Source organism: Nitratireductor sp. PBL-C9 (genome assembly GCF_050877045.1).
Classification (GTDB): Bacteria; Pseudomonadota; Alphaproteobacteria; order Rhizobiales; family Rhizobiaceae; genus Nitratireductor; species Nitratireductor aquimarinus.
The window spans coordinates 167,333-836,097 of sequence record NZ_JBPAXW010000001.1 but is presented as its reverse complement, the minus strand read 5'-3'; the positions used below and the strand labels follow the sequence as shown (position 1 = coordinate 836,097).

The following is a 668,765-nucleotide window of genomic DNA, read 5'->3' as shown; positions in this document are numbered from 1 at the left end:
ACAACACCGTCCGCGACCTCGCCAATCGCCCGCGCCTGGCGCGCCGTCTTCACCCCGAACCCGACGCAGATCGGCAGGTCCGTGTGTTCCTTGATGCGCGAAACCGCAGCCGAAACATTGTTCGTGTCCGGCAGGGCCGAACCCGTCACACCCGTCATCGACACGTAATAGACGAAACCCGACGTGTTCTCCAGCACCTTCGGCAGGCGCTCTTCGTCGGTCGTCGGCGTGGCAAGACGAATGAAGTTCAGCCCCGCTTTGATGGCCGGAACGCAAAGCTCCTGATCCATCTCCGGCGGCAGGTCGACGATGATCAGACCGTCAATGCCCGCTTCCTTCGCATCGGAGAGGAAGCGGTCCACACCATAGATGTAGATCGGGTTGTAATAGCCCATCATCACGATGGGTGTGTCGTCGTCGTCTTCCCGGAAATCCCGCGCCATCCGGAGCGTCCTGGAAAGCGTCTGCCCGCCTTTGAGCGCGCGCAGGCCGGCGGCCTGAATGGCCGGGCCGTCGGCCATCGGGTCGGAGAAGGGCATGCCCAGCTCGATCACGTCGCTGCCCGCCGCAGGCAGCGCCTTCATGATCGACAGCGCGGTCTCATAGTCCGGGTCGCCGCCCATGAAATAGGTCACGAGCGCGGGACGGTTCTCTTCCTTCAGCCGCGCAAAGCGGCGGTCAATGCGGGTGGTCATGGGAGGATGCTTTCTCTTCGGACAGATTGTGGGTTCGGATCCTGCGGCTCAGATCTCCATGCCGAGCATCTTTCCAACGGTATGCACGTCCTTGTCTCCGCGACCGGAGAAATTGACGATCATGATCTGGTCCTTGCCCATGGTCGGCGCAAGCTTGATCGCATGGGCAATCGCATGGGCCGATTCCAGCGCCGGGATGATGCCCTCAAGACGCGTCGTCATCTGGAACGCCTCAATCGCCTCATCGTCCAGAACGGGCGAGTAGATCACACGGCCTGAATCCTTCAGCCAGCTGTGCTCCGGCCCGACACCGGGATAGTCCAGCCCCGCAGACACCGAATGCCCGTCGAGGATCTGCCCGTCATCGTTCTGCAACAGATAGGTGCGGTTGCCATGCAGCACGCCCGGACGGCCAGCCGTCATGGAAGCGCAGTGCTCGTCGCCCTCCAGCCCGTGGCCGCCAGCCTCGACGCCGTGGATCTCCACCTGGCGGTCATCGAGGAAGGGGTGGAACAGGCCGATGGCGTTCGAGCCGCCGCCCACCGCCGCCACGATGGCGTCGGGCAGCCGGCCCTCCAGCTCCTGGATCTGCTCGCGCGCTTCCGTGCCGATCACCGACTGAAGATCGCGCACCAGCTCGGGATAGGGATGCGGGCCTGCAGCCGTGCCGATCAGGTAATAGGTGTCCTCGACATTGGTCACCCAGTCGCGCAGCGCCTCGTTCATGGCGTCTTTCAGCGTGCCATGCCCCGAAGAGACCGGCTTCACCTCGGCGCCCAGAAGATGCATGCGGAAGACGTTCGGCTTCTGCCGCTCCACATCGGTCGCGCCCATATAGACCACGCAGGGCAGGCCGAAGCGGGCCGACACGGTGGCCGAGGCTACGCCATGCTGACCGGCCCCGGTCTCGGCGATGATGCGGGTCTTGCCCATGCGCTTGGCGAGCAGGATCTGGCCGAGGCAATTGTTGATCTTGTGCGAACCGGTGTGGTTCAAATCCTCGCGCTTGAAATAGATCTTCGCGCCGCCCAGATGCTCGGTCAGGCGTTCTGCGAAATAGAGCGGCGAGGGACGGCCCGTATAGTGACGGCCGAGATATTCGAGCTCCGCTCGAAACGCCGGATCGTCCTTGGCCTCGTTCCAGTGTTTCTCCAGATCGAGGATCAGCGGCATCAGCGTTTCGGCAACGAACCGGCCGCCGAAAATGCCGAACATACCGTCATCATCCGGGCCAATCCGGAAGGAATTGGGTTCAATGGGTGCAGTCATGCGTGCGCGTCCCCTTGTTGCTTTTCGCCCATTCACACATGGCGGACAGGGACAAGTCAAACACATGTCTCACCGCAAGACTTTCAGCAATTTATTGAAATATCTACCAAAATCACCGTCCGCCGATGTTCGATTACCCGCGACTTGTCCCTTTCGCGGCTCAGCTTCCAGTGGACAGGATGATCCCGCCTGATATCTTTACGCCCCATGGTGGTGACTGATCTCATCGACGCGTCGCAAAGGCTTGGCCGGGTTCCCGGCCTGCATTCGCTTGACGTTGCGGAGGCTGAGGCCGCCATCGGCGCGCGCTACAGGCCGCATCGCCTTCTGATGCCGTCCGGCGAAGCATCGCTCGACTTCCGGCACCATGCCGTCGCGGGCGAGGGGGCTTCTCTCAATCTCCTGCGCTATGGCCCCGACATCGAGGTCGAAGCCGGCATTTTCGACACGTTCTACATGCTGGAGTTCCCGCTTTCCGGCGGAGTGGACATTCTCTACGGGCGCGACCGTGTCGCGTCGCGTCCGGGTCATGGCCTCATCCTGTCTCCCGGGCCGTTCGTGCGCTCCAACTGGCGTCCGAGCACCACGCAGGTGATGTTGCGGCTGGAGCGCGATTTCGTCGAGCGTTCCTGGCAGCGTTACACGGGCGATCCGGTGCGCCGCACGCCGTTCTTCAAGCCGGAGATCGACCTCGACACGCCGGTCGGGCGGCGGCTGGCGCGTCTCTTCGGGCTCATGGTCGCGGAAGAAATCGAGGCCGCCGACAGCACGGCTCTTTCGCCCATGCCTCTCGTCAATGCGGTTCTGGAAACGCTCTTTGCCCATGTGCCCTGCCGCGAGGCAGAGCCTTCGGCGCTCGCCGCCGCCGGTCCGCTGCCGCACTATGTGCTGAGCTTCAAGGCGCTGCTCGACGATCCGTCAGCGCTTCCGCTCACCGTATCGACGCTGTGCGAGCGACTTGAGGTGTCCCAACGCACGCTGACCACAGGCATGCGACGGTTCACCGGGCTCTCCCCGCATGATTATCTCACCATGCGCCGCATGGAGCATGCCCGGCTTCTGCTCGAGCATGGCGATCTGCCGGTCGCCACAATCGCCGCCCGCGTCGGATACGCCCATGCGGGACGGTTCGCCGCCGCCTTTCGGCGTTACTGCGGGCACAGCCCCGCACGCTCCAGAACCCTTTCCTGACGCATTTTCGGAAGCATCTGTCCCATTCGGGAAGCGAAATGCAGCTGTGCGCCGCCCCGGCGTTGACACGGGACGCGTCCAGACCTGCACTCACGGATCACCGCGCAAGAAAAAACGGGAACTGACCTTGCAAAAAGGCGCGTGCGCGGCGACACGGTGGGCAACATTGTTTTGTCCACTCCGTGAGAGGGAGGGTGGTTTTGAGCCGGGCTGTTCTGGCAATCGATATCGGGTCTTCGGCCCTGAAAGCCGTTCTGTTTTCGCAGGACGGCGCAATGCTTGCCACGCGCTCGGCGGCGATCTCCACCGTCTCCGGTGCAGACCGTTCGCAGACCCAGAACCCGGCAGACTGGTGGGCCGCGCTGGTCAGCGCGCTTGCCGATATGCCATACAGGCCGGATGTCGCGGCGCTGGTTTTCACCGGCTCCATGCAGAACCTGATTGTTCTCTCGCCCGAAGGCGAAGCACTCGCGCCCGCCGCGCTCTATTCCGACCGCCGCCTCGATGAAGACGAGATTGCCGCGCTCGAAGCCCGCCTGCCGGGCGATTATGCAAAGCGCGTCGGCAACCGTCCGGACCCTGCGCACACGATCTTCAAGCTCATGCGGCTTGACCGTTTCGCACCGGATCTTCCGGGCGAACACCGCTTCTTCTTCGGCGCGAAGGATGCCGTCACATTCAGGCTCACGGGCCGGGCCGTGATCGATCCCACCGTTGCCTCCACCACAGGCCTGATGAACATCGCAGAGCGGTGCTGGGATGCCGAACTGCTCGCCACTGCCGGTGTTGAGGCGTCGCGCCTGCCCGAAATTCTCCCGGCCGATGCGATCGTCGGTCCACTGCGCGCGGAAGCTGCCGCAGCGCTCGGCCTTGTCGCGGGCATCCCGGTGTTCAATGGCGCGGGCGATGCCGCGGCCGCCACCTGGGGCGCCGCCGCTGACGAACCGGGCCGGGCCTACGCCTATCTCGGGACCACCGGCTGGGTTGCGGCCACGCTCACCATGCAGGATGCCGCGCCCCCGCGTGACATCTACACGCTTGCCGATCCGGTCCATCCCGACCGCGCAATCATCATCTCGCCATTTCTGACGGCGGGCGCGGCCATGGACTGGCTCGCCGAAATCACGGGCGAGAGTGTCGAAGCCCTGCTGGAAGCGGCTGTGATGGCGGACGATGCGCGCGCCGCGCCGCTCTTCCTGCCCTATCTCTCCGGCGAGCGCGCTCCATTCGAGGATCAGCGCGTGCGCGGCGCATTCCTTGGCCTCGACCGCACCCATGGCAAGGGCGCAATGGCGCGCGCCGTGCTCGAAGGCGTGGCCTTCGCCATCCGCCACAATCTGGAAACCGCCGGCCTGCCGCCGTCGCCGCTCACCGTCATTGGCGGTGCGGCGCGCGATGCGCTCCAACGGCGCACGCTCGCCAATGTTCTGAAGCGCGAGATCGCCTTTCCCGATGCAAGTCAGGAGATGACGGCGCTGGGCGCGCTGCGCATGATCGCCGCAAAGGCCGGTCTCTCACTTGCCGCCATGGATGCGCCGCCCGTTCTCGCGCCTGATACAACCAATGACGCCCCTCATGCCCAGCGCTGCGACAGCCGCTATGAGGCCTATCTCGCAGCATCCCGTTTCGCGCGGGAACAGGCCCGCCTGCTGACGTAAACGAAAGAAACGAAAACCGTTCAACGGATCGGAGGAAATGATGAAACGCCTGCTTCTCACCACAGCCGCACTGGCCGGTCTTGCTCACGCAACTACGGCCAATGCCGAGGACATCGCGGTGCTGACGCCCTATTTGAGCTCCGTTGCCACCAATGAAATGGTCGAGACCTTCACGAAAGAATCGCAGGCGAAGGGCTGGACGGTCAATGTGGTCGACACGCGCGGCGACTTTCAGCAGCTCGCAAGCCGTGTGGAAGACGTCACCAATGCGGGCGCGGACGCCATCGTTCTGGTCAGCGTCGATCCCAACCAGATCGGCGATCAGGTTGCAGCCGCGGCCGGCAAGAACATTCCCGTTTTCGTGCTGGACGGCGCGCTTGCCGATGGCGTGACCGCCAACATCACCACCGACAATTTCGCGCTTGGCACCATCCTCTCGGACTATCTGTTCGAGGCGCTGGGCGGCGAAGGCAAGATCGTCAAATTCTTCCACTCGGCGCATCCGGGCGTTCGCCAGCGTGAGCTGGCGCTGGATGAAGCGCTGAAGAAGGATCCGGATTTCGAGGTCATTGCCGAGCATTACGTGCAGGTGCCGGGCCCCATCGACAATGCGCGGCAGGCCATGGAGACCTTCATTCGCCAGTATGGCGAGGAGATCGACGGCGTCTGGGCCGCCTGGGATGAGCCCGCCGTCGGCGCGCTGCTCGCCATCCAGAGCGACATGCCCGATGCAGACATCGTCATCGCCGGCATTGACGGCAACCCGCAGGCGATCGACCTGATCGAACAGTGCACCAACCTCGCCGCCACGGTGCGGCAGGATTTTCCGGGCATTGCGAGCGCCGCAGTCGGTGAGATAGAAACCGTTCTGGGCGGCGGCGAACCTTCCTCCCGCGAGATTTTCGTGGAGGCCAAGGTGATCGACCGCGAAACGCTCGGCTCAAACTGCGAGTAAAACCCGCAAAAATGCTGGAGATCGCAGGGCTCACGAAACGGTTTGGCGGCGTCACGGCGCTCGATGGCGTGCGCCTCGACGTCGCCGCCGGCCGTGTGCATGCCCTTCTGGGGGAGAACGGGGCCGGCAAGTCCACCCTGCTCAAATGCCTCTCCGGCGTGCACCGGGCGGATGCCGGCGCAATGCGCCTTTCCGGCAGGGATTTTGAGCCTGCCAGTCCCCGCGCGGCGGAAGCCGCCGGTCTGCGCTCCGTGCATCAGGAACTCAATCTCGTTCCCGGCTTTACGGCCTATGAAAACGCCTATGTGGGCCGGGCCTATCCCCGCCGTTTCGGCCGCGTCGACTGGAAGGCGATGCGCACGCGCTTCGCGGCCCTGCGGGACCGTTACAGTCTCGACCTGGATATCGACGCGCCGGTTGGTCGCCTCTCGGTTGCCAAATGCCAAATCGTGGAGATCCTGCGCGCGCTGATGGACGATGCGCAGGTGCTAATCCTGGACGAGCCCACCGCCTCGCTGAGCGAGGATGAAGCGACCGTCCTGCGCCGCATCGTGCGCGATCTGGCCGATCAGGGTTGCGCCATCATCTTCGTGTCGCACCGGCTCGACGAGGTGTTCGCGCTGGCCGATGACTACACGGTGCTGCGCAATGGCCGATCTGTCGGCAGCGGGCGGATCGCCGACACCTCGCGCGACGGGATCGTCGCGCTCATGGCGGGCGAGGCGTTTCGGCATGAACGCCATGGCGATGCGCGCGCGCCGGGCGAACCCGTTCTGGAGCTCTCGAATTTTCGCGCGGGCTCAGGCCGGTCGCCCATCGATCTGACCGTGCGCGCCGGCGAGATCGTCGGGCTCTACGGCGTGGTCGGCAGCGGGCGCTCAAGCCTGTTGCAGGCGATCTGGGGGGCGGCCGGACAGGCGCGGGGCCATATCGCGCTCGAAGGAGCATTGCTCCCACCATCCGGCATTGAAAGCCGCAAACGCGCCGGCGTCGCCTATGTCTGCGAAGACAGGCGCAACACCGGTCTCGTCATGCACCATTCCATTCTCGACAATGCCGTCCTGCCGCATCTGGAGCGGCATCGCGCGATGGAGGCCCTGCCGGTCGTTTCCTGGCGGCGGGCGCGGTCCGGCGTTCGCTCCGCGCTCGAAGGGCTCAGCGTCAAATATGGCGGCCTCGGCGACCGCATCTCGACCCTGTCGGGCGGCAATCAGCAGAAGATCATGATCGGCCGCTGGTTCGATCCATCGCTGAAACTGTTCCTGCTCGATGAGCCGACGCGCGGCGTGGATGTGCGTTCCAAGGCCGAAATCCATGCACTGTGCAATCGCCTTGCGGGCGAGGGCGCGGCCGTTCTCTTCGCCACCAGCGATCTTGAAGAACTCCTGATGCTCGCAAGCCGCGTCGTGGTCATGGCGCAGGGGGCCGTCACGCTTGATGCGCCCAACAGCGCCGTCACGCGCCAGTCCGTCATCGACGCCACCTTCCATGCCCCGCCGCCTGCGCCTTCCCAGCCGGAGACACGACCTTGAGCTTTTCCGCCCGCTACGGAACCCTGATCGGCCTTCTGGCCATCGTCGCCCTTTTTGCGGCGCTGTCGCCGGAGGCATTCGCCAAGGGCTCGAACCTCATCAACATCACCCAGCAGATGTCCCTTCTGGCCATCGTTGCGCTGGGGGCCACATTCGTCATGTCGCTGTCGGAATTCGATCTTTCGGTCGGCGCGGTGGTTTCCATGGCGGGCATTGTTTCCGTCACGCTGTTCGGGGCGGGGTGGGGCATCGTGCCGGTCATGCTGGTCACGCTCATTGCGGGTTTCGCCGTCGGCGCAGTCAGCGGGCTCGCCATCGCCACCTATCGCATGCCCAGCTTCATCGTCACGCTTGCCATGGGCACCATTGTCGGCGGCATCACCTACTGGATCAGCGATGGCGCAACGCTCTTCGGAAACATTCCGGTGGGCTTCCGCGATCTGGGCCGCGGCTATCTCGCCGGCATTCCCGTTCTGACCCTCTGGGCGCTCGCGGCAACACTGTTTGCGGCCTTCATCCTCGACCACACGGAGCTTGGCCGCCGCATCCTCGCCATTGGCGGCAACCGTGAGGCCGCGCGCCTGACCGGCGTGCGCATTGTGCCCAACAGTGTTTGGGCCTTCGGCCTTTGCACGCTCTTTGCCGCCCTTGCGGGCCTGCTTCTCACAGCGCGCCTTGGCAGCGCCCATCCGACCGGCGGCAACGGTTTCCTGCTTCAGGCCTATGCAGCTGTGTTCCTCGGCATGACCGCCTTCCGCGACGGGCAGGCGAATGCGCTCGGCACGCTTCTGGGCGCGGCGATCATCGCCGTGGTCGCCAATGGTCTCACCATTCTCGGTGTGCCGAACTACCTGCAGGACATCTTCACCGGCTTGATCATCATCGGCGCTGTGCTGGTGCGCAACATCGGCGGCAGGACGGCCTGAGCGCATGGGTGCGGATCACGCCTATCAGCGTCTCGCCAACCGGCTCATCAGCGAGCTGACCGGCGGTCTGTGGCGCAATGGCGATCCGCTGCCATCGGAAAACGCGCTGGCCACGGCCTATGCCGTCTCACGGCGCACCGTGCGTCAGGCGCTGGAGCTTCTCCAGCGCGAGGGCTTCGTTTCCAAAGGGCAGGGGCGCAGCACGGTCTACCGTGAACGCGCCATCGGGCGCAGCAGCGAAAAGCTGGTGGATTTCCCCACCGCTGCGCGCGAAGCGGGCTTTCGCCCCTCCACACGGCTCGTCTCCACCGCGCGTCGTCAGGCATGCCTGTCAGCCGCCCACGCGCTGAACCTTCCGCTTGGAAGCGAGGTGTTCGAGATCCGGCGGGTGCGCCTACTGGAGGGCCGTCCGGTGGTTCACCAGACCTCGCTTCTGCCCGCGGCTCTGGCCCGGCGGCTGGACGTTGCCAAACTCGCGGACACGTCGCTCTACACCATGCTTCGCACGGCGCTCGCAGGCGAGATATTCCTCGCCCGCGAACATGTTTCGCTGCTCACGGCCTCGGCGGAAGAGGCCGAAGCGCTATCGATCCCACAGGCCTCGCCGCTGCTTCGGGTACAGCGCGTCGTGGTCGACAAAGATGGAACGCCGGTCGAATATTCCAACTCGGCGCTGCAGGATTCCTTTTTCCGCTTCTAAAGCATTTCCGCTTTTTCCGGAATTGCTCCAGGCACTCACGCGCGGAGCACTGCTATTGCGCATGGAGCGCCGTGTCGAACCTGCCCGACACCTTCACGCATTTGCTCGTATCCGCTTCGGAAAACGGCCCGTCCTTGCGGCAGATGGACGTGTCGAAACTCCCGGTCACACGCGCTTCGCCATCAAGGCTGAGACTGTCGAGCGTGATGCCGGCATGCCCCGCATTTTCGTCACTGATATAGAAGGGGCTGTCCATCCCTTCCGGCCACCAGCTGATGCTACCGGTGATCATCTGCGCCGAGGCGTCCGTTCCCAGCGCCGTAAAGTCGATCACCAGCATGTTGTTGAGGCGCGACTCTGCTTGCGGGCCCATTGCCTGAACCGAGACAGTCACGGAGGGGCCAACAGGCACGAAGGTCGCCATGGCCGAGCCTTCGGAGGGGAACGCCAGTGTCTCGCCCGTATATCCGGTTCCATCGATCGTTGCCGTCACGCTGCCGATCCTTTCGCCTTCCAGCGCCATGGCGGGGAATGTAACGAGCGAACCTGCCAGCAAGAGAAGGCGCAGAGTGGGCTTCATGTAAGTGCTCCTGGGTTGTTCAGGGAAAGGTGAGGGGACCGGAATCACGGGAAATCCCAGTCCTTGTGGCTGATGCGGAAAATGCGCGGTGTACCGTCCGGCTGATCGGGATCAATACGCAGGGCGTATTCGGTGCGCTGCGCCCGCCCGAAATTCACACAGTCCACAATGACGGTGATCATGCCGCGATACATGGGCTGCGTGGGATGGCGACGCGGCTCTTCGCATGCGCCGTCGAAATCCTGAGCGCCATAAATGGGGTCGGCCCCCGCAGCGCCGGATATGAAGCGCTGCACGATGGCTTTCTGGAAGAACCGCCCGGCCCCCGTGCGCGTGTAAAGCTCGGTTCGAATACCCTGTTCCTCAAGCGAACGCAGTTCGTACAGCGCGCGCACCAGCCCTTCCGATCTGGCGATCAGGTCGCCGCCAGGCTCCACGGAAACGCGTTTGGCCGGCTTTTGTGGTTTTGCTGGCTGTCCAAAATCAGGCCGCAGATAGTTCGCATTGACCCAGCCCGCCCGGATCAAAGCGCGATCCTGCATCAGGCACCAGCGCGGCGGCAACGCCCGGCGCTGCGCTTCGCTCATGCGCTGAAAATGTGCCGGCGGGATGTATGGAACGCATGTGACCTGTTTCAGGCCGCCTTCATTGCTGCGGAAACGCTCAATCACCGGATAGCGTGTGCCCGGGCCCATACGCGCGTTGAGCGCGTCATTTCTGGAGACGCCAACCACCCGCCAGCTATCGGGCCCATGCCCGTCGATTTCAGCCGAAGCCGGGGCCGACATTGCTGTCAGCGCAAACAGGAACCCCGCGATCAGTTTTCTCATTCCATCGTGCCTTTGCTTCGTTTCCGCCCGCCGGCGCGCTTCGGCCGGGCAGGGCGAAAGAAGCGGCGATAAAGACAAAAGGAAATAGTGCAGATGCACTACGGTCTTGCGCCCGGGGCTTTCGGTGTGTCCGGAGCGGTGAACTGGCCAAAGGTCGCCAGGTGCAATTGCACCAGCTCTGTCCGGCTGGCGACGTGCAGTTTTTCAAAAATGTTGGCGATGTGGTTGCGCACCGTGGAAGGGGCGATGGCCAGCTCCGTCGCGATTTCCCGAAAAGTCAGCCCGGTGACGTAGGAACGCACGATCTCCATTTCGCGAGGGGTCAGGCGCGCAAATGCGCCAAGTGGTGTGAGCCGCACGAGATAATGCGCACCCCGGCGCTCGGCGCTGGCAAGAAGCGCCGTGCCCTGCCAGGCGCCGGTCTGCACAAGCCCCTCCCACATCCCATGCGGCAAGCGGTTGGAAAGCGCCCCTTCTTCGCGCGCCAGCTCCGAAAACCGGTCGAGGCCCACCAGAATCCAGCCGCCCCGATCCACAAGGCCGATGGCTTCGCTCTCGCGGCCGTGACGCATGAGCGAGGATTGCCGGTTGATGCGAAGCGCTGCCGAGAGATGCGGCACGATCACGTTCTTCATCATCCGGGAGGCGTCGCAGAAGACGTTTGTTCTGGCTTCGGAACAGAGGCCCACAAAGCTGACATAGCCATCCAGAGGCTCGGCCGAGATCGTCGCCATCATCTGCCGCGCTCCAAAGCGCCGCCAGTGATCATTATAGGCGATGCTGTCCCGATAATTCCGGATATCGTCGAAACGGGCGGCTTTTCCCAATTGCCCCAGCGTGATGTCGCAGAAGGCATCCTGATCGGCCACCTGAGACCAATCATTGAGTATCTCGGGCGACTGCTCATAGGTAACCAGATCCGTCACGTCGCGGCTTTCAGCCGCTCCGCCGCCCCAGACCGCGAAATCGAAATCGATCAGCTTTGTGAGCCGCTCCAGCGTACGAAGCCGAAAGGCCTCGGGATGGCAGTCGGCCGCGTCCGAATAGAGTTCGAGCAGGAAATCGGAAGTGGAGGCAAGCCGGTCGTTCATGCCAGTGAATCGTGGTTTTCAGCGAGTGAAATGAATGAAGTGAATCTGCATTTTCCTTACGTAAGGGCAATAGAAAATTTCAGATTCAAGAAATTTGTCAATCAACCACAATTCATGGAAATTAATCAGACGGGAAATGCCAATAAAAACCAAACAAATGGCTCCATTCATAAGCGAATGTCTCATTTGAGCGATGGTTTCTGATTATTATTGGATTCTGAGCTTGAAAACCAAATTTTTATAATTAAATAAAAACCATGCTTATGATTCTGAAAAACGCGACGATCAGGTGCGCCCGGGAAACTCATGTTTCTCCCGGGGCGGTGTGTCGTTGAGATAAGCATAAGTTCTCTTCCGTCCCGGGTGCCAGCCAGAGCATCGATCCAAAAAGTGGAAGCCGGTTTTCGGTTTCCTCCGATGCTCCATCGAAACTCTGGACCGTCTTTGGCGCGTCCGAATGGGTGCACGGCGATCCAAGTGCCTGGAAGAGATCACCAATGTCGAGAAAAATTCAGCCTCTGGTTTGCGCGCATTGCGGAAGCCTGTCTCCGCGCGCCGCTTCGCGGTGCCTTCACTGCCTGAGCCCCATTCGCCCGGACGATCAGCCGGTCAAACTGCCTGCGCGCCCGCGCGAGCGCCCCGGCCGCGGCTTCCGCCATGTCGACCTGGAGGTGAGCCTGATATGAGTGCGATCCGCAAAACCTTCCTGCGCATACTCTGGCCGCTGCTTTGCACCGGGCTCGCCATTGCCGCCTATATGCTGCACCAGCCGGTCATGGAGTGGCTGGAACTGGGCATCCCGCCCAAACCCATTCGCGTGCTGACAGGCGCTGTCGCCTATTTTTCGGCGGCGTGGCTGGGCGGGCGTCTTGTCGCCATGGCGCTGGAGCGGGCCGGGCGAAAGCGCCGTCAGGTGCCAAAGCTTCTGCCGGAGCTGATCTCGGCTGCCCTGTTCCTGGCCGCGACGCTGGCGACGGTGATGCTGGTGATCGGACAGAGCTGGAGCGGCGCGCTGGCCGGTTCCGGGCTTATCATCGCAATTCTGGGCTTCGCGCTGCGCAGCACACTGGCGGATGTCTTTGCCGGCATCGCGGTGGGCATCGAAGCGCCGTATCGCATAGGCGACTGGGTTTCCATCGACGACCAGACGCGCGGGCGGGTGATAGAGATCGGCTGGCGCACCACGCGCCTGTTCACCCGCAACGACACCTATGTGATCCTGCCCAACAGTCAGATCGCACGGCAGAAGCTCACCAACTACAGCGCTCCGAACCGGAAATACCGGACGCAGGTGGAAGTGGTGCTGTCTCACGCCTTTGCCGTCAGCGATGCGCGCAAGCTTCTGGCCGAGGCCGCCAGCCGTTCACCGATCATCGTTCAGACGCCGGCGCCGGACGTTCGGGTCGCGTCATACGATCCGGAAGGCATTCGCTATAATGTGCGGTTCTGGGTGCCCAGCTTCGCCGATGACATCGACTGCCGGGATGCAATCTTCGCCGAGATCGATGCGGCCCTGCGCAATTCAGGCCTGCCGCTGCCCGTGCCGGGGATACGCATTCTGAATGGTGGAGCGGAGGCGACCTCCGCTCCACGCAAGGTCATGGAGCACTAGAGGGAAAGCCGGGCTTGGAGCGTTTCCGCTTTTCGTTGAATTGCGAAAACGCCCTACTCATTGTTTTTACGCAATTCCGGTCGGAAAACCGGTTCCCACTTTTCCTGGAATTGCTCTAGGCCGTCAGATCTTCCAGCTTGGCGTCCGGGGCGTTGTTCTTCACGGACTGGATGCCGTTCTCGCGCGCGCTTTCGCTGCTGTAGGATTCGCTCGTGCCGATCACCTGGCCATTGGAGGCCTTCAGGTTGAACATGGGCTTGCCCGAAGAAGTATCCTTGCGCTCGTAGCGCTCGTCCTTGGGAGAGTTGGTGCGAACGGACTCGATGCCGTTCTCCGCGCTCGACTTCTGCTTGTAGCCTTCGCTGGCCAGAATGATCTCGCCATTGCCGGCTTTCAGGCGAAACCTGAATTCACCCGCCTTGTCCTTGTAGAGTTCGAACTTTCCCGCCATTGCGGATGCCCTCCTGATGATGATGCGTCGTCACGTCTGGATCCGTGAATCCATATGCGCAAGATGCTTTGTTATGCCGGGTCTGTCACCCCGGGCGGTGTGGATTTCACAACTAGAGAGCACTCTTGCCCAGCACGCGGACCTCTTCGATCCAGCTTTTGCGCTTTTCTTCACTCGCTTCTTCCACTGCGCCGAACAGGGTTTCGCGCACGGGCGAAAAACCGACGAATTTCAGCACGTGGCGGCGAAGGCTGCGCAGGCTGTGCGAGAAGAACCAGAGCCGGTAGATCAGCGCCGGCATGCCCATGGTAACGATAACCCGCGCCGACTTGCCCTTGAGCAGCGTTTCGGGAAACCCTTTCTCCTTGTAGGCAAAGGCAACGCCCGGACGCAGGAGCTGTTCGAGAAAACCCTTCAGGAGCGCCGGCATGGTGCCAAGCCACAGCGGGTAGATGAACACCACATGCTCGGCGGCGGTCACCGCCTCCTGCGCCGGTTTCAGCACGTCGGGCAGTGCTCCGTGCAGAAAATCCTGCTGTGAATTCAAAAGCGGGAAGTCCAGCGCCGCCAGATCGATGATGTCGACCACATGCCCGGCCCCCTGCGCCCCTTCCGCATAGGCGGCAGCGAAGGCGCGGCAGAGCCGGTCGGGGCTGGGGTCGGGATGCCCCAGCACGATGGCGATGCGCCGGGTCATCGGGCCGCTAAAGCCGTTCGACCAGCTTCACCTGAAAGGTGTGCATCTGGCCTTCACGGGAGATGGAAACATATTCGCCCTGCCGGAAGCGTTCCTCTCCGAGGCGGAAGCCGATCTCGTCATCGCGCTCGCCTTCCTCATAGTCGAAATACCACTGGCCGCCGGGCTTGCGGCGCAACCGGCCAATCTTGTCCTGCGCGTCCGGTTCAAAGCGGCGCACGCGGCACTGCATCTGGTGCTTCTTCCACTCCACGGGGTCGAGGCGGCCCTCCGTGTCCAGCGGTACGAGCAGATCGTAGCCCTCGTCATGCTCACCCATCGGGTGCCCTTTTTCGCGGGCGAGTTCGAGCCGGACATGGCGAAATTTCGGAGAGAGGTCAGAAACTGTGGTCATGCTGGATCCTTTCGTTCTTCACCACCCTAGAAAGCCGATTCTGAAGGCGCTTTGACAAAGATCAAGTCATTGTTTGCCACTGTTCCTTGACCCGCATCAAAGTTTGCTATGCTAAAGCTGATAGTTCTTGAATCAATTATGATCCGAAAGGCTGGAAATGCAGAACTTCACGCTCCGCACGGGCGTCTTCGCGGCGCTCTTCGCAGCAGCCTGCGCTCAGGCGATGGCAGACGAAGCTGATGAACTCGTGGCCTATGGCCGGGAGCTGATCGAGACGAACTGCTCCAGTTGCCATGCCGTCGGCGCGACCGATGAGAGCACGCATCCGGAGGCGCCGCCCTTCCGCGAGCTCTCGCAGCGCTATCCGCTGGAGGCGCTGGAAGAGGCGTTTGCAGAAGGCATTGTCGTGGGCCATCCCGACATGCCGGTCTTCATCGCCGAGCCTGACCAGATCGACGCGATCCTGACTTATCTCGCCACGCTCCAGTAGCGCTTTTTTAAGAAGGAGAAGAACCATGGCCGATAAACCGAAATGCATTCTTGTCGGCCTTGAGGCCAGCGAGGGGTTTACCTCCACGCCGGCGCTCGATTATGCGGTGGCGCTTGCCGCCCATCATGGTTCCTGTCTCACGGTCTGCGCGCTGCCGCCATCCATCTACCTGCCGATCTCGCGCACCGGTGGCGGTCTGGCCAGCATCGTCAAGAAAGAGCTGGACGCACTGGAAGCCACCACGCGCGAAACCGCAAAGGCTGCGGCGCGGCTTGCCGCAGGGGCCGGCGTGGAATGCGTGACCGAGCAGTCGCTTTCGCGGCTTGAGCCACGCAGCGCACGCCTTGCGCGCCTCGCAAGGGTCAACGATCTGTGCGTGCTCGACGCGCCGGGCGAAGGCTCGGATATGAAAAGCGATGTGGTCGAGGATGTGCTGTTCGACAGCGGCCGGCCTGCGCTTCTGGTGCCGCAGGCGGGTGGCAATCCAGCGCCGAAGCGTGTTGCGGTTGCCTGGGACGGCAGCGCCCGTGCGGCGCGCGCGGTGGACGATGCGCTGTCCTTCCTGCAGGAAGCAGAGCAGGTGTTCATCGTTTCGGTGACCGGCGAGAAGGATCTCTCGCGCATGGCGCCGGGGGCCGACCTTGCCGCCTATCTCGTCCGCCACGGGGTCAATGACCCGCAGATTGAAACACTCACCGCCATTGATGGCGATGTCACGGCGCGGCTGAATGCGTTTCTGTCGGCAGAGCAGGTGGAGCTGATGGTGATGGGCGCTTTCGTTCATTCCCGCTTCCGCGAGGCTGTCCTCGGCGGTGTCACCCGCACCATGCTCCAAAGCGCGCCCGCACCGCTTCTGTTAGCGCACTAAAGAAATTCCAGGAAAAGCGGGAACCGGTTTTTCGTCCGGAATTTCGTAAAAACAATGCGTCAGGGGGAGGGGAGAAGTGCCTTCCCCCTGACGGGCACATGTGCGCCCGTATGAGGGGGAAGGCGAGGGCTTTCGCCGCAATCAGGTGCGCAGCACACGGTAGATCGCGGGGATAACCAGCACGGTCAGCAGCGTCGAAGACGCCAGACCGAACAGGAGCGAGATCGCCAGACCCTGAAAGATCGGGTCCGCAAGGATCACCGCCGCGCCGATCATCGCCGCAAAGGCGGTGAGCAGGATCGGTTTGAAGCGGATCGCACCGGCTTCGATCAGCACCTCGGTCAGCGGCCGCTCGGGCGACGCCGCATGGCGGATGAAGTCCACCAGCAGGATCGAGTTGCGGACGATGATGCCGGCAAGCGCGATGAAGCCGATCATCGACGTGGCCGAGAAGGGCGCGCCAAACAACCAGTGCCCGCCGAGAATGCCGATGAAGGTCAGCGGGATCGGCGTCAGGATCACCAGCGGCACCTTGAACGAGCCGAACTGCGCCACCACCAGAATGTAGATGCCGAGCAGGGCAACCATGAAAGCAGCGCCCATGTCACGGAAGGTGACCCAGGTCACTTCCCACTCGCCATCCCACAGAAGCGTGGGGGTGCTTTCGTCCGAGGGCTGGCCGTTCAGGCTGATGGTCGGCTTTTCGAGCCCCGTCCAGTCCTGCGCATCCAGCGCCTCCTGCACGGCCATCATGCCATAAAGCGGAGCCTCGAAATCGCCGGCCAGTTCTGCCGTCACCATCTCGGCCGCACGGCCATTGTGGCGGAACACCGGATAGGAGGCGCGCTCCTCGGAAATCTGCACGACATCGCCCAGCTCCACCACGCCGCGGCTGCCCGGCAGCACATTGGCGGGAATCGGCGTCGTCAGGAAATCCTCGTCCAGCGTCTTCTCGCCCTTCGGCCGCTCAACACGGATCGGGATCGGCTGTCGGCCTTCGCCGCGATGCGAATAGCCAACGGTCTGGCCGCCATTGAGGATGGCCAGCGTGTCGAACACGTCGCTTTCCTCGACACGGTAGAATTCCGCATCATCGGTCGAGACCGTGGCGCGCAGACGCCGGGCAGGATCGCCGAAGGAGTTGTCCACGTCCACCACGAAGGGAACGGAGCGGAACGCAGCCTCTACCCGCTCCGCCACCTGGCGGCGCGTTTCGGCATCAGGACCATAGATCTCGGCCAGCAGCGTCGCCATGACCGGCGGGCCGGGCGGCGGCTCAACGACCTTCAGGCTCGTGCCCTCGGGCACCGGCAGCGTGGCAAGGCGCTCACGAATGTCGAGCGCGATGTCATGGCTGGCGCGGTCGCGCTCGCCCTTGCCGGTCAGGTTCAGCGCCACGTCGCCCTGTTCAGGGGCTGCACGCAGGAAGTAGTGACGCACCAGCCCGTTGAAGTTGAACGGAGCGGCCGAGCCCGCATGGGTCTGCACCGAGCGCACCTCGGGCAGTTCGAGCACGTTGCGCGCAACCGCCTGGGCAACCGCATCCGTGGCTTCCACGGAAGAGCCCTCGGGCAGGTCGATCAGCACCGCCAGTTCCGACTTGTTGTCGAACGGCAGCAGCTTCACGGTCACGTCCTTGGTGTAGAACAGACCGAGCGAGCCAAGCGTCACGAGACCAACGGCGATGAGGAAGAACCAGCTCCGCCCCTTGGTCTTGAGGATCGGCCGGGCAGCCCAGCTATAGATGCGCCCGAGCGAACCGCCCTGGTGATGACCGTCGCCACCATGCGCAGCGATGGGGGCCTTGCCGGCGGTCTTCATCATCAGCCACGGCGTGACCATGACGGCGACGAAGAAGGAGAAGATCATCGCAGCCGAGGCGTTGGCCGGGATCGGGCTCATATAGGGCCCCATCATGCCGGACACGAACAGCATCGGCAGAAGGGCGGCCACCACGGTCAGCGTGGCGACGATGGTCGGGTTGCCCACTTCCGCCACGGCCTCAATGGCCGCGCGGCGGCGGTCGCGCCCGTCACCCATGCCCCAGTGGCGTGCGATGTTCTCGATCACCACGATGGCGTCATCCACCAGAATGCCGATGGAGAAAATCAGCGCGAACAGCGAGACGCGGTTCAGCGTGTATCCCATCACGCGGGCGGCAAACAGGGTGAGCAGGATGGTGACCGGAATGACGATGGCCACCACGATCGCTTCCCGCCAGCCAATGGCAACCCACACGAGCGCGATGATCGAAATCGTCGCAAGAGCCAGGTGGAACAGCAGCTCATTGGCCTTTTCATTGGCCGTTTCGCCATAATCGCGGGTGATCTCCACGGAGACACTGTCGGGAATGACATTGCCTTCGAGCAGCTCCACACGCTCCAGAATCTGGTGCGCCACGGTCACGGCGTTTGCGCCGGCGCGCTTGGCGACTGCCAGCGTGACGGACGGAACGCGTTCGATTGCGCCATCCTCGCTGCGGGTCACGGTCGAGACCAGCGCTTCGCTGGCATCCGTCGTGAAGCTCACATCGGCCACATCACGCACATAGACGGGGCGTCCGTCACGCGCGGTCAGCAGCAGATTGCCGATTTCGGCCGGCGTGCGCAGCGTTTCGCCCGCAACAACGGTGATCTGCTCACCCGCATCGCGCACCTGCCCGACGGGGAAGGCGCGGTTTGCGCCCGACACCTTGCCGGCCAGCTGCTGCAGCGTGATACCGTTGAGCGCCAGGCGGCGCGGATCGGGCGCGATGCGGATCACCTCGCCGGTTTCGCCAACCAGATAGGTCAGGCCGACATCCTCGATCTTGGCGATCTCGGTGCGCAGCTCGCGGGCGATCCGGGTCAGATCGGTCGCCGTGGTGCTGTCGGCGGCCTCGGGCTTCGGAGACAGGGTGAGCGAGACGATGGCGACATCGTCGATCCCGCGTCCAACGATCAGCGGTTCGGGAATGCCGACGGGAATGCGGTCCATATTGGCCCGCACCTTGTCGTGCACGCGCAGCACTGCGGCGTCGGACGAGGTGCCGACAACGAAACGCGCGGTGACCATGGTGCGGTCGTCGCCGGTCTGCGAATAGATGTGCTCGACACCGTCAATGCCCTTGACGATGGTTTCCAGCGGCTCGGTCACGAGCTTGACGGCGTCTTCCGCCTTCAGCCCGTTGGCCTGGACGTGGATGTCCACCATGGGAACGGAGATCTGGGGCTCTTCCTCGCGCGGCAGGGTGGCAAGCGCCACCAGCCCGAAGGCGAAAGCCGCGATCAGGAAGAGGGGGGTGAGGGGCGAATTGATGAAGGTGCGCGTCAGCACACCGGCAATACCCAGCTTTTCTGGTGCTTGGTTCATGGCGCGATGACCGTGTCTCCGGCAGCGAGGCCGCTCAGGATTTCAACAAAGTCACCATCGTCGCGGGTAACGGTTTCGCCCGGAACCACCGTGCGTTCGATGGTTGCCCCGCCTGCTTCAACGGTGACGAAATCGATGCCCGAGCGCGTGGTGACGGCAGCGGCGGGAACGAGCAGCGCTTCGCGTTCGCCCACCGGCACACGCACGAGCACACGCGCATCGACAAAGGCAGTGTCGAGGCTTTCCACCTCCACATCCGCGATAACGCGGCCATTCTCGATCTGCGGATAGATCTTGGCGAGACGGCCTTCCACTTCCTGCCCCTGGCTGGTGATGTGAATGGCTGCATCTTCTTCGAGCGCAGCTGCGTGCCGTTCGGGGATTGCAAGACGCAGGAAGAACCCACCGCCGCCAATCGTGGCGATCGGTTCACCGGGCAGAACCACGGCGCCCCTTGTGACGGGAACCGTCAGGATCCGGCCATCGAGCGGCGCAAAGATTGCGCCCTCGGCACCCTGCTGTTCGATCACCGAACGCTGTGCTTCGGTGGCGGCGATCTGGTTGCGGATCACGTCCACCTGCGTGCGCAGCTGGTCGAGCCGCTGGGTGGTAACAACGCCGCGTTCCACCAGTGTCTGGCCGCGGGCGAGTTCTGATTCCGCCGTTTCCATCTGCGCCTCCAGCGCGCGCAGCTGCGCATCTAGAGCGGCGATCTGGAATGCGATCTTGTCGTCACGGATCGTGCCGATCTGCTGCCCCGAAGTGACATTGTCGCCCTCGCTGACATTCAGTTCGACAACGATGCCACCGATGCGCGCACGCGCCGGCACCGTATCCCGGGCTTCCACGCGGCCATAGACCGGCTTCCACTCGGTTATCGCAGTTGGCGTCAGGGTGATGTTTTCGGCGAGTGCCGGGCCTGCTGAAAGAAACCCGGCGAGAAGAAGTATGGCGCGCATCGGAGCCTCACTGTGGTGATTAAAACGCGGTGCCGGACTTCACGCCCAGCTTGCGGAATAGGAACGCGGCCGGGCAGAAGCCCGTGAAAGCCGACTGTAGCATGTTCAGGCCGATAAAGACCGTGAACCAGATGAACAGTGGCGAGACCCACATGGTCAGAACCACGGAGAGAAGTATCATGATGCCAGCAAAGGCGAGAACTGCGCGATCGAGTGTCATGGCTATGCCTCCTTGAATATTATGATGTCTTCATATATTAATATACGAGTGAAATGCAAGACCCGATGATTTGAACTTTCCCGCAACGATATGGATCGGATTGTGCAGCAGCCCGCGAGAGCGCTTGACATGACTGCCCGCGCACCCGACATCTGAGATGCTCATAAATTCATGTATTCAGATGAACGAAAACGACATCGCCGCCTTTGAAAGCAAGGCGCGGCAAGCCTCGGACCTCCTCAAGGCCATGGCCAACCAGAACCGGCTCATGATCCTTTGCCACCTGCTCGATGGCGAAGCGAGCGTGAATGCGCTGGCGGAAGCGGTTGGCATGTCCCAGTCGGCCTTATCCCAGCAGCTCGGCAAGTTACGGGCGCTGGGGCTGGTGGAGACGCGGCGAGACGGCCAGCAAATCTATTACAGCCTTGCCGCACAGGAAGTGGAGCAGGTGCTCCAGACTCTCTACGGAATCTATTGCGCGTCCGGCAAGGGCTGAGTCTGCATATCCCTTGCAATGGCCCGCTCGCGGAAAACGATGTAGAGCCCCGCGCCAATGGTGATGGCGATGCCGAGAGCGGCGAGCCCGTTGGGCAGGTCGCGGAAGATCAGCCAGCCGATCACGGTGGCGAAGGGAATCTCCAGATACTGGATCGGCGCCACGGTGGCCGATGGCGCAAAGCGCAGCGACCAGGTCATGAGCAGGTGCCCGAACGTTCCGAAAAAGCCCGATGCGATCAGGAGCAGCGTCTCCCGCAGGTCTGGCTGCACCATGCGCAGTTGCGGCAGGTCGAAGCCGAGATTAATGAACGCGACCGCCGCAAAACCGATGACGGCGTAAATGCCGCTCACCACCTGAAGCGCAATCGGGTCGGCCACGCGCGAGATCTTTCGCGTCACCAGCATGTAACCTGAGAAGGCAAAGGCGACGACCAGCGGCAGCAATGCCGGTGCGCCCACGGTCACGAGGTTCGGCTGCACGACCAGAAGCGTGCCGATGAAGCCGACCGTGCAGGCGGCAAGACGCCTTGGGCCAATCGCTTCGCCAAGAAAGAACTTTCCGAAAGCGAGCATGATGAACGGCATGACGAAGGCGATTGCCACGGCGTCGGCCAGCGGCAGATAGCGCAGCGACATGAACATTGCGCCGATGCCGGTGATGTGAAGCGCCGTGCGCAGCACCGTCAGCCGCATGACGTATCCGGGCAATGCGAGCCGCGTGCCGCTCCACCAGACGATAGGCAGAAGAAAGACCACCTGCGCGGCGAAACGTACGACCAGAAGCTCGAACAGCGGAATGGTCTCGCCCAACAGTTTCGCGATCGAGTCGCCCAGAGGGGCGACCGCGCAGAAACCGATCATCAGGAGGATGCCGACAAGCGGCCGGTCGTTTGTCATCGCGCGAGATTATGGACGGGCTCTGACCCGCGCAATGTCACATGAGGCCGAAACGGTACGGCCAGCGACCTATTTCGCCGCTGGCCGAAAAATGCCCGATCAGGCCGCTTTTGCCTGCGGGCCGCTGTCCGGCTGATAGGTGCGGCCGAAGCGGTTTGCCAAAAAGTCTTCCAGCGCAATGTCTTCCTGCTGCACGAAGCCTTTTGCGGGAAGTTTGCCATTGGCGAGCAGGTCAAGCACGGTGCAGATGCCGGCTGCCGTCGTCTTCTGGATGGCGCTGCGCGCATGCGGCCCTGCCGGATCGGCGAACACGGAGTTGGCGTAGCTCTCCTGCACCAGACGGCCATTCTTCAGGCCCGTGATCGTCACGAAGATCACCACCACGTCCTGCATGGTGGTCGGCAGTGCGTGCTCGAAGATCTCCTTCAACAGATCGCGGCGCTCGATCAGGCGCAGATCGTTCAGCAGCATCTTCATGATCGAGGCATGGCCGGGATAGCGGATCGTGCGGTAGTTGAGATTGCGCACACGCCCTTTTAGCGACTCGCAGATGGAGCCCAGGCCACCGGACGTGTTGAACGCTTCGTAGCGCACGCCATCGAGCGAGAACTCTTCCAGCCCTTCAAGCGGTGCGACTTCCTTCATTTCGCCATCGACGATGGCCTCGCAGGATTCGCAATACTCGTTGATCACGCCTTCCGGCGACCAGGTGAGATTGTAGTTGAGCGCATTGGCCGGAAACTGCGGCAGCGCGCCGACGCGCATCCGCACATCGTGCAACTCATCAAAGCGCTTGGCGAGCGAATTGGCGGCGATGGTGATGAAGCCCGGCGCGAGACCGCACTGGGGAATGAAGGCCGTGTCGGCGGTCGCCGCGATCTCCTTCACGCGACGCGTGCTTTTCACATCCTCGGTGAGGTCGAGGTAATGCACACCGGCTTCGGCTGCGGCCTCGGCAATGGGAACGGTCAGATTGTAGGGCGCGGCGTTAAGCAGGGCGAACTTGCCCTTCAAAACGGCAGCCAGCGCCTTAGTGTCGGAAAGGTCGACCTCGACACCCGCAATCTGCGGGTGCTCGGGCAGGGCCGCGAGCTGTTCGGCCGAACGGTCGGCAACGGTGACCGAATAATCGCCCGAGGCGACCAGCATGTCAGCAATGGCAGCGCCGATGCGCCCGGCTCCGGTGACGACGATTTCCTTCATTCCGTTCCCTTTCGATTCTGTAGAATGTGCACCAAGTGTCACCCCGATCTGCGTTGAATCGAAGAGATAAATCGGGTAATTTGACTTATCATTTTAAACATATTGACGATAAGATTGGACAATATGACGGTATCGCAAGCGGATCGTGCGGTGATCGCTCTCCTGCGGGAGAATGCCCGCATGTCGGTGTCGGAAATCGCACGACGGCTCGGGGTCTCGCGCTCCACCGCGCAAAGCCGGCTCGAGCGGCTGGAGCGCAGCGGCACAATCGCCGGCTATGCGGTGCGGCTCTCAGGCGAATATGACGCCGCGCAGATCCGCGCGCATCTTCTGGTAACGGTTTCGCCAAAGCTCTCCGGCGATGTCATCGCAGCCATGGAGAAGATGCCGGCCGTGCGCGCGGTCCATTCCGTCAGCGGCTCGTTCGACATGATCATCGTCGTCGAAGCGCCCTCGGTGGCCGAGCTTGATGCGGTGATAGACACGATTGGCGCACTGAAGGGCGTCGACCGGACAATGAGCTCCATCATCCTGTCGACGCGGATTGATCGTTAGATCGCTGGGCTAGAGCAATTCCGGAAAAAGCGGGTCCCGGTTTTCCGTCCGGAATTGCTCTAATCCGCCGCCATCCGCGCGGCGCTGCGGCGGCGGGCGACCTCATAGGCGATGGCTCCAAGCACCGTGATCGCGATCATGATCAACGCCAGCGCATTCACGGCGGGCGTCAGGCCCGTGCGCACCTTGGTGGCGATGTAGACCGTCAGCGGCGTATCGAAACCGCGCACGAACAGCGTCGTGTTGTAGTTCTCGATGGATTGCAGGATCGCCAGGAAACCGGCTGCGATGAGCGCGGGTTTCAGGAAGGGCAGGAGCACGCGGCGGAACACCATGAATTTCGATGCGCCGAGGCCAAGGGCCGCTTCTTCCTGTGTCGGGTCGAAGCGCTGGAGGCGCGCCGTGATCATCAGCATGACATAGCAGATGATGAAGCTCGCCTGCGCCACCACGATCAGAAACACGCCGCCGCCGACGCCGAGCTGCCGCCACAGAACCAGTGTGGCGATGCCGATGACCACGCCGGGCGTGAGCAGCGGCGACACCATGACCGCATACATGAAGCTGCGGGCGCGCGCATGCAGGCTCGTTAGAACAAGCGCTGCCGCCGTGCCGATGGGCAGAACGGTGATCACAACGAAGAAGGCGACGATGAAGGAGGTCCACAGCGACTGCCACATGCCGCTGTCGCTCCACAGCGCATCGAACCATTGAAGCGTCGTGCCGCGCCACGGCGTCACGGTCGGGAAGCGGCTGGTGTTGAATGTGGCGATGCCCATGATCGCAAGCGGTGCGAACAGGTAGAGAAAGAACGCCACCATATAGAAGCCGAACATGGCCCGGGCGATGCGGTCAGCGGCACTCATGCGCGAACCTCCGGGTCTGTCCAGAGAGGCTGGCGCTGCCCCTCACCTGCCTGCCGGCATCCTCTCCCCGTAAACGGGGCGAGGAAAGGCTGCGGATATCTCGGCGCGTTTCCTTCTCCCCGTGCGCGGGGAGAAGGTGCCCGAAGGGCGGATGAGGGGCAGCGCCTGCATGGACTAATGAACGCCAGACTCATTTCGCCACCTCCGTCAGGCTCACGCGGGCGATGCGCAGCGTGATCAGCACCACTGCCAGGCACAGCACCAGAAGAACCAGCGCATAGGCGGCGCCCCGGTTCCAGTCACCGCCTTCGAAGAACCAGTTGTAGATGATCTCGGTGAACCAGCGGCTGCCGGGCGCGCCGAGAAGGGCTGGCGCGACATAGCTGCCGGCGGCGAGCATGAAGGTGAAGACACAGCCCGTGGCGATGCCCGCCTTGGCATGCGGGATGACCACCCGCCAATGAATGCGCCAGGTGGATGCGCCAAGATCGCGCGCTGCCTCGATCTGCGATTTGTCGAGAGACTCAATCGCGTTGTAGATCGGAAACAGCATGAACAGGATGTAGGCGTAGGTCATGCCGGCCAGCACGCCGCCATCGCCATACCAGCGCACCGGTTCATCAATGATGCCAAGCGACAGAAGAAAGGCGTTCAGCGGCCCGCGAAACGCAAGCAGGATATACCAGGCAAGCGTACGCAACACCTCGTTGATCCAGAACGGAATGGTCAGCGCGAGAAGCACGATGGCCGTCTGGTTCACCGTCGCGTTCTGGGCAAGCCAGAAAGCCATCGGATAACACACCAGAAAGGTGATGAAAGCGACAAGCGCGCTCGCCCACACGGTCTTGAAGAAGATCGCACGGTGAACACCCTCATTCGCGAGGTAGAGAATGTTGTCGAGCGAATAGACATCATTCGGCCCGCCGAGCTGCGATGGCGGCAGGTTGGGCCGCAGCGCATAGTCGATCATCATCACATTGGGCGCGAGCACCATGCCGGCGAGCCACGCTCCGACCAGCGCCAGAAACAGCGTGCCAAGCCCCCCGCCAAAACGTCTGTAGAGGTCAGACATCGGGCAGCACCACAGCGTTTGCGCTCTCAAAGCCGAAACCGGATTTCTCGCCAATGGCAGGTGCGGCTGCGAGTTCCGTGCTGGCGATGGAGGCAACCAGCGGCATGCCGTCCCCGGCCATGCCGTGCGCGAGTGCAAAAGCGCCCTCGAAATCGATCCGCTCGATGGTGGCGGCCAACCGGTTGGTTCCACCGTTCGGCTTCAGCGCCTCGGGGCGCACATAAAGCTTCGCTGTCGCACCCGCTGAAAGCCCGTCGCCCGCGCGGCCGCTCAGCGGGCCATGGGCGCTCTCCACCGTCGCGATGCCGTTCTCGATGCCTTTCACCGTGCAGGGCAGGGCGTTGGTCTCGCCAACGAAGGTGGCGACGAAAGGCGTGGCCGGATTGTCGTAAAGTTCGCGCGGTGCGCCCACCTGCTGCACCACGCCGGCGCTCATCACCGCAACGCGGTCCGACATGGCGAGCGCCTCGGACTGATCGTGCGTGATGTAGATGAAGGTAACGCCCGTGCGTTTCTGCAGCGCCCGCAGCTCGGCGCGCATGTGCTGGCGCAGCTTGAGATCAAGCGCGGAAAGCGGCTCGTCGAGAAGCAGCACCTGCGGCTCGACCGCGAGCGCGCGCGCAATGGCCACGCGCTGGCGCTGTCCGCCGGAAAGCTCGCCCGGCATACGGTCGCCATAGCCTTCAAGCGCGATCAGTTTCAGAAGCTCGTCGGCCTTTTTGCGCCGCTCGGCCTTTGCGATGCCACGTGCCTCCAGCCCGAAGGCTATGTTTTCCCAGACTGGCATCAGCGGGAAGAGCGCAAGCGACTGGAAGATCATCGCGGTGGGGCGCTGATTGGGCCCCAGCGGGGTCATGTCCCTGTCGCCGATCAGAACGCGGCCTTCGGTCGGCTTCAAAAAGCCGGCGATCACCCGCAGCAGAGTGGTCTTGCCACAGCCGGAGGGGCCGAGAATGGAGAAAAACTCTCCGCCTTCGACCGTGAAGGAGACGTCGTCGACGGCACGGGTCGCCCCGAAAGTAACGCCGACATGATCGAGCTCTACGGAATGTGACATGGTCCCCCGATTATTAGTGGGCTTTCGCAATGCTTGTCCGGTAGCGACCGCCCCTCATCCGCCTGCCGGCACCTTCTCCCCGTATACGGGGAGAAGGAAGATGGCCGCAACCTCTATGCCTCCCTCTCCCCGCAAGCGGGGAGAGGGTAAGGGTGAGGGGCGAGCGCCGTCATTTCATCCGGAGCGTTTTCGTTTCTCCCTGAAACGCTCCATCTTTTTTGCTTTGCGCAATTCAGGACGGAAAACCGGCTCCCGCTTTTCCCGGAATTGCTTCAGCCCCTCAGGCCGAGAGGAAACGGTCCTGATATTCGTTGCGCTTGGCGACGAACCAGCTTTCCTGGATCGGCCACCACCACAGCTTGTCCAGCGCGTCGCCGGGATAAGCGGCGGCGAAGAAGGCCTTGGCCTCGTCCGTCGTCTTGTCGGCAGCGCCAACGGCGGTGGAGTTGATCGAGGTTGCATTGGTGTACATGGCGCCGGCTTCCGGCGTCAGGAACCAGTTGATGAAGGCATAGGCCTGCTCAAGGTTTTCCGCACCCTTCGGGATTGCAACGCCTTCCATCCACGCCAGCGCGCCTTCCTTCGGCGCGATGAAGCCGACGGGAAGACCTTCCTTGCCGAGAGCCGCTGCAGTGGAATCCCACGTCTGGCCGATGGTGCAGCCATTGATGCGGAATGCGCCCTGCGCTTCATTCTCGTTGGACCAGAACTGCGCGATGTTGGCCTTGCGGGCAATCGCTTCCTCGAGAATCACGTCATAGATCTTGACCATGTTCTCTTCGGACTTGAAGGCGTCCGCCATCGGCATGGGCAGCTTGCCTTCGGCTTCGAGCCAGAGGCCGAGACCGACAAGACCCGAATGGCCGCGCACGGTGGCCTTGCCCTTCATTTCCGGCTTCCAGATGTCGCCATAGGAGGCGGTGCCGTATTCCAGCGGAGCCTGATCCTTGTCGAAGGAAACCGCTTCCGTACCCCAGTCGGTGGGCACCTGATAGCGCTTGCCGTCGATGACCGCGCCGAGATTTTCAGAATTCTTCCAGGCGCTCGGCAGGCAGTTGTCGACGTTGACCTTGCTTTCGTCGATCGGCTGCACCAGCTCGAACTCGACATAATTGGGCACGCGATCGACCGTCGGCCAGATGATGTCGAACCCGCCGCCATTGTTGGCGCGAAGCTGGTTCAGCAGTTCGTCATTGGTGCCGTAGGGGGTGTAATTGGCCTTGATGCCCGTCGCCTTTTCGAAAGCGCCGATCATGTCGTCGTTGAGGTAACCGGCCCAGGCGAAGATGTTGACCGCGCCGGAAGAGCCCTGCGCATAGCTGCGCGAGATGAGCGGCGCCGCCAGCGACAGTCCTGCCACAGCGCCCGCGCCCTTGATGAAGTTGCGTCGTTTGATCAAAGTCATGAAAGCACTCCCATTGTTTCTGCGTTGATATCGCAGCGGTTATTCCCGCCATGTTACAGCGCGATGACCGGTCGGCAACAAAAATCAGTCTAACGGACCGTCAATGTTGATGATCCTGCGTGGACATCAGTGTTTAGCGCACAAATTATCCTCTCTGGCCCATTTGTTCCACGCGAAAAGGCTGCTTGTATGCAAACGTTTGTAGCGGGCTGCTGTCCGACAGTGAGGGGAGAACTTTGCATGCGACTTCAGGGTAAGCGGATTCTGGTATCGGCAGCAGCTCAGGGCATCGTCCGGGCAAGCGCGCTGGCCTGCGCAGCAGAGGGGGCGTCGGTCGTGGCCGTCGATATCAACGAGGAAGGGCTTGCCTCTCTTGCCGCTGAAAACGCGTCCATCGAAACGCACCGGCTGGATGTGCGCGACCGCAGCGCAATCGATGTGCTCGCCGGCAGGGTCGGCCAGCTCGATGGCCTCTTCAATTGCGCCGGCTTCGTCCATCACGGCAGCATTCTCGATGTCTCCGAGGACGACTGGGCGTTCAGCATGGATCTCAATGTGACCTCCATGGTTCGCATGACGCAGGCGTTTCTACCCGGCATGCTGGAACGGGCCGAAGAGGCGGGCAGCGTGTCCGTTCTCAACATGGCGTCGATGGCGTCATCCATCAAAGGCTTCGTCAACCGCGCGGTCTACGGCGCCACGAAGGCGGCCGTGATCGGCCTCACAAAGTCCGTTGCGGCCGATTTCGTAAAGCAGGGCGTGCGCTGCAATGCTCTCTGCCCCGGCACAGTCGACACGCCGTCGCTGCGCGGTCGCATCGCCGCCGCACCGGATCCCGTTCAGGCCGAGAAGGATTTTATCGCGCGTCAGCCCATGGGGCGGCTTGCAACGGTCGACGACATCACACCGCTGGTCGTGTTTCTTCTGTCGGACGAAAGCCGCTTCGTCAGCGGTCAGGCCGTTCTCGTGGATGGCGGCGTGACCATCTGATTTCAGGGCAGGGTGGTTGATACTCTCCGCCCTTGTTCGGTGATATCGAATTTCTACAAAAAACCGGGGCGCGCCAAAGTGTGCGCCCCGGCATTTTCCGACCCGGCGTCCATCTTCCGGAGAACGCTGCATTGCCGGCTGGACCCATGCAACTCCGGGAAACGATGATCGGCAGCACTGTATCCGGCTTCGGAGCATGCCTTCGGTCTCCACCTCCAGGCTGGCACGAACCACAGAAACCGCTTGCCATCACCCAGGGCAGGAGCGAACCTCCACACCTCCACACCTCCACACCTCCACACCTCCAAACCTCCAAACCTCCAGGCCCCTAGGCCCCTAGGCCCCAAGGCCCCAAGGCACGTCTTGCGCTTCGTATTCGTTATGATATTACATACCATATTGCAGCAAAGGAACCAAACATGCCGAACCAGGACAAACGCCTGCCCGTCACCGTGCTTTCCGGGTTTCTGGGGGCGGGCAAGACGACGCTCTTGAACAATGTGCTCAACAACCGGGCAGGACGGCGCGTCGCGGTGATCGTCAACGACATGTCGGAAGTGAACATCGACGCCGACCTCGTGCGCGAGGGTGGGGCGAACCTGTCGCAGACAGACGAAAAGCTGGTGGAGATGACGAATGGCTGCATCTGCTGCACGCTGCGCGACGATCTTCTGAAAGAGGTGCGGCGTCTGGCGGCGGAGGGGCGGTTCGATTACCTGCTGATCGAATCCACCGGCGTTTCCGAGCCATTGCCTGTGGCCGCCACATTCGAGTTTCGCGACGAGCAGGGCCACAGCCTTTCCGATGTCGCGCGGCTCGACACGATGGTCACAGTGGTCGACACGCTGAACCTGCTCGAAGACTATGCCAGCCATGATTTCCTGCGCGACCGGGGCGAAGTCGCGGGCGAGGGGGACGAGCGCACGCTTGTGGACCTGCTGGTCGACCAGATCGAGTTTGCCGATATCGTGATCCTGAACAAGGTCAGCGACGCCGGCCCGGAGCGCCTTGATGCGGCGCGCAAGATCGTCACCGCGCTCAATCCCGATGCGCAGATCATCGAGACAGACCATTCCCGCGTCGCGCCCGCCCGCATCTTCGATACAGGCCTTTTCGATTTCGAGACGGCTCACCAGCACCCGCTCTGGGCCAAGGAGCTTTATGGCTTTGCCGATCACGTGCCGGAGACCGAGGAATACGGCGTTTCCTCCTTCGTCTATCGCGCGCGGCGTCCCTTTCATCCGCAGAAAGTGCATGCGGTGCTGAATGCCCCGCTGCCCGGCGTCATCCGCGCCAAGGGTCATTTCTGGATCGCAACCCGGCCCGACTGGGTTGCCGAATTCAGCCTCGCCGGCGCTTTATCCAGCGTGAAGCCGCTTGGCACCTGGTGGGCGGCGGTGCCGCGCGAACGCTGGCCAAACCACCCGGAAGCGAAAGCCTTCATGGACCGCTACTGGAGCGAACCCTACGGAGACCGGCGTCAGGAGCTGGTCTTCATCGGCACCGGCATGAACCGCGAACGCATCACCGCAGCGCTGGACGATGCGCTGGTGGGCAGTGAAACCGACTTCGAGCCAGCGCAGCACCGTGCGCTGGCGGACCCTTTCCCGCGATGGCAGCGCGCGCAGGCCGCCTGAGGGGCGGTGGTTGCCTTCTCCCTCGCCCTTCGCCCTTCGACAAGCTCAGGAGGCTCAGGATGAGGGAGAAGGCAGGCAAAAGCTGAGACTGATGCAGGGGCTCAGAAGCTATAACTTACAGCCAGAGACCCCACAGGAGCATGAAAGCATTTGGCGCACCACACAGCCCTCATCCTGAGCCTCCTGAGCTTGTCGAAGGGCGAAGGGCGAGGGCGGCATGAAGTCCGCCGAACCTACCTCCTGACCCGCAAAAGATAGGTATCCATGATCCAGCCCTTGTCTTCCCGCGCCCTGACCCGCGCCTCCACAATCTGCCCGGCAACATCCCCAAGCGGCCCGGCGATCAGAAGCTCATCCGGCGTACCCAGATACGCGCCCCAGTAAATCTCGTAGGCATCGCCATCGAGCATTTGAAAGGCGCAGTCGCCGTCGAGCATGACGAGAAGCGTATCGGCATTCGGCGGGAAGCCCTCCGCTTTCAGCCGCCGACCGGTGGTGATCAGGATCGAACCGCCAATCGTGTTGATCGGCATATGGTGGCTGGCCGCGAGCGCCTGAATGCTGGTGATCCCCGGCACCACTTCCAGCGCGACGTCAAGCCCGACTTCCCGGCGCATGTGCTCGATGATCCGCAGCGTGCTGTCATAGAGCGAAGGATCGCCCCAGACGAGAAACGCCGCGCGGCCCGTCTCGCCTGTATGCGCCGCAAGCAGATCGCCATAGGCGCGGGCGATGGCCATGTGCCAGTCGTCCACGCCCCGGCGATAACTCGGATTGGCGGCGTCACGCACCGGCAGGTCGAATTCCACGATCCGCGTCTGCCGGTCTTCCAGAAACCGCTCGCAGATGACACGGCGCAGATCGGCCAGATCCTCCTTCGCTTCCCCCTTGCGGGGGATAAGGATCACGTCAGCCCGGTTCAGCGCATTGATGCCCTGAACCGTCATGTGTTCGGGATTGCCGGTGCCAATGCCGATGAGCGAAAGCGTGCGCATCATCAGCCGTCCGAAACGCCGGCTTCGGCAAAGGTCGCCATGCCGTTGTGGCAGGCAAGCGCGCCGCGCAGAATGTTGATCGCAAGGCATGCGCCAGAACCTTCACCAAGCCGCATGTCGAGATCGAGCAGCGGCTTGAGGCCCAGCTCGCCAAGCAGCCTGCGGTGGCCGGGTTCGGCGGAAACATGGCCGGCAATGGCATGCGCCAGACCGTCTTCGCCAAGGCGCGCAAGCGGGGCGACTGCCGATCCGCACACGAAACCATCGAGCAGCAGCGGAATGCGCCTCTGCCGCGCGGCAAGGGCCGCACCGAACATGGCGGCAAGCTCGCGACCGCCGACGCGGCGCAGCGCCTCCAGCGGATCGGAAAGCGCCTCGCCATGGCAGGCAAGCGCTGCATCCACGGCCTCAGCCTTGCGCGAAAGGCCGGCATCGTCAACGCCTGTGCCCCGGCCGACCCAGTCGGCTCCCCGGCCACCGAACAGCGCGGCGGCAAGTGCCGCTGCGGCGGTGGTGTTGCCGATACCCATTTCCCCGAGCGAGATGAGATCCGCTCCCTCCGGCACCGCATCGAAACCGGTCTGAACGGCCTTCAGAAAATCCGCTTCATCCATGGCCGACGCTTCCGTGAAATCCGCCGTGGGGCGCTCGATCTCGAGTGACGTGACGGTGAGGCTCGCCCCTATCTGTTTCGCAAGCTGGTTGATGGCCGCGCCCCCGGCGGAGAAATTCGCTACCATCTGCGCTGTCACCTCGGCTGGAAAAGCCGAAACACCGCGTGCGGTCACGCCATGGGAGCCCGCGAAGATCAGCACATGAATCCGCTCAAGCGCAGGCTTTTCGCGTCCCTGCCAGCGGGCAAGCCGGATGGCCGCGTCTTCCAGCCGGCCAAGGCTGCCGGGCGGTTTGGTCAGCACTGCCTGGCGGGCGGTTGCAGCCTGCGCGGCGTCCTCATCGCCACTGGGACGGACATTACAGGCGGCGCGCAGATCGTCGATTTTGAGAAAGCGGGTCATGGAAGTCCTTCAGATGAAATAAGCGACGGCGGCGATGAGCACGGTGGTTTCGGCAAGCTGCTGCAGCGCGCCAAGCACATCGCCCGTCTGTCCGCCGATCTGTTTTTCGGCGAGCCGTTTGATGAAGAAGAGCGCCAGCAAGAGAAGCGGAGCGGTCACAAGCACGAAGCCGGGACCGGAGATGAAAAGCAGCGCGCCACCAATCGCGAGCGCCACGAGAACGGTAGCCGTTTCCGGTCGCCCTGCGCCTGCCGAGAGCCCGTTTTCGCGCGCCGGTGGCGAAAGGCGCATCAGCGCCGGCATCAGGGCGCGCGAGGCCGTGTGCGCCATCAGAAGGGCGGGAACCGCGACAAGCCCGAGCGACGAAAGCGCCGTCCAGCGCATGAGAAACGACAGGATCAGTGCGGCAACGCCATAGGACCCGATGCGGCTGTCCTTCATGATCGCGAGCTTTTTCTCACGCGTCGAACCGCCGCCGAAACCATCGGCCACGTCTGCAAGCCCGTCCTCATGCAGCCCGCCGGTCACAAGCGTCCCCACTGCAAGCGCGAGGGCGGCTGCAATCGTGGCCGGCAGGCCAAGCATCGCCGCGCCGATCAGCATCGCACTGCAAATCGCGCCGACCACCAGACCGGTCAGAGGCGCTGCCCATTGGGCGGCCGCAAACCCGTGCGCCGGCATCTCGAACGCAGGCAGCGGCAGCCGCGTGTAGAAGCCGAGACAGGCGGCCACATCGCGAAGGGCTGCCACGAGCATCGAGCGGGGTCCGGCCATCGCGTCAGCTCCGCGCTATGGCGTGAAAATAGGTGCCGGAGACATGCCCGCGCCGCGCACCGGATGGGCCGAGAGCGCGGCCCTGTCCGTCCGCGAGCATGGCGAGCGGCGCATCGCTGCCCGGCTCCACCAGCCGCGAATAGTGGAACTCATGACCACGGATCGTCTCGCCCGTGCTGCCGATGGCGCAGTCACTCATCAGCGTTGCCTGCCGGTAGCCGAGGTTCATTTTGCGCTTCGCATAGCTCGTCACATGACCGAGCAGCCCCAGCATGGCGTGGCGAACGCCTTCGGCATCCTCCAGCGCCTCGCCCAGAACCATGAACCCGCCGCACTCGCCATGAACGGGCCTCGTCTCCGCAAATGCCTCCATCGCAGCGCGGAAGTTCTCTGAAGCGGCGATCCGCCCCGCATGAAGTTCGGGATACCCACCCGGCAGCCAGCAGGCGTCGGCGCTTTCCGCCGGTCCTTCATCGGCAAGCGGCGAGAAGGGCAGGAGTTCTGCTCCCGCCTCGCGCCAGTGCCGGGCGAGATGCGGATAGACGAAGCTGAAAGCGGCATCCCGCGCGATGGCGATGCGTTGCCCCGGCGGCGGCACAAGCCGCGCCGCATCGCCCGCCTGCATGGAAAGCGGCACGGCGGCCTTCACCACAGCGTCGAGGTCGATGTAATGTTCCATCACATCGGCAAGCCGTTCGATGAAGGCTTCCAGCGCAGCATGTTCGCTCGCCTGCACAAGGCCCAGATGCCGCTCCGGCAGCGCCATGTCCGGGTTGCGGTAGACCGCGCCCAGAACCCTGATGCCGATGGCCTCAATGGCGTCGCGCGCCATCGCTTCATGTCGCGGGCTCGCCACCTGGTTGAGCACGACGCCGGCAATCCGCACCTTCGGGTCGTAAGCTGCAAACCCCTTTGCCAGCGCGGCTGCGGTCTGCGACTGGCCGGACACATCGAGAATGACAATGCAAGGCACATCATAAAGGCGCGCAATGTCCGCCGCAGCGCCGGAGCGACCCGGCTCCGACACGATACCGTCAAACAGGCCCATGGCGCTTTCGATCAAAAGCATGTCGGCGTCTTCACCCTGCCGGCTTCCCAGATGGGCGAGCAGATCCGGATGCATGGCCCAGCTGTCGAGATTCACGCCGGGCTTCCCGGTCGCCGCCTGATGAAAGCCGGGATCGATGTAATCGGGGCCGGATTTCGCGCCATGCACGGCGAGGCCACGCCTCTTGAGCGCGCGCATCAGGCCGATGGTCACACTGGTCTTGCCCGAACCCGAACGGGCCGCGCCGATGATGATCGCCCGTGCCGTCATATCAGCGCCTCGCGCAGCGCCACGATGCCGCCGATCACGATGATGGACGGCGAGCCATACCCTTCCACCGATGCGTCGGAGACAAGCGTGGAAAGCGCCGTCGTCAGAATGCGTTCTTCCGGTTTCGTCGCGTTCATGATGAGCGCCGCCGGCGTATCGCCCGCCATGCCGCCGGATGTGAGCGCGTCCACGATCAGGGCGAGCTTGTGCATCCCCATATAGATGACGATGGGCTGACCCGTTTTCGCCAGCGCCGCCCAGTCCAGATCGTCCGGCGTGCCGGCGGCGTGGCCGGTCGCGAAGATCACCGCCTTGTTCACGCCGCGCATGGTGGCGGGAATGCCCGCATCGGCGAGCGCCCCCACCGCCGAGGTGACGCCTGGCAGAAAGCGGAAGGGAATGCCGGCGAGTGCCAGCACCAGCGCTTCTTCCCCGCCACGGCCAAACATGTTGGGGTCTCCGCCTTTCAGGCGCAGCACCCGCTGTCCCGCCTCGGCGTGTTCCACCAGAAGCCGGTTGATTTCATCCTGCGCCGTGGAGGGCTGGCCGGCGCGCTTGCCGACGAAAATGTGCCGGGCGTCCGGCGCGGCCTTCAGAATATCCGGATCCACCAGCGCGTCATAGATCACCACATCCGCCGCATCGAGCGCAGCCAGAACACCGAGCGTCAGGCAGCCGAAGCCACCAGGCCCGGCACCGGCAAGCCACACATGGCCCGGCTCAAAAGGCGTTGGTTCAAAAGGCAGGCGGTTGAGCGCCTCAAGCGTGCTCATAATCCCTCCCGCCCGCGAAACCGGCGCTGATAATCGGCGCTGTAGAGCGCGCTCTCGCGAAAATCCTTGGCGCCCAGCCCCGGCCCGACGAGAATGAGCGCCGTGCGCTCGATGGGATCTTTCGCCATCTCCGCTTCGATGGTGGAAAGCGTGCCGCGCAGAATGCGCTCATCCGCCCAGCTTGCGCGGGCAACAATGGCAACCGGGCAGTCGGGTCCGTAATGCGGGGTCAGCTCCGCCACCACACGGTCCAGCGCGTGAATGGCGAGATGAATGGCGAGCGTCGTGCCGGTGGCCGCGAAATTGGCGAGCGTTTCACCCTCCGGCATTTTCGAGGCGCGGCCGGAAATGCGGGTCAGGACAAGGCTCTGCGCCACTTCCGGAATGGTCAGCTCGCGTCCCAGCGCCGCCGCAGCCGCCGAGAAGGAAGGCACGCCCGGCGTCAGCGTGTAATCGATGCCGAGCGTCGAAAGACGGCGGATCTGCTCGGCCACCGCGCTCCAGACGGAAAGATCGCCCGAATGCAGCCGGGCGATATCCTCACCCGCTTCATGGGCGCGGATATATTCCGCCTCGATCTCTTCCAGCGACATGGGTGCGGTGTTGACGATGCGCGCTCCCGGCGGACAGTGCGCGAGCAACTCCTCCGGCACCAGCGAACCGGCATAAAGGCAGACCGGGCAGCGCGCGATCAGGTCGCGGCCGCGAACGGTGATGAGGTCGGCAGCGCCCGGTCCGGCGCCAATGAAATGAACGGTCATGATTTTCTTCCGGTGGTCGCGATGGCGCAGGTAACGCCGTCAAGTGTGATCCTCGGCCCGAGAAGCCGGCCTGCCGGGCCGCAGACGGCCAGCGCCGCCGCCTCTGAGGCCGATGGCAGGCCCGTGGCTGAGCGCGCCTGTTCCGAGCGGGTCAGGCAATGCATCGCCGCCGCCTGAAGTGCCGCATCATCGGCAATGACAAGCGGCAGGCCGAGCGCCTTTGCAGCGTCCGTCAGGCCGGGCTCGTCCCGCTTCAGTGGCACGGTCGCCACCGCATCGAGCCTCTCCCGCGCGATGTCATGCGTTGTCAAAGCGGCGTCGAGCGCGGCAAGAACAGCAACGCGCGTGACGCCTTTTCTGGCTCCAAACCCGGCGCAGATCATGGTTTCCTCCAGCGCCATTGAAGCACCGGCATGGCCGGGCGCAGCGCCGTCATGCCGCCAACGGGCGCGGCGCGCGCGACGGCGATCTCGATCAGTTCTCCGCCGTGCCGCCCGTGGCAGTCGATCAGAAGCGCCTGCGTTTCGAGCGTCACCCCGTTTGCGACAAGACGCCCCCCGGTTCCAAGAGCGGCCATCGCCGCCTCCATCAGCCCTGTCGCAGTCGCCCCGCCACCGATGAAAACCACGTCGGGCGCGGCAAGGTCTGCGAGCGCGGCGGGAGCCTTTCCCTCAACCACGGTGAGCTGCGGCACGCCCATGCGCTCCGCGTTGCGGGCAATGCGCGCCGCGCGCTCCGTGTCCGCCTCGATGGCGATGGCGCTGAGCGATGGGTGCTGCCGCAGCCATTCGATGGAAATGGAGCCTGAACCCGCTCCGATATCCCAGAGCCGTTCACCGCGTTTCGGGGCAAGCGCCGACAGGGTGACGGCCCGCACCTCCGATTTGGTGATCTGCCCGTCATGCTCGAAAAGCGCATCTTCCAGCCCGGTTCCAAGCGGCAGGATGCGCGCATTCTCATCCGCCGCCACCTCGATTGCGACCACATTCAGATCGTCAAAGCGGTCTGCGGAAAGCGCGGAAGCCATGAAGCTTACCTGCCGTTCGCGCGGTCCACCCAGCGCTTCCAGCACGTGAAAGCGGGAGGGGCCAAACCCCTCAGCCGTGATCAGCTCGGTTATCGCAGCCGGAGCCGCGCCATCGGATGTGAGCGCGAGAATGCGCGCGCCGGGATGAAGCAGCGGGCGGATCAGCGCGATGGGCCTGCCATGCAGCGAAACCGTCTCAACCGATTGCAGCGGCCAGCCAAGCCGGGCAGCAGCAAGCGCAAAGGAAGAAGGCGCGGAAAAGACACGCATCTCGTCCGCCGGAATGCGCCGCGTCAGCGTCGCGCCCACACCGAAGTGAAACGGATCGCCGGAGGCGAGCACGCAGACCTTCTTGCCTCTCAGCGCTTCGATCTCATCAAGCGCTTTGCCAAAGGGGGAGGGCCACTGCCGCGTCTCGCCGGAAATCTGGTCTGCCGCCAGTTCGAGGTGCCGCGCACCGCCGAACACGATCTCCGCATCGGCAATCGCGCGGCGTGCTTCCTCACCGAGCCCGGCCATACCGTCCTCGCTGACCCCCACGATGGCAAGCCAGCGCTTAGCGCTTTCCGCCTGACTGCAAAATGCTCTAGAAGACGTCATGGCGAACCAAACCCTTCTCATTCTTGGTGGAACAGGCGAAGCGCGGCGGCTTGCGGAGCGGCTTTGCGCGCGCAGCTCGCTGCGCGTCATCACCTCGCTTGCCGGGCGCACCCGCACACCGGAAGCCTTGCAGGGTGAGGTGCGTGTGGGCGGTTTCGGCGGCGCTGAGGGGCTTGCGCGTTATCTCGAGGGCGAGGGCATCAACCTGATGGTGGACGCCACGCATCCCTTCGCCGCGCGCATGGCGCGCAATGCAGCGGAAGCCGCCAGCCTGACCGGCGTGCCGCTCATCACGCTCATGCGCCCCGCCTGGCAGCCGGTCGCCGGCGACAACTGGCAGATCACGTCCGGCATGGCCGAAGCGGCAACGCTGCTCGGCCCTGAGCCCCGGCGCGTCTTTCTGGCCATTGGCCGGCAGGAAGTTCAAATGTTTCGCGCGGCGGCGCAGCATGATTATCTGGTGCGCAGCGTGGAGCCGGTCGAACCGTCCCACCTGCCGGCGAATGCCGCATGCATTCTGGCGCGTGGTCCGTTCTCTGAAGACGATGAAATCGCGCTGCTCGCCGATCACCGCATCGAGATCGTGGTTGCCAAGAACAGCGGCGGTGCTGCGACCTATGGCAAGATCGCAGCCGCGCGCAGGCTCGGCCTGCCGGTGATCATGATCGACCGGCCAAAGCCGACTGGCGCAGCCGTCGTGGCCGACATCAAAGATGCGATGGGCGCGATCGACACTCACCTGGCGGCTCCCGTCGCCGAGCGCGGCGCATAGACCAGCGGCGGTTTGCCGGGGCGCTCGATCATCCGCGTTTCGGGCGAACCGATGATGACGCAGGTGGCCATGTCGGCCATCTCGCCACGCGCCTCATTCAACGGAACAATCGCCATGCGCTCGTCGGGCCGGCCTGCGGCGCGGCCGAACACGACAGGCGTGGAGGCCGGGAGAATGCCGCTCAACAGTTCAAAGGCGCGGCCAAGCTGCCAGGGCCGGGCGCGGCTGATCGGATTGTAGAGCGCGATCACAAAGCCCGCACCGGCGGCAGCCGCAAGCCGCGTTTCGATCAGTTCCCAGGGTTTCAGATTGTCCGAAAGCGATATGGCGCAGAAATCATGACCGAGCGGCGCGCCCACGCGGGCGGCCACCGCAAGCATGGCCGTCAGCCCCGGCACGATCTCCAGATCGAGCGCACGCCATTCCTGCGGCCCTTGCTCGATGGCCTCGCACACGGCCGCCGCCATGGCGAAAACACCAGCATCCCCGCCCGAAACCACGGCCACATGCCTGCCTTCAGCGGCCATGGTGAGCGCCGCCTTGGCGCGGGCCAGCTCTTCCCGGTTGTCGGAGGCGTGACGGGTCTGGCCGTCATTCAGTTCAAGCCGGTCGAGATAGGGACCGTAGCCAAAGAAATCGCTTGCCGCCGCAATGGCTGCGCGCGCCTCCGGCGTTGTCTGTGCCGGTTTTCCGGGGCCGGTGCCGATGACGACGAGACGCCCGCTCATGCCGCGCCCTCCTGCGGCCTGGCCTGCCAGCCCGGTCCGAGCACGAGCGAGAAATAGGGGGCGGTGTCGTCAGCCTTGTCCGCAAGCGGCGTCATACTGGTATTGTCCATCGTGCCGCGTTCCACATAGACCGCGCCGACGAGCCTGCCGGCCCGCGCCAGCGCCCGGCGGATTTTCGGCAGATTGCGCCCCACCTTCATGATGACGAAGGCTTCCGTGTCGTTCACACGGCGCAGAAGCTCGTCTTCATCGAGCGTGCCGGGCAGGACGGTCAAGATGTCGTCGCCCTGAACGATCGCGATGCCCGCCTGCGACCAGCAGCCGGACATGGCCGTGATGCCGGGGATCACCTCCGTCGGGTAGAGCGCGGCAAGCCGCACATGCAGGTGCATGTAGGAGCCGTAGAACAGCGGATCGCCCTCGCTCAGAACCGCAACCGTTCGGCCCGCTTTCAAATGCACTTCCACCGCGCGCGCCGACTCCTCGTAAAAGCCGGTGATGGCTTCGATGTAGCGCGGGTCGTTCTTGTCGATTTCGGTCGTGACCGGATATTCCAGCGGCAGCTCCACCGCCGCCTCCGGCAGGAGGTCGTCGACGATCTTGCGGGCATTGCCCCGGCGTCCGCGCTTTGCGAAATGCGCCACCACGTCCGCCCGCTCCAGCGCCTTCAACGCCTTAACGGTGATGAGTTCGGGATCGCCGGGTCCGGTGCCGACGCCAATCAGGGTTCCGCTCACAGTCCCGCCCTCGCAAGTGCGTTGATCGCCGCCGCCGTCATGGCGCTGCCGCCCATGCGGCCGCGCACGATGGCAAAGGGAATGCCAAGCCCGCTCTCGGCGAGCGCGTCCTTGGATTCCATCGCGCCCACGAAACCGACCGGCATGCCGATGATGGCGGCAGGCTTCGGCGCACCGGCGCGCAGCATGTCGAGCAGGTAGAAGAGTGCGGTCGGCGCATTGCCAATGGCGATCACCGCTCCTTCCATGTGTTCGCGCCACAGTTCCAGCGCAGCGGCGGAACGCGTGTTTCCGATCTCCCGCGCAAGCTCCGGCGTGCGCGCATCGCGCAGGGTGCAGATCACCTCATTGTCGGCGGGCAGCCGCGTGCGGGTCACACCCCGCGCCACCATCTCCGCATCGCACAGGATCGGCGCGCCGGCTTTCAGCGCCGCGCGACCTGCCGCAACGAACCCTTCGGAAAAGACGAAATGCTCCGCCGCCTCGACAAGCCCGCAGGCATGGATCATGCGGATGGCGACATCGGCCTCTTCCGCACTGAAGCGCGCGAGATCGGCCTCGGCGCGTATGATCGCGAACGACTTTTCATAAATGGCGTTGCCGTCGCGTATGTACTCGGTTTCTTGCATTCAGCCTGTCTTTCGAAGAAGGGCAGCACGCAGCTTCTCGCCGCGCTCGATGAGAAAGGTGCGAAGGCGTTCGGAAGGCTCCGCGCCAATGGAGGAAAGGGTGCAGCAACCCTCGGCCGCGATCAGGTTCACCGCAGCCCCGGCGGGCTGGGCGCAACATTTTTCGCAGGCCGAGAGGTGTAGACGAAACGAACCGTCCGGCAGACCGGCTTCCGCCGCCTCGGCGGCAAGCGCCTTGGCGTCGAACCGCGCCGAGGCACAGGCCGGCGCACCGGCGCAGGCCGCTATGGAAAGACGCGGATCATGCCCGTCCGTGACAAAGCCAAGAGCCTCGGCCGCCCGCGACAGCGCATCCTGCCGGGGCTCATCAAGCCCGATCAGCAGCAGGCCGCTGCGCGGCGCAAGGCGTATTTCCCTGGCATCCGAGGCGGCCTCGCAAAGCGCGACCAGCGCCTCCGCAGCGATCTGACCGAAGGGCAGGGCGATCCCGATCGCGCTATCCCCGTCTTTCAGCGTAAACTGGCCAACCGGTGCGCTGTCAGCCCGTGCGGCATATTGAACGGCTGGCTCAAGCCCGGCCCGGAGCGCCTCTCTCTTCGCCTGCGAAAAATTACGCGCGCGTCCGCCGGTCTGCGCCAGCAGATCAAGAACCGCAAGCGCTGCAGCGCCCACCGCCTGCTCATCGCCCTGGCCTAACCAGCCCGCCGTCGCGCCATTGCCGCCGACACCGATCTGCCAGAGACCGTCTCCCAGCGCCACAAGCTTGATGTCGGCTCCGATAGCGTCAAGATGCAGCGTCCCGCCACCATCGACCGTGACCGAGACCTTGGGCGCAAGGCGCGGGGCAAGGCAGTGCGCGGACGCATACTCATCGATCCGCCGGGCAAGCGCCATCGGGTCACCCAGCGCATCCTGCGCCAGACCATCAAGCGCTCCCGTCTCCACCGCGAAGCCATCCACGGCCCCAAGATCGAGCGCGTTGATTTCCGCCCCGAGCAAAGGCGTGCTCTCAGCGGTCAGGCCCCGGATCTGCAACTTTCCACGCGCGGTCACTTCCAGAATTCCGTTGCCATGGCGGCGCGCGGCCCGCGCGATGCCCGCAAGTTTTTCAGGCGTCAGCGCGCCATGGGCCGGCGCAATCCGCGCGAGCAGCCCGTCGCCGGTCTTCATGGGGGCGGAGAGTGTGGGGCATGCGCCGCGCCGCATCGTCATGCCGTCGCCTCCGCGAGTAGTGCCGCCAGATCGTCATCGACAGAGTTGCGCTGCGGGTGCCAGAGGCCGCGCCTGCGCGCAGCGTGAAACCGTTCCGCCATCGCCCGGGCCGCCGCCGGGTTCTCTGCAAGCAGGAAATCGCGCACACGCTCATCGCCGAGATAGGCATCGAACACGGCATCGATCAGGCTGCCTGAAACCGCATCCGTAGTCTCGGCGAAGCCGATCAGCCGGTCGACCGTTTCCGTCAGTTCCGCCGCGCCGCGCGGGCCGTGGCGCAACTGCCCTTCGATGAAGCGCGGATTGACCGCACGGGCGCGCACGGTGCGGGCAATGGCCTGCGCCAGCGAGCGGGCGCGCGGGCGCTCCGGATCGGTTGTGTCGAGCACCACCAGATCGGCTTTGCCGCCCAGCGCTTCCACCGCCGCCGCGAACCCGCCGATAAAGGCCACATCCGCCGAGCCTTCGAGAATGTCCCGCCCGGCATCGTCGCCCGTATGGATGAGCATGTCGGCATCCGCCACCTGCCGCGCAAACGCGCCGTCTTCCCGCCGGCCTTCGCCCTCCGCGCCGCCGAAGGCAAACGCGCCGGCGTCCAGATAGGCCTGCCCGAGTTCGGCGCGTTCCTGCCAGTCTCCGCGCGCCAGCTTTTCTTCCGGTCCCGCGCCATAGGTGCCCGGCGCGGAACCGAAAATACGCGCCGGAGCCTTGCCGGCCACGCGCGCAGCAGCGGCAAGCGGGTTTTCGCTCTCGTCTTCGTCGCGCGCGGCCACGGCGGCAACCGCAGTGTCGAGCAACGCGATCTGGGTCGGGAACATGTCGCGAAACAGGCCTGAGATGCGCCACGTCACGTCAATACGCGGGCGACCAAGGCTGGCCGGCGGCAGCACTTCAATGCCCGTCACGCGCCCCGTCGCCTGATCCCATTGCGGCTGGCACCCCATCAGCGCCAGCCCCTGTGCGATCTCCTCGCCGCCAGTGCGCAGGCTGGCGCTGCCCCACAGGTCGATGACGAGCGAGCGCGGCCAGTCGCCATGCTCCTGCAGATAGCCGCGCACGGCCTCATCCGCCGCCATCCTGCCCAGTGCGGTTGCGGTCGGCGTCGGCAGGGTGCGCGGATCGGCGGTGAAGATGTTGCGGCCGGTCGGCAACACATCGGTACGCCCCCGCGCCGGCGCGCCGGAGGGGCCGGGCGCGATGTGTCGGGCATCGAGTGCGGCCAGAAGCGCGCGCTTTTCGCTCTCCGCGCAGGCGCTGCGTTCAGGCCCTTCATCCATGCCGCTGCCCCGGCCATAGATGTGCAGCCCGTCCTTGATGGCGAAATCTTTCAGATCACAGAGCCAGGCATCGATCTGCATCAGCGCCGCATCCGTGTCGCCCGTGTCCTCAACGCCGGCATCACGGGTCAGACCGGTGCGCTCGGCGGTTTCCACGATCAGCTGCGCCAGCCGGTCGCGGCGGCGGCGGTCCAGCCCGTCGGCCTGCGCATATTCGTCCACCAGCCGTTCCAGTTCCTGCTGGTCCTGCGAGAGCCCTGCGCCCGCCAGTGGCGGCGTCAGATGCCCAAGCGTCACAGCGCCGATCCGGCGCTTGGCCTGCGCCGCTTCACCCGGATTGCTGACGATGAAGGGATAGACCACCGGCAGCGCACCAGCCACGATCTCCGGAAAGCAGGTTTCCGTCAGCGCCACGGTCTTGCCCGGCAGCCATTCCAGCGTGCCATGCGCACCCACATGGATCAGCGCATGGGCATCGAGCCCCTCCCGCATCCAGTGGCCGAAGGCGACCAGCGCATGGCGCGGTGCAAGCGTCGGGTCATGATAGTCCACGCGTCGGTCTGCCGAGCGCCCGCGATCCGGCGCAAGCGCCACGGTGACATTGCCGAACCGCGCCGCGCGGAACGGAAAGACGCCATCTTCCGCATCGTCTTCCGCCGGTCCCCAGGTGGCGAACAGCGTTTCGCGCGCCTCTTCGGGCAGCGCATCAAAAGCGCACCGGTATTCATCCAGCGAAAGCGCTTCCGACGGCTCTTCAAGCTGCTGCATCAGCGCCCTTGGGGTCTCCGGAACACCAGAAACCGCATAACCCGCTTCATCAAGGTCATGCAGCATGGCGAGCACGCTCGATGGCACGTCGAGCCCCACCGCATAGCCGGTGCGGCCGGGCGCGCTTGGATAGTCCGGGATGAGAACGACAATGCGGCGCTCAGCCACCGGAGTGCCACCGAGCTTCAGAAAGGCGGCGATCCTCGCCGCAACCTGCCGGATGCGCGCGGGTTCGGGCCGGTTGCGCTGAACGCCAAAGAAAAGCCCTTCATCCAGCGCCGCCTCATCCTTGAAGGAAATCGCGCCGGCCATCAGCCGGCCATCGAGTTCCGGCAGCACCACATGCATGGCGAGGTCCGCAGGCGCGAGACCGCGCTGCCCTTCCTGCCACGCTTCGCGCCGCGTGGTGGCGGTGACCACCTGAAAAACCGGCACGCCAAAGCGGTCGAACAGCGTTTTTTCGCCGGGCTCCGCGCCGCTCGAAAAGGCCGTCGCGGTGATGAGCGCCTGCGGCTTCAACGCCTCCACGGCGTTGCGCACGAGATCGGCGGCAACCGGGTCACGCAGGCTGGAAACGAAAAGGGGAACCGCACACAGCCCCTGTTCCTCAAGCGCCTCCACCAGCGCGTCGATGGGCGCAACATCGCTTGCCAGCAGCATGGAGCGATAAAAGAGGATCGGCACGACAGGCCTGTCGGCATTCGCACTGGCCGGGAAGAAGGATGGCTCAACAATGCCATGACCCGGTGCATAGAAGCCGGCCTTGGCCACTGGTTCCGCCTCGGGCGCTTCGATGTCCCGCCCGGCGAGGCGCGCCAGCTGCATGGTCAGCGCGCGCATATTGTCCGGTCCGCCTTCGCGGAAGCAGGCGAGCAGCGCCGCGCGCGCTTCCGGCGAAACGGTGGAGCGCTCGGCAAGGCGCGGGTCGTCCTGATGGCATTCGCCGGGAAGCAGCGCCAGCGCGATGCCCTTTTGCCGGGCCAGTGCTGAAAGCCGGTCGCAGCCATAGCGCCACCACTCATAGCCGCCCAGCACCCGCACCAGAATGACGCGCGCATGCGCTGCCGTGTTGTCGATCCACAGATCGACCGACATGGGGTGTCTCAGGTCGCGCAGTGCGGCGAGGCGCAGCGCGGGCAGGGCCTCGCGCTGCGCCTGCCATGCAGAGGCGATCCCCGCCAGATCGCTGTCGGTGAACGACAGCGCCACCATGTCCGCCGGCGACTGCTGCAGATCGACAGGCTCGATCAGATCGTCGAGTGAGGCACTGGTGGTGGCGAGGATGTGCATCGGATCAGGCCGAGAGAAGGCTTTCGATACGCGCGCGGTCGATGCCCTTGAGGCCGATCACGACAAGCCGCGTCTCGGCGGCTTCGCCGGCCTTCCACGGGCGGTCGTAATGGTGCGACACGCGCGGACCGACTGCCTGCACCTGCAGGCGCATGGGCTTGCCCTTCACATGCGCAAAGCCCTTGAGGCGCAGAACCTCGCCGGTCTCCACCGCCGCATTGACACGTGCTTCCAGATCTTCGGGCCGCAGAACCGATGGCAGATCGACAACGAATGTATCGAAATCGTCGTGCTCGTGGTCATGCGCATCGTCGTGATGCGTCTTGCGGTTCTCGATGTCGTCCTCGACGGCAAGCCCGAGACCCAGCAGCAGGGCAGGGTCCACCTTGCCATGCGCGCTCGGCACGATCTGCACATTGCGCGACAGATGTCCCGCAATCCGCGCGCGGGCGCGCCCGGCGGCTTCGTCATCCAGAAGATCGTTCTTCGACAGAACGATCAGGTCAGCGCAGGCCACCTGGTCGTCGAACACTTCTTCGATCGGATCATCATGGTCGAGCGAATCGTCGGCTGCGCGCTGTGCATCCAGCGCGTCCATGTCCGCAGCAACCTGACCGTCGGCAAGTGCCGGCCCGTCCACCACGGCAATCACGCCATCGACCGTCACACGGTTCTTGATTGCCGGCCACTGAAAGGCCTGCACCAGCGGCTTTGGCAGCGCCAGACCGGACGTCTCGATCAGGATGTGATCGACCTTCGGCTCACGTGCGAGGATCTGGTCGAGCGCCGGCACGAAATCATCGGCAACCGTGCAGCAGATGCAGCCATTGGCGAGTTCGAGAACGTTTTCCTCGGGGCAATTGTCCAGCCTGCAGCTTTTCAGCACCTCGCCATCGATGCCGGCATCGCCGAACTCATTGACGATGATCGCCAGCCGCTTGCCATGCGCGCCTTCCAGAACATTGCGGATCAGCGTCGTCTTGCCGGCACCGAGAAAGCCGGTCACGACGGTGCAGGGAACCCGGTCGAAACTCGTGGTCATGGGATATCCTTCAGGTGATGGAGTGTGGAGAACGATAAGACGCGGGTGAGGGGCGCACGGGCCTTTTGCGGCCGCGTACTGGCAGAGACACCATGAATGGTCGGGAGAAGGCGCGCAGCGGCGCTGTCAGCAGTCACAATGCACACTCCTTGCCCGGGACACCCGCCAGGCGGTCAGGATTTCATTCGCAGACGGCAGGTTTCCTGGCTCACGGGTCGATGCGCTCTCCAGCCTTCCCAGGGCAAACCCCAGTGGCGTGTCAGGTGCGCTCTCCGCTTACAGTTGCGGGGACAGCTGCGGCATTGGGCAAGGCCCGCACCGCATTCCCTCTTAGCCCTCTCCATTGCGGGAGAAGGACCGTCTGCTGCGCATTTACGGCTCGCCCGCCACGTCTGTCAATGCGGGCAACAAAGCGTTTGCGGGGCGTGGCGATTCTTGTATGCTCCGCCCGCTGTCGGTTCCGCTGAAGCGGACCCAGAGGGAACGTGGTGCGGCGCAATCGCGCCAAGACCACGGCTGCCCCCGCAACTGTAAGCGGAGAGCGTTTTCCTGATCGCCACTGAGGCATGATGCCTTGGGAAGGCTGGAAAGCGCATCGACCCGTGAGCCAGGAAACCTGCCGACGGCCTGAAAGAAACACCGTAACCCTCGGGTGGAGGGGAAAGGACCGGACATGAACACGCGTTTCCTGCGCACTTTTTCCGCATTCGCATTTGCATCGCTCTTCGCAACCAGCGCCCACGCCCATCACGCCATGGACGGGCAGACGCCCACGACCCTTTACGAAGGGCTGGTCTCAGGGCTCGCCCATCCCGTGATCGGGCTTGATCATCTGGCCTTCATCCTCGCTGCCGGCCTGTTTGCCGCCGTCGCCGGCATGAGCCTTTTCGCGCCGCTTCTCTTTGTTGCCGGCTCGCTTGTCGGCGTCGGCCTGCATCTGATGCTGCTCGATCTTCCGGCAGCCGAAATCGTCATCGCGGCAAGCGTTCTTGCTGGCGGCTGGCTTCTGGCGCGCGGTCGGGCCGTAGAGAGCCACATGCTTGTCTTCGCCCTGTTCCTGGTGGTCGGCGTGTTCCATGGCTATGCCTTCGGCGAAGCCATTGTCGGCAGCGAGCAGACGCCGCTCATCGCCTATCTCGCAGGCCTTGCCGCAATACAGAGCGCCATCGCGCTTGGCGTCTATTTTCTCGTCCGCTCGCGCGGCTGGGCGGTTGAGGCCATGCAGCCCCGGCTTGCTGGCGCCGCCATTGTCGGTGTCGGCGTAACCTTCCTTGCCGGACAGCTTGTCGGCTGAGCCGGCGGATCTGACGATGCGTTCACTTCATTTCGTTCTGGGCGGCGCGCGCTCCGGCAAGAGCCGCCATGCCGAAACGCTGATCGAAGCCGCGCCCGCGCCCTGGCACTACATCGCCACGGCCCAGGCCTTCGATGACGAAATGCGCGAGCGCATCGCCATTCACCGCGCGCGGCGCAAAGGGGCATTGGCGGGGCCGGGGGAAGTAGAGGGGGCGTGGCAGACGCACGACGCCCCGCTCGACCTGCCGGGCATGCTTCAAACCCTGCCGGCCCGCGAAACGGTTCTGGTCGATTGCCTCACCCTGTGGCTCAGCAATCTCATTCTCAACGACCATGAGCTAAAACCTGCCGCCGAGCGACTGCTTGCAGCTCTTGCCGCAAGAGAGGGAACCACGGTTCTCGTTTCCAATGAAGTCGGCTTCGGCATCGTGCCGGAAACCCCGCTCGGACGCCGTTTCCGCGATGAGGCGGGGTTCCTGAACCAGAAAGTCGCCGCCGCTGCCGACAGCGTCACGCTGGTGGTTGCCGGCCTGCCCATGAAAGTGAAGTGACATGCGAGAGATCGACGCAAACGAAGCCGGGCGCCACAAGGCAAAAATGGCCAAACGCAAGGCCGTTCAGGATGCCGAGGTGCGCGACAAGACGGTCGAAAAGGGGCTTCTGATCGTCAATACGGGGCCGGGCAAGGGCAAGTCCACCGCCGCCTTCGGTCTTGCGCTGCGCATGCTCGGCCATGGCCGCCGCGTCGGTGTCGTGCAGTTCATCAAGGGCGCATGGCATTGCGGTGAGAAGGATGCCTTCGCCGCCTTTGGCGATCAGGTCTCCTGGCACACGATGGGCGAGGGCTTCACCTGGGAAACACAGGATCTCCAGCGCGACATCGCCGCCGCCGAGCGGGCGTGGGGAAAGGCCGAGGAACTGATGGCCGATCCGACCATCGGTCTTGTCGTTCTCGACGAGCTGAACATCGCACTGCGCTACGACTATCTCGATCTTGAACGCGTCGTGACCACGCTGACCAACCGGCGCGACGACCTTCATGTGGTCGTGACCGGCCGCAACGCCAAGCCAGCGCTCACCGAGGCCGCCGATCTCGTCACCGAAATGGGGCAGGTAAAACACCACTTCGCCGCCGGTGTGAAAGCGCAGAAGGGCATCGAGTTTTAGATCGCCCTGCTTTGAGGTGGTGCGTGGTTCGCCTTCGACAGGCTCAGGAGGCTCCCATCAGGGATGGTGGTGTCCTGAAAGCCTGTTCATCAACATGGAGAACGGAGTTGCAGCGCCTCCCCCTCCCTCATGGTGAGCCTGTCGAACCACGCACCACGCAGCTGCCAGAAGATCAGAGAGCGTGGCAATCGGCCCCCACGCCTCCGCCCCAATCCGCCAATCTCAGAAAGCCAGATGCCAGAGCCCGGCGGCAAGCGCCACAAGCCCGATCAACAGCCCGTCTGCAATCCGATAGAGCGTGAGCGCCCGGCGGATGTCGCCGGCATTGGCCTCGCGGCGGCCGCCATCGCCCATCACCGCGTCATCCACCACCTCGCCGCCATAGCGGCGCGGGCCGGCAAGGGCGAGGCCGAGCGCGCCCGCCATCGCCGCTTCCGGCCAGCCGGCATTGGGCGAGCGATGATGGCGCGCATCGCGGCGCACCGCGCGCCATGCCGCTCCGGCCGAGGCATCACGCATGAAGAACGCGGCGGCAATGAAGAGAAATGCTGTCAGGCGCGAAGCGGGCAGGTTGATCAGATCGTCGAAACGCGCCGCCGCCCAGCCGAAATGAAGGTGCCGCGCGGTCTTGTGGCCGATCATGGAATCGGCCGTATTCGCAGCCTTGTAGAGCGCGCCGCCCGCCAGTCCGCCAACCGCCAGCCAGAACACCGGCGCAACCACGCCGTCGGAGCAGTTTTCGGCAAGGCTCTCGATGGCCGCGCGCGAAACCCCGGCCTCGTCGAGGCTTTCGGGGTCCCGGCCAACGACCTGCGAAACCGCTTTTCGGCCTTCCGGAAGCCCGCCGGCGTCCAGCCCGTCCGCCACCGCTTTCACATGGCTTGCAAGGCTCCGCTGGGCGATCAGCGAACTGCCGGCGAGAGCGGCGACCAGCAGCCCGGCCCAGCCGGAAAGGGCCGTCTGGATCAACCAGCCGGCCAGACCTGCGAGCATCAGAATGCCGACCAGCGCAAGCGCGCCATTCAGGCGGCGCGCACCGGGCGAAAGGGTTTCGACATTGCATCGCGCGTCCGCCAGCGCGATAAGACGGCCAATCCAGGTGACGGGATGACCGATCAGGCGAAAGAGCTGCTGCGGATAACCGATGGCGAGCTCGACCAGCATGGATGAAAGGGCGATCAGAATGGACATCAGGCCTCGACTGGCTGACCGGGCGGCGGAGAAGGTGACCGATCACGGCGGCAGTCTCGTTCGGGCTTCGGCACAGTTTCCAGACGCGCCGACACCCTGGCTCGATCTGTCCACCGGCATCAACCCGCACCCCTATCCTTTTTCGCCCCTGCCTGCCAGCGCCGTCGAGCGCCTGCCCGAAGAAGCCGACATTGCCGCGCTGACCGCGCACGCGGCCCGGCATTACGGCGCGCCGTCTGCGGCAAACGTCATCGCCGCGCCCGGAACGCAGCTTCTTCTCCCGCTGGTCGCATCGCTTCTGGCACCCGGCCCGGCCCGCATTCTCGGCCCCACCTATGCCGAACACGCGCGCGCAGCCGCACTGGCCGGGCATGCGGTCGAAGAGGTGGAGAGCTTCGATGCGCTTCGTGGCGCGCGGCTCGCCGTGGTGGTCAATCCAAACAATCCCGACGGGCGGCTGATCGGTCGAAGCGACCTTCTCGATCTCGCCGCAAGCATGCGCGCTGATGGCGGCGTTCTGGTGGTCGATGAGGCTTTCATGGATGTCGGCCCGCAGGCCGAGAGCCTCGCCGGCGATCTGGAAGCCGGCAACATCCTCGTGCTGCGCTCGTTCGGAAAGTTCTTCGGTCTCGCAGGCCTGCGCCTGGGGTTCGCGCTCACCTCCACTGAACGCGCCCAAAAACTCTCAGGCTGGCTCGGTCCGTGGGCTGTTGCAGGGCCGGCGCTCCACGCCGGGCTCGAGGCGCTTGCAGACCATGGCTGGCAAAGCGCCATGCGCCAGAGGCTCGAAACAGAGCGCTTACGTCTCGACGCGCTCTTTCACGAAAAGGGTCTGACCATCGCCGGCGGAACGGATCTCTTCCGCTTCCTGCGCCATCCGCGCGCGGCGGATCTTTTCGATCATCTTGGCCGCAGCGGCATACTCGTTCGGCGCTTCGCCGGACGGCCGGATTGCCTGCGCATCGGCCTGCCGGGCGATGATGAGGCTTTCGAGCGCGTGCGCGCCGCACTTCAAAGCCGGGACGGGGGAGGGGCATAATGCTTTATGTCTGCCCCGGCACGCATCTACAGCGCATGCTCAAGGCCACCGGCGCACAGCACATGATTTCGCTCACCTCGAACGGCGAGCCCCCGGCTCTGGATGATGCCAGCGCCGTGCCGAACCGCCTGCATCTCGCCATGCACGACATCGCGGATCTGCGTCCCGGCCTCATCGCGCCGGAGCTCGATCATGTCGAACGCCTGCTCGATTTCGCACAGGACTGGGACTGGCGCTCGCCAATGGTCGTGCATTGCTATGCGGGCATCAGCCGCTCCACGGCCGCCGCCTATGTCATCGCCAACGCCTTCGCCCGCGAGATGGACGAATTCGCCCTTGCGCAGATGCTGCGCGAGCGCGCCCCGAGCGCCACGCCCAACCGGCGCATCGTCGCACTGGGCGACCGGCTCCTTGAGCGCGAAGGCCGGATGATCCGCGCGATCCACCAGATCGGCCGTGGCGCAGAAGCCTTTGCGGGCGAGCCGTTTCACTACCCCGCCCGCTGAATGTGAAACAGGCCCCGTAGATCACCGCGCGTCCATCCAAGGGGCCTGTCCGTGTCACAGCGGCTTATTCCGCCGGTGTCGTGCTCGGTATGGCGGGTGTCTCCCAGCCATGGTCGCTCAGATCAGCGATGGTCTCACCGCTATCGTGCCAGCCCTGTATCTCCGCCTCGCTCGCCCGTGGCGAGAAAAGCCCCGTATAGGCATAGACGAGCCCAATCACCGGTGAGAGCCAGCAGGCAAAGGCGAGCGGAATGTAGAGCAGGTTCTCCAGATGCCCGTCCGAGACGCCGAGCGCCAGCGCGCTGATGACGAATGCGCCGCCAGCATTCCACGGAACCAGCGGCGAAATCAGCGTACCGCCTTCCTCGATCGCCCGCGACAGGTTGAGCGTGGAATAGCCCATGCCGCGATAGACCGGCGCATACATGCGGCCGGGCAGCGCGATGGAAAGATAGGGATCGCCTGCTACCAGATTGGTCGCCATCGAGGTGCCGACGGCAGCCGTCTGGATGCCGGCGAAGCTCTTCACCTTCATCATGATGGCGCGGATGATCGTCTCCAGGCAGCCGGTCTTCTCCAGAGCCCCGCCGAAGCCCAGCGCGATCAGCACCAGTGAGATCGTCCACATCATCGACTGGATGCCGCCGCGATTGAGCAGCGAGTCGATTTCGCTCACACCCGTGTCGATCTTGTAGCCGCTATTGGCGTAGGTGAAGACATCATGCAGCCCGACGCCCTGCACGAGCATCGCCGTCAGGCCGCCAGCCAGAACGCCTGCAAAAAGAGAGGGGATAGGCGGCATGCGCTTCACGGCCAGCGCGATCACCAGAATGGCCGGCAGAAGCAGCCAGGGCGAAATCACGAAATTGTCCTGCAGCGACGAGGTGATCGCGGTGATCTTGTCAAAGGATGCACCACCGGACTCGATCAGCGCATAGCCGGCGAAAAGGTAGATACCGAGCGCAATCAGCATGGAGGGAATGGTGGTCGGCATCATGTTCTTGATGTGCGAGAACACGTCCACACCCGTCACCGCCGGGGCAAGGTTCGTCGTGTCGGAGAGCGGCGAAACCTTGTCACCGAAGAACGCGCCGGAAACCACCGCGCCTGCCGTCCAGTAGACGGGTATGCCGAACCCCGCGCCAATGCCCATCAGCGCCAGGCCGACCGTGCCGACCGTGCCCCACGAGGTTCCCAGCGACAGCGAAACGACCGCGCACAAAAGCATGGCGGCGGCGAGGAATATCTGCGGAGACAGGATGGTGAGACCGTAATAGATCAGCGTCGGCACCGTGCCGCTCGCGATCCACACGCCGATGATCATGCCAACCGTGATCAGAACCGAAACGGAAGGCAGTGACACGTGGATGACGTGGAACACGCCCTTTTCGATGTCTTCCCAGTCAAACCCCAGCTTGACGCCGACAAGGCCGGTAATCGCCAGCCCTATGGCCAATGGTACATGCGGGGTGAAATCGTCGAAGTAGAATAGCTGTACGCCAAGCACGATGAGCGTGAGCAGCACCGGCGTGAGCGCAAGCGGTAAGCTCGGCAATGCCTTTTGCGAGGACGACATGTCTCTCTCCCATTATCGTTCGAAGAAAGGCGCGTTTTCCCCGCGCTCTTGTTCACTCGACGATAACAGGAGCAAAAACTCGTTTGGTCTTAATTTGCCGATTTCAAGGTCGATCAGACCAAATTTTCCAAAATCCTTGGATCAGTTCAGGCTTAAAGCATATCTCTAACAGAGCTGTTATGGGGCCATCCTGTCACCTCAGACCTCCTGCGAAGTCCGGGTTTCTGAAAGAATTTCCGCCGCGATCCGGAAGGATTTGAGGCGCGCCTCATGGTCGTGGATCTGGCCGGTGATGATGATTTCATCCGGCCCGTAGCGGGTGATGAAACCATGCAGCGCATCGCGCACCGTCTCCGGGCTGCCCGCCGCCGTGCAGGCCAGCGCCTGCGCCACACCTGCCGCGATTGCCGGGTCGAATGTTGCTTCCACATTCTCCATCGGCCGGGGCAGGGGGCCTGGCCGCCCGAGGCGCAGATTGGCAAAAGCCTGCTGCATTGTGGACTTCAGAAACAAGCCTTCCGCGTCCGTATCGGCTGCAAAAACGTTCAGCGCCATCATGAAATACGGCTTCTCCAGATGCTCCGAAGGACGGAAGGTCTGGCGATAGATCTCGCTCGCCTGTTCCAGCGCCGCGGGTGCAAAATGCGAGGCGAAGGCGTAGGGCAGGCCCAGATGCGCCGCAAGCTGCGCGCCATAAAGGCTTGAACCGAGAATCCAGATCGGCACATGCGTGCCCGCGCCGGGAATGGCGCGCACTTGCTGGCCGGGCTGCCCGTCGCCGAGATAGGCCATCAGTTCCATCACATCGCGCGGAAAGCCGTCGCCATCTTCCAGCCCGCGCCGCAGCGCACGCGCCGTCGCCATGTCGGTGCCGGGCGCGCGACCAAGACCGAGGTCGATGCGGTCGGGATAAAGCGTCGCGAGCGTGCCGAACTGTTCTGCGATGACCAACGGCGCATGGTTTGGCAGCATCACGCCGCCCGCACCAACGCGGATCGACTGTGTCGCCGCAGCCACCTGGCCGATAAGCACTGCGGTGGCCGCACTGGCAATGCCGCTCATATTGTGGTGTTCGGCCAGCCAGAAACGGCGATAACCCCAGCTCTCGGTGTGGCGCGCCAGATCAAGCGTATTGCGCAGGGCGTCTCCAACGCTCGAACCCTCGGGAACGGGAGCCAGATCGAGAACGGAAAACGGAACCATGGGGAAACTCCGGAGGGGCAGGATACTCCCCGGCATATGGGTGCCGTTCAACGCCGATCCAAGGGTGGCGCGTTGAATGCCACAGCCTAATTGCTACCGATGGCACCTTCTCTTGCCAGCGCCTCAATCTCGTCTGCAGAGAAACCGCTCGCTTCCAGAACCGCCCTGGTGTCTTCCCCCAGTGCGGGGGCGGGGTGGCGTAATCGGCATGGCGTTCCACTCAGCTTCACCGGAAAACCCAGCATCCGGATCGGCCCATGGTTCGGCTGGTCCACCTCGATCACCATTTCCTGCGCGCGCGTCTGCGGGTCGTTCAGCGCCTCGGCCAGGTTCTGCACCTTGCCGCAGGGCACACCGGCTGCGTTCAGGCGCGCAATCCAGGCCTCCTGCGTGTCGCCGCCGACCGCGCCGTTGATCATCTCGTTCAGTTCGGCGCGTCGGCCGAAACGCTTTTCATTCGTGTCATAGCGCGCGTCCTCAAGCAGATGGCCAAGCCCCAGCACATCGAGAAAGCGCTTCAGGATCACATCATTCGATGGAGCCACCGCAATTTCGCCATCGCTCGCCCGGAACAGCCCGTAAGGGGCGACCAGCGGGTGGTCGTTGCCGGTACGGGCGGGCAGTTCCCCGGTGGTGAAATATTCGGATGCCAGATAGGCCATCATGCTGATTGCGCCATTCATCATGGCGGTTTCCACATGCTGTCCCGTGCCATTCAGGTCGCGGGCGCGCAGCGCGTTGACGATGCCGAAAGCGCAATAGAGCCCGGCCACCAGATCGGTGATCGGCTGCGCAACCCGCATGGGTTCCCCGCCTTCCGCACCGTTCACGCCCATCAGCCCGCTCATCGCCTGTGCGATGAAGTCGAAAGCCGGGCGCTCCACATAAGGGCCGGTCGAGCCGTAGCCGTTCACATTGGCGGTCACCAGCTTCGGGTTCAGCGCCTTCAGGCGCTCTTCGCCAAAACCCATCCTGGCCATCACGCCGGGACGAAAATTGTCGACCAGCACATCCGCGCCGGCGATCAGGCGTTCCAGAACCTGCCGGCCGCTTTCACTGTAAAGATCGATGACGACCGACTTTTTGTTGCGGTTGAAGCTCGCATAATAGGCGGAAAACCCATCCCGCAGCGTGCCCTGTTCACGGATCGGATCGCCCTTGGCGGGCTCCACCTTGATGATTTCCGCGCCCATGTCGCCCAGCATCATGGTGCAGAAGGGGCCGGAGAGAACGCGGGTCAGGTCGATGACGCGGATACCGTCTAGAGGCGCTTTCATGTCGGTCATCCCGTCAGCCATTGGCCGTCGCAACACTGTCCATGCCGTAGGTTTGAAGCCGTGGCCCCGCCTTCATAACCTGGCCGGGCAGGGTGCGCCCGATCACCGCTTCCGCCTGCCGCGAAACCCTGATCAGCCTGTCGAGATCGACGCCGCTTTCCACGCCGCATTCATCCAGCATGTAAACCAGATCTTCGGTGCAGATATTGCCCGTCGCATTCGGCGCGAAGGGGCAGCCGCCGAGCCCGCCAATGCTTGCCTCATAGCGGGTCACGCCTTCCAGAAGCCCGGCATAGACGCAGGCCAGCCCCACACCGCGCGTGTTGTGAAAATGCAGCGCGATGTCGGCTTCCGGCACCGCCTCGCCAAGCGCGCGGCAGCGCTCCTGCACCAGCGGCGGCGTGGCCATGCCGGTGGTGTCGCCCAGCGAAAGCGTGGTGATGCCCATGTCCCGATAGGCCCGTGCAATGTCCACGATGGCGCTCACCGGCAGATTGCCCTCAAACGGGCAGCCGAAAGACGTCGCAATCGCGCCGAAGACGGGAATGTTCGCTTCTCCGGCAATCCGCACGATGTCCGCAAATCCTTCCAGAGACTGGGCGCGGGTGCGGTTCACATTCTTCAGATTGTGGCTCTCCGACGCCGACATGAAAACGACCATCGCGTCGATGCCGGCCTCGGCTGCACGAACCGCGCCCTTTGCGTTGGGCACCAGCGCAGTCAGCACCGCACCCTTCGAGCGGTCGATCCCGGCCAGAACATCTGCTGCATCACGCAGTTGCGGCACCGCGCGCGGCGAAACGAAGGAGGTCACCTCCAGATGACGGATGCCGGCATCGATCAACCCGTTGACGAGGGCGATTTTCCGGTCCGTCGGCACGAATTCCGGTTCCGATTGCAATCCGTCGCGCGGCCCCACCTCGATGACGCTGACGGTCTCGGGGAAGCCCTTCACATGGTGGCCGGTTGCTGCTGTCACGATTTTTCCTCCCACCTGATTGCATCGGTAGACCGGATTGGTATACCGTCTCGCAAAGTCCGGTCAATGGCCCTTCAGAAAATGGCGACCGGAAGAACAATGGCGCGGCCCGGGCATCGGCTGCGCATCCGGGAGGAAGACAGACGACCCATGGGTGAGGCCGCGCGCGACATGTCCGAACAGCCGCTTGGCGAGCGCGTCCTGTCGCGCATTCGCGGCGATGTGCTGTCGCTCAAGCTCGCGCCGGGCGAGGTCGTCTCGGAGCGTTCGCTGGAGGCCGCCTATGGCGTGTCGCGCACGCCCATCCGGCAGGCGCTGGCGGAACTGATCCGCGAAGGGCTCGTGGTCAAGGCAGAACGCGGCTACGCCATTGCGCCATTCGATCTCCAGCAGCTCGAAGAGATCTTCGAATACCGCGAGATCGTCGAGGATGCGGCGATCCGCCTTGCCTGCGAACGCGCCAGGCCCGAAGAGCTGGATGTCATTCTGCGCACGGTGGATGAGGGCTTAAGCGATTTCACGCCGGACGACTGGTTCGAGGCCGGGCTCGACGTTCACGTGCAGCTTGCGGCCCTTTCGGGAAACCGCTTTTTGCGCGACGCGGTGCAGGATGCGGTCAACCGCACGATCCGCGCCCGCTGGCTGGTTGCCAGCTCGCCGGAGGCGCGCGCGATCGCCCATCGCGAACACAATGAAATCATAGCGCTTGTAAGGCAGCGGAGGACTGAGGAGGCCGCCGCCGCCATTCGCAGGCATGCGCAGGATGTGCGTGGGCAGATCCTGCAGGCGCTGGAGGATTCGCGTCGCCTTTTTGGCGCGCGCGGGTTCGTGGAAGGAGGCTGAGGCCGGTCAGGGAAACCGGTTTCGGGATCTCGCATCTCGGTTTCAACAAGGGAGGACTTGATGAGGAAATTATCGAAGCTCTTTGGAGCGGCCGTCGTTTGGACGTCGCTCTCCGTTGCCGGCGCGACGGCAGCCGAATGCATTGCGCCCGCCGACCCCGGCGGCGGCTGGGACTTCACCTGCCGCACCATCGGCAAGATGCTCTTTGACCAGAAACGCGTGGACGCCCCGGTGCAGGTCACCAACATGCCGGGCGGCGTGGGCGCAGTTGCCTATGCCAAGGTCATGTCCTCGCGCGCCGATGACGCGGATCTGATGGTCGCCACCTCCACGGTGGGCGTCACGCAGATCGCGCAGGGCAAATATCCGGCAGACACATCCGTGATGCGCTGGGTTGCCATGCTCGGCACCGATGTCGGCGTCATTCTCGTGCCGAAGGACTCCGAATTCAAGACGCTCGACGATCTGGTTGCGGCGCTCAAGAAAGACCCGAGCGCGCTTGCCGTCGCCGGTTCGTCCGGTGCGGGCGGCTGGGACCACATCCGCCTTCTCATGCTGGCGCAGGCCGCAGGCCTTTCCGGCGATGACTACAAGCAGATCCGCTGGGTGCAGTTCGACGGCGGCAGCCCGGCCGTCACGCAGATGATCGGCGGTCAGGTGCAGGCGGTCTCCACCGATCTCGGCGAGATCGCAGGTTTTGTGGAATCGGGCGATGTGCGTATTCTCGCAGCCCTTTCCGACGACCGCATTCCAGCCTTCCCCGACGCCCCGACCGCCAAGGAGCAGGGCCTCGACGTGACCGGCTACAACTGGCGCGGTTTCTACACGGGCGGCGAGGTGTCCGACGAGGGCTACAGCGCCTGGGTCGACCGTCTGCAGAACCTCTATGACACCGATGACTGGAAAGAGACGGCGCAGGCCAACGGCCTTGTTCCGGTCTGGCGCGGCGGCGACGAATTCGAAGCCTATGTGAAGGACCAGTCCGAGCAGATGCGCAAGATTTCCCAGGAGATCGGAGTCATCAAGTGACAGACAGGATCGTCGGCCTTTTTCTTCTGGCCATTTCGATCTGGTACGGCGTGACCGCGGGAGACTATGAGGCGAGCTTCGGCGACCCTCTTGGCCCCGCGGCCTTCCCCGTCATGCTGTCCGTGCCTGCGGCCATTCTCAGCCTGGTCATGATCATCCGGCCCGATGAGGAACCGGCCTGGGTCACGGGCAAGCCGCTGTTGCTGCAGGTGGCGGCGGTCTCGCTGCTGCTTGCCTATGCGGGCTTTCTGGAAGTGCTCGGTTTTCCGCTTGCCACCTTCATCGCCGTCGCGCTTTTCGGGCGCATTCTGCGCAGTTCCTGGCCGAAATCCATCGCTTCGGCGGCAATCATGAGCGCGTTCCTGTTCCTCACCTTCGACAAGCTGCTCGGCCTGCCGCTGCCGCTTCTCCCAGAATTCGTGAGCTGATTTCATGGATATGCTCTCCGCCCTTGCGCAAGGCTTTGCGGTCGCCATCACGCCGACCAATCTGGCTCTGGCGCTGTTCGGCTGCTTTGCGGGAACGCTGATCGGCGCGCTGCCGGGCCTTGGTCCGGTAAACGGCGTTGCCATTCTCATCCCGCTCGCCTTCTCGCTCGGGCTGGAGCCCACCTCGGCGCTCATCATGCTGTCGTGCATCTATTATGGCTGCATGTATGGCGGGCGCATTTCGTCGATCATGCTCAACATCCCCGGCGATGAACCGGCGATCATGACAACGCTCGACGGCTACCCCATGGCGCGCGCCGGCAAGGCGTCGGAAGCGCTCGCCATCTCCGCCGTCGCCTCCTTCATCGGCGCGACCTTCGCCACCATCGGCCTCACCCTGTTTGCGCCGCTTCTGGCCAAGGCCGCCATCTATTTCGGCCCCGCCGACTATTTCGCGCTCTATGTCATGGCGTTCGCCACCATTGGCGGCATCACCTCGGTCAATCCGTTCAAGACGCTGCTCGCGGCCTTCATCGGCCTGATGATCGCGACGGTCGGTCTCGACCCGGCCACGGGCACCGCGCGCTACACCGCCGGTTCGTTCCATCTCTATGACGGGTTCGACCCCATCGTCGCCATTGTCGGCCTGTTCGCCATCTCCGAAGTGCTGGTCTATCTGGAGCGGGTGCATCAGGGCGAAACCAAAATGGTCCCGCTTGGCCGTGCGCTGCCGCGCTTCAAGGACATGATGTCCGGCGGCTGGGCCAATCTGCGCGGCTCGGTCATCGGCTTTGTCTGCGGCATCCTGCCGGGCGCCGGCGCATCACTCGGCGCGTTCATGTCTTACATCGCCGAACAGCGCTGGAGCGCCAAGGACGGCAAATTCGGGCAGGGCGATCCGCGCGGCATCGCTGCGCCCGAGGCCGGCAACAACGCCGCGTCCGGCGGCGCGCTCATCCCCATGCTCACGCTCGGCGTGCCCGGCAGCGGCACCACCGCCGTCATGCTGGCGCTGCTCATCTCGCTCAACATCCAGCCCGGCCCGCTGCTCTTCGACCGGCAGCCGGAACTGGTCTGGGGCCTCATCGCCGCGCTCTACCTGGCCAATGTCGCGCTGCTCATCATGAACATCCCGATGATCGGCCTGTTCACGCGCATGCTTTCCATGCCGCAATGGGTGCTGATGCCCTTCGTCGTGATGGTCAGCTTCCTGGGCGTCTACTCGATCAGCCATTCCACCTTCGACCTGTTCGTCATGGTGGGGTTCGGCGTGATCGGCTACATCCTGCGCATGCTGGGCATCTCGCTGGTGCCGGTCATTCTGGGGCTGCTTCTGGGTGCGGACATGGAAAACAATCTGCGCCGCGCACTCTCCATCTCGAATGGCGACTTCCAGATTCTGGTCTCAAGCCCCATCGCGCTGACACTCTACGCCATCACCGCAAGCATGCTGGGCCTCGCCTTCCTGCTCGCCTTCCGCGCCCGCAGGCGAAACCGCGCTGCGGCGGGCTGAACCAGCTCCAGCCCACCTCCACACCTCGTCATCCTCGGGCCCGACCCGAGGAGCCACGCCAGAACCGCAATCATTTTCACAGACGACGGCATGGATACCCGGCTCAGGGCCGGGCATGACGAAAACCGGAGAGCAAAGCGGGACGCCCAACCCTCAGCGTGATCGGCGACATCCTGCGCATGCCAGCCCCCGCCTTCCTACGCACTTTCCGCGCGCAGAGGCAAAACAGCGCTACCGCGAGCTGAACACCCCCAGCCCACCTCCACACCTCGTCATCCTCGGGCCTGACCCGAGGATCCATGCCAGAACCGCAATCATTTGCGCCGACGACGGCATGGATACCCGGCTCAAGGCCGGGCATGACGAAAACCGGAGAACGGGATCAAAACACCAGAGCGCCCTTCACGACACTCTGTTGACAGGTGTCACCCGAAGACGACCGTCTTGTGCCCGTTCATCATCACCCGGTTTTCCAGGTGCAGCTTCACGGCGCGGGCCAGAACCCGGCTTTCGATGTCGCGGCCGGTGGCAACGAAATCCTCTGCCGTCATGGCATGCGTCACACGCTCGGTTTCCTGCTCGATGATCGGCCCCTCATCGAGATCCGGCGTCACATAATGCGCCGTCGCGCCGATCAGCTTCACGCCGCGCTCATGCGCCTGATGATAGGGCTTCGCGCCCTTGAAGCTCGGCAAAAACGAATGGTGAATGTTGATCACTTTGCCGTAGAGACGGTTCGAGAGCTCGTTCGAAAGCACCTGCATATAGCGCGCGAGGATGACGAGATCCGCGCCCGTCTCCTTGAACAGCTCAAGCAGCTTTGCTTCCTGCTCCTGCTTGTTCTCCTTGTTCACCTTCCAGCAGTGATAGGGGATGCCCTCCATCTCCGCCGTGCGGCGTGAATCCTCATGGTTCGAAACGATGGCCACCACCTCGGCGTCCAGCCAGCCGACACGGATCTGGTAGAGCAGGTGCAGCAGCGCGTGATCGAACTTCGACACCATGATGATGATCTTCGGCCGCCGCGTCGTGTCGCTCATCGCGGTCTTCATGTCGAAGCGCGCAATGGCCGGCTCCAGCGCGCGCATCAGCCCGTCGCGTTCCACGCCCTCGGGCGCGGTCGCGGCAATGCGCATGAAGAAGCGGTTGCTCTGGCGATCCCAGAACTGGTTGGATTCAGCGATGTTCGCACCCAGACCGGCGAGTTCCGTCGTCACTGCCGCCACGATGCCGGGGCGATCTTCGCAGGTAAGATTGATGTGAAACGTCTTCTCGGTCATGGCTTTGCCTGAACTTGTGATCTGAAAGGAAAAGCGCCCGCAGGCGCGGGGCGTTTTATACGCCATCGAACGAGGATTGAAATGGTTTTAGTGTCTCACCAAGGCTGACGCTGAGTGACAGCCGGGTGCAGCCTGCCTCAGGCAGCCAGCCAGCGTTCGGAAAGATGGGTTTTGGCCGTCCGCACGCTTGCCTCAAGTGCATCGCCCCGGGCAAGGCCAGCCGCGACGGCGCTCGCCAGCATGCAGCCGGTGCCGCGCATTGCGCCGGGCAGGCGCGGTCCGTCAAAATGAAGCGGTGGCCCGTCCGCCCGAAAGAGCGTGTCAACCGCGCGAACACCACGCGCATGTCCGCCCTTCACCAGCAGCGCGCGCACGCCCCCGGCAAGCATCCGGCCTGCCTGGGCATGCCGGTTAGCCTCGCATTCCGCTTCTTCCTCTCGCGTCAAAATCGCCAGTTCCGGCAGGTTTGGCGTAACAAGGCTGCACAGCGGCATCAGCTTTTCGCGCATGGTTTCAATCGCGTCTTCGGCAAGCAGCGCCCGCCCGGAAGACGAAGCGATCACCGGATCGAGCACCACCGGAATGTCGGCATTTGCGCGCAGAATGGCCGCGACGCGCTCCACCGTCTCACCGGCTCCCAGCATGCCGATCTTGATCGCCGTCACCCGGTTGGCCGAAAGGGCGGCAAACATCTGCGCTTCCACCATCTCAGGGGCGCAGAGGTCGACGCGGCTCACCGCCTCATGCGTCTGCACGGTCACTGCCGTCACGGCAAGGCATGTCTTCACGCCGAACGCCGAAATCGTCTCGATGTCGCGCGCAATACCGGCCCCGCCGGAGGAATCCGAGCCGGCGACCACCAGCACATGCGCCGCACTCATCGCCATTTCTCCGTCGCCGCAAGCCATTCGCGGGTGCGCGCTTCCGGATCGGGGTTCAGCGTTATGTCCGTCACCACGGCGGCGCTGTCCGCACCCGCTTCAAACACGCCGGGCAACCGCTCCGGGTTCAGCCCGCCAATCGCCACCAGCGGCACATCGCCGACACGCTTTCGCCAGTCGGCCAGCCGGTCGAGCCCCTGCGGCGCCCATTTCATCTTCTTCAGGATCGTTGGATAGACCGGGCCGAGCGCCACATATTCCGGTTTTTCGGCGAGCGCCGTGCGCAGTTCCGCTCCATCATGGGTGCTGATGCCAAGCTTCATCCCCGCCGCGCGGATCGCGCCAAGATCGGCTTCCGCCAGATCTTCCTGTCCCAGATGGATGAAGTCGCAGCCCGTCTCGATGGCAAGCCGCCAGTGGTCGTTGACGATCAGCTGGCAGTCGTGACCGGCGCAGATGCGCTTTGCCTCGGCGATCTCGGCCTTGAGGTTTTGCTCATCCATCTCCTTGATGCGCAACTGCACCAGCTTCACGCCCAGAGGCGCAAGCCGGGCAATCCACGCCGCGCTGTCAACGATGAGATAAAAGGGATCAAGCTTCATTCGAAAACGGCCTTGCCAATAATCGGGGTTGAGGGAACGGCCATGTCGCGCGGCTCCAGCGGCCCGGCGCGAAAGGCCACGTGGCCGGCCTCGACCGCCCCGGCAAAGGCTGCCGCCATCGCTGCCGGATCGCCGGCCTTTGCAACGGCCGTGTTCAGAAGAACCGCGTCGAAACCAAGCTCCATCACCATGCCCGCATGCGAGGGGCGTCCAAGTCCCGCATCCACGATCAGCGGAATGTCGGGGAAATGCGCCCGGATCGCCCGCAATCCGTCCACGTTCACAGGCCCGCGCGCCGAGCCGATGGGCGCGCACCAAGGCATCAGAACCTCGCATCCCGCCTCAAGAAGCCGTTCGGCCACCACCAGATCGTCGGTCGTGTAGGGAAACACCCGGAAACCCTCGGCACTCAGGATGCGCGCGGCTTCCACGAGGCCAAACACGTCCGGCTGAAGCGTGTCATGGTGGCCGATCACTTCGAGCTTGATCCAGTCCGTGCCGAAAAGCTCGCGTGCCATCTGCGCCGTGGTCACCGCTTCCTTCACCGAGTGGCATCCGGCCGTGTTGGGCAGAACCCGCACGCCCAGTTCCCGGATCAGCTCCCAGAACTGCCCGCCCGTGCGGTTTCCCGCCGTCTCGCGTCGCAGCGAAACGGTCACGATATCGCAGGCCGAAGCCCGCACCGCCTCGGCCATGATGGCGGGGGAGGGGTATTGCGCAGTGCCCAGCAGAAGCCGCGATGTCAGTGTTTCGCCGTAGAGCGTCAGCATGTCAGCCTCCCTGCATGGGCGAGAGGATTTCGATCCGGTCGCCTTCATCGAGTGTGCAGAGAACGCGCTCTCCCGCCGGCACCAGTTCGCCATTACGCGCCGTGGCGAGAAAGTCGGGCGCATAGTCGAGTTCGTCGAGAAGGGCGGCAAGCGTCGTTGCCTTCACGCGCTGCTCCTCGCCATTAACCGTGAGCTTCATTCAGAGCCTCCACGCGTTCTTTCAGGATCAGGGCCGCCGCCTCCTGCGCCATTGCGGGCGAGAGCAGAAAGCCATGGCGATAAAAGCCGTTCACGCTGATCCCCTCCCGGGTCTGCTTCACCCGCGGCAGATTGTCGGCATAGGCCGGGCGCACGCCGGCGCCCGTCTCCACGATCTTCGCTTCCGCAAAGGCCGGGTGCAGGCTGTAGGCCGCGTTCAGGAGTTCCATTGTCGAGCGGGCGCTGATCGGCCCGTCATCATCGCTTTCGATCATCGTCGCGCCGACCATGAAGTGATGCCCTTCACGCGGCACGATATAGACCGGAATGCGCGGATGAAGCAGACGCACCGGGCGTGAAAGGCTGATCTCTTTCGTGCGCAGCAGAAGCATTTCGCCGCGCACCCCGCGCAACCCGTCGTCAGCGGCCGCCATGCCGGTGCAATCGGCAATCCTGTCCGCCTCAACCGGCGTATCATTACCGTAAGCGAAGCGTACACCTGCCGCTTTCAACCCGGCGATCAGCGCCGTCATCGCCCGGCGCGGGTCGAGATGCGCTTCGTCCCGGAAGAAAAGCCCACGCCGAAACCGTCCGGCGAGATCGGGCTCCAGTGCCGCCACGCCGTCGCCATCCAGCCAATCATGGCCGCCCGTGCGGGTGGCGAAGCGGTTGAGTTCTGCTGCATCGCGCGCAGGCGCGACCACCAGCGTTCCATTGCGCAACACATGGCCGGGCAGCGCCGTGTCCCACCAGTCCGCCGCAAGGCGTCCCAGTGTCAGAACCGGCTGTTCCGCGCTTTCACGCTCGCACCAGGGCGCAAGCATCCCGCCGGCAAGCCATGAGGCGCTGCCCGCCGATCCGGTGCGAACGTCGCAGACAGTCACCTGCGCGCCCGCCCGGACAAGCTCATGGGCCAGCGTGAGGCCGGCAATGCCGGCCCCGCGAATGAGGACATGCATGGGTCAGTCCCCGTTCTCCGCCGCCACCTGGTCGAGCGGCATGTAGAGATCGCCGCCCTCGCGGAACTTCTCCGCCATCTTCGCCATCCCCTCCTTCTGCGCCTCGGCGCGGATGTCGTGGGAAATGCGCATGGAGCAGAATTTCGGGCCGCACATGGAGCAGAAATGCGCCACCTTGTGCGCTTCCTTCGGCAGGGTCTGATCATGGAAATTACGCGCCGTTTCCGGGTCCAGCGAGAGGTTGAACTGATCCTCCCAGCGGAACTCGAAGCGCGCCCGCGAAAGCGCATCATCGCGGATCTTCGCCGCCGGATGCCCCTTGGCGAGGTCCGCCGCATGCGCCGCGATCTTGTAGGTGATGACGCCTGTCTTCACGTCATCGCGGTCAGGCAGGCCCAGATGCTCTTTCGGCGTGACGTAGCAGAGCATGGCCGTGCCATACCAGCCGATCATCGCCGCGCCGATGCCGCTCGTGATGTGGTCATAGCCCGGCGCAATGTCCGTGGTGAGCGGCCCAAGCGTATAGAACGGGGCCTCGCCACAGACCTCGAGCTGCTTGTCCATGTTTTCCTTGATCTTGTGCATGGGCACATGACCGGGGCCTTCGATGATGACCTGGCAGTCCTTCTCCCAGGCGATCTTCGTCAGTTCGCCCAGCGTTTCCAGCTCGGCAAACTGGGCTGCGTCATTGGCGTCGGCGATGGAGCCGGGCCGCAGGCCGTCGCCCAGCGAGAACGACACGTCATAGGCGCGGCAGATGTCGCAGATTTCCGCAAAGTTCTGGTAGAGAAAGCTCTCCTTGTGATGGTGCAGGCACCACTTGGCCATGATCGAGCCGCCGCGCGAAACGATGCCCGTGACACGGTCGACCGTCAGCGGAATGTAGTGCAGGCGCACACCCGCATGGATGGTGAAATAGTCGACGCCCTGTTCAGCCTGTTCGATCAGCGTGTCGCGGAACACCTCCCAGTTCAGGTCTTCGGCAATGCCGTTCACCTTTTCCAGCGCCTGATAGATCGGCACGGTGCCGATCGGCACGGGCGAATTGCGGATGATCCATTCGCGGATGTTGTGAATGTTGCGGCCGGTCGACAGGTCCATCACCGTATCGCCGCCCCAGCGCGTCGCCCACACCATCTTTTCCACTTCCTCTGCCATGGAGGAGGTGACGGCGGAATTGCCGATATTGGCGTTGATCTTCACAAGGAAGTTGCGGCCGATGATCATCGGCTCGGCTTCCGGGTGGTTGATGTTGCAGGGGATCACGGCCCGGCCGCGCGCCACCTCGTCACGCACGAATTCCGGCGTCACGAAATCGGGGATCGATGCACCAAAACTCTCGCCGTCGCGGGCAAGCGCGGCCTTGGCCTGCGCGCGTCCGAGGTTTTCGCGGATGGCGATGAATTCCATCTCCGGCGTGATGATGCCGGCGCGCGCATAGGCGAGCTGCGTGACGGCCGTGCCGTCCTTCGCTTTCAGCGGCTGATGGCGAATGGGAAATTCCGGCGTCAGCCGGTCGCCGGTGGCAAAACCATTGTCTTCCGGTTTGACGTGGCGTCCCTCATAGGCTTCCACGTCGCCGCGCGCCTTTACCCAGGCTTCGCGGATGCGCGGCAGGCCCCTGTCGATCTCGATCAGCATGTCGGGATCAGAGTATGGGCCGGAGGAATCGTAGACGGTCACCGGCGGTTCGCCGGCGCTCGGGTGCACCGCGATTTCGCGCATGGGCACGCGAATCTCGGGGTGAAGCGTTCCGGGTTTGTAGACCTTGCGCGACGCCGGCAACGGGCCGGTGGTTACGGTCGGGGCAAATGCGTCCATGGGTTCAGAGCCTCCTCTGCTCGTTCAGCAATGGAGACCCAGTTCGTGCCGAGAGGAGGAAGAGCTGTGACGTTCCTGTACGGAAACGGTTTTCGGCCGCGATAAGCCTGTGACCCGCCAAGCGTGCACCATCCCTACGCCAGTATGAACTGGATCAGGTTCATCGGGTCACTGCGCTGCATGGAAAACCATGCCAGCAGAATCTCAGCCCCTTGGCGGGACCCCCCAGGTGAGGCTTTAGGGTGGGCGAAGGCGGTGCTGCTTGTCAAGCAGGCTGACGCGGTTGTGCAGAACTCCGCGTCAGGGGAGGCCCGGCCGCGATGAGCGGCCGGGCCGGAATGCTTAGGTCAGGCCGGTTCGGTGACCTTCCAGGCGACCTTGCCGAGAAAATCGAGGCAAAGGTCCAGCTGTTCGATTGCAACGAATTCGTCGGGCTTGTGCGCCTGGCGAATCGAGCCGGGGCCGACAATCACCGAAGGGATGCCGCCGATGGTCTCGAACACACCGCCTTCCGAACCGTAGGACACCTTGCCCGACCACTCCGGCATGATGTCGCGGAAGAAGGCGAAGCCGTCGGTCGACGTGCTGTCGCCCATCGCCGGATAGGCGAAAATTTCTTCCCATTCGATGCCGGTTTCGGCGCATTTCGCCTGCATTTTCGGCAAAATTTCTTCGTTTGCGCGCTTTTTCAGAGATTCCAGTTCGGCCCGCGCATCATGGGTCGGCAGGCTGCGAATCTCGAAGTTGAAGCTGCACAGATCCGGCGTCACATTGGTGGCGACGCCGCCGGAAATCATGGTCGCCAGCATGGTCGAATGCGGCACCGTGAAATCGCGGTCGAAGGGGCCTTCCTCGCCGATCTGCTCGCCGCGTTCGGCGATCATCGAAACGATGCGCGCCGCATAGTCGATGGCGTTGACGTGATCAGGCGCGAAGGAGGAGTGGCCGGACGTGCCATGCACATGGCAGCGCATGGCGATCTTGCCCTTCTGACCGGTCACCAGCGTCATGTCGGTCGGCTCGCCGATGATCGCCAGCATGGGCGGAACGTCGAGCGCGGCCAGCCATTCGGCGATGGCCGGCGCACCGAGGCAGCCCACTTCCTCGTCATGGGAGAAGCAGAGCCAGACGGGCCTTTCCAGCTTCGCGGCTGCCAGCTGCGGCACCATCGCCATGACACAGGCGGCGAAGCCCTTCATGTCGCAGCTTCCGCGGCCATAGAGCTTTCCGTCGCGCTCGGTCAGGTCGAACGGACCGGAAGTCCAGCCCTTTTCCAGCGCCGGCACCACATCGGTGTGGCCGGACAGCACGACGCCGGGAACGTCTGCAGGGCCGATGCGGGCGATCAGGTTTGCCTTCTCGCCCGTCTCGTCCAGCAGTATGACCGGCTCGATGCCGTATTCCCGCAGGAACGCCGCCATGTGGTCGATGAGCGGCCGGTTCGAGTAGCGGCTCGTCGTATCGAAGGCGACCAGATCCTTCAGGTGGCTCTTGGCATTCTCAAGCAGTGACATGGTGGACTTTTCGGCCTCAGGCATTCTGTGCAGCACGGTTCTCTCGGTATTTTTGCCACTCCCGGCGGATCGTCAGGCCGACGAAGAACACGATCAGACCTGCGAAAATCCAGGAAATGGCGGACTGGAAGAAGACGGACGGGTCACCGCGCGAAATGGCCAGCGCGCGGCGCAGATTGTCCTCGAACATCGGCCCCAGAATGAAGGCGATCAGGAACGGCGCCGGGGGGATGTTCAAAAGCAGCATGATGAAGCCGACAACGCCCATGATGAGCAGGACGGTGACGTCGAACATGTTGCTGGAAATCGAATAGATGCCATAGACGCACAGCATCAGGACCACAGGCGTCAGAAGCACCTGCGGGATCGACGCGATGTGCGAGAAGAAGCGCACCGTCAGCTTGCCCGCGCCGAACAGCAGGACCGAGGAGAACATCATGCCGATGAACAGCATGTAGACCTCGTTCAGATTGTTCTGGAACAGAAGCGGGCCGGGCGTGAGGCCCTGGATCATGAACGCGCCGAGCATGACGCCGGTGATCACGTCTCCGGGAACGCCGAGCGCCAGAAGCGGGATCATGGTCGCGCCGCAGCAGCCATTGTTGGCCGATTCAGAAGCCGCGATGCCCTCCAGCTCGCCCTTGCCGAAATTCTCGCTGTTGGGGGAGGAGCGACGCGCCTCACCATAGGAGAAGAAGGCGGCGGCCGACGGCCCGATGCCCGGAATGGCGCCCATGATCACACCGATGAAGCTGCCGCGGATGATGGATTTCACCGAGCCGCGGAATTCCGCCAGCGTCAGCCGGTTGTCGCCAAGTTTCATGGCCTGGCCATGGTTTTCCTCGCGGAAAACGATGAGACGCAGAAGCTCGGGCAGGGCGAACAGACCGATCAGAACGGGTGCCACGGAAAGGCCACCCTTCATGTCCTCGGTCATGGCGAAGCGGAACGAGCCGTACATGTCCTCGCCGACGGTTGCCAGAAGCAGACCGAAACAGGCCGACACGACGCCGAGCAGCAGCGAGCCGCCGGAAATGGAGGCGACCATGGTCAGCGCGAAGGCCATCAGCATGAAATATTCCGGCGGACCAACGCGCAGCGCCAGAAGCGCCAGCGGGGCCGCGAGGAAGATCAGCGAAATGTTGGACAGGAAATCGCCGATACAGGACGAGATGAGCGCCATGTTGAGCGCCTTGCCGGCCTTGCCCTTCTGGGCCAGCGGCCAGCCATCAAGCACCGTACAGGCGGCGGACGCCGTGCCCGGCGTCTTGATGAGGATCGCCGAGATCGACGCGCCATAGGTGCTGCCCTTGTAGAGCGCAACGAGCAAAAGAATGCTGGTGACGGGCGACAGATAGAAGGTGAAGGGCAGGGCGAGCGTCACCGCCATGGTGCCGGTCATGCCCGGAATGGCGCCGATGATCACACCGGCCAGGATGCCCGCGCCCATGGCCAGCACATTGGCCAGCGTGGCGACGGATTCGAATGCGAAAAGAAGATCGTTCCACATGTGTTGAGCGGTCCTGGTGGCGTTCTCAGTTGAAGGTGGGGAAGATGCCCCAGCTCCCCTGAGGGAAGGGCGTGTGCGTTACATTACCGAAGAAGAGCTGCAGGCCGAGCGGCAGCAGGACGGCCAGCGCAAGCACTGCGACCCAGCGCGACGAAGCTCCGGCGAGAATGAAGGCAGCGAGCGCCAGCAGCATCGATGACGGCAGAAAACCGAGGCGCGGCGCAAGAAAGACGAAGCCTGCAAATGCGGCGAGCGCCAGCGCGAGCCGGATCAGCCGGTTGCGCCATTCCGCAGGCGAGGCAGGCGAATATTCCGCCTCTTCCGGAGCTGCGCGCCCGCCGCTGAGAGCTACAAGCACCATCGCCAGAATGCCGAGCGCGAGGCCCAGAATCGAGACGGTGCGCGGCCACATGTCTGGCGGGGGCGCGAAGCCTGGAATGAAGGAAGGACGCGGCACGTGGATCGGGATCAGTGCAAAAAGCACCACGCCGAAGAAAAGGGCGATCAAAAAGCCCCGGAGCATTCCCTTGTTCAGCATGCCGCGTCCTCCTGGTTCTTAAGTTGGCTTACTGAATGTAGCCGAACTCGCGGGCGAGCCCGTTGAACAGCTCGTACTGCGACTTGGCATAGGCAGGCATGTCTTCCTTGCCAGCCGTGGAGATGGAGCCGCGGCGCTTGGCCAGCTCAAGCCAGGTCTCGTCCTCGCCAACCTTGTTGAGGGTTTCCTGCCAGCGGGTCACGACCTCTTCCGGCAGATCCTTCGGGCCGTAGAGTGCGCTCCAGCCGGTGATCTGGCCAGCCTTGTCGAAGCCGAGCTCGGCTGCGGTCGGGACGTCAGGCAGCGTGTCCATGCGCGACGGTGCGTAGACCATCAGAGCGCGCATCTTGCCGGACTCGATGTGCGGCATCAGCGAACCGGCCGCGATGGCGAGGAAATCCACATGGCCGCCCAGAAGCGCGGTCGCGAGAGCGCCGCCGCCCTTGTAGGGCACGAGGGTCGCTGCCGTCAGCGGGTCGAGTTCATTGTCGGCCAGCAGCGCCTGAACGGTGAAGCCGTCAATGGCGGTCGCGCCGGATGCGCCATAGGTGAGGGCGCCCGGCTCGGCCTTCATCGCCGCGATGAGCTCTTCAGCCGACTTGTAGGGGGAGTTTTCCGCCACGGCGAGGATCATCGGGGTTGCTTCGAGCGAACCGAGGAAGGTGTAGCCATCCCAACCGACCGGGGAGCTTTCCTGAACCGCCGGGTAGAGCGCCATGCCGACGCGGGCGAGAAGAAGCGTGTAACCGTCCGGCTCGATCTCGGAAACGAAACGAGCGCCGATCATGCCGCCATTGCCCGGCTTGTTGACCACGACAACCGGCTGGTCGCCGAGATAATCACGGGCGGTCTCGGCCAATGCGCGCGCCGCCATGTCCGAAGCGCCGCCTGCGCCATAAGGCGCAACGATGGTCACGGCCTTTTCCGGATAATCGCCCGCGTGCGCCGTGCCGGCTGCGAGAACGAGAGCGGCAGCAGCCACAATGTTTTTCAGTACAGATTTCATGCAGGGTCCTCCCTGGGAGAGTGAAGCCATTCGCCCGGATGGACCGAGCGCACGCTTTTTTTGCACAGTATGCTTTATTTCGCAAATTATGCCTGTTAGTATTACTATTATTAATAGTGACTATTGAGGATGCGCAGATGAACCTGAAGCAGCTCGAGGCGTTCGACGCCTTCATGAGCCATGGTTCCGCGACGCGCGCGGCAGCGGCGCTGAAGATCAGCCAGCCCATGGTGAGCCGCCTTCTCGGCCAGTTGGAGGAGACGATTGGCTTTCCCCTGTTCGTGCGCAAACGCAACCAGCTCATGCCGACCCATGAGGCGATCCTGTTCCACACAAATGTCTCGCGTTCACTGACCGCGTTTCAGGAGCTTGAGCGCGAAGCGCGCGCCATCGCCAACCGGCAGGTGGGGCGCATCGTGGTGGCTGCACAGCCGATCTATGTGGACACGTTCCTGCTGGATGTCGTCGCGCGCTTCAAGCAGACGCATCCGGACGTGGCGGTGAAGATCGTCGATACGGGCCTTGAAGAGCTTCTGCGCATGTTCAACGAGGGAAGCTGCGATCTGGGCGTCGGCATCACGCTGGATGCGAGCCCCTATGGCGCGAGCCTGATTAACCTGGGGGCCTGCGAGGCGCGCTGCCTGATCCCGAAAGGGCACAGGCTGGCGGGCAGGGATGTGGTGCAGATTGAAGATTTGCGGCGCGAAGTGTTTGTGGAGCTGGCGATCGGCAGCCCGCTGCGCACCCGCGTCGACTACATGATGCAGACCGCCGGCGCGCAGCGCCAGATCGCGGCGGAGGCGCGCACTCTGCGCGCGGTGCACGGCCTCGTGCGGCGTGGCGTCGGCATTGCCATCGTCGATCCGTTCAGCAGTCTTCTGCCTTCGGGCGACGATGTGATCGAGCGGCCGCTAAAGCCCTCCATCCCATGGGAAATGGCGATCTTCCATCACGAAGACCGCCCGCTGAGCCGCATCGAAAACGCCTTCATCGACACGATCCGCGCCGAGATCGGTATGCTGCGCGAGCAGGGCGTTCTCTCCTGAAGAAGGCCCTCAGGGCACGTCATTGTCGGCGGCGCGGCCGCCTTCGCTTTCCCAGTCGGACATGCTTCTGGAAAGGGTCGCATCGAACCGAAGGCGCACACCTGCGCCGCCATATCTGTCTTCATCGATGAACTCCGCGCCAAGCGTCTCAAGCGCCGTCTCGATGCTTTCAAGCTGCGCATCATCCGGTTCCGACAGCATCTGCTCATATTGCTCGATCACGAAGATCGGCACATTCGCGGCATTGGCCAGCACCTCTCTGGAAACGCGGGTCATGGCCCGCGCCGCGCGGCACTGTTCGGGTGTGATCGACATTGCAGACGTTTCCCTTTCGTCGGTTTGGCGCGCCTCTCGTTCAGCGTGCCCCCATTCAGCGTGCCCCGCGCTCAGCGCGCCATGAAGACCGGCACTGCCGGTTCTTCGACCATCGACCGCGTGACGCCGCCGAAAATGCGTTCGCGCAGCCGCGAATGCCCGTAAGCGCCCATGACCACAAGATCGGCCTGCATGTCCTGCGCGCGCCGCTGAAGCGTTTCGGCGACGCTGCGGCCGGAACTGGTGACGCGCTCCACGGTCACTTTCGCACCCAGGCGGGCCAGATAAGTCGCAAGATCCGCGCCCGGTTCTTCGCCATCCGCGCGCTCGCCGGCCTCGGGGTCGATCATCACCACATGGACATTGCCGGCAGCCGCGAGCAGGGGCCTTGCCTCATGCACGGCCCGCGATGCCTCCAGACGGCAATCCCAGGCAATCATGATGTTGCTCGCGACGAGCGCCATGGGCCTGTCGTCCGGGAAGATCATGGCGGGAATCTGGGCATGGAAGAACAGGCCGTTCAGCACCGGGCCGCGCAGATCCTCGTTGTTTCTGAGATCCGCTCCAATGACGGCGAGATCCGCATAGCGCGCCCGGCGGCCGACCACATCGTCCACCACGGTCCGCTCCACGAAAACACTGTCGACATCCGCCGAAACCTGCGCCCTGGCGATGATATCATTGACCTCTTTCACCCGCTGGCTGAGGCGCTCGATATCTGCCTGGCGCTCGACGGCCCAGGTTTCCGAAACGGTGGCGGCATAGGTGCCAACCGGCGGTGGAGCGGCGATGCCGAGCACCTGAACGGCCAGATGAGACTCGTTCTGCTCGCAAAGCGTCAGCGCCTGCTTCAGGTCATTGTCGCCCTGACTGGCAGAGATCACACAGAGTATTGTCTTGTAAGACATCGTCGCTCTCCCAAAACCGTTGAATGCAATCAAGTATGGTCCCTGTCCGGCCCTTCCGCCTTGTTCTGGATCAAGGCGGAAGGCTGCGCCATGGCTCTACTCCGCCTCACGGTCGGCCAGCCGGCCCGACATTTCCTCGACCCCAATGCGGAAGAACAGGTGCGGCTGTTTCGTCGTGACGGGAAGAACCGGCTTCAGACCGCCAGGCAGCCACCAGTTTTCGTGCTGGCTCAGCAATTGCCACGCCTGCTCACGCTGCTTCTTGTGGCCGATCTCGTTTGGCAGTTCCTCGAAACGGCCATTAACGACCACGCTGCGCCAGCCCTTCTCGTCCTTCTCCTCAATCAGCATCGAAACACGCGGATTGGCGCGCATGAAATCGATCTTGCGACCGGGAAGCGAGAAGGCATAAAGGCTGCCCTGCGCATGCACATAGTGGATCGTCGCCAGATAGGGCTCGCCATCCCGGGCGCAGGCAAGCCGGCCGAGCCGGTTGCGATCCAGCACCGCGACGCATTCTTCTTCTGTCAGGGAGCGAATGATCATCGAGCCTGTTTCCTGCTGCTGCCATTGCCTCTGACCTTCAGCCGAAACCGACTGAAAGTCGTTGATGCAGATCAAGGGCATTCCATTCCTGTCGACAGGATGCAAGATCTGCGCGTCGACAGTATTGCATCACCCCGCTTGATCTTAATCAAGGAAAATAGCCGTCTATTGTCTTATCCATCGCAATGAATGTGGCTCCGGATGAAGTATCCCGCAGGCCACGACAAGCAGGGAGGCTCTGACCTTGAACAGACGCCAGTTCATCACTCTTTCCGCCGCCGGCGCCCTTCTTGGCGCATCCGCCCACACCGCGCCGGCCCAGACCGTGAAAACATCCGCTTCCATCGTGATCATCGGGGCAGGGGCCGCTGGCACATCGCTCGCCAACCGCCTGGTGCGCAGGCTCGATGGCGCGAAGATCACCATCGTCGATCCAAGCGAGCGGCATCTTTATCAGCCGGGGCTCTCCCTCGTTGCAGCCGGGCTGAAACCGGCAGATTACGTCGTCTCCTCGACGGCGCACTGGCTGCCGGACGGCATCGACTGGATTGCCGAGGCCGCCACGGAAATCGACCCGGAAGCCCGCACGGTCACGACCAGCGGCGGCCAGACGGTCCGCTATGATTTCCTCGTTGTGGCACCGGGCCTGGTTCTGGATCACGACGCCATCGAGGGGTTCTCGCTCGACATGGTCGGCGAAAACGGCATCGGCGCGCTTTATGCGGGACCGGACTATGCCGCGCGGACCTGGGCTGCGGCCTCGAAATTCACCGAGGAGGGCGGTGTCGGCGTGTTCACACGGCCCGCCACCGAAATGAAATGCGCGGGCGCGCCGCTCAAGCACACCTTCCTCATCGACGACATTGCCAGAACCAACGGCAATGCCGGCAAGACGGAGATCATCTACGCCAACAATTCGCAGGCGCTATTCGGTGTGCCCATCGTGGCCGAAAAGGTGCGCATGCTGTTTCAGGATCGCGGCATCGCGCCGGCGCTCTCGCATGTGCTGAAGCGTGTGGACGCCGGCCGCCGGATCGCCACCTTCGACACGCCGGAGGGCGAGAAGGAGCTTGGTTACGACTATCTCCACGTGATCCCGCCGCAGCGCGCGCCCGATGTGGTGCGCCAGTCGGGCCTTTCCTGGGCGGACAAATGGACCGATCAGGGCTGGGTCGAGGTGGACATGCAGACGCTGCGCCACCTGCGCTATCCCGATGTTTTCGCGCTGGGCGATGTGGCCGGCGTGCCCAAGGGAAAGACCGCAGCCAGCGTGAAATGGCAGGTGCCGGTGGTCGAGGATCATCTGGTCGCGGCCATTGCGGGGAACGAAGGCACGGCAAGCTACAATGGTTACACCTCATGCCCGATGATCACCCGCGTGGGCCGGGCGATGCTGGTCGAGTTCGACTATCAGAACAATCTCGTTCCATCCTTCCCGGGCATCATCGCGCCGCTGGAAGAATTATGGATCAGCTGGCTGATGAAGGAGCTGGCGCTCAAGCCGACCTACAACGCGATGCTGCGCGGCGAAGCCTGAGAGGACAGGATCATGAAAGACCTTACATTTGGCACGATGATCGCGGTGTTCGAAGAAATGTTCGGACGCGGTCTGTTCTGGTTTCTGGTTGTGGCGGCCGTGGTGATCACGCTGGCCTATATCTATGTGCTGATCCGCGACCGCTCGGTTTCCATGAAGAAGTTCCTGTGGGCGCAGCTTTCCATGCCGTTCGGCGCGGTGGCGGCGGTGGCGCTGGTGCTGTGGGTGACGAAATCCAGCCTGTCGGATCTCGGCGGGCCGATAGATGTGATCATCTTCCTCGGCATCGCGGCGCTGGGCGCGGTGGGACTTTCGATCCTCGTCTACACCGCCGGTTCACTCATCGCACCACCGGAGCGCTCGGAGGGTTAGATTGGTTCCATAATGTATGTTATGCGATCATTTGATATAGCAGCCATTTAGTAATGCGACAGTTGGGCCCGTTAGAGATGCGACAGTTTTCGCCCTTCTAGCTGGTCAAGTTCAACGCTGGAAGGAAGACTGTGCTCTGAGGCCACATGCTGATGGAGCCGCCATGTCTTGTTTGATGACCATGTCGCAAAAAGAACTGAACCGGCTGGAAGCTGTTCAAAAGATCAAGGATCGAAGGTTGAGTGTCGTTCAGGCAGCAGAGATGCTGTCCCTGAGCCGAAGCCATATGCATCGCTTGTTGCAGGCTTATGATCGTGATGGTGCTATTGGTCTTGTTTCGAGGAAGCGCGGTCGGCCCAGCAACCGGCGTCATAGCGATGAGTTCCGCAACGCTGTGCTTGATCTGATACGCGAGCGCTATCACGATTTTGGCCCCACGCTGGCGCGCGAGAAGCTGATTGAGCTGCATCGGATTGCCGTTGGCAAAGAGACCCTGCGGCAATGGATGACGGGCGCCGGAATCTGGACCTCACGGCGCGAACGCAAGCAGCGCATCTACCAGCCGCGCGCTCGGCGTGATTGTTTGAGCGAACTGGTTCAGATCGATGGATCGCACCACTGGTGGTTCGAGAACCGGGGGCCAAAATGCGCCCTGCTCGTCTATATTGATGATGCGACCGGCAAGCTGCTTCACCTGCGCTTTGCACCGTCCGAGAACACGTTCGATTATCTTCAGGCGACGAAGACCTATCTGGAAGAATGGGGCAAACCGATTGCCTTTTACAGCGACAAGCATGGCGTTTTCCGCTCCACGCACGCATCCGAGAAGGACCGAACCAGCGGTCTGACGCAATTCGGCCGCGCACTTTACGAGCTCAACATCGACATCATCTGCGCGAACACGCCGCAAGCCAAAGGCCGCGTCGAACGGGCGAACAGGACATTGCAGGATCGATTGGTCAAGGAGTTGCGGTTGCGTGGCATCAGCACGCTTGACGACGCAAATGCTTTTGCGCCTGCATTCATGGCGGATTTCAATCGGCGGTTCGGCAAGGAGCCGCGCAATCCGAAGAACATGCACCGTGTTCTTGCCGAGCATGAGAATCTGGACGGAGCCATGTGCCGCAAGGAAGTCCGCACACTCTCACAATCCCTCACCTTGCGCTACGACAAGGTGATCTTCATCCTCGATCCGACCACCCATACGAAGAAGCTTGCCGGGCAGAAGGTTATCGTTTGCGACTATCCCGATGGCAGGCTTGAGATCATGCATGAAGGCATCACCCTGCCCTACAGAACTTTCGATACGCTGCGATCGGTTCATAGGTCGCAAGTCGTGGAGAACAAGCGCCTGGACGACATTTTGGCGGTAGTCGCCGAGACGCAGGCCAAGCGGCAACAGCAGCGCAGCAAGAGCGCTCCACGGCGCACCGGCCAGAAGGATCATATGTTCGGCATTCGGGACGGCAGCACAGCCAACGGATACCAGAAGCGCGGGACAAAGCCGGGACGGCGGACGGATTTTGTGAGTGATCCGGAGGTCAATGCCAAAAGCAAGAAAGCGATTGAACGGATGGACGCAGCGGAGTGATCGAATGCGGAGTTGGATTGCTGCCATTAAAGATAGGCTGCACCAATGTCTGCTATGCGGACCTGGCTGCCGTTGCCGGCACCGCCGCCAGAGAACAGGATTTCCCCTGATTGCTAGGAGGATGGCTGCTTGAGACATACCTTGGTTTTTGATTGCGAATTTCTCACCGCAGAAGGTTCGCCGTCCCGGTTCTGGTGTGGGCCGTATGATCCCGACCCTGTCGTTGCGCAGATCGGGATCGTGAAGATCGGGCTGGAAGCCGACTTCCCCATCTTAGATACGCTGCGTCTCCATGTGATACCACGAAGCCGCCAAGGAGACCGCTACGTGCTTGATCCTTTCTTCACGAAACTGACAGGCATTGCGGAAGACGACATTGAGCGGGAAGGAACTTCTCTGGAGCAAGCCCTTGAGAAAACCAGGGAGTTTGCCTCCGGGAAAAAGCTCTGGTCTTGGGGAAAGGACGAATTCAACATGGTTGCGATCAGCTGCTTTGTCGAAGGCCTGGTGCCTCCTATTCCTGCAACGCAGTTTGGTAACGCCTGTCAAATTCTTCTCAGGGCCGGAATGCCATACGAGGATATGAAGAAAACGCCGAGCAATCGACTTGCCAGCTATTATCAACTTGAATGCCCGCCGCTACGTGGCCACGATGCATTGGATGATGCCCTTTCCGTCTCCTACGTCATCCAGCACTTACTTAGACAAGGAGCGTTGAAGATGTCGGACTTTGATTGACCTGCGACGGTCCTGTGCAAATGACCACTCCGGGCTCAAAGTTGCCATTCAAGCACACAACCCCGAACGACCGAAACGGGTGCTAAGCTGCCGTTGGCAAAATCCATGTTTGATTGTTTTAGCGCTGTCAGAGCTAAAGCCAAAGGGTCGCCCCTCATCCGCCCCCTGTCGGGCTTTGCAACCCTGACCAGCCAGCCCGTCAGGGGGCTGACCGTCCGAGCAAGCGGCAGTTCACGAGTGTCGCATTTCTATCCGGCCAGACATGTCCCGCCCCTATTCAGCTTTGACAAGAAACTATAACCGGTGCGTTCTATCTTGAAGTGCGACTTTGCAGCGATATCAATCGGTTATCGTATGCAAGGAAACACCATGAAGCGCACCTACTCCCAACTCGATTTGGATGACCGCCGCAAGATTGCCCGCTGGCGGATGGCCGGCATTAGCGTTGACCACAACGCCGCGAAACTCGACCGGCATCGTTCAACGTTTTTCCGCGAGGTCAAATAGCCGGCATTCGTGACAAAGCCACCTGCCAGCAGCCCCCAATGACTGTCATGCGGACGAACCAGCCGTTGCTTCGCTCTGGATCAGCGGCAGCTATTCGTTTACTTTGACTGTCATGCCCGCATTGACCCAAGCTACCCCCCCCTGCGTTCATCGCTGGACCTACGCAGTCGGGGCCAACGAAGTCTCGGTGGTTCTTCCAGATGGTTGTGTCGATCTGCTTGTCTTGTCCTGCGGCAGGGCGGGAAGCGAGGTTCTTCAAGTCACTGACTGGGACTTCGCGCCAAGGTTGGTCAGGCTCGACGCAGGAACCTGCCTGACTGGATATCGGCTGCGGCCTGGCACCACGCTAGACCTTGCCGAATTCGAGATCGCGGACCGTGACGTGTCGAACCTTGATACAGAGATCGAAGCCCTCACGCGGCATGACCAAGAGATTTCGGAAATCATCGATGCCCTTTGCTTGCCGGGCAACAGCGTTCATCGCCTGGCCCGGCAACAGGGCGTATCGGAAAGAACCCTGCAACGTCGGTTCAGGCACCTGTCGCTTCCAACCCCGGCCTTCTGGCGTCAGCTGGGTCGGGCCCGGCGGGCGGTTCAGGCCCTGCCATGTCGTGTTCCGCTTGCCGAGATCGCGGCACACTACGGCTATAGCGACCAGGCCCACATGACGCGAGAGTTCGTGCGGTGGTTCGGCTGGACGCCCGTCCAACTCCGCCGGAACCCTGCTGCCATTGCCGATCTGGCGCAACCCGGGCTTGGCAACTGGTCATTGGAAATCGGCTTGGAGATCGCGGGCCTGACGTAGGAAATGCCCGCATCGCTTGTCCACGATGTCGGCGAGGCTGGCGAGCTTGATGTGACGCCGGTGCTTTCCGCCGCCTTCTAGCACCTTTTCCGGATCAGCCAGCTGCGCGCCGTTGGTGAACTCTAGGGAAACGTGGTCCTTGTAGGCGAAAATCCCGCAGAACTGCGATTTGGGCTGCCCGGGAACGCTCTCGACCATGGTTCCCCCATATTTCGCGATAAAGGCCGCCTCCGGCTCGACCGTTGCGACAACAGCTTTCAACTGAGCGACAATTTTGGCTTTCTCTGACTCCTCCATCATGGCCTCAACCCGGCAACTGTACTGCTGTGCAGATTTCGATCAGATACCCATTCGGGTCCGCCACGTATGACGTTGTCTGCCCCCATGGTTCATCGCGCGCGTCCTGAATGAGCGTGGCCCCCGCGTCGAGCGCCCTTTGCAGGGTGCCAGCCACATCCTCCGTCTCGAATGCGATCTCGAACGTCGGGGCGTCCGGTCTCGGCAGCGCCGGGTCCTTGTCCAACTGACGCATGAGGGTTCTTGAGGAGAAAGCCAGTTTGGTTTCCCCTGTTAGCAGCTCGCCGTAATCGCCGCTTTCGTGAAGGAAGCCGCGTTCGAACCCAAAAGCCTTTACGAAGAAGTCGAGCGACGACGAGACGTCATCCACGTAGAGAATCGTGTAGCGAAAGATCATGTGAGGTGTCTCCAACAATGCGACCACAACGATAGGCCGCGATGGGACGGCGGTCTTGAAGAAAGCCGACATTCAGCGGCTGCGCAGCATCACGCACTCCGGGCTCCAACCCGCCATTGTGACAGCAGCCATTCGGATTGCTGGTGTACGGCCCAGCGACCGCTCTGAGCCCATGCTACCGAATGCTGCGCGATGCACGACGGCCGCTTTCGGAGTTCACGTTTGACAGATTAGGACGTTTGTCCTAATCTTGGCTATAGCGACTCTTCAGGGGCCTCCATGTCACCATCAGCCACTCGCAAACGTATCGAAGAAAAGGCCGATGCCCTCTTCTACGAGGCAGGTTTCGAGGCGACATCCTTTGCGGACATTGCGGGAGCGGTCGGCATCTCCCGCGGCAATTTCTACCACCACTTCAAGTCCAAGGACGATATTCTCGACGCGGTCATTGACCGTCGCCTGGCAGCAACACAGACACTGCTCGAGGCCTGGGAAACGGACGCCGCACCGAAAGACCGAATACGGTCTTTCATCCGTATCCTCATCACCAATCGGACCAAGATCATGGCATTCGGATGCCCGGTCGGGACGCTAACGACCGAGTTGGCCAAGCTGGATCACATCGCAGAATCGCGCGCCGCAGAGATTTTCGGCCTGTTTCGCGACTGGCTTGCGGATCAGTTCAGGGCGCTCGGGCATAAGGATGATGCCGATGCTCTGGCGTTGCATGTTCTCGCCCGCTCGCAAGGCATCGCAGTGATGGTCTCCGCCCTCAAGGATGAGGCATTCCTCAGGGCGGAAGTCTCCGCGCTGGAGGCGTGGCTTGACCGACTTCCCGTTCAAACCTCAACGAAAGACTAGACAACAGTGTTCATCATCTATCTCCGCTTCTCCGAAAACAAATCAGCCGCCTCGGATTTCATGCCGGCCCACAACGAATGGATCGCTCAGGGTTTCGGCGACGGCATCTTTCAATGTGTGGGCTCCCTGACACCGGAAGGCGGCGGCGCGATTCTGGCGACAGGAGAAAGCCGCGAAGAGATCGAGAGGCGTATCAATACCGATCCGTTCGTAGAGCACAATGTCGTCGTTGCCGAGATCACCGAAGTCGACGTCAAGAAGACAACACCCGCGCTTGACTTCTTGAAAGCCTGAACGATGCCAAAGCTCTTCACATGAGCCGATGGTGAACCACGCTGTAGCTGGTCAGGTGCGGCGCCGGAGTTCCTCGACTATTACGACAAGGAATGGGGTTCTCCGGTTGCCGTCTACGCTCGGAACGCCAGCTTTCGGGCAGCCGCCAGTACTCATGGGATGACAGAGATGGAGCAGCCACCTGTCCTTCTCCAGAAGGAGACAATCAGGCTGTCAAAGTAAAAGCCAGAGGACTAAGGACAGAAAAATGGTGCGAAACCAGCAGAGATCAGCCTGCGGTGAGAAAACGGCAACGCCGAACATCGCCGCAAAAGATCACGAAAATGAAGTGCGTCAATTCATAACTGTCTAAGGCCCAGCGAAAGCGTCACCGGGCCGAACAATGAAGTTCCCTGGGCACGAACGATTGTCGATGCCTCGGGGATTGCGGCGCGTCCGACAGAAAATTCTGTCGGACGTCTAATTCCGCCACGTCGAAATCCTGTAAAATCGGATCGGGAACTACTTACGGCACCGGGCCCTGTAGATCCGACCGTCGCGACCGCGATACTCGCAATATCCATTGCGAAGGTTTCGAACGAGAAGACCGCCCAACGCCCCTGCGCCGGCGCCAATAAGCGCTCCTCGACCACCGTCGGCCAATCCGCCGACAACAGCACCTGCTGTGGCTCCCACGCCAACGTCCCGCTCTGTGGTGGTGCAGCCAGCTATGGCAAAGGCGGCTGCTGCAACGACAAGCATATTCCGAACCATCGTGTACCTCACAAAAATCCACCCATTGGCACCCCAAAAGGCTACACTTGTTGCAATCTTCAAACAAGCGGCTCCGTCTCACCATCGATTTCAAGAGGATGCAGGCAGGCGCCAGCGCGTTGATTTACGGTGAGCAAATTCGCGTAAGGAACCATGCTAGCGTGGAGTTCTCCGGCTCATGACAAACTTCCGGTTCCTCAGGGACGAACTACACAACTCCGTAACAAGCATGCAGCCGCCGGCGTTTCACTCTCCGCCATCGCTCTGGCTTCACTACTCCCATCACACACCTACTCCCCGTGCCAGCCCTCAATGGACCAGCCTGTCAGGTTCTGAACCTCCTCGCGCGAAACGGATCGGACAGGCTGGATGAATGTCCAGACATGTCCCTCGGGATCGCGTGCGCGATAGGTGCGGTCGCCGTAGATCTGGTCTTCCGGCTCCTGCAAGATCTCTGCGCCGGCCTGTCGGGCGTGCTCGCAATGATCGTCGAGCCCGCCCTTGAGCTTGATGTAGAGAGCCTGCGTGTTCTTCGCACCCACCGAGGCCGGGCTGGCGACATGGGAAGACCATTCGGAATCGACGATGATACAGGCATCCCCGATGCGCATTTCGGAGTGAACGAGTTCACCGTCCCTGTCCCGCACCACGGTATGACGCTCAAAACCGAATGCCCGTTCGAGCCAGTCCAGCGCGGCGGTCGGATCGCGGTAGAAGACGCCCGCCCCCAGCGTGGCGCGCCTGAATGGGTCCTGCATGTTGCCGCTCCCGAAATCGGCCGCGATGTGCGCAGGCGCCGATCAGGCAAGCCATGATGCACTCAGCCACAACAGTTATAGATTGCAGCCGGTTCGAAGCATTTCCGGGCGGGTCGCGCAAGACTGAACGTCGAATGGCTCCCTCAGATCGCCTCATCCACGATGAGATGCGGTTCGCCCCGTGAGCAGGGCTCGACGCGGGCGCGCACGCGGAAGCTGGTGGCGAGGTTGTCGGGGGTCAGTACATTGGCCGCCGGCCCAAAAGCATGAAGCGTTCCGTTTGACAGAATCGCCACCTCGTCGGCGAATTTCAGCGCCAGGTTGAGGTCGTGCAGCGCGATCAGGACGAGCATGTCCTTTTCGCGCGCCAGCCCGCGCACACAGCTCAGGGCTTCCAGCTGGCGGTTCATGTCGAGCGCGCTGGTCGGCTCGTCCAGAAGCAGCACCTGCGGATCGCGCACGAGGCACTGGGCAAGCCCGACAAGCTGGCGCTGCCCGCCACTCAGTTCCGACAACACCTCGTCGGCGAGATGGTCGATGCCAAGCGTTTGAAGCGTCTGGTCGACCGCCATCAGGTCACCGTTTCGCAGCCGCCAGCCGCTCACCTGCTTGCGGGCCAGAAGAACGGCCTCGAAGACGGTCAGAACCGCACTGCCGCTCTGGTCCTGCGGCATGTAGGCGATGGCCCGGGCGGGATCGCGCACATTTCTGATGCTGAAGGAGCCCGGCCCCGGCAGAAGGGCGGCGATGCGGCGGAAGAGGGTCGACTTGCCCGCCGCGTTGGGGCCGACAATGGCAACCACCTTGCCGCCGTCGCAGGGCGGCAGCGTGATGTCGCGCAGCACATCGCGCGACCCGAAGCGGACGCCGAGGCGATCCGTGCTCAAAACTACCATATCTCTCTCCCGTTCTTGAGGATCAGATAGAGGAAGACCGGCAGGCCGACGGCCGCGGTCACGATGCCGATGGGCAGCACGACGCCGGGCACGGCGACCTTTGCCAGGATCGAACTCAGCGACATGATCAGCGCGCCGGTCAGCGCGCTTGCCGGCAGGAGAAAACGCTGGTCCTCGCCCACCATCATGCGCGCGATATGCGGGCCAACGAGCCCGACGAAGCCGATCGTGCCCACAAAGGCCACCGGAATGGCCGAGAGAAGCGACACGAGGATCAGCGTTTCAAGCCGCAGGCGGCGCACCGGTATGCCGAAGCTGGCCGCCCTCGCCTCGCCCAGCCGCAGCGCGGAAAGCTGCCAGCGGCGGCGCAGGAAGATGGGCAGCGTGATGGCCACGGCAAACGCGGTCATGAAGAATTTCGGCCATGTGGCCTTGGCGAGGCTCCCCATGGTCCAGAACACGATGGCAGCAACCGCCTCCTGATTGGCGAAATACTGGGTGATGGCCAGCGCGGTGTTGAAGCTGAAGACAAGCGCGATGCCGAACAGAACGATGGTCTGGATGGACGCCCCGCGCCTGATGCTCGCCATGTGGATGAGACAGGCCGTCGCCATGGCGACCACGAAAGCGTTGACCGCGACCACATATTCGCCCGCTGCCGGAATGAGGGCGACACCGAAGGCGATGGCCAGCGCCGCGCCGAAGCTCGCGCCGGCTGAAATGCCCAGCGTGAAGGGGCTCGCCAGCGGGTTGTTCAAAATGGTCTGCATCTGCGCCCCGCCAATGGCGAGCGCCATGCCCACGACGATGGCCATTAAGGCGGCCGGCGTGCGGATGGACCAGACGATGACCCGCATCTGCGCATCGGCCTCGGCCGGCGCGATCAGCGTGCGCGCCACATCCCAAAGGCCGTAGCTTGCAGGTCCGGTGGCGATGTCGCCGATCAGCGCCAGAACGAGAGCGACGGAGAGAGCGGCGAGAACGAGCTTTCGCCGCAGGGTCAGCGCCTGATAGGAGGTGCGCCCCGAAAGGGGCGCTGTTTCACTGCGAATGCCGGTCATGACGGATTGTCGGACAGGCTCACGGCGTAGCCCGGCAGATAGTCCACGGGCAGGAAGCGGCGGTGATAGTCCGCAAATGTCTCGTCCGGGTCCAGATCGGCAAAGAGCTCGGGATGGAACCATTTCGCCATCTGCTGCACGGCCACGAAATCATAGGGGCTGTTGTAGAACTGGTGCCAGATGCCGTGGAAATTCTGCTTTTCCTGCGCCTCGGTGCCGGCATAGGCATTGCGCGTCGTGTACCAGTCCAGCTTTTCGCGCGCGTTTTCGGTGTCTTCGCCCGGACCGACCGGTATCCAGCGTCCGCCTGGAACATAGGCTTCCCAGTCCGCGCTGGTAACGACCACATGCTCCGGATTGGAGACGATCACCTGCTCCGGGTTGAGCTGGCCGAAGGTCGCGGGCAGGAAATCGCTACCTATATTGTGGCCGCCGGCGAGCTCGACATATTTGCCAAAGTTCTCCGGCCCGAATGTGAGGCAGCATTCCTCCGAATAACCGCCGATGCGCTCGATGAACACGTTCGGCCGTTCAGGCCTCTGCGCGGCGATGACATCGGTCACCTCGGCCATTGCCTTGCGCCGAAAGGCGACGATTTCCTCGGCCCTGTCCTCGCGGCCCATGATCTTGCCGAGAAGGCGGATTGTCGGATCGGTGTTTTCGAGCGGCATGTGCCGGAAATCCACATAGAGAACCGGAATATCGAGCGCGGCGAGCTTCTCGACATATTCGGCGTCCTCATTGGCGCGCATGGCCTCGAGATTGAGCAGAACCACATCGGGCTTCTGGATAATGGCCGACTCGATGTCGATCAGACTGTCTTCCTGCCCCTTGAACGTGGTGAGGTCCGCAAGCTCGGGAAACGCCATCAGATATTGCGCATAGGTGGCGGGGTCCGCCTCGATCAAGTCGTTGCGCCAGGCAACGATGCGCGAAAGCGGGTTTTCCGGGGCGAGCGATGCAATGAGGTAAAGCTGTCTGCCCTCGCCCAGCAAGATCCGCTGAACGGGCGCCTGAACGGTGACCTCGCGGCCTGCAATATCGGTCACGACAAGCGGTGCCTGCGCCTGAGCCGCCGGCTTGTCATTGGCAAGAGCCAACCCTGATGGCACGGTCAGGGTCAGCAGAACTGCCATGGCGATGGAGCCAAGCAGGGTTCGTCTTTCAGTCATTTGAAATCTCCTGTTTGTTTGAGTGTCGCTCCCTCAGCCATGTGCCGAGCGCGATGCAGGTGGAGAGGGCGTAGAGGGATGAGACGAGTGGGAACGCGGCTTCCAGTCCCAAGAGCCGCGTTGCGATGACGCCGGCGGTGATGCCGATCACGGATGCGCCCTGCTGCCAGCTTTGCGCGAGGCCAAGCGCCCGCCCCTGCCGGTCGCCCGGCGTGGCTGCCGAGACAAGCGAGAGCAGAACGGGCGTGGTGCCGCCCAGAAGCACACCCCAGAGGAAATAGAGCATGGTGAATGTCGCAACGGAGCTGGTGGCCCCGGCGAGATGCGTGACGAGCAGGCACGCGGTCGAGATCAGCACGCTCCAGCCCAGCACAAAGGCGTTGGGCCGCTCTTCGAGGAACCGCGCCCACAGCGGCGCGGCAAGCACGAAACCGAGAGCCAGCAGGCCGTAGCTGAAGCCGGCAACCCAGTGGGCCGCGCCGAAGACCTGCGTCATGTAAAGCGCAAACGGAACCTGAAGCACCATGCGGCTGGCAATGAGCGTGCTCATCAAAACAAAGAGCGCGGTGACAGGCGCCTCGGCCGGCCGCGCCTGCACCCTGCCCGCGCCCACGGCGGGCGCTTCGCCCTGCGGTGTCGGCAGGCTTAGCCAGGCGACAAGGGCGCAGAGGGCGCAGACCGCGCCAGCGGTGAGGTTGATCACGGCGAAGGGATAGGCATCGAGGATCAGCCCGCCCAGAAACGCGCCGCCGAGCGAGCCCACATTGGTGGCCACCTGGAGCCAGGCGAACAGGCTTGTGCGGTCCCTGCCCCCGGTGACCTGAACCCCATATGCCTGCGCCGGGGCGATATAGCCCGCGCATCCCCCCTGCAGAAAGCGCAGGGCCATGATGGTCCACACATCGGTTGCGAAGGCCACCAGCAATTGCGTGACGGCCAGCCCCGCAAGCGCGCGCACCATCATCAGCCGGTTGCCGTAGCGGTCTCCCATCCGCCCCCAGAAAGCGCTGGTCAGCGATATGCCGAGCATGGGGAGCACGTAGACGCCGATGCCGGCAAGGGCGAAGGCGTTTTCAGAAGCGCTCAGCGCCTCGATGTGCAGCGGCCAGAACGGCCCGCTCATCTCCATCGCGCCCATGGAAACGAATTGCAGCGCAAAGAGCAGAACAAAGACCGGCCCAAAGCCGCGAATGACCGTTGCCGTGAGCGTCATTGCGCCTCCGCCAGCGGGTTGGGCAGCGTGTGCTCGGCGCGGTAGTCGCGGTATCGCTCCAGATGCATGCGCAGAACGGATCGCGTCGGCCAGGGCTCTTCGAGAAACGCCGTTCGCTCCCGCTGCCAGAAGGCGTCGCTCAGCATGCGCGGGCGCAAAGCGTCGAAAACGCTTTCCGTTTCTTCTCTGAGAATGCGCCACAGGCCCGTGTCGCGGAGCTCATAGTGATCGGTGAGGGTGAGCGCGATCTCGTGCAGATGGCAGACGAAGCAGGCATCGATGAGGAAGGACCGCACCGGGCCGATATCCTCGTCGAACGTGGTGGGCAGAATGCCCTCCCGCACAAAGGGTTTCAGCCGGAAGCCGCGTTCCTCGAAAAGCGGTGCGAAGCTGCGGCCATCACCGAAATCGCGGATCAGCAGTTTTCGTGGTCTGCCCGCCGCATCGAACAGGGTGGTGCTGTTCTGCTGATGCGCCTCGAAGGCGATGCCATAGAGCAGATACATGGTGAGCACGGGCTCGATGATGGTGCGTGCATAGGAGCGGAAGAAGGCTTCCACCGCCGCATCGCCCTCGCCGCCCTCGTCTCCCCGGGCGATCAGCTCGCAGATGAGAGGCCGGCCATCGAGCGGGCTTTCGGCAAGAAGGGCGGCAACGGCGACCGCGATCTGACCGTCGGCAAGCTTCAGCACATCGGTGTTGCGATAGACAACCGAGAGAAAGCGGCCGGGATGCTCATCGCCCGTTTCGGGATCGCGGAGGATCGCGCCCAGCTCCTCAGTGAAAATGTCGAGCCTGTCGGTTAGCGCCTCCCCCTCGCGCATCAGGATATCGCGGATCATCGTGCTGAGGCGCGGCCCCATATGGATGGACTTGGCCTGCAGGGTGCGCTGCTCGCTGGTCATCCAGATCGCGACCGGCAATTTGATGAAGGGGCGCGGGGTTTGCGTCTCCGGCAACATGGTGCGGAACGACATGGAAGGCAGCATCACCAAGTCGGGGCCTTCCGGGTCGAGCACGCCACGGGCGATCTCGTCTGCAAATTCGTGGCGCACGAAATGCGTCAGATGCCAGGCATGGATCGGCAGCGGTATCCACTCCGTCACCACCTGGCCGCACGCCTCCAACCGGTGCAACCAGTCCCGCCAGCAATCGGGGAAATTCTGCGCGAACCAGTCGGAATAATCGGCCACATGAGGCATTCTCTCGACATGGGCCCAGTCCCTGCGCAGCGCGGCAATGCGCACCGGCACCCGCGCGCCGAACTCGGGCGAGAACGCTTCCACGTCTTCTGCCGAGAGGCCCGGGCGCGCCTTCCACGTTGGATAGAAGGGGTGCCCTTCAAGCGCGCCCCATTGATCGAGGAACATCGCCGCCAGATGGGGCGGCAGGGTCTCCTGCAGATAGGCAAGGAGGCCGGGGGCCTTCCCATCATCGATCCGGCGTCGCAGCCCCGCGCTCCAATCCGCGCGGTAGCGACGCGCCAGAATGTCGTTTGCCATGCTGTTTTCGATGTCGCGCAGGAGATGTGTGATGCCATTGGCCGCGGGCGACATGGCAAGGCTCGGGGCAATCGCCCGCACCAGCGTGACGGGATGCTCGATGCGGGCGCGAACGCCTGCCGCATCCACAAGCTCCATCGGTCCGAAATTCCGCAGTGTGCCTGCGGGCGCACGACGCAGGTCAGCGAAATGGAGAACCCGGCGCGATGGCCAGAGCGGAAGTTCCGCCTCATTTCTGTCCCCGGCCCATTGCAGGGCCGCCGGATCGAGCAGGCCTTCGGCGAACAGGCAGCGGATGAGCCTTCGCAGTGCGTTCTGCACTGCGTTTTCCCGCAAAGGCGCTTCATCGAGACTGGCGGCGGTGTAAAGGCGAATGTCATCCATCACGCAGCCTCCGACCAGTTGCGGGGCAGATAGGCCGGCGCGGTTTCGGCCAACCCGCCGTGATAATCACAGGCCCAGCGATAGGTTTTCGCGATGTTGGGAACCGCCACGCCGAGCCGTTTCGCCATCTCAACCAGCAGGGCCTGCCCGAAACCGATGTCCTCGTGGAAGGCGCGGCTTTCGCGGTCAATCACCAGCCCCCGCCCCTGCGGATCAGGCGTCATGGGGGCTTTGATACCGGCATAGGCGCGGTTCGTGCGCAGGAGCGAATAGAGGCTTCGGGCATCCCCGATCTAGTCGCCATAGGCTTCGATCAGCTCCTGCCGGAGCGGCTTCACGCTGCTGAGATCGATGCCGAGCTTCGCCTCTGCCGCATGGCGGATCGCCTGATTTTCCGCATCACACGCCTCAAGGAGATCCGCGCCCTTTTGCGGACAATCGCTCCACCAGCAGACGGGTGCGTCGAACGCTCTGCCCTGCCATGGCCCGTCCGGGCCGATCAGGCCATAGAGCACGGCCGGGTGCATGAGTGCATTGCCGGGGGTGAGCGTGATTTCCAGATAGTCGCGCAGCATCGTCACCGGGGCCGCAAACAGCGTGGCAAGCAGGCCAGCCAGTTCCGCACCGTGGGCGTCATCCTCGCGGCGGTGAAGCGCTGCATAAAGCTGCGCCTTTGCACCGCCCATGCGCACGCGCTTTCCGGGCGTCAGGTCGAACGCCGTGTGGGGCACATCCTTCATGCCCCAGATCACGACATTGTCGTGTCCAGCAAGAATTTCGGCGGCCAGCCAGTCGAACCCGCAAAAGCCGGGGATCGCGCCGAGAAAGACGCGCCTCTCCTGCGGAAGGTGCGGCGCAAGCTGTTCAAGAAGCCCGGCGCGCGCCTGTGCGGGCTGGGTCACCACGACGAGATCCGTCTGGGAGAGCGCCCGCTCGGCATCCGCGCCCACATAGTCTGGCCGCGCCGAGAGCACACCGCCGTCAGCGGTGTGCGCCTCCCACTGGCTCTCGCCAGAGGCCCAAAGTTCAGCCAGTTCGGCGTTCCGGGTGAAGACGGAAACGCTGACATTCGGCTGCTGCCTGTAAAGCACTGCGTTGAGATGTCCGGTGCGGCCCGCGCCGCAGATCGTGACCTTCATGCCGCGCACGCCATGCCGGAGAGCCAGAATTCGAGCTGCTCGCCAATCGCGGGGTCGAGCAGGTTGCGTTTGTGCATCCAGTCATCATCGAAGATGGAGCCCAGATATTTCTCGCCGCCATCGGCCACCACGGTGACAACCGTGCCCGAAAGATGGCCCGACGCGATGAATTCCAGCGCCTTGTAGATGGTTCCGCCCGTGGAGCCCCCGACCAGAAGACCATGATGGCGGGCGACATGGCGCGCGGTTTCAAACGCCTGCGTGTCGGTAACCTGTACGCCTTCATCGATGCAGGTGTAATCGAGCACTTTGCCCACTTCGTCGCCGGCCGGGGTTCCCGTGCCAGACTGATAATAGGCATGCCCCGGCTTGCCGAAGACGATGGAGCCGGCAGGCTCCACCGCGATCGTGCGAATGCGCGGGTTGTGCCGCTTCAGACGCCGGGCGATGCCGGTCATGGAGCCGCCGGTGCCGACACAACCCACAAAGGCGTCGATCCCTCTGGGAAACTGAACGAGCAGTTCATCGACAAAGCCGGCATAGCCATCCGGGTTCGCCGGATTGTCGGACTGGTTCATGAAGAGCGCGCCGGGTAGCTGCGCGCCAAGCTGTGCGGCAAGCCGCTGCCGCTCCACCACCGCAACCTCGTCTTCGCGAAAATCGCCTTCGACAAAGCGGATCTCCGCGCCGAGCGCCCGCATGGTGCGGATCTTGTCGGGTGCTGCATGGTGGTCGACCACGGCGATAAAGCGCAGGCCGAATTCCTGCGCGGCAAGCGCCAGGCCTATGCCGGTATTGCCGGAAGAGGATTCGACAATCGTCCCGCCGGGGGAAAGCCTTCCGTCTTCAAGCGCGGCAATGACCATGCTGCGCGCCATGCGGTCTTTCATCGAACCGCCTGGATTGTTCTTCTCGATTTTGAGTGCCAGCGTAGCGTCGCTATTCGGCACAGGGATCGTCATGACCGGCGTGTAACCGATCAACTGGCCAATGGTGCTGCAAAGCATGTGCGCCTCTCGTCAGTGAGTCAGGAACAAGAGCTGGCTGCCCATTTGAGTCCTGAACCACGCGAAGGCGGCCCGGCATCGGGTGGCGATGAAATTCGTTTTCGAGGAGGTCCATCTGGTAGCCGCCAGTGTTGGCGCAGACCAGAATGTCTCCGGCGCGTGGAGCAACCGGAAAGGTGAGCCAACGGTTGCAAAGCACGTCTTCATCCAGGCAGCTGTGGCCTGCGATGTAGGCACGAACGGGCCTGAGTAAGCGTGCGGAGCGACCCGTCGGCAAAAGGACCGGATCGACCAGAAATTCGGACGAAAACCACGTCTCGCAGGCGCTGAAACTGCTGCCTTCGACAAAGATCACATGGTCTCTGGCCGTGAGCGCCTTGACCCGCAGTATCCGAAAGAGCGTCAGCGCCGTCTGATCGGCGAGCGCGCGCCCCGGCTCCAGCCCGAGCGTCAGCGCTTCGCGCTTCAGATAATCCGCAACGCTGTGGCCATCACCCATGGGAGCGTCGAGCAGATGGCGCAGCCAGTCGGCGGCGGAAAGCGCGCCCCCATAGGGATAGAACGCGGATGGCACTCTTCCGGTTCGATAATCGTCAGGCCTCTGCGCCTGCAAATGCGCGCGATAGGCGTGCGGATCGACATATTGCGCCGGCAATCCGCCGCCAATGTCGATCATGCGCGGGGCGAACCCCATGGCGCGGGCTTCAGCGATCAGCGGAGCGGCTTCACGCAATGCTTCTGCGCGCTCTTCCCAGGCATAACCACTTATATGAAAGTGCAGCCCATCGAAGCGCAGTCTCTTTTCGGCGGCAATGCGCGCAAAGCAGGCGCGCAGGCGCGGTGCGGGCATGCCGAAACGGCTCTTTTCATGACCGGCAGGCTGCAGGCGCATAAGCACCGGCTGCGCGCTCGTCCGGTCTGGAAGGCGGGCGATCAGATCGTCGAGTTCTTCCGGTGAATCGACCGAAATCAGGGCCTGACAATCGATCAGGGCTTCGTGAAACGCCCGGGATTTTGCCGGTCCCGTTGCCACGAGCTTTCCCCCATCGGCTCCGAGATGCAGGGCGTCCTGAAGCTCATAGAGGCTCGACACGTCAATCCCGGCACCGGCTTTCAATGCCGTGGCCATGAGGCCCGGTGATTTGTTGACCTTGGCGCCATAATAGACCGCATGGGCGACGCGACACTGCGCGAAAACCGCCTCCATCGCGGCAAGATTCTTCGCCAGCTGTCCGGGCCAGATCAGGTTGAGCGGGGAGCCGTGCCGGTCGATCCACTCCATTAGAAGCGTGTTTTCTTCGGCCAGAAATCTTGCGATTTCCGGACTTAAGACGGGGGAGAGCCCGGCATTGGGCTTGTGGCCATGAAACGTCACGGGCGCGCCTCGGGCGCTGGCCCGAAGAAACGCGGCGCGATGCCCGGGTGACGCAAATGGCCAAGCGGCAGCGCGCAGTCGGGCAGTTCCTCTACGAATAGATGCCGCGTGGTCTTGCTCGGGAATTTGCGGCCGCTGCGCGCCATCGCAAAGATGCGCGCTGGCGTTATCGTCATGCCCGGCCGCCAGCTCTCCACCTTCACATCGCAATAGTCGCGCAACACGACCGGAACGACGGCAAGACGCAGGCGCTGGGCGACGGCGAGACGATGATGGCCATCCATCACGAACAGGGCGCTCCTCTCGACCGCGATGGGCACGGTCCAGAAGCCATGGCGCAAAATAGCGTCCTGAAGCCCGGCAACCCGGTCGGGGTCGACGTCTTCGGTTGGTATCAGGCTTTCTGGCGAAAGGAGACGATACTGCATCACGAGTGATCCGCTGTTTTCGTTCCCAATCATCATTAATATGAGTATCTTTGTCAAGATTAAATGAGAGGCGCTGCACAACCCATGGCTGAGACCGCCGCCCCCTCGCCTGCCAGGCAGATCGGCGCTGCGACATCGCGTCTGTTGAGTGGACGCGCCTTCATGATAAAAGTGGCGTAGAATATATCACTTTAGGAGCATGCCATGAGCGATGCATTGTCGGCGCGCCCAAGGCCGCAGCCTGACGAGGCCCTGAAAGACCCGGCGGTGGACCGCGCTTTCATCGGCCGTCTGGTGCGGGAATTCTATCGCCGTGTTCGCAGCGATGCGCGTCTCGGCCCGATTTTCGCCGGAGAGATCAAGGACGACTGGGAACCGCATCTGGAAAAGATGACGGACTTCTGGTGCGCCGTGATCCTGAAGGATGGCAGCTATCACGGCCGACCCGTGCCTGCGCATGTGAAGCTCACCACCGTCGAGGAATCCGACTTCGACATCTGGCTCGGCATCTTCCGGCAGACGGTTGCAGATCTGTGCGCGCCGGGCACCGCGGCGGTCTTCGTCGAGCGGGCCGAGCGCATTGCAAGGAGCCTGCGGCTGGCCATGTTCTTCCGCCTGCCTGCAGCGCTCGGACCGGATGCGGCGCGTGCGAGGAGTGCAGGCAATGCGTGAGAACGAAACCAGCCCCGCAGCGCTCGCCGCCTATGGCTTCATCGCCCTCATCTGGCTGGGCATGGTGTGCGGCGTTTCCTTTTTGGCCACACCGGTGAAATTTCAGGCGGGCTCGATGTCGCTGCCTGTCGCGCTGGAGATCGGCAATGTCACCTTCGCAGCCTTTTCGCGCGTTGAATGGGCGCTGGCCGTCCTGCTGATGATGGCGACGGTGTTCGTTTATCGGCGACGCGTGCTTCTTCTGGCGACGGCGCTTCTGGTGGTGATCCTCGCCGTGCAATCATTCTGGCTTCTGCCCGTGCTTGACGCGCGCATGGCGGCCGTTATCGCCGGTTCGCCGCTGCCGGCCTCCATGCACCACTTCATCTACGCTTCCGGCGAGGGCCTTAAAGCGCTCATCCTGCTTGGCGCATCGCTTTGCGCCCTGTTCGGTCTGGTGCGCTCCCACAGGGTTTCCGGCGCAGCGCAGGGGTGACGCCATGCGTATGACGCAGCAGACGGATTATGCGCTCAGGATGCTGATTTATCTGGCGCTGCGGGGCGATGCCGGTTGCACGGTGAGCGAGGTGGCGAATGCCTATGATCTGTCGCGCAACCATCTGCTGAAAGTCGCGCGTCGGCTTTCGCAGATGGGTGTGGTGACCACGGAGCGCGGCCGCTCCGGTGGCATCGCGCTGGCGCGTGCGCCGGAGGAAATCACCCTTGGTGCGGTCGTGCGGGAGATGGAGGAAAGTTTCGCGCTGGTCGCCTGCATGGGCGGTGGCGCGACGCGCTGCGCACTTAACCCGGCCTGTCGCCTGAGGGGCGTCGTGGCCGAAGCGCTGGATGCATATCTGGCGGTGTTCGACCGCTATTCGCTTGCCGATCTCGTGGCCGAGCGTTCCGCGCTTGCCGGGCTTCTGGGCCTTGCGCTGGAGCCTCCCGCGGCCCCGGCCCTGAATTAAAGCCGGGCAGGAAACCCGCCCGGCATAGCCCTGCCCGGATCAGTTGGCGGCGAGTTTTTCCGGCAGCGCTTCAAACAGTTCGGCAAAGTGCTTCTTCGCCTTGCCGGGGTGCTTGACCTTCGCCGCAGCATCGGCATTTCCCGGCTCGCCGACCACCACCAGGGCGACCATCCCCATGCCGTAATGCGGGGTGCATTTGACGCCGTAAATGCCTTCTTCCGTCAGCGTCACCGAGAAATCCTTGCTGACCTTGCTGCGGAATGTTTCGGCGCCCTCAGGAACCATGCCCTTGATGGTCTCGGCATTGTGGCCGGGATCGACCGAGACGAAATTGATCGTGTCGCCGGGCTGCGCGCGAACGAAATCCGGCTCGAAAACCATCACGCCCTTCTCGCCCTTGTTGAGCATCCTGATCTCAAACTCGGCGGCGAAGCCGGGCGTTGAGACGATGCCAAGGGCAAGGCCGGCAACAAGTGCCACGGCGGCGGTTTTGATCGCTTTCATGAATGGTCTCCTGGGTTCGGCTTCGAACGCTTGATATCGACGGCTCCTTCTAGCCGTCGACATGGAGACACACTTTGCGATTGGTCAAACAGGCCGCATTTGAGCGCAGGTTTTCTACTGGAATGCGTTCTCGTCTATCGGCCAGATTGGGCGGGCGAGTTTGGTGTATCCCGCCGTCTTCGGATTGTTCGGATAGCACCCTTCCACCGCCGCGTAGATGATCTCTTCCGCGATGGGCGCAAAACCCGCATGGAAGTGGTTGGTCGACTTGATGAGAAGCACCTGCTTTTCCAGCGGATCGACCCCGAGATTGGAAAAGATATCCGGCTCGAAGGTCTGGGTGCGGTTGGTGTTGAGCACGATGTCGATCTCGGTGCCGACAAGCCGCACCACAGCCGCCGGGCCAAGCGTGACGCGGCTGGTGCCGAAGGTCTGCCACCCTTCTTCCGCCAGCCTGCGGATTTCGAATGTGCCGTCGAATGGCGTGCCACTGGCCGCATTCGCCTTGCCGCCGATGCGCATGTCGAGAATGGTGCCCTCGCCCGCGCCATGGGCAAAGCCGACGGCCTGCGGATCCCAGATGGTCGCGACACCCGCGCGCGTGATGCCGCTTTCAACAAGCGCATGCAAAAGCGCGGTGTTGTCGCCTGCGGTTCCGCCACCGGGATTGTCCCACATATCCGCGATCACGACGGGTTTTCCGCTCCTGCCGCCGGCACCGGCTTTCGCGATGGCGTCTTCGATGGAGAGGCTGTTCATCGCGGTCATGCCACGCATGCCGCGCACCTCCAGCCCCAGTTCTTCGGCCAGTGCGTCACCGGCCTCCGGCGCATTATCGGTGACGACCATGACCTGGGTGCCAAGCTCGGGCACGTCGCCGCCCATGAAGCCATGGATCAGCGAGACCGAAAGAACGTCCCCCCTGCCCTGCAGCGCCTTCATGCGGTCCACGAAGGAGCGCATGGGCTCGCGGCTCGTGGGAAAGACGTCGACCATGCGGCAGTCGAAGGTGGAGATCACGGGGCGGATTTCGCCGCGCGTGGCGCGCAGCGCCAGATCCACCACATGCTCGGCGCGCTCGAGAAAATCCGTATGCGGAAACTCCAGAAAGGCGGCGAGAATGTCCGCCGCCGCAACGCGCTTCGCCGTCAGATGGCTGTGCGGGTCGAGTTCGGCGGCAACGATCACATTGGGGCCGACGATCTCGCGCACACGGGCGAGCAGATCGCCCTCGCAGTCGTCGAGCCCGCGCGCCACCATGGCCCCGTGCAGGCCGAGCACCACGCAGTCCACCGGCATGGCGGCCCGGAGCTGATCGAGAATCTCATCGCGCAGCGCCTCATAGACATCGAGACGGACATAACCGCCCGGTTCCGCCCAGGTGGCGGTGCCCTCGATCAGGGTGAAACCCTCCTCCTTCGCCCGCCGCCGCAGAACCGGAATCGGCGCGGAGCAGAGCGTCGGGGTTTCGGGATGGTCGCCGGGTTTGGCGTAGAAAGCCATCTCGAAATCCCCGCGATCCGTGGGGATGGGCGAAAAGGTGTTGGTTTCGGTGGCGAGCGACGCCGTGAAGACACGCATGCGATGAGATTCCGGTTTGTCTGGATCAGAGCGGCTTGTAGGCGACGGCCTCGACCTCGATCTTGATGTCGAGCATCAGCCGCGATTCAACGGTGGTGCGCGCCGGCGGATCCTTGGGGAAGTGCTTTCCATAGACGGCGTTGAAGGGGCCGAAATCGCGCGCGTCTTCCAGCCACACGGTCGTCTTGACCACATCGTCCAGCGAGCAGCCGGCGAGCGCCAGCGCGGCCTTGACGTTGGCCATCACCTGCTGGGTCTGCTCGGTGATGCCGCCCTGAACGACAACGCCATCCTCACCCACGGGCACCTGGCCCGAAATGTAGACGAAGTCGCCGGCGCGAACGGCGGGGGAAAGCGGCACATGGGATGTGCCAAAGCACTGCTTGGTCATCGATAAACTCCGTTTTGAGACCTATTTCACCGCGCCGATCGCGAGGCCGCGCACGAGATAGCGCTGCAACCAGGCAAAGATGATGGCGACGGGAATTGTGGCGACGAACGTGGCCGCCATGACATGGTGCCATTCGACCGTGTAGCGGCCGGCAACCAGCGAGAAGATCTGGATCGGCAGCGTGTAGCTCTCCTGCCGTCGCAGCATGGTGAGTGCGATCACGAACTCGTTCCAGGCATTGATGAAGGAGAAGATGGCGGTAACCGTCATGGCCGGAAGGGCAAGCGGCAGGAACACCATAACCAGCGCCTTTGCCGGGCTCGCGCCCTCGATCCAGGCGGCTTCCTCCAGATCCTTCGGGATGGTGGAGAAATAGCTCTGCAGCATCCACACCGTGAAGGCGACGTTGAACGCGCCATAGACGAAGACGATGGAATTCACATTGTCGAGCAGGCCGAGCCACACGACCAGTCGGAACAGGCCGATCACCAGCACGATGGGCGACAGCATCTGCGTGACCAGAAGGAACTGGCGGAAGAAGCCCTGTCCCGCGAAACGGAAACGGCTCATCGCATAGGCTGCGGGAATGGAGACGGCGAGCGCCAGCACGGTCGACAGAACCGACACATAGACCGAGTTCCACAGCGCATTGCCGAAATTGGTGACGGCCCACATGTCGATAAAGTTGCGCCATGCCGGCTCGCGCGGCCACCAGGTGGGCGAAAGCACTTCATTTGCCGGCTTGATCGCGGTGATGAACATCACGGCGAACGGGAACAGGATCAGCACGATGAGCGGCGAGAGCAGCGCCCAGTAGAGGAGGGATTTTTTCAGCTTCGGGCTCATGTGCGTTCCCTCCGCATGGCCAGCGAGACATAGAGAACGGTGAAGGCAAGCAGCAGCACGAACATCATCACCGAAAGGGCCGAGGCCTCGCCGAGTTTCCCGAAGCGGAAGCCCAGCTTGTAGAGATAGGTGACGAGAATATCGGTGGAGTTCGCAGGACCGCCCTGCGTGGTGGCCCAGATGATCGGGAACGAGTTGAACACATAGATCATGTTCAGCACGATGGAGATGTTCAGGAACGGCTTCATCAGCGGCAGGGTGATCTCGCGGAATGTCTGCCAGCGCGACGCGCCCTCAAGCTTCGCCGCCTCATAAAGATCGTCGGGAATGGAGGAGAGTCCTCCGAGAAAGATCGTCGTGGTGAAGGGCACCGTGACCAGAATGCCGATCATGATCTGCACCGGAAAGGCGGTGGAGGCGCGGGCGAGCCACTGGATGTTCTGGTCGATGAGACCGAGGCCATGAAGGCCGGAATTGAGCATGCCGCTTTCGCCGTTCAGCGCCCAGCGCCAGACAATGGCGGTCATGGTCAGCGACACGGCCCAGGGCAGCATGATGATGACGCGCGCAATCGCGCGGCCATAAAAATCCTCATTGAGGATCATGGCGACGGGCACGGAAACGACGAGCGTGCCGATGACGATGGCGCCGGTCCAGATGAAGGTGCGCCACAGCGCGCCCAGAAAATCAGGATCGGTGAAGACCGCCACGTAATTTTCGACACCGTTGAAACCGCGCAACTGGCCGAAACGATTGACGTCATTGAGCGAAATCGTGCCGAGCTGGTAGAGCGGCCACAGGATGATGAACGCGGCGAGCAGGAACCCCGGCAGGATCAGCAGATAGGGATTGGTCAGAGGCGAGCGGATCATGGTCCCGTCACGTTTTGCCGGCTCATCGCCGGATGAAACTTGGAAGTCGGCATGCGCGGCGCTGGGCCGCGCATGCCGGTTCGGTCAGGCCGTGATCAGTTGCCGAGAATGCTGTTGATCTCGCCGGCAGCGGCATCAAGCGTGGCCTTGGCCTCGCCATTGCCCAGATAGATGGTCTGGACCGCATCTGACGTGGTTGCCGCGATCTCCTCCCAGCCGGCGATGACCGGTGCAAAGCGGGCGTCCGGCAGAAGCGCGGTGAACTCCTTCAGATCGGCATTGTCGGCAAAGGCCGGCTGCGCCGCGACTTCCGGATTGACCGGCAGGAAGCCCTCGCCGGAGGTGAACTTGGCGCGCCATTCGGTGGTGAACAGCTGATCGAGGAACTTCCAGGCCAGATCCTTGTTCTCGGAATTCTCGAACATGATGATGGAATCGGTCACGCCATAGGTGCCACGGTCACCCTCGGGACCGGCCGGAATGGCCGCCACGCCATATTTGAGATCCGGCGCTTCTTCCTTGATCTGGTTGGAAAGGAACGGCGCGGTGATCATCATGCCGACCTTGCCCTGCTTGAACAGGTTCTGCACGTCCTCACGATTGTAGGAGGTGACGCCCGGCTGCGTTGCGCCGGAATCGATCAGCGACTTGTACATCTCCGCCGCCTTGTAGCCGGCATCGGTGTCGAGGCCGGACGTGCCGTCTTCTTCCACCAGCTCGCCGCCATAGGCCCAGAACGCATAGTAGAAATAGACGTCCGTCTCGATTTCCTTGCCCTGAAGTCCGAAGCCGGCAATATCATCGCCCAGCGCGCCGATCTTCCTGGCTGCCTCGGCAAGCTCATCCCACGTGTCGGGAACTTCGGTAATGCCGGCCTGCTCGAACAGGTCCTTGTTGTAATACATGGCGCGGGCCGATGCGGCGACCGGCAGCCCATAGGTCTTTTCCTGCATCACCGAAGGCTCAAGGAAGACCGGGAAGAAGCGATCTTTGAAGTCCTGAGTCATGTAATCATCGAGCGGTGCGGCAATGCCCTGATCCACGAAGTCGATCAGCCAGCGCGTGCCGATGATCGAGAGATCGGCATTGGCGCCGCCGGAAATATCGGTGGTCAGCTTTTGCAGAAGCACATCCCACGGCACCACTTCGACCTGGATTTCGGAGCCCGGATTGGCTTCCTCAAAGGCTTTTGCGGCTTCCTCGAAATACGGGCCGGTTTTCGAGCTGTATTCCGCAACGGTCACGCGCACAGTCTCTGCATGCGTCCATCCCATCGCGGCTAACAAAGCAGCGCCGGCAACGGCTGTCCTGAGTGCAGTCCTTTTCATGTCTGTCTCCCTGTTCCTCTCTTGGGTTCCTGTTCCATCTCCCGTTCGGGAGGCGGCGGCCGACCTGTTTTCCCGGTTGCCTTCTCGGCGTGAGCGGCAATCTTTTATGTAATTTTTTTACAGAAATTCGCTTCTGGCAAGGAAAATCGCACAATCGTGTTGCTAAATTACGATTTTTCGGCAAGCTTTAGATGTCGGCTGGTGTAACTGCCGACGCCCCGTCTGCCTGTGAAACGAAAAACACGAGCACAAAAGCGGCGGACGAAACGAGCGAATGAATGGGAGTGCAATGATCGATCTTGGTGGCCAGAGAATCGTCGTAACGGGCGCGGCCGGTGGCATTGGCCGGGCCATGGTGGAGGTTCTGTCGGGTTTCGGGGCTTCAGTCGTCGCGTGCGATCTGGATGAGGCCGATTTATCCTTCGCCGGCGTCGCAGAGGCGCAGCGTTTCGACCTGCTGGACGATAAAGCGGTCGAGGCGGCTGCAAAACGGATCTGCGAAAACGGGGTCCCTTCCGCCATCATCTCCAATGCCGGGTGGACACGCGCCGAAACGCTGGATGACGTCACGCCCGAAGCGCTGACCCATGAGCTGAACCTCAATCTGCGCAGTGCGGCGCGTCTTTCGCAGGCGTTTCTGCCGGCCCTCCGCCAGCGCGAAGGCGGCGCGGCCTTCGTCTTCATCTCATCGATCAACGCGCTCTCCCATTACGGCAACCCCGCCTATGCGGCTGCCAAGGCGGGGCTGATCGCCTGGATGCGCGCGGTCGCCACGGAAGAAGGCCGGCACGGCATCCGCGCCAATGCGATCACGCCTGGTTCCGTTCGCACCATGGCGTGGGATCATCGCATCGAGCGCGACCCGGAGATTCTCGGCAAGGTCGGAGCGCTTTATCCGCTGCGCCGCATGGTGGAGCCTGCGGAGGTGGCGCGCGCCGCCGCTTTCCTCGCCTCCCCGCTTTCAAGCGGCATCACCGGCACGGTGCTTCCCGTGGATGCAGGCATTTCCGCCGGAAACCTGCCCTTTCTCGAACAGATCGCCGGCTAAGGAGCCCCTTCATGGCTGAGTTGAAACTGACGGATATCTGCAAACGCTACGGCTCTCTGACAGTCATCGAGAAACTGTCTCTGGCCATCGACGATGGCGAGTTTGTCGTTCTGGTCGGGCCGTCCGGCTGCGGCAAGTCCACGCTTCTGCGCATGATTGCGGGGCTGGAAGCGATCAGCGCCGGCGACCTCATGATCGGCGGCGCGCGCGCCAACGATATCCCGCCACAGAAGCGGGACACCTCCATGGTGTTCCAGTCCTATGCGCTCTTTCCGCATATGAGCGTGCGCGACAATATCAGCTTCGGTCCGCGCGTGCGCGGCGAGCCCAAGGACGAAACGGAGCGCCGCATCAAGAAGGCGGCTGAAATTCTCAATCTTGGCGACTATCTGGATCGCAAGCCGGGACAGCTTTCCGGCGGTCAGCGCCAGCGCGTCGCCATGGGCCGCGCCATCGTGCGCGATCCGAAAGTATTCCTGTTCGACGAGCCCTTATCCAATCTCGACGCCAAGCTGCGCATCCAGATGCGCACCGAGATCAAGGCGCTGCATCAGAAGCTCGGCACCACCATCGTCTATGTGACCCACGACCAGATCGAAGCCATGACAATGGCCGACCGGATCGTTGTCATGAATGGCGGCAATATCGAGCAGGTGGGCACGCCGCTGGAGCTCTATGACAACCCCGCAAACACCTTTGTCGCCGGCTTCATCGGCTCGCCTGCCATGAGCTTCCTTCAGGCGCGGACGGAAAGCGCCGATGGCGCGCCGGTTGCCGTTCTGGGCGATGGCAGCAAACTGCCCATCGCCGCCGGCGCGGGCGACGGACGCCCGGTCACGATCGGCATCCGGCCTGAATCCTATGTGCGTGACCCGCAGGGACCGCTGGCGCTCAAAGTGGCGGTGGTGGAGCCGACAGGACCGGAAATCCATGTGTTCGGAACGATTGCGGGCGAGGATGTGCGCGTCGTCCTGCGCGACCGCGATCTGCCGCGGCCCGGTGAGGAATTGCGGCTTGCGGTGCCCGTCGAGCACGTGCATCTGTTCGACCACGACAATGGCCAGCGACTGAAGGCAGCCTGAGAATGGACGAACGCGCCCCCAACGATACGGAACGAACGGTCGATATCATCGCCCGGCTGCAGGACCGGCTGGAGCGGGGGCGCGGCGCGGAAATTCGTCTGGTCGAGAGCATTCTGGCCGATCCGCATTTCGCGGCGCACGCGCCGATTGCGCAGATCGCCGAACGGGCGGGCGTGAGCGAACCGACCATCACGCGGCTGGCGCGGGCGCTCGGTTTCCCCGGCACGCGCGACATGCGTTTTCACCTTGCGCAGGCGCTCGCCATTGGCGGGGCCTATCTGCGCGAGCCGAGCGCGCCGGTGGAGGAGCTGCCGCTTTCCGGTCAGGTGGTCGCAAAGGTGGCGACCGGCGCACATGCCGCGCTCGACCTCATGTCGATGGCGCTGGCCGATATCGATCTGGAGCCGATGGCCCGCAGCATCAGCCGGGCAAGCCAAATCCTGATCTATGGCACTGGCGGCAGCTCGTCCTTTGCCGCCGTGGAATTGCAGAACCGGCTCTTTCGCCTTGGCCTGCACGTCACCGCCCACACCGATCCGCAATTGCAGCGCATGAGCGCTTCCGTTCTGGAGCCGAAAGCGGTGGTGATCGGGTTTTCCGTTTCGGGCCAGGCGCCCTCCGTCATGGATGCGGTGACCATCGCCCGCCAGTATGGCGCGCGGGCTTACGTGGTGACGACGCCCAACACGCCGCTGGCCGAGGCCGGCGACGCGCTTCTGCCGCTGACCTTCAAGGAAGACGGCAATCTCTACAAACCTTCCTCCATGCGGTATGCGCTGCTGGCGAGCGTCGACATCATCGCCATGGCGACGGCCCTGACGCTCGGCAAGAAGGTGCTTGAACCGCTGCGCCGCGTGCGCCATAGCCTTGCCAGCCAGAATATCCGCGATCCCGAACTGCCCATTGGAGACTGATGCCGTGCGCATTCTCGACCTGGAAACGCCGGCGGTGGTCATCGACCGCGCCAGGGCGAAAGCCAACCTTGTTCGTGCCCAGGCCTATGCCGACGAACATGGTCTGAAGCTACGCCCGCACATCAAGACGCACAAACTGCCCATGTTCGCAAAGCTTCAATGCGACCTGGGCGCAGTGGGCATCACCTGCCAGAAAATCGGTGAGGCCGAAGTGATGGCCGATGCCGGGATTACCGACATCTTCATCCCCTACAACATTCTGGGCGCGGGCAAGCTCGACCGGCTTCTGGCGCTGCACCGGCGCATCACCATCTCGATCACCGCCGACAGTGCGGTGACGGTGGCAGGCTATGCCGCGCATTTCACCGATCCCGATCATCCCCTTCCGGTTCTCATCGAGTGCGATACGGGCGCGGGGCGCTGCGGCGTGCAGACGATGGAAGAGGTCGTGACGCTCGCGAAAGAAATCGACGCAGCACCTGGCCTGCGCTTCGAAGGCTTGATGACCTATCCGCCGCGCGGGAAACTCGCCGAGGTGGAAGAATGGCTGAGCGAGGCCATCGCCGCACTTGAGAAAAACGGCCTCAGGGCGAACACGGTTTCCAGTGGCGGCTCGCCCGATTTCTACGAGGCGGGAAGCGTGAAGAGCGCGACCGAGCACAGGCCCGGAACCTATATCTATTCAGACCGGATGCAGGTGGCTTTCGGCCATGGCACGCTGGAAGACTGCGCGTTTACGGTGCTTGCCACGGTGGTGAGCCGCCCGACGGAGAACCGCGCGGTCATCGATGCGGGCTCCAAGGCGCTCGCCGCCGACCTCGCGCCCGTGCCCGGCCATGGTCACATCGTGGAATATCCCGATGCGGTGATTACCGGGCTCAGCGAGGAGCACGGCGTCATCGATCTTTCAGGCTCTGCCAAAAAACCTGAAATCGGCGAGAAAGTGCGCATCATTCCCAACCATGTCTGCCCGGTGTCCAACCTCTATGACGCGGTGAACCTTGCCGATGGCGACACCGTCACCGAGACCGTTCCGGTCGCTGCGCGTGGCCGCCTGACCTAGAGCAATTCCAGGAAAAGTGGGGACGCTCTAGATCCTGCCCCCAAACCCCATCATCAAGACGGAGGAGCTGATGAACTACGACAAGAATCCCTTTCCCGAAGGCGACGCCGACCGTCATTACTTATGGGAGATGCTGGTGCGGCGCGACATCGACGCGTTCCTCTCGCAGGACTGGTCGATGGTGGAAGGGGATTTTGCCGAAGACCGCTTCTTTGGCATGCACGCGCATTTTTTGAGCGATGCGGATTCCTGGCGGCTTCAGTTTCCCAACGTCGAGACCTATCGCGACGAGTGGCTGCGTCAGGGCAAGGAGACGGCGGCCACTGCGTTTGCCGAGCCGCTGCGCGAAGCCCTGTTCCGCGTTACCAATATGCGCGACATCGACATCGATGGCGACCGCGCGGTCCTGCACAAGAAATTCAACGGCATGGTTGCCAAGGCCGACGGCACCGTCGACCGGCTGAACTGGCAAACGCTCTATTTCTGCTCGAAGATCGACGGGCGCTGGAAGATCACCGGCTTTGTCGGTTACATGCCGAACCCGCTTTGCACCTGATTTTCAGAAACTTGCGCTAATTTTTTCAAGCGCCGTCGGGCCTTTCGCCCGGCGGCGCTTTTTGTCAGAGGCGCTTGCCGGTCTCGGCATCGAAGAGATGCGTCATGCCCTTCTGGATGGCAAGCGGCAGCGTGTCGCCGGGAGCGACCTGCGCGCTGCCGGACAGCCGGGCGATCAGCTCGCCGCCCGCGCCATTTGCGCCGGACAGTTTGCCGTGAGCAAGCGTGTCCGCACCAAGCGTTTCCACTGCGGTGACCGACAGGTTGAGCGTGGCCTCATCCGCCGAAACAAGCTGCAGATGCTCCGGGCGCACGCCGAAGAGAAGCGGCCGGCCAGCTTCTGCGGGCTGGGCGTCGAGCGCCAGCTTGCCCCCGCCTTCCAGCTCAAAATCCGAGCCCGAGACGCTGCCCTGCAGAATGTTCATGGCCGGCGAACCGATGAAGCCGGCGACAAAGCGCGTGGCCGGACGTTCATAGACATTCATCGGCGTGTCGATCTGCTCGGCAATGCCGCCATTCATGACCACCAGCCGATCGGCCAGCGTCATGGCTTCCACCTGATCATGCGTCACGTAGAGCGCGGTGGTGCCCACCGAGCGCTGCATCTGCTTGATCTCGAGACGCATCTGCACACGCAGCTTGGCATCGAGGTTGGAAAGCGGCTCGTCGAACAGGAAGACGGCGGGATTGCGCACGAGCGCACGGCCCATGGCGACGCGCTGGCGCTGACCGCCGGAAAGGGCGCGCGGCTTGCGGTCGAGATAGGGCTCGAGCTGCAGCATGGTGGCGGCCTTGTCGACGCGCTGGCGGATCTCGTCCTTCGTCTTGCCGGCAATCTTGAGGCCATAGGCCATGTTGTCGAACACGCTCATATGCGGATAGAGCGCGTAGTTCTGGAACACCATGGCGATGTCGCGCTCGCGCGGTTCCAGATCGTTGACCACCCGGCCGTCGATTTCCATCGTGCCGCTGGTGATGCGCTCGAGGCCTGCGACCATGCGCAGAAGCGTGGACTTGCCGCAACCGGAGGGGCCGACAATGACGATGAACTCGCCATCGGCCACATCGAGGCTTACGCCGTGAATGACCTCGGTCTTTGCGTAGGATTTGCGGATATCGCGAATGGAAATCGTCGCCATGCCGATTTCGGTCCTTCTATTTTTCTGTCTCGACGAGGCCTTTGACGAACAGGCGCTGCATGAAGATCACCACAGCCACCGGCGGCAGAACGGCCAGCATGGCGGCTGCCATAGTCACGGGCCAGTTGCCGTAGTCATCGGCGGTCGGCATCATCTGCTTCAGACCCATCACGATGGTGTTCATCTCCGGCTTTGTGGTGATGAGCAATGGCCAGAGGAACTGGTTCCAACCGTAGATGAAGAGGATCACGAACAGCGCTGCGATGTTGGTCACCGAGAGCGGCAGCAGGATGTCCTTGAAGAAGCGCAGCGGCCCCGCGCCATCGACGCGCGCAGCCTCCACCAGCTCGTCCGGCACGGTCATGAAGAACTGGCGGAAGAGGAAGGTGGCGGTTGCCGAGGCGATGAGCGGCAGGATCAGGCCGGTATAGGAATTGAGCAGGCCAAGCGAGGCCACGACCTCATAGGTCGGCACGATACGCACTTCCACCGGCAGCATAAGCGTCATGAAGATCGCCCAGAAGGCGAGCATGCGGAAGGGGAAGCGGAAATAGACGATTGCATAGGCCGACAGGATGGAGATCGCGATTTTGCCGATCGCAATGCCCATGGCCATGATGAACGAGTTGAACAGCATGCGCCCGACAGGCGCGGTCACGCCCGAAGCCAGCGCCTCGCTGTAATTGTCGATGAGATGCGGCCCGGGCAGCAATGGCATGGGCGGGCGGATGATATCAAAATGCGTCAGCGTCGAGCCGACGAAGGTGAGATAGATCGGGAAGCAGACGATGGCGATGCCGATGATCAGCACCGCATGCATCAGAATGGTTCCAAAACCCCGTTTTTCGACCATGATCCGCCCTCCTCAGTAATGCACGCGCCGCTCGATGAAGCGGAACTGGATGACGGTCAGAATGCCCACGACAACCATCAGGATGACGGACTGGGCGGCGGAGGAGCCGAGGTCCTGCCCGACGAAACCGTCGGAGTAGACCTTGTAGACGAGAATGGTGGTCGACTGACCGGGGCCGCCTGCGGTCATCGTGTGAATGATGCCGAACGTCTCGAAGAAGGCATAGACGATGTTGACCACCAGCAGGAAGAAGGTGGTGGGCGACAGAAGCGGGAAGATGATCGTGCGGAAGCGGTGCCACTTGCCCGCGCCGTCGATGGCGGCAGCCTCGATCAGGCTCTTCGGAATGGCCTGCAGACCGGCCAGGAAAAACAGGAAATTGTAGCTGATCTGCTTCCACGCGGCAGCGAGGATGACAAGCGACATGGCCTGACCGCCATTGAGAACCGGGTTCCAGTCGATGCCGATGGCCTTCATATAAAAGGCGATGACGCCGATGGAGGGCTGGAACATGAACAGCCACATCACGCCGGCAACGGCAGGCGCGACGGCATAGGGCCAGATCAACAGCGTCTTGTAGGTCCCCGCGCCTTTTATGACCTGATCGGCCATAACGGCGAAAAGCAGCGCGACCGACATGGAAACCACCGTCACGAAGAAGGTGAAGACCGCCGTCGTGATGAACGACTTGAGATAATACGGGTCGCTGAAGAGATATTGGAAGTTCGAGAACCAGACGAACTGCGCGCCCAGACCGAACGGATCAGGCAGAAGCAGCGACTGGTAGAGGGCCTGTGCGGCAGGCCAGAAGAAAAAGACAATGGTCACCAGAAGCTGCGGCGCGAGCAGCAGGTATGGCAATAATCGATTGTCGAAGGTAACGCGTTTTTCCATGGGCCGACCAAATGATACGGGGCCGGCAGCTGTTGTGCCGGCCCCGCAATTTTACAAGATTAGCGCGTCGACTGCTCGAAGCGGCGCAGCAGCTGGTTGCCGCGGTTCACAGCTTCGTCGAGTGCGGTCTTGGCGTCTTTCTCACCCTGCCATACGGCTTCCAGTTCCTCGTCGATGATGGCGCGGACCTGATCGAAATTGCCGAGACGGATGCCCTTGGAGTTGTCCGTCGGGGCCTTGCCGGTCATCTGCAGAATGGCGATGTCGGTGCCGGGGTTCTCGTCGTAGAAGCCCTGCTCCTTGGTCAGCTCGTAAGCGGCGGTGGTGATCGGCAGATAGCCGGTGTCCTGGTGCCACTGAGCCTGCACTTCGGCGCTGGAGAGGTAGTTCAGGAAGTCGGCAACGCCGGCATATTCCTCGCCCTCATGGCCCGACATGACCCACAGCGATGCGCCGCCGATGATCGTGTTGAAGGGCGCGCCTTCCGCATCCGCCCAGTAAGGCAGGTTCGTCACGGTGAACGGGAAGTCGGCCTCGGCCTTCACACCGGCATAGCCAGCGGAGGATTCGGTAAACATGGCGCACTCGCCCGAACGGAAGCGCGCACCGCCCTCATTGCGGCGGCCGGAATAGCTGAACAGGCCGTCTTTCGCCCATGCGCCCATCTTGTCGATGTGCTTCACCTGCAGGTCGCCATTGAAGGCGAGCTCGGTGTTGGTGCCGGCAAAGCCATTGGCTTCCGTGGCAAACGGCACATTGTGGTAGGCGCTCAGGTTCTCAAGATGAATCCAGGACTGCCATGCCGTCGTGAGCGGGCACTCGGAGCCCGATTCCTTCAGCTTGACGAGGATTTCCTCGACTTCCGACCAGGTAGCCGGCTTGGTCTCGGGGTCGAGACCGGCAGCCTCAAGCGCGTTCTTGTTGATGTAGAGAACGGGCGTGGAGGAGTTGTAGGGCAGCGACAGCATCTCGCCGTCGGTGTTCGTGTAGTAGCCGGCAACCGGCGCGAGATACGCGCTCGGGTCGAAATCGGCTTCGGCTTCCGCCATCACTTCGTAGACCGGCTTGATCGCGCCCTTGGCAGCCATCATCGTCGCGGTGCCGACTTCGAACACCTGCAGGATGTGCGGCTGTTCGCCGGCGCGGAAAGCGGCAATGCCTGCGTTCAGAGCTTCCGAATAGTTGCCCTTGAGCGTGGCAACGACTTCATACTGGTCCTGGCTGGCGTTGAAGTCCGCTACCTGCTTGTCCAGAAGTTCACCGAGACGACCGGTGAAAGCATGCCAGAACTGGATCTGGGTTGCTTCGGCCTGTGCGACGCCGACCATTGCCGGCAGCGCCACCGTTAAAGCAGTCGCGGCGGAAAGCATTGCGCGAAATTTCATCTCTTATCTCCCTGTAGAGCTGGTCGCCGATTTTGAAACCGATCTCTCTTGACCAGCTATTGTTACCGTTGGATGACAACACCTGAAGAACAATATGTCTATACCTGTCGGACACAGAATTTTCATATTGCTTTCATTTACCTTCGTTTTTGGCATAGCGAAAGAGGCATTCGATGCGGCGTTTTTGTCGCGGATGCGGCGCGCGGAAGCACACTGCTTTCGCGTGTCACCGCGGCAGTGTGCATCAATTGGCAGGGTATTCAGACAACGCGCCTGGCAGCCACGACAATTGCATTTATTTAATTGTGGATGGCATTGCAGCCGCGCAGGGCGACGGGGAACAGCCGCCATCACTTGGCGACAGCAGCCGTCTCACGGCCTGAAGGAACATCCGAATCGTCAATGCCATGAGCCGGCGCGCATGGGACGGCGTCGGTCCAGACAGCTAGAAACGCGCCGTTATGGAACCCTGCAGGTTCCAGTCACCGGCCTGCGTGTTTCCACCGTCACTGAGAGCAACGCCGGCTATGAAACTGGCTGAGAAGGTTTCGCCGACACTGTAATCGAACCCCACTCCAAGCCCGCCCAGCGTTGTGCTCCGGTCCGTGCTGTGATCGCCCCCGAAGCCGAGATCGGCGAAGAAGTAGGGGGACAGGCTGTCCTGAACGGGCGGAAGCCAGTCGCCCCCGACCCGGTCTCCCAGCAGCGAGATGTTCGGCAAACGCAGTTCGTTGCGCCAGATGATGCCGCTGTCCACGCTCACATCATCGTAATTGTAACCGCGCACCGCATAGCGCCCGCCAAGAGAGACGCGCTCGGTATCCGGCAGCGCCTCGCCGGCAAGGGTTCCCGAGAGTGAGGAAATCCAGGAGAGCTGCGCCGGCAGTGGTGTGGCGCGGGTGAGATCCATGGCCAGGTAGGCGTATCGAAGGTCATCGATGCGGCCATTGGAAAATGGGTACCAGCTGGCCATGTCATTGCCGTGAAGCACACCGCCCGGATTGGCTTTCACGCGCACATCGACGACCGTTTTGCCCCAGCGGTCTTCGAAATCCCCGCTCCAGCCCAGCACCAGCTGGAAAAGCTCCGCACTTCCCTCTGCCACCGACACGCCGTTGAACAATGTACGGCGTTCGAGACGCTTGAACTCAACACCGCCATAGATATCGCCCCAATAGCGTCCCGGCAGGATGTTGGAGACCGCCGACCGATAGATCACCGGCAGTTCGAACGTGGTGTTCTCAATGGTGAAAAAGCGGTTCGGCCGGTCGCTGCTCGCAACCAGGGCCGGGGCGATTTCCAGACTTTGGCGGGCGAAGGTCGGGATGGTCAATCTGCCCGCATGACTGATGTAACCCGGATAATCACCCTCCCGCGGAATGATGATCCCCGGGTCGCTCCAGATGTCGTCGCTTGCCGTCATCTGATAGGAAATCCAGGGTGCGCCCGGCAGGGGCAGACGCGCAGAACCACCAAGGAAATAGCGGTCCCGCCCGGTGTCGCTTGAGCCGGAATTCGACCAGCCGGCAAAGACCTGCCAGGGCCGCTGCGTCCGGATCATGACGTCAAGATTGCTGAGCGCGGTGTCCTCGCCGGGCCGAAACACCCCTTCGGCGCGCCGGTATGGAGTGCGGTTCAGCCAGTTCAGATCCTCTTCCAGCGCCCGTGCATCGATTTTCTCTCCGCGCGCTGCGCGCAATCCCTTCCGAATGCCCTCGGCTTCGCCGGCGGCAACGCCTTCGACCGTCACTTCACCGGTGCGAAACTCTATGACACGGACCTGCAGCACACCGCTGGTGATTTCCTGCGGCGGCAGGGTGACGGAGACAAACGGGTAACCGGCATCCCTGTAGACGCGGGCGATTGCGGCCTGGATCCTGCCCGCCAGCGCCAGCGTCAGCGGCTCACCGATGAACGCGCCCAGTGCAGTCTCAGCGGCCTGCCAGTCGATGATCTCGATTTTTCCCCCGACGCCTTTCGGCGGTGCAGCGGCAGCCGCATCATCTTCTCCGATCAGATAAACGCCGGCCAGATCAACCCCGAGCGGCGTCGTATCTGTCGCACCGAACTCCTGTTCATCAACGCCGAGAGAAACCGGCTCACCCGGCGCAACCTGCGGCAGGTTGCGCTCAAGGGCGGACTGCGCAAAGGCAACGGGTTGAAAGAGGAGAATGCCAGCGCTCAGTGCGATGGGCAGCGTCAGCAGATGCTGACGGATCGAAAACTCTGATGTCATCATCATTCCACCGCAGCGCTCAGCCATGCGCCGTAAGATCGGTTACAGGGGTAAACGGCCAGCGGGCCGCTTTCGCTGACAGCCACCGGTTCGCAGGTCTCGGTCTCTCCATCTCCTGCTTCGATCAGCAGAGGCGGTGAAGACTCATATGCCTGAGGCTGGATATCGGGTGTCGGGATATTCGACCCGTCGAGGACGGTGAGAATGCCGCCGAGATAGGTCAGTTCGTAATTGGGCGAGAGCGCCAGTGAGCCCTGACCAATGGCGTATGCGCCGACCGGGGAGTTCAGGTTCGCCGTCGTGGACAGGCTGCCGCTCATCTGGTCGCCATTGACCAGCGATCCGGAAACGATGGCGTAGGTCAGCGCGGGATTGGCTTCGTCAATGTCGCGCTGCAGATCGTCCGCCCGCACCGTGACTGCGCGCCTGTTGACGGTCACGTCAGCGCCGGTGAAGGCGATCTGATAGTTGCCGCCAGCCGATAACGACCCCTGCGTGATCCCATAGGCGCCCACATTGCTGGTGGAGGTCGCGCCACTGGACAGCGCTCCGGTGAATACCGATGTGTTGTCGCCGCCGACCAGTCCGCTGTGGGAATAGCCAAGGGTCGGCGCACCGTCGCCATAGGTCATGCTCGCCGCATTTGCCGTCACCCACAGGGTGGCGGGCGTGATGGCGAGAGAACCCGATGCAAGCGTCAGATCATAGCCAAACTGGCCGGAATAAAGCCCCGCCAGGGTCAGGTTGCCGCCCGTATAGGTGCCCGCATCTGCGTTGGCTGCAAGATAGCTGGCCGTGCCGAAAATCCGGGAGCCGTCATAGGGGCCGCCATAAACGAGCGTTCCCACATCGGGACTTGCTGCGCTGCCGTCATAAACCTTGCTGACGCTGCCGCCCGTCACGCTGAGACCGGTCATGAAACCGCGCAGGAGCGGGGTCGTATACCCATCGTAGATGCGCCAGACCGCGCCTGTCCCGCCCTCATCATCAATGTTGAAGCCATAAGCGGTGAAGGTCGAGAGCTGCGTCATCTGCGCGCCTGTAAGGCCGGTCACGCCGGGAACCGTGGGATCATACGAGAAGCCGACAGCATCCGTCAGGCCAGACGCATCGGTGTCCCATAAAGTCGCACTGAAGGAAGCGCCGGTATCAACGAGCCCTGCAATGCCGCCCTCATTGCCGTCGCCGGCAGAGGCGGAGCCTGTGGCATAGGCTCTTGCAACCGATCCGGATGTAGCCAGTTGCCCCAGAAGGCCGCCCGCGAACGCGGCAGCCGACACGGCGCCCGTCGCATAGGAATCCGTGATCGACCCGTCATTCACGCCGGCCAGGCCACCGGCCCCGTTGCCGCCTGCCGTCACATTGCCGGTAGCGAAGGATTGCGTGATGGAGCCCGTATTGTACCCGACCAGACCGCCAAAGTTGAAGTTCAGGTTGATCGCGCCGCCGACAGTCACATTGCCGGTGGCGTAGGACTGATGGATCGTCGATCCGCTATAGGTGACACCAACCAGCCCCCCGATATCGCTGACGCCGCCAATGCCGGTCACCGCACCGGTGGCGGAGGATCGGGCGACCGTCCCATCCAGCGTGCCGACCAGACCGCCGATGCTGTGGGCTGTGCCGGAAACGTCCGTCGAGGTCTGCACATCACCGATGGTGGATCCGGCGTATCCAGCCAGTGCGCCAACATGACCATTGCCGGAGACGCTTCCGCCGGACAGGATGAGATCCGACAGGGACGAACCGGCAGCGGCATAGCCGAACAGGCCGACATAGTCGTCGGCTGCGCGGTCGATGGTCAGACCGCTGATCGCATGCCCCTGTCCGTCGAGACTGCCGCTGAATTCGGCGCCGTAGACGCCGATCGGGTCGAAGCCTGCACCGCCATTCCAGCCTGCCGTACCCGATGCATCGATATCGTTGGCAAGGACAAAGGCGCTGCCGAGAAGACCGCTCGATCCCACGCCCTGCAATCCATAGACATCCGCGATCTGATAGGGCGTTGCAGATGACCCATCGCCCCCGAGCGCACGAAGGAACTCGCCGCCCGCTATGTTGAAATCATTGGCGTGGAAACCCGGAAGTGTGCTGCCGACCTGCGTCCAACTGGCGTCAGACTGGAACCGGTCGACATAAATGTCGCCGGTCACCATGGCGGCGATGTTGGTTGCGGTGCCTGTCCGGTCAACGCGCAGCCTGCCACTGGCGGCCGTCACCGATCCGTTGACCGTGATCGAAGTGTTGCTGGCATGACTGTAGAGAGTGAGTTCATTGGAACTCGCCCAGGCAAGGTCCCCGTTTACCGTCAGGTCGCCATTGACGGCCCCGACAAACACGGAACTCTTGTCGACAGAGAATGTGCCGCCGGTTGAAGCGGTCAGCCCGCCCCCTGCGTGCATACTCATGTTGAGTGAAAAGTCAGATCCGGCGTCCAGAACAATATCAAGGCTCTTGCCATTGTTGTCCGATCTCAGAACGCTGCCCGGAAGATTGGTTATGAAATCCAGATCGCTGTCGCTGAACGAACCCAGCGTGGTCTGCAGGTTCGTGGAAACATCCGTAAGCGCCGCGGCGTCCGTCTCGACCCGGAACGTGTTGCCCCAGATGTCCGCGCCGGAGACCCCGCTGGCAGTCATGCGGTCGGAATAGGTTGCGCTTTGCGTGCTCTCGCCATCGAGATAGGTGAGAACGCCGGCAGCGTCGAGCGATCCCGCATCGGTCAGGATATAGTAGTAGCCATTGGCGCCGGTAACGGCAGAGCCAAACAGGCTGCCGCCGGAAATGCCGCTGACATCAGCCCCGGAAAGCGGTGTGCTGCCGCTGTCAGCATAGGCCGTGCCCGAAACGGCAACCGGCGTCGAAGCATATTGCCAGCCGAAATAGGGGTAGAGGTCGTTGCCAGTGGCCCAGATGGTGTTGTTCAGGCTGAAGCCAAGCCCGAAGTCGAGCGAGCCCTGCATCTGCGCGGTGGTCCGGCTGCCGGTGTTGGTAACTGTCGGAGTATAGAACGCCGTATATCCGATCGCGTCGCTCTGTCCGGTCGTGCCAATGTCCCAGGCCGCGTTGGTCATGGATACATTGTTATTCCGGAGCGTACCAATAAGTGCGCCCGCATAGCCATCGGTCGCCACGCGCCCCGTGACAAAGGAGTTCATAATGGTCGTGTACCGGTCGGCCTCGCCAATGAGACCACCCGCAGAAGCACCATTGATGCCGAGCACCTGTCCGGAAAAATAGCTGTTCTCAATCGTGAGGTCCTCGGAGCCCCCGACAAGACCTCCAGCCACACGGAAGTTGCCTGACGCAACAACCGTCGCGGTCGAGTAGGAATTTTCGACCCTGTTGCTGTTGTCATTGGCGGTTCCAACGAGTCCGCCAGAACGCGATCCGGTTATTGTTCCAGTCGAGCTGGAATTCGATATGGTCAGCCCCTCAGTCACAATGCTCACCAGGCCACCGACGGCGCTGCCCGTGCCGTTTTCCGTGACAGAAACATCCGCATGCACATTGGTCATCGTCGATCTGTCGAGGTTTCCATGAAACCGGCCTACGACGCCTGCGCCCCACGTTTCTGTCTCAACCGTACCGCTGACAGTGACATTCGACATGTGATGACCGATGGCCCCGCCGCTGTTCTCACCGACCAGGATCGCTGTCTGGGAACCTCCGGTCACGCTGGCATTGGTGACGTTGAGGTCCTTGATTTCCGGCTCCGACGGAACGGCCCCCCCCCAATAAGAAATGAGTGCAACATTGTGACCTGAGGGCCGGTTTATAAACAGCCCGTCGATCGTATGGCCCTGGCCGTCCAGATTGCCTGCCAGTCTGACGGGCCTGAACCCTGCGCCGCTGTTCCACCCCGACACTGGCGACGCATCGATGTCACTGACGAGCTGATAACTGAGTTGAGCAAACACCCCTGCTCGACGATCCCTGTCTGTGATTCCCTGAAGCCCGTAGATATCGGAGAGCTGATACGGGTTTGCTGCGGTCCCGTCCCCGCCGCGCGCCCGCACAAACTGCCCAGCATACTCATCAACCCGGAAGTCGCCCGCCTTGAATGATGGCAGGGCAGCCCCGACCTGCCCCCAATAGCCGCGCTGAAGGGTGAAGGTCCCGACATCGACAAGGGCATAGTTGGAATGGGTGTGGATCGTGCCGACGCTATCGGGTCCGCCCTGACCTTTTGCGATCAGCGTCAGGCCGCCATTCGGCGCCAACACGCCAGCGTTCATCTCGATATCGTTGTAGGCGTCCAGCGTCAGCGTGTTTGTGCTGCTCCAGGCCAGGCCATTGTTCACGATAATGTCGCCGGCGCCAGGGGTGCCGGCCACGGGGCCGTTTGCGGTCGTCGCCGTCGTTTGCAGCGTGACGTTCGAGTTTGCGAGGGCGTTCTGAATCGTCTGCGCCGGCCCGTAAGTGATGATGATGTCTTCCGGGTCGATCAGCCAGTTGCCCGTCGTACCGCCCGCAGCGGATGTGTCGATCGAGACGCCGTTGAAGTCGACGGTCTTCCTGCCCGAAGTCTCGATAAAGCCACCCGTGCCGCCGGTCCCGCCCCGCGCGCTGAGCGCGCCGGAGACGGTTGTGTCCTTTTCGGCGAAGATCATGATCTCGCCACCCCTGTCGCCATCGCTTTCAGCGGAGGCGTCAAAGGTTCCGGTGACCGTGATGTCCCCGCCGGTGACGGTGATCGTTCCGCCCTCGCGCGCCGGACGCGGTGTCGGAATGGGCACGTTCGCCGCCATCCTGCGTGCCTTGAGGCGACCGCTGGCCCTTACCTTGCCCGTGGCCCCGGCGGTCAGAAAAATGCGGCCGCCGGAACTGGTGACGCCCGTCGCCTTGATGACATCGTCCGTGTTGCCGGCCAGTGCATAGACATTGCCGCCATTGGCGCGGATCTCGGCATTCGCGGCAGCAATCGTGCCGGAATTCACCGCTTCTGTGTCCGGGCCACCAAGTTCCACGGAGAGGAGCCCGTCCGTATCGGCGGCATCTTTCATCAGCACCTTGTAGCCTGCGCCAAGCGCGGCGGTGCCGTTGGGGGCTTCCAGTGTGCCGGTATTCTCCACCCGCCGGGCAATCAGGGCGATGTCGCCCTGTGCAGAGCGGATCGTGCCGGCATTCGTCACCTCGGCGGTGCTGTTGCCGGAGAAGGTCATCCCGCCGCCATTGAGGAAATCACTGTCGGTCACGTCATGCGTGGAGGCGACAAACGAACCTCCCGTAGCGACCAGACCGCCACTGCCGACCACCACACCGGCTGGATTGATGAGGAACACGCTGCCGGTCGCGGTGAGGCTGCCGTCGATCTGGCTTGAAACATTGCCGGTGACGCGATTGAGCGTCGCGCCGTTGCCGTTGTCGAAATGAACCTGATTGCCCGATCCTACAGAAAAGCCGCTCCAGTTCACGACGCCGGTTTCGGTCGTCTGGCGGATATCCAACCGCGGGCCGTTTGCCGATATTGTCCCGTTGCCGGTCGTAAACTGTCCCCCGGTGGGCAAAACGTCATCGGCCATGGCGGTGGCGGGAACGAGCGCCGTGGTCAGCATGAGCGACGCGTACAGCGCGCGGGAGAGCCGGACACGCTTGGATAAGGTCCTGCTACCCCTCCCGGTTTCCGTCGCACAGAAACCAACCATCCGATCCGTCATGCCTCAATATCCTCCCGGAAGACACGTGTTCCAGCCGATATCACTTTCAATACAGAGTGTTTCAGGTCAGATTCCACCTACCAATTCTGACCAATACTGACTGAATCTGACGACCGGGCTGACGGACAGCCATCCGTCATCGTGAAACCACAGGGGTTATTGTGCGGGCGTTGTAACGCTGCCTCTTTCCCGGCTCGCGCACGGTCTGGAAAACCTGCTGGCCTCCTCCAGTGCCATCACAGCGAGCTATAACGATCCACATACTTGCGCATGTAAACGGCGACACGCCGTGTAAACACCTTCTCAATCTGCAAGCGAAGACGTCGTGGTTAGCAAGGCCGGGTGCAACGACGATTTCAAAATAGGAAAACTAGCTTATGTGCCAATAAGCCCCGCATGGCCCGCCCTTCAACCTGAGCGGAGGCGATGACAGTACAGGAAATGAAAATGCCCGCTCTGCACCGCCACGGGACAGTCGAGCACGACCCGTGGCGCTGTTAACGTGTCAGGCTCCATTACATCCATGCCTTTTCGGGCATGGAGAATTCATGCTGTTTTCAATCGCCGTTATTATTTGGCCGCACGCTGCAACCGTTCTATACAGCGTCTGAATCTGGTTTCCACGCAAAGCTCCAGGGGACACAATGGCATTTTTGTCGCGGGTGGCGGCAGGCGCGATCACGCTGTTTGCACGTTTCATCACCGCTGTACGCGCCGACTGGCAGGGCATCGAGCCGGTTCCCCGTCAGCGCGTCTATTTCGCCAATCATGTGAGCCATGGCGATTTCATCCTGCTATGGACGGTGTTGCCGCCGCGCATGCGCCGGCAGACCCGGCCCGTCGCCGGCGCCGATTACTGGCTGAAATCACCCGTCAGGCGCTTCATCGGCCGTGACGTGTTCAATGCGGTTCTGATCGACAGAAACCGGGACACGCGCGCAAGCGACCCCATCGGGCAAATGGCCGATGCGCTGGATGGCGGGGCCTCCCTCATCATCTTTCCCGAAGGCACGCGCAACGAGACCGACGCGCCGCTGCTCTCTTTCAAGAGCGGCATCTACCATCTGGCCAAGACGCGGCCAGACGTGGATTTCGTTCCGGTGTGGATCGACAATCTGAACCGCGTCATGCCCAAGGGCGAATTCGTGCCCGTACCGCTCATCTGCACGGTCACGTTCGGTGAAGCCATGCGGGTCGGCGATGACGAAACGAAAGAGGCTTTCCTCACCCGGGCGCGCGATGCGCTTCTTTTCCTCTCGGCAGCTTCGGAAGGTGACGCGTGATGAGTGAACATCAGATCGACCTTTTGAAACTGCTCGGCGGATTGGCCGGCGTGCTGATTGCGGCATCGCTGGTGGGCTATGTGCTTCAGCGCAAATTCTCGCCCGATGGCACCAACACGGCCATCGAAAACCTCAACGACCGGGTGAACGCCTGGTGGGTGATGATCATCCTCATGGGCGGCGCGCTGATGTTCGGCCGGGTTGGCGCGATCCTGCTGTTCGCTTTTGCATCATTCGCCGCACTGCGCGAATTCGTAACGCTGACCAACACGCGGCGCGGCGACCACTGGGCGCTCGCCTCGGCCTTCTTCATCTTTCTGCCGCTGCAATATTATCTCATCTATATCGACTGGTACGGCCTCTATTCGATCCTGGTGCCGGTCTATGCGTTCCTTCTTCTGCCCATTGTCTCGGCGGTGCGCGGCGATACGGATCATTTCCTCGTCCGGGTGGCGGAGGTGCAATGGGCGCTGATGATCTGCGTCTTCTGTGTGTCCCACGTGCCCGCGCTCCTCACGCTGGATATCCCCGGCTATGAGGGACGCAATTTGCTTCTGATCGCCTTCCTCGTGGTGGTCGTGCAGTCGAGCGACGTCCTGCAATATGTCTGGGGCAAGCTGCTCGGGCGCACGAAGATCGCGCCCAACCTCTCGCCCTCCAAGACACTGGAAGGTTTGATCGGTGGCGCGCTCAGTGCAACGCTGGTGGGCGCGGGGCTGTTCTGGATGACGCCCTTCACCCCGGTTCAGGCCGGGCTTCTGTCCTTCGTCATCGTGCTTCTGGGCTTTTTCGGCGGGCTCGTCATGTCTGCCATCAAGCGTGATCGCGGCGTGAAGGACTGGGGGCATCTGATCGCCGGGCATGGCGGTTTCATCGACCGGCTGGATTCGGTCATCTTCTCGGCCCCGATCTTCTTCCACCTGGTGCGCTACTGGTGGTCGCTCACATGAGCCCTGCGCTTGCCCGACTGGCGAGATCGAGCGCCGTTCACATGGCGTTCGCGTTTCTCGCCATGGGAAGCTGGGCCGTGTTCGCCAACCGGGGGCACGCAATGCCGCGTCCGCTGGTGGCGGGCATGGTGCAGGGGCTTTTGTCCGCCTGCATCACACTGTTCCTGAAGCGCATCGTGGAGTGGCTGACCAGTCGCTTTTCCGGCCTTGGCGCGCTGGTTCTGCCGCCGCTCATCGCCTGTCTCGTTTCCGCAACGCTTCTGTCCGCGATCCACGCGGCAGCGGGCACGCCCGAAATCCTTGCGACGGTCGCCCTGCCGCTGACGGTCGCCACATCCTATGCCGCCCTTTACACCTACACCCTATGGAGCGCCCGACCGTGAGCGATACTGAGAACCGACGTCCGCTGGCCAGCCGCGACACCGGCTGGGCGCACAGCATCACGCGCTGGCTGGCCGCCACAGCCATCACGCCAAACCAGATTTCCATGGCGAGCATGGGCTTTGCAGCCCTCGCCGGTCTCGCCCTTTGGCAGGCGGGATCTGCCGATGGCGTGATCCGGGCAGTGCTTCTCATTCTGGGCGGGCTGTTCGTGCAGTTCCGCCTCCTGTGCAATCTGTTCGATGGCATGGTTGCGGTCGAGGCGGGCAAAAGCGCGCCGGACGGCGCTTTCTGGAACGAGTTTCCCGACCGGGTCGCCGATATCGCGATCCTCATCGGTGTCGGTTATGGCCTTGGCCTGCCAGCACTTGGCTGGGCGGCGGCGGGTTTTGCCGTCCTGACGGCTTATGTGCGCGAGCTCGGTCGCGCCTGCGGCCAGCAGGCAGACTTTTCCGGCCCGATGGCCAAGCCGCACCGCATGGCGACCATCACGGCGGCGGCCGTGCTGTCGCTCTTCGAGCCGCTCTGGAACGGGCGCAGTGAAGTGTTGACCGTGGCGCTCTGGATCGTGGCCATCGGCGCGGCCCTCACTGCGCTGCGCCGTTCGGCGCGTCTGGTGAAGGCGCTTCGCGGATAGCGCGTTTCGCTTTCAGCTGAAATCCGCACAAATACGAGAGCAGATCGAGCATCGCGCCATCACCCCGTTTGAAATCCGGGGTGATGGCATGTCCGTTGTCAGTCCGCCGCGCTCGCCAGCGCGTCACGGCTGGCGGTGAGGAAGATTTCCGCATTTTTCGACAATGACGGGCCGAGATAACCGCCCTCCTGGATCAGCGCAGTCGGCAGGCCGAGCCCGACGATCTCGCGCGCCATGGTCGCGAACCCTTCGCCTGTAAGTTTCACCTCCGACAGTGGATCGTCTTCCGCCATGTCGAGGCCGAGCGAAACCACCAGCGCTTCCGTGCCGAAATCCCTGAGCGCCGCGAGCCCTTCGCGGAAGCGCGTCAGGATCGTCTCGGTGTCGGAGCCGGGTTTCAGGCAAAGATTGAGCGTCGCCCCCTCGCCTTCGCCCTCGCCACGCTCATCCTCATAACCCAGATAATAGGTCGGGTAGAGATCCGGGTCCGTGTGCAGCGAACAGACGAAAACGTCACCGCGATCATAGAAGATGTCGAGCGTGCCATTGCCGGTGTGGGTATCGATGTCGAGCACCGCCACCTTGCCGAAACGCGAGCGCAGGCTCTGCGCGGCAATGGCCGCATTGTTGAACAGGCAAAAGCCGTTCGAGGCGTTGGAAAGCGCGTGGTGGCCCGGCGGGCGGCACAGGCCATAGACCATGCGCGCGCCTTCCTTCACCCGTTCGGCGGTTTCAAGCGCTGTCTGCGCCGACCAGTAGACCGCGTTCCACGTGCCTTCCGTCAATGGCACCGACGTGTCGGTCGCCCACCAGCCGAGCTGACCGAAAACGGAGGATGACGGACGCCCCCGGCGCGGGCCGGGATGACAGTTCGGGATCGGCTCCTGATCCGGCGCTTCGGCGCGCCAGCGCTCATAGGCGTCCTTCCAGAAATCCACGTAATCGGGATCGTGCACGGCCTTGATCGGATCCTCGCCGAAATCGCGCGGGGTCTCGATTGGGAAGGCGTTGCGCCTGAGCATGTCGCGGATGAGGATGGCGCGTTCGGCCTGCTCGGGATGCGGCATGTAGGCCCCGCGCCGGAAATAGCGGGCGGGCGTATGTAACAGCTGACGTTCGTCGAAAATGGCTTTCATTGTCATCCTTCAATATCCGTTGGCTCTGTCGACCACCGTTTCCGGTATCCGTCCTGCCACCACGTCCCTCGCTGCGCGGGCGAGTTGTTCCGCCATGCGCCGGGGTGAGCAGTCGCTTGCCTGATGGGGCGTGACGAGAATGCGCTCATCCGCCCAGAAGGGATGCTCCGCCGGCAGCGGCTCGATGTCGAAAACGTCGAGCGAGGCGGAGGAAAGGCGTCCGCTGTCGAGCGCCTTCAGAAGATCGGCCTCGATCAGATGTTCCCCGCGCCCAAGCTGGATCAGCGCCGCGCCCACGGGCATGCGATTGAAGAAATCGAGATCGAGAAGGCCGCGCGTCTGCGCGGTCAAAGGCAGCACGTTGATGAGGATGGCGGCCTGCTCGGCAACCCGCTCGGCAGCCCCCTCCCCGCTTTCGAAACGCACACCCGGCATGGCGTCGCGCGGTGCGTTGCGCACGGCCGCGACTACCGGAAAACCCATCGCTGTCACCGCGCGCGCGATGGCGCGGCCCATCAGGCCGAAACCCAGAATGCCGACGGGCGTTTCGCGTGGCGGCTTCATCCTTGCCGAAATCAGCCGCGCCCATTCATGCTTCGCTTCATGTACAATGTGATGGCGCATGTTGCGGTGATGCCAGACCACGTGCCATGCCGCGAAACCGGCCATGACATCGCCCTGATCCTCGTCGCGCACACGCGTCACCAGCGCATCGGCTGGCAGGCTCGGGCAGCTGATGATGCTGTCGACACCGGCGGCGATGGAACTTGCCAGCCGCAGATTTGGATAGGGCAGGAAGGCGTCGTCCGCAGGACGCCAGCACAGCGCGAACCGGATCGTTTCGGGATCGTCGATCTCATGGGGATGGCGCAGCCGGATCGTGTCTGCATGGGGCGCCAGCGCCTCGGCGAAAATCTCCCGAAGATCGTATGCGGCACTGAGAAAGACGCCCTCGATCACGTCCTGCTCAGCCATTGCCGGCCTCTCCCTCGATCGGTTCAACCCCGCACCAGTCGGCGATGAAGAGTGCGATCGCGCCCGTCACGCGCTTGATGGAGGACAGGCTGACGCGCTCGTCGAAACCGTGAATGTTCTCCGTGATCGGGCCATAGACGAGGCACGGCATGCCGGCATAGATCACGAAGACCCGCGCATCGAGATAGCCTGGCGTGACGAAGCTTTTCAGTTCGCTCGACGTGGCCTTGCGGTGGGCTTCGGCCAGCGCCTGCTCGGCCTCGGTTCCTTCTTCCAGAACGTAACCGCGCGCGAAGAACCCGTTCCAGATCACCTCCGGCGGGCGGTTGCCCAGAAACGGATCATCGGCCAGCTCACGCGCCAGATGCGCCTCGATCTGCGCTGCCCGGTCCTTCGGGTCGTCGCCGGGATAGATGGCAATGCGGCAGGAAATCCTGCACCATGCGGCAACGGTGGACGCCCAGTCGCCGCCCTCGATCTTTCCGACATTGAAGTTGATCGGGTGATCGAGTTCCTCGAAATAGGGATAGTTCACCTTTTCGGCGTTCCATTCCTCGGTCAGGCGTTTCAGGCTCTCGATGACGCGGTAGCTCGCTTCGATGGCGTTCGCGCCCGTGCCGGCCTCGCGCACATGCACCGGATGGCCCGACACATTCACCTCGAACCACAGAACGCCGGTGTTGGCCCGCACCAGCATTTCGTCTTCCGGCTCGGGAATGATGGCGGCGTCCGCCGTATAGCCTTCCACCAGACAGGCGAGCGCGCCATTGCCGGTGCACTCCTCCTCAACGACGCTCTGCACATGCACTTTCGCCGCCGGCTGCAGGCCGATGCGACGCAGTGCGTCGAGCGCGAAAATATTCGCCGCGATGCCGGCCTTCATGTCGCCGCCGCCGCGCCCATAGAGCCAGTCGCCCACGCGCTTCGGCTCATAGGGCGGCGAAACCTCCCACATGTCGTGCGGACCTTCCGGCACAACGTCCATATGGCCGTTGAGGATCAGCGAACGGCCCTTCTCGACGCGCGGCGCATGCGTGGCGATCACATTGACCGCATCGGAGTAATCGACGGCCACGGGCGAGAAACCGGGATGATCCCTGATCTTGTCTTCATCGATGTGAAAGGTCTCAACCGCGTAGCCGCGCGCTTCGAGCGCCTTGTGCACGAATTCCTGAGCGGGCTTTTCCTTGCCGCGCAGCGAGGGGAAACGGATCAGGTCTTCCGTAAAGCCGATCTGCTCTTCAAAACCTTCCTCGACTGCGGCGAGGATCTTCTGTGCCAGTTGTTCGTCCACGTTGGTGGTTCCTGCAGATTAGTATTGAGGATGGTGGGAGATGGTGCGCGCTGCTTCTCCCACCGTTACAGGTCGTGCATCAGCAGAACCTCGGCCTATGCACGTCATCCCGCCCTCGCCCTTCGACAGGCTCAGGATGAGGGCTGGTGGCGGTGATAGCTGGCTGAGCGCTGGTGTTGGTGTTGGTGTTGGTGTTGGTGAGAACCGGCTCAGGGCTGGTGTTGGAAACGCAAGCGTTGTGCAATCCCCTGTCATAGGCACCAGCCTATCCATGCCCCTTCCCTCATCCTGAGCTTGTCGAAGGGCGAGGGAATGGGCACGCGCCGCGCTGAAGTGAGCTTCTATCGTCACCGGGCCTACCCCGCTGCCGCCAGCTCCTTCTCGCGGCCGGGAATGGCCTCGATCAGGGTCCGGGTGTAGTCGCTCTGCGGATTGTTGAAGATGGCGTGCGCCGGTCCCATCTCCACCACCTTGCCCTTCTGCATCACCGCGATGCGGTCGCAGATCTGTGCGGCGACCCGCAGATCGTGGGTGATGAAGATAAGAGCCAGGTTCAGCCGCTCCTTCAGATCGGCCAGAAGATCGAGCACCTGCGCCTGGATCGACACGTCGAGCGCGGAAACCGCTTCGTCGGCGATGATGACGCGCGGCTCCAGTGCCAGCGCGCGGGCGATGCCGATGCGCTGGCGCTGGCCGCCTGAAAACTCGTGCGGATAGCGGTCGATGGCAAGCGCATCGAGATCCACCAGTTCCAGAAGCTTGACCGCGCGGGCATAGGCTTCCTGTTTGGAAACCCCGTGCGCCATCGGCCCCTCGGCGATGATGCGCCCCACCTTGGAACGCGGGTTCAGCGAGGCGTAGGGATCCTGGAAAATCATCTGGATCGACTTGCGCGCCTCGCGCAGCGCATCGCCGGAAAGCTGCGCCATATCATGACCGGCAAGCTTCACCGTGCCGGAATCCGGCTGCATCAGTCGCACCAGACAGCGCCCGACACTGGACTTGCCAGAACCGGATTCACCCACGATGCCGAGCGTTTCACCTTCGCAGAGCGTGAGGTTCACATCGTTGACCGCATGCACGACGCGCGGCTTGGAGAAGAACAGGCCGCCACCGGTCACATAGGTCTTGTTGAGCCCCTCCACCTCAAGGATCGGCGTCTTGCCCACCGGCGCTTCGGTCTCTTCGGCCGCAAGTTTCGGGATCGCAGCGATCAGCTTCTGCGTATATTCGTGCTGCGGATTGTCCAGCACCGCGTCAGCGGTTCCCGCCTCGACGATCTTGCCATACTGCATCACGGCCACGCGGTCGGCGATTTCGGCCACCACGCCAAAATCATGGGTGATGAACATCACCGCCATGCCGTGCTTTTCCTGCAGATTGCGGATCAGCTCAAGGATCTGCGCCTGCGTCGTCACGTCGAGGGCAGTGGTCGGCTCGTCGGCGATCAGGATGCGCGGTTCGAGCGCAAGCGCCATGGCGATCATGACGCGCTGGCGCTGGCCGCCCGAAAGCTGGAACGGATAGGCGCGCGCGGCCTTCTGCGGATCGGGAATGCCCACTTCCGTCAGAAGTTCGATGGCGCGGGCAGCGCGTTCCTTCGGCGTAAGCAGACCATGCGCCTCGAACACTTCCGCGATCTGATCTTCCACCCGCATCAGCGGGTTGAGGGCCGACATGGGCTCCTGAAAGATCATGGCGATCTTCTTGCCGCGCAAATCCATCATCTCGGCTTCGGAGAGTTTCAGAACATCCGTGCCGTCGAAGATGATCTCGCCGCCGACCGGCCGCACCAGATCGGGCAGCAGGCCCATCGCGGCATTGGCCGACATGGATTTGCCGGAACCCGATTCACCGACAATGCAGAGGATTTCGCCGGGAAACAGATCATAGGTCACATCATCGACGGCGAAGTCGCGGTCGGCGCCTTCCGGCAGCGCGATCTTGAGGTTCTTGATGCTGAGCACTGGGTCTTTCATCGCGCCCTCCTATTTGCCACGCCGCGCAAGGCGGGGATTGAGCGCGTCATTCAGGCCCTCACCGATCAGGTTGAGCGCCAGAACGGTGAGCAGGATGGCAACGCCGGGGAAGAAGGAGAGCCACCAGGCCTGGCGGATGACCGTGCGCGCAGCGCCGATCATGTAGCCCCAGGACATCAGGTTCGGATCACCGAGCCCGAGGAAGGACAGCGAGGATTCCAGCAGGATCGCGGTTGCCACCATCAGCGATGCAAGCACGATGATGGGCGAGATCGTGTTGGGCAGAACCTGCCGCAGAATGATCGTCAGGCTCGTCTGGCCGGAAAGGATCGCCGCTTCCACATATTCGCGTGAGCGCAGCGACAGCACCTCGCCGCGCACAAGACGGGCGACCGGCGGCCAGCTCACAATGGCGATGGCGGCGATGATCGACTGGATCGACGGTTCGAAAATGGCGACCAGAACGATGGCCAGAGCGAAGCTCGGCACGGTCTGGAAGAACTCGGTGAAGCGCATCAGCGCATCATCCGCCCAGCCGCCGAAATAGCCGGCGAGCGCCCCGATCGGAATGCCGATCAGAAGGGCAGCCACTGTCGAGACGAGGCCGACCAGAAGCGAAACCTGTGCACCATAGGCAAGGCCCGAAATGACATTGCGGCCGAGCGCATCGGTGCCCAGCGGATACTGGTCCATGGCGAAGGGCGGCAGGAAGGGCCGCTGCACCATGCGCCAGGGCGACTGCGGGAACAGGAGCGGCGCAAGGATCGCCACGAGAACGACGATGGCGAGGATCGCAAGGCCGATCACGGCGCCGCGATTGCGTGAGAAACGTTTCCAGAAATCAGCCATCATGCCACCCGGATTCTTGGGTCAACGAACCGATAGAGAATGTCGGTGATGAGGTTGAACACGAGCACCATGGCGGCGGACACGAAGAACACGCCAAGAAGCAGATTGTAGTCGCGCTGGGCGAGCGCCTCGAACATCAGGCGTCCGATGCCCGGCCACGCGAAAACGGTTTCGGTCAGAACCGCGCCGCCGACGAGCTGGCCGGCCTGGAGGCCCGCAAGCGTCACCACCGGCAGCATGGCGTTGCGGAAGATGTGGCGGCGCTGGATGATGCCGGATTTCAGGCCCTTGGCGCGCGCCGTCTTCACAAAGTCGAGCTGGCTGACCTCCAGCATGGAGGCGCGCGTCATGCGCATATAGACCGCCATGAAGAACAGGCCGAGCGTGGTGGCAGGCAGGATCAGGTGCTGGCCGATGTCGAGCGCACGGCGGAAGCCGGTGTAGTTCGCGCCGACCGTTTCGTAGCCGAAGCCCGGAAGCCAGTTGAAATAGACGGAGAACAGAAGCACCGCCATCAGCGCGGCCCAGTAGAGCGGGGTCGCGTAGAAGAGCAGCGCCAGTGTGGAGATGGCCGTGTCCGACCATTTGCCGACACGCGCCGAGGCGAGAACGCCGGCTGCGGTGCCGAGCACCAGCGAGATGACGAAGGCCGTCATCGTCAGAAGCAGTGTGGCGGGCAGACGGTCGAGGATCAGGTCTGCGACAGGCATCTGCTGCCGGTAGGAATAGCCGAGATCGAACTGCAGCACGCCCTTCAGGTAAATCCCGAGCTGGGTAAGCAGTGGTTTGTCGAGGCCGAACTGTTCACGCAGCTGGGCGATGAACTTGGCGTCGGCAGCACCCGCTTCGCCCGCCATGACGGCGGCCGGATCGCCGGGGGCGGCGTGGATCAGGAAGAAATTGAGCGTCAGGATGGCGATCAGGATGATCGCCGCCTTGCCCAGGCGCATGAGTATGAAGCGTAGCATCGAGCCCCTGCAGGATCAGAATCAAGGCAGGGATGCGCGGACGGTCTGGCCCGCGCATCCGGATCAGGGTGACGGCCTATTTTTCGATATAGGTGTCCTTGAAGCCGTCATTCACGCCAATGGCGGTGGTGACGAGATCCTTCACATTACAGCGATAGATGGTCGGGAAACCGAGCTCGAGGAGCCAGGCCACCGGCACATCGTCCACCAGTTTCTGCTGAACCTCGTCGTAGAGCTTCTGGCGCTCTTCGGCTGTCACGGCCACCGCAGCCTTGGCGAAGAGATCGTCGACCTCCGTGTTTTCGTAGCCCTCGACATTGTTCCACTGCGAACCCTTCGCGATGTTCGTGGAAATGTAGCTGCGGGCGACGCCAAGTGCCGGATCACCGTACTGGTAGAGATAGGTGAAGGCCATGTCATAGTCCCACTCGGCCAGCTTCTGGTTCCAGCCGGCCACATCGGTGGAGACGATCTCGACATCGATGCCGACCTCGCCGAGGTTCTGCTTCACGGCTTCGGCCCAGCGCTGCCAGGTCTCGCCATAAGGCAGCGGCAGGAGACGCACGGTCTCGCCGTCATAACCCATCTCTTCGAGCAGGGCCTTGGCCTTCTCCGGATCGTAGTCGTACTGGTTCACGTCATCGGTGTAGAAGCGCGTGGACGAGGAGACCGGACCGGTCGAAACCTTGCCGAGACCGTTCCAAAGCGCATCACGCGCGAAATTGCGGTCCATGGCGTACATGACGGCCTGGCGGAAGCGCTTGTCGGCGGTCGGGCCTTCGCGGTTGTTCAGCCACATCCACGACAGCGGACCGAAATACTCCCAGCCCTTGTCGGTGATGCAGGTGTTCTCCATGTCGGCGATGCGCTGCACGTCGAAATTCTCGACCGAGCCGCCGGGCAGGATGTCGACCACACCGGTTTCGTAGGCAACGGCGCGCGAGGCTGCATCCGGGATCACATGCCAGTAGATCTCGTCGAGATACGGCTTGCCGTCCTCGTAATAGTCCTCGAACTTGGTGAGCAGGATGTGCGAACCCTTCTCCCATTCCGCGAACTTGAACGGACCGGTGCCGATCGGCGTGTTGTTGGCCGGGTTGCTCTTGTACTCCGTGCCTTCATAGATGTGCTTGGGAACCATCGGCATGGTGCCGGCCTCGAAAATGCCGAGGAAGGGACCGAAAGGCTGCTTCAGCTTGAAGACGACAGTGGTGTCGTCGGGCGCGGTGATGGATTCCACATGCTCCAGCGAGGTGCGCAGGCGCGCATGGGTTTCGCGCAGGAACACATCGGCGGAGAACACGACGTCAGCAGAGGTGAAAGGTTCACCGTCATGCCATTTGACGTTGTCATGCAGGTTGAACGTGTAGGTCAGGCCGTCCTCGGAAACTTCCCAGGACTTGGCGAGCTGCGGCATGGGCTGCAGCTTTTCGTCATAGCGCAGAAGGCCTTCATAGATCTGGCCGGCGACCATCTGGGTCGGGCCGTTCTGCACGAGGCCCAGCATCAGGCTCGGCGGTTCGGGCTGGATCACCACATTGGCGCGCCCACCCGTAACGGGCTCGGCGTGCAGCGCGGTTGTAACCATGAAGGCGGCGGCGAGTAGGGTCAGTCGTTTCAGCATGGCTATTGTTCCCCTTCTTGCTGACTGGCGCCGGGCGTTCTCCTTTGCCCGCACCGGAAAATGGATTGGCCTCAGGTAACGAGGTCGGGATAGTGCTTGATGGCAAGGCGCTGGAACGCCTCCCATTGCGGGTCCGGCTTGTTGCCGGCGTGGTGCTTGTCCCACCCTTCGTATTGACGGGCGGTCTTTTCGGCGAGTTCCTCATTCACCCGCACCGGCTTGCCGCCGGAAGACATGATCGCAAGCTGGGCGCGGCAGGCGCGCTCCATGTTGAACATCAGCGCAAACGCCTCGCCCACCGTGCGGCCGCAGGTGAGCAAACCGTGATTGCGCAGGATCATCGCATTGCGGTCACCGAGATCGGCAACGAGCCGTTCGCGCTCGTCCAGATCCAGCGCAATGCCCTCATAGTCGTGGAAGGCGATGCGGTTGTGGAACTGCAGCGACCACTGGTTCAGCGGCAGGATGCCCTCTTCCATGGAGGAGATCGCAACGCCCGCGACCGTGTGCGTGTGCAGAACGCAGTGCACGTCGGGGCGCGCGGCGTGAACGGCGCTGTGAATGGTGAAGCCGGCCTTGTTGATGCCCGCGCCATAGCTGTCGCGCAGAATGTCGCCATTGATGTCGACGGTAACGAGATTGGAAGCCGTCACCTCGTCAAAGCGCAGGCCAAACGGATTGATCAGAAAGGCGTGCTCGCCTTCATTTTCCGGCGCGCGCGCCGAAATGTGCGTGAAAATGCTGTCGTCAAGATTGTAGTGCGCGACCAGCCGATAGGCGGCGGCCAGCTCGATTCGCTCTTGCGGCTGTTGAATGTCGGTATCGGCGACAAGCTGCGGCTGTGCGCTCATCCAGTTCTCCCTGCTTTCTGTGCGCCTGCGGGCTTTGGCCCTGCCGGCGCCTTGTCTTGCCAACGGGCTCCCCTCAGAGCCGCGCAAGAAGCGTCTAGGCAAACACAGGCAGGGGTAAGTGTCAATTGTCGACAATCGTCATTGATGGTGCCATACTCCCAGCCGCGGCTACCCGCCCTGGTGGCAATTGGCAGGGTGGCCTAACCAGATGCACGGACGGTATGCGTGAGCTTGTTCTCGGAAGTTTCAACGACAGATCTGGTGACACAGATCGCCCGGCAGATCACTGCGGCGATTGTCGCCGGCCAGTTGAAGCCGGGCGAACGCCTGACCGAATTGCAGTTATCGCGGGAGTTTGGCACCAGCCGCGCGCCGGTGCGTGAAGCCGCCCGGCTACTGGAAAGCCAGGGGCTCGTCACCTTCTCTCCAAGGCGCGGCTTCTTCGTCCGCACCTTCAACGCCACCGAGATGCGCGACATCTATGAGTTGAGAATCGGTCTGGAGCTTCATGCCGGCTGTCTCGCCGTGGAACGCGCCACCGAAGCCGATATCGCCGGTCTGGAAGCGCAGCTCAGCCTGCTCTACCAGAACCAGAAGGGGAGCCAGGCCTCACTCGAAACGCAGATGTTCGAGGATTTCACCTTTCACCGCATGCTCTGCAAGGCCGGCGGCAATGCGCGCCTTTTGAAAGTCTATGACGAACTGGCGATGGAAATGCGCGCCGGCATCACGCTGATCGGCAAGCTCTATGACGATCCGCAGCGCATGGCTGAAACGCATGAGCCAATCATGGAAGCGCTCAAGAAGCGCGACGGAGAAGAGCTGCGCGAGGCCCTTCGATATCACATCGCGGTCGCCCGCGACGAAGTCGTCGCCTTGTTCCATGAGATAGAAAAGGGCGCCTGAAAGCGCCCTCTCCTTTCATGGAATGCGATCAGTTGCGGGCCTTGGCCGTCTCGCCGATCATTCCGTTCAGCTTCTGGGCCAGCGCCTCATCCGTCTGTGCGGACTGGATGATCTGGTTGTACTCATCGACCGAGATGCCGTCGGTCTTCTCCACGGCCTGCTCCATCTGCTGTGTGGCTTCCGCCTGAACCTGCTGCTTGTCATTGTCGGAAGACGCGCCCTGGAAACGCTTGGTGTATTGCTCCTTCACGTCGCTGACGGCGAGAAACGCGACCGTGAAGGCCTGCAGCTTCTGATCGTCGAACGACTGCGTCTGCGCCTGCGGAGCCGGCGAAGGTGACGGAACCGCATCCTGCGCCATGGCCGGTGAGAACACGGCCGCACTGGCGGTAAAGGCGATTGCGGTGGCGGCAGTGCGCAGCCTGGTGCGAAGAATCATACTGGAACTCCTTCCTTTCGGGTGTCCCTCCACGAGGGACCATGCATGGCCCGACCCCGGGTTCATCCCGGCTGCCACCCTCATGAAGAATGTGGCGAGAAGAAAGAAGACGCCGCACCCGGCCAATCAATTCGGATTGCCGGGAAAAACAAAAAATGAGTCTTCTGATGCAACCAAAGAAAAGCCCCGCCGAAGCGGGGCAAATCTTTTTGTTTGGAATGGCGTTCTAGTGGCCCGCCGGAGCGGGCTGTATTTGCTGGTCTGGATGATCATCTTCTTCCTGAACCAGCTGCGCCTTCGAAATGTAGGTGTAGAACATCGGAACCACGAACAGCGTGAACATGGTGCCGATGATCAGGCCGGTGAAGATGACCAGACCCATCGAGTAACGCGCCGCGGCACCCGCACCATCCGCGAGGATGAGCGGCACGACGCCCAGCGCCATGGCGGCGGTGGTCATCAGGATCGGGCGCAGACGCACCTTGGCCGAGGCGATGATCGCCTCATGGCGCGACATGCCGTGCTCTTCACGCTGCTGGTTGGCGAACTCCACCATCAGAATGCCGTGCTTGGTGATGAGGCCGATCAGCGTGATGAGGCCCACCTGCGTGTAGATGTTCAACGTCGAAAGGCCGAGGTTGAGCGGCAGGAGCGCGCCGAAGATCGACAGCGGCACGGTCATCAGGATGATGAGCGGATCGCGGAAGCTCTCAAACTGCGCCGCAAGCACCAGATAGATCACCACGATGGCGAGCGAGAAGGCGATCACGATCGTGTTGCCCTGCTCCACCTCCAGGCGCGACTGGCCGGAATATTCGATGAAGAAGCCGTCCGGAATGGTGCTCCGGGCAATGTCTTCGATCACGGCCAGTCCGTCACCCGTCGAAACGCCCGGCACCGGAAGCGCCGAAATCGTCGCGGAGTTGAGCTGGTTGAACTGCTCGATGGCCGCAGCCGCCACATCGGTCGACACGGTGATCACCGCCGAGAGCGGAACCATTTCGCCCGTTGCGCTGCGCACGAAGAAGTCGCCTAGACGCTCGGGATTGTTCCGGTATTCCTGCGGCACCTGCATGATGATGTCGTAGCTGTTGGAATCGCGGTCGAACTGCGCGACCGATCCGCTGCCGACAAGCAGGCTGAGCGTGCTGCCGATGTCGCTCACCGGAAGGTTGAGCGCGGCCGCGCGATCACGGTCCACCGTCACGACAACCTGCTGCGCATCGTAGGCGAGCGAGTTCTGCACGACGATGAAGCGGCCCGAAGCCTCGGCTTCCGCCTTGATCTTCTCGGCAACTTCGTAGACGCGGGACGAGTCGTCGGTCGACTGGATGACGAGCGAGATAGGCAGGCCACCACCCGCGCCGGGAAGCGAAGGCGGCGCGAAGACCAGAGCCTGAACGCCGGCGATGCCGGAAAGCCGCTGCTGGATATCCTGCTGGATTTCCTTCTGCGACCGTTCACGGTCGGCCCAGTCCTTGAACGCCCAGAGCGCGATGCCCGAATTGGTCTGTCCGCCAATGCCGACAATCGAGAAGTTGGCCTTGAGTTCGGGCAGATCCTTGGTCAGCTCACGCATCTGGTCGGTGTAGAGCGTGGTGTAATCGCTCGTCGCGTAAGGAGGCGCGGTGACCAGCGAGAACAGAGCGCCTTCATCTTCTTCCGGCGCAAGTTCGCTGGACGTGTTCATGAACATGAACCCGCTGAGCCCGACGAGAACCAGCACCACCAGAACGGTGATCGGGCGATAGTTGAGCGACCCCTTGACGATCCTCTCATAGAAGTTCGCCAGCCGGTCAAACGTGCTGTCGACGATCTTCTGGAAGCGGCTGTGGTTGCCGCGCTTCAAAATGCGCGCCGACATCATCGGCGTGATCGTCAGCGCGACGATCCCCGAGATCACCACCGCGCCCGCCAGCGTCATGGCGAATTCGCGGAACAGCGAGCCGGTCAGACCGCCGATGAAGGTGAGCGGTGCGAACACGGCTGCCAGCGTGATGGTCATGGCGATGACCGGGCCGGTGATCTCCTTCATGCCGACAAAGGCAGCGCGGCGGGGCGAAAGCCCCTCCTCGATGTGACGGTGGATGTTCTCCACCACGACGATGGCGTCATCCACCACCAGACCGATGGCCAGAACCATGGCCAGCAGCGACAGAAGGTTGATCGAGTAACCGAGCGCGAACAGCACGAAACACACGCCGATCAGCGAAAGCGGGATCGTGATGATCGGCATGAGAACGGAGCGGAACGAGCCGAGGAACAGAAGAACGATGACGATAACGATCAGCACCGCTTCCATGATCGTCTTGAACACTTCCTCGATGGACGCGCTGATGGAATCGGTCGCATCATAGAGAACTTCAATGGTCATGCCCTCGGGCAGGCTGTCCTGAATGGACGGCAGTTCGGTGAGCACCGCTGCCGACACGTCGAGCGGGTTTGCGCTCGGCGACGGGAAGACGCCGATAAAGGTGCCCGGCTGCCCGTTGAAGTTCACGCGCGTGTCGGTGCTTTCGGCTGCCAGCTCCACATCCGCAACATCACGCAGGCGAACCACCTCGTCACCGACGGCCTTGAGCGGCATCGCGCCAAAGGCTTCCGGCGTCTGAAGCGTGGATTCCATCTGGATGGCGTAGGAGACGTAGTCATTCTCCGTCTTGCCGGGAGCGGCAAGGAAGTTCGACGCGCGAATGCCGGCCAGCACTTCAGCCGCCGTCAGCTTGCGCGCCGCAAGGCGCACGGGATCGATCCACACGCGCATCGAGTATTCCGCCGCACCCATGACCTGAACCTCGGCGACGCCGGGGATCGTGGACATGCGCGGACGGATGACGCGTTCAATATATTCGGTGAGCTGCTCGCTCGTCATGTTCGGGTTCTGCATCGCCAGATACATGGTGGCGAACTGCATGCCCGTTCCCTTGACGATGGTCGGGTCCTTGGCGTCCGGCGGCAGATCGCTGCGCACCTCCTGCACCTTGGACATGACCTCGGTCAGCGCGACGTCCGGATCCGATCCGAGGCGCATCTTCACGCTGATCGTGCTGGCGGACGGACGGCTCTGAGAGGTGACATAGTCAACATTCTCGGTCGTCGCGACCGCACGCGCGATCGGGGCCGTGATGAAGCCCTGAATCAGATCGGCGCTCGCGCCGGGATAAATCGTGGTGACGGTGATAACCGTCTCCTCAACCTCCGGGTACTGACGCACCTGGAGATTGAACAGGCCCTGGAAGCCAAGCAGCAGGATCATGAGGCCGAGAACGGTCGAAAGGACCGGTCGGCGTATGAAGATGTCAGAAAAACTCATTTGTCCGCTGCCTCTTCAGCCTTGCTGTCTTCGGCGTTGGTGTCTTCGGTCGCGGCGTTCTGAGCGCCAGGGGTGCCAGGGGCGCCAGGGTTGATCTGGTTGTCGATCTTCACCGGCGTTCCGTTGGAGAGACGGTTCTGGCCTGCGGTCACGATGATGTCGCCCGGCTCGACGCCGGAGCTGATCTCGATACGGTCGCCGGAGCGACGGCCAACCTTGACGAAGACCTGGCGGGTCTCCAGTTTCTCTTCGTCGCCTTCCCCGGCGTCCTTCGGCTTGCGAACCGCGTACACGTAATCGCCGTAGAGGCTGGTGACGACGGCCGTCTGCGGCAGCGAAATGACGCCGTCTTCTTCCGGCAGGATCACGCCAACCTGAACGAACTGGCCGGGGGTGAGCTTGCCAGCGGTGTTGTCGATGCGGGCGCGCACCGAAACGAGGCGGCTCGACGGGTCAACCTTGGGATCGATACCGGTGATCGTGCCTTCAAACACGTCATTGCCGGAGTTCAGCCACAGGCGAACCGGCTGACCGATCTTCAGAAGGCCAAGGCGCTGCTCGGGAACGGTGAAGTCGGCGCGCATGGTCTCGGTGTCCTGCAGCGTGGCGACAATCGTGCCCGGCGAAAGATACTGACCGCGATCAACGCGCGGGATGCCGATCGTGCCGCTGAAAGGCGCGCGAAGCTGGCGCTGCTGCACCACGGCTTCTGCCTTCTCCACCTGTGCGGCGGATGCCTGGGCGGCGGCTTCGGCATTGTCCAGCGAAGCGCCGGAGCTGACACCACGGCTGCGCAGTTCGCGGGCGCGGTCGAGCGCCTGCTTGTCGAGGGCGGCCTGTGTGCGCGAGGCGCTTAAGTCGGCCTGCTGCACATTGTCCTCGAGCTGCAGAAGGATCTGGTCCTTCTCCACCTGCTGGTTTGCCTCGAAGAGAATGTCGGTGACGATGCCCGTGGTCTCTACGGTCAGGTCTACACCCTGATTGGCATTAACCGTGCCAATGGCTTCAATGCTGGGCGTCCATCTGGCCTCTTCCGCTTCGACGGTGGAAACCGTCACGGTGGGAACGGGCATGTTCGCGAAGAACTGCTCGATCGCCTGATCTCGGAACATGTTGAAGCCGACTATTCCGCCTGCGAGAACCGCAAGCAGGACAATGGCAATAAGAAGACGCTTGATCATGTCGTCGGCCCCCGAAGGCGTATCTGAAAAATAATGGTTCGCTTACATAAGAATGGCGGAGATAGCGACGTTGCTGTTCACCCACAAGTGGGGATGGTCACGATCCTGGCTTGCAAACTGCGGCGCATTTACTGTACCGTCTGGACGGTATTGTCAAGACACAGGATAATTGTTGTGGCCAGAACAGGCTCAGGGGCGCGGGAAAAGATCCTGGCGGCGGCGGCGGAAATTGTCCGTGAGGCCGGCGCCGGGAACATGTCGCTCGACGCGGTCGCAGCGCGGGCAGGCGTTTCCAAGGGCGGCCTGCTCTATCATTTTTCCAGCAAGGCGAAGCTGTTCGAAGCCATGGTGGAAGAGTTCGTTTCCGAAGAATATGAGCGCTTTCAGGAGCGCCAGAAGCATCACGAAGGCGGCGCCAATGGCGGCGTCCATGCCTATCTCGATCTCTTTGTCGATGACCGCAAGAAGTGCCAGCCGCCGCCCTCCGGCCTGCTGGCCGCCCTTGCCGAGAACCCGGATTTTCTAAAACCGGTGCAGGCCTATGAGCGTGAGATTCTGGACCAGATGCGCGCCACGGCAAGCGACCCCGCGCTGGCCGTCATCACCCTTCTCGTCGTGCATGGCGTGCGGGCGATGGAGCTGCTTTCCATCAACGTGGTGAACAATCAGGAAATTTCCGAAACGGTCGCCGCCCTGCGCGGCATGCTCGACGGCCAGACGCCACAGCCAGCCTGAGTCGTTTTCAGTTTCGTCAGGCGCTTTGCCGCGCTCCCACCGCCGCGCGCGTGCCATGGCTGCGGTCTGCAAAACGCGGGATCGGCTCCTGCAGATGTTGCAAGGCGCTGACCGGCTCGCCAGCAATGCGCCGGACGAGCAACCGCCCCAGCAATTCGCCCGCCTCTGCAATGTCCTCATAGACGGCATCCACGCGCGGACGCACCTCGTCATAGAGCTGCGAGGTCTGCTTGACGACGAGGTCGAAGTCCTCGCCCACCTTCAGCCCCCGGTCGCTCAGCGCCGCCATGATGGAGAGCGCCGAGACCTCGCCCGCGCACACCACACCGTCAGGCGGAGCGGGCTGTTCAAGCCGCCAACCCAGCCACGCGTAGAGATCGGCCGCACTGCTGTCGAGATTGATCTCGGCGGGCAGCTCCCATTCGACGCCGTTTTCGGCAGCGGCGGCAAGAAAGCCGTCGCGCAGATATCGGTGAAAGGTGAAGCGCTGCGGCGGCAGGATCAGCGCGAGGCGTCGCCTGCCCTTCGCGACAAGACGCTCCACCGCCATGCGGGCAAAGCCCGCATTGTCGTAATCGACGAAGGCGTGCTCGATCCCAAGATCGGTGCGCCCATGGGAGACGAACGGAAAATCGTTTTCGACCAGCAGCTTTACGCGCGGGTCATCCGGTTCGGTACGCGAGAAGACGACGCCATCCGCCGTGCGGTTGCGCAGGATGTATTCGATCGGATCGAGCGTGGGCGCTTCGGCGAAATGCGGCGTGATGACCAGGTGATACTGCGTATCGCGCAGGGCGCGTGTGAGACCGCTGATCATGGAAGTGGAGAAGCCAAGCAGCTCGTCATGCGGGTCGAGCACGAAGCTGATGACATTGGTGCGGCCCGTGCGCAGATGGCGTGCCGCGCGGTCTGGCTGATAGCCGATCTCGCGCGCCACGCGCTGAACACGCTGGCGCGTCTCAAGCGCAATCTGCGGCGCGTCGAGCAGCGCCCGCGAAACCGTGGTGACGGCAAGCCCGGTAATCTCTGCGATGGTGCGCAGCGTCGGTCGGTCGGATCGGCGCGCCATGTCAGGCTCCGCCGGCAGACGTCATCCAGCCCCCGGACGCGTCTGAATTTCTGATTTTGTTCATTTCAATCGATATAAATCGGATCATTTGCGCTCGAGGCGCGACCTGCCTGTTGTGATTTCGTTTTGAGTTTCAACGTTCTACCTCCTTCCGCCAATCAGACAAGAAACTGATTGACCTTCCCCGGATTTATAACGTTATAAATATATAGATCGCAGAGGAGCAAGCGATCCCATTGGGAGGAGTATCATGATCATTCGCAAATTCGCCGCGCTTGCGGCGGGAGCAGCCGTTCTTTCCCTCACCGCTGGCAGTGCCATGGCCGAAGACAATGTCGAGGTTCTGCACTGGTGGACTTCGGGTGGCGAGGCAGCCGCGTTGAACGTGCTCAAGGAAGATCTGGAATCCAAGGGCGTGACCTGGCAGGACATGCCGGTGGCCGGCGGCGGCGGTGAAGCCGCGATGACCGCCCTGCGCGCCCGCGTGACCGCCGGCAACGCACCGACTGCCGTGCAGATGCTCGGTTTCGACATTCTCGACTGGGCCGAACAGGGCGTGGTCGGCAATCTCAACGACGTCGCCGAAGAAGAGGGTTGGGCCGAAGTGGTTCCCGCCGCCCTTCAGAATTTCTCCAAATATGATGGCAACTGGATTGCCTCGCCGGTCAACGTCCATTCCACCAACTGGGTGTGGATCAACAAGGCCGCGCTCGATGCTGCCGGCGGCAAGGCCCCGGAAACCTGGGAAGAGCTCGTCGCCGTGCTCGACAAGATGAAGGAGAACGGCATCACCCCGCTCGCCCATGGCGGTCAGCCCTGGCAGGACGCCACGGTGTTCGAGGCGGTGGTGCTTTCTCTGGGCAACGACTTCTACAAGTCTGCCCTCAACGATCTTGATCCCGAGGCGCTTGGCTCCGACAAGATGAAGGAAGCCTTCGACCGCATGGCCACGCTGCGCACCTATGTGGACGACAATTTCTCCGGTCGCGACTGGAACCTGGCCTCCGCCATGGTGATCGAGGGCACCGGCGGCATGCAGATGATGGGCGACTGGGCCAAGGGCGAATTCCTCAAGGCTGGCAAGAAGCCGGGCGAGGACTTCGTCTGCATCCGCTTCCCGGGCACGCAGGGTTCCGTGACCTTCAACTCCGACCAGTTCGTCATGTTCCAGGTGGGTGAAGACAAGCAGAAGGCCCAGAAGATGATGGCGTCTTCCGTCATGAACCCGGAATTCCAGTCCGCCTTCAATGTGGTGAAGGGCTCGGTTCCCGCACGCACCGACGTGCCCAACGAGGCCTTTGACGATTGCGGCAAGAAGGGCATGGCCGATCTTGCGGAAGCCAATGCCAGCGGTTCGCTGTTCGGCTCCATGGCCCATGGTCACGGCGCGCCGGCTGCGGTGAAGAACGCGGTGAACGATGTGGTCACGCAGCACTTCAACGGTGACCTCACGTCGGAAGAAGCAGTCGAAGAGCTTCAGAACGCCGTCGCTGCCGCACAGTAAAACAGGCCAGTGCAAACGCATCGTCAGGCGGGGTCTTCGCTCCGCCTGGCTGATCCGGCTGCCGCGCCGCACCGTTCAACGGGAAGCCCCGCATGAACCGCAATCGCCTGCAGGAGATCATTCCGCGCCTGGTGCTCAGCCCGAGCATGGCGCTGATCCTGATCTTCGTCTACGCCTTCATTCTCTACACCTTCTACCTGTCGATGACCGACTCGCGCATGCTGCCGTCCTACGGCTTTGTCGGTTTCGAAAACTACGAGAAATTATGGAACTTACGCCACTGGTGGCGGGCGCTCACCAATCTGGCGATCTTCGGCACTCTTTATATAGTGATCTGCTCGGTGCTCGGTCTGTTCCTGGCGATCCTGCTCGACCAGAAGATCCGCGGCGAAGGCTTCCTGCGTCCCATCTATCTCTATCCGATGGCGCTGTCCTTCATCGTCACCGGCACGGCCTGGAAATGGTTTCTCGATCCGGGCATCGGTCTTGAGAACACCATGCATCAATGGGGCTGGGCGAGTTTCGAGTTCGCCTGGATCAAGGACCGGACACTGGCCATCTACACGGTGGTGATCGCCGCTGTCTGGCAATCCTCCGGTTTTGTCATGGCCATGTTCCTTGCGGGCCTGCGCGGCGTCGACAGCGAGATCATCAAGGCCGCTCAGATGGACGGCGCGTCGAACGTCACCATCTATCGCCGCATCATCATCCCCATGATGCGCCCCGTCTTTCTTTCCGCCTTCGTGGTGCTCGCGCATCTGGCGATCAAGTCCTACGATCTGGTCGTGGCGCTCACAGGCGGCGGCCCCGGTCAGGCGACCGAACTGCCGGCAACCTTCATGTATTCCTACACCTTCACCCGCAACCAGATGGGCATTGGCGCGTCGTCAGCCATCATCATGCTGGTGATGATCTTCTCGATCATCATTCCCTATCTCTATTCCGAGCTGAAACCGGGGAGGCAGAGATGAGCACCGGGAAAACCGTTGGCGTCAGCGGCAACAGGCTTGCCCGCGCCCTGCTCTACACCGTGCTGATCGTCTTCGCGGTCTATTATCTCCTGCCGCTCTACGTGATGCTGGTCAATTCGGTGAAGCCGCTGGACGAGATCCGTCAGGGCAACATGCTTGCGCTGCCGGACGTCTTTACGCTCGAGCCATGGGCCAAAGCCTGGTCGAGCGCGCAGATAGGCGTGCAGCCGACCGGGCTGAAACCCTATTTCTTCAACTCCATCCTGATGGTGGTGCCGGCGGTGGCCATCTCCACTGTTCTGGGCGCGCTCAACGGTTATGTGCTCACCAAATGGCGTTTCCGGGGTGACGACATCGTCTTCGGGCTCATCCTTCTGTCCTGCTTCATCCCCTTCCAGATCGCGCTCATTCCCGCAGCGCGCATTCTGGGCATGCTGGGCATTGCCGGCACGACGCAGGGGCTGGTTCTCATCCACGTGGTCTACGGGCTGGGCTTCACCACGCTCTTCTTCCGCAACTACTACGCCGCCTTCCCCACCGAGCTGGTACGCGCGGCGCAGATCGACGGCGCTGGCTTCTTCCAGATCTTCCGGCGCATTCTCCTGCCGTCCTCCGCGCCGATCATCGTCGTCACGGTGATCTGGCAGTTCACGAACATCTGGAACGACTTCCTGTTTGGCGTGTCGTTTGGCGATTTCGACTCCCAGCCGATGACGGTGGCGCTCAACAATCTGGTGTCCTCGTCGGGCGGCGTGAAGGAGTACAACGTCCATTTCGCCGGCGCGATCCTCGCCGCACTCCCCACGCTCGTCGTCTACATTGTCTCCGGACGCTATTTCGTGCGCGGCCTCATGGCCGGCGCCGTCAAAGGATAAGCCATGGCCTTTCTCAAGATCGACAATCTCAGGAAATCCTTCGGCAAGGTCGATGTGCTCAAGGGCATCGATCTGGAGATCGAGGAAGGCGGGTTTCTGGTTCTCGTCGGCCCGTCCGGCTGCGGCAAGTCCACCCTGCTCAACACCATTGCCGGGCTCGAACCCATCACCAGCGGTTCGATCAGCATCAATGGCAAGGTGGTCAACGACCTGCACCCCTCGCAGCGCGACATCGCCATGGTGTTCCAGTCCTACGCGCTCTACCCCAACATGACGGTGGCCGAAAACATCGGCTTTGGCATGGAAATCCGCGGCGTCCCCAAGGCGGAGCGCGATGCGGCCATCGCCAAAGTGGCCGAGACGCTGCAGATCGGCGCGCTGCTCAACCGCAAGCCGAGCCAGCTTTCAGGCGGCCAGCGCCAGCGTGTCGCCATGGGCCGCGCGCTGGTGCGCGATCCGATGGTGTTCCTGTTCGATGAGCCGCTTTCCAATCTCGACGCCAAGCTCCGGGTCGACATGCGCACCGAGATCAAGCGCCTGCATCAGCGCATGGGCACCACCATCGTCTATGTCACGCATGACCAGATCGAGGCGATGACGCTGGCCACCAAAATCGCCGTGCTCAAGGACGGCGTTCTGCAGCAATTCGGCACGCCGGCTGAAATCTACAACACGCCCAACAACCTCTTCGTCGCCGATTTCATGGGCTCGCCTTCCATGAACCTCATCCCCGCAAAGGTGAAGGCCAGCGGCGGAGATGTGGCCATCATGATGGAGCGCGACGAGGGCGAGCCACTTGCCCTGCCCTTCGCCGGCGCCAATGGCGCGCTTGCCGGGCGCGACGGTCAGAACGTGGTGTTCGGCATCCGGCCCGAAGCGCTGACCGATCCGGACAGCGCCGACCGCAATGCGCGCCATGTGAGCGAACTCGACTGCGACATCGAGGTGATCGAGCCGGCCGGCTCCGACACATTCGCCGTCACGCGGCTCGGTGGTCGTGAGATCGTCGCGCGGCTTCGCGCCGACGCACCCATTTCGGCCGGGCAGACAGCCCGCCTCGCCTTCAATCTCGACAAGGCGCTGCTGTTCGACCCGGAAACCGAAGCGCGGATCGTTTAAGATGCTTATCCGTTGCGGAAGGCGTAGCTGTAGCCATTGATGGCCGGCACGCCGCCCAGATGCGCGTAAAGCACTTTCGAGCCTTCGGGAAAGTAGCCCTTCTTCACGAGGTCGATCATGCCCTGCATGGATTTGCCCTCATAGACCGGATCGGTGATCATGCCCTCCAGCCGCGCGCAGAGGCGGATCGCCTCCTTCGTTTCTTCCGAAGGCACGCCATAGGCGGGATACGCATAGTCCTCCACCAGAACCAGATCGTCATCTTCGATCTCACGGCCGAGTTCCACCAGCTTCGCCGTGTTGCGCGCAATCTCCAGCACCTGGGCGCGCGTCTGGTCCGGTGTGCCCGAGGCGTCGATGCCGATCACATTGCGGGCGCGGCCATCGGCGGCAAACCCCACCAGCATGCCGGCATGGGTGGAGCCCGTCACCGTGCACACGACAATATAGTCGAAGGTGAAGCCGAGTTCGGCCTCCTGCGCGCGCACCTCTTCGGCAAAGCCCACATAGCCAAGCCCGCCATATTTGTGCACCGATGCGCCGGCGGGGATCGGATAGGGCCTGCCGCCCTTTGCCTCCACGTCCTTCAGGGCGTCTTCCCAGCTTTGCCGGATGCCGATGTCGAACCCCTCATCCACCATCTGCACATCCGCGCCCATCACGCGGCTTAAGAGAATGTTGCCCACGCGGTCGTAGACGGCGTCTTCGTGCGGCACCCAGCTTTCCTGCACCAGCCGGCACTTGAAGCCGATCCGTGCAGCCGTGGCGGCAACCATGCGCGTGTGGTTCGACTGCACACCGCCGATGGAAACCAGCGTGTCCGCGCCAGAGGCGATGGCGTCGGGCACTATGTATTCCAGCTTCCGCAGCTTGTTGCCGCCGAAGGCGAGGCCCGAATTGCAGTCCTCCCGTTTTGCATAAAGCGCAACCCCGCCGCCCAGATGCGCCGAGAGACGTTCCAGTTTTTCGATATGGGTGGGACCGAAGGTGAGCGGGTAGCGCTCGAATTTTTCCAGCATGGCAGACCTTTCCAGAAGTTGGATCGTTGCGGAAAGGCTAGCCAAAAACCGAAGAAAGGTGCTTCCATAGTTTCATGAAGTTTGAAGCAGGAAAGCGGCAGAAGTTCCACCTTATGCTTCAAGCCGCAAAAATTGCGGAGGAGATATGCAAGAACCTTCCATGGGCACAGAGTTGGACCGCACCGACATGCGCATTCTGCGCCATCTTCAGCGAGACGGGCGGTTGAGCAATGCCGATCTGGCAAAGCGCGTTGGGGTCAGCGCGGCCACCTGCCATCGCCGCACCGAGCGGCTGTTCAGGGATGGCTATGTTCGCGGCGTCCACGCCTCAATCGCGCCCGGGCATGTCGGGCGCGGCGCGCTGGTCATGGTCGGTGTGGTGCTCGACCGTTCAACGCCGGAGAGCTTCTCCGCGTTTGAAGCCGCCATCCGCGAACTGCCCTTCATCCTCGACTGCCATCTGGTCGCCGGGGATTTTGACTACTTCCTCAAGATAAGAGTGCGCGACATGGCCGATTTCAACCGGCTGCACGGCAGCCAGCTGATCGCGCTGCCCGGCGTCCGCCAGACCCGCACCTTCTTCGTGATGAAAGAGGTGGTGGACGGCGCAGCGCTCGATTTCTGAGCGCCGCGCCGTCCCCGTCATTTCAGCCGCGTCAGAAGTCCCGCCATCAGCTGTGCGCGTTCGACAAGGCTGTCGATCTGGATGTGTTCGCCAAGCGTGTGCAGGCCCGCGCCGCGCACGCCGATGGAATCGAGCGTCGGTATGCCGAGCGCGCCGGTGAAATTGCCATCAGAGCCGCCGCCGGCGCTGGCATGGGTCAGGTCGAAGCCGATCTCATCGGCAACGCCGCGCGCGACGTCGTAGACGGCCATGGTTCCGGCGTCCGGCTCCCAGACGGGGCGGGTCACGCCGCGCGTCACCTCGATCACCACATCGTTCTCCTCGCCCGAAAGCGCGAGCATGCGCTCGATGCCGCGGTCGAGATCGGCCTGGCGCTTGGCCATGGAAAGCACTTCCGCATCGCAGAAGGACGAGACGCAATTGACCCACTGGCCCGCATGAACCACGCCCACCGAGAAGGTGCAGTCGTCGCCGGTCATGCTCTCGATTTCGAGTATCTTGCGCGCCATGGCGGCGATGGCCGAGCGGCCATCCTTGAGCGCCCAGCCGGCATGGCTCGGGCGGCCCGACGTTTTCACATTGTAGCGGGCGATGGCGTAGCGGCCGGTCACGGCCCCGCCATCCTCGCGCGCGGGTTCGGGCACCAGAACGATCCTGTTCTTGCGCGCCTCCATCTCGATCAGCTCGCGTGTCGAAGGCGTGCCCACCTCTTCGTCGGGCGTGAACAGCACCGTGATCGGCAACGGGGTTTCGATGCCGGCGAGAATGAGCTGGCGGATCGCCTCGATGCTCACATAGTTGCCGCCCTTCATGTCCTGAATGCCGGGGCCGTAGCAGCGGCCATCCTCGATGCGCCAGGGGTTCTTCTCCAGCGTGCCGATGGGATGAACCGTGTCGAGATGGCCGGAGATCAGAATGCCAGGCTTGCCGAAGTCCCGGTGCGGAAAGCGCGCGCGCACCGAACCGCCAAAACCCATGCGGCCGGGAATGCGCTCGATCTCCGCGCCCACAGCGGCAAGCTCATAGGCGGCGAGGTCCATCATGCGGTCCACCGCAGCCGCGTCGAATGTCGGGCTCTCGCAGAGGATCCAGGGTTTGAGCCCGACCAGCATGGTGTCCGTGTCGAATGGCAGGTTCTTGAAATTCATGGTCTGTATCCTGAACTGGAGCAATTACGGGAAAAGTGGAAACCGGATTTCGTTCGGAATTGCGCAAAAACAATGGGTTGGAGCGTTTTCGCATTTCAGCGAAAACGCTCATATGGCTGGCTCAGAGCGGAAGGCGCTTTTCGACGATGCGGGCCATGATGCTCGCACCCACGGGCAGAATCCCGTCATCGAGAATGAAACCCGGATTGTGAACGGGGATCGAGCCCTTGTGGCCAAGCGTGCAATAGGCCCCGGGAACCGCTTTCAGCATGTCGGCGAAATCCTCGCTGCCCGTGACCAGCTCCCTGGTGATGGTCGCGTTGTCCTGGCCGACAATCTCGGCCGCCGCTTCCCGATAGGCTTCGGAAAGGTCGGCGTCGTTCATCAGAACATCGAAGACGGGGCGCAGGTCCGGAACGATTTCCACGTCGTAGCTTGTGGCAAAACCGGCGCAGAGCTTTTCCACCCGCTCATGGGTCAGGTCGCGCACCTCGTCGGAGAAATAGCGGATGGTGCCCGAGATCACCGCCTTGTCCGGCACCACATTATAAGCCGATCCGGAATGGATCTGGGTAACCGAGAGCACGGCGGGCTGCGTCGGCTGCACATTGCGGCTGACGATGGATTGCAGGCTCTGCACCAGCGCCGTGGCAATGACGATGGGATCGCGTGCATGATGGGGCATCGCGCCATGGCTGCCGACGCCGTTGATGGTGATGTCGAAAAAGGTCGCGCCCGCCATCGCCGGCCCCGGCTTGACGCCGAATTTGTTCGGCTCCGCGAGCGGGTTGTTGTGCATGCCATAGACTTCGTCGCAGGGGAACTTGTCGAACAGCCCGTCGGCCAGCATGGCGCGCGCACCGCCAAGCCCCTCCTCCGCCGGCTGGAAGATCATGATCGCACGGCCGGCAAAGTCGCGCGTTTCGGCCAGATAGCGCGCCGCGCCCAAAAGCATGGTGGTGTGGCTGTCATGCCCGCAGCCATGAAACGCGCCGGGGTTTTTCGAGGCGTAGGGAAGATTGGTCAGCTCATCCATGGGAAGCGCATCCATGTCGGCACGCAGGCCAATGGTGCGGTCGCCTTCCTTCTTGCCCTTGATGACGCCGATAACCCCGGTCTTGCCGAGCCCGGTGTGAACTTCGTCCACGCCCCACTTCTTCAAAAGCTCCGCAACTATGCCGGATGTGCGGACTTCCTCGAAGCCGATTTCGGGGTGCTGGTGGAAGTCGCGGCGGATCTCCGTCAGCTCATCTGAGTAATCAGCGATTTTCGGCAAAACGGGCATTTTTTCTCCAAACTGACGCTTTTCACGTCAAACGGTCTGCAATTCTCTGAAATTGGCGAAATCCCACTGACGCCCGGGTGCTGCCTCGATCAGCGCGCGGGTGTAGGCGTGTCTGGGGGCGGAAAGCACATTGGCGGCGCTGTCATGTTCAACGACCCGCCCATGCTGCATTACAACCACCTCGTCGCAGATCTGCGCGGCGACACGCAGATCATGGGTGATGAAAAGAATGGCGATGCCAAGTTTCTGCTGAAGCTCGTCCAGAAGGTCGAGCACCTGCGCCTGAACGGAGACGTCGAGCGCCGAGACCGCTTCATCGGCCACCAGCACATCCGGCTCCATGGCAATGGCGCGCGCGATGGCGACGCGCTGGCGCTGCCCGCCGGAAAACTGGTGCGGATAGCGGTCGATGGCGTCATCGGGCAGACCAACGAGTTTCAGGAGTTCACGCGCCCGCGAAAGTGCTGCCTTGCGCTCCGTTCCCATATTGAGCGGTCCCTCGACGAGGCTGCGCCCGATGGTCCATCGCGGGTTCAGCGAGCGGAAGGGATCCTGAAAGACGATCTGGATGTGACGGCGCAGCGGCTGAAGCGCACGGCGTGAAAGCGTGGCGATCTCATGGTCGGCAACGCGGATCTCGCCCTCCGTCGGATCGATCAGCCGCATGATGCAGCGCGCGACGGTGGATTTGCCCGAGCCGCTTTCGCCGACAATACCGAGCGTGCGCCCGCGCGGAATGGCGAAGTTCACATCGGTGGCCGCTTTTGTGGGTTCGCTCCGTTTGAACACGCCATGCGCGCCATAAACCTTCTGCAGCCCGCTTACCGACAGAACCGCCTCCCCGCCGGGCGCATCGCGCGCGGCGCGCGGGGTGAGGCTCGGCACGGCCTGAAGAAGCTCGCGCGTGTATTCCTCCTGCGGGTGGCGCAGCAATTGCTCGACCGGGGCCTGTTCCACGATCTTGCCAAGCTTCATCACGTGAACGGTGTCGGCAATCTCGGCCACCACGCCCATATCATGCGTGATGAAGAGAACGGCGGTGCCGTGCTTTTCCTGAAGCTCGGCGATGAGGGTCAGGATCTGCTGCTGCGTCGTCACGTCGAGCGCGGTGGTCGGCTCGTCGGCGATCAGAAGCTGCGGCTCGAGGATCAGCGCCATGGCGATCATGATGCGCTGGCGCTGGCCGCCGGAAAGCTGGTGCGGATAGGACCGGTAGATGCGTTCGACATCGGGCAGATGCACCTGGTTCATGATGTCGAGCACACGCGCCTTCTTCTCCTTCGCGGAGAGCCTGGTGTGCGTGTTGAGCACTTCCTCGATCTGGTCGCCAACCCGGATAACCGGGTTAAGCGCAGTCATGGGCTCCTGAAAGATCATCGAGATCTTCTGCGCGCGCATGTCGCGCATCGCCTGCGGGCCAAGATCGAGCAGGTTCTTGCCTTCAAGCCCGATCCGCCCGCCGGTGGCTGCAAGCGCGCCCTTGGGCAGAAGCCCCATGACGGAGAGCGAGGTGACCGATTTTCCCGAACCGGACTCCCCGACAAGACAGACCGTCTCGCCCTGCCGGATTTTCAGCGACACATGGTCGAGAACCGGGGCCGCCGTTTCGTTTCCGGCAAGGCGGACCGTCAGTTCCTCGATTTCCAGAACGTTCGGCATGTCATCGAAATTGCGGGTCTTGAATTTCATGGTCACCCCTCCCGCTTCTTGAGACGCGGATCCAGCATGTCGCGTGCGGTGTCGCCCAGAAGGTTGATCGACAGGATGCACAGCGAGAGCATCAGCCCCGGCCAGAAGATGAGCGACGGCTTGAGCTGGAAGTAGACACGGCCCTCGGCCATGATGTTGCCCCAGGTGGGAATTTCGGTTGAAACACCGGCACCCAGGAAGGACAGGATCGCTTCGGTGAGGATCGCCGATGCGCAGATATAGGTGCCCTGCACGATGAGCGGCGCGAGCGTGTTGGGCATGAGATGCTGCCAGAGGATTTTCGGCATGGAGGAGCCGAGTGCGATGGCGGCTTCCACATAGGGTTCTTCACGCGCCGACAGAACCACCGAACGCACCAGCCGCACGACACGCGGTATCTCGGGAATGGTGATGGCTCCCATCACCGACCAGATGCTTGGCCCGTTGAGCGCGACCAGCGCAATGGCGAGCAGAATGGAGGGAATGGCCATCAGGCTGTCCATGATGCGCATGATGATGGCGTCCGCCGTGCGGAAGAAGCCCGAGACAAGACCGATCAAAAGACCGATGAGCACACTGACGACCGCAGCCGATATGCCGATGAAGAGCGACACGCGGCCTCCGGTGATGACGCGCGAAAGCACGTCGCGCCCATAGGCATCGGTACCAAGCGGATAGGTCTCGCTCGGCCCTTTGAGCCGCTGGAGCGCATCGATGGCCATGGGATCGTGCGGCACGATGAGCGGGGCCAAAAGCGCCAGCATGACGATGATGAAGAGCACGATGGCGGCGATGACCGGCCCGGCGCCGAGACGCCAGCCGCGCGGCAGCGCCATCGCGCCGAACAGCCATTGCATGCGGGATGCGGGTTGCGGGGAAGCGACCATCAGTAGCGGATCCTCGGATCGAAGAAGGTGTAGGAGAGATCGATGAGCAGGTTGATCAGAACGTAGAGACCGCTCGTCAGTAGGATCATGCCCTGAATGACCGGATAGTCGCGCGCCAGAATGGCATCGACCGTCAGGCGTCCGATGCCGGGAATGTTGAACACGCTTTCGGTGACCACCACGCCGCCAATCAGAAGCGCAAAGCCGGTGCCGATGATCGTCATGATCGGCACGGCGGCATTGGACAGCGCGTGGCGGAACAGGACCACGGTTTCCTTCACGCCCTTGGCGCGCGCGGTGCGGATATAGTCTTCGCCCAGAACCTCAAGCATGGAGGCGCGGGTCATGCGCGCGATAAGCGCCACATAGATGGTGGCGAGCGTGAGACAGGGCAGAATGGCGCGGGACAGGAACTTTCCGAAATCCTCCGTTGGCGCGACATAGCCCTGAACGGGGAACCAGCGCAGCTCGATCGAGAAGATCTTGATGAAGATGTAGCCGATGACGAAAACCGGGATCGAAAAGCCCAGAACCGAAAAGGTCATGACCGCGTAGTCGACCCAGGTGCGATGACGCCAGGCGGCGAGCACGCCCATGGGAACGGCGATCAGGACGGAAAGCAGAATGGTCAGGACAGCGATATTCACCGTTGGCCAGATGCGCTGGCCGATCATCTGGGTGACCGGTGTGCTGGAAATCAGCGATGTGCCGAGCTCGCCCTGCATGAGAAGGCCGACCCAGGTGATGAACTGTTCGTGCAGCGGATCGGACAGGCCAAGCGAGGTGCGGATGCGCTCAAGCTGTTCGGGCGTCGCCATGTCGCCGGCGATGATGGCGGCCGGATCGCCCGGCGTCAGCCGGAGCAGCAGAAAAACGAATATGGCGACGATGACCATGACCGGAATGACGGCCAGAACGCGCCGGAGAATATAGCCTAGCATCGGAACGTGACGTCCTTTGACCTGTGACGTGCGAAAGGCTGCCGCCTTGCAAAAAAGCGGGGCGCGCGATCCCGATCAGGGAGCGAAAGGGAATCGCGCCGGGCGCATGGCCCGAATGCCCCGTGAATGACCCCGCCAGACAACCGGCGGGGCAGGAGTTCACGCGGTCAGTCCGCTTTCTCGATGTTCCAGAACACCGGAACGGGAGACGGGATCATGCCGGTCAGCTTGTTGGTGCGCGCCTGCGGCATGACATATTGGCCAAGCGGGACATACAGAACATTGTCCAGCGTGTGCTTCTGGATGTCGACGGCGACTTCCTTCTGCTTTTCAGGCGTATCGGCGGCGATGAAGGCTGCGCGCAGCTCCTCGATCTTCTCATCCTCGGGCCAGCCGAACCAGGCGGCGTCTCCGCGGCCGTTCAGCATGGGGCTGATGAGCGGCGAGTTGATCTCCGGCACCATCCAGTTGGTGAAGAAGATGTTCCAGCCGCCTTCGGCGGGCTTGGCCTGACTGGCGCGGCGGGTGACGAGCGTCTGCCAGTCCATCGCCTGCATGTCGACATTGAAGCCGGCCTCGCGCATGGCCTGTGCGGCCACCACCGGCTGGGCGGTGAGGCTGACCACATCGGTCGGCTGCATCAGCACGATGGGCGTGCCGTCATAGCCGGCCTCTTCGAGGAGCTTCTTCGCGCCTTCGATGTCGCCGCCGGAGGTGAGCGTGTCGGAGCCGGATTCATCGCCCAGCGGCGTGCCGCAGCCGAAGATCGCGCCGCAGACCTTGTAGTAGTCCGGATTGCCGATCAGCGTTGCGAGAACCGCTTCCTGGCTGAGCGCCATCTGCGCGGCCTGGCGGATCTTCACATTGTCGAAGGGCGGATGCTTGAAGTTCATGCGGCCGATGGTCTGGTAACCCAGGTCGTCGCGGGTCTCGACCGTGATATCCTCGCTCGCCTCAAGCAGCGGCAGAAGGTCGATCTGCACCTGCTCGATATAGTCGATTTCACCCGACATGAGCGCATTGATGGCGGTCTGGGCATCGGGCATGGTGACCCACTTCACCTCATCGACCTTCACGTTCTTGCCGCCGGCCATCCAGCTCGCTGCGCCATCGCGCGGGACATAATCCTCGAACTTGCGATAGGTGACCGAAACGCCGGGCTGGTACTCGTCGGCAACGAAGACAAACGGCCCGGAGCCGGTGTAGTCGGTGATGGCCTCGTCGGCGGAGCCGCTGGCCACACGCGCCGGCATGATGAAGGGCGGCACGGCGGACTGCTTGCCGACCGTGTCGAGCAGCGCCGGGAACGCGCTCTTCAGCTTCCAGACGATGGTCTTGTCGTCTGTGGCTTCAAGGCTTTCGGTCACATCGAAGATGAGCTGGCCGCCGGAATCGCGCTTGCCCCAGCGCTGGAGCGAGGCAACGGCATCGGCTGCGGTGACCGGCGCGCCGTCATGGAACTTCAGACCGTCGCGCAGCGTGAACGTGTAGGTGAGATTGTCATCGGAGATCGTCCAGTCGGCCATCTGCGGCTGCGGGGCGAAGTTCTCGTCAACGGCCACCAGCACGTCATAGACCATGTAGCCATGGTTTCGGGTGATGTGGGCGGTGGTGATGATCGGGTCGAGCACGCGCAGGCCCGAATGCATGACGGCCGTGATCGTGTTGTCCTGCGCAAGGGCCGGCGTGGCCGCCCCGATGCCCGCGATCAGCGCTGCGCCGGCGGCAAGGCCGAGCGACGCACCGCGCACATGGCTCTTTAAGTGGTGAATTCTATCCTGAAGACGCGACATGAGTTCCCTCTTTTTCTTTGGAAAGTGAAATTGTGTTCGTCGTGACGTCTCAAACGCGGTTCTCCCGCCGCGCTTTTCTCCTGTCAGCCCTCCATCATGAGCGGTTCGCTCTGTGAGCGGCGGAAAACCGGCCCCCGGGGCGACAGGCGCATTCCATCCGCCAGTTTCGTCCACGGCAGGTCCGCCGGGTCGAGCGGCATGGGCCCCGGCGCCGTGCAGACCAGAACGGTCTCGGCGACGGGATCGAAATCGGCGCGGAAATGCACCGAACTCTTGTTGACCAGAATGGCCATCTCCGTCGGCTCGATGCCGACGAAACGATACATGGCGAGATCGGCCATCTGCGCCTTGTGCGTGGCGACGACGATCTTCACACCGTCGATCGACAGGCAGGCGGACGGGCCGACATTCATATGCGTGCCGCCGTAATAGGGGCCGGTCGCATGAAGATCGCCATTGGAGAGCTTTTCCACGCGGAACGTGCCGGTGAAGGGCGCGTCGCCCGGAACGCCGGACTGGCCGCCCAGCGGAATGGTGATCTCGGCCCCCTCCCCTGCCGCGTGGGCGGCAAGGGCCGCAAGCGGATCGATGATCATGCCGATGGCGGCGCGGCGCGCGCCGTTTCTCAAAAGCGCGCGGAGCATGCCGGTCGTGTTGGAATCGCCGCCGGCGCCGGGATTGTCCTGCGTGTCGGCAATGACCACCGGGCGGCTCGCCCCTTCGGCAATGCGCATGGCTTCTCGCACGCCTTCATCAGGGCCCCAGGCGCGGCCGGCGAAAGCCTCCTCCGCTTCCATGATGCGCGCATAGAGCTGGTCCGCCGCGCGGTCGGCCGCGTCCTGGGTTTCTGCATAGGCGAGAACGGTCTGGCCGCACGCCTCGATATCGGCTGCGGGAAAGCCCATCCAGTAGGACACGCTTGCAACCGGCCCCGTCTCCAGCGCGGCGACCTCTTCATAGAGGCTTTTCGCCGGTTCGATGAAAGTGCACTGCCAGGGAATGGAGGTGAGATAGGGAAGCCGCCGGAAGGCATGGGCGAAGGAGCGGCCCCGCGCCATCAGCCTGTCGAGGCCCTCGGCGGCGCGCCGGCCGGTCTCGGCCATGTCCACATGCGGGTAGGTGCGGAAGGCGACGAGCAGATCGGCTTCATCGACCATGAGCTGCGTCGTGTTGCCATGCAGATCAAGGCTCACGGCAATCGGCACGTCGGGACCGACGACCGCGCGCACACGGGCGATCAGTTCGCCTTCCCCGTCATCGAGATGTTCGGCGACCATCGCGCCATGCAGGTCGAGGCAGACGCCGTCCAACGGACCGGCCGCAGCGATCCCGTCCACGATTTCACCGGCGATGCGCTCATAGGCGTCCCGCGTGACATGAGCCGACGGGATGGCGCCGGTCCACAGAACCGGAACGATTTCCCAGCCGGCTTTCTGCGCATGCGCAACCGCGCCGGATATGCCCAGATTGACGCCCGGCGAGCGCTCGATGATCTCGTTTCCGCGCGACAGGGGCAGATAGCCGCCGCCCTGCTCGAAATGCGCATAGGTCGCGGGAGATGGTGCGAAAGTGTTTGTTTCGTGAAGGAAACCGGCGAGTGCAACGCGCCTTTTCATAAGACGCCTCCCCGCAAGAGACTGCCGATCAATATGCAACGCCGCATTCACAAGCCCCGCTTTTGCAAGACCGCATTTTCGGGTCGACGCCCGTAAAATGCGTGATAGGGTGAAGGACCAAGTATCGCTGTACGATACTTTCGTATCGATATAACGATAGATGTACAGCGGATTGGGTGTCAAACGAATTCTGGCGGGATTGGAAGTCTGCGTGCGTTACATTCAGAAGGGCGAATACGGTGTCCCGCCGAGCACAAGCATCGATGAGAACGATCCCCTTTTCGTGCAGGCGATTGCGCGCGCCATGCAGGTGCTTTCGACCTTTCACGATGCGAGCAAACCGCTGACGCTGAACGAGATTGCGGCTGCCGGCGGCATGGGCAAGAGCGCCGCGCAGCGCGTGGTGCACACGCTGCGCCAGCTTGGCTATGTGCAGCGCGACGCAGACGACCGCGGTTATGTGCCGGGCATTCGCATTCTCGATCATACACGCGACTATCTGCGGCTGAACCCTCTGGTGGCGCGGGCCTCCCCGGTTCTGATGGAGCTGCGACGCAATGTGCGCGAGCGCGTGGATCTCAGCCTGCGCGACGGATTGCGGCTCATCTATGCTGCACGCCTTCAAAGCAAGCGCGAAACGTTCTTCGCAACGCTGGTCGGGCAAAGCGTGCCGATCTACTGCACCTCTGGCGGGCGCGCCATGATGGCGCATATGAGCGACGACGAAGTGGACGAAATCATCGAGCGCTCCGAGCGCCGCGAGATCACGCCAAAGACGATCACCGACCCTCAGGCCATCCGGGCCAAGGTTCAGGAAGCGCGCGAGAATGGATATGCGCTGGCGCTCGAAGAAGTGCTCCAGGGCGAGATCGCGATCGCCACGGCGCTGCTCTCTCCGGAGGGACGACCGCTGGGGGCCATCCACATTGCCGGCTCGCTCAGCGAATGGGATGCGGAGAGCTTCTGTCGGCGTTTCGCACCGCTTGCCGGAGAGGCCGCAGGCGTCATTAACAGGTTTTGACGCCCTCCCCTCCCCTGCCAGATCTTTTAGCGGCGCGCGCAGCGCTCCGATTCTGTCCGCGCGCGAGCCGCGGTTAAGAAAATGTGTGCCTTTTCAGCGGCCCGGGCGGCGTTTTGGTCTACTTCCAGCCGGCCCTGTCGATTTGTTTTCGATGCGATCTGATCCGCCGAGTGACTTAAGTCACGGTAACGGCTGGATTATTCGGCTCACTTCCATCACAGAACATGTTCCGTTAACGTCTTGTTAACCAAAAACTTCTTGACGATGGCCGCCTGCCTCGTGGCATTAGTTACGGAACTGGCGGCGAATGTGAGAGATTGGCGTAACCGCGATGCGTACCTGTTAGTAGCGGTTACTTCCGATTTCAAACCTGCCTCAGCGCGTTTGCATTTTAAGCGTATCTATACCCTCAAGCGTAGGCCACTCGCCGAATGGCTCCGAATCGGGTTACGTTGCGCAATATTATTCCGTCATGCGCCCTTTTGAGGGTGGTGACGTTAAGGCAATTCGCGCTGCGCCCGCCTAGGGGATGCGTTGCGTTGACACCTGTCAACCAGCGCCGACTTGATTGGATGACGAGGAGCGGCACGGCATGGACATGGCCATTGACCATGAAGGAGAGCGGGAGTTGGACAAGGTTGCTGAAGTAGCGATGGAGGGCGCGGACGCGCAGCCGGTTCTGGCGGCTGACCAGGCCATCGCGGCGGACGCTGCGCGGCTTTCCGAACAGCTGCGCGTCATGCGCGACCGTCTTTATCCGCCGGCAGCCCAGAAGACGCTCCGCACATTCTCAAGCGGTGAAGCGGCACGTCTGATCGGCGTCTCCGATGGATATCTGCGTCAGCTCTCCATTGCCGGCGAAGGTCCGCAGCCGGAGACCGGGTCCGGCGGACGCCGCTACTATTCCCTTTCAGACATCAACGCGCTCCGGCAGCATCTTGCGGCGCAGGCAAAGGCGAAGGGCAACCTCGCCAAGGCGCGTTCCTATGTGAAGTGGCGCGACCCAGAGCACGAGCATCTGCAGGTCATCTCGGTGACCAACTTCAAGGGTGGCTCCGGCAAGACGACGACCAGTGCGCACATGGCGCAGCATCTGGCTCTGTCGGGCTATCGTGTGCTGGCGGTGGATCTCGATCCGCAGGCGTCTCTCTCCGCCCTCTTCGGCTATCAGCCCGAAATCGATCTTTCCGGCAATGACACGCTCTATGGCGCGATCCGATATGACGAAGAGCGCAGGCCGCTTTCGCAGATCATCCGCAAGACCTATTTCGACGGGCTCGATCTGGTGCCGGGCAATCTCGAACTGCACGAGTTCGAGCACACGACACCGCGCATGCTGGCCGAGCGCCAGGCGGGTGACGGTGCGGACGAATTCTTCTTCGCGCGCATTCAGGCCGCACTTGCCACGGTTGCCGATGATTACGATGTGGTCATCATCGACTGTCCGCCGCAGCTCGGCTTCCTGACGCTCTCCGCACTGTGCGCGTCCACCTCGGTCATCGTGACCGTGCACCCGCAGATGCTGGACGTCGCCTCAATGAGCCAGTTCCTCTACATGACGGCCGATCTTCTGTCGGTTGTGCGCGAGGCGGGCGGTTCGCTGAACTTCGATTTCCTGCGCTACCTCGTGACGCGCTACGAGCCGAATGATGGTCCCCAGACGCAGATTGTCGGCTTCCTGCGGTCGCAGTTTGGCGAACGCGTTCTGACGGCGCCCATGGTCAAGTCGACCGCGATTTCCGATGCGGGCCTGACCAAGCAGACACTCTATGAAGTGGGCCGGGACAACTTCACACGCTCGACCTACGACCGCGCGATGGAAGCGTTGACATCTGTCAACGCCGAGGTCGAAGCGCTGGTCGAGAACGCCTGGGGTCGTAACGCGACAGGAGACGGGGCATGAGCAAGCGCAAGGACCATCTGAAGGCGCTGTTCGGTGGTGCAGGTGAGGGCGAAGCCCCCTCGCCTTCCCATAAGCCGCAGCCTGCTCAGGCAAAACCGGCCCAGTCGAATTCCGCGCAGTCAAATCCCACACAGTCCGCGCCGGAAGCCAGACTTGCAGCAAAGCTTGCTCCGTCTGGCACAGATGCGCCTGCACGCAGTTCCTCCGGCGCGGTCAAGGCGATGGGGCTCTCGCTCTCATCCATGACACGTGAAGTGGAAGATGCGCGGGCCATTCGCGAGAGCCTCGCCAAAGGCGAACGCGTGATCGAAGTGGAGCCGCACCTGATCGACCCATCGATCGTGCGCGACCGCCTGAGCCTCGAAGATGACGGCGACGAAGATTTCTCTGCGCTGGTGGACAGCGTACGCGAGAATGGCCAGCAGGTGCCTGTTCTTCTGCGCCCCCATCCGACGGAGAATGGCCGCTTTCAGGTGGCCTATGGTCATCGCCGTGTGCGTGCCGCGAACCGCCTCAAGAGGCCGGTTCAGGCGATTGTCCGGACCCTGAGCGATGACGATCTTGTGCTTGCCCAGGGCAAGGAAAACACCGAGCGTCGCAATCTCTCCTTCATCGAGCGCGCCTTCTTTGCCGATGCGTTGATGCGCCATGGTTTCGACCGCAGTGTCGTTCAGCGCGCACTGTCGCTGCACAAGGCGGAGATGACGCGGCTTCTGCAGGTGGCTGAAGCCGTACCGGCAGACATTGCAGCAGCGATTGGCCCTGCCCCGAAAGCCGGACGCCCGCGCTGGATGGCGCTGGCAGAGTATCTGAAGCGTGAAGCAGCTGTGGCCCTCGCACAGGACGAGATTCAGTCCGTCGCGTTCCGTGCCGCCGATTCAGACGAGCGGTTCCGCAGGCTCTACGAACGCCTCGCCAAGAGGGCCTCGGCAAAAGCCAAGAAGGCTGAGAAAACGCGCTCTGTGGAAGACAGGAAAGGCCGTCTGCTTGCAAAGGTGACGCCGGGAAGCAAACCCAGGCTCGATTTCGACGAGAAGACGCGGCCGGGCTTTGCAGACTATGTGGCCGGGCTTCTGCCCGAACTGTCCGAACGTTTTGAAAAAGAGCGGGCGGACGGCAACTAGGTTCATCAGCCGCGAGATGCGGTGAAACAAATCCGGCGGAAACGCCGGTCAGACGAAGAGTGAAGAGGTAGAGCGAGAGGAAAATCGCGCAAGAAAAAGGCCCCCAGAACGTTTAAATTCCGGAAGCCCCTTTCGATGTAGCAATCTGAAAGAATCACTTCCAGCGTTCAAAGTCAAGCACCGGGTCACTCGGTGAGCGTCTTTTTCTTGCCTAATGCAAGGTGAGACAATGACGGATAGATTTGCAATCTCGCCATTCGGCGGGAAAGGGATGGCGCGTGCCCAAATCATAGTCAGTGAGCAGGTTCGGCGTGCCCGCAAGGCCCTGAACACGCGCTCGGGCGATGCACGTGCCTGTTCTGAAAATACCGTGGATAAATGGCATTTGCTGCGGGCTGTAACCGAAGCACGACCGGCGCTTGGCCTCTCCGACAGGACGATTGTGGTTCTGGAGGCGCTTGTGAGCTTCAACAGTGAACGCATGCTGGATCCCGGCGGGGAGCTTGTCGTGTTCCCGTCCAATGCCGAACTCTCCATTCGCGCCCGTGGCATGGCGCCCGCAACACTGCGTCGGCATCTGGCCGCGCTGGTGAAGGCCGGGCTCATTCTGCGCCGCGACAGCGCCAATGGAAAACGTTTTGCGCGCCGTGGTGAAGAAGGCCAGATCGAGGAAGCTTTCGGCTTTGATCTAGCCCCTCTGGTCATGCGTGCGGGCGAAATCGAGGCTTACGCAGCAGAAGCACGGCGGCTTGCTAAGGCCCTGAGAGCCCTCAGGAGCGAAGTAACGATCCATCTGAGGGATATTGCGGCCATTGTTCACGCAACCGCCCAGGAGGGCAGGGGAGAGCGTTTTGCAGCCTTTGCAGAGCGTCTCGAGGCGCTTTCTGGAAGATTGGGCCGCAACACCGATTGGAAAACGCTCAAAGCACGCCGAGACGCGCTCGTGGAACTGCGCGACGCAATCGAAAACGCATATCTCGATAACCTTTGCGACGAAGAGCTGGAGGCTCAAAATCCAGAGCGCATGGTTAATGAAATCACAAAAGTGAGCGCCAATGAGTCCCAAAATGAGCGCCATATTCATAATTCAGACTCAGACTCTAATTTTGAAATAGACGTAGACGACATCAAAGCGGAAACGCCGCAAAAAGCTCATGAAAGCGTAGCCCTTGCCAAAGCACACCGGAAAAACCCTTCCGGAAGGCTGGAAAGAGCCCCACGACCGACAAAACAGGCTTCTGCAAGCGAAAATACTGGCAGAACCGCAACGATGCGGCTGGAAATTGTGACCTCAGCCTGTCCGCAAATGCGCGATTATGCGCCCGGTGGCCTCACAAACTGGCGAGATCTCATGAAAGCCGCCGAAACGGTGCGTTCCATGCTGGGAATTCCACCGGACGCCTGGGCGAAAGCGCGGACAGAGATGGGCGAAATCAACGCGGCAATCACCATTGCAGCCATGCTGGAGCGGGCCGAGGCCATCCGGTCGCCCGGCGCCTATCTCCGGCGGTTGACCGAAAGGGCCCATGGCGGCTCGTTCTCCGTCAAGCCGATGCTCAATGCGCTCGTTTCGGCCCGCCAGAGAGCCCTTATAGGCGCAAGGAGAGCGTAAGCTTGAAATGAACATATTCTGGGCATAGATTAATCGGGTAGTGATCATTATGTGCTCATTTCGCGTTGATTCAGGAGGTCAAAGAGCATGACTGCGGCAGAACTCGATTTCGCAGCGGCCCATTTCGCTGACGAGCGCGCACCGTTTCTATCCGCCCGGCGGGTTTCTGAACTTCTGGGCGTGACAATGGTGGAGCTCGCACGGCTGATTGGCGTTGCCCGCAACACGCTGACGGCCAAATCCGGCCAGAGAAAGGTTGATCAGGCGCTGAGCCCTGTTGTGCGCATTCTGGCAATGGCGACGGAAATGGCCGGAGATGAGCACCGGGCCGTGATCTGGTTCAAGCATCAGCCCATTCCCGGCTGGGCGGGAAAAACCGCCTATGATCTGGTAGGGGAGGGGAAGGCCGACAAGGTTTTGACCTATCTCGAAGCGGTGCGTGCCGGCGTCTATGCCTGAAGAATTGCGCAATGAGACCCTTTGGCGGGCTTATGTGCCGCGCTGGGCGCATGCGCCGCTTTCAGGGGAGGGGGCCGCACGCTTTGGCGGACGCTGGAACCCGGTTGGAGCAGCCACGATCTACGCGGCGCGGGAGCTTTCCACGGCCTGGGCTGAATATAATCAGGGATTTGTGCAGCACCCCGCACTGATCGCCCAGCTGACGCTTTCAAAAGCGCGCCTTGCGGATCTGACGAGCGAAGAGGGGCTTGAGGTAGTCGGGCAATCGCCAGCTTTGCATCAGTGCGAGTGGCGGGCGGATGTGGATGCCGGAAAGCTGCCCGAAACCCATCTCCTGCGCGAAAAACTGCTTCTGCAAGGCTATCACGGCGTGATCTATCCATCCTTCATGTCGCCCGGCGGAAGCTGCGTCGCGCTGTGGAGCTGGAATGGAGAGAAAGGGCCCGGTCTTTCCGTGACGGATCCCGAGCACAGACTGCCAAATGACGCGGCTTCCTGGCTTTAGATCCTTTTTTCGGTTTTCTCGGTATTTTCACCTGAAAATGGCTCGTTTCAGCTCATTTCGGGATGATATCCGCGCTTTTCCTTGATTTTGCGCAGGCGCTGGAGGGCTGTCTCCGCAGCCCCCGTCGTGTCGAAGAGGTTGATCTTGAACTGCCCGCGCGTGCCGATCCGGCCCCACTGGCGCACAAGAGCAGCGTCGCCAAACAGTGTGGGCTCAACGGAAAGCGTGTAATAGCGCGCCATGTTGCGTGCGGGATCGATGCGTTTCAGACAGCAGAGATGTGGGTTGGTAGCCATGCCTATAGCTGGCCCGGAAAAACCGGCTGCGTCCAACGCATTTGCTGAATCGATCAGCGGTGACCGATTCACATCGCTTATCGTTCATGCCCTGAAGATCGAGGGCGAATGCGCGGTATCGAGAGCGCTCAATCCCGTTGTTTCTATGGAGTGCGGGACGCAGAAACCGATTCTGGAGCTGCTCTAGAGACCACTCGCCTTGGTGAGATTGACCCGGAAACGATCGCGGCGACGCTGATAGTGGCGGGTCATTTCAGCGCTTGCATGGCCCAGCTGCTTTTGAACGAAGCGTTCGTCCACCTCGGCTGAAGAGGCAAGCCCGGCGCGCAGGGAATGGCCGGAAAACAGCTTTTCACGCTCCTTTTCAGGCAATTCCGGACGCAAACCGGCGTCGAGCGCGGTCTTTTTGACCAGTCTGGCGACATGTTTGTCGCTGAGACGGCTTTCCTGAACCGATTTCTCACCGCGAATTCTGCGAAACAGCGGGCCATGGGCCACGCGCCCGAGCCGCATCCAGATTTTCAGCGCTTCCACGGGGCAGGAACGGTCTGCCGAGCCGCGCCCGATCTCCACTTCACGCCATCCGGTTTTGCCGCGCAGCGTGAGAAGCGCGCCGTTTTCGAACATCTCGACCCAACCACAGCCATCTTCCGTCTGGTCGACACCGGCATCGAGGCCAACGATCTCGGAGCGGCGCAATCCGCCGGCAAAGCCGACCAGCAGCACCGCCCTGTCGCGCAGTCCTCGCAGATCGTGGGGCAGGGTTTCGAGCATTGCCAGAATGTCGTCGGCCAAAAGCGCTTCCTTCTGAACCGGCGGGCGGCCGTGTTTGCGGCGAATGCCGGCAAAGACTTCTGCAATGTGCGGATCCTTGCGGTCGAGACGGTCCCCACGTTGTGAGAACGCCTGAGAGAGCCCTGAAAGCCGCCGCTCCAACGTCGAAACGGTTGGCCGCGGTGAGGATGAAGCGCAGGCGGACAGGTATAGCCCCACGGTCTCTGGATTGGCCGGTAAGGGCGAGAAGCCTGCGCGCCGGCACCAGGACGCGAAGTGACGCCAATCGGCAGCGTAGGCGCGCTGTGTGGCTTCCGAGCGGGCCGCGCGCGCGTAACTGCGCGCCGTTTCGACGAGTGGATCCGTTTCGGCGGGCAGAACGGGGGAGGGGGCCTCCGGCTCATCCATGGCCAGCACGATGTCGACAATGTCCGGCAGGTCAGGATTTTCTGGCGCTGGTTGGTCGCATTTTAACGTTGTTATGGCATTCTGAGTGCGAGATTCGTCGTTTTGCGACGTGCTCTCTCGCGTCGCAGACGGGGCTAAGTGCCGGTTTTTGGTATTCTGCTCGATCTCAGAGGCCATTTCGCCATCTAGCACGCGGACGTCCGATAATGCAAGATTATCGGACATGGTGAAGAAGCGACAGGTGCGGCGGTTTTGTGTTTGATTGGTCGTCAAAAGCGCCGGACGTCGATGCGCCGTTCCTGCCATTCCCTGAACAGGGGATCGTCAAGTTGTTGACCTTTGGAGGGCAGCCGGGTAGCTCCGGGCGATGATCAGTCAGGTGTCCGCACCGCGCCTGAAAGGTCACCGCTTTCCGCGCTCCATCATTTCGTACACGGTCTGGGCGTATCACCGCTTCTCGCTCAGCTTGCGTGACGTCGAGGACCTGCTGGCCTAGCGGGGCATCGTGTTGAGCTATGAGACGATCCGGGCGTGGGTGGGAAAATTCGCACCGCAGATTGCGAAACGGGTCCGGGCTGCGCGCTGGCGGCCCACCGACAAATGGCACCTGGACGAAAAGGTGATCATGATCAATGGCGTGCGGCACTGGCTGTGGCGCGCCGTGGACAGCAACGGTGAAGTTCTCGACATCTTCGTGCAGTCGCGGCGCAATGCACGGGCCGCGAAGCGCTTTATTTCACGGCTGATCACCCACTGAGGCGGGCCCCGTGTCATCGTGACGGACAAACTGCGCAGCAACGGCGCGGCCCTGCGGAAGCTTGGGCTGAACGTGGACCACCTGGCACACAAGGAACTGAACAAAGGTATTGAGGAATCGCACCGGCCCACCCGGAAACGCGAGAAGATCCAGGGCCGGTTCAAATCGGCAAGGCAGGCGCAAAGGTTCCTCTCCGTCCACGATGAAACCGCCAACCTGTTCCGCCCTCGCCGCCGCATTCGAGCGCTGGAACGATTGCACGAACGGCATGGCCGCGTGACAGGCGGAGGCCCAGCTTCCTTCGACCCCGGGCAACAATTTGACACCCCCCGCCCCGCTCACAGCGCTCCGCTCACAGCATTCGCAGTCATCGCCTGCGCGCCATGGCAGAATGGAACGCTGTAAGCAACGGCCGCTAAAAACAGCGCCACAAATCCGATCGCGTCCCGATCTCGTTAACGTGACATCGCCGTCGCACACTCGACCAAGCTGCAATGCATCGATTGTATGAGATTGCATTCATTCAACATGAAGCGCTCTTGGGAAGAAGCGCTCTTGGGAATACGAAGCCGACAAAATTGTCACGGGGTTGTTAGGCAGTCGTCACGCAGGTGTCATGTCCCGTTTCTAGGGGGAGGTTCTGCTTGCCCAGCGCGAGCCATGTGAACATCTCACCCGGAGAAATCCATTGAAAATTCTGTCCGCCATTGCAGGCGTCGCCTTCGGCCTGACTGCAGTGCTCGGCGCGTCCGCTGCAACCGCCAGCGATCGCCCCGACATCGTCGTCGCTGTTCCGGATCTCCCGCCGACCCTTGAGCCCGCCAAGGAACTCTCCAATATCGGCACCCGCATAACTTATGACATCTTCGACACCGTGATCCGCCGTGATTTCCTGTCGGCAGAAGATGGCTCGGGCTCGCAACTGGTTCCCGCGCTCGCTGAAAGCTGGGAATGGACCGATGACCGCACGCTCGCCTTGAAGCTGCGCGAAGGCGTCAAGTTCCACAACGGCGAGACAATGACCGCCGAAGACGTCGCCTTCACCTTCTCCGCCGAACGCCTGTCCGGCCCGGAGGCGATAATGGCCAATGGCCGCGGCTATTTCGGCAACATTGAGAGCGTCGAGGCAACCGGCCCGCTCGAAGTGACCTTCACCCTGAAAGTGCCTGACGCCATCTTTGAACAGCGCCTGGCCTCCTGGACTGCATGGGTCGTCAACAAGAGCGACTGGCTGAAAAATGCCGGCGACAGCTATCCTCAGTTTCCTGTCGGCGCCGGTCCTTTCATGCTGGACGAATACAAGCCAGACCAGTCGATCCGCCTCGTGGCCTTCGACGATTATTTCGGTGGCAAGCCCAAGGCGGCGTCTCTTACTTTCGTGAAGGTGCCCGAAGAAGCTGCGCGCATCGCCGGTCTCGTCGCCGGTGACTTCGACATCGTCACGACCATCGGCCCGGATCAGATCGCCCAGATCGACAGCTACGACAATGTCGAAGCGCGCTCGGTGGTGCTGTCGAACTCCCACGTCCTCGTCTACAACACCAAGAACCCGGTGATCGCCGACAAGCGTATCCGCCAGGCAATGAATCTGGCCATTGACCGTGACCTTCTGGTGCAGGCCCTTTGGGCAGGCAAGACCGTCGTGCCGCTGTCGCACCAGTACAAGGAATATGGCGCACTGTTCGAGCCGAACCGCGAAGGTCTCACCTATGATCCCGAACGCGCGAAGGAATTGCTGGCCGAAGCCGGTTATAACGGCGAGACCATCTACTACAGCACCAACCCCAACTACTACGTCAATACCGTGCCCGCCGCAGAAGCGATCATGGAGATGTGGAAGGCCGTCGGCATCAACGGCAAGCTGAACCTCGTCGAGGACGTCATGGGCGTGCCTGAGAACGAGCGCATGGTACGGACCTGGTCCAATACCACCCGCTTCCCCGATCCCGCCGGTGGCCTGTGGAACCTCTGGGGCCCCCATCAGGGTGTTCAGCGGAAGAATGAGTGGACGCCAGAGAACTTCAATGTGCTCGGTGCAGAGCTGGACGTGACATCTGATCTGGCGGAACGCAAAGTGGTTTTCCAGAAAATGCTCGACATCTGGGAAGACGAAGCTCCGGGGACTATCCTTTACCAGCCGCTGGAAACGTATGGCGTGCGTTCATCGCTCGAGTGGCGCCCCTATTCGCACTTCTATCTTGACCTGCGAAATTACAATTTCGAAGATCAGGCCGCTACTCAGTGACTCTGATGGAAAACATGATGCGCGCCGGAAACAGCCGGCGCGCATCGATGGCCTGCGCTCCTGCCGGAGCAATGGCTTCGCGATCTGAGCCGTTGCTCCGGGTCGATGGGCTTTGCGTCGGCACGGAACACTCTGATCTGGTGCTGGATGTCTCCTTCGACCTGGCTCCGGGAGAAACCCTTTGCCTTGTCGGCGAAAGCGGCTGCGGAAAGTCCCTTACCTGCCTGGCGACAATGGGTTTGCTGTCCGCGCCGGTGAAGCGCAAGGCCGGGCGAGTGATGTTTGCTGGTGAGGAGCTTTCCGGTCTGTCTGAAACAGCTCTTCTGCGCCTAAGGGGGCGCGAGGTTTCGATGATCTTTCAGGATGCCACCGCTGCCTTGAACCCGGTTCGCAGGGTCGGCGATCAGGTTGCCGAGGTGTTGTCCCTTCACGAAGGGCTTACGTCCCGCGCGGCTCGCGACCGAACGACAGAGCTTTTCGAGATGGTCGGCATTCCAGACCCACGCGCGCGTCTGCGTGCATACCCGCATGAGCTGTCCGGCGGTATGAACCAGCGGATCATGATTGCCATGGCGCTGGCCTGCAAACCCCAGCTGATAATCGCCGACGAAGCCACTACGGCGCTCGACGTAACAACCCAGGCGCAGATCCTGAAACTGCTGCGCAGGCTGCAGGCGGAAACCGGTGCTGCCATGATCTTCGTCACGCATGATCTGGGGGTGGTGGCAGAAATCGCCGACCGTGTCGCGGTCATGTATTCTGGTCGGATCGTCGAACTGGCGACCGCTGACACCCTCTTCGACGCTCCCTCGCATCCCTACACCCGAGGCTTGATGGCCTGTCGCCTGCACGCGGGCACCCACAACACCGGACGTCTGGCCGCCATCGAAGGCGTTGTGCCCAACCCGACCGCACGTCCACAAGGCTGCGCCTTCGGGCCGCGTTGTCCACAGGCCACAACGACCTGTGTTGAGATGCCCGCTCTGACGGCCCGAGACGAGGGCCACAGTGTCGCATGCCACTACCCCGGGGATGACCGATGAGCGGAGATATCCTGACGCTGACAGGGATTAGCCGTGTCTACGGCGGGGGCTTCCTCAGCCGCCGTCCTGCAGTGCGCGCGGTTGATGATGTCAGCCTGAACCTCGCACCCGGTGAAGTACTGGGCATCGTTGGCGAAAGTGGGTCCGGCAAATCGACCCTCGGCCGGATCGCCGCCCGTATTGAACCACCCACCAGCGGAGAGGTCCTGATCGATGGAGCCCGGGGGCCCCGCATTGGCACAGCTGCATGGCGCCGGGAGCGGGCGTGTATCCAGATGATCTGGCAAAATCCCTCGCGCGCGCTGGACCCGCGCATGTCAATCGCAGCGCAGATCGACGAGGCCATGGCAGCTCATGGGCTGCCCGTGTCAGGCAATCGGAGACTGCGGCGCGACAGGGTGGAGGAGTATCTGCATCTGACAGGACTCGACGGGCTGGGAGAGCGGTTCGTGCACCAGCTCTCCGGCGGTCAGCAGCAGCGCGCCGTAATCGCGCGCGCATTGTCTCTCGAACCAAGGCTGGTGGTCTGCGATGAAGCGGTCAGCGCACTCGACGTCTCGGTGCAGGCACAGATCATCAATTTACTTGGAGATCTGCGACAGCGGTTCGGAATAAGCTACCTGTTCATTTCTCACGATCTCGGCGTGGTGCGGCACATCTCCGACCGAATCGCGGTCATGCGCAGGGGCAAGGTCGTTGAAAGCGGCTCAGCCAATCAAGTCTTCACCACACCTCAACACGACTACACCCGGGCCTTGCTGGCGGCCGTGCCAGCTGCGACCCCTGCCGCAAGGCGCGCACGTGATGAAACTCAGCGTGCACCCCGCCACATTGCCCGCGCTCAAGGCAATGAACAGACCCCGGTCGCAAAACCCCGCGCCATGGAAAGACTGTAACAATGATCGACCGACCCCTTCTGATTGCTCACCGTGGGGCCTCGAGCCATTACCGTGAAAACTCTCCTTCTTCATGGCGTGGAGCCGTGACCGCGGGCGCCGACATTATCGAAGCCGATACCCGCATTACCAAAGATCATCGCATCGTCATCAGCCATGATGCAGATCTGACCCGTGTGGCCGGACAGCCTGCAATTGTCGCACAGACAACTTTCTCCGAGCTTCAGGAGTTGCTTGCCGAGGGTGAACCGGCTGCACCGGCACTTGCCGAGCTCTTTGCCACTGTACCGACCGATCAGGCGTTGCTCTACGACATAAAGGATGAACGCCCCGAGGCACTGGCGCTGCTGGTCGAGGCGTCACTCGCCAGTGGCCGCAAAGCGCTGATATTTGGTGTGCACCATGTCGACAGCCTGGTTCGGCTCCGAGCACTCGGCTGGCGCGGAGACGTGCTCGGTCTGCTGGTGGACATGGAGGAACAGGAAGCTTTCTTCGCCGAAAGCGGAACCGTCCTCAGAATGTGGGAAGACTACGCCCTGTCAGCTCCCGAAAGACTGCGCCAACATGTACAGGCGGAGCACGCAGTCTGGATCACCACAGGTAGAACTAACGGACGCCAGGTCGGAGATCACGATGCATCAAACCTTCTCGGGCTGGCCGAAATGGGTGCATCCGGCTTCCTCGTCAACGACCCGGCTGCGTGCCGCAATTTGCTAGATCAAACGAAGGGCGCAAGCGAATGACCTTCGGCTTCGTCACTCTGAAATTACTGCGCGGGATTTTGACGCTTTTTCTGGCCGTCACCTTCGTCTTCCTAATCCTGCGGTTCGCGGGCGACCCGATGCGCCTAATGCTGCCCGATGACACACCGCCGGATGTGCTGGAACACTACCGGCACGTCTACGGGCTGGACCTGCCACTGCCAGTGCAATATCTGCGCTATCTGCAGGGACTGACACAGGGTGAATTCGGCTACTCATTCCGGGATCAGCAGCCAGCACTGGACACAGTCATGAGCCGTGTTCCTGCAACACTGCTGCTGGGGCTGGTCAGCTTCGCCCTGTCCACCGTCTTCGGCATGGTGGCCGGCGTTATTGCTGCGCTCAAACGCGGCAGTACAGTGGATCATGCCGTCATCAGCTTTTCCATCTTCGGCCATTCAATGCCGAGCTTCTTTCTGGGCATCCTGATGATCCTGCTATTCGCCATGACTTGGCGGATCCTGCCCAGCGCCGGCATGGGAACGCCGGCCCACCTGGTCATGCCGGCGTTGACGCTGGCCGTTGGAGGGGCAGGAGCGATCGCGCGCTTCACGCGGTCATCCATGCTGGAAGTGCTCAGCCAGCCTTACATTAGAACCGCCCGCGCCAAGGGCGTACCGGTGCGGACACGGGTTCTGCGCGATGCGGTGCCGAATGCAGCGATCCCAGTCATCACAGTTCTGGGCCTGCGTATGGGGGGACTCATCTCCGGCACGGTGGTTGTCGAGACCGTCTTTGCATGGCCGGGCATCGGGCAATTGCTTGTGACTGCGGTCGGGCAGCGCGATCTGGCTGTGGTCCAGACCATCGTCATCCTGATCGCCTTCACGATGGTCACGGCCAACTATCTGGTGGATCTGGCCTATCGGTGGCTCGATCCACGCATCGCGACCGCAGGAAAGGACGCAGGATGAGCACTCCAGATCTCTCCCTCACTCCAGAACGTCCTGACGTCTTCTGGCGGCGAAGGGCCCGTGCGAAACGTTCCGCAACTGCTCCCGGTCCCATGGTTCAGCTCTCTTTCATCTGGCTGGCGCTGGTGGTGTTCGTAGCCATTTTTGCTGACCTCCTCGCGCCATATTCCTACACCGAGCAGAGCCTGCTTTCCCGCCTCAAGCCCCCCGTCTTCGCAGGTGGCGATGCCGCTCATCTACTGGGTACCGACAACCTCGGCCGCGATGTCCTCAGCCGACTGCTTTACGGCACTCGGATGAGCGTGATCATCGCGCTCGCGGGCTCCCTGATCGGCGCAACGGTTGGCACGGTAATTGGCATTGTCGCTGCACATTTCCGTGGCTGGGTTGAAGAAGCGATCATGACCCTGGTCGACCTGCAGGCGGCCATGCCTTTCCTGATAATCGTCCTGGCCATTCTGGCTTTCTTCGGAAACTCGATCGAACTGTTCATCCTCATTGTGGGGCTGCATGGCTGGGAAACATATGCGCGTGTCACCCGCGGGCTGGTTCTGCAGGCAAACAGCCAAAGTTATGCGTTCGCCATCCGCACCCTCGGAATCCCGCCGGTGCAGATTTATTTACGCCATATCCTGCCGAACATCCTGTCCATCCTGATCGTTCAGGTGACCCTCAATTTTCCCGATTTGATCCTTCTGGAGACATCGCTGAGTTTCCTGGGGCTTGGGATCCAGCCGCCGCAGACGAGCCTCGGGCTGGCGCTAGGGGACGGACGCACCTACCTGGCTTCGGCCTGGTGGGTAGGTGTGCCTGCGGGCGTGGTGATTTTCCTGACAACGCTGTCGATCAGCCTTGCAGGCGACTGGCTGCGGGATCGACTGGATCCGACACTCAACAACGCTCACAACTAGAGCATCTTCGATGAACGCAGAGTCGATTTAAGGTTTCACGCGGACGGCCTTGTCTGTTTCACTGCTGCGGGTGATTTGGCGGGAAAGGCCGCCGCCAGAACCGTCGGCAACCACTCCATCTATTCAAAATTGACGCGTAACCAACCGAAATCAGCCTCCGGCAAACCCGCAGCGGTTCACCATCACCGCGAGCCGAGAACCGCAGTCATGCAAATGTGGAGTGAGATCACTTTCCTACGAACCGCGCAACCGAAAGAAGAGGGTGAAACAATTCACCCGTACTCGTTGAGTTGCAGCGCAGTCTGGCCCTAGGCCGGAGCGATGGCCTCTGAGGAGAAGAGATAGCCGTCGAATTCCGGATCATCGACGTCAGAGAGCGCCATAAGAGTGAGGCGGACGTTCTCCAGATGCTGCCACATTGCCTGACGCGCCGCCGGGGCGTCCTTCATCTGCAGGGCATTCAGGATCGCGTGGTGATCCGACAGCCAGTTGGAACGGTAGGTCTTATCGAAAATTCGATTGTGCAGCCGCGCCCACATCCGGCTTTGCGCGCGTTTGCGCCACAGCTCCTCGACCATGTCGACGAGAACGGCGTTCTGGGTAGCTTCGGCAATCAGTCGATGAAAAAGTTCATCACCAGAATAATCGTCGTCGCCAGCTTCAATGGCCTTGTTCTCTAAAGCGAGCGCCTGACGCATCTGCATGATGTCCGCCTTGGTGACGGTGACGGCGGCAAGCGCTGCGATGCTGCTTTCCAATAGCTGGCGGGCTTGCAGCAGTTCAAAGGGGCCAAAGTCGACCGCCGTTTCATTAGGGCACGCATGGGGCAGGCGCGCCAGATAGATGCCGGAGCCCTTGCGTACCTCCACCAGCCCTTCGATCTCCAGCATGATGACGGCTTCGCGGACGACGGAACGGCTGACGCCCATGTCTTCGGAAATCTGGCGTTCCGTCCGCAGGCGGTCGCCCACCGCACAGCCGCGCGCGACGATGTCCTGCTTCAGTGCTTCGGCCACATCCTGATAGCGTCGTTTGGCCGTTGCAGCCATTTCTAGTCCTCCTCGCGTTCTCCGGCTGCCAGCTCATGATACCAGGCCGCCAGAATGGAAAACGCCTCCTTGCGCGTTTCCTTGTCCGCGTGGATCAGCCCTTTCCGGTTGAAGCCAGCCTGATAGATATTCTGCCGGCGCTCAATGCGGAAATCATAGAGTATCCACGGGGATATGCCCTTCACATAGGGAAGGCGACGCAGCATCGCGATCTGGTCGCGATAGACGTCAGCCATGTAGCTTTCGCTGAAGAAGCCCTTCTTCGGCGCCCCTTCGCCGATGGCAGCATCGGCGCCTGTCTCGGAAATGACAACCGGACGGTCGGGCGCGGAGTTGCGGCCGATCACTTCCAGGTCGTCGATGTTCTCATCGTACCAGCCGTAATATTCGTTGATGCCGATCACGTCGATGTGGTCGGCGAGGCGATCCTCGATCTTGCGCCTGGCGTGATTGATGAGGCAGGCCGCGGAAGTGAGGCGCGTCGGATCTGCCTCCTTGGCGGTCTCGGCGAGCCGGCGCATGAAGGACAGCCGTGCATCGGTGTCGGGGTTCTCATTGCCGACCGACCAGATGATCACGCTGGCGCGGTTGCGGTCGCGCTTGATCAGTTCGAGAAGTTGGTTCTGCGCATCCTTGAAGGTTGCCGGGTTCTCGAAATCGATTGCCCAGTAGACAGGGATTTCCTCCCAGAGCATGAAGCCGAGCTCGTCGGCCATCTGTGCCGCGCGCTCGTGATGGGGATAATGCGCAAGGCGCAGATAGTTGCAGCCCAGTTCACGCGCATGTTCGAAACGGCGGCGCAGGTCGTCCTCACCCGTCACCTTGCCGTGCTTCAGATCATCTTCGTGTACGGAGATGCCGCGCAGGAAAACCGGCTTTCCGTTGAGCAGGATGTCGGTTCCGCTGCGCTCGATGCGCCGGAAGCCCACACGGTCCTGGACGAGGTCACCGCCCGCTTCCAGCGTGACATCGTAGAGACGGGGCGAGGCGGGTGACCAGAGTTCCGGTCGGGCGTCGAGAAGCGCGTGGAAACGGCTATCCTGAATTGGCAGGGTCGCATCAATGCCGAGTGCGGGAATGGTCAGCCGCGCGCTTTGGGCGTTGCCATCGACGTCGCCCGACACCTCGATGCGTTCGTAACCCGCGTCGCCGGCAAGGCGCACGAACAGGTCGCGAATGACGGTCTTCGGCGTTTCGTAGAGCTCCACTTCGCGGTAGATGCCGCCATAGTTGAACCAGTCGGTGTTGCGCATCGGTACGCGGTCCAGCGTACGGGTGTTGTTGACGCAGAACATCAGCCAGTTGCGGCCTTCGCGCAGATGATCGGTCAGTTCAAGGAAAAAGGGTGTCGATCCACCGTAATGATTGCCGAGGAATTCGCCGTTGAGGAACACCTTGCAATCGTATTGTGCCGCGCCGACGCGCAGGAAGTAACGGCGATCGGCGCTCAGCTCTTCCATGTCGAGCGGGCGCGTGTACCAGGCGCTGCCCTCAAAGAAGTACCACTTCTCCTTGAGCATTGCCCAGCATGAGGGAACCGGAACCGTCTCGCCCTCATAGGGATCGTAATCCCAGGGCTCGGTTTTTTCCTCCTGGGGTTGCGGCAGCATGGAAAACCATTTCTGCCGCAGCCCCGTGTCGAGGAGATCGACGCAGAAATTATACGCGCCGTCGAGCGAGCGCGCCTGCCGCCCACCGGTGAAGATCATGGTGGTGTTGTTCAGCGATTGCGTATTGAAGGGGACGTCATAGTCCTCGTCATGCAGCGCTGTCAGCGCGTTTTCGGCCAGGTGAGATCGCTCGAGCACGTCTTTTCTCCGTCGGTCGGGTGTGGCTTATTCGCCGGCAGCCTTGATGCGGTCGATCAGGTCGGAGACCTTCTGGGACTTCGCGGCGGTTTCCTCGTGCATCGGCGCGACGGCTTCTGCGAAGGCAGCCTTGTCGACCTCGTGGAACTCGACATTGAGCTCCTTCTTGGCCTGCTCGATGGAGGCTTCGCTGGCCTTGTTCCACTGTTCGCGGTGGAACTGGGCGGATTCGGTCGCAGCCTGCTTGAGCGCCTTCTGCTGCTCGTCGCTCAGTTCGTCCCAGACCTTGGTGGAGATCACGACAATCGACGGGATCATGGTGTGCTCGTCGAAGGAGAAGTGCTTGGAGACTTCGCCGTGCCGGGCGCTCGTGAGCGCGGTCGGGTTGTTTTCCGCGCCGTCGACGACGCCCTGCTGCAGCGCGCTATAGAGCTCGCCCCAGCTGATCGGGGTCGGGTTGCCGCCAAGGAGCTCGACCATGCGGATCGCCGACGGGCTCGGCTGGACGCGAACCTTCATTCCCTTCAGGTCGGCCGGCGTCTTGACCGGCTTGTTGGCGTAGAAGGAGCGCGCGCCCTCGGTGTAGTAGGTCAGGCCGATGAAACCCTTGTCGCGCGACGCCATCAAAACCTCGTCGCCGATCTCGCCGAGCAGAACGTCGAAGAGATGGTCTTCGTCCTTGAAGATGTAGGGCAGGTTCAGTGCGCTGTAGGAGTCCTCGAAAGCCTCGAGCTCGCTGGCATTGGACTTGGCCATGTCGAGCTGGCCGTTCTGCACGAGCTCCATGGATTCGCGCTGGGTGCCGAGCTGGGCGTTGGCGTAGACCCGGATCTTGATCTCGCCGTCGGTCAGTTCTTCGACCCGGTCGCCCATGAACTCCATGCTCTTGTGGAGCGGATGGTCGTCCGGGTTGTTGTGGTTGAGCTTGAGCGTCTTGGCATAAGCGGTCCCGGCCATGAGCATGGCGATTGCACCAGCAAGCGCGCCGATAGCGGACATCTTCTTCATCGAGGAAACCCTCCCTGTTGAAATTAGGTACGCAAGGGAGCAGCCGGCAAAATGGTGCGCCAATAGTTCTCCCTGGTCGCAAACTTTCCAAATTGGGCGACCAAAAGTCAATCCATAACTGAAATTTGGTTGACCAATTTTGCAAAACAGGGAATCCTGACCGGAAATGCGCCGCCGAGGCGCCGAAACTGTCGGGGAGGATTCATGAACGAGTCCGCTGGAAGGCCGGCCAGGACTGGTGGCCTGGAACGGATGCACCGTGTCATCGACGCATCGCTGCGCGCGATCATCGGCATCATCTTTGCCGTTCTGGTCGTCTGTGTGGTCTGGCAGGTGGTCAGCCGCTACGTGTTCGGTACACCAAGCACGGTGACCGACGAACTGGCGCGGTTTCTGTTCATGTGGCTGGCGCTGATCGGCGGGGCTTACACGCTTGGCCTGAAACGGCATCTCGCCATCGACCTTCTGCCGCTCAGTCTGAAGGGCGCTGCGGAGCGCAACCTGCGCCTGGTGATCGTCGGCATGGTTGCCGCCTTCGCGGGGCTGGTCATGGTCTATGGCGGCGGGCAGCTTCTCCTGGGTGTGCTGCAGACGGGGCAGGTTTCGCCGGTGCTGCGGGTGCAGATGGGCTACGTCTATGGCGCCATACCGTTCTCCGGCCTGGTCATGCTGTTCTATTGCGGGCTGTCGGCGCGCGACATCCTGATGGGGCACGACGTTGCCCCGCTGATGGGCGACTAGGAGACGATCATGGAAGACTATTTCAACGCCATCGTCCTGTTCGGTTCCTTCGCCTTCTTCATGGTGCTGGGCGTGCCCATTGCCTTTGCCATCGGCCTTGCGTCTGTGGTGACGTTCATGACGTTCATGACCTTCAACCAGTCGGTCTTCATCGTCGCCCAGCAGATCGCCTCGGGTCTCGACAGTTTCACGCTTCTGGCCATTCCCTTCTTTATCCTGGCGGGTCACATCATGAATCGCGGCGGCATTGCCATGCGGCTCATTGATTTCGCCAAGGTGCTGGGCGGGCGGCTGCCCGGCGCGCTGGCACACTGCAATGTTCTGGCCAACATGATGTTCGGTTCGATCTCCGGCTCCGCCGTCGCGTCGGCTGCCGCCGTGGGCGGCGTCATGGCGCCGCTGCAGGAGAAGGAGGGTTATGACAAGTCGTTTTCGGCGGCGGTGAACATCGCCTCCTGCCCGACCGGCCTTCTGATTCCGCCAAGCGCGACCTTCATCGTCTATTCGCTGATCACCGGCGGCACGTCGATCGCCGCTCTTTTCGTGGCCGGCTATGTGCCCGGCATTCTGATGGGCCTTTCCCTGATGCTGGTTGCCGGCATCATCGCCAAGCGGCGGGGGTATCCGGTGGCCGAGCGGTCGTCCTGGCGCGAAGTCGTCGATACGGGGCTGCGCGCGCTGCCGCCGCTCGGCCTTATCGTGATCGTCATGGGCGGCATCATCGCCGGCATCTTCACCGCCACGGAAGCGTCCGCCATCGCGGTCGTCTACACGCTGTTCCTGGCGCTGTTCTGGTATCGCGAAATCACCATTCGCGACCTGCCGTCCGTGCTCATCGAGGCGGCCGTCACCACCTCAATCGTCCTTTTGATGATTGGCGCGTCGATTGCCATGTCCAAGGCCATGGCCTTTGCCGACATTCCCTACATGATCTCGGATGCGCTTCTGGCGCTGTCGGAGAACCCGATCGTCATTCTGCTCATCATCAACCTGGCTCTGCTCGTCATCGGAACCTTCATGGACATGACGCCGGCACTGTTGATCTTCACGCCGATCTTCCTGCCGGTGGTGAAGGATCTCGGCATGGACCCGGTGCATTTCGGTGTGATGATGACCTTCAACCTGTGCATCGGCATCTGTACGCCGCCGGTCGGTTCGGCGCTTTTCGTCGGCTGCTCCGTCGGCAAGACGTCGATCGCCTCGGTGCTGCGGCCTCTTCTGCCCTTCTATGCCGTGCTTTTCGCCCTGCTGCTTGCCGTTACCTACATTCCCGCGCTCAGCCTGTGGCTGCCGCGTCTGCTTCTGAATTATTGAGCTCGCAAAGATGAAGACGCTGAAAAACTGGTCCTTCATCGAACGGAGTGAAACCGGCCTGACGCTTCTTGTCGATGGCCGGCATCACTTCAGGGTCGATGTGCTGGAAGAGGCGCTGTTCAGGATTTCGCTCAAGCGCGATGGCGTCTGGCGGCTCGACCGGAGCTGGAGCATCGCGCCCGGGGGCAAGGCCCCGTGGGAAGGGCGCAGACGCGATGATCTCTCCGGTTTCACTTGTCCGGGCTTCGTTTTCGAGGAGCGCGGAACAAGTCTGGTTCTCACCACGCCGCAAGTGCGCCTGACCATTCGCCGGCCGCTGGCGCTGAAGTGGGAGGCGAGCGACGGGGCGGGCGGTTATCGCCCGCTTGCTGCCGATCGCGCCACCAGCGCCTACATGGCCGGTGTGCGTGACAGTCGCAACGCGCATTTCCTGGCCTACCGGCCGGAAGATCTCGTCTACGGCCTCGGCGAGAAGGCGGGTGACCTGAAGCGCAATGGACGCCGTTTCGAGATGCGCAATCTCGACGCCATGGGCTATGATGCCAAGAGCACGGATCCGCTTTACAAGGTTCTGCCCTTTACAGTGACACGCACGCCGGAGGCCGGTTCCTACGGTCTGTTCTATGACAATCTGGCGGGCAGCTGGTTCGACATTGGCAATGAGTACGACAATTACCATGGTCGCTTCCGCGCCTACCGCGCTCTTGATGGCGATCTGGATTTCTATTTTAGCTGGGCACCGACCGTCCTCGACGTGGTCAAGATGCAGAACTGGCTGACCGGTGGCACGGCGTTTCCGCCGCGCTGGACGCTTGGCTATTCCGGGTCGACCATGTCCTATACGGATGCCGGGAATGCGCAGGAGCAGCTTCAGGGGTTCGTGGACCTGTGCGCTGAACACGCGATCCCCTGCGATAGTTTCCAGATGTCATCCGGCTACACGGCCATTGGTCACAAGCGCTACGTGTTCAACTGGAATCATGACCGCGTGCCCGAGCCGAAACGGCTTTCGAAACATTTCCGCGATGCGGGCATGCACTTGGCGGCCAACATCAAGCCGTGTCTTCTTCAGGATCACCCGCTTTACGAGGATGTCGCCGCCCGCGGACTGTTCATCCGCGACAGCGAAAGCGATGCGCCGGAGCGCTCCAGCTTCTGGGACGACGAGGGCTCGCATCTCGATTTCACCAACCCGGCGACCATCGACTGGTGGAAGGAAAACGTTACCACAAAACTGCTCGACCAGGGCATCGAATGCACCTGGAACGACAACAACGAATACGAAATCTGGGACGATGAAGCGCGCTGCCACGGTTTTGGCGAACCGATACCGGTCGGTCTGATCCGCCCGCTCTTTTCACTTCTGATGACGCGCGCTTCTTTCGAGGCCCAGCTTGAACACAGGCCGCACGAGCGCCCCTATCTTATTTGCCGGGCCGGCGCGCCGGGCCTGCAGCGTTACGCGCAGACCTGGTCGGGCGACAATTACACATCCTGGGAGACGCTGCGCTACAACATCTCCATGGGACTCGGCATGAGCCTTAGCGGGTTCTACAATATCGGTCACGATGTGGGCGGTTTTGCCGGCCCGCGGCCCGAACCCGAACTGTTCGTGCGCTGGGTCCAGAACGGCATCTTCCATCCGCGTTTCACGATCCATTCGTGGAATGACGATGGCACCGTCAACGAGCCGTGGATGTACCCTGAGGTTACACCGCTCATTCGCGCGGCGATCCGTTTTCGTTATCGGCTTTTGCCTTATCTTTACACGCTGTTGCGTGCGGCGGTGGCATTGCGCGAACCGATCGTTCGACCAACCTTTCTCGACCATGAACACGATGCACGCTGCTTCGAGGAGACGTCCGATTTCATGCTCGGACGCGATCTTCTCGTTGCAGGCGTGGTAGAGCCGGGCGCTTGCGAACGCTGCATCTACCTGCCGGACAATGGCGCTGGCTGGTGGGATTTCTGGACCGGAAACTGGCATGCGGGCGGGCAGGAAATCACCATTCCCGTAACACTGGAAAGCATGCCGCTCTTCGTGCGCGCCGGATGCGTTCTTCCGCTCGGCGATGCCGTCGACCGCGCCGACGCCGCCAGCGACACGGCGCGAACGCTGGCTGTTTTTCCGTCGAGGGGCGAGGGGGAAGGCGAAAGCTGCGAATATGAGGATGACGGTATTGGCATCGACGCGGCGCAAAACGCCTTCCGTATCAGCACCTACCGGCTGAAATGCACCGGGGCGCAGATCGCGCTTTCCATAAGCAGCGAAGGTGCTTTCGAGCCCCATTATGACAGGCTGCGCATAACATTGCCCGCGGGCGAGACGCGCCCGCTTGCGGTCAATGGCAGACCGTTCGCCCCGGGCGACTATCTGGAGAAAGACTGACGCATGGCCGAAATCGTTCGTGAACGCTACGCCTACGACCGTTCGAAGCTGAAGCCGCGTGTGCTTCATATCGGCTTTGGCGCGTTCTCGCGGGCGCACACGCTGCGCTATCTCGATGACGCGCTGGACACGGCGGGCGGTGACTTCGGCGCGGTGGTCGCGCGTCTCAATTCCGGTGCCGACGAACTCAGCGAACTCGACGCGCAGGGCCGCGAATATCTGGTTATCGAGGCCGATGACACAGCTATGCGCGCACGCACCATCGGTTGTGTCGTGGGTACGTTGAACCCGCAGCGCGACGGTGTAGACGCGGTGCCGGACCTGATGGCCAGCGCGGCGCTCTGCCTGGTGACGCTCACCATCACCGAGAAGGGCTATTGCCTGCGCAACGGACAGCTTGACCGGAGCAATCCAGCCATCAGCGTCGATCTGGAGAATGCGCGCGCCCCGCGTTCGGCAATTGGTGTTCTGGTGGAGGGTCTGCGGCGCAGGCGCGAGGCAGGAGCCGGCGGGCTGACTCTGATGGCTTGCGATAACCTTCCGGAAAACGGGACGGCCCTGCGCGCAGCCGTCATTGCCTACGCCGGGGCGGTCGAGAACGATCTGGCGGACTGGATCGTCGGCAATGTCGCCTTCCCCTCCACCATGGTGGATCGCATCGTGCCGGCGCTCGACGCTGCGGGGCGGGAACTGGTGACGAAAGCTGCCGGGGATGAGAACGCGATGGGCATCGTTTGCGAGCCCTTCCGCCAGTGGGTGATTGAAAACAGTTTTTCTGCCGCCCATCCCGATTTTGCTGCGGCCGGTGCGATGCTGGTCGAGGATGTGCGGCCCTATGAGGAAATGAAGCTGCGCATGCTCAACGGCAGCCATTCCTTTCTCGCTTATCTCGGTGCGCTTGCCGGGCACGAGACCGTGGCCGACTGCATGGCGGACCCCGTGTTCGGCCGTTCTGCGCAGATGCTGATGCTGCAGGAGCAGGCACCGACCCTGTCGGTGCCTGCCGATGTAGATCTTGACGCTTATGCGAAGGCGTTGATGCAGCGTTTCTCCAATTCGCGCCTTGGCCATCGCACGCAGCAGATCGCGATGGACGGCAGCCAAAAGCTGCCGCAGCGTCTTCTCGCGCCCATCGCCGCGCACCTGCAAACAGGCGCGCCATGGCCTCTGTCGGCGCTCGGCGTTGCCGGCTGGATGGCCTATCTGCGCGGCAAAAGCGAAACGGGCGAAGCGCTGTCGCTTTCAGATCCGCTTGCCGGGCGTCTCCTGGAAATCGCTGGCGGCGAAGACGGCGCGGCCTATGTCGACGCTCTTCTCGGCGTGGAGGCGGTTTTCCCGCAGCCACTGGAGAAAGATCCACGTTTCAGACAGGCGATCCATGAAGCGTACCGCGCCCTTCGCGGAACAGGTGTCCGCGCTGCCATCGGCGCGGCGTGCGACAGACACGATCTGGCCAACGGGTAAAACGGGTAGAAAAATGCAGCCTTTTCTCGGACCGGACTTCCTGCTGCCGAACGAGCCGGCGCGGCGGCTTTATCACGAAGTGGCGGCGGATCTTCCGATCATCGACTATCACAATCATCTGCCGCCGCAGGAGATTGCGGAGAACCGCACCTGGGACAATATCGGCGAGCTCTGGCTCGGACATGACCACTACAAGTGGCGGCTCATGCGCTGGGCGGGCATTGAGGAAGAGCGCATCACGGGCAAGGCCGGATGGCGCGCAAAGTTTGATGCGTTCGCCGAAACCATGCCGCAATGCATCGGCAACCCGATGTACCACTGGTCGCACCTGGAGCTCTGGCGCTATTTCGGCCTTGAGGGCACGGTGTTTTCGCCCGCCACTGCAGATGCATGCTGGGAAGCGGCCAATGCGCAGCTTTCGAGGCCCGCGTTTTCGGCGCGCGGTCTTCTGGAGCGGATGAAGGTCGAACTGGTCGGCACCACCGACGACCCGACCGACACGCTGGAACATCACGAGGCGATGCTCGACGCGGGATTGCCTTTCAAGGTGGTTCCGAGCTTTCGTCCCGACAGGGCAATCAAGATCGAGGCGGAAGGCTTTGCGACCTATGTCGAAAAGCTGGCCACCGTGAGCGGGACGCCGGTAAGGCGCTTTGACGATCTCGTGGGCGCGCTGAACAATCGGCTCACGCGTTTCGTGGCGCTTGGTTGCCGCGCGAGCGATCACGGGCTTGAGGTTTTGCGGGCCGGACAGTACGCGACGGCCGCACGTCTCGACGCCATCCTGCGGAAGCGCCTGGATGGCGGAACCCTGGATGAGGATGAGATTGCCGATTTCCAGACCGCGCTGCTCGTTGAGCTTGGCCGTGCCTATGCGAAGCACGACCTTGTGATGCAGCTCCACATCGGACCGTTGCGCAACACGCGCACGCGTCTGTTCGACGCGCTGGGGGCGGATTCGGGCGGCGATTCCATGAACGATCTGGCCGTTGCTGGCGCTCTCAACGCGTTTCTTGACCGGCTCGACCGGACGGATGAGCTGCCGCGCACCATCCTCTACTGCCTCGACCCCACGAAAAACGCGATGATCGCCGCGACTGCCGGCAATTTTCAGGACGGCAGCACGGCGGGCAAGGTGCAGGCGGGCGCGGCCTGGTGGTTCAACGATCAGCTGGACGGCATGGAGCATCAGCTGACGCAGCTCGCACAGATGGGCCTTCTGTCGCGTTTTGTCGGAATGCTGACAGACAGCCGCTCCTTCCTGTCTTTTCCACGGCACGAATACTACCGGCGGCTTGTCTGCCGCATGGTGGGCGGCTGGATGGAAGAGGGGGCCATGCCCCCGGACCATGACCTCGCCGCGGGGATCATTGAAGACATCTGTTACCGCAATGCGCGGCGGTGGTTTCTCTAGAGCTCTTCCCGAGCATTGATCGGTTTTCCGGCGGGAATTGCGTGAACAAGAACTCCTGGATCGCTTCACCGCATGCGTGAAACGATGAAGCGGTCCAGCATTTGCATGCGGCGCTCCACTGGCGCTGCGACAGGGTGACGAGGATAGTATGCGACAGACATGGCGATGGTTCGGGCCGAATGATCTGGTTTCGACGGACGACATGCTACAGGCCGGGGTGGAGGGCGTGGTTTCCGCGCTCCATCAGGTGCCGACCGGTGACGTCTGGACCCCCGAGGCCATCGCCGCGCGGCAGGGGGAGATCGGAACGCGCCGTGACGGCTCTCCGTCCGGCCTATCCTGGGAGGTCGTGGAAAGTCTGCCGGTCTCCGAGGCCATCAAGAAGCAGAAGGGCGACTGGCGCCAGCATATCGAGAACTACAGGCAGAGCCTGCGCCATCTGGCCGGGGCCGGCATCGAGATCGTCTGCTACAATTTCATGCCGATCCTTGACTGGACGCGCACCGATCTCGCCTACCGGGTGTCTCATGGCGGCACCTGCATGCGTTTCGACATCGTGGATTTCGCGGCTTTCGACATCCACATCCTGAGGCGCCCGGGGGCGGTTGAAGACTTTCCGGAAGACGTGGTCGCCGCTGCGGCAGAGCGCTTTTCCGGTATGGGCGCGAAGCGGCGGGAAGAGCTGACTCGCAATGTGATTTCGGGTCTTCCCGGCGCAACGGAGAGTTTGACGCTGGACGGTCTCCAGGCGCACCTCGACGAATACGGAACGATCTCGCCGGATGAGCTTCGCGGCAATTTCATTGCATTTCTGGAAGAAGTCGTGCCGCTGGCGCAGGAGTTGGGTATCCGCATGTGCTGTCATCCGGACGATCCGCCGTTCCCTCTGCTCGGCCTGCCGCGCATCATGTCGACGGAAGCTGATTACAAGGCGATGATGGATGCGGTGGATGTACCGGAAAACGGCATCACCCTTTGCTCTGGTTCGCTCGGTGTCAGACCAGATAACGACCTGCCCGGCATGATGCGCCGGCTCGGCGAGCGGGTGCACTTCCTGCATCTGCGCAATGTGCAGCGTGAGAGCGACCAGGTCGCCTGTTCATTCCATGAGGCCGAACATCTTGGCGGGTGCACGGACATGGTCGATCTTGTCGCTGCCGTGGTGCAGGAAGAAGCGCGCCGCCGGGCCGTGGGGCGCGCGGATGTGTCTATTCCGTTCCGGCCTGATCACGGGCAGGACATTCTCGACGATCTCGGACGCCGCTCCCAGCCGGGGTACCCGGCAATCGGTCGCCTGAAGGGGCTGGCGGAGCTGCGCGGCATCATCGCTACCCTGGAGCACGGCACACATGGTCTGGGGGCAAGCTAAACGGGGGCATTGTAAACTGACCTGCTCCCCGGAACGCGGACACTGACGTAAGCTGCGATTTGTTGTCTGCTGGTCTTCGAGAACAGGAGATCAGAGATGCAGAAACGCAAGCAGCGCTCGCCGGAATTTACGGCGACAGTCGCTCTTGAAGCGTTGAAGGGCGAGATGAACCTCGCCCTGATGCGTCAGACCGATCAACAGTTTCTGGAGACGCCGTTTTTCGATGTGCGCAGACGATTTTGCACCGGAAGAACGAAGGTCATCCGGTGAACGAGAAGCGGATAGGGCGAGTGATGCCGGCCGTCGGCGCAGGAAACCTATGTCCCGATGAACCAAAGACCGGTCATGCACGAACAATCAAACTGGGCCACCCATGTGGTGCTGATCACTCGGCAATTGAAAACAGCATCACAATTCCAACTGCATTCACACGCCCATTACCTGACATGATGTCATCGCACATCGATGGATCCTTAAAATGGATCTATGCACCAGAGTCACCCTACTAATCGTACTGCGGTGGAACCGGGGCTATCACAGGTTTCTCGAATGTTCGATGCAGCTTGCCCCAGCCGGGCTCGTGCATGTGGTCTTGCAGTCCCGCCCGCTCGACCAGTGCGCGGGCTTCCTTTTCGCCTTCATCGAGCGCCGACTGCACATCTGCCGTCAGAACGCGGCCACCTTCCATGAGCACTTTTCCATCCACGATCACCGTGTCCACATCACTGCCCAGAACCTGATGAGCCAGTCTGTGGACGGGCATCCAGTTGGGTGTGAGATGCGGCTTGCGCATGTCGATCACGGCAATATCGGCTTTCTTGCCGATCTCCAGCGAGCCAATTTCATGATCCATGCCGATGGCGCGCGCGGCATCGATGGTAATCATCTCGAACAATTTGCCGGGTGGCAGCAGATAGCGGTCGTGATTATGCAATATGTGCTGGGTCTGCTGCGCAATGCGCGCCACCTGGAACATATCGAAATGGCGGCTGGGCGCTGCGCCGTCCGAGGTGATTGCGACCGGCACCCCGCGCGCCATCATGTCCATGATCGGGGTGGAGCGTCCGGGCGGTGCGTGGGTGACGAAGGTTCCCGTCTCCGCCAGAATGTCGATCTCTTCATGCGAAATACCCCAGCAGTGCTGCAGGTGGACGTCTGGTCCCAGAAGCGCGTTCTCCTTGTCTTGAAACGCCATCCGTATTTGCCCTGCGAAAGCGTCTGAATGAATGCGAACGCCCCATTTCCGGGCTGTTTCGCGAACGCGTCGCGCTTGCATGCGGTCATCCGCCGTCAGGTTGACAGCCATGTCGGGGGACGATGCGTTGGAGGGCTCGACCGAGGGCACGATCGTGAATGGCGTGAGAAAGACGTTGATGCGACCGTCTCCGCTGCCATTGACTGCGTCGATGACGGCCTCGGCTCCTTCGATCATTTCCTCAAAGGAGATCTGGCGTCGTTCCGGCTGGCCGCTCTCCCAGCGCGTAACGGTTTGCGGCCAGGGCAATCCCGCCGGGCCGACACAAACGATCTCCCGAAGGCCGATTTCATCATAGGCGCGCGCATGATTGATGGCGAAGGCCGGATCGTCGCTGCGCGGCATGGAGGTGATGATGCTCGCTCCTGTCGTCACGCCGGCGCGCAGTCGCTCAAGCCCGGAAACGAGCCCGTCCGCATACCAGTAGTCGCGTGTCACATAATGATAATAGGCAGGTGTGACGATGCGCATCCACAAGGCGTTGGTGTCGGCGCCGATGCTGCGGATCAGCGCATGGCCGGCGTGGCCATGCGCGTCGATCAGGCCGGGGATCAGCATCTTGTCCTTGCAGTCCAGCACCTTCTTGCCTTCGTGGCGCTGCGCCAGCTCGTCGGCGGCGCCGATGTCGACGATCCTGTCGTCAACAATGGCGAGGCCGCCATCCTCGATGATGCGGCGGGTTCCGTCGACGGTGACGATTGTCCCGTGCAGTAGAAGAAGCTCACTCATATCTCACTCCCGGCTTGGTTGCGCGGCAATCTACCCGACGCATTGGCTGACATTTTTTACAATAATTGCCGACAATATAATTGACAATTGCTGTTTTGGCCGTGAGTGTTCCATCAACTCGTTCCTGAAAGCGACCAAGCGGGAGGCATCAGCATGCGCTTCAAACGAACAATCCTATCGGCCTTGATGGCGACGGCGCTTGCGCTGCCCGCCGGTGCGGCAACCCTTAAATGGGGCAGCCGCGCCGACATCTATTCGCTCGACCCCGTCTCGGTGGCGTCGACATCGAACCTTGCATTCCTCAATCACATTTATGAAGGGCTGGTCCGCTATGGTCCGGACTTCCAGATCGAGCCGGCACTTGCGACCAAGTGGGAGCTCATTGACGATAAATACTGGCGCTTCACGCTCCGCGAAGGTGTGAAATTCCATGACGGAGACGCGTTCAATGCGGATGATGTGATCGCTTCGCTCAAGCGCGTGAGCGATCCGGAATCGCCCCTGCGCGGCAACATCCCGCTTTATGCTGGCATCAAGAAAGTCGACGATTACACGGTTGATATCGAAGTCTCTGCGCCGACATCCCTGTTCCTGAACGACATGACGAACATCTTCATGTTCAGTGGCGAATGGCTGAAGGAGCACAATAGCGAAAAGCCCACGAACCTCGCATCCAATGTCGAAGGTTATGCCACGCACAACACAAATGGCACGGGGCCGTTCAAACTGGAAAGCCGGGTGCCGGACAGCCAGACGATCCTGGTCGTCAACGATCAGTGGTGGGATGAGAAGAAGCACAATCTCGACCGCATCGAGTTCATGCCCATTGCATCGCCGGCCACCCGTGTTGCCGCGCTCCTTTCGGGTGAGGTCGATCTGGTCGATTCCGCACCAATCCAGGATCTGCCGCGTCTTGAGGCTGCGCCGGACATTCAGGTTAACAAGCGAACCGAGCTGCGCACCGTTTTTGTCGGGTTCAACCGCCGCGAAACGCTGGAAGATGGCCGCCCGAACCCGTTCAACGACATCCGCGTCCGTCAGGCTGTGGAAGCGGCAATCGATCGTGACCTGATTAATGCCAAGGTGATGCGAAAGCTGGCGCGTCCTTCCGGCTCCCTGATCGCACCGGAGGTCGCTGGCTATGCCAAGGCGCTCGATGTTTACGAGCCGGCAGACCCGGAAAAGGCGAAGGCGCTTCTTGCCGAAGCGGGGCAGGAAGGACTGTCGTTCAACTATATGTGCATGAACGATGAGAGCATCAACGAAGAGGAATTCTGCACCGGCATCGCGAATATGCTGGAGCGCGTGGGGTTCAAGCCGACCATTGATATGGGGCCGCGTGCGGTGCAGTCTCCCAAAAGAACCAACGGCAAGGCGGACATGTTCAATATGAGTTGGGCAAACGAGCCGACGCTGGATGCCTACTCCTTGCTTTCTCAGATTCTTTCCACGCGTAGCGAGTCGACCGGCGTGTCTAACTACGGTGGCTGGAGCTATCCCGAGATCGACGAGCTGGTCGGTAAGGCGGCACAGGAACCGGACAATGAGAAGCGTCTCGCCTTGGAAGAGGCAGCTTTGAAGATCGCAAAGGATGATACTCTTCTCATACCGCTTCATCAGCAGCCCATCGCCTGGGCCATGATGGACACGGTGCAGGACGTCGACTTCCGGGCCGACAACAAAGCGCGCCATTGGCTGACACGCATGGCCGAGTAACTGCCCCAGGCACTATACGCAAAAAAGGGCGTTTCATCTCTCCGATGAAGCGCCCTTCTTCTTGCGCTGTGCCGCCCGGCTTCGAGGGTTTGGTTGCATGTTTGTCGACATTTTCAATCTTGGATTCGGGAAAAATTGTAGACAATATAGTTGACACAATTCTGGCCTCCTCCATAATGCCTATGGGTCTGACGGGAGGCAATGCGTTCAGACGGGAGAGTAACGTGGCGGCCGCAGAAGAGGCCCCCCAAGTGGGGTTTTCTGGACTGCCGGGGCGTTCAACCGGTCGCATGCGCGGCATTCGCTTCCTGAAATTCCTGTCCTGCCGGTTTGCGCTTTCGCAATCGTGAGACGCATCCCTCGTGGTTGGCCACGATTTCCGGTGGGTTGAAGCGAAGCAGACCTCCGTCAAGGAGGCGCAACTCTCTAGGAGTGGAACAAACCAATGTTGAAGCAAATCGGAGTGGCGGCGACCATTGCCCTGGGCTTGAGCGGAGCCTTGACCGGAGTGGCGTCGGCGGAGACCCTGAAATGGGGCGCCGCGCGGGATATCTATTCGCTGGACCCATATTCCTATGGCGACAGCTACACGCTTTCCTTTCTCAATCACGTATACGAGGGGCTGGTTCGCTACGACGCCGATCTTCAGATCGAGCCCGCACTGGCCGCGTCCTGGGAGCAGGTTTCGGACACGGTTTGGCGTTTTCATCTGCGCGAGGGCGTGACATTTCACGATGGCGCTGAATTCACGGCCGACGACGTTCTGGCCTCGCTGAAGCGTGTCAGTGATCCGGTTTCGCCGCTGCGCGGAAACCTGCCAGCCTATAAGTCGTCGAAAAAGGTGGACGACTACACGGTCGATATTGAAATGACCGGCCCGTATCCGCTCCTGCTCAACGACCTGACAAACATTCACATCTTCGATGCGGGCTGGCTGGTCGACAACGATTCCGAAAAGCCAACGGATGTCGGCGCACAGATCGAGGGCTACGCCACTTATCATACCAACGGCACCGGTCCCTTCAGGCTGGAAAGCCGTGTTCCGGATAGCAAAACGGTCCTTCTCGTGAACGAAAACTGGTGGGATGAGGCGGCCCACAACATCGATCGCATCGAGTTCGTGCCGATCACCTCTGCCGCGACCCGCGTGGCTGCACTTCTCTCCGGCGAGATCGACTTCAGCGAGGAAGCGCCGGCGCAGGATGTGCCGCGCCTTTCCGCGCAGCCCGAACTGAAGGTCATGGAGCGCACAAACCTTCGCACGGTCATGCTCGGCTTCAACCGCAAGCCGACCCTGGACAATGGTTCGGAGAACAAGTTCAACGACCTGCGCGTGCGCCAGGCGTTCGCCCACGCGCTTGACCCGAAACTCATCCAGCAGCGCATCATGCGCGGCAAGTCGCGGACTGCCGGAACGATCGTAGCGCCGGACATTCCTGGTTACTCCACTGAACTGGACACGCCCTACCTGTATGATCCAGAGCAATCCCGCAGGCTCCTGCAGGAGGCCGGTGCAGCCGATTACCCGTTCACGCTGGTTTGCACGACCGACGCCTACGTGAACGAGGAAGAGCTTTGCCAGGGCATTGTCAACATGCTCAGCCGTGGCGGGTTCAAGCCTCAGCTCGACATCGCACCGACCGCCGCTCAGGCGCCGAAGCGCACCGGCGGCAAGGCTGATGTCTATCTGATCGGCTGGGCCAATGAGCCGATGCTGGACAGCTATTCGATCCTCGTTCAGATGATCAAGTCCAGGTCTGACACCGCCGGCGTTTTCAACTGGGGCGGCTGGAGCTACCCGGAAATCGATGATCTGATCGAACAGGCATCGACTGAAATGGATCGGGAAAAGCGGCTTGATCTACAGACCCGCGCGCTTGAATTGGTCAAGGAAGAGATCGTTATGCTCCCGCTGCACCAGCAGCCCATGGCGTGGGTGATGGACAAGAAGATCGATAAGATCGCGCAGGCTGCGGACAACAAGGTCCGCCACTGGCTGACGCACGTCTCCGAGTAACAGCCACGACAGCTGGCCCGGAGCAAGCCTCCGGGCCGCGATCTAGCCAAAGGTTACCTGAATGCTGGTTTTTATCATCAAGCGCACGGCCAACGCCATCATGGTCATGCTTGCCGTCGCCATGCTCGCCTTCCTCATCTTCCGGCTGGCGGGCGACCCGGTCGAGATGATGGCCAACGAACAGATGACCCAGGCCGACCGGGACGAACTGCGCGAGCGGCTTGGCCTCAACGACGGCGTCCTGACGCAATACACACGCTTTGTGGTCAACGCGGCACAGGGCAATTTCGGCATTTCCTACCGAAACGGGCAGGATGTCCTGAAGCTCATTGCCGAACGCTTTCCGGCCACGCTCGAACTCGTTTTTCTTGCGACGCTGATTTCCCTGCTCGTGGGCATACCCCTTGGCGTTTTGACGGCGATCAAACGCGGGCAATGGTATTCGGAGAGTTTGCAGTTCGTGTCCATCATCGGGGTGTCGTTGCCAAGCTTCGTGGTTGGCATCGTCCTGATCCTGGTGTTCTCGGTCGTTCTTGGCTGGCTGCCCGCCTTCGGGCGCGGCGAGGTTGTGCAGATCGGGTGGTGGTCCACGGGCCTGCTCACGCCTTCGGGCCGTGCCGCGCTGTTGCTGCCGGCGCTTTCCCTTTCGCTTTATCAGGTCACACTGGTGATGCGCCTCGTGCGCGCCGAAATGCTGGAAGTGCTGCGCTCCGACTATGTCAAATTCGCCCGCGCCCGCGGCATTCCACGCTGGCGCATCTATTTTCGCCACGCGCTGCGCAATTGCCTGATGCCAGTGGTGACGATGACGGCCATGAACATCGGTTCGCTGATCGCTTTCGCGCTCATCACCGAGACTGTCTTCCAGTGGCCGGGAATGGGGCTCTTGTTCATCCAGGCGGTGACATTCCTCGATATCCCCGTGATGGCCGCGTATCTGTGCATCATCGCCTTCATCTTTGTCCTCCTGAACACCGCAGTGGACATTGCCTATGCGGTAATCGACCCACGCCTGCGCACCGCGCAGTGAACGAACGAAGAGATGAGTTCGATGTCCACACAGCAGATTTCCGAAGTATCGAAACCAGTGGCGCCGGTTAAGACAGCGCGACGCTCATTGTTCTCGCGCATGCGTGACAGCGCGGTCTGGTGGTCCTTCACTCACAGCAAGGCGGCTATGGTCAGCGCCGCGCTTCTGGCGATCCTTGTGCTGACGGCCGTTTTCGCGCCGCTCATCGCGCCGCAGAACCCCTATGATGGCGCCCAGCTCGACATGTGGAAAGCAGAGCTTCCGCCGATCTGGGAGGCGGGCAGCGAGTGGCCCTACCTTCTCGGAACGGATACGCAGGGGCGCGACATGCTCTCGGCGATCCTTTACGGAACGCGCATCTCGATCATCATCGGCGTCGGCTCCGTTGCGCTGTCGCTCCTGATCGGAATGAGCGCTGGTCTGATTTCCGGCTATTTCGGTGGCTTCATCGACAATCTGCTGATGCGGTTCGGCGACATAACGCTTTCGCTGCCCACAATCCTGGTCGCCATTCTTGTCTCGGCCGTGATCCGGCAGATGTTGCCGCTTTCTCTGCGCGAGATCGGCGCGTCTGCGGTGCTCATCTTCGCAATCGCACTGTCCGCCTGGGTACAGTATGCGCGCACGGCGCGCGCTCAGGCCATCGTCGAGGCGGGCAAGGATTATGTGCAGGCGGCCAGGCTGATCGGTGTTCCCGCCCGCCGCATCATGGTCAAACACATCCTGCCCAACACACTTACCCCCATCCTGGTCGCGGCGACGCTTAACTTCGGCATGGCGATCCTGACCGAAGCGACTCTTTCTTTCCTCGGCATCGGCATGCCACCCAGTCAGCCTTCGCTGGGCACACTGATCCGTATCGGCAACCAGTACCTGTTCTCCGGTTCCTGGTGGATCGTGCTGTTCCCCGTGGTCCAGCTCTGTCTTCTGGTCGTCTCGGTCAACGTGCTCGGCGACTGGCTCCGTGACGCCCTCAATCCAAAACTCAGGTAGCATCCATGACCAACCTTCTCCTTCGCAATGTTCGCCCGCTGGGTGACGAAGCGTGCGACATCCTCATCGAGAACGGCAGGATCGCCGGTTTCGGCCAGTTCGAGCCTGTGGCCGGGATGCCTGTAGAAGAGGGTGGCGGCGCCATCGTCATTCCGGGACTGATCGATGCGCACACCCATCTGGACAAGACCACATGGGGCATGCCCTGGCACGTCAACAACCGCGCCGCCATCCTGCGCGAGCGCATCGATTTCGAGCGGGAAAACCGCAAGGAAATCGGCATCGATCCCCATCGCCAGTCAATGCGCCATGCAATTGGCCTTGTCGCGCACGGCAGCACGCACATCCGTAGCCATGTGGATATTGACCCAACCCATGGCCTGTCTCTGGTCGAGGGCATCTGGGAGACCCGTGAGAAGCTCCGCGGCGTGATTGACATCGAAGTGGTCGCTTTCCCGCAATCGGGGCTCATGGTCATGCCGGGAACGGCCGAACTGCTCGACGAAGCCCTGAAGCAGGGTTGCGAAGTGCTGGGCGGGATCGATCCCTGCGGCATCGACCGCGACCCGAAAGGGCAGCTTGATCTTCTTTTCGCACTCGCCGTCAGACATGGGGTGCCAATCGACATCCATCTGCACGAAGCCGGTGAGCTCGGCGCTTTCACCATGGAGCTTATTTTCGAACGGGTACGCGCCAACGGCATGGAAGGCCAGGTTGCGATCAGCCACGCCTTCGCGCTGGGCATGAACGATCATCTGCGCGTCGGCCGCCTGATAGAGGAGATCGCAGCGCTCGATGTCGCCATCGTCACCACCGGCGCGCCATCGGCCACGGTGCCCTCAATTCGTCAGCTCAAGGCGGCCGGGGTGCGCGTTGCCGCCGGTTGCGATGGCATTCGCGACACCTGGGGGCCATGGGGGCAACCCGACATGATGGACCGCGCGCGGGTGATCGGCATGAAAAACGGCGTGCGCTCCGACATTGAACTGGAGCATGTACTGCACATCGTCTCGCAGGGCGGGGCCGATGTGATGGGCATCGAAGGGTATGGCCTTGCCGAAGGCTGCGCTGCGGATTTCACGCTCGTTGCCGGCGAAACGCTCGCTCATGCGGTGGTGGAAACCGCGCCGCGCCCGATGGTGGTGAAAGGCGGTCGGGTAACCGCGCGTGATGGTAAAGCGCTGGTGGAGATGCCTTGATGAGCCCCACGTCTCAAGAACGGCCTGAAGGTCTGCCCCAGAATTTGCCATTGGGCCACCGGCCGGAAGGTCCAACGCTTCTCACCGCGCGGTGGGTCGTCGGGCACAGGGATGGTAGCCACCGTCTTCTGCGCGATGGCGAAGTGGTGATCGAAGGCGGCAAGATACTGTTTGTCGGGCATGGCTTTCCCGGCACGGTCGCCCGCCGGATTGATTTCGGCGAGGCGCTCATCAGCCCTGGTTTCATCGATCTCGATGCGCTTTCGGATCTCGACACGACGATCCTGGGCATCGATCATCATCCCGGCTGGGCAAAGGGCCGCGTCTGGCCGCGGTCCTATGTGGAAGCCGGGCCTTATGAGATGTACTCAGCCGAAGAGCTGGCGTTTCAGAAGCGCTTTGCATTCGGGCAGCTTCTCCAGAACGGCATAACCACGGCTGCACCCATCGCCTCGCTCTTCTACCGTGAATGGGGCGAGACCGTCGCCGAGTTCGATGCCGCTGCAGACGCCGCCGGCGATCTTGGCATGCGCGTCTATCTGAGCCCCGCCTATCGCTCCGGCGGCATGGTTCTTGAAAGCCCGGACAAGATCGTTCCCGTCTTCGACGAGGAGCGCGGCTTTCAGGGACTGCGCGACGCAATCGCCTATATCGAACGCCAGAACGGGCGTCATGGCGATCTGGTTCGCGGCATGCTTGCGCCTGATCGCGTGGAAACCTGCACACTCGACCTGTTGAAGCGGACGGATGCTGCCGCACGCGATCTGGATTGCCGGCTCCGCCTGCACATGGCGCAGGGCACGATGGAGGTCGACACGGTGCGGGCGCTGCATGGCAGCACGGCGCCGGTCTGGCTGGCGAAGGCCGGTCTCTTGAGTGAAAGAATGATCGCACCGCATGCCACAAACGCCACCGATGAGGATCTGGCGCTCTACACGGACAACGGCGTTTCCATCGTCCATTGCCCGCTGGTTTCCGGCCGCAGCGGTGGCGCGCTCAACTCATTCTCGAAGTGCCGCGCGCGCGGCATCAACATCGCCATGGGAACCGACACTGCCCCGCCCGACATGCTGATGAATCTCCTGGTCGGCCTCATCACCTGCCGAATGAGTGACGGTGCGCCTGATCGGGTGCGCTGCGCGGACCTTTTCGACGCTGCGACACTCGGCGGTGCAAAAGCGCTTGGCCGCGACGACATCGGGCATCTCTCGGCCGGCGCGTGCGCGGATATCGCCGTCTTCCGGCTTGACGACACGGCCATGGCGCCCTCGGTCGACCCGATCACAACCCTTGTGACCGGCGGTTCGGGCAAGGTCACGCAGGCGGTCTTCGTGGACGGGCGTGTCTCCATGTGGAACCGCGCCGTTGCCGGGATCGACATGCAGGCGGCGCGCGCCCGCGCGCAGGCGCAGTACGACGGGCTCATCGCCAAATATCCGGAGCGAAGCTGGGGGCATCCAGCGGTCTCCGAGATATTTCCCCCTAGCTATCCGATAGAGGTGGAAGATCATGGGTGAAGCGGACAAACCAGTCATCGATGTTCGCGAGTTGCGGGTCGAGTTTCCTGGCCGCCGGGGAAGCGTAACCGCATTGTCGGACGTTTCGCTTTCCATCAAGGCGGGTGAGATATTGGGCGTGGTCGGTGAATCGGGTGCCGGCAAGTCCATGACGGGCCTGGCGATCCAGGGGCTGCTGGAACGTCCCGGTCATATTTCCGGCGGGGAAATCTGGCTCTCAGGACGGCGCATTGATCAGTTGAACGACCAGGCGATGGAGCAGATACGCGGCCGTGAAATCGGTGCGATCTTCCAGGATCCCCTGACCTCGCTCAACCCGCTGTTCACCGTTGGCGCGCAACTGGGGGAAACGATCCGCCAGCATCTGCCTGTTTCGAAGCGTGAGGCGAAACTGCGGGCAATCCAGCTTCTGCGGGATGTCGGCATCCCCTCACCGGAAGAGCGGGTCAAGCAGTATCCGCATCAGTTCTCCGGGGGCATGCGGCAGCGTGTCGTTATTGCGCTTGCATTGGCGGCGTCGCCGAAGCTGGTGATTGCCGATGAGCCGACGACGGCGCTCGATGTTTCCATCCAGGCGCAGGTGATTTCCCTTCTGCGCAAGCTCTGCAAGGAGAAGCAGACGGCCGTGATGCTCGTGACCCATGATATGGGCGTCATCGCCGAGGCGGCAGACCGTGTTGCGGTCATGTATGCCGGGCGTCTCATCGAGCTTGGCCCGGTGGAGCAGGTGCTCCACGCTCCGCGTCACCCTTATACGCAGGGCCTGATGGCGTCGATCCCCTCTCTTGACGGTCGCGTGGAGAAACTGAGCCAGATCGACGGCTCCATGCCGCGTCTGGATGCGATCCCGATCGGCTGTGCCTTCAGCCCGCGCTGCAGCCATGCCGGCCCGCGTTGCCTGAAGGAACGGCCCGAACTCACTTTTGCAGGCGAAGGCGCAAGCGCCTGCTGGCTCAACGCGGGAGGAACCGCATGACGATGCAAACGGGCGAAACGGCCGCACTGACGGTCTCGCGGCTGACCAAAACCTTCGATGTTTCGGCTCCCTGGCTCAACCGGGTTGTGGAGCGCAAGCCACGGCAATTGCTACAGGCGGTCGATGATGTGAGTTTCAGTGTGCCCGCCGGCGGCTGCCTTGCGATTGTCGGCGAAAGCGGGTGCGGAAAGTCGACGGTCGCCCGTCTGGTCACCGGTCTTTACAGACCGAGCGCCGGCGATCTGAACTTTGCCAATGGGCGCGATGGAAAGACCCTCAGAGCGCAGATGATCTTTCAGGATCCCTACGCCTCGCTCAATCCACGCTGGTCGGTGAAGAACATCATTGCGGAGCCGTTGCGGGAACTGAAGCTGCGCACCGGCGCTGCGGAAATCACCGAGCGTGTTGAGGAACTCCTGCGGATTGTCGGTCTTTCACCGTCGGATGGCGAAAAGTACCCGCATGAGTTTTCCGGCGGCCAGCGGCAGCGCATCTCCATTGCACGTGCGCTTGCAAGTGAGCCCGAATTTTTGGTCTGCGACGAGCCGACATCGGCACTCGATGTTTCGGTGCAGGCGCAGGTTCTGAACCTGATGCGCGAGTTGCAGGATCGGCTGGGGCTGACTTACCTGTTCATCAGCCACGATATGAGTGTGGTCCATCATATGTCCGACCGGGTGGCCGTGATGTATCTGGGGCGCATCGTGGAGGAGGGCGATACGGAAGAAATTTTCGCGCGTCCCCTGCATCCCTACACGCAGCTTCTGTTGCAGACGATCCCGAACGTGCGAACCCCGAACCGGGATCGCGAGCCGGCCAATGGCGAGGTGCCAAGCCCTCTCAACCCGCCGTCCGGCTGCACGTTTCACCCGCGCTGCCCGCTTGCGACCGCCCGGTGCTCAAGCGAGGCCCCGAAGATCAGGACCTCTTCGAGCGGAGCGCGCATAGCCTGCCATATGGTCGATGTTGAGGAGTAGAGGGGAAGCCCCTGCTGCGCGGTCCGCGGGAGCAGGGCGATCCGTGCGGTGAATTATGAAAGGGCAGCTTTCAGATCGTGTGACAGGTCGCGGATCTCAGTCAGGTCGAGTTCGGATTCGACGTGTTCCAGATGATGCCCCATCAGGTCCGAGGCCTTGCGGGTGTCACCTTTTGAAATGGCCTTCACGATCTCGATATGTTCGTCCGGGCCGCAATTGAAACGGGAGGTGTTGCGGTAGACGGCGGTTATCAGCGAGGACCGAGCAATGAGGTCCCGCATGGTCGTGAAGAGAAAGTCGGAGCCGGTGATTTCGGCAAGCAGCAAGTGAAAGCCGCCAGACAGTTTGATGATATCCGTCGTCTGGTCCTTTGCATTCGCTTCGCGCTCCAGGGCGACGTGGTCGCGCAGGCGCTTGGTGTCGGCCTTGCTGATGTGGCTGCAAAGCCGTTCGACGATCCGGTGCTCGACGGTGCGGCGTATGAAGAAGACGTCTTTGGCTTCGTCTACGGTCGGTTTGTAGACGAACGCCCCCCGGTTGGGGATGATCGTCACAAGCCCGTCACGCTCCAGAAGCGTCAACGCCTGGCGAATGCGGGCACGGCTTACGCTGAAGATCGAAGCCAGTTGACCTTCTTTCAACTGAACGCCGGGCCGCAGTCTGCGCTCGGCGATCGACAGCCAGATTCTTTCAACGATCTGATGCGTCGATACTCCAGTCTGCTCACTCATGCCGCTCCCTCCATTGTGCGGGTAGACAAGCGTGATGCGGAGCAAAAAGTCAACTTGTGAGCGTGTTTTTCATTGCAATATTGTCAACAATGTTGGATGATATTGTATATTATAATGACACCCATCGAGAGCGGTATGGAATTTGATTTCGAGCAGTTGGAGCCGCAGAGCCGTTACCGGCTGCTGACGAATTTCATTGGTCCGCGTCCTATCGCGCTGGTCTCGACCCGCTCTGAAACGGGGCGGAACAATGCCGCTCCCATGAGCTTCTTCAATGTCTTCTCGCACGATCCGGCCATTGTCGTGCTGGGCATTCAGCCGCGCCTTGGCGGGGCGGAGAAGGACACGATGGTCAACATCCGCCGCACCGGCGCTTTTGCTGTCAATATGGTGGATATGGCCATTTCCCGGCAGATGCTGGTCTGTGGCCTGGGCTTTGAAAGCGGGGTGGATGAGCTGGAGGTCTCCGGGCTTACGCCGGTTGAATGCCGCAAGGTGGAGGCGAGCTACGCGCAGGAGGCGCCGTGCGTTTTCGAATGCCGGGTGGAGCGTCTGATCGACTATCCCCGGCGTACGCTCGTTCTGGGCGAGGTTGTTCACATGCATGTGCGCCAGGACTGTCTCGACGCCGAAAGCCGCTATGTGGACCCGGAACGATATCAACCCATCGCCCGCCTCCATGCCGATAATTACATCGTTTCCGATCGTCAGTTCGTTTTGAAGGCGCCAGACATTGACGACTTTTCAAAACCGCCTTGCGATTAATCCCTTCCGAAGGTTGCCGTAATGCATATTCGCATCATCAATCCAAACTCCACGGCGTCGATGACCAGACAGGCTCTGGAGCGCGCGCTGGTCGTCAAGAATGCGGATACGCAGGTTTCCGCCGTCAACCCGCTCGATACGCCATTGAGCATCGAGGGCGGCGCCGACGAGGCCATGGCCGTTCCCGGTCTGCTGTCCGAAATTATCAGGGGCGAGGCTTTGGGGGTGGATGCCTACATAATCGCCTGTTTCGACGATCCGGGCCTGCATGCAGCCCGTGAAGTTGCGCGAGGCCCGGTCCTGGGCATCTGTCAGGCTGCGGTGCAGGTTGCGATGACCATCAGCAGGCGCTTCTCGGTCATTACCACTTTGCCGCGCTCAGTACCCATTATTGAGGAGCTGGTCAGCGCATACGGTGCTGATCGCCATTGCCGCAAGGTGCGATCCATAAACTTGCCGGTCCTGAGCCTGGAGGAAAGTCCGGTTGAGGCAGAAGCGCTGCTCCTCCGGGAGATTGAGCGATCCACCCTGGAGGATGGTGCCGAAGCGGTTATCCTGGGCTGTGCTGGCATGAGCACGCTTTGTGACCGATTGACGGAGGTATCGGGCGTGCCCGTGATCGATGGTGTGACGGCGGCAATGAAGCTTGCTGAAGCGCTTGTCGTTGCAGGTTACACGACGTCGAAAGTGAATTCTTACAACTACCCTCGCGAAAAGAGTGCCGGCTGCGTGGTTTGCGCCTGAAGACAGCGGAGTTTGTCGGCTTTCACCTGCGTGTTTAGCGATGCCTCCCGTGTTCTTAATGCGGTGTTGTCATGTCTGGATGGCGCCGTTGGGCAGTGCTACCCTTTCGGCGGTTCGCCCCCGAGGTCTTCTCGCCACCGAAGTTGGACCTCGTGGCCTGATACTGCGGCACGGTTATTCCTCTTTTCTCACGACAACTGGAATTCCATTCCTAGGCCTCCCCGGTATGCGGTGCGATAAGCACGGGGCAAGTTGTCATGCCGCAGCAGGCAAGGGTTTGATCAGGTGAATGTAAAGATGCTAATGCGGTGCCAAACCGTCCGAATGTGGACTTTGAGCTGACTTACCGGCGCTTGTGCGTCGTCTCCGCATGTGCGGCATTCACCACAGAGAATTAAATGACCTACCCGCTCACACCCCGTGAAGCTTCCCTGCGAGGCCTCCGATGAACCGCGTCGCCTCCCCTCAGACTCCGGTTGCCGTTCCCATGGTCACGTTCGAGAACGTCATCAAGCGCTTCGGCGGAACGGGGAACCAGCCCGAATTCACCGCGCTTGACGGCGTGAACATGGTTGCCCCCCGTGGCGCGATCACCGGCATCATCGGCAGGTCGGGTGCTGGCAAGTCGACGCTTATCCGGCTGGTCAATGGTCTGGAGAAAACGACTTCGGGACGGGTCGTCGTTGACGGCGTCGACGTGGGCGATCTTCCCGAAACGGGCCTGCGCGACCTGCGCCGCCAGGTTGGAATGATCTTCCAGCACTTCAATCTTCTCTCGTCGCGTACCGCCTTCGACAATGTGTCGCTGCCGCTCGAGATCGCGGGGATGGACCGCAAGACGATCCGCAATCGCGTCGCACCGCTCCTCGACCTCGTCGGTCTTGGTGACAAATCCAACCGCTATCCGGCAGAACTTTCCGGTGGGCAGAAACAGCGTATCGGAATTGCCCGGGCGCTCGCGACGGAACCGAAGCTCCTGCTGTCGGATGAGGCAACATCAGCTCTCGACCCGGAGACGACGCAGTCGATCCTCGAGCTCCTCAAGACAATCAATCGTGACCTCGGCCTCACCGTTCTCCTCATCACACATGAGATGGAGGTGGTGAAGACGATTGCCTCGCAGGTCGCGGTAATCGACAAGGGCAAGATTGTCGAAAATGGCAGCACATTCGACGTGTTCACCGCGCCCAAACACGAGACCACCCGTTCGCTCCTGTCGGCTGTGATCGGCGCCAAGCTGCCGGAATGGATCAGCGCCGATCTGAAGCAGGCGCCGGCTGAAGGTGCGCGTGCGCTGGTGCGGCTGGTCTTCTTCGGGGACACGGCCTTCCAGCCGCTGACCGCGCGTCTGGTGGCCGAGATCGGACCGGACGTGAACATCCTGGCCGGCGCGATCGACGAGATCGCCGGTGAGCCCTACGGATCTCTTGTCGTTTCCTATCCCGCCGATCCGGATACGCTCAGAAGGGCCGACGACTTCTATCGGCAGACCGGACTTTACACGGAGGTGCTCGGCTATGGCGCCTGACATGCTCGTTTCCCTTCTCTGGAAGGCTTTCCTGCAGACCATGTACATGGTGGCTGCTGCGGGTTTCATCGGTTCGCTCATTGGCCTGCCGATCGGCATCTTCCTCGCGACCAGCGGGAAGGGCGAATTGTTCCCTGCGCCGACCGTCAACAAGATCGTCGGCGCGATCGTCAACGCTGCACGGTCCACGCCGTTCATTATTCTCGTTGTGGCGATCATTCCCTTCACGCGACTGATCGCCGGGACCTCGATCGGAACCGCCGCAGCAATCGTGCCGCTGACGATCGCGACCATTCCCTTCGTCGCGCGGCTGATCGAAACCTCGATCCGCGAAGTCGACAAGGGTTTGATCGAGGCGGCAAGGGCCATGGGCGCGACGCCGTTCCAGATCGTCACAAAGGTCCTTTTGGCGGAAGCCCGTCCGGGAATTATCCTCGGCCTTACGCTGACGCTCGTAAGCCTTGTGGGCTATTCCGCCATGGTCGGTGCGGTTGGCGGTGGTGGTCTCGGTGACCTCGGCATCCGCTACGGTTACCAGCGCTTCATGCCGGAAGTCATGCTTGCTGTCGTGGTCGTGCTGATCGTGGTCGTCCAGGCGATCCAGAGCGCAGGCGACATGCTCGCCCGCCACTTCGACAAGCGGACCCGCAAAAACTGAATTTCGTGTACTTTGAGAAGGAAAGAACCATGAAGAAGATCATACTTGCGGCTGCGCTCACTGTCTTTGCCGCCGGCTCAGCGCTTGCAGAGGACATCAAGGTCGGCGTCACCCCCGGCCCGCATGCCCAGATCATGGAGAAGGTCAAGGAAATCGCCGCGACCAAGGGTCTGAACATCGAGATCCTCGAATTTTCCGACTATGTCGTGCCGAACCAGGCCCTGGCCGATGGCGACCTCCACGCCAATTCCTTCCAGCACCAGCCCTATCTCGACAATCAGGTCACTGATCGCGGCTTCGGCATCGTCAGCGTCGCCTCGAACGTCAATTTCCCGATGGGCATCTATTCCAAGAAGGTGAAGAGCCTCGACGAACTCGAGGACGGCGCTTCCGTCGCCATTCCGAACGACCCGACGAACGGTGGACGCGCGCTGTTGCTGCTCGCGGACAAGGGGCTCATCAAGGTCGACGAGGCCAAGGGCGTTAAGGTCACCATTGCCGACGTGACCGAAAACCCCAAGAACATCCAAATCATCGAACTGGACGCCGCCCAATTGCCGCGCTCTCTCGATGATGTCGACGCGTCTGCCATCAACACCAACTACGCCATCGAAGCCGGGATGAACCCGAAGACGGACTCGATTGCGCTGGAAGGCGAGAAGGCTCCCTACGTGAACGTCATCGCCGTTCGCCTGGAAGACCAGGATACCGAGTGGCTGAAGACGCTGATCGCTTCCTACCACAATGACGACGTGAAGGCCTTCATCGCCGAAGAGTTCAAGGGCGCTGTGATCCCCAGTTGGTGATACCTGCTGAGGAAATTTAAAGAAGGCCGCGTTCCCTGAGCGCGGCCTTATGGCCTTGTCGGGTGTCAGGTCGGCGACGATCTTCCTCACCCGGTTGTTCTCATCCTAAAGCTGCCCCAGGCGTTTGACCTCCGACGGCGTCAACCCGCCATAACGCTTGCGCCAGTTGTAGAAGGTCGCGTCACTGATGCCCGCCTTTCGGCACACCTCCGCGACCGAAGCGCCTTCATCCGCCTGACGCAGAATGAAAGCGATCAGCGCCTCCTAAAACTTCGACTTCTTCATGGAACTCTCCTTCTCCCAGAGCAGGGATCATAATTGGAAAATTCCAGATCAGAATGCTCCGAAAATCGGGGAGCAGCTCAGACCCTACGCGCCGTCAACATTCGAAGGCCGGGCGGAAATCGCAAGCACAGGCAAACGGCGTGGGGCATGCCCCAGAATTGAGCAGGGATGCCGCCACACCACTTTCCGATCGAAATCGTAGTCCGGGCGTGCGGCATCCGCCGGAGGACGGGAGCCTGACGCTGGCAGGAGAGCGGATCGATCCATTCAAGACTCCAATCTTGAAGGTGGTTAGAACCGTTTGCCGACTTTCAGCCCGAACGTGTGATCCTGGCGCGCATTTCCGAAGGCGGTTCGATAGTCGAAGCCAAGCGTCCACGCCTGCGGAAGCTCCGCATCGAGTGACAGGCCCAGCGTCACGTAACTCCTGTTGGAGGCTTCGACGTCGAGCCTGTAGGGCAGGTGAGCCAGGTCGATATAGCCCAGGTGCGCCCGGCTCGACCCGGCGAAGTCGTGAGTGTATTCGACCCGCGCTCCTGGTGTCAGCGTGCCCCAGCTCCTTTTGAACGCATATTCTGCACGAAGACCGATCACGCCGGAAACCGTGTCGATGGTCTGGTCTCCGTAGCGTAGGCCGAAAGCGCCTCCGCCTTCCTCAGCGAAGCCGTCGAGCCATGTCCGGGACATCTCGATGCGGCCGTAGGGCGAAAGGAGCCATGTTTCGTCGCGTAACTCGTAAGCTGCGCTCAACGATCCGAAGACCTGTTGCCCTGACCTGCTGCCGGTGGCGAAATCGCCGGTGGCGGTGACATAGCGATGGCTGTCGAAGTCGAGCCAGCTTGCACCGATGAGTCCGTCGATGAAAAAATTGTTGGCGGGCTTGTAGCTTCCATAGAGTGCGGCGCTGTAGGCGAGCCCCGTATTTTCGGTGCCGTTTCCGCCGATATCGGTATGATCACGGCCGAACCCGACGCCGAACCCGGCGATGAACCTGTCGGAAAAGCGGTAATCGATGCCGGCGCTCACCCCAACGAGCGTGCCGTCGAGATCAATGCCGCCCTTGTCGCTTTGGCTGAAATCGACGAAGCCGCCAGTCCAGATTGCATAGGGTCCGAGATCCATGCCACGGCCATCCGAAGCGCCCGGTCCGTTCGACTGGCCCTTGGCCAGCGCCCCATTGCCAGACCCGCCGGAAGATTGCGAAGCATAGCCGAGAAGACCGGGCACATCGGCTCCTGCCTCGTTCAGTGCATGGGCCGCTTGGTCGCCGCGCTGCCCGTTTTCATTATAGCCCAACCGCACGTTCAGGCTGTTTCTGCGACGGTCGCCCTCGTCGTGCAACTGCTCGAGCCGGCCGTTGAAATTGCCTGTCTGCACCCGCGCGAAGCGCTTTGCGGTATCGGTCTGAGCCCTCAGCAACCCAAGGACTTCGGCATCCAGCGTGGGGTCGGGCCGTGCAAGAACGGTGAAGGAGATTGTTCCGGGAGCCGAAGTGCCATGAACGCTTGAAAGCGTGAACCGGATGTCTGCGCCCCCTGAAAAGGTCGGGCTGGAAGCGAAGACGAGCAGGAAACTCTGCCCGTTCTGTTCGATATGGGCGGAACCGGCGCTGCTGTCGGATATGTCGATCATCGCCGCGCTGGTAAACGGACCTCCGGTCGCGCCGTCCGTGAGTTCGACGGACGCCGTCTGGCCCGCGTTGATCGCGACGGTGCGGGACATCACGGTCGGGGCAGAAGACGCCCGCGTGACCGTGACCGTATAGGTGCGTGTGGTTGTGCCGTCCTGTGCCGTGACCACCACAGGGATCGCCGTTGCTCCGACTGCGAGGGCGAGCGGCTGGCTGGTGCTGCCGGATGCAACCGTCGTGCCGTTGACGGTGATCGTCGCATTGGCGTTGTCGGCGGTCGGCGTTAGGGTGAGGTTGGTAACGGAATTGGCGACCGCAACGGCATAGTCGAACGTGGCCGGATCGAAAGCGGGATCGAGGGCGCCGGCGCTCGGCGCAAGGCCGGTCAGCGACGCGTTGGAGGATCCGCTGCGCACCCAGGGCGTTCCGGCGGCGTAGGCTGCGGCCAGCGGATTGCCGGGTGTATCGGTGATCGACCCGTCCGCCAGAACATCGAGCCGCAACGAGCCGGTTCCGGAAATACCGGTGACGCTGACCGTATATGTAACGTTGTCCGAGGTGGCGACGCCAGAGATCGCGCCCATGGCGCTCCCCGTGGTCGTCAGGACGAAATCCGATGAGTCGACGCCATTCACCGGCTTCGAGAATGTCACCAGGAAATCAATGGCGACCGCATCCGGCGCCGGACTGCCGCTCACCGCGCTGGAGGTTACCGTTGGCGCTATTGTGTCAACGAGGACACCGGTGGTGCTGCCTACGCCGTTGAGAGCCGGGTCGGCAGGCGTGCTGAAGGCGTTTGTAATTATGCCGCCGTTGAGACCGATGGCACTGCCGACCTGAATGCCGTTCAGGTCCAGATCGCCCGGATTGACGGCATATTGGAAGACAAGCGCATTCGATCCGCTTCCGGACACATAGCCGGCATCGACCGTTGCGGCGCCGATCACCACGGGAAGACCCGGTGAACCGCCAGATGTGTCGACCAGAACGGTTTCATTGAAGTTGACAGTGAAGGAAAGAACCTCCCCCGCGCGATAATATCCGTTGGCGGGAACACTCACGGAACCGACCACCGGCGGAGCAACGGCGCTTATCTGAAACGAATAGGCCTGGCTGTCGCTGTAGGGGCCGCTGCCAGTGCTGCTGTCGGTGGCGGTGACGGTGAAGTTGAATGTTCCGTTTACCGTCGGCGAGCCGGAGAGCACACCAGAGCTGCTCAGGTTGATTCCTGAAGGCAAGGCACCGGCGGTAGTCGAGTAAGTATAAGGCGCGGTGCCGCCGCTGGCGGTTATGGTCTGGGCGTAGGGGACGCCCTGGGTGGCGGGTGGCAGCGTGGCGGGGCTCAATGCGATGACGGGCGCGGCAACGGTAAGCGTATAGGCCCTGCTTCCGCTGTATGGCCCGGTTCCGCCGCTGCTGTCGGTGGCGCTGATGGTGAAATTGAACGTGCCCTCATCCGTTGGCGTTCCGGAAAGCACGCCTGAAGAAGTCAACGTCAGGCCGTCAGGCAAGACGCCGGCGGTGGCGGCATAGGTGTATGGACCCGTCCCGCCGCTGGCGGTCAGGGTTTCACTATAGGACGCTCCGACTGTTGTTGCGGAAAGGCTGGCAGGAGCCAGGGTGACCGTGGGTACGGGGTCGTCGTTGACGATGGTGCCCACGCCCTGGCCATCGCCCAAGATAGCGTTTGTTACGTTGGTGATGTTGACGAAAAACCACTCATTGGGTTCGTTGGACGTATCACCGTAGACATTAACAGAGAAGAAATAAGTGCTCTCCCCTGGCGCGATGGTGGCGCCCACGATGCTTTTCGCTTGATAGTCCTCGCCTGCCGTCGATGTGCCATTGGCGGTTGCGATGTCGAACGTTACACCACCGGGTCCGGCAGGCTGGCTGAGCGATATTGTGAACGATATCGCTTGAGTTCCGGAGCCACCCTCGGGAAAGGTGACGTCGTTGATCGTCAGAACCCCAAGGTCGTCGTTCAGGATGGTGCCCGTGGCAGAGGAAGGCACACCGATGGTATAGCCTGAGCCGCTCTGTATGCTAACGATTACAGTCTCGTCCGCCTCCACGGTGACATCGGCAGACGGGTTTATCTCCACGATGCCGCTGGTCGAGCCGGACGGAATGGTCACGGTCAAGGTCTCACCGGTATAGTCGCTGGCATCCGCGCTGCCCGTGTAACCGAGATTGACGATCGTGGATGACGACAGGTTCTGGCTGCGCGTGACCGTGTAAACCAAATTGCCTGCGCTGTCCTCACTCATCGAGGCCGGGCTGACGCTGATGGACACCGACGGTGCGGCGAAAGCCGTTGCTGGCCAGACCAGCACGCCGATCAGAAGCGCAAGACCTGACAGGATGAGCCGGCTCACGGCGAACATCCGCGTAAACCAAGTTTGAGCCTTGGTCCGTAGATGTTGCCATCGAAAATGATCGGGGCGGGTGGGCAGTTTGGAACTGGTGCCGAGCGCCGTCTTCTGGATCACGGCCAAAAGGACGAGCAGGGAAGAGCCTACGAACAGACCTAATCGATACACCAATAGCGTAAAACCTGCCATCGCGGGTTTTCCCCTCGTCTGGCGAATGCATCCATTTGGATACTATCGCTCTGCATTATCCCCCGCCCGTTTGGAAGGGGGCATCTATCCAACCCTTCCTCTAATAAAGAAAGTTGTGCAGTAGATTCCATCATTCAATTCTGATGAATTCTGACGGTTCTTGTGAAAATATTCGAATAGGCGACATGCATCGTTCCGCTGGGCAGATTTCAGCTCGAACTATTCCGTGAGTGATGGGGCCGGGTTGTCGGCAAAGCCGGCATGGCACTTACGCTTGATGTGAGCCATTTCGATGCCAGCCAGAGTGACGGTGCCGAAGAGAATGACTTGAAATCCAGCATCGCCCGAACCCTCCGTGTGAGGCGGCGATGATCCTGCCCGGTTCGCTTGGTAAGGTATTGGCTCTTACCGATATGGATCGCCTTCACTGCTCGGCGGGCTGATCCCTAAAGAGGTTGTCGGCGTCGCAGCAAGCGAACAGTTCGCAACAGAACCGACCAGATATGGGGTGAACGCAACAGCCGCTTACACGGATCAGAGCGCCCAAATATCCTGGCAATACCGGCCTTTCACGACAAGGCCCCATAGGAGAATGAAAAAGGGGGCGGGAATATCCCGCCCCCTCTGCGTTGAAAAGCTTACTGCCAAGAGGCGACGAGCTCGTCATAAGAGACGGTTTTAGGCGCTTCGCGCTCGTTCTCGATAGCCGGTTTTGGTGCGCCTTCTGCCGCAATCCAATCCGCAGCGTCGGTTTCTTCGTTCATGACCGGGCCAAGGTCGCCCTGGATGCCAGCGCGTTCCAGACGCTCCATCACACGCTCCATATCGGCACAGAGGCTGTCGAGCGCATCTTGAGCCGACTTCGCGCCGGACATGGCATCACCGATGTTCTGCCACCACAGCTGAGCGAGCTTCGGGTAATCCGGGACGTTGGTGCCTGTGGGCGACCAACGCACACGGTCCGGGGAGCGGTAGAACTCGACGAGACCGCCAAGTTTCGGCGCACGATCCGTAAAGCTCTCATGCTGGATGGAGGATTCTCGGGTGAACGTCAGGCCAACGTGGGATTTCTTCACGTCGACGGTCTTGGAACCCACGAATTGCGCGTAGAGCCAGGCGGCTTTGGCGCGGTCCTCTGGGGTGGATTTCATCAGCGTCCAGGAGCCCACATCCTGATAGCCGACCTTCATGCCATCTTCCCAGTAAACCCCATGCGGGCTGGGTGCGAGACGCCATTTCGGCGTGCCGTCCTCGTTCATCACCGCCGGGCTGTCGACCAGAGGCGCCACGAAGGTGGTGTACATGAACATCTGCTGAGCGATGTTGCCCTGTCCCGGAACCGGGCCAGCTTCGGAGAAGGTCATGCCCATGGCGGATGGCGGGGAGTATTTGTTCAGCCAGTCGATGGCTTTCTCCACCGCATAGACTGCCGCCGGAGAGTTCGCCGCCCCGCCACGCGCCATACAGGCGCCGACCGGCTGGGAGTTCTCGTTCACGCGGATGCCCCATTCATCAACCGGAAGGCCGTTGGGTTCGCCCTTGTCGCCCATACCCGCCATGGACATCCATGCGTCGGTGTAACGCCAGCCGAGCGAGGGGTCTTTCTTGCCGTAATCCATCGAACCGTAGACTTTGACACCGTCGATCTCGCGCCCGGTGAAGAATTCGGCGATGTCCTCATAGGCCGACCAGTTGACCGGAACACCGAGATCGTACCCGTATTTCTCTTTGAACTCGGCCATGATCGCGGGATCGTTGAACCAGTCGTAGCGGAACCAGTATAAGTTCGCGAACTGCTGGTCAGGAAGCTGATAGAGCTTGCCATCGGGCGCGGTGGTGAACTGGGTGCCAATGTAATCATCGAGATCGAGACCAGGATTGGTCACATCCGCACCTTCGTTCGCCATAAAGTCCGTCAGGTTGCGCACCTGTTGATAGCGCCAGTGCGTGCCGATCAGGTCGGAGTCGTTGACATAGGCGTCATAGATATTCTCGCCCGACTGCATCTGGGTCTGAAGCTTCTCGACGACGTCGCCTTCGCCGATCAGATCGTGCGTGATCTTGATGCCGGTGATGGCCTCGAACGCCGGCGCAAGCACCTGAGATTCATATTCATGCGTGGTGATGGTCTCGGAGACCACTTTGATCTCCATGCCCGCAAAGGGCTGGGCCGCGTCGATGAACCACTGCATTTCGGCTTCTTGATCAGCGCGAGACAGCGCGGACATATCGCCGATTTCAGCATCCAGGAAGGCCTTCGCGGCATCCATGTCGGCAGAAGCCGGCACCGACCAAAGGCCGAGGCACAGCGCCAGTGCGGTGGTTGTCTTGAGACGTTGGTTCATTGGTTTCCTCCCTAAGTGAACCTCTGGTTTTGGGTTTCGATCAGTCGCGGGGCCTCCTCAGACCCAGCGAAACACGACGGCTGCAAAAATCAGGCAGACGACAAGCGCGAGCGCCTGGTTCGCGCTGACCAGGCCGAGCCACGCAAGATTGATGAAGGCTGAGCCAAGAAGGGTGATGAACAAACGATCCCCCCGCGTGGTCTCGATGCCCAGAACACCAACCCGCGGCGTTTCGGGGAATTTGATCGCCAGAATGGTGAAGATCACCAAAAGCGTTGCAATGGTTCCGAAAAAGGCGGCAGTCGGCCACGTCCATGCCATCCAGTCCATGTCTAGATCCTCCTGTCAGACCCGGCCGAGCGCGAAGCCCTTGGCGATGTAGTTGCGCACGAAGTAGATAACGAGCGCGCCCGGTACGATGGTGAGCACGCCTGCGGCGGCCAACACGCCCCAGTCCACACCTGCCGCACCCACCGTGCGGGTCATGGTGGCGGCGATGGGCTTGGCTTCCACAGAGGTCAGCGTACGTGACAGCAAGAGCTCGACCCACGAAAACATGAAGCAAAAGAATGCGGCCACACCGATCCCGCTGGCGATCAGCGGCATGAAGATTTTCACGAAAAAATGCCCAAAGCTGTAGCCGTCGATATAGGCGGTCTCGTCGATCTCTTTCGGCACACCACGCATGAAACCTTCGAGGATCCAAACGGCGAGCGGCACGTTGAAGAGACAATGCGCCAATGCCACGGCGATATGCGTGTCAAAGAGCCCGATCGAGGAGTAGAGCTGAAAGAATGGCAGCGCGAATACCGCAGGCGGCGCCATTCGGTTGGTCAAAAGCCAGAAGAAAAGATGCTTGTCGCCCAGGAAGTTGTAGCGCGAAAACGCATAGGCGGCAGGCAAAGCCACGGCGAGCGAGATCACCGTGTTCATCACCACGTAGATCATCGAATTGACATAGCCCATATACCACGCCTCATCGGTGAGGATTGTGATGTAGTTGGCAAATGTCAGATCGCGCGGCCAAAGCGAGAAGCCCCCAAGAATTTCTGCGTTGGTCTTGAGGCTCATGCTCAACAGCCAGTAGATCGGCAACATGAGGAACAGAAGATAGAGCGTCATCACCACGGTGCCGCCCTTCACCTTCGGGAAGCTGCGGGATTTGACGGCGGCGGGGGACTGTGCGGCTGCATCCGTCATCTCAGGCGCCCTTTTTGTCGAGGTTGACCATCACGGTGTAGAAGACCCAGGAGATCGACAGGATCACGAGGAAGTACATCAGCGAGAAGGCCGCAGCTGGTCCAAGATCGAACTGACCCAGAGCCATCTTCACGAGGTCGATGGACAAAAGCGTCGTCGCATTTCCCGGACCACCGCCCGTCACCACGAAGGGTTCGGTATAGATCATGAAACTGTCCATGAAGCGCAGCAAGATCGCGATCATCAACACGCCCGTCATCTTGGGCAGTTCGATGAACCGGAACACTTTCCAGCGGCTGGCCTGATCGATCCGAGCGGCCTGATAATAGGCGTCGGGGATGGATTTGAGACCGGCAAAGGCCAAGAGCGCTACAAGCGAGGTCCAGTGCCAGACATCCATCACGATGATGGTGATCCACGCAGAAATCGTGTCCTGGGTGTAATTGTAATGAATGCCCAGCGCGTCGAGCGTGTAGCCCAGCAGTCCGATGTCGACGCGACCGAATATCTGCCAGATCGTGCCGACCACGTTCCAGGGGATCAGCAGAGGCAGGGACATGACCACGAGGCAGAAAGAGGACCAAAAGCCTGATTTCGGCATGTTCAGAGCCACGAGAATGCCCAGCGGAATTTCGATGGCAAGGATGATGCCTGAGAACATCAACTGACGTTGCAGCGCATTCCACATGCGCTCGTCGGAGAGCATTTCCTCGAACCACTCGAGCCCCGCCCAGAAGAACTGGTTGTTGCCGAACGTGTCCTGTACAGAATAGTTGACCACCGTCATGAGCGGGATCACGGCCGAAAAGGCAACGAGCACCAGCATCGGCAGCACAAGGAACCATGCTTTGTGATTGGTTGTTTTCTGTTGCATCACGCGGCCTCCGCGCTTTCGGGCGCCACGCGCCAATCATTCGCATAGACATTCACCCGCGATGGGTCGAAGGTGACGCGTGTCATGTCCGCGCGCACCGGATCGTCCTCGTCCGCGATGATGTTGATGTCCTGTCCAAAGAACTCGGCGCGTATGATCTTGTGACGCCCCGCATCCTCTACGCGGCGCACTCTCACAGGAAGGCCGTCCGTCTCGCTAAGCCGCGCGAACTCGGGTCGCACGCCGATCTCCACCTTGCCGTCCATGGGCGCATAACCTGCGCCAAGCGCGATTTCGCAGCCGTTGATATAGGCTTTGGCGCCCTCGACCTTGGCCGGGATGACATTCATGCCTGGCGAGCCGATGAAATAGCCCACAAAGGTATGCGCGGGACGTTCGAACAGCTCCTCTGGCGTGCCGATCTGAACCACGCGGCCGTCATACATCACCACCACTTTGTCAGCGAAGGTCAGCGCCTCCGTCTGGTCATGGGTCACGTAAATCATGGTGTGACCGAAATCGTGATGCAGTTTCTTCAGCTGGGTGCGCAGCTCCCACTTCATATGGGGGTCGATGACGGTCAGCGGCTCATCGAACAAAAGTGCGTTCACGTCCTTGCGCACCATGCCGCGGCCCAGAGAAATCTTCTGCTTGGCGTCAGCGCCAAGGCCCCGTGCCTTTTTGCGCAGCATGTCCTCCATGCCGATCATCCGCGCGATTTCCTGTACGCGCTCTGCAACATAGGTCTCATCATGGCCCCGATTCCTGAGCGGAAAGGCCAGATTGTCATGCACGGTCATCGTGTCGTAGACCACCGGGAACTGGAAAACCTGCGCGATGTTGCGCTCTGCCGTGGGGGCGCCGGTGACGTCGATGCCATCGAACAAGATACGCCCCTGTGACGGCATCAACAGACCCGAAATGATATTGAGAAGCGTGGACTTGCCGCAGCCCGACGAGCCCAGAAGCGCATAGGCCGCGCCGTCTTCCCATTCGTAATTGAGTTCCTTGAGCGCATAGTCACGTTCCGAAGCGGCATTCGGATTGTAGGAATGCGCAAGGTTGTCGAGTGTAATCCTGGCCATGATCGCGCCTCCTCACGCCGCCGCTGCGTAGGCAGCAGGCGCAACAAGCCCGCCGTCTTCGCTGAATACATAGACATGACGGGGATCAAGCCAGACATCGAGCGCGGCTCCGATCTCAAGATCATGCACGCCGTGAATCAACCCCACCCAACGCGCGCGATCGTGGTCGAGATGGACAAAGGTTTCCGAACCGGTCAGCTCTGTCACATGCAGCTGTGTGGTGAATTTCATCGCGTTTTCGGAATGCTGCACGATTTCGAGATGGTTGGGACGGAATCCCGCCGTGTAACGCCCGTCCGCCAGTTCAGCGAGCTTGCCGGTCGCAACGGCGCTTTGTCCGTCGCCGAACATCAATCGATCACCGGTCTTGGAGATCTGCAGGAAATTCATCGGTGGATCGGAGAAAACCCGCGCCGTTGTCGCATCGACTGGCTTGCGATAGACCTCGGGCGTCGGCCCGAATTGGGTGATTTGGCCCTCCCAAAGCGTCGCAGTGTTGCCCCCCAGCAAAAGCGCTTCTTCTGGTTCCGTCGTCGCATAGACGAAGATCGATCCGGACGCCGCGAAAATCTTCGGGATCTCCACCCGCAGCTCTTCGCGCAGTTTGTAGTCAAGGTTCGCCAAAGGCTCATCCAGCAGCACAAGCCCGGCGTTCTTGACCAAAGCCCGTGCCAGAGCACAGCGCTGTTGCTGCCCGCCCGAGAGTTCCAGAGGCTTGCGGTCCAGCATCGGCGTCAGCTTCATCAACTCCGCCGTTTCCCGCACCCGGCGGTCGATCTCCGCCTTGTCCACTCCCATGAGCTTTATCGGAGAGGCGATGTTCTCATAAACGCTCATCGACGGGTAGTTGATGAATTGCTGGTACACCATCGCGACCTTGCGATCCTGCACCCGCATCCCGGTCACGTCTTTGCTGTCCCAGAAAATCCGCCCTGTGCTCGGTTGATCGAGCCCTGCCATCAGACGCATCAGCGAGGTCTTGCCCGACAGGGTCGGCCCCAGCAGAACGTTCATGGTCGCCTTTTCGAGCGTCAGATCGGTCGTGGCAATATGGGTCTGCCCCTCCACGATCTTCGACACGCCCTTCAATTCCAGCGTCATAAGGCCCTCCTCCCCGCGCTTTATTGAATTTGGCCACTGGCTTTATTCAGCTGCGGTATTCTTCCGCACGGTGGTTGTTCATCCAGTCACCCAGGCGCAGCCTGCCATAGAACTGTTTTGAAGAGAAAGAAGGGGACGCAAACGCAAGGTCGCCCTTTTCAGCAAACGTTACGAAATGGCCGCATCCCGTTGTGTCATGCACAATCCGGCAGCCATGGATGCCGCCGCCGGTCGCAAAAAGAGCGACCGGATAAACACTCTCGTTTCCGCGCACAGACAACCTCCCGAGTTATCGTCCCAACGTAAAAACGAAACAAAGCGAAAATCAAGCGAATTATGTTCGAATATTCAAAATCAGTGACTTAGCCTGCGATTTTCTGCCGCTTTGGAAAGATGCTCACGACACAAGAACGGTAATCGCGATAATTATTCAGGATTTGACGCGTGTTTTGGTGTTTTCGGGGGAGCGCAAAAAAAACGAAGAAAACCGAACATCGGACCAACACCTTTTCGTCGCGCCCGTGTCTGAACTGGTCGAGAGGGGCGTCTGGAGCGGGTTGCGGATTGGTCGGGACGTTGGCCGCAGAGGCCATTCGTAAGTTCAAATTCGATCTGGCCGTGATCGGCTGTTCCGCGCTCGAGCGCGACGACGACCTGCTCGATTTCGACATTCAGGAAGTCTGCGTGAGTGATGAGATACTGGATCAATCCCGCAAGACGTTTCTCACTGCGGATCACACCAAGTCCTCCCTCAGGGCTATTCCAGGTCCGCGTTGAATGCCGGACTGAGCCGGGTTGAAGAAAATCCAACCCTCGCACGCCTGCTAATGGTGAACATCAAGGACGGACTGAAGATGACTTCGGTCATTCTGCCGACCGGTGTGTCGGTTGACCTGCTCGGTCTTCTGCTCAGTGCGTATACGCCTGTCTTCGATTGGCTGGGCATGATTTTCTACCCGCTGCTTGCCGTTCTGCAGGTGCCAGAGGCGATGCTGACGGCCAAAGCCATGGCGGCAGCGCTTGCCGAGATGTTCTTTCCTACCGGCATGCTGGGCGATGCGCCGATGCTGTCTCGCTACATCTTCGGTGTAACATCGGTCTCGGGTGTCTTGTTCTTTGCAGGTTCCATCCCCTGCATTCTGGCCACCGAGATCCCGGTGAAAGTTCCGCATCTGGTGCTCATCTGGATCATCCGCGTTCTTCTGAGCATCCCACTTGCAGTACTGGTGGCTCATCTCGGACAAATTGTCTGAACGTCAGAGGCAGGGCCCGCCAAACCTGTCTGATTGGTGAACGATGGGCACAGAGATGCAACGAGATACGTGCCGGGCGGTCTTTTGCCCGGCAACGCGGCCTGAAGAGCCGCGAAGGCCTTTCTTGCTTATGACTATCCGTCTTCCAGTCGGCGTACCCCGTGTGGATCGCAAAGTCCGACGAGGACTTCGTGAAGGCGGGCGACGACTTCAGCACGCGGTGAGACGATCCGCTCAACGATCCCGATCTGCCGCGTAACCTGCGGATTGCCAAATGGCCAACTTCAGCTGCTTTAGTTCATCGGGTTTTCATCGAAACAAGACGCGTGGAAACGTCTCAGTGATACACCATGGCAGCGCCACGTCCATGCACGCAAACCCGCCTGACGCTTCTCTGTGTCCCAGCCCTTCTCGATGTGAATTACTTCACAAGGGTGGCCTGTTTTTAGAAAAATCACACTGTCACGCAAGTTTTGGCGCGGACCCGACTAAACGAACGGGGCGGCGTACCAGAACCGGTGTTAGAGCCTTCCGTCACGAACACTGGCATCAGAAGGGCAGCGACGATGAGTTCATCGCAAAGAGCGTTCGGGCGGTTTGCCTGTACTTTTTTTACAGCTCTTTTTCTTTCAGGCGCGGCGTGGGCCCAGACTACGGTGCCGATCGGTACGGTCGAGGCCAACATCGATGGCGCGTCCTATCGCGGGGAAACGTTGCATGTGCCCTCGGAGGGGACGGCTACTGCGGAGGTGCGCGACTTTGGCCCCCTCCGCATGGTGGATATCCAGGCGCATGACCCCGACGCCGCGAGTATTATGCGCGGCGTGCTGAGTGTGGAGTTTGGTCTCATCAGCGGCGCAGATGCATCAGCCACCGACGCGTCGGTGAGTTATTTTCCCGAAGGAATGCGGAACTTCTATGTCAGCGATGAAGAGCCCGCTCATGCCTCGGTTATCCTGGAGAGCCTGCTCATCGACGGCGCGCAGGGAAATGCACGCGGCACGTTCTCTTCGCTTCTGTGCAAGCGCGAAGGCATGATGTCTGAGATCGATACCGAAGATTGCATCACTGTCGAAGGAACCTTCGATACCGTGCTTCATCTCGCGGACTGAGCTGCATCAGGAGACACAAGCGAAACGATGCAATCGGTTCGGTGTGGTCGCTGTGACGTGACTGGTGCAACTCCATTTCGAGATCACAGAGAGCCGCGCGCCCAGCTTCGAATGGGAAACTCAAGGAACACTCGTTGGCTCGGGGAGGGCGCCCTTCAGCGTCTTCTGCCGGCAACGAGCCAGCAAAAGCAAAATCGGGGAACCAATATGAAAGCGCTAATGGCTGTTTCGGCTCTGGGCATCTCGCTTCTGGCCACCACAACACTGCAAGCCGGCGATGTGATGGTCGTCTATGATGCCTCGGGTTCCATGTGGGGCCAGATCGACGGCGTGCCCAAGATCGAGATCGCCCGGGAGGCGATGAGCGATTTGCTGGCGACCTGGCCAGCTTCCACGAATCTGGGGCTTGTCGCCTATGGCCATCGTGAGAAGGGCCTCTGCTCTGACATCGAAACGGCGATGCCTGTGGGCCCGGTGGATCGCGATGCTTTCCAGCAGGTCGTCAACGGGATCATGCCCTTGGGACGCACGCCTCTTTCGGCAGCGGTGCAGCACGCTGCCGAGGAACTCTCGTGGCGTGACACGCCAGCGACCGTGGTTCTGATTTCTGATGGGGTCGAAAACTGTGACGCAGATCCGTGCGCGTTGTCGGAGCAGCTTGCCAGGCAGGGCGTGGCGTTCACCACCCATGTCATCGGCTTCGATCTGGCCACTGACGAGCACCAACACCTCGCCTGCATCGCCAAGAACACAGGAGGAATGTTCCTGCCTGCTCAAGATGCCGCCCAACTCGCCGCCGCCGTCAAGCAGGTTGGAGAAACCATAGCGAAACCGGCCCCTGAACCGGAACCGCTCCCCGAACCGGAAGCCGAATTGCCGGCAATGTCGATCAGCGCGCCCGAAACGGCGATGGCGGGCAGCAGCTTCGCCGTGTCCTGGTCTGACCCTGTTCATCCGCGCGACTGGGTGACCATTGTTCCCGTGGGCGCTGATGAGGGCACCTATACGGCTTTCCATCGCGTCGGTTCGGACGGTGGGCGTGACATTGTAGCGCCGGCCGAACCGGGTCTCTACGAGGTGCGCTATGTGCTGAACGATGGGGATGTCACGCTTGCCCGTGCGCCGATCGAAGTCATGGCGGCTGAGGCGTCGATAAGCGCGCCGGAAACGGCGATGGCGGGCAGCAGCTTTGGCGTCACCTGGTCCGACCCTGTTCATCCGCGCGACTGGGTGACCATTGTTCCCGTGGGTGCCGATGAGGGAACCTACACGGCTTTCCATCGCGTTGGCTCGGATGATGGGCGTGACCTTGTAGCGCCGGCCGATCCGGGTCTCTACGAGGTGCGCTACGTGCTCAATGAAGGCGGTGTCACGCTTGCCCGCGCGCCGATCGAAGTCATGGCGGCTGAGGCGTCGATAAGCGCGCCGGAAACGGCGATGGCGGGCAGCAGCTTTGGTGTCACCTGGTCCAACCCCGTTCATCCGCGCGACTGGGTGACCATTGTTCCGGTGGGCGCCGATGAGGGCACCTATACGGTCTTCCATCGCGTTGGCTCGGACGATGGGCGTGACATTGTTGCCCCGGCTGATCCGGGTCTCTACGAGGTTCGCTACGTGCTCAATGAAGGCGGTGTCACGCTTGCCCGCGCGCCGATCGAAGTCATGGGGGCTGAGGCCTCGATAAGCGCGCCGGAAACGGCGATGGCGGGCAGCAGCTTTGGTGTCACCTGGTCCGACCCCGTTCATCCGCGCGACTGGGTGACCATTGTTCCGGTGGGGGCCGATGAGGGGACCTACACGGCTTTCCATCGGGTGGGCTCGGACGATGGGCGTGACCTTGTAGCGCCGGCCGAACCAGGTCTCTACGAGGTGCGCTACGTTCTCAATGAAGGCGGTGTCACGCTGGCTCGCGCGCCGATAGAAATCACCGGTGCCGAGGCATCCATCACGGGGCCGGAAAGGGTTCGCGCCGGGAACACTCTGCGGTTCTCCTGGTCTGTTCCTGTGCATCCACGTGACTGGGTGACTATTGTTCCGGTGGGCGCCGATGAGGGGGCCTATACGATTTTCCACCGCGTGGGCGCGGATACGCAGCGCGACATAACTGCTCCCGATGAGCCGGGCCTCTATGAATTGCGCTATGTGCTCAATGAAGGTGGGGTCACGCTCGGTCGGCATGTCGTTGAGGTGGTTGAAGCCACGGCCAGCCTCGATGAAGGCGCGGGCCTGTCGGCCCCTCGGGCTGCCGCACCGGGCGAAACCGTGACTGTTACATGGACCGGAGGTTCGGACGGCGCGGATCAGCGTATTGCGCTGGCTCGGGAAGATCAGGCGCTGTTTGCGTGGATCTCCGCACAACCGATCGATCCGGAGGGGGCATTGACCTTCGTCATGCCCGAGCAGCCCGGTCGCTACGAGTTCCGTTATCTTGACATCTCTGGCCAGGCGGTGCTCGGTCGCGCCATCATTGATGTGGAGTAAGCGAAGCAATGCAGCAAGCTGACCTATCTTCGCGCAGTTCCGGAGGCACGATGAAAACCACAATCGCAATTGCCCTTTTCTCGGCGGCAATGATGACGGGCCTTGTTCCGCATGCCGTACATGCGGATCCACATGCGCAGTTCGTAAACGAGAGCGGCTACACTGCAGTTGACCCGGACCGGTTGCGGGACGAAATCAACGGGGCTCTTTCCCCTGCCAATCTGCGATCTGCCTTTTTGCCCGCCGCTGATATTGGTCCGATACCCCTGTCTGTTTTTGCTCTTAAAATATCTGAACAAGCGCTGGAAAGAGTGCGCTATCGGCTTCGTTACGCGACGAACTGGATTGAGGCGGAGCCGGGCGGTGCACCTCTTCCCATCAGCTATATCGAAGTGGTTCGCTTCAATCTCGGACCAGCCATTCACCAAAACCTCGTTGATACGCTGGGTCGTGAAAACGTGGCGAATGCCAGTGAATTCGGTGTTGGCCCACATGCGGGGTGGCGGTTGATTACCAGGCCGGTGATGGGCAGCAGGGCCATGATTTTGGCCGCCGGGCGTATGGAAATGGACGCGAAGCTCGCACAGGACGAGATTTGCTTTGGTGCCCCCTGCCTCGACCTTGGTTCGCCGATCGAGACGGCAGCCGCGTGGGGAGAAATGGAGCCTGTCAGCGCCGTTTCCGAAAACCCATGGCCGGTTTCCTCGGACAATGTCGTGACTTCGGTGGTGGCCACCGATCTGCTGCTGGGCGAGGTCGACAGTATTGAGTCAGACATGGCTCCTTCCGACCCGCAGATTCCCGAGTGGGCGATTGAAGCCGTCATCGATGTGAACCTCGGGCAGGACGAAGGAATGGATGCCGCCTATCGCTGGGGTGGACTGCTCGATGACTCGGTTGCCGCGATCTGGAAAAGGCTGGCGTCGTTTTCGGGGATCGACGGGCAACCGGCAGTGTTCGGGGCCAGCGCTTACGAATGTGCGCGCGGGCCGGAATTTGCTGCGCCGGGCGAGTTTTGCCCCTGAGCCCACGCAATGCGGCGCGGGGGCCTCTCCCTTGGGGCAATCATGGGACGGGAAGCCGCCGGCGATGGTCTATTGGCAGAGAAATGACATCGACCAACCCGGTCAGGACGCCACCGTGTCCGCTATATTGCCGTGCCGTTCAGTGTGTTTGAGTGCGACTGTTCTCGTGAAACGACAAACCACTCAGGTGGGGGCGTCTCTACAAGGTGCGCAGGCTGTCCCTCAGCACCAGCTTTGGCTCGAACGTGACGGTGTGGGCCTCTTCGTGGTCCACAGCAGCCTGCATCGCTCTGTGAATGATACTCTCAATGTCAGTGCGGATGGTGGTCAGCGACGGCACGGAAAACTGTACCTCGTCCATATCGTCGCAACCGATTACCGAGACGTTTTCGCCGGGACGCCGGCCCATTTTGTGACAGGCCGAGATCACCCCAAGCGCGATCAGATCGCTGAAGCAAAGCAGGGCGATGTCATCGGCCCTGTCTTCGGAGAGAATGCGCGTTGCCGCCTCGAACCCGAAAGCGCGTGAGGTCGGGCCGTGGAGAATGCCGACGGGCTCAAGCCCCGCTTGACGAAACTCGGATACCGCGCCTGCTTCGCGTTGCCGGGAGGCGCTGGTTTCCTGCCCGCCGCCGATCCAGTACATGCGCCGATGCCCGGCATCCATCGCTGCGCGCGCCGACAATTGCCCGGCATGAAATTCGTTGCTCACCACCTGGGGTGCGGCGAAGCCGTCGATTGAACGGAAGAAAAGCACCGTCGGCAGGAGCAGCCGGCCGTTTCTCACAAGGATCTCATCCAGATCGGAGCGTGTGGTTCCATAGGCCGGGCAGAGAAGCAGGGCTTCACAGCCTATCTGTAAGGCCTGCCGCAAAAAGTCGGCCTGACGCTCGCGCGATTCCCGCGTGATGCCCAGGAGAAGCCGCCGGTCGCGACGGTGGATTTCACGCTCTGCGGAAATCAGCATGTCGTTGAATATCGGGTTTGAAAGCTCGCCGAGACAGACGGCAATCGTATTGTTGCGTGACATGCGCAGATCGGCCGCGCCCTGATTGTAGATATAGCCAAGGTGATCTGCCGCTGTGCGTACGCGATCAAGCGTCTCCTTTGGAAAGCGCCTGTCGCCGCGCAGTGCGAGCGAGACGGCTGAGACGGAGAGCCCCGTCGCCGCAGCGATGTCTTTCAGCGTTACGCGTGCCTTCATCGTGGTCCGCTGTTGTTTGTTCCCCTGCCTGTCAGCTTGTTGCCTGATATGGGGCATACGTCAATCACTCATCGGTTGAAGTCAATCGTTTTACTAAAACGATTGACTAGGCTCCAATACCCGTGTCATGCTTTTGAAGGATGGAGAGGGTTTCGACCCGCAAATCTTGGGAGAGAGATCATGAAAAGGACAATTGTGTCTGTGGTCGCGCTTGCGGCGACAGCCTGGACTTCTGCGGCTTATGCGGCGTGCGACTGGAAGCCGGAACGACCGGTGAGCGTCATCGTCCCGTGGGGCGCAGGCGGCACGACGGACACCAATACGCGCCAGCTCGCAACCATGCTTCAGCAGAAGTTTGGCGTTCCCTTCAACGTCGTCAACCGCACGGGCGGCAACGGTGTCGTGGGGCATTCGGCCATCTCCCGCGCGAAGCCGGATGGCTATACGATCGGCGCCGCAACGGTCGAGATCAACACGATGCACTGGTTCGGTCTCACCGATCTGACCTATAACGACATAACCCCGATCGCGCTCATCAATCAGCCTGCGGCCAGTGTGCTGGTTTCCAAGGACAGCCCGTTCGGCTCTCTCGAGGAGCTGCTGGATCACGCACGCGAGAACCCCGGCACACTGACGGCATCGGGAACGGCGCTCGGCGGTATCTGGCATCTGGCGCTTGCCGGCATGCTTAATGCCGAAGGGCTTGAAGCCGAGACCATCCGCTGGGTTCCCTCCGAAGGTTCGGCGAGCGCATTGCAGGAGCTTTTGGCCGGAGGCGTCGACATGGTCACGCCATCGCTTCTGGAAGGAAAGACGCTCATCGATGCCGGCGAAGTCAAGGCTCTTGCCTATATGAGCGACAAGCCGAGTGAGGCGTATCCCGATGTGCCGCTCACGGCCAAGGAACTGCCGAGCGGCTGGACCCTGTCTGCCTACACGACCATCTCGGCACCGGCCAACATGCCGGAAGACATTGCTTGCAGCTATGAAGCGGCTCTCAAGGACATCGTGGAAACGAAGGAATGGGCAGAGTTCCGCGCCGGCCTTGGCGCCCCGGTGGTCTGGGGTGGCAGCAAGGAACTGCTCGACCTCATGACGCAGTATGACGAAGGCCTCGGCAGCACCGTCAAGGCAATCGGGATGGCCAAGGGTCAGTAACATGCAGTTCACCCGCGATGCGGTGACAGGCTTGGCCCTGATCGCCGCCGGCGCGGCCATGTTTGCAGGCGCGTGGGGGTTCGATCCCCCCGCGGGCACTGCTTTCGGAGCCGGCTTCTTTCCAAAGATCGTTTCTTTCGGGATGGCCCTGTCCGGCCTGCTCATATTTTTCGGTCGTGAAAAGAGCAGCCGCGCAGTGGCAATGCGGATCGATCGCCGGGGTGTCGTTCGCGTGGCGCTGCTCGTCGCCATGATCGTGCTCTACGCTCTGGCGCTGGACCCGGTCGGGTTCCACATTTCCACCGTCGCGCTGCTTTTCGCCGCGACCCTGTTTTTCGGCGGTTCGCTGCCTGCAGCGCTTCTGCTTTCGGTGTTGGCGACAGGAGTGTTCCACTTCATCTTCTATTCGATCATGAAGGTTGCACTCCCCTGGGGCCTTCTCCTGCCGGTTGCCTGGTAAGGCGAAAGTGGAGGGAGGTTGATCCATGGACTTTACAGCGGTCCTTTCGCAGCTCGCAGACCCGGCACTTCTGCTGACAATCGTGCTTTGCACACTTTACGGTGCGCTGGTTGGCGCGCTGCCCGGTCTCTCGGCAACCATGGCGGTGGCGCTGCTTGTGCCGTTCACCTTCTTCATGGATCCGGTGCCGGCCATTGCCGCTATCGTGGCAACGACGTCAACGGGCATCTTCGCTGGCGACATAAGCGGCGCATTGCTGCGCATTCCCGGAACTCCGGCGTCAGCGGCCTATGTGGCCGACAGTTCCACCATCGCCCATGCGGGCAAGCCGCGCACTGTTCTTTTCGTCTCGCTGTTTTCCGGTGCGGCCGGCGGGGTGATCGGCGTGATTGCACTCAGTCTCGCCGCACCGATGCTGGCCGGTTTCGCGACCAATTTCTCAAGCTATGAGATGTTCTGGCTCGCGGCGCTGGGCCTGAGCTGCGCCGTTTTCGTGTCGGACGCGCCGCCGGCGAAGACCTTCGCCAGCCTGTTTATCGGCCTGGCGATTGCCTGTGTCGGCATTGATGTCGCGGTCGGCATGCCGCGCTACACATTCGGCCTCTACGATCTTTATGACGGCGTCAATTTCATCTCGGCAATGATCGGCTTTTTTGCGCTTACAGAGCTGTTCCGTGCAGCGCTGGAGCCCAGGACCCCGCGTTCTGAAGCGAAATCGTTAAAAATGGAGCCGCTGCGGCAGGCTATCGGCGATGCGTTCAAGGTGGTGTGCCAGCGCTGGGTCAGTGTGATCCGCTCCGGGCCTCTGGGTGTTTTCATCGGTGTTTTGCCGGGGGCCGGTTCTGATGTCGCTGCATGGATTGCCTATGCGGTCTCACGCCGGTTTTCGAAAACACCGGAGAAATACGGCAAGGGGCATTATGAGGGCATCGTCGATGGCGGCGCTTCCAACAATGCCGCAGTCAGCGGCGCCTGGACGCCTGCGCTCATCTTTGGCATTCCCGGAGACAGCGTAACGGCCATCGCCATCGGCGTTCTGATGATGAAAGGGCTGAACCCCGGACCCGACATCTTCGAGCGCAGCGGCGATCTCGTCTACACGCTTTTCGGTGCATTCCTGCTGGCGAATGTGGCGATGGTCTTCACCGGCGCGGTGGCCATCCTGCTTGCCAGCCAGCTCATGCGCATGTCCAAAAGCCTGCTCATGCCGCTGATCCTCGGCCTGTCTCTGATTGGCGGTTTCGCAGTGATGAACTCCGCCTTTTCGATCTGGATCATCATCACGCTCGGCATTGTCGGATTTGCCATGACGCTGGGGGGCATCCCGCTTGCGCCGGCAATTCTCGGCGTCGTGCTGGGCAAGGTGCTGGAGCGGAACTTCATGACCTCGATGATTAAATCCCAGGGCGAGTTTCTGCCCTTCTTCTCGCGCGATATCTCGCTGGTTCTCGGCGTCGCGGCGATCCTGATCTGGGGCCTGTGCCTCTACCGTGCAATCCGGGCGATCATCCGCCCGGACAAAACTCCGCGAACCATGGAAAACGACGCATGACCAACCTTCTGAAACAACGCCTCATGGCCGGTGAGACCATCGCCGCCACCTGGATCAACACCGGATCGCCGGAGGCTTGCGACATTGTCGTGAACGCGGGCTGGGATGTCGTGGTAATCGACTGTGAACATGGGGCCGCGCCGCTGGAAGATGGTCTCAGCCTGATACGCGCCGTGCAGGCCGCAGGCGGTCAGGCCGTGCTGCGGGTGCCGGATTCCTCCGATACCACGCTGAAGCGCGCACTGGATCGCGGTGCGCAGTCCATCATCGTGCCGATGGTCAATTCCGTTGAACAGGCCAGGGCCATTGCCCGGTCCTGCCTTTATCCGCCACGCGGTGCGCGCGGTTATGCGGCACCCATCGTGCGCGGCTCCCTTTATGGGCGCAACGCCGATTATGCGCAGAAGGCGCATGAAGATCTGCTGGTGATGGTGCAGTGCGAGCATGTCGATGCGGTGGCGCGTCTGAAGGACATCGCCGCTGTTGACGGGATCGACATGGCCTTTGTTGGCCCCAACGATCTGTCGGGCTCCATTGGCCTTCTGGAGCAGCTTGAACACCACGAACTGAAGAAGCTGAAGGAGCAGATCGAGGAGACCGCACGCGATGTCGGACTGCGCCTCGGAACCATCACCGGCGGTGGTCGCAGCTATGCCGCGCTTCGTGACGCCGGCTACCAGTTCATTGTCGGCCCGAGCGATGTGGGCCTTCTGTTCGGTGCTTCGCGCCTGGCGCACCAGCAGATGCTGGCGGAACTCTCGCCGGAAGCCGGAACTGACTCCCCAAGCCTGACCTATTGAGGAAAATCATGAAGAAGATCCTGAACGATCCGCAGAACTATGTTGACGAAATGCTCGATGGGCTCGTCGCGGCGCATCCTGAAATCTATTCCAAACCGGCGCACCGGATCATCGTGCGCTCCGGTGAAAGGACCAAGGGCAAGGTCGGTATCGTGACCGGAGGCGGCTCCGGGCATCTGCCGGTTTTCACGGGCTATGTGGGCACGGGATTGCTGGATGGCTGCGCCATCGGCAACGTCTTCGCCAGCCCGTCGGCGGACCAGATGGCGGAAACCATCCGGGCAGTCGATGCCGGGGCAGGGGTTCTCTGCCTTTACGGCAATTACGGCGGCGATGTCATGAACTTCGACATGGCGGCGGAGATGGTGTCCTTCGAAGATGACATTCGCACCGCCTCTCACGCGGTCAGTGACGATGTAGCCTCCGCGTCGCGCGACGAGGTGGAGAAGCGCAGGGGCGTTGCCGGCATGATCTATGCCTTCAAGATCGCCGGCGCAGCTGCCGAGCGCATGGCGGATCTCGACGAGGTTGCCCGGCTGGCCAAAAAGGCTTCCGACAATGTCGTGTCGATGGGCATGGCGATGACGCCTTGCATCATCCCGCAGCTCGGAAAGCCGAGCTCCGTCATCGGCGAGGACGAGATGGAAATGGGCATGGGCATCCACGGGGAGCCTGGTACCTGGCGTGGTCCGATCAAGCCCGCGGACGACATCCTCGATGAGATGTTCGACACATTGCAGGCAGATCGTCCGCTCGCAATGGGGGATCGTGTCTCCGTTTTGGTCAATTCGCTGGGCGCCACGCCCCATGAGGAGCTGTACATTCTCTACCGCCGCCTTGCCGGGCGTCTCTCGGAGATCGGCGTGGAGGTGGTCATGCCTCTGGTCGGGCGCTATGCCACCTCGATGGAGATGACGGGCGCGTCACTGAGCATTCTCAAGCTCGACGAGGAACTGGAAGACCTTCTTCTGGCTCCGGCCAACTGCGCGTTCTGGAAGGTCTGACATGCCGATCACGTCCAGTGAACTGAAGGCGGCTCTCGCACGCATCGCCGACCATGCCCGAGAGAACCGCGACTTCCTGTGTGAAGCTGATGCGCAACTGGGCGATGGCGATCTGGGCATCACCGTCGCCGAGGGTTTCGCAGCCTGCGCAAAGCTTGATCTGAACGAGGATGCCGGTCGTGCATTTTTCGAAATGGCCAAAACCTTCCAGCAGGCGTCTTCCTCCTCCTTCGGCACGCTTGTATCCACCGGCATGATGGCGGCAGCGAAGACGCTCAGGGACAGAAAAGAGTTCGAGGCCGACGAGATCGCCGGGCTGCTGGCTCAGGCGCGTGACGCAATGCTGGCGCGGGGCAAATCTTCCCTTGGCGAGAAAACCGTTCTGGATGGGCTGGACGCACAGGTTCGCGCGCTTGAGGCGACACAGTCCGGCGCTTTGATCGATGTTGCCCTCAAGGCTGCGAAGGATACGGTTGAAGAGTTCACGCAAAAGCCAAATCAGGCGGGGCGCGCGCGCATCTTTGCGGAAAAATCCATAGGCCTTCCTGACCCCGGACAACTGGCGCTCGTGGTTATCACGGAGGGGCTGCGCTGAGGCGGATCTGCGCACCCCGCTCCATCTGATGTCACGAAGCGATCAGCCCGGGTCGTGACTTACTTTGCCACTTCGTGCTGTTTCGAGGGCATCGATTTGATCTGTCGACGTTCGAATGCGGCTTGCGGGATGAGTGGTGGAGCGAAGCTGTCTGCGTTGGCGCGCTCCCAACGGCTATACCATTCGGCAAGTTCTGGAATTTCCGTTTGAGCAGAAAGAAATCCATCGGGGAGATAGGGATAGACCTCATTGCCATCGAGGAACTCATTGTCTTTCTGCCGGAACATGAAGTGGTAGGGCATGAAGTTGCTGGGGTGGCTCAGGCCCGCTGCCCCTGCAAGTTCACCCAGCGCCTTCATGGAGTTTTTGTGGAAGCGGGCTACGCGTTCGCTCTTGTCGGCAACATCGACGCCGCGCTGACGCACCGGGTCCTGGGTGGCGATGCCAACGGGGCACTTGTTGGTGTGGCATGCCTGTGCCTGGATACATCCAACGGCAAACATGAAGCCGCGGGCGGCGTTGCACCAGTCCGCACCGAGCGCAATGGCGCGGGCAATATCGAATGCGGAGATGATCTTGCCAGCAGCACCGATCTTGACCTGATCGCGAATGCCGGCGCCGCGCAGCGTATTGTGCACAAACGTCAAGCCTTCCAGCATCGGCATGCCGACCCGGTTGGCAAATTCTACCGGAGCGGCCCCCGTTCCTCCCTCTGCACCGTCCACAACGATGAAATCGGGAACAATGCCGGTCTTCAGCATTGCCTTGACCATGCTCATGAATTCGCGGCGGTGCCCTATGCAGAGCTTGAAACCAACGGGTTTTCCTCCGGAAAGCTCGCGTAGCTGACCGAGGAACTCCATCAGGCCGGTGGGGGTGGAGAATGTGGAGTGCGCAGGAGGCGACACGCAGTCAATGCCCATGGGAATGCCGCGAGCCTCGGCGATCTCCGGGGAAATCTTCGACGCCGGCAGCATGCCGCCGTGACCGGGCTTGGCGCCCTGGCTTAGCTTGACCTCAATCATCTTGATCTGTGGGTCGGCGGCAAGCTCTGCGAACTTCTCCGGCGAGAAACTGCCATCATCCGAGCGGCATCCAAAATATCCGGATGCAACCTGAAAAACGAGATCGCCTCCACCCTGGCGGTGATAGCGGCTGATGCTGCCTTCGCCGGTGTCGTGGGCAAAGCCGCCTTTTCGTGCGCCTGTGTTGAGCGCGAGGATGGCATTGGCCGACAGCGAACCGAAGCTCATGGCTGAAATATTGTACAGGCTGGAGTTATACGGCTGGCGGCAGGCGGGACCACCGATGCGAACACGGAAGTCGGTATCAGCAATGGTAACGGGGGTGGCCGAGTGCGTCAGCCATGCATAGCCTGAACCATAGACGTTCTCGATCGTACCGAAGGGGCGCTTGTCTTCCTCACCTTTGGCCCGCTGGTAGACAAGTGCGCGGGCCTCGCGGCTGAACGGCACCTCTTCATGATCGCTTTCGATGATGTACTGCCGGATTTCGGGCCGGAAGCCTTCAAGCAGGAACCGCAGATGCCCGACCACCGGATAGTTGCGCAGGATGGAATGCCGCCTCTGGCGAACATCATGGACGCCTACCAGAAACAGCGCGGTCGAGATGACGGCGGGTAGCAGAAACCAGGGGGTGTAAAGCACCGTGCCAACCAGTGCAGCCAGGGCTATGAGCCCGCATAAGACAAACACCGTGTAACGTTGGCTTGAGATCAGTTTGTTGAGCATTTCGAACAGGTCCAGGAAGTGCGCAAGGTAACAAGAGCGGGGGACGTGACAGAAGCCGCTGTTTGAGTTTTTCCGTAGCACCAGCTGATAGCACAGGATTGATGGCCTGCGGTGATCATTTGTATGCATTGGTGCATGGTCGAACGGATTGCCGCCGGAAAACCCGGCGGCCCCGGCTGGAGCTTGCCCTGAATTCTTACCGAACGGCGGTGAAGTGTTGTGCGCTGCCAATCAGGCCCAACCCAGCTCTCCCTTCGGAGCGGAAATCGCCCCCTGTGTCACAGAGTTTCTGATCGAAATGAACATCAAGACCGAGCTCGATGAGTATTGCTGCGACCTCGTTCTGCGTTGCGGCCATGCGCAATTGATGCCTGAGCGGGCCTTGCTGCGCCAGTCTGCCGAGCCGCAGCAGGGCTGCGCGCAGCCACTTGATGTCATGTTTGCCACCCATCAGGGCGACGAGTGTGTCGACGGCCATGCCGTCTGGAGCATCAAACTCCACCGGCCTCTCGAGACGCCGCACCACAATCATTGAGGCGTCTTCATCAGTGAGCACCGTATGCGGCAGGGCGACACCGCCGCCCATGGCAGTGGTTCCCAGCCTTTCGCGCGCGTAGAGGGCACTTGCAATATCGAGTTTGCTGGCCTCTGGCAGCAAATCTGCGACCCGGGCGGCGAGAGACCACAAGGCCGCCTTGCGGGTGTTTGATGTTCTATCAGTTGAAAAATCGACAGCGAAGGAAACACGAACGGGTATCATCGCACGCCCTCCTTTCATCCCATTTAGAAGGATTGTGGGTCCGCCTTTGGCAGGACCGGACGGATTGTTCCTGTAGGCAGAGCGCAGACCCACCCTGCCACAGCCACAGGGCGGGTCTGCGAGCTTCTCTGCGCTGAATGAATGAGCGCGCCTACTTGCGTTTTGCGGGCATAAGCTGATCGGCCACTGGATCGGGCTGGTTGAGGTTGCTCTTCTTCTTGCCCTTTGGCTGCTTCCGCTTTTGGTCGCCTTTTCTCTTGGCCATGTCTCTTCTCCATAATTCTGAACCTTAGTCTTTGCAGAACATCTCCCTGGCGCCGTTAGGCCAGCGCCAGGGTCACGATCCGATTTGGATGCGCACACGTTCGATTGGAGATGAGATTGATAACGCCATGGCGTTTTGGCTCCTGCGAAACCATTGTGAATTCTGGACAGTCCTGACTGTCAGACCAAAGAGGCGGCTGCGACCAACAGGCCGCAGGCTGTCATCTCCCGCCAGCCCTCAGACCGTGCACTTTGCTGCCAGGCCGGATTTGCCCGCAGCCGCGAAGGCGCGCCTTGTAATCGGCGAACGGAACGCCGCCGGAGAGGGTATTTATCAGGGTTGAGCACCAAGGGCACCGGACCGCAGCGCGGGGCAGACTGGCAGTACAGCCATGGCATAGGGACAGCGTGGAACGGATGGACATGTCGAACTCCAGATACACAGTCAAAACTGCGCAAAAGAACAGGCGATCTCTCTTTCAAGAAAACGACCCGGAGCCGAACTAATAAGGTTACATCACTTATATAGATCCGCCCCGGGCGATGACATGCATCATCCGGCAACCGCGACGGAATATAAGGAACGACTTTTTATCCATGCCTTCTACATAGTTGAAATAAAAACAAAAACAACTCTCGGTGCGCCGCTGTGCCCTTACGCCGCATGGTGTCGAAACCGGCCCTCCATTCCGAGCAACTTGGCGGTTTCAAAGGCCCACTTCAGATTGGATGTGATCGAACTATCAACATGCCCTCGCAGCCTGCGACTGGCGTTCCACTGGGTTTCCCCGTGCCGGACGAACATTAGCTTTTTTAGGGCAGACGTTCCCGTTCGAGTGAGAAAATATCCGTCGGAGTTCCGGGCGGAGAACAGTAGACTGGGCTGCCGGGAGAAAATCTGGGGACCCGTTAGCCGCCAATCGCAAGTCACTGCGCCTCCCGGTCACCATTTTGCCTCCGGCAACCGGGCTGGTATCTGCAAACTCTATCGCGATTGTGCGGGGCATTCTTTGATGCGGTGAATGCCTGGAATACGTGCCGCTATTTTGCGGCAACGGAGCCGCTGAGCCTGATGAGCGCTGACAGCATCAGCTGTGTGCCTTTTTCTATGGCTTCCCAGTCGGTCCACTCCTCCGGCGCATGGCTGACGCCATTTTGGCTCGGTACGAAGATCAGGCCGGAGGGGCACAGGGTCTGCATCGTCTGGGCGTCGTGGCCGGCACCGGATGGCATGGTGAGGGCTTTCAGCCCGAGCTGGCCCGCTTCCCCGTTCAACAGTGAGACGAGTGCACCGTCGAGACGGACCGGTTCCATCCGGCTCTGCTCCTCGATGGAAAAGCTGAGGCCGTTTACCTGCGCTGCATCGCGCACGGCCTGTTCCATGGCCTGGGCGAGAGCCGCCATCGTGCCGGGATCGGTGTCACGGATGTTGATGATGAAATCGGCGCAGCCCGGCACGGTGTGAATGAAATTGGGCTGAAGCGCCACCTTGCCGATGGTGATGCGGCTGCGCTCTCCGCCGTGTTCGGCAATCACGCCACGCACCGCCTGGCCGACCGCCGAGAGACCGGCGAAGGCGTCGGCGCGGAGCGCCATCGGCGTGGTGCCTGAATGGTTGGCGCGGCCGACCAGCGACACGGCGAGATTGATGACGCCGGCGACACTGTCGGCGATCCCGACGGGGATGCCAGCCTGTTCCAGTACCGGACCCTGTTCGATGTGAAGTTCGAGGAAGGCTTTGACGTCGCGGGGCGGGCGGGCGGCGTCGAGCGCCTCACGGATGTTCAGGCCCTGGTCGCCCATTGCGTCGGCAAGTCGGATACCGTCGGCGTCGCGGGCTTCATCCAGCCATTGGCCGGTCACCAGGCCAGCGATGGTCTGCGAGCCCAGCATGCCGCCGAACCGTCCTTCCTCCTCGGCGGTGGCGACCACTTCGATCGCGGTCGTCGGCGTGAAGCCGGCGTCCTTCATGGCGCGCACGCATTCGAGCGCCACACAGACACCGAGCGCTCCGTCGAAGGCGCCGCCCTCGGGCACGGTGTCGAGATGCGAACCGGCCATGATGCATGGACCGTCCGCCGGGCCGTATCTTCCGAACAGGTTGGCGACCGGGTCGCGATGCACGGCCAGCCCATCAGCGCGCATCTGTTCCAGAAACCAGTTTCGCACGGCCATGTCCGCGTCGCTGTAGCCGACGCGGTTGAAGCCGCCGGTCTGCGGATTGCGACCGAATGTGTTGACCCCGTCGAGCAGGGCGCGCAGGCGCTGTGAATTTATGACGGGTGTGTTGGCCATGAGACGTGCCTGTTTTTCAAACGTTTATTCGGCGTCGATGAGCCCGGAGAAATGACGCACCGTCTATTTATTATAATAAATGCTTGCCAATGGATAGATTGTTAGGATTAATTATGGGCAACAGAGGGAGGAACCTCCATGAGGAAACTGATTGCAGCCGCCATGACTGCCGGTACGATGTTCTTCGCATCGCCGGTTTTTGCGCAGACCCCGCCCAACGTTCTGGTTGTGGGGCAGATCGCGGAGCCGAAGTCGCTTGATCCCCATGCGGTGACAGCCGTGAACGATTTCCGCATCCTGATGAACGTCTATGATGGCCTGACCCGTTACAAGGACGGCACGCTGGAGCCGGAACCGGCGCTGGCGGAGAGCTGGGAGATTTCCGATGACGGGATCACCTACACCTTCAAGCTGCGCGAAGGGGTGACGTTTCATGACGGCACGCCGCTTAACGCGGAAGCGGTGAAGTTCAACTTCGACCGCATGCTGAACGAAGATCACCCCTATCACGACACGGGACCGTTCCCGCTCGCCTTCTATTTCTCGTCTGTGGACGCGGTGAAGGCGGTGGACGACCTGACTGTCGAGTTCACGCTGAAAGAGCCTTTCGCGCCCTTCCTGTCGAACCTGTCCTATCCGACAGGCCTGATCGTTTCGCCCGAGGCGGTGAAGGAACACGGCAAGGACTACGGCCGCAACCCGGTCGGAACCGGGGCCTTCAGGTTCGAGGAATGGCAGGCCAATTCCCGCGTCGTCATTACACGCAACGAAGACTATTGGGATGGCGCGCCGCCGCTCGAGGCCGTGATCTACCGTCCGATTACCGACACCAACACCCGCATTGCCGAAATGCTCTCCGGTGGTCTGGACGTGATGGTGGAGGTGCCGCCGGACAGCCTGCAGCAGTTCCGCGATGACGCGAATTTCAGCGTTTACGAGCAGGCGGGCCCGCATGTCTGGTTCCTCATCCTCAACATGAAGGAGGGGCCGTTCACCGAAAAGGCGGTGCGTCAGGCTGCCAATTACGCCATCAACAAGAAGGCGCTGGTCGAGAACATCCTGCAGGGCACGGCAGACGTGGCCGCGGGCCCGACGCCGCCGGCCTTCGCATGGGCCTACAATGAAGAGCTGCAGCCCTATCCCTATGATCCGGACAAGGCCCGACAGCTTCTGGAAGAGGCCGGTTACGGTGGTGAAGAACTGACCTTCTACGTCACCGAGGGCGGCTCGGGCATGCTCGACCCCATCGCCATGGGCACGGCCATTCAGGCCGATCTGCAGGCCGTGGGCATGAAGGTCAACATCGAGACCTATGAGTGGAACACGTTCCTTGGCAAGGTGAATCCCGGCCTCGAAGGCAAGGCGGACATGGCCGAAATGGCATGGATGACCAACTCGCCGGACACGCTGCCCTTCCTGGCGCTGCGCTCGGAAGCCTGGCCCGAAAAGGGCGGGTTCAACTCCGGCTACTACGCCAATGAGAAGGTCGACGAACTCCTGAACAAGGCCCGTACCTCGACCGATCAGGACGAACGCGCTGCGCTCTACAAGGAGATGCAGGAGATCGTTCAGGACGATGCACCGTGGGTCTTCGTCGCCAACTGGAAGCAGAATGCGGTGACCGGCGCGAATGTCGAGAACTTCAAGCTCCAGCCGTCCTTCTTCCTCATGCTGCAGGACGTGGCCAAGCCCTAGGGGTGTGAACGTGGTTCCCGCCCTCGTCCTTCGACAAGCTCAGGATGAGGGTGGGACGACGGCGCACATGCAAGATGTTCAAACGACGCACTGCGCATCCACAGCCCTCATCCCGAGCCTCTTGAGCTTGTCGAAAGGCGAAGGGCGAGGGTGGCATGCAGGGCACCGGACCAAAGGCGAACCGCGCCCATAACCGAATCTGAAACGAGGCCCCAGCCATGGCAGCCTACATAGCCAAGCGCCTCCTTGCCGCCATCCCTGTCCTGTTCGGACTTTCGATCATCGTCTTCCTGATCATGGCGATGATCCCCGGCGACCCGGCAACGGCCATTCTCGGTTCCTATGCGACGCCTGAGAACGTGGCCAGGATCAATGCCGATCTCGGCCTCGACAAGCCACTGCCCCAGCAATATCTGATCTGGCTCGGGAACCTTCTTCAGGGCGATCTCGGACGCTCCTATGCGCTCAACCGACCGGTGCTGGACGAGGTGCTTGAGCGTTTCTCGGCCACGCTGATCCTGGCCGGCACTGCGCTGGTGCTGTGCTCGATCCTTGGGCTTCTGGCGGGCGTCGTCTCGGCCGTGCGCCAGTATGGCCTGGCAGACAAGGTGATCACCGTTCTGGTGCTGATCGGCATTTCGATACCGTCCTTCTGGCTCGGCCTGCTTCTCATCCTGGCGTTCGCCGTCAAGATCCGGCTGTTCCCCGCCAGTGGCATGTACGCCATTTATGGTGGCGGCGATCTGCCGGACCTGCTTCATCACCTCTTTTTGCCGGCGCTGACGCTGGCGGTCGTCGCCACCGGCGTTATCGCCCGGCTGACCCGCACGGCCATGCTTGAAGTGCTTCGGCAGGACTACATTCGCACCGCGCGCGCCAAGGGGCTGAGCGAAAGGCGCGTGATTTACCGTCACGCCTTCAAGGCCGCACTTGTCAGCGTCATTCCGGTGATCGGCATTCAGGCCGGGTTCGTGCTCGGCGGTGCGGTCTATATCGAAACCGTGTTCCAGTGGCCGGGCATCGGTTCGATGCTGGTTAACGCCATTTCCACCCGCGATCTGCTTCTGGTGCAGGGCGGTGTTCTGGTGGTGGCCGCCGCCTATGTTCTCTTCAATCTGGCCGCCGATGTGGTGCAGACGCTTCTTGATCCGAGGTTGCGCTGATGAGTGAAGCCGTTTCCACCGCAGCGAAGGGAAGGGCGCGCGGGGCAGGCCGCCCCGGTCCGATCCGTCTGCTTCTCAACAACACGCTTGCGGCTTCCGGGCTGGTGCTGCTGGTGTTGATCATCGCGGCCGCGCTTCTGGCGCCGCTCCTGCCGCTGCCCGACCCCGACGCGACAGCGCCTGCCGACAGGCTGTTGCGCCCGCTCACGGAAGGGCACCTGCTTGGCACGGATGCGCTCGGGCGCGATATCCTCTCGCGGCTTGTCTGGGGCACGCGCGTCAGCCTTGCCGTGGGCATCTCGGCCACGCTGATCGCCGCCTTCTTCGGTTCGCTCATCGGGCTTGTTGCCGGCTATGCGGGCGGGCGCGTGGACGCCTTCCTGATGCGCGGCATCGACATGGTGATGGCGTTCCCCTACATCCTGCTGGCACTTGCCATCGTGGCAGCGCTCGGGCCGGGTCTGCTCAATGCGCTCTACGCCATCGCTGTGGTGAACATCCCTTTCTTCGCGCGCAACATTCGCGGCATCACCATCGGCCTGTCGCGGCGCGAATTCGTCGATGCGGCGCGTCTTTCGGGCAAGTCGAATGCGGGCATTCTGTTTGGCGAGATCCTGCCCAACGTGCTGCCGGTGATCATCATCACCATGTCGACCACCATTGGCTGGATGATCCTCGAAACGGCCGGCCTGTCCTTCCTCGGGCTCGGCGCGCAGCCGCCGCAGGCCGATCTTGGCTCAATGCTGGGCGAGGGCCGCAAGATCCTCTTCACCGCGCCGCATGTGTCGATCATTCCCGGCCTGATGATTTTTGCGCTGGTCATGAGCATCAATCTGCTGGGCGATGGCGTGCGTGACGTGCTCGACCCGCGGCTGAAATCGGGTGCGCTCACGCGGCCCGTGGCCCGCACAGCCGTTGAGCGCCGCACGGTGCCGGAAACCCGGACCCATGGCGACAGCGTTTTGGAAGTGGCGGATCTGAACACGGAGTTTCACATCGGCGGCGACGTCTATCGCGCGGTGGGCGGCATCGATCTGCACCTGAAGCAGGGCGAATGCCTTGGCATTGTCGGCGAATCCGGCTCGGGAAAATCGGTGACGGCCATGTCGCTGATGGGGCTGGTGCCGACACCGCCCGGCCGCATCACGGGCGGTGCCGCCTGGCTCGACGGCGAAGACCTTTTCGCCGTCAGCGATGAGCGTATCCGCGCGTTGCGCGGCGCGGATGTCTCCCATGTGTTTCAGGACCCGCTGTCCACCCTGCACCCGTTGTTCACCATTGGTGACCAGCTTACGGAGGCCATCATGGCGCACCGGCCGATCCGGCGGTCGGAGGCGGATGCGCGCGCCGAGGAGCTGCTGCGTCTGGTGCGCATCACCAATCCGGCGGAGCGACTGAAGGTCTATCCGCATGAGCTTTCCGGCGGCATGCGGCAGCGCGTCTGCATTGCCATGGCGCTCGCCAATGACGCCAAGATCATCATCGCCGACGAGCCGACAACGGCGCTGGACGTGACCGTGCAGGCGCAGATCCTCTCGCTGATGGACACGCTGAGGCGGGAAAGCAATGCGGCGATCCTGTTCATCACCCATGATTTCGGGGTCGTGTCGGCCGTCTGCGACCGGGTTGCCGTCATGTATGCGGGACGCATCGTCGAAACGGGCACGACGGAAGAGGTGCTCAATGCGCCGGCGCATCCCTACACCCGCAAGCTGATCGACTGCGTGCCGGTTCTGGGCGAGCCCGGCCGGAGGCTCGACGCGATCGAGGGGCGCCCGCCGGTGGTCAACGATCTGCCGCCGGGCTGTGCCTTCGCAGCACGCTGCCCCCGGGTGAAGCCCGATTGCCGCAGGGGGCACATCGCACTTTCCAGCCTTGGCGATACGCAGGCCGTGCGCTGCCTCTACCCACTGACCGGGGAGACCGCCGATGACTGACACGCCCCTTCTGGAAATCGACACTGCGGAGCGGGTCTTTGGCGGTGGCCGCACATTGTTCGGAAAATCCCTGCCGGCGGTGCATGCGGTGCAGGGCATATCGTTCGATGTGCGCAGGGGCGAGACGCTCGGCATTGTCGGGGAATCTGGCTGCGGCAAGTCCACACTCGCGCGTCTGATCGTCGGTCTCGATACGCCCACCAGCGGTGCGATCACCTTCGACGGGATGGATCTGGTTGCCGAAGCCAGACGCGATCCGCAGAAGCTTGCGCAGCGCGTGCAGTATGTCTTTCAGGATCCCGTCGCATCGCTCAATCCGCGCAAGACGATCCGCACCATTCTGGAAGCGCCGCTCAAACACCTGCTCGGACTGGACCGCGGGGCGCGCGAAAAGCGCCTGCGCGAGCTGATGGAGGCGGTCAATCTCGCGCCGGAGTTTCTGGAGCGCTATCCGCACGAGTTTTCAGGCGGGCAGGCACAGCGTATCGGCATCGCCCGTGCGCTGGCCGCCGACCCCGAACTGATCGTCCTTGATGAGCCGGTTTCCGCGCTTGACGTCTCGGTGCAGGCGCAGGTTCTGAACATCCTCGACGACCTCAAGAAGACGTTCGGCCTCACCTATGTCTTCATCAGTCACGATCTTTCGGTGATCGAAAGCGTCAGTGACCGGGTGGCGGTGCTCTATTTCGGCCGGCTTGCCGAACTGGGCGCGTCAGAGCGCATCTTTTCGGCACCACGGCATCCCTATACGCATCTTCTGTTGAAATCGGCACCGGTTCCGGGAAAGCGGTCGCTCATCCCGGAAGATGCGAATACAGAATTGCCGGATCCGTATGATCCACCGCAGGGCTGTGCGTTCTTTGCCCGTTGCCCGCGCGGAACCGACCGATGCAAATCGGAGCAACCACCACTCGAGGCCGCGCCCGGTCATCCGGGGCACATGGCGGCGTGCCATCACCCCGTCAAAGAGAACGAGGATGCCTGACCGCAGCAGTCCGCCACCGGCTCCAGAGGCGTCGCAGCTTTCAACGGTGCTCAAACGCCGCAAGCGACCGGACATCATCGCCGACCGCATACGCGAGATGATCGTCACGCACGGGCTCCGACCCGGCGACCGCATCCCGCATGAATGGCTGTTGCCGGAAACGCAGGAAGCATCACGCGGGACACTGCGCGAAGCCCAGAAGATACTTGAGTTTCAGGGGCTCGTTGTCAGCAAGACTGGACCGGGCGGCGGCGTGTTTGTCTCCACTGTCGGCGCCGATCAGGCAATCCGGCTGCTCGACAATCTCTTCCTGTTCAAGCCACCGTCCATCGCGGAGATCTATGCGATCCGCAAGGTTCTTGAACCGCAGCTTGCAGCGAGTGTCGCCGGGCGTCTTTCGCCCGAGGCGTTCACCGCGCTGCAGGCCAAGATCCGACTCTATGAGGCGGAACCGGAGACGGCGGAAGAGGAATACCGGCAGCGTCTCGCCGAACTCGACTTTCACGTCGAGCTGGCGCGCCACGCAGAAAACGCGCTGCTCGGCTTCAATTGCGTTTTCCTTGTCAGCCTTCTGCGCGACATGACCGTGTGCCGGGCGATCTACAAGGAGCCGAACCCGGCGCTGCGCGAGGCGGGCCTGCATTATCAGATCAGCCTGATGCGGGCGATCAAGGCCGGCGACGGCGAGCGGGCCGCGCAGATCATGCGCGACCACATGGAAGCAGCGGAGTGCTACATGCTGGAACGGGCCGAAATTCGCCGGAAGGGATAGCAGGTCCAACCCCGTCGCAGTCTTATCCGGACGAACTCCTCCTTCGTTCTGGCTGCTGAGCGCCGCGAGCAGCACAACGCTCAGCAAGCCAGATCAAGGTATCGCACAGGCCGGTCCGAAGGCAGAGACGATCATGGGGCGTGTGGTCCGGCGAGCAAGGACAGCGCCATCTCGTCACCTGCCGTTAGCTCTCAGCTTTTCGTGGTGTATTTCACATTGAGTAGATCTTCGACTGGCAGGATCATTGCACCTTTGTCCTTGTCGCCATGTCCCTGCCGCAGGGCGTTCTGATAGATGGCCGTAGCGGCAGCGGTCAGCGGCAGCGGATACGCTCCCTCCGCTCCGACTGCCGCGACGCTGACGAGATCCTTGTATGCCTTGCCCAGCGGGTAGCCTTCATCAAACAGGCGTTTGAGGATACGCGGCACGAAATACTCGGAGGCGTAACTGCGGCTCGTTCCGGTTGTCACGACTTCCGCAAACTTGTCTGGATCCAGCTCCATTGAGATTGCGATAGGCAAGATCTCTGCCAGGGCGGCGATGTTGATGTCATAAATGACGTTATTGAACGTTTTGGTTAGCTGGCCCGAACCTGCAGGCCCCATGTGCAGAACCGTCTTTCCCATTCGGTCGAGATAGCTTTGTGCAGCCTCAAACGTGGTCACATCACCACCGCACATGATGGTAAGGGTGCCGGCGGCAGCGCCTGCAGGGGCGCCGGATACCGGGGCGTCGAGGAACTTGATGCCCTGATCCGCCAGTCGATGGCCGATCTCCAGCGATTTTCCGTGCGCGGTGGTGCTGAGATCAACGACGGTTGCATCTGAAGCGAGGTAACTGGCTACACCGTCCTCACCAAACAGAACGTCTTCGACAACATCACCGTCTGGCAAACACAGAAAAAGGAACTGGACGTCCTGAAAATCCGAATTGATGGTTGTAGCGCGCACGTGCGGATCACCATCGAATTCGGAAAAGCGGGAGGCGTCGATATCGAGAACGACCAGCTGCTGCTCCTCCGAAGACCTCTTGCAAGCAAGATGCTTTGCCATCGACAGGCCCATTGCGCCAAGTCCGATGAAACCCAGTTTCTGTGTCATACTTACACTCCATTATATGACGATACGGGCGAGCCGATCTGTTCACCTGGCTGTTTACAGTTGGCTGGCTGCAGATACGGTGAGAGACTGAAGCTTTCAGATTCGTCGCGGATGAAACCCGCGACGCCTCGGCGCATGGCGGCTCGCCAGCAGAAAATCTCAGCGATGTCTGCTTGCCGAGCTGCGCTTTTGCCCTTTCCTTACGACTTGCCGTCCGCTCGCAGGAAGTCGAAATCGCAACCCTCTTCTGCCTGAAGAACGGTGTTGAGATAAAGGTTCATATAGCCTCGCTTGGCCCCTTCATGCACCGGTGCGGTGAAGGATTTTCGGCGCTCGGCGAGTGTGGCCTCGTCCACCAGAAGTTCGATCCGGCGCTCACTGACGTTCAGCTCGATCATGTCACCGTCACGCACCAGCCCGAGCGGGCCGCCAATGGCGGCTTCAGGAGAGATATGCAGGACGATCGTGCCGCTGGCAGTGCCGCTCATGCGTGCGTCGGAGATGCGAACCATGTCCTTGACCCCTCGCTCGGCAAGCTTGCGGGGGATCGGGATATAGCCTGCTTCGGGCATTCCCGGCGCACCCTTCGGGCCGGCGTTCTGCAGGACGATGACGTCATTGGCCTCGACATCCAGATCGGGATCATCAAGCCGTGTCGCCATGTCCTCGAGCGACGAGAAGACGACTGCCCGACCGCGATGGTTGAGAAGATCCGGGCTTGCCGCAGACTGTTTGATGATGGCGCCGCCAGGAGCAAGGTTGCCGCGCAGTACAGCCATGCCACCCTGAGGGTAAAGCGGTGCCTTGGCCGAGGCGACGATATCCTGCTTCCACGCGGGCCGGGCGGCCTCAAGTTCCTCGCCCAGGGTCCGTCCCGTCACGGTGAGGCAGTCTAGGTTGAGATGCGGGCGCAGTTCACGAAGTATTGTTGTAAGGCCGCCGGCATCGTGCAGATCCTCCATATAATTCTGACCAGAAGGCTTTAGATCGACCAGGACCGACACCTGCCTGCTGAGATTATCGAATTCAGTTAGGTCAATCGGGATGCCGAGACGACCGGCGACTGCGGTCAGGTGAATGATCGCATTCGTCGAACCGCCAATGGCCAGCAGCACGATGAGCGCGTTGCGGAATGCTTCCGGCGTCATGATCTGCTCAGGGGTTCGGCGAGCCGCGGCGAGCTCAACGGCGCACTGCCCCGTCGACTCTGCGATACGCCGACGGTCTGCAGAAACTGCTGGCGGCGTTGCGCCACCGGGAAGCATCATGCCCAGCGCTTCAGTTACCAGAGCCATTGTGCTGGCGGTGCCCATCACGCCACAGGTTCCGCCGCCCGGCACCAGCTGGTTGTTCACCTCAGCGATTTCAGTGTCATCGATCTCGGCTGCCCGGTAGCGTCCCCAGAAGCGGCGACAATCGGTGCAGGCGCCGACCCGCTCACCACGATGGCTGCCGGTCAGCATCGGACCGGTAACAAGCTGAACCGCCGGGACGCCCGCGCTGGCGGCCCCCATCAGCTGTGCAGGTACAGTTTTGTCGCAACCGCCGATCAGCACCACCGCATCCATCGGCTGAGCTCGAATGAGCTCCTCGGTGTCGATGGACATGAGGTTGCGGAGATACATGCTGGTTGGATGAGAAAACGCCTCATGAATCGAGATCGTGGGAAAGGGGATGGGCAATCCGCCCGATAGCATGACACCGCGTTTGACTGCCTCGATCAGGTCCGGGACGTTCGCGTGGCAGGCGTTGTAGCCGCTTGAGGTGTTGACGATGCCGATAATGGGGCGGTCGAGCGCATCGTCGCTATACCCCATGCCCTTGATGAACGCCTTGCGCAGGAACAGCGAGAACCCGGAATCGCCATAGTTCGTAAGCCCTTTACGCATACCTTTTTGAGCAGATGTCATGATACTCCCTTAGCGGCAACAAGATTGTTAACAATATATTTGACAACATCGTCACTGCTTGTCTACCCTAATTTTCAGCGCCGGGGAGAGGCGTTGGTCCAAAGGGAGACATTTCGATGAATCGACAATTTCGAATTCGCACGGTGTTTTGTGCTGCGGCGTTGCTGGCAGCTGGGGCTGCCGCGGCTGAGGAGCCGTTCTACAGCCCGGGCGACCGTGTGACGGTACTCATGGGGTTTTCGCCGGGGGGTGGATCCGACGTTCTTGCGCAGTTGGTACAGCCCTATCTGGCCGAAGCTCTTGGTGGAGCGCATTTCGTGAACCAGTATCAGCCGGGCGCCACCGGCGCCATCGCCTGGACGCAGCTGGCTCATCAGGTGAAACCTGACGGCGCGACGATCGCGATCGTGAATACGCCGATGCTAACGACGAACTACATCATGAACGACGCGATCAGCTACTCCATCGCTGATCTCGAGTTCATTGCCAATGTCGTCACCGATCCGGGACTGGCGGTAGTGGCTGCTGACAGCCCGTACCAGACGTTCGAGGACCTGATTGCGGCTGCGCGCGCCAATCCATCGACCATCACGGTGGCCAATTCCGGGCTTGGGGGCGATGACTTTTTCACGTCTATCGCAATCGAGAACAGCGCTGATGTGAAGTTCCAGAAAGTCCCCTTCAAAGGTGACGGTCCTTCGTGGACGGCCGCTATGGGCGGGAAAGTCGACGTTAGCTTCAACAATCTCGGCATTACCTACCCGCAGATCGTCGAGGGCAACCTTCGCCCCCTCGTCGTCTTCACTGAAGAGCGTCTGCCCCAGCTGCCAGACGTGCCGACGGCGAAGGAGTTGGGCTACGATGTCAGTGGCGGTTCTTCCCGCGGCTACGGCATTCCAAAAGGGTTCCCGAAAGAGGCGCGCGAGCAGCTGATCGAAGCTTTCCGGACCATCATGCAGGATCCGGAGTTTCTTGCCGCTGCTGAAAAGCAGGCAATGACGCTCGACCCGATGTTTGGCGATGACTTCACGGCATTCCTTCAGGCGCAGGAGGCCGAGTACGCCGAAATCTGGGCATCCGTGCAGGAACAGAGACAGTAGGCAGGCCCTGCTCGCTTTCACGGGGTTCCTGGCCCCGTGAAAGCTCCAATCACAACGGTTCAAGGGAATTGCCATGGCGCGCGCGCTGGTTGTTTTCGCGATTATCGGCATCGCGACCTACATGCTGATTTCTGCAGAGAATTATCCCCCTGAAGCACGCTACCTTCCACAGCTGCTCGCCTCTGTCACGATCATTTTCGGGGTGCTGGGCCTGGCGCAGGCTGTGCCTGCAATCTGGCGTGAAAGGGGTGGTTCAGCGCAACCGCAGCAGCGGGCGGGGCCGCGCTGGCGAGCGGTCGGGGTTGGCGTTGCCTTTGTGCTGCTTATCGCGGCCTATATCAGCTCGATCCGCTGGCTGGGCTATCTCGTGGCGACACCCCTGATGCTGTTTTTACCGCTGGCAATACTCCGGCCTGTCGGCCCGGTTGGTATCGCCGCAACCGTTCTCTCTGTGACCGGGATGATCTGGGTTCTTTTCATCTGGTTCCTGGAACTGCCAGTTCCGCTCTTCCCAAGCGTCTGAGGAGGAAGAAAGATGACAGATACAGCCGTTCTGACCGGGCTCCTCAATGTTCTGGAACCAGTCAACCTGCTTGCCATCACCGTTGGTGTAATGATTGGCCTCACAGTTGGGTCGATGCCTGGTCTCTCGGCCACGATGGCTATCGCGCTGCTGTTGCCGATGACTTTTTCGATGGATGTGAGCACTGGCATTTCCATGCTGGCCTCACTTTACCTCGCTGCGATGTATGGCGGATCAATCGCCGCGATCCTGTTGCGCACGCCGGGAACACCTTCCGCCGCCGCGACGGTGGTCGATGGTTATCCAATGGCGCAGCGTGGACAGGCAGGCAAGGCTCTCGGCCTGTCCCTGACGGCATCGCTGATTGGTGGCGTCATGTCATCCGTCGCACTGCTTACGATCGCGCCACTGCTGGGCAAGGTCGTTTTGAATTTCGGCCCGGTGGAGATCTTTGCCGTCTCGGTCCTGGGCATTACGATGATCGGGTCGCTGTCACAGGGCTCAACCACGCTCGGATTGCTCGCCGGAGCCATGGGGCTCCTGCTCGGTACTGTCGGTATGGACCCGACGACTGGCACGGCGCGTTTCACGTTCAACCAGCTGAACCTTTTTGGCGGTATCCCCTTCACCGTTGCTTTGATAGGCCTGTTCTCCGTTCCACAAGCCATCCAGTTGATCACCAAGCCCGGCAATGACGGGTCCGAGCGCGTTTCCAAGATCACTGATCGGATGCTGCCGTCTCTACGCGAGCTCTTCGCGCTGCTGCCGAACAGCCTGCGCTCTGGAGCAATTGGTATCGTCACCGGCCTGATTCCGGGCACTGGCGGCGATACCGCGTCATGGTTCGCCTATAACGAAGCTAAACGCTTTTCTCCAAACAAAGAGAATTTCGGCAAAGGCGAACCAGCTGGCGTCGTCGCCCCCGAGGCCGCCAACAACGCAGTTGTCGGTGGCGCACTGGTGCCAACCATCGCCCTTGGCATTCCAGGCTCTTCAGCCACGGCAGTTCTGATGGGTGGCCTGATGGTGCATGGCATTCTGCCCGGACCGAACCTGCTCAGTGAGCATGGAGATGTGACTTATACGCTTCTCTGGGCGGTGCTGATGGCAAATGTCGCGCTGTTCGTGGTCGGCATCCTGTTCACACGCATCTGTGTCACCGTCACGCGGATCCCCGACCGTGTTCTTGCTCCGGTCATCATCGTCATGTCCGTAATCGGTGCTTTCGCCATCAACAATTCTTTCTTCGATGTCTGGCTGATGCTCGGCTTTGGCCTGCTCGGATGGATCTTCAACGAGGTTGGCATCCCGGCCCCGCCGCTGGTGATCGGTCTCATTCTCGGTCCGGTCATGGACAACAGTCTGCAGCAGAGCCTGCTGATCGGGCAGGGTGAATGGACCGTCTTCCTCAGGAGCCCGATTGCTGCGATACTGCTGGTTATCGCGATGCTCTCGATCTTGCAGTCGACTCCCGTTCTGGGTCGCACACTCGCACGGTTCAAGACGCTTGCGGGCGGCAAGCCAGCGTCGACCGAATAGCTGGATGAAAGGAATTTTCTGGTTGGAAGCAGGAACAACGATGCAAGGATTGGCTAGCGACTTCTCCCGTGACGTGGACCTGTCCGCGTCGCCGAACGTCTCAAACGCCTCGCTGATAGAGGCTGTTACTGCGCAGCTTGAGGAAGACATTGTCTTCGGGGTGCTGCAGCCTAGAGAGCGTATCGTTGAGGAAGATCAAAGTGAGCGGCTTGGCGTCAAGCGTCACATCGTCCGCAGCGCGCTGATGGAGCTCGAGCGGCTGGAACTGGTGGAGCGCGTGCGCAACCGCGGCACCATGGTCAAAATGTTCGCGGCACGCGAGGTGGAGGAACTGCATCTCACCCGCGAGCTGCTGGAGTGTCACGCCGCATCCCTGATCCCATTGCCACTTCCAGAGGAAGCACTCGACAATCTCTCGGCGCTGCAAGAACAGCACGCGGCTGCGGTTCGTGATGGCGACCTGCGCGGGGCCTTCCGCAGCAATCTGGTTTTTCATGAAGCGCTGTTTTCTCTATGCAGCAACAAGGTGCTTTTCCAGACCATTCGGGGATTGGCTCAGAAGTCTCACGGTTACCGTTCTGTTCTGATCAAGGATAAAGAGAATCTCAACTGGGCCGCGCAGGCTCACTTTGAGATGGTCGAGGCTCTCCGGGCGCAGGATCGCGAAACGCTGATCCGTCTTTGCCGCGAGCACCTTGAGCCTTGCAAAAAACACTACATAAGAATGTGGAATATGCGGTTCGGATAAGATCAGGGCGGATTTTTCGGCTCTGTCACGAAATCTGACGGTGCTGGTTTTGAAAGGTTTCGCCTGATGTTTGCGCATCATGTGGATCATCTTGATGCCTGACCGGATTGTTCCGGCGCTCGAAGCTGAGAGAAAACCGGGGATTGATCGGATGCGGCGTCTGGTGCGCCGATTGTCCTGAGAGAACGTGGGTTGGCAGCATCCGCTGGGGCGGACCGGTTCTGCAAGCTGTTTTCCTCAATCACAGGCGATGATTGCCGCTCGGCTGCTTAAACTGCCATCAATGACAACATATTCCGGTCGGCAATGACGCTTCGGCCTCTTGCGGATGAACTGCCCGGAAGCGAGTCGAAGTGTAAATCATAGTATTATAGTAATGGTGTTTTCACGCCATTGTGAAATTTTATTTTTTTCATTCAATTGTTTTTTCTATTGGAGGGTTTGGTTTTGGAAATGAAATTAATAAATAATCATAATTCAATTGTGTTTTCACAAAGCATAGATTCATAGATAAATATCAAAGTAATAATTCAGCTTTGAATGCCGAAAACGGCGGACCTTTCCAAGTTTGATTGGTGCGCGCCTACTCGTCTGAACGATCTCTATCACACACTCCAGATACGAACTGATCCGCCGAGCAACGTTTCTCCGGCGGGTTGATCTCTAACAACCAAAAAACACACCGCATCGTGTGTGCATAAGAAACACCAAGGGGAACAAGATGTTGGATATCGCAACTGCCGGCCGATTGGCGCTTTGCCTTACGTTCGGATCTCCGGTTATCGCCCATGCTCAGCAGGCGGTGCCTCCAATCGAAATTCTGACGACCACGGAAGCCTATGATCCGATCCGCTATGAGGGCGCCTATATCATTGCCGATGCCTGGCGGGAGTTGGGGCTGGACGTCACGGTTTCTCCGACAGAGTTCTCAACCCTGCTGAACAAGTTTTACGATCAGCAGGATTTCTCCGTGGTTATCGCCGGCTGGTCTGGTCGAGTGGCTCGCCTGGATCCGCAGTTCTTTCTCGGCACTCTTTACAGCGAGAACGCGGTAATGGGCGCCAACAACCCCGGTGGCTATGAGAACGCAGAGTACGACCGGCTGTTTGAGCAGCAATCCAGGGAGTTTGATCAGGCAAAACGGCAGGAGATTGTCCACCGCTTGCAAGAAATCGCCGCGCCTGACGCCCCGTTGGTGGTCCTCTTTCAACGCGATGAAGTCGTCGCGTATAACAATAAAACCTTTGAGAACATGAATGCCATGCCCGGCGAAGCCCTCTATTCCGAGTGGGTCCCGATGCAGGCAAAGCCACTTACCGAGCGAAAGACCCTGCGCTACGGCGGGCCGCAGTCGCCTGATAACATCAATCCCATGCTCGCCAACACGGTATGGGCCTGGAAATGGATGCGGCTGTACTATGACCGTCTTGTTCGCCTGACGCCCGAAGTTGAGGCGCAGAACTGGATGGCTGAATCCATTACCAGCGTTGACGAGACGACAATTGAGGTCAAGCTGCGTGAAGGGCTTACCTTCCACGACGGTGAGCCTGTCACTGCCGAAGACGTGAAATTCTCATTCGACTATCTGGTCGGTTCGGACTACGGCTATTTCAACAGCTATCTGACTGCGCTGGATAATGTGGAGGTCATTGATCCGCTGACAGTTCGTTTCAATCTGAGCGAGCCTTCCGCGCCTTTCACGTCGATTACGCTTAGCCAGATTTCGATCCTCCCCAAGCACATCTGGGAAAAGATCGAGAACCCGATGGAGTTGGCCCCGGCCGACATCCCCACCGTTGGCTCGGGGCCGTTCAAATTCAACCAGTATTCGCCGGGTGAGTTCATGAAGCTCGACAAGAACCCGGATCACTTCCATGCGGATGAAATCGCGGTCGATGCGATCGAATTTCAGATTTTTGCCGACAGCGAAGGCGTCTTCACGGCCATTCAGACCGGCCAGATTGACGTAACCGCCTGGCGCATGGAGGCGGGGCAGATCCCCTTGGCCGAGGAGAACACGGACCTGAATGTCGTGTCTGTGCCGGACTTTGGCTATTATCACCTGACCTACAATCTGAGAGAGCCACATTTCGATGATGTTGAGTTCAGGCGTGCACTAACCCAGGCGGTCGATCGCGAACGCATCGTCAACGTGCTTCTGGATGGGCGAGGCGAGGTTGGATCCGGCGTGATCGCTCCGGTGAACGGCTTCTGGCACAACCCGTTCACGGAACGGTTCGAACATGATCCAGAGGCGGCTCGGGCCGCACTGGAAGCTGCTGGCTACACGTGGTCTGACGACGGAAAACTCCAGAAGTAAGCGCAATCACTCCATTGTTCCGCCATGGCGTTCCGGCCATGGCGGTCTCTCACGCTTGCAGGATTTCCCATGCACAGCCGCGGCTATCTTTTACGTCGCTTTCTACAGGCGCTTCTGGCCCTGTTCATTATCGCGACTCTCTTGTTCTTTCTGTTTCGTGTGGGGTTACCTGACCCGACAACGGCTCTGGTATCCGAGGGGCTAAACCCCGAGCAGCGTGCGCAAGTTCGCCAACAATTCGGCTTGGATAAGCCCTTGTGGCAGCAATATATGATCTTCCTGCAGAATGCCGCTACCGGCGACTTCGGAATGTCATTCCACTACCGCGCGCCGGTTGCGGAGATCATCTGGGAGCGGCTGGGCAACACGCTGGTTCTGATGCTGGCGGCGATCTTTCTTGCCTATGGAGTGGGCGTGCCGTTGGGCGCCTGGCTGTCCTGGCGACGCGGGACCAGCGCGGATTCTCTCGGTATTTTCCTGGGGCTGATGTTCCGCTCAGCCCCGATGTTCTGGACGGGCATGATCGCGATCCTCGTGTTCGGCGTCTGGCTTGAATGGTTGCCGACATCGGGGATGCGCACGCTTCCATATGAAGCGACGGGCTTTTGGGACAAAATCCTGACTCTGGATTTCCTGCACCACCTCATACTGCCGGCGATGATCGTGGCGCTCTTCTATCTGGGCTCCCCTCTGCTGATCATGCGCAACACCATGCTTGAGGTCTATGGAGAAGACTTCATCGAGATGGCGCGCGCAAAGGGACTGCGAGAACGCACGGTGCTGTATCGCCACGCGGCCCGCAACGCGCTGCTCCCGGTGGTGACACAGCTTGCAGTCACCATCGGACTTGCCGCCGGCGGGCAGGTCGTTGTGGAGGTGGTCTTCTCGTGGCCTGGCCTGGGGCGCGAAATACTCAACGCCGTGCGCACGTCTGATTTTCCGCTGGCGCAGGCCTGCTTCCTCATCATGGCGGCTTTCGTGGTGTTTCTGAATCTGTTGGTCGACATCCTCTATTCGACCCTTGATCCGAGGGTGCGACTGGCATGATGTCCCCGGCTCTGAGAGAGACTTTCGCTCCATTGCGGCTGATGATGCAGGACAGGCTGGCCGTTGTCGGTCTGTGCGTGCTCGGGCTGATCTTCGCCATGGCCGTATTCGCACCGCTGATCGCACCGCAAGATCCTTTCGCCATCAACGAGGACGAGGATGGCTCCGTCCTGATGAAAAGCGATGAGGGCTGGGTGCTCCAGCCTTCCCTTGGTCATGTCGCATTAAACGATACGGCATCGCGCCCCGGTGAAGACCTGATTGTGGGGCGTGAGGGTAGCCTCTGGACTCGAAAAAACGGCGGTTGGTCGCGGACGGTTCTTCCGACCGAAGTCGATCTGTTCGGCGTCGATGTCACAGCATCCGGCGTCGCGCTGATTGTGGGTGAGCAGGGAACATTGCTGCTGCGCGAGGGGGAGAAATGGCAGTCTTTGCAGTCCCTCGCTCCAGTTACATTGCGCTCCGTCTCCTGGTTGGCTGATGACACGGCTTTGATTGTTGGTGACGAAGAGACGTTGTGGCTCTTTGCGCTTGCTGATCGAAGCCTGACCCCTGTTACCAGCCCGATCAACCGCGGAATGTCTCTGCGTGGGGTCGAGCGCGATGTCGATGGAACGGCATTGGTGGTGGGTGAGCGTGGGCTGGCTTTGCAATATGATCCGGTCAGCCAACAGGCAAAAATGCTGCGTCTGGGTACCAGCCGCGACCTCAACGATGTTCATGTTTCGCCGGCCGGCATAGCCCTGGCCATAGGTGAGCGCGGAACCCTGCTGCGTCGGGACGGTCCCGACGCTGATTGGGTCAGTGATCGCACGCCGGACAGGCGCGCGCTGATGTCAGGCTGGATCGGCGACGATGGCACTGGATATGCCGTGGGTCGCAATGGCATCGTGATGGAGCTTGTGCGCGGCGGGGAGTGGACGTTGGCAAACACCGAGTCCGAGCGTCACTTGCGGGCAATTCTTGTCACTGACGCTGATGCGCTGGCGCTGGGCTCCGACAGGTTTGTCATTCGCTTCTCGCCACCGTCACCACAGCACTGGTTCGGCACAGACCATCTGGGCCGTGACCTGTTCAGCCGCAATATCCATGGGGCAAGAATTGCGCTTCTGGTCGGCTTTCTTGGTGCTTTTCTGGTCATGCTGATTGGCACCAATGTCGGGCTTGTCGCAGGCTATTACGGGGGGCGTACGGACTCGATTCTGATGCGAACCGTGGACGTTATGTATGGCATTCCCTTCGAGCCCTTCGCTCTTATCCTGGTGCTATTGTTCAAGCCCAGCCTGCTGATCGTCATTCTCGCTGTTTCACTGCTGACATGGCGGACGACCGCACGATTGATCAGGGCTCAGGTGCTGAGTCTGCGCGAAAGGCCATTCGTGAAGGCGGCGCGTGTCGCGGGTGCGTCGGATCTGCGCATAATGTATCTGCACATCCTGCCAAATGTGATGCCGCTGGTGTTTCTGGAGCTTGCCATCACAGTCGGCGTGTCGATCATCGCCGAAGCCACGCTCTCGTTTCTCGGACTTGGACCGCCACAGTCGGTTTCATGGGGCGGTATTTTGCATGATGCACGGCTCTCTGGCGCCTGGCGAACCGCCTGGTGGTGGAACCTGCCGCCGGGACTGTTCATCATGTCAACGGTGCTGTCGGTCTTCTTCATCTCACGATCACTGGAAGTCGTCGCGAACCCGCGGCTGAGGGCACGAACATGAAGAATGACGACAAGCCGCTGTTGAATGTGCGCGATCTGGCGATCCAGTACGGCACGGGGAAAGGGCCGATCAGAGCCGTCGACGGCATCGATTTCACGATCCGGCCGGGTGAAGCCCTGGGGCTCGTTGGTGAATCCGGTTGCGGTAAGACGACTGCCGCCAAGGCGATACTGAAGCTGTTGCCGCCTAATGGAGAGATTGCTCGAGGACGCATAGATCTGGATGGTCGCGATCTCGCTCCTTTGCGCGGGGAGGCAATGCGCGCCGTGCGATGGAAGGAGATCGCCTGGATATCGCAGGCCGCAATGAATGCGCTGGATCCGGTTTACCGGGTCGGTGACCAGATCGTTGAGGCCATGCAAACGCATATCGCGATCAGTCGGGATGATGCTCTGAATCAGGCAGCTGAACTGTTTCGAGCCGTGGGCATAGACCCCTCGCGGTTGCGTGCCTATCCACATGAGATGTCGGGCGGCATGAAGCAGCGGGCGGTCATCGCCATGGCAATGGCGCTTGGACCCAAACTGGTGATCGCGGATGAGCCCACCACCGCCTTGGATGTGGTGACGCAGGCTCAGATCCTTGCCCGGCTGGCGAAACTGCGCCGTGAGCGCGGGATGAGCCTGCTGTTTATTACGCATGACATTTCTGTCGTGGTACAGACATGTGATCGGGTAGCGGTGATGTACGGGGGCAAGATCATGGAGATCGGCCCGGTGCGTGAAGTGTTCGGCGCGCCTTTCCATCCCTATACGATGGGCCTCACCAACGCATTTCCGACATTGGACGGCGCACAGAAAGAGCTGATCTCCATACCCGGCAATCCCCCGGATCTGTTGAGCCCGCCTGCCGGGTGCCGGTTCTCTGAGCGATGTCCTTTTGCCACCGAATTATGTCGCAACGAGATGCCGCCTCTTCATAAGATCGACGAGACCCGTTCGGCCGCGTGTCATTATGTCGACCTGGTCCATGAATTTCGTGAGACTGCAGCGAACAATGAAACCTGGGAGGCCGTGAGCCGCCGCTTTGGCGCTGAAGTAGAGGGGAAACCGTCTTCCGCGTGCGAAACCGTGAAAGGCGAGGTGCTGCGGGTCGAGACCCTTTCGCGCCATTTTGATGCGCCGTCAGGCTTCCTGGGCCCGGAACGCAAGGTTCATGCAGTCGATGGCATCAGTCTGAGTGTTCAGGCAGGCGAAATTCTGGGGCTTGCCGGGGAGTCAGGATCGGGCAAGACCACCACGGGAGAGGTTCTGGTCAAGTTGCAGGAACCGACCGCCGGTGTCATCGCGTCAGAGGGGGAGGATATTTCTGGTCTCAGTGGCGCAGCTCTCAAGGCATTCCGCCGCCGCGCGCAGATGGTGTTCCAGGATCCCTATCAAACGCTGAATCCCCGCTTCACCATCGCACAGATCGTGAGTGAACCACTGATCGTCCACAAACTTGCGAAAAAGGCTTCCGAGCGAAAGGCGCATGTCACAAATGCGCTGGAGCGCGCTGGTCTCAAACCAGCGGAGCTTTATCTGGAGCGCTTTCCGCATGAACTGTCCGGAGGGCAGCGTCAACGTGTGGCGATTGCGCGTGCAATCGTGCTGGAGCCCCGGATTATTGTCGCAGATGAACCAGTATCGATGCTGGATGTTTCTATCAGAGCCGGGGTTCTGAACCTGATGCGGCGGTTCCGCGACGAGATGGGTATCAGCTTTATTTATGTAAGCCACGACCTTCCAACAATTCGCTACGTCGCCGACCGTACCGCCATTATGTACCTGGGCCAGATCGTTGAGATTGGCCCGACCGAAAAGGTCATCCGTGAGCGCCGCCACCCTTACACACAATTGCTGATCGAGGCGTCGCCGGAACCCGATCCAGAGGTGACAAAGCCACCGTTGGAGGTCGCGGGTGAAATCCCGTCTGCGATCGATGTGCCTAATGGTTGTCGCTTCCACACCCGCTGTCCGCTGGCGACCGCAAGCTGCGGCTGGGAGGGGCGCGATGTGCTTTCAGCGCTTTCTGAGGAAGCGGTGCGTGATGGTGCAGCAAAGGAACGGCAGACGGCTGCTCTGGGAAAGATCACCCGAGAAGGGTTGGACCTTGTGGTCAGGGCACCGCAGGGTCTGGCCTCTGCACGTACTGCATTGTTGGCAGCGATGGAGGCGAAGCACGCATCGCTGGTAGAAGCGGCGCAGATTGTCGAAACTGGATCGGATCTGCGTGTCACCTTCGCTTCTCAGCCCCCTCCGGGACTTCGCGACCTTGGTGGCGGGCACGCGGCGGCGTGCGTCCTTCTTGACGAGGTTTAGAAAAGTGGGACTGCGCAGGGGTAAACCTTGCCCGGTGGTTCAGGTGGCTCTGGTGCAAATTTTTGGCTGCCGGCAGGAGGGCAGGGGAAGGTGTTGCCCTCGAGCACAGGACCGTTCAACGCTGAGGACCACTCCCGCCAAGTGGCTTCAACCAGCTTGAGCGCAGAGTGTTCCAGATATGGTCACTTGGTTGGCGGCGCTGGGTGGTGTTGGAATGTCTGGACGGGCCTGTTCGGCTATCATTTCTCCAGATATCCGACGCTGAGATCATAGCCAGGCGGGACAGTTCGCGCGGCTGGATCACTGATTGGCGGAAATGGCGGCCATTGAACATGAATGAGCCCTCCGGAAATTGGGGGCATTCATGCTGGTGATAGCTCGAGAATAATGTGACAGAGCCACCCGACCCAATGGGTTGGGATGCTCCAACTGCGGTCCCCCCCCCCCCTATATACGGGAATTGAAGCCGACCTTCTGACCAAGCCGGTCGATTTTGAACTGTTGCAGATGAAGGTGCGCTCGAAGCTCAGTCTTGTCAGCCGCGTCCGGTTACGAGAAGACATTCTTGAATACGGTGGGAGCGAATGCGTGGAGGCGCGCGTTGACACGAGCAGCAGCATTCATTTCAGTCCCCGCGAAAAACAGGTGCTGGCGGAACTGGTCAATGGTCACACCAATATGCGTATCGCCGAGATCGTCGGTCTGTCGGAGCATACGGTCGGCGATTACGTCAAAAGCATCTACAAAAAGCTGCAGGTGACATCACGCGCCCAGGCAACGCGCATCGCGTTGGAGACAGGTCTGGTGCGTTCGGGCTCTCGCTGAGCATTTCTCTCCCGCCGGTGCACGCTTAATCTTGGGGCCACCCTGCCAGGGGGGGCATTCAGCCGCCCTTTTCACGATCATCCGCCGCGATACTCGTAGCCGTCCGCATTTGAGGCTTTCGAATGCAGATGCACTTTAAGCGCATCTATCTCTTCAGAACTCCAGTTTTCCACTCCTGTCACCTCAAGCCAGGCATCCAGATAATGATCCGGCGCATAGACATGGCCATACCCCATCGGCACACCATCGGATAACGGCATGTCGACCAGCAATTGAAGCATGCTGACAATCGGATACCAACTCAGCAAAGGAGAAACATCTGGACCTCTTGGAGCCTTCATCCAGTCGGCTTCTCTGTAGAGCAGGTGCTTGTCGAAGAACGTGATCGCATCACTGGCATACTGCAGATAGACAATGCGAACATTGCCCCAGGGTGCAGTGTTGCCCTCGGGGACGCCATTCTGGTTCATGAAGCGGACAAAGCGCCCACTCTGATAAACCGGTAGCCACTGTGTGGAACCTGCATCGCGGTCTGCGGTGATTGTCTGCCATTTCTCGCTTGGAAAAGGCGTTCCGCTCCAGACAGCGCCGTCGATCGGGTCTCCGAGGAGGTCAAGGAACGTTATGGAACGCTGGGAATTGAACGCACCGAGGCTGAGCCCGTGCAGGAAAAGCTTGGGCCTCTGACCGGCAGGGAGTTTCTGCCAGTATCTGTAGATGGTTCGGAAAAGGCTTTGCGACGATTCAAGGCCGTTTTCAGACTGGAACACCAATGAGAGCGGGCTGTTCAAGTAGGAGTACTGCAGAGCGACACTGGCAGTGTCGCCATCATACAGGTACTCCAGACCATCGATGGCAGACGGATCAACCCAACCTGTGCCAGTCGGCGTAACGACAACCAGGGCGGCCCGATCAAAGGCATTCAGCTCAATGAGCTCATCAAGCAGGAGCTGTGAGCGCTCATCGGGCGTCTCTGCGACTTGCAAACCGGCATACAGACGGATGGGCTCAACTGCGGCTCTTTGGGTAACCTGGCTGATATCTGCCGCCGTCGGGCCCGATGCGACAAACTCTCTTCCAGCCCGACCCAGTTTTGGCCATTCCAGCCGCGAAGACGGATTGCCTGCGCGCTCGACGACTGAAGGCTGCGGGCGTTCAGGTTCGTGTAGTGCGTCGAGTTCCGCAAATGACTTGTCCAGAAGACGAAACGTGTACTCGATCAAAAGGCCGTTCGCGAGTGTGGCAACGACGATGAGCGTCACCGCTGCACCAGCGATGATTGAAACCCGTCGCGGGAGAAATTTATCAAGCCTGTTTGCTACGGCGCGACCCAGCGCAATGATACCGCGCGCCAAGAGAAACAGGAAAGCGAATGTGAGAATGGCGATGATGATGATGCTTACAGGATAGGCGCTATCCACCGGTTCCATGTTCAGAACACCGCGAACCGAATTTTGCCAAGCGGCAGAATTATACAAGCCGACGACTATGACGATCAATGAAATCAGGGAAAGAACTAATCTTGTGAGCCTCAGAAGCCCTTTATCAACCGACGGCAACTGCAGATAGCGCCACGTGGCGACAAGAAGAACACCGATGCCATAGCCTGCACTGAATGCCACGCCGCCAAGGACACCCTGTACCTCGAAGCTGCGCGGGATGAGGCTGGGGGTCAGTGAAGCAAAGAAGAACAAAACTCCAAGAACCATTCCGGCACCACTAAAATGGCGCTGAAATGCAGAATACAGCCTACCCATCAAAAACCCCAAAAACTTAGATCCGAGCCGAAGCCAATGATTTTCACATTTCAAGTGAATTGAAATGTTCTCTACCGATTAACCGCCAGCGGGAAGCTCAGAGAGAGGAAGACTGAATCACCCTCAAGGTGATTTTTTGCGCTGAACTGATGGTAATACCTCAGGCGGGTCGAGACGGGTGCTTCGCCAATCTGGAAGTTATAACCAACCTGGACACCCACACCTGCTATCTCGCCCTTGAAATCGCCAAGAACCGCGGCGATTGGCGGGGGCGCCTTATCGGCGGTGAGCTGCTTGTAGTAATACCCGACGAGCCCTGCCGAGAAACGCTCGGTCAGCTGCTTGGTAATCGCGCCTTCCCAGTGGAATTCAATTCCGGTCTTGTAATTGGTCGCCTGGTTTTTCGCATTGAAGGTGATCCCGATCGTGTTCGAGATATCAATGCCCCATTCGGGATCGAGCCAGGTGATGGCCGTATAGACGTCTGCCGCCAGCCTGTGGCGAGCAACATTCGCCAGTGCGGCTTCCCTGTAGTCACCAATCGGGAAATACCCGGTGACGCCAGACTGTATGTGGAAGTTGCCAACGTTCCAGCCAAGGAAGGTGGTCAGGGCAGGGTCTCCGAACGTCAACACACTGTCGCTCGTCCTCCCAAACGGGTTCACGAACCCGCTGACACTGGTGCGGCCAAACGGCGTTGTTACCGAGAAACCAAGCCGCCCTCCGAATATCTCGGCCTCGGTCACCCAAAGCGCCGTTGGAATGTTAATGATGAGGTCAGCGTCGACGCCACCGGCGAGCACGCCGCCGGCCAGCTCAACACGCCCTTCAAGCGACCCGTTATACATGAAGAGCTGATCCGAAAAGAAAAGCCCCGGAGGCGGAGTGAAACCAGCGCCGCTGCTGCGCAACCCCAACAGATAAACACCAGCGCCACCTTCAGCGGCATGGAGGTCACCCACCGGATAGAGACAGCCAAGAGCAAGGGAAATCGCACAACCGAAACGGAACTTCATATTATCAGCCTAAACTCCCAGCGCATCTGCCTTGACCATTGCGGCTCGATGGCTGATCCAACGATCAAAAAAACGGCCCTGAACACCGGCCTGAAAAGAACCCCGCGAGCAACACCAGGGCTGCCCGACCGGCTTTGTCAGTTCTCCGCGACGATGTTCTTTTCGATACGACCGTCCTTCATGATGACCAGCAGATTCTTGGCGGGATCTGCAAACAGGTCGATCTGAGCGATTGGATCACCATCGACCAGAAGCAGGTCGGCAAGCGCCCCGACTTCAACGACGCCCAGCTTTCCCGGATAGGGATTACGCCTGTCAGACAGGGCCAACAGCTCGGCATTGTCTGCCGTCGCCATCTTCAGCACCTCTGCCGGAGTGTACCACCGCGTCATTGTCTCAAGCTGCGCGCCCTGTCTTGCGGCGCGTGCGGCATCAAACAGGATATCCGTGCCGAAGGCGACCTTAACGCCATATTTGCGCGCCAGCTCATATGCCCTGTCGGTGCCGGCGTGAATCTCGGCTGAGGCGGCCTGACGTTCGGCATCCGCATGCTGGTTTGCATTCTCATCGCCAACGAAGGGTTGAAGGCTCCACCACGTACCGTTTTCAGCCATCATCTTGACGGTGGCCTCATCAGCCAGCTGGCCGTGGTCGATGACTTTTGCGCCAGCCTCGATGGCGTTGCGTATGGCTTCTGGCGTGTAGGCGTGCACTGTTACATAAGTGCCCCAGTTTGCAGCGGCTTCGACCGCTGTCCGGATTTCGTCAACACTCAACTGGATTGTGTCGATTGGCCCATAGGGGGACGAGACCCCACCGCTAACGGTTAATTTGAGCTGGCTGGCGCCCTGCAGCAATTGCTCCCGACTGCGCTTGCGAACCTCGTCCGGCGAGTCAACGATGGCGGACATGCCCATACGTTCAGGATAGCTCAAGGTGTCTGGTGTGGCCGGAATTTCGGAAAGCATCCGGAAATCACCATGCCCGCCAGTCTGCGAGATCATGGCCCCGGACGGCCAGATCCGCGGCCCGCGGGTCACGCCTCTGTCAATAGCCATCTTCAGGCCGAATGCGGGCCCACCCAAATCACGAACACTTGTGAAGCCGCGCATGAGCGTTGCCTCAGCCTCGGCACCCGCAAGCAGGGTGATAAAGGGAAATGGTGCAGTGGACGCAACCATCATCGAGGGGCGGACCATGAACGTATGCCAGTGGGCGTCGATCAGCCCTGGCATCAGCGTCCGACCATCGCCCGCGATCCGTGTGGTGGCCGCGTCCGTACTGATCGGGTCAGCTGATATCTCTGCGATCTGATTTCCTTCGACCAGCACGTTCATTAGCTCGGTCAAGGCAGTCCCATCGAAAATGCGAACATTTTCAAAAACGACTGCGTTCGAAGAGATATTTTGTGCCTGAAGGGGGCTGGCTACAAACAGCGCCAACATGGCGCTCGCGAATAAATTGCCAAGTTTGCCGATCATTTTTCTTTCGCCCGCCCATTCCATGCAGCCAATTTCAACACAATTTCCAGACACTTAAATGATCAGGATAAGCGCAGCAATACAATGAATATGCAAATATTCAACAGGAGAAAAATCAGAATCTCTTAGAGAATGGGGATTTCTGGGCAGATTTTATCTTATTTATTCATGATTGCTGTGATCATAATAAATGGCGGCGATTTGCATAGCTTGTCTGCGCGGCGTCAGCTTGCGCGCTGGAACGCAGCCGCAGGCATTTCCGCAAAGCTGCCTCGTGGCCCGCTCTAGCCCTGACGTGCGGGAACGCGCACCACCAGGCCATCAAGCGCGTCGGTTACCGTCAACTGGCAGGAGAGGCGCGAATTGGCCGATGGCTCCCAGGCAAAATCGAGCATATCGGTTTCCATGCCGTCAGCTTCGCCAACCGTGTTCATGAATTCCGGCTCTACGTAGACGTGGCAGGTTGCGCAGGCGCAGGCCCCGCCGCATTCAGCCTCAATGCCGGGAACGCCGGCACGCACGGCGGCTTCCATGACTGAGGACCCGTTTTCAGCATCATGCTCGAAACGCTGGTTGTCGTGGGTCACATAGATGATGCGTGTCATGGGAGTGATCTTTCGGGTCTTGTGTGATTAAGGGCGCGGCCGTTTTGACTGCTGCGGCCCGGTTTGTTTTGTCTGCAGGGTGGGAGGGGGAAGGCTATTCGATGCCCAGTGCGCGCAGGAAAAGGGACGTGACCTCTTTTTCGATCTGCCCGTAGTCCGGCTCCTCGCCCTCATCCAGATTCATCATGTTGCGGACCTGAACATCAAAATCCGCATAATGCTGGGTAACCGCCCAGATATGCATCTGGAACAGCAGGGGGTCGACCGCTCTGACCAGCCCCTGATCGACCCAGGACTGGATCAGTCCGACCGCTTCGCGGGTCGAGGCCTGATAGGGGGCCCAGTGACGGCCCAGCACGGGCGCGCCATTGGCTATCTCGGTGGTGAAGAGGCGCGACGCGTTGGGGTTCCTGCGTCCATATTCGAGCTTCTTGTGCACATAGGCGCGGATCACGTCTGCAGGCGTGTCACCGGTGGAGGCGCTGAGAAACAGCTCCTGCCATTCGTCGAGGATATAGACCAGTATGTCCTCATACAGCTCTTCCTTGCTGGAGATGTAGTAATGCAGTTGGGGTTTCGTCAGCCCGGCACGCTGGGCAATGGCCTGCGTGGAGGCGCCGATGAGACCCTTGCTGGCAAACTCATCGATTGCTGCATCGCGAATGGTTGCAAGGATCATGCGCCGCCGCTCGAGAACCTTGTCCCTGGCGCGCGACGTCTGAGTTTCCTGATTTTCAGCGTTTTGCTGCGTCATTGCCTTTGCACAAAGGTGATGGGCAGAACGGTTGCCCATCACTCCACTTTCCGTTTTGCGTTTATGGGTTGAGCTGCTTCTTCACATCGAGCCCGACGCCCTTGTTGACGAATGCGTCGGTTGCAACTTCCGAAATGTCGATCTTGCCATCCTCGACGATACCCGATTTGACTGCAAGTTCGTAGAACTGCTTCACACGGTCAAGCGACATCGCGCCGATGCCCTTTTCCAGCGTATCGCCACTGTCGATCATCTCCAGCTTTTTGAGCATCTCGATCTCGCCATCCAGCGTCTCGGCGCTCATGTCGGGATTGTCCTGCATGATCAGCTCATAGGCCTTGCTGCGATCACCATAGAGGAAATTGTTCCAGCCGATGATGCTCGCATCCACGAAGCGCTGAACAAGATCAGGATTGTTCTCGACCAGATCCGTACGGGTTTCGATCGTGTTGGCGTAAGTGCTGTAGCCATAGTCGGCCAGAAGATAGGTGGCGACGTCAGCCCCTTCCTTCTTGGCATAAAGCGGTTCGGCGGTGGCGTAGGCCTGCTGAACCATTTTTGGGTCGCTCAGGAACTGGGCGAGGCTGTAGCCATAGGGGCGGATCTGTTCGTCCTTGAAGCCGAAATCGCTGACCAGCCAGCGCCACAGACCATACTGGGTGTCCTTGGCGATCAGCACGGAAGGCGCATTGGTGAGGTCTTCAAAGTCCTTGTAAGCGCCTTCATGCGCCATCAGCGCCTGCGGATCCTTCTGATAGAAGGAAGCGATGACGGTGGTGGGAATGTCATTGGCGTTGTTGTGGAAGGACAAAAGAAGGTTGCCGGTGAGCAGGAAGTCCAGCCGGCCGGCAGCGAGCATCGGCCGGTTGTTGACCTGCGGGCCACCCATCTCGATGGTGACGTCGAGACCGTATTTCTCGTAAGTGCCGTCGGCCACGGCCTGATAGAAACCGCCATGGCCGGCCTGAGCCAGCCAGTTGGTGCCGAACGTAACCTTGTCCAGCGCCATGGCGAATTGCGTGGAGACCACAAGAGCTGCTGCGGTCATTGCGACTTTGTGCATGCTTTTCATAAGAACTTCACTCCCATTCGTTCTTCGGTTCAGTCTTTGGCGGCCATGTCGGCCGTCCAGCCACGGGTCTTGCCAGGGTTGAGCAGGCCAAAGGGATCGGCCAGTTTCTTGAATTCGATCTGCATGGTGTCGATCTGCTTCATTCCACCATCCTCAATGGTGAAAGCGTGCGGATCGTAGATGTCGCAACCGTCCAGCTCTTCGAGTTCGCGGATAACCCGGTAGGTGTCATCGCGGTCCTTGTAGCGGACCAGCGGCAGGCCGAAGATCTGCACTTCGCCTTCCAGCCGCGCCATTTCATGATGCATGTATTGGTCGTCGCCATAGCGCTCCATCTGGCGCATGACGGTCTCGGGATCGAAGGGGCGCGGGTAGGCGACCTGCAGGTAGGTCCAGCCTTCCTCGGCTTTCAGCGCCTGCAGGGTGGTGTGGTTCCAGCCGCATTCATATGCAGGTTGCAGCCCGTTTGCGTGAAGCTCGTCCTGCGTCATGCTGAAGGAAACGCGCCCGCCGAACGATGCCGCCAGTTCGGCAAAGCGCTCCTGCTCTTCGGGCGCGATCATCGCGAACACCGCGTCGCGGTCTGCCGGGAACAGGTCTCCGAACTTGGTGTAGAAGCGCGAGAAGCGGCGATCCACGGTGGTCAGCAGATAGCAGTCGAGTTTCTCTTCCAGCGCCTTGAGGCAGAAGCGAAGCGTTGCATCATAGCTGTCGAAGAGGGCGGCGGTGTGAATCCAGTCCGTCTTCTCGGTCAGGCCGATCTCCAGTTCCATGACAATGCCGTTGGTGCCATAGGCATGCTGCACCTTCTGGATGTCGTGGCCGTGCAGCTCGATGATTTTCGGTTCTGGCTCCAGCGTCATGACCTTCACCGAATAGATGTTGCCATCGTCGCGCAGCATGCCATGACGCAGCGAACCGATGCCGCCCGAGCCGCCGGTGAAGAAGCCGCCAATGGTGGCGATGCGCCGTGTCGACGGGTACATCAGAAGTTCCTGCCCGGTTTCGCGCACCGCGTCGTCCAGCCGGGCGATGCGCGCACCAGCCTGCACCCGCACACGGCCCGGCTCTATCGACAGCACCTTGTCGATTTTGGTCATGTCGAGAATGATGCCGCCTTCCAGCGGAACGCACTGGCCGTAATTGCCGGTTCCGCCGCCACGGATGGTGATCGGGATGCGCAGCCGGGCCGCCGCTGCCGCCACGCGGCGCACCTCTTCCTCATCGGCGGGGATGACGACGAGATCGCCGACGAAATGACCGATATCCTCGCTGAGGATGGGGCTGTACCAGAAATAATCGCGGGAGCGCAGCTCGACCTGTTTCGGATCGTCATAGACGCGAATGCCATCGATCTCGCTGCGGAAAGCGGCCCAGTCATAGGCGCGCGCGGGCTTGGTCGCGAGGTTCATGTGTTTCTCCAGTCGTTGGTTGCCGTCGGCAGCGGCGTACCGCTCCGATAGACAATGCGTTCGCTGCGGGGCCGGCTGATGAGGTCGCCCATGTCTGTTGCGGCATGCCAGATGAAGTCGGCCGGCATGCCCTTTTCGATGAGCCCTGAAATGCTGCTTCCGCATTTGCGGGAGGGCAGTGAGGTAATGCTGTCCAGCCACGCGTCCGGTTCCAGATGCGCGGCTGGCACCGCCAGTCGCAGAACGGACAGCGGGTCGTAATCGCCGTAGGGGTAGAAGGCGTCGCCGACATTGTCGGAAGCGATCATCACTTCCATGCCCGCCGCGCGTGCTTCCTTCAGCGGCGCGAGGCCGCGAAGATTTGGCGTGCGGCCGTTTCCGCGATCCTGCAGGTAGAGGTTCGTGGAGGGCAGGGTAACGAGCGCCACGCCTGCGCGCGCGCCAGCCGCCAAAATCCGCTCCAGTTCGTCTGCCGGTCGCAGCGACAGGGAACAGGCATGGCCGCACAGAACGCGACCGGCCATGCCGAAACGCGCTGTGGCGTCGATCACGAGCGACAGCCCGTCGGCTTCCGGCTCCAGCCCTTCATCGATGTGGAAATCGAGGTCGAGGTCATGGCGCGCGGCAAGGCTGAACATGGTTTCAACCTTCGCCGCCAGATCTGCGTTGCGGTAGAAGAAGGCGCCGAACACGCCGCCGTCATCCGCGACCCGCGCCGCAATGGCGCTTCCGGCCTCCGGTACGATATCTCCCAGAACGAGGGCTGCCGGTTGCAGGTCGATCCGGCCTTTCCATTCTTCGCGCAATTCGCAAATGATGGGCCATGCATCCGGCACTTCCGGCGTTACCCAGTCCACATGGCTGCGCAGGGCGCCAACCCCGTGGGCGAAGGCCGCTTCGAGCGCGCGCACGGCCCGCGCGCGGATATCGGCTGCCGACCAGTTCGGTCTGTCTTCTTCCATCAGCGCAATGGCGTCAAACAGGGACTGGATCGGGGCCGGATTGCCGGCCCTGATCCTTGCGATGGTGTGGGTCTTGTCGAGGTGAACATGCACATCGGCCAGAAGCGGCGTGATGAAGCCGCCGTGTGCTTTTTCGGCCTCGCCGGGGGCCGCCGTAACGATATCGGCGATAACCCCATCCTTCACCACGACATCGTGGCGTCCGGGAAGTGCGGCCACGCCCACGCCTGACAGGCGCAATGTCCCATCCGGCGCAGAAACGTGTGGAATGTCGTGGCCTTTGTACACGCTCAGGCCTCCCGGCGGATTTCGCTTTCATGCCACCGACCAAGCACGAGGCGCGACAGCCAGCTCGTTGCAAGGAAGATGACAATGCCGAGAACCGAGACGAGGAACAGCGCGGCAAACATGCGCGGTATCTCGTTGCGGAAGCTGGATTCCAGAATGCGCGAGGCGAGCCCCGTGTTCTGACCGGCGGTGCCCGCGACGAACTCGGCCACCACGGCCCCGATCAGAGCCAGACCGCCGGCGATCTTCAGCGCTGCCATGAAATAGGGCAGGGCGCTGGGCGCGAGCAGGAAGCGCAGACGCTGCAAGGGCGTGGCGCGATAGAGTTTGAACAGGTCGCGCAGGTTGTGATCGGCGCTGCGCAGGCCGATCACTGTGTTCGACAGGATCGGGAAGAAGGCCACGATCCAGGCGCAGATGAGCAGCGCTGTGAAGGTGTCATGCACATAGATGAGGATCAGCGGCGCAATCGCCACGACCGGCGTGACCTGAAGGATCACCGCAAAGGGAAAGAAGCTCATTTCCACGGTGCGCGATAGAGCGAAGATCATGCCCATCAGAACGCCGCCGGCAATGGCGCAGAGCAGTGAAAGCATGGTCAGCTTCACCGTGAACATCATCGAGCTCATCAGCGAAGACCAGTCCTTCACCAGCGTCTGCGCGATCAGCGATGGTGCGGGGATGATGTAGTGAGGAACCTCATGGTAGCGCACCAGCCCTTCCCACACGAGAAGCGCGATGATGATGGCCATTGTCGGCATGATGACCGCCTTGCGGCGCTCGATGCGGGCGCGGCGGTTCTGTTCTGAATTGAGTACTGGCGTCTCGGTTGTCATGGCGCGGCCCTCAATGATTGATGTCGTCATTGCCGAGCGTCTGGTTGAGCGCGTCGGAGACGATTTCACAGCTTTCGGTGTATTCGCGGGTGGCGCGGAAATTGTCCGCACGGGGGTAGCTTCCCGGAATGGCGATATCGTCGACCACGCGCCCGGGCCTTGCGGCCATCACCACGACGCGGTTGGACAGATAGACCGACTCATAAACGCTGTGGGTCACGAAGATGACCGTCAGCCCGTGCTCCTGCCACAGACGCAGAACGTCGTTGTTCAGCTTGAAGCGGGTCATTTCATCGAGCGCGGCAAACGGCTCGTCCATCAGCAGAAGGCGGGGCTTGGTCACGATTGCGCGCGCAATCGAGACACGCATCTTCATGCCGCCCGAAAGTTCGCGCGGATAGGCTTTCGCAAACTTGCTCAGCCCCACCTGCGCCAGCACCTCCTCGACGCGCGGCGCTGCCTGCGCACGCGACATGCCGCCAAGACGCAGCGGCAGGTACACATTGTCGAACACCGATGCCCAGGGCATGAGCGTCGGCTCCTGAAACACGAACGCGACGTCCTGCGGGCCGGAACTGCTTCCCGGCGCATGGCCGTTCACCGTGATCGACCCGGCGGACACTTCGGACAGGCCGGCGATCATGCGCAGTGCAGTGCTCTTGCCGCAGCCGGAGGGGCCAAGGAAGCTGACGAACTGACCGTCCTCAATGGAGAGTGACATGTCGCTGACAGCCACAATGCCCGTTCCATACTGCTTGTAGACGTTCTTGATTTCGATCAGTGGCTGCGAGCCGGTCGTAGCTGCTGCTCTCATTGTGCTTCCTCACCCCAGGCAGGATTGTTGTCGAGCCAGGTCAAAGGCGCGCGCTCCACCTCGGCGAGCACTTCGACGAGACGGTCGGCTGCATAATCGATTGTCTGGTGACCTTTCTCTGCGGTCGCCGCCGTGGCGTTGCCGGCAGCTCCGAAGGGATTGATGTCATGCATCTGCCAGCCGGGCTTTGCGCCCGCCAGCGAGATGTGGCGATATTCGCTGGCGAAGGTTTCGGTAAGGGCGGCGAAGTTCTGCGCCTTGCTCATCACCACCAGATCGGGATGCATGGCAAGCATCACCGATGTCTCCATGTCGCCGGCGTGAATGCCGTGCAGCGTTTCATGCGCGTCATAAAGGCCGTCCGGCAGGCCATGTCCGAACCAGTTGACGGAAAACACCATCATGCCGTGGCGCTGGCGCAGTTCGCGCGCAACGATGTCCATGACGCTGATCTGCCCGCCATGGCTGTTGAGCAGCACCATCTTGCGCACACCGTTGGCAGCGACGCAGGCTCCAATCTCGCACCACATGGAGATGAGTGTCTGTGCCGAATAGGTCAGTGTGCCGGGATAACGCGCATGCTCATTGCTTTTGCCGATCGGCTGCGTTGGCAGAAACAGGGTCCGGCTTGTTTCCGGTAATCGCTCGATGATGGCCGAAACCATTCCGCTGACGATCGCGGCATCCACCGACAGGGGCAGATGGGGTCCATGCTGCTCTGTCGCGCCGACAGGCAGAACCGCCACCATGTTGCCTCGATCAAGCCGGGAAAACTCTTCGCTCGTATAGTCCGACCAATATCTCTTCAAAATCAGTATTCCTCCCTCATGTTCCGTGCAGTCTCGCCACGGCAAGACGCCAAGCCGCCCCACATGGCGGTGTGCCTCCACACACCGCCGAAGCGACTTCCCCATCCCTGAAACTGAAGGCTTCCTCCCTGCGTTCCATGGGGGTTGGAACGATGTTCTGAGCAATATTACTAACTGATCTGACCGATCGGTCAAACTAATTGTTTAAATGACGTTGGAAATATGCAACGAAATGTCCTGCGGCCCCTCGAGGGAGAGCGAAACGTGCAAATCGCGCGGTAAGCGGGCCGCTTGAGATTGCTCTGGCGCGGGTCTTTGTGCCGGGGCTTTCAGCGGAGGTGTTTATGGTTGAGAGATGCATCATCGTGGGCGGCGGGCACGGTGGCTCGCAGGCTGCTGTCAGTCTGCGCCAGGAGGGATATTCCGGCGAGATCGTGCTGGTCAGCGATGAAAAGGATCTGCCCTATCACCGTCCGCCGCTGTCGAAATCCTACCTGAAAACGCCCGATGGAGAAGGGTTGGTGCTGCGCACCGAAGCCGTCTATCGCGACAATGCCGTCGAACTGGAGCTCGGCGTGCATGCCGAGCGGATCGACGTGGATGGCAAGCGCCTGATCGTTGCAGATGGACGAGAGCTCGCGTTTACCGATCTCGTTCTGGCGACGGGCGCACGCGCTCGCATGCCACAGCTTCCCGGAATGGAATTTGACGGCATCGTCACGCTGCGCACCATGGAAGACGCCCGCCGCATCCGCGCGGCAATGCCGATGGTTGAAAATGTCGTGATCGTCGGTGGCGGCTTCATCGGCATGGAAATGGCGCATAGCTGCATCGGCCTTGGCAAGTCGGTCACCCTCATCGAGGCTGCACCGCGCGTGCTTGCCCGCTCTGTCGCGCCGGTCGTTTCCGCTCACGTGGAAGAGCGCAGCCGCTCCGCCGGTATCGATCTGATCACCTCTGCGCAGCTTGCCGCTATCCATGGCGAGGGTGGAAAGGTCGTTGCAGTTTCCACCGCAGATGGCCGCCGCTTCGACGCTGATATGGTCGTGATGGGCATCGGGGCCGTGCCCAATGTGGAACTTGCCGCCGAGGCGGGGCTTGAGGTTGCGAATGGCGTCGTTGTCGATCCGAACCTGCGCAGTTCAGCACCGCATATCTACGCCATTGGCGATTGCGTGAGTTTTGATCACCATCAGCTTGGTGAGCGGGTGCGGCTGGAATCGGTGCAGAACGCCACCGACCATGCGCGGCACGTTGCTCGGGTTCTCACCGGCGGTGGCCGGCCCTATGCCGAGGTTGCCTGGTTCTGGTCCGATCAGGGGGACATGAAGATCCAGACCGCGGGGCTGGCGGCGGGCGCAGACAGTCTCATCGTTTCCGGCGCTTCCGAAGACAATGCCTTCTCCGTCTATCATTTCAGGGGTGAGAAACTGGTCGCCGTCGATTCCATCAACAGGCCAGCTGACCACATGATCGCGCGCCGGCTTCTTGGAGCTGGCATCAACCCTTCGGCTGCGGATATCGCGGAGGGCGCCCAGCGCCTCAAGCAACTGATCAGCGCCTTCAAGGCGAACTAAGCCCTTCACACATTGCGCGGCTGAGGCGACAGTCGCACAAAATCATCCGGAGTTCTGTGAAATGCTTCACTGCCTTATCATCGGCGCGGCCGGCATGCTCGGCGACGGGCTGGCAAAGCGCCTCGTAAAGGATGGCGAAATCGGAGGCCGCAAAATCGGACGGCTGACGCTGTTCGATATCGTTCCAGCCCATGCGCCTGAAGTGGAAGAGATAAGTGTCACGGTTGAGGCGGGCGATATCTCGGCCGTGGAAACGGCGGAGCAGCTCGTTGCTTCCCGTCCTGACGTGATCTTCCATCTGGCGGCCATTGTATCGGGCGAGGCAGAGCGGGATTTCGAAAAGGGCTACCGCATCAATCTGGATGGCACCCGCAATCTGTTCGAGGCGATACGCAAGGCCAATGAAGAAGACGGATACTGCCCGCGCGTGGTCTTCACCTCGTCGCTGGCTGTTTTCGGATCGCCACTGCCCGATGTGATTGGCGATGACCACATCATTACGCCGCACTCCAGCTATGGCACCCAGAAGGCCATCGGCGAACTTCTCCTTGCAGACTACAGCCGGCGCGGCTTCTTCGACGGCATCGGCATCCGCCTGCCGACCATCTGCATTCGACCGGGAAAGCCGAATGCTGCAGCTTCCAGCTTCTATTCCGGCATTCTGCGTGAACCGCTGGCCGGACTACCGGCCATCCTTCCGGTCGATACATCCATGCGGCACTGGTTCGCCAGCCCCCGCGCGGCAATCGGCTTCATGGCCCATGCGGCAGTAGTCAGCAGCGAATTGCTCGCCGGGCGGCGCAACATGACCATGCCCGGCGTTTCGGCAACCGTGGCCGATGAGATCGAGGCGCTGCGCGCCATAGCCGGCGATGCCGCCGTTGCCCTCATCCGTCACGAAAAAGACCCGGCCATTGAGGCGATCCTCTCCACATGGCCCCAGGCTTTTGAAGCCGACCGGGCGCTCAAACTCGGTTTTGAGGCCGACGAGTCGTTTGAAGCGATCGTGCGCGCCTATCTCGAAGATTACGCAACAGATGCGGAGCAGGCATGATGAACACAGCAGTGCAGGACAACACCGCCGGAAACTTCCTTCTGATCGGTCTCGGCGCGATGGGCTATGGCATGGGCAGTTCGCTGCTGCGCGCCGGTCTGGGCGTGGATGGTTTCGATTTGAATGGTGATACGCAGGCGCGCTTCCGGGCTGAGGCCGGGCGAGACCGCCCGCTGGCGGTGGCTGCCAGCGAAGCCGATGGCGCCATTCTCGTCGTGGTCAACGCTGCACAGACGCGTGATGCCCTGTTCGGCGCGAATGGTCTTGCTGACATGCTGAAGCCGGGTGCGGTGGTGATCAGTTGCGCCACCATCGATCCGCAGCAGGCCATTGCGTTCGAGAAGGAGCTTTCTGAGAAAGGCATTCTTTATCTCGACGCCCCGATCTCCGGCGGCTCCGCGCGTGCGGCACAGGGCAAGCTTTCGGTCATGGCCTCAGGCTCTGCGGAAGCGTTTGAGAAAGCGCAGCCAGCGCTGGATGCCATGGCTGAAACAGTCTTCCGGCTGGGCGACCGGGCCGGGCCGGGGTCGGCGATGAAAAGCGTCAACCAGCTTCTGGCCGGCATTCATATCGCCGCCGCAGCCGAAGCATTCTCCTTCGGCATCGCGCAGGGGCTGGATGCGGATCAGATCATGCAGGTCATTCCCGCCTGCGCCGGCTCGTCGTGGATGTTCGAGAACCGGGGGCCATACATCACAGATGGCGACTACCGGCCGCATTCGGCGATCGACATTTTCGTCAAGGATCTGGGTATTGTCACCGATGCGGCATCCGGCGCGAAACTCGACCTGCCGGTTTCGCAGGCTGCACTCGAACGCTACCGCGCGGCTTCTGCCGAGGGCATGGGGCGCGAGGGGGATATTGCGCTCATGAAGCTCTATGCTGCCCAAAGCGGCATCGACCTGCCGCCGAAGCGCTACGAGGACAAATAAACGGCTGCCGTGCTGCAGCCCCAGCTGATCAAGGCAGTTTCGCCGCAGGGCACCCAGCGGCGAAACTGTCTTGGAGCGACACGCTCACAGCGCCAGGCAGCAATATTTCATTTCCAGATAGTCCTCGATCCCGTGGCGGGAGCCTTCCCGGCCGAGACCCGATTGCTTGATGCCCCCGAACGGCGCGACTTCCGTTGAAATCAGGCCGGTGTTCACGCCGACCATGCCGTATTCGAGTTCTTCCATCATTCTCCAGACGCGGCTGAGGTCGCGGCTGTAGACATAGGATGCGAGACCGAATTCCGTATCATTGGCAGCCTCCACCACCTCTTCCAGAGTGGAGAAGCGGAAGACCGGCGCCAGAGGCCCAAACGTCTCTTCTTTTGCAACGGCCATCTGAGGTGTGGCGTCCCGCAGGACGGTCGGCTGGAAGAACGTGCCGCCGAGGTCATGCGGCGCGCCGCCCAGAACCACCGTGCCCCCTTTTTCCAGCGCGTCGTCGATATGGGCGCGAACCTTGTCCATCGCAGAATGGCTCACCAGCGGGCCGACCGCGCAGCCTTCAAGAAAACCATCGCCAACCTGCAGGCTGGATACGGCTTTGCTCAATCTCTCGACAAACGCGTCATAGACGGCATCCTGAACATAGATGCGGTTTGTGCAAACGCAGGTCTGTCCTGCATTGCGGAATTTCGAGGTGACGCAGCCTTCCACGGCGGCGTCGAGGTCGGCATCGTCAAACACGATGAATGGCGCATTGCCGCCGAGCTCAAGAGACAGCTTCTTTATCTGGTCTGCCCCGTTGCGCATCAGAATGCGCCCCACATTGGTCGAGCCGGTGAAGCTGATCTTGCGAATGGTCGGGTTTTCCGTGAACTCCAGTCCCACGCCGACACTGTCTGTCGACGGGAGAACGGAAAGAAGTCCCCGAGGCAGGCCTGCTTGTTCGGCCAGCTTTGCGAGCGCGAGGGCGGAAAGCGGTGTTTCGGTTGCCGGTTTGACCAGAATGGCGCAGCCGGCGGCAAGCGCTGGCGCGACTTTGCGCGTGATCATCGCATTGGGAAAATTCCAGGGGGTGATTGCGCCAACCACGCCAACAGGCTGCCTGATCACCATCAGCCTCTTGTCTTCATGATGCCCCGGTATGGTTTCCCCGTAGATGCGTTTGGCTTCTTCTGAGAACCACTCGACAAAGCTTGCGCCATAGAGAATTTCGCCGCGCGCTTCAGCCAGCGGTTTTCCCATTTCAGCCGTCAGGATTGCCGCCAGGTCGTCGGCATGATCGACGATCAGGTCAAACCAGCGGCGCAGGATGCCGGCGCGCTCTTTTGCGGCGCAACGCGCCCAGACTTTCTGCGCTGGCGCGGCCGCCGATATGGCGCGGCGAACATCGTCGCGTGTGCAATCCGCGACATCGGCCAGCTTTGCTCCCGTGGAAGGGTTCGTCACCGGAAAAGCCCGGTCGGTGCGGTGCCAGTCTCCGGCGATGAACGCATCCGAAATGAGAAGGTCGGGTCGATCAAGGGGGATCATCGTTTCTCTCGCAATCTTGGGAAAGGGACGTTGCGGCCGTGCTCTGTTTCGAAGAACACGGCCTTTCTCTTGTACGCCTTGATCAACGCTTTGCGGTGAGTGTGCGGATCAGGCTGTGCGGCTCAATGCGCAAGGGATGCTGAGCCAGGTTTCCAGCTCGTGGTTCACGGTATCCACCGCTGTCAGGTTCACCATGTGGCGATGCCCGGCAACGATAACCGCGTGACCGTTTTGTGCTGCCTGCGCCATGGCGCGCGACATCGCCGGTGTGGAGTTTGGATCACCTTCACCGGTGAGCGCCAGCAGCGGACATTCAATGCCTGAGACGTGATCGGCATAGTATGTATCGCCACGGGAAAAGGCCGTGTAGGCCGTTGCATAGCCCGCATGATCGACACTGCCGAGCCATTCGGCCACCTGATCGCGCGCTTCCTGCTCGGCAGGGCTGTCACCGAACCAGCGGCTCAATGGGGTGGCGACATCAAAGGCGCCAGCCCGGATTTGTGCGGCACGGTCTTCGACGGCGGCACGCGCGTCAGGATCCCGGCGGAACACGCCGTTCAACAGTGCAACGCGCTCAACCATATCGGGATAGGTGACCGTGAAGCCAACGGCGATCAGGGCGCCCATGGAGTGACCCGCCAGACTGATCTTCTGCAGGTTGAGTGCCTGCAGCGCCGTGTGCAGCCAGTTCACATAGTCGCACACCTGCGCGCCTTCGGGCAGGTGGCTGCTGAGGCCGTGCCCGGGCATGTCCAGAGCAAAGACATGATGCGTCTTTGAAAGTGCATCGATCTGCGGCCCCCAGGCCGCAGACTGCATGCCGACGCCATGGATGAGGACGACAATGTCGCCCTCTCCAGCCTCGCGATACCCCAGTTGGCCGTAACCCTCAGACAGCTGCAGGGTTTTCAACGTCATGCCCGAGCTCCTTGAGGTCCTGATACCGGTCGCCGATGCGGTGGTGCGGCCGTCCGCCAATCGAAGCACCAAGCGCGATCACGATTTCGTCCGCTGCCGGTGCGTCTGCTATTGAAAGCTGGATGGTGAGATAATGACTGCGCTTTCCGCCGTCATTCTTGTCCATGAGCGGGATCATGAGCGGAGCGTTAGCCGGACCGCGCGTGTTGCAGAAAGCCAGGTATGACTTGGCGCCCACCGCCTCACGGTAATGGTTGCCGAAACGGAGCGTGTGGATCAGAGCCGAAGCGTGTTCGACTTCGCCGGACAGGCCGACGATTGCCGATTTTCCGTAACCCTCGACCTTGTCGCCGCCGCCTGCTGCTTCCAGAATCATTTCGGTGAGGAGTTCGCCCAGTCCGGGGGCGCAATCCATGATCTCGGGCCTCAGATCCTCGACAAAACCCCGTCCTGCCCATGGGTTCCGGATGACGGCCACCGCCGCGATCATTTTCAGGGGCGTTGGTGCAGCTTTCCCGCCTTCGATGAGCGTTTCCTCGACGTGTAGTAGTGTTTTGCGGATCTCAGCAGGCATTCGCAGCTCCCGGTTGATTCGAACGGTTGGTGTTGATTATGGTATACCGTAATACAATCATTCAAACAACCTTGCTTGCGGGAATCTACGCTGCTATCTCGTCGGCATGACAAATCTTGGCCTGAATAAAATTGAGCAGCAGCCCACCACCCTGCGAGACATGGTTCTTGAACGCCTGCGCGATGCGATAATCGACGGCGTGTTCAAGCCGGGCGACCGACTGGTTGAGCGCGTGCTCTGCGAGCAACTGGGCGTCAGCCGTACGGTGGTTCGAGAAACGCTGCGCTATCTCGATGCGGAAGGTCTGGTGGAGCATCTGCCCAATCGCGGGCCGATCGTCGCCAGGATGGACTGGGACGATGCACGGCAGATCTACGATATCAGGCTGAAGCTTGAAACGGCGGCTGCCGAGGCCTGCGCAAGGAACATGACACCGGATCTTGAGCGGCGTCTGCGCGAAGCGCTTGTCGATCTGGAAGCCGCTGCCGCAAAGGAAACACCCGGTGCGCTCTTCAAGGCCACGACGCGGTTTTATGCTCTCATCTTCGAGGGGGCAGGGCACAATATCGCCTGGGAAGTCGTGCAGCGCCTGAACGGCCGTATTTCCCGCCTGCGCGTGATGACGCTGACCAGCGAAAACAGAAAAGTGTCTGGCCCGACCCATATGCGCAACATCTGCGAAGCGATTGCTGCGCGTGACCCCGAGGCGGCCCTGGCTGCCGTTGAAGCCCACCTGACGGACGCCACGTCCATCGCACAGAAACTCCTGGCCGGAGACAAGGAAAAATCATGAGCGCATTCGACGAAGACCTCTTCCTCAAGGGGCTGGAGAAACGAAAGTCCACGCTTGGGGCCGAGTATGTCGAAAGCAATCTGGCAAAGGCTGATGAATTCACACGCCCTTTTCAGGAAGCGATGACGGCCTGGTGCTGGGGCTTCGGCTGGGGCGATGAGGTCATCGACGCGAAAACGCGGTCGATGATGAACCTCTCGATGATTGGCGCGCTCGGCAAGATGCACGAGTGGGAACTGCATTGTCGCGGGGCCATTCGCAATGGCGTGACCCAGGACGAACTGCGCGCCATCATTCATGTGATCGGCATCTATTGCGGCGTGCCGCAGGCGCTGGAGTGCTTTCGCGCCGCGCGCAAGGTTCTGGAAGAGGTGGAAGCGGAGTAGCAGGCCGATCACCGGCGGCGACTGCTCTGCCTTTTTAGATGTGCTTTCACGACTGGAAAGAAAACGGGCCGGTCTTGGACCGGCCCGGAAGCATCAATCGGCAATCGCGCCGATTTCCTTGAAGTAACGCTCCGCGCCGGGGTGCATCGGAACGGTCCGCTTCTGCGCTCCAAGCTCGACGGTCAGTCCCTTGAAGCTCGTGTTGCTCTCGCCGAGCGCCTGCAGGTTTTCCCAGAACGCCTTCGTGAATTCGTAGATCATGTCCTCGTCGGCTTCCGCGTCGGTGTAGATCACCTGCGCCAGACCGAAGGTGGACACAGGCTCATCCTGCCCGCGATAGGTGCCTGCGGGCACTTCGAACGGTACGAGAAGGTCGTAGTAGACTTCGTTGAGGCGTTCGATCACCTCGGGGTCGAGGTTCAGATAGCGCATCGGCACGGTGGACGAAAGCTGCTGTGCGTTTGCCAGCCCCACCTGGAAGACATGCATGCCGCCGTCGAAGACGCCATTGCGGATTTCATCGAAAACCTGCCCGGTGGAAACCGTTCCTGCCTTGATATCGTCCGTGGAAAGGCCGGCTGCCTTGAGCAGCTCCAGATTAAGCCCGTAGGTGAAGCTCGACGGCGTGTTGAGGTTGATCGCATGTCCCTTGATGCCCTCAAGCGATGTGATCCCTGAATCTTCGCGCACAAAGACATTTTCCGGCACGACGCTGAAGATGAACAGCTGTCGCAGGTTCTTGAACTCGTCCGCGATGGGGATGTTGGCGAAGTCATTGCGCTTGTTGTAGGCGAATTCCAGATCGATCAGCGTGTTGAGAGCGATGTCGAGTTCGCTGTTCAGCACCAGACCGAGATTGTCGCGGTAGCCGCCGGTGGTCTGGACGGACAGTTTGTACTTGTCCTGCGCGTTGTTGAACACTTCCGAGATGGTTGCGCCGTTGATGTAGGGGCCGGAGCCGGAGCTGCTGGTTCCGATGGAAAGCTGCTCCTGAGCCGAGGCGGCGGACGAAACCATGATCGAGGCGGCGGCAAAGAGTGCTGCATGCCGGATTTTGGACGGTATCTTGAACATTTACTTCTCCCTTTTGATTACGTGTTCTGGTGTTTTGCGCCGGTTGCCGGGGCGCTCTGGATTCCATCGAGCCTGGCGCGGCGCAGATAGATCAGGGCGACGACGGCAACGCCTGCGATGTCGGTGAGGTAGCCGGGGTTGATGAGCGAGATGGCCGCTGCCGCCAGCAATGCGCGTTCGATCCAGTTGATCCGTCCGGCGCACCAGCCCTGCACCGCGGCTGCCATGGCAAAGACGCCGATCGCAGCCGAGCAGGCCGAAAGCGCGACCGTCATGGCATCACCCTGAAGCAGCAGGGCCGGTGAGAACAGGAACATGAACGCGACAATGAAGCCCGGCAGCGAGTGAACGAATGCAGTGACTGCCGTGCTCCACCAGTTCGCGCGTGCAATGCCGGCAGCCACCACGGCCACGAGGGCCACCGGAGGTGTGGAGCCGGATTTGATCGCGAAGTAGAAGAGGAACAGATGCGCGCCAAGCAGCGGTGCGCCGGCGGCGGTCAGAGCCGGAGCCGTGAACATCGCCAGAAGCAGGTAGGCGATGGGCGTGGGCATTCCCATGCCGAGCAGCGTTGCCGCAACCACGGCGAGGATGGCGGTCATCAGCAGCGAGCCGTCGCTGACCGAGAGGATGATGTCGGCAATGCGCGGTCCAAGGCCCGTTGTCACGATCGCCGCCTGAAGGAGGCCGATTGAGACGATCAGGGCCGTGATCGCGGCCGCCTGGCGCGCGCCACTGTCGAACTGGTCGAGAATGGCCCGGAAAGGCATGCGCGAAACGCTTCGTGCGAGACCGCACACCATTGCGATGCCGATGGCGATGAGGCTGGCGTAAGACGGTGTGTAGGACTCGACTATCAGCAGATAGAAGAGCACGGCGGGCGCGACCAGAAGATGCCATCCATCGGCAAAGCTCTGTCGCAGGCTGGGGATCTCGTCTTCCGGAATGCCTGCAAGGCCGGCCTTGCGCGCCTCGAAATGCACCACGCAGTAGAGCGAGAGATAGTAGAGAACGGCGGGCAGAATGGCGGCAACTGCAATCGTTGCGTAGGGGATGCCGGTGAGCTGCGCCATGATGAAAGCGGCCGCGCCCAGAATTGGCGGAACGAGCTGTGCGCCTTCCGAGGTGTTGGTTTCCACGGCGGCTGCCACATGCGGCCGGAAGCCGGTGCGGATCATCAGCGGGATCGTGAACGTTCCCGTGGTGACGACGTTGCCGACAGAGCTTCCCACCATGGTGCCGAGACCGGCGCTGGCGACCATCGCGCTCTTGGCCGCGCCGCCGACCTGCCGGCCGGTGGTGGCGTTTGCGACCTTCATGATGAAGTCGCCCGTGCGCGTTGCCTGCAGGGCCGAACCCAGCATCATGAACATGAACAGATAGGATGCCGCGACGCTCAGGCCGGTGCCGAAAAAGCCTTCGGTTGTATAGGCGGTCAGGTAGATGATCCGCTTGAGGTCCATGCCCGCATGCTGCATGACGCCGGGAAAGTAGGCTCCGTAGAGCATGTAGACGACACCGAACACGCCAAGCGCGAACAGTATGGTGGAGTGCCGGCGCGCGGCCTCCAGCGAAATGACGATGATCGCGACGCCGATGGCGACATCCGTGCCTGTGAGGTAGCTGGAGCCCCAGAGATTGATCAGGCGTTCGAAATTGACGATCACATAGCCCATGGTCACGATGGTGGCCGCGGCAAATGTGGCGTCCAGGCCCCATTGAACGCTTCGCATGACCTGCTGATCGGACCGCGTCCGGTCAAGGAAGGCGATGCAGAGCATGGCGCAGGCAAACAGCGCGAGGTGAACGATGGTTGTCTTGTACGGTCCGAAAAGCGTCGCGTATGCCATATAAGCGAATATGAGCATCCCGACCGCTGTCAGCACCCAGTCGACGCCGGAGCGACGCTCTCGCGTGGGTTCTGTCATTTCAACTGATCTCCTTGTGGGGTGGAGCCCTGTGGCGCCTTTTTCAGGTGGCGCAGGGCCGCGTCACACGCTGCAGCGACGTGGACGAAACTTGCTTTTTCGGCGGCGGCGGTGTCGCGGGCAATCAGGGCAGAAGCGATTGCCTGCATCTCCGAATGGCTTGCGTCATGACGTTCCGGGTCGGACATGGACTGCGTCCGCAGAAAGTAGACGCGTTCGATGATCGCATTCAGGGAACGCTGGATTTCCCCGTTTCCGGACCCTTCGATCATGATGTCATAGAATGTCGTGGTCGCTTCCCTGATCGCTGCGAGTTCGCCGGCTCTGAAGGCGTTCTTCAGCCTCTCGGCGGCCCCGGCGATGTCGTTGATCGTGTCACTGGAGGCGCGCTGGGTGAAAAGCCGCGCCGCCAGGGCTTCCAGGCTGGCGCGTACTTCGTAGATGTCCCGGATCTCGCGTGCGCTCATCAGAACGACAATTAGATTGTTGTTGGCGTCGCGACCGACCAGCCCTTTCTCTTCAAGCCGGGCAAGGGCCTCGCGAACAATGGTCCGGCTCACGCCGGTTGCTTCGCAGAGTTCGCGTTCGACGATCTTCTGGCCGGGAGCGAGCTTCCCATCAAGGATTGCACCCTGAATGGTGTCCTGAACCCGCGACCGCAATGTCGGCGTGGTCCGGTCGATGCGCAGCATCTCCATAGTGTGAACGCTCATCAGCCACCTCCCATGCCTGAGACCCGTCGTCTGTTCCTGCCCAAAGCGGGCGGGCCAGCGAATGCCTCGCCGCCTGAACATCGGTATACAATAATACCGTATTACAGAATACTCAACCCGTTTTCTGTTTCGGGGCGGAATCCGGGCGCAGGAGTGGCTAAAGCGGCTCGCCGATGGCCCGAATGTCGTCCGCATCGTTGAAGCAATGCGAGGTTTGCTGCTCGTTAAGGGAGAAAATCAGTCGTTTGTCCGCTCAACCGAGCTGATCGAACGCAAGGCCGCATCAAAGGAGCAGGCCGAAATCTGGTCTAGGGTGATCCAAAGACGGGGCGCTCAGGCGTGGCGGAGAAGAGCTCCGAGTGTCGCTGGCTTTCAACCTTGATGGTCAAAAGCGTTTGACGCCGGTCGATGGAGGCAGTTGCCGACATAGCCCACGGCGCGGTTTCGCGCGGGATCCCGGAAGAACGGGAGTGGAGAGCTGAGTGGCGCTCGCAATAGCCTCTGCGCTGCCCGATTTTCCAATCGAGGGGAGCCGCAAGGCGCACCATGATCTGAATATAGGAAGATGGTCGGGCGGCCTGTCAGCCGCATAAGTTTGCAGGCCCGCAATCGTGACGGTTTCAAGCAGTCACGATTGCGGGCTTTTGCAAGGTTGGTTGCTAGGATTCCTGCGCCTTCCTGGCGACAGAAGCGTGCCAGGGGGTCAGCCAGCCGCGCAGTTGAGCGATCAGCGTGTAGAGCGTCAGTCCAATCAGCGTCAGAAGCACGATCACGGCGAAAAGGCCCGGGACCTGCAACTCCTGCAACATGGCGACGGCGAGATAGCCGAGGCCTTCATTGCCACCGATGAACTCGCCGACGATGGCGCCGATCATCGACATCACTACGGCCACTTCCATGCCGGCCAGAACCACGGGCAATGCGGTGGGCAGGTCGAGCATTGTGAAGCGCTGTAGCGGGTTTGCCTGCAGCATGACGAACACGTCGCGGTCGCCCGGCTCAACGGAACGGAACGCGATCAACGAGTTCGAGAAGACCGGGAAGAATGACAAAGCTGCGGCAATGACGATCTTCGATTCCAGCCCAAAGCCAAACCACAGGATGAAGAGCGGTGCGAGCGCGATTTTTGGAATGAGCTGCAGGCACACAATGAAGGGCTTGAACGCCCATTCAAGCATCTGCACCCGAGCCATTGCCATGCCAAGCGTGATGCCGAGAAGGACGGCGATCAGAAAGCCGGAGACAGCCTCGATCACGGTGACAAGCGCATGACGCCAGACCTCGGCGTCGCTCACCAGTTCGATAAAGGCGACGACGATCTGATACGGCGTCGGCAGGATGAAGGCAGAGACATCGGCAGTGTGCACATACACTGTCCACGCGATCAGAAAGGCTGCAACGGTTGCTGTCGGAAGCGCTATGCGGATGAAACGATCTGTGCCCATCAGTGGCCTCCTGTCAGGCTGGCGCGAAGATGCACGAGCATGTCCTGGAATTCGGGTTTGCGTTGCAGATCAAGCGTGCGGGGGCGCTCGAAAGGCATCTCGATGACCTCGGTAATGCGGGCCGGCCGGGCGGCGAGCACCACAACGCGGTCCGACAGGAATGCGGCCTCGGTGATCGAGTGCGTAACGAGGATGGTCGTGACATGCGCCTTCGCGCAGACCGACATCAGCTCCATGTTCAGCGTGTCACGTGTCATCGCGTCGAGTGCGCCGAAGGGCTCGTCGAGCAGCAGAACCTGAGGTTCGGTGATCAGGGCGCGCGCCAGCGAGGCGCGCTGGCGCATGCCGCCGGAAAGTGCAGAAGGCCGCGCTTTCTCGAAACCCTTGAGGCCCACGGTCTCGCAGAGCGCATGGGCCCGCTCCTCCCGTTCCGCCTTCCTTACCCCGCGAAGGCGCAGGGGCAGGGCGACATTTTCTGCAACGGTGAACCAGGGGAACAGACGCGCCTCCTGGAACATCATGGAGACGGGGCGCGTGGCTTCAACGGATCGTTTGCCGCCTTCCCAGACGGAGCGATCCCGCACGATGATTTCACCCTCGCTCGGCTTTTCAAGACCGGCGATGATGCGCAAAAGGGTGGTCTTGCCGCAGCCTGACGGTCCGAGCAGCGAAATGAAGTCGCCGCGCTGCATGTCGAGCGTTGCATCGCCAATGGCGCGGACGGCGTTCTCGCCCTGACCAAAGGTCTTGCCGACACCCACAATGCGGATGTCGGCCGGGTTGTCCATTTTCATGCTTTCAGAGCCTGATCGAGTAGGTCGTTCGTGTAGAGTTCGGTCGCGGGCACAGCTTTGTCGATGAGCTTGGCGCCAGCAAGCAGATCAACGGCGCTCTCCCAGAGCTCGGGGATGTTGCGGAGGATATTGTCTTCGCCCTTTGAAGCCCAGTTTTCCGCGTTGGTGCGGAGGTCTTTCTGCGCCGTTTCCAGATTTTTGAGGCCAGAGACGTCGTGTTTCTCGCCAATGATCTTGAGAATTGGCAGAAGGTCTTCCGTGGTGACGATTTCCTTGGCCGCGCGGTGCGTAGCGCGCAGGAAGGAGACGAACTTTTCAGGGTTTGCGGCAATCATGTCAGGGCGGGCGACATAGACCTGACCCGGCATACCGTCATCGATCGGCATGACCGAGACATCGTCGCGCGCTGCGCTGGCAATGATCATGGAAGAGGTGTTGCCGATGAAAGCGCCGGCGCGGCCGGCCTCGATCAGCGCGAAGGATGCAGCGGAATCGGCGACCTTGACCTTGTCGACCTTGTCCGGCGAAGCACCGGCCCTGGACATCATCAGGTCGAGCGTGCCCTCCATGGAGCCTCCCAGCGTCGCCATGCCCACCGTGCGACCTTCCAGGTCGGCCATGGTCTTCACTGGATTTTCCTTCGAGGAAAGCAGGAAGAACGGGGAGCGCTGGGCGATGGTGGCGATCGAGATCAGCGGCGCGTCGTTGTTGATGCGTGAGACGATGTAGTTGGTGCCGCCGGTGCGGCCGGAATCCATTTGCTTGGCAATGGTCATCTGCGCCGCAAGGGCCGCGCCCTTGCCAGCCTGCAGGTTCATCGCCAGCCCTTCGTCGGCGTAATAGCCGGCGGCATCCGCATAGATGACCGGCGCGAAGGCCAGTGACAGCGTGAAGGGTGTGATGAAATTAAACGTTTCTTCTGCCTGCCCCTTGATCGGGAATGACAGCATGGCTGCGCTGCTCATCGCTCCCAGCATCAGGTTTCGTCTCGTCAGGTTCACGCGGCTTACCTCCCTGTTCAAATATGAACTCAGTGTTCAATCAAATCTAAGCGCAAATTGCCGGCTATGGCAAGAGCGGTTTGTCTAGCCGGATAATCAGATCCCTCCCGTCTTCAGACGTCAGTGAGTTCGGCAGTCGGAGTTTTCGGAAGACCGCCTAAAAGGCGGGTGATGGCGTCGGCCGTGCGCACCACTTCGCGCCGAACACTGGCGTCGATGCTGTCAATCCGGTCGGCGGAGGCCGCCTGCGTGGCGTTGATGGCGGCAACGACATTGCCTTCGATGTCGCGCACCGGCGCCGCTATGCTTGCGATCCCGGTTTCGAAATTGCCGATCTGAACAATGGAGCGCGCATTCCGGTCACGTTTCCATTGTGCGCTCACCTCGCCCAGGCTGCGCGGTGTTTGCCCTGGCGCGTTCTGATAGGTCTCGTCACGGAAGAGGCGGAACAATTCATCCTCGCTGAGATCGGCCAGCAGGACGCGGCCCATTGTGGTGCCGGCGGCAGGCAGGCGGCTGCCGACGTGAACGATACTGGCAAGGCCCATATGGCTCGGAACGCGCAGCATGTAGAGCACGAAGCGACCATCGCGCACACCCAGATGAGCCGACCAGTCGGTCTCATCTCGGAGTTTTTCGAGTTCGGGCAGTGCGACTTCCACCAGTTCGCGCGTCGCCAGGTAACCATAGCCGAGCCGCAGAACGGCAGGTCCCAGCGCGTACCGCGAGGTTTGCTGATTGTGCAGAAGATATCCCTGTTGTGCCAGCGTGTAGACCGTCCGGAAGGCTGCCGAGCGGGTCGTCCCCAATCTGCGCGCGATGTCCGAAAGCGTCATCTCCCGGTTGTCCGGTGTGAAGGACTGCAGCACCTGCAGGCCGCGGATCAGCCCGGGGACGATGTATTTGTCATCGGAGGGTGGAGCGGGAGAGGAAGGCGAAGATGTTTTGTCCATAAAACACTGTCTAGCAGGTAAAACGCCCTTGATCTAGCGTCCGGTCAACTCAGGAGAGAGGAATAACGATGACGATACACACGACCGCCGCTTCAGCTCTTGCCCAGGACCTTGCCGCGCATACGGGCCGTTTCACCGACAAGACCTTTGACTGGAACGCTTTTCCGTCGAATGCCGGGTTCGACGATCTGGCCCGTGCGCAGATGCGCTATATCGGCGCTGGCGGATCGCCGAAGGTTGGCGACACGTCCACCCTGAAGCCCGATCACTTCACGCTGAGCCTGATCCACAAGGAGCCTGGCAAATACGCCGCCTGCCATAGCCATGAGATCGAAGAGAGCTTCCTCATCATCGATGGCGTTCTGGTCGTTGGCTGGGAGCGTGACGGTGAAGTGGTCGAGGTCAAGCTTGGCGCGAAGGACATGATCCTCAATGCCCGCGAGATCGGTCATGGTTTCCGCAACGATGGCGTGACGCCGGTGCTGATGTCGATCTCTGTCGATGTGGGCAAGCCGCTGCCGCCTGTCTATCACTACCACCCGAAGGAGCATCCGGCGGAACTGGCGCGCAGCTTTGGCGCAGAGCCGGGCAAGACGCTGCCTTTCGACCGCAATGGCAGCCACCCGCTGCAGCAGCTGATGGCGCAGTATGTTGTGCGTCACAACGAACTGCCGACGATCTGGGAAGAGGCCGGTTTCACCCGCAAGGTCTATGTGGGTGAGGGTGGCATTGCTCACGACACCTGCCGCAAGGAGATGCTGGGCATTCCCTCACAGGTCGGCATCAAGCCGATCGTCCGTGACGTCGAAGACGCCTATCTCGTTCTCGAGGGATCGCTCATCGTGGGCTGGGAAGAGAATGGCGAGACCGTCGAGGTGGAGCTCGGACTGCGCGATCTGGTCAAGACGCCGGCCGGTCGCAAGCACTGGTTCCGCAACAATTCCGCAGCGCCGGCAACGGTCTGGTCGGTCATCGGCTCGTCCGAGCCCGACGGGATTGTCTACGAAGCGGCATAGTCTGGTTCGTATCCATGAAAATGCGCCCCTGGCTTTGGTAAGTCAGGGGCGCAGTCATTTCTGCTTCGCTCAAGCTACCTGCAGTGGTTGACCGCCCTCAAGCTGCTTCGGCAAGCTCCGTCGCCCAGGCATTGTAGCCGTAAACCCAGTCGGCATTGGTGCCCTGTTTCAGCCAGTCATTGGCGAGAGATCCCCGCTGGACTTCGGCGGTGCGCGGGATGCGGGCGGTTTCATAGCGCTTCAGCGCCTCCGGTACGGAGGCCGGCGTGACGCCATCGAGTGCACGAGCCAGAACGACAGCGTCTTCAATGGCCATGCATGCGCCCTGCGCCATGAACGGGACCATGGGGTGCGCCGCATCGCCCAGAAGCGTGATTGCTCCACTGGACCAGCGCTCCATCGGTTCGCGCACATGCAGCGCGGAGCGGGTGACCGTTTCGCAGGCATCTAGCAGGGCGCGGGCTTCGGGGTGGAAATCGGCGTAGGCCGCCCGCAACGCGTCGATGTCGCCCGGCAGGGTCCAGCCTTCCTCGGTCCAGTCTTCCTGCGGCGTCGTGGCAAAGACGAATATCTCGGTGCCAAGATTGAGCGGGAAGGTGACGATCTGGTGTGCAGGCGTCGGGCCCCACCATTTGGTGAATGAATCGAGATTGGGAATGCCGTCACCGCGCTCGCGCGGGAAAACGGCGCGGTAGGACACCAGGCCGGTGAAGCGCGGGTGATCCTCGCCGAAGAGGGAATGGCGCACAGCCGAGTGGATGCCGTCCGCGCCGATCAAAACATCAGCTTCAAATCGTGTTCCATCGGAGAGAATGGCGACTGCTCCGCTGTCCGTCTGCTCGGCTGCGGTGACCTCGGTGGCGAAGCGGATCGTGTTTTCCGCCAGTGCGTTTTCGAGTGCGGTCAGCAGGTCAGCGCGGTGAATGGTCAATTGCGGCGCGCCGTAACGTTCCTCCGCTGCCGTGCTCATGGGCAGGCGCGAAGTCTCTTCGCCAGTATCCCAGGTTCTGCTGATGCGGTATTCAGGGCGTGCTGCGGTTCTGCGCAGCAGGTCGCCGATCCCCAGCCCGTCCAGTGCGTGCACCGCATTGGGGGTGAGATTGACGTCGGCGCCGATGCGACCGAAGGCGCGGGCGCGCTCGAAAATCGTGACGTCGTGCCCCTGTTTCTGCAGCGCGATCGCCGTTGCCATTCCGCCGACGCCACCGCCGGCTATGCCGATCTTCATTCAACTCACTCCCGATTTGTTCAAATAAGAACGTATAGTTCAAAAAATAACGATATTGTGTGCAGTGGACACTGTCAACGCGCTCCTGTCGGCCGATGGGGGGATCCTTTCGTGCCTGCTCCCAGACATGATCCGGCGTCTGCTGATGTCCACAGGAGGCCCCGGAAAGGGGCGGTTGACAAGCCGGCCGGGATTCGACATTCTAAATTTGAACAATATGTTCTTATTTGAACATCGATTGGGAGGAACAGATGGACGCCTTTAAAGACCGCCTGTCGCAGCGCGCCTTCGACACTGGGCGTCCCGGGCTGGAGCATCAGTGCCGCGGGCGTGAACTGGATGAGCGCGAAGCCGCATTCGCCGACGCCCTGATGACGATTTACGCCACGGGTGAGCACGATTTTTCAGCCGTTGCGCGGCAACTGACCGAAAAGGGTATCGTTGCACCGCGCTCTGGCCGGTCCGACTGGACTGAGGCGCTGCTTTCAGAGGAGTTGGCGGCGACGAACAAAGAACTCGACGCTGCATACGAGGCGCATGGCTATGGCGCTTGAGTTTCGCTCGGTCACAAAAGAGTTCACCACTGGAACCGGGCAGAACCTCGTCGCCGTCAACGACATCAACTTCCGGGTCGATGAAGGCGAGTTCGTCTCTGTGGTCGGCCCGTCAGGTTGCGGCAAGAGCACAATCCTGAGCATGACTGCCGGCCTTTACCAGCCAACGCGCGGTGAGGTTCTGGTCAGCGACGAGCTCGTCGGCGGTCCCAATGCACATGTTGGTTTCATGTTGCAGAAGGATCTGCTTCTGCCCTGGCGCGATATCGTTTCGAATGTCGAGTTTGGGCTGGAAGCGCGCGGTGTCGCCAGATCGGAACGCCGGGACCGGGCGATGGCGGAGCTGAAACGCTGTCATCTGGCAGGGTTCGAGAAGCACTATCCCTATCAGCTCTCCGGCGGCATGCGCCAGCGTGCGGCGCTCGCGCGGACACTGGCGATCAAGCCGGAAATTGTCCTGCTCGACGAACCATTCTCCGCGCTTGATGCGCAGACAAAGCTGCTGCTGCAAAACAGCTTTGCCGGAACGATTTCTGAAACTGGCAAGACGACGCTGCTGATTACCCATGATCTGGCTGAGGCGGTTCTTATGTCAGACCGCATTCTGGTTCTTTCCGAAAGACCGGGCAGCGTGGTGGCCGAGATCAAGGTTGATTTGCCGTATCGCGAGGAGCCGCTGCGACGCCGGGTGATGCCGGAAGTCAGCGAGTATGCGGCGCAGATATTCAAACATCTGAAGCTGGAAGAAAAAGCCATCTGACTGGCCAGAAACAAAGGGGAATTCTGATGAGACGCATGCTTAAATCGGCTCTCGCCGCTGTTATTCTGACGGCCACTGCCAGCACCGCAATCGCCGCCGAAAAGGTGACATATCTGTTCCCGGCGCCTGATTTTCTGCCCGCGTTTGCGCCGTTCCAGCTTGCCAAGAGCAAGGGGTATTTCGGTGACGCCGGCCTCGACGTTACGTTCCAGGTGGGCAAGGGCGGCGCCGATGTGGCGACGCAGGTGGCTGTCGGTAACGCCGATCTCGGCGGCGGCATCGGCGATACGCCGATTATCGTTCGCGCCAACGGTCTCGACATTCGTGGTGTGGCTCTGCTCGGCGGACGCGGCCTGACGCAGCTTGCTTGGCGCAAGGACAGCGGCATCACCGGCCCTGCCGACCTCAAGGGCAAGTCGATCGGTGTTCTCGCCTTCCAGGACACGACTTACTACAATCTTCTGGGCGTTCTGGCTTCTGCTGAACTCAGCAAGGCCGATGCCGACATTCAGGCGGTCGGCCCCGGCGGCATCATTCAGTTGACCATTGCCGGAAATCTGCAGGCCATGTCGGGTGTGCCGGAATGGATTGCCGCCATCGAGGCTGCCGGCGTCGAGATGGAACAGATGCCGGTCGATGAGGTCTTCCCCGCCATGGCGCAGGCCATCATCGCTTCCGACAAGACCATCGAAGAGCGTCCCGAGGTTGTGCGCGGTTTCGTCGGCGCGGTGCTCAAGGCGGTTGCCGATATTTCTGCCGATCCGGCGCAGGCCGCCAAGGACTATGTCGCCGCCGTTCCGCAGCATGCAGGCAAGGAAGCCGAGATCGAGGGCATCCTGCGCTCCTACGCGACACTGGTTTATCCTGAAGGTGAAAACCAGCCCCTCGGCGCATTCGATCCAGAACGTATCGGCAAGGTGCAGGCGTTCTATGTCGACAGCGGCATTGTCCAGACCGCCGTCCCGATTGAAGACCTCTACACGAATGATTTCGTCCAATGACAGAGGTCAGTTCGATGGAGACCGGGGCGAAAGCCCCGGCCAAGGTGGCAAAGCCCCTCATGAAGACGCAGAGCAGCACATTTCTTGCCAGCATGGCGCTTCTCGTTCTCGTGCTGCTGGCGTGGCAGTTCCTGCCGCCGGCGCTCGGGGTGCCGAAGTTCATCATTCCGACGGTGACAGACTGCCTGAGCGAGATGAAGCGTATGCTGCTTCAGGAAGGGCTGGTGGGGCACACGCTCTCAACGGCGCTCTACACGGTGCTCGGCTTTGTCATCGGGTGTCTGCTTGGCGCGGTGATCGGCTATCTGCTGGGAATGTCCGAGTTCTGGGAGAAGGTGCTTTCGCCCTACATCCTCGCGCTGCAGATCGCTCCGAAAGTGGCGTTCGCTCCGCTCTTCATCATGTGGTTCGGCTACAACGCCATGCCGAAACTGCTGGTGACGGTTCTGATCGTATTCTTCCCGGTGCTGGTCAACGTGTTGCAGGCAATGCGCACGGTCGACCGTGATCTGGTCAATCTGGCGCGCGCCTACAATCTTTCCCGCTGGGGAATTTTCATGAAGGTCGAGATGCCGTCCACCCTGCCGAACCTGATGGCCGGGCTTAGGATTGCGTCCACCCTCGCGGTGATCGGCGTGACGGTCGGCGAACTGGTCGGCGGAAACACGGGCCTTGGCTTTCTGATTTCCTACGGTGGCGGACAGGCGAATGCGGCGATGGTTTTCAATTCCATCGTGCTGCTCACCGTGATCGGTTTCCTGCTCTACGCGGTGCTCGTGCGGATCGAGGATCGGGTGCTGCACTATTTGCCGAGAGCCCAGCACTAGGCGCTTCCAACAATCATCACCGCCGGAAGCGGGAGGCTTTCGGATATCCATGACGGAGACGGACATGACAGGCATCGACAAGAAATCGCTGATCGAGGAGCGCGTGAACTCAGGTCTGCGTGGCCAGTGGTATCCGGTGGCCAAATCGGTTGAGATCAAGGCGAGCAGGCCTTACGGCACGCGCTTGCTTGGCGACAAGATCGTTCTGTGGCGCGATGCCGAGAACCGGCTGCGCTGCGTCGAGGACTTCTGCCCGCATCGGGGCGCGCCGCTGTCCTATGGCGAGATCCATGAGGGGAACGTCAGTTGCCGCTATCACGGCGTCGTCGTCAATGGCGAGGGTGTGGTGGTGCGGGTGCCGGCGATGCCGGAATGCGCACTGGAGGGGCGCAAGGCGCTGAAGTCTTTCGAGGTCGCGGAAGCCGGCGATGCAGTGTTTGTCTACGTGCCGTCGATCGAGGAGCCGGAAGCGCCGCCGCTGGCGCTGCCGAAAGAGCTGACGAGTGACGACTGGACGGGTTTTCTGTGTACCGGCGAGTGGCAGGCCAATTATCGCTATGCGCTCGATAATCTCGCCGACCCGATGCATGGCTGCTACCTGCATGCGGAGAGCTTCACCCTGGCCTTCGGCTCCAAGCAGGACCTGATGAAGCTCGACAAGACCGATGCCGGTTTCCGGGTCAGCCGGGTGGGGCAGGTGGGGGAGAACTTCGACTGGACCGAGTTCGAGGTGCATCCCGGTTCGATGTTCTGCTTCCTGGAGATTCCGTATCCGCCGGCCGCAGGGCCGGGTGGCGTCTTCCGCATCATCGGTTTTGTGACCCCGCTCGACGCCAACAGCTGCAAGGTCTTCTTCTGGCGCATGCGGCAGGTCTCGGGTCTGGCGCGTGAGAGCTGGCGCTTTCTCTATCGCGCCCGGCTGGAAAAGACCCACTGGGATGTGCTCGAGCAGGACCGGGTCATGCTGGAGGGCATGCCCGATGATGCGCGCAAGCGCGAAATGCTCTACCAGCACGATCTCGGTGTTTCCCGTGTCAGGCAGATCCTGACGCGCGCCGCCAAGAGCCAGGTCGAGGCCGAGATGGCGGCCGAATGATGCTTGAGGGACGCACAATACTCGTCACCGGGGCCGCGCGCGGCCTTGGTGCGGAGATTGCCAGATGCCTGGCGCGGCAGGGCGCAAACCTTGTGCTCGCGGATATCGCCGAAGAAGAGGGACGGGGGATCGCGGAAGAAACAGGCGCGCGCTTCATCGCGCTTGATCTCGGCGAACCAGCCTCGGTCGAGGCCGCAGCCAAGGTGTTGGAGGAGGTGTGCGCGGGCGCTTTGCATGGCCTCGTCAACAACGGCGCGATAGCGACGGGCATTGGCGGGATACCGTTCGACGAGATCGACATCGACAGCTGGGACCGGGTGATGCGGGTCAATGTGCGCGGCACGTGGCTGATGACACGTGCGGTGACGCCGCTTCTGAAAGCGTCGGGATCCGGGCGTATCGTGAATGTGGCGTCGGATACGGCTTTGTGGGGCGCGCCGCGCCTGATGTCCTATGTGGCGAGCAAGGGAGCGCTGATGTCGATGACACGCTCGCTGGCGCGCGAACTGGGGCCCGACCGTATCGGTGTGACAGCCGTCGCTCCAGGTATTCTGACAACGGAATCGACCGACTATGTGCCGGAGGCTCGTCACAGGCTCTACGCCGAAGGGCGGGCAGTGCCCGGAGAACAGGCCCCGGACGAGATCACCGACGCCATCGCCTTTCTGCTGAGCGAGGGAGCACTCGCGCTGACCGGGCAGGTTCTGCCGGTCAACAATGGTTTTGTCTTCAATTGAGGCGGTCATGAATTTCAAAGAGCACACATCCGGCACAATCGACTATCTGGAGCGCCCCGGTTCGGGTGGCCCGACGCTGGTGATGCTGCATGGGGTCGGTTCAAACGCGGCCTCTTTCGTTCCGCTTCTTCCACATTTGCCACGCGACTGGCGCGTCGTCGCCTGGAACGCGCCGGGCTATTGCGGATCGGACCCGCTCGACGCGGAATGGCCTTTGGCGAGCGACTATGCAGGTGCATTGAAGGCGTTTCTTGATCGGCTTGAGCTGGACCGTGTTCTTCTTGCCGGTCACTCGCTCGGCTGCCTGATGGCGGCTTCATTCGCCAGTGGGCATCGTGATCGCGTCGCCCATCTCCTGTTGAGTTCGCCGGCACTTGGTCATGGTGTCCCGCGCGGCGCAGCGCTGAGCGCGGCTGCTCAGGCGCGTATCGATGATCTGGAGATGTTGGGCGCTGAGGAATTCGCCGATCTGCGCGCGCCACGGCTGGTCTACCAGCCGGAGGCCAATGCGGACATCGTGCGCCGTGTGCGCGACGGCATGGCTCTGGTCAGCGCCCCGGGTTACCCGCAGGCCGCACGCATGCTGGCGTCGGGTCGTCTGCTTGACGATGCGGAGCGACTGCAGGTGCCAACCGACGTCATCGTCGGGGCGGAGGATGTCGTGACGCCACCCGACTCCGCGCGTCGCGCCCATGCGGCTCTGCGTCAGCCATGGCGCGGCGCGCTCACGCTCGTGCCTGACGCCGGACACGCCCTTTATCAGCAGGCTCCCGCCGCTTTTGCAGCGGCTCTGGAAGCGCTTGCGGAAACAGCCGGTTGAGGCCGGAAGGAGGAATGAACATGGCAGAAACAGTTCGTGTCGGCAGCCTTCGCGGCATCATGATGCGTGGGCCGGGCATCACCGCCACGCTGCCGTTCTATGAGGATATGTGGGGCCTGAGCCTTGCCCACAAAGAGGACGGCATAGCGCTTCTCCGGGGCACGGGGGACGAACCCTTTCTCTATGGTTTGAAGGACGGACCTGTCTACGGCATTGAATATGTGCATTTCGCCATGCCGGACCGGGCTTCGATGGATGCGCTCCATAGCCAGGTGGTTGCGCGCGGCGGCATCGCGCTCGGCAAGCCGGGGCCGTTCGATGACCATGCCGGCGGCTACGGCTTCGAGATGCTGGACCCGGACAACCGGCGGCTGCGTTTCCGCACCGAGGCGCTGAGCCTTGACGAAGAGCCCGAATGGGCCAAGCCGCGCAAGGTGAGCCATGTGGTGCTGAACACGCCGGACATGGAAGGCGTGCAGGAATTCTACACCCATGTTCTGGGCTTTCGCGTTTCCGATTACTCGGCCGACCAGATGGTTTTCCTGCGCTGCAATTCGGATCATCACTCCATCGCACTGGTGCGCGGCAACTATGCCAGCGTCAACCACGTTGCGTTTGAGATGCCGTCCATCGACGAGTTCATGCGGGGCATTGGCCGCATGAAACAGAAAGGGCATGTGCCCACCTGGGGGCCTGGCCGGCATGGGCCGGGCAACAATCCGTTCGCCTACTTCGTCTCGCCGTCGGGCTTCGTCATCGAGTTCACCTCCGAGCTGCAGCAGATCGATGAGGCAACACACGAGGCGCAGGTCTGGCCGCGCGACAAGCCCGAGGCGATGGACCGCTGGATGACGGCTGGTCCGCCGACGCCGGCTCAGCGCGCCGTGATGCAGGGGCGTCCCGATCCCGGTTTTCCCGAACTCGCACCCGCCAGGAGCAACATCTGATGCATTACGGATATGACGGCAAAGTCGCGGTGGTCACCGGCGGTTCGTCGGGAATAGGCCTGGCCACGGTTGAGACGCTGCTCCAGTCGGGAGCGAGCGTGGCCTTCTGCGCCCGCACGGAAAGCAGGCTCAACGATGTAGCGGCCGTAATGGTTCGCGACTATGGCGAAGAGCGTGTCATGGCGCGTGCCTTCTCGGTTCTCGAACCGGATGCGGTGAAGAATTTCGCCAGCGCCGTGGAAGACCGCTTCGGGCGTTGCGACCTTCTGGTCAACAATGCCGGGCAGGGGCGCATCTCCACCTTTGCCGAAACGACAGATGATGACTGGCGCGCTGAATACGAACTGAAGCTGTTCAGCCAGATTCACCCGACGCGCGCTTTCCTGCCGATGCTGCGCAGGGCGAAGGGAGCCATCGTCGCGGTCAACTCGCTTCTTGCCTACCAGCCCGAGCCGCACATGGTCTGCACCTCTTCGGCGCGCGCCGGTGTGCAGAACCTCATCAAATCGCTGAGCGTCGAACTCGCGCCTGACGTGAGGGTCAACTCGATCCTGCTCGGTCTTGTCGGTTCCGGTCAGTGGTCGCGCCGCTTTGCAGAGCGCGAAGACCAGACCCAGAGCCGCGCCGACTGGTACGGCGCGCTGGCGGCAAAGAAGGGCATACCACTCGGCCGTCTTGGCAATCCTGCGGAAGCCGCTGCGGCAATCGCTTTTCTTGGCTCGCCGGCGGCGAGTTACATCACAGGCGCACAGCTCGAAGTTTCGGGCGGCCTGTCTCGTTACATTTGAAGGACACGGGATGAAACTCGAAACAATCACAGCCTCCGAGACGGTTGGGGACCTTATCGCCCGCTATCTCGCAGAGATCGGCGTTACCACCGTGTTCGGGGTCATCTCCATTCACAACATGCCGATCCTCGACGCCATCGCGCGGCAGGAGCGGATCCGGTTCGTGCCGGCGCGCGGCGAAGCGGGCGCCATGAACATGGCCGATGCCTTTGCCCGTGTATCCGGTGAGCTGGGTGTCTGCCTGACCTCCACGGGAACGGCTGCCGGCAATGCGGCGGGAGCGCAGGCCGAGGCGCTGACCGCCGGCTCGCGGGTTCTGCACATTACCACGCAGGTCGATCTGGAGTTTGCCGACCGCGACCGCGCTGCGATCCATGATGTGCCGCGCCAGCCGGAGATGTTGCGCGGCGTCTCGAAGGCAGTGTTCCGCATGTGGGACGCAAACGGAGCGGTTGGCGCGCTCACCGCAGCGGTGTCGGCTGCGCTTTCCGCGCCGACCGGACCGGTAAGTCTGGAAATTCCCGTCGATGTTCAGAGAACGCCGGCGTGTCCGGCCACGCGCATCCATAAACCGCAGCCGATCCGCCCAATTGCGCCGGAGAGTGTGATCGACGAAATCGCCGAACTGGTGAAGAAGGCGAAACGCCCGCTTCTGTGGCTTGGCGGTGGTGCTTGTGCCGCCGGCAAGGAAGCCACTGAGTTGATGCGGCGTGGTTTTGGCGTCGTCACATCAACCAATGGCCGCGCCATTGTGTCGGAAGCAGAGCCGGCAAGCCTGGGCGCGTTCAATATGACGCCGGAAGCCGTCGAGCTCTACAAGAGCTGCGATCTGATGATCGTTGTCGGTTCGCGTCTGCGCGGCAATGAAACCCGCAACAACAAGATGCCGCTGCCCCGGCCTCTGGTGCAGATCGACGCCGATGCGGCGCAGGGCGGTCGGAACTATCCGGTTGAGGTCTTCGCTCACGGTGATGCCGCAGACACGCTGGCCCGCCTGCTCGAGCGCCTGCCGGACACGCTCGACACTGACACCAACCTGTCCTTCGACATCGCCCGCACGCGGGCCGAAGCGGAAGGCCGGATGCGTGATGTTCTCGGCCCCTACCGGGTTGTCGCCGACACGCTGGCGGATCGGATCTTCTCCAACGGACATCCCTGGGTTCGTGACGTCACCATCTCGAACTCAACGTTCGGCAATCGCTATGTGCGGATTGCAGATCCCAAACTCGGCGTTCACGCGCTGGGTGGAGGCATCGGTCAGGGTGTGGCCATGGGTGTCGGGGCGGCGGTCGCCACCAGGGGAGCCAAGGCGATCACGCTTCTGGGCGATGGCGGGACGATGCTCGGTCTTGCCGAGATGATTACCGCCGTTGAGGAGAATGCGCCGCTCGTCTACCTGTTGATGAACGACAAGGCCTACGGCGTGATCCAGAACATTCAGGATGCGCAATATGACAGCCGCCGACACTATTCGGCATTGGCGACGCCTGACTTTGCCGGGTTCTGCAAAGCAATCGGCATGCCGCATCGGGTGATCAGCGATGTCGCTGAATTCCCCGCTGCCTTCGATGAGGCTGTGGCCGCTGACGGACCGCAGCTTATCGAGATCGATATGTGCGCGATTGGCCCGTTCAACGAGGCGTTTGCCGGCCCGCCGGCGGGTGCTGCGGGCAAGGGAGAATAGAGCGATGCGGCTTGGAATGATCGGCTTTGGCAACATCGCGCAAACCCTGCTCACCCAGCTGAAGCAAACGCTCGATGCGCCGCTTGAGCATCTGGCTGTGCTGGTTTTGCCGGAAATGGTGGACGAGACGGAAGCGCGTCTGGCGAGTGAATTCGCGAGCGTGGCCGGAGAGTTCGCCGTGGTCACGGATGCGCAGGCGCTTTTGTCTCATCGGCCCGAATTGGTGGTCGAGTGCGCCGGACACGCTGCGGTTCTCGCGCATGCTCCTTCGGTTTTGCACGCCGGCATCGATGTGGTGATCGTCTCGATTGGCGCGCTCTCTGATGAAGCGCTGGAGAAGGAATTGCGGGCGGCCGCCAGCGCCGGTGGGGCGCGGCTTATTCTGCCTGCTGGCGCAGTGGGAGGTGTGGATCTTCTTTCCGCGCTGGGAGCGGCCGGTGGACTGGAGGTGCGCTACCGTGGCTCCAAGCCACCGCTAGCCTGGAGTGGAACGCCAGCCGAGCAGGCGCTTGATCTTCGCGCACTGGACGATGCCGCGATCTTTTTCCGTGGCACGGCGCGTGAAGCCGCACGGGAATTCCCCAAGAACGCCAATGTCGCGGCGACGCTGGCGCTGGCCGGAGCAGGATTTGAGGCGACCCAGGTCGAGCTGGTTGCCGATCCTGCGGCGCCCGGCAATGTCCATGAATACTCGGTTGTCTCGCCGCTGGCGAAATACACGATGCGCATCGAGAACCTGCCGTCGGCAGGGAACGCCAAGACATCCGTTTCAACGGTTTACAGCGTGTTGCGGGAGATCCGGAACCGGATCGGCCCGGTGGCGATTTGAGATGGAGGCGAAGATGATCGAACTGCCGCAGAACAAGCTCTTCGTCGCTGGAGAATGGGAAGAGGGAAGCGGGGCTGAAATCACCTCGATCTTCCCCGCCGATGGCAGCGTCAACCGCGTGCTTCGTGGCGCGAGCGTCGCCGATGGGGAGCGCGCCATCGAACGGGCAAAGAAGGCGCAGGCAGACCCGGCGTGGCGCAATCTGAAGCCGCATGAGCGCGCACGCTTCCTATATGCCATTGCGGACGGCATCGAGGCGAATGCCGAGCGCATCTCCCATATCCAGAGCCGTGACACGGGCAAGACCCCGCGGGAAACGGGGGCGCTGGCTGCCTCTGCCGCCGGCACATTCCGCTATTTCGGTGCGGTGCTTGAGAGCGCGGACGAGGCGCTCACGGTGCAGCGCGGCGACGCGCTGACCATGTCGGTCCATGAGCCGCTGGGCCTGGTCGGTGCGATCACGCCCTGGAACTCGCCGATTGCCTCGGATGCGCAGAAGGTTGCTCCGGCGCTGGCGGCAGGCAATGCGGTTCTGTTGAAGCCCGCTTCCTGGTCGCCGCTCGTTTCGCTGGAGCTGGCGCGGATCATTGAGGCTTCAGGCCTGCCCAAGGGGCTGTTTTCGGTGCTTCCCGGCGCAGGGCGCGAGATCGGAAACCTTCTGGTCGAGCACCCCGATATCGCCAAGATCAGCTTTACCGGCGGCACGGCGACGGGCCGCGCCCTTGCCGTGAAAGCGGCGCAGAAACTGATGCCGGTTTCTCTGGAGCTTGGCGGCAAGTCTCCGACGATTGTCTTTGCCGATGCCGACATCGAGCAGGCACTGGCCGGTGTGCTGTTCGGCATCTTCTCTTCCACCGGGCAGAGCTGCATTGCCGGTGCGCGCCTGTTTGTCGAGCGGCCGATCTACGACCAGTTCGTTGAACGCCTCGTGGCTGCGACCCAGAGGCTGAGGGTGGGGCATCCATTCGAGGCCGACACGCAGGTTGCGCCGATGGTTCACATCGATCATCGCGACAGCGTTGCAGAACATGTTCGCCGGGCGCGCGAAGAGGGCGCTGAAGTGCTCATTGGCGGCGGCGCTCCCGAAGGGGCGGCCTTTGACAAGGGGGCTTACTATTTGCCGACCATTCTGGCCGGCGTCGACAACAAGGCGCGCATCTGCCGCGAGGAAGTGTTCGGCCCTGTTCTGGTGGTTCTGCCGTTTGACAGTGAGGAAGATGTCATCGCGCAGGCCAACGACAATGAGTATGGCCTGGCCTGTGGTCTCTGGACCCGCGATTTCCCCAAGAGCTGGCGGGTCGGCAACGCCATCGGCGCGGGCACCGTCTGGATCAACACCTACAAGCAGTTTTCGATCTCCACGCCCTTCGGTGGCGAGAAGGAAAGCGGCATGGGACGCGAAAAGGGACGCGAGGGCCTGCGTGCCTACATGGCGCAGAAGTCGTTCTACACCGACCTGTCGGGCGCACCGCACCCCTGGGCGGCAGCCACGGTGCAGGCAAAATGAGCCGCGCGGTCGCCATTGTCGGTTCGGGCCCGTCCGGTTGTTATCTGGCGCAGGCGCTGCTGAAGGCCGAGCCGGATCTCAGGCTCGACCTGATCGATCGCCTTCCCGTTCCCTATGGCCTCGTGCGTTATGGCGTGGCGGCCGATCATCAGGGAACAAAGGGCGTTATCCGCCAGTTCGAACGCCTGTTCGAACGTCAGGGCGCTGGCTTCATCGGCAATGTCTCAATCGGCGATGATGTGAGCCTCGATGATCTGCGTGCGGCTTATGACGCGGTGGTGCTCGCCGCCGGATTGTCTGCGGATCGCGCGCTTGATATTCCGGGCGAGGCATTGTCGGGCGTCCACCGCGCGGGTCGCCTTACGCGGGCGCTCTACGAACACCCCGACGCCGAGCCGTTGCCTGAACTGGGCAGCCGGGTGGTGATCATGGGCAATGGCAATGTCGCCATCGACATTCTGCGCCTGCTTGCAAAGACGCCGGAGGAACTTGCCGGTTCCGATCTGGGCGCAGGGCCGACCGCGTGGCTGGCCGCTTCCGGTATTGAGGAAATAGAGATTGTCGGCCGTTCGCCGGCAGCCGCCGCGAAGTTCGATCCCGTAATGATCAAGGAACTGGCGAAGCTTGAAGGTGTGAGCATCCGCGTTGTTGATGCGGGTGTCGGCGACGACCCGGCTGCGGCGAAGAAGATCGCGGCGCTCGAAGCGATTGACGGTCATGGTTCCGGCGAGCGTCGCATCACTTTTCGTTTTGGCCTTACCCCGGTCGAGCTTTCCGGTGTCGACGGTCGTCTTCAGGAGGCCCGTTTCGAAGACAGGCAGGGCGAGCTCCTTGTCCTGCCATGCAGCGCCTTTATCACCGCGATTGGGTTCGCGGCGCAGGAAGGGCTGCCCCGCGATGCGATGATCGGCGGGGCTGTGGACCCGGAAGCCGGTGTCATCGATGCTGGCCTTTATGCAACGGGCTGGTTTCGCCGTGGCCCACAAGGAACCATCCCTGACAACCGCGCTGATGCGCAGCGTCTGGCAGAGCGCATTCTAACTGATCTGCAGACAAATGGCGGATCGGCGGTGAAGCCAGGCCGCAACGCTTACCCTGCGTGGGCCGATGCGGTCGATTATCAGGGCTGGAAACGCATCGACGCAGCCGAAATCGCCGCCGCCCCGCAGAACCGCTGCCGCGCCAAGATCGCTTCACGGGACGCCATGCTGGCGCTCGCCTTTCAGAAAAAGGAGCCTCAACAATGAACATTATGCTTCTTTACGGCACCGAGACCGGCAATGCCGAAATGCTGGCCGAGGACATTGTGGGCGAGCTTTCGGGCGAGCACGATGTCGGTTGCTGCAATCTGTCGGATTTTTCGCCCGACTCATTCGAGACCGGCCGGCTTTATCTGATTGTCTGTTCATCATATGGCGATGGCGAATTGCCTGCTTCGGCGCAGCCCTTTGCCGCCGCTTTGCAGGCATCCACACCGGATCTGGCAGGCGTCCATTTCGGCATTTTCGGTCTGGGTGACAGCGAATACGAAGAGACTTTCGGCTTCGGCAGCAAGGGGCTTGCGGAACTGTTGGCTTCACAGGGCGCGGTGCAGATCGGCGAGCGCATAACGCATGATGCGTCAGGCGGCGATATGGCTGAAGATCTGGCTTTCCCCTGGGCCGCGCAGATCGTGGCGCTGGCCGAGGAAAAAATCAGCGAGACAGCGTGATGAAGGCGGCCGAGATACGGGCGCTGGTCTGCGCACCCTGGAGGCATGGAGATTGCGTAGACCTTTCCGGTGTCGTCTGCGAGGGCACCCTGGATCTAGCCGGGCTCGACCTTACGGGTGTGGACTTCACGGGCGCATCTTTTCCTGACGGTATCGATGCGACGGGCACCCGCTTTCTCGGCGTAAGCTGGTTCAGCAATGCGCGTTTTGGCGGAAAGACCCTTTTCGCACATGCGGTGTTCACCAATGATGCCCGCTTCGATCAGGCGATTTTTGCTGCTGAAGCATGTTTCGAAGGAGCGGAGTTCCGCGGCATCGCACGGTTTGACAGGGCGGACTTTGCAATGGGAGCGAATTTTCAGCGTATCGCGTGCTACGGGAATTTTTCGCTGCACGGCGTGTGGGTGCGGGGGAAGGCGTCTTTCCAAAAGGCCGAGTGGCTGGGCGGATTGTGGTGCGAGGCCGCGCAATTGCCGGAAAACGCAGACTTCGCAGACACGCAGGTGCATGGTCGCCTTTGGTTGCGCAATGCGCTTGTGGGAAACAGGCGATTGCGGAGCGGCACCTTCCCGCTTTCCTACGGCTACACCTACAATTGATCGGCTGACCAGCCGCGATAACCGAGCGCTTCGGACATGGCGCGTGCGACGGCCTTGAGCTCCTGTTCGATTTTCCCGGCGTGGGGCCCGTCCTCGGCGAAGACGCTGGCGTGGCCGGTTACATTGATGGCGCCGACGGCGCGCGCTTGGTGGTCGTGGATGGCGACCGCAGCGGATCCGATCTCAGGTTCGAAGTTCGCGACGCTCCAGGCGATCCCGCGCGCGCGATCCGCCAGTAGCTGTTTTTCAAGCTCGGCAAGCGTCGTGCGCGTTTTGGTCGTGAAGGATTCCATTGCCTGACCGGCATAGAGCGAACGAAGCGATGCGATCGGCAGTTCCGCCAGAAGAATGCGGCCGATCGTTGTCGCATGGGCCTGCAATCTTGTGCCTTCGCGCACCGTGCTGGCGAGGTGGGAATTCGGCGTTTCGCGCGCCAGATACACGATCTCACGCCCCTCCAGAACGCCAAGATGCGCTGACAGGTTAAGCGAATCGACAAGCTGCTTGAGGAACGGTCGCGCCACCTGAAGAATGCTGCGTTCGTTCAGCGCTTCCGACGCCAGCGCGATCAGTCCGGTACCGAGGCGATAACCACCATCGTCGGCAATCGGTTCGATGATGCTTTCAGTCTCGAGCGTTGCAAGAAGGCGGATGAGCGTGGTGCGATTGATGTCGAGCGCTTTTGCGGCATTGCTGATGTTGCGGCACCGATTGCCCGCCGCGATATAACGAAGCAGTGCAATCGCCCTTGTGACGGGAGGAACGACGTAAAGTGGTTCTTTCGTTTCTGTTTTTTGCTCTTCCGCCACGAACGGCCCCGCTGAATTGCTCTTATTTGGCCGCGTTTATCATATTTGAACAGCATGCAGTAGATGGCTATCTGGGAATGGACCCAGAATATGACGGCAGCGACGACTTGGATTGCCTGAAAGAATCCGCGCGCGCATCGGCCGCGGCGGGGCGTTATACATTGCCAGTCCTCAAATTTCGCCTATGCCGGCCGGTCCCCACGACGTGCGCTTGAAGACACCCAACCTATTCGGCGTCCGTCATCACGTTGAACAGGCAATCGCCTCGCTGCGTCAATGTGGGGAAGCGGCGGCAGCTGATCATGCCGGAGGTTGAAAAATGGAGTTCAACCGGGTCTCTCATTGGACTATCGGGAAAGTGGATGCGCCCGGCCAAATCGCCGGCTGTAACCATTTCGCCGAGATCGGCATTCGGTTCGAACAGCCCGCCTTCGGGAGTGTAAATCGCTGCTTCCCGTCCCAGTGAGCGCATGAGGCGCGTCGAGGACGTGTCGTCGACATCCAGGCCCGGTGCAATTCCGAAGTGCTTCAGGACGCGACGGACACCGGTTTCGGCTATCGCCAAACCGCGAGGCGACAGGGTTGCGCCGCCTCCGAGTTCTGTCGTCAGCGCCGGAATACCGCGTTTGGCGGCTGCGGCATACAATGTGGTGTGCCCACCACCGCCGCTTCCATCGGTCAACACGCTGAATGGCGCACCGAAGGCATCGAGGAGCGCCATCACTTTTTCTCTGTGATCGTCGTTCGAGCCGGGATGCGCCAGCGCCAGCGGCAGATAGTCGAGTGAGCGTCCGCCCGAATGCAGGTCGATCACCAGATCGCATTTCGGGAACAGAACCCTGTCGACATAGTGCGCGATCGCAGCCGTCGGTCCCATCTTCGGGTCACCCGGAAAGAGGCGGTTGAGATTGCCCTCGTCCAGCGGGGAGACGCGTCGCCCCGCCATGACGGCAGGAAAGTTCAGAGCGGGCATTATAATGACGCGGCCATTGACTTCCTCTGGCTGAAGTTCGCGCGCCAGGCGGTTGAGGGCGATCTGCCCTTCATACTCATCTCCGTGCGTGCCTGCCGTCAGCAGAAGCGTAGGGCCTGTCCCGTTGGCGATGACCACCAGAGGGATGGGGATCCACCCATAGGCGGACAGGTCCGATGAATGCGGCAGGCGGAGATAATCGGATTGCTTGCCAGATCGCTCGTAATCAAGCCCGGTCCAAAGCATGCTGACGTCAGACATTCTGAACAATACTCTCTGATGGTTTTAAAGGATCTGGCTGAGGAAGCGCTGTGTCCGCTCGTTCTCGGGATGAGCGAAGAACGTTTCGGGTGGTGCTTCCTCCACCACTGATCCGCCATCCATGAACACGACACGGTCTGCAACTTTTCTGGCAAACCCCATCTCATGCGTGACGCAGAGCATCGTCATGCCGTCGCGGGCCAGTTCCGTCATGACGTCCAGAACTTCCTTGATCATCTCGGGGTCTAGAGCGGATGTGGGTTCATCGAACAACATGACGCGCGGATGCATGCACAGAGCACGTGCAATGGCGACGCGCTGGCGTTGCCCGCCTGAGAGCTGGCTTGGATAGGCGTCCGCCTTTTCCGGGATTTTGACCCGTGCGAGGTAGTGCCGCGCGATATCCTCTGCCTCGCGGCGCGGCAGGCGTTTTGCGCGCGTCAGGGCCAGGGTGCAATTTCTGAGCACAGTGAGGTGCGGGAACAGATTGAAGTGCTGGAAAACCATGCCGACATTCCGGCGGATTTCATGCATGGCGCGCACGCCGGTTCCGACTTCGCGGCCATTCACGCGGATCTCGCCCTGCTGATGCTCTTCCAGCTGGTTGACGCAGCGGATGAGCGTCGATTTGCCGGAACCGGACGGCCCGCAGATGACGATCTGTTCACCGGTTCCGACTGTGAGATCGACATCCTTCAGGACATGCAGCTTGCCGTACCATTTGTTGAGTTTCTTGATTTCAACGGCTGGCTTCATTTCCAGCGCGCTTCCCACAACTCCCGTGGACATTGCTTCTACGGCAGTCATGTTATCGTTTCTCCGATGCCAAGAGCTTGTTCTCCAATACACGCACGAGCTGTGCGATCGATACGGCGAGGATCAGGAAGACCACTCCGACGATCAGCATCGGTTCTGCGTAGCGAAAAGTGTCGCTTGAGACTTCCATCGCAGCGCCGAGCATTTCCGGGACAGCAATCACGGCCAGATAGGGCGTCGCCTTCAGGATCGATACGAAGTAGTTGCCCATCGGGGCCGCGATGTTGCGCAACATCTGGGGTGCGATGACGAATATGATGGTGTCGAAGTGCTTGAGGCCCAGTGCCGTTGCTGCTTCGAATTGCCCGGCCGAGATGGTGTCGATACCCGCCTTGAAGACTTCGGCCAGATAACCGCTGTAGTAGACGCTTAACGCCAGAACGCCGACGGCGTATGCGGGTAGCGTCACGCCGTAGAACGGCAGCACAAAGTACAGAAAGTAGATCTGCACCAGAACCGGGGTGGACCTGATGAAGTCAATGACAAACCGCATCGTGTAGCCGAACAGACGGCCGCTGCGGCGAAGGATCTCCAGAAGAAAGCCGAGCAGGGCAGCACCCAGACAGCTCGCAATGGCGACCCAGATCGTCGTGCCCACGGCGGCGAGTATCGTGGGCAGAACGGAGAGGGCGAAGGCGAAATCAAACGTCACGCTGTCCCCTCCCTTCAATGCTCACGCGCCGCTCCGTCCAGCGTCCAAGAATGGTCGCGGGGTAACAGACGATGAAATATGCAAGCAGCAGGGCCGTGTAAGTGCCGACCGGATCGTATTGCAGTTGCGAGATTTCCTTTGCACGGAAAGTCATGTCCGTGAGGGTGATCAGCGAAACGAGCGCCGTTCCCTTGATCAGCTGTATGAACTGATTGATGAAAGTCGGCATCATGGCTGCAAAGGCCTGCGGCAGCTCGATCAGGCCCAGGATCTCGATCCGCCGCAAACCCAATGCCTTGCCTGCCTCCACCTGGCCGACATCCAGCGCCTGCAATGCGGCCCGGACCGACTGGCTGCCATAGCCGCCAATGTTCAGTCCGAGCGCCATCGCGCCCACGGTGATGCCGGAGAGTGTTATGCCGAAGCTTGGCAGTGAGTAGTAGAAAACGAAGAGCAGGATAATCACCGGTGAACTGCGCCAGAACTCGATGATCGAGGTCACGAGCAGATGCGCAAATCCCTTGGTGAAATGCTGTAAAACGCCAAAGACAAGAGCGAAGGGCACGGCGAACATCATCCCGTAGAAGGTAATGGTGGCTGTTACGCCGAGCCCCTCGAAAATGCCGGCAAGCGTGGCTGTAAAACTCACTGCACACCCTCCGGATCAGTCGCGGTCAACTGATGCATTATTCGCTACAGATCGCCTGCGTCTGCAGGTTCGGCGCTTTCTCGGCATCGGTGAAGCCGTAGCGCTTCATGATCTCGTCGACGGTACCGTCGTCCATGAGCTTTTTCAGTTCCGCATTGTAGGCATCGCGCAGCGTTGTATCAGCCTTGCGGAAAGCGATGGCCGTATAGAGAGCTGCGGGCCGTCCATCGACAACCTTGCCAGTGAAAGGGACTGCGCGTTCCAGCCCCTTCACGTTCGGGTCCTGCAGGAAAGAAACAACGCTCGGTGCGGAAAGGGTAGCAGCGTCCGCACGTCCTGCCAGAAGGGCAGAGACGAGGGCGTTGGTGTCCTGCAGCAGCAGCATCTGATCCTTGGGAACGCCCGCATCCATGGCGTTCTTCGAGTTCAGCGTCCCCCGGCCGCCGGCGAGACGGAGATCGGGATTCGATGCAAAATCCGCGTAGCTGTGGATGTTCTTGGGGTTCCCTTCCTTGACGAGCAGCCCGTCGCCGACCGACAGATCAGGTTCGCTGAAGATCACTTCCTTGCATCGTGCAGGCGTGATCGCGATTCCTGATGCGATCATGTCGAACCGGTTGGCGTTCAATCCGGGAATGAGCGCGCCAAACTCCGAGATCACAAACTCGATATTGCTGACGCCCAGCTTCTCGAAAGCCGTGCGCACCAGATCCGGATGATATCCGACGGCTTCGCCATCGGCATTCCGGAAACCCCAGGGAGCCCGATTGTGAATGCCGATTGTCACCGTCCCGGAAGACAGGCGCTCGGAGATCGCCTCATCTGCCATGGTTGACGAGGGAGCAGCCAGTCCCGTGAGCGCAATCATGGCTGCGAGCCCGGCGCGCAAGACTGACCTGCGGAGTAAGGTGTTCATCTTCATTCCCCTTCTTGTTTGTTGGTAGAGTTTCACGACGCGATTGCGTCTTCCGTCGCATGGGTTGCGAGCACGTTCAAAAGCCGCTGAACATCAGCTTCGAGATCTGCGGCATCTTCCAGCCCCACGCTGATGCGCAGAACGAGATCGTCTCCGGTCCATGGCCGTGCGGTTCTGTGCTGTTTGACCGGCATGGGCGCGACCAGACTTCTGGTGCCGCCCCAGGATGCGCCGATCGAAATGGTTTTCAGGGCGTCCAGCGCAGCTGACACATGCGCGATTGCGGGCGTTTTGAACACGACACTGAACACCGCACTGGCACCGGAGAAATCACGCTGCCAGATCTCGTGTCCCGGTGAATTCTTCAGCGGCGGATAAAGAACGTTGTCCACCAGCGGATGCGCGCTAAACAGCTCCGCAAGCTTCGCGGCGGTTCGGCTGGCATAGTCCAGGCGCACCGCCATCGTTTCGATGCCGCGCAAAACCAGAGAGCATTCATCCGGAGAGACGCCGATGCCAAACCGGTTCAGGGTTGCCCTGACGGTTTTTGCGTTTTCGGGATCCGCCAGTGTTATGGAGCCCATCAATGCATCTGAGTGACCGGCGAAATACTTGGTGAGCGCTTCCACGACAATGTCGGCGCCATGGGCCAGCGGCTTGAAATGGAGAGGCGTTGCCCACGTGTTGTCACAGCCTACGAGAACGCCGGCCTTGTGCGCTATTGCGCAGATGCGCGGCACGTCCTGAACTTCCATGGTGGTTGAACCGGGCGACTCGACCCAGATCATTCGGGTCCGTTCGTCGATCAGGTTCTCAAGCTTTTCCGGTGCAGTCGGATCGTAGAATGCAACCTCCACGCCCATTCTCTGCAGGTCATGCTGCGCGAAATCCCTGATGGGCGGATAGGCGCTGTCCGCTATCAGAAGGCGATCACCTCCCTTGATGAAGGAGAGTATGGCCAGCGCGGATGCAGCCTGTCCGGAAGGGACGAGCAGTGTTTTGCCGCCGCCCTCCAGTGCGCTTATTTTTTGCTCAAGAGCGCGGACAGTGGGAGTGCCGGAAAGCCCGTAAGTATAGCCATCCAGGCCGCGTTCGTGACGCCCCGCATAAGCTTGCGCGTCGGGAAAAACGATCGTGGAGGCGCGGTGAACCGGATAGGCAAGGCTTCTGAAGCCTTCCGTATCAACGTCCGGTGATGTGACACAGTTTGTCCAATCGCTCATTGGGGGCCTTTCATTTGCTGTGGCGCACTTACATCACAGCGATATCTATTCCGTCTAATATGAAGATTGATAAACTCTATTCTAAAAGGTTATAGGTGGAGGGAGGAGGGTGGCCATGAATCAGCGACAGATCGAGGTTTTTCATGCCGTCATGACCAATGGCACGGCGTCTCGTGCAGCCGAGGTCTTAAGAATTTCGCAACCGGCGGTCAGCAAGGCGGTACAGGAGCTGGAGAGATCAATTGGCTTTCCGCTCTTTGATCGGGTGAAGAGCAGAATGCTGCCGACGGCCGAGGCCCAGCTGCTTCACAGGGAGGTTGAGGCATCGTTCATCTCGATGGGGCATTTGCGGAGTGCGGCTGCGCGGATACGGGATTTCGGCTCCGGCGAAATCAGGATTGCGTGTCTCTCGGCGCTGAGCACGAACATCGTTCCACGTGCTCTGCGCGCATTTCAGGAAGCGCACCCCAATGTGGCGATCACACTGCAGGCGCGCATGTCGTCCGTTGTTCGCGATCTTGTCGCTGAAGGGCAGTTCGACGTCGGGCTGGCGGCGGATGAGATCGATCTAACGGGCGTCGACGCATCGCCCTTTGCCACTCACAAGGCGTGCATCGCGCTCTATGAAGGGCATCCTCTGGAGCATCTTGATGTCATCCGGCCCGAGGACCTTCATGACCGCCCATTCATCGCTCTTGCGCCTGAGGACACGACCCGACGTGAAGCGGAATTTATCTTTGAAAAAAGCGGTGGAACGCCGCGCACGGTGATCGAAACACCTTACTCCACAACGATTTGCGCCATGGTCAGCGCGAGGTTGGGCTGTGGTCTGGTGAACCCGTTGACGGCAGAGCCCTATTTGAATGCCGGGCTCATTTTGAAACCCTTTGAACCGAGCATTTACTTCCGGACGCTCCTGCTCCTGCCTCCCAACCGTCGCCCATCGAGACTGCTGAAAGAGCTTGTGGACGCGTTGCGCAGACACAGCAGTACGAAGCCCTCGATTCTGTAACCACCGGTGTGGTCACAGGCAGATCAAGAACTGTAAGTTCTTTCGAATTGGGTGGGTTCGAGTGGCCTTCGCTTCGACGGGTTAGAGGTGAATTTCAATGGCAGCCATGAGGTCTGAGTTGTGCAAATTTTGCACAATATCTGCCTATGATTCCAAAAATCGGAGAATATGGTCGCCCCATGCACATTTTGCACTGGAGGAGCAATCATGAAACGTATCGCCACCCTTGCAGCGGTCATTGGTCTGGCAGTGACGCCCGCCCTGGCGCAGGAAACGCTTAAGTTCGCCCACGTCTACGAAGCCAACACCCTTTACAACGATGCGGCCGAATGGATCGCCAGGGAGATCGAGCAGCGCACCGACGGCAAGTACAAGGTCGATGTGTTCCCCAGCTCCCAGCTGGGTAATGAGGAAACCATCACCGAAGGTCTGCAGATCGGCAGCATCCAGATGGCCTATACGGGGCCGACCTTCCTTGGTCAGTTCTACAAGCCGATGGCCATCTCCGAAGCGCCCTTCATCTGGGAAAGCTACGATCACTGGAAGAAGTATCAGGACAGCGACATCTTCCAGGAAGTAACGCAGGGCTATTTCGACAAGACCGGAAACAAGGTGACGTCGATCCTCTATTTCGGATCTCGCCAGACGAGCTCCCAGGAGAAGATTGAAACGCCCGAGGACATGAAGGGCATGAAGATTCGCGTGGCCAATGCGCCGCTCTGGAAAATTTTCCCGACTGCGGCTGGCGCAAATCCCACGCCGATTTCCTTCGCGGAGGTCTATCTGGCGCTGCAGCAGGGCGTCGTCGAAGGTCAGGAAAACCCGATCACCATCATCGAATCCAACAAGTTCTACGAAGTGCAGAACTATGTTGCGCGTACAAGCCACATCACCTCGTCCGTGGTGTCGGTCTTTGGTGGTCCGCTCTGGAGCAAGCTGACTCCGGAAGAGCAGGAGCTCTTTGCCGAGATCACGCGTGAAGCCTCCGTGATGTTCAGCGACAAGATCGTGGCGCGCGAGGAAGAACTCTTCGACAAGTTCCGCAATGGTGATGACGTCGAGATCGTCGATGTGGATCGGGCTCCCTTTGCCGAGCTCGTTATCCCGGCCGTCAAGGCTGAATGGGGCGAGGAGCTCGTGGATCGGGTGACGGCCATCGCCGATTGAGGATGAAAAGCGGGGAATTCGCGTCCCCGCTTTGCCTGACTGGAGGAGAGAATGGTCGCTTTTGCAGCCCGGCTGATCGCGCGCGCCGAAGACGGCGCGCTGCTGCTTTTTTTCTGGGCCCTGGGCGGGGTCGTGTTCGCGCAGTTCTTCTCGCGCTATTTCCTGAACATGCCGCTCGGCTGGACCGAGGAACTGGCGCGCTATCTGATGATCGCGGTGGCGTTTCTGGGATTGCCCGTGGTGACCCGGCTTGGCGAACACATCGCCATAGATCTGTTGGCCGTCAGCCTGCCTGCAAGAGCGCGTTCATGGGTGGAAGGCCTGGCGGAACTCGTCCAGCTGCTGATTGTCGGTGCTCTGACCTGGCAGGCCTGGAAACTGGCGGGCATGTCGGCGCAAAGCATGAGTTCGCTGCCTCTTCCCAAAGCCATTGTCTATTACGTTGTCCTGACGGGACTGGGCCTGCACCTGCTGGCAATCATCCACCGCCTCGCGGCCCGTCTTCGCCCGGAACTCCGCTCATGATTCTCCTGTTCGTCTCGCTCGCCGTTCTTCTGATGATCGGAGTGCCTATCGGCTTCGCCCTTGTGGGCGCTTCAATGGCCTATCTTCTGGTCACCGAAGGTCTGGGAACGCCGCAGGTTCTCTTCCGCATGGTGAATGGCGTGGACAGTTTCACGCTTCTCGCGATCCCGTTTTTCATTCTCGCCGGAGCGGTGATGAATGTTGGTGGCGTGACCGAGCGTATCTTTGCCTTCGCCGATGCCCTGGTTGGCTGGATGAAAGGCGGCCTCGGCCATGTGAACGTGGCGGCCAGCGTCATTTTCTCGGGAATGTCGGGTGCGGCTGTGGCCGATGTCGGCGGTCTGGGCGCAATCGAGGTCAAGGCCATGCGCAACGCCGGCTATGATGACGATTTCACGATCGGGATCACCGGGGCCAGCTCGATCATAGGCCCGCTCATTCCCCCGTCGCTGCCGCTCATCATCTATGGCGTGGTGGCGTCTGAGTCGATTGGCAGCCTGTTTCTTGCGGGCATCGTGCCGGGCCTGCTGATTGCCGTGCTGATCAGCCTCACCATCTTTCTGATCTCGCGTCGCCGTGGTTATGAACCCAGCCAGCGGTTCGAGCCGCGCCTGATCTTGTCGCGCGCGCGCCATGCGATCTTCCCGCTTTTGACGCCGGTTATCATTATCGGTGGCATTACACTGGGGGTCTTTACGCCGACCGAGGCCGCAGTTGCTGCTTCGGCCTATGCCATCGTGCTGAGCGCTTTCGTGTTCCGCACAATGGGTTGGGGAGATTTCGTCCGCCTCAGCCGTGAAACGGCGACCACCACGTCTTCTATCCTGATCATCGTGGCGGGGTCCGCGATTTTCTCCTGGCTTCTGACGGCGAACAATGTGGGTCCGCTGGTTCGGGACATTGTGACCGGAATGACGGACAGCCCCATCCTGTTTCTGTTCCTGGTGGCCGCCGTAACGCTGATCGTCGGCTGTTTCCTCGACATGATCGCAGCAATCACCATACTGGTTCCAGTGCTCCTGCCGACGGCCAATTCGCTTGGAATCGATCCGATCCATTTCGGCGTTTTCTTCATGTTCAATCTGATGCTCGGCTTGCTGACCCCGCCGGTCGGGATGGTGATATTCGTTCTTGCAAAGGTGTCTGATGTGACGCCCGCTTTTGTCAGCCGCAGCCTGCTTCTGTTCGTGGTTCCGCTTGTGCTCGCACTGCTGGCGCTTCTGTTCATTCCCGCACTCAGCACGGCTTTGCCCGCTTTCGTTAAAGGAGGTTCCCTGTGAACCAGTCGGTATCGATCATGGGAGCCATGCTGCATGGCCCTGAAGATTTGCGCTACGAGCAGGTTCGCGCAGAACCACTGGGTGCTGATGAACTGCGCATCCGCCTCGGCGCGGCCGGGATCTGCGGGTCGGATCAACACTATTTCCGCCACGCGCGTATGGGAAGTTTCATGCTCAAGGCCCCGTTTGTGCTGGGGCATGAGATGAGCGGCGACGTGATCGAAGCCGGTCCTGATGTCGCTGGCTTTGCGCCCGGGGATCGGGTTGTGGTGGATCCGGCCTTGACCTGCGGCTCTTGTCCGAGCTGCCGGGCAGGGCGGGCAAATCTGTGCCACAATGTTCAGTTCATGGGGTCCGCAAGCCATGACCCGCATCTGGATGGCGGTTATCGTGACAGCTTCGTTGTCAAAGCCGTCCGCTGCGTGAAAGTTCCGGCGGAAACCCCTCACAAAATCATTGCATTGACGGAGCCGCTTTCGATTGCGGTCCATGCCGTAGAGCGTGCAGGGGCGTTGCTCGGCCGTGATGTGGTCATCACGGGCGGTGGCACGATCGGTTGCCTGATCGCCGCCACTGCACGCGCTGCGGGTGCGGCGCGGATCTGTGTTTCCGACCCCAGCCAGTTTCGGCGCGACACGGCGCTGAAAATGGGTGCGACCGACGTAATTGATCCGATGAGACGCGAAGCCGTCGAGACGCTGGATGCAGCCGGGGGAGCATTCGACATTGGGTTCGAGGCGTCAGGCAATGCTGCGGGCCTCAACGATTGTGTGCGCATGATCAGCCGCGGCGGAAAAGCCGTGCTTGTCGGAATGATCCCGACAATGGAGTGCACGGTGCCGTTCAATCACATGACGACGAGAGAGATCGATCTGGTTTCGACCTTCAGGCAGAATGCCGTTTTCGCGCGTTCGGCCTCCATGCTGGTGGACGGCCGGATCGATCCCCGCCCGATTGTGACCGGAAGCTACAGGCTTGCCGATTTGCGAGAGGCTTTCGCAGCTTCTTTTGAGAGCGAGCGGCACATAAAAGTCCTCCTGCTGGGCGCCGGGTAGTAAGGGGGACCAGCTTTTGGCCGACAAAGTCACCGCGCTGGATATTGCAGAACGACTTTCGGTATCGCGCTCGACCGTATCGCGGGCGTTTGATCCGATGTCACGGATATCGCCCGACCTGCGACGCCGCATCCTCAAAGTTGCGCATGAGCTGGGCTACCGGCCGACCTCTGCCGCACGGCTGATCATGCGGGAATATCCCCACGTCATCGCGGTGGTGGTGCGTGACGTAACGAACCCGGTGCGTGCGGGGATCATGACACGCCTGATCCGTGAGCTGGAGCGCAACGGTTATCTGCCGCTTGTGTTTCAGGTGCCCAATGCCCGGACCATGAGCGCCCGGATAGAAGCGATCCTGAGCCATTTGCCGTCTGCCGTGGTCATGACCGGGTTCCGTCCCCCATCAAGCGTGCTGACCCTGTGTTCCCAGCGGGGCACGCCGACGCTGATCCTGAACCGCGGAGGTATCAAGGGACTGGCGGCCAATTACGTAACCAGCGATCACCATGGCGGCGGCTTGAAAGCGGCGGAGGTTCTAACCGCAAGAGGATGCCGCAACATCGCTTTCGTGTCGGGGCAGAGCGTCAACGACCCGGATGCCAGCGAAGAACGGATGCGCGGTTTCCTCACGGGGCTGGAGCGTGCCGGCATGGTGGCGTGCGCTGCTCAGGAGGGCGACCACAGCTATGACAGCGGTGTTCGCGCCGCATGCGAATTCTTCGGCGCATCCGCGCGGCCCGACGGCGTGTTTTGCAGCAACGATCTCATGGCCATGGGCTTTATGGATGCGGCGCGCGAGAGCTTTGGTCTGACCGCCCCCGACGACTATCAGATCGTCGGATATGACGATGTCGAGATGGCTCGCTGGGCGGCCTATCGCCTGAGCACCATCGCGCAGGACATGGGGGCGGTGATCACCGCCACGGTCAAAGGTGTCCGCCAGCTTGTCGAGAAGCCGGATCATTCGATCCGTGTTGTCGTGCCGGTGGATTTCGTCGCGCGCAGCACAACCCGCGACCCAGCATTACAAGAGCAGGAAAAATGACCGCCGAAATCAGAATACCTCAATCCCGTTTCATCGTGGTGGGACGGGCGGGCATGGACCTGTATCCCGAACCCGCCGGCACGAAGATTGCCGACGCGGTCAACTTTTCAGCCATGCTGGGCGGTTCGGCAGCCAATATCGCAGCCGGCCTTTCGCGGCTGGGCTGCCGCGCCAGTCTCATGACCGCGCTGTCGGACGATCCGGTCGGTCGCTTCTGCGCCAACCGGATGACAGCGCTGGGCATCGGTCAGGAACTTGTGGCGCGTTCCGGCCCGGGCCTGCGAACCTCTCTGGCGTTGTCCGAGACACGGCTAGAGGACCACGAAACACTGATCTATCGCAATGGGGCCGCTGATTTCGATCTGCCCCTGCATCTTGCCGAGAGCATGGATCTCGCTGGCGTTCAGGCGCTGGTGGTGACAGGCACCGCTCTCGCGCGCGAACCTTCACGCTCGGTGGTGATCAAAGCAATGGAGCGGGCGAGAGGAGCCGGTGTCGATGTGGTTCTCGATCTCGACTACCGGCCATATTCGTGGAGCAGCATTGAAGAGGCGAGTGCTGTCTACCGTTCGACCGCCCGCATGTGCCAGATCGTCGTCGGAAATGATCTGGAATTTGCGGTGATGTACGGTGAGGCGCAGCCGAATCCAGGCCTTGCCCGCACCCTTCTCAGGGAAGGGGTGGGGCTTTGCATCTACAAGATGGGGCAGGATGGCGCTTTTTCCTTCGATGGCCGGCAGGAGTTGCGCACGGGCATCTACCCCGTGACCGCATTGAAGCCGGTCGGAGCAGGGGACGCTTTCATGGCATCCTTTCTTGCCGCGCATTACTGCGGCGCCGACTTGCATGACAGCATTGCGCGCGGCTCCGCAGCTGCTGCAATCGTCGTTTCGCGAAAGGGGTGCGCGGATGCAATGCCGGCGCTGGAAGACGTGACCGGGTTCATGGCGCAACAGACCATGACCGCCGCGAGGATGGACTGAAACATGCCGCTGGTTACGTTAAACGAGGCTTTCGACAACATCGCAGACAAGGGTGGGGCGCTGGCAGGCGTGGTGGTCCTTGGATGGGAAGACGCCTACGCCTATGTCCGCGCAGCCGAGGAGGTTGGGTGTCCCCTCATCCTTCAGGCGGGACCCGGGTGCCGGGCGCACACGCCCTTGCCCGTTCTCGCAGCCATGTTTCGCAGTCTGGCCGAGCGGGCCAGTGTCCCCGTCGTTGCGCACCTTGATCACGGCAAGACACCGCTGGAGTGCCTGGACGCCATCGAAGCCGGCTTCACATCTGTGATGTATGATGGATCGGCCCTGCCGCTTGAGGAGAATATCGAGAACACGCGAGAGGTCCTGACCGCTGCCCGAACAGCCGGTGTGAGCGTGGAAGGGGAACTCGGCATCGTCGGCTATGTGGGGGCAAAAGAATCCGTGGGCACCAGCCCGGATGAGGCGCGGATCTTCATTCAGGAGGCGCCGGTGGACGCACTGGCCATTTCCGCGGGCAACACCCATCTCAGCCAAACCGATACTGTTCCGGCGGACATGGCGATCATTCGAGCGATAGAGGCGGTGGTGCCCACCCCACTCGTGTTGCACGGGGGAAGCGGCATTCCTGCGAAGCAGCGGCGTGAAATCGCCCTTCAGACGCGGGTCGCGAAGTTCAACATTGGAACGGAGCTAAGGCTCGCCTTCGGTCATGCACTTCGCGAAAAGCTTGCGTCCGATCCGGACGTTTTCGACAGAAACGCAATACTTGGCTCCCTCATTGAGCCGATAGCGGAGAAAACTGTGCCAATTCTCGCCAATCTTCTCCCACGGGAGGATTCGCGCTGAAAGGGGAGGCCGTGCGCATAGGGTGCTTGGTGCGATGGAAGATGTCTCGGACGTTGCCAGCCGAGCCTAGAACGGCAGCTCCCCACGGCAGATGCGGTATTCCTCGAGGGCGCGCAGGGAGCGGCCTTCATCTATGGCGGCCAGGTTCAGAATGACCATGTTGGCAACGGTCATCGGGACGACCAGCGATTGCGAGTCGCCCAGAACACCGCGTGAAACCGCTATGTGCTGATCGGGCGCCGGGTTGAAACGGATGCCGTGCATGTCGGTGAGGGCCAGCACCTTTGCCCCCTTTGCGGCTGCAAGACGCTGGATGTCCTGAACCTGGCGCGTCTGCTGCCTGAAGGCGATCAGCCAGACGACATCATCGCTGCGAAGCCCCGTCAGCATCTCGGGAATCCGGCTGGGGGCATCCGCCAGATCACAGGCGTCATAACCCGAGCGCATCAGGCGGAGCGCGATGAGATGGGAGAGCGTCGTGGCGTGACTGCGCCCGAAGATGAAAATGCGCCGGGCGTCGCGCAGTGCTTCTGCGAAACTCCGGATATCCGCATTGGATACGGAGCTGCGCAGTGTTTCAAGCGCTGCAATCTCACTGTCGATTACCGAGCTCACGAGGCTGCCATCCTCGGCGCGGATCAGGCGCGCCGCGATGCGGGCGGCCGGTTTTTCGAAATCCTCGCCACCCTCGACAAGGCCGGACTGTAGAAACGCCCGGAATTCCGGATAGCCACTGAAGCCCAGCCGCCTTGCCAGCCGCACGGCGGAGGCCGGGTGAACACCGGCACGAAACGACACTTCCCGCCCATTCTCCATTGCGGCGCGGAACGGGTTCTGCATGAGCACATCGAGCAGGCGGGTGTCGGTTTTTGTCAGCTTCTCCGAATTGCTGGCCACGAGTTCGCTCAGAAACTGCGGCGCATTCTGCGCCGATCCTGTTATATGCTCTGCCATGGCCAATCTCCCGGCGGTCATCTCCCGAGTTCAACACGGTCCCCGCTCTGCGTGTCAAAGAAATGCGCCTGGGATACGTCAAATCCGATCCACAGGTCCGAAGGGTCTCTTGGTAGAGACTTTCGATGGCTTGTCAAAGTCACCCGGCCAGCCGGCGTTTCGCAATGCAGGATGAGTTCGGAGCCTGTCATTTCCGAAAGAAGAACCCTGCCGGGCAGGGCTGCCTCGCCGGGCTGACGCTCATGGACGGAAAGCGCGTCGGGGCGCAGGCCTGCTGTGAGTGCGGCGGGTGCATTGAAGCCGGGCAGTCTGTCAGCGTCCAGGAAGTTCATGGATGGCGCTCCGAGGAAGCTCGCCACGAAGCGGTTTGCCGGTCGGTCGTAGATCGCTTCGGGCGTATCGAACTGCTGCAGGTGGCCGTCCTTCATCACCGCGATGCGGTCGGCAAGCGAGAGCGCTTCGGTCTGGTCGTGCGTGACATAGATGATCGTCGCGCCGAGCTTCTGGTGCATTTCCTTGATCTCGGCCCGCATGGTCACGCGCAGCGCGTTGTCCAGATTGGACAGCGGTTCGTCCATGAGGAAGGTAGAGGTGTTGCGCGCCATTGCGCGGCCCATTGCAACGCGCTGGCGCTGACCACCGGAAAGAGCGCCGGGCTTGCGGTCCAGATAGGCGTCGAGCTGGAGCATGCGCGCTACCTCCTGCGCCCGTGCAGTGCGCTCGGACTTCGGCACACCGCGCAGCTCCAGGCCAAACGCGATGTTCTGCAGAACCGTCATGTGCGGATAGAGCGCGTAGTTCTGGAAGATCATGGCGATGTCGCGGTCGCGCGGCGCCAGATCGTTGGCACGCTTCCCGTCGATCATGATGTCGCCGCCCTCGCAGCCCTCAAGCCCGGCCACGAGGCGGAGCAGGGTGGACTTGCCACAGCCGGAGGGGCCGACGATCACGATGAACTCACCGGGGCTTATCTCCATGGAGACATCGTGCAGGATGCGCGGTCCTCCGGCGTAGGATTTGCGAATGTTGGACAGGCTGATGGCACTCATGCCTGTCGCTCCCGTGCAATGCGGGCCGATGCCTCCGGGTGCCTTTCGCGTATAGCGACGGCGAGGCTCGGACGGTCGGTTGTGAAAACCTTGACGCCAAGATCAAACGCCTTCTCGATCTGCGGCGTGGTGTGTGCTGCCCAGCAACCAAACTCCATGCCGGCGTCGAGCACGCGCTGCATCAGCTGCGCATCGGCGCAGTCGATGTTCACGCCGATCTCGGAAACGCCGACGGAGCGCGCGAGCGCAATGACGCCATCGACGCCCGCCTGCTGTAGCACCGGCGGGGAGACCAGCCACAGGCGCGGTCGGTCGGTTGCTTCGCCCAGCTCCCGAAGCGTGTCGATCAGGAAGGACGAGAAATGTGTCTTGTGCAGGCGGCCGTTGCGCTCAAGCGCATCGATCACACGCGGTACGAAGTCGGGGTAGGGGCGACCATCTGCGCCGGGCTTGATCTCGCAGCGAAACAGGACCGGACTGTCTGCAAAGACTGCACACAGTTCATCAAGGTCGAGCGTGTGGGTCGGGCCGGCTTGGCTGTGGTTGACGATTGCCGCGCGAACCTCATCAGCCGTTAGTCCGGCGATAGCGCCGCTGCGGTCGGTGGTGCGATCAAGCGTCGGATCGTGATGGACGAAGATGACGCCGTCCAGCGTGGGGTGCAGGTCGAACTCGACCTCTTCAACGGGCATGCCTGCAGTCGCCGAGAAGCCGGCGAAGGTGCTGTCGCCAAATTCCAGCGTGCCGCCGCGGTGTGACGCGATGCGTGTCAAAACGTATTCCTTCCGTCTTTGGATTATTTCACTGCGCCCATCGTGATGCCGCGCACCAGATGTCGCTCAACGAGAGCAAAGCCGACGAGCACCGGCAGAATGCTGATGGTCGAAGCCGCCATGACCAGCGGCCAGTCGATTGCGCCCTCACCGGGGTTGATGCGGTACAGCCGCGCCAGCCCGACCTGAAGGGTGTAGAGATCCTCGTCGCCGATCGCTACGAGCGGCCAGATGTAGTTGTTCCACTCGGCGATGAAGATGTAGAGGCCCATGGACAGGATTGCCGGGCGGGCGATCGGCACGATGATCCGCCACAGAACCTGAAGCGATGTTGCGCCGTCCATATAGGCGGCTTCGTCCAGCGAGCGGGGAATGCCGCGGATGTACTGGCGCAGGAAGAAGGCCGCAAAGCCATTGGAGATGGCCGGCAGGACCAGTCCCGCGTAACTGTCGAGAAGGCCCGCCCTTGCAAGCGTCAGATAGTTCGGAATGAGGCTGATGTGACTGGGGATCATCAGCGTCGCCACCATCGCGCCGAACAGAAGATTGCCACCCCGGAACCGATACCGCGCAAAGGCAAAGGCGGCCATCGTCGCAAAGGTGATGCCGAGCACCGTCACCAGGCCCGAAACGATCAGGCTGTTCAGGAGATAGCGGGCGAAATTGTACTGCCCCACCGCGACCGCATAGTTGAGTACGGTGAACTCGACCGTTCCCGCATAATAGGCGTCGGCCGTCTGGAACGACATCCAGATCGAATAGAGAACCGGGGACAGGAACAGGAGGCCGGCAGCAAGCGCCAGCCCGGCGATGACGGGATTGTCAGGCTTCATAATGAACTCTCCGGCCGATGACCCGGGCTTTGATGAACGCCAGCATGATCAGGAAGATGAACAGGAGCACCGCCAGTGCGGAGCCGGTGCCGATGTCGAACAGCGTGAAACCGATGCGGTAGAGCATGTTGACCAGAAGGTCGGTCGCTCCGGCCGGTCCGCCATGCGTCATGACGCTCACGATGGTGAAGACCTGGAACGCCTCGATCACTGAAATGACGAGCAGGAAATAGGTGGTGGGCATGACCAGCGGTACTGTCACGCGGCGGAACACGTGGAACCGGCTGCCGCCGTCCACCGCTGCCGCGTCGTAAAGCTCGCGGGGGATTGCCTGAAGGCCCGCGATATAGATCACGATGTCGTAGCCGAGCTGTTTCCATGTGTTGACGAAGATCAGCACCCAGAGCGCGATCTGCGGATCCTGCAGCCAGGGCACCTTGCCTGCGCCGAGCGACTGCAAAAGAGCGTTGGCCATGCCGTAATCGGTGGAGAAAACCCAGGAGAACACCACCGCGATGGAAACGGTGGATGTTACCGAGGGCAGAAAAAGCGCGCCACGCAGAAGGCGCGGAGCCAGCGTCTCACGCGTCAGGAAACTGGCCACGCCAAGAGCGAGCACAAGCCGCAGCGGAACGGAGATCACGGCGAAGAGGGTCGTCACGTAGAGTGAGTTCCAGAATTCGTGCGAGCTCAAAAGTAGGCGGTAATTGTCGAAGCCGACGAACGGCTTGTCCGGTGACATGAAATCCCATTCGCGGAAGCTGAGATTCAGACTCGTGACAATTGGAATGTAGGTGAACAGCGCGATGAACGTCATCAGCGGCAGGACGAACAGATAGGGCGTGAGCTTGCGCGACATGGGGGTATCCGGAATGCATGAAACGGGGCCCCACGAAGGGGACCCCGAACGGTCTGTGTTTCGGATTTACTGCGTCAGCCGCTTGGCTTCGTTGCGGGTGCGCTCTGCGAAGCCCTCAAGGGTCTCTGTGACATCACGCTGGCCGAGCGCCATGGCCTGCCACTGATCGTACTCGGTGGCGCGCATCCAGGTGACGACCGGAGGACGCGGACGACCGCGGGCGAAACCGAGCTGGTTGATCGCGACGTCGATGCCGGGCTTGTTGGCCAGGGCTTCGGCGGCGATGGGCTGGGCGGCCGTGTTCTTGTTGATCGGCATGTAGCCGGTCGCAGCGAACCAGACGGCATTGGATTCAGGCGAAGCTGCGTAGCTGATGAACTTGTAGGCGGCGTCCTTCACCTCGTCATCGGCGGTGGAGAGGATGCCGATTCCGGCGCCGCCGATCGGGACGGCGCAGGTCTTGTTGCAGGGCATCGGGCGCACGGCGAGCTTGTCGCCCAGCGCCTTGGTCGCGCGGCCGTAATTGCCGGTCGAGTTCAGCATGATGCCGACTTTGCCGGCGAGGAACGCGTCGCGACCATTGTTCTCTTCGGTCACGCCGTCGGCAGAAGCGACCTTGTGTTCGTGCACCAGCGAAGCCATCCACTGATAGGCCTCAATCGTGTTTGGCGCATCAATCAGGATCTCGCCGGATTTGGAGTCGATCAGGTCGCTGTCATTGTCCATGATCAGGCCCCAGCGCGCGAACTGGCCGGGCGCAGCGATGCCGGTGATGCCCTCGTCGCCAAGCTTCTCGGTGATGCTCTTGGCAGCGGCCAGAAGATCGTCATAAGTCTTCAGCGGCGTCTCGTCGGAGAGGCCTGCGCGCTCGAAGATCTCCTGATTGTAGTAGAGAACCGGCGTCGAGGAATTGAAGGGGACGATGTAGTTTTTGCCCTCGAACACTCCGACCTCGCGGGCGAAGTCGAACAGCTCGTCTTTCAGCGGATCGGCTTCCACATAGGCGGTCAGATCTTCAAGCACACCGCGATCCGCGAAAAGACCGTAACGCGTCACTTCCATGATCACTGCATCGGGTTCGCGCTTGGCGGGAATCGCGGCCTGCAACTTGGCAACGATGTCGTTGTAATTGCCGATGTGCTGGGCGTCGATCTCGATGCCCGGATTGTCTTTCTCGAAGGCCTCGATGATCTGGTCAAGCGCCTCACCGGCAGCGTTGTTGAAGCTGTGCCAGAATTCGACTGTGACATCTGCTGATGCCGATGTGACCGATCCGCATACAACGACCACGCTGGCCGCCAGCAGGCTTTGCAATTTCTGTACCATTTTGTCTCCAGTCCGCAATTAGAATTGCATTTGCGTTCGGCCGTTGGGTAACGCGGATTGACGACAGTTTTTTAAAGGTGTGGTGAAAAGTTGCGACAGGGAGCGGACTCTGGATTGCCTGCGTCCGAACGAACGCAGGCAATCCAGAAATGCGGAGGCGTGTGACGGAAGAGAGAGAACTCCCTGCCTGTTAAAGCCGCTTTGCGGGCTCCGGGCGCGGGCGTCAGGCGTCGATGGTCGCTCTTTCCATTACAGGTTGACGGGGTTCCCTGAGCGCCGAAACTGCTTCGTGCTGGCTGAGGAAGACCCTGCCGTTGAGATGTTTCAGGAATTCAGTGTCCCCGAGGCGGTCCATGACCGGCCCTTTGACCTCCGACAGGTGGAAACCGAGTCCAGCGTCGGCGAGGCGACGGTTGATCTCTTCGAGGCTTTCCAGCGCCGATGCATCAATCGCGTTGACAGCCGAGCACATCAGGATGACGTGCTTGAGGTCCGGCCGGGCGGCGACATGCTTGGCGATTGTGTCTTCAAGGTAGCGCGAATTGGCAAAGTACAGGCTTTCATCGACACGGATCGACAGGATTTCCGGGCTGGTGAGGACGGAATGCCGTTCGATGTTGCGGTAATGCTCGGTGCCGGGCACTTGGCCGATGATGGCCGTGTGCGGCTTGCTGGTGCGGTAGAGATGCAGGAGCAGCGACAGCAGGACACCGGCAACGATGCCGAGTTCGACGCCCCAGCCAAGTGTGACGAGGATGGTGGCGGCCATGGCTGCGAAGTCGGATCTGGAATAGGCGAAAACCCGGCGCACCGCTCCAAAATCCACCAGCGAAAGCACGGCAACGATGATCGTTGCGGCAAGGGTCGCCTGTGGCAGGCTGGCGAGCAGCGGGGTGAGGAACAAAGCTGCGAGCGCGATCCCGACAGCGGTGAAAATGCCCGCGGCGGGGGTTTGTGCGCCGGCGTCGAAATTGACCACGGAGCGCGCGAAGCCGCCGGTCACGGGATAGCCGGATGAAAGACCGGCAGCAATGTTGGCGGCGCCCAGTCCGATCAGCTCCTGATCGGGATTGATGCGCTGCCGCCGCTTGGCCGCAAGGGTCTGCCCCACGGAAACGGATTCGACAAAGCCGACCACTGAAATGAGGAAGGCAGGTACGAGAAGCGTCGACAGGAGATCGAGCGAGAGAGCAGGTGCGCCGAAGGCTGGCAGGCCCTGCGGTATCGCGCCAACCAGCGCGACGCCGCGCGTACCCAGATCGAGGGCGGTAGCCAGTGCAACCGTTGCTGCAACCGCGAGGATCGGAGCTGCTTTCGCCACCATGTCTGCGGCGCGCGCAGGGATGCCCGCGGCGACCAGCAGGGGCTTTAGATATTTGCGGGCGAAGTACAGGAAGGCCAGAACGCTGACGCCGATGGCGAGCGTGACCGGATTGATGGCGGTGAGCTGACCGGTCAGCGATCCGAGGATTTCTGGAAGCGTGCCGCCGCCACCCGACACCCCGAGAATGTGGCGAAGCTGGCCGGCTGCGATCAGCAGGCCGGATGCGGTGATGAAGCCCGATATCACCGGATGCGAGAGGAAATTGGCGAGGAAGCCGAGCCTGAAAATGCCCATGATGATGAGCATGCCGCCCGACAGCAGCGCCAGCGCGATTGCTGCGGTGAGATAGTCCAGCGTGCCTTGCGCTGCAATCTGCCCGACGGCCGAGGCGGTCATCAGAGAGACGACGGCGACGGGGCCGACAGCGAGTGTGCGGCTGGTGCCGAATATCGCATAGGCCACCAGAGGCAGGATCGAGGCGTACAGGCCGACTTCCGCCGGCAGGCCGGCCAGCATGGCATAGGCGAGTGATTGCGGGATCAGCATGATCGTGACGATGACCGCGGCCAGAAGGTCGCTGGTCAGCACCGTTCCGTCATAGTCCCTGATCCACTGGAGAAACGGAAAATATCGAGATGCTTTGGTCATGATCGGTCTGTCACGCGAATAAGGGGTGGACGCCATCGCGTCCGGCGCGATGGCGTGGGGTCGGTCACCGGCAGATCACTGCCTGATGGATGAGTAGAGCACGGCGGCCCGTGCGCCGGATCGGCAATATCCCAGAACCGGCCCGTCGAAAGCTTTCATTGCTTCCTTGAAGCGGTCGGCCTGTGCCGCCGACGGCGCTCCCGTGACCGGGACGTGGACGGCTTTCATGCCGTGGTTCTCCGCCTCGCAGGCAATCACCGCGAATGCGGGCTGACCCGGCTCTTCATTGTCGGGCCGCGCGCAGAGAATGGCGACATAGCCTTCCTGCGCCAGTTGAGCGATGTCTTCGGGCCGAACCTGCCCGGCGGTCGCGAAACGTTCGTCGATCTTCCGGACGTTCGTTTTCCCGGATCTCCGGAAAAGACTAAAGGGCCACATTTTCAGACCGCCTTTCCGGCTGCGCGTGCGGCCATGGTGTGCCGGGCAATTCTGGCAAGCGCGATGCCGGCGACCATCGAGCCGACGAAAACCCAGGCGTCGGAATAGCCCAGCCCCAGCGCCGGGATTGCGCCGCCCGGGCAAAAGCCGGTGATGCCCCAGCCGATGCCGAACACAGCCGAGCCTGCGAGAAGCGGCAGATCGATATCCCGGCGCGTCGGCAGGTGGAACAGCCGGTCAAAGACCGGTGCTTTGCGCTTCAGGACAAATGTGTATCCGATGGCGGTAACCACGAGGGCGCCACCCATGACGAAGGCGAGGGAAGGATCCCAGCTTCCGGCAACATCAAAGAAGTTCAGCACCTTTGCCGGATTGGCCATGCCGGAGAGTGCAATGCCGGCCCCGAAGATCAGGCCAATGACGAGAGCGGAGAAGATCCGGGTCATTAAAGACCTCCAATGACGTGACGGATGACAAAGACGGTGATGGCGGTTGACGCCATGAAGGTGAGTGTCGCGACGATTGAGCGGGGCGAGACACGCGCCATACCGCAGACACCATGCCCGGAGGTGCAGCCCGAACCGAAATAAGCGCCGGCGCCCGCAATCAGGCCGCCGATGATGAGCCAGGGCGCGGGGGTGGGGCTTTCAAAGGGTATGGTGTAGCCCGTCAGGCCGACGATCAATGCCGGTGCGCCGATGGCTCCGACAATGAATGCCGCGCGCCAGCCCCAGTCGCTTGAAAGGGGTGGGATGAGAGCGGAGAGGATTCCGGTCATGCCGGCGATGCGGCCGTGGAAAGCCATCAGCAGCACTGCGGCAAGGCCGATCAGGCTGCCGCCCAGCAGCGAGAGCCACGGGGTGAATTCAGTCATTTATTCTAGGTCCTTGATGTCGACGGTTTGAGGAGTGCTCAGGCCGGGGGAAGTGGCGGGCGGTTCCAGGTGGTGTGCTTCTCCGGGAAGGCGGCCGTTCCGCCCCCTTTCCCTTTTGTCGCTGGGCTCCACCCAGAACTGCAATCCTCCATCAGTCGTCCCAGGCGGCGCCTTCCAGCAGGTTCATCGGAATCTTGAGATAGCGCTGTCCGTTCTTCTCGGGTTCCGGCAGCCGTCCGGCATTGGTGTTGATCTGCAGGGCGTGCAGGATCAGCTTCGGCATGGAAAGCGTCTTGTCGCGCGCGTCCCGTGCGGTGACGAACTCCGATTCAGTCTTGTAGACCGACATATGGATGTTCTTCGCCTTCTGCTCGGCCACGGTCGATTCCCACATGGGCTCTCGCCCGCCCGGCTGATAGTCGTGGCCGGTGAAGATGCGCGTTTCGTCGGGCAGGGCCAGAATATCCTGAATGGACTTCCAGAGTTCTGTCGCGCTGCCGCCGGGAAAGTCCGCGCGGGCCGTGCCGCCATCAGGCATGAACAGTGTGTCGTGAACAAAAGCGGCGTCACCGATCACATACGTGATCGAAGCGAGCGTATGGCCGGGTGAGAACATCACCTTTGCAGGGATGTTGCCGATCTTGAAGGTCTCGCCATCGGCGAAGAGCTTGTCCCACTGCGAGCCGTCTGCCGGGAAATCGGGCCAGTTGTAAAACCCCTTCCACAGCTTCTGGACCTCTGTCACCTTCTCACCGATTGCGGTCGGCGCTCCGGTTTTGTCCCTGAGATAGGCAGCGGCGGAAAAGTGGTCGGCGTGCGGATGCGTGTCGAGAATCCACTCGATCTCATAGCCCTTGCTGGCAATGAAGTTGAGAATGTTGTCGGCATGTGTGGTCGCTGTCGCTGCCGACTTCTCGTCATAGTCGAGAACAGGGTCGATGATGGCGCATTTGCCGGTTTCAGGATCGGCGACGACATACTGGATCGACCAGGTGCGCGGATCAAAAAAGCCGGTAACATCGGGCTTGGCTGTCATGGAAACGTCCTCTTGTTCATTGTCATGATCGACAGGCGGCTGACAGTCGAATGATGCTGTCTGCGTTTCTGTGCGGATGTTGTCTTGTGTTGATTTGTGCGCTGCCGGTTAGCGGCGCCGGTTGGGCTGGTTGGCACGCTTCAGGTGGCGGGTGATCAGGTGCCGGCTGAGCAGTAGTGATTGTAGAGCACGCCCACCACCTCACGCGCGATGTCGACCTCGATGTGGTACCAGATGGTCTGGCCGTCGCGGCGGCCGGCAATGATGCCGTCCCGACGCAGCAGCGCCAGATGCTGCGAAGCCGTGGAATCGCGAATGCCGAGGAACTCCGCGAGTTGCCCAACGGATTTCTCACCGTCGTTCAGGCTGCAAAGGATCAAAAGGCGATGCGGGTTCGACAGCGCCTTCATCAGCTCGCTCGCCTGGTCTACGGCGGTGCGCATTTCATCCGGGTTGATGGCAGTTTTAATATTCATGAATTCGTATATACGTTAATGCGTATATATAGTCAATATCAATTCCACCTCGGTCGTCGGGTCGGCGAGAAGTGAGCCGCTGAAGGGGCGTGCAATGGCGTTGCTTTGGCGTTTCAATGTGCGCCAAGGCCGGCTTTTGCTGAGGGGCGGCTGTTGATTTTTGGTGAAGCGGAGCCTGTCCCCGGTGCGTACAGGGCAGGATGGTTTGCGACAGGCCCATTCGCCCCAATGTGCGCAGGCGCGGTCTTCGGAGAAGCATTTGCTGAGCGATGTCGCTCAGCAAATGCTGTGCCGCCAGATCAGTGGCTTGCCTGAGTGAGGTCGGGCGGTGTCTTGCGCCCGGTCGGGTTGGTTTGCAACGCCTCTACGCCGGGGTCCCGTCAACCACGGCATCGAATTCCGAAATCTCGGCAAAGGCGGAGAGCGCCGTGCGGCCGAACTTGCTGGGAGCTGCAATCAGGAGCTTCCGGGAGGCTGCCTTCATGGCGGCCTTTTTGACTGCGATCTTCGACAGGTCGAAATCCATCACGCGCCCCTCGGTATCCACGGCGGAACACCCGATCAGCGCGAAGTCGAAGCGCAGGGCTGCGAGAGAGAGCATGATTTCCTCTCCGACAAGCGAGCCGTCGCGCCCCTCGACCTTGCGGCCAAGGACATTGACGTCATGCTGCGCGGGGTCGAAGGCGAGGGCGACGCGCATTGAGTTGGTGAATACCCGAAAGCCGGGGCGCTGGTTCAGGACGCTGGCTGTCATTTCGCTCGTCGTGCCAACATCGAAGAAAACGCTGGCTCCGTCAGGGAGAAGGGCGGCGGCAGCCTCTGCGACGCGCAATTTGTCGTCCACCGCCATGCTGCGCTTGTGCTGGTGATCCAGGCGCAGGGTTTCGGTGCTGCCGATGACACCTGCGCCGCCGTGAAAGCGCTGAAGCAATCCGGCTTCCGACAGCAGGATGATGTCGCGACGCACCGTCTGCGCCGACACGCCAAACTCTTCGGCCAATCCTTCGATCGTCACAAAGCCGGATGCTTCCGCGCGGGCCAGTATCTCGCTTTGTCGGGTGTTCAGTTGGGCTCGTTGAGCGTCATGCTTCATGTGCTTGTTCAGATGCTCGCTGTAATGTAAGAAAACTTACAATACTGAACATGCGCAAGAAAAGCGAGGCATAAAATGACACAACCGATCTATCGTCTGGCGGACGGGACCGTCTACGGCGTCAATGGCCGTCTGGATCCCTGGGACTGGTCCTGGAAGCCGGCAGCCGCGCCCGAGGGCGCGCGCGAGGCGACGGCGCGACAGGCCATTGCGCAGCTTGCAGCTACGGCAGCGCGCCGGATTCCCGTGGGCGTCATCGGTCCGCGCGAATGCGATGCGGAAAAGCTGGCGCTGGCCGAGCAGGTCGGGGCGGGTATAGGCGCGCTCGGCCTCACGATGATCTGCGGCGGGCGCACTGGCGTTATGGCCGCAGCAGCAAAGGGTTGCCGCGCTGCCGGAGGTCTTACGGTGGGTTTGTTGCCGGGCCATGACTGGCGCGAGGCCAATGATGATATCATGCTGCCCATTGCAACGGGCTTCAGCGAAGCCCGCAACATGATCATTGCCAAATCCTGTGCTGTTCTTGTTGCGGTCGGTGGCTCCTACGGGACCCTTAGCGAAATCGCCTACGGGCTGCATTTCTCGAAGCCGGTCATCGTCCTTGGAGATGCGCCGGATATCGAGGGGACAGAGCGCGCGAACGGCGCTGACGATGCAATCGAGCGTTTGTCGTCGCACCTCATTGCCAGTGCTATATTGTCATAAAGGTTACATATTGGCCTGATAGGTGTAAACTATCTCACATTCGAGAGGGCGACATACACCCATGTCAGCAATACTTGAGTTGCGCGACGTCACGCGACGCTTTGGCGATAAGACCGTGCTGGACAAGGTATCGATCACGATTGCGCAGGGAAGCTTTACCGCGCTTCTCGGCGCTTCCGGATGCGGCAAATCCACCAGTCTGCGCATCATGGCCGGTCTCGACCGGCCGACATCCGGCGAGGTGCTTCTCGGCGGCTCCGATGTGAGCGGTCTGAGCGCCTATGAACGCAACGTCGCCATGGTGTTCCAGTCCTATGCGCTTTATCCGCATCTGACTGTCGCGCAGAACATCGCCCTGCCGCTCACCATGCGGCACCTTTCAGCACTGGGGCGCGTCCCGTTTCTCGGCTCTCTCGTGCCGGGAGCGGCAGAGGCGCGCCGGACCATTCTCTCGAAGGTTGGCGAAGCGGCTGAAAGTCTGGGGCTGGCAGAACTGCTGGACCGGAAACCCGGCCAGCTGTCGGGAGGGCAGAAGCAGCGTGTGGCCCTGGGGCGCGCGCTGGTGCGTGATCCTGCACTGTTTCTTCTCGATGAGCCCTTGTCCAACCTCGATGCGCGGCTGCGCATTCGCATGCGTTCCGAGATCAGCGCGCTGCATCGCAGAACCGGCAAGGCGTTCGTCTATGTGACGCATGACCAGACCGAAGCGATGGCCATGGCCGACCAGATCGTCGTGATGATCGGCGGCGATGTCGCACAGGCGGGCGCGCCTCGGGAACTCTATGAGCGGCCGGCAAATCGCGACGTCGCCGCCTTCATCGGACACAACGCCATCAACTTCCTTGAGCCGGGCGACGGGATCGATGTCGACGGGGCCATCGTCGGCCTGCGGCCCGAAGATCTTGCGCCTGCCGCGACCGGCGCACTGACGGGGCGGCTGGAATCTGCCGAATATCTGGGCTCGGAAATCGTTCTCAGCCTGCGCAGCGCGAAAGGCACAGAGATCCGGGCGATAGCGCCTGCCGATTTCGACGTGCCCGCACCCGGCAGCGAAGTCCGCCTCGGGTACGCGCCGCACAAACTGCATCTGTTTGACGCTGCAACGGGCGTTCGGCGGAGGACAACCCCATGAGGCTGTCAATCGAACGGCGTCAGGCGCTGACCGATCTGTGGCTCGTCGGGCCGGCGACCCTTGCGCTGTTTCTCTTCATCTTCCTGCCAGTGGCCATTGTCGCGGTCCTGTCCTTCACCGACTACCAGTTCGGCGCTGCGAGCTTCAACTGGAGCGGCCTGGACAATTACATCAAGCTCTTTTCCTCCAGCATCGGAAGGCGCGCGGTCACCAACACGCTGATCTATGTGGCGATCGTGATCCCGTTCTCGGTCGGCTTCGGCCTGCTTGTCGCGGCCGGGCTGCATCAGATGTCGAACTGGGCTCCGCGTCTCTCCAACGTGTTGAAGACGGTTTACTTCCTGCCGGTGGCGGCAACACTGGTCGCCATGTCCGTCGCCTGGCAGATGGTTCTGCACCCCTCACTCGGGATTGTGAACCAGACGCTGTTCTCGATGGGGCTGCCGACGCCAAACTGGCTCAGCGACCGCGGGCTGGTGCTTTACACACTCTCCATGATCGGCATCTGGCAGAGTGTCGGCTACAACATGGTGCTTTTTCTGGCCGGCCTCGCGGCAATCCCGTCAGAACTCTATGACGCCGCCGAAGTTGACGGTGCGGGGAGCGGGTGGTCGCGCTTCTGGACCGTCACATGGCCGATGCTCGGACCGACGACTTTGTTCGTGATGGTCGTAACCGCGACCAATGCGTTCCGCGTGTTTGAAACCGTGGCCACGATGACCAAGGGCGGTCCCGCATTCGCATCGGACACGCTTGTCTATGCGCTTTACCGGGAAGGTTTCGTCTACTTCAAGGCCGGCTACGCCAGCGCCATCACGATGGTGTTTTTCGCCTTCCTGCTCGCGCTCGCCCTCATCCAGTTCCGTTTTGTCGAAAAGCGGGTGCATTACCGATGAACCATCCGATCCGCAGCCGCGTGCTACCTCTCGTTCTCCTGCTCACGGGTGCAGCCGTCATTCTGCTGCCCTTCGTGTGGATGCTGTCACTGGCGTTCAAACCGCGCGACGAGATCTTCACGACGACAATCGAGTTCCTGCCGTCGCAGATCGAATGGAGCAATTTCACCTTTGCGCTCACCGAAACGGACATTCCCCTGTTTCTGTGGAACGGGCTTGTGATGGTGACGGGCATCCTTTTCTTCCAGATCCTGTTCGCCGTTCCGTGCGCCTATGCGCTTGCCCAGCGCAGATTTGCCGGGCGCGGCCTGCTTTTCGGTCTGGTCGTCGCCGCCCTTCTGGTGCCATTCCATGTGACGGCGATCCCGATTTTTCTGGGCTTTGCCCAAATCGGCATTCTGAACACGATGTGGGCGCTGATCCTGCCGTTCATTCAGACCGCATTCGGCATTTTCCTCTTCCGGCAGTTTTTCGCGCAATTGCCGGCGGATCTGTTTGATGCAGCCCGCGTGGACGGGATGAGCGAGACCGCCATTGTCTGGCGCATCGCTTTCCCCCTGGCCCTGCCGGCCGCGACGGCATTCGCGATCTTCTCGGTCACCGCGCACTGGAACGACCTGTTCTGGCCGCTGATCGCGACGACGGACCCGAATCTGGCCACGCCGCCGCGCGGCATCCTTTATTTTCGCGATCAGGAATCCGGCGACAATGTCGGCCCGCTGATGGCTGCCGCCGTTATCGTCACCGCACCGCTCGTGATCGCTTTCCTATTGGCTCAACGCAAATTCATTCAGGGCATTGCCGCTGGAGGACTGAAGGGTTGAGCCGAGCAATTCCAGAATGTGCCCGGATCCAACCGCGCCGACGACTTCCATCAATCAGGAGTGAAACGACATGAGAAAGACACTACTCGCATCAGTCTTTGCCATAGCCGGCGTGACCGGCGTGCACGCGCAGGAAACCGAGATCCGCGTTCACTACGCGATCCCCACGATCTGGGCCGACACCCAGAAGACGCTGGCCGATGCATTCATGGAGAAGCATCCGGACGTCAAAATCACGCTCGACGGCGCCGCCGAGGGCTACGAAGACGGGGTGCAGCGCCTGCTTCGTGAATCGGTTGCCGGCACAGGCCCGGATGTCGCCTATGTCGGGCTCAACCTCTGGCGCGTTCTGGAAGACCGTGGTCTGGCCCAGCCGCTTGACGGGTTCCTCGGAGACGAGCCGCTCGCGCAGGGCTATACGCCGGCGCTTCTGTCCCTCGGCCGTTTCCAGGATACGCAGTATGCTCTGGCCACCTCGGCCTCGACCCTGGTCATGTATGTGAACCCGGTGCTTGTCGAGAAAGCCGGCGGCTCGATGGAGGAATTCCCGGATACGTTCGACGGCGTGATCGAACTGGCTGCCAAAATCAATGCGCTCGACGGTGCAACGGATGGCGTATGGATCGGTCGGCATGACTGGCGTTTCCAGTCGCTGCTTGGTTCCCATGGCGGTCGTCCGATGAACGAGGACGAAAGCGACATCACCTTCGACGGCCCGGAAGGGATCACGGCAGCGGGGCTTTATCAGCGCTTTGCCGATGAAGCGGGCATGAAGTCCTATTCCGAGAACGACGCCCGTCAGGCTTTCCCTGCCGGAACGCTTGGCATCATGTTCGAAAGCTCCTCACTGCAGACGCGCTTTACGGAAGGCGCTGGCGACAAGTTCGACCTGACGGTCAAGCCGCTGCCAGTCGCTGCTGAAGACAAATCCAAGGTCTACTTCCCGACCGGCGGCTCGGCCATTGTCATGCTGACCGATGACGAAGCCAAGCAACAGGCTGCCTGGGACTACATGGCCTTCGTGACCGGCCCCGAGGGCCAGAAGATTATCGTGGAGAACACCGGCTACGCGCCGGCCAACGCCAAGGTGATCGAGGACGAAGCCTATCTGGGCGAGTTTTACGCAAGCAACCCCAATGCCCGCGTGGCGCATACCCAGGTCGCAAACTATGCCGGCCCCTGGTACGCGTATCCGGGTGCGGAAGGCGTGGCGGCGACTGATCTGATCGCAGCGTCGCTGGTCGAAGTGACCGAAGGTGCAGACGCTGAAGCAACGACCAAGGATCTCGCCGAGACACTGCGCGACCTCCTTGGCATGAACTAGCCCAAGCTCAATGCCGGCGGGCGGTTTTCTCTACCGTTCGCCGGCGTTTTTCGGGCCCGTGGAGTCAGTCTGTCTTTTGCTTTCTCGCAATCATGCGGTTGTCAGACGCTTCCATCTGACAGCAAGTTGTACAGAGCGGACTTCACAGCGAGCGCTGATTGACCCGTTTCGACACTTCCTCCGCGCTCTCAACGCGTTCGGAATAGCGGTCAGTCAGGTATTCCGTGCGGTCGCGCAGCAGCAGCGTGAACTTCATCAGTTCTTCCATCACATCGACGATGCGATTGTAGTAAGGCGAGGGTTTCATCCGGCCCTCGGCATCGAATTCGTTAAACGCCTTGGCCACAGACGACTGGTTGGGGATGGTAACCATCCGCATCCAGCGACCGAGCACACGCAGCTGGTTCACCGCGTTGAAGCTCTGTGATCCGCCGCAGACCTGCATCACGGCAAGGGTCCGGCCCTGTGTCGGCCTTACGCCACCGAGTGACAGCGGCAGCCAGTCGATCTGCGCCTTCATGATCCCGGTCATTGAGCCATGGCGTTCGGGCGAGCACCAGACTTGTCCCTCCGACCACATCGACAGATCGCGCAGTTCCTTGACCTTTGGATGGTCCGCTGATGTCGCGTCGGGCAATGGCAGGCCCGAAGGATCAAAGATGCGAACCTCCGCTCCCAGCCTGCGCAGGATCCGTGCAGCTTCTTCCGTGGCCAGTCTTGAATAGGAGCGTTCGCGCAGCGAGCCATAAAGCATGAGAATGCGTGGCGGATGCGTCGAAAGGGGCGGCTGGAACAGGGCTTCCGGATCGATTGTCCGAAACTGTTCCTCGTCGAGGTTGGGGAGGTTGTCTATGGGCTGGCTTGGAAGGGTCATTGGCATTCTCACGGGCGCGCAAAGCGGCATCGCCCCTTATTTCGATGATTGTCGAAATATGGGTAACGTCGTGCGAATGCGCAGTCAAGGCCATATGCGGCCAACGAGCCGGCAGGTCCACCATGCCTCCGTTGGCTGAACGGAAGCGTTTGGCCCGTCCAAGCTCCTGAGGGACGGGCCGGTATTTCTGTCGTCAGACCACCATGCACGGGGCGGTCTGTTCGAGCGGCCGGCCGGGGCGGGCGCCGGTTTTCTCGCCATCGACCCAGACTTCGCGTCCGTTGACGAACACCCGGTCGATGCCCACCGCCGGGCGGATTGGCGTCTCGAAGGTTGCGCCCTCGGCGATGGTCTCGGGATCGAAGATGACGAGATCTGCAAAGCCGCCGACGGCGATGCGACCGCGACCGCCAAGCCCGAAGCGGTCTGCTGGCATGGAGGTCATGCGGCGCACGGCTTCTTCCAGCGAGAACAGCGACAGGTCGCGGGCATAGTGACCAAGCACGCGCGGGAATGTGCCCCAGACGCGCGGGTGGGGGTGCTTGCCGCTGGGGATGCCGTCCGAACAGATGATCGTGTGTTCGTAAGACAGGATGCGCTGAACATCGTCTTCGCTCATGATGAAGAAAATGCCGGTCGCGGGCAGAAGCTTCTGCAGCGCGGTGTCGATGTCGGTGTCCCATTCCCCGGCGATGTCGGACAGGTCGCGGCCAGCCATCTGCGGATAGGGCTCGCTTTCAGCCACGATCACGCGGGTCGCCTGCCTGTGCCTGCCGGAATCGAGGATGGTGGATGACGCAATCCACGGTGTGGTGTCGAGGCCCACATCCTGCTTCTGCATGGCATCGTCGATCATTTTCAGCGTGGTGACTGACATGCCGTGGTTGGCGAGCCCGGCGCATTTGTGGTGGGAGACATGCACACCGCAGCAGGATTCACGCCCCACGGTAAAGGTCTCTTCAAGCCCCTGAACCACGCGGTCGCCCTCGTCGCGCATGTGGGTGACATAGAGCTTGCCGTGCGCCTGCGTGATCTTGGCCACCTCGATCAGCTCTTCAGTGGTGGAGGCGCGCGCGGGTGGGTAGAAAGGGCCGGTGGAAAGCCCGATTGCGCCTTCGCCCAGCGCACGGTCGAGCTTGCGGCACATTTCTTTCAGCTGCGCTGCATCGGCTGCTTTGTTCAGGTCGGGCAGTTCGTTCACGCGCAGCGTGGAGTGCCCGATCAGGCAGGCTGCATTGACCGCTGCCGGTTCCGCGAGAAGCCGGTCGCGATAGGCGGCGTAGGTTTCAAACCGCAGCGCTTCATCTTCGATGATCATGCGCAGAGGGGCGGGGATCTCGCCCTTCGGCACGAGCGGCGCGATGGAGAAACCGCAATTGCCGTTGATGACGGAGGTGACGCCCTGCGATGTCATGAACTCCATGTCGGGCTGGGTGAGCATCGCGGCATCATGGTGCACATGCGGATCGATGAAGCCGGGCGCGACGACGCGGCCCTTCGCTTCGATCTCGCGTCCGGCGGACCAGTGTTTCAGGTCACCGGTGGCGACAATGCGGTCGTCGGACACGGCCACATCACCCTTGCGACGGGGGGCGCCTGTACCGTCGATGATGTCTGCGCCGCGGATGATGAGATCAGCGTGCATGGGAAGGCTCCTGTATTGTTGTGTCGAAGGTCAGGTGGCGTCGCTGTCCGCAGGCGGCACGCCGTCATCGCCGCACCATCGGGCGGCGAGATGAACGAGAATGAAGACGATCATGATTGGAACGGCCACGGCCACCCAGAAGGTGCTGAAGGGCAGTGCGTCGGCCATGGTGCGGCTGTGGCGCAGCAGAAAACCGCGCGCCGGGTTCATGTTGGGACCGTAGAAAACGTACCAGAGGATCGGCAGAAGATAGATCAGAACCACGGCCGACCGCATCAGCGCGGCGGCAAGCCCGAGAAGGGCGTTTCGTGAACCTTCCCCGGTGAAGAGCGCCGGATCGAACCGGCGCTTGAATGATATCGTGGCGCCCATGAGGCCGGCCCAGATCATCGCGTATCGGGCCAGCTCCTCTGTATAGGCTGGCGGCTGGTTGAAGACATAGCGCGCCAGGACCTGCAGCATGACGGCCCCCACGAGGATCACCAGCGCCACGCCGGCCATCACTGTGGCCAGACGATCGAGTCCGTTGCTGAAGCGGATGACGGATTTGGCGATGTGTTTCATGGGGGCGGCCATTGCTTAGTCTGCGACGGAGTCGCGGGCTTCGGTCCAGATGCTCAGCTGGTCGTCCGGCAGAGACGTCGCCCAGGTGGCGCGGGCCAGCTCGGCCATCTTTCCGCGTTCGCCTTCGGCAAGCTCGGTGATGGTCACGCCAGCGGCTTCATGCTTTGCGCGCACTTCGCTGGCCCAGTTGTTGACCCAGTCCCTGTTCGCTTTCTTGCCGGCTGCGAGGGCAGCGTCGATCTGGCCCTTTTCCTCATCACCCAGCGACGTGTACCAGTCTTCCGAAATCAGAACGATGCGCGAGGACGGCGTGATGTCGGCGGGCGTGAAGTGCTTCAGAAACTCGGTGTGGCCGGTGCGGATGGCCGAGTTCGGCGGGTTGAAATAGCCATCGGCAACGCCGGTCTGGATGGCGTTTGCCACTTCCGACCAGGAGACGATCGTGCCAGTTGCGCCCAGCGCTTCCTGCAGTGCGATCTGCTCGCTGTTGAGCGCGCGGAAGCGCAGGTCGGACATGTCCTCGACCTTGGCGATCGGCTTCTTGGAATTGTGAATGCCGATATCCATGCCGATGTAATTGACGTCCACGAAACGCACGCCATTGTCGAGAAGCGGACCGTTCATCTGCTCAAGCATGTCCGTTTCCGAAAGCACGGCGTCGATCTGTTCGCGGTTCTCGAAGAAGAACGGGAGCTGGACGCCCTTCATCAGCGGTGACATGCCGAAACCGGTGGAGAGGGCGGCGAGATTGACCTCCAGAAGGCCCTGGGCAACCTGGTCGAAACGCTCTTTTTCCGAGCCCAGCGTGCCGGACGGGAAAATGGAGACCTCGAATTCGGTACCCTTGAGCGCATCGGCAAAGCCGTGGGCGAAGGCTGCTTCCGGGTTGGTCGCCGTATCGTCGGCGCCGTTCATGGCGATCTTGATGTCAGCGGCCTGTGCAGCGGCGGTCATGAGCGCAAGCGCCGAGATGGCGAGGGCTTTGGGTAAAAACTTCATTTTTTCTCCTCCGTTTTGTTTCGTTTTCCGTCAGGCGAGCCCCAACAGGCGTGGAATGGCCAGAGAAATCTCCGGGAAATAGGTGAGCACCAGCAGCAGCGCGACTTCGGCCAGAAAGAAGGGCAGGGTGGCGCGTATCAGCCGCCAGTAATTCATGCGCACCGTGGTCGCGAGGATCAGCAGAACCCCTCCGAGCGGCGGCGAAAGAAGGCCGGTGGTGATGTTGAAGCAGATCACGATGCCCAGATGCACGGGGTCGACGCCCATGGCGATTGCGACAGGTGCGAAGATCGGGGCGAACAACGCCACGGCGGCCTTCACATCCATCGCCATGCCGGCCACCAGAAAGATCAGGTTGATCAGCATCAGATATTGCAGCGGGCTGAGGTTCCAGTCTTCCACCGTTGCCTTGATGGCCTGCGGCCATTGCAGAAGCGCAGCGATGTAGGAAAAGGTCGAGATCGCGCACAGGATGATGAACAGCCCGCCAAGCATCACCGCCGTGCGTTGCAGGCTTGCGCCCACCTGGCTCCAGGTGAGATTGCCATGGGTGAAACCGACCACCAGAGCCGCAATCACGGCCACCGCTGCCGCTTCAGCCGGCGTCATGAAGCCGAATAGCGTGCCGCCGAGAATGATCACCGGCAGGGTCATGGCGGGCAGGGCCCTCAGGAGCGAGGGGAAGAATGCAGGCACGTCCTCGCCCGGGCCGCCGGGGTGGTTGTCGCGATGGGCGTAATAGGCGTTGATCGCCATCAGAACGCCGGCCAGCAGCAGGCCGGGCAGAATGCCGGCGGCGAAAAGCGCAGTGACGTTCGTCTCCATCAGCGCGCCATAGAAGATCAGGATGGACGACGGCGGGATGATCGGGCCGATGATCGACGATGCGCCGGTGATGGCCGCGGCGTAGTCGAGCGAATAGCCGCGCCGGCGCATCTCGGGCACCAGCGAGTTGCCGAGTGCGGCGGCGTCGGAGACCGCCGAGCCGGATACGCCGGCAAAGAACACCGAAGTCATCACGTTGACATGGCCCAGGCCGCCCTTGAGGCGTCCGAGGAAGGACATGCAGAAATCGATCAGCGCGGTTGCCAGACCGCCACGGTTCATCAAATCGCCCGCGAAGATAAACAGCGGCATGGCCAGAAAGGCGAACACATCGAGCTGGCTGAAAAGCCGCTGGGGCAGGACCGCCATATACATCTGACGGTCGGCCGCAATGAAGGTCAGGATCGCGGAAGCGCCAATGACATAGGCAATGGCGGCGCCGGCCATGAGGCCGAAAACGGTGAATGCGATGATAAGCGGCGCCTGCATGGCTCTTGGGTTCCCCTCCCCGATGGCTCACACAAATCTGGCGAAAGCGCTTGCGTTAGAAAATAGAAAAGTTTTCACTATTCCATAGCATTTCTCTATGGAGTGGCGGAAAAACGGGGAGGCAGCGCGGCCATGAAGCCATTGACTTTGCAGCGTTTGCAGGTTTTCTGCGCGGTCTACGAGCGGCAGTCGATCACGGCGGCGGCGCGGCAAATGAACCTGTCGCAACCCACGGTCAGCCGCCATCTGCGTGACCTCGAAGCGGCCATCGGCCTGACGCTTTTCGTGCTCGACAAGGGGCGCGTGATCCCGACCGTCGAGGCGGACGCCATCTACAATGAGAGCCGTTTTCTCTATGACGGGATCAGCCGGCTGGAACAACGCATCGACTCGCTGCGAAAGGGCGTCGGCACGCGCCTTCTGGTGATGTCGGTCGGGCTTTTCGCGCCCTATTTCGTGCCCACCGCGCTGCGCAGGGTGCTGGATGCGATGCCGGGCCTGCGCGTGGCCGTGGATGTGGGGACGGCGCAGCAGCAGGTTCAGGCGATACGTGCGGGCATGGTCGATGTCGGGCTCGTCATCGGCAGGTTTCAGGCTGACGACATATCCACAGAGCCGCTGGGGCGTGGCCGTCTGGTGGTACTGAGCCCAAAGGATGGCCCGCTGACCCGGCTGGACCGTGTCAGGCTGGAGGATCTGAGTTCCGTGCCAATGCTGGGACTGACCCCGCGTGGCCCCATCGGGCGTGTGCTGAACGAGGCGCTTCTGGAGCGCGGATTGCCTTTCGACAATACGGTGACGGGCAACACACTGGTTTCCGTACCCCATCTCGTTCTGGCAATGCAGCGCTCTGCGGTGGTTGATGAGTTTACCGCCGCCTTTCACGGTCTGGATGGGCTGGTGACGCTGCCGCTGGAGCCCGACCTGCCGCTCGATATCCAGTCGATCTCCATGGGTGCAACGGCGAGCAAAGTGGCCAGCCAGCTCTTCCTGAAGGAAATACGTGGAATGCTCGCAGACTGGCGGGCAGGGAAGATGCAGTTTTAGGAGCGGGGCGCGTCCTGCGCGCTTCGGCGTGGTGTGGCTTCACGTCGGTGGATGTCCCCATTGCCCATGATGCTGTGCCGTTGATCAGGCATGGACAGAATCTCCGTGGGAAGGTTCCCACAAGCAAGGGCTCATGCTAATGAAGAAGATGAGGAGGACAGAATCAGAGTGACGGATAACGCCGCTTCCCTGACCATTATCGACATTGCGCGGCTCTCTGGCGTGTCCAAGAGCACAGTGTCCCGTGTGCTGTCCGGGGCGGAGAATGTGTCCGAGGAGGCGCGTCGCAAGGTGACCGAGGCCGTTGAGGCATCCGGCTTTCGGCGCAACGAGCTTGCGCGGTCCCTGCGGTCCGGGCGCACCGGCATGGTTGGCCTTCTGATCCCTGATATTGCCAACCCCTTCTGGGCCGAGGTCGCCCGTGGCGCGCAGGATGCGGCCACGGAAGAGATGGCCTCTGTCCTGATCTTCAATTCTGACTGGGATCCCGAGCGGGAGCGCCGGCATCTCATGGCGCTGACCCAGTCGCGGGTCGATGGCGCGATTGTGAATCCGGTCCAGAACGGGCTGGATGAACTCTCCCGCAGCCAGGTTCCGCTGGTGCTGATCGGCTCGTCGGCCGAACGGTTTCCGGAACTGCCTTCGGTCGGCAGCGATATTACGCAGGGTGTGCAGCTCGGGCTTGAGCGACTTGTTCAGGCCGATCTCGGAATGCCGGCCCTCTTGGTCGGCGATCCGCATCGTACCGCGCGGGAGCGGTTCGTTGGCGCTGTTCGCGAGTTTGGCGCGGCGCAGGGCTGGCCGGTCGAGGGGCTGAGGCTTCAGGACGGTCACTACACCATTGAGGGTGGTCGCGACGCCATGAAGCAGCTGCTTCAGGGCGGTGTGCCGCGCGTTGTTTTCGCGGCCAATGACATGATGGCGCTGGGCGCGCTTCATGCCGTCCGGGAGGCCGGGCTGAACTGCCCGGAGGATGTGGCCATTCTCGGTTTCGACGGAACGCCGGCGGCGGAGGTCTCGATGCCGGGACTCACAACGATCATGAAGCCTTCGCGCGATATTGGCCGGCGGGCATTTGAATTGCTGAGCCGGAAGATCGCTGGTGATGAGGATGTTCCGCACATGTCGCTGCCCTGTTCGCTCGTTGAGCGGGGGACGCTGCCGACAAGAGAAGGGCCGCGCGTCGTTCGCGGGGAGGAGAGGACAGCGACGTGACAAAGCACGACAAGGCAGGGGCTTTTTCGCCCGAAATTGGGAACGTTCCCAATCGCGCACGGCCTCGACAGGCTGATGCCTATAACTCGCGTGGTGCGAGACTGCGGGACGGGGTGCGCGAATGGTGGCCCTATTATTTGATGCTGGCACCGGGCCTGATCTACTTCGGGCTGTTCCACTACCTGCCGATCTGGGAGGCGCGGCTTGCCTTTGAGGATCTGCGTATCATCGGTCCGAATGTCTGGGTCGGCACCAAGCATTTTGCGCAGCTGTTTGCGTCGCCGACCTTCTTCGAGGTCCTGAAGAACACGCTCATCATCAGCGCGATGAAGGTCGCCTTCGTCTTCCCGCTTCCGATCATCCTGTCTCTGCTCTTGAACGAGGTGCGCTCGGGACGTTTCCGGCGCGGCGTGCAGTCGGTGATCTATCTGCCGCATTTCCTGTCCTGGGTCGTGATCGCGGGCATTTTCATTGCAGCGCTCTCGCCGTCCAATGGCGTGGTCAATGATTTGCGCGACTTCGTCGGTCTCGACCGTCGCAGCTTCATGACTGACAGCGGATCGATCCGCTGGGTGCTGGTCTGGTCCGAGGCCTGGCGCAGCGCCGGCTGGGACAGCCTGCTCTATTTCGCCGCCATCATGGCCATTGATCCGGCGCTGTATGAGGCTGCCGAGATGGATGGTGCATCGCGCTGGCAGAAGATGCGTCACATCACGCTGCCGGGCATTGTGCCGACGATTGCGACGCTCTTCATCCTGCATGTCGGGCTCTTCTTGAACGCGGGCTTTGATCAGGTCTTCAACCTGTCCAACGACGCCATCCGGGACAAGATCGACATCATCGACACCTATGTCTACCGGCTCGGTATCACCGGCGGGCAGTTCTCGCTCGCCACGGCCGCCGGCCTCTTCAAGGGCGTGATCGGGATGATCCTGATGATCGGCGCGCACACGCTGTCCAAGCGACTGACAGGCAAGGGGGTCTGGTGATGGCATCCAGCAACAAGACCCGGATGGAGCGGCTCGAAGAAGCGATTATCTATTCCGTCCTTATCGCCATCGTCGTGGTGACGGTGCAGCCGATCCTGAACCTTCTGGCGATCTCGCTCTCCGATCCGGCCCGCGTGCCGGGGATGAGCGGCATGGATATCGTGCCGGACGGGTTCTCGATCGATATCTGGAAACTCCTCGCAAGCCACCCGGCGGTGCAGCGCGGGCTGATGAACTCGATCTTCATCACCCTCGTCGGGGCGATCCTCAACGTCACGTTTACCGCCATGATGGCCTGGGCGCTGTCACGCAAGAAGCTGCCGCTGCGCCGGACCCTGTTTGTGCTGATCCTTGCGACCATTGTCTTCGAACCGGGGATCATTCCCGATTACTTCGTGATGCGACGCCTGGGGCTGATCGACAGCTATGCTTCGGTCATCATCTACAAGCTCGTCAACGCCTGGTACCTCATCATCCTGATCCGCTTCTTCGAGGAGGTTCCGGAAGAGCTCATCGAGGCAGCGACGCTGGACGGTGCAAATGCGTTTCAGGTCTTCTGGCGCGTGGTGTTGCCGCTCGCCAGACCGGCGCTGGCGACCATCACCCTGTTCTACGTGGTTTATCACTGGAACGATTTCCTGCGTCCGATGATCTATTTCAACGATCAGGACATGTGGCCACTGCAGGTTGTGCTGCGCCAGTTCGTCGTGGTCGGCGACAAGGCCGCCATCGTCGGACTTCAGGCCATGAACAATTACGAGGGCGCGAGCCAGATCGATCTCCGGGCGTTCCGCGCCGGGATGATCCTGTTCACCATCCTGCCCGTCCTCGCGATTTACCCGTTCATCCTTCGCTACTTCACCAAGGGAACCATGTCCGGTGCCCTCAAATGACCGCATATTCAGGGAGGAAATAATGAAAGACCTAACCATATCCCGTCGCGCCCTGCTTGCAGGGCTTGCCGCAACACCGGCGCTTGCAATGCTGCCGGGCAGGGCAATGGCCGCAAGCGGCACGATCCGGATCGTCATGAAGGATCTTCTGACGAGCAACCCGGAAGATGTTGCCCATGTCGCACGCATTGAAGAGGCTCTTGCCGCGCGTGGCCACGATATCAAGATCGAGATCATCGATCTGCCGTCCGAAGGCTATGCGGAAAAGCTCAACCTGATGCTGCTCTCGGGCGACGTGCCGGACATCATCTATTTCCAGGGCGGTGACGAGCAGATCGCGCAGCAGGGCGTGCTGATGGATTTGAACCCGCTGATCGCCAAAACCGAACATTTGAGCAAGGCGCTCTGGCCGCACAATACCGCGCGGCTCGGCAACTACCCGCATCTGCTCTATGTCTACCCGGCACGGACCAAGGCGCCGGTGATGCGCAAGGACCTTCTGGAAGCGACCGGCCTTTCCGCGCCGACCTCGCTCGAGGAATGGGATGCGCTTCTGCGCGCCATCCCCGGCACCGAGATCGCCGGCAAAGCCGTGAAGCACGGCATCATCGCGCCGAACAACACAGCCGAGCTGGACGCGATCTTCGATCCGGCCTTCGGTATCGAACAGACCTGGATGAAGAACGCCGATGGCGAACTGATCCACTCGCGCATCAGCGAGGGCGAGCGCGCCAAGCTCGCCTGGTACGCCAGCCTTTTCGCCGACGGGGTGCTCGATCCGGAATTCATCACCTCGAACTGGGAAGTGAAGGAAGACAAGTTCTACACTGGCCAGGTCGGCGTGGTGATGGGCACGGCCGGTCCGGTCGTGGGCATCTATGAAGCCAAGATGGCGCAGGTGAACCCGGGGGCCGAGCTGGTGCTCCTGACCCCGCCCGCCGGCATTCAGGCCGTTGATGTCAGCAAGGAAAGCCGGGGCTTCGCCATTCCGGTCACCACGAAGAAAACCGACGCCATCATGGCCTTCTTTGACTTCGTGGCTTCGCCGGAAGGGCAGATGATGGAGCGCCTCGGCTTCGAGGGCGAACACTACACCCGCGAAGGTGATACGCTGACCGCGACCGACAAGCTCGGCGCCTGGTATCCGCGCTTCATCTACGCAAATCCAAACTACCACCAGCCGCCGCTCAGCCCGCTGTCGCCTTTGGCCCAGAGCGCGTTGCAGCAGGGCGTCGACTTCTTCCGCGCCGACAACACCTTCGTCTGGTCCCCCGATCTGGCGGCGGCTGTGGACGGGGCGGAGACCTACTACCGCACCAATGTCTTCCGCTTCGTCTCCGGCGAACTGTCGACCGAAAACGATTGGGATGCCTTCGTTGCGGGCTGGCTGGCCGCTGGTGGGCAGGCAATGACTGATCATGCAAGGACCGTAATGTGACACAGCAAGGACAAGACGGAACCTCCCCGTTCCGTGGTCGCGTCCGGGCAATGGTTCATGGCGTCGCTTTCGGCGACGCCATGGGCGCCCCGGTCGAGAAACTTTCTGCCGCCGAAATCCGCGAGCGCTATGGTCGGGTGACCTCGCTGCGCACTGCGTGGCATCGAGACGGGCAGAGCGAGGATCAGCGCAAGGGCAGGGTTCGCGGCAACGGGATCACCACCGACGACACGGCGATGACGCTTTCGCTGATGCGGATCTATGAGCGCGAAGGCCGCCATCTGGACGCCTGGGACATGGCTGAAGGCATGGTGCGCGAAATCGCGTGGGAAAGCCGCTGGGTGCCCGAGTTGCAGCGCGAAACGCCGCTGATCGAACGCCTCTTCTATCCCGAGAAATGGATTTTCCAGCGTCTGCAGCTATCGGCCTGCGATCCGCGTCAGGGCGGCGTGGGCAACATGGTGAACTGCGGTGCGACGATGTATATCGCGCCGGTGGGCGCTGTGAACGCCTGCAACCCGCGCGCGGCCTATGATGAGGCGATCAATTTCGCCGAGGGCCATCAGCAAAGCTATGGCCTTGAGGCCGCCGGTGTGTTTGCCGCTGCGATTGCACAGGCTTTCGTACCGGGCGCGACGCTCTCCGAGGTCGTTCAGACGGCCTATGATCTCGCCCATGACGGCACCCGCACGGCGATCGGCGAGATCGTTGCTGCCGCCGGGGAGCTTGCCCGCAAGGGAGCCGAAGCCGACGAGGTCACCGACACGTTCCATCGCCTTATCGCGCCGTTCTCGCCGATGGGGGACAACGTTGCGCACGGGCCCGAGAAGGCCGGGGTGGCGACCGCTGCCTACCAGCCCTCGCGTCTGCTTTCGATCGAGGAGTTGCCGCTGGCGCTGGGGTTCTGCATCACGGCCGGCGGTGATTTCCGGCAGGGGGTGATCGACGGGATCAACTCGGGCCGCGACACGGATTCCATCGGTGTGATGGTCGGCGCGATCCTCGGGGCAATGCATGGCCCGTCGGTGATCGATGAGGATGATGCCGAGCTTCTGGATAGCGCCAACCGGTTCTGCCTCTCCGAGAGCGCAGACCGTTTCACCACCGCTGCGCAGGCGATCATCCAGGGGGATGAAGAGGCTGCGCGCGCAAGGGCTGCGCAGCGTGCCGCAATCTTCGCACAGGACAAGAAGGAAGCTGCCGAATGACCCCGGAGAGCATCCGCGAAAAGATCTATGCCGGACTGATCGGCAAGGCCGTTGGCGTGCGCCTTGGTGCGCCGGTCGAACCGACGGTCTGGACCGAAAAGCTGATCCGCGAAGTCTATGGCGAGATCGATGACTATGTTCGCGACTATCGCAATTTCGCGGCGGACGACGACACCAATGGACCGCTCTTCTTTGTGCGTGCTCTCTGGGACGAAGGCGATGAGCTGACTTACGAATCCGCCGGGCGCACATGGCTGAACTATATCGGTGACGGTCACGGAATGCTCTGGTGGGGCGGGTTCAACATCTCCACCGAGGAAACGGCCTATCGCTATCTTCAGGACGGTGTCACTGCGCCGACCTCGGGCAGCATCGCGCTGCGCGGCCAGATCGAAGCCGAACAGATCGGCGGGCAGATCTTTTCGGATTGCTGGGGCTGGGTCTGCCCTGGCAAGCCAGAGGAAGCCGCGCGGCTTGCGCGGATCATGGCTTCCGTGTCGCATGACGGCGAAGCGCTGCACGGCGCGGCCTATGTCGCCGGAGCGACGGCGGCGGCCTTCACCGCTTCGTCCATCGCCGAAGTGCATGAAACCGCGCGCGCACTGGTTGCCGACGGCTCGCACTATGCCCGTGTTCTCGATGCGGTTGCAGCCTACCATGCGGCGAACCCCGAAGACTGGCGCGGCTGCTTCCACATGCTGGAGCGTGACTTCGGCTATGACAAATGGACCGGCGTCTGCCACGTGATCCCTAATGCGGGGGTGACAGCACTGGCGCTGCTCTATGGTGAGGGCGACATGCCGCGCACGGCGGCAGTGGCCTCGATGTGTGGCTGGGACACCGACTGCAATGCAGGCAATGCTGCAAACATTGCAGGCGTGCTTCAGGGTGTTCAGCCACACTGGGCCAAATGGCGTCGTCCGATCAACGACATCCTCATCACCTCGGCGGTGACCGGTTCGCTCAACATCGTCGACATGCCCTCGGCCGCCCGCGATTTCGCTGTGCTGGCGCTGCGTCGTCGGGGCGATGCGATCCCGGAGGGCTGGGCCGACAAGGCGCTCGCCCGCGCCGTCGATTTCGACTTCGCGCTGCCGGGCGCAAGCCACGGCATTCGTGCGGAAGGTTCGCATCGTCTGCGCACACTGCCGGGCAACGCCGAGGGCGCGATCACCGTCCAGATCGACCGCTGGGCCGCTGGCGACAATGGCCGCGTGTTCTGGAAGCCCTTCTACCGGGAATGCGAGTTTGACGATAACCGCTATCGTCCGATGCTCTCACCCGTCACGGCCTCGGGCCAGCGCGTCGAGATTTCCCTGACGGGGACCGAGGCGCTCGAAGGTCCGCGACAGGTGACGTTCGTTCCCTATGTCCGCTTTGCCGCTTCCGGCGAAGTGCGGGAACTGGGAGACTGGTCGCTTCTGCCGGAGGACTGGCAGGTCATCGGGTTCACGCTTCCCGACAGCGAGGAGGCTATTGACGAGATTGGCATCCTGATGAAGCAGACGGCGGAAGCCCGCGTTTTCATGAACGTGCTGATCCGCAGCTTCACCGTGACGGGAGCCGGCAAGACGGTCATTAACCCGCAGATCGAATCCGAGGAATGGGGCTCGGTCAGCCGTTTCAGCTTCAATCGCGGAAGCTGGGGCCTGTCGGACGGTTGCATTCGCGGTGAGGCGACGAAGGACGGAGATCTCTGGACCGGTCACGCCTTCGCAACCGATCAGACGGCGACGGCGCAGATCTCGCGTGTCGAGGGCGAGAGCCATCTGGTCAGCGTGCGCGCCTCGGGCAATGAACGCTTCTATGCCGCGGGCATCCATGAGCGCCGGGCTGTGATCCTCCGCGAGGATTTCGGAACCGAGATCCTTGCGGCTGCGCCGGTTGACGCCGGGCAGGACGTCACCCTGACCTTCGCTGCGAAGGGTGAGACGCTTACCCTGTTCATCGACGGCAAGGAAATTGTCTCGGCGACTGACAGCCGGCATCCGCGCGGCATGGCCGGTCTTAGGCTCGGTGGCGCCGGTGTCGTGATCTGCCGCCGCTTCGAGATACTGGAGGGCTGATTTGGGACGGATCCAGCTGGAGAATGTTGGCAAGACCTATGGCGGAACCAGGGTCTTGCAGGACATCAATCTCGATATCGAGGACGGCGAGTTCGTCGTCCTCGTCGGACCTTCGGGCTGTGGCAAGTCCACGCTCCTGCGTATGGTGGCGGGGCTTGAGGACATTTCGCAGGGCCGCATCATCATCGACGGCAAGGTTGCGAACCGGGTTCCGGCGAAGGAGCGCGGGCTGGCGATGGTCTTTCAGTCCTATGCGCTCTACCCGCACATGAAGGTTGCCGAGAACATGAGCTTTGCGCTCCGTCTCGCAGGCGTCAAGAAATCCGAGATCGACGCGAAGGTTCGACAGGCCGCCGAGATACTCGGGCTTGAGCCTTATCTCGACCGTCTGCCCAAAGAGCTTTCGGGTGGCCAAAGGCAGCGGGTCGCCATGGGGCGGGCCATCGTCCGCGATCCGGAAGCCTTTCTGTTCGATGAGCCCCTTTCAAACCTCGACGCCAAGCTGCGTGTGCGCATGCGGTCGGAGATCAAGAAGCTGCATCAGCGGCTCGCAAAGACGACGATCTATGTCACGCATGATCAGACCGAGGCGATGACGATGGCAGACCGCATTGTCGTTCTGCATGACGGTCATGTTGCCCAGATCGGGCCGCCCTCCGAGCTTTACAACAATCCGAACTCAGCCTTTGTGGCCAGTTTCATCGGCTCGCCCGAAATCAGCATGTTCAAGGCGAAGGCAGGCGCGAAAGGCGCGCGTCACGTCGTTCTGGACGGCGGCGTCACCATGCCGCTCGGGCGGCCGCTGGACGTGGCTGAAGGCACCGAGGTGACGTACGGCATTCGTCCGCAGACGATCGAGATCTCTGAAACGGGACCGGTGGCCGAGGTGCTGCTTGTGGAGCCGACCGGCGAGACTGCCGAAGTGACGCTCTCGCTCGCGGGGCAGGAGATGGTCGCCGTTCTTCCGGCGAAAGCCGGGCTGGAACCCGGACGCCAGATCGCGCTTGGCATCCCCGCTGAACGCGCGCTGGTCTTCGACCCGGCGACCGGTGGACGCCTGTTGTGATCCGGATCGGGGGAGGCTGACCGGAAGGCTCGCCGGGTGTGGCGGCGGGCCTGCGTGAACTCGTTCGCTCACCAGCATTTGCGTCCATGGAGGGACAGATGCATCCGGGCGATGAAGGCCTTTGACAAAGGCCGCCGACAAGACGCTCGATCATCACTTTCTTGTCTTCTCACGGCTTGGTGTCGTGCCATGTCTGCCGAACGACTGCTGCAGCTCCATTGATGAAAATCAATGTGTTAGCCTCCTCGATAAACTAACATTGCGACGACCGGCTCAACGGATCGCTTCACTGCTGTCCGTAGGCTGAGTCACGCCGTTTCCCCAACCAGCCTGACTTGCTCATCACCGGGTTTCTTACGCCTCCAGTGTCAGAAACCGGGGCGCTGCTGCGCGATCTGGAGAGCCAGAAGGCCTGGGTTTCAAGTCGGTTTCACGCAGATTTATCGAGGTGTTTCAAAAGCCGTGTTGACGGGGCAGGGCAAATGCCGCATTAATTGCGCATAAAGTTGCGCAAATTTATGAGCAGATAATGCCAGCCTTGTTAAACCCGACCATTGCCGCTTCCGCTGCAGGGCAACACGACGTTCTCGACATGCAGATGTTCGTGGGTGCCGTGAATGTTTCCGAAAGCCGGATGGAGAAGCAGGCATGAGCGCAGGGGCAGAGACCGTCGCGCTGGAAAAAGGGGAGGCCCTGCACGAGGCAGACCCGCGCTTTGCTTCTGCCTGGACGCTGGCTCCCTCGGGCAAGGCGGATCGGCCGCTTCTGATTGCGGTTCACGGAAGTGCGCGCGACCATCTGCAAACGCGCGACGCGTTCGACGATCTGGCTACCCGGCAGGATATCAATGTGCTTGCGCCTCTCTTTCCTGCCGACGTGACGCGCCCCGGCTATTCGGACGGTTACAAGTTTCTCCGTGAGCCGGGCATTGATTATGCGATGCTTGTGGAGGGCATGGTTGCTGCCTTCAGGGCGCGCTTCTCCCTCGGCTCTCAGTCTACTTATCTGTTCGGTTTTTCCGGCGGTGCGCAGTTTGCCCTGCGCTATGCGCTGGTGGCGGCAGGCAAATTATCCGGCGCGGTGATCGCAGCGCCCGGTGCGGTGACGCTGCTGGATGCGGAACTGCCCTGGTGGCCGGGCGTGGCCGGCATCGAGCAGGCCATCGGACGACCCGTTGATGTGCAGGGGCTGAAACAACTGCCGGTGCATCTGATCATCGGCGCGAATGACAGCAATCAGGGGCTGGTGGCCCGGGGGCCGGATCATCCCGATCACTCGCCTTTCGCCGATGTCGCCGGCGCGGACCGTCATCAGCGTCTCGCGGCCCTGAAAGAAAGTCTTGAGAAATCGGGGCTGAAGCCGGGGTTCGAATGTCTGGATGGCATTGGGCACGAACTTGGCCCGCTGGCCGAAGCTGCATCCAGTGCCATCGAAAATTGGCTTTAACGACATACACAAAAGGGGAAAATACATGTTGCGTACATTGCTTCTAACCGCTGCGTTCTTCACGCTTCCCGCAGGCGTATCGTCTGCGCAGGCGCTGCCCGATCACTATCCGGCGGACTATGCCGACCTTGTCGCGCAGGCGAATGCGGAAGGCTCGCTGCTGATCTATTCCAACATGGGGCCGGAGAACTGGGAGCCGCTGATCGAGGCTTTCAATCAGCACTATCCGGACATCAAGGTGGAAACGCTCGATCTCGGTCCGGGTGAAGTGTTCACGCGCTATCGCGCCGAGACGGGCACGGGTGTGGCGACGGCCGACATTCTGGCCGCCGGCACGATTGGCGACTGGATTCAGGCCGCCAATGACGGACTTGTCGTCGATTACAAGTCACCGGAAGCCCAGTTCCTGCCGGAGTGGAGCCTGCCGATGCCGGGTGTCTACACCTTCTCCGCAGATCCGATGATCCTGATGTACAACAAGGTTCTGGTTCCGGAAGAACTGCGCACCGCTTCGATGGAAGAGTTCTTCGCCAACATCACGGCGCACCCAGACGTCTTCAAGGGCAAGATCGGCACATATGACGGCCAGTTCGCATTTGGTGAGTCCATCAATTTTGCGTTTGTGCGGCACCATGGCGACAAGGCATGGGGATGGTTTGACGCAATCGGCCCGTCGACGCGGCCCGGTGGCGGCACCGGCGGCATGATCGAGAAGACCGTGAGCGGTGAAAACACCGCGTCCTACTTCGCTTCCGGCCCGGTTCTCTTCCCGCGGCTGAAACAGGGCGTCGGACAGATCATCGACTGGAAATTTCCTTCAGACGGTACGCCGGTCTTTCTGCGTGGGGTTGGCGTGACGGAAAAGGCCCCGCACCCGGCGGCAGCGCGGCTGATGCTGGACTTCATCCTCTCCGAAGAGGGCCAGTATGCGGTGGCGGAAGGCAAGCTGACGGCCTATCGCCCCGGCGTGAAACCGCAGGGCGAGACCTCCTATTCGCTCGATGAGGTGATCGAGGAGATCGGCGGTGAGGATAAGATGATCCTGATCAATTACGATCCCGACATGCTGACGGAGCACGATGCGTTCATCGCCCGCTGGGCCAAAGCCTTCGGTATGTAATCAATCAATGTGGCGGCCGGCCGCGAAGAAGCCGGCCGCCACATGATGAAGGAGTAGCCAGCTCATGACCACGCAATCCGCCGATACCGCGCTCGCGTCCCCGCGCGTCGGCCCGGCATTCCTGCCTCTCAGCCGTTCGCGCATGGTGCAATGGCTGATCTTCATCATTACGGCGGTTCTGGTGCTCGCGCCGGCGCTGCCGATCCTGCTGCAGGTGTTCGTCGCCGGCCCTCTCTATGAGCGTGACTGGCATTTTACCTTCGCGAATATCGGCCGGCTTCTCGGCAATGAGGCCATTGGCGAGATCGCGCTGACGACACTGGCCTTCGCGGGCCTGACGACCGTCATCGCGCAGGTGCTCGGCGTGGCAGCGGCCCTTCTCTTCGGACGCACGGACATGCCCGGTCGCCGCGTGATGGGCGACATGATGATGTGGCCGCTCTATCTCTCGCATCTGATCATGGTGGTCGGCTGGCTCATCGTCTATGGCCCCTCCGGTTTTCTGACGCAGGCTTTCGCGCGGATGTTCGGTGACGCGCCGTGGAACCTTTATTCCATTCCGGGGATGGCCATCGTTGCCGGTGTCTCGCAGGCTCCGCTGGCTTATCTTTATTGCCTGTATGGCGTGGCGCGCTCCATTGACCCGACGCTGGAGAGTGCTGCCCGGACCTGTGGTGCAGGACCGCTGACCGTGATGCGGCGTGTGACGCTGCCGCTGATGTTGCCGGCCATCGTTACCTCAAGCGCGCTCAACATCGTGATCGCCGTGGAAATGCTCTCGATCCCGCTGTTTCTCGGCAGGCCGGCGCGCATCGACACGCTGTCATCCTATCTCTATCTGGAGGGGATCGGGGCTTCCAATCCGCAGCATGGCATGGTGGCCGCCTCGGCTCTGGTTCTGGTGGTTCTGGTCGGCGCAACGCTGATGCTACAGCGATTGCTTCTGTCCAACGGGCATCGTTATGAGACGGTGAAGGGGAAGGGCACACGGCCCGCGCCGCTGCAGCTTGGCGCGCTTAAATGGCCGCTTTTCACGCTCGCCGCTATTTATATTGTGTTCGTTGTTCTCGTGCCGATCCTGGGGCTGGTCCTGCGCGCCTTCACCAGCTACCTTACGCCGCTCATTCCGGTCTGGCAGGTGCTGACGCTGCAGAACTTCAAGGACGTCTTCCAGACAGACGCCTACATGCGCGCACTCTGGAATACGCTGATCATCTCGGTGGCAGCGGCCGGTCTCGGCACGCTTCTCACTGCGCTGATTGCCCTCGTCATCCAGCGGTCGAGCTTTCCGTTCCGACGCACGCTGGAAGCACTGGCCTATTCGCCGCGCATGGTGCCGGGCCTGATCACGGGTCTGGGCGTCTTCTATGCCGCGATCGTCTTTGCGCCCTTCGGATGGTTGCGTGACAGCATCTGGATCCTCGTTGTTGCCTATGTGATGGCGACCATTCCGCTGGGTCTCGGCGCAGTGCAGCCTTCGGTGGTGCAGATCGGCGCAGATCTCGACAAGGCGGCGCGCACGGTGGGCGCAGACTGGATAACCAGCATGCGGCGCATTCTGCTTCCGCTGATGAAACCGGCCCTGCTTGGCTGTTTCATTCTGCTCTTCGTCGTGCACCTGAAATCTTATGTCGTCGCCATTTTCCTCATGGCGCCGGGGCTGGAAATCATGGGTGTGACCATGCTCGGCCTCTGGGAGAACGGAGCAGCCGGCGTGACCGCCGCCTTCGCAACCCTGCAGATCGCCATGATCGCGATCCTTCTGATCGCCGCCCGTCTCGTGTTTGGAGTTAAGCTCTATGAATAAGCTCGTTCTGGAAAATCTCACAAAGAGCTATGGCGACGTTCACGCCGTAAACGATATTTCGCTGACGGTGGAGCAGGGTGAGTTCCTCACGCTTCTCGGGCCGAGCGGCTGCGGAAAATCGACCACGCTTGCAGCGATTGCCGGTCTTGACCGGCCGACATCCGGTGTCATCCGCTTTGGCGACCATGTGCTTTTCGATGAGGCGACCGGTCAGTTTGCGCCGCCTGAAAAGCGCGGCTTCGGGGTGGTGTTCCAGTCCTATGCGCTGTGGCCGCACCTCACGGTGGAGCGCAATGTCTCCATGCCTCTGGAGCTGCGCAAAGTGAGCCGGGCAGAGCGTGCGCGACGCGTCGACGAGGCGCTGGAACTGGTCGGGCTTTCGGGCTTCGGCAAGCGCTATCCGGGTGAATTGTCGGGAGGCCAGCAGCAGCGTGTTGCGCTGGCGCGTGCGGTGGTTTTCCGCCCGCCGCTCCTGCTGCTCGACGAACCGCTCTCCAACCTCGATGCACAGCTGCGCCAGAGTGCGCGGGTTTGGCTCAAGGAAATTCAGCGCGAGCTCGGTCTGACCGCAATCTATGTGACCCATGATCAGGAAGAAGCGCTGGCGATGAGCGACCGCATTGCCGTCATGCGTGCGGGCAAGATCGTCCAGCTCGGAACGCCGCAGGAAATCTATGAGCGGCCGCAGCATCCCTTTGCGGCCACGTTCATCGGCAGCGCCAATCTTATCGAAGGCATCGTTGAGCAAAGTGCGCGCAGGGGCGATACGATCGTTACGCGCCTTCGTCTGGCGGATGGCCAGCAGCTGGACGGCCATAGCGCCGTACCGATGGCCACCGGGACGAAAGCCAAGCTGGCAGTGCGTGGCGAGCGCATGCGCATTGCCGAGAAGAGCGGCGCGAACACACTGGATGCCGGCTTCACCACCGCCAGCTATCTGGGCAATCACTACGAGCAGAAGCTGACCCTGGCGGGGCAGGAAATTCGGATGCTTGTGGATGTACCGCAGCCTGAAAGGGCGGGGAAAATACACATTGCCGAGGGCGATGCCCTTGTTTTTTCAGCAGAGTAGTGGGAACCCTCGGAAGGTTTGGGGAAGGCAGCGATGAGCAAAAGGGAGATCAGAAACGGGCTGAGCGAGCGCCTGCGCGCCGATATTGCGGCTGGTTTCTATCGGCCGGGCGAATGGCTGCGGCTCGTCGATCTTGAAGAACGCTATGGGGTAGGGCGGTTTGACGTGCGTCAGGCGCTTGCCCAGCTTGCGTCCGGCCACATGGTCAGCCATGTGCCCAATCGCGGTTATCGCGTGGTGGAAACCGACCGCAAGCAGCGCGATGAACTGACGGATACGCGCCTGATGCTGGAGGTGCCGGCAGCGCTGCTGGTGATCGAGCAGGCGAGCGAAGCTGACGTGGCGAAGATAGAAGCCGCCGCGCTCGCCTTCGACGATGCGCTCGAGGCTGTTCCCTACCCCGAAGCACAGAAGCTGAACCACGCCTTTCACCACGCCTTCTACGATTGCTGTGGCAATCGCACCCTGATCGATCTCATCCATGAACTGCGCGAGCGCAATCTGCCTGGTGAGTGGAACCAGTGGGCAATGCCGACAAAGGCGAGGTCCAGCAGTCTCGACCATCTGGAGATGGTTGAGGCGCTGAAAACGCATGACCGTGAGCGCATGGCAGAGGTCATCACCCGCCATCTGTCGCGCTGGCGTGAGGGCTCTTCGGACCAGCGCTGACGGCGCAGCTCCGCGCCCGTTTTTCTCTCTCTCCTGCTATTTATTACAGATTGCGTCGCTGCGGCTCGCGGTGAAGGCTCAGCTAAAATCCCAAAGGAGTTTTCACATGCCTGCAGACGATGTGGTTGAAGATTTTGCGTCCTTCCGAGAGTACAAGACCTGGTATCGGGTCATCGGAGACCTGAAATCGGGAAAGACGCCGCTCGTGGTTGTTCATGGCGGACCGGGCTGCACGCATGATTACCTTGAGAGCATTTCGGATATCGCGGCCACGGGGCGTGCTGTCGTCTTCTACGATCAGCTCGGCAATGGGCGTTCGACGCATCTGGAAGAGGCCCGTCCCGATTTCTGGACAGTCGACCTGTTTCTTGAAGAGCTCGACAATCTGCTCGACCATCTGGGCATTCGCCAGCGCTACAATCTTCTGGGCCAGTCCTGGGGCGGCATGCTCGGGTCAGAACATGCCGTGCGCCAGCCGGAGGGGTTGAACGGTCTCATCATCGCCAATTCCCCCAGCTCCATGAAAGCATGGGTGGAAGGCTGTCTGGAGCTGCGCACGAAGCTGCCGCAGGAGACGCAGGATGCGCTGGCCCGCCATGAGGCGGACGGCAGCTATGATCATCCCGACTATCAGGCGGCATCGCAGGTTTTCTACGAGCGTCATGTCTGCCGTTTGCAGCCCATGCCGGATTTCGTGAAGCGCACCTTCGACTGGATCGACCGTGACCCGACCGTCTACCACACGATGAACGGCCCGACGGAGTTTCATGTGGTCGGCACGCTGAAGGACTGGACGGTCGTGGAACGCCTGCATCGGGTGCAGGCGCCGACACTGGTTATCTCGGGAGCTTATGACGAGGCGACGCCGCGAACCGTGCGCGAGTTCGCCGACCGTATTCCGGGAGCTGTCTGGGAGGTGTTCGAGGAGTCGAGCCACATGCCGCATGTGGAACAGCAAGGCGCTTACATGGCGGTGGTCGCTGATTTTCTGGCGCGGCTGGATTGAAAGGGAGAGGTCCGATGACCAAGCTTCGCGTTGCCGCGATCCAGTTGAACACGACTGGTGATGTGAAGGCCAACAATGCGCAGATTGAAGAGATGGTTCGACAGGCTGCCTGCGAGGGTGCAGCCTTTGTCAGCCTGCCGGAGGCGGCCAATATTCTTCTGCGCGACAATCTGCGTTATCCGACGGTCTGCCTGCCGGAGAATGAGGACACGACGCTGGCGCTCTGCCGCAGTCTGGCAGCCGAGCTTGGACTTTGGATCCATGCCGGCTCGCTTCTGGTGCGCCATGAGAGCGGGCAGCGCGTCTGGAACCGCACCTACCTCATCGCGCCATCGGGCGATGTTGCGGCGACCTATGACAAGCTGCACACATTCGATGTGAAGCTGGGTGGCGCAGCCGATTTTCAGGAATCCGCAGCGGTTGCTCCGGGAGAGGGTGGAGCCGTGGTTTTCGACATGGGCGATCTTCGGCTCGGCCTGTCGATTTGCTACGACATCCGCTTTTCCTATCTGTTCGATGCGCTGGCCGGTGCGGGCGCGAATGTGATGATGATCCCGGCCTCCTTCTCCACGGCAACGGGTCCGCTGCACTGGGAGCCACTCCTGAAGGCTCGCGCGATCGAGACCGGCTCCTATGTGATTGCCGCAGCGCAGTGTGGTGAGCGGGAAGGCGTGAGGGTTTACGGGCAATCGCGGATCATCTCGCCATTCGGCGAAGTCATCGCTGCGGCGGGCGACGATCCGTGTGTCATCATGGCTGACATCGACAGCGCAGTGATTGAAACGACGCGCCATCGGTTGCCGACGCGCCTTCAGCGTCGTGAGATCGGAACGCCCCGCATTGTCGCGGCGCAGGCGTGAAATGCACGTGGCAAGTCCAGTCGTCGGGCTTGCCACCAGAAAAGTCAGCGCCTAGCGTATACGGAGGCGGGCCAGGGGATGTCCGGCAGAACCGAATAGATGCAGGTGATGAGCACAAAGCCGAAAACGCTATCCAATGCTGAATTGGACGGAAAGCTCGACCGGGCTGCCCGGTCGGTGGCGAAGTTCGGAATGCAGGCGCTGATCTACGACTTTTCTCCGGTGCCGTTCACGCCGGAGGGCGAATTGATCACGCCCACCCTCCTTGCCTCCCGAAATGTTCCAGGCGAGATGGTGAGCCTTTGGTGTGATGACGGGCTATATCAGCTAGACCCGGTGCAGAAGATTGCGCTGGGTCGGTCGCGCCCGGTCTACTGGTCGTACCATTGCGATGAATCTTCGGAACTGAGCGACCGGAAGAACATCCCTGCGGAGGTTGCGAACTTCCTGCGCGATCGCAAACTGGCGCGCGGCATAACCGTGGCTGTGCGAGGCGGTACGCGTGGTCTTGCGACGGTGACCGGGATCTGGAACGAGCGCCCGCCGGAGCGGCGTCTCGACAATGAGCTGGCCGCTGCGTTCGTCCTGATGGCGCATGAGTTGCAGGATGAGATCATGGCTTCGATCAGCAATGAAGCCATGATGACCACTGCCGTGCGCCTGACCCCGCGCGAAATGGAATGCCTGCGCCTTTGCGCGGAAGGCAGACCCGACAAGCAGGTCGCCCATGCGCTGGATCGTTCGCTCTCGACCGTGATCATGCACATGCAGTCGGCAATGAAAAAGCTGGGCGCCCGCAACCGCGCCCAGACACTGGCGCGCGCGGCCCATTACGGCCTGCTTGATCCCGCGCCCTCCTGCCGACCCAACCTGTAAGTTCTTCCAGCTAGGCCGCATCCCGCTCCCTTTCTAGGTTTTCTTCCGGAGAAGGAAGAGGAGGGAAACCTTGGGACGACGCTTTTGGCTAAAGCGGCTTTTTCGGACGCTGATCACGCTATGGGCGGTGGTCACGTTCACATTCGTCGTTTTGCGCACCTCCGGAGATCCGGTGGTCGCCCTGCTCAGCCCGGACGCGCTGCCGGCCGAGATCGAGCAGTTTCGCCAGAAATGGAACCTCGACCGTTCGCTTTTCGAACAGTACCTCGCCTATATGCTGAACCTCTTTTCCGGGGATTTCGGGCATTCCTATCAGGACGGACGCGCCGTTACGGCGATCATTGCGGAACGTCTTCCGAACACGCTTCAGCTCGGTGCGGTGGCCTATCTCTGGGCTCTGGCAATTGGTATTCCCGCAGGCATTCTTGCCGCGCTGAAGCGTGACAGCCTGCTTGACCGGGGCGTCATGACCTTTGCGGTGGTGGGCTTTGCGCTGCCAAACTACTTTCTCGGCATCCTCCTGATCCTGCTTTTCTCGTTCCATCTGCGCTGGCTGCCAAGCGCGGGGGCGGGCAGTGCGCTTCATCTCATCATGCCTGGTCTGACATTGGGTTTCTATGTGGCGGGAACGCTTGCGCGGTTCACCCGTTCGGCCATGCTGGAAGTGCTGGAGCGGCCGTATATGCGCACGATCCGGGCAAAGGGCGCTCCCTTCCTCTATGGCGTGCTGCGCCATGCGCTGCCCAATGCCGCGATCCCGATTGTCACCATTCTTGGCCTGAATCTGGGTGCTCTGGTGGGTGGTACGGTCGTCGTGGAGGCGGTGTTCGGCTGGCCTGGCATCGGACGCCTTCTGGTGCAGACCGTTGCTTCGCGTGATCTGGCGGTGGTGCAGGGGCTGGTCCTGATGATGGCCACCTTCATGGTCCTCGCAAATCTGCTTGCCGACCTCACCTATTCATTGATCGATCCGCGAATTCGGGTGAGCAAATGATGCGCCATATCCCAACGATTGCCTGGCTCTCTATCGCGACGCTCGCCTGTGCACTCCTCTTCGCGCTGTTCGGCGGCTGGCTGTCAGACCACACCGCAAGCCAGCAGAACCTGCTCGCACGCATGCGCCCGCCAGTGTTTTTCGGAGGCAGTTTCGATTTTCCGCTGGGCACCGACCGGCTTGGACGCGATCTGCTCGCGCGCATGGCCGAAGGGCTGCGCATATCTCTTCTGATTGCGCTTCTCGGGTCGGTTCTGGGAGCCGTGTTTGGCTGCACGCTCGGCTTTGTTGCAGCGCATTTCAGGGGCTGGGTGGAAGAGACGATCATGATGGTCGTGGACATTCAGGCATCCCTGCCATTCATACTGATCGCCCTTACGCTGCTCGCATTCTTCGGCAATTCCTTCGGACTGCTGATCCTGCTCATGGCGATGTTTGGCTGGGATTCTTATGCCCGCCTTTCACGCGGCGTGGTTCTGTCGGCCAAGAGCCAGCCCTGGGCGGAAGCTGTCCGCACACTCGGCGTGCCGCCAGTTGCCCTCTACCTTCGGCACGTGCTGCCCAATGTGGCCGGCATTCTGATCGTCCAGCTCACGCTGAACTTTCCGCAGATCATCCTGCTTGAGAGCGCCCTCAGCTTTCTTGGTCTCGGCATCCAGCCACCCATGACGAGCCTTGGCCAGATCATGGGAGACGGGCGGGACTACCTGTCGACCTCCTGGTGGATATCGGTGCTGCCGGGCCTGACGATTTTCCTCATTTCTCTGGCGATGTGCGTGCTCGGAGACTGGCTGCGCGACCGGCTCGATCCGGCGTTGCAGCGCCTGCGCTGACAATAAAAACCAATGGGAGAACCGACATGAACAGACGTGAATTCGGCAAGCTGATGATGAGCACAGGTCTGGCGGCTGGTATGATGCCAGGCCTCGTTCTGGCGGCGAACACAAAGGAACTGAACGTCGCGGTGGAGGCGCTCTGGCAGAACATTGCGCCGATCAACGGCATATCGAATGCTTCGATCCGCATCTTTCCCAACATCTATGACCGGCTCGTTGAGATCGATTATCTCAACGATCCTTCGGGCCAGACGCTGATCCCGCGCCTTGCAACCGGCTGGGAGCGAAACGGGAAGGTCTGGACAATCACGCTGCGCGACGGCGTGAAATTCCACAATGGCGAGACGATGACCGCCGAGGACGTCGCCTTCACCCTCTCCGCCGAACGGCTCTGGGGCGAGGAACCCTATGAACCGCGCGGTCGCACCTACACCGCCGGCTTTGTGCGGGTCGAGGCGACCGGGCCGCTGACGGTCGAGATCGAAACTGCGGATGAGGACATCAACATTCCCGGCAAGCTCTCGGGCTTCATCGGCTATGTGGTTCCCAAAGCCTATTATCTGGAAAAGGGTGTCGATGGTTTCGGGCAGGCGCCGGTTGGGACCGGTCCCTACCAAGTGACGCGTTATCGCGGCAATGAAGCAGCCAGGCTGGAAGCGTTTGCGGATCACTGGGATGGCGCACCGCCGGTGGAGCGGCTGAACTTTCTTCTCGTGCCGGAATATGCAGGGCGGCTGGCTGGGCTGGCGACGGGCGAGTTCGACATCATCGCATCGATTCCGATCGATCAGGAAAACCAGATCGAGACGATGGAAGGCGCTAACCTGATCCGCAAGCAGGTGAACAACTACACTGCGGTGCTGTTCAACACGCGGAACGATCCGGAAGGGAACCCGCTTCAGAATCAGGATCTGCGCTATGCGATGATCCAGGCAATCGACATGGACGCCATCGTGCAGGCTCTGTTCGGCGGTAACACCTTCTTCCCGTCGGTCCCCTTCAACTTTCCTGAATATGGCAAGTTCTACGATGCGGCCGCAAAGCCCCGCCTGCCATACGATCTGGAGGCGGCGCGGGCGCTGGTCGCGAAGTCCGGTTACAAGGGCGAAAAGCTCATCTGGCATATCACCCGAGGATTCTGGACGAACTACGACGCCGCAGCCGAGATCATGGTGGAGATGTGGCGGGAGGCCGGGATCAATGTCGAGGCGCAGTTCCTGGACAATTTCCAGCTGGCCTATGAGCGGCCGTTCCACATGCTCGCGGTTTCCGGTGGAACCAGCTTCATTCCCGGCGATCCCTATCAGCCGCTGTGGCTCGACTGGAGCCCGACCGGGGTCATCTCGTCGGCTTCGTGGAAGACATGGGATCCGACGGAACGCTTCGTCGAGATCGGCGCCGCCTATGCCAAGTCGACCGATCCAGATGAACGCAAGGCGCTGTTCCTTGAACTGTCCGACGAGTGGCAGCGCGTGACGCCGGGGCAATATATGTGGAAGTCGCTTGCCAACTGGGCTGTTCGCGATGGCATCTCCTTCGTGCCGGTGCCCGAGTTCGAAATGCGGCTGCATGGCGGTTATCTGACGCTTTGACACGACCATTCGCCCGGGCTCGCTCCATGACGGAGAGCCCGGGCCACCGCACATCCGTGCATTCGACCGGTATTTGAGGAACCATCATGGCCAGATCCTCCGCCCTGCTTTCCGTCCAGAATCTGTCGATCCAGCTGCCCGGCGTCGCAGATCGCACGCATGCCGTTTCCGATGTTTCCTTCTCCGTTGCGGCGGGCGAAATCCTCTGCATCGTGGGGGAGTCCGGCTCGGGAAAATCGGTGATGTCGCTGGCCATTATGGGGCTCCTCTCACGCGGGCTTTCGGTGGAAGGCGGAGAGATACTGTTTGAAGGGCAGGACCTTCTTGCAATGTCGCCGAAGGCGCGGCGGGATCTCGCGGGCCGCCGCATCGCCATGGTGTTTCAGGAGCCCATTGCCTCGCTTAATCCGTTTTACCGGGTGGGTGAGCAAGTGGCCGAAGTCTTCCGTTTGCACACCGACATGCCGAAGGCGGAGGTTCGCAAGCGCGTGCTCGAACTCTTCTCCGAAGTGCTGCTGCCGGAACCGGATGTGATCTATCAGCGCTATCCGCACCAGCTTTCCGGCGGGCAGTGCCAGCGCGTGATGATCGCTATGGCGCTGGCGCTGGAGCCTGCGGTGCTGATCGCCGATGAACCGACCACCGCGCTCGACGTGACCACGCAGGCGCAGATACTGGACCTGATCAGGGGGCTGCGCGCGCGGCATGGCACAGCGGTTGTGTTCATCACCCACGATTTCGGTGTGGTTGAGGAAATTGCTGACCGCGTTGCCGTGATGCAATCAGGCCGCCTTGTCGAAGAAGGCGCGAAGGAGCGCATCATGAAAGCGCCGGAGCATCCCTATACCCGTGCTCTGCTCGCTGCGGTTCCGAAGCTTGATCCCCGTGAGGTTACGCCGCACGGCAATCCTCCCTTCCTCGTGGCGGAGCACCTGCAGAAGCGGTGGCCCGAGCGTGAGATCCCTGCGCTCGACGATGTGTCGCTTTCCATCCGCCCCGGCGAGACAATCGGGCTGGTGGGAGAGTCCGGCTCCGGCAAATCGACGCTTGCGCGCTCCATCATCCGTCTCGGCACGGTTGATGGCGGCAGCATCAGGCTCAATGGCGAAGACTTGATAAGCAAGGATGGTGCACCCCTGCGCGCCCTGCGCCGGCATATCCAGATGGTGTTTCAGGACCCGTATTCCGCTCTCGACCCCCGGCAAAAAATCGGCTCTGCCTTGACCGAAGGGCCGATGGCCTACGGCCTGTCTCGGCAGGAAGCCGAGGAGCGCGTGCGTGAGCTGATCCTGGCGGTGGGGCTGCAGCCATCGGCGCTGGAGCGGTTTCCCCACGAGTTTTCCGGCGGGCAGCGTCAGCGCATCTGCATTGCGCGTGCGCTTGCACTGCGTCCGGATCTGCTGATCGCCGATGAAGCGCTTTCTGCGCTTGATGTCACCATGCAGGCTCAGGTTCTGGAGCTTCTGGGCGAGATGCAGGAGCGGTTTGGCTTCGCGATGCTGTTCATCACCCATGATCTGCGTATTGCCAGTTCACTCTGCGACCGGATCTGCGTCATGCAGCGGGGCCGCATCATCGAGGAAGCGGAACCGCGTGAGCTGTTCATCCATTCCCGGCACCCCTACACGCAGTCGCTGTTGCAGGCGATCCCGGGAGGGGACGGCTAGGTTCGAGAAGGCCTTGGTTTAGCCCAAGCTCGCAGTGTTTGCGTCTCGGCGATGGCACATGCCCTTGCAACTGCGCTGAGCAGTTCGCGCAGGTAGGTCCGTCAGGGGCCGTGCAGGGCGGCCAAGAATGTCGCGCGTATTGGAATTGGGCGTTTCACTTCGTGAGCGGGTCATCGCCTGAAACTCAATCACATGCTCGATGGTCCACTCCGGCAATGCGATGCCGGGCCTGCCGCTCTATCTCCGTTATCCCAACCGTGCCTATACGAGTCGCCCGACAGAAACGCTCAAGAAGGCAATTCGGGACTGGAGCAGATGGCTTTAGTGCGGTGGCTTTCTTGAGGCAGCCTGCTCTTCGCTGCCAGTCTATACGACTGTCAAAGTTGCAGGATGAGATCGGCGTAGAAAATTGCTTAATCTAGGCGCTCTTCCTGAAGCTCATTGGAGCGTGCCCTTGTGTATTAGTGCGGAACCAATGCACTAAGTGAAGGTTCCTGAACGAAGTTGGGAAACTGTGTCCGTTGAAAGCAGATGTCCAGAAAGCCGGATTGCAGGCCTTTGTTGCGACCCTGCCTTGGCCCGCACATCGTGTGTGAATACACCAAACTGGTGACAGGTAAATCCAACCACGAGATACCCGAAAAAGCCCCCCCGGCGACGCGAGATTTCGCCGCCGGGGGTTCCTGTGCGGGGTGACGCTTTGCGTCAGTTCCTCGTGATCTTCGATCCGAGGCCAGCGGCCACGAGGCGATAGTCGGCGGCGCGGGCGTGGGCTTCCATGCCTTCATAGAGGCTCTGGCGAACCGCATGCGGCGCGACTTCTGCTACGGCTTCGGTGGTCAGGCGCTGATGCGTGCACACCTTGACGAACGCGCCGACCCATAGACCACCGGAGTAACGACCGGCGCCGGCCGTCGGCAGCGTGTGGTTGGTGCCGCAGCATTTGTCCGAGTAGACAACCGAGGCGTTCGCGCCGATGAACAGCGAGCCGTAATTGCGCAGCTTTGCTGCGACAGCGTCGGAATCGGCAGTGATGACCTCAAGATGCTCGGGAGCGACCAGATCGGAATAGGCGATCATGGCGTCGACATCGTCGCACAGGACGATCTCGCCGAAACGCTGCCAGGATTCGGCTGCAACCGCGCTGGTCTCGAGTTCTGCGAGAAGGCGGGCAACCTCGGCTTCCACGGCCTCGGCCAGCGCAGGGCTGGTGGTGATGAGGCCGACGCGGGCGCGCACATCGTGCTCGGCCTGCGCCAGAAGGTCGATCGCCACCATGTCGGCAGCTGCGGTATCGTCGGCGATGACGAACACTTCGCTCGGGCCGGCGAGCTGGTCGATGCCGACCGGTCCGAAGACCTGGCGCTTGGCTTCGTTCACATAGGCGTTGCCCGGGCCGACGATCTTGTCGACGCGCGGAACGCTTTCGGTGCCGTAAGCCATAGCGGCGATGGCCTGGGCACCGCCGATGAGGAAGATGCGGTCTGCGCCCGAAAGGTGGCAGCCGGCGATCATGGCTTCATGGGCGCTCGGCGGCAGGCAGGCGATCACCTCGTCGCAGCCGGCGACCTTGGCCGGAACGATGGTCATGATCGGTGCGGACATGAGCGGATAGCGGCCACCCGGCACGTAAGCGCCGATGCGCTCGATCGGGATGACGCGGTGGCCGAGCGTCAGACCCGGCAGCGTCTCGACTTCGAGCGGCAGCATGGTTGCGAGCTGTTTCTCGGCAAAATTGCGCACCTGCTCGATGGCGAACAGCGTGTCTTCGCGCATGGCCGGGTCGAGATTGTCGAGGGCGGTGCGGATCTGCTCCTGCGATACCTCGATGGCGTCCAGTTCGACATTGTCGAATTTGGCGCTGTAGGCTCTTACCGCTGCATCGCCATCGCGGCGTACGTCGGCGAGAATCTGTTTAACGGTGCCTTCAATGGCATCGTTGTCAGCCAGAATGCTTTCCTGGGGCTTGCGAAAATAGGCGGCGCCCGGAACTGGCGTCGCGCGCTCGGCGTCGATGGTCATGAAGAACCTCATTCGGATGGATAAACCCAAGCCTCCTTAAATCTCGCCCAAACGCAGTGTCAATTATCTCAATCACATGGTCGATATTTGCACCAAGATGAGCGCGAAACGCCGGTTTTCCAGAGGTTCGCTGCTGCTGAAACAGTTCGGTTTTCAGTCCAACTGTCGCAGAACATCAATAGGTCGGAGGGGTGATGGCGCTGACGATCTCAGCCGGTTCATCGCCGACATTGCGAAAACGGTGCTTCTCGCGGCTGTCGAAATAATAGGCGTCGCCGGGGCCGAGCACGCGCTTCTTGTCGCCGGCCGTAACCTCGATCTGTCCCGAGATCACATAGCCGGCTTCCTGTCCCTCGTGGGAAAGGTCACCGCCCGTATCTGCGCCGACCTTATAGGTCTCCTTGAGGAACTGGAGCGCCCGGTTCGGGTGGTTGATGCCGATGAGCCTGTACGAAATGCCGCGCACATTGCCGATTTCGACCAGATCCTGGGCTTTGTAGAAGGGGCTGTGGCTGCCGAGGTGGACATCGCTGAGGAAGCCGACCAGCGTGCTGCCCAGCGCATCGAGGATCGCCTGCAGCGTGTTCAGGGAAGGGCTGACCTTCTCGCGCTCGATGAGCGAGATCGTCGAGTGGGAGACGCCTGAGCGCGCCGACAATTCACGCACGGTCAACTGACGCCGCCGCCTGAGGTCGCTGATCTTGTGTCCGATCTTGGCCACGTTCTGTCTCCATACATTGTTTCGGCAGCGAAAGATGCGCCCGATGCGTACCGGTCTGCTACCCGCTCAGACCCGTGTTGAGTATTCTAGACGCCCCTGCCGATCGCCTGTCGCTGACCCCGGCGAACTGCTAGTTGTTGCTTGATGTCCAGTGGGCCTGTGGAGGGGCGGTCTCGTTTCGCGGCAGTCTACACGAATTCGGCTTTAGCAGATCAGCAGCATCACAGGACAGTCGTGTTTCAGCGCTCTCGGAGCGCTGGCGCGAGCGCGTTTGGAAAATCGAAAACTGGGAGCATTATCGATCATGACTTTCGCAACAAAAATCCGCAGCTCCGTCCCGGCGCGCATGCTGGCGAAGGGCGCACAGGCGTTCCTTCTGTCCACGGCGTTCACCGTTGCAGCCGCTGCACAGTCCGTGTCGCTTCAGATCGGCACCATTGAATCGCCCGCCGGCGCAAACTCGCAGGGCTGGCAGGCTTTCGCACAGTATGTCGAGGCTGCTTCCGGCGGTGATATCGCTGTCGAGCTGTTTCACTCCGGCCAGCTTGGCGACACGGAGAAACTGCTCGAAGGCGCGAAGCTCGGCATCAACAAGATGGTGCAGGGTGACGAGACGCTGACCGGCGCATATGAGCCGATGCTGGCGTGGTTCACACCTTACCTCTTCCCCGACGAGTTCGTGATGAAGGCGTTCTTCGAGAGCGAGACCTTCGGCGAGCTGAACGAGATGATGGCCGAAGACATGGGCGTGCGCGTTCTCGCCGCATCGCCTTATGGCTTCTACAACTTCATCAACAAGACGCGCCCGATCGACAAGCTGGAAGACCTCGATGGTCTGAAGCTGCGCACCCTGCCGAGCAGCCAGCTCACCATCAAGGCATGGGAAGCGCTCGGTGCGGCTGCAACGCCGGTTTCCTGGGGTGAGATCTACACCTCCATCAGCACCGGTGTGATCGACGGCCTTGGCCACACGCTCGGCATCATGGTCGACCAGAAATATTACGAGGTCGCCAAGAACGTTACGCTCGACAACAGCATCGGCGTGGTCAACTTCTACCTGGTCAACGAGAACTTCTGGCAGTCGCTTAGCGACGAGCAGCGCAAGGTTCTGAAGCGCGGCGCGGAAATCGGCGCAGCTGCCGAGTTCGGCATCGCCAGCTACCGCAACCGGGTCGATGCGCTCGAGGTCCTGGCAGAGAACGGCGTCGACGTGCGCCCGATCAGCGAAGAAGAGCGCGCCCGTCTGCGTGATGCGGCCCAGGCGGCCGTCGTTCCGTGGATGAAGGAAACCATCGGCGCAGAGATCGTCGACAAGGTGTTTGCCGAAGTCGACGCCATCGAGAAGCGGCTGGGCGGCAACTAACCAGCTTTGCAATATGGCTTGCGGCGCTGCCGAGGCGCGCCGCGAGCCTTTTCGTGTCGAGGCGGCTTCTCAGCAACGGGCGGCCACGCATGCTGTGGGAAACCTGCGCCCGCCGACATCGCGATTGCCTAACCGGACAGTTCGGCTAAGAGATTGCCGGCGCTGGCGTGCGCTCAAACCGCCACGGGTGCAGTCACATGGCCCCGGAGAGGCTGCCGAAAGGCTCCCCGACAGGCTCCTGACAGGCCCCCGACAGGCCCCCGACAGGAATGAATCCAACGAGAGGCAGCATCTCCATGAAACGTCTGCTGACACTATTCGACAGCGCGATACAGCTTTTCATCGCGGGCTGCATAGCCACCATCATGGTGGTCATTGCGCTCCAGGTGGTCATGCGGGCCACGGTTGGCGCTTTGCCCTGGCCTGAAGAACTCAGCGTCATTCTGATGCTCTGGGGTCTAATGCTGGCAGCGGCCTATGTGCTTAATGAGCGCGGTCATGTCGGCATTCAGTTTTTCGTCGACATGCTGGGGCCGCGTCCGGGTGCTGCGATCAGCGCCCTGATGCATGTCATCATCATCATCTTCTGTGCGGCGGTCATCTGGGGCGCAATCGACAAGGTCGAGTCTGTCTGGAACCTGAAAACGGGCTCGCTGCGCATTTCGCGCGCCGTTCCGCAACTGGCCATTCCGGTCAGCTGCGCCGCCTATATCTTCGTCTGCCTGCGTCTCATCGCCGAAGACATCGCGATCTGGAGGCGTTCGTCGTGATCCTCATCATTCTTCTCGCCAGCTTCCTCGTATTCCTGCTGCTCGGAATGCCGGTGGCTTTCGCCATTGGCGCGGCAAGCCTTGCCGCGTTGGTTGCCAGTGACCAGAGCCTCGTTCTGCTGTCGCACTTCATGTATATCGGCATGGAATCCTACGTGCTGGTGTCTGTTCCGCTTTTCGTTCTGGCGGGTGAAATCATGCTGCGCGGCGGCATGACGCGCTCCCTGACCGAGTTCGCGGACATGCTGGTCGGCCGTCTTCGCGGCGGCATGGGGCACACCAACATTGCCGGCAGCGTCTTTTTTGCCGGCATCACGGGGTCGGCCTCCGCCGATACGACAGCGCTCGGTTCCGTGCTCATCCCGGCCATGGCGGAAAAGGGTTATGACCGCGCCTATGCGACGGCCATCACCATCGCGTCGTCGGTGATCGGGCCGATCATTCCGCCCAGCCTCACCTTCGTGATCTACGCCATGGCGGTGGGGGGCGATGTATCGATCGGCCAGCTTTTCCTGGCCGGCATCGTTCCGGGCATTCTCGTTGCTTTTGCATTGATGGTGATGAACTACTGGATCAGCCACAAGCGCGGCTACGAGAAGCGCACCACGCGCTACAGCTTCGCCGAGATCGTGCAGATCACCCTGCGCAGCCTGATCGTTCTGGTCATGCCGGGCATCATCGTGCTTGGCGTGCTGAGCGGCAATTTCACGGCCACGGAATCTGCTGCTGTCGCTTCGGTCTATGCGCTCGTTGTGTGCTTCTTCGTGACCCGCACGCTGAAGCTGGCCGAGTTGCCGTCAATCTTCTTCAGCTCGGCCAAGGTCAGTTCCATCATGCTGCTCCTGCTGGCGACGAGCAGTATCCTGTCCTACGTGCTCACCACACAGGGCGTTCCGCGCTATCTGGCAGAGTTCTTCACGTCGGTGACCGAGAACAAATATGTGTTCCTGCTGCTGCTCAACGTGATGCTTTTGGCCATCGGCACGGTGCTCGACCTGTTCCCGGCGATCATCATTTTCGGACCCATCTTTGCGCAGATCGCCGATGGTTACGGCGTGGACCCGGTGCATTTCGCCGTGGTCTTCTGCGTCAATCTTCTGCTGGGGCTGAACACGCCGCCGGTTGGCTCGGGTCTGTTCATCGGTGCGGCCGTGGGCCGGGTGAAGCTGGAAGACCTGATACGTCAGGTCCGGCCCTTCATCCTTATGGAGCTGGTTGTGCTTCTGGTGCTGACCTATGTGCCGGCGCTGACGACCGAACTCCCGCGAGAACTCGCCAGACTGCTTGGCTGGTGAGTGGAGGGGCGTGATTGATGGAATGGCGGTTGCGACTGCCATTCCCGCCCCTCACAAAAAGAACAAGAAGCAGAACTCCTGTTCGGGGCGGCGCGTGATGAGCCGCCCCTTTTTCTTGCGCGGTGTCTCAGGTCAGTTTCGCGCGGATCCGGCGCGATACGGCGTCGATCACCGACACAGTGACCAGGATCATCAGGATGATGAAGGCGGCTTCCTGCCAGTTGTTGATGCGGATGCGGTCGGAGAGTTGCAGACCGATGCCGCCTGCGCCGACAATGCCCAGAATGGTGGCCGAGCGGACGTTCGACTCGAAGAAATAGAGCACATGGCTCATCATGACCGGGAAGACCTGCGGGAAGACACCCAGACGCATGACGTGAACATCGCCGCCGCCCGATGCGCGAACGCCTTCGACGGGCTTTCGATCCGTGTTCTCGATGGCTTCGGCAAAGAGCTTGCTGAAGATCATCACATCGCCCACTGCAATGGCGAGGACGCCGGCAAACGGCCCGAGGCCGACGGCGGAAACGAAGATCAGCGCCCAGACCAGACCGTCAATGCCACGAAAGGCGTCAAAGAAGCGGCGCAGGCTGAAGTGGAACAGCCAGTTAGGCACGATGTTCTTTGCACCGAGAAAGCCGAGCGGCAGCGCGACGATGGCGGCAATGAGCGTGCCGAGAAAGGCCATCGCCAGCGTTTCGAGCATGGCCTGACAGTATTCCCAGAAACCATCACCGGGCCATGGGGGAATCATCAGTGTGACCAGAAGGCCGAGCTTGTTGAGGCCCGCAACCAGGCGCATGGGCGAGGCATCGATCCACCAGAGACCGAAACCGAGCAGGGCGAAGAAGCCCAGCCACAGGGCCCAGTCGCGCAGCTTTTCGGACAGGGGGCGGGAGAAGAGTTGCGGATGGGTGCGCCTGAGGCGGGCAATGTCGGCGTGCGGGGCAGCGGTCATGGATCAGGCGCTCTGTGTGAGTGAATGGCCGATGAGGCGATGGCGGATGAATTCGCAGGTGATGTCGATCACCGAAGTGGTGAGGATCAGAAGCAGCATGATGGCCGAGATATCGGTGTATTCGAACTGGCGGATGGCGACGTACAGCTCTTCGCCAATGCCGCCGGCACCGACGAGGCCGAGGGCGGAAGCGCCGCGCACATTGATCTCGAAGCGCAGCAGCAGGTAGCTGGCGTAGTTCGGCAGGACCTGGGGGACGACACCGAGCCGCATGATCATCGGCCAGTTGCCGCCGGCGGCGCGAACGCCTTCAATGGGGCGGGGATCAACGTTTTCGTTGACCTCTGCAAACAGCTTGCCCAGCGAGCCGGCGGTGTGAACGGCAATGGCGAGAACGCCGGCGAACGGGCCAAGACCGAACGCGAACACGAAGATCAGCGCAAAGACCAGCTCCGGCACGGTGCGGCAGAATTCGAGAATGCGGCGGGCGGCGAAATAGATGCCGGTGCTCTCCACCAGATTGCGCGCGGCCGGAAAACACAGCGCCAGGGCGAAGACGCCTCCCAGAACGGTGCCGACAAAGCCCATGAGAATGGTCTCAACGAGAAGGCGGAGCCAGTAGCGCAGACCCCAGTACCACTCAGCCAGATCGGACCAGAAGTTCTCAAGCGTCAGGGTGGGCATGGTTCCAACAATGTAGTTCCAGGCCATGGGAAGGCCCTTCACCAGTTTTGGAATGCTGAAATCGCTGACGAAAACGGAGCCGGCAAGCGCTGCCAGGAACAGGGCGCCATACAGGATCGTCCAATTGCGGTGGGTGATCTTTTGCTGGCGATAGCGCTCGTTGAAGGACGTTAGACGCTCATCAAGCGTGCTCGGTCGCATAGGACTGGCGGTGGGGGGCAGTGTGGACACGAACGCCTCGTTGCAAAAAGAGGCCGGCACGCTTCATGCGCACCGGCCGGGAGTGATCAGTTCTTGTTCTTGCGACGCTCTTTGGCGTTGAACTCGGTGATGGCGACTACGTTGAGATAGTCTTCGTGCTTGGCCGGGGAATAACCGCTGGAGGTGCCACGGGTGTATTCGGCGAAGCCTTCAGGGTCTTTCTCCGGGAAAGCCATCAGTGCGGTCTTGAACTCTTCCTGCAGCTCTTCCGGCAGGCTGGTGAGCATCATGACCGGCGTGTTCGGGATGACCGGCGATTTCCAGATGATGCGCGTGGAGCCGGGTTCGATCAGGCCCTTGCGTTCCATGGTCTGGATGTTGCCGGCTTCTTCATTGCGCCAATGGGTGGCGACGGCCTCGAACGTGCCGTTGACCAGCGCCATCACGCTCTGTTCGTGTCCGCCGGAGAAGGCGACTTCGCCGAAATACTCGTTGGGAGAGGTCTCAAGCTCGGTCGACAGGTAATAGGACGGAACGGCATAGCCCGAGGTCGAATTCGGGTCGGCGAAGGCAAAGGACTTGCCCTTGATGTCTTCCAGATTCTGGTAGGGGCTGTCGGCGCGGACGGCGATGATCGAGTAGTAGCCCAGATTGCCGCCGCTATCGAGTGTCACGGCGACCGGAGCGATTTCCTCGCCCATGATCTTGCGGGCCAGCGCGTAAGCGGCCGGGCCAACCGAGGCGACCTGAACGTGCCCCGAGCGCATGGCCTCGATCACGGCGGCATAGTCGGTGCCACGGATCAGGTTCACGGGCACGCCGAGTTCACGGCTCAGATAATCGGCATAGGGCTGGTTGCGGGTGATGGCGTCGGTTTCGTTTTCGCTCGAGGAAATACCGATGGTCAGTTCGGGATATTCTTCGCGCCAGTCCTGGGCGAGAACCGGGGACGCAAGGGCGAGCGAAACCAGCGCGGCCACAAAGCCACGGCGAGTCAGGGTGTGCATTGATGTAGCTCCGAGTTGGGGAGGAGGGGCGGTTAGTGCGCCATCTCCATCTGTCGTTGTCCGGTTTGGCGTGCCGCGCCGGTGGCAGCGATGGTCGAGGTCAGGCTCTCGTCCACGGCTGTTTCTGCGTCATCACCGTAGATCTGCTGGATCATGGCGCTCGTCAGCTGATCTGGCGTGCCATCGAAAATGACATGCCCATGGGCCATGCCGATGATGCGGTCGCAATAGGCGCGGGCTGCATCGAGCGTGTGCAGATTGGTGATGACGGTTATCTTGTCCTGCCTGTTGATGGCGCGCAGCGCCTCCATCACGAGCCGGGCATTGCGCGGATCGAGTGAAGCGATGGGCTCATCGGCAAGAATGATGCTCGGCTTCTGCATCAGGGCGCGGGCGATGGCCACGCGCTGCTGCTGACCGCCGGAAAGTGTGTCGGCGCGCTGCAGCGCCTGCGAGAGCATGTCGAGCCGGTCCAGCGCGATCGCGGCATTGGCCCGATCCGTGGTGGAGAAGTGCTTGAAGATGACCGGCAGGGTGCGGGCGTTGCCGATACGGCCGATCAGCACATTGGTTAGCACGTCGAGCCGATTGACGAGGTTGAACTGCTGGAAAATCATGGCGCATTGCGCGCGCCATGCGCGCAGTGCGTTGCCATTGAGGTTGCCGACATTCACGTCGCCGCAGGTGATCTGTCCTTCGTCTGCGGTTGCGAGCCGATTGATCAGCCGCAGCAGGGTGGACTTGCCGGCGCCGGAGCGTCCAATGACGCCGACCATCTGGCCCGGTGCGAAATTGGTCGAGACGTCGTTGACGGCAATGGTGTCACCAAACCGCTTGGTGACGTTTCTCAGTTCCAGCATGTTCAACCCCGTAGCGTTGCTATGCACTGACCCTAGATCGCTTTGATGACGCGGCTAACTCATTCGAATGACATGTTCGTGACGGCTTGCGATACCGGCGGGCAGCACCTTTCCGTCGGCATGAACAAGGCGGCCGCGCGAGAAGGTGGCGTGGACCTGCCCCACGCCCGTTGAAGACGCGACAAGCATGTCGGCGCGCAGTCCCACACGGATTTCGCCGCGGTCCAGAAGGCCAAGCGCACGTGCAGGGTTGAACGATGTCAGGCGCGCAGCGCCGGCCAGCCCGTCGGGGTCGGTCTCGGCCAGCACCAGAACCGCCGGCAGCATGGCGGAGGGGTGATAGTCGGCGGCGAGTAGGTCGAGCACGCCGGAAGCATGGGCTTCCCGTGCCGAGAGATTGCCCGAATAGGACTGGCCGCGCAGTGCGTTGGGTGCGCCCATGGCGTTCAGCATGCCACGTCGATGAGCTTCCCGGGCGGCCTCAAGCGTTACCGGAAATTCGCTGATTTTGATCCCGAGCTGCTCCATCAGCGTCACTTTTTCGACCGTGTCATCATCATGGCTGGCCACGGGCACGCCATGCATGGCGCAATACTGGGTAATGGCGCGCAGTGTGGCGATCATGTCGCCGGCCGTTTCCTGCCGGTCCCTGATGCGCTGTTGCAGCTGCTCGGCAGCGGCTTCAAGCGAGATGCCCTTGTTGCGGGAGATGTTGGCCGCCTGAAGCTCCAGATCACGATACTGTCCCTGACCGGGCGTGTGGTCACAGAGCGAGACCAGATCCACCGAGCCTTCGCTGACCAGTTCCTTGACCACCGAAAGGGCAGCGGGAAACGTCACTTCGAAACGGGCGTGAACGCGATGATCGATGAGCAGATTTGGCCGTGCGGAGACGACGGCGCGGATCAGTTTGCTGGTGAAGTCGTAGGAACGCATATGCCCGTAGGCCGAGCCCGGAGCGAAGGACAGCGAGGCATAGGCGGTGGTGATGCCGGATGTCGCCAGCTTCATGTCGAGGTCGCGCAGCCCCATGTCCATGGGCATGCGCACGCCGGGGCGGGGCTCCATCTCGCGCTCGATCATGTCGCCATGCATGTCGATCATGCCGGGCAGTAAGAGAAGGCCATTGCCTTCCATGTCTGCGCCGGAAACCGGGGTTTCGCTGATCTCTGCGATCAGACCGTCTTCGATGCGCAGGGCGCCCCTGTCGATGACGCGGTCTGCAAGTACGATACGGAAATCAGAGAGCCACATGGTCTTCTTCCTTGGTGAGCTGGTCTGCGACGACTTTGGTATTGAGATTGATTTCACGGTCGATCAATGCGGCGACATCGCCGGGATGATGGAAAACGCCGATGATGGCGACGCCGTGCGCTTTCAGATCGGAGAGGCGACGCACCAGCGCCTCGCGCGCACCGGCGTCCAGCGATGCCGTCGGCTCATCCAGCAAAAGCAGACGCTGCGGCAGGATGAGGGCGCGGGCCAGATTGACCTTCTGCTGCTCGCCGCCCGAGAAGGTGCTGGGATAGGCGCGCCAGAGCTCTGGCCGGACACCGAACTGGTCGAGCCAATGGCGGGCCTGATCCAGCGCTTCATCCTGTGCGATGCCCGCAAGGCGAAGCGGTTCGGCAACGATGTCCTGCGCCGCGACGCGCGGGCGGGCGTTCAGGAACTGGGTGACGAAGCCGATTTCCTCGCGACGCAGCAGGGAAATGTCGACATCAGCCGCATTGGCAAGGTCGATTTCACCATGGCCGGAGCGGTACCAGACATGGCCGCCAACGGGCAGATAGCTTCGCCAGATGGTGCGCAGCAATGTCGATTTGCCAGCGCCGTTGTGGCCGCGAAGCAGCAGGAATTCGCCCTCGTGGAGGTCGAAGCTTACACCTTCAAAGGCATGCAGCGCGCTGTCGAGGTGATACATGCGGAAGGTCTTGGTGAGGCCTTCGACACGCAGCAGTGGGGTGGTCGTCATGGTCTCATCCTAGAGTTTGGCGTGCACGAGCTGTTGCGTGTAGGGGTGCTGCGGGTCCTGAAAGATCTGGTCGGCCAGCCCCTGTTCGACCACCTGCCCATGGCGCATGACCATGACGCGGTCGGCCATGGTGCGGATGACGCCGAGATCGTGACTGACCAGAACCATGGTGATTTTGCGGTCACGCTGCAGGCGCTTGAGCGTGTCGAGAACCAGAGCCTGAACCGATACGTCGAGGCCCGTGGTTGGTTCATCGAGCAGGAGCAGCGCCGGCTCAAGCGCGATGGCCTTGGCCAGCTGCACGCGCTGCTGCATGCCGCCCGAAAGCTCTATCGGCCGCGCATCCATCCGCTCCAGGGGGAACTCCGAAGCATCGAGCGCCTCGCGGGCTCTGGCGCGCAACACATCGAAGCTGCGTTCGCCGGCAATCAGAAGTCGCTCTGCAACATTGCCGCTTGAGGACTGGCGCATGAGCAGGCCGAGATGCGGGTTCTGATAGACGATGCCGATATGGCGGGCGCAGAGCATGCGCCGCTGATAGCGGGTGAGGTCGAACAGATTGCCGTCCTCGCGGTCAGGCAGGCGCAGCCGGTAGTCGCCGGTATCGGGCGTGTCTTCGAGGTTCATCATGCGCAGAAGCGTGGACTTTCCCGAACCGCTTTCCCCGACAATGCCCATGACTTCGCCGGGATAGACCGTGGCGTCCACGTCGCGCAGGGCGCGCACATCGCCAAAGCTCCTGGAGATGTTGTTCATGGTCAAAAGCGGTCTTGCCCGCATCAGGCGCGGGGCCTCGCGCTCAAGCGCGGCAGGCGTGAGATCAAGGCTCATGCTGAATACTCCCCGTCGCGGTACCAGGTCTCACCGATCTCGGTCGGTGCGCCTTCTGCCTTTTGAATGGCCTTGATGCCGAGATTGCTGTCGGAGACTTCGAAGGTCGACCCGCCATTGTCCTGTGGAATCTCGTTCATGAAATAGCCGGAGAGGCCCGAGCGGCGGCAGGTGAGATGTGCGTGTTCTTCCACCTGATAGGGGCGGTCGGAGAACACAAGCGGTTCGACGCGGGTAAATGGCGGAACGGCGAAGAGGCGTTTTTCGCGGCCTGCCGAGAGGAAGGTCAGGTGCTTTGCCATGTTCAGCTTGGGCACGTCCCAGCGCGGAATGGGCGAGGGCGTCATCACGTGGCGGCCATTGACCATGCTCGGATAGGCTGCGCCTTGCATGATCCGGCCCTTGCGCACGATCTGCTCATAAAGCGTGAGCCAGAGTTTTCCGTAGTCGGCGTCCGCATGCATCTGCCGTGCAATGGACATGTTGGGCTCAACGCCGCGCAGCGGCTCCGGATTGGGAACCTGGAGGACGAGGATCTGATCCTCGCGCATGACCTCTTCCGGCACGCGGTGGCGGGACTGGACAATCGAGGCGGAGAGCGTGTCCCAGGTTTCTGCAGCGCCGGACACGCGGGAGATGAAGCGGCGGATCGACGCCGCGTTGACGCCATCATCCGCGCCCTGGTCGATGACCTTCACGGTCGAAGCCGGGTTGACGAGGGTGAGCGTGACCTGAAGGCCGCCCGTTCCCCAGCCGCGCGCCATGGGCACTTCGCGGCTCGCATAGGGCATCTGGCACCCCGGCACGGCGATGGCCTTTAGCATCTTGCGGCGCAGTTCGCGTTTGGCCGACGCGTCGAGAAAGCCGTAGCTGGTTGCGGCCCAGTCCTTTGTGAGAGAGGCAAGGCTCATTCTGCTGGCTCCATCTGGCGGGTTTCTGCCGGCGCAGCATCGGCTGCAGTTTTTTTCGCCCTGGCGTCTCGCATCGCGTCGAGCACCGACTGAAAGGTCACGTAGTGCGGCAGCTTGAAGTGGATGCAGAAGCCCGAGGCTTCCACGCTTTCGGTGTGGTAGAGGTAGAACTCTTCATGCACGGCCGAGCCTACCGGGGCTTCGGCCGAATTCAGATCGAGCGTTGCTGCGGCGATGACCTTGACCTCGTTCCAGCCGAAGGTCGCGGCGAAGCCGAGTTCGAGATAGCCGCCCTTTTCCTTGGACGTCACTTCGGCCTGGCTGACGCGCACGCGCCCGGCTGAGAACTCCGTGCCGCGCGGGTGGCGCACCACCACATTGGCTTCGCCGAGGCGCAGTTCGTTGACGGTCGGGTGGGCATTGCCATATCCGCGCATGGCGGCATAGCCGAGGGCGAGCACACCGCCGGTTTCTGCGCGGGCAAGGCTTTGCAGGCGATGGGCGCGTGACGCGGGAAAAAGAAGCGGCTCGCGCGTCAGGTCGGGAATGTCCTCCGGTGCGGTGTCCGGTTCTGTGGCCGGGGCGACCAGCCCCTGCTGACGCTGCCACTCGGCCAGAGAAGGCTGGCGTGCAGGCGCCGGGGCCTGTGCGCTGTCGACCGGCGGCGGCGTGAAGGGTTTTCCTTCCAGCACGTCTGTTGCCAGAACACGGTGCGAATAATCCAGCGTCGGCCCGAGTATCTGCCCGCCGGGAATGTCCTTGAAGGCGGCGGAAATGCGGCGCTGCGTGAGCACTTCATCCTGCTGCACGGGACGGGCGATGGCGAGGCGCGGCTGGGTGGTGCGCCAGGCGCGCAGAACCAGCACGGCTTCGGAAAGCTCACCGCCCGTCTGCGCCAGCGCGAGCGCCGCGAGTTCCTCATCATAAAGCGAGGCTTCGCCCATCACGCGGTCGACCAGATAGGGCATGGTTTTGCGGATCGTGTCGACGCGGGCCGCGTCGATGGGGCCAAGGTCCTGACGGAACAGCCGTTCGGCCTGTTCGATGGCCTTTTCGCCACCACGGGTTGCCACATAGGCCATTCTAGAGAACCTCCACCTTGGTCGAGCGCGGGATGCCGATGACGGAACTCGCATCGACGAAAAAGCAGTCAAAGCCTTCCGGATAGGCGCAGAGCATTGCGCGCATGGCCCAGAAGGCCGGTGGCGCGTCGAGTGAGATCTCTGTTGGCTCTTCAATGCCGGGGCCGCTGAGCCGCAGGCGCTGGCCTGCGTGCCGGGCGGCGGCGATCAGCGTCGCGCCATTATCGGGGTAAAGGGGACTGCCGCAGCGAAGCTGGACGATCTGGTCCGCGGCGTTTTCGAGCGACGACAGGAAGACATGGTCGGCCCGCGAAACATCACCTGTGACGAGCGCTCCGCTGGCGGAGACGGCCTCGCGCAGGTCCGGCGTATCGGCAAACACGGTGCATTCGAGGTCCACCAGCGTTTCGGCAATACCGGCAAGGCCGGCATCCGGCATGACGCGGGCATCCCCCGGGCGCGACAGCGCCCACATGAGCGCCTGGAATGTGGAATTGCAGCGCAGTTCAATGGCGTCGGGTGGTGCAACGGTCAGCATCAGAAGGTCTCCATTTCGACGCGCGTGGCTTCCACCTGACGCATGCGTTCTTCATCGACGGTTGCGAGATGCGCTTGTTCTTCGGCGAGCAGAGTGGCGGTGGCTGTTTCCTGCCCGAATGCGGCGATGCACAGGTCAATGACGGCCATCGCCATGGCGCGTTCGAGATCGCGGCCGGTCACCATGCCGTAACCGATGTTACCGGCTTCGTCGGCAATGTGGGCTTCGCTGACCAGCACTTCGCCCAGATGGAAATCCACATTCTGGACCGTGTCCCTCATCGGCACCATAACGAGGCCGGTGCGGTTGGCGATGACGGTGATTTCGCCCATCTCTTCAAGCAGGATTTCGGCATGCTGTTTGAGCCGGTCGGGGCGGGCGCGGGCGAGAATGTCGAGCGTCGCGGGGTGATCGCTGTCACCGGGTGGAAATGTATCAGTCATCGGAAGGTCTTTCGGTGGTCATGACGGTCGGCTGGTCTGCTTCGAAGGTGAACTGCACACGATCGCCAGCCCATACGGCCTCGGAGAAGCTGATGGGGCGTCCGTCGAGATCGGCGTCCACTTTCTGGACGACCAAAACGGATTGCCCCGGGCGCATCATCAGCATGGCGGCCTCCCGTTCGGAGGCGATGCGGGTCAGGACAGTGGTGCTCTGGCGCCGGTAGTCGGTGATGCCGTAGCTGCGATAGACATCGGTTATCGACCGGGTGTCGCGCCGGCGTTCCAGCAGATCCGGGAAGCGCGTGGCATCGTAATAGGCCCAGCCCGTGCTGATCGGCAGATCATTGGCGAACCCGCGCCAGGAGCGGGCGAAGACGGGAGCCTCCGCAGCGATCTTCAAGGCCGCAGCCACACGGGTGCTGGCAGGAATTTTCATTTCTGAAAGGGTTTCGCCCGAGGCGGTGAGGCCCTGGGACAGGAGATTCTCGCGAAAACGCGTTCGCTCGCCGATCACGTAGTTGAGCAAGGGCGCGCGTTCCACGAAAGTGCCGCGCCCGTGTTCAACACGCAGCTTGCCTTCTGTCACCAGTGCTGCCAATGCTTTGCGCAGAGAGTGACGGCGCGCGCCATAGAGTACGCAAAGCTCGGGTTCAGACGGCAGTTTCGTATCCGCTGCCAGCCTGCCCGAGATGATTTCTTCGCTGATCCTGTCCCGGGTTTCCTCCCAGGAGTATCCTTGATTTCGCATAGCACCAACTCATTCGAATGAGGCGGTTCTAGCGAAACCCAATGACACGTGCGTGACGGTCAGAAGGTTGTCAGGGAGCCTGGGTAGGGAGAGCGGAAAACGGCATTGAGATAGCTGAAGAAGGGGATACTGCTGGGTGGCAGCCCATGCATCTGCCTTCGCTTATTCTCAAAGCTGCGGTTCGGCCGCGACGAGACCTCTTGCCACAAGGTCAGCCCATTCGCCCGCATCCGTTTCCGAGGCGATGAGGTCGTTGCGGATCTCGATCTCGACGCAGGGAATGCCGCGCTTCTCGCCATGAACCGGCACCGCATAGTCGGTGGCGTCGCTGACTGCATAGGGCTGGTTGCTGCCTACGCACAGATCCGTGTTCTTGCGAAACCAGTCAAGCATCGCCGGTGACAGTGTTTTGTCCCGATTGAACAGAATGCCGATTTCCCAAGGGCGGCTCTTCCCCAGAAACACCGGTGTGAAGGAGTGGATCGTGACCAGCCGGGTCTTGCGGCCTGCTTTCGTGCGTTCGTCCAGCGCCGCCGAGACGGCGTTGTGGAAGGGCCAGAAAATCTCGTCGGCGCGCATGTTGCGTGCGCTCACGGAGAGGTTCCTGTTGGCCGGCACTTCGGTGCCCTCGCTGATTTCCGGCGCGAAGGTGGCGACATCGGGCTGGCGATTGCAGTCGCAGACAAGCCGAGAATAGCGCTGCGTGTAAAGCGGCGCGTTCAGAAGCTCAGACAGTTTTTTTGCCACCGAAAGCGCACCGATATCCCAGGCGATGTGGCGCTTGAGATCCGTCTCTGAAAGCCCCATCGTGCCGAGACTCTGCGGAATGCGCCGCCCCGCATGTTCACAGATGATGAAGTAATCCGACCCGGCGGATTCGTTGAATGTCTCCAGAGGGTGCGGCTCGTGCGCCGCAAGGACCCGAAGAGGGGCGGTTTCATTCAAATCGGACACGCAGATGCCTCCCGCAAATTTTGTATGAAATCGTACAAATCCATTTGTTTTATTGCAAGATGTATCTTTTTGTTGACGCTGGTCCTGCCGCCGCCATATCGTTGGGTCAACAACAGGGGAGCGAGTTTGTCGTGAGTGACACGCCGGTTATCGAGGCTTCGGGCCTTGCGAAACGGTTTGGCGGGCTCTTGGCCGTCGATGGATACGATTTGCAACTCGACAGGGGGGATCTTGTCGGGCTGATCGGGCCGAATGGCGCAGGCAAGACGACGGCTTTCAATCTTCTGACGGGCGTGCTCAGGCCGTCATCCGGCAGGATTTCCGTGAACGGTGCAGACATGACCGGACAGCCGCCACACATGATGGCGCGCGCCGGGCTCGCGCGAACGTTTCAGAATATCCGCCTGTTCGAGGATCTGAGCGTGCTCGAGAATGTCATGTGCGGCGGGCATATGCGCCACTCGGCGAGCACACTCGCGACGATGCTTCAATTGCCGTCCTTCTGGCGTTCGGAAGAGACGCTGCGCCAGATGAGCCGTGACATCGTCGACCGGATTGGCCTCAGCGCCTTTGCGCAGCGGCGCGCGGGCGATCTTTCCTATGGCGATCAGCGGCGGGTGGAAATCGGACGGGCGCTCGCGGGCGAGCCTGCGGCGCTGCTTCTTGACGAGCCGGCCGCCGGTCTCAACCCGTCCGAGACGAGCGATCTCGTTTCCTTCATCCGCCAGGTCAATGCGGAGTTCGGGATCGCCGTTCTGGTGGTCGAGCACGACATGCATCTGGTGATGGGGCTTTGCGACCGCATTCAGGTTCTCAACCGCGGCAAGCTCATCGCAGAGGGGTCCCCGCAGGAGGTGCAGAAGGATCCGGCGGTCATCGAGGCGTATCTCGGCACCGGACGCAAGGAGAAGGCCCATGCTTGAGGTGCGCGATCTCAATGTCTATCGCGGCGCGACACATGTGCTCAAAGGCGTGTCGTTCGATGTGCGGCAGGGGCAGCTTGCGGCGCTGATCGGAGCGAATGGCGCAGGCAAATCGACCACGCTTCTGACACTCTCGGGGCTTCTTCGCCCGCGCTCCGGCAGCGCTACCCTCAGGACCGACGGCGCGGAGCTGGATCTGACCCGGCTCTCATCGGAAAAGATCGTTCGCGCGGGGCTGATCCATTGCCCGGAGGGGCGGCAGATCTTTCAGTCGCTGAGCGTTGCGGAAAACCTGGACATGGGCGCTTACACACAGCGCGACCGCGCCGAGGTGCGCCGCACGATGGAGGAGGTGCACACGCTTTTCCCCATTCTGGCGGAGCGGGCCAATGTGGCGGCCGGCTCGCTTTCCGGTGGTGAGCAGATGATGGTTGCCATCGGCCGGGCGCTTCTCGCCAAGCCGAAAATGCTGTTGCTCGACGAGCCATCTCTTGGCCTCGCGCCGCTGGTGGTGGAAACGATTTTCGACGTGATCCAGCGGCTGAAATCCACCGGCGTCACCATTCTTCTGATCGAGCAGAACGCGGCTATGGCGCTGGAGATCGCAGACGCCGCCCATGTCATGGAAAACGGGAGCATCGTCTTGTCGGGAACGGGTGAGGAACTCGCCAGCAATGACCGTGTGCGCCAGTCCTATCTGGGGGTGGCGGCATGAGCCAGTATCTGTTTCAGCAAATCATCAACGGTCTGGCGCTGGGCAGTCTCTACGCGCTCGTCGCCATCGGGTTTTCGATGATCTACGGCATTGTCCGGTTGATCAATTTTGCCCATGGCGACCTCGTGATGATCGGGGCTTTTTCCACCCTTGCGCTTGTGACGGCCGGTGTGCCCTGGCCGCTGATCCTGGTCTTCGTTCTGGCCATCGGCGCGATTGCCGGCATGACCATCGAGACCATCGTTTTTCGGCCGATACGCGGCGCAAGCCAGGTAACGGGCTTCATCGCCACACTGGCGGTTTCGATTGCCATTCAAAACAGCGCGCTGATGATCCTCTCCGGGCAGCCGCGCAATTTCCTCTTTCCCGCCTTCATGCGCCAGCGCGTGGGTTTTGGCGGCGTGAACGCCTCGCTGACGGACATCGCCATCATCGTTCTGACGCTTCTTCTGATCGGCGGTCTCTTCCTCGTGGTTTACCGCACGCGGCTTGGCCGGGCGATGCGCGCAACGGCGGAAAACCTGACGGCGGCGCGCCTGATGGGCGTGGCGGTGAACCGCACGATCCTCGCCGCCTTCGCCATCGGCAGCGCGCTTGCCGCCGTCTCCGGCCTGTTCTGGGGTGGCAAGTTCGGGCAGATCGATCCGCTGCTTGGCTTCGTGCCCGGCCTGAAGGCCTTTGTCGCCTGCGTGATCGGCGGCGTCGGCTCCATCGGCGGGGCCATGCTGGGAGGCTATATTCTCGGGCTTTCGGAAGTGCTGTTCGTGGGGCTCCTGCCACAGGAGTTCTCCGGCTACCGGGACACGTTCGTCTTTCTGCTGCTGATCGTGATCCTGCTCATCCGGCCCTCCGGCCTGTTCGTTCGCCAGACCGAGGAGCGCGCCTGACATGCCGACGCCTTCGCAAACCACGTCCGTGGCGGAAACCGCTTCGGCTCCGACAACGCCACGCAGCGGATTTGTCGCCGCCATTCTCACAATCCTTGTAGCTGCGGCGGCCGTGTGGGCCGCACAGCAGGGGCTGAACAGCTATCTCGTCACGCTGCTGGCGCTCCTGTTTATCAATGCAGCGCTCGCCGTGTCGCTGACATTGACCAATGGCCTGACCGGACTGTTTTCGCTCGGCCATCCCGCGTTCATGACCATCGGGGCCTATGTGGCCGCGATCCTGACATTCTCGGCACGGCGCAAGGGCTCCATGCTTCCGGGTTTGCCGGACTGGCTGGCTTCGACAGAGCTCTCCATGTTCCCGGCGCTCCTGATTGCAGGTCTTGCCGGCGGGCTGGTCGCGCTTGCCATCGGCTGGGCGGTGCTGCGCCTCAAGGGGCATTATCTCGCGGTCGCAACGCTTGGTCTCATCATCGTGGTGCAGGGGCTTGCGACCAATTGGGATGGCATCACGCGCGGCGGCGCGGGCCTGAGCGGCCTGCCGCGTCACGTGGATATCTGGTGGGCGCTGGGCTTCCTCGTCATCGTCGTCGCCATTACGTGGCGGGTGAAATTTTCCTCGCTCGGACGGGCGATGATGGCGGTGCGGGAGAATGAACTCGCAGCCTCCTGCAGCGGCATCAACGCCGCGCGGCTAAAAATCCTCGCCTTCGTGATCGGCGCGGTGATGGCCGCCATTGCCGGCGCGATGCTCGCCCATCTCATCAGCGTTGTGACGCCGAAAACCTATTCCGTCCTGCTGGCCTTCAACATCGTGGTCATGGTGGTGATCGGCGGATCGGGCAGCATCACCGGTGCGCTCGTTGCGGCAACGGCCATCACGGTTCTCTCCGAGGCGCTGCGCCCGGTGGAGGAAAGCATCGGCCTTTATGGTATGAGCCAGGTCATCGTGGCGCTGTGCCTGATCGTGGTTCTTTATCTCAAGCCGGGCGGGCTGTTCGGCAGCGGCGAGCCCGCTTTCGTGCGCCGTCTGTTCAGCGGAAGGAAAACGCAATGAGCGCACCGCGCCAGCAGGATATTTTTGAGACGCGGGCCCAGCCATTGCGCCGGGAGCGCACCGGGCTTCTGGTCATCGATGTGCAGAACTGGGTGATGGACGAGGCGAACCGCCAGCCACGCCCGGAATTCTACGCGGCCGCGCGCGGTGAGGTCATTCCCAACATCGCAAGGCTCATCGATGCGACGCGCACCCGCGGCGTGGAAGTCATCTACACGGTGATGGAGAACTATACCGAGGACGGGCGAGACCGCAGCCTTGATTACAAGCTGTCGAACTTCTTCATTCCAAAGGGCTCGGTCGATGCGCAGGTGATCGACGAAGTCGCCCCGCGCGGCGACGAAATGGTCATCCCGAAGACTTCATCGAGCCTCTTCAATTCGACGAATTTCGAGTATCTGGTGCGCAATATCGGGCTCGATACGATCATCGTCACCGGGTTCCTGACCGATCAGTGTGTTGACCACACCATTCGTGACGGCGCTGACCGCGGATTTCACATGATCTGCGTTTCGGATGGATGCGCGACCGATACGCAGGCGCGGCATGTTTCGGCGCTCAACGCCTTCAAGGGCTATTGTCGCATGGAAACGACGGACAGTCTGATTGCCGCCATGGAGCGCGATATCGTCTCCGGCTGATGAGACGCGGTGACTGGGAGGAGTGACGGGGAGGCGCGGTGCGTCTCCCCGTTTGCATCAAAAGGATCAGTAGGCCTGCCGGTATTTCGCGCATTGCTCTTCTGGCGAAAGGTCTTTCATCAGCTCCGCCTCGAAGCGCTTGTGTGCAACATAGGCGGAAACAAGCTCCTCACCGAAAAGCGGACGCAGCGCAGTCGCGCCTTCAAACAGGTCGAGGGCGGCATCGAGCGACTGCGGAAGCCTGACGATGCCAAGCGCCTGACGTTCGTTCTCCGTCAGATGCTGCGGGGGCTGGCGGCATACCTGCGGTGCTTCCATCGCCTCGTCCAGACCGTGGAGACCGGCAGCCACCAGCGCGCCCAGCACCATGTAGGGGCTGGCTGCGGCGTCGGCGGCGCGGAATTCGAAATGGAACTGCTTCGATATGTCGACACCGGCGCCGGGGAACACCGGGCATATGCGCAGACCCGCCTCGCGGTCGCGCTCGCCCAGATTGTTGTAGGCCGCGCTCCAGCGGTCCGGCGTCAGGCGCAGATAGGAAATGCTTGAGGCCGCTGTCACTGCGGTGATGGCGGGCATCAGGGCGAGGATGCCGGACAGGAAGCTCGCTGCTTTCGCGGATACTGCATTCGGGGCTGAAGGGTCGTGGTTCACCGGCGCGCCGGTCTCGGCGTCCAGCAGCCCGAAATGAACGTGGACGCCATTGCCCACGGCATCCGGCCGCAGGATCGGCGTGAAGCTTGCGCGGTGGCCGAAATGCTGCGCAACGGCGCGCGCGATTTCGCGTACGGCAACGGCGTGATCGGCGGAGCGCTCGTCATCGGCCGGGCCGACCGTGACTTCATACTGCATCGGCCCGTATTCGGGCATGAACGTATCGATCTCCAGCCCGGCTTCCTTGAGCGCGCCCAGATAGGTTTCGGCGAACTGCCCCTGACGGCGGAATGAATCGAGCGCGTAACTCGAATTGGGGCGCTCCTCCATGCCTTCGATCAGGAATTCGTGCTCGAAGGCGGCCTTGAGGCGCAGGCCGTGTCGGGTTTCAAGCTCATGTAGCATGCGCTTGAGAAAACTGCGGGGACACACGCTCCACGGCGTGCCGTCGAGGTTCATGATATCGCCCATGATGAAATGGCTGGCTGCTGCATCCGGTCCGAAGTCGACGCGAACGCGCGAAGCCGGGTCCGGCGTCAGCACCGTGTCGCCATAGGGCCCCCATGGGGTTGGGGCGATCGGGCCGTGCGCGGTGATCATGCTGTTGGTCGGTGTCCAGCCGATGCCCTTGCGCAGCCTCGCCTCCAGATCCGAAGCAGGAAAGCCCTTGCCACGAACCTGCCCGGCAAGATCGGCGGTGCAAAGCATGATGATTTCTTCGCGTTTCATCGAACCCCTCATTTTCGTTTTGATTTGCTCCGTTCCTGACCGAACGTGCCTTCGGCGAGCCGGGTGCGCAGGTCTTCGAGCGTTTCGAAGCGTGTCCGCCCGGCTGTGTCCGCCTTGCTGGCTGCAGCGCCGACCAGCGCTTCGGCGACCCCCATGCCGATGGTCAGAACGTCGAAAATCGACGGCGATTCCACCGGGAAGGTCAGAACGAGATCGGCCGAACGGGCAGCCGGCGACTGCCAGATATCGGTCAGGAGGATAACGGTTGCGCCGCGCTTGGAGGCGGCATGGGTGAACTGCACCACATCGTCCTGGTAGCGGCGCACATCCAGAACGACCAGAACGCTGCCCCGGCCCATGTCGAGCAGGAACTGCGGCCAGGTCTGGGTCTGCCCGCTGATCGGATGAATGCGCCCGCGTATCGCCGAAAGCAGGTCGCCCATATAACGCGCCACATGGGAGGAATAGCGACCGCCGAGCAGGTGAATGTCGCGCTTGGGGTCTGCTAGAAGTGCTGCAGCCCGGTCGAACTCCTTCTCGGGAATAAGATCCGGAAGGCTACGAAAATACTCCGCCATGCGGTCGCTGGTGCGCGCGAGATAGGATTCGTCGGTGGCTGCATCGCGCACCTTGCGCTCACCAAAGCGCAGCAGGGGCGATTGCAGACTCTCTTCAATGTGGCTGCGCAGCGCTTCCTGAAATTCGGCGTAGACCGGGAAGCCGAGGCGCTTGACCAGCCGCAGCACAGTGGCGGTGCTGACGCCGCTCTGCTCGGCAAATTCGGCAACCGTGGTAAGGCCGGCCATCGGATAATTGGCGATCAGGTGTCGCGCGGCGCGCGCTTCGCGGCTGCTGAGTTCGGGCAGGGCCCGGCGCAGATCCTCCAAAACGTTCATAGCCCCTGCTCCGCTTCCCGTCGCGCATTTCCAGAATGTATCAAATCAGACAAAATATCCATTTGGAAGAAAAAATGTATCATTCGATTGACGTTCTCCAATTGCAGAGTCATGCTGATGACATCGCATGAGCCTTCCCGGGGCACCTTGCGTCAGAGGGTGACATTCAACAAGAAGCAGGGAGATTGGCATGAAACACTTGATTGCCGCATCGGTGGCTTTGGCCGCCGTTATGGGCGCGGCCAACGCGCAGGAAACCATCAAGATCGGTGCGCTCTACAATGTAACTGGTGGAATGTCGTCACTCGACGGTCCATCGCTGAAGGGCGCACAGCTCGCTGTCAAGCAGATCAACGCCGATGGCGGTCTTCTGGGCAAGCAGATCGAATTGATCGCGCCGGACGGAAAGACGGATCAGCAGGAAACGGCAAAGGCCGCGCAGCGCCTTATCTCGGAAGGGGTCGTGGCCGGCATTGGCGAGTCCGACACCACTTTCGTCATGGCGGGCGCGCCGCTGTTCCAGGAAGCGGGCATCCCCTTCGTCACGTCGGGCGCAACGCATCCCGAACTGCCGCAATGGGTTGGCGATTACATGTTCATGGCGCCGTTTGGCGATGATGATCAGTCCTACGCCATCGCCGATTATGCCTATGATGAACTCGGCACTCGCAAGGTTGCGGTGTGGACCGACAATTCCATGGACTTCACCAAGGCGCTCAGCAAGTTCTTCGTCGAACGGTTCGAAGAGCGTGGCGGCGAGATTGTCGGGACCGACAGCTTCATGATGGGCGACACGGATTTCTCCGCACAGATTGCGCGTCTCGCCTCCATCGACCCCGCGCCCGACGCGGTGTTCGTTTCGGCGATCCCGTCCGAGGCCGGTCTCTCCGTGAAGCAGATCCGCGAGCAGGGCATCACCATGCCAATCGTTTCCGGTGACGGCTTCGACACGGAACTGGTGTCCACCGTTCCGGGGCCGGAGCTTGCTAACGATGTCTACTTCTCCACGCACACCTATCGCGCGGATGATCGCGATGAAGTGAAGGCGTTCATCGCGGACTACAAGGCCGAATATGGCATCGACCCGGAGAATGCCTTTGCGCCGCTAGGCTATGACGCGCTGATGCTGGTCGCGGATGCGATCCGTCGCGCTGACTCGGCGGAGCCGGCGAAGATTCGCGATGCGCTTGCCGAAACGCGCGGCTTCAAGGGCGTGACCGGCGAGATCAGCTACACGCGCGAAACCATGGTTCCGCCGAAGCCGGTATCGCTGATCAGCGTGCACAATGGCAAATACACGGTTGAGGAAATCTGGAAGCCAGAAACGGAATAGGATCTGGCGTGAAACGGCGGGGCTCACGCCCCGCCCACTCACATTGTCGGTAAAGCCGGCTAATCGCAGAGAATTTCTGAGATGGTGGCGGCAATCCTGTCTGGCGGGGTGTTCAGCCAGCTTTCATTCATCTTGAGAACGTAACCGCCGCGCGAGCGTGGCGGCATTTTTGCATTGCGCGCCTGTGCCCGCTTTGCCACTTCCTCGCTTTCAACCGCGCTTTTGATGCGGATGACATTGGTGTCATCGACAAGCCTGTGGGCCTCAACGCCCAGACCGGGCAGGGCGTCCAGCACGGCAGCGCCCGCCACGCGTACGGCTGCCCAGTTCTTCGTCTGTCTGGCCAGCGCGTTGTGGGCGAGAAGCGCTGACGGCCACATCTGAAAGAGACCGCCGCCAAAGCGTCGCCGCTCGTGGTGCTGCCCTTCAAGCGCTGCCGCCGATCCCGCAAGAACGGCCCCGAAAGGCGCATCGAGATATTTGTAGAGCGACAGGTAAATGTAATCGAAGGGCGCGGTGATCTCTGTGAGCTCCCGGTCCGTCCAGGCGGCTTCGATGAAAATTCGTGCCCCGTCGAGGATTAGCGGAATGTTTTCGGCTTTTGCCAGTGAGATGATTTCTGCCAGCGCAACGGGGTCGAACAGGCGGTTGGCGTATCGCCGGCTGGGCGTTTCCACCATCACGCCCACAATGGTGGCCGGCACACGGGCACTGGCCGTGCGCTCGATCTCGGCGCGCAGCTGCTCTGCGGTGAAGCTTGGGCCTTCCGAGGCCAGTGGCACCGTGGTGACGCCGATGCCGTGGGTGAAATTGTCCCCTGCATCGTTGAACACATGGCTGTCGCTCTGCACGACCAGCCGCGGGCCGCGCTTTGCAGCGGCCAGCTCGCGCGCCGCCAGCATGTTTGCCAGCGTGCCCGTCGGATACATGACCGCCGCTTCCTTGCCGAACATCGCGGCGACAGCGTGTTCCAGTTCGGTGACCGGCCCGCCAACGCCATAATAGTCCGGCGCGACATCGCCACTGGCGGTCAGTTGGGCAAGACGCTCTGCCGTTTCCTTGGGTGTCAGCCAGTCGCCGTCATCCGCCAGGTTCAACCGCGTCATGAAGCGTCTCCGGGCCTGACCACGGCGTCCGGGAAGAGCGCGCGAAGCCCATCGACAACATCGGCAACGCTTGCCTTGAGGCTCGCCTCACCCTTTTCCTTCGTCGCAAGCGTTGCGTCGCCGCGAATGCCCGTGGCCGAATAGTCGACGCCGCTTTCCGGGTCGCCGTTGAAGGTGGTCGGCCAGTAGAAAACGGTCTTGGGCGCATCGAGCTGGTTTCCATAGTCGCAGACGAGCTTGTCCTTGCGGACCCGGCTCTCATCGAGCGCCAGGATCAGCGAAGTCTCATGTTCGTCGCCATGTCCGCCGAGCTTCTGGGTCATCAGATGTTCGGCGTCATGGCCGAGTGCCAGAATGTTGGCCAGCGCGACACGGGTGCCGGTGCGCTCGTAGAATTCGCGAACGGCCACCTGCACGACGGGCGTCGTCGAAACGCCGGTGTTCAGGATCGCCAGATTGCGGAAACCCTGTGCGAGAAAGCCGCTCAGAACATCGTCGATCAGCATGGAGAAGGTTTCAGGACGGATGTGCTGGCTGCCGGGATAGTGGCGGAATGCCGGGTAATATCCAAACGACATGACGGGCGCTGCCAGAATGGGCAGTTGCTCGAGCACACCATCGGTCAGGCCACGGGCGAGCAGATAGTCGGTGCAGAGCGGCAGCGCATGGCCATGCTCCTTGGCTGCTGCGCCAATCGGCACCAGAACCAGCGCATCGCGGTCGCGCCATTCCGCCGCTTCGCTCCAGGTCAGATCTTCAAGCCAACGGCCCTTCATTGCGCTTCTCCTTCAGTCATTCTTTTGTCTTCCAGAGTCTGATGCGGGCTGTCCGCATCCGCTCCGGGAAAGTGGCACGCCACGGCCTGTCCGCCTGTATCGCTGACAAGCGTGGGTATTTCGCTGCGGCATCTGTCCTGAACACGCGGACAGCGCAGGTGAAACGGGCAACCCGGCGGCGGGTTGATGGGGTTTGGAATCTCGCCCGATGGCACGGGAATGCGCCCGCGCCGCCCTGCACCCGCTTCGGGAATGGCCGAGAGCAGCGCCTGCGTATATGGGTGCTGTGGCGACTCGAAGAGCTGCGCCTCGGTGCCGATTTCGACCACCCGGCCCAGATAGAGAACTGCGATGCGGTGGCAAAGGAAGCGCACGACACCGAGATTGTGCGAGATGAAGACGAAGGTCACCCCGGTCTCGCGCTGAATGTCGCGCAGCAGGGTCAGAACCTGCGCCTGCACCGACACGTCGAGCGCCGAAACCGCTTCATCGCAGACGATCAGGCGCGGCTTCACGGCAAGCGCCCGCGCAATGCCGATGCGCTGGCGCTGACCGCCGGAGAAGGCATGCGGATAGCGGTCGGCGCTTTCCGCCGGCAGTCCCACCACCTTCAGAACCTCTGCCACACGGGCGGCGATCTCGGCGCGCTTCATGCCGATATTCACCAGCGGCTCGGCGACGATTTCACCCACCTTCATACGCGGGTTGAGCGACGCATAGGGATCCTGGAAAACAATCTGGATATCGCGGCGGAGCGGCCGCATGGCCCGCTTGCTGAGCCGGGTGATGTCGCGGCCGTCGAAAGTGATTGCGCCGTCGCTCGGGTCTGTCAGCCGCAGGATCATGCGGCCAAGCGTGGACTTGCCGCAGCCGCTTTCGCCCACAATGCCAAGCGTTTCACCCGCCGCCACATCGAGCGAGACGTCGCTCACCGCTGCCAGTTCCTTGTTGCCGACCCGGAAGCGCTTGGAGATGTTCTCCAGTTTCAACAATGGCGCAGTCATGCCAGTGCCTCCAGCTCGTCAATCGCCTCGGTGCGGAAACAGCGGGCAAAATGGGCCGGTCCCGCTTCGTTGAGCGGAGGAACGGACAGGCCGCAGGCCGCCATCGCCATCGGGCAGCGCTCGTGGAAGCGGCAGCCATCCGGAAAGCGTCCCGCCGCAGGCATGGTGCCCTTGATTATCGGAAGGTCGTCCTGCCGCTGCGACGCCGAAGGGATCGACCGCAGGAGGAGCCGGGAATAGGGGTGCGCGGAGCGGGTGAACAGCGCGTCGCCCTCCGAGCGCTCCACCACCTGTCCGCCATACATCACCACCACGCGGTCGGCGATCTGCGCCACAACGCCCATGTCATGGGTGATGAGCATCACGCCCATGCCGAACTCGTCTTTCAGATCCAGAATGAGATTGAGGATCTGCGCCTGAATGGTCACATCCAGCGCCGTCGTCGGTTCGTCTGCGATCAGAAGTTTCGGGCGGCAGGCAAGCGCAATAGCGATCATGATGCGCTGCTTCATGCCGCCGGAGAGCTGGTGCGGATAGTCACGCGCCCGCAGGTCTGGTGCGGGAATGCCGACACGGTCCATCAGCTCCACGGCGCGACGGCGCGCTTCTGCCGGAGGGCAGAAGGCGTGTTCGGTCATGGCCTCGACAATCTGGTCGCCGACCCGTTGCACGGGGTTCAGGCTGGTGCCCGGCTCCTGAAAGATCATCGCCATTTCAGGCCCGCGCAGGGCGCGCAGCTCTTCTTCCGAAAGCGTGGTCAGTTCGGTGCCGGAAAGCGCGATGTTGCCGGAGGTGATTTTGCCGGAATGGCCTAGCAGCCCCATGATCGCCAGCGAGGTTACGGATTTGCCCGAGCCGCTTTCGCCGACAACGCCCACGACCTCACCGGGCATCACATCGAAAGAGACGTCTTTCAGCACTTCGACAGGGCCGCGCAGCGTGTTGAAAGAAACGCTGAGCCCGCTGATATCCAGAAGCTTCATCAACGCCCCCTGCTTTTCGGGTCAAGCACATCGCGCAGGCCATCACCCAGCAGGTTGAAGCCGATCATGGTGATGCCAAGCGCAACCGAGGCGGAGAGCGCCAGATGCGGATCGGTGCGCAGATTGGGCAGGCCGTCGCGGATCATGCCGCCCCATGTGGGGTAGGGCTCCTGCACGCCGATGCCGAGAAACGACATCGTCGCCTCCGCCATGATGATCATGCCGACGCCGAGAGAGGCGCGAACGATCATCGGGGACACGATGTTGGGCAGGAGATGCCGCCACATGATCCGCCATGTGGGCGTGCCGCAGGCAATGCCGGCCTCGACGAAGGGTTCCTCGCGCAGCGACAGGACAAGGGCGCGCGCCATGCGCGCAATGCCCGGCCACCAGACGAGCGCAAGAGCGACGATTACCGTGAATGTGCCGGGCCCCATGGCCGCCGCCACGATGATGGCGATGATGAGTTCCGGAAATGCGAAGATGATGTCGACGAAGCGCATCAGGACATTGTCGACATGCCCGCGATACCACGCGGCCACCATGCCCAGAAGCGTGCCGAACGTCATGGTGATTGCGAGGACCGAGAGCGCCACCGTCAGCGAGACGCGTGCGCCCATGATAAGCCGGCTGAGCACGTCGCGGCCAAGCGCGTCGGTCCCGAGAAGATGGTCGCCGCCGGGCGGCAGCCATGTCGCCATGATCGACACTTTTGTCGGGTCATGGGGCGTGATCCAGGGAGCGAGAAGCGCAACGATGGCGACAAACGCCACGATGATGCTGCCGATCATCGCATTGCGCGAGCGAAGAAAGCGGATCTGAAAATCGGACAGGCCCCGCCTCGGGGCAGGCGCGTTCAGCGCGTCGGTTTTCGAGGTCTCAAGCGTCATGCGGCGGCCTCGTCGAAACGGATGCGAGGATCGAGCCAGGCATAGATGAGGTCCACGCAAAGATTGATCAGCGAGTAGAAGACCGTGAACAGAAGGACGATGGACATGGTGACCGGGTAGTCGCGCGCAAGCACGCTATCGATGGCGATGCGGCCGAGGCCGGGAATGTTGAAGACCGTTTCCACGACGAACGCACCCGACAGAAGGCCACCGAAAATGAGGCCGATGGACGTGACGATGGGCACCATCGTGTTGCCGAGAGCGTGCCGCCAGATGACGCGGTTTTCACGAACGCCCTTGGCGCGCGCAGTGCGCACGAAATCGCGGTCGAGCACTTCGAGCATGTAGGTGCGGGTGAGGCGGGCGATTACCGCCATGGGGCCGACGACCAGAACCGTGACGGGCAGGACGAGCTGTGCGGGCGAACCCCAGCCGGCGACCGGCAGCAGCGCCAGTTTGAGCGAAAGCATCCAGACCAGAAGCGCGGCCAGCGCGAATGAGGGTATGGAGATGAAGGTGACGAGCAGCAGGATGATGCCGGTGTCGGCCCAGCTTCCCGCACGCACGGCGGCAAACACGCCGAAGAACAGGCCCAGCGGCACGGCGATGAAAAGCGCGGAAAGCGCCAGAAGCGGCGTGATCGTCATGCCATCGCGGATAACATCGATCACCGTCGATCCCACATAGCGGTAGGAGAGGCCGAACGTGCCGTTCAGCACGTCGCCGATATAGGCGAGGAACTGGACCGGCAATGGCCGATCCAGTCCGTAATCTGCGCGCAGGCGCGCTTCCAGCGCGGCATCTCCGGCATGGTCGGACAGCATGACCATGATGGGGTCGCCGGGAACGGCTCTGACCGCAAAGAATGTAACGATCAGAGCCACGGCCCAGACCAGCGTCAGCCCCAGCAGACGCCGCGTTGCGTAATGCAGCATCAACCTATTCCGCGATGGTTACATCCGCGAACGGCACCAGGCCGAAGGGCTGGATGGCGACACCGGAAACGCCGTCGCGCACCGTCGCCATCAGGGTGGAGACCGGAAGCGGGCAGGTGCCCCAGTCGTCCATCAGCATGCCTTCGGCTTCATGGTAGATCGCGTAGCGTTCCTTGTTGTCCGCCGTCATCGATGCCTTGTCGATCAGCGCGTCGAACTCGGCATTCTTCCAGCCACGGTTATAGGGGCTGTCGGAGTACCAGAGCTGCGACAGGAAATAGAGGCCGTCGGGATAACCCGCGCTCCAGCCCCAGGCGAAGAAGGGCGTCTGCCCGGAATTGATCGATTTCAGATGCGTGCCGCGCTCCACCAGCTCGACATCCACCGGCATGTTCAGGACTTCCTGAAGCTGGCTTGCGAAATAGAGGTGCTGGTTCTTGTTGGGCTCGGTCGTGCTCAGCTTGACCGGCGGCAGGCCTTCGCCATTCGGATAACCGGCCTCGGCGAGAAGCGCCTTGGCCTTTTCCGGGTCGTATTCGATCTTGGGCAGGTCCGGATTGTAGCCGGCGACGCCTTCCGTCACCTGGCCGTAGAGCGGCTTGGCTGCCCCGCTGTAAAGGCCGGCGATCATCGCGTCCTGATCGAGCGAGCGGCAGACGGCCTCGCGCACCCGCTTGTCCTTGAAGGGCTCATAGAGATCGGAATTCATGGCGAGGTAGCGAACCTGCGCGCGGGCGGCCGTGATGGCGCGCTCCTTCAGTTCGGGATTGCCCAGCACGCGGCGCATGCTCGGCCCGTCCACGACCATCACGTCCAGATCGCCGGTCTCGAACATGGCCATGGCTGTTTCCGGAGAGGGGATCACCACGAATTCGACGCCATCAATGGCAGGCGCGCCACCCCAGTAATCGGCATGGGCCGCCAGCTCGACCTTCTGGCCACGGCTCCAGTTTTCGAACTTGAATGCGCCCGTTCCGGCGGAAACCTTGTTGTACCATTCAGGGCCTGCCTCTTCGGCAATGCCGCTGTCGAACAGGTAGATCGGATAGATCGGAAACAGTACGTCGGGTCGCGTGAAAGCCACTTCAACCGTGTAATCGTCCACCACGGTGACGCCGGAAAGCGTGTCGGCGCTTCCATCCTTCATGGCGTCTGCGCCGACCACGACATCCAGATAGGGCGCGTTGAGGCCCGCCTTGTTGCCGGGGCGCAGAAGCTCTTCAAAGGAGAACTTCACATCTTCTGCCGTGAACTCACGGCCGGAGTGGAATTTCACGCCTTCACGCAGCTTGAAGCGGAAGCCGAGATTGCCTTCCAGCGGTTCCCAGCTTTCCGCCAGCGCGGGGATCACCTGTCCGTCCGCATCGATGGCGGTGAAGCTTTCATACATGTTCGAGATCACCTGACCGGCGATCAGCTCCGAATAGGTAATCGGGTCAATCATGGACGGATCGGCTGCGATGTTGACGCGCAGATCGGCCGCCATGGCGCTGCCGGATCCGGCCAGAATGGCGGTGGCCAGCGCCGTCGCGCCGAGTGCTTTCTTCAGATCGATAGGCATGTACTCACTCCCCTCATTCAAGCTGCCCGATATGTTCAGGCAAAGAGATATCGCCGGCAGAGCCGGTTCGGTCTGCCGCAAATTCCTGTTCATCCAGTTGAGCGTCGTCGCTGCCTGGCGGCTGCCGTTTCGGCGGCCTGCCTTTAGAGCAACAATGTCGAGCCGGTATCGCCCCTCACCGTTTCCGACAACGTCCTCTGATCCTGTCTCCGGTTTGACGTTAGACTCGAAACGCGGTTTTCGCAATATGCATATGCATTATTGCGAAAGGGCGCTCTCGCACCCTCGACAAGGCCGGAAGGGGGAACTAAGGCTGGGGCATGGGCAAGCTCGAAAACACGCCGACAAAGCGAGCGAAGAATGGCGCGGGACGACGCGTCACGCTGCATGAGAAGATCCAGACGGATCTGGAAACCCGCATCCTTTCAGGACAGTGGCACACCGGCTATCGCATCCCGACCGAGAAGGAGTTGAGCGAGCACTACGCCTGTTCGCGCATCACCGTTTCCAAGGTGCTCATGCTTCTGGCGCAGAAGGGGCTGATCGAGACGCGCAAGCGCGCCGGCAGTTTCGTCCGGCGTCCCATGGCGCATTCGATTATCCTGCAGATCCTCGACCCGGCCAGCGTTGCCGAGCAGATGGGACAGCCCTATCGCTATGAGTTCATCGACCAGGTGGAGCGCGAGGCAGATGCGGATGATTGCACGCATCTGCGCACGCAGCAGGACGACCGCGACAATGTGCTCGCCGTCCGCTGCCGGCACCATATCGGGGGCCGGATCTATTGCTACGAAGAGCGTCTGATCAATCTGGACCTGTTGCCAGAAGCCCGGTCCGTGGATTTTGAGACCACACCGCCCGGCGACTGGCTGATCGACCATCTGCCGTGGCGTTCGGGCGATGTGGAAATCGGTTCTGCGCTTGTCGACGAGACGCTGTCAGACCGGCTCGCGCTCGCCCCCGGCGCTGCGGTCATGAACATCGAACGCGTGATCCACGCCAATGGCGCGGCGGTGTCCTATGGCATGGCCTGGTACGCCGGCGACATGACCAGACTCAAAGCGCAGTACGACACCGCTCCGCTCACTCTGGCTGGATCACCGGCGTCGTAAGCTGTTTACCTTCAACGTGATCGACACCTTCCGCCGCCTGAGCCAGACACCCGGGAAGTTCCGGTTCGGTGCGATCAAAAGACAGGGGTGGGCCGCTCCCGTCCCGCTTCCCTGTAGAACCTGAAGAAAATAAGCGGGTCCTGCCCAGTTTGACTGTCAGTGACACGATCATTGACAGCAAAATTCATCGAACCGTCATCAAAGGATCACGCATCCGTCGTCGAAATCGGAGATGGGGAGCCGGCTATACAAACCTGCTGGTACACGGATAACAACGGAGTTCCCCCCAATGCTTTCTCGCCCCTTGAGCCGCAGAGCGATCCTGCGCGGCGCTTCTTCGGCCGCGCTTGCTGCCCCCTTCATCGCCCGTGGCTCCTGGGCCCGCGCAAGCTCGGGAGAGCTGCGTCTCGCCGCCTGGGCTGGATATATTTCTCCGGAAATGCTGGACGCATTCGAAAAGGCGACGGGCATCAAGACGACCTACACCCCCTACGGCACCAATGAGGAAATCCTCAGCATGATGCGCGTCAACCAGGGCTCCGGTTTTGACGCGATCTGGCCCGCGCTCGATCGGGTGCCGAACTACGTCGAGGATGGCCTGATCCAGCCTATCGATGAAAGTCGAGTTGAGTGGGACCGCTGCATCGACAGCGCCATCAAGAGTTCCGAAACCCTTGGCGCGGTTGTTGATGGCAAGCGGTATCAGGTCCCCACCGACTGGGGCACCGAAGCGCTGACGTTCGACACCGAAAAGCTGCCGCTGGAATATGGCTCTGCATCCTATGCCGACCTTTGGCAGCCGGAGTTGGCCGGCAAAGTTACCGTGCGGGGGCATTCCGCCCTGGTCGGTCTCGCACTGTGGCTGGAGCGGGAAGGAAAGCTGCCGCGTCCCTTCCTCGACAGCTTCAAGGACGCCGACGCGATGCGGGCGAACTACGACGTGATCCTCGCCGAGGCCATCGCACGCAAGGCTACGATCGCCCAGTTCTGGAGCAACCAGAACGAAGCCCAGGGTGCATTCCGCACGAATGGCTGCATTCTGGGCCAGACGTGGGACTCGACCGCCGCAGGCCTCAAGGACGAAGGGCTGCCAATCTCCTATCTCGCACCGCGCGAAGGCGCTCTGTCGTGGATGGAGGGCATCTCGCTCCCGCTCGGCTCCGAGAATGTCGAACAGGCCTACGCCTTTATCAACTGGATGCTGACCCCTGAAGCCGGTGCAATGTACGCCAGCCATGCACGGGTCAACACCACGGCCAAGGGCGCCGATGCCTTCCTGCCGCAGGAAATGAAGACCTTCTTCCAGAATGCCTACCCCGAAGATGCAATCGACAATCTCTGGTGGTGGCCGGTTCAGGAGAACTGGTTCGTTGAAATCCGGGGCGAGTACCAGGACAAGTTCCTCAGTGCCTGACATGCCAATCGTTGAAAAGTTGGACACTTCGGGCACCCTGCCCGGGGTGTCCACTCCAGCAGCAAGCGCCGTCAGCATGCAGAATGTCGAAATGCGGTTCGGCGGCACCCATGCCGTCAAACCGCTGTCGCTCGATGTCCAGCAGGGTGAGTTCTTCTCGATCTTGGGCCCGTCCGGTTGCGGCAAGACGACATTGCTGCGGCTGATCTCCGGCATTCTCAAGCCGACGGCCGGACGAATATTCATCAATGGCAACGACATGGCTGGTGTCCCGCAAAACATGCGCGAGACAGCGATGATATTCCAGTCGCTTGCGCTTTTCCCGTTCATGACGGTCTGGGAAAACATCGCTTTCGGCCTGGAAGCACGGGGTATCGGAAAGAAGGAACGCCGACGCAGGGCACAGGAGCTTCTCGACCTGATTGCCTTGCCGGATCATGGCGAACGCCTGCCAGGTGAACTGTCCGGTGGTCAGCGTCAACGGGTCGCCATCGCGCGGGCCCTTGCCATTCAGCCCAAAGTGCTTCTGCTCGACGAACCTCTGTCGGCCCTTGATCTGAAGTTGCGCCAGCATATGCGGGCAGAACTACGCTCTCTGCAGAAGAGCACGGGCGTTACCTTCTTCTACATCACCCACGATCAGTCCGAGGCGCTGGCCATGTCGGACCGCGTCGCCGTCATGAACGCCGGAACGCTACAGCAGATCGGTACCCCGCACGAACTTTACAGCCGACCGAAAACACAGTTCGTCGCCCAGTTTGTAGGAGAGGCGAATGTGCTCTCGGGTCGCGTTTCGCAAATAGAAAGAGGGACTGCTGTTCTCGAATGCCCCGAAGGGTCGTTTGCAGGATGCAGTACGCCCGGTCTGCGCAAGGGCGATCAGGCCCGGCTTTACGTGCGTCCAGAGGCAATCCACATCGGCGGCGGCGTCCGCGATAACGGTCTAACGCTGACCATCGAGCGGTATGACTTCGAGGGCGCATTTGCAACGGCCCATGCCGTGTTGGCCAGCAACCTTTCACGGCGCCCTGTCTCTCTGACAATTTCCCAGCAAAGCCTGTCAGCCGCGCCTGCGCCCGGGAGTTCCTTCCGTGCCGGTTTTTCTGCGCAAGATGCGATCATTCTGCCCAATGAGTGAGATCTTCCAGCGCTTCGGCAAAACACTGGGTGGCATCTTTCTGGCCCTCGTCCTGCTCTGGCTGGCTGGGCTGGTGCTTGTTCCCGGTATCTACATGGTCAACGCTTCCCTGACCCCGCGTCTGCCACCGGCCCTGCGAGGCGGACCGGAAGATGTGTACGTTCTGGACAACTTCGCCTACCTCCTGAACCATCCGAACCATGGCTGGATCTTCTTCAAGACGATCTGGTCCAGTGCGCTGGTGACCTTCACAACGCTTCTGCTTTGCTACCCCATCGCCTACTGGCTCGCGCATGTGGCCAGGCAATGGCAGATGCGGTTGATGCTGGTGCTGATGCTGGTCCCATATCTGATGAACGAGGTTCTCCGCGGGCTGGCTTGGTACATCATCCTCGCCTTTTCCGGTCCGCTGAATGCTGCCCTGATGTGGCTAGGATTGCTTGATGAGCCGCAGCGCTGGTATGGCGATGGCGGCGTCGTGGCCGGTATGGCCTACGCCTACATCCTGTTCATGCTCTTTCCGATCTACAACGCCATTTGCACACTGGACCGGGATCAGATCAACGCCGCGCGCAATCTGGGCTCGTCCACCTGGCGCATCCACTGGCGGATCGTTCTGCCTCACGCCAAGGTCGGCATCGCAACCGGCTGTGTCTTCGTTTTCATGATGGCCGCCGGCAGCTATGTGGCTCCCGCACTGCTGGGCGCTCCGGGCAGCCGCTGGTTCACCCAGCTCGTCTACGAGTGGTTCTTTGAAATCGGCAACTGGAACCGCGGAGCTGCCTATGGCGTGGCGCTGATGGCAATGTGTCTGACAGTGGTTCTCGGGCTTCTGGCTTTGTTCCGCGTGAACCTGACGAGCGCAATCAAATGACAAATGACGTGACAGTCTCGCCCATACATGCGCATACGGGAGTGCTCAGGCGTATTCTCACACGGCTTGGCCAAGTAGCATCGCGCCTCTATCTCCTCGCCTTTGCCGGGTTCCTGCTTGGCCCGCTCCTGATTCTCGGGGGTGCCGCCTTCAACGACAGTAACTTTCCGACAGTGAGCCCCTGGCAGGGAGCCACCCTGAAATGGCTTCAGGCGCTCTTTCATGACGGAGAAATCGGCGATGCCCTGATCAGTTCCGGCATAATTGCTGGCGGCGTCATACTGGTTTCGCTGCCGATTGGCATCGCCTCCGCACTGGTTCTCAACAGTCTGCACGGGCGTGCGCGCGGTTTCATCTACGGCCTGATGGTGTCGCCGATGCTCATTCCGGGAATCGTGATCGGGATCTCCACACTCCTGTTCTGGCGACAGATTGGTGTGAACGGGGGATACTTCCTGACCATTCTGGCGCAGGCAAGCTTCATCAGCTCCTTCGTCATGCTGATGATCGCTGCCCAGTTACAGCGGTTCGACCGAACTATGGAAGATGCGGCCCTCGGTCTGGGTGCGTCGCGCCTGATGGTGTTGCGCCGTATCCTGCTTCCGTATTTGCGCCCTGCCATACTGGCTGCCTGTTGCCTCGCCTTCCTGCAGTCCTTCGAGAATTACAACACCACGCTGTTCGTCCGGGGAACGGAAACACCGCTTACGGTTTTCATCGCGACGAAAGTCCGCACGGGGCTGACACCCGTGATCAACGCCCTCGGACTGGTCATGATGCTGGCGGCTCTTCTCGGCGCGGTCCTGTGGGAGCTCAAGCGCATAAAGACCTTCGCGCGCGCATAAGGGGCGGGAGACGCCACGTCCGCTACGCGATACCTCACATCCTGAAAGCAGGGGCTCTAAATTGGAAAAACATCAATTCAATGTCGGCATGTCGAGCCGCACGCGTGACGGCGACCTTTCTGATCTGGGTAAGGAGCTGGACGAGCTTCAGGAACTGGGCGTGGACTTCGTCGAACTATCTGCGTTTGATTTCGACCTGATTGTCGGCGGCAGGATCCGCCGACCGCAAATGAAGACCTTGCTTGATATCTGCGGCGGCCGTGATCTCCCCTATTCAGTGCATGGACCGCTTGCGTTGAACTTCATGGACACGCCTGATCGTCTGCCGTTGCATTTTCAGTTGCTTGAAGCCTCACTCGACATCGCGGCCGAGTTGGGGGCTAAGCACTATGTTCTTCATGCCGGGATGACCATGGAGAGCACTCCAACGCTCTGGCAGAACGCCTATGACCGGCAAAGAGAGTGGCTCTTCCGCGCCGGTGATCTGGCTCGGGAGCGTGATCTGCATATCTGTGTTGAAACGCTGTATGAGCATGATGAGTGGAAGTACACGCCGCGCCCCAGCCAGCTCGCCGCCGAACTGGAGGCGATTGCACACCCGAATATCTGCGCCACGCTTGATTTCGGACACAGCTATCTCAAGCTCGACGCAGAAAATCGCAGATCCGATCTCGTCAGCGAGTGCGCGACCCTCGCGCCTCAGACGCGTCATCTGCATCTCCACGACTGTTTCGGGCGACAGGAGGGCATGTGGACCTATACCTTTAGCGAACAACTCGCGCTTGGGCTGGGGGACCTGCATCTGCCTATCGGTTGGGGAGACATCCCTTGGGCAGAGCTGATGACACAGTGCGTATACCCAAAGGACGCAATGTTCGTGATTGAACTCAACCCCCGCTACTTCCATGCGGCGAGGGAATGCCTGGCAAGGGCCAGGTCTCTGGCAACCCTCGCGAGTTCGCGAATACAAGAGATAGCGGATACTTCCGATCAAGCGGCCTGATGCGATCCGGACAGAGCTTGCCACGTTCCTGACAGGTCAGCAATGTCTTCCGGGTTTCCCGGTTTTGGAAACGCCAGGGCAACATGTGCAGGCGACCGTTGATGCCGCTTTTGACAAGACAATCGGGTCCTGCTGCAAATGTTCCAAAGGACAGCAGGCATCGAGCCAAGGGCCGGATATCAGGCGGCGACCGTCTCGAACGGTTCCTTGGGCGGAAGGGCCGGGTTGTAGGCGAAGCGGCCTTGGCTCTTGCGGATACGGATCGTGCACCGCTCGGGACGGGACATCTACAGCAGAACGCCGGACCTGCAAATGGCCGCTGCGTGGAATGGTAAGGCGATCAGGAGGTTCAGAGAGTTCAGCACCTGCGCGTTGACGCTATAATCACTCTGCCGCCAGCGGTGAGGAATATCCGGCCGCCGGACGTGGATCCGCCGGTTGCCTTGACGACATTGTCAGTGTTGCCGGCCAATGCGTAGACATTGCCGCCATTGGCGCGAATCTCGGCATTGGCGGCTGCAATGGTGCCGGAGTTGACAGCTTCTGTGTCAGGGCCGCCGAGCGCCACCGACAAAAGCCCGTCCGCACCCGCGACGTCCTTCAACAGGACCTCGTAGCCGGCAGCAAGCCCGGCGGTGCCATTCGGCGCTTCCAGACTGCCGCTGTTTTCGACCCGTCGGGCGATCAGGGCGATATCAAACTACTGCGAACGGATCGTGCCGGCATTCACCACTTCCGCCTCGCTTGTGCCGGATAAGGTCAGGCTGCCGTCGTTGAGGAAATCCGCATCCGTGACGTCATGCGTGGAGGCGACGAACGAGCCGCCCGTTGCGACCATGCCGCCGTTGCCCACGACGACGCCTGGCGGATTGATAAGGAAAACACTGCCGTTCCCGGTGACGTTACCGTCGATCCGGCGGAGAAATCACTCCAGTTAATGATGCCGGATTCAGTCGTCTGGCTTATATCCATACGCGAACCGCTTGCCGATATTGTCCCATTGTCGGCAGTGAAATCTCCACCTGAAGGTAGAGCATCACCGGCAATAGCAACGGTGGGAACAAGCGCCGTGGTCAACAATAGGTATGCCGTCAGCGCACAGGTGTAGTGAGCGCCCCTGCTTGAGTCCCCAGTTTTCGTCCGAGCGTCCGGACCCCAGATACTAGTCATGCCGAATTCGCTCTCAATACACACTGGTTGTATTTCGGAAACCACCTACCAATTCTGATCATTTCTTACGGATTAGAACGACGAATGATCGGACCAATACCGAGTGTTCTCCCATGATCGCTCTGGAGAGCTGGGCCTCGGGTGTGCCTTGTATCGTGGGGCCGGCTGGTGATGTGTATTCCGGCGTGTCTTCGCGCCTGGCTGAATTTCTGGTCGAGCCGCGCGTAGATGATCCCTCTGCAATCAGTGATCGAATTGATCTGGTTTTGGCGCACCGCGATGAAATTTCCGAGCTTCTGGGCAGAAGCCGTGAGGCCTATCAACGGATGTTCAGGGAGAAGCGCGAACAGCTTCTCAGGGCATTATATGAGCAGTGATCGGGAACGTTTGAAGAGAGGTGTGTTCCCGCATCCTGCAGCCGTGGTGGAAATGGCTGTTTCCTGAGCCATAAAACGACACGATCACCCGACCCTGCGCCCGTCCGCATCGAAGATGTGCAGCGCATCCGGCGCGACCTTCAGAGGTAGGAGCGCGCCCGTCGGCGTTTCGAGAGCGGGGGGCAGGGTTGCGACCACCTTGTGTTCGCCAAGCAGGCCGGAGACAACCACTTCCGGGCCTGTCATCTCTGCAATTTCGGTGCGTGGCGCGAGGGTGGCCTCCTCGGCATTTTCCGCCATATGAAGCGCTTCAGGGCGAATGCCGATGATAATGGGCTGGTTTTCTTCCAGAAGGCCGGAAGATGTCGCGGGAAGATCGAAGGCGGTGTCCGTGCCTTCCACAATTGCCCTGTTCCCGGCAACACGGGCAGGAAGCATGTTCATGGGCGGTGAGCCGACGAACTCGGCGACATATCTGGTCGCGGGCGTGTTGTAGATTTCCGCCGGGGTTCCGAACTGCTCGACACGGCCGTTGCGCATCAGGGCAACCTTGGTTGCGAGCGTCATGGCTTCGATCTGGTCATGGGTGACATAGACCACCGTGGTCTTGAGCATGGCGTGCAGCCGCTTCAATTCGGCGCGCATTTCCATGCGCAACTTGGCGTCCAGATTGGAAAGCGGTTCATCGAACAGGAAGACTTTCGGCTTGCGGACAAGCGCGCGCCCGATGGCGACACGCTGGCGCTGACCACCGGAAAGCTGACCGGGTTTCCGGTCCAGCAGGTTTTCGATCTTGAGCAGGCGCGCGGCCTCCTGAACGGCGGCGGCGCGCTCTTCTTTCGCCACACCGCGCATTTCCAGACCGAACCCGATATTGCGCGCGACGGTCAGGTTTGGATAAAGCGCATAGGACTGGAACACCATCGCGATGTCGCGGTTCTTCGGCGCAACGCCCAGAACCGAGCGGTCCTCGATACGTATGTCGCCGGCAGTCGGATCGGCCAGTCCCGCAATCATGTTGAGAAGGGTGGACTTGCCGCAGCCCGAAGCGCCGAGAAGCACAAGGAAATCACCGCTCTCCAGGCTGATGTCGATGCCCTTCAGGGTCTCCACACTGCCGTAATTCTTGCGGATGTCGACGATTTCGAGTTCGCTCATGGCGAAGTCTCCCTCAAGGCTGTTTCAAGCTGAAAATCATAATGGCGGGGGGCGGTGGAGATCGCCTGCGAAGCGATTGCCACGCCTGTTGCAAGGCAATGCTCCAGCGGCGCGTGCTGTGCGCAGGCGGCCAGAAAACCTGCATTGAAGACATCACCCGCACCGATGGTGTCGATCACCTCAACGCTGGGGGCTGGAACCCTCACGATCCCGTCTTCGGCGCTGAGGCCGAGCGCGCCCAGTGGCCCGAGCTTCACGATCAGCGTCGCGTCGGGCTTCATCATGGCTTTCACGTTGCGCGCGGCATCGTGTTGCTCAGATTGGCCCGAGAGGCTGGCGACCTCGTTTTCGCTGGACAGGACATAGTCGCAGGCACCCAGCCACTGGCGGGCTCTTGCGCGGTTTTCCGCGGTCCAGCCGCCCACCGGCCAGCCCGTGTCGAGCGCGACCTGAATGCCGTTTTTCTGCGCGATCTCGAAGAAGTGTGCGTAGTCGTCGGTGAGGCGGTTGGTAAGAAAAGAGCCACAAAGGAGAGCGATCCCGCCCTTGAGCGCCTTAATGTCGAGGCTTGCCAGCACGTCCTGTATGGACATGTGGGGCAGGTGCCCGTGTGTGGTGAAGAAGGTGCGTTCATTGTTGGGATGCGTGATGCCGACTGAAAGTGTCGTGCTGCCCTCGCATGTGGGCCAGTCTTTGCCCAACTGGCCGAATGACTTGCGAAGCCAGCCGCCATATTCGTCGGAGCCGACGGTTGCGGATATCTGGTGCGGGATGTTGAGCGCCTGCCAGGCGAGACTGGTGTTGCCAGCCGACCCGCCGACCCGAAGTTCATCATGGTCGACGAGGATTTCGGTGCCGGCCTGAGGCCAGGCGGGCGCGGGGCCAAGGATGAGGTCGACATTCACATTGCCGATGACTGCAAGCGGCAGCATCACTCGCTCCTTGTGATCTTCGAAGAGCGAACGGGTGTTCCAGCGTCGCTGACCCGGGCGACTGCGAATTCGAGCATGAATGTCTGGGCGAGCGGCAGCAGCGCGAAGATCGCTGCGAGCCCGGAATGGGCTCCGGCCGACAGCACTGTGACGCCGGAATGCCGGAGAGGGGCTGAAGACGCATCGAACAGGATGACAGGCGAGCCTGCCTCGGCAGCAGAGCGCGCCATGCGATCAACAAGCGAAGCAGTGGCGTCTTCGGCCTTGAAGAGTACGACGCCAACATCGGGGCCAAGCATTTCCATGGGACCATGGCGCAATTGCCCGCCTTCGAGAGCGAAGCAGGGCAGGCGGGAGAGTTCCGTCAGCCCCAGCGCGAGCGCTTCGGCTGCGCCCTGCAGCGTGCGACCGGAAACAACGATGGACTGCACCTGATCGAAGGCATTCACGAGCGCTGAAACGGGCGCGGCTTGCGGTGATTGCAGGACGTTCTGGGCTGCCGAGACATCAACGCCCATCGCATCGAGAACGGCCATGTGCATGGCCAGCGTGACCGTCAGGCTGCGGGTGGCCGCGAAGGCGGTTTCCACGCCTCCGGCTCCGACCATGGAAGGCGCATGTGCGGCAAGCGTGGAGTTCTCTGCAAGGGTGAGGCCGAACACATCGCTGTCGCAGGCAGGGCTTTCATCCAGCCAGCGGAGTATTTCCGCACTCTCGCCCGATTGCGAGGCAAGCAGGATGGTGCGCCCGGCGATTGGCAGCGGCTGGCCGAGCTGTTCCGATAGCGGAAGCGACAGCGCCTCGATGCCCGCCTCCCGGTAAAGCGGTTCAACCATTCTGGCCACGGCGTGCGATGCGCCCATGCCAAGCATCAACAGGTTTCCGGTCTTCTTGAGCGAAGCGGCGATCTGCATTGCCATGCTGTGGTTTGCCGTGAATGTGGCGCGGGCGTCCGGGTGTTGTCGCGCCATTTCGGCATCGATGGCGAGAGCGCCCTGTGGGCGTGGCTGCCTGTTCATCCCTTCACGCCCCCGCTGGTGAGGCCGGAAATGAGCGCCCGCTGAAGAAGCGCACCGATAAGGACCGGCGGCAGGGCCGCGAGTACGCCGGCGGTGGCGATCAACCCGTAATCGGAGACACGTCCGCCCGCCAGATCCGCGATGGCGACCGTCAGGGTCTTGGCGCGCAGATCGGATGTGAAGAGCAGTGCGTAGAAGAACTCGTCCCATGCCAGAAGGAATGCGAACAGCGCGGAAGTGGCGATGACGGGCGTCGCGAGCGGCAGAGTGATGATGCGCAGCGTCTGAAACAGGTTTGCGCCATCCATCATGGCGGCCGCCTCAAGCTCGCGCGGGATGCCATCGAAGCCGGATTTGAGAAGCCAGGTCGTGAATGGTGCAAGGATCGAGAGATAGACGAGCGCCAGACCGAACACCGAATTGAGAAGCTGCAGTTTCGCAAGCCCCATGAAGAGGGGGACAGACAGCGCGACGGGCGGCAGCATGTAGGTGAGGATGACCATGGAAAGCGACCAGCCGACGGCTGGCGTACGCGACACGGCCCATGCGGCGGGAACGGAAACCGCCAGCGCCACAAGGGTGGCCATGGTGGCGACTTTCAGACTGTTGAACAGGGAGGCGACGAAGGCCGCGCCGGCGCTGTTTTCAACGGTGGAAAGAAGAAACTGATAGCGCGACCAGTCGAAGGTTTCCGGCCACCACTGCAATGGCTTTGCAGTGAGCTGCGTGGCAGGCGATACGCTCATGATCATGAGCCAGAACAAGGGCGCGAGGATGACGGCGGCGAGCAGAAGCGCGGTCGCATAGATGAAGAGCGTGAAGGGCAGGCTGCGGTGTTCCATTATGACGAACTCCCTGCCGCTTTGCGGATCAACATGGTGTAGACGCCTGCCAGAACGGTGACGAGGAGCGCGATGATCAGCGCCAGTGAGGCGCCTGAGCCCGCGCGCTGGAACGAGAAGGCTTCCTGATAGACGAGAATGGACAGGGTGCGCGTGCTGTTTGCCGGTCCGCCGCGCGTCATGACCCAGATGATGTCGAACACCTTGAAGGCCTCGATGGTGCGCAGCACGAGCGCGACCATGAGCGGGCCGACCAGATAAGGCAGCGTCACATGGCGAAACCGGGAGAAGGGACCCGCGCCATCAACCAGCGAGGCGGAGGTGATCTCGCGCGGCACCATCTGAAGTGCGGCAAGGGCGATCAGTGCAACGAGCGGGAAATTCTTCCAGGCATCGGCGATGATGAGCGCGGTCAGAGCGGAGGCCGGTTGCCCGAGCCAGGACTGGTAGTCGGTGGTAAGCCCGAGCTGGGTAACCAGCGCGTTCAATGCGCCATATTGCGGATTGTAGATCAGACGCCACAGCGTGGCGTTCACCACCGTCGGCAGCGCCCAGGGCAGGATGAGCAGCGCGCGCAGCAGTGTGCGGCCATAGAAGGCCTGGTTCAGCAGGAGCGCGGTCAGCACGCCGAGTACCATTTCAAGCGTCACTGAAACGACGGCGAAAATGGTGGTCGTGGAGAGCGTGTCGAGAAACCGGCTGCTTGAGAGCATCCGGGCGTAATTGTCCAACCCCACCCAGTCACCGCCAGTGCCCACGAGCCGGGCATCGGTGAAGGACAGGCGCAGCGTATCGAGAAGCGGCCAACCGACAATAGCGGTCATGACCACCAGCAGCGGCAGCATCATAAGCCACGCGCGCATGGTCAGGCGGGTGCCAGACACGGTGCACCTCCAGCGTTCGAGATATTCAGATACATGAAAGGGGGGCGGGGCGCATGGCCCCGCCCGGCCCGGAGTGGCTTACAGGCCGCTGTTCTCAACAGCGGACTGCAGGGCGTCTTCTGCGGAAGACTGACCGAGCAGCGTTTCCTGAATGGCCTGCTGAAGCGCAGCGGAGAGTTCCTGATAGCGCGGCGTCGTGGGACGCGGATACATCGCGGCGAGACCCTTGCCGGCAGCAGCGATAAGCTCTTCCTGTCCGCTGGTCACGGCTTCGTCTTCATAGGACGAGGCCCAGATCGGCAGGCTCCCCTTCGCATATTTGTCCTGAACGTCCTGCGAGGTCATGTAGACGATGTATTTCCATGCTTCGTCCACATTCTCGCTGGTAGCCGGAATGCCGAGGCCCATGGAGCCGTTCACGGCGGAAACCTCGCTCTTGCCCTCAATGCCCGGCGCGGCGACAACGCCGACCTTGCCGGCAACCTTGCTGTCCTCGGAGCTGTTGGCGAGGTTGTACATATAGGTCCAGTTCAGGGCGAATGCGGCTTCGCCGTTCTGGAACACGTTGCGCACGTCCTCTTCCAGGAATTCCTTCGAGTTGGGGTTGGTGAGGCCGCTCTCATAGCTGTTTGCCATGTATTCGAGCGCGCTCAGGCCGCCCCCGCTCTGGAAGGCAGGCTTGCCTTCTGCATCGAGAAACGCGCCGTCATAGGCGCTGACCAGCGTGGTGTAGTCGCAGATCGCGGCTTCGGCCTGCGCCCAGCTCCATGCGATCGGGTGCTCAACGATGCCTTTCTCTTTCAGGATTTTGGCTTGCTCGGCCAGCTCGTCCCAGGTGGTTGGCGGGTTTGCGATGCCGGCCTTCTCGAGCATTTCCTTGTTGTAGAACAGGTACTTCGTGTCCAGAATCCACGGCATACCGTAGTACTTGTCCTGATACTGAACCGTGGTCCAGGCGCCGGGAAGAACCTCGTCCTTCATCGCGCCGGTGATGCGGTCGCTGACATCGACAAGGACGCCATTGGTTGCGTATTCGGCCGGCCAGATCACGTCGAACAGAACGATATCGTAGCCGCCGCCGGAACCCTGAGCGAGCACGGTCTTGTCATGCAGGCCCTCATAGGGAACGAATTCCAGGTTCACCTTGATGTCGGGATTGGCTTCGGTGAAGCGCTCCGTCATCTCGCGCACATCGCTCTCGCTGTAAGCGGCCTGCGCCATGAACAGGGCATTGAGCGTGGTCTCGGCATGGGCCTGCGGCACGAAGCATGCGCCGGCCAGAGCGGTCGCGAGCAGAGTTCTGCGGGTAATCTTCAGCATTTGTGTCTCCTCCATTTGCAGTTCCAATCCCCGGGGTTTGGGCCCGGGGCCTCCTTGTCTGTCGCTTTGTGCGACGCCGGCTTCGAACGTCCGGTGTTGCTGATCGATTAAATCAGTTGCCTTGACTTAATTATTTGTCGTTATTGTCTGAGCTGTCAATGGGAAATCTGATGGACGTGATTCGAAGTATCCGGGCGACGCCCGGAACCAACCAGGATGGGGCAAGCGCGCATAACCGGCGCGTGATCATTGATGCGTTGCGCATCAACGGTCCGATCTCGCGCGCCGATCTGGCGAGGGCGACGTCGCTGACGAAACAGGCGGTGTCCAACATTGTCGAGCAGCTCGCCAATGAAGGTTTCATCGAGGCTTTGCCCGCCGTGAAGCGTGGACGGGGGCAGCCTTTCACGCCCTATCAGCTTGTTCCCGAAGGCGCATTTGCAGTCGGTCTGCAGATCGATCGCTATGTGGTCAGAGCCGTGATGGTGGATTTTCTCGGCCAGCCAAGATTCAGGGCGCAGGCGGCGATTTCCAGCGAAGCGCCCGAGGATGGCGTCGAGATCATCTCCAAGTTGATCGATGGCCTGCGCGAGAAACTTGCCGCTTCCGCACCGGACTGGGACCAGCGTATCGTCGGGCTGGGTGTCGCGATGCCGGGGCCGTTCGGCGTGTCAGCCAATGCTCACAACAAGTGGATGATGTCGGCCTGGCAGTCCTATCCCTTGCGCGAAAAACTCGCTGAAAAAACAGGACTGGCACCGGAGATCCAGAACGATGCGGCGGCGTCCGCCATTGCCGAGCGCATGGTCGGAGCGGCCAACGCTGTGGACAATGCGGTCTGCCTGTTTCTTGGCTTCGGTATCGGTACGGGCCTTATCCTGAACGGTGACATCTTCCGTGGAGCGAATGGCAATGCGGGCGAGATCGGCATGGCGCTCGCCCCTTGCGTGGATGGTGAGACCACGCTGGAGCACAGCGCCTCGCTGGCCTCTCTCTACAGCGCATTGCAGATCGATCCCGCGCTGCCCGACATTTACGCGCGTGTGGATGCTCTGGTGCAGGCGAGAGATCCCGCACTGGAAAAATGGGTCATCTGCGCTGCCGAAGACCTGCGGCGCAGCATCCAGCTTCTGGAAAACCTCTTCGACCCCGAGACGATCATCTTTTGCGGCGGCGCGCCCGAGTCGCTCGTCTCAAGGCTTATCGATGAAATGCAGCCGCTTCTGCCGTCTATTGTCGCGGACCGGGTGCGCAGTGTTCCAAGGCTCCAGCTTGGCAGGACCGATCCGTGGTCGGTTGCTCAGGGGGCGGCCGTCGAGCCGATCAGCCGAACCTTCGATCCGCGCTATTCGGCTCTTTGGAAGGGGCAGCCCAAAGTCGACTGATGGCAATCCATTCGTCAGGCAGCAGGGCCTCAGTGGTGTTCACGAGGAGGCCCGGCCTTCATCTTCGGCGCCGTCGCGTCGCAGCTTTCTGATGATCATCGGAAGGACGATAATCGCCACGCCAAGCGCGATGATGGTCAGGGAAACCGGACGGCCGAAGACGAATAGCGGGTTGCCTTCTCCCAGGCTCAGCGTCTGGCGGAGCCGGTCCTCGATGATCGGCCCCATGACGATGCCCATGATGAGCGCGACGACCGGCCAGCCAAGACGCAGCAGGACATAGCCCACCACGCCGGCTGCAAGCGCCACACCGCAATCGAACAGACGGCTGTTCACTGCGTAGATGCCGATCAGCGAGACCGCGATCACGCAGACCGCGAGGATCGCGGGCGGCACTTTGACGATCATGGCGAAGGGGCGCAGCAGGAGTGCGAGCATCGCGAAGGCGACGACGTTGATCAGCAGCATCGACCAGTAGAGCGTCGAGATCAGCTCCGGCTCCTTGATGAGGAGCAGGGGCCCTGGATAGATGCCGTTGAGCGTGAAAATGCCGAGCAGCACGGCGCTCAGCGCCTCACCGGGAATGCCGAGTGTGAGAAGCGGGATCAGCGCGCCTGCGGGCACGGCATTGTTGCCGGCTTCCGAGGCCACGCACCCTTCCGGATTTCCCTTGCCGAAACTTTCGGGGTCGCTGGAACGGCGCTTGGCCACATCGTAGGAGATGAAGGAGGCAAGCACCGAACCCGGCCCCGGCAGGAGGCCGATGAAGGTTCCCAGAACGCCGGAGCGGATAAGGGTTCGCCAGTATCGCAGCGTTCCGATGATGCGCGAAAAATCGAGTGTGTTGCGCCCGAGATCCAGCCGGTCCGTCTTGAGAATGCCCTGCTCGAGAAGCAGCAGAGACTGGCCGATGCCGAAGATGCCAAGCACCAGCGCGACAAGATCGAAGCCGTTCTGCATCGGCCAGAAGCCGAAGGTGAAGCGCGCGCTCAGTGTCGGACCGTCAATGCCGATGGTGGAGAGGAAAAGCCCGACGCCAAGGAGAAGAAGGCCGCGTGAAAGCTGATCGCGGAAGGACACGACGACGAGCGTGACGCCGAAAAGTGCCGCGACCAGGTATTCCGGCGGCCCGAAGCTTGCTGCCACGTGCGAAAGGAGCGGCGCGAGCATGATGAGGATGACGATGCTGACGAGACCGCCGCCGAGGGAACCCACGAGTGCTGCGGAAAGCGCGGTCTGCGCCTCACCGCGCGCGGTGAGCGGAAACCCGTCAAACGCGGTGACGATGGAGGAGGGGACGCCCGGTGTTCGCAACAGGATTGCGGGAACCGCGCCACCGAAATAACCGCCGCAGAACACGCCGAGCAGAAGCGAGAGCGCCACGGACGGTTCCAGCGAAAAGGTGAAGGGAAGGAGCACCACCATGCCCACCATCGGGCCGAGCCCCGGCAGAACGCCCACGATGATGCCGACCGTGGTGCCGATGACCAGCGCAACGATGTTTGCGAACGAGAAGGCCTGGCTGAAGCCCTGTGCAAGAAATTCCATGAGTTCAGGCCCCGATCATTTCAAACAGCCAGGGTGCTGGAAACCAGATGTCGAGAAAGGTTTTGAAAGCGAGGTGCACGGTCAGGGTCATGATGGCGGCGATGGCGACGGATTGCCAGGGACGCCGATAGACCATCAGGAGCCCGATGAGCACAGCCAGAAAGGTTGCGGCGGAAAGGCCAATTGCAGAAATGCCCAGCGGATAGAGGCACATCAGAACGAACAGCGCTGCGGCGCGTCCGGGGAAGCCATTCCCGTCCACATGGAAGGGCAGGCCTGCACGGTGGCGCAGCAGGCGCAGGATGGCAGGAACGGCCGAGAGAGCCGTTCCTGCCAGAACGATCATCGGGAAGATCAGCGGCCCCTTGTAAAAAGGGTCCGGACCGGACCGGTCGACCAGCCAGGGCGACAGGATGAAAAGCACGGCGGCTGCCAGGCCGATCCCGGCAGCCAGTGTTTCATGCCCTGACGGCGCTTCTGCCGCGCTGGCGCTCTCTTCGTCCGTCCGGTTCGTCATGGGTGACTATTCCATGATCCCGAGATTTTTCATGGTCGTGCCGAATTCGGCCAGCTCGCGATCCATGCGCGCGCGCGCCTCATCGGGCCCGCTGGAATGCGGCACGACGCCGACATTCTCGATCACCTCGGCCACTTTCTCGTTCTTCATCGCGGAGAAGAACGCCGCGGAGAGCTTGTCGACGATTTCCTTGTCGGTCTGCTTGGGAACGAAAGCGCCGAACCAGATCGAATAGGCGTCACCATAGCCCTGTTCGGACACGTTGGGCACATCGGGATAGGCCGGCAGACGGTCGGGAACCATGGCTGCCAGGATCTTCATCTTGCCGGCGTCGATGTAATCGGTCAGGCCCGGCGTTGAGAAGGTGATGACATCGGCATCGCCCTGCACGACCAGAAGCGGGTTCAATTCGGAATAGGCGGTCTCCTTCCACTCGAAGCCGCCGGTTTCGGCCACTTTCATGGCAATCAGGGTCGGTACTGCTCCAAGGCCCCAATGCGCCAGACGCAGTTCGTTCTTCTTGCCGTATTCGGCGAGCTCATCGAGATTGGAATAGGGAGCGTCAGCGCGCGCGGCCAGCGTGAAGGGGCTCGACCACACCAGGCCGAGCGGCTGGAGGTCATCGTTTTTGTATGGCGTCTTGCCGCGCAGCACCTGTGTGATCATCGGGCCAATGGAAACCAGTCCCATCGTGTAGCCATCGGGACGGGCGTTCGCCAGATCGGCAGCGCCAAGCACCGCGCCGCCGCCGGGCTTGTTGACCACCTTGACCGGCACGCCAAGTTCATCCGACATCACCGGCGCGATTGCGTTGGCGACCAGCGTGGACGGATCGTTCGGCGCGGGCCACGGAATGATGATCTGGATCGGCTTCGACGGCCAGTCGGCCATGGCCGCCCCCATCGAGACGCCGAGAACGGCGGTTGCAGCGAGCGCTGCGCGTAACAACTTACCAAACATGTTTTCCTCCCATTTCGTTTTTCAGGCCCGTTTCAGGTTTCAGCCTCCTCGGCCGGGCGGGCAGCCCGGTGGCTCATCATTGGCTGCAGCTTGTCGAGAAGCGAAAACAGGGTCTCAAGTTCGCCCGGCGTCAGCGCCGCCACGACAAGCTGGTTGCGCTCAAAGGCGCGTGCGAGAATGCGCCGGTGCACATCCGCGCCTTCGCCGGTCGTGCGCAGGCGGATCGTCCTCTGGTCGTCCGGATCGGGTTCCGCCTCCACGAGCCCCTTTTTCGCCAGCACATTCACGACGCGGCTCAACTGCCCCTTGTCGATGAGCAGGGTGCGGGCCACTTCGAAGAAGCGCACCGGCTCCGATGCAGCGATGATGCCGAGCACCCGCCACTCCACGATGCGAAAGCCGAATTCCGTCGCAAGCCATTGCTGCGCGATGCGGTCGCCCGCCGCGCCAAGCATGGCGACGCGGAAGGTGAGCAGATCACGAATGTCGCCGATCCGTGGATGGAGCGCGACGGTCTCGTCTGGTCCTATCGATGCTGGCATGCTGCCTGCCATTGCTTTCCGCTCGACATCGTTGCGTTTGTCAACGATATCGTGTTTAGTTTTGTTGTCTTTGTCAACGGTCTATCGAGCGGAGTCCCATGTCGGGTAAGCCCAGGAACATCCTTTTCATCATGTATGATCAGCTGCGGTTCGATTATCTGAGCTGCGCGGGGCATCCCTGTCTGGAGACACCGAATTTCGACCGGGTTGCATCCATGGGCGTGCGGTTCACGCGGGCCTATGTGCAGTCGCCCGTGTGCGGCGCTTCGCGCATGAGTTTCTACACCGGCCGCTATGTGCATTCCCATGGCGCGAGCTGGAACGGCTTTCCCCTGAAGGTCGGCGAGATCACGCTCGGCGACCATCTGAGGCGGCTCGGCATGGATGCGGCTCTTGTCGGCAAGACGCATATGCGGGTGGATGCCGACGGCATGGAACGGCTTGGCCTGACGCGGGACTCGATCATCGGCGCACGGGTGGCCGAATGCGGCTTCGACATCTTCGTCCGTGATGACGGCCTGTGGGGTGAGGGGCCGGCCGGCCACTATGATACGGGTCCGCAGCCCTATAACGACTACCTCAAGGAGAAGGGCTATCCGGGCTCAAACCCCTGGCATGACTTCGCCAATTCCGCGGTCGATGACGATGGCGACATGGCGTCCGGCTGGTTCATGGAAAACGCCGACAAGCCGGCAAATATCGCGGAAGAGGATTCCGAGACGCCCTGGCTGACGCGCCGGGCGGAAGAGTTCATCGCGTCGCGCGGCGACAGGCCGTGGCTTTGCCACCTCTCCTACATCAAGCCGCACTGGCCCTACATCGTGCCCGCGCCTTATCACGACCTCTATTCCGCGCGTGACGTTATCGCGCCGGTTCGTTCCGAAGGTGAACGGCAGAACCCGCACCCGCTTTATCGCGCCTTCATGGACAACACGATCGGGAAGGCCTTCCGCCGCGACGAGGTGCGCGAGAAGGTGATCCCGGCCTATATGGGTCTCATCAAGCAATGTGATGACCAGCTTGGGCAATTGCTGGACTTTCTGAAACGGTCGGGCCGTCTGGAAGACACGATGATCGTCATCACCTCAGACCATGGCGATTACCTTGGCGATCACTGGCTGGGCGAGAAGGATCTCTTCCACGAGCAGTCGGTGAAGGTGCCGATGATCATTTTCGATCCTTCTGCGAAAGCTGACGCCACGCGCGGACAGGTCTGCGACGCGCTGGTCGAGTCGATCGATCTGGCGGCAACTTTTGTCGAATTCGCCGGCGGCGAGGTGCCTGATCATGTGCTGGAAGGCCGTTCTCTGATGCCGTTCCTCCACGGTGAAGAACCATCCGAATGGCGGGATTTCGTGATTTCGGAATATGATTATTCCCAGACCTCGATGGCCGAGGAACTGGGCGTGCCGCCCAAACAGGCGCGGCTTTTCATGGTTGCGGACAAGCGCTGGAAGTTCACGCATGTCGAGGGTTTCCGCCCCATGCTGTTCGATCTCGTGAACGACCCCCAGGAGCTGCGTGATCTTGGTGATGATGCGGAGTATGAGGACATCCGGCGTATGATGGCGGAACGCCTTGCGGAATGGGCGCGCAGGCCCTCGCAGCGAACCACGAAATCCGACGCGCAGATCATCGCCGGGCGTAATGGCTCCGACGGCAAGGGCATCCTGATCGGTGCCTATGAAGAAGCCGATATAGGGCCCGAGTTCACCGAGCGGTACAGGGGCAAGCCGGGGCGTTAGACCCGCGCGGCTGGCCACTCATCGGGAAGCCTCAGCGTGAAGGTGGAGCCGATCCCGGCGGTGCTGACGAAGTCTAGCCTGCCGCCGAGAAGCTCGGCGAGCTGGGCGGAGATGCTCAGTCCAACGCCGGTACCGGGAACCTCTTGGGCGGTGCTCGCCCGGAAGAAGTGGCCGAACAGCTTGTCCTGCTCCTCTGCCGGAATGCCGATGCCCTGATCCTGAACCGAAAAACAGATCTGCCGGTTCTCCGCGCGGACGCCGATCAGCACGGTCTCGGTCTCTGGCGAGTATTTGACGGCGTTGGAGACAAGATTGGTCAGAACCTGCTCCGCCAGAAACGGGTCCGACACGAAGGAGGGCGGAACTTCGTCGCCGATCACGATGTCGATGGCCCGATCCGGCGTCTCCGTGAGCTGGCGGGCTTTTACCCGTTCCAGAAGAGCGGCGATGTCGCAGTTTCGCGGCTTCATTGCGACCTGACCGGTATCCAGACGGATAACCTCAAGCGTTGCCTCGATCAGTCTGGTCAGATCGCCCACCTCCGAGCGCACCTGAAGCGCGCGGCGTTGGATCTCGGCCTGGTCCATGGCGTCGCCGCTGCGCAGAATGCGCTGCATGGAAGAATCGATCACGGCAAGCGGGGTCCGAAACTGATGCGACACCAGCCCGACGAAACTGCGGTATAGCTCTGCGCTTTCGCGCTCGCGCGAGAGCGACATGCGAATGCGCTGTCTCTCCGCCATGGTCCGGAGCATCATGACCGACAGGAAGATGCCGAGCGCGATGATCCCCAGGATCGACACGATGACCTGAATGATGGCCGCCTGCTGCCTGTCGAGGCGCGCGCCGGTTGCATCCCAGTGTTTGACCATGGAGCGATTGGCTGCGCGACCGAGATCCCGACTGAGGGTTTCAAGCAGTTCGTGGATCGAGAGCGCCACCGTGGCGTCGCCGAGGGCGAGCGTGTGCAACTCGGTCTCCAGTGCCCGGATGGCGCTGTCCTGCCGGGCAAGGCTCTCTCCCATGCCCAGTTCTTCCATATAGCGTGCCTGCGGACCTTCGGTGAGAAGGGCGAGACGGCTCAGGAGCACGTCATAGCGCCGCGCGATATCCACCTCGCTATCCGGAATGGAGCTTTTCTGCGAGACCGCCACATCAAGCAGCAACGCGGCCGATTGCGCCTGCGATATGGACCACAGCATGTTGTCGCCCTGGCTGCGCCGTATCTCCGCCTCGGTGTCGAGCAGGCGGATGAGGGCGAAGACCAGCAGCACCGCGAAGGCGAGGATCGTGACGCCAACCGTGACATAGGCGAAGAGGTCGCTTCCGCGCTTCATTCCACGTTCAGCCGAACGAGTTGCCAGACCCAGCGATAGTCATAGCGGATGTCCTGCAATGCGTCGTGATCGTCGCGCGGATAAACGATCCACAGAGGCCCCTTGTCGCTTGGCTGGAGCCTTTGGCCGTCCATATGCGTTGCGACGAGAACATCGAAGCGCGAGAAATCTTCCATCGGAATGTCGATGATGTAGTCGTTGATGGCGCTTGCCGTCACCGTTTCTCCGTGCGCCCCGAGATAATCGAGCAGATCGCGCATCAGGAAACCGTCGAAGCGGCGAACCCCGTCGGTCACAACCGTTGTTGTCTCGACGGATTTCTGCGGCAGCGCCGCCAGCATGGCCTCGTCAAAGAGCGCTCTATCATCGGCATTCGTACGTTTGATACTGCCGGTCACCGTCAGCACCACATCTCCGGTCGGGGAGGACAGATTGTCTTCTCCGGCAAGGGCTGGCGGCAGGAACGCGACAAGCCCGGCGCCGATAAGCGCGATGCGCGCAAGTCTTCTGATCTGCCCTGTCCGCGATGCATCCGACCGCGTTTCGCAAGCGCCGGCCATGCCGGCGAAAGTGTTTTGCGACATTGGTGTTCCCCCGTTTCACCGCCCCGCACCATCAAACTCTCAAGGACGCGCGCGTTCAAGGGCCGATGGCTGCAAGAGCGAAGTCTGATCCGCTGAGAGACCGGTTAGCAGGCATGGGTGATGAAGGGGTGAAGGTTTGGCGCGGGCCGAAATGATGCTCCGGGGCGTCCAGCGTGTTGTGGACGCCCCGGAATGGCGCTGCCGCGGGAGGTCAGCCGTTCGCGGTCGCCGGATCGGGGTTGGCGCGCGGCGGCTGATAGGACGCGGCCTTCTCCTTGAGGCTGGAGAATTTCTTCGAAAGCTGTTCAAGCTTTGCTTCCCAGGCAGGGTCCGGAACCTGCCCCTTGATGGTGCGGAAATAGACTTCCATCATGCAGGTTATGGCAAATGGCTCCAGCAGCGCCGCCTTGACCGACCATGCGAAAAGCAGGGCGAAGACAACGCCACCGGCCGACCATGCGCCGGGAATGAGATAGACGGCGAGGCCCGCAGGCGCGAGCATGATGAGGAAGACGACGAAGGACAGCCCGTAGACGATGAGCGCCAGCCAGGCCGCGTTCTTGAGCATCGGCTTGTAGTTCTGGGCGTAGAGCACCAGCCCGGTCCGCGCGGATTCCCAGGCATTGTCGGAATTGGTGCGGATCGCAAATGCCAGGATGACTTCATCGATGAAACCCACCGCAATGCGCAGGAAGGCGTGAATGATCGAAACGAACTGCTGTGCGCCCGGGATCGGCAGAATGCTCACCATGCCGCGCACCAGCCCGGTGATTGCGCGCAACACGCCCTTGACCAGCTGATCGATGCCGAAAAGCACGCTCGCCTGTACAAAGCGCCGCGAAATTTCCTCACGGGCATAGGAAACCTGCGAGCGTCCTTCGGGCAGTTCTTCCCCGTCGAGCAATTTTACAAGCACGGCGATATGGCCAGCCTTGACGACATAGAGAACATATTCCCGCAGCAGATACATCACCGCGGCGACCACGCCGAAGCCGATGACGCCGCCCCACATGGTCGTCGTCGCCTGAAAGTCGGGATCACCGAACCCGCCGATGCCCCAGCCGACGCCGGCGCCGACACCGGTGACGAGAACATAGGCCACGGCAGCGCCGAAATAGACCGCCATTCGCAGCACAATGAACGGCATTGTCCGGGCCATCAGCCCCAATGCGCGCCCTATGGAAAAATCCCACATTCCCTTGTCTCTCCGACGATTGAATCAGTTTTGCAAAAACTATTGACGATAGGGAAGATGCGCCCCCTTCATTTGAACGGGGATATACAGGAGGCTTTCGAACACAACCGGTTGGACAGGCGGCATGGATGCACGGGCGCGTCATTCTTGACGGGGTGTCGTCGGAGGCTCACGCATGTCATTCTATGGGTTGGCGACAGGGAAGGGGGAACACGGGCGGCAATGGCAGGCAACGGATCGAAACCAATTATTCTGTGCGTCGAGGATGAGCGCCATCTGCGGCAGGACATCATCGATGAACTCGGGATCGCCGGCTATGAGGCGCTGGCGGCCAGAGACGGGCGCGAAGCGCTCGCCATGCTGGAGACAAGCCGCCCGGATCTCATTCTCTGCGACATCACCATGCCGCGACTGGACGGCTATGGATTGCTGGAAGCGGTGCGCAGCAGCCATCCCGGTCTGGCGGATGTGCCTTTCGTGTTTCTGACGGCGCTCGACGAGCGTGACGCCGTCATCAATGGCAAGCGTGCGGGCGCTGATGATTATCTGGTCAAGCCGATCGACTTCGACCTGATGCTTGCCACCATCGAGGCGCGGCTGCGACAGGTGGAGCGACTGGGACAGGGCGCGGGGCGCGAATTGGACGCGATGCGTCAGGCGCTGACCGACGCACGCGCCGGCACGGCTGCCGGCATGCGGCGCGTTGTCGATCTTCTCTCCTTCGGTGTCGTTCTGGTGTCGGGCTCTGGTGTTGCATTTGCCAATCGCGCGGCGCAGGCCATTCACCGGGCCGGCGACGGTCTGGTCATCGACAGGGCGCTTCGGCCTGCCTCCTCCAATCTCGCGGCTGAGATGAAATCGTTTCTGGCCGAGGCCTGCGAGGCTGCCCGGCTTGGCCGGGATCACCTTTCGAGCCTGTCGGTGCCGCGCCTCTCCGGTCAGCGCGACTTTCTGCTCACGGCCTGCGCGCTGCCCGATACAAGTGAGGCCATGAATGGAGATGCGCAGGCGGTGGTGTTCATCTCCGATCCCGAGCGCCGTCCTGCGGTTCCTGACGAACTGCTTGCCAAGCTGTTTGACCTGACGCCGACAGAGGCACAGGTCGCGCGCGCTCTGGCGCATGGTCGGCGAACCGATGAGATCGCTCAGGATCTTGCCGTGTCACCCACCACGGTCGCGTTTCATCTGCGCAATCTTTTTGGAAAGACGGGCACCCATCGGCAGGCGGATCTGATCGTGCTGCTTTTGACCGGGCTTGCATCCATCTCGGGGCCGGAATTGGAAGCAGCTCCACAGCCGCAAACTTGAAGCGCCCGGTGTGCTCGGCTTTGGGAACATCGCGGCGACCTTTCCGCGATGCTCCAGATTGCAGGCAAGTTATCGATTGTTGATTGACCCGGCAGCCCCCCGCCCCCGGGCGAAGTGAACCCCAACAGTTTCATGGAGACCACCGGAGAGCTTATCCATCTGGTCGAAGAGCGCGCCCTTCGTTTGAATAGGGCGGCTAACTTTTTTTCGAAGCGCCGCCCTGTATGGCGTCATCCGGCATTTTCAGCTTCGGCCGTATTCGAGTGTCCGCATCACGCCGCGCAGTTCGGCCAGCCCTTTCAGCCTGCCGATGCCGGAATAGCCGGGATTCACACGCTTGCCGAGGTCGTCCAGAATGGCGTGCCCATGGTCGGGACGCATGGGGATCTGCCCGCCGCGCCGCCTTTCTTCATCAAGTAGGGCAGCGACCACGGCGATCATGTCGGTATCGCCATCCAGATGCTCTGCTTCATGGAACGAGCCGCACGGCTCCCTCTTCACATTGCGCAGATGCGCGAAGTGAATATGTGGCCCAAGCGCCTTCGCCATGGCCGGAAGGTCGTTTGCCTGGTTCGCGCCGAGCGAGCCGGTGCAGAAGGTCAGGCCGTTTGCCCTGGACGGAACGGCATCGAGCAGCGCCTTGAGGTCGTCATGCGTTGAAACGATGCGCGGCAGGCCGAACAGCGGGAACGGGGGATCGTCGGGGTGGATCGCCATGACCACACCTTCCTCCTCCGCGACCGGCATGATCTCCCGGTGGAAGGCCGCCAGATTTTCGCGCAGGCCATCGGCCGAGATGTCGCGATAGGTATCCAGCATGCGCCGGAAGCTCTTGCGGTCATAGACGAATTCACGGGCCGGAACCCATTCGATGAGATTGCGCTCCAGCCGCGCCAGATCGCTTTCGCTCATGGTTTTCAGGCGCTCGCGCGCGGCCTCCACGCGCTCGGCCGGGTGATCCGTCTCTGCGCCCGGACGTGCGAGGATGAAGAGATCGTAGACGCAGAACTCGATTGCATCGAAGCGCAGCGCCGTCCCGCCATGCGGCATCGGATAGTCGAGATCCGTGCGCGTCCAGTCGGTGATGGCCATGAAGTTGTAGCAGATGGTGCGCACCCCGGCGCGGGCGACATTGCGGATCGAGGTCTTGTAATTGTCGATCAGGGTACGGAAATCGCCGCTGCGCGTTTTGACATGCTCATGCACGATAACGCTTTCCACGACCGACCATTCGAGGCCGGCCTGCTCGATTTCGTGCCGGCGTTTGTCGATCTCGTTCTGCGGCCAGGCGCGGCCGTCATTGAGATGATGCAGGGCGGTGACGATGCCTGTCGCACCCGCCTGCCGCACATGGGCGAGCGTCACCGGATCGTCCGGGCCAAACCAGCGCCACGTCTCTTTCATTGGGTGATGTCTCCTCGAGCGTAATGGGCAAGGGCCGCCGAAACGCCATCATCCGAGATGCGCTGAAAGGCTTCGATGACGGCGGGCAGATATCGGTCGATCCCGTCGAAACGGGCCGCTTCAAGAACAGCGGCGACGGTGCCGGCAGTGTTGTCTGTGTTCGCGATGGCCGCTTTCAACGTCTCATCCAGCGGATCGGTGAAGGCGCGCGGCTCGCATCTGTTGGCGAGTGCTGCAATCCAGAGTGCAACACCGGCTGCAAGATGCGGCGCATCTCCGCCGGCATCCAGCCGCTCCAGCAGTGGACTGATGAAGCGCTGCGGCAGTTTCTGGGAGCCGTCATTGGCAATCTGCGCCGTGCGATGGTGCAGCGCCGGATTGGCGAAACGATCTGCAAGCCGCGCGGTGTATTCGTCGGGCATCAGGCCGGCATGGGCGGAGAGCGTCCGGGCAGATTCCCGCCAGAGCCCCTTCACGAAACCATGGATAACCGGATCGGCAAAGGCATCCGCCACGGTTTCGCGCCCGAGCAGTTGCCCGGCATAGGCGAGGGCTGAATGCGCGCCGTTCAAAAGCCGGAGCTTCATCTCTTCGAAAGGGGCGACATCGGTGACCATCTCGACGCCATGGCGCTCCCAGGCGGGCCTGCCCATCGGGAAATTGTCTTCCACCACCCATTGCTTAAAGGGCTCGGTCACGACGGGCCATGCATCTTCCGCGCCCAGCGCCTGTGCGACACGCTCGCGGTCGGCATCCGTGGTCGCCGGAACGATGCGGTCCACCATGCTCGATGGGAACGCGACATTGTGCTCGATATACCGGCCCAGTTCCGGGTCGCGGAGGGTCGCAAATTCGATAACGAGGCGGTGCGCCGTCAAGGTTTAGCCGAGCCTCTGGCTTGTCTCTGCATCGAACAGATGCGCCTTGTCTGCCTGCACGCCAAGGCGCACGGTGTCGCCGGCACGTATGTTCACGCGGTCGCGGAGCAGGGCCGAAACGATCTGGTCTCCGAGGCGAACCTGAACCAGCGTTTCAGAGCCCGTCGGCTCGACATTGGTTGCAACGGTCTCGAACCCTTGGCCATCGTCCGCCAGGTGAAGATGCTCCGGCCGGATGCCGTAGACCACCTTGCCGACTGCCGGCGGCGCGCCTTCGAACGGCAGTACCGCCCCGGCTTCGACGCGAACGCTCTTGCCACCATCGGCAATGACGCCCTGTAGAAGGTTCATCGAGGGAGAGCCGATGAAGCTTGCCACGAATGTGTTGTTCGGGCGGTCGTAAAGGTCCAGTGGCGCGCCGACCTGCTCCACGATGCCGTCGCGCATGACGACGATCCGGTCAGCCATGGTCATGGCCTCGATCTGGTCATGCGTCACATAGACCGTGGTGGTTTTCAGCCGTGCGTGAATGTCCTTGAGCTCCGCGCGCATCTGCACGCGCAGCTTGGCGTCCAGATTGGAAAGCGGTTCGTCGAACAGGAAGACCTGCGGATTGCGCACGATGGCGCGCCCCATGGCGACGCGCTGGCGCTGACCGCCGGACAGCTGGCGCGGATAGCGGTCGAGATAATCGGCGAGGCCGAGAATGCCGGCGGCTTCGCGCACGCGCTGGTCGATCTCGTCTTTCGGGCGTTTGGCGAGCCTGAGCGAAAAGCCCATGTTCTCGGCAATCGTCATGTGCGGATAAAGCGCGTAGTTCTGGAACACCATCGCGATGTCGCGGTGCTTGGGCTCCACATCGTTGATGACGCGTCCGCCGATGCTGATCGTGCCGCCGGAAATGTCCTCAAGTCCGGCAATCATCCGCAGCAGGGTAGACTTGCCGCAGCCGGAAGGTCCGACCAGAACCACGAACGCGCCATCCGGCACGTCGACGGATACGCCTTTGATGGTTTCGAGCTGTCCGTAGAATTTGCGGACATCCTGGATGTCGACTGAAGCCATGGTTACCTCGAGGCGTAAGCGGGGTGTGACGTTGAAAGAGCCTCTGCAACGCGGATTGCGGCAAGAAGGCTCAGACCGGTGTGATATCCGGGGTCCAGATCTGGCGTGGCGGGCACATAGTCGGTGGGGCCATCCGCCGTCCGGGTCTGGTAGGCAATGGCCGGCGCACCGCGCCAGTAATATTCAAAGAATGCGCTGTCCGCCTGCTGCCAGATGGCGAGGCTGTCGGCGCTGCCGGTGAGCTGATGGCAGAGCGCGGCGGTGCGGATGGTTTCCGGCAGCGACCACCATGGCCGGTAAGGGGTGAGCTTTTTGCCGGAAGAAACCGAAACGGTCAGATGCAACCCGCATTCGGCGAAGCTTGCCCGAAATGAAGCGATCAGGATGCGCTCCAGCGTGGCGACCAGCGCCGGGTTGTTTCGAACGGGCGCGTGGTCCAGCGCAAAGCCCGCAAACTCGATCCCGTGTCCGACATTGCAGTCATCGCCGCCGGGCACATTGCGCAGCAATCCGGTTGTCTCGTCTAGATGGTACTCGATGACATGATCGATGAAACGCTGCGCATAGGCGGTGTGGTCCGAGAGGCCGCAGCGTTCCAGCATGCCGGCAGCGCCGAGCAGAATCATGCGCGGCCCGAAATCATCCAGTTCGCAGGCCAGCGCTTCGCCGCCCAGAGGCTTTTCCTCACCCATCTGGAAGCGGCCATCCTCGATTGCCGCAATCACATCGGCGAGATAGCGCAGATGTTGTGGCAGCTCTTCGGGGGCATAGCGCGAAGCTGCAGCCACCAGCCCCTTGGCGGTGAATGCGTCGGAATAGGTGAACACGTCTCCTGCCGGTTCCTGGGCAGTCACCGCACTATCGTCTGCCGCGCGGACAGGCCGAAGCCCGGCATCGTAGCGGAAATAGGCATGGCCATCACGCCCCCGCAGCTCTTTCAGGAGCCCAAAGAGTGCGCGCCCGGCCTCATCAAGGCGCTGAGAAAGCGCTGCGTCACGGGTCTCGAAAAACGCGGCCTGGCTCACAAGCGCTTCAAGACCACGCCCCTGAATCCAGCCATAGGTGTAGTCCGGCCCGCGCAGCCCGTCGGCCTCGCCATAATCGGCAAGGGTCAGGCTGTTCATCTTGGTGTTCAGGAAGCCCGCCCTGAGCGCGGGGCGGTCCAGCATCCACTCAAGCGTTCCGGCATTTGCCGATGCGTAGCGGGTGGCTGCTTCCTGAAAGAAGGCGTTCTCGGCGGTCATTCCTTCATCCCCGTGCTGGCGACGCCCTGCACGAAGTTGCGGCGCAGGATCACGAACAGGGTGATGGAGGGCACGAGCACGGCCGCAGACGCTGCGCTCAACCGGCCAAGATCGACCGTAAAGCCGGTCTGGAAGAGGGCGAGGCCAACCTCGATCGTGTAGCTGTCGCGTGTCGTCGTCACGATCATCGGCCAGGCGAAGGAGGTCCATGCCTGGAAGAAGGCGAGAACGGCGAGCGCCCCGAGCGCGCCTCGCAGCAGCGGCAGCACGATCTTCCAGAAGATCCAGAACTCGCCGGCCCCATCAATGCGCGCTGCCTCAAGCAATTCGTCTGGAATGGAGTGCATCACGTTCTGGCGAACCAGGAAGATGCCGAAGCTCATGACCAGATAGCCAAGCAGCAGACCCCAGAGGGAATTGAGGACGCCCAGCGCCTGCGCCTGGAAATAGAGCGGGATCATGTACACCTCGAAAGGCACGATAGCCGTGGCGAGGATCAACATGAAGATGATGTTGAGTGAGCGGAACGGAAACTTGGCCAGCACATAACCGGCGATGGCCGAGGTGATCACAATCGCCACCATGGAAAGGGTGGAGAAGGCGACGCTGTTGAAGATCCAGAGCGGCAGCGGTGTGTCCGCCAGCACCGAGCGGAAATTCTCCAGCGTTGGATCGGACGGGATCAGGCGCGGCGGCCAGGCGAGCATTTCCTGCGGCGTCTTGAAGGCGTTCGAAACGAGGAACACCAGCGGCAGGATCATCAGGATGGAGAAGCAGAACAGGAACACATCGATGGCAAAGTCGATGAGCTTGCCCTTGGTTCTCATGCGCCCGCCGGCTTTCGGGTGCGCGCTGGAGGCGGCGATGGTCTGTGTCATTTCCGCCCCTTTTCCCTGAGCAGGCCGAACTGGATAAGCGTCAGAACGAGAACGATGGAGAGAAGCACCACGGCCTCGGACGCCGCATAGCCGACGCGGTAATTGCGGAAGCTGTTTTCGAGCATGTCGAGCACCAGAACCCGAACCTGTCTGCCCGGCGCGCCCTGTGAGTCCGAGGCAAGAACGAAGGCCTGCGCATAGACATTGAAGGCCGAGATCAGCGTGACGACTGAAACATAGAGCGTGATGGGCTTCAGCATCGGCACCGAGACAAACCAGAAGCGCTGCACGCCGGATGCGCCATCAAGCTTGGCCGCTTCAAAGAGAGAGACCGGAAGGTTCTTGAAGCCGACCAGATAGATCAGCACGGCATAGCCGAGCGCCTGCCAGGAACACAGAATAATGATGCAGATCACCGAAAGAACGGGATCGAAAAGCCAGGCCTGCGCCGGAATTCCAAAAAATTCGAGCAGAGCGTTGAGTGGGCCGAGCTTGGCGTCGAAAATCCATTTCCAGGCCATTGCCGCCGGCACCAGCGACACCACATGCGGAATGAAGACCGATGTTTCGTAGAAGCCGGAGAAGCGCGAATGCGTACGGTGGTGGATGAGTCCGGCGATCACCATGGCGGTGGGCACCGTGAGAATGACCACGCCGAAAGCGATGATCGACGTGTTGGTCAGGGCATTCAGAAAGAGCTGATCGTGAAAGAGCTCACGGAAGTTGGCCAGGCCGACGAACGGTTTGTTCTTCGATAGGATGTTCCACTGATGCAGGCTCAGCCGCAATGTCTCGACGATTGGGTACATGCGCACCCAGGCAAAAATCGCCAGAGTCGGTAGGATTGCCAGAATGGCAAAGCGCCATCGCTTTTGTTGCAGCATTGTGTTCCCGTCCGCCTGAAGTCACTGACCGGAAACGGCGCGGACGCCGCTTCCGGGATGAGGGTATCGATGAAGCGCCTACTCGGCGAGAAGGCCTTCGCGCTTCAGGATGTTGTTGGTCTCTTCGGCTGCCTTGGCGAGCATCGCGTCGATTGCAGCGTCGTCTTCGGCCAGCGAGGCATCGCCATAGGCGTTGGTCAGCTGGGCGGCGAGGCGCGTCAGCACCTCTTCGATCGGACCAATGGCCGGCAGGGTGAAGAACTTGTAGTCAGCCGGGTAATCGACGAACGCGCCATAGGCGGGAACCTTCTCCGTGACGACGCCGTAGTCGACGCCCGAACGGTTGGGCAGCCAGCCGACATTGTCCAGAAGCCAGACAAGGTTTTCCGGATCGTTGGCGGCCTGCACATAAGCCCATGCGGCCTCTGCGTCTTCACCTTCGACGGAGTTCACATAGAGATTGGCCGGCAGGGCGATGGAGCCGACCGGCAGCGGCGCGGTTGCGTAGTTCAGGTCGGGCGACTTGGCAGCAATGTCGGCGATGACCCAGGACTCGCGGATGAACATGGCCGTCTGACCGCGCTCGAAAGCCTCGGCGTCTGCCGGCATTTCAGGCGTCACGGTCTTCAGGACATGCACGTTCTCGAGATACTGCTTGACCGCCTTGCGGCCAGCCTCGTTGGCGTAGTTCGCCTGCCATTTGCCGTCGCTCACCTCTTCAATGACCGAGCCGCCATACTGGAACAGGTTGATCCAGAATTTTTCCGCAATGCCCTGTCCGCCGCCCGAAAGGCGCAGGCTCCAGCCCGAAACGGTCGCCTTGCCGTCTTCGTCGCGCTGGGTCAGCTTCTCGGCGTAATCCGTATAGGCTTCCATGGTCTGAGGCGGCTCTTTGAGGCCGGCTTCCTCGAACATGTCGATATTGTAGAAGAGGGCGCCCTGACCGCGGAAAAGCGGAACGCCGTAGACGGTTCCGTTCTTGGAAGCGGCATCGACGAAGAACTCGCCGAAATTGTCCTTGTTGGTGACGAAGCCCGCCACGGCTTCCGGCGCTGCCGGCAGAAGATCGTTTTCGATGTAGCGGCTGGCCGTGGAACCGGCGAGCTCGATCACGGTCACGCCGGCGGAGCCGGAGGTGAGGCCAAGCGCAATGCGCTTCTCGTGTTCGCGCAGCGCAATGGCTTCAACGTTGACCTCGAGATCGGGGTACTTTTCTTTCAGCGATTCCGCCACATGCTCATAGAACGGCGCCATCTCGGGGTAGCCGCTCCAGACATTGATGGTCTGGGCGAATGCGGAGCCGGAAACAGCGGTGATCGCCGCCGTCAGCGACAGGGCCGCGATGCGCGCGGTGAAGCTGGAACTGCCGGATTTCTGGGTGCTGGACCTGTACGCTCTCATCTTTTGTTCTCCCTTTCGACGTGAGCAGACTGCAATTTTGTTCCCGATGAAAAATTGCCATGCAACCGGTTGCGCGTCAAGCCGGCTTGCTTTTGCATCAATATGGCCGGCCCGCATTTTGCGAGGGTCCGGCCGCATCTCCCTCTAACCCCTGCCAGGCCTGATTTTCTTGAGAAGCTCAACAGCCGCACCAGCAAGTGCTTCTGCGCAACCGGGTGCGAGACTTGCCGGTTGTCCGTAATAGCGATGGGCTTCGTCCACCTCATACCCGCCGGAAGAAAACTCTTCTCCTGGCGGGATATAGCCGGGATTGTCTTCCGCAAACCCGGCGATGAAGGCAGGACGTTCGCCACAGGCGGCGCGCAGGCTGAGCGCGGTCGCCGCAAAGATCTCTCCGGGCAGACCAATCACGGGCAAGCCACCCCAGTCGAACACGCAAACCCGACCCGACAGGGTGTCTGCCGGCTCACGCGCAATGGTCTCGGCCCAGTGGATCCAGGCATCCAGAAGCGCCACCTGCGCGGGTTCAGCCCCTGCTCGCTCAGCGCGCCATCGTGTTGCCAGTTCCGCCGGCGTCTCCGTTTCACGGCGCTTGAATGGCAGGGAAACCTGCGTTTCCAGCGCCGTCACCTCCCTGTCAAGTGGCTGTTCAGGCGCTTCCAGCGCTGCCTTTGCAATCGCCGCGCCAATCCGCTCGGCGGCGGCAAAGCTGCGATCCGGGTTTGCGGCAAGGCTGATCGAGGCGTGCGCGCTGTGGCCCGTATTTGCGTCGCCCACGCATCCGGTGACAAACAGGGCGGTGGCTCCGGGATAAGCGGTTTCCAGTGCGCGGCGCACAAAGTGCGGATAGTCGGCGGTCCACAGTCTGTTGTCTGCGCCCAGCACCACGGGGTGGCAGGCATAACCCGTCATCAAGGCAATCATGTCGCCATTCTCGCCGCGCACACGCAGAAGCGGCAGGGCGCGATCCACCGGACCGTCCGGGTGGCGGCGATTGCGGGCAATGTCGGGGTCGGATCCGAGCCCGACCGAGAGCATTGCAGGCCTTTGCGCGGCAACAGCCAGATCGACGGCTTCGACACAGGCGTCTTCCAGCCTTTGCAGATAGGCCTCGTCGGTCTCAATCGTCAGGCGTCCGGCCATGGAGACGGGGCCGCCATGATTGTGCAGGGCGCTGATGATGACATTCGCGTCAGGAAGGACGCAGCGGCGGCGTATGCGCGCGCTCATGTCTCCGTGCAGGCCGATCACATCGGCAACCACCATCACTGTATCGTTGACAGCCAGCGCACGCACCGTCAGCGGGTCATGCGCGCCAATAGCTGGCAGCGTGCGGGCGGCAAAGCCGGAAAGCGGCAGGCCTGCGGGTGGTGTGATGTCTACCGTGGCGACGCCTGCGCGGATCATGCTCAGAGCACCTCTTCACCGTGAACGAGCGTGTTTTTCAGCTCAAAGGAGCCGGTTTTCCCGTCAATGGAAAAGCGGATCAGATCGGCCGACGCATTCAGCTTCATCACGCCCCGACCATCGACAAACGCGCCGGGATTGGCCGTGGCGAGCCTCAGCGCCTGCGCCAGCGAAAGCCCGGTCATGCGCATGGCAATCGGGACGTTCTCGATCAAGGGCAGGCCGGCCCCGGCCAGATAAGGTGTCCCGGCAATGCCCACGCGTCCGTCGGCGCGCACTTCGACATCGCCGCCAATCGGCTGGCGGTAGATGCCGGGCTCCATGCCGGCCAGCGCCACGCTGTCGGAAACCAAAAGGGCGCGTTCCAGCCCCTTGGCGCGCAGCATGGTCTTGAACGTGTCGTCCGGCAGGTGATGGCCATCGGCGATAAGCGTCGCGGTCAGCCGGTCATCGGCGAGCTGCGCCCAGATCAGGTTCGGATGGCGGGGCATGAGCGCGGCTGCGCCATTACCAAGATGTGTCGAGAGCCGTGCGCCGGCTTCGGCTGCCGCATGCACCTGCTCGGGCGTGGCAGAGGAATGCCCAATGGCGACATGAACGCCCTGCGCCGTGATGGCGCGAATATAGGCCGGGGCCTCTTCATATTCGGGTGCAAGGGTCACGAGGCGGACAAGACCGCCGCTCGCCTTTTGCCACGCATCGAATTCTTCGAGGGAGGGCGGCCTCACATGCTCTGCGGGATGCGCGCCGCGCGGCCCGTCCTCCGGTGCGATGCTCGGGCCTTCCATGTGGACGCCGGGGATCATGCGCGCGCAAAGAACGTCTTCGCGCCGCGCCGTGGCGATGGCGTCAAGTCCATCAAGCAGCCGCTCGCGCGATCCGGTCACAAGGGTTGGAAGATAGGTGGTCACGCCGAGCCCGGCCATGATGCGGGTAAGCTCGGAAACACGCTTCGGCGTCAGCGCGCCGTCGTTCAGGTCGAGGCCCGCATAACCATTGACCTGAAGGTCGACCAGGCCGGGCGTGAGATAGGCTTCGTCCTGCGAGCCCGTCTCGGCAATGGCTGCGATCCGCCCGTCGCGCATCGTGATGGCGATGCTGCCTCCGGTAACGGGGTCGCGCCCGGCTATGGTCTTCTCCGTGCTCACAGCGCGCGAACCCGGTCGCGGAAGCGGGCCAGAAAGCGGGCGTTTGCTTCATCGCCACCCGGTGCGTTACCGCTGCGCCAGACCGGCGGTTCGACGCCACGGTCGAGCAGTTTGGCAACGGTGCGGATCACCAGGCAGTTCAGTGCGAACGCATTGGCAAAAGTGGAGATGGCGGAGATGTTCTCGGTCATGCTGGGCAGGCTGACCACCGCATCGCCGATCGGAACTTTCGTGTCGATGGCGATGTCGACCACATCATGCAGGTTCTTCTTCTCCGGGTGGCGCGCCGGGTGATCCGGGCTCGTGCTTTCGGCGTGTTCACGCGAGCTGACGCCGATAAGAAACGCCCCGCGAGACTTCGCCTCCAGTGCGGCGTCGATCAGGGCTGCGTTGATGCCATAGGCGTTTGCGAGGATCAGTACGTCACCCTCGCCAAGGCGGGCATCGGCAATGACAACGCGGCCATAGCCCGGCGTGCGTTCGATTGCCATGGAGCGCAATGCGCCGTTGGATAGCAGCGTGCCTTCATCGAGAATCGCGCTCATATGCATCAGGCCGCCGGCCCGGAAAAACACCTCCTGGCTGGCGAGATTGGAGTGCCCGCCGGGGCCGAAGATGTGGATAAGCCGGTCTGCCTCGATCTGGGAGGCGAGGCGCTCGGCGGCCTTGTTCAGAGTGTCACGCTCTTCGACAAGGATGCGCTGCATGAGCGCGTGGCTCGTTGCGAGATAGTCTGCGCAGATCGCGTCGGCGTTGATCTCAGGCATCGGGGTCGGCCTCTTTGTCCAGATAGAGTGTGCAGTTTTTATGTTCGCGCAGAATGCTTGCCGGGCAAGCGGTTGTCCGCTCTCCGTGCAGCGTTCCTCGCACGGCGTCGCGCTTGTGAGCGCCCGGCACGATGCAGAACATGCGGTCGGCGCGCAACAGCCGTGGAATGGTGAGCGTCAGCGCGGTGCGCGGCACCGCATCAAGGCTCTCAAAGCCGCCATCATCATATTGCTGCTGGCGGCAGACCGCGTCGAGCTCCACGAGTTTGACGTCCAGCGGATCCTCAAAATCGGCGATGGGCGGATCATTGAACGCGATATGGCCGTTGACGCCGATGCCGAGGCACACAAAGTCGATGGGCGCTTCATTGAGCAGCGCGGTGTAGCGTTGCGCTTCGGCGTCCGGGTCTGCACCGGGGTCGATCCGGTTTGCGGCAGCCAGCGGAAGCGCATCGAAAATATGCCGGTTCAGCCAGTGCGCGAAGCGCTGGGGCGCATCCGGCGCAAGGCCGATGAACTCATCCATGTGAAAGGCGGTCACGCGCGACCAGTCGATGTCGGGCATGGCGCGAAGCTGCTCGATCATCGAGGACTGGCTCGGCGCGGACGCGAAAATGACGCGCACAATCTTCTGGCTGGCCAGCCGTTCGCGCAGCGCTTTGGCGATGTCGGCGGCAGCCGCGGCCCCCATCGCGTCGCGGTCTGCAAAGGTTTTTACGGTGAGCCTGTCGATCTTTCGGTCAACGAGCGGAGTTGGCTCGAGCGCGGCTTGGCTATGCTGCAAATCATGTCTCCGAAGATTGCGCCCGCTGATCGCAGGGGCCTTGCGGCAGAGTAGAACAAGAATGCGGGCACTATGCTGTGCAACCGGTTGCATGTCAACCGGTTGCCTGACGTCTCTCGGCGGTGCATCTTGTCGCCAGAAAAGCACAAGGTTCGAGGGCAGGCGGTGGCAGCGGAGCGCAAAGGCGGCGTCACAATCAGTCAGGTGGCGAAGGAGGCCGGGGTGGCGCGCTCAAGCGTGTCCCGCGCCTACACGCGGCCCGATATGCTGAGTCCGGAGACGGTCGAGCGGATCAAGGCGGCTGCCGGCAAGCTCGGTTACGTGCCAAATCACACGGCCCGTGCGCTCAGCACCGGGCGCTATGGCAATCTGGCGCTGATCGTGCCGGATGTCGCAAATCCGTTTTTCCCGCCCATGATCCGCGCGGCCCAGGTCGAGGCGGATCGCTCCGATTTTTGCGTGTTTCTCGGAAACTCCGATGAAGATCCGGAAAAAGAGGACCAGCTTCTCGGTCGTTTTTCCGGGCAGGTCGAGGGCATCATCCTGGCATCGCCCCGGCTTTCGGACGAACGCATCGCGGCCCATGCGCTTTTGCGACCTCTTGTTCTGATCAACCGCGATGTGAAGGGCATCCCGAAAGTGCTGATCGACAGTGGCACCGGCATTGCCGAGGCGACGCAGCATCTGGCCGATTTCGGGCACCGCAACATCGTCTATGTCAGCGGTCCATCCACATCCTGGTCCAACAAGCAGCGCCGCGCGGCCGTGCGTCGGGCCTCAAAGAAACTTGGCCTTGAACTGAGCTTCGTCTCGGCCAGTGTCCCGAGTTTCGAAGCCGGTTTGCAGGCAGTCGATGCCATCCTCGCAAAGGGCGCGACGGCGGCGATTGCCTTCGACGATGTGACGGCGCAGGGCATTCTGGCGGGCCTTGGCGAGCGCGGCGTCAGCGTGCCCGGCGAATTCTCGGTGGTCGGCTGTGACGATGCGCTGGGGCCATTGACGGTGCCGAGCCTCACAACCGTTTCCAGCCGCTCCATAGAAGCTGGAAAACTGGCAGTTTCGCTGTTGCTGGAAGTGCTGGAATCACAGGCGGTGCGCGATGCCTCCTATGTGCTGGAAACGCATCTGATCATTCGCTCGACGACCGGCAATGCCCCGTAACGCACCTATTTTTCAAAGATACGTTCTAGACGATCCTGAACACCGCGGCGCGGCTCTCGGGCTTGAATAAGCAGCATATAAAATAATACCAGTTCAAAACCTGTAGAAATTTTGTCATCATGTGCAGCGGACGCAATGACCGAGGCAAAACGGAATGAATGAAGCGGCACTTCTCGATTTCATACGGGGGCATATCGCCGGCGGAAACGGAGCCGAGCCGCTCTATCGCCAGGTCGAAATGGCGCTGTCGGAAGCCATTCATTCGTCGCGGCTGAAACGCGGCGCCGTTATCCCGAGCGAGCGCACCCTTTGCGCTGCCCTCTCCATGTCCCGCGTCACCATTCGCCGCGCCATTGAGGATCTGGAGGCGGATGGCCTGCTGCATCGCAGGCACGGCGCAAAAACGGTGGTGTCGTCACGGCTGGAAAAATCTCTCTCCACCATGACGAGCTTTTCAGAGGATATGCGTTCGCGTGGTCTGGAGCCCGGATGCATATGGATTTCCAAGGAAACAGGGCGTCCCTCGCCGACGGAAATGATGGCGCTTGGCATCTCGGTTGCCGATGAGGTCGCGCGCTTGAGGCGCATCCGCACCGCTGACAACACGCCCATCGCGATCGAGACGGCGACGCTGCCTCTGCGTTTTCTGCCGAGACCCGCCGAGGTGGGCGATTCCCTCTATCAGGCTCTGGAAGCCCGGGGGGCCATGCCGGTGCGTGCGGTGCAGCGGATGCAATCGACCCCGATCACCCCGGAGGAGTCACGGCTTCTCGAAGCCCCGCCGCAGACCAGCCTTCTGGTGATGGAGCGTCGCTGCTTTCTGGAAGACGGGCAGATCGTGGAGTTCACGGAAACTAAATATCGTGGCGATGTCTACGATTTCGTCATCGAGCTGCACCGCTAATACCAGTTCAAAACTGGTTGTTATCTGGTATTTTGTCTGCCTATGATATCCTCCACAGATGGAGGAGAAAGCGTGTCGAACCGCATCCTAGCGCTCGAAAACGGGCTGATCGTCTCCTGCCAGCCGGTCACCGGCGGGCCGATGGACACAGCGCCCATCGTCGTTGCCTTTGCGCTGGCGGCGCTTGCCGGCGGCGCGGAGGGGCTGCGCATCGAATCTGCCGATTATGTGAAAGCCGTGCGGGCCGCCACCGATGCGCCGATCATCGGCCTGATCAAGCGCGATCTGGACACGTCGCCCGTGCGCATCACTCCGTGGATCGAGGATGTGGAGGCGCTTGCAGAAGCTGGCGCAGATGTCATCGCCTATGACGCCACGCAGCGCACGCGCCCCGTGCCGACGGCCGATCTGGTCAGGTGCATTCACGCGGCGGGAAAGCTCGCCATGGCCGATTGCTCGATTGTTTCCGACGCCCGACAGGCGCTTGACGAAGGGGCCGACATGGTTGGTTCCACGCTCTCCGGTTACACGGAAGGGCCGGAACCCACGGAGCCCGACCTTGAACTGATCAGCGCCATGCGTGCGCTCACGCCTCATGTGGTGGCGGAAGGCTGCATTCGCCTGCCGCGTCATGCGGGCGAAGCGCTGAAGGCCGGGGCGCGGCTGGTGGTCGTCGGTTCCGCGATCACGCGGCCCGAGCATGTCACCTCCTGGTTCCGGGCCGATATGGACGCCGAGGCGGGAGCGCGCAATGCGTGAGGCTCAGACGGTTCTGGCGCTCGACATTGGCGGCACGAAGATGCTTGCCGCGCTCGTGCGCGGAGAGACCGTTGTCGACAGCCTGAAAGTGCCGACCCCGCGCGATATGGGCGGGCCCGCCCAGTGGCTCGAAGCGCTCTTTGCGCAGATCGAGCACTGGAAGGGCGCTTATGGATGTGTCGGCGTTGCCGTAACGGGCATCGTGGATGACGGGCTCTGGTCCCCGCTCAACCGCAGGACGCTGGATTTTCCCGACCGCTTTCCACTGCTCAAAACAGTTGGCGTGCTTTCCGGCGCGCCCGCCATCGCCGCCAATGATGCGCAGGCTGCTGCATGGGGCGAATATCGCTTCGGCGAAGCCGAGGGCAATCTCGTCTTCCTGACCGTTTCCACGGGCATTGGTGGCGGCATCGTCATGGATGGGCGGCTGAGAACCGGACTTGCCGGGCATTTCGGCCTCCTGCGGGGGCAGGACTTCGAAGGCGCCGGCGGGGATGATAGCGCGCTGGAGGATCATGTTTCGGGCAATTTCATCGCCGCTTCCGCGGCGGCGCATCAGCCGGGCGCAACGTCGCATGACGTTTTTGACGCGGCGGCCAGGGGCGCGGTCTGGGCGAACGAAATCATCGACCGTTCGGCCCGGCGCGTGGCCATTCTGTGCCGCAACATTCAGCTCAGCTTCGACCCGGACCGCATTGTCATCGGCGGCGGTATCGGGCTTGCCCCGGGGTATCGCGCGCGCATTGAAGCGCAGCTGGATCACGTTTCGGAACGGCTGAAGCCACGGCTCGCGGCGGCCCGGCTGAGGGAGAGGGCCGGTGTTGTGGGCATCGCCGATCTTGCACTTCAAAACATGACACAAAACCAAGTCAAACAATGAATGGGAGAATGGATATGAGACCTGTTGCACGATTTGCATCCATGTTGGCAGGAAGTGTTTTTGCTGCGGGCCTGTGGGCCGGCGTGGCAAGCGCCGAGGTCACCGTGCTCGGCTGGCCGGGCGGCCCTGAAGAAACGGCGCTGCGCGCCGCAGCCGAAGCCTATAACGCGAAGGACGATGTCAGCGATGAGAACAAGGTCGAACTCCTGTTCTTCAACCGCGACGGTTTCTGGGACAAGCTGCAGGCAGATCTCGCCGCAGGGTCCGATGCGTTCGATCTGAACCTGCTCGCCACCTATTCGATCGGCCGCTATGCGCCGTTCATGGAGCCGGTGGAACTGTCCGACGGGGCGCAGGCGCTTTATGGCGACGCCGTTCTTTCGACCATGCAGTTCGATGGCAAGCAGTATGGCGTGCCGACCGATCTTTCTCTGCATTTCATGTATTACCGCAAGGACCTGATCGATGCGCTGATGAGCGATGACGGCGCCAGAGCGCGTTACGCGGAAATCAGCAAGGAGCATCTGGGCGAGGCGCTTGAGCCCAAGAACCCCGATGACTGGACCTGGGACGATTATGCGGCCACCGCGCTTTATTTCACCAAGGCGGTGAACCCGGACAGCCCGACCCGCTACGGCACCGTTCTGCAGATGAAGAACCTGCTGTTCAACATCATGGTGTGGCAGTCGACCGCGCGTTCCCATGGTGGTGACTGGATGGATGCCGAAGGCAACATCACGGTCAATTCGGATGCATTCCGCGAGGGGCTTGAGCTCTACAAGATGCTCTACGACGCCGGCGCAACGCCGCGCGACTCGCTTTCCTACGAGTTTGCCGAAGCTAATGCCGCCTATGCGGCGGGGCAGGTGGCCGCCATGGTGCAGTGGAACGCGGCTGCCGCCGATCTCACCAATGCGGAAAAATCACCCGCAGTGGGTGACGCGACCGCCACCATCGCTCCACCCGCCGGGCCTGAAAGCCGGGCCACGCATATCCATGGTCTCGGTCTTGGCCTCAACAAGAGCGCCGGCAACAAGGACGGTGCGAAAGCCTTCCTGAAATGGCTCTCCACCGAAGAGGCAGCCCTCATCTACGCCCGTGCGGGCGGTGCGCCGGCTCTCTCGGCCGAGGCTGTCGCAGCAGTGGCGGAAGAGCGGCCGGATTTGGTGCAGCTTGGCGAATATGCCGGCGCTTATGGCTACGTGATGAATGGTGGCGCATCGGCAAATGCGCTTGCCATCTACGAGCTGCAGGCAAAGGAGTTTACGGGCTACTGGTCGGGCCAGCAGGACCTCGATACCGCACTTGCCAATGTTGAGAAGGGCATGGCGGATCTCCTGAAGTAAAGCTGGCGTCAGCCCCTCATCCTCCCCTTCTCCCCGCACGCGGGAGGGATGGGAGGTAGACGTTGCCACTTCTTTCTTCTCCCCGTGCGCGGGGAGAAGGCGCCGGCAGGCGGATGAGGGGCAGCGCCGACCATCAAACCGATCTGGATCACAGACCAAGAAGCACCATGGAAACGACCCATCGCACCGAATGGACGCTGCTTGCCACGCCGCTGATGGCGTTTCTGCTGGTCTGTCTCGGCTTTCCGGCCATCGTCAATCTGATCTACTCGGTTTCCGAAATCAGCTTCGAGACGCTGCGTAGTCCGCAGATCTCCGGTTTCGGCAATTTCGTCGCTGTTCTCACCGATGAGGCGTTCTGGCGCGCCAACTGGTTTTCCCTGCGCTTCGGCCTGCTGACCGCTGTTCTGGAATGTCTGATCGGGCTTGGGCTGGCTGTTTTTCTGGCCCCGCTTTTCAAGAACCGCAGCTGGCCGATTGCCATTCTCATGCTGCCGCTCATGGTGGCTCCGGCCTTGATGGGGTTGATGTATCGCCTCGTTCTGCACGAGTTCGCTGGCCCCGTGCCGCATTATCTCTGGGCCTGGTTTGGAAACAGCCCGGCCTTTCTCGGTCCCAATTCGGCTTTCTGGACGCTGATCGTGGTCGAGACGCTGCAGTGGACGCCATTCGCCTTCCTGCTGTTCCACATGGCCTATCAGGCAATTCCGGAGGAGCTTCGGGAAGCCGCTGCAATCGATGGTGCGACCGGGTTTGCCCGTTTCTGGCGCATCGAGCTTCCGCTGATGTTGCCCACACTGGCGGCGGCGCTTCTGATCCGTTTCATCGATGGCTTCCGGGTTTTCGACAATGTCTACGTGCTGACCGGCAGTGGGGCCGGCGGCTCCACCACTTCGCTGTCGATCTACATTTACGAAGCCTTCTTCAAGCAGGCTGCCATCGGCAAGGCGGTCGCGGCTTCGGTCGTCCTTTTTGTGGCATCGTTCATGGTGCTTTACGGCCTCAACCGCTTTGCCCGGCGCAGGAGACGATAGATGCTCAACGCGATCCGCTGGGCCGTGTTCGCCCTTGCCGCCTTTGCAATGAACTTTCCGCTCATCGTCACGCTCGTGACCTCGTTCAAGAGCGCGCGTGAGATCTCGACCAATCCGGGGCTGTGGATCAATGCGCCGACGCTTGAGAACTATGTGACGGTGCTCACGGTCTCGGACCGGCTGAACATTTTCCTCTATCTTGCCAACAGCTTCGCCATTGCCGCGATGGGCACGCTTCTGGCCGTTCTTCTGGCGCTGCCAGCAGCCTATGCAATCGTGCGCGGCCGTTTCGGCGAGAAGACGCTGCTGCCGCTGATCGTCAATCTGCGGGCGGTGCCGCTGGTGATCTTCGCGATCCCCATCTACATGATGTTCCAGTTTATGGGGCTGCTCGACACGCGGTTCGGCCTCGGCCTTGTGATGACCATCGTCAACATCCCGCTGGTGCTGATCATTCTCGTGAACGCCATATCGGATGTGCCGTTCGAACTCGATGAAGCGGCCATGATCGACGGCGTGAGCCGGCCGGGTATTCTGGTGAAGATCATTGCGCCCGTCATCCGCCCGGCAATCGTGACCAGCATGATCTTCGGCTTCATCACCGCGTGGAACGAGTTCCTGTTCGGCCTGATGCTGACGACCTCGAAGGCTGTGCCCGTAACGGTCGGCGCATCGTTCTTCTTTGCGGCTTCCGGCGGCGGCGTGCAATGGGGCGTGGCCGCAGCCGTTATGATGGTCGGCGCATTGCCGCCCATGCTTCTCGGACTGGTCATGTACCGCAAGATCAGCGGAACGATGATGGCAGGCGCCGTTAAGGGATAGAGAACGGGGCCGGTTATCCGGCCGTTCCAATGCGCCATCAATAGCCGGGACACGCCGTCTTGTCTGTCTTGCCGCTCTCTCGCCGAGGCGCGCGGGCTGCTTCATCACGCATTTTTTCCAGAGCGGGCAGGGGGCTGTCTTCGGCCCCAGCCGCGAGCCATTGCGGGCGGGTTTGCATTCGTTTGCCGGCACATGTGGCGCGCGCGTCTCGGCAGCCTGCGACAAAAGCGCTTGACAGAAAGCCAAAAGACATCGCTAATTATCTAACCGTTTGGTTAGTTAGGGGAACAAAAATGAAGAGCAAGACACTTGCCGCACGCGTGATTTCTGCGGCTTTCGGAGCGTCAGCGCTGCTTGCCGCTCCGGCTTTCGCCGAGGAGTGGAAGCCCACTGAACCGGTGACGATCATCGTCCCGTGGTCCGCTGGCGGCTCCACCGATACTGTCACCCGCGTCGTCGCGGGAGAGCTGAGCAAGGCTTTCGGCCAGAACTTCGTCATTCTCAATCAGCCCGGCGCATCGGGCTCCGTTGGCACACGCGCCGTCTGGGAAGCGCCGCATGACGGCATGACCATGGCCGCCGGCGCGGCTGCCGATCTCGGGGCCTATCCCGTTTTCGGAACGCTCGACGCGAACCTCGATCAGTGGCGTCTTTACCTCCACGTGGCCAATCCGGGTCTGGTGTCGGTGCGCGCCGACAGCGAGTGGGAGGATTTCGGCGATCTTCTGGAAGCCATGAAGTCGGGAAGCGAGCCGATCACGGTTTCTTCCGGCGGGCTTTCCTCTGCCACGGCGATTTCCATGCAGGCGCTTGAGAAGGCCGCGCCCGGCATCAAGTTCCGTCAGATCGTCTATGAAGGCGGCAACCCCGCCGTGATCTCCACGGTTTCGGGCGAGACGCAGTTTACCGCGCAGACGGCGACCGAGCAGGTGGACATGATCCGCGCCGGGCGTCTGCGTCCTCTCGCTGTCATTGCCGACCAACCGCTTGAGCTTCAGGGCTATGGCACGGTTCCGCCGGTCACCGGCTGGCTGCCGGAGGTTGCCAGCGCGCCGAACTTCTTCGGCATCTACATTCCTGCCGATGCGCCCAAGGAAGTGCTCGACGCCATGGACAAGGTCTGGGCGGAAAAGATCGCCAATTCCGACGTCATGAAGAAGCACGCCGCCGAGCGCGGTGCGCTGTTCAAGGCGACCCATGGCGAGGAAGCCGCGAAGACCGCGCTGCCCTTCCTCTCGATCAATGCCTGGCAGCAGTTCGACAGCGGCGCTGCGCCGAACGATCCGAGCAAATTCGGCATTCCGCGCCCCGAATAGGGCTGGAATTGCGGCTCCCCCTCCTGTGAGGCGGGGGAGCCTTGACGCTTCGCCTATACGCAACCGGAAGGTTTCCGCTGCCAGCTTCCTGGCCGCGCTGACCCCTCCTGTCGACAAGCATGGCCATGGACGGACTCACTCATTTCCTGAGCGCGATCGCCGAGATCGGTTTTTCCGCGCAGATCATCGTTGTTTTCTGGGCAACGCTCCTCGGCATCACCGTTGGCATGATCCCGGGCCTCACGGCCACGCTGGGCGTTGCCCTTGTGACCACGCTGACCTTCGCCATGGAGCAGAACACGGCGATCCTGGTTCTGATCTGCGTTTACATCGGCGCGATCTATGGCGGCGGACGCACGGCCATCCTGCTCAACATTCCCGGCACGCCTGCCAATGCGGCTTCCGCTCTGGAAGGTTTCCCGCTTGCCCGGAAAGGGCGCGCAGGCGAAGCGATGGCCGTTGCGACCACAGGCTCCTTTCTGGGGTCGGTCGTGGGAATGGTCGGACTGGCGCTGGTTGCCCCATGGCTTGCGGAATTCGCGCTTGATTTCACCTCCTTCGAGTTTTTCTGGCTTGCCGTCTTCGGCATTGTCCTTTGCGGCCAGCTCACCGCCATGGATGACGCGCTGAAAGGCTGGATCGCCGGTTTCTTCGGTCTGCTCGTCGCCATGGTCGGGCAGGAGAGCATCCATGCCTATGCCCGCTTCTCCTATGGCATTCGTGACCTTGAAGGCGGCTTCGGCCTTCTCCCGGTACTCGTCGGCGCGTTTGGCTGCACGGAAGTCTTCATCGTCATGCGGCAGGAAGCGACGCGCGCCGTCGCCGGCAAGGTGACGGGCGTCTTCCGCTCTGCGCTTTCCTCCTTCGGCCATGCGCGCACCTGGCTGCGGTCCGGCTTCATCGGCACGTTCATGGGCGTTGTTCCCGGTGTCGGCGAGGATATGGGCGCGTGGGTTTCCTACGCTGCCGCAAAGCGCGCTTCCAAGCGCAAGGAAGAATACGGGCAGGGCTCGACCGAGGGTCTGCTCGCCGCCGAGACCGGCAACAACGCCGCCGTGCCCGGTGCGCTGATCCCGGTTCTGACCCTTGCCATTCCCGGTTCCGCGCCGGCTGCTGTTCTGCTCGCCGCCATGATCATCCATGGCCTGCGCCCCGGACCGCTGATCATGATCACGCAGGCCGACTTCTTCTATTCGGTTGTCGCCATGGTTTTCTGGGCGAGCTGCGCCATGCTGATCCTCGGCCTTCTTCTCACGCGGCCGCTGCTGCTCATCCTGCGCGTGCGGCGTGAATGGCTGATGGGCATCATCTTCGTGCTGTGCACCGTCGGCGCATTCGCCATTGCCGGCCGCATCTTCGATGTCTGGGTCATGATCGGTTTCGGCCTGATCGGCTTCATGATGCGTGAGGCCGGTTTCCCGGTCGCGCCGATGATCCTCGGTGTCGTGCTTGGGCCGATCCTCGACAACAATCTGCGCCGCAGCCTCGCTTTGACCCAGGGCGATCCGCTGCCCTTCGTAACGCGCCCGATAAGCGCAGTGATCGCTTCGCTGGTCTTTCTCATCATCATTTTCAGCCTGCCGCCCGTGCGTCGCCGCGTCGCCGCCTTCCGTGCGCGGTTCGCGCGGGGAGGTGCACAATGACGGTGCGAAACGTTCTCCTTTGCGGCTTTGGCGCGTTCGGCGCGCAGCATGCCGCCGCCTGGCGGAAAAGCATGACGGCCCCGCGTCTGTTCATCAGCGATCCCGATCCGTCTGCCCGCGAAAGGGCGCGCGCCCTCGGCCTCGGGTATGTTGCGGAGGATCCGTCCGTCTATCTGGATCAGGTCGATCTCGTCGACATCGTCACGCCGCCGCGTTTGCACCTGCCCGTGGCTCTGGCGGCTCTCGCGCGTGGCAAACACGTTTTCATCGAGAAGCCGGCAGTCACGTCGCTGGATGAGGCGCGGCAGCTGATGGCTGCGGTTGATGCCTCAGGCTGCGCCGTCCAGATCGGCTTCGTTTTGCGCTGTCATCCGCTCGTCGAAAAGGCGAAGGCGCTCATCGCGTCGAGGGCCATCGGCCGCCTGCTTGCGGTCGAAGGCGACTTCTCGGGATGGAAGCGCATGCGCGACGATTCCACCATCATCGAAAATGACGGCGTGCATTTCCTTGATCTCATGCGCCATCTGGCAGGCGTTCCCGTGCGCTCGGTCGAGGCCCGTGGGGTAAGCCTGCTCGGCGCGGAAAAGGACGATGACATCCGCATCGACCTTGCTTTCGAGGAAGGCATATCCGGCAATCTGCGGCTTGGCGTCCTTGCCTGTGGCGAGGTGGAAGACGGGTTCATGCCGGGAGCGGTGACCACAAAGCGGCTGCGACTGATCGGCGATGCCGGCAACATCGTCATCGATTTCAACCGCAATACGCTCACGCAGGCGCAGGTTTCCTACACACCGTCGGCCGGGGGCTGGAAGGTTTCACCGGGCGCAATGACCAGCGAACAGGTGATCGGGGTTACACCGTCATCTCTTCTGGCAAAGAGCTTCGATCTGTTCGCATCCGCCATCGAAGGCGGCGAGCCGCCCCTGTGCGCCGCCGATGAGGGCGCTCTGGAAATGGCGGCCCTTCTTGAAGCCATCGACCGCGCGCTTGTGCGGGAACCGCTGCCGCAGATCGCACTGGAGAAGGAAGCATGAGCATGCGCACCATCAACAGGACCGATTTCATCTCCGGCATCGTGGTGGCGGTGATGGGCGCTGCCGGACTGGTCGGCTCGCTTCGCATGCCGCGCTTTGAGGCGCGGGGCGCAGATCCTTTCACTGTGCCGGGTCTCACGCCGGGGCTTCTGAGCGCGGTTCTCTGCGTTCTCGGCGTCGTGCTTCTGCTGCGCGGCATGTCGGGCCGGGTGTTGGCTGAGGGTGCGCGGCCAAGCATCACGGAATGGAACCGCGCCAGTGCGACCCGCACGATCTTCACCATCGTGATGGTGCTTCTTTATGGAACGCTGCTGTTCGGCCACATGCCGTTCATCCTGGCCACGGCGCTTTTCATCTTCGTCTTCACGGTGGGGGCGGAGCTGATCGACACCGAACGAAGCCTGCCCATCTGGAAGCTCGTGATCGGTGGTCTGGTGCTGGCCGGAGTTGCGGCGTTCGCCATCGACTTCGTTTTCACCGATCTCTTCCTCGTTCGGTTGCCGGGGTGACGTGATGAAACTTTCTCTGTGCAATGAAGTGCTGCGCGACCTCTCTTTCGAGGAACAGTGCCGGCTGGCCAGTGCGCTGCGTTATGACGGGCTGGAGGTTGCTCCCTTCACCCTGTCGGACGAGCCTGCCTCCGTTCCCGCTGCCGAGCGTCGCCGTCTGCGGCAGATGGCTGCCGACCATGGACTTGAAATCACCGGCCTGCACTGGCTTCTGACCGCCCCGGAAGGGCTCTCCCTTACGAGCGACGATGCCGCTGTGGCCGCGCGCACCCGCGATCACATACTGGCGATGGTCGAGCTCTGCGCCGATCTGGGCGGCAGCGTTCTTGTTCACGGTTCGCCCGGACAGCGCCAGTTGCGCGACGCGGCTTCGCCCGAGCATGCGCGCGACATTGCCATGGCGCATCTCGCTGCAGCAGCGGATGCGGCGGCGCATGCCGGTGTTCTTTACTGCATCGAACCGCTCGCGCCCTCCATGGACGATTTCGTCAACACGGTTGCCGACGCGGTGAGGCTGGTCGAAACCATTGGCTCGCCCGGCTTTGCGACCATGCTCGACACCTATGCGGCGGTGGGCGGCGAAGCCGAACCCGCAGAAGCGGTTCTGGACCGCTTTCTGCCCGGCGGCCATGTGCGCCACATCCATTTCAACGACCGCTCCAAGCGCGGGCCGGGCCTTGGCGCTGACCGGTTTGCACCAATCGTCGATTGCCTCGTCCGGCATGATTATGACGGCGTCATCGCCGTGGAACCGTTCGACTACTACCCCGATGGGCCGGGTGTTGCGGCCTTCGCCGCAGGCTATGTCCGGGGACTTTTGGAAATGCGGAAGGAGTGTTCATGAGCACGACCAAACTCAAGGTCATCGGTGGCCGCATCGGCATTGCCAATGCCTTTGCGCGCATGCCGTTCCGCTTCGGCGTGGTGACCATGGAAGCCGCTGCCAGCGCGACGCTGGAGCTTGAGGTTTTCGTCGATGGCAAGCCGGTTCTGGGCTATGCCTCCGACCTTCTCGCCTACAAATGGTTCGACAAGCGGCCGGAAAAGACGCCAGCCGACAATGTTGCAGACCTCCTCTGGGTGGTCGAGGAAGCGCTCGCCGTCGCCAGAAACCTGCCGGAGGGTTCCCTGTTCACGCTCTGGCGGCAGCTCGATGAAGAAGTCGACCGTCGCGCTGTCGCAGCGGGTTTCAACAGGCTTGGCGCTTCCTTTGGCGTCTCAATGGTGGAGCGCGCCATCATCGATGCGCTGGGCAGGGCAACCGGGCAGAGCTTCTTCGACATGGTGCGCGGCAATGCGTTCGGCATTTATGGCGGCGCGGTCTTTCCCGAGCTTGCGGGCATGTCGCCGGCCTCGATCCTTCCCGAAAAGCCACTGGAGCGCATCGGACTGCGCCATACGGTCGGTCTGGTCGATCCGATTGAGGCTGGCGACATCGCGTCGGCTGACCGGCTTGATGACGGTCTGCCCGAAACGCTCGCGGACTATATCGAGCAGGACGATCTCAGCTATCTCAAGATCAAGATTTCCGGTGATCCCACATCGGACATGGCGCGGCTGGAGCGCATCGCAGGGCTGATGGATCGGACCGGCAGGGCATTTGCCCTGACGCTCGACGGCAATGAGCAATACAGCCGGCTTGAGGAGTTCGCCGCGTTGATGGACGCCATTCGCGGCAATCCGGCGCTTGATCGCTTCTATGATGCGATCCTTTTCATCGAGCAGCCGCTGGAACGCTCGGTCGCGCTTTCCGCGCCGCTCGATCCCAGGGCTCTCAAGACAATCGGAAAGCCACTTCTGATCGACGAGGCCGATGGCTGGACGAGCGCCTATCATGAGGCGATTGCGCTTGGCTATCACGGTGTGAGCCACAAGAACTGCAAGGGCGTCATCCGCTCCCTGCTGAACGCGATGCTTGCCGAAACGCGCAATCGCCAGGCGGGGCCGGGCGTCTACTTCCAGTCGGCAGAAGATCTCACCTGTCTGCCGGTGGTGTCGCTTCAGGCAGATCTCGCGGTCGTGGCGGCGCTTGGCATCACGCATGTGGAGCGCAACGGCCACCACTATTTCCATGGCCTTGAGCATTTGCCCGCCCGTGAGGCGGAGGCCGCTCTGGCCGCCCATCCCGATCTTTATCGGCGCGAGGGTTCTTCCATCGTCACCGCCATCAATGGCGGCGCGCTCGACATTGCCTCATTGCAGGTCCCCGGCATGGGGTTCGCCTGCCTGCCCGACCTCGGTCAGCGCACACGCGCTGCCGACTGGACTTTCGATAGCCTCAACAAAAGCGATGCCGGACATGCCGGCACAGGAGACTGAGACCATGACCCGATCCCTGCCTGACACCGTTCTGGATGAAGCCCAGCTCGAAGACATGCTGTCGCAGCCGAGCGACCGCCTTGTTTCCGTCCTCGCCGAGCTGGATGGCGACATCACCATTCTTGGCGTTGGCGGCAAGATGGGGCCGACGCTTGCGCGCATGGCCAAGCGCGCCGCGCCCCACAAGCGCGTCATCGGCGTCGCCCGTTTCTCCGAGCCGGGGCTGAAAGAAAAGCTGGAAGGCTGGGGCATCGAGACGGTTTCATGCGATCTTCTCGACCGCGAAGCGGTGGAAAGCCTCGAAAAGACGGAGAATGTGCTTTTCATGGCTGGCCGCAAATTCGGTTCCAGCGGCAATCAGGGCCTGACCTGGGCCATGAATGTTCAAGTTCCTGCGATTGTCGCCGAGGCGTTCAAGGACTCGCGCATCGTCGCCTTCTCGACGGCCTGCGTTTATCCGTTCGTCAAGATCACCGAGCAGGGCGCGCGTGAAGATGTGGTGCTCGACCCGCCGGGCGAATACGCCAATTCCTGCGTGGGCCGCGAGCGCATGTTCGAGCATTTCGCCAGCGTGCATGGCACGCGCGTGGCGCTGATCCGTCTCTCCTACGCAATCGACATGCGTTATGGCGTTCTGCACGATGTCGCCAATGCGGTGCAGCAGGGCGAGCCCGTGCAGATCGACAGCGGCCATTGCAATGTGATCTGGCAGGGCGATGCAAACGACATTGCGTTGCAGTCGCTGGCATACGCGGATAATCCGCCCTTTGTGCTCAACCTTTCGGGTCCGGAACTGGTCAATGTGCGCAGCCTCGCGCAGAAGTTTGGCGAGTTCTTCGGCAAGGAGCCGGTTCTGGAAGGTTCCGAGCAGGAGCGGGCATGGATCGTTGACACGAGCCTGCAGCAGAAACTCTTTGGCTATCCCTCCGTCCCGCTGCCGCGGCTGATAGAGTGGACGGCAGATTGGATGAAAGAGGGCGGCCGCTCGCTTGGCAAGCCGACCCATTTCGAGGTGCGCGATGGAAAATACTGACCGGCCCACGGCCGGCGCCGGGGCAGCGAAGAAAAACGGGTCCGGAACGGGCCAGAAGGCGACGCGCGACGCAGTGGCGACGCGCGCCCGCATTCTCAACGCTGCCTCGAAGGAGTTTGCGAAGAAAGGACTGAAGGGAACGCGCATCGACGCGATCGCCAAGCGTGCGCGTTGTAACAAGGCCCTGATTTACCACTATTTCGGTAACAAGGAGGCCCTGTTCAGCACTGTTCTGGAGAGGAATTACGAGGCCATCCGCAGCGCCGAGCGTCAGCTCGACCTGGCCCACCGCGAGCCGGTGGCTGCCATGCGGGAGCTTATCGGTTTCTCTTTCGACTATGTGAGCGCGCACCCGGAGTTCATATCGCTCATCAATGATGAGAACATGCACGGTGGCGTGCATGTGGCTCATTCGGTCAAGGCGCGGGACCTCAACAGCCCGCTCGTGGCGATGATCGAGACGATCCTGGAGCGCGGGCAGGGCGAGGGCAAGTTCCGCTCCGGCGTCGATCCCGTGCAGCTCTACATCTCCATCGCAAGCATCTGCTACTTCTTCATTGCCAACCGGTCGACACTGTCGGCGATCTTCGGCCTGCCGAAGACGTCCGACGTGCTCGCGCAGCGCCGCGAGCACGTGATCGAGGTCATTCTGGGTTATCTGCGCCCGGAGGCCGGCGGACAGGACCTGCCTTCCATGCCGAAGGCCTGACAACGAAAGTTTCAATATGAAAATCAGCGATCTTCCCGCAACGCCGCTTGCCGCACTGCGCAAGGGAGGCGTGATCCCGGCGCATCCGCTGGCGCTTGATGCCGACCGCCGGCTCGATGAACGCCGTCAGCGCGCGTTGTCGCGTTACTACCTTGATGCGGGCTCCATCGGGCTTGCCGTGGCGGTTCACACCACGCAGTTCGAGATCCGCGATCATGGCCTTCTGGAGCCGGTTCTTTCGCTGGCGGCCGAAGAGGCGAACGCCCATGCGAGCACGCCCTTCATGGTGGCCGGCGCGGTCGGCAAGACCGAGCAGGCCGTGCGCGAGGCCGAGCTTGCACGCTCCAAGGGGTATCACGCCGTGCTTCTCAGCCTGGCGGCGATGCGCGATGCGAGCGTTGACGAACTGATCGCCCATTGCCGCGCCGTTGCCGGTGTTATCCCGGTGGTGGGCTTCTACCTGCAGACCGCCGTTGGCGGGCAGCCTCTGCCCTATGCATTCTGGCGACGTTTCGCCGAGATCGAGAATGTGGTGGCGATCAAGATGGCGCCGTTCAACCGCTACCGCACGCTCGACGTGGTGCGCGCGGTGATCGACGCCCGCGCGGAAGACCGCATCACGCTCTACACCGGCAATGACGATCACATCGTCTCCGATCTGATGACGAAGTTCACCTTCATGCGCGACGGTGCGCCGGTCAGCGTGCGGATCAAGGGCGGGCTTCTGGGGCACTGGTCGGTCTGGACGCGCAAGGCCGTGGCGTTGCTCGAAGATATCCATGAGCGCCCCGACAGCAGGAGCGCCAGCGAGTGGCTGGAGTTCGACGCCCGCACCACCGACGCCAATGGCGTTCTGTTTGACGTGGCAAACGATTTTGCCGGCTGCATTGCCTGCCTGCACGAAGTCCTGCGTCGGCAGGGCCTGCTTGAAGGAACCTGGTGCCTCAATCCGGACGAGACCATGGGGCCCGGCCAGATGGAAGAGCTCGAGCGCATCTGCCGGGATTATCCCGAACTCAACGACGACGCCTTCGTTGCCGCCAATCTGGAGCGCTGGCTGACGGCCTGACTATCTGGCAAAACGGCAGGCGGCCGGTTATCCGGCCGCTGTCAGGGCAAGTTCTTCGGCGCGGCAGCAGCGCACGCCGTCGATGAGCTGTTGCGGCTGCCGGCAGGCCTCGGTGGCGAAGGAACAGCGATCGAAGAAGAAGCAGCCGCTGGGAAGCCGGCGGTTGCTCGGCAATTCGGTTTCCTCGATGAATTCGCCGAGCCCGTCTTCTTCGAGCTTGGGAACGCTGCCCAGAAGAAGCTGCGTATAGGGGTGGCGCGGGTGCGCCAGCAGACTTGCGGCGTCGCCGATCTCGACGATCTGGCCGAGATACATAACGGCCACGCGGCGGCACATATGGCTGATCACCGATATGTCGTGCGAGATGAAGATGTAGGTAAGATTGCGCTCACGCTGCAGCTCATCAAGCAGGTTGAGGATCTGCGCCTGAACCGAAATGTCGAGTGCCGAGGTTGGTTCGTCGAGCACGATCACATCGGGATCGGAAGACAGAGCCCGGGCAATCGCGATGCGCTGTCTCTGACCACCCGAAAACTCATGCGGATACCGGTCCAGCGTTTCCTCGCGCAGTCCCACCTTGGCGGCAAGCTCCACGGCCAGCCGCCGCAGTTCCATCGTCGATTTGCGCTGTCGCGCGAAGACCGGCTCGGTGATCACGCGCCAGACGCGCATGCGTGAATTCAGGGATGACTGCGGATCCTGAAACACGATCTGCAATGCGGACTCGTCGCTCGCGGCCGCGCCTGAAACAAGGCCTTCGCTCGGCTGAAGAAGCCCAAGCAGCACCTGCGCAAGCGTGCTCTTGCCGCAGCCCGATTCCCCGACAATGCCCAGCGTTTCGCCGCGCTGAACGTCGAGATCCACCCCGTTCAGCGCGTGGACATGCGATGTGGGTCTGCCCAGCCAGTCGGAGCCGGAGGGAAAGCGGACGCTGATGTCGGAAAGCTCCAGCACGGTGTCGCGTGTTTTGCTGCCGCTCATGCCGCATGCTCCTTCTCACACAGCCAGCAGGCCGATGCGCGGTTGTCCTCATCAAGCGAAAAGAGCGGAGGAATGGCGCTGCAGGCCTCGAAAGCGCTGTCGCATCTTTCACGGAAGGCGCAGCCGGTTGGCATGTCGGTAAGGTTTGGAACAACGCCGCGGATCGACCGCAGCGGTTGTCCCGGCGCCGCGCTCTCGGGAAGTGCGCGGATCAGAGCCTGCGTATAGGGGTGTTTCGGCGTGCGCAGCACCTCCCGTGTAGGCCCTGTTTCCACCACCGATCCGGCATACATCACATAAAGCCGGTCGCAGAATTGCGACACGACGGCCAGGTCATGCGAGATGAACAGAATGGCCGTGTTCAGCTCCCGGGCCTTCTGGCGCAGCAATTGCAGCACCTGTTTCTGAACCGTCACATCGAGTGCGGTGGTCGGTTCGTCGGCGATCAGGAGTTTGGGCGAACAGGCGAAGGCCAGTCCGATGAGAATGCGCTGTCGCATGCCGCCGGACAGCTCGAATGGATAGCGTTCGAGAATTTCCTCGGCATCGTTGATGCGCATGTCCGTCAGCAGCTTGATCGCGTGGAGCCTGGCCTCACGCTCGCTCAGCTTTGTGTGCAGCCGGATGACGCCGAGCATCTGTGCGCCGACCTTTTTGGTCGGGTTCAGGGCGGTCAGCGGTTCCTGAAAGATCATAGCAACATCGCGGCCACGCATTGATGCAAGCTTCTGCTCGCTGAGAGCGAGCATGTCCTGGCCGAGCAGGGTGATGCGGCCAGAACGAATCCTGAAGGATTCGCTCGGTAGCAGGCGCATCGCGGTCATGGCGGTGACGGATTTCGCGGAGCCCGATTCACCGACAATACCGACGATCTCTCCCTCCTGCACATGGAGGGAGACGCGGTTCACCGCGCTGACCGTGCCCTTGTAGACAGGGAATTCGAGAGACAGATTGTCGATATCCAGAACGGTCTTGCGCATATCAGCGTGCTTTCTGGCGCGGGTCGAGCATGTCGCGCACGCCGTCGCCGAAAAGATTGAAGCCGGTGGCGGTGAACAGGATCGCAAAGCCGGGGAAGCCCGAATACCACCACTGGTCGAGAATGTAGTTTCGCCCCGTCGCTACCATCGCGCCCCACTCGGCCGTGGGCTGCTGCGCACCAAGGCCAATGAAGCTGAGCGCCGAGGCGAGGAGGATCGTGCTGCCCAGGTCCAGCGTGCCCTGCACGATCACGGGAGAGAGCGTGTTCGGCAGGATATGCCATCGCAATATGTGCAACCGCCCCGCGCGGAACGTGTGGGCCGCCTTCACATAGGCCATCTCGCGAACGATAAGCGCCTGTCCGCGCACGAGCCGCACATAGAAGGGTATCCGCACGATCGCGATGGCAAGCGCCGCGTTGACCAGGCTGGGGCCAAGCGCTGCGGCAAGCGCCAGGATCAGCGCCAGCGAGGGAACGGAAAGAACCACGTCCATCAGGCGCATGATCACCGTATCCGTGCGTCCGCCGATCAGGCCGGACAGCGCCCCCAGAACCGTTCCCGTGAGGCCGGCCAGAAACACGACGAAGAAACCGACGGCGATGGACTGTCGGCCGCCAAAGAGGATGCGGCTATAGATGTCGCGACCGACTTCGTCCGTACCGAAGAAGTGCGCCATGGAGGGCGGTGCCAGCCTTGCGCGCAGGTCGATGGCGTTGGGGTCGTGCGTGGCGAAAACAGGCGCGAATATCACAACGATGAGAACCAGAACCACCATGATCAGGCCTACCATGGTGAGAGGGCTGCGCTTCAGCTGGTAGCCGAAATACCCGAAGTCGAATCTGGACCTTTTGGCCGTGCTTTGTGCTTCCGCCATCAGTTGACGCTCCTGATGCGAGGATCGATCACCATGTAGAGGAGGTCGACGGCCAGATTGACGAGGACATAGGCGAAGGACACCACGACGGTGAAGCCCATCACGGCCGGGAAATCCAGTGCCTGAATGGAATTGACCACATAGGCACCCATGCCGGGCCAGGCGAAAACCGTCTCAGTGAGAACCGCCCCATAGAGAAGATCGCCGAGAGCCAGCCCCATGACTGTGACCGACGGGATGAGCGCATTGGGCAGCGCCTCCCGGAAGATGACACTGCGGCGGCTGAGGCCATTGGCGCGCGCGGTGCGCACATAATCCTGCTGCAGCTCTTCCAGCATGGCCGAACGGATTTGCCGGGCGACCACGCCCAGATGCACGAAGCCGAGTGTAAGGGCTGGCAGGATGATGTGGCGGAGGGCGCTGGTGAAGGCCGTCATGTCGCCGGCAAGGAGAGAGTCGATCAGAAGAAAGCCGGTTATCGTGGGTGGGCGGGGTATGTCAGGATTTATCCGTCCGCCACCCGGCAGAATTCCCAGGTCGCCATAGAACAGGACAATCAGAAGAAGCCCGAGCCAGAAGGCCGGCGTGGAAATGCCCGTCACCGCCAGTGCGCGGACCAGATGGTCGATGGGCTTGTCGCGCCATACGGCCGAGGCAACGCCAAGCGGAACACCAACGGCTGTCGCCAGCATCAGCGCCACGAGCGCCAGTTCCATCGTCGCCGGAAAATAGAGTTTGAGGTCTTCTGCAACGGGCCTGCGTGTGCGCAGGGAGGTTCCCAGATCGCCGGAGAGAATGCCCTTGAGATAGATCCAGTATTGTTCGGGCAGAGGCTTGTTGAGCCCCATGTCTTCACGAACACGCTCGACGATTTCAGGGGTGGCCCGGTCGCCCGCAACCAGCATGGCCGGATCGCCGGGTATGAGATGCGAAATGGCGAAGGTGATCATCGACACGCCGACCACCACAAGAGCAAGGAAAAGCAGCCGTTTCCTTATCACATTCAGATATTGCACAGTTCACCTTCACCTGAATTCTGCTGGACGTGACCCGTGCACCGCCCCGGAACGGCCATTTGCTCCCGGGCGGTGCATGTCGTTTCAGCCGTGCATCACTTGCTCATGCCGGCGATGTTGTAGATGTCCAGGAGCATCGGGTTGAAAACGAACCCTTCGACATTGTCGCGCATGGCGATGCGGTAGTCTTTCTGGAAGAGATAGACGTAAGCCGCTTCGTCGGTGACGATCTTCTGCACCTCGGCATAGAGCTTCTCGCGCTCTGCCTGATCGCTGCTCAGCGCCGCTTCCCTCAGGAGCTCGTCGACCTTCTCGTTCGTGTACCAGGACCGGTTGCCGGCAAGGCCGTGGCGATCGGAATCGAACCAGTAGCTGGTGAACATGTAGGGGTCAGCGAAATCCGGGGTCCAGTTGCCCGTCGCCATGCCGAAATCGCCCGTGTCGAAGCGTTCGCGCATGGTGGCGTTGGCAAGCTTCTCCAGTTTAACGTTAAGCCCGATCTCGGCCAGATTGGCCTGGGTTGCGATGGCGATGGGCTCCCAGTTCGGGTCGACATCGGAGTAGAGGAAGGTGATCTCCGCGCCATCGGCCCCGGCGCTTGCGAGCAGTTCCTTGGCCTTGTCGACATTGCGGTTGTACTGGATGACGCTCTCGTCGCGTCCCCACATGCCATCCGGGATCGGGCCGTGCATCTGCTTGCCATTGCCATTGAGAATGCCGTCGATCAGCCCCTCATAGTCAACCGCATAGGAGATCGCCCTGCGCACGTCGGCATTGTCGAGCGGCGCCTTCTGGTTGTTCATGTAGAGATAGGTGACGCGCAGGCTCGGATAGTTCTGGACCGCGATGCCGTCCTTGCTCTCCAGCGCCTCGAGCTGGTCTTCCGGCAGGGCTTCGGCGATGTCCACATCGCCTGCCTCAAGCTGCAGTCGCCGCGCGGAAGCCTCACCGATGATGACGATGCGCATCTTGTCGATGGCGGGCTTGTCGCCGCCATAATGCGGATTGGGCTCCATTGTGATGGTCTGGCCGCGTTCCCAGTTGGCCAGGCGATATGGGCCCGAGCCGGCGGTGTTGGAGGCGAGATACGCCTTGCCGTCATCGTCTCCCTGTTCGGCAACCTTTGGGTTGACGATGGCAGCGCCATTGTTTGCCAGTGCATAAAGGAAGGGAGCGTAGGTCTCGCCCAGCTTGAACGAGACGGTCATCGGATCGACAACGGTCACTTCCACACCGCTCGGCAGCGCTTCCGAGGGGCCCTGACCAATGCGGAACAGCCGGTCGAAAGAAAACTTCACGGCATTCGCATCAACGGCAGTGCCGTCATCGAATTTCTGCCCGTCCTTCAGCTTGAAGGTCCAGATGAGGCCGTCTTCAGAGGCTTCCCAGCTGTCGGCGAGGTCGCCTGTCACGCTGGTCAGTCCTTTCCCGTCCTTCGTCTCATATTTCATGAGGCGCTGGTAGGCCGGGTAAGTCACGGTCCAGTCGTTGTTGTCCATCGTCACGGCAGGGTCGAGCGACTGCGGATCGGCCGGCTTGGCGATGACAAGCGTGTCGGCCGGCGCTGCCGCCAGTGTCGCGGTCGAACCGCCTGCCAGAACGGACAGGGCCGTTGCGCCGGCAAGAAACACCCTGCGCGATAATGTCAGGTTCATCATTTGCATACCTCCCAGAAATGCGTGCTTTTACATTGACGAAATCAGATCGTTTCCTCGTGCCAGAGCGACTGCGAACTCCGTTTCGGGCTGATACGCGCCGCCGGTTGTCCAGATCACACGCGTGATCTCCCTGTCGCTGTCCGGCACTTCTATCTCCCCCCCGAATTCGACAAGTGCAGCAAACCCCGAAGCGGCCGAAGGTTCAAGTCGCATCTTTTCAAGACGCCACATATGCGTGAGCCAGACCAGCAGGGATTCGTCGCTGACGGTGGCTATGCCTTCGACCATGTGCCGGGTCTCGCGGGCCACGAGCTGGGAAGCCTGCGCGACGGCCAGACCATCGGCGATTGTCCGGTTGTCCAGGCCGAAATCATAGACGCTGACCGGACGGTCCGTGCCGAGCGCCAGCTGCACCAGCATGCAGGGCGATGCGACGGGCTCGACATAAATGCAGCGCACGGCGTCTCCAAAAACGCGTTTCAGACCAAATGTGACGCCACCGGGCGCGCCGCCCACACCGCATGGCAGATAGACATGCAGCGGGTGATCGGCGTCCACGGGGATGCCGGCCTCTTCAAGCTGGTCTGCAAGTTCGCGCGCGGCCGCTGCATAGCCCATGAACAGCGTGATCGAGCGTTCATCATCGACAAAATGGCTGTCGGCCTGTCTGTCCGCCGCCTCGCGCGCGGCACACACGGCCTGCGAGAAATCGCTGCCATGCTCCACCACGCAGGCTCCAAGCGCGGTGAGCCGGTCTTTCTTCCACTGCTTGGCGTCGTGCGACATGTGCACTTCGACGTCGAAACCGAGCCTGCACCCGGCCAGACCGACGCTGTAACCCAGATTGCCCGTCGAACCGACGAGAAGCCGGTGCCTGGCAAAGAACGCTTTCGCCTCCGGCGTCGCGAGCTTCGAAAGGTCGTCGCCATCCTCCACAAGTCCGGCTTCCCGGGCAATGTCGACGGCGTGTGTCAGTACCTCGAACACACCGCCGCGCGCCTTGATGCTGCCGGTGGTCTGCAGGGCGTAATCGCATTTTGCGAGAAGTCGCCCGCGTTTCAGCCCGATCATCCCGGCTATCCGGGGCAGTTCCCGCAGGTCCGAACGATTGCGGCCGCCATCGGCCCTGGTTTCAGGAAACAGCTGGGCCAGAAGCGGGCCATACCATTCCCACGCGTCTTCGGCCTCTTTCACCATTTCGCCATCAAGCGAGCTTCGCGCCATCGCAGCGTCGACGGGGAGGACGTCCGGATTGCGCCACCATACCGGTGTGCCGTTCGGGAGACCGGGGGGCAAAGTCCCATCGTTCATGAGTTCTTGACCTTTCATCATTTGTCACACGCGCCGCCGGCGAGCGTTGCTCTGCTTCCCCGGACAGTCAGGCCGCATGGCTTCCCGCGCGCACGAAATGCGTGTCGGAAATCCTGTGCATGGGCCGTTGCACGGGCGTGTAATCGGGAGGGCGTACGGCGCTTGGAATCTCATCGACCATCAGGGTGCGCCGTTCCGGCCGGCGGCGCGGATCGGCCACCGGAACCGAGCCCAGAAGCTTGCGGGTATAGGGGTGCTGCGGGTTTCCGAAGACGGAGCGCCTGTCGCCAATCTCGACGATCTCGCCGAGATACATCACCGCAACCCGGTGCGCCACGCGTTCCACCACCGCCATGTCGTGGCTGATGAACAGGAGCGAAATGCCGAGTTCCGCCTGCAGGTCCATCAAGAGATTGATCACCTGCGCCTGAATGGTCACGTCCAGCGACGCCACTGCTTCGTCCGCGATCAGGAGCTTTGGATCGAGGGCGAGCGCGCGCGCAATGCAGATGCGCTGCCGCTGGCCTCCGGAAAAGGCGTGCGGATAGCGGTCGAGATGGGTTTCGTTCAGCTCCACCCGTTTCAGAAGTTCTGCTGCCTTCCTGCGCATGTCTGCGCGGGACCCGCCGGCACCCTGCACCAGCATCGGGTCGATCAGCGCGCGGGCGATGGTCATGCGTGGGTTCAGCGAGGCGAACGGATCCTGAAACACCATCTGCACGTGACGGCGAAATGACTGCAGCTTCTGCGACGATACGCCGACCGTTTCCTCGCCTTCAAAGCGGATGGAGCCGGAGACGGGGCGGTCGAGATGCATCACGGTGCGCGCGATGGTCGATTTCCCGCAGCCGGATTCTCCGACAAGCGCGAGGGTTTCGCCACGCGCGATGGAGAATGAAACATTCTCGACCGCGTGAACGCGCCCGGTGACCCGGCCAAACAGGCCCGAGCGCAGGTCGAAGCGGGTAACGAGGTTCTCGACCTCCAGAAGCGGCCGGGCACCTTGGTTTTGCGAAGGCCCGGTCATGCGCCTGCTCCGGCATTGCGGTCCCGCGAGAACTCCACGAGCGGGAATTTGGCGGGCATGTCCGTTTCCGCCATGCTGCCAAGCTGTGGAACGGCGGCAATCAGCGCCTTGGTGTATTCATGCCGGGGCGCCTCGAAAATCGAGAAAACGTCGCCCTGTTCCACAAGCGCTCCATTGTACATCACGCAGACGCGGTCGGCGACTTCTGCAACAACGCCCATATCATGCGTAATGAAGAGGGCGGACATGCCGATTTCCTCCTGGAGCGAACGCACCAGATCGAGAATCTGGGCCTGAATGGTGACATCAAGCGCGGTGGTCGGTTCATCCAGGATGAGAAGCGATGGCTTGCAGGAGAGCGCCATGGCGATCATGACCCTCTGGCGCATGCCTCCGGAGAACTCGTGCGGATATTGCTTCATCCGCCGCGCGGCATCGGGCACGCGAACGAGCTGCAGCGTTTTCAGCGCGATCTGTTCGGCCTCGCGCATCGACTTGCCCTGATGCTGGGCGATGGCCTCGCATATCTGCTCGCCGACGGTGAAGACCGGGTTGAGGCTGGACATCGGGTCCTGAAAGACGATGGAGACATCCGCCCCGCGGACATCGATCATCTTGTCCAGCGGGATGCGCGTGATCTCCATGACCCGTCCCTCGCGTCCCCGCAGCCTGATCGAACCTTCGGTGATCGTGGCCCCGTCATGCTCCGTGAGGCGCATCAGGGTCATGGCCGTCACGGATTTCCCGCTGCCCGATTCCCCGACGAGGGCCAGAGTCTCGCCCCGGTCGATGTGGAACGAGACGCCGCGCACGACTTCGATCGGCGTCTTGCTTTGCGCCGCAAAGGCGATCCTGAGGTTCTCCACCTCCAGCACCCGTTCGGCCGGCATTGCCGGTTCGGCGTCAACATGGCTCATCTTTCCGCCACCTCCCCTGGACAGGTCGCATCGCGTGATCGAGGGACCGTTTTGGCCAGATCGGGAGGCGAAGAGCGGGGCTTGTCAAGAGAGCCGGAAACGGGCGCAGGCGGGAAAGTCAGGCTTTGTCAGTGTTTCCGGGCGTTATGTTTTTTTTGCATAAATCATTCTGCCGCAGCTGGCCCGGCCAAATCCTGCCTGTCAGCCGTCCGTCGTGTTTCCCATGGCGTGATTGCAGGCTCGATTCCGTGCCAGAATGTTTCGAGATGCGGGCTGCGTGAGCCCTGCCGCCGGAACAGCTTCACCTCCATGTCGAGCTGAAGTTCCGGCCCGCCGATCTGGCAGAGTTCGCCGCGTTCGATGGCGTCCCTGACGCAGCACAGCGGCAGCCAGCCCACGCCTTCGCCGGCCATCACCATGCGCTTGATGCCTTCGGAAATCGATGTCTCATACACGGTTGCCAGTGGCAGGGGGCGTTCCTGGCGCGCATGGATGAGCGAAACCAGCTTGCCCAGATAGCCATCGTTCCAGGAGTAGGCGAGATAGGGAATGCGGCTTTCCTGATCGTGGTCCAGTGAATAAAGCGGCCTGCTTTCCGCATCAAGCGCGGAGACGGGCACAAGCGGATCAATGCCGAGACACACGGATTCGAAAGGTCCGGCGGTCAGAACCGGCGGGCCCTCAGGGTGGCTGTAGATGATCGCGAAATCGCTCCTGCCCATGGCGAGGGCTTCGACGCACTCGTAAAAATCGGTCGCCTGCATGCTCACCGGCAGCAGTGATCTGGAGGCATCCGCGCCCTTGATCCATTCGGGGAAAAAGAACAGCGCGATTGTGTGCAGCGCGCTGAAAGAAACCGGGTTCTGGCGGGTGCCCGCCTGCTGCTGGCAATCGTTGCGCAAGCGGTATAGCTCGCGAACCAGTTCCTGGCAGCGCGGCAGGAAGAGTGTCCCGGCCTTTGTCAACTGGACCGGATAGGTGCTTCTGTCGATGAGTTCCACGCCGACCCAGCGTTCCAGTGCCTTTATGCGGCGGCTGAAGGCCGGTTGAGAGATGTTTCGCGCTGCGGCTGCGGTCGAATAATTCCGCGACGCGACAATCTCAAGGAAGTCTTCCATCCAGATGAGTTCCAAGATGCTCTCCATGCAGTTTTTGCATAGTTCATCTATAAAGAGTATTAGACAGCCTGCAAAGCTCCCCCTACCGTTTGCGCAAAAATAAGCCCGCCCAAAGGGCATATGGTTCAGCGCAGAATCTGAATTGAGGGGAAATCCAATGCTCAAGAAAATCGCCCTGTTGGCCGCCTGTGCCGTGTTCGGCCCGGTCGGAATCGGCAATGCGCAGGTCAACAATCCCGGAACTCTGGTCTTTCTCTGGACTGACGGGATCCAGTCTCTCGACCCTGCCTATATCGGCAACACGCCGAGCACCTATGCTTCCTTGAACATGTACAACCGGCTTCTTGGCTATGACGGATCGAACATTTCCGAGTTCGTTCCTTCCATCGCCTCCAAGGTGCCGTCGCTTGAAAATGGTCTGATCGAGACGGGTGAAGACGGTTCGGTCCGCTACACGTTTCCGATCCGCGAGGGGATCTATGCGCACAAGGTCGGCCTCAAGGGCGCCGACGGCAAGATCGAGTGGCGCTACTACGACGAACTGAACGAGGAGGAGCGCGGGCGCATCGAGCCGGGTTACGGTGAGATCACCGCAGAAGATGTTCGCTACAGCTTCATGCGGGCGATCCTGCAGGGCGAATCCTGGATGGCCAATGCCGTGACGGAGATGGTGACGGCGGGGACCTATCCCAATATCCGCGCCTGGGCGACGGCGCTCGCCGGTGTCGAGAACTTCGATGATCTGGACGAGGCCGGCCTTGTCGCGGTGCATGATGCGCTTGCCGAGAAAATCACCGTCGAGGATGGCAAGCTCGTTCTCACGCTGGAGAAATCCTTCCCTGCCACGCTGGGCGTGATCGCCTTGCCCTACGCCACCTCGGTGATCGACAGGGAATGGGCTGTCGACCATGGAGCCTGGCCGGGCACGGCCGACAGCTGGGTGGAGTTCCACAAGCCGGACCTTGGCGAAAGCGCCTTGTTCGAACAGGCCAATGGCAGTGGCCCGTTCATGCTTGAAGAGTGGGATCAGGGTGAAAAGCGCCTCGTGATGAAGCGTTTCGAGGGCTATATGGATGGCCCGGCGCAGCTGGAGCGTGTTGTGCTGCGCTCCGTGCCCGAATGGACCACGCGACGCCTGCAGCTCGAAGCGGGTGACGCCGATGTGGTTGCAACGCCGGTCGAATTTCTCAAGGAGATGAAGACCCGCCCGGGCATCAAGGTTCGAGAGGGGCTGCAGAACATCTTCGGACGCAGCCTGTTCTTCATGTGGCCGGTTCAGGCCGATGGCAATCCGGCAATCGGCAGCGGCAAGCTGGATGGCGCAGGCATACCGCCGGACTTCTTCGGCGACATCGATGTGCGCAAGGGCTTCAACTACGCGCAGAACTACCAGCTTCTTCTCGAGCAGGTGAACCTCGGCAACACGGTGCAGCTGCGCGGCCCGACGGTTCGTGGCCTGATGGGCTATCGCGACGACAGTCCCGTCTACAGCTTTGATCCCGAGAAAGCCGAAGAGCATTTCCGCAAGGCCTTCGATGGCAAGCTGTGGGATGTCGGCTTTGAGATGACTGCGTACATGACGGAGGGCACGCAGTTGGCAAACGCAGCGCTTTCCGTTCTCCAGCAGAATCTGGCGCGCATCAATCCCAAGTTCCGCCTCAAGATCCAGGCGCTGCCCTGGGCCACGATCTCCGACCAGATCTACACGAACAACAATCCGAGCCTGCCCATGGCCTATATGGGCTGGGGGCCGGACTATTCGGATCCGGGTGGTCCGCTGGGCGCCGCCACCTACTATCTGGCCAGCACGGGTCTTGTTGCAGGGTTCAGCGGTGAGGGCTATCGCGAGCTGATGCGCAAGGAGTTCGACGGTCTGCTCGCAGAGGCGTGGGCGCTGAACGATCCTGACAAGCGCCGGCCAATCTATGAGCGGCTGCAGGAAATGAGCCATGAATATGCGACCACGCAGTTCCTGTGGGAGGACTACACGCATGTGGTCTCGCGCGACTGGGTGGATGGCTACGTGCACAACATGATGCTGTACGGCGCATGGGATTTCTACAAGGTCACCAAGTCTGAATAGACGCCACGATCCATGAGCCTCCGCGCGCTCAGCGCGGAGGCCGCCCGGTTTCGCTCCCCCGAAGACATGGATGCCATGCTGTATTATCTCCTGCGCCGAGCGGTGTTCATTCCCGTGGTGCTGCTTGCTCTCACTCTGATGATCTTCTCCCTGCAGATGATGTTGTCGCCCGTGCAGCGGCTCGCCGCTTATGCGCCCGGGCCGGAATTTCTGAAGGGGGGCAGCGCACAGATCGCCGCTCTCATTGAGAAATACGGTCTCGATGAGCCATTTCTCGTTCAGTACAAGGAATGGCTTGGCAATGTCCTGTCGGGCAATCTCGGCTGGTCGGAGACCGCGCGTGCGCCTGTATCCGAGGCGCTGCTGGACCTGTTTCCGGCAACGGTGGAGCTGGTCTTCTTCGCCTTCATCCCCAGCCTGTTGGGGGCCATCTGGCTTGGCACCAAGGCCGGCGTTCACCTGAACAAGGGCATCGACCACGCCATTCGCATCTTCACCATCATTGGCTGGTCGTTTCCGGTGTTCGTGTTCGGCCTGATGATGCTGCTGATCTTCTACGGCACGCTGAACTGGTTTCCGCCCGGCCGTCTCAGCCAGTGGGCGGAAGTGGTGGTGGCCGGCGACGCCTTCACCCGCTACACCGGTGTGAACACGCTGGATGCGCTGCTCAACGGCAATATGGCGGTGTTCTTCGACGCTATACGGCATCTGATCGCGCCGGTCATCACGCTCACCTATGTCAACCTCGCCAGCATGACGCGGGTGATGCGCACCAGCATGCTGGAGACCCTGCGACAGGACTATATCCGCACGGCGCGCGCCAAGGGGCTTCCCGAAAAGGTCGTTCAAAACAAGCATGGGCGTAGCAATGCGATGCTGCCCGTGGTCACCATCGCCGGCATGGAGCTGGCCTACATGATGGGGGGCGTCGTGATCACTGAAACGATCTTCGACTATCATGGCATTGGCAGGTTTGCCGCCGATGCCGCGTCCAATCTGGATTTTCCCGGCGTGCTCGGCTTCGCGCTCTATTTTGCGCTCGTTCTGGTCGTCATCAATCTGGTCGTGGACCTGCTCTATCCGCTGCTCGATCCGAGGGTGAAGCTGGCATGACCGTGCTCCGTTATCTCCTGCGCAATCCGCTTTCAATGTTCGGCATGGTTCTGTTGGTCGGCTTTGTCGTGGTGGCGCTCTTTGCGCCGCTCCTGGCGGTTCCCGAACCCTATCAGATCAGCCCTTACGACACGCCGCGCGCCGGCTTCTGGGCGCAGCCGCAGCCACCCTCCGACGAACATCCGTTCGGCACGACGCAGGGCCAGTTCGATATCTATTACGGCCTGGTCTGGGGCACCCGTACGGCTTTCAAGATCGGCCTTGGCGTCGTTCTCATTTCCGTTTTCGTCGGTGTGCTCATCGGTTCTGTCTCCGCGTTCTACGGCGGTCTGGTCGATGAAGTGCTGATGCGCATCGTCGACGTCTTCATGGCCGTTCCCATTCTCATCGCTGCAATGGTGCTCACGGCGCTGCTCGGCAAGGGGCTGGTGCCCATGATCATCGCGCTGAGCGCGTTTGGCTGGATGAATTATGCGCGTGTCGTGCGAAGCGAAATCCTTCGCGTGAAGGAGATGGATTTCGTGCATGCGGCGCGTGCCTATGGCACGAGCGACAGGCGTCTTATCCTCCAGCACATTCTTCCCAACACCTTCTTCCCGGTTCTGGTTCTGGCAACCATGGCGACCGGCTCCATGGTTCTGGCCGCCTCGGCGCTCAGCTTTCTCGGGGTCGGAACGGAAGAGGGCTATGCGGACTGGGGCCAGTTCATCGCCTATTCGCGCAACTGGATCGTTGGGCAGGGCGATAACCCCTTTGCCTATTGGTACACGCTGTTTTTCCCGGGCATGGCGATCTTCCTCTTCGTTCTCTCCTGGAACCTGGTCGGAGACGCATTGCGCGACATTCTCGATCCGCGGATCGCAAAATAGGGGGCAATCTTGAGTTCAGATGTGACATCGCTCGCGGAGCGTTTTGAGAAGTTCGTCGCCTATGAAGTGGAGGACAAGGCTCTCCCTTCCGTGTCCTATGTGCTTGTCGACCGGGATGGCGTCCTGGCGAGCGGGCATGTCAGGCGCAGCGATCTGGACCATGCGATGGGTGAGGATACGGCCTTTCGCATCGGCTCACTGACGAAAATGTTCACGGCGCTTGCGCTGATGCAGCTTGCAGAAGCGGGCAAGGTCGATATCGATGCCGATATCCGGGAATATCTGCCGGAATTTTCACCGCACAATCCCTTCGACAACGACCCGTCCGGGCCGCATGGCAACAACATCACGCTGCGCAAGCTGATGAGCCACACCTCCGGTCTGGTGCGTGAGCCGAAGAGCGGACACTATCTTGATTCCCAGCGCCCGGTTCTGTCCGAAACGGTGCGCGAACTGGCGGAATCCACCCTGAAGGAAGACCCCAGCGCGGGCGTTTTCCGCTATTCCAACGCCGGCATTGCAGTCGTCGGGCGGGTGGTCGAACTCGTGTCCGGCTGCGATTTCAACACCTATGTGGCGGATCATCTCTTCCGCCCGATCGGTATGTCTAACAGCGCTAACACCGTATCGCCGGAACTTCTGGCGCGGCTTGCGCCTGCGTGGATGTGGACCATGGAAGCGGATGTTCCCGCACCCGTCTTCGATCTCGGCGGTTCGCCCGCCGGCAACATCTATTCGACGCTGTCCGACATGGGGCTCTTCGCCCGCACGCTCCTTCGTGGTGGCTTTACGTCTGACGGCGCCTCGATCATCTCGCCTGGAAGCCTGACGCGGATGTGGATGCCCGTCGGAGAACGGCCGCCGGGCTATCGCGGTGACCTGAAGGGTTATGGCCTTGGCTTCGGACTGGGAGAGGTGGATGGCTGGATGTCGATTGGCCATGGCGGCGCGGTCTATGGTTTTGCGACCCAGATGACGCTTCTGCCAGCTGCCGGTCTCGGTGCGCTGATTTTCTCGACACTGGATTTCAGCAACCAGATCGCCAGCCGGTTGACCGTGAAGGGGCTGCAACTCGCACTGGCTGATCGCAAGATGGGGGCGGCGCCGGTGCCGCCGAAGCCACGCACGCCTCTGGCTCCCGAAGAGCTGGAGGACCTCGTTGGCCATTATGCCGAGCAGGATGCGACCGAGGGCGAGGCCGTGGAAGTGCGCGCAAGCAAAGGGCGGCTTTACCTTATGGGTGATGGCGTGCCGCTGGAACTTCGCCGCGTCTCAGGGGCCGATTTCCGGATCGATGGCCGCATCTACGGAGAGGGCGCGGATTACGCACATATGGATGTCGCTTTCCCGGCGCAGGACGAAATGCGCTGGAAAGACAAGGAATGGCGGAAAACCCCACCCTGTCAAAGTGAAGTTCCGGCAGAAATTGCGCCGCATCTTGGCGATTACGGGCCGGACTTCAACGTCACCAACCTGTTTTACGCCAATGGGGGGCTCAAATGCCTGATCGAATATTTCTGCACGCATGCGTGCGAACCGGTTGGTCCGGGTCGCTTCAGGATGCACGGCATACTCTATGACAATGAGCTTCTGGAACTCGATGCCGTCAATGAGGAAGGCAGGCGGGGCATTCGTGTCGGTCAAATGTTTCTGGAGCGGCGACCCTGAGCGGTCACGAGGGTATCATGTCCATTTCGCATATCGAGATTTTCAAGGCGGGATTGCCGCTCAAGCGCCCGTTCCGGATCGCCATTGGCGAGACGAGCGTTACCGAGACGATTTTCGTCAGGGTGCATACGGATGACGGCCTCTACGGGCTCGGGGAGGCCAACCTCTTTCGGCCCGTGGCGGGCGAGACCCGGGAGGCCGCGCTGGCCAATGCGCGCGATCTGGCGCAATGGCTGATCGGCCGGGACCCGCTGGATATTGACGGTTGCGTCGCCGGCATGCGCGCCTTCCTGCCGAACAACGCCACGATCCGTTCGGCTTTCGACATGGCGCTTTACGACCTTCTGGGAAAGACGGCGCAATTGCCGCTATACGCGGTTCTGGCGGGGCCAAGGCGAGAGATCGTCACCGACAACACGGTGGGCATCGATACGCCCGAGACCATGGCTGCGCACGCTCTTGAGTTCCGCGAGCGCGGCTTCACGGCGGTCAAGGTCAAGCTGGGCGCGGGCGTTGCGGAGGATGTGGCGCGCGTCGCGGCGATCCGCGACGTTCTGGGGCCGGACATCGCCATTCGGATCGACGCCAATCAGGGCTGGGACCGGGTGGAGGCGCTTCAGGCGCTCAGGCGATTGTCGGCCTTTGACATCCAGTATTGCGAACAGCCTGTTGCAGCCTGGGATTTCGAGGGTCTCGCCGCCGCCCGTTCGCTTGGAGCGATCCCCATCATGGCCGATGAGGCGCTTTTCGACGAGCACGACGCCATGCGCCTCGTCACGACCGGAGCCTGCGATTATTTCAACATCAAACTGGCGAAGTCTGGCGGAATTCACGTGGCGCTGAAAATCAACGCCCTGGCTGAAGCGACAGGCATAAAATGCATGGTCGGCTGCATGACCGAGACCCGTCTGGGGCTCACCGCTGCCGCGCATCTGGTCTCGTCACGCGGAAATATCGTTTTCGCGGATCTGGACGGCGCAGACATGCTGCGTGAAGATCCGGTCGTTGGCGGCATGGTCTATGGCGAGGGCGGGCGCATTATGGTGCCCGATGCTCCGGGACTTGGCGCTGATCTGGATGCCGGTTTCATCGCCGGTCTTGAATGCGAAACCATTGGGCGGAATGCAGAATGATTGTTGAGGAGCCACTGGACGCGCAGGACAGAATGGATTCGCCCATCGGCGCGCGCATGCGCATAGGCGGCCGTGACGTCGATTACTTTTGCGGAACCAGTTACCACGCCCTTCATGGGCATCCCGTCGTCATTGAGGCGGCGGTGCAGGCATTGCGGACGTATGGGCTCGGCCCGGCCACGCGCGCCGACATGCCGGTCTATACGGAGACCGAAGCGCTGGTCTGTCAGCATTTCGGCTGCGATGCCGCAGCCTATGTGGCTTCCGGTTATCTCTCCATAATGGCGCTTCTGCTCGCCCTGCGTGACGATTACGATGTGGCCTTTGCCGATGAACGATCCCATTTCAGTGTGAATGACGCGCTGAAATGCGCCGAGCGGCCGGTTGTCCGTTTCAAGCACCGCGATCCGCAGCATCTTTCAGAGCAAATGCGCCGTCATCTAAAGCCTGGGCAGGTGCCTGTCGTGGTGAGCGATGGTGTGTTCCCGTCAACCGGTGCGCTCGCTCCGCTCGATGCATACGCCGATATTCTGGAAGCCTGGCCGGGCGGGCTGCTCTGCATCGACGATTCCCACGGCGTTGGGGTTCTCGGCGGCTCGGGGCGTGGAACGCTCGAGCATTTCGGCCTTGAAGGGGACCGTGCGTTTTGCGCCGGCACGCTCAGCAAGGCGTTTGGCGGTTTTGGCGGCGTCGTGCCGGCAAGTCGTGCGCTTGCGGAGAAAATCGCGACCAAGGGCGGTGTCGTCGCTGGCGCGTCGCCTCCGCCGGTTCCTGCTGCGGCTGCGGCTGGTGCGGGGTTGCGGCTTTTCATGGAAAGCCCGGCCATGCTCCAGTCACTGCGCGCGAATGTGGCGCATATGCGTGCTGGCCTCGCCGAGCTGGGGCTCGCTGTTCCGCAGACGCCCGTGCCGATCTTCAATGTTCAGGCGTCGGTCGATCTGAAGCAGGTGAGCGAGAAGCTTCGCGCGCGCGACATCGTGGTGAAGCATGTGAGCGCCGGCGGTTACTCGGATGCGCCGCCGGTGGAAACACTCAGGATCGCGGTCTTCTCCAGCCATACGCCGGAGCAGATCGATGGTCTGCTCGCCGGCCTTGCCGCATATCTTTGACGCTGTCTTGTTGACGAGAGCGAAAGCCAGCCAGCTTTAGCACGGCTGGCTTTCCATCATCAGCACTCGGGCGCGCGGAGCGCTTTGTAGACGCGGCTGGTCGGGGCGATGCCCATCGTGTCCGCGCAGAAGGAAACGGCGTCGAGAAGCGGATCGAGCGCGATGCCGGTCTCCATGCCTTGACCGTTCAGAAGATAAACGACATCTTCCGTCGCCACATTGCCGGCTGCGCCGGGGGCAAAGGGGCAGCCGCCGAGGCCGCCCGCAGCCGCATCCACGGTACGAACGCCGAGCCTCACCGCTTCCCAGACATTGGCGACGCCCATGCCGTAGGTGTCGTGGAAATGGGCCGCGATTTCATCCATTGGAACGTTTTTCGCGACCGCTTCCAGCACGGCGGCAATGCGCGCCGGTGTCGCCTTTCCGAGCGTTTCGCCAAGGGCGATCTCCTGGCAGCCCATCTCGCGCAGGGCCTTGGCCACAGGGGCGACGGCCGTGGGGGCCACCTGGCCGGCATAGGGGCAGTCGGTGATGGTGGAGATGTAGCCACGCACGAACACGCCCGCGTCACGCGCCCGCGCAACGATGGGCGCGAAACGCTGAAGAGAGGCGCTGACCGTGGAGCCGATGTTCTTTTCCGCAAAAGCATCGCTAGCAGCCGTGAAAACGGCGATGCCGCGCGCGCCTTCTTCAAGCGCCTGTTCCAGCCCCCGCTCATTTGCAACCAGCACCATGTCGCCGGCGCGTTCTGGCGCGCCGACGGCTTTCATGACATCCGCCGTGTCCGCCATGCGCGGCACACGCTTTGGCGAGACGAACGCGCCCACCTCCATCCGCGTAATGCCGGCGCGGCGCAGCTGCTCGATCAGTGCGATGCGGTGGGCGGTTTCGATGTGTTCCCTGCGCGCCTGCAACCCGTCACGGGGCGCAACCTCGACGATTGAGACGCGCGTGCTCACTTGTCGCCCCGGATGCGCTTCAAAATCTCTTCGGCCAGATCCTGCCGCACCTTGCCGAGGGTCTTGAGTTCGCTCGCGACCAGATCGATCTCATCACCAACCGCACCGACCATCAGAGCGACATTCTGCGCATGCAGCGCCATGTGTCCCTTCTGGATGCCGGTCGTGGCAAGCGCGCGCATGGCGGCGAAGTTCTGGGCAAGACCGATGGAAACCACGATGCGGGCCAGTGCATCGGCCGTTTCGACGCCGAGCAGCTTCAGATTGGCCTGGGCGGTCGGGTGGATCTTGGTCGCGCCGCCGATCAGGCCCACGGCCATCGGCATCTCCAGAATGCCGACCAGATTGCCGTCTGCGTCCTTTTCCCAGCGCGACATGGAGCGATAGCGTCCATCACGCGCGGCGAAGGCGTGCGCGCCGGCCTCGATGGCGCGGGTGTCATTGCCGGTTGCCAGCACGACAGCGCTGACGCCGTTCATGATGCCCTTGTTGTGGGTCGCGGCGCGGTAGGGGTCTGCATCGGCGAAGCGGTAGGCGGACAGCATGTCGTCGCGCACCTGTTCGCCGCCGATCTCTTCGAGCTTCCATACGGCGCGGGCGCGCACCACGCGCCGGTCTGCCAGATTGGTGAGAATGCGCAGCAAGGTGCGCGCGCCGGTCCAGTCGGCGAGCCGTGGGGCCAGCGCCTCGGCCATGCTGTTGACCGCATTGGCGCCCATTGCGTCGCGCGTGTCGACGATGATGTGCACGATGGTCATCGGCCCTTCATCACTCGCAATGACCCGCACATCGATATCGCGGAAACCGCCACCGAATTTAACCAAAAGCGGGTCGGTTTCGTCGCAAATGGCCCGGATTTCTTCGATTTTCTCGTAAACCTTCAGGCGCACATTTTCGGGGTCGCTTGCGCCCAGAAGCTGGATCTGCGCCGCCATGACGGGGCCGCTGCCGGAGGTGAAGAAACCGCCGGTGGAGCGGCAGCGCTTGGCTGCGTTGCAGACGGCGGCGACGACGGAGGATTCTTCGGTCGCCATCGGGACCAGCATTTCGCGCCCGTCGACAATCATGTTGGTGGCGATGCCCACCGGAATGGCCATTGTGGTGATCGCGTTCTCGACCATACGGTCGGCGAGTTCGATCTGACCTTCGGCTGCTGCGGTGAGGCTTGAAATGGCCTCGTTTCCAAGCTGCGCCTGCCGGGCAACGGCCTGGAGGCGCTCTGCCGGGGGCATCTTGTGAAGGCCTTCAATACGGGACGATTGGACGTCGCTCATCATGTGTCCTGTTGTTACTGAATCATGGTTTTGGGGAGCCAGAGCACCAGCTCCGGGAACAGCGCGCAGATCAGGATGCCGAACGCCTGAAGAAGCATGAAGGGAATGATGGCCCGATAGACCGTTCCCATGCCGATACCGGCCGGTAGAACGCCTTTCATATAGAAGAGCGTGTAGCCGAAGGGCGGCGAGATGTAGGCCATCTGCGCCGACACGAGGAACAGGATGCCGAACCAGAGCCTGTCGAAATCCAGAAAGTCGATGACCGGCAGGAAGACGGGCACGCAAAGGAGAATGATGCCGATCTCGTCAAGGAACATGCCGAGGAAGAACAGTATCGCCAGCATGACGGCCAGCACGACCCAGCGATTGGCGTCCATGTCCTGAATGAAGCCGAGCAGGAAATCCGCGCCGCCCGTTCCGGTGAAGATCGCGACGAAGGCGCGCGCACCGATGGTGATCCAGAGGATCATGGTCGTGACCTTGACCACGTCCATGCCAACCCCGCGCAGAAGCTCCCAGCCGAAACGGCGTTCGATCAACGCTGAAACGAAGGCCAAAGCAACGCCCACGGCGGCTGCTTCGGTCGGCGTGGCGATGCCCATATAGATGGTGCCCAGAACGCCAACGATGATGAGCATCGGCAGCACCAGCGACTTCAGCGCGGCAATGCGCATGGCCCAGGTGATGTCTTCATTCTCTTCCGGACGCGGCGCAATCGACGGGTTGAGCGCTGCACGCAGCACGATGTAGCCGATATAGAGCGAGGCGAGCAGAAGACCGGGTATCACGCCGGCGATGAACATCTGCCCGATCGAGGCCTGCGCGGTGACCGCGTAGACAATGGTGATGACCGATGGCGGGATCAGGATGCCCAGCGTGCCGCCGGCGCAGATCGTGCCAATGGCGAGTTCCGGCTGGTAGTTGCGCTTGAGCATCGAGGGCAGGGCAAGCATGCCCATGGCGGCGACGGCTGCGCCGACAATGCCGGTCATGGCGGCGATGATCGTACAGATGGCGATGGTGCCGACGGCAAGCCCGCCGGGCAGGCGGCGCGACCACAGTTCCATCGCCTTGTAGAGGCTCTCGATCACGCCCGAACGCTGCAAAACGCTGGCCATCATCACATAGAGCGGAATGGCGAGCAGCGATTCCGACTGCATCGTGTCAAAGAGATTGAGAACGGTGACGGAAAGGGCCGCCGGTCCCCAAAGGGTGATCGTGAAGACAAGGGCGAGCGAGCCCAGCGTGAAGGCGAGCGGAAGACCGGTCAGAAGCAGTCCGACCAGACTTGCGAACATGATCACCAGAACGAGTTCGGAGCTCATGGGCGCGCCTCCGTACGTGCATCATTGCGCAGGGCGGACACCGCCTCGACCAGCGCCTGTGCGCACAGCATGACAAAGGCGAAAGGCACTACGAATTTCAGCCACCAGATGGGTGGGTTCCAGGCAGAGAAGCTCGTCTCTCCGAGCGACCATGCATTGACGGCCAGAGGCCAGCTCACGGCGGCGAAGACGGCCGCGAATACCGCGATCACGAGAAAGGCGAACACATTGAGCACGCGCTGAACGGGAGCAGGGGCCTTCTCGCTCACGATGTCGACCGCCACATGTCCGCGCAGATGCAGCAGATACGGGCCGGCCAGCATGAAGTGCGGGCCGAAGACGAGCGTACTCGCTTCCATGGCCCAGACGGTGGGCGCATTGAAGGCGTAGCGCGCGATCACCTCATAGAGGAGCATCGGCACGACGGCGAAGATGATCACCGCAGCGATAACGAAGAGAACCCGGTTCACACCGGTGACGAAGGCGTAGACTGCCTGCATGGAAATGACATTGAGCCTGAGGGTCGATAGCGGGCGGCGCTGTGGCCGCCCGCCTGGAACAAGGATCAGATAAGACCGAGCGACTGCATGAAGCCGATCTGGCTGTCGACGATCTTGGTCGCCAGCGGATCTTCCTTCGTTGCGGCTTTCCAGGATGTGACGGCCTTGGAGCGGGCCTCTGCGACATCCACCGGATCGAGGTAGATGACCTCGACGCCCTGCTCGCGATATTTGTCGAGCACCTGGCTGTTCTGCACGATGATGCGCTGACGCAGCGAGCCCGAAATCTCGCGGGCTGCGACGGCAAGGGCTGCCTTGTAGCTTTCCGGCAGCGCGTCATAGGCGGCCGAATTCGCCACATAGCTGGTGGCCGTCGTGGGCTGGTGAACGCCCGGCAGGATGATGAACTTCGCGACTTCTGCGAGGCCAGCCTCGTAGTTGGCCGTGAGGTCGCCACGGTCTGCAAAGTCGATCAGGCCCTTTTCAAGACCGGAATAGACTTCGGCCGTCGCCATCGGCGTGACCGCAACACCCAGATCGCCCATCACCGCAGAAGCGAGGCCCACAAAGCGGCCCTTCTTGCCGGCCATGTCGGCAATGCTCTCGATCTTGACGGTCGAGTGCATCGGCTCTTCGCCATAGACGGTCGGCGCGATGTAGGTCAGGCCGGCCTTGCCATAGGCTTCACGGGCCATTTCAAGACCGCCGAGCTCATAGAACCAGGCTTCGTACTGGTCGGGATCCGGGAAACCGAACGGAATGGTCGAGGTGAAGGCGAAAGACGGGATTTTGCCGGCTTCATAGCCGTCAAAAGTCTTCATCAGCTGGAATGCGCCGCTGCGAACCGCATCGAACGCCTGATTGGCCGGCACGAGCTGGCCCGCCGAGAACAGCTTGATCTCGAACTGGCCGTCGGTCAGCTCCGAGACACGCTCGACGAACTTCTTCTCGAACTCAAACGGCGTTGTTCCGCCGTCCCAGAGCGCCTGCATGCGCCACTGGACTGCTTCTTCTGCGCGCGCCACTGCGGGCATAGCCAATGCTGCTGCACCGCCCAATGCGGAAGCCGTCAGAAAACGGCGTCTTTTCAAATCGGTCATTGCTTCCTCCCAAGACAGCATGTTTGTTCATAAGCGCAAATTGTCCTAAAATGAATTGGGACAATCAAGGGACAGTTTGACGCAAATTGGCGATGACTGTCCCAGCAGGAGGAGTGGGACAATAAGCGATGACTGAAAGCGATACGCGCCTCTCTCGCGTCGACCGCATTGTCCAGCATGTCAGCGGGCTGCTCGCCGCCGGAGCCTATAAATCGGGTGAGCGGCTGCCTTCCGTGCGCCAGGCCGCGCGGGAGCATGGTGTTTCCAAAAACACCATGGCGGAGGCCTATGACAGGCTGGTTGCGCGGGGGCTGCTGGAGGCACGCGCCGGGTCTGGCTATTACGTCGCGCAGTTTCAGATCGACCGCCCCGCACCGCCCGCGCCGCATGTGGCTGCGGCGGTGGATGTGGTCTCGCTCCTGCGCGAACAGCTCGACCAGCACTATGAGGTGCGGCCGGGCGACGGCAGACCGCCGGCCTCGTGGATGGAGGGGGCAGAACTCAAACGGTATTTTTCCAGTTTCAGGACTGCGGATCCGGCTGCGGTGGATTTCGGCTATGGCAGTTCCTGGGGCTATGCGCCGCTGCGCGAGCGCCTTCGGGTTCTGCTTCTGGAGCGTTCGATCACCGCCCAGCCGGACGGGCTTCTTCTCACGCATGGGGTCAATCACGGGCTCGACCTGATCATCCGGCATCTGATCGAGCCGGGTGACACGGTGTTCGTCGATGATCCGGGCTATTACCCGCTTTTTGCAAAACTGACGCTCGCCAAGGCGCAGATCATCGGCATTCGCCGCAGCCATGACGGGCCGGATCTGGAAGATCTGGCCGCGAAGCTGGCGCTGCATCGGCCCAAGGTCTTTTTCACGCAGTCTCTCGCCCACAACCCCACCGGCAGCACATTGTCGCCGGCGGTTTCGTTCGGCCTCATGCAGCTTGCGGAACGCTGGGGCTTTCTGCTTGTGGAGAACGATGCCCTGGCCGACATTCTGCCCGCGACATTGCCGCGGCTTGCCTCCCTCGATCAGCTCAACCGTGTGCTCTATGTCGGCACCTTCTCGAAAACGCTGTCGGCCAGTCTGCGCTGTGGTTTCGTCGCCGGTCATCCTTCCATTATCGGGGCGCTCGGCAATCTGAAGATGCTGACCACGGTGGCCACTTCCGACTATGTGGAACGATTCGTGTTTCATCTCATTCAGGGCGGGCAGTATCTGCGGCATCTGCGAAAGCTGAGATCGCGCGTCGAGGAAGCGCACAAGACCTCGCTTGCGCGGCTTGAGGCGCTGGGGCTGACAGTTCGCAAGAGTGTCTCGCCGGGCTTTTATCTCTGGGTGGAGTTCCCCGACTCGATTGACGAGATGGCGCTCTGCCGTGCGGCCTCTGAGGAGAGCATATTCCTTGCGCCGGGCAGCGTCTTTCGGCCGGGCAGGCCGACGCAGGGCAGGGCGGCGATCCGGGTGAATGTCGCCTATGGGACGCATCCGCGCTTCCTTGCGTTTCTGGCGGATCAGCTGCGAAACGCTCCGCGCGCGTAAAGACGATGTGAGCCGGACTGTCAGGAGTGTCCCGGGTCCAGAGTCGCTTCCGATTGCAAGTTCGCGGCGCGTCTTCGATAAGGGCGCTTCAAGATGCTTCGGCCTCGCCGCAAATGCATCTCCCGTCAGGATGGCGGGAGCGCGGTGGGGAATAGGACAACGCTGGTCCAGAGAGTTCTTTCATGGAAGGCCGCTTTGAGATGATCTCAACAGGCGAAGGTTCCGCCACGCTCGCCGATCAGGAACTCGGTCGGGATGCCCTGCGTCAACTCACCGGGTCGGGTACGCCGGTGGAGCTGTGTAACTGCGTTCTGGAAGACGCCGATCTCTCGCGGCTGGACATGGAGGGATGGCGTTTCGAGCAATGCAATCTCACCCGGACCTGTTTTGATGGCGCGCAGCTGGATGATGCCGCTTTTGTCGGTTGCCGGGCTGCGAAGGCCAGTTTCGTTGGCGCAAAAATGACCGACGCCCGGATTGAGGGTAGTGATTTCAGCAATACAAACTTTCGGCGCGCAACGCTCACATCGGCGGTCATCACTGGCTGCAAGATGCTCGGCGCGGACCTGACGGAAGTGCGCAGCCTTGAGCTTCAGCTCGAGGAAGTGCTCCTGAGAATGGCCACCCTGCCATCGTTCTCGTTTCGCAAGAAGGTGTTGAAGCGGGTCGATTTCGGCGAGGCGGACCTGCGGATGTGCGACTTTCGCGGGGCGACATTCGAGGGCTGTTCTCTGCGGGGCGCGAATCTGGCGGATTGCCGTTTCGAGCTTGCGGATCTGCGCGACGCCGATCTTGGTGAGATAAAGCTGACCGACGCCCGCCGCTTCAGGGGGGCGATGATCTCAAGGCAGCAGGCCGCTGAGCTTCTGGAACAGCTCGGGCTGCTGGTTTTCTGAATGGTCCCGATGAGCCTGGAAGAAGCCGCAGGGTTGCAGAACGTTTCGGAGAAGAGCTTCCGCGATGAGGTTCTCGACGATCTTGCGATCTTTGAAACCACTTTTTTTCGATGTGAATTCGTGAACTGCATTTTCGATGGCGGCCGGATCGGCCTGTCCACCTTTCACGACTGTCAGTTCATCGGCTGTTCGTTCCGTGACGCAAAACTGCAATCCTGCCGTTTCAGTGGAGAGGAGGAGACGCAGCGCTGCACCTGGTCGCGCTGCGACCTGTCGAATGCGGTTCTGTTGAAATGCGATGTCTCGCACAATGTGTTTGGCGACTGCCTGGGCTTCATGCTGCGTCTGGAAGACTGCGATGCGGGTGAGGCGCAGCTGAAGCTCGACGTTCAGCGACAGATCAACCATCGGCACATAATGGGTGGCTTTTCGTGCGTGCGCACGAAACTTCAGGACGCTGATCTGAATGGCCTCAATCTTGAAAGCAGCACGTTCGAGTTTTGCGATCTGCGTGGTGCGAACCTGACCGGCTGCAATCTCTCATCCGCCAGTTTTGCAGGCTCCAATCTCAATGGAACCCGGCTGACGCGTGCGGTTTTGACGGGGGCAAGCATCGCGCATGCGCAGATCGATGAGCTGGATCTGACCGAGGCGCTGACGACTGATGATCTGACCATCAGCCGTGACCAGCAGGAAAAGGTGCTGGCGCGATTCCGGATCAGGGTGCTGAATTAGGGTCAGGACCCAGTAATATTGATCATCTGAAAAATACTTTTACCGCTCCGGTGAGAGTTGATGGAAACGATGCAGGAAATGGCCAAAATCATCTGGCGTATGTTTCGGCTTTCGCGACGCTTTCGTAAAAAAACCAGTTCACTTGCCCTGTATGATGAAATAAATGTTTGTGAGTTCTGAGTTTGGCGAAGTTTTACGCTGAATCCCAGGGACAAGGGGTGGCCGGTGTCTGCCGGAGCGAGGGGGGAATATGACCGAACATTGTGCGGGCAGGAGTGGTGGTTTATCAGCTGCGCGCCTCTTCAGGGCCGCGCTGGCGGGTTTTGCCCTGTGCTCTGCGTCCGCTGCGGCGCAGGCCAGCGACATGCTTGGCGCGACAGAGGCCGAAATCCAGGATCAGCAGCGATGGCGGGTGATTTTCAGCCCCTATGTCTGGGGCGCGTCGCTCAACGGCACGGCGGGCGTTCTTGGATATAGCACTGATGTAAAAATGCCCTTTCATGAGATCTTTAAGAATCTCGATGTCGGATTGATGGGCAATCTGGAAGTCACGAATGGCACGTTCGGCGTCTATGTCGACGGCCAGTACGTCAAGACCAGCCAGGATGAAGACATTCTGGACAATGAACTGGCGTTGCAGGTCATCAACACCACGCTTGCCGCCGGCGCCTATTATCGCGTTTACGAGCAGGAGCTGGGTGGCGCGACGCTCTTTGGCAGGCCGCGCGTGTTTGCAATCGAGCCGACGCTTGGTGTTCGCTGGACACAGATAGACGCCAAGGTCGAAGTCGGGCCGATGACCGCTCGCCGGAAGGTACAGTGGACCGACCCGTTCATCGGCGCGCGGATGATCTACGACATTGATGACCGTTGGAATTTTGCGGCGGAAGCAGACATTGGCGGCTTTGGCGCCGGCACTGATTTCAGTGCGCACGGTCAGGCCTATCTCGGCTACCGGACCATGATCCGCGACGTTCCGACCATGTTCCGCGTCGGCTATCGCGTTCTGTATCAGGACTATGATGGCGGCGACAATGTCAGCGACTTCAAGTATCGCGTGACCCAGCATGGCCCGGTCGTCGGGCTTTCCATCACATTTTAGGGCGTTGTGCCGCCAGGGGAAACACCTGGCGGCACATGCCTGAAGACTGTGGAGGCCGGTCAGTCCTTGGGCTGATAGGTCATGGTCCGGGCAATGTTCTGCGCAGGGCGTTTTTCGCCGGCCAGAACCTCGAAGTCGAGGTGGTTTTCCGGCGGAACCAGCGGGCAGGTCACGAAATTCGTGAAGGCGCAGGGCAGTGCCACAGCGTAGTTGAAATCGATCCAGTCGATGCGGCTGTTGGTCTCGTCGGTGAACTGAAGTTCAATGACGCGGCCGGCGCCATAGGTCACGGGACCATTGGTCTTGTCGCGCACATGGGCGACCGGCTGTACGCCGTCCGGCGTGTCCTTGCCGATGAGAACGAGTTCGTGGCTCTTGCCTTTGTACTCGAAGGTGAAGGTGCCCATGCGCGGCGTGGATTCACGCACGCCTTCTTCCACGGTTTCGGCCTCGTAGTCGGTGCGTTCGCTCGGCGTGTAGACGCCGCGAATGCGCCATTCGGGATCGTAATCGAAAGCGGTGACGCCGGCGTCTTCCAGACGTGTGGCCTCAAGCGGGTCGCGCACGCGGACGCCGAAAAGCGGCTGGCCGTCATGCGTCGTGCGCAGAAGCGTTTCCACCTCGTTGCGGCCGAAATAGACCGGAAGGCTGTCGCCATGACCATAGGTCTGGTTGCGGCCCGGAATGATCTCCACCGGGCCCGTGGGGTATTCGCCGTCCACCGACAGGTTCGGGCCTTCGGCGGGCGGGGTGAACATGATGCGTCCGTCTTCCACCGACCACGTGCCCGGCAGAAGGTCAAAGGTGACGCCCTGATCGTCTTTCTCCAGCCAGTACTGCGCAACCAGCGAAGTCCAACCATACGGGCGGAACATCTTGGCGACGTGGGCATAGCGCCATTCGCGCCATTGACCTTCCAGGTGTTCTGTCGTGGGCATGTTCATCTTCCTTTCGAAGGATTCAGTTGTCTGCTTGCGCAAAAGAAAGTGGATGGACCGGCGTTTCAGCCGGCCGGGCGTGTGAGCTCGTCGAGGAATGCGAGGACACCGCGCCAGGAGCCTTCATCCGCCCGTGCGTTGCCCGATGGCGTGCCGCCATTCGTGTAGGGCACTTTCGAAACCGGGTGCTCGCGGCTCAACTGGGTCGAAGGCACGAAGGGCAGGTTGATCGCATGGCCGGCGTCATCGAAATCGAGATGACGGACGAGGTGCGGGTGGTCGTGCCGGTTGAGGGTGGAAACCACCATTTTCGAGTAGAGGCTCGATGGCCAGGCGCGGTCGTCGCGGCCCGAAACGAGCAGGACGGCGGCCTTCGTGTTCTCGATTGGAATGCGTGAGCGTGCGGCCAGATCGGTGTCCTTCAGGCCCTCGAAGAAGACGGAATGATGCCGGGTCGGTGGTGCATCGCCGCCCCAGGGGTGCCAGTGCACGGCCTTGTTGTCCTGCCAGAGATGGGTAAGCGGCTCACCGCCCCGGGTCCAGGTCACGCCCTGCCAGCCGCCACGCGCGGGATCGCCCGCACCCTGTGCGCCATGCACCATGGCGCCCGGCACATAGGCGATCACGGCGGAGATGAGATCGGGGAAGGTCGCGCCGAGGAGCAGGGAGAGTTCGCCACCGCGCGACTGCCCGGCAACCGCCACGAAACCGTCGCGCGGCTTGAGCGTACGGTGCGCCCAGTTGAGGCCGGTCTCCAGATATTCGAGCGGGGTTTCGGTGATGAAGGGCGACAGGCCCGGAGCCTTGAAATAGCCGAGCGCAAAAGCCTGATAGCCATGGGAGGCGTAAAGCGCGCCGCGCGGCTCGTTGATGCCGCCGCCGGAACCATTGAGCACCACCACGACGGGATGCGGGCCGGGGCCTGCGGGTGTGAACAGCGTGCCGACCAGTCCGTCTTCGCGGATTTCCTGCCGTTCCACGCCTTCAGCTGCGAGACGCTGGAGAAGCGCACCCTCTGCCTTGACGCCTGCGGCGGTTTCCGCCGTCAGCGCCGTCTTCAGCGGCTGCATGACGTCGTCAGGGAAAAGCTCCTGACTGTTGCTGTCGACCGGCTTCTGGCTCCAGATGAGGCCCATTGCCGAGATTTCCGCATAATCGCCGCCAACGGGCGCATCGCGCGTCAGATCCACCACGCCATCGGCATCGGCCATGAATGTCGCCTGGCTGTACCAGACAACGCCGCCCGCCCGCACTGTCCGCGCGGAGATCGCGACGAGTTCATCGGGCGCGAGGCCCGAGACGACGATGCGGCGGGGCTCGTCGATCAGGCCGTCAGCGGGGGTGACGGAAACAACGGGCGCGGAAGCAGGATTTGTCGTCATCTAGAGCACCATTTCTGCAAGAGGGGTGGTCAGCCATTTCCGGGCATTGGCGCGCAGAGGGGCTGAGCCGGAGGCACTCCGGCCGTGTCGGGAAAGGCGTGGCATTATCGGTTTGCCTCACCTGTCATGCGTGCGAGCTGAGCATCGAGGCGTTTTGCAAATTCATAGTCCAGCGCGGCTTCGGGCGAGCGTGCGCCGCCGCGTGGCCAGTGACCGCCGCTTCCGGTCCAGTCGCTTTTGAGAGCCGCGAGCCGGGCCTGCCAGTCGATGCTGTCTCCGGCTGCTTCAGGGTCGAAGGCAAGCAGGAACACGCCCCGGCCTTTCGGATCGTCGCGGCCACCGCCGGCGACACCGGCCAGAAGTTCGACCACGAGGCCAAGCAGAGAGCCAACCTGTCCGCCGCGCGGCAGAAGTGCGGTAACCTCGGAGGCGATGGTGGTCGGCTGTCCTTCGCCATTCAGCGCAATTCCCTCCGGCAGGGGAGCGCCGGTGCTGCGGGCGTTGCGGATGTCGGCCATGGTGGCGGTGCTGCTTGCCACGTCGATCACCACGCGGTCTGCGCCAGTGCCCATGGCGAGGGCGAACGGATTGGTGCCGATGACGGCGCGCGTGCCGCCATGGGCGGCGACGAAAGGCGGGCCTTCCGCTCCGGCGATTCCGACAAGGCCGGCATCGGCGAGATGGCGCACGAAGGGAGCAAGCCGGCCGAAGCCCCTGACACCACGCAGAAAGACGGCGGCGATGCCCTTTTCCCGTGCGGCTGTGGTGAGGTCCAGCGTGGCGCTCGCAACGGCAAGCGGTGCAAAGGAGGCCGAGCAGTCGAGCCAGCTTACGGTCTGCGGGGTTTCGGTAGTAGGGATGGGTGTGGCGTCCGCTGTCCACTCATCCAGCATGGCAATGCCGAAGCACGACAGGTTGAGTGCGTCGGCCTCGATCAGTGCTGCTGCGGCAAGTTTCGCTGCCGGAGTGTCGCCAAGCGCTGCCGAGAGCCGCGCAACTGCGTCGGGAAATGCGATCATTCGTCCATGCCCCGCGCTGCATTGCCGATCTGGACTTCGCCAGCGGACAGATAACCGAGCGTCATCAGGCGTTCGATCAGGAACGCCCGGCTGCTCTTGATGTGTTCGGCCTCGATGGCGGCGGCCCTTTCGCCATCGCCGGCCTCGATGGCGTCGACAAGCGCCGTGTGCTCGTCCGAGTGCTCGCCGATCTTGACCGAGAAATCGATTGCGAAGCGCAGAAGGCGTTCAAGCTCGTCGAACAGGGTTTCCGAGAGAGCGACAACGCGCTTGTTGCGGCTGCACTGCGCGATGGCGACGTGGAAGCGCCGCGCCACCTGCTGCATGGCCCCGATGTCGAGCGGTGTTGCATATTCGGCAACGATTTCGCGCAGCTCGGCGATGTCGGCCGGAGTGGCGTAGCGCGCTGCCTGCCGTGCGGCATGCGGGCCGATGGCCGCGCGCAGGTCCAGGATTTCGTGGACGGCCTGAAACGTGATGGTGGCCACGCGATAACCGCTGCGCGGCAGGATCGTCACGAGCCCGTCGGCCGCGAGCTTCTGCATGGCGTCGCGCACCGGCGTTTTCGAAACGTCGTAGTCACGCGCAATGGCGTTGGTGTCGAGCGTGGTGCCCGGTGCGAGTTCGCAGCGCACGATTTTCTGCCGGAGCGCAAGATAGATGCGCTCCGAGACGGGTGTGTGGGCGTTGGGGGCCGGGCCGGTGTCGACGGTCATGAGCCTCTTGTCCTCAGCCGATCAGTTCTTCGCCCAGGCTACGAAGTGCCGCTCCAGCGCCTCAAGGGCGAGGATGGTGAGATAGCCCATGACCGAAATCACGACGATGCCGACGAACATGCGCGAGACCGCAAAGGTCTGCCACGATGCCCAGATGAAGAAGCCGACGCCGCTGCGCGCACCGAGGAACTCGGCGGCTGCGATGATGATGTAGGACGAACCCGCAGCAAGCTTCAGGCCGGTGAAGATGCTTGGCAGCGCAGCCGGGAAGGCGATGCGCGTGAAGGTCTGGAACCGGCTCGCGCCTGCGTTCTTGGCGACATCCATGTAAATCTGCGGGGTCTGCAGGACGCCGCCCATGGTGTTGTAGAACATCAGGAAGAACACGCCGATGGCGATGACGACGAATTTGGATGCATCGCCGACGCCGAAGATCAGCAGGATCAGTGGGAGGATGGCGATCTTCGGCACCGGATAGAGTGCCGAGAAGATCGGACCGAGGATGCGGCGGGCAGGCTGGGACAGGCCCAGAATGAGGCCGAGCGTGATGCCCGGAATGGCGCCCATCATGTAGCCGATGCCCACACGGCGCAGGGTTGCGCCCATATGCTCGAAAAGCTCCAGGCTCACGATCATGCGCCAGGCGGTTTCGGCGATGGCGCTGGGAGCCGGGAAGAAGCGGCGGTCGATCAGGTTGAACTGGCTCGACAGCTCCCAGATCAAAAGGAGCAGAAGCGGGCTGAAATAGGACGCGAAGCGGAACAGTTTTTCACGCCGTGCCGGCGCTTTGAGCCGGCGGAGTTCGTCTTCTGTCAGTATCGTGGTCGCAGTGCTCATCTCATGCCTCCGCAGGAGAGGCCAGCAAGCGCCAGACCTCGTAAGTCATATCCCAGAAACGCTTGTCGCGGCGCATCTCCACAACGTCGCGCGGGCGTTCGAAGGGGACGCGCATGTCGGCGACCAGCCTGCCGGGGCGCGGCGACATGACGAGAACGCGATCCGCCAGCGTCAGCGCTTCATCGACACTGTGCGTGATGAAGACCACGGTCTTGCCGGTCGTTTCCCAGATTCGCAGCAATTCCTGCTGGAGAACCAGGCGCGTCTGCTCATCCAGTGCGCCGAACGGCTCATCCATCAAGAGGATGTCGCGGTCGTCGACAAGAGCGCGCGCCACGGAGACGCGCTGCTTCATGCCGCCGGAAAGCTGATGGGGAAGGGCGTTCGCGAAGTCGGTCAGGCCCGTCAGCGTCAGCATTTCGCGCACACGCGTCTCCTGCTGTGCGCGGGGCACGCCTTTGAGGCTCAGAGGGAACGCGATGTTCTGCGACACGGTCAGCCAGGGCAGCACGGACGCTTCCTGGAAAACCATCGCCGGCGGCGTCGAACTGTGCAGCTTCACGGAACCGCTCAGCTCGTCCTCAAGGCCGGCGAGAATGCGAAGAACCGTGGTCTTGCCGCAGCCACTGGGGCCAACGATGCACACGAATTCGCCGCGTTCGACCTCAAAGCTGACGTCGGAGACGGCCACGGTCACGCGGTCGTCCTGGCTGTCGTAGAACGCTTTGGTCAGATGGCTGACCTCGATGGCCGCTCCGGCGGTCTTCGCCGGAGACGGACGCACTTTTTCCTGCACGGCCTGCATCACTTCTTGCTTGCGAGGAGTTCGTTGGCACGCTGCAGAAGATCGCGGCGATAAACGCTGTCGATGTCGGAATTGCCCTCATATTCGAGCGCGCCGCGCTGACGGAAGAACTCTTCCTGTTCACGCACCGATTCCATGTCGATGGCGCCGTCTTCGGAGCGGACCGTATAGGGAATGCCGCGCAGGGCGTCGGGCTCGGTGCCGGTGTAGTTCGACACGATTTCGAGGATCTTGTCGTCTTCCCAGCCGCCATTGTCGAGCTGGCGTGCAGCTTTCAGATAGGCCGCCATGAAACGCACAACCGCGTCCTCGTTCTCTTCGACGAAGTCCTGGTTGAAGGCGATCAGGCCAAGCTCGGTGCCAAAGGTGTGATCCTCGACCAGACGGCGGCCAAGCCCCTGCTTTTCAAGCTGGTGGGCGAAGGGCTCGATGCTCCAGCCCGCTTCAAGCCCGCCATTGGCGAAGGCGGCGGCGGTCGCGGGCGGCGGCAGGTAGACCGGCTCGACGTCGTCGATGGTCAGGCCACCCTTTTCGAGCGCCTTTGCGACCGAATACATGCCAAAGCCGCCGGGGCCGGGAATTCCGATGCGCTTGCCCTTGAGGTCGGCAACGGTGCGGATGCCTTCATCCCAGGCCGTTTGCGACACCATGAAAGGCGACGGGGAGGGAACCGTGTTCGGCATGCGCGCCGAGGTGGCGATGATGGAAACCGTGGCGCCGCGATCAAGCGCGTTGAAGAGGCTGGAGGCCCAGGTGGCGGCACCCGCTTCAATGTTGCCGGAGGCGAGCATCTGGATGGTCTCGGCCGTGTTGCCCTTCGGCGAGAGCGTCACGTCGACGCCGAACTCATCGAAATATCCCAGATCTTCCGCGACGAAGAAGGGCGCATAGTCGGCAAAGGGAGAATAGAGGAACTCGATCTCCGGCAGGTCTTCGGCCTTTGTTGGCAGGGTGGCTGCCGGTGCCAAAGCGACAGCAAACGCGGCTGCCATGAGAACACGACGACTGACTGAGGGCATGCGTGAGACTCCTCCTTCTCCGCAAGGAAAACTGGCCGGCGCCTGACATTTCCACCCCTGTCCGAAGCCTTTCCGGGCCGTGGGCAGGGAGAACGTCATGCCGGAAATGAAACCGTACAACTGATATATCAGTGGCGCAACCTGATATTTTCATTTTGGTACTGTTGTATCGATTGAAGCAATTTCGCCTGTGCCGGGCGGGGTAAATCGGGGGAGGTGCCTAGCCGAAACGCCGGGCGCAATTGCAGAACTCCTTGAGCAGCGGGTTCTGGTTCGCCGGCGACCAGAAAAGCGCGAGCTCGTGGTCTGGCAGCGCCGGCTCGGTGGGCTTCAGAACCAGTTCGGGGCTCATGGAGAGCGTGTCCGGCGAGATCAGGCAGACGCCGACACCCGCCGTTGCAAGCGCCATCTGGGACTGCGCGGTGCTGACCTGGGTGTGGACGATGCGCGGCGTGAAGCCCAGCGCATGAAGGCCGGCCATCTGATAATCGTAATGCGCGCGGTGATAGTTTCGCGGCGCGAGAATGATCTCCAGATGCGCCAGATCCTCGCCGCTGAGAGACGGCTTTGCGGCGAGCGGATGGTGCCGTGAAAGGCAGATCAGATAGGGGGCCTTCCAGACGGTGATGCTCTCCAGATCCTCCGACAGGCGCGGCGGCGTCGGAATGGTCAGGAAGGCAGCGTCCAGCTCACCTTCGTTCAGCTTCTGGCTCAGCTCTTCGGCGGCAAGTTCGGTGAGGAAGAAATCGCTTGCCGGATGGCTTTTGCGAAACCGCTGCAGCAATTGGGTGGTTGCCGGATAGGACATGTAATTGGGAATGCCTATCTTGAGCTCCCGCGCATTGCGCCGCCCTTCGAGCGTTTCGATGGCGTCGCCGAAAATGTCGAGCACTCGTTGCGCCTGTCCAAGCAGAAACTGCCCTTCCGGCGTCAGCCTGAGGAGCCGGTTTCCGCGTTCGACCAGACGCACGCCCAGTGTCGTTTCAAGCTGCGAAATCTGCTGGCTCAGCGTGGGCTGGCTGATGGCGAGCGACTTTGCCGCGCGGTTGAAGCCGCTCAGGCGGGCCAGTTCATCGAAATAGATGAGCTGGCGCAGGCTCACATTGCGCATGCGGCGCAGAATGGACGGTTCGATGGGATTGCCGGACATGCCCTGACACTTTCGCGTTTGATCACGGCACCCCGCCTATAGGTTTTATCTATCAGTCGGATGACATTCGAATTGAACTGTCATGCAGGTGAAATGCAGCCGACTTAACCGTCGCCGCCATCGCGTTTCGGTTCAGGCGGTTTTTGTGTCACTTGCTCTAAAAGTTCTGGGTTCGTCGGGTGGGTATCCCGTGCGGGGGCTTCCCTGTTCGGGTTATCTGGTTACGGCCGATCAGGAAAACATCCTTCTCGATTGTGGTCCCGGCATCGCAACCGCTCTGCTTGCCGATGGCAGGCATTGCGGGCTGGATGGGGTGGTCATCAGCCATCTGCATCCCGATCACGTTCTGGATCTCGTGCCGCTTGCCTATGCGCTTCTGGCCGAATGGCTCGTGGATGGGCGCACCACGCCGCTGCCCCTTTGCATTCCGCAGGGCGGTTTGCAGTTTCTTCAGCGGTTCTCCGACCTGTTCGGTCACCGCAGCTGGCAGTTCCCGAGCGATGTGGACGAACCCGGAAAGCGGGCGCTTGCCGCCTCGGTTCAGGAGCGGCACGACTGGCTTCTGACGGTTTTCGATGTCCGTGAGTATGCCATCGGAGACACGCTCAGGCTTGGCGCGAACCAGATCGAGACGCATGCGGTGGATCACAATGCGCCGACGGCCGCGATGCGGATCGAGAAGAACGGCGCGAGCATCGTCTACTCGGCAGATGCGCTCTTTGACCCCACCCTGGTGGGTTTCGCCGCTTCCGCCGATCTTTTTCTGGTGGATGCGCATATGTCCGGCCCGCTTGCCGGCGGCGCGCATATGAGCCCTGCCGAGGCGGGCAGGCTGGCCGCTCTCGCAGGGGTGCGCGAACTGGTGCTCTGCCATCTCGCAGCGCCTGAAGACGGGCCGAGCGCGCGCGCCGCGGCGGCGCAGCATTTCAGCGGTGCAATCCATCTCGCCTTTGAAACGCGTGAGTATCGCCTGTGACCGTTTCTCCCGCAGCGCTTCTGACACCCATTCCGGCAGCGCCCACAGGCATCGGGCAGCGCATTGCGCCCTATCTGCTGGTCGGCCCGCTCATGTTGCTCCTCTTCGTCTTTGCGATCCTGCCGTGTCTTCTGACGCTGCTGCTCGCCTTCTTCGACGTGGATATTCTGGCCGGCACCATTCGCTTTGTCGGGTTCGAGAATTTCACCCGGGCTGCCGCGCGCGGCGAGGTGCTCAACAGCCTGCGCGTCACCTTCACCTACATTCTCCTGACCGTGCCGCCATCGATGATCCTCGGCCTTTTGATCGCGCTCGCGATCAACAGTCTGCGGCGCGGGCGCGCATTCTGGCAGGCAGTCTACTTCCTTCCGGTCGCGGCCACGCTGGTCGCCATGTCGATCGTGTGGCGCTGGATGTTCGTCGGGCGTCGCGGCATCGTCGACCAGACGCTTGGTCAGATGACCGGCCTGGTCGACTGGCTGAACTCGCCCGTGCTTTCCCTGCCGGCGGTCGCCATTGTCGGCAACTGGCAGCAGATCGGCTTTGTCGTCGTTCTTTATCTCGCGGCGCTTGCCGCCGTGCCGCGCCACCAGATCGACGCCGCGCGGGTGGATGGCGCGGGTGCATGGCACCGCTTCTGGCACGTCACCTGGCCTGCCATCGGCCCGACCACGGTGTTTGTCGGCATCATCACTTCAGTCAATGCGCTGCGGGTGTTCGACACGGTTTCGACCATGACCGGCGGCGGCCCTTCGCGCAGCAGCCAGACGCTCGCTCACCTCATGTGGGAACGGGGCATCTACTTCTTCGACATCGGCGGGGGATCGGTGGTCACGCTCGTTCTTCTGGCGTTCGCCATCGCCGCAACCGCGCTCCAGCGCATCATGACCGCACGGCTCGAGAAGGCTGGAACGCGATGACCCAATCAATCGACACGACCCGCGCCCGCCTGGTTGCAGGCGGCACCCATTTGGCGCTCGCAGCAGGCGCGGTTTTCATGCTGCTGCCTTTCTGGCTGATGCTGCGCACCTCGTTCACCGCGCCGGATCAAATCTTCTCCGGGAACATTCTGGCGCTCAGCGATTTCAGCCTCGAGAACTATCGCCGCGTTTTCGCGGAAGTGCCGCTGCTTCGCTATTATCTGAACGGCATTTTCGTGGTGACGGCGATCTTCGTCGGGCAGGTGATCGTCTGCGTTCCCGCAGCCTATGCGCTGTCGCGGCTGCGCTTTTCCGGGCGCGAAGTCGGGTTGTGGCTGGTGCTGGCCGCGATGATGGTTCCCTATCACGCCACGGCCATCCCGATTTACGTGCTTCTGTCGCGCTTTGGCATGATCAACACGCATGGCGCGCTTATCCTGCCGTTCATCGGTTCTGCCTTCAGCGTTTTTCTGCTGCGGCAGTTCTTCCTGTCGATCCCGCAATCGGTTTTCGAATCGGCGCGGCTCGATGGCGCGTCCTCGCTGCGCACGCTGGTGCACATCGTCTTCCCGATGGCGCGGCCGGCCATCGTCACCTTCGGCATTCTCAGCTTCGTGTCGCACTGGAACGACTATTTCTGGCCGTCCTTCGTGCTGCGCAATGATTTCGCCGCCACGGTTCCCTTCGGCATCGTCAAGTTTCTCGATCAGGAGCTTGGTGCGGATTACGGGCCGCAAATGGCGGCTGCAACCCTGACCGTCCTGCCTCTTCTCGTCGGTTTCCTCATCGCCCAGCGGCAGCTCATCGCCGGCATAGCGATGACCTCCGGGCAGGTCGACTGACATCGTCTCACATCACATCTGGAGCCAATTCATGGAACGCCTTCTCACCACCACCGCACTTCTCGCCATGATCAGCGCGACGCCTGCACTCGCCCAGACCGAGCTGCGGCTGGTCTCCGGTCAGGAAAAACAAAACGGCGCGGTTCTGAAACAGGTCTTCGAGGCCTTCAACGCCGGCCAGGAGGATGTTTTGGTCAATCTGGAGCTCGACAACCAGTCCGATCTCGACACCACGCAGAAGGTTCTGGCCGACATCGTTGCCGGCTCCGCTCCGGATGCGGTTCGCGTGACCGGCGCCGTGCTGCGGGCCTATGTGGATTCCGGCCGCGCGCAGCCGCTGGACGAATGCCTCGCCTCGGCTCCGGAGCTCGCGGCGCAGCTCGACAAGGGGCTGGTCGACAATTTTCGTGTCGACGGCAAGCTCTATGCCATGCCCTGGTATGTCACCCTGCCTGCGCTGTTCGTGAACGCGGATGCATTTGAGGCCGCAGGCCTCGACCCGCAGAACCCGCCGCGCAACTGGAGCGAGCTTGAGGCCGCTGCCGCCAGGCTGAGCGACGGTTCCGGCAACCGTTTCGGCGTGCTGATGTACATGCCGAACACCTATGTCTATGAGAGCCAGCTTCTCTCGTCGGGCGGCGAGATGGTCGATGGCGAGGGCCGGTCCGGCGTTGCCAGCAAGGCTTCGGTCGAGCTGATGGCGTTCATGCGGGGTCTCGTCGAGAAGCAGCAGATGCCCGCGCTCGCGCCCTCGACCTTCTGGGGTGAGGCTTCGCGCATGTTCCAGTCCGGCGAAGTGGCGATGCTTCTGAGCTCGTCCTCCGCCTATAATAACGTCTCCAGCAACATCGCGTTCGATCTGGCGGTTGCGCCGATGCCGGCCCGTGACGACGAGAAGGCGCTGACGGCCGCTTCCGGCAATGGTTTCGTGATGCTCGCGACGGACCCGGAGCGCCAGAAAGCCACCTGCAAGGCGCTCCTCTCACTCGTTGCGCCCGAGAGCGTTGCCGCCACGGTGAAGGCGACGGCCTCTTCGCCGATCAATGTCACTGCTGCGCAGACGCCGGAACTGCTCGGCGACTTCTATGCCGAAAACCCCGCGCTCATGGCTCTGAACGGCCAGGAAAACCGCCCCTGGTACACGCTGCCGGGCCGCGCCAACAACGAGTTCCAGAGCAATTTCGGCGATATCCAGCACCAGATCCTGACCGGCGCTGTCGAACCGCAGGAGGGCATGAGCCGCCTTGCCGACATCATGAACGAGCTGAACGAAGCCCAATGATCGCGCGCAACGGATCGGCCCGGAAAGCAGGCCCGCAGGGCATGGGGAAGAACCCCATGCCCGTCGCGGTTCGCAATCTCACAAAGCACTGGCCGGGCGCGGAGCGTCCGGTTTTCTCCAGTCTCGATATCGACTGCCCGGCGGGCGGCATCACGATCATCGTCGGCCCCTCGGGCTGCGGAAAAACGACACTGCTGCGTTGCCTGAGCGGGCTTGAAACGCCCACATCGGGCAGCATTCTGTTCGGTAAGCAGGATGTCACGCAGGTGGATTCCCAGCATCGCGGCGTGGCCATGGTGTTCCAGAACTATGCGCTCTACCCGACCAAGACGGTGTTAGAGAACATCGCTTTTCCGCTGCGCATGGCGCGGCTTGATGCGCAGAGCATTCGCACGCGGGTCAGGGCCGCAGCCGCATTGACGCGCATGGAGCCATATCTTGACCGCTACCCGGCGCAGCTTTCCGGCGGCCAGCGGCAGCGTGTCGGCATTGCGCGCGCCATCGTGCGCGGCCCGGCGGTTCTGCTGATGGATGAGCCGCTGTCCAATCTGGACACCAAGCTGCGGATCGAGATGCGGGCGGAACTGGGCGCGTTGCAGCGCCAAATCGGCTCCACCACCGTCTATGTGACCCACGACCAGACGGAAGCGCTTGCGCTTGCCGACCATCTGATCGTCATGCGCGATGGCCGCATTGAGCAGCAGGGCGCGCCAGAAGACATTTTCACGAGCCCAGCAAACACCTTTGTCGCTGATTTTCTTGGCTCCATGAACCTTGTCGATGTGACGCGTTCCGAAGACAGGGTGTTCGTCACATCGGGCGCGGTGCGGCTGGACGGGCTGCCGAAGGCCCCGCTCTCGCCAATGTTCCGCCTGGGCTTCCGCGCCGAAGACGTGCAACTGGGACCGGTGGACGGCGAGAAGGCCACATTGCCGGTCACCGTCAGGCGTTCGGAACTGATGGGCTCGGAACGCCTCGTTCATATGGAATGCGGCGGGCTTGCGCTGCGCGCCCGGCTGAAAGAAGTGGTGCGGCCGGACGATCGGCTCGAACTCCACATTCCGGCCGGGGCGCTTCACTATTTCGATGAGACAGGAAAACGCGTGGCGGGTGCAGTATGAAAAACAACCACGTGATCTGGGACTGGAATGGCACTCTGCTGGACGATTTTGCCATCACGGCGCAAATCACCGCCGATGCCCTTGCAGAGCTTGGGCGGCCGGGCGTGACGCCCGAAATGGTGCGGGAGCATTACCGGCGTCCGCTGTCGGAGTATTTCAGTGCGCTTCTGGGGCGGACTGCGCGTCCAGACGAGCTTCGCCATCTTGGCGAGGCTTATGAGCGCAATTACGATCCGGCGATGCACGGACTTCCGCTCGCCATCGATGCGCTGGACGCGCTCTCCACACTGGCAGAACGCGCCAACCAGTCGCTTCTGTCCATGGCGCCGCATGGCCAGATCGAACAACTGATCGAGCATCACGGCCTTGGGAGCCATTTCACGCTGGTGCAGGGGTTTACGGGAACCGGACACCCGACCAAGCGGGAGAGCCTTGAACGTCATTGCGAGACGCTTGATGTGAACCCGCGAGCGTGCTGGCTGATCGGCGACACGGTTGACGACTTCGCGGCGGCTGCGCCGCTCGGCGTCAGGACCGCGCTGGTGACGACCGGCATGCAGGGGCGGGATGCGCTGCTTGCAACGGGCGCGCCCGTTTTCGACAATCTGGCGGACGCCGCCGAACATATTCTGAATACCTGAAAAGAGAACGAGTTTCATGCCGCATAGCAAACTGATCGCTGACCTCGAGGCCGCCTTCGAGGCGCATGACGACAGCAGCGACAACAGCCACGACATCAACCATGCGCGCCGCGTGATGCGTTCTGCTCTTGAGATCGCTGCGGGGGAAGGCGGCGGCAATCAGCGCGTGATCATCGCCGCAGCCTATCTCCATGACTGGATCAACCTGCCGAAGAACCACCCGGATCGCGCGCGGGCCTCCACCCTGTCAGCCGAGGCCGCGCGCCCCATTCTCAAATCACTGGGCTTTGACGAGGCTGAACGCGAGGCTGCATGTCACGCCATCGTGGCGCACAGTTTCTCGGCGGGCATTGCGCCGGAAACGCTGGAAGCGAAGGCGCTGCAGGATGCAGACCGTCTCGAGGCGCTGGGGGCCATCGGCCTTGCGCGCACCTTCGCCATTTCCGGCCAGCTCGGCTCCAGCCTGTTCGACGGAGAAGACCCCTTTGCCGTCAATCGCCCGCTCGATGACAAGCGCTACTCGGTGGATCATTTCGAGGTGAAGCTGCTGCGCCTTCCCGAGACGATGCAGACCTCCATGGGGCGTCAGCTCGCGGACCGGCGCGCCGATGTGCTGCGCCGTTTTCTGGCGGATCTGGCCGAGGAACTCGGCGCTGCCCTTCCTCAGGGCGCAAGGGGCTAGTCTGCGTTCGCGCGGCCGGAAGGCCGCAATCCCGGGCGTCGCGGAGTTCTGCGGCGCTCAAAACATGTTCATCCACTTCCAAATGCTCAGAGTGTGGAAATCCAACACGCATTGGTTGAAATTCAAATTCGCCTTGTCGGATGGCGGATAAGCGAATATTTCTCCAGTCGAGTTCGCTTCGATACTGCTTTTCCGGGGCAGGTCTACTGAATTCTCTTTCTCGATGAGGGACGATGCCGCGCCAGCGTGTGCGGGGTCTTTCATCGTCAATGCTTTGAGTAAAACGGCGACGCGGTTTTTGCGTCGGAGGAAATGAAAAGGGATGAATTTTTGAGTACGGTTGACGAAAAACTTGAGCCTATTCTTGCAGACGTATTACGCCGTAGCGCAGGAGAAACGGAATTTCACCAGGCAGTGGTGGAAGTTCTCCAGAGCATTGGCCGGGTGATCGCGAAACACCCGGAATATGCCGACAACGCGCTGATCGAGCGCATCTGCGAACCGGAACGTCAGATCATTTTCCGCGTTCCATGGGTCGATGATGCCGGCAACGTGCAGATCTCCCGCGGCTTCCGGGTTCAGTTCAACTCCGCACTCGGCCCCTACAAGGGCGGTATCCGCTTTCATCCCACCGTCAATCTCGGCATCGTCAAGTTTCTTGGCTTCGAGCAGATCTTCAAGAACGCACTGACCGGTCTTCCGATCGGCGGCGGCAAGGGCGGTTCGGACTTCAATCCGCGCGGTCGTTCGGATGCGGAAGTGATGCGCTTCTGCCAGTCCTTTATGACCGAGCTGCACCGTCATATCGGCGAGTACACCGACGTGCCGGCCGGTGACATCGGTGTCGGCGGTCGCGAGATCGGCTATCTGTTCGGCCAGTACAAGCGTCTCACCAACCGCTATGAGGCCGGCGTTCTGACCGGCAAGGCGCTTTCCTATGGCGGCTCGCAGGCGCGCAAGGAAGCGACCGGTTACGGCGCGGCCTATTTCGTCGACCGCATGCTGCGCACCCGCAAGATGGATTTCGAAGGCAAGCGCGTCAGCGTTTCCGGTTCGGGCAATGTGGCCACCTACGCGATGGAAAAGATCATCGAGTTCGGCGGCGTCATCGTATCCTGCTCGGATTCAGGCGGCTACATCGTCGATGAAAACGGCATCGACCTCGATCTGGTCAAGGAGATCAAGCAGAAGCGTCGCGGCCGTATCTCGGAATATGTGAAGCTCAAGGGCGCCGGTGCGCACTTTGTCGAGAAGGGCTCCATCTGGGATGTGCCCTGCGATGTCGCCATGCCTTCGGCCACGCAGAACGAGCTGACCGGCAAGGACGCCCAGACGCTGGTGAAGAACGGCCTCATCGCCGTTGGCGAAGGCGCAAACATGCCGTCGACGCCGGAGGCCGTGCGCGTGTTCCAGGAAGCCGGCATCCTGTTCGCGCCGGGCAAGGCGGCCAATGCAGGCGGCGTCGCCACCTCGGCGCTGGAAATGCAGCAGAACGCATCGCGTGCCAGCTGGACCTTCGAGCGCACGGAAGAGCGCCTGGCCGAGATCATGGCGCATATCCATGACACCTGTGCCGAAACCGCCGATGAATACGGCTCGCCCGGCGACTATGTTCTGGGCGCGAACATCGCCGGTTTTGTGCGCGTTGCAGAAGCCATGGACGCGCTTGGTGTGATCTGACGCCCTCTATCGGCATTCCAGAGAAACGAGCCCGCGCGACCTGTTTCGCGCGGGTTTTTCGTATGGGTTTCCGCTTTTTGGGGCTCAAAATCTGCAAACGGAGGAAAATCGCAGCCGGATCAAGTGCGGATTTTGCTTGAAACTGAAACCTGAATCATTATTCATGTATGTCATGGCAGAACCGAAGACGAAACGCGGCCAGATAAGGCGCGCCAAGATCCTTGCAGCAGCCGAGACGGTCATGGGCGACCAGGGCTTTTCCGCCGCGTCCATTGCCGAGATCACACGGCTGGCGGATACGGCGCTCGGCACATTCTACGTGTATTTCACCAGCAAGGAACAGGTTTTCCGCGAGCTGGTGCTGGAGATGGGGCGGATCACGCGCGCGATCGTAGGTGAGGCGATCAGCGATGCGCCCGACCGTCTGAGCTCTGAGCGGGCGGGGCTCGAAGCCTTTTTACGCTTCGTCGCCGAAAGGCCGCAGCTCTACCGGATCGTTGAGGAGGCGCGGTTCGTCGATCCGGAGGCCTATCGGGACTATTTCTGGCATTTCGGGCAGGCCTACACGCTTGGCCTGCGCGAGGCGCAGAAGCGCGGCGAGATTTCTGCGGGCGATCCGGAGGTGCGGGCCTATGCGCTGATGGGCATCTCCAAGGCGCTCGGAGACCGTTACGTGCTGTGGGAGGAGACACCCGACATCGAGCGGGTGGTTGAGGAGGCGCATAAGATGATCTGTCACGGGCTTGCCCCATGAGTTCGCACGAACCCTCGTTCGTCCGAACTGAAATTCGCAGCGCGCCCGGCGGGTGCGACTGTTTCGTGATCACCCTGGCCGCGCCCCGCGCCAATGCGCTGGAGCCGGATTTTCTGGCCGCAATTGAGGCCGCTCAGGAAGATTTCGAGGATACCGGCCTCCGCCGTGCACTGATCTGCGGCGGGCGCAATTTTTCCACTGGCGGCGATGTCGGCCGGTTTCTGGAAGCGGCCTGCGACGGGCAGGCGGTGGCCTATGCCGAGCGGGTCGTGCCGCTTTTACAGCGCTGCGTGCTGCGGATGATCGGCCAGAAGGCCATTGTCGCTCTGGCTGGCCGGGGTGCGATTACCGGCGGATCCGCCGGTTTCCTGTTTGCTTCCGACCTTGCCGTTCTGGCTCCGGATGCATTCGTGCAGCCCTATTACGGGGTGATGGGCTTTGCGCCTGATGGCGGCTGGACGGCCACGCTGCCGGAGCGGATCGGCGCGGGTGCCGCACAGGACTGGCTCCTGAACGACCGGCGGTTTGGAGCGGAGGAACTCATGGCGCGCGGGCTCGCCTGCGCCGTCGACCCTGATCCCGAAAATGCTGCGCTCGCCCGGCTGGCCGCGCTCGACATCGATATGGCGCTTGCCGGCAAGGCGCTCATCTGGGATGCCGCAAGACGGGCGCAGGTGGAGGCGCGGCTTGCAGCAGAGACCGAAGCCTTTCGCGCCCTGATCCCGCTTGAGGCGACACGGGCGAAGATGGCGGCATTTCTTGGCAAGGAGGCTTGAGATGTTCGAGACCGTTCCCGACATGGCCTGCAAACGGGCCGAGATTTCACCCGATGCACTGGCCTTTCGCGATGCCGAAACAGGCCGCGCGTGGACCTTTTCCGATGTGAATGCCGCAGCCGATGGCATTGCCGAGGGGCTGCGCCGGGCCGGATTGGGCGAGGGCGACCGGCTGGCGATCCTCTGTCTGAACCGGGTGGAGTTCTTCCTCACGCTGTTCGCCTGCCAGAAGACAGGCATCATCCTGTGTCCGCTGAACTGGCGGCAGCCGGCACCCGAACTGGTTGAAACGCTGGAGCCGGTGAATGCAAAGGCCATCCTGCATGATGCGATGCATGCCGGTCTGGCGGCCGATGTGGCCGCGAAGATCGGCGCGTCGTCGTTCGGTTTCGACGATGCGCTTCATGGCTGGATCGCGCAGGGTGGTCCGGCGCTGCGCGCGGCGGTGCCCGCGACGCGCCCCTGGTATCTCCTGTTCACATCGGGCACGACCGGGCGGCCCAAGGCGGTGATCCAGACTGCGCGCATGGCCTGGGCGAATGCGATTAATATCGGGCAGGCCATCGGCCTTACGGCAGAGGATCGTTCGGTGAACTTCCTGCCGCTGTTCCACACGGCCGGGATCAATCTCTACACGCTGCCGGTCTTCCTGAACGGCGCAAGCTCGACTGTGCTGCCGAAATTCGATGCCGAAAGGCTGCTCGCCATGCTGCGCGCGGGCGAGCTGACACAGGTATTCGGCGTGCCGGCCATCTATCAGGCGCTGTCGCTCATGCCGGGCATCGAAGACGTCGACTGGACCGCCATTCGCTGCGGTTGCGGCGGCGCGCCGCTGCCGGAACCGCTGATCCGCTTCTTCGCCGAACGTGGCGCCTATGTGCTGAACGGTTTCGGCATGACGGAAACCGGGCCCACCGTGTTCCTGATGGATGCCGCCCGCGCTGCCGAGAAGATCGGCTCGGTGGGGCGGGCGCAGATGATGACGGATGTGCGCCTTGCAGGCGTACCCGATGGCGCGCCCGGTTCCGGGGAGATCCAGTTGCGCGGTCCCAACATCACGCCGGGCTATTTCGAGAACCCGGAAGCGACCGAAAAGACTTTCACGCCCGATGGCTGGCTGCATACCGGCGATGTGGGGCGGCGCGACGCGGATGGCTATTACTTCATCGTTGACCGGATCAAGGACATGTTCGTCTCCGGTGGCGAAAACGTCTATCCCGCCGAGGTCGAGCGTGCGCTCAACGCGCATCCCGCCGTGCTGGAGGTGGCCGTTGTGGGCTGCGCGGACGAAAAATGGGGTGAGGTGGGCGTCGCCTTTCTGGTTCTGCGCCCCGACGCCGAGCTTGATGTCGAGACGCTGCGGCCGTGGTGCCGCGAAAGGCTCGCCGGTTACAAGGTGCCGGTGCGCTTCTGCGTGCTGGAGGATTTTCCACGCACTGCCGCCGGCAAGGTGCGCAAACCCGATCTCAGAGAGTTTTTGACCGATGCTTGACCTGTCCGCCCGCTGGTTGCCCAGCCAGGAGGAGTTCGACGCCTTTGCTGCGGTGTCGGGTGACGACAACGCGATCCATGTGGACCCCGAATTCTCGGCCCGCACCAGCTTTGGCCGCACCGTCAGCCACGGCATGCTGATCTATTCCAAGCTCTGGGGCCTGTTGCAGAAGGCTGAGCCCGGCGCCCGCCAGGTCAGCCAGACAATGATGTTTCCCAACCCCGCCTTTGCCGGTGAGGAGGTTGCGCTGACGGTTCGTGAAACCGCGCCGGGAACGCTTGAAATGAAGGCGGTGCGGGTTGCAGACGCCGCAGAACTGCTTGTCGGGGAGGCAAGGATCGCATGATGGAGACCGGACAGAGCGCCACCGTGCGCCGCACCTATTCCGCTGCCGATCTTTCGGCCTATGCAGCGCTTTCCGGCGCGGCCCCGGAAAGCCAGGTGCCAGAACCGCTGATCGCGGCGCTGTTTTCCTATCTTCTGGGCGTAAAGCTTCCGGGCTCGGGCACCAACTATCTCAAGCAGGAACTGGCTTTCAAGGCACCGGCGCCGCTCGACACCGAACTGACGGCGACAGTCGAGATCACCCGTCTTCGGCCGGAAAAGCATCTGGTCGATCTATGGGCGCGCTGCACCGCACCTGATGGCACGGTGATCTGCGAGGGCCGTTCGCTGGTCAAGGCAAAGGATGTCGGGGCCTGACGGTTCAGGCGTTGAGGCCTGCGGCGAAATCGATAATCGCCTGCGCGAAGGCCTCTTCTTCTTCCAGATGTGGGGAGTGGCCCGAGGCTGCGAAGACATGGCGCTTCGCGTTCGGGGCCGTCTGCGCAATCCAGTCGGAGGCCGAGGCCGGGTAGACCCGGCTTTTTGCGCCTGAGCAGACGAGCCATGGCAGGTTTACATCGGGCGCCAGTGCGCGCGCATCCATGGCCACGAGATCATCCCACATGGTGCGCATCTTCTCCGGATCCTGACTGAGGATCACGCTGCGCGCGTCTTCACGCGAAAAGCCGGGTGCGCCTTCGGGTGTGGCAAACATGGTGGCGGCGATGCCGTGCGTTGCGCCATCCCAGTCGGTGAGGAAGCGCCGGGTCGACTGTACCACGCTCTCAGCCGTCTGCCCTTTCAGGCCGTGCGGCCAGTCCGCAGCCGGCACGATGTGTGTGCTCATGTCGACGGTGACCAGCCCGCCGATCCCGGCGCTGCCATGGCGTGCGAGATAGCGCCAGGCGGCGGCTGCCCCCATCGACCAGCCCACCACCAGCGGTTTCCTGTCTGGCAGGGCGTTGAGCACCTCGCCGATCATCTCCGCGCAGGCATTAAGCGTCGGCGGCAGGTGGGCGGCTGCGGCATGGCCGGGCATGTCGGGCGCATGGCAGTCGAAATCCGGGCCGATGCGGGCGATCAGCCGGTCGAACACGGCCCCGCGCATCGTCCAGCCATGCAGAAACAGGATGGAGCGCGTCACGTTCAGCGTCCGGCCCGCAGCCTGCCGACAATGCCGGTGGGGAAGAAGTAGACGCTGAGAATGAAGAGGATGCCGAGCCACAGAAGCCAGCGGTCGGGGTCCAGCAGTTGCGGCAGAAGCGGCACGCCGCCCGTTGCTTCAGAGGCCGCGCCCATCAGCGTCTGCAGATAGTTTTGCGCCAGCACGAAGATGGTCGCCCCGATGACCGCACCATACATGGTGCCCATACCGCCGATCACCACCATCAGGAGAATGTCGAGCATGATCTCGAAGGAGAGCGTCGTGTCGGGGCCGACATAGCGCAGCCAGATCGCAAACAGGCTGCCGGCCACGGCTGCCGTCGCGGCGGAAAGGCATGTGGCGATGGTGCGGTACCAGACAACGTTGTAGCCGATGGATTCTGCGCGGAAATCATTCTCGCGAATTGCCTTGAGCACGCGCCCGAAGGGCGAGTTGACGACCCGCAGCATCAGGAGGAAGAGCCCCAGAGACGCGAAGAAGACGAGATAGTAGTTGAGCACCTTGCCATTGATGCGCACGCCGAACAGTTCGCCCAGCCGGAAGGCCGGTGTCAGGTCGCGCGGGATCATGTAGTTCAGGCCGTCTTCGCCGCCCGTCACACCGGACATCTGCGACACCAGAACCGCCACAGCCGAGGCAACGGCGAGCGTGATCATGGCGAAGAAGATCGCCCGAACCCGCAGCGAGAACATGGCGATCACAAGCGCCAGAAGGGCGGCCGCCAGGGCTCCAAGAACGGTGCCGGTCAGGAGCGCGTCATAGCCGCGCCCCATATGGATGGAGGCGAGCGCCACGCCGTAAGCGCCAAGCCCGAAGAACATCGTATGGGCAAAGCTCACAATGCCGGTATAGCCCAGAAGCAGGTCGTAGCTCGCCACAAGCACGATGAAGATGCAGATGCGCGCCGCCGTTTCCAGAGACCGCACGCCGGGAAACAGGAACGGGGCAAGCGCCAGCGCGACGAGGATCGCCAGAAGGATCAGGGTCAGCGCCAGCGAGCGGGGTTTGTCACCGGAGAGAAGCTTGACGAGCATCTTATTTGGCCTTCACGACGGGCAGCATGCCTTGCGGCCGCCACATGAGGATTGCGGTCATCAGCGCGATGTTCGACACCAGCGCCAGCTTGGGCTCGAGAAAGGCGACATAGTTCTGCAGGAGACCCACCAGAAGCGCACCGATGAAGGCACCTTCCACTGAGCCCAGCCCGCCGATGATCACCACGATGAAGACGAGGATCATCAGTTCTTCGCCCATGCTGGCGGTGATGACTTCCTGATAGAGGCCCCACATCACGCCGCCGAGACCGGCAAGCGCCGAACCGGCGATGAAAACGCCGATGAAGACGCGGCTCAGGCGATAACCCAGCGCCTCGACCATCTCGCCATTCTCGACGCCGGCGCGCACGATCAGGCCGATCTTGGTGCGGCGGAACACGAGCCGCATGGCGACGAAGAGGCCAAGCCCCACGGCCACGGCCAGGATGCGGTATTTCTCGAGCGCGGCGCCCCAGAAGGTGAAAGCGCCCTTCAGCGTTTCGGGACGGGAGAAGAAGATTTCTTCCGGTCCCCAGACAACGGCGATGAGCTGTTCGATCACGATCAGCCCGCCGACGGTGACGAGGATCTGCTTGAGATGCGCGCCATAGACGGGGCGCACGATGACCTTTTCGAAGGCCCAGCCGAGACCGCCGGTCACGATCATGGCGGCGATCACGGCCAGAAGCACGACCAGAAGGTTGAGCAGGAGCGAAGGCGCGCCGGCCCAGCCGCCAAGCGCCAGAAGCACGGAAATGCCGACGAAAGCGCCGACCGAGATGAACGCGCCATGGCCGAAATTGATGACATCCATCAAGCCGAACACGAGCGTCAGGCCCGAAGCGATGATGAAGATCATCATGCCCATGGCGAGGCCCGATACGGTGAGCGTCAGCCAGCTCGACGGATTGCCGATGGCGGCAAGCCCGACCAGAACCAGAACGGGCACCAGAAGAAGCGGTGTGGCTTTCGCCAGCCGTTCCGACAGCGGAATGTCGGCGAAGGTGGGTTTGTGGGTCGGTGCAATGGTCATGTGCGGGCCTCGCAGGATCGAAGCGGTTTCTTCGCGGCGCAGGACGGCTGTTTCAGCCGCTGCCGGAAACGGGCGGGCAGTTGCGAGAGAACGGTCTTCATTGCATTTCCATGCTCAGGCCCATCAGGCGTTCCTGAAGGGTCGCGTCGTTGGCCAGTTCCGCCATGCTGCCGGTCCACACGATGCGGCCGTCATCCATCACCGCTGCGTGGTCGCCCAGCGCCTTTGCGACGGCGAAATTCTGTTCCACCATCAGGATCGAGGCGCCCTGCGCCTTCAGTTCGCGCAGCGCTCCGACCATGGTTGAAATGATGGCGGGGGCGAGGCCCTTGGTCGGCTCATCGATGAGATAGAGCGTGCGGCGTTCCGCCATGGCGCGGGCGATCGACAGCATCTGTTTCTGGCCGCCGGAGAGATTGCCCGCCGCCGCGTTCCAGAAGGTGCGCAGCGGCGGAAAGACGGAAAACAGCCAATCGCGCCGGGCCGCATCGAGCGGGCCGCTGATGGCGGCGAGGATCATGTTTTCTTCCACCGTCAAATCGGCGAAGATGCCCATGTCTTCCGGCACGAAGCCTATGCCCGCGCGGGCGCGGTCGGGCACCGGCAGGCGGGTGATGTCGTTTCCGTCGAAAGTGATGGAGCCGGCCCGCGCCTGCCAGTGGCCGATGATTGTGCGCAGCGTGGTCGTCTTGCCCACGCCGTTGCGCCCCAGAAGCATCGTCACCGAGCCGCGCGGCACGTCCAGATCGACCTTCTTCAGGATGTGATACTGGGCGATGTCGGTTTCGACGCCCTTCAGTTTCAGCACGGGCTCAGACATCTTCCAGCTCCCTGCCCATATAGGCTTCCTGCACGATGTCCGAGGCCATCACCTCTGCGGGCGGGCCGTCGGCCACCAGCGCGCCGTTGTGCAGCACGATGATCCGGTCGGCGAGGGTGCGGATCACGTCCATCTTGTGCTCCACCAACAGAATGGTGCGGTTGGTTTCGGCTTTCAGTTCGGCGATGAGATCGAGCACCACGGGCGCTTCGTCCACACTCATGCCGGCGGTGGGTTCATCGAACATGTAGACCATCGGGTCGAGTGCGATCAGCAGCGCCACTTCCAGTTTGCGCTGGTTGCCGTGGCTGAGTTCGGCGGCGGTCTGGTCCTTCCACGGGTCCAGCCGCACCCGTTCGAGGATCGCCATCGCGGCCATGGTGATTTCGCTGTGGCTGTCGGCCATCGAAAAGAGGCTGAAGCCCTTGTTCTGCTTCGCCTGTATCACCAGGCGCACATTTTCCAGAACCGAGAGATCGGGAAACAGGTTGGTGAGCTGGAACGCCCGGCCAATGCCCTTCTTGCAGCGCTCGGCGATGCCCGCGCGGGTGATGTCCTCGCCCATCAGCCGGACCCGGCCGGCCGTGGCCGTGATCTGACCCGAAATCAGGTTGAAATAGGTCGTCTTGCCGGCCCCGTTCGGCCCCACAATGGCGGTGAGCTCTCCGGCATGGAAGCTGCATGTCACGGCGTCCACCGCGACATGGCCGCCAAAGCGCACGGCAAGCCCGTCGGTTTCCAGAAGTGGCTGGGTCATCAGGAAGGTCGCTCTTGGTCGAGAAAGGTGACGGGACGGTTTTCGCCGCCCCGTCCGGGGTCAGCGCATCAGTTGCGGACAGGGATGTTCATGTCCTCGATGCCGATCTCGCGAACGAGAACCGGAACGCCGTAGTCCTTGTCTTCCTGAACCTCGGTGCGGAAGTGATACATGGTCTGCAGCGCCTGATGGTCTTCCGGGCGGAAGCGCATCGTGCCCTTCGGAGTCTCCCACTCCATGCCTTCCATCGCCGTGATCAGCGCTTCGGTGTCTTCAGCGCCACCGGCCTTGCGGATGGCCTCGACGATGGCCATGCCGGCGGACATGCCGCCTGCGGTGAAGAAGTCCGGCGGCGTCCCGTAGCGCTCGAAATGTGTCTTCACGAGCCACTCGTTCACCGGGTTCTGCGGGATCTCGTAGTAGTAATAGGTCGCGCCCTCCATGCCCGGCAGCTCCTTGTGGGCGGTCAGCGCCGCGAGGATATTGCCGCCGGTCGCGATCTCGATGCCGAAGCGCGACGGGTCCATGGCGTTGATCTTGCCCATCGGGTTGCCCCCGCCGGCCCAGATGATGAAGAGCTTCTTCTCACCCTCGATGTCACCCATGGCCTGGAAAATGCGCTCGGCTGCAGCGGTGAAATCGGTGGTGTCGGTGGGCACATATTCCTCATGCGCCACGGTTGCGCCGGTGGCTTCCAGCGCTTCCTTGAACGCCGCCACGCCATCGCGTCCGAACGCGTAATCCTGCGCCAGTGTTGCCACGGTCACGCCTTCACCGCCAAGGGCAACGGCGTTGGAGATGGCGTCCTGCGAGGAGTTGCGCCCGGTGCGGAAGATGTAGCGGTTCCAGTTCTCTCCCGTGATCGAATCCGCCACGGCGGGCTCGACGATCAGCAGCCGCTCATATTCCTGCGCCACTGGCAGCATGGCCAGCGCGACGCCGGAAGACACGGGGCCGACCGCGATATGCGCGTCATCGTCGCCATAGGCCTCGGCCAGAAGCGCCTTGCCGATATCGGGCTTGAGCTGGGTGTCCTTCTCGATGACGACGATTGGCTCGCCGTCGATCTCCATCGTGCCGTCGGTGGCGTATTCGAGGCCCAGCATGAGGCCGTCATGGGATTGCTTGGCATAGGCCTCGAGCGGCCCGGTCTTGCCATAGACATGCGCGATGCGGATTTCCGCCGCCAATGGCGTCGCCGCCAGCGAAGCGGCCAGAGCCAGAGCGATTGTCCGGTACATGAGAATGATCCTCCCGATTTTCTCGTCTGGCAAATATGAAACCTGAATCAATATTCATGTCAAGCGTGAGTTCTGTCACAAACGCGCAATAGCCTCGGGGCTCGGGGAGGGTGGAGGCGGGCGGAATTCAGGGGGATTTTCCGACAGGCAGGCGCTGCAAGCGTTTCAGCTCGGCAGCAGGGAAGGGGTGTGTGCCTAAGGAATGATGGCCCTGAACGGGGAAAAGGACGCACGGATGGCGTCAGCGTGGCAAGGCTCCCTGAGGAGCCCACCCGCTCGGCGTCTGCACTGTGTCTGCCTAGAAGGAAAAGGGTCCGTTCGCGCTTTCCAGCGGGATCGCGGTCCATGCGCCATCGGGTGCGGTGTCGATCACCGCGCAGCCTCTTGGACCGGTCATGAAGCCCACCGGCGCATTCGCGCGGCAATCGAGCGCAAAGGCGCTGCAAGTGGATGGCGCGGCGAGCACTGCGTGCCGTCCGATTCTACCCTGATAGACCCCGTGTACATGCCCGGCCACGATCCGCGCGGTGCCGTCGAATTCGTTGAGAATTTCAGCAAACGCGTCTGCGTTGGCAAGGCCGATGGCGTCCATGAACCGAATGCCGGTTCGCATCGGCGGATGGTGCAGCGCGATCAGCACATCATGCGTGCCGGCGCGCTCCAGTGCGGTCGCAAGAAGCGCAAGGCTCTCGGGACGAAGCAGGCCGCCGCCCTGTCCCTCAACGAGCGTATCGAGCCCGACGACGGGTGTTCCGGCAACATCCACGGACCAGTCGATCAGGCCGCTTTGCGGCATGCCGGCCATGTCGCCGAACGCGGCCCGGAGGTTTTCCCGGTCGTCGTGATTGCCGGGCACGACAAGGACAGGCAGTCCAAGACGGTCAAGCGCGCCACGCGCGGCCACATAGCTCTCCGGGCTGCCGTCGTCGCTCACGTCGCCGGTCACCAGAACCGTATCGAGTGGGCCGATCTGTGGCAGCAGTTCCAAAAGGCGATCAACCGCGTCGCGCAGCAGCGCGCCGGTGTCGAGCACGCCAGAAACAAGCGCGCCCGGCGCGACCAGGTGAAGGTCGGTCAACTGTAGAATTCTTGCCATGACTTATTTGATCCCGGCCCGCAGGAAGGCCTGCACGAACTGACGCTGGAAGACGAGGAAGGCGACCAGAAGCGGCGCAACGGACATCATGGTCGCTGCCGAAATCACCGAGATATCAACACCATTCTCCGGTGCGCCGAAGATCGACAGGCCGACGGTCAGCGGCCGCGTGTCCGCTGAGTTGGTGACGATGAGAGGCCACAGGAAGTTGTTCCAGTGGGTGGAGACGGAAACCAGCGCATAGGCCAGATAGGTGGGGCGTGCGAGCGGCACATAAACGCGCCACAGAATGCCGAGCCATCCACAGCCCTCGACTCGCGCCGCCTCATGCAGTTCGATGGGAACGGACTTGAAGGCCTGACGCATCAGGAAGATGCCGAAGGCGGACGCCATATAGGGCATGCCGACACCGAGTATCGTGTCGAAAAGGCCGATGCGCGAGACCATCGCATAGTTCTCGACGATCAGCACTTCGGGAAGAATGAAGAGCTGCATGAGAACGAGAATGAAGACGAAATCCTTGCCGGGAAACTCGATCTTGGCGAAGGTGAAACCGGCGAGCGTGGTAACGACGAACTGCCCGATCAGCACCAGCGTCACGAGTATGAACGTGTTCAGGAAGTAGCGCAGCCACGGCGCACCCTCCCAGGCGGTGCGGAAATTATCCAGCGTCCAGGGCGCGAACAGGTTCATGTTGACCGCATCGGAGGTCGCATGAAACGCCGCCCAGAAGGCGAAGACCAGCGGCGAGATCCACACCAGTGCGAGCAGCAGCGCGCCGAAGGTTTCGATATGTCGGGAAATCGCGCTCATTGATAGTGGGTCCGCTTGTCGAGATAGCTGAACTTGATCCCGGCCACGATGCCCAGCGCCAGAAGAACGAGGATCGTCATCGCGGCGGCATGGGGCGCGTCGAAGAAGGCGAAGGCCATTTCCCAGATGTAATAGAGGATCAGTTTCGAGGCGTCGTTCGGTCCGCCCTTGGTCAGAATGAACAGGTGATCGATCAGCTTGACCGAGTTAATCAGCGCATTGACCATGATGAAGAGCGTTGTCGGCATCAGGAGGGGCAGTACGATCCGCCGCGTATAGGTCCAGCGGCTTGCGCCCTCGATGTCTGCCGCTTCCTTCAGGTCCGTGGGGATCGTCTGAAGCGCGGCGAGGTAGAAGATCATGAAGAAGCCGGCTTCTTTCCAGATCGTCACGATGATCACCGCCCAGAGTGCGGTTTCAGGCTGTCCGAGCCAGTTCACTGAAGGAAGACCGAAAAGCGAGCCGATCTGGTCCAGCACGCCGAGGCCGGGCGTGTAGAAGAAGAGCCACAGGTTTGCCGCCGCAATCATCGGCAGAACCGTCGGCGTGAAATAGGCGGTGCGCACAAAGCCGCGCGCGGGGATCTTGGAATTCGCCCACAGCGCCATCGCCAGCGCGATTGCGATGGAAATCGGAATGGTGGCGGCGGCATAGATGAGGTTGTTCTTGACCACGACCCAGAAGGTCGGGTCGGCAAACAGGTCGGTGTAGTTCTCGGTTCCGACAAATTCGCTCGGCTGTCGGCGCGTGCCCCGGCTGAAAAGGCTCGACCAGAGCGTCGCCAGCGAAGGATAGAACGCAAAGGTCGTCAGCAGGATCGCAGCTGGCGACAGAAGCAGCCAGCCGTAGATCGCCTGCCGGCGGCGTTCGATGTTGACGTGATGCGCCATGGTCCGGTTTTCCGCCGAGTCTGGTCGCCGGACGCCGGGGCAGGCCCGGCGTCCGGCAGACTGGATTACTGGTAGTCGCGCAGGAGGCGTTCGGCTGCCTGCTGTGCTTCGTCAAGCGCTGCGGCGGGCTCCTTGGATCCGGTGAGCGCTGCCTGAATGGCGTTGTTCAGACCGTCGCGGACGCGGGCCGTCTCGAAGGTGGAGAACTCTGCCACGGCGTTTTCCAGCTGGTTGCGGGCCACGAGCGCCGGCGGGAATTCCGCCGTGTAGGCCTTCAGCGCCTCGGTCTCATAGGCTGCGGGCGAGACGCCCATATAGCCGGTGGCGATGGACCAGGCCGCAGCCTGCTCGGGCGCCGTCATGAACTGGATCAGCTTGAGAGCGGCAGCACGCTCTTCTTCGGACGTATCCTTGAACACGTAGAAATTGCCGCCGCCGGTCGGCGAGCCGGGACGCACATTGGCCGGCAGCTCGGCGACGCCGAAGTCGAATTTCGCGGCATCCTTAACGGCGGTCAGATTGCCGGTGGAGTGCCACATCATCGCGGTCTGGCCTTCAAGGAACGCCTGGCGAAGCGTGCCCCATTCCACCGTGCCCGTGGGCATGATGCCATGTTCTGTGGAGAGCGATTTCCAGAATTCGAGCGTTTCAACGACGGCCGGATCGTCGAAATAGGTGGTCAGGCCGTCATCCGACATGAGCTCCTTGCCATTCTGGATCGCCAGCGCCTGGAACATCCAGTAGGGGTAGCCGGTCGAGGGGATCATCAGGCCGGAAGTGCCGTCCTTTGTCAGGGCCTTGCCCATGCTGACGAGCTCGTCCCAGGTCTTGGGCGGGCTCTCGGGATTAAGGCCTGCCTCGCGGAACTGGTCCTTGTTGTAATAGGCGACAATGGTGGAACGCTGGAACGGGATGCCCCAGGTCTTGCCCTCGATGCGGCCATTCGCCATCAGCGCGGGATAGAAGCCCCCCAGCCAGTCGGCCTCAACACCGTTGATGTCTTCAAACGCGACGATCAGATCTTGCTCGATCAGGTCATAGGCATCGATGGAGAACATCACGGCAAGCTGCGCCGGCTCGCCCGATGCAAGGGCGGAAAGGGCGCGCACGCGGGTGTCGTCATAATTGCCGGAATAGATGGCGTTGACCTTGATGTCCGGGTTCGCCGCTTCGAAATCCGCAACGATGCCGTCAACGACCTCGGTCAGCGCACCGCCGACCGCGATCGGATAATACATGGTGAGTTCGGTCTCGGCCGCCGCCGGCAGCGCAACACTGACGGCCAGCGCCGCCGAAAGTCCCAGTTTCCTAAAGGCGTTCATTTTGCTCCTCCCAGGTTCATGCAGTCTTGCATCTTGCTTTAGGTGTTCGGAGCGCCGTGTGCGCCCCCGATCCGTTGACCGGCTACATCAAAAAAATGCAGATCCTCGTCGGTGAAACTGATCTCCAGTTCCTCGCCCGACGGAATGTGTTTGAGGCCCGGCATGCTGACCGTAAGCCCGCTCGCCGCTTCGTGGCTGAGCCCGATATGGGTTTCCGATCCAAGAAACTCGCATTCCGAAACGCGGCACAGAAGGCGGCCCTTTCCGGGTTCGGCAATGCGCACATTTTCCGCGCGCAGCCCGATGGTCTTCGCATCGGCAAACTGCGGCAGCGCCGAGCGGTCGATCAGCGCCATGGGCGGCGCGCCGACGAATTCGGCAACGAATGTGTTGGCTGGCCGATAATAGAGGTCTTCGGGCGTGCCCACCTGCTGAATGTGCCCGTCCTTCATCAGCACGACCATGTCTGCCATGCTCATGGCTTCGGTCTGGTCATGGGTGACGTAGACGACCGTCATGCCGAGATCGAGCTGAAGCTTTTTGATGTCCTTGCGCACCGAGGCGCGCAATTTCGCATCGAGATTGGAAAGCGGTTCGTCCATGAGGCAGAGCGGCTGTCCCGCCACGATGGCGCGCGCAAGCGCTACGCGCTGCCGCTGACCGCCGGACAGTTCGCCGGGCTTGCGCTCTTCATAGCCGAGCAGTCCCGTGATCTCGAGCGAGCGCTGAAGCATTTCGCGCCGTTTGGCGGCGGGGACCCTGCGCACCTTGAGGCCGAAAATGACATTTTCAGCCACGCTCAGATGCGGGAAGAGGGCGTAGGACTGAAACACCATGGAGAGATTGCGCTCGGAGGGAGCGGCGGTCGTCACGTCCTTCCCGTCGATGCTGATGCGGCCTTCATCGGGCAGTTCGAGGCCGGAGAGCAGGCGCAGCGTCGTGGACTTGCCGCAGCCGGACGGGCCGAGAAGCGCGACGAACGACCCGCGCGGGATCGACAGCGAAATGTGCTCGACGCCGAGCTGGCCATTCCAGCGCTTGGCCACATCCTGAAGCTGGACGAAGGGAGGCAGTGCGGTCATTCAGCGTCCTCTGCGAAAATGATGCGATCCGACAAGGGAGCGATGAGATCGGTGTAGTCTGCGCCAGGCGCCCGGTCCGTCACGATGCGGTCCACATCGGCCAGGTTCCCGCCAAGCGCCGGCGCAAGGCGGCCGAACTTGGTGTGGTCGAGCACGAGCAGTGAAGTCTGCGCATTGCGGAACATCTTCTGGCGCACGCGCACTTCGGCCGGGTGAAACTCCAGAAGTCCCCCGTCATCGGCAACACCGGCCACGCCGAAGACCGCGTATTCCGCGCGAAAACGCCCGAAGAACTCGACCACTTCCTCGCCGATGAAATCGCGGTCGGGCAGGCGCACCTCGCCGCCCGGCAGGATGATGCGGTTCGACACTTCTTCGCTCAGAGCCATGGCGGCGCTCAGATTGTTGGTGATGATGGTCAGCTCACGTCGCCGGACAAGAGCCCGCGCAACGCTGAGCGGCGTCGAGCCGAGTGAAATGAAGACCGTGGATCCATTGGGGATCTCCGCAGCCGCGGCTTCGCCGATTGCGCGTTTTCCCACGATGTTGGTGCCTGCCCGCTGATCGAAAGGCGTGTTGAGGCGATCCGTCGACAGTTCGATGCGGCCATGAACGCGCCTGAGGCCGTTGCCGTCGCAGATATTGTCGAGGTCGCGGCGGATGGTCTGGGTCGAAACGCCGAGCATCTCCGCCAGCGCGCCAACGCTCACGCCTCCGCGTTCCTGAACGACCTGCTGAATCAGGTCGTGACGTCTGATTTTCTTTGACGCCATCCTCTCCCCTCAGTTTGGAAGAGGCTAGATTCAAAAAAACAACAAAGCAACAGAATTAAGCGTTCCAATCCGGAATCGGGTTTGCGTTCGGATGGAGCCGAAAGCCAAGCGTAAGCAGGTATTGCGCGCGTTTCACAGGCTCATGGTCTGCTCTGTGAAAACAACAATCAAGAAGCGTAAATGTTGTTTTGTTGCTTTTTCAAACATCGAGCGCGTACACCACCCCCTCCTGCAAGGGAGGGGGCGACCCGACGGTCTGAACGGAAAATATCACTCCGGCTCGGCGGTCGAAGCGGATTTCTCTTTTAATTTCTTCGCGTTGCCATTGCGTTCGCCGAGGTGATCCTTTGCCGGCGTAAAGCTGATGATGCGGTCATCGATGGAAGGCGTGTTGGCCGCGTCGCTTGCGAAAACCATTGCGCCAGAGGGCTTTACCCACAGGAGAACGATTGCGTCTTCCGAGCGGCTTTCCAGATAGGCGTTGTAGTCGAAGGCCTCGGTCAGCCGGGTCGCCTGGAACGTCCAGCCCTGCCAGTGCCGTTCGCGCAGTGCGCGGAACTCCAGCCCGTCTTTGGTCAACGGACGCCCGCCCAGCGTGAAGTTCAGCGACATGCGTTTTGGCTGATCTCCGCCGCGTCCGAGCTGAAACACGTGAGAACGGCCGAGTTCCGGCGCAAAATCGGTGCAAACGAGAGAATTGTAGGCATCGTTGTCGGTGACGGCGATGAGGTTCGAGAACCGCTTGGGATCGATCGTGTGATGAGCCTCTTCCGACAATATGTCTCCGAAGAATACGGGAATGTCGGCAAGCCGCGCCTCGGCGATGTGGTTCCAGTTCGGATCGGCGATCATCACCGGCACTTCAACGCTTTTGAGCTTCTTGGCGAGATCGATTGCCCAGCGCGGACCGCCAACGATGAGAAGGCCGGGCTTCTCCGAACTCTTGAGCTTTAGAAGCGAGGCGAGGGGGCCGAGCGTGAAGCCGTGCAGAACGATTGTGGTGACAACCACCGCAAAGGTGAAGGCGACCATGCGATCCGCATCGATGATGCCTGCTTCTTCAAGAGCTGCGCCGAACAGGCCTGAAACCGCGACGGCGACCACGCCGCGCGGCGCGATCCAGCTTGTCAGAATGCGCTCGGGCATCGTTGCGCCGGAGCCGGTGGTGGCGATCATGATGGCCAGCGGCCGCACCACGAAGAGAAGCGAGGCAACGAACAGCGCGGCGCGCCAGTCGAGGCTTCGGAAATCCTCGATGGTGAGCGAGGCGGTCAGCAGGATGAAGATGCCCGAGACCAGGAAAACGGTGATGGTTTCCTTGAAACGGCGCATCTCCGCGAGGCTCGCAATGCGGGTGTTTGCAAGCACGATGCCCATCACGGTGACGGTCAGGAGCCCGGCTTCTTCGAGCACCAGATTGGTGAGCGCATAGGCCAGAAGAACGGCGGCCAGCAATATGGGCGCTTTCAGGAATTCGGGCACATAGCCGCGCACGAACGCCCACTGGATCAGCTTGGCGGCGGCAAAGCCGCCGGCGACGGCGACCACGAAGGCCGCAACCACCACATAGGCCAGGCTGCCGCCCTGATGCAGGCCGAGAAAGACGAGAATGACCTCGAAAGCCACCACCGCAAAGAGCGCGCCGATGGGGTCGTTGACGATCGCTTCCCATTTGAGCAGCGAGGCGGGCCGCGAGGCAAGCTGCGCCTGGCGCAGGAGCGGCGTGATGACGGTGGGGCCGGTGACCACGAGAATGGCGCCGAGCACTATGGCTGTCGGCCAGGTGAGGCCGCCGACATAATGAGCGGAGAGGGCGGTCATCACCCATACGAGCGGTCCGGCGATCAGGATGATGCGCCGCACGGCGGTTGAGGTTTCGCTGATTTCCTTGAAGTTCAGCGTCAAACCACCCTCAAACAGGATGATTGCCACGGCGAGCGACACGAGCGGGCGATAGATTTCGCCAAAATCCATTTCCGGGTTGATGAAGCCGGTGGCCGGGCCGGCGACCATGCCCGCGATCAGGAGCAGGACGATGGCCGGCAGGCGGAGCCTCCAGGCAAGCCATTGCGCGCCCATGCCCATGACGCCGATAAGCGCGATCTTCAATCCGATGTCATGCATGCAACATATCCGTTCAAACGTTTCGGCGTTTTGCAATGTGCCGCGTGGGAGCAATTGGGTTCGCGCTTCAGCGGATCATCCAGTTTTCGGGCTACAGAAGCGGGAGCCTGTTGAAAAGACCTGTGGTTGTGAAATCTGCTTGATTGTCGCGCGTGTAGCGGCAAAGCCAGTGTCCATGGACTGCAGGAATGTCACGAAAAACGGCATTCTTCGCGGACGATCAGGGGAGATGACGAATGGCTGAACGCGATTGGGCTGCGGCCGAGAATACTGCTCTTGAAAGGCTCGGAGCTTGGCCGGCCGATGGCCCGGGCGGCGTGGTGCTTGGCATTGAGAACGGAGCGGTTCGGCTGGTTGCGGCGGGGGGGCATGCGGGCGTCGCAGGCGCGCCGCTTGGTCCGGACAGCGTGTTTCGCTGGGCGTCTGTCACCAAGCATGTGTTCGCAGCCTGTCTTATCGAAAGCGGTGTGTTGCCGCTCGACATGACGCTGGGCGAGGCGCTTCCGGAACTCGCGGCGGCCCCGGCATCCGTAACGGTTGCGCAGGCGCTTGCCATGCAGGGCGGCTTGCCCGACCCGCGCGAGAGCTTGACCCTTCTGGGTTTCGGATCGCATACGCGCACCGAGGCCGCGCCGCTTCACCACTGGATGGCCGGTTTTGACTGGTTGAACGCCAGGCCCGGCCATGAGGTCGCTTATTCCAATGGCGGCTACCGTCTTCTGGAAACGGCGCTGGCGCGGCGTGGTTTCGTGTTCTCCGACATGGTGGCGGATCACGCACAAAGGCTGGGTATCGGCATGCGGGCGTCCGAATTCTGGACTGATCCGGCGCCGGGGCTTGTGCCCGGCCATGAACCTGCATCGCCCGGCTGGTCGGAAGGCTTTCAGGGAATGCATCTTTCTGCAGCCGGATCGCTTTCGGGCTCGGCGCGGGATCTGGCGGTCTGGCTGTCGGACCTCATGGCGCGAGACGTTTTTGCGCAGATCGCCCGGCCTCTGCCGCTTGGGTCAGGCGAGGCGACCGGTTACGGGCTTGGCATTGCGCTGACGCAGATCGGCGCGGAGCGCGTGCCGGGCCATGGCGGGGCGCAGGCCGGCTATCGCGCGGGCTTTCTGTGCGCGCCGGAGGAGGGCATCGCGCTCGTGGCCCTGAGCAACCGCGACGATGGCGATGCGACCGGGCTTGCGGCGCGCGTGTGGGCGCGGCTGCGTGGCGTGCCGCAGGCGCAGATGCCGAAACCCGCCGGCGATTGGGCACCGTCCGGTCTCTATGTGGCGGAAGTGGGGGACCTCTGGGCCGAAGTGAAAAAGAACGCCATCGTGGTGCGCGATGCGGAAGAAGCGCTCTTTGCAGGCGATGACGGCCAATTCGTCTCCGCAGCGCCGCATGCGCGCATGCGGCTGGCGTATACGGACGGAGCGCTGAGCGGCGATCTGTTCCATCAGCCCGTCCGGCTGTTGCCGGTGGGCGATTGCGACGAGGAACCGGAGCTGGACGGGCGCTGGATGAGTGACGGCGCGATTGTGACGATCCGGGGCCGAACACTCCATTGGGGTGCAGGACCGCTTCAAACCGAAGCGACCCTCAAGCCGCTTGGCAATGGACGCTGGCTGTTCAACGCGATGGGGCGTCGGATCTGCCTTCAGCGCCTTTCGCCGGATCGGTTCATTCTCTCCTTGGCAAGGGCGCGCGGCGTCGAATATTGCAGGCTCTGAGGCAAGGCCGGAAATGAAAAGACCGCTGCTTCTCTCAGGAGAGATGCAGCGGTCGATCATGCTTTTGTGCGCTGCCTAGCCCGCGAGCAGCTCGATGTGGCGCTGTGCCTGACGAAGGGCGGAGATGAGGCGGTTTTGTCCGCGAACGAGCTGGGTTTTCGCAAAACCAAGCGTGTTTTCGTCAAAACCGTCCAGATCCGCTGCTTCTGCGATGGAAGGCAGCGGCGGGATCGTCAGGGCCGGATCGTGGCTGAAGCGGTTCACGCGGGTGAAGTTGATCGGCACGAGGATACGGGCGAGATCCTGGATCACGGTGTTGGCCGTTGCCCTGTCGATCTTGCCGGACTGGATGCCCGCATAGAAACTGTCGAGCGTTGAAGCCAGCGCATCGACCGCGTCCTTCGATGCCGACAGGTCAAAGCGGTCGCCGGCCTTGGCCTGATACTCGGCCACGGTCTGCGCGAATTCCTTCGCCGTGGCGCGCCAGTCAAACGGCAGGATCTCGGCATTCGCATTGCGAAGAACGGCAAGGAGATAGACCTTGATGTCGCGCAGGAGAATGTCCCTGTCGGCGATTTCCAGCGTGTCATTCTCGGTGTGCCAGGCAATGTTGCCGCCGCAGCCGCCCACCGTGTAATAGCCTTTCTCCTCACGCTGGACGTCCGGCATGGTCGACGACAGCATCAGGTAGCTGGAAATGCCGATATTGTTGAAGGAGTAATCGCCGGCGCGGTGCGGGCGCTCGCCTTCCATCGTTTTGCCGGCCACTTCGCCGATCACTTCAGCGAGGAAGTCTTCGGTTTCGCTCATCCGGCAAAGATTGATGAATTCGGTTGCCCAGCGGCAGCCCGGGCTGTCGCAGTTGACCTGCGAAACGGCATTCTGCTCGAGGTCCAGCGCAAAATTGTCGGAGAACCAGGTCGAACCGGCATAGCGTCCGGTGGAGTGGCCGGGCCACCAGCAGATGCGCACCGAGCGCTTCAGCGAACCGCGATTTTCCCAGAGAACGCGGGCGATTTCGAGCATGCTCGCATCACCGGTTGCGTTGTCGCCCACACCCACGTCCCAGCTGTCGAGATGGCCGTGCAGGAAGACGTATTTCTCCGGCTCTTCGGTGCCCTTGATGAAGACTTCCGGCAGTTTCGACGTGAACCAGCCCTCTTCCATCTCGGTGAAAAGCGTGACGCTGCCGCCCTTTTCCGCGATGGCGACCAGCGCCGCGCCGTCATCCTTGTTGACCGCCGCAGCGGCGATCTTCGGCTTGCGCGGCAGGTCGTCCAGATCCGGCGTGCCCCAGATGCTGGTGCAGATGCCCCAGTGGATGTCGACACCGGGATTGATGCCGATAACGCCGATGGCACCGATTTCCTCGAACTGGGAAACCAGGCCGGGGCTCGCAAAACCTTCGGAAATCACGATCTTGCCGCGCACGCGATCAGCGAGCTCCTGCGTGGTGTCCACCTTCTGCTCGAACATGTCGGTGATCATCGCGTTGTGATACGCGCCGACATAGACAAGTTCGCCCGTGACGCCATTGCTGGCGTCGACGCTGTATGCCGGCGGCTTGGCGCGGAACGTCTTGCCGTCAGCCTCGACGCGGGCCTGACCGGGCAGGCTGAGATAGAGGCTCGGCTCATGAACCGTGACCTCGACACCGAGCCTGCGCAGCCGTGAGACAATTTCGTCCATGCCGCGGTTCACATCGGTGGGGTGCTCGCGCTTGAAAGTCGCAAAGCTCTCGACCAGCCCCCAGGGTTCGTCAAGCGAGACGGAATCGAGAATTTGTTTTTCGAGATTGTTCATGCGCGAAGCTCCCATTTGTTTCATTCAGCGAAACAGCGTTTCGTAATGATGAAAAGCTAGCAGAGCGTTTGCGTGGCTGCAAGCGCTGGCCCAAGCATTGGGAAGCCAGGCAAACGAAAACAGCCCGCGGAAGCGGGCTGCGCATTTCGTGATTCTATTGTGCTCTTTTATCGCGCTCTGGGGGCTGGGTTCAGCCGGCGGAGCGGGCTTTGCTCTCGGCTTCGTCCTTGTCGGAACGGTGCAGCGACAGGCGCTGCGAAATTTCACCGGCTGCTGCCAGCACGGCCTGCATGTAAGCCTCGCGGCGCTCTTCATCGAAGCGCACGACTGCGCCGGCAACGGAAATCGCTGCAATAACGTTGCCATCGGCCGCAATGATGGGGGCCGCAACGGAGAAGGCACCTTCATCGAGATCGTTAATTGCGACATTGCATCCGTTCGCGCGAATGCGTTCCAGCGCTTGCCGGAGCTTTTCACGGTCGGTGATCGTGTAGGGGGTAAAGGCTTCCAGCGGGCTGGCGAGCACCTGGTCGATGATGCTCTTCTCGCTGAATGCGAGAATGCAGAGCGAACCGCCGCCAGCGTGAAGCGGGCCGTTGCGTCCCGCCTGCGCGAAAAGGCGAATTGAATGCAGGCCCTCGCGCGTCGCAACAACGAGCGAGCGCAATCCGTCGCGCACGACGAGATTCACGTTCTCGGAGGTCCGGTCGCGCAGCGCATCCATCACCGGCCGCGCAGCAGACAGAAGGCTGCCTTCGCGGCCCACGCGTTCCCCCAGCACGCCAACCCGATAGCCGAGCGAGTAGACGGCGCGCTCCGGATCCCGGAACACGAAGCCGCGCTCTTCGAGCGTATGCAGCAGGCGGAAGACAATGGACTTCGTCAGGCCAAGCGATTTTGCGAGCGCTGTGACCCCCTGATCCGGCTGGTCGGCGAGTGCTTCAAGGACAAGCAATGCGCGGTCGACAGCAGCGATCCTGTAGTCCTTGGGGGCTGTCTCGTTCATGGCTGCGCTCCTGTTTCTCGCATTATCGTTGTCTGCTGCACGGTTGCAATATTGCAGATTTGTGATTTACTCAACGGAAATAAGAAACAATGTTTCACACAATAAAACAATGAGGGGCGATGAAATGCGTGTTGCTTATGTCGTACCGGGGCCGATGTCCAAGGGGCCGATGGGGCTGAAGGAGATGAAGCGGCGCGAAGCGCTGCTGAATGCGTGGGCATTCACCGGCACCGAAGTGTCGGTCATTGATGTTGTGGACGGACCAGCATCAATCGAATCCGCTTATGAAGAGGCGCTGTGCATTCCTGCCACGATCGACGTGATCATGCGTTGCGAGCGCGAAGGATTTGATGCCGCGATTATCGGCTGTTTTGGCGATCCGGGCCTGGAGGCCGCGCGTGAACTGACGACCATGCCGGTTGTTGGCCCATGCGAAAGTTCGCTGCTTCTGGCTGCCAGCCTGGGGCACAAGCTCTCCGTGCTGACCATCTTCGAAAGCATGGTTGCCGGGCAGGAGCTGCTTGCCTACCGGGCGGGTGTCCTTGAAAAGCTCGCTTCCGTGCGGGCCACGGGCATTCCCGTTCTGGAGCTGATGAAAAACCCGGATCAGACGCGCGAGAAGCTGATCGAGACGGCAACGCTTTGCGTGAAGCAGGACCGTGCCGACGCTCTGTTGTTCGGCTGCATGACGATGTCGTTTCTGGATCTTGCGGACGAGGTGTCCGCCGCCGTGGGCGCGCCGGCCATCAATGCCGGCAAGGCCGCGCTAAAGCACGCGGAAACGCTGGTTTCCATGGGGCTCTCCCACTCCAAGACAGCCTATCCGATGCCCGCCAAAATGCGGGCCGGCCAGTCCTTCGAGGCGCTGCGGGTGGCCTGAGCCTGCGCGCCGACAAGACAACGACAAAAATCTTCAGAGGAGAAGCAGGATGATACCAATGCGCAGAGCGGTTGTCTCGACCGCGTTTCTCGCCCTTCTTGCCGGGACGCCGGCATTTGCCGGCGATCAGATCAGAACCATCGACCTGTTCACCCGCCCGCAGGCGGCCCAGCCACAGGAATTCCAGTCGATCCAGCTCATTGCGCAGGAGTGGCGCAAGCTCGGTCTCGATGTGAATGTGCGGGTCATGCCCTGGGAGCAGATGTCGGACGTCGTCTGGTATCAGCGCGACAACTGGGACGCCACGGCCTGGCAGATGGTCGGTCGACCCGAGCGCTCGGACCCCGATGAGATCGTCTTTAACCTGTTCCATTCGACCACGGCGGACAAGGGTTACAATTTCATCGGTTACCTGAACCCGGAATACGACACGGTCGTTGAAGCCGAGCGGGTCGAGATCGACGAAGCCAAGCGCAAGGAGCTGATCGACAAGGCGCAGGAGATCCTCGCCGCCGACCAGCCCAACATGATGCTTGTTCATCCCAAACAGACATTCGCGTTCGACAAGACGGTCTGGGACCCGGCCTCGGTTGTCGAGCAGAGCGGCATTGGCATTCGCAACACGTGGACGTTCATGTCGCTGACGCCGGTTGGCGAACAGAAGGACATCATCCTCAACTCCGGCGACAATGTGCAGGCGATCAACCCGCTCTACATCTCCGGCGGCGTGGACAGCTGGGTGTTCGAACTGGTCTATGACCGGCTCGTGCGTGTCGGTCCCGATGGCCTGCCCAAGGCCTGGGCGGCCGAAAGCTATGAGTGGAAAGACGACAAGACCATCGCGGTGACGCTGCGCGAGGGCATGAAGTGGCATGACGGCGAGCCTGTGACGCCGGAAGACGTCAAATTCTCCTTCGAGACCGCCGTCAGCGGTGAAGCGCCGATGTATGCGCCATTCGCCACTAATATCGAGAATATCGCGATTGACGGTTCCACGATCACCTTCACGCTCAAGCAGCCGGCGGCGTCGTTCGTCACGTCGAGCCTGGCGAAGATCAATCTCATTCCCAAGCATGTCTGGGAGCCGATCATCGCCGATCTGAAGACGAAGGAAGAGAACGCGGAAAGCTATCAGGAAGAGACACCCATCGGTTCCGGGCCGTTCAGGTTCGAGCGCTGGCTCACCAATGAGGAAATCGTTCTTTCCGCCAACAAGGATCACTTCAACGCACCGAAGGCCGAGCGCTGGATTCTGCGCATCGTGCCGAATGTTGAAGCGGCGCTGGGCATGCTGCGCTCCGGCGAGATCAACTTCCTCGCCGAATTCTCCGGTGATCCGCAGGTGCTGTTGCAGGCAGCCGAGCAGGATGGCGATCTGGAAACCGTTTCGACCGTCGAGATGGGCTTCCGTTATGTCGCGTTCAACAACCGCCGTCCGCCCTTCGATGATCCGGCATTCCGCCGCGCGCTTTCTTCGGCCGTGGACCGTCGCCTGATCGTCAAGGCTGCCTATCGCGGTTACGCCGAGCCTTCCAACTCCGTTGTCTCTCCCGCGCTGGGCTTCTGGCACAATGAAGCGGTGGTCGAAGGCTTCGAGGCTGGCCACGATGTGGCGGTGAAGATCCTTGAGGATGCCGGCTACACGCTCGAGGGTGACCGCCTGCATTATCCCGGCGACCAGAAAGAAACGCTGGCCGAATAACGCCCTGACAGGCGCACTGTCACGGTGCGCCTGTCTCCTCCCGACGCGCCACGCTGCCGCGCCCTGCGGTGACGCGGCCAGAATTTTCGCGCCGAGACAAGGGAAGCCTGTTCATGTCCCATTTGAAGGCGATGGCCAGCAGAGCGCTGCAACTCGCTCTCGTCCTCTGGGCGGTCGTCACGATCCTGTTCCTCATGTTCCGCCTGATGCCGGGCAATCCGATGGCGGCCTATATCGACCCCACCTTCACTGTGGAACAGCAGGAAGCGCTGATGGCGCAGTTCGGCCTCGACAAGCCATTGTGGGAGCAATACCTCATCTATCTCGGCAATCTTCTGCAGGGTGAGCTGGGCCAGAGCTTTCGCTATCGCGAGCCTGTGGCCGAGCGGCTGATGACGCTCCTGCCCAACACGCTCATTCTCACATTCTCTTCGCTTATCGTGGCCTACACTTTCGGCATTCTTGCCGGCGCGTATCTTGCCTGGCGGCGCGGAAGCGTCGTGGAGAACACGGCAATTCCGCTGGTTCTGACGACGCGCGCCATGCCTGAATTCTGGCTCGGGATGGTGCTGCTTGCCGTGTTTTCCTTCTGGCTCGGCTGGTTTCCCGCCGGCGGCACACGGCCGGCCGGCGCCAGCTATGACAGCTTGTGGGCGCTTTACACCTCGCGGGAGTTCCTGAGCTATCTGGCGCTCCCGGCCCTGACATTGGCGATTTACAGTCAGGGACTGCCGCTTCTTCTGATGCGCTCGAACATGCTGGATGTGATGAAGGAAGACTTTGTCACCATGGCCCGCATCAAGGGACTGTCCAACTGGTCGGTCGTGGTGCGCCATGCCGCGCGCAACGCGCTGTTGCCGGTCATGACATCCTTCGCCATCGCCGTCGGCTACCAGCTTCAGGGAAATGTGGTCGTTGAATCCGTTTTCTCCTGGCCGGGGCTTGGACGCGAACTCGTCAATGCCGTCTCGGCATCCGACTATCCGCTGGCGCAGGGCGCGTTCCTGATGATCGCCGTGGTGGTCATCCTGATGAACCTCATCGCCGACCTTCTTTATTCCCTGCTCGACCCGAGGATCAGCCATGCTTGATACCACGCTTCCCAGGCCGGGTTTCGTCGCGCGCTTCTTTCGCAGCCTGCGTCTGCCTTTGAACGACCCCTTCGCCGTTGCCGGCCTCGCCATCTATGCGATCTTCATCCTGACCGCGATCTTCGCCGACGCCATTGCGCCATACGATCCGACAGAGATCCTCTACACGCCCGATTACGATCTGGCCGCCGATCTGCGTCCGGGTGAAGACGGCTTCATTCTCGGCACCACCAGCCTTGGCCGGGATATCTTCTCGCAGATTGTTTACGGCACGCGTTCCGCGCTGCTTATCGGACTGACAGCGGCCTTCATGGTGGCGCTGATCGGATCGATTGTCGGGCTGGTTTCCGGCTATTTCGGCGGCTGGGTGGATGCGCTTTTGATGCGGTTGGCAGATGTGGCGTTCGGCATACCCTTCCTGCCCTTCGTCATCGTGCTTGCCGCCTTCCTTGAACCGTCGATCTGGAACGTCGTCATCGCCATGGCGCTCGTTCTGTGGCGCGACACGGGGCGGGTCATCCGCAGCCAGGTCCTGACGTTGCGGTCCCGCAGCTATGTGGATGCGGCAAGGGTTTCAGGCTCTTCGGATTTCAAGATCATTCTGCGGCACATCGCGCCGAACATCCTCCCGCTTTCCTTCCTTTACGGGTCCATCGCCATCGGCTGGGCCATTCTGACGGAGGCGTCGATTTCGTTTCTCGGCTTTGGCGATCCCCAGTCGATCAGCTGGGGCTACATGCTGCAGGACGCCTTCGCCAGCCAGGCGCTCGCGAAGCAGGCCTACTACTGGTTTGTGCCTCCCGGCGTCTGCATCATCCTCGTCGTGTCTGCGGGCTTCTTCATTACCCGTGGCTATGAAAACCTCCTGTTTCCGAAGCTTGGCCGATGACTGAAACACTGCTTTCCGTTCGTGATCTCAAGGTCAGCTATCAGGTTGGCAAGGGTTCAATCGATGCTGTCGATGGCGCGAGTTTCGACGTGCCGCGTGGCTCCATCGTCGGTCTCGTTGGCGAGTCCGGCTGCGGCAAGACCACCGTCGCCAGAGCGCTGACAAGGGTGATCGCCGACAATGCGAGCATTACCGGCGGTCAGATCCTGTTCGACGGACAGGATATTGCGGCGCTGCCCGAACGCGAGATGAATGCGCTGCGCTGGCGCGACATCGCGTTCATTCCGCAAAGCGCCATGAACTCGCTCGATCCCGTCTACACGGTCGAATATCAGCTCAACGAGGTGCTGCGGCGACGCGGTGGGCTGGGGCGCAGGCAAGCGCGGGCGCGCTGCGAAGAACTGTTCGAGATGGTTGGCATCGAAGCCGGCAGGCTTGGCGACTATCCGCATCAGTTTTCCGGCGGCATGCGCCAGCGCGTGGCCATCGCTCTGGCCCTTGCGCTCAATCCCAAGCTGGTGATTGCCGATGAACCGGTGACGGCGCTCGATGTGATCGTTCAGCGGCAGATCCTCGACCAGCTGCGCGAACTGCAATCGATGCTGGGCATTTCGGTGATCCTCGTCACGCATGACATCTCGGTCGTCGCCTATGTCTGCGACCGGACGGTGGTGATGTATGCCGGGCGCATTGCCGAAGCCGGCCCGATGGACGCCGTTCTGATGGAGCCGTCGCATCCCTACACAATGGGACTGCGCAATGCGTTTCCCGATCTGAAAGGAGCGGCAAGCGGTGTGCTGACGCCCATTGAGGGCGCGCCGCCCAATCTCGCCTTTCCACCACCGGGGTGCCGCTTTGCGCCCCGCTGCCCGTTCGCAGTGGAGACCTGCACCACGCAGCAGCCGGCGCTCGGCATGGTCGCGCCTGACCATCGGGTCAGCTGCCACCGGGCGGATGAAGCCGCGAAGCTGCGGCAGGAGGCGGCCCGCACCGAAACATGGCTCGCAGACGCATGAGGTTGGCTGTGTCGAAACCACCCAAGCCGCTGGTCTCCGTCAAGGATGCCCAGCTCCATTACCGGGTCGGCAGCGCCTTTTCGGCGATGCGTGGCCACTCCTCCGTCGTCAAGGCGGTGGACGGTGTGACATTCGAGATCCAGAAGGGCGAGAGTGTCGGCCTTCTGGGAGAATCCGGCTGCGGCAAGACCTCCATGGGGCGGCTGCTTCTCAAGCTTGAAGAGGCGACCGGTGGCGAGATTGAGTTCGCCGGCGATGCGCTTTCCGGTCTGAAGGGACCGGCGCTCAAGCGTTATCGCGCCAAGGCGCAGCTCATCTTCCAGAACCCGTTCGAAGCGGTGAACCCACGCTTCACGATCCGTGCCACACTGGCCGAACCGCTGGAGAATGCCGGCATTCCGGCAGCCGAACGTGAAGGGCGCATCATCGAAGCGTTGGAACTCGTGCGCCTGCCACAGCCACAGCAATATCTTGACCGGTATCCGCACCAATTATCGGGCGGCCAGTTGCAGCGCGTGGTGATGGCGCGGGCGCTCATCCTGCAACCGGACTTCGTGGTTGCGGATGAACCGGTTTCGATGCTCGACGTGTCGGTGCGTGCAGGCGTTCTGAACGTGTTTCGCGATGTGCGCGACCGGCTGAACCTGACTGCGATCTACATCAGTCACGACCTGGCCCTTGTGCGGTATGTCTGCGAGCGAACCATCGTCATGTATCTGGGCCGCATCATGGAAGATGGACCGACCGAGGACATCGTCCACGAGCCGCTGCACCCATACACCAAGGCGCTGGTGGCGGCCGTTCCGGTGCCGCATCCCGACCAGAGCCATGATCCGCTTCCCATTGGCCGTGGTGCGCCTGATCCACGCAATCCGCCTTCGGGTTGCGTGTTCCGAGACCGTTGCCCGCTCGCTTTCGACCGTTGCGCCAAAGAAGCGCCGGCGCTGCGTCCGGCGGGCAGCCGCAAGGTCGCCTGTCATCTTTTCTGAGCTGTCACCGTCAGGACTGGACGAAACAATGCTTGCAGCTTTCTACACGCGCACAGGGCCGGCCCGGGAGGTGCTTGAACTTGGCGAACAGGCCGTACCTGTTCCGGCCAAGGGCGAGGTTCTGGTGCGGGTGCGTGCATCGGGCATCAATCCCGCCGACGTGAAACGCCGGGCTGGCTGGCGCGGCATGGCGATGGAACACGCATTGGCGATCCCGCACACGGATGGCGCAGGCGAAATCGCCGATGTGGGCGCGGGCGTGGACCGCACGCGCGTCGGCGAGCGTGTCTGGCTCTGGAACGCGCAGGGCGGCTACGGAACCGCAGGCAGGCCGTTCGGAACGGCTGCGGAATATGTGGCGATCCCTGCCGATCAGGCGGCGCCGCTTCCCAAAGGATTGAGCTTTGAGGACGGAGCGTGTCTCGGCGTGCCGGCGATGACGGCCTATCGCGCGGTCTTCGCCGATGGGCCGGTGGAGGGTCAGACGATACTGGTCAATGGCGCTGCGGGTGCGGTTGGTCATTTTGCGGTGCAGCTTGCCAGGGCCGGCGGTGCGTGCGTCATCGGGACCGTGAGCAGTGACGAGGCGGCGAGCCATGCCCGGAGAGCCGGCGCAAGCGAGATCATCGACCGCAAGCGCGAGGATGTTGTCGCGCGCGTTTTGGACATAACGGAGGGCGAGGGGGTCGACCGCATCATCGAGGTGGACTTTGCCGCGAACCGGCTTGGCGACATCGCCATTCTGAAAGCCAACGGGACCATTGCTTCCTATTCGTGCAGCAGCGATCCCGAGCCCGTTCTCCCCTATTACGCCTTCGCCAACAAGGGTGCGAACCTGCGCTTCATTCAGGGCTTCAACATTCCGTCTGCTTTCCGGCGCGCCGGAGAGGCGATGCTGACCCGTCTTGCCGAGGAGGCGCGTCTGCACGTTGCCATCGGCGCTACCTACCCCCTCCGCGAGATCGCGGATGCCCATGAGCATGTCGAGCGCGGAAGCCTCGGCAATATCGTTGTCAGCGTGTGACGAAGCGACGTCGCACCGGCCATTGATAAGGAAAGCAAATGCTTCAATCCTCGCCATCCACCCCACCGCCCGAGTGCGACATGCCGGTCTGCGACCCGGTGTCGCTGGAGATCATTCGCGGCGCAATCGCCGCCGCGCAGGCCGAGATGGAAGCGCTTCTGGAGCGCACCGCGATTTCCGCGTTTATTCGCGAGAAGAAGGACTTTTACACCGCGCTGTTCGATGCAGACGGCGTGATGGCCGTTGGTTCGATGGTGCCGATCTTCGGCGACATGACCGGTCCGGTTTTCGAAAAATTTCCCGCCGATACGATGCAGCCGGGCGACCTCTACTGGTACAATGACTGCTACGGTTCGCGCGGTGCGGTTTCGCACTCAAACGATCAGGTTCTGCTCGCACCGGTGTTCCGCAATGGCCGACGCTGCGCCTTCGTGATGAGCTGGGCGCATTTTGCCGATATCGGCGGCATCCGCCCGGGCTCGATCAGCCCGGATGCGACCGAGATCTTTCAGGAAGGCATCATTGTTCCCGTTACGAAGCTGATCGATGCGGGGCAGACCAACGAGGCCGCGCTGTCGATCTTCCATCGCAATTCGCGTTTTCCCGAACAGAGCAATGGCGACATGCGCGCCCTGATGGCGTCCGTCGATCTTGGTGTTCGGCGTGTCGGTGAAATCATCGACCGGTTCGGCGCTGATGTGGTTGCCGATGCATTCGACCAGCTGCTTGCCCGCACACGTCGTCTGGTGCGCACGAAACTGGCCGAGACCTTCGATTACGGTACGCATAGTTTCACCGATGCCATTGATGGCGACGGGCACGGAAACGGGCCGTTCAAGATCCGTTTTTCGCTCTCCCGCGAGAAGGGCAGCGACGGGGAAGACCGTTTCACCTTCGATGCAACCGAGACAGACGATCAGGCTCCCGGCCCGGTCAACTATCTCATGAATGAGGGTGTGCCGGGCATGGCGCTCGGCCTCTATTATCTGGGTGGCGACCCGGCGCAGGTCTGCAATGCGGGTGGCCCGAACGCCATCGATGCGGTCAAGCTGCGCGAAGGTTCGCTGCTTGCGCCGCGTTTCCCCGCACCTCTTGGCATGCGCGGACTGACGGCGATGCGCGTCATCTCCGCCATGAGCGGGCTGGTGAATGTTGCGAAAGGCGAAGCGCCGGCTGCCAATTCGGCCTATGTGATCAGCATCATGCGCGGCAATTTCCGCAATGAAGCGGGCGAGCTGGAGCGTTTTCTTCTGGCAGACGGGATTGGCGTCGGATACGGCGCGCGCCCCGATGCCGATGGCATCGATGCGGTCTATTTCGTCGCGCAGGAAAACTATCCGGTCGAATTCCTCGAACTTGGTTATCCGGTGCGGTTGCGCACCTATGGCATCGCGCAGGACTCTGGCGGCGCAGGACGCCACCGCGGTGGTTGCGGCATCGTGCGCGAATACGAGGTGATGGCCGAGGACGCGGTGCTGGCGGTTCGCATCGACAGTGTGAAGAACCCTCCCTGGGGCATCGATGGGGGTCAGGGTGGCGGTTCCGGCCGGGCCATCGTCAATCCGGGAACCGACCGGGAGCAGGTTCTGGCGCCGCTTTCGGACGGCAACAGGCTGGTGCGCGGCGACATTCTGCGCATCGAGACCGGCGGCGGCGGCGGCCATGGCCATCCCTTCGACCGTCCGGTCGGCAAGGTGATCGAGGATGTTCTGGGCGGGTTCGTCAGCCCTGAAGCAGCCAGAAGCCTTTATGGCGTGGTGATGGAAGGCAACCGGGTGGACGCCGATGCCACCGTTGCCGCCCGCGCCGAACGTCCTGCCCACCGTCGTTTCCATCGTCAGGAGTATGTCGATGTCCTCAGCTGAATCTTCCCTCGCCATCGCTGTCGATATTGGTGGCACCTTTACCGACATCTCCCTTCTCGACCGGTCGAGCGGAAAAGTGTGGCGGGCCAAGACGCCCAGCGTGCCGCAGGATCCTTCAGAGGCCTTTCTGACCGGCATAAGACTGGCGCTCGCGGATGCGGGCGCGGAGGCGAGCGAACTTGCCCGCGTGCTGCATGGCACGACCGTCGCCACCAACATGATACTTGAGGGCAAGGGCGCGCGTACGGCGCTTGTCACCACACGCGGCTTTCGCCACGTGCTCGCCATCGGCCGGCAGGACATCCCGCGCAAGGCCAATCTCTACAACTGGGTGAAGCCCGAGCGCCCCGTTCCCGCATCGCGGATCGTCGAGGTGGATGAACGGCTTGCGGCAGGCGGAGCGGTTCTGGAAACGCTTGACGAAGACAGTGTCAGGGAGGCGGCGAGCGCCATTCGCGCCATGAATGTGGAAGCCGTTGGTGTCTGCCTCATGCATGCGTTCGCCAATCCCGCGCATGAAAGGCGGGTGGCCGAAATTCTGCGGGAGGAACTGCCGGACATTGCGGTGACGATCTCGACCGATGTGCTGCCCGTGGTGCGTGAATATGAGCGTTCGCTCACCACTGCGCTGAATGCTGCGGTGATGCCGGGTGTCACAAGCTATGTGGGCCGGCTGGAACGCCGGCTCGAAGATGAAAAGGTCGCCGCCCCGCTGCTTCTGATGAAGTCGAATGGCGGAGTGGCCGGTGCGGCGGCAATCCGCGAAGCGCCAGCGCTTACGGCGTTGTCGGGGCCAGCGGCCGGGGTGGTCGGTGCACGCGCGATTGCCGCCGCATGTGGCATTCGCGATCTGATCACCGTCGATATCGGCGGAACCAGCGCCGACATTTGCCTGATCAAGGATGGCCGGATCGATCTCACGCAGCATGGCAAGGTCGGCGACTGGCCGCTTCCGCTGCCGATGGTGGACATGGTGACGATTGGTGCCGGCGGCGGATCGATTGCCGCCGTCGAGGACGCGACCCTGACCGTGGGGCCACGCAGCGCCGGCGCAAGGCCGGGGCCTGCGGCCTATGGCCATGGGGGGCAGGATGCGACCGTCACCGATGCCCATGTGGTGCTTGGTCATCTGCCTGAGAAGCTGCTGGGCGGGCGCATGGGCCTTGATGTCGAGGCAGCGCGCGAGGTGGTGCGAAAAGGGGTCGCCGAACCGCTGGGCCTGTCGCTCGAGGCAGCAGCGCGCGGCGTTCTCCAGATCGTCGACAACCATATGGTTGGCGCTGTTCGTGTGGTGTCCGTCGAGCGCGGGCACGATCCGCGGCACTTCACACTGGTGCCCTTCGGCGGGGCGGGCCCGCTGCATGGCTGCGCCCTTGCGGAGCTGTTGGGCATTTCGCGCGTGATGATCCCGCCCGCGCCGGGTGTGCTTTGTGCCGACGGGCTGCTTGCAGCCGATCTCAAGGCCGAGTTCAGCCGGACCCTGCCAAAAGCCGGGGCGATTGATGTCGTGACCGCGAAAGGCATTTTCGGGGAGCTTGAACAGCAGGCCGATGCGTGGCTGACGGTGGAGGGCGTTCCCGAAGACAAGCGGCAGACGGATCGCGTGGCGCTGTTGCGCTATTACGGGCAGGGTGGCGAAATAGCGATCCCCTGGGCGGAAACGCGCGAAGTCGTGGAAGAGGCTTTCACCGCCGAACACAAGGCGCTCTACGGTTTTGCGCTTGATGCGCCAATCGAGCTGGTCACGCTACGGGTTGAGGCCACGGGCCTGACATCGGAACCGCCGCGTGACGGGCTTCAACCGGGTGGTCCCCTTGAAGCTTACGATCATGCGCCGGTGCAGTTTGCCAATGGTGCCCGTGACGTTCCGCTGATCGACCGCAACACAATCGGGGCCGGGACACGCTTCGATGGACCGGTTATCCTCACGCAGCTCGACACAACGATTCTCGTGCCGCCGGGCTGGACGGGCGAGGCGCATGCGGTTGGAGCGATCATCCTCACACGACAGGAAGGAGCGGCTGTATGAGTGCTTCTGACGACGAATTGCAGAAAGTCTTCGAGCATGTGGACGCCAACAGCGAGGCGTTTATCGCGCGGGTGATGGACTATGTGAGCCATCCGAGCATCAGCGCTCACGACATCGGCATTCGCGAGGTCGCCAATCTGCTCGTCGACATGCTGAAAGGGCTCGGCATGGAGGCGGAAACGGTTGCGACAAAGAACCATCCGATGGTTCTTGCCAGGCGCGATGTCTCACCCGACAAGCCGACCATCCTGCTCTACGGTCACTATGACGTTCAGCCGCCGGACCCGCTTGAGCTGTGGGACAGCCCGCCCTTCGAACCGACGATCCGCAACGGAAGGATCTATGCGCGGGGCATTGGCGACAACAAGGGCCAGCACTTCGCCCAGATTCTCGCCATCGAGTCCCATCTGGCCGTTCATGGCGATCTTCCGTGCAACATCATCTTTCTATTGGAAGGCGAGGAGGAGATTGGCAGTCCGCACATTGCCGACTTTGTGCGCGAACATGCGGATCGCCTGCAGGCCGATCTTGTGGTGACCTCGGACGGGCCGCTGCATGAGACGGGGCTGCCGGTGGTCACGTTTGGCGTGCGTGGTGTGGCGGGGTTTGAACTGAGGGCCAAAACAGCCGGGCGCGATGTTCACTCCGGCAATTTCGGCGGTGTCGTGCCGAACGCCGCCTGGAAGCTGGTCCATCTCCTTTCGACGATGAAGAACGCCGCAGGCGAGATCACCATCGAAGGGCTGACGGAACCGGTAATCCCGGCGACGAACTCGGAGCGGGAGGCGATCTCGAAAATTCCGCTCGACGTGGAGGAGGTCAAGGCCGAACTCGGACTGGCCGAACTGGATGGTCCGCTGGAGCGGGGCTATTTCGACCGCCTGATGTTCCACCCGACCCTGACGATCAACGGCTTTCACAGCGGCTATGACGGACCGGGCATGAAGACGGTTCTGCCCTGCGAGGCGTTCGTGAAATGCGATATCAGGCTGGTTGAGCCGCTGACGCCGGACTATGTTTTCGAGAAGGTGGCCGCGCATGTGGAGCGTCACGCGCCGGATGTCGAATTCATACCGCTGAACGGCATGCTTCCTTCCAAGACGCCGATGGACTCGCCCTATGCGGAGGCGATCAGCAAGGCCGTGAAGGCCGCGCGCGGCGTGGAGCCGCTGCTCTATCCGACGGTTGGCGGCAGCCTGCCGGATTATGTCTTCACGAAGATCCTGAAGAAGCCGGCTTTCGTGGTGCCCTATGCGAATGCCGACGAAGCCAATCATGCGCCCAACGAAAACCTCGAGATTGAGCGCTTCATTGATGGGATCAAGACGGGTGCTGCGCTGCTGACCGAGATCGGCCGCATGCGCTAGCTGTCAGTGTTGCTTGAATGAAGGGCGCACCGTGCCTTGAAGCCGGTGCGCCCTTTTTCATGCGATGAGACCGCGCTTACATGAAATCACGGGGAATGGATTTCTCGTAGGTTTTCGAGAACAGCGGCTGGCCGTTCTCGAAAGCGCTCACGCGTGCGCTGACAAGCCATTGATCGCGCGTGCAGGAAAGTGTCGACGTGATCTTCGTGACGGCTTCCCAGCCCGGCCGCGACTGGATCGTGGTCCATTTGATGTCGGCGCGCATGGATTGCGGATCGTCAGGCGAGATGGACCAGTCCTCGTCGCGGATTTCCTGCATCTGAAGCCCGTGGACCGGATGCACTTCCGCGCCGGTGTCTTCCTGCAGCCGGTAGTGCGTGACGCCGGCAATCAGATCCCTGACCACTTCGCGCCTGCTCTTTGCCGGGGAGGGCATGTCGTATTTTGGCAGGGGATCGGGGTTGGCCGGTTCGGGCAGGGTGATGCGCTCATGCGCGCCGAGAAGGGGCATGGAAAGACGCAGGCTGCCCGTGTCTATCGTCAGGCCCGGCGCATCCGGGGACGGCAGGATGAGCGGCCAGTATGATGTCGAGAGCGCAATCTTGATCCGGTGACCGGGGCCAAAGCGATAGCCCATATTGTCGAGCTGCATGCGGATGCGGGTGGGCTCGTCATGCGGCATGGCTTCCGGCGCAGCGTTTCCGTTGCGGTGGGCAAGGTTGAGAACGCCATAGCAGACGCGGGTTTCCGTGCCGTCGGGATGCACGTCGATGATCCGCGCGGCGAGGTTTTCCCAGTCGGCGCTGCACCGCACGTCCAGAACGAGTTCCGGCATGCCGAGATAGACCGCCTCTTCCTCAAGCGGCGCAGTCTCGAAGCACAGCGAACCGCCATTGTCGATCCGCTGGTCGCCGGCGAGCTCCGGGCCGGGCGCGGTGGTGAACCAGTCGCCGGCCGCTGTGCCCGTGTCGAGCGGGGAGCGCAGGAAGTGCTGGCCCGTTCCGCTGTTTGCTTCGCCGAGAGCAAGCGCGCCGCCAGCCGAGACGCCGTAAAGGTCGTTTTGCGGCGTCTCCCAGCGTTGCTTGGCGACCCAGAAGCCGGGGTCCACTTCGCGGCGCAGAAGCGGGCGTGCGCCGTCAATGATGTAGGCGCGCATCTGCGGCAGGTTTTCCGCACCCGTGTCGCCATCCTCAAGCCAGTGTTTCCACCAGGCGATGGCCTCGGCGTGGAAATCGACGCGGGGTCTGGGCCATGCGAAGTGCGGGTATTTGTGAACCCAGGGGCCGATCAGCGCCTTGGCCGTATCGCCGATGCCCTCGATCGCCTTGAGCGGGGTGTTGCGATAACCGTCGGCCCAGCCGGCGATGACCAGCGAAGGAACGGTGACGTCGGCAAAATTCTCGCAGATGGAGCCCTGCTGCCAGTAGGCGTCGCGGCGCTGATGCGCGAGCCATTCGGCCATGAAGAAAGGTTCGTTCTCCAGCCGGTCCAGCCACATCTCGCGCCAGCTCTCGCCGGCCACGGCAATGTCGGGCGAACGGGACTGGTAAGCGAGCATGGTTCCCGCCCAGGAGGCCTGTGCGGAAAGCTGCGTGCCATTCTTGTAGTGGATGTCGTCGTTGTAGCGATCCGTGGTGGAGGCAATGGAAATCACCGCCTTGAGCTGCGGCGGCCGGAGCGCTGCGACCTGAAGGCCGTTGAAGCCGCCCCAGGAAATTCCCATCATGCCGACATTGCCGTTGGACCAGGGCTGTGCGGCGATCCATTCGAGGATTTCGCAGGCGTCGGACAGCTCGCGTGGCGTGTATTCGCCGTCGATCACGCCTTCGGATTCGCCGGAACCACGAATGTCGACGCGCACGCCGGCAATGCCTGCTGCGGCAAAGACCGGATAGGTGGATTCATCGCGTGCTTCCGTGCCGCCCCGCTTGCGATAGGGCAGATATTCGAGAACCGCCGGCACCGGGCGGTCCTGCGCGCAATCGGGCATCCAGATGCGGGTCGCCAGACGCGTGCCGTCCCTGAGTGTGATCCAGTGATCTTCGGATGTCGTGAAGCCTTGTTGCGACATGATGAACCTTCTTGAGTTGGGTATGCGTGTCGCCCGGTGATCTCCTTGATCGCCCGGGCGACGGGTCAGTTGTCGGCGCTCTCGATCTGACGGGTGGAGAGCACCTCTTCGAGCCAGCCAAGCCGCATCTCCGGCACGGATTTGAGCAGGAGATCGGTGTAGGCGTCGAAGGGAGGGCTGAGCGCCTCGGATTTCGGTCCGAAGCGGACGAGGCGGCCGCGATGCATCACGGCGACGCTGTCGGCGATGGCGCGCACGATGGCGATGTCATGGGTGATGAAAATGTATGACAGGCCCCGTTCTCGCTGCAGTCCGGTCAGCAGTTTGAGGATGCCGTCCGCCACCAGCGGATCGAGCGCCGAGGTGGGCTCGTCACAGATGATCAGGTCCGGTTTTGCCGCCAGCGCACGGGCGATGGCCACACGCTGTTTCTGCCCGCCGGAAAGCTCTGCGGGATAGCGGTCGATGAAGCCCTGGCCCATCTCGATCTGATCGAGCAGCTCACCAACGCGCCGGCGCTGTCCGGCACCGCGCAGCCCTTCGTAAAAGCGCAGCGGACGGCCGATGATCTGACCGACGGTCTGGCGCGGATTCATCGCCGTATCGGCCATCTGGTAGATCATCTGCATGCGGCGCAATTGCTCGCGCGTGCGGTGCTTCAGCTGCGGCGGCAGTGTTTCGCCATCGAAGCGGACGTCGCCCGTATTCGGGGCGAGGAGGCCGGTCGCGACACGGGCAAGCGTCGATTTGCCCGAACCGCTCTCGCCAACGATGGCGAGCGTCTGCCCTCTGGGCACGTGAAGGGACACATCGTGCAGCACGGGTGTCGGGCCATAGGCGGCGTTGATGCCCGCCATTTCGAAGAAGCGGTCCGACTGCTCCGCAGCCTCGGTGTGGCGCACCGCACGCACATTCACCAGATCGCGCGTGTAGTCTTCATCCGGGTTCTCGATGATCTTGCGCGTGTCGGCATGTTCCACGGTTTCCCCATGGCGCAGCACCATGATGTCGTCGGCCACCTGCGCGACAACGGCAAGGTCGTGCGTGATGTAGAGGGCCGCCGTGCCGGTCTGCTCTATGGCGCTCTTGATGGCAGCAAGCACGTCGATCTGAGTGGTCACGTCGAGCGCCGTGGTAGGCTCGTCGAACACGATCAGTTCCGGCTCGGGGCAGAGCGCCATGGCTGTCATGGCGCGCTGAAGCTGACCGCCGGAAACCTGATGCGGGAAGCGGTTGCCGAAGGTTTCGGGTTCCGGCAGACCCAGCAGGCCGAAGAGGCGCACCGCACGGGCGCGCGCCTCGTCTGCGGTGGCAAGGCCATGGCGCAGCGTGGCCTCGATCACCTGATCCATGAGCCGGTGGGCCGGATTGAACGAGGCTGCCGCCGACTGCGAGACATAGCAGACCCGCGCACCGCGCACGCCGCGTATGCCCCGGCGGCCGAGACCCAGAATGTCTTCGCCATCGAGAAGAACCCTGCCGCCGGTGATCTTCACGCCGCCGCGCCCATAGGCGAGTGCGGCGAGGCCGATGGTGGACTTTCCGGCACCCGATTCACCGATCAGGCCAAGCACCTTTCCGCGTTCCAGATCGAAGCTCACGCCCTTGACGATCTCGATTTTGCGCGGCGGCTCGCCCGGCGGGTAAGCGGTTGCGCCGATGCGCAGATCGCGCACCTGCAACAGGGGCCTTTTGTCGGTTTCGAGGGGCTTATCCATCGCCGCGCCCTCCTTTCAGGCTTGATGTGCGCTTCAGGAGCCAGTCGACCACCAGATTGATGGAGACGGTGAGCACGGCAATCGCCGCGCCCGGCACGAGCGCTGCGGAGACACCGAAAATGATGCCATCCTTGTTGTCCTTGACCATGCCGCCCCAGTCGGCGGTTGGCGGCTGAATGCCGAGACCGAGAAACGAGAGGGTGGAGATGAACAGAACCGCAAAGGCGAGCCGCAAACCGAACTCCGCCAGAAGCGGGGTCAGGGCATTGGGCAGGATTTCGCGGAAGATGATCCACAGCGTGCCTTCGCCCCGCAGCCTTGCGGCCTCCACGAAGTCCATCGTGGAAAGATCGAGCGCCAGCGCGCGGCCGAGACGGAAGACGCGGGTGGCGTCGAGCACGGCCATGACCAGAATGAGAACGGTCATGTTCTGGGGCAGCGCGCTCAGGACGATGAGAGCGAAGATCAGCGTCGGGATCGACATCAGGAGATCGTTGATGCGCGACAGACCGACATCGACCGGTCCGCGCATGGCGGCGGCGGCGAAGCTCAGGAACGAGCCGAGCGAGAAGGCCAGCACCGTGGACACGAAGGCGACGAAGAGCGTCGTGCGCGCGCCATAGATCAGGCGGGACAGGAGATCCCGGCCAAGATTGTCGAGCCCGAGCAGGTATTCCGCACTGGATGGGGCCCAGGGATCGCCGACGATCTGGTTTTCGCCATAGGGCGCAAGCCACGGCGCAAAGAGGGCGCAGATCACGGCAACGGTGATACCCGCCATGCCGATCCACGCGGAGACCGGAATAGAGCGCAGTGTCTGTTTCATCGCGGGTGCCTCAGACGGGGATTGGCGAGGACGGAGAGAATGTCCGCGGTCATGTTCAGGAGAATGTAGATGGCGGCAAACACCAGCCCGCAGGCCTGCACGACGGGCAGGTCACGCACGGTCACCGCATCGACCATGTATTGCCCCATGCCCGGGTAGACGAAGACCACTTCGACCACCACAACACCGACGATGAGATAGGCGAGGTTGAGCGCCACCACATTGATGATCGGCGCAAGCGCGTTTGGCGTTGCGTGACGCAGGATGGCGCGCCAGCGGCTGAGCCCCTTGAGCGCGGCCGTTTCCATATAGGCCGAATCCATCACGTTGATGATCGCTGCGCGGGTCATGCGCATCATGTGGGCGATGACCACGAGCACCAGCGTTGCAACGGGCAGGGCGATGGTCACGAGTTTCGCGCCAAGCCCCATGCTCGCATAGACGGTCGCGGGGAAGGCGGCGACGGGGTTTTTGACCACCAGCCACAGGATCAGCAGATAGGCGACGAAGAACTCGGGCAGCGACACGGCGGCGAGCGAGAACAGGTTGATGAGCCTGTCGATGAGGCGGTCGCGATAAAGCACGGCGATGAGGCCAAGCCCGATGGACAGGGGCACCGCGATGATGGCGGCTGCGCCGGCGAGCAGCAGCGAGTTGCTGAGCCGGCTGCCGAGCTGCGCGCCGATATCCTGGCCACTGGCCCAGGAGTGCCCGAAATCGCCATGCAGAAGGCCGGCGACCCAGTCGAGATAGCGCGCATAGGCGGGCGCATCGAGGCCCAGTTCCGCGCGGATATTGGCCACGGCCTGCGGTGTTGCGGCCTGTCCGAGATAGGTTGTTGCGAAGTCGCCGGGCAAAGCTTCAATCCCGCCGAAGATCAGCAGGGAGCTGGCCACGAGGAGGACAAGGCTCAGAAGGAGCCTTCCGACGATGCGGGTTGTCAGCGGATAGCGGCCATGCAGCCGCGCGAGGGGAAATACCGGAATGTGATCATTCATGTGTCTGATTGGTCGGACGCGCGCAGGCTGCTGGAAGGAGCCCGCGCGGCGTCTCCGTTTCAGGGATTAGGCGGCAAGCCAGAGGCGGCTGGCGATCTGTCCGTTGGACAGGTCGTTGCCCAGATCGTCGACCCAGCCCTTCACGTTCTTGGCCTGTGCGTTCAGATAGTTGTTGAACACGGGCAGGATCAGACCGCTGTTGTCGCGCACCATCATCGCCATTTCCTGGTACAGCGCAGCGCGCTTTTCCTGATCGGTCTCGGCGCGCGCCTCGAGCAGCTTCCTGTCGAAATCCGGGTTCTTGTACCGGGTGTCGTTCCAGGTGGAGGTGGAAAGCTGCGTGGTGGTGTAGCGAATGTCCTGGGTCGGACGACCGCCCCAATAGGAAGCGCAGAAAGGCTTCTTGTTCCAGACATTGGACCAGTAGCCATCATCAGGCTCGCGCTTGATGTCGAGCGTGATGCCGGCTTCCTTGGCCGTCGACTGGAAGAGCACGGCGGCATCCACCGCGCCGGAGAATGCGGCATTGGAGGTGCGCAGGCTGATGGGGCCTTCGTGGCCGGATTTCTTGTAGTGGAACGCGGCCTTCTCGGGATCGTATTCGCGCTGCGGGATGCCCGTGGGCGAAAGCGCGTAGGCGTCGTTCACCGGGTAGTCATTGCCGAGCGTGCCATAGCCGCCAAGGATGTTGTCGAGCATTGCCTGACGGTCGACGGCGAGCTTGAGCGCCATGCGCAGGTCGTTGTTGTCGAACGGCGCGGTGTCGCCGTGCATCAGGAAGGAATAGAAGCCCTTGCCCGGTGTGCTGAGGGTTTCGACATTCGGCGCGCGCGACAGGAGCTTCATCGTCTTCGGGTCGAGCGAATTAATGAAGTGCACCTTGCCGGAGGAAAGCGCTGCAATCCGCGCCGTGTTGTCGTTGATGACGAGGATCTCGACACTGTCGACGAAACCGCGGTCTTCATTCCAGTCATCTTCGTTGCGGGTGAAGGTGATGCGGACGCCGGGCTCGAAACTCTCCAGCTTGTAGGGGCCGGTGCCGATCACGTTTTCCGGGTCGTCCATGCCGCCATTCTGCTGGATCTGCAGGTGGTAGTCGGTCAGGAGAAGCGGCAGGTCGGCATTGCCGTTCTTGAGGGTGATCACCAGATCGCCATTCTGCTCTTCGATCCGCTCGATGTCCTCGAGAAGGCCGAGGGCGGCGGATTTGGAGTCCTTGTCGGAATGGCGGCGCAGCGTCTGCACCACGTCGTTCATCGTAAGCGGGCTGCCGTCATGGAAGCGCACATCCTGACGCAGTTTGAAGGTCCAGACCTTCGCGTCTGCGGACGAGCTCCAGCTTTCGGCGAGCGAAGGCAGCGCCTCGCCGCTCTGGGGATCGGTGGTCACCAGACGGTCGCCCCAGGTGAAGCCGACCACGAACATGGTGCTGCCGGAATAGGTGCCGGGGTCGAGAATGTCGGTGGTCTGGCCGCCGTCGAGGCCGAGCTTCAGATGCCCGCCGCGCTGGGGCTTTTCATCGGCGGCACGTGCGTTTGAAGGCAGAAGGAGGCCGGAAGCGCTCAGCACGAACCCTGCAGCGGCAGCAGAACCCAGAAAACGGCGTCGGCCGAGGTCTTGCACATTGTTGTGAGATGTCTTGCAGGTGGCGGGTATGCGATTTTTCATCCGAGCGATTTTCCTTCGTTTTTCTTGTCGTCGTGCGGTCCCGGCGGCGATTTTCATGGCAAAACCGTCCCCGGTGCATGAAATGCGGACGGGGATTCGCGCTGGGATTGTTTGAGGTGGGACGTGTGTAGGAGGGTTGCGATTGCGTCTCAATTTCGTATGTTGACGCTAACTGACGCTAGTTGAAGCTATTTCGCCTGTTTATGTTCACTGATCGCACCAATTTTGCCGCGAACCTGCGCTTCGCATGCAGCACGCATCCATCCGTTGCGGGCGTGTGCCGCGAAATCGGGATAAACCGGCAGCAATTCAACAGATATCTTTCGGGCCAGACCCTGCCATCTGCGTACAATACGGGCCTTATCGCGCGTTATTTCGGCATTTCGGCGGAAGATTTCGAATTGTCGGAAATGCGCTTCAGGGCCATGTTCGAGTCCCCCGATGGCGCCGGTCCGCGCGCGGCGGACACGCCTCTGAGCGAGGCTTTTCCGGGTGACATGCGCCGATTGCGCGCATATCTCGGTTATTACGAACTTTTTCACAAAAGCCTGTCCTGGCCGGGCAAAATCGTGCGCAGTTGCGCCCGGCTGCGTGAGCGCGACGGTCAGGTGGAGGTGAAAACCGTCGAGCGCATGTACGATCAGGAACAGGAGTTCCGGCAGGTCTCCAAATATCTGGGACAGGCTGCTTTCTGGCGCAACCGGCTGTTCATCGTGGAACGCGGGCTGGGGCAGCAGCCCATTGTCTGCGAAACGATCCTGATGCCGTTCGGCGAATATCAGCGCAACTATCTGCGCGGGGTTACCATCGGCGTGTCCTGGCGGCGCGAAAACCTGCCTTATAGCGGGCGAACGATCTGGCGTTCCGTCGGGTCCGACCCGGACCTGCGGCGGCTGTTGCAGAGCTGCGGCGTCCTGTCGGAAAAATCGCGCAAACTGCCGCTGCCTGTCCGGCGTTATCTAAACGAACCGGAAAACGAGGCCGTGACTGCCTCCTGAGGCTGGGCGGCTAGAGGCCGGACAGAGCGAGAATCTCCTCGGCTGTCGCTTCATTCGTGATCAGGCAGTTCACCAGCCTGCCGCGCAGCGCGGCGCGAATGGCGGTGACGCGGCTTGATCCCGCCGCCAGACAATAGACGCGCCGTCCCTTCCGTCTTGTGAGCGGCACACTGTTCACCCGGTCATTGGCCAAACCCTCGATCAGGCGGCCTTCCGCGTTGAAGATCCAGCCGGTCATCTCGCCCACCGCCCCGGCCGCGATGTAGCTGTCGACCTCCTTCTGCGACATGAGCCCGTCGACCAGAAGCGGGGCATCGGGGCCGATATTTCCAAGCCCGACAAAGGTGACTTCCGCCTCCCGCGCAAGCCGGTGTATCTGCTTCACCGTATCGAGCTCACGATAGACTTCGCGCTCCCGCGCCGAGCGGGCATAGATGGGGAGCGGCATGGGGTAGTGCCCGGCATTGATCCGGTCTGCCAGCCGCACGACCACGTTGAAGCGGGTCGAGAGGCCGCCGGGCATCATGTGCCCGAGCAGGGCCACCACTGTGTGGTCCGGGCGGTTCATCGGCGTCAGCTCTTCCACGCAGGCGCGCAGGGTGCGGCCCGTGCCGACGGCGATCACCCGCCCGCGCACGGCGGAGAGTTCGCGCTCCATGGCCCGCGCGCCGGCTTCGGCCAGTCCCGCAACCGGGCTCGTCTCGCCGGGAGCGGAGGGAACCACGTCGCAGGCTTCCAGCCCGAAGGCGCGGGTCAGCCGGTCCGCCAGTTCCATGCAGCGCATGATGGGATGTTCCAGACGAATCCGGATCAGTTTTTCGCGCAGGGCCATGGCGACGAGCCGCTGCGCCGTCTGCCGCGAAACACCCATGGTTCTGGCGATTTCGTCCTGCTTGTAGCCGGCGATGTAATAGAGCCAGCCGGCCCGCGCGGCGTCGTCCAGCCGTTCCGAATAATTGTCGCCTGTGGAATTTCTCATTTTGAAAAACGCAGCCTTTTCAATTCTTTGGAATGCGTCATCGGCTGCACGAAGCAGCCGGTGAGCATTTGCCCAGCATGACCGACAAATGTCTCAGGCCTGTAACAATGGACGCCTAATTCCTCGGCCATGTCGCTGCCCGGCAAACCAGCCACCGATGTTCTGGGGCGCAAGTGGCGACGTCACCAGATCCCGATGGAGAACGACATGCCGACCTTTTTCCGAACCGCAGCCGCCCTCGGCCTTGCCGGGCTGCTGACCACAGTGGCCCAGGGCGCGCTCGCTCAGGACAAGACCTCGATCGAGTGGTGGTACGCCAATGGCGGCCGCATCGAAGAGGCCATCCAGACGATGATTTCCGACTTCAACGAGAGTCAGGACCAGTATGAGGTCGTCGGCGTCCGCAAGGGCAATTACGAGGAAACCTTTGCTGCGATGATCGCGGCCTACCGGGCAGGCAAGCATCCGGCCATCATTCAGGCGACCGAGCGCAGCGTTCTGACCATGCTGCACTCCAACGCCATCGTGCCGGTGAACACGCTGATGGAAGACAATGGCATCGACATGAAGAAGGATGATTTCCTTCCTTCCGTCGCCGCCTATTACGTGGTCGACGACAAGGTGAACGCACTGCCGTTCAACTCGTCCACCGGCATCATGTGGTACAATGCAGACCACTTCAAAGCCGCCGGTTACGACACCCCCGCCGAGACGTGGGACGCCTTCGAAGAGCAGCTCTACGCCCTGAAGGACAAGGGTGTCACCGAGTGCGCGATGGTCCTGAACTCGGATTATGTCTGGTCGCTGATCGAGGCCTATTCCACCATCAACGATCAGCCTTTCGGCACGCAGGCCAATGGCCGCGACGGGCTCGACACTGAGTATGTCTATAACACCACCATGGTGACCAAACAGGCCGAGCGCCTGAAAAAGTGGGTCGATGACGGCATCGTCCAGCTTTCGGGGCAGGGCGCATCGCCAAGCCAGCTCTTCAACTCCGGCACCTGCTCCACCTGGTCCGCTTCCACCGCAAGCCATGCAGGCGTGGAAGCCGAGGCGCAGTTCGACTGGAGCGCGACGATGCAGCCCTACGAGGCCGGTGTCGAGCCGAAGAACTCGAACCTTGGCGGCGCTGCCCTGTGGGTACTGAAAGGCAAGGAAGACGCCGAATACGAAGCGGCGGCTGCCTTCCTGGAATATGTCGCACAGCCTGACACGCAGGCCTGGTGGAGCGCAACGACCGGCTACATTCCGGTGACGCATGCAGCCTATGACAAGCTGAAGACGGACGGCTTCTTCAAGGAGCACCCGACCCGCGAGATCGCCCTCTTGCAGCTCACGCGCGGCGGTGAGCCGAGCGACAACTCCTGGGGCATGCGCTTCGGCAATTCCAACCAGTGGTGGGCGGTGATTCAGGAAGAACTGCAGGCTGCCTTCACCGGCCAGAAGACCGTTCAGGAAGCGCTTGATTCCTCCGTTGAACGCGGCAACAAGATCCTGCGTCAGTACGAGCAGCTCAATGCCGGCGTCAATTAATCCGGCACATCAAGGAGGGCGCCTTGCGGCGCCCTCTCTTCCCACCTCGCGGCTGCTGCTCGCCCGGATGCTCCGGGACGATGGAACGGGGCTGAAGAAGGCACATTACACCCAGACCTGGCTCGCCGGGCTTCTATTGTCGCCGCAGCTTCTGATCCTGCTGTTCTTCTTCTTCATCCCCTCGTTCAAGGCGCTGTCTCTGGCCTTTGTCCAGGTCGACCCCTTTGGCGGGCGGGAGATCTTTGTCGGGCTGCAGAATTTCGTCGATCTCTTTTCGGACCCCTCGTATCGCAAGAGCGCCTGGCTGACCCTCTGGTTCACCATCGTGCAGAACATTGCGACGCTCGGGATTGCCGGCGTTCTGGCTTTCGCCACGGACCAGATCATTCGCGGGCAGGTCGGTTATCGCAGCGTGCTTCTTCTGCCCTACGCCATTGCGCCCGTGATTTCCGGCGGCATCTGGGCCTATCTATTCAACCCGGCCATCGGTCCGGCGGCCTCGGCCCTGCATGCGATGGGCGTGCCATGGGACCCGAACCTGCGCCCCAGCGATGCGTTGATCCTGATCACCATCTCGGCGGTGTGGAAACACATCTGCTACGACTACATCTTTCTAGCCGCCGCAATGCTCGCCGTGCCGCAGAGCCTGCGCGAAGCCGCCGCCATCGACGGCGCGGGGCCGCTCGAACGTTTCCGCACGATCAGCCTGCCGCTGATTGCGCCGGTGGTGATGTATCTCTTCATCATCAACATGGTCTACGGCCTGTTCGACACGTTCAGCATCATTGATGCGGTGACCGCCGGTGGACCCGCTGGCTCGACCTCCACCCTTGTCTACAAGGTCTATCAGGACGGCTTCATCATGATGAATCTCGGTTCCTCGGCCGCGCAGAGCATCGTGCTCATGGTGCTGGCGGTGCTGTTCACCGTGCTGCAGTTCCGCGCCATGGACCGCAAAGTCAATTATCAGGTGTGATCCATGATCGAACGCAATCCCGTTCTGAACGTCATCTGCCACCTTATCCTGATTGCCGGCGCGCTGATGGTCTGCGCGCCGCTCTACTTCGCCTTCGTCGCAGGCTCGCACACCGGCGCAGAAATGGCGCAGGTGCCGCAGCCCATGCTGCCGGGCTCCAGCTTTGTGGATAATCTCGTCACGGCCTGGGAAAAGGCGGATTTCGGCCGCGCCTTCGTGAACACGCTGATCGTCACGATGGTGATCGTCGTGGGCAAGATCGTGCTGTCGATCCTGGCCGGTTTCGCCGTCACCTATTTCCGCTTTCCCTTCCGCATGACCGCATTCTGGCTGATCTTCATGTCGCTGATGCTGCCGGTGGAAGTGCGCATCGTGCCGACCTATGAGGCGGTTGCCGATGTGGCCGGTCCGCTGCGCTGGTTCCTCGATGTGACGGGGCTTTCCGCGCTCATCAACTGGACCACCGGCATTGAGATCAATGCCGGGCTGGATTTCAGCATGATCGACACCTATGCGGGCCTGACCCTGCCGCTGATCGCCTCGGCGACGGCCGTGTTCCTGTTCCGGCAGTTCTTCCTGACGGTGCCGGACGATCTGTGCGAAGCCTCCAAGCTGGACGGGGCGGGGCCGATCAAGTTCCTCTTCGATGTCGTGCTACCGCTCTCGGTGCCCAACATCGCAGCACTCGCCATCATTCTCTTCGTGTTCGGCTGGAACCAGTATCTGTGGCCGCTGCTGTTCACCACCAAGACCGAAATGACGACCGCGATCATCGCCCTGAAGGGGCTTCTGCCGGGGCCGGACGATCCGTCCGACTGGTGGAGCTACGCCATGGCGGCGTCCTTCATCGTGATGCTCCCGCCGACCGTCGTCATCCTCACACTGCAACGCTGGTTCGCACGCGGACTGGTGGATGCCGGGAAGTGATCCCGAACAATTCCTGAAAGGACAAATCATGACTGGACTGATCGGCCACCGGGGCGGCCGCAATGTGTGGCCTGAAAACTCGCTTGACGGTTTCCGCAAGCTTCTCGATGTGCCTGTCGAAGGTGTCGAGTTCGATGTTCACCTGTCGGATGCGGGCGAGCTTCTCGTCATCCATGACGCCACGCTGGACCGCACGACCGAGGGCAGCGGCCCCTCCCGTGCGCTGACGCCTGAGGCGCGCGCCACGCTGCGTCTGCGCGACAGCAATGAAGGCGTGCCGGTGCTTTCCGAAGTGCTGGAAATCTACGCCGACAGCACGCTCGATCTTCACGTCGAGCTGAAAAATGACGGCGAGGGAAAGGCGTATCCCGGATTGCCGGCTCTTGTGATCGCCGAGATCGACCGGCTGGGTCTGCGCGATCGCTGCTGCCTGACGAGCTTCGATCTCGATGTGCTGCGTGAATGCCGGGATCTCGCCCCGCAGATGCGCCGGCTCTGCTCCGTCAATGACAATTCGGCGCAGAAGCTTGGCGTGCGGGAGACCATCTCGGCAGCGGCTGAACTGGCCGATTATGTGGCGGTTCACAAGGACATGCTCTCCACGCACTGGGACGCGATCACCACGCTGGTTCCGCTCTCCCGGCTTGGCGCGTGGGTTGCCAACACGCCGGAAGAGATAAACCGCTGGCTGGAGGCTGGCCCTGCCTTCATCACCACCGATGAGCCGGTGCTCGCCGACCGGCTGCGCCGCGCGCGTCTGGATGCCGGCGAGGCCGCGCAGGCATGATCGACCGCAATCGACGCAGTCTGATCGCTGGCGGGCTTGCCGCCGCCGCGGTGTGGCCCGGCATGGGCCGCGCCCGTGCGGCGCGGTTCGAGGCGTACCCGTTTTCGCTGGGCGTCGCCTCCGGTTGTCCGCTGCCGGAGGGCGTGATCCTGTGGACGCGACTCACATTCCCGGAACCACCGCCACCGGCCGATCCCTTTGCGCCGCTGGAGGTGATCCAGCGCGCGCCGGTGGACGTTTCGTGGGATGTGGCCGAGGACGAGCATTTCACCCGACCCGTGCGTTCCGGAACAGTACGGGCCGTGCAGGAATTCGGTCATTCGGTGCATGTTCCGGTTACGGGGCTGCACCCCGGTCGCTGGTATTTCTATCGGTTCCGCGCAGGCGATGCGGTGAGCCCGGTGGGGCGCACCCGTACAGCGCCCGCGCAGGAAACCATGGCCGACAGGCTTCGTTTCGCCTTCGCCTCGTGCCAGCAATATGAGCAGGGCTATTACGCTGCCTACCGGCATATGGCCGATGAGGATCTCGATCTCGTCGTGCATCTCGGCGATTACATCTATGAGCGCAGCTGGGGCGGAAACCTTGTGCGCCACCATGGAAGCGGCTGGCCGGCGCGGCTTGACGAATACCGCGCGCGCCATGCGCTCTACCGCTCTGACCCGAACCTGCAGGCCGCCCATGCGCGGTTTCCCTGGCTGGTAATCTGGGACGATCATGAGGTCATCAACAATTATGGCGATGATGATGCACCCGATGCGCCTGCCGGAGAGCGCTTTCTTGAGCAGCGCCGCGCCGCCTATCAGGCCTGGTATGAGCATATGCCCGTGCCGCCGCATGGCGGTGGGGACTTCAGCGAGTTCCGCATCTACGGGCAGCATGGTTTTGGCCGGCTTCTGGGCATCACCCTTCTGGATGCGCGCCAGTATCGCACGCCGGCAATGGTCGCCGGGCAGGGAGTTGCTCGGGCGGAAGGGAACTCGATGCTTGGCGCAGAGCAGGAGCGCTGGCTGGAAGAGACGCTGCCGGGCGCACGCGCCCGCTGGAACGTCATCGCACAGCCCACACTTCTGTCCGAGCGTGATCTGGAGCAGGGGGCGGGCACGCGCTACAGCCTTGATGGCTGGGACGGATACCGCGCCTCGCGCCGGCATCTGCTCGACAGCATCGAGGCGGCGCGGCTGGAAAACCCGCTGATCATCGGCGGTGATCTCCATGCCTATTTTGCCGCCGACGTGAAGCGCGATTTCGCGCAGCCGAAGAGCGAGACCGTGGCGACCGAGTTCGTGACCGGAGCCATCTCTTCCAATGCGCCAGGCCAGAAGAGCCTCGATGTGGCGCTTGCGGAAAACCCGCATCTCAAGCTGGCCTCGCGCGAGCACGGCTATGCGACCATGACGCTGACGCCCGATGGCGGACAATGCGACTTCGTCACCATCGAAGACCGCAAGGATCCGGCGTCGCCTGCCAGCACCACCTACAGTTTCGCCCTGACCAGCGGGCAGCCCGGAGTGAACCGGATATGAGCACTTTCGACCTTGTGATTTTTGACTGCGACGGCGTTCTGATCGACAGCGAGCCGCTGGCAAGCCGTACACTGGCCCGCGCCATGACCACTGCGGGCATGCCCATCTCGTCGCAACAGGCGCTGGTGGATTTCACCGGCAAAAGCCTTGGCGACATTCGCCAGACATTGCTCGAACGCGGGCTCGAGGATTTCGAAGGCCTGCACCGGGACTGGCAGGCGGAGCTTTTCGGCAGTTTCGCCTCCGATCTGCGCCCGATGGCGGGCATTGAAGATCTGCTGGACCGGCTGGATGCGCCGATCTGCGTGGCCTCAAACTCCGGGCATGAGCGGCTGCGGGCAAGCCTTGGCCTGACGCCGCTCTGGCAGCGCTTCGCGCCTCGGGTTTTCAGCGCTGATGATGTGCCCCGGCCGAAGCCTGCACCGGATCTGGTGCAGCATTGTCTGGAGCGTTGCGGCGCGCGGCCGGAACGCAGCGTCATGATCGATGACAGCGCACATGGCATTGCCGCCGCCCGCGCCGCCGGTGTGCTGCCGATCGGGTTTGTCGATCCCGCCGACATTCGCCCCGATCGCGCCGAGCGGCTGGCGGAGGCCGGTGCGCACCACATCGTGACCGGGGCAGGCGCGCTTTCGGCGCTGCTCGATCCGATGATCATCGCTGAAAGAAAGGTGGCGTGCCCCGCCTGATCCTAATCGCTTTCCGGCTTGCCGATCCAGAGTTCGAACTCGTCCAGCTGAGCGAATGTGGCCGGGCGCAGCTTGCCCCATTTGGAGGCGTCAGAGACGAGGAAACGCTTTTGGGAGCGCGCCATGGCGGCGCGCTTCACGGCCACTTCATGGAAGTGAAAACAGGTCACGCCTTCGTTTTCATGAATGCCGGCGGCTGAGAAGAAGCCTTTGGTGATGTTGATTTCCTGAAGCATCTTGAGCGCCGTATCGGAGCTGAAACTGCCGCTTTCCGGGTGATAGAGACCGGCGAGCAGAACCAGTTTCACCCCATCCAGCCGTGACACGATCTCGGCGATGTTCAGAGCCTGCGTGACGACGGTGATGTTTGCATTCTGGGGCACGTTGGCCGCCAGGTGCTGCAGCGTGGAGCCGCAGTCGACGAAGATGGTGTCTTCGGGTGCGACCATGGCCACCGCCTGTCGCGCAACGAGGGTCTTGGCCTGTGTGTTGGTGCCCTGCGCGTGGGAGAGCGAATAGCGCTCGCCCTTTTCGCTGGCGGACATGATGTAGCCGCCCAGGCACAGAATGCCGTTTTCGCCGTCGCCCAGGTCGCGGCGAATGGTTATCTCGGATGTGTTCAGCTTCTGCGCCGCTTCGGCGATGTGCAGAATGGCGCCTGACGCGCAGAGCTTCCTGAGTGCCTCAATCCGCGCTGCCCGCCCTGATGGTCTCGCCACATGATTCTCCAAGCCTGTGAGGTTTCAACAATACTTCATGGCGCAAGCCGTTGTCCGCAAGTGTGATGAATGCATTTGCAAAGGGTTGCAGGTTTTGATTGGATATGATCATATTGAATGGAATTGATCAATATTAGCGCATAATATTGAGTTAATTCAATCATATGCGTTCCCGCCACGCTGTCTCGTTCAGGGTTTCGGCGGAACCGAGGAGGAGGAAAACCAATGAAATCTCTGCTGACCGCAGCTTCTTTAGCGCTCTCTTTGCTGGGGACATCCGCGCTGGCCGACCAGATTGTGGATACGTCGAACCTCAATGAGGAGCTGATCGCAACGAAGGACGACAAGAAATACACCATCGCCACGGTCGTGAAGGTTGACGGCATCGCCTGGTTCGACCGCATGCGTGACGGTGTCGAGCAGTTCAAGGGCGATACGGGCCATGACGTCTGGATGGTCGGCCCGAGCCAGGCTGACGCGGCCGCGCAGGTGCAGCTCATCGAGAACCTGATCGCACAGGGCGTTGACGCCATCGCCGTTGTGCCGTTCTCCGTTGAGGCGGTGGAGCCGGTGCTGAAGAAGGCGCGCGACCGCGGCATTGTGGTGATCTCGCACGAGGCATCCAACCTGCAGAACACCGATTACGACCTCGAAGCCTTCGACAACCTTGCCTATGGCGCCAACCTGATGAAAGAGCTTGGCAAATACACGGGCGGGAAGGGCAAATACGTCACGACCGTCGGCTCGCTGACCTCCAAGAGCCAGATGGAATGGGTCGACGGCGCTGTTGCCTACCAGAAAGAGCATTTCCCGGACATGGAAATGGTCGGCGACCGTCTCGAGACCTATGACGATGCGGCCACCGACTACACCAAGCTGAAAGAGGCAATGACCACCTATCCCGACATCACGGGCATTCTCGGCGCGCCGATGCCGACATCTGCCGGTGCGGGGCGCCTGATCGCCGAAGGCGGTCTCAAGGACAAGGTGTTCTTTGCCGGTACGGGCCTGCCTTCGGTGGCTGGCGAGTATCTCGGCAATGGTGATATCCAGTACATCCAGTTCTGGGATCCGGCCGTTGCCGGCTACGCCATGAACATGCTGGCCGTTGCTGCCCTTGAGGGCAAGGGCGACCAGATCAAGTCGGGTCTGAACCTCGGTCTGACGGGCTACGAGTCCCTCACGACGCCGGATGAGGCGAACCCGAACCTGCTTTATGGCGCAGGCTGGGTCGGCGTTACGGCTGAAAACATGGACAAGTACGACTTCTGATTTCGTACGAAGCTGACGCCCGGTTCCGGGCGTCAGTTTTCAACCGTGCCGGAGCCCGGGCTCTGACCCCGGGCGACCATTTCAGCCTGCCGGGAAAATCATGTCCGAATATCTGATCGAGCTGAAGAACATCAGCAAGCGCTTCGGTGGCGTGCGCGCGCTGGACGGCGTCTCCATTGGCATCCGTCCCGGCGAAATCCACTGCCTTGCCGGCGAGAACGGCTCCGGAAAATCCACCGTCATCAAGGTCATGTCGGGAATCTACACACCCGAAGAGGGTGAAATCCTGATCGATGGCACACCACTCTCGCGGCTTGACCCGATCATGGCCGTGCAGAAGGGGGTGCAGGTCATCTATCAGGACTTTTCCCTGTTCGGGAATTTGACCGTTGCCGAGAACCTGGCGCTCAACACCTATCTTCTGGAGGGGCGTTCCAGAATGGACTGGCCCCGCGCCCGCGAGATGGCGCGCGAGGTTCTGGCCCGCCTCGATGTCGAGATCGATATCGACGCCGAAGTCGAGACGCTGCCGACTTCGGGAAAGCAGATCGTCGCGATTGCGCGCGCGCTTCTTGCCCGCGCCCGGCTGATCGTCATGGACGAGCCGACCACGGCGCTCACCGGCCATGAGGTCGATGCGCTGTTCGGCATCGTTCGCGATCTCCAGAAACAGGGCATCGCGGTTCTCTTCGTCAGCCACAAGATGCGCGAGATGCTGGAAATTTCGGAGCGCCTGACCGTGTTCCGGAACGGTAAAAAGGTGGCCGAAGGCGCGATGAGCGAATTCGACGAACCGGCCATCACCCGCGCCATGACGGGTCTTGAACTGGACGACGAACCCTATGAGCCCGAAATCCCCGCCGACGCGGCGCCCGCGCTGGAGGTTGAGGGGCTCACTGTTTCCGGAAGCGTCGATGATGTGAGCCTGACGCTGCGGCCAGGAGAGATTGTCGGCATTTCCGGCCTGATCGGTTCCGGCCGAACCGAACTGGCGCGGGCGCTGTTTGGAATGGAAAACGCCAGTGCCAGACGGTTTCGCGTTGCGGGAAAGGATGTTCTTCCCCGCTCGGTGCAGGAGGCGATCAGCCTTGGCATCGCCTATGTGCCGGAAGACCGGCTGAGCGAGGGCCTTTTCCTGACGCAATCCATCGAGCGCAACATGGTTGTGAGCATTCTGGACCGTCTGCGGCGTGGCCTCTTTCTCGACCGTGATGCGATGCGCGGGAAGACGGAAGAGATGTTCGCGGCCATGCAGATTGCGGCCCCGTCGCCCGAAATGGCGGTGGGCAATCTGTCCGGCGGCAATGCGCAGCGCGTCATGCTGGGGCGCTGGCTCCTGACCGGCGCGAAGGTGCTGATCCTCAACGGTCCGACGGTGGGCGTCGACGTAGGCTCCAAGGCCAAGATCCACCACATCATTCGCGATCTGGCGCGCGAGGAGGGCGTTGCCGTCCTGATGATTTCGGATGACGTGCCGGAGCTGACCGGCAACTGCAATCGCATTCATGTCATGCATGAGGGGCGTTTTGTCGGCGCGTTCTCTGGCGCGGAGATGACCGAAGACGCCATCAACGACAGCCTCAAGGCACTCAAGTAAGGCGGTAAGATGAAAAGGTTCCAATCCACGGAGGCTGTGATTGCCCTCGTCCTGCTGGCGGTGATGGTGCTGATCGGCCTGATCAATCCGGCTTTCTGGGGCGTCGCCAACCTGTTCAGCCTGGCGAAGGCCAATGTGGTCATCGGCATCATGGCGCTCGGCGTGCTGCTGATCATGATCTCCGGCGGCATCGACGTTTCGTTCCCGGCGATCTCGGCGGCGGCCCTCTACATCACGGTGCGCACCATGGTCGCGCTCGATTATGACGGCGTTCTGTTGCCATTCATCGCGGCGTCGGTGATCGGTGTGCTGCTCGGCGCGTTCAACGCCTTCATCATCGACCGGTTCAAGATGATCCCGCTGATCGTCACGCTGGGCACTGCCTCCATCATTCGCGGGCTGGTGCTGGGCCTGCTCGGCACCTCCATCGTGAACATCAACAAGATGCCCGACGCGCTGATCGAATTCGGCAAGCAGGATCTGACGACCGTAACCGCGCAGAACGGGGCGACGGTCGGGCTGACGGCAATGATCCTGGTCTATCTGGCGATTGCGCTGGTGATCCACATCATCCTTCGCCACACCATGACCGGCCGTTCTGTCTACGCCTATGGCGGTGATCCGGAATCGGCGCGGCGCGCCGGCGTCAACACGCGGCGCACCATCTTCTTCGTCTATTGCACGGCGGGCCTTCTGGCGGGCTTTGCGGGGCTTCTGCACAGTTCGATGATCTGGCAGGCCAACCCGCGCGACTTCATGGGGCTGGAGCTTGATGTGATTGCGGCCGTCGTGCTTGGCGGCGCGTCGATCTTCGGCGGGCGCGGTTCCGTGCTCGGCACGATGATCGGCGTGTTCACGCTCGTCATGGTCAAGAACTCGCTGATCCTGATGAAGGTAGACACCACCTGGCAGCGTGTCGTCGTCGGCATGATCATCATCGCAGCGACCGCCATCACCGCATGGCGCGACCGGAAGAAACTGGCTTGAGGGGAGACGACATGACTGCCAAAGCCGAAGAGAAGAGCCTGGTTCAACGGCTCCTTGGGAATGACGCTTCCATCGCGCAGCTGGCCGTGATCACGGTGGTGATCTTCGTGCTGATGGCCGGGCTCAACCCGGACAAGTTCCTGCGCTACTACAATTTCGAGTCCATCACCTACATCATGCCCGAGCTGGGCATTCTGTGCATTGCCATGATGGTGGCCATGCTGACGGGCGGCATCGATCTGTCCATCGTCGCTATCGCCAATCTGGCTGCGATCACGGCGGGGGTCTATTTCCGCCATCCCGTTGTCGCCGAGGCGCTTGCGGCGGGCGGCGTCGGTCTTGTGCTCCACACAGCGATGGGCGTGATCATCGCGCTTCTGGTGGGGCTCGCGGCGGGGCTGGTCAATGGCGTCCTGATCGCGCGACTGCGCATCATTCCCATTCTGGCGACGCTCGGCACCGGGCAGGTATTTGCGGGCCTCGCGCTCGTTCTGACCGGCGGTCCGGCCATTGTCGGCTTCCCGCAGACCTGGAACTGGATCGGCACCGGCAAACTGCTTGGTGTGGCGACGCCGTTCTGGATCCTGATCGTCGTGGCGTCCGTGGTGGCCATTCTCTTGCGCCGCACGCATCTGGGCGTGAACCTGATGCTGATCGGCACCAATGCGCGCGCCGCCGTATTTGCAGGCATCCGCAGCTCCCGCATGATCCTCTACAGCTACGCGTTGACCGGGCTCATGGCGGCGATTGCGGGCATTCTGCTCTCGGGCCGCACCAACTCGGCCAAGGCGGATTTCGGTGCGTCTTATCTGTTGCAGGCCGTTCTCATCGCTGTGCTTGGCGGCACGAACCCAGCCGGCGGCAAGGGGCGCGTTCTCGGGGTGCTTCTGGCGCTGGTGGCGCTCATGTTCCTCTCGTCCGGCATGCAGATGATGCGCGCCTCCAACTTCCTGATCGATGCGATGTGGGGCGGCTTCCTGGTTCTGGTGATTGCAATCAACTATCTGAGGTCGTCGAAATGAGCGCTCGTGACAGCGATACCGTCTTCAACCTTTCGCCCGAAATGTTCCCTGCACGCGGCGAGCTTGTGCTGGCCACGGGCGACGGGTTCACTGTAACGGCGTTCCGCTATCCTTCGTCCGTCGAGGGGCTGCGGATCGAAAACCGGCGCGGGCAGGTTACGGTTCTGCCCTATCTGGGGCAGATGATCTGGGATGCCGTGTTCGACGGGCGCAGGCTCACCATGGGGAATGTGTTTCCCCATCCGCGCAAGGGCGCTTCGATCATCGAGACCTATGGCGCTTTTGCTTACCATGCAGGCGTTCTGCGCAATGGCGCACCCGGCCCTGAAGACGATCATCCGCTGCATGGCGAAATGCCGGTCGCCGGCATGGACAGCGCGCATCTGCGCTTTGGGCGCGATGATGCAGGCGCATTTGTCGAGCTGTGCAGCGAGACCGAATATGTGATGGGCTTCGGGCCGCATTACATCGCAAGACCGCGGGTTCGGCTGCGCGCGGACAGCGGGCTGATCGAGGTCGAGATGGTCGTTGAGAACCTGTCGGCGCATCCGATGGAGCTCATGTACATGCTGCACGCGAATTTCGATTTCGTGGCGGGCGCGCAGATCCATCAGCCAGCGGCGTTTTCACCGGAAGGCACGGTCGTTCGCAAGACCATCCCCGGTCATGTGACGCCCTCGCAGGCGTTTCTGGATCTTCTGGATGACCTTTCGGGAAACCCCGCGCGCATGAAGACGCTGGATGAGCCGGCGCTCTACAGCCCCGAGCAGGTGTTTTACGTGCGCGGGCTTGGAACGAATGCCGAAGGCAGCACGCGGCTGGTGATGGCGCTTCCCGAGGGTGACGCCTGTTCCGTCAGCTACCGCCCGGAAGATCTGCCGCACTGTGTGCGCTGGATCCTGAACGATGGCGATGCGCAGGTCGCAGCCTTTGCGCTGCCCTCCACCTGCGAGCCGGAAGGTTACACCGCCGAGAAAGCCAAGGGGCATGTGCGCATTCTGCCGCCGGGCGAGACCGCGCGTTTCCCCGTGACGCTTGGATATCTGAGCGCGCAGGAAGCGCCCGCCGCAATTGCCGAAGTCAACCAGATGAGCAAGGACTGAGCCATGACGTCAAACAGCAGAACCGGTCGCATTGCCGTTGTCGGCTCCAACATGGTCGATCTGATCACCTATGTCTCCCGCATGCCGGCGCCGGGCGAAACGCTGGAAGCGCCAAGCTTTGAGAGCGGGTGCGGGGGCAAGGGTGCAAACCAGGCTGTTGCGGCTGCGAAGCTCGGTTCGCAGGTGAGCATGGTCTCAAGGGTTGGCGATGATCTGTTCGGCGACAACACGCTCCGGAATTTCTCCGATCACGGGATCGATATCCGTCATGTCGCCAAGGTCGCCGGAAAGTCGTCCGGCGTTGCCCCCATTTTTGTCGATGAAAGCGGTGAGAACTCCATTCTCATCGTGAAGGGTGCGAATGAAGACCTGCTCCCGGCCGACGTCGATGCCGCAGAAGATGTGCTGCGCGATGCGGACCTCATTCTGATGCAGCTGGAGATCCCGCTGGAGACGATCTACCACACGGTTCGCCGCGCGGCGGAATGGGGCGTGCCGACCATCCTGAACCCGGCGCCCGCGACTTCGGCGCTGAGTGTTTCGGACCTGAAGAGCCTGAGCTTCCTCGTTCCAAACGAAAGCGAGCTTGCGCTTCTTTCAGGCATGCCCACGGACACGGAGGAAGAGATCATGGCGGCCGCGCGCAGCCTGATCGAGAAGGGCATTGGCACCGTCATCGTGACACTCGGCTCGCGTGGCGCGCGCCTTGTTACGGCGGACCGTTTCACGACCATCGAGCCTGTGAGCGTGACCCCGGTGGACACGACAGGCGCGGGCGACGCCTTTATCGGCTCTTTCGCGCATTTCTTTGCAGCAACGGGCGAGACCGAGACGGCGCTGAACCGAGCGGCCCGCTATGCAGCCTATTCCGTGGGCCGGCGCGGGACACAGAAGTCCTATGCATCGGCCGACGATTTTGACGCGTTCTGCGAAGCGCTTCCACAATAGTGCCTTTTGCGCAGTCGGGCAGATGACTGCCCGGCCGGCTCAGCCCTCCGGGCGGCTCACGATCCACACGGCGATGGCGGCCATCGCCACGGCGAGGGCGATCGCGAGCGGCAGACCCGGCTGATAGGCAAAGAGGGAAACGACGTAGCCGCAGCTGATGCCGGTGACTGCGAAGACCTTCGCGCGGCGCGGGACGATGCCGTGATCGCGCCAGCCGCGCAGAACCGGACCGTAGCTCGGATGTTCCATAAGCCTGCGCTCAAGCCTCGGCGATGAGCGCGCGAAGAACCATGCGGCGAGGATCAGGAAGATCGTGGTCGGCATGACGGGAAGAAACGCCCCGATCACGGCGAGCAACAGCATCACCAGCCCCAGAACGAGCAATATTGCACGCTTTGCATTCTCAAATGCGGGCGCAATTCTCAATGACCGATCTCCGTCGACAGGCAGATCCGCAGACCTTTCCACCTCCATTCCGATACACCGAAAACTGCGGAAATCCTATGACCGCAGCAGTGCGCTTCATTGAAGCATGTTCGTCGTGATGGGGTCGCCGCTGCTTCGTTGACCGGTTCCGCCTGTGCCCGAGTGATGGCCGCAGAGCAGGAGAGCTGGCCAGAGAACTCTGGTGTCCAAAATTAGTTGTGAATGGATAATTCGCCGCATTCACCCATGCACCTCTGTATTTCTATGTAACGCCTGTTCGTAAGTGTTAGTGAAATGTGAGGTTTTTCGATGGGTATGTATTTCAATAAATTTCGTAATTTTGGATTGGTATCTGCAAGTGCTTTCGCATTGATGGCGACTGCGCCAATCACCTTTGCGGAAACTGCGCAGCCAGGCGATGGTGTTTCGGTTTCGATTGCTCAGCCAAACGACGATACCGGCTGGATCATGAGCGCGGTTTACGCCCAGCTTCTTGAGGAACTGGGTTACGACGTGGCCGAACCGGTCACGCTCGATGTTCCCGTTGCCTATGTATCCGTGTCGCAGGGAGACATGGATCTTTATCCCGACGGCTGGTTCCCGCTCCACAATACCTATGTCGACCAGCCCGGTTTCGCGGCTACGCCCACGGGCTATGTGGTCGAGAAGGGCGCATTGCAGGGATATCTCGTCGACAAGGCTTCCGCCGAGAAATTTGACATCAAGACGCTGGATGATTTCAAGCGTCCCGAGGTGCGCGAAGCGTTTGACCGCAATGGCGACGGGCTGGCGGACATGACCGCGTGCCCGCCCGGCTGGGGCTGCGAACTGATGATCCAGTTCCACATGGATGCGTTCGATCTGCGTGAAGCCATCAATCCGATCAAGGCCGGATATTCTGCTTCCATGGCAGACACGATCGCAGCCTTTGAGCAGGGCCAGCCGATCCTGTTCTACACCTGGACGCCGAACTGGACGGTTGATGCCCTGAAACCCGGTGAAGATGTCGTGTGGATTCAGACCCCGGAGGTCGCCTTGCCGGAAGAACAGGCGCATCTTGCCGAATTCGCGACGGTTGAGGGTGTTGAAGGCTGCGTTGCCGAGCCCTGTCAGCTGGGCTGGCCGGTCAATGATATCCGGCCGGTTGCAAACGACGCGTTTCTTGAAGCCAATCCTGCCGCGAAGGTTCTGCTTGAGGAAGCCTCGATCCCGCTCGATTTCATCTTCGCCCAGAACGCCGCAATGCGGAATGGCGAGGACAGTGCTGAAGACCTGAAGCGACAGGCTTCGGAGTGGATTGAAGCCAATCGCAAAACCGTTGATGGATGGCTCGATGCCGCGCGTTCAGCCGTAGAATAGTCTGAACCGGTGGGCGCCAGTCGGCGCCCACTTCTTCTCGACCAGTTGAACCCAGCTGAATCGGACTGCCCCCTTTGCGGGCGCGGTGTGCGGCTCTGCCATCGAAGCCAGCAGGAATGATTTGCCCGATCCTTAAGGTGCCGCCTCCAGAAGATGGTTCAGAAGATCCATCACCGTGGCGCTCAGGGGCTCGTCACGCCGGTAGAATGCGATGATCGAGATGTCCGAAAGGTCGCTGATGGGGCGCCAGGTCAGACCCGGCGTCGCAAGGTTTCTTGCTGTCATCGCATCGACGATGCCCACCCCGCCGCACGCACGCACCAATGCGCATACATTCGCGCAGTATGGCGCGGTGCAGACCGGGTCGTAATGCAGATCCCGGGCTTTGAAGGCCGCGCGTATATGCGCCCCCATGGGTGACCAGTCGGCATCATAGCAGACCAGCGGATGCGCTGCGATTGCCTTGCATTTGAGCTGCTTTGCACGGGCAAGCGGGTGGTTCTCGCCCATGATCGCGACCAGCGAGCTGCGCCCGACCATATGGGCCTGAAACTCCGCCTTCGGCGGCAGGGCCATCTGTAATCCGAGATCCGCCACGCCGTTGCGAAGATCTTCCTCCGGCGCGTGAATGCGCAGGTCGAGACGCTTCTTCCAGTTTGCATAGCCAGCTTTGACCAGAAGGGGACCGAGAAACCCCTCCACCAGAGCCGGTGTCGCGGAAATCACGGCTGGCCGTGTGGCGTGATCCCGCAGGGATGGCAGCTTGGCGCGGACCTGCGAATGCGTGGTGAAGATGGGACCGGCCAGAGAGAAGATTTCGCGGGCCTCGCGGGTGGGTTCAAGCCGGTTGCCCGCGCGGTGAAACAGCGGAATGCCCAGCTTGCTTTCCAGCCGTTTCAGCTGCGCACTGACGCCTGGCTGCGAGATGCCGAGCAGGCGTGCGGTTTCGGTCGTCGTCCCGACCCGCATCAACGTTCCGAAGAGTTCCATTTCACGCAGGTTCATTATCAGCTCAGTAATAGATACCCATCTATTTATCATTATTCCTATGCTTCGCCCTTGTCTAACCTGAACTCCGGATTGCAGATGTGTCTGCCTCGGGTCTGCCTCGGGCGTAGAAGGGCAGGCAGACGATGCGGAGCGCGGTTTGCGCTTTTTCCGGCAAGTTTGGCGAAGAAAGAAGCCTTGATGTTTTTTGAACGGGATGCCGCGTGGACACGCCGGTGCGAAGCGGCGGTGTCGGAGATTTTTGACAGGTTCGGTTCCTTTGGACTGACGGACGAGACGTTTGGCCTTGTCGCACTGCAGGAGCGTGCAGATGGCGGCAGGCCCGCAGGATTTGCGCTCAATGGCGACTGGCGCTGCTATCCGTGCAGTGTCGTGAAGGCCTTCCATCTGGTTCACGCGCTCAACAGGATCGAGCGGGGGCAGATGGCGGTTCCCGATGATCTGGATCAGGCGCTTAGCGACATGATCACCTGGTCGTCGAATACGGCGACCAATTACGTGATCGACCTTCTGACCGAAACCACCGGCGACACGCTTCTGGAGCCTGAAGCCTATCGCGAATGGTCTCACAGGCGTGAAGGGCTCAATCGCTTCTTCCGGGATCTGGGCTGGCCCGAATGGGACGGCTGCAACATCGCGCAGAAGCTCATGGGCGATACGCGCTATGGACGCGAAGCGCAGTTCGCGGGCAGGGACGGAAGTTATCTGAACGTGCTCACGCCGCTCGTTTCCGCGCGGCTTTTCCTGGAACTTTTTGCCGGCACCCTGCCGTTGAACCCGCGATCGCAGAAACGGGCGGAGGAGATCCTCCTGCGTGACCGCAGCCGCGCGGATGCACATCTTCTGAGCTTCCAGATTGATGAGTTCCTTGGCGGTGGCGTTCCCGCAGAGGCGCAGGTCTGGAGCAAGGCCGGCTACACGTCCTGGACGGGCAACCCGCGCACATCCTACTACCGTCATGACCTGATCCGCATCGCCCTTCCGGGGGCCGCGCCGGTCATTCTTTCGGTCATGACGCAGGGGCAGAAGATCACGGAAAACGCCGCAACCGTTTTCCCCGGCATCGGGCGCGCGCTCTGCGACAACCTGCTCGCCGCAGAACCGGTTCCGGCATGAGGCGCGCTGTGCGCGCGGAAGTCACGACTTGCAGATGAAAGGGAGAAACCAATGTCCATGAAACTGAAAATCAGCGCCATCGCGCTGCTTGCAGCACTTGGAACGGCGCCTGCCGCCGCCAAGACGCTGGTCTATTGCTCCGATGCATCGCCGGAAGGGTTCGACCCGGCGCTCTATACCTCGATCACCACGTTCGATGCGTCGTCGCGCACGGTGTTCAACCGGCTCGTGGAGTTCGAGACCGGCACCACCAATGTCGTGCCGGGCCTCGCCGAAAGCTGGGAAGTGTCCGACGACGAACTGGAATACACGTTCAATCTCCGCAAGGGCGTGAAATTCCACGCCAATGACAGCTTCACGCCGAGCCGGGATTTCAATGCCGACGATGTGATCTTCAGCTTCAATCGCCAGCGGCTGGAAGACCATCCGCACCACAAGACTTCGGGCGGCGGCTGGACCTATTTCGGCGCGATGGGGATGGGCGATCTCATCAAGGACATCGTGAAAGTCGATGATTACACGGTGAAGTTCGTTCTGAGCCGCCCGGAAGCGCCAATGCTTTCCAATCTGGCGATGGATTTCGCGTCGATCCAGTCGAAAGAATATGCCGACCAGCTTATGGAGGCCGGGAAGCCCGAAGAGCTCAATCAGGCTCCCGTGGGAACCGGCCCCTTCACCTTCGTTGCCTACCAGAAGGATTCGGTGATCCGCTATGCGAAGAACCCGGATTACTGGGAAGGCGCTACGCCGCTCGACAATCTGGTGTTCGCCATCACCCCGGACGCTTCCGTGCGCTATCAGCGTCTGAACGCCGGCGAGTGCCACATCATGCCCTATCCGAACCCGGCCGATCTGAAGGCGATGCAGGCCGATCCGAACATCAAGGTGATGGAGCAGGAAGGTCTCAATCTCGGTTACCTGGCCTACAACACCAAGGTGGCGCCTTTCGACAATCCGAAGGTGCGCAAGGCCCTCAACATGGCCATCGACAAGGAAGCGATCATGGAGGTCGTCTATCAGGGCTCTGGCCAGATCGCGAAAAACCCTATCCCGCCAACCATCTGGTCGCACAATGACGAGGTGCAGGACGATCCCCACGATCCGGCAGCCGCAAAGGCCATGCTGGAAGCCGAAGGCGTGACGGACCTTTCCATGAAACTGTGGGCGATGCCCGTGGCGCGTGGCTATAACCCCAATGCACGCCGCATGGCCGAAATGATGCAGGCCGATCTGGCCGCCGTCGGCGTCGATGCCGAGATCATCTCCTATGAGTGGGGCGAGTATCTGGACCGTGCGCGCGACATCGACCGCGATGGCGCAGCGCTGCTGGGCTGGATCGGCGACAATGGCGATCCGGACAACTTCCTTGCGGTTCTTCTGGGCTGCGATTCCGTGGCTGCGTCGAACACGGCGCAGTGGTGCCACGAGCCTTATGAGAAGCTGATCCAGAAGGCGAAGGTCACCTCGGACGTTGAAGAGCGCACGCGCCTTTACAAGGAAGCCCAGGTCATCGCCAAGGAGCAGGCCCCGATCATGCCGATTGCGCATTCGGTCGATTTCATGCCCATGTCGCCGAAGGTCTCCGGCTACAGGATCCACCCGATGGGCACGCACATCTTCTACGGTGTCGATATCGCCGAGTAAGGCGACATGGCGGCGTCCGTTTGGGCGCCGCCAGTTTCAAAGGCCAGGTGTCGATCAACCCCGGCCTCGATCAATAGGAGAGGCTTATCCCGGCGAACAGGCCTTCGCCCCTGTTGTCTCCGGCCAGTCTGGCGCGATACTGAACCGTCAGGTCGATATAGGACATGGGAGCCGTGTACTTGTCTTCCCGGAACCAGTAGCGCGCGTTAAGGCCCGGCCCGGCGCTCAGCGTGAACTGGTCCGCCAGTTCGCTGTCATAACCCGCGTTGACGCCGATATAGGGGGTAAGGACCAGCCGGTCATCGATTGCATCCATGCGGAAGCTGCGGCCGATGCGAATGTCGTCGGAAGCGATGGTCTGGCCGGTTTCCAGATAATGCCCGATCTCGCCATAATACTGCGCCATCCACCAGGACGGCACATCCACACGCAGATCGGAGCCGATGCCCTTGGAGAAGGCGGCGCGTATCAGCGTGTCGTTGCGGCTGTGCTTGCCGACCTTGAAGAGCTTGCTCGCCTCGAAAACGAGATTGTGCTGCGCGAAGGGTTTCCAGCGCGCGCCGACACTGCCCTGCGTCGTCGAAGAGCCGGTCGCGCCATCCAGAGAATCTCTGAGCGTGGTGAACTGGCGCGCAAACAGTTCGAACGTCGCACCATCCCGGTAGCCGATGCCCGGCGGCCGCCAGTAGATCTCCGAACCGAGTTGCATGGATTCGCCACTGCTGCCCTGCGGCAGGAGCGAGTTGCTGGCAATGCCCATGCCGCCATGGGTCAACGAGACATAGGCTCCATATTCGCGCTTCAGCTCGGCCACTTCCCGGCGCAGGCCGAAAAGCGCCTGCGGCGCCAATGAGAAGTCGCCGCGTTCTTCCGCATCGATGGCGCGGTGCATCAGAGCGATTGCATCATCGTTCTGATGGGCCCGCCGCGCCGCATAGGCAGCATCGATGAACTGGCGACCGCTCAGCGCGCCAGTTCTGTCGGCGGCCTGAAACCGGTCATAAGCCATGGTTCTTTCGCCGGCCTGCCCGGCGAGATAGGCAAGGTCGAGATCGCTCATGGACGCAAAGCGTCCCTCATCGAGCGTTTCCAGGAAGAGCCGGGATGCCTCGGCTTTCCTGTCCTCATCGTTCAGGAGGCGCACGCGCGCCGCAATGGCCTGATCCTGCTCGCGCGGGTTCGCGGTGGTTGTTTCCGCCAGAGCAAATGCGTCGTTCGCGCCTGCGAAATCCTTCATGGCCTGCAGCGCCTGGCCCCGCTTCATCCAGACCGCGTGATCGGCGCGCCGTCCGAGCGGAGCAAGCGCTTCATACGCCTGTTCCGGCCGGTCGGTGGCAAGCGCCGCCTCGGCAAGGGAAAGGCGCAGGAAACGTTCGTCCGCCGGTGAACTGGAATAGCGCAGCGCAGCGCTGAAATCGTCGAACGCTGCGTTCTGGTTGCCCATTGACGCCTGCAGGACACCCCGTTGCCGCAACAAAGCGGCATCACGGCCGAAGCGCTTCATGGCGCGGTCGGTCTCGCTCAGGGCTTCGGATTGCAGTCCGTTCTGCACGAGCGTCTGGATCAACAGAAGGCGGAAGCTGCGATTGCCCGGGGCCTGTTGAACAGCCTTGCGCGCCAGACGAAGGGCTTCGCCATAGCGTTTTGCGCGTATGGCGTCATAGGCCATGTTGGCCGCGCCTGCGCCCGGTGCTGCACCCGAGCCCTTTTTTGCGGACTGCTGTGCGCTGGAAAGTTTCTGCGCCGCAAGAGCGTTGTCGAGCAGGCTCCGGTAATCCCGATTGCCTGGTGTCAGCCGCAGTGCTTCTTCGGCTTTTGCGACCGCCATATCGTAATCGCCCCGGTCATAGGCTCGATAAGCTGCATCTGCCGCCAGATAGGCGGGATCCGACTGCGAGACCGCTTCGCTGGAGGCTGCAAGCGCAGTGGCGAGTGTGGCAAGCTCCTCACGGGCCGTGTCGGTCAGGCGCTTATCCTGCGCGCCTTCCTGCGCAGCGCTTCGCGCTTCATCTTTTTCGCCTGATGCATCAAGCGCACGGACGAGAAGGGTTCTGAGACGCCCGACATCCGGCCGCTGCCGCACGGCTTCGCGGGCTTTCTCTGCCGCGACTGCATAGTCTCCATTGGCATAGGCCTCGTAGGCTTCGGTTGCCACTTCGTAGGCTGAACCCACCAATGGGCGCTCTTCGCCAGTGTTTTCCGCAGGCGCGCTCTGCACTGGTGCGGGATCGGATGTCTGCGCGCCGGCAGGCAATGCCCCCCATGCAAACTGAAGGGCAAGCAGCGCTGCCGTGCCGCGCAGCCAGCGGTTCCGGGCGCTGGTCTTGCGCCCTTGGCTTCCGTGGCGTCCAACAATCGTCATCACGCGGCTTTTCCCTTAAGTTCGTTTGCGGCAGATTCTGCGAGCCTGCGCTGTTCATCCAGCGCCCACTGCAACAGGTTCTGGTCAATGGCGTTCTGCGCCACGAGATAGCTGCCCACCGGACCGTCCGTGTCGGGTGAATAGTTCGCCATGGCCTCTTCAAACGCCTCATGTGAGATGTCGCCGCGCTGTGAAAGCAGATCGCCCAGAAGCGGCACGCGTTCGCCGAGCTGTTGCGGATTGTCTTTTCCCTGCGCGGCGAGCAGGCGCAGGCCGGCCGTGATGTCACGGTCACGCACGATGAAGAGCGGCGGCATGTGGCCGAGTGCCTTGCGGATCTGTTCGCTCGCGCGCTCGGACAGCGGAGCGGCTGCGGCAAGCCGAATTGCGCCATTTTCACTGTCTTTCATCGCCAAAACACGCCAGCGAATGCTCAAATCGACGGGAAACGCGTCTTTTGCGGCAAGAATTTCGGCTTCACTGACAGACGTGATTTCGAGCCCGGACTGGAAGGCGACGGCTTCTGCCAGAACCTCTTCCGTCAGCCATCCTTCCTGCACGAGAATGCGGCCGAATGGCTGTTTCCTCTCGCTCTGCTTGTCGAGCGCTTCCTGAAGGTGGCCCTGATCAATGGCCTGCCACGAGACAAGCAACTCACCGAGCCTTGCGCGCTCTTCCACCAGCCCGTCCGCCGACGGGAAGTCGTGCATCGTCTTGTCCCAGGCAAGGCGCGTTCCGAAAATGAGATGCGAAAGATACTGTTTCCACGCGCGCGCCATGGCCATGAAGTTCACGAAATTGCCGATGATCATGCGCGGGATCGACAGGATGCCATGACGCCAGCCGAAAGTGCGGGCGGTGAAGTAATAACGCTGGGTCACACGCAGGATGAACGCGATGCCGTTCAGTCCAAGCAGAACGGCGATCCATCCATTGGTTGCGATGAGGGGCGGGTAACTCATCGTCAGCAGGCCGGTCGTGAAGGCGAGCTGAAACAGGATGTACTGCGCAACCAGAATGTAAGCGAAAATCGCCACGAATGCGGTCACGGCGCCCTTGCGGTCGCGCAGCAGAAAATAGCGGTCGACGATGGAGCCATGCCAGCCGAAATAGGCCCAGCCCTGAAAGCAGATGCCCAGCGACCAGCGGGCCTTCTGACGATAGGATGTGCGGAACGTGTTGGGGAAGAACTCGCGCACACTGAGCGGCATTTGGAGCGTTTTTTCCTGCACCGCATGGCCCTTGAACCAGGACGTGCGTTTCACGCGGTATTCGACCGGAAACCGCGCCAGAATTGAGTGCATGCCGTGTGCTGCAAGCCGCACACCGATGTCGTAATCCTCGGTGAGCGTTTGCGTGTTAAAGGGCTGATTGTCGGTTTCGGATGCAAGCGTCAAGAGGGCGCGGCGCGAGAAGCAGGTGCCGACGCCAGCCGAAGGCACCGTCTTGGCAAGGCTCTCGCGCACCACGATATCCTTGCCGTGGGATTCGGCAAATTCGTCCATGTAGACGCCGGCGACCAGCTCGTACCACTCGCGCTCCAGCGAGCCGACGGGGATCTGGATGAGATCCTTGCGCGGCAGGAGATAGTTGAAGAACTGCAGTTCCAGCGGATGCAGTACATCTTCACTGTCGTGCAGGACAACACCTGCAAAGCTGATGTTGTGTCGGGCTTCGTGGGCGAAGATCGCCTGCACGATCCAGTTCAGGCAATCGGCCTTGCAGGTGGGACCGTCATGGGGAACCTCCACACGCACCAGCTGCTTGTAGCGGCGGCGCATGCGCTCGACTTCCCTGATCGTGGCTGCGTCGTTGCAATAGGTGCCGACAAAGATGGTGTAAGACCGGTAGTCGATCACCCGCACCATGTTTTCCAGCATTGGCGCGATGACGTCATATTCGAGCCACGCCGGGATCATGATGGCGATGTGCTGCTCCGGCCGGTCACGCAACTGCTCCGGCCGAAGCGGCTTGTAGCGCCGTTTGACCGTCAGTGCACGCCTGATTTCCCGCATCCAGTAGCGGGCGTCGATGAAGAGATCATCGAGGCTGGAAATCAGGATGATCACGGCTGTTGCGACGGCTGTGTATTCCAGCCATCGGTAATAGTCCGCGAAGAGGTAGGGCCAGTAGAGCGACATCGAACGGTTGCCCGCTTATCCCTGATCGGCGCTTTGACGCTTCTTGGCGCGGCGCGCAAAGAAGATCAGCAGGAAGAACGCAAAGGCAAGCACCCCGGCCACGAGCAGCGAGAGATTGTGCATCCAGAATGCAGGATCAAGCAGCCGTTCCCATGTGAAGGGAGCATCGCCGCGCTGGCTTCCGTCTTCGTTGAGGTAAAGCGGTGCGCCTCGGCTGTTTACCGCTGCCAGGACGCCATCGTCTCCCAATACGGCGATATCGCCGCCGGCAAGCTGGAAAGGCGTTTCGAAGACAGGCGGCGTTCCGACACTCTGATAGCTGACGCCCGGCTCTTTGGAACCCGATACCGCCTGCACGACAGCGATCCGTTCGAGACCCGAAACATCATAGAATGTCTTGCCTTTGGCATCGGCAATTGAGACCCGGTCACCGGAGACCTTTACGGTATCGCGGGCGCCTTTGACGGGCGTGTCAAAGGCGAGATACGGCGTTTTCGGCTCGATCTCCGCGTCGCCTTCTTCAAAGCTCAGCGTCGCGCGGGATGGCGAGACCCCGACCGTGTCAGCGAGCTGAATGATTGTCGGCAGAGACCGGGTAGCATCAAGACGCCAGCTGGTCGGAACGAACAGGCTTGCATCGCCGGCGAGCCGCGCCGTCATTTCTGCGAAATTGCCGAGCTTTGGCGCGGATTTCAGGAAAACCCGGCTTTCCGGCAGCACCGCAGCCGGGAAAGGCTGGGGCGTTTCGCGGCATTCGTCACTTGCCGGCTGGCGTTGAATGCGCACCTGCATCGTGTTGCGGGGAAGGAGGGCGTAAGACGGGATGTCGACGGAGATTTTCTCCGCCTTCCCGTCGGCGGTGAGGCGCTTTGCGCCAAGAAGATAGTCGTTGATGAAGATCGAGGCCACGGGTGCCGTCGCCGTCGCGCCGGGAGCGGCTGCGACATAGACATCCATGCTGGCGGGAACCTTGCCCTCGGGCAGGCTGGTGCCAAGGTTGAATGACGTCGTCCAGTCGCCGCGTGCAACGACATCCAGATTTCCGGCCGCCTGATTGAGCGAGGCCAGAGCGATGCTGTCTGTGTCGGTGTCGGGCCTTGCGGCCGTGTCGAGAACAAGATGATCCGTGCTGGCGGTGCGACGCCAGAAACCGTCGAGCAGACCGGAGGCGGCGCGTGCGGCATCTGGCGCGACTGCGATCACGGGCCGACCGGTGAGCGTGGCAATCTCGATGCTTTTTGGCTCGCTCGCCATTGCAAGCGCGTTCTTGCGCACCACGAGGGTGTCGATTGCATCGACGGCTGCGGCGTCTGCCCGTTCGAGTTCTTCGGCGACCGCTTTGAGGGCGGTCGTCAGCCCGCCTGCCAGCATCTGGTCGGCAACCGCGATATGCGCGTGCAGCTGCGGTGCATCAAGCAGGATAAGGGCCCCGATTTCTGCGTCGCTCGACAGGGTGATGACACCGCCACCGGCAAGCGCTGCAAATGCGGGAACGCGCTTGAGAGCCGGGGGGATTTCGAGCCCGCTGACATCGAATTCGCTGCCGATTGTCGGAAGCGCTGCAACATCCACCGTCTTGCCGGCGCGCTCGAGCGTGACGCCCAGACGCCAGGCGGCATCGAAGCTCTCGCTTGCCAGCTCGTCGCTGGAAACCAGAAGCACCACACGCTGGGGCAGGGCGGACCAGGCATCTGCAATGGTTTTCACGTCGCCTGCATCATAGCTGTATTCCAGATGGGAATCCGGCGAGATCTGCAGCATGTTTCCGATGGGGCGGGCATCGTCGCAGAGAAACCGCCCCGTGGCCGAAGACCATGCGAGCCCCATCCGCACAAACCCGGACGGGCGCGGTGCCCCCTCAACATCGACGTTGATCTCGACGTCTCCCTGAGGCGCGGTTGGCGACTGGGCGGCCACGACCGTGCCATCGACTGCAAGCGTGTAGGTCGTCTGTCCGCCATCGGCGCGCAGATAGCGGCCGTCCACGACCAGGCGCGGCTCGGACAGCTCGATATTCGCGGGCACCGGCAGATAGATGTCGCGACGCGCATCGCTGGAACCGAGCACGACCGGTTCGGTGAGGCCAAGCGCCTTCAGGCTGACCCGCTCGCGGATCTCCGTTTGCTGCGAAAGCGCGGTGATCGCATCGGCGATTTCCGCAGCCTGCGCGGCATTGCCGCCATGCATGATGATCAGCCCGCACGCCCCGCTCAAAACGGAAGACAATATGGCGCTACGGCGAGATGAGACGGTCATGATTAACCCGTTTTCTGAAATTGGATGGGGATTGCGATCAGGCGGCGAATGCCGCGCTCGATCTGCCCGCCAGAGCGGCGGCGATGCGGGTTGAGGCATGCCCGTCCCCATAGGGATTGAGGATGCGCGCGAAGCTTGCGTAATGGGCCGCGTCATCGAGAAGCTGCTCGACCTCGCTGACAATCCGCGTTGTTCGGGCTCCGACCAACCGAACGCCGCCTGCAGCAACGGCTTCAGGGCGTTCAGTCACATCGCGCATGACCAGAACCGGCTTCCCGAGCGACGGGGCTTCTTCCTGCACACCGCCGGAATCGGTCAGGACAATGTCCGCCCTGTTCAGGAGATAGACGAAGGACAGATATTCCTGCGGGTCGATGAGCGAAATGTTCGGATTTTTTCCGAGCAACTCATGGACCGGATCGCTGACATTGGGGTTCAGATGCACCGGATAAACGATCTGCAGGTCGTCGCGCCGCGACAGGCTGGCCAGCGCCTTGCATATGTTCAGGAAACCATCACCGAAGCTCTCGCGGCGATGGCCCGTGACGAGGAGGAGTTTGCGCGAGGGATCCAGAAAGGAGAACCGGGCATCCAGCTGGGCCTTCAGCTCCGGCGTGGTCCTGATCCGCTCGACGGTTTCCATCAGGGCGTCGATGACCGTGTTGCCCGTGACAAGGATTTCACCGTTCAACCGCTCGGAGCGCAGATTGGCGGCGCTTGTGTCGGTCGGCGCGAATAATTTTGTTGCGAGGACATCGATCGTGCGCCGATTAAACTCCTCCGGCCACGGCTTTGACAGATCGTAGGTGCGCAAGCCAGCTTCCACATGTCCGACCGGAATGTTCCGATGGAACGCGGCCAGACTGGCGGCCATTGCGGTCGTGGTGTCGCCATGGGTCAGCACATAATCGGGCTTCTCATCGGCGAGAATGGCGTCCAGACCCTCGATTACCCTGCCTGAGAGACCGTTAAGCGTCTGGTTGGGTGTCATGACCGAAAGATCGTGATCCGGCTTGATGCCGAAAAGATCGAGAACCTGGTCGAGCATCTGGCGATGCTGTCCGGTCACGCAGGTAATTGGCTGAAGCCCGCTTTCGGCAGCCAGCGCCTTGATGACCGGAGCCATCTTGATCGCTTCCGGTCTCGTGCCGAAAACCGATAAAATTCTCATTGAAACAATGCCCTGAAGTATCTGATCAGAATCGTGGGAGGGGCGCCGGCATCGTGTCGTAAGACAGTCCGTCGGGCGCATCGGCAGCTTTTAAAACCGGTCTCACGTCTCATTGGAGACAGCCGGCTACTCTGGGGAAGCCAGTTTTAGGAGGGGCGATCCTGATGCTGCGGGCCCGCTTTCTGGCTTCTCCTGCAGCAAGACCCGGAAGCCATTAGCCGCGCAGGCAGCTGAAAGCCTTCGGAAACGTGCAGGCGACGCCGGACAGCGAGTTTGTGCGTTTTCATCAGAAACGAACCCTTTAAATGATTCCGATGTACGAATAAGTCGCCTAAGTATATAGGGTGAACTGGTAAGTTTGTCAGTCGCCTAAGTTTTTTTGTCGCACTATCTGCTGCAAGTTTCGGATTTTATCTGGACCCATGTCGATCTTTCACACCGTCGATTGCGCTGTTGCATCGATTTGCGGCGCTCAAAACAAGTCCCAACTCGTCTCCGCGCTTGGTGAGGGGATGGCGGCTCTTGGCTTTCAGAGCTTCAACCTGTCATGCAACAAGGCCGATGTGCGGGAGTTCATGACATCGCCGACGCTGACGAGCTGGACTTCGGAGGATCTGGATGCCTATCACAATGAGCACTGGAGTGCCCGAGATCCTCTGCTTGAACTGTCCGGGCAGCCCGGTCTGCGAAGGCTCTGGACACCAGACGACTGGGCGCGGGACGCGGATACGCGGGCATATGCGGAATATATCGACTTCTCTGGCATACGCAGCGGCGTGACCGCATCAGTGGGGGGCGCGACAGATACCGTGAGCGCCATCACTGCGCTGTCATTTTCAGATGTGATCGTGGACCCCGATGTTCCCCATGCGGTGGCCATTCTTGCGCAGACAGCGCTCACCCGGGCGGCCGTGCTCGGCGTTCCAAGCATCGGGCTGCCGGCCATGGCGCAGTCGCTGAAGGAACTCTCTGGCAAGCAGATAGAGATCCTCAAGTGGGCAAGTCAGGGAAAATCGAACCGCGACATCGCGACCATCATGGGGGCGTCGAAACGGACAATCGATTATCACATGTCCGAAATTCTGCGGAAGCTGGATGTCGCCAGCCGGGCGCAGGCGATCATCATTTTTTCCGGTCAGTGATCGTCAGAACCGTGGCGCGGACGCCACGGCAGTCGGATATCGCGCCAGAATGAACCGGCCCTTTAGAAGAGAGAGAAGTATTCCTTCTGCTCCCACTCTGAAACCGTCATCAGATAGCGGTTCCATTCCGCGCGCTTGATGTGGGCCAGATAGGCGACGAAATCCTCGCCGATGGCGCTTTTGTAGAAATCGGACTGTTCGAACCGCTCGATTGCCGCGATCAGGCTCTTGGGCAGGAACTGTGAATTGTTGTCATATGGACGCTCCACGGGAGCGGGGGCTTCAAGACCCCGCTCCAACCCGTCGAGCCCCGACAGGATCTGTGAAGCAAAATAGTAGTAGGGGTTGGCCGCCGGCTCCGCGACGCGGTTTTCGATGCGGCTTGCCCTGTCGCCCTGCGCGAAGAGGGCGCGGATCATCGCTCCCTTGTTGTCGCGGCCCCACTGCACGCGATCAGGCGCGAGCTGGAACGGCTGATAGCGCTTGTAGCCGTTGACCGTCGGCGTGGTCAGAAGGCAGCTCTCGGCCGCGTGTTCCAGAAGGCCCGCGATCCAGGCGCTTGCGGTGGGCGACAGGTCTTCGCCTTCACCCGGCATGAACATGTTGCGCCCGCTTGCGCGCTCGACCAGAGACTGGTGCAGATGCCAGCCGCTTGCCATTCCATTGTCCACTTTCGGGCGGCACATGAACGTGGCGTGCAGTCCCATGCGGGCGCAAACCTGTTTCACGGTGGAGCGGAACAGCATCATCGTGTCGGCATGGTTCATCGGCGTGTCCGGCTCGAAGGTGAACTCGAACTGGCTTGGACCGAACTCCGCCTCGACCGACCGGACCGGCATGCCGAGTTTCTGGCACGCACGGCGCAGTTCGTCGGCCACGGGCTCCAGCGCGTCGTAGCGGGACTCGGTCAGATACTGGTAGCCATGGGAGATAAGGCTCGTTTCCGGGGGCAGGGCAGGCATGCCGCCATCTGTGTGTTCCAGACGCGGGTCATCCACACGGAACACGTAGAACTCGACTTCCAGCCCGCAAACGAGGTCGAGACCGCGCTGGCCAAGACGACTGACGGCATCGCGCAGGATGCCACGCGGCGAATGGGGGAAGGGCCGCCCGTCCTTGTAATAGACATCGCATAAGAGCCAGCCGCTATGGGGCGACCAGGGAAGCTGGCGGAAGGTTTCAGGGTCGGGAACGATCATGACATCGCCGGCGCCGGTGAGTTCTCCCGCGCCATTGTTCTGGCTCTCCTCCCAGACGGAGAACACGGTGCGATGCGATGTGTCCTTCAGGAGAAGCGTCGACGTCATCGCCATGCCGTTGCGGAACAGGGAATCGACCTTGTCGGCAACAATGGTCTTGCCGCGCAGCACGCCATGCTGGTCGGCAAACGCCAGACGCACGGTCTCCAGCCCGCGCTCGCGGATGAGCGCCAGCACTTCGTCTGCGCGTTCAAACTGCTCGTCGCTCAAGAGGTTTTTCGCTGCGACGAGGCCGCTCTTGAGTTTGTCCAAATTGCCCGACATGCCTGTCTCTTCCCTCTGGTATGGCTGCTGCCGAATTGTTGGTCTTGTTGTGTGGCCTGCGGGCGGTTCTCTCGCCCACCGCTCTTTCAGGCTAGGATACGGCGGCTACGGCAACCGCCTTCATCAGCGGTGTGTCGATGTCTGCAGCCATACGCTGATCGATGCTCTGGCCTGCGGCGATCAGTTTGCGCGAGGCCATGTGATCGGCGGCCCGGTTCACCGAATAGGCCGCCACCAGACGGTCTCCCTCCATCTGCAATATGCTGAACGCGCCGCTTTCAGGATCTCCGCGAAGAAGCTCCGTCGTGCCAGGTCTCGGCAGGCCGGCCATCTGCACTTTCAGGTCATACTGATCGGTCCAGAACCATGGAACAGCGCCAAGCGGCGCATTGCCGCCGGCAATGTGCTCGGCGGCAGACTTTGCCTGATCGACAGCATTTTGCACGGATTCAAGCCGCATGGCCCCGTTCGCATAGGCGTTGTGGAAGGCTGCAACGTCGCCCAGCGCATAGATGTCGGGGGTGCTGGTCAGACCGTGCGCGTCTACCTCAATGCCGCCTGCAATGGTTTTGAGTTCGAGCGGCTCGATCAGCGCCATGTCCGCGATGCCGCCCACGCCCACAAGCACGAGATCGGCGGGAAGGGTGGTTCCGTCGCCAAGCTGAACGCCGCTCACCCTGCCGTCATCGGTGGTGGTGTAGCGCTCCGGCAGCGCGCCGTAGCGGAACATTGCGCCCTTCGCCGTGTGATAGCCGCCGATAAAGGCGCTCAGCCGTTCTGGCAACGCGCGTGTCAAAAGGCGTTCCTGCGCCTCCAGAACGACGACGGATTTGCCCTGCTTGACCGCAGTGGATGCAAATTCCAGTCCGATGAACCCGCCGCCGATGATGACGATGTTCTCTGCATCCTGCATGGAGCTGCGCAGGTGGCGTGCATCGGCGATGGAGCGGAGCGTGTGAATGCCGCGCGCCTCGGCACCGGGCAGGGGCAGGGTGCGCGCCTTTGAGCCGGTGGCGAGAACGAGCTTGCCGTAGTCGAGCCTGCCCGATGCGGTGACCACCTGTCGCGCATGAGGATCGATGCTCAGCGCCGGCTCGTTCAGGCGCAGGTCGATTCCCTGATCGCGATAGAAATCGGGGGCGCGCAGGAGCAGCTGCTCCTCATCCTTTTCGCCCGCAATATAGGCCTTCGAGAGGGGCGGGCGGTGATAGGGATAATCGCCTTCTGCGGAAAGCAGGACGATGCCCTCCTGCCAGCCCTTTTGCCTGAGCGATGCGGCGGCCTGTACGCCGGCGTGGGATGCGCCGACGATGATGACCGCGCTCAAAACTGGTTCTCCGGGATGATGAAGACGGCATCCTTGAGCTTTTCACTGACACGAAGCTGGCAGGAAAGCCGGCTGGTCGGTCGCCGCTCGGCGGAGGCCATGTCGAGCATGTCGTCTTCTTCCGAAGACATTTCGCCGACCGTGCCGTCCTCGAGATTGTCGCAATACACATGGCAGGTGGCGCAGATGCAGGCACCGCCGCACTCCGCTTCGATGCCGCCCACATTGTTCATTACCGCGGCTTCCATGACGCTTACGCCCGGGCGCGCCTGAACTTCAATCTGCTCGCCGCCGCTGGTTTCGAACTTGATGGTGATGGCTTCGCTCACGGTTGACCTCCGATTGGTCGAATAACGAACACAATATCATTTATCGACCAATTGATCACATGGATCATGGAAGCCTGTCAACAAATGCAGGAAGCAAAATGGTGAAATCATTGGGCGGGAGCGCAATCGACCCATTTCCGGAATTCCGCTAAAGCTCTTGATTGCGTGTTCTAATAGAATATAATCGCACAATGGATCGATTATCGACCAATTTGGCGATCGATCTGGAGGCCGCTAGCATTGATCCGGTCTGACTGGGTGGAGGCGAGCATGCGCTCGAGCAGTGGGATTTCAGCCAACGCGCGGAAGAGAAGGGAAGAGACACAGCCATGATGAGCCAAGAGCAGAACGATCTTATCACCAGGATCGGTCCTGACGCACCCGCTGGAAAGCTGATGCGCAAATACTGGCAGCCGGCAGCCCTGGTGGATGAACTGGAGGGCGACCGCCCCATCGTCCCCGTCAAGCTGCTTGGCGAAAACTTCGTGATGTTCCGCGACGAGCAGGGGCGCTACGGACTGGTGGATCGCGACTGTCCGCACCGCGGCGCGGATCTGGCGTTCGGCCGTCTGGAAAATGGCGGTCTTCGCTGCGCATTTCATGGCTGGCTGTTCGACGTTGAAGGCAATTGCCTGGAAACGCCGGCCGAGCCCGCCGCTTCGAACCTGTGCAAAAACATCAAGCAGCGCGCTTACCCGGTTGTTGAGAAGAGCGGCATCCTGTGGGCCTATCTCGGCGGTGACGAGCCTCCGGCATTCCCCGAGCTTGACTGTTTCGTGGCGCCCGGCACCCACACATTCGCCTTCAAGGGCCTGATCGAGTGCAACTGGCTGCAGGCGCTCGAAGTCGGCATCGATCCCGCGCACGCCTCCTTCCTGCATCGCTTCTTCGAGGATGAGGACACGTCGGAAGCTTACGGCAAGCAGTTCCGTGCCGCGTCCGCCGACAGCGATCTGCCGATGACGAAGATCCTGCGCGAATATGACCGCCCGATCATCAATGTGGAGCGCACCGAATATGGCCTGCGCCTGATCGCGCTGCGCGAGATCGACGAGGAACGCACGCATGTGCGCGTGACCAACCAGCTCTTCCCGCACGGCTTCGTCATTCCAATGAGCGGCGACATGACCATCACCCAGTGGCATGTGCCTGTCGATGACGAGACCTGCTACTGGTACGCGATCTTCACCAGCTATGGTGCGCCGGTCGACAAGAAGAAGATGCGCGAACAGCGCCTCGAGCTCTACGAGCTGCCGGACTATGTTTCGCGCCGCAACAAGTCCAACGATTATGGTTTTGATCCGCATGAGCAGGCGACCGAGACCTATACGGGCATGGGCCTCGACATCAATGTTCACGATCAGTGGGCGGTTGAATCGATGGGCCGCATTCAGGACCGCACCCGCGAGCATCTGGGGCAATCCGACAAGGCAATCGTTCAGTATCGCCGCCTGCTCAAGCAGGAAATCGAAAAGGCGGTCAATGGCGGCAAGCCGCTCCTGACGCTGGACGAAAAGCATGCCCGCAGCATTCAGGGTCCGGCCACGATGGACGGCATCGGCCCGACACGCGGCTGGGAGACCTACTGGATGGAGGTCGATGTGAAGCGCCGCCGCGCAGCACCCTGGGCCGCTCCCGTTCCAGAAGAACTGGCGGAGAAGGTGCCGCATGTCTCGGCAGCCGAGTAAGGCGCTTTACGCCACGCCGGATTGAACTCGACACACGAAAAGGCCCGCCTCAACAATGAGGCGGGCCTTTTTCAATGAACGATCATTTGGAAACGATCAGTCGCGCTTCGCGGCCAGCACTTCCACCTCGACGGTGAATTCGGGCTTTGTGAACCCGCTCACGATCATCAGTGTGGATGCGGGGTAGGGCGCAGGGAACAGGGCATTGCGCACATCCATATAGGGCGCCATGTGCTCGCGGCCCGTGACAAAGGCGCTGATGCGCACCACATCCTCGAAATCCATATCCGCGTCCTTAAGAAGCTTGCGGATATTGTCGAAGCATATGCGGGCCTGTTCGGCCGTATCGTCCGGGATCGTGCCGTCCGGGCGCATGCCAAGCTGGCCGGAGCACACGAGAAGACGCGCGCCTTCCGGCACCTGCATGGCATGGCTGTAATTGGAAAAGGGTGGCGGAAGATCACCGGGGTTCACGGGAATGGCCAAGCGTCTCTCCTTCTGACAGATGGGGCGGCCGCCATGATGCATGGCAAACCGCGAATGAAAACAGCCGCCCCGTTTCCGGGGCGGCATTTCTGGTCTCGACGAAAGCTACGGGTTATTTCAGGCCGATGCCCGGATCGATGAACCGGTTCGTCACGACGCTCTGCGGATCGAGGCCTTCCTTGGCGCGCTCATCCAGCCAGGGCTGAACGATGTCGAACATGACAGCCACGCGCTCCGTGTCGAAGTCGGCGATCGTGTCATTCGAGCCATTGCCCATGATGCCGCGCTCCTTGAGCGTCTTCCAGCCATATTCGAGCTTGTCCATGGACAGCTTCCACCAGGATGTGGCGTAGCCGCCCTGGGTGAACTCGTGGATGGTTTCCAGAACTTCGGCCGGGTCGTCCATGTAGTCGACGACCGCCTGCTGGATGATCGGCACGAGCTTTTCAAGGCAGGGTGCGAGTTCATCCATCCGGTTTTCCGCAACCGACAGCATGCCGCTGTAATTGGGATAGCCCAGTTCGCCGACGGTGACTGCGTCGATGGGCTTGCCCCAGTTGTTGCCGGTGGAGAATGCATAGGGTTCGCTGGTGACAAAGCCCTGGTTCAGCCAGGTGCCATTATTGGTGACGAAGTTCTCGCCGTCGCCACGGTAGCCCTCGACAAAGACGTCCTGGGAGACGCCGGACTGCAAGAGGTAGAGGCCGAAGGTGCGCTGAATGGTCGAGACGTAGATCATGCCCTTTCCGGACTCGCCGAAGGCAATGATGTCATCGATGCTGTGGAAGCCGTCCGGATAGGTCTCGCGGTCCCAGAACAGGCCCTGCGGGGCGATGTTGAGCGGCGCGACGACACCGACCACCGGGAAGCGCTCGGAGAAGATGAAGGCATTGTCCAGCTCCTGGTAACCCAGATGCGGACGCAGGCCGGCCTTGGAGTTGCCCATGTAGAGGGCCGAATAGGCGGTTTCGCCGTCACCAAGGCCCATGCCGCCGCCGCCCTCGAGAATGACGAGGTCGATGCCGGTGCTGCCCAGCGGGCCGGTGTAGCGGCCGCTTTCCATTTTACCGCCGCCACCGATCATCTGGTAGAGCGCACCGTGTTCGGCCTGGGCAAGCCAGTCCTTCTGCACGATGAAGGGATTGGGACACACATCGGCCAGCGGGGTGGTGTAGGCCTTCTTGGCGAAATCGCCCGGCTCCTGAGCCAGGGCCGGCTGCGCAATGGCGGGAAGCGCGGCCATCGCGGTTGCCAGCAAAGCAGTCTTCAAGCTTCTCATTTTCAGTTCCCTCATTGTTGTTGTGGGTCGAGAAGGCATCGGCTCGCGGCGGGAAACCAATGCCAGGCGGAAATGCGAGCGGGCGAAGAGAGGCTACTCTTCGCCCGCCCGTAGAATTGGCGTCAGGTCTCCTTGCCGCCGGATTCATGCCAGTCCGAGAACAACCAGTGCCCGAGCCAGGTGAAGGCGATGTAGACGCAGACCGACAGGAAGGTCGCGGTCATCAGCGCCGCATACATCTGCTCATATTTGAAGTCGATCTTGGAGTTGATGATCATCTGGCCAAGGCCGCCACGGCCGGCCAGGAAGAACAGCTCCGAGACGATGGCGCTGATGACGGCGAGGCTTGCCGCGATCCGCAGACCGGCGAAGAGCGCCGGCGCTGCAGACGGAAAGCATGCCTTGACCAGCGTCGTGCGCCAGCTCGCGCCCTGCAGGCGGAACAGGTTGATGATGCCGCGGTCAACGCTCTTGAGGCCGAGGAGAAGCGTGATCGGGATGGCGAACATGGTGAACTTGGCCACGATCAGCACCTTCGGCAGCGTGCCGAAGCCAAGCGCCGTCTGGATCAGCGGAATGATGGCGAGCGTCGGGATCGACTGGAACGCGACGATGTTCGGGAACATGGCGCGTTCGAGAATCGTGGCGCGAAACATGATCACGCCGAGCAGGATGCCGACCGGGATCGAGATGCAGAGGCCGGCGAGCGCGATGCCAAGCGTGGTGAGCGAGCGCGTCAGGAGTTCCCAGCGCACGTCCGAAAGGCCGAACGCTTTATCCCAGAGTTCATAGCCCGAGGGCATGAGGAACTGGCGGTGCGGCTCAAGGTTTGCGCGCACCATCGCGTATAAGAGAATGAACATGCCGAACAGGACGAGCGGCGGCACGAGCAGCATGAGGAGGTTTCCAAGCGTCCCGCGCTCTGCCGTGAACGGAACCGGCGAATGTGCAGTGAGATTGGATGAAGGCTGTGTCTGTGTCATCGATCGTCTCAATTCTCGATAGCATTTCGCAGGGATACGGAGACTTCGCTGCAAAGGGTTGCGAACTCGGGCGTGTAGCGAAGCTCCGGATCGCGCGGATAGGCGAAGGGAATGTCGAACACTTCGAGGATCTGTCCCGGGCGGCGCGACATCACGACCACCTTGCTGGACAGATAGACTGCCTCTGAAATCGAGTGTGTGATGAACAGGCCGCTGAAGCCATTGCGCATGAACAGCGACACCAGCTCGTCATTGAGACGCTCGCGGGTGATCTCGTCGAGCGCGCCGAAGGGCTCGTCGAACATGAACACGCTGGGGTTCAGCGCCAGCGAGCGGGCCAGCGATGCGCGCATGCGCATGCCGCCGGAGAGGCGCTTGGGATAATGCTCGGCAAAGCCGTCGAGCCCGACCAGGTTGATCTGCTCCATGGCGATCCTGCGGCGCTCTTCAGGCGAAAAGCCGCGCAGCTCCATCAGAAGCTCCACATTGCCGAGCACCTTGCGCCACGGCAGAAGGGTCGCGTCCTGAAACGTGTAGCCAAGCTGGCTGCGATCCACCTTGACGATGCCCGAGGTCTGGGGGAACAGGCCGGAAGCGATCTTCAGAAGGGTGGACTTTCCGCAGCCCGAAGGGCCGACGATCGAGACGAACTCGCCCTTGCGGATGGTCAGCGAAACATCTTCAAGCGCCTGCGTTCCATCGGGGAACTGCATCGAGATGTTCTCGAAAGAAAGCGCGACATCGTTCCCGGCAATCGGAAGACCGGCGGGAGAACTTGCGTCTCCGGTCCTGCCTCCAGTCCTGTCCGGGGGCTGAGGAACAGCCTGCAATGTCATTATGAGTCCTCCCAGTTGAAATACGGTGCGCCCGCTAGAAGCGGCTCACCGAAAACGGCGATAGGTCGATCTTGGGTGTTTTTCCCGCCATCAGCGCTGCGACGTGCCTGCCTGTCGGTCCTCCCGAGCAGATGCCGACGTGCTGATGACCGAATGCAAAGACGGTGTTGGAGAAGCGTGGCGAACGATCGATAACCGGCAAACTGTCTGGAAGACAAGGCCTGTGGCCCATCCATTTGGATTGTTCGGTCGTATCGAGTTCGGGGAACATCTCCCGTGCGATTTCTGTCAGTTTGTCCGCGCGCGCATAGTTGGGCGCGGCCTTCAGTCCGGCCAGTTCCACGGTGCCCGCAATCCGCAGGCCGCAGTCCATCGGATTGATGAAGACGCTGCGGGTGTTCCACATCACGGTGCGGTTCACACCGATCTGCGGATTGGGGAATGTGACGTGGTAGCCTCTCTGGGTTTCCAGCGGCACTTTCGCGCCCAGTTTGCGCGCCAGCGGCGACGACCATGCGCCGGCCGCCAGGACCAGCCGGTCGACGGGGAGCTGACCCTCAGTGGTTTCCAGCGCAACCGGCCCATCCGGCCCGAGCGTGACGTCCTTGACCTCGGCGGTGACGAATTTGCCGCCATTCTTCTTCACCTGGTCGGCAATGCTATTGACCAGAAGATAGGGGTCGACGGTCGAGCCGTTCTCCGGCGCAAAAATGCCGATGTCGAAGCGTTTGTTGAGGGCCGGCTCGAACTGCCGGATCTCGTCGCCGCCCACTTCGATCATTTCCGCGCCGAGATTGCGGCGCAGATCGAGCGACCATTTCGCCGCCTGAAGCTCCTGGCGGCTCTCATAGATGTAGAGGCAGCCATTCCGGCGGATCAGCTGGTTGAACCCATCGCCGGTGAGGATGTCGCCATAATCGTCGAAGACGGTTTCCATCAGCGAACGCATCGCCGTGGCCACACGAACGCATTCCTCACGCGTGGCGTGGCTGATGAAGCGGGCAAGCCATGGCGCGATCCACGGCAGATAGGACCAGCGAACCGTGAGCGGACCAAGCGGGTCCATCAGCCAGCCGGGAATCTTCTTCATGACGCCGGGCATCGCCACCGGCAGGATGGCGCTGGGCGAAACCGAACCGGCATTGCCGAACGACGTGCCGAGCCCCGGCTCCAGCCGGTCCACCACCGTCACGCCAAAACCCTCGCGCTGCAGGAACGCGGCGCAGCTCACGCCGACAATGCCCGCGCCTATTATGGTTACATGTCCCTTGCTGCCGGTCATGTGTTCATCTCCCCCCGGTCAAATCCAGTCTGTGATGGAAATCATTCGGCAAAGAGGTAGGTCTTGCCGGGAGAGGGGGACCAGTCGGGATCCTTCCAGGCGATCATCTTGCCGGGATTGAGAAGCCCCTTCGGGTCGGCCTGTTTCTTGAAGGCCAGCTGATGCGGGTTGGTCTTCTTCATGCCGCCTTCTTCCAGCGTGATCCGGTGCGGATTGAAGACCGGCAGGCCGAGTTCCAGCTCGAGTATCTGGATGAGTTCCTCAAGCCGCTCATTGCTGGTGTGCCGCACGATCGGGATGCCCACGGGCGAGACAACGCCGTCGAACCGGGTGAATTCGAAATGCAGCAGCAATTCGTCTCCGAACCGGTCTTTCACCTCGGCGAGTTTTTCGAACATCACCGGGCGCGGGATCATCATCTGCAGATAGGTGATGGTCGGATCAACGCGCAGCGCGCGCAGCGTCGTGTGGTTCCACGCAAGCTCGAAAGCCGCCGGCAGCTTCACGCCCTCTTCCAGCTGGTCGTAGCGCAGCCTGAGCGTCGCACCGTCGAAGCCGTCGACAACCTCAACGAGCCGGTCCAGTGTTTCTTTCGAAACGGTCACGGCCACAACGGCCTCGCTCTCCTCCAGATAGGGGCGGTGCCGGCGGAAATAGTTGAATGGAATGGGCGCCTCGAAATTCGAAAGCATGCGCTTGCAGACCGTGTCGTCGTCGCCGATCTCGAGCGCCAGCCTGCAGGAGTTTTCGAATGTGTCGACGCCGATGATCACGTCGACCCAGTCGGTCGCCGGATCGGCAGGCATTTCCACCTCGACGATGACGCCATTGACGCCATAGGCATGAGCGGCCTTGCTGATGTCGCTTGCGCCGACCAGATCAATGATTTGCGGCCTCTCTTCCATGGTGACGAGGCGCAGCCGGCGGATATTGGCCGGATTGCGCAGACCGCCCCAGCGGATCGCACCCACACCGCTGGACCCGCCGGCGATGAAGCCGGCGATGGTTGCCGAGCCCATGGTCGAGGGGAACAGGCGGATTTCCTTGCCGACCGCGCGCAGCGAGCGCTCGATATGCTCGATCACCGTGCCGCCCTGCGCCACGAAATAATCGTCGCCGATCTCGAGGATCTCGTTCATGTGCTTCATGTGCAGAACGACGCCGCCGGAAAGCGGCATGGCCTGACCGTAATTGCCGGTTCCGGCCCCGCGCGTGGTGACGGGAACGTCATGCTTCCAGCAGGCGGCGAGAATTTCGACCACTTCTTCCACGCTGCGCGGCGCAATGACCAGATCGGCCGTCACGTCGTCGAGCTGTTCCTTCAGGATCGGGCTGTACCAGTAAAAGTCACGGCTCTTCTGGCGCACCGTCTGGGGATTGTCGTCGATGTCGAGATGGGCCAGCGCCTCGCGGCACGCTGAAATATCTGCAGTCATGAGTACTCCATCGCGAAAAGATCGCGCAGATTGAAGGGAAGCGGTTGAAGCGGCACGCCACCGCGCAGAACGACGCGGCCGGCCGAAGAGCGGCTCATCAGGTCGAGCCAGTCGCCGGCATCGAGAATGATCAGGTCCGCAGGTGCGCCTGCCGCAACAAGGCCGTGCTGGCCGAAGCCGCAGGCCTTCGCGGCCTCGCGGAACTGGCGGGCCGCCCAGCTGCCGATGTCGGTTTCGAGATGTGCTGTCCGCACCGCAGAGCGGAAAACGTCGACCATGTCGAAGTCGCCGTAGGGATAGAAGGGATCCTGCACATTGTCGGAGGCGAAGTGCACGGATGCGCCGCCCGTAGCCAGTTCGCGCACGGTGGTCATGCCGCGCCGCGACGGCGTTGCGCCATTGGAGCGGTCCTGCAGGAACAGGTTGGAGTGCGGGAGCGAGACGATATGCACGCCGGCCCGCGCCACTTTATCGATGATGCGGTCGCGGTCTGCCGTGGGCATGGAGCTGAGCGAGCAGCAATGTCCGGCCATGACCGGGCTCTTGAAGCCGGTGCGCAGAATGCTGTCGCAGATCAGTTCGAGCGCCATGGCGTCGGGCGCAAGCGTTTCATCGACATGGAAATCGACCGCGAGCCCGGTTTCGCCGGCGCAGGAAAACAGCGCATCAAGGCGCTCCGGCGTTGCCGTTTTCGGCGCAATGAACGCGCCCAGAACGCCGCCGAGACGCCTGATTTGTCGGCAGCGTTCGATGAACTCCGCCTGTTCGACGCGCTCCAGAGCCATCAGCGCGACGGCCTGAAGCGCAATGCGGCCCCGCCAGTCGCTGCGCATTTCGTCAAAAACGCGCCAGGCGTCGCTCTCATCCGGCATGACCGGCGTGTCGAGATGGGTGCGGATCGCGGACGTGCCATGCAGATAAGCGCGTTCAAGCGCCTGACTAATGCGGCTTTTCAGGTCCGTCTGCGACCAGTTGGCGGCATCCGCGCCGGAAAGCTTCACGGCGTCCAGAAGTCCGCCATGGGGAATGCCCGTCCGCCTGACGATATAGGCCTTGTCGAGATGGACGTGGGAATCGACGAATGTGGGCAGAACCATCCGCCCTGCGAGATCCAGTTCAGCCCCGCCATTGTTCTCCGGCGTCAGCGCGCCATCCGCCGTGATGCCGAAATCCATCATGGCAAGGCCGCTGTCATGATCCAGCGCACGGAGCGGAAACCCCTCTGCCAGAGCAGCCGGGACGCGGGCATTGGTGAACCAGCGGCTCTTTTGTGTCTCGCAGGCGCGGATGTTCATACGCGCGGCGCTCCGAAGGGGATCGCATAGCGCGCCACCTCTTCGAGAAGCCGGGCGTAACGTGTGGCTGCATGCTCGACGAGCGCCTTGCCCGTTTCCGGCGTCGCCAGCGCGGCATTGCCAGCGGCTCCATCGGTGTTGAGATCCTTCATGGTCCAGCCCGTGGAAACGGGGCCGAGCAGGCGCAGAACATCATTCGACTGGGCGACCGCACGGGAGGCCGGTACGAAGTTCTTCGCCTTTTCCATGGAAACCAGATCGGGACGCAGATGCAGCATGGCGGCAGTCTCCACCAGTCCGCCGTGAATGCCGTCGCGCAACTCCTCCTCGGGGATCAGGCCGGGCGGATAGCCCATGCTCATCCAGCCGGCGGCGACGCAGAACATCTCTTCTTCAAGGCGCAGGGCGCGCGCTGCGATCTGCAGCACCGGCACATTGCCCCCATGCGCATTGAGGAAGACAAGCCGGCGAATGCCCGAACGCGCGACGCTTCTGCCGATCTGCATGAGCACGGCCTGAAGCGTCGCTGCGTCGAGGGTCAGAACGCCGGGAAAGCCCGTGTGTTCATCGGATTTGGCGACGGCGACCGGCGGCAGAACCAGCACCTGCGCGTCCTCCACACGCTTCGCCGCTTCCAGTGCAATCCCCTCTGCAAGCGTGGTGTCGGTGCTCAGCGGCAGGTGGGGACCATGCTGCTCAATGGCGCCCACAGGCAACAATGCGACAGTCGCATCATCGACCAGTGTTTTCAGGTCGTCAGCAGAAAGCTCGCTCCAGAGACGAAAGGCCATCAATTCACCGATTATCGAACATTAGTTCGCTTAGCGTCGCAAGAAAGCAGTCGGACGTCAAGCAGGTTTGTGCGATCCCGGGCCGCTGAAAGCGCGAAATTGAAAGGTTCGGCATTTGGAATTGACAGAGAAGCGGTCAGCTGTCGTTATAATAATTGATCAAAAGTTCGATTATCGAATAAAATATGAGAGCGGGAATGATTGCAGTTCGACAGCTGAACAGCGCCAGTTTTGCACCCTATGGCCATGTTGCCTGCGCGGGGCAGGGGATAACCAAGTCGATCCGGGCCGATACGGTGCTTTTGACGAAGACTCCTTCTGTCTTCCAGCATGATGCCGAGGCGGTCGATCTCGCTCTGGATTTCTATGATGTGCAGCCTGAGGGCGATGTCGTGCGCATCAACCAGGCCGAGCGCCATGAGCACAGTTCGCAGATGTTCGTGCCCATGTCCGTCACCCGCTACCTCGTGATCGTGTGGGAAGCCCATCCTCATGAAAGCGCCGCCCATGGCTTCATCGGCGGGCCGAAGGATGTGGTTATCTACAATCCCGGCGTCTGGCATCACGGCATCATCGCCCTTGATGGGCCGGGGCATTTCGCTTCCACCATGTGGCGCACGCGCGGCGGCACGGACGTGGAATTCCTGCCGCTTGAAACGGCGCTCGAAACCCGACTGCAAGAGGCCGTCTCTTGAGCGCTCTGGGCATCGATATCGGAGCCTCGACCGTCGACCTCGCGCTGTCGGCGAACGGCGTCCTGCGCACCGGAAAGATGACGCGGGGCGCGGGAGCGGTGGCCGAAGAGATCGCGGCTGCGATCCGGCATTTTTCACAGCAATGGGCGTTTGAACCCACGGCGCTTGAAGAGATCCGCCTGGGCTCAACAGGCGCGGTGAACATGCTTCTTGGAAAGCAGGTCGCCCGGGTTGGTCTGATCACCACCAGCGGCTTTGCGGACACGCTGGCGCTTGCCCGGCAAAACCGTTCCGAGCTTTACGACCCGGTCGCGCGCTCGCCATCCCCCACATTTCTGGTGATGCCGGACGGCATCCACGAGGTGGAAGGCCGGCTCGACAGGAACGGCGCCGAAATCGCCCCCCTGTCGGTCGATCAGATCCGTTCGGCGGGAGCAGCACTTCGCGATCAGGGCGTGGAAGCCATTGCGGTCTGCTTTCTGTTCTCCTTCGTCAATCCGGCGCATGAGCGCCTCTGCGCCGAAATTCTTTCAGAAGTCGCGCCCGGCATTCCCGTCATCCTGTCGCACACGGTCGACGGCAATGCCCGCGAATATGAACGCACGGTCTCGGCCTGTCTGGAAGCCGCCCTTTGCCCGGCGCAGCAGGTAAATGTGGACCGCATCGCAGACGAACTTGAAGGGCTCGGCTTCTCGGGCCGCCTCTCCTTTGCGGATTCGCGTGGTCATCTCGTAACGCCAAAGCTGGCTCGCACTGCGGCTGGCCGGCAGTTGATGGGCGGTCCTGCGGCCTCTGCGCTTTTCTCCGCTTCACTCGCAGAAATGGCAGGTTCCCGGCAGGCGCTTGCGCTCGACATGGGGTCGACCAGCACGGACATTGTGCTGCTGGAAAATGGCGCACCGGCGCAGACACATTACAGCGTCATCGCCGGCGTGCCCGTACGCAATCCCATGGCCGACATTCAAAGCGTCGCTCTAGGCGGCGGCGCGCGGGCACAGTGGGCGGGCGCTGCCGGCATCCGCTTTTCAGGCGATGCCAATACCAATGCGCCCACACTCACCGACGCACTTGTTTCGCTGGGGCAATTGCCCGCCGCACTCGCGCCGGATGCGGGCAACCGCATTGCCCGGCTTGCTGAAGAGGCGTCAATCGGGTGCGACGAACTCGCCGCGATGATCCGGGACGCGGCGCTCGACAGCGTCGTGGCCGCCCTTGTTCGTTACGCGGTCGACCGAAATGTCGACCCGGCAGCCGTGCCGCTGATTGTCGGCGGCGGCCTTGGCGGTGTCATGGCGCATGCGCTGGGCGAGCGGCTTGGCGTCAACCGCATCATTGTTGATGAACTCGCCGCAGTGTCGGGCGCTGCCGGTCTTCTCCTGGCCCGGCATATAAGCGAAGCGTCGGAAACGCTGAACGTGCCCCTCAATGGACTGACCGACGATCGCCTCCGACAGGCGCTCGACACACTCCGTGCAGAGGCGCCAGCCGCCAGCGAGGGCGTTGTTCAGATCACGATAGCGCCGAACGCCTTCATGCACCCCGTCACGCTACCCCTTGATGAGGGGCAGCCGACGGTGGAGACCATTCGCGAAGCCTTCACTGCCTATCACACCGAGCGATTTGGCAATCCGTCGCGCGAGGCGGGGTTCGTGTTCAGGATCGGGCGTTTCCTTCTTGAAGAACAGAAGGCGCTGGAAAAGATGCTCGCCGGGGGCGAGGCCATGGGCCTTCAGCCTGCCCCGGGGTGGGAGCGCGTCATCGAAGGCGGGCTGGTGTCTTTTGTCAGGCGCAATTCAGCCGCCGTGGCGCTGCGTCCCGAGACATTGCAGATGCGCCTGAATGCCATCACCCAGACCATGCAGGAAATGCTCTTCCGCACGGCGGTCTCGCCCGTGGTGCGTGAAGGAAACGATGCAGCCGCAGCACTTTTGACCCCCACCGGAGAGCTTCTGGCGCTTTCCGACGCCATTCCGCTTCTTCTCGGGGCGCTTGATGGCTCCGTGCGTTCAATGCTCGAGCATTTCCCGGTCGAGACGATGCGCGAGGGCGATCTCTATCTCATGAACGACCCCTTCCTCGGCGGGACGCATCTGCCCGACCTGACGGTGATGCGGCCGGTCTTCGCAGAAGGAAAGGTGATCGCGCTCGCGGCGAGCATTCTTCATCATCAGGATATTGGCGGCATGCGGGCAGGCTCCGTGCCGCCGGATGCGGTGGACATTTTCCAGGAGGGCCTGCGCCTGCCGCCGCTTAAGATGGGCGCCGGCGACCGGATCGACCCTCTCGTGGTCAATCTCATCAGCGCCAATTCACGCGCGGCCGATACGGTGCTTGGCGACCTCTCCTCGCAGATCGGCGCGGCGGTGAAAGCCGCCTCACTTCTCGGCAGCCTGGCTGAAGAGATAGGGATGGATGCCTTCGCCACAGGCATCGTGACCTGTCTGGAGCGGGGTGAAGCGCTCGCGCGCGACACGATTTTCACCATGGCACCGGGGCCACATGTGGCGAGTGGACAGCTCGATCCTGCGCCGGGCCTGCCGGAAGTGCGGATCGCGCTCAGCCTCGATTGCAGCGATGGCCGTTTCCGCGCAGATTTCACCGGCACGAGCGGGCAGGTGGCTGCACCCATCAATTGCGTGCGCTCAGGCCCGTTCGCGGCTGCATTCTACAGCCTGCTCAGCGCGATGGGCGATACGGTGTTCCGCAATGGCGGCGTGGTGCGGACCATGGAACTGGTCCTGCCGGAAAACTGCGCGATCAATGCCTCGCCGCCGGCAGCCGTCAATGCGCGCATGGGCATTGTGCGCAGCACCACATCGACGCTTCTGCAAGGGCTCGCCCGGGCTTTGCCGGAGACCATGCCGGCAGCCAATTCGGGCATGTCCTTTGTGCTGGCCTTTTCGGGCGCGGGCGCAGATGGAAAGCGCTTCATCGCCACGGAGATCATCGCCGGCGGTGCCGGCGGCGGCCCGCAGAGCGATGGCGTTTCGGGCATATCCACCGATGTCGGCAACGCGATGAACATGCCGGGCGAAGCGCTGGAATCGCAGATCCCCGTGCGTCTGGTAAGCGCCTCTATTCGCCGTGGCTCCGGCGGGGCGGGGCGCTATCGCGGCGGTGATGGCATCCAGCGCCGATATCTCGCCCTGCAGGACGGCATCAATGTTTCGCTGCGCGGCGACCGGTTCAGACATGTTCCCGATGGACTTCTGGGTGGCGGTGCGCCGCAGCCTGCCGCCGCCCGCGTCGTGCGGGCCGATGGAACGGTGGAGGAACTGGGCAGCCGTTCAGCCCCGGTTCTTCGCCGCGGGGATCAACTGGTCGTTGAAAGCTGTGGCGGAGCCGGGTATGGCGTGCAGGAAGGATAGGCGCTGCTGATCGAAGCGCCTGCCCGCAGGGCGGCATACTGTTTGAATTTCGGATACGATAAGATCGCGGATAAGCGCCGCTGGGGCGCTGGAGGCCAGCTTAGTCATGATACTGCATCACCTGCTCGACAAGGACGACAAGGAAGTATCCCTGACGTTCGGCAAGGGCCTGTCCGTTATCATGGCTTTCGAGGGGCGCAACAGCGAACTCACCATTTCGGAAATCGCCGAGAAGGTGGAGCTGAACCGCGCGGTGACACGGCGTCTCGTGCGCACGCTGGAGCAGCTCGGTTTCGTGGCCCATGATCGCGGGCGCTATCAGCTAACGCCGCGCGTGCTGCGGCTGACGCGCGGGTTCCTCGAAACCCGCAGCATTCCGCAGGTGGTGCAGCCGGTTCTGCGCAACGTCTCTCACGAGATCGGAGAATCGGTATCCTTCGCCATGCTGGATGGCGACGAGGCCGTGTATGTCGCCCATGCTTTCGTGCCGAGCCGCTTCACGCTCAACATGGTAACTGTCGGCAGCCGCGTGCCGCTGACGCCGACTGCCGCCGGCCGCGTCATCCTCGCATTCCTCGACAGGGAAGAGCGCGAAGCGATCCTCGATCGCCTCAGCCTGTCTGCCTATACGGAAAAAACGCTGGTCGAGCGCCGGGAGTTCACCGACCTTTTGAACTCCATCCGGTTCAGCGGCTTCTCGTTCAGTGAATCGGAATATGTGGAAGGCGTCAGCTCGCTCGCCCTTCCGGTCTTTGACCGCGACAAGCGTGTCGTGGGCGCGGTGTCGATCATCTTCCCGCAGGGCCAGTATGACGAAAACGACCTTCACGACCGGTTGATCGAAAAACTGCTGCGCTGCACGAACGACATCGGTGCGGTGTTCTAGAACGAACGCAATCCGGCTTCAGTCCATCCAGACATCCGTGCGCAGCCGGAACCGGTTGGGATCGTAGATCGCATGGGTGATCTCAACGAGCCTGCCATCTTCGGCGTAGAGCTCCGCATCGAGCGCAATCACTGGCATGCCTGCTTCCAGCCCGATGGAGGCGGCGGCCTGCGACGGGCAGGCAAGCGCCGTCACGGACTGGCGCAGCCGCGTGATCTGCAGATCAAAGAGACCTTCGATGAGCTCGAAGACCGAGCCGCCCACCCGGTCGAGAACCGGGTCGATCCCCGCAAACGCGCCATCGACAAACATGACCAGCCAGCTGACCGGCTTTTCGGACTGGCCGAGAAAACGTTCCGCCGTGATCTCCAGCCAGAAGCCGGTGGAGCTTTGATGCTTACCCAGAAACGGGCTTTCGCCATCGGCCACGTGACGCGTCTTGAGCACCTGAAGCCGCGAACTCTTCGTCAGGCTGAGCAGTTCCGGGAAACCGCTGGTCGCCATGCGCAGGCTCTTTTGCGGCTGGTTGGAGACGACAATTGTTCCAAGCCGGCGGCGTCTTTCGACCAGCCCTTCGCTCTCCAGTTCGGCCATGGCGCGGCGAAGCGTGGTGCGGCTCACATTGTAGTCGGCAGCAAGATCGACCTCCGGCGGCAGCCTTTCGCCCAGTTTCAGCGCGCCGGATGTGATGCGGTCGCGCAGCGTCTGGGTGAGTTGGGCGTGGCGGGGAAGAGGTGCATTCATCGATCAGATACTGCTCGGCAACCAGAGGACAATTTGCGGAAAGACTGCAAGTAGAATGGCAAAACCCAGCATGATTAGGAAGAAGGGAAACACCGCTCTGAAGAGAAACGACATCGGAAGACCGGTGCGCGACTGAATAACAAACAGATTGAAGCCGACCGGTGGCGTGATTTGCGAAATTTCGACGGCGATCACGATGAAAATGCCGAACCAGACCGGATCGAAACCGGCTGCGACCACCAGCGGCAGGGTGATCGGCAGGGTCATCACGATGATCGACGTGCCGTCGAGGAACATGCCGATCAGCACATAAAACGCCAGCAGGAAAACGATCAGCATCATCGGCGAAAGCTCAAGCAGTGCAATCTGCCCTGCAATCGCCTTCGGGAGCCCCAGAAAGCCGAGCGCTGCGTTCAACAGGGCCGCGCCGGCAAGGATCAGCCCCATCATGGCGCTGGTCGCTACGGCGCTGCGTCCGGCCATCGCCAGCCCCTTGAAGGTCAGGCCGCCGCGTACCCAGGAAAGGATCAGCGCGCCCAGAACACCGGTCGCGGCAAGTTCGGTCGGGCTCGCCAGCCCGAAATAGAGCGCGCCCATGATGCCGCCGATAAGCGCGACCATCGGGCCGATTTCACGCAGGCCGCGCCATCGGTCGGCCCAGCTGTAGCGCGCGCGCTCTTCCTGCCGCCCTGAAACCGTGTGCGCCACGGCAATGTAGGACACAAAGATCGTCGCCAGAAGAATGCCGGGAACAATGCCTGCGATGAACAGTTCGAGAATGCTCTGCTGCGCGGCCACGCCATAGATGATCATGATGATCGAGGGCGGGATCAGGAAGCCGAGCGTGCCGGAGCCGGCCAGAGAACCGACGGAAAGCCGCCGGTCATAGCCGCGCGCTTCAAGTTCCGGCAGCGTGACGCGCCCGACAATGGCCGTCGTCGCCGCCGATGAGCCGGAAACGGCGGCAAACAGGGTCGATCCGGCGACATTCACATGCAGCAGCCCGCCGGGCAGGCGGGTCACCCATGGTGCGAGGCCGGAAAACAGCGACTGGCCGAGCCGCGCCGTCACCAGAATATCGCTCATCAGAATGAAGAGCGGCAGCGCCAGCAGTTCCTGTGCGGTGAGCGACGACCAAAGGAGTTTGCCCGTATAGGCAATGAGCGGCAGGTTGGGCTTGAAGACGGCAAGCAGCGTGAACGCCACGCCAAAGAGCGAAAGCCCGACCCAGACCGAGCCCAGCAGAAACGCTGCAAACAGCAGAAGCGTGAGGAGCCCGATCTCAAGCATCGGCTTCCTCCTTGGCAAGCGGCTGTTCGGCCGGCAGGTCGAGCCATAATCGGATCGTGCGGGCGCACAGGTCCAGAACGAGCTGCGCTGCACCCAGAACGGCGAGTGCCTGCGGATAGATGAGCGGCGTGTTCGTGTAGCTCGACTGGCGCAGGCCGCGCGCCCATGAATTGGCGAAGAGAGACCAGAAGGAAATCAACACAAGCAGCGCCAGCGCGATACCGACAACCGTCGCCGCAATGTTGAGCCAACGCTGTCCCTGCGGTCCGAGAAAGCCTTGCGCAAGTGTGACACGCACATGGCTGCCGCGCCGCAGCGCCGGGCCGGCGCCGAGCAGGAAGACCCCGGCCATCGCAAAGCTCGAAAACTCCCACGACACCGCCAGGCTGGTGGCGAGAAAGCCACGGCTGAAGACTTCCGCCAGCATCAGGAGGCAAAAGCTGTATAGCAGGATGCTGGCCAGCGTTTCAGCCAGCCACGACGTCGTGTCGGAGAATTTCAGAAAGCCGTGCAACATTGGGCCCCCGGAAGCGGGCGTCCCGATGAAGGACGCCCGGAATTGGCTACTTGCCGGCTGCCTTGGTGTAGGCTTCGATCACCGGGCCGGCCTCGGGCACGCGCTCGATGAACTCATCCCACATGGTGCGGCCGCTCTCGCCCATCAACGTCATGAGGCTCTCGTCCGGCTGAACGATGGTCATGCCGTTTTCGGCCAGAGTGTTGCCTTTGGTTTCGTCTTCGGCTTCCGAGAGCGCCCAGAACTCATCCTGCATCTTTGCAGCCAGTTCCTCGATCTTGGTCTGCTCTTCGGGCGAAAGCGCGTTCCAGGTATCGAGATTGACGGTTACGGCGTCCGAAGAGGTGGACCACTGCATGGGGCTGAAAAAGGCGGTGAGATCCCACAATTTGCCATCGACGCCCGAGGAGGTGGAGGTCGCTACACCGTCGATGGTGCCGGCGGCCAGAGCGGGAGCGACATCGCCCCAGGGCATTTCCAGCGGTGCTGCGCCAAGCAGCGTCAGGAACTGGAAGCTGGCCGGGTTGAACGCGCGAATGCGCACGCCTTCCATGTCGGCGGAGGAGCTGATCTTCTCACGCGAGTAGACGCCCGGCGAAGGCCACGGAACATAGTAGAGGATCTTCTGATTGTGGCGCTCGGCGATCTCGTCATAGAGCGGCGATGCGGCTTCGAGGAAGAGTTTCATCTCATCCTGTCCGCGGATCAGGAAGGGAAGGGTGTCCATCGCCAGAACCGGCTCTTCGCCAGCCTGAAGGAAGAGAAGGACGCTGCCCATCTGCACAATGCCATTTTCCACGGCTGCCAGAGATTCCGAGGCGGAAACGCCAATCTCGCTGCCCTTGTGCACGGTGATCTCGACGGACCCGCCAGTGGCTTCCTTCACGGCTTCAGCGAACCTGTTTGCCGCAACGTTCTGGAAGTTCGTCTCGGGCCACGGCGTCGAGAAGTCCAGCTTGGTCTGGGCCATTGCCGAACCGCTCACGAGAGCAAGCGCTGCGCCTGCCGCCAGTGCCTTGAGTGAATATGCGATCATTGTCCGTTCTCTCCTCTTGAAGGTGCTATTGTCGGTTCTTCACTTCATTTCAAGCCATAGATCTCGTGCGCGACAGCTTGCGTGATCATGCCGCGCCGCAGATCGTCTTCCACGCGTTCCGTTCCGCGTTCGGTTGCGGGGCCAAAGCCGCCACCACCCGGTGTGCGCAACACCAGCGCCTCGCCCGGTGGAACCCGGTAGAGCCCTTTCGACGTGATCTCCGTTCCGTCGGTAATGCGGGCAGCGCCCGGCAGTCCGGAAAGGCCGCCCTCCCGGCCTTCCGCGCCGCGTCTCAGCCGCTCGAACGCGGCGGCGGACACGATCAGCGCCTGATCCTTTGCCGCGCGGATGCGGATTTCCTGCCCGACCCCGCCGCGCCATTTTCCCGCGCCGCCGCTGTCCGGTGCGAATTCCTTGCGCTCATAGATGAGCGGAGCGACGGATTCGGCCACTTCGACCGAAACCACACCGACGCCCGAAGGAAAGGCGGTCGTCGACAACCCATCGGATGCGGGCCGTGCGCCCATGCCGCCAAGCGCCACATTGAGCGAAGCGAAACTGCGGGCTTCCGGCCCAGCGTCTTCGCCGGAAATCGCCAGAACCCAGAGCGCACCCGCACTTTCGGCAAGGATCTGCCCCGGCATGGCCTGTGCGAGGCAGCCAAGCATCAGGTCCGGCAGAGCCTGCCCAACCACATGCCGCGCGGTGACCGGCGCGGGGCGCTCGGCAGAGACGATCAGACCGGAAGGCGCAGTAATGCGGATTGCCTCCAGCGAGGCGTGGTTGTTGGGCACATGCGGCGCGACCGCGACCTTGATGCCGAAGGAGGCATAGGCCTGACTATAGCCGAGTGGGCAATTGATGCCGCGCGGAGCGGCAGGCGACGAACCGGCCAGATCAACCTCGATCACCCCGTCGCCGATGGTCATCCGCGCCCTGATCTCGATTGGCGCATCGTAACCGTCAAGCGTGGTGTCGGCGCTGTAAATACCGGCAGGCAACCGCGCGATGGCTTCCCGCGTGGCCGTGGCGGAGCGCTCGAAGATGAACGCGGCCAGTGGCTGCAACGAGGTCAGCTCGTATTCGGCCATCAGGTCGAGCAGCCGCTTCAGCCCTTCATCATTGCAGCTCATCAGCGAAATGATGTCGCCCCGCGCCTCGCGCGGGATGCGCGAATTCGCCGTGACGATGCCGAGGAAATCCTCGTTCAGAACACCGGCCTTGCGCAGCTTCATCACGGGGAAGAGAACGCCTTCCTCCTGAACGGAGCGCCCTTCGGCCGACCAGCCGAGCCCGCCAATGTCGACCACATGGCAGGTCGAGGCGAGGTAGCCGACAATCCGCCCATTCACGAATGCCGGCGTGACGACAACGAAGTCGAACACATGGCCGGCACCCAGCCAGGGATCGTTGGTGACAAGCACATCGCCTTCGACCAGCGTATCTGCCGGAATGTGCTCCAGCATGGCGCAGACGGAACGCGCCATCGTGTTCACATGGCCCGGCGTGCCGGTGACGGCCTGCGCCATCATGCGGCCTTCGGCATCGAAAACGCCGGCGGACAGGTCTCCGGACTCGCGAACGATCGCGCCGAAAGCCACACGCAGAAGCGCGTTGGCCTGTTCCTCCGAAACCGAAATCAGCCGGTTCCAGAGCACGTTCATGGCGATGATGTCTGCGTCGGAAAGGGGAGTGGTGGCGTTCATGGCCGCACCTCGCGGTCGAGAATGACATGACCGAAGGGATGAAGCGTAATCGCCCATCCGGTCGGAACGTAGGCGGTGGTCTGGGCTTCGCTCACCAAAGCGGGGCCGGGCAGGGGCTGGCCGGGCGCGAGCCCTTCACGCGGCACCAGCGCGCTTTCGACGAATTCGCCGCGCACCGGGTCAAACACCTTTACCGTTCCGGCAATGGTCGTTTGCTTTCCGGCGTCCGCTGCCGGCGCTTCCACCAGCGGTGCGGCCGGGCCACGGCAGATGAGCGACAGGGCGACCAGTTCGACCGGATTGTTTTCCAGAACGGTGCCGTAGGTGTCGCGGTAGAGCGTGATGAAAGCCTGCTCCAGCGCCTTTGCATCGGCAGGGTTTGCAAGCGGTTTTTCGAGAGGCGCGCGCAGCGCGTGTCCCTGCCCGCTGTAGCGCAGTTCGGCTGCAAGGCTGATCGTCGCCGGTTCTCCCTCGGCGAGGGCCGGCAGAACCACGGCGGACGCCTCCCTGCGCATCTCTTCCTGCAGCATGGCGAGACGGTTGAGGTCCAGCCGCTCCATTGGCGCAAGCGTCGAGCGGGCCACCTCATAGGCGACCGGCGCGCTCAGGAAACCGAGAGCGGACCCGACGCCGGCAAACGTCGGAATAATGACACGCGCAATGCCCAGCTTTTCGGCAATGCGCACCGCGTGCAGCGGGCCTGCGCCACCGGACGCCATGATCGTGTAGCGCGTGACATCCTTGCCCTGTTCGATGGCATGAACGCGCGCGGCATTGGCCATCGCTTCCTCGCCCACTTCCAGAATGCCGGCTGCAGCCCATTCGGCAGAGCTCAGGCCAAGCGGCGTGGCGACATGTTCTTCTATGGCGGCGGTCGCAAGCTCCGGCTGAAGCGTAATTTTGCCCCCGGCAAAGCCTTCGGGACGGATCTTGCCGAGCACCACATTGGCGTCGGTGATGGCCGGCATGGCGCCGCCCAGCGCGTAACAGGCGGGGCCTGGAACCGAGCTTGCGCTTTCCGGTCCGACCGCGAGCCGCCCAAGCGCATCGCGCCTGGCGATGGAGCCGCCGCCCGCGCCGATCTCCACCAGTTCCGTGGTCGGCACGCGAACCGGCAGGCCGCTGCCCTTGATGTCACGCCATGCGCGGGCAACTTCAAAGCGGCGGGTGGTGGCCGGAACGGCATCTTCAAGAAAGCAGATCTTTGCAGTCGTGCCGCCCATATCGAAGGCGAGAAGCTTTGCCTCATCGGTCTCGCGCGCAACACGCGCGCCCAGCGCGACGCCGCCCGCCGGTCCCGATTCCACCAGTCGGATGGGAATGCGGGCCGCCTGTTCCAGCGTCGTCAAACCGCCGCCCGAAAGCATGAGCATGAACTGCCCGGCAAAGCCGCGCTCCCGCAATGCAGCGTCGAAGCGATGCAGATAATGCGCCATGAGCGGGCGCACATAGGCATTGGCGCAGGTGGTCGAAAAACGCTCATATTCGCGGATTTCCGGCGAAACCTCGCAGGAAAGACAGATCGTCACCTTGGCGGGCAGGTCTTCGCGCAGCCAGTCGTGAACCAGCTTTTCATGCGCGGGATTGACCGTGGCGTGCAGGAAGCCGACTGCGACCGCCTCAACGCCCTCGTCGCAAAGGCGCGCGGCGAGAGCCCGAACATCCTCGCGATCCGGCGCAGCCAGAACCCTGCCATCTGCGGCGATGCGCTCGCGCAGTGTGAAGCGCAGTTCGCGCGGAACCAGCGCCTGCGGAAGCTGCAGGTCGGTGTCGTACTGTTCAAAACGCTTTTCATAGGCCATCTCGAGGATGTCCCTGAAACCTTCCGTGGTGATGAAGGCCGTCTTCGCGCCGCGCCGCTCGATCAGCGCATTGGTGGCGAGCGTCGTACCGTGGATGACCGTGCGCACATCGGCGAAGGAAAGACCCAGCTCCGAAACCAGAAAGGCGCTTCCCTCCAGCGCGGCCTCTTCAGGGGCGGCCGGCGTGGTGAGCAATTTATGCGAATGGATCGCGCCCTCGCGTTCGAGAACGACGTCGGTGAAGGTGCCGCCAATGTCGATGGCAAGTCTGGTCATCGGAACTTCCTAGTCTGTACGATTTTTAATAGTATGAACCTTTCGGTTTGCGCAAGGCTTTTGCGCGCCGGCCCGTTTCTGCCTGTGAGAAAGCGCGCATGGCTGGAGAGCGCCTCCGGTCGAAGGCGCTTTACGAATGTCGCAGTCTGTGACGGGTCAGCGGGGCAGGGAGAGTTCGGCGGCTTCGCGCATCTGCAATGGCGCGGTGATGCCGAGAAGGGCCATGTCGCGGTCCACTTCTTCGCGCAGCAGCGCCGCCACGTGTCGCACGCCGTCCTCGCCGTGGGTTGCCGCTGCATAGAGGAAGGGACGGCCCACGAAGACGAAGTCCGCCCCCAGCATGATCGCTTTCAGAACATCCGTGCCCCGGCGGATGCCACTGTCGAACATGACGGGCATCTCCGGCACGGCTTCCCGTATCGAGGGGAGAACCTGAAGGGGCGAAACGGCTGTGTCGAGCTGGCGGCCACCATGATTGGAGACGATCACCCCGTCGCAGCCCAGCGTCCGGGCCATGCGCGCATCATCCGGGTGCAGAACGCCTTTCACGATCAGGCGGCCCGACCACAGGTCGCGTATGCGGCGGATATCCTCCCAGCACAGCCGGTCGCGCTCGATGGTCGAGCGAACGAGATCGCGGGAGAAAAGAGGCGGGCCTTGAACGGCCTCCATGTTTTCGAAATGCGGCATGCCGCGCATCGCGATTTCACGTCCCAGCGTGCCGAGCGTCCATCGGGGATGGGTGATGCCCTGCCAGACAAGCTGCGGCGTGATGCGAAAGGGTGCATCGAAGCCGTTGCGCGCATTGTTTTCGCGATTGCCCGCCACCGGAACGTCGCCGGTCACCACAAGATGATCGAAACCGGCAGCGGAAACGCGTTTCAGAAGCGGCTCGATGCGCGCCATGTTGCCCGGTATATAGGCCTGAAACCAGCGGCTTCCGCCTTCTCTGGCGACCCTTTCGAGCGGCGTCAGGGACGCTGCCGAGCAGATTGCGAAACTGCCGGCGGACGCCGCGCCTCTGGCCAGCACCACATCGCCGTCAAAGGCTGCCAGTGCGCTAAACCCCATCGGCGCAACGCCGAAAGGCACTGGATAGCTCTGATCGAACAGGCGCGTTTCCAGAGAACGCTGCGAAACGTCCTGCAAGATGCGTGGCTGTAGACCGATATGCCCGAAGGCGGCGCGATTGGCGCGCAGACTTGCATCCGTCTCCACGCCGCCGCTGACATATCCGAAAATCGACTTCGGCAGGAGCCGGCGCGCGCTGCGCTCGAAATCATCCAGTGAAAGGTGGCCGCGCAGCCTGCGCGGCACCCTGGACGGCTTGCGCCGCGAAATGGAGACCGGGTCCGTGGAAGTCGTATCGTTCATCTACTCAAATTCGCAGCCGCGCGATTGCAGGCTTTCCATCACCCAGCCTCTTTCGACGCTGCCATCGGCAATCTTGGCCATTTCAACCTGTTCTGCGTCCTGTTTCCTGCGCGTCGCGGCGAGGATGGTTTCCGTCTGGTCGAACGGCACTGTAAGCACTCCGTCGCCATCGGCAAGGACCAGATCGCCAGGTTCGATGACCATGCCGTCGATTGCGATGGTGGTGTTCACCTCGCCGGGGCCGTCCTTGTAGGGGCCGCGATGGGTGACGCCCGCAGCGTAAAGCGGAAAATCCATGCGCCGGATCTCGTCGGCATCGCGGATTGCGCCATTGACGATGATGCCCGCGATACCGCGCTTTTTCGCAATCGCAACCATGATCTCGCCGAGGATCGCCGTGGTCAGGTCACCGCCGGCGTCCACAACGATCACGTCGCCCGGTTCGGCAATGTCGAGCGCATGATGCAGCATCAGATTGTCGCCGGGACGGGTGCGGACGGTCAGGGCCGGTCCTGCCAGAACGCTCTGGGCGTCGTGGATCGGCCGCAGCCGCGCGCCACCGGCATACATGCGCGACATGCAATCGCTCACATTGGCGACCGGCAGCTCACGAAACGCGTCAATAGTGCTCTGCTCCACGCGCCGCTGCCGTTTGCGCACACAAAAGCCGATGGTCATAATTCTACTTCCTTCTCAAGCAACAGGGCATTCAAGACTTTGTCGGCAATCATCATGCCGGTACGGCGTAGGCCGGCCTGCGTGGATGCGCCGATATGAGGGGTGCCGATGAAATTCAGGTCGTCCGCGAAAAGCAGCGCGTCAGGCGGAGGCGGTTCGCTCTCGAACACATCCGAGGCAGCACCCGCGATCTGACCGGACCGCATGGCCTTCGCCAAAGCGGCTTCATCCACGATCCCGCCGCGCGCGCAATTCACCACGAATGCGCCGGGGCGAAGCTGATCCAGCGCCCGCGCGTCGATCAGATGATGTGTCTCAGGCGTCAGCGGCAGATGCAGGAAAAGAAGATCCGTTTCTGCCAGAAAGGCGTCGAAATCCGTTTTACGGGCGATGGTTTCCGGCCAAAGATGCTCCGGCAGCACGGGGTCGTATCCGTGAACCTGTGCGCCGAACCCGTCCGACAGGCGCTTCGCCACCGCACGTCCAATGGCCCCGACGCCGAGAATACCGGCGCGGCGCTCCGACAATTCGTAGCCGACGCGAACACCGTCATCGCCGTTTCGGCCTTTGCGCAAAGCCTGGTCATGCCGGTGCGGGCTGCGAAGCAGGGTCATGGCGTGCAGCACGGCCAGGTCCGCGACCGATTCGGCGTTCGCGCCTTCGGTCTTGAACACTTCAACGCCGCGTTCCGCCATCAGGGGCAGGTCGATATTATCCGTTCCAGCACCGTGCTTGCCCACGACGCGAAGTGCTGGCAGACGGTCGCAGAGTATTTTGTCGATCGTGTTGGCGCGCACGATGATCGCCTGAACTTCGTCGCTGCGCGCTTCTGGAAGCGGGCCGGGGCCCAGGATTTCCGTGACCGCACCCAGTTTGTCGAGCGCGTCGGCGTGGATCGGTTCAGTGATCCAGATGACCGGGCGATTGCTCATGCCGCTCCTCACAGTCCGGTTGGGTGGTTTTTAGAAGCCAGTTGATCGCGTGATCGGGCGTTTCATCCGGACCGGCCCCAAAGGAGGCGGTTCTGGCGAACAGGCTTGACGCTGCATCAGCCATGATCGGCCGCATGCCGGCCTTCTCCATGAGGTCTGAGGCGGCAACGATCTCCACATGCCGGCGGGCTGCGTGTTTTGGATGGGTGCGCAGCATTTCGGCCAGGAAGGCATTGATGTCGACTTCCGAGAGGTCGGACAGGGCGAGCGGCAGGTTCTCGCTCTGGTCAAGCGTTGCTGCGGCAAGCTGTGTTTCCACCACAAGCGCTTCAAGGCCCTTCATGAAAAGCGAGCGCAGGAGTTTCAGTGTACTGGCGTCTCCCGGAACCCCATCAAGGCAGGTTATGCGACAGCCAAGCGAAGCGAGGATATCGGCAACCGCCTGCGCCTTCTTGCCGGCAAGAATCATCGGTGTTGCAACGCCGCCAAGCCCGACAGCGCCCATCACCGTGCCGTCAACGAGCCGGTCTCCCAAAAGCTCCTGCGCCGCGTGCATCGCCTCGGGCGTCGAGGATGTGAGATCGAGCACGGGGCAGTCGCCCGGCCGCTCGCCAATCGCTGCTTCGATCTTGAGGCTCACGGAGGCCGGCGTCAGAACGACAGCCAGGTCCATGCCGTCAAGTGTGTCAGGAAGCGTGTGCGATGTATCAATCCCCAGCCTGCCTGCCGCTTCCATGGCGGTTGCATTCAGTGCGGGGTCTACGGCAGTGACTTTTGCGCCTGCTTTTGCGAACGCCTCGCAATATACCCGGCCTGCGGCGCCGAAGCCGACGACCAGCAACCGGACACCGTGAGTGCCGGACGAATCATTCATTTCTTTGTCTCCTCCCGAGCGCCATATGGCATCGGATCGGCATTCAGGTTGATACAAAAAAAATACAAAAATCAAGACAGAAACCAGAGCCGGCTTTCATTTTCATTTCTAGAACGGGGCCCTTCGCAAAATTAAAGCGCGTAAAAACAATGGGTTTTGATATTTTTGCATGAGCCGTGCAAAAATCTCTTTACGCTGGCGCATCCCTGAACTTAACGTAATATGTATCCATAATGCCTGTGAGGAGCACGGGCCAAGGGAGGAAACATGATCAAACTTGCCATCGCTTCGGCGCTCGTCGCCGGGTCCATCACTGCCGCACACGCCGAATATCCCGAGCGCGCGATCAACATGATCGTCGCCTACAGCGCCGGTGGCGGCACCGACATTGCCGCGCGCACGCTCGCGCCATTCATCGAGAAATATCTCGGCGAAGATGCTTCCATCGTTGTTCTGAACCGCCCCGGCGCAGGCGGCGAAATCGGCTTTACCGAGCTGGCGCAGTCCAAGCCGGACGGCTACACGATCGGCTTCATCAACACGCCGAACATCCTGACAATCCCGATTCAGCGCAAAGCGCGCTACTCGCTCGAGAGCTTCACGCCGATCGCCAATGTGGTCGACGATCCGGGCGCTTTCAGCGTGCTTCCGTCCAGCGGGATCAAGACGTTCGACGATCTGATCGCCTATGCAAAGGAAAACCCGGGCAAGCTGACCTATGGCTCCACGGGCATCGGTTCCGACGATCACCTCTCGGCGCTGGAGTTCGAGCGCATGACCGGCGTTCAGCTCAAGCATGTTCCCTTCCCGGGAAATGCCGATGTGCGCACGGCGACGCTCGGCGGCCACATCATGATGGCCAGCATGAACATCTCCGAGACGATTGCCGACGTTCATGAAGGCGCGCTGCACGCGCTTGGCCAGATGTCCAATGAACGCTGGGATGGCGCGACCGAAGTTCCGACCTTCAAGGAAGAAGGTTACGACGTGATCATGGGCTCCATGCGCGGCATCGCTGCCCCTGCCGGTGTTCCTGAAGATGTCGTCGCCAAGCTGGAGGAAGCGCTGAAGGCTGCCGTTGCGGATCCGGAATTCCAGACAAAGGCGAAGGAACAGCATCTGGCGCTGTCCTACATGAACGCAGCCGCGTACAAGGCGGAGCTCGAGTCGCTCGACGCGACGTTCCGCGAGCTTTGGGAGACGACGCCCTGGGTTCAGGAGTAGTCGCAAGACCGGTTGTTGTCGGCGGGGCCTGGGTCGTCATGCGTCCATTCGGATGCACAAAGGACGATCTCATCTGTTGATGAAGCATCGGAATAACCGAAAAGCGGTTTCCGTTTTTCGGTCCGATGCTCTGGCCCCGCCTTCACTGTTTGGAGTGGGAGGGGGATGTGAGACGAGCCGTTTTTGAAAGCGGATTCGCACTGGCGGCCGTTGTGCTGAGCCTGCTGGGTCTGCTTGAGGCCTGGAGATATTCGGGCGAGGGCGGTTTGATGCCGCGTGGCGTCATGACCCTCATGCTGGTTCTGTCAGGCTTATGGCTCGCCCAGTCCGTCAGCGCCCTGCGGCAGGCGGATGGGCCGATGCTTGCCCCCACTTCAGCGCAGCTGCGTGGCGCGCTCCTGCTGATTGTTGCAGGCGCAGCACTCCTCTTCGGTATGCGGTTTGTCGGCTTCTACACGAGTGCGGCCATCATCGTGCCGACGCTGGCCTGGGGACTCGGATACCGAAACCTAAAGGGCCTCATCATCGGCACGGCGCTGTTCGTCTGTGTGCTGATCGCCGTGTTCCGTTTCTTGCTGGTGGTCCCCTTGCCGCCCGAGATTATCCTCTTGCCGTTCGGAGGCTGATATGGGGGACGTTTTTCAGCATATTCTGGACGCGCTGCCGCTGGTTTTCTCGCTGGGGACCATCATCGCGATGATCGGCGGGACGATCATCGGCATCGCGGTTGGCGCGCTGCCCGGCCTCTCGGCCACGATGGGCATCGCAGTCCTCATTCCCCTGACTTTCACCATGGAACCCGTGGTGGCGCTTGGCATGGTCGCGGGCATTTACAATGGCGCGATGTATGGCGGCTCGATCCCGGCCATTCTTTTGCGCATTCCGGGCACGCCCGCGGGCATTGCAACCGTGTTCGACGGCTATCCCATGGCGCAGAGCGGCCATGCGAAGCTGGCGCTGCGCATCTCGCTGGTTTCCTCCAGCATCGGCTCTGCGGTCAGCGCAATTGCGCTTCTGTCGCTCGCGCCGCCGCTCTCGCTGATCGCACTGAAATTCAGCGCCGCGAACTATTTCTGGCTTGCCATCTTCGGCTTGATGACGATTGCCGTTCTTTTGTCCGAGAACCCGGTAAAGGGGCTTCTTTCCGCCTGTTTCGGTCTGTTTGTCGGCATGATCGGCATCGACATGATGACCGGTATGGAACGCTTTGCCTTCAATGAGCTGGAACTCCTCAGCGGCGTGAACATCATCGTGTTGCTCACCGGTCTCTACGCCATCCCGCCGGCCATCGATCTGGCATTGAGCCCGAAAAAGCCCGATGCCGAAGTAAAGGCGATAAATGAAGAGGAAATGGCCTTTCGCTGGTCGAGCCTGATCCCGGTCTGGATCCGTTCGTCGATCATCGGTGTCGTGACCGGCATCATTCCGGCACTTGGCGGCAATGTCGCCGCCCTGTTTGCCTGGAACGAACAGCGACGCAGCGATGCCGACAAGGACAAATACGGAAAGGGCGCGCCGGAAGGCGTTGCCGCACCCGAATGCGCCAACAACGCCGACACGGCGGCAACGCTTATCCCGGCGCTGACACTCGGCATTCCGGGCAGTTCGGTGGCCGCCGTCATTCTCGGCGCGCTTCTCGTGCATGGCCTGATCCCCGGTCCGCAGCTTTTCCGCGACAAAGCCGAGATCACCTACGGTTTCATGCTTGCGATGCTGGTCACCTCCGGGCTGATGCTCATTCTGGGCAGTGTCGGCGCGCGGGCCTTCGTCAATGTCCTGAAAATGCCCACGCAGCTCCTGGCCCCCATGATCTTCGTAATGGCCACCATCGGCGTGTTCGCCATTCACAACAGCATGTTCGAAGTTTGGCTGATGCTGGGTTTCGGTGTGCTGGGCTATGCGATGGAGAAGATGGATATCCCGACGGCCCCGGCGGTTCTGGCCGTTATCCTCGGGCCGATTGCAGAAGAGAACCTGCGCCGCGCCCTCCTGATTTCGGGCGAGGGCGTGTTCTCGCTGTTTCAGGATGTTATTTCGCTGCTTCTGGTGGCGCTCATTCTCGCAACCACTGCACTGCCTCTCGCCATGAAAATGTGGAGGCGCAGAAGAAGCCGGATCGAAGCGCTTGCCAGCAGAGATTAGAAAGGCTGTCTTGCCAATTTCAGAAGGCTGCGCCATGCGCGGCCTTCTTCACGTATGATGGGGAGTAGTATGAGGAGGCCGGCAGAGTCGCGTGATGCAGGAGGTAGCAACATGAATGTGACAGACACCGTTTACGTCAAGCTGAGACGGCGCCTGATCTCTGGCTATTACGATCCCGGCACCAAGCTGAAAGAGGAAATGCTGGCAAGCGAGCTGGAGGTCAGCCGGACCCCGGTGCGCAGCGCCATTGCGCGGCTGATCTCCGAGGGGCTTCTCATGCCGGGCGAAAAGCGCGGTGCGCTGGTCACCCCATGGCGCGAAGAGAACACGGCCGATGTCTTCACATTGCGCATCCTTCTTGAAGGTCACGGGGCTTTTCTGTGCGCCCAGCATGCCACCGACGAGCAGATAACCCTGCTTGAAAACACCTGCGATGAGATGGAGCAGGCTTTTGCCGCGCGTTCAACGGGCTGGGTGAAGAAGCTCGATGCGGGCAACCGCACCATTCACGAAATGCTCTATGAGGGGTCGGGCAGCGTGCATCTGCGCCTGTGCGGCCGGCATCTTCTGGAAATCCCGCAGGTGATCGGCGGCTTCTTCATCTATGAGGACGCCGATATCGAAGAGAGCCTTCGCCAGCACCGGGAGATCGTCAAGGCAATTCGCCTCGGGAATGGCGAATGGGCGCGGTCCGCCATCGCCTGTCACCTGAATGCCGCGCTGGAGCGCTTCAGGCGGCGCACCGGGGGCAACTGAGCCGCCCCCGGAAAATGCCCGTTAATTGAAAACCGCTCAGGCGGTTATTCGACGCCAAGGAAACGGAAGGGTTCGGCCTTCTGGAAATCCTCGTTGACGACGCCGGAATAGATGTTCGTCTGGTTCGGCCCGAGATCGAGCTTCATGACGCTGCCGGTTTCTTTCGAAAGATCCAGCTTGTTCATGTCGACCCAGAAGATGTTCGGGGTGAGCGCAGACTCGAAGAAGTAGAGCTTGCGCTCGTGATCGGCGACGGTGCGCCAGCGGGTCGAGGAAATGTTCGGCTGTTCGGGCGTGGAAATGCCGAAGGGAACCGAAGCATTGCGGATCACGCTGAAAGCGCTCGCGATGGTTTCGACCGCATTGTCCGTCTTCGGGATTGCGTTCACATAGAAGGAAGCGCGGGCGAAGCGGTCGGCTGCGCGGTTGGTGCCGGGCAGCATCACGGTGCCGCCAATCTGCTTCCAATACGCATTGAGCGCCAGCTGCTGATCGAAGGTCGGCGAATTGGTCATCACCTGATAGTCGCGGCTGTGGTGGATGACCTGCTTGCCGTCGATATATTCCACGATGGCGCTGTCGCCGCTCGCATCAGAGATCGAAAGATGAAGCGTTGCCAGCCGGGTTTCGCCGGGAACGTCTGCGGTGACGATGGTGTAGGGGTTTTTCTCCAGCGCCTCGACGGTTTCGGCAACCGTTGCGAAATTGTCGAGCACATACTGCGCCCATGCGCCAAGCGAGAGCGTGGGCGCATCGCCTTCAACCTTCGGGTATTCGGACTCGACCAGCCACAGAACATTGGCAACGAGACCTGCCTCGTTCATGCCATCTGTCGTGGAAACGTCGTAGCCGGACGTGATGACGCTGCCATATTTCGACGTCCACTCGATCGAGTTCGGGCCAGCTTCGCCGGAGCGCTCCATGCCGCGCGGAAACACCCAGATGTTGGAGCCGACATCGGTTTTCCAGTCCATGGAACGGGCGGTGATAACCTGATCGGCAGCACCCTGATAGACAAAGCGGGTGCAGGCCTCGGCCGAGGTGGGCATCAGAACGCTGCTTGCCACGAAAGCAACGACAAAAGCGATTATTCCAAGGATGATTGTCATAGAATCTCTCATTTCCGATAACTCCTCAGCCGAATAACGACTATACTGGAAACAAAACTATAAGATTCCGAAATGTTGTGCTTGTGACAGAGCGAAATAGTGTTTCGTCCTGTCTTCGCGCATTTCCTCGAAGGATGAACTTCAGCCCAGCGCGACCAGCGCGGCCAGAACGTCCGAACGGCGCAACATGCCGACGAGGCGAGAGCCGTCGACAACGGGAAAGACCCGGTAGGGCTTTTCCAGAAAGGCTTCGGCAGCGCTCGTAAGATCGGTGGTCAGCGACAGGGTGACAACCTCGCTGCTCATATGATCGGCGACGGTGCCTTTCCATTCCTGATAATAGCTCGCATTGAGCGCAGGCCGAAAACAGTCTTTCTGCGTGACGATGCCCATGAGGGCACCGCTGTCGTCGACCACCGGGGCGGCAGCCGCATCGGCCTCGACAAGAAGCGCGACGGCGCGGCGGATCGGCATATCCGGTTTCAGAACCGGCATGTCCTTTTGCAGGATGGCTTCCAGGGTCGCGCCATTCGTCATTGCTGGCTCTCCTGCCGGCTACGGTTCGGGCAGCCCTCACAGGCGACATCTTTCAGGCAGGCCATGCCGCCGCAGGAGCCCTTCACGGGCCCACGCCCGGAAAACAGGCCAACGGCAAGGCCGGTTGCCGCGATAAGAAAGATCGCCAGTGCGAGAAGGATCTCCATGCCCGTTCCTCAGATCAGGTGGCGGTCGAAACCGCCCGTGGTGACGGTCGAAAGTTGTGTGCCGTCCTGAAAGAGGAAAAGCGCTGCAATTCCGTTGCGCCGGGCGAGCGCGGGACCATCCGCATCCGCAGCGGTGAGCGCTGTGGCCCAGCCATCGGCCAGCATCGCGCTTTCAGCCAGAACCGAGACCGATGCAATCGTCCCGTCGACCGGCGCGGCATGGCGCGGGTCCATGATGTGGCTGTAGCGTCGTTCGCCGATCATATAGCTCTGCGCGCGCAGCCCCGACGTGGCGACCGCCATGCCGGAGGGCAGCCGAAGGCCGGCAACAGCGCCGATGGCGTCGGGGCGGGGATCTTCGATGGCGACCTGCCAGTCGCGTCCCGAAGGATGCTGGCCGAGCGCCTTGAGTTCGCCGCCAAGATCGACGAGGAAGTCGCCATGGCCCAGATCCGCCACGCGGCGCGCCACAAGGTCGAGCGCATGTCCCTTGGCAATCCCGCAAAGGTCCATGGTCAGGCCCGGCGCATCCTTGGCGAGACTGTTTTCCGTGGCCGCGAGCCCCTGCCAGCACGGGGTGCTGTCGCCGCTGATCGGGCCGAACCCCCAGCGCGCGATAAGCGGACCGACGGTCGGGTCGAACCAGCCATCGCTCGCTCCGGCAATGCCGAGCGCAGCCCGCGCGACCAGCGCGGTCGCCGCCGAAACCGGGGTTTCTTTGGGAGCGCGGTTGAAGGCGCTGATCTCGCTGTCGTCCCGCCAGGGCGACATCTGCCGGTCGACCTGCGCAAGGAGCGCATCAACGGGCGCGCGCAGCGTCCCGGCATTGTTGCCGTCGGGCAGGGTGATACGCCACGCGCTTGCAAAGGCCCGGCCTTCAATTGTGCGCGTGGCCGGTTTTTCCATCGCCGCACGGGCCCCGCCTGCGGTTGCGAGCGTCGCGCCGGTCAGCGCCAGCATGTGGCGGCGGGTAAGGTTCAGACGCATCGTTCAGCCTCCGAAGTCATCATTGTATATCATGTGCGGCTCCACACCCAGTTTTGCGAGCGTGTTGAGCACTGCCGAGATCATCACCGGCGGGCCGCACAGATAGTATTCGCATTCCTCTGGCGCGGGATGCCCGGCCAGCGTGGAACGCACCGTGTCGTGAATGAAGCCGGTGGCGCCGGTCCAGCGATCGCCCGGGGCGGGATCGGAAAGGGCGGGCGTCCAGCGGAAGTTTGGATGCGCTTTTGCGATGGCGTCGAATTCCTCGACATAGAAGAGGTCCGCTGCCGAGCGCGCACCATAGAAGTAATGCATCTTGCGCTCAGTGCCGAGGCCGATCTGCTCGTGGATCATCGCGCGCAACGGGGCCATGCCCACGCCGCCACCGATGAAGACCATCTCGCGCTGCGTCGGCTGAACCTGAAAATCGCCGAACGGGCCGGATGCTTCCACCCGGTCGCCGGGTTTCAGCGAGAAAAGCCAGGAAGAAACGATGCCCGGCGGAATATCCGTCTCGCAGCCGGCCGGCGGCACGGCCAGACGGATGTTGAACACCGCGCGGCCTGCATCCTCTGGCCGATTGGCGATGGAGTAGGCGCGGGTAACAGACGTGTCGGAAACCGAGCGCATGTCAGGCCAGTCCGCAAGCCGCCATGTTTCACGGAACGCCTCGTCCACCGCCATGTCCCGAAAGTCGAGTTCATAGGGCGGCGCGGTGAGCTGCATGAAACCACCGGCCTGAAAGTCGAATGGCTGGCCTTCCGGCAGTTCCAGAACGAGTTCCCGGATGAGCGGGGCCAGCTGGCGATTGGAGACAACACGGCAGGTGAAGCCTGACGCCCCCAGGAAGGCCTGCGGCACGGTAACGGTGCAGGAGCCGCGCAGGGCGGTCTGGCAGGCAAGGCGCACATGCGCCTTGCGCTCCGCCGCTGAAAGAATGCCTTTTTCGGTCGCCTGCGGTTCGCCCGCGCCTTCGCCCTCCACGGTGACGCGGCACAGCCCGCATGTGCCCGAGCCGCCGCAGGCAGCGGGAATGCCGATGCCTGCGCCATGCAGCACACCAAGCAGCCGGTCGCCGCGTGCGGCCTCGATGGGCATGGTCTCGTTCACGGTGACCGTCAGCGCTTCCGCCGGAACCAGTTTGCGGCGTGTGGCCAGAAGCGCAAGCGTCAGCGCCACGATCAGTGCGACAATGATGACGGCGCCCAGAAGGATCTCGGTCATGACGCCACCATCTGCGCAAAGGCGGAAAAGCCGAGCGACATCATGCCGGCGATGATGAAGGTGATGCCAAGCCCCCGCAGCCCCTCCGGCAGGTTCGCATAGGAGAGCCGTGTGCGGATCGCGCCGAGCATGATCACGGCCACGGCAAAGCCCGTACCCGCGCCAAGCCCGAAGACGGTGGATTCCACGAAGTCGAAGTCACGCTCGACCATGAACAGGCTTCCGGCCAAGATCGCGCACTGCACGGTGAGCAGCGGCAGAAACACGCCGAAAGAGGCGTAAACCGCCGGGAAAAAGCGGTCGAGCACCATTTCTAGAAGCTGCACGGTCGCGGCGATCACGCCGATGAAGGCGATCAGCGCGAGATAGGAAAGGTCGATGCCCGGCGAACCCGCCCAGGCCCATGCGCCCGGAGCGAGCAATGCGTGATAGATCAGGTTGTTCAGCGGCACCGTGACGCCCAGAACGGCGATCATGGCAATGCCGAGCCCGACGGCCGAGCCCGTGCGCCGAGAAAGCGCGATGAAGGTGCACAGGCCGAGAAACAGCGTCAGCGGCATGTTGTCGACAAAGGCCGCGCGCAGGAAGAGAGCGGCAAGCTCGTTCATGCGCCATCCTCCCCGGTTTCCGGCGGCGTGAACTCACCGGCCTCCACCTGTTCGGGAAGAAAGCTGCGGATCGCCCAGACAAGGCCGCCCAAGAGGAAAAAGCCGGAGGGCGCAAGCAGCATCAGGTTGAGCGGCGTGAACCAGCCACCCTGATCGACCGTCGGCAGAAGCTGCCAGTCAAGCAGCGTTCCCGCGCCGAACAGTTCGCGCAGGCTGCCGATCAGCACCAGCACGAGCGAATAGCCAAGCCCGTTGCCCAGCGCGTCGATCATCGCGCGCCCCGGCGGATTGTGCCGGGCAAAGGATTCGGTGCGGCCGAGCACAAGACAGTTGGTGGTGATGAGGCTGACGAAAACGGACAGCCGCTGGCTGATCTCGAACAGATAGGCCTGCAGCAACTGGTCGATGACGATGACCAGCGAGGCGACAATCACGATCTGGACGATGAGCCGGATAGAGGACGGAATGTGGTTCCGGATCACGCTGATAATGCCGGCGGACATGACCAGAACCGCCGTCAGCGAGGCCGACATGGTAAGCGCCGTCGCCACCGAAGTCGTGACCGCGAGCGCCGAGCAGATGCCAAGAATCTGCAGGGTTACCGGGTTCTGCCGGATCAGCGGTTCGGTGAATGTGGTCCAGAGGCGCGGCTGGCTCGACATGGCTCAGAATTCTCCGCGCCGGATTGCCGTCAACAACGGCCCATAGCCATCGGGGCCAAGCCAGAACCGGACCATCCGCGTGATGGCGTTGGAGGTTCGCGTCGCGCCGGTGATCCCGTCGACCTCATATTCATTGCCGGCGCTGCCGCGCGCCACGGCGAAGCGAATGTCGCCGCGCGCATCGCTGATCTGCCTGCCGCTGAATTGCGCCAGCCAGGAGGGCTCCTCGATGCGTGCGCCGAGGCCCGGCGTTTCGGACTGGCCGGTAATCGCCATGCCCGCCACGGTGTTCATGTCGCCCTTGAGCGCGATGATCGCGTCAATCGGGCCGTTATAACCCGCACCGCTGATGGGCAGGAGGGCGAGCGAAATTGCCCCATTGGCATCGCGCAGGAGATAGATCTGGGCGTAGTCCGGGCGCTGACCGAGCCCGGCAAGATCCTCGCCGGCAGTGAGCGTCGTCCAGTTGGCGCTGTCTTCGAGCGCCGCAGGCAGCGTTTCCGGCGTCACCTCTTTTGCCGCCGCACCGCGTTCCAGATCGATCACCACCGTCGACAGTGCGCCACCTTCGGCGGACAGAAGGTCAGACATGCCGGGAATGCCCGCGATGAGGTTTTCCAGCCGCGCCTGCTGTTCCGCGGCGCGGTTTGCCGCCTGAATGGGGCGCAGCACGACCGTTGCCCCGCTCACCATCAGCGCGCATATGGCCGACACGAGAAAGGCGACGATCAGCGTCTTGGCGCGGCTTTCATTGGGCAGCGCCAGAAAGCGACGCCACAGGGCGATCGGGTTCAACTCAGCCATGACGTCTTCTCCTGCGCGCCGTCCAGAGCGCAATCGCAATCTCATCCAGAAGGGGTGCTGCCAGCGAGGCGAGCAGCGCTGCCGAAACGGCCACCTGCACCGGCGCTCCATGGCCCCAGCCAAACGCAAAGAGTGTCACCAGCGCGCCATAGAGCGCGCCGTTCAGCCAGCCACCGGTGCGGGTGGAGGCGCTTGTCACCGGGTCCGTGACCAGAAGCGCCAGCACAATGCCGAATGCGGGCAGAACCGGCGCGATGGGCAGGTCTGCAAGCCATGCGATCAGGATGACCGCCAGTGCGCCGGCGATCAGCCGGGCCGACATCACGCCAAGCAGCATACCCAGCGCAAGCGCCGGTATGGCCGCCCATGCAACCGGCAGGGCAAAGTCCGGCCATGGCGCGGCGGGAAAGCCAAAGCCCAGAAACGCGATGGTGACGGTCGCCGGGTTCAGAACATTCCGCCCCCAGCCGCCGAAAATGAGTTCCGCCATCACCGAGCCAAAACTGATGCCCAGAACGAGCTGCAAAAGGCTGAGCTCCTGCGGCGCGAGCATGGCCACGGCCAGCCCCGTCAGCGCACCGGCAAAAGACGGGGGCTGTGCGCGCGCCAGCATGAAGATCACATGCCAGAGACCCGAGATCAGCAGCACGAACAACAGCCTTCCGACCGCTTCCGCACCGCCGAACCACAGCCAGGTCAGCGCCATCGGCATCAGTGCGAGCAAGAGCAGCATTGCCACCATCTCGCGGTCCCAGAGCCCCCTCGTCACGCCGGCGCCTCCTCGGCTTCGATGCGGTTCAGGATGATGCGCAGCTGCTTTGACAGCCGGGGCCGGGCGCCCGTTGCATAATCTGCAAGGGCCAGATCCTCTTCGACCAGCGAAAGCGCTCCCAGCCGGACGGCCGTTTCTTCATCGCCAGACGCGATGGCCCGCAAAAGAGCGGCGGCTGGCATGTCGCCGCCCATGGCCTGATCGAGCGCGGCGGTGGGAATGACGGGCAAATGCCGCGCCGCTTTTCTGAGCGCGGTTCCGAACCAGTGGTGCTTCACCGCACCGGTCTCGCGTGGTGAAACCATGACCTGCCGGTCCCGCGCGCCGAGCCAGTGTGCGGGGCGTCCGTCCAGCGCAGAACCGCTCAGAATTTCGTGCGCACCGGGCCGCACGACAGGCTGGCTGAGGCCGCGCAGATCCGCGCCATGCTGACAGCGCACAAGTCGCCTTTCGCGCAGCGCCGAACCGGTCACCGAAACAAGCCGCGTGCCGGGCAGAAGTCCGGTTGCAAGCAGCGCCCCGAGATCGGCTACATCCTCAGCCTCGATATCCCAGACGCGAATCTCCGGCGCGGCCGGTCGATGACGGTGGATCTGGATGCCGGCAAGGCCCTGCGGATGGTTGCGCCCGCAGGAAATGCGCGAGAGGCCGGCAGGCACTGCACCGCCAAAGTGCTTGCCCGCTGGTTCGCAAAGAAACAGCCGGTCTTTCGTCAGTTGCGAAAGGGCTGCCAGCCCGCGCGAAAAATCTTCCTCGCGCCCCTTAAGGGCCAGCGATGGCGCAGGCGCGCCGGGTCGGCTGTCCACCGCCATGACGAAGATCGCGGCAGGGGCCTCGTCAGCGTGCGGCATGCGTCCGAACGGACGGCTGCGGAACATCCGCCACAGGCCGGAAGACTGGAGAAGCGCTCGCAGCACATTGCCATCGACTTCCGCGTTTCCGGTCTCGAACAGATGACGTCCGCCATCGGGTTCATGAAAGAGAAGAAGCTGCGAAAGCCGCCGCCCGGACTTCAGATCAAGCGAGGCGATTCGCCCGGCCATCGGCGCGACAAGCGCGATCTGCGGCGCGTTTCTCAGGCGCAGAAGCGGTTGCCCCTGCGCGACGAGTTCATCCTCGCCCACCAGCGCTTCAACGCGCAGTTCTTCACCGGGAGATGGCGTCAGCGCCGCCTCTTCGGTCAACACCTCAACAGGGTTTTCCGATTGCAGGGGCACCCGGTCATGCGGGAAAACGAGGCCTGCGGAGAAGGCCGGGCCGAACATGCTCCGTCTCCGATGGATTTTCGACGTTTGACCGGCGTTTGAGGTTTGCCGGAATGCGTCGAACTGATTACCATTCTTTACGGCGACAGTTTAGGAACATACCGGCGGGGTGGAAAGCCATGTTTTTCAAAACGAAGAACTTAGTCACGACAACTATCGCTCTTGGCGCATTTGTTTCTGTTCTTTCGTTCGCTGCCGTGTCGCAGGAACAGGCGGCTCCCGCAAATTCCGAATCATCCGAGATCGAGGAAATCGAAAAGGCGCTTGCGCCCTATGTGATGCCCGAGTCCGGACCGTTCCGCCCCGATCAGATCGAGATCGCCAACAAGGCCGCGATAGCCGCCTGGGCGCGCTCGGCTCATGCGGATGCGCGTTCAGAGTCTTTCTCGCACTGGAACGAAGACGGGGCCATCCCGCCAAATTGCGCGACCTGCCATTCGGGCGAAGGGTTCCGCGCCTTTCACGGTCTTGATGGAAGCGCACCCGGCCTGCCGGAAAACCCCATCCCCACGGGCGGCGTTGTGGACTGCGAAACCTGCCACAATCCGGGTCTTTCCGCGATCAAGGAAGTCAAGCTTCCAAGCGGTCTGTCGCATCCAGTCGCGCCGGGCGAAGCCTCCTGCATCACCTGCCATCAGGGCCGCGCGGCTGGCGTCACCGTTGCCACTGCGGTGGGCGAAAAGGATGAGGACACGCCGGACAAGGAACTGCGTTTCATCAACCCGCATTACGCAGTGGCTGCGTCCATGTGGCTCGGCGGCTACGCCGCATCGGGCTATCACTATCCGGGGAAGGAATATTCCGGCCGCTTCTTCCATGCACGTCCGGTTTCCACCTGCGTCTCCTGCCATGAGCCGCACACGCTGGAAGTGTCGGAACAGACCTGCATGACCTGCCATGAAAACGCGGCTCTGGACGATATTCGCCTGTCGCGCGCGAGTTTCGATGGCAGCGGCGATGTTAAAAAAGGCATCCGCGCCGACATCGCAGCCAATGCCGACCGGCTGAAGGGCCTGATGACCGCCTACGCAGCCGAAGTCGCCGGCGCGCCGATGATCTATGATGGCCATCGCTATCCCTATTTCTTTGCAGACATGAACGGAGACGGGCGGATCGACGAGGCCGATGGAAGGGCGGTTGGCTATAACGCCTGGACCCCGCGTCTTTTGAAGGCCACCTATAACTGGAAATTCGTCACCGCCGACCCCGGCGCATTTGCGCACAACCCGCATTATGCGCTCGAGCTTCTCTATGATTCCATTGAGGATCTGGCCGGCGCGCTGGGGCAGGACATGACGGCCTGGAACCTTCAGCGGTAACCTAACAAGGCGGGTCTGAGGACCCGCCGCGTTCTTGACAAGCGACCGTTCCTCTTTCACGAGCTTTCCGATACGCCACCCTTCGTGGTGGCCGGCAAAGAGTTCGGAAAGGGTAGGAACATGTTCGACAGCGCTCACATCGCCGAGGCCGTTGCCTGGCGTCACGACCTGCATCGTCACCCGGAATTGGGGTTTCAGGAAGAGCGCACGTCGAAACTGATTGCCGGGTTGTTGCAGGGCTGGGGCTGGCAGGTGCACACCGGTCTGGCTGAGACCGGCGTGGTTGCGCGGCTCGGCGAAGGCGGGCCTTCGATCGGCCTGCGCGCCGATATCGACGCCCTGCCAATTGAGGAAGCCACGGGCCTCGAATACGCTTCGACCCATCCGGGAAAAATGCATGCCTGCGGGCATGACGGCCACACCGCCATGCTGCTTCTGGCTGCACGCCAGATCGCAGCCGAGGGCGTGAAGGACGGAAACGTCACGCTGATTTTCCAGCCGGCGGAGGAAAATGACGGCGGTGCGCGGGTGATGATCGAGGAGGGGCTTTTTGGCAAATTCCCCTGCGACACGGTGTTCGGCATACACAACTGGCCGGGTCTTGCGCCCGGTCGGCTGGTCGCCCGCGACAGCGAGATGATGGCCGCATTCGCCATCTTCGAAATCGTGATCGAGGGGCGCGGTGGTCACGCCGCCATGCCAGAGCAGAGCGACGGTGTGGTGGCTGCGGCAGCGCGGATGGCGGCGGCTCTTCAGGAATTGCCTGCACGCCGCCTGTCGCCGCTGGTGCCGGGCGTTGTGTCGGTAACGCAGATCCACACCGGTTCCGCCTTCAATGTCTGCCCGGACCGTGCGATTGTCAGCGGCACGGCCCGCTGGTTCCAGCCGGAGGCCGGTGACGAGATCGAAAAGCGGCTGGGCGAAGTGGTGCAGGGCGTTGCCGCCGCCCATGGCTGCCGCGCCCGCGTCGATTACCAGCGGCGTTATCCCGCGACGATCAACAGCGCCGCCGAGGCGGCTCTCGTGCGCCGCGTCGGGGACACGATGGGGCTCGATACGGGCGAGACCGGGCCGAGCATGGCGTCCGAGGATTTCGCTTTCATGCTCAACGAGAAGCCGGGTGCCTATATCTGGCTGGGCGCTGCGCGCGAGGGCGACAATCCCGGCCTGCACTCGCCCCATTTCAACTTCAATGATGACGTGCTGCCGACCGGCTCGGAATTCTGGGTGCGGCTCGTGCGGCAGGCGCTGGCCGCCTGATGGACGCGCTGGACAGCCGTTTCCTGCGCGAATTTCTGGTCGTCGCCCGTGAGGGTTCGATCCGTCGCGCAGCCGAACGGCTGAACATCGCGCCCTCGGCGATCAGCCGCAAGCTGGCCGAGGTGGAGGCGCGGCTGGGCGTGGCGCTGGTGGCGCGCAGCGCACAGGGCATCACGCTCACGGATGCCGGGCGTCTGGTGCGCGAACATGCGCTGGTGCAGCAGGATGAACAGACCTTTCTGCTCGATCAGATTGGCAAGTTTCGCGAGGCCGGCGGTCAGGTGGTGCGGATCGCGGTTGGCGAAGGCTTCGCCGCCGATCTCATGCAGAACGGCCTGGCCCCGCTTGGCGCACGTCACCCGCATCTGCGTTTCCGCATCGACCTTGCCGGAACCGAAGAGATCCAGCGCCGCGTGGTCGAGGGCGAGGTTGATCTGGGCATTGCCTACAATCCCGTGCCGACCGAGGCCACGCGCTCCGTCGCCTTTGCGCGTCAACCACTCTGCGCTGTCGTGCCCGTCGGCTCGCCGCTGGCGGCGCGCGAACACATCCCGCTGGCCGAGATGCTTGCCGAGCCTCTGGCCATGCTCGATGCGCGTCACGGCATCCGCACGCTGGTCGCGCGCGCGGCAAGCGATCTGGGGCTGGCGCTGCGTCCGCAGGTGGAAACCTCCTCCATCGCGGCGCTGATTCGCTATGTGGGCGCAGGCATGGGCGGCACATTTCTGCCCCGCTTTTCCGCCTCCATTCAGGCCGAGCGCGGCGAGGTCGCCATTGTCGATCTTGATGAAGAGAGCCTTCAGCATGTCAGCGCGCATCTGATGGTGCGCGCCCGCCGGCGACTGCCGCAATCGGCAGCTGTGACCGTCGATTATCTGGCTGCGCACATGGTCGCCTTTCGCGATTAGATCGCCGTTCAGTGTTGCGATAATCGCAACACAACGTGCCTGTTTACGGGGCTACTCAACAACACGCTGTCACCGCAATGTCATGAAAGCCAAGTGAAACGGGAGGTATCATGACGCAGTCGGTCGGTGTGATCGGTCTTGGAGCAATGGGAATGGGCATGGCCCGGTCCCTGTCCGCCGCAGGCTTTTCAGTTGCAGCCTATGATCTTTCCGCAGAAGCCATGGCCCGCGCTGCCGAAACCGGCATCGTCACCCATGAGACGCCCGCAGCGGTGATCGCGGCAAGCGACGCCATCGTGCTTTCGCTGCCTCTGGCGAGCCATGTCGAGGCGACCGTCGAGGCGGGGCTGGCGGCAGGCGCATTCAGCGAGCCGAAAATCATCATCGATACGTCCACCTCCGAGGCGGCGGTGAGCCGCCGGCTTGCCACAAGGCTTGCAGACCTCGGCCATGGCTTTCTCGATGCACCGGTGAGCGGTGGTCCCCAGGGAGCAGCAAGCGGCGCATTGTCCGTGATGCTCGGGGGCGATGAACAATGGGTCGCCAGGGCGCAGCCGGTTCTGGATGCGATTGCCGCCAAGGTGATCCATGTCGGGCCGAGCGGCGCCGGCAACATCGCCAAGCTCGTGAACAACATGCTGGTCGCCTGTCACATGCTGACCACGGCTGAAGGCCTGCGCCTTGCCGAAGCTTCCGGCCTGCCGGCGGAAGACGCGATGCGCGTCATCAACAGCGCCACGGGCCGCAGCGCGCTGAGCGAGATCCATTTCCCCAACTGGGTTCTGAGCGGCAGCTTCGACAGCGGTTTCTCCGCCGGGCTGATGCGCAAGGATGTGCGGCTGGCGCTCGAACTGGCGCAGGAAAGCGGTTGTGCCATGCCCGTGTCGGAACTGGTCGCCAGCCTCTGGTCCGAGGAGAATTCGGGCGTTTCCGACAATCAGGATTTCATGCTGCTTGGCCGCGTTGAGGCCGGGACGAAAGAGAAGACGAATGGCTGACGACATGATCCCCGCAACCGATACGCGCGCCGAAGTCGCACACTTGCTGACCGGGCTTCTGGGCAGCGCCGACGTGCAAAACCACGTGGGCGGGCAGCTGATGCCGGGCGACGGCGAAACGCTGGCGCTCACCGACCCCGCGACCGGCCGGATTTTCGCCGAGTTCCCGGATGCCGGTGCGGCGGTTGTCGATGCCGCCGCCGAGGCGGCCATCGCGGCGCAGCGCGAATGGTGGGGCAAGACGGCCTCCGAGCGCGGGCGCATCATGTTCGAGATTGCGCGCCAGATTCGTGCGCATGCCGAGCCGCTTTCACGCCTTGAAGCGATTTCCGCCGGGCGACCGATCCGCGATGCAGCCGGTGAGCCAGCCCGCATGGCCGAGATGTTCGAATATTACGCGGGCTGGTGCGACAAGATCACCGGCGATGTAATCCCCGTGCCTTCGAGCCATCTGAATTACACCCGTCACGAACCCATCGGCGTCGTGACGCAGATCACCCCCTGGAATGCTCCGCTCTTCACCTGCTGCTGGCAGGTTGCACCGGCGATCTGCGCCGGCAATGCGGTCATGCTGAAACCTTCCGAGCTGACGCCGCTCAGCTCGCTCGTCATCGCCGCGCTGTGCGTGAAGGCCGGCGCGCCGAAGGGGCTTGTCAACGTGATTGCGGGGCAGGGGCCGACCGCAGGCCAGAAGATGATCGAGCATCCGGCAACGGGTCTGGTGGTCTTTGTCGGCTCGGCCACGGGCGGCGCAGCCATTGCGTCCGCTGCCGCGCGCCGTCTCATACCGTCCATCCTGGAACTGGGCGGCAAGTCCGCCAACATCGTCTTCGGCGATGCGGATATCGACCGTGCCGTGGTCGGCGCGCAGGCGGCAATCTTCGCTGCGTGCGGCCAGAGCTGCGTGGCCGGCTCGCGCCTTCTGGTGCATCGCAGCGTCCATGCCGAGCTCGTCGGCAAGCTGGCGGAAGCGAGCGCGCGCATCCCGGTCGGCATGCCGCTCGACATGGCAACGCAGATCGGCCCGGTCAACAATGCCCGCCAGTGGGACAAGGTCGATAGCATGGTGCGCAATGCCGTTTCCGAAGGCGCGCAGCTGGCCACCGGTGGCGGCAGGCCGGAAGCCCTCGGAGAGAGCGGCGGCTTCTTCTACGCTCCGACGATCCTGGACGGCGTGTCCCGCGACATGGAAATCGCGCGTGAAGAGGTGTTCGGACCCGTCCTCTCCGTTCTCTCCTTCGACGACGAAGAAGAGGCTGTGGCGCTCGCCAACGACACGCCATACGGGCTCGCAGGCGCAGTCTGGACGCGCGATGTGGGGCGTGCGCACCGGGTTGCGGCGAAAGTTCGCGCTGGTACATTCTGGATCAACAGCTACAAGACCATCAACGTCATGTCGCCCTTCGGCGGCTTTGGCCAGTCGGGCTACGGGCGCTCTTCCGGTCGGGAAGCGCTCGCCGCTTACACGACAACGAAATCTGTCTGGGTCGAAACCGCAGCCGACCCGACCATCGGCTTCGGTTACGCGCCGGGCTGAATCGTATGGGCGGCCCCCTCGGGCCGCCTTTTGTTCCATCCGGGGCCGCAGAAAGAACGGCCCCCGGATCATGAGAGGGGATCTCTATGGAGAAGACGAAAGATATTCTTTTCGACTGGCGCCTTCATTTGAGCGTGCTGGTCATCACCGTCATTGCGGAGGCCGTCGGTGTCATCGCAGTGCCCATTGGCATCGGCTCGATCCTGCTTCTGCCGCTGCTCTACGCCTTCGTGATGGGTCTGATTCTCAACCCCAATGTGATCAGCAAGATGAAGGGCTGGATGGGGCAGCGCGAGGTTCGCGCAGCATCACCGCTGATCGTGATCGCGATCATGCCATTCATCGCCAAATTCGGCACGATCATCGGACCGTCGATGGAGAAGATCATCGCCGCCGGTCCGGCGCTGATCCTGCAGGAGCTGGGCAATCTGGGCACCATTCTGCTCGCCTTCCCGATCGCCGTTCTGCTGCTCGGCATGGGGCGCGAAGCGGTTGGCGCAACCTTCTCCGTCGCGCGTGAGCCGAACATCGCGATCATCGCCGACAAATACGGCCTGAAGTCCCCCGAAGGCGCGGGCGTCATGGGCGTCTATGTGATCGGAACGCTGTTCGGCACCTTCATCTTTGCCATTCTGGCTTCGCTTCTGGCGACTTCGGGCTGGTTCAGCATCGAAGCGCTGGCCATGGCCTGCGGCATCGGCTCCGGCTCCATGATGGCCGCCTGTTCCGGCGCGCTGACCCATGCCGTGCCGGCAATGGAGGAGCAGATCCTCGCTCTGGCCGGGGCCAGCAACGTGCTGACCTACGCAACCGGTCTTTACCTCTGCATCTTCGTCGCCCTGCCGGTGACCGAGAAGCTTTATGACCTTCTGGGCCGCAAAGAGCCCGCCACCAACAACGCCGGAGAATGATCATGAGCACTGCTGAACTCCCCGTTGATTACGAAGCCGAGGCGAAGCCGGATCTGGCAGAACACGCTGTTCTGCTGCTCGTTGTTTCCCTTGTTGCGCTGGTGGGCAACACGGTCGCGACAGACGCAACCGTCCTGCAGGGGCTGGCCGGACTGGCCGTCCTTTACGTGATTGCGATGGTGGGCCTCGTCCTGACCTATGTGGTGCCGCTCAAGCTGCCATCCGTTGCGTGGATCTCGCTCGTCGGCATTCTGGTGACCCTGCCATGGACACCGGGCAGCGCCTGGGTGCTCGACAAGGTGAGCCATGTGAACTTCCTCACGCTGGCCACGCCCTGCCTGGCCTATGCCGGTATCGCCATCACCAACCGCGAAATCAGCATCGCCAAGTCGTCCGGCTGGAAGATCTTCATCGTGGCGGTCTTCGTGATGACCGGCACCTATGTCGGGTCGGCCATCATCGCAGACCTGTTCCTTTGACCAGCGCCCTGCGGCCGATGCCCTGAGGGAAAAGCGGCCGCAGAGATGAAATTCGAAAGCGGCTTTCGAGCGCCGGAATGGCCCTCGGAAGCCGTTTTCTTTTTACCGCTCGGCATGAGCGGATGACCCCTCCTTTATTTCAATGTGATCGACGCGCTTCTCAAAGCGCGCTCCAGTCTTGCGCCGAGTCTCACGGAGAGGCGTTTCGATCATTTCGTTTGACGGCATTTTTAAAACAACTTAATAAGTTCGGTAACAGAACGAACTAAAAGAAGACGCCGTGAACGAAGCTCCGCGCATCTCCCGTCAATTCTCCCTCTGCATGGTCATGGAGGCGATCGTTCATTGCGGTCCGATCTCCCGCGCCAGCATCGCCAAGCAGACCGGTCTCTCCAAACAGACGATTTCCGAGATCGCCCGTCAGCTCGAGGAAGATGGCTGGATACGCGAGACGGGGCGCACCACGGGGCATGTCGGGCGCAGCGCGGTCACATATGAGATCGTTCCGGATGCGGCCTGCATCGCAACCGTCGATCTGGGCGGCACCAAAGTGCGTGCGGCCATTGCCGACCTGTCGTGCCAGGTGCTCGCGGAAGTGACGGAACCGACCGATGAACGCGGCGGCATTCATGTGATCCGCCAGATGGCGCGTCTCTGCCGCGAGGCCGCCGATCTCAACAACATCGCTTACGAAAAAATGCGCATGGCCGTGGTCGGCGTCCCGGGCGCTCCCGATCAGGAAAAAGGGCGCATCGCGATGTCGCCCAATGTGACGGGCTTCGACACACTTGATGTCAGAGCGACGCTTGCAGGCGAACTCGGCGTCGAGGTTATTCTGGAGAACGACGTCAATCTCGCAGCCATTGGCGAGCACTGGATCGGCAGCGTCGCCGGCGTCGATGATCTTGCCTATATCGCGATCGGCACGGGCATTGGCGCAGGCCTCATGGTCGGTGGCGAACTGGTGCGCGGTTTCGGAAACGCAGCCGGCGAGCTTGGCTTCCTGCCCTTTGGCACCGACCCGTTCGAGGCGGAATCGCTGCAGGTCGGCGCTCTGGAACGTGTGACCGCAACGGTCGGCATTCGCAGGCGCTACAAGGAATTGTCCGGCACTGAACTCGACGTTCCCGGCATTTTCGATGCCCTGCAGGCGGGTGACGCGCACGCCGTACAGGTGCTCGACGAGACCGCCCGCTATGTGGCGCGCGCGGTGGCGGCAATCTGTGCCATCACCAATCCGGGCAAGGTCGTTCTCGGCGGCTCCATTGGCAGCCGCATGGAGCTTGTCGAACGTGTGCGCGAACTTCTGCCGCTGTGCTTCCCGTCTCCGGTGGAGCTCGATGTTTCCGAGCTGGGCGCGCGCGTTGCCATCGTTGGCGGCGCAGCCGTCGGGCTGACGCATCTTCACGCCACGCTTTTCTCCGGAGGCATCCCCGGCGCGGAAATCACGCTGCCGCCGGCCCGCGTTGTGAAACTGGTGGAGGCAGCGCAATGACAGGCGGCAACACGCTTCAGGAGAGGCTGAAGAGCGCTCTGGACGCCGATGCGGCGGTGGCGCTGCTCAAAGGCGCGATCGCACGCGAGAGCGTGACCGGCAACGAGGCGAACTTCGTGTCCTACCTTCAGGAGCAGATGCAGACGCTCGGTCTTGCACCGCAATCTGCCGACTTTCTTCCCGGTCGCCCGAATGTATGGGGCGCGCGCAAGGGCCACGGCGAAGGTCCACGCCTTCTCTTCATCGGGCACACGGACACGGTTCACGTGCGCGGCTGGGCCGAACACTGGAAAGGCACCGAGCGCGAAGACCCGTTTTCGGGCGCCGTCATCGATGGTGAGATCTGGGGCAGGGGCTCCGGCGACCTGAAGGCCGGCATCACCGCTTCGCTTTCGGCCCTCGCACTTCTCGACCGCGCCGGCATCAAGCTCAAAGGCGATGTCGCCTACGCCTTTGTCGGCGACGAGGAAAGCGGTGAGCCCGACACGGGCGTGAGCGCCGGCATCAAGGATCTGACGCAGCGTTTTGAAAGCGGTGAGATCGAGAAGCCGGATTTCGCTGTCTATGTCGAGCCGACACAGCTTTCCATCTTTCCCGCCCAAATGGGCTTTTTCATCGCGGATGTGACGATCACCGGCAAATCGGCCTATTTCGGCGTGCCCGAAGAAGGCGTCGATGCGCTGAAGGCCACGCATCGGGTTCTCGAAGCAATCTGGCGGCACTCCGACGCCATTGGCGCGCGCGCCAGCCATCCGCTCGTCGGCCGGGCCTTCGCTCTCGTAACGGGCATCGAAGGCGGCGGTTACATCGCGGTTCCGGGCGAATGCCGCTTCTCGCTGATCCGCAAGCTTCTGCCCGGCGAGGCGCTGGACGATGCCGTCGGTGAACTCGAAAGCGTGATCAACGAAGCGATTTCCGGCACCGGCACCACCGTGGCGATCAACTATCCCGCCGGGCGTGACCATCCCCATGGCGGCTCGCCCACCGAGGTCGATCCCGAGCGGGCCGACATACAGGCGCTTGCCGCTTCGATGAACGGTGCGCTTCCCGGGCGCGGCGCGATTGCGGGCGCGCCTTACTGGTCGGAAGCGCCGTTCCTGATCGAGCGGCTCGGCTGTCCAACGGTCTATTGCGCGCCGGGCGACATCACGAATTGCCACACTTTCGAAGAGCGGGTGAGCGTGGAGGAATACCTCGCCGGCATCGTCGGGTTCGCCAGTTTCATCGCCGGCTATTGCGGCACTCAAAACGCATAAACGCCCAAAAGGGCAAAGCAAAGGGGAAGAGGAGAACACAATGTCTATCGTCAATCTGCTTCGCGCAGCATCTTTGTCTGCGCTACTCGCTGCCGGTGCGGCTCACGCACAGACCGTTGGCCCGCAGGGCGAAACCGCCACGCCGTCCGGTGAGATATCCGTGCCCGACGACAGGGTGGATGCACTCAAGAACGGCAAGCATCGCGCGGCCCTTCTCTGGCACGACCAGTCCGATTTCGTGAACGCCGTCACCGCCGGCGCAAGCGATGAGTTCGCGCGACTCGGCATCGAAGTCGTCGCCACCACCAGCGCCGGTTTCGACGCAGCCAAGCAGCGCAGCGACATCGAGACCGCCATGGTCAAGTCGCCCGACATCATCCTGTCCCTGCCGCTCGATCCCGTAACCTCGGCAGCCGCATTCGAAGAAGCGAAGGAAAAGGGCGTAAAGCTCGTTTTCCTGTCGAACCTGCCGAAGGACTATGTGCACGGCACGGACTATGCGGCGGTCGTGACGGACGATCTGTTCCAAATGGGCAAACAGGCTGCCGACGCGCTGGCAAAGGCGATGGACAGCAAGGGCACGGTCGGCTGGATCTACCATGATGCCGATTACTACGTGACCAACCAGCGCGACAACGCATTCAAGACCACCATCGAGAACGACTATCCGGATATGAAGATCGTTGCCGAACAGGGCATCAGCGACCCTGCGCGCGCCGAGGAAATCGCCAACGCGATGCTGCTGAAAAACCCGGATCTGGGCGGCGTTTTCGTCACCTGGGCAGGGCCGGCCGAGGGTGTTCTCGCGGCGTTGCGCGCCAATGGCAACAAAACCACCAAGATTGTCACGCTCGACCTGAGCGAGCCCGTGGCGCTCGACATGGTGCGCGGCGGCAATGTCACGGCCATCGTTGCGGACGAAGCCTATGAGCTTGGCCGCGCCATGGCTGCGACCGGCGCGCTTGCCATTCTGGGCGAGGAAACGCCCGCCTTCATCGTCGCACCCGCCGTCACCGCGACCGCCGACAATGTGGGTGAGGCCTGGCAGCAGTCGCTGCACGTCGATGCGCCGAAAAGCGTGATGCAGGCCGGAAAATAGGATCAGCGGGCCAATGGTCGGGGGGCCGGCCCGCACAGAGCATCGGACCGAGAAGTCGAGCCCCGTTTTCGGTTCGATGCTCCATTCAAAAGCCCGGATCGGCCTTTGTGCGTCCCAATGGACGCAGCGATCCGGAATCTCGCCGAAATCTCGGAGGAAATGAAATGAAACTCAGGGCTTTGCTTGCCGCGATGCCGCTTCTCGCAACCAGTGCGACGATGGCCTTTGCCGAACAGCCAAAGACTGTCGGCCCGAACGGTGAAGCGCCGACGCCGGCCGCCTCGCTCACACTGAGCGACGCGGACATCGAGACCATCAAGTCCGGTGGCCACACGGCGGCGCTCGTCTGGCACGAGCTTTATGACTGGTCCAACGCCGTTGCCCAGGGTGCGAAGGATGAGTTCGCCCGGCTTGGCATCGAGATCGTTGCCGAAACCGATGCCGGGTTCGACACGGCCCGTCAGAAGGCCGATGTCGAGACGGTGATGGCCCGCGAACCGTCGATCATCGTGTCGCTGCCCATCGATCCACCGACGGCGAAATCGGTCTACGGTGTCGCGCGCGATGCCGGTGTCCAGCTCGTGTTCATCGACAATGCGGTTGAGGGCTTCACCCATGGTGAGGACTACACCACCGTGGTGTCGGCCGACCTCTTCCAGATCGGCAACAAGGCCGCAATCGCCCTTGCCGAAGCCATGGGTGGCAAGGGCAAGGTCGGCTACATGTTCCATGATGCGGATTTCCCGGTCACGAACCAGCGCGATGGCGCGTTCAAATGGACCATCGAGAACGATTATCCGGAAATCGAGATCGTCATCGAGTCCGGCATGACGGACCCGGCAAACGCCGAGAACATCGCAAGCGCGATGCTCTCCCGCAATCCCGATCTCGACGGCATCTACACGCCCTGGGCCGAGCCCGCTCTTGGTGTTCTGTCCGTTCTTCGCCAGCAGTCCAATGACCACACGAGAGTGGTCACGATCGACCTGAACGAACCGGCTGCGCTCGACATGCTGAAGGGCGGCAACATCGCGGCGATTGTTGCCGATGAAGCCTACCAGATCGGCGTCACGGCGGCGCGTGCGGCGGCCGCTGGCCTTCTCGACAAGCCGGTAGAGCCGTTCCTCGTCGTGGATGCGCTCAGCGTCGGCTCCGACAATGTCGTCGATGGCTGGATGCAGTCCATGAACCGGCAGCCCCCGGAAACGGTCAAGGCAGCCGCCCGGTAATCGTCCCGGCAGGCCGTTTCGGCGGCCTGCCAGTCAGCACAGTTTTCAGAGACATCACATGTTCCAGCGCACTCCCGCGATTGCCAGAAAGTTCGATCTGCAAGGCAGTGTCATCTATCTGGGTTTCATTGCGATCTTCCTCTTCTTCGCGGTCACGCTTGCAGATGACGGCTTCCTGACAACCAGGAACCTCTCGAACATCGTGCTTCAGACCGCGCCCGCGACGATCATGGCCATCGGCCTCGTCTTCGCGCTGTCGGCAGGCGAGATCGATCTTTCCTTCGGCTCCATCGTTGCCGTTGCCGCACTTTCCGGCGCCGTGGTGATGCAGGAGCACTCCATGTTCCTTGGCATTCTTGCCGGGCTGGGAGCCGGTCTCGCCATCGGCTGGATCAACGGAGTTCTGGTGGCCTATCTGCGCCTGCCATCCTTCCTGGTGACACTGGCGACCATGGGCCTGTTTGCCGGCGTTGCACGCTCCATGACGGATCTGCGCTCCATTCCCGTGCTCAACGACACGTTTGCAGGCTTTTTCGGCTCAGGAACGCTCTTCGGCATTCCGTCGCTTGTTCTGTGGACACTCGGCGCAGTGATCGTGGGCCATCTGGTCTATCGCGAAAGCCGTTTCGGCGCGCATGTGATCGCGACCGGCGACAATCCGCGCGCCGCACAGGTCTCCGGCATCAAGGTGCCGCGCATCCGGCTTGCGGTTCTGATGATCAGCGGCGGCTGCGCCGGCCTTGCCGGCCTCCTTTACGCAGGGCGGCTTCAGGCAGCCAAATACACGCTTGGAGAAAGCGATCTCATGACGGTGATCGCGGCCGTGATCGTCGGCGGAACCGCGCTCAATGGCGGCAAGGGGTCGATCATCGGCGCTCTCGTCGGCTCGCTTCTGATGGGCATGCTCAACAATGGGCTCATTCTGATGGGGCTTGCGGTTTCCGATCAGATGATCGTGCGTGGACTGATCATCCTCCTGGCCGTCGCCATTTCCCTGCGGGACACGACCCGCGCCTGACCCGAATTTCTGGAGAGATCTCATGTTTCTCGATGTTCTGAGACGCCGCAACCCGGCCTTCATCGAAGCGGCCATCCGCCTCCATCAGGAAGGCAGGATTCCTGCCAATGCCTATGTTCTCGATCTCGATGCGGTCGAGGAGAACGCCCGTCACTTCCGCGCAGCCGCCGACAGGCACAGCCTCAAGGTCTTCGCGATGACCAAGCAGGTTGGCCGCAACAGCGGCTTCTGCAAGGCAGTCATGCGCGGCGGCATTGACCGCGCCGTGGCGGTCGATATGGCATGCGCCGTCGCCTGCAACCGCGCCGGTCTGAAAACCGGGCATCTGGGCCACCTCGTTCAGGTGCCGCGTCACGAGGCTCCCATGGCCGCCTCCCATCTCGCCCCCGATTACTGGACGGTTTTCAGCCGCGAGAAGGCGCAGGAAGCAGCACAGGCGGCAAAGCGTGCCGGGCGCACGCAGTCGCTCCTTGCGCGCATCCACACGCAGAAAGACACGTTCTATCGCGGACATGAGGGTGGTTTCCCGGCAGAGGAAATTGCCGAAGTGGCCGCGATGATGGATGCGCTCGACGGTGCGCAATTCGCCGGTCTCACCACGTTTCCCGCACTCCTTTACGATCAGGAGAAGAAGAAGGTTCTGCCCACACACAACCTCACCACGCTGGCGCGTGCGGCTGAAGCTCTGGCAAAGGCCGGACGCAGCGGCATCGAGGTCAATGCGCCGGGCACCACCTCGTCCATCGTTCTGGACATTCTCGCCGAGGCCGGGGCCACGCAATGTGAGCCGGGCAATGGCCTGCACGGCACCACGCCGCTGCATGCAATCGAGGATCTGCCCGAGCAGCCCGCCGTACTCTACCTCTCCGAGGTTTCGCATCTGCACCAGCAGCGGGCTTACTGTTTCGGCGGCGGTCTCTACATCGATCCGGTCTTCCCGGATTACGATGTTCAGGCAATCGTTTCCGACACCCCCACCGTCGCGCAGAACGCCATTGCGAGCGTTGAAATCCCGCCGCCCTCGGCAATCGATTATTACGGCATGATCGACACGACGGGTTCGGCGAAACCCAAGCCGGGCGACAGCGTGGTGTTTGGCTTCCGCGGTCAGGCTTTTGTCACCCGTGCCTTCACGGTCGGCGTTTCCGGCATTTCAAAGGGCGATCCAAGGGTCGAGACCATCGAAAATCCGTTTGGCGTCGTGCAGGACTGGCCGGAGCTGAGGTAAATCATGACCGCACATTCCGAAAAAGAAGCCGGCCCCGTTCTGGAGCTTGAGAACATTCACAAGGCGTTCGGTGGCGTCGTCGCCATCGAAAACTTCTCGCTGGACCTGAAAGCCGGCGAGATCGTCGCGCTCGTGGGTGACAATGGTGCAGGCAAGTCGACCCTCATCAAGATCATCTCCGGCGTACACGCCCCCACTTCGGGTACGATCCGGCTGGATGGCGAAGCGGTCAGCTTTTCCGATGCCAGCCAGGCGCGCTCGAGCGGTATCGAGGTGGTCTATCAGGATCTCGCCCTTGCCGATCAGCAGCCTGTCTACATGAACCTGTTCCTCGGACGCGAGAAGGTCCGCAAGCCCTTCGGCCTTCTGGACCGTCAGGGGATGATGCAGGAGACGCAGGCGCTGGTGGACGAGCTGGATGTGCGCATCCCCTCGGCGAGCGCAACGATCCGCGATCTTTCTGGCGGTCAGCGTCAGGGCGTTGCCATTGCCCGCGCCACACATTGGGCGTCCAAGCTCATCCTGCTTGATGAGCCGACGGCCGCGCTGGGCGTTGCCGAAACCGCCAAGGTGGAACAGATCGTGCAGTCGTTGCGCGAGCGCAATCTCGCGATCCTGATCATCAGCCACAGTCTGGATCAGGTGTTCCGTCTGTCGGACCGGATCTGCGTGCTGCGGCGCGGCGTTCAGATCGGCATTCGCGAAACCGCGAAGACCGACAAGAACGAAATCGTTTCGATGATTACCGGTCTCGCATAGAGGCCGTCTGGCCGGCGGGGAGCATGCCTTGCACAACCCCGCCAGCCTTTCCCGTTAAGGAGCGTCTCTAAATAAGGCCGAGCCCGTTCACCAGGATCAGAACGATGGCAAGCGGCGCGACATAGCGGATGATGAAGTGCCATGCGTTGACCAGAACCGGCGCAATTGCCGAGCCATCAACCAGTTCCGCGACGGCCGTGCGCCTGAGCGTCCAGCCCACGAAGATCGCAACCAGAAGACCGCCGAGCGGCATGGTGATGTTGTTCGTGAAGAAGTCGAGCGCATCGAGCAGGCTCTTGCCCCCGATCGTGTAGCCCGACCAGATGCCGAGGCTCAGCGAGGCGGGTACGGCCAGCGCGAAGGTGACCACGCCGATGATCAGCGCCACCTTGCGGCGGTTCGCTTCGCCTTCATCCACGAAATACACGATCACCACTTCCAGAAGCGCGACTGCGCTTGTCAGCGCCGCAATGGCGAGGAGAAAGAAGAACAGCGCGGAGAACAGAGCGCCGAAAGGCATCTGTGCGAAGATCGAGGGTAAAGTGATGAATGTCAGGCCGGGGCCAGCCGAAGGCGTTGCGCCGAAGGCGAAGACCGCCGGCAGGATCACAAGCCCGGCCAGCACGGCGACCGCCGCATCGAGAAGCGTTACCGCCACTGCGGATGTGGCGATGTCGTCATGCCGGTTCAGATAGGAGCCGTAGGTGATCATCGCGCCCATGCCGAGGGAGAGGGAGAAAAACGCTTGTCCGAGAGCCGCCAGAAGCGTGTCCCAGGTGACCTTGGAGAAGTCGGGTTTCAGGAAGAAGGCTAACCCTTCGCCCGCACCTTCCAGCGTCAGCGAACGGAACACGAGAACGAGAAGAATGAGGAAGAGAGCCGGCATCAGAAAGCGCGCCGCGCGCTCAATGCCGCTTGCAACACCGCCCAGCGCAACGAATACGGTAAGCGCGATAAACACGGCCGTATAATACACCGGTTCCAGCGGATCCGTGATGAAGGTGTTGAAGGTGCTTCCGACCTGATCGAGATCGGATACGAGGATCGAGCCGGTGATCGACTTGACGGTGTAGGCAAGCGTCCAGCCGGCAATCACGCAATAGAAAGAGAGGATCAGGAAAGCGGTAAGGATGCCCATATAGCCGACCAGCGGCCATGCGCCGCCCGCCAGTTTCTTGAATGCCCCTGCGGGATCTAACTGCGTCGAGCGCCCGATGATAAGCTCTGCGACAAGCAGCGACAGGCCGATGGAAAACACCATCGCCAGATAGATGAGAAGGAACGCTCCGCCCCCGTTTTCACCGGTAATATAGGGAAAACGCCAGATATTGCCGAGGCCGACAGCCGAGCCGGCCGCTGCCAGGATGAACCCCATTCTTGAGGTCCAGTGTTCGCGATTATGTGTCATTTGATTTTTCAACGAATGAGTTAAATGAATACGGTCCTGCCGAAGAGGGCGGCATCTGAAACCATGTGTCGCCAGAGAGATCGCTCCCTGCCGATGCGAAGTGCGGTTGCGGCGAACACCATAAAAGGCGCATTCCAAAGGTCATCGACCGGCTCTTCCTGCAGCAGGGATTTCACACTACGGCTGGGCGTTCGTCAGGTTTCGTTTAGCGCCAAAACGGCGTTTACAGCCCAATTCCGGCAGCTGCATAATCACATTGGTCGTCAGTTGGCAACAATCGCTGATCTCAGAAGGCGCTTCGCGCGCCTGATCGCAAAGTTGTCGATAGCTGCGGCGCTTATGTTGCTCATCGATTGAATGAAGCGCCGTGCTCGCACAAGCTGAAAACATGATTCGAGCCGCCCCCCTGCGCACACAGACCGCTGCGGACGCACCGCCGGGTGTCTGCGCGCCCCGCATTCCCGACTGGTTGCGCCGGGCTGCAAAGGCGCTAGCCTTTCCGAATACGGAGTTTGCGGCAGGGGCCGCACTGGGCGCGCTCGACATGATAGTGCGTGGCGAGATGGCTGCGGCGCAGGCATGGCGCTGCCGTCTCGCGCTCAGGGCCGCCGCCATCTCATGTCAGCGCGTTCGGCGGCCGGAGGATGAAACAGCCCTGCGCGACGCGCTGGCTCTGACCCGACCGGGCGATGATGTCGGTCCTGCGGGCCGCATCCTGCTTGCCTGGCGGATGCTGGTTTCCAGACCGGCCGGCGCGCTTGCCAGCGAAGACACGCTCCGCGCAATGGTCGAGGCCTGCGGATACGGCGCGGAGGGTCGCATTGCCGACCTGCGTGCGATCATGCTGGAAGCAGGAGAGGAGGGGCACGATGCAATCGCTGCCGCCGAGCGGCTTTTCCTGTCGGTTCGTCGCCTCTTTCCCGAATTCGAAACGGTGATCGCGCCGCTCCTTTGCGATGCGGTCGTGGCGCGCGCACTTGGCTGGTCCCATGCCGTTCCCCTGTTTCTGCTTGCCGCAGAGGCGGGTGCAGCGCAAGCTGATCCCCCCATGCTGCGCGCCATGATAGCCCGGCGCTATGCCCGTGCTGCGCTCGACACAGTCGATTTGGCCATCACGCTCGAACGCCGGGCAGGCCAGCTCCTGCAGGTCGCGCCGAAACTGCGGGCAAAGGGCGCACAGCCGGTGGTGCAGGCGTTTCTGGAGGATGACGCCGTTGGCTCTTCCAGCCACTTCCCCGGCATGAGCGACCGCGGGCTCCGCCGCCTCTACACCCGGCTCGTCTCGCTTGGCGCGGTGCGCGAGCTGACCGGTCGCGACAGCTTCCGCATTTACGGATTGTGATCTCATGAGCGCGCAATCCGCAAAGAACGGCAAGGGTGAAAAGGCGGGCGCACCGCTCTTCGACCGCGAGCTGGAGCATCTTCCGCAGGCCCTGCGCTGGCGAGAGTGGATGGCTCGGGTGGAGGCGGTCATCTTCGCGGCCCCAGAACCGGTCTCGCGCGAGACCCTCACGCAGGTCATCGGCCGGGATTGCAGTCTGGATCTGATCATCGAGGACATCAGCGCCGAGCTCGCCGACAGGCCCTATGAGCTTGTCCGCGTCGCCGGCGGCTGGCAGCACCGCACACGCCCCGCCGTGGCGGATGCAATCCGCTCGGCATTCGGCATTGAGGAGCAAGGGGAAAGCCTGTCGGAAGCCGAAGCGCTGGTGCTCATGACCATCGGCTACTTTCAGCCCATCACGCGTTCGGAACTTTCCAGCTTCTTTGCCCGCGAAATCTCGCGGGATCTGATCGGCAAGCTGCGGCGTGCGGGTTTCATCGCCTCCGGCCCCAGAAGCCCGCAGCCCGGCGCACCCTACACCTATGTAACGACGCCCGGTTTTCTTGCCCATTTCGGTTTCGAAACCCTGCGCGACCTGCCGGATTTCGAAAAACTCGAAGATGCGGGCCTTCTCAACAAGGAAAAGCTCCTGGGAGATATCCCAGGAGCCATGGAACGCTGGTGATCTTTCCGATCTATTCGGCGGGCACCGGACGCGCCTCTGCTCCCGCCTGCATTTCCAGGGAAGCCAGTTCCTCCGCTTTCGGAACCGAAAGCCAGATGGCCAGCAGGAAGCCGGCAGCACCGCCGAAGAGTTTGCCCAGGATCAGCGGCAGGATCATGCTCGGCTGGAAATTCGCCGAGAAGGCAAGGTGGTCGCCGAAGGTGAAGGCCGCACAGACGGCAAAGGCGATTGCCAGCACCTTGTCACGCGGCTGCATCTTGCCGACCAGCCGGTACATGGCGAGGATGTTCGCCGTCGCCGCCAGAAGCCCTGCGGCCCCTTCCGGCGAGACGCCGATGCGCGCGCCAAGCGCCTCCATCGGACCTGCCAGATATTTGGTCAGCAGGTAGACCATCGGAAACGCCCCGGCGAGCATGATGCCGATATAGCCGGCAATCTCCAGCGCACGGAACTGGTCCTGCTCATCCGCGATGATCGGGTCGAAGCCCCATGAGCCGAACACAGTGGTGAAGAAGCCCGTGAAATACTCGACGATGGAAGCGACCAGAACGAGCGTGACGCCGGCATACATGAGGCGACCGAACCACAGAAAGCCGGCGATCATCGCATCGGGGGCAAAGCGCAGCCCGAGCGCGATGGCGACGCAGAAGACGATCAACGGCAGAAGATTGCGCAGAATGTCCACCAGCGACAGCGCGATCTGGTAACTCGCATCAGCCGTCGTCGAGACATCCGGGCGAATGCCGAGCCCGGCAAGCGCGATCAGCGCGCAGGCGATGAACACGCCAATCGGCACGCTCAGAATGCCGGACATGATGCCAAGCGCCATGTATTTGTGGTCGGCTTTCGCCAGCATCGCCAGTCCCACGGGAATGGAGAAGATGATGGTCGCGCCCGACATGAAGCCGACAATGGTGGCGATCATCCACGCATCGCGCGACTGGGCGAGCGTGTCGGCAAGCTGATAGCCGCCCATGTCGACGGCAATCACCGTAGTGGCTGCAATGGACGGGTCCGCGCCGATCATCGCGAAAAGCGGCCCTGCGACGAGGCGGATGAACTCCGAAAGATAAGGGATCGCGGCCATGATGCCGGCCACGGGAATGAAGATCGGGCCGATGGAATGCAGCCCCTCGATAAACTCCTTCCCGAGCCCGGTTTCAGGGTTTCGGATGGAGGCGATCGCGCCAGCGACGGCGCATGCCATGATTATGTAAATGACGTAGGTACCGATTGAAGCCATTTGCCTTCCCTCCCAGTGTGCGAAATGCGCCTCCGGCTTTTTGACGCCGGTTTTTCGATCAGCCCTTTACGCGTTCCCCCGGCGGATCGTAGAGCGGCGCCATGTGCACCGTGGCCGCGAAGCGTTCGTTCGCCACGATGAGTTCGTAGTCTCCCGATGTCAGAAATGCGTCGTCGACGCCCCCGGCGGCGCGCACATAGCCGTAGCCGATGGGTTTGCCGACCGTGTAGCCATAGCCCCCGCTCGTCAGATAGCCGACCGGCTCGCCATTGCGCAGGATCGTTTCCCGGCCAAGCAGAACCGCGTCGGGGTCAGCCGTGGTGAAGCAGGCAAGGCGTTTGGTCAAAGGGCCGCCAGAAGCTGCCTCACAGGCCTCGCGCCCGATGAACGGCGTGTCACGGCGCAGCTTCACGGCCCAGCCAAGCCCCGCCTCGAACGGGTTGTCATTGGGTGTCACATCCGAGCCCCAGGCGCGATAACCCTTCTCCAGCCGGAGCGACTCGATGGCGCGATAACCCACGGGGCGGATCTCCTGCGCGCGGCCTTTGTCTATCAGCGCGTCGAAAACGTCGCCCGTACCCTCGATGGGCACATGCAGCTCCCAGCCCAGTTCACCGACATAGGTCACGCGCATGGCGCGCACGCGGTGCCCGGCAATGTCGATCTCCTGCACCCGGCCGAAGCGGAAGGCCTCGTTGCCGACATCGGCCCCGGTCACGGCGGCGAGAACCTCACGCGCCCGCGGCCCCATCAGGGAGAGCGTGCCATGTTTCTCGGTCACGTCGACAAGACGGGCGTTTGCGCCGGCAGGCAGGTGGTCTTCTATCCACGCGAAATCGTGGGTGCGCGAACCGGTTCCGGTCACGATGTAGAAGTGGTCATCGGCAAGACGGGCGACGGTCAGGTCGCATTCAATGCCGCCGCGCGAATTCAGGATCTGCGTGTAGGTCAGGCGTCCGGCTGGCTTGGCGACGTGGTTGGCGCAGATGCGCTCCAGCGCGTCCGCCGCATCGGGGCCGGTCAGCTCATACTTGGCGAAGGATGACTGATCGAAAACGCCGACCTTTTCGCGCACATGCGCATGTTCCTCACCGACGGGGCCAAACCAGTTCTGCCGCCCCATGGAATAGTCGTCCCGCGCGTCCATCCCCTCCGGCGCAAACCAGTTGGGCCGTTCCCAGCCGAGCTTCGAGCCGAACACCGCGCGGTGATCCTGAAGCTTTGCATAGAGCGGGGAGAGGATGCGCGGCCTGCCGCTTTCATATTCCTCATGCGGGAACGCGACCGTGTAGTGCTTGCCATAGGCTTCGAGCGTGCGCTCCTCGACCCATTTGCGGTCCCGGTGCAGCTCCGAGAAGCGGCGAATGTCCACGACCCAGAGATCCAGCGGAGCCTCGCCGCGCACCACCCATTCCGCCAGCACCCAGCCCGCACCGCCGCCTGCGGCGATGCCGAAGGCGTTGAAGCCGGCCCCGACAAACATGTTGGCGCATTCCGGGGCCTGTCCGAGAATGAAATTGCCGTCCGGCGTGAAGCTTTCAGGCCCGTTGATCATCTGCCTGACGCCTGCTTCGGCGAGTGCCGGAACACGCTCGATGGCCTGTGTCATGTGCTGTTCGAAATGGTCGAAATCGTCGTCGAACAACTGGAATTCGAACCGGTTCGGCACATCTCCGCCCGGCAGGCCGGTGGCCCAGCTCTGCGGGTTCGGTTCGTAGCCGCCCATGACGAGGCCGCCGACCTCCTCCTTGAAATAGATGCGGCGGTCGGGATCGCGCACGGTCGGCGTGTCGGAAGAGAGCCCCTCGATCTTCTCGGTCACGATGTACTGGTGCTTGACCGGGTGCAGCGGCACCGAGACCCCGGCCATCGCACCGATCTGACGGGCCCATTGGCCGCCGCAATTGACCACTTTTTCGCAGGCGATCCTGCCCCGATCCGTCTCCACGGCAACGATGCGCCCGCCTGCCATCTCGAAGCCGGTCACCTGAACGCCTTCAAAGAGCCGCGCCCCGTTCATGCGCGCGCCCCTGGCGAGTGACTGGGTGATGTCGGACGGGCTGGCCTGCCCATCCGTGGGCAGCCAGGACGCGCCGATCAGGTCGGACGTGTCCATGAGCGGCCACATCCGCTTCACTTCCTCCGGCCCGACAAGCTCCATCTCCATGCCGAAGCTGCGCGCGGTGGTGGCAAGCCGTCTGAACTCGGTCCAGCGGTCTTCATTGGTGGCGAGCCGCAGGCAGCCGGTCATTTTCCAGCCGGTCTCCAGACCCGTTTCCTCGTGCAGCCTTTTGTACAGATCCACCGAGTATTTCAGCACGCGCGTGATCGACGCCGACGAGCGCAACTGGCCGATCAGCCCGGCGGCATGCCAGGTCGAGCCCGATGTCAGTTTGCCCTGTTCCAGAAGAATGACGTCGGCCTTGTGGTCGCGGGCAAGGTGGTAGGCTGTCGAGCAGCCGATGATGCCGCCTCCGATGACGACGATCTGGGCATGCGAAGGCAGGGTCTGGGTCATCGTGATGCGCGTCCGTATTGGGTGTAGAAAGTGTCCAATGCGGCCTCAAGCCGCGAGAGGTTCTCATGCGTGTAGGCAACGTAGTCGGTGCCCGGCGCGTCGAGATAAAGCTCGGAGGTCATGCTCCACATCGCCTCGCGCAACAGCGAAGCGCACTGCATGGAGGCCAGCGAACGCCGCAGGTCCCAATCGGGCGTGCGGTCGAAATAATAGCCGAGCAGCGCTTCGGACTCTTCGTCCGAAAAGCTGGCGTTGGAGGAGAGCCCCGCCAGATCGAACATCGCCGTCGAGAAGCCGGCATATTCGAAATCGATCAGCCACAGCCGCTTGCCGTCATCCAGAAGGTTGGCTGGCAGGAGGTCGTTGTGACCGAACACGATTGGAAGCGGCGTCTGTACGGCTTCCAGCTCATCGGCCAGCGCGAGATAGGCCGGCAGCTGCTCCGTCATCCGGCTCCCGCCTTCCTTCAGGGTGCGCGCATAGTCGCGGATGACGTGAAACGGCCAGAACATGAAGCCCGGCCCCGAAACATGGTGCGGCATGTCCTGATGAAAATCGCGAACGATCCTCGCGACGCGTTCAATGTTGGCACGCACATCGGCTTCGCCGTATGTTCTGGCATTGAGATGTCTGCAAACCATCACGCCGGGCGCCGCATGCTCGACGGCTGGTGCAAGAGACGCTAACTCGGCGGCGCGCGCGGTCATCAATTCGCGGTCGCGGATAACGTGATGAAAGGGATAGTCCTTGCCGAAACGGACCACATGGCCGCCGGCATCGTCGGTAACGAGCCAGCTTTCATTGCTGATGCCGCCGACAAGCGGCTCTATCGTGATTGCCCCCTGCCATAGGGGCAGTGCCGCAATCCGATCAGAGCCCGGGGCGGTGATTTCCCGTGCTGCCGTCATGTCTCCTCCCGCAGCCTTTGGCTGTCGATTTTGAGGAAGAATTGATGGGCATCTGTGTGAAGTCAACAGAAAAATGTTGAAGTTTGACCGATTTGCATCTTCTTGAATTTCAAATCAGTCATGATAGGGCATAAACGGGCACAACCGGTAAGGGCAACGCAGATGAACTATTCCCCCCGCCATGGTCGGATTCTGGATCTTCTGACAGAGCAGGGCACAATGGGCGTCAATGATCTGGCGCAGCATCTGGAGGTGTCGGTGGAAACCGTCCGCCGCGATGTGAAGGCGCTTGCCGGGCGTGGCGCCATCGTGCGCATGCATGGCGCCATCGCCTTGCCGTCCGTGGTCAGCGAAGCGCCGTTCGAGCGGCGCATGCGGGAGAACCGGCAGGCCAAGGAGACCATTGCCGCACTGGCCGCCTCGACGATCCGCGATGGCGAGTCGGTGATGCTCGACACGGGCACCACTACCAGCCTTCTGGCGCGCGCGCTGCTGGACCACCGGCAGTTGACCGTCGTTACCAACTCATCCGACATCGCCCGCACGCTGGCGACCGTCAATGGCAACAAGGTCTACATGGCCGGCGGGGAGCTGCGCAGCGACAGTGGCTCCGCGCTCGGCTTTTCCGCCATCGAGTTCGTCAGCCGTTTCAGCGTCGATCACGCCATCATTTCCGCCGGCGCGGTGAACGCGATGACCGGCATCATGGATTACGATCTGGAGGAGGCGCAGTTCGGCAACGCGGTTCTGGCGCGTGGTCGCCGCCGGGTTGTCGTGACCGATGCTTCCAAGTTCGGCCGGAAGGGGCTGGTGCGCGTCTGCTCCTTTGCCGAAGTCGATTCGCTGATCGTCGACAGCATGCCGCCGGAAGACCTGTCCGAAGCGCTCCGTCTGGCCGATGTGACGGTTACCTGCCCCGCCTGACGGGGGCGTTCGGGCCGCCGGCGCACCACGCCTGTGGGAAAGCTGTACATTTGTTCTCCGACGAAACAGTTCCTGCACAATCAACTTGCTTTCCGTCTCGGGATTTGGTTCGTTCCGCGCATCCACAGGGGTGCCGCGTATCGCCGCGGCTGAGATGAGGGTGCAAATCCTCGGGCCCTAGAAGCTGATCTGGGTAATGCCAGCGGAGCAAGGAGGACAATCATGTTCGCAGGTGCGCAGCTTTCCCTTTATCCGATGACCGACAATTTCGTCGACGTCATCATGTCGTCGCTCTCCGCGTTCGATCCTTACCGGGACCGGTTGCGGATCGAGACCGACGATATCTCCACGCTCGTCGTCGGCCCGCCCGAAGTGCTGTTTCCGGCGCTGCGCGATTTCTATGTCGCCGCCGCATCCACCCGCCATCACGTGGTGCTGCGCGCCACGCTCTCGCGCGGCTGCCCCGGCGAGCCCGACGATCCGATCTGCAGCACCTCTGCACTCGCCAATCCGTCAGAGCCACTCGCCGAACGGCAGAAGGCAGCGCTTGAAGCGGTGGCCAATGCCAAGACCACGTCGGAAATCGCCCGCGCGCAGTTCTCGCTTTACGTGATGGGCGCCGGCGATCACATGGCGGAGATCATGGGCTGCATCGACTTCCTGAAGTCGAGCGGCGTCTTTGACCGCTCCAAGAATTTCTGCAGCCGTCTCACCGGCGATGCAGGCCCGGTTTTCGCAACGCTCGAACAGGCCTTCTGCCGGTTCGGTCCGCCCGAAGGCCATGTGACGGTCGATCTCACCGTTTCCGCCAACAGCCCCTCCACGGCCTGACCCCATGTCTCAGGGTCGGCCCCGTCCTGCGGGCGGACGGCTGGTGCGCGGCTTGCCTGCCCTGGCAAGCGTTGCCGGTGCAATCCTCCTTTGGGAAATCTATGTGCGGCTGTCGGGCATTTCGCCGCTGGTTCTGCCTGCGCCTTCGCGCGTCATCGAACAGATGGGCGTCAACCGCGCCCTCCTGTGGGAGAACACGCTACCGACGCTGAGCGCGACGCTGACCGGCTTTGCCTTCTCCGTCAGCATCGCCTTTGCCCTCTCGGTGGCGCTCGATTTCCTGCCGAAGCTGCGGCGGGCGCTGTTCCCGATCTTTGTCGTCAGCCAGACCCTGCCGCTGGTGGCCATCGCGCCGCTGGCCGTCCTGTGGTTCGGTTTCGGTCTCACACCGAAAATCCTGCTCGTGGCGCTCGTCACCTTCTTTCCCATGCTGGTGGCGCTGGTCGATGGCTACGAATCCACCGATCCCGAAATCGAAACGCTGATGCGCTCCATGGGCGCGTCGCGGTGGAAAGTGTTCCGGGCGGCGCGCTTTCCCTCGGCCATGCCCTATTTCTTCGCCGGCCTGCGGATTTCGATCACCTATGCCGTGGTCGCCGCGATCTTCTCCGAATATGTCGGCGCGCGCGCCGGGCTCGGCATTGTCATTCTCAACGCCAAGAACAGCTTTCGCCCGGATCTCATGCTGGCAGCGGTCGTGGTCAGCTCCACGCTGACGCTGGTGCTCTTCGGCGTCTCGGCGCTTCTGCAACGCGCGCTGCTGCGCTGGCGTGAAGCGGGGCAAACACGATGAGCGCCCTCGAAATGCGCAATGTGGGCGTGACGCTTGGCGAAACCGCCGTGCTCGACGATGTGTCGCTGCATGTGGGGCAGGGGGAGTTCGTCTCCATTCTCGGCCCTTCGGGAGCAGGCAAGTCCACCCTGTTTCGCCTGCTCACCGGCGCGCTTGCGCCGGATCGCGGCGAGATCCTGCGCGATGGCGCGCCGCTGAAGCGCGATGGCCAGACCTTCGCCTTCATGCCGCAGCGCGACGCGCTGATGCCCTGGCGACGCATCATCGACAACGTCATTCTGGGGCTGGAAGTGCAGGGTGTGCCCCGCGCCGAGGCGCGCGCCCGCGCGCTGCCGCTATTCGCCGAATTCGGGCTGGAAGGCTTTGAGCAGCGCTATCCGGCGGAACTCTCGGGCGGCATGCGTCAGCGCGCAGCCCTTCTGCGCACGGTCATTCAGGCCCGCCCGATCCAGCTTCTCGATGAACCCTTCGGCGCACTCGACGCGCTCACCCGCGCGCAGATGCAGCGCTGGCTGGAGGACCGCTGGCGCGCCGCGCGCTGGACCACGCTGCTCGTCACCCATGACGTGCGCGAGGCGGTCGCCCTTTCAGACCGCATCTATGTGCTGTCGCGCCGTCCCGCCCGCGTGATTTCCGAAGTCGTCGTCCGCGCCCCGCGCCCGCGCCTTGGCGCGCCCCTGCCGGACAAGGCCCGCGTGCTGGAAGAAGACCTTTTGAACACCTTGCTCAGTCAGACAGGAGAAAGACCATGAAAAGCCTGATAGCCGCAGCCCTGATGCTCGGCGCGATGGCGCTGCCGGCAACGGCGCAGGAGCGCCTGAGCGTCGCGCTGGACTGGACGCCCAACACCAACCATGTGGGGCTCTACGTCGCCCAGGCGAAAGGCTGGTTCAAGGATGCCGGCCTCGATGTCGAAATCCTGCCCTACACCGACACGTCCTCCGGCACGCTGGTCGCCACGGGCGTTGCCGAATTCGGCATTCTCAGCTCCATCGGCTTCTACAGCCAGCGCGCCACGGGCGCCGACCTCACGGTCGTCATGGCGGTGATGCAGCACGAGACGGGCCGTCTCGTCTTCAACGGCGTGCGTGAAGACATCCAGCGCCCGGCCGATCTCGATGGCATGACCTATGCCGGGTTCGGCAGCGCATGGGAGCAGGCCCTCATCTCCACCATCATCCAGAACGATGGCGGCAAGGGCGAATTCGAGACCGTCACGCTCGGCACCTCCGCCTATGAGGCGCTTGCCAACGGCACGGTCGATTTCACGCTTGAGGTCAGCACCTGGGAAGGTGTGAACTCCGTGCTCCTCGACCGTCCGCAGCGCGCATTCCGCTATGCCGATTACGGCGTGCCGGATCAGCACACCACCTATCTTGGCGGCAACGGAACCTGGTTGAAGGCCAACCCGGAGACCGCGCGCGCTTTCGTTGAAGCGGCTCAGCGCGGCTATGCCTTTGCTGCCGAGAACCCGGAAGAGGCAGCCGAAATGCTGATCGCCGAGACCGGCGGCATGCTGTCCAACCCGGAGCTGGTCCGCGCTTCCATGCAGGCCATCGTGGATGGCGGCTACCTGCAGGACGAAGGCGAACCGGTCGGCCTCATCGATGCGGACATGTTCGGCAACATCACGAAGTTCATGTTCGAGGCGGGCGTCATGCGCGATGCCGACGGCAAGCGCCTTGAGGAAATGCCGGACGTCTCCACCTGGTTCACCAACGTGTACCAGAAGCAGTAATTTCTGACGCAGTTCAGAGATTTACGGCCCGAAAGCCCCAGGAGGTTTTCGGGCCGTTTTCATTCAGGGCATGGCCGGAAACGTCACGTCCACCAGCGCGAACACCGAGCGTTGCTCCTTCTTGATCCGGTCATCGCTGACCAGCAGAAAGAGTGACGGCGAGACCGCGACAATGCCTTCGAAATCCGCATCGTCGATACCGGGAATATCAAGCCGAACCGCCTGCGTTTTGCATAAGGTGTCGGCCGCGCAGACCGCCGGGTCGACAAGCCGCAGATAGGGAACGAGCGCCTTGTCTTCCTTGATGCGCTCCAGCACCAGAAGCCTGCCATCGGGCAGCGCCGTCATCGCCTTCACCCGCGACGCGCCGATATCCTCGCTCGACCACGAGAGCGTTTCGCCACCTTCCGCATAAAGCGTGTGCGCGGTGCGCGGCGCGGGCTCAAACGGTTCTTCGGGCAGGGTCACAAGGCCAAGCTCCGGGTGATGGGCTATGGATTCAAGGCCGCGGTTCTTGCCCGCCTGTCGGCTGCTGTCACGCACCGCCGATGGCAGATCGATCTCTGCCAGCCATCCCCCGTCACGCTTGAAAAGTGCGGCGCGCGGTCCGCTTTCGCTCAGGATCGCGAAATTCAGTGCGCCCGTTTCATCTGGTCGTAGCATCAGCGCTTCCGGCCCGAACCCCTGTTCGGCAAGCGCATTGCCATCTGCGTCGGTCAGCGCCGCAGCCGCCTGCGGCTCAAGGGTCGTAATCGTCTCGCCATCGGTCGAGAAGGCGAGGCTGAACAGCGTGGCCCGGTCGGAAACCGCATAAACGGTCTGCGTCTGCGGGTCGTAAGCGAGGCCGGATAACTCGGCCATCGTCTCGCCGTTCACATCGATTTCGGGCAACACCCGATGATCGAGAACCCGCGCCGACATCGGCTCGGCATTGACTGCAAGCGTGCTGGCGAGGGCGAGGAGGGGTGTCAAAAGAATGGTTCTCAAGGTTCAGACCTCATTTCTGGCGGAAATGCTTCTGGCAGACTGCAAGGGCGCCCCGGATTTTCCGGAGCGCCCGCTGCCTCACAGCATGATCCCGCGAAGGGTGAAGTAGATCACGGCGGAGATGAGCGCCGTCAGCGGAACGGTTATGATCCAGGCCGACAGAACCTTGGTCATCAGCGCCCGGTTCACGAGAGCTTCGCCCCGGTCGGTTGCCGCAGTGCTGCCGCACACGCTGGCGTCAGACTGCCTTTGCGCATGTTCCCTGCGCAGCGCATCGATCATGGCCCTGCGCTGCGCGAAGGGGCTTGCCTGCATGCGGGCGATGAAAGCGTCGCATTCCGCCTCATCACGACCGGCATGCAGTGTGCGGATATCGCTGACGATCCGCGCATAGCGGCGCTTCAGCCACTCCCGCAGAAAGCCCACGCCAAGCACCGCGCCCACGGTCACATGGGTGGTGGAAACCGGCAGGCCAAGCTGGCTGGCCGTGATCACGGTGATGGTTGCCGCCATGGCGATGCAGTAGGCGCGCATCGCGTCCAGCCTGGTCAGCTCCCCACCCACGGTCTGGATGACGCGGGGGCCGAACAGCAGGAGGCCGATGGCGAGGCCGGCAGCGCCGAGCCCCATGACCCAGAACGGAATGATGGCCTTTTCCTGCATCGCGTCATTGGTCAGCACATCATAGATGCCGGCCAGTGGCCCGATCGCGTTTGCCACGTCATTGGAGCCATGCGCGAAGCTCAATAGCGCTGCCGAGAAGATGAGCGGCAGGGCCAGAAGCTGGTTCACCGCGGATTTGTCATTCTGAAGTTTTGGCAGCCGGCGTGCGATCAGGAAGCGGGAGACAGCCCATGCCACAAGAGCGATGAGCGCGCTGGCCATGGTCGCCTCAAGCAGGCTCGCAGACCACACCTTCTTGAACCCCTTGAGGATCAGATAGGTGCCGAACGACCAGGTCATGGCGGCCACGAGAAGCGGCACAATCCTCTGCGCGGCCTTCAGCACCTGCGGCTCATAGGTCACGAAGCGCTTGATCGCATAGAGAAACAGCGCAGCAAACAGGCCGCCCAGAAGCGGGGAGATGATCCAGCTTGCGGCGATGTTGGCCATCACCGACCAGTCAACGGCCGAAAGGCCCGCCGCCGCGATGCCGCCGCCCATCACGCCACCCACGATGGAATGGGTCGTGGAGACGGGCGCGCCGAAAACGGTGGCGAGGTTCAGCCAGAGCGCTGCGGCCAGAAGTGCGGCCATCATCACCCAGACATAGACGTTCCGGTCGGCAAGCGCCTCCGGCATAACGATGCCGCCGCGCACGGTGCTGATGACCTGGCCGCCGGCAATAAGCGCGCCGCCAAACTCGAACACCGCCGCCATAATGAGCGCGCCTGCAAGCGGGATCACCCTTGCACCGACCACAGGGCCGATATTGTTGGCGACATCATTTGCGCCGATATTGAGCGCCATATACGCGCCGAAGCCGGCGGCCGTGGCGATCCACAGCGCGAATTCGGGATTGCCGCCATTCTGGGCGCGCACCAGCGCATAGGCCATCGCCGCAGCGACGAAGGACAGGGCGATGAAAAGACGTCCGAGAAACGGAGCAAGGTCTCTGAGGTCCGACCTGGCTTTCGCGAGGCTCGCCATATAGCCGGATTCAGGCAAAGCGGGGCTGACATGCGTACGCATGGTCCTCTCCTTTCGATGGCAGAGTTGAAGCTCAGGCGGGGCTCAGGGCCCGGCCGTCGAGAAGCTGCAAGCGACGCAGCGCGGGCAGGAAGCGGTTGTGCCGCTCCACCTGGCCCGTCGCGGCCATGCCGACGCAGTATTTCGAGCAGCGTTTTGTCGGGTGGACGTGCAGTCCCCGGAAAATCGCATCGGCGATGCCGTTGCCGCGCGCCGACTTCGTTTCCACAATGGAGATGTCGGGCCGCACAAGGCGGCGCACATCGCCAGCCTTGAACGAGAGCTGCGTGTCAATGGTCATGCGCTCGCCGCCCTCCTTGGCCACCAGCGTGATGCGCATATACTGCATCTCGATCACCGGGGCCAAAGGCCGGTCGAAGGGGCTGTCATAGATCTCGCGGTGGCACGTATCGATGAAACTTTCACCGGAGTGATCAAGACCCGAACCGGGTTCCTGCAGCTTCAGGCGTTTCTTGACCGTGATCTGCCGTTTGCTCTTCAGCTTCACTTCCAGATAGCTGAGGCCAGTGTCCACGTAATCGCGCACCCGCACCTTGCAGCGTTTGCGACGCCCCTGATGGTGGTCGTAATAGCTGCGCAGATCGTCATCATCATAATAACGGGTCGCGTAGGTGAACGCGCGGATGCCGTCGATTTCGAGCACGTCGAACAGGTCCGAAAAGGCGTGCAGCGCGGGGCGGAGCCGGTTGGCCGGAACGATATACTTGTTGTCCAGCCGTTCCAGCATGGCGGCCTTGCCGTTCAGTCCCTCAAGCGAGATCGGGCGGAAGCCGGTCAGTTCATTTGTGATGGAATGATCCATTGGAGTGTCTCCTTCCCGGCAGGTCAATGCCGGGGCTTGCGGAAGAACACGTTCATCCGGGCCATGTCGTTGATGTAGTCGAGCGCGGTGATCTGGTAGGACATCACGTCCACGCCAAGGCGCTCGGAGAGGTCGCGGCGCATCTTCTCAGGCTGCGAAAGCGCTTCGTGATCGATCTTGTCGAGCGTGATCTTCACACCGTCGGACGAGCGCAGGATGGCCGGGTGATCGAGGATGTAAGCGCCCAGAAGCACAAGCGCGACAACGGCAAGCACGATGGCCAGAGGCGTTCCGGGAATGGCGCAGATCACGGCGATGGAGACCGAGCCGAAGAAATAGGTGATTTCCACCTTGGAGATCTGCTCCGAACGCAGGGTGAAGAGCGCCAGAATCGCGAAGAGGCCGAAGCCGGCGGCCAGCGAGAATTCGACAGCCGAGAGAATGGAAAGAACGCCAAAGGCAAAGATGTTGAACAGCGATGCCGCCGTCACCAGTTCCTTGTCGCGGTAGCGCCGGTAGTAAAGGCCGAAGACCAGGATCGTCATCGACACGACGTCGATGCCAAAGCGGATTGGGGTGTCACCGAATGCGAACGTTTCCAGCATTGTTTTCCTCATTTGTTGGTCACGGCCTCTGTCAGAAAACTGTCGTAAAACTGTCAGAAAGCCGTCTCTGGTGTCGGAAAACGTGAGGGAATTGGATCTATTCCATCGGCATTGATTTTATTTCTCCCGGGTCCGCTGAAACCCTTGCCGCATATGAAAAAACTCCCCCCGGATTTTTTCCGGAGGGAGTTCATCTTTGTCGTTTCGGTCAGATATCTGCGCCTGATCCGGCGTTCTATTCCGCCGCGTCGCGCCGTGGCAGCACCCAGTCGGGGCGCGGGAAATGGCAGGTATAGCCATTGGGATAGCGCTCGAGATAATCCTGGTGCTCGGGCTCTGCTTCCCAGAAATCGCCAACCGGCTCCAGTTCCGTCACCACCTTGCCCGGCCACAGGCCGGAGGCGTTCACATCGGCAATGGTCTCTTCGGCCACGCGCTTCTGCTCGTCGCTGACATAGTAGATCGCCGAGCGATAGGACATGCCGACATCATTGCCCTGCCGGTTTGCCGTGGTCGGATCATGGATCTGGAAGAAGAACTCCAGCAGCCGGCGATAGCTCGTTTTGTCGGGATCAAAGGTGATTTCAATCCCTTCCGCATGGGTTCCATGGTTGCGGTATGTGGCGTTCGGCACGTCGCCTCCGGTGTATCCCACACGGGTGCTGACAATGCCGGGCAGCTTGCGGATGAGGTCCTGCATGCCCCAGAAACAGCCGCCAGCCAGAACAGCGCGTTCAGTCATTGCACATCCTCCACCTGATCGAGATAGTCTCCGTAACCTTCCGCTTCCATCGCATCGCGATGAATGAAGCGCAGTGCCGCCGAATTGATGCAATAGCGCAGACCGCCACGGTCTCGCGGGCCATCCTCGAAGACATGGCCAAGATGGCTGTCGCCATGCGTGGAGCGCACTTCCGTGCGGATCATGCCGTGGGTCGTGTCCCGCAGCTCGCTGACATTGGCCGGCGCGATGGGCTTGGTAAAGCTCGGCCAGCCACAGCCGGACTCATATTTGTCGCTGCTTGCGAAAAGCGGTTCGCCCGAAACGATGTCGACGTAGATGCCCGGTTCCTTGTTGTTCAGGTGCTCGCCGGTGCCAGGGCGTTCCGTGCCGCTTTGCTGCGTCACGTAATATTGCTCCGGGCTGAGGCGGGCCAAGGCTTCTTCGGTCTTCCTGTAGTTCATCGGCAGCTCCGGCTTCCTGATCGTTCAATGGTGATCGGTCTCGGCATCGCGTCGAAACACGGTGCCTGCGGAGCTTCATCTAGGTATCGCGGCTCCGCGATCCCAATCATATTAGCGTGATCCGAAACGGAAGTCCGCCGGGACGCGTCAGCGCAGTGTGGAAAGCGCCGCGCGCTCATCCTCGGCCGAAAGCGGCGCACCGGCCCTGGTGGCCATGAGAAACGCGTCCAGCGCTTCCAGCGAAGACGCGGGAACGAAATCGCCGTTCACATCCACCTGCGAGGCCGCAAAGCGCAGCTGCCAGGCATCGTTTTCCTGACAGGCGACAGCCACATGAGATGTGCCACGCGCACTGACCTCGAATTCCCGGCAAAGCGTGTCCGCGCCATCGCGATAAGTGGCAATCGCCTCGAAACGCGCATCCTCGCCAAGTTGCCTTGTCTCGCCCGACGGCGATACGTTCAGCGCTTCAACGATCCGGTCGTCTGCAAGGCCCGCAATCTCGATGCCGCCCGCCTGTTCGGGCTGACCGGCAGCCATGTAACCAAGCAATCCGCCCGCAACCAGCGCCAGAGAAGCTGCGATGGGCAGTGCATAGCGCTGCGCGAACCCCTGTTGGCGCGGGGCGCTCCTTTGCCTGAAGGGAAGCACCTCCGCTCCGGAAGTGAATTCTTCCATCTCCGCAGCGCCAGCCATCTGTCGCACACGCGCTTCAAGATCGTCTGGCACGGAGACTTTTGCCGTTCCGAATGTGCCCGCCAGTAACGCGCGCGTCTTCATGAACAGTTCCACGCGCTCCGCGAGCGCAGTGTCCCGCTCGATGGCGTCTTCAACCTCACGGCGGGTCTTCGCATCGAGCTCGCCATCGGCATAGGCCATCAGAACTTCATCGGTGAATTTTTCTTCATGCATCGTGTTCTGTCCTGTCGCAAAAGGTCATGCGGCCCTGTCAGTTTAGATCAAGTTTTCCGGCGAGCGTGGTCCGGGCGCGGGCAAGCCGGCTCATGACCGTGCCGATGGGAATGCCAAGCGCGGCGGCAGCTTCCTTGTAGGAGAGCTCCTCCACGCAGATCATCATGATGATCTCGCGCTGGTCCGCCGGCAGTTCCTGCAGCGCACTCGCCACATTGCCGAGCATCAGATGCGTTTCCGTGTCATGCGCGCCGTCGGTGAAGATCGCATCGGGCCGGTCGACAATGTCCACGCTTTCGCCGCGCGTCCTGTCACGCCGCACCCGGTCAATCCAGGTGTTGCGCATGATGCGTATCAGCCACGCGGAAAGGTTCGTGCCCTGGGCATAACTGCTCCGGCTCGCAAAGGCTTTCTCGCAGGTCTGCTGCACAAGATCGTCGGCCACGTCCAGTGAACGGCTCAGCACGAAAGCATAACGTCGCAGGTTCGGCAAAAGGTCGACGATTTCATCCGCAAAGGTGGATTTCATGTTCCGGTCCGGGCGCCTTCTCCGTGAATGATGTGGAATAAACGTTGGGCTTGCCCGTTTATTCGCCTGCATTCCAAAAAATGCTAATGAGGCGTCGAATGGAAGGGTTCATGAACGCAAAACACAGCTATCGCTGCTTCGTCCGTCTATTGTTCATCGCGCTTTTGGGATTGCCCATGGCGATCGCGCCCGTGCTGGTGAATGACCCGGCCGGCTATGCATTTGCCGACGATGACGATGATGACGACGACGATGATGATGACGATGATGACAACGGCGGCGGTGGAGGCGGCGGCAGCAGCGGGGGAACGAGCTTCAGCGGAAGCTCCTCCGGCGGTTCATCCGGGTCGTCCCGGCGCTCGGGCTCTTCCGGAAAGACACTCTTCGATGCGCTGAAACAGCGCCTCAATCCCCGCAAGAGCGCACCGCGCCGCAGCAGGCCCGCTGCCCGGCCCGCCGCCCCGCCCCCCGCCATCCACGCCGACCGTGAGGTCATCGCGCTGGGACTGAGCCAGGGAGACATAGAGGCGCTCGTCGACGATGGCTTCGCCGTCCTGGAACAGATCGACCTCCTGTCACTCACGGCAACGCTCTACCGGCTGCGCATCCCGGCGGAACAATCGCTCGATGCAGCCCGCGACACCGTACGCGCACTCAGGCCCGATGCCCTGCTCGATCTTAATCATCACTATCGCCCGTCTTCACGCGGTGGTGCAGATGGCGCCGGGCTCATCGGTTGCGAAGGTCCGCACTGTCCCGACAGGGCGCTGGTCGGATGGGTCGAGCCCGGCGGGCAGGATCCCGCCTGTGCGAGCCCTGTTCGCGTCGGCATTGTCGACACCGGCATCAACCCCGAGCACACCACCTTCGACGGCGGCGAGATCGAGTTCGTCCAGATGGAAGTGTCGGGCGGCTCCGATTCAGGCCGTCAGCACGGAACGGCGGTCGCTGCGATCCTGATCGGTTCCGGCGAAAGCCGGTCGCCGGGGCTCCTCAATGGCGCGAAACTCGTCGCCGCCGATCCGTTTTACCGCAAGGCGGGCGACGAACGGGCCGACGCCTATCACCTGATCGCCGCCATCGATGCGGTGGTCGACCAGGAGGTCGCAGTGCTCAATCTCAGCCTGGCAGGCGCGGCCAATGAAGTGGTCGAGCGGATCGTCAACGAGGCGGCGCAAAAGGGCGTCGTCGTCGTTGCATCCGCCGGCAACAACGGACCGCGCGCGAAGCCGGTCTATCCCGCAGCGTATGACACGGTCATCGCGGTCACGGCAGTGGACCGCGCAAAGCGCGTTTACCGCCGGGCAGGGCAGGGCGACCACATCGATTTTGCCGCCCCCGGCGTGCAGGTCTGGACCGCCGCTTCGGTTTCCGGCGCACGTCCCAAGACCGGGACCTCCTTCGCAGCCCCCTTCGTCACCGCAGCAGCGGCCATGCTCAAACGTCAGGATCAAAGCCTCGACCATCGGGCGGTGAAGGCAATCCTCGCGGAAACAGCGCTGGATCTCGGGGCTGAAGGGCGCGATCCGGTGTTCGGTCACGGCCTGCTTCAGGCCTCCGGCCTGTGCCCGGCGGCCCTGCCGGGCGAGTAATCTGAAACCATCCTTGCGTTGTGCGACACGCTTCCTATATTGCACGCCGAAGCGAGGACGACCTCCCCCATTCCGGGAACCATTTCGGGACGGCCCGAGTACCAACGGGGAGCAAGATGCGCACTGCCGCAGACCGTATTCGCCACGCCGTCAGTTTCGAGCTGATCGCCCTTCTCATCGTCACGCCAATCGCCTCGTGGCTTTTCGGCAAGCCCATGTTCGAGATGGGCATCGTCGTGGTCGTCAGCGCCACGGTCGCCACGGCGTGGAACTATATTTACAATCTGGGTTTCGACCATGCGCTGCGCCGTTTCACCGGCAGTGTCCGCAAAACGGTGCTCATGCGCGTCGTTCACGCCGTTCTGTTCGAGGGTGGCCTTCTGGTCGTCCTGATGCCGTTCACGGCAGCACTTCTCGGCGTTCCCATGGTGGAGGCGCTCTTCGTCAACGCCTCTTTCGCGCTTTTCTACCTGGTCTACGCTTTCGTTTTCAACTGGGCGTATGACCTGATCTTTCCCGTGCCCGAAGCGCGTGCCGTTCCCGAGAACAGCAGGGCCTGATCACGTTCAGCCCTTGAGCGGCGGGGCCTTCGTCTCGCCGCTGCCGAGCCGCTTTCCGGGATTGATCGCCTCAAGCCACAGCAGATAGGCCGCATGGTCGTGTCGGCCCATCTTCATGTCGTGAACAAGTGCGCGAAACGCGTCGCGCGTCTGTTCCGTAAGCGGCAGTTTCAGCCTGGTCGCATCGGCCACTTCGAGCGCGTTTTCGAGATCCTTGAGATGCAGTTCCAGCGGCCCGCCGGGTATGAAGTTGCGCTCCAGCATCCGCTCTCCATGCAGTTCCAGAATGCGTGAGGTGGCAAAGCCGCCCATCAGAGCATCGCGCAGTGCAGCCGGGTCACATCCACCTTCCTGCGCCAGAAGAGATGCTTCGGCAATCGCGCCAATGGTGACAGCCACGATTGCCTGATTGGCGAGTTTCGCAACCTGACCGGCCCCGTGCGTGCCCACATGGGTTGCCCGCCCCATGGAGGAGAGCAGTTTCTCCGCATCGGCGAAGTCTCCAACATCGCCGCCCGCCATGATGGCAAGCGTTGCTTCGATGGCCCCTTTCTCACCGCCCGATACGGGCGCATCCAGATGTCTGTGCCCGCTTTGGGAGAGCATCTGCGCATGATCGCGGGCGACCGCTGGCTGGATCGATGACATGTCGATGAAAAGCGCACCTTTCGGCGCACGCTCCGCAATGCCGTTCCCGCCAAAATAGATCTCGGTGACGATGGGCGAGTTGTCGACCATCGTCACGATGGCGTCAGCCTGCGCCACGGCCGTCTGCGGGTCGTCCGCAACCGTTGCGACATCCGCAAGCGGCTCCGCCTTGGCGCGCGTGCGGTTCCAGACGGTCAGGTTGAAGCCCGCCGCAGCAATGTTACGCGCCATGGGCGCGCCCATGATGCCGGTGCCGATGAGGGTGACATTCCTGATGCTCATGGCGGGCTCCACTTCCTGTAATCAGGCCTGAACGACTGTCTGGCGCTGTTCGCCGAGACCGGCGATGGAAAGCGTCATCACGTCGCCGGGCTTCAGATATTGCGGTGGCTTCATGCCCATGCCCACGCCGGGCGGCGTGCCGGTGGAAATCACGTCGCCGGGCATCAGCGTCATGAACTGCGAGAGGTAGGCAATCACATGCGGCACGTTGAAGATCAGCGTGTTCGAATTGCCCGTCTGGCGGCGCTCGCCATTCACATCCAGCCACATGTCGAGATTGTGCGGGTCGGCCACTTCGTCGCGCGTGACAAGCCATGGCCCGAGCGGGCCGAACGTGTCATGGCTCTTGCCCTTGGTCCACTGGCCGGAGCGCTTGGTCTGGAAATTCCGCTCCGAGACGTCGTTCATGATCGCGAAACCGGCGACGTGATCCATCGCTTCCGCCTCGCTCACATATTTCGTCTTCTTGCCGATGATCACGGCCAGCTCCACCTCCCAGTCGAGCGCCGTGGAGCCGCGCGGCATTTCCACATCGTCATTGGGGCCGCACAGCGCGTTGAGCGCCTTGGCGAAGATGATCGGCTCTTCCGGCGGCTCCGCGCCGGTTTCGGCTGCATGGTCGGAATAGTTGAGACCGATGCACACGATCTTCTGAAGGCCGGCCACGCATGGGCCAAGGCGCGGCTCTCCCTCAACCACAGGCAGGGATTGCGGGTCGATGGCGCGCAGGCGCTCCAGCCCCTCCGGCGAAATGACGTCGCCGGCAATGTCGGCAACAGTGCCGGAAAGATCGCGCAGCGTACCGTCCGCCGCGAGCATGCCCGGCTTTTCCTGCCCTGCAGGGCCATAACGCAACAGCTTCATGTCATCGTTCCTCTGTATTTATCTCGGATCAGTAGACCGCGCGTCCGCCGGAAATATCGAACACGCCGCCGGTTGTGAAGGAGCACTCTGCCGAGGCAAGCCAGGCGATCATTGCCGCCGCTTCCGCCGGTTCGAGAAAGCGCTCCAATGGAATTTTCAAGAGCATGTAATCGATATGCTCCTGGCTCATCTGGTCGAAGATCGGGGTGCGGGCGGCCGCCGGCGTCAGGCAGTTCACGATAACGCCCGTCTTGGCCAGTTCCTTGCCCAGCGATTTGGTGAGCCCGATCAGCCCGGCCTTGGAGGCCGAATAATGCGAGGCGTTGGGGTTGCCTTCCTTGCCGGCAATGGAAGCAATGTTGACGATGCGGCCATAGCCACGCTCGATCATGCCCGGTATCAGCGCCCGGCAGGTGAGGTAGGGCGCGACAAGATTGACCTCCACCGTGCGCCGCCACACATCGGGCGCAAGCTCCCAGGTCTTGCCGTTGCCGCCCGTGATGCCGGCATTGTTGACGAGAATATCAATTGCGCCGGCCTGCCGTGCAGCTTCAGTCACCGCATCTTCCTCGGTCAGTTCCACCACGCGGCCGGCGGCCTTCTCCCCCAGTTCCGCCACGGCCTTGTCCAGCATGTCGGCATTGATGTCCCAGAGGATCACCTCCGCACCGCTTTCGATAAAGCGCTCCGCCGTCGCCAGTCCAATGCCCTGGGCACCGCCGGTGATGATCGCCCTTTTTCCCTCAAGATCGATGTGGTTCATGAAATGCCCCTCCTCATTTCGTTCCGCTGACTGTCTTCGCACAGACATCGGCAAATCACAATGTATACATTGTTTCTGGACATCTTAAGTCCCGGTTCTGGCCCCACTGACCCCAGAGACGGTTTAAAGCTCTGTCGGTGTCGTGCCCCGCTGGCGCAGAAGCGACAGCAATTGCTGGTCGGCGCGGTCGCGGTGCGCCTGATGCAGCCGGGTCGCTTCCTCCGCATTCCCCGCCGCGATGGCGTCGAGAATTGCCCGGTGTTCGCGGTCGGAGACCAGCGGCAGCGGGCGCAGCTTCGTGATTGCCCGGCGGGCGTGATACTGCATGTCCCAGAGCTGTCTCAGCATGGAGAGCAGGCGCGGGTTGCCACACAGCCCCACCAGTTCAGAGTGGAACTCGTCATCAAGCTCCGACCAGCTTTCAATGTCGCCACGCTGCGAGGCGCGCTCCATCTGGGTGAGAATGCCGTCCAGCCGCTTGTGATCTTCAGCGCTGATGCCACGCCGCGCTGTCAGCTGCGCCGCCTTCACCTCGAGCGCTGAAAAGACCTGATAGATCTGCTCGATCTCATCGACCGTCAGCGCCTTGACCGTGATCCCGTGGCGGGGCCGCACATCGACCAGCCCTTCTTCCTCCAGCCGGATCAGCGCTTCGCGCACGGGCGTGCGGCTGAGCGAAAGAAGGCTGGCCACTTCCGTTTCCAGAAGCGTGGTGCCCGGCGGCAGCCGTCCTTCGAGAATGCGGAACTTCAGCTCGTGATAGGCGCGGTCGCGCGCCGGCATCTTGCCGATCCCCTGCAGGCTGGGGCGCGGGCGCGAAACGGCAACAGCCGTTTCGGCGGCCCTGTTACCGGGTGCCTGCTTTGCGGTCGCCGCCTTCTTGCCTTCGGTCTTGCTCAGAGCTCCCTCCCTCAATGCCTTCCGTGCCGCAAACCTGCCGGTGCGCCTGTCATGGTTGGCAGATGTTCGCTGCCAGATACAGGCGTTTTGGCTCTCCGCAAACAGATCTTCATGTGCCGGTCCTGCCCCTAGTGATTGTCGCGTGGCACGGGAGGCATTTTGCCATCCTTGCCGCCCTGCGCGAGGCGCTGATAATTGACGGCCGGCTCAAGCACCATTCCGGCATCCAGCTGCGCAACCATGCCGCGCTGGATTTCCTGCCAGGGTGTTTGATGCGCCGGGTAGGCATAGCCTCCGGCTTTCTCAAGCTCCGTGCGACGCCTTTCGAGTTCATCCTCCGGCAAAAGCATGTCCGCGGTGCATTTGTTCAGGTCGATGCGCACGCGGTCGCCTGTTTTCAGGATTGCAAGCCCGCCATTGGCGGCCGCTTCCGGCGATGCGTTCAGGATGGAGGGAGAACCCGAAGTGCCCGACTGGCGGCCATCACCCACACAGGGCAGGGAGGTCACGCCGCGCTTGATCAGGTAATCCGGCGCGCGCATGTTCACCACTTCCGCCGCACCCGGATAGCCGATCGGGCCTGCGCCACGCATGAACAGGACGCTGTTTTCATCGATGTCCACTGCGGGGTCATCAATGCGCGCGTGATAGTCCTCAGGCCCGTCAAACACGATGGCGCGTCCTTCAAACGCCATCGGGTCGTCCGGGTTGGAGAGATAGCGCTCGCGGAATTCATCGGAAATGACCGACAGTTTCATGATTGCGGAACCGAACAGGTTCCCCTTCAAAACGCGGAAGCCCGCATTTTCCCGGAGCGGGTTGTCGAAGGGGCGGATCACCTTTTCATCGGCAATGGCCGCCGTGCCGCAATTCTCGCCAATGGTCTTGCCATTGACCGTCTTCGCGTCCTCATGGATCAGCCCTGCGGACATGAGCTGGTTCACCACCGCCGGCACACCGCCCGCATGGTAATAGTCCTCGCCCAGATACTCACCCGCTGGCTGCAAATTCACCAGAAGCGGCACTGTCTCGCCATGGGTCTGCCAGTCATCGATGGAGAGTTCGACGCCAAGATGGCGCGCAACGGCTGTCAGATGGATTGGCGCATTGGTCGAACCGCCAATTGCGGAGTTGACCCGGATCGCGTTCAGAAACGCCTCACGCGTCATCACATCGCTTGGCTTCAGGTCTTCATGCACCATGTCGACGATGCGCAGGCCCGTGCGCCAGGCCACTTCCTGCCGGTCGCGATAGGGTGCGGGAATGGCGGCGGAGCCTGGCAGCTGCATGCCCAGCGCTTCCGCCAGCGAGTTCATCGTGGTCGCCGTGCCCATCGTGTTGCAATAGCCGGTCGATGGGGCCGAAGAGGCGACAAGGCGCACAAAACCCTCATAGTCGATCTCGCCTGCGGCCATCATCTCGCGCGCCTTCCAGACGATTGTGCCCGAGCCCGTGCGCTCGCCCCGGAACCAGCCGTTCAGCATCGGGCCGACCGAAAGCGCGATGGCCGGAATGTTGACCGTCGCCGCCGCCATCAAAAGTGCGGGCGTGGTCTTGTCGCAGCCAATGGTCAGAACAACGCCGTCGAGCGGATAGCCATAAAGCACTTCCACAAGGCTCAGATAGGCGAGATTGCGGTCGAGCGATGCGGTGGGGCGCTTGCCGGTTTCCTGTATCGGGTGCACCGGAAACTCGATGGCAATGCCGCCGGCTTCACGAATGCCCTCGCGCACCCGTTTCGCCAGCTCGATGTGATGACGATTGCAGGGCGAGAGATCGGAGCCGGTCTGCGCGATGCCGATGATCGGCTTGCCCGATTGCAATTCTTCCTGCGACAGGCCGAAATTCAGATAACGCTCAAGATAGAGCGCCGTCATGTCTGGATTGTCGGCATTGTCAAACCAGGCGCGTGAGCGCAGGAAAGGGCGTTTCTGATCGCTGCTCATGACATCTCCGGATGCTCGATTTCAGGCCATCTTACCCACTTCCCCATTAATGTATACACAAAAAATTATCGACTTCAGTGAACGAGTGATGCTGCTCGACACCGGAAACACACATCTCTCCAACCACAAAAGCTGATTGAATTGAGATATTTAATCTTCCTTTGAAAGTCTTCTCTCAATTCCCAATCTGGAAATGTCAGCTCCATTGACTTTTATGGATACGTTGTCACATTTACGCGGAATTGCGTATGGAGGAGATGCGAATGTTGCTCGGCTGTATTGGGGATGATTTTACCGGCTCCTCCGATCTCGCCAACATGCTGGCCAAGAGCGGCATGAAAACCATCCAGTATTGCGGCGTGCCCGATGGCCCCGCCGACGCGTCCGTGGAGGCGGGCGTGGTCGCGCTCAAATCGCGCACCATCCCCGTGGCGGACGCCGTGCGCCAGTCGCTTGAGGCTGTCGAGTGGCTTCTGGAGCAGGGCGCGCAGCAGATCTATTTCAAATACTGCTCGACATTCGATTCAACGCCCGAAGGCAATATCGGCCCCGTCATCGACGCGCTGATGGAGCGTCTTGGCGCGCAGCAGACGGTGGTTTGCCCGGCCTTTCCGGCGACGGGGCGGACGGTCTATCAGGGGCATCTCTTCGTCAATGACCGTCTGCTCAGCGAAAGCGGCATGGAGCACCACCCGCTAACCCCGATGCGCGATGCCGATATCCGTCGCTGGCTCGCCCCGCAGACCACTGGTTCGGTCGGTCATGTCGGCGCGCAGACCGTTCGCCAGGGAGCCGACGCAATTGCCGGCGCGCTGCGCGAGGAGGCCGCCAATGGCCGCACGCGCATCGTTGTCGACACGATTGCCGATGACGATCTGCACCAGATCGGTGCTGCCGTCCGCGACATGAAGCTGGTCACGGGAGGCTCCGGCCTTGGGCTGGGCCTGCCGGCAAACTTCCGCGATGCGGGCCTTCTGGGACAGGGCGGTGAAGGCTGGCAGGGATCTTCCGGCCGCGCCGCCATTCTTTCCGGCTCCTGCTCCGGTCAGACGCGCCGGCAGATCGGCGAATACGCAGCGGCTCATCCCGCCCTGAAGATCGAGCCGGAAGCCGTGCTCTCAGGCGAAATGACACCGCAGGCAGCAGTCGCATGGGTCAGGGAGCAGCCCGCCGGCATTGCGCCTCTGGTCTATTCCTCTGCCGACCCGGACGTGGTGCGCGCCGCGCAGGCCACGTTCGGCCGCGAGGAAGTTGCATCCGCTCTTGAAGGCTTCTTCGCGGCAGCAGCCGTGCAGCTCGTGGCCGATGGTTACGAGCGGCTCGTGGTCGCCGGCGGCGAGACATCGGGAGCCGTCGTTGAGGCGCTTGATCTTCTGGCACTTGATGTGGGGCCGGAGATCGCGCCGGGCGTTCCCGCGCTCAAGGCCGCCGGTCGCCCCGTTTTCGTGGCGCTGAAATCCGGCAATTTCGGTGACGACGTATTTTTCGCAAAGGCGCTCAATGTGCTGAAGGGAGAAGCCGCATGAGTGAAGAGAGCAGACTCCGCGAGGAAATGTGCACGCTTGCCGCCTCGCTTCATTCGCGCGGGCTGACCCATGGCGCGACCGGCAATGTTTCCGCCCGCACAAGCGATGGCGGCCTTCTGGTAACGCCCACCGGCTCGACCCTCGGCACGCTCGATCCGGCGCGGCTCAGCCGTTTCGATGCATCGGGCCGGCATGTGGATGGCGACAAGCCCACAAAGGAAATGCCGTTGCACGAGGCGTTTTACGAAACGCGCTCCAGGGCAGGCGCCATCGTGCATCTGCACTCCACGCATTCCGTCGCCTGGTCGCTTTTGCCGGATGTCGATCCGGACAATCTGTTTCCGCCGCTCACGGCCTATTCCATCATGCAGCTCGGCAAGGTGAAGCTGCTTCCCTACTTCATCCCCGGCGATGTCGCCATCGGCGAAGCGATCCGCGGACTGGCCGGAAAGCGCTCTGCCGTCATGCTGGCCAATCACGGCCCTGTCGTGGCGGGCAAGGATCTGCGCGCCGCAGGTCAGGCCATTGAGGAGCTGGAGGAAACCGCGCAGCTTGCGCTTCTCACGCGCGGGCTCTCGCCCAGCGTTCTGACATCCGAGCAGATCGCTCAGGTGGTGACGAAATTCGATGTGGAGTGGTCGTGATGCAGGGTTTTTCCGCCAATCTCGGGTTCCTCTGGACGGAGCTTTCGCTGCCTGATGCGGTCCGCAAGGCCCGCGCGGCCGGCTTCGGAGCCGTCGAGTGCCACTGGCCCTATGCGGTTCCGGCCGAAGAGCTGCGCGCCGCCCTTGAGGAAACGGGGCTCCCGCTTCTCGGGTTGAACACCCGCAAGGGCGACCGCGAAGGAGATTTCGGTCTCGCGGCCCTGCCGGGGCGCGAGGAGGAAGCCCGCGCGGCAATCGACGAGGCGGTGGCCTATGCTGCGGCAGTGGGTGCGCGCGCCGTTCACGTCATGGCGGGCCGGGTAGCGGAAGACGAGGCGGCGGAAGCCGCGTTCGCAGCCAATCTCGCCCATGCCTGCAAGGCAGCCGAACCCCATGGAATCACGATCCTGATCGAGCCGATCAACCACCATGACGTGCCGGGCTATTTCCTCTCCCGCGTGGAGCAGGCGGCAGCAATCATCCGACGCGTCGGAGCATCGAACCTCAAGATAATGTTCGACTGCTATCACACCCAGATCATGCAGGGAGATCTCGTTCGCCGCTTTGCCGCCCATGGCGATCTCATCGGCCATGTGCAGATCGCGGCAGTGCCATCGCGCGCGGAACCGGATGAGGGAGAGATCTGCTTCGAACGTCTGCTGCCCGCCATGCGCGCCGGCGGCTATGAGGGTTTCTTCGGCGCGGAATACAAGCCGCGCGCGGGCACGGATGAGGGGCTTGGCTGGGCCAGGGCGCTTGCCAACACTTGACGGCGCAGCGCGCCGTCAGATGTGATCCTTCACCCGGTCCCAGGTGTTCATCAGGTGCTGCGCCATAACCTGGCCCAGCGCTTCGCCGTCGCGCTTTCTCAGGGCGGCGGCCATCTGCTCGTGTTCGGCAACGGCGGAATCCCAATAGGCCGGCTTGCTGTTGCCAAGGAAGCGGATGCGCTTGAGGCGCGCCTGAATGTTCGCCTGCACATCGCGCAGCGATTCATTGCCCGCAAGCTCCGAAACGCGCGAGTGGAATTCCTGATTCAGCTTGTAATAGGGCAGGCGGTCACCCTCCCGATAGCGCTTCAGCATTTCCTCATGAAGCTTCAAAAGGCCGTCGATCTGCGCATCGCTGGCGCGTTCACAGATCAGCCGTCCCGCCAGCTTTTCCAGATGCGCGAGCAATTCCAGCATCGAAAACACATCCTGCGCGGTGAGCTTGCGCACGATGCTGCCTTTCGACGGACGAATGATGATCAGCCCTTCTGCCGCCAGTGTGCGCAGCGCTTCGCGGAAAGGCGTGCGCGAGACGCCAAGCTGCTCAACGAGCATGGTTTCGTCGATGCGCGTGCCGGGCGCGAGATGGCCCTCAATGATGAGATCACGAATGCGGTTGGCGACCTGGTCATGCAGTGTCTGCTTTTCGATCGCCACGGCTTCCATGGGAAAGGGGCTGCTGAGTTCCAAACGGGCTCTCCTGAATCATCGGGATTTCCGAAACATACAAAAAGATGCGTTGACGTGCGAATTTATAATTGTATATTTTGTATACAAAATAAGGAATACACAATGCAGCAGTCACGCATCGCCTTTGCGATTGGAGATCCAGCGGGCATTAGTCCGGAGCTTTCGGCCCGTATCCTGGCCGATGAGAAAGCCAATCTTGGCGATCTGATCGTGATCGGCGATCAGCGGGTTCTGGCGCTGGGTGCGCGCCAGGCCGGCCTTTCGCTCGATCTTCCAGTGGTGCCGCGCGAGGCGCTCGAGGGCGACCTTCCTGAAGGCACGGTCCTGGTGGACATGGGCAATTGCGACCCCGAAAACGTGCCCATCGGCGAGGCCAGCATGGAAGGCGGTCGCGCCGCGCTCGACAATTTTGCCGCAGCTCTGAAGGTCGGCAAGGCGGGCCTTGCCAAAGCGGTGTTCTTCACCCCTTTCAACAAGCACGCGATGCGACTGGCAAAGTCAGATTATGTGGACGAAATCGGCTTCATCGACGCCACCATCGAGGCAGAGCGCAGCGGTCGCGAGTTCAACGTTCTGGATGAAGTGTGGAACGCGCGCGTCACGTCGCACATTCCCCTGCGCGACGTTGCCGACAAGCTGTCCGTCGACAGGATCTATGAGAGCCTGAAACTCACCACCGAGGTGATGGAAGGCGCTGGCATCAAGCGGCCGCGCATCGGCGTGGCGGCGCTCAATCCGCATGCGGGCGACGGCCGCAATTTCGGCTGGGAAGACGAGGACATCCTGCTCCCCGCAGTGGAGCGCGCGCAGCAGGAGCAGCTGGCCGTAACCGGGCCGATCCCCTCCGACACCGTGTTTGTGCGGGCCATCCGGGGCGAATTCGACGCCGTTATGACCATGTATCACGACCAGGGACAGATCGCGATGAAGCTGCTCGGCTTCGATCGCGGCGTCACACTGATTGCCGGCTATCCTTTCCCGATCGTCACGCCTGCCCATGGCACGGCGTATGACATTGCGGGCAAGGGCATCGCCGATACGGGAGCGACCTTCAACGCGCTGGCGCTTGGGCGCCGGCTCGGAGACGAGCTTGGTTCGCAGAACGGCGCGGAAGCTTCTGCCTCGCACGAGCGGCAGGCGGTTTCCGGTTAGGCGAACCTGGCAAGCAGTGCCGGGCGGCCAGGGAGGGCCGCGCGGAGAGAAAATCAAGGGAGGAAAGTCATGAAACTGAAGCATATTGCATTCTGTCTGGCAGCCCTGCTGCCGGCAACGGGCGCCGGCGTCGCACAGGCTCAGGAAGAAATCATCTTCGGTCTCAGCGCTGCCACCGGTTCTCTGCAGCAGCAGACGGCCAGCGAGTTCGCACGCCGTGTGAACGAAAAGCTTGATGGCAAAGCCGTGGTCAAGGTCTTTGACAGCTCTCAGCTGGGCAAGGACAAGGACATGCTGCAGAAGATCAAGCTCGGGACCATGCACCTGACACTGCCGTCTTCCACCATGCCCGACATTGCGTCGGAATACGCGATCTTCGATCTGCCCTTCCTTGTGGCGGACCGCGAGCATCTGACGAAGATCGACGAGACCCTTTTCAAGGACGTGCTGGTGCCGGCCGCCATGGAGCAGGGCTATCGCCCGCTGGCAATCTGGGAAAACGGCTTCCGCCAGATCACCAACAATGAGCGCCCGATCAACACCCCGGAAGACCTCAAGGGCCTGAAGATCCGCACGCCGAATTCGTCCTGGCGCGTGGCCATGTTCAAGGAATATGGGGCAAACCCGACGCCGATGGGCTTCTCCGAGGTGTTTGTCGCGCTGCAGACCGGCGTGATCGACGGTCAGGAAAATCCGCTGACCAACATTGCCGCCGGCAAGCTCGACGAAGTGCAGGAATACCTGTCGCTTTCGGGCCACGTCTATTCGCCGGCTTATCCGACGGTCGGCGTCGCCGCTTTCGAGAAGCTTGACCCGGAAGTGCAGACCGTTCTCGCCGAGACGGCACAGGAAGTCGCCATCTGGGCGCGCGAAATGGGCGCTTCCAAGGATGGCGATCTGCTGAAGCAGCTCGAGGAAAACGGCATGAAGGTCAACAAGGCCGACCGCGCCGCTTTCGTCGCGGCCTCCAAGCCACTCTATGACAAATTCGCCGCCGAAGTCGAAAACGGCCAGGCGATGATCGATCAGGCGCTGTCGCTGGCCGACGGTTCCTGACGCCCCAGGGTGGCGTCTCAACATGGGCGCCACCCGCCACTTCCACTCGATTTGCATTCTGCCCGGCTTGGGGTTTCTTGATATGGTTCGGCTCGCCCATTGGCTCGATCTTTTTCTGCAGGCGGTCACGCTGACCCTGCTTTTGGCGCTCTCCTGCGTTGTGGTGCTCGGTGTCGTGTTTCGATACTCGGGCAATTCGCTCATCTGGTATGATGAGGTCGCGGCGGTGCTCCTCGCCTGGATCACCTTTTCCGGAGCGGTTCTGGCCACGCTGCGCAATGCGCATCTGGGCTTCAATGGCCTCCTTCTCGGCTCGCCGCCTGCCATTCGAATGCTGCTCTTCTGGCTTGGCGAGACCATCTTCATCGGCGCCTTCGCCGCAATGGCCTGGGCCGGCTGGGCCATTCTGGAAATTTTTGGCAATGAAAGCATGACGACGCTGCGTTTCGTGCCGCGAAGCTTCGTGCAGTCGGTTCTGCCCTTGAGCGCCGGACTGATGATCGTCGGCCGCCTTCTCACCCTGCCGGAACGTCTGCGCAGCACGCAGGCCGGCATTGATCCGGAAGCCGTCGAAATCGAACATGAAATTGCCCGCGCGCAGGATGAATTGTCGCGTGTTCAGGCGGAGAACGCACGATGAGTGAAGCCCTTATCCTTCTTTCCATGTTCGCGATGATCGCAATCGGCCTGCCGATTGCCGTGTCGATCCTCGCCAGCGCGCTTGCCGGCCTCTGGCTGCTCAACGGTCATCTGGGCTTTCTGAACGCCGCGCTCTCCATCTTCGATGGCGCGACCAGCTTTCCGCTGATCGCGATCCCGCTCTTCATCCTTGCCGGCGCGCTGATGAACACCGGCGGCATTTCCACGCGCCTCATCGCCTTTGTTTCCGCACTCATCGGCTTCATCCGCGGCGGCCTCGCCATGGTCAATGTGGGTGTGTCGATGTTCTTTGCAGAGATCTCCGGCTCCGCCGTGGCCGATGTTGCCGCCACGGGTTCGGTGCTGATCCCCGCCATGAAGAAGCGCGGCTACAATCCGCGTTTCGCGGCGGCCATCACCTCGTCATCGGCTTCGCTGGCGATCATCATTCCGCCGTCGATCCCGATGATCCTCTATGGCGCCCTGTCCAACACGTCGATCGTGCAGCTGTTCGTGGCCGGCATCGTTCCGGGCGTGCTTGGCGGCTTTCTTCTCATGGCGCTCTCCTATTATTTCGCCGTGCGTTACAACCTGCCGCGCGAGGATGGCTTCAGCCTTCCGCGCCTGTGGCACGCGACAAAGGATGCTGCCTGGGCGCTCGTTCTGCCAATCATCATTCTGGGTGGCATTTTCGGCGGTCTGGTCACGGCAACGGAGGGTGCAGGCCTCGCGGTTGTCACCGCACTCTTCATCGGCGTGTTCATCTACCGGGAGATCGACCTCGGGCGGCTTTATCATTCGCTCGTGGAGGGCGTCGTGCAGACCGCCGTGGTCATGCTTCTGGTCGCAAGCTCTGCCGTTCTCGGTCTCTACCTCACCGAAACGGAGCTGCCGCAGCGCCTGGCGCAGGGCATTCTGTCGATCACGACGAACAAGCTCATCGTCCTGATGATCATCAATGTCTTCCTGCTGTTCCTCGGCATGATCCTGCACGGTGCAGCGGCCATCATCCTGACCGTTCCGATCTTCATGCCGCTCGTGCACCAGCTTGGCATTGATCCGGTGCAGTTCGGCATTCTTCTGACGCTGAACATCGCACTCGGTCAGCAGACCCCGCCGGTCGCCAGTGTTCTGGTCACCTCCTGCTCCATCGCCAAGACGGATGTGTGGAGCACGACCAAGACCAATCTGCCCTTCATCGCGGTTCTGATGCTGGTGCTGCTGCTCGTCACCTATGTGCCGCCAGTGTCACTGGGCCTGGTCGACGCCTTCTACGACCGCTAGGTGTCCCCCGCGAAATGCAGGCCTTGAAAACGCCCATCGTTTCAATGAGACGGTGGGCGTTTTAGCGTCAGGACCTAGCGTGACGAACGGTTGCCGGACGTCCGGGCGGGCGCATGGGTCCGCGCCTGTTCCCGCGTTCTCCCTGAAGGCAGGAGGTCGCTCGTATCGACGAATTCTTCGAGCGCAAACGGTTTGCTGAAATAGTACCCCTGCGCCACGTCAATGGCCGTATTCTGCTTAAGATATTCCACTTCTTCCAGCGTCTCGACACCTTCGATCACCAGCTTCATGTCCAGCGCATGGCCGAGCGATTCAATGGTCTTGAGAACGCTCTGGCTGCGCGGGCGGCAGTGAACGTTCTGCACGAAGGAACGGTCTATCTTCAGTTCATCGGCGGTGACTGCGGCAAGTGCGGAAAGCGAGGAATAGCCGACCCCGAAATCGTCGATTGAGAGCTTCACGCCCGCTTCGCGCAGCATGGGCAGCGTGTTTTTGCTCAGGAGCTCACCATTCAGGAATGCTTCTTCCGTGATTTCGAGAATGAAGCGCCCGGGGCGATGATACGAGGTCAGAAGGTCGAGCAGGTTGCGGGTAAAGACCTGACTGCTCGCCTGATGCGCCGTGATGTTGAGGCTGATGGAAATGCTCGGTGCAAAGACGGCGTCGATGCGCGGCAGGGAGTCCATCACCTCGTGTGCGACATGCTCAGAAACCGCATCAATGATGCCGGCATCCGTGGCCAGATTCACGAAATCGCCGAGCGCCTGCAGTTTTCCATCGTCATCGCGCCAGCGCAGAAGCGTTTCAACGCCAACCACCGTGTTGTCCCTCAGGCTCACCTTGGGCTGATAGACGCAGCAGAGTTTCTGGTCACGCAGCGCCGTGCGCAACCGCTGTTCGATGGACATATCGGTGGTGCCGCGCAGGGCAGACGCTGTCGGCTTGTAGCCGATCCGGCCTTTCGATTCCGACTTCGCCGCGCGCAGCGCCTGATCGGCGGAAACGAGCAGGGTCTCGAAATCCGCACCATCTTCGGCAAACAGGCTGATGCCGATGGACGCCGAGGAAAATGTCTCGATGCCCTGAATGAGAAAGGGCTCCTTGGCGCGGGCGAGCAGCTGGTTCGCATAATCGGAAATGTCGAGATCTTCGAGATCGGTGACGAAGATGCAGAACATGCCGTTTGCGAGATAACCCAGCACATCGCAACTGCGCACGCAGGACGACATGCGTTCAGAGAAGGCGGCGATCAGGAGGTTCGTGAAGGCGGCCCCGTAATAGTCATTGGTACGGCCAAGCCCGTCGAGATCGATCAGGAAAAGCGCTGCCTGCCGGTCGGCATGCGTTTGCAGTTCCGCCCCGACCATGCGGCCAAGCAGGGTCTTGTTCGGCAATCCCGTCAGTTCATCGAAGAAGGCAAGCCGGAATATCTCTTCATCGAAATCGGGCAGGGCTTCGGCATCCAGCCACAGGCTCACATTGAAGCTGCGGTCGCCTGTCTGCGTGGAAAAACGCATTTCCCGCACCGTCGCCTCGTCTCCGGAAAGCCGGTGCAAGCCCGCCTGTCGGTTGGCATAGACTTCCAGCCCATCCGCATCCGTAACGGCCAGCCCGAAGGAGGCGTTTTCCAGAATTTCCTCCAGATCGGAGGGCAGGGCGCGGGCAGGAGGCATCTGCTAGCGGCTCAGATATTCACGGCGCGCCTGCTGCAGGGCCTTGGAAATCTTGTCTTCTGCCTGTTCTGCACGCTGGTAGGCTGCGTTGCCGGACGGCGTTTGAGAACCGATGCTCTCGCTCTGTCCGGCACTCGCCGTCTGCCCCTGCGCCTGGCTCATGATCGAGCCGCGCCAGCGCTCAACGACCGCGTTGACGAACTCGGTTCTGGAGGCGGGGCTCAGGTCTTTCGGCAGCGCCGCAGCAGCTTCGCTTCGCGGCAGGAGTTCCTGCGAAAGCCGGTTGAAAACGAACTGGACGGGAAGCGGCATGCCTTCGCCGAACCCGACAACTTCACCGGTTCCCAGAGACGGTACGAATTCCAGCAGATTGGCCGTTGCGTCGGAAACGGCGGATTTCAGGAGCGCCTGATCGCGCTCATTGGCCATCCGCATGGCAAAAAGCGTGTTGCACTGGGAGATGATGGTGGGGTCGAGTTCGGCCGGGCGCTGCGTCACCAGACCGAGATAGACGCCATATTTACGGCCTTCCTTTGCAATGCGGGAAAGGGCGTTCTTGCTCGGCGTAAAGCCAACGGTCGGATCGGCGGCGGCAAAGCGGTGCGCTTCCTCGCAAACGAGCAGCAGCGGCATCGCGCCGTCGCTCCACATGCCGAAATCGAAGGCGAGGCGCGAAATCACACAGACCACCGCGTCCACCACCTCGATGGGCAGGCTCGCCAACTGGATGATCGTCGCCTGACGGCCGTTTGCCTCCAGCCGGAAAAGCTCCGTCAGGATGGTCGCCATCGTGTCGCCGCCAACGGTGGCATTGGAGAACATGAAAGCGTAGCGGGGATCGTTCTTCACCGTTTCAATCCGCCCGATCAGACGGTGGTGCGTCATGCGCGAGGAGCGATTTTCCAGCTTGCCCATGCGCTCGTCGATCAGCGCCAGCAGATCCTGCATCAGATAGGGCACCGGCGTGTCGACCGAGAAACTGCTCTGGCGGGGCTCGCTCTTGCGCAGGCTGCTGGCGCGCTCGCCCGTCTGGCGGCGGTTGAGATATTGCGTTTTGGCCAGCGGAATCAATTCCGACAAAATGTCGATTTCTGCCGAAATCGGGGGTTTTCCAGCGTAAAGCACGTCGGAAAATTCCTCAAAATTGAACAGCCAGTAGGGCAATCGCAGATTTTTCGCACCCACCAGGTTCGCCTGATCGGCAAAGACGCTGCCATATTCATTGTGATTGTCGAGGATCAGAACCCGCAGTTCCGGCCAGCTTGCGATGACCTGCCGGAGGATGACCGCAAGCCCGCTCGATTTGCCAACACCGGTCGAGCCGAGCACCGCAAAGTGCTTGGTGACGAGATTTTCAACATCCACATAAGCGGGAACGCTGGTGTCGTGATGCAGCCGGCCGATCTCGGCAAAGGAACTCTTGTCACCCCGAAAGATCAGACGCAGCTGATCGCTGCCGATGATCCGGGCCCGGTCGTGAATCGCTGGATAGGCGCTGACGCCCCGGCGAAACCGGCGCTGGCCGCTGGCGTCGCTTGAAATTTCGCCGACCAGATCGATCCGGGCAATGGCCTTCGGCCCTCCCGTCGTACTCGCTGCCTGTGTCTTGAGAGACACTTCCGTGACCTGGCCCAGAAGCTCCCGCGCGCCGGTCTCAATGGCCATGAATTTGCCGACGGTGGTGCGCAGTTCTTCTGTCGTCGTGGCGATGGGCAATTCTATGTAAGCTTCCGATCCCTTGACCGAACTCACATAGCAGTCATCCGCATTTCTGTTCGGTAAGGCGCTTGGGAAGCCGTTGAAACTCTCAGGCATGGTGTCTGGGACCTGCAACTTGTTGAGCGTGTGAACTGAAACTGGTCGCGTATGAGGCGAATTGGACACGGATTTCTTAAGTAATGCGTTAAGAGCGCCATTGTGCGGTCTCAAAATAAAATCAAAAGGATGGAATAATTTTCTCTCCCCGCACGTCTCTCCCACGACAGCCGCATTTTAAATGCGGCGAGCCAGCTTAACCGCCAGCGCACAGGGAGGAATGAAATGACGCGCACCGCCGAACCGAAACAAACCCGCAATGAGGCGGCATCCGGCGCAGATGCCGGACCTGCGGACGCATCCACCGAGGGCATCGTCAACTCCGGCCGCCGCGGTTTCCTGAAGAACACCGGGCTTGCAACCATGGCCGCGATGGTGGGCGCTTCAATCCCGTTCCATCGCAACATGCCGGCAGGGCTCGTTCCCGCCGCCTTCGCGCAGGATGGCGACGCGCTTGCCGGAAAGGATGGTCTCACGCTTCTCAACGACCGTCCCGTCAATGCTGAAACACCGGCCGAACTTCTCGATGACGCTGTCACCCCCATCAGCCGTCACTTCATCCGCAACAATGGTGTTCCGCCGGAAAACGTCGATGCCGATGCATGGACGCTGACCATTGATGGTTTCGTGGACAATCCGCTTGAACTCTCGATTGCCGATCTGCGTGATCAGTTCGAAGTGGTGACCATGCAGCTAACGCTTGAGTGCGGCGGCAATGGGCGCGGCTTCTTCGATCCGCCGGCTTCCGGCAACCAGTGGACCTATGGCGCAGTGGCCTGTTCGGAATGGACCGGCGTGCGCCTGAAGGACGTGTTGGAGAAGGCAGGCGTGCAGTCGAATGTGGTCTACACCGCCCATTACGGTGCCGATGGCCACCTTTCGGGCGATCCGGACAAGCTGCCCATTTCGCGTGGCGTGCCCATCGCAAAGGCTCTGACCGACAATGTGCTGATTGCCTTCGAGATGAATGGCGAGGCGCTTCATCCCATGAACGGTGCACCGCTGCGTCTCGTGGTTGCGGGTTGGCCGGCCTCCACCGCACAGAAATGGCTGACGCGCATCGAGCTGCGTGATCAGGTGCATGACGGCCCCAAGATGACGGGCACGTCCTATCGTGTGCCGGCCTATCCGGTGGCTCCCGGTCAGGAAGTGCCCGAAGAGGATTTCGTCATCATCGAGCGCATGCCGGTGAAATCCCTCATCACCTTCCCGGCCAATGGCACGGATATCGGCATGGAAACGGATGTGCGCGGCCATGCTTGGTCCGGCGACCGCTCCATCAGCAAGCTCGATATCTCGATAGATTTCGGCACGACCTGGCAGACGGTCGAGCTGGATGATCCGGTCAATGACGGCGCATGGCAGAACTGGCGCACCAAGGTGACGCTACCGCAGGCCGGCTATTACGAGATCTGGGCGCGCGCGACGGACAGCGAAGGCGACATGCAGCCTTTCGCCATCGCGTGGAACCCGAAAGGCTATCTCAACAACTCGATGCACCGGGTTGGCGTTCGCGCCAGCTGATCCGGTTCATATGTATTCATTCAGACCAGTGATAACGTGAAGCGGCTTAAGCGCCGCTTCACGGTTCTGATTGTCATGGAGAAAAGAATAATGAACTTCAATTTTGTTCGGCTGGGGCTTGTCGGACTTTCTCTTTTGGTCGCTTCCCCCGCCATGGCGGATATGCAGGATGATCTTGCTGAAGCGGATGTTTCAAAGGGTGAGACGCTGTTCAAGCGTTGCGTGGCGTGCCACACCATCGAAAAGGGTGACCGGAACAAGGTCGGCCCAAATCTTTACGGCATCGTCGGTCGCCCGGTCGCAGATGCGCCCGGCTACGCCTATTCCACGGGCATGAAAAACTATGGCGGCGAATGGACGGTCGAGCGTCTCGATGCCTATCTGCTTCAGCCCCGCACCGAGGTGAAGGGCACCAAGATGGCCTTTGCCGGCCTCAAGAGCGAGGATGACCGCGTCGACCTGATCGCCTATCTCAACACGTTCTCGGACAATCCGCTCCAGTTCGGCGCGGCCGAGGAAGAGAATGAGACCGCCGAAGACGTGAAGAAGGCCGAGGTGTCCGGCGAGGGTGAAGAAACCATCGAGGGTGATTTCGGCAAGCTGAAAGTCGCTGCCGGTGTCGAGGAAACCTACTACACCTGCACCGCCTGCCATTCGGAAATGATCGTCGCCCAGCAGGGGCTCAGCCGCGAAGGCTGGGAGAAAATGCTGAAATGGATGGTCGATGAGCAGGGCATGGACGAGATTGCCGAGCCCGACCACACGATCATTCTCGATTACCTGACGGCCCACTACAATGAGGATCGTCCGAACTTCCCGCGTCCGAACTGACGGCGCATATTTCAGCCCCGCTCCGGCGGGGCTGAAATATTTTTGCCCCTATCCGCAGGACGTGGCCCGTGCGGTCGCGTCCTGCAGGGCGATCACGGTTTCAGGCCTCTCCATCCGGCGCGTGGCCTGCTCCAGATAATCGGTGATCGCTAAAAACTTGCCCGCATCCATGTCTGTCGCAAAGATCCGGTAGAAGCGATCCGGCACGTCCCATTGGGCGCTTTGCAGGCCGGGCGATGTTTCGGTCTCTATGGAGCTGTTGCTCGCCACGACGGTCAACCGGCAGCCTTCACGCCCGGCAAAATGGGCCGCAGTGCCATAGGCCAGGTCCCTGATCGCGACGAGTGTGAGGTTGGCGGCGGAGAGGTCCGGGAAGTCCTCGGACCGTTCGCCGGCGATCGTGCGGAAGGTTTTGTCTTTTGACACATAGGTCTGCGCAGCAAAGCTCTCATGCACGGCGAGCGCGGTGTCCGGCCCGGATGTATCCGGTTGTTTCGGCAGAGCGATAAAAAGAGCCAGAGCGAGAGAACCGGCGAACGCTGCGCTCGCCCACCAGCGCCAGGAGAACCTGTTGTCGTTCTGGCCTGCGGGGTGAGCCGCCGGCTCCGGCCTGAGCGCCTTCAGACTGGCAGACATGTCGCGGATTTCAGCCAGAGCGGCCTGCAATGCCGGCTCTTCCTCCAGCCTGCGGGCGAAAGCCTCGCTCTCGTCTCCCAGCTCGCCATCGTGGAATGCGTTGACCCTGATGAAGTCCTCTTCCGTTACCTTGCTCATGGAGTCTGCTTTACCTGCTCTTCATCCTGATCGTCGCCGTTTACGCGGCGCAAAAGCTCTTTCCGGGCCCGGCTGATGCGGCTCATCACCGTGCCCGTGGGCACATTCATGATCTCGGCCGCTTCCGCATATTTGAAGCCCATGATGTCGATGAGAAACAAAACCTCCCGCGTCTCGGGCGGCAGTTTCTCAAAGGCGAGCCGAACGAGAACATCGCGTCCTGCGCTGCTCGTTCCGTCGCTTTCATCCATAAGACGTTTGTGCGCTGCGATATATTCACGGCGCACGCGTCTTTTTCTCAACTCGTCGTAATGAAGGTTGCGGATCACGCGAAACATCCACGGCCGCAGTTCCTCGATACGCTCTGGCCGTGTTTCGTGACGCAGGGCGCGCTCCACCGCATCCTGGACCAGATCATCCGGGCTTTCCGCCGCGCCACAGATCGAGCGCGCATAGGCGCGCAATTCCGGAAGAAGCAATTCGATCTGCGAAAGATGAGCCATGTGCTGCCGGTCGCGTTCCCCAATGCTCCGTTGCTGCTTTCGTCTTCTGCGAAATTTTACTGCCGGAGCCCCATTTCCTGCAAAGTAAACCTTGTACTTTGTGCGAGGCAAGGCGATGCGGGTTGACAGGCTCGCTGAAATTATGAAACGATCCAAACATAATGTTGCTATCGTAACATATCATCTGGCAGCCCCGTCTTTCGCGGGGCGGGCACGAAACACACGGACGCTGCAATGACCGACGCTCTCGCCCGAAACACCGGCACGCAACTGAGACCTGAATGGTTCGAGGATGTGTCCGTCAACCGCACTGCGGCCGAGCGCCGGGCGGGCACGCTTGCCGCGCGCCGTTCGGTCAAGAAAGCCTATCAGGCGGCATGGCTCGTACGGGCCATCACCTGCATTGACCTGACGACACTTGCCGGCGACGACACACCGGGACGCGTGCGCCGGCTTTGCGCCAAGGCGCGGCGTCCGGTGCGCGAAGACATTCTGGAAGCGCTGGGGCTCGCCGATGCCGGCATCACCACCGGCGCTGTCTGTGTTTATCCGACCATGGTTGGCCATGCGGTGAAGGCGCTGGAAGGCAGCAACATTCCGGTGGCCTCCGTGGCGACGGGCTTTCCCGCCGGCCTCATGCCCCTGCCGCAGCGCCTGGCGGAAATCCGCTATGCGGTGGAAGAGGGCGCGCACGAAATCGATATCGTCATCACCCGCGAATATGTGCTCACGCAGAACTGGAGCGCGCTCTATGACGAGATCGCCGCCATGCGCGAGGCCTGTGGCGAGGCGCATATGAAGGCCATTCTGGCGACCGGCGATCTGAGCACGCTCACCAATGTCTACCGTGCCTCGATGGTCGCCATGCAGGCGGGGTCTGACTTCATCAAGACATCGACCGGCAAGGAAGGCGTGAACGCCACCCTGCCGGTGAGCCTGACCATGGTGCGCGCGCTGCGCGATTATCGCGAATATTCGGGCCAGATCGTCGGCTTCAAGCCGGCGGGCGGCCTCAAGACCGCCAAGGATGCGCTGGCCTGGCTGACGCTGATGAAAGAGGAGCTGGGCAATCGCTGGCTGGAGCCGGACCTGTTCCGCATCGGCGCAAGCTCGCTGCTCGGCGACATTGAACGGCAATTGGAGCACTTCGTGACCGGCCGCTATTCCAGCGCCAATCGTCACGCGGTCGCATGAGGAATCGAAACATGTCTTCCATCAAGGATATCCTGCGCACCATGGAATACGGCCCCTCTCCGGAAGCCAATGGCGATGTCGTCCAGTGGCTTGAAGCCCATGGCCGCTCTTTCGGTCATTACATCGATGGCCGGTTCGTAACGCCGAAGGGCGCGCGCGAAATCGCCGTCTCCGATCCCGCCAATGGCGGGGAGCTGGCGCGGATCGCCTGCGGCACGACCGATGACGTGGATGCGGCAGTGAAGGCTGCACGTGCGGCATTTGGCAAGTGGTCCAAGCTTTCCGGCCACGCCCGCGCCAAATATCTCTACGCCATTGCCCGGCATGTGCAGAAGCGCTCGCGCTTCCTGGCCGTTCTGGAGACCATGGACAATGGCAAGCCGGTGCGCGAGACGCGCGACATCGACATTCCGCTGGTCGCCCGCCATTTCTATCATCACGCGGGCTGGGCCGAGATGGTGGAAGACGAGTTCCGTGGCTTCTCGCCGGTGGGCGTCTGCGGGCAGGTGATCCCGTGGAACTTCCCGCTGCTCATGCTCGCCTGGAAGATTGCGCCGGCGCTTGCCGCCGGCAACACGGTGGTGCTGAAGCCCGCCGACCTGACGCCGCTGACGGCCATTGCCTTTGCGGAAATCTGCCATGAGGTCGGTCTGCCTGCCGGTGTGGTCAACATCGTTCAGGGCGACGGCGCGACGGGCGCCGCCATTTGCGGCCATGAGGGCGTCGACAAGGTGGCCTTCACCGGCTCCACGCAGGTGGGCCGCGTCATCCGCGAGCAGATTGCCGGTTCCGGCAAGAAGCTGTCGCTGGAGCTGGGCGGCAAATCGCCCTTCATCGTGTTCGAGGACGCCGATCTCGATGCGGCTGTCGAGGGCGTGGTGGACGCGATCTGGTTCAACCAGGGCGAGGTGTGCTGCGCGGGGTCGCGCCTGCTCATTCAGGAAGGCATTGCAGAGCGCTTTCACGCCAAGCTGAAGGCGCGTCTTGAGACGCTGCGCGTTGGCGACCCGCTCGACAAGTCCACGGATGTGGGCGCAATCGTGTCGCCGGTTCAGGTGGAGCGGATTTCCGCACTCGTGGCGAAGGGCGTCGAGGAGGGGGGCGCGCTCTGGCAGGCTCCCGCGCCGCTTCCCGAAAAGGGCAATTACATCGCGCCCGGCTTCTTCACCGACGTCGAGCCTGCCTCGACCGTCTGTCAGGTGGAAATCTTCGGGCCCATCGCCGCTTCCATGACCTTCCGCACGCCGGACGAGGCCGTGGCGCTCGCCAACAACAGCCGTTACGGGCTTGCCGCTTCCGTCTGGTCGGAAAACATCAATGTGGCGCTCGATCTCGCCGCACGGGTGAAGGCCGGCGTTGTCTGGATCAACTGCACCAACATGCTGGATGCGGGCGCCGGGTTTGGCGGTTATCGCGAGAGCGGTTTTGGCCGCGAGGGCGCGCGCGAGGGGCTTTACGAATATCTCGCCGCCGATTGGGAGAAGGGCCTCGCAGCGCCCAAAGGGCAGGAGGCATTCGCGCCATCGGCCTCGCCGGTCGGCGACGGCAAGGTGCTGGTCGAGGGCATCGACCGCACCATGAAGAATTATATCGGCGGCAAGCAGGCGCGACCCGATGGCGGCCACAGCTATGCCGTGACCGGCAAGGGCGGGCTCGTGATCGGTGAAGCCGGCATCGGCAACCGCAAGGACATCCGCAACGCGGTCGAGGCGGCGGCGAAGGCCGGCGGCTGGGGCGGTGCGACCGGTCACAACCGCGCGCAGGTGCTATACTATCTGGGTGAAAACCTGGAGGCGCGGCGCGCAGGCATGGAAGCGCTTCTGTGCGAGAGCACGGGGATCAGCGCGAAGAAGGCGACCGAAGAGTTCGATACGGCGCTGCGCCGTATCTTCTATTACGCCGCGCAGGCCGACAAGTTCGACGGGGCGGTCCACTCCACCCAGTCGCGCCATGTGACCCTTGCCATGAACGAGCCCTTCGGCGTGATGGGCATTGCCTGCCCGGACGAAGCGCCGCTTCTGTCGCTGGTTTCGCTGGTGTTGCCGGCCATCGCCATGGGCAATCGGGTCGTGGTCGCGCCATCTGCACGCCATCCGCTGATCGCCGGCGATTTCTATCAGGTTCTCGACACGTCCGACGTGCCGGGCGGCGTGGTGAACATCGTCACCGGCGAGCGCGATCTTCTGGTGAAGACGCTTGCCGAGCACGACGAGGTGGCTGCGCTCTGGTATTTCGGCTCGGCGGAAGGCAGCGCCATGGTCGAGAAGGCATCGGCCGGAAACCTGAAGTCGACCTGGGTCAACAATGGCCGCATGCCGAACTGGCTCGATGACGGGCAGGGACGCGGACGCGACTATCTGCGCCGCGCGGTTCAGGTGAAGAATATCTGGGTTCCCTACGGCGCGTGACTCGCACTGCACGTTCTACGAAAGCGCCCTTTGCCGGATAAATATTCCCATCGGACCGGTGATTTTGCCGGTCCGATGCGAACAATTTGCTCCCCGCGGGATTCAATTGTCTCGCGGTCTTTGTATTTGCCGGTTAGATTAGCCTGGAAACTCCGATGCCATCCTCAAAGGGCGGCCCTTGAGGCGACCTTTGATGGAGCAGGCGTCGCGGGTTAGAAAGTGCAAAGGACAAGCAAGATGACAGCATCGCTGAAAGAGACGGGTCTGGGCTTCCGCAGCCTGACAATCACGGTGGCTTTTGCCCTTTGGGGCGCGACCGGGGCCATGGCGCAGGACAATGCGGACCCGTCCGCCGTCATTCGCGTCGGCTCGCTCTATGAGCCGCAGAACCTCGACAACACGGCGGGCGCCGGGCAGGGCATCAACGAAGCCTTCAACGGCAATGTCTATGAGGGCCTGTTCCAGCTCACCGATGACGGCGATGTGGTCGCAAAGCTCGCTTCCGGTTTCGAGATGAGCGAGGACGGTCTCACCTACACGTTCACGCTGCAGCCGGATGTGACGTTCCATTCAGGCGATCCGCTGACCGCAGCCGATGTGAAATCCAGCATCGAGCGCGTCACGGCGGAGGGCTCGCAGAGCTCGCGCAAGCGCACGCTGGCAAACATTGAGAGCATTGAGGCGAAGGATGACAACACCGTTGTCGTCACCCTCAAGGAGCGCTCCATCTCGCTGCCCTACAATCTGAGCTATGTCTGGATCGTCAACGATGCGGCCAAGGACCTGACCTCGGGCGAGGACGGCACCGGCCCCTACAAGCTCGACAACTGGCGGCGCGGTTCCAGCATCACGCTGTCGCCCTACGAGAATTACTGGGGCGAGAAGCCGAAGAATGGCGGCGTGACCTTCTCCTATTTCAAGGAGGCGACCGCCCTCAACAATGCGCTTCTGACCGGCGCGGTGGACATCATCACGAGCGTGCAGAGCCCGGATTCGCTGATGCAGTTCCAGGACAATCCGTCCTTCGTCGTGACGGATGGTCAGTCCACCACCAAGGAAGTGCTCGCCTATAACGACCGCGTCGCGCCCTTCGACAATGTGAAGGTGCGCAAGGCCGTGGCCCGCGCCATCGACCGCAAGCGCCTGCTGAACTCCATCTGGGGCGAATACGGCACGCTGATCGGCTCCTTCGTACCGCCGACGGACCCGTGGTATGTCGACCTGAACGATGTCGACGCCTACGATCCGGAAAGCGCAAAGGCGCTGCTGGCCGAAGCCGGCTATGCGGATGGCTTCACCTTCACGCTTGATACGCCGAACTACGACCCGCACCCGATCGTCGCCCAGTTCCTGCAGAATGAGCTGGCCAAGGTCGGCATCAAGGTGAACATCAACATCATCACCGCCAATGAGTGGTACACGAAGATCTACCAGGCGCATGATTTCCAGGCGACGCTGCAGGAACACGTGAACCACCGCGACATCGTGTTCTACGGCAATCCGAACTTCTACTGGGGTTACGACAACCCGCAGGTGGTGGAACTGATCGCATCGGCAGAAGCGAGCGGCTCCGAGGCGGAGCGCGATGAAAAGCTCACGGAAGCAAACCGCATCATCGCCGAGGATGCAGCCAGCGGATGGCTCTATCTTTACCCGCAGATTGTGGTATCGACCGCGTCGGTCAGCGGGTATCCGGTCAATGGCCTGAACTCGCAGTTCTTCGCATACGACATCGCCAAGCAGGCTCGATAGCCGCCAAGGCAAGCCGCTACGAAGCCGGTTCATCGTGCGAAAGTCACGATGAGCCGGTTAAGGCGTTTGACTTTTGCAGTTCCGAACGGAAAAACCGGTTCTGATTTTTCTGGAATTGCTCTGAGGGAGGCTCCGATCCTCGTTTATATCGCCCGGCGGCTTGCCATTCTGTTCTTCTCGCTTCTGGCGGCCTGTGTGGTTCTTTTCATACTGCTCAGGCTTCTGCCCGGTGATCCGGCGAATTCGCTGATCTCCGTGGGCGCCGACGAGGCGCAGATTGCAGCCGCGCGGCGGCAGGTCGGCTCCGATCTGCCGCTTGCCCAGCAATTCCTTCAATTCATCACCAGCCTGGTGCGTTTCGACCTCGGCACGTCCTTCGTCAGCCGCACGCCGGTGCTGCCCGAAATCATGGACCGGCTTGCCGTCACGCTGCCGCTGACCGTGCTGTCGTTCCTGCTGGCGCTTGTGATCGCCGTGCCGCTCGGCATCCTCTCGGCGGTCAAGGCCGACCGCTGGTATGGCGCCGCCATCTCGGTCGTCTCGCAGCTCGGCATCGCCATTCCCGTTTTCTGGGTGGGCATTCTTCTGGTCACGCTGTTTGCCGTCAATCTGCGCTTGTTCCCCTCCGGCGGCTTTCCGCCGCGTGGCTGGGATACGCCGGTCGAGGCGCTGCGCACCCTGTTTCTGCCGATCCTTACCATCGCAATCGTGATGTCCGCCTCGCTTCTTCGCTATGTGCGCTCCGCCACGCAGGATGTGCTGGGCAGTGACTATCTGCGCACGGCGCGCGCGCTCGGCTCCGGTTTTTCCGAAGCGCTGGTGCGCCACGGCATTCGCAATGGCGCGGTACCGGTCATGTCGATCCTCGGCATCGAGCTTGCAACCGCCCTTCTGGGCGCGGTGGTGGTCGAGCGGGTGTTCAACCTGCCGGGTCTCGGCTCCATGCTGCTGCTTGCCATCGAGCAGCGCGATTATCCGAACATTCAGGGCGTTCTCTTCATCTCGACCCTGCTCGTTCTGCTGATCGGCTTCCTTGCCGATCTCGGGCAGCGGCTGGTCGATCCGAGACTGCGTGAGAGCCGGGGAGCGCGGTCATGAGCGGGCAGGTGGAAACCGCAGCAGCCCGACCGCGCCTTTCGCGTCGGTCGCTCACCCTCAACATCGGACTTTTCCTCGTCGGCATGCATGTGACCGTGGCGCTCCTCACGCTGGTGTGGACGCCCTACGATCCCACGGGCATGACCGGCGGACGGCTGGAAGCGCCATCCTGGGCGCACTGGGCGGGCACGGACAGGCTTGGCCGCGATCTCTTCACGCAGATCATGATCGGCTCGCGCATCGCGCTGATCGTCGGCTTCGGCGCGGTGGCCATTGCGGCGACAATCGGCGTCACGCTTGGCGTTCTGTCGGCCTTCGCCACACGTTATCTGGATGACATTCTGGCAGCCGCCTTCGACATTCTGATCGCCTTCCCGACACTGCTTCTGGCCATGCTTGTGGTGGCGGCAACCGAAAGCGCGAGCCTGTTCTCCGCCACGCTGGCGCTGGGCATCGCCATCTCAGCCATTGTCGCGCGGCTGACCCGCATTCTCGCCAAACGCATCCTGTCGATGGATTACATTACCGCGGCGCGCACGGCAGGAGCGTCGTGGCCAAGCATCGTCTTGCGCCATCTCCTGCCCAACATCTGGCCGATGCTGGCAGTGAACTTTGCGCTCCAGTTCGGCCTCGCCGTCATCGCAGAGGCTTCGCTGTCCTATCTCGGCCTTGGCGCACCGCCGCCCAACGCCTCGTGGGGCCGTCTCCTTCAGGAGGCGCAGGGCACAGTCTACACCGCGCCCTTCGGCGCCATTGCGCCGGGCATCGCGCTGGTCACGCTGGTGATCGGCATGAACCTTCTGGCTGATGGTCTGCGTGAAGCGGGCGACCCGACCCGGAGGGGCCGGCAATGAGCCTTCTCGACATTCGCGGCCTGACGCTCAGCACCGGCGGTCAGACGCTGGTTTCCAACGTCTCCTTCTCCATCGCGCCCGGCGAACGGCTTGGCCTGATCGGTGAATCCGGCTCCGGCAAGTCGCTCACCGCACTCGCCACCATCGGCCTCCTGCCGCGTGGGTTCCGGGTTCAGGGCTCCATCAAACTCGATGGTCACGAGGTGGTGGGAGCCTCCGAAAGCGCGATGATCGCCCTGCGTGGCGCGGCGGCGGCAACCGTGTTTCAGGAACCGCTCACCGCGCTCAATCCGCTGATGAAGGTGGGCCGGCAGGTTGCCGAACCGGTCATCCGCCGGCATCGCCGCGCAGGCGAAACGGTCGACCGCGCAGCCGTTGCGCGCGAGGTGCGTTCGCTGCTTGAGCGCGTGTCGCTTCCCGACATCGACCGGATCGTGAAATCATACCCTTACGAGATTTCGGGTGGTCAGCGGCAGCGCGTGGCCATTGCCATGGCGCTCGCCTGTCGCCCGAAACTGCTGATCGCGGACGAACCAACCACGGCGCTCGACGTCACCACGCAGGTGGAGATACTCGATCTCCTGTCCGGTCTGGTGCGCGAGGACGGCATGGCGCTTCTCTTCATCAGCCACGATCTGCCGGTGGTGGCGCGGGTGACGGAAAACGTCATCGTGCTGCGCCGTGGCGAGGTGATCGAGCAGGGGCAGGTTCATGCCGTGTTCGATGCGCCTAAACACGATTATACGCGTTCTCTGGTCGATGCGGCCACCGCGTTCGACAAGGCGCTGGGACCGTCACGATGAGCCTGATTTCACTCGACAATGTTGCCTTTGGCTATTCGCGCAAACAGCAGGTTCTGCACGATGTTTCGTTCAGCATTCGCTCCGGCGTGAATGTGGGGTTGGTGGGCGAATCCGGCTCCGGCAAGTCCACCATCCTGAAACTGCTCCTTGGGCTCGCGCGTCCCACAAGCGGGCGCATTCAGTTCGGCGACGCCGAACTCAACCCCGGCAACCGCGCCTTTATGCGCGATTATCGCAAGGCGGTTCAGGCTGTCTTTCAGGATCCCTATTCCTCGCTCGACCCGCGCCAGAAGGTGCAGTCGATCATCGCCGAACCGTTGCGGGCGCTGCGCATTCCGGGGTCTCATCAGGAGGCGATTGAAAAGGCGATCCACGATGTCGGCCTGCCAGCAGACGCCATCGACCGCTATCCGCATGAATTTTCCGGTGGTCAGCGTCAGCGCATCGCCATTGCGCGTGCAATCGTGGCGCGTCCGCAGCTCATTCTGGCCGACGAGGCGGTGAGCGCACTCGACCTGTCGACACGCGCCCGCATCGTCGACCTTCTGAAAGCGCTGTCGGCAGACATGACGATCCTGCTCGTTTCGCATGATTTGGCGGTTGTCGCCGCCCTTTGCGAAGAGATTGTCATTCTGCAGAAGGGGCGTGTCGTCGAAAGCGGCAAGACCGCCGACATTCTGGCGAACCCCGCGCACCCCTATACGCAGAAGCTGCTTGCGAGCGTTCCGCGGATGCCGGCCTGAGCCGGCACCCGCCAAAACGCTCTATCTATGTGTTTTCACGCATTTTTGCGGGCGTCAGGTGATGCCACCTGACTGCAAAATGCTTTATTGGTCGATCTCGACCCATAGCGGCTGGTGGTCAGAGCCCTGCGCAACCATGTCGATCCAGGCACGCTTGACGCTGCCGGACATGCTGCTGCTCACCACGCAATGGTCGATGCGCTCGCCCGAGCCGATGAAGCTCACGCCTTCGTCCTCGTCATTGCCGGCTGCCACCCATGCATCGGTGAAACCGCCATCCTGCACGAGACGTCCGTGCCTCTCGACGCGGTCGCCGATCAGGAGGGCGTATTCCTCGCTGTCGGAGGTGAAGTTGAAATCACCCATCACAATGGTGCGCTCGGGCGCGGGCGGCGGCGGGATTTCGTACCAGTCGCCGGCGATCTTTCCGCCCCAGGCAGAGCCGCGATGTGCGGCGTTCAGGAGCAGGTCCATCGCCTGATGCACCTGCGGCAGCCGCGTCTGCGGGCCAATGTGATCGAAATGCACGGAGCAGAAGCGCAGCGGCCCCATATCCGTGTCGACCACCGTTTCGATCAGCGCACGCTGCTGGTGATACTGGTTCGTCAGCGCCATCTTGGGCAGAAGATGGTTCATGGACGACAGGATCGGCCAGCGCGAGAGCACCATGTTGCCGACCTGACGACGACGTTGGGTAACCGTGCCGTCGTCGCCGACGATGGAGGCGTCGATGTCGATGCCCGGTCCATAGACCCAGTGATAACCCGGCAGGCGCGCGCCGATTTCCTGCGCCTGATGCACAAGCCCGGTGCGCGGGAAGTAGGTTTCCACTTCCTGCAGGGCGATCAGGTCCGCACCCTCGATTTCCGAGACAATGCGGTCAAGGTTGAACTGCTCGTCCTTACCCTTGGAATACTGGATGTTGTAGCTGACGAGTTTCATTGAATGGCTCCGGAAACGGTGACGTCGCTGGTTTTCTGAAAGGCTGCGGGCAGGGTGCCCGTCTGGCCGGTTTTTGCGCCCGCGACCGTGATGCGCTTCTCGGTGGTCGGGTCGAACAGGTGAACGCTCTCTGCGCCGATGGCGAGCGAGCAGGGCGCGCCGGGCGCGGGGTGATGACGTCCGGCGGAGTGCAGCACGAAATCACGACCGGCGAGACGGCCATGCATCAGCCGGCCGCTGCCCTGTTCTTCGGAGAAGTCGAATGCAACGGTCAGAAGGTTCGGGTCGTTGGCTTCAGGCGCGATCTTCAGATCTTCCGGCCGCAGGCCGACAATCACCGACTGGCCGGCAATGGTCCGGCCGATTTCCGGGTCCACGGGCAGGCGGAAACTGGTGTTGTCGATCACGGCGAAGGTGCCGCAGTCCGACACGCCGCAGGGCAGGAAGTTCATGGCCGGGGAGCCGATGAAGCCGCCGACATAGATGCTGGCCGGCGCGTGATAGACCTCTTCGGGCGTGCCGACCTGCTCGATCCGGCCTGCATTCATCACCACCAGACGGTCGGCAAGCGACATGGCTTCCACCTGATCATGCGTCACGAAGACCGAAGTTGCCTTGAGCGAGCGATGGAGGCGACGGATTTCAAGACGCATCTGCACGCGCAGCTTGGCGTCGAGGTTGGAAAGCGGTTCGTCGAACAGGAAGACTTTCGGCTCGCGCACGATGGCCCGGCCCATGGCGACACGCTGGCGCTGACCGCCCGAAAGCTGCGCCGGCTTGCGATCGAGCAGCTGGTCGAGGCCGAGGCTCTTTGCCGTGGCTTCCACCTTCTGCATCCGCTCCGCCTTGCGCATGCCGCCGACCTTCAGCGCGTAGCCGATGTTCTGAGCCACGGTCATGTGCGGATAAAGCGCGTAGTTCTGGAACACCATCGCGCAGCCGCGCTCACGCGGCTCGAGCTGGTTCACCACCGTGTTTTCGATGGAGATCTCGCCATTGCTGATCTCTTCAAGCCCGGCAATCATGCGCAGAAGCGTGGACTTGCCGCAGCCCGAAGGGCCCAGAATGACGATGAACTCGCCATCCTGAATGTTGAGGTCGACGCCGTGCACGACCTGGTTCTTTCCGTAGAATTTCTCGACCTTGCGAATATCGATATCGGCCATGATTCAATCTCTCCTGAGAGGTTATTTTTCGGTGCTGATGAGGCCGCGCACGAACCAGCGCTGCATCAGGATGACGACCAGCAGGGGCGGGAGCATCACGATCAGCGTTCCGGCCATGGCGACATTCCAGTCAGCAATGGCGTCGGGTCCGGGAATGAGGCGGCGCAGTTCCATCACCACGGTGGAGTAGTTCGCCCGGTCGGTAATGATCAGAAGTGGCCAGAGATACTGGTTCCACGCATAGACGAACATGATGGTTGCGAGTGCTGCGATGTTGGTGCGCGAAAGCGGCAGAAGCACTTCAAAGAAGAAGCGGAACGGGCCGGAGCCATCCATTTTGGCCGCTTCCACCAGCTCATCGGGAATGGTCAGGAAGAACTGACGGTAGAGGAACGTGCCGGTGGCCGTTGCCACCAGAGGCAGGATCAGGCCGGTGTAGGAGTTCAGCATGTTCCATTCGAGCGAGAGTTCGACGCCCGAAAACTGCGCGATGAGCCAGCTGATGCCGGTGAAGTCGAGGATCGCCTGGAACGGGTAGAGCGCGTTGGCAGCCACTGCATAGGTGGGCACGATGCGCACTTCCAGCGGCAGCATCAGGGTGATGAAGATCACCCAGAAGAACACCATGCGCAGGCGATAGTTGAAGAACACGATGGAGAAGGCGCTGATGGCGGAGATCGCCACCTTGCCGATCACCACCGCGATGGCGACGATCATCGAGTTCATGAACTTCACGCCGAAATCGGCGCGGGTCCAGGCGGCGGTGAGGTTGTTCCATAACTCGCCGCCCGGCAGGTAATGCACATTGGGCGAGTTCACCTCGGCGACCGTCAGCGTGGCCGCGACGAAGGACAGCCAGATCGGCACGGCGAGCAGAAGCGCGCCGAAGATCAGGACCGCGTGGGTGACAATGTTGAGGAGGGGGGTGCGTTCGATCATGTCTGGCTCCTCACGTGTAGTGCACGCGGCGTTCGATGAAGCGGAACTGGAAGAAGGTCATGAGGATGACGAGCGCCATCAGAACCAGCGACTGCGCGGCCGCGCCCGAATAATCGAGCCCCTGGAAGCCATCGACATAGATCTTGTAGACCATCAGCTCGGTCGCGCGGGCGGGACCGCCCTCGGTGAGAATGTCGACGATGCCGAAGGAGTCCGTGAAGGAATCCGTCATGTTGATGACCAGCAGGAAGAAAATGGTCGGCGCGAGCAGCGGGAGCTGCAGGTCGAGCATGCGGCGCATCACGCGCGCACCGTCCATGGAGCCCGCCTCGATCAGCGAGCGCGGAATGGACTGGAGGCCTGCGAGGAAGAAGATGAAGGAGTAGGAGACCTGCTTCCAGGCCTGCGTGATGATGATCGCGGTCATGGCGTCAACGCCGGAGAGCGCGGGGTTCCACAGGCCGGGAGAAAGCGTGTTCAGATAGGCGAAAACGCCGGACTGCGGATTGAACAGAAAGCGGAACGCGAGTGCGGCGGCCGGTGCGGCGATGGCGTAGGGCCAGATCATGCCGACGCGGAAGAAGCGATAGCCGCGCAGCTGCCGGTCGGCAAAGAGCGCCAGAACGAGCGCCATGGACATGGCGAGGCCGGTCGAGAGCACGGCAAAGACGATGCTGCGCCAGATCGAGGCCCAGTAGGTTTCGTCGGAGAAGACGGCGCGGAAATTGTCGAGCCCGACCCACTGGTTGCCGCCGCCAAAGGGCTGCTCGAGGGTGAAGGCCCAGTACATGGCCTGGGATGCCGGCCAGTAGAAGAACACAAAGATGATCAGCAACTGGGGGGCAATGAAGAGATAGGCCAGCCAGTTGGCCTTGAAATAAGCGCGCTTTTGCATGGACGTTCCGGGGGTTGCGTTGGTCGCTGAAGGTCACACGGCAACGAAATGCGCCACGGCCGGGAGGCAGCCGTGGCGCAGGCGTTGACGGTTCGGCTTCAGGGAAGCGTCTTGCCGTTATAGGTGCGCTCGAACTTGCGCAGCGTCTTGTTGGAGCGGTCGACGGCGTCGTCCAGAGCTTCCTGCGGGGTCTTCTGACCGCTCAGGACAGCCTGCATCTGGGAGGTCCACTCGGCGCGGATCTGGACGAAGTTGCCGAGGCGGATGCCGCGGGTCAGCGGGGTGACCGGCGTGTAGGTGAGCGATTCAATCGCCTTGTCGCGGCCCTTGTAGGGGCGCTCGCTGTAGAAGCCTTTTTCGACCAGGTAGTCGAAGCCTTCATCCGTCACCGGGATGTAGCCCGTGACCGTGCTCCAGAACTCTGCCGATTCCGGCTTGGCGAGGAACTTGAAGTACTCGGCAGCGCCGCGATACTGGTCTTCGGTCTTGCCGGAAAGCGTCCAGAGCGATGCACCGCCCACGACGGAGTTCTTGCGCTCGGTGCCTTCATAGACCGGCAGCATGGCCACATCCCATGCAAAGCCCTCGTCGACCTGCTCGGTCACGGCCTGGTGGCTGGCGATGGAGCCGAAGAAGTGCGCGCACTCGCCGGCGGCGAAGGCGTCACGGGTGGAAAGGCCGGTTTCGCGCGTCTTGATGACCAGAAGGCCCTCGTCGATCCAGCGCTTGATGTCCTTCATGTGCTTGGCATGAAGCGTCTTGTTGAACACGACTTCGGCATCGAGACCGTCATAACCGTTGTTCTTCGTCGCGATCGGCTCGCCATGAACCATGGAGAACTGCTCGAGATCGACCCACGAAGACGGTGCGTAGCCCGACGGGCAGGCGTTGCCGGCTTCCTTCAGTTCACGCAGAACCTGCTCATACTCTTCCCAGGTCTTCGGTGCTTCGTCGCGGCCGATGGATTTGTAGGCGTCGACGTTCCAGTACATCATCGCCGTGGAGGAGTTGAACGGCATGGACCAGAGGCGACCGTCGGAATCCGCATAATAGTTGGCGATGCCCGGGAAATAGGAATCCCAGTCGATCTCGAAACCGTTGTCTTCCATCAGCTTGTAAGCCGGGTAAACCTGACCGGAGAGCATCAGGTCGGGCGTGGAGACCTCGACGCCCTGCACGATGGTCGGGTGCTTCTTGGCGCGGAAAGCGGCGATCGTGTTCTGCAGCGCCGTGGCGTAATCGCCCTGGCTGACGCAGCTGATCTCATACTTGTCCTGGGAAGCGTTGAAGCGGTCGCAGGTCGCCTGAACCTGTTCGCCAAGCTGACCGGTGAGGCCGTACCAGTATTCAAATTTCACCTTCTCGGCCATGGCTGACGTCGTCAGAGCCAAAAGCGCGAGCGTGCTTGCGATGAGTTTCTTCTGCATCTTTTTCTCTCACATGGGAAAGGAGCGGTCGCCGGCTCCGTTGCCGGTCGCGCCTTGGCTATCGGCGCGCCTTGACAGCTGGGTGACCGCATCATGAAGGTTATTTGAAAGCTGTGGGCAGACTTGCTTAGCCAGCCACTTTTTCGCGCTCTGCGGTCTCTTCCGCATGTTTGCGACGCCGGCGGAACAGGCCGTCGGCCATCTCTGCATGACGGTGAATGTAGTCGTGGAAGTGCACGAGCGTGCTGTTTTCATCGGCCAGCACGACGGCATACTGTGCAG

At 61.9% G+C, this 668,765-nt stretch carries 617 protein-coding genes, 6 pseudogenes and 4 riboswitches (1 of these 627 cut by a window edge); of the genes and pseudogenes, 297 read left to right on the top strand and 326 right to left on the bottom strand.

Features of this window, described 5'->3' with window-relative positions:
* Both trpA and trpB read right to left on the bottom strand, forming a co-directional pair.
* The coding region (gene trpA / locus ACRTG1_RS03930) for a tryptophan synthase subunit alpha (RefSeq protein ID WP_432515764.1) at positions 1-695 on the bottom strand (695 nt) is incomplete at its 3' end.
* 48 nt (positions 696-743) lie between these two features.
* Positions 744-1,964, bottom strand: coding sequence for a tryptophan synthase subunit beta (gene trpB / locus ACRTG1_RS03925; RefSeq protein WP_299935743.1), 1,221 nt, complete (start codon positions 1,962-1,964; stop codon positions 744-746).
* 207 nt (positions 1,965-2,171) lie between these two features.
* On the opposite strand from trpB, the gene ACRTG1_RS03920 reads away from it, so the two are divergent.
* The 6 genes from ACRTG1_RS03920 (at position 2,172) to ACRTG1_RS03895 (ending at position 8,926) form a co-directional block, all read left to right on the top strand.
* Positions 2,172-3,155: an AraC family transcriptional regulator gene (locus ACRTG1_RS03920; protein ID WP_432515531.1), complete on the top strand. Its 984-nt coding sequence runs from the start codon at positions 2,172-2,174 to the stop codon at positions 3,153-3,155.
* Between the two features lie 200 nt (positions 3,156-3,355).
* Complete coding sequence (locus tag ACRTG1_RS03915) at positions 3,356-4,813, top strand: FGGY family carbohydrate kinase (protein WP_432515530.1); 1,458 nt, start codon at positions 3,356-3,358, stop codon at positions 4,811-4,813.
* 40 nt (positions 4,814-4,853) lie between these two features.
* Positions 4,854-5,768 (top strand): sugar ABC transporter substrate-binding protein, encoded by a 915-nt coding sequence (locus ACRTG1_RS03910; RefSeq protein ID WP_224873706.1) that lies wholly within the window; start codon positions 4,854-4,856, stop codon positions 5,766-5,768.
* Between the two features lie 11 nt (positions 5,769-5,779).
* Positions 5,780-7,300: a sugar ABC transporter ATP-binding protein gene (locus ACRTG1_RS03905; protein WP_432515529.1), complete on the top strand. Its 1,521-nt coding sequence runs from the start codon at positions 5,780-5,782 to the stop codon at positions 7,298-7,300.
* Complete coding sequence (locus tag ACRTG1_RS03900) at positions 7,297-8,226, top strand: ABC transporter permease (protein ID WP_113156980.1); 930 nt, start codon at positions 7,297-7,299, stop codon at positions 8,224-8,226. The genes ACRTG1_RS03905 and ACRTG1_RS03900 overlap by 4 nt, the downstream gene beginning before the upstream one ends.
* Before the next feature lie 4 nt (positions 8,227-8,230).
* Complete coding sequence (locus ACRTG1_RS03895) at positions 8,231-8,926, top strand: GntR family transcriptional regulator (RefSeq protein WP_206548989.1); 696 nt, start codon at positions 8,231-8,233, stop codon at positions 8,924-8,926.
* A 52-nt stretch (positions 8,927-8,978) separates the two neighbouring features.
* Here the strand turns inward: ACRTG1_RS03895 and ACRTG1_RS03890 are convergent, their stop codons facing one another.
* From ACRTG1_RS03890 to ACRTG1_RS03880, 3 genes are all read right to left on the bottom strand, one after another.
* Positions 8,979-9,506, bottom strand: a complete 528-nt coding sequence (locus ACRTG1_RS03890) for a hypothetical protein (RefSeq protein ID WP_432515528.1) — start codon at positions 9,504-9,506, stop codon at positions 8,979-8,981.
* A gap of 44 nt (positions 9,507-9,550) precedes the next feature.
* Positions 9,551-10,336 carry a hypothetical protein gene (locus ACRTG1_RS03885; RefSeq protein WP_206546406.1) on the bottom strand — a complete coding sequence of 262 codons (786 nt, stop codon included), beginning with the start codon at positions 10,334-10,336 and terminating at the stop codon, positions 9,551-9,553.
* Positions 10,337-10,434: 98 nt separating this feature from the next.
* Positions 10,435-11,427: a response regulator transcription factor gene (locus ACRTG1_RS03880; protein ID WP_432515527.1), complete on the bottom strand. Its 993-nt coding sequence runs from the start codon at positions 11,425-11,427 to the stop codon at positions 10,435-10,437.
* Between the two features lie 682 nt (positions 11,428-12,109).
* Here ACRTG1_RS03880 and ACRTG1_RS03875 point away from each other — a divergent pair.
* Positions 12,110-13,039, top strand: coding sequence for a mechanosensitive ion channel family protein (locus tag ACRTG1_RS03875; protein WP_206995875.1), 930 nt, complete (start codon positions 12,110-12,112; stop codon positions 13,037-13,039).
* Between the two features lie 115 nt (positions 13,040-13,154).
* Here ACRTG1_RS03875 and ACRTG1_RS03870 read toward each other — a convergent pair.
* The 4 genes and pseudogenes from ACRTG1_RS03870 to ACRTG1_RS03855 all read right to left on the bottom strand — a co-directional run.
* Positions 13,155-13,295 (bottom strand): annotated as a pseudogene (locus ACRTG1_RS03870) (YegP family protein); the annotation flags it as partial.
* Positions 13,296-13,328: 33 nt separating this feature from the next.
* Positions 13,329-13,490, bottom strand: a pseudogene (locus tag ACRTG1_RS03865) (YegP family protein); the annotation flags it as partial.
* A 112-nt stretch (positions 13,491-13,602) separates the two neighbouring features.
* Complete coding sequence (locus ACRTG1_RS03860) at positions 13,603-14,187, bottom strand: NAD(P)H-dependent oxidoreductase (protein WP_206995876.1); 585 nt, start codon at positions 14,185-14,187, stop codon at positions 13,603-13,605.
* A gap of 7 nt (positions 14,188-14,194) precedes the next feature.
* Positions 14,195-14,581: a hypothetical protein gene (locus tag ACRTG1_RS03855; protein WP_206546410.1), complete on the bottom strand. Its 387-nt coding sequence runs from the start codon at positions 14,579-14,581 to the stop codon at positions 14,195-14,197.
* A gap of 157 nt (positions 14,582-14,738) precedes the next feature.
* On the opposite strand from ACRTG1_RS03855, the gene ACRTG1_RS03850 reads away from it, so the two are divergent.
* Both ACRTG1_RS03850 and ACRTG1_RS03845 read left to right on the top strand, forming a co-directional pair.
* Positions 14,739-15,071: a c-type cytochrome gene (locus ACRTG1_RS03850; RefSeq protein WP_113156989.1), complete on the top strand. Its 333-nt coding sequence runs from the start codon at positions 14,739-14,741 to the stop codon at positions 15,069-15,071.
* Between the two features lie 25 nt (positions 15,072-15,096).
* Positions 15,097-15,939 carry a universal stress protein gene (locus ACRTG1_RS03845; RefSeq protein WP_206546411.1) on the top strand — a complete coding sequence of 281 codons (843 nt, stop codon included), beginning with the start codon at positions 15,097-15,099 and terminating at the stop codon, positions 15,937-15,939.
* A 141-nt stretch (positions 15,940-16,080) separates the two neighbouring features.
* Here ACRTG1_RS03845 and ACRTG1_RS03840 read toward each other — a convergent pair whose 3' ends face one another.
* From ACRTG1_RS03840 to ACRTG1_RS03830, 3 genes are read right to left on the bottom strand one after another with little or no spacing between them, the layout of a single operon-like run.
* Positions 16,081-19,290, bottom strand: coding sequence for an efflux RND transporter permease subunit (locus ACRTG1_RS03840; RefSeq protein WP_432515526.1), 3,210 nt, complete (start codon positions 19,288-19,290; stop codon positions 16,081-16,083).
* Entirely contained in the window at positions 19,287-20,249 is a 963-nt protein-coding gene (locus ACRTG1_RS03835; protein WP_113156992.1) for an efflux RND transporter periplasmic adaptor subunit, read from the bottom strand. Before ACRTG1_RS03835 ends, ACRTG1_RS03840 begins: the two co-directional genes overlap by 4 nt.
* 19 nt (positions 20,250-20,268) lie before the next feature.
* Positions 20,269-20,469 (bottom strand): YgaP family membrane protein, encoded by a 201-nt coding sequence (locus ACRTG1_RS03830; RefSeq protein ID WP_113156993.1) that lies wholly within the window; start codon positions 20,467-20,469, stop codon positions 20,269-20,271.
* A gap of 181 nt (positions 20,470-20,650) precedes the next feature.
* On the opposite strand from ACRTG1_RS03830, the gene ACRTG1_RS03825 reads away from it, so the two are divergent.
* Positions 20,651-20,965, top strand: coding sequence for an ArsR/SmtB family transcription factor (locus ACRTG1_RS03825; protein ID WP_113156994.1), 315 nt, complete (start codon positions 20,651-20,653; stop codon positions 20,963-20,965).
* Here the strand turns inward: ACRTG1_RS03825 and ACRTG1_RS03820 are convergent.
* Both ACRTG1_RS03820 and ACRTG1_RS03815 read right to left on the bottom strand, forming a co-directional pair.
* Positions 20,941-21,864 carry a DMT family transporter gene (locus tag ACRTG1_RS03820; RefSeq protein WP_206995881.1) on the bottom strand — a complete coding sequence of 308 codons (924 nt, stop codon included), beginning with the start codon at positions 21,862-21,864 and terminating at the stop codon, positions 20,941-20,943. The two genes, ACRTG1_RS03825 and ACRTG1_RS03820, sit on opposite strands and share 25 nt — an antisense overlap.
* A 99-nt stretch (positions 21,865-21,963) precedes the next feature.
* The gene (locus ACRTG1_RS03815; RefSeq protein ID WP_113156996.1) at positions 21,964-23,067 is read right to left on the bottom strand and encodes a saccharopine dehydrogenase family protein; all 1,104 of its coding nucleotides are present in this window, start codon (positions 23,065-23,067) and stop codon (positions 21,964-21,966) included.
* A gap of 123 nt (positions 23,068-23,190) precedes the next feature.
* Here ACRTG1_RS03815 and ACRTG1_RS03810 point away from each other — a divergent pair, with 123 nt between their 5' ends.
* Positions 23,191-23,622 carry an Lrp/AsnC family transcriptional regulator gene (locus ACRTG1_RS03810; RefSeq protein ID WP_113156997.1) on the top strand — a complete coding sequence of 144 codons (432 nt, stop codon included), beginning with the start codon at positions 23,191-23,193 and terminating at the stop codon, positions 23,620-23,622.
* A 59-nt stretch (positions 23,623-23,681) separates the two neighbouring features.
* Here ACRTG1_RS03810 and ACRTG1_RS03805 read toward each other — a convergent pair whose 3' ends face one another.
* The 4 genes from ACRTG1_RS03805 to ACRTG1_RS03790 all read right to left on the bottom strand — a co-directional run bounded on the left by ACRTG1_RS03805 (position 23,682) and on the right by ACRTG1_RS03790 (position 28,022).
* Positions 23,682-24,488, bottom strand: coding sequence for an ABC transporter permease (locus tag ACRTG1_RS03805; protein WP_206546414.1), 807 nt, complete (start codon positions 24,486-24,488; stop codon positions 23,682-23,684).
* Positions 24,489-24,678: 190 nt separating this feature from the next.
* Positions 24,679-25,560: an ABC transporter permease gene (locus ACRTG1_RS03800; protein WP_113156999.1), complete on the bottom strand. Its 882-nt coding sequence runs from the start codon at positions 25,558-25,560 to the stop codon at positions 24,679-24,681.
* Positions 25,553-26,617 carry an ABC transporter ATP-binding protein gene (locus ACRTG1_RS03795; protein ID WP_432515525.1) on the bottom strand — a complete coding sequence of 355 codons (1,065 nt, stop codon included), beginning with the start codon at positions 26,615-26,617 and terminating at the stop codon, positions 25,553-25,555. The genes ACRTG1_RS03800 and ACRTG1_RS03795 overlap by 8 nt, the downstream gene beginning before the upstream one ends.
* Before the next feature lie 280 nt (positions 26,618-26,897).
* Positions 26,898-28,022 carry an extracellular solute-binding protein gene (locus tag ACRTG1_RS03790; RefSeq protein WP_113157001.1) on the bottom strand — a complete coding sequence of 375 codons (1,125 nt, stop codon included), beginning with the start codon at positions 28,020-28,022 and terminating at the stop codon, positions 26,898-26,900.
* Between the two features lie 240 nt (positions 28,023-28,262).
* On the opposite strand from ACRTG1_RS03790, the gene ACRTG1_RS03785 reads away from it, so the two are divergent.
* The gene (locus ACRTG1_RS03785; RefSeq protein WP_432515524.1) at positions 28,263-29,012 is read left to right on the top strand and encodes an SDR family oxidoreductase; all 750 of its coding nucleotides are present in this window, start codon (positions 28,263-28,265) and stop codon (positions 29,010-29,012) included.
* 419 nt (positions 29,013-29,431) lie between these two features.
* Positions 29,432-30,649: a GTP-binding protein gene (locus ACRTG1_RS03780; protein ID WP_113157003.1), complete on the top strand. Its 1,218-nt coding sequence runs from the start codon at positions 29,432-29,434 to the stop codon at positions 30,647-30,649.
* Positions 30,650-30,882: 233 nt separating this feature from the next.
* Here the strand turns inward: ACRTG1_RS03780 and cobF are convergent, their stop codons facing one another.
* The 8 genes from cobF to cbiE are packed head-to-tail and all read right to left on the bottom strand — an operon-like array spanning position 30,883 to position 37,913.
* Complete coding sequence (gene cobF / locus ACRTG1_RS03775; RefSeq protein WP_432515765.1) at positions 30,883-31,644, bottom strand: precorrin-6A synthase (deacetylating); 762 nt, start codon at positions 31,642-31,644, stop codon at positions 30,883-30,885.
* A gap of 2 nt (positions 31,645-31,646) precedes the next feature.
* Positions 31,647-32,660, bottom strand: coding sequence for a nicotinate-nucleotide--dimethylbenzimidazole phosphoribosyltransferase (gene cobT, locus ACRTG1_RS03770; RefSeq protein ID WP_432515523.1), 1,014 nt, complete (start codon positions 32,658-32,660; stop codon positions 31,647-31,649).
* A gap of 9 nt (positions 32,661-32,669) precedes the next feature.
* Positions 32,670-33,434, bottom strand: coding sequence for an adenosylcobinamide-GDP ribazoletransferase (gene cobS, locus ACRTG1_RS03765; protein ID WP_432515522.1), 765 nt, complete (start codon positions 33,432-33,434; stop codon positions 32,670-32,672).
* 4 nt (positions 33,435-33,438) lie between these two features.
* A complete protein-coding gene (locus ACRTG1_RS03760; protein ID WP_432515521.1) occupies positions 33,439-34,752 on the bottom strand; it encodes a cobyrinate a,c-diamide synthase in 1,314 nt (437 codons plus the stop codon).
* A complete protein-coding gene (cobA, locus tag ACRTG1_RS03755) occupies positions 34,749-35,525 on the bottom strand; it encodes a uroporphyrinogen-III C-methyltransferase (protein WP_432515520.1) in 777 nt (258 codons plus the stop codon). The genes ACRTG1_RS03760 and cobA overlap by 4 nt, the downstream gene beginning before the upstream one ends.
* Complete coding sequence (cobM, locus tag ACRTG1_RS03750; RefSeq protein ID WP_283801034.1) at positions 35,522-36,286, bottom strand: precorrin-4 C(11)-methyltransferase; 765 nt, start codon at positions 36,284-36,286, stop codon at positions 35,522-35,524. The genes cobA and cobM overlap by 4 nt, the downstream gene beginning before the upstream one ends.
* Complete coding sequence (locus ACRTG1_RS03745; protein ID WP_432515519.1) at positions 36,283-36,669, bottom strand: cobalamin biosynthesis protein; 387 nt, start codon at positions 36,667-36,669, stop codon at positions 36,283-36,285. Before ACRTG1_RS03745 ends, cobM begins: the two co-directional genes overlap by 4 nt.
* Positions 36,666-37,913 carry a precorrin-6y C5,15-methyltransferase (decarboxylating) subunit CbiE gene (gene cbiE, locus ACRTG1_RS03740; protein ID WP_432515518.1) on the bottom strand — a complete coding sequence of 416 codons (1,248 nt, stop codon included), beginning with the start codon at positions 37,911-37,913 and terminating at the stop codon, positions 36,666-36,668. Before cbiE ends, ACRTG1_RS03745 begins: the two co-directional genes overlap by 4 nt.
* Between cbiE and ACRTG1_RS03735 the strand changes: the two genes are divergently transcribed.
* Complete coding sequence (locus tag ACRTG1_RS03735; RefSeq protein ID WP_432515517.1) at positions 37,912-38,685, top strand: cobalt-precorrin-6A reductase; 774 nt, start codon at positions 37,912-37,914, stop codon at positions 38,683-38,685. The genes cbiE and ACRTG1_RS03735 overlap by 2 nt on opposite strands.
* On the opposite strand, the gene ACRTG1_RS03730 is transcribed toward ACRTG1_RS03735, so the two are convergent.
* Genes ACRTG1_RS03730 through cobW form a run of 6 tightly spaced genes read right to left on the bottom strand, consistent with a single transcriptional unit; the run spans position 38,649 to position 46,368 of the window.
* Positions 38,649-39,413, bottom strand: a complete 765-nt coding sequence (locus ACRTG1_RS03730; protein ID WP_317562172.1) for a precorrin-3B C(17)-methyltransferase — start codon at positions 39,411-39,413, stop codon at positions 38,649-38,651. The genes ACRTG1_RS03735 and ACRTG1_RS03730 overlap by 37 nt on opposite strands.
* Positions 39,410-40,150, bottom strand: coding sequence for a precorrin-2 C(20)-methyltransferase (locus tag ACRTG1_RS03725; RefSeq protein WP_432515516.1), 741 nt, complete (start codon positions 40,148-40,150; stop codon positions 39,410-39,412). The genes ACRTG1_RS03730 and ACRTG1_RS03725 overlap by 4 nt, the downstream gene beginning before the upstream one ends.
* Positions 40,147-40,779, bottom strand: a complete 633-nt coding sequence (locus ACRTG1_RS03720) for a precorrin-8X methylmutase (protein WP_206548973.1) — start codon at positions 40,777-40,779, stop codon at positions 40,147-40,149. Before ACRTG1_RS03720 ends, ACRTG1_RS03725 begins: the two co-directional genes overlap by 4 nt.
* On the bottom strand, positions 40,780-41,991 hold the full coding sequence (gene cobG, locus ACRTG1_RS03715; protein ID WP_432515515.1) for a precorrin-3B synthase: 1,212 nt from the start codon (positions 41,989-41,991) through the stop codon (positions 40,780-40,782).
* Positions 41,988-45,326: a cobaltochelatase subunit CobN gene (cobN, locus tag ACRTG1_RS03710; RefSeq protein ID WP_432515514.1), complete on the bottom strand. Its 3,339-nt coding sequence runs from the start codon at positions 45,324-45,326 to the stop codon at positions 41,988-41,990. Before cobN ends, cobG begins: the two co-directional genes overlap by 4 nt.
* A gap of 4 nt (positions 45,327-45,330) precedes the next feature.
* Complete coding sequence (cobW, locus tag ACRTG1_RS03705; protein WP_432515513.1) at positions 45,331-46,368, bottom strand: cobalamin biosynthesis protein CobW; 1,038 nt, start codon at positions 46,366-46,368, stop codon at positions 45,331-45,333.
* A 176-nt stretch (positions 46,369-46,544) separates the two neighbouring features.
* Positions 46,545-46,745, bottom strand: a riboswitch (cobalamin riboswitch).
* Between the two features lie 61 nt (positions 46,746-46,806).
* A riboswitch (cobalamin riboswitch) is annotated at positions 46,807-47,006 on the top strand.
* A 35-nt stretch (positions 47,007-47,041) separates the two neighbouring features.
* On the opposite strand from cobW, the gene ACRTG1_RS03700 reads away from it, so the two are divergent.
* From ACRTG1_RS03700 to cobO, 3 genes are read left to right on the top strand one after another with little or no spacing between them, the layout of a single operon-like run.
* Complete coding sequence (locus tag ACRTG1_RS03700) at positions 47,042-47,662, top strand: HupE/UreJ family protein (RefSeq protein WP_432515512.1); 621 nt, start codon at positions 47,042-47,044, stop codon at positions 47,660-47,662.
* Positions 47,663-47,678: 16 nt separating this feature from the next.
* Positions 47,679-48,215: a bifunctional adenosylcobinamide kinase/adenosylcobinamide-phosphate guanylyltransferase gene (cobU, locus tag ACRTG1_RS03695; protein ID WP_432515511.1), complete on the top strand. Its 537-nt coding sequence runs from the start codon at positions 47,679-47,681 to the stop codon at positions 48,213-48,215.
* 1 nt (position 48,216) lies between these two features.
* Positions 48,217-48,831 carry a cob(I)yrinic acid a,c-diamide adenosyltransferase gene (cobO, locus tag ACRTG1_RS03690; RefSeq protein WP_206553102.1) on the top strand — a complete coding sequence of 205 codons (615 nt, stop codon included), beginning with the start codon at positions 48,217-48,219 and terminating at the stop codon, positions 48,829-48,831.
* A gap of 222 nt (positions 48,832-49,053) precedes the next feature.
* Here the strand turns inward: cobO and cbiB are convergent, their stop codons facing one another.
* Positions 49,054-50,022, bottom strand: coding sequence for an adenosylcobinamide-phosphate synthase CbiB (gene cbiB / locus ACRTG1_RS03685; protein ID WP_432515510.1), 969 nt, complete (start codon positions 50,020-50,022; stop codon positions 49,054-49,056).
* Between cbiB and cobD the strand changes: the two genes are divergently transcribed.
* Together cobD and ACRTG1_RS03675 are read left to right on the top strand one after the other, a co-directional pair.
* Positions 50,015-51,061 (top strand): threonine-phosphate decarboxylase CobD, encoded by a 1,047-nt coding sequence (gene cobD, locus ACRTG1_RS03680; protein ID WP_317088404.1) that lies wholly within the window; start codon positions 50,015-50,017, stop codon positions 51,059-51,061. The genes cbiB and cobD overlap by 8 nt on opposite strands.
* Positions 51,061-51,567 carry a tyrosine phosphatase family protein gene (locus tag ACRTG1_RS03675; protein ID WP_432515509.1) on the top strand — a complete coding sequence of 169 codons (507 nt, stop codon included), beginning with the start codon at positions 51,061-51,063 and terminating at the stop codon, positions 51,565-51,567. Before cobD ends, ACRTG1_RS03675 begins: the two co-directional genes overlap by 1 nt.
* Positions 51,568-51,631: 64 nt before the next feature.
* Here ACRTG1_RS03675 and nhaC read toward each other — a convergent pair whose 3' ends face one another.
* The 4 genes from nhaC to ACRTG1_RS03655 form a co-directional block, all read right to left on the bottom strand.
* Positions 51,632-53,143: a Na+/H+ antiporter NhaC gene (gene nhaC, locus ACRTG1_RS03670; RefSeq protein WP_206546436.1), complete on the bottom strand. Its 1,512-nt coding sequence runs from the start codon at positions 53,141-53,143 to the stop codon at positions 51,632-51,634.
* A 198-nt stretch (positions 53,144-53,341) separates the two neighbouring features.
* Complete coding sequence (locus tag ACRTG1_RS03665) at positions 53,342-54,346, bottom strand: LLM class flavin-dependent oxidoreductase (protein WP_432515508.1); 1,005 nt, start codon at positions 54,344-54,346, stop codon at positions 53,342-53,344.
* An 86-nt stretch (positions 54,347-54,432) separates the two neighbouring features.
* Entirely contained in the window at positions 54,433-55,623 is a 1,191-nt protein-coding gene (locus ACRTG1_RS03660) for a CaiB/BaiF CoA transferase family protein (protein WP_432515507.1), read from the bottom strand.
* 13 nt (positions 55,624-55,636) lie between these two features.
* On the bottom strand, positions 55,637-56,602 hold the full coding sequence (locus ACRTG1_RS03655; protein ID WP_432515506.1) for a hydroxymethylglutaryl-CoA lyase: 966 nt from the start codon (positions 56,600-56,602) through the stop codon (positions 55,637-55,639).
* A 150-nt stretch (positions 56,603-56,752) separates the two neighbouring features.
* Here ACRTG1_RS03655 and ACRTG1_RS03650 point away from each other — a divergent pair, with 150 nt between their 5' ends.
* Genes ACRTG1_RS03650 through ACRTG1_RS03635 form a run of 4 tightly spaced genes read left to right on the top strand, consistent with a single transcriptional unit; the run spans position 56,753 to position 60,415 of the window.
* On the top strand, positions 56,753-57,445 hold the full coding sequence (locus ACRTG1_RS03650) for a GntR family transcriptional regulator (RefSeq protein ID WP_297559067.1): 693 nt from the start codon (positions 56,753-56,755) through the stop codon (positions 57,443-57,445).
* A gap of 60 nt (positions 57,446-57,505) precedes the next feature.
* Positions 57,506-58,474: a Bug family tripartite tricarboxylate transporter substrate binding protein gene (locus tag ACRTG1_RS03645; protein ID WP_206548962.1), complete on the top strand. Its 969-nt coding sequence runs from the start codon at positions 57,506-57,508 to the stop codon at positions 58,472-58,474.
* Positions 58,471-58,902 (top strand): tripartite tricarboxylate transporter TctB family protein, encoded by a 432-nt coding sequence (locus tag ACRTG1_RS03640; RefSeq protein ID WP_162742448.1) that lies wholly within the window; start codon positions 58,471-58,473, stop codon positions 58,900-58,902. Before ACRTG1_RS03645 ends, ACRTG1_RS03640 begins: the two co-directional genes overlap by 4 nt.
* 4 nt (positions 58,903-58,906) lie before the next feature.
* Positions 58,907-60,415 carry a tripartite tricarboxylate transporter permease gene (locus ACRTG1_RS03635; RefSeq protein ID WP_317088408.1) on the top strand — a complete coding sequence of 503 codons (1,509 nt, stop codon included), beginning with the start codon at positions 58,907-58,909 and terminating at the stop codon, positions 60,413-60,415.
* A gap of 425 nt (positions 60,416-60,840) precedes the next feature.
* Here ACRTG1_RS03635 and purU read toward each other — a convergent pair whose 3' ends face one another.
* The 11 genes from purU to ACRTG1_RS03580 all read right to left on the bottom strand — a co-directional run bounded on the left by purU (position 60,841) and on the right by ACRTG1_RS03580 (position 71,494).
* The gene (gene purU / locus ACRTG1_RS03630; RefSeq protein ID WP_113157158.1) at positions 60,841-61,695 is read right to left on the bottom strand and encodes a formyltetrahydrofolate deformylase; all 855 of its coding nucleotides are present in this window, start codon (positions 61,693-61,695) and stop codon (positions 60,841-60,843) included.
* A gap of 137 nt (positions 61,696-61,832) precedes the next feature.
* Complete coding sequence (locus ACRTG1_RS03625; RefSeq protein ID WP_432515505.1) at positions 61,833-62,582, bottom strand: hydroxymethylpyrimidine/phosphomethylpyrimidine kinase; 750 nt, start codon at positions 62,580-62,582, stop codon at positions 61,833-61,835.
* A complete protein-coding gene (locus ACRTG1_RS03620; RefSeq protein WP_206553092.1) occupies positions 62,573-63,178 on the bottom strand; it encodes a thiamine phosphate synthase in 606 nt (201 codons plus the stop codon). The genes ACRTG1_RS03625 and ACRTG1_RS03620 overlap by 10 nt, the downstream gene beginning before the upstream one ends.
* Positions 63,175-63,948, bottom strand: a complete 774-nt coding sequence (locus ACRTG1_RS03615; RefSeq protein ID WP_113157032.1) for a thiazole synthase — start codon at positions 63,946-63,948, stop codon at positions 63,175-63,177. Before ACRTG1_RS03615 ends, ACRTG1_RS03620 begins: the two co-directional genes overlap by 4 nt.
* A 1-nt stretch (position 63,949) precedes the next feature.
* Positions 63,950-64,147: a sulfur carrier protein ThiS gene (thiS, locus tag ACRTG1_RS03610; RefSeq protein ID WP_432515504.1), complete on the bottom strand. Its 198-nt coding sequence runs from the start codon at positions 64,145-64,147 to the stop codon at positions 63,950-63,952.
* Positions 64,131-65,105 (bottom strand): glycine oxidase ThiO, encoded by a 975-nt coding sequence (gene thiO / locus ACRTG1_RS03605; protein ID WP_432515503.1) that lies wholly within the window; start codon positions 65,103-65,105, stop codon positions 64,131-64,133. The genes thiS and thiO overlap by 17 nt, the downstream gene beginning before the upstream one ends.
* A gap of 3 nt (positions 65,106-65,108) precedes the next feature.
* A complete protein-coding gene (gene thiC / locus ACRTG1_RS03600; protein ID WP_432515502.1) occupies positions 65,109-66,926 on the bottom strand; it encodes a phosphomethylpyrimidine synthase ThiC in 1,818 nt (605 codons plus the stop codon).
* Between the two features lie 113 nt (positions 66,927-67,039).
* A riboswitch (TPP riboswitch) is annotated at positions 67,040-67,164 on the bottom strand.
* Positions 67,165-67,273: 109 nt separating this feature from the next.
* Positions 67,274-68,464 carry an acetylornithine deacetylase gene (argE, locus tag ACRTG1_RS03595; protein ID WP_432515501.1) on the bottom strand — a complete coding sequence of 397 codons (1,191 nt, stop codon included), beginning with the start codon at positions 68,462-68,464 and terminating at the stop codon, positions 67,274-67,276.
* Entirely contained in the window at positions 68,457-69,950 is a 1,494-nt protein-coding gene (locus tag ACRTG1_RS03590) for a tripartite tricarboxylate transporter permease (RefSeq protein ID WP_206546450.1), read from the bottom strand. The genes argE and ACRTG1_RS03590 overlap by 8 nt, the downstream gene beginning before the upstream one ends.
* 25 nt (positions 69,951-69,975) lie before the next feature.
* Positions 69,976-70,488, bottom strand: coding sequence for a tripartite tricarboxylate transporter TctB family protein (locus tag ACRTG1_RS03585; protein ID WP_206546451.1), 513 nt, complete (start codon positions 70,486-70,488; stop codon positions 69,976-69,978).
* 28 nt (positions 70,489-70,516) lie between these two features.
* Complete coding sequence (locus ACRTG1_RS03580) at positions 70,517-71,494, bottom strand: Bug family tripartite tricarboxylate transporter substrate binding protein (protein WP_113157038.1); 978 nt, start codon at positions 71,492-71,494, stop codon at positions 70,517-70,519.
* A 137-nt stretch (positions 71,495-71,631) separates the two neighbouring features.
* Here ACRTG1_RS03580 and ACRTG1_RS03575 point away from each other — a divergent pair, with 137 nt between their 5' ends.
* The gene (locus ACRTG1_RS03575; protein ID WP_113157039.1) at positions 71,632-72,540 is read left to right on the top strand and encodes a LysR substrate-binding domain-containing protein; all 909 of its coding nucleotides are present in this window, start codon (positions 71,632-71,634) and stop codon (positions 72,538-72,540) included.
* 9 nt (positions 72,541-72,549) lie between these two features.
* Here ACRTG1_RS03575 and ACRTG1_RS03570 read toward each other — a convergent pair whose 3' ends face one another.
* The 3 genes from ACRTG1_RS03570 to ACRTG1_RS03560 form a co-directional block, all read right to left on the bottom strand.
* Positions 72,550-72,855 (bottom strand): XRE family transcriptional regulator, encoded by a 306-nt coding sequence (locus ACRTG1_RS03570; RefSeq protein WP_113157040.1) that lies wholly within the window; start codon positions 72,853-72,855, stop codon positions 72,550-72,552.
* Positions 72,856-72,926: 71 nt separating this feature from the next.
* Positions 72,927-73,763, bottom strand: coding sequence for a universal stress protein (locus ACRTG1_RS03565; protein WP_432515500.1), 837 nt, complete (start codon positions 73,761-73,763; stop codon positions 72,927-72,929).
* 96 nt (positions 73,764-73,859) lie between these two features.
* Positions 73,860-74,309, bottom strand: coding sequence for a pyridoxamine 5'-phosphate oxidase family protein (locus tag ACRTG1_RS03560; RefSeq protein WP_206995926.1), 450 nt, complete (start codon positions 74,307-74,309; stop codon positions 73,860-73,862).
* A gap of 244 nt (positions 74,310-74,553) precedes the next feature.
* Here ACRTG1_RS03560 and ACRTG1_RS03555 point away from each other — a divergent pair, with 244 nt between their 5' ends.
* The 6 genes and pseudogenes from ACRTG1_RS03555 to ACRTG1_RS03530 all read left to right on the top strand — a co-directional run bounded on the left by ACRTG1_RS03555 (position 74,554) and on the right by ACRTG1_RS03530 (position 79,859).
* Positions 74,554-75,846, top strand: a complete 1,293-nt coding sequence (locus ACRTG1_RS03555) for an NAD(P)/FAD-dependent oxidoreductase (RefSeq protein ID WP_206553088.1) — start codon at positions 74,554-74,556, stop codon at positions 75,844-75,846.
* Positions 75,847-75,858: 12 nt separating this feature from the next.
* The gene (locus tag ACRTG1_RS03550) at positions 75,859-76,218 is read left to right on the top strand and encodes a DUF5368 domain-containing protein (RefSeq protein WP_113157044.1); all 360 of its coding nucleotides are present in this window, start codon (positions 75,859-75,861) and stop codon (positions 76,216-76,218) included.
* A gap of 163 nt (positions 76,219-76,381) precedes the next feature.
* The gene (locus ACRTG1_RS03545; RefSeq protein WP_432515499.1) at positions 76,382-77,809 is read left to right on the top strand and encodes an ISNCY family transposase; all 1,428 of its coding nucleotides are present in this window, start codon (positions 76,382-76,384) and stop codon (positions 77,807-77,809) included.
* Positions 77,810-77,938: 129 nt separating this feature from the next.
* A complete protein-coding gene (locus ACRTG1_RS03540) occupies positions 77,939-78,547 on the top strand; it encodes an exonuclease (protein ID WP_206996251.1) in 609 nt (202 codons plus the stop codon).
* Between the two features lie 369 nt (positions 78,548-78,916).
* A pseudogene (locus ACRTG1_RS03535) lies at positions 78,917-79,051 on the top strand (helix-turn-helix domain-containing protein); the annotation flags it as partial.
* Between the two features lie 289 nt (positions 79,052-79,340).
* A complete protein-coding gene (locus ACRTG1_RS03530) occupies positions 79,341-79,859 on the top strand; it encodes a helix-turn-helix domain-containing protein (RefSeq protein ID WP_206546455.1) in 519 nt (172 codons plus the stop codon).
* On the opposite strand, the gene ACRTG1_RS03525 is transcribed toward ACRTG1_RS03530, so the two are convergent.
* The gene (locus ACRTG1_RS03525) at positions 79,821-80,156 is read right to left on the bottom strand and encodes a DUF1801 domain-containing protein (protein ID WP_432515498.1); all 336 of its coding nucleotides are present in this window, start codon (positions 80,154-80,156) and stop codon (positions 79,821-79,823) included. The two genes, ACRTG1_RS03530 and ACRTG1_RS03525, sit on opposite strands and share 39 nt — an antisense overlap.
* Positions 80,157-80,163: 7 nt before the next feature.
* Positions 80,164-80,553, bottom strand: coding sequence for a VOC family protein (locus ACRTG1_RS03520; RefSeq protein WP_206546457.1), 390 nt, complete (start codon positions 80,551-80,553; stop codon positions 80,164-80,166).
* A gap of 279 nt (positions 80,554-80,832) precedes the next feature.
* On the opposite strand from ACRTG1_RS03520, the gene ACRTG1_RS03515 reads away from it, so the two are divergent.
* Together ACRTG1_RS03515 and ACRTG1_RS03510 are read left to right on the top strand one after the other, a co-directional pair.
* Entirely contained in the window at positions 80,833-81,414 is a 582-nt protein-coding gene (locus tag ACRTG1_RS03515; protein WP_432515497.1) for a TetR/AcrR family transcriptional regulator, read from the top strand.
* Between the two features lie 6 nt (positions 81,415-81,420).
* Entirely contained in the window at positions 81,421-81,708 is a 288-nt protein-coding gene (locus ACRTG1_RS03510) for a YciI family protein (RefSeq protein WP_206546459.1), read from the top strand.
* A 501-nt stretch (positions 81,709-82,209) separates the two neighbouring features.
* Here ACRTG1_RS03510 and ACRTG1_RS03505 read toward each other — a convergent pair.
* The 11 genes and pseudogenes from ACRTG1_RS03505 to ACRTG1_RS03455 all read right to left on the bottom strand — a co-directional run bounded on the left by ACRTG1_RS03505 (position 82,210) and on the right by ACRTG1_RS03455 (position 93,396).
* Positions 82,210-82,449, bottom strand: a complete 240-nt coding sequence (locus ACRTG1_RS03505; protein WP_113157161.1) for a YMGG-like glycine zipper-containing protein — start codon at positions 82,447-82,449, stop codon at positions 82,210-82,212.
* A 302-nt stretch (positions 82,450-82,751) separates the two neighbouring features.
* Positions 82,752-83,219 (bottom strand): VOC family protein, encoded by a 468-nt coding sequence (locus ACRTG1_RS03500; protein WP_317088415.1) that lies wholly within the window; start codon positions 83,217-83,219, stop codon positions 82,752-82,754.
* A 143-nt stretch (positions 83,220-83,362) separates the two neighbouring features.
* On the bottom strand, positions 83,363-84,115 hold the full coding sequence (locus tag ACRTG1_RS03495) for an ABC transporter ATP-binding protein (protein WP_113157050.1): 753 nt from the start codon (positions 84,113-84,115) through the stop codon (positions 83,363-83,365).
* Positions 84,109-85,176 (bottom strand): FecCD family ABC transporter permease, encoded by a 1,068-nt coding sequence (locus ACRTG1_RS03490; RefSeq protein WP_206553084.1) that lies wholly within the window; start codon positions 85,174-85,176, stop codon positions 84,109-84,111. The genes ACRTG1_RS03495 and ACRTG1_RS03490 overlap by 7 nt, the downstream gene beginning before the upstream one ends.
* A complete protein-coding gene (locus ACRTG1_RS03485; protein WP_432515496.1) occupies positions 85,173-86,348 on the bottom strand; it encodes an ABC transporter substrate-binding protein in 1,176 nt (391 codons plus the stop codon). Before ACRTG1_RS03485 ends, ACRTG1_RS03490 begins: the two co-directional genes overlap by 4 nt.
* Positions 86,341-87,561 (bottom strand): MFS transporter, encoded by a 1,221-nt coding sequence (locus ACRTG1_RS03480; protein WP_432515495.1) that lies wholly within the window; start codon positions 87,559-87,561, stop codon positions 86,341-86,343. The genes ACRTG1_RS03485 and ACRTG1_RS03480 overlap by 8 nt, the downstream gene beginning before the upstream one ends.
* Positions 87,558-89,447, bottom strand: a complete 1,890-nt coding sequence (locus ACRTG1_RS03475; RefSeq protein WP_432515494.1) for an IucA/IucC family protein — start codon at positions 89,445-89,447, stop codon at positions 87,558-87,560. Before ACRTG1_RS03475 ends, ACRTG1_RS03480 begins: the two co-directional genes overlap by 4 nt.
* Positions 89,447-90,586 (bottom strand): annotated as a pseudogene (locus tag ACRTG1_RS03470) (NAD/NADP octopine/nopaline dehydrogenase family protein). The gene ACRTG1_RS03475 and the pseudogene ACRTG1_RS03470 overlap by 1 nt, the downstream one beginning before the upstream one ends.
* Positions 90,583-91,593, bottom strand: coding sequence for a cysteine synthase family protein (locus tag ACRTG1_RS03465; RefSeq protein ID WP_206548948.1), 1,011 nt, complete (start codon positions 91,591-91,593; stop codon positions 90,583-90,585). Before ACRTG1_RS03465 ends, ACRTG1_RS03470 begins: the two are co-directional and overlap by 4 nt.
* Positions 91,526-92,968 (bottom strand): Y4yA family PLP-dependent enzyme, encoded by a 1,443-nt coding sequence (locus ACRTG1_RS03460; RefSeq protein ID WP_432515493.1) that lies wholly within the window; start codon positions 92,966-92,968, stop codon positions 91,526-91,528. The genes ACRTG1_RS03465 and ACRTG1_RS03460 overlap by 68 nt, the downstream gene beginning before the upstream one ends.
* Positions 92,965-93,396, bottom strand: coding sequence for a ParB N-terminal domain-containing protein (locus ACRTG1_RS03455; RefSeq protein ID WP_432515492.1), 432 nt, complete (start codon positions 93,394-93,396; stop codon positions 92,965-92,967). The genes ACRTG1_RS03460 and ACRTG1_RS03455 overlap by 4 nt, the downstream gene beginning before the upstream one ends.
* A gap of 204 nt (positions 93,397-93,600) precedes the next feature.
* Here ACRTG1_RS03455 and ACRTG1_RS03450 point away from each other — a divergent pair, with 204 nt between their 5' ends.
* From ACRTG1_RS03450 to ACRTG1_RS03440, 3 genes are read left to right on the top strand one after another with little or no spacing between them, the layout of a single operon-like run.
* Complete coding sequence (locus ACRTG1_RS03450; RefSeq protein WP_206548946.1) at positions 93,601-94,068, top strand: group III truncated hemoglobin; 468 nt, start codon at positions 93,601-93,603, stop codon at positions 94,066-94,068.
* Complete coding sequence (locus tag ACRTG1_RS03445) at positions 94,061-94,543, top strand: DUF4149 domain-containing protein (RefSeq protein ID WP_432515491.1); 483 nt, start codon at positions 94,061-94,063, stop codon at positions 94,541-94,543. The genes ACRTG1_RS03450 and ACRTG1_RS03445 overlap by 8 nt, the downstream gene beginning before the upstream one ends.
* Before the next feature lie 4 nt (positions 94,544-94,547).
* Positions 94,548-95,012: an RrF2 family transcriptional regulator gene (locus ACRTG1_RS03440; RefSeq protein WP_206546470.1), complete on the top strand. Its 465-nt coding sequence runs from the start codon at positions 94,548-94,550 to the stop codon at positions 95,010-95,012.
* Positions 95,013-95,051: 39 nt separating this feature from the next.
* On the opposite strand, the gene ACRTG1_RS03435 is transcribed toward ACRTG1_RS03440, so the two are convergent.
* From ACRTG1_RS03435 to ACRTG1_RS03410, 6 genes are all read right to left on the bottom strand, one after another.
* Positions 95,052-95,516, bottom strand: a complete 465-nt coding sequence (locus ACRTG1_RS03435) for a pseudoazurin (RefSeq protein WP_432515490.1) — start codon at positions 95,514-95,516, stop codon at positions 95,052-95,054.
* A gap of 114 nt (positions 95,517-95,630) precedes the next feature.
* Complete coding sequence (locus tag ACRTG1_RS03430; protein WP_432515489.1) at positions 95,631-97,097, bottom strand: M81 family metallopeptidase; 1,467 nt, start codon at positions 97,095-97,097, stop codon at positions 95,631-95,633.
* A gap of 25 nt (positions 97,098-97,122) precedes the next feature.
* Positions 97,123-97,488, bottom strand: a complete 366-nt coding sequence (locus ACRTG1_RS03425) for a RidA family protein (protein ID WP_113157060.1) — start codon at positions 97,486-97,488, stop codon at positions 97,123-97,125.
* Positions 97,489-97,509: 21 nt separating this feature from the next.
* Entirely contained in the window at positions 97,510-98,334 is an 825-nt protein-coding gene (locus ACRTG1_RS03420; protein ID WP_206995810.1) for a carbohydrate ABC transporter permease, read from the bottom strand.
* Positions 98,331-99,206, bottom strand: coding sequence for a carbohydrate ABC transporter permease (locus tag ACRTG1_RS03415; protein ID WP_113157062.1), 876 nt, complete (start codon positions 99,204-99,206; stop codon positions 98,331-98,333). The genes ACRTG1_RS03420 and ACRTG1_RS03415 overlap by 4 nt, the downstream gene beginning before the upstream one ends.
* 95 nt (positions 99,207-99,301) lie before the next feature.
* The gene (locus ACRTG1_RS03410) at positions 99,302-100,534 is read right to left on the bottom strand and encodes an ABC transporter substrate-binding protein (protein WP_432515488.1); all 1,233 of its coding nucleotides are present in this window, start codon (positions 100,532-100,534) and stop codon (positions 99,302-99,304) included.
* A gap of 274 nt (positions 100,535-100,808) precedes the next feature.
* Here ACRTG1_RS03410 and ACRTG1_RS03405 point away from each other — a divergent pair, with 274 nt between their 5' ends.
* The 5 genes from ACRTG1_RS03405 (at position 100,809) to ACRTG1_RS03385 (ending at position 105,197) form a co-directional block, all read left to right on the top strand.
* A complete protein-coding gene (locus ACRTG1_RS03405; protein ID WP_244974885.1) occupies positions 100,809-101,582 on the top strand; it encodes an SDR family NAD(P)-dependent oxidoreductase in 774 nt (257 codons plus the stop codon).
* A gap of 11 nt (positions 101,583-101,593) precedes the next feature.
* Positions 101,594-102,664: an ABC transporter ATP-binding protein gene (locus ACRTG1_RS03400; RefSeq protein WP_113157065.1), complete on the top strand. Its 1,071-nt coding sequence runs from the start codon at positions 101,594-101,596 to the stop codon at positions 102,662-102,664.
* 2 nt (positions 102,665-102,666) lie between these two features.
* Positions 102,667-103,578 carry a MurR/RpiR family transcriptional regulator gene (locus ACRTG1_RS03395; RefSeq protein WP_113157066.1) on the top strand — a complete coding sequence of 304 codons (912 nt, stop codon included), beginning with the start codon at positions 102,667-102,669 and terminating at the stop codon, positions 103,576-103,578.
* A 4-nt stretch (positions 103,579-103,582) separates the two neighbouring features.
* A complete protein-coding gene (locus tag ACRTG1_RS03390; RefSeq protein WP_432515487.1) occupies positions 103,583-104,641 on the top strand; it encodes a D-TA family PLP-dependent enzyme in 1,059 nt (352 codons plus the stop codon).
* Positions 104,642-104,711: 70 nt separating this feature from the next.
* On the top strand, positions 104,712-105,197 hold the full coding sequence (locus tag ACRTG1_RS03385; protein WP_206546475.1) for a hypothetical protein: 486 nt from the start codon (positions 104,712-104,714) through the stop codon (positions 105,195-105,197).
* A 64-nt stretch (positions 105,198-105,261) separates the two neighbouring features.
* Here ACRTG1_RS03385 and ACRTG1_RS03380 read toward each other — a convergent pair whose 3' ends face one another.
* The 6 genes from ACRTG1_RS03380 to ACRTG1_RS03355 all read right to left on the bottom strand — a co-directional run bounded on the left by ACRTG1_RS03380 (position 105,262) and on the right by ACRTG1_RS03355 (position 117,363).
* Complete coding sequence (locus ACRTG1_RS03380; protein WP_297559110.1) at positions 105,262-106,335, bottom strand: sn-glycerol-3-phosphate import ATP-binding protein UgpC; 1,074 nt, start codon at positions 106,333-106,335, stop codon at positions 105,262-105,264.
* A 16-nt stretch (positions 106,336-106,351) separates the two neighbouring features.
* Positions 106,352-107,188 carry a sn-glycerol-3-phosphate ABC transporter permease UgpE gene (gene ugpE / locus ACRTG1_RS03375; protein ID WP_113157070.1) on the bottom strand — a complete coding sequence of 279 codons (837 nt, stop codon included), beginning with the start codon at positions 107,186-107,188 and terminating at the stop codon, positions 106,352-106,354.
* Between the two features lie 12 nt (positions 107,189-107,200).
* The gene (gene ugpA / locus ACRTG1_RS03370; protein WP_432515486.1) at positions 107,201-108,082 is read right to left on the bottom strand and encodes a sn-glycerol-3-phosphate ABC transporter permease UgpA; all 882 of its coding nucleotides are present in this window, start codon (positions 108,080-108,082) and stop codon (positions 107,201-107,203) included.
* Between the two features lie 59 nt (positions 108,083-108,141).
* Positions 108,142-109,467: a sn-glycerol-3-phosphate ABC transporter substrate-binding protein UgpB gene (gene ugpB, locus ACRTG1_RS03365; RefSeq protein WP_113157072.1), complete on the bottom strand. Its 1,326-nt coding sequence runs from the start codon at positions 109,465-109,467 to the stop codon at positions 108,142-108,144.
* Between the two features lie 445 nt (positions 109,468-109,912).
* Complete coding sequence (locus ACRTG1_RS03360) at positions 109,913-111,703, bottom strand: ShlB/FhaC/HecB family hemolysin secretion/activation protein (RefSeq protein WP_432515485.1); 1,791 nt, start codon at positions 111,701-111,703, stop codon at positions 109,913-109,915.
* 2 nt (positions 111,704-111,705) lie between these two features.
* Positions 111,706-117,363, bottom strand: coding sequence for an MBG domain-containing protein (locus ACRTG1_RS03355; RefSeq protein ID WP_432515484.1), 5,658 nt, complete (start codon positions 117,361-117,363; stop codon positions 111,706-111,708).
* A 644-nt stretch (positions 117,364-118,007) separates the two neighbouring features.
* Here ACRTG1_RS03355 and ACRTG1_RS03350 point away from each other — a divergent pair.
* The 4 genes from ACRTG1_RS03350 to ACRTG1_RS03335 are packed head-to-tail and all read left to right on the top strand — an operon-like array spanning position 118,008 to position 120,614.
* Entirely contained in the window at positions 118,008-118,646 is a 639-nt protein-coding gene (locus tag ACRTG1_RS03350; RefSeq protein WP_432515483.1) for a lysophospholipid acyltransferase family protein, read from the top strand.
* Positions 118,646-119,596, top strand: a complete 951-nt coding sequence (locus tag ACRTG1_RS03345) for a phosphatidate cytidylyltransferase (protein WP_432515482.1) — start codon at positions 118,646-118,648, stop codon at positions 119,594-119,596. The genes ACRTG1_RS03350 and ACRTG1_RS03345 overlap by 1 nt, the downstream gene beginning before the upstream one ends.
* Complete coding sequence (locus ACRTG1_RS03340) at positions 119,593-119,979, top strand: hypothetical protein (RefSeq protein WP_206546481.1); 387 nt, start codon at positions 119,593-119,595, stop codon at positions 119,977-119,979. Before ACRTG1_RS03345 ends, ACRTG1_RS03340 begins: the two co-directional genes overlap by 4 nt.
* Positions 119,976-120,614, top strand: coding sequence for a CDP-alcohol phosphatidyltransferase family protein (locus ACRTG1_RS03335; RefSeq protein ID WP_432515481.1), 639 nt, complete (start codon positions 119,976-119,978; stop codon positions 120,612-120,614). Before ACRTG1_RS03340 ends, ACRTG1_RS03335 begins: the two co-directional genes overlap by 4 nt.
* A gap of 98 nt (positions 120,615-120,712) precedes the next feature.
* Here ACRTG1_RS03335 and ACRTG1_RS03330 read toward each other — a convergent pair whose 3' ends face one another.
* The 8 genes from ACRTG1_RS03330 to ACRTG1_RS03295 all read right to left on the bottom strand — a co-directional run bounded on the left by ACRTG1_RS03330 (position 120,713) and on the right by ACRTG1_RS03295 (position 130,290).
* Positions 120,713-121,750 (bottom strand): histone deacetylase family protein, encoded by a 1,038-nt coding sequence (locus tag ACRTG1_RS03330; RefSeq protein ID WP_206553066.1) that lies wholly within the window; start codon positions 121,748-121,750, stop codon positions 120,713-120,715.
* A 9-nt stretch (positions 121,751-121,759) separates the two neighbouring features.
* On the bottom strand, positions 121,760-122,725 hold the full coding sequence (locus tag ACRTG1_RS03325) for an NAD(P)-dependent oxidoreductase (RefSeq protein WP_113157080.1): 966 nt from the start codon (positions 122,723-122,725) through the stop codon (positions 121,760-121,762).
* Positions 122,718-124,019 carry an ArgE/DapE family deacylase gene (locus ACRTG1_RS03320; RefSeq protein ID WP_206546484.1) on the bottom strand — a complete coding sequence of 434 codons (1,302 nt, stop codon included), beginning with the start codon at positions 124,017-124,019 and terminating at the stop codon, positions 122,718-122,720. The genes ACRTG1_RS03325 and ACRTG1_RS03320 overlap by 8 nt, the downstream gene beginning before the upstream one ends.
* A gap of 356 nt (positions 124,020-124,375) precedes the next feature.
* On the bottom strand, positions 124,376-125,998 hold the full coding sequence (locus ACRTG1_RS03315; protein WP_206553064.1) for an ABC transporter ATP-binding protein: 1,623 nt from the start codon (positions 125,996-125,998) through the stop codon (positions 124,376-124,378).
* Positions 125,999-126,007: 9 nt separating this feature from the next.
* A complete protein-coding gene (locus ACRTG1_RS03310) occupies positions 126,008-126,847 on the bottom strand; it encodes an ABC transporter permease (RefSeq protein WP_113157164.1) in 840 nt (279 codons plus the stop codon).
* Complete coding sequence (locus ACRTG1_RS03305) at positions 126,847-127,815, bottom strand: ABC transporter permease (RefSeq protein ID WP_113157083.1); 969 nt, start codon at positions 127,813-127,815, stop codon at positions 126,847-126,849. Before ACRTG1_RS03305 ends, ACRTG1_RS03310 begins: the two co-directional genes overlap by 1 nt.
* 76 nt (positions 127,816-127,891) lie before the next feature.
* Positions 127,892-129,439, bottom strand: a complete 1,548-nt coding sequence (locus tag ACRTG1_RS03300; RefSeq protein ID WP_113157084.1) for an ABC transporter substrate-binding protein — start codon at positions 129,437-129,439, stop codon at positions 127,892-127,894.
* Between the two features lie 71 nt (positions 129,440-129,510).
* Complete coding sequence (locus ACRTG1_RS03295) at positions 129,511-130,290, bottom strand: class II aldolase/adducin family protein (protein ID WP_113157085.1); 780 nt, start codon at positions 130,288-130,290, stop codon at positions 129,511-129,513.
* 225 nt (positions 130,291-130,515) lie between these two features.
* On the opposite strand from ACRTG1_RS03295, the gene ACRTG1_RS03290 reads away from it, so the two are divergent.
* Positions 130,516-131,196, top strand: a complete 681-nt coding sequence (locus ACRTG1_RS03290) for a GntR family transcriptional regulator (RefSeq protein ID WP_113157086.1) — start codon at positions 130,516-130,518, stop codon at positions 131,194-131,196.
* A gap of 28 nt (positions 131,197-131,224) precedes the next feature.
* Here ACRTG1_RS03290 and ACRTG1_RS03285 read toward each other — a convergent pair whose 3' ends face one another.
* The 3 genes from ACRTG1_RS03285 to ACRTG1_RS03275 all read right to left on the bottom strand — a co-directional run bounded on the left by ACRTG1_RS03285 (position 131,225) and on the right by ACRTG1_RS03275 (position 136,129).
* Entirely contained in the window at positions 131,225-131,635 is a 411-nt protein-coding gene (locus ACRTG1_RS03285) for a DUF4168 domain-containing protein (RefSeq protein ID WP_113157087.1), read from the bottom strand.
* 226 nt (positions 131,636-131,861) lie between these two features.
* The gene (locus tag ACRTG1_RS03280) at positions 131,862-134,948 is read right to left on the bottom strand and encodes an efflux RND transporter permease subunit (RefSeq protein WP_113157088.1); all 3,087 of its coding nucleotides are present in this window, start codon (positions 134,946-134,948) and stop codon (positions 131,862-131,864) included.
* Positions 134,945-136,129: an efflux RND transporter periplasmic adaptor subunit gene (locus tag ACRTG1_RS03275; RefSeq protein WP_206548932.1), complete on the bottom strand. Its 1,185-nt coding sequence runs from the start codon at positions 136,127-136,129 to the stop codon at positions 134,945-134,947. Before ACRTG1_RS03275 ends, ACRTG1_RS03280 begins: the two co-directional genes overlap by 4 nt.
* Before the next feature lie 174 nt (positions 136,130-136,303).
* Here ACRTG1_RS03275 and ACRTG1_RS03270 point away from each other — a divergent pair, with 174 nt between their 5' ends.
* The gene (locus ACRTG1_RS03270) at positions 136,304-136,864 is read left to right on the top strand and encodes a TetR/AcrR family transcriptional regulator (protein ID WP_113156400.1); all 561 of its coding nucleotides are present in this window, start codon (positions 136,304-136,306) and stop codon (positions 136,862-136,864) included.
* Between the two features lie 16 nt (positions 136,865-136,880).
* Here ACRTG1_RS03270 and ACRTG1_RS03265 read toward each other — a convergent pair whose 3' ends face one another.
* A complete protein-coding gene (locus ACRTG1_RS03265) occupies positions 136,881-137,933 on the bottom strand; it encodes a LacI family transcriptional regulator (protein ID WP_113156401.1) in 1,053 nt (350 codons plus the stop codon).
* A 256-nt stretch (positions 137,934-138,189) separates the two neighbouring features.
* Here ACRTG1_RS03265 and ACRTG1_RS03260 point away from each other — a divergent pair, with 256 nt between their 5' ends.
* The 4 genes from ACRTG1_RS03260 (at position 138,190) to ACRTG1_RS03245 (ending at position 142,402) form a co-directional block, all read left to right on the top strand.
* Entirely contained in the window at positions 138,190-139,437 is a 1,248-nt protein-coding gene (locus ACRTG1_RS03260; RefSeq protein ID WP_371685998.1) for an ABC transporter substrate-binding protein, read from the top strand.
* Between the two features lie 92 nt (positions 139,438-139,529).
* Positions 139,530-140,408: a carbohydrate ABC transporter permease gene (locus ACRTG1_RS03255; protein ID WP_113156403.1), complete on the top strand. Its 879-nt coding sequence runs from the start codon at positions 139,530-139,532 to the stop codon at positions 140,406-140,408.
* Entirely contained in the window at positions 140,405-141,283 is an 879-nt protein-coding gene (locus ACRTG1_RS03250; RefSeq protein ID WP_206546486.1) for a carbohydrate ABC transporter permease, read from the top strand. Before ACRTG1_RS03255 ends, ACRTG1_RS03250 begins: the two co-directional genes overlap by 4 nt.
* Positions 141,284-141,286: 3 nt before the next feature.
* On the top strand, positions 141,287-142,402 hold the full coding sequence (locus tag ACRTG1_RS03245) for an ABC transporter ATP-binding protein (protein ID WP_206546487.1): 1,116 nt from the start codon (positions 141,287-141,289) through the stop codon (positions 142,400-142,402).
* A 5-nt stretch (positions 142,403-142,407) separates the two neighbouring features.
* Here ACRTG1_RS03245 and ACRTG1_RS03240 read toward each other — a convergent pair whose 3' ends face one another.
* Positions 142,408-143,421 carry a 1-aminocyclopropane-1-carboxylate deaminase gene (locus ACRTG1_RS03240; protein ID WP_113156406.1) on the bottom strand — a complete coding sequence of 338 codons (1,014 nt, stop codon included), beginning with the start codon at positions 143,419-143,421 and terminating at the stop codon, positions 142,408-142,410.
* 145 nt (positions 143,422-143,566) lie between these two features.
* Here ACRTG1_RS03240 and ACRTG1_RS03235 point away from each other — a divergent pair, with 145 nt between their 5' ends.
* Complete coding sequence (locus ACRTG1_RS03235) at positions 143,567-144,046, top strand: Lrp/AsnC family transcriptional regulator (RefSeq protein WP_206553058.1); 480 nt, start codon at positions 143,567-143,569, stop codon at positions 144,044-144,046.
* A 17-nt stretch (positions 144,047-144,063) separates the two neighbouring features.
* Here ACRTG1_RS03235 and ACRTG1_RS03230 read toward each other — a convergent pair whose 3' ends face one another.
* The 7 genes from ACRTG1_RS03230 to ACRTG1_RS03200 form a co-directional block, all read right to left on the bottom strand.
* On the bottom strand, positions 144,064-145,194 hold the full coding sequence (locus tag ACRTG1_RS03230; RefSeq protein WP_432515763.1) for a M20/M25/M40 family metallo-hydrolase: 1,131 nt from the start codon (positions 145,192-145,194) through the stop codon (positions 144,064-144,066).
* A 121-nt stretch (positions 145,195-145,315) separates the two neighbouring features.
* On the bottom strand, positions 145,316-146,479 hold the full coding sequence (locus tag ACRTG1_RS03225) for a M20 aminoacylase family protein (RefSeq protein WP_432515762.1): 1,164 nt from the start codon (positions 146,477-146,479) through the stop codon (positions 145,316-145,318).
* Between the two features lie 27 nt (positions 146,480-146,506).
* Positions 146,507-148,168: an ABC transporter ATP-binding protein gene (locus tag ACRTG1_RS03220; RefSeq protein ID WP_297561455.1), complete on the bottom strand. Its 1,662-nt coding sequence runs from the start codon at positions 148,166-148,168 to the stop codon at positions 146,507-146,509.
* A gap of 2 nt (positions 148,169-148,170) precedes the next feature.
* Positions 148,171-149,055 carry an ABC transporter permease gene (locus ACRTG1_RS03215; protein ID WP_113156411.1) on the bottom strand — a complete coding sequence of 295 codons (885 nt, stop codon included), beginning with the start codon at positions 149,053-149,055 and terminating at the stop codon, positions 148,171-148,173.
* Complete coding sequence (locus ACRTG1_RS03210) at positions 149,055-149,996, bottom strand: ABC transporter permease (RefSeq protein WP_206546493.1); 942 nt, start codon at positions 149,994-149,996, stop codon at positions 149,055-149,057. The genes ACRTG1_RS03215 and ACRTG1_RS03210 overlap by 1 nt, the downstream gene beginning before the upstream one ends.
* A 167-nt stretch (positions 149,997-150,163) precedes the next feature.
* Positions 150,164-151,789, bottom strand: coding sequence for an ABC transporter substrate-binding protein (locus ACRTG1_RS03205; RefSeq protein WP_206553056.1), 1,626 nt, complete (start codon positions 151,787-151,789; stop codon positions 150,164-150,166).
* A gap of 83 nt (positions 151,790-151,872) precedes the next feature.
* Positions 151,873-153,405, bottom strand: coding sequence for a M81 family metallopeptidase (locus ACRTG1_RS03200; protein WP_206546495.1), 1,533 nt, complete (start codon positions 153,403-153,405; stop codon positions 151,873-151,875).
* 211 nt (positions 153,406-153,616) lie between these two features.
* Between ACRTG1_RS03200 and ACRTG1_RS03195 the strand changes: the two genes are divergently transcribed.
* The 6 genes from ACRTG1_RS03195 to ACRTG1_RS03170 all read left to right on the top strand — a co-directional run bounded on the left by ACRTG1_RS03195 (position 153,617) and on the right by ACRTG1_RS03170 (position 160,029).
* A complete protein-coding gene (locus ACRTG1_RS03195) occupies positions 153,617-154,426 on the top strand; it encodes an IclR family transcriptional regulator (RefSeq protein ID WP_432515761.1) in 810 nt (269 codons plus the stop codon).
* Positions 154,427-155,078: 652 nt separating this feature from the next.
* Entirely contained in the window at positions 155,079-156,329 is a 1,251-nt protein-coding gene (gene repA / locus ACRTG1_RS03190; protein ID WP_206546510.1) for a plasmid partitioning protein RepA, read from the top strand.
* Entirely contained in the window at positions 156,326-157,453 is a 1,128-nt protein-coding gene (gene repB / locus ACRTG1_RS03185; protein ID WP_432515760.1) for a plasmid partitioning protein RepB, read from the top strand. Before repA ends, repB begins: the two co-directional genes overlap by 4 nt.
* A gap of 271 nt (positions 157,454-157,724) precedes the next feature.
* Positions 157,725-159,065 carry a plasmid replication protein RepC gene (repC, locus tag ACRTG1_RS03180; RefSeq protein ID WP_432515759.1) on the top strand — a complete coding sequence of 447 codons (1,341 nt, stop codon included), beginning with the start codon at positions 157,725-157,727 and terminating at the stop codon, positions 159,063-159,065.
* 87 nt (positions 159,066-159,152) lie between these two features.
* Complete coding sequence (locus tag ACRTG1_RS03175) at positions 159,153-159,524, top strand: antitoxin Xre/MbcA/ParS toxin-binding domain-containing protein (RefSeq protein WP_113156417.1); 372 nt, start codon at positions 159,153-159,155, stop codon at positions 159,522-159,524.
* Entirely contained in the window at positions 159,517-160,029 is a 513-nt protein-coding gene (locus tag ACRTG1_RS03170) for an RES family NAD+ phosphorylase (protein ID WP_432515758.1), read from the top strand. Before ACRTG1_RS03175 ends, ACRTG1_RS03170 begins: the two co-directional genes overlap by 8 nt.
* A 47-nt stretch (positions 160,030-160,076) precedes the next feature.
* Here the strand turns inward: ACRTG1_RS03170 and ACRTG1_RS03165 are convergent, their stop codons facing one another.
* Together ACRTG1_RS03165 and ACRTG1_RS03160 are read right to left on the bottom strand one after the other, a co-directional pair.
* A complete protein-coding gene (locus ACRTG1_RS03165; RefSeq protein WP_206546499.1) occupies positions 160,077-160,325 on the bottom strand; it encodes a WGR domain-containing protein in 249 nt (82 codons plus the stop codon).
* 183 nt (positions 160,326-160,508) lie between these two features.
* Complete coding sequence (locus ACRTG1_RS03160) at positions 160,509-161,684, bottom strand: tyrosine-type recombinase/integrase (protein WP_432515757.1); 1,176 nt, start codon at positions 161,682-161,684, stop codon at positions 160,509-160,511.
* Positions 161,685-161,874: 190 nt separating this feature from the next.
* Here ACRTG1_RS03160 and ACRTG1_RS03155 point away from each other — a divergent pair.
* From ACRTG1_RS03155 to ACRTG1_RS03125, 7 genes and pseudogenes are all read left to right on the top strand, one after another.
* Positions 161,875-162,498: pseudogene (locus ACRTG1_RS03155) on the top strand (IS6 family transposase); the annotation flags it as partial.
* A gap of 454 nt (positions 162,499-162,952) precedes the next feature.
* The gene (locus tag ACRTG1_RS03150; RefSeq protein WP_432515756.1) at positions 162,953-164,509 is read left to right on the top strand and encodes an ABC transporter substrate-binding protein; all 1,557 of its coding nucleotides are present in this window, start codon (positions 162,953-162,955) and stop codon (positions 164,507-164,509) included.
* A 5-nt stretch (positions 164,510-164,514) separates the two neighbouring features.
* Positions 164,515-165,552, top strand: coding sequence for an ABC transporter ATP-binding protein (locus ACRTG1_RS03145; protein ID WP_432515755.1), 1,038 nt, complete (start codon positions 164,515-164,517; stop codon positions 165,550-165,552).
* Positions 165,549-166,448: an ATP-binding cassette domain-containing protein gene (locus ACRTG1_RS03140; RefSeq protein ID WP_206548919.1), complete on the top strand. Its 900-nt coding sequence runs from the start codon at positions 165,549-165,551 to the stop codon at positions 166,446-166,448. The genes ACRTG1_RS03145 and ACRTG1_RS03140 overlap by 4 nt, the downstream gene beginning before the upstream one ends.
* Before the next feature lie 2 nt (positions 166,449-166,450).
* Positions 166,451-167,191 carry a glycerophosphodiester phosphodiesterase gene (locus ACRTG1_RS03135; protein ID WP_432515754.1) on the top strand — a complete coding sequence of 247 codons (741 nt, stop codon included), beginning with the start codon at positions 166,451-166,453 and terminating at the stop codon, positions 167,189-167,191.
* Positions 167,188-168,123 (top strand): ABC transporter permease, encoded by a 936-nt coding sequence (locus tag ACRTG1_RS03130; RefSeq protein ID WP_432515753.1) that lies wholly within the window; start codon positions 167,188-167,190, stop codon positions 168,121-168,123. The genes ACRTG1_RS03135 and ACRTG1_RS03130 overlap by 4 nt, the downstream gene beginning before the upstream one ends.
* 92 nt (positions 168,124-168,215) lie before the next feature.
* Positions 168,216-169,034 carry an ABC transporter permease gene (locus tag ACRTG1_RS03125; protein ID WP_206548994.1) on the top strand — a complete coding sequence of 273 codons (819 nt, stop codon included), beginning with the start codon at positions 168,216-168,218 and terminating at the stop codon, positions 169,032-169,034.
* A gap of 308 nt (positions 169,035-169,342) precedes the next feature.
* On the opposite strand, the gene ACRTG1_RS03120 is transcribed toward ACRTG1_RS03125, so the two are convergent.
* Genes ACRTG1_RS03120 through ACRTG1_RS03110 form a run of 3 tightly spaced genes read right to left on the bottom strand, consistent with a single transcriptional unit; the run spans position 169,343 to position 172,899 of the window.
* Complete coding sequence (locus tag ACRTG1_RS03120) at positions 169,343-170,083, bottom strand: FCD domain-containing protein (protein ID WP_113156511.1); 741 nt, start codon at positions 170,081-170,083, stop codon at positions 169,343-169,345.
* Positions 170,084-170,085: 2 nt separating this feature from the next.
* Positions 170,086-171,891: a glycoside hydrolase family 2 TIM barrel-domain containing protein gene (locus ACRTG1_RS03115; RefSeq protein ID WP_206553030.1), complete on the bottom strand. Its 1,806-nt coding sequence runs from the start codon at positions 171,889-171,891 to the stop codon at positions 170,086-170,088.
* Between the two features lie 27 nt (positions 171,892-171,918).
* Entirely contained in the window at positions 171,919-172,899 is a 981-nt protein-coding gene (locus ACRTG1_RS03110; protein WP_432515752.1) for a TRAP transporter substrate-binding protein, read from the bottom strand.
* A 204-nt stretch (positions 172,900-173,103) separates the two neighbouring features.
* On the opposite strand from ACRTG1_RS03110, the gene ACRTG1_RS03105 reads away from it, so the two are divergent.
* The 7 genes from ACRTG1_RS03105 (at position 173,104) to ACRTG1_RS03075 (ending at position 181,860) form a co-directional block, all read left to right on the top strand.
* Complete coding sequence (locus tag ACRTG1_RS03105) at positions 173,104-173,640, top strand: TRAP transporter small permease (RefSeq protein ID WP_206545155.1); 537 nt, start codon at positions 173,104-173,106, stop codon at positions 173,638-173,640.
* 9 nt (positions 173,641-173,649) lie between these two features.
* Positions 173,650-174,954: a TRAP transporter large permease gene (locus ACRTG1_RS03100; RefSeq protein ID WP_113156514.1), complete on the top strand. Its 1,305-nt coding sequence runs from the start codon at positions 173,650-173,652 to the stop codon at positions 174,952-174,954.
* Between the two features lie 10 nt (positions 174,955-174,964).
* Complete coding sequence (locus ACRTG1_RS03095) at positions 174,965-177,343, top strand: TIM-barrel domain-containing protein (protein ID WP_432515751.1); 2,379 nt, start codon at positions 174,965-174,967, stop codon at positions 177,341-177,343.
* Between the two features lie 3 nt (positions 177,344-177,346).
* Positions 177,347-178,807, top strand: a complete 1,461-nt coding sequence (locus ACRTG1_RS03090; RefSeq protein WP_432515750.1) for a mannitol dehydrogenase family protein — start codon at positions 177,347-177,349, stop codon at positions 178,805-178,807.
* 13 nt (positions 178,808-178,820) lie between these two features.
* Complete coding sequence (uxaC, locus tag ACRTG1_RS03085) at positions 178,821-180,221, top strand: glucuronate isomerase (protein WP_432515749.1); 1,401 nt, start codon at positions 178,821-178,823, stop codon at positions 180,219-180,221.
* A gap of 148 nt (positions 180,222-180,369) precedes the next feature.
* The gene (uxuA, locus tag ACRTG1_RS03080; RefSeq protein WP_432515748.1) at positions 180,370-181,590 is read left to right on the top strand and encodes a mannonate dehydratase; all 1,221 of its coding nucleotides are present in this window, start codon (positions 180,370-180,372) and stop codon (positions 181,588-181,590) included.
* 96 nt (positions 181,591-181,686) lie between these two features.
* Entirely contained in the window at positions 181,687-181,860 is a 174-nt protein-coding gene (locus ACRTG1_RS03075; protein ID WP_162742400.1) for a hypothetical protein, read from the top strand.
* Positions 181,861-182,095: 235 nt separating this feature from the next.
* On the opposite strand, the gene ACRTG1_RS03070 is transcribed toward ACRTG1_RS03075, so the two are convergent.
* Positions 182,096-183,574, bottom strand: coding sequence for an amidohydrolase family protein (locus tag ACRTG1_RS03070; protein ID WP_432515747.1), 1,479 nt, complete (start codon positions 183,572-183,574; stop codon positions 182,096-182,098).
* Positions 183,575-183,727: 153 nt separating this feature from the next.
* Here ACRTG1_RS03070 and ACRTG1_RS03065 point away from each other — a divergent pair, with 153 nt between their 5' ends.
* The 8 genes from ACRTG1_RS03065 to ACRTG1_RS03030 all read left to right on the top strand — a co-directional run bounded on the left by ACRTG1_RS03065 (position 183,728) and on the right by ACRTG1_RS03030 (position 193,999).
* Positions 183,728-185,290 carry an ABC transporter substrate-binding protein gene (locus tag ACRTG1_RS03065; RefSeq protein WP_113156520.1) on the top strand — a complete coding sequence of 521 codons (1,563 nt, stop codon included), beginning with the start codon at positions 183,728-183,730 and terminating at the stop codon, positions 185,288-185,290.
* 445 nt (positions 185,291-185,735) lie between these two features.
* Positions 185,736-187,307, top strand: a complete 1,572-nt coding sequence (locus ACRTG1_RS03060) for an ABC transporter substrate-binding protein (protein WP_113156521.1) — start codon at positions 185,736-185,738, stop codon at positions 187,305-187,307.
* 61 nt (positions 187,308-187,368) lie between these two features.
* Entirely contained in the window at positions 187,369-188,337 is a 969-nt protein-coding gene (locus ACRTG1_RS03055; RefSeq protein ID WP_113156522.1) for an ABC transporter permease, read from the top strand.
* 21 nt (positions 188,338-188,358) lie between these two features.
* Positions 188,359-189,330: an ABC transporter permease gene (locus ACRTG1_RS03050; RefSeq protein WP_206545148.1), complete on the top strand. Its 972-nt coding sequence runs from the start codon at positions 188,359-188,361 to the stop codon at positions 189,328-189,330.
* Between the two features lie 5 nt (positions 189,331-189,335).
* Complete coding sequence (locus ACRTG1_RS03045; RefSeq protein ID WP_432515746.1) at positions 189,336-190,529, top strand: amidohydrolase family protein; 1,194 nt, start codon at positions 189,336-189,338, stop codon at positions 190,527-190,529.
* Entirely contained in the window at positions 190,529-192,046 is a 1,518-nt protein-coding gene (locus ACRTG1_RS03040; RefSeq protein ID WP_432515745.1) for an amidohydrolase family protein, read from the top strand. Before ACRTG1_RS03045 ends, ACRTG1_RS03040 begins: the two co-directional genes overlap by 1 nt.
* Positions 192,039-193,022 carry an ABC transporter ATP-binding protein gene (locus tag ACRTG1_RS03035; protein WP_206996007.1) on the top strand — a complete coding sequence of 328 codons (984 nt, stop codon included), beginning with the start codon at positions 192,039-192,041 and terminating at the stop codon, positions 193,020-193,022. Before ACRTG1_RS03040 ends, ACRTG1_RS03035 begins: the two co-directional genes overlap by 8 nt.
* Positions 193,019-193,999: an ABC transporter ATP-binding protein gene (locus tag ACRTG1_RS03030; RefSeq protein WP_113156527.1), complete on the top strand. Its 981-nt coding sequence runs from the start codon at positions 193,019-193,021 to the stop codon at positions 193,997-193,999. The genes ACRTG1_RS03035 and ACRTG1_RS03030 overlap by 4 nt, the downstream gene beginning before the upstream one ends.
* A 53-nt stretch (positions 194,000-194,052) precedes the next feature.
* Here the strand turns inward: ACRTG1_RS03030 and ACRTG1_RS03025 are convergent, their stop codons facing one another.
* Positions 194,053-194,730, bottom strand: a complete 678-nt coding sequence (locus ACRTG1_RS03025; protein ID WP_113157101.1) for a GntR family transcriptional regulator — start codon at positions 194,728-194,730, stop codon at positions 194,053-194,055.
* Between the two features lie 135 nt (positions 194,731-194,865).
* On the opposite strand from ACRTG1_RS03025, the gene ACRTG1_RS03020 reads away from it, so the two are divergent.
* From ACRTG1_RS03020 to ACRTG1_RS03000, 5 genes are all read left to right on the top strand, one after another.
* A complete protein-coding gene (locus tag ACRTG1_RS03020) occupies positions 194,866-195,495 on the top strand; it encodes a flavin reductase family protein (protein ID WP_432515744.1) in 630 nt (209 codons plus the stop codon).
* Between the two features lie 21 nt (positions 195,496-195,516).
* The gene (locus ACRTG1_RS03015; protein ID WP_113156528.1) at positions 195,517-196,239 is read left to right on the top strand and encodes an aspartate/glutamate racemase family protein; all 723 of its coding nucleotides are present in this window, start codon (positions 195,517-195,519) and stop codon (positions 196,237-196,239) included.
* Between the two features lie 487 nt (positions 196,240-196,726).
* Complete coding sequence (locus tag ACRTG1_RS03010; RefSeq protein ID WP_432515771.1) at positions 196,727-197,767, top strand: methionine ABC transporter ATP-binding protein; 1,041 nt, start codon at positions 196,727-196,729, stop codon at positions 197,765-197,767.
* On the top strand, positions 197,757-198,425 hold the full coding sequence (locus ACRTG1_RS03005) for a methionine ABC transporter permease (RefSeq protein ID WP_113156532.1): 669 nt from the start codon (positions 197,757-197,759) through the stop codon (positions 198,423-198,425). Before ACRTG1_RS03010 ends, ACRTG1_RS03005 begins: the two co-directional genes overlap by 11 nt.
* 29 nt (positions 198,426-198,454) lie before the next feature.
* On the top strand, positions 198,455-199,231 hold the full coding sequence (locus ACRTG1_RS03000) for a MetQ/NlpA family ABC transporter substrate-binding protein (RefSeq protein ID WP_206545142.1): 777 nt from the start codon (positions 198,455-198,457) through the stop codon (positions 199,229-199,231).
* Positions 199,232-199,339: 108 nt separating this feature from the next.
* On the opposite strand, the pseudogene ACRTG1_RS02995 reads toward ACRTG1_RS03000, so the two are convergent.
* The 9 genes and pseudogenes from ACRTG1_RS02995 to ACRTG1_RS02955 all read right to left on the bottom strand — a co-directional run.
* Positions 199,340-199,489: pseudogene (locus ACRTG1_RS02995) on the bottom strand (transposase); the annotation flags it as partial.
* 318 nt (positions 199,490-199,807) lie between these two features.
* Entirely contained in the window at positions 199,808-203,710 is a 3,903-nt protein-coding gene (locus ACRTG1_RS02990; protein ID WP_432515743.1) for an autotransporter domain-containing protein, read from the bottom strand.
* Between the two features lie 638 nt (positions 203,711-204,348).
* On the bottom strand, positions 204,349-206,055 hold the full coding sequence (locus tag ACRTG1_RS02985) for an ABC transporter substrate-binding protein (RefSeq protein ID WP_283801575.1): 1,707 nt from the start codon (positions 206,053-206,055) through the stop codon (positions 204,349-204,351).
* 57 nt (positions 206,056-206,112) lie between these two features.
* Positions 206,113-206,385, bottom strand: coding sequence for a DUF2160 domain-containing protein (locus ACRTG1_RS02980; RefSeq protein ID WP_113156545.1), 273 nt, complete (start codon positions 206,383-206,385; stop codon positions 206,113-206,115).
* Positions 206,386-206,400: 15 nt separating this feature from the next.
* Entirely contained in the window at positions 206,401-207,177 is a 777-nt protein-coding gene (locus tag ACRTG1_RS02975; protein WP_206545135.1) for a carbohydrate ABC transporter permease, read from the bottom strand.
* Positions 207,178-207,256: 79 nt separating this feature from the next.
* The gene (locus ACRTG1_RS02970) at positions 207,257-208,129 is read right to left on the bottom strand and encodes a carbohydrate ABC transporter permease (protein ID WP_206545134.1); all 873 of its coding nucleotides are present in this window, start codon (positions 208,127-208,129) and stop codon (positions 207,257-207,259) included.
* On the bottom strand, positions 208,129-209,214 hold the full coding sequence (locus ACRTG1_RS02965; protein WP_432515742.1) for an ABC transporter ATP-binding protein: 1,086 nt from the start codon (positions 209,212-209,214) through the stop codon (positions 208,129-208,131). The genes ACRTG1_RS02970 and ACRTG1_RS02965 overlap by 1 nt, the downstream gene beginning before the upstream one ends.
* A gap of 12 nt (positions 209,215-209,226) precedes the next feature.
* Positions 209,227-210,315: an ABC transporter ATP-binding protein gene (locus tag ACRTG1_RS02960; RefSeq protein WP_206545132.1), complete on the bottom strand. Its 1,089-nt coding sequence runs from the start codon at positions 210,313-210,315 to the stop codon at positions 209,227-209,229.
* 46 nt (positions 210,316-210,361) lie between these two features.
* Positions 210,362-210,589: a hypothetical protein gene (locus ACRTG1_RS02955; RefSeq protein WP_432515741.1), complete on the bottom strand. Its 228-nt coding sequence runs from the start codon at positions 210,587-210,589 to the stop codon at positions 210,362-210,364.
* Positions 210,590-210,879: 290 nt separating this feature from the next.
* Between ACRTG1_RS02955 and ACRTG1_RS02950 the strand changes: the two genes are divergently transcribed.
* The 5 genes from ACRTG1_RS02950 (at position 210,880) to ACRTG1_RS02930 (ending at position 216,186) form a co-directional block, all read left to right on the top strand.
* The gene (locus tag ACRTG1_RS02950) at positions 210,880-211,092 is read left to right on the top strand and encodes a hypothetical protein (RefSeq protein WP_432515740.1); all 213 of its coding nucleotides are present in this window, start codon (positions 210,880-210,882) and stop codon (positions 211,090-211,092) included.
* Positions 211,089-211,568, top strand: a complete 480-nt coding sequence (locus tag ACRTG1_RS02945) for a hypothetical protein (RefSeq protein ID WP_432515739.1) — start codon at positions 211,089-211,091, stop codon at positions 211,566-211,568. Before ACRTG1_RS02950 ends, ACRTG1_RS02945 begins: the two co-directional genes overlap by 4 nt.
* A gap of 566 nt (positions 211,569-212,134) precedes the next feature.
* On the top strand, positions 212,135-212,680 hold the full coding sequence (locus ACRTG1_RS02940; RefSeq protein WP_162742407.1) for a hypothetical protein: 546 nt from the start codon (positions 212,135-212,137) through the stop codon (positions 212,678-212,680).
* Between the two features lie 207 nt (positions 212,681-212,887).
* Complete coding sequence (locus ACRTG1_RS02935; protein WP_432515738.1) at positions 212,888-215,161, top strand: vWA domain-containing protein; 2,274 nt, start codon at positions 212,888-212,890, stop codon at positions 215,159-215,161.
* A 50-nt stretch (positions 215,162-215,211) separates the two neighbouring features.
* Positions 215,212-216,186 carry a hypothetical protein gene (locus ACRTG1_RS02930; protein WP_432515737.1) on the top strand — a complete coding sequence of 325 codons (975 nt, stop codon included), beginning with the start codon at positions 215,212-215,214 and terminating at the stop codon, positions 216,184-216,186.
* Between the two features lie 199 nt (positions 216,187-216,385).
* On the opposite strand, the gene ACRTG1_RS02925 is transcribed toward ACRTG1_RS02930, so the two are convergent.
* Positions 216,386-217,390, bottom strand: a complete 1,005-nt coding sequence (locus tag ACRTG1_RS02925; RefSeq protein WP_432515736.1) for a LacI family DNA-binding transcriptional regulator — start codon at positions 217,388-217,390, stop codon at positions 216,386-216,388.
* Positions 217,391-217,570: 180 nt separating this feature from the next.
* Between ACRTG1_RS02925 and ACRTG1_RS02920 the strand changes: the two genes are divergently transcribed.
* Genes ACRTG1_RS02920 through ACRTG1_RS02895 form a run of 6 tightly spaced genes read left to right on the top strand, consistent with a single transcriptional unit; the run spans position 217,571 to position 222,959 of the window.
* Positions 217,571-218,548, top strand: a complete 978-nt coding sequence (locus ACRTG1_RS02920) for a Bug family tripartite tricarboxylate transporter substrate binding protein (protein ID WP_113156557.1) — start codon at positions 217,571-217,573, stop codon at positions 218,546-218,548.
* Position 218,549: 1 nt separating this feature from the next.
* Positions 218,550-219,008, top strand: coding sequence for a tripartite tricarboxylate transporter TctB family protein (locus ACRTG1_RS02915; protein WP_297562968.1), 459 nt, complete (start codon positions 218,550-218,552; stop codon positions 219,006-219,008).
* A 25-nt stretch (positions 219,009-219,033) separates the two neighbouring features.
* A complete protein-coding gene (locus ACRTG1_RS02910) occupies positions 219,034-220,560 on the top strand; it encodes a tripartite tricarboxylate transporter permease (protein ID WP_206545124.1) in 1,527 nt (508 codons plus the stop codon).
* Positions 220,557-221,360, top strand: coding sequence for an HpcH/HpaI aldolase family protein (locus ACRTG1_RS02905; protein WP_113156560.1), 804 nt, complete (start codon positions 220,557-220,559; stop codon positions 221,358-221,360). Before ACRTG1_RS02910 ends, ACRTG1_RS02905 begins: the two co-directional genes overlap by 4 nt.
* Positions 221,361-221,368: 8 nt before the next feature.
* On the top strand, positions 221,369-222,364 hold the full coding sequence (locus ACRTG1_RS02900) for a dihydroxyacetone kinase subunit DhaK (protein ID WP_432515735.1): 996 nt from the start codon (positions 221,369-221,371) through the stop codon (positions 222,362-222,364).
* A gap of 1 nt (position 222,365) precedes the next feature.
* Positions 222,366-222,959, top strand: coding sequence for a dihydroxyacetone kinase subunit L (locus tag ACRTG1_RS02895; protein ID WP_206553005.1), 594 nt, complete (start codon positions 222,366-222,368; stop codon positions 222,957-222,959).
* A gap of 59 nt (positions 222,960-223,018) precedes the next feature.
* Here ACRTG1_RS02895 and ACRTG1_RS02890 read toward each other — a convergent pair whose 3' ends face one another.
* The 4 genes from ACRTG1_RS02890 to ACRTG1_RS02875 all read right to left on the bottom strand — a co-directional run bounded on the left by ACRTG1_RS02890 (position 223,019) and on the right by ACRTG1_RS02875 (position 228,029).
* A complete protein-coding gene (locus ACRTG1_RS02890) occupies positions 223,019-224,710 on the bottom strand; it encodes an FMN-binding glutamate synthase family protein (protein ID WP_297561358.1) in 1,692 nt (563 codons plus the stop codon).
* A 196-nt stretch (positions 224,711-224,906) separates the two neighbouring features.
* Positions 224,907-225,470: a PTS sugar transporter subunit IIA gene (locus ACRTG1_RS02885; protein ID WP_206549170.1), complete on the bottom strand. Its 564-nt coding sequence runs from the start codon at positions 225,468-225,470 to the stop codon at positions 224,907-224,909.
* A 919-nt stretch (positions 225,471-226,389) separates the two neighbouring features.
* Positions 226,390-226,539 carry a histidine phosphatase family protein gene (locus ACRTG1_RS02880; RefSeq protein ID WP_206549169.1) on the bottom strand — a complete coding sequence of 50 codons (150 nt, stop codon included), beginning with the start codon at positions 226,537-226,539 and terminating at the stop codon, positions 226,390-226,392.
* A gap of 236 nt (positions 226,540-226,775) precedes the next feature.
* Positions 226,776-228,029, bottom strand: a complete 1,254-nt coding sequence (locus ACRTG1_RS02875) for a Zn-dependent hydrolase (RefSeq protein ID WP_432515734.1) — start codon at positions 228,027-228,029, stop codon at positions 226,776-226,778.
* A gap of 138 nt (positions 228,030-228,167) precedes the next feature.
* On the opposite strand from ACRTG1_RS02875, the gene ACRTG1_RS02870 reads away from it, so the two are divergent.
* From ACRTG1_RS02870 to ACRTG1_RS02850, 5 genes are all read left to right on the top strand, one after another.
* Complete coding sequence (locus ACRTG1_RS02870) at positions 228,168-229,724, top strand: ABC transporter substrate-binding protein (RefSeq protein WP_206545117.1); 1,557 nt, start codon at positions 228,168-228,170, stop codon at positions 229,722-229,724.
* 218 nt (positions 229,725-229,942) lie between these two features.
* Positions 229,943-230,887, top strand: a complete 945-nt coding sequence (locus ACRTG1_RS02865; RefSeq protein ID WP_113156568.1) for an ABC transporter permease — start codon at positions 229,943-229,945, stop codon at positions 230,885-230,887.
* Positions 230,887-232,824, top strand: coding sequence for a dipeptide/oligopeptide/nickel ABC transporter permease/ATP-binding protein (locus ACRTG1_RS02860; protein WP_113156569.1), 1,938 nt, complete (start codon positions 230,887-230,889; stop codon positions 232,822-232,824). The genes ACRTG1_RS02865 and ACRTG1_RS02860 overlap by 1 nt, the downstream gene beginning before the upstream one ends.
* Entirely contained in the window at positions 232,817-233,809 is a 993-nt protein-coding gene (locus ACRTG1_RS02855; RefSeq protein ID WP_113156570.1) for an ABC transporter ATP-binding protein, read from the top strand. The genes ACRTG1_RS02860 and ACRTG1_RS02855 overlap by 8 nt, the downstream gene beginning before the upstream one ends.
* On the top strand, positions 233,802-234,581 hold the full coding sequence (locus ACRTG1_RS02850; RefSeq protein WP_317089607.1) for a FadR/GntR family transcriptional regulator: 780 nt from the start codon (positions 233,802-233,804) through the stop codon (positions 234,579-234,581). Before ACRTG1_RS02855 ends, ACRTG1_RS02850 begins: the two co-directional genes overlap by 8 nt.
* A gap of 191 nt (positions 234,582-234,772) precedes the next feature.
* On the opposite strand, the gene ACRTG1_RS02845 is transcribed toward ACRTG1_RS02850, so the two are convergent.
* Positions 234,773-235,681 (bottom strand): NAD(P)-dependent oxidoreductase, encoded by a 909-nt coding sequence (locus ACRTG1_RS02845; RefSeq protein ID WP_113156572.1) that lies wholly within the window; start codon positions 235,679-235,681, stop codon positions 234,773-234,775.
* A gap of 200 nt (positions 235,682-235,881) precedes the next feature.
* Entirely contained in the window at positions 235,882-237,591 is a 1,710-nt protein-coding gene (locus ACRTG1_RS02840) for an IlvD/Edd family dehydratase (RefSeq protein WP_432515733.1), read from the bottom strand.
* Positions 237,592-237,707: 116 nt separating this feature from the next.
* Here ACRTG1_RS02840 and ACRTG1_RS02835 point away from each other — a divergent pair, with 116 nt between their 5' ends.
* The 9 genes from ACRTG1_RS02835 (at position 237,708) to ACRTG1_RS02795 (ending at position 249,708) form a co-directional block, all read left to right on the top strand.
* Positions 237,708-238,691 carry a tripartite tricarboxylate transporter substrate binding protein gene (locus ACRTG1_RS02835; protein ID WP_206552999.1) on the top strand — a complete coding sequence of 328 codons (984 nt, stop codon included), beginning with the start codon at positions 237,708-237,710 and terminating at the stop codon, positions 238,689-238,691.
* A 73-nt stretch (positions 238,692-238,764) separates the two neighbouring features.
* On the top strand, positions 238,765-239,214 hold the full coding sequence (locus ACRTG1_RS02830) for a tripartite tricarboxylate transporter TctB family protein (RefSeq protein ID WP_432515732.1): 450 nt from the start codon (positions 238,765-238,767) through the stop codon (positions 239,212-239,214).
* 12 nt (positions 239,215-239,226) lie between these two features.
* Positions 239,227-240,753, top strand: a complete 1,527-nt coding sequence (locus ACRTG1_RS02825; RefSeq protein WP_432515731.1) for a tripartite tricarboxylate transporter permease — start codon at positions 239,227-239,229, stop codon at positions 240,751-240,753.
* A 4-nt stretch (positions 240,754-240,757) separates the two neighbouring features.
* On the top strand, positions 240,758-241,501 hold the full coding sequence (locus ACRTG1_RS02820) for a GntR family transcriptional regulator (protein ID WP_245447846.1): 744 nt from the start codon (positions 240,758-240,760) through the stop codon (positions 241,499-241,501).
* 721 nt (positions 241,502-242,222) lie between these two features.
* Complete coding sequence (locus tag ACRTG1_RS02815) at positions 242,223-243,821, top strand: ABC transporter substrate-binding protein (RefSeq protein WP_432515730.1); 1,599 nt, start codon at positions 242,223-242,225, stop codon at positions 243,819-243,821.
* 69 nt (positions 243,822-243,890) lie between these two features.
* A complete protein-coding gene (locus ACRTG1_RS02810; protein ID WP_113156579.1) occupies positions 243,891-244,868 on the top strand; it encodes an ABC transporter permease in 978 nt (325 codons plus the stop codon).
* 41 nt (positions 244,869-244,909) lie between these two features.
* A complete protein-coding gene (locus tag ACRTG1_RS02805; RefSeq protein ID WP_432515770.1) occupies positions 244,910-246,583 on the top strand; it encodes an ABC transporter permease subunit in 1,674 nt (557 codons plus the stop codon).
* Positions 246,580-248,883: a dipeptide ABC transporter ATP-binding protein gene (locus ACRTG1_RS02800; RefSeq protein WP_432515729.1), complete on the top strand. Its 2,304-nt coding sequence runs from the start codon at positions 246,580-246,582 to the stop codon at positions 248,881-248,883. The genes ACRTG1_RS02805 and ACRTG1_RS02800 overlap by 4 nt, the downstream gene beginning before the upstream one ends.
* A 507-nt stretch (positions 248,884-249,390) precedes the next feature.
* Entirely contained in the window at positions 249,391-249,708 is a 318-nt protein-coding gene (locus tag ACRTG1_RS02795) for a response regulator transcription factor (RefSeq protein ID WP_432515728.1), read from the top strand.
* A gap of 77 nt (positions 249,709-249,785) precedes the next feature.
* Here the strand turns inward: ACRTG1_RS02795 and ACRTG1_RS02790 are convergent, their stop codons facing one another.
* From ACRTG1_RS02790 to ACRTG1_RS02740, 11 genes are all read right to left on the bottom strand, one after another.
* Positions 249,786-251,465 carry an alpha/beta hydrolase gene (locus ACRTG1_RS02790; RefSeq protein ID WP_432515727.1) on the bottom strand — a complete coding sequence of 560 codons (1,680 nt, stop codon included), beginning with the start codon at positions 251,463-251,465 and terminating at the stop codon, positions 249,786-249,788.
* Between the two features lie 71 nt (positions 251,466-251,536).
* Entirely contained in the window at positions 251,537-252,481 is a 945-nt protein-coding gene (locus tag ACRTG1_RS02785; protein WP_113156585.1) for a SphA family protein, read from the bottom strand.
* A gap of 137 nt (positions 252,482-252,618) precedes the next feature.
* On the bottom strand, positions 252,619-253,962 hold the full coding sequence (locus ACRTG1_RS02780; RefSeq protein ID WP_432515726.1) for an amidohydrolase family protein: 1,344 nt from the start codon (positions 253,960-253,962) through the stop codon (positions 252,619-252,621).
* Between the two features lie 284 nt (positions 253,963-254,246).
* Positions 254,247-254,567: a 2Fe-2S iron-sulfur cluster-binding protein gene (locus ACRTG1_RS02775; RefSeq protein WP_432515725.1), complete on the bottom strand. Its 321-nt coding sequence runs from the start codon at positions 254,565-254,567 to the stop codon at positions 254,247-254,249.
* Between the two features lie 94 nt (positions 254,568-254,661).
* Positions 254,662-255,321 carry a TetR family transcriptional regulator C-terminal domain-containing protein gene (locus ACRTG1_RS02770; RefSeq protein WP_113156588.1) on the bottom strand — a complete coding sequence of 220 codons (660 nt, stop codon included), beginning with the start codon at positions 255,319-255,321 and terminating at the stop codon, positions 254,662-254,664.
* 61 nt (positions 255,322-255,382) lie between these two features.
* The gene (locus tag ACRTG1_RS02765) at positions 255,383-256,369 is read right to left on the bottom strand and encodes an ABC transporter substrate-binding protein (protein WP_222474321.1); all 987 of its coding nucleotides are present in this window, start codon (positions 256,367-256,369) and stop codon (positions 255,383-255,385) included.
* A 53-nt stretch (positions 256,370-256,422) separates the two neighbouring features.
* Complete coding sequence (locus ACRTG1_RS02760) at positions 256,423-257,805, bottom strand: FAD-binding oxidoreductase (protein WP_206552991.1); 1,383 nt, start codon at positions 257,803-257,805, stop codon at positions 256,423-256,425.
* A complete protein-coding gene (locus ACRTG1_RS02755; protein ID WP_432515724.1) occupies positions 257,802-259,007 on the bottom strand; it encodes an amidohydrolase family protein in 1,206 nt (401 codons plus the stop codon). Before ACRTG1_RS02755 ends, ACRTG1_RS02760 begins: the two co-directional genes overlap by 4 nt.
* Positions 259,008-259,057: 50 nt before the next feature.
* The gene (locus ACRTG1_RS02750; RefSeq protein ID WP_206545208.1) at positions 259,058-259,891 is read right to left on the bottom strand and encodes an ABC transporter permease; all 834 of its coding nucleotides are present in this window, start codon (positions 259,889-259,891) and stop codon (positions 259,058-259,060) included.
* Positions 259,892-259,901: 10 nt separating this feature from the next.
* Complete coding sequence (locus tag ACRTG1_RS02745) at positions 259,902-260,705, bottom strand: ABC transporter ATP-binding protein (protein ID WP_113156592.1); 804 nt, start codon at positions 260,703-260,705, stop codon at positions 259,902-259,904.
* Positions 260,702-261,514, bottom strand: a complete 813-nt coding sequence (locus ACRTG1_RS02740) for a creatininase family protein (protein WP_432515723.1) — start codon at positions 261,512-261,514, stop codon at positions 260,702-260,704. Before ACRTG1_RS02740 ends, ACRTG1_RS02745 begins: the two co-directional genes overlap by 4 nt.
* Positions 261,515-261,858: 344 nt before the next feature.
* On the opposite strand from ACRTG1_RS02740, the gene ACRTG1_RS02735 reads away from it, so the two are divergent.
* The 3 genes from ACRTG1_RS02735 to ltnD all read left to right on the top strand — a co-directional run bounded on the left by ACRTG1_RS02735 (position 261,859) and on the right by ltnD (position 265,077).
* Positions 261,859-263,091, top strand: a complete 1,233-nt coding sequence (locus tag ACRTG1_RS02735) for an NAD(P)/FAD-dependent oxidoreductase (protein ID WP_432515722.1) — start codon at positions 261,859-261,861, stop codon at positions 263,089-263,091.
* 61 nt (positions 263,092-263,152) lie between these two features.
* Positions 263,153-264,145: a D-erythronate dehydrogenase gene (gene denD / locus ACRTG1_RS02730; RefSeq protein WP_432515721.1), complete on the top strand. Its 993-nt coding sequence runs from the start codon at positions 263,153-263,155 to the stop codon at positions 264,143-264,145.
* The gene (ltnD, locus tag ACRTG1_RS02725) at positions 264,142-265,077 is read left to right on the top strand and encodes an L-threonate dehydrogenase (protein WP_297561309.1); all 936 of its coding nucleotides are present in this window, start codon (positions 264,142-264,144) and stop codon (positions 265,075-265,077) included. Before denD ends, ltnD begins: the two co-directional genes overlap by 4 nt.
* An 84-nt stretch (positions 265,078-265,161) precedes the next feature.
* Here ltnD and ACRTG1_RS02720 read toward each other — a convergent pair whose 3' ends face one another.
* The 3 genes from ACRTG1_RS02720 to ACRTG1_RS02710 all read right to left on the bottom strand — a co-directional run bounded on the left by ACRTG1_RS02720 (position 265,162) and on the right by ACRTG1_RS02710 (position 268,105).
* Positions 265,162-266,610, bottom strand: a complete 1,449-nt coding sequence (locus ACRTG1_RS02720; RefSeq protein WP_432515720.1) for an NAD-dependent succinate-semialdehyde dehydrogenase — start codon at positions 266,608-266,610, stop codon at positions 265,162-265,164.
* Between the two features lie 108 nt (positions 266,611-266,718).
* Positions 266,719-267,531 carry an alpha/beta fold hydrolase gene (locus tag ACRTG1_RS02715; RefSeq protein WP_432515719.1) on the bottom strand — a complete coding sequence of 271 codons (813 nt, stop codon included), beginning with the start codon at positions 267,529-267,531 and terminating at the stop codon, positions 266,719-266,721.
* Positions 267,503-268,105, bottom strand: a complete 603-nt coding sequence (locus tag ACRTG1_RS02710) for an amino acid synthesis family protein (protein WP_113156598.1) — start codon at positions 268,103-268,105, stop codon at positions 267,503-267,505. The genes ACRTG1_RS02715 and ACRTG1_RS02710 overlap by 29 nt, the downstream gene beginning before the upstream one ends.
* A 160-nt stretch (positions 268,106-268,265) precedes the next feature.
* Here ACRTG1_RS02710 and ACRTG1_RS02705 point away from each other — a divergent pair, with 160 nt between their 5' ends.
* Positions 268,266-268,898, top strand: coding sequence for a GntR family transcriptional regulator (locus ACRTG1_RS02705; RefSeq protein WP_246747113.1), 633 nt, complete (start codon positions 268,266-268,268; stop codon positions 268,896-268,898).
* Positions 268,895-269,284: a carboxymuconolactone decarboxylase family protein gene (locus ACRTG1_RS02700; protein WP_206549154.1), complete on the top strand. Its 390-nt coding sequence runs from the start codon at positions 268,895-268,897 to the stop codon at positions 269,282-269,284. Before ACRTG1_RS02705 ends, ACRTG1_RS02700 begins: the two co-directional genes overlap by 4 nt.
* 93 nt (positions 269,285-269,377) lie before the next feature.
* Here the strand turns inward: ACRTG1_RS02700 and ACRTG1_RS02695 are convergent, their stop codons facing one another.
* From ACRTG1_RS02695 to ACRTG1_RS02665, 7 genes are all read right to left on the bottom strand, one after another.
* Positions 269,378-270,358 carry a TAXI family TRAP transporter solute-binding subunit gene (locus tag ACRTG1_RS02695; RefSeq protein WP_206552984.1) on the bottom strand — a complete coding sequence of 327 codons (981 nt, stop codon included), beginning with the start codon at positions 270,356-270,358 and terminating at the stop codon, positions 269,378-269,380.
* Between the two features lie 17 nt (positions 270,359-270,375).
* Positions 270,376-272,286 (bottom strand): TRAP transporter permease, encoded by a 1,911-nt coding sequence (locus ACRTG1_RS02690; RefSeq protein WP_432515718.1) that lies wholly within the window; start codon positions 272,284-272,286, stop codon positions 270,376-270,378.
* Entirely contained in the window at positions 272,283-272,999 is a 717-nt protein-coding gene (locus tag ACRTG1_RS02685) for a GntR family transcriptional regulator (protein ID WP_162742413.1), read from the bottom strand. The genes ACRTG1_RS02690 and ACRTG1_RS02685 overlap by 4 nt, the downstream gene beginning before the upstream one ends.
* A gap of 659 nt (positions 273,000-273,658) precedes the next feature.
* Positions 273,659-274,444 (bottom strand): ABC transporter permease, encoded by a 786-nt coding sequence (locus ACRTG1_RS02680; protein WP_113156604.1) that lies wholly within the window; start codon positions 274,442-274,444, stop codon positions 273,659-273,661.
* Positions 274,444-275,232 carry an ABC transporter ATP-binding protein gene (locus ACRTG1_RS02675; RefSeq protein ID WP_246747112.1) on the bottom strand — a complete coding sequence of 263 codons (789 nt, stop codon included), beginning with the start codon at positions 275,230-275,232 and terminating at the stop codon, positions 274,444-274,446. The genes ACRTG1_RS02680 and ACRTG1_RS02675 overlap by 1 nt, the downstream gene beginning before the upstream one ends.
* A gap of 2 nt (positions 275,233-275,234) precedes the next feature.
* Entirely contained in the window at positions 275,235-276,239 is a 1,005-nt protein-coding gene (locus tag ACRTG1_RS02670) for an ABC transporter substrate-binding protein (RefSeq protein WP_297561283.1), read from the bottom strand.
* Positions 276,240-276,352: 113 nt separating this feature from the next.
* Entirely contained in the window at positions 276,353-277,192 is an 840-nt protein-coding gene (locus ACRTG1_RS02665) for an IclR family transcriptional regulator (RefSeq protein ID WP_113156606.1), read from the bottom strand.
* Positions 277,193-277,260: 68 nt separating this feature from the next.
* Between ACRTG1_RS02665 and ACRTG1_RS02660 the strand changes: the two genes are divergently transcribed.
* Positions 277,261-278,208, top strand: coding sequence for a cupin domain-containing protein (locus tag ACRTG1_RS02660; RefSeq protein WP_113156607.1), 948 nt, complete (start codon positions 277,261-277,263; stop codon positions 278,206-278,208).
* A 97-nt stretch (positions 278,209-278,305) separates the two neighbouring features.
* On the opposite strand, the gene ACRTG1_RS02655 is transcribed toward ACRTG1_RS02660, so the two are convergent.
* Positions 278,306-279,436, bottom strand: a complete 1,131-nt coding sequence (locus ACRTG1_RS02655) for an FAD-dependent monooxygenase (protein ID WP_206545102.1) — start codon at positions 279,434-279,436, stop codon at positions 278,306-278,308.
* A 251-nt stretch (positions 279,437-279,687) separates the two neighbouring features.
* Between ACRTG1_RS02655 and ACRTG1_RS02650 the strand changes: the two genes are divergently transcribed.
* From ACRTG1_RS02650 to ACRTG1_RS02580, 15 genes are all read left to right on the top strand, one after another.
* The gene (locus ACRTG1_RS02650; RefSeq protein ID WP_297561274.1) at positions 279,688-279,990 is read left to right on the top strand and encodes a recombinase-like helix-turn-helix domain-containing protein; all 303 of its coding nucleotides are present in this window, start codon (positions 279,688-279,690) and stop codon (positions 279,988-279,990) included.
* The gene (locus ACRTG1_RS02645) at positions 279,974-280,750 is read left to right on the top strand and encodes an ABC transporter ATP-binding protein (RefSeq protein WP_224873232.1); all 777 of its coding nucleotides are present in this window, start codon (positions 279,974-279,976) and stop codon (positions 280,748-280,750) included. Before ACRTG1_RS02650 ends, ACRTG1_RS02645 begins: the two co-directional genes overlap by 17 nt.
* Before the next feature lie 26 nt (positions 280,751-280,776).
* Complete coding sequence (locus ACRTG1_RS02640) at positions 280,777-281,751, top strand: ABC transporter substrate-binding protein (protein ID WP_206545100.1); 975 nt, start codon at positions 280,777-280,779, stop codon at positions 281,749-281,751.
* The gene (locus tag ACRTG1_RS02635) at positions 281,748-282,578 is read left to right on the top strand and encodes an ABC transporter permease (RefSeq protein ID WP_432515717.1); all 831 of its coding nucleotides are present in this window, start codon (positions 281,748-281,750) and stop codon (positions 282,576-282,578) included. Before ACRTG1_RS02640 ends, ACRTG1_RS02635 begins: the two co-directional genes overlap by 4 nt.
* Before the next feature lie 64 nt (positions 282,579-282,642).
* Positions 282,643-283,674, top strand: coding sequence for a Rieske 2Fe-2S domain-containing protein (locus ACRTG1_RS02630; protein WP_297561266.1), 1,032 nt, complete (start codon positions 282,643-282,645; stop codon positions 283,672-283,674).
* Positions 283,674-284,411 (top strand): SDR family oxidoreductase, encoded by a 738-nt coding sequence (locus ACRTG1_RS02625; protein ID WP_432515716.1) that lies wholly within the window; start codon positions 283,674-283,676, stop codon positions 284,409-284,411. Before ACRTG1_RS02630 ends, ACRTG1_RS02625 begins: the two co-directional genes overlap by 1 nt.
* Positions 284,412-284,418: 7 nt before the next feature.
* Positions 284,419-285,231 carry an alpha/beta fold hydrolase gene (locus ACRTG1_RS02620; RefSeq protein ID WP_420507796.1) on the top strand — a complete coding sequence of 271 codons (813 nt, stop codon included), beginning with the start codon at positions 284,419-284,421 and terminating at the stop codon, positions 285,229-285,231.
* A gap of 20 nt (positions 285,232-285,251) precedes the next feature.
* Positions 285,252-286,178, top strand: a complete 927-nt coding sequence (locus ACRTG1_RS02615) for a VOC family protein (RefSeq protein WP_113157116.1) — start codon at positions 285,252-285,254, stop codon at positions 286,176-286,178.
* Positions 286,178-286,966 (top strand): SDR family oxidoreductase, encoded by a 789-nt coding sequence (locus ACRTG1_RS02610; protein ID WP_206545096.1) that lies wholly within the window; start codon positions 286,178-286,180, stop codon positions 286,964-286,966. The genes ACRTG1_RS02615 and ACRTG1_RS02610 overlap by 1 nt, the downstream gene beginning before the upstream one ends.
* A 10-nt stretch (positions 286,967-286,976) precedes the next feature.
* Positions 286,977-288,650 carry a thiamine pyrophosphate-binding protein gene (locus tag ACRTG1_RS02605; protein ID WP_432515715.1) on the top strand — a complete coding sequence of 558 codons (1,674 nt, stop codon included), beginning with the start codon at positions 286,977-286,979 and terminating at the stop codon, positions 288,648-288,650.
* A 4-nt stretch (positions 288,651-288,654) separates the two neighbouring features.
* Complete coding sequence (locus ACRTG1_RS02600; protein ID WP_432515714.1) at positions 288,655-289,479, top strand: aspartate dehydrogenase; 825 nt, start codon at positions 288,655-288,657, stop codon at positions 289,477-289,479.
* A 13-nt stretch (positions 289,480-289,492) separates the two neighbouring features.
* The gene (locus ACRTG1_RS02595; protein WP_432515713.1) at positions 289,493-290,986 is read left to right on the top strand and encodes an aldehyde dehydrogenase; all 1,494 of its coding nucleotides are present in this window, start codon (positions 289,493-289,495) and stop codon (positions 290,984-290,986) included.
* On the top strand, positions 290,983-292,233 hold the full coding sequence (locus tag ACRTG1_RS02590) for an FAD-dependent oxidoreductase (protein ID WP_206552975.1): 1,251 nt from the start codon (positions 290,983-290,985) through the stop codon (positions 292,231-292,233). Before ACRTG1_RS02595 ends, ACRTG1_RS02590 begins: the two co-directional genes overlap by 4 nt.
* A complete protein-coding gene (locus ACRTG1_RS02585; protein WP_206545091.1) occupies positions 292,230-292,697 on the top strand; it encodes a flavodoxin domain-containing protein in 468 nt (155 codons plus the stop codon). The genes ACRTG1_RS02590 and ACRTG1_RS02585 overlap by 4 nt, the downstream gene beginning before the upstream one ends.
* The gene (locus ACRTG1_RS02580; protein ID WP_432515712.1) at positions 292,697-293,296 is read left to right on the top strand and encodes a pentapeptide repeat-containing protein; all 600 of its coding nucleotides are present in this window, start codon (positions 292,697-292,699) and stop codon (positions 293,294-293,296) included. Before ACRTG1_RS02585 ends, ACRTG1_RS02580 begins: the two co-directional genes overlap by 1 nt.
* On the opposite strand, the gene ACRTG1_RS02575 is transcribed toward ACRTG1_RS02580, so the two are convergent.
* From ACRTG1_RS02575 to ACRTG1_RS02545, 7 genes are all read right to left on the bottom strand, one after another.
* The gene (locus ACRTG1_RS02575) at positions 293,287-294,105 is read right to left on the bottom strand and encodes an IclR family transcriptional regulator (protein WP_113156620.1); all 819 of its coding nucleotides are present in this window, start codon (positions 294,103-294,105) and stop codon (positions 293,287-293,289) included. The genes ACRTG1_RS02580 and ACRTG1_RS02575 overlap by 10 nt on opposite strands.
* Positions 294,106-294,331: 226 nt before the next feature.
* Positions 294,332-295,339 (bottom strand): succinylglutamate desuccinylase/aspartoacylase family protein, encoded by a 1,008-nt coding sequence (locus ACRTG1_RS02570; RefSeq protein WP_432515711.1) that lies wholly within the window; start codon positions 295,337-295,339, stop codon positions 294,332-294,334.
* A gap of 24 nt (positions 295,340-295,363) precedes the next feature.
* Complete coding sequence (locus ACRTG1_RS02565) at positions 295,364-296,146, bottom strand: amino acid ABC transporter ATP-binding protein (protein WP_206545088.1); 783 nt, start codon at positions 296,144-296,146, stop codon at positions 295,364-295,366.
* 1 nt (position 296,147) lies between these two features.
* On the bottom strand, positions 296,148-296,807 hold the full coding sequence (gene ehuD / locus ACRTG1_RS02560) for an ectoine/hydroxyectoine ABC transporter permease subunit EhuD (RefSeq protein WP_113156622.1): 660 nt from the start codon (positions 296,805-296,807) through the stop codon (positions 296,148-296,150).
* On the bottom strand, positions 296,797-297,456 hold the full coding sequence (locus ACRTG1_RS02555; RefSeq protein ID WP_113156623.1) for an amino acid ABC transporter permease: 660 nt from the start codon (positions 297,454-297,456) through the stop codon (positions 296,797-296,799). Before ACRTG1_RS02555 ends, ehuD begins: the two co-directional genes overlap by 11 nt.
* A 37-nt stretch (positions 297,457-297,493) precedes the next feature.
* Entirely contained in the window at positions 297,494-298,408 is a 915-nt protein-coding gene (gene ehuB / locus ACRTG1_RS02550; RefSeq protein WP_432515710.1) for an ectoine/hydroxyectoine ABC transporter substrate-binding protein EhuB, read from the bottom strand.
* Positions 298,405-299,595, bottom strand: coding sequence for a trans-sulfuration enzyme family protein (locus tag ACRTG1_RS02545; protein ID WP_113156624.1), 1,191 nt, complete (start codon positions 299,593-299,595; stop codon positions 298,405-298,407). Before ACRTG1_RS02545 ends, ehuB begins: the two co-directional genes overlap by 4 nt.
* A 115-nt stretch (positions 299,596-299,710) precedes the next feature.
* Here ACRTG1_RS02545 and ACRTG1_RS02540 point away from each other — a divergent pair, with 115 nt between their 5' ends.
* From ACRTG1_RS02540 to ACRTG1_RS02505, 8 genes are all read left to right on the top strand, one after another.
* Positions 299,711-300,607: a LysR substrate-binding domain-containing protein gene (locus ACRTG1_RS02540; protein ID WP_432515709.1), complete on the top strand. Its 897-nt coding sequence runs from the start codon at positions 299,711-299,713 to the stop codon at positions 300,605-300,607.
* A gap of 207 nt (positions 300,608-300,814) precedes the next feature.
* Positions 300,815-301,774: a DctP family TRAP transporter solute-binding subunit gene (locus ACRTG1_RS02535; RefSeq protein ID WP_162742414.1), complete on the top strand. Its 960-nt coding sequence runs from the start codon at positions 300,815-300,817 to the stop codon at positions 301,772-301,774.
* 51 nt (positions 301,775-301,825) lie between these two features.
* Complete coding sequence (locus tag ACRTG1_RS02530) at positions 301,826-302,299, top strand: TRAP transporter small permease (protein WP_113156627.1); 474 nt, start codon at positions 301,826-301,828, stop codon at positions 302,297-302,299.
* Positions 302,296-303,579: a TRAP transporter large permease gene (locus ACRTG1_RS02525; RefSeq protein ID WP_113156628.1), complete on the top strand. Its 1,284-nt coding sequence runs from the start codon at positions 302,296-302,298 to the stop codon at positions 303,577-303,579. The genes ACRTG1_RS02530 and ACRTG1_RS02525 overlap by 4 nt, the downstream gene beginning before the upstream one ends.
* Entirely contained in the window at positions 303,576-304,634 is a 1,059-nt protein-coding gene (locus tag ACRTG1_RS02520; RefSeq protein ID WP_224873228.1) for an alcohol dehydrogenase catalytic domain-containing protein, read from the top strand. The genes ACRTG1_RS02525 and ACRTG1_RS02520 overlap by 4 nt, the downstream gene beginning before the upstream one ends.
* Positions 304,635-304,650: 16 nt before the next feature.
* Positions 304,651-305,679, top strand: coding sequence for a LacI family DNA-binding transcriptional regulator (locus ACRTG1_RS02515; RefSeq protein ID WP_432515708.1), 1,029 nt, complete (start codon positions 304,651-304,653; stop codon positions 305,677-305,679).
* Positions 305,676-306,662 carry a 5-dehydro-2-deoxygluconokinase gene (gene iolC, locus ACRTG1_RS02510; RefSeq protein ID WP_432515707.1) on the top strand — a complete coding sequence of 329 codons (987 nt, stop codon included), beginning with the start codon at positions 305,676-305,678 and terminating at the stop codon, positions 306,660-306,662. Before ACRTG1_RS02515 ends, iolC begins: the two co-directional genes overlap by 4 nt.
* Positions 306,663-306,665: 3 nt before the next feature.
* Positions 306,666-307,508 (top strand): class II fructose-bisphosphate aldolase, encoded by an 843-nt coding sequence (locus ACRTG1_RS02505; RefSeq protein ID WP_432515706.1) that lies wholly within the window; start codon positions 306,666-306,668, stop codon positions 307,506-307,508.
* 66 nt (positions 307,509-307,574) lie between these two features.
* Here the strand turns inward: ACRTG1_RS02505 and ACRTG1_RS02500 are convergent, their stop codons facing one another.
* The 13 genes from ACRTG1_RS02500 to ACRTG1_RS02440 all read right to left on the bottom strand — a co-directional run bounded on the left by ACRTG1_RS02500 (position 307,575) and on the right by ACRTG1_RS02440 (position 319,191).
* On the bottom strand, positions 307,575-308,462 hold the full coding sequence (locus ACRTG1_RS02500) for a MurR/RpiR family transcriptional regulator (RefSeq protein ID WP_113156633.1): 888 nt from the start codon (positions 308,460-308,462) through the stop codon (positions 307,575-307,577).
* A 17-nt stretch (positions 308,463-308,479) separates the two neighbouring features.
* Positions 308,480-309,511, bottom strand: coding sequence for an ABC transporter ATP-binding protein (locus tag ACRTG1_RS02495; RefSeq protein ID WP_206545082.1), 1,032 nt, complete (start codon positions 309,509-309,511; stop codon positions 308,480-308,482).
* Positions 309,508-310,284, bottom strand: coding sequence for a glycerophosphodiester phosphodiesterase family protein (locus ACRTG1_RS02490; RefSeq protein WP_113156635.1), 777 nt, complete (start codon positions 310,282-310,284; stop codon positions 309,508-309,510). Before ACRTG1_RS02490 ends, ACRTG1_RS02495 begins: the two co-directional genes overlap by 4 nt.
* Positions 310,285-310,307: 23 nt before the next feature.
* Positions 310,308-311,117, bottom strand: a complete 810-nt coding sequence (locus ACRTG1_RS02485) for a carbohydrate ABC transporter permease (RefSeq protein ID WP_113156636.1) — start codon at positions 311,115-311,117, stop codon at positions 310,308-310,310.
* Entirely contained in the window at positions 311,107-311,976 is an 870-nt protein-coding gene (locus ACRTG1_RS02480) for a carbohydrate ABC transporter permease (protein ID WP_206545080.1), read from the bottom strand. The genes ACRTG1_RS02485 and ACRTG1_RS02480 overlap by 11 nt, the downstream gene beginning before the upstream one ends.
* 66 nt (positions 311,977-312,042) lie before the next feature.
* Complete coding sequence (locus ACRTG1_RS02475) at positions 312,043-313,302, bottom strand: ABC transporter substrate-binding protein (protein WP_432515705.1); 1,260 nt, start codon at positions 313,300-313,302, stop codon at positions 312,043-312,045.
* A 223-nt stretch (positions 313,303-313,525) separates the two neighbouring features.
* The gene (locus ACRTG1_RS02470; protein WP_432515704.1) at positions 313,526-315,274 is read right to left on the bottom strand and encodes a SulP family inorganic anion transporter; all 1,749 of its coding nucleotides are present in this window, start codon (positions 315,272-315,274) and stop codon (positions 313,526-313,528) included.
* A gap of 75 nt (positions 315,275-315,349) precedes the next feature.
* The gene (locus tag ACRTG1_RS02465; RefSeq protein ID WP_206552972.1) at positions 315,350-315,712 is read right to left on the bottom strand and encodes a TIGR01244 family sulfur transferase; all 363 of its coding nucleotides are present in this window, start codon (positions 315,710-315,712) and stop codon (positions 315,350-315,352) included.
* 2 nt (positions 315,713-315,714) lie between these two features.
* Positions 315,715-316,158, bottom strand: coding sequence for a YeeE/YedE family protein (locus ACRTG1_RS02460; RefSeq protein WP_206994662.1), 444 nt, complete (start codon positions 316,156-316,158; stop codon positions 315,715-315,717).
* Positions 316,158-316,586, bottom strand: a complete 429-nt coding sequence (locus ACRTG1_RS02455) for a YeeE/YedE family protein (protein ID WP_206552970.1) — start codon at positions 316,584-316,586, stop codon at positions 316,158-316,160. Before ACRTG1_RS02455 ends, ACRTG1_RS02460 begins: the two co-directional genes overlap by 1 nt.
* A gap of 151 nt (positions 316,587-316,737) precedes the next feature.
* On the bottom strand, positions 316,738-317,622 hold the full coding sequence (locus tag ACRTG1_RS02450; RefSeq protein WP_432515703.1) for an MBL fold metallo-hydrolase: 885 nt from the start codon (positions 317,620-317,622) through the stop codon (positions 316,738-316,740).
* 155 nt (positions 317,623-317,777) lie between these two features.
* Positions 317,778-318,098 carry an ArsR/SmtB family transcription factor gene (locus ACRTG1_RS02445; RefSeq protein ID WP_432515702.1) on the bottom strand — a complete coding sequence of 107 codons (321 nt, stop codon included), beginning with the start codon at positions 318,096-318,098 and terminating at the stop codon, positions 317,778-317,780.
* Between the two features lie 364 nt (positions 318,099-318,462).
* A complete protein-coding gene (locus ACRTG1_RS02440) occupies positions 318,463-319,191 on the bottom strand; it encodes a DeoR/GlpR family DNA-binding transcription regulator (RefSeq protein ID WP_432515701.1) in 729 nt (242 codons plus the stop codon).
* Positions 319,192-319,266: 75 nt separating this feature from the next.
* Here ACRTG1_RS02440 and ACRTG1_RS02435 point away from each other — a divergent pair, with 75 nt between their 5' ends.
* From ACRTG1_RS02435 to ACRTG1_RS02415, 5 genes are all read left to right on the top strand, one after another.
* Positions 319,267-319,896, top strand: a complete 630-nt coding sequence (locus ACRTG1_RS02435; RefSeq protein ID WP_206552968.1) for a TIGR00725 family protein — start codon at positions 319,267-319,269, stop codon at positions 319,894-319,896.
* Positions 319,897-319,957: 61 nt separating this feature from the next.
* Complete coding sequence (locus ACRTG1_RS02430) at positions 319,958-321,028, top strand: ABC transporter ATP-binding protein (protein WP_206549304.1); 1,071 nt, start codon at positions 319,958-319,960, stop codon at positions 321,026-321,028.
* Positions 321,025-321,924, top strand: coding sequence for a carbohydrate ABC transporter permease (locus ACRTG1_RS02425; protein ID WP_206549305.1), 900 nt, complete (start codon positions 321,025-321,027; stop codon positions 321,922-321,924). Before ACRTG1_RS02430 ends, ACRTG1_RS02425 begins: the two co-directional genes overlap by 4 nt.
* Positions 321,921-322,748, top strand: a complete 828-nt coding sequence (locus tag ACRTG1_RS02420; protein WP_113156648.1) for a carbohydrate ABC transporter permease — start codon at positions 321,921-321,923, stop codon at positions 322,746-322,748. The genes ACRTG1_RS02425 and ACRTG1_RS02420 overlap by 4 nt, the downstream gene beginning before the upstream one ends.
* A 70-nt stretch (positions 322,749-322,818) precedes the next feature.
* On the top strand, positions 322,819-324,072 hold the full coding sequence (locus ACRTG1_RS02415; RefSeq protein WP_113156649.1) for an ABC transporter substrate-binding protein: 1,254 nt from the start codon (positions 322,819-322,821) through the stop codon (positions 324,070-324,072).
* A 142-nt stretch (positions 324,073-324,214) separates the two neighbouring features.
* Here the strand turns inward: ACRTG1_RS02415 and arsH are convergent, their stop codons facing one another.
* The 5 genes from arsH to ACRTG1_RS02390 form a co-directional block, all read right to left on the bottom strand.
* Positions 324,215-324,946 (bottom strand): arsenical resistance protein ArsH, encoded by a 732-nt coding sequence (gene arsH / locus ACRTG1_RS02410; RefSeq protein WP_113156650.1) that lies wholly within the window; start codon positions 324,944-324,946, stop codon positions 324,215-324,217.
* A gap of 193 nt (positions 324,947-325,139) precedes the next feature.
* Positions 325,140-326,591 carry an N-acyl-D-amino-acid deacylase family protein gene (locus ACRTG1_RS02405; protein ID WP_432515700.1) on the bottom strand — a complete coding sequence of 484 codons (1,452 nt, stop codon included), beginning with the start codon at positions 326,589-326,591 and terminating at the stop codon, positions 325,140-325,142.
* Between the two features lie 30 nt (positions 326,592-326,621).
* Positions 326,622-327,155: a TRAP transporter small permease gene (locus ACRTG1_RS02400; RefSeq protein WP_246747111.1), complete on the bottom strand. Its 534-nt coding sequence runs from the start codon at positions 327,153-327,155 to the stop codon at positions 326,622-326,624.
* Positions 327,156-327,170: 15 nt separating this feature from the next.
* On the bottom strand, positions 327,171-328,154 hold the full coding sequence (locus ACRTG1_RS02395) for a TRAP transporter substrate-binding protein (protein WP_113156653.1): 984 nt from the start codon (positions 328,152-328,154) through the stop codon (positions 327,171-327,173).
* A gap of 30 nt (positions 328,155-328,184) precedes the next feature.
* Positions 328,185-329,468 (bottom strand): TRAP transporter large permease, encoded by a 1,284-nt coding sequence (locus ACRTG1_RS02390; RefSeq protein ID WP_113156654.1) that lies wholly within the window; start codon positions 329,466-329,468, stop codon positions 328,185-328,187.
* A 132-nt stretch (positions 329,469-329,600) separates the two neighbouring features.
* Here ACRTG1_RS02390 and ACRTG1_RS02385 point away from each other — a divergent pair, with 132 nt between their 5' ends.
* The 21 genes from ACRTG1_RS02385 (at position 329,601) to ACRTG1_RS02285 (ending at position 353,335) form a co-directional block, all read left to right on the top strand.
* Complete coding sequence (locus tag ACRTG1_RS02385; protein WP_113156655.1) at positions 329,601-330,515, top strand: LysR family transcriptional regulator; 915 nt, start codon at positions 329,601-329,603, stop codon at positions 330,513-330,515.
* Positions 330,516-330,683: 168 nt separating this feature from the next.
* A complete protein-coding gene (locus ACRTG1_RS02380; RefSeq protein WP_432515699.1) occupies positions 330,684-331,730 on the top strand; it encodes a LacI family DNA-binding transcriptional regulator in 1,047 nt (348 codons plus the stop codon).
* 140 nt (positions 331,731-331,870) lie between these two features.
* Positions 331,871-332,719 carry an ABC transporter permease gene (locus tag ACRTG1_RS02375; protein ID WP_113157121.1) on the top strand — a complete coding sequence of 283 codons (849 nt, stop codon included), beginning with the start codon at positions 331,871-331,873 and terminating at the stop codon, positions 332,717-332,719.
* Entirely contained in the window at positions 332,719-333,612 is an 894-nt protein-coding gene (locus ACRTG1_RS02370; RefSeq protein ID WP_113156657.1) for a carbohydrate ABC transporter permease, read from the top strand. The genes ACRTG1_RS02375 and ACRTG1_RS02370 overlap by 1 nt, the downstream gene beginning before the upstream one ends.
* A 22-nt stretch (positions 333,613-333,634) precedes the next feature.
* Complete coding sequence (locus ACRTG1_RS02365) at positions 333,635-335,050, top strand: extracellular solute-binding protein (RefSeq protein ID WP_432515698.1); 1,416 nt, start codon at positions 333,635-333,637, stop codon at positions 335,048-335,050.
* Between the two features lie 50 nt (positions 335,051-335,100).
* Positions 335,101-336,258, top strand: coding sequence for an ADP-ribosylglycohydrolase family protein (locus ACRTG1_RS02360; protein WP_113156658.1), 1,158 nt, complete (start codon positions 335,101-335,103; stop codon positions 336,256-336,258).
* Positions 336,255-338,324 (top strand): ADP-ribosylglycohydrolase family protein, encoded by a 2,070-nt coding sequence (locus ACRTG1_RS02355; protein WP_432515697.1) that lies wholly within the window; start codon positions 336,255-336,257, stop codon positions 338,322-338,324. The genes ACRTG1_RS02360 and ACRTG1_RS02355 overlap by 4 nt, the downstream gene beginning before the upstream one ends.
* Position 338,325: 1 nt before the next feature.
* Positions 338,326-339,390: an ABC transporter ATP-binding protein gene (locus ACRTG1_RS02350; RefSeq protein WP_113156660.1), complete on the top strand. Its 1,065-nt coding sequence runs from the start codon at positions 338,326-338,328 to the stop codon at positions 339,388-339,390.
* Between the two features lie 529 nt (positions 339,391-339,919).
* Complete coding sequence (locus tag ACRTG1_RS02345) at positions 339,920-340,042, top strand: hypothetical protein (RefSeq protein WP_256370549.1); 123 nt, start codon at positions 339,920-339,922, stop codon at positions 340,040-340,042.
* Positions 340,039-340,836: an alpha/beta hydrolase gene (locus ACRTG1_RS02340; protein WP_432515696.1), complete on the top strand. Its 798-nt coding sequence runs from the start codon at positions 340,039-340,041 to the stop codon at positions 340,834-340,836. Before ACRTG1_RS02345 ends, ACRTG1_RS02340 begins: the two co-directional genes overlap by 4 nt.
* 25 nt (positions 340,837-340,861) lie before the next feature.
* Complete coding sequence (locus ACRTG1_RS02335; protein ID WP_113156662.1) at positions 340,862-341,956, top strand: ABC transporter substrate-binding protein; 1,095 nt, start codon at positions 340,862-340,864, stop codon at positions 341,954-341,956.
* A 64-nt stretch (positions 341,957-342,020) separates the two neighbouring features.
* On the top strand, positions 342,021-343,763 hold the full coding sequence (locus tag ACRTG1_RS02330; RefSeq protein WP_113156663.1) for an ABC transporter permease: 1,743 nt from the start codon (positions 342,021-342,023) through the stop codon (positions 343,761-343,763).
* Positions 343,756-344,835 carry an ABC transporter ATP-binding protein gene (locus tag ACRTG1_RS02325; RefSeq protein WP_206545060.1) on the top strand — a complete coding sequence of 360 codons (1,080 nt, stop codon included), beginning with the start codon at positions 343,756-343,758 and terminating at the stop codon, positions 344,833-344,835. The genes ACRTG1_RS02330 and ACRTG1_RS02325 overlap by 8 nt, the downstream gene beginning before the upstream one ends.
* A 33-nt stretch (positions 344,836-344,868) precedes the next feature.
* Positions 344,869-345,504 (top strand): GntR family transcriptional regulator, encoded by a 636-nt coding sequence (locus ACRTG1_RS02320; RefSeq protein ID WP_432515695.1) that lies wholly within the window; start codon positions 344,869-344,871, stop codon positions 345,502-345,504.
* Between the two features lie 106 nt (positions 345,505-345,610).
* Positions 345,611-346,510, top strand: a complete 900-nt coding sequence (locus tag ACRTG1_RS02315; protein WP_432515694.1) for a proline iminopeptidase-family hydrolase — start codon at positions 345,611-345,613, stop codon at positions 346,508-346,510.
* A gap of 14 nt (positions 346,511-346,524) precedes the next feature.
* Positions 346,525-347,370: a carbon-nitrogen hydrolase family protein gene (locus tag ACRTG1_RS02310; RefSeq protein WP_432515693.1), complete on the top strand. Its 846-nt coding sequence runs from the start codon at positions 346,525-346,527 to the stop codon at positions 347,368-347,370.
* A gap of 108 nt (positions 347,371-347,478) precedes the next feature.
* The gene (locus ACRTG1_RS02305) at positions 347,479-348,246 is read left to right on the top strand and encodes a helix-turn-helix transcriptional regulator (protein WP_246747110.1); all 768 of its coding nucleotides are present in this window, start codon (positions 347,479-347,481) and stop codon (positions 348,244-348,246) included.
* A gap of 70 nt (positions 348,247-348,316) precedes the next feature.
* Complete coding sequence (locus tag ACRTG1_RS02300) at positions 348,317-349,240, top strand: ABC transporter permease (RefSeq protein WP_113156669.1); 924 nt, start codon at positions 348,317-348,319, stop codon at positions 349,238-349,240.
* Positions 349,240-350,073, top strand: coding sequence for an ABC transporter permease (locus ACRTG1_RS02295; RefSeq protein WP_113156670.1), 834 nt, complete (start codon positions 349,240-349,242; stop codon positions 350,071-350,073). Before ACRTG1_RS02300 ends, ACRTG1_RS02295 begins: the two co-directional genes overlap by 1 nt.
* 26 nt (positions 350,074-350,099) lie before the next feature.
* Positions 350,100-351,668 (top strand): ABC transporter substrate-binding protein, encoded by a 1,569-nt coding sequence (locus ACRTG1_RS02290; RefSeq protein ID WP_113156671.1) that lies wholly within the window; start codon positions 350,100-350,102, stop codon positions 351,666-351,668.
* 86 nt (positions 351,669-351,754) lie between these two features.
* Positions 351,755-353,335, top strand: a complete 1,581-nt coding sequence (locus ACRTG1_RS02285; RefSeq protein ID WP_432515692.1) for an ABC transporter ATP-binding protein — start codon at positions 351,755-351,757, stop codon at positions 353,333-353,335.
* A gap of 705 nt (positions 353,336-354,040) precedes the next feature.
* Here the strand turns inward: ACRTG1_RS02285 and hisD are convergent.
* The gene (hisD, locus tag ACRTG1_RS02280; protein ID WP_432515691.1) at positions 354,041-355,357 is read right to left on the bottom strand and encodes a histidinol dehydrogenase; all 1,317 of its coding nucleotides are present in this window, start codon (positions 355,355-355,357) and stop codon (positions 354,041-354,043) included.
* A 175-nt stretch (positions 355,358-355,532) separates the two neighbouring features.
* Positions 355,533-356,078: a cupin domain-containing protein gene (locus ACRTG1_RS02275; RefSeq protein WP_113156673.1), complete on the bottom strand. Its 546-nt coding sequence runs from the start codon at positions 356,076-356,078 to the stop codon at positions 355,533-355,535.
* A gap of 304 nt (positions 356,079-356,382) precedes the next feature.
* Between ACRTG1_RS02275 and ACRTG1_RS02270 the strand changes: the two genes are divergently transcribed.
* Together ACRTG1_RS02270 and ACRTG1_RS02265 are read left to right on the top strand one after the other, a co-directional pair.
* Complete coding sequence (locus tag ACRTG1_RS02270; protein ID WP_206552948.1) at positions 356,383-357,441, top strand: TRAP transporter substrate-binding protein; 1,059 nt, start codon at positions 356,383-356,385, stop codon at positions 357,439-357,441.
* A 296-nt stretch (positions 357,442-357,737) separates the two neighbouring features.
* Positions 357,738-358,211, top strand: coding sequence for a TRAP transporter small permease (locus tag ACRTG1_RS02265; RefSeq protein ID WP_162742415.1), 474 nt, complete (start codon positions 357,738-357,740; stop codon positions 358,209-358,211).
* Here ACRTG1_RS02265 and ACRTG1_RS02260 read toward each other — a convergent pair.
* Entirely contained in the window at positions 358,171-358,260 is a 90-nt protein-coding gene (locus tag ACRTG1_RS02260) for a hypothetical protein (RefSeq protein WP_367184979.1), read from the bottom strand. The two genes, ACRTG1_RS02265 and ACRTG1_RS02260, sit on opposite strands and share 41 nt — an antisense overlap.
* On the opposite strand from ACRTG1_RS02260, the gene ACRTG1_RS02255 reads away from it, so the two are divergent.
* Positions 358,220-359,506 carry a TRAP transporter large permease gene (locus tag ACRTG1_RS02255; protein WP_366916801.1) on the top strand — a complete coding sequence of 429 codons (1,287 nt, stop codon included), beginning with the start codon at positions 358,220-358,222 and terminating at the stop codon, positions 359,504-359,506. The genes ACRTG1_RS02260 and ACRTG1_RS02255 overlap by 41 nt on opposite strands.
* Positions 359,507-359,633: 127 nt before the next feature.
* Here ACRTG1_RS02255 and phnE (ACRTG1_RS02250) read toward each other — a convergent pair whose 3' ends face one another.
* The 13 genes from phnE (ACRTG1_RS02250) to ACRTG1_RS02190 form a co-directional block, all read right to left on the bottom strand.
* Positions 359,634-360,464 carry a phosphonate ABC transporter, permease protein PhnE gene (gene phnE / locus ACRTG1_RS02250; RefSeq protein WP_206545045.1) on the bottom strand — a complete coding sequence of 277 codons (831 nt, stop codon included), beginning with the start codon at positions 360,462-360,464 and terminating at the stop codon, positions 359,634-359,636.
* A gap of 3 nt (positions 360,465-360,467) precedes the next feature.
* Positions 360,468-361,379: a phosphonate ABC transporter, permease protein PhnE gene (gene phnE, locus ACRTG1_RS02245; protein WP_224873258.1), complete on the bottom strand. Its 912-nt coding sequence runs from the start codon at positions 361,377-361,379 to the stop codon at positions 360,468-360,470.
* A gap of 56 nt (positions 361,380-361,435) precedes the next feature.
* Positions 361,436-362,356: a phosphonate ABC transporter substrate-binding protein gene (phnD, locus tag ACRTG1_RS02240; RefSeq protein ID WP_113156679.1), complete on the bottom strand. Its 921-nt coding sequence runs from the start codon at positions 362,354-362,356 to the stop codon at positions 361,436-361,438.
* A 32-nt stretch (positions 362,357-362,388) separates the two neighbouring features.
* Positions 362,389-363,216, bottom strand: coding sequence for a phosphonate ABC transporter ATP-binding protein (phnC, locus tag ACRTG1_RS02235; RefSeq protein WP_113157124.1), 828 nt, complete (start codon positions 363,214-363,216; stop codon positions 362,389-362,391).
* A 54-nt stretch (positions 363,217-363,270) separates the two neighbouring features.
* Complete coding sequence (locus tag ACRTG1_RS02230) at positions 363,271-364,470, bottom strand: alpha-D-ribose 1-methylphosphonate 5-triphosphate diphosphatase (protein WP_206545044.1); 1,200 nt, start codon at positions 364,468-364,470, stop codon at positions 363,271-363,273.
* Positions 364,457-365,191 carry a phosphonate C-P lyase system protein PhnL gene (locus tag ACRTG1_RS02225; protein WP_297558551.1) on the bottom strand — a complete coding sequence of 245 codons (735 nt, stop codon included), beginning with the start codon at positions 365,189-365,191 and terminating at the stop codon, positions 364,457-364,459. The genes ACRTG1_RS02230 and ACRTG1_RS02225 overlap by 14 nt, the downstream gene beginning before the upstream one ends.
* Before the next feature lie 9 nt (positions 365,192-365,200).
* Positions 365,201-366,022, bottom strand: a complete 822-nt coding sequence (locus tag ACRTG1_RS02220; protein WP_206549323.1) for an ATP-binding cassette domain-containing protein — start codon at positions 366,020-366,022, stop codon at positions 365,201-365,203.
* The gene (locus tag ACRTG1_RS02215; protein WP_206545041.1) at positions 366,019-366,933 is read right to left on the bottom strand and encodes an alpha-D-ribose 1-methylphosphonate 5-phosphate C-P-lyase PhnJ; all 915 of its coding nucleotides are present in this window, start codon (positions 366,931-366,933) and stop codon (positions 366,019-366,021) included. The genes ACRTG1_RS02220 and ACRTG1_RS02215 overlap by 4 nt, the downstream gene beginning before the upstream one ends.
* The gene (locus ACRTG1_RS02210) at positions 366,930-368,015 is read right to left on the bottom strand and encodes a carbon-phosphorus lyase complex subunit PhnI (protein WP_432515690.1); all 1,086 of its coding nucleotides are present in this window, start codon (positions 368,013-368,015) and stop codon (positions 366,930-366,932) included. Before ACRTG1_RS02210 ends, ACRTG1_RS02215 begins: the two co-directional genes overlap by 4 nt.
* 1 nt (position 368,016) lies before the next feature.
* A complete protein-coding gene (phnH, locus tag ACRTG1_RS02205) occupies positions 368,017-368,553 on the bottom strand; it encodes a phosphonate C-P lyase system protein PhnH (protein WP_432515689.1) in 537 nt (178 codons plus the stop codon).
* A complete protein-coding gene (phnG, locus tag ACRTG1_RS02200) occupies positions 368,553-368,996 on the bottom strand; it encodes a phosphonate C-P lyase system protein PhnG (RefSeq protein ID WP_432515688.1) in 444 nt (147 codons plus the stop codon). The genes phnH and phnG overlap by 1 nt, the downstream gene beginning before the upstream one ends.
* Entirely contained in the window at positions 368,989-369,744 is a 756-nt protein-coding gene (gene phnF / locus ACRTG1_RS02195; protein ID WP_113156685.1) for a phosphonate metabolism transcriptional regulator PhnF, read from the bottom strand. The genes phnG and phnF overlap by 8 nt, the downstream gene beginning before the upstream one ends.
* Positions 369,745-369,912: 168 nt before the next feature.
* The gene (locus ACRTG1_RS02190; RefSeq protein ID WP_432515687.1) at positions 369,913-370,698 is read right to left on the bottom strand and encodes an N-formylglutamate amidohydrolase; all 786 of its coding nucleotides are present in this window, start codon (positions 370,696-370,698) and stop codon (positions 369,913-369,915) included.
* A gap of 131 nt (positions 370,699-370,829) precedes the next feature.
* On the opposite strand from ACRTG1_RS02190, the gene ACRTG1_RS02185 reads away from it, so the two are divergent.
* From ACRTG1_RS02185 to ACRTG1_RS02165, 5 genes are read left to right on the top strand one after another with little or no spacing between them, the layout of a single operon-like run.
* Entirely contained in the window at positions 370,830-371,621 is a 792-nt protein-coding gene (locus ACRTG1_RS02185) for an ABC transporter ATP-binding protein (RefSeq protein ID WP_432515686.1), read from the top strand.
* Positions 371,614-372,336, top strand: a complete 723-nt coding sequence (locus ACRTG1_RS02180; RefSeq protein ID WP_113156687.1) for an ABC transporter ATP-binding protein — start codon at positions 371,614-371,616, stop codon at positions 372,334-372,336. The genes ACRTG1_RS02185 and ACRTG1_RS02180 overlap by 8 nt, the downstream gene beginning before the upstream one ends.
* Positions 372,333-373,223, top strand: a complete 891-nt coding sequence (locus tag ACRTG1_RS02175; RefSeq protein ID WP_113156688.1) for a branched-chain amino acid ABC transporter permease — start codon at positions 372,333-372,335, stop codon at positions 373,221-373,223. Before ACRTG1_RS02180 ends, ACRTG1_RS02175 begins: the two co-directional genes overlap by 4 nt.
* A gap of 1 nt (position 373,224) precedes the next feature.
* Positions 373,225-374,280 carry a branched-chain amino acid ABC transporter permease gene (locus ACRTG1_RS02170; RefSeq protein WP_206545035.1) on the top strand — a complete coding sequence of 352 codons (1,056 nt, stop codon included), beginning with the start codon at positions 373,225-373,227 and terminating at the stop codon, positions 374,278-374,280.
* Positions 374,277-374,921, top strand: coding sequence for a cysteine hydrolase family protein (locus ACRTG1_RS02165; RefSeq protein WP_432515685.1), 645 nt, complete (start codon positions 374,277-374,279; stop codon positions 374,919-374,921). Before ACRTG1_RS02170 ends, ACRTG1_RS02165 begins: the two co-directional genes overlap by 4 nt.
* A 66-nt stretch (positions 374,922-374,987) precedes the next feature.
* On the opposite strand, the gene ACRTG1_RS02160 is transcribed toward ACRTG1_RS02165, so the two are convergent.
* The gene (locus ACRTG1_RS02160; RefSeq protein WP_432515684.1) at positions 374,988-376,304 is read right to left on the bottom strand and encodes a glutamine synthetase; all 1,317 of its coding nucleotides are present in this window, start codon (positions 376,302-376,304) and stop codon (positions 374,988-374,990) included.
* Positions 376,305-376,312: 8 nt separating this feature from the next.
* Positions 376,313-377,200 carry a MurR/RpiR family transcriptional regulator gene (locus ACRTG1_RS02155; RefSeq protein ID WP_206545032.1) on the bottom strand — a complete coding sequence of 296 codons (888 nt, stop codon included), beginning with the start codon at positions 377,198-377,200 and terminating at the stop codon, positions 376,313-376,315.
* A 190-nt stretch (positions 377,201-377,390) separates the two neighbouring features.
* On the opposite strand from ACRTG1_RS02155, the gene ACRTG1_RS02150 reads away from it, so the two are divergent.
* A complete protein-coding gene (locus ACRTG1_RS02150) occupies positions 377,391-378,533 on the top strand; it encodes an ABC transporter substrate-binding protein (RefSeq protein ID WP_206545031.1) in 1,143 nt (380 codons plus the stop codon).
* Positions 378,534-378,592: 59 nt separating this feature from the next.
* On the opposite strand, the gene ACRTG1_RS02145 is transcribed toward ACRTG1_RS02150, so the two are convergent.
* The 7 genes from ACRTG1_RS02145 to ACRTG1_RS02115 are packed head-to-tail and all read right to left on the bottom strand — an operon-like array spanning position 378,593 to position 385,788.
* A complete protein-coding gene (locus ACRTG1_RS02145; RefSeq protein WP_432515683.1) occupies positions 378,593-379,639 on the bottom strand; it encodes a threonine aldolase family protein in 1,047 nt (348 codons plus the stop codon).
* The gene (locus ACRTG1_RS02140; RefSeq protein WP_432515682.1) at positions 379,636-380,415 is read right to left on the bottom strand and encodes a creatininase family protein; all 780 of its coding nucleotides are present in this window, start codon (positions 380,413-380,415) and stop codon (positions 379,636-379,638) included. The genes ACRTG1_RS02145 and ACRTG1_RS02140 overlap by 4 nt, the downstream gene beginning before the upstream one ends.
* Entirely contained in the window at positions 380,412-381,419 is a 1,008-nt protein-coding gene (locus ACRTG1_RS02135; protein WP_432515681.1) for an ABC transporter ATP-binding protein, read from the bottom strand. Before ACRTG1_RS02135 ends, ACRTG1_RS02140 begins: the two co-directional genes overlap by 4 nt.
* Complete coding sequence (locus tag ACRTG1_RS02130; protein WP_432515680.1) at positions 381,416-382,402, bottom strand: ABC transporter ATP-binding protein; 987 nt, start codon at positions 382,400-382,402, stop codon at positions 381,416-381,418. The genes ACRTG1_RS02135 and ACRTG1_RS02130 overlap by 4 nt, the downstream gene beginning before the upstream one ends.
* On the bottom strand, positions 382,402-383,292 hold the full coding sequence (locus tag ACRTG1_RS02125) for an ABC transporter permease (RefSeq protein ID WP_206545026.1): 891 nt from the start codon (positions 383,290-383,292) through the stop codon (positions 382,402-382,404). The genes ACRTG1_RS02130 and ACRTG1_RS02125 overlap by 1 nt, the downstream gene beginning before the upstream one ends.
* Positions 383,289-384,227 carry an ABC transporter permease gene (locus tag ACRTG1_RS02120; RefSeq protein ID WP_113156699.1) on the bottom strand — a complete coding sequence of 313 codons (939 nt, stop codon included), beginning with the start codon at positions 384,225-384,227 and terminating at the stop codon, positions 383,289-383,291. The genes ACRTG1_RS02125 and ACRTG1_RS02120 overlap by 4 nt, the downstream gene beginning before the upstream one ends.
* 4 nt (positions 384,228-384,231) lie before the next feature.
* Positions 384,232-385,788, bottom strand: coding sequence for an ABC transporter substrate-binding protein (locus ACRTG1_RS02115; RefSeq protein ID WP_432515679.1), 1,557 nt, complete (start codon positions 385,786-385,788; stop codon positions 384,232-384,234).
* A gap of 320 nt (positions 385,789-386,108) precedes the next feature.
* Here ACRTG1_RS02115 and ACRTG1_RS02110 point away from each other — a divergent pair, with 320 nt between their 5' ends.
* The 6 genes from ACRTG1_RS02110 (at position 386,109) to ACRTG1_RS02085 (ending at position 392,174) form a co-directional block, all read left to right on the top strand.
* Positions 386,109-386,900 carry a UTRA domain-containing protein gene (locus ACRTG1_RS02110; RefSeq protein ID WP_432515678.1) on the top strand — a complete coding sequence of 264 codons (792 nt, stop codon included), beginning with the start codon at positions 386,109-386,111 and terminating at the stop codon, positions 386,898-386,900.
* 289 nt (positions 386,901-387,189) lie between these two features.
* Positions 387,190-388,314, top strand: a complete 1,125-nt coding sequence (locus tag ACRTG1_RS02105) for an extracellular solute-binding protein (protein WP_113156702.1) — start codon at positions 387,190-387,192, stop codon at positions 388,312-388,314.
* Between the two features lie 76 nt (positions 388,315-388,390).
* Positions 388,391-389,452: an ABC transporter ATP-binding protein gene (locus tag ACRTG1_RS02100; RefSeq protein ID WP_432515677.1), complete on the top strand. Its 1,062-nt coding sequence runs from the start codon at positions 388,391-388,393 to the stop codon at positions 389,450-389,452.
* Positions 389,445-390,326 (top strand): ABC transporter permease, encoded by an 882-nt coding sequence (locus ACRTG1_RS02095; protein ID WP_206552931.1) that lies wholly within the window; start codon positions 389,445-389,447, stop codon positions 390,324-390,326. Before ACRTG1_RS02100 ends, ACRTG1_RS02095 begins: the two co-directional genes overlap by 8 nt.
* Positions 390,327-390,367: 41 nt before the next feature.
* Positions 390,368-391,171, top strand: a complete 804-nt coding sequence (locus ACRTG1_RS02090; protein WP_245447857.1) for an ABC transporter permease — start codon at positions 390,368-390,370, stop codon at positions 391,169-391,171.
* A 61-nt stretch (positions 391,172-391,232) separates the two neighbouring features.
* Complete coding sequence (locus tag ACRTG1_RS02085; RefSeq protein WP_432515676.1) at positions 391,233-392,174, top strand: sugar phosphate isomerase/epimerase family protein; 942 nt, start codon at positions 391,233-391,235, stop codon at positions 392,172-392,174.
* A gap of 358 nt (positions 392,175-392,532) precedes the next feature.
* Here ACRTG1_RS02085 and ACRTG1_RS02080 read toward each other — a convergent pair whose 3' ends face one another.
* Both ACRTG1_RS02080 and ACRTG1_RS02075 read right to left on the bottom strand, forming a co-directional pair.
* Complete coding sequence (locus tag ACRTG1_RS02080; protein ID WP_432515675.1) at positions 392,533-392,778, bottom strand: hypothetical protein; 246 nt, start codon at positions 392,776-392,778, stop codon at positions 392,533-392,535.
* A gap of 96 nt (positions 392,779-392,874) precedes the next feature.
* Positions 392,875-393,087 carry a hypothetical protein gene (locus tag ACRTG1_RS02075; protein WP_432515769.1) on the bottom strand — a complete coding sequence of 71 codons (213 nt, stop codon included), beginning with the start codon at positions 393,085-393,087 and terminating at the stop codon, positions 392,875-392,877.
* A gap of 370 nt (positions 393,088-393,457) precedes the next feature.
* Here ACRTG1_RS02075 and ACRTG1_RS02070 point away from each other — a divergent pair, with 370 nt between their 5' ends.
* Positions 393,458-393,721, top strand: a complete 264-nt coding sequence (locus ACRTG1_RS02070; protein WP_162742421.1) for a glycosyltransferase — start codon at positions 393,458-393,460, stop codon at positions 393,719-393,721.
* A gap of 84 nt (positions 393,722-393,805) precedes the next feature.
* On the opposite strand, the gene ACRTG1_RS02065 is transcribed toward ACRTG1_RS02070, so the two are convergent.
* The 6 genes from ACRTG1_RS02065 to ACRTG1_RS02040 all read right to left on the bottom strand — a co-directional run bounded on the left by ACRTG1_RS02065 (position 393,806) and on the right by ACRTG1_RS02040 (position 399,876).
* Positions 393,806-394,879 carry an ABC transporter ATP-binding protein gene (locus ACRTG1_RS02065; protein WP_113156711.1) on the bottom strand — a complete coding sequence of 358 codons (1,074 nt, stop codon included), beginning with the start codon at positions 394,877-394,879 and terminating at the stop codon, positions 393,806-393,808.
* Complete coding sequence (locus tag ACRTG1_RS02060; RefSeq protein ID WP_432515674.1) at positions 394,876-395,811, bottom strand: carbohydrate kinase family protein; 936 nt, start codon at positions 395,809-395,811, stop codon at positions 394,876-394,878. Before ACRTG1_RS02060 ends, ACRTG1_RS02065 begins: the two co-directional genes overlap by 4 nt.
* Entirely contained in the window at positions 395,811-396,830 is a 1,020-nt protein-coding gene (locus ACRTG1_RS02055) for an SIS domain-containing protein (RefSeq protein WP_432515673.1), read from the bottom strand. Before ACRTG1_RS02055 ends, ACRTG1_RS02060 begins: the two co-directional genes overlap by 1 nt.
* Entirely contained in the window at positions 396,827-397,672 is an 846-nt protein-coding gene (locus tag ACRTG1_RS02050) for a carbohydrate ABC transporter permease (RefSeq protein ID WP_113156714.1), read from the bottom strand. Before ACRTG1_RS02050 ends, ACRTG1_RS02055 begins: the two co-directional genes overlap by 4 nt.
* Positions 397,672-398,556, bottom strand: coding sequence for a carbohydrate ABC transporter permease (locus ACRTG1_RS02045; protein ID WP_113156715.1), 885 nt, complete (start codon positions 398,554-398,556; stop codon positions 397,672-397,674). The genes ACRTG1_RS02050 and ACRTG1_RS02045 overlap by 1 nt, the downstream gene beginning before the upstream one ends.
* A gap of 78 nt (positions 398,557-398,634) precedes the next feature.
* The gene (locus ACRTG1_RS02040) at positions 398,635-399,876 is read right to left on the bottom strand and encodes an extracellular solute-binding protein (protein ID WP_206545010.1); all 1,242 of its coding nucleotides are present in this window, start codon (positions 399,874-399,876) and stop codon (positions 398,635-398,637) included.
* 170 nt (positions 399,877-400,046) lie between these two features.
* Between ACRTG1_RS02040 and ACRTG1_RS02035 the strand changes: the two genes are divergently transcribed.
* Complete coding sequence (locus ACRTG1_RS02035) at positions 400,047-401,261, top strand: ROK family transcriptional regulator (RefSeq protein ID WP_206552925.1); 1,215 nt, start codon at positions 400,047-400,049, stop codon at positions 401,259-401,261.
* A 39-nt stretch (positions 401,262-401,300) separates the two neighbouring features.
* Here the strand turns inward: ACRTG1_RS02035 and ACRTG1_RS02030 are convergent, their stop codons facing one another.
* The 4 genes from ACRTG1_RS02030 to ACRTG1_RS02015 are packed head-to-tail and all read right to left on the bottom strand — an operon-like array spanning position 401,301 to position 404,828.
* Positions 401,301-402,809: a tripartite tricarboxylate transporter permease gene (locus ACRTG1_RS02030; protein ID WP_113156718.1), complete on the bottom strand. Its 1,509-nt coding sequence runs from the start codon at positions 402,807-402,809 to the stop codon at positions 401,301-401,303.
* 4 nt (positions 402,810-402,813) lie between these two features.
* Positions 402,814-403,326 (bottom strand): tripartite tricarboxylate transporter TctB family protein, encoded by a 513-nt coding sequence (locus tag ACRTG1_RS02025; RefSeq protein WP_432515672.1) that lies wholly within the window; start codon positions 403,324-403,326, stop codon positions 402,814-402,816.
* Positions 403,327-403,332: 6 nt separating this feature from the next.
* Positions 403,333-404,286, bottom strand: coding sequence for a Bug family tripartite tricarboxylate transporter substrate binding protein (locus ACRTG1_RS02020; protein WP_432515671.1), 954 nt, complete (start codon positions 404,284-404,286; stop codon positions 403,333-403,335).
* A gap of 32 nt (positions 404,287-404,318) precedes the next feature.
* Positions 404,319-404,828 carry a MarR family winged helix-turn-helix transcriptional regulator gene (locus tag ACRTG1_RS02015; protein WP_206548485.1) on the bottom strand — a complete coding sequence of 170 codons (510 nt, stop codon included), beginning with the start codon at positions 404,826-404,828 and terminating at the stop codon, positions 404,319-404,321.
* Positions 404,829-404,926: 98 nt separating this feature from the next.
* On the opposite strand from ACRTG1_RS02015, the gene ACRTG1_RS02010 reads away from it, so the two are divergent.
* On the top strand, positions 404,927-406,573 hold the full coding sequence (locus ACRTG1_RS02010) for an alkaline phosphatase family protein (RefSeq protein WP_432515670.1): 1,647 nt from the start codon (positions 404,927-404,929) through the stop codon (positions 406,571-406,573).
* On the opposite strand, the gene ACRTG1_RS02005 is transcribed toward ACRTG1_RS02010, so the two are convergent.
* The 3 genes from ACRTG1_RS02005 to ACRTG1_RS01995 form a co-directional block, all read right to left on the bottom strand.
* Positions 406,570-407,910 (bottom strand): sensor histidine kinase, encoded by a 1,341-nt coding sequence (locus tag ACRTG1_RS02005; RefSeq protein ID WP_432515669.1) that lies wholly within the window; start codon positions 407,908-407,910, stop codon positions 406,570-406,572. The genes ACRTG1_RS02010 and ACRTG1_RS02005 overlap by 4 nt on opposite strands.
* The gene (locus tag ACRTG1_RS02000) at positions 407,907-408,494 is read right to left on the bottom strand and encodes a molybdopterin-dependent oxidoreductase (protein ID WP_432515668.1); all 588 of its coding nucleotides are present in this window, start codon (positions 408,492-408,494) and stop codon (positions 407,907-407,909) included. The genes ACRTG1_RS02005 and ACRTG1_RS02000 overlap by 4 nt, the downstream gene beginning before the upstream one ends.
* 211 nt (positions 408,495-408,705) lie before the next feature.
* Positions 408,706-409,689: a hypothetical protein gene (locus ACRTG1_RS01995; RefSeq protein ID WP_113156724.1), complete on the bottom strand. Its 984-nt coding sequence runs from the start codon at positions 409,687-409,689 to the stop codon at positions 408,706-408,708.
* A 222-nt stretch (positions 409,690-409,911) separates the two neighbouring features.
* Here ACRTG1_RS01995 and ACRTG1_RS01990 point away from each other — a divergent pair, with 222 nt between their 5' ends.
* The gene (locus tag ACRTG1_RS01990) at positions 409,912-410,997 is read left to right on the top strand and encodes a response regulator (protein WP_206545001.1); all 1,086 of its coding nucleotides are present in this window, start codon (positions 409,912-409,914) and stop codon (positions 410,995-410,997) included.
* Between the two features lie 243 nt (positions 410,998-411,240).
* On the opposite strand, the gene uxuA (ACRTG1_RS01985) is transcribed toward ACRTG1_RS01990, so the two are convergent.
* From uxuA (ACRTG1_RS01985) to ACRTG1_RS01935, 11 genes are all read right to left on the bottom strand, one after another.
* Positions 411,241-412,401, bottom strand: a complete 1,161-nt coding sequence (gene uxuA / locus ACRTG1_RS01985) for a mannonate dehydratase (protein ID WP_432515667.1) — start codon at positions 412,399-412,401, stop codon at positions 411,241-411,243.
* On the bottom strand, positions 412,398-413,279 hold the full coding sequence (locus tag ACRTG1_RS01980) for a hypothetical protein (RefSeq protein WP_432515666.1): 882 nt from the start codon (positions 413,277-413,279) through the stop codon (positions 412,398-412,400). Before ACRTG1_RS01980 ends, uxuA (ACRTG1_RS01985) begins: the two co-directional genes overlap by 4 nt.
* Before the next feature lie 3 nt (positions 413,280-413,282).
* Positions 413,283-414,344 carry an ABC transporter ATP-binding protein gene (locus ACRTG1_RS01975; protein WP_432515665.1) on the bottom strand — a complete coding sequence of 354 codons (1,062 nt, stop codon included), beginning with the start codon at positions 414,342-414,344 and terminating at the stop codon, positions 413,283-413,285.
* 2 nt (positions 414,345-414,346) lie between these two features.
* Positions 414,347-415,588, bottom strand: coding sequence for a hypothetical protein (locus ACRTG1_RS01970; RefSeq protein WP_432515664.1), 1,242 nt, complete (start codon positions 415,586-415,588; stop codon positions 414,347-414,349).
* Positions 415,585-416,466: a carbohydrate ABC transporter permease gene (locus ACRTG1_RS01965; protein WP_432515663.1), complete on the bottom strand. Its 882-nt coding sequence runs from the start codon at positions 416,464-416,466 to the stop codon at positions 415,585-415,587. Before ACRTG1_RS01965 ends, ACRTG1_RS01970 begins: the two co-directional genes overlap by 4 nt.
* The gene (locus ACRTG1_RS01960) at positions 416,463-417,350 is read right to left on the bottom strand and encodes a carbohydrate ABC transporter permease (protein WP_113156729.1); all 888 of its coding nucleotides are present in this window, start codon (positions 417,348-417,350) and stop codon (positions 416,463-416,465) included. Before ACRTG1_RS01960 ends, ACRTG1_RS01965 begins: the two co-directional genes overlap by 4 nt.
* Positions 417,351-417,428: 78 nt before the next feature.
* On the bottom strand, positions 417,429-418,751 hold the full coding sequence (locus ACRTG1_RS01955; RefSeq protein ID WP_432515662.1) for an extracellular solute-binding protein: 1,323 nt from the start codon (positions 418,749-418,751) through the stop codon (positions 417,429-417,431).
* Positions 418,752-418,895: 144 nt separating this feature from the next.
* Positions 418,896-420,158 carry an alkaline ceramidase gene (locus tag ACRTG1_RS01950; RefSeq protein WP_432515661.1) on the bottom strand — a complete coding sequence of 421 codons (1,263 nt, stop codon included), beginning with the start codon at positions 420,156-420,158 and terminating at the stop codon, positions 418,896-418,898.
* 2 nt (positions 420,159-420,160) lie between these two features.
* Positions 420,161-421,306 (bottom strand): N-acetylglucosamine-6-phosphate deacetylase, encoded by a 1,146-nt coding sequence (locus ACRTG1_RS01945; protein ID WP_432515660.1) that lies wholly within the window; start codon positions 421,304-421,306, stop codon positions 420,161-420,163.
* Positions 421,303-422,073: a sugar isomerase domain-containing protein gene (locus ACRTG1_RS01940; protein ID WP_432515659.1), complete on the bottom strand. Its 771-nt coding sequence runs from the start codon at positions 422,071-422,073 to the stop codon at positions 421,303-421,305. The genes ACRTG1_RS01945 and ACRTG1_RS01940 overlap by 4 nt, the downstream gene beginning before the upstream one ends.
* Positions 422,066-422,857 carry a 6-phosphogluconolactonase gene (locus ACRTG1_RS01935; protein ID WP_222474146.1) on the bottom strand — a complete coding sequence of 264 codons (792 nt, stop codon included), beginning with the start codon at positions 422,855-422,857 and terminating at the stop codon, positions 422,066-422,068. Before ACRTG1_RS01935 ends, ACRTG1_RS01940 begins: the two co-directional genes overlap by 8 nt.
* Before the next feature lie 165 nt (positions 422,858-423,022).
* On the opposite strand from ACRTG1_RS01935, the gene ACRTG1_RS01930 reads away from it, so the two are divergent.
* The 16 genes from ACRTG1_RS01930 (at position 423,023) to ACRTG1_RS01855 (ending at position 439,395) form a co-directional block, all read left to right on the top strand.
* Positions 423,023-424,018: a LacI family DNA-binding transcriptional regulator gene (locus tag ACRTG1_RS01930; RefSeq protein WP_432515768.1), complete on the top strand. Its 996-nt coding sequence runs from the start codon at positions 423,023-423,025 to the stop codon at positions 424,016-424,018.
* A 154-nt stretch (positions 424,019-424,172) separates the two neighbouring features.
* Positions 424,173-424,922, top strand: coding sequence for a GntR family transcriptional regulator (locus ACRTG1_RS01925; RefSeq protein ID WP_317090178.1), 750 nt, complete (start codon positions 424,173-424,175; stop codon positions 424,920-424,922).
* Between the two features lie 72 nt (positions 424,923-424,994).
* Entirely contained in the window at positions 424,995-425,681 is a 687-nt protein-coding gene (locus ACRTG1_RS01920) for an N-acetylmannosamine-6-phosphate 2-epimerase (RefSeq protein ID WP_432515658.1), read from the top strand.
* The gene (locus tag ACRTG1_RS01915; RefSeq protein ID WP_224873305.1) at positions 425,674-426,561 is read left to right on the top strand and encodes an ROK family protein; all 888 of its coding nucleotides are present in this window, start codon (positions 425,674-425,676) and stop codon (positions 426,559-426,561) included. The genes ACRTG1_RS01920 and ACRTG1_RS01915 overlap by 8 nt, the downstream gene beginning before the upstream one ends.
* 14 nt (positions 426,562-426,575) lie before the next feature.
* On the top strand, positions 426,576-427,907 hold the full coding sequence (locus tag ACRTG1_RS01910; RefSeq protein WP_432515657.1) for an extracellular solute-binding protein: 1,332 nt from the start codon (positions 426,576-426,578) through the stop codon (positions 427,905-427,907).
* A 167-nt stretch (positions 427,908-428,074) separates the two neighbouring features.
* Positions 428,075-428,941 carry a carbohydrate ABC transporter permease gene (locus tag ACRTG1_RS01905; RefSeq protein WP_113157129.1) on the top strand — a complete coding sequence of 289 codons (867 nt, stop codon included), beginning with the start codon at positions 428,075-428,077 and terminating at the stop codon, positions 428,939-428,941.
* Entirely contained in the window at positions 428,942-429,763 is an 822-nt protein-coding gene (locus ACRTG1_RS01900) for a carbohydrate ABC transporter permease (RefSeq protein ID WP_113156739.1), read from the top strand.
* A gap of 293 nt (positions 429,764-430,056) precedes the next feature.
* On the top strand, positions 430,057-431,079 hold the full coding sequence (locus tag ACRTG1_RS01895) for a Bug family tripartite tricarboxylate transporter substrate binding protein (protein WP_432515656.1): 1,023 nt from the start codon (positions 430,057-430,059) through the stop codon (positions 431,077-431,079).
* Positions 431,080-431,204: 125 nt separating this feature from the next.
* Entirely contained in the window at positions 431,205-432,722 is a 1,518-nt protein-coding gene (locus ACRTG1_RS01890) for a tripartite tricarboxylate transporter permease (RefSeq protein WP_113157130.1), read from the top strand.
* Positions 432,719-433,756 carry a Gfo/Idh/MocA family protein gene (locus ACRTG1_RS01885; RefSeq protein WP_432515655.1) on the top strand — a complete coding sequence of 346 codons (1,038 nt, stop codon included), beginning with the start codon at positions 432,719-432,721 and terminating at the stop codon, positions 433,754-433,756. The genes ACRTG1_RS01890 and ACRTG1_RS01885 overlap by 4 nt, the downstream gene beginning before the upstream one ends.
* On the top strand, positions 433,753-434,265 hold the full coding sequence (locus tag ACRTG1_RS01880; protein WP_432515654.1) for a tripartite tricarboxylate transporter TctB family protein: 513 nt from the start codon (positions 433,753-433,755) through the stop codon (positions 434,263-434,265). Before ACRTG1_RS01885 ends, ACRTG1_RS01880 begins: the two co-directional genes overlap by 4 nt.
* A gap of 4 nt (positions 434,266-434,269) precedes the next feature.
* Positions 434,270-435,109, top strand: a complete 840-nt coding sequence (locus tag ACRTG1_RS01875; protein WP_432515653.1) for a sugar phosphate isomerase/epimerase family protein — start codon at positions 434,270-434,272, stop codon at positions 435,107-435,109.
* The gene (locus ACRTG1_RS01870) at positions 435,106-436,584 is read left to right on the top strand and encodes a mandelate racemase (RefSeq protein WP_432515652.1); all 1,479 of its coding nucleotides are present in this window, start codon (positions 435,106-435,108) and stop codon (positions 436,582-436,584) included. The genes ACRTG1_RS01875 and ACRTG1_RS01870 overlap by 4 nt, the downstream gene beginning before the upstream one ends.
* Before the next feature lie 4 nt (positions 436,585-436,588).
* Positions 436,589-437,617, top strand: a complete 1,029-nt coding sequence (locus ACRTG1_RS01865; protein WP_113157131.1) for an NAD-dependent epimerase/dehydratase family protein — start codon at positions 436,589-436,591, stop codon at positions 437,615-437,617.
* Positions 437,604-438,326 (top strand): TetR/AcrR family transcriptional regulator, encoded by a 723-nt coding sequence (locus ACRTG1_RS01860; protein WP_432515651.1) that lies wholly within the window; start codon positions 437,604-437,606, stop codon positions 438,324-438,326. The genes ACRTG1_RS01865 and ACRTG1_RS01860 overlap by 14 nt, the downstream gene beginning before the upstream one ends.
* Positions 438,327-438,342: 16 nt before the next feature.
* Positions 438,343-439,395 (top strand): dihydrodipicolinate synthase family protein, encoded by a 1,053-nt coding sequence (locus ACRTG1_RS01855; protein ID WP_432515650.1) that lies wholly within the window; start codon positions 438,343-438,345, stop codon positions 439,393-439,395.
* 27 nt (positions 439,396-439,422) lie between these two features.
* On the opposite strand, the gene ACRTG1_RS01850 is transcribed toward ACRTG1_RS01855, so the two are convergent.
* The 9 genes from ACRTG1_RS01850 to ACRTG1_RS01810 all read right to left on the bottom strand — a co-directional run bounded on the left by ACRTG1_RS01850 (position 439,423) and on the right by ACRTG1_RS01810 (position 449,295).
* The gene (locus tag ACRTG1_RS01850; RefSeq protein WP_432515649.1) at positions 439,423-440,376 is read right to left on the bottom strand and encodes an oligopeptide/dipeptide ABC transporter ATP-binding protein; all 954 of its coding nucleotides are present in this window, start codon (positions 440,374-440,376) and stop codon (positions 439,423-439,425) included.
* Complete coding sequence (locus ACRTG1_RS01845; RefSeq protein WP_113156748.1) at positions 440,373-441,356, bottom strand: ABC transporter ATP-binding protein; 984 nt, start codon at positions 441,354-441,356, stop codon at positions 440,373-440,375. Before ACRTG1_RS01845 ends, ACRTG1_RS01850 begins: the two co-directional genes overlap by 4 nt.
* A gap of 1 nt (position 441,357) precedes the next feature.
* Positions 441,358-442,233, bottom strand: a complete 876-nt coding sequence (gene ddpC, locus ACRTG1_RS01840; protein ID WP_113156749.1) for a D,D-dipeptide ABC transporter permease — start codon at positions 442,231-442,233, stop codon at positions 441,358-441,360.
* Positions 442,233-443,249: an ABC transporter permease gene (locus ACRTG1_RS01835; RefSeq protein ID WP_113156750.1), complete on the bottom strand. Its 1,017-nt coding sequence runs from the start codon at positions 443,247-443,249 to the stop codon at positions 442,233-442,235. Before ACRTG1_RS01835 ends, ddpC begins: the two co-directional genes overlap by 1 nt.
* A gap of 95 nt (positions 443,250-443,344) precedes the next feature.
* A complete protein-coding gene (locus ACRTG1_RS01830; protein WP_432515648.1) occupies positions 443,345-444,904 on the bottom strand; it encodes an ABC transporter substrate-binding protein in 1,560 nt (519 codons plus the stop codon).
* Between the two features lie 30 nt (positions 444,905-444,934).
* A complete protein-coding gene (locus ACRTG1_RS01825; protein ID WP_206548512.1) occupies positions 444,935-446,218 on the bottom strand; it encodes a D-serine ammonia-lyase in 1,284 nt (427 codons plus the stop codon).
* Positions 446,219-446,285: 67 nt separating this feature from the next.
* Positions 446,286-447,245 (bottom strand): ABC transporter ATP-binding protein, encoded by a 960-nt coding sequence (locus tag ACRTG1_RS01820; RefSeq protein WP_432515647.1) that lies wholly within the window; start codon positions 447,243-447,245, stop codon positions 446,286-446,288.
* Positions 447,242-448,162, bottom strand: coding sequence for an ABC transporter ATP-binding protein (locus ACRTG1_RS01815; RefSeq protein ID WP_206552902.1), 921 nt, complete (start codon positions 448,160-448,162; stop codon positions 447,242-447,244). Before ACRTG1_RS01815 ends, ACRTG1_RS01820 begins: the two co-directional genes overlap by 4 nt.
* A gap of 164 nt (positions 448,163-448,326) precedes the next feature.
* Positions 448,327-449,295 (bottom strand): LysR substrate-binding domain-containing protein, encoded by a 969-nt coding sequence (locus tag ACRTG1_RS01810; protein ID WP_432515646.1) that lies wholly within the window; start codon positions 449,293-449,295, stop codon positions 448,327-448,329.
* Between the two features lie 142 nt (positions 449,296-449,437).
* On the opposite strand from ACRTG1_RS01810, the gene ACRTG1_RS01805 reads away from it, so the two are divergent.
* The 6 genes from ACRTG1_RS01805 (at position 449,438) to ACRTG1_RS01780 (ending at position 457,255) form a co-directional block, all read left to right on the top strand.
* Positions 449,438-451,363, top strand: a complete 1,926-nt coding sequence (locus tag ACRTG1_RS01805) for an ABC transporter substrate-binding protein (protein WP_432515645.1) — start codon at positions 449,438-449,440, stop codon at positions 451,361-451,363.
* A gap of 75 nt (positions 451,364-451,438) precedes the next feature.
* The gene (locus tag ACRTG1_RS01800; protein ID WP_432515644.1) at positions 451,439-452,476 is read left to right on the top strand and encodes an ABC transporter permease; all 1,038 of its coding nucleotides are present in this window, start codon (positions 451,439-451,441) and stop codon (positions 452,474-452,476) included.
* Positions 452,473-453,345: an ABC transporter permease gene (locus ACRTG1_RS01795; protein WP_206544987.1), complete on the top strand. Its 873-nt coding sequence runs from the start codon at positions 452,473-452,475 to the stop codon at positions 453,343-453,345. Before ACRTG1_RS01800 ends, ACRTG1_RS01795 begins: the two co-directional genes overlap by 4 nt.
* Before the next feature lie 9 nt (positions 453,346-453,354).
* Complete coding sequence (locus ACRTG1_RS01790; protein WP_432515643.1) at positions 453,355-455,013, top strand: serine hydrolase domain-containing protein; 1,659 nt, start codon at positions 453,355-453,357, stop codon at positions 455,011-455,013.
* A gap of 17 nt (positions 455,014-455,030) precedes the next feature.
* The gene (locus ACRTG1_RS01785; protein WP_206552898.1) at positions 455,031-456,146 is read left to right on the top strand and encodes a mandelate racemase/muconate lactonizing enzyme family protein; all 1,116 of its coding nucleotides are present in this window, start codon (positions 455,031-455,033) and stop codon (positions 456,144-456,146) included.
* Positions 456,143-457,255: an aminotransferase class I/II-fold pyridoxal phosphate-dependent enzyme gene (locus ACRTG1_RS01780; RefSeq protein ID WP_206544984.1), complete on the top strand. Its 1,113-nt coding sequence runs from the start codon at positions 456,143-456,145 to the stop codon at positions 457,253-457,255. The genes ACRTG1_RS01785 and ACRTG1_RS01780 overlap by 4 nt, the downstream gene beginning before the upstream one ends.
* A 59-nt stretch (positions 457,256-457,314) precedes the next feature.
* Here ACRTG1_RS01780 and ACRTG1_RS01775 read toward each other — a convergent pair whose 3' ends face one another.
* From ACRTG1_RS01775 to dctP, 5 genes are all read right to left on the bottom strand, one after another.
* Positions 457,315-458,214 carry a hydroxymethylglutaryl-CoA lyase gene (locus ACRTG1_RS01775; RefSeq protein WP_432515642.1) on the bottom strand — a complete coding sequence of 300 codons (900 nt, stop codon included), beginning with the start codon at positions 458,212-458,214 and terminating at the stop codon, positions 457,315-457,317.
* The gene (locus ACRTG1_RS01770; protein ID WP_432515641.1) at positions 458,211-459,488 is read right to left on the bottom strand and encodes a hydroxymethylglutaryl-CoA reductase, degradative; all 1,278 of its coding nucleotides are present in this window, start codon (positions 459,486-459,488) and stop codon (positions 458,211-458,213) included. Before ACRTG1_RS01770 ends, ACRTG1_RS01775 begins: the two co-directional genes overlap by 4 nt.
* A gap of 14 nt (positions 459,489-459,502) precedes the next feature.
* The gene (locus ACRTG1_RS01765; RefSeq protein WP_113156759.1) at positions 459,503-460,816 is read right to left on the bottom strand and encodes a TRAP transporter large permease; all 1,314 of its coding nucleotides are present in this window, start codon (positions 460,814-460,816) and stop codon (positions 459,503-459,505) included.
* Positions 460,813-461,316: a TRAP transporter small permease subunit gene (locus ACRTG1_RS01760; RefSeq protein ID WP_206994603.1), complete on the bottom strand. Its 504-nt coding sequence runs from the start codon at positions 461,314-461,316 to the stop codon at positions 460,813-460,815. Before ACRTG1_RS01760 ends, ACRTG1_RS01765 begins: the two co-directional genes overlap by 4 nt.
* A 65-nt stretch (positions 461,317-461,381) precedes the next feature.
* Complete coding sequence (gene dctP, locus ACRTG1_RS01755) at positions 461,382-462,416, bottom strand: TRAP transporter substrate-binding protein DctP (protein ID WP_222474152.1); 1,035 nt, start codon at positions 462,414-462,416, stop codon at positions 461,382-461,384.
* Positions 462,417-462,544: 128 nt separating this feature from the next.
* On the opposite strand from dctP, the gene ACRTG1_RS01750 reads away from it, so the two are divergent.
* The 4 genes from ACRTG1_RS01750 to ACRTG1_RS01735 all read left to right on the top strand — a co-directional run bounded on the left by ACRTG1_RS01750 (position 462,545) and on the right by ACRTG1_RS01735 (position 466,684).
* Complete coding sequence (locus ACRTG1_RS01750) at positions 462,545-463,951, top strand: PLP-dependent aminotransferase family protein (RefSeq protein WP_432515640.1); 1,407 nt, start codon at positions 462,545-462,547, stop codon at positions 463,949-463,951.
* Between the two features lie 182 nt (positions 463,952-464,133).
* Positions 464,134-464,847 (top strand): pentapeptide repeat-containing protein, encoded by a 714-nt coding sequence (locus tag ACRTG1_RS01745; RefSeq protein ID WP_432515639.1) that lies wholly within the window; start codon positions 464,134-464,136, stop codon positions 464,845-464,847.
* 9 nt (positions 464,848-464,856) lie between these two features.
* Positions 464,857-465,582: a pentapeptide repeat-containing protein gene (locus ACRTG1_RS01740; protein ID WP_432515638.1), complete on the top strand. Its 726-nt coding sequence runs from the start codon at positions 464,857-464,859 to the stop codon at positions 465,580-465,582.
* Between the two features lie 364 nt (positions 465,583-465,946).
* Complete coding sequence (locus tag ACRTG1_RS01735; RefSeq protein ID WP_297562249.1) at positions 465,947-466,684, top strand: hypothetical protein; 738 nt, start codon at positions 465,947-465,949, stop codon at positions 466,682-466,684.
* Positions 466,685-466,743: 59 nt separating this feature from the next.
* Here ACRTG1_RS01735 and ACRTG1_RS01730 read toward each other — a convergent pair whose 3' ends face one another.
* From ACRTG1_RS01730 to ACRTG1_RS01695, 8 genes are all read right to left on the bottom strand, one after another.
* Complete coding sequence (locus tag ACRTG1_RS01730; RefSeq protein ID WP_206544977.1) at positions 466,744-467,622, bottom strand: DUF1684 domain-containing protein; 879 nt, start codon at positions 467,620-467,622, stop codon at positions 466,744-466,746.
* 65 nt (positions 467,623-467,687) lie between these two features.
* On the bottom strand, positions 467,688-469,004 hold the full coding sequence (locus ACRTG1_RS01725) for an acyl-CoA thioesterase/BAAT N-terminal domain-containing protein (RefSeq protein ID WP_432515637.1): 1,317 nt from the start codon (positions 469,002-469,004) through the stop codon (positions 467,688-467,690).
* Between the two features lie 104 nt (positions 469,005-469,108).
* Entirely contained in the window at positions 469,109-470,023 is a 915-nt protein-coding gene (locus tag ACRTG1_RS01720; RefSeq protein ID WP_432515636.1) for an Ldh family oxidoreductase, read from the bottom strand.
* Positions 470,020-470,739 carry a GntR family transcriptional regulator gene (locus ACRTG1_RS01715; protein ID WP_113156766.1) on the bottom strand — a complete coding sequence of 240 codons (720 nt, stop codon included), beginning with the start codon at positions 470,737-470,739 and terminating at the stop codon, positions 470,020-470,022. The genes ACRTG1_RS01720 and ACRTG1_RS01715 overlap by 4 nt, the downstream gene beginning before the upstream one ends.
* Positions 470,740-470,760: 21 nt before the next feature.
* Positions 470,761-471,576 carry an ABC transporter permease gene (locus ACRTG1_RS01710; RefSeq protein ID WP_206544974.1) on the bottom strand — a complete coding sequence of 272 codons (816 nt, stop codon included), beginning with the start codon at positions 471,574-471,576 and terminating at the stop codon, positions 470,761-470,763.
* Position 471,577: 1 nt separating this feature from the next.
* Complete coding sequence (locus ACRTG1_RS01705) at positions 471,578-472,381, bottom strand: ABC transporter ATP-binding protein (RefSeq protein WP_206544973.1); 804 nt, start codon at positions 472,379-472,381, stop codon at positions 471,578-471,580.
* Positions 472,381-473,400, bottom strand: coding sequence for an ABC transporter substrate-binding protein (locus ACRTG1_RS01700; protein ID WP_283801225.1), 1,020 nt, complete (start codon positions 473,398-473,400; stop codon positions 472,381-472,383). The genes ACRTG1_RS01705 and ACRTG1_RS01700 overlap by 1 nt, the downstream gene beginning before the upstream one ends.
* A gap of 220 nt (positions 473,401-473,620) precedes the next feature.
* Entirely contained in the window at positions 473,621-474,550 is a 930-nt protein-coding gene (locus ACRTG1_RS01695) for a LysR family transcriptional regulator (protein WP_432515635.1), read from the bottom strand.
* A 145-nt stretch (positions 474,551-474,695) separates the two neighbouring features.
* Between ACRTG1_RS01695 and ACRTG1_RS01690 the strand changes: the two genes are divergently transcribed.
* The 13 genes from ACRTG1_RS01690 to ACRTG1_RS01630 all read left to right on the top strand — a co-directional run bounded on the left by ACRTG1_RS01690 (position 474,696) and on the right by ACRTG1_RS01630 (position 486,418).
* The gene (locus ACRTG1_RS01690; protein ID WP_432515634.1) at positions 474,696-475,526 is read left to right on the top strand and encodes an MBL fold metallo-hydrolase; all 831 of its coding nucleotides are present in this window, start codon (positions 474,696-474,698) and stop codon (positions 475,524-475,526) included.
* The gene (locus ACRTG1_RS01685; protein ID WP_432515633.1) at positions 475,523-476,446 is read left to right on the top strand and encodes a carbohydrate ABC transporter permease; all 924 of its coding nucleotides are present in this window, start codon (positions 475,523-475,525) and stop codon (positions 476,444-476,446) included. Before ACRTG1_RS01690 ends, ACRTG1_RS01685 begins: the two co-directional genes overlap by 4 nt.
* Positions 476,443-477,288 carry a carbohydrate ABC transporter permease gene (locus tag ACRTG1_RS01680; protein ID WP_432515632.1) on the top strand — a complete coding sequence of 282 codons (846 nt, stop codon included), beginning with the start codon at positions 476,443-476,445 and terminating at the stop codon, positions 477,286-477,288. The genes ACRTG1_RS01685 and ACRTG1_RS01680 overlap by 4 nt, the downstream gene beginning before the upstream one ends.
* A 31-nt stretch (positions 477,289-477,319) precedes the next feature.
* A complete protein-coding gene (locus tag ACRTG1_RS01675; RefSeq protein WP_432515631.1) occupies positions 477,320-478,570 on the top strand; it encodes an ABC transporter substrate-binding protein in 1,251 nt (416 codons plus the stop codon).
* 56 nt (positions 478,571-478,626) lie between these two features.
* Positions 478,627-479,691 carry an ABC transporter ATP-binding protein gene (locus ACRTG1_RS01670; protein WP_432515630.1) on the top strand — a complete coding sequence of 355 codons (1,065 nt, stop codon included), beginning with the start codon at positions 478,627-478,629 and terminating at the stop codon, positions 479,689-479,691.
* Positions 479,688-480,332, top strand: a complete 645-nt coding sequence (locus ACRTG1_RS01665) for an HAD family hydrolase (RefSeq protein ID WP_317090131.1) — start codon at positions 479,688-479,690, stop codon at positions 480,330-480,332. The genes ACRTG1_RS01670 and ACRTG1_RS01665 overlap by 4 nt, the downstream gene beginning before the upstream one ends.
* A 16-nt stretch (positions 480,333-480,348) precedes the next feature.
* Positions 480,349-481,014 (top strand): HD domain-containing protein, encoded by a 666-nt coding sequence (locus ACRTG1_RS01660; RefSeq protein WP_206994590.1) that lies wholly within the window; start codon positions 480,349-480,351, stop codon positions 481,012-481,014.
* Between the two features lie 312 nt (positions 481,015-481,326).
* Positions 481,327-482,694: an NADP-specific glutamate dehydrogenase gene (gene gdhA, locus ACRTG1_RS01655; protein ID WP_206544963.1), complete on the top strand. Its 1,368-nt coding sequence runs from the start codon at positions 481,327-481,329 to the stop codon at positions 482,692-482,694.
* A 163-nt stretch (positions 482,695-482,857) separates the two neighbouring features.
* Complete coding sequence (locus ACRTG1_RS01650; RefSeq protein ID WP_432515629.1) at positions 482,858-483,448, top strand: TetR/AcrR family transcriptional regulator; 591 nt, start codon at positions 482,858-482,860, stop codon at positions 483,446-483,448.
* Positions 483,445-484,224: an enoyl-CoA hydratase/isomerase family protein gene (locus tag ACRTG1_RS01645; RefSeq protein ID WP_206994589.1), complete on the top strand. Its 780-nt coding sequence runs from the start codon at positions 483,445-483,447 to the stop codon at positions 484,222-484,224. Before ACRTG1_RS01650 ends, ACRTG1_RS01645 begins: the two co-directional genes overlap by 4 nt.
* 1 nt (position 484,225) lies before the next feature.
* Positions 484,226-485,716: a class I adenylate-forming enzyme family protein gene (locus tag ACRTG1_RS01640; RefSeq protein WP_432515628.1), complete on the top strand. Its 1,491-nt coding sequence runs from the start codon at positions 484,226-484,228 to the stop codon at positions 485,714-485,716.
* The gene (locus ACRTG1_RS01635; protein WP_206544960.1) at positions 485,709-486,062 is read left to right on the top strand and encodes a MaoC/PaaZ C-terminal domain-containing protein; all 354 of its coding nucleotides are present in this window, start codon (positions 485,709-485,711) and stop codon (positions 486,060-486,062) included. The genes ACRTG1_RS01640 and ACRTG1_RS01635 overlap by 8 nt, the downstream gene beginning before the upstream one ends.
* The gene (locus tag ACRTG1_RS01630) at positions 486,059-486,418 is read left to right on the top strand and encodes a phosphate acetyltransferase (protein WP_113156783.1); all 360 of its coding nucleotides are present in this window, start codon (positions 486,059-486,061) and stop codon (positions 486,416-486,418) included. Before ACRTG1_RS01635 ends, ACRTG1_RS01630 begins: the two co-directional genes overlap by 4 nt.
* Before the next feature lie 4 nt (positions 486,419-486,422).
* Here the strand turns inward: ACRTG1_RS01630 and ACRTG1_RS01625 are convergent, their stop codons facing one another.
* The 13 genes from ACRTG1_RS01625 to ACRTG1_RS01565 all read right to left on the bottom strand — a co-directional run bounded on the left by ACRTG1_RS01625 (position 486,423) and on the right by ACRTG1_RS01565 (position 500,190).
* Positions 486,423-487,184 (bottom strand): alpha/beta fold hydrolase, encoded by a 762-nt coding sequence (locus tag ACRTG1_RS01625; RefSeq protein WP_432515627.1) that lies wholly within the window; start codon positions 487,182-487,184, stop codon positions 486,423-486,425.
* Between the two features lie 2 nt (positions 487,185-487,186).
* A complete protein-coding gene (locus ACRTG1_RS01620) occupies positions 487,187-488,239 on the bottom strand; it encodes a branched-chain amino acid ABC transporter permease (RefSeq protein ID WP_432515626.1) in 1,053 nt (350 codons plus the stop codon).
* Position 488,240: 1 nt separating this feature from the next.
* Positions 488,241-489,272: a branched-chain amino acid ABC transporter permease gene (locus ACRTG1_RS01615; protein WP_113156786.1), complete on the bottom strand. Its 1,032-nt coding sequence runs from the start codon at positions 489,270-489,272 to the stop codon at positions 488,241-488,243.
* 97 nt (positions 489,273-489,369) lie between these two features.
* Positions 489,370-490,092 (bottom strand): ABC transporter ATP-binding protein, encoded by a 723-nt coding sequence (locus ACRTG1_RS01610; protein ID WP_206544957.1) that lies wholly within the window; start codon positions 490,090-490,092, stop codon positions 489,370-489,372.
* The gene (locus tag ACRTG1_RS01605; protein WP_113156788.1) at positions 490,085-490,849 is read right to left on the bottom strand and encodes an ABC transporter ATP-binding protein; all 765 of its coding nucleotides are present in this window, start codon (positions 490,847-490,849) and stop codon (positions 490,085-490,087) included. The genes ACRTG1_RS01610 and ACRTG1_RS01605 overlap by 8 nt, the downstream gene beginning before the upstream one ends.
* A 68-nt stretch (positions 490,850-490,917) precedes the next feature.
* Entirely contained in the window at positions 490,918-492,090 is a 1,173-nt protein-coding gene (locus ACRTG1_RS01600; RefSeq protein WP_206552873.1) for a substrate-binding domain-containing protein, read from the bottom strand.
* A gap of 298 nt (positions 492,091-492,388) precedes the next feature.
* Positions 492,389-493,186, bottom strand: coding sequence for a phosphodiesterase (locus tag ACRTG1_RS01595; RefSeq protein WP_432515625.1), 798 nt, complete (start codon positions 493,184-493,186; stop codon positions 492,389-492,391).
* 3 nt (positions 493,187-493,189) lie between these two features.
* Complete coding sequence (locus ACRTG1_RS01590; protein WP_432515624.1) at positions 493,190-493,999, bottom strand: carbohydrate ABC transporter permease; 810 nt, start codon at positions 493,997-493,999, stop codon at positions 493,190-493,192.
* A complete protein-coding gene (locus ACRTG1_RS01585; protein WP_432515623.1) occupies positions 493,996-494,889 on the bottom strand; it encodes a carbohydrate ABC transporter permease in 894 nt (297 codons plus the stop codon). Before ACRTG1_RS01585 ends, ACRTG1_RS01590 begins: the two co-directional genes overlap by 4 nt.
* 65 nt (positions 494,890-494,954) lie before the next feature.
* Entirely contained in the window at positions 494,955-496,211 is a 1,257-nt protein-coding gene (locus tag ACRTG1_RS01580) for an ABC transporter substrate-binding protein (RefSeq protein ID WP_432515622.1), read from the bottom strand.
* A 38-nt stretch (positions 496,212-496,249) separates the two neighbouring features.
* A complete protein-coding gene (locus tag ACRTG1_RS01575; protein ID WP_432515621.1) occupies positions 496,250-497,293 on the bottom strand; it encodes an ABC transporter ATP-binding protein in 1,044 nt (347 codons plus the stop codon).
* Positions 497,290-498,066: a DeoR/GlpR family DNA-binding transcription regulator gene (locus ACRTG1_RS01570; protein WP_113156795.1), complete on the bottom strand. Its 777-nt coding sequence runs from the start codon at positions 498,064-498,066 to the stop codon at positions 497,290-497,292. Before ACRTG1_RS01570 ends, ACRTG1_RS01575 begins: the two co-directional genes overlap by 4 nt.
* A 270-nt stretch (positions 498,067-498,336) precedes the next feature.
* Positions 498,337-500,190: a cation:proton antiporter gene (locus tag ACRTG1_RS01565; protein ID WP_432515620.1), complete on the bottom strand. Its 1,854-nt coding sequence runs from the start codon at positions 500,188-500,190 to the stop codon at positions 498,337-498,339.
* A gap of 236 nt (positions 500,191-500,426) precedes the next feature.
* Here ACRTG1_RS01565 and ACRTG1_RS01560 point away from each other — a divergent pair, with 236 nt between their 5' ends.
* Complete coding sequence (locus ACRTG1_RS01560; protein ID WP_432515619.1) at positions 500,427-501,905, top strand: serine hydrolase domain-containing protein; 1,479 nt, start codon at positions 500,427-500,429, stop codon at positions 501,903-501,905.
* A 75-nt stretch (positions 501,906-501,980) separates the two neighbouring features.
* On the opposite strand, the gene ACRTG1_RS01555 is transcribed toward ACRTG1_RS01560, so the two are convergent.
* Together ACRTG1_RS01555 and ACRTG1_RS01550 are read right to left on the bottom strand one after the other, a co-directional pair.
* Complete coding sequence (locus tag ACRTG1_RS01555; protein WP_432515618.1) at positions 501,981-503,708, bottom strand: M28 family peptidase; 1,728 nt, start codon at positions 503,706-503,708, stop codon at positions 501,981-501,983.
* A 190-nt stretch (positions 503,709-503,898) separates the two neighbouring features.
* A complete protein-coding gene (locus ACRTG1_RS01550) occupies positions 503,899-504,714 on the bottom strand; it encodes an IclR family transcriptional regulator (protein ID WP_432515617.1) in 816 nt (271 codons plus the stop codon).
* On the opposite strand from ACRTG1_RS01550, the gene ACRTG1_RS01545 reads away from it, so the two are divergent.
* From ACRTG1_RS01545 to ACRTG1_RS01500, 10 genes are all read left to right on the top strand, one after another.
* Positions 504,713-505,594, top strand: coding sequence for an aspartate/glutamate racemase family protein (locus ACRTG1_RS01545; protein WP_297558721.1), 882 nt, complete (start codon positions 504,713-504,715; stop codon positions 505,592-505,594). The genes ACRTG1_RS01550 and ACRTG1_RS01545 overlap by 2 nt on opposite strands.
* A gap of 58 nt (positions 505,595-505,652) precedes the next feature.
* Entirely contained in the window at positions 505,653-507,296 is a 1,644-nt protein-coding gene (locus tag ACRTG1_RS01540; protein ID WP_206544944.1) for an ABC transporter substrate-binding protein, read from the top strand.
* Between the two features lie 113 nt (positions 507,297-507,409).
* Positions 507,410-508,387: an ABC transporter permease gene (locus ACRTG1_RS01535; RefSeq protein ID WP_065818244.1), complete on the top strand. Its 978-nt coding sequence runs from the start codon at positions 507,410-507,412 to the stop codon at positions 508,385-508,387.
* Positions 508,380-509,276 (top strand): ABC transporter permease, encoded by an 897-nt coding sequence (locus ACRTG1_RS01530; RefSeq protein ID WP_083213120.1) that lies wholly within the window; start codon positions 508,380-508,382, stop codon positions 509,274-509,276. The genes ACRTG1_RS01535 and ACRTG1_RS01530 overlap by 8 nt, the downstream gene beginning before the upstream one ends.
* Positions 509,273-510,292 (top strand): ABC transporter ATP-binding protein, encoded by a 1,020-nt coding sequence (locus tag ACRTG1_RS01525; RefSeq protein ID WP_206544941.1) that lies wholly within the window; start codon positions 509,273-509,275, stop codon positions 510,290-510,292. The genes ACRTG1_RS01530 and ACRTG1_RS01525 overlap by 4 nt, the downstream gene beginning before the upstream one ends.
* Positions 510,293-510,300: 8 nt before the next feature.
* Positions 510,301-511,281, top strand: coding sequence for an ABC transporter ATP-binding protein (locus tag ACRTG1_RS01520; RefSeq protein WP_224873538.1), 981 nt, complete (start codon positions 510,301-510,303; stop codon positions 511,279-511,281).
* Between the two features lie 28 nt (positions 511,282-511,309).
* Positions 511,310-512,305: an NADPH:quinone reductase gene (locus tag ACRTG1_RS01515; RefSeq protein WP_432515616.1), complete on the top strand. Its 996-nt coding sequence runs from the start codon at positions 511,310-511,312 to the stop codon at positions 512,303-512,305.
* Between the two features lie 38 nt (positions 512,306-512,343).
* Entirely contained in the window at positions 512,344-514,170 is a 1,827-nt protein-coding gene (locus ACRTG1_RS01510) for a hydantoinase B/oxoprolinase family protein (RefSeq protein ID WP_206544939.1), read from the top strand.
* The gene (locus ACRTG1_RS01505; RefSeq protein ID WP_432515615.1) at positions 514,157-516,199 is read left to right on the top strand and encodes a hydantoinase/oxoprolinase family protein; all 2,043 of its coding nucleotides are present in this window, start codon (positions 514,157-514,159) and stop codon (positions 516,197-516,199) included. Before ACRTG1_RS01510 ends, ACRTG1_RS01505 begins: the two co-directional genes overlap by 14 nt.
* Positions 516,196-517,566, top strand: a complete 1,371-nt coding sequence (locus ACRTG1_RS01500; protein ID WP_432515614.1) for a M20/M25/M40 family metallo-hydrolase — start codon at positions 516,196-516,198, stop codon at positions 517,564-517,566. Before ACRTG1_RS01505 ends, ACRTG1_RS01500 begins: the two co-directional genes overlap by 4 nt.
* 76 nt (positions 517,567-517,642) lie before the next feature.
* Here ACRTG1_RS01500 and ACRTG1_RS01495 read toward each other — a convergent pair whose 3' ends face one another.
* From ACRTG1_RS01495 to ACRTG1_RS01475, 5 genes are all read right to left on the bottom strand, one after another.
* Positions 517,643-519,637 carry a CocE/NonD family hydrolase gene (locus ACRTG1_RS01495; protein ID WP_432515613.1) on the bottom strand — a complete coding sequence of 665 codons (1,995 nt, stop codon included), beginning with the start codon at positions 519,635-519,637 and terminating at the stop codon, positions 517,643-517,645.
* Positions 519,638-519,702: 65 nt separating this feature from the next.
* A complete protein-coding gene (locus ACRTG1_RS01490) occupies positions 519,703-521,355 on the bottom strand; it encodes an ABC transporter ATP-binding protein (RefSeq protein WP_206544935.1) in 1,653 nt (550 codons plus the stop codon).
* Positions 521,348-522,181 carry an ABC transporter permease gene (locus tag ACRTG1_RS01485; protein WP_113156809.1) on the bottom strand — a complete coding sequence of 278 codons (834 nt, stop codon included), beginning with the start codon at positions 522,179-522,181 and terminating at the stop codon, positions 521,348-521,350. Before ACRTG1_RS01485 ends, ACRTG1_RS01490 begins: the two co-directional genes overlap by 8 nt.
* Positions 522,178-523,179: an ABC transporter permease gene (locus ACRTG1_RS01480; protein ID WP_206548550.1), complete on the bottom strand. Its 1,002-nt coding sequence runs from the start codon at positions 523,177-523,179 to the stop codon at positions 522,178-522,180. Before ACRTG1_RS01480 ends, ACRTG1_RS01485 begins: the two co-directional genes overlap by 4 nt.
* A gap of 66 nt (positions 523,180-523,245) precedes the next feature.
* Entirely contained in the window at positions 523,246-524,847 is a 1,602-nt protein-coding gene (locus ACRTG1_RS01475; RefSeq protein WP_206552855.1) for an ABC transporter substrate-binding protein, read from the bottom strand.
* Between the two features lie 203 nt (positions 524,848-525,050).
* Here ACRTG1_RS01475 and ACRTG1_RS01470 point away from each other — a divergent pair, with 203 nt between their 5' ends.
* Positions 525,051-525,845: a helix-turn-helix domain-containing protein gene (locus ACRTG1_RS01470; protein ID WP_206548552.1), complete on the top strand. Its 795-nt coding sequence runs from the start codon at positions 525,051-525,053 to the stop codon at positions 525,843-525,845.
* A 10-nt stretch (positions 525,846-525,855) separates the two neighbouring features.
* Here the strand turns inward: ACRTG1_RS01470 and ACRTG1_RS01465 are convergent, their stop codons facing one another.
* On the bottom strand, positions 525,856-526,824 hold the full coding sequence (locus ACRTG1_RS01465) for a sugar-binding transcriptional regulator (RefSeq protein ID WP_113156813.1): 969 nt from the start codon (positions 526,822-526,824) through the stop codon (positions 525,856-525,858).
* Positions 526,825-527,031: 207 nt separating this feature from the next.
* Between ACRTG1_RS01465 and ACRTG1_RS01460 the strand changes: the two genes are divergently transcribed.
* The 6 genes from ACRTG1_RS01460 (at position 527,032) to ACRTG1_RS01435 (ending at position 533,265) form a co-directional block, all read left to right on the top strand.
* Entirely contained in the window at positions 527,032-528,360 is a 1,329-nt protein-coding gene (locus ACRTG1_RS01460; RefSeq protein ID WP_432515612.1) for an extracellular solute-binding protein, read from the top strand.
* 67 nt (positions 528,361-528,427) lie between these two features.
* Entirely contained in the window at positions 528,428-529,336 is a 909-nt protein-coding gene (locus tag ACRTG1_RS01455) for an ABC transporter permease subunit (RefSeq protein ID WP_222474159.1), read from the top strand.
* Between the two features lie 3 nt (positions 529,337-529,339).
* Positions 529,340-530,263, top strand: coding sequence for an ABC transporter permease subunit (locus ACRTG1_RS01450; RefSeq protein ID WP_113156815.1), 924 nt, complete (start codon positions 529,340-529,342; stop codon positions 530,261-530,263).
* Between the two features lie 28 nt (positions 530,264-530,291).
* Positions 530,292-531,050 carry a glycerophosphodiester phosphodiesterase family protein gene (locus ACRTG1_RS01445; RefSeq protein ID WP_432515611.1) on the top strand — a complete coding sequence of 253 codons (759 nt, stop codon included), beginning with the start codon at positions 530,292-530,294 and terminating at the stop codon, positions 531,048-531,050.
* Positions 531,047-532,576: an alkaline phosphatase D family protein gene (locus ACRTG1_RS01440; RefSeq protein WP_432515610.1), complete on the top strand. Its 1,530-nt coding sequence runs from the start codon at positions 531,047-531,049 to the stop codon at positions 532,574-532,576. Before ACRTG1_RS01445 ends, ACRTG1_RS01440 begins: the two co-directional genes overlap by 4 nt.
* Positions 532,573-533,265 (top strand): HAD family hydrolase, encoded by a 693-nt coding sequence (locus ACRTG1_RS01435; protein WP_297561960.1) that lies wholly within the window; start codon positions 532,573-532,575, stop codon positions 533,263-533,265. The genes ACRTG1_RS01440 and ACRTG1_RS01435 overlap by 4 nt, the downstream gene beginning before the upstream one ends.
* A 2-nt stretch (positions 533,266-533,267) precedes the next feature.
* Here ACRTG1_RS01435 and ACRTG1_RS01430 read toward each other — a convergent pair whose 3' ends face one another.
* Positions 533,268-533,984, bottom strand: coding sequence for a DeoR/GlpR family DNA-binding transcription regulator (locus tag ACRTG1_RS01430; protein ID WP_297561957.1), 717 nt, complete (start codon positions 533,982-533,984; stop codon positions 533,268-533,270).
* 225 nt (positions 533,985-534,209) lie between these two features.
* Here ACRTG1_RS01430 and ACRTG1_RS01425 point away from each other — a divergent pair, with 225 nt between their 5' ends.
* From ACRTG1_RS01425 to rbsK, 6 genes are all read left to right on the top strand, one after another.
* Positions 534,210-535,256, top strand: a complete 1,047-nt coding sequence (locus ACRTG1_RS01425; RefSeq protein ID WP_206548558.1) for an autoinducer 2 ABC transporter substrate-binding protein — start codon at positions 534,210-534,212, stop codon at positions 535,254-535,256.
* Positions 535,257-535,356: 100 nt separating this feature from the next.
* Positions 535,357-536,853 carry a sugar ABC transporter ATP-binding protein gene (locus ACRTG1_RS01420; RefSeq protein WP_432515609.1) on the top strand — a complete coding sequence of 499 codons (1,497 nt, stop codon included), beginning with the start codon at positions 535,357-535,359 and terminating at the stop codon, positions 536,851-536,853.
* 9 nt (positions 536,854-536,862) lie between these two features.
* A complete protein-coding gene (locus tag ACRTG1_RS01415; protein ID WP_113156821.1) occupies positions 536,863-537,840 on the top strand; it encodes an ABC transporter permease in 978 nt (325 codons plus the stop codon).
* An 11-nt stretch (positions 537,841-537,851) separates the two neighbouring features.
* Positions 537,852-538,862 carry an ABC transporter permease gene (locus tag ACRTG1_RS01410; RefSeq protein ID WP_113156822.1) on the top strand — a complete coding sequence of 337 codons (1,011 nt, stop codon included), beginning with the start codon at positions 537,852-537,854 and terminating at the stop codon, positions 538,860-538,862.
* The gene (locus ACRTG1_RS01405; RefSeq protein WP_432515608.1) at positions 538,859-539,965 is read left to right on the top strand and encodes an aldose 1-epimerase family protein; all 1,107 of its coding nucleotides are present in this window, start codon (positions 538,859-538,861) and stop codon (positions 539,963-539,965) included. The genes ACRTG1_RS01410 and ACRTG1_RS01405 overlap by 4 nt, the downstream gene beginning before the upstream one ends.
* Before the next feature lie 3 nt (positions 539,966-539,968).
* Positions 539,969-540,913: a ribokinase gene (gene rbsK / locus ACRTG1_RS01400; RefSeq protein WP_206994572.1), complete on the top strand. Its 945-nt coding sequence runs from the start codon at positions 539,969-539,971 to the stop codon at positions 540,911-540,913.
* A 39-nt stretch (positions 540,914-540,952) separates the two neighbouring features.
* Here the strand turns inward: rbsK and ACRTG1_RS01395 are convergent, their stop codons facing one another.
* Positions 540,953-541,339 carry a YbaN family protein gene (locus ACRTG1_RS01395; RefSeq protein WP_432515607.1) on the bottom strand — a complete coding sequence of 129 codons (387 nt, stop codon included), beginning with the start codon at positions 541,337-541,339 and terminating at the stop codon, positions 540,953-540,955.
* Between the two features lie 372 nt (positions 541,340-541,711).
* Between ACRTG1_RS01395 and proX the strand changes: the two genes are divergently transcribed.
* The gene (gene proX, locus ACRTG1_RS01390) at positions 541,712-542,698 is read left to right on the top strand and encodes a glycine betaine/L-proline ABC transporter substrate-binding protein ProX (RefSeq protein ID WP_432515606.1); all 987 of its coding nucleotides are present in this window, start codon (positions 541,712-541,714) and stop codon (positions 542,696-542,698) included.
* Positions 542,699-542,830: 132 nt separating this feature from the next.
* Here proX and ACRTG1_RS01385 read toward each other — a convergent pair whose 3' ends face one another.
* Positions 542,831-543,703: a LysR family transcriptional regulator gene (locus tag ACRTG1_RS01385; RefSeq protein WP_432515605.1), complete on the bottom strand. Its 873-nt coding sequence runs from the start codon at positions 543,701-543,703 to the stop codon at positions 542,831-542,833.
* 231 nt (positions 543,704-543,934) lie between these two features.
* Here ACRTG1_RS01385 and ACRTG1_RS01380 point away from each other — a divergent pair, with 231 nt between their 5' ends.
* Together ACRTG1_RS01380 and ACRTG1_RS01375 are read left to right on the top strand one after the other, a co-directional pair.
* Positions 543,935-544,822 (top strand): serine hydrolase, encoded by an 888-nt coding sequence (locus ACRTG1_RS01380; protein ID WP_432515604.1) that lies wholly within the window; start codon positions 543,935-543,937, stop codon positions 544,820-544,822.
* A 51-nt stretch (positions 544,823-544,873) separates the two neighbouring features.
* Entirely contained in the window at positions 544,874-546,466 is a 1,593-nt protein-coding gene (locus ACRTG1_RS01375; protein ID WP_206544911.1) for an ABC transporter substrate-binding protein, read from the top strand.
* A 70-nt stretch (positions 546,467-546,536) separates the two neighbouring features.
* Here ACRTG1_RS01375 and ACRTG1_RS01370 read toward each other — a convergent pair whose 3' ends face one another.
* Genes ACRTG1_RS01370 through wecB form a run of 4 tightly spaced genes read right to left on the bottom strand, consistent with a single transcriptional unit; the run spans position 546,537 to position 554,396 of the window.
* Complete coding sequence (locus ACRTG1_RS01370; RefSeq protein ID WP_432515767.1) at positions 546,537-548,828, bottom strand: NfrA family protein; 2,292 nt, start codon at positions 548,826-548,828, stop codon at positions 546,537-546,539.
* On the bottom strand, positions 548,828-550,969 hold the full coding sequence (locus tag ACRTG1_RS01365; protein ID WP_297561933.1) for a glycosyl transferase family protein: 2,142 nt from the start codon (positions 550,967-550,969) through the stop codon (positions 548,828-548,830). The genes ACRTG1_RS01370 and ACRTG1_RS01365 overlap by 1 nt, the downstream gene beginning before the upstream one ends.
* Positions 550,970-550,984: 15 nt before the next feature.
* On the bottom strand, positions 550,985-553,225 hold the full coding sequence (locus ACRTG1_RS01360) for a hypothetical protein (protein ID WP_432515603.1): 2,241 nt from the start codon (positions 553,223-553,225) through the stop codon (positions 550,985-550,987).
* A 37-nt stretch (positions 553,226-553,262) separates the two neighbouring features.
* A complete protein-coding gene (gene wecB, locus ACRTG1_RS01355; RefSeq protein WP_206544907.1) occupies positions 553,263-554,396 on the bottom strand; it encodes a non-hydrolyzing UDP-N-acetylglucosamine 2-epimerase in 1,134 nt (377 codons plus the stop codon).
* A 422-nt stretch (positions 554,397-554,818) separates the two neighbouring features.
* Here wecB and ACRTG1_RS01350 point away from each other — a divergent pair, with 422 nt between their 5' ends.
* On the top strand, positions 554,819-555,538 hold the full coding sequence (locus ACRTG1_RS01350; protein ID WP_432515602.1) for a helix-turn-helix transcriptional regulator: 720 nt from the start codon (positions 554,819-554,821) through the stop codon (positions 555,536-555,538).
* 62 nt (positions 555,539-555,600) lie between these two features.
* Here ACRTG1_RS01350 and ACRTG1_RS01345 read toward each other — a convergent pair whose 3' ends face one another.
* The 3 genes from ACRTG1_RS01345 to ACRTG1_RS01335 all read right to left on the bottom strand — a co-directional run bounded on the left by ACRTG1_RS01345 (position 555,601) and on the right by ACRTG1_RS01335 (position 558,705).
* Positions 555,601-557,061 (bottom strand): glutamine synthetase family protein, encoded by a 1,461-nt coding sequence (locus tag ACRTG1_RS01345; protein WP_113156836.1) that lies wholly within the window; start codon positions 557,059-557,061, stop codon positions 555,601-555,603.
* A gap of 91 nt (positions 557,062-557,152) precedes the next feature.
* The gene (locus ACRTG1_RS01340; RefSeq protein ID WP_432515601.1) at positions 557,153-558,388 is read right to left on the bottom strand and encodes an NAD(P)/FAD-dependent oxidoreductase; all 1,236 of its coding nucleotides are present in this window, start codon (positions 558,386-558,388) and stop codon (positions 557,153-557,155) included.
* Positions 558,385-558,705, bottom strand: coding sequence for a 2Fe-2S iron-sulfur cluster-binding protein (locus tag ACRTG1_RS01335; protein ID WP_224873290.1), 321 nt, complete (start codon positions 558,703-558,705; stop codon positions 558,385-558,387). The genes ACRTG1_RS01340 and ACRTG1_RS01335 overlap by 4 nt, the downstream gene beginning before the upstream one ends.
* 341 nt (positions 558,706-559,046) lie before the next feature.
* Here ACRTG1_RS01335 and ACRTG1_RS01330 point away from each other — a divergent pair, with 341 nt between their 5' ends.
* The gene (locus ACRTG1_RS01330) at positions 559,047-560,405 is read left to right on the top strand and encodes an aromatic ring-hydroxylating dioxygenase subunit alpha (RefSeq protein ID WP_206548571.1); all 1,359 of its coding nucleotides are present in this window, start codon (positions 559,047-559,049) and stop codon (positions 560,403-560,405) included.
* A 96-nt stretch (positions 560,406-560,501) separates the two neighbouring features.
* Here the strand turns inward: ACRTG1_RS01330 and ACRTG1_RS01325 are convergent, their stop codons facing one another.
* The 8 genes from ACRTG1_RS01325 to ACRTG1_RS01290 all read right to left on the bottom strand — a co-directional run bounded on the left by ACRTG1_RS01325 (position 560,502) and on the right by ACRTG1_RS01290 (position 568,793).
* Positions 560,502-560,933: a RidA family protein gene (locus ACRTG1_RS01325; RefSeq protein ID WP_206548660.1), complete on the bottom strand. Its 432-nt coding sequence runs from the start codon at positions 560,931-560,933 to the stop codon at positions 560,502-560,504.
* Between the two features lie 70 nt (positions 560,934-561,003).
* The gene (locus tag ACRTG1_RS01320) at positions 561,004-562,170 is read right to left on the bottom strand and encodes a hypothetical protein (protein WP_432515600.1); all 1,167 of its coding nucleotides are present in this window, start codon (positions 562,168-562,170) and stop codon (positions 561,004-561,006) included.
* Positions 562,171-562,292: 122 nt separating this feature from the next.
* Positions 562,293-563,153, bottom strand: coding sequence for an ABC transporter permease (locus tag ACRTG1_RS01315; protein ID WP_206544902.1), 861 nt, complete (start codon positions 563,151-563,153; stop codon positions 562,293-562,295).
* Between the two features lie 8 nt (positions 563,154-563,161).
* Positions 563,162-563,989: an ABC transporter ATP-binding protein gene (locus ACRTG1_RS01310; protein ID WP_432515599.1), complete on the bottom strand. Its 828-nt coding sequence runs from the start codon at positions 563,987-563,989 to the stop codon at positions 563,162-563,164.
* 34 nt (positions 563,990-564,023) lie between these two features.
* Entirely contained in the window at positions 564,024-565,271 is a 1,248-nt protein-coding gene (locus ACRTG1_RS01305) for an NAD(P)/FAD-dependent oxidoreductase (protein WP_113156843.1), read from the bottom strand.
* Between the two features lie 41 nt (positions 565,272-565,312).
* Positions 565,313-566,707, bottom strand: coding sequence for an FAD-binding oxidoreductase (locus ACRTG1_RS01300; RefSeq protein ID WP_432515598.1), 1,395 nt, complete (start codon positions 566,705-566,707; stop codon positions 565,313-565,315).
* The gene (locus ACRTG1_RS01295; protein WP_432515597.1) at positions 566,704-568,002 is read right to left on the bottom strand and encodes a cytosine deaminase; all 1,299 of its coding nucleotides are present in this window, start codon (positions 568,000-568,002) and stop codon (positions 566,704-566,706) included. Before ACRTG1_RS01295 ends, ACRTG1_RS01300 begins: the two co-directional genes overlap by 4 nt.
* Positions 567,999-568,793 (bottom strand): creatininase family protein, encoded by a 795-nt coding sequence (locus tag ACRTG1_RS01290; protein WP_432515596.1) that lies wholly within the window; start codon positions 568,791-568,793, stop codon positions 567,999-568,001. Before ACRTG1_RS01290 ends, ACRTG1_RS01295 begins: the two co-directional genes overlap by 4 nt.
* 197 nt (positions 568,794-568,990) lie before the next feature.
* Between ACRTG1_RS01290 and ACRTG1_RS01285 the strand changes: the two genes are divergently transcribed.
* The 3 genes from ACRTG1_RS01285 to ACRTG1_RS01275 all read left to right on the top strand — a co-directional run bounded on the left by ACRTG1_RS01285 (position 568,991) and on the right by ACRTG1_RS01275 (position 573,742).
* Entirely contained in the window at positions 568,991-569,488 is a 498-nt protein-coding gene (locus ACRTG1_RS01285) for an ureidoglycolate lyase (RefSeq protein ID WP_432515595.1), read from the top strand.
* Positions 569,485-572,856 carry a hydantoinase B/oxoprolinase family protein gene (locus ACRTG1_RS01280; protein WP_432515594.1) on the top strand — a complete coding sequence of 1,124 codons (3,372 nt, stop codon included), beginning with the start codon at positions 569,485-569,487 and terminating at the stop codon, positions 572,854-572,856. Before ACRTG1_RS01285 ends, ACRTG1_RS01280 begins: the two co-directional genes overlap by 4 nt.
* A gap of 106 nt (positions 572,857-572,962) precedes the next feature.
* Positions 572,963-573,742 carry an IclR family transcriptional regulator gene (locus ACRTG1_RS01275; RefSeq protein ID WP_113156849.1) on the top strand — a complete coding sequence of 260 codons (780 nt, stop codon included), beginning with the start codon at positions 572,963-572,965 and terminating at the stop codon, positions 573,740-573,742.
* Positions 573,743-573,760: 18 nt separating this feature from the next.
* Here ACRTG1_RS01275 and ACRTG1_RS01270 read toward each other — a convergent pair whose 3' ends face one another.
* The 10 genes from ACRTG1_RS01270 to ACRTG1_RS01225 form a co-directional block, all read right to left on the bottom strand.
* Positions 573,761-574,486, bottom strand: a complete 726-nt coding sequence (locus tag ACRTG1_RS01270) for a GntR family transcriptional regulator (protein WP_113156850.1) — start codon at positions 574,484-574,486, stop codon at positions 573,761-573,763.
* Between the two features lie 3 nt (positions 574,487-574,489).
* Positions 574,490-575,776: a TRAP transporter large permease gene (locus ACRTG1_RS01265; protein WP_113156851.1), complete on the bottom strand. Its 1,287-nt coding sequence runs from the start codon at positions 575,774-575,776 to the stop codon at positions 574,490-574,492.
* Complete coding sequence (locus ACRTG1_RS01260) at positions 575,769-576,293, bottom strand: TRAP transporter small permease subunit (RefSeq protein WP_432515593.1); 525 nt, start codon at positions 576,291-576,293, stop codon at positions 575,769-575,771. The genes ACRTG1_RS01265 and ACRTG1_RS01260 overlap by 8 nt, the downstream gene beginning before the upstream one ends.
* 46 nt (positions 576,294-576,339) lie before the next feature.
* A complete protein-coding gene (locus ACRTG1_RS01255; protein ID WP_432515592.1) occupies positions 576,340-577,329 on the bottom strand; it encodes a TRAP transporter substrate-binding protein in 990 nt (329 codons plus the stop codon).
* Between the two features lie 44 nt (positions 577,330-577,373).
* Positions 577,374-579,035 carry a hydantoinase B/oxoprolinase family protein gene (locus ACRTG1_RS01250; RefSeq protein ID WP_432515591.1) on the bottom strand — a complete coding sequence of 554 codons (1,662 nt, stop codon included), beginning with the start codon at positions 579,033-579,035 and terminating at the stop codon, positions 577,374-577,376.
* Positions 579,032-581,113 (bottom strand): hydantoinase/oxoprolinase family protein, encoded by a 2,082-nt coding sequence (locus tag ACRTG1_RS01245; protein WP_432515590.1) that lies wholly within the window; start codon positions 581,111-581,113, stop codon positions 579,032-579,034. Before ACRTG1_RS01245 ends, ACRTG1_RS01250 begins: the two co-directional genes overlap by 4 nt.
* 156 nt (positions 581,114-581,269) lie before the next feature.
* Entirely contained in the window at positions 581,270-582,487 is a 1,218-nt protein-coding gene (locus ACRTG1_RS01240; protein ID WP_283800699.1) for an alpha-hydroxy-acid oxidizing protein, read from the bottom strand.
* Positions 582,488-583,165, bottom strand: a complete 678-nt coding sequence (locus tag ACRTG1_RS01235) for an RraA family protein (protein WP_283800700.1) — start codon at positions 583,163-583,165, stop codon at positions 582,488-582,490.
* Entirely contained in the window at positions 583,162-584,097 is a 936-nt protein-coding gene (locus ACRTG1_RS01230; RefSeq protein ID WP_297561881.1) for an NAD(P)-dependent oxidoreductase, read from the bottom strand. Before ACRTG1_RS01230 ends, ACRTG1_RS01235 begins: the two co-directional genes overlap by 4 nt.
* Positions 584,066-584,971 (bottom strand): NAD(P)-dependent oxidoreductase, encoded by a 906-nt coding sequence (locus ACRTG1_RS01225; RefSeq protein ID WP_432515589.1) that lies wholly within the window; start codon positions 584,969-584,971, stop codon positions 584,066-584,068. Before ACRTG1_RS01225 ends, ACRTG1_RS01230 begins: the two co-directional genes overlap by 32 nt.
* Before the next feature lie 267 nt (positions 584,972-585,238).
* Here ACRTG1_RS01225 and ACRTG1_RS01220 point away from each other — a divergent pair, with 267 nt between their 5' ends.
* The 4 genes from ACRTG1_RS01220 (at position 585,239) to ACRTG1_RS01205 (ending at position 589,093) form a co-directional block, all read left to right on the top strand.
* The gene (locus ACRTG1_RS01220; RefSeq protein WP_432515588.1) at positions 585,239-586,195 is read left to right on the top strand and encodes a tripartite tricarboxylate transporter substrate binding protein; all 957 of its coding nucleotides are present in this window, start codon (positions 585,239-585,241) and stop codon (positions 586,193-586,195) included.
* A 167-nt stretch (positions 586,196-586,362) separates the two neighbouring features.
* A complete protein-coding gene (locus ACRTG1_RS01215) occupies positions 586,363-586,821 on the top strand; it encodes a tripartite tricarboxylate transporter TctB family protein (RefSeq protein ID WP_432515587.1) in 459 nt (152 codons plus the stop codon).
* A 1-nt stretch (position 586,822) separates the two neighbouring features.
* Positions 586,823-588,337, top strand: a complete 1,515-nt coding sequence (locus tag ACRTG1_RS01210) for a tripartite tricarboxylate transporter permease (protein WP_206548586.1) — start codon at positions 586,823-586,825, stop codon at positions 588,335-588,337.
* Between the two features lie 111 nt (positions 588,338-588,448).
* A complete protein-coding gene (locus tag ACRTG1_RS01205; RefSeq protein WP_162742436.1) occupies positions 588,449-589,093 on the top strand; it encodes a GntR family transcriptional regulator in 645 nt (214 codons plus the stop codon).
* A gap of 44 nt (positions 589,094-589,137) precedes the next feature.
* Here the strand turns inward: ACRTG1_RS01205 and ACRTG1_RS01200 are convergent, their stop codons facing one another.
* From ACRTG1_RS01200 to ACRTG1_RS01155, 10 genes are all read right to left on the bottom strand, one after another.
* Complete coding sequence (locus ACRTG1_RS01200) at positions 589,138-590,142, bottom strand: linear amide C-N hydrolase (RefSeq protein WP_224873291.1); 1,005 nt, start codon at positions 590,140-590,142, stop codon at positions 589,138-589,140.
* Positions 590,143-590,343: 201 nt separating this feature from the next.
* Positions 590,344-590,739 (bottom strand): CBS domain-containing protein, encoded by a 396-nt coding sequence (locus tag ACRTG1_RS01195; protein ID WP_113156865.1) that lies wholly within the window; start codon positions 590,737-590,739, stop codon positions 590,344-590,346.
* Complete coding sequence (gene nqrM / locus ACRTG1_RS01190) at positions 590,736-590,906, bottom strand: (Na+)-NQR maturation NqrM (RefSeq protein WP_432515586.1); 171 nt, start codon at positions 590,904-590,906, stop codon at positions 590,736-590,738. The genes ACRTG1_RS01195 and nqrM overlap by 4 nt, the downstream gene beginning before the upstream one ends.
* A 9-nt stretch (positions 590,907-590,915) precedes the next feature.
* Positions 590,916-591,893 carry an FAD:protein FMN transferase gene (locus tag ACRTG1_RS01185; protein WP_432515585.1) on the bottom strand — a complete coding sequence of 326 codons (978 nt, stop codon included), beginning with the start codon at positions 591,891-591,893 and terminating at the stop codon, positions 590,916-590,918.
* Positions 591,894-591,896: 3 nt separating this feature from the next.
* On the bottom strand, positions 591,897-593,117 hold the full coding sequence (gene nqrF / locus ACRTG1_RS01180) for an NADH:ubiquinone reductase (Na(+)-transporting) subunit F (RefSeq protein ID WP_432515583.1): 1,221 nt from the start codon (positions 593,115-593,117) through the stop codon (positions 591,897-591,899).
* Positions 593,114-593,725: an NADH:ubiquinone reductase (Na(+)-transporting) subunit E gene (gene nqrE, locus ACRTG1_RS01175; protein ID WP_113156870.1), complete on the bottom strand. Its 612-nt coding sequence runs from the start codon at positions 593,723-593,725 to the stop codon at positions 593,114-593,116. The genes nqrF and nqrE overlap by 4 nt, the downstream gene beginning before the upstream one ends.
* Positions 593,722-594,387, bottom strand: coding sequence for an NADH:ubiquinone reductase (Na(+)-transporting) subunit D (locus ACRTG1_RS01170; RefSeq protein ID WP_432515582.1), 666 nt, complete (start codon positions 594,385-594,387; stop codon positions 593,722-593,724). Before ACRTG1_RS01170 ends, nqrE begins: the two co-directional genes overlap by 4 nt.
* 3 nt (positions 594,388-594,390) lie before the next feature.
* Positions 594,391-595,191, bottom strand: a complete 801-nt coding sequence (gene nqrC, locus ACRTG1_RS01165; RefSeq protein ID WP_206994543.1) for an NADH:ubiquinone reductase (Na(+)-transporting) subunit C — start codon at positions 595,189-595,191, stop codon at positions 594,391-594,393.
* A complete protein-coding gene (locus ACRTG1_RS01160; RefSeq protein WP_348645677.1) occupies positions 595,184-595,960 on the bottom strand; it encodes an RnfABCDGE type electron transport complex subunit D in 777 nt (258 codons plus the stop codon). The genes nqrC and ACRTG1_RS01160 overlap by 8 nt, the downstream gene beginning before the upstream one ends.
* Positions 595,957-597,228, bottom strand: a complete 1,272-nt coding sequence (locus tag ACRTG1_RS01155; protein ID WP_432515581.1) for a Na(+)-translocating NADH-quinone reductase subunit A — start codon at positions 597,226-597,228, stop codon at positions 595,957-595,959. Before ACRTG1_RS01155 ends, ACRTG1_RS01160 begins: the two co-directional genes overlap by 4 nt.
* 119 nt (positions 597,229-597,347) lie before the next feature.
* On the opposite strand from ACRTG1_RS01155, the gene ACRTG1_RS01150 reads away from it, so the two are divergent.
* From ACRTG1_RS01150 to ACRTG1_RS01085, 14 genes are all read left to right on the top strand, one after another.
* Positions 597,348-598,547, top strand: a complete 1,200-nt coding sequence (locus ACRTG1_RS01150; RefSeq protein ID WP_224873602.1) for a cytochrome C — start codon at positions 597,348-597,350, stop codon at positions 598,545-598,547.
* 120 nt (positions 598,548-598,667) lie between these two features.
* On the top strand, positions 598,668-599,807 hold the full coding sequence (locus tag ACRTG1_RS01145) for a M20 aminoacylase family protein (protein ID WP_206548592.1): 1,140 nt from the start codon (positions 598,668-598,670) through the stop codon (positions 599,805-599,807).
* Positions 599,807-600,715, top strand: coding sequence for a LysR family transcriptional regulator (locus ACRTG1_RS01140; RefSeq protein WP_206548593.1), 909 nt, complete (start codon positions 599,807-599,809; stop codon positions 600,713-600,715). The genes ACRTG1_RS01145 and ACRTG1_RS01140 overlap by 1 nt, the downstream gene beginning before the upstream one ends.
* A 110-nt stretch (positions 600,716-600,825) precedes the next feature.
* Positions 600,826-601,713 (top strand): NAD(P)-dependent oxidoreductase, encoded by an 888-nt coding sequence (locus ACRTG1_RS01135; RefSeq protein ID WP_317561743.1) that lies wholly within the window; start codon positions 600,826-600,828, stop codon positions 601,711-601,713.
* Positions 601,706-603,250, top strand: coding sequence for an aldehyde dehydrogenase family protein (locus ACRTG1_RS01130; protein WP_432515580.1), 1,545 nt, complete (start codon positions 601,706-601,708; stop codon positions 603,248-603,250). The genes ACRTG1_RS01135 and ACRTG1_RS01130 overlap by 8 nt, the downstream gene beginning before the upstream one ends.
* A gap of 86 nt (positions 603,251-603,336) precedes the next feature.
* On the top strand, positions 603,337-604,161 hold the full coding sequence (locus ACRTG1_RS01125; RefSeq protein ID WP_113156879.1) for a DUF3100 domain-containing protein: 825 nt from the start codon (positions 603,337-603,339) through the stop codon (positions 604,159-604,161).
* 2 nt (positions 604,162-604,163) lie between these two features.
* Positions 604,164-604,640 carry a hypothetical protein gene (locus ACRTG1_RS01120; protein WP_113156880.1) on the top strand — a complete coding sequence of 159 codons (477 nt, stop codon included), beginning with the start codon at positions 604,164-604,166 and terminating at the stop codon, positions 604,638-604,640.
* Positions 604,641-604,920: 280 nt separating this feature from the next.
* Positions 604,921-606,135: an ROK family transcriptional regulator gene (locus ACRTG1_RS01115; RefSeq protein ID WP_224924848.1), complete on the top strand. Its 1,215-nt coding sequence runs from the start codon at positions 604,921-604,923 to the stop codon at positions 606,133-606,135.
* Positions 606,132-607,391 carry a M20 family metallopeptidase gene (locus tag ACRTG1_RS01110; protein WP_299935943.1) on the top strand — a complete coding sequence of 420 codons (1,260 nt, stop codon included), beginning with the start codon at positions 606,132-606,134 and terminating at the stop codon, positions 607,389-607,391. The genes ACRTG1_RS01115 and ACRTG1_RS01110 overlap by 4 nt, the downstream gene beginning before the upstream one ends.
* Before the next feature lie 40 nt (positions 607,392-607,431).
* Positions 607,432-608,490 carry a substrate-binding domain-containing protein gene (locus ACRTG1_RS01105; RefSeq protein WP_206544878.1) on the top strand — a complete coding sequence of 353 codons (1,059 nt, stop codon included), beginning with the start codon at positions 607,432-607,434 and terminating at the stop codon, positions 608,488-608,490.
* A 164-nt stretch (positions 608,491-608,654) separates the two neighbouring features.
* The gene (locus ACRTG1_RS01100; RefSeq protein WP_432515579.1) at positions 608,655-609,719 is read left to right on the top strand and encodes a substrate-binding domain-containing protein; all 1,065 of its coding nucleotides are present in this window, start codon (positions 608,655-608,657) and stop codon (positions 609,717-609,719) included.
* A 58-nt stretch (positions 609,720-609,777) separates the two neighbouring features.
* The gene (locus ACRTG1_RS01095) at positions 609,778-610,737 is read left to right on the top strand and encodes an ABC transporter permease (protein WP_113156883.1); all 960 of its coding nucleotides are present in this window, start codon (positions 609,778-609,780) and stop codon (positions 610,735-610,737) included.
* 22 nt (positions 610,738-610,759) lie between these two features.
* Positions 610,760-611,965 (top strand): alanine racemase, encoded by a 1,206-nt coding sequence (locus ACRTG1_RS01090; protein WP_432515578.1) that lies wholly within the window; start codon positions 610,760-610,762, stop codon positions 611,963-611,965.
* Positions 611,966-611,968: 3 nt separating this feature from the next.
* Positions 611,969-612,724, top strand: coding sequence for an ATP-binding cassette domain-containing protein (locus ACRTG1_RS01085; protein WP_206544875.1), 756 nt, complete (start codon positions 611,969-611,971; stop codon positions 612,722-612,724).
* A 67-nt stretch (positions 612,725-612,791) separates the two neighbouring features.
* Here ACRTG1_RS01085 and ACRTG1_RS01080 read toward each other — a convergent pair whose 3' ends face one another.
* Entirely contained in the window at positions 612,792-614,132 is a 1,341-nt protein-coding gene (locus ACRTG1_RS01080; RefSeq protein WP_432515577.1) for a sodium-dependent transporter, read from the bottom strand.
* A gap of 388 nt (positions 614,133-614,520) precedes the next feature.
* On the opposite strand from ACRTG1_RS01080, the gene ACRTG1_RS01075 reads away from it, so the two are divergent.
* Both ACRTG1_RS01075 and scpB read left to right on the top strand, forming a co-directional pair.
* Complete coding sequence (locus tag ACRTG1_RS01075) at positions 614,521-615,474, top strand: DUF1403 family protein (RefSeq protein ID WP_432515576.1); 954 nt, start codon at positions 614,521-614,523, stop codon at positions 615,472-615,474.
* Between the two features lie 4 nt (positions 615,475-615,478).
* The gene (scpB, locus tag ACRTG1_RS01070; RefSeq protein WP_432515575.1) at positions 615,479-616,141 is read left to right on the top strand and encodes an SMC-Scp complex subunit ScpB; all 663 of its coding nucleotides are present in this window, start codon (positions 615,479-615,481) and stop codon (positions 616,139-616,141) included.
* 10 nt (positions 616,142-616,151) lie between these two features.
* On the opposite strand, the gene eutH is transcribed toward scpB, so the two are convergent.
* From eutH to ACRTG1_RS01055, 3 genes are read right to left on the bottom strand one after another with little or no spacing between them, the layout of a single operon-like run.
* On the bottom strand, positions 616,152-617,384 hold the full coding sequence (gene eutH, locus ACRTG1_RS01065; protein ID WP_432515574.1) for an ethanolamine utilization protein EutH: 1,233 nt from the start codon (positions 617,382-617,384) through the stop codon (positions 616,152-616,154).
* 58 nt (positions 617,385-617,442) lie between these two features.
* A complete protein-coding gene (locus ACRTG1_RS01060) occupies positions 617,443-619,902 on the bottom strand; it encodes a GcvT family protein (RefSeq protein WP_432515573.1) in 2,460 nt (819 codons plus the stop codon).
* The gene (locus ACRTG1_RS01055; protein WP_432515572.1) at positions 619,899-620,810 is read right to left on the bottom strand and encodes a phosphotransferase; all 912 of its coding nucleotides are present in this window, start codon (positions 620,808-620,810) and stop codon (positions 619,899-619,901) included. The genes ACRTG1_RS01060 and ACRTG1_RS01055 overlap by 4 nt, the downstream gene beginning before the upstream one ends.
* Before the next feature lie 162 nt (positions 620,811-620,972).
* Between ACRTG1_RS01055 and ACRTG1_RS01050 the strand changes: the two genes are divergently transcribed.
* The 5 genes from ACRTG1_RS01050 (at position 620,973) to ACRTG1_RS01030 (ending at position 625,096) form a co-directional block, all read left to right on the top strand.
* Positions 620,973-621,734, top strand: a complete 762-nt coding sequence (locus tag ACRTG1_RS01050; RefSeq protein ID WP_206553171.1) for a DeoR/GlpR family DNA-binding transcription regulator — start codon at positions 620,973-620,975, stop codon at positions 621,732-621,734.
* 116 nt (positions 621,735-621,850) lie between these two features.
* A riboswitch (TPP riboswitch) is annotated at positions 621,851-621,963 on the top strand.
* The gene (locus tag ACRTG1_RS01045) at positions 621,957-622,565 is read left to right on the top strand and encodes a YkoF family thiamine/hydroxymethylpyrimidine-binding protein (RefSeq protein ID WP_432515571.1); all 609 of its coding nucleotides are present in this window, start codon (positions 621,957-621,959) and stop codon (positions 622,563-622,565) included. Its footprint overlaps the riboswitch before it by 7 nt.
* Positions 622,566-622,569: 4 nt before the next feature.
* Positions 622,570-623,358: an ABC transporter permease gene (locus tag ACRTG1_RS01040; RefSeq protein ID WP_113156895.1), complete on the top strand. Its 789-nt coding sequence runs from the start codon at positions 622,570-622,572 to the stop codon at positions 623,356-623,358.
* Positions 623,355-624,110 carry an ABC transporter ATP-binding protein gene (locus tag ACRTG1_RS01035; protein WP_432515570.1) on the top strand — a complete coding sequence of 252 codons (756 nt, stop codon included), beginning with the start codon at positions 623,355-623,357 and terminating at the stop codon, positions 624,108-624,110. Before ACRTG1_RS01040 ends, ACRTG1_RS01035 begins: the two co-directional genes overlap by 4 nt.
* Complete coding sequence (locus ACRTG1_RS01030; RefSeq protein WP_432515569.1) at positions 624,107-625,096, top strand: ABC transporter substrate-binding protein; 990 nt, start codon at positions 624,107-624,109, stop codon at positions 625,094-625,096. The genes ACRTG1_RS01035 and ACRTG1_RS01030 overlap by 4 nt, the downstream gene beginning before the upstream one ends.
* Positions 625,097-625,159: 63 nt before the next feature.
* Here ACRTG1_RS01030 and ACRTG1_RS01025 read toward each other — a convergent pair whose 3' ends face one another.
* The 8 genes from ACRTG1_RS01025 to ACRTG1_RS00990 all read right to left on the bottom strand — a co-directional run bounded on the left by ACRTG1_RS01025 (position 625,160) and on the right by ACRTG1_RS00990 (position 631,826).
* Positions 625,160-626,083 (bottom strand): esterase-like activity of phytase family protein, encoded by a 924-nt coding sequence (locus tag ACRTG1_RS01025; RefSeq protein ID WP_432515568.1) that lies wholly within the window; start codon positions 626,081-626,083, stop codon positions 625,160-625,162.
* A 78-nt stretch (positions 626,084-626,161) separates the two neighbouring features.
* The gene (locus tag ACRTG1_RS01020; RefSeq protein WP_432515567.1) at positions 626,162-627,775 is read right to left on the bottom strand and encodes an inorganic phosphate transporter; all 1,614 of its coding nucleotides are present in this window, start codon (positions 627,773-627,775) and stop codon (positions 626,162-626,164) included.
* Positions 627,776-627,806: 31 nt separating this feature from the next.
* Positions 627,807-628,595 (bottom strand): polyphosphate polymerase domain-containing protein, encoded by a 789-nt coding sequence (locus tag ACRTG1_RS01015; protein ID WP_113156900.1) that lies wholly within the window; start codon positions 628,593-628,595, stop codon positions 627,807-627,809.
* A 23-nt stretch (positions 628,596-628,618) separates the two neighbouring features.
* On the bottom strand, positions 628,619-629,200 hold the full coding sequence (locus ACRTG1_RS01010) for a DUF4956 domain-containing protein (RefSeq protein ID WP_113156901.1): 582 nt from the start codon (positions 629,198-629,200) through the stop codon (positions 628,619-628,621).
* A 235-nt stretch (positions 629,201-629,435) separates the two neighbouring features.
* Complete coding sequence (gene msrA, locus ACRTG1_RS01005; RefSeq protein WP_206544863.1) at positions 629,436-629,942, bottom strand: peptide-methionine (S)-S-oxide reductase MsrA; 507 nt, start codon at positions 629,940-629,942, stop codon at positions 629,436-629,438.
* Positions 629,939-630,385: a peptide-methionine (R)-S-oxide reductase MsrB gene (msrB, locus tag ACRTG1_RS01000; protein ID WP_113156903.1), complete on the bottom strand. Its 447-nt coding sequence runs from the start codon at positions 630,383-630,385 to the stop codon at positions 629,939-629,941. Before msrB ends, msrA begins: the two co-directional genes overlap by 4 nt.
* 147 nt (positions 630,386-630,532) lie before the next feature.
* Complete coding sequence (locus ACRTG1_RS00995) at positions 630,533-631,297, bottom strand: anti-sigma factor family protein (RefSeq protein WP_432515566.1); 765 nt, start codon at positions 631,295-631,297, stop codon at positions 630,533-630,535.
* A 37-nt stretch (positions 631,298-631,334) separates the two neighbouring features.
* Positions 631,335-631,826, bottom strand: coding sequence for an RNA polymerase sigma factor (locus ACRTG1_RS00990; protein WP_113156905.1), 492 nt, complete (start codon positions 631,824-631,826; stop codon positions 631,335-631,337).
* 110 nt (positions 631,827-631,936) lie between these two features.
* On the opposite strand from ACRTG1_RS00990, the gene ACRTG1_RS00985 reads away from it, so the two are divergent.
* A complete protein-coding gene (locus ACRTG1_RS00985; protein WP_432515565.1) occupies positions 631,937-633,418 on the top strand; it encodes a S8 family serine peptidase in 1,482 nt (493 codons plus the stop codon).
* Positions 633,419-633,534: 116 nt separating this feature from the next.
* On the top strand, positions 633,535-633,978 hold the full coding sequence (locus tag ACRTG1_RS00980; RefSeq protein ID WP_206548610.1) for a PACE efflux transporter: 444 nt from the start codon (positions 633,535-633,537) through the stop codon (positions 633,976-633,978).
* A gap of 6 nt (positions 633,979-633,984) precedes the next feature.
* Here ACRTG1_RS00980 and ACRTG1_RS00975 read toward each other — a convergent pair whose 3' ends face one another.
* The 5 genes from ACRTG1_RS00975 to ACRTG1_RS00955 form a co-directional block, all read right to left on the bottom strand.
* Positions 633,985-634,908: an NAD(P)-dependent oxidoreductase gene (locus ACRTG1_RS00975; protein ID WP_432515564.1), complete on the bottom strand. Its 924-nt coding sequence runs from the start codon at positions 634,906-634,908 to the stop codon at positions 633,985-633,987.
* A 21-nt stretch (positions 634,909-634,929) separates the two neighbouring features.
* A complete protein-coding gene (locus ACRTG1_RS00970; RefSeq protein WP_297558875.1) occupies positions 634,930-635,772 on the bottom strand; it encodes a fumarylacetoacetate hydrolase family protein in 843 nt (280 codons plus the stop codon).
* Positions 635,773-635,800: 28 nt separating this feature from the next.
* Positions 635,801-636,535: an SDR family NAD(P)-dependent oxidoreductase gene (locus tag ACRTG1_RS00965; protein ID WP_432515563.1), complete on the bottom strand. Its 735-nt coding sequence runs from the start codon at positions 636,533-636,535 to the stop codon at positions 635,801-635,803.
* A 123-nt stretch (positions 636,536-636,658) separates the two neighbouring features.
* Entirely contained in the window at positions 636,659-637,450 is a 792-nt protein-coding gene (locus ACRTG1_RS00960; RefSeq protein ID WP_113156910.1) for a GntR family transcriptional regulator, read from the bottom strand.
* Positions 637,451-637,563: 113 nt separating this feature from the next.
* Positions 637,564-639,381 carry an IlvD/Edd family dehydratase gene (locus ACRTG1_RS00955; RefSeq protein ID WP_432515562.1) on the bottom strand — a complete coding sequence of 606 codons (1,818 nt, stop codon included), beginning with the start codon at positions 639,379-639,381 and terminating at the stop codon, positions 637,564-637,566.
* A gap of 263 nt (positions 639,382-639,644) precedes the next feature.
* Here ACRTG1_RS00955 and otnK point away from each other — a divergent pair, with 263 nt between their 5' ends.
* The 3 genes from otnK to ACRTG1_RS00940 are packed head-to-tail and all read left to right on the top strand — an operon-like array spanning position 639,645 to position 642,321.
* Positions 639,645-640,907 (top strand): 3-oxo-tetronate kinase, encoded by a 1,263-nt coding sequence (otnK, locus tag ACRTG1_RS00950; protein ID WP_432515561.1) that lies wholly within the window; start codon positions 639,645-639,647, stop codon positions 640,905-640,907.
* Positions 640,904-641,551: an aldolase gene (locus ACRTG1_RS00945; protein ID WP_432515560.1), complete on the top strand. Its 648-nt coding sequence runs from the start codon at positions 640,904-640,906 to the stop codon at positions 641,549-641,551. The genes otnK and ACRTG1_RS00945 overlap by 4 nt, the downstream gene beginning before the upstream one ends.
* Entirely contained in the window at positions 641,551-642,321 is a 771-nt protein-coding gene (locus ACRTG1_RS00940) for a hydroxypyruvate isomerase family protein (protein ID WP_432515559.1), read from the top strand. The genes ACRTG1_RS00945 and ACRTG1_RS00940 overlap by 1 nt, the downstream gene beginning before the upstream one ends.
* 15 nt (positions 642,322-642,336) lie before the next feature.
* On the opposite strand, the gene ACRTG1_RS00935 is transcribed toward ACRTG1_RS00940, so the two are convergent.
* Complete coding sequence (locus tag ACRTG1_RS00935; RefSeq protein ID WP_371685996.1) at positions 642,337-642,987, bottom strand: GntR family transcriptional regulator; 651 nt, start codon at positions 642,985-642,987, stop codon at positions 642,337-642,339.
* A 126-nt stretch (positions 642,988-643,113) separates the two neighbouring features.
* Between ACRTG1_RS00935 and ACRTG1_RS00930 the strand changes: the two genes are divergently transcribed.
* The 4 genes from ACRTG1_RS00930 to ACRTG1_RS00915 all read left to right on the top strand — a co-directional run bounded on the left by ACRTG1_RS00930 (position 643,114) and on the right by ACRTG1_RS00915 (position 647,142).
* Positions 643,114-644,163, top strand: a complete 1,050-nt coding sequence (locus ACRTG1_RS00930) for a 4-hydroxythreonine-4-phosphate dehydrogenase PdxA (protein ID WP_206544852.1) — start codon at positions 643,114-643,116, stop codon at positions 644,161-644,163.
* Positions 644,164-644,232: 69 nt separating this feature from the next.
* Complete coding sequence (locus tag ACRTG1_RS00925) at positions 644,233-645,219, top strand: TRAP transporter substrate-binding protein (RefSeq protein WP_432515558.1); 987 nt, start codon at positions 644,233-644,235, stop codon at positions 645,217-645,219.
* Between the two features lie 82 nt (positions 645,220-645,301).
* A complete protein-coding gene (locus ACRTG1_RS00920; protein WP_210346626.1) occupies positions 645,302-645,859 on the top strand; it encodes a TRAP transporter small permease in 558 nt (185 codons plus the stop codon).
* Entirely contained in the window at positions 645,856-647,142 is a 1,287-nt protein-coding gene (locus ACRTG1_RS00915; RefSeq protein ID WP_206544850.1) for a TRAP transporter large permease, read from the top strand. The genes ACRTG1_RS00920 and ACRTG1_RS00915 overlap by 4 nt, the downstream gene beginning before the upstream one ends.
* Before the next feature lie 74 nt (positions 647,143-647,216).
* On the opposite strand, the gene ACRTG1_RS00910 is transcribed toward ACRTG1_RS00915, so the two are convergent.
* Together ACRTG1_RS00910 and ACRTG1_RS00905 are read right to left on the bottom strand one after the other, a co-directional pair.
* On the bottom strand, positions 647,217-648,815 hold the full coding sequence (locus tag ACRTG1_RS00910) for a putative bifunctional diguanylate cyclase/phosphodiesterase (RefSeq protein ID WP_432515557.1): 1,599 nt from the start codon (positions 648,813-648,815) through the stop codon (positions 647,217-647,219).
* A 3-nt stretch (positions 648,816-648,818) separates the two neighbouring features.
* On the bottom strand, positions 648,819-650,567 hold the full coding sequence (locus ACRTG1_RS00905; protein ID WP_432515556.1) for an ATP-binding protein: 1,749 nt from the start codon (positions 650,565-650,567) through the stop codon (positions 648,819-648,821).
* A 288-nt stretch (positions 650,568-650,855) separates the two neighbouring features.
* Between ACRTG1_RS00905 and ACRTG1_RS00900 the strand changes: the two genes are divergently transcribed.
* Together ACRTG1_RS00900 and ACRTG1_RS00895 are read left to right on the top strand one after the other, a co-directional pair.
* Entirely contained in the window at positions 650,856-652,154 is a 1,299-nt protein-coding gene (locus ACRTG1_RS00900; RefSeq protein WP_113156921.1) for a sulfite oxidase, read from the top strand.
* A 90-nt stretch (positions 652,155-652,244) separates the two neighbouring features.
* A complete protein-coding gene (locus ACRTG1_RS00895) occupies positions 652,245-652,985 on the top strand; it encodes a c-type cytochrome (protein ID WP_317088356.1) in 741 nt (246 codons plus the stop codon).
* Positions 652,986-653,033: 48 nt separating this feature from the next.
* Here ACRTG1_RS00895 and ACRTG1_RS00890 read toward each other — a convergent pair whose 3' ends face one another.
* Positions 653,034-653,759, bottom strand: a complete 726-nt coding sequence (locus tag ACRTG1_RS00890; protein WP_432515555.1) for a hypothetical protein — start codon at positions 653,757-653,759, stop codon at positions 653,034-653,036.
* Positions 653,756-654,418 (bottom strand): RNA polymerase sigma factor, encoded by a 663-nt coding sequence (locus ACRTG1_RS00885; protein WP_261397744.1) that lies wholly within the window; start codon positions 654,416-654,418, stop codon positions 653,756-653,758. The genes ACRTG1_RS00890 and ACRTG1_RS00885 overlap by 4 nt, the downstream gene beginning before the upstream one ends.
* A 78-nt stretch (positions 654,419-654,496) precedes the next feature.
* Between ACRTG1_RS00885 and deoC the strand changes: the two genes are divergently transcribed.
* The 7 genes from deoC (at position 654,497) to ACRTG1_RS00850 (ending at position 663,114) form a co-directional block, all read left to right on the top strand.
* On the top strand, positions 654,497-655,456 hold the full coding sequence (gene deoC / locus ACRTG1_RS00880; RefSeq protein ID WP_113156925.1) for a deoxyribose-phosphate aldolase: 960 nt from the start codon (positions 654,497-654,499) through the stop codon (positions 655,454-655,456).
* Positions 655,457-655,467: 11 nt separating this feature from the next.
* Positions 655,468-657,864 (top strand): aldehyde dehydrogenase family protein, encoded by a 2,397-nt coding sequence (locus ACRTG1_RS00875; RefSeq protein WP_432515554.1) that lies wholly within the window; start codon positions 655,468-655,470, stop codon positions 657,862-657,864.
* Between the two features lie 237 nt (positions 657,865-658,101).
* Positions 658,102-659,616 (top strand): ABC transporter substrate-binding protein, encoded by a 1,515-nt coding sequence (locus tag ACRTG1_RS00870; protein ID WP_432515553.1) that lies wholly within the window; start codon positions 658,102-658,104, stop codon positions 659,614-659,616.
* Positions 659,617-659,763: 147 nt separating this feature from the next.
* Positions 659,764-660,714, top strand: coding sequence for an ABC transporter permease (locus tag ACRTG1_RS00865; protein ID WP_224873332.1), 951 nt, complete (start codon positions 659,764-659,766; stop codon positions 660,712-660,714).
* A complete protein-coding gene (locus tag ACRTG1_RS00860; RefSeq protein WP_432515552.1) occupies positions 660,711-661,568 on the top strand; it encodes an ABC transporter permease in 858 nt (285 codons plus the stop codon). Before ACRTG1_RS00865 ends, ACRTG1_RS00860 begins: the two co-directional genes overlap by 4 nt.
* Complete coding sequence (locus ACRTG1_RS00855) at positions 661,565-662,371, top strand: ATP-binding cassette domain-containing protein (RefSeq protein WP_206544840.1); 807 nt, start codon at positions 661,565-661,567, stop codon at positions 662,369-662,371. Before ACRTG1_RS00860 ends, ACRTG1_RS00855 begins: the two co-directional genes overlap by 4 nt.
* Positions 662,368-663,114 carry an ABC transporter ATP-binding protein gene (locus ACRTG1_RS00850; RefSeq protein ID WP_432515551.1) on the top strand — a complete coding sequence of 249 codons (747 nt, stop codon included), beginning with the start codon at positions 662,368-662,370 and terminating at the stop codon, positions 663,112-663,114. The genes ACRTG1_RS00855 and ACRTG1_RS00850 overlap by 4 nt, the downstream gene beginning before the upstream one ends.
* An 84-nt stretch (positions 663,115-663,198) precedes the next feature.
* On the opposite strand, the gene ACRTG1_RS00845 is transcribed toward ACRTG1_RS00850, so the two are convergent.
* From ACRTG1_RS00845 to ACRTG1_RS00820, 6 genes are all read right to left on the bottom strand, one after another.
* The gene (locus ACRTG1_RS00845; protein WP_432515550.1) at positions 663,199-664,056 is read right to left on the bottom strand and encodes an endonuclease/exonuclease/phosphatase family protein; all 858 of its coding nucleotides are present in this window, start codon (positions 664,054-664,056) and stop codon (positions 663,199-663,201) included.
* The gene (ugpC, locus tag ACRTG1_RS00840; protein ID WP_432515549.1) at positions 664,053-665,222 is read right to left on the bottom strand and encodes a sn-glycerol-3-phosphate ABC transporter ATP-binding protein UgpC; all 1,170 of its coding nucleotides are present in this window, start codon (positions 665,220-665,222) and stop codon (positions 664,053-664,055) included. The genes ACRTG1_RS00845 and ugpC overlap by 4 nt, the downstream gene beginning before the upstream one ends.
* Positions 665,223-665,243: 21 nt before the next feature.
* Positions 665,244-666,161: an ABC transporter permease subunit gene (locus ACRTG1_RS00835; protein ID WP_113156932.1), complete on the bottom strand. Its 918-nt coding sequence runs from the start codon at positions 666,159-666,161 to the stop codon at positions 665,244-665,246.
* A gap of 10 nt (positions 666,162-666,171) precedes the next feature.
* Positions 666,172-667,056 carry an ABC transporter permease subunit gene (locus tag ACRTG1_RS00830; RefSeq protein ID WP_113156933.1) on the bottom strand — a complete coding sequence of 295 codons (885 nt, stop codon included), beginning with the start codon at positions 667,054-667,056 and terminating at the stop codon, positions 666,172-666,174.
* Between the two features lie 98 nt (positions 667,057-667,154).
* A complete protein-coding gene (locus ACRTG1_RS00825) occupies positions 667,155-668,483 on the bottom strand; it encodes an extracellular solute-binding protein (protein ID WP_113156934.1) in 1,329 nt (442 codons plus the stop codon).
* 127 nt (positions 668,484-668,610) lie between these two features.
* Positions 668,611-668,765: the final stretch of a phosphodiesterase gene (locus tag ACRTG1_RS00820; protein WP_432515548.1), read on the bottom strand. The gene runs 694 nt beyond the window's last position; the window shows 155 of its 849 coding nt (coding positions 695-849); its start codon lies beyond the right edge, outside the window; the stop codon is at positions 668,611-668,613.

What these genes read in the sequence shown, in the direction of transcription:
- ACRTG1_RS03920 (WP_432515531.1), top strand. Translation starts at nt 2,172, where the DNA reads ATGGTGGTGACTGATCTCATCGACGCGTCGCAAAGGCTTGGCCGGGTT.
- ACRTG1_RS01250 (WP_432515591.1), bottom strand. Translation starts at nt 579,035, where the DNA reads ATGAACGCCACCACTCCCCTTTCCGACGCAGACATCATCGCCATGAAC.
- ACRTG1_RS01170 (WP_432515582.1), bottom strand. Translation starts at nt 594,387, where the DNA reads ATGTCGAGCCAGCCGCGCCTCTGGACCACATTCACCGAACCGCTGATC.
- ACRTG1_RS02845 (WP_113156572.1), bottom strand. Translation starts at nt 235,681, where the DNA reads ATGACACAGAAACTGGGTTTCATCGGACTTGGCGCAATGGGCCTGTCG.
- ACRTG1_RS03480 (WP_432515495.1), bottom strand. Translation starts at nt 87,561, where the DNA reads ATGACGCTCACGGCAACGGTCATTCGCGGCTTTGGGCCGGTCTTTGTT.
- ACRTG1_RS01035 (WP_432515570.1), top strand. Translation starts at nt 623,355, where the DNA reads ATGAGCGCCCTCGAAATGCGCAATGTGGGCGTGACGCTTGGCGAAACC.
- ACRTG1_RS02480 (WP_206545080.1), bottom strand. Translation starts at nt 311,976, where the DNA reads ATGTCGCGCAAGCTCACGCCCTATCTGTTCGTCCTGCCGCTGATGACG.
- ACRTG1_RS03355 (WP_432515484.1), bottom strand. Translation starts at nt 117,363, where the DNA reads ATGACGGATCGGATGGTTGGTTTCTGTGCGACGGAAACCGGGAGGGGT.
- ACRTG1_RS01630 (WP_113156783.1), top strand. Translation starts at nt 486,059, where the DNA reads ATGATGGAGACCGGACAGAGCGCCACCGTGCGCCGCACCTATTCCGCT.
- ACRTG1_RS02885 (WP_206549170.1), bottom strand. Translation starts at nt 225,470, where the DNA reads ATGATACCCGTTCGTGTTTCCTTCGCTGTCGATTTTTCAACTGATAGA.
- ACRTG1_RS01885 (WP_432515655.1), top strand. Translation starts at nt 432,719, where the DNA reads ATGACGGTGCGAAACGTTCTCCTTTGCGGCTTTGGCGCGTTCGGCGCG.
- ACRTG1_RS01095 (WP_113156883.1), top strand. Translation starts at nt 609,778, where the DNA reads ATGTTCCAGCGCACTCCCGCGATTGCCAGAAAGTTCGATCTGCAAGGC.
- ACRTG1_RS03235 (WP_206553058.1), top strand. Translation starts at nt 143,567, where the DNA reads ATGCAAGAACCTTCCATGGGCACAGAGTTGGACCGCACCGACATGCGC.
- denD (WP_432515721.1), top strand. Translation starts at nt 263,153, where the DNA reads ATGCTTCACTGCCTTATCATCGGCGCGGCCGGCATGCTCGGCGACGGG.
- ACRTG1_RS03625 (WP_432515505.1), bottom strand. Translation starts at nt 62,582, where the DNA reads ATGGCGATGAGTGCGGCGCATGTGCTGGTGGTCGCCGGCTCGGATTCC.
- ACRTG1_RS03785 (WP_432515524.1), top strand. Translation starts at nt 28,263, where the DNA reads ATGCGACTTCAGGGTAAGCGGATTCTGGTATCGGCAGCAGCTCAGGGC.
- ACRTG1_RS02130 (WP_432515680.1), bottom strand. Translation starts at nt 382,402, where the DNA reads ATGAAGCTTCTGGATATCAGCGGGCTCAGCGTTTCTTTCAACACGCTG.
- ACRTG1_RS01605 (WP_113156788.1), bottom strand. Translation starts at nt 490,849, where the DNA reads ATGACCCAGCCACTTCTGGAAACCGACGGGCTTGCCGTGCGCTTTGGC.
- ACRTG1_RS03490 (WP_206553084.1), bottom strand. Translation starts at nt 85,176, where the DNA reads ATGACCGGCATTCGCAGTGAAACAGCGCCCCTTTCGGGGCGCACCTCC.
- ACRTG1_RS02850 (WP_317089607.1), top strand. Translation starts at nt 233,802, where the DNA reads ATGCCTGACCGCAGCAGTCCGCCACCGGCTCCAGAGGCGTCGCAGCTT.
- ACRTG1_RS01760 (WP_206994603.1), bottom strand. Translation starts at nt 461,316, where the DNA reads ATGCAGGCAGTCTACGCCTTCGTCACCGGTGTGAACCGGGTTCTCTTC.
- ACRTG1_RS01770 (WP_432515641.1), bottom strand. Translation starts at nt 459,488, where the DNA reads ATGAGCGACGTCCAATCGTCCCGTATTGAAGGCCTTCACAAGATGCCC.
- ACRTG1_RS02375 (WP_113157121.1), top strand. Translation starts at nt 331,871, where the DNA reads ATGCTGGCACCGGGCCTGATCTACTTCGGGCTGTTCCACTACCTGCCG.
- ACRTG1_RS01590 (WP_432515624.1), bottom strand. Translation starts at nt 493,999, where the DNA reads ATGAGCGCGATTTCCCGACATATCGAAACCTTCGGCGCGCTGCTGCTC.
- uxuA (WP_432515667.1), bottom strand. Translation starts at nt 412,401, where the DNA reads ATGAAAGAGACGTGGCGCTGGTTTGGCCCGGACGATCCGGTGACGCTC.
- ACRTG1_RS02905 (WP_113156560.1), top strand. Translation starts at nt 220,557, where the DNA reads ATGACCAACCTTCTGAAACAACGCCTCATGGCCGGTGAGACCATCGCC.
- repC (WP_432515759.1), top strand. Translation starts at nt 157,725, where the DNA reads ATGGCGCGTGCCCAAATCATAGTCAGTGAGCAGGTTCGGCGTGCCCGC.
- ACRTG1_RS02700 (WP_206549154.1), top strand. Translation starts at nt 268,895, where the DNA reads ATGAGCGCATTCGACGAAGACCTCTTCCTCAAGGGGCTGGAGAAACGA.
- ACRTG1_RS01200 (WP_224873291.1), bottom strand. Translation starts at nt 590,142, where the DNA reads ATGCCCACCTCGGCCGAGGCCTGCACCCGCTTTGTCTATCAGGGTGCT.
- ACRTG1_RS03030 (WP_113156527.1), top strand. Translation starts at nt 193,019, where the DNA reads ATGACGATGCAAACGGGCGAAACGGCCGCACTGACGGTCTCGCGGCTG.
- ACRTG1_RS02475 (WP_432515705.1), bottom strand. Translation starts at nt 313,302, where the DNA reads ATGGTACAGAAATTGCAAAGCCTGCTGGCGGCCAGCGTGGTCGTTGTA.
- ACRTG1_RS02285 (WP_432515692.1), top strand. Translation starts at nt 351,755, where the DNA reads ATGGCCAGATCCTCCGCCCTGCTTTCCGTCCAGAATCTGTCGATCCAG.
- ACRTG1_RS02875 (WP_432515734.1), bottom strand. Translation starts at nt 228,029, where the DNA reads ATGGCCAACACACCCGTCATAAATTCACAGCGCCTGCGCGCCCTGCTC.
- ACRTG1_RS03835 (WP_113156992.1), bottom strand. Translation starts at nt 20,249, where the DNA reads ATGCGCGCCATACTTCTTCTCGCCGGGTTTCTTTCAGCAGGCCCGGCA.
- ACRTG1_RS01345 (WP_113156836.1), bottom strand. Translation starts at nt 557,061, where the DNA reads ATGTCGGGCAATTTGGACAAACTCAAGAGCGGCCTCGTCGCAGCGAAA.
- thiC (WP_432515502.1), bottom strand. Translation starts at nt 66,926, where the DNA reads ATGGACGCATTTGCCCCGACCGTAACCACCGGCCCGTTGCCGGCGTCG.
- ACRTG1_RS01595 (WP_432515625.1), bottom strand. Translation starts at nt 493,186, where the DNA reads ATGGCAAGAATTCTACAGTTGACCGACCTTCACCTGGTCGCGCCGGGC.
- ACRTG1_RS03350 (WP_432515483.1), top strand. Translation starts at nt 118,008, where the DNA reads ATGGCATTTTTGTCGCGGGTGGCGGCAGGCGCGATCACGCTGTTTGCA.
- ACRTG1_RS02750 (WP_206545208.1), bottom strand. Translation starts at nt 259,891, where the DNA reads ATGACAACCGAGACGCCAGTACTCAATTCAGAACAGAACCGCCGCGCC.
- ACRTG1_RS01265 (WP_113156851.1), bottom strand. Translation starts at nt 575,776, where the DNA reads ATGCTTGAGATCGGGCTCCTCACGCTTCTGCTGTTTGCAGCGTTTCTG.
- ACRTG1_RS02335 (WP_113156662.1), top strand. Translation starts at nt 340,862, where the DNA reads ATGTTGCGTACATTGCTTCTAACCGCTGCGTTCTTCACGCTTCCCGCA.
- ACRTG1_RS03360 (WP_432515485.1), bottom strand. Translation starts at nt 111,703, where the DNA reads ATGACATCAGAGTTTTCGATCCGTCAGCATCTGCTGACGCTGCCCATC.
- ACRTG1_RS03455 (WP_432515492.1), bottom strand. Translation starts at nt 93,396, where the DNA reads ATGCAGTATCGTCTCCTTTCGCCAGAAAGCCTGATACCAACCGAAGAC.
- ugpA (WP_432515486.1), bottom strand. Translation starts at nt 108,082, where the DNA reads ATGGAAAAACGCGTTACCTTCGACAATCGATTATTGCCATACCTGCTG.
- ACRTG1_RS00975 (WP_432515564.1), bottom strand. Translation starts at nt 634,908, where the DNA reads ATGAGCATCAGGAATGTCACCCTCATCGGCACCGGCATCATGGGCGCG.
- ACRTG1_RS03790 (WP_113157001.1), bottom strand. Translation starts at nt 28,022, where the DNA reads ATGACTTTGATCAAACGACGCAACTTCATCAAGGGCGCGGGCGCTGTG.
- ACRTG1_RS01515 (WP_432515616.1), top strand. Translation starts at nt 511,310, where the DNA reads ATGCTTGCAGCTTTCTACACGCGCACAGGGCCGGCCCGGGAGGTGCTT.
- ACRTG1_RS02840 (WP_432515733.1), bottom strand. Translation starts at nt 237,591, where the DNA reads ATGACATCTGCTCAAAAAGGTATGCGTAAAGGGCTTACGAACTATGGC.
- ACRTG1_RS01015 (WP_113156900.1), bottom strand. Translation starts at nt 628,595, where the DNA reads ATGGATCATTCCATCACAAATGAACTGACCGGCTTCCGCCCGATCTCG.
- ACRTG1_RS03000 (WP_206545142.1), top strand. Translation starts at nt 198,455, where the DNA reads ATGAAGAAGATCATACTTGCGGCTGCGCTCACTGTCTTTGCCGCCGGC.
- ACRTG1_RS02155 (WP_206545032.1), bottom strand. Translation starts at nt 377,200, where the DNA reads ATGAACGTTTTGGAGGATCTGCGCCGGGCCCTGCCCGAACTCAGCAGC.
- ACRTG1_RS02770 (WP_113156588.1), bottom strand. Translation starts at nt 255,321, where the DNA reads ATGACGCAGCAAAACGCTGAAAATCAGGAAACTCAGACGTCGCGCGCC.
- ACRTG1_RS02690 (WP_432515718.1), bottom strand. Translation starts at nt 272,286, where the DNA reads ATGACAGAACCCACGCGAGAGCGTCGCTCCGGCGTCGACTGGGTGCTG.
- ACRTG1_RS00910 (WP_432515557.1), bottom strand. Translation starts at nt 648,815, where the DNA reads ATGCCTCCTGCCCGCGCCCTGCCCTCCGATCTGGAGGAAATTCTGGAA.
- ACRTG1_RS03225 (WP_432515762.1), bottom strand. Translation starts at nt 146,479, where the DNA reads ATGCCCGTTTTGCCGAAAATCGCTGATTACTCAGATGAGCTGACGGAG.
- ACRTG1_RS01350 (WP_432515602.1), top strand. Translation starts at nt 554,819, where the DNA reads ATGTCGATCTTTCACACCGTCGATTGCGCTGTTGCATCGATTTGCGGC.
- ACRTG1_RS03130 (WP_432515753.1), top strand. Translation starts at nt 167,188, where the DNA reads ATGACCTTCGGCTTCGTCACTCTGAAATTACTGCGCGGGATTTTGACG.
- ACRTG1_RS02760 (WP_206552991.1), bottom strand. Translation starts at nt 257,805, where the DNA reads ATGAACCTCGCGACCAAGCCCGCGCGCGCCTATGACTGGGCCGCTTTC.
- nqrF (WP_432515583.1), bottom strand. Translation starts at nt 593,117, where the DNA reads ATGACCGAGATCCTTCTGGGCGCCGTCATCATTGTCGCACTGATCGTG.
- ACRTG1_RS02975 (WP_206545135.1), bottom strand. Translation starts at nt 207,177, where the DNA reads ATGACGCTCTATCTTCTGTTCCTCATGTTGCCGATCTACTGGCTGTTG.
- cobT (WP_432515523.1), bottom strand. Translation starts at nt 32,660, where the DNA reads ATGACCCGCTTTCTCAAAATCGACGATCTGCGCGCCGCCTGTAATGTC.
- ACRTG1_RS01850 (WP_432515649.1), bottom strand. Translation starts at nt 440,376, where the DNA reads ATGAGCGGCAGCAAAACACGCGACACCGTGCTGGAGCTTTCCGACATC.
- ACRTG1_RS02820 (WP_245447846.1), top strand. Translation starts at nt 240,758, where the DNA reads ATGAAAGGAATTTTCTGGTTGGAAGCAGGAACAACGATGCAAGGATTG.
- ACRTG1_RS01045 (WP_432515571.1), top strand. Translation starts at nt 621,957, where the DNA reads ATGTTCGCAGGTGCGCAGCTTTCCCTTTATCCGATGACCGACAATTTC.
- ACRTG1_RS02805 (WP_432515770.1), top strand. Translation starts at nt 244,910, where the DNA reads ATGATGCAGGACAGGCTGGCCGTTGTCGGTCTGTGCGTGCTCGGGCTG.
- ACRTG1_RS02035 (WP_206552925.1), top strand. Translation starts at nt 400,047, where the DNA reads ATGGACGTGATTCGAAGTATCCGGGCGACGCCCGGAACCAACCAGGAT.
- ACRTG1_RS02625 (WP_432515716.1), top strand. Translation starts at nt 283,674, where the DNA reads ATGCTTGAGGGACGCACAATACTCGTCACCGGGGCCGCGCGCGGCCTT.
- ACRTG1_RS03160 (WP_432515757.1), bottom strand. Translation starts at nt 161,684, where the DNA reads ATGGCCTCTGAGATCGAGCAGAATACCAAAAACCGGCACTTAGCCCCG.
- ACRTG1_RS01105 (WP_206544878.1), top strand. Translation starts at nt 607,432, where the DNA reads ATGTCTATCGTCAATCTGCTTCGCGCAGCATCTTTGTCTGCGCTACTC.
- ACRTG1_RS01830 (WP_432515648.1), bottom strand. Translation starts at nt 444,904, where the DNA reads ATGAACCTGACATTATCGCGCAGGGTGTTTCTTGCCGGCGCAACGGCC.
- ACRTG1_RS01500 (WP_432515614.1), top strand. Translation starts at nt 516,196, where the DNA reads ATGAGTGCTTCTGACGACGAATTGCAGAAAGTCTTCGAGCATGTGGAC.
- ACRTG1_RS02860 (WP_113156569.1), top strand. Translation starts at nt 230,887, where the DNA reads ATGAGTGAAGCCGTTTCCACCGCAGCGAAGGGAAGGGCGCGCGGGGCA.
- ACRTG1_RS01495 (WP_432515613.1), bottom strand. Translation starts at nt 519,637, where the DNA reads ATGTCGCAACAAGGCTTCACGACATCCGAAGATCACTGGATCACACTC.
- ACRTG1_RS01210 (WP_206548586.1), top strand. Translation starts at nt 586,823, where the DNA reads ATGGGGGACGTTTTTCAGCATATTCTGGACGCGCTGCCGCTGGTTTTC.
- argE (WP_432515501.1), bottom strand. Translation starts at nt 68,464, where the DNA reads ATGCCTGAGGCCGAAAAGTCCACCATGTCACTGCTTGAGAATGCCAAG.
- ACRTG1_RS02055 (WP_432515673.1), bottom strand. Translation starts at nt 396,830, where the DNA reads ATGAACAGGCAGCCACGCCCACAGGGCGCTCTCGCCATCGATGCCGAA.
- ACRTG1_RS01665 (WP_317090131.1), top strand. Translation starts at nt 479,688, where the DNA reads ATGAAAAACAACCACGTGATCTGGGACTGGAATGGCACTCTGCTGGAC.
- ACRTG1_RS01895 (WP_432515656.1), top strand. Translation starts at nt 430,057, where the DNA reads ATGAAGAGCAAGACACTTGCCGCACGCGTGATTTCTGCGGCTTTCGGA.
- ACRTG1_RS01765 (WP_113156759.1), bottom strand. Translation starts at nt 460,816, where the DNA reads ATGAGCTCCGAACTCGTTCTGGTGATCATGTTCGCAAGTCTGGTCGGA.
- ACRTG1_RS02790 (WP_432515727.1), bottom strand. Translation starts at nt 251,465, where the DNA reads ATGGGTAGGCTGTATTCTGCATTTCAGCGCCATTTTAGTGGTGCCGGA.
- ACRTG1_RS00870 (WP_432515553.1), top strand. Translation starts at nt 658,102, where the DNA reads ATGACAGCATCGCTGAAAGAGACGGGTCTGGGCTTCCGCAGCCTGACA.
- ACRTG1_RS02445 (WP_432515702.1), bottom strand. Translation starts at nt 318,098, where the DNA reads ATGAATATTAAAACTGCCATCAACCCGGATGAAATGCGCACCGCCGTA.
- ACRTG1_RS03895 (WP_206548989.1), top strand. Translation starts at nt 8,231, where the DNA reads ATGGGTGCGGATCACGCCTATCAGCGTCTCGCCAACCGGCTCATCAGC.
- ACRTG1_RS03500 (WP_317088415.1), bottom strand. Translation starts at nt 83,219, where the DNA reads ATGCAGGACCCATTCAGGCGCGCCACGCTGGGGGCGGGCGTCTTCTAC.
- ACRTG1_RS01600 (WP_206552873.1), bottom strand. Translation starts at nt 492,090, where the DNA reads ATGTACCGGACAATCGCTCTGGCTCTGGCCGCTTCGCTGGCGGCGACG.
- ACRTG1_RS01195 (WP_113156865.1), bottom strand. Translation starts at nt 590,739, where the DNA reads ATGACGAATGGCGCGACCCTGGAAGCCATCCTGCAAAAGGACATGCCG.
- ACRTG1_RS02990 (WP_432515743.1), bottom strand. Translation starts at nt 203,710, where the DNA reads ATGGCAGGTTTTACGCTATTGGTGTATCGATTAGGTCTGTTCGTAGGC.
- ACRTG1_RS01060 (WP_432515573.1), bottom strand. Translation starts at nt 619,902, where the DNA reads ATGACCCAGACCCTGCCTTCGCATGCCCAGATCGTCGTCATCGGAGGC.
- wecB (WP_206544907.1), bottom strand. Translation starts at nt 554,396, where the DNA reads ATGAGAATTTTATCGGTTTTCGGCACGAGACCGGAAGCGATCAAGATG.
- ACRTG1_RS01030 (WP_432515569.1), top strand. Translation starts at nt 624,107, where the DNA reads ATGAAAAGCCTGATAGCCGCAGCCCTGATGCTCGGCGCGATGGCGCTG.
- ACRTG1_RS02420 (WP_113156648.1), top strand. Translation starts at nt 321,921, where the DNA reads ATGAACCATCCGATCCGCAGCCGCGTGCTACCTCTCGTTCTCCTGCTC.
- ACRTG1_RS01240 (WP_283800699.1), bottom strand. Translation starts at nt 582,487, where the DNA reads ATGAACGATACGACTTCCACGGACCCGGTCTCCATTTCGCGGCGCAAG.
- ACRTG1_RS01040 (WP_113156895.1), top strand. Translation starts at nt 622,570, where the DNA reads ATGTCTCAGGGTCGGCCCCGTCCTGCGGGCGGACGGCTGGTGCGCGGC.
- ACRTG1_RS02065 (WP_113156711.1), bottom strand. Translation starts at nt 394,879, where the DNA reads ATGAGCGAACTCGAAATCGTCGACATCCGCAAGAATTACGGCAGTGTG.
- ACRTG1_RS03825 (WP_113156994.1), top strand. Translation starts at nt 20,651, where the DNA reads ATGAACGAAAACGACATCGCCGCCTTTGAAAGCAAGGCGCGGCAAGCC.
- ACRTG1_RS03175 (WP_113156417.1), top strand. Translation starts at nt 159,153, where the DNA reads ATGACTGCGGCAGAACTCGATTTCGCAGCGGCCCATTTCGCTGACGAG.
- ACRTG1_RS02000 (WP_432515668.1), bottom strand. Translation starts at nt 408,494, where the DNA reads ATGTCGCAAAACACTTTCGCCGGCATGGCCGGCGCTTGCGAAACGCGG.
- ACRTG1_RS01550 (WP_432515617.1), bottom strand. Translation starts at nt 504,714, where the DNA reads ATGAACGAGACAGCCCCCAAGGACTACAGGATCGCTGCTGTCGACCGC.
- ugpB (WP_113157072.1), bottom strand. Translation starts at nt 109,467, where the DNA reads ATGAAATTTCGCGCAATGCTTTCCGCCGCGACTGCTTTAACGGTGGCG.
- ACRTG1_RS02785 (WP_113156585.1), bottom strand. Translation starts at nt 252,481, where the DNA reads ATGAAGTTCCGTTTCGGTTGTGCGATTTCCCTTGCTCTTGGCTGTCTC.
- ACRTG1_RS01750 (WP_432515640.1), top strand. Translation starts at nt 462,545, where the DNA reads ATGACTGAAAGCGATACGCGCCTCTCTCGCGTCGACCGCATTGTCCAG.
- ACRTG1_RS01815 (WP_206552902.1), bottom strand. Translation starts at nt 448,162, where the DNA reads ATGAGCCATGTTGACGCCGAACCGGCAATGCCGGCCGAACGGGTGCTG.
- ACRTG1_RS02270 (WP_206552948.1), top strand. Translation starts at nt 356,383, where the DNA reads ATGACTTTCGCAACAAAAATCCGCAGCTCCGTCCCGGCGCGCATGCTG.
- ACRTG1_RS03795 (WP_432515525.1), bottom strand. Translation starts at nt 26,617, where the DNA reads ATGTCACATTCCGTAGAGCTCGATCATGTCGGCGTTACTTTCGGGGCG.
- ACRTG1_RS02800 (WP_432515729.1), top strand. Translation starts at nt 246,580, where the DNA reads ATGAAGAATGACGACAAGCCGCTGTTGAATGTGCGCGATCTGGCGATC.
- ACRTG1_RS01825 (WP_206548512.1), bottom strand. Translation starts at nt 446,218, where the DNA reads ATGAACGATGGGACTTTGCCCCCCGGTCTCCCGAACGGCACACCGGTA.
- ACRTG1_RS01440 (WP_432515610.1), top strand. Translation starts at nt 531,047, where the DNA reads ATGATCGACCGCAATCGACGCAGTCTGATCGCTGGCGGGCTTGCCGCC.
- ACRTG1_RS01865 (WP_113157131.1), top strand. Translation starts at nt 436,589, where the DNA reads ATGACCCGATCCCTGCCTGACACCGTTCTGGATGAAGCCCAGCTCGAA.
- ACRTG1_RS01420 (WP_432515609.1), top strand. Translation starts at nt 535,357, where the DNA reads ATGTCCGAATATCTGATCGAGCTGAAGAACATCAGCAAGCGCTTCGGT.
- phnC (WP_113157124.1), bottom strand. Translation starts at nt 363,216, where the DNA reads ATGCTGGAACTGAGAAACGTCACCAAGCGGTTTGGTGACACCATTGCC.
- ACRTG1_RS02110 (WP_432515678.1), top strand. Translation starts at nt 386,109, where the DNA reads ATGGGCAAGCTCGAAAACACGCCGACAAAGCGAGCGAAGAATGGCGCG.
- ACRTG1_RS02775 (WP_432515725.1), bottom strand. Translation starts at nt 254,567, where the DNA reads ATGACACGCATCATCTATGTGACCCACGACAACCAGCGTTTCGAGCAT.
- ACRTG1_RS02735 (WP_432515722.1), top strand. Translation starts at nt 261,859, where the DNA reads ATGGTTGAGAGATGCATCATCGTGGGCGGCGGGCACGGTGGCTCGCAG.
- ACRTG1_RS02835 (WP_206552999.1), top strand. Translation starts at nt 237,708, where the DNA reads ATGAATCGACAATTTCGAATTCGCACGGTGTTTTGTGCTGCGGCGTTG.
- ACRTG1_RS00890 (WP_432515555.1), bottom strand. Translation starts at nt 653,759, where the DNA reads ATGAGCAAGGTAACGGAAGAGGACTTCATCAGGGTCAACGCATTCCAC.
- ACRTG1_RS03135 (WP_432515754.1), top strand. Translation starts at nt 166,451, where the DNA reads ATGATCGACCGACCCCTTCTGATTGCTCACCGTGGGGCCTCGAGCCAT.
- ddpC (WP_113156749.1), bottom strand. Translation starts at nt 442,233, where the DNA reads ATGGCGGAAGCACAAAGCACGGCCAAAAGGTCCAGATTCGACTTCGGG.
- ACRTG1_RS00825 (WP_113156934.1), bottom strand. Translation starts at nt 668,483, where the DNA reads ATGCAGAAGAAACTCATCGCAAGCACGCTCGCGCTTTTGGCTCTGACG.
- ACRTG1_RS02965 (WP_432515742.1), bottom strand. Translation starts at nt 209,214, where the DNA reads ATGGCCAGGATTACACTCGACAACCTTGCGCATTCCTACAATCCGAAT.
- ACRTG1_RS03720 (WP_206548973.1), bottom strand. Translation starts at nt 40,779, where the DNA reads ATGCAAGAAACCGAGTACATACGCGACGGCAACGCCATTTATGAAAAG.
- ACRTG1_RS01915 (WP_224873305.1), top strand. Translation starts at nt 425,674, where the DNA reads ATGCGTGAGGCTCAGACGGTTCTGGCGCTCGACATTGGCGGCACGAAG.
- ACRTG1_RS03205 (WP_206553056.1), bottom strand. Translation starts at nt 151,789, where the DNA reads ATGTCGCGTCTTCAGGATAGAATTCACCACTTAAAGAGCCATGTGCGC.
- ACRTG1_RS01055 (WP_432515572.1), bottom strand. Translation starts at nt 620,810, where the DNA reads ATGACGGCAGCACGGGAAATCACCGCCCCGGGCTCTGATCGGATTGCG.
- ACRTG1_RS01120 (WP_113156880.1), top strand. Translation starts at nt 604,164, where the DNA reads ATGAGCACTGCTGAACTCCCCGTTGATTACGAAGCCGAGGCGAAGCCG.
- repB (WP_432515760.1), top strand. Translation starts at nt 156,326, where the DNA reads ATGAGCAAGCGCAAGGACCATCTGAAGGCGCTGTTCGGTGGTGCAGGT.
- ACRTG1_RS02455 (WP_206552970.1), bottom strand. Translation starts at nt 316,586, where the DNA reads ATGACTGAATTCACCCCGTGGCTCTCGCTGCTGGGCGGCAGCCTGATC.
- ACRTG1_RS01540 (WP_206544944.1), top strand. Translation starts at nt 505,653, where the DNA reads ATGCGCAGAGCGGTTGTCTCGACCGCGTTTCTCGCCCTTCTTGCCGGG.
- ACRTG1_RS02680 (WP_113156604.1), bottom strand. Translation starts at nt 274,444, where the DNA reads ATGGGCACAGATCGTTTCATCCGCATAGCGCTTCCGACAGCAACCGTT.
- ACRTG1_RS03440 (WP_206546470.1), top strand. Translation starts at nt 94,548, where the DNA reads ATGCGTATGACGCAGCAGACGGATTATGCGCTCAGGATGCTGATTTAT.
- ACRTG1_RS03580 (WP_113157038.1), bottom strand. Translation starts at nt 71,494, where the DNA reads ATGAAATCTGTACTGAAAAACATTGTGGCTGCTGCCGCTCTCGTTCTC.
- ACRTG1_RS03405 (WP_244974885.1), top strand. Translation starts at nt 100,809, where the DNA reads ATGAATGGGAGTGCAATGATCGATCTTGGTGGCCAGAGAATCGTCGTA.
- ACRTG1_RS02345 (WP_256370549.1), top strand. Translation starts at nt 339,920, where the DNA reads ATGCCAGCCTTGTTAAACCCGACCATTGCCGCTTCCGCTGCAGGGCAA.
- ACRTG1_RS03340 (WP_206546481.1), top strand. Translation starts at nt 119,593, where the DNA reads ATGAGCCCTGCGCTTGCCCGACTGGCGAGATCGAGCGCCGTTCACATG.
- phnG (WP_432515688.1), bottom strand. Translation starts at nt 368,996, where the DNA reads ATGACTGATACATTTCCACCCGGTGACAGCGATCACCCCGCGACGCTC.
- ACRTG1_RS00845 (WP_432515550.1), bottom strand. Translation starts at nt 664,056, where the DNA reads ATGAAACTCGTCAGCTACAACATCCAGTATTCCAAGGGTAAGGACGAG.
- ACRTG1_RS01995 (WP_113156724.1), bottom strand. Translation starts at nt 409,689, where the DNA reads ATGTGGGATTTTTCCATAGGGCGCGCATTGGGGCTGATGGCCCGGACA.
- ACRTG1_RS03905 (WP_432515529.1), top strand. Translation starts at nt 5,780, where the DNA reads ATGCTGGAGATCGCAGGGCTCACGAAACGGTTTGGCGGCGTCACGGCG.
- ACRTG1_RS03330 (WP_206553066.1), bottom strand. Translation starts at nt 121,750, where the DNA reads ATGAAAGCCATTTTCGACGAACGTCAGCTGTTACATACGCCCGCCCGC.
- ACRTG1_RS02365 (WP_432515698.1), top strand. Translation starts at nt 333,635, where the DNA reads ATGAAAGACCTAACCATATCCCGTCGCGCCCTGCTTGCAGGGCTTGCC.
- ACRTG1_RS03020 (WP_432515744.1), top strand. Translation starts at nt 194,866, where the DNA reads ATGGAATTTGATTTCGAGCAGTTGGAGCCGCAGAGCCGTTACCGGCTG.
- cobW (WP_432515513.1), bottom strand. Translation starts at nt 46,368, where the DNA reads ATGACCACGAGTTTCGACCGGGTTCCCTGCACCGTCGTGACCGGCTTT.
- ACRTG1_RS01640 (WP_432515628.1), top strand. Translation starts at nt 484,226, where the DNA reads ATGTTCGAGACCGTTCCCGACATGGCCTGCAAACGGGCCGAGATTTCA.
- ACRTG1_RS03575 (WP_113157039.1), top strand. Translation starts at nt 71,632, where the DNA reads ATGAACCTGAAGCAGCTCGAGGCGTTCGACGCCTTCATGAGCCATGGT.
- ACRTG1_RS01415 (WP_113156821.1), top strand. Translation starts at nt 536,863, where the DNA reads ATGAAAAGGTTCCAATCCACGGAGGCTGTGATTGCCCTCGTCCTGCTG.
- ACRTG1_RS03295 (WP_113157085.1), bottom strand. Translation starts at nt 130,290, where the DNA reads ATGAGCGCACAGCCGCAGCTTGTCGCCGATACCGACATTCAACAGCCG.
- ACRTG1_RS02310 (WP_432515693.1), top strand. Translation starts at nt 346,525, where the DNA reads ATGACCAAGCTTCGCGTTGCCGCGATCCAGTTGAACACGACTGGTGAT.
- ACRTG1_RS01680 (WP_432515632.1), top strand. Translation starts at nt 476,443, where the DNA reads ATGACCCAATCAATCGACACGACCCGCGCCCGCCTGGTTGCAGGCGGC.
- ACRTG1_RS00855 (WP_206544840.1), top strand. Translation starts at nt 661,565, where the DNA reads ATGAGCCTTCTCGACATTCGCGGCCTGACGCTCAGCACCGGCGGTCAG.
- nhaC (WP_206546436.1), bottom strand. Translation starts at nt 53,143, where the DNA reads ATGTCGTCCTCGCAAAAGGCATTGCCGAGCTTACCGCTTGCGCTCACG.
- ACRTG1_RS01110 (WP_299935943.1), top strand. Translation starts at nt 606,132, where the DNA reads ATGACAGGCGGCAACACGCTTCAGGAGAGGCTGAAGAGCGCTCTGGAC.
- ACRTG1_RS02615 (WP_113157116.1), top strand. Translation starts at nt 285,252, where the DNA reads ATGGCAGAAACAGTTCGTGTCGGCAGCCTTCGCGGCATCATGATGCGT.
- ACRTG1_RS02980 (WP_113156545.1), bottom strand. Translation starts at nt 206,385, where the DNA reads ATGGACTGGATGGCATGGACGTGGCCGACTGCCGCCTTTTTCGGAACC.
- ACRTG1_RS02635 (WP_432515717.1), top strand. Translation starts at nt 281,748, where the DNA reads ATGACAGAGGTCAGTTCGATGGAGACCGGGGCGAAAGCCCCGGCCAAG.
- ACRTG1_RS01545 (WP_297558721.1), top strand. Translation starts at nt 504,713, where the DNA reads ATGGCTGCGCTCCTGTTTCTCGCATTATCGTTGTCTGCTGCACGGTTG.
- ACRTG1_RS01585 (WP_432515623.1), bottom strand. Translation starts at nt 494,889, where the DNA reads ATGGCGCATCACGTCAACATCGAACGCCGCCGGCAGGCGATCTACGGC.
- ACRTG1_RS03305 (WP_113157083.1), bottom strand. Translation starts at nt 127,815, where the DNA reads ATGCTACGCTTCATACTCATGCGCCTGGGCAAGGCGGCGATCATCCTG.
- ugpE (WP_113157070.1), bottom strand. Translation starts at nt 107,188, where the DNA reads ATGGTCGAAAAACGGGGTTTTGGAACCATTCTGATGCATGCGGTGCTG.
- ACRTG1_RS01730 (WP_206544977.1), bottom strand. Translation starts at nt 467,622, where the DNA reads ATGCCCACGACAGAACACCTGGAAGGTCAATGGCGCGAATGGCGCTAT.
- ACRTG1_RS02465 (WP_206552972.1), bottom strand. Translation starts at nt 315,712, where the DNA reads ATGTGGCCCTTTAGTCTTTTCCGGAGATCCGGGAAAACGAACGTCCGG.
- ACRTG1_RS02675 (WP_246747112.1), bottom strand. Translation starts at nt 275,232, where the DNA reads ATGGACAACCCGGCCGACATCCGCATTGTGGGTGTCGGCAAGACCTTT.
- ACRTG1_RS03565 (WP_432515500.1), bottom strand. Translation starts at nt 73,763, where the DNA reads ATGTCTTACAAGACAATACTCTGTGTGATCTCTGCCAGTCAGGGCGAC.
- ACRTG1_RS01855 (WP_432515650.1), top strand. Translation starts at nt 438,343, where the DNA reads ATGAAAATCAGCGATCTTCCCGCAACGCCGCTTGCCGCACTGCGCAAG.
- ACRTG1_RS00835 (WP_113156932.1), bottom strand. Translation starts at nt 666,161, where the DNA reads ATGATCGAACGCACCCCCCTCCTCAACATTGTCACCCACGCGGTCCTG.
- ACRTG1_RS03815 (WP_113156996.1), bottom strand. Translation starts at nt 23,067, where the DNA reads ATGAAGGAAATCGTCGTCACCGGAGCCGGGCGCATCGGCGCTGCCATT.
- ACRTG1_RS03420 (WP_206995810.1), bottom strand. Translation starts at nt 98,334, where the DNA reads ATGAGCCCGAAGCTGAAAAAATCCCTCCTCTACTGGGCGCTGCTCTCG.
- ACRTG1_RS02535 (WP_162742414.1), top strand. Translation starts at nt 300,815, where the DNA reads ATGAAACGTATCGCCACCCTTGCAGCGGTCATTGGTCTGGCAGTGACG.
- ACRTG1_RS01290 (WP_432515596.1), bottom strand. Translation starts at nt 568,793, where the DNA reads ATGGCCTTTCGTCTCTGGAGCGAGCTTTCTGCTGACGACCTGAAAACA.
- ACRTG1_RS02985 (WP_283801575.1), bottom strand. Translation starts at nt 206,055, where the DNA reads ATGAACCAACGTCTCAAGACAACCACCGCACTGGCGCTGTGCCTCGGC.
- ugpC (WP_432515549.1), bottom strand. Translation starts at nt 665,222, where the DNA reads ATGGCCGATATCGATATTCGCAAGGTCGAGAAATTCTACGGAAAGAAC.
- ACRTG1_RS02295 (WP_113156670.1), top strand. Translation starts at nt 349,240, where the DNA reads ATGCGCCATATCCCAACGATTGCCTGGCTCTCTATCGCGACGCTCGCC.
- ACRTG1_RS02100 (WP_432515677.1), top strand. Translation starts at nt 388,391, where the DNA reads ATGCAGAATGTCGAAATGCGGTTCGGCGGCACCCATGCCGTCAAACCG.
- cbiE (WP_432515518.1), bottom strand. Translation starts at nt 37,913, where the DNA reads ATGACGTCTTCTAGAGCATTTTGCAGTCAGGCGGAAAGCGCTAAGCGC.
- ACRTG1_RS03760 (WP_432515521.1), bottom strand. Translation starts at nt 34,752, where the DNA reads ATGACGGCACGGGCGATCATCATCGGCGCGGCCCGTTCGGGTTCGGGC.
- ACRTG1_RS01725 (WP_432515637.1), bottom strand. Translation starts at nt 469,004, where the DNA reads ATGACGACAAATCCTGCTTCCGCGCCCGTTGTTTCCGTCACCCCCGCT.
- ACRTG1_RS03505 (WP_113157161.1), bottom strand. Translation starts at nt 82,449, where the DNA reads ATGCTTGTCGTTGCAGCAGCCGCCTTTGCCATAGCTGGCTGCACCACC.
- otnK (WP_432515561.1), top strand. Translation starts at nt 639,645, where the DNA reads ATGTTGCTCGGCTGTATTGGGGATGATTTTACCGGCTCCTCCGATCTC.
- ACRTG1_RS02530 (WP_113156627.1), top strand. Translation starts at nt 301,826, where the DNA reads ATGGTCGCTTTTGCAGCCCGGCTGATCGCGCGCGCCGAAGACGGCGCG.
- ACRTG1_RS01720 (WP_432515636.1), bottom strand. Translation starts at nt 470,023, where the DNA reads ATGATCGCATTTCCCGACGCAGTTGCGCGGCTCTCGGCAGCGCTTGGC.
- ACRTG1_RS02645 (WP_224873232.1), top strand. Translation starts at nt 279,974, where the DNA reads ATGGCTATGGCGCTTGAGTTTCGCTCGGTCACAAAAGAGTTCACCACT.
- ACRTG1_RS03515 (WP_432515497.1), top strand. Translation starts at nt 80,833, where the DNA reads ATGTCACCATCAGCCACTCGCAAACGTATCGAAGAAAAGGCCGATGCC.
- ACRTG1_RS03285 (WP_113157087.1), bottom strand. Translation starts at nt 131,635, where the DNA reads ATGATTCTTCGCACCAGGCTGCGCACTGCCGCCACCGCAATCGCCTTT.
- ACRTG1_RS02340 (WP_432515696.1), top strand. Translation starts at nt 340,039, where the DNA reads ATGAGCGCAGGGGCAGAGACCGTCGCGCTGGAAAAAGGGGAGGCCCTG.
- ACRTG1_RS01100 (WP_432515579.1), top strand. Translation starts at nt 608,655, where the DNA reads ATGAAACTCAGGGCTTTGCTTGCCGCGATGCCGCTTCTCGCAACCAGT.
- repA (WP_206546510.1), top strand. Translation starts at nt 155,079, where the DNA reads ATGGAGGGCGCGGACGCGCAGCCGGTTCTGGCGGCTGACCAGGCCATC.
- ACRTG1_RS02395 (WP_113156653.1), bottom strand. Translation starts at nt 328,154, where the DNA reads ATGAAGTTTTTACCCAAAGCCCTCGCCATCTCGGCGCTTGCGCTCATG.
- arsH (WP_113156650.1), bottom strand. Translation starts at nt 324,946, where the DNA reads ATGACCCTTCCAAGCCAGCCCATAGACAACCTCCCCAACCTCGACGAG.
- ACRTG1_RS01260 (WP_432515593.1), bottom strand. Translation starts at nt 576,293, where the DNA reads ATGTTGCACGGCTTTCTGAAATTCTCCGACACGACGTCGTGGCTGGCT.
- ACRTG1_RS01965 (WP_432515663.1), bottom strand. Translation starts at nt 416,466, where the DNA reads ATGACACAGACCATCGCCGCCTCCAGCGCGCACCCGAAAGCCGGCGGG.
- ACRTG1_RS01295 (WP_432515597.1), bottom strand. Translation starts at nt 568,002, where the DNA reads ATGAACATCCGCGCCTGCGAGACACAAAAGAGCCGCTGGTTCACCAAT.
- nqrE (WP_113156870.1), bottom strand. Translation starts at nt 593,725, where the DNA reads ATGAACGAGCTTGCCGCTCTCTTCCTGCGCGCGGCCTTTGTCGACAAC.
- ACRTG1_RS03520 (WP_206546457.1), bottom strand. Translation starts at nt 80,553, where the DNA reads ATGATCTTTCGCTACACGATTCTCTACGTGGATGACGTCTCGTCGTCG.
- ACRTG1_RS01805 (WP_432515645.1), top strand. Translation starts at nt 449,438, where the DNA reads ATGCTCAAGAAAATCGCCCTGTTGGCCGCCTGTGCCGTGTTCGGCCCG.
- ACRTG1_RS01890 (WP_113157130.1), top strand. Translation starts at nt 431,205, where the DNA reads ATGGACGGACTCACTCATTTCCTGAGCGCGATCGCCGAGATCGGTTTT.
- ACRTG1_RS01905 (WP_113157129.1), top strand. Translation starts at nt 428,075, where the DNA reads ATGGAAACGACCCATCGCACCGAATGGACGCTGCTTGCCACGCCGCTG.
- ACRTG1_RS03415 (WP_113157062.1), bottom strand. Translation starts at nt 99,206, where the DNA reads ATGATCCGCTCGCCTCTGACCAATCCCTATCTGCTGATCCTGCCGGGG.
- ACRTG1_RS03345 (WP_432515482.1), top strand. Translation starts at nt 118,646, where the DNA reads ATGAGTGAACATCAGATCGACCTTTTGAAACTGCTCGGCGGATTGGCC.
- ACRTG1_RS03465 (WP_206548948.1), bottom strand. Translation starts at nt 91,593, where the DNA reads ATGCTTTGCAGCACCATTGGCCAGTTGATCGGTTACACGCCGGTCATG.
- ACRTG1_RS01325 (WP_206548660.1), bottom strand. Translation starts at nt 560,933, where the DNA reads ATGCATCATGGCGGCCGCCCCATCTGTCAGAAGGAGAGACGCTTGGCC.
- ACRTG1_RS03300 (WP_113157084.1), bottom strand. Translation starts at nt 129,439, where the DNA reads ATGCTGAAACGACTGACCCTACTCGCCGCCGCCTTCATGGTTACAACC.
- ACRTG1_RS03495 (WP_113157050.1), bottom strand. Translation starts at nt 84,115, where the DNA reads ATGGTAGTTTTGAGCACGGATCGCCTCGGCGTCCGCTTCGGGTCGCGC.
- ACRTG1_RS01555 (WP_432515618.1), bottom strand. Translation starts at nt 503,708, where the DNA reads ATGAACAATCTCGAAAAACAAATTCTCGATTCCGTCTCGCTTGACGAA.
- phnD (WP_113156679.1), bottom strand. Translation starts at nt 362,356, where the DNA reads ATGCACACCCTGACTCGCCGTGGCTTTGTGGCCGCGCTGGTTTCGCTC.
- ACRTG1_RS02930 (WP_432515737.1), top strand. Translation starts at nt 215,212, where the DNA reads ATGAAAACCACAATCGCAATTGCCCTTTTCTCGGCGGCAATGATGACG.
- ACRTG1_RS00965 (WP_432515563.1), bottom strand. Translation starts at nt 636,535, where the DNA reads ATGAACCACATCGATCTTGAGGGAAAAAGGGCGATCATCACCGGCGGT.
- ACRTG1_RS03325 (WP_113157080.1), bottom strand. Translation starts at nt 122,725, where the DNA reads ATGGCTGAGCAGGACGTGATCGAGGGCGTCTTTCTCAGTGCCGCATAC.
- ACRTG1_RS01460 (WP_432515612.1), top strand. Translation starts at nt 527,032, where the DNA reads ATGCCGACCTTTTTCCGAACCGCAGCCGCCCTCGGCCTTGCCGGGCTG.
- ACRTG1_RS02540 (WP_432515709.1), top strand. Translation starts at nt 299,711, where the DNA reads ATGAATCAGCGACAGATCGAGGTTTTTCATGCCGTCATGACCAATGGC.
- ACRTG1_RS03050 (WP_206545148.1), top strand. Translation starts at nt 188,359, where the DNA reads ATGTCCACACAGCAGATTTCCGAAGTATCGAAACCAGTGGCGCCGGTT.
- ACRTG1_RS03645 (WP_206548962.1), top strand. Translation starts at nt 57,506, where the DNA reads ATGAGGAAATTATCGAAGCTCTTTGGAGCGGCCGTCGTTTGGACGTCG.
- ACRTG1_RS02360 (WP_113156658.1), top strand. Translation starts at nt 335,101, where the DNA reads ATGGTTCATGGCGTCGCTTTCGGCGACGCCATGGGCGCCCCGGTCGAG.
- ACRTG1_RS02385 (WP_113156655.1), top strand. Translation starts at nt 329,601, where the DNA reads ATGAAGCCATTGACTTTGCAGCGTTTGCAGGTTTTCTGCGCGGTCTAC.
- ACRTG1_RS01370 (WP_432515767.1), bottom strand. Translation starts at nt 548,828, where the DNA reads ATGACGATTGTTGGACGCCACGGAAGCCAAGGGCGCAAGACCAGCGCC.
- ACRTG1_RS01155 (WP_432515581.1), bottom strand. Translation starts at nt 597,228, where the DNA reads ATGTTCGGCCCGGCCTTCTCCGCAGGCCTCGTTTTCCCGCATGACCGG.
- ACRTG1_RS02795 (WP_432515728.1), top strand. Translation starts at nt 249,391, where the DNA reads ATGAAGGTGCGCTCGAAGCTCAGTCTTGTCAGCCGCGTCCGGTTACGA.
- ACRTG1_RS01455 (WP_222474159.1), top strand. Translation starts at nt 528,428, where the DNA reads ATGCTCCGGGACGATGGAACGGGGCTGAAGAAGGCACATTACACCCAG.
- ACRTG1_RS01845 (WP_113156748.1), bottom strand. Translation starts at nt 441,356, where the DNA reads ATGCGCAAGACCGTTCTGGATATCGACAATCTGTCTCTCGAATTCCCT.
- ACRTG1_RS03125 (WP_206548994.1), top strand. Translation starts at nt 168,216, where the DNA reads ATGGTTCAGCTCTCTTTCATCTGGCTGGCGCTGGTGGTGTTCGTAGCC.
- ACRTG1_RS01245 (WP_432515590.1), bottom strand. Translation starts at nt 581,113, where the DNA reads ATGACCAGACTTGCCATCGACATTGGCGGCACCTTCACCGACGTCGTT.
- ACRTG1_RS01385 (WP_432515605.1), bottom strand. Translation starts at nt 543,703, where the DNA reads ATGAACCTGCGTGAAATGGAACTCTTCGGAACGTTGATGCGGGTCGGG.
- rbsK (WP_206994572.1), top strand. Translation starts at nt 539,969, where the DNA reads ATGACGTCAAACAGCAGAACCGGTCGCATTGCCGTTGTCGGCTCCAAC.
- ACRTG1_RS02610 (WP_206545096.1), top strand. Translation starts at nt 286,178, where the DNA reads ATGCATTACGGATATGACGGCAAAGTCGCGGTGGTCACCGGCGGTTCG.
- ACRTG1_RS01445 (WP_432515611.1), top strand. Translation starts at nt 530,292, where the DNA reads ATGACTGGACTGATCGGCCACCGGGGCGGCCGCAATGTGTGGCCTGAA.
- ACRTG1_RS02920 (WP_113156557.1), top strand. Translation starts at nt 217,571, where the DNA reads ATGAAAAGGACAATTGTGTCTGTGGTCGCGCTTGCGGCGACAGCCTGG.
- eutH (WP_432515574.1), bottom strand. Translation starts at nt 617,384, where the DNA reads ATGGCTTCAATCGGTACCTACGTCATTTACATAATCATGGCATGCGCC.
- ACRTG1_RS01300 (WP_432515598.1), bottom strand. Translation starts at nt 566,707, where the DNA reads ATGACTGCAGATATTTCAGCGTGCCGCGAGGCGCTGGCCCATCTCGAC.
- ACRTG1_RS02180 (WP_113156687.1), top strand. Translation starts at nt 371,614, where the DNA reads ATGCTTGAGGTGCGCGATCTCAATGTCTATCGCGGCGCGACACATGTG.
- ACRTG1_RS00940 (WP_432515559.1), top strand. Translation starts at nt 641,551, where the DNA reads ATGCAGGGTTTTTCCGCCAATCTCGGGTTCCTCTGGACGGAGCTTTCG.
- ACRTG1_RS02215 (WP_206545041.1), bottom strand. Translation starts at nt 366,933, where the DNA reads ATGAGCCTTGCCTCTCTCACAAAGGACTGGGCCGCAACCAGCTACGGC.
- msrB (WP_113156903.1), bottom strand. Translation starts at nt 630,385, where the DNA reads ATGAACTACAGGAAGACCGAAGAAGCCTTGGCCCGCCTCAGCCCGGAG.
- ACRTG1_RS02070 (WP_162742421.1), top strand. Translation starts at nt 393,458, where the DNA reads ATGATCGCTCTGGAGAGCTGGGCCTCGGGTGTGCCTTGTATCGTGGGG.
- ACRTG1_RS02665 (WP_113156606.1), bottom strand. Translation starts at nt 277,192, where the DNA reads ATGGACAAAACATCTTCGCCTTCCTCTCCCGCTCCACCCTCCGATGAC.
- dctP (WP_222474152.1), bottom strand. Translation starts at nt 462,416, where the DNA reads ATGACCGATTTGAAAAGACGCCGTTTTCTGACGGCTTCCGCATTGGGC.
- ACRTG1_RS02710 (WP_113156598.1), bottom strand. Translation starts at nt 268,105, where the DNA reads ATGCCTGCTGAGATCCGCAAAACACTACTACACGTCGAGGAAACGCTC.
- ACRTG1_RS00930 (WP_206544852.1), top strand. Translation starts at nt 643,114, where the DNA reads ATGCAGCAGTCACGCATCGCCTTTGCGATTGGAGATCCAGCGGGCATT.
- ACRTG1_RS01010 (WP_113156901.1), bottom strand. Translation starts at nt 629,200, where the DNA reads ATGCTGGAAACGTTCGCATTCGGTGACACCCCAATCCGCTTTGGCATC.
- ACRTG1_RS01940 (WP_432515659.1), bottom strand. Translation starts at nt 422,073, where the DNA reads ATGCCTGAGATCAACGCCGACGCGATCTGCGCAGACTATCTCGCAACG.
- ACRTG1_RS02655 (WP_206545102.1), bottom strand. Translation starts at nt 279,436, where the DNA reads ATGAAGATCGGCATAGCCGGCGGTGGCGTCGGCGGAATGGCAACGGCG.
- ACRTG1_RS01645 (WP_206994589.1), top strand. Translation starts at nt 483,445, where the DNA reads ATGAGTTCGCACGAACCCTCGTTCGTCCGAACTGAAATTCGCAGCGCG.
- ACRTG1_RS03215 (WP_113156411.1), bottom strand. Translation starts at nt 149,055, where the DNA reads ATGGTCGCTTCCCCGCAACCCGCATCCCGCATGCAATGGCTGTTCGGC.
- ACRTG1_RS03010 (WP_432515771.1), top strand. Translation starts at nt 196,727, where the DNA reads ATGGTCACGTTCGAGAACGTCATCAAGCGCTTCGGCGGAACGGGGAAC.
- ACRTG1_RS02630 (WP_297561266.1), top strand. Translation starts at nt 282,643, where the DNA reads ATGACAGGCATCGACAAGAAATCGCTGATCGAGGAGCGCGTGAACTCA.
- ACRTG1_RS03310 (WP_113157164.1), bottom strand. Translation starts at nt 126,847, where the DNA reads ATGGCTGATTTCTGGAAACGTTTCTCACGCAATCGCGGCGCCGTGATC.
- ACRTG1_RS00935 (WP_371685996.1), bottom strand. Translation starts at nt 642,987, where the DNA reads ATGGAAGCCGTGGCGATCGAAAAGCAGACACTGCATGACCAGGTCGCC.
- ACRTG1_RS01425 (WP_206548558.1), top strand. Translation starts at nt 534,210, where the DNA reads ATGAAATCTCTGCTGACCGCAGCTTCTTTAGCGCTCTCTTTGCTGGGG.
- ACRTG1_RS02030 (WP_113156718.1), bottom strand. Translation starts at nt 402,809, where the DNA reads ATGGAATTTCTTGCACAGGGCTTCAGCCAGGCCTTCTCGTTCGCAAAC.
- ACRTG1_RS01135 (WP_317561743.1), top strand. Translation starts at nt 600,826, where the DNA reads ATGACGCAGTCGGTCGGTGTGATCGGTCTTGGAGCAATGGGAATGGGC.
- ACRTG1_RS03620 (WP_206553092.1), bottom strand. Translation starts at nt 63,178, where the DNA reads ATGAAGCTTGATCCCTTTTATCTCATCGTTGACAGCGCGGCGTGGATT.
- ACRTG1_RS01075 (WP_432515576.1), top strand. Translation starts at nt 614,521, where the DNA reads ATGATTCGAGCCGCCCCCCTGCGCACACAGACCGCTGCGGACGCACCG.
- ACRTG1_RS03475 (WP_432515494.1), bottom strand. Translation starts at nt 89,447, where the DNA reads ATGGATGACATTCGCCTTTACACCGCCGCCAGTCTCGATGAAGCGCCT.
- ACRTG1_RS02405 (WP_432515700.1), bottom strand. Translation starts at nt 326,591, where the DNA reads ATGCACGCTGATCTCATCATCCGCGGCGCAGACATCATCGACGGTACA.
- ACRTG1_RS01050 (WP_206553171.1), top strand. Translation starts at nt 620,973, where the DNA reads ATGAACTATTCCCCCCGCCATGGTCGGATTCTGGATCTTCTGACAGAG.
- ACRTG1_RS01330 (WP_206548571.1), top strand. Translation starts at nt 559,047, where the DNA reads ATGATGAGCCAAGAGCAGAACGATCTTATCACCAGGATCGGTCCTGAC.
- ACRTG1_RS03165 (WP_206546499.1), bottom strand. Translation starts at nt 160,325, where the DNA reads ATGGCTACCAACCCACATCTCTGCTGTCTGAAACGCATCGATCCCGCA.
- ACRTG1_RS02640 (WP_206545100.1), top strand. Translation starts at nt 280,777, where the DNA reads ATGAGACGCATGCTTAAATCGGCTCTCGCCGCTGTTATTCTGACGGCC.
- ACRTG1_RS02415 (WP_113156649.1), top strand. Translation starts at nt 322,819, where the DNA reads ATGAGAAAGACACTACTCGCATCAGTCTTTGCCATAGCCGGCGTGACC.
- ACRTG1_RS03780 (WP_113157003.1), top strand. Translation starts at nt 29,432, where the DNA reads ATGCCGAACCAGGACAAACGCCTGCCCGTCACCGTGCTTTCCGGGTTT.
- hisD (WP_432515691.1), bottom strand. Translation starts at nt 355,357, where the DNA reads ATGACCATCGACGCCGAGCGCGCGACGCCAGTTCCGGGCGCCGCCTAT.
- ACRTG1_RS00915 (WP_206544850.1), top strand. Translation starts at nt 645,856, where the DNA reads ATGAGTGAAGCCCTTATCCTTCTTTCCATGTTCGCGATGATCGCAATC.
- ACRTG1_RS03875 (WP_206995875.1), top strand. Translation starts at nt 12,110, where the DNA reads ATGAGTGCGATCCGCAAAACCTTCCTGCGCATACTCTGGCCGCTGCTT.
- ACRTG1_RS03570 (WP_113157040.1), bottom strand. Translation starts at nt 72,855, where the DNA reads ATGTCGATCACACCCGAACAGTGCCGCGCGGCGCGGGCCATGACCCGC.
- ACRTG1_RS02210 (WP_432515690.1), bottom strand. Translation starts at nt 368,015, where the DNA reads ATGGCCTATGTGGCAACCCGTGGTGGCGAAAAGGCCATCGAACAGGCC.
- ACRTG1_RS01450 (WP_113156815.1), top strand. Translation starts at nt 529,340, where the DNA reads ATGATCGAACGCAATCCCGTTCTGAACGTCATCTGCCACCTTATCCTG.
- ACRTG1_RS02330 (WP_113156663.1), top strand. Translation starts at nt 342,021, where the DNA reads ATGACCACGCAATCCGCCGATACCGCGCTCGCGTCCCCGCGCGTCGGC.
- ACRTG1_RS02060 (WP_432515674.1), bottom strand. Translation starts at nt 395,811, where the DNA reads ATGCTGCCGCTTGCAGTCATCGGCAATGTGAATGTCGACCTCATCCTT.
- ACRTG1_RS03880 (WP_432515527.1), bottom strand. Translation starts at nt 11,427, where the DNA reads ATGAACGACCGGCTTGCCTCCACTTCCGATTTCCTGCTCGAACTCTAT.
- ACRTG1_RS02105 (WP_113156702.1), top strand. Translation starts at nt 387,190, where the DNA reads ATGCTTTCTCGCCCCTTGAGCCGCAGAGCGATCCTGCGCGGCGCTTCT.
- ACRTG1_RS02960 (WP_206545132.1), bottom strand. Translation starts at nt 210,315, where the DNA reads ATGACGCTGGAATTGAAGGGCGTGTCGAAGATCGTGGAGGGGCAGACC.
- ACRTG1_RS03820 (WP_206995881.1), bottom strand. Translation starts at nt 21,864, where the DNA reads ATGACAAACGACCGGCCGCTTGTCGGCATCCTCCTGATGATCGGTTTC.
- ACRTG1_RS02590 (WP_206552975.1), top strand. Translation starts at nt 290,983, where the DNA reads ATGAGCCGCGCGGTCGCCATTGTCGGTTCGGGCCCGTCCGGTTGTTAT.
- ACRTG1_RS01185 (WP_432515585.1), bottom strand. Translation starts at nt 591,893, where the DNA reads ATGCGTCTGAACCTTACCCGCCGCCACATGCTGGCGCTGACCGGCGCG.
- ACRTG1_RS03065 (WP_113156520.1), top strand. Translation starts at nt 183,728, where the DNA reads ATGCGCTTCAAACGAACAATCCTATCGGCCTTGATGGCGACGGCGCTT.
- ACRTG1_RS01125 (WP_113156879.1), top strand. Translation starts at nt 603,337, where the DNA reads ATGGAGAAGACGAAAGATATTCTTTTCGACTGGCGCCTTCATTTGAGC.
- ACRTG1_RS02505 (WP_432515706.1), top strand. Translation starts at nt 306,666, where the DNA reads ATGCCGCTGGTTACGTTAAACGAGGCTTTCGACAACATCGCAGACAAG.
- ACRTG1_RS02390 (WP_113156654.1), bottom strand. Translation starts at nt 329,468, where the DNA reads ATGCAGGCGCCGCTTATCATCGCATTCACCGTTTTCGGCCTCATGGCC.
- ACRTG1_RS01525 (WP_206544941.1), top strand. Translation starts at nt 509,273, where the DNA reads ATGACTGAAACACTGCTTTCCGTTCGTGATCTCAAGGTCAGCTATCAG.
- ACRTG1_RS02150 (WP_206545031.1), top strand. Translation starts at nt 377,391, where the DNA reads ATGAAACACTTGATTGCCGCATCGGTGGCTTTGGCCGCCGTTATGGGC.
- ACRTG1_RS03060 (WP_113156521.1), top strand. Translation starts at nt 185,736, where the DNA reads ATGTTGAAGCAAATCGGAGTGGCGGCGACCATTGCCCTGGGCTTGAGC.
- ACRTG1_RS02175 (WP_113156688.1), top strand. Translation starts at nt 372,333, where the DNA reads ATGAGCCAGTATCTGTTTCAGCAAATCATCAACGGTCTGGCGCTGGGC.
- ACRTG1_RS03430 (WP_432515489.1), bottom strand. Translation starts at nt 97,097, where the DNA reads ATGCGTGTCTTCACGGCGTCGCTCGCCACCGAAACCAACACCTTTTCG.
- ACRTG1_RS01745 (WP_432515639.1), top strand. Translation starts at nt 464,134, where the DNA reads ATGGAAGGCCGCTTTGAGATGATCTCAACAGGCGAAGGTTCCGCCACG.
- ACRTG1_RS03800 (WP_113156999.1), bottom strand. Translation starts at nt 25,560, where the DNA reads ATGTCTGACCTCTACAGACGTTTTGGCGGGGGGCTTGGCACGCTGTTT.
- ACRTG1_RS00990 (WP_113156905.1), bottom strand. Translation starts at nt 631,826, where the DNA reads ATGAAATCCACCTTTGCGGATGAAATCGTCGACCTTTTGCCGAACCTG.
- ACRTG1_RS01285 (WP_432515595.1), top strand. Translation starts at nt 568,991, where the DNA reads ATGATTGCAGTTCGACAGCTGAACAGCGCCAGTTTTGCACCCTATGGC.
- ACRTG1_RS00995 (WP_432515566.1), bottom strand. Translation starts at nt 631,297, where the DNA reads ATGCATGAAGAAAAATTCACCGATGAAGTTCTGATGGCCTATGCCGAT.
- ACRTG1_RS03220 (WP_297561455.1), bottom strand. Translation starts at nt 148,168, where the DNA reads ATGAAATTCAAGACCCGCAATTTCGATGACATGCCGAACGTTCTGGAA.
- ACRTG1_RS01785 (WP_206552898.1), top strand. Translation starts at nt 455,031, where the DNA reads ATGTCCATTTCGCATATCGAGATTTTCAAGGCGGGATTGCCGCTCAAG.
- ACRTG1_RS01705 (WP_206544973.1), bottom strand. Translation starts at nt 472,381, where the DNA reads ATGCAGGCCGTGCAGGAAAAAGTGCGTCCGTCTCCGGCGAAGACCGCC.
- nqrM (WP_432515586.1), bottom strand. Translation starts at nt 590,906, where the DNA reads ATGGAGATCCTTCTCGCACTGGCGATCTTTCTTATCGCGGCAACCGGC.
- ACRTG1_RS03040 (WP_432515745.1), top strand. Translation starts at nt 190,529, where the DNA reads ATGAGCCCCACGTCTCAAGAACGGCCTGAAGGTCTGCCCCAGAATTTG.
- ACRTG1_RS02715 (WP_432515719.1), bottom strand. Translation starts at nt 267,531, where the DNA reads ATGACGTTGAAAACCCTGCAGCTGTCTGAGGGTTACGGCCAACTGGGG.
- ACRTG1_RS01090 (WP_432515578.1), top strand. Translation starts at nt 610,760, where the DNA reads ATGTTTCTCGATGTTCTGAGACGCCGCAACCCGGCCTTCATCGAAGCG.
- ACRTG1_RS03425 (WP_113157060.1), bottom strand. Translation starts at nt 97,488, where the DNA reads ATGACCAAGCAGTGCTTTGGCACATCCCATGTGCCGCTTTCCCCCGCC.
- ACRTG1_RS03450 (WP_206548946.1), top strand. Translation starts at nt 93,601, where the DNA reads ATGAGCGATGCATTGTCGGCGCGCCCAAGGCCGCAGCCTGACGAGGCC.
- ACRTG1_RS01970 (WP_432515664.1), bottom strand. Translation starts at nt 415,588, where the DNA reads ATGACCGCCGAGAACGCCTTCTTTCAGGAAGCAGCCACCCGCTACGCA.
- ACRTG1_RS01375 (WP_206544911.1), top strand. Translation starts at nt 544,874, where the DNA reads ATGTCCATGAAACTGAAAATCAGCGCCATCGCGCTGCTTGCAGCACTT.
- ACRTG1_RS02935 (WP_432515738.1), top strand. Translation starts at nt 212,888, where the DNA reads ATGAAAGCGCTAATGGCTGTTTCGGCTCTGGGCATCTCGCTTCTGGCC.
- ACRTG1_RS01575 (WP_432515621.1), bottom strand. Translation starts at nt 497,293, where the DNA reads ATGACCGCACTGCCTCCCTTCGTCCAGCTTCAGGATGTGGCCAAGCGC.
- ACRTG1_RS01820 (WP_432515647.1), bottom strand. Translation starts at nt 447,245, where the DNA reads ATGACCGGGCCTTCGCAAAACCAAGGTGCCCGGCCGCTTCTGGAGGTC.
- ACRTG1_RS03435 (WP_432515490.1), bottom strand. Translation starts at nt 95,516, where the DNA reads ATGAAAGCGATCAAAACCGCCGCCGTGGCACTTGTTGCCGGCCTTGCC.
- ACRTG1_RS02050 (WP_113156714.1), bottom strand. Translation starts at nt 397,672, where the DNA reads ATGGAACACCGCAGCCTGCCCTTCACGCTCTTCATCTATGCGACCGCG.
- ACRTG1_RS02120 (WP_113156699.1), bottom strand. Translation starts at nt 384,227, where the DNA reads ATGCTGCATTACGCAACGCGGCGTCTGCTGGGGCTGACGCTGGTCTGG.
- purU (WP_113157158.1), bottom strand. Translation starts at nt 61,695, where the DNA reads ATGACCGAGAAGACGTTTCACATCAATCTTACCTGCGAAGATCGCCCC.
- ACRTG1_RS02165 (WP_432515685.1), top strand. Translation starts at nt 374,277, where the DNA reads ATGAGCGCACCGCGCCAGCAGGATATTTTTGAGACGCGGGCCCAGCCA.
- ACRTG1_RS03560 (WP_206995926.1), bottom strand. Translation starts at nt 74,309, where the DNA reads ATGATCATTCGCTCCCTGACAGAAGAAGAATGCGTCGCGGTGCTGGAT.
- ACRTG1_RS02910 (WP_206545124.1), top strand. Translation starts at nt 219,034, where the DNA reads ATGGACTTTACAGCGGTCCTTTCGCAGCTCGCAGACCCGGCACTTCTG.
- ACRTG1_RS02290 (WP_113156671.1), top strand. Translation starts at nt 350,100, where the DNA reads ATGAACAGACGTGAATTCGGCAAGCTGATGATGAGCACAGGTCTGGCG.
- ACRTG1_RS01570 (WP_113156795.1), bottom strand. Translation starts at nt 498,066, where the DNA reads ATGGCGTCAAAGAAAATCAGACGTCACGACCTGATTCAGCAGGTCGTT.
- uxaC (WP_432515749.1), top strand. Translation starts at nt 178,821, where the DNA reads ATGCAGCCTTTTCTCGGACCGGACTTCCTGCTGCCGAACGAGCCGGCG.
- ACRTG1_RS01715 (WP_113156766.1), bottom strand. Translation starts at nt 470,739, where the DNA reads ATGACCGTCGACACCGGCCCGGCCCCCAACGCCCACACACCCGTCTCG.
- ACRTG1_RS03805 (WP_206546414.1), bottom strand. Translation starts at nt 24,488, where the DNA reads ATGAGTGCCGCTGACCGCATCGCCCGGGCCATGTTCGGCTTCTATATG.
- ACRTG1_RS01225 (WP_432515589.1), bottom strand. Translation starts at nt 584,971, where the DNA reads ATGAATGATTCGTCCGGCACTCACGGTGTCCGGTTGCTGGTCGTCGGC.
- ACRTG1_RS02145 (WP_432515683.1), bottom strand. Translation starts at nt 379,639, where the DNA reads ATGACGCGGTTGAACCTGGCGGATGACGGCGACTGGCTGACACCCAAG.
- ACRTG1_RS03315 (WP_206553064.1), bottom strand. Translation starts at nt 125,998, where the DNA reads ATGAAAGACCCAGTGCTCAGCATCAAGAACCTCAAGATCGCGCTGCCG.
- ACRTG1_RS02940 (WP_162742407.1), top strand. Translation starts at nt 212,135, where the DNA reads ATGAGTTCATCGCAAAGAGCGTTCGGGCGGTTTGCCTGTACTTTTTTT.
- ACRTG1_RS03615 (WP_113157032.1), bottom strand. Translation starts at nt 63,948, where the DNA reads ATGCTGACGCTCTACGGCGAAACACTGACATCGCGGCTTCTGCTGGGC.
- proX (WP_432515606.1), top strand. Translation starts at nt 541,712, where the DNA reads ATGGCGACTGCGCCAATCACCTTTGCGGAAACTGCGCAGCCAGGCGAT.
- ACRTG1_RS03250 (WP_206546486.1), top strand. Translation starts at nt 140,405, where the DNA reads ATGAGCACCGGGAAAACCGTTGGCGTCAGCGGCAACAGGCTTGCCCGC.
- ACRTG1_RS02605 (WP_432515715.1), top strand. Translation starts at nt 286,977, where the DNA reads ATGAAACTCGAAACAATCACAGCCTCCGAGACGGTTGGGGACCTTATC.
- ACRTG1_RS02040 (WP_206545010.1), bottom strand. Translation starts at nt 399,876, where the DNA reads ATGCTGAAGATTACCCGCAGAACTCTGCTCGCGACCGCTCTGGCCGGC.
- ACRTG1_RS02095 (WP_206552931.1), top strand. Translation starts at nt 389,445, where the DNA reads ATGAGTGAGATCTTCCAGCGCTTCGGCAAAACACTGGGTGGCATCTTT.
- cobM (WP_283801034.1), bottom strand. Translation starts at nt 36,286, where the DNA reads ATGACCGTTCATTTCATTGGCGCCGGACCGGGCGCTGCCGACCTCATC.
- ACRTG1_RS01310 (WP_432515599.1), bottom strand. Translation starts at nt 563,989, where the DNA reads ATGACATTGCAGGCTGTTCCTCAGCCCCCGGACAGGACTGGAGGCAGG.
- ACRTG1_RS02580 (WP_432515712.1), top strand. Translation starts at nt 292,697, where the DNA reads ATGAAGGCGGCCGAGATACGGGCGCTGGTCTGCGCACCCTGGAGGCAT.
- ACRTG1_RS03700 (WP_432515512.1), top strand. Translation starts at nt 47,042, where the DNA reads ATGAACACGCGTTTCCTGCGCACTTTTTCCGCATTCGCATTTGCATCG.
- ACRTG1_RS01475 (WP_206552855.1), bottom strand. Translation starts at nt 524,847, where the DNA reads ATGAAAAATCGCATACCCGCCACCTGCAAGACATCTCACAACAATGTG.
- ACRTG1_RS02545 (WP_113156624.1), bottom strand. Translation starts at nt 299,595, where the DNA reads ATGAGCGATTGGACAAACTGTGTCACATCACCGGACGTTGATACGGAA.
- ACRTG1_RS03005 (WP_113156532.1), top strand. Translation starts at nt 197,757, where the DNA reads ATGGCGCCTGACATGCTCGTTTCCCTTCTCTGGAAGGCTTTCCTGCAG.
- ACRTG1_RS02585 (WP_206545091.1), top strand. Translation starts at nt 292,230, where the DNA reads ATGAACATTATGCTTCTTTACGGCACCGAGACCGGCAATGCCGAAATG.
- ACRTG1_RS01615 (WP_113156786.1), bottom strand. Translation starts at nt 489,272, where the DNA reads ATGACCATTGCACCGACCCACAAACCCACCTTCGCCGACATTCCGCTG.
- ACRTG1_RS02650 (WP_297561274.1), top strand. Translation starts at nt 279,688, where the DNA reads ATGGACGCCTTTAAAGACCGCCTGTCGCAGCGCGCCTTCGACACTGGG.
- ACRTG1_RS02220 (WP_206549323.1), bottom strand. Translation starts at nt 366,022, where the DNA reads ATGAGCCTTGATCTCACGCCTGCCGCGCTTGAGCGCGAGGCCCCGCGC.
- ACRTG1_RS01020 (WP_432515567.1), bottom strand. Translation starts at nt 627,775, where the DNA reads ATGCGTACGCATGTCAGCCCCGCTTTGCCTGAATCCGGCTATATGGCG.
- ACRTG1_RS02830 (WP_432515732.1), top strand. Translation starts at nt 238,765, where the DNA reads ATGGCGCGCGCGCTGGTTGTTTTCGCGATTATCGGCATCGCGACCTAC.
- ACRTG1_RS01140 (WP_206548593.1), top strand. Translation starts at nt 599,807, where the DNA reads ATGGACGCGCTGGACAGCCGTTTCCTGCGCGAATTTCTGGTCGTCGCC.
- phnE (WP_206545045.1), bottom strand. Translation starts at nt 360,464, where the DNA reads ATGACCGCTGCCCCGCACGCCGACATTGCCCGCCTCAGGCGCACCCAT.
- ACRTG1_RS02020 (WP_432515671.1), bottom strand. Translation starts at nt 404,286, where the DNA reads ATGTTTGGTAAGTTGTTACGCGCAGCGCTCGCTGCAACCGCCGTTCTC.
- ACRTG1_RS01490 (WP_206544935.1), bottom strand. Translation starts at nt 521,355, where the DNA reads ATGGATAAGCCCCTCGAAACCGACAAAAGGCCCCTGTTGCAGGTGCGC.
- ACRTG1_RS02825 (WP_432515731.1), top strand. Translation starts at nt 239,227, where the DNA reads ATGACAGATACAGCCGTTCTGACCGGGCTCCTCAATGTTCTGGAACCA.
- ACRTG1_RS01560 (WP_432515619.1), top strand. Translation starts at nt 500,427, where the DNA reads ATGGCTGAACGCGATTGGGCTGCGGCCGAGAATACTGCTCTTGAAAGG.
- uxuA (WP_432515748.1), top strand. Translation starts at nt 180,370, where the DNA reads ATGCGACAGACATGGCGATGGTTCGGGCCGAATGATCTGGTTTCGACG.
- ACRTG1_RS03395 (WP_113157066.1), top strand. Translation starts at nt 102,667, where the DNA reads ATGGACGAACGCGCCCCCAACGATACGGAACGAACGGTCGATATCATC.
- cobD (WP_317088404.1), top strand. Translation starts at nt 50,015, where the DNA reads ATGGACATCAGGCCTCGACTGGCTGACCGGGCGGCGGAGAAGGTGACC.
- ACRTG1_RS02325 (WP_206545060.1), top strand. Translation starts at nt 343,756, where the DNA reads ATGAATAAGCTCGTTCTGGAAAATCTCACAAAGAGCTATGGCGACGTT.
- ACRTG1_RS02370 (WP_113156657.1), top strand. Translation starts at nt 332,719, where the DNA reads ATGGCATCCAGCAACAAGACCCGGATGGAGCGGCTCGAAGAAGCGATT.
- ACRTG1_RS02745 (WP_113156592.1), bottom strand. Translation starts at nt 260,705, where the DNA reads ATGAGAGCAGCAGCTACGACCGGCTCGCAGCCACTGATCGAAATCAAG.
- ACRTG1_RS01150 (WP_224873602.1), top strand. Translation starts at nt 597,348, where the DNA reads ATGTTTTTCAAAACGAAGAACTTAGTCACGACAACTATCGCTCTTGGC.
- cobO (WP_206553102.1), top strand. Translation starts at nt 48,217, where the DNA reads ATGCGAGAGATCGACGCAAACGAAGCCGGGCGCCACAAGGCAAAAATG.
- ACRTG1_RS03650 (WP_297559067.1), top strand. Translation starts at nt 56,753, where the DNA reads ATGGGTGAGGCCGCGCGCGACATGTCCGAACAGCCGCTTGGCGAGCGC.
- ACRTG1_RS01480 (WP_206548550.1), bottom strand. Translation starts at nt 523,179, where the DNA reads ATGAATGATCACATTCCGGTATTTCCCCTCGCGCGGCTGCATGGCCGC.
- ACRTG1_RS02430 (WP_206549304.1), top strand. Translation starts at nt 319,958, where the DNA reads ATGTCAGCAATACTTGAGTTGCGCGACGTCACGCGACGCTTTGGCGAT.
- ACRTG1_RS02780 (WP_432515726.1), bottom strand. Translation starts at nt 253,962, where the DNA reads ATGATCGGCAAACTTGGCAATTTATTCGCGAGCGCCATGTTGGCGCTG.
- ACRTG1_RS03245 (WP_206546487.1), top strand. Translation starts at nt 141,287, where the DNA reads ATGGCCTTTCTCAAGATCGACAATCTCAGGAAATCCTTCGGCAAGGTC.
- ACRTG1_RS02450 (WP_432515703.1), bottom strand. Translation starts at nt 317,622, where the DNA reads ATGACAGCCAAGCCCGATGTTACCGGCTTTTTTGATCCGCGCACCTGG.
- ACRTG1_RS00970 (WP_297558875.1), bottom strand. Translation starts at nt 635,772, where the DNA reads ATGAAGCTGTTGCGTTATGGCCCTGCAGGGCAGGAAAAGCCGGGCATG.
- ACRTG1_RS02425 (WP_206549305.1), top strand. Translation starts at nt 321,025, where the DNA reads ATGAGGCTGTCAATCGAACGGCGTCAGGCGCTGACCGATCTGTGGCTC.
- ACRTG1_RS03400 (WP_113157065.1), top strand. Translation starts at nt 101,594, where the DNA reads ATGGCTGAGTTGAAACTGACGGATATCTGCAAACGCTACGGCTCTCTG.
- ACRTG1_RS01880 (WP_432515654.1), top strand. Translation starts at nt 433,753, where the DNA reads ATGAGCATGCGCACCATCAACAGGACCGATTTCATCTCCGGCATCGTG.
- ACRTG1_RS02685 (WP_162742413.1), bottom strand. Translation starts at nt 272,999, where the DNA reads ATGAGCGTTCACACTATGGAGATGCTGCGCATCGACCGGACCACGCCG.
- ACRTG1_RS01535 (WP_065818244.1), top strand. Translation starts at nt 507,410, where the DNA reads ATGTCCCATTTGAAGGCGATGGCCAGCAGAGCGCTGCAACTCGCTCTC.
- ACRTG1_RS01235 (WP_283800700.1), bottom strand. Translation starts at nt 583,165, where the DNA reads ATGACCATCGGCTTTTGTGTGCGCAAACGGCAGCGGCGCGTGGAGCAG.
- ACRTG1_RS02880 (WP_206549169.1), bottom strand. Translation starts at nt 226,539, where the DNA reads ATGTTCGTCCGGCACGGGGAAACCCAGTGGAACGCCAGTCGCAGGCTG.
- ACRTG1_RS03095 (WP_432515751.1), top strand. Translation starts at nt 174,965, where the DNA reads ATGAAGACGCTGAAAAACTGGTCCTTCATCGAACGGAGTGAAACCGGC.
- ACRTG1_RS00875 (WP_432515554.1), top strand. Translation starts at nt 655,468, where the DNA reads ATGTCTTCCATCAAGGATATCCTGCGCACCATGGAATACGGCCCCTCT.
- ACRTG1_RS01080 (WP_432515577.1), bottom strand. Translation starts at nt 614,132, where the DNA reads ATGACACATAATCGCGAACACTGGACCTCAAGAATGGGGTTCATCCTG.
- ACRTG1_RS03665 (WP_432515508.1), bottom strand. Translation starts at nt 54,346, where the DNA reads ATGGTTCCGTTTTCCGTTCTCGATCTGGCTCCCGTTCCCGAGGGTTCG.
- ACRTG1_RS01780 (WP_206544984.1), top strand. Translation starts at nt 456,143, where the DNA reads ATGATTGTTGAGGAGCCACTGGACGCGCAGGACAGAATGGATTCGCCC.
- ACRTG1_RS01670 (WP_432515630.1), top strand. Translation starts at nt 478,627, where the DNA reads ATGCCCGTCGCGGTTCGCAATCTCACAAAGCACTGGCCGGGCGCGGAG.
- ACRTG1_RS02890 (WP_297561358.1), bottom strand. Translation starts at nt 224,710, where the DNA reads ATGCTCAACAAACTGATCTCAAGCCAACGTTACACGGTGTTTGTCTTA.
- ACRTG1_RS02115 (WP_432515679.1), bottom strand. Translation starts at nt 385,788, where the DNA reads ATGCCTATCGATCTGAAGAAAGCACTCGGCGCGACGGCGCTGGCCACC.
- ACRTG1_RS03660 (WP_432515507.1), bottom strand. Translation starts at nt 55,623, where the DNA reads ATGAAAGCGCCTCTAGACGGTATCCGCGTCATCGACCTGACCCGCGTT.
- cobN (WP_432515514.1), bottom strand. Translation starts at nt 45,326, where the DNA reads ATGCACATCCTCGCCACCACCAGTGCCTCACTCGACGATCTGATCGAG.
- ACRTG1_RS01315 (WP_206544902.1), bottom strand. Translation starts at nt 563,153, where the DNA reads ATGACACAGACACAGCCTTCATCCAATCTCACTGCACATTCGCCGGTT.
- ACRTG1_RS03635 (WP_317088408.1), top strand. Translation starts at nt 58,907, where the DNA reads ATGGATATGCTCTCCGCCCTTGCGCAAGGCTTTGCGGTCGCCATCACG.
- ACRTG1_RS02485 (WP_113156636.1), bottom strand. Translation starts at nt 311,117, where the DNA reads ATGAAGCCTGACAATCCCGTCATCGCCGGGCTGGCGCTTGCTGCCGGC.
- ACRTG1_RS03585 (WP_206546451.1), bottom strand. Translation starts at nt 70,488, where the DNA reads ATGCTGAACAAGGGAATGCTCCGGGGCTTTTTGATCGCCCTTTTCTTC.
- ACRTG1_RS02025 (WP_432515672.1), bottom strand. Translation starts at nt 403,326, where the DNA reads ATGACGAACCGGACGGACGAAGAGAGCGCCAGCGCGGCAGAAGCGCCG.
- ACRTG1_RS03445 (WP_432515491.1), top strand. Translation starts at nt 94,061, where the DNA reads ATGCGTGAGAACGAAACCAGCCCCGCAGCGCTCGCCGCCTATGGCTTC.
- ACRTG1_RS01465 (WP_113156813.1), bottom strand. Translation starts at nt 526,824, where the DNA reads ATGAGAAATTCCACAGGCGACAATTATTCGGAACGGCTGGACGACGCC.
- ACRTG1_RS02225 (WP_297558551.1), bottom strand. Translation starts at nt 365,191, where the DNA reads ATGACGACCACCCCACTGCTGCGTGTCGAAGGCCTCACCAAGACCTTC.
- ACRTG1_RS02815 (WP_432515730.1), top strand. Translation starts at nt 242,223, where the DNA reads ATGTTGGATATCGCAACTGCCGGCCGATTGGCGCTTTGCCTTACGTTC.
- ACRTG1_RS03845 (WP_206546411.1), top strand. Translation starts at nt 15,097, where the DNA reads ATGGCCGATAAACCGAAATGCATTCTTGTCGGCCTTGAGGCCAGCGAG.
- ACRTG1_RS02810 (WP_113156579.1), top strand. Translation starts at nt 243,891, where the DNA reads ATGCACAGCCGCGGCTATCTTTTACGTCGCTTTCTACAGGCGCTTCTG.
- ACRTG1_RS01635 (WP_206544960.1), top strand. Translation starts at nt 485,709, where the DNA reads ATGCTTGACCTGTCCGCCCGCTGGTTGCCCAGCCAGGAGGAGTTCGAC.
- ACRTG1_RS03840 (WP_432515526.1), bottom strand. Translation starts at nt 19,290, where the DNA reads ATGAACCAAGCACCAGAAAAGCTGGGTATTGCCGGTGTGCTGACGCGC.
- ACRTG1_RS03265 (WP_113156401.1), bottom strand. Translation starts at nt 137,933, where the DNA reads ATGGCGCGCCGATCCGACCGACCGACGCTGCGCACCATCGCAGAGATT.
- ACRTG1_RS02855 (WP_113156570.1), top strand. Translation starts at nt 232,817, where the DNA reads ATGACTGACACGCCCCTTCTGGAAATCGACACTGCGGAGCGGGTCTTT.
- ACRTG1_RS01610 (WP_206544957.1), bottom strand. Translation starts at nt 490,092, where the DNA reads ATGTCTGAGCCCGTGCTGAAACTGAAGGGCGTCGAAACCGACATCGCC.
- ACRTG1_RS02355 (WP_432515697.1), top strand. Translation starts at nt 336,255, where the DNA reads ATGACCCCGGAGAGCATCCGCGAAAAGATCTATGCCGGACTGATCGGC.
- ACRTG1_RS01530 (WP_083213120.1), top strand. Translation starts at nt 508,380, where the DNA reads ATGCTTGATACCACGCTTCCCAGGCCGGGTTTCGTCGCGCGCTTCTTT.
- ACRTG1_RS03675 (WP_432515509.1), top strand. Translation starts at nt 51,061, where the DNA reads ATGCTTTATGTCTGCCCCGGCACGCATCTACAGCGCATGCTCAAGGCC.
- ACRTG1_RS02600 (WP_432515714.1), top strand. Translation starts at nt 288,655, where the DNA reads ATGCGGCTTGGAATGATCGGCTTTGGCAACATCGCGCAAACCCTGCTC.
- ACRTG1_RS03590 (WP_206546450.1), bottom strand. Translation starts at nt 69,950, where the DNA reads ATGTGGAACGATCTTCTTTTCGCATTCGAATCCGTCGCCACGCTGGCC.
- ACRTG1_RS00830 (WP_113156933.1), bottom strand. Translation starts at nt 667,056, where the DNA reads ATGCAAAAGCGCGCTTATTTCAAGGCCAACTGGCTGGCCTATCTCTTC.
- trpB (WP_299935743.1), bottom strand. Translation starts at nt 1,964, where the DNA reads ATGACTGCACCCATTGAACCCAATTCCTTCCGGATTGGCCCGGATGAT.
- ACRTG1_RS02525 (WP_113156628.1), top strand. Translation starts at nt 302,296, where the DNA reads ATGATTCTCCTGTTCGTCTCGCTCGCCGTTCTTCTGATGATCGGAGTG.
- ACRTG1_RS02125 (WP_206545026.1), bottom strand. Translation starts at nt 383,292, where the DNA reads ATGACGCTTGAGACCTCGAAAACCGACGCGCTGAACGCGCCTGCCCCG.
- gdhA (WP_206544963.1), top strand. Translation starts at nt 481,327, where the DNA reads ATGAAAAGGGATGAATTTTTGAGTACGGTTGACGAAAAACTTGAGCCT.
- ACRTG1_RS01270 (WP_113156850.1), bottom strand. Translation starts at nt 574,486, where the DNA reads ATGAATGCACCTCTTCCCCGCCACGCCCAACTCACCCAGACGCTGCGC.
- ACRTG1_RS02500 (WP_113156633.1), bottom strand. Translation starts at nt 308,462, where the DNA reads ATGGCAGAGCATATAACAGGATCGGCGCAGAATGCGCCGCAGTTTCTG.
- ACRTG1_RS02005 (WP_432515669.1), bottom strand. Translation starts at nt 407,910, where the DNA reads ATGAAGCGCGGAAGCGACCTCTTCGCCTATGTCACGGTTGGCGTCACG.
- ACRTG1_RS02305 (WP_246747110.1), top strand. Translation starts at nt 347,479, where the DNA reads ATGAGCACAAAGCCGAAAACGCTATCCAATGCTGAATTGGACGGAAAG.
- ACRTG1_RS02470 (WP_432515704.1), bottom strand. Translation starts at nt 315,274, where the DNA reads ATGACCAAAGCATCTCGATATTTTCCGTTTCTCCAGTGGATCAGGGAC.
- ACRTG1_RS00945 (WP_432515560.1), top strand. Translation starts at nt 640,904, where the DNA reads ATGAGTGAAGAGAGCAGACTCCGCGAGGAAATGTGCACGCTTGCCGCC.
- ACRTG1_RS01255 (WP_432515592.1), bottom strand. Translation starts at nt 577,329, where the DNA reads ATGATCGCATATTCACTCAAGGCACTGGCGGCAGGCGCAGCGCTTGCT.
- ACRTG1_RS02140 (WP_432515682.1), bottom strand. Translation starts at nt 380,415, where the DNA reads ATGAAGGGCCGTTGGCTTGAAGATCTGACCTGGAGCGAAGCGGCGGAA.
- ACRTG1_RS02460 (WP_206994662.1), bottom strand. Translation starts at nt 316,158, where the DNA reads ATGACCCGGATCTTCTCCGCTCTCGTCATTGGCCTGATCTTCGGGGCC.
- ACRTG1_RS03380 (WP_297559110.1), bottom strand. Translation starts at nt 106,335, where the DNA reads ATGGCGACGATTTCCATTCGCGATATCCGCAAATCCTACGCAAAGACC.
- ACRTG1_RS01230 (WP_297561881.1), bottom strand. Translation starts at nt 584,097, where the DNA reads ATGAGCAATCGCCCGGTCATCTGGATCACTGAACCGATCCACGCCGAC.
- ACRTG1_RS01695 (WP_432515635.1), bottom strand. Translation starts at nt 474,550, where the DNA reads ATGTCCGGCAATCCCATCGAACCGTCCATTCTGCGCCGCATGCGCAAT.
- ACRTG1_RS02870 (WP_206545117.1), top strand. Translation starts at nt 228,168, where the DNA reads ATGAGGAAACTGATTGCAGCCGCCATGACTGCCGGTACGATGTTCTTC.
- ACRTG1_RS03110 (WP_432515752.1), bottom strand. Translation starts at nt 172,899, where the DNA reads ATGAAGAAGATGTCCGCTATCGGCGCGCTTGCTGGTGCAATCGCCATG.
- ACRTG1_RS02495 (WP_206545082.1), bottom strand. Translation starts at nt 309,511, where the DNA reads ATGAGTGCCATCAGCCTGTCCAACATTCGCAAATCCTACGCCGGAGGA.
- ACRTG1_RS03410 (WP_432515488.1), bottom strand. Translation starts at nt 100,534, where the DNA reads ATGAAAAGGACTGCACTCAGGACAGCCGTTGCCGGCGCTGCTTTGTTA.
- ACRTG1_RS03830 (WP_113156993.1), bottom strand. Translation starts at nt 20,469, where the DNA reads ATGACACTCGATCGCGCAGTTCTCGCCTTTGCTGGCATCATGATACTT.
- ACRTG1_RS03735 (WP_432515517.1), top strand. Translation starts at nt 37,912, where the DNA reads ATGGCGAACCAAACCCTTCTCATTCTTGGTGGAACAGGCGAAGCGCGG.
- ACRTG1_RS03105 (WP_206545155.1), top strand. Translation starts at nt 173,104, where the DNA reads ATGAACGAGTCCGCTGGAAGGCCGGCCAGGACTGGTGGCCTGGAACGG.
- ACRTG1_RS02895 (WP_206553005.1), top strand. Translation starts at nt 222,366, where the DNA reads ATGCCGATCACGTCCAGTGAACTGAAGGCGGCTCTCGCACGCATCGCC.
- cobS (WP_432515522.1), bottom strand. Translation starts at nt 33,434, where the DNA reads ATGGCCGGACCCCGCTCGATGCTCGTGGCAGCCCTTCGCGATGTGGCC.
- ACRTG1_RS00895 (WP_317088356.1), top strand. Translation starts at nt 652,245, where the DNA reads ATGAACTTCAATTTTGTTCGGCTGGGGCTTGTCGGACTTTCTCTTTTG.
- ACRTG1_RS01700 (WP_283801225.1), bottom strand. Translation starts at nt 473,400, where the DNA reads ATGCCCTCAGTCAGTCGTCGTGTTCTCATGGCAGCCGCGTTTGCTGTC.
- ACRTG1_RS01875 (WP_432515653.1), top strand. Translation starts at nt 434,270, where the DNA reads ATGAAACTTTCTCTGTGCAATGAAGTGCTGCGCGACCTCTCTTTCGAG.
- ACRTG1_RS00925 (WP_432515558.1), top strand. Translation starts at nt 644,233, where the DNA reads ATGAAACTGAAGCATATTGCATTCTGTCTGGCAGCCCTGCTGCCGGCA.
- ACRTG1_RS00985 (WP_432515565.1), top strand. Translation starts at nt 631,937, where the DNA reads ATGAACGCAAAACACAGCTATCGCTGCTTCGTCCGTCTATTGTTCATC.
- ACRTG1_RS03810 (WP_113156997.1), top strand. Translation starts at nt 23,191, where the DNA reads ATGACGGTATCGCAAGCGGATCGTGCGGTGATCGCTCTCCTGCGGGAG.
- ACRTG1_RS01735 (WP_297562249.1), top strand. Translation starts at nt 465,947, where the DNA reads ATGCTTGGCGCGACAGAGGCCGAAATCCAGGATCAGCAGCGATGGCGG.
- ACRTG1_RS01435 (WP_297561960.1), top strand. Translation starts at nt 532,573, where the DNA reads ATGAGCACTTTCGACCTTGTGATTTTTGACTGCGACGGCGTTCTGATC.
- ACRTG1_RS01650 (WP_432515629.1), top strand. Translation starts at nt 482,858, where the DNA reads ATGTATGTCATGGCAGAACCGAAGACGAAACGCGGCCAGATAAGGCGC.
- ACRTG1_RS01990 (WP_206545001.1), top strand. Translation starts at nt 409,912, where the DNA reads ATGGCAGGCAACGGATCGAAACCAATTATTCTGTGCGTCGAGGATGAG.
- deoC (WP_113156925.1), top strand. Translation starts at nt 654,497, where the DNA reads ATGACCGACGCTCTCGCCCGAAACACCGGCACGCAACTGAGACCTGAA.
- ACRTG1_RS01925 (WP_317090178.1), top strand. Translation starts at nt 424,173, where the DNA reads ATGAATGAAGCGGCACTTCTCGATTTCATACGGGGGCATATCGCCGGC.
- ACRTG1_RS01360 (WP_432515603.1), bottom strand. Translation starts at nt 553,225, where the DNA reads ATGACCGTCTCATCTCGCCGTAGCGCCATATTGTCTTCCGTTTTGAGC.
- cobU (WP_432515511.1), top strand. Translation starts at nt 47,679, where the DNA reads ATGCGTTCACTTCATTTCGTTCTGGGCGGCGCGCGCTCCGGCAAGAGC.
- ACRTG1_RS02695 (WP_206552984.1), bottom strand. Translation starts at nt 270,358, where the DNA reads ATGTTCAAGATACCGTCCAAAATCCGGCATGCAGCACTCTTTGCCGCC.
- thiS (WP_432515504.1), bottom strand. Translation starts at nt 64,147, where the DNA reads ATGAAGCTCACGGTTAATGGCGAGGAGCAGCGCGTGAAGGCAACGACG.
- ACRTG1_RS03015 (WP_113156528.1), top strand. Translation starts at nt 195,517, where the DNA reads ATGCATATTCGCATCATCAATCCAAACTCCACGGCGTCGATGACCAGA.
- ACRTG1_RS03890 (WP_432515528.1), bottom strand. Translation starts at nt 9,506, where the DNA reads ATGAAGCCCACTCTGCGCCTTCTCTTGCTGGCAGGTTCGCTCGTTACA.
- ACRTG1_RS03140 (WP_206548919.1), top strand. Translation starts at nt 165,549, where the DNA reads ATGAGCGGAGATATCCTGACGCTGACAGGGATTAGCCGTGTCTACGGC.
- ACRTG1_RS02915 (WP_297562968.1), top strand. Translation starts at nt 218,550, where the DNA reads ATGCAGTTCACCCGCGATGCGGTGACAGGCTTGGCCCTGATCGCCGCC.
- ACRTG1_RS01955 (WP_432515662.1), bottom strand. Translation starts at nt 418,751, where the DNA reads ATGAGAGCGTACAGGTCCAGCACCCAGAAATCCGGCAGTTCCAGCTTC.
- ACRTG1_RS02015 (WP_206548485.1), bottom strand. Translation starts at nt 404,828, where the DNA reads ATGCCAGCATCGATAGGACCAGACGAGACCGTCGCGCTCCATCCACGG.
- ACRTG1_RS02705 (WP_246747113.1), top strand. Translation starts at nt 268,266, where the DNA reads ATGGTTCTTGAACGCCTGCGCGATGCGATAATCGACGGCGTGTTCAAG.
- ACRTG1_RS03525 (WP_432515498.1), bottom strand. Translation starts at nt 80,156, where the DNA reads ATGGAGGAGTCAGAGAAAGCCAAAATTGTCGCTCAGTTGAAAGCTGTT.
- ACRTG1_RS01485 (WP_113156809.1), bottom strand. Translation starts at nt 522,181, where the DNA reads ATGAAACAGACACTGCGCTCTATTCCGGTCTCCGCGTGGATCGGCATG.
- ACRTG1_RS03850 (WP_113156989.1), top strand. Translation starts at nt 14,739, where the DNA reads ATGCAGAACTTCACGCTCCGCACGGGCGTCTTCGCGGCGCTCTTCGCA.
- ACRTG1_RS02160 (WP_432515684.1), bottom strand. Translation starts at nt 376,304, where the DNA reads ATGAAACGCGAAGAAATCATCATGCTTTGCACCGCCGATCTTGCCGGG.
- ACRTG1_RS02135 (WP_432515681.1), bottom strand. Translation starts at nt 381,419, where the DNA reads ATGACTGCGCCATTGTTGAAACTGGAGAACATCTCCAAGCGCTTCCGG.
- ACRTG1_RS03855 (WP_206546410.1), bottom strand. Translation starts at nt 14,581, where the DNA reads ATGACCACAGTTTCTGACCTCTCTCCGAAATTTCGCCATGTCCGGCTC.
- ACRTG1_RS03210 (WP_206546493.1), bottom strand. Translation starts at nt 149,996, where the DNA reads ATGCTAGGCTATATTCTCCGGCGCGTTCTGGCCGTCATTCCGGTCATG.
- thiO (WP_432515503.1), bottom strand. Translation starts at nt 65,105, where the DNA reads ATGCATGTCCTCATTCGCGGGGCCGGCATTGCCGGCCTCACGCTGGCC.
- ACRTG1_RS03730 (WP_317562172.1), bottom strand. Translation starts at nt 39,413, where the DNA reads ATGAGCGGGCGTCTCGTCGTCATCGGCACCGGCCCCGGAAAACCGGCA.
- ACRTG1_RS03120 (WP_113156511.1), bottom strand. Translation starts at nt 170,083, where the DNA reads ATGGCTGCAACGGCCAAACGACGCTATCAGGATGTGGCCGAAGCACTG.
- ACRTG1_RS01275 (WP_113156849.1), top strand. Translation starts at nt 572,963, where the DNA reads ATGATACTGCATCACCTGCTCGACAAGGACGACAAGGAAGTATCCCTG.
- ACRTG1_RS01660 (WP_206994590.1), top strand. Translation starts at nt 480,349, where the DNA reads ATGCCGCATAGCAAACTGATCGCTGACCTCGAGGCCGCCTTCGAGGCG.
- ACRTG1_RS03055 (WP_113156522.1), top strand. Translation starts at nt 187,369, where the DNA reads ATGCTGGTTTTTATCATCAAGCGCACGGCCAACGCCATCATGGTCATG.
- ACRTG1_RS01510 (WP_206544939.1), top strand. Translation starts at nt 512,344, where the DNA reads ATGCTTCAATCCTCGCCATCCACCCCACCGCCCGAGTGCGACATGCCG.
- ACRTG1_RS00920 (WP_210346626.1), top strand. Translation starts at nt 645,302, where the DNA reads ATGGTTCGGCTCGCCCATTGGCTCGATCTTTTTCTGCAGGCGGTCACG.
- ACRTG1_RS03075 (WP_162742400.1), top strand. Translation starts at nt 181,687, where the DNA reads ATGCAGAAACGCAAGCAGCGCTCGCCGGAATTTACGGCGACAGTCGCT.
- ACRTG1_RS01740 (WP_432515638.1), top strand. Translation starts at nt 464,857, where the DNA reads ATGAGCCTGGAAGAAGCCGCAGGGTTGCAGAACGTTTCGGAGAAGAGC.
- ACRTG1_RS01085 (WP_206544875.1), top strand. Translation starts at nt 611,969, where the DNA reads ATGACCGCACATTCCGAAAAAGAAGCCGGCCCCGTTCTGGAGCTTGAG.
- ACRTG1_RS00955 (WP_432515562.1), bottom strand. Translation starts at nt 639,381, where the DNA reads ATGAGCAGCGATCAGAAACGCCCTTTCCTGCGCTCACGCGCCTGGTTT.
- ACRTG1_RS01950 (WP_432515661.1), bottom strand. Translation starts at nt 420,158, where the DNA reads ATGATCCGCGCAGGCGTCGCCACGGTAGACATCACACCACCCGCAGGC.
- ACRTG1_RS01145 (WP_206548592.1), top strand. Translation starts at nt 598,668, where the DNA reads ATGTTCGACAGCGCTCACATCGCCGAGGCCGTTGCCTGGCGTCACGAC.
- ACRTG1_RS03240 (WP_113156406.1), bottom strand. Translation starts at nt 143,421, where the DNA reads ATGCTGGAAAAATTCGAGCGCTACCCGCTCACCTTCGGTCCCACCCAT.
- ACRTG1_RS02440 (WP_432515701.1), bottom strand. Translation starts at nt 319,191, where the DNA reads ATGAAGCATGACGCTCAACGAGCCCAACTGAACACCCGACAAAGCGAG.
- ACRTG1_RS01870 (WP_432515652.1), top strand. Translation starts at nt 435,106, where the DNA reads ATGAGCACGACCAAACTCAAGGTCATCGGTGGCCGCATCGGCATTGCC.
- ACRTG1_RS01365 (WP_297561933.1), bottom strand. Translation starts at nt 550,969, where the DNA reads ATGTCGCTCTACTGGCCCTACCTCTTCGCGGACTATTACCGATGGCTG.
- ACRTG1_RS03100 (WP_113156514.1), top strand. Translation starts at nt 173,650, where the DNA reads ATGGAAGACTATTTCAACGCCATCGTCCTGTTCGGTTCCTTCGCCTTC.
- ACRTG1_RS03035 (WP_206996007.1), top strand. Translation starts at nt 192,039, where the DNA reads ATGGGTGAAGCGGACAAACCAGTCATCGATGTTCGCGAGTTGCGGGTC.
- ACRTG1_RS03550 (WP_113157044.1), top strand. Translation starts at nt 75,859, where the DNA reads ATGAAAGACCTTACATTTGGCACGATGATCGCGGTGTTCGAAGAAATG.
- ACRTG1_RS02970 (WP_206545134.1), bottom strand. Translation starts at nt 208,129, where the DNA reads ATGCAACAGAAAACAACCAATCACAAAGCATGGTTCCTTGTGCTGCCG.
- ACRTG1_RS01130 (WP_432515580.1), top strand. Translation starts at nt 601,706, where the DNA reads ATGGCTGACGACATGATCCCCGCAACCGATACGCGCGCCGAAGTCGCA.
- ACRTG1_RS03885 (WP_206546406.1), bottom strand. Translation starts at nt 10,336, where the DNA reads ATGAGAAAACTGATCGCGGGGTTCCTGTTTGCGCTGACAGCAATGTCG.
- ACRTG1_RS02400 (WP_246747111.1), bottom strand. Translation starts at nt 327,155, where the DNA reads ATGAAACACATCGCCAAATCCGTCATCCGCTTCAGCAACGGACTCGAT.
- ACRTG1_RS03485 (WP_432515496.1), bottom strand. Translation starts at nt 86,348, where the DNA reads ATGACTGAAAGACGAACCCTGCTTGGCTCCATCGCCATGGCAGTTCTG.
- ACRTG1_RS01220 (WP_432515588.1), top strand. Translation starts at nt 585,239, where the DNA reads ATGATCAAACTTGCCATCGCTTCGGCGCTCGTCGCCGGGTCCATCACT.
- ACRTG1_RS02435 (WP_206552968.1), top strand. Translation starts at nt 319,267, where the DNA reads ATGACACAACCGATCTATCGTCTGGCGGACGGGACCGTCTACGGCGTC.
- ltnD (WP_297561309.1), top strand. Translation starts at nt 264,142, where the DNA reads ATGATGAACACAGCAGTGCAGGACAACACCGCCGGAAACTTCCTTCTG.
- ACRTG1_RS01860 (WP_432515651.1), top strand. Translation starts at nt 437,604, where the DNA reads ATGGAAAATACTGACCGGCCCACGGCCGGCGCCGGGGCAGCGAAGAAA.
- ACRTG1_RS02900 (WP_432515735.1), top strand. Translation starts at nt 221,369, where the DNA reads ATGAAGAAGATCCTGAACGATCCGCAGAACTATGTTGACGAAATGCTC.
- ACRTG1_RS00900 (WP_113156921.1), top strand. Translation starts at nt 650,856, where the DNA reads ATGACGCGCACCGCCGAACCGAAACAAACCCGCAATGAGGCGGCATCC.
- ACRTG1_RS01900 (WP_113156739.1), top strand. Translation starts at nt 428,942, where the DNA reads ATGCTCAACGCGATCCGCTGGGCCGTGTTCGCCCTTGCCGCCTTTGCA.
- ACRTG1_RS02660 (WP_113156607.1), top strand. Translation starts at nt 277,261, where the DNA reads ATGACGATACACACGACCGCCGCTTCAGCTCTTGCCCAGGACCTTGCC.
- ACRTG1_RS01405 (WP_432515608.1), top strand. Translation starts at nt 538,859, where the DNA reads ATGAGCGCTCGTGACAGCGATACCGTCTTCAACCTTTCGCCCGAAATG.
- ACRTG1_RS01580 (WP_432515622.1), bottom strand. Translation starts at nt 496,211, where the DNA reads ATGAACGCCTTTAGGAAACTGGGACTTTCGGCGGCGCTGGCCGTCAGT.
- ACRTG1_RS03910 (WP_224873706.1), top strand. Translation starts at nt 4,854, where the DNA reads ATGAAACGCCTGCTTCTCACCACAGCCGCACTGGCCGGTCTTGCTCAC.
- ACRTG1_RS02265 (WP_162742415.1), top strand. Translation starts at nt 357,738, where the DNA reads ATGAAACGTCTGCTGACACTATTCGACAGCGCGATACAGCTTTTCATC.
- ACRTG1_RS01320 (WP_432515600.1), bottom strand. Translation starts at nt 562,170, where the DNA reads ATGAGAAGCTTGAAGACTGCTTTGCTGGCAACCGCGATGGCCGCGCTT.
- ACRTG1_RS02565 (WP_206545088.1), bottom strand. Translation starts at nt 296,146, where the DNA reads ATGACTGCCGTAGAAGCAATGTCCACGGGAGTTGTGGGAAGCGCGCTG.
- ACRTG1_RS01620 (WP_432515626.1), bottom strand. Translation starts at nt 488,239, where the DNA reads ATGCTCGTCAAGCTTCTCTCCGGTGACAAACCCCGCTCGCTGGCGCTG.
- ACRTG1_RS01960 (WP_113156729.1), bottom strand. Translation starts at nt 417,350, where the DNA reads ATGCTGCAACAAAAGCGATGGCGCTTTGCCATTCTGGCAATCCTACCG.
- ACRTG1_RS02320 (WP_432515695.1), top strand. Translation starts at nt 344,869, where the DNA reads ATGAGCAAAAGGGAGATCAGAAACGGGCTGAGCGAGCGCCTGCGCGCC.
- ACRTG1_RS02925 (WP_432515736.1), bottom strand. Translation starts at nt 217,390, where the DNA reads ATGAAGGCACGCGTAACGCTGAAAGACATCGCTGCGGCGACGGGGCTC.
- phnF (WP_113156685.1), bottom strand. Translation starts at nt 369,744, where the DNA reads ATGCGAAATCAAGGATACTCCTGGGAGGAAACCCGGGACAGGATCAGC.
- ACRTG1_RS02765 (WP_222474321.1), bottom strand. Translation starts at nt 256,369, where the DNA reads ATGACCGCAGCAGCTCTTGTGGTCTCCACGCAATTCGCCATGGCGCTG.
- ACRTG1_RS01565 (WP_432515620.1), bottom strand. Translation starts at nt 500,190, where the DNA reads ATGCATGACATCGGATTGAAGATCGCGCTTATCGGCGTCATGGGCATG.
- ACRTG1_RS01205 (WP_162742436.1), top strand. Translation starts at nt 588,449, where the DNA reads ATGAATGTGACAGACACCGTTTACGTCAAGCTGAGACGGCGCCTGATC.
- ACRTG1_RS02720 (WP_432515720.1), bottom strand. Translation starts at nt 266,610, where the DNA reads ATGATCCCCCTTGATCGACCCGACCTTCTCATTTCGGATGCGTTCATC.
- ACRTG1_RS02230 (WP_206545044.1), bottom strand. Translation starts at nt 364,470, where the DNA reads ATGTGGCTCTCTGATTTCCGTATCGTACTTGCAGACCGCGTCATCGAC.
- ACRTG1_RS01710 (WP_206544974.1), bottom strand. Translation starts at nt 471,576, where the DNA reads ATGAGCACTGCGACCACGATACTGACAGAAGACGAACTCCGCCGGCTC.
- cobA (WP_432515520.1), bottom strand. Translation starts at nt 35,525, where the DNA reads ATGAGCACGCTTGAGGCGCTCAACCGCCTGCCTTTTGAACCAACGCCT.
- scpB (WP_432515575.1), top strand. Translation starts at nt 615,479, where the DNA reads ATGAGCGCGCAATCCGCAAAGAACGGCAAGGGTGAAAAGGCGGGCGCA.
- ACRTG1_RS03025 (WP_113157101.1), bottom strand. Translation starts at nt 194,730, where the DNA reads ATGAGTGAGCAGACTGGAGTATCGACGCATCAGATCGTTGAAAGAATC.
- nqrC (WP_206994543.1), bottom strand. Translation starts at nt 595,191, where the DNA reads ATGGCTGAGTTGAACCCGATCGCCCTGTGGCGTCGCTTTCTGGCGCTG.
- ACRTG1_RS01675 (WP_432515631.1), top strand. Translation starts at nt 477,320, where the DNA reads ATGGAACGCCTTCTCACCACCACCGCACTTCTCGCCATGATCAGCGCG.
- cobG (WP_432515515.1), bottom strand. Translation starts at nt 41,991, where the DNA reads ATGACGATGCGGCGCGGCGCATGCCCCACACTCTCCGCCCCCATGAAG.
- iolC (WP_432515707.1), top strand. Translation starts at nt 305,676, where the DNA reads ATGACCGCCGAAATCAGAATACCTCAATCCCGTTTCATCGTGGTGGGA.
- ACRTG1_RS01975 (WP_432515665.1), bottom strand. Translation starts at nt 414,344, where the DNA reads ATGGCTTCAGTCGACATCCAGGATGTCCGCAAATTCTACGGACAGCTC.
- ACRTG1_RS03280 (WP_113157088.1), bottom strand. Translation starts at nt 134,948, where the DNA reads ATGAGTTTTTCTGACATCTTCATACGCCGACCGGTCCTTTCGACCGTT.
- ACRTG1_RS01795 (WP_206544987.1), top strand. Translation starts at nt 452,473, where the DNA reads ATGACCGTGCTCCGTTATCTCCTGCGCAATCCGCTTTCAATGTTCGGC.
- ACRTG1_RS03385 (WP_206546475.1), top strand. Translation starts at nt 104,712, where the DNA reads ATGAACTACGACAAGAATCCCTTTCCCGAAGGCGACGCCGACCGTCAT.
- ACRTG1_RS03275 (WP_206548932.1), bottom strand. Translation starts at nt 136,129, where the DNA reads ATGATCAAGCGTCTTCTTATTGCCATTGTCCTGCTTGCGGTTCTCGCA.
- ACRTG1_RS03170 (WP_432515758.1), top strand. Translation starts at nt 159,517, where the DNA reads ATGCCTGAAGAATTGCGCAATGAGACCCTTTGGCGGGCTTATGTGCCG.
- ACRTG1_RS03230 (WP_432515763.1), bottom strand. Translation starts at nt 145,194, where the DNA reads ATGAATTTCAAGAACCTGCCATTCGACACGGACACCATGCTGGTCGGG.
- ACRTG1_RS00980 (WP_206548610.1), top strand. Translation starts at nt 633,535, where the DNA reads ATGCGCACTGCCGCAGACCGTATTCGCCACGCCGTCAGTTTCGAGCTG.
- ACRTG1_RS02010 (WP_432515670.1), top strand. Translation starts at nt 404,927, where the DNA reads ATGTCGGGTAAGCCCAGGAACATCCTTTTCATCATGTATGATCAGCTG.
- ACRTG1_RS03070 (WP_432515747.1), bottom strand. Translation starts at nt 183,574, where the DNA reads ATGAGTGAGCTTCTTCTACTGCACGGGACAATCGTCACCGTCGACGGA.
- cbiB (WP_432515510.1), bottom strand. Translation starts at nt 50,022, where the DNA reads ATGTCCATTCTGATCGCCCTTTCATCCATGCTGGTCGAGCTCGCCATC.
- ACRTG1_RS03145 (WP_432515755.1), top strand. Translation starts at nt 164,515, where the DNA reads ATGGAAAACATGATGCGCGCCGGAAACAGCCGGCGCGCATCGATGGCC.
- ACRTG1_RS01470 (WP_206548552.1), top strand. Translation starts at nt 525,051, where the DNA reads ATGTTCACTGATCGCACCAATTTTGCCGCGAACCTGCGCTTCGCATGC.
- ACRTG1_RS03545 (WP_432515499.1), top strand. Translation starts at nt 76,382, where the DNA reads ATGTCTTGTTTGATGACCATGTCGCAAAAAGAACTGAACCGGCTGGAA.
- ACRTG1_RS03090 (WP_432515750.1), top strand. Translation starts at nt 177,347, where the DNA reads ATGGCCGAAATCGTTCGTGAACGCTACGCCTACGACCGTTCGAAGCTG.
- ACRTG1_RS01505 (WP_432515615.1), top strand. Translation starts at nt 514,157, where the DNA reads ATGTCCTCAGCTGAATCTTCCCTCGCCATCGCTGTCGATATTGGTGGC.
- ACRTG1_RS01800 (WP_432515644.1), top strand. Translation starts at nt 451,439, where the DNA reads ATGCTGTATTATCTCCTGCGCCGAGCGGTGTTCATTCCCGTGGTGCTG.
- ACRTG1_RS01305 (WP_113156843.1), bottom strand. Translation starts at nt 565,271, where the DNA reads ATGACCGGCAGCAAGGGACATGTAACCATAATAGGCGCGGGCATTGTC.
- ACRTG1_RS03200 (WP_206546495.1), bottom strand. Translation starts at nt 153,405, where the DNA reads ATGAAAAGGCGCGTTGCACTCGCCGGTTTCCTTCACGAAACAAACACT.
- ACRTG1_RS03860 (WP_206995876.1), bottom strand. Translation starts at nt 14,187, where the DNA reads ATGACCCGGCGCATCGCCATCGTGCTGGGGCATCCCGACCCCAGCCCC.
- phnH (WP_432515689.1), bottom strand. Translation starts at nt 368,553, where the DNA reads ATGCTGACCGTTGCACCACCCGACGCCATTGAACTGCGCTGCAATTCC.
- ACRTG1_RS03045 (WP_432515746.1), top strand. Translation starts at nt 189,336, where the DNA reads ATGACCAACCTTCTCCTTCGCAATGTTCGCCCGCTGGGTGACGAAGCG.
- ACRTG1_RS00860 (WP_432515552.1), top strand. Translation starts at nt 660,711, where the DNA reads ATGAGCGGGCAGGTGGAAACCGCAGCAGCCCGACCGCGCCTTTCGCGT.
- cobF (WP_432515765.1), bottom strand. Translation starts at nt 31,644, where the DNA reads ATGCGCACGCTTTCGCTCATCGGCATTGGCACCGGCAATCCCGAACAC.
- ACRTG1_RS02315 (WP_432515694.1), top strand. Translation starts at nt 345,611, where the DNA reads ATGCCTGCAGACGATGTGGTTGAAGATTTTGCGTCCTTCCGAGAGTAC.
- ACRTG1_RS03255 (WP_113156403.1), top strand. Translation starts at nt 139,530, where the DNA reads ATGAACCGCAATCGCCTGCAGGAGATCATTCCGCGCCTGGTGCTCAGC.
- ACRTG1_RS01910 (WP_432515657.1), top strand. Translation starts at nt 426,576, where the DNA reads ATGAGACCTGTTGCACGATTTGCATCCATGTTGGCAGGAAGTGTTTTT.
- ACRTG1_RS01410 (WP_113156822.1), top strand. Translation starts at nt 537,852, where the DNA reads ATGACTGCCAAAGCCGAAGAGAAGAGCCTGGTTCAACGGCTCCTTGGG.
- ACRTG1_RS02620 (WP_420507796.1), top strand. Translation starts at nt 284,419, where the DNA reads ATGAATTTCAAAGAGCACACATCCGGCACAATCGACTATCTGGAGCGC.
- ACRTG1_RS02570 (WP_432515711.1), bottom strand. Translation starts at nt 295,339, where the DNA reads ATGTCTGACGTCAGCATGCTTTGGACCGGGCTTGATTACGAGCGATCT.
- ACRTG1_RS02595 (WP_432515713.1), top strand. Translation starts at nt 289,493, where the DNA reads ATGATCGAACTGCCGCAGAACAAGCTCTTCGTCGCTGGAGAATGGGAA.
- ACRTG1_RS00850 (WP_432515551.1), top strand. Translation starts at nt 662,368, where the DNA reads ATGAGCCTGATTTCACTCGACAATGTTGCCTTTGGCTATTCGCGCAAA.
- ACRTG1_RS03745 (WP_432515519.1), bottom strand. Translation starts at nt 36,669, where the DNA reads ATGATCTGCGCCGGGTTTGGAGCCAGAAAAGGCGTCACGCGCGTTGCT.
- msrA (WP_206544863.1), bottom strand. Translation starts at nt 629,942, where the DNA reads ATGACTGAACGCGCTGTTCTGGCTGGCGGCTGTTTCTGGGGCATGCAG.
- ACRTG1_RS02865 (WP_113156568.1), top strand. Translation starts at nt 229,943, where the DNA reads ATGGCAGCCTACATAGCCAAGCGCCTCCTTGCCGCCATCCCTGTCCTG.
- ACRTG1_RS02170 (WP_206545035.1), top strand. Translation starts at nt 373,225, where the DNA reads ATGCCGACGCCTTCGCAAACCACGTCCGTGGCGGAAACCGCTTCGGCT.